Origin of the sequence: Sebaldella termitidis ATCC 33386, from assembly GCF_000024405.1 — a bacterium.
GTDB classification, from domain to species: domain Bacteria; phylum Fusobacteriota; class Fusobacteriia; order Fusobacteriales; family Leptotrichiaceae; genus Sebaldella; species Sebaldella termitidis.
Genome location: NC_013517.1, coordinates 2,479,871 through 3,402,616 on the forward strand (window position 1 = coordinate 2,479,871; position 922,746 = coordinate 3,402,616).

Genomic DNA, 922,746 nt, shown 5'->3' on the forward strand with positions numbered 1-922,746 from the left:
GTATTGTATTAGGATTCACGCCCAGCTGTACTGCCATATCTCTTACTGAAGGCAGCTTCTGTTCTGCTTCCCACTCTTTTGTTATGAGCTTTAATTTTATAAATGCTATTATCTGTTGATATATAGGTATATTATCTTCAAATTTCACTGCTCCTCCTCCTTACCAAAGACTTTTTTGATTAAACACCGGTTATTTAAGATTTTTAATTTAATTTCATTCTTTGTTTCTGTGTACTAGTTAAATAATACACTAATATTTTATAAATGTCAACTATTTTTATTTTTTGTGACTATTACAAAAATAAACTGTAATAAAAAAAGAACTATCTCTACTCCTTCTAAGAGATAATTCCTTGGTAGATGAAATATTATTTCATAATATCTGCCTTCTCAAATATTACTCACCTAAAATTTCTTTTTTAATAAAATATAACTTCTACTGCACACACTGTATTTTTTGCAGAAACAGCTAATTTATATTCTGCTTTTATATGTTATATTTTATTCCGCTTGTGATATATAAATTTTTATATATCAGCCTATTAGAAAATAATTTTTTTATTCTTTTTTATTTCATAAAACTCTTCATTGTACAGTTGTTTCTTATAAAAGCCCTTTGCCTTCCTGCTTTATATATATATAATAATACAATCATATTTATTTTTGCTTATACAAATATTAGTTTTATCTTTTAAATATCAAATATATTTCAAAGACTGAAAATATAATTTCAAAAATAGAAAAAGCCTGCCGGCACAGACTTATTAATACTGCTAATACTGTTTATTTACTTTCAGCGAAAAGCTGGTAAGCAGTTATAAAAAAAATTTATATTATTTTCTGGAAAAATACTTTTGTATATCAGGAATAACGAAATAAAACATAGCTATTAATGTCAAAAGCGCAATATTTCCCGGTCTTTTAAAATATAACAAATTCACTGCAAGACATATTACAATTCCGGCTACCAGTATAAGTCTGCCGGCACTTTTTCCGTAAAATGAAAATACTCCTGCCCAAATCACAAGCAAACCAACAAGAAAATTTATAACAATAATATACGGTATCTGCCCTGACTGTGACAGATAATCCCATTTTTTAGAAAGAATGGATATTCCAGAATATACTCTGAGACACCCTACAAAAGTTGTAATTATACTTAATATTTTTAATGTCATAGGTTTTTCCATAATTTATTCCTCCTTTTGATGACTAACACGTTTTACTAAAAAAACAAGCTGCTACACTAGATAATATCAAAAGAAAGAGAATAAAACAAGTATATTTTCTTTTTCATATTATATAAAAAATCCCTGCCGGGGCAGAGATAATTTCTTTGCAATTAATTCCTTTCAAAATATCATCTTTCTTTCTGATATTTATTCCACAAGAATTATATTATTTTCTTAGGTAAAATATGGATTAGTATCATGTCCCGCATGGCGAATACGGCATAATACCCACAGTAAAGTATGCATTTATTGTGGCGATTTCAACAAAAGCACAGGATTTTTATCCATATTTTACTGATTGATTTACCTTCACAGATAACATATTATATATCTGAGAAAATAAACGAATCTTTTTCAAACTTAACTCATCTGCATCTTTACTGCTCCTCTTCCCTTGTCTACATATATATAATAACTCTGCAAGTTTTTTATTTGCTTATACAATAATTAGTTTTTCATTTATATTATCTAATTATTTTCAAAGATAATATATTTACATCCTTTAATAATCTATCTGAATATCAAGTTATGTATAAATCTTTTGGCTGTTTATGAAAAAGAGCCGGATTCAAAATACAAAATGAATCCGGCTCTAATATATTAAATTATAAAATTCAGGAATTTGCTGATAGATATTTGTCCACTGCCTTAGCTGCTTCGCGCCCTTCTCTTATTGCCCAGACTACCAGTGACTGTCCTCTTCTCACATCTCCGGCTGCAAAATACTTATCCGTGCTTGTTTTGTAGTCTGCTTCGTCAGCTTGCACATTCCCGCGCTGATCCAGCTGTATTCCAAGATTTTTTATTAAACCCTCATGTACAGGATGTGTAAATCCAATTGCCAAAAAAATTATATCTGCTTCAATAATAAATTCAGTTCCTTTTATTTCTCTGAAGCCAAGCCTTCCGTTTTCATCTGTAAAACTTTCTGCTTTTGCTGCTTTCAGTCCCTTTATATTTCCGCTGCCGTCATTTAAAAATTCTTTGGTAAGTATATTCCATTCTCTCGGATCATTACCATACTTATCCCCGGCTTCCTTATGTGATGTTGAGATTTTCAATACAACAGGATACTGCGGCCATGGATTAGACTCTCCCCTGCTTACCGGCGGTTTGTCCATTATTTCAATTTGCGTTATTTTTTCTGCCCCCTGTCTTACCGAGGTTCCCACGCAATCTGCACCTGTGTCTCCGCCGCCTATTACCAGTACTTTTTTTCCGCTTGTATCTATTATTTCATTTTCTGTTTTTATTCCCTGATTTTTTCTATTCTGTTGTGTAAGAAAATCCATTGCATAATAAATTCCTCTTAAATCTCTTCCTGGTATTCCGAGGTCTCTGGGATTTTTTGAACCGCACGCCAGAACTACAGCATCAAATTCTTTATTCAGCTCTTCTATATCAATATCTTTACCGGCTTCAGTATTATATCTGAAAACAACACCTTCGTCCTCCAGCTGTTTTACTCTTCTCTGAACAATTGATTTCTCAAGCTTAAAGTCAGGTATTCCGAAAGTCAGAAGACCTCCTGCCCGTTCATCCTTTTCAAAAACAGTTACCTCATGTCCCATACGCACGAGATTCTGTGCTGCTGAGAGTCCTGCCGGTCCGCTCCCGACCACTGCTGCTTTTTTTCCTGTTCCGGATACGGCTTTTTTGGGTTTTATCCACCCATTTTCAAAACCTTTTTCTACTACGGCCAGTTCTATATTTTTTATTGCTACAGGATCATCGTTAATGCCCAGAGTACAGCTCCCTTCGCATGGTGCCGGACATACACTTCCGGTAAATTCGGGAAAGTTATTTGTAGAATGCAGAATTTCCAGTGCTCTTTCCCATTCATTATTATAGACCAAATCCTGCCATTCAGGACATATATTATCCACAGGACATGCCATATGACAAAACGGAATTCCGCAGTCCATACATCTTGCTGCCTGTAATTTTACATATTCATCATTCATATGTATATTAATATCTCTAAAATCTTTTATTCTTTCATCTACAGTTCTTAATTTTTTTTCTTCTCTTTTTATTTCCAAAAATCCGCCGCTTTTTCCCATCAGCTTATCACCTCTTTAAGGAATAATTCATTATATTTTGGCGATACAACTACCTTAAAATCACTTTTCAAATTATCCCAGTCCGATAAAATTTCTTTTGCAATTTCACTCTGAGTATATCTAAAATGATTTTCCACATATTTTTTTATTTCTGCTTCATATACAGGTTCTAAGTTATGTATTTCGACCATTTCCCTGTTCAGTCTCTTTTCAAGCTTATTCTGTTTATCGTATACATAGGCTATTCCACCGCTCATACCTGCTCCGAAGTTTTTCCCCACTCTTCCAAGTATTACTGCTCTTCCGCCTGTCATATATTCGCAGCCATGATCTCCTACTCCTTCTGTCACAGATACCGCACCTGAATTTCTTACACAGTATCTTTCTCCTGCTACTCCGTTAAGATACAGCTCTCCTTTTATTGCTCCATATAATACTGCATTTCCTCCTATTATGTTTTTAGTACTGTCATATGCAGCATCTTTAGGCTTTCTTATTATAATTTTAGCTCCGAAAAGTCCTTTTCCTATGTAATCATTAGACTCTCCTTCAAGGTTAATAGTAATACCGCTCATTCCAAATACTCCAAAGCTTTGCCCGGCATAACCTCTGAGATTTATTTTTATAGTATCTTCCGGAAGTCCGGCTTCACCATATTTTTCGGCTATTATTCCGCTCAGCATTGCCCCGAGACTTCTGTCAGCATTTGTAATAGTATCGTTTATTACTGTTTCCTGCTTGTCTGTGATGGATTTCTCAGCTTCTGATATTAATTTCAGATCTTTTATTTTATCCATTCCGAAATTCTGTTTTTCAGTACAAATATTAGGTGTATGATCCTCAGGATTTCTATATAGTATTTTTGTCAGCTCCACTTTTCTTGACTTCCAGTTTTCATTTTTGTAATCTACCTCAAGAAGATCGGTTCTTCCTATCAAATCCTCTAATTTTGTTACTCCGAGTTCTGCCATGATTTCTCTCATCTCTTCTGATAAAAATCTAAAATATGTAATTATATTTTTATATTTACCTACAAATTTTGCACGTAATTCTTCAGATTGTGTGGCAATTCCTACAGGACACATATTCGTATGACACTTTCTCATCATAATACATCCTAATACCACCAAAGGCATTGTGGCAAATCCGAACTCTTCTGCTCCCAGTAAGGCACCAAATATGATATCTCTTCCGGTTTTCAGTTTTCCGTCTACCTGCAGGACTACTCTGTTTCTTAATTTATGCTCTTTTAGCACCTGATTCGCCTCTGCAAGACCAAGCTCCCACGGCAGACCCGCATGCTTAATAGATGACAGCGGTGATGCTCCTGTTCCACCGTCATGTCCTGAGATCAGTATCATCTCCGAATGAGCCTTTGCCACTCCGGAAGCTACTACCCCTACCCCTGCTTCCGATACTAATTTCACACTTATTCTTGCTTTGGGATTTACATTTTTCAAATCAAATATCAACTGTGCCAAATCCTCTATTGAGTAAATATCATGGTGCGGAGGCGGTGATATCAGACCTATTCCCGGTGTTGTATGTCTTGTCTTTCCTATTTCTTTATCTACCTTATCTCCGGGAAGCTGACCACCCTCTCCGGGTTTTGCTCCCTGTGCCATTTTTATCTGAAGCTCGTCTGCATTTATCAGATATGAGGTAGTTACTCCGAATCTTCCCGAAGCTACCTGCTTTGTCGCACTTCTTCTGTTATCGGTAAATCTTTCCGAAAGCTCTCCGCCTTCTCCGGAATTCGATCTTCCTCCTATCTCATTCAAAGCCATTGCCAAAGCCTCGTGTGCTTCTTTTGAAATAGATCCGTAAGACATAGCACCTGTAACAAATCTCTTCATTATAGCTTCTACAGGCTCTACTTCCTCCAAAGGGACAGGAGTTTGCTTTTTCATCTTAAACATTCCTCTGATAGTCAGAAGTTTTTTGCTCTGGTCATTTATAATATTTGAAAATTCTTTATATGCTTTATAATCATTTCTGCTTGTAGCTTCCTGTATTTTAGCTATTGCCTCGGGAGTAAGAATATGATTTACCCCGTCTTTTCTCCATTGATATTCACCGTCATTATTCAGTACTTCCGAATGTTTTTTTATTGCATTCACAGCTTCTGTATGTCTGAGTCTTGTTTCCTTTTCCAGTGCCTCTATATCCAGACCTTCTATTCTGGAAACTGTTCCTCTGAAATATTTATCCACAAGTTTTTGCGAAAGCCCCAGTGCTTCAAAAATCTGAGCCCCTCTGTAGCTCTGCACAGATGAGATACCCATTTTTGCCATTGTTTTCAATAATGCTTTTTCCAGTGCCTTTATTATATTTTTTATGTATTCCTGCTTATCAGACTGAAGATATAATTTTTTTGCCAGCATATAATCCACAGAATCAAATGCAAGATACGGATTTATCAAAAGTGCCCCGTATCCTACCAGTAAGGCAAAATGCATTATTTCTCTTGCTTCCCCTGTTTCCAGAATAATATCTATACCGCTTCTTTTCTTTTTTTCTATCAGATAATGATGTAAACCGGCTGTTGCCAAAAGAGAAGGTATTGGTATTTTATTTTCCCCGGCCTTTTTGTCTGAAAGAACTATTACTTTTTTTCCGTTTTCTATATCTTCTTCCACGGATCTGAATATTTCATTCAGCTTTTCTTCAAGGCTTTCATCTGATTTATCAAATATAATATCTTTTATTGCTATGCTTTCTTTATATTCATTTTTTATAAAATCTAAAGTTTTATTATCTATAACAGGTGACTCAAAGACCATTGTCCTGCTGTTTTCCGGTGTATTAAAAAGCAGATTCCCTTTTGTTCCCAGTTCGCTTTTCAGTGACATTACCGATTTTTCTCTTATAGAATCTATAGGAGGATTCGTTACCTGTGCGAATAACTGCTTGAAATAATTAAACAGCAGTCTCGGCTTTTCGGAAAATACAGCAAGTGCCGTATCATTCCCCATTGATCCCAACGGTTCATTACTGCTGGATGCCATTTCAGATATTATTATGCCGAGATCCTCACGGGTATAACCAAAAATTCTCAGCTGTTCTTCTATTATGGAAAGCTCTCTTCTTTCTTCTTTATATTTATAATTTTTCAGTTCTTTTTCTGCGTATCTTTTATTCTTAAGCAAATCCGCATAATCAGTGTTATTCAGTATTTTTTCCAGAGTAGCTTCCTTATCAAGAACCTTGCCTTCTTTCATATCCAAAAGAAGAATTTCACCCGGTCTCACTCTTCCGCTTTCCTTTATATTTGAAAACTCTGTAGGAAGAGTTCCTACTTCCGACCCGGCTATTATGTAATTATCCTTGGTTATCAGGTATCTAAGCGGTCTCAGTCCGTTTCTGTCAAGCTTTGCCAGTATATATCTTCCGTCTGTCATGGCAAGTGCCGCCGGACCGTCCCACGGCTCCATAAGACTGGAATAATAATCATAAAAATTTTTAAGTTTTTCCGGCATTTCACTGTCTTTTTCCCATGCTGCAGGGACTAACATTGAAATTGCTTCTATTAATGTCTTTCCGGAAAAAAGTAAAAACTCCAGCGCTGTATCCAGATTAGCTGAATCACTTGCTAAATGATCATTTACAGGAAAAAGTGCTTCTATTTCGGAATATGCTTCCGAGCTCAGGGCAGGCTCTCTTGAAACCATCCAGTTAACATTTCCCTTTACAGTATTTATCTCCCCGTTATGTGCAAGAAAACGAAAAGGATGAGCCAGTTCCCATTTTGGAAAGGTATTGGTACTAAATCTCTGATGTACCAGACAAAACTGACTTTCCATCTTATCAGACTGAAGGTCAATATAAAATTTTTCTATCTGGTCCGGCTTTATTAAGCCCTTATATACAATTATTTTTGATGAAAGCTTTGTAATATAAAATTCTTCAATATTTATATCAAGAGTTTTCACTTTATTTTCTATTTTTTTTCTTATAATATATAATTTTTTTTCAAACTCTTCTTTTGCCGAAGCTGTTCTTTCAATAAAAAGCTGTTCTATCTCCGGAAGGGTTCTTTGTGCTTCTATACCTACCGCATTTCTGTTTACAGGAACTTTTCTCCAGTAAAGAATCTTTTCCCCCTCTTCTTTTACAGTTTTTTCGGCTATTTCCTTTATTATACGTGCATGATCAGGATTTACCGGCAAAAATATATTTCCTGTTCCATAATCCCCCATTTTCGGCAGATTTTCACAAATATCCCTAAAGAACGCATCGGGAATCTCGAAAAGAAGACCTGCTCCGTCTCCGGTTTCGGAATCATATCCGGAAGCTCCTCTATGCTCCAGTCCCATTAGTATTCTTATTCCGTCTTTAATTGTTTTGTTGGTTTTCAGCCCGTCTATATTAGCTATAAACCCCATCCCGCAGTTATCTTTTTCAAATTCTCTCTCAAACAATGATTTTTCCATAAATCTTTTCTTTTCCAAATCATAGCACCTCCAATTCTGTCATTTCTATTTTGACTAAAGCATTTTATTTTTATATAAAATTATAAATACAAAATTCTATTCAAAATCAATTAATCTCTCATTTTATTATCTTAATTTTTTCAGGTAAGAACAGCTATAATTGTTTTGTAGTCAGTGTATCAGTATAATGTCATGTTCATAAATCAGCCGTATAACACTGGATACGAACATTACATCACACCAAAAATTTACTTGTTCTTATATTCTACTATATTTTTCAAAAAATAAAAAATTTATTCTCTTTATGAAACATAAAAAAAAATTCATCAGCTGTTTTTGTCAATTTATTCAATGTTTTTAGTACTTTTTATAAAATGTCAAGCTTTTTTAATCATTAAATAAATTTATGCTTGACTTGAAAGGCATAAATATAATATAATCATTTAGGGATTAAAAAAAATGAAAGCGCTAGGGCTAAAATACCAAATATTTTAGTTGACGAGGAGAGAGAATTATCGAGACTATCAGCGGGTATTCTCTGGGTTGTAACAACCTAAAAGATAATAACAAACCTTATAAGTAATTATATGAACAAAAATATCTTAGTTACTAATCTCTGAAATTTAAATTATTTGGAGGAATCATTTATGGAAACTATGGAAAACAAGATGAAACTCTTCGGGGAAAATGCCTTTACTGACAAAAACCTGAAAAAAAGAGTTCCAAAAGATGTTTTTAAAGAATTTAAGCTTTCGCAGACTGGTGAAGTGGAACTTTCCCTTGCATCTGCCGAAGTCATTGCCAATGCTCTGAAAGACTGGGCAATAAAAAGAGGAGCCACACATTACAGCCACTGGTTTCAGCCGCTTACAGAGCTTACTGCTGAAAAGCACGACTCTTTCCTTGACCCGTCAAGTGATGAAGAAATTATCTACAGATTTTCTGGGAAAAGCCTTATAAAAGGTGAACCTGATGCATCTTCATTTCCTAACGGAGGTCTTAGAAGCACTTTTGAAGCCAGAGGATACACAGTGTGGGATACAAGCTCACCACCCTTCATAAAAGAAAATAAAAACGGAGCTACTCTATATATTCCCACTGCATTTATATCATATAACGGTGAAGCCCTTGATAAGAAAGTTCCGCTTCTCAGATCCATGTCTGCTGTTAATAAGCATGCTTTAAGAATTTTGAGAGCACTGGGTAATACCACTGCAAAAAACGTTGTATGTACATTGGGTGTTGAACAGGAATATTTCCTAATCAAAAGAGAGTTTTTTGAAAAAAGGGAAGATCTTCTTCTTACAGGAAGAACACTTTTTGGAGCACCGGCTCCGAAAGGCCAGGAACTAAATGACCATTACTTTGGTAAAATAAAAGAAAAAGTAATAAACTTTATGAGTGATCTTGATGCAGAGCTTTGGACAGTAGGTATCTCATCTAAGACAAGACATAATGAAGTTGCACCAAATCAGTTTGAGATAGCTTCTTTATTCAGTCTTGCCAATCAGGCCTCTGATCAGAATCAGGTTATCATGGAAACAATTGAAAAAGTCGCACTAAGACATGACTTGGTAGCACTTTTACATGAAAAACCTTTTGCCGGCGTAAATGGTTCCGGAAAACATAACAACTGGTCACTTGCTACAGATGACGGTGAAAACCTCCTTGAACCAGGTTACAGTCCGGAAAGAAACCTTCAGTTTTTACTGTTTTTATCGGCTGTTATAGAAGCTGTTGACAGATACTATCCTTTATTAAGAGTTACTACAGCAAGTGCTACAAATGACCACAGACTGGGAGGACATGAAGCGCCTCCGGCTATTATTTCAGTATTTCTCGGTGATCCGCTGACAAGTGCTCTGGAATTCGTAGCCCTGAATAAAGACAGTCTGCGTGAAGCGATAGAAAATCTGGAAATGGGAATAGAAAGTCTTCCAAAACTTCCGCTTGATTCAGGAGATAGAAACAGAACATCGCCTTTTGCCTTTACAGGTAATAAATTCGAATTCAGAATGCCCGGTTCCAGCTCTACACCTGCGACAACGGCTGCTTCAATAAACATAATCGTATCAAAGGTTCTGTCTGAATATGCAGACAAGCTTGAAAATTCCAATGATATAGAAAAAGCTGTTATTTCAATTATCACTGATGCGTATAAAAAGCATAACAGAATTATATTTAACGGAGACGGTTACAGTGAAGAATGGCATAAAGAAGCTGAAAAAAGAGGACTCAGCAATATTATTGCTGCCAGTGACTCATTAAGTACTTTCCTTGATGAAGAAATTACACAGATATGTGAAGAAATGAAAATACTAAGCAGAACAGAACTCGAGTCCCGTTATAATGCATATGCGGAGAGATATGTAACACAGTTATCTATAGAATCGAAGACTCTTATAGAAATTGCCAATAAGGATATTATACCGGCAGCAATAAAATATGCTAATATTCTTGCTGACAATATAGAAAAAACATCTAAAATCTATACAGGAATGACTACAGTGCAGGAAGATCTGCTAAAAGTAGTTCTTGAAAATATTACAGTCATAAAAACAGGTATTACATGCCTTGAAAGTAAGCTTTTTGAACTGAATAAAATTAATTCCATATCAGAACAGCTTGCATTCGCACATGACGAGTTTCTCAAAGGACTGAATGACCTGAGAGAGCCGTGTGATACTCTGGAAAAAATAATAGACAGAAATATCTGGCCTATGCCTACTTATAAGGATCTTTTATTTTTTCTGTAATTATGCCAAATAATTTTTATTAATACAAGAACCAAAGTGTCTGTATCTAATACAAACATATAAAAAAATGAGCTGAAATGAAGTGTCTCCAGCAGGCCGGTTAACCCGGCAGCGGCGGATCACTTCAAAAGGCTCATTTTTTTATAAATTATCTTTTATTTCTTTTAGTGTTTTCAGCAGTACTAAATTATGCTCTTTCCATTCCTGAAAACTGTCGCTGTCCTCCCAAAGCTCATATGTCTCATGCATTTCATCTTTTGGTTTGAGTATATCAGAAATCTGCTCTATCAGAAAACTCACATTCTCTTTATCAAATGATATATTGGTAATTTCCTCTTCTATATCTTCATCATCATCGTTTTCATAATTAATTATTACTTTACCATTCTTATGATATTCCTCCAAAAGCTCAGCCAAAACCATTACAGTATGGTCATAAAGAAAATCTATTTCCTCCGGCTTTTCCGGCAGAAATCCCGTTTCTTTAAAATGTTCAAGCAGATCTCCCATCTTTATTTCATCATTCTCTATACAGTAATCAGTGAATTCGTCAAAAACGTCAAGTCCCTCATCACTATCCAATGCCCTTACTCCCCATGCTCCCATGATTTTCTCCTTTTGTTTTTTTATTATGATATCTTTTTCATTATATAATATCACTTATAATATTTCAAAGCTTATTATTTATATTTAAAATTTTTTATATAAAAACTGTTTCTTTCAGATCTTACTGACCCGCAGAAACAGCTTTTATATTATTTACGGTTTTATTATTTTTCCCGCATTTTCCAATTTTTCTACAATTACTCTCATATTGCTTATTTTTCCTGCTGAAATTTTATCGCTTATATTATAGTAATCTGCACATGTTCCGCATAATAAAATTTCTACACCGTTTTTTTCCAGTAACTTTAAGTCATCCAGACATGCTGAATCATTCTCTGCAAGTAAAACGCCGGAATTATAAAAAACTATAGTCCCCGGTACTTTTTCACTTTCAGTAAGCACATGGATAAAACTCTTTATCAGAATTTCCCCGAGCTTATCATCACCATGCCCCATTTTATTCGAAGCTATTGCCAAAACTTCGCCTGAGTCTAATTTCACTGTCTAAACCCTCCTTCTTTTCAAATTTGTTAGAATGAATACGATAATCCCACACCTGTATAATGAAATTTACTAAATGACTTTTGTCCCGGTGCACTATCCTGCTGATTTCTCATCTCATAAGCATACTCAAGAGAAACTGCGAAGCCTGCCGGAAGCTGCTGGTCTATTCTAAGTCCTAATCTTGTATCTATTTCATTATTTGCCTGATTTGCACCTGCATTCCATGATTTATTGATAAATCCCTGCCTAAAGTATGGTGTTATTGTAGTTGTCTTCTCACCGAAGAATGCAAAATTCATTGGCACATACCCTCTGATCTGCTGGTTATTAAATGAGTTTTCAGTTGGTCCGCCCAGATTCCATCCTCTGTCCAGATAGTAATTCAATCTTACTGATATAAAATCATTGAATTTATATTTAAGTCCTGACTCAGTTTCCAACTCTTTATCCGAGTATCCGTTTTCCTGAGCATCGTTAAACATTGAGTAAAGACCTAACCATCCTTCATAACTTAAATTAGAAGTAAAATTATATCTCCAGTCAGGCTGGATATTCAGCCATCTGTTATTTGTGGTAGTAGGGCTTGTCCCGTCTTTGTGAAACCACTGATAATTTCTTAATGCCGCTCCTAATCCCACAGCATATTTATCATTATCCGTAAACTGATAATGAGCTCTAAGTTCCAGCCTGTTAAGATAATTGCCGCGTGTCCAGTCACTATAATCGAAATCATGATTTTCATTATAATTAGTCATTCCGAATGACCATTTTCCTTTTCTAAGATCAAAATAAACACTTGGTTCATAAAGGCCGTCTTTATCTCCGGACCCTTCTACATTTTCTGTTTCCTGTAAAATACCAAATGTCCCGTGCCATCCATCCCAGGGGCTTGTTACCTTATTGCGCGATTCTGTTACAGCTTCTGTCTTATCGGTTTCTTTTGCACTTAAGCTTATACTTAAAAGAGCAAAAACAGCCACCAAGAGTAATTTTTTTTTCATATTCATCACCTTTTTAGTTAGATTTTCATGAACCCCACTATACATAATAATGATATCTGATACTTTGTGATATGTCAATTTATTTTTTGTCACATTTTTCCTGTCTTTTTGCTCTCAACCTTGATTTTTATAACTTCATTTTATTAATCGAAAGGAAAATTTTTTTTCAATATTTTTTATTTTTAAACAAAATATTTCATCTTTTTAGGATATTATATTTACAAAAAGTATATAAAAAAAGACTTTCTATCTCCGGATAATTTTATAATTCCAAATAGAAAAGTCTTTTGCTCATCCTATTATTATTAAAGGCGGTCTTCTTACCCTTACTCTTGTTCCTCTGTAACCGTCCTCCACTACTACACACGATGTTACTGCCAAAGACAGTATTAATACCATATATAATTTTTTCATTCATTTCCTCCTTTTTTATCTTGCTTTATTCATATTCTGTGGTTTATTTTTTATGTTATTCTTTTTATTATTTACTACTTTCCTTGTTTCATATTTCAGACACTTTCCTGTCTTTCTGCTTTTTTGTACACATACCTTTTGTGTTACAGGCTTCTTTGCCGGTGTCGGCTTTGAAAATCCCACTACTGACAGCCCCATTAGTAACATTGATATTATTAATAAATTCTTTTTCATTATTATTACCTCATATTTATTTTATACACTTATATTAACAGCTCTTTGTGGCATAATAGTGAACCGGGAGTGAATTTTATGTGAACATTTTTAATTCTCTCTGACTGTTTTTCAAATCAAAAAATGAGAGCCGCATAAAAAATATTTATATTTTCATACATCTCTCATTTCTCATTTTATAAATAAAAAGGCTGTAAATAGATTAAAGCCTTTTTTTATCATATTATTTCATTATTTCTTTAGAAAGTTTTTTATTTTCAATTACGAGCAATACCCCTACAATAAATGTAAATATAACATCTGTAACAGGCTGTGCATACCATACTCCGTCCAGTCCCCAGATTCTGGTAAAAATAAGCATTACTATCATAAAAATGAATACCTGTCTCATAATATTAAGAATAATAGCTTCACGTGCATTTCCTATAGACTGGAAATAATTTGGCACTATTGTACCCACAGAAGCTGGAATAATAAGCATAAAGTATATTCTCATTGCTTTTATACCATCATGAATAACATTGGAATTACTGTCCTTGTTAAATAATAAAATTAATTCTCTTGGAATCAGCATTATTACCAAAAAGAATACTGCTGACATTATCAGTCCCCAAATTATAGACATATTAAATGAAGCCTTAACTCTGTCAAATCTCTTAGCACCGTAATTATAACCTATGATAGGCTGTGCCCCCTGAGCTATAGAGTACACTGACATTACAATAAGTGTCAGATATGTATTAATAATAGTCATTATTGCTACTCCGGTAGTTCCTCCCGTAGAGCTGATTACATTATTTATAACCACACCCACCGCTGCATTCACTGATTGCAGCAAAAATGACGACATTCCTATTTTCAAAATATCATAAGAAATCTTATAAGAAAGAGGAAGATGTTTTTTTCTTAATCTTAGTATGCTTGCCTCGTCAATAGACCTTCCGAACATATTTAGTCTGAATAACGGCTTGCCTCTGATAAAGAAATACATTACATAAACTGCTGATAATACATTTCCTATAAGTGTAGCATAAGCTGTTCCTTCTATCCCCATATGAAAAAGAACTACAAATATATAATCAAGCACAAGATTCACTACGCCGCCTATTATCATTGCAAACATCGCAGTTTTCGGAGCATTGGCAGCTCTCATCACATTGCTCAGCCCGTAAGAATAAAAATTAGCCAGTGAAATTGGTATCAAAATCCTCATATATGCTCTTGCATAAGGAAGTGTCTCGTTATTTGCCCCGGATTTCAGAAGTATAAAATCAAGATTAAACCATAATATTACAGTAAGAATAATACTTACTATAAAAAACAAGGTAACAGAATTTCCCAGTATTTTTTCCGAGTCTTCTATATTTTTCTGCCCAAGCCGTATGGATATTATTGTCCCGGCTCCTATTCCTATAAGCATACTAAAGGCTATAAAAACCATGAGCAGATAAAAAGTTATCCCCGATGCAGCCAGAGCTTCTTCTCCAATAAACTGTCCAATAAACCATCTGTCGACAAAATTGTACACTACTATTACAATATTCCCTATTAAAGCAGGAATAGTATATTTCCTCAAAAGTTTTCCTACTGATTCTGTTTCCAGTTCACTTTGCTTTCTCCTCATATCGCTATCCTATCTATATTAGTCTTCGAAATTTCTCTCATATAATGATTTATATATCCCGTTTTTGGCAATTAATTCATGATGAGTTCCCATTTCTTTGATTTCACCCTTTTGCAGCACTACTATTTTATCACTGTTTATTACTGTAGATAATCTGTGAGCTATTATAAAAGTAGTTTTTTCCAGCATTAACTTCTCCAAAGCCTCCTGAACCAGCTTTTCTGATTCATTATCCAGTGCGCTTGTTGCTTCGTCCAGAATCAGTATCTGCGGATTTTCCAAAATCGCTCTTGCTATAGCAATTCTCTGCTTCTGCCCGCCCGATAAAAGTACCCCTCTTTCACCAATCTCTGTTTCATAACTGTCACTAAGTTTCACGATGAATTCATGGGCATTTGCCATCTTAGCTGCTCTGATTATTTCATCATCTGTAGCGTGTCTGTTTCCATATCTTATATTTTCTTTTATTGATCCGCCGAACAGAAAAGTTTCTTGCGGGACTATTCCTATATTTCTTCTGAGTGATTTTATCTCATAATCTCTTACATCTATACCGTCTACTTTTATACTACCCTTACTTACATCATAGAATCTTGGTATCAGATTGGCTATTGTAGTTTTCCCGCCTCCGGAATTCCCCACCAGAGCCACAGTTTCTCCTTTTTTCACATAAAGATTTATATCTTTTAATACATAATCTTCATCATCATTATAGGAAAAAAAGACATTAGATAATTCTATATCCCGCTTAAATGTATCAAATTTCACCGGATTTTCGCCGTTTATTATTTCCGGCTCCAGCTTCATTATCTCAAATACTCTCTCTATAGCAGACGAATTATTATTAATGTTATTAATTGTTCCCACCGATCTTTTGGCAGGAGTATACATGGCAGAAATAGCCCCTATTACAGTAATAAAATGTCCGGTTGTGAAGCCATGTCCTCTTATTACCCTGTATCCGCCAAACATCAGAAGTAAAGCTACTATAATATAGTTCAGTCCTTCAGTAATGGAATTCGATTTTGCATCATATCTTATACTGTTCATACTATGCACTCTCAGTTTGTTTGTAAGATTTTTAAACTTTGATTTCTCATAACTCTCAGTAGCAAAAGCCTTAATTACTTTAATACCTGATATAGTTTCCTGAAGTGTGCTGTTTAGGTCTCCTGTTGCTTCCTGTCTGTCTTTTCCGGCTTTTTTTAATTTTTTAGCATATTTTTTTACTATTTGGATCAAAATCGGAGTTATTACAACAATGGACAAAGTCAGTTTCCAGTCTGTGTACATTGCTATACTAAATAAGACTACCGCCTGCACTACATATGAAAGCAGATTAAAAAGATTCAGTATCATAGTATTTATATTTTGTGCATCATTGGTAAATCTTACCATTAATTCCCCTACTTTTATTTCAGTAAAAAATTTCAGATCCAGACTCTGTATCTTTACATACATATCATTTATAACATCTCTGTATATTCCGGTAGATATACGCCCGGAAAAAATAGTAGATAAATATATTAAAAAACCGCCCATTACTGCCAGCCCTATCATTGAACACGCCGCATATAATATATCCTTTTCACTGCCTCCGGAAATCCCCTTGTCAAACAGTCTGTTTACCAGTGCAAGAGGAGCTGCCGCAGTTACTCCTGCCAGAATTGTCATAAGAAAATTAACCCCTATGAGAACTCCGTATCTTTTTATATATTTGTTTAACTGTAAATATAATTTCTTTAATTCATTCATTTATAAAGCCCTTTCCAAAATAAATTGAGATATTCTGTCTGTTACCCCTTTTTCCCCCATCAGAACCCTGCTCTCCAAAAGAGATTCTACCACGGCTTTCTTAGAATTATCTATATAATTCATTTTCTTTTTTATATTTTTTATATTAAAATCATTTTGTATAAGCTCTGGAAGTACTTCTTTTCCCGCTCCTATATTAGTAAGTGAAATATAAGCTATTTTCAATATATTTCTTGCAATAAATACATTTAAGGAAGACGTTTTGTAACCTACTATTACAGGCAGACCCATAAGTGCCATCTCAAACGTTACGGTTCCAGATGTAGCCACAGCCATTCTCAGCTCTTTTCTGATATCTTCCAGTTTTGAAAAGCTTATTTCCATGTTCGGATAATCAGCCTGATCAAACGGAATATAATTCAGATGAGATTCATCAGCAAGCCTTAATATGAACTTTTCATCTTTTTCAGCTTTCACGAGCTCCAGCATTACCGGAAGCATTTTCACTATTTCCTGTCTTCTGCTTCCCGGCAGCAGAAGTACCTTTTCCCCATAACTATCTGAAAATTCATATTTATCTATAAACGGATTTCCAAAATATGATACACTCATATTTTTTTTATCATAATACTCTTTTTCCCAAGGAAAAATAACTATTATTTCATCTAGCTTTTTCAGCTTCTCTATTCTTTTTTCACCCCATGCCCATACTTTCGGCGGAATATAATAAAAAGTTTTTATATCGGTTATTTCCTTTTTCAGCATTTCAAAAAATCTCAGGTTAAAACCGCCGTAATCCACAAAAATAACATTTTTTATATCATTTTTTTTTATGAATTCTATATACTCTCCGGCTTTTTTCTTGAAATATTTATACTTTTTTACTGCTTCTGCAAAACCCATTATATCATTATCTTTAATATGCTGAATCAATACAGCACCTTCAGAAGCTGATTTATCCCCGGCCATTCCAAAAAATTCCGCACCTGTATCAGCCTTTTTTACAGCTCTGATTATATATGATAAATGCAGGTCTCCGGACATCTCACCGCATGAAACAAAAAATTTATTATTCATATTTTATTCCTTTTATAAATATTTTATTTTTATCAGCAAAATTTATTACTTCTTCCTGATCTATAAATAACATATGCTCTGATTCTATTACTATACCTTTTGCTTTTATCTCTGCTGCTTTTTTTACTGTATCTATCCCGATTGTAGGTATATCAATTCTGTAATCCTGATTCGGACGTGCCATCTTCACTACTATACAGTCTTTCCCTGCATACTCGCCCGCACGCTCTATTGTTTTATCAGTTCCTTCTACTCCTTCCAGAGCAACCACTGATTCATTCTTTACCACTACAGTTTGCCCAGCGTCAATAGCAGTAAGCATTCTTGCAGCCTCTATTCCTATTTCTATAGTTTTCATATCATCAGGAAGCGCTTTTCTCCTAGTGTACTCCACTTCCTTTGCCATATATCTGTCCATAAGAAAATTCTGGGGTAATACTTCTATCCCTTCTTTTTCCAGATGGTTTATAATTGCCATCAGTATATTTTTATCTTTTTTATTTCTGGTACTCATCAATATTTTTGTTGCAACCAAATCAAATTTTAAATTGGAAAATATAAGATTTTTCTCCACTTTCCCAAGCATAATTAATTTACTTATTTCCTTTGATTTTAAATACTTTATTATTTTCCCCACCTGGGCAATACTGTATTTTACAGAGTTCGCATATTCTTTTATTTTGTTATCCACTCCGTCAAAAAGATAAATAGGATATACCTCATACCCTTTATCTACAGCCTCTTCCAAAAATAAAGTCGGGAGCTTTCCAGCTCCTGTAATAATTGCAATTTTATTCATTATCTTGTAATACCTCTTTTACTTTTTTTGATAAAAGCTATTATATGGTCTATATTTTTATCGTCAGGAAATTTTTCTTTCAGCTGAACAAGAGCTTCTTCCAGCTTCAGTCCTCTTTTGAATATTATCTTATAGCTTTCTCTCAGATTTTTTATTTCTTCTTCTGTAAAGCCTCGTCTTTTAAGACCGGTAATATTTATATAAGCTGCTCTTGCTTTATTTCCTTCAGCAAGAGTATAAGGAACCACGTCCTGATTTACTGCAGAAGCACCGCCTACCATAGCATGACGTCCTACTCTTACAAACTGGTGTATAGGTGTCAGTCCGCCGATTACAGCATACTCTTCTACATATACATGTCCTGCTAGTGTAGCCCCGTTCGCAAGAATACAATTATCCTCTACCATACAGTCGTGCGCAATATGAACATAGGCCATTATCAGACAGTTATTGCCTACTGTTGTTTCGAATCTATCCTCAGTTCCTCTGTGAATTGTAACAAATTCTCTGATTTTATTATTGTCTCCGATAACGACTCTTGTTTCTTCACCGTGAAATTTCAGATCCTGAGGTACTTTTCCTATAGAAACAAATGAAAAAATATAATTTTTCTTACCTATTATTGTTTCACCCTCTACCACAACATGAGATTCCAGCACTGTTCCGGAATCTATCGATACCTGTGGTCCGATTATACAATACGGTCCTATCTTTACATCATCTGCAATTTTGGCTCCAGCGGCAATAATTGCAGTTTCATGTATATTTTTATTCATAAAATTACCATCCTATTTTTTATTTGTTCTTATCTTGCTATTCCCCTTTTGCTTTCCCTGATAAACTGTATCATATGCTTGATATTTTTATCATCGGGAAATTTTTCCTGCATCTGTCTTATTGCTTCTTCGAGTTTGTTCCCTCTTTTAAAAATTATTTTATATGCCTCTTTCAGATTTCTTATTTCATCTTCGCTAAAACCACGCCGTCTCAGACCTACCATATTTATGAAAGCCGAGTTGGCCTTAACGCCTTCTGCCAGAGTAAAGGGAAGTATATCCTGAAATACGTACGAGGCACCGCCTACCATAGCATGACATCCTATACGTACATTTTCATAAACAGGAGTCAGAGCACTTATAATAGCATTAGTTTCCACATATACATGTCCGGTTAATGTCACATTATTTCCCAGAATACAGTTGCTTTCTATTGTACAGTCATTTCCTATATGGACATAGGCCATTATCAGACAGTTATTCTCTATTTTTGTTTCGAATTTATCTTCGGTTCCTCTGTGTATGGTTACAAATTCCCTGATTTTATTGTTATTCCCTATTGTTATTTTCGTGTGTTCGTTTAAATAGTCGATATCCTGCGGCATCTTTCCTATTGAAACAAATGAATATATATAATTATTTTCACCGATGGTCGTATCTCCGTCCAAGGTCACGTGTGACTCCAGAACAGTTCCGGCACCTATACTTACCTGAGGCCCTATAATACAAAACGGACCTATTTTTACATCATCAGCTATTATGGCTTTATCTGACACAATAGCTGTTTCATGTATATGAATACTCATATTTTCCTCCAAATAGTAATACTTCCTTAATATTATTATCTGTCATGTATTGCAAACATCAGTTCTGCTTCGCTGACAACTGCCCCGTCAACAAGACATCTTCCTTTTGCCTGTATAATTCTGCTTTTTACTTTCAGCTTTTCTACTTCTATTCTAAGCTGATCTCCCGGAACTACCTGTTTTCTGAATTTACATTTATCTACAGACATAAACAAAGGTATTTTCCCCGGTTCAAGCATAAGAAGTCCTACTGCCTGTGCCATAGCTTCCACCTGTAAAACTCCCGGCATTACCGGCAGACCCGGAAAATGACCGTTAAAAAATTCCTCGTTTATTGTAATATTTTTAATAGCAACAAGACTTTCTGTTCCGTTTTTTTCGATTACTCTGTCTACTAATAAAAAAGGATATCTGTGTGGTAAAATATTCATAATATCTTCTATTTTCATTACTGGTTCCATAATTTTTCCTCCTAAAATTTCTTATATTAAACTTTTCAGTTTTTCTGATAATTTTGAATTTATAAAATGTCCTGCTTTCACAGCTATCAGGTGTCCTTTTACAGGTCTGTTCAATATATATATATCTCCTATCAGATCCAGAATTTTATGTCTTACGAACTCGGTTTCATATCTGAGACCTTCGGGATTAATTACACCGTCTTTTTTTATAACAATTGCATTCTCGAGACTTCCGCCCAAAGCAAGATTATGACTCTGCATATATTCTATTTCATAATCAAAGCAAAATGTTCTTGCAGGTGCTATCTCTTTCGTATAATTTTCCTGATTCAGATCTATTTCATAATATTGTGCTTTCAGAAAAGTATGACCAAAATCTATCGTATACGATATTTTAAATCCGTCATACGGCAGGGCAATTATGTATTTCCCGTCTTTCTCCTCTGAAAAATAAACAGGCTCTGTTATTACAACAGGTTCTATGTCTCTTTCCAGCTCTATAAGTCCTGTTTCATTTATTTTTTCTATAAATATAACAGAGCTTCCGTCCATAATAGGCAGTTCATTACCGTTTATTTCCACTAACAGATCTGTTATCCCTGTTATGTGAAATACTGACATTATATGCTCTATGGTATAAACCATCGCACCACTGGAATTTCTTATATTTGTCCCTCTTTCCAGCTCAAAAAGATTATCAGGAGAAACTTTTATTTCGTTATCTCCCGGAAGATCGACCCTTTTGAATGTAATTCCGCTGTAATCAGTTACCGGTCTTAATTTTATTTCTATTTTTTCACCCTTATGAAGCCCTATTCCATTATAAGTAATTTCATCTTTTATAGTCTTTCTTTTCATAACACTATCCTTTCAAGAATCTGTCGGCCAATGCTAAGGCTATTTTCTTTTCCCCTGTCATAAAATCCACTGTTACGCTTTTATTATCTATACCTGTTACCTTGCCTTTTCCGAATTTTATGTGGTTTACATATTCCCCGATCTTATATCTGGCATCTACAGCTGCTTTTTTATAAGGATTAAAATTTTCTATATCTGTCATAGGTTTAAAGTTTTCTGACTTTAGCGGCTCGGTATTTCTAAATAATTCTGATTTTCTCTCTTTTTTATTCAAAAATTCCAGTTCATCCTGTGATAATTCACCAATAAATCTCGAAGCAGGACGCCCGTAACTCGACTGCCCCCAAAGCATTCTTTCGGAAGCATGTGACAGTCTCAATTCTTTTTTTGCTCTTGTTATTGCTACATAGCAAAGTCTTCTTTCCTCTTCCAGATCTTCATCATTCAGAATAGATGCTTCCCCGGGAAAAAGCCCCTCTTCCATTCCCGCTATGAATACAAAATCAAATTCAAGTCCTTTTGAACTGTGTATTGTCATGAGCTTCACAAAATTTTCCTCATCATCCATGCTGTCTGTAGCAGATGTAAGAGAAATAAATTCCAGATATTCACTTAATGTAATCCCCGGATATTCTCTTTCTATTTCACGTATACTATTCATTAATTCTTCTATATTCTTTACTCTATCTTCTTTATTATCCTCTATGGAATCAATATATTTTGTTCTGTTTAGTATCTCCTGAAATATCTCACTTACTGTCATATGTTCAAGATTTTCCAGAACATCTGTCAGCAGTCTGTAAAAATCTTTTAGTTTTTCTTTCGCAGCGGCACGCAATCCTGATACTTCGTCTATATATTTTAACGACTCAAATAATGATATTCCCTTTTGTGCTGCTATTTCCGCAAATTTTGCCACTGACTTATCCCCGATAGATCTTTTCGGCACATTAATTATTCTTACAAAATTCAGATTATCCTGTATGTTATTTATTACACTCAGGTAAGCCAAAAGATCTTTTACTTCTCTTCTCTGGAAAAACTGCATTCCTCCGTAAACTCTGTATTTTATATTATTCAGAAGCATTTTTTCCTCAAGTACTCTTGACTGGGCATTAGTTCTGTAAAGAACCGCCATATCCTTGAAGGGAACACCCTCTCTGTTTTTTCTGACTATTTCTTCTGCTATGAAGTTAGCTTCATCAAATGTATTTGCTGCATTAAAAACCTGAATTTTTTCGCCCTTTCCTGCATCTGTCCAGAGCTTCTTCCCTCTTGAGGATTTATTATTTCTGATCAGTTCATTTGCTGCATTAAGTATTCTCTCAGTGGATCTGTAATTTTTTTCAAGTTTTATTACCAAAGCATTTTTGTAATCACGTTCAAAGTTCAGTATATTATTTATATTTGCCCCTCTGAAAGCATAAATACTCTGGTCTTCATCACCGACTACACAGATATTGTTATACTTGGATGCTATCTTATTTATTATTTCATACTGAAGATCATTAGTATCCTGATACTCATCTACTATTATATATCTGTATCTTTCCTGTACTCTTTCCAATACTTCCGAATTATCCAAAAGCTTATTCGCATTCAGTATCAAATCCGAAAAATCCATTGCATTACTGGACCTCAGAGTTTTATCATATTTATCGTATATATCGAAAAATACTCTGTTTGAAGGTACACGCAGGTCTACTTCTCTTTCTATTGTCTTTATATCTATTCCTTTTTCCTTCAGCTTGCTTATTCTGTTGGCTATTTTACCGGGAGTGCTGTCATCCTGTACATTCAATTCCTTCATTATTTTACTTATTAATGATTTTTGATCATCAGTATCATAAATATTGAAATTTTTTCCATAACCCAACTTCTCGCCGTATATTCTTAAAAGTCTTACAGAAAATGAGTGAAATGTAGAAATCTGCAGATTATGAATATCATTTCCTACCAGAGCCTCTGCTCTTTCTTTCATTTCTTTTGCTGCTTTGTTGGTAAATGTAAGAGCCAGTATATTCAAAGGTGATACGCCCTTTTCCCTTACCATGTGAGCTATTCTGTATGTTACTGTTCTTGTCTTTCCGCTTCCTGCACCCGCCAGTATCAGCACAGGACCGTCTATATGTTCTGCTGCTTCTCTTTGTTCTTTATTCAGACCGTCTAATATACTCATTTGTTTCCTCTTCTATTATAAAATTTTATTAATTATACCATACATTATGCACAATAGCAATGTCCGCACCATAATTCCAAAAGATTTTTCAGTTAAATCCAAGCTCAAAAACAGGTACCTTAATTTGTTATTTTTACTGCATAAAAAATAATGTCAACCTAAAATTATCTTTAAAATATTTTATTAATACACAGGTTCTACATGTATTATTACATCTTTAAGATTTTTGTATTTCAGCTTGAGCTTGTTTGAAATTTCATGTGACAAATCATGGGCTTCTATTACCAGCATATTTTTATTCACCCTTATATCCATAAAAAGATAAATATTCTCCCCTGATTTAGACATATGAAAATCATGGGCATTCTCCACGCCTTTTTCTCTTATTACTTCATTATAGACTTTCTCGAGAAATTCCTTATCCTGTGTATCCAGAAGCTCCAGCGAATTATCTCTTATTATGCCGTATCCTTCTTTTATAATATATAAAATTACTGCTATACCAAGAACAGAATCCACCATAGGACTTACCTGTCTTGATAAAAATATTCCTATAACAACCGATGTACTTATTATAAAATCAGATTTATAATCTTTTGAAAGAGCAAGTAAAAGTGTATTATTAAGTCTCTCTCCGTTTCTCTTTATAAAAATAAACTGCCCGGCTTTTATTATCAGGGAAATAATTGAAACTCCTATAAGTAACGCCGGCGGCTGCGTGCTTACTTCTCCCCTGAACAGCTTCATTACATTTTCATACAGTATATTTGAAGCTGCCACTATAATAAGTGTCCCTATTATGATACTCATAATAGACTCCATTTTTCCGTGCCCGAAAGGATGATGTTCGTCTTCCGGCTTACTTCCTGCCTTCAGACCTACCACTGCTATAGTATTGCTTACACAGTCAGTAAGTGAATTCACTCCGTCTGCGATCAGTGCGGTACTGTTTCCCATATAACCAAAAACTATTCTTAAAGAAGCCAGAATTATATTTATAAATAAATTAAATATAATCACCAGCATTGCTTTTTTTTCTTTTTTCCTTTTGATGCTCAGGCCGTTTCTTATATAAGCATCCCCGTTTCTCACAAATTTCAGTCTTTCAAGAAATTTATTGGAATTCTTATGGTCTAAAACAATCAGCTCGTCATAATCTTTGCTTCTCAGCCAGTTTATTATATATTTTAGAAGCTTAGTCCCATAACCGGTATTTCTGTAACCTTCTCTTATAAATATTCTTTTTAAAACAGGTATTTCATTCATTTCCAAAACTGCATAACCCATTTCCATGTCTCTGTCATTTATTATAAAATACTCTTCTTCCGTTTTTGGAATTTCAAATTCATCATCAAGTTTTTTTAACTCATCAAGTTTTTCTATTTCGTCCTCTTTTAATTTTATTATATCCAATTTTCCTCCTGGAATTAAAATAATTTATTAATAAAAAAAGCCAGAAAAATCCAGCTAATATCTTTTCTAGTATGGCAACCTGTTTATTCTTGGTTAAATGGTGCTGAATATTTTATCACTCTGCAAAGCAGAAAAATTCTAGCTGACTGCACCAAATGATACAGACAGTAAAATAAACAGTGGCATTTAGCTAAAAGTAAACAAATTACTATACTAGCCATACACCGAACTCTCGAAATAACTCAATATATGTTTCGACAGACAAAGGCTCAAAAAAAGCTACCCTACAAACCCAGAAACTTTCGACTTAGTGCTGCTTCGTTCCCGACCTGACACGATTCACCGACATCCTGCAATATAGGACTTTTTTCTCAACGCCGCTGCCTGAAGGCTTTATACCAAATTACCCCTCAAGCTCAGATTCACCTCCACTAGAGCGGGTTGTGGATACAGGGCACCGCTAATTCCCCGGCTAGTATGGCAAGTGATATTCTATCATTTTTGCTTATAATTGTCAACTTCTTTAGTACTTTTTATATTCAAAAATGTTGAATTTCCTTATATAAAAAGAACAGCTTTATATTGCAGGAGCTAGTGCCTTTTCTCGGAAGTTATAATAACTGCAAATGGATAATCCTGTTCAGGTATTTTCTTCTCATCTGCAAAATACATTTTGGAGATAGCTCCGTCCAAAAAAAGCAGATCTTTACAATTCAGCTTATCCAATGCATATTTTGAAAAATCATAAAAATTGATCTTTTCGCTGCTCATAAGAAAAAACACCTTATTCTCTCTGTCTATTCCTACAGCACTTCGTATTTTAAATGATTCAGAATTTTTTCCTATTTTTTTATTTATTACTCCGTTTTCTATAAGCAGAGGTCCTGACTGTGTTGCATAACTAATGTTTTCATTATATTCAAAAGCTTTGGATTCGGATATTTTGGGCTGGTTATTCTGAATATAAAATACTCCGTTCGGCTGCATATAGAAGTTTCCTTCTCCGTCAGCAAGATTTATTTTTGATATTATCTTGTGATTTTCTATGTATAATCCGTTTGGCTCATATTCTTCACTGTATATTCCTCCATTTGTGGCAAAATTAATCTTATTCCCTGTATTCTCCTGAATAAATTTTGACAACTCCGAGTATGCTTTATTATTTTCATCTTTCCAGTACATTTTTATTATTTCTTTATTTAAATCAGGTTTGTATACTGTGAAACCCCTGTCCTCAATTTTTTTCCCGTAAACAACTTCTTTTTCTTCTGCATTATCAGAGAAAGTATCTGTTATTTCTGAAGTCTCTTTAGTCTTTTTTGAAAATTTCATAAAAAATATTCCGGTAATTCCTAACACTAATACTAAAATTAATAAATAAATTTTTTTCATGTTTTCTCCCCATTCGGCACAGTTTTCTGTTTACTCCGACGTATTCCTTATATTTTCCATCTGTTATGCTGCCACATATACTGTTCAGGATATTTTTTTATTAATTCCTCAAAATCATAGAACAGTTTTTGCGTATTATACTGCAGTGTTTCTCTTAGCTTCCCTATTTTTTCTATCTCGAGTTCTTTTACAAAAGTTATATTTATTCTGTCCTTCTTAAAGACCGAATATGCTAAAACTATAGGTGCTTTATACTTCATTGCCAAAAGTATATTTCCCTCGTTTGCTTTGGTAGACCTTCCAAAAAATTCTATATCTACCCCGTTTGAATACTGATCTGAAGCAAGTATCAAAAGTCCTTTATTTCTGAAACATTCCGAAATTTTCTCATTTGATCCGTTTTCCACATTTTTTAATATAGTTTTAGCTCCGGTTTTCTCCCTGTAGCTTGTCATCAGATTATTTAAATATGGATTTTTCTGTTTCTTAAAAACAGTATATACATCAAACCATTTCGCAAGTGAAAATCCTGCTTCAAATCCTCCCATATGAAGTGTAGTCAGGATCAGACCTTTCCCTCTTCCGTAGAGTTCTTTTGCCAGTTGAATATTATCTGTTTCTATAGCTTTTTTTTCTATTAATTCTGTTAAAAATAAAGGGATAAAAGTATTCTTTGCCACAGTCTTATAAGACTCTTTTGCTATTTTTTTCAATTCCTTCATGCTTTTCTCCGGAAATGCTATCTTTAAGTTTTCATATGTCAGACTTCTTCTTTTCTTTATAACATAGTAAGTTAACATACCTAAAAATTCAGCAAACTTAAATCGAAGTGCCAAAGGAAAAAATTCCAGAATTTTTTTCAATCCTTTTATCAATACAACTTCCATTTTAAACTTATTCATTTGTTTTTCTCCCAGATATATTAAATATTTTCGCTGAATAACTTTAAAAGACATAAGTGAATTTAAAATTACAGCTACATCAATAATTCTATCACATTCAGCTTAAAGCTACAAATTTTTTTGTATACATGTTTTATAATTTTTTTAATAAAAAAGGCAGTTATAGCTAAAAAACTATAACTGCTTATCTATTTTTATTATTATGACATTAATTTTTTAAAATACAGCTTTCAAACTGATACCGACCCTGTAATCTTCCTGATTATTGTCTCCTGTTACATATTCTCCTGTCATGAATATGCCGTATTTCTCTTCTACCTCCACACCTACAGAAGCTTTACTTCTAAAAGCCCCTTTTTCTTCCTCGGGTTTTGATAAATTATGATATCCGTCTTCTATTGCCACAAGTCTTGCTTTTTCTCTTTCATTAAGGTTAGCAAGTTCATATTCGTAGGCAAGGTCAAGCGTTGCTTTTGCTTTCCACCCTCTCGGTCCTAAAGGCATCTCTCCTTTGACTTCCACACCTGCTCTTGGTTTTACGCTCCATGCATCATTACCGTCTACTTCCAGAGCTTCCAGACCTGATTCGGTAAATGAAGGTCTTACAGCATACATTGCCCGTAATCCTCCGTAAGGTGTTACAGATGAATTTTTCCCTATTTTGAATTTTTTCCCTAATGAATTATCAAAAGTAAGCGAATATGTTTCAAATGTACCGTCCATTTCTGATCTTCCGTTTACAGGCCAGTCTATATTTCTATCCACATTGTGAATACTTGCTCTTCCGGTAAGATCATTTTTCATGACCCAGTCATTGGCTTTATATTTATTATGTATTCCCAGCTGAACTGTATCTACCCATTCTTCACTGTTATTTCCGTCATTGAATTCAAAGCCTGTATGCATATAGCCCAGCGAGTAACCGAAAGTATGTCTGTAGGTTCTCTCCACTTCCCTCAAAGCCTGAATTCCTGTAGCCTTATAATCATATCCGACTACTCCGTCCGTATCTTCTTTCCTTTTTCCATCACCGACTATAACATTAATTTTTACATTTTCTTTAGTGTTATTCTTAGAATTTTGCAGTAAATCCAGTGAATTTTCAAATATTCTTGCTATATCTTCTTCACGCTGATTTAAGTTAGCATATACATTTCCAGCCAGACCTGCCATTATATGCCTAAAGTCTGCCTCATTGCTTATATAATCTATTTTGTTAAAGATATTTAAAGCTTCTGATGATATTCCGTCTACACCGTACTTTTTATCAAGATTTTTACCAAAATCTTCATACCACAGACCGCCTGTGAATTTATCATACGGAATTTTTTTCATCCATATATCTACATTACCATTACTGTTTATCTGAGGTATTGCTTCCCATGTAAGCGACTTACTTACTACAGGTACAGTTCCGGTATTTGGTCCTCCGCCCGGAGTCGTAGGATTAAATACATCTTTTAATTTATATACAGTGGCATTTGTCCCCTGTGTAAAATCCGGTGTTACTATAACAGGATTATTTTCATCCACTTCAAATGTCGGTGCATTGAATTTTACCGAATCTGATACAAATTTTGCTCCTGCATCTTCAGGAAGAGTTGCTTTTCTTATCGTAGCAGGATCTACTTTTATTGCTATTTCTACTCCGTTTACGCTGAAATTTTCATTTACATTTATTACTCCTGAATTTATTATACTTGGTATTTCATACAGTGAATTTATTGTCTGCGTTAATCCCAGTCCATTAATTGAACCGCTCAGAATATTTATTGTTCCTTCTGCATTATTAACAAGCTCCGAGCTGTTTGCCAAAAGTATTGCTATATTATTTTCCCCGCCTACATTTATAATACCGTAGTTTTCCACTCTTGATCCGGCATTTCCATACATACCGTAAGAATTAGTTCCTGTTATATTAATAGTTCCCTTATTGGTAATCAATGCCCCGCCTACTGCAGCCATTCCTATGCTTTCATTACCCGCCACAGTGATAGTAGCTGTATTTTCATTAATTATCTGTGTATTTTTACCTTCTGCATATAATCCCACAGCACCGTCTGGCAGATAGATATCCCCTTTATTAACAGAAACTGTACTATGGTTTGCATCTGTTTTTGAATAAAAAGCTACTGCACCTGTTCCGGCATATATGTCTCCCGAATTTGTTACCGAAGAATTTTCCCCGTATAATCCTACTGCATAAGTATTCATAAAAGTATTAGTTTTGCTTTGTATATCAGAATTCCCTAGATAAAGATCACCAGAATTATTTATTACGCCGCCTTTATTATATACTGCTATATTTCCTATTCCTGCCGAACCGTCTATTATATTGTTATTTGTAACAGTTTCCCCATTTACTGAATATACCGCTATACTCTCAAAACCAGACATATTTATTTTGTTATTATTTGTAATTGTACTTCCGCCATCAGAGTATACCAGTACTTCATTACTTCCCAATGACATAACTGCATTATTTTCAAACGATGCTCCGCTGTTTAAGATAAATCCATAATTTCCTGAACCTATGCTCATATTTGACGAGCCGTTTACTATTTTAGCTCCGTTTATCCCGTATACTCCTGCTGTCTCATTTCCGCCCTGTAGCGTAATTTTTGAGTTTCCGTGTATATTAACAGTATCTCCGTCACTATAGATTCCTATTCCTCCGTCACCTACAATTATTTCACCGTCTTGCTCCACTGAGCCCAGCCCGGCTGCAGAGCCGGCTTTATAAATACCTATTGATGATATTCCGACTGTTATTTTCCCTGTATTTGTATTATATATTTTTTCGTCTGTATTTTCACTGTATATTCCTAACCCCGGATTTACAATATTTGTAGAATTCCCTATATTTATTGCTCCGGAATTTGTCAGTACAGCAGTACTTGAAGCTGTATATTTTGAGAAAATTCCTATGGAATCATTTCCTGAAAGATTTATTTCAGACCCTGCCGCATTAGTTACATCCATATTTCCTTCGGCATATATACCTATTACGTTATTACCTGTACTTTTTATTGTATTATTATTAGTTACAGTTCCTGTATTTTGTGCATAAATACCCTGACTTGAAGCTCCCGTTTCTATAATTCCGTTATTTGTAATAATTCCGGAATTTACCCCGTACATTCCTACTGATGTATTACCTACAGCAATACTATTTGTATTTAAAGCTCTTGCTCCATTAACTGTGTATATTCCTGCTGAAGAATCTCCCATTGTAATTATGCCCTGATTTTCAGATTCTACAGAATATGGTGCTGATAATGCTCCTGAATAAAGACCGCTTCCATATAAAGCTACATTATTAGTTCCTGTTCCTGTTATTGCTGTTCCGGAACTTACCAATACTGCGGAGTTTATTCCGGAGAACATAACTCCGTTATCTCCAAGCGTATAATTAACCGCATTAGTCTGATAAAGCCCTGAATCTATATTAGCCACAATATATGAAGAACCGGCAGATGAATTAATTGTCAGGTTATTGGTAAAATTTGAGCCGGTACCTTTTATATTAAATACTATGGCATTTTGTCCGGTAATATTTATGGTTCCCGAAGTTCCGTTAAAATTACTGCTATTATCCAGATAAAAGCCTACCGCATTGTTACCGGATAGCTCAACTGTTCCGGAATTAAAGTTTATATCACTGTTATCAGCATAAATACCTGCATTACTACTGCCTGCCTTTATCTGACCATTAGTATTTGTAAATGTTCCGCCGGTTACATATGCTCCTACACTGTTTGCAGAATTAGTAAAATTAAGTATTCCTGTATTTACTGCCTGTACATCATTTCGGTTTATTACAGAATTTCTATTCTCTGCATATATTCCCACAGCCTTATTTTGTCCGGAAATATCACTTATATTTCCTGCATTGGTAATATCTGCCTTATCCGAACCGTAGCCTAAGACTGCAGAAGTCTTGGTTCCGTTGTACGTTACACCGGCCAGTCCCACACTGTTATTCCCTACATTTATTACTCCGCTTCCCGAATTCAGAATTTTTGTATCATTTAGTCCCAATATTCCTATAGCATCATTCGAGATTGTTATTGCCCCGTTATTTGTAATATCTCCGTATACCGAATAAAGAGAAACCGAGTCGGTTCCGCTCATATTAATATTTCCGTCATTTACGACTGCTATATCACTTTGTATCTGCCCTGCTTTATTGACTTGCTTTACTATGTTCTGTCCGCCGGCAGTTCCTGTTATATATGTTCCCGAAGTAATATTTACCTTGGAATTCACGGCACTCATTAAATTAATCGGATTATTAGAATTATCTAAATCATATGGATTTGAAGCTGTTCCATATGACGAATTATTATCAATATTAAAAATACCATCTGTAAGTAGTGCAAATCTGTAGTTTCCGTTAATTGTAAGACCGCTGCTGGTTAATACATTATTTGCCGTTGATATCATAGATGTAAGATCTATTGCAGAGCTTCCCAGCACAAAAAGATTCCCGTAACCATTACCTGAAGTCGGCATATTTATTGTCAGATTTCCTATTGTTCCGTTAAATGTATCATTTATATAATTTGTAAAATCTGCAGTATTATAAGTAGCAGAACTAAATTTGAATACTGTTCCGCCTGATTGTACATCTACAGATGTTGACGGATTAAGAACAAAGCTTCCGTAGTTTACACCAGCTGTTCCGTTAGATGATGAATAATTATTATAAAACATTAATCCGCCGCTTTGAATAGTCCCCACAGCTGTTCCGCCAAATTTTATTTTTCCGGCAGTATTCTTAATGCTGTCATAGCCTGCATAAAATGCAATCCCTTTATTTTTAGCTATTACACCCTGTCCGTCTAATACCACAGTGCTCGCTGAAACATCTGTGGAAGCATATATTCCCGCCGAACTGTTGCTTGTTTCTATTTTTCCGGCAGCGGTATTTGTAAAATTACCCCCTGTTAATACAACAGCGGCTCCGTTATTTTCTTTTGTTATTGTCCCGGCATTTGTTGCACTTCCGCCTGCTGCTGTTATAATTCCGTTTGTTCCGTCGCCTGTCACAGTTATAATTCCGTTATTATTGAAAGTACCGTTGTTTTGTACATATGCCCCTGCATTTCCGTTTCCTGATGAAACAGTCAGATTACCCGTAGAATCCAGGGTAATTTTCCCACCGGTTGCTGCAAGTCCTATATTATTTTCACCTTTATTTATAAGAACATTTCCTTTTATTGTTAATTCCCCGCCGTCTGCTCTCACTAAAGAACTGTTTCTTGCATAATCTCCGAACAATATATTATGAACACCGGTTGCTGCTGTATTTCCAGAACCTATTGTCAATGTTAATTTTGCTGCATCTGTATAAAAACCCGCAGCATTTTCTGTATATGCAGCAAGACCGCCTGATGCATTTCCTATGCTGCCGCTTTTATTACCCGTAGTTCCTATATTTATGTTCATTGATGATAATGAAGGATCAAATGCTCCGACAGTAGAATTTTGTGCATATATCCCTACTGTTTCATCACCAGTTAATTCAAGCGCTTTTGTAAATGTTATTGCAGTTTTACCAAAATTTGTTATTTCTCTATTAGGAATATCTTCAGAACTTTTTTCAGATAATATTATACCTATTGAGCCCAGACCGTTTAATGATATATCGCCATTATTCGTAAATAATGTTCCTCCTGCTGGTGTACTTTGAAGCTGATTTCCCGGAGCTGTGAAATTACCTAAAATATCTCCGGCTCCGTCTAAAATTATTTTCCCGGTTGAGGTATTGGTAAAATATAAGAATCTGTTATCATTATTACTGCTGCCGCCTCTGTCATCAATCGTGCTAAAAACAATTCTTGATCCTGGTGTTGTCCCAGTTACAGCATCTGCAGATGCCAATATTGTTCCGCTGTTTTCCATACCTGAATTTGCCGTTCCGCCATGGTACTGCACGCCGAACATTATTAAATTCTGACCTTTTAATGTTATATTAGTTGATTCGGCAATTTCCCATTTATTTTCACCGCCATTATGTGAATCAGTAAAAAACAGAAATTTAGAATCTGTAAAGGAATCACGAAAACCTGTATATGAAATATCCATATCGTCTATTTTTAAAGTCAGTCCTTTGCTTCCTCCGACAAGCTTCATCACATAATATCTGTTAATATTGTTCCAAGTTCCTCCTAATGTGCTGTAACCTGTATAGTTTCCTAAATCAGTCCATCCTATAGAATCTGTATTTGCTATAGTTCCGGTAATAGTATTGCCTGCATCTATAGTTATATCAAAGCTTCCTTGACCGCCCGCTCCGGTTAACTGCTGCTGTGACAGAATAGCATTAGGATTACCGTCAGTTCCGCCTGCCATATAGCCGTTGCCGTCATAATTCAATATAGCCTGTCGATCATTATTCCCTGATCCCTTTACACTTATAGTCGGTCCGGTAATATTCTTGACAGTCAATTCAGCCACTGAAACATCAAATTCTTCAAATTCAGGTACATCAATAACTGGTACATTAATATTAGGCAGTACCACAGTAACTGCCCCAGCCGGGTTCACCTGCACTACAGGCGGGGTCTGAATAGCCAGAGAAAGCGGTACTCTGCTTACTTCCTTCATAGGAATTCTGATTCCTAAATCCACTTCTTTTGAAACCTGAGTTCCCTGCATAATTTTTCCTTGTATTCCGCTTTCGTTATAATCGGGGTCTGAATGATATTTTGCATTGGCTTTTGTGTTATCTCCACGTTCTACATGGTCATAAAATCCACTGAAAAATATCTGCCATTCCAAATATTCCGGTTTTACAATGTAGTCAGACTGTTCATATAAGTCCTTTAGTTCTTTATTCCTTTTATTCAGGACTTCTTCCAGAAAACCGTAATCTTTCTCGCTTACTCCTTTGTCATCCATCAGATTCTTGTATATCTTATCAAGCTTGCTGTTTACCTTGATGTTAGTTTCTGCATAAGCTGCCGTCATCGAGTATAGCGCTAAAAATGATAACAATAACTTTTTATTTTTCATAAATTCCTCCTGCTTTAATTTATCTAAAGCAATACTTTTATATTTTCACAAAGAAAATAAAACAGCACTGCTAATTTTTCTCCAACCATCTTAAGTATCTGACTTTATTAATCATCTGTAAATTAAAGTTAGATATCCTAGTATATAGGATACTATATTTTTATTTATTTTGTCAATCATTATTCATTATATTGTCTGATATTTAAAATTAACATTTCAATATCAAATATTAATCTCTTTCTTACTTAGTAAATATTTCCATTAAAAAATACCATTTCTTTATAGATTATAATAAACAAATGGTATTTATTCTTTACAGAGTAATATTATTTTTTTTAATTATTTCTTCTACTTCCAGTAAATCTTCTTTTGTATCCACACCTTTTACGGTACTTTTAGTTTCATATACTTTTATTTTATAATCGTTCTCTAAGAATCTGAGCTGTTCCAGCGACTCGATATGTTCCAATACACCGTCCTTCATATTATCCATATTGTTCAGAACCTTACTTGTATATCCGTAAATTCCTACATGTCTGTAGTAAATAAAGTCATCATCAGCGTTTCTCATATAAGGTATCAGGCTTCTGCTAAAATACAGGGCATTATCGGAAAAATCAGTAATAACCTTTACTACATTGGGATTTTCCTTATCCAAAGAACATTTTATCTCTTCTTTTAATGTTATTATCTCTGCTTTTTCAGTTTTATATTTATTGACAAGTATATTTATTGATTCAGGATCAATTATTGGTTCGTCCCCCTGTATATTTATTATGAACTCAAAATCTTTATATTCGTCAAATCCTATTACTTCCTGTATTCTGCTTGTTCCGTTTACATGATCATCTCTTGTCATCACGGCTTTACCGCCAAAGTCTGCAACAGTATCAAAGATTCTTTTATCATCAGTAGCTACTACTACATCATCAAGTTCAGATTTTATACTTCTTTTATATACCCATTCGATCATTGGTTTCCCGCAGATCAGCTCCAATGGTTTCCCGTTAAACCTTGAAGATGCATATCTTGCAGGAATTACTCCTAATATTTTCATAATTTGCTCCTTCTAAAATACACCATTATTCTTTCTCATGATTTTATCATATCTTATGGTAACTTCCAAGATATTTTAAAACATATCTCTATATTTATTTATCAGCGTAATTAGATTTTCAATTCTATTGTTTATATTCTTTTTTATTCTAGTTATATTTACTTTCCGGAAATTTCTCACAAAGCTGTAAAATAAATTTTTCCAGTTCATCGGCACTAAAAGCATCTTTTGGTATTACTGAATAATATTTTTTACCGTACAGCAGCAGTATTGTATTGGGTGTTTCTATAAAGCCTTTGTAATAATTCCAGTCTATATCAGAATTGATATCTTTTTGTTTATACCTTATTTTATCTGTTGAAATAATCAGTTTCTGGCTTCCGATTTTTGCTGTATACATTTTAAAATACATATAAGTCACAATTTTTTCAAAAATATTCAGCATAAAAATAATACCGAATACCAAAAATATTATTCCTAATAAAAAGTTTCCAATTGTCAACATAAAAATACCAATTAGTAGAACAAATATTTCCATTATTTTATCAAAAATATTTCTTTTTATTTTACTTTTTGTATAATACTTTGCTGCTTCAAAATAATTTTTTATATCTGCATAATATTCTATTTTGATTTCTTCCATATACTCCTCCTTTTAAAATAATTTATTGGATTGATAAAAAAAATGAAAAACCAAATTCAGTTTTCCATTTTTCCATTTATTAAAATAAATCCTTATCCGCTAATTTTGCATCTTTTTCATGGAAAAATTCCAAAAGCTTTTCCACAGTCAGATGTTGTTTTTCTTCACCTTTCAAATCAAGGATTATACTTCCGTCGTGAATCATTATCAGTCTGTTTCCATACTCTATAGCATCCTGAAGATTATGTGTTATCATAAGAGTGGTAATATTGTTTTTTTCTACCAGCTCTTTTGTCTTATCCAGAATAATCTTTGAAGTCTTCGGATCCAAGGCTGCCGTGTGTTCATCCAAAAGCAGTACGTCAGGATGATTGAGTGTTGACATTATCAATGAAAGACACTGTCTCTGACCGCCTGACAGCAGTCCTACCTTTGTATCCAGCTGTTTTTCAAGTCCTAGATCAAGACTTGCGAGTATTTCTTTATAATAAGGTATATTCTTTTTATCCAGACCAAGTGTAAGATTAAAGCTCTTTCCTTTGTTCTTAGCCATAGACAGATTTTCCAATACAGTCATTGACGGCGAAGTTCCCTGCGAAGGATTCTGAAAAACCTGAGATATCCACTTTGCTCTTTTATGTCTGCTTACCTTAGTTATATTTCTATCTCTCAAAACGACTTCTCCTGCATCCGGTATTACATTTCCGTTTATTACATTCAGTAATGTTGACTTTCCTGCACCGTTGCTTCCTATGATTGAAACAAAATCGCCTTCATTTGCTATAAAATTGGTATTCTGAAAAACGTCTTTTTTTGATCCCAGCTCACTTACGAATGTCTTATATACATTTCTTAATTCTACCATTATTCTATCCTTTTGTTTTAAAAATTATTTTTAATTTTTTGCCGGAAAATGCCAGTATTATTACTACTATTAGTGCAGTAATCAGTTTTAAGTCTGTTGTTCTTATTTCAAGCATTTTTATAGCGCCGTCTGAAAAATGCAGTGCTTTATATAATGCCTTAAACCAGTCATTTGATCTAAGAGCTATATAAATGATGAACTGGTACAAAATCGCACCTATTACTACTATCGAAGGATTATTTATTATTTTGTCCTTCTTTAACACACCCTGACCTATTATTATAGAAGCAAGACCTATTACCATAGTTCCTATTCCCATCTGCAGATCGGCAAATTTCAGATACTGTCCGTAAAGTGAACCTGATAATGCCACAAGTCCGTTTGCCATCATCAGACCAAACATTTTCATATTCTTTTCATTGACTCCCAATCCGACTACCAGATCCTCATTATCTCCTATAGCTCTTAAGGCAAAACCGAATTTTGTATTAAGCAGATAATCAAGACATAATTTTATTATGAATACTATATCAGCTATTATCATTAAAGTTACGTTTTTATTTATTACAGTGTAAGTCATAAGAATAATAAAAAGAATTATATATAAACAAGTACTTATTATAAATGATCTCTTATCTTTCAGAGCTTTATCGCATAAAAATTTCAAAAACATACACACTACGAGTATTATAACCAAAATATATAATTTATCATAGCTGAATAAATTAAATATTGTCTTATCACCCGGAATATATACATTGGCTTTTCCTACTACTCTGGAATTCACGCTGTATAAGGCTGACATCGTAAGTATTCCTGCAAGAAGATTACTTATATTCAGTCTCACGTGCATTGCTCCTGTGGCCATTCCCGCAAGAGCACCCGCTATAAATGCGATAAACATTCCAAGTATAGGATTTATATCCTTTAAGACTACTGCTGCCAATACAAATGCCCCTAAAGGAAATGATCCGTCTACCGAAAGATCCGGAAAATCCAGAATTTTATATGTCAAATATATACCCATTACCATTATAGCCAATATCAGACCCTGTTCAAATACCGTTGTTAATCCTGCAAAAAAATTTAAAAGTCCTTCCATTACATTTTTTCTCCTATCCTACTGTTATTCGTTATATTAATCAACGAATTTCACTTCATTTTTCAGCTTTTCAGGTAAAGTCACCCCTATAGCCTCCATAGTCTTTTTATTAAATACCAGGTTTGTAGGCTTTAATGTGACTATTTCCAGGTCAGAAGGCGATTTCCCGTCTTTCAGAATCTGTGCAGCCAGCTTTCCGGCTTCTTTTCCCAGCTCATAGAAATCTATTCCTTTTGTATAAAGGGCTCCGTTAGTAACTGACCCTTCGTCTGTGGCTATTACTATTTTTTTTGCTGCATTGGCTCTTTCTACCACTACAGGCATATTAGATACTACCAGATTATCAGTAGGAATATACAGAGCATCTGCTTTTGAAAGAAGATTGTCCAGTGCCTGTGTTAACTCACTCACTGCTGTTACTGCCTGTTCTTCTACTTTTATTCCCTTTTCTGCTGCTACTTTCTTTATAAGCTCTACCTGTGTTACAGAGTTTTGCTCTGATGAATTATATAAAACTCCTATTGTTGTTGCATTGGGATTTAATTCTTTCAGAACATCCAGCTGTTCTGCCACATTGTCTACTCTGTCGCTGCTTCCTGTAACATTAGGCTTTATCAGACCAGCCGCTTCAGGATCAGTTACTGCAGTAAATATTATCGGTATAGAGCTTGTTGCGTTCACAGCTGCCTGCGTTGTTGGTGTAGCTATTGAAAATATCAGGTCTACTTTATCAGTAACGAATTTATTCGCTATTGTATTTGCTATTGTTATATCTCCCTGTGCATTCTGCTCGTCGTATTCTACATCCAGTCCGGCTTCTTTCAATGCATCTTTAAACCCTTCTCTTGACTGGTCTAATGCCGGATGTGAAACTATCTGTGTTATCCCTATTTTATACTTTTTTGCTCCTTCTGTCTGAGCTGTTTCAGTTTTTGTCTCTGCTTCTTTGTTTTCTTCCTTATTTCCACATGATATCAATGAAAATAACACCATTATACATAATAAATATGACAGCTTTCTCATAGAACCTCCTAAATCATTTCAAAAAAATTATTTCGCTTTAGTTTCGATAAACTTAGCTTTACTCATAACATCTTCAGGAAGTTTTATACCTAATTGCTCCAGTGTTTGTTTATTTACCGCTATCTCAACAGTTTCAGATATTTTATACGGTAAATCTGACGGTTTTTTCCCGTCTTTCAAGATTTCCGCAGCCATTTTCCCGGCTTCTTTCCCTAACTGGTAATAATCTATTCCTTTTGTTATGAATATTCCGTTTTCCAACATTCCTGATTCTGCAGCAAACGTCATTATTTTAGCTGCATTTGCTTTTTCTGCAATTAGTGCCGAACTTGATGAAATCAGGTTATCTGTGGGAAGATACAATGCATCCACCTGTGTCAGCATCTTATCTATTGCCTGAGGTAATTCATTTGCCGAACTTATCCCCTGCTCCACAATTTCAAAATCATACTTTCCTGCTACTTTTTTTATCTCTTCCAATTGTACTAATGAATTTTCCTCTGAAGAATTATATAAAAATCCAATTTTCTTTGCATCTTTAGATATTTCTCTTAATAAGGCCAGCTGCTGCTCAATATCCACTTTGTCACTGCTTCCTGTTACATTCGGTTTTACCAGTCCGGCTGCTTCAGGATCAGTTACCGCCGAAAATAAAATCGGTGTATCGCTTGTAGCGTTTGACACTGCCTGTGCTGTTGGTGTAGCTATTGCAAATACTAAGTCCACTTTATCAGTAACGAATTTATTCGCTATTGTATTGGCTATTGTTACATCTCCCTGTGCATTCTGCTCATCGTATTCCGCTTTTATTCCTGCTTCTTCCAGTGCATCCTTGAATCCTTCTCTTGCTTTATCCAGAGCTTGATGTGACACTATCTGAGTAATTCCTATCTTGTATACTTTATCATCTGCTTTTGTCTCGGTGTTTGCAGTATCAGTCCCTGTCTTAGCTTCTTCTTTTTTATCTCCGCACCCTATTAATATTAGTGATAACATCATCACTAAAAACATTATTTTTTTCATTTGTTTCCTCCTACTATCCTACTAAAATTTTTATTCTTACTTATAAATACTATCAAAAATTATGAATTAAGTCAATTATTAAGTCAGTTCCTTTTCCTCTTTAAATATCGGAACAGACCTGTGTGCAATGGAACTTATCACCTCATTAAACTGTAGTACTCCCACGCTTAGGAATACCGCGACGCTGAGATGTTCCCCGTCTCTTGCTATCCCTATCTTTCCTCCTACACTCAAACCGTTTATATTAGTTTCTATCTGGCTTATTGCTTCTCTCATGGCACCTATTACCGCTCCGTCATGTACATGACTGTCAGTAATAAGACCGTTTCTCTTAGCCGCTACCAGTGCGCTCTCTATAAACTTAAACCTGGAATCAGGCATTTTTCCGCCGATATCCACAGCAGCTACTTTTATATTTTTCTTTTTGAAGTCTTCCATGTACTTTCTTTCTTCTTCTCTTGAAGAAATAGCCATTTTCAGTGCTACTCTGCATACCTGTACGCTTTTATTATCATTAAATCCCATGTTTCCTCCTGTTTTGTTTTCTGCCTGATATTATTTTAAATATTCCAGCAGATATAGCAAGCCCTCTATATATCCTTCCTTCCCTTTTCCGCATATTTGTTTTACACATGCCGGAGCTGTCACGGAAACTTTTCTGAAATCCTCTCTGTCATGAATATCGCTCAGATGAACTTCCACAGCAGGAATTGAAACAGCTTTCAAAGCATCATATATCGCATAACTGTAATGTGTATAAGCTCCCGGATTTATTATTATCCCGTCTACTTTATCATAGTAAGCCTTCTGCAGAAAATCTATTATCTCACCTTCGCTGTTTGACTGTTTTATCTCTATCTCCTCTATAAGTTTTCCGCTTACATCCTTAATATATTCCACTAGCTCCTTATATGTTTCTGAACCGTAAACTCCTTTTTCACGAATTCCCAAAAAGTTCAGATTAGGCCCGTTTACCACTAAAAATTTCATTCTTCCACCTCATTTATAATCTTTATTATTGTTTCTATGACCTCCTCGAGAGAACTGTTATTTTTCACAATATAGTCAGCATAACCCTCATATAAATGATATCTCTCCCCGTATAACCTTTCGATATTGGCAGTATCCTGAAGCAGGGGTCTTAATGCATGATCTTCCTTCGCTATTTCCGAAGGATCTCTGTCCAGAAATATGACAATACCATTTTTTTTCAGATTTTCTATATTTTTTTCTCTTTTTATCACTCCTCCGCCAGTGGAAATAATAATATTGTTTTTTTCTGAAAGCTCGTTTGTATATTTTTCTTCCAGATCTCTGAAATAATCCTCGCCGAATTCCGAAAAAATGTCTTTTATCAGCCTTCCTTCCATTTCTTCAAGATAAATATCCGCGTCATATTTTTCCATTTCCAGCTTTTCAGCCAGTAATTCAGATATTGTAGTCTTACCTGATGCCGGCATACCTATTAACACTATATTTTTCATTACTCTCCTTAAAACTTTATAAATACTTATATTTTATTTTAAACAATATCCAACCATACTTTGGTATCTGGAGCCGGAAATTCCAGTTCAAGATCTCTGATCTCTTCTCCGGAAAGAAAAATACCGGCTGTTTCGGCATTTTCATATATATGATTTTCCTGTACCGCTTTCGGAATAGAAATTATGTCTTTTTCTCTGACAGTCCACGCAAGCAGTACCTGTACCTCGCTTATTCCTCTTTCCCCGGCTATTCTCCTTACCGTCTTATTGGCAAGAAGCTCTTTCCTGAGAATGCCTCCCTGTGCAACCGGGCAGTAAGCCATTACAGGAAGCTTTTTCTCTCGGCACCACGGAAGCAGATCGTATTCTATACCGCGCGAGCCCAAATGATACAAAACCTGGTTAACTGCACAATTTGATCCGTCAGGAATCTTCCATAATTCTTCCATATCCTTGGTATCAAAATTTGAAACTCCCCATCTTTTTATTTTACCTTCTTTTACGAGCTGTTCCATTACTTCTACAGTCTCATGAAGAGGTATTCCGCCTCTCCAGTGAAGCAAATACAGATCAATATAGTCTGTACCGAGTCTTTTCAGAGAATTTTCACATGAAAGAACCGCTCTCTTTTTTCCAGCATTTTGAGGATAAACCTTTGAAACAATAAAGATCTTATCTCTTATTCCCTTGACAGCTTCTCCGGTTACTTCTTCCGCACCGCCGCTTCCGTACATCTCAGCTGTATCAATAAGAGTCATTCCCAGATCAATTCCCAGTCTCAAAGCTTTTATTTCTTTTGCTCTTTCCGAATGCTTCTCCCCCATATGCCAAGTACCCTGTCCTATTGCATTTACCAGACTACCGTCTCTTAATTCTACATTTCTTTGAAAGTTTTCATTTTTTATTCTGTCAGTATTTTTCACATTTAATACCTCATTTCGCTTTGCTCCGGATTTTAAAAATATTAGCCGGATTAAGCTTTTTTTATAAACTGTTTATTTGAAACTGAGTATTCATAGCCGTGATTTTTCAGTCTTTCTTCCAGAGCTTCTTTTTTTATGTCATAATAAGCACTGAAATCATCAAGATCGCTGAAATCATCTCTTAATTTCATATTCACAATGCTTAATAATATATTTATATCTGTTTTTTCTGCATCAATCTTCATTCTCTCTCCTAAATGTCCCGTATATTTATAATTCAGTATATAATTACTTTAACATTATTAAAGATATTTTTTTGTCAAAACCTAGAAAACCTGTTTCAGCATATTTTTATTTATATCATATTCTTTATTATCCTTTTTAAAAAGAGTTTTCACTTTTACTATACCTGTTTCTCCTTCTGCCGCTTCCACAAAGTCTCCTTTTGTAACTTCCAGCTCTTTAAACGGAGCCACTATAATTTCATATATTGATGTATAAAAATTTTTCAGATATTCTATGTCATATACATAATAAAAATCAGTCTCAATTTCTTTTATTTTTTCATAAGTCTCTGTTTCTCTCAGATAGAAGATTTTTGAACCCAGTCCTATATCTATTCCGAAAAGTGTTTTCTTTTCATTTATTAATGCTTTGTTTGCCAATGAAAGAACTATATCTATAAGAAGCTCCTCATATGCTTCCTCTTTTCCTGCCAGACTCTCCCAGTTAATATTTTCTAATTCTATTCCTTTGCTGTCCAAAAGCTTTTTTAATCCTTCTACATAACCAGTTGACAGATTTTCATAATAATAGGAATCTGTATTTTTTTGAAGATAAAAATAAATAAACTCTGTAAAAGTCATATTTTCTACATCAGTAAGTCCTAATACTTTTTCTATTGCATTTTTTTTATCAGCGAAAAAATCCTTTTTAATTTTTTCATAGGTCTCATATTCTTCCGGAATGAGAAGACGTATCATGCTGTCAAGTTCTCCGTACTCATCTGCACCTATTTCTTTTGCAAGTACATAATCCAGATCATTTTGTATTCTTTCGTATAATTCCTCCGAATCTCCGAAAAGTCTTTCATTATTTTCCTCTGCCAATTCTTTTAATCTTTCATTTATTTCTGCATTTTCATCAGAATTTCCATTTTTATCAGAAATTTTCTTAAACATCTATCTTGCTCCAATCTGTGAATTTTTATGAGTTTTCCGGTTTATCAAGACTGTCTGCTAATAACCGGCAGTATTAAGCAATTATATTTATATTTTGAAAAAATTATAAATACTATGAAATTATCTCATAATTAATATTATTATTTCTTATCTTGCCTTTTATTGTATCTTCACAAGTAATCGTTTCTATTTCAAGCTCTGTTTCTGTTTCATTATTTATAAAAAACATGGTATTTTTCAAAATTTCCTTTATGCTTCCGTCTTCCTGAACTACAGTCAGTTTATGAGTAGATATGCCTGAGTTTAGCTTTCTTCCCAAGCCGTTATATTTGTAGTCATCTACATCTGCTGCCCAAAAGTTTATTATTTTTTCATCTTCAGTAATAGCTCCTGTTTCAGCTATAAATAAATGATATATATCACTGTTGTCATTTATAAGGTAGAGAGAATATCCCCTCTCTTTTAGTTCCGTATCTATTAATTTCAGCTTTATCAGCAGAAAATCCGAATTATATACACATATTTCATTATCAGCAATTCTCTTGCGCAGTTTCAGCAGATCGTCAAAATATATTATTTTTTCACCTTTGGCAGTAAGAACGCTGTTAACGAATTGTTCCACATCACCTTCACTGTCTTCGCCCTGCCAGTTCACAGACAGCATATATCCTTTACTTTCCAGATACATTAAAGCAAGCTCGGAAAAATATGTATTAAATAAATCTATTTCAAATTCTTCGGGCGTATCGTATGTATGGTGCTTTAAGATTGTGCTTCTTATTTCTACATCTATGTTTTTAAGATTTCTGCTGTTATATTCGTCAATAAATTTGTACAGAGTATCCCCTCTGTTTCCGACAATTGCCTTCATTAATTTTTTGTATTTTATTATTTCTATTTTTGTAATAGTTATTTTATTTTCTTCTTTTTTTGATATAGACTTTTTAAAAAAATTAAACATCGTCTCCCTCTTATTTATACAGAATTTTCCTTACATCTTCATATATTTCTTTTATGATTTTCTCGTCTGCTTCCATGTCATTCCATATTTCCTCGGATCTCACTGCCTGAACTACCAGCATCATCAAACCGTTTATTGTTTTTACTCCCATTGAAGCATATTTTTCCATTAGTGCTGTTTCTTCCGGATTATAAATAACATCTATCAGATATTTTACAGGAATAAAGCTGTCATTTGCAAGGGGGAGATTGTCCACCTGAGGATACATCCCTACCGGTGTACAGTTTATTATCCCTTCTATATTCTCAAGATTTTTAATATCTACATAATTTATTATATTATCTTTATTTCTTATTTTAAATCTGTCATCCTTTTCTATGGAAGCAAGATAAACAGTATCTACGTTTAAAGCTGTCAAAGTACCGTAAATAGCCTTTGCCGCTCCTCCTGTACCGAGTATCAGTATTCTTTTTCCTTCTACTTCAAGATTATTTACCTTCATTGTTTCCCAAAAACCGTAATAATCTGTATTATAGCCGCCCAATTCTCCGTTTTTATAAGCTACTGTGTTTACTGCCCCTATAGCTGAAGCTTCCTTTGACAGTGTATCAAGATACTTCATTACTTCTATTTTATAGGGTATTGTTACATTCAGCCCTTTCAGCTTTCCTTCTCTTACTTCATCCAGCAGTTCTTTTATATCCTCTGTTTTTCTTTCATATAATTCATATTTCCCTTTTATTCCTGCTTTCTGAAAAAATAAATTATGAATTGTCTCAGAAAAGCTATGTCCCAGCTGTTCACCCAGCAATCCGAATTTTTCCATACTTCCTCCTTAATCTTTTCCAGTTTATTTTAAACCCTGCAGCTGTTCCAGTTCATCAGACGTAAGCTCTCTGTATTCACCGGGAGCCAGGTTTTCATCCAGTCCGAGATTTCCCATTCCGGTACGTTTCAAAAAAAGTACTCTGTTCCCCACACATTTAAACATACGTTTTACCTGATGATACTTTCCTTCTGAAATTATTATATATACTTTATCCTCAGTAATAAATTCCACCTTTGCAGGCTTTGTCGTAAAGGTTTCCAGTTCTACGCCGTTTTCCAGAATTGCGGCCTCCTCTTTTGAAAGAGTTTTTTTTAATTCGACATAATATCTTTTAGGAACATGCTTCTTCGGAGATAAAAGCTCATGAGCCATCTTTCCGTCGTTAGTCAGTACCAAAAGCCCTTCTGTATCCTTATCCAGCCGTCCTACGGGGAAAAGTCCCACTTTTGTAAGCGGCTCCTCGAGAAGATCAAGCACTGTCCTGTGTCTTTCATCATCGGTTGCTGATATTACATCCTGCGGTTTATTAAGCATTATATATAAAAATTCTTTAAACTCAATTCTTTTACCGTCAAAGGCTACGAAATCATTATCCTCGTCAATATGTGTTTTTGCTTCTGTTACTACCTCATCATTTACACTTATTCTTTTTTTCTTTAAAAGCTCCTTTACTTCCTTCCTCGTTCCAATTCCTGAATTTGCCAAAAATTTATCAATTCTCATTCTTTCACCGTTCTCCGCAATTTATATTTTTATGTCTGATCTGTAATTCCCGAGTATTTTCATATAGCTCATCTGGACTTTTATATTTTCAAAGGCTCTTATTACATTTTCATCATTCAGATTTCCTTCAAAATCTATATAAAAGTAATATTCCCATGCTTTATTAGGAATAGGTCTTGATTTTATACTTACCATATTCAGATTTTCTTTTGAAAAAATCTCAATCAGCTTAAAAAGTGATCCTGCCTTATGTTCTATTGTTGTAACTATACTTATTTTGTTGCTTTTTTCGGATATCTTCATGCTTTTACTTATTATTATGAATCTTGTATAGTTTTCCTTATTATTGTTAATCCCTTCTGCCAGCAGTTCAAGATCATATATATTTTTTGTCTTTATATTAGCAATACAGGCATTTTCATTATTATCTTCTTTTTTTATGAATTCGGCTGCTATGGCTGTATTGCTGCAAGCTATGGAATTCCAGTCCGAATGTTCCTTAAGAAACTTAGAACACTGCATTAATGCCTGTTCATGAGAATATACATTTTTTATATTTTCTATTCTGCTTCCTTTTACTCCTAATAAGTTTTGCTTAATTTTATGTGATATTTCTCCGACTATGTAAATATCTTTTTCTTTTATCAGATCTATACTGTCCCTTACTTCTCCAGTAGAAGAATTTTCTATGGGAATCACGCCGTAGTCTATTTCTCCTCTTGCTACAGCTTCCGCTACCTCTTCATGAGTGCTGTATTTTTTTATTTCAGAATGCTTTTCATCCACAAGATTAAGCAGGACTTCATGTCCGAAAGAACCCGGAACACCAGTATATCCCATTTTTTTCCCTTTAAAATCTGCATTAAAATTATTATCCTTTATTTTAAATATCTTAGTCTCCTGATATTCTTTACTTACACTCATTATATCGTTAAGCATTTTTTCTATATATTTTTTTAATTTCTTTTCTTTTACTCTGTCAATGTTCTTCTTTATTACCTCTTCTTCTCTCTTGGCATCAAAGATTTTCATATTATTAGCTGCTTTATATTCTATTACATCTTCTACTATAATCATTCTTTCTTCAAGAAGTTTCACCAGTTCTTTATCTATATTATCTATTCTTGTCCTGATCTCTCCCAAATCTAATTCCGGCATTTTCCTTACTCCCTTTTCTGTATTTATCTCTTAATTATATAACAATATGATATTTTTAACAAATGTTTTGTGAAATTAATTATATAATTTTTATATAGTCAGAATATATAATTTTTCTTTTTAAGCCATTTTTCCGCCAAATATTCCACTGTCTGTATATAATGATAATATGCAGAATTTTTAATTTCATTAAAGAAGCAGTTTTACATATTTATTTATTATGCTGATATTAATAATTTCTGTCAAAAGCAGTCTTAAATTATATTATATGTCTGGACTTTCATAACTAAGATTCCATACATAAAAAAATACACATTCTTTCTGTATTTATTATAAATAAATTTTATTTTTTTAATTTGACATAATATTTTAACGATAATATAATTACAGGTAATAAGGAGGGGATAAAAATAGATTTTAAATTATTTGAAAAAACTGATATACCATTATCTGTCACTATTAGTAAGACGCTTTTTGAAAGGATCAATATAGTCGTAAAGCAGGAGGGCGTGAATAAAAGTACTGCGGTAAGAGTGCTGCTGGAAAAAGGATTGGAATACTATGAGAATAAGCTGAATAAATAAAACTGTATCTGCCTTAGTATTTTAAGCACTTAATCTTCAAAAGCCATTTTTTAAGTCTTAAGTAAAAGACGGATTGTATCAAAATAAAAAATTTTTGATATAATTCCTGTTTTTTAACATTAGTAAAAAAATCAGAAGTAAAATCAGTTAATTGATTCATTATATGCTGTAAATACCTTAGAATGAACAAAATGAGCCATCAGGCTCATTTTGTCAGAATATATATTTTTCCAAAAAACATTATTAATTCATTATTTTCAGCTTCTTACTTAACCTCACCCTCGGCCATTCCCTCCAGTACAATTTCACATGTTTTTACCTTAAATTCCTTTTTACATCTTTTTATTGCATCTTTTCCAGCATCTTTCATATTTTTATTAGAAAGACCTACTATTAATTCTTTCCCGGGACTCATGGCCATCACAGCATACGTACTTTGAAACCCGAGTGATGCACATTCTGGACTGCCGCAAGATTTTTCCGAAGCTGCCACTGCTTCACGGCGTGTATAATGATTCCATGACTTTCCCCATTTTCCTGTTTTTATATTATAAGACAGAGAACCCCATCGTTTTTCATCAGGCTTTGATGTGCTGCTCGTCATCAATACAACCTCGCACTCATATCCTCCTGCTTTCTGACATGCTGCTATTGCATTTTTCCATGCACTGTCATAAGAATCAGCAGAACCAAATTTTGTTACTTTATCATCAGATGAAATAGCAACTGCCGTATAGTAATAGCTTGCCCAGTGGCTGATACATCTGTTTGAATTGCTTTTTTGCACACAAATTTTTTCCGAAGCATATTTTGCACTTTCACCATCACTGTAATTCCATGCTGCCCCGTATTTTCTGCTGACAGGATCTATGGAAACTCCTCCGTAAGTTCTGGCTGCAGGCGGTGCAGGACATTGTCCCACCGGCATGTGCCCTCCCCCGTAACATTGCTCAAGCGGAATAAAATTCGCTTTAGAAATAAAATTAAAACTTAAAAAAACTAAAAAGAAAAATAATAACTTTCTCATACATCACCTCATAAATTTTATTATAAAAAGTATACATTATATAATGAAAAAAGTAAATTATATTTCACTTTATATAATATATTTCATTGCTTAACATATCAATATTTCAGAAAAACTAAGACTTTCTCCAATTGGAGCTTTCTACTGTCTTTAATTAAAAATAAATAACCTTATATTCCATTATATATATATAAAAACTTGAAATCAGATTATTTCATGCTAAAGATAGCCGCTCTTTAATTTAATCAAAGATAAATATTCCTGTTGTATAAATTATCTTATATATTTATCTCTTATTTCTTCTGTTAACAATTGGATTTAGCAGATAACTATGCTATAATTTATTGAGAAAAAGCAGCTGTAATAGCCGCAGTCTTAAGCTTGTGTATTTTTCATACATTAATATCCGACGGAATAAAAATTCATATAAATCTCATAATTGACACTGTATCATTTTAGATCTAAATGACTAAAAGAAACTGATCTTATACAGAATTTCTACAAAAATATTATATTATTATGAATAAATAAAATTAATTCAAAATATGCCAAAGAATCATAACATTCACAAAGGCTTATAACAAAGCTGCACAGGCTGCTTCACAATAAATATTACTGCATAAAATAATTAAATATGAAGGAGAATTAGAATGAGTAAATTTGAAAATGCGATGAAACTTATGGAAGAACGTTGCGGAAACGACAAAGAAGAGCTTATTGCCGTCGCAACAATATCACTGACTCCGGACGCTGCCGGTAATCCTCGTCCTGCTGCACGTATGGTCTGTGCATATTATGAAGACGGTGCATTTTTTATTTCTACAGATGCTAAAAAAAATAAAATGCTTCAAATCGAAAAAAACAACAATGTTTCTGTTGGCGGATTAAACTGGTATACCTTTCAAGGAACAGCTGAAAATCTTGGCTGGGTCAAAGACGAGAAAAATGCGGAAATCAGAGCAAAATTCAAGAAAATTTTTGACTGGTTTGATGAAGTCGGCGAAGAAGATAATCCGGACTCAATTGTTTTACGTATAACCCTCACAGAAGGTACTATTATTGATCATGAAAAAAAATACGGCGAAATGCAATATGAAATTGATCTTATTAACAAGACCGCAAAGTAAATAAATTTATAAACTCTAAATATTCTGCTAAAAAATTGAAACTTTTCAAATACTATATATTTAAAGAAATATTACTGACACTCTGTGGTATTAAAGCTCCTTCCGGGGCTTTTTATAATACTCAGTCCCTAAAATATTCCTTTACTTTTATTCAGCAAATGAATTATAATCTAGGCATAATTCAAAGCTGAATTAAATCTATTCAAAGGAGAAAATTATGAGAAAGTTATTATTATTAATAGTATTGTTATTTGGAATTTTAAGTTTTCAGTCTTTAGCAGGATGCGGCGCACAAATATGCACATGTCCTTATGGCGGATATGTTACCTTTGGACAGGATTGTCCCGGTCCCAGTATTACTTATTACGGCGGAATTGCAATTAATCCTCACACAAGATCTTTTTATTCGGCATGGAACTATCGAAACGGTGAAGAAGCAGAAGCAGCTGCCTTAAAAGGCTGCGGAGGCAACAGCTGTGTTTCTACCTGGGCAAGCTCTACTTATATGGCAATAGCAATTTCAGAAGATGAAAAAAATTGGGGTTATGGTGCTTCTAATAATCAGAGTGACGCTTGGGATAAGGCAGTTAGTATGTGTCAGAAATCGGGAAAAACATGTCATGTAGCTTTGGTCGGCTATCCTAATGAAAAAGCCAGATATGTTTATTGGGGATCAGTTGCATATAATCCAGATACAGGCCAGACAGGAAAAACTTCAAATGAACTTCGAAAAAGAACAGCTGAAAATCAATCACTTGTAAATAGCGGGTGTACTTATAATCCTAATTGCTATTTTTATGCTTTTCAAACAGCTTACGGCGCATTAGCTAAAGGAGAGTCAAACAAAGTTTATTCAGGCACTTCAAATAAAAGCCTGAAAGATGCAGAAAAACAGGCTGAAAAAAACTGTAAAAAAGGAACCGGTGATAAACAGTGTAAGGCTCTGATAAGCTCGGCAAAAAATAAGAAATAAGAAAATATATAAAGCTTTTATTCAAATGAGAAAATCGTATATCAAAGCTGAAATTCAAGTTAATGAAGAGACAGAACAGTCTCTTTTTTTATCAATTTTTGAATTATTTTATAAAATTAATTTCTTATATTCTTCCTTATTTCTCTGTAACAGGCTGTATGTAAAAAAGAGCTGATTATTCCAGCTCTGATTTACTCTTTCTATTATTCTATTTTTGATACTTACCTATGTCTCATTTTTAATTAAATTGTATTTTTAAGGTGTAACTATATTAAAATCCGGTGTGAATGTATCAAAGAAAGTTAAAGCCTCCTTGAATTTTTCCACATCGCCTGCAATTTTAGCATTACCGCTTTGAATCTCCTTGTCTAGTGTAGACTGTTTCACAAGAATATTATTAAGAGCTTCTTTTGGTAATGTTAGTGTAATGTCAGCATTATTCTTAAATGAATCTACTTTTCTATACACAAGAACAGAATTTTCCATTGTAACGGTATATTTACTTTTTATATCCGGTATATCCCAATTCATAGTAATACTTGTATTCTTTGCTTTTTCACTGTTTAAACGTATCCCCATATAATCAAGAAACATGTCAACAGTCATCGCTCTGATTGTGTCAGGTGTATCTGCTCCTATACCTGCCGGAAGCTTTACTTTTCCATTTCTTAATTCAAAAGCGCCCATTAAGTATTCATTTCTCCATGTAGCATTTTCAGTCTGATATCCTAATTGTTCCAGAGCATCAGCAGCAAGATTTTTAGCCTCCTGATTATCAGGCTCAGCAAATACTACTCTGTTCATTAATTCGGCCACCCATCTGTATTCACCATTTTTATAATATTCTTTTGCTTTTTTTATTATTGATTTTGAACCGCCCATTACCTCAACATATTTTTTTGAAGCTTCTTCCGGCGGCAGAGGATTTAAATTTGCCGGATTACTGTCATACCAGCCTAAATATCTTTGGTACACTGCTTTTGCATCATGATTCACACTTCCGTAATATCCTCTAAGTGACCACTCCTGTTCCAGCACATCCGGTAATTTTATCATTTCTGCGATTTCATTCATTGTATAACCTTTATTTGCCAAATTTAATGTCTGATCATGAATATATTTATAAGCATCTCTTTGCTTTTCAAGATAAGTATTAATTTCTTTATTTCCCCATTTAGGCCAATGATGCTGTGCTATTACTACCTCTGCTTTATCACCGTATGTACTCAGCATCATGTCAATTGCTTTCCACCATTTAGCAGCATCCCTTACCTGTGCTCCCCTTAAAGTGTATAAATTATGCAGTGTATGTGTAGCATCCTCAGCAGTATTTAGCAATTTGAACTGCGGATAATACATTATCATTTCTGACGGTGCTTCTGTTCCGGGCACTAGACTAAACTCTATCTGAACACCATCTATGGTTCTAGTTTCAGTATTTTTTGAAATTATGTCAGTTGGCGCAATAAGTCCTACTGAGCCTACAGAAGTCGTTTTCCCCAGTCCGCCGTCTACCTGCCCTTTTTCTCCTCTTGGAAGCAAAGCTCCATACATATACAGTGCTCTTCTTCCCATCGCATTTCCGGCATACACATTTTCACTGACAGCTTCCTCAAGGAATCCTTCCGGAGCATAAACCTTTACTTTCCCGGATTTTACATCTTCATCTGTAATTACGCCTCGCACTCCTCCGTAATGATCTCCGTGGCTATGGCTGTATATTACAGCAACTATAGGTTTTTTAGGTCTGTTTTGATAATAAAGATCAAGTGCGGCTTTGGCAGTTTCAGCACTCATTATAGGATCAGTAATTATTAATCCTTTATTTCCTTCAACTATTGTCATATTAGAAATATCGAATCCTCTTACCTGATATACCCTGTCTGTTACTTTAAATAATCCGTTGATATTATTTATCTGAGCAATTCTCCATAAGCTTGGATTTACCGTAAAAGGAGCAGATTTTCCATTTAAAAATTCATAACTTGTTATGTCCCAGACATTATGTCCATCAGAAGACGGAATTACTAATTTTGGTAAAGTAGCAACAAATCCTTTTTTAGCATCGTCAAAATCCTGAGTATCACTAAACGGAAGCTCTTGTAAAACTTGTTCATTTTTTTCTTTTGTAAACGATGTAGCATCTTTAGATGTTTCGGCTGCAAGCAGATTAACTGATAAAACTAAAGATAATACTGCTAATTTTAGAATATTTTTTTTAATTTCCATATTTTCCTCCTAATGATTTTATTTTTAATTATTAATATTAAAAAAAATCAAGACTGCAGAATAATTTTAACGAATTATGTTTTAAGTATTTTAATTCTTCACTGGTAAAATTCATTAACAGTCTTTCATACTTTAAATGGTATTCAGACATGACTTCATTCAAAAAAATCAAACCTTTTGAAGTGATGCATATATTGCAGAATCTCTTGTCTTTTTCTGAAACTTCTTTTTTTACAAGCTCTTTTTTATTTAATGTTTTTATTACATTGCTTATTGTAGGATTAGATAATCCTAATTTTCTTGAAATACTGCCCGGCGTTTCAAAACCATTTTCACTTATAACTAAAAGTAAAAGTATCGATATCTGAGTGCTTGTGACTTCAAAACGGCTGAGGTAGCTATCAATCTTTCCGGTAATTTTTTGATGTGCCAGCATATAACTAAAAAATGTCTTTGTAGGCTCTGAATCTGTAATATTATATTTTTTTATTAATTTGTTAAGCTTTTCCAGATCAGGAAATTTATTTTTAATGCTCTCACCTCTCTTTTCATATTAGTTCTAAACATTAAAAAACATAAAATATATCTAGTTTACTAATTGATTATACAATTATATAATTTAGAAAGTCAATAACAATTTTTTTATCTGTAAATCTGTTTCTTATATCCAAAATATTTATTTCAAAATAAAATGAATGGAAGAATAATAAAATCAGCTTCTTTTTATTATAAACATGAGATTTTACAGCATTAATATAATAAATCTGCCATATAAAATTATATAAACAAAAATAAAAATTTAAGAGAAAACTTTTATAAATGGAATATATTATCTTGAGAATAGCAAAGTAATTTCTTAATAAAATCTATTAGAATCTTATTTTAGTACTCTTCCTGGAAAAGTTAGAATTTTTATATTAATTATATATGAAATATGATAAAATAAACTTATTCCAGAATGGAATATAAAATTTAGAATATAAGGAAGTGAGTAAAATGGCTTTGGAAATATACCTGAATTTTGAAGGAAACTGCTATGAAGCAGTGAGCTTCTACTCTAAAATATTCAAAACTGAAATGCAGAATGTTATGTATTACTCTGATATGCCTGAAAACCCAGACTTTCCTCTTACTGATGAAGTAAAAAAAATGGTACTTCACACTTTTTTAAATATAAACGGTACAACAGTCATGTTTTCCGATTGTCCGCCGAATATCCCGCTGAAATTCGGTAATAATACAGCATTAGTTATAAATAAAGACAATACCGAAGAAATAAAAGAACTCTTTAATGCTCTAAAAGAGGACGGAACAGTTGTAATGGATCTGCAGGAGACTTTCTGGAGCAGGCTTTATGCATTTGTAGAAGATAAATATGGAATTTTATGGCATCTTATTTATACTGGCAATTAAAAATATTATTCATATAAAAAAACCGGCTAAAATGCCGGTTTTTATCATAATCATCTATTTTATAAAAATTACAGATTGCTGTTCATGAGTATTTTCATCTGTTCCGGTGTTAGTATCTGCGAAAGTCTGTCCCTGCTTTTCAAAATAGCCTGTTTATGTGCTTCTTCCTTATCCTGCTGCGAAACATTCATATTTTCTATTTTCTGAACCTCAGTCATATATTGATCCTGAACAAGCTTTATCTGTTTTTTTTGTTCTTCGCTAAAATCCAAATTCTGTGAAGATGACACTGCAGTTTTTACATTAGTAACTTTATTTATGGATGTTTTCGCAAATGCACTCACTGCTAACAGTGTCATCAGCGAAAACATTATCAAAATTCTTTTCATTTTCTACCTCCTGAAATGATTAGACTAATTATACTAAAAATTTCTTTGAGGCTTCTTTTTATGATCTTTATTTTTTATATAAGTTAGCTTTGTATAGCTTAATTCATGCTGTCAAATTACTTCTCCGAGCTTCTTTTTATCAGTAACAATGTATCATTTCTCGAATTCTATATCCTCATCTGTTATACTTTATTCTATACCTGCCCCTTCTGCTTTCACAGAGAAATCCCAAAGAGTCAGATTTAAATAAAAATTAGTATTAAACAGAATAAAAAACGGATATGAAATATAATTCCATGCACTAAAAATAATCTTTATCCATACTATATCCGCTGATTCAAAAAGATTTATTGCAAAAGCAAAAATAACCATAGGAAGGAAGAATAAGATTCCTGCCAAGCCTAATAATAAACTTAAAACAAAATAATCTGTCTTAAATCCATCCATTATATCCTCACTTTCACTGATACATTCACTTGCAGTTAACTCAGGATTGTCTAAATATATATAAAATGCCTGTGAATAAGCTATTCCTTTTACGATTCCGGGAATTATAAGCAGTAATCCCCATAAAAAGCTGAACAGCCCTATTAATAATTCCAGTAATAATAATCTTCCAGTTCTTTCCCTGAATCCTATAAATGTGTCTCCAATACTAAATTCCTCATATCTGGCAGCTTTCAGACATACATGACTTACTCCTATTAATACAATAATATTCAAAAAATCTAATATTAATCCTAAAATATCAGATAATTCTGAAAAGAAAAGGCTGATCATTCCGAAAACAATCAAATATACCGAAATTCCAAGCATTTTTTCCCAATTTTTTTTGTAATCATTAATTGATTTTGAAAATATTTTCCCAAATTCCATGTTAAACTCCTTCTGAATTTTTATTTAAATATATCATAAAATATTCTTTTCAGTCAATTATTTTTACCAATAAAAACAATAACCATATAAAAAAACATAACTAAAATATTAATAAATATTATCGAAAAATAATAATCAGCTTAATGAAATATAACCTTTTTATGAGCATTCATTATGATATAACTGTCCTGAAAAAACCTTAATTTTCAATATTTAATATATTATACATCACAAATATGTATCAGCTCTTTTAATGCACTATTTTTTTATAATGCATCACATTAGACCCAAACCATCTATTATAGTGATATATAACTTATTTTTATTATAACTGTTATGAATATATATCCTTAAATTCACAAAAAAAATTGACTTCTTTTTTTCAATGTGTTATATTATTTTCAAATAATGCATCACATTGAAATCGAAGGTAGGTGAGTTCTATAAAATTTACATCCCGACAAAAAGAAATAATTAAAATTGTAGAGAAGAATCAGCCTGTTACCGGCGAAGAAATAGCACAGATCCTGAAGATGAATAAATCTACACTGCGATTAGATTTTTCTGTATTAACCAAGTTCAATATACTTATAGCAAAACCTAAAATTGGTTATTCTCTGGCAGGCAGCCACTTCCACTATTTTTCCAAAGAAGAGATAAAAGAACAGGATATCTCCGAAGTTATGGAAGTCCCTACACTTATAAACCACGATACAAACATAAAAGATGCAATAATAAATCTGTTTATGTACAATACAGATATTTTATATGCTGTAGATAACAACTCCCTTGTAGGTGTGGTCACTAAAAAAGATCTTTTAAAAATAAGCATAAACGGAAAAGATCTGGAAAAAATTCCTGTTAGTCTGGTTATGACCAGAATGCCTAATATTATTTATCTGTACTCCAAATCATCTATTTATGACGGCATTCAAAAACTGAATTATCACCAGATTGACAATATTCCCATAGTAAAAAGCATGGAAGAAAACGGAAAAAATATCCTGAAAGTTATAGGCCAGTTTTCTAAAACTACAGCCTGTAATCTATTTTTTGAACTACTTGACAAATAGGAGGAAGCATGGAAAAAATATATATATATTCTATATCGGATTCAGTCGGAGAGACTTCTGAATCAGTGATAAAAGCTGCGTTATGTCAGTTTAATTATACTAATTATGAAATCAAAAAATATTCATTTGTCAGTACTCTTGAAGAGTTAAAAATTATACTGGAGGAAAGCAAAACACATAAATCCATATTTTTTTACACATTAGTAGAAACAGAGCTTGTTAATTATATAAAAGAATTCTCAAGAAACTATGAGATAAAAAATGTGGATTTACTTTCAGAAGCATTGAATTCAATAGCCGGAGTGCTTAATATGGAACCCAAAAGAGAGCCCGGAATACTGAGAAGACTTAATATGAGTTATTTTGACAGAATAGAGGCAGTAGAATTCGCTGTAAAATATGATGATGGAAAAGACCCGCGCGGCTTTATGCTGGCTGATATAATTCTTCTTGGAATTTCCAGAACCAGCAAAACACCGCTCAGCCTGTATCTTGCCAATAAGAACTATAAAGTGGCTAATTTCCCTGTGGTACCCAATGTTCCGATACCAAAGGAGCTTATTAAGGCTTCTCCGGAAAAAATATTCGGACTTACCATATCACTGGATAAAGTTCACGCAATAAGACGGGAAAGACTGAAAACTTTGGGATTTACCTCGCAGTCCTCTTATTCGGACAAGGAATCTATACTTGAAGAAATCGAATATGCGAATGAAGTAATCAGAAAAATAGGCTGCCCTGTTATTGATGTGTCAAATAAAGCCATCGAAGAAACAGGAGATGTAATTTTAAGTTATATAAATAAAGATAAAGAAGATTAGACAAAAAAGCGGTTCTGTACTTTTCTTTCTACAGATGCTGGCAGGATATTGACAGTTTGAATGTATTTAGACAAAACACTAGGAGGTTTTAAATATGAAACTTATTTATCAGTTTAACGAGGGTAATAAGGATATGAAAGATATCCTTGGCGGCAAAGGTGCCAATCTTGCAGAAATGACTTCATTAGGACTAAATGTACCTCCGGGTTTTACTATCAGCACAACGGCGTGCAGAAAATATCTGGAAGATAATGTCCTTTGGTTGGAATTAAAGGAAACTGTTCTTTCTAACCTCAGACTTTTGGAATTGAAAACGGAAAAATCATTTTTAGGAAACAGAAATCTTCAGCCTCTTCTCCTTTCTGTGAGATCAGGTGCTCCAAATTCAATGCCCGGAATGATGGATACTATACTAAATCTTGGTCTGAATGATACTTCGGTAAAGCTCATGGCAGATTTTACCAGCAATGAAAGATTTGCTTATGATAGTTATCGCAGATTTATCGAAATGTTTTCCAATGTTGTAGCTGAAATTCCAAGAATTGAATTTGAGAAGCAGCTGGAAAGTGTAAAAATAGAAAAAAATTATAATTCTGATTCTGATTTGACAATTTCAGACTTAAAGTTACTTATTGAAAAATACAAAAAAATATATTTTGATTTTGAAAAAACAGAGTTTCCGGAAGATCCTACAAGACAGCTTTTTCTTGCTGTTGAGGCTGTTTTCCGTTCATGGAACAATCCAAGAGCAATAACATATAGAAATCTTCATAAGATATCACATGATATTGGTACTGCTGTAAATATACAATCTATGGTTTTTGGAAATATGGGGAAAACTTCAGGAACAGGTGTTCTTTTTTCAAGAAATCCCATAAACGGAAATGATGAGCTTTTCGGTGAATACCTTATGAATGCACAGGGTGAGGATGTAGTAGCCGGAATCAGAACTCCGCTTGAAATAAGTGAACTTAACAAAGAATTTCCGAATATATATAAAGAACTTTTTGATACTTCAAAAAAACTTGAGCTTTATTTTAAAGATATTCAGGATATTGAATTTACTATAGAAAACGGGAAGCTTTACTTCCTGCAGGTAAGAAATGCCAAAAGAACTCCTTTGGCTGCGGTTAATTCAGCATGTGAGTTTGTAAGTGAAGGCCTTATTGATAAAAAGGAAGCTATAAAAAGAATCAGCTCTAAAGATATTGAAAATCTGCTTCATCCTGTTTTTGACGATGCATATCTGAAAAAATCAAAAGTAGTAGGCAAAGGTCTCGCTGCTTCTCCCGGAGCTGCTTCAGGAAAGGTATATTTCAGTCCGGCTGATGTAACTATTGCCAAGAATAAAGGTGAAAAGGTTATACTTGTAAGAGAAGAAACTTCTCCGGAAGATATTGAAGGAATGCTTTATTCTGAAGGAATCCTTACTTCAAAAGGGGGAATGACATCACATGCGGCTGTAGTAGCAAGAGGAATAGGAAAATGCTGTATTACCGGATGTGAAGATATTGCATTTAATAAAGATGAGAAATATATTGTCATAAATGATGTAGTTATCAAAGAAGGAGATTTTATCTCAATTGACGGAAGCACAGGAAATATTTATCTGGGAGAAATTCCAAAAGTAAAGCTCGATACCAATGAGAATTTTAAAATTCTTCTGAAATGGCTGGATGAATTCAGAAAAATAGGAGTAAGAGCAAATGCCGATACTCCAAATGATGCAATGCATGCTAACCAGTTTAATACTGACGGAATAGGACTATGCAGAACAGAACATATGTTTTTTAATAAAATAAGAATACCTATTGTAAGAAGTATGATACTGGCAAATTATGAGGATGAAAGAAAAGAATATCTGGATGAGCTTCTAAAGTTTCAGAGAGAAGATTTTGTAGAAATTTTCAAACTGATGGATAATAAACCGGTAACTGTAAGACTTCTGGATCCGCCTTTGCATGAGTTTCTTCCTAAAACTGACGTGGAGATCAAAAACCTTGCAGCTTCAATGGGACTTACCATGAATGATATGCTCTACAGAATAGAAAATCTGAAAGAGAGTAATCCTATGCTCGGTCACCGTGGATGCCGTCTGGCTATCACTTTTCCGGAAATATATAAAATGCAGGCAAGAGCTATCATAGAAGCTGCTGTTATTTCCAAGGAAAACGGAATTAATATAAATCCTGAAATAATGATACCTCTTGTATGCGACAAGAAGGAACTGAAATTTATAAAAAACCACTTGGTTGATGAAATAAATAAAGTGTTTAAAGAAAAAAGCAACAGCGTGGAATATCACATCGGTACTATGATAGAAATACCAAGAGCGGCACTTCTGGCTGATGAAATTGCAGAAGAAGCTGACTTCTTCAGCTATGGTACTAATGATCTCACACAGATGACTTTCGGATTTTCACGTGACGATTCTAATAAATTCTTATTTGACTATATGAATCACGATGTTTTTAGCACTAATCCATTCTCTACCCTTGATAAAAAAGGTGTGGGAAAATTAATAGAAATGTCGGCACAGCTTGGCAGAACAACAAATAAAAATATAAAACTTGGTATATGCGGAGAGCAGGCGGGAGATCCTGAAGCCCTGGAATTATATTCCAAATTAGGCATTACTTACCTCTCATGTTCACCGTTCAGAATACCTCTGGTTAAACTGGCACTTGCCAAGTTAGCTATAAACCAGGACTCTGCAGGACAGAGCATTACAAATTAGTTTTTTCTTTTAAAAAATAAATTCACCAAAAGCCTAATTTTTTTAAAGAAAATTATGTTTAAGAATTATACGGGATCCCTTATTTGTCATCCTAAAATATGTTCAAACAGCTTATTTGGCTGTATTAAAGATGATATACCTGTATATTCTTGCCGAAAGTGCTGTATTCTTCCGATGAATACAGCCTTTTTAATTTTACTGATATTATATATATCATTCATATTGAAATAAAATATAAGATTTTATGAATACACTCTTATTTGACTGTTTCTGATTTTTTTGTTATTATTTACTATAAAATATAAAAAAGAAAGGTGAATATATGAAAGACACATGGAATCCTGACTTATACAAAAATAACCACTCTTTTGTCTATGACTATGGAAAAGATCTTTTAGCTCTTCTTGATCCTAAAGACGGAGAAGTAATATTAGATCTGGGCTGCGGTACCGGCGAACTCACTTTCGAAATATCAAAGAAAACCCGTTTTATTACTGGTATTGATGCTTCTGAAAAAATGCTGTCCAAAGCAAAGAAGAGCTACCCTGATATTGAATTTTTAAATATAGATGCTCTTAGTATGGACTACCGTAATAAATTTGACAAAGTATTCTCAAATGCTGTATTCCACTGGATTTTTGAACAGGAAAAATTTTTGAAAAATATATATAATTCTCTTAAGCCTGGCGGAAAACTTATTTTTGAAATGGGCGGCAAGGATAATACTGCTGTCATTATGCTTAATTTGAAAAAGGCTTTGATAAAAAGAGGCTTTAATAAAAATGCTGAAAAGCAGGTTATGTTTTTTCCTTCTGTGGGAGAATATTCTGCACTTCTTGAAAAAACAGGCTTTACAGTTAGATATGCACTTTATTTTGACAGAGATACTGTACTTAACGGAAAAGACGGCTTGAAAAATTTTATAAACATGTTTCATAATTCATATTTTGATGACATTGATGAAAACCTGAGAAATGAAATTATACAGGAAGTAGAAAACAATGTAAAACCTGTTCTTTATAAAGACGGGGTATGGTATGCCGATTACAAAAGACTTCGCATAATTGCAGAAAAAATTATATAAAACTAAAAGCAAAAAGGAGCATGTTTCCATAAGAAAACATGCTCCTTTTTATAATTTTTATTTTGTTCTATTCTGTCAGTACACTTTTCCCGGAAAACCAAAATTTCCCGTCTTCAGTAAACCATAATTTAAGAATAATAATTGCCTCAAAAATAAAGAGTACTGCACTTACCCATCCTAAAATATCTGCTCCTGTTTCGATCATCATATCATAAATCAGATATAATCTCAGTATAAGATATAATGTGTACATATACAGTCCTGCTTTTTTTCTTTTTTGTATCAGAATTCCAAATAATAATCCTGATCCGTAAAGCAGAAAACTCAGCAGTGAGTATATAAGAAATAGCCTGAATACATTCGGAGGCTCTACATTATAAATTCCCATTTCCTCATAATAAAGTGCCATATTTCTCGGAGTCAGAATCAGCATCATAAAATTATTTGCCAAAGAAAGAATACAAAGTATTGCTGATATTATTACCAACGGTTTCCACTGACTTGCTATTTCATATTCCCTGTAACTCTGCATAACCACAACCTCCATTTTATTTTCCCTTTTATGTAATTTATTATTATTACTTATATTTATTTATCAAGATATTCTTTTAGACCCTGATCCAGTGTATATTCAGGTTTCCAGCTGGTATTTTTCAGTAACTTATTATTATCCAGCCTTGAATTTCTAATATCCCCTTTTCTTGCTTCCTTATGAAAAGCATCTTTTTCATAGCCTGAATATTTTTTCATAGTATTAAAAAGTTTTAAAATAGAAATATCAGTATTGGTAGAGACATTGAAAGTTTCATTTTTTATATCTTCTGTAGCACATATATAATTAGCTCCGGAAACATCCTTTACATAAACAAAATCTCTTGTCTGAAGTCCGTCACCCTCTATAAAAATATCCCCGTTTGCCTTTATCTTATCGTTAAATATAGAAACTACCCCTGCTTCTCCATGTGCACTCTGTCTTGGTCCATACACATTGGCATATCTTAATATCACATAATTAACACCAAAAAGTCTGGAATACATTTTTATATATTCTTCTCCTGTAAGCTTCGACAATCCGTAAGGTGACAGCGGAGCTGTTTTATTAGCCTCTCTTGAAGGCACTTCCTCCGGAATGCCGTATACTGCTGCAGTACTTGAAAATACAATTTTTTCAGTATTATATTTTTTACATAATTCCAGAATATTTATTAATGCTGTTATATTTTCCTCAGCATCATATAATACATCTTCCACAGATGAAGAAACACTGACCTGTGCTGCAAGATGAATCACATAATCAGGTTTTTCATTTTTAAAAAGCTCTTCCAGTTTTTCCCTGTCTCTTATATCTATATTAAAAAATTTTATATTTTTTCCGTTGATATTATCAATATTTCCTGTTACCAAATTATCCGCTGCTATCACCTCATAGTTATTCAAAAGAAATCTGTCTGCTACATGGGATCCTATAAAACCTGCCCCGCCTGTTATCAGTACTTTTTTCATTTTCTATCTTCCTTTCCCTAAAATAACCGTAGTTATTGTATTTAGTATTATCATAAAATCAAATATTATATTATGATGCTTTATATAGTAAAGGTCATATTGCAGCTTAATATATGAATCATCTATGGTAGAACCATACTGATACATTATCTGCGCCCATCCTGTCAATCCCGGCTTTACTGTATGTCTAAGATTATAGTAAGGAATTTCTTTTTCCAGCTGCTTTATAAAAAACTCTCTTTCAGGTCTTGGACCTACAAAGCTCATATCTCCCCTTATTACATTCCACAGCTGAGGAAGCTCGTCTATTCTCGTAAGCCTCATAAATTTACCAAATCTTGTTATTCTTGCATCATTTTTCTGTGCCCACTGAGGACCGTCTTTTTCTGCATCCTGTGCCATTGATCTGAATTTATACATATCAAACGGTCTGTTCAGTTCTCCGATACGTTCCTGTACGAATAAAACAGGCCCTTTTGAACCAAGCTTTACTATTACTGCCGCTATGAGCATTAACGGCAGGCATATTGTTCCTATTACCACAGCCATTAATATATCCAAAAGTCTTTTTACCCTCATATTGAAATTATTATAGTAAATTTCAAAACCGTCATTTTCAAGGAACCATTTTTGATCAAGATCACTGATGGGAAGCTTCATTTCCAGATTTTCATAAAAATTCAGATAGTTATAAAACTGAAGACCTTCAAGCTTGTAATTAAGTAAAATTTCCACAAGCTTTGTATCATTCAAAAGAGTATCCGTAAAATCAACGATTATGTCAGGCTTTAGTCTTCCATACTCGGATTTCAGCGCTTCTATAAAGTTCTCTTGTTTATTGTCAAGAACTCCCAGAAAACGATACTGCTCACCCTTCTTCAAAGTTTTTATAAGCTCTTCCTGATAATCATTTACCCCTATAAAAAGTACCTTTAATTTATCCACAAAAACACTTAAAACCAAATATTTAAATAACATCTGAAAGAATAAGATAAGACCGAATACTATTATTCCCTGATTAAAAGTAAACAGCTTTGCAAATAAAGAAAGTACAAATAAAAAAGCATTCAGAAATACAGCCATTAACATATCCGAATTTCTGTATCTGCTGCTGCTCATATCGTATATATTGAATATATAATATAAACACGCTGAAAATATAAAAATGGCGATATTTCTGCCGCCCAGACTATCCCCTATCAACATGAGGCAAAAGAAATAAACCACTATGTTTAGTATAAAGAATAAATATGCAAAATTTTTTCTGACTCCGCTTATACTCATTTTTTCTCCTATTAATTAATATTTTATAATTTTTTTCTTATAAATCAGAGGTTTTTTCTTGTTCCTTCCAAAATATAAAAAATAAAACAGTACATTGTTTTAAAAAGTGACAGTTTCTCATATTTTCTGTATATTTTCCACTGAAATTTTACTACTTTCAGCTTGTTGCTTGATCTCGAATTATCTAAGACTCTGTAATAAGCAAGCATTTCATCCAGACCGTAGGCTTTTTTTATATCTCTTACCATTGAAAGCCATAATATATAGTCCTCACTTTTTTCTGCTTCGGCAAAATATCTTTTTCCGGTTTTTTCAGTATCGTATATTACTGTCAGACACCCCATCATATTGGTTTTCAAAAGCATATTATAAGTTATTTCTTCTTTCACATGTATTATTTTCTTTTCATTACCTTCACGGTCAACCCTTGCATATGCAGTACAGGAAATTGCAGCATCATGTGCTTTCATAAAATTTATCTGTCTTTCCAGCTTTTCTTTCTGCCACATATCATCACTGTCTAAAAATGCTATATATCTTCCTTCCGAGCTTTCTATACCTTTGTTTCTTGTTTTGGTTACACCGGAATTTTTTTCATTTTTCAAAAGCTTTATCCGTTTATCTTTATCGGAATATTCTTTTACTATATTATAGCCGTTATCCGCCGAGCCGTCATCTATTACAAGCAGCTCCCAGTTTTCATATGTCTGTGCCAAAACAGACTCCACAGCATCTTTTATGAATTCTTCCCCGTTATACAGCGGGGTTATTATTGACACCTTATCTATTTCTGACCACTTCCTCTTTTATAATCTTATACAGTCTTTCCCTGTTATTCTTGTCTGTATATTTAAAATACCTGCTTCTTAACTGTCTGTACTTATCAGAAATTTGAAAATTATCAGAATACATCTCTTTTATTTTCGCTACACAATCTTCTATAGTGAAAACCGCTTCTCCGAATAAATCCTTTTCAAGACTGATATAAGAACCCAGTAGCTTCTCGTATTTTTCCCTGTCAAACTGAAAGAATAACACAGGCTTATTCAGATAGTAAAAATCAAATGCCATACTTGAATAATCCGTTATCAGCATACTTCCTGCAGTTATTTCATTCTGTATATCAGCTTCTTTTGGCAGAAGTACGATATTTTCCCCGCTTATCCCGCTGCTAAAACTTCCTAAATGCTCATGCAGCAGCTGATGTATGTATATATTCATAACAATATTATTTTCTTTCAAAAAATCCTGCAGTTCTTTATTTTTTATTAATCCTGTTATATTTTGAAAATAATCTGTTTCTTCTATCGAAGCTTTGTCATTTTTTACCCAGGGTCTCCATGTAGGCATAAAAAATATTTTATTGCCTTCACTTTTATTATCAAGTGTGTCATATCTTGGACTGCCTATAATAAAAATTTTACTGTTATCTATTTTCCAGCCTTCATGTTTTATATTTTTTTCATATTCAGCATCTGCTGTATTAATATCATATGATGTGATAAGACGTTCCACCATTTTTTCCAGTTTGGGATTCATCGGCTGTCTTTTTTTCAGAGCCACTGTTCCGTGATTCAAAAATACTTTTACTGTTTTATAGTGAAATCTGTTTATCAAAGGTACTGCAAATAAGTACGGTACTATATCGGCAGATATTGAATGTGAAAATAATACTGCTTTTGAATTCATAAAATAAAGATATGATTTTATACTGCCCCTGTCCAGCATTTTTCCGTTTACCTGCTTTCGCGCAGAAGAATTTTTGTTAATAACCCAGTATGTCTCGATATCCTTCTTTTCATTCAGATATTCAAACATTGCCTTTCCGTTGTCCACATAAAGCTCTCCGGCACTTCCCCCGGTAAGCCATATATTTCGTCCTTTAAATCTGTATTTTAAAATAGGATAGAGAAAAAAAGCTATTATCATATTCAGCAAAAATATCATTTTCTTCATTTTCTCTCTCCGATCTTATATTCCTTATACCCTCTCATTCTACCCTTAAATACATGATAATAATATCTTCTCTCTTTTGAGATAATCATACCCCCGATACTTCTTATCATTTTTTTCAAATATTTTGAGAAATATTTCTTATTTTTTCTGAGCTTTACTTCTTTTTTTACAAGGGCTCCGTAACCCAAAGCATATCTGTATGCTCTCTCTACATCATCATAGTTCCCTTTTTTAGCAGGGTGGTATATTATTTCATCAGGAAAATATCTTCCCCGAAAACCTTTATGAAGCAGCTCCAATACATAGTCTGTTTCCTCGCCGCTGCCGAAATATGCCCCTACTCCGAGATCTGCATCAAATAATATCAGATCTTCCAGCTTATAGTTTACAAAAAAAGTTATGGATTTTACAGTTTCTTCTACGTTACTGTAAGTTATTTCCGCTTCTTCTGTTGCCATTACTCCTGTTCCGTAATCTTTTCCCCGCTCCAAAGTTCTGCAGGAAAAAATTTTGTATTCTTTATTCTCCTCAAAAAACTTAACTACCTTTTCCAGAATATCTTCCGGATATTCACAATCATCATCCGGAAAAGCTATAATATCACCGTCTGCTATTATAAGTCCTTCGTTTCTGTTCAGACTAAGCCCCCATTCGCTGCTCTTTATGTACTTTATATCCAGATGCTTCTGAAATCCTTCTATTATCTCGGTTATAAAATCTCCTGCATTCTGATCCAGTACAATTAACTCAAAATTCTTGTAAGTCTGGCTTTCAAGGCTTTGTAAAAATATTATCAGCTCATTACGTCTGTTGATTGTAGGCATTATTAAAGATATCTTCAAATTAAAAACCTCCTATTTTATGTCTACATTTATCATATATGGAAAATGATCGCTTAAAGTGCTCCAGTCCAGATATTCATCCTTTATGAACTTACTGCTTCTCAGATTCCAGTTATTTGTCTTATCTCCAAAAATATAATCTATTCTTGGTTCATCAAATAAATATGTATCATTCCATTCTTTTATTATCTGCTGGTAATATTCCGTCGTAGGCAGCAGATTAAAGTCGCCTGTCAAAAACTTTACATCACCGGGAAATTCTGCCGTGATATTTAGTAATGCTTCCATTTCTTTAGGCTTTATATTAGGATTATAATCTAGATGTGTATCTATTATAAGTACTTTTTTAGAAAAAATCTTCTCATCTATCTGTGCAGCAATTACCTGACGTTTTTCCGCTCCTATTGAAGGAAGCTCATATTCAAAAATCTTCTCTATGGGATATCTTGACACGAAACCTATTCCAAACTCGCCGGAATCATAATCTCTTGATTTTTTAAAGTAATAATAGCTGTAATTCAGTTCTTGTGCTATATCCTTTACAATATCATTAAAGTTACTTCTTTTGGTGTAATAGTCCACTTCCTGCAAAGAAATAAAATCCGGATCAAACTTTTTTATGTTTCTTCCTATGGTAGTTCCGTTGGCCAGTCTGCCGCCATATATATTATATGTCATTATTTTCAAATTTTTTGCCTCCAGGATGTATGTTAAGAAAAACAATACTGTAATTATTTTTTTCATTAAAGTTACCTCTTTTTCAAAGTATATCTAAGAAAGATTTTTATTAGCTTAACCCCTTTTTTTATGCCGTGCAGATGCTTTGTTTCCATGAACATACTAACCTTCATGCTGTTCCAGCTGTCATTCCACCAGTGTATTCCATATGTATTTTCAGTTATACATTCATCTGTATATGTTTCGCTGAAATGATAAGGATAAAAATATTCTTTCGGGTATAATTTCATATCTTCGTTTTCAATATATCTGCCTCCGGCTTTCAGTCCGAAATCTCTTTCAAGGATATAAGTAAATATCTTTGGTATTGTCCACAAAGGCTTTTCCCATATTTCATTATCATAAAACTCTATTACCTTCTTCAGAAAAATATGTCCTTTTACAGTACCAAATATCCCCACACTTACATTTTTTTCATCTTCATATCCTATAAAAAATTTATTTTTCAGTAACCCGTCTATGTTTTTTATTATTTCCATGTCTATATCCATATATATTCCGCCATGCTCATACAGGTGAAGTACTCTCACATAATCAGATATATATGCCCAGAGCTTTTTTTCATAACAGGTTCTGAAAAATCTGTTTTCATTTATATATTTACTTAAATTAAAATTAGATTCATTTATCTCTATTATATCATATTCCGGTAAGTTTTTCTTCCACGAATTGTAACATTTATGAAAAATCTCAGGCTTTTCTTTATCACCCATCCAAATGTAATAGATCTTCTTTTCTATCATTATAAGCTCCTTTTATTCTAAAATACATATTTTCCAATATCTGAACTGTTATATAGAGTACTGTATAAAATGTCATTCCCTTTATCAATCCGCTTCCAAAAAATGATCCTCTTGGTATATAAAAAAGATTTGGTATAAAATATGCGGATACTAAGAGCATACATCGGCTTTTAGTAACATACTTTTCATATTTTATAATTATATATCCTAATAATATTGATCCTATTATCAGCCATACATATCCCAGATCATAAAATTCCGCTATATAATTGGAACCTATCCCTTCACCCCTGAGGTATGCTCCGGGATTCAGATAGTAAGTAAGTCTGTCTGCAAGAGAATTCGTCGTATTCAAAGTTTCCGCAGACTGCGGTGCAAATCCAAAAAGTCCCTGTAAAATATACGGATATGTTTTACTTTCGTGAATATAGTCCTTAAATTGTATAAGATAACCCAAAACCAGATAGCTTACACCCTGAGAATGTAAAAAATCAAATATTCCATTTATCAAATCAAGTGAAAATACCTTTTTACTTCTTACAGACACCAAAATCTGGGAAAATACCATGGTAAAAACCCCGAGCTTTATTACAGTTCCGAATTTTATTTTTGTACCGTATACTTTGTAATAATACCACATTATGAATAAAAGCTGGGTCAGGAATACAGATCTGGCACCTTTCATTGAATCTATAAGCTTTACCAGAAGGTATAAAGAACCTATTGAAATAAACTTCTTTTTTGACGGTATTGATATCAGAAAAATCAGGAAACCTATTGTCATAATAGTTCCCGACCCTTTGGTGAATGCAGGATAATCTATATTTTTCAGTACTCCGGTATAATATGCCTCATACCCTACCCGAAGAATCAGTCTCAGCTGTATCAGCATTTTAGCTAATATACCGGGCAGACTTATCAAAAATAAAATAATTCCTGTTTGTGTAAAAAATGGTCTTGTTTCCAATTTTACCCCTAAATGCAGTTCTTTTTCATTTAATATTGATACGGCAAATCCTAAATGAGTAAAAAGAAGTATCAGTATGAAGACCTCCAGAATCTCATTTCTTATACTGTAATAAAAATAATAGTTTGCAAATTTAGTCGCCCATCCAAAAGTTCTATATCCGATTATATCAAGAAACACTCTGGTAAAATTAAATAAAAAGAGTGTGTACAAAAAAATCATATACGAATTCAGCCAGTCTAAATACATTTTTGCTGTTAATATTGTATATATGTATAATACAAGCAATACTGCCTCCAAAAATTTCATGCTGTCCGAATTTTCGCCGGCTGTAAAAATATTTGTCAGTATCAGGACAAACATTATTACAAACACATGAAATATCAGAAATAATACTTTATTGTGTTTCATTTGGGCTCCTTTTTTATCATTAATCTGATAATAATATATCCATTATTTCTAAAGTATTTCTTTGACCATATTTTTTCAAATATTCTGGAATCTTTTCCATCTTTCTGCTTTGCTCCAGTTTATTCAAATATTCAAAATCTTCTTCTTTCAATATCCTTACACCGTAAAAGTAATATTCGTCATACTTAAAATCAGATTTTTCTATAAAGTCTGTGTAAGCTTTTCCATGCAGTTTATTTTCTTTATAATTCCCATAAATTATCATATCGTCATATATGAGCTTTAACTCTCCGTTACCATTATCGAATGTATTTTCATATATTACATTCCCGTTTTTATCCCAGTTAATAACAGAGCCGTGTCGCTTTCCTTCTTCATAATTTAACTCAAAATGTTTTAAATCACTATTTTCATAATATGAAAGATATTTCCCATGTAGCTTTCCTTCTTTTAGTTCAAAGGAACATTTTTTTCCCTTAACTTTACCATTTAACTTCTTATTTTCAAATTTATAGGTAAAATCAGGATAAATAAAAACTATACAGTCAAATTCATTTTCAAGTATCATAGCATCTTTTGATCTAAGTATCTTCAATTCTTTTTCTTTTTTTATTTCTACTACTATACCATTTTCATAATTTCTTGTAATAATCCAGTTATCCATAAAAGTTTTTATATATTTACCAGTTAATTTTCCATCTTTCATCTCACCATTTTCAATTCTGTTATAAAATCTCCCTGTATACGGATTTTCATCTTTTCCATAAGAAAAAATATAAACATCATCCGAATCAATATTATATCCATTAAAAGTTTCTATTCCACCTTCAGTAAGTTTCCCAAAAATATAGTTATTTATAAACTTTTGTTCTTTATAGTGTTCCAAAATGCGGTCTTTTATAATCTCAAAGCTGCTCTTTTCTCTATTATTTCCAAATACAAATACTCCAAATAATATCATAACTAAAAATACTTTTTTCATAATACCTCTTATTTTCTATGACTCTCCCACTTTTCCAAAATATCTTCAAATATTTCCGTCTCACTCTGGAGACTCAGATTATAAATACAGTAGTCCTTCTCTTTGCGAAACCATGTCATCTGTCTCTTGGCATATCTCCTTGACTCCATTTTTATTTTGTCCACAGCTTCATCAAGCGACAGCTCCCCGTCAAAATAAGAAAATAATTCCTTGTATCCTATTGCACTTATTTTATGAAGAGAGCTGCTGTATTTGCCGTATATCTCTTCTGCTTCCTCTAAAAGCCCCTCCTGCATCATAAAATCAACTCTTCTGTCAATTCTGTCATATAATTCCTGTCTGTCCCTTAAAAGCAGAACTTTCAGAAAATTGAAATTATTTCTCTTTATATTTTTATTTTTCAAAACGCTAAACTTTTTTCCGCTCAAAATACAAACTTCTAAAGCACGCACAACCCTGACTTTATTTTTTATGTCAATCTCATTATAAGACTCAGGATCCAAAGCATAAAGCTCTTTCTGCAATTCTTCCAGAGTTTTTTCCGAAAAGATTTTCCGCAGGTTTTCATCTTTTTCAGGAAGCTCTGATATACCGTCTGTCACTGCATTTATATAAAGTCCTGTCCCGCCTGCAATAATTATATTTTCACTATTTTTTTCTTTTTCTGACAATATTTTATTTACATCTCTTTCAAAATTTCCCAGGGAATAATCTTCGTCAGGAAACACTATATCTATAATATAGTGCTTTATACCATTTGTTTCTTCCGGTTTTATTTTTGCCGTCCCTATATCCATACCCTTATATATCTGCATTGAATCTGCAGATATAATTTCTGTTTTTAGCTTTTCGGCAAGCCTTAGGGAAAGATCGGTTTTCCCCACACCTGTTGGTCCAGCTATTACTAATCCTTTCATTCTTCTCCCTTTTATACAATGTATTCAAATTCATGTGTTGCAATTACAATAGTGTCCCCATTTTTAGCTCCTGCTTTTTCAAGCTTCTCTTCCATTCCCAGAGATCTCATCATATGAAGGAAATTTACTACACCTTCATCACCATTAAATACATATTTTTTCAGAACATTATCCACTATCTGCCCCTCTACTTCAAATATACCCTCGTCTATTTCTGTTATAATCCAGTCAGATTTTCTGTTTATTATTTCAGGCAGTATTTCTTCAAGTGAATGTTCTTCCTCAAGCTCTTCCCTCGGAATTTGCTGGATCAGCTTCCAGGCCTCATTAATTACATCCTTAATTCCTTCACCTGCCAGAACAGATACCGGAAAAACTTTCTCGTAACCCATAGACTTCACAAATTCTTCAAACTCATTATATTTTTCATCATCAAAAAGCATATCTATTTTATTGGCTATAACTATCTGCTTTTTTTTCGAAAGCTTCTCACTGTAATTTTCAAGCTCTTTATTTATTTTTACGAAATCATCCTTAGGATCACGCCCGTCCATACCAGAAATATCTACTATATGCAAAATAACCTTACATCTCTCTATATGTCTCAAAAATCTGTCGCCAAGACCTGTTCCAGTATGTGCTCCTTCTATCAATCCGGGAATATCCGCTACCACAAAGCTTTTTTCATCTCCAAGCCGAACCACGCCAAGCTTCGGTTTTAATGTGGTAAAATGATAACTCGCTACTTTTGACCCTGCTGAAGATACTTTATTTATAAAGCTTGATTTTCCTACACTCGGATATCCCACCAGTGCTGCATCTGCAAGAAGCTTCAATTCCAGCTTTACTTTAAGCTCCAGTCCCTCTCTTCCGCTTTCTGCCAGCTTAGGCGCCTTTCTTATAGAGGATTTAAAATGCACATTTCCTCTTCCCCCGTCTCCTCCTTTTAAGAAAACTGCCTTCATATTTTCTTCATTTAAGTCTAGAAGAAGCTTATTAGTTTCTATATCTCTTATCATAGTTCCCACGGGTACTTTTATTATAAGATCTTCCCCGGATTTACCGGCAGCTCTGTTTTTTCTGCCGTTTTCACCATTTGAAGCAACAAATTTTTTGCTGTATTTGAAGTCTACGAGTGTATTTATATTTGAATCTGTTTCAAAAACTATATTTCCGCCTTTTCCTCCGTCGCCGCCGTTCGGTCCGCCAAACTGAACGAATTTTTCCCGCCTGAATGTGGCAGCTCCGTCTCCTCCGTCACCGGATTTCAGGTATATTATACTTTCATCTATAAACATGTGTTCTCCTTTATTTCATTATTTATGAATTTTCTTTGTTTTTATAAATATTGTTTATTATATCACATATTGCCATTAGTGTATACACTTCATATTCTCTGTATTTTATATTATTTTTTAAACAGTAAATAACAAAAAAACAATATAATATTTTTTGTTTTATTTATGTTATAAGTTTATTTTAAAGCTTTGTTTTTTCATATAACCAGATAGTTATTTTTCCTTTCTTTTTTTAGTCAAATATTACTTGATTTTCATATAAGTATTAAGTAATATCTTTCTGTTTAGCTCTGCTTACAGTTGTTAAACAGACTCATCATTTGAATATATGCAAATATTTAAACCACATCTAAATATGTCCCAATACATATTCTTTAATTTTATTTCAATTAATTTGAAAGATTAAAAAAAGATAATTGAAAGATTTCTATAAGTTTTAGATTATATAATGTGGTTGCTAGAGAAAATAATAATAGTTTTTTATTCAGACTAGACACTTAAAGTGTCTAGTTTAATTTTATAGAAAAAAATCATTCTTAATAAATATTATAATATATTTATTTTGAATGATTTTTCTTTATTTTATTTCGTCAATATTAATTTTTTTAAGATAATCAGAAACCATTTCTTTTAATTCATCATGTCTTAAAGCCATTTCTACAGTTGCTTTAAACATACCGAATTTATCTCCGGTATCATATCTTATCCCCTCATAATCATACGCATATAATTTATGACCGTCGTTTTTCATTTTAAAAATAGCATCAGTTAATTGAATTTCCCCGCCTTTTCCCGGCTTTGTTTCTTTCAGGTACTTGAATATTTCAGGTTCCAAAACATATCTTCCCAAAGCTGCAAGTCTGCTTGGCGCTTCATTTATATCAGGTTTTTCTATAAATCCTTTTACTTCCACAGTTCTGTCATCTATCTTTTTCAAAGGATCAACAATACCATATTTATTTACTTCTGTTTCAGGCACTTCCTGAACCCCTAATATATTACCTTTTCCCAGTTCCTTATGCTTATCCACCAGCTGTTTAGTAGCTGGATAAATAGGATTGTGAATAATATCATCTCCTAATACCACCACAAACGGCTCATCTCCAATGAAGCTCTCTGCACAGCCTATTGCATGTCCCAGACCTAAAGGCTGTTTTTGTCTAACGTAATAGATGTTGGCCATGTTTGATATTCTTTGAACCATTTTTAAAAAATCCTGTTTTCCCGTCTCTTCCAGTGTTTTTTCCAGTTCATATGAATAATCAAAATGATTTTCTATTGAAGTCTTATTTCTGCCAGTCACTATTAATATTTCTTCTATTCCGGAATCAACAAGTTCTTCCACTAAATACTGAAGAGCAGGTTTATCCACAATTACCAGCATTTCCTTAGGCTGGGCTTTTGTCGCCGGCAATACTCTTGTTCCTAATCCTGCTGCCGGAATTACTGCTTTTCTTATTTTTTTCATTTGTTCCTCCTAGATTATTTTTCTATATATGTTTAACTCTTTATTCATATAAAAGATATCTGTAAGCATTATAGCATAAATATTTCTTTTTATCATAATTTTATACTAAAAAAGAGAATTTCCATTCTCTTTTATTATTTATTTTCATACATTTTCTCATAATATTTTTGATAATCTCCTGATATTACTTCCTCTACCCATTTTTGATTATCAAGATACCAGATTATTGTCTTTCTTATGCCATCTTCAAATTTTGTTTCAGGATACCATCCAAGTTCATTCACTATTTTAGTTGGATCAATGGCATATCTTCTGTCATGACCTAGTCTATCCTGAACATAAGTGATTAAATTATAATTTATATTTTCCCATTTTGTTTTCAATATATTTTTATATTCTGCATTCTTCCCAGTAAGCTCTTTTATGATATCAATAACTAATTTCACTATTCTTATATTCTGTTCTTCATTAAAACCGCCTACATTATAAATTTCTCCTGCTTTCCCATTTCTAAGGACAATGTCTATGGCTTTACAATGATCTTCTACATACAGCCAGTCTCTTACATTTTTTCCGTCCCCATATACTGGTAAGGCTTTTCCTTCAAGAACATTTTTTATCATCAGGGGAATTAATTTTTCCGGAAAATGAAAAGGACCGTAATTATTTGAGCATCTTGTTATATTTACAGGCATTTTATATGTTTCAGCATAAGCTAATACTATAAAATCAGCTCCTGCTTTAGATGCAGAATACGGGCTTCTCGGATCTAAAGAAGTTTTCTCTGTAAAAAACTCTTTTCCATATGTTTGCAATTTTCTGTCAGAAGCTATTTTTCCTGCAATTTCAGATGGTATTTCCAGATTTTGCGGTTCTTCAAAATCTTTTGCCAGTGAACCATAAACTTCATCAGTAGATATCTGTAAAAACTTTACTCCTTCTTTATATATCGGATAGCCGTTTTTATCTTCTCCTGTTCTCCATGCTGCCTTAGCACATTCCATCAAATTCTGGGTTCCAAGAATATTAGTTTCCAAAAATATCTGTGGATTCTCTATTGATCTGTCCACATGTGATTCAGCTGCAAAATTCACTATATAATCAATATTATATTTACTTATTAGCTCTTTCACCAGAACCGGATCTTTAATATTTCCTTTTTCAAAATTTACTCTTTTATCTTGAATATTTTCTTTTATAGTACCTAAATTTCCTGCATATGTCAGTTCATCCAGAACTATTACTTTTATATTCTTATATAGTCTAAGCACATATTTTAAATAGTTTGAACCTATAAAACCTGCTGCTCCCGTTATTAGATAAGTTTTCATTATAATTCTCCCTTTTCTTTCATCTCTTGTAAAAATCTATCTATTGCATCTTTCCAATCTGGAATTTTTTTCCCTAGCAATTTTTCGGTTTTTTCAGATGAGAGTTTTGTATATTCTGCTCTTGCAGCCGGTAGCTTAAAATCCTTTGTTTTAGCAGTCTCCAATTTACCATTCCACCCTATTTTTTCCAAAACATACTTAGCTTGCTCAAATTTACTGCATTCACCAGAATTACTTATATGATATAATCCAAATTTACCAGTTTTAATTAGCTCCCAAGAAAATTCTGCTAAATCTTTTGAGTAAGTAGGAACAGAAACTTGATCATCTACAATATTTAATTTGTTTTTAGCTTTGCTCCAGTTTATAACCTGTTTGTTAAAATTGTTATTTGCTATCCCAAAAACCCATGAAGTTCTGATTACATATGATTTTTCATATGCATTTAAAACATCTGACTCACCCTTGTATTTAGACTTTCCATACACTGACAGCGGATTTGGAGTATCTTTTTCTGTATAAGGACTTTTTCTTTCTCCATCAAAGACAAAATCTGTGGAGTATGTCATAAATACTGCTCCTGTTTTTTTACATATTTCTGCTAATTTAGTCGGAGCTTCAGAATTAAGTAGGTAACATTTTTCTTTATCAGTTTCTGCTTTATCTACATCATTATAGGCAGCACAGTTTATTATAATATCAAAGTTTTTATTTTCATTAAAAAATTTTTCCAGCTTATTATCATTTGTAATATCCAGTTCATTATAATCAGTTGCATAGTATTCCACTTCCAGTTTATCAAACAGATTCTGAAAATCATAGCCTAATTGTCCATTTGATCCTGTTAATAATATTTTCATAATCAGTCTCCTTTTTAAAAATAGTACTTTTCATAATCAAATTTTTCTAAATTTTTATCTTTATCCGAAATAACTAATTCATTGATCAATATTCCATAATCACTAATTGGCCACTCTATTTTTAAAATATCATCATTCCAAAAAATTCCAGAATCATATTCAGGATAGTAAAAATCAGTACATTTATATTGAAATTCTGTTTCATCTTCTAATGTCAAAAAACCATGTGCAAATCCTTCAGGAACATAAAACATTTTTTTGTTTTTTTCGTTCAATTCAAGACCATACCATTTGCCAAAAGTAGGACTTTCTGTTCTTAAATCTACTGCGACATCCCAAACCGCCCCCTTTGTTACTCTTACCAATTTTCCCTGAGAATGTTTACTCTGATAATGTAATCCTCTTAAAACTCCTTTTTTAGATTTTGAATGATTATCCTGAATAAATTCCATTTTTAAACCTAACTTTTCAAAATGGTTCTTATTATAACTTTCTAAAAAAAAGCCTCTCTCATCTTCAAAAACTAGTGGTTCTATTATTACTAAATCTGCTATCCCTGTTTCTATAATTTTAAAATTTGACAAAACTATTCACCTTCTTTAATTCAAAAATATTCCTTATTTTATCATACTAATATATTTTCTCATAATTTTATTTTCAAAAATTCCATATTAAATTTTTAGGATTTAATTCAAAATGATTTACTCTATATGAGTTAGATATATATGCCTTATCATATAACTTTACGATTAGCACTTCTTCTCCATTCCTAATTTCTGATATAACTGTTTCACTTTTTGAAGTTGGTGAAAAAACCTTAGATACATCACCTGTAATTTTACCATTCGAATCTATTACTATCCCACCGAAATTTATTAAATAGTAATCATTATCAAGCACCTCTATATTTCCTATATAAGGAGTAAAAGTACTATTCCCGTTTTCTTTTCCATATTCCCAGACTTTACTTACTTTCATGTCAGATTCATCAATTCTGAAGATAACCCCTCTTGAATAGTTCGTTTCTTCTGAAATACCATGTCTAAAATTTCCATTATCATATACATATAATAATCCATCTATCAATTTTACTCCATGTTGTCCGTATGCATAATCAAAATCTGAAGAATTAGGTTTTAATATCTTATTTGTCAGATCCCTTTTTTCGTTCCATTCATATTTTTCTCCGCCAAATATCCATTTTACTTCTGAACTATTATAATCTATTGCTATTACTGCATTTTGGTGTCTGCTTGATATGATTAAATAGTTTGTATCCTTATCATACCAGACTGCATTCTGATGAAACCAGTCTTCTTTATATTTACTTACTATTTTTTCTTCCAGAACTTTATTTTCTTTTTCTTTATTTGTCATTAAGTCATAATTGATATATTCGGGTCTTGCAATTTTTTCTTTAATATTAAAAATTTCTTTCATATTCCATCTTTTTACTACTCTGCCAGTTTCTCTGTTAATTTCTACCATATAATCTTCTAAATCTCCATCTGGATTATTTATTAAAGCAATATAGTTTTTGTTTGGTAATTCAACAATATCATGATGTACTCCGTCTACATCGTATTCTTTATGAACTTTTCCCATTATATTTAATTCATAAAAACCGCTTTTATAATAAGGTGGTCTCGTCATCTCATTATTTATTGCCAGAAAGCGGTCATTTTCCAGCTGAGTAATAGGACTTGTTCCTCCGATACCATCCTTAATATACCATCTCACATCTCCATTTAAATCGATCGCATACATCCCTGAAAATGATGAAATAAATAAAAATCCTTTTTTTAATTTTTCTTGATCTTTCTTCAAAATTTTTACTTTGGGCATATCTATTTCCACTTTATCTGTTTTTATCTTTATTTTTTTTCTTATTTTTTTCCCGTGTTCATCATAAGCTGAAATAAATACAATATTTTTTTTATCAGGATATAAGCCATATACTGGTATTATATGAAGATTATTATAACCCTCTAATTTATATTTCAAAGTTCCCTCTTTATTTTTACCTGGAATCTCTATTTCAATATTCATTTTTGAATCTGTTTTAAATAATATTAACGCTGTTAAAGGGGATAATCCGTATGGATCCTTTACTATCATAGGATCGTCAAGAGTGTATACTTTCTTTTCAAAGTCTTTTTTTATATTTTCTTCTATTTTTTTTTGCTTTTTTATTAATTTAGTATTGTCTATACTGTTTAAAGCTAAATAATAATCTGTTTTATATTCTTTTTCTATATCTCCATATACCACTTTTACAGCTACTTTATATTTTCCTGGTGGTAGATTTGTCAAAGATATCCAGTCATTAAAACCTGACTTGCTATAATTTTTATTATTCCCCAATACTTTATTAAAAACTTCTGTTACATCTCCTCTTATAGTATTATTTAATTGTACACTGTAACTTCTATCTTCATTATATAAAACCAAATATTTTTTAACAGTATCTGAATTATATTCTTCTAAAAAGGCCCATCCATCTATGGACAATGACTTACTTTCAATATCCAAAGATATTTTATCTATGCAGGCATGTTCTGTCTCAGGTAAAATTCTTTTATTTTTATCCTCTTCTAAAATTTCCTCTTTATTTAAATATACTTTTGCCTCAGCTTGTAAGTTTTCAGTTTCATAATTTTCCGGATATATGAACATTCTGTCTATTCTATAAACACTTGTCATATCGCTAAATTTAAGTTCTACTTCATATGCTACTTCAGAATCAGGATAAGTTACTTCTACAATTCTTGGTGAATTTAACCCTTTAGCAAAATTAACATCATTTACCAAACTACCAAATGATATAAGTCTGTTCCCAGTTTTAGGAAGATAGTTTGCATCTCCTACAGAAGCTGAAAATAAATCTTTTCCTCTTACTTTTCCATATTCCCAAATTTGTGTTACAGTCATTTCTTTTTCATTTATTCTATACTGCACAGCTCGACTGTAATTTTTTATATTTGGTACACCACGTCCATTTCCGTTATCGAACAGTAAAATATCAATAGTGTCTACATTATTATCAAAATCTGGAAGTTCTTCTTGTGAATGCTGTCCATATTGCCACTCAAAAAATCCTTCAGTCTCTATTGGTGTTAATAAATAATTTCTATAACTGTCATTCCATTGGTCATGTATCCCCAAAATCCATTTTAATTCTAATTCTGGATAACTCATTTTAATAACTGCACTTTGATGCCTTCCCGAAAGAGTTATACCATCTTTATGCTCATATATTGCATTTAAGTGAAACCAATCATCAAAACTTGCACCAAAAAAATCTTGTTTAAAAAGTTTTTTATTTATATATCTATTCTGATCTAATACAGTTTTTAAATCTATCTTTTTTATAATTTTTCCACTATTTCGTGATAATTCTATTAACGAGTCTTCAGATCCATTTTCATCCAGAGTTGTTATAAGGAAATTTCCATTTTCCATTTCCAAAATATCATGATGGATATTTTCTGATGCGATTGAATAAATGTTATATATCTTTCCTAATAAATCTAATTCTAAAAATTTATTTTTCACTTCTGAATTCATAATTATATTTCCATTTCTAAGTCTTTTAAATATCAAATTTGATTTATAATTAGTATACCATCTTATATCTCCATTACTATCTATAATTGAATTATTATGTTTTCCCACTGTAGATAGAAATGTAAATCCCGGCTCCATTTTTTCAGGTTTTGACTGAACTAAATTTATAGTATAAAAATTTTCTGGTAATTCTTCTGTTTGAATGTAAATCTCTTTTGTTAACTTTTTTCCGGATTTATCTTCTAAATACAAAATCACCTTATTATTTTTCCCAGCGTAAAGACCATAAACAGGAATCTCATGGTGTTTTTTATATTTTTTAAAATCATATCTTACTGATGTTGGTCCATCTTTCCCTTCAATGAATATCTCTATTTTAGTATCTTCTCCTGTATCAAACATTACCAGTGCTGTTAACGGCGCAAAATTATACGGATCCAATAGTATTAAAGGACTTTCAATGTCATAATGTTTATTTCTATATTCTTTTATTTTTGTTTCATTTGTAAAACTTTCTTCGTATTCTATATTTGTATTAGCTAAATCAAAGAAATTATCTTCATAGATTACTTCCTTTATCTCCTCAAAAGTTTGGGCATGACCTTTATAAACAAGCTGTGTACTTTGAGGATCTAGCTTTATATCTTTATCAATTTCAAAAATAAGCGTTCCGTCACCTAAACCATTTTCTGAACCAAAAAAAGGTTTATACCCATATACTGAAAGAAATGCTATATTTTCTAGTGCCAAAAATTCCTTTTCGTTTGTTCTTAATTTAAAATCCTTAATTTTTATTTTTTCTTTACTGCCTGTATTTACTGATATATCTACTAAAACAAACTTATTATTTTGTTTTGGTAGTTTTATATTATACTCTTCTTTTGATTCACCGCCATAAATTGTAATAATATTAGTTTTCTCTAGTTTCTCCTCTTCTTTATAACTTAAAATATTTAATTCTGCTGCTGTTGATAATTCTCTACTTAAATCACAAGAAACCAATAAAACAATTGAACATAGTAATATGATAATTTTCTTCATTCCATCACCTTTCTTAAAGTTTTCAAATAATATTATTACAACTTCATAATATATATTTATAATGTAATAAAAAAATAAAGCCAAAAAATGATCATGCATAAATTTATTAAGTCTATTTGAGTTTAATATTTTAATTTTATAATCTAATTTTTGTCTTTACCAAATTATTGAATATTTATAAAAATATCCTAATTTATTTTTTAAAATTCCTTTATCAATTTTTATTTTGACATTTATCCTTTAAACATTAAAAAAATCTGTTTTTTTATATTCATATATATATTATTCTTATGTAACAAATAAAATCTGATAAACCTGCTTTTTTTAGTATTTGTAATAAGAAAATATGTTTCTAATAATTTCTTTTTTTCTTTTTCAATCTCATCTCCATATTTTAAATATAGTTTATACAATAAATTTCTATCCCGTATTTCAAAATATCTTTTGTTTAATATTTTTTTTATTATATTTGATTTAGTACCTATTTGATTATTATTATGCTGGCGATAATACATTAAGGATTCATCCAAAAAATATCTTTTTCCTAATAGCTCTGCTAACAGATGTAAATATCTGTCATGCAGATAAACCTCATCCAAAAATGGGATACATATTTCCTTCATTTTGTTATTTATAATTATAGAAGCTCCTTGTACAATAAAAGAAAATAAAAACGTATTAGCTTTATTTTCTATAGATTTAATGAATTTTTTTTTAATTATTTTCAATCTATAATTGCATACACTTGAATTGCAATGTACTAATAGTGGAATTTCTTTATTTTCTTTAATAATTACATTATAAAGTTTTTCAATTTTTGTTTTATCCCAAAAATCATCTTGATCAGCAAACATTATATAATCAGCCTTAGAATGTTTTAATAACTGTTCAAAATTTTTGACAAACCCTAAATTTTTTTTATTATCTTCTATCAATCTAATTCTATTATCCAATTTCAAGTACTCATCTATTATCGTTCTCGTCTGATCGTTTGAACAGTCATCTCTTATTATAAGTTGCCAATTTTGATAAGTCTGACCGATTATTGAATCAATTTGTTCCTTTATATATTTTTCTCCATTATATGTTGCCATTAATATATCTATTTTTTTATCATCTGTATTTAGCATTTTAGACCTTCTATATTTTTATAATTAAAATTTTACAACATTAAAATCAATATTTTTTTATATTTTAAAAAAATGAAATAAAATTATAATTCAGAGTAATTCTATTTTGATGCTTTATTGCCTGAATTCTTATCTTCAAATAAAAAAAATGTTACAGTAATTTATGTACAAATTCCAAAATATAAAATATTTTTACTTGTTAATTATATTATTTCCCAGTCCCCCCTTTAGTTTTTGAGAAATGTCATTCTATTACTTTTTTTTATTTTTTAATAATTTTCAGGAAATAAAACTCTCTCTACACCTTCAATTATAATATGTAAAATAATCATATGTACTTCCTGAATTCTGTCAGAAGTTTCACCAGGAATTATAAATTCATAATCGCACATCCCTTTTAGTTCCCCGCCATCTTTACCTAATAAAGCAACTGTTTTCAACTGTTTATTTTTAGCAACTTTAACTGCCTCAATTATATTTTTAGAATTTCCAGAAGTTGAAATACCAAAGAAAAAATCACCACTTTCACCAAAAGCTTCTATCCCTTTAGAAAATATAAAGTCAAAACCATAATCATTAGCAACACATGTTATATGTGATGAATCACTTATACTTAATGAAGGCAGCGCTTTTCTCTCTTTTCTAAATCTTCCGGTAAATTCCTCGGCAAAATGCATTGCATCACAATTACTTCCTCCATTACCTGCTATAAGTGATTTCTTTCCTTTATTGTACGCCTCTGCAAGCTCTTTTGATATCTGAGCAGTTTTTAAAATGTTTTCCTCATTTTCAACAAAGTTTTTTATTGTTTCATACGCAGTAAGAAACGAGTTTTTTATCTCTCTTTCCATATTCCACACCTTTCTATAATTTTTACATATCTTCATAAAATTTAATTATTTCTTCTTTTGTAGTAGTTGCCGTTCCTATTTTCCCTACAACTATCCCAGCTGCTATATTTCCAATTTTAGCTGCTTCAAGACTTGTTGCTCCAGCTGCAAGTGCAAGTGTGAATACTGAAATTAATGTATCTCCGGCTCCTGTTACATCATAGACTTCCTTTGCCATTGTCGATACTTTATTATAATTTTCACTGCAAATAGAGACTCCTTCTTCGCTTCTTGTTAATAATAAATATTTCAAATCCAAGTCTTCTTTTATTTTCATTGCTTTATTTTCTATATCAGATTCGTCAGTAAAACTGTTTAATCCCAGATATTCTAGTATTTCTTTTTTATTAGGAGTGATTGCAGTTGCACCAACATAATTAATAAAATTTTTAGGCTTCGGATCTACAGTAATAATTTTATTATTTTTTCTGGCTATCTCTATGATCTTTTTTGATACATATTCTGATAGTACTCCCTTGTTATAATCTGACAGTATAATAGCCTCTATGTTTTTTATGTTTTTTTCCAGTCTATCAATTATGTCTTTCTGTATTCTTTCATTAATAACTTCATTTTTCTCCCAGTCTATTCTGAGTAATTGATTATTATGGGCTAAAATTCTGGTTTTTATTATTGTTGGTCTTTCACTGTCTATCACAAGACCCGAAACTTCTATTCCTGTCTCTTCCAATTTTTTTATTAATTTCTGTCCATTCTCATCATCACCTATAACACCATATGTGATAACCTGACTATTTAAATTTCTCAGGTTATTTGAAACATTGGCTGCTCCTCCTAGAACAAACCTTTCTTTATTGACATTTACCACTGGTACAGGTGCCTCTGGTGATATTCTTGTTACATCTCCCAATAAATATGAATCAATCATCATATCACCAACAACTGCTATTTTTAAATTTTTAAATTTTTCTATAAGCTCTACGACTCTTTCTACTTTTAACATTTCACTCCTTAATGATCATTAATATACCTAACCAATTACTCCTTTTATTTTTTGTTCATTAAGCTCATAACCAATACAAGATTTATGACTATACTTGCATTTTAATGAATGGCAGGGTGAACAATCTACTATTGTATCTAAAATTATATTTTTTTCATTTTGATTAGTTAAAAATTTCTTTATATTAACATCTCTGGCTCTTGTTGACCCATATAAGGTAATCTGTTTTATTCCAAGAATAGCACCTAAATGCGACGTCCATGAATCTATGCCTATTAATGCTTCCGATTGTTCAAATATAGATCTCCATTGACTCAGGGAATAATTTTCCAATATCCATCCATCTAATTTTTCTACTTTTTTATCATTTTTTCCACCGATTTGGATTAACTTTACATTCTCTTTCTTACATATCTCAATCAGTTTATGTATCATTTTACTAGGAATACTCTTTAAATTCCAGCCACCAAACGGATGTAACAATACTATCTTCCCATCTCCAAACTTTTCTAGTATCTCCTTTGCTTTTCTGACCACTTCATCATCTACAGATGGCTTCAATGGTTCTATCTTTGTATCAATAGATATTTCTAATTCATTTAACATATGTTCTACTATGTTTAACCCCATAAAATCAAAATCCATTTTTGGATGACTTCTTGCTATTTTCCCAGAAAAATCTTTTCTTTTTTCTACAAAGTTTACTGCTTTTTCAAAATAATTCATTGTTTCATGAGCTTGTGGTATACCTATCGGTATTTCCAATACTTCAAAATTTGGTGAAAAATCTCTTACCCAGTCTACAAGTTTTTCAGATACATGAAATCTTACTTTTTTTCCAATTGAAACACAATAATTAGCAACTTGTATACCTATTAGTACATCACCTCTATGAAATGGACATACAAATTCTATATAATCTCTCCATGGCTTAGTTTTTCTTGGTGAGAAAGAATACGTTACATCCTCATTTTCCAATGATAAATTAACACTGTAATACGGATCATATTTTAATTTTTCCCCATATCGGCTTATCATTTCTCTTCTTTCGTTCCTGTTCAATTCTTTCTTATACTTACTTTCGTCCTTACCGCGACTTATAGATTCTAAGTGATATAACTCAACTTCCGGATTAAATATTATTTTATAACCTTTATCTCTAACTTTTAAACAAAGATCCACATCATTATAACTTACTTTCAATTTTTCCTCGTCAAAACCATTTACTTCTTCAAATATCTTTTTTGATATCGCAAGACATGCTCCTGTTACCGCAGAGACATTATGTATTAGACCTAATCTTCCAAAATATCCAGGTGAGTTTTTAGGTAAATGTTTATGAATATGTCCAGCAACACCATAAACTCCTGTAACACATCCAGCATGTTGTATTGTATTATTGCTATAATATAATTTAGCACCCACTATTCCGACATTTTCTTCTGAAAAAGTGGAAATCATTTCTTTAAGCCAGTCATTCTTTATAATCTCTAAATCATTATTCATAAAGACTAAATACTCACCTTTAGCCTCTTTTACTGCCAAATTATTTAATTTAGAATAGTTAAATTCTCCTTCTACCTTTAATATTTTTATTCTGGAATCTGCTGATATTTTATCAAAATACTCTAAAGTTTTCTTTTCTTTACTATCATTATCTACAATAATAACTTCAAAGTCATCATAATCTGTATTTTTTTGTAATCCGTCCACACAATTTTTTAGTATTTCTACTCTGTCTCTTGTTGGAATTATCAGTGATACTTTAGGTAAAATAGTTTTTTGTTGTCTTTTTATTTTCCAGCAACCCGGAAAATTATCTACCGGAAGAATACGAACATCTTCTTTTAATATTTCATAATGTTCTTTCAGTGCTTTATATGCTGAATCATCTGAAATATTATGATTATCTGTAGAAAAAGTATGATTTCCTTTAAAAATTCTCCAATGGTATAAGACATGAGGTATATGTGAAATTCTGTCAGAAGAAATTTCTCTTAAAAACCTAAGTAATATATCATAATCCTGACTACCCTCAAAACCTTTTCTAAATCCGCCAATTTTTTTCAAAATTGAAGTTCTGTAGATTCCCAGGTGAGCAACAAAATTTTGTGAATTTATTAAGGTTTCATTCCATTCCATCTTGAAGTAAGGATCATATCTTATATTTTCTCCATCTATTTTATCTTCATCAGTATAAATTAGATCTACCAATCCCTTTTTTCTATTTATTTCCCACACAACCATATATAATGCATGTTTAGGAATTAAATCATCATGGTCCATTAACGCTGTAAATTCTCCAGTTACTAATTCCAGTGCCGAATTACTTGCAAGAGAAATATGACCATTTTCTTTCCTATATATAACTTTTATTCTGCTGTCTTTATTTTCATATTCTTTAAGTATTTCTCTTACTTCTTCGTTAGGCGAATTATCATCTGCTATACATAATTCCCAATTGTCATAAGTTTGTTCAATTACTGAATCTAGTGCTTGTTTCAAAAAATGTATATCTGTATTATATACCGGCATTAACACAGAAATTAAAGGTTTATACTGAAAATTTTCTATACTCTCTTTCATTTCAAATATATCTTCAATAGATAATTCATCATAAAGCTCAACCCATTTCTGATACATATCTTCATTATTAGTAATTTTAGGATTAATTGAAAAAACTATTTTTTCCTTTACTCCTGATATTCCATAATATTTATAAGTTTCAAAACCTTTTTTTATAATATAACTAAATTTTATGTCTTTGCTTTTAGCTGTTTTATATGCTGTTTTTACTATACGAAGTCTTCTATAATTTCTCACTAAAAAAGTATCAGGAGCTCCAAGTCTCCCTTCATGTTTTCCATGACTCATGTAATGCTCATAAGGATCCCCACCACTTTCAAAAACATCCGGATTATTTTTCAAATACCAGTTCTTTTTAAATCTTTCTTTATTTCCTCTGATACCTTTACCGTGTATTATATTTTCAAGAGCTCTGACTCCCCGGCTGAACTTCCATGATCTTGATAAGTATACCCTATTTAGTTGATTCCTCAGTTCTTCATTTTCTCTGTTAATTTTTTTGAAATCATCTTTTATAATTTCTAAATCATTTAATTTTTTAGTTAAAATCTTTAATTTTTTAGTTAAAATCTTTAATTCTTTTTTTATAAGATTTTTTTCTTCACTTTGTGAATTAACATCAGATTCCAGTCTTTGTCTAAGACTTTGTAATTCTTCTAAAGTTCTTTCGTCTCCTCTTATTCTTTTTTCCAAACTTTTTGCATATTCTACTTCCTGCTTTAGATTTTCTTCAAGTATCTCCCTTTCTGCTACTATTCTTAAATCATTCGCAAGTTTTTCAAAAAAAGAATTAAATAATTTAAATTTTTCATTTTCTCCGTTATTTTCACAAAGTTCAAGCAAATATTCATTTCTATTTTCACCAACTAATAAAACTCCTAAACCATGCCAAAATTTAAATTCAAATCCCGGATATTTTTTTAATATTTCTTCCCAAAATTTATAAACTCCAAAATCTTTTTTTTTCTCAAATGTGTCATGGAAAATAACAACTCCCCTATCTGACAGCTTTGGAAACCACACTTCAAAATCATGTTTTACAGCTTCATATGTATGAAGTCCGTCTATATGTAATAAATCTACTGAACCATTTTCAAAGCTTTCAGCAGCTTCATCAAATGTCATTTTTTTTAAAAAAGTAAACTCTGGATAATTTTCATCAATATAATCTTTTAATTCAATATATATCTCATCGCCATAATAACCGGCCTGATGGTCACCACTCCAAGTATCCACCGCATACGCTTTCGTCTGCAAATTATTCTCCAGAATAGATTGACTAAAAGTTAAAAATGACATTCCTTTATGAGTCCCCAATTCAACAAATACTTTTGGATTTAATTCTGTTATTAACCAAGAACCAAAGGGCACATGACCTATCCATGAACTTCCTCTAAAATCTAATTTTTTAGGCTTTATAAAAGCTGAAGTATTTTTTATTTCCATTTATTAATCTCCTAACGAATTTCCTAGTCTACTATCTTCAGACCATTTATGCGGTATCATAAATGTTCCTTCACCATCATAGTTACTCTCTATCATAAATTCCTTCACTTTTGAGATATATTGAATTGGAACTGTTGCTGTTGATTCAAACAATGCACAATCAAAATAGTACATCCCTCCAAATACTAATACTCCCATCTCATATGTTAAATAATATTTATTTTCCCCTTTTTTCCAAGGAATTTCTTTTTTATCCAACAATGTATTTAAACCACATATATATTTATTATCTATGCTCTTTATTGCGACTCCTAAAACCGGATCTTCTATATCTTCATCGTATACTTCATATGTGACTTCTACTTTTAGAACATCGTATTTTCTAAATTTTTCTTTTTCAATTCCATCAATGCTAAGCATTTTAAAACTTTTTATCTCCGCTATATTTCTGACATTAATTTCCTCTATATTTTTTTCAATTTCTTCTTGAGTTTCCATTCCTTGAGTAGCCTCTTCAAATTTCAAAAAGTCTAAATATCTGTCTGTTACATAGTTAATATCTCCGTCCAACTCTACCTTTCCATCTTTTAGCCATACTGCCCTAGTACAAAAACGTTTTATCGTATTTATATCATGCGAAACAAACAGTATAGTTACCCCTTTTTTCATCATTTCTTTCATTTTAGTTATACATTTCATTTGAAATCTCATATCACCAACAGCTAGTATTTCATCAACTATCAATATATCCGGATTAACATTAATCGAACACGAGAAAGCCAGACGAGCAAACATTCCGCTTGAATACACTTTTACAGGCTGTTCAATAAAATCCCCTATATCTGCAAATTTTATAATATCCGATATTTTATTATTCATTTCTTCTTTAGAGTATCCCATTAATGTTCCATATAAATATATATTTTCACGTCCTGTATATTCCGGATTAAAACCTGCTCCAAGCTCTATCAAAGCTGATATTTTCCCTTCTATATCCAAAGTTCCTGAACTTTGAGTCAATACTCCAGTTATCACTTTTAGTAATGTAGATTTCCCAGCGCCGTTTTTACCCAATAATCCGACAATTTCTCCTTTTCTAACAGATAAATTTATATTATTTAATGCATAAAAATCTTTATGATATTTCTTTTTTTTTAAAAAAAAATTAAGTGCTTCCTTTAATCTATCCTTTTTATTATCATATAATTTATAAATTTTATTGAGCTCTTTCACTTCTATAATATTACTCATTTTTAGTTATGGTGTTCTAAAATTACCACCACAGTCTCCTTCCCTAATTTATCCTTCTATCCTATAGTATTTTTCAAAACTACAACACGTCATTAAAATGTGGTTTTAACTTTCTAAATATTATAGCTCCTGATATAAAGATTATTGAACTTATAAAAAAGAAGACTAATGTCCAATTAGGTTTTTCCCAAAACCATATTTTATAAATAAAACTATCCCTATATCCTTGTATTATATAAAAAATTGGATTAATTTTAAAAATCCACACCATTTTTTCAGGTATCATTTTAAAAGACCAAAATATTGGAGTTATCCAAAATCCAAGCTGTAATATAACTGCTATAATTTCGCCAACATCTGGAAGAAAAACTTTTATTCCACCAAATAGCCATGAAAGCCCTATTAATAAATAGCATGTACAAAACAAATAATAAATTATCTGCAAGACATGAAAATCTATATTAAAACCACTGACTAATGACACTATAAAAATTATAAAAATGAAAAATATATGTGTGAAAATACCTGATATTATTTTTATAAAAGGAAGTATTTCTGCTTTAAAAGTCATCTGTCTCAGCATATAACTATACTCAAATAATACATTTGTTCCAGTTGGAAAAACCTCTGAAAAAAAATACCACGGAACCAGTCCACATATAAGCCAAAGAATAAAAGGAATTCCAGGTTCTGTATCACCTGTTCTAAAACCAACAGAAAATACAAACCACATTACACCTATATTTATCATTGGTTGGATATAGGACCAAAATAATCCTAAATAAGATTTAGAATATCTTTGTTTAAAATCATTTATTCCTAATAGTAATATCAATTTTTTTTGAACCCAAATATATTTAAAAAATTCATATATAGTAGCCTTTTGTTTATTTATCATTTTAAATTCCATCCTAATTTTAGTTTATTTATAATTCTGTGAAAGATTTTTTAGATATTTCCCATAATTTGTTTTTAACAAAGGTTTAGCTAATTCCAAAACTTCTTTTTTAGTTATCCATTTATTTGTAAATGCTATTTCTTCAATACATGCTATATAAAATCCCTGTCTTTTTTGGATTGTTTCTATAAATGTCGCTGCTTCCAGCAATGATTCATGTGTACCAGTATCCAGCCATGCTGTCCCTCTCCCTAAATTTGTTACTGTTAATTTATTTTCATATAAATACATTTCGTTAATACTCGTTATTTCCAATTCACCTCTTTCAGAAGGCTTTACTTTTTTAGCTTTCTCTATTACTGTATTATCATAAAAATATAGACCCGGTATAGCAAAATTAGATTTTGGATTTTTTGGTTTTTCCTCTAAAGAAATAGCATTTCCTGCTTCATCAAATTCTACTACTCCAAAAGCTTCAGGGTTTTTTACCGGATATCCAAAAATTTTAGCTCCTGATTTCAATTTTGCTGCTTTTTTTACCATTTCTGACAGACCATGTCCATAAAATATATTATCCCCTAATATTAATGCTACATTATCATCTCCAATAAATTTCTCTCCTATTAAAAATGCTTCTGCTAATCCATTAGGACTCTCTTGAACTTGGTAAGAGAACCTCATACCAAACTGGCCCCCATCACCTAACAAAGCTTCAAAAAAAGGTAAATCTCTTTTTGTTGATATAATCAAAATATCTTTTATTTCAGCTAGCATTAACACTGATAACGGATAATATATCATTGGTTTGTCATAAATTGGCATTATTTGTTTTGATATTACTTTAGTTAATGGATACAGTCTTGTTCCTGAACCACCTGCTAATATTATTCCTTTCATAAATTATACATTCCCTTTCTTATAACTTTTTATAATTTTTTTATTAATTTCTTTTCTCTCTTTATCTGAAAACCAGTTCCATTTATTAAAATATTTTATTGCAGATAATATGTGAATAAAGACCATTTTTAAACTTCTGTATGATTCTTTATTATGTTTGTGTATAACGCTAATTTCCGGATAAAAATAATTCCCGTGTTTGTACATACGTCTGCTTAAATCTACATCTTCCATATACATGAAAAAAATAGAGTCAAAGCCGTTTTCTTTAATCAATTTCCCATAGTCACAAAGCATAAAACTTCCTGATAAAACAGGAACTATCATCTCTTTTTCATAATTTGTAAATCTTAGTTCGTACTCATAATCCATTTTTTGAGCTAAAGGGGTATTCCCTAAAAACCTTCTTACAAATAAATTAAAAGGATTTGGAAATAATTTACATACATATTGTAATTCTCCATCTGGAAAAATTATTTTAGGCATAATTATACCAAATTCTGATATTTTATCCGCATAGTTTAATAATTTTACTAAATCTTCAAATTTGATAAAAATATCTGGATTCATTATTAAAAAATACTTTGCTTGCCCTTCATACTTCTTTATTACTAAGTTATTTCCATGACCATACCCTTTATTTTCAGATATTATGTATTCAATCTCATTATTTATTAATAGTAAGTTATCTTTCAAATACCCAGTATTTGAATTATCTACTATAACTAATTTTTGGTTAATATTTTCTTTATAGAACTCCTTCACCATATCTTTTATTTCTTCAAAAGAATTATTATAAACCACGATACATGCAATTATTTTAAACATTTATTATCTCCCAACAAATATCATTTATTATATCATTATAGAAAAATAATTTCAATATTTAAAGAAAAAGTAAGCATATTTTACATTCCTTTCGCAAATATTACGATTTTTATCGTCCTAAAAATTATCTTTAAATCCATCATTACATCCTGATGCTTCATATAATACAAATCATACTCCAGCTTTCTATATGCATCCTCTGTAGAAATTCCATAAGGGTACATTACCTGAGCCCATCCGGTAACTCCTGGTTTAATTAAATGACGTAAATTATAATAAGGAATGTTTTTCATATATCCATAACATAATTCATTCCATTCAGGTCTCGGACCAACAAAGCTCATATCTCCCTTTAATATACATATTAATTGTGGAAGCTCATCAATTCTTGTTTTTCTTATAAATTTTCCAAATCTAGTTACACGAGGATCATTCTCATCCGCATATTTCGAGAATTCATTTTGATCATGAATTTTCATTGACCTGAATTTAATAATTTCAAATTCCATATTTTTTAAACCCAAACGTTTTTGCCTAAAAAAAACAGGCCCCTTTGATGACATTTTAATTATAATTCCTGTTATGAGTATTATAGGAAAAGTGACAATTAACAAAACAACTGAAAATATTATATCCGATAATCTCTTTATTTTTTGCTGAGTTGTATTATGAAGAATTTCAAATCCCATTGATTCTAAAAGCCATTTTTTATCTATATATGTGATGTCAATTTTTTGCTCGATCTGCTCATTAAACTCTTTATAAGTAATCATATCAATTCCGTTGACTTTAAAATTAATTAGTGTGTCTAATTCATACTCATCTAATTCATCAATTGTAATAATAATTTTATCAATATTATTTTCTTTAATGATTCTTTCTAAGTCTTCTATAGTACCTAAATACTGACTTTCTTCTATCTTAGCATTTGAAATAAACCCAACATATTCATATTGAATATTAGCTATTAGCGAGCGAATTATCTGCGAATTATTTTTTGTTTGTCCGTATATTACAACTTTGTATCTTTTTACGACAAACTGCTGAATTATCCATTTCAAGGAAATCTGTGCAAGAAATAAAATTCCGAACGTTATAAACATTCCTACTGTTCTTACCAATGAGTAAAACATTCCGGCAAAAAAGGCATCTATCACAAAAAAATATATAATATGTCTTATTCTGAATTTTTGTTCCGTAAAATCTAATAAATCAAATATGTATGCTACAATGAACATTGATATAAATATTAACTTCGCTGTAAAACTTGTTCCAAATACAAAGGTATCCAGACAATATTTATAAACTATATATAATATCCATATATACACTACTCTAATCATTACATTTGAATAACTTTTCATTTATATATGCTCCCTAATTTCAAAAAATTTTCTCATATATTGTAACATTAAAAATATATATTTTCAATTTTATTGATAATAATTTTATTCTAAAACAGAGTTTATCTGTTAAAAACTCTGAATATCTCATATTATTACTTGTATTCCTGCCTTTTTTTTGCTAAAATACCTTATCATATAATTTTTCCAAAAGGAGTGACAAAACATGAATGACAGTTTGGATTTTTTGACGGTCATCAAAATATTATATAGAAATAAGCTACTTATCCTTATCATTGCTGTTGCTGCAGTTATTTGTACCTTAGCTTACCTCATGATGAAAAAGGATTTTAAAACTACACTGAATTTATACAGTAATGACAGAGTTCTGAAAGAAATAAACGAACCGCCTGTTTTTTCACTAAATTCTTTTGAATTTTATAAATACCTGAAAGATAATTCAAAAAAATTATCAGTATTAAATATAGATGACGATAATTTTTATTCAAGTATCTCAAAAAAAATTACTCTTGAAAGCGATAATAACAGTCCGAATGTAAAAATTCAGTTTAATACTGAAGTTAAAAATGATGGTAAAGAATTCGCAAGAGAATTTACAGATCTGGCAAATAAATATCTTTATGATAAAAAAAATATATATCTTTCAAGCCAGATCAAGGCACTTGACGAACAGTTTTTATATTTGAAGCAAAATATTGATCTTTCTCAAACAAAGGATCCACTTATTGATTCTACAATATCAAAACTGTCATATTACAGACTTCTTGACAAGGACAAGACTCCTCTGCTAAAATTGATTGATTACCAGACAAAAGCTTCAAAAAATAAAAAGTTAATTTTAGTTTTGTCATTATTTTTAGGTTTTGCTATAGGTATTTTAGCTGCCTTTATCAAAGAATTCCTGAAAACAATAAACTGGAAAGACATTAAAGAAAATCAATAATTAAAATTAAATAATTAATAAAGATGTTTGGGATACCCCATCTATAAAAAAAACCTAGGCATAAGGTTTTTCTTATGCTTTTTATTTTACAGGAGGAAAAAATGCACATTTTATTTTACAATGAAACACTTTGGCTTTTATCAATGCTTATTAATTTTTTACTAATTCTGCTTGCATACAGATTATGGGGGAAAACAGGATTATTCATTTTCATTCCTATATCTACTATACTGGCAAATGTACAGGTAATAAAACAGGTCGATTTATTTGGATTTCACGGAACAATGGGTGATATATTATATTGCGGAATCTTTCTTGTTTCTGATATTCTTTCAGAAAATTATGGAAAAAAAATGGCTCGAAATACTATATATATAGGATTTTTTTCATTGATTTCCACTACGGTAATAATGTTATTATCCTTAAAAATACACCCAAATTCTTATGATACATCACAGTCAAGCCTTGAATTTATATTTGGCTTCCTGCCGCGAATCACTGTAGCCAGCCTTACAGCTTTCCTGATATCACAAACTTATGATGTCTGGGCATATCAGTTTTGGAGGGAAAAATTTCCTGAATTCAAGCATATTTGGATCAGAAATAATTTCAGTACTCTTGCCAGTCAGTTTATTGACGGCATAATATTCACAGTTATTGCATTTTACGGAGTTTTCGAAGTTTCATATATGATAAAAATTTTTATAACCTCATATATTCTCAAAACTATTGTTTCGATATTTGATACTCCGTTTGTATATGCTGCAGCCTTATTAAAAACTAAAAATAAAGTCAAAGAAATTTAGGTGTTATTATGGAAAGATATAATAAAATAACTGATAAAAACCAAAGAGAAATATTATTACTAAAATCATTTGCATGCAGCTACGGAAAATGCGCATTTTGTAATTATATTTTAGATAACTCATATGATGAAAATGAAATAAACCAAATAAACATTGATCTTTTAAATAAAATAACAGGTGAATTCGGATGTCTTGAAATAATAAATTCAGCTTCTGTTTTTGAACTCCCTTTAAGAACCCTTGAATATATTAGAAAAACTGCTGATGAAAAAAATATAAAAATAATATACTTTGAAGTATATTTCTCATATATTAAAAGACTGAATGAAATAATAAATTTCTTTCCAAATCAGGAAATTCGATTTAAAGTAGGGATTGAAACATTTGATAATAACTACCGTACTAAAATTCTAAAGAAAAATTTTCTTTTAAACGATTACACTCAATTATCAAATTTTTACAGCTGCTGTCTCTTAATTTGTACTGAAGGCCAGACAAAAGAACAGATTTCCAATGATATTGAAACAGCTTTAAAATACTTTAAAGAAATTACTATTAACGTATTTATCAATAATAATACTGAAATAACAAGGAACGAGGAACTTGTGAAGTGGTTTTTAACTGAAAAATATCCTCTGCTTCTCAACAAAAAAAATATTGAAATTTTAATTGACAATAAGGATTTAGGAGTATATGTACAGTAAAGTGCTCTTCATAAGAAATAAAAGGCTTTTTATGATATTAATCAATAAAAAGCCTTTTTAATATTTACTATATTTTAAAATACTGCTTTTAATGTCACACCAGCTCTGTATTCATCCTGATTATGTTCTCCGAAAGTATATTCTCCGTTTATGAATATTCCGTATCTCTCATTTACTTCTAATCCCAAAGCTGCTCTTGTCTTAAACTGACCATTTTCTTCTTCCGGCTTTGCCAAATCATGATACCCGTCTTCAATAGCAATTAATCTTGCTTTCTCTTTTTCATTCAAATTCGCAAGCTCATATTCATATGCAAAATCAAGCTTTCCTTTTAACTGCCATCCGTTTTTACTACCTAAAGGAATAGCTGTCTGCAGCTCCAAACCGGCTCTTGGTTTAACGCTCCATGCATCATTTCCTTCTACCTCTAGTCCTTCAAGCCCGCTCTCACTGAACGTCGGTCTTGTTACATACATAGCTCTTAATCCGCCATAAGGAGTTAAGCTGCTGTTTTTCCCCAGACTTATTTCTTTACCTAATATATTATCACTGGTTATACTGTAAGTTTCATAAGTGCCGTTCATTTCAGATCTGCTGTTAGGTGAAGGCCAGTCCAGATTTCTGTCTATATTATGAAAACTTATTCTTCCTGTCAGATCATTACGTAATTTCCAATTATTCGATTTATATTTATTATGTATTCCTACTTGTATTGTATCTACCCATTCTTCACTTTCATTATTATCTTTAAATTCAAACCCTGTGTGTAAATATCCAAGTGAATAGCCGAATGTCTGTTTATATGTTCTTTCTACCTCTCTCAAACCTAAAACCCCTGCTGTTGTATAGTCATATCCTGCTACTCCGTCAGTATCTTCATTTGTTCTTCCTTTTCCGCCTATAATATTTACCTTCACATTTTCTTTTGTATTATTTTCTGAACTTTCCAATAAATCAAGTGAATTTTCAAATACACCTGCTATATCATTCTCTCTTTGATTTATATTAGCATAAATATTCCCCGCAAGACTTGACATAATATGTTTAAAATCTTTTTCATTTTCCAGTCTGTCAATTTTGTTAAAAATTTTAAGTGCATCTCCACTCGCATTTTCATACTTTTCATCCAGAGCTTTTCCAAAATCTTCATTCCAATAACCATCAAGTAAATCAGCATATTCTATTTTCTGCATCCATATATCAACATTTCCGTTAGAATTGGTTACAGGAGTTGCATCCCAAGTATACGACTGACTCAGAATAGTAGCAATTCCTGAATTAATTCCTCCGCCAGGAGTTGATGGAATAAATACATCAGCCAGTTTATAATTCTTGGAACTTGTTCCTTGTGTGAAATCAGATGTAACAGTTACATCATTCACGTTAAATTCCGGAGCAATAAATTTTACTGAACTTGATACTAAAAATTTAGCTGCCAGATCACTTGTTGATACTTCACTTGATGTTGGTGTTCTTAATGTATCAGGATCAACTTTAACCTGTACTACACCATCATAAGGTACTTCAAATTTTTCTCCCACCTGTATTATACCTGCATTTACTATTGTAGGCGGTTTATAAGTAGGTACATTTGCAATACTTGGAATTTGCACAGATGTACTTTCCAAAGGCGTAACTGCATATCCGCTGACGCTGCTGTCATTATCTGCCACGACTCCGAGTGTCCCGCTTCCAAGGTTTATTATACCGGTATTTACAAGTTTTGAATTACTTCTTAACAGCACTGCTATAGACTCGTTTCCAGAGGCATTTATTACTCCGGAATTATAAATTTCGGAATCTTTAGTAGCCATAATACCTATACTTTTATCTCCGCTTACTTGTATTTTACCTGTGTTCTCCAAAATTACCCCATTATTCAAAGCTATTCCTATTGATTCTTTTCCGCTTAAATTTATTTCACCTTTATTTATTACCTTTTTTCCGTTACCCACTTCTGCTAATATTCCAATTGCCTTATCTTTATTTGAAGTTATCAAGGCATTACTGTCATTAATCAGATCATCACTCTGTCTGTATGAATAAATCCCAATCCCGCTTTCACCGAGACTGATATTTCCGTCATTATAAATTTTTGAACTATCCCCGTAAATCCCCACTGAGTATCTGTTATTGGAATCAGAAGGGTTCGAAGCATTTACTATTTTTGAATCTCCAAGAGTTATGTTATTTGTGTTTATTATCTCACTTGCTTTCCCATAAATTCCAACACCATAACCATTTCCTGATCCGTTTATCACACCGGAATTTGTAATTTTCCCGGAATTTCCATAGAAAAATATTACTCCGTCTCCTGTTGATGTCAAAGTTCCGCTGTTCTCTATCTCACCGCTGCTGGAATAAAATGCCACCGATTCTGTACCTACTGATAAATTCCCTGTATTTTTCAGTAATGTTCCGCTATCTTTTGAATAACCTATTATGCTTTCATTTCCTACAGTGATATTAGATGAATTATTAGTCAATACACCGCCATCATTTACGTAAAGAGCTACTGCCCCGTTATTCCCTACTTTTATAGCAGAATTATTATCAATATTTGCAGTACCTCCCGAAGCATATACACCTACTGAATTATCCTGAACATCTATTAATCCCTTATGGTCAATTATCCCGTTATCAGAATAAATCCCTACTACATTGCTTCCCCCGAATATTGTACTTACTGCATTAGTATTAATCTCAGTACCTTCTGTTCCATAAATACCAATTATAGCATTATTTATATTTGAGGCATTTCCTAATTTTATTGAATTGTTATTCCATATTTCTATTGTTCCCAGGCTAGCTCCTGCACTGTTTAATGTATTTCCATATATTCCAATTGATTTATCCCCTGATACATTGATTTCACCATTATTAATTACACTTTTTAACGGCAGAGCATTTTTTAATACAGAATATATGCCAACAGAATTAGAATCATTAGTTTTAATAGTTTTTAATGCATTATTTGTTGCATCACTGTCTTCTGCTATGATACCGACACTGTTTTTTTCTGTCAATTCTATATCCCCGACATTGAAAAGATTTGTCTGGTAACCGTATATACCAGCTCCGTTTTCTTTTACGTATAATTTTTTATAACCTAATGTCGATGATGCACCATCCTGATACACCCCAAGTCCATTTTTACCAACTGTTATCTCAGCATTATTAAAATCTACATTGCTGTTAATAAGGTACACAAAAGTATTTTCACTTGTAGTTTTATTTCCCAGATTATAATCAATAAAGGTATTATTTATACCATATGCTAAAACACCGTCATTTCCAATATCTACACTTGCAGCATTTAGATTTAGGGTACTATTATCCCCATAATATGCTATACCTGAATTTCCTACTTTTACATTTCCGATATCGTTTAGTATAGAATCTTTAGCATAAATACCAAGAGAATTTTTATTTACTTTATCACCGACAATTATATTACCTGTATTTGTAATAACAGAATTTTCTGCATAAATACCTACCCCATCATTTCCTAATTCTATCAATCCGTTATTATTTATTGCTGTAGCTCCTGATGTTGTTTTTATATTGTAAATACCTGTATTAGACGTTCCCTTATCTTTTATTACTGCTCCTGATAAATTTTCTATAATATCTATATCATTTCCATAAAGCCCTACAGAGTTATTTCCAATTTCTACTGCTCCGTTATTATATATTTCGGAACCGTTACCCTGACCGTAAAACGCTATTGAGCTGTCATTTACTTTTACTGTTCCTTTGTTTTCTCCTCTTGCATTATTCAAATATATTGCAGTAGCTTTATTAGAAGATGAAAAATCTATTGTCCCCAGATTGTTTGCTTCATAAGCCTGTGTCCATGTTCCTGCTCCTTTTAATCCATCACCGAATATTCCTATCACATCATCTCCCGATGCTGTGACAATAGCTCCCGGCAGTACACTAATCTCACCGTTAACTGCATGCCCGAGTATGCTTCCTCCGGAAACATTGATATTAGAATTAATATTTATAATTCCGCCCTGTATTCTTGTTCTTTCCACTGCATAGCCATTTGAATTTATTACTCCGCCATTATCATTTATTATTGCTCCCTGTACCCCGTAAATCCCTACACCGTCACCGGAAAAATTCATTACGCTGTTAGCCTGAAATGTTAAAGTGGAAAGATTATCAACATATGCTCCGATTCCGCCTGCTCCGTTTAAATTAATTACGGCATTATCTAAAGTAATACTTGAACCTATACCTGAATTAGTCCCTATATATACTCCGGTTCCTGCTACTGTATTATTTCCTACATTTATAGTTCCGGAATATTTTATATTACTTCCATTCTGTGCATATATTCCAACTCCATTTGCTCCTGCAGTAAGATTATTAGCAATTCCGGAAGATAAATTCTGATTGTCAGTATATAACGCTACTGCATAATGATTACTTACAGAATCCCCAGTTTTAATGTCTTTGGTATAATTAAATATTGAGGCTCCTTTTAGTGCAAGAACTATTTTCCCATTTCCTAAATCACTTGAGGTTGTCAAGTCTAGCGTAGGAATAGTATCATCTATTTCTGCATCTTCAAGAAAAACAACCACTCCATGTCCTGTTATGTCCCCAAGCGAGTTCGTAAGTTTAGTGCCGGAATCTTTAAGATAATAAGCCACCTGTGATTGACTAGCAGTATTTAGATCAATATTTCCACCACCTGATATGTTTGATCCATTTGAACCATAAATCGCTACTGTACCTGTACCTACCAAATCAATATTTCCATTTTGTAAAACGATTGAAAATGGTGCGTATATACCAATAGAATTATCTCCTTTTACATTAATGGTATTTTTCTCTGTTGACCCAAAACTTGAAGTTGTACCTGTTGCATTATTTGAGATTATAGCATCAGTAACAACTGCTCCGTTTTTATTATTATTAATATATATTCCTACAGAATTTGCATTGTTAAGCTCTATTATTCCATTATTAACAATATTCACAGTATCAGTTGAAGTACCTAACAGAGTTCCTGAATTTCCTTTTCCAAATAACCCTATTGTTCCTGTATTATTAAGAGTTATTTTTCCAGAATTTTTAATGTCTGCTTCTTCTTCCGAATACATTCCTATTCCATCAGTACCTATTATGTTTATAAGTCCTGTAGAATTATTTAGTGAAGTTCCATATTTTGTATACATTCCAACTGCACTTGCGGAAGTCATTATAATAGTTCCCCTGTTTTCAGCCCCTGTCTTATTTTTATTTATATTAACAACAGTTCCATCACTGAAAGTTTTTCCATTTACTGACTGTGCAGTAAGCCCTACAGCAGTATTTGTTGTATAAATTCTTCCGGTATCTAAAGAAATTTTACTATTTTCAGAAATAAATCCTGCTGTTGTTCCTGGAAATACTCCCCCAGTTGTTAATGTAAAATCACTATCAACATTTACATCTGAATTATTAGCCATATAAAATAATATTGAATTCGCACCGACATTCTGAAAATTTATTTTATTTATATTCTTTAAGTCACCATTAGCTTTGTCGAAATAACCGAATACTGAGTCAGTTCCTATTTGGCTAATAACATTATTTATATTTAAGTTTATTTTATCTTGTATGAGTAGTGATACAGAATTAGTTCCCATAATAATATCTGGTGAATTAACAGCGTTTCCTAATGTTATTTCTGCATTTTTTTTACCTAAAACACCAATACTTGTAGCTGTAGTCGGAGACAGTATGCTGTTCCCGCCGATTATTTTTCCTGAAATGATATTTACTCTAGTTTCTGCGGAAAGTCCAGTTCCTACTGCATACACGCCAATTGCTCCATCTCCAGAAATAATCTGGGCATTGTTATATGTCCCTGTAGTAATTCCATCTAGCCCGCCATTTGAAGATTGTACATAACCTCGATTTTCCTGTTTAACTTCTGCGCCTTCTGAGACATAGACACCAATAGTATTTACATGTTGATTATTAATTAACCCTTGATTGTAAAAATTGGTAGAAAGGGTAGAGTTTTCCCTTGTAAGTATTACTGCGTGTGTATTTTCAGCATTAGTAATCACTTTTCCATAATCACTTTCTGTATCCCAAAACGATATATCTAAAATAGAGATATTTCCATTCTTAGCATATATTCCTGCTGAATCTTTAATTATATTATTATTAAAATCATTAATTTTAGTACCATTTTCATCTATACCTACCACTACTTTTCCACCCTGTATAGTTATATTACCACTATCTTGAACGTATGTCCCCACTGATCTACTACTTTGGATAAAAATCCCTATATATTTATCATCTAATCCGACATTTATATTTCCATTTTTATCACGTAAATTTATGACATTCCCATTTCCAGTAGCAACCATACCATAATTACCAGTACCAATTACTTTAATTATCCCTCTATTTTGTATAGAACCTGTACCTTCTACACGTATGCCACTACTCTCTACGGCATTTTTACCAATTGTAATAACAGCACCAGCAGCATTTAAAACCTGACCGTCACCTATATATTTATAATATCCTGTACAAATAGAAGGATCACAGCCATATTCTAAAGGAGCTTTCGAAGCATATAATGCAGATGCCCCTTCAACCATACTAATGTTATTTCCGCTTAAATTGCCATCACTCGATTGAGAAACAAAAGTTCCATTAATAGTTGTAAATGATTTAATTGTAGTATCATAACCAATAGCATTATCTGAAGAAGAAACACCTACTAAAATACTTCCAAAATTATACACCTGATGAATCCCTTTTAAAATAGTGAAACCTGTCGCTTCGTCACCATTAACATGAATTGTTCCAGTATTAGTATTACTTACATATGCGGAATTGCCATTGTTTGTGATACCAAAGTTGTAACTCCAGTCCAGACTACCAGTTCCGTCATAATATGGAGAAGTTAAGAATGCATAACTTCTTGATCCATTTATTGTGATGGAACCATTATTTATTGCTTTTTGAACAACATTGTTTGTATCTCCCGGTGTTGAAGCACCTGTTAATATATCAGCTAAAGCTCCATTAACCCCAGGATCGGTATCAATGTCTGGTATTAAAATCATACCTGCACTGTTTTTGGAATTCATTGTTATAGAACCATTATTAGTTAGTGTCGAGAAAGTACTTTGAAACGCACCGGAAACATTCCCAGGAATATATCCAAAGCCTACTTGACCCTGTTGATTCGCTGCTCCTATAATACTACTATTATTTATAATTTCATTAGAAGAATTACTAACAGCAGTAATTCCAAGTGCTGCTGAACTACTGGTGCTAAGAGTGATCGGGATATTATTGTTATAAATACCTGCACTAGAATAAATTATATTCACATTTGAACTGTTAATTCTAAGATTTTGAGTAGTAACAGAAGTTAAATTAACAGACGGAATATTAACTGAACTCAAAACATCAATATCAGGAGCGGTAACTGTAGATATTGCTGTCGATGGAACTGTTGGTGCTGTAATAACAGGAATACTCACATTTGGAATCACAATTGTAGGTATAGTTTTCGGAATTACTGATGGTGCCTGTATACTATCAACTGTTATTTCTTTTTTATTTATACTGATTTCTGGTTCCAATGCAAAGTCATTAACTGTTTTTATAGGAATAGTAGCACCTATCTGTATTTGCTTTGCTGTTCTCAGATCTGTCCCGTCAACCTGCATTGAGTTTTTTTGGCTGCTTCCGTCGCCATATTTATCACTGTCATATCCTCTGTCTTTTTCAGCATAAAATCCCGAAGCAAATATCTGCCATTCCAGATACTCCGGTTTTACGATATAATCACTTTGTGCATACAAATCTTTTAATTCTTTATTTCTTTTCTTTAATATTGACTCTATAAGTTTATTATTGCTTTCATTTGATTTTCCAGTCTGGATATTTTTTACCATATTATTGTATAATTTTTCATATTTTGCATCTGAAATACTCTCACTATATGCTCCTGCAGACAGTATAGAATTAGCTGCTAATAAAAAAAGCACTCTCTTTTTATTTTTTAACATAATACCTCCCTATTTTTTTGGTACCTTCCCTCCTTTTTATCTGACAAAATCAATTCTATCTTTTAATGAGTAAAAGCACCTGTTTTCTCCTAAATAATTTTGTTTAATTAATTTTATCAAACTATATTTATAAAATTATTATAATTAAACATGGGTAAATTTATATAAATACAGCTTAACATTAAAACTGTATATTGATTTTATCAAAAAAATTCATAATTTTCAACATATTTTATCAATTTATTTTAAATTTTTATATCGAGGTTTTTTTAGTGTATTTTCTACATTATTTTTAAAATAATAATTATATATTAACTTACAAAAAATCACAAAAACATTTAAAATACTTATATAAAGTAATATAATTATAAAAAATAATTTTGTTTTTTTATTTATTTTTTAATTTCAAAAATTGTATAACATTATTGATTTTAATATTTTTAAAAAAAATAATTTCAAAAAATCATATTTTTTTTCTTTTAAAATAATTTTGTATCTTTCAAAATATATAATATGTTATTATATTTATAAATTATTATATTATTTTTAAAAAATTACACAACTAAACAATTAATGTCTTACAATTATTATATGACAAAAAATAGCCTGCACAGCAAATTGCTATACAGACTATCTTATTTAAAAATTTAGTTATTTTAAACCATGTTTTTTGTCATATATTTTCTTGAAAGCAAAAGTAAGAAAAAATGATCCAAAAAGTGCTACAGCCATAGCTAAAATATACCCAGGCCAATACTGTGCTTTTATTGCCAGAATAGCTGGCAATCCTCCTATTCCCACTCCGCCTGCCAGTACCCCGAAAGCTGCCGAAATCAATCCTGCCACTGCCGAAGCTGTAATTGCCGCTACGAAAGGATACATATATTTCAGATTCGCCCCGAACATTGCCGGCTCTGTTACGCCGAGCCATGCTGATATTGTTGCTGAAGCCGAAAGTGATTCCTGTTTTTTATCTTTTTTATATATAAAATATGTTGCCGCTACTGCTCCTGATTGTGCTATATTACTCAATGCAATCATGGGCCATATCATAGTTCCCTGCAAAGCCGGGTCTGCTATCAGCTGGAAGTCTACAGCCAGAAATGTATGATGCAGTCCTGTTACTACCAGTGGTGCATACAGAAGTCCGAATGCAAAGCCACCCAGATATTTTAATCCTGGTGTAAGCATTAATGTTTTGAATATCAATGCAATATAGTTTCCTATTTCTCTTGCTGCCGGTCCTATAATTGTAACTGTAAGTATCCCTGTAATAAAGAGTGCCATAAACGGTACCACCACAAGTTTCAGTATTTCAGGTACACGTTTTGTAAACCATTTTTCAATATAACAAAGTGTTATTCCGGAAAATATTGCGGGAAGTACCTGTGCCTGATAGCCTACTTTAGCTATATTCAGACCAAAAATGTGCCAGATATAGTTTCCTTTTTCCAGAGCTTCAGCCAATGCTGCATGATCAGCTGCAAGACTTCCGTACTGGTATGCATTCATAAAAAATTCCGGTGAGACAAGCATAATTCCCAAAACTACCCCTAATACTTCTGTTCCGCCAAACTTCTTTACCGTAGACCACGCTACCAATGCCGGTAAAAACGGGAAAATAGCATTACCAAACCACCATAGAAAATCATTTAATGTTGCTGCCCAGGTGTGCAGTTCTGTGAGACTCTGTGTTCCGTTTCCGAATACTTTCATATCTCCCAGAATATTTCTGAATCCAAGTATAAGACCTCCGGCTATTATAGCTGGTAATAGAGGTACGAATATTTCTGCAAGATGTGCTATCATTTTTTGAATAAATGACTGCTTTTTCAAAGCCTCTTTTTTTACTTCTGCCTTTGAAGCAGTCTCAAGTCCTGCTGTGCTTATAAATGTTTTATAAAAATCTGCTACGTCATTTCCGATTATTACCTGAAACTGTCCTGCATTAACAAATGTTCCTTTTACAGTGTCCAGTTCTCCTATTTTTTTTATGTCTGCCTTTTTGTCATCTACAAGTGCAAACCTCAGTCTTGTTGCACAATGTGTCACACTTATAATATTTTCTTTTCCGCCGATATATTCCAATAATCTCTTTGATTCTTCATTATATTTACTCATTTTTCATCCTCCTTATTTTTTCGGGAACGTTCTCATTAAGCAATAATAATGTACCCTGATTTTCAGGATTTGTCAAGTACATTATTTAAAATTAATTCAGCATTATACATATAAGTATTCACTTTGGTTGTTTTCATATCTGTTACCGTCTGAACTGCTTTTTCTCCGGATTTTTCATATGAAAAACTTATGCTTATGTGGTTTGAATCAAGAAATCTAAGCAGACTGTTATTTCCAATTCCTGTAACCACTATGTTGTCTATATTTTTTCTTCTCAGATACTCTTTTACTCCCAGTGCCAGATTGTCTGTTCCGCAGACTATTGCATCTATATCATGTTTAATAATATCTTTGGCTACTTCATATCCGGAATAATATTCAAAATTTCCAAACCCTGAAATATTTTTCATTTTTTTCAGATTTATAAAATCTTCATATGCTTTGTATCTTTTTTCACCTGTTGTAGGATCACTTCTATTTACACCTACATAGGCTATTTTTTTCTTTCCGTTTTTCCACAAATATTCCAGTACCATTTTTACGGCATTATAATCATCATATACGATACAGTTAAAGCCTTCTACATCCTGTCCGATTAATACTACCTTTTTACCAGTATTTCTTAAAAAATCATATTTTTCATTAGCAATTGCAAATACTATAAAACCATCAACATCCCTTTTCACAAGGGTGTCAACAAAATGTTTAGTTTTTTCCACGGAAAACTGATTCTCCAAAATCAGGTAATCACAGTTATTTTTATAAAGCTCTTTTGTAATTCCTCTTACTACCTGGCTTTCAGAATTGGAATCCAGTCTAGTTACAAGAATTCCGTAAGTTTTTACTTTTATTCCCCTTAATTCTCTTGCACTTTTGGAAGGTGAAAAATTATTTTCCTTAATTACTTTCAAAACCTTTATCTTAGTTTCCTCTTTTACACCTGATTCATTGTTAATAACTCTGGAAACCGTTGACTTACTGACCCCCGCCAGTCTGGCTATATCCAATATGGTATTTTTTTTCATTTTTTACCCCTTCAAAAAATAGATTTCCAGTGCTAAATTCATAGATAATCGGCAGATAATAATGAATATTTCTTTGCTCTAATCTGGAAGAGCAAAGAAATGCAGTGATGTTTTAAGCTGATTATCCAAAGAAATACAACACCAATACAGTGACCATTTACAATTAAATCATCTTAAATAAATATTCCCCAATCGTTATTATACATTAAAAAACTAAATTATTATAATCCCTTATTCTTCTCAGCTTCAAGCAGACAGTCCAGCATTACTATTGCCGTAGCACACTCCAGAACTACTACAGCTCTGGGAACTATTACCGGATCGTGTCTTCCTGTTACCTCCAGAACAGTGTTTTCTTTAGTTACTATATTTACTGTTTTCTGTTTTTTGCTGATTGAGGCAGGAGGCTTTATTGCCACCTTAAAGTTAACAGGCTCGCCGTTTGTTATTCCCCCTATTATTCCGCCGTTATTATTTGTATATGTTTTAATGTTTTCATCCTCATCAAAGTACATTTCATCATTTGCTTCAGAGCCCAGCATTCCAGCTATCGCAAATCCTGCTCCAAATTCCAGTCCTTTAACTGCCGGTATAGAGTACATCATAGAAGCCAGCTCGCTTTCCACAGAATTGAAGAACGGATCTCCCACTCCTGCCGGCATACCTATTACAGAAATCTCTACCACTCCGCCTACAGAATCCCCTTCATCTTTTACTGCTCTTATTTTATTTTCCAGAGGAACTCTTATTTCTTTATTCAGGAAAGGAAGAAATTCCTGTCTCAGACTTTCAAAAACTTCTGGATTTCTGTCTTTATTTTCAAATCCCCTGTCTTCTGTATCAAAAATACTTTTTATATGTGCTCCTATATGAATTCCTTTTTCTTTAAGAATCAGCTTTGCGATTGCTCCTGCGAATACAATCGATGCTGTTATTCTTCCGGAAAAATGACCGCTTCCTCTTATGTCGTTAAAGCCCTTATATCTCATCAAACCGCTGTAATCAGCATGTCCGGGTCTCATTTTCTGAGCCAGTTCAGAATAATCCTTTGATCTCTGATCTGTATTTCTTACTATCATACATAAAGGAGTTCCTGTAGTAAGTTCATTAATATATCCGCTTAGTATCTCAAATTCGTCCTTTTCCATCCTCGGTGTAGAAAATTCTGATTTTCCCGGTGCCCTTCTTTGCATTTCCTCTTTGATAAAGTCTAAATCCAGCTTAGTTCCCGCCGGTATTCCGTCTATATTAACACCTAAGGCTTTCCCGTGTGATTCTCCGAAAATAGAAATTCTGTAATTTCTACCCCAGTTTGTACTCATCTATTACCTCCTGTTTATTTTTCTTATCAGAATAGTCCCTGATTACTGCCTGTTTTTTTCTGTTTCCCAAAATATATTATACTGTTTTCATCAAGAAATTTTGGTGCAGGATAAAATACATTTCCATTTCCCCTTGCTTCCTGATATACAAAGTAACTTGGATGATTATACTTCAAATAATTCCCCTTGTTTATCATACCTTCTATTTCCAAAGCAGACTCTACTATATCCTGCAGTGTCAGGATTCCTCTTGTTTCCTTTGCGCATAAAAAGCTGTTTTTCTCTTCTGAAACATCCAGTTTAAAATTATCCATTAAAAATTTTTTATTTATATTCCCTTTGGTACATGAATTTATATATAAGTCCGGTGAATACTGCTCTATTCTCCCTAAAAAGTCTGCCTTACAGTTTTTTATCCAGTTTGCCACAAAAAGCAAATCTCTGTAATTATCAGTTTTTTCTCCGAGCGAACATTGATACTGTATTGAATTTACTATAAGAAACAAATATATTTCCCCCTCTTTTATCCTGTCAGAAAAAAAACTTTTCAAAGGCCCCTCTACCATTTTTTTCAGATATTTTTTCGTACTGGGATTATTAAGCGGCCGTGCATTGTATCTTCCCTCAGGATAAAGATTTATATCTATTTTAAATTCGTATATATGAGGACTTTCTATTATAAAGGCTATCACTCCGTTATAATTTTTCCCGCCCAAAAATTCATTATATAACGGGGCAGGAACAAAAAGATTCTCATAATCCTTTCTAAAACGAAACTTTATTTCACCGTCTTTTTTATATACTGCTCCAATAAATTCATCAAGTGCTTTCTTTTCTCTGCTTTTTTCCACAAGTGTTTTTAAATTATTCATGTTTTATCCCCTTAAACTAAATAATTTTGTTAATTATTAATTTTATAAATCAGATCAAAACCGTCTTTTATTTCATTTAGTGCTTCATCATCTAATAAGTACAGTTCATATCCGGATTTTTTTAATTTATTATAAAATTCCTGAGCTTTTTTTGGCTTTTCTTTATTTAAATTTGTGTATGAATATGAATAAAGTGCCATAGAACCGTCATCCTTAAGATAATCAGTAATTTCCGTCAGTTTATAAAATTCACTTAGTGATTTTTCATAATCTTCTTTTTGCAGATAAGCCATACTTTTCCCTGAATATGCCATAAAAAGATAGAAGTTTTTTAATTCCGGAATCGGATATCCGGTTTCCATTTGTGTGTATAATCTCAAAGCTTCATCAAGATTTTTTTCATAAATAGTGTATATATTAGGTTTAACCAGAGAATAATTTATCAAAAACGGATATTCTTTATAAAATGCTTCCATATATGAAGCCATCCACTTATAATATTTCATATCTCCGCCCGCTGCACCCAGTAATCCGTCATAAACAAAAAGCTCATAAGCAGTTTCTTCGTACTTCCCGTCCTTATCTTCTGCTATTGCCAGATTTCTGTATTTTTTTACAGAGTCAGGATTAACATTCATTTTCTCTTCATCCAGATCTTCAAGAAGAAATGAATAATAATAATTTTTCAGGATTCTCTTTTCTTTTTCCGAGAATGTAGCATTTCTTACCACGTCAAATAAACCTGCTTTCCCGAAATCTTCAATTACTTTGTTATTTATTATTTCCTTAACTTCGGAACTTTCTCTCACAGCAGAAAAGCTTATAACAGAAATTATTAACCATAACACGGCCAATACTTTTTTCATATAAATTACCCCTTATATTTTTTATTAAATTTCTCCGACTTTTCCGCCCATACTTACAAAATCATTCCAAAAGTTCGGATAAGACTTTCTCACAGCACCTGCATCTGTGATAAGAATAGGGTTCTTACATTTTATAGAAGCTATTGCCAGTGCCATTGCTACTCTGTGATCATTCCATGAATCTACAGTTACTCCGCCTTCTAATTCATCTACGCCGTTTATTACCAGAGTATCTCCTTCCTCTCTTATATCAGCCCCGAGTTTATTCAGTTCGGTTCTCATGGAAGTTATTCTGTCCGATTCTTTTATTCTCAAACGTTCGGCATTTATGATTCTTGTCTCTCCTTCGCTTAGTGCTGCAAGTACTGTAAGCACCGGAGCTATATCGGGACATTGGGATACATCTATTACAGTTCCTTTAGTTTTCCCGGGAAAAACCTTTATATTTTTATCATTTATCTCAAGATTTGCACCCATTCTCTGTACTATCTCCACTATTGCCCGGTCACCCTGAAGGGAATCCTTATATACATTTTTGCAGTTTATCTCCTCACTTAATATACCGGCCACTATCCAGAAGGCAACCTGAGAATAATCCCCCTCTACTGTATAGTCGAATCCTTTATAAGTCTGGTTTCCTTTTATAAGAAAACTTTTATAATCATTGTTTTTTACCTCTATATCTGCCATTTCCAGTATTTTCAGCGTCAGATCAACGTACCCTTTGGACTCCAGAGGCCCTTTTATCACAATTTCCGAATCTCCGTCCAATAGCGGCAAGGTATATAAAAGACCTGTTATAAACTGCGAGCTTATATTCCCCTCTACCTCGAATGTATCAGCTTTAAGACTGCCTTCTATATATAAAGGAAGCTTTCCGTTAGTAGTTTTATAGCTTATTCCCTGTTTGTCGAATATCTTATAATATGTATCAAAAGGTCTTTCTATGAGCTTTCCTTTTCCGTCAATTGTAAGCTGACCGTTATTCCGGCTTAAAGCTATCGGTATTATGAATCTTATCGTAGACCCTGATTCATTACACTGGATATAATTATTTTCTATTGTTACATTTCCTTGATTCCCGGTTATTTTCAGGTAATCCTCCCCCTGCTCTATTACTGCCCCGAAATTTTTCATTATATCTGTTGTTGTCTGAATATCTACAGAAAAATTCAGATTCCCTATACGGCTTTCACCATCTGTAAGTGATGCTGCTATTACTGCTCTGTGAGAATAGCTTTTTGACGGCGGTATATTAATCTCTCCTTTTAATTTTGTGGGTATAATCTTTATTTCCAAGCTTTTTCCTCCGTTTTATCTGTTTTTATAAAGAAAATCATACATTTTTTCTTCTTTTATTTTTACTATTTTATGTTTCCCGATTTTTTCTATCATTACAAAATTTACTTCGCCTTTTTTATTCTTTTTATCTCTTTTCATTATTTTGATGACATCTTCTCTGTTATATTTATCTTCCACCGGCAGATTCAGCTGCATAAGAAGTTTTTTTGTTCTTTCAAGAGTACCCTTTTCTGTTATCCCTTCCCTCTCGCCTGTTTCCAGTATTTCTATCATCCCCAGAGAAACTGCCTCCCCGTGTGTATATTTTTCATAATTATAGTACTGTTCCAGTCCGTGTCCGACAGTATGTCCGAAATTCAATATCATTCTGAGACCATGCTCTTTTTCATCTTCCTCTACTACTTCCCTTTTTATATCACATGATCTGAACAGGATATCTTCAATGTGTTCCATTACCTCTTCCCTGTTTTTCAGCCCTTCCAAAAGTGAAAACAGATTTTCGTCATGTATACAGCCGTACTTTACCACTTCCGCAAGACCGTCAAAAAAATATCTGTCTGTGAGTGTTTTAAGTACAGATGTATCAATCAGCACTATTTTAGGCTGATTAAAAGCACCTACAAGATTTTTCCCTTCTACCAGATCCACACCTACTTTTCCTCCGACACTGCTGTCTACCTGTGACAGTAATGTAGTGGGAATCTGAATAAACGGAACCCCTCTCATATAAGTAGCTGCTGCAAATCCTGCTATATCCCCCGTTACTCCCCCGCCAAATGCGACCACAAGATCATCTCTGGAAAGAGAGCTGTTTATCATTGCCTTATAGATTTTAGCTACATTATCCAAAGTTTTGGATTTTTCACCGGCTTCCAGAATATAAAAAGTGAAATCATAGTCTTTCAGTATGGTCTCCAGCTGTTCTCTATAATATTTCTCTACATTATTATCTGTTATTATAAATAATTTTTTTCCTTTATAAACTCTCTTTATATATTCCGGAAGGTTCTTCAGCAGTCCACTGCCAAAAAGAATATCATAAGAATTTTCTCCCAGATTAACATGCAATTCTCTCATTCTTTCACAACTCCAAATCTTTTTGCAAATACTTTATCCACATAAACTGATTTATATTCCTCGGCTAATATATCCATTAATATCAAATCATATCTGTTTCCGTTTATTTCCAGTGCTTTCCTCAGTCTTCCGGCAATCTTAAACCCTACTTTTTCATAAAGCTTTATTCCCGGAACATTGAACTCATAAACTTTCAGATAAACATTTTTTATGTTTAGAATATTAAATGTAAAATCCAGTAAAAGCTCAATTGCCTCTTTACCGTACCCCTGCTTCCAATATGTTTTGTTACCTATAATAATTCCCAGTTCCGCAGTTCTGTGCAAAAAATCCACATCATTCAGTCCTATGTTTCCTATAAGCTCATTTGTCTGATTCAGCCTTATTGCAAAGTTGTAACCCTTTTTCAGTTCTGCCAGTGCAGCACTTTCAGCTTCCACATCTACAATTCTGCTGTATAAAGTAGTAGAAACTACTACTTCAAAATCATTCAGCCAGCTTGTATACTTAGGTACGTCCTCCATGCTTATCGGACTAAGGTAACATCTTTCCCCGATAATTTTTTTATAAAATTCAGCCATAAAATATTAACCTCCATAATTGCCCAAGATAATGATTTACGATTTTATTATATCACAAAACCCATACTGTTTAAAAATTTTATCCCTGATTGTTTCAAAAGTTTCTGAAATACATTTTTTAGAAATCAGGTAATCTGCTCTCTTCTTCTTGATGATTCCCTAAATTCCTTTTTCAGAGTTTCTATATCTTCACTCTTGACTGCTTCTTTCAAAACATCAAGTCTTTTTTCAAATTTTTCTATCATAAAAAGCAGATTATCTTTATTTCCCAAAAATAATTCAGCCCATAAATCCTCATTTATTTTTGCAATTCTTGTTAAATCCCTGTAACTGTCTCCTATGAATTTATTGGTATCATATTTATTGTCATCACTGTTTATTAGTGATACAGCTATAGCATGTGTAAGCTGGCTTGTAAAAGCTATTATTTCGTCGTGTTCTTCAGTATCCAGAAAGTTTATATTCTTAAATCCCAGCTTTTCTATTATTTCTTTCATCAGATTAATATTTTTTTCTTTATTATCAGCTTTTATAAGAATATAATTGGCATTTTTGAATACACCGCTGTCAGCGTAGTCTATTCCTCTCTTCTCTCTCCCGGCCATGGGGTGTCCTAAAATAAAATCTATATCTTTCCTCAGCTTGGGCTTTACTTCACGGAGAACTTTTCCTTTTATGCCGGTTACATCTGTAATAATGCTGTTTTCCTTAAAATATTCATTATTTTCCAGTATAAATGTCTCAAGAAGCTCCGGATATAACGAGATAATTACAAGATCAGTTTTAGGAAGAGGAATTTTTCCATTTTCAAATGCTTCATCTACTATTCCTGATTTTTTTGCTTTTTTCAAAGTTTCCAAATTATTGTCTATTCCGTATACTTTTCCTGCACCGGCCTTTTTCAGTCCTTCAGCGAACGAACCGCCGACAACTCCTAATCCCACTACAGTTATGGCAATATCTTCCAGTCTCATTCTTTCTCCTGTCCTGTATATATATTTTTACCTCCCTCAAAAAAATATTTAATGAGAGAGGTATCCTAAAAATCTAAAAGAATTTTTTACCAAAAATTTCTGCTACCTTCTGAACTTCTGTCATCAGCTCTTCGAATTTTTCCGGTTTCAATGACTGCGGTCCGTCTGAAAAAGCTTCTTCGGGTTTATGGTGCACTTCTACCATCAGACCATGAGCACCTACTGCTACCCCGGCATTTGCCAGATCTTTTACCATCCACCATTTTCCTGTTCCGTGTGCAGGATCTACTACGATAGGAAGATGCGTTTTGCTTTTCAGCATTGGAACGGCATTTAGATCAAGGACATTTCTGTATGCAGTTTCATATGTTCTTATTCCTCTTTCACATAATACGACATTTTCATTTCCGCCTGCCATTATATATTCTGCTGACATTAACCATTCTTCTATTGTTGCTGAAAGTCCTCTTTTAAGCAGGACAGGTATATTAGTTTTTCCTACTTCCTTCAGTAAATCAAAATTCTGCATGTTTCTTGCACCAAGCTGAATCATATCCAGATGCGGACCAAACTCATGAAGCTGTTCTATAGACATAACTTCGCATACTATAGGAAGTCCTGTTTCTTCCTTGGCTTTTTTCATAAGCTTTATACCTTCCATACCCATTCCCTGAAATGCATATGGTGATGTTCTCGGCTTTACTACTCCGCCTCTCAGCATATTTGCTCCGGCTTTTTTTACCGCTTTTGCTATAGTCAGAAGCTGCTCTTCGCTTTCCACCGAACACGGTCCCGCCATCATTACCAGATCTTTTCCACCTATTTTTACTTTTCCGCCTACTTCTATTATAGAATCCTCAGGCTTAAAATGTCTCCCGGCTCTCTTAAACGGATCCTGAATTCTCTGTACGTCAACTACGTATTCAAAAGAACTTACATGTTTTATATCAATCACACTTGTGTCTCCCACTAATCCCAGTATAGTAAAATCTTTGCCTACTGTGGGATATACCTCCACATTTAAGTCCTCTTCCAGTTTTTTTATCAGTCTTTCCAGTATTTCTCTCGGAATTTTTCCGTCCACTTTTAAAATCATAATTGCCTCCTGTTTTAGTATTTTTTGTTTTAAAAAAACTCTCTAATGCAGTATATAGAGAGCTAGGATATTTATTAACTAAATTAATATTTTTGAGTAATTAACATAATCTTAGGCTTATTAAAAAAAACATAAAATCAAGCCCTCTTTCTAAGTACCTACTTATAATGTGCCCAGATCTAAAAATAACTTAATCTGATGCAATCCTACATTCTTACTACTTAAAAATTTTCTGCAATTACCTACTATCCTACTATCCTACTCAATAATTAATTTTAATGTATCTCTGACTGTGTCATTTGAAATATGCAGTTCCACATTAGAATCATAAATAAATATTAGCATATACGCTGTTACAAAGTCAACAATCTCAAAAACATATTTTATAGAATCCAAGCATAAATAAAACTTATGTTTATTTTTTTATACTGATATTTTTTCTTATAAAGAAAGTATTATAATTACTCAAAATCTCTGGCTAAAATCTAATAACTGCATAATCATTTAAAAAATGAATACTAGGATAAATATTAAATATTTTTCCTATACATAAACTAATGTTATAATTACGTAACAAATTGAATTTTTATGTTAATGTTTTCAGATAAATTTAAACAGTAAAACTTTCTTTTGTTAAAATTATCAGATTATAATAAAATTATATATTCAAATGAGGAGGAATTATATGAAAAAGCTATTTTCATTACTGGCTATAGCTACATTGACTTTAGTCAGCTGCGGGAAAAATGCTGATACAGCCGCTGCCGGTACCGAAACAAAAACTGAGGACAAAACTGTTGTTAAGATCGGGTTCATCGGTCCGCTCACAGGCGGTGTTGCCCAATATGGAATAGCCACTAAAGAGGGTGTCGAACTGAAAATTGAGGAAATCAATGCACAGGGTGGAATAAACGGGAAAAAACTTGAACTTATCACTGTAGATGATAAAGGGGACGCTAAAGAAGCCGTTAATGCATATAAAAAATTAGTTTCCAATGACAAAGTGGATATGATTATAGGAGCAGTTACTTCTGTTCCGTCGAATGCAATTGCAGAACTTGCAGAAAAGGATAAAATGCCTATGATCACTCCGACTGGTACTAATATTGATATCACAGGCGGAAAAAAATATGTATACAGAACTACTTTTACAGATCCTTTTCAGGGAGCTGTTATGGGAAGATACGCCACTGCTAAAGGTTTCAAAAAAATAGCAGTACTTACTAATAAATCAGATGATTACTCTACAGGTCTTTCACAGTCATTTATAGAAGAAGCTAAAAAAGGCGGAGCTGAAATTATAGAGAATTCTTATACTAAAGAAGACAAGGATTTCAAATCTATCCTTACTAACATTAAAAATGCTAATGTAGATGCTATTTATATTCCTGATTACTATGAAACTATAGGTCTTATTGCTACACAGGCAAAAGAGCTTGGAATTAATGCACAGTTTTTAGGCGGAGACGGATGGGACGGAGTACAGACTAACTTTGCTGCTGTTACTGACGGGGCATTATTTGTAAGTCAGTATGCTGCTAATGATGAAAGTCCGCTTGTTCAGAATTTCATAAAAGCTTATAATGAAAAATATAAAAAAGATCCTATTTTATTTGCTGCCTTAGGATATGACACTGTAGAAATTATTGCCAATGCACTTAAAACTGCTAAGGATTCTTCAGCAGATTCATTAATCGAAGCATTTAAAGCTACTGATTTAGATCTTGTAACTGGTAAACTTGTTTTTGACGAAAATAATGATCCTAAAAAAATAGCAGATATTATTGAAATTAAAGATGGTAAGCTGACTCTAAAAGAAAAAGCTGAATAAAACATTGTAATAATAAATTTAATTATTGGGTATTACTATAGAAGATAGCTGTGCTATCTTCTTTTATACTTTTTAAAATGAGGTGAATTAATAACGTGAGTATTTTAAAAACTTTCCTTGAGCAGGTGATAAACGGTTTGCAGGTTGGAAGCATATATGCCCTTATTGCTCTTGGATATACCATGGTTTACGGTATAGTTAAACTAATAAATTTTGCACACGGCGATATACTAATGGTCGGCGCCTATACGGCTTTTACATGCGTAACTAAATATAACATGCCTTTGATTGCAGCTATTTTAGTATCTGTAATGGTCTGCTCGCTGCTGGGAGTGCTTATTGACCGTCTTGCATACAAGCCCCTTAGGAATTCCCCGAGAATCTCCGCACTTATTACCGCAATTGGTGTGAGCTTCTTTCTGGAAAGTGTTTTCCTTGTATTTCAGGGTGCTGATTCCAAAGTTATACCGCAGGATAAAATTCCTTTTTATCTTTCAAGTGCCACAATTAGCATCGGATCTCTGAAAGTCAGTTATCTTACACTGGTAACTATTTTCTCCACTATTATCTGTATGCTTGTATTGAATTTTTTTATCAAAAATACAAAATTAGGAAAAGCTACAAGAGCTGTTTCCGAAGATCATAATGCGGCAAGACTTATGGGGATCAATGTGAATTCCACTATAAGTATTACTTTTGCTATCGGATCTGCACTTGGAGCACTGGGCGGTGTTCTTTACAGCCTTACTTATCCTCAGATAGAACCGTATATGGGAATGATGCCGGGACTTAAAGCATTTATCGCAGCAGTGTTCGGCGGTATAGGAAGTATTCCCGGAGCTATGATCGGCGGCTATCTTATGGGATTAATAGAAAATTTTTCCAAGGCTTATATTTCATCAACATGGGCTAATGTTATAGTTTTCGGAATTCTTATTCTGATCCTTGTATTCAAACCAAGCGGATTGTTTGGAAAAAATATAAAAGAGAAAGTATAGGTGAGATAAATGGATAAAAAAAATATAAAAAAACTAACATATATACTCTCTGCTATACTTATTGTCATTTTATTTTTTCTCCTGCAGATTATAGTACAGATTAATTCTTACTATTCTACGATCCTGTGTAATATATTTATTTATGTATTATTTGCAGTCAGTCTTAATATCACTGTGGGACTCATGGGACAGCTGAGTCTGGGACATGCAGGATTCATAGCTGTCGGAGCATATAGCAGTGTCATGTTCACTAAATATGTCTTTACCTCTGTGCCTAATGATGCTGTGAGACTTATTCTCGGTTGTATTATAGGCGGATTATTTGCAGCTTTCTTTGGATTTCTTGTAGGTATTCCCATATTAAGACTTAAGGGAGATTACCTTGCGATAATCACACTTGCATTTGGTGAAATGATAAAGTTCACTATACAAAACCTTGATTTTCTCGGAGGAGCAGCTGGAATCAGAAGAATCCCGCAGATTACTACATTTACATCAATATACTGGATTGTAGTTATCTGTATTATTATTATAACAATGATAATGACTTCAAGATACGGGAGACTTGTTCTTTCTATCAGAGAAGATGAAATAGCCGCAGAAAATATAGGAATTCCCATTAATAAAATAAAGCTCTTCGGCTTTACTATATCTGCAATGTTTGCAGGAGTGGGAGGTGCGCTTCTGGCACACAGCTATCCTACTCTTGAGCCTCTGCAGTTTAACTTTGTATTTTCTATTGATATACTTGTTATGGTTGTTCTGGGCGGTCTTGGAAGTATTACAGGTGCTATTGTTTCCGCTTCGCTTCTTACGATTCTGAATGAATCATTAAGAAGTTTTGCTAACTTTTTTCCTTCAAACATCGGAATGTATGTACAGCAGGGAAGATATGCTTTTTATGCACTGGTACTGATCTTTATTATGATATTCAGACCAAGCGGACTTCTCGGTACAGGTGAATTCCGTCTTAATGGTATCATAAAAAAATTATTTCCGGGAAAAAAGAATAATGAAGCGAGAAAGGGGTAGTATATGTCTTTATTAGAAACCAAGAACTTATGTATATCCTTTGGAGGGCTGAAAGCAGTCGACGATGTTAATATAGAGCTAAATGACAGAGAGCTGATCGGTCTTATCGGACCAAACGGTGCCGGTAAAACTACACTTTTTAACCTTTTAACTGGTGTTTATAAACCTACCAGCGGCAGTGTCAATGTAAACGGTATCGATACTGAAAAGCTTTCCACTCCTCAGATTATTAATCTGGGACTGGCAAGAACTTTTCAGAATATAAGATTATTTAAGAATCTTTCAGTTCTTGATAATGTTAAGCTCGCTCTTGACAGTAACCTGAAATATTCTGTAGTCACAGCTACTTTAAGACTGCCGAAATACTGGAGGGAAGAAAAAAGTGCCGATGAAAGAGCTCTGGATTTTTTAAAAATATTTGATCTTGATAAAGTATCAGATCTGCTTGCCGGGAATCTTCCTTACGGTCAGCAGAGAAAACTAGAGATCGCAAGAGCACTGGCTACGAATCCGAAACTTCTGCTTCTTGACGAGCCTGCTGCAGGAATGAATCCTCAGGAAACCAAAGAATTAATGGAAACAATTCAGCTGATAAGAGATAAATTTGAAATTGCTATTTTACTTATTGAACATGATATGGATCTGGTAATGGGAATATGTGAAAGGCTGTATGTACTGAATTTTGGAAAAATTATTGCACAGGGTACACCTGTGGAAATTCAGAATAATCCTGAAGTAATTACAGCTTATCTTGGGGAATAATACAATTATTAATACCTTATCTCATTTCCATTTTGTCGCTTTTAATATTGATGAGGTGCAGGTATTTTCAGTAAAATATCTGTTAGACAAAACACTAGGAGGAAAATAAGTGAATATTTTAGAAGTAAATGATCTAAATGTTTATTATGGCGCAATACATGCCATAAAAAATATATCATTTGAAATAAAAAAGGGTGAAATAGTTACTCTGATAGGTGCCAATGGTGCCGGTAAGACTTCTACGCTTCATGCTATTTCAGGATTGATTACACCCAGATCCGGTGAAATATCATTAAACGGAATGAATATTACCAATAAGGAAGCTCATAAGCTTCTTGGACTTGGTATGGCACATGTCCCTGAAGGCAGAAGAATCTTTACCAATCTTACTGTTTTGGAAAATCTTGAAATGGGGGCTTTTATCAGAAATGATAAAGATAAAATAAAAAAAGATCTTAATAATATATTTGATATGTTCCCAAGACTTGCAGAAAGAAAAAAACAGCTCGCAGGTACCATGAGCGGCGGAGAACAACAGATGCTTGCAATTGCCAGAGCCTTAATGTCCCGTCCCGAGCTGCTTCTTATGGATGAGCCTTCTATGGGACTGGCTCCTATTCTGGTTCAGGAGATTTTCAAAACCATTGAAAAAATAAATAAAGAAAACAACGTTACTATACTTCTTGTTGAACAAAATGCACATATGGCTCTTTCTATAGCTAACAGAGCATATGTTTTGGAAACTGGCAAAATAATTATGTCTGGTGATGCTAATGAACTTGCTAACAACGATGATATTAAAAAAGCTTATTTAGGCGGATAAATAAAAGAGGCTGTTTACACAAAAGCCTCTTTATTATTTGCTGTGATTTTATTATAAAACTTATAAATATCCCTGTATTTCCCCTGATTATATTAATTATGTTACTGCTTTTATTGTCAGATCCTTTAGCTCCATAGCCTTATCCTTATTCTTGGAAAGTACTCCCAAATATAAGAGCTCTATAATAAAAAGCTGTGATATTCTTTCAGAAAATGATCCTGTTTCAAGAAGCTCTTCGTTAAAGCCGTTCAGTAATACATAATCCGCATATTTGGTAATCTCAGTTTTGTCATTATTTGTAATTGCTATAGTTTTAGCTCCCCTGACTTTGGCACTCTGCAGTGAATCAATAACCTCTCTGGTTTCCCCAGTCTGCGATATTCCTATAATGACATCTTCCCTGTCGGAAATAGAGGCAGCCATCTTAAATAAGTGCGGATCAGAATGAGAAGCTACACTTTTTCCTATTCTCAGAAATTTATATTTTGCATCCTGTGCTGTAAGATTAGAGTGCCCTATTCCTATAAACTCTATATGTTTTGCATTATTTATAAGATTTATACATTTATCCAATATTTCATTGTTAATAAGGCTTAAAGTATCTTTCAATACATTAAATGAATTATTATAAATACCTTCTGCAATAGAATTATAGTTTTCATCTGCAAGAATATCTATTTTATACTTATTGCTCTGCTTCTCCTTACTGAGACTGCTTATCAATGAAATTTTAAAATCATTATATCCTTTAAAGCCTGTTTTCTTACAAAATCTGATAATTGTTGTTTCACCTGTATCGATTGCATTTGAAAGCTCCCTTATATTCATGCGTACTACACTTTCAGGATTCTTTTCAATATAATTAAATACTTTTGTTTCCGAAGCAGTAAAGCTCTTTTTTAAACTATTGATTTTATTAAATAAATTATCATCCAATGCTTTCATTATTTTCTTCAACTCCTTATCATCAGTTATAAAAATAAAATTCTGATGATTTTTAGAATTTTTATAAAAATACTGCCTCAAAATAAAATTCAAGGCAGTATTCTCTCTATTTATTCCCGGTTCAGACTAAACTGAATACCTCCTGTTAATTCCTTATTTCCATCATAGTCAAGAAACTTATTCTTATATTTTATCTGTCTGTCCTGTTCATCCACCACATTATAGCTCACATAAGGATTTACCGTAAATTTCCCGATTTTTGTGTCAAAAGTATGAGTATAAAGCAGTTTAGGCGACACATAAAAACCGTTATTTCTTTCTTCATCCCCGGTAAATTTCTCCCACTGGTTAAATACGTTAAGATCAAATCCAAAACCATAATATCTAGGTGAAGAATAAGTTAGTATTGCTATATAGTTCAAATATACCGAATTATTTTTATCTGACCCGCTTCCTTTTGCATTAGTCGGTTTTCTCAAATGGTTATTTAACTGTACCCCGTAAGTCAAACCTCCGAATCTTCCTTCTGCCAGTGATCCGCCTACAGCAAGGTCAAAGTCTCCTCCTATCCCTTCTGTTCCCTGATCCTTATAATCTCTTGTATATTTGTCAGAATCATTATAATATACTGCTCTTGGAGTAAATGAAGCCTGCTGGCCAAAAATTTTAAAAGCTATTGTAGGCCCGAAATAAAATTCATAGCCGTGTCCGTTTAACTGCTTCAAAGGTATCAAGCCATCCAGATATCCTATTTTCATATTATCCGAATTTCCATATTTAAATCCCAGAGTCCATTCCATATCTATATTACCTATTGCTTGAGTTTTCATAATGTTGAAATCTGTATCCCAAGTGTCTCCGCCGGCATCTTGATTTGTGTCATAAAAATTACGTTTAGACACATCAAAATTAAACATCAGACCTTTCCATTCGTCATCAAGGGAAACTTTACCGGATACTTCATTTATAAACTGGCTGTATTGTAGTCTGGAATTGTCCAAATTTCCTCCAGCATAACCAGTATTATATTTTAATTCTTTAATATCATCTGCAAATGAAAATGCTGATAATATTGCTGTTAAAATTAATACTTTTTTCATTGTTGTTCCTCCTGTTTTTTTATTTTCATATATTCTGATAACTCAAAATAATAGTACAATAAAAGTCAGCATTTGTAAAGTTTTTGTTTACAGGAGAGCTTAGTAAAACAGCAGAAAGCAAGTGTCTTTCCACACTTGCCCAAAATTTTATACTGCTGATATTTATTAAATTTTTTATATATTATATTTTTTTCTTATTTTATTTTTATATATTTCTGCCTGTGTTCCATAAATTACCTGTATCCCTTTACCAGAACGTATTACTCCTTTTGCGTTCAGCTCTTTCCATCTGTTATCATCCGATACTTTTGTTTCATCCTTTACGCTGACTCTCAGTCTTGTAATACATGCATCTATATTTTGTATATTATCAATTCCTCCAAGTGATTCTACTATATCAGTCAATAGCTTGTCCTCTCCGGCCTTTTCCTGATAATCCTTTTTAGTATACAGTTTATTTTCCGCACCTTCTCTTCCAGGTGTTGCATAATTAAATTTTATAATCATGAACTTGAATACATAATAATAAACCACTGCATATATCGGTCCAAGGATGAGTATCCACTGATATGATGTTTTCGACATTCCCTGAAGCAGACCAAAGAAAGTAAAATCTATAAGTCCTCTTGAAAATGTGATCCCCACTGCTACATCAAGCATCTGCATCAGCATATATGAAAGTCCTTCAAGTATTGCATGAATCAGGTATAACGGCGGTGCCACGAACAGAAACGTAAATTCTATCGGTTCTGTAATACCTGTCAGGAATGAAGTCAATGCTGCAGAAACCAATATACCTTTTATTATTTTTTTATTCTTAAAATCTGCAGTTTTGTACATAGCCAGTGCTGCTGCCGGAAGTCCGAACATCATCGGCAGAAAACCTCCTGTCATTGTCTTAGTTGCATTTGCACTAAAGTGTTTTACCGTAGTATCTGCAAGCTGTGCAAAGAATATGTTCTGTCCTCCCTCGACCATTTTTCCGCCCACTTCCATAACTCCTCCAAGCGGTGTATACCAGAACAGCGGATAAATTGCATGGTGCAATCCAAATACATTCAGAAGTCTCATTGAGAAGCCGTAAAGAAATGTTCCGGGATATCCCATTGCAGAAAAAGCTTCTCCTGCTTTTACTATTGTTCTGAATACTGCCGGCCAGAAAAAAGGAAATATTGCTCCTATTGGAATAAATATAAGTATTGTAATTACTGGTACCAATCTATTTCCACTAAAGAATGCCAGATAATCAGGCAGTGCAACATTTGAAAATTTATTTGTAACATAAGCCGAAACCATACCACAGATAATTCCGCCGAATACACCAGTCTGTAAAGTAAATATTCCCAGCTCACTTGCATACGAAGCTTTTATTCCCTGTGCTTCTGCCACACTCTTACCTGCCTGCATAAGATAATCCACTGATACTACATCAGGTGTTATTCCCATAAATTTTAATATAAGATTTATTACGGTATGAAATATTAAAAATCCCAGAACTGCAGATAATGCAGCAGTTTCCTTATTAATATTGGCAAGTCCTATTGCTATTCCTACTGCAAATAGCAAAGGAAGATTTGCAAATACCAGTGAACCTACAGTAGAACATAATATTAAGATTTTATTCATTATTGTTCCTTCTGCCAAAAAATTCAACTGATATGTTTGAATCAATGTAGGATTAGTAAAAGCACCTCCCACTCCTAACAAAATACCTGCCATTGGCAATATTGCAATCGGCAGCATAAAAGCTCTTCCTATTTTTTGTAAAACAGAAAATATACTCTTCATGATTTTCCTCCTAAATTATACTTCTTTTATTTTCTCGCTAAATGCTTTAGTTATTAACTGAGGCCTTGTTATTGCCCCGCCCACTACTACACAAAATACTCCCAGCTCCAATACTCTTTTTGCTTTTTCCGGAGTATCTATTTTTCCTTCTGCTATTACAGGAACAGTTATTGAATTTAACACATCTTTTAAAAATTTAAAGTCATTATCTGCTATATTCTGATTTTTTGTATTTTCTGTATAACCGTGAAGCGTCGTACCTATGAAATCAAATTTCAGCTTTTCAGCATTTTCTGCTTCTTCCACTGTGGAAATATCAGCCATAAACAGCTGTTTTGGATATTTCTCCTTTACAGTTTTAAAAAATTCATTTAATTCCGCTGCTTTGGGTCTCATTCTTAGGGTCGCATCCAGTGCTATTATCTCTGCACCGCTTTGAACAAGAGCATCTATTTCATCCATAGTAGGTGTTATATATACCTCAGAATCAGGATATTCTTTTTTTATTATCCCAATTACCGGCAGATTTACAGTTTTCTTTATTTCTGTTATGTCTGCCACGGTATTTGCTCTTATTCCGATGGCACCGCCTTCCTTTGCGGCAAGAGCCATCCTTCCCATGATGAACGAACTGTGCAGCGGTTCATCTTCTAATGCCTGGCATGATACAATAAGATTTTTTCTTAAGGTCTCCATTACTTCTTTATTTTTCATATTTTCTCCTTTTTGGAAATTTGCTCCTTTTTTTATTGTAAAAATAAATTTTCGTTCCACTAATTTATACCATATTTTTTTATTTTGTCAAATTAAATTTCCTATATAATAAAAAAACATGCCTGATATCCTGCTGTATCAGCATGTTTTTTATTTATTTTTTATTCAAAAGCTATAAGTGCAGTTGCTCTTCCTGAATCTTTTCCTTCTCTTCTGTAAGAATGAAATTTTTCTTCCATTGTACTCTCAGAAGCTGTAATAATATTTTTATCAGGAATTCCCATTCTCAAAGCCGATATTTTATTAAATCCCACATTATCAAAATAATATTTTGATTTATTTTTAGAATAAATAAATGAATTTTCTATAAGCTCTCTGTCAAATTTTTCTGTAAATTTTTCATAAAATTCTGTTCCTACTTCATAGTCAGAAACACCTATTCCTATTCCCAAAGCTAATAATATATTTTTGGGATTGCTTCCATACTCCTTTATCATAGTCTCCAAAAGATTTTTCTGTATTTCCTTATATGTCCCCGGCCATCCTGAATGTGCTACACCAATAGCATTATTTTCCATGTCATAGATAAATATAGGAAGGCAGTCTGCATAAAATGTAAACAATGCCACATCTTTCCTGTTAGTTATAAATCCGTCTATACCATGATAAGAATATCTTGTTACATGCTCATTAATTATTTTTATATTGTTACTGTGCGTTTGATGTGATTTTACTTCTATTCTTTCGTCCATTTTCAGCATTTTAAGTAATTTTGCTCTGTTTTCACAGGGCTTATCTTTACTTTCACAGTAATCTGACATATTACCAAGACTTTTTTTAGTGTATACCGCTGTTATTCCGTTTTTCTTGAATCTATCTACATAGTAATAATCTTTTTCTTCTCTATACATAACCTACCTCCGTTTAGAAAAAATTACTGTCTGCTGTCCAGCTCATTTTCATAAAAATCATATATTTTCAGCATATCTGCTCTTTCTGTTTCGGTCAATTCTCTTGTTCTTTTTGTATTAGTATAATCACTGTATAAAACTACCTCTATTTTTTCTCCTGATTTCAGAAGTCTCACCAGGTCATCAGTCTGTTTATCATCCAGAATAAAAGCTACATACTCTTCTGTATTCAGATTAGCTCTTGTTCTGTCCAGCCAAAACGAATTGCCGGAAAGCTTCATTGCTTCAAAGTTTATTCTTACCAGATCTCTTGAGCTTTTAAAATCTACGGCACCCATATGAAACCAGTTTTTACTTCTGTTTTTTATAGAAAGATAAAGATATTTTCTGTTATCAGCATTTTTATCATCCTTGATAAAGAAAAATACATAATCATCCTGTTTAAAAATATTATTTTCAAGTTTATAATAAACCGGTTCTTTTTCAAAATCAATTTTTATAAAATTATATAAAAACTTCTTCACAGCACCGGGTTTTTCAGGATATTCAGGAAATATTTCTTCTTTTTCACTTTCAGAAAGGCTGTTAAAATAAACCTTGTCTTTTTTCTCCAGAAGCTCTATACCATTTCCCGCAGCATAGGTATTATATTCTTTTGTTTCCTTATATCCTGTATTTACTATTCTTTCATAGTTTGTAACAGTTCTGCATGATGTTATCCCCAGCACCAGTAATGAAAGAAAAAATATTTTCTGTATTTTCATGTCACTCACCCCTGTTACTGATATAATCTGCCAGCTCTACCAGAATTTCAGCATTTTCAAAATTTTCTCTTATTAATTGTTTGGCCTTTTCAGTATAATCATTCAGAATTTCCTTTGTTTTTTCCAGTCCGAAAAGCTTAGGATAAGTAGTCTTATTATTCTTTTCATCGCTTGATTCTTTTCCGGTTTTTTCAAAATCTCCTTCTATATCCAAAAGGTCATCTTTTATTTGAAAAGCAATTCCTATTAATTCAGAATACTCCAGAAGAACTTCTTTTTGTTTTCCTTCTATGGCCAGAGCCTCCAGAGGAAGTTCCACTGCAGCCTTTAATAATTTCCCTGTTTTATGGCTGTGTATATATTTTAGAGTATCAAAAGATATTTCTTTATTCTCAGATTCCATATCAACATATTGCCCGCCGACCATTCCGTTTATTCCCGAATAATCTGACAGAATTCTGATTATATTTACTTTTCCGGAATTTTCTATTTTTTCAGAAGCGGAGATCACATAAAAAGCATAAGTCAGTAAAGCATCACCGGCAAGAATAGCCGTAGCTTCATCAAATTTTTTATGAGTAGTAAGTTTTCCTCTTCTGTATGTATCATCATCCATAGCCGGAAGATCATCATGTACAAGCGAATATGAATGTATACATTCCAATGCTGCTGCTGTATCTTCTATCCTGCTGTAATCTTGATTAAATATATCTGCTATCATATACATGAGAACCGGTCTCAGTCTTTTTCCCCCGTTCATCACCGAATAAATCATTGATTCAGCCAATCTTTCAGGATATTTCAGCTCTGTCATTTTTTCCTGCAGATATTTTTCAAAAATCTCTCTTTTTTCTTTTAAATATATTTTCAGCATTACTCAAACTCCTCTAATACTATATCATTATTTTTTTCCAATACCTTCATTACTTTTCCCTCAGCAGCCTCAAGAAGTGTTTCTGACTCCTTTATGAGCTTTATTGCTTTTTCATATTCTTTTATAGAATCATCCAGAGATAATTCACCTGCTTCAAGCTTTTCTATTATTTCATCAATTTCCAGTATTCTTTCTTCAAAATTTTTTTTCTTTGCTGACATAAAATCACCTCTTCAAATTTTTATTTATATCTGTAAAAAGACAGAATTTTTTTGTTATAATCTCTTTCGTCATATTTAACAAGGTCACCTATCTCATCAGGAAGCTTTTCATAATTTCCATGTTCCGAGATGATAATCCCCTCTTTTTTTAAGACTTTGCACTCTGAAATTTTTTTCAGCGTATCAAAAGATATATTTTCTTTATATGGAGGATCCAAAAATATTATATCAAACAGCTCGCCTTTTCTCTGTAATATTTCCAATGCACGAATTACATCATTCTTATATGCTCTTGATATATTTTCAAAACCACAGTTATTTATATTTTCTATAATTATTCTAAGTGCTTCTTTATCCTGCTCTATTAATATTGCTCTTCTTGCTCCGCGGCTTAAAGCCTCTATTGCTATACTCCCGGTACCTGCATACAGATCCAGAAAGCTGCTGTCTGTTATTTCATCGCTTATTATGCTGAAAATAGCCTCTTTCACACGCTCAAGCGTAGGTCTTGTTTCTCTTCCTTCTTTGGTTTTCAGTTTTTTATTTTTAACACTTCCAGCTACTACTCTCATAATACCACCTTAATCTAAAAATATATAATTATCGTTTTTATCTTTTTTTACTTTTCCTGATATTGTCTTATTCTTAAATACGAGTTTATAAAATAATATTCCTGATATTCCAAGTAAACTCCATAATACTGTTTTCACAAGAACAAGACCTGTTTTATCTGTATAAAATGCATACATTATATTCAAAAGAGAAAATAAAAACATAATTCTGTAACCGAAGCCATTTCCTTCCTTCAGATAAAAAAACAGAAAAAAGGCAAGTATAATTACCAGAAAATTCATGCTTAATGCTGCATTTATTACTAACAGAAATATAATTATATAGTTATAATATTTTGTCTTATTTCTTACCTCTAGCGGAAGGTACTCAGCCACTTTATCAGCAAGAACACTATCATCATTCCCGTCTTTCAGAGTGTTATAAATGCTTTTCTGACTTCTGCCCGAAGCAAGTGCTTCCCTTATTTCTTTCTCAAGAGAATACTTTGTCTCTTTTTTTTTCATAAATTCTCCCTGTCTACTCATATTTTATCGTGAGTATTCCGTCCAGTAATACATCTTTGGCATTCATATAATAAGTTCCATCGGAATTTTCATAAAATTCATATACTCCGTAAGCAATTGAGCTTATATTTTTGTCTCCCTTGTCTATATTTATTTCCAGAACATCAGCTTTGTTTTCCAAAAAATTATTCTTTATATTAAAACTATAATTCAGCTCATTCTCCTCTATATTTTTTAATATATAGGAAATCTGCATTACTATTGATTTTCCTGTATGAATTTTTCCTCCTATGCCGAACCATTCTCTCTGTATTTTGCTGCCGTCCTCTTCAAAATTTATTACTGCACGCAAATTCGGAACGTCATTTTCTCCGATTTTATATTTTATTTTTTCAATATACTTATTTGGTGTCTTTTCAAGATATTGATCCAGCGAAAAAATATATGTTTCCTTTATATCCCTGTTATCTGTATTCTCTAAAATATACCTTGTTTTTACTGATATTTTATTATCTTTCAAAAATTTTATATCTATAATTTCTTTTGCTATTTTTATATTTTCTTCACGTACTATTTTTAAATTTCCAACATTTATAAATTTAGATTCTGCAATAGTATTTTCAGAAAAACACAATACTGAAAATAATAAAAATACAATTACTTTTTTCACAATTCCTCCCTGTTTCTATTTTCATTGTTTTCCTATAAAATATATCAAATTTTCAGTTTTTTTCCCATTATTCAATAAAAATTCCGAAAAATTTCCATATTTTATCCTTACATCCTTTTTCAAAACAAAAAATAAAAATAACTCTGAACCATCATCTAAAAAATACATTTTCAGGTTATTTGCTTCCAATACCTCTGAAATAAAGTCAAAGAATAATTCCGTGCTGTATCTCCTGTCAGTAAAAAAACATTTCCTCAATATTTCCAATATTACTTCCTGAGTAAGTATCTCCTGAAATAAAATATCAAACATTTCTGCTGCTCTGTTCCATTCTGCTTCTTTATCAAATATATCTTCTCTGTAATAAAGAACTCCCAAGCTGTAGTATACGGCAAATTTTTTCAAAACTGCATAAATATTTGTATTATCAGTATTATTTCCAAATACTTCTTTATGTTTAAAAATCTCCTCTGTATATTTCTTTTTATCATCATAAAATAAATATATATATTTTTCAAATTCATGATATTTCTCTTTCAGAATTATCTTTGATATTTCTATTATTTTTCTGCTTTTTATATTAAAAATTATTTTTTTAATGTTAGTCATAAAACACCTTATAATTTTTTATTTTTATAAAAAAATTAATATATAAACATTGCGTCTCCAAAACTGTAAAATCTGTATTTCTCCTGAATCGCAGTTTCATATGCCGTAAAAATAAAATTCTTTCCTGCAAATGCGGATATAAGCATAAGCAGAGTTGATTTCGGCAGATGAAAGTTCGTAATCAGGGCATCTACTATTTTAAATTTATAATCTCCATATATGAATATATCTGTTTCACCATCGCCCGAAATCACCTCTGCCCCGTTATTAGAGGATTCCAGTGTTCTCACAGTGGTCGTCCCCACAGCAATAATCCTTCTGCCTTCTCTCTTGGCTCTGTTAATAATCTCTGCACTTTCTTCCGGAATATGATATTTTTCATGGTGCATTTTATGTTCTAATATATTTTCTGTCTGTACAGGTCTGAATGTACCCAGCCCTACATCAAGGTATATCTCTGTCAGCTCTACTCCGGAATCTTTCAATTTTTCCAAAAGCTCATTTGTAAAATGCAGTCCTGCTGTAGGTGCCGCCACTGACTCTCCCTCTTTAGCATATACTGTCTGATATCTGTTCTTATCTTTCAGTTGTTCAGTAATATAAGGCGGAAGCGGCATTTCACCCAATTCATCAAGTATTTCCTCAAAATTTCCCTCATATATAAATTCCAGTATTCTGTTTCCGTCGTCTTTTACTTCTTTCAAAACTGCTTCCAGTTTTCCCTCAAGAAAAACCAGCTTTTGTCCGATTTTCAGTTTTTTGGCAGGTTTCAAAAGAACTTCCCATGTATTTAAATCAATACGTTTTAATAAAAAGCATTCAAGAATACTTCCAGTATCTTTCTTTCCGAATAATCTGGCAGGAATAACCCTTGTTCTGTTTACTACAAGAACATCTCCTTTTTTCAGATAGTCGGATATATTATAAAACTTTTTATGCTCTATGACCTGCTTATTCTTCTCAAGTACCATTAACTTTGAATGATCTCTCGGTTCCATAGCACTCTGTGCTATCAAATTATCTGGCAGGTCAAAATCAAAATCCGATAGTTTCATTTTTTCTCCTTGTGTTTCATCTACATTGTTTTATTTTTGAATCTTTTATATTATAACACATTTTCCTTATTAAAATATATTAAAAATATATTTTTGCATTTATTTATTTCAACAGAAAAAATCTGTTCAAAATAAATTCAAGCTGACTTTTTAGGTCACACTATATTTACTGTAATAAAAAATGAGTGTTTCCGGATTGAACATTTCCCGGAAACACTCCGCTTTAACATTTTTGTAAATTAAAATACTGCTTTCAATGTTACTCCTGCTCTGTAATCATCTTCCTTATCATTTCCTGTTGAATACTCTCCTGTAAGGAATATTCCATATCTGTCTTCTATCTCTAAGCCTATTGCTGCTTTTGTTCTGAATGTTCCTTTTTCATCTTCAGGTTTTGATAATTTATGATAACCATCTTCTACTGCTATCAGTCTCGCTTTTTCTCTTTCATTAAGATCCGCGAGCTCATATTCATATGCAAAATCGAATATTCCTTTTAACTGCCATGCTGTGTTAGCTCCTAAAGGTAGTGCTCCTTTCAGCTCTACCCCTGCTCTCGGCTTCGCACTCCATGCATCATTTCCTTCTACCTCAAGTGCTTCCAGTCCGCTTTCATTAAATGTAGGTCTTGTCACATACATTGCTCTGAATGCTCCATACGGCATCAGGCTTGCTTTTTTACCTAAGCCAAATTCTTTTCCGAGTATATTGTCACTTGTTATACTGTATGTTTCATATGATCCGTTCATTTCTGATCTGCTGTTAGGACTTGGCCAGTCTATATTTCTGTCTACATTATGAATACTTGCTCTTCCAGTCAGATCATTTACTACTTTCCATCCATTTGATCTATACTTATTATGCACTCCAAGCTGGATTGTATCTACCCATTCTTCACTTTCATTTCCGTCTTTGAATTCAAAGCCTGTATGAACATATCCCAGTGAATAGCCAAATGTATGCTTATATGTTCTTTCCACTTCTCTTAAAGCAAGTACTCCTGTTGTTGTATAATCATAACCCACTACTCCGTCTGTTTCTTCTTTGTTCTTTCCTTTTCCAGCTATTACACTTATTTTTACATTTTCTTTTGTGTTGTTTGCAGAATCCTGCAATAAGTGCAGTGATTCTTCAAATGCCTTTGCTATGTCATATTCTCTCTGGTTTATATTAGCATATACATTTCCTGCAAGACTTGCCATTATATGTCTAAAGTCAGATTCATTTGTTATGTAGTTGATCTTATCAAATATTTTTCTTCCCTCACCATAAGTAACGGCATATTTCTCATTCATCACTCTTCCAAAGTCTTCGTACCACAAGCCGTCTGTAAATTCTGTATATGCTTTTCTTGTCATTACCATATTTGATCCGTCTGCTGTTGCTGTCCATGTTAATGACTGCGATATGTACTCTCCTTTTCCTGTTGCTCCTTTGAATATATTTTCAAATACATATCTGTCTGAAGCTGTTCCAGTGGCAAAATCAGGAGCTACTTCCAGTCTGTCCGGTATTACACCGCCGAACCCTACCTGGCTTGATGAATTTGTTGTTGGTGTATTTGTAGATGGATCTATTGTTACTATTACTCTTATTCCATCATAATTAAAGTTCCCTCCAACATTCACATTTATTACTCCGGTATTTGTTAAAGTCGGCATTCTGTCAGCTTCATACTGTTTTGATGTATATCCTTGTGTTGTGCCAGTACTATCTTTTACATTGTTTTTGTCTACAGTAGAAGTATACAGTATTCCCATTCCTGTTCCCGTTATATTTATAATTCCGTTATTTACCAGCTTAGTATCATCTCCAGCCAAATATATTCCTGCCACATCATTACCGGTTACATTTATTATTGATCCGGTATGATTGTATATCTGGGCTCCGCTCTGTCCTGCTATTCCTATTACTCCTTCACCAGTCATATTAATTGTACCATAGTTATTTACTACTGCATTCTCTGCTGCAAATATTCCCTTGGCATTATCTCCGAAACCATTTATAATTCCTCTGTTCTCCGCTGTATAACCTGCTCCTTTTACATAAATTCCTATCCCGTCTTTTCCTACCTGTATAGTTTTGCCTGCATTATTCGTTATATTAGAATTTTCACCGTATATTCCCACTGAATAGCCCGTTTTATATTTTTCTCCCTTTGAATCTATGTGTTCTACTAAATTTGAATCTCCTAATATTATATCTGCATTATTTATTATACCTGCATTTTTGGCATATATTCCTATATTCGAAACTCCTGTATTACCTGTTATATCTGCATTGTTTATAAAAGATCCGCCGTTTTTCAGGTAATACCCTATGTTATCTGATCCTGTCATTGTCAGTGTTCCGCTGTTATCCGCTGCCAATACAGAATCAGCAAATACAAATATACTGTTATTTCCTATTACTGATGATTGATTATTTATAAATGACGGGGCTGTACTTCCTGTGAATACAAATCCGTATGATCCGTCTCCCACTGATACTGTAGAATCATTTAGTACCATTCCTGTCTGATTTACTGCATATACTCCCACTCCGTCATTCTGACCCACTGTTATTGATGATCCGGGGTGTAAAATTATTGTTCCTCCCTCTGAATATATACCTGTTCCACCGTTTCCTGCTGTTATTGATCCGTCATTTGTTATATTTCCGTTCTTATTATAGATTCCTACTCCATTATCTCCTACATTTACTGCACTTGCTGTCATATTATGAATATTACTGTTTATGTTATCAGCATAGATTCCTACACCCGGCTGTGTCTGACTTGCAGAATTACCTATTAATATTGTACCTGCATTGACTATACTATTAGCACCGGCTGTGTATATCCCTATTGACTGGTCTCCGGTTAAGCTTATTTTATTGCTGTTTATTATTGTTGTCGGTATTGACGCTGAATTTTCCGAATATATTCCTACTGCTTTCTGACTTCCGCTGTTTATTTCCGATATACCTGAATTCAAAATAAAGTCTCCGTCTTTTAGGAACAATCCTGTCGATTCCTGTCCGATTGTAATAATTCCGTTGTTGTTGACTATATGCGAGCCTGCTCCTTCTCCATATATTCCTACTGAATTATTAGTTAATGTTATCGTTCCTTCATTTCTTCCTCTTGCTCCTCCTGTCAGATACATTCCTGCTGATGAATCTCCAAGTGTTATTGATCCTAAGTTCGTTCCTTCTTCATTTACTGTTATTCCTGATCCTGACACCACATGACCCGGTACTCCTGAATGCTGTCCGCTTAATACCATTCCCGATACATTTGTTCCTGTTGAATTTATATTTGAAGATAAACCAAATAATGCTGCTGTCCCGATTCCGTTTATTAACGATCCGTTTGAACCTAATGTTGCAGATGTATTATTATAGAAATCCCCGCCTATCATATTTCCTACTACATATGTTGAGCCTGGCGCTGAGTTTACTGTAAACGGTGTTGACAGATTTATACTTGAACTTGAATCTGTTATCATTAATGTTATGTTTTGCCCGTTTACTGCTATCGTTCCTCCAAGATTTGTGAAGCTGCTTCCGTTTGTCAGGTAGTAGCCTATTGCGTTATCTCCATTCAGTGACATTGTTCCGCCGTTTATATTCCCTGTACTTCCGCTTGCATATATTCCTACTCCGTCTTTTCCCACTGTTATATTTCCGTCTATATTCAATGTCGAATTTACTGCATATATTCCTATTCCTGCCGCACCGCTTGATACATCTATATTTGAGCCTGTTCCAAGTGTTATTAATGAATTCGCTGCCGGAAGTGCTGTATTATTGGCATATATCCCGTATCCTCCATGTGCTGTCCCTGTTGAGATTATATTTCCGTTATTATTTATATTTATTGTTCCGTTTCCATATAATTCCGGAGTAGTTAAATAGTTTACCCCATATATTCCTACACTTTTATTTCCTATATTTACTGTTCCCGCATTTGTTATCACAGTTCCGTTTGCTCCGTATATTCCTACTGATTCTTCTCCTGTTACTTTTATAAAGCTTCCGGCTCCTGTATTTGTTATATCTCCAAAATCTGCCAATATCCCTGTAGATTTATTTCCTGACATATCTATTACATTATTATTGTTTATTGTTATTCTTGCTCTATCAACAGGAGCTGCTCCTGTTCCGTAGTTTACCTGTCCTACTCCCAGCTGTCCGGCATTTGATCCTGTTATTGATGAATTTACATCTACACTTGAATTTATGAAATCTGATTTATTATATGAATCTGCTGCATTGTTCAGGTTTACTGCCTGATCTACTATCAAAGTTCCTTTTGTTATAGAAAACGGTGTATAGTTTGGATTACTTGATGATGATATCTTTACCTGCGGTGTTATCGTTGCTCCCGGAGCATATGCCGCTCCCAGTGAGCTAAGCAGTATTGTTCCCGGTGTATCAAGTATCGCCAGTTTTGAAGTAGGATCCTTCAGATTTACTTCCAGTGTTCCTCCGCCTGTTACTAAGCTGCTCAGATATGTATTCAGGGCTCCTGTGGATGAAAATGCCATTCCTCCTGCTTCTACATCTACTACTATATTATTTCCTACAGGTATATTTATATTTCCTGAACCATTATTCAGAGCAAATATACCTCCGTTATCCACTACTGATTTATATGTTCCCGACAGCTGTATTGTTGCTCCGTTATCTGCATAAAGACCTATTGCTCCGCTTCCTGTCTTTATTATTCCGCCTGACAGATTATTTACAGTTCCGGCTTTGGCATATAGACCTGCTCCGTTTTGCGAATATACTTCTATATTACCGCTTCCCATACTGAAAGTTCCTGACTGATTATATACACCTACCTGATCTTTATCAGTTCCCACAGCTGTCAGCCTTATATTTCCGGCATTAATACCTATTCCATGACTGCTTACATACATACCTATTGCTTTATCTGCAGATAGCGGCAGAGACTGTATATTTCCGCTGTTTGTTATAGTTCCTGTATTACCTGCTGATGCTCCGATACCATACATTCCTGTTACATTATCTCCGACGGATATTGTGCCTGTATTTGTTCCTGATGAAGTATTCCCGGCTGTAGCTTCTACATACATTCCTATTCCCGAATCCACACTGTCTATTTTTACTGCTGCACCGCTGCTCATATTAGAATTTTTCAGATAAATTCCTGTCCCGTCTCCGCCGGTAACTTCGATACTACCTGTTATTGAGGTTGATGTGCTTTCTTCTCCATATATTCCCACTGCATTTCCGCCGCTTGCAGATTCTGCTTTTATTGTTCCTGCACTGGTTAGATTAGTTTTTCCTGCAAATACTCCTATTATATTTCCTGTTCCTTTTAAGTCTATGTTTGAAGCAGATGTAAGATTGACTGATGAATTTGCCAGCGCCAGTACATTATTTGTGTAAATTCCGGTTACATTCCCTGTTACTCCTCCGCTCACAGTTTTTATGTCTTTATCATTTGTAATATCTATTGTATCATTTCCATACCCTAATACTGACGAAGCATTTACCCCGTCAAAATAATTTCTTCCGTACATTCCTACAGAACCAGTTCCAAGCTCTATCAATCCTTCATTCAGTGCTTTGGAACCATTAGCTGTGTATATTCCCACAGAACTTGCACCTAGAGTTATTTTCCCTGAAGCCGAATTTTTCATAGTTATATAATCTCCGGCAATTGCTGTAGACCCGGTTCCTGCTAATGAAATCGTACCGTTATTTGTAATATATCTTCCAGCAAGCGTACCTGACGGAGTATTTTTCTGTGCTATGGCAACATATTGTTTTGCCAGAGTCGGTCCGGATACTGTTATACCATTATTTACCGTTATGTTGGAATCAAGGAACTGAATTTTACCATATGATCCGGAATCTAAATTAGATTCTGCGGTATTATTTAATGCAAGTTCTACACCCTTCATTACATATTGGTTATACCCAGATGAAGCTCCTAAATTAAAAATAGTGGTCAGGTCATTAAGACCGGCAAAGTCTGAAATATCAGCAGCTCCTGATACTCCATTAACATAAAGAAGACTTGAACCTGCCGCCATACTTAACTGTAAATTTCCCGCACCGGTAAAAGCTGACTGAAGTCCTGTTACCATAGTATTTATCTGACTGATACTGCTTACATCTACATACATGGCCAATCCGCCGGATGCCACACTTGCAGATGTTCCCGGAGCTATATTGTATTTTCCTGTAAATACTCCGGAATTTGCATAGTTATAAAATAAAAGTCCTCCTGACCTCACTTCTGCTATATTTGTCCCTGATAAATTAATAGTGGAATTTGCACCCGAATACATTGCTATTCCGCCATTTTGGGCTACTATTTTTCCGCCGCTTATATTTGTGTTAGTTGTTCCTGTAGAATATACTCCTATGGAATTTTCACCGCCTGAAGTAATTGTCCCTCCTGATAATGCAAATGTCCCGGAATTATACACTCCTGCAGATCTTTCTCCTGTTAATGATATAGTTCCTGTTGTCATTTTATTCGCTGCCGAAGTAGTAGAAAATATCCCTATGGAATCATCACCTGAAACAACTATTGCTCCTGTATTTTCAGCCATTCCTCCATTTGTCGAATACATTCCTGCCGAACTTGCACCGCTTATACTGATATTTGCACCTGCCAGATTTTGAATAGTTGCTGTCTGAGCTCCTGAATTACCATTTGCAATCATTGCAAAATTTGATCCGCCGCTTACATTTATTTTCCCGGAATTTTTGGCAACAGGATTTCCCGCTCCCAGACTTATTGTTCCTATATCCACACGCATACCCGTATTTCCGTTTCCGGTACTGCTGACATTAATTATCCCGGTACTTGTATTCTCTATATCATTATTCCCAAGTATTCTAAGATACATACCTATACTGTCTTCTATGTTATCTTTAAGGTTTATGTTTCCTGTATTTTTTACTTTTCCGGTACTCCCGTTAACTTTCGATGTAACTGTAGCATCATCCATCACTGCTATTCCGGCTGATAAATCTGCTTTATCCGTTCCATCAGGATTTTTTCTTAATTCAATGGTACCGCTGTTTATGACTCCTTTAAAATTAGCATTGCTGCTTGCCCCGAATTTCATTGCGTAGCTTTCTTTTCCGCTTATACTTATAGTATTTTTATTTTCCAGACGTGTTGATCCGGAAGTGATACTTGGCAGATAAACATACATTCCTATTGAATTTTTACCTCTAAAATCTATTGTTCCTGTATTTAGTAAATCAAGTTTTTCAGTTCCTGAATTTGCATTTTCCTGCACAAGTGCAATTCCCACTTTATATCCTACATAGCCATCTGATGTTTTATTTATATCATAAAGTGCACCAAGCGGACCTGTAATAGTGCCGCTTATACTCGAATCCTGTATAAACGGATCATCTTTTTCTGTTTTATCTGTAATTAATCCTGAATTTTCTATACTTTTTACATCTCCGGCATTATTTCCCTGTGTAACCAGTCCTAATGTCAAGATACCTTTTAAATTTAATGTTCCGCTGAGCAATAAATTTCCTGAACCATTATCAAATTCAAAAAATCTGGATCCCCCTATAAAAAATCTCTGATTATTCAAATTTGTTCCCTGTGAAGCCTGCACATTAATAACTGTAGCTCCGTTTTTCCATGCATTAACAGAAACTCCCAAAGAATTAGTGTTAAACGAATCAAAATTATATGTACCTGCTAAAGTATACGGTGCGCTCATAGTCCCTTCATCATTTCCTAATTTGAAAGCATATCTCATCTCTGCCCCGCTGTTATTAGCCCATGTGTAATGCAGCCGGTTCACAAATCCGCTGCCGTCAGTATAAGTGGCACGGGCATGAGAATATCCTCCGTTACCTCCTCCGCTTGTTGCCCAGCTGTTCCAGTCTGCCCCAAGTAATATTGAAAAGTTTGGCGGTGCTGATAAGCCTGGCGGTGTTACATTTGGGGTTACCGGGTTAAAGCTGCTTATATCAATAGGAGAAATAGTCGGCGGTGTCACAGAAACGCTGCTTGGCGGTGTCAATGTCCCTATATTAGGTACTGTAAATGAAGCCAACGGCGGCAGTACTGGTGTTATTGCTCCCACTGACGGTAATCCCGGTGCTACCGGTGTTACCAAAGGCAGTGAAGGCTTGGCTACTCCAAGTGATATAGGCTGTCTGCTTGGTTCTCTTACCTGTACAGTTACACCAAGGTCTATTTCTTTCGGCTGCTGCAGTTCCTTATACGGCTTTCCGGCCATTCCATTTATCATTCCGCTTGTCATTACATAATTACCATATTCATCATGATATCCCGATACTTTTGAATGATACTGTGCATTTTCTCTGGTATTGTCTTTTCCCTCGCTGTACTCATCATAAAAGCCTGTAAAAAATACCTGCCACTCCAGATATTCCGGTTTTACTATATAGTCACTCTGTAAATATAAATCCTTCAATTCTTTATTTTTTTGATTGAGTATTCTTTCTATTATTTGATACGTTTTTTGATTAGAGCTTCCTTTTTCTATATTTTTAACTATACTGTTATACATTCGCTCATATTTAGGGCTTACTGTAGTTTCAGCTCCTGCTGTATAAGCTGATAGTATCGAGTTTACTGCCAGAAACGATACTAATAATTTTTTATTTCTTTTCATTATTCCTCCAAATTATTTTTTATCTTATAGTGTTTTCTGCTTTATATTGTTCTCTTCTAAAATAAAATGTTTTTTATTTTTTGTCTATTTTTCCTCTTTTGTAAGCTTTCCCCACTCTCTCACCACTGTTTAGCCATTCTTTAAATTGTACCACTTCCCTCCTGTTATCTGTATTCATCGGTAGGGCTGAATACTGTATTGCTGATTAATATTAAGACATCCCTCTTGATATTTCTCCTCATTTGGCATTAATTCATCATCTTCTGCCTTTGTTCTGCCAAATAATACTGTCAGTAACTTCTTTCTCCCGGGAATTTCACTTTTATTCTTCAGTTATGCCTGCTCTCACACCATGAATATTCAATGATAATATAACTGACAATAACACAAAAATTATTTTCCTCATTTATACCTCCTTTTCTTGGTTTTTTAGAAACTTTGCTATATTCTGTTTTATATTAGACTGCAATTTTTCCTGAATTTTGTATTTTTTATTGATCCGCCTTTCAAAAACATTTATATTTTAATTAAATTTCAAGATTATTATTTTAAATCTCACAAATAATCTGTTATGAATATTTTACTAAATTCAAGCTTTAAAGTCAATTTTAATGAAAAAAAAACAATAAAATAATAAAATGTCAGACTTCTCTCCGGGAAATTTAGTTTACGATTTCTAAATTTTTCAAAAATATAATTACTTTTTTATTCTAAATATTAATTATAAAATTATTCCCTTTTTATTTATAGAAATACTTAGCTCTATGTTTTTTTATCTAATATATTTATTATTTCTGTTTTCAAAAAAATCCCTCTTTTTCAAAAGTACATTTCATCAATATTTTCAGCCGATTTATATACAGAATAATTCTAGGTAATTTCTTCATCTGTTAACCTTACAGCATATCGTATTATTAATTTTTATATATACTCTAAAATAAATTTAAACAATATGATTAAATACGTATTTCAATTTAAAATTAAATCAATTACTAAAGATTATACTTTAATTTTGAGTTTTCAGACAACTCTATATTTTACATGTTCTATAATTTTTTTAAACTGTGATATTATTTGATATTTTAAATATTCAGTTTCTGAGAAATTGCATTATGTAGGACGGCAAAAGGTTTTTTATTCAGTATGATACTTGTGAAACTATAAATAGGCAAAAGCATTGCTAACCTCTATATGACAATCTGAATAAATCAATAGAATATCAGAAGATAAAAAAACTGTTGCTGCACTTCTTCTGATACTTATGATAATGCCTGAAAAGAAGCAGCTTCCATATATTAGTAATCAGATAAAATTGTTATGTGTACGGCAGAAAAGAAGATATATTTATTGGAATGATACTGCATATCACTTATGGGACTTACAGTAAAAGGCTCTAATAAGCTTCGAAAAGACTCAGCTCTTTTGAAAAAAGGATATAATTTGCAGCTTCATGTTTTTCACCATTTTTATAAAATATTGGTCAAGAGAGAATCCCATAAAATTTATTTTGCTGCTTAGACAAGAGTTTAATAGATACGGGCTGAAAAAATGCAGGAATAACCTCGGGGATAGATAATGTAAAGCATTGGCAAGTTCTGCTCCAAGGATATATTAATAAGAATCATAGACAATCTAATAATATATAAAGTATTATAAATCAGTCTTAATAAGCTTTATAAAGTAAAAATGCACCATCATTTGTCAGTTCAGCGACTTTTGAGGTGCATTTTTAAAAAAATTTCTATATCTGATAAAATCTATCTGTAAAATAAATACCAGCTTGGATCTACCAGCTCAAAATCAGCAGGATTCCCATCCTGAATAATTTTTCCTGTATAATATACGTGATTTTTATCTTTTGCATAATCTATATCCAGTATTTTAAAAGTAGCTGGATCTGCACTTTCTATTTTATTCCCGTGATAATAAACATTATTTTTATCCCTTGCATAACTAAATCTCAATACTTTGAATGATGCTATATCAGCTCCGTTCAAAATATCTCTCAAATAATATACATTGTTCTTATCTTTGGTATAATAATAGTCCAATATTTTAAATGTTGCCGGATCTACATTCGCTAAAGCTGTTCTGTAATAGTAAACTTTGTCCTTATCTTTGGTATAGCTGTAATCCAGTATTCTGAAAGTCAGCGGATCTACCCCGGGAAGCTTGTCACCTTCATAATAAACATTATTTTTATCTTTTGCATAAAAATAATCTAAATTCTTAAATGTCGGAGTATCTGCCTCGGTCATTTCATCCCTGTATTTAAGACGCTGGTAATAAACTTTTCCATTATTTATAATATATCTCGTGATAGCATATGATTTTACCGGAAAGCATAAAACAACAGCAAATAAGCCAAAAATCATAAACAATTTTTTCATCTGTACCTCCTAAACTATATTTCTACTCTGTTTATACATTATATCATAAAAATGACTGATTAGTCTGTTTTTATTCTTTAATAAAAAAATAAACTTTATGACTTATAAGTCATAACTTACTGTCAAACAGAAAAAATCTGTAATTTTATCTAATTAAAATATGATTATTTTTTTTTAATATTATCCTTTACCATTTGAAAATTATCATTCTTCCTTGAGAAAAATTCCTGTAATTCCACGGTTTATTCCGTTCAAATCTTTAAATATTTCTATATTTTTATATCCGGTTTCTTTCATTATACTTTCTATGATTTCCGCCTGATTATACCCACATTCAAATATGAGCCTTCCGCCGTTTTTCAGATAATCTGAGGCATTTTTGCTTATTTCATAGTAAAAAAACAATCCTTCATTTTCAGCGGTCAAAGCTTCTTCCGGTTCATGCATTCTTACATCATCACTGAGTGTTTCATATTCTGACTTTGGAATATACGGAGGATTGGAAATTATCATATCAAAGCTGTGATAATTTACTTCCTGAAATAAATTTGACTTCAAAAACTTTACATTATCAGCTTTTAGCAGTCCTTTGTTTTTATTTGCAATTTCCAGAGCATTATCTGATATATCTATTCCCAGAATTTTGGAATCCGGTTTTTCTTTCGCAATGGTTATGGAAATTACTCCGCTGCCGGCACCTATGTCCAGAATATTAGGAGCTGCAGTGTCTTTTAATTCCTGTAATGCTCTTTCCACCACTATTTCAGTTTCATTTCTCGGAATTAATACGCCTTTATTAATATAAAAAGGTCTCCCGTAAAATTCCTCTTCATTCAGAAGATATTGCAGCGGTATTTTATCTTTTGCCCTTAGCTTCAGCAGATTCCTTATTTTATTTTTTTTCTCTTCTTCAGGCTGCATAGTATACTTTGTAAAAAGCATCATTCTGTCAATAGAAAGTACATGGGAAAAAATAAGCTCTACAGTCAGTCTTGCTTCTTCTATCTGATGATTTTCGAGATATTTTATGCTCTGATCCATTAGTGTTTTCATGCTTATATCCTCATTTTTTTCTGAAGTTCCTTCTGAGCTTATTTTATTTTTCAGTAAAGTCCTTATTTCAGACATTTCATCATCAGTCAGAATTCTGTCAAAATATGCATAAAGCATAATCCTATCCAGATTTAAGACCTGTGATAGGATTAGCTCAGTTTCTATTCTTGGATTTTCTGCTTTATTGTCTTCAAGATATTTTTTGGATTTCTCCAATATATCAATTAACTTATTCATTCTCACCGACTGCCTTCAAAAGTTCCGCCTGTGCATATGCTGTTAATGCATCTATCAGCTCAACCAGATCCCCGTCCAGAACCTGATCTAATTTATGTAATGTAAGCTTGATTCTGTGATCTGTTACTCTTCCCTGCGGAAAATTATATGTTCTTATTTTCTCTGATCTGTCACCTGAGCCTACCTGTAATCTTCTTTCGCTTTCTACAGTTTTTCTTTGTTCTTCCACTTCCATTTCATAAATCTTTGAAGCTAATACCTTCATTGCTCTTTCTCTGTTTTTCAGCTGTGATCTTTCATCCTGTGAAGTTACCACTATACCAGTGGGAATATGAGTAATTCTTACTGCTGAATCAGTGGTATTTACGTGCTGACCTCCGGCTCCGCTTGCTCTGTATGTATCTACTTTCAAATCACCGGGATTTATTTCTACCTGACTTACATCATCAATTTCCGGAAGTACGGCCACAGTAATAGTCGATGTATGTATTCTTCCTGAAGATTCTGTGTCAGGAACTCTCTGTACTCTGTGAACGCCGCTCTCATACTTTAGCTTGGAATATGCTCCTTTTCCCTTTATCAGGAATACTATCTCCTTTAGTCCGCCCACTCCTATATCATTTCTGTCTATTACTTCCACTTTCCATTTATTTCTTTCTGCATATCGTGAAAACATTCTAAAGACATCGTAAGCAAATAATGCTGCCTCATCTCCTCCTGCTCCGGCTCTTATTTCCATAATTACGTTTTTCTCATCATTAGGATCCTGAGGTAACAGAAGTATTTTCAATTCCTCTTCTATATTAGGTATCTCTTCTTCCACATTTTTTATTTCTTCCAGAATCATTTCCTTCATTTCGTTGTCTTTTTCATTTTTCAGATCTTCTTTTAATGAAGCCAGTTCTTCTTTTTTATCCTTATAGTATTTATACTTTTCCACCACATCATTTATACTGTTTAGTGCTTTGTTATATTCCATTATTTTTTTAGGATCGCTTGTTACCACAGGATCCATTAATAACTGCGTAAGTTCCTCGTGTTTTTTTACTACATCATCTAATTTCTGAAACATTACCTGCTCCTTCATTTTCATTATTTTTAACCTAAAAATTATATCATAAATCAGGCATTTTTACAAATAAACAATTAGCTTGCTGCCGTGTGTTACACTAACTGCAAAATATTTATTTTATCTCTCTGAAATATTCTCTTGCTGATTTCTTCACATACAGCAAAACTGTAAATAATAACGGTATAAATGAAGACTGAAGTCCGCAGACGATACCTGCCACTATTATATTTCCCGCAAGAGTTGTAATGGTTCCTATAAGATACAGTATTCTGCTGTATTTATTTCCTCTTATCAATAATACAGAGGCTGTAATCATGATTATCATGGAAATTAAAATTAATGCATAAACCATATAACCCCCGTTTATTTCCCCGGTATTTTCTTCGCTGAAGCCGCCGACCAGACCTATAAATATACTCATTCCCAGCTGTAAAAGCGTTATTGCTCCTACTATCTTTGTTATTACAGGTTTCTCCATTTTTATCTCCTTTATATATATTTGCTTAAAAAATTTATTTTATTATAATTTAAACAGTGCAGTGTCCAGTTTATAGCTAATAAAACTGACAATACTTAATTAGTTTATTATATCATAAATTTTCAATTTCTTTATTATAAAAATATTACTGCTTTATTTCACTTGACTTTCCTGATATAATAAATTTAAAAATATCAGATATTTATTGATGATACTATGTTTTATTTCTATTGATTCTATATTTGACTTTTATCATATTTAAGAAAGGAAAAATTAATTTATGGGATATTCAATATCTTATACTGCATCAGGAGATAAGATAAATTTTATTGATCTAAAGGAAAAAATCACCGATAAAGAGCTTGATGAAATCATACAGATGGGCGTTTTTGACAGAATCCAGACTAATGACATACCTTCCCGTGAGACACTTATAGCTCTGAATGATAATTATTTTTCCAGATTTCCAGAAACTGGCTTTCGCTTGTATAGCTACAGTAAAAAAAGTCTGGATTTATCCTTCCTGAAATATTTGTCAAACCTTGAAAAGCTTAGTATTGATTATACAGAAAATACAGATAATATTTCCTCGTTAAGCTATCTGAAAAATTTAAAAAGTCTGCGCCTAAATATTTATTTACTGGATAATTTTAGTTTTATAACAGAGCTTTCTGACAAGCTGGAGCAGTTTTCGCTGGAAACAAAGAAAAATTCTTTTGATATTTCCTTATTAAACAGATTTAAACAATTAAAAATTTTATATCTTTCCGGCTGTAAAAAAAATATTGAGTCTGTCGAAAATCTTCCTTTGCTTGAAAGCCTCCTGCTAAAAGGCATCACGCTCAAAAGCGCGGCATTCCTGAATAATATCAAAGCTCTGAAATCCTTGAAAATTCATTGGGGTAATACCGAAAATTTTTCAGACTTATATGGCAATACAAGTATCAACGCACTGCAAATATTCAGGATTACTAAATTTACAGATATAAAACTGCTTGCTAATCTGCCAAATCTCATTGCTGCAGAGCTTTCCTGCCTGAGACATATTGATCATATACCTGATCTTTCGGCACATGGTAACTTAAAGCATATTTTATTTGACGACATGAAATCTCTTAATGATCTTTCCCAGCTTGAATATGTAAAAAATCTGGAAAGCGTTTCTTTTTCCTGCTGTCCGTCTAAGTTTGAACCGGAAGATATTCTGCCGGTCTTGAGAAATAAATCAATAAAACAATGCAGCTTCTATACACGCAGTGCTAAAAAAAATAAACTGATCAGCGAATATATCAAGGAATATAAAAAATCTGACAGCAGTAATTTTATGACTGTAAGAAATTTTCTTTATTCTAATTGTAAAGAGTTCTAAAAACTTTTATAAATTATAAAAAGCCCTAAAAAATTTTTAGGGCTCTTCTTATCTAAAAAAAACTATTTCAAATTATATTTTTTTAGTAATTCGTCATATTTTCCGTTTTCTTTTAATTTTATTATAGTTTCATTTACCTGCTTAATTAATTCAGGATTTTTCCCTTTATCAAAAGCTATAGCTGTTCCGCCGTTATCTGTCATATCTTTTGTAGCAAAAATCTCCAATTCAGGATTTTCACTTACATAAGCACTTGCTACTACGTCTTCAAGAACAAGGGCATCAAGATTCTTATTTTTTAATTCAAGGATTAATGATGTAATAGCCTCGTTAACAACTGTTTTTTCACTTATTTTCTTAGCTTCCTGTTCCTGAATAGTCCCCAGCTGTGCTCCGAGTCTTTTATCTTTCATGTCATCAATGCTGTTTAATGATGTATCACCTTTTAATCTCACATATGCAAATTTTGAGATATAATATTCATCACTAAAATCCACAGCTGCTTTTCTTTCCTCAGTAACGCTCATACCTGCTATTATTGCATCTATCTCGTTATTTTTTAATGCAGGAATAAGTCCGTCAAATGCCATTGTTTTCCATTCGATTTTATAACCAAGCTCTTCACCGATCATATTCATAAGGTCTATATCAAAACCTTCTGTCTTCCCGCCTTCACCTACATATTCAAACGGCTTAAATTCCGGATTAGTACCTACACGCAGTACCTTTTCCTGTCCTTCTGCCGGTTTTTCTCCGCCGTCTGCAGCAGCCGTCTCATTCTTTGAACCGCAGCTTAATACAAATAAAAGCATAAGACTTAATAAAAATAATGTTTTTTTCATTTGTTTCTCCTCTCAAAATTTTATATTATATTTTTTTAATGATTTAATACTTTGTTCAAAAATTCTTTTGTTCTTTCATGCCCTGGATTTGTAAATATTTTTTCTGGATCCTCGTCTTCTACGATTCTTCCTTCATCCATAAATATTACTCTTTTTGCCACATTTCTGGCAAATCCCATCTCATGTGTTACCAAAAGCATTGTCATTCCTTCATGAGCAAGTTTTTTTATTACATCCAGAACCTCTCCTATCATCTCGGGATCCAGTGCAGATGTCGGCTCATCAAATAATATTACTTCCGGATTCATAGCAAGTGCCCTTGCTATTGCCACCCTTTGTTTCTGTCCTCCTGACAGCGTATTTGGATAAACATCCTTTTTCTCCTCAAGCCCTACTTTTCTTAGAAGATCAATTGCCGTTTTCTCAGCTTCAGCTTTTGACATTTTTTTCAGTTTTACAGGTGCCATAGTAAGATTCTGCAATACCGTTTTATGAGGAAAAAGATTAAAATGCTGAAAAACCATTCCTACTTTCTGTCTTATTTTATTTACATTTGTTTTTGAAGAAAGTATATTTTCTCCTTCAATCAGTATTTCACCCTTACTTGGTGTTTCCAGGAGATTTATGCATCTTAGAAGAGTAGATTTCCCGCTTCCGCTGGGACCTATAATGGCCACTACCTCTCCTTTATTTATTGTTTTATTTATATCCTTCAATACTTCCAGATTTCCAAAATTTTTATACAAACCTTTTACTTCTATCATTTTTTCAACTTCCTTTCCAGAGTCCCTGCAAAAATTGAAAATAATTTTACACATATGTAATATATTATTCCTGCGAGAATATACGGTTCAGGTTTATAATATTTACTCTGCAGAGCCTTACTTGCAAAAGTCAGATCATACATATTTATAAGTACCAGTCCTACCACTGATGTTTCCTTAAATAAAGCTATAAATTCGTTTATTAATGCCGGAAGTATATTCCTTACTGCCTGCGGGATTATTATCTCAAACATCGACATGGAATAAGGCATGCCCAAAGCTCTTGCAGCTTCCATCTGTCCCTTGTCCAGACTCTCTATTCCTGATCTGATTATCTCCGAAACATATGCCGAGCTGTTTATACCAAAACCTATTACTGCAATCAAAAATTTTGACTGAACAACTCCGCTCAAAATAAAATAAGCAAATATCAAAAGCTGGATTGTTACTGGTATTCCACGCAGTATATCCACATATTCTTCTATAATCGTATCAACAACAGGATTATTCAGATACCTCAAAAATGCAAGCAGAGTTCCCAGTACTACTCCGAGAAGTACCCCGCAAAAAGTTATCTGTACAGTTACCCATAATCCCTGAAGCAAAAAGATGCAGTCGCTTTTTTTCAGGAAGCTCAAATCAATTGTTCTAAATATCAATACTAATAATATTATAAATATCAGCATTTTTATCAAAATTCTGGTTTTACCAGTCATGTGCTACCCTCTCCTATATATAATTTTATAAAAAAAGACTGATTTAACCAGTCTCAATGAGTAAACTAAACTTAGTTTACAATATGCTCATAGGAATTTTCCCGAAAAAAAATACCTAATCTTGGATACTGGCAAAAGCCTTTTACTTTTATTCCATAAATATAACATATTGTTATCTATCTTGTCAATAAATAAGTCGAATGATATATATTTTGAATATTTCCAGAATTTTTCTATATGTATTATCCGAAAATCTGTCAATTACTGTAATTCTGCAAAAATAACGACTTATTTTTATACAAAAAAATACTTTTTCAGTATGGAATATTTTCCGTGAAAAAGTACTTTCAGTATTTATATTATTAATTTTTCAGATAATTTTCTATTTCATTAAATGTTCTTTCATCTTTAAGTATTGATGTATGAGATGCTTTGTCTACGACTTTGTAAGCACATGAATCCAGCTTTGAACCGTCAAGCGGTACCATTCCGTCATCCTTTCCCGGTATTATGACAGAATACAGCGGATTATTTGATTTATTTCCAATCAATACATAGCATGAATAATCAGGATTCCCCAGTTTATTCACAAAACTGTCTTCTTTTATACTGAACTGAAGAACTGCCTCTCCCAGCGGATCTTTCAGCATCTTTGATATAAAATGATCTGCAAGTGCACTTCCATGACTCGGCGGCGAAATAAATACCACTTTCCCGAGATTATCCATATTATTATTTTTCAAATAATATCTTAATATTCCACTTCCCATGGAGTGTACCACGAAATGAACCTTTTTATCATTATCCAGCCCGTCTATAACAGGTTTTATATATTTTTCCGATATCATTTCCACACTGTCACTGTTTGTCGGGTATTGTATACTTATTATGTTATAATTTTTATTTCCAAGCATTTCTGCTATCGGCTTCATATCCTTTTCTGTTCCGTATATTCCGTGAAACAGTACTATATACTCCATATTTTCTGTTTCATCATATTTGTTTATCTTATAATCATGATGCAAAGCAGTCTTTAAGACCGCACATCCCGTAAACGTTAATATAATCCCTGCTAAAAGACATAAATACAAACTTCTCTTCTTCATATGTTCTCCTCAATACTGCGGACGGATTTAATTTTCCACTTCCACAGCATTAGTTACTTCCTGGCCTAAAGCTACCTTCAAAGCCACAAGTGCTACCTCAAGCTGACTTTCATCAGGTTCTTTTGTAGTAATTTTCTGCAGAAGAAGCCCGGGTCCTGCTATCATTTTTCCGATTATATTATTCAGATGATAGCTTGTCCATCTTTGAATCTCAAATGAAATTCCGGCTACTACCGGCACAAAAGGGATTCTTGTAAATATTTTATAAACAATCAGAAGAAATTTATTATCCGGTACAGGAAATATAAAATCTACAATTGAAAATACAAGTATACTTATAAACATAACTAAAAGCAGAAAACTTGTACCGCATCTGGGATGAAATCTTGTGCATGTCTTAGCATTTTCCACTTCCAGAGCTTTCTCCATTTCATAATTATAGATTGATTTATGCTCGGCTCCGTGATATTCAAAAACTCTTCTTACATCCTTAAAGAATGAAATTCCCCAGATATATCCGAGAAACATTATCAGTCTTATCGCAGCCTCTATAATATTAGCCATTAATTTGTTATCTTTAAATACAAGTCCGCCTACAAGTGACGGAATAACCATAAATACTCCTATTCCTATAATAAGAGACATAGAAACTGTTCCCATTACCTCTTTGTCACTTAGCTGCTCTTCTTCTTCCCCAGCCTGATTTGAAGCAAAAATAAGTTCTTTTGTCCCTATAACCATTGCGTCAAATAATGCCAGAACACCTCTTATAAAAGGCATTTTAAACCATTTATTCTTTTTTTCGTCAAGTGTTTTTTTTCTGTATACTATTGTTCCGTCTTTTCTTCTTACAGCGGTTGCTATTGCTTTAGGCCCTCTCATCATAACTCCTTCTATTACTGCCTGCCCGCCGACTACTACTTTATTATCCACTTTTTCCTCCTAAACTATCTTTCCATTATTAGTGTATTTCTCAGTCTCTTTAGTCCTCTTACAATGGAACTTGCCTTGAATTTGCTTATTCCTTTTATTTTTGCTATATCTTCCGATGTTGCATCCAGAATCTCCGGCAAATCATTAAAAGCCTTTATTAATAATTCTATATCTTTTTTAGTTATTCTCTTAATTTCACTTAGTATTCTGTACCCTCTTGGTGTTATTCTCTTGTCAAAATTGCTGTATGCCTTTCCGAATCCCATTATATGGGCAATTTTCCCAAGTTCCAGCAATTCTTCCTTATTTAGCTTTCTGATATCGCTGAATATTTTATCCACAGTCTCTTCACTGTTATTATAATCTCTTATAAGATCATAAAGATCTTCCTTGATCCCCTGCATAAGCTCCTCATACTGGAGTACTATCAGACGTCCTTCACTTCCAAGCTCCAGTATATACTCATCCAGCTCGTCGGTTATTCTATATAAAAGACCGTATTTTTTTATTCCCTCCACCACTTCGTTAACAGTAACCATATTGTCAAATTCAAGTATTGTAAGATTAGTTAAATGATGGTGTATTGCTGTCGCATATTTTTCAAGAGCCATCAATGCCTGACTTGTTTTTGCCAGTATATCCTTCATATCCAGAATCTCATACCTAAAGCTTCCCTTATATATAGTTATTTTATTTCTTCTTTCAGATACCGCCAGCACAAGATTACCCGTCTGCTTTGCTACTCTGTCCGCTGTTCTGTGTCTTGTTCCGCTTTCATCTGTATGTATGGTAGCCTTTGGCTGAAGCTGAATATTGGCATACGAAATTTTTCTCAGGTTTTCGGATACCATTAATGCTCCGTCCATTTTAGAAAGTTCATATAATTTTTGGGGAGTAAAATCTACATTTAAATTAAATCCTCCGTCTATCATATATTTCAGACTTTCTTCGTCTCCTATTACTATCAGCGCTCCCAATCCTGCTTCCTGTATTCTGCCTAAAGCGTCTCTTAATAATGTCCCAGGTGCGACTAAGGAAAATATTCCGGTCAATATTTCTTTTCTTGTCATTATTTTTTCACCCTTTCTATCAACTCCTCAATATTCTTCAGGTAAATAAGTTTTATCTTAAAATCTTCTGATTCTAAATCTTTTTTATTTGCCGTAGGAAGATAGACACCTTTAAAGCCCAGTCTTTCCAGCTCTTTTATTCTGTTTTTTATAAATGCAACCCTTCTTATCTCACCTCTCAGCCCTAATTCGCCCACAGCTGCTATTTTCTGGCTTACGGCAAGGGCATTTATAGAAGAAATCAGCGAAAAAATCACTGCCAGATCAGAGCTTCTGTCTTTTAGGGTAAGTCCTCCGGGAATATTTATAAAAATATCCTTTGAACTCAGATCCAGTTTCAGAAACTTACTCAAAACAGCACCTAATATTTCCACTCTGTTTTTATCATAGCCTTCGATTATTCTCCGCGGAAGACCGAATGTAGTATTGGTAAGCAGTGACTGTACTTCAAATAAAAATACCCTGCTTCCTTCCAATATAGGTGTTATTATACTCCCGACATTTTTTTCTTCTCTTTCTCCTATAAAAAATTCCGACGGATTTGTTATCTCGCTTATCCCGTCCTCTTTCATGTCAAAGATCGATATTTCATTCGTAGAGCCGAATCTGTTCTTTAGAGTTCTTATAATTCTGTAAAAGCTGTTTTCCTCGCCTTCTATCTGAATAACCGCATCTACCATATGCTCCAGCATCTTAGGTCCGGCTACCTTTCCGTCTTTAGTTATATGTCCTACTATAAAAAAAGATATCTCCCTGCTCTTGGCCATCTCTATTATCTTCAGTGTTGTTTCTCTGATTTGTGTCATACTTCCCGGTATTGAATTTACATTCTCTGAATATAGTGTCTGAATAGAGTCTATCACAACTATCTTAGGATTATCTTTTAAAATTATTGATTCTATCTTTTCCAGATTTGTTTCATTGGCGAGATACAGGCTCTTACTCTTTACCCCGAGTCTGTCCGCGCGTTGTTTTATCTGTCTTAGTGATTCTTCACCGGATATATAAAAGACATTTCCGGTTTTGGAATATTCATCAATTAATTGCAGCAAAAAAGTGGACTTCCCTATTCCGGGATTTCCGCTTATAAGTACTACTTCTCCTTTAACCAGACCGCCGCCCAAAACTCTGTCGAACTCGCTGAATTTCGTTACCATACGAAATTCCTTTCCCAGTTCTATTTCTTCGAGCTTCACTATCTCCACATCTTCCGCCGAGATCTTTGAAAGTGTTTTCTTTATATCCACTTCTTCTTCAAAAGTACCCCATGACTCACAATTAGGACACTTTCCCAGCCATTTTTTACTTGTATATCCACATTCGGAACAAATATATCCTGATTTTGACGCCATATCCTATCCTTTTCTAATTCTTTCGGCTCTCTCCTCTATATCCTTTATTATATTTTCAGGTAAGAATCTATCCAGTTTTCCGTTATTCAGAGCTACCTCTTTTACCAGACTGGAACTCAAATAGAGATATTCTCTCGGTGCCGTAAAAAATAAAGTTTCAAATGGTTGCTTTGCCAATATAGTATTTGTCAGAGTAAACTGCAGTTCATATTCGTAATCAGAAACTGCTCTTAATCCTCTTACCAGTATATTGGCATTCTGTTCTGCCATAAAATCTACTGTCAGCCCCTTAAAACTCAATACCTCGGCTTCTATATTTTCGGCTTTTAATATTCTTTTTACCAATTCTATTCTTTCTTCTATTGTAAACCAATTTTTTTTAGACGAATTAATCAAGATTCCTATTTTTAATTCATCAAACAATCCGGCACTTCTCTTTATTATGTCTGTATGACCTTTTGTAATCGGATCAAAACTCCCAGGGTATACTGCTATCTTTTTCATGGAAATCTCCTTATTTGGTTTTATGCCCTTAACTCTATATCTGAACATACACACAGATAAAGGTATAAATTATTTTTTAAATAAAAAATAAGCTTCTCTCGCGGCATTTTTTTCTGCTTCTTTTTTGCTTGTTCCTGTTCCTATGCCCACTATTTCTTCTTTTAATTTTACTGCTATTTCAAATTTTTTATTATGATCCGGCCCTTTTTCCGATAGAATTTCGTAATTGGGTATAATGTGAAATTTACTTTGGAAAAGCTCCTGCAGGAGTGTTTTATAATCTTTCAGTTCTTCAAGATCATCTATATTGTCTATTTTATCTTTCAGATATTTGAGTGCTATTCTTTTAGCCTCATCAAATCCCGAATCCATAAATATAGCACCTATCAATGCTTCAAAAGCATCTCCGAGTATAGATTTTCTGTCACGTCCTCCGGTTATTTCCTCACCGTTGCTTAAAAAAAGATATTCTCCCAGGGCTATTTCCTTTGAAACGGCAGAAAATATCGGCTCACTGATTATTCTGCTCTTTAGCTTGGCAAGATCACCTTCATTATCATCCTTTTCTTTTGTATATATATATTCCGTCGATATCAGATCCAGTACTGCATCTCCCAGAAATTCAAGCCTTTCATTATTTATATTTTCTATTTCACCATGCTCGTTTGCATAAGAACGATGGATTAATGCTTCTTTCAAAAGCTTAATATCATCAAATTCATATCCGATTTTCTCCATCAGCTCTCTTAATTTTGAATCATCCATTTTATTACACCTCCTGTGTTGTTTATTAATAAAAAAACAGTTTTATCAGAGAACCTTATATGTTAAACCCGGATATCTTCCGCCAGATCTAAAAAGTGACCTCACACCGGAAATAAAATATTTCGGTTCTCTAAAAAACTTACTTCTATTGCTCTTTATTTTTCATATTTTTTAAATGCTACTACTGCATTATGTCCGCCAAATCCAAGCGTATTTGACAGTCCGTATCTTATCTCTTTCTTTTCTGATTTATTCGGTACATAATATAAATCACAGTCAGGATCCGGATTATCATAATTCACTGTGGGAGGCATTACTCCTTCATGAATTGCAAGTGCTAAAAATCCGGCTTCTACTCCGCCTGCTCCGCCTAAAAGATGACCAACGGCTCCTTTTGTAGAACTTACTGCAAGCTCTTTAGCATGATCTCCAAATACTGTTTTTATAGCACGAGTTTCTATTTTATCATTCAGCGGTGTTGATGTCCCGTGTGCATTTATATAGTCTACTTCATTTGGGTTGATATTCCCCTGCTCCATAGCCATCTGCATTGCACGTGCTGCTCCGTTTCCGCTTTCCTCAGGTGCTGTCATATGATATGCATCACCTGTTTCTCCATAGCCTACGATCTCTGCATATATTTTAGCACCTCTTTTTAATGCATGCTCAAGCTCTTCTACTATTAGTATACCGGCTCCTTCTCCCATAACAAAACCATCTCTGTCAGCAGAAAACGGTCTTGAAGCCTTTTTAGGATCTGGATTATTTGATAATGCTTTTATACTGGCAAATCCTCCGATTCCACTTCTTGTTATTGTAGCTTCCGACCCTCCGGCAATTATAGCATCTGCTTTACCGAGTAAAATTGTCTGGAAAGCGTCTCCTATAGAATGTGTTCCAGATGCACATGCTGTTACTATTGCCTTATTAGGTCCTTTTGCTCCTGTATATATTGATACATTTCCTGACGCCATATTTGTAATAACTGCCGGAATATAGAAAGGAGAGATTCTTTTCGGTCCTTTTTCTATCATTTTTCCGATTTCAGTTTCTATAACTTCAAGAGCTCCAATACCGGAACCTATAATAACACCAACTCTTGTTGCGTTTGACTCGTTTATATCCAGTTTTGCATCATCAAGTGCCATTTTAGAAGCTGCAATTGCGAATTGAGAAAATCTTCCCAATTTTTTTAATTCCTTTTTCTGTATGTAATCTTCCGGATTGAAATCACGCACTTCTCCTGCTATATGAACAGACTGATCACTAGTGTCAAAAGATTCTATTGTGTTAATTCCGCAGTCACCGTCCAACAAAGATTTCCATGTTTTTTCCGTACCAGTTCCCAAAGCTGTTATTAGCCCAACTCCGGTAATAACTACTCTTCTCATTTTTCACCTCACCAAAAATTATATTTCACTATATTTTACTTTATTTTGGGTTTTTTTTCAAATAAAATAATCTTTTTATAATATCATTATTCTAAAAATAACCTGCAGCCACTATGTTTATTAAACTCTTGTAAATTTAAAATACATAACGGCATATTTTTCACCAACAAATTCCATTTTTAAAAAATACCAAATGTACAATTATTAAAAAAAGGGGTTTATTCTTCCCCTCTACTTTTAGATAACTATATTATTTTGCTTCAATATAATCAATTACATCTTTTACAGTTTTAATTTTTTGTGCATCTTCATCAGGAATTTCCACGTCAAATGCTTCTTCAAAAGCCATAATCAATTCTACTGTATCTAATGAATCCGCACCTAAATCATCTATAAAAGATGCATCCTCTGTTACTTGGCTTTCATCAACACCTAATTGTTCTGCAACTATTGTTTTTATTTTATCTAACATACAATCCACCTCCATGATAGCATTATAGCAAAGTCATTTTAATAAATCAAGAGATATTTTATCCGGATAATATATAAAAAATATATGGTGTTACAGGATAAAACTGCCTTCATCCGCATATTTCCAAATCTTATTCCGAAATTATAATTTCCTGACACATAAAGTGACTTTTTTGGTACATTAAAATTTGTACTGAAAGATTATATCATTTCTACATATTTATTTCAACCAATATTCGCTTCCATCTTTTTTTCTGTCAAGAAAACCGTATTCTATAAGATATCTTCTTAATGTTACATAGTCATCAAAAAAGTTTTTTATCACACTGTTTATTTCTTTTTCAGAATATTTTTTTCCTGATTCTATACTTTTGGAAATTTCTCTTATTACCACCACTTTTTGTTTTTCTCTTCCGGGAAATCTTTTTAGCTTTACTGCTTTTCCGTCCTCGAATTCAAAGAATTTTTCCAGCATCTTTTGATTTTCCGACAGTGTAATATTGTATCTGTCATCTATAAATCTTGCCGTCTTGTGCAGTTCAATAAATTCGGCGGCATTTTTATCTCTTTCTCTCAAGAGCTCCATTACCGATAAGAATACCTTTGCCTGTCTTTCTTTTTCCTTTAACATAAATCTATGGTTTCTTATAGTTGACATGCTTCCTGTTTCTGTTTCTTCCTGTACTTCTTTATCACTTTTTCCCTGATAAAATAATTTTAAAAGTTTTTTTTGCTGTTCAGATATCCCGGTCAACTTTTTATTTAAATTGATAAGATAATCAAAAACTGAAACATGAGTCTCTGATATATGAGACTTCATCTCTTTTTCAGCATCCAGAAGTGTATTTTCTCTTTTATATATTACTCCTTTTTCAGTATTCATTCCGCAGAGAAGACATTCAAAGTGTTCACCGCTGTCAATATATCCTTTTTTTATATCTTTTATATCCGAATTCCAGAAAACTTCTTCCTTCATTTCTTCACCTTCTTTCTAATTATAGATATAATATCATTTTATCTATAATATGTCAAACTTTTTCATTATTTATCTATTTTTTATTTTATGGAATATATTTAAAAGTATATATTCCACTTTATTTTTACAAATAATTTCCTTGGATTTTTATAGATAAAAATAAAAATCCTCTATATAATATACTCTTACTTTTGATTCTAATCATCGTAATTTTTTTTAAATAAAACCATATATTTAAATTTATTCTATATCATATTTAAAAAAATTATAAAAAAAACTGCATAAAACAATATTGTGCTTTATGCAGTTACCTATTTATTATAAATTTTCCAAATCTTCCAGTTTTGAAATATTAATTACTTCTATATTGCCGTTTATTTTTTTGATCATCCCTTTTAATACACTTCCCGGTCCGATCTCGTATATTTTATCTACTCCGTTTTCAGCAAGTTTATTTATTGTATCCACCCATTTTACAGGTCCGAAAGTTTGATTAAATAATTCATTCTGTATATTTTCTGTATTGTCAAGCTCAGCTGCTGTTGTATTGGCAATAAGAGGACACTTAGGAGTATTCCACTCAAATTTCGAAAATTCAGCTTTTATTTTTTCTGCTAAAGGTTTCATTAGAGAACTGTGAAATGGTCCTGATACAGCAAGAAGAATTGCTCTTCTGGCACCTTTCTGCTTAAAGGTCTCCAGATTTGCCTCTATTATGCTCTTATCCCCAGCTACTACTGTTTGTTTAGGATCATTATAATTCACTGCTTCTATAACTCCGTCTATTTCACTGCAGATTTTTTCTACTTCAGCAGCTTCCAGCCCCAAAATAGCAGCCATAGTTCCTTCTATTCCCGAAACGGACATTATTTCCCCTCTTTTAGAGATCAGCTTCATTATATCAATTTCATTAAGAATTCCGTTTCCATACAATGCTGTATACTCACCCAAACTGTGACCTGCCACATAATCAGGAGTTATTCCTTTTTCTTTAATCAGCTTTGTAAGAATCACAGATAACAATGCTATTGCCGGCTGGGCATTTCTGGTATTTTTCAATTCTTCCTCAGGTCCGTTAAACATGACTTCTTTCAAATCTTTATTATCAATTGAATCAAAAATATTATCCATGCTTTTTTTTATCTCTGCATTTTCATAAAGATCCAGTCCCATTCCTACTTGCTGCGAACCCTGACCCGGATATACAAATGCTATTTTTCCCATGTTTCCTCCTTGGTATTGTCAATGTCCTCGATATCTTCCGCATCATTGTTTACTTTAGCGCTTTTTATATTGATATTCACATTTTCATTTGCTTTTTCGTTCCTGTTTTTTCTGTCTATTATTCCGGAAACTGTAATAGCAGTTCCTATTATGAGTAATCCAGCAGTAATTCCTATATTAGTAAATCCTTCAAAAAATTCTTTTATATAAAGATATACTCCTACGCCTGTTATTATCCAACCAGATGTTTTCTTTTTGGCTATACCTACAAACATCCCAACCAAAATAAGTATTATCTGATAATTAAGTATATACTTAACTGTCTCTCCGTTTATCATACCAAACGCTTGTAATCCATACAGTATTCCTAATAGTATCAAACCTATTCCAAAAAAAATTTTCTTTCCCATACATTCCTCCTAAAAATTCATGCTGAATATTATTTCATATTATTCATATGTCTAAACATCAGTCAGATTTTTATGATAAAATTTCCTACCATAATATGAATTAACTAATTTTCCAAATCTGCAAAATATTACTTAGACCATTCTAAGATACACGAACCGTAAGTCAGTCCGCCTCCAAATCCTACAAGAAGAAGTCTGTCACCTTTTTTGATTTTCCCTTCATTTCTTGCTTCATCAATAGCAATTGGTATTGTAGCCGCTGAAGTATTACCGTATTTATCCAGATTAACATAGAATTTTTCCATAGGCTGCTTAAATCTTTTTGCTATAGATTCTATAATTCTTATATTTGCCTGATGTGGTATAAATAAATCTATATCTTCTATTTTCAAACCGGCTTTTTCCAAAGAAACTGCTGTAGTTTCAGGAAAAGCTCTTACTGCGAATTTAAAAATTTCTCTTCCGTTCATTTTTACAAATTGATCTCTGCTGGTAAGTACTTCTTCTCTAAAAGGCTTTCTCGAACCGCTTGAAGGAACTATCAGTTCCTGTGCCCCTGCTCCGTCAGCCTGAAGATCTCCGCCAAGATACCCGCCTGTTTCCACTTCACCGAGTACTGCTGCTCCTGCCCCGTCTCCGAATAAGATGCAAGTACCTCTGTCTTCCCAGTCCAATATTCTTGAAAAAACATCTGCTCCAATTACAAGTACTTTTTTATAAATTCCGGCTTTGATAAAGCTGTATCCTGTAGTTAACGCATATACGAATCCGGTACATGCCGCTTCCATATCAAAGGCGGCAGCTTTTCTTATCCCTATTTTATCCTGAACTATTGCAGCTGTAGAAGGCATTGAGTAATCAGGTGTCGTAGTAGCTACTATTACAAGCTCTATTTCATCCTTATCAATTCCTGCATCTTCTATTGCTTTTAATGCTGCCTTATATGACAGATCAGAAGTCGCTTCGTCGTCTGCGGCTATTCTTCTCTCTCTTATTCCGGTTCTTGAAGTAATCCATTCATCTGTAGTATCTACGATAGATTCCATCTCTTTATTTGTCAGTATTCTTTCGGGCAGATAAGACCCTATTCCTAATATACCTATTTTCAATATTATCACCTACTAATTTTTTTTTATGCACAACATTGGTTATTGATTATACAGATCCAAGTGCTCCAATATTGTTATACACTTTTCAAAATCAAACAAAATACCGGCTCCTGCTTCATGTGTTCTTTAAATAATTAAAAAATAAAGCATAACACTTGTTTTTTATTATACATTCATATATTTAAAAAAGCAAGATTAATATCTTGCCTCGTGTATTTTCAATATTTTACTCAGTATCATCTTGGATTTCAATTACTTGTTTACCTTTGTATACACCAGTCTCAAGATTAACTCTGTGAGGTCTTCTAACTGTTCCGTCAGCCTCTATTATAATATTAGGTGTAGAAATCGCATCATGTGATCTTCTCATATTTCTTTTAGCTTTAGAAGTTCTCTTCTTAGGTACTGCCATTCTTAATCTTCTCCTTCCTATAAAACATATATATAAATCAACATCTTTTAAATATTTTTATATAATTCACAAGACATTATAATAAAAAAACATAGCTTTGTCAAGGAATATAAAAATATTTTAGATATATTATTTTTTATTTGTATTCATGTAACTGCCCGATGTCGATCTAGTGCTTTGTCTTATTTAATATTTTAAAAATGAAAATAAGTCTGAGGTACAAGTGTTCTGACATTAAAAGCTCCTAGTTATATAAACACAACTCGGACAAAACACCTGATATGCATTTCATAAAAATTTATCATTTACCATCTATTATACTATATTTTTTTATTTATTTCCATGTTTATTTTATATTTTTATTATCTTAAGCATTAAAAAACTATTTTATCAGCAGCTCTGTTTATATAAAAAACATACCTTTCTGGGATTTCACAGATAAAAATATTTTTTTCTCAAAAAGGAACTGCTGTACATAATAATACAACAGTCCCTGTTTTTATTCTATTTACTAAAACACTGCTTTCAGATTAATACCCGCTCTGTAGTCATCTTTTCCTACATCTCCTGTTTTATATTCCCCAGTTAGGAATATCCCGTATCTGTCTTCTATTTCTACTCCCAGAGTTGCTTTTGTTTTGAAAGCTCCTTTTTCATCTTCCGGTTTTGCCAGTCTGTGATAATTATCTTCTACTGCTGTAAGTCTTGCATATTCTCTTTCATTAAAGTCAGCAAGTTCATATTCATATGATAAATCAAGTGCTCCTTTCAGCTTCCAGCTTTCTCTGCTGTTCAAAGGATACTCCCCTTTCAGCTCTACTCCGGCTTTTGGTTTTACACTCCATGCATCATTACCGTCTACTTCCAGTGCTTCAAGACCTTTCTCACTAAATGTCGGTCTTATACCGTACATTACCTTTACTCCTCCATAAGGCATTATACTTGCTCTTTTTCCCAGCTCCAGCTCTTTCCCCAGTATATTGTTGCTTGTCAGGCTGTAGCTTTCATATTTTGCCGTCATTTCAGATCTTCCCGAATGTGTCCAGTCTATATTTCTTTCCATGTTATGGAAGCTTACTCTTCCTGTAAGATCATTTCTTAATACCCAGTTATTCGTACTGTATTTATTATGTAATCCCAGCTGTAAAGTATCTACCTTTTCCTCACTGTCATTACTGTCTGAAAATTCAAATCCTGTGTGAAGATATCCTGCTGAATATCCGAATGTATGTTTGTAAGTTCTTTCCACTTCTCTTAACAGCTGTACTCCTGTCGATGTATAATCAAATCCCTGAACTCCTTCAGTTTCTTCTTTTAATTTCCCTTTTCCGGCTATTATATTTACTTTTACATTTTCTTTAGTATTATTTTTGGAATTCTGAAGTATTCCCAGCGAGTCTTCAAATATGTCTGCTATTGTTTCTTCTCTCTGATTCATATTAGAATATACATCTCCGGCAAGACTTGACATAGTCTTTCTGAAATCCATTTCTGTTTCTATAAGATCTATTTTATCAAATATACGTCCCATGTTTCCTTTTGAACCTACATATTTTGTGTCAAGTGCAAGTCCGAAATCCTGATACCATAATCCGCTTGTAAAGTTATCATATGGTATTTTCTGCATCCATATATCTACACTTCCTCTTTCATTTAGCACAGGAGTTGCAGACCATGTCAGCGATTTACTTCTGACTTTTACCAGTCCAGAATCCGGTCCTCCGCCTGTTGTCATCGGATTAAATACATCTTTGAATTTGTAAACTTCTGCATGTGTTCCCTCTGCAAATCCTCCCAGAATTCCTATAGGTTCTGTTGTATTAAACGACGGTGCATTGAACTGTACTGCATCTGATACAAATGCTGCTCCCAGATCCTCAGATACTGTAGCTTCTGATATAGTATCCGGATTTACCTTTATTGATATATCTATTCCCTTTAACTCAAAGTTTTCAGATACATTTATAACTCCGGCATTTATAATACTTGGTACGGGATAACTTGTTTCCCCGTATGAAACCATGATTGAACCGCTCGCTCCGGCTCCGATATTTATCGTTCCCTGATTGAGAATCTGCGAACCGCCCTTCATTATGATTCCTTCACTGTCATTCCCGTTTATGTTAATAGTTCCTGTATTATTTAATGTTGATAATATATTCATATAAATTGCTGTTGAATCATTACCATTCATTGTTATAGTTCCTGTATTATTGATTTCTGCTTTTTTATTTGCATAAATTCCTATTGAATTATTACCTGAAAGTTCTATATCTCCTGAATTCTGAAGAACTCCGTTTTCCACAAAAATACCGATAGCCCCCTCAGAGCTTGATGTTATTTTTCCTGAATTTACAGTCGGTAATCCAGATTCTTTGTTATCTTTACTGTAAATTCCCACTCCGTAGTATCCGAGTTCTATATCTCCCGTATTTGTAATACCTGTTCTGTCTCCGTATATTCCTATTGCATAGCTGTTTTTTGAAGAGTCCTCAAAATCTCTGATTACAGAATCTCCCACACGTATTTTTCCTGTGTTATTTATGATCCCGTTTTCATTATAAATACCTACATTTGCTGTTCCGGCTGTTCCAGTAATATCTCCTGTATTTTGTATATTTCCGCCGTTTACAGTATAGAATGCCACTCCGCTTGATCCGCCAAGTGTTACCGCTCCGTTATTCGTTATGCTTCCTGCTCCGTCTCCAAAGACAATAATGCTTCCGCCACCTGCTGTTACATCAGCATTATTCAAGAGTGCAGAACCTGATCTGAGTACATATCCGAAGCTGTTATTTCCTAGTACTGTTGTACCGTCATTTAATATATTTGTTCCATTTAGTGCATAAACACCCACTGATTGATCATTTGATATATTTAATGATGAACCGGCATTCAGATTCACTGTTCCGCCTGCTGCATATATACCTGTTCCGTTGTTTCCTATATTTACTGTATTATTCTGATTTAAAATTCCACCGTTTATATATATACCCACAGATGAGTTTCCTGCTGATACAGCTCCGTTATTTACTATTGTATCTGCTGAATTTTCACTGTAAATACCTACTCCGGGATTATTATTATCAGATGAATTTCCTATTATTACCGTTCCGTTATTTGTTATAGATGTTCCGCCGTTTGCCTTTGAATAAATTCCTATTGACTTATCCCCGTTCAATTCTATTCTTCCGTCATTTGCTATTACAAGCGGTGCCGAACCTTCACCATAGATTCCTACAGTTTCTCTTCCGTTTCCTGTAATTACACCATTTGACAGATTTTCAAGATTAGAGCTGTTTTGTCCGTAAATTCCTACAGAAAGACTTCCCATAGCTATACTTCCGTCATTTAAGGCGTATGATCCGCTGCCGTTAGTATGAAGACCCATAGAGCTGTCTCCCAAAGATATCGAACCAATATTTTTCAGTCTTGTTCCATTACTTCCGTAAAGACCTGCCGAGCTGTTTCCAAATGCCATTGTACCTCTGTTTTCAGCATCTATTCCTGCTGTAAATCCTCCGGGAAGAGTAGAATTATACTGTCCTTCAAGTACTGCTCCTATTGTATTATCCCCTGATGATACCAGTGTTGATCCTGTATCAAGCAGTACAGCAGAATCTTTCCCGTTTATAAGGCTTCCGTTTCCTGCCAGATTAGCAGTTCCGTTATAATGGAATGTACCATTCTTTACATTTCCTATTGTATATGTAGAACCTGCCGTTGATGCTATATTAAAGTTCTGGTTAAATGTCCCGTTTGATAATATATTAAATACTGCTATATTATTTCCCGAAATATTTATATTCCCCGAACCGCTGAAATTCGTATTTCCATCCAGATAAAATCCTAATATATTGTTCCCTGTCATATTTAACGTTAACCCGGAAAGGTTTACCGTACTATCCTTGGCGTATATTCCTACACTGTCTGAACCTACGCTTAATGTACCCGTTCCGTTAAGAATTCCGTTATTTACATAAATTCCTATTCCGCCTGATGAATTTTGAAGATTTATATCCGAACTGCCACTAAGAGTCACTGTATTATCTCCCTGCGTCCCGGTTCTGTTTGATGCATATATACCATAAACTTTCCCCGGACCTGAAGCAGTTATTTTTCCGTTATTTGTTATATTTATTTTATCGTCCCCATACCCGAGTCCTGCTGAAGTTGTTACTCCGTCAAGATAATTAACACCATAAATTCCGGCTGTATTATTACCGGCAATTAATATTTCCCCGTTATTTTCAGTCAGTGATCCGTTGGCTGAGTATATTCCTACTGATTCATTCCCTGTAGTTTTTATTACATTATTATTAATTATGTGACCATAATCAGCAGCCATCCCTACGGCTTTTTCCCCGCCGAAAGCTATTGTCCCGTTATTTGTAAGTGTTATTTCATTTCTTCCCAGACTTCCTCCGTAGTTTCTCTGAGCAATACCTATTTGTTTATCCAGATTTCCTGTCATTGTTTTACCGCTGTTTAATGTTACAGACAATAATGCAAACTGGGCTTTTTCATACAGATCATTACCGTCCATATTGATATCTCTGTCAAGTATTAGTGCACCTTTATTCATTGATATTGGTATATAATCACTGGCACTGTCTGTATTTATACTTACATTATTTGCAAGATCCATTACTGGTGTTACCATTCCGTCAAGTGTCGTAAGTGACAGTGTACTTCCTGTTCCTTCAAGCATATATAAAATAGATCCCGATTTCATTGTCAGTCCTAATCTTCCGCCTGATATCCCTGTAAATGAAGTATTCAGATAGTTTTCAAGATTTGTACCATATTTCAGATAAAAAGCTATTCCGCCTTCTTCTACTGTAGCTTTTACATTTCCTGTTACGCTGTATTTCCCTGATGCAATGCCGCCGTCATAGTTATAGAACAGCAGACCTTTATTTCCAGCTACCAGATTCACGCCCTCAGAAAGATTTATTGTTGAATTGGCACCTGCATACAGCCCTATTCCTCCGTTTTCAGCTCTTATTGTACCGCCGCTCAGATTAGTATCTGTATTATTTATCTCACTGTAAATTCCCACTGCTTCTGTTCCGCTTGCTGTTATACTTCCGCCTGTCATATTAAATATGTTTTCATTGTACACACCCAGATTTCCAGTTGAAACTTCTAATATCCCTGTATTGCTCACTTCTCCTGTACCACCGGTTCTCACTGCAATTCCTGTATTATTGGTTCCGTTTACTTTTATATTTCCGTTTTTATGATAAAAATATCCATATTCTTCTATCTGAACTCCAACCTGTTTATTTCCTGCGATATTCATTGACATGCCGTCAGTTGTCACCCTTGCACCTGTTGACCCCAGCAGCTCCGCTGTTTCAGTATATCCCGGACTCCAGATCGGATCCGGTTCAAATGTTACTGTTGTTAAATTAGAACCGCGTAAATATATCCCGGCATTTCCTTCACTCCCTGCCAGTAAATTTATTTCATGATTCGTCGTAGTATCCGAGGAACTTCCTAAAATAACATCTCCGTAATCTTCTACTCTTAGTCCTACTCCTCCTCTTGAATATTCACCTACATTAAGAAGATAGTCTGATAATATAAACTGAGGATTATCTACCATATATCCGCTTATATTTACATTATTTGCAGGATTATTCTGATCAGTTATATTTTTGGAATATTGTATTATATTTCCCTTCATATTAGTATATATTCCCGCAGCACTGTCTGTGTAAGCAGAATTTCCTCCAGTGATATTACCGCTGTTTTCAAGACCGTTTACTCCTGAAGAACTGGCTGCTGTCTGTCTTGGATCTTCTGTTCCTATATCTACCTTTATTTTGGAATTAGCAAAGTTAAGTTCTCTTTCTATATCTACCCCTATGCTCTGATCCCCAAGTACTGTTATAGGATTATAAAGCCTGATTTCTGTTCTTTGGAGACCATTGTACATTGATTTTGACTCATGCCATGTTCCATTTGAATAATAATATGCATACTCACTTTTACTCATCATCGGGGCATTATGCGTATACACTCCTATGTTATTATTCCCGTACAGCTTCATATCACCATTGTTCATCAATATATGTTTCCCCGGATTTTCATCTAAATAATGATTTCCATTACTATCATTTGATTCACTGTAATTATATGAATATGCATTATTTGTCATAAGAAACAGTACGCTTTCAGGTGCTCTCATTTCTATTAATCCTGTATTATCAAAGCCTTCCTGCTTTCTCATACTTCCGCCTTCTGTAAACATAAAGGCAACATGTTTTCCTATAAGATTATTGGTACTGCTTGCTTCATTCAGCCCTATTATTTCTCCCCTGTTCATAAATATACTGTTGGCATCCTGCCATCCGCTGTGTGCCTGAATATTTACTGCTACAACATTTGAACCTTTCAAATTCCATGAACTGTTATTTTCCACATACTGAAACCATCTGTTATCTGTAGTGTGCCCAAGTGTAGTATCCAGAAATTTGTTCCCCAGCTCTGTTTTTTCAGCAGCTGTAATCCAGTTCCTTTCCTCCAGCTCGTCAAGTGTATAATTTTTCCATTCTCCTGTAACAGGATCCTGCATACCGCTGTAATGTTCATCATAGTGAAGAATCTGTACCAGATATTCAGCATTTACTACATCTCCTTCAAGTGTTACTTTCAGATCATTTACATTTCCGCCTGCAGTTCCGTATCTTGTTATCGGATTATCTATTACTTTAAACAATCCCTGTACCTGATTTACATAACCCTGCGGATTATTATTAATAGAGTCTGTATAAATTCCTGTTGGAAGCAGTGCATCTTCATAGGTCCATGTTCCTGATACAGGATCATAAATTCCTCTTTGATTATATTCAAGACCGGCAGATGGTGCTCCTATTACATTGTCCAATGTATAGTCATAAAATCCCGGATTTGTAGTTGATCCAGTCATTGGCGGGTTAGTATTCGTTCTTACATTTATAGTTCCGCTTGTAATATCCATCTGTGATATTATTGAGTTTGATCCATTGTCATCTCCATAAGGGAAGAATCCAGTTGTCCCTCCGTTTCCTCCTCCTGTACCGTTCAATGTAAGTACAGGTATAGAATTAAAATTCAATGTTGTTATATGGGGAATGGTCGGATTAAACGATAATATTTCAATTTCCGGAACACTCAGTACATCAGGCTCTGCAAAAGCCTGTTGATTTAGATTGATCGAAGGAACGTTCACTCCAGAAATATTGATATCTGAGATATTCTTAGTAGGTCCGTTTATTTTCATGCTTATTCCCAGGTCTATTATCTTATTATCCTGTAAATTTTGAAACGGTTTAAAGTTTCCGTTTACTCCACTTCCGCCAAATATACCAGTAAGTACAGCCTTCTGTCCTTCTGTAAGATTATTATAGGCATCCACATTTCCGTTTAATATCATTTGCAGCGTATCATTGCTTATTCCGCTGTTAATAATAGAATTATATAAATTTTCTTCTATTGTATTTATTCCCATGCTTGTTTTCGGCATAGAATAATATTCTGCATTTTTTAGCGTGTTATCTCCTCTTTTTACATTACTGTATAAACCGCTGAAAAATACCTGCCATTCTAAATATTCTGGCTTTATTATGTAATCGCTTTGCGCGTATAAATCTTTTAGTTCTTTATTTCTTTGAACGAGTACTCGAGTCAATAAATTGTATGAACTTTCATTCGATTTTCCTTCTGTTAGATTCTTAACCATCTTATCATACATTTTGTCATACTTTGATTCTGCATTCACAAAGGGTGCAATTGCATTAAATGCTAAAAATAACAGTAGTTTGTCTTTGTTTTTCATCTTATTTTCTCCCTATTCCTTTCACTCATAATCTCCCATGCTTTTTCTCCAAAAAATATAGAAATGCTCTCGATTTGCCTTAGAAAATTCTTAGTACTCCATTTTACTATTTTTTTTTAAAATTGTCAACATTTTTGTTTACAAATGTATCATTTTTTTTAGATTAAGACTAAAATGTCAATTTTTTTCTAATAAATTCAGAATTTTTTCAAATATTTGTCTTATATTTAGATTCTAAATTTATATTCTACTTAATATTATTTATATTTTAGTTTTGCCTAAAAAACTTTTTTATACTGTATATAAAAAACAGCAGACTCAAAAAGTCTGCTGTTTTTAACAAGGTATATTTATTTTTTCTTTTTATATTTAAGCATTAAGCTTCCCAATAATATAAAGCCTCCGCCGAATATCTGCCTTATTCCGATATTTTCTCCCAGAAAAATATACGAAAATATCATTACATTTATTGGTGAAAAAAATAAATAATTTGAAGTTTTAACTATCCCTATATATTTTATTGCCTTTCCCCAGAATATAAATCCAAGAAATGAAGCCACTATTACCAGATATGCTATCCCAAAAAATAATCCGAGAGTCATATTATGAAAATCGGGGAATTTTTCTCCGGCAGCCAGAATATATAATATAAGAAAAACAGAAGCATAGGTAAATGTCTTTTTTGTTACATAATAAATAGAATAGCCGAATTTATATTTTTTTAATGCCAGTGAATAAAAGCTCCATATAATTACTGCACCCAGCATTAGCATATCTCCTTTTATTCTGACTGAAATCCCGTTTGAAAACGAAATGACTGCAACCCCAAACATTGAAATAAGAAATCCTATAATAAGCGATTTTTCCATTTTTTCATCCTTTGTAAAAAAATGTGCTGTTATTGATGAAAAAAACGGTAAAGTCCCAAGTATAAAACCTATATTAGATGCATTGGTAAGCTTGAGACCGCTGTTTTCCAAAATAAAATATAAAAATATCAAAAAACCTACTATTATAAATCGGCTTTCTTCCTTAAAGCTTTTTTTATGATATTCTTTTATATTCAGCAATGCACTCAAAAGTGCTACCAACACAAATCTGAAAATCAAAATCTGAACCGGCTCCAGCTCTTTTAATAAAAACTTTCCTATTATATATGTAAAATCCCATGCAAATAAAGTTACTACCGCACAGATATTTCCGATCAATATTTTGTCTTTTATTTTCTGCACTTTAAAAATTTTTCCTTTCACTTATTAATTTAGTACCCCAAATTTTCATTTATAAGAATTACTTTCATTCTGTCAGGATTCATCTCTCTTCTGTATACAAGGTATTTATTGCATATTCTTTCAGGAGACCGGCAGTCTGAGCATTCTCCGGTAACAGTACACGGTGTCTGTTTGGAAAGTACCTTGGCATCCATGGGCCCTGCATAAAGTCTTATTCTTTCCTCTGCTTCTTTTATATCAGCAGTCAGCTTGTTCATACCTATTATTACAAAGACTTTTTTCGGACCAAAAATCATAGCCGCTATCCTGTTTCCGTTTCCGTCTACATTTAATATCTCACCATCCATAGTTACAGCACTGGCACTTAAAAAATAATAGTCTGCACTGAAACTTTTCCTGTAAATCTCATCTTTTTCCTCTCTTGTTTCATATGCATCTCTGTCTAAAAAAACATAGTTCCCGCTTCTAAAGAAATCCAAAACTCCTGTTTCTTTCAAAGTAACAGAACCTCCGTAAGATACAGTATCATTTTCTTTAACAAAAGATTTTATCAGTTCTGTAAGGTCTTCTTTTTTTTCCAGATAGAACATTTCAATATTTCTCTTCTCAAGATTTTTCTTTAATTTTTCCGCTATTTTTTCTCCATGCCATTTTTTTACTATATCCATACATATACACACTCCCTTTATCTTTTTACTTCCTCTTAAAATAATACTTCATATATAATTTTTTTTCAATTCTTTTCTCCAAAATATTTATTATTTTTATTGAAAAATAATAAAATTTGTAGTAATATATTTTAGATATACAAATTTAAATATTGGAGGTGCGATAATGAGTAACATAGTTGATATGTTTTCCGGGCTCTTAGGAACTAATATTGATCAGATACAGAACTCATTAGGAAATAACGATAAAAAGGGAATTATGACTGCAGCATCTGTAGCTTTGCCTGCTATGTTGGAAGCACTAAATAAAAATACAAATACAAAGGAAGGTGCCCAGTCTTTGGCTAATGCGCTGGACAAAGACCATGACGGTTCCAAGCTTAATGATATTACATCTATGATCTCTAATTATAAAGGAGAAAATGGTTCTGCAATACTTAATCATATGTTCGGAGACAAAAAAGAAAATATAATAAATTCTGTAAGTAAAAGCAGCGGACTTGACATGAACTCTACTTCAAACCTGATGAGTATGCTTGCCCCTTTCGTTCTGGAATTTCTCGGAAAGAATAAAAAAGAACAGAATCTTGATGCTGACGGGATTTCTAATCTTACTTCCATGGCTTCTAATTTTCTTGGCGGATCAAACGGCGACCTTATGGGTATGCTTACGAATTTTCTTGATGCCGATAAAGACGGAAGTATCGTAGATGATGCAATGGATTTACTCGGAGGACTTTTCAAAAAGAAATAATAAAAATTAAAAATACTGATTATAAAAACCGATATGACTGTTTTTACAGCAATACCGGTTTTTTTTATTAATCTTTATTTTTTGAAGCTTTCTTTCTTTCATTTTCTGTAAGATTTTTTTTTCTGAGCCTTATGTTATTTGGCGTTATCTCTACCAATTCATCATCATCAATATATTCAAGAGCAAGCTCAAGCGTGAATTCCTTCGGCGGCGCCAGCTTTAATGCATCATCACTTCCGGCTGCCCTTGTATTAGTCAGCTTTTTCCCTTTGCACACATTAACCACAAGGTCATTCTCTCTTGAATGTTCTCCTACTATCATTCCCTCATAAACATCCACTCCCGGAGCTATGAACAGAATTCCTCTGGGCTGCAGATTATTCAATGAATACCCGACACTTGTTCCGGCATCCATCGAGATAAGGACTCCTCTTCTTCTTGTCGTAAGCTCGCCTTTATATTCACCATAATCATAAAATGAATGATTCAAAATACCTGTTCCTCTTGTTTCTGTAAGAAATTCATTTCGAAATCCTATAAGACCTCTTGCAGGAACTTTAAATTCAAGTCTTGTATATCCGTCAGTTCCCTGAATCATATTTATCATTTCACCTTTTCTGATTCCTATTTTTTCTATTACTACACCTACGAATTCATCTGCCACATCTATTATTGCCAGCTCTATAGGTTCTTCCTTCACACCGTTTACTGTTCTCATTATTACTTCCGGCTTAGATACCTGAACTTCATATCCTTCTCTTCTCATATTTTCCAAAAGAATAGAAAGCTGAAGCTCTCCCCTTCCTTTTACTATATAAGAATCAGGAGAATCTGTAGGCTCTACCCTCATACTTACATTGTGCTGAAGTTCTTTTTCAAGTCTTTCCACAAGATTTCTTGAAGTTACATATTTACCGTCTTTTCCTGCAAATGGTGAATTATTTACCGAAAAAGTCATAGCCAGAGTAGGTTCATCTATATCTATTACCGGCAAAGCTTTCGGATTTTCTCTTTCAGCTACTGTTTCACCTATATCTATTTTATCAAGACCTGCTATTGTAATAATATCTCCACATACAGCCGTCTCCATCTCTGCTTTTTTCAAGCCTTCATATCCAAAAATTCTTGTTACCTTATAATTCACAAGTCCGCCGTCTCTTTTTATCAAGGTTACTTCCTGATTTTTTTTCAATGAGCCGTTATATATTCTTCCTGTCCCCAGTTTTCCCAGATATTCATCATATTCTATATTTGTTATCAGCATTTGAAGCGGTTCATTTTCATCTCCCTCAGGATCGTTTACATGCTCAAGTATTGTTTCAAAAAGCGGTTTCATATCCTTGCTTTCATCTTCAAGCTCTTTTTTGGCAAAGCCGTTTTTAGCAGAAGCATATATTATAGGGAAATCCAGCTGCTTTTCATTTGCCCCGAGATCTACAAACAGGTCAAATACCATGTCCACTACCTGATCAGGTGAAGAATTCGGTCTGTCTATTTTGTTAATAACAACAATAGGACATAAACCATGTTCGAGCGCCTGCTTCAAAACATATTTTGTCTGCGGCATTACTCCCTCAAAAGCATCTACCAGCAGAAGAACAGAATCCACCATTTTCAAAATTCTCTGTACTTCTCCCCCGAAATCAGCATGGCCCGGAGTATCTATTACGTTTATCTTATATCCGTTATAGTTCAGCGAAGCATTTTTTGAAAATATTGTAATACCTCTTTCTCTCTCCAAATCATTACTGTCCATTACTCTTTCTTCCACTTTTTCATGTGCCGAAAAAGTTCCTGATTGTTTTAGCAGCGCATCTACCAATGTAGTTTTACCATGATCTACGTGTGCTATTATAGCTATATTCTTTATCTTTTTCATTTTTTTCCTTTCTGCCTTTTTGAATATATAAAATCATCTCTCTCATATAGTAAAAAATAAGCGAGAAAAGGAATTGCCATCCTATGGTTTTATAATCCGTAAATTATCGTACGGAATATTATATCATAATTTTTTTAAAAAAATAAGTTTTTGTTTTGTATATTCTGCTATCTGACATTAAATATTATTTGAATCAGTTTATTTTCCCCTGCTGTATAAACTGATTTTTTTACGATTATTTCATTTAGAAAATTATTTTCTCATTTTTTAAAATAAGTAAAAAACTTCTGTATTTTATTTCAATTCCAAAATTTTCTAACACCTTTTTCTATTTACTAATTAATTTTCTTATTTTCATAATGGTCAATTTTTCCTGAAAACTGTTCAAATAAAAAAAGTACCGTATCAAAAATAAATTTCAAATTCGATACAGCACCTTATATTATTTTTTATATTTTGTATTTAGTGCAAGAAGTATGGCATAAGTTTCACTATCCATTATTCCGTCATATTTTGCCGGTCTGAAATGAAACTGAAAAGCTCTTATTACATTTGTCGTCTGTTTATCATACTGCCCCGTCTTATCCACCTTATATCCGAATTTTTCAAGCTGTGTCTGCACTTCAAAAGGTGTAGTCAGTGTAGAATAAGAAGTCATAAAACTGCTTTTGGCATCCTCATCATACCACATCCCTATCTGATAATCCTTATACAGCTCTTCCCACGGAAACAAAGGACCCGGATCCTGTTTTCTCTGAGGTGCTATGTCTGAATGTCCCAGAATACTTGTAGGCTCAAGATTGTACCTTGCTATTATATCTTTCAGTAAAACGGCCACTTTTTTTATCTGGTCATCTGTAAATGGATAAAATGACATCTCTCCGTTTGTTCCAGTATACCCCATGTTAACTATTTCTATTCCCACAGAGCTGTCATTCAGATTGCTTAATCTTCCCCAGCTGCTTTCTCCTGCATGCCATGAACGGTTATCTTCACTTACAAGATTATATACAGGATCTGAGGAATCATCAGTTACCAGATAATGTGAGCTTACCTGCTGCTTTGTAAGTATATTAACAGACTGGTCTTTGTCTACAGCAGTATAATGCAGTATTACAAATCTTACCCTTCTGTCCTGTGCTACTGAATTATATGTTTTTCCGTCTATTTTTACTGTACCGGCACTATTTCTTATAGTTTTGTTTTCTTTTTTGTATGTGTCAGAATATGCAAGTATTGACATAACTGCAAATAGTATGACTAATTTTTTCATATATGCCTCCTCAAAAAATGTATTTATTTTATATTATACTATATCAACGTTTGTTTTTATATATTTTATTTTATTATTTGTTCTGAATTCTGCGGTTTCTGAAAATTTTTCCTACTTTTTTTTCAGCCTCTCCGTATATATAAGCCATAAAATAGCTTGCACCTATACATAATAAAGTTACCAGATAAAAATTCTTGGTTATAAGCATACCTGTTTCATAAAACAATAGATGTGCAAGATATACAAAATACGAATGTCCTGACAAAAATTTTATTATTGTTGCTGTTCTTCCTTTTATATAAGTAAAATTCATTTTTATAATAATTACAAAAAAACTTACACTCATAAAAAACACACTTATAGAATTTTTATCATAAAAAAATACGTTTTTCTTACCTATTATTTTCATAAAATACCATGATACTGTAAATGTAAAAATAAATCCTACAATATATAAAACTTTATAATAATTCACATGTATTTTGTCTTTATACTTTCTTATGTAATATCCTAAAAGATAATATCCCAAAAAACCTGTTATGGGAAATGCTGATAAATTCAGAAACGGAAGTTTGAAAAAAATAAGGGCGGGATTAAGTATATTTATGATAAACCACATTAATATTACCATTCTGGTTTCTTTTTCGCAGTATTTCAATACCTTTCTAAGCCACGGCGTGATAATATAAAGTCCTGTGATCATCGGAACATACCACAAATGACCTGCCGCATATCTGTAGCCTGCTATTACATATAAAGGATTTTCCTTATAGTAGATAATATAGATAATACTCCACATTACAAAAAGCGGAATTATTGAAAAAAATCTTTTTTTATAAAAAACCCAGATATTCTCCTCTTTATCCAAAAGCAGATAACCGCTTATCATTATAAAAAGATTTATCCCTATTGACACAAAGGTAAACATAAAATTCAGAATATCAAAATTATTCTGGGATTTTAGAGTATGTATAAGTATTATATCCAGCAGTGCTATTATTCTTAAAATATCTATATTCATATTTTTTCACTCCTTTCCTTATTTTTATATATTACCATATTTAGACTTTTTTTATAATCTACACATATAAATATATTAAAATATTCAATCCTTATTTTTTTTCTTCAATATTCACAAGTATTTTCCATAGCTCCAAGAATTCCAAATAGAATGTAATGGTAAATCTAAGGTTAACTTAAGAAACCAAAGCTATAATTAATTTAAAAATGTAAAAAAGAATCCAAATTAATTTTTTGAACATGCCGTATAAGGCTATAATAAATTTAAGAGGTGAGCAATATGAATAAAAAAAATATAACCGATAACTCAATATTCTTTGAGAAAATATATAAACAGCCGGATTTCTTTAATCTGAAATATTCTATCCCTTCTGTAGTTGTATCTGAAGACAACACTAATCATTATGTTAAAATTATTACATCAGAAACAGATACAAAGAGTTTTACGCTTAATGTTAAAAATAAAAAACTAATTATAAACTGCCGGGATAATTCTGAAAATGAAGATAAGGTTTATACCAAATATTCGAAATCTTTTGAAAAAATAATGGAAATTCCTGAAGATTCCGATATTAATAATATGAAAAGCAAACTTTTTAACGGTATATTTACACTTACTATTCCAAAAGCTTTTTGTTTTTATGATTAATGAAGGAATATAATAAATAGTTATATATAATACTGGGAATGAGGTGACAGATTTGTTTAAAACTTTTCTGGAAAGAGCTAAAAGATTTACAATTGTTGATTACGGACTAATAAAAGCTGTTTTTCTGCTTTTGGGTATCATTATAGGAACTTTTGCAAGCGAATTTTTCAAGAGTATAATGCTGTTGGTCATTATTTTGTTTTTCATTTTATACACAATATTTATAACCAGATTTTTTAAAAAATAAAGTTCTTATAAAAACTTAGCCTTTTTGTCTGAAGATTTTATTTTATAAATTTATATCAGAAACAAAAGAGAAAATATACTGTAGTCAGCTATTTTCTCTTTTTTGATTATAATATTATTTTACCATATCTTTATTCTGTCCTCGGGCTTAGTATACATTCCGTCACTGCTTCTTACATTATATACTTTGTAAAAATCATCTATATTGGTAAGAATTCCGTTTACTCTGTATCTTCCCGGAGAATGAGGATCTATTTTTACCAGATAGCTTTCTCTTTCTTTTGTCACCAGATTTCTCCATATCACGGCATATGCCTCAAAAAATTCTTCCAGGTTATCAGAATTTTCATTATTTACTATTTCCAATGCTACTGAAACTCCGCCCAAATCAGCTATATTTTCACCTAAAGTAAGCTTGCCGTTTAGCTTGCCGTCTCCTGATTTATATCTGGAATACTGTTTTGCCAGTGCTTCTGTCCGCTTTTCGTAATTTTTTCTGTCCTCGCGTGTCCACCAATCCTTCAAATTACCCATTTCATCAAATTTAGAACCTTCATCATCAAATGCATGTGTAATTTCATGTCCTATTACCGCTCCGATTCCTCCGTAATTCTTAGCCTTTGAAGCTTCATAATCATAAAACGGAGCCTGTAATATTGCTGCCGGGAATACTATTTCATTGGCTGTAGGATTATAGTAGGCGTTTATTGTCTGCGGAGTCATACTCCATCTGCTTTTGTCCACTTTTTGATTAAGATCTTTCAGAGCTTTTTCCCTTTCAAAATCTCCTATATTTTTTACATTTGAATATAGTGAACCTCCATTCTGATAAGTTTTGATCTGAATACTTGAATAATCTTCCCACTTATCAGGATATCCCACTTTTATAGTCATAGTTTCCAGTTTTTTCACAGCTTGCTTTTTACTGGCCTCTGACATCCATGAAAGATTTTCTATTCTGCTTTCATATGTAGATATTATTTCCTTTATCATAGATATCACATCATTTTTGGCTTCCTCAGAGAAATATTCCTTTACATAAATACTTCCCAGCAGCTCACCAAGCATATTATTCAAAAGATCAAAAGCTCTTTCATCATCCGGAAGCATTTCATCAATTCCAGAAAATACCTTTGAATATTCAAAAGCTGCATTTTCAAAATCTCTTGATAGCAGTGAGGAATTTTCACGTAAAATAATAGATTCCATGTAATCCTTTATTATCTTTATATCTCCCTCTCTGAATTCTTTATTTAAGGCTCTGAGATATGCCGGCTCTGTTATTACTATCTTATCAGCCTTCAAAAGCTTGGTGTTGCCCAAATAAGTCCTCCAGTTAAAATCAGGAAACTCTTTTTCCAGCTCAGCTATCGTATATGGATTATATATTTTATCAGGATCTCTTGTATCTTCTCTTTTTAACATGGCAAATGCCAGCCTTGCTTCAAAATCAAAAACATTTTCCGCTTTTATAACAGCATCATTTTCATTATATCCGCTCATAATAAACAATTTTTTCAAAAATAACTTATACGCCTTCTGTATCTCAAGACTTTTTTCCGACTTTTCCAGATAGTAATCTCTGTCCATCATGCCCAAGCCTACAGAATCCAGATATAATATATTTTTACTGCTGTTTTTATAGTCAGGTCCTATATAAACCGAAAGAAATACTTCCATATTCTGATTAAATAAATAAGCTGCAAGCGTTGCCATTTCCCTTTTATCAGACAGTTTATTTACTTCATCCAACAGATATTTCACGGGTTTTATTCCATCTTTATCCCGATTTTTGTAATCAAGTACACTTATATAAAAATCTGCCAGTTTTTGTTCATTACTCCCATTTTTCAATGTGTTTCTTTTTTTGACATTTTCTTCTACGATTCCCCTTAAATTATCTGAAACCATCTTATCAAGAACATTAAAATTATTCCATGAAGAATAACCTTTTGGTATTTTAGTTTCTTTCAGCCATTTTTCATTTACCGAGTCATAAAAATCATCCTGTTTTCTTACAGACTCCTGTGCAGAAAACGCTGATATACCAAAAACGACGAATAACAGTATTTCTGTGAATTTCATTCTAACCTCCTTAAAATCAGAGTAATTTACTACTAAAATATAACCCCATATATGTACTTACAAAATTTACCTTAATAATATCTATTATTACTACATTTATTTGTGTTTTCAAAGCTTTTTTTTATTTTTTTATATTTCTCTGTTTATAAAGTTTACTGAATTAAAATTATACCAAAATAATTATTACAATAAATATAATATTCTATTGCTTATTTTCAAAGGTTAAAATACACTTTTACCTGCTGTACATTTACTTAAAGTTTTGCAGTATAATTCTGTAGATCATAAGAAAAAGGCCGGAAAAAATCTTTTAAAATACTGCTAAGTGATCTCACATATATGAGAGTAAGCGACAAATGGAACTACATTTGTCTTTTTGTTGAAGTTTTCAATAGACAAATAACCGGACAGCAGTGTAGGAAGGAAAAAGAACGCAGAATTAGTATATAAAGCTCTTGAAGGAACAAAGGTAAATTTGAAAAAGATAAAAATATTCCATAGTGACCGTGGAAGTGAATTCAATAATCATGTTATTGATGAAACTTTGATACCTTTGGAATATCAAGGTCTTTAAATAGAAAAGGAAGCTCCTATGACAATGCAACAGCAGAATCTACTTTTAAAATATTTAAAATAAAATTAATCAACAATAGTATATTTAGTATTTTAAATGAATTAGAAGTAGAATTGGATCGCTATATTAACTGTTTTAACAAATATAGAATACACTTCACACTAGCTATTTAAGTCCTATAGAATCTTTGAAAAACAAACTTAAAAAAACTGTCTAAATTTTTGTTGCCATTCCAAAATTATGAAAGAATGTGAAAAGTATATAAAAACAAAGAGAGTCGCCCCTCTTTGTAAGATTTTGCTAGCTTATGCTAAAGCTAATGCGAGTCTGGATGTGTCTACTTCTTTAAACAGCAGCATGTGCAGAATTAAAATACATGCACACAGCTTCTGTATTAATTTATTAAATAACTTAATCATAGTGACCACCTCCCAGAGCTAACCTCACTATAATTATAACATGAAATGAGAAGATGAAGAAATAAGCAATAAAAAATCTGGCATTATGACAGCCAGAACATGTAAATTACTCATCTTTATCATCAGAGAACATACTTAAAAAATATAAAATAGGATGATGGTGAAAATTAATGTCATTAGCAGCACTTTTAGCAATTTTACGTATTTTCTTAACAGCAGTTATATTCTCACTAAGCGCCTTCTTAGTGAGTTCTAATTCGGCAGCTTGCATATCAATTATTTCTATTAATATTGATACCCGCTTTTCCAGAAGTCCTTGAGCAGCTTTTAACTCCTGTAGTTGTTCTTTAATATCTTTATCATCATCCATACTGAAACCCCTTTGTAGTTTTATAAGATTTATAACATATAAGCAAAAAATATAAAATGAAAGGAAGTGTTAGATATCTATTTTATGAGAAAAATGTATACAAGAAAATATAAACGAAATGGTACTAGTATTAATAGAACAATTCACAGTGAAACAGGTATGCAAGGTTATTGAAAATTTGCAACAGGCTGTTAAAAGCCACCTGCAGGGTTGATTATTCACAATAACCGTTGAAATCAATATACTGGCAGTACATATATAGAATTTCTCCAGTCTCATAGATTTATCATAAATCATAGTCGTCCGGGAATGCTTTATGATAATGCTGTAATGGAATCATTTTATAAGAGTTTCAAACGGGAAGTGCTGAAAAAGAAGACTTTAAGCAGCAAGTCACAAGCTACTATGGAAATACTGCATTATTTAGAAATTTACTATAATAAAAAAAGACATCATTCATCTCTGAAATATATGGCACCTTTTGAATACGAAACACAAGCTATTTGGAAACTCTTAAATTCTCTGATTTTTTGTCTGGTTTTGTGCTGATATCTATTTTTCAGTTATTACAGAAGTAAAAATACGGTAAATATGGTAATTCTTGACTTTAGTACATTGAAAATATTATAATAAACATAATGACTTTTAAGGAGGAATAGCATGAAAAAGATTTTAAAATTATTTACGTTGATTTTGGTCTTTTCTCTGTTAGTTGGGTGCGTTGTTAGTGATAACGGCTATTATGGCCCAAGGCCATACTATCCATATTACAGACCTGATTACAGACCTGTACCGCCGCCGCCGCCTAGACCCCCAAGACCACCGGGACCGCCTAGACCGCCAGGACCACCACCTAGACCAGTACCTCGTCCGATACCGCCGGGGCCGCCGCCTAGAATACGGTGATCCAAACGCGGAGCTTTGAACGGAAATACGTAAAATTATATAATAGATAATACCTGACTTGCTTAAAGTCAGGTATTTTTCAAAAATAAAATAAGAATACCGGGAAAGTACTCTTATTGTTTATTTTAATATCTCTATTTCTTTCAATAAAATGTATTTCATATACTCGTAATGCTTTTCATAAAATTCTTCCATACTCATATTTATGACAGACTCTATTATATAAGGCGTCGTAAAAGGAAATAAGCATGTGGAAATGATCAGAAACAAATAATTTTTCGGATAGTTTATATTGATGCTCCCATTTTGAATTTCTTTATTTGTAATATCAATAAAATTATCGCATATTTTCTTAATAATCTCAATTACCTCATCAGTATTTACATCTTTTTTATTTTTTACTTTTTTTTCTATCTCATTTAAATGCTGTATATACGGATATAATTTTATATTCTTTTTTGTTATATTAAAATACATATCCAATATGACATCGATTCTTTCATAATAAGACAACTTTTCATTATTTATAATCGCAAAAAATTTTTTTTCAAAATCTTTTAAAATTTTACTGAGAATTTTTGTATAGATATAGTCTTTATTTTTGAAATAATAATTTAAACTTGTACGTGATATTTTTCTTTGTTCGGAAAATTCCTTAAAGCTGCCTTCACTGATACCTTTTTCTAAAAAATATTGTTCAAGATCTTTGTACAATTCATCTTTATTCATATTTTCCTTTCAATATTCATATATACCAGTCCGGGGTCTGCTTTTATTTCCTGTTTGTTTTCCATCTCCCAGTACATTCTGAACTCCGCTTTCTCGCTGTCTTCATTTATTTGTTCATTTTTTATTTTAAATCCCATTCTTTTATAAAAAGAAACTGCTCTTTCATTCTCCTTATACACTGTTAAATCCAGTTCTTTATGTCTCTTCTGGGAAAATTCTATTAATCTTCTTCCAATGCCTTCGCCCTGATGCAATATTTCCACAAATAAGGCTCCTATAAATAATTCATCAATTATACTAATAAATCCTCTGATTCTGGAATTATCTTCCAAAACATAGGTTTTTGATAACGGTATGTATGTATCCTTCACCATTTTATAATTTTCAAGCCAATATTCCTCTGATATAAAAGGATGGGCTTTCAAAGTGGACTCCAACCATATCCTCATGACCTCATCCACATCTTTGCTCCTAAGTAGTCTTATCATATATTTTCCCCATCAAATAAATTTATAAATTTGTTTCATCAAAATCTAAAATTATTTTTTTACTCCCAAAACTGATTTTTTCAATTTTTATTCCGGCATTCTCAAGAATTCTCTTGGAAGCCTTGAAAGAATCTTTATCTTTATGCTTGTCTGAAAGATAGATAACTCTGCTTATTTTTGACTGAACTATTGCTTTGGCGCATTCATTGCAAGGAAAGTGTGTTACATAAACTGTACAGCCTTTCAGGCTTTTTATACTGTTTAATATTGCATTTAATTCTGCATGTACTACATAAGGATACTTTGTTTCCAGAAAATCCCCCTGTTTACCCCACGGCATATTATCATCGGAGCTTCCGAGCGGAAAACCGTTATACCCGATCCCCACTATTTTTTTATCTTCATCAATAATACAGGCTCCTACCTGTGTGGTAGGATCCTTGCTTCTTTTCCCCGATAATAATGCCAGTCCCATAAAATATTCATTCCAAGATATATAATCTTCTCTTTTTGACATATAAAGAACTCCTCTAATTTATAATTTTAAAATTTGAACATCATATTAAAATTCCAGACTCTTAGGTCCTCTTGGAAACGGAATTACATCTCTTATATTTAACATTCCTGTTACATACATAATAGCCCGTTCAAATCCCAGACCATACCCTGAATGAGGAACACTTCCGTATTTTCTCAATTCCATATACCACCAGTAATCTTTTTCATTTAGGTTCATATCTTTTATTCTCTGTTCCAGCTTTTCAAAATTATCTTCTCTCTGGCTTCCCCCTATTATTTCTCCTATTCCCGGAGCAAGAAGATCCATAGCTCTTACAGTTTTCCCGTCTTCATTCAGCTTCATATAAAAAGCTTTTATATCCTTTGGATAATCAGTAACAAATACAGGTTTTTTGAAATGTTCTTCAGCAAGATATCTTTCATGCTCTGTCTGAAGATCTATTCCCCATTCCACAGGATATTCGAATTTTTTATCCGCTTTTTTCAAAATTTCTATAGCTTCTGTATAAGTAACTCTTCCAAATTCAGAATTCACAAGCCCGTTTAATCTGTCCAGAAGCGTCTTATCTATAAATTGGTTAAAAAACTGCATTTCTTCAGGAGCATTTTCCAATACATATCTTATTATATATTTCATCATGTCTTCAGCAATGTCCATATTTACATCCAGATCGGCAAATGCAATTTCCGGCTCCATCATCCAGAATTCCGAAACATGCTTTGGAGTGTTTGACTTTTCTGCTCTGAATGTAGGTCCGAATGTATAAGTATTTTTAAATGCCATACAAAAAGTCTCTACGTTCAGCTGTCCGCTTACCGTAAGGTTAGCCTGTTTTCCAAAGAAGTCATCTTTATACTCCACTTCTCCCTTGTCATTTTTTGGAATATCCTTAAGATCCAATGTAGTAAGCTGGAACATTTCCCCGGCACCTTCAGTATCGCTTCCTGTTATGATCGGAGTATGAACATATACAAATCCTCTTTCATTAAAAAATTTATGTATTGCATAAGACATAAGAGATCTCACTCTGAATACTGCCATAAATGTATTTGTTCTAGGTCTCAGATGAGCAATAGTACGTAGATATTCCAGTGTGTGTCTTTTGTTCTGAAGCGGATAATCCAGATCAGCTTTATTATAAATAGTTATTTCCTTTGCTTTTATTTCAAAAGTCTGTCCCTTTCCTTCTGACTGCACTAAAACTCCCTTTACATGTACCGATGATGATATGCTTAGTCTTGATATTTCATCGAAATTTGACAGACTGTCATCAAAAACTACCTGAATTCCATTAAAAAAAGTTCCATCATTTACTTCAAGAAAACCAAAATTTTTCTGATCTCTTCTCTTTCTTATCCATCCGTTTAATTCTAGCTCTTTATTTAATAATTCAGCATGTTTTTTGTATATTTCCCTAATTTCCAGTAACATTATAAAACTCCTTTCAAAATTCTTTTTTTTATTGTTTTAAAATTATTATAGCACAATTTAAGCTGTAATTTCCACTATAAAATAGTCAAAATTTTATTTCCGCACTTCTCCGGCAACGTTAATGTTCTGTATTTATTCATAAAAAAATCACTTTCATTTTCTAAATATATAAAAGTGAATTTTTTACGTTCTATATTTCTTATTACTTGTTTTTCTTTTTATTTGCTTTTTTACTGCCTTTTATTGTATTTTCTGCTTTATCTTCACTGACTTTAGCTAAATAATCCTTGATTCCCCAGTACTGATAAAGAAAAATAATAACCAAAACAGGAATTCCCAGTGACTGTATTCCCTTGATTCCCTGTGTCACTACTGCATATACTACCATTATCACAACTGAAACTACAAATACTTTTCGTCCTGCTTCTTTACCTCTGAAAAGTAAAAAACCGGAAGTAAAAAGCAATATTCCTAAAACAATGGTATACCCGATATGTGCCATATAAACTGCCGGATTACTTGTGTGATATGTCTGCGCCAGCTGATCGGGAGAAAGTCTTCCCAAAGCCAGCAATGTAACACCTACACAAAATATTCCCGCCATCATAAGCACAATACTAATAATATTTAACAACAGTGGTTTCTTCATATACCTCACCTTTCGTTACTTATCCAGCTTTTACTGCATTAGTTTCCTTTTATCTCATTTCCGTTTTCATCCACATATTTTACTTTTATACTGTCAAGATGATTCTTGAAATTAGCTCTGAAGTTAGTCATGTAAAGATTTCTGTATTTTATACGTTCTTCTTTTTCTTCTTCTGTAAGTTCTCTTGTTCTCGAAAGCTGAGAATAGTGATTTACTTTTTCAATAATATCTTTCATTTCCATTTTTATATTCTGCTACCTTTCATAATTTATATTTATTATTATAGCACAGAATATATTTTTTTATACTAATATTTTTTATCGCTGTGTTTCTTTATTATTTTATTTACATATAATGAATCAAATCTTTATATTCTTCAAATATTTTTTGATTATGCTCCATTCCGCCGTCTCTGTTTGCACTGAAAAATACAGGAGCATCCAATCCTTTAGCCAGCAGTTTTTCCGTTATATCCACGATTATCGAATTTAATATCACAGCTCCTATCACAGTAGAAGACGGCGCTACCTTCTGCTCAAGTCCGTCAAGCTTTACTGTTGCATCTCCGAGAACTCCGCAGTTATCCAGAACTACATCGGCATATTCATAAAGCTTCTTTGCATTATTATGTCTTGAAGTCACAGATGTACTATACTTCATATTTGTTATTACAATAAGCTTTACTCCTGCTTTTTTTGCTTCCTCTGCCATTTCTATAGAAACCGGATTTCTGCCTGAAACAGAATGAATAATCAGCACATCATCTTTTTTTAAATTCTGACTTTGAAAAAAAATTTTCCCGTAGCCTTCCAGCTGTTCCAGTTCGCTTGTAAAAGTAATAGGCTTTACATTGAGCATTAAATTAGGTGAAAATATGGGATTTATAAGTGCAAATCCTCCTGCTCTGTAAAATGCCTCTTCTGATAAAATTCCTGCATGTGATGAACCGAAAATATATATGGAATTCTTATTTTCCACAGCTTCTACAAGCATATCTGAAGCCTTTTCCATATTTTCCAGCTGTGTACCAAAAACTTCATTTATAATCTTCAAAATCTCATTCTTATATTTTAACATAGTTAAACCTCCTGTTATTTTATCTCTTCCAGAGTTTTTTTTATGATATCGCTCATATTTTTTACCGCGGTATCTACTATTTTTTTCCCTTTTTCTTTTGTAGCAAGGGTAGCGTCTCCCATAACTGCCGTGTCTGTAAATTCTGTCCATCTTACAGGCGTTATATCTATATATTCCGGATAATCCGGATTTCCGTTAATTGCTTTTGACATTTCCACATACTCATCTGCAAGATAAAGCATATAAGATGTCTCCAGTTCGTCTGCATGAAAATAATTCTTATGAAGCTTTTGTGTTTCCCTTACTTCCTGTATGACCTTATCAGTCCCTGTATAAAAAAAGTTAAATGTTTTAAAATCTGAGAACTCTGAAAATAATTTTCTTTGTGCTTCTTTTATTGCGGTTCCGTTTCCAAGATGGCCGTTTATTATTCCAAATATTTTAAAACCATTTTTATACATGCTTTTTCCGATCTCATAAAGCATATTTATCAGAGTTTCATTACTTAGACTTACACTTCCCGGAAATTCCTCAAGACTCCATACCTGTCCATAAGGGAGTGTCGGAAAAACCAGACATTCTACATTTTCAGAAAGCTTTTCAGCAATTTTTTCCGAAAGATAATTATCTGTTCCCAAAGGAAGATGAGGTCCGTGTGCTTCTACTGCTCCCAAAGGCAGGATTGCTACCTTTACCTTTTCTATAATTTCTTTTATTTCTTTTGAGTTTTGTTCCTGATACTTCATATTTCACTCCATTTCCTGATAAAAGTACTGAATTCAAAGAAAGGAGAAACCACCGTTTCTCCTGTTCTTTCTCTATATCAAAATTTTAGGCGGGTATTACCATTTTTATACTTTAAAAGTAAAACAATTTTTAGGGTTTTCGACAAAAAATTTCTTAATCAGACCTGTGCCGTCTAATCCGGCGTTGTCTGCTTCTATTATAAATCTCGGTATCCATTTTTTTATAATGAATTCCAGACCTAAACCATAATCATAATGCTTGTAATAAGATTTTCTTGCAGTATCACCGCTTATCAAAATCTTATCAGAATAACCTTTTTTACAAAGTTCTATAATTGCTGATATTCTTGCACTTTCAGGAGCATATTTTATTTTACCTATTCCGTCAAAAGACAGATATGCACCTTTTTTTAATATCTCCTGATAATAATATGGATCAAGGTTTCTGTCCATATGCCCGAAAGATACATTTCCTATATCTATTCCTTCGGATTCCAAAATTTCTATTTGCTCCAAAGCCATTGTTCCGGCTTCTGTATGTGAATGTACTGGGGCTTTTGTAGCTTTATGTGCTCTTGCCACAGCCCTTATTGTCTTTTCCTCAAGAGGTGAAATAGAATTATACCATGTTCCGAATTTTACCTGACCGGCCTTAAAGCCTGTCCCTTCCAGTCCTACTTCCACTTCTTTGATTACAAAATCTGCAAGTTCATTTATACTCTTATCCTCTATCCAATCACCATAGGTAGAATAATTACCTACGACTTTTTTCAAATGATCTGTTAAATGAGCTTTCCATAAAAAGCTTTTGTTAAATCCTGCTGTACCTATTATCTGAATTCCTGTTTCTTCTGAAATTTTTGCTACTTCTTCTACCTGTCTTCCATAATCTATTGCTGTGGCATCTACTATTGTTTTTCCGCCCAGTTCTTTAAAGTCAAGAACATCCAGCTTTGACTTTTCAGGATCATCAAGTAATAAGTCATCTGCGTTTTTTTCTTTCCAATACTGCGGTATACATACTATGTGTTCATGTGAATATGTAAATCCCAAATCTTCGGGATCTATATCTTTAAAAAAAGTTCTTATAAAACTCATGTTTCACCTCTTCTTGATTGCTATCCTATTATCTGAGCAATGAACTTAAATATAACTCCTAAAATAAACATATCAGAATCCGCTGCCCACATTGCTGTATCCGGTATAGTATGTGTAATAAGGAAAGTAACCATTAAATATTGTCCTATTGCTACTATTGTTGCTGTTATGAAACCTGCTATTACTGCTCCTCTTATTCCTCCGGTAGAGTTTCCGAATACTCCTGCTGTACCTGCATGGAAGAAGAGAACTATCATTGTCGGAACAAATACATAACCTGCAGTTTTTCCAAGTACCACAAGCCAGAATAATGCTCCTATAAATGCTCCTAGGAAACCTAGTATTACTGCATTTGGTGCATATGGAAATACTACCGGACAGTCAAGAGCCGGTCTTGCGCCCTGTACCAGTTTTTCCGCGATACCGTTAAATGCCGGAACTATTTCTCCTATAAACATTCTTACACCCATTAGTACTACTGCTATTCCACCGGCAAACATAAATGACTGCTTTATGGAATAAACATAAAAGTTTGTCTGTCCTGCCTGAGCTATTAAAGCTTTAGCTCCTTCAGTATCTTTAGTAGAAAGTATAGCTGCTCCTACCAGAAATAACAGTCCCATTGTACATGCCGTTACTATATTGGAATCTCTCAAAAATTCCAGCTTTTCAGGAAGCTTTATGTGTTCTGAATCTCTTTCTTTATTCCCGAGAAATTTACCAAATATTGCACCCAGTATTGCCACTGATGCTGATGTATGACCTAAAGCTATGTTGTCGCTGTTCATTATCTTTCTCAAAAAAGGCTGTACCAATGCTGGCTGGAGTGTCCAGTATATCCCCATAAATACAGATAGAACCAAGATTAATTTCCATGGTGCTATTTCAGGTGCTGTGTTAACCATTATTCCTGCAAATATCATTGTTGTCCAGAACATCATATGTCCTGTAAGATAAATATACTTAAATTTGGTAAATTTTGCCAGTAAGATATTTATCAAAAATCCCATTGCCATGGAAAAAGTTACCACACTTCCGTATTTATCAATAAAACCTGCCTGCCCAATAAATGAGCCTAGATTTTGCGGCGGTAAATTAAATACTTCCTGCCACATAGGCTGAAAAATTACCAATGCTCCGACTACTATTCCGGCTCCTGCACCTATTATCAGAAACCCGATCATCGCTTTTATTGTTCCGCTCGCTATAGCACTGATTGACTTTTTTTGGAGAACTAATCCCAGTAAAACTATTATTCCCACTAAAATAAATGCTTCGCCAAAAATATTGGTAGCAATCCATGACAGCGGCTTGATGATTGAATCATAAATCTGTATTAACATTTTTCACTCTCCCTTTCCAAATTTTTTTATATTAAATAATTGCTGCTTCTTTCAGGGCCGCGATTATTTCTTCCTTATCAAAGAAGTTTTTTATTACCACAAGTTTTGCCTTGTGTCCTTCCAGATTTCCGGCCAGTTCGTTACTTGTTACTATCAGGTCTGCATCAGTGCTATTTGCTGCCGATACATCCATATGCTCTATATTTGCCTTTACATTATTGTCCTTTAATATGCTTTCCACATTCATTTTTAAGATAAGGCTTGTTCCCATACCTAATCCGCAAACTGTCAATACTTTCATTACTGTTCCTCCTTAAATAATTTCATTATTTCTTCTTTATTTTCTGCATTAAATATTGTTTCTCTTTTTTCATTGTCAGAAAAAATCTCTGTTATTTTCTGTATTACTTCTACATGTTCATTACTATTATTGGCTGCCAGACCTATAATAAGATCCACCGGATCATTTTCAGCACTCCCGAATTCCACACCTTCCTTTAAGGTAAGAATAGAAAAACCTGCTTTCAAAACTCCCTCTTCCGGTCTTGCATGAGGCATTGCAAATCTTGGTGCTATTACTATATATGCTCCGTTTACTTTATAAGATTTTACCATCGCATCTATGTAATTTTGTGTTACATTACCGTTTTTCAGCAAGAGCTCCCCAGCTCTAATTACTGCTTCTTCCGGTGTTTTACAGCTTTCTTTCAAAGCTATCATATTTTCATTAATCATTATTTTCACCCCTTTAAAATTTTTTTTATATATTCAAAACAGAAGATATTTATTTTACTATTAATATTTTACTATCCCTTTTACCTTTATACAATAAGTCTTTTTTGCCATTCGTCTAATTTTTTTTATTTTACTTTACAAGTGCCTTTAAAATATAGTACAATAACATTGAACGAATTAATTCATATTCGTATTCGTCTATATAAAGGTGATAAAACTATGATAAATTTTCTTGATCTAAACAGGACAATTAACTTTTATGACAAAAAAATTATGAAATTCATTTTAGATAATAATGAATTCAAAAACCAAAAAATTTTTAACTGTTCCATTGTAAACCTAAAAAATAAAACAAACTTATTTTCAAATGATGAAATCTTTAATATCTTAAATGATTTCAAAAATCTTAATATAAGCTATAATATCATAACTTCCAAATCAGAATATTTAGGAAGCTTTTCCATAATATCCTCTTACAAAGTCATTAATAATGAGAAAATAGAGCTTACTTTTTCCAATGATTTCATTAATACCTTTAATAATCAGCACTTTTTATCAGAGATCAATATAAATGTATTCTTTTCATTTTCTTCATTTTCATCAATACATTTATATAATTTTTTACTTAACAAACTTTCAGACTTCCCGTACACCAAGATAGAAATAGACAAGCTTAAAGAAGTCCTGCATCTCAAAAACAGCTATAAAAGAATATATGATTTTGAAAAATATGTATTGCAGCCATCATTGAATGAAATCAATAAAATTTCCCAAACCAAGTTTTTTTACAATAAAGTCAAGAAAAGCAATAAGAGAAATGCAAAAGTTACAGGCTTTGATTTCTTTTCACTTACAGAAGCCAAATTTGAGAAGATAAATAATATTCTGAGATTTTTTGATACAGTGGATAATTATGATACACTTTTTAATCAAATCCTTTTCGGACTGAATTCCATATCATATGAAGAATTTTTGGAAGTAATCAGAAAAATGCTTTCGGAATATGAGAATGAACTCCAAGGGGCCAAAACTACTTTTGAAACCTATTTCATTGAAAAAATGGAAGAAAATATATCAAAATACCAAAATCAATATACACTTATCACGAATATCACAAAAATTGATTCTTTTAATCAGTATAAATCATTAATATTTGAGAACTCTTATGCATTAAATAATTCATTTTTATTTATGTGGAATGATATCTCCAGTATTTACAGAAACCAAAATTTTGAGTATGAGGATGATATTCTGAAAATTCAGGCGCAGTATTTTGATGACGGGGAAAAGAGCATAAAGATATTTAAGAAAAAATGATGGCTGCTTTCACAGTCATCATTTTTTTATATTACATCATTCCGGGCATCATCCCGCCAGGCATTCCGCCACCCATTGCTTTTTCTTCTTTTTCATTTGCCACTACTGCTTCAGTAGTTAATAATACCGATGAAACCGATACAGCATTTTGTATAGCTGATCTTGTTACTTTAGCAGGATCTACTATTCCGGCTTTAATCATATTCACATACTCTTCTTTAGCCGCATCATAACCTGTTCCAGGTTCTGAAGATTTTACTTTTTCAAGAATAACTCCCGCATCTGCTCCTGCATTAATTGCTATTTGCTTTAATGGTGCAAACAGTGCTTTTTTAACGATTTCCACACCGATTCCTTCTTCACCGTCAAGCTTAAATTCTTCTATAGATTTAGAAATTTCCACAAGGATTGTTCCTCCTCCAGGAACTATTCCTTCTTCTACAGCTGCTCTTGTAGCATTCAGCGCATCTTCTATTCTTAATTTTCTTTCTTTCATTTCTGTTTCTGTAGCAGCTCCTACTTTTACCACTGCAACTCCTCCAGATAATTTAGCAAGTCTTTCCTGTAATTTTTCTTTATCATAATCTGAAGTAGTTTCCAGTATCTGAGCCTGTATCTGTCCTACTCTTCCTTTTATAACTGCAGAATCTCCGGCACCATCTACTATTACTGTATGATCCTTTGTTACTCTTACTTTTTTAGCCTGCCCAAGTGAAGTAATATCTGCATTTTCAAGCTTTATTCCTTTTTCCTCGGTAATTACTTCTCCGCCAGTTAATACTGCGATATCTTCAAGCATTGCCTTTCTTCTGTCACCAAATGCCGGAGCCTTTACCGCTACTACATTTAGTGTACCTCTTAATTTATTTACTACTAATGTAGCAAGTGCTTCCCCTTCTACATCCTCAGCAATAATAAGCATAGGTCTTCCAGTTTCTACTGTTTTTTCAAGTACAGGAAGAAGTTCTTTCATGCTTGCTACTTTTTTATCTGTTATTAAAATAAATGGATTATCTAATTCAGAAACCATTCTTTCTGCATCACTTACCATATATGGAGAAAGATATCCGTTATCAAACTGCATTCCTTCCACTACTTCCAGTGTAGTATCAAGAGATTTAGCTTCCTCTACTGTAATTACACCGTTTTCTCCTACTTTTTCCATAGCCTGTGCTATTAATGTTCCTATTTCTTCATCTGCTGCTGAAATAGAAGCAACCTGAGCTATCTCAGCATTGCTGTTTATTTTTTTAGCTCTTTTCCCTAATTCTTCCACTACTTTTTTAGCTGCTTTTTCCATTCCTTTTCTAAGGAATACAGGATTTGCTCCTGATGAAACCATTTTCAGTCCTTCTTTTATCAAAGCCTGTGCAAGTACTATGGCAGTAGTTGTTCCGTCTCCTGCCACATCATTTGATTTAGTCGCTACCTCTTTTACTATCTGTGCACCAAGATTTTCAAACTGATCTGCAAGTTCTATTTCTTTAGCTATTGTAACTCCGTCATTTGTAATAGTTGGAAGTCCGTATCCTTTATCTAATACAACATTTCTCCCTTTTGGTCCTAAAGTTATCTTTACTGTATCAGCTAAAGCATCTACTCCTTTTTCCAACGCTTTTCTAGCTTCTTCGTTAAATTTTATCAGCTTAGCCATTTTATCCTCCTCGTTTTTATTATTCTACAACTGCCAAAACATTCTTTACTTCAAGCAGAAGATATACATCGTCATTATCCTTTACTTCTGTTCCGGCATACTTCTCATATATTACTTTGTCCCCTATTTTTATCTCTTTTATAGCTTCACCTATTGCAGTGACCTCTCCTATTATGGGTTTTTCCTTTGATGCCGTATCAGGCAGAACAATCCCGCTTTTAGTAGTTTCTTCCTGTTTTGTCTGTTTGATTAACACTCTTTCACCTAATGGTCTTATTTTCATGTTAACCCTCCTTATCATAGTTTTTTTCTTTTTTAGCACTCACTAACTCTGAGTGCTAAAAACATAATAATACATTTTTTCATTTTTTTCAAGTACTTTTTTGAATATTTTACAAATTTTTATTTCTCTTTTTGGATTTTTCCAAAAAATTTTAAATTTTCTTCCTTAACTTAACTGTAAATAATAAATTTTATTATTTTTGGTTATAAAAATTCTGTATTCTGTTTCATCTGCTGTAAGTACATTTTTCTCTTTCCACAGAATTTCCATATGTGTATATTCTCATATTTATACTTTATTCCCTTTCCTGCTACATCTCTACTCTATTTTTTCCAGATACCCCGTTTTTATCACATAGTTTTATTGTTTATAATGCTGTTTCCCGGTCTGTCTTTTCGGTTCTGCAGGGCATAGCCGAGAAAAATACAAAGAAATATAAGAAAATCAGCTTTAATTCTTTCATTCTCCTTTCTTTCTGTATTCACCGGAGAAAAGTTTTCTCTGATAAATATACACCCTGTAATTATAACTTTATTTCGCATAATTTTCAACTGTTCTTATTATGAAAAATCCCTGTTTATTCTGAATTATTCTTTTAATACTTTTATATATATTTTATTTATTATATGTTATAATTATATAATATAACTGCCTATAAATAAGGCTTTCAACACCATTTTGTATATTATGTGTATATTTATATTATGTGGTATAATTCCGTAAATTATAAATAAAAAAGACCAGAAAAATCCGGTCTCATATTATGATGAACAAAAAAAATATAATTTATTTCTTCTGAATCATCACTTTATATCCCATGCAATTTGTAATATACGTATTAGGTGGAGTTTCTATATCCTTAGCATCTCCATCAACTACAATTGATCTAAAACTTTCATTTTCGCTTTTATGTATAACTCTCTATAAATCTCATATGTAAATTATCAGATTTATATTCTCCCTGTATTCTGTCATCTACAAGTCTTATTATCTTAGCCACTAAATGATCTCTTAAACTTTTTTCATCTATATACGGAAGAACCTGCAGGAGTAATTCTGCTTTTTTATTTTGATCTGGAATATCATCTGATAGCTTATTATCTGCTTCAGGTATAAAATCATCAAAATAAGCCAATATTTGAGGTTTTACTTTTTCAGAGATTCCATTTTGAGATAATAAGCCATGTTAGTTTCTTTTTTCAACTCTTTACACAGTTTATCAAATTCTGCATCACCCGTATTTCCCCAACTTTGTTTGTCAGAATCTAACCAAATCGCTTTTACCTGTTCCAATGCTTTATCAGCATATTCATATGATGCGAAAACGTCTGATTTTTGCATACTTTCACTCATTGTATTCCATGTTGATAAATGAGCATCCTCATATTCTGACAATTTTTCTTTTCTTCACTTACTTTCTTTTTCGTTATTTCTTCCTGATTAATCTCTTCTTTCGGAGATTCCACCTGTTTTGGCGGTTCTGCTTTCTTTTCCTCTGGTTTAGCTGAAACAGTTTCTGTAGTTTTAGAATCATCAGATATCGCAGTAATCCCAATACTACCTAAAGCTAAAACTCCAAAAACTATTAATCCTACTATAAGACCTGTTTTCTTTTTGCCTTTTTCCATAAATACATAAACCTCCCTATAAAATATTTTATAAATTATTATATTATAAGTTTAATTTATTACAAATAAAAAAGACACTTCTTAGTCCTACAAAAACTTTCTAGTAATTTTTCAACAGCAATGTTTACCTACTATAATTTAGATATTCAAGAAATTTATTCTTCAGTTCTTCATATTTATTTATAATCTCCAAATTTTCATTATATATTTCAGATAAATCATCCAAAAGGCATATTCGATTTTTCTTTCCGGCTTTTTTTAAATAACGTTCAAACTTTTCACGCCACGCATGGCGGCCTGTTCCGCATACATAAATATTTTTATTTGTTATCGTCACCTTATCCCACGCTAATAAAAACATTTCATATTCACTACCATCAATATAATATTCGAACAATATTTTTTCTATCATAATACACTCCCTTTAAATCCTTTTAAAATTAAATATACACTATTTATACAAAGTAGAAAAGATCCATTCAATTTGTCCTCTAACTTAATATTTTAATCTTTTTCCATTAATTTATATATTGTTTTTTTCATCTAATAAATTATAATTTATTCATGATTCAAAGAGGAATTAAATTTATTCAAATGAGAAAAATATATGAAAAAATTATTGTTTTTTATTTTAATATTATTTGGCGTTCTTAGCGTGCAATCTTTAGCTAATGGCTGCAGTGCTCAAATATGTACATGTCCTGGTGGTGGCTATGTTACTACTGGTCAATATTGTCCTGTTTATAATAATAATACACCTAGTCAGCCAGTTTTAACCAAATGGTATGCTTTTTCTTATGACAAAAATAAAAACATTTATGGAGTCGGTACTGGTTATGATAAAAAAACAGCACAAAATGAAGCTTTAAAAAATTGCGGAACATCTGAGTGTAAAATTGAAAAATCACAAAAAATCCCTGGTGGCATTTCTCTTGCGGCAGTTTCATCCAACGGTGTAATGGTAACATATTCATCATTCGGAAGTTCTACTTGGGAACAATATGAGAAAAGAATTGATAACTTAATCAAAAAATGTAAAGCTAAAGGCGGTTCAAATTGTAAACTTGTATTTGATTCTGCTTATCTCTATCGAAAAGATAAAAATTTAGGTTACTAAATAATAATGTCTGTACTTGATAGATACAGACATTATTATTTTAAAAAAGAACCTAATTATTCAGGTTCAAAATATTTTGTTTTTTTCACTATAGCCATCAGAATAAAACATAGAATTGCAGGAATTAAAATAGGGTCTAAAGATTTTGAGCTATCTAATAAATCAGTAGTTTTAGCTACAACATAATATACAAGCAACATTGCTATAATCAAAACCCTATATAATATATAACCATATTTTTTTCTTAATAATATTAGAATTCCTGAAACAAAACATAATAGGCCAAACAAAAACTCTATAAAAAAATAAAGCATATAATTTATTCCTACCCCTTTCGTAAAAAAATATACTATCAAAGCTCCCATTTTTATCAATGCAAATAATAAAATCAACACAGTTATTACTATTAATGGTGTAGGTCTTTTCATCCATTCCCTCCTTTTTTATCAATTATATCTTATTTTTAAAGATATTAAAAGAACCTTCTCAGGTTCTTAAAATAATTCTTTTTAAATCTGTCACAGCTCTTTCTTCGAACTGCTCCATCTCTATTTCTATATTTTTTTACTCTCATCAAGTTTTTCTGATATTATAAAGTTAATTAACTTGAATATTTTTTTACTCGGCTACCTCAAAAATATATATTAAAAAGGGACTGCATTAAAATAGAATTATACATAAATCAGTAACAAGATATTGATAAATTTATTTTTTTAATTACTATATCTTGTATCAGCATTAAAAAACATATCTATTTTGATACAGCCCCTTTCTTTATTAAGCCTATTATTTCAACCTATTTCTAGCTTTATATCTTGCCCACCAATTCTCAAGGATGTACCTTAATATAATTAGGAACAATACTATTTATTACTTCAATATCACTTTCAAAGGATAGTGCCTTAGCTCCTTCTGGGATTAAAACTCTACTAATATGTATTCCATGATTACAATAATTACACCATACCTGCAAGTATCCAACTTTTGATTTAAAATTCCCTATATACAAATAATCGATATCTTTATGACCACATCTTGGACATTTTAATTTTTCTGTACTATCAAGATTTTCAGTAACCTTCGCTGCTAATAACAACCAATTTTCAAATGCCTTTTCTGACATCATTTAACTCCATTCTTTACTTAATAGATTACAACTTCATATTTCTCAATCTTTCTTTTATAAATTCTCTATCCAAATCATAATTTTCATCATCATAATCTTCAACCTCTATAATTGGCGAAGTAATCCCATTTTTCAAATTATACAGAACTGTATTCAAATTATTTCCAAATTCTATAACACTTTCATCAAATCCACCGTAAAAAACACCATCTTCTGCTAGAAATACTGTCATCTCTTCTGTTGGAACTTCTGCTATTGGAATCATATTTTTATTAAAATGTATTTCATAATCTCTAACTCTCATTCTAAAAACACTTTCTGCTGCATCTAACGGATACAGCATAAATCTAACTGGTATATTTTTTAAACGGGGGAATTTTTTAACATGTGGATTTTCAAAAGTAATTTCCAAATAAGAAAAATTCTTTAAAAATTTTAATTGCATATCATTACAAACATATCTTATTTTTTCATAATATTCAAGAATATTATGAATGGGAATCTCTCTATTCTCCTGCCATCCACTTTTTTTCAGTGTCTCTAAAATATCTTTATCAAAATTATACATGTTACTTCCTCTCTACGCTAATATCATTTTTATTATAGTACCAATTCCAATATTCTACACCAAATATAAAATGTACTTCGCTATCATACATCAGTACACAATTAGGGCATGGGGCTTTATATGTTCCTTTGACTATATTTACACTATATATAGCAAAATTTTTCCCGCCAGAATTATATCCATTATTTAAAGCACAAAATTCTCCACAATTATCTAGCGTATAATTTGTTAAAGATTCATTGTTTACCTTTTCCATAAATTTACTCATTTTTGCATTATACGGTTTTAATCTTGTTGGATTATTATTTTTTCCACTTACACCATAGTAAATTTCATCTGTATCAAGGTCAATAGCAACTGTTAAGGATTTTGCGGGAAGCCTTCCGCCAGTTGTCTTTCTTATTTTGCCATCTACAATATCTTGAGCTATTTCTATCGCTGTATTTTTTACTAATTCTTCTTGCCTTAAAGTCGGTTTTTTTACTTCTTTTTCCTTGATTCCAGTTTTAACTTTTCCTTTTCCTGCCATATCTATAGCTTTAACCATTTGATAATATCCATAAACCTCGTTATATGCTGACATCCCGTCATTCGCCGTTTTCCTTAACATATATGCCGCTTTTCCATCATCACTTAATGAATTTACTATCTGAGCTGATTCCATTGGGTCATAATTTGTATACCCTCCTGAATATGCTGCTTGCAATGGATGATAACCTAACACCCCAGGAAGCATTTTTTTGTTTTGACAATCCATTCCTTTTTCCCAAAGCTCTGTTATTCCTTCTTTACTTGTTCCCCTGCTAAAGAAATCACCTATTGTCATATCAGGTAGTACTGAACGGATATCCCTTACTTTTGTTTCTATATAATAACCTGCTGCAAATAAAGGATTTGTTAAAGCCATTAATCCTGATATCTTTCGCGGTCCCAGATCTACTTTATTAGGATTTTCCTGCATTTTAGCATAAACATCTCTTAAATTCACATTTTTAATATCCTGCCAGTTATTAGATTCATAGATTGCTTTGCTCCTCTGTAACTGTGCCAGTTCTTCCCTTGGGTTATAGCCTGTCTGCATATGCATATAAGAATTTCCTGTATTATTTCTTTCCATATCGCGAACTGCATTTTTTAATCTGTTTTCCTCATTTGCATAATATTCTGTCATTGCCCCGTCAAACATTCCTATCAAAGACTTTACAGCCATATCAGATAAACCTTCTATACTATCTTTCATCTGCTCCACTGTGTCTGCAAAATCTCCAAATAATTCTGTCATTGCTGAAGCATAATCAATCTGTTTACTGTCTGATACTGTTATCTTCCCGCCATACGGGCAAAAACAATAACTATCCTCAAGTAATGCCTCACTTCCTGCAAATATTACTTTTGAATAAGTCTCAAACCAAATTAAAAACTGACCATATAAATCTGATTCCATTTTACATTTTCCCATAACACTACAGCTGCCAAATGATTTTATATGTTTTCCTGCCACATTATCTGCCTGACTTGCTACATGATAACCCTGTAATTTAATATTTTCTTAGGAGATACTTCAAACTTACTTTCAAATTCTCCTTTATCGCAAGTAAGCTCACTTTCAAGAATTAAATACTCCTTATTTTCCCTGCTAATTTAAATACACCCCTCCCTATTAAAACTTCTCAATCATAAATTAATATAACATAAAATAATAATAATTACAAGAAAAAAGAACCCTCACAGGTTCTCAAAATATTTTATTTAATTGATTTATTGTTTCTTATTCAAATAGTTCCATTTCTCTATTTGTTACACTTTTCAGATTCTCATAATCAATACTTTCTCTTGCCAGTTCTTCTGAAAATACTTTTTTTATTTTACTTATATGGTATGTCAGGTTTTTTTCTGTTATACTTCTAAACTGATTTACATTATTGTAAGTAGTTAGACTGATCAGAGCTTCCCGTTTTTCATTTACCTGAGCCAATCCTCTATTCAGTATATTATTTTCAATATATCCTTCGTAGTATTCAGCAAGTTGATTCTTTTCTATTTTGTTATATATGTAACTCTGTTCTTTATTCCGTATATCTGATATATAAATCTCTAATACATTTTTTAATGCCTCATCAGATATATAACCTTTTGTATTCCGGTCTATATTAATTAGAGTTTTATTTATCCTGTTAAACTGAATCCATAAGAATGGCATTACTAATATTATGAATACTACTGCTATTAATGTAGCCGTTCCTTCTCTTGCTGCTATTTGTGTCAATCTTTCTACTTCTTCTATATTTATTTGTGTTGGATTCATGACTCCCCCTGTATATTATATTCCTATTGCTTTTTTCTCATCTGAAAATATGCTTTCCAATAACTCTCTCAGATTCAGTATTCCTTTAATTTCAGTAAATACCCCACCAAAGATATCTTCTGAAAAATCTTCTATAAAATTAGGAATAAACTTATTATCCTTTGATTTTGCCGATTTAATGAACTTTTCTATATTATCCCATACATGTTCGTCAAGAATGTTTTGAAGCTTATCTGCTCCGGCTTTTCCTTTACTTACAATTTCTTCTTCCAAAATTCTTTTTCTTATCCATTCGTTGATTTTTCCTACAATATACATCTTTGCCATTAGTTCCATAATTTTCACTCTCCTATAATTTATTTTTTTAGTTCAAAATGTGGTGGATCAAAAGGACTTTTCCAATATCCTCCACATTCTACTTTTATTCCCAATCTTTTAGCAGTACTTAATATATGCTCTGCTATTGCATTTGTTTCTTTTTTGTATCTCTCATATTCCACCCTTACACTTCCATTTATATATGGATAAAGGTCTACTGCATAACCATAAGCATCTGATTTTGCCTGATGATTTGACTTTTTATTATATCCATCTAGGCTTGTTACCTTTATTCCCGGTTTCGCTCTTCCTTGCTGATATAGTTCGTTCTGTCTCTTTGCTGTTCTCAGTCCTTCAGTAATGGTAAAATCATACGGGCTATCTTTTATTGATTCATTCATGAGCCTTACCATATTAGGATGAACTCCTTTTAGATTATTCAATGATCTACTTCCGAATTTATACATATTTTATCCCTCCAGTTCTTCATATCTTTTATATTTATTTTCTATTTTCTCATTAAGTTTCTCTATCTCTTCATTAAGCTGCTTTTCTCTCATTTTAAGTTTTCTTGCTGTTGCTTTGTCCAGTTCATCATATAGTCCCGATATCTCCCCTTCTAAAGTTCCAATTTCTTCTTCTAAGGCATTTATTTCTAATTCCTGATCATAAATTAGTATCCCAGAAATGGAAATTATTAGGCTTTTCTACCATGATAATTTCATTATCTTTGATACATTCGCCATCTTGCAGTTCTTCTAATTTCTCATTTATTCTGTCAAGTCTTATCATTGATCTAATCTCCCTCAACAATTGCTTTTTCGCCCAAATACTCATTAGATATAAATATATTTTCTGAAAACTCTTGCTTAAATTCTTTATCTGTTCCAGTTTGTTGTGTAGATATCAAAATACCTTTTTTATCATATATATAATACATTTCTCCCATTCCTTTCCTTAGACTTTTACTAATTTTATACTTACCGTTCCCGAATGCAGATGATATAAAGTAGATTCCACAGGGGTATTAGCTTCCCCAGCCCAAAAAACCCAATTCGGATTGACGTATAAGCCAAAGCAGCTTAAAACCCTGTAGTCTGGCGGTTGAAATACTTTAAAATCAGAAATAATTGTTGCTGGTCCGTATCCATAGCCAAACACCTTACAAAAGTTACTTAATATGGCTAATAGGCTTTGAATCGAATATGTTATTTCTTGCTTATCAATGTGTACACAAAGAATGCTTTCTTTTAAATTTAATGATATTGTGTACGGACCATCTGTATAGACTATATCAGAATTATTGGCGTTACTGACATCAACAAAATTAGCTATTGAGGGTGTTATAAATCCACTTTCTTTTATATCACTGTTCAAAGCTTTATAAGGAATATATATTTCTTTTACATTGTCCCAGTAATAATATACTTTCTTTGCTTCTATACTTGTTAAGTCACTTCCAAACTTTCCGCCATATTCAGCCCCCAGAACATATGCAGTTTTACCTTCTCTAATATCCAGACCTGACGTTATACCTCTACCACTTTCAGTAGCAATCTGATCTTTCCCTACATATTTTTCAGCAGCTTCTTCCTTTGTTATATAAGTCATACTTGGATCAATCACAGCAGTTATATTTTGTGCCTGATCCACTATGATAATATTATTATATTCAAACTCTACAGCATTTGAACTATTAAAAGCCGGAAAATAATCTGCTTCTATTGCTTTATTGTATGCATATAATATTTCTATATTATTAGCACCATGAGCAAAAACTCCTATTTCTCTGATGTAATATCCTGTAGTCGTGCTTTGATTATTTATTATTGCTTTTAACACCACTTGACCATTTCCCTGATTTGTTATCTGATTTATATTAAAATCATCTTTTTTACTTACTAATGCAGTTAATGTTTTTATATCTCCGGTAAAAGTTCCATCTCCTACTTCCATTTTTGTAAAAGTAAGCTGCTCCCCTTCCACTGCTTTTGCCAATAATTCCCTTCCCTTGTTAGTAAGAATAAACCCGTTAAAACTTGCCATTATCTGCTCCTTTCTATTTCAATCTTATTTTTCTTAATTCTTGTGTTGCTATTCCTAGATTATTTTCTATTACTTCATCCGGAATATTTATAATTGCACTATTCAAAATATATACATTTTTTCTTTTTGAGATATGACCAAAATATAAGTTACTTTGATCATCTCTTTTAAACGTAAGGCTATCCAGCCATGATCTTAGATTTTTATAAATATTTATTACTTCTATTACTTTTTGAAAATCTTTTTCATCTTTAAGATCTCCTGCTGTTGTAATTTTAAACCTTGCTACTTGTCCGGAATATTCAAACCACTCTTGTACCTTTCCTGCTCCAAATAATATAGTTGATATCATTTCTACTGCAAACGGTGTCCCTTTTGTCCTGTGGGTAAGAAGGGAAGTTTTGATAAGTTCTCTTTTCTGTTCAATATCTAAGTCTTCCCGATAATAATCTACATGTAAATCAAGGGCGAGTTCATCGACTTTCCATTCTTCCAGTTCATTTATTCTGTCTAAAAGTATTACTTCAGGAATGTTTGCAATAAATTTTCTTAATATATGATCTATAGATTTTAATATATACAAAGTGTCTTCATCATCTTTAAAGTTAAAAGGTATTAAGTCTAATAAACTTACATCAGAAATAAACTTTTTCATTCTTGCTCAGTCCCTTCTGATTTTATAATATAAGGTTCCTTAGCTACAGCAATCGTATTTTCTGCTATTTCTGTAAATACTGGGTTGGTTATAGTTACTCTTTTTACTCCTGCCACTTTAAGTCTATGAATAAGTTCATCTGTATTTATATCCCGTCCTAATTTAGCCTTCTGCCAATCTACCCATTCCTGAACAGCTGCATTAACATTATTTCCTATTTCAGATGATCTGCTTTCATCAGACTTTTCTATATAATATTTTATTTCAACATTATATTCCTTTATATCCGGCTCTTTGATGTTCACAAGATCAGTCAATGGTCTTATTTCTCTATCATTTAAAGTATGTGGATTAAATTAAGTTGTCCTTCTTCTCCATATCTTTTAATGTCTTTTACTTCTTCATTCCCTGAAAAGTCTGTATCTAATGGGTGTTTATTAGTTATTCTGTATGATTTTACCCTACCATTGCTGTCAAATTTCACTCCTTCCGTATACTCTTTCTCTTTTCCCAATGGTGTAAATATCCTATCGGGCTCTATTATCTGCAATTTTAAAGCATAGGGATTTTTTTCTGTTTTAAAATAATTAAGCTTTATAAAACATTCTCCGTTCAACAAAGTTGTTAAAAATACTAATTCTTGTACCTGATAAAAATTTAAAACTCCCTGTTGGTCTACTTTACTCTCAGCCCAATAGTTAAATTCTTTTTCAATTTTTTGTTGTATAATTTGAGATTTCTCTCTTGTCAAACCTAAACTTTCAAAATCTAATGTCGATTTTAACTTTAAACCCGATCCTATTACATTTTTAACTATTGTTTTCAAAGCACCTGTTGCCAAAGGTGCCCCCATATATAAATCTCTGGATCTCTGTACTAATATATTTCTATTCTTATATACATCTTGCTTTACAGACCCTCCTCGAAAAAACCAACCTATCACTGATTTTTTAAAAGTGTTGGCACCATGATTTGAGTACCCAGTATTAAATACATCAATAGCTTTTCTCGCAGTTATTCTCTCTAGACCTTTTTTGGGACTTATTATTGATACTGCTTTATCGATAACATTCAATCATACTCTCCTTTCTACAGATCTCTTGGAACTGCCCTTAATGATTTATACCTTTTCCCTCCATTTTTGGCTTTTTCCAACTCATTTTCCCAGTAAGTTATCATTTTCCGTACTTGTGATAGATTTACCCTTGTTAATTCCTGTGTTCCCATTTTATAACTTTGGCTAGTCGCCAACGCTTCTTCTGCTTCTAGCCACATATCTAAACGACGTTTACAAAATTCTATACTGTGCACCATTAAACCATCACTCCTTTCGATAATATTCTTCTTGTTTTTACTTTAGCTACTACTTTTCTAGTATTGTAATAATCTCCTCTTGGCAGTTGATATAATCTCTCCAGTTGCGGACTCAATATATCAAACGCTGCCATCGCATAGTTTCTACAATCCAAAGCCTCGTTATTTTTTCTTAATTTTTTCCATATTATTTTCCCATTGTCCTGTATTATCATTTTTTCTGATGTCAGCGATAAGAAATACTCCGCATTATATTTCTTTTCTTCCTCAATCGGAAAGTGACAATATTTCGGTCCGGGATTTTCTATACTAAGTCTTGAATATACATTTGCTTTCCCGCCGTCAACTCCTACCATAAACAGATTAACTCCTGCCTTATTATTTTTACTTGGCTTACTTGTTAACGGTATTCTTTCACCGCCTTTTCCTTTTATCGCAAACCAACGTTTAAATTCATTAGGTTTCACAAATTTATATACACTATCAGTGTTATGACCTCCTGAATCAATACATACACAAGATATTGTTATTTCTGTTCCATTAGAATATTTAAATTTTTTATCAAGGAACATTTCCAATTCTTTCCATACATGATCCTGTGCTGGATCTCCTACAAATACTGCATATTGTATCCCCCAAGATTCCTGTCCTAACCCCCAACCGACAACTTCTACTTCAAGTCTATTACCCTGAGTATCCACCCCTGCTGTCAGTACAAGCACATCATCAGGAACCTCGCAGCCATAGTGTTCTCTGTTTTTCAAAAGAACCATATCATCAACAGTTTTCCCTCTGGCCCCCCATACTTCTCCTAGCGATGTATTTACGAATGTTTGTAATAATAACTGATCATCTTTAGCAGTTAGAAAATCCTCGATTATTTCCTGCCAAGTTCTCCATGGTGAAACAAGCTCATTTAGGTGAAATCCTCTTGTAGTTCCTTGGTATTCAGTATTTGTAACTAGCCATTTCCCCATTCCTTTTTTCCACTCTTTTTCTGTACTCATTACCCCACATTTACTACAAGTCATAGTAATCGGCTGATAATCAGCAGCTGTAGGATCAAAATTTAAAGATTCTTTGAATTTAGGTATGTGGTAATCCCCACAAGCAGGACATTTTAAAGACCATTCCTCCATAGTAGAATTTTTAAACTCTTTTTCTATCCTCGAAATACCCGCAATTGTTGGAGTGGAAACATACACTAATTTCATAGTTTTTGTGTATGCTGTCGTTTTCTTTTCAGCGAGTCTTACAGGATCACCTTCACCTCCAACAGATGCAGGAAATCTGTCTACTTCATCTAAAACTAACACTTTTATTGATCTTGATGATAAATCTGATGTTGAATTCGCTCCTGCTAATGTTAAACTTCCTCCGGGAAAACTTTTATACAATGTTGTATTTCCTGAATCTCTTGCTTTTTCATCCAAAACTTTATTTCTTATTCGCTTATTTACTTTTATCATTGGTGTAAGTCTGTCTTTCGAAAATACTTTTAAGAGCTTGTCTACAGGCATGACCATCATCATAGGGCAAGCTTTGTGATCAATATAATAAGCTATTATCATAAGTAAAATTAATGTTTTTCCTACTTGTGCCGAACTCATTATTACAACTTTTCTGATGTCTCTATCAGAAACAGCATCCATAATGCCTTTTTGGTAAGGTGCTCTGTCTGGTCTCCATCTTCCGGGTTCTGCTGATGACTCACTTGTTAAAACCATATATTCTTCAGCATATTCACTTATTGTCAGTTTCGGAGGTGGTTCCAGCAATTTAAGTGTTTTATTCAGTGATCTCAGAATTTTCATTGTCCTCATCCACGCCGTCGTCATCAATTAAGTCTTTGCTTTTGAATTCTTCCGGATCTACATTCATCAACTCTTCCAATGCCTCTAAAACTTCATTTTAAAGTTCTTCTTCTATTACATTGCTAGTTTCCCCTTCCAGTTTTACCGCCACTTTCGACGGCATTCCTAACAGTTTAGCTTTAAATATTTCTATAAGCTTAGACCAGACTTTTTCTACATCTGCTGCTTCGTATAATTCGCCACGCATTTTCCTTAGTTTTATCTCTTTTTCCTCTATTTATTTGGCTTTATATTCAATATTTTTTTGATATAAAGTTCTTTTAAATTGACAGATTTTGTTTCTCCGTTCTCTTCTTCAAACTCTTCAAAGACATTGTTTATGCTTTCTATATAATTTTTTATACTTGGTATAAATTCATATTCGCCTCTTCGGGCTCTTATTATCAGACCATCTTCTGTCATCTGCTGTATTCTACGTTCTGATAAACTAAGAAAACTTGCTAAATCTGCTAATCGTACAATCTCAGGAATTTTATATCTTTCATACAGAACGAAATCAGTAATATTAGATAACTCATAGCTTCCAGCACTGTTTTTCGTTATTCTTCCTTTATATTCAAGCTCTTGTAATTTTTTATTATACAAATCTAAAAGTCCTGTTAATTCTTTTTTTGTTACTTTTTCTGGCAGCACGTTTTCACCTCGTATAACGAAACGTAATAAAAATTTTTTTTATAAAAAAGTAGTCATATCTTGGGATCGCGAGACCCGCAAGTCATTTAAATCTCTGGAAGTACCTTTCTCATTGCGATTGATCGCATATTCATCCTCCTCGGTACAGTCCATGCTCTTTAAGCTTGTATATCAGTGCTTCGTAGTCCTTGTCTCTTTCACTCCTGCTACCATACCTCAATGTACTCATCCATTGCCCTGTCTGTCCTGCATCTGTCACTATATCCATTACATATCCTTTATCAAGTAATAATGCATATCGATATCCCCTGATGTCTGTAATGTATATCTCTGTATTCTCTACATCATTAAACTTTATGACCACCTCTTCTAATGGATCCTTTTTATTAGATTTAATTTTAAATTCTATCTTTCCAAATAAAACCATTAGAATAAATTCCCAAGATATAACTCCTGTTAAAACAAATATCCACAGATATATCTCTCTTGGGATTGTAAATAAAATACATCCTAATAATACTGTTGTTATTGTTTTATAGAAAAAGTCCATTCAGTTCTCCTTTGATATATAAAATAAAAAAGAGCTAACACATATATAACTACTTTACATAGTTATTCTGTATTAGCTCTCCAGCCTTTCCTGTTAAGTCACTAATTTTAATATTTTATTTTAGATATCCTTCTTTCTTCAAATATTCTTTGCTTAATTTTATATTTTGAATAATTTTTATATTAACTATTTCTCCATCATTTATATCTGTTTATTAAATCATAGTATGCATTTCTTTTGGCTTCCTTTTCATTCAACATCCTACACCTCATTAATATACTTGATATATTTCATTTTTTAATTCTAAATATTTTATTATTTCATCAATTTCTTCTCCATATTTTTTATTTAACATAAATGTTCTAAATGGTTCGTCATCTTCTAGAAAATATATAATCGTATAAATTTGATTATCAGGATTTTTATCTTTCGTATAATCATAGTGAACCATTGATATATTATTATTTTTAAGATCATTGATTCCTAACTTATTAAATAAACTATCTGCGACAAAAGAATTATCTTCTAACTCTTTTAAGAATTTCTCTTTATCTTCTATATTATTTTCTAAAATAAATCCATTTACTAATAAATTTCCGAATTCTTTCATATTAACAATATAAATAATTTTTTTCCATTCTTCATCACAAACTATTTTATCTTGTAATTCCAATTCTTTTACTGAGTTTATAGCTCTCTTCTCTATTAAATTTTTAGTTTCTACAAAATCACATCCATAATTCATACTAAATAAGAATATAAATAAAATAAGTTTCTTCACAATCTCTACCCACCTTTTTTATCCTCTGCCATTTTATATTCTTAGTATAATCTTATTTATTATTTTTTGCAATAGTTTTGCCACCTACTTTTTTATAACAGGCCCGTTTTAAATAACTTTTTACTGCGTTTCTAGTTATAGATAACTTAATAGCTATTTGGTTTTGAGTATATCCTGTCTCTGTCAAATCCAATACTTCCTTTTCTCTGGCACTAAGCTCTTTCATCTTACAATCACCTATTCTTTCCCAAATGCCTTCCCATGAAGTGGGTAGATTTTCTTTATCAATTTTGCTTCCTGTTCCGTCTTTATCTCAAACCAATAAGCTTTTATTATTCCGTCTTCTTCATAATAAATATTATGTTCTATCAATAAATTTTCTAATTTATTTCTTCCGCCTCCAACTCCATGATCTATTCCCATTATAATATTCTACGGCTAACGGCAAATAAGAATTTCCTATTAATCCATCATATTTTTATCCTCCCATACTTCCAGCACTTTTATTATGTGCTAATTGTGCAGGCTTTTTTCTTTAACATCCAGTATATCCATGATTTCATTTCCTGCTGTTTTATTAATTCATGCATTTCTTCCCATATCGGTATTTCATTCTCCATAAAATAATCAAATAAGAATCTTATCAGCCTTTTCTGTCCTTCATAACTAAAAGTAGACAATGCTGTTGTAAATGTTCCTTCTAACTTCAATAATAAATATTGTATTTCTTTTATTGCACTTTCTTCTATTAACTCCAGTTCTTTTTCCAGCTTTTCATCTTCTGATATACTCAAGTTCCTTATATCTTTTATTTGACCCTGCAGACTATTCTTTAAATTAGAAAATGGAGTGTATTCTTTCAGATTTAGTTTATATACTGCCTTTTCAAAAATTCCTTTACTTTTGCTAAATGTAAATCGCTTGTGGGTGGTCTTTTTTTACTATTCAAGCCTCTTATATCTATACCGCGCAAATGATATTCATAACAGTCAAAAAAACAGTGTATTAATCTATTCATTTTCTCATTTCCAAATTGCATATTATCTCTCCTTATTTCGGGTAATAAAAAAACAAGACTATTTTTATATTTAGTCTTGTTTTCTATCAGTTAATTAGTCGATAACCCATCCTTTCACATCACAATTATACTCATATTTTTTATTTTTATCTTCTCCTTTTATACAACTTCCTGTCAGAGCATATTCAAATGTCTTTATATCTACATTTAATTTTTCTCCATTATAATAAAAATCATTTTTATCTCTTGATAAACTTGAATTAAGAACTTCGAATGTCTCTGTATCTACTCCTATTATCTCTTTTTCTTTAAAATAAACACTACTTCTATCAGATATGTATTCACTTCTAAATTCATACTTTTGAGAATCTACTACTTGTGTCGCTAATAGTTTTAGCGTATTCGGATCCGCACCTCTTACTATTACATCTCGATAATAAACATACCTCTTATCTTTTGAATACAAAGAAAAGAATGGATCGCAAGGCTTAAATGTTTTGGGATCAGAGCCATTCAATTTTTGCCCTTGAAAATATACTGACTTCTTATCTTTTGCGTAATTTTTTTCAATTATCTCAAAAGTTTTTACATCTATTCCTATTATTTTTTTATTTTCAAAATATACATTCTTTCTATCTTTTGAATACAAAGAATAACTTAAAGCTTCAAAAGTTTTTGGATCTGCTCCATTTACTAATTTCCCTTCATAATAAACATGATCTTTATCTTTAATATATCCATTATATCGAGCTACTATTTCAATTGATTCTGTATCTGCTCCTATTAAAATGTCATCTTTGTAATATACATTTTTTTTATCTTTCGCATATAAAAAAGGGGTTAGTATCTGGAATGTTTCAATATTTACTTCTTCCATTTTTTTACAAGCAAAATAAATTGAATCACCTCTTTTTTCATAAGTATAACATCCCATTGTTACCGCTACATTCATACTAAATATCAATGTAAAAAATAAAATTATTCTCTTCATTATAACTCCTAATTTTTCTTTAATTATATATAAAATAAAGGAATTTTACAAGACTAAATATTCAATTGTCATTGTCCTTCTGGATTACATACTCCATTCTCCAGTTATTTATGTTTTTTTATTTTTCTATTGCAATAAAAAAACAAGACTGTTTTATATTTAGTCTTGTTTTATAGTTTTTTATTTTATCAGATCTTAGAAACCTTCAAATCCTTCAAACTCTGTAGTAATTTCTAAAAACTTTTCTAAAAGTGGCGTCATTGTAGATATAAGCTCCATATTTACAATATCATCATCATTATCTTCATCTTCTATAAGATCCCATTTCCCATTTACTTTATCCATATATACTTTTATTTCTTTAGTTTCTTTTTTAGATTTATCCATAAGCTTATTTGTTACGTTAATCATAAATTCTTCATCAAAGATATCATCCTCTTCATCTAGAGACTTTATTTTATTTTTAGATGCTTTATAAACTTCTGTAAATATAATACCCATAACGTCATCATTTGGTATATCAGCAAAAGAATTAAATGTTGCTTTTACTGTAAGTGTACTTTTATTTTTACCTTCTTTTACTTCCAAAACCTCATATTTATTTTCTTTAAACCATTGTAAATAGGTGTCCCAGTTTTCATCTTCTAAACTTTCTTTACTAGTCATTAAAGCTCTAGTCATTTCAGGATCGTCTTTATATTTTTCAAAATTATTATTAAAAATAGCATCCATAGTTTTATCAAAAACTCTTTTAGATTCATACTTGTTTAGATTGTTACTATAGACTAAACTTGTTATCATAACCAATAATACTATTAATATTTTTTTCATTTTCATCCTCCATATAAATATTTATACTATTATAACATATTTTCATTCAAGACTAAATATTCACTTGTCATGGTCCACTGTTCCATATTTTATTCTCTTATTCTTCTATTTTTGTATCGGAAGGTATATATTCTTGTCCATTTATTCTTGTTATTTCATCTTGATCAAATATATATTTACTTTCTGTTATTCCATCTGAATATGTAACAAGCATATTGCAATCGTCTTCGTCATTTAATCCTATGTCTATTACTTTCAAAATGTGACTTCTACCTATAGGCCCATAAACCATTTTTATTAAATTATTTGCTTCTTCTGCCAGATTCATTATGCTTTTTCCGGTTTTAACTAATCTCATTCTTCCTCCTGTCAATATCTAATAAGCAAGCAAATTTATGTTCTATTTTTTTCTTAACTCCAGTACAAATCTTTTATTATCAATCCTTTTCTTTTAAAATCTTCTATAGCTTCCTTTACATCCAGAAATGATTTTTTTACTGGTAGATCTACAAAACGTATTAAATATAATTTCCCGTTTACTTCTTCAAATTTGACATCTCCTAGTATTGCATTCACATTTTCCAGTTCCCGCTTATACAATACACGGTCTACTCTCTTTTTTAATTTCAAAGTTGTATCTCCAGCTTTTCCATGAATTTGAATATCTTTATTCCCCTGTCTCAGAACTTCAAGTTCTACTTCTGTTATGCTATAACATACTGGAAAGCTAAGTATATGTATCGTATTCGAACTAATTTCTCTATCTTCTTCTATCGCACTTCTTCCTACTTTTACAATATATAATAAAAATCTTTTTAACATTCTTTTTCTCCTCTCAGTTATTAAAATGGAAAATCATCATCATTTATATCATTGTTATCAGAGCCCCCGGGTTCCCAGTTATGAGGTTCTGTAGCCTTGTCTGTTTTTGGCTTATTTGACTTTGGAAATTCCTTCTGATCTACCAGCACTTTTAATCTACTTCTCTTATTTCCCTCATGATCCACCCATTTATCCTTTTTTATTTTTCCACTTATCTCTATTCCTTTTCCTTGCCTGTTCTATTCCGCCAGAGTCTCTTAAATCTGATAATATTGGTCTTTTATCAGCTCGCTTTTCTACTTCTCTGCTTAGCTGAGCCAATACTACTATGCATGTATTCAGTTCTTTTGATAATGCTTTTAATCTATTCGCCATATATTCAACTTCAAGATTCTTATTTGAAAACCCTCTGGCCTGCATCAAAGTTAAATAATCAATGACTATCAAATTTAAATTATTTTTTTCATGTACTCTTTTGATTCCCTGAATGATAGTATGAAAATTTGTATCTGAACAATCAAGGATACTCAAATTCAATTTTTCAAATTTCTCCAAGTTTTTTATTATTTCTTGTATCTCTGTATCTTCTATTTTTTTATGCTTAATTTTCCATAATGGTACTCCAGACATACTTGCTAATATTCTATTAGTTATCTGCCTTGTACTCATTTCTAAGTTCACATACATAACATTATGATTTATTGAATTTTTATATGCCATATTTAAACCTAAAGCTGTTTTCCCCATAGCTGGTCTGGCACCTATTGTAATTAAACTAGCTTTTTCAAAGAATATATATTTGTCTAATTCACTATAACCGGTTCTTATTCCATCCAGTTCTCTTCTCTCAAGATTTTCCCACCATTCGTTTATGAGTCCCCTCGGACTAAGGATTTTATTATTTTCTTGCTCAAATTCTCCTGCTTCTTCCAAAATTGAAAGTATTTGTTTTCTTTTTCCATCTGTATCAATACTATCAGCAACAAGTGCATCATTTATTTTTTTATCTAAATATAAGTTTTTATATTCTTCTCTCAGAGCTTTTATTGCCGTCGGCATATATACCACTTTATCCGATAGTTCACCAAGTTCTATTTGTTTATCAGACTTCAAATTTAAAAAACTTCGTTCTAATACTCCATGTTTTTCATATATATCCAGCATTTGTTTATATAAGCTTCTATTTTCCCTATTTATAAAATATTTTTCCTTCAGTCCGTTTTCAATAGCACTTTCCAGCATATTAGGAAATACTATCAATTTCCCTAGTATTGGCTTTTCATTCCTTAATTCCGCCATTTTTCCTCCTGCTTAAATGTATTTTTCAAATCCTCGAGTGATATTTCTTTTGAATTTATAACTTCAACTTCTGATCCTATAACTGTTCTTTAAAATCACTGTAGTCTCCATTTAGTGTATTCTTTATCATTCTAAATCCATCATTAGGATTGAAAAAACTACCTATTCCAATTTTATTTTTCCAGTAGCTACTTTTACTAATTTGATCTATTGCATGAATAACCTTACCTATACCAAACTTTTTTATTGCTTTATTAATTTCTTCTATAGGTGAATACTCAAAATTCTTTAGATTTTTTTCTTTCCATATGCTTTCTATTTCTTTAGTTTGAATATTTTCATTCTGAGAATGTCGTCGGTAGTCATATTTTTTTTCTTTATTACTATTATTCTTGTAATATTCATTACTTGTATTATTATTTATTTCCTCCGTCTTTTCGTTGATAGGGGTATCAATATTTTTATTGACAGGCTCGCACTCTTTTGATTGATAGCTATCAATTTTTCCATTTATAGGGTTGCTTATTATATAAATTCTTCTCTCTATTACTTGTTTTGTTGTTTTTCCTTCTTTATCCTTAGCATATATCAATTTTGAATTTATATACCCTAATTTTTCTAACTTATTTATCCAAGAACCTGCTGTATTTTTATGTACTTCATATAATTTAGCAAAATAAGAGTTTTGTGCATTGCAATATCCATTTTTAGTTGAAAGTGCTGTTAATTCCACATACAATATTTTCTCCATTGGTTTTAAGTTTTTATCATACCTCACACTTGCAGGTAATATTCCATAATAATTTGGATTTTCCACTTCAATCACTCCTACTTTATTTTTTCTTAATATAATGTTATAATTAATTATTGAATTTATGTAATATAATTTCTCTGACCTCTTCGGAGGTCTTTTTTTATTTTTCTAAAAAAATAGAATACGTTCTCCAATCCTCTTTCTTTTTTTGAAATTTTATGATATTCTTTAAATTAATAATTTGAGGTGATTTTTTGAAAAAATTTATTTTATTTTTTATTTTTAGCATTTATCTTTTTCCATGTCGTATTTATTTTAATGTTGATTTTGAAATATCTCTCTCAAAATCTGCTTTAGAAAGAGAATATCTTAAAAATTTAATTCTAGATAATAAATATAATGATATTCTAGAATCTTACAAAATTTTAAAAAACTCCAAAGGATTTGGCGATGATAATTATGACCTTTATCTATACGTCTTGGTTAAAAATAAGCGACTAGATTTACTCGAATCTTTATTTTATAAATCTAAATCTAATGCAGGTAAAATATATGCTCTTCGTGGAATTTTTGAACTTGATTCCATATGAAAATCTTGATATTACAAATATACCCTCTGATAAAATTGAAAACTGGCAGTTATATATAAAACAACACCTTCATACTTAATGGGATGGGAAGATGAAATTAGACTGAGAATTAAAAACCTGATCAAAAAATATAACACATCTGATCCTGCTATTTTATTAAAAAACTAGGTATTATAGTACTATATGATGATTTAGGAGACTTAAAAGGATATTATAAACACCCACGAGGTAGAAAAGTAATAGTAGTCAACTCTTTACTCAGTAAATTTGCACAAATAATAGTCCTTGCACATGAACTTGGACATGCTATTTTACATTCAGGTTCTACAGTGGCTTTAATGCATAGACATATATTGCAATATAGTAGCATAATGGAAAATGAAGCTAATAAATTCGCTGCAGAATTATTATTGAATGGATATGATACAGATAATATTGAATACTCCTACTGTTACTGTGATGAGGTATCTAATGATGAAAATGACAGGGTCTTATTAGAAAGATTAAGAGAATTCAAGTTTAGTAATAAATATTAAAATACACAAGGAGGTAACATGAAGAAAATAATAATATTGCTATTTTTATTAATTTTAATGAGTTGTAGCAAAGAATCCGGTTCACAAAAATCATTTGAAAACTTAATGTCAACATTTCAATCCGGCAATGAGGATCAAATAATTAAAATTTCAGAAAGAAATTTTTCTGATAATCCATTTAATCAATATTTTTTTGAGGAAGCTCCGTTTTATCTTCAATCTTTCAAAAAGATAAAATATAAAATAATTGAAGTAAAAGAAGATAAAAATACCGCTACTATAAAATTTTTAATTGAAGCACCAAATTTATCTGAGTATAGTATTGAACCGTATCTAAAATTATCAACGAGTCAATTAACATTTTCAGGTTATAATAAAAAAGAGATACTTTTTCAAGCAACTAATGCTGCTTACTCATCTATTTTAGCTAGAAACGACCTAAAATATATTAAAAAAGAGCTTTCTTTAAATATTGTGAAAAAAAGAGGCAAATGGGTTATAGATGAAAATAGTCCTGATTTTATAGAATTTGTTGCTGTTCTTATTGAGCGAAAAACATCTTTTTAAAATTATTACAGGTTAGATCAAAAAATATAACACATCTGATCCTGCTATATTATGTAAAAAACTAGGTATTATAGTACTATATGATGATTTAGGATACTTAAAAGGATATTAAACACCCACAAGGTAGAAAAGTAATAGTGGTCAACTCTTTACTCAGCAAATTTGCACAAATAATAGTCCTTGCACATGAACTTGGACATGCTATTTTATATTCAGGTTCTACAGTGGCTTTAATGCATAGACATATATTGCAATATAGTAACATAATGGAAAATGAAGCTAATAAATTCGCTGCAGAATTATTATTGAATGGATATGATACAGATAATATTGAATACTACTACTGTTACTGTGATGAGGTATCTAATGATGAAATATTGTTGGAAAGATTAAGAGAATTCAAGTTTAGTAATAAATATCAAATATACAAGGAGATAACATGAAGAAAATAATAATATTATTATTTTTATTGATTTTAATGAGTTGTAGTAAAACTCCCGAATCTCAAAAAGCATTTGAAAGTATAATGGCAGCTTTGCAATCTGGTAATTCTGAGCATGTAACTAAAGTTTCAAATGAAGATTTATCTAGTGGTACATTTAAAGCATCTTATCTTGAGCAGCTACCATTTTATCTCGAACATTTTAAAAAGATAAAGTATAAAATAATTGAAGTAAAAGAAGAAAATAATACTAGTACTATAAAATTTTCAATTGAAGCTCCAAATCTATTCGAATATGCTCCTGAAGTATTTCAAAAAGTACTAGCTGCATCATATGCAGGAACTACTCAAGAAATGGCTACTAAAACAATGAATAATGAATATTTAGAAATATTAAAAAAGAATAATTTAAAATATGTAAAGAAAGAACTTATTTTAAATATGCTAAAAAAGGATGGGAAATGGATAATAGATGAAAATAGTCCTGATATTACAGAATTTACATCTATTATTATTGGTAGACTCGATAAACTAAATAATGGAGAACCTGCTAACAATGAAAAAGTTGAAACAAAATATTTCAAAAAAGGTGAAAGAGGTGTTTTAACTTTATCAGCTCAAACTGTTTTAAGTGTTGAGTTTTATGAGAATGCAAAATATGAAAAATTACGTGAAGGTTATGAATTTGTTGTAATAAAATTATTAAAAGAAAATATAACACAAGATATAATTCCTGGAACTCCAAGAGGTGAATATCAAATTGAAACCAAAGATAACATCTTAATCAAGCCAATATACATCTATGATTTTGGAGAATATAATCAGGAGGCTATACCATCTGGCAACAAAATAGAACAAACTTTAGTTTATATGGTTCCAAAAGGGCAATCTAAAAATTTAGTAATTGTTGATGAGGGAATCAAATATGCTAGTTTTGATTTAGGACTTTAAATAAAAAAATCTCTCCCGACCAAGAAAGAGACTTAAAACGTGATATAAATACCACCTTTGACATTGGAATTATATCACACTTTTACTAAAAATAAAAGGATGTGATTTTTTTATGCGTAACCCAAATGGATACGGATCCATTTTTAAATTATCTGGGAATCGGAGAAAGCCTTTTGCTGTTAGAATTACAAAAGGATATACCGATGAAGGAAAACAAATTTATAAATATTTAAGCTATCATAATACAAGAAGGGAGTCCATGCAAGCACTTGCAGCATACAATACAACCCCATATAATGTTGATGAAAACAATGTTACTTTTGGTGAATTATATGAAAAATGGAAAGAAAGACATTTTAAAGATTTAAGTAAGAATTCTATCAAAGGATATGAGACAAGCTACAATCACTGCAAGTCCATCTTAAATCTAAAAATAAAAGATATAAAAGCAATACATATGCAGAATTTAATTGATAGTTTAGGTAAAAACCACGCTACTCTAAAAATTCTGAAAAGTTTATTAAATTTATTTTTCAAATATGCTATGGAAATGGATATTATCCAAAAAAGACTATAGTAAATATATAAAAATTGGCAAACATGTAGTCATTAAATAAAGAACTATATTCACAGATCACGAAATCGATTTATTGTGGGCTAATTTGCAAAATTTCAAATATGCCGTCCCAATCCTCATTATGATCTATACAGGCATGAGAATCAGCTAATTATTGACTCTGAGGAAGCAAGATATTGATTTAGTCGAGCAGACTATTACAATTAAAGAAAGTAAGACTATCGCTGGAAGAAATAGAATCATGCCAATACATCCAAGATTGAAAGATTTAATACAAAGTAGGTATGAATATTCCTGCATTGATAATCTAGTTTCATCAACAACCTATAAAAAACCTTTAATCTATGTTAATTATTTAAATCGCTTATTTACACCTATTATGGAAACTCTTAATATGGATCATACCCCTCATGATTGTAGACATACATTTGCGACAAGATTAAACGATACAGGTGGAAATTCCACAGCAATTAAGAAAATGATAGATCATGAATCTTTTGCTTTAACTAAAAAAGTATACACTCATAAAAAAGTTGATGAATTGAGAAAAGCTTTGGAACTTGTAAATTAACATATTTTTTTAACTGGTTTTGTATACTGGTTATATATTACAGATTAATTTTATACAAATTTCAGAAAAATCATAGTCATTCAAAGTACTATTGATTGGCAGAAGTCAAAAAAATAATATAATTTTATATTATCAAAATAATAACAGGAGGCAGCAAATGTTAAATTTTACTTATAATATTCCAACTAAAATAATATTTGGAAAAGATGAATTAGGAAGACTCCCGAAAGAAATTCTTCTTCACGGGAACAGAGTTTTATTTTTATATGGAAAAAATAGTATAAAAAAGACCGGACTATATGATAAAGTTGTTTCACTTTTAAATGATAAAGGCATATTCTTTAAGGAGCTCTCAGGCGTAAAGCCTAATCCTGACATATCCAGCGTAAGAGAAGGAATTAAAATAATAAAGGAAAATAACCTTAATTTTATACTCGCTGTGGGAGGAGGCAGCACTATTGACTGTGCTAAGGCTGTTTCAGCCGGCGCGAATTATACAGGAGACCCATGGGACTTTCTTCTTGGCAAAGCAAAGGTGAAAAATGTACTCCCTATAGGCTCTATATTGACGCTTGCCGCTACAGGCTCTGAAATGAACGGCGGCTCTGTTATTTCAAATGAAAAGACACAGGAAAAACTGGCTTTTGGTCATCCGCTTCTTGTACCGGTCTTTACATTTGAAGATCCTACACTTACATTTAGTGTCTCAAAATACCAGACTGCTGCCGGTGCTACTGACATAGTCAGTCATCTTCTGGAACAATATTTTTCATCCCATAATGATGACGGACTTCCTGACAGACTTACCGAGGCAATGATGATAAATGTTATTAATTATGCAAAAAAAGCTGTCTTAGAACCGGATAATTATGAAGCCAGAGCAAACCTTATGTGGACAAGCTCTCTTGCTCTGAATAATCTGGTTACATATGGAAAAAAACACGGGGACTGGGCTTCACACGGGATTGAACATGAAGTAAGTGCTATTTATGATATTACTCATGGTGCCGGACTTGCCATACTTTTCCCGAATGTTCTGAAATATTATCTGAATAAAGACATCGCTGAATCTCTTCCGCTTACAAAATTCCTGAATCTGGGGAAAAATGTATTCGGCATATCCAATGATGATGAAAAAGCAGCGGCTTTGAAAACTATTGAAAAAATAAGGGATTTCTTTGATACACTGGACATGCCGTCAAAGCTTTCCGATGAAAATGTGGATGATTCCAAAATTGATGTCATGGCCAAAGGTGCTGCCAGAAAAGGAACACTCGGCTACTATCATATGCTTGAAGAAAGAGATATTTTTGAAATACTTAAAAAATCTGTATAATTAAATAAATTTTGAAATAAATCACCTGTATTTTCTTCTATCAGGTGATTTTGTTATAAAAAATAAAAGCAACAGTTTTATAAAACCGTTGCCTATATTTAGGTTTCTGCTCTTTGATTTAATATAAAAACATTTTGTTTCATATAAACTTTTGCATGTCTATATTTTTATATTATATCCTCCAGCATCTCCTGAAATTGTCTCTTATTCAGACTTGTATATATTCTGGTGGTTTCCAGTGAGGAATGTCCCAGTATATCTGCAAGTGCAGCAATATTATTATTCTTTTTCAAAAACTGAACAGCAAATAAGTGCCTGAAAGCATGTGCATGTACCTTGCTCTTTTTCAAACCGCCGCGTGCATTGGCTGCACTTTGTTTCAGTGAATTATGTATGTATATCCTGCTTACTTCGATTATGCTTCCGCTTTTTATATTTCTTTCTCCGCAGTATTTTTTCAATATATTTATCAAATTTTTTGAAAGAATTATAATTCTGATTTTTCCTTTATTCTCTATTTCCACTATACCTGTTTTCAGATTTTCTACATGAATATACTTGAGTTCGGATACTCTTATTCCAGTATGAGCCAGAACCACCATAGTAATCCTGATTTTCTCGTTAATAGCAAATTTCAGAAGTCTTTTATACTCCCTTTCCGTAAGAAAGTCATCTTTAATACTCATTCTGTGCACTTTCTCTGCTTTTAATCTTACATCTATACCCAGACTCTTAAAAAAATTATTTAAAGTAGTTACTTTTCTGTTTATTGTACTCACTTTATAATTGTTTTTCAGATATTTTCTGTAATTATGAATCTCTTTTGGAATAATCTCCAGATTTTTTTCAGGAAGAAATTCCAAAAACTTTTTTATATCCGCCATATATGCGTTAATTGTAGTCTGCGAAAAAAATTTCATCTGAAGAGTATTTTTATATTCTTCTATAATTTTATCCATAAATATTTTCCCCAATGTGTTATCTTCATAATTAAAGTTATTTATTAATTTGTTTTATTTATTTCGAAAAACTTTATAACTGTAAAAAGTATTTCAAATAATTTATTTTCAAATATTACAGAAGCTTTTTTCCTTTATTTTGCAGAAAAAAAAAATTTTGTATCAATTTATTAATAGCTTCTCTAAACCCTTATTTTTTGATTATAACACAAAACTACAAAATAGTTAACATAATTATATATTATGTTAACTTATTTAAATAAAAAATAAAAAGCCCTAATTTTTTAAGAAAAATATTTTTAGCTTATCAACTATACTTTTTAATCTTTTTACAATTATACTCATTTTTTGTTTTATAAACTTTTCTTTAAAATATCAATCTTTAAATCAAAACTTTTTATATATACGATATTGTATAATTTTATCATTTAGTTTGTCAAGTATTAATTCTATTAGGTAAGTTAACATAATATATAATTATGTTAACTAAAAAATTTGAGAAAGGAGTATCTTGAAACAAAAGTTTTGATTTTAACTACCTTCCAATGAAAATGTAACAGCGTATAACGGATTATATTAAGTGCAAAAAGCAGTCTGCATAAATTAATAAGTATTATATTTAGCAGCTAGACCACATCTTTTGTATTATACTATAAATAGAATATTCATGTAATAATATACCCCGTGAAAATATATAAATTTACATTTTTTACTTTAGTACATTTTAAAACCATATGCTTATACAGAGATTTTTTCAAAACCGGAGAATTATCCAGACTGTTTACTGTAATCTGTTATAATTTTTTTTGAAATACTCGTCACAGTATTATTTATTAAAGTAACTAGTATATTAAACATTGTAGTGGAATAAGAGTTTTGGAAATAATATTTTTTAATTTTGATAAGTTATAACCCCGCATATACCTCAAAATTTCATGATAATATATAATTATAAAACCACCGCTTGCAAGAAACTTTAAATAAATAAAAACAGATGTATTTGAATTATCGGGGTCAAATTTTCTAAATAGTATAATCGCAAAATCAAATTTTAAGATCAGCACAGATGGTTTTTGAAATAAATCATATATGGTTTAAAAATCTTTCTTAAAGTGAAATAACAGTACAAAAAAAGTTACTTCCACAGATCAGGTGGAAGTAACTTTCTTAATTATATGATTTTATAAAAATTTTTCTTCAATAGTTTTCCATATCTCTTTCGAGACCTTCTTTTTTTCCATTTTTTCAAAATCTGTTTCAAAATCTTTTCCCAATAAAGTAATTGTATTATCATCAGTTCCGAAATTATCGACAGAATTTACTACAATCATATCAAGATTTTTTTTCTGGAGCTTTTCTTTTGCATTTTCAATTAAATTTTCACTTTCAGCAGCAAAGCCCACCAGAATTTTATCCTTTTTTATTTTTCCTAATTCCAGAAGAATATCTTTATTTCTTATAAAATTAACTGTTAACATATCACCTTTTTTTATCTTTTTATCTGCAGTATATTCAGGTCTGTAATCGGCTACTGCTGCTGCTGCAATGATAATATCCTGCTCCGCCTCATATTTCATCACTTCTCCGTACATTTCCTCCGCTGTTCTTACCTCTACTATATTTACCCGGTCAGGCTTGTCTATATTTGTCGGTCCGCTCACAATTGTAACATCAGCTCCCAGCTTTTCAGCTTCTTCACCGAGAGAATATCCCATTTTTCCTGTAGATCTGTTTGAAAAATATCTTATAGGGTCTAACGGCTCCTCAGTTCTTCCCGCTGTTATCAATACCTTTTTCCCTGCCAAAGGCTTATCTGTACTGATTTTTTCAGTTTCTTCCAGTTCTTTTGAAATTATCTTTATAATCTCCTGCTCGTTTTTCAATCTTCCTTTAGCATTTACATTACAAGCCAGAAGTCCTTCATCTGCTTCTATAAATTTATAACCGTATTTTTTTAATTTTTTTATATTTTCAGCCAAGATTGGATTTTCATACATTCTTACATTCATTGCCAGTGCAAAATAAACAGTTTTATTAAATGCTGAAATTACAGTGGAAAGCATATCATCTGCTATACCTCCGGCTACCTTTCCCACTATATTATATGTAGCTGGTGCTACCAGTATAATATCAGCCCAGTCAGCAAGAGCAATATGTTCCACATTCACATTAAAATTTCTTTCCCACATATCCACTGCTACATCATGCTTTGATAACGATTCGAATGCTAGCGGCGTTATTATTTTAGCTGCATTTTCAGTCATCACTACTTTTACGTCATATCCCCTTTTTCTCAAGCCTGATACTATATTCGCAGCCTTATATGCTGCAATACCTCCGCTTACCCCGATTAAGATATTTTTCATTATTTTATCCTTTCCGGTACACTTTACTTTTTGTTTAAATTATAAAATTTTACAGTTTCCCTGATTTCTGTTAATATTATATTTTTTTATAATCAGGATATCAAAATTTCATATATTATTTTATTTCATTTTTCAAATATTTGCAAGCTTTACTGATGTAATATCAAGCAATGTCAGATATCCAAAGCCCCTTTTACAGATATGGCTGATAATAATACTGCCGATAACAGAATATGAAATAATATAAGAATAAAAACTACACTTGGAATATCATAATAACAAAATACTTTCTGTTCCATGACAATTCTTTTATATAAAATTTATTTATTTTGCACATCTGATTTATAAAAATAAAATTAACAGATATCAGTGTTCACAGTATGTTTATTAATATCTCCTGATATTTTTACTGTAGCTGTCATTTTTATAAAATCACTTCATTTTGCCATAATATACCCTGAGATTTAATATACTTGATATCTTGGATTATATCATGTATAATCACTTAAACAATATTTTTTCTAAAATATTACATTTAGCGGAGGTGTATTTTGAAAGAAAGTATAAAAAAACAAATTCAAAAAGAAGTAATTATTACGTGTATATTGTATATCTTTTATTTTTTATGGTGGTGTCTGTTCGGCTTCGGACTGGGGAACAGAAAGACTGAGGAATATACTTATATTTTCGGACTTCCGAGCTGGTTTTTCTATTCATGTATTTTGGGATTTATGGTTTTTTCCACTCTGGTTTACTTTTCTCTGAAATACTTTTTTAAAGATATACCTTTAGATGAAAATTTTGAAAATGAAGAGCAGGGATGTGAAAAAATTGACAAATAATAAATTACTTATCATATTACCTATAATAATCTATCTGATGATCATGCTTTATATCGCATACAGGGTAAAACGGATGGAAAAACGTTCAAATTTAAATTTTATTGAAGAATACTACATGGGAAGCCGGAGCATGGGCGGTTTTGTTCTTGCCATGACCATTATAGCAAGTTATGTAAGTGCAAGTTCGTTTATAGGCGGTCCGGCTATTGCATATAACATAGGACTCGGCTGGGTTTTTCTTGCCTGTATACAAACACCCACAGCTTTTCTGACTTTGGGAATACTTGGAAAAAAACTGGCTATTATATCAAGAAAAATAAACGGCGTTACTATAATAGATTATCTTAAAGCACGGTACAGCAGTGATATTGTAGTGGTAAGCGGCGCTCTGCTGACTCTTGTTTTTTTTATAGCCTCGATGATTGCGCAGTTCATAGGCGGTGCACGTCTTATTGAAACTGTTACCGGATATGACTATACTACCGGACTTATTTTATTTTGCCTTATTGTTATTATTTACACTGCTTTCGGCGGTTTCAGAACTGTAGCCATAACGGATGCCATACAGGGCGTGGTTATGATTATTGCCGCTGTATGTTTGTTTTTAAAGCTGTACCAGGTAGGCGGAGGTATGGGAAATATTGTAAAAAATATAGCTGAAATAAATCCTGATCTTTTGAGACCTGATTCAGGCGGAAATCTTCCTATCCCTTATCTTCTTTCATTCTGGGTGCTTGTAGGAGTGGCAATTTTAGGACTGCCTCAGACTACTGTCAGATGTATGGGATTTAAAGATTCAAAATCTATGCATAATGCTATGTTTATAGGAACACTTGTAGTAGGCTTTCTTATGATTGTTACACATATGATAGGATTTATGTCTATTCCGCTGATGCCCGGAGCAGAGGTCGGTGATAAGCTGATTCCTATGGTCAGCCTGAAGTATCTGAATCCTATTTTAGTAGGTATTTTTATAGGAGGACCGCTTGCGGCAATTATGTCCACTATTGATACAATGCTTATTATTGCTTCATCAGCAATAGTAAAAGACTTATACCTTAACTATTTTTCAAAATCAAAAAAAATAAATGAGAAAAAAATAAGAACTATCAGTACTATGACTACTCTTATTATTGGGTTAATTGTATTTTTTCTGTCTCTTGACCCTCCAAAGCTGCTGGTTTATATTAATCTTTTTGCATTCGGAGGACTTGAAGCATCTTTTCTGTGCCCTATACTTTTCGGACTTTACTGGAGAAGGGCAAATTCCACAGGTGCTGTATTATCCATGCTAAGCGGTGTTGTTTCCTTTATCTATCTTTCATACAAGAAAATAACTGTTTTTGAAACAAACCAGATTGTACCTGCTATTCTGATCTCTATATTATTTTTTATAATCGGATCGTTTCTTGGTAAAAAAGAGCCTGAAGAGAAATTAAAGTATTTCTTTTAATCCAGAAACACAATTATTTATATAAAAGAAAGACCATATAAATCCTTCTTGTGATTCATATGGTCTTTCTCTTAGTTTTTTACCGTTACATAAAGACTTCCTTTTTCTATTTTTATACCAAGAATTTCATAATCTTTATATTTTTCCTCCATCTCATAAACAGGCTTTTTAGCAAGATAATTTGCCAGAAGCTCATTTATTACATCATAAATTCTCCCCTTTTCTACAAGTGAACCATCCTTATTTCTGATCTCATCTACTGACAGATTAGTAAGATAAACTTCTCTTGTAGCACTGTCATATGACACTGCGCTGCTTACTTTTGTTTTACCCTCTGACTTGTTTCCGGCAAGTGAAATTTTATAATCCAGATCCATAATAAGTCTCTCATCACTAAAAGATACTTTCGGATTTTCAAGAAGAGCTCTTGCCAGAACCAGATTTTTATCCACAGGAAATTCTTTGGCAACAGCTTTATTTACTAAAAACAAAGGTACTCTTACCGTTTTTTCCCCTTTTTCACAGGAAACTACCAGCAGTATTACTGTTATTAATGAGATCATTAATAAAAAAAATCTTTTCATTTTATCACCAAACCTTTATAATGTACATATAGATTTTAATATTGAAAGGGAGTATATGTCAACTACTAATTTAAAAAATTTCAAACTCGGTCTTCTGACTGGCAGCAGTATTGCAATTGGTTATATTCCTCTCGGGGTTTCCTTCGGAATTTTCTCTAAAAATTCCGGTATGAATTCTTTACTGTCTTTTTTTATGTCTTTGGTTAACTATGCAGGAGCTTCACAATTCATCAGTACAAAGCTGATGTTTGATGGTACTTCCAGAATTTTTGAGATTATTTTGGCAGTTATTATACTGAATTCCAGATATTCTCTTTTAAACCTGCTAATTTATCAAAAACTGGAAAATAAAGCATCATTTAAATTTAAGGCCCTTATAGGGCTGGGACTTACAGATGAAACTATATCTTATCTTTCTTTTTATTCCAATAATAACCCTTACTACATGCTGGGGCTTAATACACTGCCTTACCTCTCATTCGGGTTTGGAACACTTGCAGGTTCTTTATTCGGAGACGTACTGCCGCAGACTCTGTCAAACAGCCTTAATATAATATTATATGCATTATTTCTCGGGCTTATTGTACCTTCCCTGAAAAAGGAAATAAAGTATATACGTGTAGTAATATTAGTTATTATAATAAAACTGATGTTTATGTATGTTCCTGTAATAAGCCTGCTTTCAAACGGTTGGAAAATAACTCTTTCCATACTTTTAGCAGCTGTTATATACACGAATTTATTCTACAAGGAAGAAACAGGTGAAGAGAATGACTAACCAGAAAATCTTTTTTATTGTTGTTATTTTATCATGTTCTACAATTTTTCTTAGACTTATTCCTTTATTTATAAAAGTGGATACTTCTTCGCCTAAGGTGAGAACCTTTTTTAAAGCTCTGCCTTTTGCTGCATTGAGCTCTCTCATTTTTCCCGATATTTTTACGTCTACAGGAAATATTGTTACTTCTGTCATAGGAGCTTTTATAGCATTTGTGCTGGCATATAAAAAAGTCAATTTAGGACTTAATATACTGATCTCTGTAATTAGTGTTTATTTAATTAGCCTGTTTATTTAGTTTATTTTTAATTCAACGTTTTTTACTTTATAAACAGCTTAATATATTGATTTTTAGTACTTTATAAGTTATAATAGAATATGATCGACATTTTTATTTTAAATATGGTTTTAGCTTTTTATTATTTTTTATCACCCCTATATTAAAAGACTGTAGGGGAAAGGGGAGAAAATGAACAATAAGGAAAATATCATTAATTTGATCAAAACTTATGAAGTATTAACCAAACCTCAAATTTCAAAGCTTACTAAATTAAGCCTTCCTACTATCAATAAGTATGTAAATGATCTTATTGATGAAAAAATTTTAGAGGTTGATTCTACTTCAAGAAGACGTACTGAGGGAAAGCCGCCGACATATTACCGTCTGAACAGAAACTACGGTAAACTGCTGGGAGTTTTCTTTCACAGAAACAGTATCATTTTTTTAGTAACTAACATAATCGGAAATATTGAAAAAAAGACCCAAAAAAGAATTTCTACTACTAAAAATTTTACAAAAGAAAAAATTGGCGAGATTATTTCTAAATATATAAGAGAAAATAATCTGAAAAATCATATTAAATTTATTTCTATCGGTATCCCGGGAATTATAGAAAATGCATCTAAAATAGTGGAAACTACAATAACACCTTCACTTAACAATCAGAAACTGGGTTCATATCTTGAATCTAAACTGGATATCCCGGTAATTCTGGAAAATGACATTAATCTTGTAGTAAAAAATCTCCATAATAAAAGAGAATATCAGGATTATAATAATTTAATATATCTGCATATCGGAGATGAAAATAAAAGTATTGTTGGTGGAAGTGTTATTCTAAACGATAAGCTTTATACTGGAAAATCAAGCTTTATCGGCGAGTTTTCATATCTGGCTTTTGACGATCATCTTTTTGATTCTAAAAGCAGAATTTCATTTGAAAGTATGGAGCAGTATTTTCTGGAAAAAATAAAGACTCCCGATGAAAAAATAAAGTTTGTTTCTTCACTTATTCTGAAACTGATTCCTACTTTAAACCCGGAAATTTTGTTTATAGAATGTAAGTTAATTTCACATGAAGAAATTTATGAAATAAATTCACTCCTTGAGACTTTCATTGATAAAATGCATCTTCCGGTCATAACTAAAATGGAAAGTAAAGATTTGGGACTTTTGGGAACAATAGATCATGCTCTGGAATTTTTATATCCATAAAAATTCATTAACAGTTATTGTACGGACAGTTTATACTGTCCTTTTTTGTTATATAAAAAGAGACAGAAATACTACATTATTTCTGTCTCATAAAGGGGGGGTTATGAGGTTTTAAACTCATGTGTTAATTATACCACATATATTACAAAAATCAAGCACAAAATTTATTTTTTTCTTATTAATTAATTTTCTAACTGTTTTTTTCCTTTTTCTACATATTTCATGCTTCCAATTTCATCTACAGTAAATTTCCCGTTATTGTATATGATTTTTACTACAGCAGCATTTGAAAGTCCTTTATTTTTTTGCGGATTATCTGTCATATCAGAAATCATAACCTGAATAGACATTCCCGATGAAATAACAAGTACATTTCCTCCGCCTTTTGCAGCAGTCTCCTCAGCTATTTCCTTTAATGCTCTTTGTGTTCTTTCCTTTACCTGGCTGTAATTTTCCGCAAGACCTTTGGGATCTTCCTTTGCTATAGCATCTACTACTCTGGAAATATCTATTTTATCAAAGTTTTTCAGATACTCCTCAGTGCTCATTCCCATTCCTTTTGCAGCAGCTTCTTTGGCGGCAGAATTAAAATCTCCTTCGAATCCTCCGTAAAATACTTCTCTCAAGCCTTTTTTTTCCACCAATTTATAATTTTTTATTCCCATTTGATTTAGTATTACTTCCATCGTTTCCCTCTGACGTCCGGCATCACTGGAATAATATCCGGAAAATTTTATATCCTTTAATCCTTCACCGAGATATTTTGCTACTTCAATGCCCGGCTCAGTCAAGGGCGAGTCAGCCCACCCCTGTACTCTGTCAAAGGTATTAAATAAAGTTTTTCCATGTCTGGCAAAATAAATTGTTACCGTGTTATTTTTATTTTTTACACTCTCTCCCATTACTCCCCAGGAAAATAGTATAATTAATAAAACCAATAGCTTTTTCATTTTCTTCCACACCATCCTTTGTATTTTTTCGATTATTTTATATTTTCCCCATTACTTGCTATAACCTGTTTATACCATTCAAATGATTTTTTTCTGCTTCGTTCCAGTGTTCCGTTACCGTCATTATCTCTGTCAACATATATAAAACCATAACGTTTTTTCATTTCACCGGTTCCGGCACTTATAAGATCTATACAGCCCCATGGAGTATATCCCATCAGTTCCACTCCGTCAAGGACTGCCTCCTTCATTTCACGTACATGCTCTCTTAAATATTCTATACGGTAATCATCATTTATGCTTCCGTCTGGTTCCACGGTATCCACGGCTCCCAGACCATTTTCCACTATGAATAAAGGTTTTTGATATCTGTCATATATCTCATTCATTGTAATTCTTAATCCCAGCGGGTCAATCTGCCATCCCCACTCACTAGCCTGAAGATATGGATTTTTCATTGTTGAAAATACATTACCCTCAGTTTTGCTGTTATTTTGCGGATCAGCACTTGTCAGACGCGAAGAATAATAACTAAATGATATATAATCCACTGTATTTTCCCTTAATACCTTTTCATCCCCTTCATGCAATTCCAGCTTTATATTATTTTCTTCAAAAAATCTTTTACTGTAACTGGGATAATATCCTCTTGACTGTATGTCTATAAAGAAATAACCCTCTCTGTTTTTTTCTATTGATTTCCAGATATCCTCAGGATTGCATGTATATGGATATGTCTGTCCTGCTGCAAGCATACATCCTATTTTATTTTCAGGATCTATTTCATGTCCCAGCTTAGTTGCCATAGCAGATGCTACCAGCTGATGATGTGCCGCCTGATACTTTGTCTGAAGAGGATTTTCCTCATTTGTTACATCTATTCCTCCGCCAAAAAATGGTATATGAAGTATCATGTTTATTTCGTTAAATGTCATCCAGTACTTCACTTTTCCCTTATATCTTTTGAATATAACGTCACAGAATCTCAGATAAAAATCAATACATCTTCTGTCCTTCCAGCCGTTATATTTTTTCATCAGTTCTACAGGTGTATCAAAATGATTTATTGTTACTAAAGGCTCTATTCCGTATTTTTTACATTCATCAAATAAATTATCATAGAATTCCAGTCCTTTTTCATTTGGTATCATATCATCTCCGTTTGGAAATATTCTCGGCCAGCAGATTGACGTTCTAAAGCATTTAAATCCCATTTCTGCAAATAATTTTATATCCTCTTTGTATCTGTGATAAAAATCAATAGATTCATGACTGGGATAAAAATCATATTTTGTTTCCAATGTTTTCATCGGATGTTCCAGTGCTTCCCATCTGCCGTGTGCTGCATCAGGAAGAATATCCACAGGAGACAATCCCTTTCCGTCTTCAAGATATGCACCTTCACACTGATTAGCCGCAACAGCACCTCCCCATAAAAAATTTTCAGGTAAGACAGACTGCTTTTCTGACATATTAATCTCTCCTCTCAGGGTTTATTTATATTTATTTTAACTTACTATTTTATCAAAGTCAAAAGCTGTTCCTCCATATCAATTTCATCCTTATCCGCTGCAAGTACATCCATATACTCTTCGGAATTGCTGATTACTACAGGTGTATCCATAGAAAATCCCTCATCTATTATTTTTTCCATATCAAACTTTATAAGCAGATCTCCTTTTTTCACCTTATCATTTTCCTTTGCCACAGCTTCAAAATACTTTCCTCCAAGCTGTACTGTATCTATTCCTAAATGTATCAAAACTTCAGCACCATTTACAGTTGTTATTCCTATTGCATGCTTTGTAGTGAAAATACTTGTTATTACTCCGTCGGCAGGTGCTCTCAGCTCTCCTGTTTCCGGTATTATTACCACACCTTTTCCCAAAGCTCCCGAAGCAAACACTGTATCTTCAGTTTCTGAAAGTTTTTTTACTCTCCCTTTTAACGGACTGTATATTGTTTCTTTATTTATACTATCCTTAAAGCTGTCCTTTACTTCTTCTCTTTCATCAGACTGGTTATTTTCTTCTGTTTTGTCTATATCATCGAAACCAAGTATATAAGTAAGCAGAAATGCAATTATCATGGCAATAAACGCTCCTGCTGCTCCGGCTCCCACATTTGATGTTATGGCAGGATCTGTTATTGTCCCCGGTTTTATATATGTAACTATGGAAAGTACACTTGCCAATGACATAACAAAGCCCTTTACCTCTGCGAATCCTACTATTGCACCGCCTATTCCTCCGCCTATACAGGCATATATAAATGGCTTTTTCAGCTTTAAGGTAACACCGTAAACAGTAGGCTCAGTAATTCCAAATATTGCTGATAATATAGATGAACCTGCTAATGATTTCATTCCTTTATCCTTTGTTTTAAGGAATACTCCCAGTGCAGCTCCCGCCTGTCCCAAAACCGGAGCAAGAAGCATGGGAAGCATAGTATCATATCCAAGACCTGCCGGCGGTGTTGCCAGATTATTAATCATAATCGGTATAAAAGCCCAGTGTACTCCGAATATTACAAATACCTGCCAGAATGCCCCTACTATAAGACCTGCAATCATCGGGCTCAGATTATAAGCATTCAGATATAATTTTGACAGTATTTCTCCCATATAACCGCCCACAGGCCCGACAAGGATAAATGTTCCCGGAACCATAATAATAAGTACTATAAGAGGTATGATTATATTTTTTATGCTTAAAGGCATAAACTTCTCTAGGAATCTTTCAAGATATCCCTGAAGCCATATTGCCAGCAGAATAGGAATTACGCTCGAAGCATACGAAGCACTCACTACGGGTATTCCCAAAAATTCTGCTGCCACAGGTATTCCCAAAAGTGTTTCTCCTGTTGAGGATGCGAGCAGACCTGACATATCCGGATATAATAATGCCAGTGCTATACCCATGGAAACATATTTGTTAGTCTTAAACTTCACGGCTGCTGTTGCTGCAAGCAGAACCGGAAGAAAATAAAATATGGAATCACCGGCTGCATAAAGAATTCTGTAAGTTCCTGAATCAGGGCTTAAAAGTATATTATTATAAGTTGCCAGTGCCAGAAGTCCTTTCAATATCCCCGCACCTGCCATAGCCCCCAAAAACGGCGTAAATATTGAAGTAATAATAGAAATCAGTCTGTTTAGAATATTTCCTTCTTTTTCACTTTGTGAATCTTCTGTATTAAGCTGTATTTTCCCCATAATTTCATTATAGACCTTTGCTACATTGTTTCCTATGACTATCTGGAACTGTCCGCCGCTTTGCACTACAGTTACAACTCCGTCAAAATTTTCTATCTTTTTTTTATCGGCCTTGCTGTCGTCCTTTAATTTGAACCTGAGTCTTGTGGCACAGTGTACAAGACTGGCAATATTTTCCTTCCCTCCTACTCCTTTTATAATTTTTTCTGATAATTCTGCATAATTCATCTTTTTTACTCCTTTCCCGGATTTTTCTCTAAAATTTATTAATAAAAAAAGACCAAAACTAAAATATATAAATTTATCATAAATTTATATATCATAATTCAGGTCTTGCCTTAAAAAATATTAAGTAACAATCCATCTATATTATTCTTATTTAATTCCATTCTTTTCTCAGCTTTTCTATATGAATACTTAAGTATACCATTTCATCTCTGGAAAAGCTATAATTATAATTTTTTTTAATATGTTCAAATATTTTTACCGTGCAGGCAAATGATTCTTTATAGCTCGCTCTTATTACATTAAAAAGCTCATCGTCATTGCTGTGATTGCAGGTTGTATTATTAAGAAGCCTTTGTGCAAGAAATTTCAGATGAACGATAAATCTGTAATATGTCTGATTTTCCTCGTCCAGCTCTACATTGAAATGATATTTTAGTATATTTGTAATCTCTTTTATTATTTTAGTAATAATCATTACATTCATCATATTCTCATTTAACTCTGCATTTACTATATGAAGTGCTATAAAGCCTGCTTCATCGTCGGGAAGTGAAAGATCTACAGTGTCTTTTATTATTTTCAGCGCTTCCTGTCCTATCAGATATTCATCCTTATAGCTGCTTTTTATTTCCCAGAACAGGATATTCTTGAGTGACTGTCCGTCGCCGAATCTTTTTACTGCAAAATATATGTGATCTGATAAAGTAATATATATAGTATCACTTAATTTCATCTGTAATTTTTCTTCTGCAAGCTTTACTATTTTTTCAGTAATATCAATATATTCAGCAGGTATTCTTTCTATCGTGTCTTCCAGTTTTTTGTACAGATTTTTATCTTCCCTTGTTTGTGTAAATATTTTTTCTATTTTACTCTCATCTACATTATCACCGCGTTTTTTCCCGAAAGCCAGACCGCATCCCATAATGATAACTTCTTCCCCGGCTTCTGTTTTCACAGTGACAACATTATTGTTTAATACTTTTAATATCTTCATATTACACCCTCTGTAAAAATATTCTTTTTCCTGCTGGTTCTCAGCTGACTTATATTTAACATGCTGAATAACTGTCAATATCAAAAACCTTACCCGCATCCGGATCTCTGAGTCAGAATGCCGGAATCAGTAATCTATTTTATAATTCTATCCAATTTATATATTTTTGTCAAATTTATTTTTTTTATTTATTTTTAAATAACTAATTTTTCAATACTTATTTATTTTGTATGATATTTTTTCCAAAATTTACAGTTTTAAAAAAACATATCTTTTTCAAGCCCTTGATTTACAACTAAAAAACAAGACTTTTTATCAGTCCTGTTTAGAATTTTTCTGTTTTATCAGTTTTGGTTTACCTGATTGCGTTGTCCCTATGATGTATACTCCGTTTTTATCCCTGAGTCGGATATCTATCACAGGATAACAGCCGATTTCTGGTCCTGTTTCTTCGAGCTCCAGAGCATCTGAATATATTACCAGTGTTTTTATATCCAGTCCCTTAATTACTTCTGCACCGTAATAGACATTTTTCTTATCCCTGCCCATTGATGAATGAATCTGCTTAAACGTTTTAATATCTGACTCAAGAACTTTTTTTGCTTCGACTCCGTCATAATAAAATATTTTATTATTTTTTATGAAATATCCTACCTGAAAACAATTATAGGAATAAACAACTAGTTTCCCCGCTTCTGAATTTGCTGTTATTTCTTTTTTTCCTGAATTTTCTGTTTTTAGATATATATTTGAAAAAAGAAAACACGGGAAAATTGTTATCCCTATTATAGTCCGGAATTTATTATTCATTCTATACTCCTTTATTATATAAAACAGCATGTATTCCTGCTTGTCTTACAATATATTTTTTTTATGTAAATATTTGTTATATCTTTATTTTTATTTATGTTATAATAAATTAATAGTATCTGTAAAAATACAGTCATGTAAATCTAACTACAGAGAGGTGTTTTTTATGATTCATAATTTAAAAAAAAGATACGTTCTTGATATTTCAACAGGAATTTGTCATGATTTAGACCACATTCGTAAAAATTGTCAGCTTAAGGAACTAAAATCACATCATATTTTTAATGCAGATTCTTTAGATGAAGAAATAAAAAGACATCCTGCGTATAAGATTAAATGTAAATACTGCATGCCACACCATGACTATGACTGATTTTTTTCACTTAGTCAGAAGTTTAGTTAAAATATAATAATAAAGAATTTGAAAGAAGTCCGGAAAAGACTTCTTTTTTATAATTAAAATTTTTAAAACATTCTGTTTACGTTTATTCTTACGATAATATTGACTTATCCAGCCAGTTATCAAAAAATTCCAGCTGTTCATTTGTATGAAAAAAATGCCCGCTGTTATCCATGATATACAAATTACAATGAAAAATCTCTGTAAAATGGAGTATCGTCTCATATTCACAAACATCATCTTTTGAACCGTATAAAATTGAAGTCGGAATATCCCATACAGTAACAGGATGAGACCTTACATAACAATAAAAATCCCAGTAAAGCCTTTGCCCTATAGGAGTCATTATCTCCTTTTCTTTTTCCAGTCTTTCTTCACTGATATCAAACCAAAGCATCATATTATCAATAATTTTACCCATATTTACAACCGGGGATAAAAATAATGACTGGCTTAATTTTTCATTTTTATACGCCATAAGACTAAAATAAGCTCCCATGCTGCAGGCAAACAAGCTTACATTTTCATATCTTTCTTTTATATAATTTATTATTGCTGTAAGCTCTGACACACACTCCTGAACCTTACACAATGTATCTTCATTTTTTCTGTCTCCGTGCTCGGGAAGGTCAAAGCTCAATACCTGATAGCCTGAGCTTACAGCTTTTTCAGCAAATTTCATAATTATAATATCTTCTTTATGTGACATATTTCCATGTACCGCTATAAAAACCTTCTTGCTTTCCTTTCCCCACAGAACCGCCGGAATTCCTTCCACTGTTAATTTCTGTTTTATCATTTTTCTTCCCTTTTTACCTTTCATAAATTATATATTTGGGTTTAAACTTAATAAATTATTTATAATACTTCTTTTACTTCATATCTTATTCCTTTATCTTCCAGTATATAACCGGAGCTTCCGCATCCATATCCCCACACCGGTCTTATCGCCGGCTTTATTTCTTCTATTATTTTGAATGTTTGCGGATTAATATTTTCAAGTATTTTTCCCTGATAATATACATTATTTGTATCCTTTGCCAAAAGACTGTAATTTACAGAGCTTATGATTTCAAAAGATTTATAATCGGCTGCTTCCAATTGTATTTTTTCTCTGGATTCATAATACACTTTGTCATTTTCCAGTATATACCCTCTAAATAAACAGCTTAAAGAAAAGCTAAACTGAGAAAGTATAAACATTCCAGCTAAAATTATCAATTTTTTTTTCATATTTTCTCCCTTTTGTAACTTTTTATTCTGTCGTATTTTTTAGAATTCTTGGGTATACATCTTAAAATACTTCTTTTAATTCATATTGTATTCCCTTATCTTCGATAATATATCCGGAAGAACCGCAGCCATATTTCCATGGTCCCTTATCTGGGGGAAAATTTTCTTTTACTATTTTAAAGGTTTTTGGATTTACACCTTTAATTACTTTTCCCTGATAATATACATTTTTTTTATCTTTGGCAAGAAGATCAAAATGAGGCAGTGAATCCACCACTTCAAATGTCTTATAATCAATATTTTTTAATTCTTCTTTATCTTTTCCATGTACATAGAAAACTTTATTATTCTCCTTTAAATATCCCCTGTACATACAGCTCAGAGAAAAACTAAGCTGACAAAACAATAACATTCCTGCTAAAATCAATAACTTACTTTTCATTATTACCTCCTAAATTTTATCTGTTTACTGCCGGACCGCATACATTAATACCGTTTGTACTGCATTTTCTGCTGCCACATGATCCCAAAGCCGACATACATATCATTACCAGAATAAATAATCTGACTTTTTTCATGCTATCACTCCTCTTTACAAATAACTTATTATAAATTATATATAAATCATAGTATATTTTCAAGCCAGAATATATATTTTTATTATTATATATTTAATATTATGATTAATTCCTGATTATCAGGCAAAACAAAAGAATCACACAAAATAAGAAAAATAAAGAAATACTTCTGTTTATTCAAAATTTTACATTTTATATAATAAAAAAACTATATTTCTCCAAATAGTAAATCTATGTATCCGGTCTTTTTCCATGAAAATCTTACATATTATTTATTCAGCTGAAAAAAGAGCCGATAGTATCGGCTCTAATCAATTTATTCAAATATCTGTATTTTTTACAAAAGCAAAGTATTGTATCATTCAAAATATTTTTAAACTGTTTACTGCTTTTTTTAATCACTTTTTTATTTCATAAAAATATTCAGATGTAAAAATTCTTTTTGTTACAATACTGTATTATTATTTAACAGCTCTATATATTCATACATTGAATATCTCAATATTTCATTCTGATTCTTGAAAGTATAGTCTGTTATTTGTCCCTCATTCCCGTTAATCAAATTATACCCCTCTTTATTTCCAGTCAGTATCATTGAATTTTTTAATAAATATACTTCTCCTTCTATTAATTTTTTGACACTTTCTTCTCCGAATTTATTTATTAAATCTGTCACCTTCTGGGTTCTGTTATTATTAGGAGTTTTTATTCCTGATATTTTTTCTTTTATTATCTGCATTTCCTGAGATGTATAAAACTTATTTCCCGTGTTTTCTTTTTCTTTTATCTTTACCATAGTGATACCTCCGATTGCCTCTTTATTTTATATAGTGATTCTAACACTAGAAATTTAAAATTCCCATTCGGATAACATCCGGTTAATGGAGATTTTAAAAATATACTTATTTAAGATTTTGACATTTAAAACAATATTTTTCATTTTTCTTACTTTTATTAAATTTTAAAATCCATACTTTCCCTAGTTAGAAAATTATACTTTTTAATACTTAGATTTTTGTTATTTCCCTATTATAAATAACTTACAGATATCAATTATAGATTTTTATAATGTCAAGTATTCTCTTTATTTAACAGCTGATATTAAGTTGATAAATCCGACAAAAATAATTTGCTTTCAGCTGTTCATTATGAAGATTTTTTTAAATAAAAAGCCCTCTTTAAAGGGCTTTATTATATCACAATTTTTTAACAGCTGATTTTCTGATATATAATAATTTAGTTAAGCGGGATTTTTATCTAAATTTTATATTTTTGAAATTATGTACTATTCTTCATCTTTAAATTTCATAGCTCTCATAGCATTTAAAATAGCAAGAACTGACACACCTACATCGGCAAAAATTGCTTCCCACATAGTCGCTATACCTCCGGCACCTAAAATCAATACTATCAGCTTTACAATAAGTGCAAAGAAAATATTCTGCCTTACAATATTAAGTGTTTTTTTGGCAATTTTTATAGTTGTTGCTATCTTAGACGGTTCATCATTCATTATAACTATATCTGCTGCTTCAATAGCTGCATCTGATCCTAATCCGCCCATGGCAATTCCAACATCTGCCCTTGCAAGTACTGGTGCATCGTTTATACCATCTCCGACAAATGAAAGATTTTTATTTTTAGGCTTTTCTGCCAATAATTTTTCTACCTTTTCTACTTTATCCCCCGGAAGCAATTCAGCATAAACCAGATCAAGTCCTAATTCCTCCGCGACCTTTTCTCCTACTTTCCTTGAATCTCCTGTCAGCATAACAGTTTTCTGAATTCCGAGTTTTTTCAGATTTTCAATTGCTTTTTTTGAATCAGCTTTTATTTCATCGGATATTACTATATATCCCTTATAAATTCCGTCTATTGCTATATGAACTATTGTACCTGTTATATTATCACTGTCAGCATACTTTATTCCTTTGCTTTTCATCAATTTAGCATTTCCTGCCAGAATAATTTTATTATACACAGCAGCTTTTACGCCATGTCCGGGAATTTCTTCCACATCAGAAATTTTTGAATTGTCTATTTTCTTTCCGTAAGCTTTTAATAAAGAAACTGAAATGGGATGATTCGAATAACTTTCTGCATAAGCAGCCATTTCCAGTAACTCTTCTTTTGTTATACCCTCAGTGACTATTTCGGTTACATTAAAGACTCCTTTTGTTAAAGTCCCTGTTTTATCAAAAACGACTGTTTCTGTTTTGGAAAGAGCTTCCAGATAATTACTTCCTTTTACCAGAACCCCGTGTGCCGAAGCCCCTCCGATACCTCCGAAAAAACCAAGCGGTATTGAAATGACAAGTGCACAGGGACAAGATATAACAAGGAAAATCAGTGCTCTGTATAACCAGTCATAAAATACTGCATCTTTCAATATAAGCGGCGGAATAACTGCCAGAAAAGCTGCAATTATAACTACTGCCGGAGTATAATATTTTGCAAATTTAGTTATAAATTTTTCAGATTCCGATTTTTTACTGCTGGCATTTTCCACTAAATCCAATATTTTAGAAACCGTTGATTCCCCGAATTCTTTGGAAACTTTAACGGTAATTACCCCGCTCATATTTATACACCCGCTTAGAACTTCGTCTCCTTCCGAGACTTCCCGCGGTAAAGATTCTCCGGTTAAAGCTGAAGTATTAATTGTCGAATTTCCGCTGGCAACTTTTCCATCCAATGCAATTTTTTCTCCGGGCTTTATAATAATTATTTCCCCTACTTTAACTTCGTCAGGATCGACTCTGATGATTTTATTGCCGCGTTTTATATTTGCATAATCAGGTCTTATATCCATAAGATCTGCTATTGATTTTCTGGATTTATTGACAGCATAATCCTGAAACAGCTCCCCGATTTGATAAAACAGCATTACAGCTACCCCTTCAGGATACTCTCCAATTATAAAGGCTCCTATAGTTGCAATTGACATTAGAAAGTTTTCATCAAAAATCTGACCGTTTAATATATTTTTTACTGCTTTTAAAACAACATCTCCCCCGACAATCAAATATGCTGTAAGATAAATCGATAATAATACTATGCCGGGATTAATACCCGGAAACAAAAGTACCATTTTATCATCAAAAGCCGGAAAAAGACCTACAATAAAGAAAAATGATCCTACTATAATTTTTAAAATCCTGTTTCTATATTTCATTTCAGTACCCTCCTTTTTTTTATTTTATTTTTTAATTATAACTGCAGACTCTATTTTTTTTACAGTTTTTTTTATTTCCTCTATTACAGAATCTGAATTTTCGTCAACAAGTTCAAGATTCATCTTTGCAGTCATAAAATTCACATTAACACTGTTAACACCTTCCACCTTTTGAACAGATCTTTCAATTTTTGCTGCACAATTGGCACAATCCAAGTTTTCTAGTCTGAATGTTTTTTTCATTTTTCTACCTCCGAATTTTTAGTTTCAATTATTTGTGTTAAAACTTTTCTAACATATGATTTTTTTAGTGAATAGAATAATACTCTTCCTTTTCTTTCGTATCTTACTAAATGTGCCTCTCTGAGTACAGCTAATTGATGTGAAACAGCCGATTGATTCATGTTAATCAATTTTGCTATGTCATGTACACACATTTCAGTATCTATTAAAAGGTATAATATTTTCAATCTTGTCTCACTGGAAAATATTTTAAAAAGTTCTGCTAATTCAGTTATTTCTTTTTTATTGATCATTTTTTCTCCCAATATCTGTTCCATGAGTCATGAGTTAAGTTTTTTATTTGAATATATATTCATGTGTTCATATGTTTAAACGAATTATATCTAATCTGATAAATTATGTCAAGATATTTTTGTAGAAAACTTTTTAAAGTTTTTATATTTTTGTTATTTTTTGAATAATCTTCAGATTATATTGCAAATATAAATACTTTGAATTTTATCTTTAATTAATGGTGATACCACAGATATAATAATTTATCTGCATAATAAAAAAACTCCGAAGAGTTTTTTTATTAAATATTATCTTATTAAACATTCTCAGAAAAACATTCCCCATAATTTTGAAATAGGAATAACAATTAACAATGAAGGAAGCATATTTGTAATTCTTATATATTTCATTTCACAAATTCTGAAACCTGTGGCAAGGGCAATAATTCCTCCGCATGACATAAAATCATTAAGTGCTTCCGGAGTAGTCAGCGGAAGGATAAAGCCTGACAATAAATACAATGCCATAAAAAATAAAAACTGCGGAACAGCAATTCCAGCTACTAAAAATCCTAATGATGCCGCAAAAATAGCTGATGTAAAAATATCAAGCACTGCCTTGGCAAGCAGGATACTGTGATCTCCGGTCATAGCCTCTGCCATAGAACCGAGAATTCCCGTAGAGCCTGTACAAAACAGTACAACCAGACTAACATATTTCTGAATAAACATATCATCCTCGGAACTGTTTTTACCAGAAATTTTTTCTATAAACAGTTTTATTTTAACAGTAAAAACTTCCATCCAGTGTTCTAAATCAATCATTTCTCCAATAAAAGTCCCTAAAATAACAGAAAGAACAATACTCGGCAGAGAATGCAGCTTTACGATCAGATTTATTCCTATAGCCATTGATGCTACGCCGAATATAAATGTAAGATTTGTACGTATACGTTCCGGGAAGTGCTTCCCAAATATTCCTCCAATTATCCCCCCAAGTAAAATTGCCGACGCGTTAGTAATAATCCCAATAGGCATAACTTCCCTCCAATTCTAAATTTCAAAGCATGTTAACATAACTGATCAAAAAATGCAAACGATTTTTCATTAATCATTTGCAATTTAATAAATTTAGTTTATAACTTAAAGATATAATAAAAAACAAGACTAAATATAAACAGTCTTGTTTTTTATTATTTAATTAATCAATTTTATCTCATCATTACATTAAAAAATTTAGTCGGAAATACTGAAAGTGTAGAAATAAGATCCAGATTTTTATCATAATTTACTTTCCACAAACCATTAATTTTATCCATAGTCACTTTTATATTTTTTGTTTTTAATACTCCTTTATGTCCATATTTTTCATATAATTTTTCATAAATCAATATTGCATTTTTATTATTAATACTATCTGGTGAAATCCCTAGATCGTTAAGTGATTCTAAAAAAGCTGAAACAAATTCATCGTCTGAAAGATTATCATATGAAACATAATTTACTTTTACATTCAGTGTACTTTTATTTTTTGATTCACTTACTTTTGTAACTTCATATTTATTTTTCTTTGAGTATCCGCTCATTGCCTTAAATTCATTTTCATTGGATGCCATTTCCATAAAGATTAACATTTCAGGATCTTGTCTGTAAGCCTTATAATCCTGGGCTACTAAATATTTCATTCCCTGTTCAAAAACCTGTTTTGACTCATATTTCTCTAAATTATTCCCCAACGTTAAACTCATTAACATTAAAAATAGTGCCAGTACTGCTTTTTTCATTTTACCTCCTAGAAATTATAATAATAATTTATCTTAACACCTTTATATGTATTTTTTGTGAAGTTTAATAAAATTGAATATTCAGTTTTCATTATTCACAGTTTTTTTGTAATACACTATACTTTATCCTAATCAATTAATTCCTTCTTCTATTTTTGTAGAAACAACAAATCGGTTATTTATATTGAAGCTATGAATTCCAATACTTATAACTCTTTTTATTTTTAGATTATCTATAATTTTTCATTCATTCTTTTCACTTTTTCATGCTATAATTTTATTAGATGAAGAGGTGATTTTTATGTATATAAAAATTTTTTTCAGTTTTTTACTATCTGGAATAATGATCCAATTTTTTAAAATTTATAATGTTATTCATAATTTAAATCTCCTGAAAAACTTCAAAAGGTATTTTTTTATCATTTTTAACCAAATGTATTTTCAAAAATCAAAATCAAATTTAAAATATATACAGCATACCGGATATCGCAAACTAGCTCACAGCACTAAAACTATTCGATTCTTTCCTGAATTTGACAGAAATTTAAAACTTTATTCAAAATTACATTCTTTTATGAAAATCAATGAAACTCTATGTCCTAATGAACAAGAAGAAAAAATACATAAATTCGGAATCAGCTTCTATGATGAAATTATTTCAAATATTACTTTTCATCATGAAAAATTAGATAAAGAAATACTATTTTTATTCAATCCCTTTATACTTATTTTTAACTCTATAAAATTCATTATCAGTTTTTTGCTTAATTTTTTCGATTTTAAGTTTTCCGCTAGATCTGTTAATTTATTTAGTTTCTTTATTACCCTTTTTATTTTTCTCATCGGATATATAAAAATATACTATCTCTTTATTGTTTAATACATTCAGTATTTTATGCAAAGAATAAAATATTGATTTTACATTTATATTTTCAATAAAAATATAAAAAAAGAAGTAGTTAAACTACTTCTTTCAACACACCTACATAGTTCAGTAGACGTTAACCTTTAAGGGAATATATATAATACAGGAAAAAAAAATATTTTTATATATAATTCTTCAGGAAAAAAATTGATATTTTTAAAAACATTAGACTAATATCAATATATCTAAAGCATATTATAAACAAAAAACAACATTTATCAAAAGCTCAACCAGTAATTTTGTAGAGTAATTATACCTGAAAACGAATTTTAAATGATAAAAATATAAAATCTTGCTGTTATAAAATGATCAAACTTAATAATACTAAAAAAGCTTTCTGATTTATTTGATTTCGAAAAACTTAAAACTAAAATATCCGAAAAATTTAAAAAGAGATAACCGCTATTCTGTTATCTCACTGTTACTAGCGTTTGGCACTAGAATTAAAATATATCATGAAAATTTTAAAAATGCAACTATTATATAAATAAATATAAACTCTTTTAACAGATCATAAAAATAAATGATAGATTATGATTTAAATTATAAATTGCCTCATAGTTATTACTAAAAGGCAATTCGATATTATATTTTTATTCGTATTTGATGCATACTTATATCATAATCAAATACTATTGTCAAACCAATAAAAAAAATATTATTCAATAAACTATTATAACGCATTTTACAAAAAATAACAAGAAGTATTCTTAGCAAACATGATAAACTATCAGATAAAATTCTAAATATTCTACCTAAAAATATTAATAACTCAGAAAAATACTTATCTTATGGAAAATTTAAATAATTTTATCCTGGCTGCTATAAATAAAATAACGTACTTTAATTTTATTTCCAATAAAAATCTGGTTGAAGCTTTAGAGAATATAATGCTTTTCCTAGTGTTGATACAGCTCTCTTTTCCCCTTCTCATGTCCGTACTGGACTTATCTGAGTTTTGTGTTTTTATAAATATTTGAGTATTGATAAATATCATCTTTCTTACTAAACAGTATCTAAATTCTTTCAACTTTAGCTATAACAGCTCATATATATTTTTTTCTAACTCTAAAGAAATAATAATATTTAAATTCTTAATTTTTTTAAAATTATTGCTTAGATATCACATTTTTCTTTCTTAACTGCAAAATACTTTTCTAAATTTTCTAAATCTTCCTGATATATGCTTTCTTTTCTCAAATAATTCTCTACCAATACTTTTAATAGCTCATTTTCCTTTTTTATCAATGCATAATGTGACCATTGAGCTTCTTTTCTGTCCCTGACAAAACCGTTATTTTTCAGATATGCCAAATGTCTTGAAGCTTTTGTCTGTGTGATATCAAGAACCTTTAAAATATCACACACGCATAATTCCTTATCATATAACAGATTAACTATTCTTAATCTGGTTTCATCTGACAAAGCTTTTAACTGGTCCGCAATATTAACCATTATTTACCTCCATACTTTTATTAAATAATTTCTTTTAATTCTTTTATTGTTGCTACTCTTCCGGAAATTACTACTTTTTCATCAATTACCAAGGCAGGAGTTTTCATTACGCCGAATTTCAAAATCTCTTTCATATCTGTTACCTTTTCCACCTCTGCTTCTTTTCCGCTTTCTTTCAAAGCCTCTTTAACATTTTTTTCTAAATTTTGACAATTTTTGCATCCGCTTCCCAAAACTTTAATTTTCATATTTTTTTCCTCCTTTAAATTATATAAACATATAACCGAAAAAATTAAAAGAATATCCGATTATTATTATTCCTATACCTACTATTAAAACAAAAATCGTTAATAACTTTGGCTTTACCACTTTACTTAACATTATTACTGAAGGCAGAGACAGTGCTGTAACTGCCATCATAAAAGATAATATTGTTCCTATTCCTACTCCTTTTAAAAATAAAGCTTCTGCTATCGGAATAGTACCGAATATATCTGCATACATCGGTATTCCTAGTATTGTTGATATTAATACAGCAAATTTATTATTATTCCCTATTAGATTTTCTATTAATTCCTGCGGTATCCAGTTATGAATCAGTGCTCCTATTCCTACTCCGATTATTACATAAGGCCATACTTTTTTAAATATATCTTTTACCTGTTCCTTGGCAAACTCATGTCTTTTTCTTTTTGTCATGGTTTCCAGCTCACCATCAACATCAGGCATTTCCCTCACATATTCCTCTACCTGTGATTCTAAATTTAAATGGTCTATTATACCACCGCCTGCAACAGCCAGTACTAATCCCACTAAAACATATACAAACGCTATCTTAAATCCAAAAAAAGACATTAATAACAAAAAACTTCCGAGATCCACTAATGGTGAGGAAATTAAAAATGAAAAAGTAGTTCCTAATGATAATCCTGAAGCTGTAAATCCTATAAAAATAGGAATGCTCGAACAGCTGCAGAAAGGTGTTATCGTTCCTAATAAAGCTCCTACTATTCTACCTTTAATTCCTTTCATATTTCCTAATAATTTTTTAGTTCTTTCGGGCGGAAAATAGCTTTGTATATAAGAAATCCCATATATTAATAATGTCAATAATATAAATATTTTTATAGTATCAAATATAAAAAACTGAATACTTCCACCTATTTGAGAAGCTAAGTCAAGTCTTAGTAATTTTTGTACTATAAGCCCAGACAAATCATTTAACCAAGTCATTTTAAAAAAAATATCCATTATAGAATTAAATCCTTTTATAAACATTTCCATATTTTTCTCCATTCTTTATATTCGTTAAACCGGTTATACGAATAATAACACAAATAAAAAGATATTGTCAATTTTTTTTATCTTGCTTGTTATTATTTTCTAATTTTTTAATTTGGATATATTCCTATTTTTCTTATATAAGTCATGGTATAATACTCTTTTATAGTATATTTGTATATTGAAAAAATTTATATTTTTAACAGGAGAAAATATATGAGTAAAAATAATAAATTATTATTACAGCACGCTGAATCACTTTATAATGCTAAAGTGGTAAATGAAAACATTTTGGGGAATTCCGCAAACTTAATATTTGAAATAGAAATAGAGCAAGTTCCTTTTATATTAAGGGTATCAGAATACAGCAGCCAAAAAAAATCACATATAGATTTTGAATTACACTGGGTAAATTATTTAACGAATAAGCTAAATAATATAGTTAAGCCTATAAAAAGTATCAATAATAATCTTTATGAAATTATTCAGGCTGATGATAAAAGCTATATTTTATGTTTATTTGAAAAAGCGAATGGTAAAATCGCTGACTGTAATAACCCAATGGAATTTAATGACAAATTATTTTTTGATCTAGGTATATTAATGGGAAATATGCATAGATTAACAAAAGAATACAGCAAAAATCTAATAAAACAAAAGTTTGAATGGTGTGTTAACAGAGATGACAATACATTTTGCAGGGATGAATTGATTTCGGATGAAGATATTCAGCTGTTTGAACGAAGATACTATACTGAAATTCAGGCCCTTCCAGTATCAAAGGATACTTATGGAATAATTCACAGCGATATACATTTATATAACTTTTTTGTTGATAATGATCATATTAAACTATTTGATTTTGATGACTGCCGATTTGACTGGTATGCCAATGATATTGCACGTACTCTTTTTTTTATGGTACAAATATTCGGACGTTCAAAGCCAGAAAAAGAGCGTACAGAATTTGCAGAATCATTTTTAACAACATATTTAAAAGGATACAGGCAAGCAAATATAATCGATAAATATTGGATTCCAAAGTTTAATTTGTTTATGAAATATAGCATGACGGACGGATATAAATTTGTGAAAAATCACTGGAGGAATGAATCTGTTAACCCTCATCAAGAATATCTGGACTGGCATAAAAACAGAATAATTAATGATTTGCCATACGTGTTTATCGACTATAATAAAATCATTGCCGGTCTATAAGTTTATCTGTACAATAAAGCACCTCTTTTACGTACTTTTTCTATATTTGGATGGGTAAGTTACTCTAAAAGGAGCGGATATAGCAATGCGGATTACAAATCTTTATTTTCTGATGTATTCCGCCTGACATAGATAATAATATTTTCTTTCAACCATCTATAACAGATATAATAAGATATTTTCTAATGTTAGCATAATTTGATTTCATATCTGACATATAGTTAATACTTTTACCATATATTTTGTAAATAAAATAAAATATTTTTTTCAAGATAAATACTACACTTGAATAAAATAATAATTTTTTTGTATAAAAAAAATCTTGACAAAAAAATATCTCAGGTGTATACTGAGAAAAATCGGTAGGTGAGGCTAACATAAGGATAAGGATTGCTGCCGCGAAAAGATGGAGACATTTTTAGCAGGTCTGAACAGTCTGGGTCGAATAAGGCTCAGAATAATGCAATTTCATTGCCTTATGAAGTTAAAACTTGAACGATGATTACATTTTATAGTGATTTGTAATTTTTAGTTCGTGTTTTGACGAACTTTTTTTATTTTTACAGAATAGGATTTTTTGTTAGTATAATCGGTAGGTGAGGCTAACATAGGGATAAGGATTACTGCCGCGAAAAGATGGAGACATTTTTAGCAGGTCTGAACAGTCTGGGTCGAATAAGGCTCAGAATAATGTAATTTCATTGCCCTATGAAGTTAAAACTTGAACGATAAACTGCATTGTATAAATATACATATGTTTTTTTGGATTCGTGTTTTAACGGATCTTTTTTATTTTAAATTTAAATTCTAACCGGAGGTGAGAAAAATGATGAATTTATTAATGCAATTATCTTTATCAGTTATTTTAGGAACTTTAATAGGGCTGGAGAGACAATGGCGTCAAAGAATGGCGGGTTTACGTACTAACGCCCTTGTATCGCTGGGGGCAACTCTCTTTTGTATTTTATCTATTCGAATAGGAAACGGAGCAGATGCAAGGATATCAGCTTATATTGTCAGTGGAATAGGATTTTTGGGAGCCGGGGTTATTATGAAAGACAGCGTAAATGTAAGAGGTCTTAACACCGCCGCAACATTATGGTGTTCTGCTGCAATTGGCAGTTTTTGCGGGATGGGTAACATAACAGAGGCAGTAATAGGAACAGGATTTATATTAATATGTCATCTTTTACTCCGTCCGATTGGGAACAAAATTGATAAATATGCATTTTCTGCTAAACATAGTAAAAATGGTGACCTTGAGTATGAAATAGTAATTATTTGTAAGCCTAAAATAGAAAATAATATCCGGATATTACTAATAAACTGTATTGATAAAGATAAAAACCTATTGCTGCATTCTCTGAACAGTATTGATGAAACAGAGAAGAAAAATGTAACAATAGTGGCTGGAATTTTATCACAGGAAAAAAATGACAGTTATATTGAAAAAATTGCTTCCAGACTGACTATAGAGCCGGATGTTTCAGTGGTAAAATGGCAGTTATTTGATAATTAAAAAGGAGTGGTCAATTATGTATATATGTTATGTAATGTCTTTTATTATGATTTTTATTAGTTTTTTATTTTTTACATTGAAAATAAAGGATAAAATTAACGGGTTTAAAAACCTCAGTTCCAGTGAAAAAGAAAAAATTAATATAAAAGGACTTTGTTATAATATCGGGGTTTTATTTGTCATCTGTGGTCTTATATGGGCTTTGGCCGGATTTTCAATTCTTTTCAGAAGTAATTTTCTTACCGGCGCAATATTTTGCTGGATATGTATCTGCATTATAAATATTACAGCTATAAATAAATTTGAACTTTATAAAAAATAGTTAACCTGTTTGTAAAATATAATATATAATTTTTTTATCTGAAAGGCGGTGAATGAGAAAATGAATGAAGGCGAATTATGCAGGAGTGAAAATTTTATAAAACATATGGTGATAAACAGCAGGCAAAACGCTCTTTATTCACTCATTCCGTTTCTATGAAAATTTCACTCTTCTAAAACAATTACACTTTAGAGGAGGAAAGAAAATGAAAAATAACAAAATGAAAACTCAGGAAAATGTTTTTAATAACAATATTTCCACAAAACTAAAATTTCTTGCTGGTATAGAAAGCACAGATCTTTTAAAAAAATTAGGAACTTCTGATACTGGATTAAAAAATGAGAATATTGAAAAACAAAGGGAAATATTTGGGGATAATAAAATAGCATATCAAAATCAAAAGTCACTTATACATAGAATTTTTAATGCTTTTATAAATCCTTTTACTATGATTCTCCTGTTTCTTGCAACAATATCATTTGTTATGGATATTTTGATTCCCGTAATGAATAACCATGCAGACGAAGCTGATTTTTTAACATTGATAATTATCATAACAATGGTAATTATAAGCGGACTGCTTCGTTTTACTCAGGAAACACGTTCTGGAAATGCAGCCCAAAAATTACTGGAAATGATTACTACTACAACATGTGTAGAAAGAGATAATAACGGGAAAACAGAAATATCTCTGGATGAGGTTGTAGTGGGAGATATAATCCATCTTGCTGCCGGAGATATGATTCCGGCAGATATGAGAATTCTAAAAGCCAAGGATTTATTTATCAGTCAGTCTTCTCTTACCGGAGAAAGCGAGCCTATAGAAAAATTTCCTGCTGCTGTCCAAAAAGAGTATGACTCTTTTACAGATTTTCCAAACCTTCTTTTTATGGGCAGTAATGTTGTCAGCGGCACTGCAAAAGGAGTTGTTGTATCGACTGGCCAAAATACAATGTTTGGAACAATGGCAAAATCTATTTCGGATAAACCTGTGATAACAAGCTTTGAAAAGGGGGTCAATTCAGTATCATGGGTACTTATTCGGTTTATGTTTGTTATGGTTCCGATTGTATTATTTGTCAATGGATTTACAAAAGGTAACTGGATGGAAGCTTTTTTGTTTGCAATATCTATTGCTGTAGGACTAACTCCTGAAATGCTTCCTATGATAGTTACTACTTGTTTGGCAAAAGGTGCAGTGGCTATGTCTAAGAAAAAAACAATTATAAAAAATCTGAATTCTATACAGAATTTTGGTGCAATGGACATTTTGTGCACTGATAAGACTGGGACTATCACACAAAATAAGGTTATCCTTGAGTATCATCTGGATGTTCAGGGAAAAGAAGATACACGGGTATTAAAACACGCTTTTTTAAACAGCTATTATCAGACCGGTTTGAGAAATCTTATGGATATAGCCATTATTAACAGAACACTGGAAGAAAAAGGAACAGAAGATATATTAAAAGATCTGGCCTTAAAATATGAAAAAGTAGATGAGATACCTTTTGATTTTAACAGAAGAAGAATGAGTGTAGTGGTATCTGATTCAAACGGGAAGAAGCAGATGATAACCAAAGGTGCTGTGGAAGAAATGCTGTCTGTCTGCTCATTTGTAGAATATAGCGGGAATATAGAGCCAATTACCTATGAATTAAAGGAAAAGATTTTGAAAACTGCAGATGAGCTTAATGAAGACGGGATGAGAGTAATAGCAGTAGCTCAGAAAACTAATCCTTCACCTGCAGATTCCTTTTCCGTAAAAGATGAAACAGATATGGTTCTCATGGGATATCTGGCATTTCTTGACCCGCCTAAAGATTCGGCAGCGGCAGCTATTAAGTCATTATCTGAATATGGTGTCACAACAAAAATTCTTACAGGTGATAATGATAAAGTTACTGCCTGCATTTGCAAGCAAGTCGGTATAAAGGCGGACAATATTTTATTAGGTTCTGAAATTGAAAGCCTCACAGATACCGAACTAAGTATTCTCGCGGAAGAAACTAATGTTTTTGCTAAGTTATCTCCAAATCAAAAGAAAAGAATTGTAGATATTCTAAGGGCAAATGGACATACTGTCGGATTTATGGGGGACGGAATCAATGATGCAGCTGCAATGAAAGCTTCTGATATTGGTATTTCTGTTGATTCAGCCGTAGATATTGCAAAGGAATCTGCCGATATTATTCTTTTGGAAAAAGATTTGTCTATATTGAAACAAGGTATCATAGAAGGTCGAATTACTTATGCAAATATGATTAAATATATAAAAATGACTGCTAGCTCTAATTTTGGAAATATGTTTTCTGTTTTAGCAGCAAGTGCATTTATCCCTTTTTTACCAATGATGAGTATTCACTTAATATTTTTAAATCTTATTTATGACATTTCTTGTATAGCTATCCCTTGGGATAATGTAGATAAAGAATTTTTGAAAATACCAAGAAAATGGGATGCTTCATCTGTAGGAAATTTTATGATCTGGATTGGTCCTGCCAGTTCTGTTTTTGATATAACAACTTACTTATTAATGTATTTTATTATTTGTCCAAAATATGTGTCAAATGGTGTTTTATATAATTCAATACCAGAGTCGCAGACAGCACTAAGAGCTTTGTATATCTCAGTCTTTCAGGCCGGATGGTTTATTGAATCTATGTGGTCACAGACATTAGTAATCCACATGATCAGAACACCAAAAATTCCTTTTATTCAGAGCCGGGCATCTTTTCCTGTATTTTCTCTTACATTTACAGGTATCGCTTTACTGACAATAATACCGTTTACAAAATTCGGAGCTAAAATAGGACTTGCTCCGCTGCCGTTTGAGTATTTCGGATGGCTTATACTTACAATTATTTTATATATGTTTCTTGCAACAATACTCAAAAACCTTTATGTAAAACGTTATAAAGAATTATTGTAGCGAAAAATTAACTCAAAAGAGGCTTCCACATAATTTAAAGCCTCTTTTTTAATAAAATTAAAGTATTAAATATAGTATTGCTGACAAATTCTGTTACTGCATCGTTATAAGGATTTCTCTTCCCAAGCTATAACCATGATACTCCAAAGACATCGAGAACTTCATCAATATTATGATTATTTTAGAATAACTTATTTTTTGACCAGTTTATTCTCTTATAAAAGGAAATAAACTAAGAAATCTATCTGAATTTCCATTGCTATTCAATATTTAAATATGCTAAACTTAAATATAGTCGGTTAAAAAAGGAGGAATAAAATGAAGAAAAATATAGTAACATTATTGTTATTCTTAGGAACAATAATATTTTCAACTCCATATTATCCAAATGGTATACCTAGCATAGGACCTTTAAAAGGAGGAGTTACTTTTTGGGGGGAGGATGGACAGGGAAACTATATTGACGGTGTTTCATATGGTGCTGCTTATGAGATAAAAGTACCTGGTTATGAGAGTTTAGTACTGGATATTAATGTTTCTAAGTATTCAAACGGGAATTTAAAAGATAGTCAATCATTTGATATTACTTTAAAAAAAGAGATAAAAGATTTTACAGGTAATATAAAAATGATAATTAAGAATAAAAATGGTAAAGAGATAATAAAAGAGTACAAGGGATATTTTCCCAATCCCAGTTACAAAGTAAGATACGGATTTGATAGTCCGCTTGATTTTGATGGTGCAGATGATAATGCAGCAGTTACACTGGAATTAGTGCTAAACAATGGTAAAAATATCATTATAAAGCTGGATAAATCAGTAGCAAAAGACTTGATATTTATCGCGAAACAATTTCCAGGTAAATAAAAGGTTTTGTAGTAAAAATCTGGGAATATTATAAGGAAATATCAGGAATTCTGAGGAACTCTGGAAATATTAAAAAAATTCATATATGCAGGGAATTTTGTCCCTGCTTTTATATTCTTCCTTCAAAACAGCTTAATAACTATGAATTTATTTGACCTCAATCATAAACTTTCTTCATAAAAACCTGCAGAAATTACACTATAATAGTAAAAAAGACAGTATGAGCCGAGGAACTGCCAATACAGAACTTTAGTGATTATTACTAATATATATCCGAGATAAAGATTTATACTTTTTCTTAAACTGCAAATTATTGTAAAAAAAGCCAGATTTATATCCAGCTTAATTATCACAAAATTTTAAATTTCTATACTCGTTTTCACTGTTGTTATATCATATTTCTGGAAAAGCATAAGTCTTTAGAAATGTTTTTTATTTATATTATATCAAGAATTTTATCTGTATGATATTCAGAGAGACTTCTGATTGTATATTATTTCCAGATATCTATATTGGATTTCCTCTATTACTATAAAATATTTTTCCTATTATTACTGTAAGAACTTTGTATACCAATTCTGCATTCTTTTTCTTCTAACACTGACGTATATAAAACTAATTATTACTATTTCACGAATTAATATAAAAAAACTATATTTTACTATAATTTATTTACTCAGTTATTTATGATTATGTCCACAAGAATGTCCATCTTCATGATTATGATGATTACAAGCAATGTCAGCATTATAGTCTAAGTTTCCTTCTAGAAAAGCTTCCACTTGTCTGTCAGCATTCCCTATAGCACCCGGATAAATTTTTATTCCGCTTTCTGCTAAAGCATTTCTTGCTCCTCCGCCTAGTCCGCCACAGATAAGTATTTCTACATTAAGCTTTTTAAGATATCCTGCTAAAGCTCCATGACCATGACCATCGGTATCTATTACTTTCTGAGATAATATATTTTTTCCTTCTACGCTATAAATTTTAAAAAATTCTGTTTTCCCAAAATGCTGCCCTACATTTCCATTGTCATATGTCACTGCAATTATCATTTTCCCATCTCCTTTAATATTTTCTTTATTTGTAAATTCTTTTAATTGATAATTTCCTCCGGATATAACTAGACCTATTCCCTCTATCAAAAATCTTGCTAACTTTCTTCTGGCATCAGAGTATAATGACTGGACACTGGTTCTAGCAATATGCATCTCCTTTGCACACTCTTCCTGAGAATAGCCCAAATAATCAATTAATCTTATAGTTTCATATTCTTCTACAAGTAAAACTATTTTTTCTTGAAATTTATTTTCACCATAAAATTTTTGATATTGTGGAATTTTGCTTATTCTCTTTCCTTTGGTAGGTCTTCCCATATACACTCCTTTTAAATACTTATGTCTTCAAAATCATTATACCATATTATTAACATATGTCAATAATTTTGGTTCCATAAATTAAAAAGAACTCTTATGAGTTCTAATTATCTATAACCACTATCTTTGCAAGATAGAAGACTTATTATATGCATATATTAACATGCGTTCCTATATTTCTATAATAAGCCTTTTCATGTATACATTATACTTATAACATCTTTGTTAAGGCATATAAATCACTTTTATTTTTATATACAAATAATTATATATTCATTTGATTATACTTATAATATTTTCATTATGAATCAATATATTTCAAAACAAATCATTATTATAGTTATGAAAAAAAATATTGAAATTATATTTAAAAGATGCTAGTATACTTATATAGTAACATATATTAATTTACACTAAAAACATATTACAAATTTTTGGTAATGCGGGTACACTCCTAATTAACTTTAGGAGTGTTTATTTTTCCCTTCATCTCTTTCATTTATATATTAAGGTAAATTCTGGCATATAAATAAATCTAGTTTATTAAATAGTTTTTTAACTCCAATTCTTGATAAATCTCCCAGCCTTTTTTGGGGTTTCTCATTGTTATAGCAGTATGAGACTTGAATCCCCTTTTCTCATATATTTTCATAGCTACTCCTCCTATTTTAAAAAAGTACTTCATTTTCAATTATTCTATTAAATTCTGGAAAAGATTTGCTATCGATTTTTTCATAAAATACTTTATTTAAATAATTTAATCCTTTTTCAGTCAATACTACTTGATAATCTAAATCAGTTTCACTCCAATTATCTTTATCTTTCAAAAATTCTTTTAGCACATTTAATTTCATATATTCGCTATTATAATAAATTCCTATTACTCCATTTTCCAAATAATAATCAAATATTATTTTAAGGTTTTCAAAATCGATTAAATCAGTACTTACATTTTCGCTATAATAATCAAATATTGTCAAACCTTCAGTTGCAGATATTAACATTTCTTTTAAAAATTCCTTTTTAGTCATCTTTCTCCCCTTCACATTTTAATACTGTATTTCCTTTTAATGATAGTCTCACAGTCCCATTTTGAGTTTCTGGTATTCTGACATAAGGTCCATTATGTAATGGATCTTGAATTCCCCCACCCTTTTTCCAAAAATATAAATTTTCTATTTGCATGATTCTATGAAACTTAAAGTATTTCTTTCATTTTGAAGTTCGGAAAATCACTATTGTCTATTTCAATTTCATAAATTCGTTCATTAAAATATCTAAATCCTGACTCCTCAACTAAAACTAATTCACCATGTCCTATAATTTTTTTCCAATTTTCTTCTATTTCTAAGTACTCATGTGCCTTTTGAGAACTTAATAATCCTTCAGCATCATAGGAAATAACAATACCCTTATTTATTAAACGGATTGTTATATTAAATAAAACTTTAAAACTACTCAGTTCTGTATCAGCATGTATATAAAACTCATATAATGAAGAAGATTCCAAGCAGCATACTAAAAATTCTTTGATATATTCCTTTTTTCTTTTGTTACTCACTTTTAACCTCCTACTTTACTAAATTTCTATGCAACAATGAAATCAAAAAACTATTCTTTATTTACTAAAAATGCTGACCATATCAGCATTTTTTATATTAATATTTATGAGTTATTTTCTGGAAACTCTTCTGGTAAAGGATCACGCCAATCATTTTTTCTTAATCCTTCACAACATACTCCAAATATCTTATAATATTTTTTTGCATCATTTAAAGATATATGGTTAGGTCCTATTATTCTATCTGGATACTTCTGAGCTACCCAATCATATTGCCAACCACAAACTTCACAAAAATCTATTATTATATCCTGAGTTTCATCCACTGAAATTGTGTAATAACCACAACACGGACACTGAATTATTATCATATAATTATTCTCTTTCTGCTTTTATTTTAGAGACTTATAAAACCATCTCTCCATTCAAAATGTTTGTCTACTTCCCATTTATCTATCCAAAATCCATCTATATGGGACTTAAATCCTTTCTTTTTCATATAACTTTCCATAACTTGTTTCGCTTTCTTTCTGGTTGAATATAATCCTATCGTCCTGATTTCTTCATAATCCTTATCTTTTCCTACATTATATGCATGCATTAATCTATAAACTACTATTTTTTTCACTTCCTTTTTTATACCAAGATTTGATTCCTTTTCCATGATAACTTTTGTCTAATACCATTCGCTTTATCTTAAAGCCATTTTTATATTTTTTAAAACCTATTTTTTTCTTATATTCTTTTACTACTTTTTCCTTTGTAGATGTTATACCGATTATTTTCCCTTCAGAAAAGGTTTCAACTTTTCTAATATGTTCTATTAAATATAACTTCATGTATCTTCCTTCCTTTCCTATTAGGACAAATCCTATTTTTATCTATTAGAAAATGCTGACTTTGGCCAGCATTTTCACTAGTTTATATTTTTTCAACCAACAGGCATCCTCATTTCAATACATTCTTCTATTGGAAGAATACACCCATTATCATTATCCTCATAAATATCATGCAAATAGTTATTTTGCTGTAAATTTTTTTCATATGTTCTTTAGAGGCATAAATCATTACAATAAAATGTGTTTTTTCAATCAGTATTTTTTTAAAAAATAATTAACTATAATTTTTCTCTAATTTCAACATTTAATATATTAAAACTCGTTTACTCCTCATCTATTAATTTTCTATATTTTTTCATTAACTTTACTTCCTCTAATTCCTCATTTAATAAATTCTCATAAAACATTTTATCCTCAGCCCATTCTCTAAAGGCTACTATTGTCTCGAATCCTTTTGGATTTACTATAGTTCTTAAGGCCCAATATTTAGAAAAATTATTATCTTTGAAATCAAAAAACATTCCACAAATTGGTGTTGGATAATCCATATCCTCTTTATATATATAGTAAAAGGGAACATTTTCCCAAAAAATAATTCCATAAACATTATAGATTTTTCCAATTTTTATATTTAATTCATGACTTAAATCATATTTATAATATTTTTCTAAAAATTTAAGTTTTAGCCCTGAAAAACTTTTTAATTTATTCTTTTTACAAATTACTTTCATTTTATTACCTCGCTATACAATTTAAGTTTAGAGTTCATAATTCAATATTTCAAATTCAGAATATATTAAATTCTTTATTCCTACTATTAATCAACATTATTCCTCATTCTCAATGATTCACTATGTGATTTAAATTTGAAGTCCATAACTTCTCCAGTATTTGGATTTTTAACATAGTGAACAACTGATTTTTGACCATCAAGGCTTTTAAATACTACTTCCCATTTTTCTAATCCTTCAAATCTTAGATCGCCCAAATTACTCATTATTTTTTCTCCGCCACCAGCTTTTGCCTCTTCTAAAGTTAAGAGATCTAAAAGGCTCTTAGGGTTTCTACTCCAAGGATCCATTTTTTCTAATTTTTGTACTTACGTATACAGCTGCCAGTACAGGTACATTATCAGAGGCTAATTTAACTCTACCAATAGATTTCATATATTTACCATAGTCTTCCTTAGTTACAACACCATATTCTAATAAATCCGCTCCATCATAATATTTAGCTTCATATCCTTGTTCTACTAAAATATCAAAGTTTTCTTTAGAATAGCCAGGGGGTACTTGATATGATTTGCTGCTGCTTCTGCAAATATTTCTACTAATTCTGGTAGTGATCTTCCAGTTTCCTCTTTTGTTTTATTATTTAAAGTTTTATTACTCTCAACAATAACTTTTTCTTTTCTTCCAGAACCACTATTATTCTTTCCTGTATTCCCATAATTATTCTTGTTATTTATGAAATCATTCATATTCTTACTAATTTGGTCTAATCCTAATCCTGCTCTTATTGTCATAGAGGATTCTTTCTTTTCTACAGGCACACTTTGTTTTTTATCATGATCAAATTTATATCCAGGACATTGGGTTACATAACCACAAAAATCTAACTTTCCTTCATCAATTGATGAATACTCTCTATTTCCTGTTTCTAAAGTATTACTTCCATTTAATATATTTTCATAAAAACTATTTTCGCTTCTATCTAACGGTTTTCTTCCTATTGATGTAAATAATTCTTCTTGTATGTTTCCTTTTCCTGCTTGTTCCTCAGTCTTATCATAAACATATGGGTTACTTGGATTGTAATGATTTAATTCTGCCCCTAATGCATTAGATACGTCTACTTCTTTTACATTAAGATATATCTCTATTTTTCCATCTTCCCTTACAAATGCTGCCATTTCATCTCCTTTTGGCTGATCTGTAAAATTAATCACTATCTCTACATTATCTTCTATTCCATAAGTTGATTTAACTGCATTTGCCATATTTGTTGCAAGTTGTTTAGAATTTTCTGCTTTTAATTCATCTGGAAGATTCTGTAATTCCTTATACTGCTTATTCATTTCCTGATATTTTATCAGATTGGCATCTGTATTTCTTAAAGTTCCTACTAAATTATCTAAGAAATTACTTCCTTTATTTTCTGCTGTAGCCTGTATTGCTCTTACTATATCTGCAGGTAACTGTACTAATCCATTCAAATCTTTAATTACCTGATTTCTTGTCACCTCATTCAGTAAATCAGTGTGTAATACTGTATCTATCTGTTCTACTACCTCATCTTTTGTTACTATCTGGGCTTTATTAATATCTGTATTTATTCCCAGTTCCTCAAGATTCAGTTTCTTCCCTGCTTCTGTTACTTCTGTATTAACAAAAGTAGCACATTGCTGTCCTGCTGTTTATCATGGCTTCCATACTGTATTCCTGTTTGCCCTATAGGTGTTTTATTCCCCTGTTCTTTACTTCCCAGTCCAATACCACTTACACTTATTCCGTAATTACTTCCTTCATTATGGTCTTTTAAATTTTCTACTACTACTTTATTAGCCTCTATACTGAGCTTATTTTCTTCACTCAGACTTCCTATTACAGCTCCAATATTAGTTAAAGTTTCTCCTACCTTAATATTTCCACCATTCTCTGCTATTATTGTAGTCTGATTATTTACCCATTTACTATCCTGATGATTTTCTCCATAATTTCCACCTATTGACGGTCTAGCTGTTCCAGTCTGAGCTTCTGTCCCAGGTAATTTTCCTGATACATTTAAGCCTGCTCCCCAATTCTTTCCATCTGATGTATATTCATCCTGTAAGGATATTATACTCAAATCTCTTCCAATATCAAAGTTTATTTTATCTGCTGTTACATTCACTCCTGCAAATAAAGCATCCTCTTTAGTCGTTAACTGGAAAGTTCCTCCCACATTTATTACAGAATTATCATAATATTTAGAACTTGTATTGCTGTTTCCTCCTGATACATTTAATCCGCCTATTACATTCTGATTTACTATATCATATCCTACACTTCCACCTGTTGAATTTGATTTCGTATCATTCTTATATGTATTCTCTCCTGCTCTTACAATAAAATTATTGGCATCTACTACAAAGTTCTCTCCTACATTTATCTTCTGATTTACAAGTGTTACATCTCCGTCTGACTGCAGTATAAAATTCTTTCCTACATTTATATTTCCCGCCACTGAATTTGCGATTCATAGCTGCTCTGACTGTAACTTGCTGATACTGATGCACTTACCAATCCCTTTGCTGCATTTCTTAAGTTGTCAGGTGATAAATCTCCATGTTCAAATATATTTTTTGTTGAAATATATCCTATTCCCTCATACCATGATCTTAAATTACTGCTTAATCCTCCCAAATCTCTGAAATCCTGAAATCCATTCCCTAATGTATTTATTATTTGGGAAGGATTATCAAATCCGTAATCTTTCACATTATCTGATACATTACTTACTGTATTCGCTAATTGAGCAGAAGTAAATCCTACATTTACACTTACACCTACACCCGTACTTTTCTGCTTTACCGTTTCATTATAGACTTCTTGTGCATCAAGAAGTTCTATCCCGTTTACTCCCCTTATCACAAGGTTTTCTCCGATATTAGCCTGTATTGCTTCTATTCTTACTCTATTTCCTGCATCTATTACTGTATTTCACTCTGATATTATTGTGGATACTGCTATTGTTGTTCCGTTTCTCTGCTGTTCGAGACTATTTTGACTATAGCTCACTCCTGCTGTAAAGCTTCCTCCACCGCTTGCAAAGCTTGAACTAAACCCGCTTGTCTTTTCTTTAAATGAATAACTGTTCTCTAAAGTATCAACCAGTATATTTACATTATTCCCGGCTGTCATTGATATATTTCCGCCGGTATTCTCCAGTCCTTCTTTCACTGCTATTATATTTGATGCCCTTACATTTATGTCATTACCTGCATCAAGAATTATATTATTTCCTATTACAGTACTTGCTGCTGCATATTCCTGATAACTCTTTTCTTCCATCTCATAACTTGACATAAATCCGTTGTCTGTCTGTTTTGTTTCTTTTTTTATTGATTCTACTTCGTTCAATATGTTTATATTCTCTGCTGTCATTTGAACTAAACCATCAGAAGCTACTGTACTTCCCTTTATTGCTATATCTTTTCCTGCTTCCAATATTACTGCTTCTGTTCCTGTTATTTCAGATCCTATCTTCTGTACTGAATCATAATTTGCATAATTCCCGCTGTCTGCTCCTGATCTGTCAGAGCCATTTAATGTAATACTTCCTATCGATATATTCTCTTTTACATCTATTACAGTTGTTGTACCGCTTACAATTCCAGCTTCCGATATATAGTTTTTAGCTCCTATGTATGTTGTACCATTCGATTCTATACTTCCTGCACTTAATATACTGTCATGGCTTGTATTGTTTAAGCTGTTTGTATACTGATTTGCCGTCACTATACTCGAACTGTTTATTATATCTCCGTTTTCTGCTGATAACGTCACAGAATCTATTCCTTTTATTCTTCCCCCTATATTTTCTATATTTCCTGCTGTAGCTATTACTGTTACTTCATTTCCCTTTATTTCTGCAAGCTCATTTGTGCTTGTTACATTATAGACTCTTCCTCCTCGACGAAATAAGCTAATGTAAAACAAATATATATTCCACTTTTTTTTAACTTTATGCTATAATACTTATAGCATATTCCAAGGAGGGTTACAAGTGATTTTACTTGAAAAGTTATTTAGTAAATATTCAAAGAAAGAACTAGAAGGGATTTTTCCAAGACAATATGTATATGAACTTGTCAATTACAGGATACATGCCAAACTGACTTCAATAGCCAGCAGAGTTGATGTAGTTAATGAACTTAATTATACATATGAAGATTTCCTTACTGATCATGAAAACTATGCAGAATATAAGGAAAATAAGCTGTTATTTGATCTCTATAAAAAAGGAATTACAGCAAAAGATGCTGCCATCAAATTTGATTATAACGAGACTTCTTTCTTAGTCTATTTAAGAAACGGGATTCCACTTAATAAGGGAACTAAAATTGAAAAGATGAAAGCTTATTATATTGAAGATAAGATTGATATTCAAGGAATGAAGTACAAAATTTTTGATAATCATTGCGAGTTGTATGCATCAAAAGAAGAACTGGAAAAGTTCCGGGATAAATATAATATTGATGAGGATATCATATATAGTGAAACTAAGAAAACTTGGCATCTTGCTTTTACCGGGTATTGGTTTTATCTTATTAAGTATAATAAAATAAAAGGAGTTTTATAATGAAGAAAATATTATTATTCTTACTGTTAGTCACTTATTCTTTTAGTATTGATGGCTTTGATAAGCTAAAATGGGAGTCTTCACCAGAGGATTTTTATAAATATTACAATAATTACAACTATTATACTTCTGATAATTCATATTTTACACTCATTGATCCTGATATTTATTTCGAAGGAGAAAAATTGCAGAGAGTTGATCTTTTTTACAATAATTTAAAACTTGTACAATGGATAGGAATTACTGATACTTCCAAGGAAAATGCCCTAAGGATATATAACAAATATAAAGATAAATATCAATCTGGTGAAGAAAATATTACTGATAATAGAAAATCTTTCATATATTTCAATCCAACTCCTGAAGAATTTAACACTTTATATATTGTACTAAAAGAATATAATACTTATAGTTCCATTTACTACAGCTTTTTTCGTACTGTAAAATAAATTATCAGGAGGATTCCATGAAGAAAAATACAATTGTTGTCATTGTTTTATCAATTATTATTGTTATTTTGTTAAACCATATTGTTATATCAGGAGTATCAAAGTCTAGCTCTACTGAATTTTTAAAATTACCAATCTTAAATTCTATTATTATTGCATTAGTTTCGATAACTACTATGATCATTACAAACTACTTCAATTTAAAAAGAATAAAATTAGAAACAAAAGAAAAAATTATTCTCGAAAACTTTTCTATTCGTAGAAAAGCTAATTCTAAATTATTTTATGCTCTATTAGAATATCAAAATTACTTCAATAAATTTTTTAAAGCTGAAAATACATTTGAAGAAATCCTAGACTGGAAGGATTTCTCACCATTAGAATATTACAATAAAGTATTTAATTTATTTTTAGAACAATTGATAAATTTACACCCTGATACTATCAAACTTATGGAACAACTTATTGTTAAAAGCTTTCCTCTTATACAAATTTCACTCAAGAATGAAATTGATAAAGTCGAAGTAATGAAAGATTCAGGTTCAATAGAATGTTTAATTTTAACAGATTTTATAAGTGAAATAACAGAGCAATTAAAAAAAATAAATGGAATGAATGATTTAGATAACATATGAAAGAATAAAAAAGGAGCACCTAATAAAAGGCACTCTACCGCAAATAGATTATACCTTTTTTAGGTTTCTCCTGTCAAATAAATTTAATCAGGAGGAAAACATGACTAAAGAAAAAATGAATGAACTATATGAAAAGTCACAGGAAATTGTGGCTATGATGGAGGAATTAGGAATTAAGGAATATAAAGGGTATAGCCTATAAAAAGTATCTCTACCGGAACTTTTCTTATACTGAATAATACTTATGTCAGCTCATCTTTATCAGATACATATATAGATGATAATTTAAATAAATTTATGCCTACTACTATGGAAATTATGATACAATTTAACGATGACATCAATAATGATAAGTTTATTCCACTGGAAAAACTTTTCCAAAATTTTGTGAAGAGGTGACATATGAAGAAATTTTATTGGTTATTATTATTTATAAGTTTATTAACTGGATGTGCAAGTAAGACTAGTGCTGTTATAAATAAATTAGAAAATAAAACTGATCAATATACAAAATTACAAAAAGAAAATATGGTTTTATTTTGCAGTGATGTTGATAAAATATTGAAACTAAAAAAAGAAGATAGTTTATCTGCTTTTTTATCTGAAAGTGAAGCTGCCAGAAAAACCAGTTTTGGGACAAAGTATGCAGATTATATTAAAAATCATACTGTTGAAGAATCTGTTGAATATTTAAGTGATCTATATTTTATTGATAATTTAAGTACACTTAAGGTTAATGCTAAAAGAATACATAATTTTCTTGAAAATATAACAACCCCTCCAATAGAAGAAAGTGTTATAAATTACAAAATAACTAATTTACAACTTATATGGAGCCGTGATACTTTCATGTATTTTGAATCTTATGACTCTCCTGAAAGATTAGGAATATTAGTAAGTAATGATCTCGAATGGCAAAAAAAGACACATAAAGAAATTATTGATCAAGTAAAAGAGTGGATGTCTAAAAGTAAAATACAAAAAAACTAAGAATGAGGTAAGAATGAATTATACTCCTATTTCTCAATTAAATGATAATGCTAAAATATGGTCTGGAACAATTGTAAGGTTATATAATATTGGTTTGAATGTTTCAGATAATTCTAAAGATTACTATGAATATCTGATATCAGAGATTTATGGTAACAATGAATATTTACAACTCACATGTCTTTCCCAGGGAGAAGCCGGAAATATAATATGTGTTTTAAAGAAAGATTTACCTAATCACTATGCTTTAGGTAAAGAATTAAAAAGAATGATGGATGTAGAAAATACTTTCATTGATATTGATTCTATCTTGTAATTATATAAAATAACTTAAAATCTTATAATAAAAATCTATTTTTGGAGGTACTATATTGAATCATATAAGTAAACTTTTTATATTTCTATTTATTTTTAAAATAACTATTTTCTCATATAATTCAGCAATCACTGATATATCGTATAAAGATGAAAAAAGAAATAGGATTTTTCACACCAAAGTATACTATCCTACTTTAGATATTGATAAAAATGAAATACTTGTTAATGATAATAAAATTTTTATTAGTAATAAATTTCAAAAAGATGCTTCTATAGCTTCTGGAAAATTTCCCTTAATATTTCTTATTCATGGAAGTGGTGGAAATAATACCAGCTTAAATTATCTTGTTGCAGATTTAACTTCAAAAGGAATAATCATTGTTGCCACAAATTACCTTAGTGATGATGAGAATATATATCCTCCGGAGACAATTTCCATAAAGCCCTGGATTCAAAATGCTGACACCTCTTTTTTATTAGATCAGGTCTTAAAAGAAAAGAAATTCATCAATAATATATCAAAAGATTCAATTGGAATATTAGGATATTCTAAAGGTGGTTATAGTGCTTTGGCTCTCGCAGGAGTAAAACTTGATTATAATAAATACATAAATTTTTGTAAAGATAATAAGAACTTTCCTGATTGTGTATTTTATCCTAATGTATTGAAAGATAATAAAGAAAATTTTGAGAAGTCATATTTAGATAGACGATTTTCATTTGTTATCTCAATTGATCCTATACTTTCACATTCATTTACCGATGAAAGTTTAAATAATATCAGTGTTCCAATACTTTTGATTTCTTCTGATTTTTTTATTCCCGGTAATAATGAAATTGATCTTCAAATAAATGCTATTAATAAAAGACTTGATAAAAAACATACATCTTTTAAAGCAATTAAAGATTCAGGACATTTTTCATTTCTTCCGTTATGTAAGAAAGAAGCAGCTGAAATTTTAGAAAATAGTGAGGATGAAATAATTTGTATTGATGGAAAGAAAGATAGAGAACAAATACATAAAGAACTTAACTCTAGCGTTATAGAGTTTCTTTATAAAATCAACATACTAAAATAAACTATGGCTAAGAACCTATAATTTGAAAGATAACTAAAAAATACTTATCTTGCATTTATACATAAAATGGCTTAAAATAAGTTGTATACGTTTGTCAACAGATATTGATATACGTCAACAAAATATTCGATTGGGAGAATTGATATGATAGACTTTAATGTCGAAAAACAAAATCAAATATTACAATTTTTAAAAGAAAAAAGAAAAGAGATTGGATATACTCTACTTGATGCTTCTGAAATTTTAAAAATTTCACCTTCTTACTTAAAAAAACTAGAAGATGGAGAATATAAAAAAACAAATCTGGAACTTTTGCTTAACTATTATGATTTAGTTGGAATTGATCCTCAAAAATTATTATATGATCTGAACATATTAAAAGATAAACCATACTATAAAATCCCTATATATGGTGATTTAAATGCTGAAAATATTGTTGATTACATACTTCCAACTGAAAATATTCAATTTGATGAAAGTTTTTTTGCCTATAAGTTAAAAGAAGATTACTCTCATGATTTTTTCAAAAATGATGTAGTTATCGTAAAAAAAACTTCTGAGTCATTTAATGAAATATCAGAAACATCTATTTTATTTTCTAATAAAGTAAATAAAGTAGGGATTGGAACAATCAGAAAAATATATTCTGAAAATGATATTGCTAGTTATAACTCATTTATAATCTCAGTTAATTATGATATTTTTGCAATTTCAAATTCAAAGAAAAATTTACCCAGTCAAATAAAAATTTATGGTGAAATAAAAGGAATTATACGCTTGATGGATTAGATTATTAGCTAGTCCATTTTATTTTATTCACTCACTTGACAAAATGAAATAAAAAATTTAAATTTGACAAAAATAAATTTAATGATATAAAATGATATAATCTGAATAGAAAGGAGAAAATATGTTAAAACTAAAAAGAAGCCAACTCGGCAAAGTTGGCTTAAAAGGGGTATAATATACCACACATTCTATGTATATTATACTCCAAAAATATTAAAAACACAATATTTTTAGGAGCTTTTTTTATGCACAATAATATTAAAGACTTTATGCTATCTCATATAGAAAGCATGTATGATTATGGTCATTTAAAAGATGATCTGTCTAAAATGGAAGATAGCTTTTATAACTTAATTGAAAATATCAATTCTAAAACTGAATATACTAAAAATGACATTCAACAACTTATTAACACTTTTGAAACTGTACTATTCACAGCAAAGAAAACCTATTTTGAACATGGAGCTACTTCCGGAATATCTAATATCAATAAAATGTACCTTACTCCAAGTGAGGTGGTACTTCATGGATAAACTTCAGATATTTCAAAGTAAAGAATTTGGAAAAGTAAGAACTGTATTGATAGAAAATGAAGTTTGGTTTGTATTAATTGATATATGTAAGATATTAGAACTTTCAAATCCTAGTAGTGTGATCAAAAGATTAGATGAAGACGAGGTGGCTAAGTTTGACTTAGGGAGCTTATCAGGGATTACTAATATCATTAATGAAAGTGGATTATATAAAGTAATTTTTAGAAGTGACAAACCACAAGCTAATCAATTTACTAAATGGGTAACTCATGATGTATTACCTTCACTAAGAAAAACTGGCATCTACTCAATAAACCAAACTCCCAAAGAACTTGAACTAAAGAAAAAGAAATCCAACTTAAAACTGCTGAATTTCTTAATAATATGGCTGACAGTATCCTGATTCCCGAATATAAACAGATACTCAATGCTCATGCCACTAAGGTATTAACCGGGAATTTTCTACTCCCGTTACCTGTTGCCGGTGAAATAACGTATAGTGCTACTGAAATTGGTAAAATACTTGGTATCTCAGCTAATATGGTTGGAAGATTAACTAAAAAACATAATCTCCGTACTGAAGAATACGGGAAAATTTTTTATGATAAGTCTAAGTATTCCAGTAAGGAAGTTGAAACTTTCAGGTATTATATTAAAGTTATTGATATTCTGAAGAATATTGTAAGCATTCTATCCGCATAAAAGTCCCTTTTGGGGCTTTTTATTATACTCTACTCTTAATAATATTTTATTGCTTTTATTTAATAAATGAATTATAATTTATTGATTATTTGGTTATATCAAATTATTTCAAGGAAGATATTTATGAAAAAAATTACTATTGCATTTATTATAATCTTTATATCGATTATTTCAAGTTTTGAATTACTAACTATATATGAATTCTATTATTTTTTTAAAATTCATATCTTAATTTTATTGCCTCCACTATTTTTCTTACTTTTTTCTAGTTATTTTTTATTGAAGCATAATAAAAAAATTCCTTTTATTTCTGCTGTGATTATTAATTTAACTTTATTAATATATATTATTGAATTAGAAATATATCCTATTTTACGTATACATGAATTTTTTCAGGGTTCATTTATTGTAGGAAATTTATTAGGGAAATTTCGACACATAACTTTTAGTTCCTTAATTGATTATTTAAGGGAAATGCTATTCAAAAAATTATGATATAAAACAAAAAGGCCCCAAAGGGGCTGAGGAACTGTTAATACAGTACTTTAGTAATTACTATAAATAATATAAGTAACTATTGCTAATGTACGTATAGGTGTCCTCCCAGTATAAAGATTTATGGTTTTTGTGAAACCACAAATTATTTTATAACAAAAAAGCCAGACTCGCGTCCAGCTTAATTGTCACAAAATTTTAAATCTTTATACTCGTTTTCAATATTATTATATCATATTTCCGAAAAAGTGCAAGTTTTTAAAAATATGGTTATTTATATTATTGCATTCTCTCTAACCCCTAGATCATTTGCCGATAACTATATAATTTAATGCTATCAAACTCATCTTGACCTTCTAGTTTAGATACACCAAGTTCTTTTAATATAAAATTTATGGCTCTCTCTTCATCATTCTTCTGTCCACCAAAATCATTAGTATATTGAATTGGAAATTTTTGTACACCATTTTCAAATAATACAGCAGATTGTTCACCCACTCCACCAAAATAATCAGTCTCAAAATATGCTATTTTTCCATTATGTGAATATGTTTCCAATAATGAGAAAACAGCAGGTGTCAAAGACTCAAAATGTTCAACAGATACCTCATCTTTTAAATTTGATAACCTGACAATATCTTCAAATAAATTATCCGTTAAAAAAAGCATTGATAAACCTTGAGACAGTTGTATTGAATTTCTGGACCAATTTTTAGCCAATCTGTTTATAGTACTATCACATCCTAAAAAAGCATTTATTTTATGACCCATTAGTATTATCCTCCCCTACTTAAATTCTCTAAATAAATATTATTTATACAATGAATAACAGTATTTTTTTATTATACCTTCCTAATTTATCGTTTATTGTTATATCTTATTACCATTGATATTAAATCATCAAGTATACTATCCGGTATATCTCCTCTATAAATACTTTTATCACTTTCCATTATAGCTTTATGGAGTAAGACAGTTTCATCAGTCAATACTTTTACTTCTATGGAGAAAATACAATATCCAGTCCAGCTCCGAACAAAATATATAATATTCTTTTCCTGAAACACAAACCACTTGTCTTCCATTACTTTTGGCTTTAACCCTCTTTTTAATAGTTTCAATTCATTAAAAGATAATACACGATTGTACTCTAATGGTATTGACATATTTATAGGATTAAATTTCCAGCTGTTATGAGTTATTATTTCTATTTTGATCACTTCCCTACTCAAATAACTTTTTTATAATTATATTATTTAAAGAAATTTTATGTAATCTTCTTAAATTTATTATACATAATCGTACTCTTATAATCTAAATCATATACAGTATTTAGTATATCCTCAAGTATTTTTATTGTTAATTCTAAGTCCTCTTTTTTAGGTGAAATAAAATCATGAGTCGCATCATTTCCTAAGTATCTGATTCCATGTAAATTCTTTTTTATATTATCAGTAATAAAAGTAGAGTTAACTATTTTATTCATTAAATTTCCACTAACTATACCTTTATCTACACAAACAGCTTCAAGTAAAGTTCTTAGCCCAATTGAACAAAGTAATAAACATGAGTTATTATAACTATCAATTATTTCATTATAAATAACTCTTAATTTTTGTGGTATTTTTATATATGTTTTTTTCTTTAATGATTTTATATTTCTTGTTGGATAGAAAGTATTTGTTAAAATAGGATTGCCTTCTTCATCTCTATCTTCAGAAAAATAATCAACTTTTTCAATGACTATTTCATCACAACCCATACATTGCCAAATGATCCAATTCTCACTCCACTCTACTCCAAACATATTTTCAATAATTTCGGAATCTTCAAATAAAAAATCTACTTGATATTTATGATTTCTCTTCCCATTACATTTGTTACAAAACTTTTTTTCTATTCTTTCAGTTTTTTCCAATCATAAACCTCCTTATAAAGTTATTTAGTGTAATTATACCATAAAATTATATTAATTTTGAAAATATAAATAAAAAAAGCCTTCAATAAGAACGGCTCATCCCCTAAGGGGGTGAGAAATACTTTCAACATTTGTATTCCTCCAATATGTAAGTTTATGGCTCTTGGGAAGCCACAAAATATTATAACAAAAAAGCTGAACCGTAGTCTAGCCTTTTATCCCAAGATTTTAAACGTTACATATTGTTTTCAATATTATTATATCATATTTCCGAAAAAGTGCAATTTTTTTAGAAATGTAATCTCCTATATCAATTTAATGTTTTTATTTCTTCGTATATCTTTTCATAAAACTTATTTTTCTCTATATATTCCTCTTCAAGTACTTCTAAAAATAGTTGTTTTATTTCATCAAAATTTACTCCACTCTCAAAAGCAATATCAATCATAAGCTGGTCTAAACTAAAATAATCCAAATATTCTGTTATATTACTCAATCTTTCACTTATTTTTTCTTTTCTTTTTATGTTCCAAATTTTTCCTTTTTCACTTAATTCTGTTACTCTTTTTATTTTGAAGCTTATTAGATAGTCTAAAATCTCTTGCAATTCTTTCTCTTTTCTTTTATTTATAAGATTTTCTCTAAAAAATTTTAGTAATTTTTCTTTATTTTGATTAATATTATCTAAATCACTATCATTAAAGTTATTTTCTATACTATTATCTTGAGATTTCATAAAAAATAAATTTACTTTCAAAAATTTTAGTATTTCATAAAAAATATACATTTTATACTCTCTATCTTCAACTCTACTTCTTTCTAATTCTAAATCCTTTTTAAAATCATTAAAATTTTCATATTTAATATAGTAACTAATTTTAAACTTTACCAAAAGAAATAAAATCTCTAACTGAGACAAAGTTTTATTTTCTAATAAACTAACCAATATTTTTACTTTATCATCTTCCTTAAATGAAAATATAGATGCAATATTAAAATAATCTTGGTATATGAAATCTTGTTTAGTATTATTAAGTATCTCATTTCGTTGTCTATCATAAATAGAAATTTTCTCTGTATATCCCCCAACTTCATAATTTATTAAGTTTCTAAATCTAATATTTCTATCATCAATAAAGTCAAATATAAATTCTTGGTCAAGAAATTTATTTTCTAGCTCTTTTTTTTCTGTAATTTTTTCATTAAATTTATATTTTTTCAAATTTGGCTCTAACTTCATCTTTTCCCACCATGTTGGAACTAAAGTTTGAATGGTTTTCAATAAAATATAATCTTGTATATAATCATCAATAAAATCAGCATCTAATTCTATTTTTCTTAAATTTATTATTATTTTCTCTATATTTCTTATAGTTATTCTATCCAAAAACTCTTTTTTAATACTTTCATTCCATTCTTCAATTAAATTAGATTTTCTCTTTTCTTTTTTCTTAAAATATTCTAATACTCCATTTTTTTCTGAAAATTTATTTTTAATCTCCTTCAATATCTTTATTTCTCTATTTTTTAGACTATATAATCCTGAAAAATATTCAACAAGATCCTCAAAACTTAGCTTTCTCAATTGCATTTCTATAGAAAAGTATTTATCATAATACATTTCACCTTCTATATCATTACTGTTTAATATTTGAATCAATTTATTCTTTGAAGTAAGTGTTATAAGAGAAAAATTTTTTTCCAATTCTAAGTTTATCTCTCCAATAAAATTTAAAGTCTCAATTATATGATTGTTTGAGTCTATTCTGTCTAAATCATCTAATATTAAAATAATCTTTTTATCCATTTTTGATATTTCATTATTTATATTTCTAATAATAGTATCATAGGTTTCCTCTATTCCTTTAAAAACTATTCCTTTAAACTCTATACCGAAATATTTTGTTAATTCTTTAAAATTTGAACTTAAAAAGCCATTTTTATTTAAAACAATCTTTATTTCATTCAAGATTTTTTTTCTAAATTCTAACTTATCTGTAAAATAAGGAGCCTTTATATATATAAACTCAAATTCTTTATTATATTTTTCCATAAATTTTCTTATAAAAAAGGTTTTTCCATTTCCCCATTTATCATCAATTAATATTGATTTCTCACCATAATCTAGTAATGTTTTTAATTCTATCAAATCTTTTTTTCTTTCAGGGAATAATTCATTTTTTTCACTTTCTATTTTATTCTTATTCTTCATATAATAAATTATACTTACAATAAAAATACAAATTATTAAAATTCCTACAGCAAGTTGAATTTTATATTTTAATATTATTTTTTCCAAGATCTCTAATATATTACCAATATTAATATTACTCAGCCCTATTTCTATCAAATTTATATTTCCAGTTTCAAAATCAATTATACTTAAAACATATTGAGTTATCAAAAATAGAAATCCTAGAAATAAAAAGTAGAGAATCTTCAACTTATTCTTATTATATTTTAAAATCCCAAATATAAAGGCTAATATTAATATTATTATCAGAAGATACACATTTTCTAACTTAAATAATATATTATATGTAATTTTTACTAAAAAGTAGAAAATAAAATTGATTAGGATAAATAACACCATTTTTTTACACTCCTGCATTCTTTTCCCCTTAATAATAATTTTCTATGATCCCTAATACTTTAAATTGTTCTAAAATATCTCTTGTCAATTTATGTCTAGGTTTATTTGAATCATTTGCAATTATCCTGATTTCTTCAAATACTCGATTCAAAATCTCATCTTTAGTGGAAAATAACCCTGAGTCCAATAAATCATCTATTCTATCTTTATTATAATATTCTATTTTCTTTAATAGATTTACCAAATACTCTTTATGTAAACTAAGATTATATCGATTTTCTAAATGTAATAATTTATCTAAATTATCTGCATTCAATAAATTTCTTTTTATTATTTTAAAATCTTCTAAATTAATAAAATCACCATCATCTCTTGGAATTATATTATAATTGTACATTATTTCATCTAAATAAATATTAGGTAATCCTTCTTTATTTCCTTTCTTTGAATTACAATATTTACATACTGGAACAAGATTATATAATGATAAAGCTAGATATGGATATTTATCCTTAGGCATAATATGGTCAAATTCAAAGTTTTGATAGTTCTTAGAACTATTTTCTATATAATAAATGGGTGTTTCGTTACAATAGGGGCATACTCTCAATTTTAATATATCAAAATAAAATGCTTGTATTTTTATTTTAAATCCATCATAAACATCATTTATTTCTTTATCTCCATTTACAGTTCCCATTCTTTTTATTATTTCATTTATTTCTTGTGGTTTTTTAAATATATAATCTTTAACTTTTTCATATACTTTATCTTTTTTGGTTCTTGGTTTTCGCTTTCCCTTTGTTTTTTCTACAGTTTTAGGTTTGAAATAGTCTTTTATTTCATTTTGTAACTCTTTAGGAATATCAACACTTTCAATTTTTATCATGATGATCACCTATTTCTTTCAATTCTTGTATTTTTTTTTCATAATACTCTATTTCAGCATTTGTATCATTTTTCATATATGCTTCTTTATATAATGCTTCAAATTTCCCTTTTATTATTGCCTCTCCCACTAAACTTATAACTAATGCAGTTTCTTCTTTTGTGTATTTTATATTCGTATCTCCTTTAATAACTCTCTCTAAATTTTCTTTTATATCTGTCAATCGGTTATATGATGTTTCTCCAATTGTTTTTTCCAAAAAAAACGAATTTTTATATAAAGAATATATATTTGAAGCATAAGTTTCTGTTTTTATATTATCATGATTTAAAACTTTTGTAATACCTTTTTCTTCTCTTTCATCTATTTTGTTGACTTCTACTCTTTCTAAAAAAATAGTATTTTTTTTTGGAATATCTGATAAAACTAATGGTGAATGCGTTGTTATTATTATATGATGTTTAAACCCTGCATCCATACATTTATCAAAAAATTCTATCAAATAAAAGATAAATTTTCTCTGCCATTCAGGATGAAGCCCAAGATCTGGTTCATCAAGTAAAATTATAAATTCTCCCAATGATTCAAACTCATCTGTCCATTTTCCAATTTCTTCTTTTATATATTGAAATAAATAACTTAACAATTTCTCTCCTGAACTTAATCCTACTTCAACATTAAAGAACACAAAAGGTAATCCTGTTATTATCGTTAAATTACTTTGATAAAATTCCTTTATTAATTCTTCAACATCATATCCTCCATTTTTTATTCTAATATACTCATCTACTTTTTTAATTGACAACTCAAATCCATCTTTTAAGCTCTTAATTTTATTTTTCTCATCCTCTTCCAATAAATCAATCAAATTATCTATATTCTTCAACTCAAATTTTTTAATATTATCTTTATTCAAAAAATCCCTTTCTTGATTGAATATTTTTATTAATTTTTCTATATGATACTGAAATTCTATATAAATTGAAAAAATAACATTTAACTCTTCTCTATTTATTTCATTATTTTTATATTTTTTATACTCTAATTCCCAACCTTTTTTCAATATATCTAAGGTTAACAAATTTTCATTTGTTTCTTCGTCCATACTCTCATATCTAAAATATAAATTTTTCAATGTTAAATTTTTGTATATATAAAAATCTTTTGTAAAAACTCCCATTTTCTTTAAATTCTCTATTCCCTTTAATACCATAAAATCATTTTTTCTTAGTATTTTTTCTATTTCTTCCTTTTCAAATAGTCTATTTCCAACTAATGAATTTGGTAATTCTAAGAATGTTTCATAACTTTCTATTATTGGAATTTTAACGAATAAAAAAAGTTTTTGCAGTTTTAGTTTTGCATCCTCTTCTCCTTCTTTTTTATATTTATCTATATATATAAAATCTATTGTATTATCATGTTTTATATTTATATTTGGTTCTCGAAACGCAGGTGTTCTTTTATTATAGTATAATGTGATTGATTCACCACTTTTTATTATATAGATTCCATCAAAACCTAAATAATCTATGTCAAGAAGTTTTTTAAGTATAGTAGATTTTCCAGATCCATTTTTACCAACAATAACAGAAATATTTGATATTTTCTTTGACCAAAAATCATCATAAAAAGATTGATTTTTTATATAATTCTCACTAGCCTCTACACTCAAAGTAAATTCTTTTTCCAATTTCATATGTTCTATAATTTCTCGTTTACTAAAATCAATCACTTTTTTTGAATTCATCAAAAAATTTATCTCATATTTTCCACCAGAAAAATTAAGCTCTTGATTTACAATAATATCTTCATAACCTAAAATCCATACATATAATAATTCCATTTTTCTCCTTTTCTGATAATTTAGTTAAAAATACTTTCCTATAAATTCTATTAAATGCTTACTATTAAATTCTTTAATATTGGTTTTATATATGTGTGTTGCTTTTATATAATTTATTTCTTCTTTTAATTCTTCCAATTCAAATGCAAAAGGTTCTAATCTCATTTTTTCAGGACGACAAAAATTATTCGTATTTTCTAATTTAATCCATTTTCCATAATATTCTTCCTCATCTTTTACAAGTAATATATTATATCCCTTATTATCTGGTCCTTTAACTGAACCCCATAAATAAACTTTCATTCCATTGCATTCTGGAATATAATATTCTTCCCTTTCTTCATTAAAATAATCATTAATTCTTCTTTTGAAATTTTCTAAATATATAACTTCAAATTCTATTTTTACACTATTATTATTTGGATAAATAAATTGGCATCCGAAAAATCTGTTATTTTCATTTTTTCTTTTAAGTACTCTTATCTCATTACTATTGTATTTTTTTCCCCAAATTCTGAAATTTTTTCTAATATATCTGTTTTATATTGATAATACACCATACTATAAAAATCCGTTTTTTCTTGATTTCTTCTTTCTATTTTCAAACTCTCTTTTTCCTTCTCTATATCACATAATATCTGCTTACTCACAGCCTCATTCACTATATCTTCCAACTCAATAATTTTCTCTGAAATTGAAACAGTATTTATAAAATCTATTATCTCATCCCAATTTTCAAATCTTTCATTAGCTTTCTTTTTTAACATTTTATTAATTAGTACGATAAATTCTACTGAAAGATTTTCATTAAATTGTTGCAATGGCAAAATATTCTTATATAAATGTACTTCATTATATTTAGAATTCTTTACTTCATAAGGATAGTTTAAAGTTGCTAATTCGTAAAACACTATTCCCATCGAATATATATCCGTTTTTATTGTAGTCCTATCCATTTGCCAAACTTCAGGAGCACTATACTTTTTACTACCATATCCTTTAAAAGTTTTTGTTCTTGTTATATCACTAGAAACTTTAGAAATTCCAAAATCACTAATTTTTAAAATTTCTCCTACCCACAATATATTCTCAGGTTTAATATCTCTATGAATCAATTTAGAATTAATATCTTTCATTCCTTTGGCTAAATTTAAAAAAATATTTTTCAACTCTTCATTACTAAACTGCCTTTCAATCTTTTTCTGTCTTACTAGAGTTTCTTCTAAAGATCCGTTATCTGCATATTCCATTATAATATAAGGTCCTAATTCTTTAAAAATTTCTCCAGTATGTGTATATTCATATTTTATAACATTTCGAGATGATATTTTAGAAGCTAAAGTTATTTCATTTATAAAAGAGGTATAAGCTTTTTCATTTGAAAAGGAATTATCTAATATTTTTATTGCAAATTTTTTATTATCTGATTTCCATTTTGCTAAATATACCTTTCCAAATCCCCCTTCTCCTATTTGTTTTTCTAAACAATACTCGTTATCATCTTCATCATAAACTATCTTCCCCTCAAATATGATCATTTTTTCCTTCCTTCCCATTGAATCTAATAAAATATATTCATATATCATTTTTTAATTACGCTTAAAAAGCTTAGTAACTTTATAGGAACTTTTGAATTTTCTCATCAGTTAAAAATATATCTAATAATTCTGATATATCTTTGGTTAATAATCTATAATTTAAATTATTTTTATGTTCTTCATTACACCAATCGTTATTGAAGCTTTCCTTCTCTTCAGGTTTTAATTTAGAATCATGAGTCCAGCTACTCCCTAATTTAATTATAATTTCTTTGCTCTCCGGTCTATAAGTTAGCCAAATATATACTCCTTCTTTCATTGTATTCTTCCCATAAAGAAAAGCCATTCCCAAGTCACCACTTCTCAAATTTCCTTGGCCTATTCCGCCACGAACTATGAAATCCTTATAAACATACTTATTAGTGTTACATATATTGTATTTAAGATTTCCCACTCCTTTTGTTGTTTTATCTCCAGAACTATGCTTTTGATCTAAAAAACTAGTAAATTCTTTAAGAAGCACTTCCAAATCTTTGTCACTTAATTCAACTTTAGAATCTTTCATTCATAACTCCCTTCTAACTTTTTGAAATTACCTGCAGCAGCATTCTACAAATCTCATCTCCTGGAATTAATATAATTTCTTTTTCTTCAGCATATTTTTCAGTCTCTTTATCAAATTCTCCAAGTGACATCACACACTTTGCATCATTCTCATTCATTTTAGCTAATTTCTCTATTTGTTCTAATGCTCCTTTATCTGTGTTACCTGAATATTTTTTTATTTGAATATATATATTTTCAATTCTTCTCTCAAATGGGGAGTTTTCTTCTTTCGAAGCTATTAAATCAGCATCTCCGCCTTTCCTGTCATACTTATTTCTACTACTTATTTTATAACCATGAAACTCTACTATTTTTTCACATATTCTTTCAAAAGATAAAGGACCTGTAAGTGGTGCTTTTAACAAATCTTCCTTCATTTCTTTTACATACTTATCGAGTTTTGATCCTAAATACTCCTCTAATGCTGATGCTTCTAACTCTTTTATTTCTCCACTTCTCAAACCTTCCAAAAGATTCTCAATACAGTCATGATGATGATAATTTGGATATATTGGCAGTCTCATTACCCATAGTTTTGCATACCACTCACTTACTTTTTCATTTTTCATATCTAAATTACCATCAAGTCCGTATATTTCTTTCAACTTTATTCTGTGATTTAAATGGCTGTTATCTTCCTTATCATGTCTATAAGGATCTTTTTCAGCAACTCCAACTATAAATTTCCCGGCCTCAGGCAAGTTAGGTATCATCAATATGTCATTTTCCTTTATCTCCGTTAAACCTCTTGCCAAATTCCCTATTCTTCTTGGAGTAATATCCTTATAAACCTTAACAATATTTTCTCTGAATGTCTCCTTACCTGCGTCAAGATCAATATCAGTTATTCCTCCACCCCATCCCATGCATATTTCTTTTTCTTTTAATCTTTCCAATAATAAGTCCTTTGATGTTCTGTCTGTTCTGATTGTGTATATTCCAATATTTTCAGACATTTTCTCACACTCCCTTTTTGATTGATTTATATAAAAAATTTTTACACTTTTATCAATTCCTTAAAAGACCTTGTTCTAAACCTATTCTTATATGTATTAATACTTGCTAACTTATTTACTTTTAGATATTGCTTAAATGTTCGAATTGTTATAATTGTTTCACTTTCCAGATATTGCTTTATATGATATGCTAATTCTTCCTGAGTATATTTTTCAGTACGTATTTTACATTTTTTATCTTTGATTTTTAATCTCTCATCATTTATAGTTACTTTTAAAAATTCTCCGAAGCTGCCAAATTTGCTTCCAAAGATATGACTATTTAAATACACCGGATTTTTATCAAGCTCTTTGCTTGTTATTAATCTATTCTCTTTATTACAAAGATTAATATAATACTCCAGTAATTCATCATCTGTCATATTTGACCGGTTCACTATCCTTATCTCTTTTATTCCTGCTTCCAGTAATAAATTATTCCAGTAACCGAATATTCTGACTATTGTAAGCATATTTTTACTAAATTCAGCTGATAAAGGCTTTCTTCCATTATCATCTACAAACTTTTTCACCTGATTAATATACTTTTCTTTTGTTCTTTCATTAAGAGTTTTTTCTCCGATATCCTTAAGAAAGGCATTGTAATTTCCCCAGCTTCTTCTTACCGGACTTATCAATTTAAATTCTTTTCCTATAGAAACTCTTCCTAATTTACTTTTTATTTCATAAAAACATTTTACTATTTCTTCTCTTAAATATTACACAACAACACCCTTTTATATATTTTCTTATTACAAAACTACATTTAATTATACCTTAAATTTTATTTTTTTCAAGGATTTTTTTAAATTTATTTTAAATATTGTATTACAAATTTTACAATATATAAAAAGGATAATATCAAATAGTGACATTATCCTTAGTTTAAATCTTTTAAATTGCAGATATTAATTTTATTTACTATTTATCATGTTTATCATTTCAACAATAGAAAATTCTTTTTCAAGTTTGAGGTCGTAAAAACCAGTATGAATATCGTTTTCATACAACCAACATAAATCCGTTCCATAGGGAGCATGAAAAAGTTCTAAAATTATTGGATTAATATCATACATTGATTTTGCACTTAAAATTATGAAATTGTCACTATTACTTATGTATTATCTTCATCAATAGCATAGAAATTCCAACCATTTAATTGAGGAATAGAACTTTCTTCCCTAAAAGAATATCTAATAGGCTTTCCATAAAGAATATTCTTAGAAACAATAAAACCACCATAATTTTCATTTTTTATTTCCATCTTCAAACTCCTTTATTATTTTTATCACATCATTTCGCCAAGATAGTTCTTTTACATAATCTAAACAAGTTTTCCCAAAAACATCTATATTTTTATAATTTGATCCATGTTTTAAAAAAATTTCATAAATTGGTTTTAATTCATTACTTGGTAGTTTTGTTATTGTAATAGCATATTTTAATGGAATCACTTTATATTTATCCAAAGCATTGATATCAATCCCACCATTAATTAATAATTTTGTTACTTCTAACATATAATCTATTGAAGGTCTATAATTACTAAAATAGAACCAATGAAGAGCATTTCGTTTAAATTTATCATCTTTAAAATTAATATCAATTCTTTCAGATAAAAGAAATTTTATTATTTTAGTTTTTCTAACTCATTTTTATCATTTACCAAAGTAAGACTTAGTAAATTTAAATTTACATATTTATCCATAGTGTTAATATCACCTGAATAAAAATGTAAAAAATCTTCATATGTACCATAACGAACAGCATCAAATTCATTTAATATCTTCAATGTACCTCTCCTTTTTTTACTCATACTCGTGACTTCGATTTGCAGCCGGAGTTTCTAATCGATAATTATCAGGATTAAATTGAAAATCTTTCAATTCATCAAGGGTTATTTCACGTGTTTATATTTTTCAAAAATTTCTTTATATGAAGAACCAGAATTGTGCCCAAAGTCAACAATTCCTTTTCTTGGCTCTCCAGGCTTCCAAGGAATTATTTCTCCTATATTAGGTTCTCTTAAAATACCATCTGGATCAACTTGTTTATCATACACCGTTTGTTCAAATTTAAGTTTTTTCTTTCCAGTTAATGTAGGTCTTCCATAAGCTTTCTTTTTCATATAACTTCCCATAACTTGTTTCGCTTTCTTTTTGGTTGAATATAATCCTATCGTCCTAACTTCTTCATAATCCTTATCTTTTCCAACATTATATGTATGCGTTAATCTATAAACTACTATCCTTTTTACTAAAAATAGCCGTATCCCAATATTATCAAAATTCTTTTCATTTGTTTATATTCTCCATTTAAATTTCCTTCTTATTCTCCCCTTTATGTTTTGAATTATTCTTTATTGTAAAACTGCATTTAATTATACCTTAAACTTTATTTTTTTCAAGGATTTTTTTAAATTTATTTTAAATATTGTATTACAAATTCAACAGTGTATAAAAAAGAATATTATCCTGAATAGAAAACCCCAGTATTTTTAAGCATTAAAAATGGTCCCGTCTAGATAAGACAGTCCCTTTTGTTGATTAATTATTATACATAAATTGATTTTAATATGCTTTTGTAAACTTAAAGTATTTCTTTCATTTTGAAGTTTGGAAAATCACCATTGTCTATTTCAGTTTCATAAATTTGTTCATTAAAATACCTAATTCCTGGTTCCTCGACTAAAACTAATTCACCATGCCCTATAATTTTCTTCCAATTTTCTTCTATTTCTAAGTACTCATGCGCCTTTTGAGAACTTAATAATCCTTCAGCATCAGAGCAGATAACAATACCTTTATTTATTAAATAGATTGCTATATTACATAAATCTTTAAAACTACTCAGTTCTGTATCAGCATGTATATAAAACTCATATAATGAAGAAGATTCCAAGCAGCATATCAAAAATTCTTTGATATATTCCTTTTTTCTTTTGTTACTCACTTTTAACCTCCTCCTTTACTGAATTTCTATGTAACAATGAAATCAAAAAAACTATTCTTTATTTACCAAAAATGCTGACTATATCAGCATTTTCTATATTAATATTTATGAGTTATTTTCTGGAAACTCTTCTGATAAAGGGTTCCTTACCCATTTTGTTCCAACTAACCTTTTTTCTGAAGCTTTGTATAATTTTCTCTTTTTTCCAAAGATTAATATCATAATATTTCATCAATAAAATATTACTTTTTTAGACCATTCTATATTCAAATTATATTTATTATTTAAATATTGTAATATTTCAGTTGATCCATACAAACATATATATACTCCCTCCACTTCTAATTTGGAATATATAAATCTTAACTTCTCATCTCCACCTGGTCGATGGTACCCATCATTACGTATTGAACAACCTTCTGACCAACTATTCGTTATAGTTTCATACGCTATTTTTTTTATTTCATTATAATCATCTTCTTCGATTTTTTTTTCATATTGAAGTTTTGGTTTTTCATTTTTAAGAATACTATAATTATAAACTTTAAAACTTTTTTTATTTATAACTACCTTTTTTTCGAATAATTCATCGTAGTCTATAATTACAGGATATGCCCCACCTATTACGGCTCCGATATTAGTTAAAGTTTCTCCTACCTTAATATTTCCGCCATTCTCTGCTATTATTGTAGTCTGATTGTTTACCCATTTGCTATCCTGATGGTTTTCTCCATAATTACCACCTAATGATGGTCTTGATGATCCTGTTTGATATTGTGTTCCTTCTAGTTTTCCTGATACATTTAAACCAGCTCCCCAATTCTTTCCATCTGATGTATATTCATCCTGTAAGGATATTATACTCAAATCTCTTCCAATATCAAAGTTTATTTTATCCGCTGTTACATTCACTCCTGCAAATAATGCATCCTCTTTAGTCGTTAACTGGAAAGTTCCACCTACATTTATTACAGAATTATCAAAGTACTTAGAACTTGTATTGCTGTTTCCTCCTGATATATTTAATCCACCTATTACATTCTGATTTACTATATCATATCCTACACTTCCACCTGTTGAACTTGATTTTGTATCATTCTTATATGTATTCTCTCCTGCTCTTACAATAAAATTATTGGCATCTACTACAAAGTTCTCTCCTACATTTATCTTCTGGTTTACAAGTGTTACATCTCCGTCTGACTGTAGTATAAAATTCTTTCCTACATTTATATTTCCCGCCACTGAATTTGACCCGCTTGTATTCGATTCATAGCTGCTCTGACTGTAACTTGCCGACACTGAAGCATTTACTAATCCTTTTGCTGCATTTTGTAAGTTATTTCCACCACTTACCGGATTATGTAATCCATCTGTAAGCAATCCTTTTAAACCAGTATAACCATTTCCTCCATACCAGTTTCTTAGATTCTGTGTTAATCCTGCTACATCTCTTAAATCCTGAAATCCATTCCCTAATGTATTTATTGTTTGTGAAGGATTATCAAATCCGTAATCTTTCACATTATCCGCTACATTACTTACTGTATTTGCTAATTGAGCAGGAGTAAATCCTACATTTACACTTACTCCTATACTTGTACTTTTCTGCTTTATTGTTTCATTGTATACTTCCTGTGCATCTAATAATTCTACTCCGTTTACTCCTCTAATAACAAGGTTTTCTCCAATATTAGCCTGCATTGCTTCTGTTCTTACTCTGTTTCCTGCATCTATTACTGTATTTCCCTCTGAGACTATTGTAGATACTGCTACTGTTGTTCCGTTTCTCTGCTGTTCCAGACTGGTCTGACTGTAACTCACTCCTGCTGTAAAGCTTCCTCCACCGCTTGCAAAGCTTGAACTAAACCCGCTTGTCTTTTCTTTAAATGAATAACTGTTCTCTAAAGTATCAACCAGTATATTTACATTATTCCCGGCTGTCATTGATATATTTCCGCCGGTATTCTCCAGTCCTTCTTTCACTGCTATTATATTTGATGCCCTTACATTTATGTCATTACCTGCATCAAGAATTATATTATTTCCTATTACAGTACTTGCTGCTGCATATTCCTGATAACTCTTTTCTTCCATCTCATAACTTGACATAAATCCGTCATCTGTCTGTTTTGTTTCTTTTTCTATTGATTCTACTTCATTCAATATGTTTATATTCTCCGCTGTCATTTGAACTAAACCATCAGAAGCTACTGTACTTCCCTTTATTGCTATATCTTTTCCTGCTTCCAATATTACTGCTTCTGTTCCTGTTATTTCAGATCCTATCTTCTGTACTGAATCATAATTTGCATAATTCCCGCTGTCTGCTCCTGATCTGTCAGAACCATTTAATGTAATACTCCCTATCGATATATTCTCTTTTACATCTATTACAGTTGTTGTTCCGCTTACAATTCCAGCTTCCGATATATAGTTTTTAGCTCCTATGTATGTTGTACCGTCTGATTCTATACTTCCTGCACTTAATATACTGTCATGGCTTGTACTGTTTAAGCTGTTTGTATACTGATTTGCCGTCACTATACTTGAACTGTTTATTATATCTCCATTTTCTGCTGATAATGTTACTGAATCTATTCCTTTTATTCTTCCGCCTATATTTTCTATATTTCCTGCTGTAGCTATTACTGTTACATCATTTCCCTTTATTTCTGCAAGCTCATTTGTACTTGTTACATTATAGACTCTTCCTGCATTTACATAAGTTACTCCGCCGTTTCCTATTATCTGTCCGTTATTTCTTAATTCATCTGCATTTATTACTGTTAGTTCAAGTCCCCCTACTTTGTTTCTTCCGTCTGTATCTATTGTAGCAAGTGTAGCCTGACTTAAATATACCTTTGGCACAAGAACTTTTTCCCCGTTTACTACTTCATATTCATACCAGATTACATCACTTTTCAAAGCTTTTACCTGATCTGGAGTTAATGCCACTCCTACTGATAACTGTAAATCCTTTTGTAATTCTACTGAATTATCAAGCATTGCCTTCATAAGCTCACTGTCACTAAGACCATTGATAAATCTTGTCCCAAGCTTATCAGATATGGTTCTTGTTACCAGAAGATATTCATAATATGCATCTCCCAGTCTTCTTGCCCTGTTCCAGTCACCATTTTCATCATATCCTATTCTTGACAGGTAATAGTCACTTCCATAAAACTCTCCAAGATTTATATACTTACTTCTTGTTTCTATCAGATATTTTGATGTTGCATCTCCCTGAGTTATATTATTATTGTCTGGCTTTTGTGTCATTGTAAACAGACTGCTTACTGCTCCCAAAGGATCTATCGGCAATACTCCCGATATTATTATATCTGTCACAGGTGTCATATTCTTTACTATATTTACTAATCCTGTTCCATTGCTTACTCCTGTATTTACTGTCTTATTTCCTACAAGACCTCCGCTTGTCGTACTTCCGTCTATTATTTGTTTTGATGTATCTACTCCTGATGTCAGCTCAAGATTTCCTGTATTTATGATAAGATTTCTTGCCTCTATTACACTCGCCTGTCCTGTTACATAAGACTGGTCTCCATTTTCTATACCTCTCCAGTACTTTACATGATACTTTCTGCTGCTTCCGCTTCCGTAATGTTCCTGTTTATAGTATTCTACCCCGTCTTTTAACTGGACTAAATCTCCCAATGTTGTCTGGTTTCTTATTGTTGCTGCTGTTAATTCTGCTGTATTTCCTGCTGATATTTTTCCGTCCTTATTATTTAGTTCATTTGCTATTATTTCAATATTGTTTCCTGCTGATATATTGGCATATGTAGTTACTGCATTACTCTTTATCTTTCCTTTTAAAGCTACTCCCGGAAACTGTGCCGAACTTGTCCTTATATATAAACCATTTGACATTGGATATCTGTCAAAATATCCCTCTACTACTCCCTGACTGAAATGCTTATAGTCTGCTGCTCCGGGTTCAAGGTTCCATAGGTCATCCAAAAACATATTTGCCAGTAAAAACTGATACTCTGCATTATCCAGTGCTGCAAGCAGTCCTGTTTTATACAGACCTTCCAGTTTATTGGATTTATTTTCTCCATGCTCCTCGCCCAGCCATCTGCTCATTACTTCTGCCTGTGTAAGTATCTGTCCGTCCCATGTTTCATAATATATCTCATAATCATTAAGTCCGTCTACTCTTCCTATATTATCTATCTTTGTTACATTTAATGATATATCTCCCGAACTTTGTATCATTCCTGTCTGATTCAGAAGATAGTTTCCTCTTAAATTTATCACTCCTGTTGATAACAGCTCTCCGCTTAAGTTTTCAAGTGTATTAAACTGGGCATCTAAAAGATTTCCGCCATAAATTGCTTTTCCTGCATTATTCGTTATTTTATCTGCTGCAATTAATCCTAACTGATCTGAAAAAGCTATTAAATCATTATTTACAATATTATATCCGGATATTCTCCCGTTTTCTCCTTCTATTATATTGTTATTTACTACATTCCCTGTTCCTTCTACTACTACTGTATTTGAAGAAAGCCAGGTATTATTAGTAATATCTCTTCCTTTTATCTCTATATACCCTGTTCCTGTTGTTGTTCCTGCATTTAATATGTCATAACCATGTACCTGAAGCCAGTTCTCTCCATGAAGTGTCCCTGTTAAAGTCAGGTTTCCTGTTGTTGTTAAGGATACATTTCCGCCTCTTATCAGATTTGTGTTACTGTATCCTGACATATTATACAGCTCTATTTCTGATGATTCTACTGTACCGCTGTTTGTTAGATTTGATCCTGATAAATTCACTTTACTGTTGGAACCTATATATCCTGTATTATTTATTGTGGTATTATTAACTTTTATCAGTTCATCTGCTGCAAGAGTCCCTGTATTAGTCAATCCTGCTGTTATTATCTCTATATTTGTCCCGCTTATATATCCGTTATTCGTTACATTGCTTCCATTAAGTTTTGCATTATCTATTACTGTTATTTTATTGGTATTCAATATTCCTGTACTGTTTATATCAAGCAGTGTTGTCAGTATCTCTCCTGAGTTATTAAATGATACTCCTGATGTATATATCTTATCTACTGCTTTTAAGCTTCCTGTATTTAATAAATTATTTGTATCTAATAAACCACCTATATTCATTACACTGTAGTTCTCAAGATTTCCTGATATTACAAAATCATCATTGGTATTTATTTCCCCAAGATTTCTTGTTCTGTTATTCTGTATTCCTTCTCCTGTACTTATCTTGGCTCCTGATCTGTTTTCCAGTGTTGTAGTTGTCAGCTTCTTATTTGATGTTATTTCTCCGCTGTTATCAAGTACACCTAATGTTACATTTCCTTCTGATATCATTGTTCCAGTATTTATTGTATCTTTAGCTGACAAATCTCCCGATGTCTGTATATTTCCTGTATTTGTAAGATTTTTATCCAGTGATATTCTGTCTTTTCCGTAAAGGGCTCCGCTGTTGTCTGTATTCCCTTTTATCTTTAATTCCTTATCTGATAAAAGTCTTCCCTGATTTGTTGCATCTTTTTCTACAGATATATTTCCTTTTTATTAACAAGATTTCCTGCTACATTCAGATTTTCTTTAGCATATACTGTTTCTTCTGTTTCAAGATTCCCTGATATTTCTATATTTTTATCAGAGATTATTCTTCCAGTATTTTTTGTATTCCCTGCTGTTATGTTTCCTTCACTCTGGATATCTCCGCTGTTATCAAGATCTCCTTTTATATCTGCCTTATTTTTCCCGTATACAGTTCCTGATGAAGTCAGTTTTCCATTAATTTCAAGCTCTTTTTCCGATAGTATCTTTCCTGTATTTGTTGTATTTCCTCCTGTTTTTATACTTCCGTTACTCTGTATATTTCCTGTATTATTTAATTCTTTTCCTATTGTTATATTATTTTTGGCATAAAGTAAGTCTTTGTTATCTGTTTTTCCATTTATTGATATGTTTCTCTCGGCTACTATTTGTCCGGATTTATTCACCAGACCTTTTCCAATATTAATATCATTTCCTGAATAGATATTTACTTCATTTTCAAGATCACCTGTTATTAATATATTGCCGGCCTGTGTTCCGTTTCCTTTCAAAGTTACCTTATCTGCATCTATTGTAAGGTTTCCTTCTGTATATGTAGAAGTGTTCTGGGTAAATTCTTTAGCTTTTACTTCCATGGCTTCTTTAGCCTGTGTTTTATTTGTGACAATTGTCCCGTCAGCATTAATTTTTAATACACGTTCTGAAATGACATCGCCTGCAACACCAATATTTCCATTTACTCCTACTATCTTTATCTGATTTCCATAGATTGAACCGAATGCTGATGAAGATATCAAAAGCTCATTATTACTTACCCCCTGTTTTGTATAATCTCTTGTATGAGGATTATAGTCAAAGTCTCCTGCTATCAAGTCAATATCTGCATTCTTTGCATATATCTGTCCATCTATATACATCTGTCTTGATAGTAGTGCTAAATATCTTACTCCTTCTGCATTTATTCCTTCACGACCAATCTCTATTTTTCCTCCTCTTATATTAAAAGGAAGAAGATCTCCGTTACCGTCTAAGTCTACTCTTGATGTTGTAAATATTGCTTTATCAAAATTTATGAAGCCTGTATTATTTAAATAAAAACCATTCTGTGATGAAAATATTATATCAGTTTTGTTTTCCGACATCACTTCAAGCCAGTTTTCTATCTCTACTCTGTTATTTCCGCCTACCCTGTTTAATATTAATCTTGCTGCCTGTTCTTTTGTGAGATTTGGGTTAGCTGCCATCATTCCTGCGAGATAACTTCTCCCTACTCCCTGACCAAAGTTATTAAATACTGTAGGGTCTTTTGTTCTAAACTCACTAAAATCATTAACACTAATTCCTTTATTATTAGGAGTATTAATATTGATGATGTTAGCACCATTCTGAGCTCTGTCTACATTTGTTTTCTGCGGTATATTTTTATCTACCTTTATATCTGCAAACAGCATGCTGTTTAACATTCCAAGCAGTAGCCCTACTGCTACATTTCTTTTTACAATGTTATACCTTTTTCCTCTCTTCATAATCTCCTCACCTTTTTATTAAAATTTTATTCCAAATGTCACATATACCTCATCTTCAGGCTTACTCACATAACCCGATGCCTTATCAGGTTTCGTATATGCTATATCAAAATTAAATATTTCCCCGTAATACTTTACTCCTACTGCAAATCCTCTCATATATCCATATCTGTATATATCATGTACCTCATTATTCCAGCTCTCTCCAAAGTCATAACCTATATATGGCGATATACTCCCTATCTTGGATATATTTAAGTTATATGACAGCTCATTTTTTACATAATATCCTTTATCCCCCGATATGGAATCTCCTTTATATCCTCTTATTGTATATTCATCTCCCATGCTTATCTTTTCACTTCCATAAAGTACATCCTGTGTATATTGTCCCACTCCTACCAGTCTATAGGTAAATCTTTGCTTTCCTATTGTCATCGGCTTATACCAGTTTATATTAAGCCCATATTTGTCAAATCTTCCCTTAGGATCATAGATTTCTTTTTCATGATCATCTGCTGATCTGAACCACGGCAGTCCTCTGTCATACGACACATCAAATCCCAGTATTCCTCCAAAGAAACCTCTGCTGTAATTTATTCCAAGACTTCCTATTGTCAGTCTCCTGTCCACAAGCTGGACATCTTCAAAGTAATTCTGGTTTGTCTTTAGCTTTAGTCCTCCGTTTATACTTATCTTACTCATTTTATTCCTATATACCACTTTGTCTGCATTCAGATTAAACTGGGTTGATCTCCCGCTTGTATCATACAGTCCGTTATATCCTTCACTGCTGCTTATATAGTACGAATGACTGTAGCCTGTACTGAATGTCCAGTATCTGAACGGAAATGAATAATTCAATGACCAGTCCTCATTGAACTTTTCCGGTTCCGCTTCTGTATCTGCAGGAAGAAGATCATCCTTATCCTTGATTATCGTTCCCGGCGGTATTGATGACGAGCCTGTATAATCATTTCTCAGAGGTCTTTTATTCCTCCCTCTCTGATATGAGGCATAAAAACTGTCATTTATTCCCAAAAGATTATCCTTCGTAATATCTATCTTTGCTCTGTCTCTTCCTGTTGATTCATCTCCATAGTTATTATATGAGATATTTGCATTAAATGTCCTGGTCTGCTGGTTTTCTATTTGTAGTATAGAGCCTCCTGCTTCCTGTCCAGGTGCTATTTTTATCTCTACATTATTACTTGATACCCTGTTAAACTGATCTGTAGCTTGTTCTGTATCCTGTAATCTTAATATTCTCTTCTTATTCTTTGGAACTGACATAAATACCTTCATCCTGTCAGAGAAGGTATTTTCATTAAGACTTGCTCCTTCCACTGTTCCGGGTATTGTTATCAGTCTTATTGTTCCCTCACTTAGGTTTTGTGTTTCGTCAAGCCTTACCCTTGTTGTTATATATCCCTTTTCTATATATTTATTATTAAGATCTGTCATAAGCTTATTTATATCCTTGGAGCTCAGCTTTCTGTTAATATATTTTCTTGTTACGACTTTTATTTCTACTTTACTTAGAAGATTATATTCGTCCTGTACTTCTATCTTTCTGATAAAGAACCTTACACTTGTATCAATCTCATCAGTACCGTCTATTATCTGAGGCTCTTTCCCGAAGTTCTCTCTTTCCAGTTCCTTTTGCCTTCTCTCCAGCTCCTGCTGTCTTCTTTCATTTTCTATTGCAGCATTGTTTCTTTCTATTATATCTCCCACTCCTGCTGAAAATACAATATTCCCCAATAAAAAAACTGCTATTATTTTCCTCTTCATTTTTTTCTCCTTTAAAAAAAATAACAAATAAACGAGATACTTAGTAATTGTTATTAGTGTTACCCTAATATGTTACTATTAATATTTCTTCTATTTGCTATTTTAAAATTAATTTATATTCTTTGATTTTCCTTAGTTAATTGTTATTATACAACAATATATTTATTATTGTCAATTATTTTTTACTATTTTGACAATAAGTACCTAATCTTTTTGTAATAAAAAAGGACAGTATTCTTTTAAATACTGTCTGAATCCATTAATTAATCATTATCTGATATCTTAAAAATTAAACTGATATCCAAATGATAAAGTTAGTTTCTGTATATCAAAATCATAGTCATAGCTAAAGCCTTCTTTATCCTCATAATTATATATTTTTTCTTCAGCTTTCGAATGTGTTATATCGTATGTCAAATCCACTAAAAAGTTTTTATACTCTACTCCAAATCCTAATCCATAAAATATACCATTTTTCATTTCTGACTTATATTCTTCCACTAATTTTCCGCTATAAAAATTATTTAAATTTACACTCGTATCACCTGAATTAATTGAATATCCTAAGTTAACCTTAATATATGGATTAATATCCGTAGAATTTCTAAAAACATATCTTGCAGTTACATACAGCGGTATACTAGATAAATTACCAGAATCATAACTGTAGTCTATATTTTCATTTGTAGCCCTCACATTTCCAGGCTGATCCAAGCTGCTTAGTCTATATTCTAGACCCGCACCTATTTGAAAATTAGTTAATACTTCTCTTCTGTATTCAACACCAAAATGAAATCCATTTTCTACAAATTTGTCCAAGTCATATTCAGAATAAATATCTTTATCAAAATTAGTAGTACTTGTCAAATCATAACCTCCTCTGATTTCAATTATGTTCCCCTCTGCATATGCCAGCGAACCGGCTAATATTCCAATAATCAGCAATATTTTTTTCATTATTCCTCCTAATATTAATTATTTTTTCAATAAATTATTAGTATCATAGATTTATACAATTGTCAATTGTTTTATTATTTTAAATATAATAATTTTCTTATCATATCAATTCAATACTTTAACTTAAATGACACTTTTCATAAATAAAAAAAGGGAATCTCCACAACTTTAAAAGAAAATTATTTTACAAATTCTTTCTATTTTTATATTGCTATCATCTATTTAAATTACCCTGTTATAATTTTTTATTTCATTTTCTCTCAACCTAATTTTGTGATGTTCATTTTTTAATAGATAAGGAGCTTTCACTCTTCATTCATATCTCATATCTATCAAAATTTGTTATCTTATCTATTTTACTTAATTCAAATACATTAAATTTAAATTTACTTTCCTTACTAATAAAAAAAGAACCTAATATGCATTGCTACATATTAAGTCCTCTTGGGTCTCTTACAGATTGAAAAATATTCTTAATAATATTCTTGCACTATATTTAATTTATATGTTTCCCTATTATCAATACAATCCCAGTGAATCAATTACTGAAAATAAAGTAAGTAACAAATCCTCATTTTTGTCTGTTGCAAGATCCCAATAACCATATTCTTTATCCATATAAACTTTTATTATTTTGTCCTTTATTATCCCTTTAGATTTTATATTATCTTGTAAAAGTTTCTGAACTTTCTTATCGTAAATATCAGCAGCTTCCTCAGTTTCTTCATCTAATTCTTCTTGGAATTTTATCATAAAATTTTCTGACTCTTCCTGTGATACATTCTCATATACTTTATATTCTACCTTTACAGTTAATTCACTTATGTCTTTTTTTTCTTTTACATCTATAACTTTGTATTTATGTTCTTTTAACATAGGACGTGCTTTTGCAAATATTGCTTCTGCAGCGTCTGTTATGTTCCCCGCTACTCTACTCATTTCAGTATCATTTTTTAACTTTTCATAATTACCATCTAAAATAAATTGTATACTTTTATCAAAAACTCTTTTTGATTCATACTTATCCAAATTTTCACTAAACCCAAAACTTGTTAATAGTACTAATAATACTATTAGAACTTTCTTCATATTCCCTCCATATTATTTTTTTTATATATTCTAACATATATAGAATAAATAAACATTCTTATTTTTTATATCATTTTTATAATTAGTCTATTAATTCTAATACTCCTTTTCGAATATCTTCTATTTGATAAACTCCATTTTTATCTTTAAATATTTTTATATAATTTACACAATCTCCTCTTGGATCTCCTTTTGTTGGAATATTACATTTTACTACTTCAAAAGTTTTAGAATCTATTTCTTTTATAATTTTCCCTTGATAATAAACATGATTTTTATCTTTCGCAAAATGTGCATTTAATTTCACACTTCCGTCCAAGTCTTCAAAAGTTTCTAAGTCTACATCTTTTAATTCTTGTTTTACCTTTAGATCTTGTTTCCAAAATATTTTACCATTCTCTATTTTATATTCTGATGCTGAACAACAAGAGATTCCTAATTGAAAAAATATAGGAAGACTAATTAAAATCAATAATTTATTTCTCATTTATTACCTCCCTCATTTATATGTAATTTTTCAATCTTTTCTATATATTCCTTTGCATTTTCTGGAACACTATAACAGCCATAAAATATAGTAACCTCTCCATTAAGTTTATTTTTTAATTCTTTATATTTTTTACTATTTTTCTCATAAATACCTTGTAAAACTACTATTCTTCCTGCATTAGTTTTGGAATTTTCAAACACCTTTTCTAATAATTGTTCTGAATTAGTTTGCTTAAGTAACACATTCAAATATATATTGTAAAAATCATAACCTAAGCTGTCTGCTTCTACTAATTCTTGATATGCTTCTTCCACTGTTATTTCAGAATTCAATAAATCTTCCTTATGTTTTTGCCACTCCTTCATATCAATCTTTGAAAAACCAAATTGAAATAATATAAATACTCCTGCTAAAATCATTAACTTTCTTATCACTTAAAACCTCCTAAGATAATTTTTTATATTATAACATAGTTTTTAATTCTAGACTAAACATTCAATTTTTATTATCCAAAATTCTTATACCCTTTAAAAGCTTCAAAATAATTAATATAAATCTCTTTATGCTCTATAAGCAACTTATATTTATATCCACGAGCCAAGAAATGTAACCTCGGGGAAATAAAATTACAAAATATAAAAAATTTATTATTACTACATATGTGATTATTGTAGCAGAAGACTTAATGTAGAAAAAGCAGAACCTATTGTTATAAATAATATTTTGAAATTAGATGATAAAGATACTGGATAAAGATACTCTTCTTATGTCTGATTTACTTGAAGGAATACTCCCTATAAAAGATATAGAAAATTTAAAAGATAAGCAGAATTGAAAAAGAAAATAGAAAAAGAAGCTGATAATTCAAATAAAATAATTTCTAAAGAAATAAAAAAAAATTGAATTACCTAAAATTCAACTTAATAATAAACAAATAAATTTATTTTTCAGCGACACACCTAATAAACTCAGATATAAAAGAAATAAACAATCTTTAATTCGCTTTCCTTACTTTAACTTAAGTATCCGCTAAAAAAATGGAGCGGGAGACGAGGGTCGAACTCGCGACATTCAGCTTGGAAGGCTGACGCTCTACCAACTGAGCTACTCCCGCAACTATTCTAGTATATCTTATTTTTATTGCTTTGTCAATTGTTTTTTCAGTTCTTCTTTTACTTTCCCTATTACTTTTTCAGGGTTTTCAGCTGTATTAAAACCTGCCGCCTTCTTGTGGCCGCCTCCGCCGAAACTCATTCCTATCTCATTTACGTCATAGCTGCTTTTGCTTCTCAGACTTCCTTTTACCTTTTCTTCTTTTTCATCTTTCAAAAATAGTGAAGCTTCTATTCCGACCAGATCAAGAAGTGTTTCTGACATTCCGTCTGTTTCATCTCTGCCTATTTTTAATTCCTCAGCTTTTTTATCCGATAAATAATAATAAGCAAATTTTAATTCTTTATCTATTTCAAAATTTCTGTATACCTCGCCAAGAAGTCTGGCTTTTCCCAATGTTACACCAAAAAGAACATCAGTTATTTCACTATTGTCTATACCTGTCTTAATTAATTCCGAAGATATAAGAAAAGTTTCCGGTGTTACATTACTATGCGTAAAATTTCCCGTATCATTTATTATTCCCAGATAAAGAAAGGAAGCTATTTCCTTATCCAGCTCTATATCAAAAAGATCAAGAAATCTATAGATTATCTCTGATGTGGAAGATACATTTTCTACATAGTTTATATCAGCATACTTTGTATTGCTTATATGATGATCTATATTTATCATCTTTTTTGCATTTTTTCTAAGTTCAGCTGCATTGCCAATTCTTTCAATGTTGGCAGAATCTATTGCTATAAGCAGATCAATATTTTCCATTTGAAAATTAGGATAATATTCTACAAGTGCTCTTTCCTTAAAATGTTCCATGAATTTAGGCAGCTTATCATCCAAAACCAGACGTACATTTTTCATTTTATATATTTTGTCACTGAAATTTTTCTTGTTATATCTGTCCAGTATCAGCATTAGTGCCAAAGCTGCTCCTATACAGTCTCCGTCAGAATTCACATGTATTGTCAGCACTATGTTTTGTGCTTCTTTTATTTCATCGGCAATCCTTTTCAGCTCCATTTTTTCTCTCCTTTTTTTATAAACTGTTACTCAATAAATCCTTCGCCTAATACCTGATCAGCTTCGGTTATTATTACAAAAGCCTCTTTATCTATCTCTTTTATATAAGATTTTAATTCAGAAAGCTTTCTGTTATGAACTACTGTAATGATCATTTTTTTCTCGTCATCTGTAAACATTCCGCTGGCCTTTATAAGGGTTCCGCCAAGCTCCATATCAGTTATTATGACTTTTTTTATATCCAGATATTTGTCAGAAATAATATATACCATCTTGGCATAGCTTTCACCTTCTGTTATTACATTTACCACACGTCCTGTTATAAAAAGACAGATTATGGAATATAGAGCTATCTCCACACCCATTGAAAAGGCTGCTGCCAGTACTACCATCAGATCTGCCAGTGCCAGTGAGTTCCCAATCGATATTCTGAACAGCTTGTTTATTATACTTGCTATAATTACTGTTCCACCGGTACTTCCTCCCACCTTAATAACTAAGCCTACCCCGATTCCCGAAATAATCCCGCCATAAATTACAGGAAGCATAAGATCACCGGTCTCACCGTTTTCATGCAGAAGTCCCTCTGTCCCCAGTATTTTTATAAGTATATATGTAAAAAATATTAAAAGTCCTATACTTAATATTGTCTTATATCCGTATCTTTTCCCGAACATTTTCATTGATATCAATATAAGCGGAATATTAATTACTGCTGTTGTAATAACCGGACTTATCTTAAACAGATGAAACACAATTGTCGCTACTCCTGAAACCCCTCCCGGAGATATTTTTGCGGGCAGCAAAAAATGTATCGTTGCATATGCCGTCAAAAAATTCCCCAATACCAGAAAAAATATTGTATATGTTTTTTTCAAAATTCCCTCTTTCAAAATTTTCCTCCTATTTCCAGCCTTTTCCCCTTATAATCCAAGGCTACTGCTTCTACCAGTGTGGCAGTATTTCTCCCTGTATTTATATGTATTATTTTCTTTACTATTTCTTTTTCCAAAAAACTTTCTGTAAGTGTCAGGTTTCCTATAAATTCACTTGCTTCATCCTCTACTATTTCCACTACCATATTTATAGATTTGCTCTCTTTTACCGCACCTATCCCATAAAGAGATTTCACATTAACGATTCCTACTCCTCTTAATTCCATGAAATACGGTATTTCCCCGCAATATCCCTTTAGAATTTTATCAGGTGTAAGCACTATTTCCACTCTGTCATCTGCTATAAGCCGATGCCCTCTTGTTACCAGTTCCAATCCTGTTTCACTTTTTCCGACACCGCTTTTTCCTGTAATCAATACTCCCAGCCCGTATATTTCCATTAAAACACCATGGACTGTAGTGTGCGGTGAAACCTCAAATTCAAGCAGATCCTCTGCCAGATCCAGAGTTATATTGAATTCATCTGTATTCTCATATAAATTTATATTTTTCATTTCACAATATTTCAAAATTTCATTTTTTACAGAGCTTTCTTTATTTATTAAAATACCGCTTATTTTTCTTTCAAAATATTTCTCCAGTATTTTAGTTCTCTCAGTATCTGAAAATTTTTCCAGACGAACAGATATATCCTCATCAAAAACATGAAGCCTGTCTATGCCGTTTTGCAGATCTGATGCTTCAAATACGGGATAATATAATACCGGACTGTCAATAAAAAGTTCACTTTCTTTACCTGCTATTTTCTTTAATCCGGCTTTATTTTCAAAAGTTTCTATAAGAAAAAGTTTCTTATCTGAAATTTTTTCAGCCCTCATTTTATTTCTCCCAATCAGCTTTTTAGTTTCATCGAAAAAGGTCATTGAAGAATTTTCTCCCATTGATTTCAATCTGTGGTTTAACGCCACAGCTTCCACTATTACCGAAAGACTTCTTCCAGTTTTTATGGGAACAATGGTTTTAGGTATATTTATATCCAGTATTTTTTCAAATTCCTCATCCAGCCCTAAGCGTTCAAATTTCTTTTTAGGCGACCAGTTCTCCAGTATAAGAAGCATATCTATCCTTTTACTTCTTCTTCCTACTGCAGTTCCAAAATTTTTTAAAATATCAAACTCCACTCCGCTGGTCATTTTTAATATATATTTACTGTAATCATTTATCATATTTTTTCCGAATATTTCATTACTTTGATACTTTATTACTCTTACACCGTTATTTGAAATAAAACTGTGTTTTTTCTTTATGAGCTCCAAAACCAATGAATTTCGAAGGTTTTTATCACCCTGTATCAAAACTCCCATTCCAAATATTTCCAAAAATAATGTATTTTCCAGAACAGTTTCCTGTCTCATTTTCTTCCTGATAACTTTTTTCAAACTTCTGTTTATTTCCTGAAAACCTGCTGCTGTTCTTAATATCACACAATCTGTGTTCTCCGCTTTTACGAAACTCATAATTTCACTGATATTTATTCCGTCAGATAAAATTATAAAGACCGGAGAAGTTCCAAAGTAATTTTTCAGCTTTCTTTTTCTCTCTTCAGCGTTCTCTTTTTTTAGATATTCAAGCTCTTCATTTCCCATGATATTAATACAGTTATTATTCCCAGATATTGCATCTGATACTAAGTTCCCAAGCATTTTCTGAATTTTTGGAGCAGTAATTTTCATATCTTTCAGCTCACAGTTTTTGTATACTTCTTCCAGAGCGAGATATTTTCTTATCTCCAGTGCAGAAATTTCTACCATTTTATTCTCCTAGCTTTTTATCCGGCTCAAATATTAAAGTAACATATGACTGTTCATGTCAGATTTTATTTATATCTTTCCAACCCAGATAAAATACTACTTTTGATTTATTATCTGATAACTGTAATTCTTAACCTTTTCCTTCAGTTTTTCCAAATCTTCATTTGAAGATACAGTCTTGGAAATAATAATATAGACTTCTTTTCCGCTGCTTGTTTTGCTGTTTCTTATTTTAAAGTCACCGTCTAATTTTTTAAGTGCTTCGTCTGCATCAGTTTTTTTATTATATGTTGCTACTCTGATATAGGCCTTTGTCTTAGCTTCAGTACTTTCTTCCTTTGGTTTCGGCGTTTCTTCCGGAGCAGCTTCTGTACTCTCAGGCTGATTTTCTGCCGGAACAGCTTCCGGAGTGTTTTCAGCATTATTTTTATCTGCTTCTGTTTTCTCCGCCTGAACTTCCTGTATCTGTTCACCTTCTGCAATAGGTGCTTTTTCAGAGTCCTGATAAAAATCATCTCTTCTTATTTTTAACTTCGAAACAATATCATTTGTTACTTCTTTACGCTGCTTAAAAAATCCATATGTAAGATAAAATACATATGTAAGAAATATCAAAAAGATAAAAAAACTTAAGAACCCATTGTTTCTTCTCATATTCTCTCCCGATTTTTTTATATTTGTTCCTGTGACAGCACTTCTGCAAGATGACATACCAGCTCTTTGGAATTATTCGCGGCCAGCTCCGTAAACTGTGAATACTCCATTGTGGAATCATCTGTTACAGAATCTGAAATCGATCTTATTACAAGACATTTTTTATCCAGTCTGTGGCAGACCTGTGCTACTGCAGCACTTTCCATATCCACGCACATTGCATTAAATTCGGCTGCCAGTTCCTGTTTTGCCTGTTTTAGGCTTATGAACTGATCTCCTGAAATTATAGTTCCCGAATAAATTTTATTATTTGACAGTTTGTATTCTTTTACTATCTCCATTAATCTATCGTTTGATAAAAATACTGAAGTATCCATTCTTGGAATTTCACCTTTTTTCAAACCAAATTCTCTTACATCCATATCATGCTGAAGCATTTTTTCTCCTATTACTACATCTCCGACTTTAAGCTTACTGTCCAATGCTCCGGCTACTCCTGAAAAGCATACAGCCTTTACATTAAATTTTACTATCATTATAGTTGCCAGCATAGCAGCATTCACTTTTCCTATTCCAGACTCTGCCAGTACTATTTTTCTATTTCTAAGACTTCCTATATAAAATGTAAATTTACCTATTATCTCCTCATAACTGAACTGCATCTCGTCCTTTATTATATTAACTTCTTCAGACATTGCACCGATTATACCGACCATAAAAAAATCCTCCTAAAATTTTTAATCATTCAGACTAAATTATATCATAAATGCAGAAAAAAAAATATCCTTTCCCGTTACAAAGTTTTCGTGTCCCGGAAAAGGATATATATTTTATTTCTTATCTTTTATTAATCAATTAATTTTTTTATATAACTGCTTATAGTGAAATAATCCACTGAATTACATATGAACTGTACTCCCAGAAATGCTGCTATAAGTGCTATTGAATTTTGCGGCCATGATATTATCAGAAAAACAGCAAGCAGTATTTCCACTATTCCTGTAAATATAAACAAACCCATTCCCGGATATCCTTTATTAGAATATGCTATTGTAATCCTCATTATCCCGGCTGCCAAAAACATAAAGCCTATGAAGAAAGCCAGTGATAATACACCTACTAACGGATTTTTCAAAAATTCATATCCCAGAAAAATATAAGCAATACCTAAAAGTATTTCCAGTATCAGAGACCATATATTCTGCAGATTTTTAAAGAATAAAGTCGTAAGTATCAGTATAATTCCTCCTGCTATGAATAAAATCCCCATTAGTACACTTATTGCCCAGCCTGAAACTACCGGCTTCGCAAAACACAAAACTCCTGCGACTGCAAAGAGAATCCCCAGAATAATATAATATATTCTTTGTTTTTTCAAATTTTCTTTTCCTAAATTTTTTAACTGCTCTAAATCTAAATGAATCATAGTAAACCTCCTGATTTAAAATTATAACCGTTACATTTCCCCAGCTTAGCTGAAATATATACTTTTCAGGACAAAGCTGATATTTTCTTACAATCTACCTAATTTTCAGAAATTTTTCCTCATAAGATTTATTCTCTTCTTTATTCTCTAGTACAGGCAGTCTAAACTTTCAGTTATATTCAATTAATTATTTTATGTCAAATTAATTGAATTAATTAGTAAGACACCATTCTTCTTCATTTCTTCCACGGCTTTCTGACTGTCATCAGGATTAATATTTACTCCCATGCACCCGTCTTCTATAAGCCAGACTTTATATCCCAGTTTCAAAGCATCCATAACTGTATACTTCACACAATAATCCGTCGCAAGACCCATTATATACAGTTCCTGTACTTCATTTTCTCCAAGAAAGCAGTTCAAATCCGTCTTATTTTTTCGACCGTTATCAAAAAATCCGCTGTAGCTGTCTACTTCTGTATCTCTTCCCTTATACACTATTTTACTTATATTTTTCCTGTTTAACCTGTCATGAAATTCAGCTCCCGGAGTGTTCTCCACACAGTGTACAGGCCACCATACCTGAGGAAGTCCGTTTAGCATACCTGTTTCTCCAATATTTGCAGAAGAATTTACTGCAAAACTTTTATGTCCTGCCGGATGCCAGTCCTTTGTAGCAATGATCAGATTTTTGTTTTTGACAAATGCTTTTATTGCTCTGTTTGCTGTTTCTATTACATCATCACTGTTTCTTACTTCCAAAGCACCTCCCCTGCAAAAATCTTTTTGTAAATCAATTAACAATAATGCTTTTTTCATTGCTGTCACCTCACAAAAAAATTATTTTTCATCCCAGTTACAGTTTACCATGTATTTTATTTTTATAAAAGTATTTATCATTTATTATTACAAAAATTTTTTTATAATAGTTTACTGCTCTTATTTTTTATCTCTCAATATATCAAAATAAGCAGCATCAAAATTTTTATATCTGTTTAATATTTATATATTTTTTGAATATAAACCTCTTTTTTATCTTTATATATTTTCTTATTTCGTGTATAATTATTCTTGGTGATAAAATGAATATTGATAATATATTAAATAAAATTTTCAAACTAAGGGCAGTTCCAAAAAAAAATCTGAATAATATAAAATTTGTATTGAAGAAATTAGGAAATCCCGAAAAGAATCTAAAAATAATACATATTGCCGGAACAAACGGAAAAGGCTCTGCCGCTTCCATGCTGGAATCTGTTCTCATAACGGCAGGATATAATGTAGGAAAATTTACTTCTCCGCATATTATCAAATTTAATGAAAGAATTGTCTATAATAAAAAAGAGATTCCTGATGAAGAAATAGCAGGATTTTTTGATATAATTGAAAAAATTACAGAAAAATATAATATTTATCTGAATTTTTTTGAAGTTACCACAATAATAATGTTTTGTTATTTTAATAAGCTAAAACCTGACTACACAATTATAGAATGCGGTCTTGGCGGACGTCTTGATGCTACGAATACCGGCAATTCATATTTGTCGGTCATTACTAATATAAGCTTTGATCACACAGCTGTTTTAGGCAACACGCTTAAGGAAATTGCCTTTGAAAAAGCAGGGATAGTACATGACGGACAAATTTGTATCTTTGCGGGCAACCACTCCGAACTCACAGAAGCAGTAAAAAATAAAACAGATAATTTTGTTGACATTATGACAAAATATAAAAATATTGATATTTCACTTGATAAAACTACCTTACATACAAAAATTTCTCTTAATAACAGTATTTTTGAAATTCCGTTATATGGTATTTTTCAGGGCTGGAATTTTTTACTGGTTTATGAAACCGCTAAAATACTTAAAATCGAAGATTCTATTATTGCAAAAGGTATTTCCGATGTAAAATGGCCGGGAAGATTTGAGATTTATTCAAAGGATCCGTTAATTATCCTTGATGCAGCTCATAATACCGATTCAGTGAAAGTTCTGAGAGATAATATTCTTTCTCTTTATCCTAAAAGTGAAACTGCTGTGATTATTTCCGTTTTAAAAGATAAAAATATTAATGAAATCTTTTCTCTTGCAGAAGAATTTACAGATAATATTTTTTGTACTTCATTAAGTGAAAGTCACAGAGGATTTACTTCAGAAGAATTAAAGAATGTTATAAAAAGGAATGATCCCTCTATTGAATACTATTTTGATGATGATTTGGAAAAAATTACCAGAAAAGCTCTTTCCCTGAATAAAAAAGTTCTTATAGTATGCGGTTCATTCTATTTGATTTCAAAATTTAAGGAGCTTTATAATCTATAAACCAGACTATAAAAAAATCAGGTCTGTATTGTATTCAAACAATACAGACCCTTTTATATTAATTTTATACATTTTCACTAAGAGTTGCATTTCCCATTTTACTGTCTTCTTCTACAGATTTTTCTATTTCGTTTTCTGCTTCATTTAATTTTGTAACAATATTAGATGAATTATCATCTTTTTCTATTTCTTCCACAGTTTTCCCTGTAATTATTGCTCTTACTTCCGCACCTGTTATTGTTTCTTTTTTCAGAAGAAGTTCCGCAACCTGATCTAATTTATCCCTGTTTTCTCTTAATAAATTTAAAGTATTTTCATATTCTCTTTTTACGAGATTTCTTACTTCCATATCTATTTCTCTGGCTGTTTCATCACTCATTCCGTTTCCGAACATAAATTCCCCGTCATTAAGCGGTTCAAAATTTATAGGTCCCAGCTCTTTACTCATACCTACTTTTGTTACATAAGCTTTAGCAAGATTAGTAACATGTTTTATATCTGAGTATGCTCCTGTACTTACATCGTCCAGTACAAGCTCTTCCGAAGCTCTTCCTCCCAGTGATACTCTCATACTTGCTATTATTTCCTTACTGCCTGTAACAAGCTTTTCTTCAGGAAGCGGCATCATAAATCCTCCTGCACTTCCTCTTGGAATTATAGTCACTTTATGTACAGGATCGGCATTTGGTGTCAGTTCTGTCACCAGAGCATGTCCTGCTTCATGATATGCAAGCAGTCTTTTTTCTTCCGGCTTTATTATCTTAGATTTCTGACCCAGACCCATTCCGATTTTATCTACAGCTTCATCAAGGTCACCCATGTTTATTACATCTCTTCCTTCTCTTGCAGCAAGAATTGCAGCTTCATTAAGAAGATTTTCCAGATCGGCACCTACGAATCCCGGAGTTATTTTTGCTATATCCTCTAATTTTACATCATCAGCCAGCTTTTTATTTTTCGCATGTACCTCAAGAATAGCTATTCTTCCCTGTACATCCGGCGCATCTACGCTTATTCTTCTGTCGAATCTTCCTGCTCTTAATAATGCAGGATCTAATACATCTTCTCTGTTTGTCGCAGCTACTACTATGATTTTTTCATCAGTTTCAAAACCGTCCATTTCTACAAGCAGCTGATTCAGTGTCTGTTCTCTTTCATCATTTCCGCCGTGTTTTCCTGTTCCTCTTTTACGTCCCACAGCATCAATCTCATCTATAAATATGATTGCCGGTCTGCTCTTCTTAGCTTTTTCAAATAAATCTCTTACTCTTGAAGCTCCGACCCCTACGAACATTTCTACGAATTCAGAACCTGATATGCTGAAGAATGAGGCTCCCGATTCGCCTGCTACTGCTTTGGCTAGTAACGTTTTTCCCGTTCCCGGACGTCCCAGAAGCAGAACTCCTTTTGGCACTCTTGCTCCTGCTTTGGTAAATTTTTCAGGATTTCTTAAAAATTCCACAATTTCTTTCAATTCTTCCTTAGCCTCGTCTACACCTGCTACATCATCAAATTTTACTTTAGATATATTTTCTTTTTTATTTGTTTTTGTTTTCCCAAAGTTAAATATCTGACCGGGTCCTCCCTGACCATTTGACATTTTTTTACTTAGATAAACAAATGCTCCTATTATTATGACAAACGGTAAAAAGTTAAATACCAGAGGCCAGAAATAATTTGGCCCTGTGGGCTGCTGTACTTTCAAGTTAATATTTTTTGATTCTATTACACCCATCAGATTAGTGTCTTCTCCCACTCTGTCAGTAATTTTTCTTGCTTTATAGATTACATCTTTATTGTTTTCTTTTAACTTTGTTGTTATGAAATCGTCCTTTTCTTCTACTTCCTGTATTTGTCCGTCTTTGATCTTATTGATAAATTCAGTATACTGTATCTCTTTTACGTTTTGCATTGAAGTATTCAGCTTATCGGTAAGATTCGGTGCAGTGGTCAAAACCAGAATAAGCAGGACCAGACCCAAAATAAACGGAAGTTTGCTATAAGGGGGCTTCTGATTATTGTTATTATTTTTATTATTTTGTTCCCTCCTTTGCTTTTTCAGCTCTTCGAGTCTTTTCGATATATCATCTTTTTTATCATTATTATTTTGCATTTTTCCTCCTAATAATTAATTTCATCTGTTCTTTGCTAACGGCATTTCTGCTTAGTTCTAATTTCCCTGATATTTTTATATCGCCTATTGCAGCTATTTCATTATCTAATTCAATTACAGGGATCCTCTCCCTCTCTTTTTTTTCAATTTTTTCATCAATTAATATCTTTTTTATTTTTTTATATCCCAGATTTTTCAGATATATTCTGTCTCCCTCTTTTCTGCTTCTTACTTTTATATTTGTTTTATCCCCGAGAAAAATTATCTTTCCGTTTTCCCGAGAACTCTCTTTTATATCTCTTTTTGTTACCTCAAGCAGATAATCTCCCCATTCTGTCATTATTCCTTCTTCCAGTATAAGCTCTTCCGGAAGAGGTACATATTCATTTTGAAAAATCACCTCTAGTTTATCATAATTTTTGTAAAGTATAAAGTTATTTCCTAAATTTATTTCTTTATTTCCTTTTGAATTTATCAATTCTCCTATCTGTCTGATTTTTTCCCTGTTTATCTCTATGTCATACATGGAAATCAAATCAAAAATCCTTTTATTCTGCATGGTTTTATCCATTTTCCTTAAGTCTGAAAGCCACAATACAGCTTCTTTGCTTTTTTCAATATCTTCAAAATTATTTATCTCTTCAATCAATCCGGCTATTTTTTCCCTGAACAAAGGATTAACCTCGCTGAACAAAGGAAAAATCAAATTTCTGATTTTATTTCTGGTATATTTTGTTTCAAAATTCGTAGAATCCAGTCTGTATTCTTCATCTGCACCATCCAACACCTCTAAAATATAATCTTTTCTGAATTCCAGTATAGGTCTGATAATTGCTCCCCTTTTTACAGGAATCCCCTTTAAGCCGTTTAATGCTGTTCCTCTCAGAAGCCTGAATATAAAAGTCTCGATATTATCGTCCAGATTATGGCCTGTAGCTATTTTATCAATATTATTTTCTTTCATAATATCAAAAAATATTCTGTATCGTTCTTCTCTTCCGGCCTCCTCCTCGGAAATTTTTTCTCTGACCGCAGTTTCTTTTACATCTGCCTCTCTTATATGATACCTTACCTCATATTTTTCTGCAAATTCTTTTACAAATTTTATATCTTCATCTGCATCTTCTCTGAGTTTATGATTTACATATACTAATTCCAGTTCAAGTCCAAGACTTTCCCTGAAAAAATTTATACAGTGAAAAAGAAAAACCGAATCCGGTCCTCCTGAAAAAGCGATTAATACCTTATCATTTTTTTTCAGTAATTCATATTTTCCAATAATTTTTTTTAATTTATCGGTTATTCTAAAATCCAGCATCTCTATATTCCTCTATTTTTATTCCTGTAAAATAGTATTGCAAAATCTGGTCGTATTTTTTATTTTTTTCCGCCTGAGCATAAGCTCCCCACTGAGACAGTCCTACTCCGTGTCCTGAACCGTTTCCGTTAAATGTAAATGCTCCCCCGTTATCTGAATAATCAAATACAGTGCTGAAAATATTGGTATAACCAAGTCTTTTTCTAAATTCATTTCCGGTAACTGTTACTGTTTTTCCGCTTCCTGTTAGAAACAGTTTTTTTATTCTGTTATCTTTTCTTTCCACTTCTATTACCTCAGGATAAACACCGAATATTTTTCTTAATCTGTCTTTTGTAATAGTATAAGTCCAGTATCTTCTCGGAGAATCCATTATATTTCCCGAATCATCCACTGCTTTCAGATATTCTACAGGTACACCTCCCCATACATCTTCCACATTAGCCGTAAATCCTCCGCTGTCATCGTGAAATATTGCATTGATGGGTTCACCCTTATATGTCATTACTATATTTTTAGTTTTGTCTATAAGACTGTTGATTTTTTCATCTTCTGCTGCTATTCCTTTATACACCTGTGAATTTACATTATCTACCATATCATAATTTTTGAATTTTGAATTTTTGGCATTATAATAAGAATATGTTCTAGATGTTACTATTTGAGCCTTTACAGCTTCATCAGGAAATTTTTTCCCTATTTCCGAAGGTATCACACTGTAAAGATACTGATCCATTTCTACAAGATTTACAGGAACTATTCTTCCGTTTTCGATAATCAGGTCAAAATTTCCCCGATAACCGTCGAAACTCTTCCCGCTCTTGCTTATATATAAAAAGTCAGTTCCCTCAGGCTTTAGTACTATATCACTGTAAGACTGCCCTTCATAAGTTACTGCATTTTTTCCTGCAGAAAATTTCACTTCTCTTTTTTTGCCGAGAAGTACTCCGTTGGAAAAAACTTCTATTTCATTATTTGCTCTCACATATAACTGATTTCCCGAATTGCTTAAAATGGCTATTTTCATCTCTTTTGCAGAAAGCAGGCCATAAATCATAAGGAAAACAGCTGTTAATATTATTTTTAGTTTCATATTATTTTAACTGCCCAGTCTCCTTTCTTTTTCTCAAATGCTCATCATGAGTTTTTGAATAATAAGTTCCTCCCTTATATGTAAAAAAGAATAAATCTCCGGTTATTTCCGCATTCACTACAGCATCAAAAGTTTCTTTCGAAGGATTTGACACCGGAGTAGGAGGTAAGCCTTTATGCTTATAACTGTTATATGGAGACATATCCGTAAGAAGTTCTTTTCTGTATGCCTGTCTTCCGAGCTCATACTTTAATGTCGCATCTGATTCAAGCCTCATATTTATTTCCAGCCTTTTTAAAAATATCCCAGCTACTTTTGTTTTATCTTCTTTTTTCGCTACTTCCAGTTCTACTATTGATGCCAGCTTTAATTTATTATAAAAATCATCTTTATCCGGATATTTTTCAGGAGGATAATTTTTCAAAAATTCTTTTAGAATAGCGTCTACTACTTCCTTTTCACTTGTTCCTTCATAAAAAAAGTAAGTTTCAGGGTAAAAATATCCTTCATAATTATTATTCGGATGCGGATAAGGAAAATCTGCTTTTTTTAGTGCCTGCTCCAGCTTTTCTTTTGTTCCAAGTCCCAGCTTTTCTATTCTCTCAAATACCTGTCTGTTAGAAAATCCTTCCGGTATAGTCAGTCTTATTTCATCACTTTTTCCGCTTACAATTTTACTGATGATCTCCATTCTGCTTACTTTTCCGTCAAATTTATAAGAGCCGACCCTTGCTTTTGAGCCATTGCCGGTAATTTTCAGGTATACCTTATCAGTCAGGGTATATTTTATTCCAAGATCATTATAGATTTGGTTAAAACTCTCACCCTTTCTCACCACTACATATTTATTTTTAAATTCTTTTACAGGTGTAAGCATCATCATAAAAAAAAGTAAAAATAAAAATATTAGTATACCTATAAATGTGCTAAAACATATTATAATTTTTTTCATTTTTCTCCTTTAAAATTAGTTTTTAGGTATTTCTACAGCCTCGTCGAAGTTTATTGTACCGCTTTCTCCGAATCTGCTCAATCTTTCATAAAACTCTCTTTCTTCCTCTGCCTTTCTCAATTCTTCCTCGTCAAATACAGCAGGATTATAGCTTATTTTCTTCAGTCTTGATACATTATAGCCCTGCTTTTTTACTTCCGTCATTATTTCATTTATCTTTTCACTGCTCGGCATCTCACTTCTTGTCAGAACTCTTATTATATTTTCTTTCTTAAAATAAATAACAAGATACTTCATATCATCATCAAAATATAAAATTTCATTTTTGTAGTTTATCGGACCGTTTCTTCTTACATAAAAATAAACGCTTTTCTTGTCTTCTTGTATCCAGGCCCTTTTTTCTTCTTTTATCCATACATTTCTTTTAGGATTATAGCTTTTGGTAATATAGCTGTATCCCTCGCCTTCCTGTGCGAGATCTATTGTTATGTTCTCAAGATTTTTTGTTTTTATATCATTGTCATAAAGCAAATACCATACTCCTGATGCTTTGCCCACATCAAATCTCAGTTTTGGATTTACAGCATTGTCTATTTTGTTAATAACATCAGACAGCGATGAATAAGACACTGTATTAAATATTAAAAATGAACCTAGAATTCCGATATATAATTTTTTCATTTTAATTTCACCTTTTCATTTTTTAAATATTATAGCATATTACGGCTTTTAAATAAAGATTATAGTAGAACTATAGGGTCAAATATTTTTCTGAAAAAACACTGCATTTTATCAACCAAATATTGCAGTTTCAAGTTATAAACCGTTATTTTTCTGTCTATACTGTTCAACAATCTTTACAGATATCTTTTTTTGAAGTAATAATTTATACCAATGTATTATTTCCCTTCTGAAAATATTGTATTTCTGCTGACTTTTTTATTAAAAAATTCTATTATTTTTCCTTGACTATATTCCACTTGTATAATATACTATAAGTAGAATATCATAAGGAGGTGTTATTTTGTCACTAAAGCATGGATTATTAGGTCTGTTAAACTATGGAGAAATGACAGGATATGAGCTGGACAGAACGTTTAACGGCTCTCTTGATTTTTTTTGGAAGGCACAGACAAGTCAGATTTATCGTGAACTTAATCATATGGAGAAATCCGGCTGGCTTACTTCCAAAACAGTTTTCCAGACTGAAAGACCCAATAAAAGAATATATTCACTCACTGATTCCGGCAGAACAGAGCTGCATAACTGGCTGCTGGAAAATAATTTTGACAGTGAATTCCAGACCCGCAGTACTTTTCTTATGAAGATATTCTTTTCCGATCAAAAAAATATAAAAGAAAATATAGAAATGTTCAGAGCATACAAAAAGAAGTGTCTGTCTGAATTAAAAAATCTGGAAAAAGCCAATAATAACATCAAGTTTTACAGTGAAAGAGAAGAAGAAAAAGGTAAAAGCATATATTGGAATCTTACTGTTCTTTTTGGGGAGAAACATCTGAAAACATCTCTTGAATTTGCTGATGAAGCTATAAAAATTTTGGAGGAATTATTATGAATATATTAGTATTAAACGGCAGCCCGAAAGGTGAAAGAAGCAATACCGTAAAAATAACAAATGCTTTTTTGGACGGGATAAATACAACACAGGAAAATAATATAAATTTAGTGAATATCAGCCAAAAGAAAATAGAACATTGTCTGGGCTGCTATATCTGCTGGAAAAAAACTCCCGGTATCTGTATTATTGATGATGATATGTCAGAATTGATAAAAATGTATATTAATTCTGATCTCATAATATGGAGCTTTCCGCTTTATTATTTTGGAATGCCTTCGAAAATCAAGGCATTTCTTGACCGTCTCCTACCGACGAGCCTCCCGTCTATTAATATAAAAGAAAATCAGAGCTGCGGACACCCGGGCCGTTATGATTTATCACACCAGATGCATCTTCTTATCTCCAGCTGCGGATTTTATTCGGTAAAGGGCAATTATGATGCTTTATTCAAACAATTTGAAATTATGTTCGGGAAAAAATTAAGCAAAATAATCTGTCCTGAAGGAGAACTGCTCAACGTACCTGAATTATCAGGACGCATTAACAGTTATTTATCTGATGTCAGGGCAGCAGGAAAAGAATATTTTCAGCATAAATCATTTTCAGAGGAAACGCTTCATAAATTAGATAAGCTTTTTTATCCTCCGGAAATCTTTATAAAACTGGCCAATATGAGCTGGGAGCTCGATAATACAGAGGATGGAGATGTGTCGGACACGGACCGTCTGGAACTTTTTCTAAGGCAGATGGCTGCTTTATGTGATTCAAGTATGTTTATTAAAGATATTGTTTTTGAAATGCACTTTACCGATCTGAATAAAACATATCAGCTTTTACTGGAAAAGGAAACCTGTACAGTAAAGACCGAAGATTTTCTGCCGTATACTACACGGATCGAAATTCCTTTCACTTTATGGCTTCAGTTTTCAGAGGGAAAAACAAACGGCTCAGAATATGAAAAAGACAGTTATAAAGTATTCGGAGATACAGAAATCCTGTTAAAATTAAAGAGCTTTTTTAGTAACTAAAATAGTGATATTTCCATATTTTATTTATTTTATATCTAAAATTTTTATTCTAAAATCAACAATAAACTTTAAAATTCTGTTTATAAAAAAATCCCGTAATTTTTATCACGGGATTTTTATCTGTATATATTATTATTTTTTACTATTTTTTGCCAGAATTTTACTTAATTCTTCCAAAATTGCACTTGCACTTTCTTCTGAAATTTTTTCCTGTTCTTGTTCCTCTTCCTGCACTGCTTCCGGTTCTATTTCCTCTGTTTCGTTATTTTCCGCAGCTGCTTCGGCTTCCTCTTTTTCTTCCAGCTTTTCCATATATTCAGGTTCTTTTTTTATTATATTTTCGATATCTACTTTTACTTCCTCCGGAACTTCTTCTTTTACTAAAAATTCAGATTCAGGCTCTTTTTCTTTTTTTACCGGTTCTCTGTATGCCGCATTTTCCAAACCACTCATTTCTGCCAGCTTTATATCCTTTATTCCTGCATCCAGAAGCTCTATCCCATACTTTCTTTCCTCTTTTTTTACTTTTTCCAGAACATATTTTCCTATCTCTATTCTATTTTCCAAAAGGTCTTCCAGATAGTTTACACCCACATATCCTCTTAAGATCATCTGAACAAGTATATATATCTGGTTCTCTACATTATTTATTTCTTTATAGTTGGTAATAGGATCTACTACTCTGTATTGTGCTATAAAGTTAAACTTCAGCAGCACTCTGTCCTTGGTAAGGATTTCCTCACCCTGCATGTCCAGCTGTTTTATTCTCAGATCTACAGGATATACCTCTATTTTCTGATGACCATTCCAAAAATAATACACTCCTGATTTTAACGTTTTTCTGTACTGATTATCTATAATCAGCAGACCGGCCTCATAGTCTTTTACTTCATACTTGGTATATACGCCTTCGAGCTTATCCAGAATATCCAGATACTTTTCATCTATTTCTATTCCGTTATTCAGATCTATTATCTCAAAATAATTATCTTTCAGTTTATTCCAGAAAAGATAGCTTCCTGCAAGACACTTTCCTTTAAAAAGATCATCCTGATACCAGAGCAAAAGCTCTTTTTCCCTTACTTTTTTTATATCAAAATCATGAATCATTTCAGGTTCTGTATCAAAGATTTTTTCCATTGTTTCGTCATAAACCATGACCTCTCTCAGGTCTATTTTCTGAAAAGTATTTTTGAAATATTTCTTTGAAGCTGCGTATGTTCCGCTTTTCAATACTTTTTCATATACTCCGCTTTTAAAATAAAGAGCTATATGATAATCCTCTATTTCTATTATATCAAACATCTCGCCCAGTTTTGTCTTGGAAAAGACATTTTTTACTTTTTCATCCATTTCAAATGCTGTTTTCAAATCCAGCTTTGCATATGAATTTCTTCCCACGACATTCCAGAATGCATATTTACCTTCGTAAAAACCGCCTTGGAATATTCCGTCCTTATAATATATTAATATTTCATCTTCCTGAACATCCAAAACCTGCAGTTCCTCAGCCAGTCTCTCATACTGAAGAAGAAAATCCAGATTTCTCTCAGTTTCAAACAAACCTTCACAAACATATTTTTCATATTTTTTATTTGATAAACGGGAAATTTTATAAGTTCCGCTTTTCAGGTATTCCACCAGTCTCTCATTCTTAAATACCAGAACTCTTTCTCCCTCGCCTATTACATATTTCATTCAGTCATACCTCCTTACCTTACATCTTCCTATCTATCTAAACTTCTGAATTTACTTTTACAGTCATATAACACCCCAATAATAGCATTTTTTAAGTAAAAAGTAAATTAAATTAATGTATTTATTCAAAAAATTGTTGACTTTTTCTATTTCATTCATTATTTTAACTCTATATTTAAATTTAAAATGTTATTATTTAACATAAATTGATAATATTTATGATATACTATATAAAAATAGCTTTAAAAGGAGTTTGAAAATGAAAAAATTTTTTGTATCCTTATTTTTGTTTTTATTTTTATTTTCATGTGGGAAAAAAGAGAAAACAATTGAAATAGACAACGAAAATAATTTATCTGATAATATAACCGAGGAAGCACCGGTAGAACAGAAAAAAATAATCACCATTACTGCTGTTGGAGATATTATGCTGGGAAGCAATTATCCTTCCGATTCGTCACTTCCGCCCGGAAATGAAAATATATTAAAAGATGTAGAAACTTATCTTAAAGATTCTGATATTACATTCGGAAACCTTGAAGGAACTCTTTTTGACAGTGGCGGAAATCCGAAAAGCTGCTCTGACCCTTCTGTATGTTATGTTTTCAGAACCCCCTCTTCTTTCGGTCAATACCTGTCAGATGCAGGATTTGATGTAATGAGCATTGCCAATAACCATAACGGGGATTTTGGTCCTGTAGGAAGAGCAGAAACAAAGGAAAATCTTGATAAACTTGGAATTAAATATGCCGGACTTCTTGGAACTGATGAATTCATTATCTTTGAAAAAGAGGGAATTAAATACGGCTTTGCTGCTTTTGCACCTAATAACGGTACTGTAAGCATAAACGACATTCCATATGCCGAAAAAATTGTAAAACAACTAAAGGAAAACTCTGATATAGTTATTATCTCTTTTCACGGCGGTGCTGAAGGCGATCAATTTCAGCATGTTCCCAAAAGAAATGAAATATTTTTCGGTGAGAACAGAGGAGATGTACATGATTTTGCCCGTAAAATGGTTGATGCGGGTGCCGATATTGTTTTCGGTCATGGTCCGCATGTTATAAGAGCTGTAGAATTATATAATGATAAATTCATATCTTACAGTTCAGGAAATTTTGCTACTTATGGAAATTTTAGTCTTACAGGTGTGAAAGGAATTTCTCCTATTTTCAAAATAAAGCTGGATGAAAACGGAAATTTTGTAGAAGGACAGATTATCTCTACATATCAGGTAAAAGGAAGCGGTCCGAAAATTGATCCTAAAAACAGAGCTCTTCAAAAAATAATTGAGCTTACGGAAAGTGATTTTCCTGATACTCCTCTTTCATTTACAAGCAAAGGAATTATTACCAGAAAGAAATAATTTTCTGACATAAAAAAATGAGCAGTAAAGCTCATTTTTATTTTACTCTGTGAAATTCTCAAATTAATCTTTTCTGTTTCTCAAATCTTCTGTTTTATACACTCCGTTTTTATCTTTAAACTCTGTAATATATGAAGTCTGACACCCTATTCCCCACACAGGGTCATTCGGTACAGGTATAAACCAGTCTGTAGGTTCAAAAGTATTTCTGTCTATATTTTTCAAAGCTTTCCCCATATAATAAACATAATTTTTGTCTATGCCGAATACATTATCCAGCTCTTTAAAAGTTTCTGTATCTGCTTCTTCCGCTATTTTTCTCTCCCCCAGACCAATATAAACTATTTTCCCCTTATCAGTACTGTAATGCGGAAAAAAACAGCTTAATGAAAATCCTAATTGAAAAAACATAAATAATCCTGCTAAAATTAATAACTTCTTTTTCATATTATACTTCCTTTCTGTATAAATTTATTTTTTTATTATAAAACTACTTATATCACAGATTTTTTTCAAATCTCTTAACAGTTCTTCCGATCAGATTAGCTACAATATTTTTTTATTTGTATTTATAAATTCTGCGACTGATTTTCCTAAAACAAATATTACTGTTCCTCATCTTCATAAGCCATTTTTATATCTATAAACTCAATTATAAGACAGCAGATACTGTCATTTTCATCATATCCGAAATAAACAGGATATGTCCCGTCTCCAAAACCGCTTTGAAATATAGGCATATACAGATTTGTCCCGGGTACGCACCAATTTATCCAATCTCCGCCGTCACGCTGATATTTTGGATTTTCTTCATAATTCTTTTTAAAAATATCTGCAAAATAATCATCATAAATATTTCCTTCCGGATTTTCCTTATGCCAGTTCATAAAAAATTCATCAAAAGCAAGAAGAGTTTCTTTATCAAGAATAGTCCCCAAGCCTGCATCCACATTAAAACCGAAATATTCTCCCTCTTCCAGATCCTTTATATCTTCATGTCCCAATAAAGCTTCTCCGAATCTGACAGCTTTATTATCATTGAATTTTACTCTGACAGCTGCGTATCTGGCACAATCCTCTTCTGACACAACAACAGCCCCTACTGCTTCAAACTCCCCTGTAGGAACCTTTTCAAAATAAGGCTCTTCGTCTTTATTAAGATAAACAAGCGGATCTCTTACCAGAATTTCTCCGCTTGGTACAGACACCTTTCCGAAAGAAAGCCAGTCCAGCTTCTGTCCTGCTATTTCATCAAGTTCAAAGTATTCATTGAGATCATTCGGACCTGAAAGAATATCTCTTTTTTCTTTCCATATTTTCATCCATTCATTAGTTGGTTTCATAATTTTCTCCTTTTCTGATTATTCTTCTCCCGGTTCCCATTCTTCTATTTTTTGAAATTCTCCGTTTTCATTTCTGATATATGCTGTATTTATTTCTGAGTCTAAAAAAGGAATAATTTCCATATCATAATTAGCTATTGTATTCAAATGATAAATACCCGAATTATCAGGATTATCCATATATTCGTCACTCTCATCCCCGGCAGTAAAACGCCATCCGCTGTCTCCGTCAAAATCTGCTTCTTCCCTGTACATATATCCGACTTTTTCCCCGTCAACCGTTATTCTGTCAGTGGCAAAGCACCCAGCAGCACCTTCATACTGAAGAATATCCCTTATTTCTTCTTTTCTCAGATAAAAATCTTTTTTAGGCTTCCATTCTTTCATATTTTCTCTGTTTATATCCACAATATGACTAAAATCATCACCGAATAAATCCAAAAGTACCTCGGCATTATTGGCTCTTTTAAATTCCATTTCTTCTTCATAAACCGGAAACATCTGATAAAAATTCACTGTTTCTCCGTTTGGCAGAGCCATACTCCCTGCTCTTTCATCATCTGAATAAGGATTCAAAAGTAAAATTCCCGATAAATCAGTATTTTCAACAAAAGGCTCTCCGTTAGGAATAGTATGTCCCCATCCAAGCCATGTATTTTCCTCTAAAGGAAATCTGGCAAGTATTTTCAGCCATCTTAACGGCCAATACCACTCCTCGGCATTATTGTTTATTTCCCAGTCAGACGGAAGTGTTACCATTAATTCTGCTCTTTCCAGCCTGTATTCTTTCAGTCCGTCAGGAATATTCATTTTATATGCCCCCATACCCATAGTTACAAGCGTATAAAAATCCCTTCCTTTATCAGGCGGTATTATTGCTATATCCACATGAATATCAGGAGAAATCATTTCATGAAATACATTATGAAACTTCCCGAAATATTCTTCGATATGATTTTCCAAAGCTTCTATTTCACTTTCCTCATAAAAAAAACTTTCTTTCTTATTTTCCATAAAAAACCTCTTTATTCTTTTTATTTCTACTATTATAACACAATTATTTTATAAAACAAATTTCATGTCTTCCAGATTATTAAACATATATTTTCTATGATTATAAAAAAAACATATCAAAATTTTATTATAATTCTGATATGGTTTCTTATACATTAAAACATTATTTTAAATCCGCCGGTTATTGTCTGAAGTCTGTCGTCAGAAAGCACTCCGCTTTCATAACCTGCATAAAATGAAAGCTTGTCTTTATATATATACTGCAGATCAACTCCGAGATCCAGATCATTTCTTTCTGCTGTTCTGTTTTCTATCCCTATCATTCCGACAAAATCTGTCATTGTTATCTGTTTACTGTCATAAGGATCTCCCATTTCATATGTATACAATATTCTAGGCTGTATCATAAATTTATGATTATTATTTTGAAATGCCGTAAAATCTGCCCTTACTCCTGCTGCTGCTTTTGCTGAAAAACCGTTATATGAGTCTGCATTTACTCCTGTCCCTCCTTCTTCACTGTATGCCGACTGCTCTATATAATCAAGTATTATTCCTATTGTTGGTTTTAAGTCAATATAGTTATTTATTTTCTGTTTATATTCCAGACTGCTGCTTCCGCCCGCGGACCATGAACGGAAATTTCCTGTTAAGGTTGTATTGCTGTTATCATATGTTAGTTTTCTTTCTGTATCATTATCACTTGTGTTATAGCTTATTACAGATGTCCACTTGAAATTCGGAGTTAATTTCTGCTCGACTGCTCCTGATAATATCCATGTATCTGTAATTTGCTGTGATTTTCCATTATCCTTATAGTTATACTCAGCATTTACATATCCAAAAAAAGCTCCTACTGCTGTTTTAGATGTTATTTTCTCCATTCTTCCAAGAAGAATTCCTGAAGTTCCGCTGTCATAACCCTTTACATTATTATAATTATTCGTATTTGAATTGCTCCCGAATACATTAACATATGTCCCGCTTATATTTTCATCTCTTTTATTCAGCATTGTATTCAAACTGTTATTTATCATTTTATTTTGCGTATACTGCTGATAAACCTGATTTCCTGTAAGCGGAGCAGCTGTTAATTCATCAAAGGCTGTTTCCAGCTGCTCTGCATTCGAAGCCTGCTTTAATGCATTATATACTTTATTTCTTGTTCTATTGCTTTCTGAGCCTTGATAATTATCTTCCAGAACCTTACCCAGATCTCCCAGATAAACATCTTGAAAATTCTTTCTTGTAAGAACAATTTTATACCCTTTATCAGTTTTTTCTGTATTTGCTGTAAAAAGCTCAGCATCAGAAATTATTTTTCCGTCTCCTGTTATCTTCTCTACATTAAGATTATTAATTTCATAAATACTTTTTGAAGAATTAAGCATCGCCTGCGAATTTATGTACATATCTGTTTCCAAAACTAAATTATCTGCCTGTATCTTACCGGTTTGACTGTCCATTATAAATTTACTTTCACCATTTATATTAATTGTTTTCCCAACTATAGAACCGCTATTTACAAGTGTTGATTTTGAATCAAGAGAATAAAATTTCCCCAATGTGCTTGTATTCTTTTCACCTTTTGAATCAAAATCGGTATTTTCATATACAACTGTATCTGTTGTAATTCCGTCAGTTAATGTAATTACAGAGTTTGGAGTTAGCGTTATAGTACTGTTTGCTGCTCTTATACCTATATTATTTTTTCCTTCAAGAATTATTGTGCCGTTATTTATAAAACTTGAGTTTAGCACATTCACTCCTGTTTTATTGTTTCCTGTTAGATGAATTATTCCGTTATTCACTCCTGTTGAAGTGCTGTTTATATCCATTCCGTAATTACCTTTATTTTTTATTGTTCCATAATTATATGCTGCTCCGCCGTTCGCTGCAGCCATCCCTGAATTTCCGCTGTTTTGTATAATTCCATCTGTTTCATTTACTATAACTGAATTTTTATTATTTGCATACATTCCAAAAGATAAAGTATTTTGTATTATTCCTTTATTATAAGCTGTCCCTCCAGTCACGGCACGTATGCCGTAGTATCCGTCATTTGCTATAACCCCGGTAGCTTCATTTATGACTGTACTTCCTGAACCTGTCACGTACATGCCATCCTGATCATTTTTTATCTCACCGTAATTAGTCGCTTTTCCACCCGATTCCGCATACATTCCATAAAGAGAAGTATTAGCTATGACACCTGTAGCTTCATTAACAGCATGTGATCCGGTCTGTGAAGATGTCATACCATACATTCCTACAGTTTCTATCCTTCCTTTATTTATCGCTAAAGCCCCTGATGCTGCCTGCATACCGCCTATATCATACACATATGGTTTTTCCGCTGATCCGTTTTTTATTACTCCGCTGATTTCATTTATTGCTGTAGTACCAATACCTTTCGCATACATTCCACGACAATTGGCATTCATTATTAATCCTTGATTTATTATCATTCCAGAATCATCTGCATACATACCAAAATATCCGTATCCATATGCTGCCCCGTTACTTATTACTCCGGTACTCTCATTTATTCCTGCGGATCCTGCTCCTGTTACATATATTCCATAATAAGAAGTATTCTTTACAATTCCCATATTTCTTCCGGTTCCGCCTTCACCAGCATATATCCCAGCAAGTCCGGTATTTTTATCATTTATATCACCATTCTCTATTATTCCGCTTTTAGTGTTTATTGCTTCCGAATTTTTTCCATATACCAAAATTCCATAATTTTTACCGTTTTTTATTATTCCGTTATTTTCAAAATATGAACCCTCAGATACCTCAACTCCTATATCACCTGAATTTTCTATTACAGAATTATTAATCATTTTGGAAATTCCTGATAATTTTACCCCGGCATTGCTCCCTTTTATTGTTCCGTTATTTTCAAAATATGCCTCATTTTCTACTAATACTGTATAATCAGAATCGGAGTCAAGAATTTTATTATTATATACAAATGTATTTTTGTCAGTCATCCATAATGCTTCCTGCCCTAATGAATTAATATCGTCTGACACATTATATTTTAGTATTTCCCCGCTCATATTCTTTTCAGCTTTTACTACATTATTTTGTTTCACTACTGGAAAGGGATCTGAAATTGGCTCCGGAGCTGGTTCCGGCGGGATAACATCAGATTCATCATCTGAATCAGTATTAGAATCCGGTTCTGAGTCATCATTTTTCTTTTGATAGCTGTCCGCCTTACTTGAAAAGTTTTTAAAATAAGTACCCAGCAGAAGAAATTCATCATTTATCTCCTCTGATTTTGCCGTAACACCGCTTGTCAAAAGCATTGCTGTTAATATTAATAATGTTTTTTTATTCCTTTGAAACATTTTTTCCTTACACCATCCCGTTCACTTTTATTTTTTTATTGTAATATTGTATCAATATCATTTTAAGTTGTCAATCAATTTAATGAAAATAAATTTATTTTATAATTTCAGATAAACGAATACAATTTTATAATAATTATAATCAAAAAATTTGCTATAAAATTAAAACTGCCGATTCATAACCGACAGTTTCTGTTGTCTGTTCTATTTCAAAATCTCTCCTATTATTTCCTGAACCTTTTTATCTGCCTCTTCCTTGGCTGCAGTCAAAACATCCTTTTTGCTTTCCTGCTGTATGTTTTTTAATGAGTCTATCAAATCCTGAGAAGCTTTTTTCTTGGTAACTTTTACATTAACATAGCTTCCTACACTTATCAGTGTATTTTTTCCTTTATTATTTACAGCTATTCTCACAGAATTCATACCTTTTTCAGGTATAGGCTTTGTACTGACTATTACTCCTTCATATTCTTTGTTATCCACACTGCTGGTAAGTTTCACAATACTTCCACTTCCTGCCTTACCGAGCTCCTTATCAGGAATCATAACATCAGTATGAAGATAGCTTGAATTTACTGTTTTAAATAATTCCTGTCCCGAAACTACATCCTGTCCCTGAGTCACATATAATTCAGTAGTTACACCTGAATTCACGGCAAATATTTTTGTACTTTCATAATTGATGTAAGCTTCTTTGTACTTTTCTATTGCAGCCAGTACTTCAGCAGAAGCCAGTACTTTTTCCTTTTCTACGGGAACTGATTTTTTACCTGTAACTTTGGTGTTTACTACCTTAGTTTCGGTTACTACAGCAGGAGGTGCATTTTTCTCTCTTTCTCTCGCTCTGTTTATTTCAGCAAGACTCTGTTCATATTCTACTTTGCTTATCAAGCCTGCATTATAGGCCTCTCTGTCACTTTTAAATTTTTCTTCAGCTGCAAGTATTTCTTTGGAATATGTTTTTTTTCCTGAAGCCGGCACTACTGTCTTCTTCGTAGTAACAGGCACTGCTTTCACTTCTTCTGTTGTTACTTCTGTATATGCATTCCTTGCCAATGCTCCGCGCAATTCTTTTTCCGCTTTATCAAGCTCGGTTTTATATTCAGGATTCTCCAGAGTAATCAAAAGCTCTCCCTGTTTTACCGGAGTTCCTTTTCCCAGATTCATTTCTGTTATTCTTCCGTTAATCTGTGAAGTAACAGTTTTTTCATCTCCGAGTATGGTTCCTTTTATTTCCTTTGTCTCTGCCTTGGTAAATTTAGGCATATTAATAGATATCTTATCTCTGAAATAATAAATTCCGCCCCCAGCTGCTCCGATAATAAGAAAAAACAGTGCTGCAAAAAGTAATTTTCTAATATCACCTTTATATTCCTGATGATTTCTCCGCTGATAGTCATCTATATCTTTTTTTCCCATAGTGAGGGGACTGTTTAAATTCTTCGGAACATTTATATTCAAATCTGCTTTTTCAGCTTCAGGTTCTATATATTTTTGTTCTGTTTGCCGACTAATTTCGCCGAAGTATTTTGTCCTGTCTTCAGCTATTATTTCTACCCTGTTTATACTGCTTTTTTTATTTTTTGCCGGTTCCATTCTGACCTCCTAAATTATAGATAAAATCTACTTCACTGATAAATGATTTAAAACCGAGCTGTATGTTGCTTAATTCCTGTGTCAGATAATTGTACTGAATATTATAATAATCATATTTTGATACCATTCCTGCATCCAGCTTATTTTTTTTATCTGCTAAAATACCTTTCTGCTCTTCAAAAGCTTTATCATCATTTACCAGAGCCGAATAGTCTGTCTTAGCATTGCCAAGAGCGGTATTTACCTCATTATATGAATTTAATATTGCACTATTGTACTGTGTTATTGTCTTTAGCAGACCGGCAGCCGGTTTTTGATCAAAAAAGTTATTTTCTTCATATCTCTGAAAATAAAGACTGTCAGTTATTTTTTCTCTTTTGGCTGTCTGCTCATATGAAGTTATATCCTCACTATCACCTGTAATCCAGAAATTATCATATCCCGGTGCAGTATATGAATACAGGCTGTCTCTTTCCGCTTTTATTATCATAAGATAAAAGCCTGCATCAATTCTGTCTTTTATACTGTCTGACGGTACTCTGTCAGGTCTTCTTATCTTTTTGTATATTCCAGTATCTGGATTATTTTTTATACCTGCTGTGATATTTTTTACATCCTGTTTATTGCCGCCCAAAAGAATCTCCATGCTTCTTTCCGTTGTTTTTTTATTTGAAGCATTTTCCAAAAGCTGATTTTCAAGCTTTATTTTTAAATTCTGGACATTTATAAGACTTTCACCGTCACCGCGTTTCAGACTGAGCTTTATTTCCTCGAGCTTTTCCAGCTCTGCAAGAATGTCCAGTCTTTCTTTGATATTTTTTTCTTCATTTTCAAGGTATATATAATATCCGTATAATTTTGCCGCAAGCATAGAAACACTGCTTGATGCCCATTTTGCTTCAAGCTCGAGTACTTCCAGCTCAGAATTTTTATTTGAAGTCATGGCATCCAGCCTGTTTATTAGATCTGCAGGATAAATCAGCCTGATTTTCAGACTGTCAGGCCCGTAAAAATTTCCGGAAACCAGTCTTACTTCATTAGTTTTTCTGTTTATTCTCTCAGTTTTATCCGTACTTTCTTCTGATTTTGTCCTGCTGCTGCTGTTTTGTATATCAGACATTTTCTTCTGCATTGTTTTTGCATTTGTACTTGCAGTAAATGCATTGCCTATAAAATTATTAAGCGCCTCGTCATTATACCCCAGCCACCACTTGTTTGTATATCCGTATAATAGTTTATAATTAATCTTCGCATCTTTTTTAGCCTGGTCTATTATATTTTTATAGTCCTGGCTCAAATTATTTGTTTTATTGGAAAACGATACTATACCAGTAAAGATCAATAAAACCAGAATCTTGTTTTTCAATATTTACCCTCCTAGAATTCTGTCTGAATTATATTTAAAATAACTAATATCTGTTATTTATAAAAGCCTTATTTAGTATTACTCCGGTATTCAGTCCTGAAAATATTAATATATTTAAATTTACATTTCATATAAAAATAAATTTTAGATATATTAACCACCTTCACTGCTTATTATACTAAAAGTAATGTGTTGGTGTCAATTATATGAATACCGAATTATAAAAAAAGAAAAATGCTCCTGCAATTATGTTATTTTACCTGTCTGCAGGAGCAATCAAAAATCTATTTACGGGAAAATATTTTCCCCAGTTCTTCCAGTATGTTGCCATTTCCGCTTATTTCTATATTCCCTATTTTTTCCACTATCTTTTCTATATATTCCATTTCTTTCAGTCTGTATAAAGTTTTATTTTCCTCCATTACCTTTGCAGTATTAAGAAGACTTCTTGTAGATGCTGTTTCTTCCCTTCTTTTTATGGTATTTGCCAATGCACTTTTTTCTGCTATAAGAACTGTATTCAGAATTTCCTTTATATCTCCCGGAAGAATTATATCCTTTATTCCTGCTTCCAAAAATTCTACGCCGTATTTTTCTTCTTCTTTTTTTATTCTTTCCAGAACAAATTCTGCTATCTCGTTTTTACTTTCCAAAAGCTGCTCCAGATTCTGCATTCCTACATATTCCCTTAATACTATCTGCAAAAGTATATAAATCTGATTTTCCAGATTATTTATCTTTTTATAATTTTTCAAAGGGTCTGTAACTCTATATTGGGTAACAAAATTCAGTCTTAATGTTATCTTGTCTTTTGTAAGAATTTCCTGCCCCTGTAAATCTGTTTGTTTCAAACGCAAATCTACATTTATCAGTTCTTTTTTGTCAGTACCATTCCAAAAATAATAAATTCCCGGTGTCAGAGTCTTTTCATACTGGCTGTTCTTTATCAAAAGCCCTGCTTCATAATCCTTTATATCAAATTTAGAATATGTACCTGTTAATTTTTCCAGTATGTTATGATATTTCTTGTCAATCTCGCCGTCCATATTCATATCTATAATATCAAATTCATTTTTTTCCAGTTTATTCCAGAACAGATATTCCCCTGTGAGGTATTTCCCTTTATAAATACCGTTTTGTGACCATATCAAAAGCTCTTTTTCCTTTACCTTTTTTATATCAAAACTATCTATAAGTTCTGGATTTTTATCAAACATCTTTTTCATTGTATTATTATATACAATAGGTGTTCTCAGATCAAATTTTGTAAAGCTGTTTCTGTAATATTTTTTTGATACCGCATACTCCCCTTCAAAAAATACATCATCAAATACACCGTTTTTGTAATAAAGTACCATATTATAGTCCTCTACTTCTACAGTATCGAAAGATGAATTCAAAGTCCACTGAGAAAATACATTTTTTAATTTGGTATCTATTTTAAACAGCTGTGTTAAGTCCAGTTTTCTAAAACTGTTCTCGCCGAGTACTTTCCAGAATGCATATTTTCCCTGATAGTATGCCCCGGAAAATTTATTATCCCTGTAATATAAAAGAAGCTCGTGTTCATCTACTTCTATTACATCCAGTTCTTCTTTCAGCTTTTCATTTTTTAATAAAATATCAAGTTTTTTTTCTGATTTCAGCTGTCCCTCACATTCATGCACATCAAAAATTTTATTAAAAAAACCAAAATTATTATAAGTTCCTTCTTTTAGATAATCTACAAGTTTTCCCTCTTTAAAAACCAAGGCTCTCTGTCCTTCATTTATTACATACTTCATAATTCCTCCTTTTTTTCAGGCATTGTCGGGAAAATTCCCACTCTGCCGCATAAATGGAATCCGGCTTAAGTCTTACTTGTCTTTATATGTAAAAAAACAGTATTATTATAAAAGATTTATATCAGGTACCTATAAATAATATTATAAAATACGGATAATTTAGATAAAAAGATCTGTAACACGGTATCTGCCGGCTTGCAAAATTTTTGCAGCAGCATAAATGCAGTGCATTTATACGGGATTTTTCCCTGAATACCTATTTTCTTTCTTTTTTACATATCCAATGTGACAGATTGGCTGTTTTTCGCACTTTTGATCCCGAGTCAAACGCGTATTTGAAGTTGGATGCTCTTGCCGACGAGCTATCGGAATGCCCCGCATTCCGTATTGGATTTGAACCAAACCTTCCAATTCTATGGTGGAATAAATTAGATTCGAACTAATAATGCCAGAACTTTTCTTATTACTTTAGATACTTTAGAATAGTATTCCAAGCACGGGATCATAAAAAAATATGATCCTCGCATAATAATACTTTGTTCGTTTACTGGTGTTTTCCCATTAAACTATTATCCCATATTCCTAAAGGATATCATTTTATTATTGGATTGTAAATAATTTTTAAAATAAATCAAATAATTTTATTTGCTTTTTTTATATTTTCAGAAAGTTTTCAGTTTTTTAATATCTAATTTATGGTATAATTAGTTATAATAAAAAAACTTTTGGAGGTTTGTTTTGAAAAAAGCCGTGATTCTTCTTATGTTTATTTCATTTTTTGTATATTCAAAAGAAAATTTCGTAAAAATTGGTTTAGGTGGTTTTTTTAGAAAAGATATATATAATTTTGAGGATAAATATCAGTTTTACCCTGTTCCTGCAGTGGCCCTGCAATATGAAAGTTTTTATTTTATAGCTCCTTTGGAAGCAGGATATCATTTTTATCAGAATGAAGATTTAAGACTTACTGTTTATGGAAGATATAATTTATTTACAGGTTATGATTCTGATGATTTCAAAGATCCTCTCAAGAATATGGATGACAGAAAAGACGATCTTCATGTAGGTTTAAGAGGAAGATTTTTTCTGGGTCCTACGAAACTTACATTTACCGGCTTTATCTCGGCAGATGTTCTGAGCGAGAGCAACGGAACCCTTGCAGGTCTTGAAGTAGCACAGCCTGTTCCGCTTGGAAAGAAAACTCTCATGGCTCCTTTTATAAATATGCAGTATCTCAGCCAAAATTACACTGACTATTATTTCGGAATAACAGACAGTGAATCAGCAAAACTAATAAATACAGACCCTTATACACCCGGCAGCTCTTATAAAATAGCTACAGGTATAAAAGGATACTCTAATATCACAGATAATATAGAATTGGTATTTTCAGGAGAATATAATCAATATTCCAGTGAAGTATCAGACAGTCTGCTTACCAGAGGCAGCAGCAACTTTTCCCTTCTGTTCGGTCTGAACTATAAATTTGGTTTTTAATTAATCATAAGTAAAACATAAAAATAAAAATTTTATAAATAAAATGAGGGTTTCCTTATGGAAAATACCCTCATTTTTTATTTTTAAAATTTTTCAATTATTTTATCTAGCTAAAGACGTGATAAACTCTCTCTTCCTTTATTTCAGTTTCTCCTCCGTGTCCCGGATAAACCACTATATCACCGTCCAGCTTTAATATTTTACTTATAGATTCTCTTAATGCCGAAAGGCTTCCTGTGGGGAAATCTGTTCTCCCGTATGTCATTTTGAAAATAGTATCTCCGGAAAATAAGAATTTCTCCTCTCTGTTCAGATAACATACACCGCCTTGAGAATGCCCCGGAGTGGCAATAACTTCAAGCCCGCATACCTTATCTCCTTCATTGACACCTATTACTTCTACATTTTTGGAAAGCTTAAAATCAAGATCATACCATAAAGATAACGATAATGTAGAATCATATAAGAATTCTATATCTTTTTCCCCTATATAAACAGGTACTTTTTTATAATCAATTATATCAGGAATCCCTATTATATGATCGTAATGCCCGTGTGTAAGCAGTATTCCGGTCAGATTAAGGTCATTTTCTTTCATATATGAAATTATTTTCTTCATTTTCAGGCTTCCCGGATCTATCATACAGCAGTTTTTATCTTCGTCGATAACTAAATAAGTATTTCCCTGTGTATCCATATTTACAAAAAGTTTAATTTCCACTATCATCACTCTCTTTCTTGCCGATATATATATCCATTTGAGGAAATGGAATTTCTATATTATGTTCATCAAATTTTATTTTTATTCCTTCATTTAAGTCATATTTTACAGTACCATAGTCTTCATTCTTTACATATACATATACAACAAAATTTAATGCAGAATCACCCATTTCACCCAGTCTCGCAACAGGCTCAGGACTTTTCAGAATCTTGGGATGACCGGCTATAATTTCATCCAGAATTTTTTTTACCTGACGTATATCGCTTTTATATCCTACTCCATATGTCAGATCAAGTCTTCTTACTTTATTTTTTGATAAATTTCTTATTACATTATTTGTAATTATCCCGTTAGGAATAATTACCAATTCATTCTGAAAATTTTTCATTCTTGTATAAAATAATTCTATCGCTACTATTTCACCGATATATTTTCCGTATTCCACCACATGTCCCACTTTAAAAGGCTTAAATACAAGAATCATCAGTCCGCCGCAAAAATTCCCGAGCGTTTCCTTAAAGGCGAATCCCAGAACAATACCGAGAGCTCCCAGCAATGTTGTTATTGATGAAAGATCTATACCTAATATATCTATAATTATATAAAATAAAATCACATAATATATAAGCGAGTAAACCGATTTTATAAAACTTGATATACTTCTCTCCATATGGGTTCTTTCCAAAAATCTGTTAACTGCTTTATCAATATAGCTTTTCCCGTATCTTCCCACATAATATACAGTCAGTGCTATTATTATATTCAAACCGTGTTTTTCAAATATTGCCAAAAGATTATCCAGTGTGAGTTGCTTAATATCAAATTTCATACTCTGCTCTCCTTTTTATTCTAAACATTAAATCTGAAATACATCACATCTCCGTCATTTACTATGTATTCCTTACCTTCCAGTCTCATTGTTCCTTTTTCCTTTGACCCCTGCCAACCGTTATTCTCTATAAATTTATCATATGCCACTACTTCTGCCCTGATAAATCCTCTTTGTATATCTGTATGGATCTCCCCGGCGGAATTTTGTGCATTAGTTCCCTGTCTTACCGTCCATGCTCTTACTTCTTTCTCGCCTGCGGTAAAATATGTAATTAATCCCAAAAGCTTAAACCCTGCTCTGATAAGTCTGTTCAGACTTGGTTCTGTTATCCCCAGCTCATCTATAAATTCCTGTCTTTCTTCCTCATCCTCTATTTCTATAAGCTCTGCCTCCACTTTTGCGGAAAAAACGACTACTTCGCTGTCATACTGTTTTGCAAATTCTCTTACTATTTCCACATATTCATTTGTTCCTTTTGCCAGATCTTCTTCAGATACGTTGGCAGCAAACATCATAGGCTTTTTTGTAAGCAGCTGGTATGTCTTCAGAAGTTCTTCTTCGATTTCGCTGAATTCAAAATTTTTCAACAGTCTGAATTCTTCCAGTTCTTTTTTGCATTTTTCCAAAACAGTCAGCAGTGTTTTGGCTTCGTTATTACCGCCTCTTGCCAGCTTTGTATTTTTCTGCATGGCTCTTTCCACTGTATCCAAATCTGCAAAAATAAGCTCTGCATTAATAGTTTCTATATCTCTTATAGGATCTACCGACCCTTCCACATGCACAATATTAGGATCATCAAAACATCTTACTACCTGACATATTGCAGCTGTATTTCTTATGTTTGTCAAAAACTGGTTTCCCAGTCCTTCCCCTTTTGAAGCTCCTTTTACAAGCCCTGCTATATCTATAAACTCTACTGTTGCCCCTAGAGTTCTCTGAGGATTTATTATCTTTGCCAGCTCTTCCAGTCTGCTGTCAGGCACGCTTACCATACCTATATTGGGTTCTATTGTTGCAAAGGGATAATTTGCCGCTTCAGCATTCTGTGTTTTCGTAATTGCATTAAATAAAGTAGACTTTCCTACATTTGGAAGTCCTACTATTCCTATTCCTATCATTTTCTTTATTCTCCTTCTGGTATTTAGTTTTCTATAGATACTGGCGGGACCTGTATCTTAATTTAATTGATTTTATTATCGCTTTTTACTTCAAGAATCTAATATATTATTTAGTTTCTCTAATATCTTTACTAACTGCCATTTTTCTTTGTCAGTAGCCTTAAATAAATACATAAGATCATAGACAGGCAGTATTCTTATTCCTCCCGCATAAGGAAATTCTTTCCCCACAATATCTCTCATATCGTTAAAATCCTCTTTTATAAACTGTCTTGTTACCAATTCTCCTACTGTTACTATAATTTTTGGATTTACAAGTGCTATCTGCGTAAGCAGGTATTCCTCACATGCTTTTATTATCCTCTTTTCGGCAAGCTCTCCCTTGGCAGTACATTTAAAAAGATTCGTCATATATACCTTATCGGTATCAAATTTTGAAAACTCCAAAAACTTTAGAAAATACTCTCCTTTTTTATCTATAAGGAGTATTCCTCTGTTATCTTCCTGTTCGCTTATCTGATCCAGTACAAACATTACCTTGCTTGTTTTGTCCCCTTTTCCCAGTATGGGATTGCTTCTCACTTTTTCAAGAGGACATTTATGGCATATATTTATCTCCATTTCCAGTTCATCCCAAATATTCATTATAATACCTCATATATCAGCGTTGCTTTCTCTGTAACTACTTCCAGCTCCACATTGATTTTTTCCCTGTCCAAAAGTTCTTTTACTGTGTTATAAGCCAGCTCCGGAGTATTATTATCCCCGCTTATATGAAGCAGGTATACTTTTTTCAGTCTGCTTGTTGCCACTTCCATGATTAATTTAGCGGCCTCCCCGTTTGATAAATGACCGTTTTTACTCTTTACCCTGTTTTTCAGATTCCAGTGATACGGTCCGTTCATCAGCATATTCAGGTCATAATTACTCTCAAGCACTATAACATCACTATTTTTAAAATTTTCCTTTACTACTTTGTCAGCAAATCCTATATCACTGGCATAAGTAAGTTTTTTACTGTTGTATTCAAACGAAAAACCCAGACATCTTTCCGCATCATGCATTACATCAAAGCTCTTTACGAAGCATTCCCCGAATATCAGATCCTGCTCTATAAAATTAAGGTTTTTATCTTCTATTTTCCCTATCTTTTCTTTGATCGAATAATAACTCTGTCTGGAAATATATATCGGCAGATCGTGTTTTCTGCTGAGTACTCCCAGTCCCTGAATATGATCGCTGTGTTCGTGTGTTATTAGTATACCGTTTATATCGCTTATATTTTTATTTATTGACTCCAGCTTTTCTATTGTTTTTTTCCCGCTGAAACCCGCATCAATCAAAAATCTCTTGTTTCCCATCTCTATAAAACTGGAATTGCCGCTGCTGCTGCTTCCTAATACTGAAAATTTCATTCTATTCCTCACAAAAAAAATAATTTATATTCATTATATCATAATTTTGATTATCAATCCATTTTGAATTTTATTTAGATAATTAAATATTTTATATTGCTTTTTTTTAGTTTGTATTTTAAAAAATAAAAATAAATTCTTGATATTAAAATCGGGACCGGCTCTTTTGCTTTTATAATTAATAAACTTAAGATTCTGGGATTAACGGTTGTTAACTGCTGTAAACACTGCTTATATAGAGGCCCTGTCTATTTAATTAAACATACCTCTATAAAATTTCATTGATTTTTCTGCTCTTACAGCTGATTTTATAAGGAGTTTCTAATACATTATTTGTAAAATGATGTTATAATGTCTTAAGTTAAATTGTTCAAAAATAAAATTACCAGAAAGGAAGAAATGATGTTTGAGTATAATAAACTAGATGAAATGCTGAAAAACGCGAGTTTAAACTACAATACTCGTCCTGTTGAAAAATTTGAAAACTATTCTCCTTCTGAAATGTCAAATATTCTTAACCATAGTTTTGAAGATGACAGTATAATTAATTTTAGGAATGATTTTTCCAGACTCTCATTTAAGGATATACCATTTTTTAATTCTATAAAGTATTTTCTTAGTATAATAAACCGAGAAGGAGAAATAAAATTAACAGCTGCGGGAAATTTTCCCCCGAAATACATAAAAGAGCTTTACAGTAAAAGCTTTATTGATGATGCATCACTGGAAAATAAAAGTGTAAAAGCATTAAACGAAATGGACATTCCCTACATACATCTTACCAAAGTAATATGTTATGTAGCCAAGCTTGTCAAAACACACAAAGGAGCCATTTCACTCACGAGGCTCGGAAAAAATATGCTTAATCAGGATTTTGACCTGCTGAAATTAATTTACACAAGCTTTTATCAAAGCTACAATCTTGCATATATGGATGATTATCCCGATTTTGATTTTTCACAGGTCTTCCCTTTTTTTGTACTTCTCATAGGAAAATACGGTGATATTCCCAGAAGTCTTGATTTTTATTACAGTAAGATGATAAATGCTTTTCCTGCTTTAAATGTACCGCTGGATTTGGAAGAATTCGCAGATATCGATATGGATGCGGACATAGACTTCAATGAAATTTGTAAAAGTGCTTTTGAATTTCGTATTATTGAGAACTTTCTTGTTCTTTTCAATGTTGTAGATTATAATCAAAATTCAAAAATAATAAAAAAATCAAATATTTTCAACGAATTATTTTTAATTCTTCCAAATAATACTTTATTGAAAATTAACTCTGAAAAAATCATGTAATTATATAATATCAGAACAGCCGTATAAAAGGCTGTTCTGTTTTTTTATTTCCCTATACTCCGAAACACTGTTTAATGGATGGTTTTGAATATATTTTTTCCAAAAAAATACACCTTAACTTCTTTATCAAAAAAGTCTACAGGTGTATTTTTATATGTGTTTTATTCTGTTATAGTTGCTTCTTTCATTACATCATCAGGTATTTTTATCCCAAGAAGCTCCATATTCTTTTTATTTACTGAAATCTTAGGCTTCTGAACTACTTCTATTGTAATATCTTTAGGAGTCTTCTCGCCCTTTAGTATAGCTGCAGCCATCTCCCCAGCTCTATAGCCTATATCATAATCTGTAGTTCCCTGTGATATTAATGCTCCTCTGTCTGTATACACAGCATTAGCGCCAAAGATAGGTATTTTAAGGGCATTCATTTTTTCCAGTAAAGCCGGAAAGCTGCTTGAAAGAGTATTATCCTGTATTGCAAAGAATACATCTATATCTCTGCTTAGTTTTTCAAGTGCAGACATAAATTCCGGTGCTGAAGTAACTCCCTCAGCAAGTATTTCTATTCCTAATCTTTTTCCTGCCTGTTCTGCTATCTCTACCTGAAATACAGAATTCTGTTCAGAAGTATTATATATAATCCCTACTTTTTTCACATTAGGAAACACTTTTTTCAGCAGCTCAAGATTTTTTTCTATTTCGGGTACACCGCTTGTTCCTGTTACATTTGCCTTATCTGTAAGCCCTGCTCCTTCCGGATCAGATACAGATGCAAATACTACGGGAATTGTGTCTGTAGATGATGCTGCTGCCTGTGCCGACGGTGTTGCTATTGCGAAAATAAGATCTTTTTTGTCTTCTGCAAACTGCTTTGCTATAAGCTGCTGTGTAGGTATCTCTCCATTAGCTACTTTATCATCTATTTCCGTTTCGAGTCCTGCATCCTTCAGTGCATCTATGAATCCCATTTTGGAATCATTTAATGCCGGGTGATCCACTATTTGTGTCACGCCTATTTTATACACTTTCTTTTGTTCTGTCTGTGTTTCTGTTTTCGGCTCTTCTGTTTTTTGTTCCTCTTTACTTCCGCAGGCCGTAAATAGTAGCAGCCCCGCAAACATCATTATTATACTTAAAATATTTTTTTTCATAATTATCAGCTCCTGTTATTTTCTATAGATATTAAATCCTGTTCCCTGCTGATTAGCCATTATTGTCACATCTGTTATCTGCACCCTTTTAGGCTGGTTCGCCACATAAAGGACTACATCGGCTATATCCTCAGGCTGTAATGCCTCTATCCCTTTATAAACTCCTTCTGCCCTTTCACTGTCACCGTGAAATCTTACTTCGCTAAAATCTGTCTGTACTATTCCCGGCTGTATTGTTGTTATTTTTATGTCTTTATCTATTATGTCTATTCTTATTCCGTCACTCAGTGTTTTCACTGCTGCTTTGCTTGCACAGTATACCGCTGCTTTTTCATATGCATAAATACCTGCTGTGGAACCCATATTTATAATATGTCCCGAATTTTCCCCGGCCATCTGTTCTATAACTTTTCTTGTTACATAAATGAGACCCTTCAGATTGGTATTTATCATTTTCTCTATGTCTTCAATGCTGCTGTCCTGAAACTTGTCCAGTCCGCTTGCGAGTCCGGCATTATTCACAAGAATGTCTATTTTTATATCTTTATCTTCCAGATCCTTTACTACGCTGCTAACATCTTCGTAGTTTGTAACATCCAGCTCATATATGTGTACATGGCTGCGCCACTTGTTCTTTATATCCTGTGCAATCTCATTGAGATTTTCTTTTCTTCTTGCACATAGTATCAGATTATCCCCGTATTCAGCGAATTTATAAGCTGTAGCCTTCCCTATACCGGAACTTGCACCTGTTATAAACACATTTCTTGCTTTCATGTCAGCCTCCTTTAATTTATTATCCTAAAAACTTTCCGTTTTTTATAAAATGCTCTATCTTTTTTATGACTTCATCAGAATACATAATCATCGTGTGTCCTTTTTCCAGCTCTATAAATGATTTTTGTCCTTTGACCTTGGTAGAATCAACAGCTACTATTCCGTCGTTTTTCTTTCCCTTAAAATACTTATCCAGAAAAAAATAATAGTTTCTTCCGCCGGCTATTATACCGCATTCAAAGTTTATCTCCCCGAGTCTGTTTACAAAGCTGTTTCTGCTCCTCATTATCTGTGCACATGCAGGACCGTGTATCTTATAAAATTTATTTGCCAGCTCGCTTCCTTTATTCGGCGGGGCTAACATTACCACACGTCCGGGATTTTTTATTTCATGGGTCTTAAACAGGTATCTTACCAGTATTCCTCCCATTGAATGTGTTACAAAATTTATTTTCTGCCCCTTATCATTAAGCTCGTTTACTATCTCCGTCAGATATTTTTCTACAAGTATTTCAATGGGATATTTTAATGAATTATATCCAATATTATATACATCATATTCTTCTTTAAAATGTTTTTCTATTTTGTTCATTGAAGTTTTTCTTCTTCCTAATCCGTGAAGCAAGACTATAGCTTCTTTCATTCCGATTACCTCCCTACAGTGTCCGAAAGAATAAAAAAAGCCCCTACAGGCTTATGATATATCTATAAAATAATTTTATACATAAAATAAAAAAAAGTAAAACAAATAAACCTAATATGAAAAATATTCAATTTTTTAAGGTAAAATTTGCCAACTCCAACTTTTCATTTTATTTCCTCCAATATCTTTATATTATCTAGTATAACATTTTTTGAGATAAACTCAAATATATTTTCACTATATGATCTATATATTAAATATATTCATAATTCATTTTTTCCTGATTTTTATTAATATTAATAAGCATCAAGTATATAATATGATCAGAAAATTGTGAAATATTTATATTAATCCGCTAAAAAAGCCGTTATTATTGTTCACGGCGGCTTTTATTATAAATAAATTATATCATCTGGTCCTGAATTTTTCAGCAGAGCAGCTATTCCTTCTATAAAACCAATTATTCCCGGTATGTAAGTCCAGCAAAATAATATGCACAGTACACCCTGTACAGGTTTTCCCGCATAAAATTTATGTATTCCCAGCCATCCCAAAAAAATAGCAAGCAAAGCGTACACTACTTTATGTACCGGTTTTTTCCCGTAATTTCTTTCTGTTCTTTCTATTCTTTCTCTTGCCATATCTCTGTCTCTTTTTTCTTCAAATACACTAAAGTCATCATCATATCTTCCCATGTATATTTTCTCCTTCTATAAAAAATTTATTTTAACAATCCCTTACTTTATCACAATCAAGCACAATAATTTTTTTTATTTTTTTCTCCTGATGTTTTTATATAATTCTATCATATTTATTTCTTAATTTAAAATTTTTTCTGTATAAAAAAATCGTCTACTGCATTTATTGTATCCCAAAGCAGGAACTAAATCCTGAAATTTTGTTACTATATGTTTTCATAACTATTATATCATATTTTTTTAAAAGTAAATCCTTCAAATTTTTCTTAAAACATATTTATATCAATTTTTTTAATTTAGATATTTTTTCCTCAAATGTTATTTTTCCTAAATTATCTGCTAACAATATTTTATCATCTCTAATTAAAAATTTATTCTTCAAAAAATATGAATTTGAAATCCAGCTTGGTTTATCTGTCAATATATCCCTTCTGTATATTATTGTTGTTTTATCTGATACAATAAATTCCGCATAAAATTTATCCATTGTCACTTCACATATAATCTCACAGGTTAGAGCTGTTCCCTTTATTCTTTTTCTTCTCCATGTCCATTTGTTTTCATATCCGTTTCTTCTAAATTCTTCCAGTGATTTCAAAAGAAAATCAAGTGGAAGCTTATGCTTGGAAATACATATGTTAATACCGTATGACAGCATTTGAATAAATAATTCATTCAGAGAATCTAAGGGTCTTGTACTGTATTCATTCAGATCAAACGGAACATCGACTGACAGCACATTACAAGAATTGACAAAACCTTCGTTAAAAGGTTTTTCCTTACCAATAAAACAAATTCTGTTAAAATTATCTGATATAATTTTTTTAGTTTTTATTTCCCTTATTAAATATAAGCATATGCTCCAGCTTTGCATTTTGAAGCTCGTTACCACGGTGCTGTCATAATCAACAGGCTCCGGATATACAAAAATATCTTTAAAAATCATAACTTTTTACCATCCTGTGTAAACTCCCATATAATTTTACTTAATTATATATATTTTTTTTATCTTTTTCAAGACTAAATTCCCTGTTCTGACAGGAAAGAATATCTGAAAATTAAACTTATAAAAAAATGAGCCTTATAAAAGCTCATTTTACATCTATGCTCTTTCAGAGTATACACTAACTCTTTTTTTATTTTTTCCGAATTTCTCGAATTTCACATATCCGTCAGTCAGAGCGAATAATGTGTAGTCTCTTCCAAGACCCATGTTTGTCCCTGCGTGAAATTTAGTACCTCTTTGTCTTACTATTATATTTCCGGCTTTTACTAGTTCACCATCAGTTCTCTTTACACCTAAATATTTAGGATTACTGTCTCTACCGTTTTTAGTAGATCCTTGACCTTTCTTAGATGCGAATAACTGTAAATTTAATTTTAATAACATTAGGACTCCTCCTTCTCTATTAATTTTACTTTATCGGAATACTCTTTGGATATTCCTTCCAGCATTTTATACATAGATTCTAACAATATATTCAGTTCAGCTTCGTTTCCCTTTAAATCAATATTTGCAAAATTACAGTCTATCAATCCTTCACTATATTTATAGTCCGGTTCTAATTTTAATAATTCCAATATACCATTTAAAGTCTGTGTAGCAGATGTCGTCACTGCTGAACAAACTATATCCTCACCGTACTCCCCGTAATTTGCGTGGCCCTTTACGATAAATCTTATAATTTTCCCGTTTTTCCGGTAAATGTTTATTTTAATCATGATTAAACAGTAATAGATTTTATTTCAATTCTAGTAAACTGCTGTCTATGACCTTTTTTTCTGTAGTAAGTTTTTTTGTTATACTTGAAGTTGATCTTTTTATCACCTTTACCGTGTGCCTTTACTGTAGCGACTACTTTAGCTGTATTAACTAAAGGCTTTCCTACTTCTACTTTATCACCATCGATAATCATTAATACATCCGTTAATTCTACATCAGAATCAACATCCGCTGCTAATTTCTCAACTTCTAAAACTGTACCTTCCTGAACTTTGTATTGTTTTCCACCTGTCTTAATAACTGCGTACATGTTTTCACCTCCATAATTTCAAATCGCTTAAGATAAGGCATTAGCTGACCTTCTTAAGGCGTATACCAGAATATAGTATCATAAATCCGGCATACTTGTCAATTATTTTATCAAACTAAGGCAATTTGCGTAACAGATTTTGATAATTATTTTTTTATTTTGTCTGATAATATTAAATATTATTTTTTTTCCCAACTGATGTTACTTTGACCTTTTTTATCGTAATCAAGGCATTTTCAAAAAAGTCCCTAAAAGCTTCCGATTCTTCTTTTTGCAAAACCGGCAGCAGATTTTGATTTTTTAATATAAATTCCGGAACCTCAAATTCAAATTCCTTGTTATGTGTAGAAAGCTTATATTTATTATCTTTAGTTATTTTTGCATAAATTACGTCATCCTGCTCCACTTCGCTGATTTCTTCCACTTTTTTAATTTCACTGTCCATTTTCAAAAATACTATATCCTTCGTTCTGTCATTATAAGCTGTTAAATAAGTTCTATACTCCTTTTTAAACAGACTTTTTTTCTTTTGCACAGCATAAACAATCTTATATCTTTCAAAATTTTCCAGATTACTGCTTATTATTTTTTTTATCTTTGCCGTACTTTCGTTACTTTCACGTCTGCTCGGCTTATCCTTCACCATTTTCCTCCAGTTACCTTTCCATACTTCACTATACTTTTTCCTAAAACAGATTATAGTCTGAAATTATTCCGTCTACTCCCATATTTTTATAATATTCTGCTTCTGCTTTTGTATTTACAGTCCATATATTCACGAAATAACCGTGTTTATGACACTCGCTTATTATTTCTTTATCCATAAAATAATAAAGCGAGTTATAACCGTCTGCTTCTGCAGCTTTTATCACGGATACGGGATCTGCCGGTCTTGAAGCGACCAGCACAGCTGTTTTCAGCATTTTATCCCTCTTTTTTATCTCTTTCAGAATTACATGGTCAAAGCTCGAAATAAGAACCTTTTCTTTGAATGAATATCTTTCAAGCAGGTATATAAGTTCTTCAATAATTCCGTTTTTTTGAAATAATTCTTTTATTTCAATATTTAGTTCCATATTTTTATCTTTTATATTTTTTATCACTTCTTTTAATAAAGGAATTTCATCTGTAATTGTCAGCAATTCCTCATATGTGAGTTCTGATATTTTTTTATTACTGTTAAAAAGTCTCTTTAGATCATAATCATGAAACACTATAATTTTCCCGTCTTTCGTCATCTGGATATCTATCTCAGCCATATCAAATCCCAGATTAACGGCTTCTAATATACTTTCCAGAGTATTTTCCGGCTTAATACCTCTTACTCCTCTGTGCCCTATCTTTTTCATAATATCACTCCCGAGATTTACTTTATATCTTATTTTCACAGTACATATCATCTCATGTTGTCCGGTATTGTTTCTTTAATTTAGTATATTTTTAGCAATCTGCTAAACAGAAAGCTCCATTCTTCTGATTTTTCTCATTTCCCAGCTGATCATAGTTACTGAAAGTATAAATGCCAGAAAGTCAGACATAGGCGCTGCTATCCAGATACCTTCAGATCCCATAAATCTTGGAAGAATTAATAAAAACGGTATCAGCAGTATTATCTGTCTTGACATGGACAGTACCATAGAGATCGCTGCTTTTCCTATTGACTGAAAAAAGCTCGATGATATTACCTGAAATCCTACAACTGCAAATCCCAGACAGTATATTCTTATTGCATGTGTACCGATTTCTATAGCCTTCATATCATTTTTGCTTATAAAAAGCCCTAAAAGAACTTCCGGCATTGTTTGAATTACTATAAAAGAAGATACACAAAGCACTGTAGAGACTATCATTGCCAGCTTCAAGGTCTTTTTTACCCTGTCATACTGCCTTGCGCCGTAATTAAAACCTATTATCGGCTGTGCTCCCTGATTTACACCGAATACAGGCATTAATAAGATTATTGTAACTCTGCTTATTACTGCCATTACTCCTATTACAAGATCCGACTCTCCGGAACTGTATGCATAAACTATTTGTTTGCTCAAAATAAACTGAATCAGACTTCCCGCCATCTGCAGCATAAACGGTGCGAATCCTATCGATACTATTGACCATACAATATAAGATGAAAGCTTAAAGTTTTTCAATTTCATTTTCAGCAGACTGCTTTTCCCGAAAAAATACGCCGTAACCCAGATACAGCTCACAGCCTGTGCTATTATAGTTGCCCATGCAGCACCTGCTACACCCATTTTAAACGGAACTATAAATATATAATCAAGTATTATATTTGTAATACCGCCTATAATCATAGTAAACATTGCTATTTTCGGACTTCCGCAGCTTCTTATTACATTATTGAGTCCCAGACCTACTATCTGAAATATTGATCCTATTAACATTATATTGGTAAATTTATTAGCATAAGCCGCTACTTCCGGATTCAGCTCCAGATAGCCCAATATGCCCGTAATCATGACTTTCCCCAAAATGCCCACCAAAGCATATCCTATGATCATCAAAACTACTGCATTTCCAAGATATTTTTCTGCCCTGTTTTTTTTCTTTTGCCCCAAAGATATGGAAATTCTTGCTGCTGCTCCTATACCTACCAACATTCCCACTGCCATAATGGTATTTGTAATAGGAAAAGTTACGCCTACTCCTGCCAGTGCATTGGTTCCGACGAACTGTCCCACGAATATAGTGTCGACCGCTCCGTATAGTGCATTTACGAGCATCCCCACCACTGCAGGTATGGAAAATTTAAATAATAATTTTCCTATACTGTCTTTTTCTAATGATATGCTGTTTTCCATTTTTTCCTCCTTACATTATTGTTTCTTTCAAAAAATAATAGAAGTCCTGTGATACAGACTTCTATATTTTATAATATTAAACTCAAAATTTATTACAAAATATTCCCGTTATTAAAATATTATACATTATTCTATTCATACAAATCAACTTTTTTTTATGTCTCTGCCGCAAACTGAAACCAGATGCCTGATACAAAATATTAGTTAACGGAATAACATGCTCTGCAGTATCTCGCTGCTGATTTAATAATATACTCTTGATACCTCAAGCTCTATAATCCGAAGCATTTCCCATGCATCGGCATCTCCCTCCTGGGCTGCAATTGTATAATATCTTTTTGCTAGATCATATTTTTCCAGAATATAGTACAGATTAGCAAGGTTATATACCGAACCTTTTACATTTTTTACAACTGCCATTTTATAACATTCTTCCGCAAGATCATATTTTTCCTGATCCATATATATCATCGCCAGGTTATTCAGTGCATTTTTACTGCCTTCATCAATGGCTTTTTTATAGTATTCTTCTGCAAGATCATATTTCCCCACATCATTATACAGTAATCCCAGATAAAAATATGCATTTTTATTTCCATCTTCATTTAGTGCTTTTAACAGATATTTTTCCGATTCATCATATTTTTTTTCATTCAGGCTTATTATCCCGGATTTCAGATTTTCCGTATCAGCCAAAAGACAAAATGAGAAAATCATAAATGTTATTACAATAAAAAATTTCCTTTTCATAAAAAACTCCTTGAACTTTTTCTGTTTGTTTTCATATTCTATCATAAATAAAAAAAAGATCATACATATTTGTTTATTCTTATTATTAAAAATATATATAAGATTCCATATCAAAAATAAGTTTCATTTCAGCTTACAGTGCTTTGACCGGCTTCATTATTCTTGCGCCTTTTTCCGGTAAAGCGCCGAAATTAAACTCCGGTATTAAATCACAAGCAAACTTATATCCGAACATCTCCGGTTTATATTCTTCTATTGCTTTATTCACTATTTCTATGGCTCTTATGAATCCTTCTTTATCTTCATAAGGCATCCCCTGAAAATAAAGCATTTCACAGGCTGGAAGCTCTATAATTTCATATTTTTCCGGAAGTTTCCCCGAATAATCCGCAGGCACCTCTATTCCTGCTGCTATTGCAGAAGTTCCAGTTTTTACCAGTTTATCCGGAAGTGTGAGAATAGCAGCACTGTCAAGTTTATCCGGAATATTATTTAATATTTCTTCCCAGTCACAGCCCATTTCTTCACAGTAAGAAAAATAATCAGATGCTTTGACCGATCTTAGCAGCATCAGCCTGCGGGCAGGGCGCTCAATAAGCGTAACAGTAACAATATCGACTGTCTTTTTTCTTTCCATTCTCCATCAATCCTTTCGTTAATTAAAATATAAACACAAGTTTTGATAACAAGACCAGACATTTCCGCTCCGCAGAAAAATCCTTAGTTTATTATACCTGCCGCAAAAAATAAAATCAAGCTAAGTATCAGTTTCCGAATAAAAGATCCTGTTTATAAAAAAAAGAAGCAGGATTTAATTGTTCCCGCTTCTTCTATAGTTTAAAATATTGCTTTTAATGTTATTCCTGCTCTGTATTCATCCTGATTATGCTCCCCTAATTTATATTCACCAGTTACAAATACACCGTATCTGTCTTCTATTTCCACTCCGATACTTGCTTTTGTCCTTAACTGTCCTTTATCATCGGCAGGCTTAGCCAGTTTATGATAATCAGTCTCTACATTTACAAGTTTCGCATATTCTCTTTCATTCAGATCTGCCAGTTCATATTCATAAGCGACATCAAGTGCTCCTTTTAATTTCCATGAATCTTTCGACCCCAAAGGTACGGCTGTTTTTAGCTCAAAACCAGCTTTCGGTTTTATGCTCCATGCATCATTCCCGTCCACCTGAAGTGCTTCAAGACCTGATTCACTGAATGACGGTCTGTTAATATACATAAGCTTTACTCCGCCGTATGGTGTAATGCTTGAATTTTTGCCAATTGAAAATTCTTTACCCAGATTATTGTCGCTTGTCACGCTATATACCTGATAGTCACCTGTCATATTCGAGTTTTCTGAATTTGTCCAGTTTAGATTTCTATCTATATTATAAAAGCTTGCTCTTCCTGTAATATCATTTTTCAGTATCCAGTTATTAAAATTATAGTTATTGTGGAATCCCAGCTGCAGTGTATCTGCTTTTTCTTTACTGTTATTTCCGTCCTTCAGATCAAAATCAGTATGTGCATATCCCAAAGAGTATCCGAATTTATGTCTGTAAGTTCTTTCCACTTCTCTCAAAGCCTGTATTCCCACAGTAGTATAATCATAATCCACTACTCCGTCAGTTTCTTCTTTTGATCTTCCTTTTCCTGTTATAACATTTAATTTTACATTTTCTTTTGTATTATTTTTAGAATCCTGCATTAAATTTAGTGAATTTTCAAATATTTCGCCTATCGTTTCCTCTCTTTGATTCATATTCGCATATATGTCTCCCGCAAGATTAGACATTGTTTTTCTGAAATCCGGCTCTGTTTCTATTGTATCAATCTTGTCAAATATTAGTCCCGTATTACCGTTTGACCCTACATATTTTGTATCAAGAGCACGTCCAAAGTCTTCATACCATAATCCGCTTGTAAAATTATCATACGGAATTTTCTGCATCCATATATCTACTTTCCCGCTTGAGTTTAGAACAGGTGTTGCAGACCAAGTCAGAGATTTGCTTCTTACCTTTACCAGCCCTGAATTCGGTCCTCCGTCATCTGTCATCGGATTAAATACATCTTTCAGTTTATACACTTCAGCATGTGTGCCGGATGCAAATCCGCTTAAGATCCCTATAGGTTCCGATGTATCAAATGAAGGTGCATAGAATTTTACCGCATCGGATACAAAGTCTGCTCCCATATCCTCTGATAATGTCGGTGTGCTTATTGTTTCAGGATTTACTTTTATTGATATATCTATACCGTTTAATTCAAAATTCTCGGATACATTTATTATTCCGCCGTTTACTATACTTGGAATCGGATAATCTGTAGCACTTCCGTAGGAAACTGTCTCAGAACCTTCGGCACCTATACCGAGATTAATAATTCCCCCTGTATTATTGACAAGGTCTCCCCCGCCTTTTATGAGTATTCCCTGACTTTTTCCGGCGTTTATATTTATTACACCGTTATTTTCAAGAACCGAACCTATATTCAGGTAAACTCCCTGTGAAGATTCCCCGTTCATAGTTATTACTCCGTGATTTGTTACAGTCGAAAGTTTATTTGCGTATATTCCTATTGAATTTTGTCCGTTTAATGTTATATCACCAAAGTTTTCAAGCGTGCCTTTTTCTATAAAGAGTCCTATTGCCCCTTCTGCATCAGATGTGATATTTCCGTGGTTTTCTACACGTCCGCCCGAGCCGTAGACACCGATTCCGTAATATCCTACTTTTACATTTCCGCTGTTATATACATTTGAATTCTCTCCAAATATACCCACAGTATACTTATTCTTTTTCGTATCCATAAAATCATTTATTACTGAATTCCCGAGTATTATTTCACCGGTATTTCTTACAGTTCCGTTTTGTGAATAAATACCTATATTGGCTGTTCCGGTAATACCGTTAATACTTCCGTTATTTTCTATATTTCCGCCATTTACCGTATAAAATCCTGTTATATCAGAACCATCCATTGTAATTCCGGCATTATTTTTAATATTTCCGGCTGAATCCCCGTAAACAAATACTGAATTATTTTTCAATGTTATTTCAGAATTATTTTCCAGCCCCGATCCGGATTTCAATGCATATCCGTAGCTGTTTTCCCCTGCTGTCAGCTTTCCGTTGCTTATTATACTTGTTCCGTTTAATGCGTAAATACCTGCTGCTTTATCATTTCCGACATTTATTTCTGAACCTGCATTTAATACGATATTGGCTCTGTCACCATAAATACCTGTTCCGCTGCTGCCTGTCATTATCAGACCGCTTTGGTTTACAGTTCCGCCGTCGGCATAAATTCCCACAGAATTATTTCCGGTTAATATATTTCCGGAATTCAGTATAGTATTTCCTGAAGCAGTACTGTAAATTCCTATTCCGGGATTATTTATATCTGATGAATTCCCTATTTTTATCGTTCCGTTATTTGTAATAGTTTTTACACCATTTCCTTTTACATAAATCCCTCTTGATTTATCGCCGTTTAGTTCTACAAGACCGTTATTTACAAGCTGAGCTGTCGCTGAACCGTCCATATATATACCTGCTGTTTCGGAAGCATTGCTTAATATTTTTCCATCAGCTGTATTTTCTGCAAAACTGCTCTCTGAACCGTAAATTCCTGTTGAAATTTCTCCTATTGAAATAGTCCCGCTGTTAACTGCCGAAGAAGCTGTTCCTTTTGTGCTTATTCCGGCCGAATTGTTTCCTACAGTAATATTTCCGCTATTTTTCACTCTTGAAGAATTTACAGCATAAATTCCGGCTGAATTACTTCCTGTTAATGTAATATCCCCTTTATTTTCTGCATCAACTCCGCTTTGAAATCCTGAAGGAAGACTCCCGTTATACTGCCCTTCCATAGAAATCCCCACCACATTATCCTCTGCGGCATTTATCACAGAACCCGTATCTAAAAGCACTGCGGAATTTTTTCCGTATATAAAACTTCCGTTTCCGGCAAGACTGGCACTTCCTGTATATCTGAATGTATTATCCGCTACATTTCCAAGTGTATATGTAGAACCTGCCGATGAATTTATAATAAAATCATTTGTAAATGTTCCGTTTGAATTTATGTTAAATACCAGTATTCCGTTACCGTTTATATTTATATTGCCGTTTCCTGTAAAATTAGTATTTCCGTCCAGATAGAAGCCGAGTGCCTTATCTCCGTTTAGGTTCAGCGTAAAATTATTCAGGTTTACATCACTGTCTTTGGCATAAAGCCCTACTCCGCTGTTACCTACACTCAGAATTCCTTCTCCTGTCAGCCTAGTATTGTTAGCATATATCCCTACTCCTCCGTTTGAAGATGACAGGTCTATATTAGAGCCGCTTCCCAGTCTGACAGCTGAATCATTTCTTGATAAATATTTATTATCAGCATAAATTCCGTATACTTTCCCGTTTCCTTCAGAAATAATTCTGCCGTTATTGGAAATATCTATCTTATCATCACCATACTTTAATACTGCTGACGAATTTATCCCGTCCAGATAATTTGCTCCGTAAATTCCGGCACTGTTATTTCCTCCTATTACAATTTCCCCGTTATTTTCCGTTGTTGTTCCATTTGCCGAATATATTGCCACGGATTTCTCCCCGGTAGTTTTCACTGTGCTGTTATTTACCACATGACCATAATCAGAAGCAATTCCTACAGCATTATTTCCTGTGAGAGCTATTGAACCGTCATTAGTTATTTTCACCGCATCTTTACCAGAAGAATTCTCATAGTTTCTTTGTGCTATACCAGTCTGGTCAGACTGAGAACCTGTTATTGAATTCCCGCTTGTTAAATCCACTTTTACAGATGAAAATTCTGATCTCTTATATAATTCACTGCTGCTGTCCAGATTTACATTTCTGTCCAAAATCAGTGCTCCTTTATTCATTGACAGCGGTATATAATCACTTGCACTTGCAGAGCTTATTATTACATTGTTTGTAAGCGAAGAGCCGGGATTTACCATTCCGTCAAGAGAACTCAAACTCAGTGTTGTTCCAGTCCCTTCAAGAATATATAACTTTGATCCTGAATCCATTGTTAATTCAAGTTTCCCGCTTCCTGTAAATGAATTATTCAGATAATCTGTTATTGAAGTCCCTTCTTTTACATAAAATGCACTTCCGCCGTTTTCCACAGAAGCTCCGACAGTTCCTGTAAGATCATATTTTCCTGAAACTGTGGAATTATCATAGTTATAAAATAATAATCCTTTATTTCCCGAGCTTAAATTTAAACCTTCATGCAGATTCATCACGGAACCGTTACCTGCGTAAAGACCTATCCCTCCGTTTTCGGCTCTTATGCTGCCGCCTTTCAGATTTGTATCTGTATTTCCGGTTTCACTGTATATTCCCACTGAAGCAAGACCGTTTGATACTATACTTCCTCCGTTCATATTAAATGTGCCGTCATTATATACTCCCAGATTGCTCATACCTGTATTGACAATACCATTATTGTTCAATTCCCCGGTTCCGCTGCTTCTTACAGCCACTCCCGTATTATTAACACCGTTTACATTTATAATTCCATTGTTATGAAAAAATTTCCCGTCATTTTCTACCTGTGATCCTACCTGTGCTTTACCGTCTATATTTAATATCATTCCATTGGTTTTCACCTGTGCTTCTGTCCCGGAAATATATATTCCGGCATTATTTTCCCCACCTGCAAGGAGATTTATTATATTTGACTTTGCACTGTCTGCCGAGGAACCGAGTGTTACATCTGCATGTTCCTCCACTCTCACAGCTGCTCCGCCTCTTGAATATTCTCCTACATTAAAATAATAGTCATTCAATACTATAGGCTTTGCTTTATTTTCATAAGTACTTATACATGTTCCGCTTCTGCAGTCATTTACGCTTATTGTACTGTTATTTTTTTCAAAGCTCATATTTATATAGGCTCCTACGGAATTTTCGGTATAACTGCTGTTTCCGCCTGAAATATTACCGCTGTTTTCCAAACCGTTATATCCTGATGAATTGGCAACAGCCTGTCTTGGATCCTCTGTCCCTACATCTACTTTCAACTTTGAATTTTCAAAATTAATGCTTCTTTCTATATCAAGTCCTATGCTCTGATCTCCGAGAACAGTTATTGGTTTATAAAGCTGAAGCTCTGATCTGAACAGCCCGTTTCCTGACTCATACCAATTCCAGCTTCCGTCTTCATGATAATCCATACTGTAATTATAATGACTGTATGTAGCGTTATTTGTATAGAAGCCCACACTGCTGTTCCCGTAAAGCTTCATATCTCCGTTATTCATCATTACATGTTTACCTGCGCCGACATATTTATTATGTTCACCCTCACTGTTCATATCTTCTGTGAAATAACCGGAAGATGCATTATTAGTCATCAGAAATATTACGCTTTCCGGTGCTCTCATCTCTATTTTTCCTGTATTGTCAAAACCCTCCTGTTTATTATACACATCGCCTTCAGTAAACATAAATGCTACTTGTTTTCCTAACAGATTATTAACTGTACTTGCTTCATTCAGCCCTGTTATTGTTCCCCTGTTGGTAAAGTAACTGTTTGCTTCTTCATATGCTCCGTGTGCCTGCAGATTTACCGCCACTACATTTGATCCCTTTAGTTCCCATGTTCCGTTATTTTCCACATACTGAAACCATCTGTTATCTGCTGTATGTTCCAGCGAGGTATCTAAAAATTTATCTCCCAGCTCCTGCTTTTCTGCTGCTGTTATCCATCCGTTATTTTCCATATCTGTCAGTGTATATTTCAGCATTTCTCCTGTTTCAGGGTCATATCCCATATAATGCTCGTCATAATGCAGGATTTGTACCAGATATTCCGCATCAGGCACATCACCCTCAAGTGTTACTTTCAAATCTTCCGGATTTCCACCTGCTGCACCTAATCTTGTTATCGGGTTATCTACTACTTTAAATATACCCTGTACATACATTCCGTAAATATCCTTATAATTAAGAATTGAATCGGTATATATTCCCGTTGGAAGTACTGCCAGCTCTTCCTCCCATGTTCCGGCTACAGGATCATAAATCTGTCTCATATCATATTTCAAACCTGCCGACGGAGTTCCTATCACATTATCTAATGTATAATTATAAAATCCCGGATTCGTCGCCGCCCATTCATCATTTCCCTGTGTTCTTACAGTTATTGTACCGCTTGTTATATCCATTTGTGATATTATGGAATTACTTCCATTAGAGTCACCGTATGGGAAAAAACCTGTTGTTCCTCCGTTTCCACCGCCTGTTCCGTTCAGATTCAGAATCGGAATCGGATTGAAGTTTATTGTGGTGATATTAGGTATACTAGGATTAAATGATACTATATCCAATACTGGTATATCTAATTCATCAGGAATTGAGACCTCTATCATATTAGACTGAATATTTGGTACAATTATATCCGAGACCTTTATATCGGATACTTCTCTGTCTACACCTTTAACATCTATACTAAGACCCAGATCTACTACTTTATAATCACTGTCTTTATAATAAGGCTTAAAGTTTCCCTGTGTTGCATGCTGACTGCCCGAGAACAGTTTATCAACCAGAATTTTTTGATCCGCTGTAAGCACTGAGTACAGTTCTTTATTTCCATTTAGTATAGAGAATAAAATATCATCGCTTATTCCGCTTTTTATAATACTTTCATATATTTCCCTGTTTATCTTGTTACTATCTCCGGTAGTTTTAGGATTGGAATAATACAGGGCATTTTCCATAGTATTATCATTACGCTGTTTATTATTATAGAAACCGCTGAAGAATACCTGCCATTCCAGATACTCAGGTTTAACAATATAGTCTCCCTGTAAGTATAAATCTTTCAGTTCTTTATTTTTTTGTTTGAGTATTCGTTCTATAAGTTTATAATTTTTTTCATTTGATTTATTTACATTTATATTCTTTAACATATTTTGATATAACCTGTTATTTTTTATTGTTTCCGCTTTATTTGTATCAGCAAATAACGTCGATGCCGCATTTAATGTCAAGAAAAATAACATCTTCTTATTTTTCATGTTTTATTCCTTCCACTCTCTTAAATTTATTTTCTAAATTTCTATTAAAATTTTGTTCTTAATTGTATTACAAATTTATATTTTTGTCAAGTTATTTTTATTTTATTTTCAAAATGTTTTATTTTTAAAATATATTTTTATCTTTTGTTTATTTATAAATATTCTGTTTCGAAATAATAATTAAACCTGCATTCTTTTATATGCTTTATTATTTCTCTTTTAAAAATACTTTTTCCTATAAATTTGTCTTACCTTTTCTAATAAATTAATTTTTTTATATTGCTAAAACAAAATTAAGTACAGTTTAAAAAGCCAGCTTCAGTCTCTGGCTTTCTTTTCCGGCTAAAATTCCGGGTTATATTTGAAATCATCTGATATTTGATTCAAAAGCTGTACAGCCTGCGGCCATCCTATATAAAATGCCAGATGTGTTGTTAATGCAATTAATTCCTCTCGTTTGACTCCGTTTTTATACGCAGTCTGAATATGAAATTTCATTTGCTCGGTATTTCCAATCGCTGCTAGTGCTGTTAATGTAATGAAGCTTCTTGTTTTCTGATCTAAGGTTTCATCCATCCAAACCTCGCCAAATAGCATATCTCTCGTATAACTGTCTAAAACAGGATTTCCATTCAATATTACCCCTCCTGAATTTCCAGCTGTAAGAGATTTTTTTTCTCTTTTCTCTGTAACTGCCTGTGCCTTCCCCTCACCGAATGACCAGTTTTCTCTTGGAATTTCTTTAAGTGTAATAAAAATATCTTCTGCCGAAATATTTGTTTTATCAGCTATCTGTCCGGACACTGAAAGATACAGTTTATTTTTTTGTTCTGTGGTTCTGCCCTCTGCACATAAGATATCTATATATAAAAAGCTGTCACTTCTTTTTTTGCCTTCTGATAATACATAATAACTGTCTATCTTTGAATCTGCTGCATTAAAAGGCAGCCAGATGTGAAAAATGTCATCTTCCGGAACATCAAAACAATCCATTAGTGATTTATGAATTGAATCATTTACTTTATTAACTGTTTCATCTGATATTTCTTTTTTATAATATATTTTTAAAAACGGCATATATTTCCTCCTTTACTTTATTAATATAATTATTGTACAATAGTCACATTAATAAAGATAATTAATTATTTTATCTGAAAATATAAAATATTTTTATAAAGTTGGGAGAAATAATATGGAAATTAAAGAATTAATATCTTTCAAAACTATAGTAGAAAGCGGAACTTTCTCTAAAGCCGCTGATTTGTTATATTATACACAGCCTACAATTACGAATCATATCAAGCAATTGGAAAAATCACTCGGATTTAAATTATTTATACGCGGCTGGGATGCAAAATTAACCAGACAGGGTGAGCTTTTATACAGTCAGCTGGATAATCTTCTGGATCATTGGAATTATTTCAAAGGTGTGGCGTCAGATATTGAAAAAGAAGAAATCGGGACACTCCGCATAGGGGTATTGGAAATATATGCTTCTCAGACTGCCGATCTTATTATGGACTGGACTCAGGAAAACAAGCCTCATATGAATATCGAATTTCTGCTGGGAAACACAGAACAAATGTATAATTCTTTGATTCAAAGAAAAATTGATTTTGCTTTCAGCACAGAAAAGGAAGAAAATCACCCAAAGACAAAATTTTCCAAAATAAGAGATGAAAATTTTGGATTTGCTCTTCCGCCTTCTCACCCGTTATTGTCTAAAGAAATCATTCAGCTATCAGATATTCTGCAGTATCCGATAGTTATAGGAGATAAAACGTGTATTACAAACCGGGCTTTTATGAAAGCTCTTGATAAAAATAATCTGACCGGCAGATTAAAACAAGTCTTTATATGTTCGAATCAAATCCTTATTCCTGATATGGTCAAATCAGACAGAATTGCAATACTTCCGGAATCATTGGTAATAAATACGAATTTGAATTTTTTCGAGCTGGAGGATCTGGAAATGAAATTAAATTACGGAATTATTGTTCTTAAGCAGAGAGAAAACTATTTATCCAAAACTATGAAAGATATTATCAAATTATTTATCTGATATGAAATATTCCATATATTTACACCATATTACAGCATTTATCTTTCATAAAAAAATTCCTGCGACATCTTCAACAGGAATTTTTTCATTATTTTCCCCAGCTTTCAGGATTTTTATTCCATTCCAAAGCTGTTTTTGCTTCTGTTTCATTAAGATATTTTTCGTTTTTCAAAAGCTCTATCAAAATATCAAAATCCGATATTATATCCCATTTACAGTTAATTTTTTCAAAATTTTCAAAAGCACTTTTGAAATTATAGGAAAATATAGCTTTTACTTCCACGCTATCCGCACCTGAATTTCTAAGCACTTCTGCTGCATTAATACTGCTGCCCCCTGTAGATATCAGATCTTCTATTACAGCTACTCTTTTCCCAGCTGTTTCTGCCCCTTCTATTTGTCTTCCCACTCCATGACCTTTAGGCTTGCTTCTTACATAGGCCATTGGCTTTCCTAATTTTTCTGCTATAAAAGCCGCCCATGAAATGCCTGCAGTTGCTACACCTGCTATCACATCAGTATTCTCTGTATCTATTATATCTAAAAATCCCTGTACTATCTGCTCTCTTGCCTCCGGATATCCCAGTATCACTCTGTTATCACAATATATAGGACTTTTTATCCCCGAAGAGAATGTAAAAGGCTCTTTTACATTTATTTTCACTGCTTTCAAATCAAAAAGAATTTTTGCTGTCTGCTCTTTTTTATTCATCAATTTCTACTTCCTTCCCTTTATTTTCAAATATTTTCCCGTCTTTATAAACAATATTGCCGTTAACTATAGTAAGTATATTCTTACCTTTTAATTTCCAGCCTTCATATGGAGACCAGCCGCACTTTGACAAAAGCTCTTCTTTTTTTACCAGCCACTCCTGCTCTGTATCCACTGCTATTATATCAGCATCATATCCTTCTTTCAATACGCCTTTATTCTTTATCCCAAATATTCTAGCAGGATTTTCACACATTAATTCCTGTATCTTTACAAGGCTTATTTTCCCCCGATTATATGCTGTAAGCATTAATGCAAGCGAAGTTTCTACTCCTGGCATTCCAAAAGTTATTTTTTCCATTTTTTCACTTTTTAAATGAGGTGCATGATCAGTTCCTATGGTATCTACAGTCCCATTCTCTATACTCTGCCACAGATATTCCCTGTCTGATTTTGTCTTTAGCTCAGGCTTCATTCTGTAAAGCATCTTTTTTTCCTCATCTGAATCCTTCATTTCTTCGTCCAAAAACAAATGATGAGGTGTAACCTCGGCAAAAATCGGATGATTTTCATTATTAAATATGTTATCAGCCTTTGCTTTTTCTATTATTTCCATTTCTTCCCTCGAAGATACATGGCATATATAAAGTCCTTTTCCAAACTTTTTATTAAATTCAAGAGCCTTGTTTATCATTTCGCCTTCAGCATGAACAGTTAAAAAATTTGCAGCTTTTACTATACTTTCCAGCACCTTGTCATCCTCTACAAGCATTTTTCCCGTACTTACATTTAAAAATACCTTTGTTGACAAAACACCTTTTGCTTTCCCGATTTCTTGCGAATTATTATCACTGCTTCCTCCAAAGTGAAACCCGTAATTCACGGCAGATTTTTCGCCGGCACTCTTTCTCTTCATTTCCAGTGCCTCTTCTGTTATAGTTGCCGGATTAGTATTAGGCATATCTATAAATGTAGTTATTCCAGCTTTGGCACAAGCTTTGGAACCGCTTATAAAATCCTCTTTTTGTGTAAAGCCCGGGTCTCTCATATGCGTATGCACATCTATAACTCCGGGCATTATATATCTGTATTTAAGGTCTATCTCCTCTAATTTCTTCCCGGTTATTTCAGTAAATATTCTCCCGGCTTCCTTAATTTCTATCTCTTTTTTTATAAGATGTATTTTGCCGTTTATAATCAAAATATCTGCTTTTTCTCCGTTAACCAGCGTTCCGTTTCGTAACAGCATTAGTTCACCGCCCTTTTTATATTTTTATCTATAATACAGCTTCTATCTCTTCCAGTATTCTCATTGCAGCCTTTTTAGGATCATCCGCCTTAGTGATCGGTCTTCCTATTACAAGATAATCTGCACCGTTTTTTACAGCCTCGGCAGGTGTCATTATTCTTTTCTGATCATCAGAAGCAGACCATGCCGGTCTTACACCGGGACATACTGTAACAAAATTTTCACCGCATCTTTCTTTTACTTTTGCTGCTTCCCATGCAGAACAAACTACACCGTGAAGACCGCTTTTACCAGTAAGCTCAGCCATATTCATTACCATATTGTCAAGACTCGCATCTGTCATAAAAATTTCCTGCATTTTTTCCTCTGTCATACTTGTCAATACTGTCACGGCTATACACAGACTTTTAGAATTCATATCCTTTAACATCTTTGAAATTTCATACATTGTTTCTGTACCGCATGATGCGTGTATATTAAAGATAAATACTCCTTTTCTTGCTGCAAATTCACATGCCATTTTAGTAGTATTATTTATATCATGAAATTTCAAATCCAAAAAAATTTTTTTATTCAGGGAATGCAGATAATCTACTATTTCCCCGCCTGTATTCAGAAATATCTCAAGTCCGGCTTTATAATACTCTATTTCATCTCCCAGAAGCTCCACAAGATTTTTTACATCATCCATATTTTTATAATCCAGTGCTGTTATTACTTTTTTTCTCGCCTTCATATTTTACCCTCCGTTTTTATTTTGAAAAAATTCTTTTTCTATAAGCCTTTCCGTCATCTGTATGAGCATATGCCACTATTTCATTTATATTAGACAGATTATTTTCAGTACAATAGTTGATAAGTCCCTGTTTTATCTCAACAGCTGCAAGAGGATTCTGAAAAAATCCTGTTCCTACAGATATTGCCGAGGCGCCTGCCATAAAAAATTCCAGAGCATCTTCCGCAGTGCTTATTCCTCCCATACCAAGCAAAGGAATTGATACCGCATTAGATACCTGATATACCATTCGCAAAGCTACAGGCTTCACTGCCGGTCCTGATAAACCGCCGAATATATTGCCGAGCAGAGGCTTCTTTTTATTTATATCTATGGACATGCCCAGCAGTGTATTGATCAAAGAAAGCGCATCTGCACCCTCGGCTTCCACTAATTTTGCTATTCCCGCTATATCAGTAACATTAGGTGAAAGCTTTACTATCAAAGGTTTTTTAGTGACCCTTCTTACTTCCCTTGTTACTTTTGCTGCCATATCAGGATTAGCCCCGAATGCCATACCCCCGTCTTTTACATTAGGACATGATATATTCAGCTCTATCGCTTTTATTACATCTATAGCTTCTGCTCTTTCAGCTATTTCTATATACTCTTCCAGAATTTTTCCGTTTATATTCGCAATTACAGGAACTTTTAGTTCTCTTTCCAGCAACGGCGCTGTTTCTCTTTCAAAATAATCTATCCCGGGATTTTCCAAGCCTACTGAATTCAGCATTCCGGCAGGAGTTTCTGCTATTCTTATTCCATAATTTCCTTCTCTCGGCTCTGGAGTGAGTCCTTTTATCAAAACTGCACCAAGTTCATTTGGATCAAAATAATCCTTATATTCCAGTCCGAATCCGAAACATCCGCTTGCAGTCATTATCGGATTTTCCAGATCCAGACCGGCAAAATTCATTTTTAAAAAATTCAAAATTCCACCTCGCATTTATTTTTTCCCGTTTTATTATTTATATACATTTCGCACTGCACTCTTCCTCTGTCATACGAGAAAGGCTTTTTATTATAATTTTACTGTTAAATACAGGACCGTCATGGCATACCTTTTTCATACCCTCTGTAGTTTTTATCGAGCATCCCACACACGCCTTTACTCCGCACGCCATTCTCTCTTCCATGGAAACTTCGCATTGTACATTATTTTTTTCTGCAATTTCTGCTATTTTTTCCATCATTATATGAGGGCCGCATGTATAAATTATATCAGCTGCCCCGTTTTTCAGATAGCTTTCAAGAAGCTCCGTTACAAAAGCCTTCTTACCTATACTCCCGTCATCACTGCATATTTTCAAATCGATATTTTCACTATCAAAATTTTCCAGTATTTTCAAGGCTTCCATATCTCTTCCCCCTGCTATGAAAACTATTCTGTTGCTTTCCTTTATATTTTTGATAAGCTGCTTTAAAGGGGCAAGTCCTATTCCTCCGCCTATGACTACAGCAGTTTTATCTTTTATCCCGGTACCGAACCCTTTTCCCAAAGGCCCTTGTATATTTATATATTCGTCTTTTTTATATTCTGATATCTCTTTAGTACCTTTTCCTGTTATTTTATATACGAACTCAAGAATTCTCTCATCTTCGTCTATATAATGAAGACTTATTGCCCTTTTCAGAATCTTAGCCCCGTCACGGCATTTCAGCAGATAAAACTGACCGGCTTCCGGTACTATACATTCGTCGTTCATTTTTACCCTTAAAAGATAATTATCTTTTCCAATCTCTCTGTTTTCCAGAATTTTTACATCATTTAAAAAATTTTTCATTTGCCCTCCTTTTATCAGTTTTTTACTTTAATATTATATCTGTATATTTTATCACTTTTTCACAATATATACATCTATATTTTCTTCCGTGACTGTCACTTTCATTTAAAAATTTTATTTCTACCTTCTCGCTGTTCGTTATGCATCTGCTGTTATTGCACTTTACTATCCCGTTTATTTCCTTAGGCTCGGGTACTTCCTTTTTTTCTTTTACCTTGAAGTCTTCTATTATATTTATTGTAGCTCCCGGAGCTATAAGAGATATTTTCTCCAGCTCTTCTTTTGTAAGAGTTCTGCATGCTACCTTTACTATCCCTTTTTTCCCCAGTGAATTGCTTGTAAGATTAAATGCCACCGTCACAGTTTCCCTGAAATTTTTCAAATCCAGTATTTCTACTACTTTCAAAGCAGTATCTGTAGGAAGATGATCTATTACAGTTCCGTTTTTTATTGCAGATATTTGTAATTCCATATTTTCACTACCCTTCTATCTTTTCTTTTATTCCCAGTGCTGTCAGCATCATTGCCTGTCTTACGGGAACTCCGTTTTTTGCCTGCTTAAAATAAAGCGCATGTTTTGTATCGTCCAGATCTGTATTTATCTCGTCTACTCTTGGAAGCGGATGTAATATTATCATATCATCCTTACACTTCCCTATTATATTCTCTTTTGAGATAACATATATTCCTTTTACTTTTTCATACTCTTCCTCGTCGGGAAATCTTTCTCTCTGAACCCTTGTCATATAAAATACATCTATGTCTGCAAGACATTCCCTGAAATCTTCAAGTACTTCATATTCTATTCCCAGTTCTTCCAGATCATCCAGTATATATTCGGGTATTCTCAGTATTTCAGGTGCTATAAAGTATATTTTCGGATTAAAATGACTTATGGCCTTTACCAGTGAATGTACTGTTCTTCCATATTTCAGATCTCCTACAAAAGCTATTTTCATGTTATCCAAAGTCTTTTTTTCTTTAAGAATCGTATACAGGTCAAGTAAAGTCTGGCTTGGATGCTGATTAACGCCGTCTCCCGCATTCAGTACAGGCACCTTTGAAGCTTCTGCCGCTACTCTTGCAGAACCGTCAAGAGGATGTCTTATTACTATTAAGTCTGAGTATGACTCTGCCATTTTTATCGTATCTGACAATGTTTCACCTTTTTTTACCGATGTCCCGTCCGGCGAGTCAAATCCCAGTACCTGAGCCCCGAGTCTTTGTGCTGCTGACTGAAATGACAGTCTTGTTCTTGTACTTGGTTCGAAAAATAAAGTCGATATAATTTTGCCTTTTAACAGCTCCCCCTTATTCTCATCGTTTTCCACTTCTTCAGATATTTTCAAAATGTGAAGTATCTCCTCTTTACTAAAATCCCTCATAGATATAATATCTTTTCTAGACTTTTTCAAAACATGTCCTCCTTATATTTTAGAATTAGTGTATATTTCCATTTTATTACTGCTGTCATAATTACTATTTTTGACTGTTCATTTCATAAATTTCTGTTTCTTTTTTATGCAGTCCTTTTTCCAGTATCCCTAATACTGCATTTAGAGTGTCCAGTGATGTAAGTACCTCTATCCCGTATTCCACAGCAGTTCTTCTTATTTTAAAACCGTCTCTTTGTGAATCATTTGCTTTGGTAGGTGTATTTATCAATATGTCTATTTCTCTGTTTTTCAGCTTATCAAGTATGTTAGGCGAGTCTCCGCTGATTTTATTTATTACCTCGGATTCTATGCCGTGTTCTTTTAAAAATTTATATGTTCCTTCTGTCGCAGACAGCTTATAATTTTGCTTGGCAAGCTTTTTTGCAAGCGGCAGAAATTCAGCCTTATCATTGTCATTCAGAGTAACAAGGGCTTTTTTCCCGCTTTCCGGATATTTTTTATCTGCAGCAAGAAGTCCTTTGTAGACAGCTTCCTCGTATGTCTTCCCTACACCCAGTACTTCACCGGTAGACTTCATCTCCGGTCCCAGTGATATTTCAATTCCTTCTATCTTTTCAGTGGAAAATACAGGTACTTTTACTGCTATCAGTTTAGGCTCCTTATACACTCCAGTTCCATATCCCATATCCTTCAGCTTTTCTCCCAGAGCTGCTCTTGTTGCCAGTTCAATTACCGGAATACCTGTTATTTTAGATACATATGGAACAGTTCTTGATGATCTTGGATTTACCTCGATTATATAAAGCTCCTCTTTGTATGCAATAAATTGTATATTTATCATCCCGAGAATTTCCAGCTCTCTGGCAAGTACTTTTGTTATTTCCTCTACTTTTTTCTTTATATCCTCACTTACGTTCTGAGTAGGACACACAGTTATGGAATCTCCCGAGTGGACACCAGCTCTCTCAAGATGTTCCATAATGCTCGGAATCAATATGTCCTCACCGTCACATATAGCGTCTACTTCTATCTCCGCCCCGTTTAGATACTTATCTATAAGAACGGGATTTTCACTGTCTCTGTAAAATGCAGATTCCAGATATTTTCTCAGGTTGCATTCGTCATAGCATATTTCCATTCCCTGTCCGCCGAGTACATAAGACGGTCTTACCAGAACGGGATATTCTATAGCTTCTGCTGTCTTCACGCCCTCTTCTGCCGTCCATACTGCCTTGCCCTCCGGTTTTTTTATTTTCAATCTGTCAGTAAGTTTATCAAACTTTTCTCTGTCCTCTGCCTCATCTATTTTTTCAAAAGATGTCCCTATTATTTTTATTCCTTTTTTTGTGAGTTCTCCTGCGAGCTTTATTGCAGTCTGACCGCCAAACTGAAGTATAACTCCTTCCGGCTTTTCTTTTTCCACTATTTCCAAAACATCCTCAGCTGTAAGCGGCTCAAAATAAAGCTTATCAGCTGTGGAAAAATCTGTTGATACAGTTTCCGGATTATTATTAATTATAATTGATTCTATTCCCATTTTTTTCAGTGCTGCTATATTATGAACAGTACAATAGTCAAACTCTATACCCTGTCCTATCCGTATAGGCCCTGACCCTATTACTATTATCTTCCTTCTGTCACTTACCACCACTTCGTCATATTTGTCATAAGTAGAATAATAATATGGGGAAACCGCCTCAAATTCTGCTGCACATGTATCTACCATTTTATATACCGGTTTTATACCGTATTCTTTTCTTTTCAGTCTTATATCTTCTGTGCTTATTCCCATAAGCTCCGCTATTCCCTTATCGGAAAAACCTTTTCTCTTTAATTTTTTCAGATATTCCATATTCAGATCGTTAAATGTCATATCCTTTAGCTGTTCTTCCTGTTTTACTATCCATTCTATCTTCTCTATAAAGAAAATATCTATTCCTGTAAGTCTGGCAAGCTGTCTTTTTACATAACCTCTTCTCAGCATTTCTGCAAGATCAAATATTCTCTCATCATCTGGCTTTTGTATTCTTTCTTTCAGTTCTTCAAGACTTCTTTTCGCCGATGCCGGATGCATCAGATTATCACGGTTTATTTCCAGTGATCTTATCCCTTTCAGAAAGGCACTTTCAAAATTATTTCCTATAGCCATTATTTCTCCAGTGGCCATCATCTTCGTTCCAAGCTTTCTGTCTACCTTCTGAAATTTATCAAAAGGCCACTTTGGTATTTTTACTACCACATAGTCTATAGCAGGCTCATGGCATGCAAATGTCTCCCCAGTCACTTCATTTTTCACCTCATCCAGCGTATATCCCAGCGAAAGCTTTGCCGCTACCCTTGCTATGGGATAGCCTGTTGCTTTGGAAGCAAGCGCTGATGATCTTGAAACCCTCGGGTTTATTTCTATTATGGCATATTCAAATGACAGGGGATTCAGTGCAAACTGAACATTACATCCTCCCACTATCCCTATTTCATTTATTATTTTTATCGATGATGTACGCAGCATCTGATATTCTTTGTCCGAAAGTGTCTGTGACGGTGCTGTTACTATCGAATCTCCTGTATGTATCCCTACAGGATCGATATTTTCCATGTTGCAGACAGTTATACAGTTCCCGTCTTTATCCCGTATTACTTCGTATTCTATCTCTTTCCATCCAAGTATTGATTTCTCTACAAGAACCTGTCCCACTCTTGATAATTGCAATCCTTTCAAAAGTATATCCTTCAGTTCTTCAGGACTTCCGGCTATACCGCCTCCGCTTCCCCCAAGAGTATATGCCGGTCTTACTACTACAGGATATCCTATCTTTGCGGCAAAATCCTGTCCGTCCTCAAGGTTTGTCACTATACTGGAATCTATTACCGGTTCTCCTATTTTCATCATACTTTCTCTGAAAAGCTCTCTGTCCTCACCCTTTTTTATAGATTCTATAGAAGTTCCTATTATATTTACATTATACTTTTCCAGTATTCCCGCATCTTTTAGCTCCACAGCCAGATTCAGGGCCGTCTGACCGCCCATTCCGGGAAGAAGTGAGTCTGGTTTTTCTCGTGCTATTATTTTTTCTATAGTCTGTATATTCATTGGTTCTATATATATCTTATCAGCCGTTTTACTATCTGTCATTATAGTTGCCGGATTTGAATTTATCAATACTACCTCTATGCCTTCTTCTCTCAAGGCTTCACATGCCTGTGTACCTGAATAGTCAAACTCTGCCGCCTGACCTATAACTATAGGTCCTGACCCTATTACAAGTACTTTTTTTATGGAATCGTTTTTCATTTTTTCCTCCTGCCGATGGTTTATTTTACCTCTGTTCAACTACTTTATAATATCTGTAAAGACAGCTAAATTTCGTTTTTATCCCTCTCTTATCATATTAAGAAAATCATCAAAAATATATGCAGTTTCTTCCGGACCCGGAGAAGCTTCCGGGTGAAACTGTACTGTATACACCTTCAGCTCCTTATTTTTCATTCCCTCAATGGAATTATCATTTAGATTCACATGACTAAGCACTGTTCCTTCCGGAAGCTCGGTTACTTTATAGCCGTGATTCTGTGAGCTTATATATATTTTATTTTTTTCTATGTCTTTTACCGGATGGTTTCCTCCCCTGTGCCCGAATCTCATTTTTGCTGTTTTTCCGCCCATTGCCAGTGCTGCTATCTGATGTCCCAGACATATTCCTATTACAGGTTTTTTTCCTATTACTTTTTTTACCAGTTCTATTGCTTCCGGAAGATCTTCCGGATCTCCGGGACCGTTTGAAAGAAACAATGCGTCCGGATTATACTCCATGATTGTTTCATAGTCAGTATATGCAGGAAATACTCTTATATCACAGTTTCTCTTTGCGAAAGATTCTATTATGTGTTTTTTTATTCCAAAATCTATTATTGCTATTTTTTCTTTACTGCCCTCTATTTTAAGTATATCTTTTCTTGTAACCTGCTTTACGGCATCAGAATTTGAGAATGAAAAAAATATATTCCCGAGTTCTTCCTGTGACAAATCTCTGGTAGTAATAACTGCTTTTTTTGTCCCAGTATCCCTTATTATCCTTGTTAGGTGTCTTGTATCTATATTTTTTAGTCCCATTACTTTATTTTGCTTTAAATATGCCTCAAGCGTTATCTCACACCTGAAATTATTCGGGAGTTTTGCATCCTCTTTTATAATAAACCCTTTTACCCTTACCCTGTCAGACTGCATGTCCTCCAGATTAATTCCATAGTTTCCTATAAGCGGATAAGTCATAACCACTATCTGCCCGTGATAAGACGGATCTGTAAGTACTTCCTGATATCCTGTCATAACTGTGGTAAATACAAGTTCACCCACTGTTTCTTCCAGATAACCGAAAGCTTCACCGTGAAAAATCATGCCGTTTTCTAAAATCAGTTTTGCTTTCATAATTCCTCCTAAAATGTATATCATAAAAAAAGAATAATAATTATTAACTAAAATAACCATTATTCCTATTATGTTTATTATTTAAAAATATAAAGTAAGTATAAATATTAAAATATTTTATAATCTTAGTAATTAAGAGTACAAATAAGTAAGTAAAATAATCAGAACTTTTAAAAATATCTTTTAACTTTTCAACAATTTTTTCTTTTAATATGTTTAGTTCCATTTCCCGACTTACTCCTCTCTTTATTTTAAACATTTCTATTAGTTTAACAAATATAAAGAAGCAAGTCAATAGATTTTATTTTTATTTTACTAAATTTTTTTTTATTAATCGCCGCCTTTTGCAGCAATATTCCGAGTAGTTTTTTAGATAAATTTTTTATTTAAAATTCTTATATTTTATTTAATCCTTTTATTTCCACCGTAATTATTGCTGACTTTCTCCTGTAAAAAATCTTTTTAATATATTGTAAACATTATTTATCTTTACAGATTTTAAGATTATTTCATTAACATGAAACAATATATATGAAACAGTGAGACCTAAAGCTATTCCCGCCAAGACATCGCTTAAGTAATGAACCTCGAGATAAAATCTTGACACTGCTATAATAAGTGCAATAACTCCTATCACATATTTATACCTCAGGTTATAAAAATAATATACTCCGAAAACTGCAAATGCTACTGCACTATGTGCTGAAGGAAATGAAGATGTCCCGGAAGTTTTTACTTTAGGTATGAAATTCATGTATTCATACGGTCTTACCCTGTGAAATTCCTCTTTCAGATAATTAGTGAGAATGAAAACCGTTATAACTGTTATTAACAGTACTACTCCTTTATTTCTTGTTTTCTTTCCTGACAGTAATACTATCATTAAGATTATCCATATAATACCGTTATCTCCCAATGAAGTAAAAAATACCATTATCTTGTCCAGCAATGGATTTTGAATTAATTTTACAGCATTTACTGCTGTTTGATCCATAATATTTAACATCCTTTTACTCCTGCCTGTTTATTATACTATCATTATATAATCCAATAAATAGACCTGACTGTGATATAACTGAAAGTTTTATGAAAATTGCAGGTAGAGCGGATATTTTATTTTATTTTTATATTTGAACATATGTATAAAAAAAGCCTTCCATAAATTTTCAGGAAAGCTGTTTTAAAATCTGAAGTGATTTTATTTTGTTAGAATTTTTTTAAATAGTTATTTTTTCAATATTTAAGTTATGTTTTCAAATATATTTTTGATAAATTCACATTGCTATTTATGCTTTTAGTATGAAATAACAACTATTATTTTTTGCTCTAAGATAGTTATATTAATAGAAAACTCAATCAAAATAGGGTGTCAAAAGTACACTCATTTACATTCTAAGATAGTTATATTAATAGCTGTTAAATCCATGTTATAATATATTATCTTTTTGAAATTTACATTCTAAGATAGTTATATTAATAGTCCAGCCTCTAAGAACCTTTTATTTATTATACCTTGATTATCAGTTTTTGTCGATCTCTTTTTTTCGTCTATTCCAATCTTGACAAAAGTATGTCATATTTAGGGTGAAATATCAATCAAAATACTGATTATTTTAATGTTGTCGATCTATAGTACTTTTACCCCTATCAGGGGTCGACAGAAAATATCTTTTTAAATATATCTCATAAATCATAAATCAAATAATTTTTTATCATACAAATAAAAAAATAACCAAGAGTAAAATAATAGCCTTAGTTTTAATAAATTTATCTCCGTAATTGTTTTATAAAATCGTTATATTCATTTAATGCTTCTATTATTTCAGATTCATAAAAACCTTTTCTCAAATAAATAAATAATATCTCGACATCTGACTTATACAGGCTCTTATAAATGTCAATTTCCGGAAAGTAGATGTTCTGCCTGTATTGTGCATACATTCTCCTTAAAGCCAGAGGATTCCCTTCTTTCAGTTTCCCCAGCAATGTTTTACTATTACTTGTGTATTCCATTTATTTCTCCTTCAATTATGATATTATCATAAATTGATTTGTTTTACAAGTTGATTATTTGTATTATTTATTTTTATATAATATAAATAATATGTTTTCTTTTTTATAAAACTAGCAACCCTTTATTTTTATTGTCATTTAGTTTAATAAAATTATATTTCCATATTTTTAACAGTATCTCTAAAATAAAATTTTATTGTATTTTTACATTTATTTTCATTTTTAAAAAAGATATTGTCATTCAACTTACTCTGGGTATCTGCCCAAAAGATAAAATAAAAAAATCCTCTGACACCATAAAAATATGTTCAAAAGATTTTTACCAAAACTGATTATATTCATTTTTTAATTGAATAATTTCCTTATTATTTTATTTGAATTTATTCTGTCTGAATTTTTTTTATAGTAACTGCATACCATGTATGCAACACCCATACCCAGAATTATTCCTCCTATAATATCCGTAAAATAGTGCACTCCCAGATATATTCTTGAAAAAGCTATAAAAAATGCTATAAAAAATACCGGCCATTTATACCTTAAGTTTAAAAAATAAAATACTCCAAATGCTGTAAATGAAGAAGCTGTATGCCCGGACGGAAATGAATAAGAGCCCGGCGGCGGTATTAGAAGTTTCAGATCATTTAATACTATAAAAGGTCTGTTTCTTTTTATAATATTTTTTAATATCCCTTCTCCGAGAATCGCTGTAATTAGTAAAGCCAGAAGCAGAATTATTCCATAGTTGCGGGTTTTCCTCCTCATAACGAGAACTAATGCCAAAACTATCCAGACTATTCCCAAATTTCCAATACCGGAAAAAAATATCATAACTTCATTAAGTACAGGTATCTGTAACCTTTGAAGTCCTTCTGTTATTGCTATATCTATGCCAAAAATTTTCTAAACCTCCTTTACATCAATTTTCATACTGATTTATTTTTAGTTACAAAACAGAAGAAAGGATTGTAACAGTATAGTAAGCATTGAAAATAAATCCATTTATTGAAATGAATGCCGTCATTTGTCTAATAACAAATAAAGCATTACAGTAGAATTATACAAAATTTTTACATTCTTTTATACTGAAAGTTTCCTGAAATCTTTATATATCTTATATTATCTTTTTATTTATTTTCCCTATGTATGTCTTTATCACTTCCGCTGATCTGTTTAACTGTTTCTGTTCCTCTTCGGTAAGCTTAAGTTCTATTATTTCCTCTACCCCTTTATTTCCAAGTATTACAGGCACACTTAAACATACATTTTTTAGTTCATATTCTCCGTCAAGAAATACTGAAACAGGGTGCACACTATATTCATTATTAAATATAGACTTTATCAATGCAGAAGCTGCTGTTCCTATGCCAAAACACGTGGCTCCTTTTCCTAGCAATACTTCCCAGCCTGCATAAGATGTATCTTTTAATATTTTATCTAAATCTGTATTTTTCAATTCTTCTTTGGACTCTATATACTGCTTGAAGGGTTTCCCCCCCACATAAATATGCGACCATGGAATCATCTGTGAATCTCCGTGTTCACCCAAAGAATACCCTGATACACTCTTAGGATCTATTCCAAGAATATCTCCTGTTATTCTTCTGAATCTTGCACTGTCAAGAGAAGTACCGGTTCCTATAACTCTGCTCTTTGGAAATCCTGATTTCTCCAATACATAATGAGTTATCACATCGCAAGGATTTGTTATTACCAAAAATATCCCCGAAAAACCGCTTTCAAGTATTTTCGGCATAATATCATCTATTATTTTTATCCCGTCATCCAGAGTATCCAGCCTTGTCTGCTCAAATCTCGGAAGAGGCCCTGCTGCTATCACTACTATCTCTGCATCCTTAAGCTCCGAATAATTCTGTATCTTTATTGTTACATTAGAATTAAGATTGGCAAGCGAATCTTTAAGATCTAACATTTCACTCTTTACCTTATCTTCCTTTATATCTATCAATATCAGTTCATCGGTTATACCGCGTGTCACAAGACTGAAAGCCACATGTGACCCTACATTCCCCACTCCTATTACTGCTACCTTTCTGCTCTTGATTTTCATGTTCCTCTCCTTTCAGGATGTGCAAATCTGTTACTTTTTCACTATTTCTATATATTTTATATTCATATTATGCTTGCTTAGAAACATCTGTTCGAATTCAGTCTGAATATTATCCTTAACCTTTTCTGTATTGTAAAGATCATCTGTATGAAATACTATTTCATATTTAGCCAGCCCTTTTACCAGCTCCAGTGTATCATAATAATACCCCTCATGATCGGTCTTAAAAAATAATTTCCCCGATGGCTTCATTATAATATCCAGCCTATCAAACAATTCTTTATTTATAAGTCTTTTATGCTCTGATCCGGTCCACGGGTCAGGAAAATTTATATATAATCCTGATATCTCATCCTTACCTAAAAAATCAAGAAGCTTTTCTCCTCTTTTTCTCAGAAAAACAATATTTTTCAGTTCTCTCTTTTTAGATTTTACAGCTGCCATTACCAGCCTTTTGAATCTAAGCTCAAGAGCAATATAGTTTTTCCCGGGAAATTTCTGCGCATTACTCGCTGTAAAATTTCCGCTTCCGCATCCTATTTCCAGATATACCGGATTGTCATTTCCGAAATACTCATTCCATTTATTTTTTTTACTGTCTGTTATCTCTTCGTCATATATTATGTATTCAGGATATTCAGTCATTTTCTCCATATAGATATTATAATGTTTTTTTGGATAATTGAAAAAATATTCCCATAATTCTTTCTTCTGCTTATTTTCCACGCTATCTCCTTTATTCTGTTATAAAATTTCTTTGATTATCTCATCTATTTTATTATATTTTTTAAAAAATTCGCTTGTTTCCCTGTTTTTGCTATTATCGGAATCCAGAAAAAAAGCTTCCAGCTCACTTTCTGTTTCTGCTATATTTACCAGATTAAGCGGTTTTGCATTTTCCGCCACATCTTTAATATTGGAATAATATTTTCCTATTATAGGCACCTTCCCGTAATAAAGAGGCTCAAGAATTGAATGTCCCCCTATCTCAACAAATGTTCCGCCTACAAATACCAAATCAGATATCTGATACATCTCACGAAGAATTCCCATTTTATCTACTATTATTATTTCAGTCTTTTTATTTTCGGAATAAAGTGAAAAATCAAGACCTTCACATAATGCTGCTACTTCTTCGGTTCGCTGTATATGTCTTGGCACCAGTACCATCTGATATTTTTCAGCCTCATTTATTTTTTTGAATATATCTATAAGGATTTTTTCTTCTCCTTCTCTTGTGCTTCCTGCAGTTATGAGCTTTCTTCCGTTTATTTTTATTCTTTCTTCCAGTTCTTCCTTCTGTTCAGTATCCAAAACAGGATAATCTATACTGTATTTCAAATTTGGATATACTTTCAGTATTTCTTCCCTTACTCCCAATTCCTTATATCTCTGAAGATCAAGATTACTTTGAACAAGGATTTTACTGCATTTATTCAAAGTAGCTGAGATCATTCCTTTGATTTTCTTGTATTTATCAAAGGTTTTATCGGAAATACGTCCGTTCACCACGATTACCTCTGACTTTTCAGATACAATTCCATAAAGATTCGGCCAGATTTCAGTTTCTATTATAATCAGTTTTTCTATATCCAGCATATTTACTGTTTTTTTTATCAGAAAATAGTCATCCAGCGGAAAATAAGCCCCTTTTATATTAGGGTTCCCTGAATATCTTTTTCTGAATAACTCCATTCCTGTATCGGTCATCACTGTCAAATAAATTTTTTTATTTCTGTCCAAAATGTTTTCTATTAATTTCTCCGCTAAATTCATTTCACCCACTGACGACAGATGAATCCAGTAATACTTATCTCTTTTTATTTTTTCTACTCTGATTCTTTTATAAAAAAAAGCTCTGATTTTTTTCTTGAAAATTGCTGCAATAAATAAAAAAGGATATAAAAAAAATCTTACTATATTATAAATAAATAACATATAATCCCACCATAAATCTTAATATTATTTTTTATGCTCTATTTTTCTTGCTACTTCCCCATGTTCATAAATAACTTCCGATTCAAGATCACCATTTTTATCATAGAAATAAGCTTCTCCGTGAAATTTACCATCCATGGCTCTTCCCTCGAATTTTCTGTTTCCGTCTTCATGAAAGCTCACATAGCTCCCATGCAGCAGTCCTTCCACATAATTGGCTTCCAAAAGAAGAATTTCCCCGTCATCGGAATATTCTTTTTCCGTTCCGTATTTCATATTATTTTTATAATCTGTTTCTTTTTTCACTTTTCCTGCTTCATTATAAAGAATCTCTTTTCCGTTTTTCCGTCCCTTTTCATAATGAATCAGATGTATTATATTCTTATTTTTACCATATATTATGAATTCGCCGTCAAGCTCGCCGTCCACATAATTGGAACTCATCTGAACATTTTCATTTTCCAGTTCTATTCTCTGTCCGTTCAGCTTTCCGTCTTTCCATATTTCTTTTCTTCTGAGGTTTTCATTTTCATCATAAAAATTCCAAATCCCTGTTTTCAAATCCTCTTTATACATTCCTGTATGTGAAAGCTTTCCGTTTTTATGAAATTTTGAAGAAATTCCGTCAAGATTCCCGTAATAATAATTATTTTCCTCTTTCAGACCGCCTTCTTTATAAAACTCCTGTAATTTCCCGTTTCTTTTACCCTCTATATAAAAACAATTTAATTTTACTTCTCCGTCTTCAAAGTATTCTTCATACTTCCCTTCTTCCAGACCGTCTATATAATTTTCCGAAGCTTTTAAGATACCATTTTCGTAATATTTTTCCTGAACACCGGATTTTTTACCGTTTTTAAATCTTTCTATGCTCTCCAGCTGTTGCTTTTTATCATCATAATACATATGAAGTTCTCCTTCGAATCTTCTGTTTTCATAATAATAAACTTCCCTGTGGTCATAGTCTTCTTTTATTGCAAATATTACCGTTAACTTTTCCAGATAATGTTTTTTTAATATCATTCCTACTCCTTATTTTTTCATCTTCGTTTTGAAATTATTTTGTCAATTTGTATTATAACATTTTATGACCTAAATTTCTAATTTTACAAAAAATTTTATTTCCAAAAATCAACAAAGAAAACTGCTCTGCACTTTTGATTTTTATATCATTTATTTTAAGCTTAAATAGAAAAAACTGCCCGTTTAAAGGCAGTTTCCCGATTTATTTATCCTTTTCTTTTTTCTACGGTTTTTTCTACGGCATCTATTATTTTCTGGTATCCAGTACATCTGCACAGGTTCCCTGAAAGCCCTCTTCTGATCTCATCTTTTGAAGGCTCCGGATTATTTTCCAAAAGAACTTCAGTGGAAAGTATCAGACCTGGAGTGCAAAATCCACATTGTACCGCTCCTGCATCTATGTAGCTTTCCTGAATATCAGATAAATTTCCGCCGCGATCTGACACGCCTTCTATTGTTTTTATATTCTTTCCGTCTGCCCAGACTGCAAGATATATACATGAATCCGCAGTAACTCCGTCTATAATTACAGTACATGCCCCGCATTCACCCACTGCACATCCCTGCTTTGCTCCTGTATAATTCAGTTCTTCCCTGAGTACTTCAAGAAGTGATTTTCTTATATCCACATTTATATTATATTCTTTTCCGTTCACAGTAAATGTAATACTTTTTACCATTATCTGCCACCTCCGATTATAGCTTTTACAGCTCTTTTAGGCAGTTCTTCCACCAGCTGTTCCCTGAATGCCTTGGAAGCTCTCCATGAATCTCTTGCTCTTGCACTTTCAAGACATATTTTCCCTATTTCATTTAGTATTTCATCATTTATCGGTTTTCCTTTGGCGAATTCCTCGGCACTTGCAGCCCGAAGCGGTGTAGGTCCTGCTACTCCGTAAGCAATTCTCATATCTTCAATGGTTCCGTTATTTTCTTTCAATAAAACCGAGCATCCAAGTGTAGCTATATCCATTGCCTGTCTGGGACTGAATTTTATATAATGACCTTTATATCCTTCGTAATTTTCTTTTGTTATTTTTACTGCTGTAAGTATATCTCCCCGTTCAAGAAGAACTTTTCCGGGTCCGAGATAAAAATCTTTTATGCTTACTTCTTTATTCCCGTTTTTCCCTGTTATCATAAGCACTGCATTATAAGCAAATAATGTAGAGGCACTATCCGCTGAAGTGGCTCCGTTACATATATTTCCGCCTACTGTCCCCACGTTTCTTATCTGTGGACCGCCTACGCTTCCCACTGCATCAGATAAGCTTTTTACATTTTTTATTATAAATTCGTTACCCTCTACTTCTGTAAAGGTAGCCGCAGCGCCTATGATTATATCACCGCTGCTATTTATTTTTATTTCCTTTAATTCCGGAATTCTTGTAATTCCAATTAAATCTCTTCCAACATATCCGTTTTTTCTCTCTCTTGATTTAATAAGAACATCAGTTCCTCCGGCTATTATCTGCGCATTTTCATTATCTGCAAGCAGTTCTACAGCTTCCTGTACAGTTTTTACCTCAGTATATGTCTTTATATCATACATTCCTTTTACCCTCCTAAACTATTCCGTTATTTTTTAATATTTCCATTAATTTCTGAGGCTTTATAGGGAGTTCGTCAACCTCTATACCTATTGCGTCCAAAACAGCATTTCTGATCGCTGCAGCAGGACTGCATATAGGCGGTTCTCCAAGGGCTTTATTTCCATAAGGCCCCATAGGATCGTCTTCTTCCACAAATAACGTTTCCATATCCGGAAGATCCATAGAAGTAGGCATCTTATAATCAAGCAGGTTATTATTCAGCGGTGCACCTGTTTTTTCATCATATCTCAGTTCTTCAGCCAGAGCATAAGCAACAGCCATTCCCATACCGCCTTCTACCTGACCGCTTGCCAGCAGAGGATTTAGTATATGGCCGGAATCATGAACATTTAATATATTCAGAATTTTTACTTTCCCAGTTTTTATATCTACCTCTACATCTGCAAAAGTAGCTCCCATTGCATTAGAGTTGCTGTGAAAATTATTTGAAACCTCTGCTGTTATACATTCTCCGTTAGCCAGGTCATAATACGATTTCAAAGCAAGATCACCGACACTTTGGATTACTTCTCCGCTGTGCTTATATACTATATTTCCGTTTACTATATCTGTATGCAGCTGATCTATATCGTCAAATTTCTTAACAGCATCAAGTATTTTTTCTTTAAGCTCTATAGCAGCTTTTCTTACTGCCATTCCTGATACATAGCTCTGTCTTGAAGCATAGGCTCCTGTATCAAAAGGTGAGTAATCTGTATCTGTATTCATGTCTGTATAAATATGATCATATGGTATTCCTGTAGTTTCAGCTACCATTTGCTTAAATACCGTATCAGATCCCTGTCCTATTTCTGTAGCTCCTACCATTAATTTTACCGTTCCGTCCTGATTCAGCGTAAGGCGGCATCCGCCTATCTCAAGGCTTTTTGGATATACTCCTGTGGCATAGGCAAATACTGCCATACCCACTCCTCTTCTAAAATCACCTGTTTTTTGACTGTCAGCCTGTTTTTTTCTTTCGTCCCAGCTAAAATTTTTCATTCCTTCTTCTACACATTCTTTTAATTTATTAGAAAAGAACATAACATGACTCACAGGATTTTCCGTATTCGGTCCTACCAAGTTTTTGAGTCTTAATTCCACAGGATCAATTCCCAGCTCCTTAGCTGCTTTTTCTATTATAGATTCCATTGCAAATATAACCTGAGGAACCCCGTATCCACGCATTGCTCCTGCAGAAGCTGTATTCGTATACACAGTTTTTGAGTTATACTCCATATTTGGCATTTTATATAATGACTGTAATATTCCTGCTCCTTTTCCGGCTATTGAATGACCGTGTGATGCATATGCACCGTTATTTGATACCGCATCCATTTCCAGAGCAGTTATCGTACCGTCTTTTTTTACTCCCAGCTTTACTTTATACGATATAGCATGCCTTACTCTTGTCCATGCAATGCTTTCTTCTCTCTGAAGCTCTACCATAACAGGTTCTCCGCCGACTGCCATACTCATAGCCACTGCAAGCGGTTCTATAGTAACATCCTGTTTATTACCGAAGCCTCCTCCTATAAATGGTTTTACTACCCTGAATTTTCCCCAAGGCATTCCAAATGCTTCACCTAAAATACGACGGCAAATATGAGGTATTTGTGTAGACGATACACAAACCCATCTTTGATCCGAACCTTTGTAAGCATAAGCAATCTGGTTTTCCATATGACAGTGCTGTACTATTTGTGTTTTGTATTCGCCCTCTATTATATGATCAGCTTCTTCAAGTCCTTTTTTTAAGTCTCCCACCACTGCCTTTGTAGAAGCTATTAAATTTTTTGAACCATCATGAATTTCCACTGCACCTTCAGCAAGCGCTTCCTCCGGCGAAAGATAAAATGGAAATTCTTCATACTCTACTTTTATTTTTTCCAGTGCTTTTTCTGCTGCCAGTTCATTTTCTGCTATCACTGCCGCTATCTCATCACCATACAGTCTGACTCTTTTCGTAAGAATATTTCTGTCTGCAATATCTGCCAGCTTGGGATCCAGAGTATACGGGTGACCTGCTGTGGGAAATTTCAAATCCGGCAGATCATCAGGAGTCAGAACCTTTATTACTCCCTCTACTTTCAGTGCTTCACTAACATCTAATTTTTTTACTAATCCATGGGCTATAGTTGCTCTCAAAATTTTTCCGTATAATACATTTTTCTTAGGCAAATCTGCTGTATAGTCTGCTTTTCCCTGTACTTTTGCTATTGCATCCCATCTTTCCACACTTTGCCCTATAATTTTATAGCTCATAAATTCCTCCTCTCAAATAATTTCAATATATACAGTATTTTAATAAAAAACTTATTTTACAGCATTACTCATCCTTAATTTTATACTTATTTTTTTCATAATGCTAGGACATTTGTCCTTAGAATTTTTCCATACTACATTATACCTCATAAATAAGTTTTTTTTTACTGAGTAATTTTTTTATCATTAGTCTTTTTTCTGTATTATAAGTATCTTTTTAATTTACCATTGTAATTTCTTTAGTTATTTGCTACTATTAAGTGTAAATATTTTTTATATATTTCCGTTTATTTTATATAAAAATTAATTTATAAAATAAAAAATTATAAGGAATGATATCAATGAAAATAAAAGGAATTATTTTTGATTTTAATGGTACTCTTTTATTTGATTCTGACAAACATGAAAAAGCTTGGCACATTTTTATAAAAGAATTTTGTAATAAAGAGATATCCGATGAAGAATTTGAAAAAAATATCCATGGTATTGTCAATAAAAAGGCTCTTGAGTATCTGTATAAAAGAACACTTTCCAATGAAGAGGTTTTATCTCTTGAACAGGAAAAAGAAAAAATATACAGAAGACTAGTTTTGGAAGATACGGCTAATTTCAGGCTTGTTCCCGGTGCCGAGGAGCTGCTGGATTATATCTGTAAAGAAAATATACCGCACACTATTGCCACAGCTTCGGAAATTGTAAATCTGGAATTTTATATAAAATCATTTTCCCTTGAAAAATGGTTTGATACAGAAAAAATTATTTATAACGATAATACGTTGCCGGGTAAACCGGATCCTGCCATTTATATCAAGGCTGCCGAAACTATAGGAGTTAATCCTGAAGACTGTCTTGTTTTCGAGGACTCTAAAGCCGGTCTTACCTCAGCACATAATGCCGGAGCAGGTAAGATAATTGCAGTTGCTTCTACTCCCGAAGAACGGGAAAAAGCTGAAAAGATCCACTGGATATCAGATATTATAAGTAATTTTTATGATTTTGATATGAATATCTTAAAAAAATAATTTTATATACCTTGATATATCTAACAGAATAAAATTATTATACAGAAATTTTTTATTCTGTATTGTCCTGTTTCTGGATATGTTTATTTTCTTTACAGCAAAATACAAATATTTTATGTTATAATTTTATTATATTAAATTAAAAGGACTGATGAACTTATGAAATATAGTTATTTATTTCAAGACCCGTATATAAGTAAAACTATCCTGAAAAAAATAAATATTCTTTTTAATTCTGTCCGTACACGTCCCGGAATGTATTTCGGAACTAATATTTCACTGGATATTCTGAATATGTATATTCAGGGAATAATCATGAATTTAGAGTCTGACAGGAATATTCCAGAGAATTCAGTGATTCCCGGTTTTTACTTTAGAAACCTGCATGATTTTTCTCATAAATGGTGTCTTGAAACGTACTCTGTCTATGTTACCGGTACAATAGGATACTCCGGTGTTTTATCCAGAATATTCGGAAATAATATTATCGGGCTGGATTATTTTTTTGATATGTGGAATGATTATATAGACGAAAAATACTATGAAAAAGACAATACTAAAAATACTCTTCCGTATTACCAAATGAAAGATACCGAAGTTTCAGAAACCGATATACTAAAGTTTTTCCATTCATTTAACAGAGATCTTTCCGAAATAAAAATTTATCTTTTTAAAGAAAGCTGTTTTCAGCATCTAAAAATATATAAAGACAAAAAAGAAGCAATTATACCTAAAGAAGCTCTTTTCATACTGCATGAATTTTTTTATGAAAGCTTTGAGCATGGTATATATTCATTGGAAATAACTGAAAATTCCCTGCTTACCAAAGAAACTAACTGCAGAAACTTTATTTCCGACAGTTCCCTTTCCCTGAAAGATTCCGCTCTTTTATGGGAAAAACATAATCTTTAGAAAACCTGAATAATTATATAAAAAGCCGTCAGAATTTGACGGCTTTATTCTTACTATACTATTATTTCTCCGTTTTTCATTACCAAAACTTCATCCAGATACAGATCCGGCTTTAGAATAACACCGTCCATATGACAGTCTGCCTTCACTGTTCCCCCGAAAGACGTATTTGTTCCAAAAGCAATATGCACTGTTCCGTATACTTTCTCATCTTCCAGTATTATCCCGCATAATACAGCACTCTTATTTGTTCCTATTCCAAGCTCACCCAGAGATGAATTATTTTCATTTTCCAGAAGTATTGATATCTTTTCCGAATTTTCTCCTTTTACTTCCTTCAAATGCCCGTTTTCTATTCTCATATATAAAGGGCTGCTGAGCTTTCCTATTCCTACCATACTTCCATCTATGAGCATTTCTCCGTCTGCAGTACCTTCTACAGGTGCAATGTAAGCCTCTCCTGAAGGAAGATTGCCTGCTGTCCCTTTTTTATCATATACTCCTGTACTAGGTACACCTTTCCTGTCCTTCAGACTCATTGTCAGAGAATACTCTCCTTTTACTATCTTTGCACTTCTTGCATTAGTCAGCATATCGGTCATTCTGAGAGTAAGCTTTTCTACCTCGTCATAATCAGCTGTTATCGCACCCTTAGAAAACATTTCCTCTGTTATTCCAGGCATTGTAGCTACTCTTGCTCCGTTTTTTACAGCATTTATTCTTGCATTAGTATGTGTCATGGAAACTGTAGTAGGACAGATTACCACATCTGCATCAAGCATAGCCTTCGCTATTAACTCATCAGGTTCTTCCCCGCTTACCTTCCCTGGTCTGCTCATCATAAGAAAAGGATTTGCCCCTGCATTTTTTACTGCCTCAAATAAAGCCTGTCCCATTTTCAGCTTATTTTCATCAGTTACTATTAATACTTTTTCATCTTTTTTTATCTTCAGACAATTTTCTACCACGGTTTTACTTCCCTGTGATAAATCCATTTTCTACCTCCATTCTCCGGTTAATTCCGAAGCAACTCTGGCTACCATTGTTCTTGATAAAACTACAGGCTTCCCTGTAATCTCTTCTGCTGCCAGCTTCATCTTTTTATTGTAGCCTATACAATCAAGCACAATTACATCTACATTTTCTGTTTTTAATTTTTGGGCTGCCATTTTTACCTCTTCTATTCCTTTATATGGAGAACCTGCGGCAGCACTTACTTCTAATCCGGTTTCTTCCCATTTTTTCCCCATCTGATCTATCTGATCCTCTTCAGGTACTATTACACCTATTTTTCCGTTTACACTAAAATTAGGTACTAATGAATACAAAATTTTCTGCGGATAGATAAGCGGAACTTTTGAAGTCAGAAGATTTCCGAAATATCCTGTGCAAATTACTATTATCAATTCTGCTCCCTGTTCTTCCAGACTGTTTATGCAGTTTTGCAGTCTTGGAATAATATAGGATTTTCCGAATTTTACATGTGAACCGTCATTCAATCTTGAAACAAGAACATAGTCATTTTCATCAGGCTGAAATTTTTCTATATCTTTTTTTGTCAGTCCGTCAAGAGCACCTGCTTCAAGAATTATTACATTTTCCCCAAGAATTTCCTGCATTTCCGGAATCACGTCTATTCTTGGTGACTGTCCTATTGTTATGGCACCTATTTTCTTTTTCATATCGGACCTACTTTCCAAAAGTCTGAAAATGCTTCATTTCTCCGTACTTGCTTATTATTTTACCGAATTCTTCCTTATCGTAAAAGTCACACTGATTCTTACCAAATGCCTTTGCTACTTCCAGGCTGAATCTTCCTGCCGCTTCCATATCTATAAAATGGCTTGCTCCCGTTGCACATCCCGGAACAGGCACTTCTGTTGTTATTGCTATTCCCACCACGGGTGCAGAAGTCGCAGTAGCAGGCTGCAGTATGCTGTTCAGGTGATAAAGATCATTTCCGTAAGGCGTTATATCCTGAATTGAAAGCGGAAATACTGCCGGAAGCTTTCCAGTTGTTATTTCCATAAAAGTAAGAAGATCACTGCTTACTTTAAGAATATACCCTTCTTTTACTGTAGGCGATATTGCAAATCCTCTCGTATTGATAACCTTATTCCCTTTTGTAGTATCTATTGATAAAATAGCATCCATTTCATCACTTATTTCTTCTTTATTAACAGTAGCCATGTCTACAGGCGAACCCATAAACGGTACCGGCTCATGCGGCTGTGTCGGCGCGTCCGGACATATATGTGTTCCTACTATAACATCTCCCTCAAGATAATCTCCTTTATTCTGCATATCCAAAATTTTAGCTGCTACCGAAAGGGCTACCATTGCTCCGTCAGCATCTGATACCATTCCAGTCATTACAGGTCTTGCACCAATACCGCCCAATCTTCCCAGTATTCCAATAGTAGGAGCATCTCCCCCCTTACTTTTACCATTCTTTCCCTCTATTTTTATTTTTACAAAATCAGTAGAGCCCTTTTCTCCTGTTATTTTTTTTACCGTTATATTTTTTCCGCCGTAAGATTCCAAAAGCTCCTTTACAAGACTCCCGCTTGCATCTGCACGGTCAATAACTTCATATACATCCATCAATTGTTTTAAAAGCACTTCATTTCCCTCCTAAAATACATATTTTATTATTTCTTTGTCCAATATTTTTTCTACATCTTCAAAAAGCTTTTTATCCTTCATGCCGCTTCCCAGTTTCAGATTTGATTTATCTGCTTTTATTATTATTATTTCCTGACCATTTTTTATTTCAGCACTTGTTACGGGAAAGCCCGTATTTTTATCAAAAGTCATTATCAAATCAGGAAAAGTTGCTATTCTTTTTCCGTCTGCCTCGGCAGTCATATATTCATTCCAAAAAGTAAGCTCATATTCATTTACCCAAAGGCTTCCTACATCAAATCCTCCGGAAGTATTCAGATTAAATCTTCTTATAGTTCCTTCTGTAAGTATAATTCCGTTTAATACCTCTGCTACATTTTTCACTGCCTTCTCGCCGGATTCTTCCAGACCTTCATAAAAAGCTTTCCCTAATTCTATTGCGTGATGAATACCACCTATTGCCGCATTCTTTTTTAGATATTTTACACTTACGGGATTTCTTGCTACTGCTACCAGACCGCCCGCAGCTATTGCCGCCTGTCTTACCAGCTTTGCAGTATTATCTATGCTTCCCTTTGTCATTATCTCTGTATACATTCCGTTTTCTTTGTTCCCGCCTGCTGCTGCCTGATAAGTCACATAATTTTCCAGACTGTGCAGTCCTATACTGCCCATTACTCCTGTAGGATGTGCTCTTCCGTTACACGGGGCATCTATAAGCGGTATTCCCAATTTTGCTGATTGGAGCCACCCGTTGATTGTTGCTATTCCCCCGTTTTCATTTGTAATTATTCCAGCTATATCTTTACCGGAAATTTTCTTCAAAAGCTCTATAGTCCGTACATAGTCATCACCTGTTATATATTTATCCTTTGCTGCGGGAGCTCCCACTGCAGATACTGTTACCACTATATCCTCGTCTTTTAGTACTTCAATAGGCATTAATTCCGGACTTCCGTATTTAAGGGCTTCTCTGCCGAGAAGAATACCTTCTTCTCTTGAGCCTCCGCCGCCTCCCCCGAGTATAGTTCCTCCTATCAAAGCATGTTTTAATACTTCTTCATTCAAAATCATAACTAATTCCTGCTTTCCGAGTTCTTTTACTTACTCATAATTCCAATGGCTACTAAAAGGGCATAAACAAATCCTCCAAGTCCGTCACCGGCTATTAATCCTGCATCTATAAATTCTATAACTTTATTGCCGAATATAAGTCTGACTATTACAGCTGCTATTACACCTATTCCGTAAATAGGATTATTTATAAGAAGACCTGTAGCAAACAAAACTCCTACCATTCTTTTTGGTCCCCCTAAAAGCTGAAGTGCAGCACCCGGTACCGCCCATAATAACAGCGCCTTTAACACCTGAGGATCCGAAGCCTTGCTTATTGCTTCTGCAAAAGTTTTACTTACCGGTGCCAAAAGAGGTGTTTCCTGTCCGAAAACAAACATTTTCAAAGTGGCAAGAACTACAATTATTCCTATGATTCCGCCTATCATCTCAATTATTACCTGTTGCTTTCTTCCATATTTCTCATGCTCTACATTTTTTCCTCTTCCTCTGATGATCCATCCAGTTTTCAGGTCATAACCCATATCTGCAAAACAAGGCCCTGTAGAACTTATATATCCTGTAAGGAGTGCAAGCGAAATCAATGGAAATTTTAAAAAGATACCTATTGTCATAAATATAGTAGTGATAGCAAAAGCCGGAAACCATCCTGAATGCATTGCAGCCATTCCTACTATCAATATTGCCACTGTACATGAGATTGCTGCCCATAACACCCACAGAATAAGCATAAATATACTCATTTGTGTAACTATTCCTGAAATAACTGCTATTACTACCGCTCCTGCCAGATACAAAAAGAATCCCATTACGATTGTTTTCTTAGCTTCAGTTTTTGTAACAGTAATTTTTGTATGTACATCCGTATCTTTATTTTTGTGTTTTGTATCTTTTAGTATAATAATCAGTGACTGAATAAGAGCCATAAGTCCTGCTCCTATCATAATACCGCTTGGTATGGAAGTTTTTCCCAGTTCCAGACCTCCAAATAATACTGTAGAATATCCTCTTATTAATAAACCTACTCCGAGTCCGATCATTGAAAAAATATTTGCTATGAAAACTATCCCAATTCCTGCTGCGGGTATATTAAAAGGTACTTTTCCGAAAGGTACTTTGAAAAGTCCGCATAATGCCCCTATTACTATACCTATCAGCAGTTTTATTCCTTTAGTTCCGCCCTCATCTCCGGCTTCCAGTGCTTGTGCTGTAGCTACTCCCGGAGGCCATGCTTCATCAGCGGGAAATATTTCCGAATCAAATATTTTTCCAACCACAAAAATTGATATTGATACTCCTATTATTGATCCTATTGCCATTGGCAGTATAAATTCATTTTTTCCAAGAACTATAAATATCCCCACAGCCAGCAATCCGCAGTTTGCTGCCGAAAATCCGGCTCCGGATACTATTGTCTGCACCATATTCTGTCGTTCAAGCGACTTGAATTTTTTAAATACGGATAAAGGTATTCTTGCTATTACCATAGCTATTATTGCACCTATTAGCGACGTATTCGGCGTTACACCAACCTTTCCTATTATCTGCATACAGATTATTGCCGATAATACAGCAAGTATAACACCCAGTACAAGAGTTGCCGGTTCAAATGCGCTTATCTTTTCGAACTTCCCTCCTGACGGCGTGTTACTTAAATTTTTCTCGTTCATAATTCCTCCTCTATTTATAATACATATTATCTTATATAGTAGCATTGTTTTTCACTTACCGTCTAATATATTTTGTTTATGTGGTATTATTTTCATTTATAAATAAAGTTGTTCACAAATTTTATTTTATTTAATTAAATACTTTTAAAAGAAAAAATTTTAATATATATGTGAGAGCAGTTTTAGAAATGAATTGAAACATTTACTGAAAATTTATCATATAAAATAAAAAGGCTGTCCACATCAGACAACCTGTTTTTTATTTACTTAGCAGCAACTTTATCAGCTAATTTTTTTCCAACTTTGAATTTTACTACTTTTTTAGCAGCTATTTTAATTTCTTTTCCTGTTTGCGGGTTTCTTCCTTTTCTAGCAGCTCTTTTTTGAACTCCGAAAGTTCCCCATCCTACGAATTGAACTGTTTCCCCTTTAGTTAGAGATTTTTCCACAGTTCCTAAAAATTCATTTACTAATTCTTCTGATCTCTTTTTTGTCTCTCCAGTTGCTTTTGCATATGCCTCAATAAACTCTTTCTTTGACATATAACTACCTCCTAAATTTTAGTCATGTTTATTATACACCTTTTATAGCACAATTTACAACACTTTTTTACTATTTTTTGCTAATTTATTTTACATTTACTGTCTAAGGAACATTCCCAATTGATAGACTTATCTATTTTAGAAGCTTTCAGAGCTTCTTATAAAAGAATACTTATTTTTAAAAATTTAAATTTTTTTCGTTTTTTCCTCAACCAGCTTCTTTATTTTGTCCTTTATTTCTTCTGCACTCAAGGAAGTTGAATCTAAGATTACGGCATCCTCTGCAATTTTAAGCGGACTTTCTTTTCTGTGCATATCATTGTAATCCCTTTTTGTTATTTCCCTGAGAATTTCCTCATATTCCACATTTTCTCCCTTATTTCTCAGTTCCTTACATCTTCTCTCAGCACGTATTTCCGGATCTGCATTCAGATACACTTTCAGGTCTGCGTTAGGAAATACTACTGTTCCGATATCACGCCCGTCCAGAATTACATCCTTTGATTTTGAAAATTCCCTTTGAAGCTCCACCATTTTTTCTCTTACTTCTTTCACAACAGAAATTTTTGAAGCATTGCTGGAAGTTTCCCTTGTTCTTATTTTATCCGTTACATCTTCATTGTCCAGATAAAATCTGTTATCCTTCATATCTATGTTCAAATCTTCCAATAGTTTCAGTTCTTTTTCACGATCGGAAAAATCTATATTTTCTTTCATTAACTTATATGCAAATAATCTGTACATTGCCCCAGTATCCAGGTATGTAATCCCCAGCTCGTCGGCTATCATTTTTGAGACGGTACTCTTCCCGCTTCCAGCCGGACCATCCACTGCTATTATCATATCAAAACCTCTTTATTTATATTCAAAAACATAAGAAATCCATCCGTTTTCTTCTTTTTCATCTATTTGTTCAAAATTATGCTTTTCAGTTTTTTCCAGTATTTCATGCTTTCTGGTTTTTAAGATTCCCGAAAATATTACCAAAGCTCCCGGCTCCAAAACTTTTTCTATATCATCCAAAAGTGCCATAAGTGTATCAGCCAGAATATTTGAAACTACAATATCGTATTTTTTATCAGTATCATCTACCAGATTTCCTATCACTACACTAAAATTATCTATTTCATTATCCTCAAGATTCTCTTTGGCAACACTTTCCACTGCTGGATCTATATCTATACCGTCCACTTTCTCTGCACCAAGCTTTGCCCCTACTATCATCAATATACCTGAACCGCATCCTATATCAAGAAGATTTTTCTTTCCTTGTGCATATTTTTCCAGCATTTTTATGCAAAGCGAGGTAGTCTCGTGAGTTCCGGTTCCAAAAGCCATGCCGGGATCTATTTTTATGACGGTCTCGCCCTCACTTGGGGTATAATCTTCCCAAGAAGGCTTTATAACAATTTTATCTGTTATCTTAGTAGTATGAAAATATTTTTTCCATTCGTCTTTCCATTCATTTTCATCACATTCATTAGTATAAACAGTAAATATCATCTCTTCAGTTTCAGACAGTTCTTCCAGCTTTTCCGACAGCATTTTTAACTTTAACCGTGCAAATTTATTATTTGGAAAGTATCCTATTATCGTCCATGTATCATTAACTATGCTTTCCTTATGAAAATCCAGAGCATTTTCAGTAAAAAAATCAATGAATTCAAATTCGTTTACTCCCAGTTCGGAGAAAATACCTATTATTTTTTCTTTTGTTTCTTTTATAAAATCTGAATAATAATCTACTTTTACTCTAAGCCATTTCATTTATTTAATTCCTTTTCTATCTGAAGTCCGAATTTTTCATCTGTCAGATCTAATGCTACAGGTGTAATAGAGACATAATTATCCTTCAGTACATAATAGTCACTGTGGTAATTAGACGAATATTCCACTGCATTTCCTGTTATCCAGAAATATTCGTGTCCGTTCGGATCAAATCTTTTATCAAAATTCTCTTTATAGTTTCTGTCACCCTGAATAGTAAACTTATAGCCTTTTAATTCCTCTGTCTTTACATTTGGTACATTTATATTTAGAAGCTTATATCTCGGAAACTGAAAATCTTTTATTTTTTCTATAAAATCTGCCGCAAAAACTGCCGCTGTAAGATAGTTTTTCCCGTGATCAAAGGGCTCTGACAAAGACAAAGCTATGGATCTCACCCCAAGAAGTGCAGCTTCAGACGCAGCACCAAAAGTACCGGAATAAAATAAATCTACTCCCAGATTTGCTCCCCTGTTTATACCGCTTATCATAAAATCAAAATCTACATCCCTGTATATTTCCCATCTTGCAAGTTTTACACAGTCTGCAGGCTTTCCATTTACCATATAACCGAAAAAGTTTCCGTTTATATTATATTTTCTGTATCTCAAAGGTTTATTAATTGTAAGTCCGTGTCCTGTACCGCTGGCATCTTCATCAGGGGCCACTACATATACATCATGTCCTCTTTCTATTAGAACCATAGCCAGAGTTTCTATCCCTTTAGCAAAAATTCCGTCATCATTTGATAGTAAAATTTTCATTTTGAGCTCCTCTTATATTGAAATATGCAGATTCAGTCTTTCTATTTTCTCTGTTCTCCCATATTCATTTATATCTACTATTATACCGTTTATTTTTATATTTTCTTTACATACGCTCCATCTGGCAGGAAGACCGTCCTTGAATTTCTGTATACTTTCTTTCTTGTTCATACCCAGTATTCCGTCGTGTCCGCCGGTCATACCAATATCAGTTATATAGCCTGTACCTCTGTGAAGTATTCTTTCATCTGCTGTCTGCGTATGTGTATGTGTACCGTACACAAGTGACACCTGTCCGTCAAGATTCCATCCCATTGCCTGTTTTTCAGATGTTGCTTCTCCATGGAAGTCTACTATTATATTGTTTGTTATTTTTTTTATTTCTGGCAGTAATTCGTCCACTGCCAAAAAAGGGCATGCTATAGGAGGCATAAATACCTTGCCCTGTATATTAATAACTGCCAGTTTTTTTCCGTTCTTTTCTACTATTGTATATCCTTTTCCCGGTGTTCCCGGTGCAAAGTTCAATGGTCTTATCATTTTTTCTGTTTCATCTAAATAAGGATAAATTTCTCTTCTGTCCCAAGTATGATTACCCAGCGTGACTACGTCTACTCCCAGATTAAATACTTTACTGGCAATTTTTGGTGTTATGCCAAAACCGCCTGCTACATTTTCCCCGTTGACTACAATAAAGTCAAACAACTCCCTTTTATTATCCAAATATTTCGCCAGTGCTTCTCTGCCGGGTTCCCCCACCAGGTCTCCTATTATTAACAATTTCATGCAAATATTTTCCTTTCTAAATAACAGAATAAATTTTATAAAATTAAGGACGGTTTTTTCAAACCGTCTGTATTATTTAGCATATTCAACTGCTCTTGTTTCTCTTACTACTGTTACTTTTATCTGTCCCGGATACTGCATTTTATCCTCTATCTCTTTAGCTACTTCCCTCGCTATCAATGTTGATTTATCGTCATCTATTCTTTCAGGGTTTACTATAAGTCTTATCTCTCTTCCTGCCTGAATTGCATACGAGCTTTCGATTCCTTCGTAATTATTCGCTATTTCTTCAAGCTGCTCCAGCCTTTTCAGATAATTTGATAATGTTTCCCTTCTTGCTCCCGGTCTTGAAGCCGAAATCGAATCCGCCGCCTGAACAAGAACTGCTTCCACACTCAGCTGTTCCACTTCGTTATGATGTGCTTCCACTGCATTTATAACAGTTTCGTTTTCCTTAGAAAATTTTCTCAGAAATTCTCCTCCGTTTAGTGCATGTGATCCTTCCTGCTCATGTGAAAATGCCTTCCCAATGTCATGAAGAAGTCCTGCCCTTTTGGCTACTTCTACGTTAGCTCCCAGCTCTGCTGCAAGTGTAGCTGCTATATGTGCTACTTCTATTGAATGCTGTAATATATTCTGTCCAAATGATGTTCTGTATTTTAATTTCCCCAGTACTTTTAGAACCTGATTCGGAAGAGTCGGTATTCCTACTTCCAAAATAGCATGTTCTGCTGCTTCCATTATTTTTTCGTCTACTTCTTCTTTTGCTTTTTCTACTACTTCTTCTATTTTTGTCGGATGTATTCTTCCGTCTGAGATCAGCTTTTCCAGAGTTATTCTGGCTACTTCTCTTCTTACACCGTCAAATGAAGACAGAACCACTGCTTCTGGTGTATCATCTATAATAAGATCTACACCTGTTACAGCTTCTATCGCTCTGATATTTCTTCCTTCACGGCCGATGATTCTTCCTTTCATCTCTTCACTCGGCAGCTGAATTACAGAAATTGTAGAGTCTACTACATAATCTGCAGCTGCTTTTGATATTGCTGTAGACATTATTCTTTTTGAAATTCTTTCTTTATCTCTTTCGATATTATGCTCAAAATCTCTTATCATTACTGCCTTATCATGCTCCAGCTCACCCTGAAGTCTGTTCAGTATTACCTCTGACGCTTCTTCCTTAGTCAGCTCGGATATTCTTGTAAGCTCAGTTTCCTCTTTCTGTATCAGGTCGCTCAGAGTTTGCTCCTTAGTTATCAGAATTTCCTTCTGTTCTTCCAGCTTAAGCTCTCTTTCCTCTAGTCTTCCCGATCTTGCTTCAAGATTCTCCTCTCTTTTCAGCAGTCTTTCTTCTTTTACGGATACTTCGGCTTTCATCAGCCTTACTTCTTCATCAGCTTCTTTTTTTACACCGAGCATCTCTTCTTTTACTTTTATTAATTCCTCTTTTCTATAAGATTCCACTTCTCTTTCAACTTCTTTTTTAGTATCATCTAACTCTCTTTTAGCATTGAATATTTCCCCTTTTAAGTTATTCAGTTCTCCATATGTATTTTTATACTCTTTTTCTACTACAGATCTACTAATTAGATACCCTATAAAGAAAGTCAAAAGAAGAAATATAATTGCTACTATTATCCAGACAAATGTCATTCTTCGTTTCTCCTCTCTACTTTCTCTCAGCTACATTCTGTATCTTCCATTCATCTTCGACAAATTTCCATGTTATGTTAAAATACATGCTTTCAGAAGCATAATTCAGTATCATAACATTTTTAGCTCTTCCGTTTCTCTCGAAACTAGGTTCCGAAACTATTATATTCACTTTTGAAAGATCATATTGTTTCAGATATTTCAGGACTATATTATTTTTAAATGTAGGTAAGAAATACTTTTCTAATTCTTCATATTGATTATTAACCGCAGTTTGTCTAAGCTCAGCAATAGTTTCCCCCAATAATGCCTTGTTTTCAGTGGTATAATTTACTGCTGCACTTGAACAATTTATATAAATAAGCAATAAAGGTACAAGAAAAAATTTTTTCAATTCTCTTCCTCCGTACTACATGTTATTCATCATGTTATTTTAACATAATAAATTCTTAAAAGCAAGTTACAAATGCTTTGCTTTCCATACTTTAAGAATTTATCCGGTCTATATATAATTATGCAAAAATTTAATTAAATATACTGTTTTTAATATAAAAATTTTACAGACTCTTTTCAAAATGCTGGTAATCTTTTAGAGATTTCCATTCTCCTCCCCAGGTCCAGCCTCTTTTTTTAAATGCGTTATAACAGACATCCCCCTTGACTATCATACCTTTTCTTATACTTTTTCTATCAAGATAATCTATGGAATTTTTAGGCTCTATTACATTATTTTTAATATAAGGATTTTGTACGGGATTAATATCCACAGCAAAACCGTACGCATGCTTTGAAAAAGATTTTTTTCCCGTTTTCGGTCTTACAGAAAATGCGTATGTATTATTATCTTCCATGGATAGTTCGTCAGAGTTCCCATACTCATCTATTAATCTGATTTTATCTATAGGGAACTTTGCTTCATATAATTCACCAAAGATTGCTTCTATATCCCCGGCAAGCTTTTTATGTATAATTATTCCCCCGGTTCTTTCCACATTTTCAAAATTAACATATTTTACCCTTACTAAAACCAGTTCTGATAATTTTACGGGTCCCTCTTGTCTGTACGAATTGTCTCTCATGACTGTTTTTATATCATCAGGAATTTCGAAAATACCTGTCTGTTCTGTATTTGCAGATAAGATAAAGCTAAATGCAAGTATTGTAAGTAAAATTTTCTTTTTCATTATCAGAGTTCCTTTCAAAATTATCAAAACAACAGATATCTTCTAATACAGTATTCTGTACACTTTTAGCCAGACAATACCGAATATCTTCTCATTCTGCCGTACAGAAGAAGAAAACACGGCCTTTGACTAATTTGTGAATAACATTATACTATATGTCTGCTAATTTTTTCATATTTTTAAGATTATATTTCCTATTTTTCAGCATATTTCTAAAAAAACAACTTGTTCTACAGATTTTTTTAGAAAATAACGAAAATCAGAACAGCCGAATTTTTACATGACATATTTATGTCAATAATAAATTTTCGATATAACACCTGCTTTTCGTTTTATTATTTATACATGATTTTTCACTCAAAGATGACATTCTCTTTTTTATCAGAGACATGTCCGCTTCCATTGTACCTTTCAAAAAAATACGGCTTACTTTTTTATAATAATCCGCCAGTACTTTATACTACGGATATTTTATAATAACATATTAAAATTTAAAATAAAAGATAATTTTTTTCTTATTCTCTATTTTATATTGTAAAAATTATAATCCTCATATTAAAACTGCTTACTTTTTCAGACATGCTTATAAAAAAATTATTTATAAAAAAAACGTGTCCGTTTTTAACAGGACACAGTTTTTTATTATATTATTTTTGCATTTGACAGCATTAATCTTATTCTGTTTATTTGATTTACCTCGCTTGCCCCGGGATCATAATCTATAGGCATTATATTAGATGTGGGATTCAGATCCCTTATTTTCTTTATCATCCCTTTTCCGCTTACATGATTAGGAAGACATCCGAAGGGCTGGACACAGACTATATTATTTACTCCGTCTTCTATAAGATGAAGCATTTCTGCTGTCAGAAGCCAACCTTCACCCATATTGTTCAGTGAAGACACATAGCCTTCTCTCAGCTCTTCCATTTCCTCTATTCTTTTAGGAGCCTTGAATCTCGTATTTTTTAGTTCCTCTATAATAGTATTTCTGTATTGCTGGAGATATTTCAAAAGAAATCCTGATACTATATTTCTTTTTAAATTCTTCTTATAATTCCTGTATTCGAGTTTTCCTACCTGTAAAGTATACAGGAAGAAATCATATAATTCAGGGACAGAAACTTCCGCCCCCTCTTTTTCAAGGAAATCCACAAGATAGTTATTAGCAAGCGGCTGAAATTTCACCAGTATTTCTCCCACTATTCCTACCTTAGGCTTGACTTCGTCTGTTATCTCTATATTTTGAAAATCTTTGATTATCTGTTTTATATTTTTATTAAATGTTTTTTTATTTTCTGTATTTTCCAGCGAAGACTTTAATCTGTTTATCCATCCTTCATAAACTTTATCTGTATCACCCTTATTTTTTTCATAAGGTCTTGTTTTATAGACAAGTCTCATTAATAAATCACCATACAGGACACCGTGAAGAAAATCCTTCAGTATTTTTGTATTTAGTTTAAACCCGGGATTCTTTTCCAATCCTGATATATTAAATGATATTACCGGTATATGCTCAAGTCTGTTATCCTTCAAAGCTTTTCTCAGAAAAGAAATATAGTTGGTTGCCCTGCATCCGCCGCCTGTCTGTGATATTATAAGCGCCACTTTATCGAGATCATACTTTCCTGATTTCAATGCGTCTATAAATTGCCCCACCACTATAATAGACGGATAGCAGGCATCATTATGTATATATTTCAATCCTTCCTCCACTACATTCTTACTTTCATTAGCCAGTACCTCTGTATTGTACCCTGCTATATTTAGTGCCGTTTCCAAAAACTGAAAATGGAAAGGAGCCATCTGAGGTATAAGTATTTTATGTGTTTTTTTCATTTCTTTTGTAAATACCGGTCTTTCATACTCCGCATTGTCTGTAACTGCACAGGAAGAACACTTACTCTCAAGCTGCTCTTTTTCAGACATAGATGCCAAAAGTGATCTTATTCTTATTTTTACTGCTCCCAGATTCGTTATCTCATCTATTTTCAAAAGAGTGTATACTTTATTATTTTCCTCAAGAATTCTTTTTACTTCATCTGTAGTGATAGCATCAAGCCCGCACCCAAATGAATTCAGCTGAATAAGCTCCACGTTTTCCTCTTTTGCCGCAAAACTTGCCGCTTTATAAAGTCTTGAGTGATATGTCCACTGATCTACCACATGGAGCGGCTTTTTTATTTCTCCGAGATGTGCTATAGAATCTTCTGTTAATACAACCAGATTGAATGAATTCAAAAGCTCCGGTATACCGTGATGTGTTTCGGCATCAAGATGATAGACTCTTCCTGCAAGTATTACCGATTTCAGATTATTTTCCTTGGCATACTTAAGTGCCTTTTCGCCGGAATGACGTATGTCCTCTTTATAATTATGTAGTTCCTCATAACCTTTTTCCACGGCTTCTTTTAATTCCGATTTTTTTATGTCATACTTTTCGCTTAGTATTTTATGAAGAATTTCAACAGTCATTTTTTTATCATATATAGGCAGATACGGGCTTATATAATCCAGCTCCTTTAATTCATCTATATTCGCTCCTATTACTTCCGGATATGAATTCACAATCGGACAGTTATAGTGATTAGTGGCTGTTTCATCTTCTTTAATATTATACGGAACACAAGGATAAAATATTGTTTTTATTCCCTTTGATATTAGATTCTTTATGTGCCCGTTAGTCAGCTTTGCAGGATAACATATAGTATCCGATGCAATACTGTCCATTCCTTTTGTTATCAGCTCTTTGGTAGATTTATCCGATAAGACTACTTTAAATCCTAAATTCGTAAATACAGTAAACCAAAGAGGAAAATTTTCATACATATTCAGAGCCCTTGGTATTCCTATTTCTCCTCTGTAGCTTTTATCATCCTCAAGAGGTTCATAATAGTCAAAAGTTCTTTTATATTTATAATCGAACAGATTCGGCAGCTTATCATTTATCTCGCCTTTTCCTAATGGTCTTTCACATCTGTTTCCAGAAATATATTTTCTGCTGCCGAATTTATTTATTGTCATCAGACAGTTATTCGTACACAAACCGCATCTTGCAGTACTTGAATCATGTACAAAAGTTTCCAGTTCTTTTTCACTGAGTATTTTGGAATATTCCTCATCATGCCTTGCTTTCTCATGTGCAATCAATGCCGAACCAAAAGCCCCCATTAAACCGGAAATTGCAGGTCTTACTACTTCTCTTCCCAGAAGCATTTCAAATGCTCTTAATACAGAATCATTATAAAAAGTACCACCCTGAACTACTATATTTTTCCCCAGATCATCAGGATTCTTTACTCTTATTACCTTATAAAGGGCATTTTTTACCACGGAAATAGATAGTCCGGCTGACAGATCCTCTATGGAAACACCTTCTTTCTGAACCTGTTTTATTTTAGAATTCATAAATACGGTGCAGCGTGTACCCAAATCTACAGGAGCTACGGCTCTGAGACCTTTTTGCGAAAAGTCTTCTATTTCCATATTAAGTGATTTTGCAAAAGTTTCTATGAACGACCCGCATCCTGACGAGCATGCTTCATTCAGCATTATTGACTCTATTACTCCGTTATTTATTTTAAAACTTTTCATGTCCTGTCCGCCGATATCTATTACAAAATCCACATCGGGATTAAAATATCTCGCAGCCTTATAGTGAGCTATAGTTTCTACTTCGCCCATATCAAGATTAAAAGCGTTTTTTATAAGTGCTTCTCCGTATCCTGTCGTTACTGCTTTTCTGATTCTTATTCTGTCCTTTGTCAGAGTGTAAATTTCCTGCAGCTGTTCCTGTACAATTTTTACGGGATTTCCCTTGTTGCTCCCGTAGAAAGACCATAAAATGCTGTTTTCCTTATCAAGAAGCACCATTTTTGTCGTTGTAGAACCGGCATCTATCCCCAGATAAGCATTACCGCTGTATTCGCTGATATTTTTTACATTTGCCTTTGCTGTACTGTGTCTGTCTCTGAATCTCTTGTAATCCTCCTCGTCTTCAAACAGGGGATCAGTTTTTTCTATCTCTGCATCTGACTTTTTACTAATAATGTCAGCATACCTTTTTATAAATTCATCATAATTAACACTGTTATTTTCTTCTTCAAACAGCGCAAGAGCAGTACCTATAGCCACATAATACTGCGAATTTTCCGGAAGAAGTACCTGTTCCTCTTTTAATTCCAGAGTTTCCTTAAATCTCTCTCTTAATTCAGAAAGAAAGTATAGAGGTCCTCCCAAAAAAGCAACATTTCCTTTTATTTTTTTTCCCTGTGCAAGACCTGTTATCGTCTGGTGTACCACAGCCTGAAATACAGAAGCGGCAACGTCCTCCTTCATGGCTCCTTCATTCAGGAGCGGCTGTACGTCTGTTTTAGCAAATACTCCGCATCTTGAAGCAATTGAATATAGTCTTTTATGATTTTTAGACAGTTCATTCAGTCCTGCAGCATCAGTCTCAAGAAGTGTTGCCATTTGGTCTATAAAAGCTCCTGTACCGCCGGCACAGCTTCCGTTCATCTTCTGATCCAGAATTTCTTCAAAAAAAGTTATCTTGGCATCTTCACCGCCAAGCTCTATGGCCACATCTGTATGTGGTATATAATTTTTTACTGCTTTACTGCCGGCAAGGACCTCCTGAATAAAAGGAATTCCTAAATCCTCTGCCAGCTTCATACCGCCGGATCCTGTTATGGCAACTTTGACATCACTGTCTTTCAGTATCTCTTCCATATCCTTCAAAATCGTATACAACGTTTCTTTTATCTGTGAAAAGTGTCTTTCATAACGTTTATAAATTATATTTTGTTTTTCATCCAGCAGTACTGCTTTAACTGTCGTTGATCCTGTATCAACTCCTAAATATGAAATCATCATTCTCATCTGCCTTAATTTTTTTTATTGTTGTAATGTTTATTTATATGTATTTTATCATAAATATTTTTTTATACAAGTGTTTTGATAAACCTTGTACGACGATACTTTTATTCTATATAGTAACATTTTCTTGACATAGTGTCAACAAAGCTTTTTTTATTTTCTTATTTCGTCAAACAAAATTTTGATACCCGAATTATTTATAAAAACTGAGATTCCTGTTTATTTCTTAATGAAGTATTAGCTGAAATTATTTTTATAAAAAATTTTTTATAAATAAATATTTTGTAAAATTGCCCGCTTTTTTTATTTTTTGATATCTCTACAATAATTAAAACAAAGTAAAAAAGAGAAAATAATTATTTTTTTCTCTTTTTTTATTTATAAATTACTAATACGATTTCATCATTAATCAAATCATGCCAAATATTTTTTATTCTCTAATATCCTCTGTTTCAGCTCCCCTTGTACATATTTTTTTCATTTCCAGACTCCATTTATCCGGAAGATTTTCAAGTTCTTTTTTCATGGCTGAAAAAAATCCGGCATCTTTATAATTCAGTGAAATCAGTGTTGGACCCGCACCGCTTATATATTCTCCAAGAGCTCCGTGTTTTTCCGAATAATTGAATATATCTTCTGAATTATTTATCAGTGAAAACCTATACGGTTGATGCACTTTATCATCAAGAAGAAATCTCAGGTCATCATAATTCTTTCTGTGAAAACTGTCAATAAGAAGACCCAGCTTTGATGCATTGCTTATAAGGTCCGAAACTTTATATTCCTTCGGCAGTACTGCTCTCGCTTTCTCTGTAGAAAGCTTGAAGTCAGGAATCATAACATAAAAATATATATTATTATCAAAGGGTATTCTTGAATAATAGAAATTTTCACTGTCATGAGATGCCAGTATCATACCGCCAAAAATAGCAGGCAGCACATTATCGGGATGTCCTTCTATTTCTGTTGCCAGCTTTGCCATGTCATCTTCTGATAAAATTCCCCCGAGAAATTTATCTGCTATTAAAATGCCAGCAATTATTGCACTGGAACTGCTTCCCAATCCTCTTGAAACCGGTATTTCATTTTTAATTATTTCTACCTTATAATTCGGGACTTTTTTATTATACTTTTCTTCTATTAATTTTATCGTGGAATAAATATAATTTTCTTCAAGAGGAATAGAGAACTCCTCGCCGTTTTCAAGATATTCTATACTTTCACTCTCTGATACCATAAGTTCCAGATAGTAATCCAGTGCTACACCGAGACAGTCATATCCCACTCCTATATTTGCACTCGTTGCCGGAACTGTTACTTTGAATTTTTTCATTTCTCCTCCTACTTTTATGCTGTCAGAATACCGCTGTTATATCCTGTTTTACCATTATTGAAAAAAATATAACCAGTCCGGATTTCCTGCGGAACCAAAATTCATTTTGCCAAAAACCGTCTAAAATTAGAGATTCAGATATTTTACTTTTCTTATCTGCTCAAATTCTTCAAGCTTTTTAATTGATTTTTCTTCCACCACATCATCTACAGTAAGGAGCATAATTGCACTGTTTTCTTTTCTTCCTACATGCATTGTAGCTATATTTACCTGTTCTTCTCCTAATATTCTACCAACATTTCCTATAACTCCGGGCACATCATTATTTTCTACGAGAAGCATATTTTCAGATATTACCACATCTATCGGATAATCATTTATCTCTACTATTCTTTCCTCGTTATTTCCGCCGATAATTCCTACAATACTGAATTTTTCCCCGCTTTCGCCTACTACCTCTATTTTTATTACATCAGGATAATTATAGTATTTTTCTTCTTTTTTTATAGAATGAAATTTTATATCTCTTTTCTCCGCCAGAACCAAAGAGTTAATATAATTAACTTCTTCCTTTAATACCGGATATAAAAGCCCCTTCATGAATGAAGAATCAATTATTGCAGTTTCCTGAGTGCTTATATTGCCATAGTATATGAGATTTACAAATTTTATTGCACCTTTTTTTATCTGATAATATATTTTCCCAAGTTTTTCCACAAATTGTATATAAGGCTTTATTACAGCAAATTCTTCTCTTCCCATTGTAGGCAGATTCACTGCTGTTTCCACTATTTCGCCGTTTAGTCCGTTTATTACCTGTTTTACTACCTGTTTCCCCACATTTTCCTGAGCTTCATATGTAGTCGCTCCTATATGAGGTGTTGTTACTACATTATCAAAGGCATATAAAGGACTCTCGCTTCTCGGCTCCTTCTCATGCACATCAAATCCGTAGCTTGCTATTTTTCCGCTTTCCAGACCGGCTGCAACAGCTGCCTCATCAAAAACTCCTCCTCTTGCAGCATTAACCAGTCTTACATTGTCCTTCATTTTTTCTATCTGATCATAACTTATTATTTTCAGTGTTTCTGATGTCTTTGGCGTATGAATTGTTATAAAATCAGAGACTTTCAAAAGCTCGTCCAGAGTTTCGGCCTTTTTACATTCATATCTTTTGAATCTTTCATCTGATATATAAGGATCATATGCTATCAGATCCATTCCAAAAGCTTTCATTCTTGTAGCTACCAGTGATCCTATTCTTCCCAGACCGATTATTCCCAAAGTTTTGTGAAAAACCTCATTTCCGACGAATATTTCTCTGTCCCATTTCCCAGATTTCAGATATCTGTCTGCCGGGAGAATATTTCTTGCAGTGGCAAGCAGCAGTGTTATTGCTAATTCACATGCCGAAACGGTATTGCTGTCAGGTGTATTTGCTACAATTACTCCATGGTTTGTAGCCTCCTTTACATCTATATTATCTATTCCGTTACCTGCACGTCCTACTATTTTCAGTTTTTTTCCCTTATCCAGAAGCTCTTTATCTACTTTAATAACGCTTCTTACTATTAAAGCATCATAGTTTTCTATAATATCAAGAATTTCTTCCCTGGATATACCTATTCTCATATCTGTTGTTATATTCGGCTGTGCCTTCAAAATTTTAACTGCATTGTCATCAATAAATTCTCCTACTAAAACCTTGTACATAATACACCTCTTCCTTATTTTCATAGCTTTATTACTGTTTTTCAGTTTAAATTAAAAATACCTGTTAAGTTTTCAAACAAATTTATTATATATTGTGTAAAAGTATTTTTTATTCTTCATAAATTATTTATATATTATCAGACTTTTCCTATTATTTCAATTCCTGAAATGATATAATTTTTATATGTCATTATTATTTTCTTATATAAAATATACCTAACGTTTATCTTAAGGACTCTATCTGTGAACTGTACATGGTTTTACAAATAACATCTTTTTTCCATTATGTATAGTTTACATTTATAGTATAATTCATTAAAATCTTTATATTTAATTGATGATATAAGAAAAATAATTGTGAATTATAAAAAATTATTTTTTCACATCTTTAAAATTAAATATGACACTATGTAAAATTATATATTAGTTTAAAAAATTCATATTTTTATAAAAAATCAAAAATTTTTTCACACCTTAAACACCTTTAAACTCAATAACAAAAGCATCTAAGCATAATCTAAGGTTTGACATCTCAATATATATGTGGTAAACTTTAGTATCAATTTTTTAGGAGGAAAACAATGAAAAAATTATCATTAATTATATGCATACTTACGTTAACGGTTGCATTGTATGCTAAAAGAAGTGATAATAATGGTGTTAACAACTTCATAAACAGAGACGAGTCATTTGCTTCAAGCTTAGATATAAAGGTAAAGGATCCAAATACTGCTAAGGCTTCTTACAGTAGTTCAGATTCTACTAGATCAGGAACTGTCAGAGACAGAATTATAGATTTTGCAAAAACTAAATTAGGTGCAACTTATGTATGGGGTGCTACGGGGCCGAATGTATTCGATTGTTCGGGATTTGTAAGATTTGTATTCCAGAATGCTGCTGACATTAGTCTACCAAGAGTTTCAAGTGATCAGGCTACTTATAAGCCGAGAATATCTTCTATGAACATGAAAAAAGGAGATTTAGTTTTCTTTGAAACTACTGGCAGAGGTCGAATTTCACACGTAGGAATCTACATGGGAGACAGTCAGTTCATTCACGCATCATCTGGCGGAAAAAGAGTTATGGTTTCAAGCTTGGATGGTGGATACTATAACAAGACATTTAGATGGGCGATAAACCCTTTTTAAGATAAATGATGTTAGAGTATACGTCATTTAACTGTAAAACCGCTGTATAATACAGCGGTTTTTTTAGTTCATTTTATATTTATCAGCTCTCGCCCGGTTTTTGTTTATCAGTCAAGATTTATCTTCACACCCACAGAAAATATGTTATTTGATATTTTATCTCTTTCTATCTGCATATCATAATTTGCATACCATGACCATCCTGAGCCTGTATCTGTATCTATTCCTACTCCTATCCAGGCAGTCGTGTCAGAAAGCCCTATTCCTTCCACAGTGAACTTTTCTTCCGGCATGCCTGTGTAAGAAGCCTCAAAACTTAAATCTTCGTTATTCAGGCTTTCCTGCACTGTAACATGACCTGATAGTGTGCTTTTTCCTGCTGCCCATTGAAAATCTCCTTCTGCCCTTATTCCTGCAACCACAGAAGTCTGATTATATGATTTGCTTTCTGCCTTTAGACCCATTAAACTTTCGTTTTCCGAAAAGTCTCCCCTTTTCAGGCTGTCATACTGAATACCCAGAAATGGTGTCACAGATGATTTTTTTCTATTATCAAATCTATATCCTATTTCACTGTATAATGATAATCCGTAATCATCATGTGATACTTCCATATTTTTACTTTTGTCCCTGAGTAAAATTTCCCTTTCTACATCTGAAGATATGTATGCTGCACCGGCTCTTCCCATAACATAAAAATTTCTGCCTCCGAAATTATGTTTTCCATACACAGAAACCCCTATATTCTGGCTCTCTGATTCTCCTGCATATTTGTCAAAATCTGCTTTAGCCTCGGAAAAAGCCACAGCTGCTCCTAATACTGTATTATTAGTTACATATTTATCAATTCCGGCCTGCATGCCATATAAATATGTATCAGCCTTAGCATATCCCGATTCATATAAACGCCCTGAAGATGCTATTCCGCTGAACCATACTCCGGTTTTCCCCTTTTCTCTTCCGAGCATGCTCATTCTATTAGACAGTTCTCTGTTCACTGCCTGTGACTGCTGAAATGTCAGTGCCTGAGACGATGCATATATCTGCCCTGAAATACTATCTAAAGCCTTAGAAAGTTCTCCAGCGTTCATTTTCTGAATCTCTGCGGCATGCACCAGCATCTCTTTATTTTCATAAGAATTATCTAAAACTCTGAATAGCTGTTCAAGATTTTCTGAAGAATTTATCCGTGTTTTATCTAGACTGTATACAGCAGCTGCATACTCAGATACATCTTTTCTCTTTATATCTAATTCCACATAGCTCTCTCCGTATTTGAGCTCGGGAATTAACAGTTCCGGTACTTCTACTTCCCCAAAATTATCAGATATCCCCATATCTGCTTTTATTATCTTATTTTTTCTTCCCGTTTCGCTTATATAACCATAATTATTTTCTTTCCCGTCCGGAATAAGTATCTTTAATTTAGAATTTCCGAGAAATACTCTGCCTTTTATCCTCAGTTCGGCACCTAGCTCATTTTCTAGAACCGAATTATTATCAGCTGTGTAATCTCCGGTAATTACTCCCCCATTTCCAATATTTCTAAAATTTCCGCTGTTATTAATAACATTATTTGCAACAGTCCCGCCGTCTGTTGTAAAAATCCCGCCGTTATTAATTTTTACCTGCGATGCTACTTCTCCTGTCACTCTTAATTCTCCGCCGTTTATTACATTTTCACCTGTATAAGTATTTTTTCCCGATAAAATCAATATTCCGCTTCCCTCTTTTATTATTCCTGCATTTCCGCTTATATCATTTTCAAAAACTGATGTTATTTCTTCAAATTTTATTTGCACATGATTGTCCAGCGCAAGGTTTTTATCAAACAAAGCAGGTCCTTTTAATGCTTTTGCTGCATTTACAAGGCCCCAGCCATATACTTCATCCGTTCCAGCCGTTCCCATATCAGAAGCTGTTGATAATATAGTCTGCCTCAGAAGATCTCCGTTCATCCAAGGATATTTCTGATTTACCAATACTGCAACTCCCGTTACAACAGGTGCTGAAAATGATGTTCCGGATCCTGCCACATTTCTCACATTGAAAGTATAATCACCTACTGCGGAAATGCACCAGTTTTTAGCTACTCCGCATCTGTTTGAATAATCACTGATAAGCCCTGTTTCTGAATCTATTGCTGTTACCGCAATCCATCCTTTTTCCATTTGCGGATATAAATAAGGTATTCCCGCTTCCAGCTGCGGCTCTTTTTTGCCCTGATTCCCAGTCGCCCATATAAAAAGACTGTCACTGGTTGATTTTTTTTCATAAAAATTATTTAGAGAATTTAAAAGAGAAAAGTTTGATTTGCTTGCATTTGTTATTGAAAGTGACTCTGTTCCGAAAGATTGATTATATATCCTCGCCCCTTTATCATAAAGTTTTGCATACATATCCAAATCTGTTTTTATGCAGCGGTCCTCACCGTTTGAACAGCTCATTCCCGCAGATGCACCCAGAATTTTTACATTTGGTGCAATTCCCATTGTCCTGCCGCCTACTATTTCTGCCACAAGACTTCCGTGTATATTTTTACTTTCTTCATATCCGGGGTCAGCACTTAATCTGGATTTTCCAGTTTTATCACGAAATTCCGGATTATTCACATCAAAAGTCGAATCTATAATTCCGACTGAAATATTACTTCCGTCATAACCGCTGCTGTGAACTTCTTTCACTGTATGAGGGTCACTCCTGTTATATGGTATTGAAGGATTAACAGGTGAAGGAGGACTTGTCTCACCTCCCGAGCTTCCGCCGCCGGAGCTTCCACAGCCTATTATGAACGTTAAAATTACAGGTAATAATAGAATTTTTTTCATAATTACCTCCTGTTTTCCATAAAAAACATTTTTATACAGAAATGAAATGGTTTAAGAAATTTTTAGAGATGCCAGAATTTTTTACCACTAAAAAAGAAATTTTATTTTTCGAAAATTGGATTTTTTTTACAGATTAGAAGTTAACTAGATCTTTCTATCGGGGGGAAATGAGAAGAAAAGAATTTGGATAATTTCAAGTTTTTTATTTACCCTGTTCTTCAAAACAATTTTACTATTTATTTTTATAAACGTCAACATTTTTATAAATAAATTTTCCAATTATTATCTGAGCCTTTTATAACAGCTGTTTTTATTTTTAATAACAAAAAAAAGTCAGGCTACCACCCCTGACTTCAAATAAAAAATTATTATTATCTTTTCTAGCATATATATAATACAATTTCTTCCTTATAATTTTATTATTTTTCTCTTTTTTTATGGTTTGTACATTTATTTTAAATTTTTCTTCTTTATTCTAAACACATATCTAACATATTTTTTATTTTACACTGATATAAAATATTTTAGAATTAATATAATTTTTTACACTTTTATTTTTGAAAAAAATATACGAAATTTTTTTTATTTTTCTCCACTATCAAAGCCTTTATTTTATTGATTTTTATCCTGATCATTATTTTTTCATCACAAAAAAAAGTTTATATTACTTGACTTTAAGTTTAGTATTTGTTAAACTTTTTTTGTATATTTTTTTTAAGGATGTGATGTTTAAATTGAAAAAACTATTTTTAATAAGCTTTATGCTGTTTACTTTATTTTCATGCGGTGGCGGAAAAGATGCCGATAAGGAGTCTAAGACTTTAAGTATCTATACTTGGACATATTTTATTCCAAAAGAAGTTCTTGATGGTTTTGAACAGGAAACCGGAATAAAGGTTCAGCTGGATTATTATGATACCAATGAGCAAATGTATGCTAAGCTTAAATCCGGTGCAAGAGGATATGATATTGTTTCCCCTTCCACAGATATTTTATCTGTTATGAGAGAAGAAGGTATGCTCATGAAACTTGATAAAGAAAAACTGAAAGATGTTTATTCGAATTTGAAAATGGATGAAATCGCTAAATTTTCAGAGTCATACGATCCTCAGTTTCAATACTCGCTTCCATATACATTTTCAGCTACGGGAATCGCAGTAAATACAAAATACATAAAAGACTATCCGAAATCATTTGATATCTTTGCTATGTCACAGTATAAAGGAAGAATGACTATGCTGGATGATATGAGGGAAACGCTTGGTGCTACTTTACAGTACCTTGGTTATTCTGCTGAAACTTCAAATGATCAGGAACTGGAAGCTGCAAAAAGTAAGCTTCTTGAATGGAAAAAGAATTTAGCTAAGTTTGATTCTACTACTTTTGGTAAAAACTTTGCCAGCGGAGAATTTTATATTTCTCACGGATATGCAGAAAATTATTTCGAGGAGCTGTCGGAAGAAGATGCCGAAACTACAGATTATTTTATACCTAAAGGTGCAATGATGTACATTGACAGTATGGCTATCCTTGCTAATTCCCCAAATAAAGAAAATGCATATAAGTTTTTAGAATATCTTTACAGACCTGAAAATTTCAAAAAAGTTTATGAGGTATTCAGAGCCCCTTCAGTAATAAAAGGCGTTGAAGAAAGTTCTTCTGTAAAACCTTATGTTACATTTGAGGATGTTATTAATAATTCGAAGCTGCCAAAAGCTCTTTCTAATGAAGCTTTGGAAAAGCAGCAAAAAATATGGGAATCTATAAAACTTCAATAAAATAAATAAAAAGCCTGAGATTATGTAATCTCAGGTTTTTTTATGATTTATTAATTAAAATGAGAAACTGACTCCGCTCTTTCTTAATATCCCATTTTCAAAAAAATCTCTTAATTTTCTAATTTCGGGTGTATCATGCTTAAGGCTTTCTTTCATCAGAAAATCTCTTGCCCTGTAAAGATTTTCCCCGGTAAACTCCACATCATTAAATCTGCCTACATTTAGATTACAGACTTCTCCCAGTTTTTCCCAGATATTAAGTTTCCATAATTTTTCAAATTCTTTATCCGTCAATTTCCACAGCATAAAATTATTGCCGGTATTTTTTTCATCCATTTCATACGGAGCAGAATTTCTGCAAATCGTTATAGTTTTTTCTCTCATCAGTAACTTCACCATCCGTTCTGCTATAAAGCCAGTCTGCCTGTATTCAAAGAATTCAGATTTTGCAATAAGATCTTTCAGTTATGGTAAAGATAGTTTTACAGCAATTCTAATTATACTACACTCTCCACACATATATTCTAAGTTCAGTTTAGCATAATTTTCATTGTTTTTCGAGTTTTTTTATTTAAAGAGAAAATTTGATACACCTGTTACTTTTCTGAAAAAATTTAATTTTCTTTTTTGTTTTGGATCATTTTTACTGTATTTTATTACTTTCAACAGATAATTATAGCTTATGGATAATAATTTATAAATATCATTATTCTGTTTGTTTTCCATCTTTCTGACATTAAGATTTAATTCCAGAAATGCTTTTGGATTTGTTATATTTCCGCTGTTAAAGAATGTATATGTATAGAGCCATACTTTCCGCAGGATCGCCAGGCTTTCCCGCTCATCCTTAGTCAGAGCTTTCAGGTCTATAGCCATATGAAGTGCTATAAGCCTTTCTGTTATTATAGTATCCATTCCCAAAAATTCGATATTTTCTTTATCCGGTTTTTTTCTCAGCTGAAAAATAATTTTTTCTCTGTACATATTTGAATTAATCATAAGCCTGTCAAATTTCCTGTTATCCTTTGCCCCTTTATGACGATTCAGTATTATATCTAGCATTTCTACTCTTATTTTAAGTAAATTTGTAAAATTATATTTTATCTCTTTTTGAGCAGTACTCTTAAATATATAGCTTACCAGAAAAGAATATAATCCGGCGAGAAATGTCATTACTCCCCTGTTCCAGAACAATACCTCCTGAGTCTGTATCCCTTTTGTAGAAAGCATTGCTGTTATTGTAATTACTATTACGGCAATAAAATAGTTTAGTCCTACTATAAGAAATATAATATAATTAAGTATAAGAACCAGTGTATATATTAATGTCTGAGAATTTATATCCTTAAAAAGATATGAGGCCAGAAACAGCCCTATAAATGTTCCTATTACTCTTGCTACCACACGCTTGTACGTTTCTTCAAAATATGGCTGGGACAGCAGTACGCTTGTCATGGGAAGCCAGTATCCCATTGGTGAATTCAGCAGCTTTGCAGTTATGAAAGACGTTGTCATCAGTATTGCCAGTCTCATGGAATATCTGAATAATATTGATTTCCTGCTAAAATTCGATTTGAACCAGTATATAAATTCGTCTTTTCTGTAAACAGGAAAAAATTTCAGCTTAATTCCAACATCATTTTTTTCATATACTTTTCTTTTCAGATTGTACACATCATAAAAAAATTCTACTTCCTCCTTATCATTCCATACGAAGTCATTCTTATTGAATTTATTATTTTCATATAACATTAGTCCGAAAAAGTAAAGCATTTCTGTCATTTTTTTCTTGTCTGAATTAGGATTTATTCTTATGTTCTCTATTAAAAAATGCAGCTTTAGCATCAGTCGCATTATCTCCCTGCTTAACAGAGATACCAGATATATCCCCTCACTGGACTTATAATACTCCTTTAGGCATTCATTATATGCTTCACGGGTATTTTCAATCACTCTGTCATAGTTCTGCTTATTTCCGGCAAGATACTGTTCTGTTTCCTCTATAGCAGCCATCAGATACTTGTCTATACATTCTGTTATTCTGTCTATCGGCTTCCCTTTATTCATTACAATTCCGTATACTGCCGAAATAAATATTGCTACGAACATTACCTCTATTTTTGTGAAAACAAGCGAAAGCTCCGGAAGATTTCCCTGATAAATAGCAAATACATACAATGTAGGAAAATAGTCCTTTAAGCCGGGTATATATTCCTCCATTCCAAAGAAAGTGATAATAAATGTAACCAGAAAACCCAAAACTATAAGCAGAATCCAGTTATGTGTAGAAAAATAACATATGAAAAGTAAAAGTGATAAAGATAAAAAATACATGACATATCTTTTTATTGCTCTGCTTTTACTAAAACCTTTTTTATTTGTATTATAACAATAGACACCTACAAAAATAGCTGTCATTACATTACTTAACGGAAATAAGTTAGGTAAAATCAGTATATAAATAAAAACAAGACCAAAAATATAATTTGTCTCTTTAAATGGAATTTTATCCAGTATCTCTTTCTTAAATTTCATGTTTTTCCTTCTCTTCTACATCTTCTTTATTCTATATATAATACCATTAAGCACTGCTTTGCAGACTTAATTTTTTCTTAGTATTTTCTTTATTTCTTCTAATCTTTATTTTTAAGCTCTGATATATTATTTATTTTATATATATAGTATACCATTATAAATTTTTTTATAAAATAAAAATATACCCCGTAATATTAAAAGAGGAATATTTTACTTTTTAGCTTCTATACTGACACTATATTTATTCAATTAATTAAAAGCTCTCATCAAACAATATAACCTTTATTGCTTAATGACCTGGAACTTCTTCATCTAACATTTTACATATCGTAATAACATGATTTTCTTTGAATACGGCTGTTATTCTTCATCGCCGATTTTTACTTTATTATAAATCTCTTTCAACTCTCTTTTTCCTACATGTGTATATATTTCAGTAGTGGAAATATTGACATGTCCGAGTATCTCCTGCACTATCCTGATATCTGCACCGTTATTTATAAGCATAGTTGCTACTGAATGTCTGAATATATGAGGATAAACGTTTTTCTCTATTTTTGCATTTTTGGCATATTTTTTTAATCTTTTCCAAAAATTTTCACGTCTTGTTCCTAAAAATAGTTTATACTCTAATTCATGACCTTTTTTCTTATTTTTATTTTCGCTTTCTTTTTCTTTTCTTTCCAGAACCAGTATTTTTCTGTCATTTTCTATATAAGCCTTGATCTCTTCCTCAAGCTGTGAATATATTGGAATAAGTCTGTATTTTGATCCTTTTCCCAAGACTCTGATAAATTCATAATCCTGATTTTCCACGTCTTTTATATCAAGAGTTAAAACCTCTGAAATTCTTGCTCCTGTTGCTACGAGAATTTTTATTATTATTTTATCTCTGACACCTTCCGGAGTATTTGGAATTGCATCAATTATGTCCTTTATCTCACTTAATTTTAATACTTCCGGAAGCTTGAACTCTCTTTTCAGATTTTTCAGAGATTCTGTAGGATTATCCGTTATATATTTATTTATATAGCAAAATTTGTAAAACGCTCTTATTGAAGCTATTTTCCTCAGTACAGTATTTCTTTTCACAGTTTTGGACAGTTTATCTACATACTCAATTACTTCCTCGTCCTCTATACTCTGAAAATTTTTCGGCACCTCTGAAAAAAACAAATTAAGATCCCGTTTATAACTGCTTAGAGTATTCTCCGAACTTCCCTTTTCATATCTCAGATAATCCAGAAATTCCATTGCTACAGTTTTATTTTCCATATTAAACACCCAGTATTTCTTTTGCATGCTGAATTGATATATCTGAATAGTCATCGCCGGATATCATTCTTGCGATTTCTCTCACCCTTTCTTCCTCATTCAGCGGTACTACCTTTGTTTCAGTAATTTTATTTTCCACTTCTTTTTTTATGAAAAACTGTTGATTTCCTTTGGCTGCTATCTGCGGTGAATGTGTAACACAGATCACCTGTACATCATTTGAAATCATTTTTAGCTTTTCAGCTACTTTTTTTACAGTTTCTCCTGCTATTCCAGTATCAATTTCATCAAAAATCAAAACTGATATATTATCTACTTTAGAAAAAATTATTTTTAATGCGAGCATAATCCTTGAAATTTCTCCCCCGGAAGCAATTTTCCCAAGCGGCTTTAATTCCTCGCCAAGATTCGCGGATATCATAAATTCTACATTATCCGTTCCTTTTTCCCTTAGTTCGTCTTTCTTTTCAAAGTGAATCTTAAAAACTGCATTTTCCATTTTTAAATCTTTAAGTTCTTTTTTCAGCTTAGTTTCTATATCCTTCGCCACATCTTTTCTCTTTTTGCTTAATTTCTCCGCAAGGCTGAAATATTTTTCTGTTTCTTTCTGTTTTTCTGCTTTAAATTTATCAAGCTCATCATTTTCAAAGCTTATCAATCCGAGCTTTTCCTCTATATCTTCCTTATATTCCAAAATCTCTTTTATTGTAGAGCCGTACTTCATTTTTAATTTATTTATGCTGTCAATTCTGCTTACTACTGTTTCCAGTCTGTTTTCATCAGTAGAAACCTCATCCATCATATCTTCTACAGTATACGCAATATCATCCAGCTCATAATAAAGCTTTTCCAGATTATCATGGACTTCCTGATAGGATACGCTTATATTCAGCAGCTGTTCAAAATTCTTGCGTGTCTTCTGTAAAGTACGCAAAATTGATAACTCGCTGTCCTTTAGATTCAAAATGGAATCTGCAAGTTTATCTTTTATTTTTCCGGCATTAAACAATATTTTATACTCTTCCTCCAGCTCGTCGTCTTCACCGGATTTGAGCTCCAAAGCATCTATTTCGCTTAAATGAAATTCATAAATATCCTTTTTTTCTTCTATCTGTCTTTTAATTTCTTCTATTTCATTAATTTTTTTACTAAGGCTGCTTATTTTTTGTATTGTTTTCTTTATATTCTCTTTTAGTTCCAGTCCGTCTTTACTTAAGAATTTATCCAGTAATAACAAATGATAATTCTTATTCAGCAGATACTGATGATTATGCTGTCCTACGAGATCCAGAACATGACTCATAATTTCCTTTAATTTCGATACAGGCACTCTCATGCCGTTTACCAGTACCTTTGATTTTCCGTCTCTTGAAAGATTTCTTGTTATTATAAGCTCCTCGTCCTCTATATCAAAGTCCAGATCATTTAATATTTTCACCTGCTCTTCAGTCAGATCAAATACTGCTTCAGCCGTAAGTTTTTCCTCGCCTGATCTTATCATGTCCGAACTGCTTCTTTCACCTATTAAAAGTGAAATTCCGTCCAAAATAATGGATTTTCCAGCCCCGGTTTCACCCGTAAGAGCTACAAATCCATTTTCAAAATTTAAATCAACATTTTTTATAATAGCCAAGTTGTTTAATCTGAGTTCTCTTAACATATTTTTACCCCGTCTAAAATATTATATGGAATCTCCCCACTTTAACTTTTCCCTTAATATCATGAAGTAATCCCTGTTTTCAGGTTTTATAAGTTTTACTACTTTATCTGACAGCCGTGTTTCTATTTTATCATCTTTATTGACCTTGAAGTGAATCTGTCCGTCTATATTCAGATGTATATCATTATCTCTTGAATCCAGCTTAAATGACAGAACTTCCTTGCCGTCCACTATTATAGGCCGTGCATTCAGACTCTGCGGTGCAAGCGGTGTAAGTGAAACAGAATTAAGTCCCGGATGCACTATAGGCCCTCCTGCTGAAAGAGAATAAGCCGTAGAGCCTGTAGGAGTGGCTACTATTATACCATCCGCCCTGTATTTATTTATTAGAGTATTATTAGCATAGACATTCACGGATAACAGTGTCGACTTTATCCCGCCTTTAGCAATTACCAGCTCATTCAGGGCATAATGTGTCTTCTCGTTATGTCTTACCTCTAAAAACCTTCTTTCCTCTATTTCATAATCATTATTTAAAAATTTGTCCAGTACGTATACTGCTTCACTGTCTCTGGTATATGCTAAGTAGCCGAGACTCCCCATATGGACAGCAAGCACAGGAATGTCTTTTGCCAGTACCTGCTGGGCTGCTGCCAGTATAGTCCCGTCCCCGCCAAAAGTAACTATCAAATCGCATTCTTCTGTTTTATATACTATTTCTATTTTCTTCTCTTCTAAATACGAATAAAATACTTTCAGATAATGACTGTCTTTTAAGTCATCCTTTTTTATTATTTTTATTTTCATTTCGAAACCTCTTTATAAGTAATTCATCGGATTTACCGTATTTACTCCTTTTCTTGTTTCAAAGTATAAATTTGCCTCTCTGTTTATATCACGTCCAAGAGTTCCTATGCTCTGCCCTTTTGAGACTTTCTGTCCTTTTGAAACACTTACTCCTGAGAGATTTCCATATACGGTAATAAGATTTCCGTGGTCTATTATGACTACATTTCCCAAATTATTCAGTGATCCCGAATATATAACATTTCCTGAATCAGCTGCTTTTACTGCCTGTCCCACACTTCCTCTTATTTCTATACCTTTACTTGTCAGTCCCTGAATTTTCTCCTGTCCGTAATTTGTTACTATTCTTCCGGACATTGGCATCATCAGGCTTCCTGTTCCTTTCGGAGGGCTGTATGTAGCTGCTGGTGTAGTTTTACCGGTATTGCTTGCAGTTGTTGTCGTCGGTTTTTCTCCTGAAAGATTTGAATTATTTCTTTCTCCGCTCGCTCCTCCTTTTTCTGCCTCTCTTCTTATTCTTTCCGCTTCAGCCAGTCTTATTCTTTCTTCTTCTGCTCTTTGTGCTGCTAGCTGCTGTGCTCTGATTTCTCTTGCTATGATAGCCTGAATTTCTGCTTCCAGCTTTCTTCTTTCCGAAATAAGTTTGCTGTTTGACTGCTGAATAGTTTTATTTTCACTGGAAAGTTTATTCTGTTTTGTTCTAAGTGCTGCTATAATTCTGTTTTGTTCCTGTTTAGCCGCATTCAGCTGCTTATTTTTTGATTCCAGATCATTTCTTGCTGACATAATCCGCGATGCCTGAGCCTGATTTTGTGATTTTAATGATTCTACCTGTTTTTTTTCACTTTCTACGCCTTCTTTGGTTTTTTCCACTACCTGAATATATTGTTTTTGTTTATTCAAAAATATTTTCAAATCATGATTTCTTTTATCCTGAACAACTACACTTGAATCGGAAAACAGATCCAGAGTTTCTTTTCTTCTTCTTACCCTGTCCCAGATTATTATCTTTTTTGCCAGATCCTCTTTATTTACATTTATTATTTCAGAATTTTTGTTTATTTCATTTATGTCTTTTCTTATTTCATCATCATTTTTACCTATTTCACGCAGTACATCAGTATATCTTTTCTGTGCATCATCATATTCAGCCTGCAGTTTTTTTATCTGGGCTTCTATATTTCTCAGCTGGCTTGTTGTTACATTCTCATCTTTTTTAGCCTTGTTTATTTCGCCGGAATTTTTATTTATTTTCTGATTGTTCTGATTAATTTGTGTATTTATCTGTTTGATCCGGGCATTATTTTTATCTTTTTGATCTGTGTAAATAATTGAGAAAACAAGAATAAAAATAAATGCAACCTTAGTTTTTTTCCTCATATTATCTACCTCTTATAAAACTTAAGATATCTTCTTGTACTTGAGAAATTTACTACTGCTGTAATAAAGATTCCCAGCACAAATGAAATTAAGAATAATGCTATAAGCTCACCTCTTGATGCTCTTGGCACAGCTCCTGAATTTAACAAATTAATTCCCTGCAGTATAAAGCCGTATACCTTTCTGAATATCAGAAAGCCACCCATTGAAGCAAGTCCGATTAAAAAAGCTCCTTCAAGAAAATATGTAAGTCTGATAAAGTTATTGCTCACACCAATATGCGTAAGTGTTCCTACATCTTTTTTTCTTGCTTTTATTCCTACGCTTGTCAGGTTAAATATTAATATTACGGCAAATATCCCGATTCCAGCCAGTCCGAATAACAGTATATTGTCCAGACTTTTGTCAAATTTCAGCGAGTTTTGTATTGCTGTGGTTCTCATATCCAGCTCCTGTACTTCCGGATAAGATTTTATCGTATTTTTTAATTCCTCTACATTTGCATTTTTGGATACATACAGATAAAAACTATCGCTCAATGGATTTTCCTGATCTGTCAGCTCCACTCCCAGTTCACTTTGAAGCTTTTCCAAAGCTCTTTCTTTTGGTTCAAATTTTATTGCTTTTATTCCCTTTGTGGAATTTAATTTTACCTGAAAATCCTGCAGCTCAGGCTCTGCCATAGTTTTTACATAAATTATTACCTGATTCGATACGTCCAGCTTTGCCTTAAAATCATTCAGGTTATAAAAAAAGATTAATAATACATCCAGCAGTGTGAAAACTACCATGAGGGATATTAATGAAGAGAAGAACATACCCTTTTCCTTGTTTACATTTCTAAACATTTCACTAATCGGATTCAACATCAGTCTTACCTCCATCTAAATCTATAACCCTTATTCTTTCGTCAAATAAATTTTCTTCTGAAGTAACTGCTATGACAGTAGTCCCTTCTTCATTTATTTTATAAAGATGTTTTAATAATTTTTCTTTATTATTTTTTTTCAATTTTTCAAATACTTCATCCAGAATGAGTAATTCCGGCTTTTTTACCAGTTCTCTCGAAAGCTCTACAAGGATCTTTTCCTGGTAAGAAAGCTGTCCGATTTTCTGTTTTTTTATGTTTTCAAGATCAAAGTATGCCAGTATTTCGTCTACACGTTCTTTTCTTTCTTTACTTTTCACTTTTAACAGATCAGTAGAAATTTTTATGTTCTCATAAACGGTTCTGTCGTCCAAAAGCCATAAATCCTGATCTACATATCCGATTTTTCTTCTTATTCTTGCTCTTTGAAAATTGAATTTCAATTTATTTAACTCTTTTTCTCCATAAAAAACTTTTCCTGAAGTAGGTCTGTCCATTAAATAAATAAAATGTAATACTGTTGATTTTCCTGATTTTCCTTTCAGATGTATAAATTCTCCATCGGAAATCTCAAGATTCAGGCCGTCTAATACTTCATAATCGGCATTCTTATATTTTTTATGAATATCTTCAAATTTAATCATGGTTACTCCTTATTAAATCTATTAATTTTATAAACTGCTGTTTTATTACTATAACTCAGAATCTTCTTTTTCCTTCTTTAGAAGATAAAAGAAAAGTGATAATACGAAAAACGCCAGAGAGATTGCTATAGCAGCATAAATCCCCTGTGATGTTGCATATTTTAATCCTTCGCTGTCTTTTTCACTTCCTATTACTAATACATTAAGCTGTATTGCCTGCTGTACAAGAAAAGCCATTTTCAGAAAAAATCCCTGTATCCCGAATAACAGGCCTTCCACACTGACCTTATGTCTGCCGGAAATAGAAACTGCTATTTCACTGATCATTGCCTGCGGAAATATAAATGCCGCCCCGCTTAGACCTGTTCCGCAGATAAAGAATAATACATATGCCAGCAGGCTGTTTTGGCTGTCAATAAATAAAAGTCCGCTTCCTCCGAGAATAAGTATAATTATATCCACTATAATTACTTTCTTATAAGAGTATTTTTTTGACAGCTTATTTGTAATCGGAAAGCACAGAGCTGCAGAACCGAACAATATTACTGAAATAAGGGTAATTATCCCCTTTGGCTTCTGCATTATACTTACCACATAATAATTTATCATTCCCCGCAGCAGGTTAAATCCTACAAAAAAGAAAAAGAATGCTGCAAAATAAATTACTATATCTTTTTTCAGTATGTACTTGGATGACTCTTTAAATTTTACACTTTCTGTTATTTTATTATTGCTTATATTTTTCTCGTCCAGAAAGAATATACATATATATATTCCCAGAACTGCAATTATACTTAATAAAATAATCGTCAGTCTCAGACCCTTTTCGGTATTGTCCCCGCCCAGCAAAGGAATCAGCAGTCCCGGAAGAACCATTGCCACAGCTGTAAAAACCAGCCTGAAAACTGACTGTACCGTAGACAGATCCAGTCTCTCCTCTTTACTGTTTGTTATATCAGGAATCAAGGCATTATAGGGTCCTCCTACCATTGTATAAAAAATAAAAAATAGTCCTCCTACAATGGTAAGACTTATAAAAGTGGTCATGGTCGTCATTTTCACAGGAAAGAAAAATAAAACCATTGTAAAGCCCAGCGGTATTCCCCCTAATGCTATAAACGGAGTCCTCTTTCCCCACTTTGAATTTGTTTTATCTGATAAATAGCCTACCAATGGATCAGATACTGCATCTATGAACCTTGACAGGACAAGTGCCAGAGTTATCAGTCCGGCAGGCAGCAGGGGACTAAGCCCTGTTTCTTCCTTAGGCGGAAGATAATAATATGGAAGCCACTGATTAAACAGCTGATCCATTATAAAATATGAAACTCCTATACCGTATATCCAGTATTTTCCCTTACTTAGTCTGCTCTTCATTATCGTCATTCTCCAAAAATTTTCTTACTTCTTCAGTATATTCTGCTTTGTTATCTCCGTATATTCTCACATGTCCGCTGTTTTCAAATACTTTTAACGTAACATTTTTGTACTGTGCTATTTCATTATACTCTTCCATGAGCATTCCATATGTAGTCGCCTTATCTTGTTTTGACTGCAGAAGAAGAGTAGGTATTCTTCGGAGTAAATATGAAAGTCTCATCTTATGGAGGTGCTTATGTACTCTGAGATCAAATATTCTTGATACTACACTTGTTATAAATTTTGGAACTTTTCTTTTTCTTGCATCTTCTTTTATTCTTTTTCTTGAATTGGAAATAGGACTGTCCAGTATTAATTTAGTTACCTTCATTCCGCCTTTTCTTATTTTATCGCTAAAGAGCTTGGCTGCTATTGCAGAACCCATCCCGCCCTGAGAAAAACCGTAAAGGATAAACTCTTTTTTTCCGTATCTTTCTTTTAACATTTCCATTGTGTGAAGTATGTCCTGTCCAAAGCCGTATCCCATAAATGTCTTAGCTTCGTCTGCTCTTCCCGAATTTCTTAAATCAGGAAGAAAAACACTGTATTCCTTATCCAGATTCAGATCCTTCACAAGCTCTAGACACTGAAGAACTGCCAGTCTGTTTGTTCCTCTCCCGTGTGAAATTATCAATGCTTTGTCAGTATTCTCATTTTCTATAAGCCATCCGAAAAGCTTTATTTTTTTGGAATTGTATTCTATTTCTTTATAGTTAAATCCATAATCCAAAGGATTAATTTTATCTTCTATGTTATATTTCTGTCTGTCTTTCTTACTGTTATATATATCTTCAAGGGTTATTCTCTGATATTTTTCTATCTGGTTCAAAAAGTACTTTACTGCCAAATACGCTATCGCAAAGAAAAATATCATAAATATTATGTTTATCGCTATTACTATTCCCATTTGCTACCTCACTTTATTATTGAATTTAATTTTTCTTTCCTCTTCAACATCAGTTCTTTTAATAAAAAACCATTTTTCTCTGTTTTAACCTTTCTGGTATCTAATCTTTCTATATCTTTCCAGTTTGTATATATTTTTTCTTTTTTGTTTGTCTTTATCAGTCTGTGGAGATGTCCTCTTCCCCTTTGATTAAAGCCGAGTACTCTTACATATTCCGGCTCCGAATCCTGTATGTCCTTTTCTTTTATATCTAAAAGTACATTCAAGATACTCCTTTTTATTCTGGAAATCGAAAAATTCCTGCTTTTCATATTAGCTGTAAAGCTGCTATATGTATTACTGCGTGAAGCCTGATGCAAAAGTCTGTTTAAAAGGTCTTCGCTCATATCATATATTTCTCCCAGCTCTTTACGCTCATATGTAAGTATTTTATACCTGAACAGCTCATAAAGCCTGTCTTCTGCCTTGCTGTCTTCCTCTGCTTTGCTTTTTATGATATTGTAGACTTCTTCGGGCATAACATTCTGATTTTCTGCAAGTCTGCCTTCCTTATATATTTTTCTTATATTTGAAGCACTTGTAATATTTTCCGTTATTTCTGTTTCATTGTAGCCTGTACTTTTTCTTTCCACTATATGCGGCTTTATATGAAAGCCTTTTTCTCTGATAGTTTTCATATACTCCATTGCCAGTATATTATTTGATAAGAAAAAATCCCCCATACCAAATTCCGACAGTGCTTTATGATGTGAAACCGAATAACTCTCACCATTTTTCAAATATTTTTTTAAAAGTCTAGCATATGAATCTGTGTTTTGCATTTGAATAACCTCATTTAATTTATTGATATCCCCGGTTTCAGCACCGAAAATCTGAGTATCCGCCTCCATATATTCCAGTATTTTCACAGCCTCTCTGCAAAAAACCTCTGCATTTTGCAGGGAATAATACAGGGGAAGCTCTATTACCAGATCTATACCGTTATTCAGCGCTATTTCCGTTTTTTCCCATTTATCTATAAAAGAAAACTCACCTCTCTGGACAAAATCACCGCTAATCACTGCCATCACCAGCTCCGGGTCATATTTTCCCGTTTCTGCGATCTGGTATAAATGTCCGTTATGAAAAGGATTGTATTCTGCCACTATTCCTGCTCTCATACCCTAAAATCACCTTAGATATTATAACATATTCTCAAAGCTTTTGACAGTTTAAATTGAAAAAATCAGCCAAAAAGAGTATAATGGCTTATAAGTTTTATGAAATTATTTTTTTAGTTAGGAGAAAATATGGAAAAAGGTATGACCTTTACTTCCCTTGTATTAGGTATTATCGGAACGGTTTTTATTTCGGCAAGTTCATTTTATGTTGTTTTGAAATACGGAGCTCTGCCATGGCCTACTATAATGGCTGCACTTGTATCAATGTTTTTTCTTTCGCTTTTCGGAAAGAGAAACAAAAATGAAATAAACGTTACTCATACTATAATGAGTGCAGGTTCTATGGTTGCCGGCGGTGTGGCCTTTACTGTCCCCGCATATATCCTTCTGGGAGGAGATGTAAATGACATTGACCCTGTAATTCTGCTTATCACTATACTTATAGGGAGTGTCCTCGGGGCTTTGCTCTCATTTATGATAAGAAGAAAACTAATTGATGACAGCTCTCTTGAGTTTCCCATCGGGACAGCGGCATATGAGCTTGTCAACAACGGAAATGACAAAAAAAATATGCTTTATGTGCTTTTAGGTTCTTTATTCAGCGGAATTCTTTCAGTATTCAGGGATATTTCTTTCAGACCGGGAAAAGCACCGTTTATACCCACTACCTATGTATTCAGAGATGGTTTAATTTCATTTTATGTTTCGCCGCTTCTGGTAGGAATCGGCTATATATTAGGATTTTTAAATACCTTCACATGGTTTTTAGGGGGGGCTCTCACATATTGGCTTGCAAGACCCTATGCCCTAAAAAACGGCATAAATGACTTTGATATCATGAAAAACAGCTTTGGAATGGGTTTTATCATTGGAATAGGACTTTCTATAATAGTCAAAATAGTATTTTTTAATAAAAAAGATTCAAAAACAAAAAGCTCAAAATTTTATATTATTTTTACAGCACTTATTTTTGTGGCAGTACTTACTTTTGTTTATAAGCTTCCTGTGTTTTTTGCACTGCTTGTTATTCTTATTACAGTTATTTCAGCAGTCATAGCAGGATATACTACAGGAAAAACCGGGGTTAACCCTATGGAAATCTATGCCATAATTACTATACTGGCAGTTACTTTCCTGAATTCTCTTTTTAATACATTCAGTATTGACAACACTGTCTTCAGCATAATTTTCAAAGGCAAAATACCGGAACTTATCTTGTTTCTGCTGGCATGTATTGTTTCTGTAGCCTGCGGTCTTGCCGGAGATGTTCTTAATGACTTCAAAGCCGGGAGCAAGCTAAAAACAAGCCCTTATGCACAGCTTGCCGGAGAAATTATCGGTGCAGTAGTAAGTTCATTTGTTATTACGTTTTTATTCTTTGTATTTTTCAGAGTTTATAAAAATATAGGACCTTCTGCCTCGAATCCTGATCTTATTGTTTTTCAGGCTTCAATTATTTCTTCAATAGTAAAAGGTATTCCGTTTATGAATATTTTCCTGATCGGAATAGGAGCAGGATTTGTGCTTAATTTGCTGAGACTTCCTGTTTTGACATTCGGTATAGGTATATATCTTCCTATAGCACTGACTATCCCTGTATTTTTAGGCGGATTTATCAGCTTTCTATTTTCGGTGTTCCCGAAAAAACCGGCTGACAGCGCTATGTTCTTTGCAAACGGCCTTATGGCAGGAGAAGCAGTGATAGGAGTTATAATATCAATAATTGCATACATCAAACTTTTTTATTAGGAGATGAAAATATGATTTTAGCCTTTGACATAGGTAACACACATATAGTTCCCGTATTTTTCGATGAATACGGAAATATAATAGAGAGTTTCAGAATTCCTACGAATCTTATTATGACGGAAGATACTCTTTTTGGTATTCTGAAATCACTTACGGAATATAAAAATATAAATCTTAATGAGGTTCATAAAGTAATTATTTCATCAGTTGTTCCTCATCTAAACGAAATTTTTGCATACCTCAGCCAGAAATATTTCAATGTAGCACCTGTAGTTGTTACACTGAACAAAATTAAGGACGAAATAATACTTATGCCGGATACTGAAAGGGGACTGGGCGCAGACAGAATCATAGATATCCTGCAGGCAAAGGTTCTGTTTCCTGATAAAGAACTTATCATTATAGATTTTGGGACAGCTACTACCTTTGATGTAATAAAGGATTCTGTTTATCTTGGCGGATGTATTCTTCCCGGCATAGAGCTTTCCATTGATGCTTTATTCAAAAATACTGCAAAGCTTCCAAAGGTTTATTTTCAGGAGCCTAGTACAGTTTTTGGCAAAAATACTATAAACCAGATAAATGCAGGAATCTACTACAGTAATATCGGAGGTATCAAGGAGATACTTTCACAGTATAAAAAAGGACTTCAGGCGCCATTTGTAATAGCAACAGGCGGTCAGGGAAAAAATATCTCTGAAGTAATTGAAGATATTGATGTTTATCTTCCCGATCTTAGTATGAACGGTCTTTATACATTTGCAAAAAAATTCTCGTAATACTTTTATTTGAATATAGATAAAAAATGCACACATATGACAAATCATACTGTGTGCATTTTAATTATATGCTGAAATCTTAATTATCCTGCAAGACCCCTGCATTTCACATTCTTTTCAGAATCTGCCGAAACATGCAGTACATGATATGCAAAATAATCGGGACTGCAGCTGATAAAAAGCTCTATCTCGGGATTTTCCGTATCACTTCTGAAATCTATTGATATACTTTCAAAATATAAGCTATTTAAAAATTCTTCCTCACTTATCGGGAAAAAAACTTTTTGTCCGTCTTCCATAATGTAGCATTCCTGTTCTTCATCATCAGCCTTCTCAGCACTGCTTGCCCAGTCTTCTGCCAATGATATGCAGCCGTAATCTGTCAGGGCTTTCTCTATCTTTTCTCTGTTTTCTTCTATCCACTTTATTTGTTCGGTTATTTTTTCCGCTAAAATATCAAAATATTCATCTTCAGGCTTATCTTTTGGAAAATCCAGAGCAATTGAAGTATTTTTATCCCATAATTGTACAGTTCCTTCATAAGAAAATACATCCGATACTTTAAAGTTTGCTTTTTCTATCTTTATACCATTAAAATTCATAGCTAGCCTTTCTGTTTTTTGCTTTTTTACGAGCATACCTTTTTAGTAACAGCACTTCTATTTTTCACCAAGAACAAAAGAAAATCCTGCTTTTACATTATGATTTTCAAAGTTATCATTTTTTTCATATTCATAACCTGCTTTTACTGAAAATTTTTCAGTTATCTTATAGTCTATATCTGCACTTGCAGTCATTATTCCTTTACTGTAATCCAGTTTTTCCATTTTATAATCGTTGCTCATATTTCTTGTTTCATGGAAAGTATCGGTGAAATTTTGTTTATAGCCTACACCCGCATTCCATCTCAGTTTTCCTTCATCATTTCCAATATCTACCCCGGCCTTTCCTACAAAACCTTTTCCGTCAGTACTGTCAATATTATCCATTCCATCGGTAGTAATAACTCCCTCTTTTACATATACATAGTCAACACCAATATTTGGTCTGATTTTGACGCTGGAAGTAATTTTCTGATTATACCCCGCAGACAGTCCTCCCTTTATCACATGGGAATTATAGCTGCTTTCTTTTGTCCCTGTACCCAGCCAGTCTGCATTCAGTTCATGTTCATTATACCCATATTGTAAATGTGCATCTATATCAAAATTCTCTTTCACATATCTTCCAAATACATTTAAATTAAATGATCTTACTTTTTCATCATCATCATTAGAATAAGAAACACTATTGTTTGTATACCCCAGAGTAAAACCGCTGTAAAGATCTTCTGCATGTTTATAAAGAGTTGTCCCCATTATTCCATTTGTATCCACATTATAATCATAATTATATTTATTTTCTGCATCAAAATTTGATTTCAGTCCCAGATATTCTATAGACTGTCTTCTTTCACCCGGCATCATATCTGCTGCTTCCATATTCAAAAATCTTTCTGAAGCCCATCCGATCTTATTGGCATTATCTAAATCTACTCTGTTTCTAGGAACCGGATTCAATTTAGCATCCATTTCTGTTTCCTGCTGTCCGGGATTAGGATTAGGACCCGGATCAGGAGTTAAAGCTATTTTGGAATATACCTGATCTACTACAGTTACGCCGTTTTCAACTCTGGAAACAGCTTCTCTTACCCAGCCTCCTGTTTCCTTCAGTTCCTGTGTTACTCCGAAATTAAAGCTCGGATCTATTGCCTGAAGCTTGTTGGAAATGATAATATTTTTTATTCTGACTTTACTTTTTTCCGAAACCTGCTCCGCTTCCTCCAATATATTTTTAGCTGTACCTCCGGCATTTGTCAGAACTATTTTTCCGCCATTCAATATTACACTTCCCGCTATAATTTTTCCGGTTTTTTCAGTTTCAGAATCAATTCCGTCATAATCAACACCTACATTAACAGTACCGTTTATTGTTAAATTTCCTACTAATGTATCTGATGCAAAATCTGAAGCGATACTTTTTGCATTGCTGAAAGCACTGCTGTAATAAGTATCCCCGTCTGCGGCAGGTTTTAAGTTCACTGTCCCGTTTATTGCAGAATTTCCTGATGAAACAATTTTTTCAAAATTATTTACTTCGTCAAATGTAACATTTCCATTACTTATAAAAATATTGCTTCCTGCTCCGCCGTCTATTTTTCCTTTTACTGCTGAATTATTACCCAGCTCAAGAACACTGTCCCCGCTGTCAAATTCTATTGCAGTACCTCCCGGACTTCTTGCAGTTATTGCTCCGGCATTTAGAAAATGTCCGCTGTACTGATTCGATCCGGAAACTATTTTTACTGTATGGTCAGAAGATGCTATTGTTCCATAATTCTTTGTTTCTTTATTATTTTCAGCATAAAATGCTGTCCCGTTATTATCAAGCTCTATTAATATATTCCCGTTATTTATAACTTTTGAATCCTTGGAATCAATTACTTTATCACCCTTATATGAAAGCAGCATTCCGTTTATCTCCACATCAGATGAATCAGCCTTTACGGCAGATCCGAGCTCAGTTACTACTATTCCTCCCATAGTCAGTTTAGAGTTATTCTCTACTGCTATAGCATCTATATCCCCTTTTACCAATACCAGTGATGAATTGTCCACTTCAATTTTTCCATTGCCGGGAGCATATATTCCATAACTGTTTCCTGAAGTATTGGCATATATAAATTGAGAATCTTTCATTAACAGTGAAGTATTATTCTCAAGATATACACCTTTACTGACTCCTCTGTACTCAACCACAGACCCGTCCCATTCTACTGACTGGTTTTCTCCTATAAAAAATCCCATTCCCGGACCGGTTAATTCATTATTCAACAGAACCCTCAGTCCTTTCAGTCTGAAAAAATCACCTGATCCCGGCTGAACCCATAAAACCAGATCATTATTAGGTACAGCACTAATCGCAGACGGATCTATCGAATAATCTCCAAGCCCGTCCGGAAACGGATAGCCTGCTCCCATATTCGTATGCCCCCCTACTCCGAAAAAAAGAGAATAACCGGGTTGTCCTATTTCTGCCATAGTTCCCAGATGTCCGTTAGCCCATGTCTGAAATCCGTATACAGAGCTTGCATCCACTACTCCAAATAGTGCAAACTCATCAGCACCTGTAACAGTTATTTCTCTATTTTCCCCTATTTTATAATCAGTATAATCGTTAAATGATAGTGAATAAGCACTGCTGGTAAGCAAAGCAGAAAGTGCAAACAAATGTTTATAACTACCTTTTTTCATAAAATCCTCCATTTTTTATTGTATAATTTTATTATCTCCCTATATTTGTTGACATTTTTTAAATTCGTACTTAATTTCCTCAAAAATAATTAATTAATGTTTTTCATTAAAATATCTTTTTTTCTTCTTAAATCTCAGTCAGCACTCCTATAAATACAGTATATTTTAAATTATTACAATTTTGTAGTTTATTCTAAATTATACCTTGTTTTTCTCTTATTAACAACTAAAATTTATAATCAACTAAATTATATTTCTATTAAAAAAAATTATTTCCTTTACTTTCCTTACATTTGTATATATAATATGTATGGTACCATACTAGTTTGATAATTTATTTGCTTTTAGCTGAATTATGCTAATTCCGCACTCTGCAAGATAGAGATTAACAGCTGTTGTACTATTCACAGTAATATCCGGTTAAAAACAAGCAAGTCATTAAACTAAAATTCAAATCACAAAAAGTAACTTCTGTTACAGCTTTTTTTCAAATTTATCAGTATAATGTATATAATATAAATTTAAAATCATTAGTCGTATTTTTTTAGTCAATATTTTTTAGTTTCCGCTAAAATGCTTTGACTTTCAAATAGAAATGTTTTAAAATATTTGTGTATAAAATTTATTTAAATAATGTTCAACAGTTTTAGAAAGGGAGTGTTCATAGTGAATGCATGGAACAATTTTAATAGAGGTGCTTGGGTTGATAATATCAACGTAGGTGACTTTATTCAAACAAACTACACTGAATATCTGGGAGATGAAAGCTTTCTTACCTCTCCTACAGATGCTACAATGAAATTATGGGAATCTTTGACAGAAATGTTTAAAGTAGAGAGGGAAAAAGGAATTTATAATGCAGAAACAAAAATTCCTTCTCAGATAGATGCTTATGGTCCCGGCTATATCAATAAAGATTTAGAAAAAATAGTCGGTCTTCAGACAGATGAACCATTAAAAAGAGGTATCTTTCCAAATGGCGGGCTCAGAATGGTAAAAAACAGCCTGGAAGCTTTTAACTATAAATTAGATCCTACTACTGAAGAAATTTTTTCAAAATACAGAAAAACTCATAATGACGGAGTTTTCTCAGCCTATACTTCCAGTATAAGAAAAGCAAGAAGCAGCGGTATAATAACTGGACTGCCTGATGCATACGGAAGAGGAAGAATCATAGGAGATTACAGAAGAATAGCACTTTATGGTACTGACAGACTGATAAACGAACGTGAAGAGAGATACAAAAGATGTGATCCTAATGAAATGACTGAAGATGTTATCAGACTAAGAGAAGAAATACGTGATCAGATAGATGCTCTAAAAGCATTAAAGAGAATGGCACAGTCATATGGCTTTGATATATCAAATCCTGCTTCTACTGCTCAGGAAGCTATACAATGGACTTATTTCGGCTACCTCGGAGCAATCAAAGACCAAAACGGAGCTGCTATGAGTATCGGACGTGTGTCTACTTTCCTTGATATCTATATAGAAAGAGATATTAAAAACGGTATTCTTGCAGAACAGGAAGCTCAGGAGCTTATGGATCAGTTTGTTATGAAACTTAGAATTGTCAGATTCTTGAGAACACCTGATTATGATCATCTGTTCTCGGGAGATCCTGTATGGGTTACTGAATCCATAGGAGGTATGAGTGATTCAGGAAAATCCCTTGTTACAAAAAACAGTTTCAGACTTCTGCATACTTTATATAATTTAGGACCTGCGCCTGAACCGAACCTTACAGTACTTTGGAGCGAAAGACTTCCTGAAAGCTGGAAAAATTACTGTTCCAAAGTATCTATAGATACTTCATCTGTACAATATGAAAATGATGATCTTATGAGACCTGAATTTGGTGATGATTATGGTATCGCATGCTGTGTTTCTCCAATGAGAATAGGAAAGCAAATGCAGTTTTTCGGTGCAAGGGTTAATCTTCCAAAAGCACTGCTTTATGCTATAAACGGCGGTAAGGATGAAAAGACAAAAGCTCAGGTAACTCCTGAAATATTTGATAAAATCACTTCCGATTATCTTGAATTCCATGAAGTTTGGGAAAAATTTGATAAGCTTCTTGACTGGCTGGCTGAAACATATGTAAAAGCACTGAATATTATTCACTATATGCATGATAAATATTCTTATGAAGCCTTGGAAATGGCTCTTCATGATGTAGATGTATACAGAACACAGGCATTCGGAGTAGCAGGAATTTCTATAATTGCCGACTCGCTTGCAGCTATAAAATACGGGAAAGTAAGAGTAATAAGAGATGAAGACGGGGATGCCGTGGATTATGTCGTAGAAAAAGGATACGTTCCTTTTGGAAATAATGATGATAACACAGATAAGCTTGCAGTAAAAGTAGTGGAATTATTCATGAATAAAATAAGAGCACACAAAATGTATAGAAATGCGACACCTACACAGTCAGTACTTACAATTACATCAAATGTGGTTTATGGTAAGAAGACAGGGAATACTCCTGACGGAAGACGTGCCGGCGAACCGTTTGGTCCCGGAGCTAATCCTATGCATGGAAGAGATACCAGAGGTGCTGTAGCTTCACTTGCTTCTGTTGCAAAGCTTCCGTTTGAACATGCTAATGACGGAATTTCATATACTTTTGCAATAACACCTGAAACTTTGGGAAAAAATGAAGATGAGAAAAAGAACAATCTTACAGGACTTCTTGACGGATACTTTAATCAGGCCGGACAGCATTTGAATGTCAATGTTTTTGGAAGAGAACTGCTGGAAGATGCTATGGATCATCCGGAAGACTATCCTCAGCTTACTATAAGAGTTTCAGGATATGCAGTAAATTTTGTAAAATTAACAAAAGACCAGCAGCTTGACGTAATAAACAGAACAATAGCAGATAAATTTTAATAAGAATGGGAAGTTGTAAAAAATGAAAGGTTATATTCACTCTTTTGAATCCTTTGGGACTAAAGACGGACCCGGAATAAGATTCGTGCTTTTTTTGCAGGGATGTCCTCTGCGGTGTCTGTATTGTCATAATGTGGATACCTGGGATTTGAAAAACAAAAAATATATGCTTACACCAGAAGAAACCATGCACGAAATTTCTAAAGTCAGAGGTTTTATTAAGTCCGGAGGACTTACAGTTTCCGGCGGCGAGCCTTTGCTTCAGCCGGAATTTATCCTTGAGCTTTTTAAGCTTTGCAGGGAAGAAAAAATCCATACTGCAATTGATACTTCGGGTTATCTTCTGAATGACAGAATAAAAGAGGTACTTGATCTTACAGATCTTGTACTGCTTGATATAAAGCATATCGATCCTGACAAATATCAGGCTCTGACATCTGTGGAGCTAAAGCCCACACTGGAATTTATGGAGTATCTATCAAAAATAAATAAACCTGTCTGGGTCAGATATGTTCTTGTCCCCGGTTATACTGATAATGAAAAAGACCTGAAAGCATGGGCAAAATATGTTTCTAATTTCAAAAATGTAGAGAGAGTGGATATACTCCCTTTTCATCAAATGGCTTCTTATAAATGGGAAGGTCTTGGAAGATCTTATGAACTTAAGGATACTCCTGCTCCTTCCAAAGAAGATATAAAAAAAACAGAGGAGATTTTTAAATCTTTTGGCTTAAATACACTTACCTGAATATACAGAGCTGTTTTTATAAGCAGCTCTTTTTATATGAAAGCAACATTTTGTTATAAAAAAAAGAACTACCGGAAAACTTTGCTTTAAACACAGTATTTCCTTTAGTTCTTTTTTATTTTTATATTCATTTTATATTTCTGATTTAAAATCTTTAAAAGGTGATACCCATTTTTCATTGTCCTTCAGAAGCTTAGTCTTATTATATTCATATTCAAGCTCTTCATCTATACCTAATTCCGTTACTTCTGACGGATGCTTGTAAACATCTATATCTTCATCTATTCTTTGCTTTATAGTATTAGGATACTCATCCGCAACAATCGACTCCATAACAATTTCCGGTCTTTCTAATATAGAATAGTTTGTAACACCTTCATAATCAACAAAATTATTATAAGCATTTTCAAGCTTGTTGCCGCTTAATGTTTCATTATTAAAATGCCCTGTTTCCACTGCATTAAGTGCAATCATTCCTTTTATATCTGTAGTTTTATCTATTGAGATATCAGAATGATTTTCATGCAATTTTGAATCTATGGTATCAAGAATTTCCTCATTGCTCACCGGAAATTCATGCTTATTTTCAAAATTATCAAAAGAAATTTCCTGATTTAATTCCTCTGTCTTCTCTTTTCTTTCTTTTATATTTATCATTTTCCCTCCTACCGCCTTACGGCTGTTTATGTTTTTATATTATTATTTTACTCTCATATAGCAAATATATACACATATTATAATGGATCTCATATTAGTTTACACTTTAAATTATCTTTTTGTTTTCTGTGTAACAAATTTTACCTGAATTTTTTTTATAACCTTAAGTAAGTAAAAATAAATTCCATTACTTTTTATTAAATATATGTTATAATAAAACATCTTATTTCTTGAAAGGAGAAAGACAAATGGATAAAGAATTGATCACTTATATCTTTCAGACAGTTTCTGAATGTAATACATTTTTGGAATGCGCTTTAAGAAATAAAAATGATCGAATGATCTCAATGCAATTCTCTAATCAGGCTTTTTTCTGCATTAAACAGCTTCAAAATTTAGTTTATTCCAATGATCTAAGTACTGCTCACTTTAATTCTTATTATCAATATTTTTTATTTTTAAATCAGGCTTTACTTGAAAATACTCTTGATAATCAGCAGCTTACTCGGGAATATGGTATTTTGAAATCTAAATGCAAGGATTTTGAAGATAATTTAAATTTTATAGTTAAACAAGATATTACTGCATCTGAAAATATGTTTTTCATATAAGCATAAATATATTGTTTACACTCCTACTGAAGCTGGCTTACTTTATACCAGCTTCTTTTTATAATTAAAAATTATTTCATATGATATAACTTTAACAATATAATATATTACATTAAAAAAACATCCATTTTTTAGACAGGATGTTTTTTTATGCATATAAAACTTAGATTTTCTTCAAAATTAATTAATAATTCGTCGGAATTATTAATTGCAGAAATTACAAATTTTGTTAAAATAATAAAAAATTTTAAATATTTTATCCTTATTTTCCTTATATTTATAACTTTTCATATTTGTATATATTCTTAATCATTATTGAAAGCAACATACTGCCCTTCAAATTCTGCTGCTAAAAATCCGTCTTCACAGCAATGTACTTTTACTGAGAGCTTTCCTTTATGATTTTTATTATACATTTTGAATAAATTTATTTTATCAGCTTCATTTGTCAGGACACACTCTGCTGTAAAATCCTTTTTTAAAGGCTTCAAATATCTTATATTACTTTTGGAAATTACAATATGAGCATTTGGATCTATTTCCTTAATATTAGCATACACCAATGCCCAGCCAGTAACAGTCATAAGACAACTTATACTTCCTCCGAATGCTGTTAAGTGATGATTCCTATTTGGCTCCAGCTTTGCAGAAATTCTGACTCTTGACGCTGTAAATTCCAAAACACTGAATTCCATGGCTTTTGTAACAGGTATCTGCCGATGCAGAAATTGCTCAAATTCTTTTTTATCCATGTCACTTCCTCGTATAATAAAGTTACGGTTTTTTTAACAAGAATGCCGTATTAAAAACTTGTTATGCCATTAAGGCATATGAGATAATAGTATTAATACAGATAGAGGTCGTAGTTCACTTCCTTGAAGTCTTATCTTCCTAAGAAAGGATTACGCCTCATCTTTTCGGATTTATACGAATGAGCTGGATAGCGCATTGTTGCTGTATATCGAACGAGGTTGTATTCCGTTAAGATTTAGAGGTTCTGACTTTATCTGTTCATTAATTTTGAAAGTTGGTGTAATTATGTTTTACGTTGGTATTGATATTGCCAAACATAGCCATGAGGCTTCTATTACTGATTCCAACGGTTATCTTCTTGGAAAAAGTATTAGCTTTTCAAATTCTCAAAAAGGATGTGAGAAATTAATTGCTTTGTTAGAACGTTTCTCTGCTACTGTTGATAATACTATCATTGGTCTGGAAGCTACTGGTCATTATTGGTTATCTGTATACTCATTTTTACTTGAATTAGGTTATGATTTAAAAGTTATCAATCCTATTCAATCAGATGCATTCAGAAAAATGTATATTCGGCAAACCAAAAATGATTCTAAAGATTCCTTTGTAATAGCACAAATTATGCGCTTTGGTGAATTTTCTTCAACAATCTTATCTGATGAAAATATTATGGCATTACGTCAACTATCCCGTTATCGTTTAGCTTTGGTTGATGAATGTTCGGATTGGAAACGTAAAGTCATATGTCTTTTAGATCAAGTATTTCCTGAATACTCTTCTTTTTTTTCTGATACTTTCGGCGTTACTTCAAAAGAAGTTTTACTTAAATATCCTACTCCTGAGGACATGATTACTGTTAGTTCAAAAAAACTTACAACATTACTTAATAAAGCCAGCAAAGGTCGATTTAATATTAATAAGACAAAACAATTAAAAGAAACTGCCAATAATTCTTTTGGTATTAAATTTGCTAAAGATGCCTTTTCTTTTCAAATCAAACAAATGATTTCACAAATTATTTTTATTGAAAATCAACTTAATGATTTAGAAAAAGAAATTTCTTCTCTTCTACACGAAACCAACCATGTTATCACTTCAATTATTGGTATTGGTGATGTACTAGGTGCTCTCATTATTGGAGAAATAGGTGACATCTCCCGATTTGAATCTGCCCCTAAACTTGTTGCTTTTTCAGGACTTGATGTAAAAATCAATCAATCAGGGCAATTTTCCGGAAGCAGAATGAGAATATCTAAACGTGGATCTCCATATTTACGACGTGCTATTTGGACTGCTGCAAATCGCGCGGCTTTTGCTGATCCTGTTTTATCTAATTACTATCAATCCTTAAGAGCCAGAGGTAAACATCATTTAACTGCTGTTGGAGGTGTTGCTCGAAAACTTTGTAATATTATTTTTCCTGTACTGCGTGATAACAAACCATATACTCCTATTTTCCCAAAATAACATCTTTTTTCTTTTGGAATACCCAAAGGTCTTTTTAGCATGCAATTTTTTTGAATTAATATTTTTCAAATAATTCTTGACTTTTTATAGCTGGTCTTTCTAACCTAATCTATACTTTTATACAGCTATATTATAACCCTAAACATGTTTTATTCCAATCTTAAATTATGATAATTTAAAAAAGCTCTTCACAGATATTGGTTTTATTTGTGTAAAAAGTAAATATATATCTTTTAGAACATGACATACTGTTGTCACATTTTACACTATATAATTTACTATAATTAAATATAGAGGAGGTTTTTATGTCTAATATTGTTGAACTAGCATCTTTTTATCTGAAAAAGGAGGTGTCCCTGCCAGATTTCTTTCAGGTCTCGGATAAATTTAACAGTGAATTTCTTTCCGTACAAAAAGGGTATATTTCTCGAAAACTACTTGTTAACGGAGAAAAATGGCTCGATTTAGTTATTTGGGAGACAATGGAAGATGCACAAAATGCAGTAAAAGAATTCTATAACAGTAAGCCGGCTCTTGAATATGCGTCTTTCATGCTGGAAAATGAAGGTGATCTTCTGCATTTTTCTGTCCAAAAAAGTTATTGAATTATTTGAATCTATATACTTTATTTATAAGAAATAACCATATAAATGAGTATTGACTATTTCCAGTTATCACTCATTTATATGGCTGATTCTGCATATAATATATTTCTATTATATTTATTAGCAGCCTGATATTTCCAGACCGCCGGTTGGTAGAGCCTATTCTGTTATTCCGACAGGCAGTCCGAGTAGTATACTTTAAATATGTATCACTATTCGCAAACAAATGGAAGTATATCCAGCCATGCCAGAGGCAGCTAAAACGTTCCTAATAAAATAATTAAGACTGTTCCAAAGTATATTCAAGCATAAACCTCACCTTGTACGGCTTTTATTTTTATTCATTTTTACGTGATCTTTTACTATTCATGATTGTATCTCCAATCACCATAATTTTATTTTAAATTTTTATAATCAGTTAATATTTCTTATTTTATTAGGTTTAGCTGCATATTTATTTTTCCTGAGTGTTTTTATTTTCTGGAAAATATTCTGATAATGATATTAGATCTTTTAAAATTTGCCCGTCTATCTTGACTGATAATTTTTCTCCATTCTCCAATAAAAATTCCATTGTTACTTCACTTTTCTCATTTATTTCTGAAAAATCAAAAAATGAATTATAAATTATTCTCTTTTCATTATTAACAGTCCCATTATAATTCCGAACTATTATCTTCCCATCAGAATTTAAAGATTTTATAATTATTTCTCCTGTCATTTTTTTTACTGGTTCTTTAAAACTAATAGAAATACTTTTTTTATTTTCCATTTTTTTTAACATAGAATTTAAATACTTTGTGTAATTTATAGATAACTCTATATCTCCATATTTAGAAGAACTAATTTTATTATTATAGCCATACTTTACTCCGTCAAAATAATTACCCTCTTTATCTTGACCCCAAAAAGTCGGTCCTCCTTTTAATGGTCCTATATTGGGTATTCCATTGGGATAATACGGTGTTGCTAAAGCTAAGAACATGCAGCTTAAGATAAAAATCACTATTTTTTTCATATTTTCTCCTCCTATACTATTCTTTAATATTATATCATTTTAATAATATTAATCAAAAAAGCTAACAAATAACTGAAAGATTTTTTTCATTCTTTTTTGAGAATTTAAAAAACCCCGAAAACCGTCGTTCTCGGGGATATAAAAAAACATAATATTATCTTTTTGAAAATTGTGGCGATCTTCTTGCTTTTTTCTTTCCGTATTTCTTTCTTTCCACCATTCTTGAATCTCTTGTTAAGAATCCAGCTTCTTTTAAAGCTTTTTTCAGATTCTCATCAGCTTCAAGTAATGCTCTTGAAACACCATGTCTTATAGCTCCTGCTTGTCCAGTATTTCCACCACCGTTTACATTTACTTTCACTCCGTATTTAGTCAAAGTTTCTGTAAGTGTTAAAGGCTGCTCTACTATCTTAGCTAAAAGCTCTCTTCCGCCAAAATAACTTCTCATTTCTTTACCATTTATAACTATCCCATTTTCTCCAGGAATTAATCTTACTCTTGCTACTGAAGTCTTTCTTCTACCAGTTCCCCAATATTGAATTTTATTTGCCATTAATTTATCCTCCTATAATTCTATCTTTTCAGGTTTTTGTGCATCATGTCTGTGATCTGTGCCTTTATAAATTTTCAGTCTGTTAATCATTTCTCTTCCTAATTTATTTTTTGGCAGCATATTTTTAACGGCTATTCTTATTACTTCAGTAGGTTTTTTATCTAACATCTCTTCCAAAGATCTAGTTTTTAATCCACCTGGGTATCCACTATGTCTATAGTATTTTTTATCAAGCATTTTATTTCCTGTAACTACGAATTTATCCGCATTAGTTACAACAACAAAATCTCCACCGTCAACATGTGGTGTATAAATTGGCTTATGTTTTCCCATTAGTCTAACAGCTATTTCCACAGCTATTTTCCCTAGTACTTTTCCTTCTGCGTCAATTTCGTACCAATTTCTTACTACTTCTTCTTTTTTCAAGTTCTTAGTGTATTTATTATTCACTTTATCCTCCTAAATTTTTTTATTTAAGGATAACGGTTCCTTTGTGGGAAAGGATTATACCTTATTATTATATTAGATTTAGTCTGCTATGTCAAGTGAAACTGCTTATTTTTTTGAATAATTAATTATATTTCTATAAAATATATTTTTCAAAAATTTTATTCTCTTTATTATAAGTTTACCCTGTCCTTTCTCTCTCTGAACTGTTCCTTTTCTTACCAATTATATTACATAGCCAGATTTACTATTGCCAGTATTGTTATTATCCACATAATAGGATTTATAGTTTTTATCTTCCCCTGAAATATTTCAATTACCACATATGAAATAAATCCAAAGCTTATTCCTATACTTATGCTGTAAGCAAGAGGCATCATTATTATTGTAAGAAAAGCCGGTATTGCTGTTTCCATTTTGTTAAAATCTATGTTAAGCAGATTTTTAAACATATATACCCCTACTATTATAAGAGCCGGAGCTGTTGCATAACCCGGAACTATTCCTATAATCGGCGCAAAAAATAATGTCAATATCATACATATTGCTACTACTATGGAAGAAAATCCTGTTCTGGCACCATCCGCCACACCGGCAGCTGATTCTACAAATGTTGTTGTTGTACTCGTCCCTAATATCGCTCCCGCCACAGTTGCTATAGCATCAGCTTCAAGAGCTTTTCCAATATCTGCCACATTTCCGTCCTCATCTTCCAGCCCTGCTGCTTTTGCACAAGCTATGATTGTTCCTATTGAATCAAAGAGATCAAGAAACATAAAAGAGAATATTGGTCCTATAAATGATATTTTCAATGCTCCTATTACATCAAATTTTAAGAATGTTGATTCTATGCTTGGCGGCAGTGAAACTATAGTAGACGGCAGACTTGCATTTCCCGTGATTATTCCTATTGCTGTCGTTATTAAAATTCCATATAAGATTCCGCCCTTTATCTTTTTTAATTCAAAAAATCCTGTAATAATAAGACCTACGACACCCAAAGTCACTGCCGGAGTAAATTTTCCTATTCCTATTAAGGTTGCCGGATTTGCCACTATCAGTCCCATGTTCTGAAGTCCTATAAAAGCAATAAAAAGACCAATTCCTGCTGCTATTGAATATCTTATTACAATTGGAATGGAATCCACCACTTTTTCTCTTATTTTCATAAGTGTTAATGCTAAAAATATTACACCTGATAAAAATACTATTCCTAATGCCTGTTCCCATGGTATTCCTCTTCCTACAACCAGTGAGTAAGTAAAGAATGCATTCATTCCCATTCCGGGTGCCATTGCTATAGGCATATTAGCTATAAATGCCGCAAGCAGACATCCTATTGCAGCTGCAAGACATGTTACCGTAATCAATGCTCCTTTGTCCATACCTGTTCCGTCACTTAATATTGCCGGATTTACTATTACAATATAAGCCATTGTAAGAAAAGTAGTCAAACCTCCTATTATTTCCTGTTTTAAGTTTGTTTCCCTTGCTTCAAAACCAAAAAATTTTGAAATCATCTTTGTCCTCCTATTATTTTTTGAATCAAAAAAGCCCCATTATTTCAATGGGGTTTAATAGTTTTAATAAATCTAAAACTGCCCCATAGTAAACTGTTATCGGCAGTTTGTAGAAACTCTTGACCTTATTTCAAGATTATATGGTTAACTTTTTCATAATTATAATACCTGTAATTTTACAATGTGTCAATCTCTTTTTTCTTTAATTTATTTATAAAAGCTCCAAAAATCCTGAATAATCCAGCTGAAATACCCTATTATCAAATTTCAAATAATACGCCAGAAGCATTAACTCACCTCTTGTATTTCGACTGCCGTACTTTTTGTCGCCTGCTATTGGAAATCCCATATCTGCAAGCTGTACACGAATCTGATGCTTTCTTCCGGTTATTAATTCTACTTCCAGTACTGTATATTTATTTTTTATGGTTTTTATTTTTTTAAAAACTGCCTTTGCAGCTTTCCCATTTTCTTTATCAGAAACTACTACTTTATTTTCTTTTGTTTCCAGAAAATTATCAATAGTAAACTCATCTTCAGTAATAATTCCGGAAACCACAGCTATATATCTTTTTTCCAGTTCATTATTTCTTATTTTTTCTGTAAGATATCTCAAAAATTTCAAATTTTTTGCTCCCAGCAAAAGTCCTTTTGTTTCTTTGTCTATTCTGTTTGCAAAATTAAGATTTTCGTTTTTATAAATAGATTTATAAACCTCAGCAAGTCCGTATTGATTTCCTGTCCCTTTATGAACAGCCACACCTCCGGGTTTATTTATGATAAGACAGTCATCATCCTCAAAAAAAACCATTTTCATGTATCTGTCTTTATCAATTCTGAGACTGCTGTAGTGTTTTTTCTCTGTATTTTCAGACTCTTCCAAAGATTTTATTTCTATAACATCTCCAAGAACAAGTCTGTAATTTTCTTTTTTCTTTTTTCCGTTTATTTTTACCTTACCTTTTCTTATATATTCAAATATTGTATTAAGAGCCGTATCCTTCAGTTTTTTTCTCAAAAATCTGTCCAGTCTGACTCCTTCCATATTTTCATCACATTTTATTATCATAATGCCTCTAATCTACATGTATTTTTACACTCTGTACCAGTCCTATAATCATAAATGAAGCAATATAGGAACTTCCGCCATAGCTTAGAAACAGCAGCGGCTTCCCTGTTACCGGCATCATCCCCATTGTCATTCCTACATTTACTATAAGATGAAAAAAGAAAACACTTGCTGCACCATATAAGATCATTTTTCCAAACTCGTTTTCTATCACTTTACTCGGCCTCAGAATAAAAAATATAAGAAGGAAATAAAGAATTATTACTGAAGCTGACCCTACAAATCCTAATTCTTCCGATATAATAGAAAATATAAAATCTGTCTGAGCTTCCGGAAGAAAACTCAGTCTGCTCTGACTTCCCTTAAAAATTCCTGTTCCTGTCAGTCCACCGGCTCCTATTGATATTTTTGATTGGACTATATTCCAGCCGTCACCCCTGATATCCTGTTCAGGATTCAAAAATGTGGTTATTCTGGTTTTCTGATACGATTTCAATCCGAACATATATACAGGAACTGCCAGCACACATGCCATCAGTCCCATTACTATAAGCGGTCTTAATCTGACCCCGTATAGAAAAATCATAGATAAAAATATAAAAATTATGGCAAGAGCTGATCCCAGATCCGGCTGTATTAAAATCAGCACTGTAATAACAGATATTGGAAGAAAAACAACAATAACATCCAGTATATTATTTATTCCGTTTTTATAATTTTTCGTAATAAAAGCACCCAGTATTAATATTACCATTACTTTAACGAATTCAGACGGCTGTAATGAAAACGGCCCTATCATAATCCATCTTTGAGCTCCCAGCCTTTGCTGACCGGCGAATTTTACAAGTAAAAGAAGTCCTATGCTTACACCAATTAATATCAGAATTTTTTTTTCAAATTTTCTGTAATCGTAAAATGTAAAAGCAATCATTGTTCCTGTTCCTAGCACTACCCAAAAAATATGTTTTACTATTATACTTTGTGTTTTGGGATCCTCTTTTGTAGCACTATAGATAAAAATAGTCCCTATTGCTACAAGTGTATACACGATTAAAAGAATAAGCTTATCTACCCTGTGCAGGTTTGTCTGCAGCCTCCTCGTTAATTGTTTATTTTTAAACATAATTTCTCCTTTTTATTTACCTGTATGACCAAAACCACCATCTCCCCGTTTTGTTTCAGAAAGTCCGTCTTTTACATCAAAATCCAGTTTATAAACCTTACCTAATATTAGCTGCCCTATTCTTTCATTTGGCTGTATTTTATATATTTCATTGCTCAGATTTATTAAGAGTACCTTTACTTCTCCTCTGTAATCAGAATCAATTGTTCCCGGTGTATTCAAAACAGTTATTCCGTGCTTGAAAGCCAGACCGCTTCTTGGTCTTACCTGTATTTCAAATCCTTCGGGGATTTCCAGTTTTATTCCTGTAGGCACCAGATATCTTTCAAGGGGCTTTAATTCTATTTCTTTTTCAATATTTGCCGAAACATCAATTCCCGCTGCTCCTTCTGTCATATATTTGGGTATTTCCACATTATTTTCTACTGTAATTCCTACTTTTATTTTTTCCATTTTACATCTCCCAGTATTGTTACATTTTCTTCATAATATTTATCTTTTATAAAGTCATTTATCAGATTCAAATCTACATTTTTCACTTCTGCACGAAGCTTTTCCTCATCAAATATTTCTCCGTATTTCAAATAATGAGTCCCTATTATATTCATTCTGTTTCTGATATTTTCAAGTGAAAAGGCTATTTTACTTAAAAATTTATTCTGTGCTTTTTCCAGCTCGGAAATATTTATTCCGTTTCTTCTTAGATTCAAAAATTCATCTTTTGTTATTTTCACAGCCTTTTTATATGATTTCTCATTTGTACCTATATATGTTGTTACTACTCCGCCTTCTTTATAGGTCTGATTAAAAGTATGAACAGAATAAGCCAGTCCCATCTCTTCTCTTATTTTCTGGAATAATCTCGAGCTCATGGTTCCGCCCATTATATTTGATATTACATCATAATAAATCTTGTTTTCATCAAGATATGAAACACCGGGATATGATATACATATATTTACCTGTTTTATATCTTTTTCATAAACTTTTTCGCCATTTTGAAATGAAAAGTCTATTTTTTCATATCTATCAGTTTTTTCCTGATTGAAATTTCCAAAATATTTATCAATAATTCTTTTTATCTTCTCTTTTTTAAAATTTCCTGATACTACTATTACAAGATTATCTTTTGTATATCTTTCAGTGTAATATTTTACTATATTGTCTCTTGTAAAACCTTTTACACTTTTTTCCGTCCCTATTATAGGTTTTCCCAGATTACCGGCTATACTGTCTTTGGAATTAAGCTCCAGTACAAGATCATCCGGTGTATCCTGATACATTCTTATTTCTTCTACTATTACATCTTTTTCTTTCTCAAGCTCTTCCTGATCAAATACAGAATTTCCCACCATATCGCACAAAATTTCCAGAGCCTGTTCTACATAATCCTTTAGGACACTTATATAATACACTGTTTCTTCTTTACTGGTATAAGCATTAATGCTTCCGCCTAAATAATCCACCTCTTGTGATATTTCCTGATAATTTCTGTTTTTTGTTCCTTTGAACATCATATGCTCTATTAAATGCGATAATCCATGTTCCTCCGCTGTTTCATCCTTTGCCCCTGTCTTCACAAAAACACCTATGGAAGCTGAAGACACATTTGAAATATAATCATAAATTATTTTTATTCCTTTTGGCGTATTAGTTAGTTTTAACATCTCTCACTCCTTTAATATTCAGCTTTTCTGAACAAATATACTCCCAATGCAAAAAATACTATATTTGTCAGCCATGCCGTTATATATAATGGAAACACAGATACTACAGGTCCCATTGATCTAAGCATTGTTGATATTCCATAATAACTGTATCCTATTAACACAGAAAGTCCTATGTTTATTGCCGCTCCACCTCTGACATACTTACTTCCCAGAGATAACCCTATAAAACTCATTATGAATGAAGCAAAAGTAAATGATAATCTGTTATATAATTCTGAAAATAAATCATTTGTATTAGCTCCCACTCTGCTGTAATAAACGGATTTTTCCCTTAATTCCTTTAATGTAAGCTCTTTTGCCTTCACCTGATCCTCTAATATCTCATTTGGCGTTGCCCGCAGCTGAAATTCACTGCTGAGTATTTCATTTTCCATATTTTTTTCTACATCCAGTTCTTTTAGCGAGCCAAAATCCCATATTTTTGACTGACTATTATATGTTGCGCTTGGTGATACATATATACTCTTTATGCCGTTTAAATTTTCATGGAAATCTACAATCATAATTCCTTCCATTAAATTTTTATTTTTATTTACATAACTGGCATAAAGCATTCTATTTTTATCTAGCTTTATATATACATCTTTTTTCTCATTTTTTTTAGTCTGGTCATCTTCTTTCAGCTTGCGGTCTTTCATTTCCCGTTTCATCTTATTTGCCTCAGGAAGTATATTTATACTTATATATACTGTAAAAACTGATACCAGAGCTGAGAATAATATCGGAAACAGTACAAATCTCCGAAAGCTGATTCCCGCAGTTTTTACTGCTGTTATTTCCAAACGCTGTGCCATTTTGCTTATTGACAGAAGACTTCCAAGAAGTATTCCCAGCGGTGCCGTATTCACAAGAATTTCCGGCAGCCCGTATTTTATGTAAACCATACTGTCCTTTAGAGTAAACTTATCCTCCATTATCCAGCCTGTCACATTAATACTTTCTGCTAAAAGGAAAATCAGCAGAAACATCAGCATTCCAAGTATAAAACCTTTTATATAATTTATTAAAATATATCTGTCTAACTTATTCACTATCGGCTCCTTGACTTTTTAATAGATAATACCAAACATAAAACCAATAAAATAAAATTTGGCATCCACATTGCTATATTAGGATCTATATGATTTTTCTGGACAACAATTTTTGCATAGCTCGCCAGACCTATATAAGCAAATATTACTATAAGACTTATTCCAAAACTAATACCTTTTCCCGATCTTTTATTTGATACTGCCAAAAGTACACCCAGCCAGCATAATAAAACACTCGCAAAAGGCCCTATTATTCTTTCGTTATATTTTATCATATATTTTACAGAATCTTCATAAGACTCACCTTCAGCTATAGATTGTTTATATGCTTCTCTTAATTCCCGCAGATTCATTTCGCTTCTTGATTTTTTTTCTATATCCTCCTGCTTGAAAAATGTACTCATTGGAAGATACTGTTCCTCATACCTGGCGACTACTTTTCTATCTCCGGTTTTATCAAAATTAAATCCTTCCACATTTTTCAGCAGCATATACCCGGCTTCGAATTTTGCTTTTTCGGCAAAAAATACAGTGGGATATTCCCCTTCTTTAGTTCTCTGAAATAATACAAATTTACTTGCTTCTGCTTTGCTGTTATCCACTTCATCAACATAAAAACCAAATCCCGCATCAGAATTTGAAAGAAATACTTTTGCTTCTGTAAGTGAACTGGGTTTGGAAGAAAATAAATTTCTTTTCTCTATATTAATATTGTTAAGCGCTCTGGGATTTACTTCTATTTCCATAAACAGCCCCAGTACTGTAAGCAGTATCCCAAATATAATTGCAGGCCTTGTTATCCTGAATAAACTTGTCCCGGCACTTTCTATTGCTATAATCTCATTTGTTTCGGAAAAATTCCCGTAAGTCAGCATTACTCCAAGAAAGGCACCCATCGGAATAGTCTGTGTAAGTACTCCCGGAACCAAATATATAAAATAATCTATTACTAACAAAAACGGAAGGTCATTAGTAAATAATTTTTCCATTATGTCAATAAAAACATTAATTATCAGTATGAAGGTAAAAATACTTATTCCAAATACTGAAGGTAATATAAGTGCTTTGTATATATATTTATCTATTATTTTCATTTTCCACCTTCGGTTTCTCGTCGTTATTTTCCAGTTCTTTCAGTATATCATTTCTAAACTTTTTTTCATCGTTATTCTGTTTATACTCTGTCAGTGTATCTTTTATAAACTCAGGAAATAAATCCGAATAACTATATAAATAAGTTGATATTATATTAACTGAAATACTTTCTTTCATTGTTGTCCTTAGTTTTTGATCAGTTTTTGAAACCAATAAAAGTATTATAAAAACTATAAATACCAAAAAGCTCCCTTTTACTAACCCCAAAAAGCCTCCCAGTATATTGTCCAATCTTTTTAATTTTATTAATTTCAAAAATCTTTTGAATAAATTCAGCACAATAAATAATATTACAAAAATTGCAACGGTTATCCCTGCAAAAATTTTGGCATTATCTAAATATGTCCCCTTATCCTCGGTAAAAAAGGCCGAAACGAAAGGATACAGCATATTTGAAAGATAAAATGACAGTAATGTTATAAATATTCCAAAAAATTCAAAAATAAAACCTTTTTTATAACCTAAAAGAAAAAAAAGTGTCAATATAATTAAAAAAGCTACATCTATTATCATTATTTCTCTCCTACATAAATTCTGGTTACTCTCTGACCTATTCCGCACAAAATTTCGTATGAAATAGTTCCGCATTTTTCCGCTACTTCTTCTATATGAATATTTTCTCCAAAAAATTCTACAGTGTCGCCGACGTTTACTTCCAAGTCTTCCGGTATACTTACCATGAGTTGATCCATGCATATTGTTCCTGCTATTCTGCATCTTCTGTTATTTATGACAACTTCACCTTTTCCAGTAAGATCACGTCTTATCCCGTCAGCATATCCTATGGAAACAGTTGCTATTTTTTCCCCTGCCCTGCCTTCATATTTTCTATTATAGCTTATAAATGAATTATTTTCTAACTTTTTTATAAAACTGACTCTGGATTTAAGAGCCATAACAGGTTTAAAATCATAAGAAAATGCGTTTTCTTTTTTTATTCCGCCGTATAAAATAATACCGGGTCTTATTATATCATATTTTGACTCTGAAAACTGCATTGATCCGAAACTGTTTAGTATATGTCTGTATTTTATTTTGGGAAATTTTTCTACTATTTTTTTGAAATCTTCAAGCTGTCTTTTTGTATATTCAGGGCTTGTATCAGCTGAAGACAAATGTGAAAATATTCCTTCTACATTTATTTTACTGTTTTCTTCAGTTTTTCTTTTTACTTCATCCAGAGAATTCCGGCTAAATCCTATTCTGCCCATTCCGGTATCTACTGCCAGATGAACTCTCGGAGCCAGATTATTTTCATTCAGAAAATCTATTTCATCCATAGAAGTTAACGGAAAAGCTATATTCATATCTATAGCTTTTCTCATATCTTCAGTTTCAACCGGACCGAATACCAATATATTCGTTGCCTTATCAAGTTTTCGAAGTTTTTCGGCCTCATTAAATGTTGCCACTCCTACCCATTTTATACCTTCTGAAATAAGTACATTAAATACTTCCGCTATCCCGTGCCCGTAAGCATCAGCCTTTATTGCCGGAAGCAGCATGCTGTCTCCTGCTATTGTTTTCAGAATATTTATATTATGTCTCAAATTATCTAAATTGATTTCAGCCCAGCTTCTCATTTATTTTCACTCCTATACTACGACTTTTTCCATACTTCTGTCTTTTTTTCCGTTTTTTTCTTGTTTCGGCGGCTTTTTAAATCTTCTCAACAGATAAACAAGAGGACTTGCCAGCCATATTGACGAATAAGTACCATATACTATCCCGACCAGTAATGTAATATTAAATGTTCTTAGTGTGCTTCCCCCGAATATAAGCAGAGCAGCTAAGGCAAGAAGTGTTGTCAGTGAAGTATAGACAGACCTTATAAATACCTTATTTACACTCTCGTCTATTACATCTGCAAACGGCTTCTTCCCGCCGTATTTATGGTCATTTTCCCTTATCCTGTCAAATATTACTATTGTGTCATTCATCGAATACCCCAGTATTGTTAATATTGCAGCTATAAACGGAGTATCTACCTCAAACTGGAAGAATGATATGAACCCTATGGTTACCAATACATCATGTAAAAGGGCAAGAACACTGCTTAATGCATATATCCACTCAAATCTTATTGTTATATATATCAGTATCAGTATCGACCCCAGAGCTAACGCCCATAATGCATTTTTAGCAAGCTCATTCCCTACTACAGCTCCTACTGCATCAGCTTTTATTAATTCATAATTTCCCTGTTCTGCTTTTAATTCTTCCAGAATCGCTGATTTTTCTTTTTCATCTGCTATCTGTGTTCTAAGTAAAACTGTATTTCCTTCTGAATACTGTACCTTATTAGATTTTAGCGAAGGATATTTTGATGCCATTTCTTTTAAGGTTTTATCCATTGCTTCCTTGCTTACCGGCTTTTCAAACTTCATCTGATAAATATTACCGCCGGTAAAATCTATTCCCAGATTAAATCCTTTTGTAAATATTGAGAAAAGAGAAAATAATATCATAAATGTAGAAAATATAAAGTATACATTTCTTGTTTTCATTAATTTCAAATCCATATTATTCCACTCCTTTCAGACCAAATAATTTTTCCCCGTTTAAATGGAATATATTAACAAATATTTTTACAATAATTTTTGTAATAAATATTGCCGTAAACATACTTACGAGAACCCCAATGGTAAGAATAACCGCAAATCCTCTTACAGGTCCTGTACCAAAGAAGAATAAAACCATTGTTATCAGCAGGGTTGTTATATTTCCGTCCAAAATTGCCGGAAATGCTCTGTTAAATCCGTCATCTATACAGTCCTGAAATCTTTTGCCTTCCATTATCTCGTCTTTTATACGTTCAAAGATAATTACATTCGCATCCACTGCCATTCCCAGAGACAATATAAATCCGGCTATTCCCGGAAGTGTAAGCGTTGTTCCTATAGCACACATCAAACCGGCTGTCAAAATTCCAAATACACATAACGCTAAATCTGCAACAAATCCTGCTACTCTGTATACTGCAAGCATAAATAACGAAACCAGAACCAGAGCAATCATTGCAGCCATTTTAGTTGCTTTTATAGACTCTGCCCCTAATGATGCATCTACACTTCTAGTTTCCATTATCTGGATATTTACCGGAAGTGCCCCGGCTTTTAGAAGATTTGCCAGATTCTGTGCACTTTCATATGTAAAGCTTCCGCTTATTGATCCTTTTCCGCCGGGAATTTCCGACTGGATAACAGGTGCTGACTGTTCTTTGCCGTCAAGCATTATTGCCAGCTGTTTTCCCATGTTTGTCCTAGTTATTTCAGCAAATTTAACTGCTCCCTCATCATTCAGTTCAAATCCTATCATAGGCTTACCGAACTGATCCTGTTGTACATAAGCATTTTTTATTGCCGAACCGTCTAAAACTGTTGGTCCGTATGAATTATCCCCTGTTTTTATTTTAAATTCAAGTTTTGCAGTAGTTCCTATCAGATCTATTGCTTCCTGAGCATCTTTAACCCCTGCCAGCTCTACAATAAGTCTGTTCTCCCCGCTTTTTTGGATAACCGGTTCCGACACTCCCAGACCGTCGACCCTTCTTTGCACTATTTCTCTTACTTTATCCATAGTATCAGGCTGTAACTTTTTACCGTCTTCTTCTTGAGCTTCCAGTACTACTGATGTCCCGCCTCTTAAGTCCAGTCCCAGATTAATAGGATTTCTAAAAATCAGTATTGCCGGTATTACCACAACCAGTATAAGTATTACTATCCTACTTGTCTTAATTTCCATTTTCCCTCCTACATATTTTCAGCTTTGCTGTCTTCACTTCTGTGCTTTATCAGAAATATTATATCTGAATCACAGAATTTTACTTCATATCCAGAAACTTCTGCAGAATAATGGATGCTGCCACCATATCCACTACTTTTCTGCGTTCCCTCGGATTTTTTTTCGAATAATTTCTTAGATAATGCTCTGCTTCCACTGTTGTATATCTTTCATCCACTGTAATAATTTCCAGATTATCTATATTCTTTTTTAATTCCTCTATGAATTCGTTTACCTTTTCAACCTGTCTTTTTACTGTTCCGTCAAGACTTTTCGGAATTCCCACTACAAGACCGTTTGTATTTTCCTGCTGGAGGAGTTCTTTTATTCTTTTTACAGGATCAGTATCATTTCGGTTTATTACTTCCAAAGGAGTTGCAAGTATTCCCAGAATATCTGATTTTGCAACTCCTATTCTTACATCTCCCACATCAAGTCCGAGATATTTTTTCATAATTTTTCCTCTAAGTATCTTTTTCCGTGTTCAAGAGCTTCATAGACTTTTTCACCGGCTTTTCCTCCTGCCTGTGCGAAATCAGGTCTTCCTCCCCCGTTTCCGTTAGCTATTTTGGATACTTCCTTTACTATATCGCCGGCTTTGATTTTCCCGGTAAGGTCTTTGGAAACCCCTGCAAGAAACATGGCATTTCCATTATTTGCACCAATAAGAACAACCCCGCTTTTTAGTTTATCCTTCACTCTGTCCACGATTTCTTTCAATTCCTCGTTGTCTTTATTTTCAAATCCCTTAATTAATACTTTTGTCCCGTTTATTTCTATTATATGACCCATTAAATCATTTATTTCATATTTTAGAAATTTCATCTGAAGATCATTATAGTCTTTTTCCAGATCCTTGTATGACTCCTTCAGCTTTTCCACCGCTTCCTTTATTTTTTTCTCTTCCACTTTCAATGATTTTGCCAGTTCTTTTTGTGACTCTTCCAGTGTGTTCACAAAATCAAGACTTTTATAACCGGTAGTTGCAGTAATTCTTCTTACACCTGAAGCTATCCCGGACTCACTTTCTATGTTTATAAGCCCAATCTCACCTGTAGACTTTACATGTGTTCCGCCGCATAACTCAATAGAAAACTGGGGTATTTCCACTACTCTTACCTCATCTCCGTATTTATCCCCAAAAAGAGCCATTGCTCCTCTTGCTTTTGCTGTTTCTATATCTTCGTTATAGACAGCTAATTCTATGTTTTCCAGAACTATCTGATTAGCAATTCTTTCTATAGCTTCTATCTGTTCCGGCGAAACTGCCTCATAATGTGAAAAGTCAAATCTTAGTCTTTCAGAATCCACAAGTGAACCGGATTGCTCTACATGTGATCCCAGTACTTCCCGCAGAGCCTTGTGCAGTATATGTGTCGCCGTATGATTTCTTTGCGTATCTTTTCTTTTGAATTTATCTATTTTTAGCGTCAGTTCGTCGCCTATTTTCGGAATGATTCCTTTTATAAGCTCTACCTCATGTATATATACATCTTTTTTCTTTATTACATTTACTACCTTTCCTTCAAATAAATCCTGAGAGTTTATAATACCGGTATCTGCTACCTGTCCTCCTGATTCTGCATAAAAAGGTGTCTGGTCAAATATTATTTCATAGTTGCTGGAACCGTGACTTTTATTTATATGAAGTATTTTTGCTTTTGCTTCTTTTTCTTCATATCCGATAAATTTTGTTTTTCCATGCTTTTCATAAAACTCGTCTATGAATTCATCTTTTATCATATCTGATATTGTTTCTTTCGAGCTTTTAGATCTTATCTTCTGTTCCTCCAGCTTCTCAAGAAATTCATCTTCTGAGACTTCTATTTCCTCATATTCCAGTACTTCCTTAGTTAATTCAAAAGGAAAACCATAGGTATCATATAATTTAAACGATATTTCCGAAGGAAATTTATCTTTTCCGTCTTTTTTCAGTTTCTCAACTTCTTCTTTCAAAATTTCCACACCGTTTTTCAAAGTAACAGTGAATTTTTCTTCTTCTATTTTCATTACTTTTTCTATATAATCAATTTTTGATTCCATTTCCGGATAAGCTTCTTTCATTATTTCCGCAACTACCGGAACCAGTCTGTATAAAAATATATCTTCCTTTTCAAAAATTCTTTCTTTTATGGTACTAGCCACACCAAAAGCTCTTCTTATCAGCTTTCTGAGAATATACCCTCTTCCCTCGTTAGACGGAAGAACACCGTCTCCTATCAGAAATGCTGCCGCTCTTACGTGATCAGCTATTATTTTTAATGCCTTGTCTGTTTTGTTATTTCTTTCTACTTCAAGTATTTTTTCTGTTTCATTGATTATAGGAATAAAAAGGTCTGTATCAAAATTTGATTCTTTTTTCTGCATAACTGCTGCTATTCTTTCCAGCCCTGCTCCTGTGTCAATATTTTTTTCCGGAAGCGGAATCAGTGACCCGTCTTCCAGTCTGTTCCACTCAGTAAATACCAGATTCCATATTTCCAGATATCTGTCACAGTCACATCCCGGTTTACAGTCTAAATTACCACAGCCCAGTTTTTCTCCAAGGTCTATATATATTTCACTGCAAGGCCCGCATGAACCTATAGGTCCTGCTGCCCACCAGTTATCATCTTCTCCCAGTCTTACTATTCTCTCTTCCGGTACCCCTACTTCTTTATTCCATATATCATAGGCTTCATCATCATCCAAAAATACAGAAACCCATAATTTTTCAGAATCCAGCTTCAAAATTTCTGTGATATATTCCCATGACCAGAATATAGCCTCTCTCTTAAAATAATCTCCAAATGAAAAGTTTCCCAGCATTTCAAAGAAAGTCTGATGTCTTGTGGTTACACCCACATTTTCCAGATCATTTGTTCTTATACATTTTTGATATGTTGTTATTCTTTTAAAAGGTGCTTCTTTTTCTCCGAGAAAAAAAGATTTAAAAGGAACCATTCCTGCTACTGTAAGCAAGAGTGTTTTATCATCCGGTATTAAAGATGCACTTTCAAAATATTTATGTTCTTTAGATTTAAAAAAATCTATAAAACTCTTTCTGATTTCGTTACCCGTCATTTCTCCTCCTAGTGATTTGTCTAACTCAATTTAAATCATTCTTGATTAATAATATACCTGCTTTATTTTTATTCATAATGCAAAATTTCATTACAGGGACTAATCTAATTTGAAGTTTCCGCCTAAATATACTCTTTTGGCTACTTCGTCATTAGCTATTTCATCACTTGTTCCGCTTATCAAAATCTGTCCTTCTGCCATTATATAGGCTCTTTCCGTTATCTTCAGCGTTTCCCTTACATTATGATCTGTTATTAGTATTCCTAATCCCCTGTCTTTTAGGTGTATAATTATATTTTGTATATCTTCTACCGCTATGGGATCGACACCGGCAAAGGGTTCATCAAGAAGTATAAAGTCAGGATCTGTGGAGATAGTTCTTGCTATCTCTACTCTTCTTCTTTCTCCGCCGGATAATGAATATCCAAGGTTTTTTGATACATGTGAAAGCTTGAACTCTTCTATAAGTCCGTCTTTTATCTTTACACGTTCTTTTTTAGCAACTCCGCGCATTTCCAAAACGGATAATATATTTTCTTCCACAGTTAAATTTCTAAATACCGAAGCCTCCTGAGGGAGATAACCAAGTCCGAGTCTTGCCCTTTTGTACATAGGATAGTCAGTTATATTTTCATCATTATATTTCACTGTCCCCTGATTTGGTCTTATTATTCCCGTTATCATATAAAAAGTTGTTGTCTTTCCCGCACCATTCGGACCGAGAAGCCCGACAACCTCACCTTTTTTTACGACCAGATCTACGTCTTTTACTACTTCTCTTTTTTTGTATATTTTTTTCAAATTATTAGCTTCGATACTAATAGTTCTATACGCCATTACTGACTCCTTATCTTACTTTTATATTATAAGTTTTTCTGTATGTTCTTCCGTTGAACTTCAAAATTTCCACTATCTGGGTATTCGTATATAATTGTATTTCATTTGTTATGACTTCGTCATTTTTGTTCCATTCCACAGGAATTTCCAGTATTTTACCATATACATTTACCTTGGCTGTCTCAGGAAGCGATACTTTTTCTCCTATTTTTACTGCATTTGGAATATATACCTTTGCGCTGGCCCGTTCAAGCATTTCTTCAATACTTTCAGGCTGCACGCTTATGTTAAAATCTTTTTCTCTCTTTGCAGTTCCTGCTGTTAATTCTGCCGTTAATGTTACATTTGTAGTTCTTCCTCCGTAAAATTCCCTGTTTACCCGTCCTGTTCTGTCTATGATACCGTCATTTGAACTGCTCCATTTTATGCCGACAGGGATTTTATTTGAAGCTTCCATATTTCTTGGAAGACTGACACGATTTCCTTTTATTTCGGGAGAACCAAGTCTCATATATACATCATCTACTGCATCTGTATCTGATTTTTCCGACTTTCTATCGTTTTGAGCCGGTTCATTTCTTCTCAGATAATAATCTACTTTTATATTTTCTTCATTTTGAAGTACCTTCTTATCTATATCATAGTATGCTTTGTTTGAGCTTATTCTTGTCTTATCTTTGTATGTCACTACATTTCCCAGAAGTTCAAGCTGTCTTGTTTTATTATCTATAATTGCTTTATCAGTACTTATATCTACTTTTCCTCCGCCGATATTATTGATTATTTTTACATTTGTCTGTGCATATCCTTTTTCCGTGTTCAAATCTATATAAAAATAATTGGCCGTCATCTGTGTACTTTCTCTAAATGTAAGTCTGACATCATCTCTCGAAAGCACCACATTCTTTCCTGCATCTATTTCACTGTACTGCGACAGCATATTCAAATCTTTATAGCGTACATTTACATTTGTTTTTATTTCTCCTCTGGTCATGCTGTATTTATTATCTTCATGAACCAGAAAGTACATCTTTGCAGTAGCACCTGTAAAATATATTGCTTCAGAATCTACAAGTTTTTCTTTACTTTTCACAAAATCTTTTACATTTCCTCTGATTTTACCGTTTACATTTCCGTCAAACTTAAACTCTCTTTTTTCAAAGTTTCCGTCCCCGCTGTTGGAAGTAATAATATCTCCCTGATCACTTCTCATGACCATACTGTTTGCAAAGATATTTTTTGTTTTTGTATTGGCATTTCCGCTGCTTCCCGAAACTACCATATTTTCCCTTCTTACGGAAAAGGCGGAATTCATAAGGGCATCTCCGCTGACCACAGTATAGTGAAGACTGTTTCCCTTTATTATATACCCGTCATTATTTAATGTAAATGCAGAATTTGTAACTAATATCTGATCCTTCAGATTATATATTCCTTCTATATAATCACCGTCAACATTATTCTGCGGATATTTAAATCTCCCGCTGCCGCTGGCATTTACCATCTGTCCTTTTATATCGTATATAGCATGTCCGGCAGTAATTTCAGAGCCTGCATCCTTATAATACACATTTCCGTCGGCAGTAAGTATTTCTGTCAAAAGCTCATATATTGCAGAATTCGCCTTAAGCTCATTGCCTTCACCAGTGTAATGCACGCTTCCGTTAGCATCTACTTTTTTCTGCTCTGTATAATATACTGCCTTATCAGCTGTTATTCTGTCCTTCTCCTTAGTAAAATCCGTATTTCCCGTAAGACGGATTTCCAGAAACTCGGTTGTGGTTTCAAGCCTGTCACCCAATATTGTAGTACCGTCTTCGCTGTTCACGGCCTTAGTCCTCACCGGGGAAGCGAGTATATCTGTAGCTTTTTCATAAGTCAAAAGCTCTGTGAAAAGACTCCATTTCTCATCCTTGGTTCTTCCCACTACTTCACCGCTTATTTTCATATTCTGTGATTCGGTCTCAAGAAGTCCTTCTTTCCCTGATATCATTACATCCTTTTTCAAAAGGTCTATTATTACATTTTTAAATGTAATTTCCTTATCTTCAGGAAGTCCTACCTGTTCGTCCGCATATATTATCGCATCATCTTTCAGATAGTATACGACCTTTTTGGTTCTGGCCTTTTCTCTCATTTCATCAATTCCCGGAGGAGGTGCAACAGTTTTAAAAAATATAACATAAATGAAATATGCTACAAAAAGAGCCAATAATATGTATATAAGTTTTTTCCACATTTAATTTATCTCCTCCATTTTTTTCTTCAGCTCGCCTAAGAGTCCCAGAGCTTCCATTGGTGTTACATTATTTATATCTATATTTTCAATATCAAATAATAATTCCTCATACAAGTCTTCTTTTAAATTTTTCTTTTCCTCTTCCACCATATCATTTGCTGCAAAAAGAGAAAGCTGTTCTACATTAACTGTTTTTTCAATAAGCTCTTTACGTTTTTCCAGTCCTCTTAGTATTTTTTTACTATTCAGAAGCACTTCCTTCGGCAGTCCGGCAAGTCTTGCCACTTCTATTCCATATGATTTATCGGCTCCGCCTCTTACTATTTTTCTCAGAAAGACCACACTGTTAGATCTCTCCTCTACTTCTATCCTGTAATTCAGAATGCTGTCAAACTTTTCTTCCAGTTCTGTAAGCTCGTGATAATGTGTGGCAAATATTGTTTTTGCCTTTATCTTGTCGTGAATATATTCCGTTATTGCTGTCGCTATTGAGATTCCGTCAAATGTGGAAGTTCCTCTTCCTACCTCATCAAGTATAATAAGGCTTCTTTCAGTAGCACTATTTATGATATTCGATACCTCACTCATCTCTACCATAAATGTACTCTGTCCGCTCACTATGTCATCAGCAGCCCCTATTCTTGTCAGAATCTTATCTACTATTGAAAGTCTTGCACTCTGCGCAGGCACATATGAACCTATCTGAGCCAGAATCTGAATTAATCCTATCTGTTTCATATATGTAGATTTTCCGGCCATATTTGGTCCTGTAAGAATAATAAAATTGCCTTCTCTGTCCATACGTACATTATTTGAAACAAAATCTTCACGTCCAATAAGCTTTTCCACTACCGGGTGCCGTCCCTCTTCTATCTCTATCACATAATCATCAACAAATTCAGGACGCACATAGTTATTTTCTATGGCAGTAACAGCAAAGGATATTATTACATCAAGATAGGCAAGAATTTCCGAGAGCTTATTAAGTACCTCTCTTTTTTCCTTTATTTTACCTGATATCTCTTTGAATAAATAATATTCTATCTCTTCTACTTTTGACTTTGAATTTATAATTTTGTCTTCATATTCTTTCAGTTCTTCCGTTATATATCTTTCGGCATTGGAAAGAGTCTGTTTTCTTATATAGTCTTCGGGTACCAGATCTTTATTTGAATTGCTTACTTCAAGAAAGTAGCCGAATACCTTGTTATATTTTATCTTAAGATTTTTAATGCCTGTTCTTTCTTTTTCCCTTGCCTCTATCTCCAGAAGATAATCTTTCCCCGAGCTCATTATTTTGAAAATTTCGTCGAGCTCCTGATTGTATCCTCTTTTAATTATATTTCCTTCTCTTATTGAAAACGGTGCATCTTCTTTTATGCTCTCTTCTATAATATCCCGTATCTGAGTCAGTGTTTTTGTATCTATTCCTGTAAAAAAAGCGGTTTCCCTCAAAAAATCCATTATCTCCAGTGAAGATATAATTGATTTTTTTAAGGCTGTAAGATCTTTTCCATTTTCATTTCCCAGTACAATTTTCCCTGCAAGACGTTCAAGATCGTATACTTCTCCGAGCTTTTCCTTAATTTCCTCTCTGATAAGAATATTATCCATAAAATACTGCAAATCATCCTGTCTTTTCTTTATCTCTTCTATTTCCAAAAGAGGATTGTTAATTATTTTTTTCAAAAATCTTGTTCCCATAGAAGTTTTACATTTATCCAAAACCCACAAAAGGGTTCCATAGCTTGTTTTTTCCCTCTGATTTCTTGTCAGCTCAAGATTTCTTCTGGTTGTGGAATTAATTTCCGCAAAATTCGTAATATTTATGTACTCTATTTTTTCCAGCGGAAGGTCGCCGTCCACCTGCATCGAAAGAGCATAATCCAAAATCATTCCTGCTGCATGAACAGCTGCTTTAGCCTCACTTATCCCGAAGCTTTCAAGGGAAACTATGTTAAAATAATCCGTTAAAAAATTTTCCGGATCACGGAGTTTATTTACCAAAGTAACTTTGGAATCGATTTTTTTGCTGTAATCATCAAATTTATCCTTCAGTGCTTCGTAAAAATTAAACTCGACAAGTATTTCTTTAGGTTCTATCTTATAAAGTTCATTGAATGTTTTGGAATAGTCACTGTCATCCTCTATTTCCAAAACCTTGAATTCTCCTGTTGTTATATCAAGATATGCTATTCCCGTCTTATTATCCAGATGCTTTACCGAAAGCAGATAGTTATTGCTCGTGGCATCCAGTGAATCTACATCTATTACAGTTCCCGGGGTTACTATCTTAACCACTTCTCTTTTTACTATTCCTTTAACAGTTCTGGGATCTTCCACCTGTTCGCATATAGCTACTTTATATCCTTTGTTTACAAGCTTGGTAATGTAAGAAGCCGAGGAATGATACGGTATCCCTGCAAGCGGTACATCCATACCTTTTTCTTTATTTCTCGAAGTTAAAGTCAGACCTAATTCTTTCGAAGCAGTAACTGCATCCTGAAAGAACATTTCGTAAAAATCCCCAAGTCTGAAAAATAATATTGAATCCTGATGATTTTCTTTTATTTCTCTGTATTGTTTCATTAATGGTGTTTCTGACATTATTTTTACCCCTTTGTTAGTCTATTTAAAAAACATGTGTTTATTTTACTTTTAGATCAAAAAATTATATCATAAATTTATCTATTTTACAATAAAACTATGTATTTTAGTGTTGCATATAATCCGAAAAATTTGGTATGTTTTTTTATAAACTTAACATATTACCTTATATTATGTTTTATTTGTGCTGTATACATTTTTATAGGCTTTTGGCATTATTTCCCGAACTGCTGAAAATATTTAAGCATTTTCTTTGATTTATACTTGTAATATTTTATCTAATATTGTATACTTTATAAAGTATTAAAGTTTTTAGGAGGTTAACAATGGTTATCAAGCCAAGATTAAAGGGGAGTCTTGCACTTACTGCCCATCCGGCAGGATGTGAAGAATTCGTTAAAAGACAGATAGACTATGTAAAAAAATCAGATAAATATAGCGGACCTAAGAAAGTTTTAATAATCGGTTCTTCTTCAGGCTACGGTCTGGCAAGCAGAATATCTTTAGCTTTCGGAGCTGGTGCTGATACTATTGGGGTAGCATTTGAAAAAGGTGTGGAAGGAAAAAGAGTGGGGACTGCCGGTTGGTGGAATACGGTGGCTTTTACCGAAGAGGCTCGTAAAGAAGGATTAATTGCTAAAAATTTCATGGGTGATGCTTTTTCAGACGAAATAAAAGAAAATGTAATAGAATATATAAAAAAGGAATTTGGCGGGAAAATCGACCTGCTTATATATAGTCTTGCAAGCGGTGTCAGAACTGATCCTAAAACTGGAATCACATACAGATCTGCATTAAAATCTACTACTAACGAAATAGAAGGTCCTACAATAAATCTGGAAAAAGAAAATATCGAAAACGGAAAAATGGAAGTTGCTACAGAAGAAGAATTAATAAGTACAGTAAAAGTAATGGGCGGTGAAGACTGGAAGCTTTGGATAGAAGCTCTTGATAAAGCTGATGTCCTTACTGAAGGCTTCAAAACTGTCGCATATTCATACTTAGGACCAAAAGTTACTTACGGTATTTATAAAGAAGGTACTATCGGAGCTGCTAAAAGAGACTTGGAAAGAACATCGAACGAATTAAACGATTATCTCGGGAAAAAATATCATGGTGAAGCTTATGTTTCATTGAGTAAAGCACTTATGACAAGAGCAAGTGCCGTTATACCTGTATTTCCTCTTTATGCCGCTTTGCTGTATAAAATAATGAAAGAAAAAGGAATACATGAAGGTACTATAGAGCAAAAACACAGATTACTAAAAGATATGATTTACGGAGATCATAAAGAACTGGATTCTGACAGAAGACTAAGACCTGATAACTGGGAAATGAGAGAAGATGTTCAGAGCGCCGTAGAAAGTCTCTGGGATAAAGTTACACCTGAGAATTTCAAAGAGCTTACTGATTATGCCGGTGTCAGAGAAGAGTTTATGAATTTAAATGGTTTTGATTTTGATAATGTTGATTATGATCAGGATTTAGATTTAGACGAATTAGCCGCAAAAAAGATATAAAAATAAAAAGCAGACCTGAAAAAGTCTGTTTTTTTATTTTGTAAAAAATTCTTTTGCTGTTTGAAAAAACTCATTCCCTGCTGTAATAAATGCCGGATGTCCGCCTTTTTTAAATAAGTACATCTTTCCATCCGGTAATTTTTCCAGCATTTTTTTGTAGTTTTCTTCAAAAGAAATATACTCTGCATATTCATCTTCGAGGCTTCCGGTAAGCAATACAGGAACTTTTAATTCTGATAATTTCCCCGGAAAAAAATTCTTCACATTTTTATAGTGTTTTATTATAGCCTTAGTGTCCATATCTACCACAGCTTCCCAGTCCTTACCGTGATTTTCTTTCCAAAAACGCACCATATTATTGTCTGACTTAGAGTTTTCTCTTTCATTATCTATGGTTTCTGCTATAATATCCAAAGCATACTCACCCTCAAAGCTGTCTGCGATCACTCTGTTTATTCTTTCATGGGATAATAATGCACAGTTTATTCCTACTAAGGCTCCACCGCTTGTTCCTATTATATTTGCTTTTCCTGTATTAATATTTTTCAAAAATTCTACTGTCTGCAATGCTTCCTCATACCATATATTATCCGGAATTTCTGACATTCTGTCTGATTTCCCGTGTCCTAAAAAATCTATCATAAATATTTTAAAATCTTTTTCATAAAAACCTGTAATTTCAGAAAACATTTTAGATGAAGCAGTATTTCCATGAAGAAATACTACCGGAATACTGCCGTTTCCTCTTTCTTCATAATATATATTCTTATTTTTATATTTGAAATAAGGCATCTTCCCTCCTGTTATTTTTTATTTGATTTTTATTATATCTGTAATATTAAATAACTCAAAATCACACTTTTTTAAAAAAATGTTCTCTTTTTTTCAGAGAACATCTTTTTATATCTTATCTTAATTAGTTCCACGCTGTAGCATCTTTAAATTCACAGTCGCCTTTATCAAAGATAAAATAAACATCAAAATATTTAACTATTGTGTTATTTCCTTTATTAAATACTTTTATGTCTTTATATGCTTTTTTATTGAATATTCCTATTACTTCATCGTCCCCATTGTTGCTCTTACTTACTAAAGCCATTCTTTCCCAGTTTTTATATATTTCTTTTAAGCTGCTGTAAGTTGTCACAGAAGGTTTTACACTGTCTTTCGGTAATTCTACCCTGATGAAATCAAGCTCTCCGCCGTCAGATTTCAAAAATGTCAGATCTTTATAAAAATACATATCACCGCTTGGATTATCTATATCTACGGTTCTTATTTCCTTATAAGGATTCCCAACAAGTACAACTGTAGCTCCTGATGTACTTCTGCTTTCTGCTATTACAACAGACCATGGTCCTTTATTGTTGTACATATCTGACAGTCTGATATCTTCTGAATAAACCAAAGCACTTAAAGTAAATAAAACTGCTAAAATAAACTTTTTCATTTTTTCCTCCTAGAATTCATAAATATTTTACGAGAGAAATATCAATAATTGCTTCCTGTTTGATCAACGATATTTTTTTCTCTACAATAGATAAATTACCATATTATTATTTTTTTGTAAAGCCTCAAATATTAAATTTTGTTATTTTGTCCTATATATTATGAAAAATAGTCACTTATATTTTAAATTGCATTTAACGTGAATGTATGTTATTATTATATTGATATAAAAAAGATTGGAGGATTGTTCGCAATGTGGATTATAGACTTAAGAATGCAAAATGATTAAACAATTAAATATGCAAAAGCTCTGTTTTCTCAGAGGTGAATTAGTCTATCCGAATTTCGGCGAATGATTTGCGCTCCTGTTTTATAGCGTACAATTTATTTTATAAATATTTAGATAGTTACTGACTGTCTTTTTTTATTGCAGTAAAAAAGATCAGCACTGTCGGATGTTTTCCGTTTTTTAGGCGGATTAGTAAATGAGAAACTGGTTTTTGTAAAAAATCTCAGGAGGAATATATGACAAAAAAAGCAATTATTGTAGGAATAAAGATAAATAACCAAAAAGATTTTGATTATATGATGGATGAACTGGAGAATCTTGTTTATGCCAATAATATCAATGTCTCAGAAAGACTTGTACAAAATCTTGATAAAATACACGCAGGACATTATCTTGGAAGCGGGAAAATTGAAGAATTAAAAAAAATCATTGCCGAAACGGATGTTGATATGGTCATCTTCAATGATGAGCTTTCCCCTTATCAGATCAGAAATCTCGAAGAATTTCTTGATATAGAGGTTATAGACAGGACACAGCTTATTCTGGATATTTTTTATAAACGTGCAAAAACAAAAGAAGCAAAGCTTCAGGTAGAAATTGCGAGACTTCAGTATGAGCTTCCCAGAATGCGTACCAGCCGTGATGAAAAGCTGGATCAGCAAAGCGGTGCTTCCGGTACTTCCAATCGTGGTGCCGGAGAAACAAAACTGGAAATTAATTACAGAACTATAAAGCATCGTATACAGCTTCTTAACAAAGAACTGGAAAATGTAATTAAAGAAAGAGATATCCAGCGAAAACAGCGTAAAAAAAATCAAATCTCTGTTGTTTCGCTTGTAGGATATACTAATGCCGGAAAATCTACTATTATGAATAAATTTGTAAATAAATTCAATAAAGGGGAAAGTAAAGAGGTATTTGAGAAAGATATGCTTTTCGCTACTCTTGAGACCAGTGTAAGAAATATTACACTTCCGGACAGAAAGAAATTTCTTCTTACGGATACAGTGGGATTTGTCAGCAATCTGCCTCATCATCTGATAAAAGCTTTTCGTTCTACGCTTGAGGAAGTACGTGAGGCTGATCTTCTTATTCATGTGGTGGATTATTCCAGCATTCATTACAAAAATATGATGCAGACTACTGATTCCACTCTTGCTGAAGTGGGTGTAAAAGATATTCCCGTTATATATGTTTATAACAAAGCAGACCTTACAGAAAAAGAAATTCCGGCCGATGACGGAGATTCTATTTATATTTCAGCTAAAAATGATATCGGACTGGATTTACTCCTTGAAAAGATCTACGATAAAATTTTTCAGGATTATGAAAAGGCTGTATTTCTAATTCCTTATAACAAAGGAGAGATAGTATCTCATTTTAATGAAAATGCTTCTGTTCTTGATATAAAGCATGAAGAAAACGGAACAAAAATTACTGCCGAATGTCGTAAAAGCGATATTGAAAAATACAAAAATTATATTATTAATGACTAAAACTGCGGTGTACTGGAAAAATCCAATACACCGCATATTTTTTAGTTTTTTTCTGTTTATCCTTTATTCTAAAATATTGCTTTAAGAGTCAGCCCGGCTCTGTAGTCGTCCTGATCTTTATTTCCTATCCCGTATTCGCCGGTAACGAAAATACCATATCTGTCTGTTACTTCTACCCCTACAGAAGCTCTCGCCCTGAAAGTTCCTTTTTCCTCTTCCGGTTTTGAAAGCTTATGATATCCGTCCTCCACTGCAATAAGCTTTGCATACTCTCTTTCGTTCAATCCTGCCAGTTCATATTCATATGCAAGATCAAGAGCTCCTTTTAATTCCCATGCAGTTTTTGATCCTAAAGGCACTGCTGCTTTGAATTCTACACCCGCTCTCGGCTTGGCACTCCATGCATCACTGCCTTCTACCTCCAGTCTTTCAAGTCCGCTTTCACTAAATGTAGGTCTTGTTACATACATTGCTTTAAATGCTCCATATGGCGTTATACTTACCTTCTTACCAACAGGAATCTCTTTTCCTATGATATTATCCAAAGTTACTGAATATGTTTCATATGTTCCGTTCATTTCTGATCTTCCTACAGGTGAAGGCCAGTCAATATTTCTGTCAATATTGTGGAAACTCATTCTTCCTGTAAGATCATTTCTCAGCTTCCATCCGCTTGCCTCATATTTATTATGCAGTCCAAGCTGAATTGTATCTACCCACTCTTCACTTTTGTTATCATCCTTAAATTCAAAGCCTGTATGCAGATACCCTAGTGAATATCCGAAAGTGTGTCTGTAAGTTCTCTCCACTTCTCTCAAAGCCAGTACTCCCGCAGTCGTATAGTCATAAGGAACAACTCCGTCTGTATCTTCATTTGTTCTTCCTCTTCCTGCTATTATATTTATCTTTACATTTTCTTTTGTATTATTTTCAGAATTTTGCAGAAAATCATGAGAATTTGATAAAATTGAAGCTATATCAGCCTCTCTCTGATTTATATTGGCATATACGTTTCCTGCCAGACTCGCCATAGCATGTCTGAATTCCGGCTCTGACTGGATCATATCTATTTTATCAAATACTTTCAGTCCGTCACCTGTTTGTCCGGCATACTTTTTATTAAGAGTTCTTCCAAAATCTTCATACCACAGACCATCAGTAAATTTTTCATATGATATTCTTGTCATCACTATATCAGAACCCTGTCCTGTGGCATCCCATGTTAATGACTGACTTATATACTGCCCTTTTCCGTCGAGTCCTCTGAATATATTCTGCAATACATATCTGTCAGCAGAAGTTCCCTGTGAAAAATCAGGTGTTATTTCAAGCTTTTCAGGTATTGTGCTTCCGCCGAATCCTACCTGGCTTGATGCACTTGTAGTTGCTGTATTCGTAGAAGGGTCTACTTTTACTATTACTTTCAGATTTTCATATGAGAACTTATCTCCCACATCAATTGTTATTTCTCCCGAGTTTATTAGTGTAGGTAATTCAGGAAGTTCGTAGCTCTTTGAAGTAAATCCTGTTTCTGCATAACCTGTTCCGCTTATATTACCCGGTCCGCCTATGATGTTAGCAGTATTAAAGTCAGAAGTATAACGTATTCCTACACCGTTTTCGTCAGCACCTCCTGTATTAGTTATGACTATTTTCCCAAGATTCTCTACAGTTGTTGTTCCTCCGGCAAGATATATTCCGGTTACATTTTTACCTGTAACATGTATTTCCCCGCCTGCTGCATTATAAATATGGGCTCCGTTTCTTCCTGCCATTCCTATTACATCGTCACCTGTCATGATTATCTTACCATGGTTTTCTACTCTTGTATTATCTGCAAATATCCCTATAGCTCTGTTGCCGTTTCCTATTATCGTACCGTAGTTATATGATGTAGTAAATGCATCTTTTACGTACATACCTACACCGTCTTCTCCTACAGTAATAGTTCTTCCTGCTTTATTTTCCACTGTTGTACCTTCAGCATATATACCGACAGAATATCCTGTTTTCTGCCCGTTACCCTGATCTATCAGCTTTGAATCTCCCAGTGTAATATCAGCATCATTTATTATTATTCCTTCAGTCAAAAGTCCTTCCAGCTTCATCAGGTCTCCCTGAAGCTCTTCCACGGCATAGATTCCTCTGTTGTATATTCCTATATTTCCAGTTCCGGCAGTACCTGTAATATTGGCATTATTAAAGATATTTCCTCCCTTTATCATATAAAAAACCGTATTATCCGATCCTGTCATATTTATTTGACCGTCATTTGTTATTGAGCCAGCTCCGTTCCCATATGTGAATATACTGTTATCAGACAGTGTAATTGCAGCCTGATTCCATAACGCTGATCCGCTTTCCAGAATTACTCCGTAGCTTCCTGCACCTATTCCCATAACCGCTGTCGGATTAATATTTACAGCAGTATTATTTACCGCATATAAGCCCACAGCTTCATAATTCCCTACCTGAATCTGTGCTCCGTTATTTATATTAAGTATTCCCTGTTCCTTGTATATACCTGTTCCTTCATCTCCTACTTTTATTATTCCGTTATGATTTACAGAAGTTCCCAGACTGTATATTCCCAGAGCTTTTGCCCCTACTTCCACAGTTCCGTTATTTACTACAGTATCTGTAAGACTTTTTGTATATATTCCTATTCCCGGATCATCAGTGCTTCCGGAATTACCAATTTTTATCATACCGTTATTTGTTATGTTCTGTGTTCCGTTTACTGAATATATCCCGATTACCTTATCACCGGACAAGTCTATGATATGATTATTTTCTACAATTCCTGTATTATTATCCGTATACATTCCTATTGAACCGGAAGCAGTTCCTGTTATTGTATTATTGTTTATTATATCCAGTCCGCCTTTTAAATATAATCCAGTAGAATTTTTTCCTATATTCATTACTCCGGTATTCTCAGTCTTTGCCCCTGAATCCAGTGCATAAAGCCCCACAGAAGAATCACCTATGTTAATAATACCTGAATTCAAAAGTCTTGCACCATTTTTACCATATATAGCAGCTGAGTCATTTCCAAGATTTATTATCCCGTTATTTTCACCTTCCACTGTATATGGAGGCACAAATCCTCCAGTATACTGCCCGTTAACTAAAAGAGCAACCACTCCTGTCCCTGCAGAACTTACATTTGATGCCGAGTCTAATAAAACAGCAGAGTTAATTCCGTTAATAAGCGTGCTTCCTGCCCCCAAACTCTGGGTACCTGTATAAGTATAGGCTGTATTGCTGATATTTCCTATAATATAAGATGAATCTGCCGTTGCATTTATTGTCAGGTTGTTTGTAAATGTTGAATTTAACATATTAAACAGTACGATATTTTTTCCGTCAATGTTTATTGTCCCGGAATTTCCGTTCAAAATACTATTTGTCATGTAGAAACCTACTGCACCGTCACCTTTTAGATTAATTTCCCCACCGTTTATTGTTACTTCACTGTCTTCTGTATAAAATGCTATTCCGTCTTTTCCTACTGTTACTTTACCATCATTTGTCACTGTTGACTTTTTAGCGCTTATTCCTACTCCGCCTGTTTGTCCTGACATGTCAATATTAGAATTTGAAAACAGTTTTACTGTGGAATCAGTTCTCGTAAGCATCGGCTCAGTGTTATTGGCAAATATTCCGTAGCTTCTGCTGCCTGACGCAGCAATTGCATTTATTAAACCATTATTTTCAATTTCTATTTTTCCGTTACCATAACCGGAGTTTGTTTTATTTTCAGCATAAATTCCTGTTCCGCCTCCGCCTATTGTTATAGTGTTGTTATTTTGTACAAGTGATCCGTTATATGATACTATTCCTATTGAATCTGCGCCGGTCGTAGAAATAAGACCGTTATTTATAACTTCCCCGTAATTTGCTATTACTCCTGCCGAGGCTGAACCGGTCATATTAATAACACCGCCGTTATCTATAACTATTAAAACTTCATTCCTGTTTAAAGTTCCTGCGTAGTTTTCCTGTCCTATTCCATATTTACCAGTTAAAGCACTTGTCATTGTTTTTCCGCTCTGTAATGTTACTTTTGAAGATAAAAATTCAGATCTGTTATACGCATCAGTATTATTATCAATATCTACATTCAGATCTATATTTAAGGCCCCTTTAAACACCGAATACGGTTTATAATTAGGATTACTTGAAGGATCTATAGTAACATTCGACGGAAGACTTCCTATTATTCCAGATGAAGTAGCATCACTTAAATTTATTACCCCTCCCGGATTATCAAGAACAAACAGACTCGAATCAGAACTTGTAAGCTTTATGTTTAATGATCCTAAACCGATTATCATATCAGTCAGAAAAGAGTTAATTCCTGTAGGTATCCCCTTAAAGTAAAAAGCAGTTCCCCCGGTATTTATATCAGCATTTATTAAAGCTCCCATATTAAATTTTCCTACGGGATTTCCGCTTGTTCCAGAATAGTTGTAAAGCATAAGACCGCCGTTATTTACTTCAAGTTTGGCAGTGCCTGTAAGATTTATCGTAGCACCGTTGCCTAAATTTCCTTTATCATCAGCATACAGCCCTATTCCGCCGTTTGATGATATTATTGTTCCGCCCGATATTGTTGTTGAAGCCAGGTTATTCTTAGCATAAACACCTATCCCTTTGTTACCGGATACATCTATTGTTCCTCCTGCCATTTCAAAATTTCCTTCATTGTAAGCCCCGACAGAACTTTCTCCAAGTACTTTAATAGTTCCTTTATTTTCACCAGTTGCTACTGTTCCTTCATTTATTCCAAAAACAGCCATTCCTTGCGATTCTATACTATTTACAATAATTGTATTATCATTTAAAGCATAACCGCCGTTTATTGACAAAAGCCCGGTAACTTTGCTTAGATTGCTTCCTAATGTAATGGTTGAAGCATTTTTTACGAAAGTAGCTTTTGAACCAAGACTGTTAAAATCATTTGCCACCATAACTATATTATTAAATGCGGTATTAACAGCACTGGTATTATCCACTGTTACTGCTTTATCCAAAACGATACCGTATTTATCACTTCTTATCAAAATACTGTTAGTGGCATTATCTCCTAATATAATATCTTGTAAATTTGTATTATTTAAGGTTATGTCATTTGTATTATTTACATCGTAATCCCTGTTTCTTAATATTCCTACTCCTTTATCCCCGTCCAGCTTAACTCTCAGATTAGCTATATTTCCTATTGGATCTGATGCAGCTTTTGTTATTTGTTTTGATAATGATACTCCTACATTTTCAGTCCCGTTTACCTGAATTATACCATTTGAAGCATCAATTTCAGCATTTTGATAATAGTTACTATAACCGGCAAACATATTTCCCACTCTTAATCCATAACTATTTGAACCATTCATTATAACATTTCCGCTTCTCAAAAGAACATAAGGATCTGCAGGTGATGTCTGACTTAATGAAGATTGATACTGACCAAAATCTATTCCTATACTTTGACTGGCCCCGGTTCCTATTATTATTTCTCCGTTATTTATTGTTTCCGAACGCTGTGTAAGCTGTGTTCCTTCTGAGTCAATCATTATACCAATCATATTTATTCCGCTGTTTAATATTATCTGACTTCCGACTGCATTTTCAAATATTGACGGTGCATTCCCTATATTTCCACTACAAGAAAAGCTCCCCCCGATATTACATCCTAAAAGCTGGTGTTCCACCCCGACAAGTACATTCTGTCCGCCGTTCATTGAGTTATTAAGAGTAACTTTCCCGTCAAATTTAACAGTTTTAGCTGTTGTATTTACTTCATACGGATTATAGCTTATAAATATTGTAGTTCTTCCGTCTGATCTTGTGTTAGTTACCGTATAATCACCTGTCATAGTTGTATCAAAGTTCCCAACCATACTGTAAAATGCATTCATTATACTGTTATAAGAGCCTCCGTTTAAAGTTCCCGTTACAACAGCGCCTCCGTAACTTCCCATAGGATTAATACTTCCATCTACATTCATACTTCCAGTATATGATGTATTTCCATTGGATGCACTAATTATTATCGGAGTAGTTGCATTAATAGTCTCATAATTTCCAAGCATAAATCCTTGATTACCCTCATTTTGAGAAATAGTCTGATTTGTCTGTCCAAATCCTCCGGCAGTATAGGTCAAGCTTGGCGGAGTAAATAAAACCGGAGCATTTATTATCGGGCTTACCGGATTAAATGCCTTTATTGTAAGTGCGGGTACTGCAGGTGCCACTGGTACATCCGGCGTAAAATCAGGCAGTTTTATATTCGGCTCTGCCGGTACTGACGGTGCAGGGTTTAAAGGATTTCTATTTATTACTTTAGGTGTTATATTTATTCCGAGATCGATTTCTTTCGGTACCTGCGGACTTTGATAACTTTTGAATCCCTCTGTTTTAGTAATATATTTTAGTCCGTTATCCAGTATATTTCTTATTATTTCCTGATCTTCCACTCTTAATTCATTTATTATATTGTAATATCCGCCCATTATTCCTGTCAGCTGTCCAGCTGAAAGAAGTCCGGTATTTCTTAATTCAGCTTCCAATCTGTCATAGGCTTCCTGATTCTGCTTTATTACACTGCTGTGTGTTTTTGGCTTGGAATAAAACTCGGCATTTTCCAGAGTATTGTCCCCTCTGTTTTGTTCTGCATAAAAACCGCTGAAAAATATCTGCCATTCAAGATATTCCGGTTTTATTACAAAATCGCTTTGCAGATACAGATCTTTTAATTCCTTATTTCTTTGATTCATAGTTCTTTCCAGTAACTGATACGCTTTATCATTAGATTTTCCGCTTTTTATATTCTTTATCATACTTTCATAAAGCCTGTCATACTTAGCTGTAAGCTTGCTTTCTGCAGCACTGACATTCACAGACATTACTGCATTCAAGGCTAAAAAGGATAATAATATTTTTTCATTTTTTTTCATATATTCCTCCTGAAACTTTCTTTCATATTAATCTTACTATTTTGATGATTTGGTAGTTTTTTTATCTGTCCTCTCCTTCCAAAATTTTTTTATTCTATTTATAATAAATATAAAATTCAAATATTTTTATTTTCTCAGAATTTCACATACTTTTTATGCTGTTTATTCTGTGATATTCTTTTTTTGTCAGAGCAGCTGTACTTCTTTATTACCATATTTCTAAATTATCATTAAATAATTTAATGGGATTAATTTTTCATTTTTAAAAAAATATAGTCTAATTACTGAATTTTCGTTTATCTTTTAAAAAAAATTTATAATTTTCTATCACCTTCTTAATATATTTTATTTTTTAAATACCTGACAATTAATTATAGCTTTTTTCCACAAAATGTCAACTATTATAAAAATAGAATTGTTACAATTTTTTTATAAAATATAATATAACTTGAATACTTTAAATTATATATTTTAGTTATTTAATAAATAAACTTTATATATCAGATATTTTTTACTTAAATAAAATAATAAAGAAAAGATTTTCTTCATTTTGTTCTTTATTATATATTTTATAAAATTAAAAATATAAATCCAATTAACCATTTAAATAATAACATTTTAATATATATTAACAGTTCAAAATATTAAATACATTAAAAATTCCGGTTTCTAATATTTTTATCAGAAATCGGAATTTTTTAGTCATATTTTATAAATCTATTTTTTCACATTAGGATTAGCAAACATCACATGTAAGAAGCTGTAATCTTTCTTTTTTGATGATATCCTACAATCCAAAATCCTTTATTTCCAGATTTTTTCTATCTGTAAAGCTCTGCTTTTCCTATAGAAGAAAATAGTTTCATCTTATGATTTATGACTTTTTGAGCCTCTGTTATACATTCAGGATATATTACATTTGGATCCCATAATTCTGTAGTGCTCAGTATTTCCCTTGCTTTTTTGAAATATGCAAACTTCATATCACTTGAAATGTTTATCTTACTTACTCCAAGTCTTACTGATTCTGCTATTTCACTGTCAGGATTAGCAGATCCGCCGTGCAGTACCAAAGGAATATCTGTTGCCTCTCTTATTTTCTTCAGGATATCCAGCTGCAATTCCGGCTTTACATCTTTAGGATATATTCCGTGTGCTGTTCCTATTGCTACTGCCAGAGTATCTACCCCGGTTCTTGTTACAAAATCCTTAGCCTGTTCAGGATCTGTATATGTAATCTCACTAACTCCGCCTTCTACTGAATTTCCTGTCTGTCCTATAGTTCCCAATTCTCCTTCTACAGAAACTCCTGCTGCATGAGCTATTTCCACTACCTTTTTAGTAATACTTACATTTTCCTCATACGGCAGTGTAGAACCATCTATCATTACAGATGTAAAACCACATTTTATCGCTCTTACTATTTCATTCATATTCCCTCCGTGGTCCAAATGTATCACAAGAGGTACATTGCTCACATATGCTCTGTGTTTTGCATATGAAATAAACTCATCAGTTACGAATTCAAGCTCTGTGGGATGAATTGCTATTATTGCAGGAGCTTTTGCTCTTTCCGCTTCTTCCACTACTGCTCTCAAAAATGTGCTGTCTGCCACATTAAATGCCCCCACTGCAAATTTGTTTTTTTGTGCTGTCTCCAGTAATTCTTTCATTGTTAGTAACATATTTTCATCTCCTTGTTTTTTTTATTTATTTAAAAAATTGCTTCTTTTATTATTTCTTCTGCCCATCCCTCTGAGCCTGAAAATGCAAGATATCTTATTATCTCTTCCTTACATGCTTCTTCCATTTTTATCATCAGTTCAAATAAGTTAGCTTCAGAATCCTTCATTAACTCCTCATATATTTTCTTACTTCCCGCTTTGAATATATCTGCTCCTACGTTAATTTTATTAATCCCGCAGGAAACTACTTTTCTAAGTGCTTCTCCGTCTGCACCGCTTCCTCCGTGTAAAACCAGCGGCTTTCCGGTAATATTTTTTATTTTCTTAATAAGCTCAAAATTAATCTCGGGAACTACTCCTTCCTTATAAAGACCGTGAGCTGTTCCGCAGGAAACTGCCAAAGCATCTATCCCGGTTTTTTCAAAAAACTCTTTTGTTTCATCCGGATCAGTATAAAGCTCTTTCTGGTTTTCACTGTTATATGAGCCTCCTGAACCGATATGACCTAACTCCCCCTCCACGCTAAGACCCGCTGCTCTGGCAAGCCGTACTACTTCTCCGGTAATTTCTATATTTTCTGCAAACGGTTTGCTGCTTGCATCTATCATCAGAGAAGTAAAACCATGCCTAAGTGCATAAACACAGGAATCATAATCTTTTCCATGATCTAGATTTAATGCTACAGGAACATTTTTATTTTTCACCAGTTCTTTTGTTATTGGTGCAATTAATTCAGCCTTCGCATGTTCCTGAAAATGATCCTGCACTATATTTATGATTATCGGTGCTCTTTTTTCTTCTGCTGCTTTTACCGCAGCTCTTACAGTTTCCATATTAAAGCAGTTCACAGCCAGTACTGCATAATTATTTTTATTGGCATTATTAAGCATTTCTTTCATTGAAACATACATTTTTATCGCTCCTATCCGCTAATAACGATATTTGACAAATCTACTTCTTTTTCATCATCAGAGATAACTTCATCTTCTGGATTTACTCTTTTCTTTACAATAACAAGTAAAACTGCTGTTACTACTGTACCGCTTAATAAAGCGATAACCGCTCCTAACGGATTGCTCATAGCCGGGATAACAAATATTCCGCCAGACGGCACCTTGCTTCCTACTCCTAATGAAAAACTAATCGCACCTGTTACTCCGCACCCGATTGAAGTACAGAAAACAGTTCTAAGTAAATCATTCATGGCTATTGGTATGACTCCTTCAGAAATCATACATAATCCCATTGGAAATGCTACTTTAATATTTTCAACCTCTGTGTTTTTATAAATATTTTTTTTCAAAACTCTGGAAAGAACAAGAGATAACGCTACTCCTAATGGCGGAACCATAGCTGCCAGTACTTTAATTGCTTCCGGCTCAGTAATACCTTCTAATAATAGTCCGTCACAAATTAAATTCGGAACTTTACTAATAGGACCTCCGTAATCTATACAGCCTAATCCGCCTATAATAAATCCGTATAAAATTTTAGCTGAACTGTCAAGCCCGACAATAAAGTTTGTTAATCCGTTTGTAATCCATACAATTGGCGTTCCGACTACAAAATACATCAGCAGTCCGCCGATAATAGCAGATAACGTCGGAATAATCATCATCGGCATTAATGCCTGTGCCCATGCTGGAACTTTCAAATATTTTTTAATAGCTAATGCAATATATCCAACAAAATATCCTCCGATCATCCCACCTAAGAATCCGGCACCAAGAAATGAAGCAATTTGCCCCATCAAAAACCCGGGTGCTATTCCAGGACGATCAGCAATACTATATGCAATATAACCTGAGATGAATGAAGGCAGTAACCCCATTCCAAATACTCCAAGTGATGTTAATGCGCTGGGAATCGTCATTTTTTCTATATCTGTAACAACTTCCCCACCCATTAAATTACCAATAGCAATAAGAAGCCCTGATGCAACTACAAGCGGAAGCATATACGATATGGCAGTTAATGCATGTTTTTTCAACTCTTGACCTATATTCTTCATATTTTTCCTCCTTTATTTTCCTAATTCGTCTTCAATTTTTTTAATTAATTGTTTTGATGATTTAATACAAACACTAGTTGGAATTTCAATTGTTTTCTTTCCTTTAAAACGTTCTTTTCCTGACACTGCGATATCAGCAGCAATAATCACAATATCCGCAGCTGCGATATCCTGACTTGTCAATTCATCTTCCGTTCCAATAGTACCCTGTGTTTCAATGTGAACTTCATGTCCCGCCTCTTGCGCTGCACGTATCAATTTTTCTTTTGCAATATAAGTATGTGCTATTCCTGATGTACATGCAGCTATTCCTACTATTTTCATAATTTTCCTCCCTATTCTTTTTGATTACCGTTTTATTTTTTTTCCCTGAATAACTCCATTATTTCTTTCGGATTTTCCTTAGTCAGAAGCTTTTCCGTAATATCATCATCAGCCAGTGCTTCCGCTACCTGAGAAAGCAGTTTTATGTGTGTTGTAGTTTTATCCATAGATCTTACCGCAAATAAAATTATACATTTTACCGGTTTTCCATCCAGAGTCTCCCATTCTATACTTTCCTTTGTCCGCCCTATTGCAAGTGAAGTCTTTAATACACTGTCTGATTTTCCGTGCGGAATGGCTATATAATTCCCCAGTCCTGTCTGTCCCTCTGCTTCCCTTAAATATACATCTTTCAAAAAGCCTTCTTTTGAACTGATAATATTCTCATTAAAAAGCATATCTGTTAATTCACTAAGAACCTCATCCTTATTTTTTCCTTTCAGATTTAAATCGATAGTTTTTTCGTTAATTACTTTTGTTATATCCATATATGTCCTTTCCAATACTTTAATATATAAAAACTTTATGTGTTTTCTTTTCATCTGAAAAATACTTCTTATACTGCATTCAATTATATTTCCCGAGTATAGCCGGTTCAAATACTAATTCAAATTTATTAATTCGCTGATTTCATTGGTATTTCTGCAAAAACAGATTTTTTTCAGCAGTTCCTTGTTATTATAGAGTTCAAATATCTCTCTTAACAGCTGTCTGTGTATTTCATCATTATCCTTAACCCCGATTATTATATCTGCTTTGTATTCCCCAGCAGCACTGCTTTTTATTCTGAAACCCACACATGTTTTAGTTACTATGTCTTTTTTTATAAGATACACGGAAAAACTTTCATTAATATGTATTTCCGAAATATATTCCTTTGCGTTTCTTATTTCAAGATAATTTTCATTTATTATTTTTTTTATTAATTTTTTTACATTTGTTTTTTCAGAAAAAATTTCATTTTCTATTTGAATATATCTTTTATTCAAAAATTTCTTTATCCCCTTAAATGAAAAAGCAGTATTTTTGCTCTTTAAAGCATTTTTCAGATATATTTCAGTTACATTCCGCACATCAGCCTCATTAAATAATGCCGTTACATATGCTATAGGCATGTCTATCCCCGAAATATTTATAGTAGAAATTATGAGATCTATATCCTTGAGATCATATCCTGCCTTAAGACGTCCTGTAGATATTACATCTGCAATATCCCATTCAGGAAAGGAATGCCTTATACGTCCTCTTAATAAATGTGATGAACCTACTCCGCTGGAACATACCACCAGTACTCTTTTCTGCTTCATATTCTGTTCTACTGCTGCTTGAAAATAAAAAGTAAGATACCCTATTTCATCAGGACTGATTGCTCTTATATTGTATTTTTCCAGTGTATCCAATGTTACAAGCCCAACCAATCCGTAAATCGCGGAAAATTCTTTTTTTATATCTTCCAAAATGGGATTCTTTATACTGATATTATATTTCAATCTGTTCATCATAGCTTTAAGATGTAGAATAAGACTTTCATACAGCTGTTTATCCGGCGTTAGCTTAAAATCCACTATTTCTGATATCTTTCTTATTATCTCTTCTGCTATTTCCATTATTACAGGACTGGTATCAAGCAGAAGTTCGCTTGTGTCAGTACCTGCATTGATAATTTCCATTCCCGAGGAAATTAGATACTGATATATAAAATAAGTTTCCTCTTCCGGTACTTCTATTTTGAAAGTTTCTGTTATTTTCCCGGACATTTCCTGTGATATTGTATATATTCTCTTATCTGTTTTTCTAATATCCCTCCTCATTTTATTTTCATAAAGAATATTTCCGTTCCTAAGCCTCTTTATCAGTATCAGTATATGTGTTATCATATTTATGTAATATATTTCCCCCATTGTATAATTCAGCTTCTGCTCTGTATCTTTAAGTATCTTGGCAACAGCTTCCACTTCTTCTCTGCCAAACTGCCCAAAAAGCTCATACAGATTTTCATCATTAAGCCTTGATTCCCTTAACCCGTTTTTATTTTCATGATTCGCAGTCATGAGCTCATTTATTATGCCCAGAATAGCTTTTCTTATGTTCATTTCCGAACCTGTAAGCATAGTTCCGTTTTTATTTCTTTCCAGACGCAGATCATATTGCTTTATTCTGTCTTCTATGTATTTCAGATCATTAACTATGGATGCCCTGCTTATGTAATATTTTTCCGACAGCTGTTGTATGGAATAGGCTTTTGGCGAATTGCTCAAAAATTCGGTAAGTATCTTTTGTCTCCTGTATTCTGTTGACATGTAATCATTTTTATTTTCTTTTCCTGCATGAAGCTCAAAATTCAGCTTCATTTTCTGTTCTTTTGTTATATTAAGCTTTATTCCTGTACCGGGCCGCTTTTCCAGAAAAATATACCTGCTCTTCAGATATTCTTCTATTGCTTTCAGCTCCCTGTAAACAGTTTTTTCTGAAACTCTTATATTTTCTGCTATATTTTTTACGGGAATATAATCTCCCTTATCCATGAGATATATAATAATCTCTTTCTGTCTTGATAATAACGAATGCATTCAGACTTCACCTCCTGACTTTTTTATATACTAAATGTTAACACTATTTTCCCTAATAGAAAATACTAACTGCTGTCCACAAGTATACAGACTTTTTATACTTTAGTCTTTCATAAACAATATAAAAAGTGAGTTTTAACGCACTGTTCAAAAGAAAAACTTCCAATAAAAATTTCCTGTTTTATAATTTTATGTAAAATAAAAAACCATTTCAAAACAAAATGAACTGATAAAATAAACAGATTTTATAATTCTATCCGATATTTTATAAATTATTTTATTATGAAATGGTTTTTTCATTACAATATAAATTTATTTTAAAAGCTTTATTTTATTATCTTCGAGTGATTCTATCCTTACCAGTGACAATATCGGTATATTTTCCTCTTCTACATATTTACGGCCGTTTTGAAACGCCTTTTCTATAACGATACCTACTCCCGCTATATTTGCACCGATCTGTTTTGTAATATCTATAAGTCCTCTAATTACTTCCCCTTTAGCTAGAAAATCATCAATAATCAGTATGTTATCTTCAGGCTTTATATAGTCCCTTGAAACAGCTATAGTATTTTTCTCTCCTTTGGTATAAGAATTTACCTCTGTAGTAACCAGTCCGTCATTTAATGTCAAAGACAGTTTTTTTCTGGCAAAAACAACCGGTACACCCATATGAAGTGCTGTAAATACTGCGGGTGCTATTCCCGAGGATTCTACCGTTACTACTCTGGTAATATTTTTATCCTTAAAATACCTTGCGAATTCTTCTCCTACTTTAGCCATAAGCTCTACATCAATCTGATGATTCAAAAATGAATCTACCTTCAGAATAGACCCCGGTAAAACCCTTCCTTCTGATAATATCTTATCTTCTAGTAATTGCATTATATCCTCCCAATAAAAATTTATTTCATTTATTATAACATAATAAATAAATTTTTTGTGTAAAATCTTAGAAAATAATTTTTTATTTTACAAAAATAAAATAACCATATAAGAAAATAAGTTTATCTTAAATAAAAAAGTCCCCGTTATTTCAGGAGGACTGCTAAATTTAAATTAATGGACTATAAACAGATATTTCCGTTTTTTTTGAACACATTTCACCTATTTTAGGTAAAAGTTCAGTAAAATGCTTAGTTTTCATATGCGCATCAAGATGTGCCTGTGACTCCCATTTTTCAATTATTACTATTTCATCTGAAGAACTGTTGCTCAAATATGACTTGTATTCTATACAGCCGTCTTCCTGATTTGTTTTTTCTATCAGTTCCTTTAAAATGTTTTCTGCTTCTTTTAATTTCCCCTGATTAAAAAACATTTTTGCTGTTACTACTACCATTTTCTGACCTCCTTTTTTTTCTAGTATAGCATATAAATTATATATTTTGTCCAAAAATCTTATTTTCTTTTCGTAATATCTGTTATTTTCATAGTATTCATAAATAAAAAAATATTCTGATTGACAAAAAACAAAAAATAGGCGATAATAAATTGGTACGGACAACCTTACAATTTTAACAAAATATATGCCGTAATTTTGGCAGAAAAGGAAAAGTATGAAATTGAAAAATTCTAAGCTGCCTCTTTATCATCAGCTGGCAGAAAAAATTACAGAGGAAATAAAAAATAATAATCTAAAAGAAGATGAAAAAATTCCTTCTGAAAGAGAATACTGTGAAAGATATAAAGTAAGCAGATCTACAGTACGCGAAGCTGTGAAGCATCTTGAGCAGACAGGATATCTTTACAGAATTCAGGGTAAAGGAACATATGTTTCACCTAAAATGATGAAACAAAACCTTCTTGAATTTTACAGTTTTACGGAAGAAATGAAAAAGCTCGGTAAAACACCTTCCTCTATAATTAAATCCTTCAAAATCACTACCGCAGATAAAGAAACAGCTAAAAAGCTGAATATTCAGGATGAAAGCAAAATTTACTGTCTTGAACGGATAAGACTGGCGGATGAGGTTCCAATTATGATTGAAAAAACATATTTACCCCTGTCAAGATTTCCAAGACTTACAAAAAATGACTTTGTCAAAAATCCTATGTATACAGTTTTTATAAACGAGTACAATGTAACTTTTGAAAAAGCAGTAGAGAAATTTTCAGTTGCTTATCCCGGCAGAGATACAGCTAAAAAGCTTTTGCTCACACAGAATATTCCCTGCATAAAACTGGAAAGAACAACATACGAAAGTGAAAGAGTTATTGAATACACAGTAGGCATTATAAGGGGTGACAGATTTCAGTTTGAAGTAACTCTGGACAATAACAGAAGACATTTTTAAAACATTTATTATTTTATCTTATCAAAAAATTTTTAGGAGGAAGCCATGGAATTAAAATATGAAACAATCAAAGAAATCAAACAGCAAAAAAAATTATGGATTGAGCTGCTTGATTCTCTTAGCCAGAAAAACGGGGAGATCAGAGACTTTTTAAAATCAGTAAATGCAGATGAAAGAAAAATTATTTTTACAGGTGCCGGAACTTCAGAATTTGTAGGAAATACTCTCTTGCCTAATGTAAAAGATAATTTCCGATCTGTTGCCACTACAGATATAGTGGAAAATCCGGAAACTTATTTGAAAAAAGATGATAAAATTATGCTTGTTTCTTTTGCAAGATCAGGTAACAGTCCTGAAAGTCTTGCAGCTGTGGATCTTGCAGATCAGCTTGTAGACGATATAGCCCACTTTGTTATTACATGCAGTGAAGAAGGAGCTCTTTCACAAAATTCCAAAGGTAAGAAAAAAACTTATGTATGGTATACTCCTAAAGCTTCCAATGATAAAGGATTTGCTATGACAAGCAGCTTTACATGCATGCTTTTAAGCGGACTTTACATTTTCGGAAACATTGACGGCTCGGAATTAAGAACTATGATAGAAAATACAATAAAAGAAATAGAAAATCAGGAGACAAACTTTGAAAAATATATAAAAGAACTCATCGGTCTGGATATAGAACGGATCGTATATTTGGGAAGCGGAACACTCAGAGCTCTTTCCGAAGAAGCAACACTAAAATGTCTTGAACTCACAGGCGGTAAGTTGAACGTTTTCTATAATTCACCGCTTAGCTTCAGACATGGACCAAAATCAATAGTTAATGAAAAAACTTTAGTAATAAATCTTATGTCAAACTGTGATTACACAAGAAAGTATGAAATTGACCTGATTAAGCAGATGCATGACGAAAAAAGCAAAAAATATCTTGCTGCCCTTGATGTAAAACACGACAAAGAAATAGAATCAAATGTAGTTTACTATATTTCATTTAATAACTCTACACTTGCAGGGTATCCAGAGATAATTAATGCTTTTATTTATATATATTTCGCACAGCTCTTTGCATATACCAAATCTGAAAGCCTCGGCTTTAATCCTGACGATCCCTGCCCTACCGGAGAAGTAAGCAGAGTCGTTCATGGTGTTAAGATCTATCCTTATGAAAAAAAATAAATAATATAAAAATCAGAACCTTCTGTAAAAACAGAAATACGGTTCTGATTTTTTATATTATCTAAAGTTTATATCATACTTAATTTATAGATTATTTTGATTTTCTTCGGCTTTTCATATCTTTTTCTACGAATCCCTTAGCTTCTTCCCTTGAAAGCTCTCTGTGTTTATTCATTTCCATGAACTGATCTGTCTTCCATTCCAAAAACTGATTGTAATATTTTTCATATGTCTCTGGTTTTGAGTTTTGAAAAGTCATCAGAGATCTGTAATATAATTCAATATCCCCGTCAGTAAAAGAAGAAAACTTTTTATTTTCCTGCATAAAAGCAAGTTCTTCTTTAGTAAATGTCATTTTTCTCACATTATCTCCATACTGCACTATTCCTGCCCCTATAAAAGCTATTAATAAAAAAATTATTCTTTTTTTCCATGACCATTTTTTTATTATCAGAGAATAAATTCCCCATATGATTGCCGCTGCCATAATAATTATACCAATAACCATAATAAAATTCATTTTTCCCTCCTGTAGTAATTTTTATTTTGCTATTAAATTTAACATGTTTATTTACATATGTCAATTTTTCAAAAAATAAATATATCATACTCACTTTAAAATTATTGCCTAAAATAAAAAACCGAATTAGTTTTTATATAAAATCCGGTTTTCATTTATTATTTTTATTTATATTCAGTTTTACTTTAATGCATTCAGACCTGCAAGATTTAGGAAATTCCAAGGCTTGTTAAAATGCGGCTGGAAGAAGAAATCTATAAATGCCAGTTCATCAATAGTCATATTATTCTGTATGCATACAGATATTGTATTTATTGACTGAGTCAGATCAGCTTTTGAATTCAGCTGTGCTCCTATTATTCTTCTTGATTCCTTTTCAAAAACAACCTTTAATGTTACTTTCTCATATGTAGGCATAAATTCCGGTCTGTAATTATCTACAGCATAAACTATATCCACATCTATTCCTTTTTTCTTAGCCTCTTCTTCTGTAATTCCTGTAGATGCCATATTATTTTCATATATTTTTATTCCTGAAGTTCCCTGTGTTCCCGGATGCTTTATTTTATCGCCTTCAAGATTAATTGCTGCAAGTGTTCCCATTCTTACTGCATTTGTAGCAAGAGGGATATACATATATTCTCTTGTCGGATTATAATAAACTGAACAGCAGTCTCCGGCAGCCATTACATCTTTATCACTTGTTCTCATATATTCATCTACTTTTATCGCACCATTTGGAAGCATATCAAGCTGTCCCTTGAATATATCAGTATTCGGTCTGAAACCTACACTCATAATTACCATATCAGCTTCATATGTATTTTTATCAGTAATTACTCTTTTTACAGTTCCGTTTTCACCTTCGAATTTCATTACCTTTTCAGATACTGCTACTGTTATTCCGTGTTCTCTGAAAGTTTTTTCAGCTACATCAGTAAAATCTTTATCCAGATATTTACTTAGAATTCTGTCCTCTGCATCTATAAGTACTACTTCTTTTCCTTCCTCTCTGAATGCTTCAACCAGCTCCACACCTATATATCCAGCTCCCACTACCACTACTTTTTTTGAGTTTTTAGCTGTTTCGATAATCTCATTTGAATGATTAAAATTTTTAGAAAGTAAGATATTATCCATGTCTATTCCTTCAATTCTTGGAATAATAGGCCAAGAACCAGAAGTAATTATCAGTTTATCAAAAGTCTCTTCAAACTCCAGTCCTGTATCCAGATTTTTCACTACAGCTTTCTTTCCTTTTATATCTATACTGACAACATCATGTTTCATTTTTGTATTTACATTTAATTCTTTCAATTTTTCAGGTGAACAGTAAAACAATCCCTGAGGGTCTTTTACCACTCCACCCACATATAATGCAATTCCGCAAGATAAAAATGATATATTGTCGTTTCTTTCAAATACGGTTATGTCTGCATCAGGGTTTATTCTTTTAGCATTTAATATTGCAGCTGTTCCTGCATGTGTACATCCTACTACTATTATTTTCATATTTACATCTCCCTTTTGTGAAAAATTTACTTTTTTATTTTATACGCTTGTCATTAATTATTTATAGCTCTATTTTACAACATTTTGTAAAATTGTCAAGCAAAGAAAATAATTTGATAATCAAATGAAACTATTTTTTCACAAGTTAAATTTCACATTCTTTGGAATTTTTTAAGATTTCACGAATAATGAGACTTCCTTTATTATTTTTCAAATTTTGTGAGCTTATGCTGTTCTTCCAGTATTTACTTCCTTTTACATTATGAAAAAGCCCCAATGTATGCCGTAAAAATAAATGAGTTCTTTCATTATTCATTTCCATCTTTTCCAAATAAGGAATCATTTTTTCCAGTACTTGATATCTGGAAATATTCTCTTCTCCGTTATTATAGAAAGAATTAACTTCTGCCAAAAGCATGGGATTATCATAAAATTCCCTGCCTATCATAACACCGTCCACATATTTAAGATGCTCTGTTATATCTTCCTTTGTTTTTATTCCACCGTTTATTTCAATCTGCATATACGGCTTTTCAGCTTTCAGCCTGTATACCTCATCATATCTGAGAGGTGGAACTTCTCTGTTCTGTTTTGGATCAAGCCCCGCCAGAACTGCTATTCTGGCATGTACAGTATATCTGTCTGCCCCCGCCTTTTCTATAATATTTATAAAATTCAGCATATCTTCATATTTATCAAAAAGTGTTTTTTCGGCATTATCAGGAAGTATTCCTTTACCGTCTATCCCTATTCTGTGTTTTATAGTAACAGCTTTTCCTGTAGCCTCTTTTATTGCTTTCAGGATATCCAGAACAAGTTCCGGGTAAGCCATGAGACATGCTCCCATCATATTTCCGGAAACTCTGTCTGACGGACATCCCACATTTAGATTTATTTCATCATAAGCATAATTTTCAGCTGTTTTTACAGCTTTATATGCATCCTCAGGAGTCGTAGCAGCTATCTGAAGCGCTATCGGATGTTCTGCTTCGTCAAAGCCCAAAATACGCTCCAGATCGCCGTGTATAATTGCCTGTGCAGTGACCATTTCCGTATATAACAGAACATCTTTATTTATCATACGGACAAAATTTCTAAAATATCTGTCTGTTTTATCTACCATGGGTGCTACACTTATTACAGGCTTTTTTAATTTCATTTTATTTCCTTCCAATCATTCTGTCCCTGTTTTTTGATTAATATTTAAATTTAAGATATCTATAAAACAAGGTACTAATCTATAATTATTTTTCCAAATATTCTTTTATTACTGCAGCCATTGTTTTAGCCGAAATTCTCAGGCTTTCCTCATCAATATTGAATTTTGGATGGTGATGCGGATACCAGACATCTCCTTCCGGTTTTGCTCCCACATAATAATATGCTCCCGGAATCTTTTCCAGATAATAGGCCATGTCCTCAGACCCTGTTACCTGTCCGCAGTCTAAAAAGTCTTTTACTTCATTAAGCTCCGAATTTTTTATAGCATTAACCACAAGCTCCGTCATTTCCGGATTATTTACCAGAACCGGATAATCATGCGAATAAATCAATTCATAAGTACATTTATAGGCTTTCATTATTCCGTCCAGTATTGTTTCAAATTCTTCTTTTACCTGCTCTCTTACCTCGCCGGACAGTGTTCTTACATCTCCTTCAAGCTCTACATGATCATTTATTACATTAAATGATCCCTTTCCGTCAAAAGAACCGATAGTTACCACTGCTGTTTCCAGAGGATTAACTCTTCTGCTTACTATGGACTGGACACCCACCACAAAGTGTGAAGCTGCCACTATAGGATCATTTGACAGATGCGGCATTGACCCGTGTCCTCCTTTTCCGTTAATCCTTACTTTAAAATATGATCTTCCCGCCTGCGTTACTCCCGAATGATATCCCACAGTACCGAGAGGTGCTGTTGTCATTACATGAATACCGAATATCGAATCTACATCATCTAAAATACCTGATTCCATAATTGTCTTTGCTCCGCCGGGAGGTGTCTCTTCTGCAGGCTGGTGTACAAACTTTATTGTACCGTCTATGTCCTCTTTCATCCCTATGAGAATATCTGCAAGAATCATAAGGTATGCAGTATGGCCGTCATGTCCGCAGGCATGCATAACTCCGGGGTTCTGCGATTTATATTCTATATCATTTTCTTCCTGAATGGGAAGTGCATCAAAATCAGCTCTTACTGCTGCTGTTTTTCCGGGATTTTTCCCTTTCAGAGTTACTACTATCCCGTTTCCTCCGCCTATATTAGTTACTATCTCCACATCTTTCCCTTTATAAAAATCAGCAATATATGCAGCTGTCCCCGTTTCATGAAAAGAAAGCTCCGGATGCATGTGCAGATACCTTCTTATCTGTACTATCTCATCATATCTCCTGTCAATTTCCTGATAAACCTTTTTTATATCTAACATTTTTTCAGCTCCTTTATTTATAATTTATTACTTCTGTTATTTTATAAGCATTATTTTCTTTTGTAATCTGAATAATAATAGCAGAGTCATCATCCTGAATATATCTGAGAGCATAAATTCCATAACCTGAATCAGGGTCATCCATAAAAAAGTCTATTAAAAAATTATCATAATTCAGATTATTCAATATTTTTACAAATCCTGCGGGATTCATTCCTTCATCTGCAAGCAATCCCTGAATTTCCCCGGTATTTATATCTTTTGAAAATGCAGATTTATAATTCGATATATTTATATTTTTATAATTCTTTATCAATATTTCTCTTGTATCAAAAATATCTTTTACTGTTTCTTCAGCCTCTTTCTCACTGCTTACTTTGAATTTCGATTCTTTTTGATATATAATAAGGTTTTGGGCTGCTGTTTTATAATCCTTCCCGTCTATATATTTTATTATATTTTCTGTTGTCATTTCCGGGAAAATAACAAAACTCAGCAACAATACTCCTACAAATACCAGCTTCTTCATTTTTCCTCCTAAAATTTTATTTTTACGCTTAATATAAATAATACCTGAATTAACAATAAAAATCTAGTCTTTTTCGCTAAAAAAATTAAAATCTGTTTCCCGCATTCTTCAATAGAGATTTATGATTAAAAACAGAAATCCGCAGATAAGAAAAAACCGGTTTATTTGAACCGGTTCTTTTAGAAAATTTATTATATATCAAGATCTGTGTCAGCTCCAAAATCGAAATCATCATCATGCAGATGAACTATTTCCAAAGCTTTTTCATAATTTGTCGATTTTTTAGAGAAAAAGTCATGCTGTGTAGTTTCCACGTTAAGTCCGTTTAATACTATAGGATTCACTTCTTTCACCTCAAACTCTTCATCGAATCCCAGATTCATCAGCGCTTTATTCGCATTATATCTTATATATTCTTTTACATCACCAGATAAGCCTATTTCTGTATATACCTCATCAGTGTATTTTAATTCATTTTCATACAGCACATACATGAGCTCCTTTAGATTTTTCTCTATTCTCTGTTGATCTTCAGGAGTAAATTTTTTGAAGAATTCCTGTGCCAGAAGCCCTACAAATACTCCGTGTATTGATTCATCCGCTATTATTTTTTTTATTATATCACAGCTGGCCCCCATCTGTCCCTGGCCTGCAAGCCACAGAGGAAGAAAAAATCCGCTGTAGAATAAGAATGTTTCCAGTAGTACAGACGAACTCAGAGCCATGAATATCTCCTCGTCAGTAGCGTCCTTTTTATCTAATTTTCTATAATAAGAATCTATTGTTCTTGCCTTAAACTGAAGATATTCATTTTCCTGCACCCAGTTAAATATTTCATTTATCTCCGGAGTTGTTGCCACAGTAGTAAATATTGTTGAATATGACTTCGCATGAATAGTTTCCATCATACACATATAAGACAGCACAGATTTATTCTGAAGCGAATCTATATGATCTATTACTTTCGGCATTCCAGTGTGACTCTGTAATGTATCAAGAAGTGTAAGTCCTCCCAGTGCTTTCTTATATGCCTCTCTCATTTCCTGCTCCAGTGAATTCCATGAATCTATATCCTTTGAAGGTATATATTCCGTATCTATCCAAAATTGTTTCAGGTTCTGCTCCCAAAACATTTCCACATAATCATTTTCCGGTGTATTCCAGTTAACCGCAATGTATTTTTCCATATTTATTTCCACCTTTCCTTTTCTAAACCGCGCACGATACGCATTCATCTATTGTAGCTTTTCTCGTTCTTGTATAATATAGTGATTTAAGACCCATTTTATGGGCATATACATAATATTTAGCCAGATCTCTTGTATTATCACTGCTGTTAGTATATAAAATTGTTGATATCCCTTGATCAACGTGTCTCTGAATAACAGAAATCAGTTTTATCAGACTTTTTTGATCCATGTCATATGCTGACTTGTAAAAGAAATAATTATCATTTGTCAGGTAAGGCATAGGGTAAAATGTTGTGCTGTCTCCGTACTCTCTTACTTCTATAGTATCTACTATAGGCATTACAGATGCTGTAGAGCTTAATATATAAGAAGTAGACTGATTCGGAGCTATTGCCATTCTGTATGCATGATACATACCGTTTTTCATAACCTGTCCTTTAAGGATTTCCCAGTCTTCCTTAGTAGGAATATGAATCCCGTCAAAAAGTTCTTTTACTTTTTCTGTTTTAGGCATATATTCGTGTTCTGTATATTTATCAAAATAAGTTCCTTTAGCATATTCTGATTTTTCAAAGTCTTTAAATCTCTTATTTCTGTCTCTGGCTATTTCCATTGATTTTTCTATTGAATAATAATTTACGATCATGAAAAATACATTACAAAAATCCAGTGCTTCTCTGCTTTCATACATTATAAAGTTTTTTGCGAAGAAACCGTGAAGATTCATTGCCCCAAGCCCCACACTGTGCAGCTCCTCGTTTGCTTTTTTTATAGAAGGAACCATGTCTATATTTGTGAGGTCAGAAACCATTGTAAGAGATTCCATTGCTGTTTTTACAGCCTCTTTTATTCTCTTATTTTCCATTACAGTCACTATATTCAATGACCCAAGATTACATGAGATACCTCTTCTTATTGTGTCTTCTTCATAATATGTTCCTATATCCGAAACTTCTGAAAGCTGCATTATCTCTGTACAAAGATTTGAAAATTTTACTTCTCCTATATCTTTTAAAGCATGTTCATTATTTGCATTATCTTTAAAGAATAAATATGGATAACCGCTTTCTTTTTGTGTCTGTGCTATTTTCACAAGCAGATGTCTTGCATTCAGCTTTTTCTTTTTCACATTGGGATTATCTACCAATTCCTCGTACATTTCATTCATATCCATATCATCAAGATATTTTCCATATTCCTGAAACACCGTATGAGCATGAAATACATAATAAGGCTCGTCTTTTTCTGCCAGCTCCATAAATTTATCAGGTATTATAACTCCTATTGACAATGACTTTATTCTTACCTTTTCATCTACGTTTATCTTCTTACAGTCAAGAAATTCTTCTATATCCGAATGAAATACATTCAGATATACAGCTCCTGCACCGGCTCTCTGACCAAGCTGATTTGCATAAGAGAAAATATCTTCAAGTATTTTCATTATAGGAAGCACTCCGCTTGCTCTTCCTTCCACTCCCTTGATAGATTCTCCCCTTCCTCTCAGCTTTGAGAGATTAAGTGCCACTCCTCCGCCTATTGATGAAAGCTTCATGGCAGAATCAACAGCATAACCTATTCCGTTCAGGTTATCACCGATTTCATCCAGAAAACATGATACTAATTCTCCTGATCTTTTCTTTCCGGAATTCAAAAATGTTGGTGTAGCAGGCTGATATTCTTGATTTATCAGCATTTCGGCATATTCCAGCGACTGTGTAAGGTTTCCCTGTCCAAGATACAATGAAATAACCGCTATTCTGTCCTCATATCTCTCCAAAAACTTTTCTCCGGAATCATCTCTCAGTGCATAGCTCTGATAAAACTTAAATGCACTCATAAACGACGGAAATCTGAATTTTTTATCATATACCAGCGTAAATACTTTTTGTATTTCTTCAAAGGTATACATCTTGTAAAAATCAATATAATAATCATTTTCTATGAGATAATCAATTTTTTCTTTCAAAGTATAGAAAAAAACAGTATTTTTATTTACATAATCCAGAAAATATGATTTTACTGCTTCTTTATCTTTCTCCAGCTGAAACTCGTCATCTTTTTTTATCATTATCTCATTATTGAGAAATATCCATTTTTTTGCTATCATCTTATTTCCTCCACTTTTCTTATAAATGTTTCTACTTCCGAATTCAATCCTGCCAGTTCAAATTTTAAAATAACAGGTATATTGTAATGTTCTGATATTTTATCTGCTGCCAGGGCATATAATTTCCCCCAGTTCATATTGCCGCTTGACGATACACTCAGTATCTTTTCATTATTTTTCAAAAGAAATTTTTCTGTTGTTTTTGAGACTTCACCGAAATTAGTGGTGAATGTCACAAGATGTCCTTTGTTTTCAGCAACAGTTTCTTCATTTATTTTAATAAAAATCCAATTTTTTAAAGGCCGTATTTTATTTATAAATCTTTCTACATTGCCTGTTTTAGAGTCATAATATATATATTTCATATCATAACCTCGCTTTCCTTAGATAATAAAAGGCGACAAGGTAATATCCAATATCTTTTGCCACCTGTTATATTTATAAAGAGTCCATAATTTCTTTTAATTCTTCCGGTTTGAACCCTACAGTTCTTCTTAATTCCTGATCATGTTCAAATAATATTACTGTGGGAACTGATCTGATTTTATATTTTACAGCCAGCTCAGGACTGTCAAACGGATTTACTTTTTCATACTCCACACCGCTTTTATCTAATAAATCTGACACCATTGCACATGGATTGCAGTCATTTTTTTCAAATTTTATTATCTTTTTCATATATATCTTCCCTTCGCAAACACTATATATAGTGTTTTTTAATATTTATAAATCTATATGTAGTATACAAACTATTTATAAAAAATTCAAACTATATTTTCATTTTATTTGTATATACTAACTAAAAATGATGTTTCAATATTGATTTCATTACTTTTCAGGAATATATATATTTTTTATATTTGTACATTTAGATTTATTCATAAAAAAATATGGTTCTCATAAATAAAGCCCTTGAATATACTGATAAAATACATATCTTTTTTTAACACAGCAAGTAAAATCAATGATAAAAATAATCATTTTTTTTATTTGCTCCAAATATTTCACTTATACTGAGATATAATCTTATATATTGATGCCGGATATTTTTCTGTAACACAGAATTAACTGATATGATACTGCCGGCAGGCAGCAGGAAGAGAGAAAATTTCTCTGAATGATACAGAGTATAATATTTACTTAATACAAACAGATTAAAATAGAAAATTAGTTTTTATTCTGAAAATTATTTTTGAATGCCTTAAAATATATCTTTCATTTATTAAATATAATTATCATAAAAATTACAAATAAAAAAAACACCATTACGGTGTCGTTTTATATCAATCTTTAGAATAAACCTGGAATATTTACTCCGCCTGTTACAAGCTCCATTTCTTTTTCTGCAAGCTCTTCGGCTTTTTCCAATACTTCGTTTACTGCATTTATGATCATATCTGCTACTATAGAAGCATCTTCATCCTCTACAGCATCTTTTAATATATCTAATGATAAATTCATTTCTAAAATCTGCTTTTGACCATTTGCTTTTATAGTTACTGCTCCGCCGCCTACTGATGTCTCCACTGTTTTATCTTTTAGCTCTTCTTGTATTTTTAGCATTTCCTGCTGCATTTGCTGAGCCTGTCTAATGATATCTTGCTGTCCGCCTTGTGATGCCCCTGGTTTTTTTATTTTTCTAACCATTGTTTATTAAGCCTCCTCAGAATTATAACTATATATTTTCAAAATTTTTTTAAAAAAAATGGTGGTGAGAGAAGGATTCGAACCTTCGAAGGCGTAGCCGTCAGATTTACAGTCTGATCCCTTTGGCCGCTCGGGAACCTCACCAGAAAATTAAATGGTGCCGCTTGTCGGATTCGAACCAACCACCTGCTGATTACAAGTCAGCTGCTCTACCAAATGAGCTAAAGCGGCACAAATATTAAATTGTTGGCGGGAGTGACGGGGCTCGAACCCGCGACCTCTGGCGTGACAGGCCAGCGCTCTAACCAGCTGAGCTACACCCCCACAGGGTGTCTTGAAATTATATAAACCAAATATTTCTTAAATGGTGGTCGCTACTGGGCTCGAACCAGTGACCCCCTGCTTGTAAGGCAGGTGCTCTCCCAACTGAGCTAAGCGACCGTAAAGGATTTAAGTTTGGTACGCCCTAGGGGGATCGAACCCCTGTTACCGGGATGAAAACCCGAGGTCCTGACCACTAGACGAAGGGCGCATAGTTTGAGGTGCTTGTTATCAAGCTTTTTCATATCCTCTCAAGACGAATAAGATAATATCATAAAAAAAAACTTTCGTCAACAATATTTTTGATATTTTTTTGTTTTTTTTCTTACTGTCTTCTAGAACCCTTGAAAACAAAGGATTTATTTTTTATAAAAAAAATGTTTTTTTTGCATTTTACAGCTGTTTTCCTATACAAATAATATCTGTTTTTTTTCAAAATAATGTATTTTTTTATATTTGATAAGTAAATAAATTTTTCAAAATTTCTTATTATTTATAATTTTATTTTTTTCATACATATATAGTAGATATATTTTTTATCTGCTGTTTTTATATTCTGAAAATTACTTTTACAGTGCTTTCTTACGCTTTTTTAATAACAGAATATTTTTCTAAGGCTTTTCTATGATTATTTATATTGTTTTTTTGGTATAATTTATAGTGTATGTTAAGAATTAAAAATTTGATAGGGAGGTAATACAATGAAAAATAAATTTATAATGACTTTAGCCTTAAGTTTAATAGTTGTCTCTTGTACAACTACAAATCCTGAGACAGGGAAAACACAGGCAAGTAAAACTACAATAGGTGCAGGGGCAGGAGCTGCTGCCGGTGCCGTACTAGGACAAATTATAGGTAAAGACACTAAAGGAACTGTAATAGGTACAGCTGCCGGTGCTGCAGTAGGAGCAGTTATTGGTAATGTTTTTGATAAACAGGAAGCTAAGTTAAGAGAGGATCTAAAAGGAACAGGTGTCGAGGTTACAAGAACAGCTGAGGGTGAAATTAAGCTGGTAGCTCCGGAAAATGTTACATTTGCTACTAACAGCAGTACTATTTCTTCGAGATTCACTAATACTCTTGATTCCATCGCGTCAGTATTAAAAGAATATCCTGATTCTAATATTACAGTATCGGGACATACAGACAGTACAGGAAATGATGCTATTAATAACCCGCTTTCTGTAAACAGAGCAAATAGTGTTGCTAATTACCTTAAACAGGAAGGTATTGCTTCCAGCAGAATAACTGCTGTAGGTTACGGAAGCAAACAGCCTGTAGCTTCTAACTCTACTTCTGACGGACGTGCACAAAACAGAAGAGTTGAAATAAAAATAACTGCAAAATAAGATTTATAACAAAAAACAGACTTGACCGGTTTATAAAGCCGTTAAAAGTCTGTTTTTCTATTTTAAAAAATAAATCTGCCTTAATAGCTGCAATAAAATCTATAATATTTTTTCCACTATAATAAACCTTCTGCCATCCTGTTCATATTTTTTGTTTGTCTTCTTAAAACCAAATTTTTCATAAAATCCTGTTTTTTCTATTCTTGAATTACACCATATCTTTTTTATATTATTTCTTCCTGCATAATCAATAACCTCATTAAGAAGCATTGTTCCGTATCCTTTTCCCTGCTCTGCTGCAAGAGTGGCAAATTTTCTGAATTGAATACTGTCATTTTCTGTAAATAAAGATATTACTGACATTAATTTATCATCTGCATAAAGCCCTAAATGTATCCCCTTTTCATCCTCTTCCAGCTTTACATATTCTATATCCTTTTCAGGATACATAACTTCATATCTTAATTTCCATACCCTGCTAAGCTCTGTTTCCTTTATCTGTAATTTCATATTTTTCTCCTGTTATAATTATTAGATTTTTTTTGATAATTGATTTTAATATTATAATTACAAATAAGTCAACTTTATTTTTGAACAGCCTTTTTTCATTTTCCCCATTGATAAATTAACCTATAAATGATATACTTTACACTTAGGAGGTATAACATGAAATTCTTTGATTTCATAAAAAGTTTTTTCATTTTTACAATAAAAGAAATATACTCGTTTTTTTTAAAATTATTACTTGCAATAGTTGTTTTTACAATTGTTTTTCTTATTTTTGCAGCTTCAATGGGGAAAATCCTTGAACAAAAAAATACTGTAAATAAGAATTATGAATATGTTGTATTTAATCCTTATGATCCTACCGAGGACAAATTAAATAACAAACTCTTTGTAAATTCCAAATATAATGTAAATTTTTATAAAATAGTCAATTCTGTAGATTATATAGCCCAGGATCCTAAAGTCAAAGGTGTTATTATTAATCTAGACCAGATTTCACTGAATTCTTCACAGATTGAAGAACTCATACCAAAATTTGAAAAAATAAAAAAGAGCGGAAAGAAGATATATGCCTATGGAAGCTATATCGATAATAATAAATATTCACTGGCAGTAAATGCAAGTGAAATCAGCATGGTTCCGTCAGCATCAGCAGATTTGTCAATTACAGGCTATCATTATTCAAGTCTGTATTATAAAAATCTTTTTGACAAGCTTGGAATTGATATTAAAGTTATCCATATTGGTGATTTTAAATCATACGGTGAGAATTATACAAGGACTTCCATCTCTGACGAGCTGAAAGGCGAGCTGACAAGAATTTTTGACAGAAGACTTGATATATTTACGGAAAATATTTCTAAAGCAAGAAAAATTGATAAAAATAAGCTTTCTGCTGATGTCATGAATGGCGACAGTTCTTTCCTCACTCCGTTTAATGCGAGGGACAGAGGATTTATTGATAAGCTGGAGTATTCTGGTCAGCTTTTTCAAAGACTTGGAATAACAGATGAAAATATCATTGATATATATGATTATGCGGCTAAGATGCGTGTACCTGAGAAAAAGGACAAAATAGCTGTTATTTATGCTGAAGGCCCTATTATGTATGATGAAAATACAGGAAACAATATTGCTATCACACCGGTTAGTATTGCTGAAAAGATAAAACAGCTGAAAAAAGTAAATAACCTTAAAGGTGTGGTATTAAGAATAAATTCACCGGGTGGTTCTGCCTTAAGTGCCGAGCTTATCTATCAGATGTTTTCTGAAATGCCTGTTCCTGTTTATGTTTCTATGGGAAGTACCGCAGCTTCAGGCGGCTATTATATAGCAATGGCAGGAGATAAAATTTTTGCAGACAAAAGTACTATTACCGGTTCTGTTGGTGTAGTAAGTACTATTCCAAAAATAAAAAAGGCAGCCGGTAATCTGGGGATAGACAGCAGCAGTATCACCAAAGGTAAATATTCTGATTTATATGACCCTTTTGTAGATTTAAGTGAAGAAAGTACGGAAAGATTACGTACAAGTATGCAGGATACATATAAAGAGTTCAAGTCAAGAGTTGAAAAAAACAGAGGCATCTCAGCTGATAAACTTGAGGAATATGCTCAGGGTAAAGTATGGCTCGGTGATGAAGCTAAGGAAATAGGGCTTGTTGACCAGATCGGCTCACTTGATGATACAATACAGGCAATGGCCAAGGATCTGAAATTACAAAATTACAGTGTAGAAGAAATCTTTGTAAAAGAAGATTATAATAAAGTTCTTCAAAGACTTTCGGGATATATCACAGCACAGGTAACTCTTATGGATATACCTAAAGTAATGAATGAAATAGAATTTTTAAAGCAAAATTCTGCAAAACCGCTTTATTATCTGCCATATGATATTAAATCACTTGTTTATTAATTTGGAAGATTTATAAATAAATTAAGAAGGAACCTTTGAAATTACACAATATTTTTCTTGTGTTATTTTCACTGGTTCCTGTTTTACTTTTCAGATAATTTTACTCTGTAATTACCTGAAAAATTCCAAAAAATACAAATCCGGAAATTTAATATCTAAATTTCCGGAATCTCATACGATTTTCCTGTATTATTTTATGAAGTCACAAGAGCTAGTTTGCTCTCATAAAATCCTATAATACAGCCTTTATTTATTAATTTTTTTACATTATACTTTCAATAGCAGGTATAATAAACTTTCCATCCAATGTTTCATGCAGTATCATTTTGACAATATTCTCCTTTGGGGGATTTGTTATCAGTGTCTGCTTACAGAATCGTATATGGTTTGTTCCGTTTACTATTTGTGCAGCACAATATAAAATTAGCACCCGCCGTATCCTTCATTATTTCTAAAAATACTATTGTCAGTTTTTGTGGTAAATTACATGGTTCCATTTTTAAAATCTTCCAGTTACCTGCCATAGCGGTTATCTCTTGGTATTTTTTATACCACTGTCCAAATCAAATCTTATTATTTTTCTCAAATATTTTAATAAAAATTATTTTATTCAATAAAAAAGATCTTGAGATATTGTTTTATACGCATTAAGCAGGAAGACTCCGTTTCAATAACAAAATCTATTTTAAGAATTATAAAAGTATAATTTTATTTTTATCAGATATTTTTTAATTTAAATTCTACAAATAAAATTATATTTATAAAATAAAACAGCATAATAAATTTATAGAATCCTTATATTTATTTATAACAGTTTATTTTCCATCATTACTGTAACACTCTATTATTTCTCCGAAATACATATAATGATAATCTTTTTGAGGATAATTAGCACTCTTAACATCCTCGGGAAATTCCTCGCCGTTCATGAGCTGTTTAAATCTTATTTTACATTCATAATACATGTCACACCCTTTTATTACAGGTGATTTTGTTAATTTAGAAGGGACAAATTCCACTATTTCAGATTTATCTATATCTATGCCTGATTTTGTGCCGCATATACCCAGTTCTTTATTTAAATTACTCCCAAAAGGAATACTCACTGTGAAATCTTCTCCGTTTTCCAACAGCTCATTCGTATATCTGTGCGGTCTTACCAAAACCATAAAATAAGGTTTATTCCACATAATTCCCATATATCCCCATCCTATAGTCATTGTGTTCACCTTAGTTCTTGATCTGACGCTTAAAAATGCCCCGTTTTTTATTTTTGACATTGTTTTTTCCATATTCATAGTAAAATCCATAATATCACCGCTTTCAATAATTTATAAACATAAAAAGACCTCTTAATTATAAGGTCTTTTTCTTATATATTTAATCTTTTTATTTCTTTTAAGAGCTCTCCTTCAGAAAAAGGTTTTGATAAAAAAGCCTTTGCCCCTGCTTCTTTTCCCAGTTTAACATAATTTGACAGCGCTACCATAGTGCTGCAAATTATAATATTGGCATTCGGATCAAAATTAGTAATCATTTGTGTAGCACGCAATCCGTGAATTTTAGGCATATTTATATCCATTGTTACCAGATCAGGCCTTCCTTCTTTATATAATTCCACTGCTTCTGCACCGTTTTCAGCTTCTGTTACTTCAAATCCGTTTCTTTCCAATATCTCTCTGATATCAGCCCTGATATAGGGTGTATCATCAACCACCAATGCTTTTTTAGCCATTTCTACCACCTCTACAAAAATAATTCAATTAATTTTTTGGCTTCTGCATCAGAATCGCAGGTACCTATTATTTCATTGTCTGGGAGTGCTTCTTTAAGCTGATAAAGTGCATTTCCCATAACATATCCTTTTCCTACCATTTTTAACATTTCATAATCATTAAAACCATCACCGAAAGCCACTACTTCAGACATTTTAATTTTTTCCTTTTTCATTAAAATCTTTATTGCATTGCCTTTATGAACTTCTATATCAAATACCTCCAGACATTCCGGAGTAACCATTGCTATATTTACATTGCCGTCTGTCAGTAAGAATAACTCTTTTTCCAGTCTCATCAAATGCTCGTGATCCCCTATGAAAAAAAACTTTGAAACTGACATCTGTTTTGCTTCTTCTACAGTTATTTTATGCGGCAGAAAATATTTCAGATCCTTGAAAGGATCCATTGTCATTTCTTCTGTAATATACCATACATTGTCAGAATACAGATTTAGAAATATTTCTTCCCCGTATTTTTTATAATCCATTTCCAGAATTTTTCTTATATACTTTTTTTCCAGATCATTTGCATATATTGTTTCCCCGTTTTCATCATTTATTCTTGCACCGTTTGATGTAATCAAAGGAACTTTTATTCCTATTGTTTCCATTATTCTTTTTGTATCAGGATAAGATCTTCCCGTTGCAATAAAGAATTTTACTCCTTTTTCCCTTATTTTGTTGATCACTTCTTTTGAAAATTCAGAAACTTCCTTTTCATTGTTTAATAAAGTACCGTCAAGGTCTGTTACGACTGCCCTGTACATTTTGAGCTCACCTCTTGTTTTTCCTTTATTCTACCACAATTTACCTGAAAAAGAAACTTTTTTAATTTATTTGCTTCTGTTTATATTTCATTCCTTGAGTTCAAATATTTCAATAAAAAAGCAAGTCTGTTTTTAGACCTGCCTGTTATTTGTTAACTGTTGATTATTGTTATTTATATGCTGCTGCACATATCACATTGCTGTTTTCTGTGAAATTTTTCCCTGATATATCATCATAAAACCCGCATTTATGAAAACCAGCCTCTCCAAGATCTCGGTGAAGCTCTTCTGCAGAAAAAGCTTTATTCCAGAGATTATAACATTTTACACTTTCTTCCTCCAGAATTACATATTGTTCAAGAAAAACCGCTGCTTCATAATATCTGTTGAATGAATAAAGGCAAACATACGGATTTTCGCTCCAGTATCCTCCGTTATTATATGACCAGCTTGTATTCTCCTCTTTCATTTGATATTCCTTTTCTGAAAAAACATCGAATATAAGCATTCCTCCCGGTTTTAGAGCTTTATATATTTTTTTTAACAGTATTTCCCTTTCTTCAGGATTTAATACTCCGAAATCACAGTAAATCAGTGTTATAATATCAAATTCTTCTGAATATTCCATCTCCAGATAGCTTTTTTGATAATATTTTATATTACTTCTTTTTTTTACAGTATTCTCTTTCGCATAATCTATTGAACGCCCGGAAATATCTATTCCTGTTACATCAAATCCTCTTTCTGCAAATAATTCCGCATAAATTCCCGGTCCGCACCCAAGATCCAAAAGTTTTTTTCTATTTTCTCCATCCGTTATTTCTTTTATCCAGTCAACAGATTTTTTTATAAAATCAAGTTTTCGTGTAGCACTTTCTAATTCAGTATTTAGGTGTGCAGCAAGCATTCCTTTTGATATATGGGGATCATCCCAAAATTTAAGTCCTGTTACTTCATAAGCTGCAGGTCTTTTTTCTAAATATTTTAGTAATAATCTATTCATAAAGTTGTTTTCTCCTATAATTTTTTAATTTTATTTCAGTTTGTCTGTTTTTTTTACATTCCATATCTCCCCATTATCATTTATCCTTTGGAAACAAAAATTCATCATTATATTAATAAATAAACTCAAGTTATCAAATTCAACGTTATTGTACCATATTTTTTTATAACTGAAAACTCCGAAATCAAATTTCCCGCTCTTCTTTTCTTTGAAATGCTTTCTTTTTTTTTCATTTTAGTTTATAATATGGTTAATGAGGTGATTTTATATGAATGATTTTAGTGAATATTTAAACTATTCTGATGAAGCTGACAAAGCTAAGCAGTTAAAAATTATGGATAAAATAATACTTAGTAAAGAAACAGAAGAAAAGGTCAAAGCTGTAAGCAAAAAAATCTCTTTTGTCATTTTTGCCGAACCTTACTGTCCTGACTGCAGAGCTTTTGTTCCCTTTATGGAGAAGTTCGCAGAGCTTAATCCTTTTATCCATGTTACATATTTGTCAAGAAAGGATAACCTTGAGCTCCTTGCTTCATTATCAAAAGAAGCAAAAATCCCCAGCATGTTTTCATATGTGAACGGTAAAGCTCATCTTGTTTATCTGGAACTTCCGAACTTTGTCTGGGAAAAAATAAAGGATGGAGAAGATTCAAGCGAGCTCCGTTATAATTATCGTACAGGAGTCTATAATAAAGAGGTAGAGAAAGAAATCCTTAATATTGTTTTGAAAGCAGATAAGGAAAATGACCTGCCTTAATATAATAATACTAAAAACAGGGACTATTTTGTTCCCTGATTTTATATCTAATAAAAAAGGGTGATTATTTTGAAAAACAATTTGATTATTTGCTGTTCACCTATTTCAGACAGCTGCAGTAATAAAATAAAAAACGGATTGATTGGTATTTTAAAAAAGAGAGATGAGAATGTAGAAGTAAGAGATCTTTACGCTCTCCAGTTTGACCCTGTCATCACTGAAAATGATATATCTTCGGCTTTTCAGGGAAAATACAGAGAAGATGTAATGAAAGAACAGGAATATTTGAAGAATGCCGACAGCGTATTTCTTATTTTCCCTATTTATTCATCAGCAATGCCTGCCTTAATGAAAGGATATATTGACAGAGTTCTTTCCCAAAACTTTGCCTACAGCTATAACAGCGACGGGAGCATTAATAAATTAATGACAGGAAAAACTATTTCAACTTTTTCACCTATGGGAGCAGCATTGAAATATTATGAGGAAAGCGGTGTCAAATCTGCTATGGATGCTATTTTTTCAGCAACTTTCTTATTTAGAGGCTTTGAAATTTCCAGTATCAATTATTTTGGTTCTGATAATCGTGAAAAAATGCTGTCTGAGCTTGAGAATTTAATATAAAATTTTTTTAAATCTATAATTTAAAACTGTCCGGCATACTGAAAGAGAATTTCAGAGAGCCGGACAGCTTTTATATTAACAAGTATATTTAATTTTAGGATTTTTCTTTTCCGATTTTATTAATTATAATTCCTGTTTTAAAATATGTCCCATTTTATATTTTTTTGTTTTCAAATAATTTCTGTCTACATCATTTGATTTTATTTCCAGTTCTTCTCTGTCAGATACTTTTATCCCGTATTTTTCCAGTCCGTTTATTTTTTGCGGGTTATTTGTCATAATTGAAACTGATTTTATTTCCATATCCTTTATTATTTGTGCTGCTACGGCATAATCTCTCATGTCATCGCCGAACCCCAGTTGATGATTAGCCTCTATAGTATCATATCCTTCATCTTGAAGATTATAAGCTTTCAGTTTGTTTATAAGTCCTATTCCTCTGCCTTCCTGTCTAAGATAAATAAGTATCCCCTCTCCTTTTTCCTCAAGTTCAGCCAGAGCTCTTTCCAGCTGCTCTCCGCAGTCACATCTTTTAGAGCCGAATACATCCCCGGTAAGACATTCAGAGTGCAGTCTTGTGCTTACATTTTCTTTTCCTTTTATTTCTCCTTTTATCATGACAACATATTCTTTCTTTTCTATTTTATCATTGTAAGCAGCTATTTTAAAATTGCCGTATTTAGTAGGAAGATTGGCGGTAACTTCTCTTTGAACCAGTTTTTCATTTATTTTTCTATATAATATCAGATCCTCGATTGTTATTATTTTAAGATTATTGTCTCCGGCAAATTTCAAAAGATCATCTCTTCTTGCCATCGTACCGTCATCTTTTAATATTTCTATTATTACCCCGACTTCCTGAAAACCTGCTATTCTGCATATATCCACTGCTGCCTCGGTATGTCCCTTTCTTTCAAGAACACCGTTTTCTTTTGCTATCAGGGGAAATATATGTCCGGGCTTTCTAAAATCATTTTCTCCTTTGGCATTATCAGCAAGATCTTTAATTGTGGCAAGTCTGTCCTGTACTGATATCCCTGTAGTAGTATTCTCATATGAATCCACAGATACTGTAAAAGCTGTTCCGTGACTATCAGTATTTTTTTCTGCCATATAATAAAGCCCCAGTCTGTCTGCTCTGTCCTTTGTGAGCGGTACACACATAAGTCCTCTTGCCTCTTTTACCATGAAATTTACCACTTCTTCACTTATCGTTTCCGCAGGAATAAAAAGATCCCCTTCATTTTCCCTGTTCTCATCATCTACAATAATAACCGGCTTTCCATTTCTAATGTCCTCAAGAGCTTCATTTATAGTATTAAACATGTTATTTCTCCTCTCTAAAAACCATTTTTGCTCAAAAATTCCTGTGTCAATCCTGTTTCTTTTTCTGAATTAAGTATTTTTTCTACATATTTTGCAAATAAGTCTGTTTCTATATTAACCAGGTCTCCGTTTTTTTTACTTCCCAGTATAATATTTTTTATGGTATGAGGAATCAGAGATACACTAAAGGTATCATTTTCTGCATCAATTACTGTCAGACTTGCTCCGTCCAATGTAATTCTTCCTTTTTCCACTACATATTTCATATATTTTTTGTCCATCTTTATTTTATAATGTCTGGCTATTCCATTTGTTTCTACCGAGATAATCTCACCTTCACACTCAACATCTCCTGTCACCAGATGTCCTCCAAGCGGCTTTGAAAGAGTCAAAGATTTTTCAAGATTAACTTTATCTCCTGAACGCAGTCTTTTCAGATTTGATCTGTTTATTGTTTCGTACATCGCATCTGCCGTAAATAAATTTTTTTTATATCCTGTTACTGTAAGACAAACTCCATTCACAGCAATACTGTCACCTATATTTACATTTTCCAGAACCTTTTCCGCTTCTATTTCTATCTCAAGTCCCTGATTTTTATTTTTTATATTTGCTATTTTCCCTATTTCCTCTATTAATCCTGTAAAAATGATATCAGCTCCTTTCTGCTATACTTCCTGCAATTCAAATTCCACTCCTATATTATTTCCGTATAAATTATATTTTATGTTTCTGAGTATTATCGAATCACTGATCTTCTCAGTTGAAAAACCGCTTATAAAACTTTTTCCGCTGCTGTCTCCGAGAATTTTATCAGAAATAAATATCTCGCCGCCATCTATCAATTTCTCGCTAAAAGCCTTTGAAATCATTTTTTCTCCACCTTCAAGCAAAACAGAATCTATCTTGGCTCTCCCAAGTTCTCTCAGAATATCTGAAACAGAAAATTCATAATCCGGCAGCGTTATGAATTTTATGCCAAATTCATTTTCCAATTCTGAATATTTGGCTGTCCCTGTATTATTTTCCGAAGTTATAATTATAGTTTTTTTATCATAATTATTAGATATTATATTAAGCTCTGTATTTACCTTTAAGTGCGGATCTACTATGATTCTCAGCGGATTGACACCGTTTTCTATTCTTGCGGTTAATCTTGGATTATCATTTAATACTGTTCCTATTCCTACCATTATTCCCATAAATTTATTTCTGTAAAACTGCACTTTTTCCCTTGCGGTCTCATTGCTTATCCACTTGGAATCACCATTTCTTGATGCTATTTTGCCATCCAGCGTTATAGCACATTTTAAAAATAAATAAGGTATTTTTTCTTTTATATATTTGAAGAAAGCTTTATTAATATTGTCACACTCTTCTTTTAATACACCAGTATGTACTTCTATATCATTCTCTTTCAGCATTTCTATTCCCTTGCCTGAAACAAGAGGATTGGGATCTATCGAACCCACAAAGCATCTTTTTATTCCGGATTCAATTATTTTTTTTGCACATGGCGGTGTTTTCCCATAATGGGAGCAAGGCTCCAGAGTTACATATATATCCGCTCCCTCTGCACTTTTTCCTGCTTCATCCAGTGCATAAACCTCTGCATGAGGCCCGCCGTATACTCCATGATAGCCCTTTCCTACCACTGTACCGTCTTTTACAACTACAGCCCCTACTAAAGGGTTGGGATTCACATGTCCTAATCCTTTTTCAGCAATCTCCAAAGCCATTTCCATATATTTTTTATCCATATGTTTCCTTTCAATACTTTAACTCAATACAGCTGTTTATATTTATTGTCAAAGTATTAGTTTTCAATCTGCTTTATTAAATTTACCATTTCTATTGCTGACATTGCTGCTTCAAAACCTTTATTTCCTGCTTTCGTCCCGGCTCTTTCTATAGCTTCTTCTATATTATTTGTAGTAAGTACTCCGAAAATAACCGGAATTTCACTGTCCAAAGCTACATGAGCCACACCTTTGGAAACTTCAGCACTCACATAATCAAAATGTGGTGTAGAACCTTTTATTACAGCTCCAAGTGTTATTACTACATCATATTTTTTTGAGTTTGCCATTTTTTTAGCTATCAATGGTATCTCAAAAGCTCCCGGAACCCATGCTGTTTCTATATTTTCCAAATTTGTTTCATGTCTTGTCAGACCATCCACTGCTCCTTCCAGCAATTTGGAAGTTATAAATTCATTAAATCTTCCTGCTACAATTCCCACTCTCAAACCTTTTCCACTAAACATTCCTTCTAGTTTTTTCATTTTCTATTCCTCCTGATAGTTTTTTGAAAAACATAAGCAACAGTTTGGATTTTAATAGTCTTATTGGCAGCTTATCTCATTTTATTTTCACCATATTTTAGATATAAATAAGCCGAAGCACTATTATTATAAATAAAAAAATCCGGATCATAAATCAAATCCAGAGCGTATATATCAAAAAAGCGATATATTTTATTTACTTACTTCTTTCATCCAGACTTTACTGTCGGTACTGGAATTACACCAGTTCATGCTTAAATATAAGCTCGTGGACTTTACCACCGGTCGGGAATTTAACCCTGCCCTGAAGTTTATTTGTTTTTCTAAGTTTATAATATAATATTTTTCTTATTATGTCAAATATTTTCTCATTGCTTTTTTAAATCCAGCAGAAAGATAATTAATTTATATAAAATATCAGTTTTACGGAATAAAACTGGAGGATAAAATTTTTCTAATCCTCCATAACTTTTTTCAATTCTTCCTTACTTGGACTTACTTGCAAATATCTGTGTATTTTCTTCAGGAAGTGTCATCTCCACGATTGTCTCACTTTTGTCCTTACACAAAATTATTCCTATTATTTTATTTTCATCTTCATTTTTTATTTTTCTGTCATAATAATTGACATACATCTGCATTTGCCCCAGATCCTGATGTTTTAATTCTCCTATTTTCAAATCTATTAATCTGTTATCCTAATATTCTTTTCTAATTCTTCAGACAGTGTCTGAAGAATTGATCTTTTTGAATATATTATGTAAAACTTTCTCATTTGTGTTAAATTTGTGAAAGACAATCCCTTACCAAATTCTTTTGTCAATATTTTGGATATATTTTCCACAAGCTGTTTTCCATATTCTGCATGTTTTTCTCCTTTCTGTTTTTCTTCTACTATTCTTCAGCCTACTTCATAATAAGTATAAGTCATTATGCTATCTACAGTTCTTTTGACTTTATTTCTTGCATTATTTAATAACTCAACTACTTCTTTATAAAATTTCTGATTTCCTAGCCGCATATAATCCCCTTTTAAATTTTTTATTTAATTATTAGTATTGTATAATTTTTCATTTACTATAGTATACTTAATTTCTGCTTTAAGAATAATATCGCTTATTCTCATTTTACTTTTTCTATGGTACTATATTAATATAATTTGTACTAAGAAAGGAATATAACATGAAGACTTTTGAACAAAAACTGGATGATTATGCAAAATTAATCACCAAAATAGGACTTAATATACAAAAAGACCAGGATTTTATTATTACTGCTCCTGTTTCTGCAGTAGAATTTATAAGATTAATAGTAAAAGAAGCATATTCACTTGGAGCTAAGGAAATTTATTACAGATGGTATGATGATGAATTATCTCTGATACGATATAATAATGCTCCGGATAGTGTCTTTGACACATTTCCGAAGTGGATGGCTGAAGGGTACACAGAGCTTGTAAAAAATGGTGCTGCTGTATTGTCTGTATTTGTTTCTGACCCTGAATTGCTGAAAGACGTTGATCCTGATAAAATAAAAAGAGACACTATTACGAAATCAAATACTTTCAAAGAATATAAAGATTATGTTATGAACGGCAGCAGTAACTGGTGTGTAGTTTCTGTTCCGAGTATTCCGTGGGCGAAAAGTGTCTATAAAGATGAAAAAGATTCTGAAGCTGTTTCCAAGCTCTGGGATTCTATTTTTGAAATAAATAGAATTAATACTGCCGATCCAATACAGGCATGGAAAGATCATTTCGAAAAACTTGAAAAATTTAAAATATATCTGAATGAAAAGCAATTTGCAAAGCTTTACTATAAAGGTGAAAATACTGATCTTACTGTAGATCTGCCAAAAAATCATATTTGGCAGGGCGGCTGTGAACATACTACTAAAGGGCTCGTCTTTGCAGCTAATATTCCTACGGAAGAAGTTTTCTGTATGCCTTATAAATATGGTGTAAATGGTGTTTTGAGCAGTACAATGCCTTTAGAGTATAACGGTAATATTATTGATAATTTCAAGTTCTATTTTGAAAATGGAAAAATAGTAAGCTTTGAGGCTGAAAAAGGATATGCTACACTCGAAAATCTTCTGAGCTCCGATGAGGCTTCAAGATATCTGGGAGAAGTAGCTATTGTTCCTGTTTCTTCACCTATTTATAAAACCGGCCTTATTTTTTACAATACTCTTTATGATGAAAATGCAAGCTGTCACTTTGCTCTTGGAAGTGCCTATCCAAACTGTATAAAAAATGGCGAAAACATGACAAAAGAAGAGCGGGAAAAAGCCGGTGTTAATGATAGTATCATCCATGTGGATTTTATGGTAGGAAATGATAAGCTTTCCATTATCGGAGAAACAGAATCCGGTGAAAAAATTTCTATTTTCAAAAACGGTGAATGGGATATTTAAAAAAATAGCAGTATTACAATCGCGCAATACTGCTTTTTTATAAAAAAACTGTGCTAAAACTTTCACTTTGGCACAGTTTGAATCAATCTATATTAGTCCATATAATTCTCTGGGAATAAAACTCTTTCTACTCCTTCAATAATAATATGTAAAATCATCATATGTACTTCCTGAACTCTGTCTGATGTTTTTGCATTTATTATGAACTCGTAATCGCACATTCCTTTCAGCTGTCCGCCGTCTTTTCCAAGAAGTGCAACTGTCTTTAGTCCTTTTTCTTTTGCCACTTTTACTGCTTCAATTATATTCTTTGAATTTCCCGAAGTCGAAAGTCCTAAAAAGAAGTCTCCTTCCTGTCCGAACGCTTCTACTCCTTTAGAAAATATTGCATCAAATCCATAATCGTTTCCTACACAAGTTATATGTGAAGAATCAGAAATGCTTATTGACGGTAATGCGGGTCTTTCTTTTCTAAATCTTCCAGTGAATTCTTCAGCAAAGTGCATAGCATCACAGTTACTTCCGCCGTTTCCTGCAATTAATGATTTTTTCCCGTTTTTATAAGCATCTGCCAATTCTGTAGCTATTTTCCCTATTGTTTCAAAATTTTTCTCATCCTTAATAAATGCTCCAAGTACTTCATACTCTTCTAAAAATGATTGCTTTAAAATTTGATCCATATTTTCCTCCTATTTTTTTATATCACTCATTATTTCATAGTTTTTCAAAAATTCCACAAATTTACTTATTCCTTCTTTATCTTCATTTTCCCTGATTAAAACTATCTGAAATCTGTCCTCTGATTTTTCAAAGCTGTGAATTGTTTTTAAAATTCCTTTTTCTACTTCTTCATAAACACTGTAATAAGGCAGTATCGCAAAACCTAGCCCTTGTTTTAGAAGGTTTTTCATAGTTTCTATACTCCCGTTTACTGCTATTCTCTTTTCAAGGTTAAATCCTATTATTTTTTCAAAAAAATCAAGATATTTAGTTGTCAAAAGTGTATCTCTTTTCAAAAGAGGTACTTCTTTCAAGTCTTCATAAGACTCTACATCTACGGAAGTTACCACTACAAAAGGATATTCATCAGTTTCTATAACCTTTATTTCCTTATCTTCTATGAAATACTCTTCCATAAGAGCAATATCTACTGTTCCTTCCTTCAGATGCTTTACCAGTGATTCCTTGTTCTTTATGTATAAATCAAATTCTATTTCCGGAAATTTTTTTCTGAATTCTATCATAATTCTCGGCAGTATCGGCTCACCAATATTATGTGTTGCACCAATTGATATTTTTCCCTTTTTATACTGAAGAATTTTCTTCATTTCATTTTCCATTCTTGAAATTCTTTCAAATACATCCTGTGACATTTTAAATAATTCTTTTCCAGCAAAAGTCAGCTTAAAGTTTTTTGAATTCCTCTCTATAAGCTGCAATCCCAAAGTATGTTCCAGTTTTTTTATCTGTATGGAAACAGCCGACTGACTTATATAAAGCTTTTTGGCGGCTTTTGTGAAGCTTTTTTCATTACACGCCTCAAAGAATATTTTTAAATGGTGTATATCCATAACACTCTCCTAATCATTTACAAATTATATTTAATTATATATCACTTTTAAGTATTTGTCCAGTAAGTTATTTTTTATAAATGCATTCTTTTTTCTAATTCTTCATCGTACTCTTCATAAAAATGTTTAAACATTAAACCAAATACTATTAGAGGTATCGATGCAAGCAGTGACCACGAAATTTTTCCGCTTATGATAATTTCAATGGATATAATAAATATCCCTATCAGTATCAAAAAATAATTAAAAACCTTTATTTTTGATTTCTTATGTTTTTTTATTTTGGAAAAAATAAGACCCAGTATAAAAAAACTTATTACTATAGGTATTCCTATCTTTACAGACCAAGTCAGTTTTTCATCATACAGGTCAAGAATCAAAAGAAACACTGTAAGACTGGTACTAAGCAATAAAAGATTTTTTTTCAGATTCCACCCGTCAGTAGCTATAAAAACTGCAATATTTGTAAGAATCAGCGAAGGAATAACAAAATATCCCCAAGTCAGTCTTCCGTTAATTGCAATATTTCCAAGCAATACCTCAAGAATAGAGATAACTGATAGTGTAAGCATTATAAAATATAACCTGCTTTTTATTTTCTTTTTATTCATTTTGTACAGATTTATTTTTACCTCGGGATATTCTTCTTCCGGCTCCTGAGTTAATTCCTCATACATTACTTTAGTCTTGCATAATGGACACTCTTTTCTGCCCCTTTCTAATTCAACACCACATTTTACACAATACATCTTTTCTCCTAATAATTGCTGATAATTTTAGATTTTATCCCTAATTTTCTTAAATATCTGAAATAATTTTTTTCGAGCTCATTATTCGAGCTCAGATTTCCAAAAGTCAGATATACTTTTCCATTATACCCTATCATTCCGATTTTAGCCTTGCATCTTTTGCTCGGCGGCGGTATAAATTCAATTTTTTCTATATATTTTACCATCTCATCGTCTATTTTAAAATCACCCAAGTTTGAAAAGCCTGAAGTATAGCCTCTTTCCCCGTAATAATCAAATATAAACGGAAGAAATAAACGCTTTACAAAGTATGGCACCACGCCTATAAGCTTATTTCTGCTGGGCTTCATAGCCTTATAAATACTTTTGTAAAATTCTTTTTTATTTATTTTTATCTCAAAATAAGTATTTACATATTTTATTATTTCCTCTAGAGTATAATCACCTAATGTGGGATCAATGCTGGGTGTTATATTGATGAAGAAATTTCTGGTTGTTTCATTGTCAAATATTTTTCTCAGGTCTACCGGCACTCCTATAACAATACTTTCTTTTGATGCATTAAAAGTGTCCAGTATGACTTTAAAATATACACTTAATAAGAATTTTCCCGTACTGGTACCGTATTCTTTGGCTGTAGCTCTTATTTCATCAAGTGACATTTCACCTGTAGTAACATAGTAATAGCCTTTTTCCAAAACTTTGTAAGGGAAATGAAAGGCTTTTTTTATAGTTACTTCTTTACTTACTTTTTTCATATATTTCTCATAAAGATTCTCATATTCCGGTTTTTTGGCTTCATCCTTTTCTACCGGCAAATTATACTTCAAAATAAGATATTCTCTCAAAAGATCTCTCAAAAAATCAACTGCTCCCATACCATCAGTCAGAAAGTGAGCTATTTCTATTGATATTTTTTTCTTATAATACAATATTCTCAGAGGTGTCTCTTTCTTTACATATGTACATGGATATGTCATCTCTCTTGAAACAGAAAATTTTTTATTTTTTTGCTGGAGATAATTCCAAAATACTCCCTTTTTCAGTTCAACATTAAAAAAATCATATTTCTCAAGCAGATTATCTGCTGCTTTGATTAGTACTGTTTTTTCTACATTTTCTTTTAAAACAGCCGACAAACGGAAACATGTAGATCGTCCTTCGCTGATAATAGATGAATAAGTCTTGGCGAAAGCATCTAATTTATACCATTTTTTCATTATTTTTCACTTAATTTTACAGATTTTTCGGTACATTTATTTACAGCTTCTATCAGTGCCGCTCTAAAGCCGCCTTTTTCAAGTGCAGCTACTGCTTCTATTGTTGTTCCGCCAGGGGAGCAGACTTCATCTTTCAAAAGGCCCGGATGTTTTTTTGTTTTTCCTATCATGTGTGCAGAACCTGCCACTGCTTCCGAAAGTATTCTGTATGCTTTATCTCTCGGCATACCGTTTAGTACTGCTCCGTCAGCAAGCGCCTCAATAAAGATATCTACTACTGCAGGGATTGAACCGCTTATAGAGGTAAATACATGCATAAGCTTTTCATCTATTTCCTCTGCACCGCCAAAGCCTGTAAGCAATTCCAGAATTTCTGCCTTTTCTTCATGAGTAATATTCTTATTAAATACTACCCCAGTCATTCCTTCCAAAATCTGGGCCGGCATATTCGGCATTGTTCTGATTATTTTTTTATCATTTCCCAGTATTCCTTCTGCTCTATCCACAGAATACCCCGCTGCTATTGTTAAAATTTTCTTTTTTCCATCTATATTAGATTTTATTTTTTCCAGTATTTTATCATAAATATTTGGTTTTACAGCCAGTATTATAAGTTCTGAAGATTCAGCAAGCTTATTTTCATTTTCTGCTGTGCTTACTCCGTATTTCTTTATTAGTGTATCTAATTTTAACTGATCTGGATCATAAATAAATATATCTTCTTTTTTTACTTTTTCAGAAACAATAAATCCTTCCAGAATAGCCTGTCCCATATTTCCGGTACCTATAAATCCTATTTTCATATTATGCTCCTCCTTAGTCTTTATTTAAATATGCTTCCAGAGCCAGCGAAAGCTGATCCGGACACGAGGTAACCTTTGAACCGCAAGGTACTCCTTTTAGTCTTTTCAATGCTTCATGTATATTCATTCCTACAATAAGTCTTGCCATTCCCACAGCACTCCCAGGACATCCTCCTGTTATTTCTACATTTTCTATAATATCATTATCGATTTTTAAAACCATTTCTTTTGCACAAACCTGCTCTGGTATATAAGTAAACATTTTTCCTCCATTTTATTTTTTTCTACTTATAATTTTAACCTATTACCCGCTTATGTGCAAGCAAATTAATTCAAAATATAAAATAACACCGAAAGATCATTACTCGGTGTTATTCCTAAATTCACACAAAAACCTGTTTTTTACAGAATCATTAAGCCTGTTTTTTTAATGATAAAAATTTCTTTACTACATTTGTAGCTGCCTCTGATACCACATTATCAATTGATGTCCCTATTACCAGTATGTTTACCCCTGTATCTTTAAATGCTACATAATTAGTATCATTTATTCCGCCCTCTGCAAGTGTAGGAACTTTTACCGAAGATACCAGTGCCGAAAGTCTCTCTTTAATTACAGGATGTATTTCTCCTGCAGCAGTCCCTTCATAGCTCATTCCTGTCATTAATCCTATCATGTCCACTCCGATTTTCTCCATTTCTTTCGCCGCTTCTGCTACTTCTTCCGGTGTCCTTGCTGATATTCCAAAAGTGTGAAGATCATCCGGATGTCCTATATATGCATCTACTAATAAGCCGTATTTATGTGCATATTTCACCACATCCTTGAGATCCTCAAGGGTAGATTTATGTATGTGTACTCCGTCTGCACCACTCATTGCTATTTTAAAGAAGTCTTCTTCCTTTAATTCCAAAGGCAGTATTTCGGTAAATCCTCCCGGAACACCTACAGTTATATAAATATCTTCTCCAACTACGTTTCTTACTCCCTGTGTTACTTTTAGCATTTCATCAAGCGGTATTTCATGTCTTACCTGTTCTGCAGCATGCATTGTAATTACACCTTTATGTCCTCTTGCCAAGGCCACTGCCGGATGATTAGGTTCCAGAAGTCTCGCACCTCCAGCCACTGCTGCTCTTGCTATTCTTGCATCATCTCCTGTTATTCCCGTGCTTAATATAGTTGTTCCCCCATGTTCTTCTACTGCATCCAATACTTTTTTCAGTGCCTTTCTTCTTTTTTGTTCTGAATCTCCTAAAATCATCTAAATCTCTCCTTTTTATGAATTATTTTTCTTTGCTGCTATTTTATTCGCAAGCGATGTTATCACAAATGCAGATCCTGCTGATATGATCATACTTATCGCAAACCCTGCTACATTATTTGACATAATCGGTGCGAAAATTGACGGCACATAAGCTGTTCCTCTGAGATCGTACATTCCTACCACAATTCCCCCGAGACATCCGGAAATCATTGCACCTGCCATTACAAGCTTATCCGAAAACATAAACGGATATGAAGCTTCTACAAATGTCCCAAAAAAGACATTTATTAAAAGTCCCGGCGTTGCTATTGCTCTGTCACTTTTTTGTCTGGGGAATATTATATTTGCGAGCATTATTCCTGCTGAAACCATTACTAGACCTGTCATATCTATCGCTCCAAGGAAGCTTGTTCCTGTTTTCTCCATTTCTAGCAGTACTATAGGCAGTATTGCAGCGTGATATACTCCCCCTATTATTGCCGGCCAGATCAAAAGACCTGCGATTCCTCCTGCTAAAACAGGACTGATATTCAGCGCCATTTCTATAACCGCTCTTAAACCGTCCCCAAGCCACAGTGCTATCGGAGCTATGAAATAATAAACTACCAGTCCCGAAGCAAGTCCGGAAATTCCTCCTGCTACTATATTTGCAGTCGTAGCGGGAAAATTATAACTAAAGCACAGTTTTATCATATAAAAGCATAATATTCCAGCAAGAATTCCGCCTATCATACCTCCGATTATTCCGCCGTTTACTGATAAAACACCTGCTACTATACCGGAAACTATCCCTACCTCATCAAGACCGGAAACCTGCTTTGCCGCTAAAGCTGCAATAATTACAGGAAGTGCTTTTATTAAAATATCAAATATCTCACTAAGCCCCTTCAAAAACGGAAGTTTGCTTGCTGCGAGCACTAAAGCCATTGTAATGAATCCGGGAATTGCCGCCATCATTACGCCTCTTATATTTATTCTGGAAAATACTCCCTTATCCTCCATTACTCCGTCTCTTTTCCCCGAACCTATTACTGGAGAATATTTTATTTTCCAAAATTTACTTAATGATGTTACAGCTGCTACTGCCCTTGTTCTGTTCGTCGTCCCCGTTGTTCCAGAAGACGATATTACATTAGCGCCCATTGCACTTATTGTTGCCATTGATGTTCCGCCTGTTCCCACTATAGGAATCTTTTTTTCAGCTGCAGCCAGAATAGCACTATTGTTTATTCCGTCAGGGTCACAGCTCATCACTATCAACCCGTCAATTATCCCATCTTTTATTTTTTCTGCCAGTTTTTTATCATATTCCAATGCGTCTTTATTTATTTCAGGAAGTTTCTTCTCTTCACTGGATAATAAAACACCGTTTTCCAAATAAAATAAACTAGCTAAAACATTATCATTTTTATTATCCATAGAAGTCTTAGCCCCTACGAATTCTACATCCTCCAGATTCATGCCTGCTGAATCCAGCTGTACTTTTATTTCCTCAATCATTTTTTCAGGATCTTTTCCGCCGAGGTTATATAAATTTCCTCCGCTGCTTCCTACCACAGCTATTCTTTTCATCTCTTTTCCTCCATAATTTTATGATATCGTTGTCATAATTAATAATAAAAATTTATCAGAATTTTTCCGTATTCTCCTTTCCTGAAAATATTTTTTATCTTGGAGTACTAATTTATCTGCATATATTTTCTAATATAAAATACTATAAAACTAATTTTTTTCTAAAACTTATCATTTTTATATTTACTATTTTGATAAAAAGGATAAAGTATAAATGTCTTAACATCATGTATAGTTCTTCTCAGTAAATATGTTAAAACATTATTCTGCCGGCATTTAAAATTAATATCAGTTTTATTTTTAAAACCTTTGACATCGTTGTCAAAAATTTAAAAAACAAAATTGTAACTTATTTTACGCTGCTTCTTATTACAAGTCTTGTTTTTACTCTTATCTCTTCTTTTTTTAAAGTATTCTGTATGTTTGAAAAATAATCAAAAATAGCTTCTGACATCTTAAAATAATTCTGTTCAATAGTTGTAAGACTTGGATGATAAAATTCCGAAGTGGGTATATTATCAAAACCCATTACTGACACATCTTCTGGCACATTTATCCCTTCTTCCTGAAGAGCTTTATAAACACCAAGGACTTTTTCATCTCCTGAAACAAAGAAAGCTTTTGGAACATTTTTGGATTTTATTCTTTTTTTTGTATATTCATAAGCATCTCTTATATGGGCTATTCCATACTTTACCTTTAATTTCTTTAATTCTGTATTTTTATTTTCATATGCTTTTATAGCACCCTTTTCACGCTCAAGATTAGTAGGAGACTTATTTCCAAGAAGAAGCTCTACAATATCACAGCCTCTTGCCAAAAGATACTCTGTTCCCTCCATCATTGCGGCATAATCATCATTTGTCACATAAGAACTGCTTTCATCATATGCCTTATCAAATATAATATATGGAACATCGCTTGCTTTCAGCAATGCTACCCTTGGATCATCTTTCTTTTCATAAAACACTACTACTCCGTCTAGAAAACCTATTGAAGAATTTAACATTGAAATTTTTTCTATATCCTCGGCATTTGAATATGTTTCCATGAGCAGTGTATATCCCATTTTATTCCCGCGCTCTACAAGTTCGTTTATCAAAATTTCTATCCATTGGGGAACCGGTAAATTTTTATTTTTTAATATGGAAACCAGAATATTTTTTTGTACTTTTTTTCTGAGACTTTGTGCATATATATTTGGTTTATAATTAGTCTCTTTTATTGTTTTCAGTACTTTTTCCTTTGTTTCAGGGGTAACGTGTTCTTCGTTATTAATTACCCGTGACACTGTTTTTGCAGATACTCCGGCTATTTTTGCAAGTTCTTTTATTGTCATCACACTCTCCCATATTCTTTTTCTTTCTTAAACTAAGTTTACCACATTTTTTTCAATTGTCAACGATATCAATTAAAATAAAATTATTTTTTCAAAACTTAATAACATCTTACACAGTAAAATCAATGGCATATATTTAACTATTTATATCAAAAAAAATATTTTTTTAATTTTTTACTACTTTAATATTTATTTCAATTTCTAATTGTATTTATCCTTATAGTGGAAATTCTAATTTAGCTGATTGGAGAAAAAGAGAATAATAAAAAAACAGGTTTTATCATAATAACAGATAAATCCTGAATTTATTATACTTTATACAGACTGATTAAGTAATTTGCCCTGTTTCTTATCTGAAATTCTGTGTCTGTATATAAAAAACAAAGCTATTCCTGTCGCGGCCAGCATGTATAAAATATCCAGAATATCAAAAGTTCCCGGAACGAACCAAAGCTGTCCGATTTCTGTAAGAACACTTCCTATACACGGAATCATAATTAAGAAAATATTTTTTAAATAAAAACTCAGAAACATTGTAAATGAATAAACCCATAAGCAGTCCGGCAGTGAAAACAGTACACTCTCCGGTATGTATTTTCTATAGTAAAAAGTATACTCTCTTAATGAAGAGATAAGCTTATCCAGCTTGAAAAATTCAAACCATCTGAACATAAGAAGAGTATCACTTCTAAATAAAACATATATTACACCGCCAATAAATATTGTTAATATCACATGTATAAAAAATCTCTTCATTTATAAACTCCTGTCTATAATAAATATATAATCCTATCCTGTATGGCTTTCCTGCACCTAGCTTATTAAAATTTTTTAAAATATATTTATTTTTTCAATACTTTTTGTAGATTATACAAGATATTTTCATAATTGTAAATTTTAATTTCTATATTATTTTGAATATTTCCTAAGCTCTTTATCATATTTTTCTCTCTTTAAAAATTGCTTTATGTGTATTACTGCCGTCTTTTCATTTTTAACTTTCATAATTTATTCTCTAATTTTCATCACATAAAAAAACTAGTTTATAACAAAAAGCAGGACTGTTCTTAGTCCTGCATTTTTGTCTGTGATTCTAAGTACGGTTCTATCCCCGTTAAATATCTTTTAGCATCTTCTTTTACATAATAACACCCATGAAATAAATTTACTTTTCCACGCAGTTTTTTCTTCAACTTTTGATATTTTATATTATTTACTCTGTACATTCCTTGTAGGGAAACTACTTTTCCTACATTACTTTTGGAATTATCAAATACTTTTTCTAATAATTCTTCTGAATTTTTTTCCTTTAATATAACATTTAAATATACATCATTAAAATCATATCCTATACTGCCTGCATTTATTAATTTCTCGTATGCCTCTTCTGCTGTTATATTAGAATTGACTAACTCTTCTCTGGATTTATTCCAAACTTCAAAATTAATATTTGAAAGTCCGGCTTGAAAAAATATTACTATACTTGCTAAAATTAACAACTTTCTTTTCATTAATTCCTCCTGAAATAATTTTTTTATTATCAAGCTTCTTCTGTTAAATCATATATTTCAACACCAATTCATTTTTAAAAATTTACAATCCGGGGAGCATTTCCAGAACGGTCATAAAATTTTGCGGTTCCTCCTGATAATTTGAAAATTTTTAAAATACGATTATCTGCTGTTTGAAAACGCTTTTTTAAAACCTGATTATTTGAAATAATCATTTCTTTAGTTGCCATATCTTCTGCAAAGACTGCCTCAGCGTTTATTTGTATCCATGATTGCTGGTCAATCATGGCTGTAAAAGATATAAAAGGATTTTTTTGCAGATCTCTAAAAAGACTGGTTTCTGTGGAAGTACTAAAAAATAAAATTCCGTTATCTTCCATTGCTAATGCAATCGGCCTGTTGTTTGGTCTGTTTTTATCGTCAACTGTTGCTGCGAAAATTACAGGGCTGTTTTTCAATACATTTATTATATTTTCCATTTATTACTCCTTCTCACATTATTTTTTTATAAAATAAGTATAACATAAATTAACAGCATAAAAAATAAAATCGCAAAAACCTTGGATATTAAATGAATAAATTAAATGAAAATTGATCTTAGCTGCCTGCTATAATAATTTCATTTATTTTCCAAAATTAAAAACAAGACCATTAATAATGGTCTTACTCTAAAATCTTTCTCTTAATTCATATTGTTTTCCTTTATCCTCTAAGATATATCCCGAAGAACCACATCCGTATCCTAAAAATACTTTAAAAGGTGGCTTTATCTCTTTTACTATCTTAAAAGTCTTAGCATCTATACCTTCCAGCAATTCTCCTTTATAGTATACATTATCTTTATCTTTACCTAATAAACTGTAATTTACTGCTTCTATCACTTCAAATGTATCATAGTCAGCATTAACTTCTTTTTTGATTACACCGGTGTCTCCAAAATAATAAACTTTGTTATTTTCCTTCAAATATCCTCTATATTTGCAATTCAGGCTAAAACTTAGCTGACCGATCGAAAACAATATTAAAATAATTAAAAACTTACTTTTCATTATTATCTCCTCAAACAATTTTTTTATTATAGAATATTTTTAATAAAACTATTTATATCTGGTCTTATTTGAAATAACTTATTTTTAATATCTTTTCTGTATTATTATTATACCTTATATATATTACTGATTCAAGAGCGAATATTCATTTTATAATAAAAAATGTTATTTGTACTCAGAGAATACAGCTTTATTATAATTTTCACTACTTTTATTTGAAAAATCTAAATTATGAATTATAACCTATGTTTTATTATTTAATATTATGTGTTTTAACTCCTAAAAAAATCCTTGTAATCATAATTCAATAAAGTTTTTTAGTATAAAAGTTTCTCTATCAATGAATGAGCAAAAAAACAATCAACATAAGACGAAAGCTTTAATTGAATTAGTTTTTTGAACATATTAAATTTTTTGCTCTTATAAGAGCCTCCTTTTATTTTACTATTATACCATTCTAAAAAAGTTATGTTCCATTGAATTTGGTATTTCTTTTTTAAAAAGAGGAAATAAAAAAGTAGCAGTATAATATAATACTACTACAAAAATTAATTGAAGAATATTCAAAAAATAAAAAATTTTTATTATATTCCTAGCACATTGTCAATAATAACATTTAATCTTTTTCAAAAATATATATTTTTTATAGGAAATAATTGATATTTTTATAAGAATTGACAGGAAAATAAAGGCTTTACTAGAAGTATCAAACTGCTTAGTACTTTAAACCTTATTCTCAATTTCTCTTTTTCAATTGGATATTCTAAAGATCCAGTTTACTTCTATTTTCTTTGGAAGAACCACTATTCTCATATTTTTCACTATTTTTTCCATTTTGATATAACTGGACTATTTGCTTTTTAAAAACTAACTTATTTATTCTACCTAGTTTAATGTAACCTATCCAGTCATAATCTTTTTTGCTTCAAGACTTTTAGAGTGGTTTATAATATATCTCTTTAATTGATTGTTCTTTAAAAAATAATCCAAATAATTCGTCTGAATCTATAGTCAAATAAAAGCATCTTTTAAAACTGCTTGGTTTATCATTTATATAATCATAAACTACAGCCTCATAGTGATCTGAAACATAACCGGAAACATTTGATTGTAAATTAAAAATTATATTATTACCGATAATATGAATCTTATCATCATATAATACAGCTGTCGGCTTAGGAGTGAAAATCTCTTTTATGCTTATTTGAAAAGAATCAAACCCTATAATTCCTACTCCATCAGTATTGTCATTTTTTTTATAATATAAAGCAAAAATATTTTTCTGAGATTCATAATCAGCTGAATAAACTAACAGAACATTATCTGGTAAATCTTTTTTTGCAATAACTTTTTTAGCCTTTAGATCATATGCCTCAAGTATTACATTATTATCTGTTAAATAAGATATAGTTAATATTGAATCCCTTATTTGAAAATATGTAATACTTTGGTTTAATGGAAAAGATTTATTAGTAAATAAATACTCAATGACAACTTCTTTTGTCTTATCTTCCATATTATAAGATAAGATTTGAGATTTTTTTTCTTGATCATTTGGTACAATATAATATATTTTTGTTTTATCTATTCCAAGATTTCTTAATTGAAAGTTTTTCTCTTCCATTTTTATTTCATTTGTATAAATTACTGAAATTTCTTTTGTTTTTCTATCATATACTTTTAATTGATTTATTTTCGTTTTCTTTGTTGTTTCATGAAATTCAAACCAAGCTACATAATACTCATTTGATACAATATCAGTAATTTGTACATTTTGATCTGCAGTATACACTGTTTCTAAATTCTCTAATGAATCATTTATTGCTATTTTCGAATAATCTTTACTGTAATTAGAAATAAGCACTGTATAGTCTTTTTTATTTGGTATAATTTGTGACGGAAGATTTTTTTCATCATTAAATGTAATAATTTCTTTAGAATTTTTTTGTATTTTTGTTCCTTTCATATTTTTTTCTGAATTTCCACAAGATATATAAGCAAAATTTAAAATTAATAACATAATAAATATTTTCATATCCACTCCTTTAATAGCCCTGTACTTCCTCTCAATAGTTTTTTTTATTTTCTCTAAAATATATAGTGTCTTAACACTACTCTATTTTCATCATTATACATAAAATTATTTTCCTATTCAAATCTAGTTCTTCTTATGTACCTCCTAATTTTTCTATTATAACATGCATATGAAATTTATGAGAAGCTTAAAATAAAAGACCCTCTGAGGCTCTTAAAATATTGTCACAGCACTTTCTCTGCTGAATTACTTACTCTAATGATATTATATATAGTTTGGATTATATTAATTATGATAAACAATAACTACAGAATTTCCGACAACAATAATATGATCAATTATATATTTATATTCCAGCAATCGAACAAGTTGTTTTCCTGCTTCCTCAGAAGTAACTGTCACTGAATAGTAACCTGAGTAACTTATTATATTGAATATTAAAAATAATAAAAAAATGTTTTTTTTCATAATACCTCCTAATTCTTTATTATTATTTTATACCATAATCGTGGCATCTTTGTGAAGGTCAAAAAGCTTAATCACTCAGGTTCGAGATATTTTATTTTTTCAAAAAAATGTCAAAACTCCAGAAATAAAACATAACAAACTATATAAAAAATTCTAACGGCATGGATATATCAAAGAGTCTCAGACATAGAAATACAAGGATTTCTTTTAATACATATTAATATGTAATAAAAAAATGAAAGAAAATACTGTGAATTTATTTGAAAAAAAATAAATTATGAATTATAATCATTATATATAAAACCATAGAAAGGGATGATGTCTTTTGAAAATTATTTTGATTGGTTCCACTGGATTTGTAGGTTCTCATATATTGGAGGAAGCTCTGGAAAGAGGGCATGAAGTTCATGCTATACTAAGAGATATTAATAAAATGACTAAAACACACCCTAATTTATTCCTTATAAAAGCTGATGTAATGGAGGAAGCTGAACTTGAAGATATTTTCAATACAGGCTATGATGCTGTTATAAGTGCATATAACCCCGGATGGTCGAATCCTGATATCTATAATGATTTTATACTTGGTTATAAATCTATACTAAATGCATTGAATGATGCCAAATTAAAGAGAATTATCATTATCGGCGGTGCAGGAAGCCTTATTATGAACGGATCCAAATTAATTGATGATAATAAATTTCCAAAAGCAATATATAACGGTGCCAAGGCTGCCTCTGATCTGTTGGATATACTTTATGCCGAAGAAGATTCTCTTGACTGGACAATGATAAGTCCTGCAATTAATCTTATTGACGGCAAACGCACAAATACTTTCAAACTGGGAAAAGACTCCCCTGTATTTAATTCTGAAAATGAATCAGTTATTTCAGTTCAGGATCTTGCAGCAGCAGCCATTAACGAACTTGAAAAGCCCGAACATATAAGAGAAAGATTTACATTAGGAAGCTGATATTTAATAATTTAGGAGACTGTTTATCTTTTTAGTCTCTTTTTTTATTTTTCAAAAAAAATTAATTTTCAATATTATAATTCTTCATTTAATCATATGAATCATTTACATTGTTAATTCTATTTTATCATTGTATAATTTATTTAGAAGAAAAATATAATTTGTATGTGAACGGAGGAATAAAATGAATGATAAAGATTTCAGAAAAATGATTTTAGATCTCCAGGTCAATGAAATTACAGGCCGGGAAATATACTTACGTTTGTCAAAAAATATAAAAGATCTCCATAACAAGGCTCTTATTCTTGAAATAGCTGATGAGGAGCTGGTTCACTACAATATTTACAAAAGATACACTGCTGAAGATGTGGAACCTGATAAAAAAAAAATTATATTTTATACTATGTTATCAAAAATTTTCGGCTATATTTTTACTATACGTCTGCTCGAACGTGAAGAAGACCGCAGTCTTGAAATTCTGCTTAACCCGGAAATTGCTGATTCTGTTATTGACACCAAGGATATACGCGAACAGGAGGAAGAGCACGAGGAAAGACTTATCTCCATGCTGGATGAAGAAAAAGTAAGCTATATAAGTTCTATTATCTTGGGACTTAATGATGCACTTGTGGAAATAACCGGTTCTCTTGCCGGCTTTACTTTTGCTATGCAAAATACAAGAATTATTGCTTTGTCAGGTCTTATTACCGGTATTGCTGCTTCTCTTTCTATGGCATTTTCACAATATCTCGCTGAAAAATCAGCTGGAAAACATAACTATATAAAAGCCAGCCTTTACACAGGAATCACATATTTTATTACTGTTCTTTTACTTGTTTTCCCATTTTTAATTTTTCCTGATAATATGTACGGCACAGCCTTAGCTCTTACATTATTTGTAGTAATAATTGTAATATTTATTTTTACTTTTTATATTTCCATAGTTAAAAAAGTAAATTTTAGGCAAAGATTTATTGAAATGCTTAGTATCAGCATGGGTGTTACTGTTTTTTCTTTTCTGCTCGGAATTGTTGCAAAAAAACTGCTTGGAATTGATATATAAAAAAATTACAGATACTAGGAAAAATCCTATATCTGTAATTTTTTATTCTTAAAAATATTTTATTAGCAGCAATGCTGTAAGAAGCTTTGTATTTTCCTCGTCAGAAAGCTGCCAGCCGCCTTCTCCCGCTGAATAAACGACTTTTATTTTCTTTTTTCCAGCTGCATACATTCTCATATATCTTGTAAAGTCCTTGACAAATTTATCTGAATCTACTGTTCTCTGGCTCGTACTGCTGATAACATTGGTTTCAATAGGATAGTATATGTCCTTCCCTTCCAGATTCACTGTGAGTTCTATTTCCCCGTTTTTATTTACTTTAGAATCCTTTACTTCAGCCTTTATCAGATCAAAATTAGTTTCTATCATAGAATAGAGCTTGTCATTTATCTCTTCTGCCGATATACTGCTGTCAAATGTTTTTCCTTTATATGTCATTACATTATAAACCTGTCCTATTGCTGTTTGTGTATATTCCTGTTTTATCTCACTGCTTTTTAAATATTCCGTAAGCATACCAATGACATACTTCTCATCTTCTCCTGGTGCTGCAAAACTGAATATTGATAATACTGCTAATAATAAAATAATTTTTTTCAACATAACATAAATCACTCCTTTTTTCAATATTATAATGTTATTGTGTAATCCTATCTCCCTTTTGCAGTTCATTTTTTGAAGATTTTTTCAGCAGCAGACCAATATTTTGTCCTGCTTCTGCGATATCCATACGTTTTCGGAAGCTTTCTATCCCTGCCACAGTATCTTCTGATACTGATCCGTTTAATTTTTTTATAAAAACCTTATCTCCTTTTTTTATTACACCGCGTTTTACCAGGCCGGTTACCACTGTCCCTCTCCCAGTAATAGCAAAAACATCCTCTATCTCCATTTCAAAATTTCCGCTGCTGTAAAAATTATCTGATTCCATTCTATAATTACTGTTTCTTTCATAATTATCCTCTTTATTACTGTTACTTATTGAATTGCTCTTCAAAATAAATGCTAACAGAAAAATTATAATAATAGCCATTAAGATTATTATTACTAATATCATTCATAACTCCCTTCTTTATCTTACAAAGAATCCTCTATATTTTTATTATAATATTTTACAAATACCATCCCGTTCAGTAATTTCAAAAAATTCTGATTATCCATTACCCAGCTTCCATTCTCCAGTTTATATATAAGCTTTATATTCGTCTTTCCAATACTCATGGCATTCATGTCATCAAGTGAATTGCTTATGTACAAAACCGGCTCCAAAGTATCCTGCTGTATTTCCAATATATTTAATACCAAAGGATAAACAAGATTTTTTCCTTCTATTGTTATCGTAAGCTCTATAGTATCAGGAAGCCATTTTATTCCTATAATACTTATTAACAGCTTATCAAAATTTTTCCCCAATGGTTCATTTACCGAATTTATAAGTGCATCTTCGGAAATGCTTGGAACCATACTTTTATTGCCCACGCTCATGACCTTATATATTTCCTGAATACTGGCCTGTATATAAGCTCTTTTTATTTCCTCTCCCTTGACATATTTATTGAAGGAATCTCTTATTGCAGATTTATCATCAGTAAGATGAGTTAACATCTCACTATTTGGAAAATTATTCACTTCCTCGTTTGTAATGATCAGCTGAAGTCTGTTGCTGCTTATCCAGTCAGAAGCAGTTGAAAGCTCGGAAAAAGTCCTTTCCCGCGCGGCATAGCCGGAAAAAACAGAAACTAATAATAATATCACTATATGGATACTCCTCTTCATACTTTATATCTCCTTTTATTTTCTTATTTGACCGTTTCCTCTTATGATATATTTTATTGTAGTCAGCTCTCTTATCCCCATAGGCCCTCTCGAATGAAGTTTTTGTGTACTTATCCCTATTTCTCCGCCGTATCCAAATTCTCCGCCGTCAGTGAATCTTGTCGAAGCATTGATATATACTGCCGCTGAATCTACCTCATTAATAAATTTCTCCGCATTTTCCAGATTTTCTGTTAATATTGCTTCTGAGTGCTGTGTACTGTATTTATCAATATGTGTGATTGCTTCTTCTATATCCTTTACTGTTTTTATCGATAAAATAAGCTCCAGATACTCTGTCTCCCAGTCCTCTTTAGTTGATTTTTTTACTTCTGTCCCGCTTTTCTTTATTATTTCAAAAGCCTTTTCGTCAGCTCTGAGTTCTACTTTATCACCAGCTAAAACCCTGCTTAATTCCGGAAGAAGTTCTTCCGCTGCATTCTCATGGACCAGCAGAGTCTCTATTGTATTACAAGTACTGCATCTTTGAGTTTTTGCATTCTCTATAATAGGTATCGCCTTTTTTATATCTGCACTTTCATCCACAAAAATATGACAAAGCCCTGCTCCTGTTTCTATCACAGGAACTGTTGCATTTCCTATAATAAAATTCTTTAATCCTTTTCCGCCTCTTGGAATTATCACATCTATATATTTATTTAATCTGATAAAATCCTTCACTATTTCTCTGTCAGTATTTTCTATTAACTGTACAGCTCCATCAGGAAGTCCTTGTTTTTTCCCTTCCTCCATAAAAATGTTTTTTAATACTTTATTGGAATTAATCGCATCACTTCCGCCTCTTAAGATAATCGCATTGGAAGACTTCAGTGCCAGTCCTGCCGAATCTATAGTTACATTTGGTCTTGATTCAAATATCATTCCTATTACTCCCAAAGGTACTCTCTGCTTCAAGATCTGCATTCCGTCCGGATGCTTCCAGCCTTCCAGTATTTCACCTACAGGATCTTTGAAATTAGCTATCTCTATAAGGCTTTTAGCCATTCCGTCAATTCTTGAATCTGTCAGCTCAAGTCTGTCAAGAAGAGCACTGCTTATCCCTTTTTCTTTTCCATATTCCAGATCCTTTTTATTTTCAGCCTTTATCAGCTCTCTTTTCTCGATTAAAGCCTTTGCAACTGCTGTTAAAACAGCATTTTTTGTATTTGTATCAATAATTGCCAGTTTTTTTGAAGCTTCTTTAGCTTTTTTCCCCAGCTCCAATATATATTCATTCATAAAACTTCCTCCTATAATATAGTTAGATTATCTATATGTATTACATTATCGTCATATTTATAACCAAGAACATTCTCTATTTCATCGCTTTTGTATCCCCTTATTATATTTATCTCATCTGATGAATAATTAGAAATTCCCTTTGCAATAACATTTCCTTTGGAATTCAAAATCTGAACCACAGTTCCTTTTTCAAATTTACCTTCTATTTTTTTTACCCCTACGGGAAGCAGACTGTTTCCTGATATAATGGCTTTTTCAGCTCCGCTGTCTATGTAGATATTTCCGTTCTTATTCGTACCGTAAGCAAGCCAATATTTTTTTGACTTAATTCTTTTATTACTCTTTACAAACAATGTTCCTACCAGCTCATAATTTACTATTTTATTTATATTTTCCGGCTCACTTCCGCTCGCTATTACCAGATTAGTTCCTATCTTTGTGGCCATTTCCGCTGCAATTATTTTAGTATACATTCCTCCGGTACCAAATTTTGATCCTTCCATACCAGCCATCTTTTTTACATCTTCATCAATCTTGCCTACGAGTTTTATCAGCTTCGCATCATCATATTTCTGAGGATTTTTATTATAAAGTCCTTCTATGTCCGAAAGTATAATAAGCAGGTCGGCATCAATAAGACCCGCGACCAGTGCAGAAAGAGTGTCATTATCTCCTACCTTTATCTCATCAGCTACGACGGCATCATTTTCATTTACCACAGGAATTATTCCCTTTTTCAAAAGATTCAGACTAACATTTCTTGCATTCAAATATCTGTTTCTATCAGAAAAATCAGCCTTCGTAAGTAAAAACTGTGCTATTATTTTATTATATTCCGAAAACAGATTCTGGTATAAATGTGTCAAAGCTACCTGACCCACTGCTGCCACAGCCTGTTTTTCAGTAAGAGTTTTTGGTCTTTCAGACATTTTGAGTCTTCCCATCCCGGCTCCTACCGCCCCTGATGTTACCAATACCACTTCATACCCGTTATTACTAAGCAGGCTTATTTCCCTGACAAGTTTATTTATTTTGTCTATATTCAAATTCCCGTCTTCTTTAGTCAGTGTAGAAGTCCCCACTTTTATTACTATTCTTTTTAATGTCCCTAATAATTCCTTCCTATCCATTTTACACCTCTAAAAAGTAGTTTATGCTTGTATATGTCAACCCTTATTAATAAAGGTTCTGACATGTTTTCGTATATTATATGTATATTATTGTAATGTTTTTAATTTACAATATTATATCATAATTTTACTATATCACAAATAAAAAAGAGCTTTACTGAAGTTAAGAAATAAGATGTGAAGACAAGAGATTAAAATATAAATTAAAAGGACTAAGTCCTGCAGATTACAGAATTTAGTCCTTTAGAGCTCTTAAAACTTCAGATCAATTTGTAAAGCTCATTTTTACTATTTTAGTACTTCAATTTGATAAGTTGCTGCAATATGATGTTCCGTCCGCCTTAAAAATTAGATACCAACCAGTTTCAGAAAAAAGTTTATCTTTATAAATTTCACTATTTTCAAGAGTAATTCCATAATCAATGTTTCTTATATTGGCAACTCTCTTTTTAGTCAAAAGAAATTTTTTCAAAGATTCCAAATGTTCATTTTCTATCATATTTCTCACTCCCTATCACATCTATATCTATAACATTATGTATTATAATTTATAAGTTGTCAATAGCAAATAATTTACCGATCGTACTTTTATTTTTAATTTATATCTTCAAAAGCAATAAAATCAAGTTTTTTTATAATATCAAACTGTTTTTTTCTTAAATTTTTTTCGCATAATTTTATATCCTGCATATCCGGCACCTAAAATGAATATTGCTGCAACAAACATATCCGCAATATATTTCTCTATAAAAACTCTTGCCTGTTCATTTATCGCCACAAGATATCCAAGATAAGAAATAATCATAAATTTGAAGGCTCTTCCTGCAAATGAAGCCCATATGTAATTTCTGAATTTCATCTTTGTTACTCCTGCGGAATAAGTAAATACCTTATATCCTATAGGGAGAAATCCCGATAACAGCAAAGTAAGCACACCGTGTTTTCTAAACTGTTTTTGTGAGATTACCTCCACTTTTCTGAGAAAACGGCTCTTTCCGCTTAATTTTTTCAATACAGGCTTTCCAAAACGAAGACCTGCAAGATAAGCTATCAATGCTCCTATCCATGACCCTACAGATAATAAGATCCAGATAAGCACCCAGATATTTGGGTTAATAAATATTAAATACCACACATAAGCATCCACGGGTACAGGAAGTCCCAAAGACTCAAGTCCTGCCCAGATTCCCACACCCGTAAAGCCTAAATGTTTTAATAATAATATAAAATGTTCCATTTTTCCGCCTCTATTGTTTTTTTACCCATACAGCTGCTTTTCCGGCATTTACCTTAAATTCTGCCTCGCCGTTATCATCTATATGAATTTCATCCTTTATGTTTTCAGTAATTTCATACCATACTTCGCCGGCATGCTCTTTCCCGATGTTTATTTTCTTAGTTCCTTCAGTATGATTTGACAGCAGCATAACCAGTCCCGAACCGGGATGATCTTCATTTCCTTTTCTTACCATTCCTATAAGATTAGGATCATCAAAATAATTTATCTGCTCACCGTAGGCATAGTTTTTTCTAGCATAGAGCAGTTTTTCTATTACCCATCTGTGCGGACTTTCTTTTCCTCCCACACCATAATAGTCTCCGTAAAATATGCACGGATAACCATCGGCTATAAGGAGTATCAATGCATAAGCCAGCGGCTTAAACCAGCTGTCTATCTGTGATTCAAGTGAACTGCCCCATTGTGAATCATGATTGTCCACAAAAGTAACAGAAAATAATTTTTTATTTATTACAAGGGAATTATTAAATACCTCCCTCAAATCATAAGCACTTCCATTTTTCGAGGCTGTAAAAAAATTGAAATGAAGCGGTACATCAAATAGATCTGCCTGATAGTTTACATTATCTAGATATTCCACAATGGATCCCAGATCTCCCTTCCAGTATTCACCCACAGCATAAAAGTCTTCACCTCTTACCTTTCTTACTTCCTTCAAAAACTCTTCTATAAAATTATTATTTATATGCTTTATTGCATCAAGCCTGAAACCGTCCAGATTCAGCTCATTCGCGACCCATACACCCCATCGTTTCATCTCCTCGACTACATCGCCGCGTTCATAATCTATGTTTGCAAACATGAGATAATCATAGTTTCCATTTTCATCATCTACGCCCTGATCCCAGTTTTTACCGTCTCCTGTCATTTTATAAATAGCAGTTTTCTGATTTATATTATTGTAATCAGTTCCGTTAAAATGATACCAATGCCATTTAAAATCTGAGTATTTATTATTTCGTCCGTCAAAATTAAACTTCGTCCAGCCCTCTATTTCATACGGATCAGATATTGCCTTATTTCTGTCATTAGGATCTACTTCCTGAACCATAAATCTTTCCGTCTCATCAGCACCGGCCTTATGGTTCATAACAGCATCCAGATAAACTGATATTTCCCGTTCATGCAGAGCTTCAATTGCTGTTATCAGTTCTTCTTTAGTCCCGTACTTTGTAGCTACGGTTCCTTTCTGGTCAAATTCTCCGAGATCATATAAATCATATGCCCCGTATCCTACATCCAAATCAGAAGTCCCTTTAGTGGCCGGAGGTATCCACACTGCATTTATTCCTATATCTTTTAAATGTTCCGCATCATCTGCCAGACGTTTCCAGTGCTTTTTATCTGCCGGCAGATTCCATTCAAAATATTGAATCATTACTCCATTTTCCATTTTTCCTCCTAAATTTTAATAAGGATTTTTTATATTAAGGATTATACTACTTTTGAAACAAAATTGATATAAAAACTTCAGCAGACAAATGTTGGTTATTGGATTTATAATGAAAAATATACAAGAGATAAAATTATCTGAAAAAATTCAAATTTTACAATATATTTTTTATTATACGAATACAATAATTTGATTTTTTTCTTTCACCCTAATCAAATAATATCAATCTAAATAGTTAATATACAATGATACGATTTCTGATTTAATATTTTATAAAAAGAACTGCTCTGAAAAGAGCAGTTCTTCTATACCTTACATATTCAATACAAAATTTTCTTTACTATTTTTCAAAACTTCATGAGTATACTCTTCTCTCATCTGTGACTGATACATTTTTGCATAAAGCCCGTCTTTTTCCACAAGTTCTTCGTGTGTTCCTCTTTCTACTATATTACCTTTATTCAGAACTATAAGCTGATCTGCATGTTTTACCGTAGAAAGTCTGTGCGCAATAATAAATGTAGTTCTGTTTTGTGATATTACGTTCAAAGCTTTTTGTATCATAATTTCAGTTTCAGTATCAATATTTGCAGTGGCCTCGTCCAGTATTAATATCTCCGGATCATAGACCATTACCCTTGCAAAGGCAATAAGCTGTCTTTCACCAACAGAAAAATTTCTTCCCATATCCTCTACTGACTCGTGTATGCCGTTCGGCTGCTTATCAATAAAGCTCTGTGCGCCTATCTGACTCATTATCTCAAGAACTCTTTCTTCAGTAACATCATTATTATTAAAAGTTATATTTGAAAATAATGTCCCGCTGAAAAGCACAGGATCCTGAAGAACCATTCCCACATGGGCTCTGTAAGTCTGTACAGGATAATCCCTCAAAGATCTTCCGTCTATTACAATATCACCTTTCTGATAGTCATAAAACCTGAGCAGAACATTCATAAGCGAACTTTTCCCGCTTCCTGTATGACCCACGATTCCTATTGTATTCCCGGCAGGTATAATGAGATTTATATTTTTTAAAACATAATTTTCATTATCATAAGCAAAACTAAGATTTTTGAACTCCACATTTCCTTTCAATTCCAGATTTTCAGTACTGAATTCTAATTCCTTAGACGGAACATTCAAAAACATATCAAATATTCTTCTCGCCGAAACAATTGCCCTTTCGAATCTGTTCAAAACCCCGAAAAACCAGAACAACGGTGCAAATGCGCTGTCTACATACTGTACAAACGCAAATACCGTACCTACTGATAAAATCATACTTCCGCTCAAAAATTCCCTTCCAAAATACACAAGTGTCAGTGTAATAGCCAGACGGCGTACAGTATGAGCCATACCGTCAGTATAAAGCGCACTTAACACAGCAAATTTCCTCTTATATTCCAGATAATCATCTGCCAGTACGTCGAATTCTGCTATTGACTCATCCTCATGTGTAAAGGCCTGAACTACTTCTATTCCCTGAAACTGTTCATTCATCATTGCGTTCATATTGGACTGTATTTCCCTTGTTTCCTTAAAGTTTTCCGAAACATATTTTCTGTAAAGATACAGCCAGACTGCAATAATAGGAAGTATCAGCAATGCATAAGATGCAAGCTTTACATTCAGCAGAAACATTGCTATATATATAAAGACTACCTGCACTACAGCCTTAACTATTTCCAGAAGTGTATTTTCATATAATCCAAATATTGCATTACTGTCGTGAACAATATAAGATACCACCTTTCCGTCAGGATAATCGCTGAAATACTGTACAGGAAGCTTCTGAAGCTGCTTGAATGCATCTTTCCTCAGATCAAACACTACCTTTGTTGCCAGTATTCTCAGGCTGTATCCGCATGTGTACATAAGACATGCAGCAGCCATATACAGTATAAAAATTGACAGTACCGCAAGTGTTGCCGATCCGACATACGGTTCATAAAAATTCCACACTTCATCTTTTGTAAGTATATTAAATCCGACATTACTTTCTTTATTATTTATAAAAAGTCTGTTATCCTTTATTTCTGCTTTCTCATCTGCAATATCAGAATTTATAAGCACATATCCTTCCTTAGTCAGAATTATGCTGTTTTTTTCTAATATATTAAGCTTACTGTTTTCCTCAATTCTGGTATAATATTTCCCCTTATAAAAAACTGATTTTTTTTCATCCTGTATTGTATTACTTACTGAAACAGGTCTGAACATCCCCATAATATATTTATCTATAATTATCTTTGTCATCATTGTTCCCACTATAAATATAGTAGTGGAAAGCATTAAGGCAAAAAGACTGTAAAATAAAAATCTTTTATATGGTTTTGTATAGGCCCACAGCTGTTTCCATATATACATTATTCCACCTCCTCTGATTCCTGAGTTGTCATTGTATTTTGCTCCATAAACTGATCATAATACCAGCCCCTAAGCTCCATGAGCTCTTCGTGAGTCCCTTTCTCCACTATAGTACCTTCCTGAAGAACAATTATGTAGTTCGCATCCCTTACTGCCGATAATCTGTGAGCCACTATAATTTTTATCATCTCCGGATAATATTCCGCAATATTTCTGATTATATTTTCTTCCGTTTTCCCGTCAACGGCTGATAATGAATCATCCAGAATCAAAACATTCCCGGCTCTCACAAAGGCCCTCGCCAGAGACAGTCTCTGCTTCTGCCCACCTGAAAGCATAACTCCCGATTCACCGGTTACTGTTTCAAGACCGTTTGTTAATGTTCCTATATCCTTTGTAAAATCTGCATGCTCTATAGCTGCCATTATATCTTCACGGGAAGCATTCATATTTCCTAATCTGATATTTTCATAAACGGTTTTTGAAAAGACAATATGCTCCTGAGGCACATAAGCTATATGTTCTCTTATATTTTCCGCATTATACTCCGATATGCCGCAGTTATTTATCAGAATTTTTCCTTCTCCTAATTTATACTGACGTAAAAGCTGACGAATAATAGTAGTTTTCCCACTTCCTGTTGTCCCCACTATTCCCAGTGTTTCACCGGTTTTTACAGCTATACTGAATGAATTAAGGCTTTTTACCTGAGAACCTGGATAAGAAAAACTGTAATTATCAAATTCTATACTTTCGATTTTCTCCAGACTCAAAGGATTTTCCGGAATAATTATATCACTTTCTTCATTATAGACAGCATCTATTCTTTCATAAGACCCGCTGCCTCTCTGTAATGTGTTAATAAAAGCACCAAGTGCGAAAACAGGCCATTCCAGCATCATTACATAAACAAAATACGTAACCAGTTTACCTGTTGTCATATTGCTTTTGAATACATCCATAATTCCAAAATAGATTGCAAGTGTGGCAGCAATAGTAAATACACCTATAAATAAAGGCTCATACAGTGAAATAATCTTTGAAAAAGCTATACTTTTATCATAAGTTACCTGTGATTTTGAAAGAAGCTTTTCTATATCTTCTCTTTCTTTTGCATATGCTCTTATTACTCTTACTCCTACTATGGATTCAAGCACACTATTACTCAGAACACTCGTAGACTGCTGTCTTTCCTCATAAAGTTTCTCTATTGTTTTCTCCAGTTTATCTACACCAAATGGTATTATAAGAATGGGAATCAAAACAATTATAGAAATTTTCGGATTAATAACAAACATACTGGAAATGAGCAGTGTCAGATAAAGTGAAGCTTCAGCCAGCATCAAAAATCCAAAATCCACTGCTTCGCTTACAGCATTGACATCCTCTGTTGCTCTGGACATAAGGTCACCTGTCTGATACTTCTTAAAAAATTTTCCGTCCATTCTGATAATATGTCTAAAAAATTTCTTTAGTACTTTAAAAGAAAGAATATTGGCATTCTGAATAAAAATATAGTTCCATATACCTGTCGTAATATAACCTATTACTATTATGGAAACTAATACTATTGTTATCTGTGTCAGTTTTGACCCTGTGAGCGTTCTCATTGTCATCTGATCTATTGTATATCCTGTGATCCATGGAACAATCAATGAAAATACGTCTCCTATCAGCAGCATTAAAAGCACTAACAGATATCTCCATTTCATCTCTTTTATGAACCAGCCCAGCTGCCTAAATATTTTTATCATTTCTTTTCTCCTCCTTAAAACAATATTTTATTTTTTGCCTTTATTCTCTCTTTTTAGCACTCACTCCCATCTATAATTTCTAATTTATTAAAATTTTTATAATAAAAAAAGTAAGGTTTAGCACCCTACTAAAATTTTATTGCCTGTTTTTAAATAAAACTTTGAGCTGCGCCTCTAAAATAGAGGCTGCATACCCCTATTTATATATGAGAACAAAGGCTCAACACTGATACGTCTGCTTTTGTTCTGTTTGTATTTGATTTTTTTCCCGCAAATAATTTAATATCCATGTTCTCACCTTCTTTCTTTATAATTTTAAAATTTATCTCCCAAAATCTTAACATATACATATCTGTGATGTCAAGGTTTTTTTATTGTTTTTAAAGGGATTGAAATATCCCGATGTTTAATATTTAAGCTTATTTTTATCTTCCGTAAAGCTTAGTTATTCTTTTTATTTCATCAGATAGAACTGTTGTCAAAGCTTCTTCCTTCATTCTCCATTTCCAGTTACCGTCAGCAACTCCCGGTATATTCATTCTAGCTTCACTGTCCAGTCCCAAAAAATCCTGCATCGGAGCCAGAGCCATATTAGCTACTGATCTCCAGGCAGCTTTTATAAAACGCCAGTGGATCTCATTATCTGTATAAATATCAAAGTAATCCCTTACATATTCTTTATCATGCTCACTTGCCTTAGAATACCATCCTGTAATCGTATCATTATCATGTGTCCCGGTATACACTACACAATTATGATCATAAGAATGTGTAAGATAATCATTTTCTTCATCCGAATCAAAAGCAAACTGCAATATTTTCATACCCGGAAACCCTGTTTCATTTCGCAGCTCTACTACTTCATTTGTAAGATTTCCAAGATCTTCAGCTATTATTGGCAGATCACCAAGTGCAGCTTTTATGGAATTAAAAAAATCTATTCCCGGTCCCTTTCTCCACTCACCTATTATAGCAGTTTTTTCTCCTGCCGGTACTGCCCAATACGACTCAAATCCCCGAAAATGATCTATTCTTATGATATCTGCCGTCTTAAGATTAGCTCTCACTCTTTCTATCCACCATTTATAACCGCCCTCCTTTAATTTCTCCCAATCAAACAAAGGATTACCCCAAAGCTGTCCTGTTTCGCTGAAATAATCAGGCGGAACACCTGCCACATCAATCGGCTTTCTTTCTTTATCAAATAAAAATATTTCCGGATTTGCCCATGCATCTGCACTGTCAAAAGCAACAAAAATCGGAATATCTCCTATTATACTGATACCTTTTGAATTAGCATAGCCTTTTATCTTTGCCCACTGATTGAAAAAAAGATACTGCACAAAATTATTATACTCTATATCATCTTTCAGAAGTTTTTTATATTTTTTCAAAGCACTTTCTTTTCTGAGCAGTATATCTTCGTCCCACTTTGACCACTCCTGACCCTTAAAATAGTATTTCAAAGAAATAAACAGCGAATAATCCTCCAGCCAAAAAGAATTTTCAGATTTAAAAATTTCTATTTCAAATTTCATCTGCTCATTATCTGCTTTTTTATAATTTTCATAAGCCTTTCGAAGTAAAGGAAGCTTATTCTTATAAAGAAGTCCGTAATCTATGCTTTTAGGATCACTGCCCAGCTCAGCTTTATCTGCATCTGCAGTTTCCAGTAAACCTAAATTAATTAAATTTTCCAGATCAATCAGATAAGAATTTCCTGCAAAAGCTGAAAAACACTGATATGGTGAATCCCCATATCCGGTAGGTCCCAATGGAAAAACCTGCCATAGCTTCTGATTTGACCTGTCTAAAAAATCAATAAACTCTATTGCACTGTTCCCTAATGTGCCAATACCATATTTTCCATATAGTGATGACGGATGCAGTAAAATCCCCGAGCTTCTTGGAAACATATAAAACCTCCTGATATTTTAATTTATCTGCTTTAACATTTCATCTATCATGGTTTTAATATAACATATCTCCTATTATTTGTCACTTAATTTAATTATTTTATGTATAAATTTTGTATTTCAAATTACTTTCAACGATATATTTTGAATATACAATTATTTTAAATTGACATTTATTTCATTTATCTGATATAATTAGATGAAATTAGGAGGTGTCGTTATAATGGCAAAAGTTACTAAAGAAATGAATATCATGGAGGCTGTGGAAAAATACCCTATTATAGCACAGGTGCTTATGAGATATGGTTTGGGTTGTGTGGGATGTATAATATCTACAGCGGAAACTCTTGGTGAAGGGATTGCTGCCCACGGCTTGAATGCTGATATTATCATCGAAGAAGTTAACATGATTTTAGATAAACAGGAAGCTGAATAATCTTGCTTTAATATTGAAAAATTGTTCCCTCTTTAAGTATACACTGACTTTTCGGTGTTATTTAAAGAGGTTTTTATTTGGGGAAATACTTATTTTCAATACCTGTACCAGCTCCGCAATCACTTTATATGCATTTTTACTAATATTGAAAAATTCTTCTTGACAATAAAGCATATTTTATGGTATCATCTTTCTTGCGATGATTAGAAAAGAGGTTACTTTTCTGTAATTGCAGAATTTTATATCTGTGGAGAAGTGGCAGAGTGGCCGAATGCGCTCCCCTGCTAAGGGAGTATCCGGGGAAACTTGGATCGAGGGTTCAAATCCCTCCTTCTCCGCCATTTTTTTATTTTATGTACCCATAGCTCAATTGGATAGAGTGTCTGGCTACGGACCAGAAGGTTAGGGGTTCGACTCCTCTTGGGTACGCCATCACTAAACCCTAACCAATTTAATTTGGTTTTAAGTATAGATGATATGAGTAGAAATTATTCTGCTCTTTTTTTATTTCTCTTAACAGCAATATTCTAGCTACTTTCAGACTTTAATAATTACACCTGTTTTGCTTTTTTGAAATATAAATATACTTTAATGTTCGTTATATTGATTTTTTGCAACAAAAAAGTTATAATTTGTCTAACATCAATTAAGCTGAGGTAAAAAAATATGGAAAATTATTATTACTTTTTTAAAGGTATAAGGAAAACAGAGAAAATCTGGGAATGGTTTGAAATCGTATATGGTAAGAATCCCCGCGTGGAATTAATCCATGTTGCACCTGTCACATTTTCTGTAGATAATACAGTATATACTATTCGATATAAAAGTAAGTGGGATAAGATTTACTGCATTAGACTGCACGGAAGAGATTCACACAATCATTGTGATTACCTACTTAAAATAGAAAAATTCCTGAATAAGTTGAAAGAAACAGCTTATTAAAAAAAGAACCTTATAGGTTCTTTTATTTTTCCGATTCATAGTATTTATAGATTACATCTATTAATGTTGTCCGGACTTTCTTCAGATGATTTTCTACTTTATTCTTGAGAAAATCATAATTTGTTTCTTGCTTCTCTATCTCTTCTATGAATATCTTTTTTATATCCTCATTCAAATTTATGTTTTTATCTATAAGATCTACTATTCTTTTGTCTTGTGTCATCTGATAGACTTTACTATGAAGATCTGTTTTAAATTTATTTACTTGATTATCTATTTTAGAGTTTAAATGATTTATATTCTCTTTAAAATGATTATGATCTATTATTTCAAATAATCCCCCTTGCAATGTATTTAGTTCTTCCAGTATGACAGCATTCAAAGATATTTTCATTCCACTAATATTATTATCAAGTTTATTGTCTATTATATCTAAGTGATTAAACACTTTCAAGAATTGTTTATCATTCATTTTGTCATTCATTTTTATCTGTCTTGAATTCCTGTCTAATTTATCTACTATTGTATCTATCTTTTTTAAAAATGCATCCTGAAATTTCTTAGACTGCAATATAAAAACAACTGCTATTATTATTAAAATACCGTTTTCCGCTGCCAATTTCACTAATACTCCTATCGTCATATTTTATGCTCCTTATAGTGTTAAAGTATTATTTTGCTTCTATTACATCCTTATTCTTGTTAAACACCGCATTTATTAACCATTCTATTACTTTCTGAGGTATGAATTTCAATATACTATTTTTATAAAAGTTTTGTTTCATCAACCATTTTAAGGCGAATTCTAATTTTTCCCTGCCTTTCAAATGTAGCACAGCTTCTGCTTTTATGGTACTGGCAAGCATTAATACTTGTGTTTTCCTATAAGTCCACAGGAACCAACCTAAACCAATTACTCCTAAAATTAAAACTGTGTTCAGTATAGGATTTTGCATATAAAATGTTGTTGCTATTTTCAAATAATTCATATTTATTCCTCCTAATATAATTTTATTGTTCCGTCTATTTCTCCAATAGTTTTATTCCCCTGTACCAGATATATTTTTGTATCTGGTTTTTCTGGTTGTTCCGGCTCTGTTCCTTCAGAACTATCACCTAAATATTCATGTACGCTCTTAACAATTGCAGCCACATAGTTATCCATCTTATCAAGCCCAGCTTTCAGATCACTATCATTGTCTATAAAAAAGCCTTCCGAGATAATGCATGGGGCTTTCGTCCTCTGCAATAATCCCATTCCTCTATTTTGCCATGGAGTTTTAGCCCCTCTGTTTTTTAGTCCTAAAGCTTCTGAAACATTTTTAGAAACTATAGTAGCTAATTCTTTTCCTTTTGTACTTCCAGGATAATAAATAGCTTCTGTGCCTGTTCCTTTATCATCTTCTGAATCATTGCAATGAAAAGATATTATGATTTCAGGATTAAAACTGTTTATTTTAGCTATATCTTCTATACTGTTATTCCCTCTATTCTCTAATAAAATTTCATACTGTCCTTGCAATTTCTGTACAATTTTAGGTACTAGTTCACTATTATACTTTAGCTCTGTATATCCGTTATTTGGATTTACTGCTCCTGTGTCCTTTCCACCATGTCCTATTATCAAACATATTTTTTTCATTTTTCCTCCTCTCCTGTTAATTCTTCATATCTGGCATATTTTTCATCATAATCAGATGTTAATTCTGCTATTTCTTTCTTTAGCCCACCAATAACAAATTTTCTATTCTGTGCTTCAGCTTCTTTCAAAGTTTGCTCTCTTAAAAATCTCTCTTTATCTATCCCTTCAAGTTCATTATTTAATACTGATATCTCTTTTTCTTTATCATGTATCCATTCATTTTTTTGAGAATTCCAATCGTGAAACTCTGATGGTTTTTCTTTAATTTTGACTTCGTTCCCTTCGAAATACTCGCCTTCTTGCAGTTCTTCTTGTCCAGCTCCCACTCTTTCAGCTCTTGTCATTTCTCTTATCTCTCCGTTTTCAATAACTGGATTTATCAATTTAGTAAATGAATAATAATGTTCTTCTAAATAATCAGGATAAAATCTTTTTGGATTTTCAATAAATTCTTCCTCATTTGTAATGTAAGGTGTTGCGATCAATTCTAAAGCTTTGTTGTAGATATATACGTTTTTCATTTTTCCTCCTTCTATATCATAAAAAATATGTTATTGATCCATATTTCGGCTGGCTTAATGTCCCACTACCTATAAAAATAGCTTGTCCGTTTGGTTTGATTATGACCGGAACTGTTTGTGTCTCACCAACACCGGGTACTAAAGCAAGATGTATGTTATGCTTTGGTCTCCATCCTACTGGAAGAACAAACAACACCTGTCCTGTTGTTCTTCCGTCAAAAGCGGTTCCGGAATCTATGCTTAAAATTGCAATATCTCCTTTTTTCTCAAGATAAAGTTCAGTCACTCCCGGTAAACTCATGCTCTCAATTACAGTCGTTTTTAAATCATCTATTTCATTTAATAAATTAAAGTTTGAAAAAGCTTTATACTTTGATAAATCAGCATAGTTTAATGTATTTGTCTCTGTACATAAATATAAATACATTGTAGTCTGATCATAATATGCTTTTCCTTCTTCTTTTGTTGTCTCTATCTGTATTTCTCCGCCATACTCTACTCCAAGAATTTGAGCTAATCTATGACCTTCTAATGCCATCATTTCTTCTGTTCCATATTGTGTTATGCCTGATGTTTTATTTGTTGCTGGCAATAATGAGCTGTCAATCGTAAATGATGTGCCATTATATATAAAATACAAAATTTTTCCTTTTTGGATATCATTAATTTCAAAATCAGAATAAGTTAAATCATTTAGAATTTTCTTTGCATTATAGATTTCATCATTTATTGATAATTTTATGAACGATTTATTATTTGTCTCTGGCACCAATATACCAATTTTCATCTCATTAAATATTGATTTATTTGTGAAATTATCAATACTTATTTTATATGTATTGGCACCGCCAGAATCTTCAAAACTAGCAGTTAAATCCAAATAAACTCCCAATTTATGTGCATTATTTACATGTTCTGCTAAAATACCATCACCAGTTTGTGTAACTGCTCCAGGTTCTTCCGTCATTCTTACAATACCCTCAGCCCTTCCGGGAGCCTGCACTTGTTTAAAATCATTAGGAAATTCTACAATTCTATCTTCTAATTCTGTATATATTATTGACATACTACCTCCTATTCTATTTTATTTCTTGATTTTCATTATGTAAAACTAAAGCATTATATTGATTAACACCATAAAAAGGACTTTTCATAAACTTCCTTTTTATTACTACTCCATTATCATTCAAAGTTATTTTTACTGCATTTCTATACCAAAATTCATCATTATAAATTGCTAAACCATAACTTTTAGTTTTCAGATAAGCCACATATTCTACCTCATCAATTACAATTCCAGCAGCTTTTATAATTAATAAATATTCTCTCAATAACGAAACATCTATTGCATAATCAATAAAAACCCTCATTCTTCCTTCTTTTATATCTAAGTCAGGAGTTAGAGGTGTATAAATATGTATATATTGCTTTGATATGTTAAAGAATACAGATAAAAAATCTACTAAATTGTCATGAGTTGTTTTTATATAGTTTTTATTCACATAAGCTTTTACAAGTGCAATATACTGAATTTCTGATAAATTTGATGGCTTTTCTAATCCAGTGATTTGTTCTAATAATTCTATATGTATTCCTCTCCAATTATCAATTTCAAGCATATTAAATAAATCATTTGTTATATTTAAAATTAAATTTTGACCTTCTAAAAAAATATTGTATAAAGCTATATTATTTTTTGCATTTTTATCAATTATATTAGAATGCAAATTCAATAAATCTTTTGCTTCAAGATTCTTTTTCATGTTGTCTCCTCTATTATAATATTGTTAATGTCGAGACTTGCAAATTCATCAACATCCAAAATAATGTCATTTTGTACATAAACATTTCCGTCTGTTGATATTTCTACATCAACCTCATCAATAAAGCTTATTATTTGTATACGCGATCTTATTTTTTCATAATTCAATTTATAACCAAAATCATCATTATCTAATTCTTGATTAACTGATTCATAAATCAATAATTTCAATTCATCATCTGTTAACTTCTGCTTGAAGACTATGTTGCTAATTCTTATATATAACAAAATTTCATCTGCTTCTTGAATTTTTATTTGTGAAATTTGTCCATCTTCTGAAGTCACATTAAAAGCTACATTTCCTACTGTTTCAATACCTGCACTTATTGTTTGAAAAATTATCTCAGCAATTTCTTGATCAATAACTCCACTTGCTATTATTTTTATTTGTGTCGGCTCTAATTCATATACAGAATCATATTCTTCTGTCGCATTTTGATAAACTTCTACTTTTCTTAATTTAGAATTATTTTTCAATGCATTTTTTATACCTGGAAGACTAGGATCTCCAGTTCCGTTACCACCGAATATTCTTTCTCTTAATTCCGCATCACTCTCAATACCTTTACCTCCTTCAATGGGAGTAACATTCATTACAGCATTTACATATTCATTATTTGATATAACTATATTGACATCTCCAATTGAAGCATTATAATCTGTTCCAAAACCAATTGATTGAATTTTAACTACTCCATACCCTGTCAAATCCAACTGTACATCTTCTATAGTTGAATAAATATAATTCCCACTTTTAGCAACTTGAAATCCTTTTTTTACTATATAAAAGGCTGTGCCGTCTATTTCTAATTCACCGCTTGCATAACTTCCCTGACTTCTTTCAATTCCAGCTTCTAAAGCATAATTATCTAAAACAGTTCCGGAAGCTGTTTGTGGAAACATAGAACCATAGATTAAGAGCAACAATCTACTTATTTCTTCACCTACATATGACCATACTTCAAACATTTCTCCTATTTCTTCAGAACTATCAATTTCAAAATCAGGATCTATATATTTTTGAGCCGCTAAAGTGTATAAAACTTTATAATCTTCAAAATATGGAACTACTAAACCATCAGCTGTTACTCCATATTTATTTTTAAATTCTTCTATTGTCATTCTGTCACCGCATTGAACCTTTCTTTTTCATTATCTGCTGAAAAGTCACACGCAATTTCAAATGTTTTTTTTCTATTTTTATCTAATTCGTTTTCTATAACAATTACAGAATTATTTATTACATTCTTATCTTCATAAAGAGTAGAATATATCTCAGATTGCGTATTAATATAAATTTCTTTTTCCCCTAGAGTTCCAGGCAACCAAGAAATACCTTCCTCTGGCTTTAATGTATAAGTCCCTTTATTTTTTCGGATTCTCGCATGTATTCGTTGTCTTATGCTATCTATTTTCCTTAACTTTACTATATCATTATTAATTATAACTATTTCGCCATTTATAAATTTATACATACTCACCCCTATTCCGGTTTCTGCGTTTTGCTACTTCCTATTGTAATTCCACCATGTAAATGATTTTTACCGCTTATGCCATCTGAAATATGATCCTCTGCTGTACTACTTCCTTTAATAGTTAAATTTCCTTCATGAGTCCATTCTCCGCTTGTTAAAATTTTACCTTCTTCAGTTATCCTTATATATGTTCCAGAAGTATGTAAAATATAAAAATCTTCCGGATATTTATTTTCATCTGCAAAACCACCTACAACAATTCCATCATTGAAAGAAAACTGCCTGTAATCTTGCGTCGCTGTTGGTTCTTTATGCTTTAAAAATAATATTTCATCAATACTTCTTTCAGAAAAATCAACTTTCACTACATCTCCTATTGCATAAGGAACATTACACATAAATTTACCAGCTGAAAAAATAGGTTTTATTGGTACATTATCTGTATCAGGAGGAAAAACTTGTTCTCCTTGTTGTAATGCCGGTTGTAAGAAAGTGATACTACAGGTCATTTTTACATTATTTACTCTTGTTATTTTTGCAAGTAATGTTGTATGTATCTCATCTTTCGCCCCTTGTTTTGTTTTTTCAGATATTTCATTTAAGATAATTACATCATCTCTTGTACTCACTTTTTGCTTTCCTCCTTTTTTTTATCTTTCTCTATTTTTTTATTCAGTTGCTCCTGCGCATCATTTCTTACTTCAGTCAGCTCTTCACCTATTTTCCTTGATAATAATGTTACATCAACAACTTCTACTTCTATATGGAACTCTCCCGTTTCAAATTCACCAATATAAGTCACTTTATCAACTATCATTTCACCTAAATTTTGAATATTTATCTTAACATTAGGTTTAATATTTCCATTCATAAAAGTTTTAAATTTATACCCTAAGTCAGTTTCCTCAATCTTATCTATTATTTCAGAGAAATCTATATCAATAAGATCATTAAGAGAAGATAAAGCAGGTGTAAAATATAATAGATCTTCTTCAATATAAAAAATACTTTGTGAGTTTTTCGCAATATCCTCTAACAATTTCTTTAAATTTCCTTGTTCTGAATATCCCCGTGGATAAGGCAAATCAACTGTTAATTCTATCTTTCCTATTCCTAATCCTATCAAGTTTGCTATATTTTTTATAACTTCACTATAATGAATTCCCTCGGCATATTTTACATTTACTATTGTTTTGTACCATTTATCATTAGCTTGCCCACATATGATTTTATACCCAATATCATTCCCTTCAAAAAATGGTTTTATATCTTCAACATACCCTTTGAACAATATATCAAATTGTGTATTTTCATATCCAGCACTTAAAAAAACAACAGGCTTTCTACTCAAAATATCTATATCTACTTGGTTTTGTTCTCCAGTATCTTCAGTCCCTATCTCTTTAGCTCCAATATTAAAAAGTGTTATTTCTAAAGTATTGCTATATCCTGTTCTATCTTTTTCAATATTAAAAGATAAATCAAAGTTTTTTAGATCGTATATAAGTGATCTATCATCCTTTATAAATTCTACTTCCATTAATTTCCCAAATGGTTTATCATAATTAAATTTTTTTACATCTACATTAAGACTCATTTTTTATCTCCATTAAATATAGTTTTATTATCCCGTTTTTGAGATTTTCAAGTGAAACTTCCTTGGAAATATTTTTATTATTATTCGGGATCGCAAGCATATGTATATTCTCTAAATCTGTAAATCTATACTTTATATTTTCAAAAAAGTTATAAAATGTAACAACATTTGTAGTTGATATCAAAGTTTTATCCACATCATATATATTTAATATTATTGGAATTTCATTTGTAAATAAATCAAATTTCGGTTTTATAGCCAAAAGCTTGAATTTAAATCTTATTTTATCCAAAATATTCAATTCTATACTGCTTGTTTTTGCATCAATATTTTTGTAGTCGAATGGAATTTCATATACTGTGACATCTTTATTTTTTATAAGATCTATATAATTATTTATAAACAACATCAATCAAACCACCCCGTTAAATCTTTTAAAAATGTTTTGGCTTGAGTGAATATACTACCGTTTTCAGTTGTATTTTCAGCATTTGCTCCTGATATTATTACATCTCCTGTTTTTAACTGCCTAAATTCTACTTCTACATCTATATGAAAATCAAATTCACTTATAATTTCTTTTAAACTAGCAATCCCAACATAAGGGTAAGCTTGAGTATACTTCCTTACAAATAATACCCCTATTTGTTTTTCATTCGCCATTTGTTTAAACATAGTATATCTTTGATAGTAGCCTATTCCATCAAAACGAATAACCATTGGGTATCTTTCAATACCCTTTGTTATATGATCTGTAAAAGTTGATTTTGTGGAAAGTTTTTTTTCAGAAAATTCAAATGGATATTCAAATGTTGTAGGCATTACCCAAAATAAAACACCATTCCATACTCCTTCACATGTATAAGTAAGATTTTGAACTTCTGTCAATAAATCTTGTAATGCCATTATTGAAGCCCTCCTCTCACCTGTGCTAATTTAAACAGACTTCCTAATGTTGTATTCTCATTAACTCCGTCAACATTTCTATTTAAATCTCCTATTTGTATAGTTACTGTGTCTATATTTGTAGACTCGTCAATATTTGTTGCACCATATCCTTCTGACGGGGATATCATCCCACCTGTTGTAATTCCTTTATTTCCTCCACCCTGTACCATATTCATAGCTTTATCTTTTATGCTACTATATCCTTCTTTCCATACTTTTGGATCTGTCCAGCCACCAAAAGCTTCTTTAATAAGTGCCAAATTTGATTTGTGTTGTACTTCTCTTATTACAGCTGTTTCTATTGCTTTTCTTTGTGCCTGAAATAATGAGGCTCTTTTTATTTCTTGAGAAGGATCAAATCCGATAGCTTTAAGTACATCATTTACACTTTTAATGATTTCCTCTAAGAACCTTTTGTCATCACCCGATCCTTTTTTTTCTTTTCCGCCTTTACCACCTTTTTTGCCATCATTGGCAGCATCTGTTGCTTTTCCCATTTGATCTTTCATTATATCTTCAAGTTCTTTTCCGGATTTTTCAGCATTTTTATTTCTTTGACCTAATGCTCCTGCAAAATTAACTCCTGATTTTTTTATATCTTTCGCAGTATTTCTAAAATCATTTTTTAAATTTGAATTTTGACCTTGAATATTTTGTACATTTACTTTTGTTGCATCTGCCATTTTAACGGTAGATTTCTTTATGCTTCCTTTAGCACTATTTATATTTGCTTCAAATCCTCCGGCATCAATTTTCAATTTTCCTAAAAAATCTCCTACCATTCCACCTAAAGCTCCGAAGCTATTAACCAAATTAATTACAGCATCAATTATGCTATTTATCGCATTGACAAATACAACAGCAATTTTATTAGCTGCAATAACTGCTGCTTGAATCATTATGTTAGTTCCTTCTTGAAACCATACAACAAACATATTCCAAATAGCTTTTAAATATTCTGCATTCCCTGTGAATAAATAAGCTATCAAATTAAGCACTATACTTGCCTGTCCTAATAAGAACCACCAATCCTCCACCAGAGTGTTAAAGAATTCAAGTGCAGCTTCAAGGATCATTCCAAATACTATTTGAACAGCAAGCCAAATCAATTCCCAAACAAGAGTTACAAAATTAAGAAAATCTTGCCAAGTTTGCTTTAAACTTTCAATATCACCTGTTATAAGCTCATATATCATTTTTATAATATACATATAATAAGAAAATGTAATGTAAAGTGCACCTAACAATAAATTAACTGCCTGATCTATAAATGGTTTTATTTGTTGCCATACTTCCTGAATTTTTAATTTTATTGCATCCCACATAGCAATCCACCAATTTTTTATTTCAACTAAAGTAGTTTTAAAATCTTTTCCTTTATTGATAAATTGAGTGAATGCGTCTAACCAAGGAAGCAATGTTGAATCTCCACCTTCAAAACCTTTTTTCAAATCCTGCCAAGCCCAGATTAAAATCATTACGGCTGCTGCTATAGCTAATATTACGGCTGCTATGGCTAATAATACAGGATTTGCAATTAAAGTAGAAGCAGCAGCTGAAACTGCTAAAAATCCTAATGCTAATACTCCCAATGTAGCCGTTAATATGGTAAAACCTACTATTAACCCAAATATAACTTTAGATAATGCAGGATTTTTCTTTAAAAACTCTCCTATTTTTTCAATAGTAGAATTCAATCCTTTCAAAAAACCGTTAATAAGTTCTTTATTTGCTTCATATAAGTTAAATTTTAGTGCTGTTAATGAATCTGACATATTAGAAACTATACCGTTTGTTTCATTCATTTGGACTGCCATTGAACCAGCAACACCATCCATTGCTCCAAACTCTAAAAGAGCTTTATACATTTCGTCAGCTGTCGCTTTTATTGTCTTTGTCTGCCCCTTAAAATCTAGTGTAACTTGATTTCCTGCTTTACGAGCTTTTATACCGAATTCTTTTAGTCTTTCAAATTCCATCATCTGAGCATCTAATATGGCTTCTATCCACATATCTATTGGTTTAGCTTGTGAAGATGCCAAATCTCCAAGATTTGTCATTTGATCTTTAGTTGGTATAATTCCTCTATTTACTAATTTAAGAAATGAACCAGACAATTCATCAAGTTCATAGGGTGTCTCTTCTGCAAATCTTTGAATTTGTTGGAACATTTGTTCTCCAGCTTTTTCACTTTGTAAAGCATTTTTATATACGGACTGGATCTGTGACATATTTCCGCCCGTTGTTGCTATATCTTTTATAATATTCCCTGAGCTTCTAGCTGCGGAAATTCCACCTATAGCAGTAGCTCCTTGTTGTAACATTTCTCCTGTATCTACTTTTTTTGGCGGTTTTATTTTCTGAGAATTAGCAGCAACTTTCCCGGCTTCTTTGGCTGCATTTGAAAAACTTTTTGTTACCCTGTCAATATTCTTTTTCATAGAAGAAGTGATATTAGAGGCACTTTTTAAAGCTGTCAATAATCTACCTGGACCATTTGCATTTAAATTAGCCACTCCACTTTTAAGCATTTTTATAGCTTTTAAAGCTCGTGATATTTTTTTTAATACCTGATCTAAGCTTTTTTGATCTAATTTAGCCTTAATATCTACATAACCGCCTGCAATTGCTTCTGCCACTATATCACCTCTTTCTAAATTTACTTTTTGATTTTGGATTTATAGCTTGTTCTTTTCTCTTTTTTTGTTCTGTAACTTTTAAGAAAGAATAAGCTTCTATTATTTTTGATATTCTCCAAGTTTTCTCTATTTCCAAAGGGTTTATTTTAAATTCAAGTGCTATACTATAAATCATAGAATTTAAAAAATCATTTTCAATCGTTTCCTTATATATCTTTTGATAATCTATTAATCCTGAAGATATAGGCATTAAAGAAACTAGAGATTTATTTATATTTTTTCTTTTATTTTTAAGCTTCGCTGGGATCTTCCTCATCAACACCGCATATATATCTTGCAAAATCTATTATTTTTCTTATAGATTTTTTTTGTATTTTTTCTATATTTATATTAGATGTGATAATGTTTTTCTTTATAAAATTAAGTTCTTTTGCTAAATATGAAGTAAAGATTACCTTTGTATTTTCTACATTTGTTTTAGAATTACCCATTTCAATATCCATAGCAAATCCTTCTCTTTTTAGCTCGGCATATTCAAGTTGTTTGATATCCGAAGGTATTGTAAACCATACAACAATATTTTTAATACCTTCCTTTTCTCTAAAGCCAACTTTAATTCCAAATTTTGCTCCAGGTTCTTCTCTCATATCTATATCACTAGAACCAACTGCTAGTTCACCATATTTTTTTAAAATTTCATCTACTTTGCTGTTTTCATTGTCTTCATTAATTTCGCTACTTTCAATTATTTCATTGTCTTTAGTAGCTTTTTCTATATCAGTCATATTTCCTCCTATTTATTTTATGCTGCTGTATATCCATCTACCATACCTGTCCATTTAACAGGTGTTGTTGTAAAATCCTCACTCCCGATAGATCCTGGAAGTATTATGCTTGTATCTTTACAATTAGAAAATCTAAACTTTATATCATTATCTCCTGTTCTCAAATACGCGACCACTGAGAATACGCCTCTTGTTCCTTTAAAAAATTCATCTAATTCAGTCACGTTTGGATGATCTATAGGTAGATTAAATTCACAATTTGCTGCAACTGTTTTTTTAGCTGCATACAATGGTCTATTCGTACTTGAAAAAGATACTACTGCTTTATCTTGTGCTGCCTCAAATGTCATTTCTTCTACCCACTCATCAACTACTACTGTTTTGCCTAAAGAATTAGAAAAAACTAAATAACATTCATCACTATATATTACTCCTGCTCCACTATTAGCCATTTTTCCTCCTAACTTACACTTGTTTTTTCATTTATATCCAATACATTTGATATAGCTATTATACATCCGCTAAATGTTAAAGTTGTTTTGTATTCAATCTTTCTATTTGAATAAACTACTACAACTAAATCACCTAAACCGTCTGAAAATGGATTACCATTTATATTATCTAGCCAATCATATGTTACAAATCCTTGTATAATTTGACGTCCAATTTCATTTAGTTCAGCTGAACCATATCTTACATCAAATTTCCCAGTCGCATTTCTTTCTATAAGTGCCTGCGTCCATCCTTTTCTTAACGCTTCATCTATCATGTCAGCTCCAATTACATTGTCAGCCCATGTTATACCATCAACAGATTTACCGTATGTCGTTGTTACTATTCCTTCTTCATTTGTCACAACATTTATTCCTGTTGCTCTTTCAACATCATCTCCTGCCATTTGATTAATCTCAGTTAATGAATATGAGCTTTCAGGTATTGTCATAACTGCTTCTGCCATTGGCGTAGAATAAGGTAAAACGCTTGATTTAGTACCTACTAAATTTGCATCTGCTCTATAATCTTTATCATAAGCTAACACCAATAATCTTTTACTTGTTAGTTCTTCTTGTAAAGCGATTATATCTGCCACCGCAGCATCTTTACTAGGTGACACAACTGCATAATGAGTATATTTACTTGCTTTCATGAAATTATCTAAGCTTTTAAGATTATCTAACTTAGTGTCATCTAAAGCAACAAAATAAAATGAATCTTTTGCTCTTTGCTCTAATGATGACAATACATATTCTACTGTATTAGTCGTACTTACAACTTCGCCATAAATTTGTAAACTTGATGGCTTAGGATTTGAACCAAAAAAGTCAATCACATACCGATATGCTAAATCTGTGTCTGTAAACCCTAAATCAATCAATTCTTGTAAACTTGTGATTGTATAAGGCAAAGAATCAGAATCTATTGCTTTATTAGTCACTAACAACAAAGTGGCTCCAAAATCTCTGTTTGTTAACGCTACATTAGTAGAAACATCTGTTATTTCTACCATTCTATTTCTAGACATTAATTTCCTCCTTTTACTTCCATTTCATTATCTACAAACAATATGTTTTCTGTTTCATATGGTCTGTAAACTTCTATTAAAAAATCTACATTATATACATCATGTGTATATGGAATTTCACTTAAATATGTTCCTTCCTCTTCTATATTCCTTACTCTTGTTCTTAAATTTATTTTCCGAAAATTAGTTAATGACTCATTATATATAAAATCATGAAACATTCGTGGTTTATTTAGCAAAAATAATAGTTCGTCTATACTTGAATAGTCATTATGATTTCTAAAAACTTCAATAGTAAGTGTATAAGTTATTAAATGTCTTATTATTGACTGCTTACCTTTCACAATATTCTGGCTATCTATTTCTTGTTTGTATATATGAAAAACAAGCTTAGGATATTTTTTATTGTCACTTAATTCTGTTGATCTCAAAATATTTATTTTGGGATCTATTTTTGCTTTTATAATTTTATAGAAAAATGAATACAATTCTTCTAATAATCCTGTTCTATTTTCAATATCCGGATTATATAGAGCTGCTTTAAAAGCTATGTAAGAATCATTATCCCAAACTTGAGTTATTAAAAAATCTTTTTCTTGGTATACAATCAAGTCATTTTCTGAAATAACAAAATCACTATCTATTGTATTATCTACTTCTTTTCTTGCAATAATCGGTGATATGACTTCAAATTTAAGCCCTGAGACTTCTTTATGCCCTATATTAGGATTTGTCTCTGAATAAACAATATCTTTTGTATGTGCCATAATTATGTAATTTTCATAACTTATAACCTGTTTTCCATCCACATAATCTGTTATAGCCCTTTTTATTTTGTATTCTTTTCTATTTAATTTTAATGCAGCTTCATTAATCATCATTTGCTCCCATAAAATTTATTATTTACCTTATATCCTAGACTTTTTGCTAATGTTCCTGTTTCATAAAACGGCATATCAAATCCTTTTTTACGTGTAGTTGACTCTGCATTTCCAGGATTAAAATACCCTTTATAGATTTCAAGCCTAACCATTTTCAAAAGCTTCTTCCCGGCTTTATGTCCTATATCTTCTGTTTTCAATGAACCTTTGCTCACCCTTGCAAACCCACTTGTAAGCTCTTTATTTATCTGTTCCTGATTATCAGATAATGTACTTTGCAAGATGGGTCTGCCAGGTATTGTTACACTATGATTTCGACCAGCTCTATTAGTTCCTTTAGTCAATGTTTCCATTAATCCAATAGCATCAAACCCTTTTCCAATTTTATAATTGTTTTCTGAAAACATTCCAACAGAAATAGTAACAGGTTTTATCATTTCATAATAAATTGGTTTTTTAACCATCTTGACTTTGACTTCCATTTTGTTCGCCTTCTTCTTTTTTAGAATTTTCAGCTATCTCTATTTCTAATTGGCGATCTTTAATTACTTTTTTTGTTCTTTCAAGTTCCAAGTCTGATAACTCTATACTGTTATTTCCTTTTTTTATTTCTATTTTCCTCCCTGTCTGAGGTATTATAATAAGTTCTTCTTTTTTACTGCTTATTTTATATTTCACTTTACACCTCCCATTACGAATAAATATTTAAGAAATTTTGTGGTAATTTTGCTAAATCATCCGTATTTTCAAATTTTTCAGTATAAGGTCTTATCAATACTTTAAATTGTTGTCCGAAAACAGTTTGATCAAATCCTAATCCATCAGAAGTCTTTATAAAATTCGTTGAATTCTCAGGTAAATTAAATTGATTTACCTTATATCTGTCTATGTTTATTAAAACCAAATGTTTAGAAAGATATTCTTCTAAAATATCTTTTATTGACTCTATGCCTTCTACATCAGATAACATAACTTCAGATTGATTTATATAATGTTGAATATCGTCATCACTCATCTGATATGTGTAGGAACCATCAACTTCTTTTGTTTCTAGTTCAATGATTCCTCGTCTTATATCTTCAATACTTACTCCCATAATTAAACATTCCCTTGTTCAAAGTTTATTTTATCTACCTCTTCCTGCAGCTTTTCTCTATCTGTTGTATTTGATATTTTAAGAATTTCTTTCTTAAAAAAATAATGTGTTTTAAGCTCTTTTATTTCATTATCTTCAAGTTCTAACACTTTCGCTCCTGGAACTATGCTGACAATTTTCTTTTCTAAAGGTATTTTTATTACACTCTTAGTTCTATTTATAATTGCAATCTCTTTCATATTCTCTCCTTTCATTAAGCCGGATATCCAGCAAATGTAACTTCCATAATTGATTCTGGTCTATATGCCATTACTTCACTATCTTTAAGCTCTACTCCACCTTCAATTTCTCTTTTTATTTCATATTCAAATGTTCTTGGAGCTATAATTTCTTTAAATTCATAGTTTTCTTGCTTAGCATCAAGAACTATTGCCCCTGCTTCTCCTGTAGTAGGCGAAATTAAGTTTTTAACCATTTGAATACTTCCAAATAAATTCTTTCTTTCTATTACCGTCAAAGAATCAAGATCACTATTTGCATCTGAATTATATACTTCTAAAAATTTGTAATATATATCTTGATGAACAGCAAATATTAAAGGTTCATATTTACCTTTTATTCCTGTAGTAAATTCCTTACTCACTCTAACCAATTCATTTACTATTTCAATTCCAGTTGCTGTCGCTAAATTAAGAGTTGATGCATACAATCTTTTACCTTCAACTGTGAATAAACCTATTCTTCCACCTAAAACATCATCACCATATAATAGAAGATCATTCTCTCTATCAGCCACAGAGTTAACCGCTGTTCTAATTTCTCTTTCAGGATCTTTTTTACCGGAAGCAATAAGTTGGATATCTTGTACTGTAAATTTATATCCTGAAGTTATAACAAATGTTCTTGCATATTTTTTTTCCTCACCTGTATTTACGAAAGGAATATCATTTATCAGCTCATCTGATACGATCGCTTTAAATTTGCCTGCCCATTCTCTGTATATAATCACATCTGTAGCTATATCCATGCCGTCTGAGGCAGAACTAAAAGGAATAAGTTTTCTTGCTTCAAATTCATCTACTTTTTCATCCAAAACTTTGTCTAAAGTTACCTTGAATTTTTCATCAACCTTATTAGGATCAAAATTATATCTATTTAACATTTATCTACCCTCCATATACCGTATTTTGTAATATTATTATTGTTTCTCCGTCTGTTGCTGCCGTTTCGTCATAAAAAGCATTGATTGCCGTTGCTCCTGATGCACCTTCTACAACGAATTTACCTGTTGCATCTAATGCTGCTCTTGCTCCTTCGGTTACATTAGCACCAGCAATTACATATAAATTCCCACTTCTTAATACCTTTACACTTGAACCGCCCTGTATAAGTTTATTATTATTTGAATCAACATAATTATGATCTGTATGCATTACTATTCCTGCAAATACTCCACCTGTTACATATGGTTCTACATGATCTTCCTTTCCTGACACATATTGAACAGGAGTTCCGATTATTAAGTCTACATCAGTATAAAAAGTTCTATAATCAGTTCCTTGTGTACTGTACGCTTCTTTTCCTGCTTGATTTACTACAACTGCCATTATTTTTCCTCCTTACTTTTGCTTCTGAATTTTTTGAAATATCCACTATTGAATTTTTTTCTTTCTGTAGTATCTTCTGATTTTCCGTCATTATTTAATTTTGTTTTTTTGTCAGGTTTTGAATTTTCAGATGATTCATAACAAAAATTAAATACTCCGATTAGTTGATCTTCATCAATATCTTCTGATTCATTGAAAGTAGGATTTACATTCATTATTACCGCTTTCATAAGTTCTTTTGTATCATCCTTTGCTTTTTCATATTCTTCCGAATTCAACACTTCTTGTGCTTTTAATTTTATTTCCTCATCATTTCTTTCTGACAACAATGCATCATAATCTTCCTTTAATTCATTGAATTCTTTGGTCTTATCCTTCAAATCTTTTATATTTTTTTCATTTTCTTGATTCAACCTCACTGCTTCCTGATAAATTGTATTTTCATCTACTTCTTTTCCGTTCCATTTAAATTTCATTGTATTACCTCCATCTTCTTTATAGTTATAAATTAATTTTATATCTGTTCCTGCTCGACCGTTTCCACTTAAAAGAGCCACATGATTTCCCACAATATTAGTCTGAATATATTCATCTTTGTTTATCTGCACTATATTTGCATAATATCCAGCACTTAATTGTATATCCTCGCCACTTGCTCTTTTTTGATTGATAAAGTCTATTGCATCTTTACTCTCAACTTGTAAAATTGCCCCAAGCTTGTTATCTTCTTCAAAAACACTTATAATCGTGCCTTTCTTATGCTTACTTACATTTTCGTTAGTTATCATTGTTAAAAGACCATTTTCTTCCGGATGTTCCAATGTAACTGTTTTATATTCAAAACTTTTCACTGTATTATAATTAAATAAATTTTGATAATTTATTTTTTCTTTTATACGCTGATTAGATTCTAAATAATAATCCATATACTTATCCGCTTCTAACATGTACCCTTTTATTCTTAAAAACCCTTCCTCAGTTACTTCGAAATGTGTCATTTCCCCTAAATTAAATCTTATCAAATCATATTCACCGCCTTTCTAATTACATCATCAGGTATTTTAAATTTACAGCGACATCCTGGGTCTTCCTGTGGTAATTTTTGTGAGATACTAGGATCGCTCAAACAATTACCATATAAATCAAACCTTAATCCATGTCTATATTTGTGATCTAACCTCACTCTACTATCATGCATCGTCCACCATATAAATCCATCTATTTGAAGTTCCTCCAAAACCTGTACATTATATGAAGTATGATAATTACCGCTTTCAAGTGTAGAATGGTAAAGATTTCCACTTTTCATTCTCTGTTTTGTTACTTTTATTATTTCTTTTACTTCATTTTTCGTCTTTAATGATTGAGCAATATCTTTGAATCTATTACTTGTCGCAGATAAAGTTAATAATATTGTCGTTGACCATAACAGTAATTTTTTAAGATTTTTTTTCTTTGATTTAGTAAGTAATTGCTTTATTTTTTTCAATTTAGATTTTTTAGTTCTTTTGATATACTCATTATCTATATCTTCCATTATTTCTAAAAGTATCAATCCTACTTCATCTTCGTATTTAGAATTATATTCATATTCATCCAAAGCTTTGTAAAGTTCATCTTCACTATTGATATCTTTCTTTCCTAAATAACTTAATAGTTTGTTCAATTCTTTGTCATAAATCTTCTGTAATTCCAGCTCTCTTTCTCTTTTTATTCCTATCTCCATCTTATCTACCACCTAACATTGAGATAACATCATCAAATGTAAAATTATTATTTTCATCTCCAAGCTTTTTAACAATATCTGTAAATTCATCTAAAGAATTTGATTCTTGAGCTGTTGTGTAAGCATTTAGGAAAATTGTTAATGAATCTGTATTTATCTTACGTATTTCTGCTTTTTGTTTCTCAAGATCAAGATCCATTTTTGAAAATTCATCAGCATCAATATAAAGTTCTGCTAAATCTTGACCAGTTATGTCTTTATTAAACTCTAAAGTAGAAATTAGTTTCTTAACTTTGTCTGATTTTGGTTTTAAGCCTACTCTAGCCATCAAGTCAATTGCTCCGTTAATAAGTCCTAGTTTATCTTGATAACTTTTAGTTCTTGCACTTTCTGTCTCAGCCTTTTCTTTATCATCTATTTCTATAAGACTTGGCAATAATACCTCAAAATATAAATTATCTTTTCTAAGTGATTTTAAAATTTTACCTACAATATCATTTATGACTGGCTTTGCCTCATCATTAAATAGTCTTTGTAAAAATTCAGCATACTTCTTACCATCTTCTTCGGCTCCTGAAATAGCTCCTGCGGTATTTCCAATAAGTCTTTGCTTTGGGATATTTGTATGTATACTGAGAATTGTTCCGGCTGTATTTATAAATTTTTCTGGATCAAATCCTAAACTTGTATTCAATACTTCCAACTTATCATCTGTTCCTTTAACCACTAAGCTGCTTGCATTAAATTCCTGTTCTTTGGTTGCAATTCCACCATTTTTTTCTATATCTTTTGCATTAGCTTTATCTGTGCTATAAATAAGTAAATTAGCTCTGTATATTATTTGACCTATTGACCATTCAACAGTATCAGTTATAACTAACTGATCCCATAATCTCGTCAATATACTTTCGCCTATTTTCCCTATATATTCATTTGTTCTTGCCAGATATGCCCGTGTAGGATTGACTATTGTTCTAATTTGCATCTTGGTATCATCATCATACTCTGCTATCGTCAATTCCTTTATTTCAGATTTTTTTTCATATTTCCCTTGATTTAATTTAATAGATGCTATTTCAGGTTTTTCATATATTGCCAAATTATAAATATCAAAACTTTCTCCTAATGGTTCTGAAATATTTTTCTCTATATCTTCTGTTACTGCATAAACTAAAGCACTATATCCATATTTCCTGGAAGCTTTCAGCATATATTTTAGTTTACTTATGAAATCTAATTTATTAAGCTGTTCCCATACTTTGTCGTATACATCTTGATTTTCATTTCCTGAACTATCATAAAACTTTAAATCAAAATCATTTTTCAACATATCATCAATTGGTGCATCTATAATATTGACTGCTAATTGATTGCTGCTTATAATAGTATTTATTTCTGAATCGTCCAAAACCTTTTTTACAGGAGTCTGTTTATTCAATACATCTCTTTCTGTTCCTTTTGTACTATTAGCTGACGAGCTTTCCATCATGTTCATTTTCTCCTGTGATTTTCCTCGCCCTATTCCTTTAAAAAATTTCAACATACCTCCTCCTATAATAAAAAATGATTTGAAGCAGTATATTTATCTCTTATTACGATTCCTGCATAGCTTGCACAATCGACCATATCATCATGAGTGCCATTAGGAAATTCTAACAGCTGCCTTTCATATGCTTCTACTTCAGGATCTTCTTTGTGGAGTCTATGATATACTCTTCTATTTCCATATAAATTTATAATACTTGATGCTCTAAATACTTTGTCACCTTGTGCTTGAAGTTCTTCAATTAAGAACCCTTCTTCTTTAAATTTCTGTATTAAGTAGGTTCCTGATTGTTTATCTTCAATATAAGTTGTATCTGGACTTAAATTTAAAATCTGATTCCTTAATATTCTTTCTTGATCCGGTATCTTTAACCTATTATGATAAATATTTAGCAGCAACAGCTCCTTATCAGGTGTTAATGCCCAATGAAAGATCGCCGTTTCGTCGTTTTCATCTTTTTCTTTCATTGCAGTATCTACCGTGAAAAATCTTACACAATCCCTTTTAAGTATTGTTTTCGTATTCCCGTCATTATATAAGTAATAGAAATGGTTATCTTCTTTGAAATACTTAAAATCTTCTCTGTGGAAATAGTCTCCTTCTTCCGGTGTCGGTCTTTGCTGAAACAATGAAGCCCATGTCCTCGGATTAGATTTATATGGTTCATAAAATGCTTCATCAAATCCACCTTCTTCCCACAATAATTCCCCTTTTTTTCTAAGTAAGATGTCTGTTTCTTCATTCTCACATTCTGCTGCCAGAATCAATTCAGCAAACTTCTCACTTTCATCTTCTTTAAGCCTTCCTGCCAGATCATCATAATGCCATCTAGTCATAACTACTAAAGCTATCATGACTTCCCCAGGATTAATTCTTGTACTCGCATCATCTTTCCAAGTTTCCCATAATCTGTCTCTATATCTTTTGGAATTTGCTTCAAGTCTGTTCTTTACAGGATCATCTATTATTAATAAACTTGATCCTTCTCCTGTCATTCTACCTTGTAGTGGGGTACTAATTACTCTAGCTGCTTTTTCTGTTTCCCATGTCGTACTCCCCTTAACCTTTAAATCTATATTTCCAAAATACTTCTTATATTCTATATATAGATCTTTATTTCTTGCCCCTGCCTTAGCTGCTAAATCTTTTCCATATGCACCTAATATAACCGGCTTTTGTGTTTTTAAAACAAACCAACTAGGGAATGTATTTGTTATACTTGTACTTTTTAAATGCCTCGGCGGCATATTAATTATCATCTTAAATCTTCGCTTGTCTGTTTTTATTACACCCAGACTTGCTAATGTCAGAATGTCACAAATAAGTTCTATATGCCTGCCTCTTATAAGAGGATTACTATTCGGAAAAGTATTCTTAAAATAACTGTAATATGATTCTGTTATCAAGTATTTATTCAAGGTTATTATTTCTTTCATTTCTTCAACTTTTAACTTATTAATCTCTAAGTTCTCAATATACTTCTCTATATTTTTTATTTCCAAAAATTTTTCGTATCTTTCCTTATTGAGAATTTCTAAATTATTAAGTTCTAAGAATCTATTCAGAGCCTTCATCATTAACACCTTTTAATCCTTGAATTTTTTTAACAATATTTTTGACATCTTCTTCATTTACTTCTTCATTAGTTCCGTTTAAATCTCTTGCTTTTTCTTTACTTAATTCAAACTTATCAATTTCTATATTCTCTTCTGTTAACTGCTTTTCGTATTCTGCCTGAGTATAAATAGATATTACCTGTAAATCTGTCTGTATTTCCTTTTCTATTAATCTTATATTTGTTATAGCTTTATTGATTGCTATTTGAAGGTCTTTGTCTGTCGAATTCTCCTCTATAGAATCCACTAAATCCATTAGTATTTTTTTCTTTTTTGCTTTTACTTTTTTTAATATCTCTGTACCCTCTGGATAAGCAAACTTTACTGTATCTTCAAGTATCCTTCTAGCTCTTTCTATCAGATATGGTCTTATCGGTTTCTTATATTCATAAAAAGATCCGTTTGATACTCCATGTTTTTCCATTATTTCTTTATCTGTAAGATTTTCAGGATTTGCTATTATTTCTGCTTGTACTTTTGTTTTTTTGTCTTGTCCTGTTGTCCTATTTTTTTTGTCCTGTCTTTGGTTTTTTTGTCCTGTTTTTTTGTCCTGTCCTGTTTCTTTTTTTTTGAGATATCTCTCATGTTTTCTTTTTATACTGTCCGTTTGCATTTCAAGGGATAACTCTCTTTTTATCCGCTCATATACTTCTTTTTTTGTCTTGTACTCAGGACTAAGTTTTATATATAACTGATCTATTAATTTTATATCCATTCATCCATTAGTCCTCCTTTTATATCTATTCTGTTTTTCTATTTTTTTATATTCACAAGATATTGTATTTCATGTTATATTTTGTCGGGAAAATACAATACAAAATACTACATATTGTGTTTTAAAAAAAAGGAGCCTCTAAGTAATAGACTATATTCCGTCTATTTTCACTTAGAAGCTCCCAAATTCATGAGCAATAACTCCCTTATTTATTTTCTATATTATAATATTTATCATACAAAAAGTCAAATTTACCTCATTGTATACTCGTATTTCTCGCCTTCAATTTCAAAAATAAGTTTCAAAGGATTTTGTGTTTCTTCAACCTCTTGAGGCACAGACAACAAATATCTGACGCCTAAAGTTTTTAATGGATCTATAGCAGTAATATTAGCATATGTAAATCCTGTCTGTGAATCTTCCGGTATTGGCTCTGCCGAATATGTATAACCACCATTATAATCTGCCGTTACCGTCATAATTTCGTCAGCCCCTAGTTGCTGCTTTTGAATATTTTTTACATCTGTGTCTACATGGATATATACATTTCCACTTTCAGCTGGATAATGCGTATAAAAACCTGAAGTATCATCTGGTAACACATCATAACTAAATTCTATTTTTTTTATTGTTATTTCAGCCTTAGAGTTTTTTATAGTATCACCTATTTTCAAAGTTTTTATTTCATTTTTCTTTTCCTCGACAACTTCATTTTTGTTCTCTGCTTCTTTTTTAGTAACAGTATTTTTTTGGGTTCCACACGACATTATCAAACTTAACATTAACAAAATATACAGAATTTTTTTCATTGCATACCTCCTTTGTATTTATGATTATTTTATCATTTTTTTAAACTTATATCAAAATTTTTCTTTTTTTATTGTATCTATAAGTTTACCTTTTGTCATTTTTACTTCTACCCAACCAGTCCAGCCTTCTTTTTTTAGATTTATAATTTTTAATACCGCACTTTTTATCCCTATATCTTCATTTATTATTTCTAATATTTCATTATCACTCATTTGTCCTCCCTAACTTCATTTCTTAAATGCACAAGTTCGTTTCATTCAAATTCGATCTTTTCATTTGCTTCCTGGTATTTTCTTGGGCTTTGGACTACTTGGCACTTTTGGCTTTTCCGGAAACAAAGCCTCTAATATTTTAATTGGAATCCCTATAAATATATGGCACATTAAACTTATTATTCCTATAAAAAGAATCCCACACCAGAACAAACCTATACAAAAAAGTATCGCAATGAATATCATTTTTATACCTTCTATTACCATTATTTATCACCTGTTTCCATAAGCTCAAATATTGCTTTTAACATTCCTGTTGTTTCTATTTCATAGATCCCTTTTGACAAAGTTGTAACTATTTTTTCTTCCATATCTTTTTCAATATCCAAATTTAAATTTATTCCCCATTCATGAAACAGACCATGAAGGAACTCATGTATTATCGTTTCTTTTTGTGTGCTTAAATCCATATCCCTATTAATATTTATTTCTTTTCTAACTAAGTCTATAAAACCACTCATTCTTTGCTCTAAATATTTATCATTTATTTCTCTTTCTGATAAAAATAGTATTTTATAGTCATAGACACCTATTCTCACAGGTATAATAGTTTTTTGCATTATTCCTCCTATTTTTTTTGAAATAGTTCTTCTATCCATAAAATTATAGCTGTTGATGCAGAAAAGTATATTATAAACCAAAACGTTAATATTAAAGGATTTTGATATCTCAAAAGCTTATCAAAAATTTCAAAAAATTTAACCTCTCTGATCAAACAAAATGATAACATTAAAAGAAACATTTTTAAAAATTCTTTCATTCTTCACCTCTCTAATTCCAGATCTTATATGCTGCATAAATAAAGATTATAAACATTGCAATCTGTGCTAATATTCTACCTAAATTTTCCGGTATAAATACTTCTTTTATGCTTTTTATATTTTTCGAATAGTCCTTTGCTTTTTCCAAATTAGCCATAGCTAATGCTATAAGAACAAAAACTATAAATGTATTTATAAAGTTTTTCATCTTTTAACCTTCTTCCCAGATCTTTTCTTCAGAAACTCTTTTAAGCAATTTCCATTTTTATTTCCTCGCCCCCTATATTCATTATTAGATACATTTCACCATGTTCGCCCATTTAAAATACCTCCCTATTTCTTTTTTAGATAATCATACTTGCCTTCTTTAAGCTCTTTCCGGAATAACTTGAAATGATTTTTATATGTATCAAGTAAATCAAATACAAGCTTTTCATTGAGCCATACACCCTTTAATACATATCTTTCTTCAAAATCTTTTCGCCCCAAACTGTGCTTTTCCTGATGATGTTTTCTGCATAATGTTATAAACCTTGTCTTTAGACCGTTATCAAATTCATAACCACCTATAGAGTTGGCATTATCCCAATGTTCCAAATCAACTATATAACTATTTTCAGGATCATGTCTTTGATTACAAACAGCACATTTTCGCTCCCTTAAACATGCTATGACATACTGGTCAATCTCTTTTATAAAATGTCTTGCATGTCTTAAAATGCCTGTTCCTTTTTCTTTGAGGAATAAATTAACATCAAGATGCAGAGCCTTTTCTATTGTCCAGTTTATAAATTCACTCGCCAGTTCCATTGAAAGAACATCTTTAGATGCCCTTTCAAAAGTAAAAACTGGAATTTCTTTCAGCCGGCAGAACTCATTTTTAAGATCTATTTTTACATTTTCCCTTTCATCCCCTATTGCATCTCCTATTTGCTTAAAGAGTATGTGTAGCAGGGCGTTTTGTTCCTGTGATAACATTGAAACCGGAATAACCCTGATAGGATAATTATTTAATTCTTCTTCCCATTCCTGAGCTTTTTTCTTTGCTTCTCTTAATTTCTTTTTTTCTACCGGAAAGAAAGCATTTATACAGTTATTTTCTCTATCTATTTCAAAATATGACATATAATCACCTTAGCTTTTATTTTCATATATATTCCCTACAATTTTTATTTCTTTTTCAATATCATTTTCTGTCCTATCATCATTTTCAGCCCTCCAAAGTACTTTTTTATCTTCATCAGATGCTTCAAAGTAAAAACCCCACATTTTTACTTTTTTAAGCGTTTGATTATATTTAGACAGTACCATATGTTCGAGTTCCCCATATCTAACTATCATTTTCCCAGCGTTTCCGTCATTGTCATGAAACTGAATAATATCTCCCTCAAATATATCTTTGCCTGTTATATCTTTTTTCATTAAAGGCTTCATAAAGATTGCATCTTCTGAACGGAATCCGCCCCATTGACCTACTACCCAGACTATTTTATCAATATAATTTACCTCTCTTACTTCACCTAATAATTTTTTCTTTTCTATCCAAACTCTTAATTTATCCATGAATCCTCCTAACTTTTATTTTCTCCCTGACTCTTCTTTTTCTATTCTGCCTGTATATTTTGTAAGTCTGGCATTGCCATTTATGGACACATACCGGACACATTTCATTCATTACAGTACACGGTGTCATTTTTTCCCCCTGACATCATTCAATTCATTTAAATGTCTTTTTAGCACATTCAAAGTATTTTCTGCTGTTTTTATTATTTTTTCTTGTGTTCTCATATTATGTAAACAATAAGATATTTCACTTTCTATTTCTCTATTTGTCATATTTTTTATTAATTTTTCTGGCATTGTCTCACCTCATTCTTTCTAATAAATACTTATTTTTTATGTACATGTCTTTCTCTCTGAGTTTCTTCTCATTCTCCAAAAAATATCCTTCTTTCTGAAGATCTATTATTATTTTTCTCCTGAAGTTTCTTATTGTTGAAATTGCCGGAATTTTCTTTTTAAACTCTTGAGGAGTTATTTTATTAATATCTATATTCTTTGCTCGCATTAAGTAAAGCAGTAATTCCGTGTCAGGTGCATTATGTTCAAATACTATTTCTGGATGCATCACAATTATTTTTTTTAATTCTGTATCTCTTGGATAACCACTATTTACATGATCACGTACCACTTGCCGTCCATAAAGGTCATTTTTTATTGTTTTTAGATCTCTGAAAAATTCATCTTTTTCATCTACTTGAATTGCCATATTATCAGCTCCCATTCATAAAAGCTGCCATTGCTAATATTACTATTGCAAATTTAGTCCATGTATAATCCTTTAATAAATATATACCTACTACAGCAGCTATCATCACACCAATGTTATTAATTGACATAAAACTTCCCATTTTAAAATAACTTATACTCTCCTATTTCTTCTTCCAAAAACAAACTTTTAAATATTGCTTCCGGTACATTTACAACTATGCTATTACCTGCCTGTTTGTATAATTGTGTGTCACTCATCCCAAGTGCTTTTACTTTGTCAAAATCATTATCAGTAAATCCCATAAGTCTGAAACATTCGTGGGGTGTCAGTCTCCTTATTCTATAATCTGTAAAAATTTTAGGTGGATCTTTATAATCTGTTGAAGTTAAACTTCCTATTGTTCCACTTGGACTATATATCCTTCCTCTTTGAACTCCGTGACCGTCCAATAATCCTACTAAATACAATCCTGTTTTTGCTCCAAGTCCTCCACCTTGTGAACTTAATGTCACAGATACATCAGGCATATAAATTCTTTCCCCTTGGCTATTTTTTTCAGATAAACTCCCTATTAAATTTACTTTTTCTAAGTTTTCTATTTCTAGTATTTTGTCTTTGTATTTTTCTATAAATGCTTTAGTCTTTTCTTCATTTATAAAATACTTTTCATCTACTTCTTTTTCTAATAGATCCTTGAGTAATATATTTAATTTTTTCGGTCCTGGAAAGTTATATTTTACTTTATCATCAAGTATACTCAGACAGAACAGCCTTTCACGGTTTTGAGGTATCTCATAATTTAAAGCATTCAATACTTTATAAAAGTTTTTATAGCCTAGTTTTTCTAAAAATACTAAATAATTCTGAAATTCCCATCTGTGGTTTTTACTCAAAATATTAGCTACATTTTCTAATAACAAATATTTTGGTAGTTTCTTTCTCTCTTTGTAATTTTCTAAAAGTCTCAATACTTCTAACAAAAGTCCTGAACGTGTTCCTTCTTGTATTCCTTGGTGTTTGCCGGCTATCGAAATATCCTGACATGGTGAACCATATATCAGAAGATCTGTTTCAGGCAGCTCTTTTATTTTTTCAATATCTCCCAAGTTAGGAGTTAAAAAGTCATTGTGAATTGCTCGGTATGAATCTATAGCGAATCTGTCAATCTCTGAAAAAGCAATGACTTTATGATGTATATTTAATTTTTCAAGTGCTTTTCTTGGTGATCCTATGCCTGCAAATAATTCAATGACTTTCATATTTCCTCCTACTAATAATTTTCTTTAAATAATTTTAATACCTGATGTTCTTTGTCTAAATTAAATATATCTTCTATCTCATATCTATAATTAGTCCTTAGTTTTTTTTGATTTATTAATATTCCTATCTCAGCACATTCAATTGCTTTAATTGATTTTTTCCCTGTTCTCAGTAAAAATTTTTCAAGTTCATGAGTAGTTACTAAGTAAGTTTTTTCCAGTTCTCTAAAGTTTATAATGAAAGCTTTTACACTATTTTCAAAATCACCAAGTTTTTTAAAGCTTTCTAACTGATTATAGGCACTTTTATTTAAACTATATGTTTTTCCCTGTGTTGTTTTTAGCTCTAATAAATAAAGATATGGAGCTTTAAACATAAAACAATCACATACATTCCGTGGGGTAAATCTTGAAAATTCACCAGCATTTGCACCGCCAAAATTCGCACTATCTTTAAACCTATAAAAAAGTATATTTTGAGGTACTGAGGCTTTTATATCAGCCTCAAACCTCTTACCCACATTCATTTTATTCACTACCTTTTGCATGCATACTGATACCTGAACCACCTATTAATACTGTACTTGTACTTTTAGTTTTTTTAGTCTCTGTTTCTTGATATTCCAAAGTTGCTCCGTAAATTCGATCTTTCCCTTTTTTCGTTACTCTTATTTTGCCTTCAAAAATTAATTGTATTATTAGCTGTGTGCATTCTTTTGATTTTATATCAACCAGCTTTTGAAGCAATGTAGGTCTAAACTCGTAAGGTGTGTTTTTCGATAGAAATAAAAGTATCTTTTTCTTTTTATCTTCCAGATCTTCTATTTCTTCATCACTTATCATTGCCTGTAATTCCTCATCTGTCATTGCATTTCCTTTTATTTCAGCAATATCTTTTTTGGCTTTTATTTCTGTTATTACTGTTACTGTTTCGTCTTTTCCGCTTGCAAGATCATAACCAATCATTAGCGGACCATATTCACCATTCTCAATTCTCGTGATAGTTCTATCTATTTTTCCTTTTGCTATTTTAATTATCTTTTCTATTGCAGTAGCATTTAGAAAACTTGATTTTTCAACTATACCCTTAATCATATTTATAACTAATTTTGTTTTCTTTAGTTGTATAGCTACTACCAAACAATCAGCTATTTCTTCTATTACATCATCTTCATGTTTTGTCCAGAATGATGTTCTTCTTTTATTTACAGCTTCTTGCAATTCTTGTATTTCCTCAAATAATTTACCTTCCTGTGCTTTTTCTCCAAAAAAGCTTTTTATATATTTCAGTTTTGCTCTATATTCTGAATCTAGTATAATTTCATCTCTTTCTTTTGAACCAAATAATTTACCAGAATTTACAGACTTTATAATTCTATTGATAATGTCATGAAAATCCTTAGATGTTTCTATATTTCTTACAGCTAAAATATCATTGAATCTTGCTGTAAAATCATCTTCTGTCATATTTTCTGTTTGAAAATCATCAAGGAAATTATGATATATTATTTCAGCTATTTTCTTTTGACTGAATACTACAGTTAATTGTAAATCAGATCTTTTCCATCCAAATTTCAATTTTCCAGATTGATCGTTATTTATGTCAAAATCACTATGATTTAAATTATATTGTGATTCACACATCCCTATTATAAAGTCTCTCATTTCATTACTTATCATATTTTTATCACTCCCTATTATTTATATTTTCCTTTTTTATTTAGTGTTTCTTTTATATCTTTGAATAGTTTTATTTGTTCCTTGTATTCTTTTAGATTCTCCGGCTGCCTAAGCTTAAATAAGTAAATTGACAAGCCGTCTTTTTCTGCTGTATATTCTTGATGTAATGCTGCTAACTTTGCATCTTCCTCAGACTTAAACACTAGATTACCTCTTTTCCAAAAAACTGATTTTCTATCATAAGAGTAACTTTATTTTCTATTACGTCATATCCTTTCTGCTGTCTTTCATACTTGCTGTTAAAGCTATTTCTTATCTGTGCTTTAAATGTTCCTATATCATCATCTTTTAAGTGTCTAGCATCATGTTTATTGTTTAGATAAATCTCTCTGCCTATTTCTCCATATTCCTGATATATAGCAGCTTCCATATTGTCTGCCCCTAATCTACGCACTAAGTACATAAACCTTTCAGCAAACTCCTGCCCTATATTTTGTTTTTCCATTTCTGGATTTAATAAAGTCATTAGATGGGCTATGCTTGGAGTACCGAAAGTATGTTTATGTAATAATTCAATAACTTTAACCTGCACAATCCTAGATTCATATTTTTTTAGTGAATAATACCAAGTGTCTATTTTTTGTGCTATTCTTTCATCATCTTCCGGAACAAAATCCTTATATTCATTTCCTATCGCATAAATTACTTCTTTTACTTCTTCACGTGTCATAATTCCATAAGCCTCCTGAATTTATCATTTGTTTTTTTGCTTTCTTTACTCTCATAATTTTTCTGTCTTATCTTCTCAAAACTGCTAGCAGTTACTAAAAAATCAAATGTTGCTCTAAAATCATTTACCTCACCTCTTAGGAATTTAGAATTCCTTATCATTCCCATAACTTCTAAAAACCTTTCTAGTCCATGTTTTTTTATTCTTGCATTTAAATTACTTAATCTTTTTCCGTCTATTTTATCTATTTTAGGCAAGTCCAATTCATTAGCTAAACTATTCCATTCTTCCTGTACTTTTTGGATATTATCTTTAGATAATATCTTTTTATTATTTATATTATTATTATTTAAATTATATATATTCTGTGTAACAATTTTGTTACCGGTACCGTCCTCAATATTGTTACCCGTACCAGTAACATTTTTGTTACCGGTAACGTTTGTGTTACTGGTGTACTCTTTATAATTTCTTTCATTTACTGTTACTGTTGTTTCATCTCCATCCTCTGTCTTTTCTTTTATACAGTATGTCTTTATTGTCTTTTTCTCTTCGTGACTTTGTAAATCCTCTAAATAGGTTTTATATGATTCTTCAGCATATAGCCGTCTCTCTTCTGTTACATTTCCTTTTTCCAAAGCAATCATATATAAGTACCCTTTTTTAATTAAAGAACCTATTAACCTTGACATGCTTTTTTCATGCTTCCCTAGTATTTTAGAAAAATACGAATTTGTCGCATAACAATATCCTGCATTGTTATTCCCTAACTCTTTTATTAACATGTATAATCTAAATTCACCATCTTTCAACTCTTTATCATTAAGAGCCTTATATATAAATTGATTCATAGAATCATCACTTCCTATTTCATATTTTTAATAATTTGATTTTTTATATAAATGTGTTATAATTTAGTTGATTAAAACATTGTAGCCCTTTATGGGCTTTTTTTATTTCCCCAGAATAAGCAAACTGGGGTAACATATATAGTGAGGTTGAATGGTAGTCACCTCACTTTTATTTTATTTTGCTTATTTTTTCTATATCACTTCCTTTCATGATATAATTGATCTGTTACAATAAAACACCATAGGAGGTTTTATGTACGTAAATATCATGCGTGATGACGAAGGTGTTAAGTTTATTCTCTTAGATGACAATAAAGAAGTGTTCTATACTTCTCATGGATTCACAGATATTGATGAGTGTGAAGCTGTCATTGAAAAAATCAAAGAAAATAAAACTTTCGTCAAATGGTTACCTTAGTATTTATTCAGGAGCTGCAACTCCTGAATTTTTTTACTTTAAAAATAGTTTTACCATGATGAAAATTAACAGAATAGCAGTATTAGAAATTGTAAATATTTTATAAATCCTAAATATTTTATCAGAGCTTTTTTGTATATTTTTTATTACTCTTATTTCACGTTCTAGGATTTTAGCCTGTTTATCATGCCTATCATGTTCATAATCTTTTAGTATTTTGTCAGCCTGAATTTTTAGTATACACTCATGTATTCCGCCAACTAACCCCATATCTATTTCACCATCTTTTTCCAAAGTATCTAAAATTTTAAAAAGCTTTTTTTATATTCTTAGTTTCTATTATCACTCTTTCTCCTTTCCTTTAGTTATTTATTCACCTGTTTTTACTGATGCATCTCTTAAAACATCTTCCAACTTTACATCTTTTTTTCCTTCCGGAACTTTTAAAATAATTGGTTCAGTAATTTTCCTTATTTCATATTGTGTAATTAATCCCTCTAACATTCCCTTAAAAAGCTTTATTTCATATGTTAAGTTATAAAGCCAAGCTATGATTAAAACTTGTAAGAAAATTATTATATATTCCATCCCTCCTCCTTCCTTTTTTTATACACAAACGTATAATTAGTTGTCAAAAAAATTTTCATATTTTACACCTGTTATTTCACTTAATAATTTTATTTTATCTGGTGAAAAAGTAAGTTTATTCATTTTCAAATTTGCATAATGATGTGAAAAATTTTGCCTCGACATATTAATGTTTTTAGCTAGTTTTGAACAACTAATATTATTTTCTTCTAAATATTTCTTTATTTTTTTATATGCTATATTCATAAATTCCACCTCACATTATTTATACAACAACGTATAAGAAATGTCAAATTTTTTTTTACAAAATAAAAAATGCCTAAGCATTTTAAATTATGAAAATTTCCCCACCCGTTTTCTAAAATAATTTTCTACTGACTAAAGTGGTAAAAGTTCCAACATATTTTATATTCTCATCTACCAAAATATTTTTTTCATATCCTGTTAGACTTTTTAATATTGCTTCTCCATCATAAAAACCTACTCTTTTTGCAAATTTCTCATTTTTAATATCTATTACAACTATTTTCCCATCTAATTCACGCCAGTTATTAAAATTAAAACTTTCAACAAGTATTCTATCGCCATTTAATATCTCTGGTGCCAGTTTATCTCCTCTTATTTCTACTATAAAAGAATCTTCATATATTTCTAAATCTGCCGGCAATACAAACACCTCCTTAGATAATTCCTGTAAAAGCCCTTCTCCGGCAGTATTTAAAGAAAATACAGTAAGACGTGGAGTTTCTTTTTTATTATGTAACTTTATTCGGTCTTTTAAAAAAGGTGACCTGTCTAATTCTATTAAAGCCTTAATTTCATTTTTTTGTTCTTTAGACAAATTAAAATAAGATGCAAAGTTATCAATAAATACATCTTTTGGAATTCTTTTGCCAGTTGTATAATGACTTAAAGAACCAAAAGATACATTTAGATCTTCGGCTAAAGACTCTAATGTATAATCTCTTTCTTTTATAAAATTTTTCAAGTAATCAGCAAAGCTATTAAAATTTTTTTTCATTTTTCCTCCTTGTTTTTATAGAATTATACCATTTTTTTATACAAAAATGTAAAATTATATTTGACATTTTTTATACGTTAGTGTATAATTATTTTAAAGATAGGAAAATAAAGGATACTATCAAATTTTTTTAAACAATTATTATACATTAATGTATAAAAGGAGCTGGTAGAAATGACGAAAGAAGAAATAAAAGAAATAATATATAACGCCGACTTAGATTATTCATCTTTGAACATAAAAGACGGCAGAGTAAAAGGACACATTACAGTATTGGTAGATGAGGAAGAATTACAGGAACTTTCAGATATACCCTACTTTTACTTAGATAGTTTTGAAATAGATAAGAAAAAATATTATAAGGAATCTCTTGGTGTCATATTAGCTAGTGAAGATGAAAATTACACTTTTCATGATGTAGAGTTCCAATTTAAGAAAGAAACAGTAAAGGGGGTGGCATAAATGAATTTAGAAATTGAAGATATTGTAGCATGTGCAATGTTTTTACAAAGAGAGTTTCCAGATGAAATATTATCTTATACCGCTGAAGAAATTGTAAAAATATGTGAATCTATTATTGTTGAATATGAACCATATATGAATTCTTTAGATGAGTATTTAGAATCTGAAGAAACAAGAAAATTCATAGAAAAAATTATTTAGAGAGGAAGTGGCGTAATGCTGCTTCCAAGAAGGAGAATCCAATGACACAAAAAGAAATTAAAAAGCTTAAAGCTAGAATACAAGAAGGATTTAAATATATTGCTAGAGATGAAACAGGAGATATTTATACATATGAAAAAATACCTAATAAAAGTTTATATGGCGAATGGAAAGACGGGGGAAAACTTCAATGTATTGGTAATTATAAATTCTTACCATTTATTGCTTCTAATGAAAATCCTACTCTTATATCCAAACTAATAAAATAAGCAAGATATATTCTTGCTCAGGTATATGACGCCTCTGCTCGTCGTATACCTCAGTAAGAATTTATTTGAAGGAGGAATTATATGTATAAAGTAATATGCCCTATTGATAATGAAATTAAGTGGCAGACTAAAGACAGAAAAGAAGCTATTGCACATGGTAAAAAGGATCAAGCATTAGTTTACAAAGGAAAAGAAGTAATATATGACTTTTCAAAATAAATAATAGGAGGAATAAATATGCTGGAGGAAGAAAGAAATTATTTAGAGTTTGTAATAAATCAAATAAAAGGAATGCAGGACGATATAAAAGAATCTGAAATAAGATTAGAAGAAAATAGGAAGGTGGTATTGGAATGAATGAATTAGTGTTAATAAAGCATAATGAACCCGTTACTACTAGTATAATTATAGCTAAAGAAACTAAAAACCAACACAAAGGAATAGTGCAATTAATAAGAAAATATACCACTGAATTCAGTAAATTCGGACTGTTACATTTCAAATGTACCGGTCAAAAAGGGAAAAAAGGATATAAAACTTGGTATGAATTAAACGAACCACAAGCCACTTTACTAATGAGTTTTCTTGATAACAATGAAGTAGTTGTAGAATTCAAAGTCAAACTTGTTAAAGGTTTTTACACAATGAAACAATTTATCTTGAATCAACAAAATAATCAGTGGCTAGATACTAGAAACAACGGTAAACAAATAAGACATGAGTTTACAGATATTTTATCTCTGTTTATAGATTATGCGTATTCTCAGGGCAGTAAGTCAGCCGATAAATATTTTATGATCTATACTAAACTAGTTAACAATACATTGGAATTAGAACCCAAACAAAGAGATATGATAGGAATTGCAACACTTAATGCTATTTCATTACTGGAAAACACTATGGGAAATATAGTTATCACTGAAATGGAAAAAGGAACTTACTACAAAGATATTTATAAAATGTGTCGTGATAATTGTGTCGAATTTATGAAAGGTCTTTTTATTCAAAAGCCTGCATTACCAAAAGCTATATAAAAAACTACCCCGCAGTAACTACAGGGCAATTCGATATTATATTCGCAATTGAATTTGATACAAATTTATATCATACATCAACTGCATTTGTCAAATTGCTAAAAGAAAAATCCCTCAACTGTACTGTCTATTAAGGGGGTTAGAAAAATAGACAGTACGGTTCAAGGATTGATATTAAGTATTAAATGGAATAACTCAATTTTCAGATTATTGGGTAATAGAAGAATGAGTTATTCCACAAGAAACTTAATTTTACATCTGCACTGTCTTTTGGAGAGATTTCAGAGAATTAAAATCAGGCAGTGCAGAAAGGTATTAAACCTTTGACGGAGCAACTCAATAGGACTAGCCTCCTATTTACTCTCTCTAAAACTTGGGTTGTTCCATTAAAGGCTTAATTCTCATCAGGGATATACTCTATTAAGTCTTGGATCGTGCAGTTGAATAATTTACAAAAAGCATTTAAATGTTCTCTATTTATTCTAACAATAGTGTCATTATAATACTTGTTCATTACAGAGGGTTGAATTCCTGTAGCAATAGAAACATCTTTTTGTGACATTCTATGCTCTGCCATTAAAATATGTATTTTTAATTTAATCATAAATGCTTCCTCCTTTGTATAAAGAAATTATATCACTTTAAAGTTCTTTATTCAAGAGTTTTAAAAATAAAATTCTTTTTAAATGAATTATTTTCTTGACAAATAAATTTAAATGGTATATTATTTTTTTAGAGAGAATAAAATTTATTTAGGAGGTATCGAAATGCTTAAAAAAGAAATAGTGTTCCATGAGGACAAAATTTTGACAATTAAGGAAAATGGAAAAATCTATGTAAGTGTGAAACATATATGCAATGGCTTAGGCATGACTGAATCACAATGTAAAAATCAAAGAGACAAAGTCAACAATGACTATACTTTGAAAGGTGGGAGAATTTTCGCCCCCCTTGAAACAAACGGCGGAATACAACAGGTTTTAATGCTTGAACTGGACTACTTGCCAATATGGTTAGCCAAAATAAACCCTTCAAGATTCAACGAGGAACTTAAACAGAAACTGTTAGATTATCAGCTCCATTGTAAAGACATACTCGCTGATGAATTTTTCGGGAAAAGGGAAATGGTATTACCGGGCAAAGATGATACAAAAGTAAACCCACACTTAAATGATATTGACGACAGGTCTTTAATCATTAGAGGTATAGAAGCAGAACTTACAAGACTATACGATGAATTAGTGTATCACTACAACTGGATAAGGAACAGATCAGAAACTAAAAGAGATGAATATATCGGAAATATCAGAAAAGCTAAACAAAAACATTTTATTGATAACGGAAAAGAGCTTACTACTAAGGATATTGACAAGTTAAACGGAAGATAGCAAAGAAACTTAATATAAAAGAGAGGCTTAATTGCCTCTCAAAGAAAAAATTTTTATTAGTTATTGCAAAAAAAAATATAACAAATTTCAAAATAAATATCAAGGAGGAATAGATATGTCAATTTATGAAAAGTTATCTAATATACAGCAGGAATTAATAGTACCGAAAAATCAAAGAAATGATTTTGGTGGATATAATTTCAGAAGTGCTGAAGATATACTAACTGCATTAAAACCACACTTAAAAGAACAAAAAGTTACTATATTCTTTAGTGATAGTGTTATTGAAAAAGGAAATAGAATATATGTTGAAACTACACTAAACTTTGTAGATATAGAAAACGGTGAAAAAATAGAAACAAAAGCCGCAGCACGTGAAGATGAAGAAAAGAAGAAATATGACGGTTCACAATTAACAGGTTCAAGTTCATCTTATGCAAGAAAATATGCTCTTAATGGATTATTTGCAATTGATGATGTAAAAGATAGCGATTTTACGAATACTGGCGAAAACAACAAAGCAAGCGAAAAATCAGCAAAAAATCCTAAACGAGATGGACAAATCAAATTTATTAAGCAGCATCAAAAGGAATACCAATCATATATAACAGAATGTCTAAGCAAAGCCGGAAAGGAAACTATTGAGGAATTAGACGATAAACAAATAGACTACTTAAAAAATAACATTGCCAAGAAATTAGGAAGTCGAAATAAGGAAGGAGTGGCATAATGAATTTAGTTACTTTAATGGGAAGATTAACAAGGGATCCGGAACTGAAATATTCTCAATCAGGAAAAGCTTTCACAAAATTCAGTATTGCAGTAACAAGGGAATTTAACAGAGATGAAGCAGATTTTATAAACTGTATAGCTTGGGACAAAAGAGCAGAAACTATCTGCGAGTATTTAAGAAAAGGCAGAAGAATAGCACTACAAGGTAGATTAAGTGTGAGAAACTATGAAAAAGACGGAGAAACTAAATGGATTACAGAAGTTATTGTTGATAAGTTTGACTTTATTGATTACCAAAAATCTGATACTGAAGAAAATGATAATTATGAGCATAATGATGCTCCAGAATCAGATCCGGAGGAATTTCCATTTTGAATAAATAAAAATAGAGTGTAGCGACCGCTGCACTCTTAGGAGGAACTATGAATGATACTCAGATAGAAAAAGTTAAGTTTTTCAAAAAAGAACGTGACCGTTTAAACGCCCGTAGCAGAGCTTTATCTATGTCAAAGGTTAATTGTGTAAGGATAACATTAGGAAGTCGAACAGAGGGCAAATATGACTATGAAGAAGCATTTTTTGATGATGAAATAACTGTATCAGTCATAAAAGAATTTGTAAAACTTTTACAAGAAAATGACGAAATAAATTTTGAAAAATTGAAAGCAAAATTAAAGCACGTAAAAATAAAATTCTAGGAGGTAATATGAAAAAAGCATACAAAGTATTCGAACCAGATTGGATATGTAGGGATTATGACTATAAAAGAAATGGAAATGTAATAGGCGAAATATATGAAATGGATGGAGAAATTGAAATATGTGAAAGAGGTTTCCATTACTGCCCTAAATTAGTTAATTGTTTTAATTACTATGGTTTTAATAGCAATAATAAAGTAGCAGAAATAGAAATTTTAGGTGACATAAAAAATGATGGTGACGATAAAGAAGTTACTAATAAATTTAAGATTATAAGAGAATTATCATGGCATGAGGTACTTGAATTAGTTAATGTAGGTTCTGGCAATACAGGAAACAGGAACTCAGGAGACTGGAACTCAGGAGACTGGAACTCAGGAGACGGGAACTCAGGAGACTGGAACTCAGGAGACTGGAACTCAGGAAACTGGAACTCAGGAAACAGGAACTCAGGAAACAGGAACTCAGGAGACTGGAACTCAGGAAACTGGAACTCAGGATATCTAAATACTATTACACCTGATACTATACTAGTTTTCAATAAAGAGTGTAGCCGAGAAACATGGAATAAAGCTATTAAACCTGATTTCATGTATTTCGATGTTTTAAATAAGTTCATTTATACTTGTGACATGACAGATGAAGAAAAAGAAAATAATCCTGATTATGAAGCTTTAGGCGGATGTTTAAGAAAAATGACATATAAAGAAGCATGGAAATATAGCTGGAATAATGCTAATAAAGAAAATAGAAAACTTATATTAAAGCTGCCAAACTTTGACAATGAAATTTTCAAAGAAATAACAGGAATAGATGTTTGCAAAGAGCTTGAAATAGATAAATAATTCTGAGGGGATCACTCCCCTCTTGATTGGAGGAATGATGAATTTTAGAGAACATAAAGAAGAAATAAGAAACTGGATAAAAAATAACATTGAGAAAGATGATTATATTTTAATAGGTAAAAACTCAATAAATTTAACAGGATATTTTGATTCTGGCAGAGTTAATCATGCTGAAATATCTGAAATATCTGAAAAATTTGAATTTAGAATAATATTAGATGGCGAGGAGCCTATTTTTGAGATAGATTACGAAGATATGAGTTTTATATTTAGTCTAATAAAATTCTTATATACATTAAAATCTTAGGAGGAAAGATGGAAGAACTTATTTGTGATAACTGTAGATTTGCTGTAGATTACGAAGCAAGAGAAGGAACATATTACTGTTTCTTTTATGAAGGTACTGTGGAACCACATGAAACTTGTGATTGTCATGAATTGAGAGCAGAAAGGAGCAGCAATGACGACTGATAAAGCTAGAAAAATATTCAATGAGTACTTTACATATAAAAATTTAAAAAAACAACATATATACTTATTAGTTTACTTTGTTCAAAATGAACTGGATAATTTTGAAAATAAATCAATGGAAGTTATCAAAATAAATATAAATATGAGAAAGAACGGACTTAAATTTGCAGAAATATTAGTAAAAGGTAGTAATTTTAAGAGCCGTGAAGGCATTACTTTCAATCAAGATGGATTTGTAGGCTTTGCCGGATGGGCTGATTCAGAGAATTGGAAACCTTTTGTTATTGGATTTTGCAAATGGATAGATTATATATTAATGAAGGAGAAGCTATGACTTTTAAAGACAAGGAAAAAGAAATAGAAGAACTTATTGATGATGAGGAAATATATAAAAATTTCTCAAGTATAAATGTTTCAGGAGATACTTATTTAGAAGCTGAATTATCTGAAACATGTGAAAGTATTGCTATGATTTATAGAAAAAATAAAGTACATCTATATAACAGCTTCTTAAACAGTCTAACAATAGAAAATACAACTGCTATTTTAGACCTTATGAAAAAAATTAAACGGATAATGGATGGTGAATAAATGAGAGAGATTAAGTTTAGAGCGTGGAGTAGCGGAAGAAAAGAAATGGCAGAAGTAGAGAGCATTCATTTTAAGGGTAATGCTGTATATTTAATATCTAAACATCTAAGACTTGTAGCTAATTTAGATGAGACAGAATTAATGCAATTTACAGGGCAAAAGGATATGAATGGTAAGGAAGTTTTTGAAGAAGATATATTAAAACTGGAAAACGGAGATTTTGGCATAGTTCAATATAACAATTTAAATTGTAACTATTATATTCAATTAATCAATTACCCTTTTAATGTAGCAGTAGAATTCAAGAAAGTATTTTCATATCAATCTAAAGTTGAGATTATTGGAAACATATACGAAAATCCTGAGTTGCTGGAGGTATAACATGGGTATATTGCTAGATAAACTAAACATAAAGGAACTATCGGACACAAAATTAAGAGATGAGATTTTAAGGGCGGAAGAACAGATAAAAATTCTAAAACTAACGGAAAAAGAATATCAAGGATATTTAAGAATGCTAGAGGCAGAAAGAGAAAAACGAGCAATTGAACAAAACAAGAAAATCAACGGATATGGGAGGTATTGAAATGCAAACAAAACACATAGAGAAACTGGAAGAATTAAAAGGGTATGAGTGGGAATACCATGGTAAAAAGTTTCTTCTCACCGGACAAGATTATCTTGTCTTAAAACAAACAGATACTTTTGATAACAAAGGATTATTATGTTGTATCTCTTTAAGATTCATAGGCTTAGAAAACCTCGCAGAACTAGAATTCTACGGACTCAAAGTGATACTTAACGAAAAGCCTAAGCTTACGAGGAAAGAGAAAATACTTATAGAGTGTCACGAAGATGAATTTTTCATAGCAAGAAGCGAAAATAATAGTTTATGCATATTCGAGAAAATGCCACAGCAATGTTCATTAGGTCACTGGGGCAGAATTTGGGGTGATGACAGACTTGTAATAAACAGCGAACTATTCCCCTTCATCACATGGGAATCGGGCAAAGCTTGGAGTAAATCAGAGCTTATGGAATTAGAGGTGACAGAGTGATGACAGGAAGAGAAATTGATTTAATTCGTAAGTTAGCAATGTTGGTATCAAAAAGAACTTACTATTATTTAAAACTGGAAGAAGAAACAGACCAATTAAAAAGAAGCGAATATACTAATAAAATTTTAGATTTAAGAGAAAAAATAAGTGATGTAGAAGCAGAACTTATGGAATTAGAGGTGGTGGAATGAAAACAGATATTACTATGAAAGACATGTCTACTATGTATGGAAAAATGATAGATGTTTTACTTATAATAAAAGAAGCATTACCGCCTAGTGTTTACAATGAAATGACTGAAAATAGATGCACATTGTTTGATTTTATCTCAGCGTACAAAAAATATAAGGGGGTAGCGGAATGACAGCACTAGAAAAGTTTAACGAAATTAAAGGACTGGAGAAATTGAAAAAAGAATATCCTTGGTCTGATTTAAAAGTTTCAGAAGACACTAACTACCCTAAAACTATGCTAATAATCGAGCCAAAGTGTTGTTTTCAACACGATTTTTTACACAGTATAACTTTTGAATATGATGAATCTATCGAAGAGATGAGAACGCCTTACATAACTGCTTTCGTTGGGTATAATTCAGATGTTTACGATACTGCACTTAGTATTTGCCAACTTGAAGAAACCATCAATTTTTTAAAAGAAGTAAATAAAATCTTAGGATTGGAGGACTAACATGTGGATATGCAAACTGTGTGGCGGTCTAATAGGATTTCAAAATGCTATGACACATGAAGGATATAGTGTTATTCATTCGGTTGTGTGTCTTGATTGTGGTAATACTAGTAAGGCTGGCGTAAAAGAAATAGCTTATTGGGTTGAAAAGGAGGACTGATGAAAGAAATACTTATAATTATAATATTGTTCATAATAGTAATATATTTAGTGGTGTTTGGAATATATCTACTATACACAAACAAGAAACGGAATGAAGATTACAAAAGAATGAAAAAAGAAAGTGACGAACAATTTAATAGGGCTAAAAATAAGATACTGGATAGAGATTTAAAGAAATAAGGATGGTGATATAGATGAATAAGAAAGACAATATTAAATTAGCAATTATCAAAATGAAGGAACTGAAAGAGAAAATTGAACTGAAAAAAGGTGCATAATATGATTGAAGCTGTAAAATATACAAGAGTTAGCACAAATCAGCAGGATGCCCGTGGTTCCAAAGACGAACAGGATAAATTGATAGAGCTGTGGGCATCCAAAAATAATTATAAAATTATAGAAACATTTTCAGATACAGATCATGGTGATAAAGAAAATAGAGCTGACTTTAACCGCCTGAAACACTTCTTAATTCTTAATACTCATATAAAACATGTAATTGTACTTTATTCAGATAGATTTTCCCGCGATTATAAACAGGGAATGAGATTCCTTTTTGATTTTGATGATCTTGGTGTTAAAGTTATATCAGTTAACGAGGGAGAACTAAAAGCTGATGGAACTGTAGAAAGTTTAATATCCTCTTTCCGCTTCTCTCAGAATCAGGAAGAGAAAAATAAAATGGTAAAAAAAGTTACTGATAATATGTTCAACTATGCAGAAACTAATAGATACCTTGGCGGTTCTTTATCCCCTTGGTTCACTACAGATAAGGGAATTGTTAACGGTATAAAATGTAAAGTTGTTATTCCTAATAATGAAACTTGGGATTTTTACCGTAAAGTATTTTTAGATATGATTAAATATAGATCTATAAAAGAAAGCTGTAGAGTGAATAATTTGAAATACCGGACTGTTATTGATTGGTGTCTTATGCCAGAGCTTATAGGTTATCGAACATATGGAAAAAAAGGAAAAGTTGATAAAAATCATACAAAGGGCAGAAGAAAAGAATACCAAATATCAAGTGATAGAGTTTACCCAGCTATCCTCTCAGACGAAGAGTATGAAATAATTAAGGAAATTAGGCTTAAAAATAAACTTAAATACATGAATATTGAAAGAGAATACTTATACTCTACTTTCCTAGAATGTTCATGCAACGGAAAGTTTGCAGGCGAGAAGATCAAAAAATATAATGATAATGTTTTTCATTATTATAAGTGTGAGAAATGCGGTTCACGGTTTAATGCCGATAAATTAGAAAACTCCATTACTGAAAAAATATTATCAGAACCAAAGCTAAAAATGCTTAATGATTATCAGTTCAGAATTGCTGATATAATTGATGAAAAGATTCTCCTGGAAAAAAATTTAGATGAAAAATTAAAAGCTGAAGCTACAATAGCATCACTTATAGTAAAAGGCTTTATGAGTGAAGAAGCAGCAGAAAAAGAATTGAAAGAATTAAATAAGATAAAAGACAAAATAAAAAAAGAGATTCAACAAAAGGAAATTTTAATCACTGAGGAGACAAAAAAAGAGATTACGGAAGATAATATAGATACACTCAAATACTTGCTTAGAAACATAGATTTTGACCTTATAGAGGACTTAAAAGAAATACTACACTTAATAATTAGAAAAATAAAAATACATGATATTCATAACATAGATATCATTTTTTAAAAGAATGAGTTAGGGGAGATACGGCGTACTTGGGTACGCCACTTGTTAATCTTAATCAATTTAATTTGATTTCAAATTATAAATAAGAAAAAGAGTAGATTTATTCTACTCTTTTTAGTTTGCTAACATATTTTTCTATTCTGTTTCTAATATCTGCATGATAACATCTAATGTTTGTATCATATTATACCAATTCGTAGTTCTGTTTAATTTTTTCAAGCTTCTGTTTTATTCATATCATTTCCTCAATATCCCGTACTTCTCCTTGCGAAGGTAAAAATACTCATGTTAGTATTACTTTTGATGTAATTTATTATTTTTTTTGCAGTTTTAGTAAATATGTCAGAACATCTGCATTTGCTTTAGTTTTGAGTTCTTTTTTTAAGATTTTGAACTCTGATTCAATATACTCCTTTTCTGAATCATTTATCATAAATCTTATTATATTATCCCGCTTTAATTCATTAGGAAGCTTTTTAGCTCCGGCCCCTGCTCTTTTACCACCGCTTTTCCCTTTTATTCCAGCCATATTTTCTCCTTTCTTCAAAATAGGCGTATAAATTTTTTTCTTATAAGTTCATTTAATTCAGATAATTTAAATTTATCATGAAATTTTTTCGATATCTCTCATTATTTTTACTATTTTAACTATTATCTTTTAAAATCCTAAAAATAATGATGCTAATGTTACCAAACATATAGCATAAACACACCCGCTGAATGCCATGTGGAATATGTTGTGATAGTATCTTTTGTCATTTTCCACATTTTCTTCTAATGTATAAGAAGCATATGGTAAATATATCCATATTAATGCCAACATGGATATACCAAATCCGTATAACCTGGTACTGTATAGATGTCCCAATATTATAATTGACAATGCTATATTCAATCTTTTAAAATTATTATTGAAAAAATCTTTAACTTTAAAGGACGGAAATTTAAAATTGAACTGTTTTTTATCCTTCTTTTTATTTGCCTTTTTAATTGTTAATTTGTTTCTTTTAATAATACTTTCCACATCCGTGAATGCACTCTCCTTCTTTTTCATTATCGTCTCCTTCATATTTATTCAAAAATTCTAATAATGGATCTTATAATTTATTATACTACTTCATTTTGATTCTAACAACTGTTTCTTTCAAATGAAATATTTTTATAATAAAATTATCAGGCTTTATTTTTTGTCTTTACAAGAGATATGCACAAACTATTTAGCTTGATCTGGATTTTTCACCATAATACTTCCGTCAGAATTTAAACGTGGAGTAATCGCTATTCCCCCAGAAGCACCATGGATATTAATTTTTTCATAGTTTTCTACAATTAGATATTCTACTCCTGTTTCTGGATCAATCCAAGTTGTAATCCTGTTATAGGCTTGCAGTTGATCTTTTCGTCCATTCGATAAAACCATTCTTATTTCCTCCTTAAGTTTTTATAATGTAAATATTCTGTTAAATAAAAAGAGAATTTTAAAAATCCTCTTGACGCCCTTTCCCCCTTTAATATACACGAAAAATATCAATAATAGCATTTATAGTAGCAAGAGAACCGGCAATTAACCATAGTAATCCAAGATTTTTCCGTGTTTTTACAGCTTCTTCTACAGATTTATTTCTCATATTTTTAATCCATTTATCTGCATTTTCTTCATTAATATAAAACCGTTGAAAAATTCCTGCACTAATCATAATAATTCCACAAATTAACTTAAACATTCTTCTCCTTCCCAAACCAAATATTTATTGCTAAATTATAACTAATTCAATATTCAAAGTCAATTAGCCTGACTTTTAAAATTTTTTTCAATTAATTTACAGCTTTCTGTTTAAAAATATTTATTTCCTATATTTTACAATTCTTATTTTTTTCACCCTTAAGATTAGTATCAAAAATAAGCTCTAAAACTTTCATAAGAAAACTGCCAAGTGAAATTTTCTCCCAAAAAGAATCATAAATATTCTTAATCAAGCCTTTAAAGTTGATTTTGAAAATGGTATACTTATTATAAACAGGTTTTGAAAAGTAAGCAGGTCTGCCATTAGAGCTGTAATATTCTCTGCTGATTCAGAAATCATAAGAGCTGCTATACTTAAATTAACGGAGGTGTAACATATGGAAATTATAATTAAACCACTCACGGAGGAGCTTGCAGCAGACTACTTTGACTTCCTTGACAACCGTGCATTTACTGATAATTCTCCATGGGGCGGGTGTTATTGTACCGGCTGGCAAATGACAAAGGAACAGGAAAAAACCGAATTATTGGACAAAATGGAAGAAGGTTTTTCATACGGCGATGAAAATTTTGTACGTGTACTTCGCGAAATTGTTATACGGCAAATTACATCAAAAGCTTTACAGGGTTATTTGGCATATGTTGATGGTATATCAATCGGCTGGTGTAATGCGAACAGTAAAGCAAATTTCCCCCTTGAATCTGCAAACGGATTTCGGCTCTACGCTCCTGCTGAAAAAAAGGAAAAAGCAGTAGTTTGCTTTGAAATCTCCCCGGAATATCGTGGAAAAGGCGTTGCCACCGCTTTGCTAAACAGAGCCGTGGCAGATGCGAAAGCTGAGGGATATGTTGCCGTTGAAGGTTTTCCTCAAATACACACTGAAAGATTCGAATGGGACTATACCGGACCTGTCAGCTTGTTTGAAAAAGCAGGATTTACTGCCATTACAAAACAAGACGGCAGTATCATCATGAGAAAAGAGTTAAAATAACAGTCTATATTCTTAATCAGGGGAATGCACTCTTTTTATTTTCAGAGTTTTTCCAGTGCATTTTAGATGGCTAAATTTTTATTCTACACAATTTTTCTTACAAAGTGGCTAATAATAAATATACTAAAGATATTTTTAATGCATATTATTAAAAAAATAGATAGCTGAAAATTAATTTAAGAAGAGTATTTATTTATTAATATTCTAAAACTTAAATATAATCAATATTCCCCTGATATTTAAAAGAGAGCAGAATAATCTGCTCTCTTTTATTTTCACATCTGTAAGTTAATACACTTATCTGAATCTTGGCGGTCTTGAATTATTATGTCTATGATAAGGTATTCTCCTGTACTCATATCTTAAACATCTTCCCCGCCTGTCTCGTCTTATACATACTTTTTTATAAGCAGGTCTTCCGTTATTTGGTCTGTTATGTCTGTATGATCTTCCAAATCCTGCCGATGATATTGACATTAATAAAATCAATATTGCTAAAAATACTTTTTTCATATTATCCTCCAAATCATAATATATCTAAATCCTAACATTTCTGTGTGAAGATAATGTGAATTGTTACATTAATAGAAACTTTATTGTATATATTCTTTTTCCAATAATAAATCCATAAGTTCCTTAGTATTTGTTTCGAATAGATTTTATTAATACTGCCTTACTGTTTTTCTCATTTTTGCATAACCGGAACCTGAATTTCAGTCAGCCAGTCATTTTCTGATTCCTTATTCCAAATTCCGTCAATATAACTCTCTCTTGCATTATCTGCAACAATATATCCGTTTTCTTCTATCCATTTAAATATAAATGCATAGGCTGAACCAAAATCTTTATATGGACCCTTATGCATAACTGAAGCTACAGTAACTGCCGGAATTTTCTTAAAAATTATCCCGTCACTTTCTATTCCAAATTCGACCACAGCCTCACATACTTCAACATCAATATCCTTTTCTTTGTATTCACCATCATGATAAATATTAAAGCAATATTCCGGCTGAGCACATTTAAGTGTAGGATTTGCTGCTTTTACTTTTTTGCCTATAGACGGCACAAGCTCCATCAGTGTATTATAATTTTCGATAATTTGACGCTTTGAAAATACTATACACTCGGGAATTTCTTTGATAACTGCTTGATAATTCATGTTTCTACCTTCTTTCTTTTCTTTAATATAGTAATTTAAACGAAAGAGGCGGTTGATAATAATCCTGTATTCTGATTCAAGCTCTGCTTTTCGCTGTTCCAGAATTTTTTCAACATTGAAATTATTAAAAATACTTAGAATTTCAGGTATCGAAAAACCCATCTGCCTTAATGCAATAATTTCATGAAGATGAGAAAGCTGTTCTGTCGTATAATAGCGATATCCTGTTTCTTCATCAATATAAGCAGGTCTGAGAAGCCCTACCTCATCATAATGACGTAATGTTTTTATTGTGACTTTACCATGCTTTGAAAACATACCAATTTTATACATAATATACTATCCTTTCTTTCGTTAAGTTAAGTTTATATTCTCCCCTAACAGGAGAGTCAAGAATTATTTTCAATACTTTAATATTTTCCATTGATTATAATATTATAAAAATTGTTAAAAGGAAAGCATTTATGAAAAAACTATTATTGTTCAAAGCAGTATTTTTGAGAAATATAAAAAATTATCACTGCATAGAGTTCAGCTTTTTCTTTTTAATTTAAGAATACGCATTTCTTTTAATTATATGTTATAATTGCTTTAGATTTTATAAATTTTTTAGGAGAGTCAAATTATGAAAGCAATATTTTCTTTAATATTTACATTATTAACTTCATTTTCTTTCGGTGAGCCCAAAGATATTATTTCAAGTACAGGTAAAATTAATTTTGAGCTGTATAGCTGCTGTTATACCGAAAAAAAAACAGAAGTCTGCACTACTTGTGAAGATACATATATTATTTTAGATAATCCCGTTACATATAATAAACAGACATATACAAAGCTAAAAATTGAAAATGATGATTACCAAAATAAAATATATGATTTATATGATAAAAAAGTGAAAATTAGCGGAGAAATCCTCTCCTCTCAGAATGATGTTTTAATTATTAAATTAATAAGATTATCTTCTGACTAATTTTCATCTATTATGTTTACAAGCAGGCTGCCTGTTTTTATTATTCTCTATTTCTTTGATCTCAGAATTTCTGCACTATAAATGCTGCGAACAAATTCACAAAGTGCCTTGACCTGAAAATAAGGTCTTTTTTTATTGGAATAAATAAATTTTTCATGATATAATTTTTCTAAAAAGGAGAATACAATGCCAATAAAAGCAAAATATGACAAGGATAAAAATTCTTTTGATTCTTTGGATATGAATATTGAAAAACAGCTCAAGCAGCAGTTAGATGAAAAATTTCATCCTGATACTCCGGCTAAAAATAATATAATCAGAATTGATTTTAATATCCTTTTCCCGCCTAAATTCATCCAGATGCATACTAATGAAAAATTCACAAGTATAGATGATTTCTTTAGTGCTGTTAATATTTTTACACATGATGATTTAGAAAATATTCCTCAGGAAACAATTGATAATCATATAAAGAAATATACAAATTTCAATAACCTTCAAGACTTTTTAAACAATGCCCTGTCTTTTAAAGGTTGATAAAATCCCCAGCCTGAATAACTGGGGATTTATTCTTTTATTATCTATTTTCTTATATATTTATTTCTCTTTAAGTAAAAAATCATTATTTATAACTTTAAATGAAAGAAATTTCCCGTCTTCTGTATTTTCCTGACTTCTTATTACAATCCCTTCCTTATCCAGTCCGCTCGGATACTTCCCATTAGCTTTTTCAAGCAGTTCATCCAGTGAATAATTAAAGCTTTCTCCCTCTTCCTCCACCGGAACTGTTTCTAAGCCAAGATGTGCAATAATATCTCTGAAATCCCTATAATTATAATAAGTTGCTGTATCGATATCATAAACATTAAATATAAAAAATTTAGGTTTTTGTAATTTTAACCGGTTTTTCTGAATTTTTTCCCCGCAGTATTCGCCCTGCAGTGCAATATTTTTCCCGAGTCCTGTTAATTTTTCAGGTATTTTATACAAATGAGCAAGTTTCCAATAACCGCTTGCTGTCGTTTCTTTATATTCTTTATTTCTCCCGCAAACACCGACTTGTCCGTTGTTAAAATATATTGTACAGCTTGTCCCGTCCATTTTTGTCGCTATATAATATGGTTTGCCTGTCAGATCATCTATTAATTCCTGACTTGATTGAATACGAACCTCATCTGTTGTCGGAATACCATATGGCTTATCTCCTATTTCTATTCCAGCGGCTCCTTCTACTTCAGGCATCTGCCATTTTTTCACATTAAGCAGCTCTGTTATCTCAGTTCCTTCAGCTAAATTTTTGTATTCCGGAAAATCTTTAAGTGGCAGGAAAAGGCCCTGAGATATCTTCCCGCGTAATTTTGCAGTTTTTATCCGAAAACCCTCACCCATAATATCGTTTTTAGCATAACTGCTTTTCCTTAAAAATTCAAATTTTTCCATTATTGGTAAAAAACTGTCAACTTCAAAATAGATTCCAAAATCTCCTATCTTAAATTCTCCTTTTTTAACAACACATTTCCACCCCATAATTTCAACTAACTCTATAAAATCAGAATTCTCGATCGGTAAAATATTTTTGACTTTTTGAATTGTTACAAGCTTTCTCATAGTATATTCCTCCTTGAAGCTTAATTATATACTAATCAAAGCATTTCCACAAGGCTGAATATTTAATTTTTCCAAAAAGAAAAAGAGCCTTTGGCTCCCTTCTAATTTTTTATATTTTTACAGTATTCTCTTTTCAAAATCTCAAGTTCTGTTGCCAGTTCACCTAATCCGTCAGGATTCTCCAACAAAACATCTATTAATATACAACTATAGTATAAATAATCCATCTCTAAGTTTTCCATAGTCCTACCTACCTTTTCTATAATAATATTACTATCAAAACTTAGAACAAGTTATTTATAGCATATTTTTTTTAAAAAGAAAAGAAAAATTTATTTTATTAAAAATTTTGCTTCAATTTCACAACAATACAATTGAATGATATTATAAATAAAAAATTATTCAGCACAAAAATATAGAAAAATTATTTCGAATAAAAATTATTTTTCTCTTTCGCTTTTCCGTCTTTCAGAATTAAAAATGAAACCGGAACTGTCTTCTGTATTTTCGCTCTGAAATAATATACTGAATTTTTATCCATTGAAGAATCATAATTTTATAAGATTTCAAAACTATCTGGTTCCTCACTAGTCACACAGTAATTAAAATATATCCTGGATTTATCTTTAGCATATTCCCAGTACAAAACCATAAAACTATTCATATCAGCCCTATTTAACTTTACATCTTTATAATATAAATTTTTCTCATCTTTTGAATAATAACAATCTAAAATTACAAAAATTTTTGGATATTCTATATTCTACTTTTTTCTGTTAAGATATACAGCTTTTTTAAAGCTCGCATAATTCATGCCCCATTCTTATATATTTCGCAATATAACTTCCTCTCCCGAAGTTTCCGTTTTATATCTCCAGAAAAAGTTTCCTTTAAAATTCCCTAATCCGTTTCTATTTTTTATTTTTCAATAATCTGATTACAGAAACAGCTGTTATCCCTGCTCCAAAACCTAAAAGAGCCATTCCCAGTGTATTTTGACCGACTTCACTTCTGTTATTCTTTGAAATCATTTCTGCTGCTTCCTGTGCATTTGTAGCATTCATAGCAATATCCAGATTATCCTGACTTCTGTTTTTGCTGCTAAATGTTAAAAATCCTCCTATTACAAGAGAAAGTATTCCAATTCCCAATAAAATTTTTATTTTATCCATTATAATTACCTCCTGATTTTTAGTAATCTATTATTACTTTATGACTATTTATATTTTGATTACCCTGCATGCATTTATTGCCCGCACTTCTCTTCAATTATTATTTCATTTAAATTGAGATTTTTTTAAATGATACTTCTGTTATTATAATTTTTAAAATTATAACATATTTTTCAAAAATGAAAAAGTAACAAAAAACACATTTTTTCTTTCTAAATTATCTAAAAATTTAATACTTCTATATTTCTTCATGAATATATTCCTTTTTAAAATTACCTTATGTTAATATAACAGTGAAATTTTATATATTAACTGTTTTTTATTTCATATATACAACAAGAAAGTCTGGTTTTTACCAGACTTTCTTATTTTCAAAATATATTTAATTTTTCCATCTGTTATGCTGCCACATATACTCTCCCGGATTTTGCCGAATGACTTTTTCATACTCATAAAATAAATTCTGAACATTATGTTTTACAGTTTCTCTCAGATTACCCATCTTTTCAATTTCTATATTCTTAAGATAATTCAATTTTATCTTATATCCGTCATAATTCGAATAGGCAAAAAGAAGAGGTACCTTATATTTTATTGCCAATAAGATATTTCCTGCATTTGCTTTTGTCTTTTTTCCAAAAAATTCTACTTCCACATCATTCGAATACTGATCTGCTGCCAGTACAAGTATCCCTTTATTCTTAAATACATTTTGTATTTTTTCGTTAGAACCGTTTTCAATATTTTTCATTATTGAATTTGTCCCTGCTTTAGCTCTGCATTTTTCCATCATATCATTAATATACGGATTTTTCTGCTTTTTAAAAACAACATTAGTATCGTAATCTTTTCCCATAAAAAAACCTGCTTCAAAACCGGCCATATGTATTGTAGTTATGATCATTCCTCTGCCTTGAGCCATTAATTCTTTTACCAATCCATAGTTTTCTGCTTCTATATATCCTTTAGATACTAATTCTGTCAAAAATAAAGGAATGATAGTATTTTTAGCAGTACTTTTATATGACTCTATTGCTAATTTCTTTATTTCTTTCTCATCTTTTTCAGGAAAAGCTATTCTTAAATTTTTATTTGTTATATCTCTGCGTTTTTTTATTGCATAATATGTTAAGACTCCCAGAAACTCCAAAATTTTAAACCTTAATTTTACCGGTAAAATTCGTAATCCTGATTTTACTCCCACTACTAAAAAATATTCAACTTTATACTTCAACATTTAGCACTTCCTTAAATTTTATATATTATTATACAACATTTTATTGAATAAATAAAGGAATGTATAAAAAAATATCACTGGATTTTTCATTCGTTAATACTAATTTTTCTCGAATCAGTAAACTATTGTCTCGGATTTTTCAAGTATCAGCTTATCTTTTGTTTTTTAAAAAAAGAGCCTTATCTTTTAGGCCCTTATTCTTTCATATTTCAGTTTCTGCCTGATTAAGCCGTTCCCCTCTTACCATACCTGCTGCTTTTAGTCTCTATAAAATCATACATCGAAACTCTCATTATTTCTTCTGAATTTTCCATTACATATTCTGCCAGCTCTTTTTCATGCTTGTTAATAATTTTATATGATTCTGCATTATTAAATAATATAAAAGAATATTTCAGAATATATATTTCCTCTTCCACGAGCTGTTTAGTCCTGTTATATTTATGTTTTCTCAGCAGTTCCTTTATTCTCATGCTTCTATGATCATTTGGATAACGCGAACACCCTATTTTATTCAGCGTTTCTTCCAGCTCCTTTTTTGTAAAAAAACTAACATAAGCATTCTCTGCCTCACTCTTCATTTCATCTCTCATGATGAACACCTCCTGCTTTTTTTATGTAATGATTCTAACATTTAAATATAAATTTTTCTAAGCGGAATGCAGCTGAATAGGACTGTTTATAAAAATCCTCCATTAGGGTTTTTTAGTCATTTAAAACAATATTCTTTATTTTTCTCCGTTTTTCATTTTTTAAGAAAAAAAGAACCTCATTGCAGAGGCTCTTAAAAATACTTTTTCTTACATCATTTTCTTAATATTTCTTTCTCTTTCCCGGATCATTTTACTACAGCAGTTCTTATCAAAATACTGCTTTGTATTCTCATTATTATTTGATTTTAACCAGATATTTTAAAGATAACAGCAGCTCGTTACGCCTCACTCTTTATTCCATATCTTTTAATACATTCAGAAATTTTTCAATCCTTTTTCTTACGGTTTTATGATATGACCTTATATCACAGTCATTACCGTAAAGCTTTATGGTATATATCAAATTTTCCTCTTCTGTATATCTCACTGTATATGTAACTTTATCTATCGTAAATGTAACAGGAGCTGTGTGTTCCAAATACACAATTTCATGAAAAGATCTTTTAAACCATTTTTCAATTTCAAATATCTTCTTTACACCATTAAAAAAATAATATTCTGACATAAATTAACACCTCTGATTCTCAAAAATATATTTCGATTCTAACACTAATATATATTTTTTTCTAAGTTGAATACACATGAATAACAGTGTTCTTAAAAATCGTTTTACTGCTTTTATCACATTTAAAACAATATTTTAGTTTTTTCGTTATTTTTCTAATTTATTTAAGATATAAGCTCACCTTTTGTTATCTGTTTTTCTGTGTTTTTTTATATCCTGTAACCCTTCTCCGGTTTTCGAAGCTCTATTTCACATAAAAAAAGACTTTCTATCTCCGGATAATTTTATAATTCCGAATAGAAAAGTCTTTTGCTCATCCTATTATTATTAAAGGCGGTCTTTTTACCCTTACTCTTGTTCCTCTGTAACCGTCTTCCACTACTATACACGATGTTACTGCCAAAGACAGTATTAATACCATAAATAATTTTTTCATTCATTTCCTCCTTTTTTATCTTGCTTTATTCATATTCTGTGGTTTATTTTTTATGTTATTCTTTTTATTATTTACTACTTTCCTTGTTTCATATTTCAGACACTTTCCTGTCTTTCTGCTTTTTTGTACACATACCTTTTGTGTTACAGGCTTCTTTGCTGGTGTCGGCTTTGAAAATCCCACTACTGACAGCCCCATTAGTAACATTGGTATTATTAATAAATTCTTTTTCATTATTATCACCTCATATTTATTTTATACACTTATATTAACAGCTCTTTGTGGCATAATAGTGAACTGGGAGTGAATTTTATGTGAACATTTTTAATTCTCTCTGATTATTTTTTACAAAAATAAAGACAGGAACTCTTTGCTTCATTCCTGTCTTTATCATATAAATCTAACTATTTCTTTTTTTCGTCTTCTTTTGTCATCAGTTCCAATAAGGCATTTTTTTTGTCCGCTATCTGTTCAAAGTCATTTTTTTCCTTATTTATAAGTGCTGTCAGTTTCCCGTCTTTATATCCCAATGTTTCTAAAAAATTATTGTAATTTAAATAGGCTTCCGAGGCCTTATTTAAAATAACCTGAAAATCCGGATGACTGATTCCTGAGTTATACGGATGTCTTATTGAATAAGTTCTTGCACTATCCATATATTCATAACGTACCAAAGCCTCATATCCTAATTTTACCGATTTCAAAATAGTTTCATCTTTTTCCTTAATTATCTTCTCTTTTTCTGCAACTACCTTCTTAGTTTCGATAAGTTTTTTTCTATACTGCACTGCTTTAAAGGTCACTCCTCCAAAACCTATAAAACCTGCAATAATTACACCAAGCATAATCTTTTCCTTTTTGCTCACACAATCCCTCCATTTTTATGAATTTTTTTTACTGCTCCTGATTATTTTCATATTATTTAATTATACAGCATAGTATAGCACTTTATTCTGAAAATGAAAAACAGAGATTAATTAAACCTCTGTTTTCTTATTATTATAAAGAAAGACTCACACTTATAATTTTGGCGGTTTGTTTGGAAGCTGCCCGCCGTTATAATTTTCATATCTTATACACTGATTAGAATTTCTCTTTTTCTCTGCACAGTATTTTCCGGAATTACCTGTGCTGTTATTATTCCATCCCGGATTTCTGTCATTTGTATTATTGTTATTATTTCCAGGACGTGAATTATTGCCGGGACGGTTATTTCCGTTATTATGATTCTGATTGCCGCCGGGACGGCTGTTATTATTATGTCTATCTCCGTTATTGCTGTAATTTCCCGGTCTTCCATTATTATTCCTGTCATTATTCCGGCTAAAGCCTACCATAGAAATTCCCAACAAAACTATTAATATCAATGATCTATATCTTCTCATATTTTCACCTCGTCATAAATCTTATATCTGTATTATAAGGTTTACATATGAAGTTAATGTGAAGATTTTTAACTTTTATTATTTTTTATTCAAAAAAATTCATTTTTTCAATACGAGTATCGGGAATAATCCATAAAATTGCAGCACCTGTATAAATTATCATCGATACTGCCGGGGCAAATATTCCGAAAATAATCCCCAGTGTGTAAAGAAATGGTGAAATTAATCCTTTTTTATCCTTGCCCACAGCTTTTTTCAGTTTTGAATTTTTCCCCTGCTGACGGATTATTGAATTCTGTACTATATGGTATGCTATTGAACACATTAAAAGAATAAATCCGTATAACATAGTGGAAATATTTGAAAAATTTGTTTCTCCCATCCAGCTTGTAGTAAATGGTATTAATGAAAGCCAGAATAATAAATGTGTATTGGCCCATAAAATTTTCCCGTTTATTCTTTCTGCTGTTGAAAACATATGGTGATGATTATTCCAATATATTGCCACGTATATAAAGCTAAGCACATAACTGAAAAATTTTGGAAAAAGTTCTGTCAGTTCTGAGATATCCGCTTTATGCGGAGCCTTTAATTCCAGTACCATTATTGTAATAATTATTGCCAAAACCCCGTCGCTAAATGCTTCTACCCTGCTCTTCCCAAACATAACTCTACCTCACCTCACTACAGATTTCTGTTCTTTTATTCAGCTTCCCATTTTCCGTTTATATTTTTATAATTTGTAGTTTTACTCTTTGTACTTACACTTACTGTATCCCCGTTATCTTCCAGTTTAACTGCGCATCTGAAATTTACATTTTCATATTTTGCTTTTGCTTCATCTACTGAAATATCCCCTGCTTTTCCATTTAGTATATATTCTATTTTTTTCATTTTATTACCTCCGCATTTATTTTAATATATTATATCTTATTTAAATTTAAAAATTCAACCTATATTTTCCTTTGAAAAAATTTTGATTAAAAAAAATCCTCTGTTATAATCAAAATGATCTAACAGAGGTCTATTTTAATAGTAATAATCAGGCTGTGACAATGCTGCGATCATTGCACCCATAAAAAATATGCAAATAATAACAGAAACTACTATTCCTATAATTAAAAGTACCAGATAAATTTTTGAAGCATCTGAAAGTTCACATAACCCTCTTTTCAAATCCTCCCCGCTGGAATTCATTAAAGCATCTTTATAGGCCCCTCCGGATTTAAATACCTTTATTCCTACCAAAATTACAGGAACCCCTACTATTGCCGTAAATATACCAATACATAGAAATGCCCCGTATATAATAGCTAAAACTCCCATAACCTGCTGAAAAGTTCCCAAAAATCCCAATTTTTTCTTAAAAACCTCATCAAGCTGAACTGTCATTGGATTCTCTTTTGATGTGTCAAAACTACTCTTTGAATATAGTTCTTCTAAATCGTTCATTACTCCTCCTTAATTTTTTTATATTTTTTACACTTTTCTTTCATATTATATAATATTTATCTGCATTTTCCAAATAATTCTTTATTTAATCCATATTTATTAGCTAAAAAACAGTGCTTTCCGGCTATGAAAATATAATTATTTTTCAAAAAAACAATGCCAAAAGATAATTTTTTCTTTTTCTAAAAAATATATATTGCTTTTTTGCAAAAAAAGAGTTATAATAACATTGGGTGATATTTATGAATAAATTAGAAGCGCTTGGTAATAAAATCAGAGAATTGCGTGAGAGAAAAAACTGGTCTCTTGACAGGCTTTCAGAAGAGCTTGAGAAAGAAGATATCGATATTGTTCCTTCTACTTTATTTAGAATAGAAAAAGGACAGAGAAAAAAAATCGATACTCTCCTTCTCCTTGGTCTTTCCAAAATTTTAAATTATAATTTCTTTCAAATGCTCGACAGTCAGATTTTCAGATCTGAAGATTATATTGAAGTAGATGATCAGAAATTATATATTTACGGTTTTGCTTCTGCGGGAAACGGATATCTGGATACCACAGATTATGAAATTATGGAAGTTTCACTTCCAAAAAATATAAGACATAAAAAAGGACTTTTCGGAATTAAAGTTCACGGAGAAAGCATGGAACCCGAATTTTACAATAACGATATTCTTATCCTTGATCCTTCATGTCCTGAATGGGAAGAACTAAACAATAAGGTTATTGTTGTAGATCTGAACAATGAAAGATACGTAAAGCTTTTGAAGTATTATAACGACGGCAGAGCTTATCTTTTCAGCTATAATGAGATTTACCCCCCTATTCAGATCACGGAAAATGATAATATTAAATGTATCGGAAAAGTCGTTTACAGTTTTAGATCATACTCATAAAACAGATTTTTCTGGCAGCAAAATCTGTTTTATAGTTATCTAAATATTATATTTATAAAATTTATATTGACAAAAAGCAACAAAAATGTTATTATATATCTAACAATAAAAATCACCTTTCCATGAATCAAAAGTATATTTTTCCTGTTTTTAAAAAATAAAAACTTTTTCAATATACTTTTTATTTTTTATCTTTTTTTGCTAAAAGGCAAAATCATATTCAATAAGTTAATTAATTATTAAATATATTAACACACAAAATAATAAATCGAAAGCGGGGAATGAATGTGATAAAAATACAGATACGTTGTAAAACCTGTGGTAAATTGCATATGGAAATTGAGGTAGAGGGAAGAGTAAAATATGATTTTAAATGTAAAAGGTGTAAAAATACAAATATAGGAGTAATAACACAAAAATTTAACAGTACAACTTAAAATATCAGCGTCCCAAGCGGACCTTTCGTATAGAAATATGCGCAGGGTCTCTTTTTATTACCAAAGCTATCTTTGCAGGCTTATACAATACTAATAATTTTGAATAAAGTGATAATTTCTAAAAAATGTTTAATTTGTTCACACTTACTTCATATATTCCCTATATAATGAAATATACACATATATCATACATAATTATCATTAACTATTAGTTCTCATTTACATCATGTTTTCATTTTAAAAAATATAGTTTTTTATTTTCCATAAACAAAAAAATTAATTCTATTAATGAACGAAAGCGGGGAACAGCATGATAAAAATTGAAATACGATGTAAAACCTGCGGGAAACTGCATATGGAAATTGAAGTAGAAGGAAAAGTAAAGTATGATTTTAAGTGTAAAAAATGTAAAATTCAAAATGTAGGAATTATAACCAAAAAATTTAATCAAATACTCTGAATTACTATATCATCAGATTTTATGATTAAATTCATTGGTAAACAGAAAACCAGCGTCCCAAGCGGACCTTCTGTATAGAAATATGCAGCAGGCCCGCTTTTTCTTTTATCTTTTATTCCCCAAAAGGTAAAAAATAAATATTTAATAATATTAAAAAGGAGGAAATTATGAATTCTATCACTAAAAAATATACTTCAAACAAAAGAAAGACAAAATATCTCTTTGCCCTGATGAGTGACATAAATCTTACAGAAGGCCATCAAAATCTAAAACTAGCAGAAAAACACCTGAAGGAAGCCAAAGAAAAAAATGCAAGAATTTTGCTTAATGGAAATACTCTTGATTTTTTTAAGGAAAATAAAAATTTTTATGCAAAAAGAAATCCTGAAAGTGAATTTCAAAAAAAACTCAGTATTGATTTTGCATATGAATTTTTAAGACCCTTTGCTTCAAATATTGACTTTATCTCATACAAAGACAGCGAACTTATAAATACACTGCCTTTGAAAAAGCTGACAAGCAGATTAAATTACAGCATGGACACCAATATTATCATATGTCCGTCCAAAAACTGGCTTACCTTAAATTTTCAAATGGGTCACTCCGGGTTTAAATACAGAATTTTTTCTGATGAGGGAAAAACTAAATCACCTGTTACCAAAGGCAAAATCCAGCACAGCAGACTTGCTCAAAAGATTGACGGTGCAGATGTCATCTGGCTTTTTGGCAAAAACAGCGACTATGAACACAGCCGTATTATCGAAACTTTAAATCCAAAAAATGAAATTCTTCATAAAGAAATTCTGGAATTAAGAACACCTTCATATTATAAGAAGAAAAATGATAAAACAATCACTGAAATCCCAGAGTCTTCAGGCGGGAGATGGCTGGAAATAGAGCTTCACAGAACTGATAAATTCGGTATTCTAATGACACATAAAAGTTACAAAATCTAAAAACTATTAAATAAAAAAACGGAGGTAAAACCTATGCTTGCAATAACAATTATAATATGTATCTTTTTATTTTTAACTACTGCTCTTATACTAAGCACTATTGAAAAAAAATACATTGTTAATGATGAACTTGTAGAAATACTTGAAAACCTGAATGAAAGAATCATAATACTTGAAAAAAAATCTAATCCTGACAGTAACCCTTACTTTCATAAAGGAGGAAGCAATGAAAAAACAATATAAAGAATATAAAGTCTTTGATAAGGATATTTCTGAATTTATGCTTTCTGAGGAACTTTCCTTCTATACACACGAAGAAATTGAAATAGAAACCATTGAAGATATTTATGATCTTAATATTACCGATCTGAAAAAAATTATCAATGAAAAAATAGAAGCCGGATCTTTTACAGATTTTCTAGAAAAACTATGCAGAAACAGACTTTTGAAAATTATTCCCATGCTTGTTTTAGATGAAAAGGAATTCTTTGTTTATGATTCATTTTATAAAAACAAAGAAACTCAGAGTGAAATAGGGAAAAAATTAGGAGTTACACGACAATCCGTAAATAAAGTAGTAAAAAAAATAAATGATAAATTTGATTATGCCGGAAAGAACATAACTTTACACTATTATGAAGAAATAATATAAGAATTCTATATAAAAAGGAGAAAAGCTATGAAATATAACGAAGTAATAAAAAGACATCTTACCATTAACAAGAAGAGAACGGGAAAAAAACTAGATTTCAAATGGATCACTGTACATAACACCGGTAACCCGAAAAGCAGTGCCGATAATGAAAGACGCTGGCTTGATAATCCTGAAAACACCACATCTACCGGCTGGCATATTGTGGTAGACGGAAAAGAAGCTATTGAAGCAGTTCCCCTTGATGAAATAGCTTATCATGCCGGAACAGGCGAAGGCAATTCCACAAGCATTGGAATAGAAATATGTGACAGTGCGGGAACTGCCGCTGAAAAACAGGCCGTTGAACTTATCGCGGATCTTTTGATAAGAAAAAACTGGGGAATCGATAAAGTCCGGACACATAAATCTTGGAGCGGGAAAATCTGTCCGCATTTAATCCTTCCCAGATGGAATCAGTTTACCAAAGATATTGAAGAGGAAATAAAAAAACAGAAATCTCTTTCTGGTGCTGACGGCTCTTCTAAAAAAGAGATTGAGCTCTTTGATAAATCAGGAAATTTACTCGGAAAAATTATACTGTAAACTATTTGGTTTACTAATCTGTATATATTGAGAACAGCAAAAATTTTTCGGTGTAAACTATTTGGTTGTCTCTTTACTATATAGTGAGGAGGGGTAAAAGTTATTCTCATTGCTTAATTATTTTCTGAAAATTAAGCACTTTGCATACCTTTTATTCTGACTTATTCATATATATCATTTCAATATGACAGTTTTAAAATAAATATGATTTACTCAGTTTTGTTTTAAAAATGTCCAAAATACAGGAATGTCCCTGAAGAAAAATTTTTCACTTCTCTTCCTTGATTATCTAAAATTTTTCTTCATACAGTCTTAAATTCAGGAGGAAAATATGTCAGAAAGCGCTTTCTTGGAAAAAATAAAAAAAGTTCATTTTCATGGTGAACTTATGACAAATTCATGTAAAACCCTGGAAAAAGAGGTGGCATTTCTTGAAAAAGAGCGTCACTCTTTGAAATCACAATTAGGTCATGCCCGAAAAGAAATAAGGGATTTTAAGGCACTTCTAAAAGAAAAAAACGTTCTTCTTACAAAAAAAGAAAAAGAACTCCAAACTATTAATTTAGAAATCATTAAAAGAGACCTGATGGAAAAGCATATGGTTAATATGTGCTTCAAAAAGCATATCATAGTTCATTTTGATATGGATGAAAAGGAATTGGAAAAAAATATCCTGACTTTTAAGTCTAGTCTGGAAATATTTAAAAATGAAATTTTAAACAGATCATAGTTCGCTTGACTGTTTAGAAAGCTGAATTCTCTAATTTTTGAAAGGAGAAAAGCATTGAATACTTTTGATATTACAAAGTTACTGAAAGGTGAAGCCAGAGCACTTATTCTGGAAAATGTCAATATTACCGACATACATATTTATGATGATGACTTCACCAACAAATCAGATATACAGAATAATGATTCAATTATTCTGTATTCTGTAAGACTCTCCAAAGCATATGAAGGTTTTGTTAATTATTTAAGTAATGACAAATCTATATGCAATCTGGTTTTTGAATCTTCTGTCACTCTTCAGACCAGAGACGAGTCAGTGAACCTTGGTGATCTTATGCTCTACATTTCAAATGACAGAGAAATCACCAAAAGATTTTCAAATTCCCATAATAAACTGGAAAAGAATATAAAAAATATCACTCCTATTCAGAATTCCAATTTTATTGAGAACGATCAAAAATGGTTCAAACAGATTTTAACATTTAATTTTATTTACGAGGGGGAATATACAAATGGCAATATATAAGCCTACTTTAAACTTTTTAAATACTGTAAAAGTTGAGACAAAATACTCAAAGAGTTACGTACAGGATCCTAGAGATGCTCTGTTTTTATCCACTGTAAAAGACGTGGAGCCTACTATCATTACTGAAGCCGCTGATTTACTGGAATTAGGTTTTGCCGCTTCTGATGTTATGTATAAGAAAGTGGCTGACGCTCTGGCTCAGGGAGGGATAGACACAATTATAGTTTATGGTGTAGATGTATCTGCTGATGCTGTTAATCTCACACCTGAAAGAATTATGGAAAAGTATGAAAATGAACCGGCTGCATTAAACTACTCTATTCTTATACTTGATGTAGTTAATCTGGAAAATGCTAAAAAATGGGCTGCTGCTTTTAAGCCGTTAGTTGATTCAAAGCACCTTTTTGTTCAGCTTGATAAAGTAAATAATACTTTGACAGATATAGAAGCATTCAGAGCTGCTTATGCCGCTGCAAATATAACTACTTTTATAGCTGATAATGATGAAAATATTGATAATGTGGATGCTATTACATGGGCAAGAATGAGAAACAGAGATTTAGGATCATATATTGTTCACTCTACTGAGGTAAGAGGTGTTAGACAACCAGATTTTACTAAAACTGAACAGGTTACTATGAAAAATGCCGGTCTAAATTTTATCTCCAATCCTATAAGAGGAAAATTCCATATACAGAACGGACTTGCCAATAACGGCGAGCCTGTAGAACTGCATCTTTATAAATTATGGGAATTGTGGACATTAAAAGAAAGACTTACAAGACTGCAGATAGAAATTGATAAGATTCCTGTTAACCAAAGCGGTTTTGAAATGATAGAAGCTGTAATAAAAGGGGTTGTTTTTACTGCTAAGAATATGGGAATTGCAAAATCTGTCAATGGAGATCCTTTTGCTATTGAAAGTAAAACAGATTCAGATGGAAATACCGTTAACTATTTGTTAGGTAAAGTAGAATTACAATTTCCATCTGAAGAAGATATCAGAAATTCTGATTTCAAATTCAGATATTTCCATACTTTATTAGATGGAGTAAGACATGTTGATGTAGCCGGATATATTTCACAAACCGGGGAACTTGTATTAGGAGGTAACAAATAATGATTAATTATAACTGGCAGAATGTGCATATAACTATGATATCAGATGATTTACCTGGCGGGGTATTAAAATTTGAATGCCTTCATGAGGAGGGCTTCAAAGATGAGAAAAAAGAAGAAGCAATACAATCCGTAGCTTTAAGCTGCGGACAAACAATAAATATTTCTAATAATAACAATGAATACACTCTGACTTTAGGTCTAGGTTATGGTACTGAAGAAGAAAAAACTTTAAATACTTTTTATCAAAAAGTGGCAGCTTTGAAACCAACTTATGATTTAACTATAGTTGTAAAAGATAATAATAACGGATCAGTTATAACATATCCAGGAGCTATTATAACTAAACCTTCTACTATAGTTCACAAAAAAGACGGAGCCTTAGATGCTAAAGTTTGGGAGTTTAAGGCTGAGAATAGAACTATTATATATGTATAAAAAATAAAATTTGAGAGGGGAAAAAATGGAAAAAAGAAATTTGAAAGCTAATAATTTTGATAAAGATAATGAAATAAAAAAAATACAGGAAGATTACCTTCAGGAAATAAAAAATGACAGTGGGATAATTGATTCTTTAATTCAACCAACAGAAGAACCTGTAAATTTAGAATTGTTAGCTAAAGAAAAAAATCTACAAGAAGCCTTGAGATTAAAAAATGAAACAAAAATAAAACAAGGTGACAGAATAAATTATTTTATGATAGATTTAGATGAAAGATTACGAGAAATATCATTTAAATTTCCTGCTACAAAACTAATTATCGAACTATCCGAATACGGCATTTCCAGCGACGGACGTTTATTTCTAGACCTTACAAAATCTGTTGATTTACTTATCAAAAACAATCTTTTTATTAATAAATTTGATATTGATGAATTTTATCAGGATCAGATAGAAGGGTTTGGTGGTTTCTTAATAGGATTATTAAGAAATCCCAGAAAATTTATACAAGACATATCTGAAAGATAGTTCAAAATTAAATAGTGAACTTATAATTAAAGATATTAACTTTATAGAAACTTTAGCTTTTGAATTGGAAATAGAGGGTTTTTTCCCCTCTTTCAATTCATTAAAATTTTTATCCCGTTATAAAAACGGTGAAATATCTGATTATGAATTTGATATTTTTTTAAAACAAATCTCCTATTCGAGATATCTTAAAGAAAATAAAATTGATAATCAATTCATAGCAAATCAGTATATAACCGGCTTTGTAAAAAGTTTCAAATAATGATAAAGGGGTTAAATATGAGTATAGATAAAACGTTTATAAATCTGGATTCTCTGATCGATTCTGCTGCACTAGAAAAAGTTATTAAAGATATTGAAAATAACATTAAGCATCTTGAGACTACTGCTGAAAAACTTCTTGAAATTTTAAATACAAAAGATGTTAAAAATACCTTGAAAACCACCGCACAATTTGGAATTTTAGCACTTAATGCTTCTGCTATTGCTAAAATAATAAAACTATTGGAAAATAGTTACAAAAATATTGAAATTTCTAATCTAGATCATGTTATTTTAGTTTTAGAAAAAATGCTGGAAGTATTTGATGCATTTGAAGAGGTAAAAAATAAAATAAAGAGTACAAGCAAAGATAATGGTAATTTTTATAAAGATAATATATTTGATTCCTTAATGAATATTTTTCTGGTTGCCAAAGATACTTTAGAGATGCTTGCAATAGAAAAAATAATTGAAATACTTAAAAATAGTTTCAAAAGTTTAGATCTTTCTGAATTAGATGATTTAATGGATGCATTAAGAAAAATAATTGAGGTATTTGAAGCTATTGAAGAAGTAAAAAATAAGATAAAAAGTATGAGTATGGATAATGGTAATTTTTTCAAAGATAATATATTTGATTCTTTAAAAGATATTTTTATTGTTTTAAAAGATGCTTTGGAAATTGGAATAGTTGAGGTTATCTTAAGATTATTGAGAAAATATCTAGAAACAGCAAATATGGCTGAATATGATACTCTTATTGCTTCATTGGAAAAACTCATTGAAGTATTAGATGCTATTGAAGCTGTAAGAAATAAAATCAAAAGTATGAGTATTGACAGTAACTCCTTTTTTAAAGATAATGCCTTTGATTCATTAAAAAATCTTTTCATTGTTTTAAAAGACTCCATAGAAGTTATTTTAATTGATATGATTTTAAGGGCTTTACGAAGTTATATGAAAAAAATGGATATGGTTAAATATGACAATCTTATAGCTGCATTAAAAAAATTAACTGAGGTTTTAAAAGCAATTGAAGAAGTAAAAAATACTGTAAAAGGTATGACTACTTCTAATGGTGTTTTTAACTTAAGTAAAATTCTTGGATTTGTTCCTGCTTCTCTTGAACTTACTGTTGATATCGGATCTATTATTTTTTTACAGGAAATCATAGAATTAATGGCTGGAGCATTCTCAAAAATAGATTCTAAAAAGATGGACCAGCTTATTGTTGATTTGAACAAAATGAAAGAAGTTTTAGTGACTATAAGAGAAGTTAAAGAATTTATTGAAGATATGACTGAGTCTAACGGAGTTTTTAATTTAAGTAAAATTCTCGGTTTTATTCCTGCCTCACTTGAACTTACAGTTGAAATCGGAGCTCTTACATTTATCCAGAAATTAATTGATTGGATGAGTGGACAATTCAGAAAAATAAAATCTCAGAATATGAATAGACTTATTACAGATTTAAACAGACTAAAAAAAGTTCTAAAATCCATAAGGGAAGTTAAAGAATACATTGAAGATATGACACAGTCTAACGGAATTTTTAAAGCGAGTACAATTTTTGGCTTTGTTCCTGATTCTATTGAAGCTGGTGTTGACATACTTGGATTAATTGCAATACAAAAATTAGTTGATCTTATGAGTGAGCAATTTCAAAATAATAAATTGACAAACCTCGAAAGTGTTACCGCTGAATTAGAAAAACTCAAAACCTTGCTCTCTTCAATAATGACAATCAAAAACTATATTGAAAGTATGACAGATTCAGACGGTATGTTTAAAGGTACAAAAACTTTTGGCTTTGCAGCTGAAACTGCCGAAACTACTGTTGATATTATTGGAATAACTGCTATTCAAGGAATGTTAAAGTTAATGGAAGGAGCATTTAAAAAAATCAGTTTTAATGATGTTGAATTATTTACTGGAAAACTTAATAAATTATTGGAAGTAGTCAGTAAAATTAAAGAGATTAAAGATACTATAGCTTCCCTAACCAATACTGATAATTTTTTCTCTAAAGACGGCATATTAAAAACACTTGCTACTTTTTTGGGATTTGGCAGCGAAGCTAAAGAAGAAGTAAATTTTCTAAAAACTATGCAGAAAAATATAAATGCAATAAATTCAGAAAGTATGGACAAACTTTTGAACACTTTATCGAAAATGCTTGAGATTATTGAAAAAATAAAATTATTGAAAGGCAATCTGCAAATTCCAGAAAGTGGAAGCTCTTTATTAGATTCGGGCAATATAAATGAATTGAATAATGGGATTTTAGATACTTCTCAAATTATTAAAAACAATATTACTAATGATAATTTGTTCAAAAATCCAGATGAACAAACAAAACCACAAAATAACATAACTTTAAATATTGGAAATATAGCAAATAAATATGATTTTGACTATATTATAGAAAAATTAACCACACTTCATTTGAGTTAGGAGGAAGAATGAGTTTACTAAATGAATGGATTATGGAAAATCTGGGAATTGATATGAAAAGTTGGGAACAAAAATTAACAAAATCACAAAAGAAAGAAAACTCTACATTCAGAGAACCCAATGGAATGTTAGGTAATATTCCTGTTTCTATCATTGAATTTCAGTATTCTAATAATAACAATATAAGTAATAATAAAATGATTTATAACAAAGAAATTGCTGATCATATTAATAATGAAGCATTTTCTATAAATTTACAGATATTATGTTATGGTGAAGAATATTTAGAAGAAATAAAAAAATTACAAACTTTAATCAGGGAAGAATCTGCTTCAAGTGCAGTTATTCCACTTTATTATGCTGGAACAAATGAATATTATTTTCCACTGGCTATAACAAGTTTAAATTTTTCCAACAATAGTAAAAGTAGATATTTTCAAAAGATTTCCTTACAATTAAAAGAAGTCAAAATATATAAAACACTCAATGATTATTCAGATAAACTAACTACAAATACTCTCAATAAAGAGGAATTTTTCCAGAATAAAAATCTTACTAAATTTGAAATACCTGCTAACCTAAAAGAAGAAATTCAAAAATCATCTGTATATAAGAAATTAGAAGGAGGTGTAAATAATGTTATCCAAAATATCTTTAGAGTATAATACACTAAAAGAAAATAATATAAGAATACTTTTAAATGATGGAACTAACAATAAAATTATTAAATTATCCCTTTATTGTATAAGAAATAATTGGTATGTTGATATTTATGACAGCACTACACCTTTACTTTTAGGGCAAGTTTTAAATACATGGATTGATTTATTTGAAATTATAAAAATCCATTATAAAAACTTTCCAAATTTACTTCTCACTGCTTTACCGTCTAACATAAATGGAATTAACAAGGAATTCAACAAATCTGTTGCTGGTATAACACAAGAAATATTTATAGTAGGAAATTCAAATGAATAAAAAAGAATATCATTTTAACAGATATATCAAGCTCATATTTACTTTAATGGACGGTGAAGAAACTTATGAGTTTGAACTTGATACTAGTTTCATAGATATAGAAACAAAAGTTAGTCTAAGTACTAATATCGAAAAAGATGACCATGCTATTTATTCAAACAAAGCTTCTATTACTATTTATAATCTTCCATTAAAAATAAAAAACGAATTGCTTGAGAATACACCTGTTACAATTACTGCAGGATATCTTGATCTTCCAGAAACTCAAGGAGTAATTTATAATGGAATTATAGAAAATGTATCTGAATCTTCAGATGGAGTGACTTCGAGAACTCAAATTCAATGTAGTGAGGCTAATGATGAATTTCAAAAACTAAAATATATAATTTCTATAAAAAAAACACAAGTAAAAGCCAGTGAAGTTTTAAAACGTATTTCCGAACATAGTAAATTAGAATTTGAAATCCAAAAGCTAGGAATAGATCTCATATATACAAGGGCCAGAACTTACAACGGAACATTGAAACAAATAATACAAAGTATAGCCAGAGACACAAACAGTCATGCATTTATAAGCAGAAGAAAAATATTTTTTTTGGATAATAAAGAACCTGTACTTGATGAATTAATCTGTGATATTGAAAAAGTAAAAAATATTACAGAGACTGATACCGGGTATTCTATTGACATGATTTTTGATCATAGAATGGAGCCAAATTATAATTTAAGTATTAAATATGAAGGAAATCGATTTAAAAAATCTTTAGAAGGAATATACAAAATAATAAGAGTTGAACATGACCTTAGTGCTCTAAATAATTCTTTTACTTCCAAAATAGAACTTGAAGATAGTTTAAAAAGTATACAGACTAAAGAAAAAAATGAAAATTATCCAAAAGAAATTAAAATTGAAATTTAGGAGATTTATATGAGAAAAAGTTTAGATTATATTTTTCAAAAAAAACAAAAAGATTTTTATGAAACATTAAATAATATCAATACAATTGCTTTAGCAAGAATAATTGAAGTAGATAATCAGAAATTAGAAGCTAATATTCAGCTAACTGCCAAATCTGAATTTAGGGGTCAATTTATTGAAGAAGGCCCTATTTATATGGTTCCTATTCTTCCTATTTTTAATTCTTCTAATTTTTTTATTAATGCTCCTTATGAATCCGGTGATTTAATTGTTGTTGGATTTTGTCAGCACTCTCTGGAAGGAATAATTGATGAAACTGATCAAACTGAACCTTTATCAAAAGATAAATACTCACACAATGATGCAATTATTTTGGGTAATATTACTTCTCAATACAAGGATTCATTTCCAAATGATATATCTATCCTACATAAAAATACAGGAAATTATATTCGAATCACTTCTGCTGGTAATATAGAAATACAAGGAGATACTAAAATAATTGGAAGTCTAGAAGTAACTGAAAAAGGAAAATACGGTGGATTACTGGAATCGAATACTGATGTACAAAGTAATAACGTCAGCCTAATAAATCATATTCATACAAATGTGACATCAGGCTCTGAAAATACAGGAGGTCCAAAATAATGAAAAGTAATGAAAATTGGTTAATGGACAATACAGGTGATATAAAAATCAAAAAAAATATTATATTAACTGAACCTGAGGAAACCATTGCACAAAGATTACAAAATAAAATTTCTCTTAATTATAAAGAATGGTTTCTTCATGAAAGCGAAGGAGTAAATTGGTTTGGAACAGAAAATTTAGAAGGAAATATTGGAAAAAAACTGACTGAACTTGTACTTGATTCACAAATAAAAAACTATATAAATTCTGACAAGGATGTAAGTAAAATTTTAGATTATACAACAGATTTTTCAAATAATGGAAACTATAATATTAAAATTTCTATTGCTACTAACAAGAATGGAATAATAAAAATTTAAAAGGAGGGAAATTTAAATGGGAATACTCACTCCTATTGGATACAAAAAAGAAACATTTTCAGAACATTTAGCTAATATAGAAAAGCGTTGGAAAGCCCGACTCGAAGACGATCAGTTTCAATTTGATTTTAATACTCCTGAAGGTATTCATAATGAATCTCTTACATATGAAATCTCTGCTTTAGATGAAGAAATATTAGAGTTGTCCAATATGTTTAATATTGATGGAGCTAAAGGAATTTTTTTAGATTATCTGCAAAAACTTTTACCTGTAGAACCAAGATATACAGGTAAAAATGCAAATGGTCTTATTATTATTGAAACAGATGTAGAACTTGTTATCCCTAAAGATACTGTTGTTACTGCAGGAACATTGGAATATAAAGTAATGGAAACCACTATTCTCAATTCAGTTAATAATGAAATTTACGTTATGGCTGTTGATACAGGAACTGAATACAATATTCCTGAAAGAGCAATAAATAAAATAACAGGATTCAATGTTTCAAATATTTATAACCCGTATGCCTTCACAAACGGAGAAGGTTTGGAAAGTGATTCAGATTTCAGATACAGACTTAAAAACGCCAAAAATAAAAGTGCTACCGCCACATATGATGCAATTAAAACTGCTCTTTTAGATCTTGATGTAGTCAGCGATGTAATTATTCTGGATCCTAAAACTACTCCTGCTACTGCTAACGGAACCACAAAAATAATTGTAGACGGAACACCCGACAGAAAAATAGCCAAAGCAATTTTGGATACTCTTGCTGCGGGAATAAATACAATTGCTGATCCTGCTCTGGATTACCACACAGAAGAATTTCTTATCACAAAAAAAATAAAAACTGCTATTACTTACAATATTCTGAAATTCAAATCTCTGAAAATAAAAGTTGAAGTTCTTGATGTAAATGGTGAAAAAGACAGCAGATGGACAAAGCCAATTCAGGACGAACTAATAAAATACTGTGATTCTCTTGGTCTTGGAGAACCTATGACATATAATGAACTGCATTCTGAAGTTAATGGAATAGATGAAATCAGATATGCAAAAGTATACGTTTTAGATAATTCTGAAAATCCAAATGCAGATTATCAGCTATATGATCTTGAGCATAAATTCGATATTATTGAAACCCAGAAATATAAGCTAAGCAGAAGTGATATCGAGGTAGTTTATGTATAGAGACGACAAATTAAACGAAGTGCTGGAAAGATTCCCGCATATGTATAATATTGATATCGGAAGCAATAATGAATTTTTGATAAGTTCTGTACTGGAAGAAATCAAAAATCTAAATCAGGCAGTTTATGAGCTTGCTTCAATGCTGGATGTCAGCAAGGCCAACGGAATCTGGCTTGACCGTCTTGGTAATATATTTGGTGTCTACAGAGAATCAGGAGAAAATGATGACATATACAGAATAAATATTCTGCAGTATTGGCTTATGGTTAGTAAAAATGCCACTTCCGAAGTTCTGATGAAATTTTTATTTTATATAATTGATGAGGAAGATCTTTATGTTTATAAAAAACAAAATGGACTTATTCATATTATTATCAATAAAAATAAGGAAAAAGAATACAAACATCTTATCGAAAAGGTCTTACTAAATATAAAAGCTGATGGTGTTAATTTTAACTTTGAATTTAAACACAGAATATTCAGGGAACATTTTGTCTGCGGTGCTACTATATGTGGCTGCGATATGTTCAGAATTGAAAATGAAGAAATTTTTGTGGATAAACTTCTGGAAATAAAACATAATGAAACAAATCTTACAGAATCTGGATATGACTCAGGAATGGAGGGAATAGATGGCGTTTATTAAAAAAGTTCAGGACTGGAAAGGTGAAAACCTGAGAACTTACAAAATAACTAATGCTTCTGCTATAGAAGCTGATGCCAGTAAAATTGACTGGCTTGGCGAAAAGTATGCCGAACAGATCGGTACTACTCTTGATGAAACAATTATGAATAATATTCAAAAAAACGGATGCTTTGTTGTCAACTCTGAGCATGATATTGTTAATGATACTGAATTTTATAATATCACAGGATTTGACGGTATCAAAGAATTTGGAATTTTTGAAAATTTAAATATAAAATTTAAAGTCGATGTGACTAATGTAAAGGAAAGACCCTTTATAAAGCTTAACGGAAATCTTTACGAGCTTGTCAGAAGAAACGGACAGGAGCTTATTTACCTTGCTAAAAATGAGCTTGTAAAAAATCATTCATACAATGCTGTTTACAGAGAAAATAAATTTGTTGTGGAAAGTGCTTCACTGCTTGCACAAGAAGAAGCATTTGGACTTATAAATATTAAAACTATTAAAAACCTTGTAAAAACAGAGGTTCCTGACGCTACTGAAACCACAAAGGGAATCAGCTCTTATTCTAATATTATTGATTATATTGACAGTAAATTCAGCAGATTTTTTACAAAAATTTTTCCTGTTGGTACTATTTACACTACTGTTAACAAAGATTTTGATCCAAATGTAACATTTGGCGGAACTTGGGAGCGATATGCCAAAGGAAGAACTTTAGTTGGTGTTGATACTAATGATGTCAGTTTTAATGCCGGTGAAAAGATAGGGGGAACTCAGACTACTACTTTAGGAGTAGGAAACTTACCTTCTCATAATCACAATGTTCAGGGAGCTACAGATGCTCAGGGAAATCACTATCATATTGTTAATGATCATTCACATTATGTCCCGCCTCATGCACATGGTCTCTCTGTTTTACGAGCTAAAGCCGGAGATTCAGGTGGTAATGGCGGTAATACTGCATATAATGGTACAATTGTTAATTATTCTACTGATGCCACTGATTTATGGACCCACGGTTCTGCCCCGGCCACAAACTGGGCTGGTCAGCATAACCACTGGTTTAACGTAACATCTGGAGCAACAGGAAGCGGACAGGCTTTTTCAAATTTAAGCCCGTATATAACAGTATATTTCTGGAAAAGAACTAAATAAAAGGCGGTGAATAATGAATAAAATAATCTTAGCTAAAAACAGGAAAGTAGAATTTCCAAAAAGAATAAAGCTCGTAGAACCTGATACATTAAACAATTACATCTACGACCTTGAATTCGAACCGGGACTTATCACAGAACCAGGAACAAATATTGATGCTGATCTTGTTAATCTTTTACAAAAGAACTCTTTTATAGATGTAAAGTGTAATACAGTATCTGAAACAGAAATAAACTCAAATCTTGAATCTGAACTTGATGGAATAACTGAATTTAAAGTTTTTCAGGGAATGAAGATAATTCTTGTTTTAGAAACAGCCAGCAGCTTTAATAAGCCTATACAGCTGAAATTTAAAGATGTCGAGGATGAAACAACTGAAATTCCTTTAAAAATCTATAATAACGGCTCACTTGAAAATGTCAGTAATCTTCCTGTAGGGATATATCAAATGATTTATATAAACGGCTCTTTCATTCTTATTTCTGATACTTCTTCAGGCGACGGCAGTATAAGCGAGATTTTATATGATCAGGATGTAGCCTTTCAGCCGCAGGATCAAATGGGTACTGCAGAAACAGGAATCTATATTCCTGATAAATATAATTTTATTAATATTGTCCTCTATCAGGGAACTAACAAAAGAGGAAATATGTTTTCCAGAGAGCTTTTAGAAAATAATGAACAGAGATTTTTTAATCTGCTCCCGTTTGAATATGATGATTTTACAGTCAGTGTGAATACAAAGAACAATTATTTAGTTTTACAGTCATATTACGGACTTACTGCTATTACTCATCTAAAAGTAGAAGGTATAAAGTAAATAGAAAAGGTGAAAAATAATGAACAGATTAATTTTAGCTAAAAACAGGAAAGTGGAATTCCCAAAAAGAATAAAACTTACTGAACCGGATACATTAAATAATTATACATATGATCTTGAATTTGATCCCGGGCTCATCACAGAGCCCGGAACAAATATTGATGCCAACCTTATAAATCTTTTACAAAAAAATACAATATTCGATCTGAAATGTGAAAAAGCAGAAACCACTGAAGTAAATTCAAATCTGGAAATAGAACTGGAAGGAATAAATGAGTTTTCTGTATTTCAGGGGATGAAGATAATTCTTCTTATGAAAACTGATGCCACTTTTGAAAAACCGCTGCAGCTGAAATTCACTGATAATGGTATGGAAAATGGTGTTTATCCTGTAAAAGTTTATAATAACGGAATACTTGAAACTCTTAATAATATGCCAAAAGGCATTTATCAGTTTATATTTATAGATTACTCATTCATATTGATTTCTTCCGGTTCTGCACAGCAGGAAGAAGAAAATACAAGAGAAATTCTCTGGCAGGGTAAACAAGCAATTGCAAATGGTGATTTTATCAGCTGTACTCTTGAAAATATTCTCCCGCCTGAAAATTCAAAAAATTATACATTAATAATTAATTTTACACATACAAACGGACTTAATGTAGATATTATGGTGCCTTCAGCCGGGCTGCTTTTTACGGGCTTTAATATAGCAATTCCTAATATTCTGCAAGGTCAAATAGCTTTTATTCTGGCTGTAGTTAAAAGGAATAACAATGATCTGGTTTTCAGCGGAACAAGATATACTGCTCTGCCAGCTTCATACCATATAAACCAGGTTACATTAATAAAATAATAAAAGGGGGATTTATGATTAATATAATAAATCTAGTAATAATTGTACTTATCTTAGCAGGCGTTTTTCTTCTGTTTAAATATAAAAAGCTTGAAACTCTGGCTGTTCTCGCAGCACTCAAAGCCGAGGGCCTCAGTATGATTTCCGGTTCCAGTAAATTGGAATATGCTGTTGATTGGCTTTACAGTCAAAAATTATTCAAAGACTCTTTTTTATCATTAATTCCCAGAAGCTTTACAAAATGGGTTGTTAATTTTATCTTTAACCATAAAAAACTTCTTATCGAAAAAGAAAACCGAACCAATAAAATCTGATGTCTAAAGGGGGAATAAGATGGAAATCACTAAGTTAGCTGATTTTGGGATAATCGGAATTGTACTCAGTTATTTTATCTGGAAAGATATGAAGACTTTTGATACCTTTAAAGTATCAATGCGTGAAATAGTCAATGAACTAAAAGCATTGAATTCACGTATTGAAAAATTGGAGGATAATTATAAAGAGTAGGCTTTACAAAAGATTTAACCGGCATTTTCTATAAATTTGCCGGTTTTTTTATGTTTACTTTTCATAATTTCCGTACCTTTTCAAAGTTATAATATTAATAGAAAAAGAAAAACTTTATAATTTTTTCTCTTTTACTTTTTCTCCAGCAGTAAACTCATATATATTTATCAGAGTTTTTTCACTGTCTGTTGCTTAAATCGATCACTTATTCTACGATTATTGAATTATTTATTACTTGTTATATTGAATTTTTATGGTATAATGTAAATGTCAAATTAATTATTTGAACTGGGGGGATCAAATGATAGATAAGCAAATGGTTTCAGGTCATCGGGAACGGCTGAGAAAAAGGTATTTGAAATCGGGAATAAACGGATTGCAGGATTACGAAATAATTGAATTGCTGCTTACATATACAGTTTTGAGAAAAGACTGTAAAAGTATTGCAAAGCAGCTTCTGCTTAAGTATAAAAATATAAGTAATTTTTTTGCTTTAGATAAAAATGAATTTATTTCAAATAAAAATATTTCAGAAAGAACATATGTACTGTTTAGGCTGATTGGAGATATTATTGAAAAAAAGTTATACAATGATATTTCAGTTCAAAGAATAAAATTATCCAATAATAAAAAGCTTATACAATACTTAAAATATAATCTCGGTTCCAAAAAAATTGAGATTTTTAAAGTTCTTTTTCTAAATACACAAAATGAACTAATAAAAGATGAGAATCTTTTTTATGGAACACTTGACAAAAGTGCTGTACATCCCAGAGAATTTATCAAAAAAGTTTTAGAGAATGATGCCAAGTCGGTTATACTTGTGCATAATCACCCGTCAGGCGCTCTGAAACCTTCTGAATCCGATATTCTTATTACTTCAAAGCTGAAGCATTTATTGGAAAAACTGGAGATTAAACTATTAGATCACATAATAGTCAGTCCAAACGGCTATTTCAGTTTTTTAGAGGGAGGCATACTATGAAATTAATAAATGTTAAATTTAGAAAAACTAAAAAAGTTTATCTATTTAAAATTGATGATAATAATGATTATAAAAAAGGGGATACTGTAATTGTAGAAACTGCAAGAGGTGATCAAATTGGTATTATTATTAACGATGATGATAATGCTATAGAAAGTGACGACGATGAATTAAAAGTAAGAGGAATAAAAAGGAAACTTTCCAGCGAAGAAATTGACAAACTAGAAATTCTTGATCAAAAGGCTGATAAAGCCTATTTTATCTGTAAAAAAATTGTTAAAGAAATTCTTCCTGAAATGAATCTTGTCATTGGAGAGTATACTTTTGATGAAAGTAAATTAATCTTCTATTTTACTGCTGAAGGAAGACTTGATTTCAGGGAACTTGTAAAAGCAGTAAATAAAGAATTCAAAAAAAGAGTTGAGTTTTATCAAATAAAACCAAGTGATGAAGGGAGAATCCTAAGTGCTTTCGGAAAATATGGAAAAGAGCTTTATTGGTGATCATAATAATGATATACGTGTCATAAATTTGTATTTTGAGGCAGTGCAAAAAAGATACGACTTTGAAATAAATGATACACTTAATCCTGTTTTGGGTGAATTTTGCATAGTAGAAACTGCAAGAGGACTGGAAATGGGAAAAGTATACACCAAAGCATCATATATCAAACCAGATACTATTTCAGTACCTCTGAAAAAAGTAGTCAGAATTGCTACTGAGAAAGATATGGAAAAATATAGTGACCTGAAAGTTGAAGCTGTAAAAGCCAGCTATGTCTTAAAAAATAAAATTAAAAAATTTAATCTAAATATGAAATCTATTGAGACTGAATTCACATTTGACAGAAAAAAATTGATATTTTATTTTGCTTCTGAAGATCGTGTAGATTTCAGAGAACTTGTAAAAGAACTTGCCAGTATTTTTAAACTTAGAATAGAATTACGACAGATTGGCGTTCGTGATCAGGCAAAACTTATCGGTGATTGCGGAGTTTGCGGAAAACCTTTATGCTGCAAAGCATTTATTAATAAATTTGATTCTGTTACTATAAAAATGGCCAGAGATCAGAGCGTTTCAGTCAGTCCTACCAAAATGTCAGGAATCTGCGGAAGACTAAAGTGCTGTCTGAATTTTGAATATGACCAATATGCTGAAAGACAGAAATTTTTTCCTGAAGTAGGACAAAGTGTTGTTACTCCAGCAGGGAGAGGGCATGTTGTCAGCACTAATGTACTTAATAATTTTTTATTTGTAAATGTTCCTGAAAAAGGTGTTATGAAATTTGAAATTAGGGAAATCACTTTTAACCGGGAAGAAAAAGAAAAAATACTTAAGGAAATTGCAAAGCAGCATATAGAATTATCTGAAATTAAGGATGAAGAATGATTCTGAATAATAATGAATATATGGAATTTTTAGAAAGCAGCGGACAAAAGATTATAGTCAATAATAATTTATTTAAAATTACTAATGATCCGCTTCTTCTTGCAGATTTCTGCCGGGAAAACATAAAAAAAAGCGGAACACTTCTTGATATAGGGGCAGGTAACGGTATCCTCCCCTTATTATTATGTAATGCCAATTTAACAGAAATCTCTGCTGTAGAAATACAAAAAAATAGTTTTGACTGTTTAGAAAAAAATATAGATCTAAATTCCCTTTCTGATAAAATTATCCCCTATCACACTGATATTAATGATTTTTTCCCGGATTTTGAATTTGACTATATTATTTCAAATCCTCCATACTACAGAGAAAATTCCGGTTCTTTATCACAAAGTGAAGAAATCTCTATTGCAAAATTTGAGATAAAAATGACTCTTGATAACTTAATTTTAAATATAAAAAGACTTCTTAAAAATCACGGTACTTTTTATATTATAATTATTCCCGGACGTTTAAATGATGTTCTAAAAGCAATATATTTCCAGAGACTTAATATTTCAAAACTACGAACAGTTATACATAATAATAAGGCAAAATTTATTCTTATAGAAGGCAAAAAAGGAAGCAGACCCGGAGACACTGTAATAGATACAGTCTCATTTTAGGGTCTGCTTCCCTTTATTATAAATAAATTTCATATCTTAAATTTTTGATATTTTTTTCTTCCCATTTTATTTCGTCTAGAAACACTCCGCCATTTTTTTCTATGACTCTTTTAGAATTTATGTTATTTTTATTACATGTTATCAGAAGTTTTCTATGACCCTGCTCTTTAGCTACAGGCTTTAAAAGTTCCAGCATTTTCGTGGCATATCCCTTACTTCTCTCTTCCGGAGCAATAATATAGCCTATATTTCCTATATAACGAAACAAATCCTCGCCGGAGTCCTTTCGAAGAGTGATTCTTCCTACTACCTTCTCATCTTCTATTGCCCAGTAATTTTTCATTGGGATTACAATTTCACCCTTTGGATATTCACTTATATAATCAAGATAATCTAAAAACTTTTGAAAATTAAATTTTAAAAAAGATAACTTAAAGGTATAAGAACTCTCTATTTCATTATTTCTCCTTATCTGTTTTACAAAATTTATATATTCTTTTTTATATTCAATACAAGGTTTTACAAGTTTCATCATACCTCACTTATTATATTTTTTATAAAGGCCTTAGTATAAGCCGGATTTTGTTTCTGCTAATCATTTATCTAGACTGACAATTAACTGTCAGCTCGAGCAAATTACCCTAAAGTCAGAGCGAGCAACTCCTTTTTAGACTTATATTTATTCTTGCTTCAGGAGGGGTTTACCTAGCTGGTCAAATTTCTTAGACCACTGGTAGTCTCTTACACTACCTTTTCACCCTTACCGTAAACGGCGGTTTATTTTCTGTGGCACTTTCCTTAAGATTACTCTCAGCAGCCATTAGCTGTCTCCCTGCTCTGTGAAGTCCGGACTTTCCTCTTCCTTACGGAAGCGATTAGCCCTAAAGCCTTTATATATATATTTTACACTAAAAAGTAAAAAAATAAAAGTTATAATTGAAATTATATATATGATCAAAGAATTATTTTTATTATGCTCTCCTATTTCTTTAGTAATTTCATATGAATATTCCCTGTATTTTCCGTTTTCTATAAGGTCTTTTCTGTCATTTACCGCCTTATCCAAGAGTTCCTTATTTATATCCAAATCTTTTGAAATATAAAAATTCACCTCTGTTTCCCTGTTATCTTTCTTTATGATCTCAAGCAGCACTGTATTTTTCTTATCTTTTAAGCTTATCACTTTCTTGCTGAAATCATACTCAAAAATAAAATTCAAATTACTTTTATTTTCTATTTTACGTACTTTTTCTTCAAATTCTCTTTTTGAATTTTCATCAAATATTCCTATATTATCTTTTATCTCGAAGGCACTCAGATTCATGCTTATTATTATAAATAAAATTATTCTCTTCATTTTTTTCCTTCTATATTATTTTAAATACTTGATTTTCTTTTGCCTGAATTATTTTCCCGTTAAAAAATTCTTCCAGATCTTTTTTTATCAGTTCAGAAAAAATGTTTTCACTCTCATAATGACCTATATCTATTAATGTAAGCCCCGCTTCCAAAGCATCCAGTGTTTCATGGTGCTTCAGATCCCCGGTTATATATAAATCTACAGTATTATCTATTTCCGGGATCATAGAACCGCCGGCTCCGGTTAGTACTGCTATTCTTTTTACTCTTTTATTTTCATTACCCGCTATTCTTATATTTTTCAAATTTAATTTTTCTTTCACTGCTTTGCTTATATTATAAACATTATCCTCTTTTTTAAGCTCCAGAATACGACCCAGTCCGCTTTCAGGATCGCTTTCATTTTTCAGCCACACACTTTTTTTCCCGCCTAATGATAGCTTTTCCAATATATAATCACTCAGACCATGAGCAGCAGAATCCGCATTTGTATGAATACTATACACTGCTATTTTGTTTTCTGCAAGCTTCAAAATTTTCTCTCCCAGCACTGTATCATTTGTTATCCTTTTTATTTCAGAAAATATCAGCGGGTGGTGTGAAATTATCAGCTCTGCTCTAGCAGCAATAGCTTGTTCTATTACATCATCAGTAATATCAAGACATATTATTACAGCTGAAACATTACTTCCTTTTCTTCCAATTATGAGTCCCGAATTGTCCCATTTTTCAGCAAGCTCCGGATTATATTTTTTCTCCAGAAAATTCATTATATCTTCAAGTTTCATAATATCCTCCCTTTTAATTCAGATATTCCATATTTTCCTCCATTTGCTCTTTATTCAGATTAAAAGCAAGCTTTGTAAGGGCCTTTTCTCTAAGAACATTTATATTGCTTTCCTCTATATTCAATATTTTTGATATTTCCTTTGTTTTATAGAATTTATCATCTAAACCATAATGCATCATTAGAATTCTCTCATCCAGATAATTTAATTTTTTAGGAATATTGCTTAATACATATTTTCTTGTCAAATGCGATACTTTTTCCACTATACTGTATGAATTTTCAGGCATATCATCCATTTTGGTAAATAATTCCTGAAGAGCATTTAAATAATTCAGCTCTATATTCATTTGCTTTGATATTTCTTCCAGACTCAGACCGTTATTCAGCTCCAGCTGTACTTTCAAATACAGAATATACGCCAGCTCTGATGCTTTAAAATCTTTTAATATTTTTTTCTGATATTCCAGAATATATTTTATTGCAAAATTTTTCAGCCAAAACTCAATATCGCTTTCTGAATTTTTCAGTTTTTCAATTCCGTTTATTACCCCTATTGTTGCCTCCTGTACCAGATCAAGAAATGAAAATCCCAGTTTTACATACTGAAGACTTTCACGAATCACTATTTTCAAGTGTTTATTTACAAGCTGATCTCTGTCAGTTTCATCAATTTCTCTTATTTTCAATTGCTTTATATTATGCTCCTTTATATCATCTAAGTATAGTTCTATTGTTTCTTTTTCTGATATATCTGCATTTTCTTCGTCTATTACCACAAAATCATTATTTTCAATAGAAACTCTAACTTCAGGAATATTTTCGGTATATAAAAAGTTTACAATGGCGCCAAACTCTTCGTCAGAAAGATCATACTCCTGAAAAAGCTCTTCCATATTATAATTTTCATTGTTTCGTATTGTCTCCATTATGCTCTTTAACATTATATATCACATCCTATTGTTTTTATTTATAAAATTATAACATAAAATTATTATTTTTAATAGTTTATTAAATTATTTCTTTGTTTATTTCATCATATATTTAAAAAAGCTAATTTCATATAAATTGAAATCAGCTCCTGTAATCTTCTAATTTTTTTCTTCTGCTCGGATGTCTCAGCTTTCTTAATGCTTTTACTTCAATCTGTCTGATTCTCTCTCTTGTGACATTGAATATTTTCCCTACTTCTTCAAGAGTCTTAGGAGAACCGTCATCCAGACCATATCTGTACCTTAAAACCATTTCTTCACGTTCACTCAGTGTTTTTAATACTCCGTCTAATTGTTCCTTCAGTAATACCCTAGTTGTAGCATCATAAGGATTTAAAAATTTATCATCTTCTACAAAATCCCCAAGCTCACTGTCTTCTTCGCTTCCTACCGGTGTTTCCAGTGAAATAGGATCCTGATTCATTTCAAGTATACTCTTTACTTTATCCACAGGTATTTCCAGTTTTTTTGCTAATTCTTCCGCTGTAGCTTCTTTCCCTGTTTCCTGAAGTATTATTCTGCTTTCTTTTTTGATTTTATTTATTGTTTCTATCATATGAACCGGAATTCTTATAGTTCTTCCCTGATCAGCAATTGCTCTTGTAATAGCCTGTCTTATCCACCATGTGGCATATGTAGAAAACTTAAATCCTTTTTCATACTCAAATTTTTCTACAGCCTTCATTAAGCCCATATTGCCTTCCTGGATCAAATCAAGCATTTTAAGACCTCTGTTTGTATGCTTTTTTGCTATACTTACTACTAATCTTAGATTAGATTCTATAAGCTTCTGCTTTGCCTCTTCATCATTTTCCAAAACTTTCTGTGCAAGGGCAATTTCCTCCTCATATGTCAAAAGCGGTATCTGCCCGATCTCTCTCAGATACATCTTTATTGGTTCATCTACATCCATTATTTCGGCTAATTTTATTAGATCAGTGTGGAGTAACTCATTTACTTCAGTTTCATCAATTTCTTCCTCATTGAACTCTTCTTCTTCTATTTCAGGAATTTTCGCAGATTTTTTTGTCGAATTGCTTTCCATATAGTCTTTTTTCTCAACAAGTGTATCAACTATACTGATTCCCTTATCCTCTATTCCACGAATTAACTGATCTATTTTTTCTACTGGAAAATCCTCCGGAATAACTCCGTTTATTTCCTCATAGCTTATTACACCGTCTTCTTTAGCCTGTTTTACAAGCTCTAGCAATTTATCTTTTAAATTCATATTTTTTTCAGGCATGATCTGATTCTCCTCGGACATAAAGTTTAAATTTATTATATAATTCCTTGATCTCTTGCAAACTGTGAATATTTTTTAATTCATGCTCTATCTGTTTCATATAGAAATAATTTTGGCCTTTTTTATGTATCTCTTTTTCCAGCTCTCTGTTAAACCAATCTGTATACAATATTTTATAGTATTCATCTTCTTTCTCTATTTCCAGATCTGCTTCTCTTGAAAATTTAAAAATTAATTTTTTTTCTTCTTCGTCTATCTCTGAATTATCTAATATTTTTGTATTAAAGTCAATTTTTTTTAATTTTTTTAAAATTTCGATTATTATAAAACTTTTTATCTCTTTCTCTGCAAACTCCTTATAATACTCAGGATACTTTAAAATTAACTTTAAAGTAGATACTTCCAGCAAATCATAATTCAATTTATTTTTTATCGAAATTTCCTCTTTTTTAAATTCTTTAGTTTTTGTTTTTTTATATTTCCCTGTATTGCTTTTTAGGATTTCTGCCTCTAAATTTTGTTTGCTTATCCCTAATTCTTCACTTAACTTATCCAGATAAATATCGATTTCAATACGATTTTGAAGATTTGCAAAAAATTCTTTGAATCTGTCTATGAATATTTTTTTTCCTTCTACTGTTTTTATATCAATATCATAAGAAAATTCCGAAAACATATATTCAAATATGTCCACAGATTCTTTTAGCAGTTCTACAAACTTTTTCTTGTCATTTGATTGAAAAAATTCATCAGGATCCTTTATTCCTTTTGGGAAAAAAAGGCACTTAACATTAAATTCGTGTTTCTTCAGAATATAAGAAGCTCTGAATAATGCATTTTTACCAGCTTCATCATTGTCATAAGATATGACAATATTATTTGTGTATCTTTTTAGCAACTTTGCCTGTTCGTCTGTAAATGCGGTACCTAACGATGCTACTGCATTTTCAAAATCATTTTTATGTGCGGAAAGTACATCCATATAACCTTCCATCAATATTACAAAGCCTTTTTTTCTGATTTTTTCCCCTCTGCTTACCAGACCGTAAACTTCACGGCTTTTATTAAATACTTTTGATTCCTGTGAATTTATGTACTTAGCAGTACTTTCACCATCAAGGGCTCTGCCGCCAAAGCCTACTATATTCTGATTTTTATTATAGATTGGAAATATAATCCTGTCACGAAATACATCAAAAAAATTTCCTGTGCTCGCTCTTTTTATCAAACCTAATTCTATCAGGTCTTCATTAGAATAGTCTTTATTTTTGAAATTTTCCAGAAGACTATCCCAGTTTTCAGGTGCATACCCAAGTTTAAATCTTTTGATATCGTTTTCGTTCAAGCCTCTTTTTTCCAAATAATTTAAGGCCTTCTTATTTTTAAAGATATTTTCTGAATAAAATTCCAGCGCTGTTTGTAATATCATATGAAATTTTTGCAGTGAATTCTGCTTATTACTGCTTTTTCCCGAAAATCTGCTGTTGAACTGAATATTATATTTATTAGCCAATTCTTCCACAGCTTCCGCAAAAGTTAAATTATTTATTTTCATATAAAATGTTATTACATCTCCGCCTATACCCGAACTGAAATCTTTAAAAATATTTTTTCCGGGACTTACTGTAAATGAAGGTGTTCTTTCTGGTTTAAATGGAGATAATCCTTTATAATTTGCTCCTGATTTTTTCAGAGTCACATATTCGCTTATTACCTGTACAATATCCAGCTTATTTATAAATTCTTGTATTTCATTATCCTCATACATAATTTTCTCCAATTATTTATCCATCTATACAATTATATTTTATATTTTTAAATAGTCAAGTCTATTTTTAAAATTATTTTACAATTTATATTTTTACCTTTTCCTCTAGTATTTCTTCAAATACTTCATCCATTATTTTTGATTTCTCTTCCCCTTTTAAAAATAGCTCTCTTGCGGCCTTTCCTGCTACTATGGCAAGTTCATATTTGTTAGGGATTTTACCTAATAACTCATCCACTGTTATATTTCTTTTTTTCATTTTTCCTCCTAATGATTAATAATATCTGATAATTCCTGATATGACTGGTCTATACTGATATTTATAATAGAATAATCATATTCCTTTTCATATTCCATTTCTTTTAGAGCATTTTCCAGTCTTTTTCTTATTATTTCCTCAGAATCAGAGCCTCTATTTCTCAGCCTTCCTTCCAGCTCTTTATCATCAGGAGCTTTAAAAAAAACTAATACAGCACTTGGATCCTTTTTCTTTACTATCAAACCGCCCTGTACATCTATCTCCAGCAAAACTGTATTTCCTTCTTCCCTTTTCTTTTCTACTTCAGATTTCAAAGTACCGTAATAATTATCATGAACTTTTGCCCATTCAAAAAACTCATCATTATTTACTCTTTTCATAAATTCTTCTTCTGTTAAAAAGTAATAATCTTTTCCGTCTGTTTCGTCCTGTCTGGGTTTTCTTGTCGTTGCTGATATTGTTAAAGGTATATGTAATTTATCTCTCGCTATTTTTGTAACTGTAGATTTACCCGCTCCGCTTGGACCTGATACTACTATTAGTTTCCCCTTCATTTTATTCTCCTTTTTCTATCCTTAAGAGTAATGTCTCCACATTAATGGCTGACAAAATAATATGACCGCTGTCCATTATTAATATAGCCCTTGTACGTCTTCCTGAAGTAGCATCTATTAACATTTCCCTTTCCTTTGCTTCTTCTCTTAATCTTTTGCTTGGAGCAGAATCCGGACTGATAATCCCAACTATTCGGCTGTCTATTACGATATTATTAAATCCTATATTTATAGGTTTCATAATGCCTCCAATGGCTTATTATTCAGGGAAAGAGCATATATCCGCTCTTTCCCGCAAATTATATATTAACTGTTATTTTCTTCTGATACCGGTTCTTTTAAAAGCATATCTCTATACTCTTTAAACCCTGTACCACCTGGAATTTTCTTACCGATTATTACGTTTTCTTTTAATCCTTCCAGTCTGTCTACTTTACCTTCTATTGCAGCATTGGCAAGAACTTTTGTTGTTTCCTGGAACGATGAAGCGGAAATAAAGCTTTCTGTATTTACTGCGGCTTTTGTAATCCCTTGAATAACAGGCTCGTATGTAGCTATTTTCTTGTCTTCCTTGATAAGCTCATTATTTTCTTTGTCCACAATTTTTTTATCCACTAATTCATCTTCCAGATATAAAGAATCTCCGGAATCCTTGATTTTTACCTTTTGGAACATCTGTTTTACTATTATTTCTATATGCTTGTCATTTACTGAAACTCCCTGTTCTCTGTACACTTGCTGTACTGATTCCAGTATAAACTGCTGTGCTTCTATCAGACCTTTTATTTTCAGTATATCATGCGGTGAAACCGGTCCGTCTGTCAGTTTTGTCCCTTTATCTATAAGCATTTCATTAGTTACAACCAAATGCTCCCCTATTGGTACTGTATATTCTTTTATTGTTTTTCCTGTATCCGGACTTACTATCAGTATAAGTCTCATACCTTTTTTCTTTTTATCAGATATAAGTACACGCCCTGCTATCTCTGACAAAACAGCTTTCCCTTTAGGATTTCTTGCCTCAAACAGCTCCTGAACCCTTGGAAGACCGCTGGTAATATCCTTCGTTCCTTCTCCGGACTTGATTATTTTTGAAATAATCTGCCCTTTCTTTACTTTGTCCCCTTCTCTTACCATTAGATATGCACCGTAAGGAATACTGTATTCATCTACTTTCTTTCCTTTTTCATAAATAATTATTCTCGGGTTAACATCTCCGCTTTCCACTGGTTTTATAGCCATTCTTTCAGTAACATTATACTTGTGATCAATATTTTCTCTTACATAAAGATCTCTAAATTCTACTTTTCCTGGCTCATTACTTATTATCGGTATATGATATGGATCAAATTCCACAAGTACCTGACCTTTTTCTACCTTTTCCCCATCTTTTACCTTTAATAAAGATCCTGACGGAATTTCATACTTTTGCTTATCTATTACTATTTTTGAATTCTGTGAAACAACAATTTCCTCTCCTGCTTCATTTTCCAGTATTTTCAAATCTTTAAATTTAACTTTACCTGCTTCATCCGTCTTTATATTCGTTTGTACAGCTGCTGCCTGTGCCACCCCTCCTGTATGGAAAGTTCTCATTGTCAGCTGTGTTCCCGGCTCACCTATTGACTGAGCTGCGATAACTCCCACTGCCTCACCTTTAAGTATTTCTTTATGGTTTGACAGATCCAGTCCGTAACACTTTTGACATACTCCTTTTTCCAGTGCACATGTAAGTGGTGTTCTGATTTTCACGGCTTTTATTCCAAATTCACTTATTTTTTTAATCAGCTCTTTACCGATTAACTCATTTCTTTCGGCAATTATTTCACCTTCATGAACTATATCTTCTGCAAGAGTTCTTCCATAGATTCTCTCATCAAGTTTTTCTATGACATTACCGCCGTCAACCAGATCCGAAACTATAATTCCTTCAAGTGTATTACAATCATGTTCATTTATAATAACATCATGTGAAATATCAACAAGTCTTCTTGTCAAATATCCTGATTCGGCAGTTCTTAATGCAGTATCCGCCAGACCTTTTCTGGCACCGTGTGATGACATAAAGAATTCCAGTATATTCAGACCTTCTCTAAAGTTTGCCTTAATAGGTACCTCCATGATTCTTCCCTGTGTATCTGCCATTAGTCCACGCATTCCTCCAAGCTGTCTCATCTGTGCTATACTACCTCTGGCACCAGAGTTTGCCATCATATAAACCGGGTTAAATTCATCAAGATTATCCATCATTTCCTTAGTTACGTCATCTACTGCTCTTGACCATATTGCTACAGTCTTTCTATATCTTTCCTCATCTATAATAGTTCCGTTTTTATACTGCTCTTCTACATCTGCTACTTCTTTTTCGGCATTTTCCAAAATAGATTTTTTTGTTTCAGGTATTTCAAGATCTTCTATTCCTACTGTTATTCCTGCAGATGTTGCATAATGGAATCCAAAATTCTTAATTTTGTCAATTAAGTCAGAAGTTCTTTCAAATCCGTATAATTCATATAATTCTGCTATCAGCTTTCCAAGAGCACCTTTTCCAAATGTTTTATCATACTCTCTTACTTCTTTTGGCAGCATTGTATTAAATAAAAGTCTTCCCGGTGTTGTTTCTATCATTTCACCGTCTATTCTGACTTTTACCAGCGCATGTGTCCCTACCTGTTTATTCTGGTATGCAGTTATCAGCTGGTTCTTATTTGAGAATAATTTTCCTTCCCCTTTTTCTCCTCTTCTTTCTTTTGTCATATAGTAGCATCCCATAACCATATCCTGTGAAGGTACTGCTATAGGCTTACCGCTTGAAGGAGCAATAATGTTATTTGTAGCCAGCATAAGAAGTCTTGCTTCCATCTGGGCCTCAGGAGATAACACTAAGTGTACTGCCATTTGGTCACCGTCAAAATCCGCATTAAATGCAGAACATACCAGCGGGTGAAGTCTTATTGCCTTCCCCTCTATCAATGTCGGCTGAAATGCCTGTATTGACAGTCTGTGCAGTGTAGGGGCTCTGTTTAAAAGAACCGGATGGTTTTTGATGATTTCTTCTATTAATTCCCATACATAGTCATCTTCTTCTTCTACCATTTTTTTAGCTATTTTTATATTAGAGGCTATTTCTCTTTTTACCAGTTCTCTCATCAAAAATGGCTTATAAAGCTCAAGAGCCATCTTTTTTGGAAGTCCACACTGATATATTTTCAGATTAGGACCAACGACAATAACTGATCTTCCTGAGTAATCTACCCGTTTACCAAGAAGGTTCTGTCTGAATCTTCCGTTTTTACCTTTAAGCATATCTGAAAGAGATTTCAGCTCTCTGTTATTCTGAGTAACTACCGGCTTTCCTCTTCTTCCGTTATCTATTAAGGCATCTACAGCTTCCTGAAGCATTCTTTTTTCATTTTTTATTACTATTTCTGGAGCATTTATTGATATTAATTTTTTTAATCTTGTATTTCTGTTTATTACTCTTCTGTAAAGATCATTAAGATCACTTGTTGCGAATCTTCCGCCGTCAAGCTGTACCATAGGTCTTATATCAGCAGGAATTACAGGTAATACTGTAAGTATCATCCATTCTGGTCTGTTTTCGGACATAATGAAATCTCTTACTATTTTTAGTCTTTTTACTACCTTTTTTCTCTTCTGGCTTGACTGTGAAACTTCAAGTTCATTTTTCAGTTCCTCTTCAAGCCGTGCAAGATCTATTTCTTCCAGCAGCTTTATTATTCCTTCTGCACCCATTTTAGCTTCAAACTTTTCACCAAACTGGCTTTTATAAAGTCTGTACTCTCTGTCTGTAAGTATTACGCCTTTTTCAAGATTAGTTTCTCCAGGTTCAGTTACTACATATCTTGCAAAATATAATACTGATTCTAGTTCTTTAGTACTAAGTCCCAAAAGAAGACTCATTTTATTAGGCGTTCCTTTTGAATACCATATATGTGCTACAGGAGCTGCCAAATCTATATGTCCCATTCTTTCACGTCTTACTTTTGAAGTAGTTACTTCAACCCCGCACTTTTCACATTTTATTCCTTTGTATCTCATACGCTTGTACTTACCGCAGGCACATTCAAAATCCTTCGCAGGACCGAATATTCTCTCACAGAATAAACCGTCCATTTCAGGCTTCAATGTCCTGTAGTTTATTGTTTCAGCCTTCTTCACCTCACCATAAGACCATTCTCTGATCTTATCCGGTGAAGCAAGCTTTATCTGTATACTATCAAAATCTCTTATACTCATTAACAAGAGCCTCCTCAATCCATAAGTTTAATTTTCATTATTTTTATCTAATTCTATCACTTGACCATCTTTATCAAATAAATTTATGTCTAATCCTAATGATTGAAACTCTTTTATTAAAACTTTAAATGATTCCGGTGCATCGGCTTCAGGCATTCCCTGACCTTTTACTATTGCTTCATAAGTTTTTGTTCTACCACTTATATCATCAGATTTTACCGTTAACATTTCCTGAAGGATATTGGATGCTCCATATGCTTCCAGAGCCCAAACTTCCATCTCTCCAAGTCTTTGCCCACCGAATTGTGCTTTTCCTCCGAGAGGCTGCTGTGTTACCAGCGAGTATGGTCCTATTGCTCTTGCATGCATTTTATCTTCTACAAGGTGATGCAGCTTTAACATGTACATTCTTCCTACAGTAACAGGATTATCAAATGGCTCCCCTGTTCTTCCGTCTATCAGTTTTACTTTTCCGTTTCTTTCAAATCCTACTTTTTCCAGATAATCTTTTACGTCATTTTCACTGGCACCGTCAAAAACAGGTGTGGCTATATACTGATCAATATTTCCGATTGCCAGACCCAAATGGACCTCCAATACCTGTCCGATATTCATACGTGATGGTACCCCTAACGGATTAACTGCCACATCAATCGGCGTCCCGTCTTCAAGGTGAGGCATATCCTCCACAGGAAGTATTCTAGAAACAACACCTTTATTTCCATGTCTTCCTGACATTTTATCCCCGACAGTTATTTTTCTTTTTTCAGCTATATAAACTCTTACTACTTTGTTTACTCCGGCTTTTAAATCATCTCCGTCATCTTTAGTCAGTACAAGAACATCTACTACTGTACCTTTTGTCCCGTGCGGAAGTCTTAACGATGTATCTCTTACATCCTTAGCCTTTTCTCCAAATATAGCTCTTAATAATTTTTCCTCTGCCGGCGGTTCTGTTTCACCTTTTGGTGTTACTTTCCCTACAAGAATATCTCCCGGATTCACTTGTGCACCTATTCTTATAATACCACTTTCATCAAGGTTTTTAAGTGTTTCCTCAGAAACATTCGGGATTTCTCTTGTTATTTCTTCATCTCCCAGCTTTGTAGTTCTTGCTTCTATATCAAATTCTTCTATATGAATTGAAGTAAATACATCATCTTTTCTAAGTCTTTCAGATATCAAAATCGCATCCTCAAAATTATACCCTTCCCAAGGCATGAAAGCCAGAAGTATATTTCTTCCAAGTGCAAGATCTCCACCTGCAGTTGATGGTCCGTCAGCAATTATATCTCCTCTTTTTACTTCATCATCAAGGTTTATAATAGGCTTTTGGTGTAAACACATTGCTTGGTTTGATCTTTCAAAGTTTAATAATCTATGAACGTGTTCCTTATTATTTTCATCTGTTACTATAATTTGTTTTGCATCCACAGAAGTTACTCTTCCATTTGCTTTTGATGTCATTACTGCTCCTGAGTCTACTGCCACTTTTCTTTCTAGTCCTGTCCCTACATAAGGAGCCTCTGTTCTTAATAATGGTACCGCCTGACGCTGCATATTCGATCCCATTAGTGCTCTGTTGGCATCATCGTGTTCCAGAAACGGAATTAATCCTGCTGAAACTGATACTACCTGTTTAGGCGAGACATCCAGATAATGAACCTTCTCTTTTACAATATGAACTATTTCTTCACCATATCTGCAGACTACCTCTTCTACAAGGATATTTCCTTTTTCATCGACAGGTGTATCTGCCTGGGCTATAAATAATCCTTCTTCTTCATCTGCACCAAGATAGTTTACTTTATCAAGAAGTGCCTTACCATTTTCCACTTTTGCAAATGGTGTTTCTATAAAGCCATATTTATTAACCTTCCCATAAGTTGCTAATGAACCTATCAGTCCGATATTTGGTCCTTCCGGCGTTTCTATAGGACAGATTCTTCCATAATGCGAGTTATGTACATCACGCACCTCGAATCCTGCTCTTTCTCTGGAAAGTCCACCTGGTCCCAATGCTGATATTCTTCTTTTGTGAGTTAATTCTGCAAGAGGATTCGACTGATCCATAAACTGAGAAAGCTGTCCGCTTCCAAAGAACTCCAGAATCAAAGCATTCAGAGGCTTCGTATTCAAAAGACTCTGCGGTGTCAGAGTAGTAATGTCCTGTATTGTCATTTTCTCTTTAACCATCTTAGCCATTTTCATCATTCCGCCTTTTACCTGAATGGCCAGTAATTCTCCTACTCCTCTTACCCTTCTGTTTGACAGATTATCTATATCATCAGTATATCCGTCGTCATTATAAAGGTTTCTGACATAGTTAATAGTCTGCATAACATCTTCTTTAGTCAGTGTGATCTCATTTTCCGGAAGATCAAGCTTCAGCCTTTTATTTATTTTGTATCTTCCTACATTAGCAAGATCGTATCTCTGAGGATTAAAGAACATCTGTTTTAAGAGTGATCTTGCACTGTCTACTGTAACCAGATCCCCGGGTCTCAGTTTCTTAAAAACTTCTACGACCGCTTCGTCAGATGTCTTAGTATGGTCATGAATTAGTGAATTCGCAATAATTCTGTCTTCCGGCTTTACTTCCCAGTAATAAATTTTTTCAACTTTATTCTCAATTAATTTTTCTATTCCGATCTCATCAATTAATTCTTCTGATTCCAGAACGAATTCTCCTGTTTTCTCGTCAAGAATGTCTTCTTTGTTAAAGCTTCCTTCCAGTCTGTTTTTTATTACTTCCTGTAAATCATCACCTTTGTATTTTTCATATAGTTTATTTAGCTCCAGTTCTTTTGATTCAAAAAACTGATCCATTATCTCCCTGTTATTCGTGAAAAAGTCAACTGACTTTAAGAATATAGTTGATAAAACTTTCTTTCTTCTGTCTATTTTCACATTTAATATATCATTCTTGTCAGTTTCAAATTCCAGCCAAGTCCCTTTATACGGGATTATTTTCCCAATAAATATATCTTTTCCAGTTTGTATGCTCAACTCTTTATTAAATGTAACACCTGGCGATCTGTGCAGCTGAGATACTACGACCCTTTCTGCTCCGTTTATTATAAACGTGGCTTTATCAGTCATTAACGGAATTTCTCCAAAATATACCAAAGTTTCCTGAATTTCTTCTGTCTTCAGATTTATTAAACGTAATCTTACTTTTAGCTGACCGGCATACGTTTTTCTTCTTTTTTTACATTCCAATTCATCATTAAGCGGTTTATCATTTTCATGAATCTCATACCATATATACTCTAATTTAAGTTGACCATTACTCGATTCTATTGGAAAAATTTCCTGAAAAATATTTTCTAAACCTTGGTTTTCTCTTTTTTGCGGCGGGATTCCTGCCTGTATGAAGTCTTCATATGAATTTAACTGAAACTCCAAAAAGTGAGGCATTTCTCCTCTGTCAACAATTTTTCCAAAACTAAATCTTTTAATAAGTCTGCTCATTAATTATTCCTCCTTATAGTTACCTATAACTATTCAAAAACCCAGTAATGACGGGGTTTAACTACTCTCTATATATAAATAGTGGAAAAAGACACCCTGAAATTTAGAGTGTCTCCTTATTATTTTGTCTTGTACTTATTTTAATTCTACAGTTGCTCCAGCTGCTTCCAATTGTGCTTTGATTTTTTCAGCTTCATCTTTAGAAGCTCCTTCTTTAACTGCTTTTCCGCCTGCTTCAACTAAGTCCTTAGCTTCTTTCAGTCCTAAACCAGTTATAGTTCTTACTTCTTTGATTACAGCTGTTTTCTTTTCTCCGAATCCTGTTAAGATTACATCAAATTCAGATTTCTCTTCAACTGCTGCTGCACCTGCTCCGGCACCTGCTGCTACAGCTACTGGCTGAGCTGATACTCCAAAAGTTTCTTCTATAGCTTCAACTACTTCTTTTAATTCTAAAACTGTCATGTTTTTTAAATCTTCTATAAATTGGTCTTTATTAAATGCCATTTTTTCCTCCTAAAATATTTTTTTTATTAGTTTGCTTCTGTAGCTTCTGCTGCTACTTCTTCCTTAACTTCGCTTACAGCTGCTGGCGCTTCTGCTCCTGACTCTTTTTGTTCAGTAACATTAGTCATAGCTACTGCTAGCATTCTTACTGGTGATAACAATCCGTATGCTATCTGACCAAGTAATTCTTCTCTTGAAGGTAATTTCGCTAAAGCTTCTATTGTAGCTGTCTCTACTCTTCCTCCGTCAACATATCCTGCTTTTATTAAGAATTTATCTTTTACAGTTTTAGAGAAGTCGTAAACTAACTTTGACGGTGCAACTCCATCCTCAAAACCTAATGCAAATGAAGTAGTTCCTTCTAAAACGTCATCAAAATCAGCATCTATTCCTGCTTCTTTCAAAGCAATTTTAAATAATCTATTTTTAGCTACTAGATATTCGATTCCTGCCTCTCTGGCTTTTCTTCTTAATTCAGTATCTTCATTTACTGTAATTCCTTTATAGTCTACAAATACCACAGCTTTTGCTTCTTTGATTTTATCTTTAAGTATACTTACTTTGTCTACTTTTGATTGTGCTGGCATTTTTTCACCTCCTCTATATAAAAAACCTCTGATTTGCAAAGACAATAACTCAGAGGAAAACATAGCTCTATGCTTAATTAACCTCGGTAGGATTTACCGGATTACTCCAACCTACTGTCTTTGGCTTAAAATTTTTTAAAAATATATATTCAAAATTACTTTGAAACGTATGAATTTACCAATAACGGATCTATTTTGATACCAGGACCCATTGTTAATGATATTGCTACAGTTCTTAAATACTGTCCTTTTGATGTATCAGGTTTCAGCTTTATAATCTGATCAACAACAGTTTTAAAATTTTCTGTGATTTTTTCTTTATCAAAATCAACTTTTCCTATTGGTACATGAATTGAACCTAATTTATCTACTTTGAAAGCTAATTTACCTTTTTTGAACTCATCTACAGTTTTAGCAACATCTGTTGTTACTGTTCCTGATTTCGGATTAGGCATTAAACCTTTAGTTCCTAATAATTTTCCTAACTTTCCTAATTTAGGCATCATATCCGGTGTCGCTATTACTAAATCAAAATCCAGCCATCCACCTTGTATTTTACTGATATATTCATCATCACCTGCATATTCTGCTCCGGCTTTTAATGCCTCGTCAATTTTGTCTCCTGAAGTAATAACAAGAATTCTTACATTCTTCCCTGTACCATGCGGTAATACTACAGTACCTCTAACCTGCTGATCAGCATGTCTTGGATCTACTCCTAATCTAAATGCTAATTCTACAGTTTCTGTAAATTTCGCACTTTTAGTATCAAATACTAAGTCCAAAGCTTCTTCAGGTGTATATAATTTCATTTTATCTACTTTTTTAGCAATTTCTTGGTATCTTTTCCCTTTTTTTGCCATTATGAATTTTCCTCCTTTGTGGTCATTGGGTTATCCCTTCCACTAAAATATATGGTTATTCGCTTACTTTTATTCCCATGCTTCTTGCTGTTCCTGCGATTATGTTCATTGCAGCTTCAACACTTCCAGCATTTAAGTCAGGCATTTTTGTTTCTGCAATTTCTTTAAGCTGAGCTTTTGATATAGTTCCAGCAACATCTTTTACTGAGTTTGCAGCCCCCTTGTTTACTTTAGCGGCTTTTTTCAATAAGTCAGATGCAGGTGGAGTTTTTAATATAAAAGTAAAGCTTCTGTCTGCATAAACAGAAATCTCCACAGGAATTACAAATCCCATCTTATCTTGAGTCTGAGCATTGAATGCTTTACAGAAATCCATTATATTAACACCGTGTTGTCCTAAAGCAGGTCCTACCGGTGGAGACGGATTTGCCTTTCCAGCGTCTAATTGTAATTTTATTTTTCCAATTACTTCTTTTGCCATCTTAAATTTTCCTCCTTTGTGGTAAATGATCTCTCTCCCACTTAAATATCTATACGTTTATATTTTACGAACTTCGTGATATTCCAGTTCTACTGGTGTCATTCTTCCGAAAACCTCTACCATAACTTTTACTCTTCCATGTTCATGGTCTACTTCAGCTATCTCAGCTTCCTGATTTTCAAATGCACCGTTCTTTACTATTACTTTTTCTCCTACTTCAAGATCCAGTCTTGCTTTTGGAGCGCTTGCGCTTTCGTCTAATCCGATTTTACTTAGAAGACTTTTTGCTTCATCATCTGCTAATGGTATAGGATCACTACCTACTCCTACGAATCCGGTAACACCATTGGTATTTCTTATTACATACCAGGCATCACTGTCTACCCTGTAGCCCAGACCTAAGTCGTTCTCTTCTTTCTTAGACAGCATTTCTACCATTACATATCCGGGAAATAACTTTCTGGGAACCTTAACCATTTTCCCTCTTTTTTCTTCCATTATCTCCTCTTCAGGAACAAGTATTCTGAAAACTCTGTCTGTAAGATTCAGTGTTACTACACGTTTCTCAAGATCAGCTTTTACTTTCTTCTCATAACCTGAATATGTATGTATTATATACCATTTTTTCTCTAAATTATCGCCATCTAACGTCATAATTATCCTCCTATTTACCTCTTAAAAAAGTTATTAGTAGAGATAATACTCTGTTAAAGCTAAGATCAAATGCAACTACATACAGAGAAATAAATATAGTTATTAATAAAACAATCACAGTAACATGGAGTACCTCTTGTTTACTTGGCCAATATACTTTTTTATATTCATCTATTATTTCTTTCAACATAAGTTTTTCACTCCTAATTAAAATGGCAGGTCAGGAGGGGCTCGAACCCCCAACCCTCGGTTTTGGAGACCGATGCTCTACCAATTGAGCCACTGACCTAGGTTTCATTATTTTACTTCTCTATACAGAGTGTATTTTCTTAATACTGGATTGTACTTTCTAAGTTCGATTCTCTCAGGATGTGTCTTCTTATTTTTAGTAGTCACATAGTGTCTCAACTTAGTTTCCGTACATTCCAGGATAACTTGTACTCTCATACTTCTATCCCTCCCAATAATAAATTGGTCTACCAGAATAAACTAGCCTAAAGATTCTATCATAAATTTTGCATAATGTCAAGGAGTTTTCATTACTCCTGTGATGTTTTTACAGAATCATTTATTTCCGCAGTTTTTTCAACAAACTGTTATCAGTATACAACTTTTTTATAAAAAAAGCAAAGAAAATATTTAGCTCTTTGCTTTTTTGGCAGATTTTTTATTTGCCTTATTTTATCAAGTACTGGTTTTAAAGCCTTTATGCTGTTTTTATATCAGATATTTTATTTATATTTATTTATGGGTGAATAAGGACTTTCTCCCTTTAGTACCTGTATTATATTTTTTGCAGCACACAATGCCATCTGATCTCTGGTTTCTATGGTAGCATTTCCTATATGAGGAGTAAGTACCACATTTTTCATATTTTTCAGCTCATCACTTATATTAGGTTCAAATTCATAGACATCAAGTGCAGCACCTTCTATTTCTTTTTCCCTCAGGGCTTTTACCAATGATTTTTCATTTACAATAGGGCCTCTGGCACAATTTATCAGATACGCCGTCTTTTTCATAAGTCCGAATTCTCTTTCATCAATCATATGTTTTAGTGTCGGAGTATATGCACTGTTTATTGTTATAAAATCCGATTTTTTCAAAAGTGTTTCAAAATCCGAATATTTTGCACCAAGCTTTTTTTCAGTATTTTCATCTTGTTTTTTTACATCATAATACAAGATATTCAGACCAAAACCTTTTGCCTTTTCTGCTACAGAACGGCCTATATTCCCAAATCCTATTATACCAAGTGTTTTCCCGTGTACTTCTCTGCCCAGAAAAAATAAAGGCGCCCATCCGTTAAATCCTGCAGTTCTGCATAATTCATCCCCTTCAGCAATCCTTCTTGATACTGCCAGCAAAAGTCCCATAGTCAGCTCTGCAGTAGCTTCTGTTGATACAAACGGTGTATTAGTGACAGGAATTCCTTTTTGTGCAGCATATTCATAATCTACATTATCAAATCCGGCACCAAAATTAGCTACTATTTTTATTTTTTCCGCACCGTCTATTATCTTTTTATTAACCGGAGTAGATAAAAGACTTAGAATAGCATCCGCATCCCTGCTTCTTATAAGCAGTTCTTCTTCTCCTATTAGTTTCTCTCCTTTATAAACATCAAGCTCATATTCTTTTAAGGCCTCATACCCTACTGCGGGAATTTCCCCGGCTATAAATATTTTTTCCATGTTATCTCCTTTTCTGACAAATCAAAAATTTCCAGTCTGCATCAGTATTTTTTTTATTATAACAGTATAAAACTAATTTATTTTCACCTGACCATACAGCTATATCATAACTTTTTTTTGTCATTAAAGTCAATCTGCATAAAAAAACTTTTGTTGTCGGGAAATACCAGAAAATCAGTGTCATTTAATGAACATTTTATTCTCCTGTTATCCTTTTCATATATATAATGACATTTGTAACCTCCGGTCCTATCACTACCTGTACATTATGCTTGTCATTTTTGATTACTGCATGTGCCCCGGTCTGTTTAAGCCTGCTTATATCCACAAGATCACTGTCATGCAGCTCTATTCTCAGCCTTGTTACACAATTTTGCAATGATATTATATTTTCCTTCCCCCCAATGTATTCTATTATTTTTTTTGCCATATATTCATAATTTTTGTGTGACAGTGAGAGATCATTTTCCTCCTCTTCCGCTTCATCCCCATAAAATGTCTCATCTTCCCTCCCCACTACTTTTATGTTTAATTTTGTAATCAATATATAAAAAGTAAAGTAATAGAGTATAAAAAAGAATATTCCCACGGGTATTATCATCCATGTCTTATTTCCTTTGGTAAAATTGAGGATAAAATCTACAACTCCGGTCCCGAAGGAAAAGCCCAGCCTTACCTGTAAAAAATACATTATTGCAAAAGACAGTCCTGTATATATACAATGTATAAAATACAGCAGCGGAGAGGCAAACAGAAACGAAAACTCTACCGGCTCAGTAATCCCTGTAATTATTGAAGTAATAGCCCCTGATGTCATAAGTCCTTCCACTTCTTTCTTTTTATCTTTTCTGGCTGCTCTTGTTATTGCAAGTCCTATAGCCGGTATTCCAAACATCATTATTACGAAAAATCCGACAAGAAAAGATCCGGAAGTCGGGTCACCTGCTATGAATCTTGGAATTTCACCGCTTACTATTTCTCCTTTTGGTGTCTGATATTCTCCCAGTGCAAAATATATATACGAATTAAGAACATGATGAAGTCCGAAAGGTATCAGCAGTCTGTTCAGAAAGCCGAACAGAAATACTCCTGCTGCTCCGAGCTTCACCAGTCCGTGTGCAAATTTATCAATACCGCTCTGCATAAACGGCCATATAATGCCGAATATACCTGACGTTAGAATCATAACAGGAATTATAACACTTATAGGCGTCTTCTCTCCTCCGAAAAATGTCAGAACACTGGGCAGTTTTGTTTCTTTAAATTTATTATAAACCGCGGCAGCAATTAATCCTGCTACAATTCCTCCGAATACGCCCATACTCAGGGCCGGATTCATTATCTTCATTCCTTCTTTCAAAACTATCAATGACAAAAAGCCGGTTATTGCGGGAATAGCCTTATCTTTAGACTTGGAAAAGCCTATTACTATACTCAGTGCGAAGAGCATATCCATATTTGCAAAAATAGTACCTGCCGCTCCCAGCAAAGGTATATTCAGCATATCATCCGCTCCGAATCTTATTAAAAGCCCTGCTACAGGCAGAGCAGCAATAGGAAATAAAACTGATTTTCCTAATTTTTGCAGAAAAAATTTAAAATTCATTATCTATCCTCCCGAAATATTTTATAGTTCTCTAAATGTTACAAGTTCAAATAATTCGCTGTTCCTAAAGCTCTTTGTCCTCTTTTTATCAGTTAGAAATGCTGTTTCTTCCAGACGCGGCAGATTAAAGGAAGAATTTTCCATAATAAATTTGTCAAGATAACTTGGATGTGTCATTACTTCCACAGAATCATATACTTTAAATATTTCTGAAATACTTTCAATATTTTCAAGTGCCTCTTTATATTCAAGATGAAATAAGTCGGTAGTTTTTGCTTTATTGTCTATATGCTTTAAATTGGGAAAGTTATTTCGCACAGGAAGATTATATTCATCTGCTAACCTTAAATATACCTTATAAAGCTCACCAAAGCTGTTAATATGATGATGACTGTCTAAATGCGTAGGTATCAGTCCGTAAGATAAAAATTTTTCTATCTGTGCCTTCCATTCTTTATAGACCTCATCTAAATCTATTTTAAAATCGCCGCTTTCATAAATAGAAAGTTTTTTGAAATTTCCTTCTTTATCAACAATAGTTTTATGAGTATCCAGTAACGGCTTTCCAAATGTAAGAACCAGATGTACACCTATTCCCAGTCCCGGATTTTCTTTTGCTGCTTCTACAGCATGCTCAGTAGCTTCAGTATTCATCATCATTGTAGTGGATGTGAGGATTCCGGTCTTATAAGAGTCCAGAATACCGTATGTTACGGCTCTGGAATATCCGAAATCATCTGCATTAATAATAAGCTTTTTCATTTTTGACCTCCCGAAAATTAATAAATATAAAAAAACAGGCAATAACCAAAATCCCTATACATATGTATAAAGAATTTCAGCTATTGCCTGCTTAACCAGTTACACGCTATATTTAATTATTATATTATATCTCGATTTTTTCAAATGTCAAGATCATAAACTAAAAAATATCTAAGTCTTTAGATTTTATTTTAGCCAAATGAATAGTTATATACCCTACTTCATCTTCATTAAACAGAATATTATAGTTTTTTTCTGCAAATTTAGCTACTTTCTGAGAAATTTTATAATATAGTTTCAGTTTTTTCTTTATTTCAGGAAGAAGAATATTTTCTATCTTTATATTATTTTTCACACGGTTTACTGCAAATTTCAAATGTGTAAGAAGGCGTATAAAGTCATAACTCTCCCTGTCTATTTTATGTCCGAGTTCGTTCTCTATTACCTTTACCAGTTCATATGTAAGTGTAAGCTGCTCTGAAGTCTCTGATACCTTAACCCCTCTCAGTGCAGCGTGTATATGCATAGTTATAAATCCTACTTCATCAATTTCCAGCTTATATTCAAGATGCTTATTTACTTCTGCTATAAATTTCTCAGCTATTCTGTATTCCTGAGGATACAAAACCCTGAGCTCTTCTAAAAACGGATTTCTTATAATAGTCCCGTATTTGCTTCTTTCTATTGCAAATGATAAGTGGCTTAGCATAGTAAGATGAAAATAAATGCTGAGCTTTTCTTTTAATTCCTTATCTATTATTTTCAGAGCATCCTCTACTATATCCAAAATTTCCGAATCAGTATTGCTCATAATATCAGATAAATACTTTTTATCTTCTTCAGAAAGTTCACCATATAGTTTTTCTATTGCACTGTCTGAAATAAAAGTACCAGCCTTGGCTTTAAAGCCAATACCGCATCCCACAGCAATGATTTCTGTATTTTTTCTTTTATCCTCACATAGTACAACATTATTGCTAAATACTTTAATTATCTCAAAATTCATATCTCCACCTGCTGTCATATTTTTAAATGATAGATAACGCATATAAATACCATTCTAAATTATTATACCTCGAAAATAGAAAAAATAAAAAAAGAGCCTGAAAAACAGGCAAAAAAAAAGCTTGGCGAAGACCTATATTCCCTAGAAGTAAATCTAAGTATTGTCGGCGCAAACAGGCTTAACTACCAGGTTCGAAATGTATCTGGGTGTACCTCTGTCGCTATGTTCACCAAGCAAGGATTGTCTTAAAAAGACAATGAGAAATAAATAGTAGGATAGATATCCATCAGTAAAAACGGTATATATTTTTTAAAAAGCTTCGTCATATTAGTACTGGTCAGCTAAATATATCACTATACTTACACCTCCAGCCTATCAACCTCCTAGTCTCGAAGGTGACTTAACCATAAAGGTAGAATACTCATCTTGAAGTGGGCTTCTCACTTAGATGCTTTCAGCGATTATCCCTTCCAAACGTGACTACCCAGCTGTGCCACTGGCGTGACAACTGATTCATCAGAGGTTTGTCCATCCCGGTCCTCTCGTACTAAGGACAGATCTTCTCAATATTCTTACGCCTGCAGTGGATAGGGACCGAACTGTCTCACGACGTTCTGAACCCAGCTCGCGTGCCTCTTTAATGGGCGAACAGCCCAACCCTTGGGACCTTCTCCAGCCCCAGGATGAGACGAGCCGACATCGAGGTGCCAAACACTTCCGTCGATATGGACTCTTGGGAAGTATCAGCCTGTTATCCCCGGGGTAGCTTTTATCCGTTGAGCGACGGCCCTTCCATTCGGTACCGCCGGATCACTAAGTCCCGCTTTCGCGCCTGCTCGACCCGTCAGTCTCGCAGTCAAGCTCCCTTATGCCTTTGCACTCTTCGGTTGATTTCCATCCAACCTGAGGGAACCTTTGAACGCCTCCGTTACTCTTTAGGAGGCGACCGCCCCAGTCAAACTGCCCACCTAGCACTGTCTCACAGGTTACAAACCCATGATTAGAATTCCGACAATATATGGTTGGTATTCCACCAGTGACTCCTTTACAGCTAGCGCCATAAATTCAACGTCTCCCAACTATCCTATACACACATTGCCAAAACCCAATGCCAAGCTACAGTAAAGCTCCACGGGGTCTTTCCGTCCTACTGCAGGTAGTCGGTATCTTCACCGCCATTACAACTTCACCAAGTCTCCAGCCAAGACAGCTCCCAAATCATTTCACCATTCGTGCAGGTCGGAACTTACCCGACAAGGAATTTCGCTACCTTAGGACCGTTATAGTTACGGCCGCCGTTCACTGGGGCTTCAATTCGAATCTCTCAATCCTCCTCTTAACCTTCCAGCACTGGGCAGGTGTCAGCCCATATACGTCGCCTTTCAGCTTAGCATAGACCTGTGTTTTTGGTAAACAGTTGCTTGGGACTCTTCACTGCGACCTACTTCTGCTCCGGACGTTTCTTCCTTCACATAACATAGGTACCCCTTCTCCCGAAGTTACGGGGCCATTTTGCAGAGTTCCTTAGCTAGAGTTATCTTGTCGGCCTTATGTTTCTCACACAGTCCACCTGTGTCGGTTTACAGTACGGGCACTATTATTCTAAATAGAAGTTTTTCTCGGCAGCATAGGATTTGTAACTTCGCTTCCTTAGAAGCTCCCTATCAAGTCTCACATTTAATCAGGCGGATTTACCTACCTAATCATGCTACTCTCTTCGACATACTATTCCGTCAGTATGCTTACATACCTTTCTGCGTCACTCCATCTCTCAAACAAATAACAGTGGTATAGGAATATTAACCTATTTTCCATTCGCCTACGCTTTTCAGCCTCAACTTAGGTCCCGACTCCCCCAAAGCGGACAAACCTTCCTTTGGAAACCTTGGACTTCCGGCCAGAGGGATTCTCACCCTCTTTCTCGCTACTCATTCCTGCATTCTCACTTCTGATACCTCCAGCATGCCTTACAGCACACCTTCTTCGGCCTACAGAACGCTCTCCTACCAAACTAACTTACGTTAGTTTCCACAGCTTCGGTTTATGTCTTAGCCCCGTTACATCTTCGGCGCAGACACTCTCGACCAGTGAGCTATTACGCACTCTTTAAAGGTATGGCTGCTTCTAAGCCAACCTCCTGGTTGTTTCTGAATGTCCACCTCCTTCCCCACTTAGACATAATTAGGGACCTTAGCTGGTGGTCTGGGCTGTTTCCCTCTCGTCTGCGGACCTTGTCACCCACAGACTCACTCCTAACAATTAAACTATAGTATTCGCAGTTTGCTTGACTTCAGTAAGCTATACGCCCCCTAGGCCATACAGTGCTCTACCCCCATAGTTCTTTGTTAAGGCTGCACCTAAATGCATTTCGGAGAGAACGAGCTATCTCCTAGTTCGATTGGCTTTTCACCCCTAAACCTATCTCATCTCCCAGCATTTCAACGATGGTGAGTTCGGTCCTCCACTAAGTCTTACCTTAGCTTCAACCTGGACAGGCCTAGATCACTAGGTTTCGCGTCTATAACATGCGACTATCGCCCTATTAAGACTCGGTTTCCCTTCGGCTCCGCTTCCTTAACCTTGCCACATATCATAACTCGCAGGATGATTAACCAAAATCCACGCAGTCACCCCGAAGGGCTCCTACCGTTTGTAAGCACACGGTTTCAGGTTCTATTTCACTCCCTTACACAGGGTTCTTTTCACCTTTCCCTCACGGTACTCTCCTCTATCGGTCAACAAGAGTATTTAGCCTTACGAGATATGGTCCTCGCTGATTCACACCGAATTCCTCGTGCTCGATGCTACTCGGGATATTTAATATATACACTCAATATTACTCATACAGGACTTTCACCTTCTATGGTTTACCTTCCCAGATACATTCTAATTCTATTTCGTATATATTGACTTCAGAGCTATCCGTCATTAAACTCCCACTACCCCACACAAGCAACGCTGCTCGCTTATACACTTATGTGGTTTAGGCTCTTCCCCTTTCGCTCGCCGCTACTCAGAGAATCGTTTTTACTTTCTCTTCCTCGGGTTACTTAGATGTTTCAGTTCACCCGCTTACCTCTTTCGTAAATACCCTCCAGGTATTTAGGTTCTCCCATTCGGACATCTTAGGATCAAAGCTTCTTTGCAGCTCCCCTAAGCTTTTCGCAGCTTATCACGTCCTTCATCGGCTCTTGTTGCCTAGGCATCCTCCGTGTGCCCTTAGCGCTTTTCTTTCGATAACCTCTTTTTTACTTTCTTTCTTTCTACCTACTATTCATTTCTCATTGTCCAATTATTACTTTTTTATACTTTTGGTGGAGATAAGCGGAGTCGAACCGCTGACCTCTGCCTTGCAAGGGCAGCGCTCTCCCATCTGAGCTATATCCCCAAAAAAACATTTTCGATATGGTGGGCATGACTGGACTCGAACCAGTGACCCCTGCGTTATCAGCACAGTGCTCTAACCACCTGAGCTACACGCCCATATCATTTTTTTCAATTGTCTATAAAAAACAATCAAAATAAAAGAAGAAGCTGCCATCTTATTTCTCCTTAGAAAGGAGGTGATCCATCCGCACCTTCCGGTACGGATACCTTGTTACGACTTCACCCCAATCGCTTACCACACCTTCAGTACTTCCTTCCCTTACGGGTTAGGCCAGCAATTTCAGGTGCAACAAACTCTCGTGGTGTGACGGGCGGTGTGTACAAGACCCGAGAACGTATTCACCGCGGCATTGCTGATCCGCGATTACTAGCGATTCCAACTTCATGAAGTCGAGTTGCAGACTTCAATCCGAACTGAGAACAGATTTCTTGATTTGCTCCATGTCACCATTTTGCTTCTCTTTGTACTGTCCATTGTAGCACGTGTGTAGCCCAGATCATAAGGGGCATGATGACTTGACGTCATCCCCACCTTCCTCCTGCTCTTCGCAGGCAGTCTCGCTAAAGTCCTCAACTTAATGTTAGTAACTAACGATAGGGGTTGCGCTCGTTGCGGGACTTAACCCAACATCTCACGACACGAGCTGTCGACAGCCATGCACCACCTGTCTTCCGGTTCCCGAAGGCACTTAAGTATCTCTACCTAATTCCGGAGATGTCAAGATCTGGTAAGGTTCCTCGCGTTGCGTCGAATTAAACCACATGCTCCACCGCTTGTGCGGGTCCCCGTCAATTCCTTTGAGTTTCAGCCTTGCGGCCGTACTCCCCAGGCGGTTCACTTATCGCATTTGCTTCGGCACAGACGATCTACTCGCCCACACCCAGTGAACATCGTTTACAGCTAGGACTACCAGGGTATCTAATCCTGTTTGCTCCCCTAGCTTTCGCACTTCAGCGTCAGTTTTTGTCCAGTGAGCTACCTTCGTCATCGGCATTCCTACATATATCTACGAATTTCACCTCTACTCATGTAGTTCCGCCCACCTTTCCAATACTCTAGAATTTCAGTTTCGTCGGCAAGCTAATGGTTGAGCCACTAGTTTTCACCGTCGACTTGAAACCCCGCCTAGATGCCCTTTATGCCCAATAATTCCGGATAACGCTTGCGACATACGTATTACCGCGGCTGCTGGCACGTATTTAGCCGTCGCTTATTCTGTTGGTACCGTCATTTTTTTCTTCCCAACTTAAAGCACTTTACAATCCGAAGACCTTCGTCGTGCACACAGAATTGCTGGATCAGAGTTACCTCCATTGTCCAATATTCCCCACTGCTGCCTCCCGTAAGAGTAAGGGCCGTATCTCAGTCCCCTTGTGGCCGTCCACCCTCTCAGGCCGGCTACCTATCATCGCCTTGGTTGTCCGTTACACTACCAACTAGCTAATAGGACGCAAAGCTCTCATATGGCATTGCTTTTCATGAATCAATGATGCCATTAATTCATTATATCAGGTCTTATCCGTCGTTTCCATCGGTTATCCCTGTCCATATGGCAAGTTCTTTACGCGTTACTCACCCGTCCGCCATGATACCCTCTCCCCGAAGGGAGTCTTCTCATCGACTTGCATGTGTTAAGCATTCTGTCAGCGTTCATCCTGAGCCAGGATCAAACTCTTCATTCAATATTTATTTCCACTACCTTAATCTTTTCTTTCTTGGCGTTTGCTTCTTCTTCTATTTTCATTGTCCTTTTGTCGGCTTCTTTTTCCGTCGACAAGATATATACTATCAAATACTTCCTTTTTTGTCAATGCTTTTTTTCCCTTTTTTCTTTTTTTTTATTTTTACCATTGATTTTACTGCTTTAATGGCTTTAGGTTTTTTATTTATCCTTGAAAATCCTGTGTTTTTTTTACCTGTTTTCAATCATAATTAATTTATTATTTTATTATCTCATCTTACTTTATAATACTTTATAAAATTCTTTTTTAAGTATCTTCATTTTATTGCCATTACTTTTCAAACATGATAATATATATAATACACTGGCTGGTTGTACATTTTATATTTTCGATATCGGATTATTTAATCCGCAGCCATAATATAATAAATAAGGAATGAATTTTGAACGGTGTTATTATGAAACGTTGTATATTACATTATGATATGGATGCCTTTTATGCTTCTATAGAGCAGAGGGATAATCCTAAATTAAAAGGAAAAGCTATTGCTGTAGGCAGGGGCGTCATTACTACTGCCAGCTATGAAGCAAGAAAATACGGTGTCCGCTCCGCCATGCCGTCTGTTACGGCAAAAAAACTATGTCCGGAATTAATTCTTCTTCCTGTAAGAATTGATTATTATAAAAAACTAGGAAAAAAAATACAAGATCTTATTCAGTCTCTTACATATAAGTGTGAATTTATTTCTTCTGATGAAGGATATGTTGATATTACAGAATATATGAAGAAATATACTCCTGAAAGTTTTATTGAAAAATTCAAGAATTCTCTTTATAAGCATACCAGACTCACATGTTCAGTGGGCTTAGGCTACAATAAGCTTTCTGCCAAGCTTGCCAGCGATGCTAATAAACCTAACGGCTACTTCATTATTTCTTCCCGTGAAGAGTTTCATAATTATGTAAAGGATAAATCAGTAAGCATTATTCCCGGAATCGGCAGAAAAAGTCTGGAACCGCTTAATAATATGGGGATTAATACTGTTAATGATATTTTTAACCTGACAAAAAATAATTTAATTGATATGTTCGGTACTAATAAAGGCGTACGAATATTTGAGCTGGTGAGAGGTATTGATGATTCTGAGGTTGACTATATTTCCGAAAGGCAGTCTTACGGGCAGGAGGAAACATACAGCAGGACTGTTGATGATATAGAAACTGTCCATGATACTCTTCTGCATCAGATTAACAAGCTTACAGAAAAGCTCAGGCTTGATAATATTTATATTAAGACAGTTACATTAAAGGCCAGATATTCTGATTTTTCCACAATTACAAGATCAAAGACACTTAATGAATATACAAGAAACAGTGATATTATATACACTACAGCACTTACCCTTTTATCCGATCTTGCAAAAAAAGATTCGTTCAGACTGATAGGGGTACATCTCAGCCATATTGCCAAAAGGAATTATGTACAGTTAAGTTTCAAAGATTTATTTAAATAAAGGAGGAGTATATTTATGGAATTTTATAAAAAGCTTATTATTAAAATACTGGAAAGATCAAGTCTGGGACATGAGAGCCAGATTTTGAAAAAACTAAAATCCGGACATGATCTTAATCAAAAGGAAATGCAGGAACTGGAAGAACTAATTGAACAAATTATATAAATACAGATCGGAGTGAAAATATGGAAAATATTACCAAAGACTTGGCACCTCAAAAAGTTTTTTACTTTTTTGAAGAAATCAGCAAAATACCCAGAGGTTCAAAAAAAGAAAAGAAAATCAGCGACTGGCTTGTTAAATTTGCCAATGACAGAAATCTGGAAGTCTATCAGGACTCTGCATTAAATGTAGTAATAAAAAAAGCAGGTTCAAAAGGATACGAAGATTATTCCCCTCTTATTTTGCAAGGTCATATGGATATGGTATGGGAAAAAAACAGTGATACTAAATTTGATTTTGAAACAGAGGGTATTAAACTGGCTGTAAAAGATGGTTTTTTGAAAGCTGTCGGTACTACTCTCGGAGCTGATAACGGAATTGCAGTGGCAATCATTCTTGCTCTTCTTGATTCCAACGAGCTAGTGCACCCTCCGATTGAAGCTGTTATTACTGCTGATGAGGAAGCCGGAATGACAGGGGTAGAAAATCTGGATGTTTCTGCTTTAAAAGGAAAAACAATGCTTAATATAGATACTGAAGAAGAAGGCGAGATATATGTCAGCAGTGCCGGCGGTTCCAGAGTACAGATAGATTTTAATTTCACACGTGTTTCTGAGCTGCCTGATTCTAAAAATATTCTTCTTGAAATAAAAGGACTGAACGGCGGCCATTCTGGTTCGGATATTGATAAAGGGCTTGGAAATTCCATCAAAATATTATCTTTTATTTTATCCGAGCTGGCGAAAAAGTTTAAATTCCAGCTCTGTGATATAAAAGGCGGAGATAAAACAAATGCTATCCCCAGAGAAGCTTTTGCTGTTGTGAATATCTCTTTGACAGAGCTTGATAATTTTATAAAGGAAAGTAAAATTTTCTTTGAAGAGATGAAAACTACATACTCCAAAACAGAACAAAATCTTGCAATGGAAATAAAAGAGAGTACTGCTGCTGATAAAAAACCTCTGTCTGAAGAAGACAGCATTAATCTGATTAATCTTTTATGTGAAATTCCAAGCGGTGTTATTGCTAACAGCGAACATATAGAAGGATTGGTCGAGACTTCATTAAGCATGGGTGTTTTAAGAACTCGTGATACTGTTTCGTCTATCCAGCTGCTATTAAGAAGCTCAGTAAACTCAGCACTTCGTGAGCTTGAAAATAAGCTGAAAGATATTTCAGAATTATATAATGCCGGTTTTACCGTAGATTCTTCTTATTCTTCATGGGAATACAGAGAAGATTCTAAATTACGGGAGCTTTTTGTAAAAGCACATGAGAATATTTTTGAAAAAACTCCTAAAATAAAAGCAATACATGCTGGTCTTGAATGCGGAATTTTCGCAGGTAAAATTTCTGACCTTGATGTTATATCTATCGGGCCTAACATATACGGAGCACATACTCCCGAAGAAAGAATGGAAATTTCTTCTGTCGAGTATACATGGAAATGGATATTGAAAGCTCTTGAATTATACAGAATCAAATAATAAAATAAAGGCTGCACACTGAATTAACAGGTTGCAGCCTTTATAACTATCTGTTTTTTCTCATTATAAAATTAATACTTACAATATCAAAATCAGTTTTTATTATGTAAAAACTGCTTCGTCTGTTATAATACCCCGCTGTTATTTCCAGCTCCTCATTGTTATAATCTATATTTTCACCGCAATAATTTTTATTGCATATTTCTTTTATCTTCTTATCAATTTCTTCTTTTGAAAAAATTTTTACTGATTCCTTGTCTTCTTCAGGAAAATTTTCATATATTCCGTCATCTCTCATTTCATACTCACTATTATTTCCAAAGTAAGTTATTGATAAATCTATATCCTTTTTAAGCAGATTTTCCAAAACACCTTTATTTCTCAATTTTCTGACAGAGTTTTTACTTTCTTTGGCATCATCATCAAGAACCATATCTTCCTGCTTTAGAATTCTTTTATATATTAGACTGTTATCATCCTTATACGCTGCAAGATAAGTATTTTTCTTATACACATAATAGCTGCCGGGATTTAATATTTCGGATATCACTGTATAATATTTTCCTTCTTCCGACCCCATAAATACTTCGCTCACGCTGGTAAAATCACTTGGAGTTGCCATCAGCATGCAAAAAAATAAAAAATAAACATAAAATTTCTTCATAAAACACCTCATTTTAATATTATAAACTATTTATACTATAATGTATAAAAAATTTCAATATCTTTCAAAAAAATAATATTTAAGAGAAACCCTTATTTTAATATAGATATAAAATTTTCCTTTTTTTATTTATTCGCATATTTATTGAAAATAGTGTAGAATAATATAGAGATTTATACTGGGTCTGATATCTGTCTTTGATAAAAGTTCACTGATATTATTTAATTATTCTAAATTTAAACTGCTCAGGACATTTTTTCAGAAAGGAATATAATGAAACCTAAAATAAAAGAAATTATAGTAGTAGAAGGAAAAGATGACATAGCAGCTGTAAAGCAGGCTGTAGATGCTCATGTTATTGCTGTTCACGGTTATTCTTCCTTTAAGAAAAAAACTATTGAAAAGCTGAAACAGATATCTCTTACCAATGATATTATTATTTTGACTGATCCTGATTTTGCAGGAAAAAAAATCAGAAATCTTATAAAAGTACATATCCCAGACGCAAAACATGCTTTTATTTCAAGAAAAGAAGGAACTAAAAATAATAATATCGGTGTGGAAAATGCAGATACTGCTGCTATAATCGAAGCTTTAAAGAAGACTAAAATAATTTTCCATGATACAAAAGAACCGAATTCTTATACATTTGACGATCTTATAAATAATAATCTCTGTTATGGAAAAGACTCAAAACTGAGAAGAGAAAAACTCGGCGATATACTGCACATAGGTTATTATAACAGCAAGCAGTTATTACAGTCTCTTAACAGTTTTAATATACCGCGCAGGTCATTTGACGAAGCGCTGATCCAAATTAACAAATTAATACAGGAAGGTGATTTTTCATGAAAAAAATTTCATATCTTTTACTGGTCTTATCAATGACATTACTGTTTTCCTGCTATAAAGATACAGATAACAGACCTACGCTGGATGATTATAAAATCTACAAGTCTTTTATTGAGGACAGCTCATGGTACAAAAATCTTTTGCAAAAAACAGGAAAAGATAAAATTGTATTTCGAAAGCTTGATGATTCAGAATTAAAAGATACTATTACAATGGAAGACAAATTTATTTACGACAGCAGATTTGAAGATAAATATATTTTCTCTCCTGATAAGAATATGATACTTGATCCATATTCATATGGTCTTGAGATAAGTGACAGCGGTGAGGAACTCAGAGATGCCGACACTGCATTATTTTTATATGACACAAAAAATAAAAAAAGTGCTCCTGTTTTTTATATAGGGCCTTCCGGAAACATTGAACTTGTCAGCTGGATAAATGACACTTCATTTATAACAGTTACTTCAGACCATGAAACAGAACAAAAAATGAATTTTACTATTCTTGTTTACCAGATTGACAAAGATAAAATATCAAAGGTTTCCGGCTTTTCCGGGGAAGCTTTTTTGAATGAATTATAAAGTAACAGTTCTAAGGGATTCAATATGAATTTTCTGGATAAAGAATTTGAAATAAGAAAAGCTGTAAAAATATTTAACAGAAATGGTTTTCAGATCACAAGCCTTAGTGAAAAAACAATTTTCTTCAATTATTCATAATTTCTTTTCGGAAATAATCAACATATAAAAAATATATTTAAATAGCAAGAATAAAGATCAGATAAAATAAAAAGGTTGTATCCCTAAGGATACAACCATTTATAAAGTACACGCTGTACTTTTATAGCCGTGAAATACTGACTACTACCTGCAAAAAGTATTATAGCATAATCAGAAAAAAATAGATATAATTATTTCCAGACTTCTGTATCAATTCCGATTTCCTTTGAAATAAATTTTTTTCCGTTTGTCCTGATATAATGATCCAGAGTTTTGGTTACGATTCCTGTTCCAAGTAAAATTACCGGTACATTGGCATAAACTATCATGATATTTATAAAATCAGAAATATACCATAAATTCCCAAGCTCCAGTCCCGAAAGCACCGTAAGCTCACCAAATGGGACAAATAAAACTGCTCCCAGCAATCTGAGGAAAAATATGAAATGTTTATTTGTACTGATAAAGCTTCCCGAAATTTCCGTGAATAATATTAATCCTATCAATGTCGTAAAAGCAAATAATCCATAGCATAAAGAAACTATACACTTAATTACTGCATCAAGGCTTTGTCCGGGAATCAGATACTGTATAGAATTCAGATAAACATCCAGCTTTGAATTTTTTATTGCCTCCCATTCTACACCGCTTGCACCATTACTCCATAAATGTGCCAGTACAACTACAAAACCTGTAAGAGTACAAATCACTATTGTATCAAGAAAAACCCCTATTGACTGTACGAATCCCTGTTCACACGGGTGTTCATTATCTGCTACTGCAGCAGCCATTGTAATTGTTCCCTGTCCTGCTTCATTTGACATGAGTCCTCTTTTTATCCCCTGTGCCAACGCTACTCCGAAAGCACCGCCAAATATTGCCCTTGGAGAAAATGCCCCTCTGATTACTTCCGTAAAAAAGTAAGGAATCAGCTTTAAATTTATACAAATTATAAATAATACAATCAGCATATAGATAACAGCCATAATAGGAACCAGTACATCTGTTACTTTGGTAACTCTTCTTATTCCGCCTATTGTAGTGAACAAAACCGAGAAAAATATCACTGCTGCTATTATATAATAAACAGAAGATGTTCTCTCATACTTCACTCCTCCTATTACTTCTGCCACAGATCCAAGTGCCGTAAACAGGTGAAAGGTCTGCCCCGGAAGTGTAAACAGTGCATACAGGATAAAACATACAGAAAGCAGTATACCTGCAGCTCTTTTATTACCTAGTATTTTTTTCCCGTAAAAAGGTAGACCTCCTATATAGTTATCCCCATCCTGTTCTTTGAAAACCTGTGCCAAAACAGATTCTGCAAAAGCCGTAGCCATTCCGAAAAATGCAGATACCCACATCCAGAATACTGCCCCCGGACCTCCCACAGAAATAGCACCGGTAACACCCATTATATTTCCAGGTCCCACTCTTGTAGCAGAACTCAAAAGGAATGAAGCCAGCGGGCTTACTCCTATATCCGAAGTCTTTTTCTTTATTAATATCTTCAGTCCTGTTTTAAATTTTGTTATCTGCACGAATTTTGTCTTAACTGAAAAGAAAATTCCAGTTCCTACCAAAAGTATCAGTGCAAAAGAAAATTTTCCCAAAATCGGTATGTTACTGTAAAATTCAATATTCGTGGGAAAATCCCATAAAAAATCTGATATTGGTACTATAAATTCAAAAAAATCGTTTATTACTTTAAATATGTGTTCCATAACTCCCTTATTTTCTCCTTTACTTTTTTACTATTTTTGTCAGTCTTTCCAAGCCTTCCTCCAGAAGATATCTGGGACAGGCTATATTAATTCTCTGAAAAAGTCCGCAGTCTTCACTAAATGTGCAGCCTGAATTTAAAATTACCCCGGCTTTGTTTTTCACAAGATCTTCAAGCTGGTTCTTTGTAATGTTTAATTTACGAAAATCAAGCCATAATAAATAAGTTCCTTCCGGTCTTCGGAAACTAACCTCAGGAAGATTTTTTCTGATATATTCTTCTGTAAAATCAATATTTTTCTCCAAATATTCAAGAAGTGCATAATACCAGTTTTTTCCTTTCCTGAAAGCTGTTTCTATAGCCACAAGATTAAAAGGTGTATTCTCCCTTATACCTAAAATCTCCAGCTCGCTGTTAAATTTCTGTTGTTCTTCATGACGCGGAAAATATACAAATGATCCTTGCAAACCTGCAATATTAAAAGTTTTAGTTGCAGAAAAACATGTTATGGTGATATCTTCAGCCTCTTTTGACAGAGAACTTATAGGAGTATATTTATGTCCCTTATATGTTAGATCCCGCCAGATATCATCCGAGAGTATTCTTACATTATTTCTCAGACATATATCAACTAATCTTTCCAGTTCTTCTTTTTTCCAAACCCTTCCTACTGGATTATGAGGATTACATAATATGAAAAATTTTGCCTTTTCATCTTTTGCTTTTTCTTCAAAATCCTGAAAATCAATTGTATAAATACCATTTTCTTCTATTAAGTTATTTATTAAAAGCTTTCTGTTGTTCTTTTCGACCACTCTGAAAAACGGCGGATAGACCGGAGTCTGAACTATAACTTTGTCTCCCGGATCAGTTAAAAGCCTTATCAGCATTGATAAACTGGGAACCACTCCTGGTGAATGCTCTAATTTTTCTGCTTTCATATCAAAGCCGTGTATTTCTTTTGTCCAATTAACAGCACTTTCATAATATGAAGCAGGCCTGCTCGTATAACCGAATATTTTCTGATCTAATTTTTTCTGCATTGCTTCAAGTATTTCCGGTGCTGTTTCAAAGTCCATATCCGCAACCCACATAGGCAGCAGGTTTTTTTCATTACATTTTTCCCATTTTACTGCATTATTGTCTTTTCTATCTATCCTTTTGTCAAAATCATAATTCATGCAGACTTTCTCCTTTCAAATAGTATTATCTCTTTAGTATACTTTATATTTTCTTAATATGTCAAGAAAGAAACAAAAAAATCTTTTTAAAATAATCATATGATTATAAAAAAAGATTTTTATTTATGTACATCTATAATAACAGATAATATTCGGTTAAAAAAATTTCTGCTGGAAATATGCAGCTGCAGGTTAAAATTTTATTTTATTATACTGTCTATATCTTTCATTAGCTTTTCAAATGCTTTTGCTCTGTGGCTTACTGATTTCTTCTCTTCAGGACTTGCCTCTCCAAAGCATTTATTTAATTCATGCGAAAAAAATATAGGATCATAACCAAATCCGTTTGTCCCGTGTCTTTCATGCATTATTTCCCCGTCAGCTTCTCCCCTGTATGAATATACACTTCCGTCAGGTCTTGCAAGCGAAACTACTGAAACGAATTTTGCAGCTCTCTCATTTACCCCTTCCAAATCTTTTAGAAGCTTATCCATATTTTTGGAATCATCGGCATTTTCGCCGGAATATCTTGCAGAGTATACTCCCGGAGCTCCGTCCAGATAATTTACACAAAGCCCTGAATCATCTGAAATTGTATACATATTCAGATATTTAGCTATTTCTACAGCTTTTTTCTGTGAATTTTCCTCAAATGTTTCCCCGTCCTCTTCCACTTCCGGTATATCTTCACTGTCCAGAATAGACAGTACCTCTATGTTTTTTCCGTCAACAAGTCTTTTAAACTCATTTATCTTTCCTGTATTTTTCGTAGCAAGAAATATTTTCATTTTTTTCTCCTTTTACATAAAATTCCTTTGTTACATACTTTCTTTAAGATTATTTACGATTATATCCCTTACTTTATTGTCCAGTTCTTTGATTTCCGGTCTTGTAAGCTTTGATAAATCAACAGGTTCATCTACTATTATCTTTACATTTTTATTTGCAGTTACCTTTAGACTTCCTTTTTTCTGTATATTATATGTTCCGCTGATTGTAACCGGAAGAATTTTTGCCCCTGTCTCTGTTGCCAGTCTGAAACTTCCTTTTTTAAAGTCTTTTACTTCTCCGTCAGGAGTTCTTCCTCCTTCAGGAAAGATTACATAGGAATACCCTTTTTTTATTTTATCCATGGCATTCTTCATATCCTTCATACCCTGTCTTGCATTTTTTCTGTCCAGAAAAATACACCCCATTGCTCTCATCCATCTTCCTATTAACGGCCATTTTTCCATCTCTTTTTTTGCAATAAATGCAAGGCTCTTTGGAAAATATCCGAGAAGAGTCTGAATATCAAGATTACTCTGATGGTTTGAGATCAATACTATTGCTTCGTTATTTTTTATGATTTCACTTAATGCTGTCTCGGCCTCTTTGGTTTTATAAATCAGTTTTACCTTACTGCCTGTTGCCCAGATACAGTTCCTTCCCCATCTGATAGCTACTTTATCTACATATTTTTTTCTCTGCTCAGAATTCATAAATAAAATAGGCGGATATCTGAATACCATTCCATAAAGAAATGTACCCACTATTGTTAAACAGTATAAAAGCGTTCTCATCTTTCCTCCTTGGCATGTCTTAATACATATAATATATCTTCCAGTTCAAAGCCTTGTCTTATCAGATATTGTATTATCTGCTTATCTGTTTTATGCATAACCTTCTTTATTGCTTTTTTTAATTTATCATAATCAGATACTCCCTCTCCCAAAGCCAGTACTTCACTTATAATCTTTTTGGATATCCCTCTTTTCATCAGCTCGAATTCTGCTCTTTTTTCGCCGAATCTGGAATTTTTTATATAGGAAAATGCATAATCATGATCATTAATATAACCCATTTCTCTGACTTTTTTCACTGCTCTGTCTATAGAAGAAGCATTTCTGAATTTCCCGCCCAGCTTTATCCTGAGCTCTTCCTCTGTTCTGTCTCTCAGTGATAAATAATACAAGGCTTTTGCAAGAGAAGCCTCATATGAAATTTCATCATAGAGGCTTTCTATATCCATATCTTCTTTTAGGTCATATTTAGTTTTTATATCTAAATTAATGTCCATAATTTCTTCATTAGATAAAAATATTTTATTTCTTACAATTTTATTTATTTTCATCATCTTTTTTCTCTTTTTTTGCTTTAGTTTCTTTTGCCGGCTTTGTTTCTTTTGCTTCTTCCTTGGCTGTTACTTCTTCTTCCTCTTCCACAGCAGGTTTGATAATCTTCATTACGTCTGTTTCTATTCTGCCAAGCAGTTCTGTATTTTCAGCAAGAGAATTTTCAACATTTACTCTTCCCTGCCCGAGTCTTTCGTCACCATAGCTAAACCACGCACCGCTTTTGGCAACAATACCGTTATCTATTGCTATATCCAGTATTTCACCTATTTTCGATATTCCTTTTCCATACATTATATTAAATCTGGCCTCTTTAAATGGAGGAGATACTTTATTTTTTGTTACTTTTACAAGAGTTTCATTTCCTATTACTTCATCACCCTGTTTTATAGAGCCTATTCTTTTTACTTCCATTCTTACAGTAGAGAAGAATTTTAGCGCTCTTCCGCCGGAAGTAGTTGTCTGTACTCCGGGAACAAATGAAAATCCACCGATTTTTTCCCTGATCTGGTTTATAAAAATCATTACTGTACTTGATTTTGAGATACTGCCTGTTAATTTTCTGAGGGCCTTTGACATAAGTCTTGCCTGAAGTCCCATCTGCTGGTCTCCCATCTCCCCTTCTATCTCTGCTTTAGGCACTAAAGCTGCAACTGAATCTATTACTATTACATCAAGAGCTCCGCTTCTTACCAGCATATCTGCGATTTCCAAAGCCTGCTCCCCTGTGTCCGGCTGAGATATCAAAAGCTCGTCTATATTTACTCCCAGAGCTTTAGCATAAACAGGATCCAGCGCGTGTTCCGCATCTATAAAGCCTGCTACTCCTCCCAGTTTTTGTGCCTCAGCTATTATATGAATAGCAAGAGTAGTTTTTCCAGAAGATTCCGCACCATAAATTTCTATTATTCTTCCTCTAGGAACTCCTCCTACACCTAAAGCAATATCTAAATTCAAGCTTCCTGTAGATATTGATTTTATATTCATTTTCTGATTTTCACCAAGCTTCATGATGGAACCTTCTCCATACTCTTTTTGTATCTGTTTCATGGCTAAATCTATAATTTTTTCTTTATCATTTAGCTGTGGTGCTTCTTCTTTTTTTCTTGCCATTTTTTCCATACCTCCATTTTGTTATTTCTTTATTCCTTTATTCCCCGTATGCAGCACCTTTAAATGTTACACTGCACCAACCTCCTTTTAAAATTTATTATACCATAAAAACACTCTATTTTTCCAGTAGATTATATCTTGCCACAAAAAAAATGCCGTCTTAAAAGATCGGCAGTTTTTCTATATTATTTACCTGAATTTTTTATTTCAGCCAATGCATCTGTTGCATCTTTTACACCTTTTTTAGATGCGCTTTCCAGTGATTTTACACCTTTATCTTTTAGTGATTTAGCTGTAGCTGCGTCACCTTTTCTCTCAGCATCCATACCCTGATTATAATAAATAGCTCCTAGAACATAGTCTGCATACGGATCTTTTTCACTTTGCTGTGATCTTGTAAGATATTTTATAGCTAAGTCATTATTTCCAGTTTGTGCAAAATAAGTTCCTAATGTTGAATATTTGAATTCAGGATTTAATTTTTGAATTTCTCTGAAATACTTATTTGCATTTGTAGTATCACCTTTTAACTCATAAAATTCTATTAATGTTAATCTGATAGGTATATCATTTGGTGCTGACTGTGCTCCTTTTAGGAATTTACTTTCAGCAAGATCTTTTTTATCTATTCTGTAGTAATATGTTCCCAATACTTCCAGTATACGAACTTCTTTATCTCCTGTAGCAGTATTTGCCCATTCGAAATATTCTCCTGCCTGATCATTTTTTCCTTGATATAAATATAAATTTCCAATCTTTAAAGCTGCTGATATAGTGTCAGGATTTACTTTCGATTTATCTCCTAAAGCTTTTTTGTAATAGCTTTCTCCTTTAACAAGATCATTTTGAGATAGGTAATAATCCCCTAATACGATATTAGACTTTGTAGCATAGTCTGCATCTCTTCCTTTAGATAATTTATCTAATGCTTTTACTGCATCTGTTACTTTATTATCTCTTATCATTTGTATTGCGCCCTCGAAATCCGATTTTGCATCAGCGAAAACCAGCATTCCTCCTAAAATTGTCAGAATTACAATTATTTTTTTCATTTTATCATCCTTTCATTGTTTCGTCATTACATTATTATAATACACTAATTTCTTTTGAGATTGTTTTGTTTTTCCTTAGTATTTCTATTTTTATTTTTTTTCCTTTGTTTTCATCGGTTATTTTTTTATATTCCTCTTTATTTTTAATATCATTTTCTTCGATTTTAATGATAACATCTCCCAATGCCAGCTCATCACGGGCTTCTGAATCTTTTCTTATTGCCTGAATCTCTACTCCGTAATTTATCCCGAGCTCTTTTCTCTTTTCCTGACTTATATCACGCACTAATATTCCCAAACCGCTTAATTTTGTTTTTATCCAAAATGTGGCAAGATAGTCATATCTGCTTTTCAGTACATACTGCCAGTCTGCGCCTGTACAGTTCACTGAATAGTATCCTCCGTAACAAAAACCGTTTAAGAAAACGGGTTCCAGTTCTGAATCCTGAGATACGAATTTTTTGGAATATATTACCAGTGTCGCGCCTACATTCAAAGCCTGTGTTCTTACATATTTTTCAGATAAATCACCGGTATTAAAAGAAGAATATCCTATCATTTCATAACCGTTTTCGTATACATCCACCATATCTTCCTTTGTATCTTTGGAATTAATAACGGTAATGTCCGAATCAGCCAAAGGTAATTTATCATTGCTTACCATATCAGGCTCTGATGTCTTTACATACATGTCTGCATAAGGATTTGTACTGCTGCATCCTAGTATCAGCAGTGTAAATAATATTAAAAATATTTTTTTCATAAAGAATACCTCTTTATTTTCTCAATTCTTCTACTATCTCTGTTTTAGATGCTGTTTTCTCATCTACATTTTTTATTACTCTGGCAGGCATTCCAGCTACTACCACTCCTGAAGGAACATTTTCCGTTACCACTGCTCCGGCTGCTACTACTGAACCCTGACCTACTCTTACTCCTTCAAGGACAACTGCATTCGCACCTATAACTACATTATCCTCTATAACTACAGGATCTGCCGAAGGCGGCTCTATTACACCTGCTATAACCGTTCCTGCTCCGATATGACAGTTTTTACCGATTTTTGCTCTTCCACCAAGTACTGCATTCATATCAATCATAGTTCCCTCGCCAATTTCGGCTCCTATATTTATAACAGCTCCCATCATAATAACTGCTTTATCTGCTATACTTACTTTATCTCTTATTATTGCCCCGGGTTCTATTCTGGCATTTACATTTTTTATATCCGCCATTGGTACTCCTGAATTTCTTCTATCATTTTCTAAATGATAATCTGTAATATTATTTTCATCTATTATTTTTTGAACGATTTCCCAGTCGCCTATTATTACTTTAAATTTCCCTTCACCAAAAACTTTACAGTCATATGAATTTTTTATTTCACTGTTTGTGTAAAGTTTAACCGGCGTAATTTTTTTCGAATCAGCGATGTACTTAATAATAGCTTTTGATTTTTCCAGTTCTGTCATTATTACCCTCCTTGAATATTCATTAAAAAAAATACACTCAATTATATCATAGTTTTATACAATAAGTAAATCTTTCATTGAATACAGACCACTTTTTTTATTAACAAGTTTTAAAGCTGCGTCTACTGCTCCGTCTGCAAACATCTTTCTTGAGAGGGCTTCATGTTTTATCTCTATTATTTCATCGCCTCTGGAAAATATAACAGTGTGCTCTCCTACTATATTTCCGGCTCTTACAGAGTGAACTCCTATTTCTTTTGCAGTTCTTTTGCTGTTCCCTTCTCTTCCATATACTAAATCTCTGTCTTCATCGATACTTGCCTGTATTACTTCAAGCATAGTTCCGGCAGTTCCGCTCGGAGAATCTATCTTTCTGTTATGATGTTTTTCTATCAGCTCGATATCAAAGCCTTTTAGTAATTTTGCGGCATAGGACAGTATCTCATTTATCATTGTTACTCCAAAAGAAGTATTAGTAGCTTTCAGCACCGCTATATGCTTGGCAGCTTCTTCTATTAACGCTGTCTGTTCCTTGGAATGTCCTGTTGTTGCTATGATTACCGGCTTTTTATTTTTCACTGCATACTCAAGTATATCATTCAATGAACTGAAATGTGAAAAATCTATAATAATGTCACAATCCTTGTCAAATTCCTTCAGACTCTTATATTCGGTATTTCCTAGCGGGTCTATCATTCCGGCTACATTACTGCCTGAGGTAATAACTGATTCTTTTGTCAGCTGCGCCAATACTCCGGCTCCGTAAATTACTATCTCCATATTTACTCCTTCCCTTCTTATATATACATTATTTTTTTACTGCAATATGAACCTCAGTCAGACTCCTGCTGTACATTTTAATATTTTTTTCTTTTTTTAATCTTTCCCGTCTCTTAGAAATTCCTTATATACTTTTTATTTCCCCTTTATTTTTAATAAAAAGACCATGGTCCAGTCTCTGTATCCCTTTTATTTTCTATCCTACCACTTCTACTATTTTCCCGTAGCGGTCTCTTATATAGCTTTTTTCTATTATTAGATCAAATCCCTCAAAGCTTTCCAGAATAATCATCTCTGCTTTAGGTCCTATTTTATCCGCAATTTCCACTGCTGTTTCTTTGGTAAAGTAAATATCATAGCCGTATTCCTTCTCCTCTATCCTGTTTTCAAACGACATTTGAAAAGTTATCTTATATTTTGAATAAAGTGTAAGAACCTTGCTTTTCAGTACTACTCCTCTTAGTAAATTGCTCAGGCTGACTGCTCCCAGAGCACCCAGTCTGAATATATATCTGAATTCAGTTTCCAGTTCAGCCTTATCCACATATAAAAATCTGGTACTTGATCCGTCTGTTTCTATTCCCAGTTCTACCTTTTCCAGAATTTCCTCTGTAATTCTGGAATCCCTGTTTAGATAAGTTATATTAAGCGGAAGTCCCAAAAGCTCAGTTACTTTTTCAGTATTCCATGCTATTACAGCCTCCAGCTCATCATGTGTTATTCCGGTTATCTGAAGAAATTTCAGACTGCCGTTAGGAGATTTATATACTTTATTCAATTCGGCATCCCTGAAAAAAACCACTGCCTTTAAATTAGTATTGCTGTTTGCCGCTATAGGTCCGTTTGTATTAAGATAATGCCCCTCATTAAAGACATTTCCAGTTTTAAATATATAATTTGCCAGATTATTTAAAAAGTTAATTGCCCAGTTAGGAACTTCTGTTTCGCTTTCTTCCTTGGCCAGTCTAAATGTAAGCTCAATACCGTAACCGCTTTTTTCAGGATTAGCAGACTCTTTTTCATAAAGCTCGGACAGACCGTATGTAACAAAGTGCCAGTGGGGATTTTTCCCTTTTACATCATATACACTTATCCCTTTTAACTTTTTCTCGCCAAAAGGAGAAATATTCCCGTAATGCAACGGTTCGGTATTTTTATATATTTTTTTGAAAATTCCGTCTATAAAATCCCATCCCAAAGGCTCAGGTCCTGTTTCTTCCTCTGCCGCTTCCTCTTCCCTGTCTTCATTCTCAGGAGTATTAACATTATTTTTTTTCAAAATATCACTTTCTTTATCTTTTTCCGGCATAATATATTTTCCCCTTTCTATAATTTATTATTCTGCTGAAACACTTTTTTTTATTATAATTTCCTGTATTAATAAATTTATATCTTTTTTATCTTTGAATTCTTTGTTATTTTTCCATAAATTTCCTTTTTTCTCCCTGAATTTTAAAAAATAAAATTTTACTGTTTTATGCTAATACTGAACTTTATTATATTTCTCATTTCTTTTTTACCGTTTCCATTATTATTTTCATTTTTTTTATAACATGCTCATATCCTTTATCTTTCACATGCGGTAAAATACAGTCTTCACAGGATTTTATTCCGTTTCCCGAATACTTAAAATTTCCTCCGCATTCTTCACCGAGCATATATAAAGGACAAAAGCAAAAAAGACAATTAAATTCAGATTCATTTTCTAATTTATGACATGGAAAATATTCGCATTTTGTATTTTGAAAAAATTTATAATTTTTCATAATTATATCAAGTCCTTTTATATCATGATAATCATTATACCACATTATAAGCACTGTGTATTTTTTTTCTAAAATATACAATAAAAAAATCCGCCCGATATTTCAGGGCAGATTCATGTATTATGAATTAAAATTATAAGTAAAATCAAGTGCTGCTTTAGGCTTCCAGGAACTGCGGTATTCTTTTCTGTCGGCATTTCCCGTATTACCTGATGAAAGCATCTGACTTCTGTTTAATCTCTCTATAAGGTCATTTCTCAAATCCCAGTCATTTACCATATACATCTCATACCGTGCTTTTGGAATTATCTCGTCCAGATTTAATGTATTTCCTACTCCGTAATTTAAGTAACTGTAAATATGTTTCGGCTTATTATCAATAATTCCTGATAATGTATAATAATTAAGTGACATATCTAAAGTATCAGATATGCTTATCTTATCAGAATCATCTTTCAGTTCTCCCAGAAGATTCATGGAATTTTCGATTACTTTTGAAGAATTTTCAGTATCTTCAAAAAGTATGTGACTATTTAATACTTCATATTCTTCTGCTTTTTCATTTTTTATTTTTGCATTCTGTGCAGATGCCGCTTCTTCAGAAATACTCAGAAAATCTTTTTCTTTATTCAGAAGCTTGTTTTCCATAATAAACGGCTCAAAAAACTCTGTGCCTGAGCCATGCAGTGATATTACCAGATTTCCTGCTGCGTCAAATGATGCCAGTGCTTCATTCAGCTGTATACTGCTTCCCTTTTTATCATCTCTGTATCCCATTTCATCTGACAGTGACTCTGTATCAAATGTGAATTTCTCATATTCTCCGACAGATATCTGCGGTGTATCATTGATAAAGTTTATTACATTTTCTATCACTTTATTATCTGATTTTATTTCATTTTTGTTTTCATAATTTATACCATAACCAATATAATCATTGTGATGTTCTAAAATATAATTTGTATCAGGATGTATCTTTTCTCCCACAGTGCTGTGAAAAATCATGTTATCTGCATACACCGGCTGAACTTTCACTTCACCGTTATTAAACCAGCTGTAGCCGTCCTTTTCCGTATCAGTTATATCTGAAAACTTCAGAGCTTCATTGTTAAACTCAGCTGCTGCGTCACTTACATAAATACTTAAAGGTTTATTATAAGAATTATTTTCATCTGTAATATCCTTCTCTTTTTTAGGCAGTGTGCTGCCTTTTATATAAGCTTTTGCCGATACTAAACCTGACCCGTCAGATAAATCAGCAGTCTGCGTACTCTCTATTAATTCAAGATACGAATCCTTATCATCTCTTTCAAGGCTTTTTTCTATTATCTGTACAAAATTATCATTAAAACTTTTTCTATCCCATCTTCTTTGTACGTTCGCTGCCAAAACAGATAAAATATTTTCTTTATATTCATCATTTTTAGCATTATAATCGATACGAACCGACTCGTCAGAACTTTGTCTCAGCATGTCGTTTATATCCCCGTTGGGAAAATTCCCCGAGAACATTAACCATTCCAAGTACTCTGGCCTTTTCCGGCTGTTTTGAATATATATTTCTCTTAATTCAATATTTCTGTTTACAAGCGTTTCGTCAAGAATTTTCAGGTTTTCACTGCCTGTATTATCTGGTTTTGAATTCTTAAATATATTTTTATATAATCTGCTGTACGTGGTTTTCAACTTACCCGATATGTTAGTAGTAGCTGAAACTAAAGAATTTATGGCGAGTAGTAAAAAAATTATCAGTTTTTTTCTTTTTTTCATAACATTCTCCCCATTAACTATTTATTTTTTATTCAAAAATAATATTTTAGCTTTTAATGTATTACATAATATGTATACTAATTTAATATATTATATAAAATACTGATGTATTAGTCAACTATTTATTTTTACTGGAATTGAAAATTCACTTTTTATATCAGCCTGCTGTAAATGCCTTATTCGAGACTGCTGCCTGTTTAAGTATCAGCTGTATTACCTTCAGTCCGTATGCAGTCCGGCATTAACTGTTTTTCAAAATGGTAAAATGTCTGTTATTTTTGACCAAAATCAAACATAATATTATATTTATATTTTTTAAAAGAAAAACTGCCCGGACAGGCAGCTTTCTCTATTCATCAAGTAAAATTTTTTCCTGTGTATTTTCAGGTTCTGCACCGAGCTCCACTCTTCTTGGATTTAACTCGTTTAATTTCTCATCTTCATATTCCAGTTCAGAAAATTCCGGACTTTTTACTACTTCATCATAAAGCGGTGTTCCGTCATTAAAGTAAGAACGCATTTTATAATCCCTATTATAGTTTTCTGCAAGTATATTCTGAAATGATATATGCTCCTGCATTTCAAAATCCTCTGCACCCAGACGGTCTTTTCTGCCCAGTCTGAAATCTTTTTCTTCTTCATAATCCAAATCGGAAAACTCCGGACTTTTTACCAGTTCATCATATAATGGTATAGTATTTTTTCCAGCCATAGTGATCACTCCAATTTTTCAGATTATTTGTATATAAAAACTTATATTTTTAGTTTATCATATTTCAAAAATTTGTCAATCATTTTCTGCATATATTTATTAGATAAAAAACTTTCATATCATATATACTTGGTTTATTCTCCTTAATTACCGCAAATATATTATTTGCTCAAAAATTGTATGATCTTTTAATTTCTTCATATTTTCCGGAATTCTTTTGTTTACAATACACTTTTTATATGCTAAACTGCTTAAGGATTTTATTTTTTTAAAAGGAGCATAAATGGAAAGAATTATTAAAGATCAGACTGCAAATCCTGCCCCGCTGGGACTGTTCGGCTTTGCTATGACTACTATACTGCTTAATATTCACAATGCAGGATTTTACCCTTTAAGTGTTATGATTATGGGGATGGGAATTTTTTACGGAGGAGCTGCACAGTTAATTGCCGGTTCTATGGAATGGAAAAAAGGCAATACTTTTGGTGCCGTGGCATTTACTTCATATGGAGCTTTCTGGCTTTCCCTTGTTTTTATATGGGCAGGCCCGGTTTTGAAGCTTCCGGCGGCAGATACCGTATCTATGGGATTTTATCTTGGATTATGGGGTATTTTTACTACTGCTTTATTTATTGGAACTTTAAAAGGAAACACTATTGGAAAACTAGTATTCGGTTCACTTGCTGTTTTATTTTTCTTACTGGCAGCTGCTAATTTTTCAGGTAGTGAGGCTATTCATAAAATTGCCGGTTTTGAAGGAATACTATGCGGTTCATTTGCTTTTTACGAAGCTGCTGCAATAGTAATAAACGGTAAATTCGGGAGAAATCTTCTTCCATTATAAAAACAGCTTTGTCAGCTGTTTTTTTTATTTATTTAAAATGAATATATTCTACTCTCTTCTCTTCTGTGAATCCCAGTTTTTTGGATTCATTCACTACTTTTTTCAGGCTTACATCACTTTCTCTTAATTTATCCCCGTATTCCAGACTGTTTACTATCTTCTCTGTCTCGAATATTTTAGCATTCAGGTCTCCAAGCTCTATATTCAGATCTACTATTTCATAAAGAGCATTCATCTTAAAAATAGACACTCCCATAAATAAAATCGCATATACTGCGAGCATTATAATAAATTTGTGTTTTTTTAATTTTTCGGACTGCACCATTGCCCGGTATTTTTTCTCTTCTTTTTTCTGAAAATTATCATATCTTCTGATAATTTCAACTATAGGATTGACTATCTCTTCATCAAATTCATAATATTCCTCATACTCATAGTTATACATATATTCGTAAAAGCTCTCTTTCCTGTTCATACTACCTCCAAATACCCGTTTTATATTAGCTTTACTTTTTTTCGTTTATAAGACTCAGAAAATCTTTTTCAAGCATGTTCAGAAATTTTGCCCCTTTTTTATAGTCAATATATTTTTCAAGAACTGCTTCAATTACTATTTTCTTATATTTATCTGATTTTTCATGTTTTATTTCTGTTCCGTCGTCAGATTCTCCGCTCTTATCTTTTACATAGTTGTACAGTCTTATTTTTTCGGCTTCTGAAATGATTTTCAGCTGTCTGAGTCTTTTTATTATGACTATTTCCGGAAGCCTGTATTTCTTTCTCAGCTCTTCTAATTCATAAAAGGATATTTTCTTTCTTCTTTCCCCGATATCTTTAATTATTAATTCCCTGCTCATTAAAAAAGAAGAAGCAAATTCATTATTAACATCTTCCGTATTCAAAGCAGGATCATTTATTTCCAGTACTATTCTGGCCAGCTCGCTTGCAAGAAGGTATCTCTGTGCTTCCTCCGTTTTTTCTTTTCTCAAAGTAACAAACAGATATTTATCCTGTATATATCCTTCCTGTGCACTAAATCCCTCCACAGATTCTGCAAAAATAATTATAAGTCCGTTATTTTCAAGCAGTTCAGTCATTCCAAAAACGGCCTTTTCTCCGGCCCCGAGCTTTTTCCTTATACTTGCCGCTTTTTCTTCTATATCTTCATACGACGATATTACTTCCCTGTATTTAGCCGTATCAAAAGACGGAAATCTTTCTTTGGGAAAATACTCAAGCAGATTTGAATATTTTTCCAGTTCCTCTTTGGCAATATATTCTATAAGCTCCTTATTTTTCTTGGTTATTCTCTCTTCTTCCCTGAATTCTATATTTTTTATATCAACCAGTGTAGATGTATCCAAAACAAGTTTTTGCGTTTTTACCTTAAATATTCTGGCCATCTTCCTTATCATTTGTTTATTAGGAGATAACAGCCCTTTTTCAAATTTATTTACCGCAGTATGTGAAACACCTATTTTTTGCGCTAAATCTCTGGTTGTAAGATTATTTTTCAATCTGTTTTTTCTAATATTATCTCCTATAACACTCATGTCTTACACCTTTTTAGTTTACATTATACATTATTATTAATTTTTTGTAAACAATTTTTATGAAAAAAATATTATAAATAATCAGGTCTGTCATTTTTTATTTTAGTATTTATTTTTTGGCTTATTATTTATTTTTCATTAACAGATAAATTTATACACTAAAAAAACAGTCTTTTTTATTTCCCAAGACTGTTTTTCATATAAAAACTATTATAATTACAAAAATTCTGTGTAAAATCACCAATGATATTATGATAGCTTAAACTTCACGACAGCATAGTATCACTTACTCCTATGTATTCATACATTGAATTTTTCATAATTTCATTTTGATTTTTGAAAGTATAATCTATCATATCATTTTCATGTCCGTTTATCATTTTATATCCTTCTGATAATTCCAGCATTATCAAAGAATGCTTAAATAAATACACTTCTTCCTCTACGAGCTTTCTTGCTTTTTCTGCACCGTATTCTTTTATCAGATCTGTTATTTTCATATTTCTGTGATTATTCGGCAGTTTTATATCGGACATTTTTTCCCTGATTTCTTTCACTTCCTGTTCAGTATAAAAATTCTCTTTTTTATAGTTTGTTTCTATTTTCATAATAATACCTCCGGCTACTTTTTTTATAATTCAAGCTAGTATCCCGTTTACTTTCAGCTGAATAATAAAGTAATCAGGCTACTATACTACTTTAACATTAAAAATTAAAATAAGCTAAGCCGGATAGCTTCGATTATCACAAATTTTCAAAATATCAGTTTATGGTTTTTCCGTCATTTAAAACAATATTTTTTATTTTTCTTTGTTTTTCTGCATCAGTTGTTTTTTGAAAATTTTATAAATAAAAAAAGCATCTTTTATAAAGAATATTTTCTCTTTATATCAGATGCCTGATTTTATTACCCGATAATTATAACAACAGCTTTCATATCGATTTATACAATTTCTCTTTTTATTAGTTCTTCTGCTATCTGTACTGCATTTGTCGCAGCACCTTTTCTGATATTATCTGCTACAACCCATAAATTCAGACCATTTTCCACGGAGTCGTCTCTTCTTATTCTTCCCACGAATACTTCATCTTTTCCTGCTGCTTCAAGCGGCATAGGATAAACATTATTCTTAACATCATCTTTTACTATAACACCCTCTTTTTTAGCAAAAGCTTCTGTTACTTCTTTCAGATCAAAAGGTTTTTCCAGCTCTACATTCACAGATACTGCATGCCCCATTCTTACAGGTACTCTGACACATGTTGCTGTTACTTTCAGGTCAGGAAGCCCGAGAATTTTTCTCGTTTCTTCTACCATTTTTATTTCTTCCTTTGTATATCCGTTATCTAAAAAAGTATCAATATGCGGAATAAGGTTAAAAGCTATCTTATGAGGATACCCCTTTGAGTCTTCCCCTCTTAGATTAGCTTCCAGATCATCAATTCCTTTTTGCCCTGAACCGGCTACTGCCTGATATGTAGAGTATATTACTCTTTTAAGACCGTAAAGCTCGTCTAATACCTTTAATACCGGAATTACCTGTATTGTAGAGCAGTTTGGATTGGCAATTATTCCCGAATGATCCGCTGCTGCTTCCGGATTAGCTTCTGGTACTATCAGCGGTACATTTTTATCCATTCTCCATGCACTGCTGTTATCTACCACCACTGCATTTTTAGCAGCAAATTTAGGCCCGTATTCTTTACTTGTTCCTCCGCCTGCCGAAAACAGCGCTATATGAATATCATCCCTGATATTATCGTCATTTAATTCTATTATTTCATATTCTTTTCCGTCAAACTCTACTTTTTTTCCTGCAGATCTTGCTGATGCATAAAGATAAAGATTATCTATCGGAAAATTTCTTTCTTTTAAAACTTTCAGAAAAGTTTGTCCTACCAGACCAGTAGCTCCTACCACTGCAACATTATATTTTTTCATTTCTGTCCTTTCTCTCCATATGGAATTAATTTATTTACTTGCTATGCTTCGCATTTATTATTTAATAAGTCCTTTTTTCAAAAAAAGTTCCTTTAACTTTTGATTGTTTTTTTCTTCCTGAGAAACCAGCGGAAGTCTTACACTGTCATTATCTATTAACCCGAGTATTTTCATTGCTGCTTTTACTGTAACAGGATTCCCCTCAATAAACATATTTCTGCTGATATCATAAAGCTTCGAATGCAATTCAAAAGCCTTATCATATGCTTTTTCTTCAAACGCCTTTATAAGATTGCACATTTCAGCAGGAAGAATATTAGCCACTACTGAAACTACTCCTTTTGCCCCGATTGACAGCATAGGCAGTATCAGGTGATCCTCCCCTGACAAAATAGCCAGTCTGTCGCCGCAGAGCTCCTGAATCTTTATCATCTGTTCAAGACTTCCAGTTGCTTCTTTTATAGCAACCACTTCTTCAAGGTCAGTTAATTTTAATACAGTTTCAGGCTCTATATTTACCCCTGTTCTTCCGGGAACATTATATATCATTAAAGGAAATTTTGTAGCATCTGCTATAGCCTTATAATGCTCGAATATTCCTCTCTGCGTAGGCTTGTTATAATAAGGACATGTACTTAATGCAGCATCTGCACCAAGTGATTTTGCATATTCTGTTAGCTCTATGGCTCTCTTGGTATTATTCGATCCAGCACCGGCTATTACCTGTATTTTGCCCTTTGCCTCCTCCATTACCACTCTTATTACTTTTTCATGCTCCTCATATGATAAAGTAGGGTATTCTCCGGTTGTTCCACATGGCACTATACCGCTCGTACCATTTTCAATGTGAAAGTGAACCAATTCTCTTATTTTATCCTCATCTATCTCGTCATTTTTGGTAAACGGGGTTATTAACGCTACATAAGAACCTTTAAATTCCATAATATCATCTCTCCTATTCATAAAAATTAATATATTTTTTTAAACTCTCCTTTTTCAATTCTCCATCCCGGCCATTTTCCCTCTTCGTACAGCTCGGGAGCTGACGTATGCAGAGTATAATATCCTTCATATAAATGTTTTTTTCCTTTGGTATCTTCCGAAAATATTTTTACATTATAGGTTACCCATCTGTTTCCTGCTCCGGCATCTGAATCCTTATATTTATAATACAGATCTATATGCTTTGTATCGCTGTATCCCTTTTTCCATTTTTCAAAATCCGGTCCGGGCTTTAGTTTCCAGTAGTTCCAGGCTCTCTGAAAATCTTTTGTATTAATCGCATTTTCGAATGAAAGCATCACATGCTCGGGACTGCTCACATCATCATACTTACTTGTCATATCAGCCGGCACTCTGGTAATCACTACCAGAAAAAATAAAACATAAAATAAAATCTTTTTCATATTCAGCACCTCGATTACAAAGAATTTTTTATAAAGTTTAAAATTATAAAATACTACTCGCCTTCATAGCTGTAATATCCTTCTGCCACCTTTTCGCTGGGACCTGTCATAAAAGCTTCTTTTCCGTGTTCCGGATATTCTATCACAAGAATTCCGCCCGGTACTTCTACGTTCACCTTACTGTCTGTTTTCCCGAGATATGCCGTCAAAACTGCAGAAGCTGTGGCTCCTGTACCACAGGCCAGTGTAAGTCCTGCACCTCTTTCCCATGTTGTTACCTTTATATTATTTCTGTCCTTTATTTCTACAAAATTAGCATTTACTTTTTTAGGAAATAATTCCGTAAAATTTTCTATTTTTTTTCCTGTTCCCTCTATATCTGTTTTTGAAAGATCATCCGAAAATATCATTGAATGGTCTGTTCCCATAAATATAAACGATATCTCTATTTCTTCACCGTCTATTGTTATTTTTTCATTTATAAAATTATCTTTATCCGTATTTATCAGTTCCTTTACATTAAATACAGGCTTTCCCATATTTACCCTTGCAAAAAATGTTCCTTTTTCATCTGTATATGTATCCAGTATCATATCTCCCGGTATTGTTTTCACAGTAAACTTATCTTCTGCTACATAGCTGTTATTTTTCAGGTAATATGCAAAGCATCTTATTCCGTTGCCGCACATCGGGGCCTGACTTCCGTCAGAATTATAGTACAGCATGAAAGGAACTTCATCCACATACTTTAGTATAAGTATTCCGTCTCCTCCGATTCCGAATCGTCTGTGACACACTTTTTCGGCAAGTTTGCTGTAATCTTTTATATTATTTTTTTCAAGCTCTTTTTCATCAAATATCACAAAATCATTTCCCAGTCCGTGATATTTTTCAAATTTTAGTTTTAACATAATCTTTACTCCTCTGCCGTTTTTATATTTCAAATTCTTTTGAAAGCAGAACCGCTACTTTTTCTTTGTCTTCTCCGTTAATAATTAAAGAAATGCTTATTTCGGAAGTAGAAACCTGATGAAAGCTTATGCTGTTTTCTGCAAGTATCTTAAAGACTCTTGATGCTATACCTATATTACTGATCATTCCTATACCGACCAGTGAGATTTTCACTACATCTTTGTTAATCTCCGGCTTTATGTCAGGAAGTGCCTCTTTTATTTCCGTTATTGTTCTTTCAAGTGCAGTTTCGTCGGTCTTCGGACATGTAAATGCCATGCTGCCGTGACTGGCAGTTACATCATTCTGACTTATCATATCTATATTTACACCGTTTTTTTCTGCTGAATTAAATACTATATAGACATTTTTTGCATAAGTTGGTATATTTTCTATGTTTACCATCGCAGTATTTTCATTTATAGAAATACCTGTGATCAGCTTCTTTTCCATACATTTCTCCTCTGCACATATTATAGTTCCGTTTTTTTCTCCCAATGATTTTCCTACATAAATTTCCACTCCGTATTTCTTTCCGAGTTCCACAGCTCTGGGCTCCATTACTCCTGCGCCGAGATATGCCAGCTCCATCATTTCATCATATGAAATCAAAGGAAGCTTCTTTGCTTCTTTATATACTCTCGGATCTATGGAATATATCCCGTCCACATCAGTATATATTTCACATCTGGCATCTAAAGCCGCTGCAAGAGCCACTGCCGACGTATCAGACCCGCCTCTTCCCAGCGTAGTAACATCACCTCGTGAATTAACTCCCTGAAAACCTGCTACTATTACTATTTTTCCTTCTTTCAGCAAATCATTTATTTTATTGTTATCCACTGAATCAATGACATTTTTGGTATGAAAGCCTGATGTTTTTATTCCCGCCTGTACACCTGTAAGAGAAATCGCATCATAACCTAAGCTTTTCAATGCTATGGCAAGAAGTGCAATTGTAGTCTGTTCTCCCGTGGACATGAGTCTGTCCAGTTCTCTTTTATCCGGATCCTTTGTTATCTCCTTGGCAAGACTTATCAATGCATCAGTTCTTTTTCCCATAGCCGAAACCACTACTATCACGTCATGTCCCTGATCTTTTACCTCTCCCAAATATTTGGCTATTTCTATTATTTTATCAGTAGTCGCTACAGAACTACCGCCGTATTTATGTACGATTATCAAGGAAGCTCCTCCATTTCCATTGTTATAATTCAAATATAATATCGTTTCTTACCAGATCATCTAAAGTTTCTCTTTTTACTGCAAGCTTTGCCTGTCCGTCTTTTACAAATACAAGAGCCGGTTTTGCAAATCTGTTATAATTGCTTGACATAGAATAGCAGTATGCCCCTGTCGTAGGAACAGCTATTATATCTCCTACTTCTGCGTTCTGAAGCTTTGCATTCCCTATTAATACATCTCCCGATTCACAGAATTTCCCTGCAAGAGTTATCTCTTTTCTGTCTTCATCTTTCAGCTTATTTATTATTCCGGCTTCATATTTTGCCTGATATAAAGCAGGTCTTATATTATCAGCCATTCCGCCGTCAACAAAAACATATGTTTTTCCGCCCACAGTTTCTTTAATTCCTCCTACAGTATACAATGTTGTACCGGCATTTGCAACTATACTTCTTCCCGGTTCTATATAAAGATTTTTGAATCCTATTCTGTATTTAATTTCCATAGCTTCAGTATATGTAATTACTTCCTTTAGAAGCTCGTCAAGCTTTGGCGGCTGGTCTCCCTCAGCATAATAAACTCCGAAGCCTCCGCCCATATTTACAGTTTCTACTGCTATTCCCAGTTCTTCTTTCAGCTTGCTAAGATATTTGAATATTTCATCAAGTGCAAATATAAAGAATGCTGACTGAAAAATCTGTGATCCTATATGGGTATGAAATCCTTTAAATTCAATAAATTCACTGTCATCAAGTCTTTTTACTATATCAAAAAGATTCTCCTGAAATAATGAAACCCCGAATTTTGAAGTCAGACCTGAGGTTTTTATATACTCGTGTGTATGTGCCTCAATTCCTGGATCTATTCTCAAAAGCACCGCCTGCTTTTTATTTTTTTCTCTGCATATTCTTTCTATTTTTTCTATTTCATCTTCATTATCTATAACTATTTCTTTTATTCCATATTCTATTGCCATATTCAATTCTTCATCAGACTTGTTATTCCCGTGCATATGTATTCTCTCCATGGGAAATCCCGCTTTTACAGCTGTATATAATTCTCCCGCAGATACTACATCAAGATCCAGACCCTTTTTGTTAACAAGATTTACCATTCCTGTGGTAAGAAATGCCTTTCCTGCATAAGCTATCTGTGTATTGAATCTTTCTGATACAAAAGCTTCCTTCATTATATCAATAGTATCTTCAATAAGTTTTTGATCCATTACATAAAGCGGTGTGCCGAATTCCTCTGTAAGCTTTTCAGTATCTATCCCTCCGATTTCAAGATTTCCTCTTTCGTTAATTTTTGATGTTCCGAATAATTTCATAATTTTACTCCTCTCAAGTCATATATAAAAATGCTGATAGACAAGCCATCAGCAGATAAAATACTATTTATATAAAAGTACTGTATTTATACCTGATAGCTCAACATTACCGATAAACGGAAATGACAGTCTTATGGATATTTTCCACAAGCCCAGCTGTGAAACCTGTCAGTTTCTCACAGCTTCGGCGGATACTCCTTTTGATTTATATCACAGACTGACAGTCTCAATAAATCTACTCTTAGCTTTCCGCGCCTCTATCTATTATTTTTTACAATTATAAACTATTTAGCTTGAATTGTAAAATAATTTTTTCATATACCTAAATTATATTTCATTAATGTATCCATGATAACATATATTGATATCTTAATCTGTACATTTCTTTTTTCCTGTGATAAACTTGGTTATATCTGAAATTATATAACTGATCCTTTCTGGAAAAAACAGCTTTCTATAATTAAGAAAGAATCAGTATTTTTCTCCGGATCAGCAGATAAAAAGCTGAAAAATTAAGATTTAATATGAGGTGGTATTATGAAGAAGATAAAAATCAGTGATATTCCATGGAAGGAGCTGACTACTCCTTACGGGAGAGGAACAGATATTCCCAGACTTATTGAGAACAGAAATTACAAAGAATTAAATAATCTTCTGGAACATCAGGAAACATTATGGCAGGTTACTCCATGGGGAGTATACTTTCTCCTTATCCAGCTGGAAGAAGACTTTGCGGAGGGAAAAAAGAATTTTAGCTTTGATCAGATGGAAATTTATGATCTGGTTCTGACTTCATTTAAAAATGTTATCCAGAATGATTATGATAAGTCAGAGATTTTTACTGATCCTCTTGAGCTTATTTCAGAAGGTTCCTTATGGTCTGCTCCTGAGGATGACGACGAATTATACTGGGAAGAAGAATTCCCACCCGGCTACGATGACATTTCATTTTTGAATACTTATTACTATTCATGGAAATTCATAAATGACAAAGCCGGATTATTTGAAAAAATAAAGGATTCTACAGACAATAAGGAGCTTAAAGATTTTTTGACCGGCATTCTTGCGGAATTAAAAGAATTTTCAGTATAGATATGAAATTTTGATACTTTTATTTATAAAATTGAAAAATGATACAAAATTAAAATATGAAGAGAGAATATTTTTATTCTTTTCTTCATATTTTTACAATTCAAACTATCTATTAACTATTTTTCCCGCTTTATTGATTCCAGATACTCTTCAAATGTAATAAATCCTCCCTCCCAGCCAAAGTCTAAATCAACATACCATTTCTCTACATAGTATCCTCTTGATCTAGGTTTCAAATTCTTTTTTATTTTATATTCAGCAAGATATCCCCTAGCTTTTTTTATAGTTGAAAAGAATCCTAGAATCTCGTTATCTTCTGTATCATCCTTATATTCTTTATGCTACCCTAAAAGATAGACTTTTTTAAATTCTCTATTATCTTTTTTTCCGTCTATAATATATTTTTTTATTTTGAATCCATTGGGAAATCTTTCAAACCCCTCATATTTGACATATTCCTGCACTTTTTCTTCTGCTTTTTCAAGTGTTGAACAAATTCCGATATATTTTCTCTCTATCAAGTTCTTTTCTGCTTTTCTTGTATGTGTTAAAAAATAGACCATAAAATCATCCCCTATATTTTTAGTTCTCCTAAGTAAAATCATAATTTTTTTATACTTAAAATTCAACTTTATATAAAATACCCGCACAAAAAATTTAATTTCCCTCTACAGGTATTTACACTAACTCAATTCTGAAAAATCCTCTTATCATACACCTTATATATTTCATATGCCGGTTCCTCGTAAGGATGCTCTTTCAGCAGTATTTCCACTACATTCTCAATATATTCAGCCGAGCAAAGCATTTCTATCCTGTACTCTGCCACTGTCTCCATTTCTCCTGTTTTCCCCAAAAAAGGGTCACTTCCTGTAAGGGGTCTGAACTGTCCGGTACCTTTTACTTCAAAGGAACACATATCATAATTTTCATATTTTCCTGCCCCGGCTTCAAATAAAGATTTTTTCATATTTTCCTTATATTCCTCAGGTATAAAAAAGACAAACTTATACATTTTTATCTTCCTCGCTCTCCAAAATTAATTATCCAAAAAGGGAGAAAAAAACTCTTCTCCCATATATAATATCACTTTATTAGTATTTAGAACATCATTTTAAAATATCTTTTTATTTTCCCGTTTCATTATACCTTTCCACTCTTTTGGCATAATGTATCTGAATTAAAGCTGCGAAAAATACCGTAACCAGGATTATCAGCCCGTAAAATCTGTTTCCCAGTACCGCACATATTAACACACTTATAAATACTCCTCCTATACTCATAAGTACAAGTTTAAACGTTCCTATATTTCCCAGTTTTTCATTTTTCCCGAAAATAATGCGGGTTATTGCTATAATCACAGCTAAAATAACTGTTCCAAAAACTGAATACATATTCTCCACCTTTTCTTTCAATAAATTATTTTTTTATTCTCCGACAGACTGTACATTTTCATTGTCCAGAGTTCTCTTTTCAAACAGCTTGAAAAAGGGATAATATATGGCAAGTGATACAAAAAAGCATATAAAAACAAGAACGCATGCCATCCAGTTCCAGTTTGTCGTTATCAGTGCTCCTAATGGTGCCGGCACTGTAAAGGGAGGTTTTACCATCATTCTGGGTATAATGTTTAAAGCAGTAAAAATATATACAATAATAGTGTTAACCACAGGAACCAGCATAAACGGCACTGCCAGAAGAGGATTCATTACTATGGGTGCTCCGAATATCATCGGCTCGTTTATATTAAAAATTCCGGGAAGTATAGAAAGCTTTCCAAGCTGTTTCAGATACTGTGATTTTGATGTCATAAAAAGTACTACCAGTGCCAGAGTTCCTCCTGTTCCTCCCATCTGTGCATACCATTGAAAAAACTGTTCTGTAAATATGTTCGGAAGCTGATAAGCACTTATTCCTGCCTGGAATAATTCCATATTCTGTATTATCGCCTGATCCCAGAATGGTCTGATTATTGGACCCAAAACTGCATGACCGTGTATACCGAAAATCCAGAATAAGCATATGAAAAATTGTGTTAAAACTCCGCCGATAAGATTATTCCCTGTTAAAAATACCTTTAACGGAGAAATTGCAAATGATATGATACCATTCAGATCAAATCCGAAAAAATGACGAGGTATCCAAAATAATATTATTATAATAAGCGTTGGAAATAAAGCTGCGAACGAACTTGCCACTACAGGCGGTACTCCGTCAGGCATCTTTATTTCTATCTTCTTTTCTTTTACAAAACGATAAATTTCCACTGCTATAAGTGAAGCCACTATAGCACCGAAAAGACCCTGTGAGCTGAGCGGAGCTATAGGAATGTATCTCCCTGAAACTGTTGTTCCTGCAGTAGTCACACCTTCTTTTATATTTACAGGTACTATCATAAGTATAGTAGCCAGCATAGCCAGAAAACCGCTTGTTACATCATCAAGCTTATAGCTTTTTCCAAGAAAAGATCCTATGGTAAATGCACTGTATAAAGACATTATTCCCACTGTAAAACGAAAAGGAATATCCAGTGCGTCTTTATAAGGAGCTATTAACTCTGCATATCCGTTTATCGGAATATTCAGCAATATTACAAAAAATGAACCGACAATTGTAAGCGGCAATATAGAAATAAGTCCGTTTCTTACTGCCTGCATGTGCCTCTGGCTCCCTATTGCATTTGCCACAGGCATCATTTTTTCCGCAAATCTTTCTAATACTTTCTCCATCCTAACTTCCTTTCTTTCTCTATATTTTACTTAATTAAAAACCATTGTTATCTATTACATCCCTAAACCATAAACCGGACTTTTTTACTGTACGCTCCTGTGTTTCATAATCCAGCCTGTAAAAGCCGTATCTGTTTTTATATGCGTTTATCCATGACCAGCAGTCTATGAAAGTCCACATCTGATAACCGAGACAGTTACTTCCTTCCTCTATTCCCTTATGAAGATACTGCAAATGTTCTTTGAGAAAATCAATTCTGTACTGATCCTGTACCATTCCGTCTTTTATAAATTTTTCTTCACCCTCTATACCTATTCCGTTTTCTGAAACAAACCACGGTATATTATTATATTTTTCCTTTATCATCAGTGCTATGTCATAGATTCCTTCAGGATAAATCTCTATTCCTCTTGATCTGTTCATACGTCTGCCGGGCATTTCATAAGAATCAAAGAACCACTCGGGCATAAAAATACCATTTTTATTTATTTCATATTCTTTTGCTTTTACCCTTCTCGGCTTATAGTAATTTATTCCAAGAAGATCTATCTTTGTTTCTTTTATTAAATCAAGATCCCCTTCTTCTGTTTCAGGAACCTGATTATATTCTCTGAGTATCTCTATCAGCTCCTGCGGATATTCCCCCAATAATACAGGCTCATTAATACTTCGTGTATAAAAAAGATCTGCTGCTTCTGCTGCTTTGACATCTTCCGGATTTTCACTTCTCGGATATACCGGAATTACGTCCATTATGATTCCTATCTGTCCGCCCGGCTTCATATTTCTGTAAATTTTTACAGCTTTGCAGTGCGCAATTATTATATTATGAAGTACCTTGGCGGCTCTTTTAAAATCTACCACATAAGGATAGTGTCTGTCATGAAGATACCCCGCTTCTGCAGGTATCATCGGCTCATTAAAAGTAAACCAGTATTTTACCCTGTCACCAAAAAGTTCAAAACATTTTTTTGCGTATTCTGCATAGGCTTCCACTACTTCCCTGTTCTCAAATCCGCCCTTTTCCTGCAGTGCCATGGGCATATCAAAATGATAAAGATTCATAAAGGGTTCTATTCCTTCTTCTATAAGTCCGTCTATGACATTATTATAGAATTTCGCTGCTTTTTCATTAATTTTTCCTGTTCCTTCTGGTATTAGTCTTGACCATGATATAGATGTTCGAAATGAGTTTAGGTGTATGTCTTTCATAAGCTTTATATCTGTCTTATAATTCTTATAAAAAGTAGAAGTCCGCTCGCTTGTAATGCCGTCATAAAATCTGCTGTTAAATTTCCTTGACGAGTAATCCCAGATATTTTCTCCTTTTCCGTCACCGGGCTCTGCCCCTTCTGTCTGTGTCGCACTTGTTGATGCTCCCCACCAGAATTTTTCAGGAAACAAATATTTTTTTTCCATGTCTTCCTCCTGTGCTTGTTTAAAATTATAGTAACACAGTTTTTTTAAAAATACAATACTTTATTTTTAAAAGTACGGTATTTTTAAAAATATATACCATACTTTTATCGGGCAATAAAAAAAGACTATCCTATTCATTAGATAATCTCTTCTTCTACATCTTATTAACTACTGCATAAAAGCTAAAATGCTTGTAGTGAAATCTTAATCTCGAATATTCAAACGGAACACCGGTTGTCAGATAAGCTGTTTTTTCTACTTCTACTATAGGCTCGTTTTTCTCCAGCCCCAGATTACTCTGATCATGCTCATTGGATGGGTAAGCTTTTATCAGCTGGTTGCTCCCCTGTATTTTTTTTCCGAGTTCATCTTCTATATATGTATATATTGAACCTTCCACATCTTCCTGCCTAAGATTAGTAATAACAGATATAGGCATATACATCAGTTCTATTACATGCGGAATTCCGTTAACCTTTCGTACACGCTCTATACAGTATACAAAATCTCCTTTTTTTATCTTCAGTTTATCCGCAGTTTCACGGTCAGAAGGAATAACATTAAACTGAAGGACTTTTGTCTCTACTTCGCCCAAAGATGTAAAATGTTTGGTAAATCCTTTTATATAGTGTCCATAAGTTAACTCCGGAGTTCCCTCTGTGTTTACTGTATTTTTTACAAAAGTTCCTGCTCCTCTTCTTCTGATGATCAGCCCTTCACTTACAAGTATTTCCAGGGCCTTCTTCATAGTCTGCTTATTACACTTGTATTCTTCACACAATTCATATTCGTAAGGAAGCTTCATTCCCTGTTTATATGTTTTATTAAATATTTTTTCCCGAATATCTTTTGAAATAGCCAGATATTTTTTCATTTTTCCCCTTCCGCAGTTATTAAGGTTATATTTTTATTACAGTATTTACAGGTTCTTTTTTTTAATGTACCACATTTTAATTAAAAAATAAAGTTGTTTATTATTTCAAAAATTCCATCTGGTCTTCCAGCTTAGTCAGAAGCATTTCTCTTGTGGCTTTTGGCATTTTTCCCACTACACATTTATAAGAATGTATTATCATTTCCACTATAGCCTTTCTTTTTACATCTGATTCCAAAACCACAGTATTCCAGTGTTTTTTATTTAAATGATAGCCCGGCTTCACTCCCTCATACATTTCACGGTAATCAAGTGCCAGATCAGGATTACATTTCAGAGATATCTCAATTTCATCTAAAATGGCAAACATTTTATCATTTACTTTTATAACACAATTTTCAGGTCCGAAAGGATATGTTTCCTCACTTTCCGGCAGCATTAAACAAATTTTTTTATAAATCTTAAATTTCGACACTATATCTCCTCATTTCTTTTTTATTGATCATTCTTATATCTTTATTTTAAATCTTATTTGAAAATTGTCAATATACTTTTTTTAGAGATTCATAATATCAATAATTATTTTATGTTCAAGTTACAGTAAATGGCTGTACCTGATTGGCACAGCCATTTTGTTATTACTATATTTAATTTTTCTGTTTTCCTGTTATCAATACATGAGCTTCTCTGACATGAACTTTCCCCATCAGCTTATCCATTTCTTTCATAGTTTTTCTGTAGTCCTTCTTCTCATTCTTATGTGTAACTATATACTCTACTTTATTTACTAGCTGCCCGTACTTTTTTATAAATGTTCTTACCGGTGACGGTATTCCCCCGAGCCAGACAGGCGTACATAATATCACCCTGCTGTAAGAAGAAATATCTATTGATACTTCATCTATAGGTGTTGGTGTTTTTAATACAGCCTGAAATGCAGATTTAACAACCCCAAAAAAACCTCTCCTGTTTACCAGATCCTTTATTCCATAAATAGCTGTTTTATTTTCTCCCGCATACTCTTCTGCTACGGTTTTTGTATTTCCCGTACGGGAATAAAAAATAATTATTCTTGACATATGTTTTTACCCCACTGATATTTTTGTGCGGCATCCTGTTTATCTTTAGTTAAGATAGTACTGGATATTTTATCACTCTAATGCAATCGACGTAGATGTATTATACCTACGCCGACTAATAATAACGCTTCTGATGATAAAACAGGCAGTGCCCTCTGACTAATTGTGTACCGAATGCTGCACTAGTTCCTTTTTGAATGTCTGTTAAAATGTATCTTATATTCTATATATTTTTTTCATATCTGTAATCTGCCCACCATTTTCCATTGTAATATGTGAAATCTTTCAGACATGCTATCTGATTATAACCGATTTTTTCATAAAATCTTCTGGCTCTTATGTTAAATTCAAATACTCCAAGCTCAATTTTCCTGTAGCCGTCATCTTTAAGTTTTTCCTCAAATAAAAAATAAGAATCTTTTACTATCTGATTACCGTGATACTTTTTTATAAAGGCTAAGGATATCCATGCAGTACCTTCTTCTTTTTTAACCAGATATTCAAAATCTTTGATTACAGAAAAAGTCCCTATTCTTTCACCTTTATATTTTACAATATATATTTTTTTTGCATTTTGATTTTCATATTCTTTCATTGCTTTGTCATAACTCAAAAACTCCATTTTTCCGTCTTCACTGAAATTTGGATGATAATAATAAATAATTTCAGGATCAGTTTCAAGTTCATAAAGAAACTTAAAATCTTCAATCCCGTTTGCTTCCACTAATTCCATTTTTTCCCCGTTTCTCTTAATTAACCATGATTATGACCGCATCCGCACTCATGTCCTTCCTCTTTACAATCACAGTTTTCATGGTCATGATCGTGGTCATGACCGCATCCGCATCCTTCTCCATGCTCGTGCCCGTGTTCATGCTGGCTGCGTTCGTTCAAAAATCTATCTACATTTCCTTCAATATTTTTTAACAGGAAGTCTAACTTTTCATCACTATATTTAGCCAGTGAGCTGAACGAAGCTTCCATTAAGTATAATGCACTTAATAATTCCATAGATACTTCATTTCCGTTATTATCCGTAAAGATAACATTCCCATAACCGCTTTCATTTGTTACTATTCTGAATGCTGCTATTTCAAATTCAGTTCCAAAGCCTTTTCCTTTTACAGGATAAGAAAGTTTTAGATTTTCTTCCTCATTCCCTTCATTTTTTTCCATTGACCATACTACGCTGAATAATATAAAAAACACAGCATAATTTATTTCTATTGTATTGTGGAAATAATGTAAAAATTCCGATTTTCCCATTAATTCACCGATTTTTTGTTGAAATTCTTTATTTTCAGTCATACTTTTCTCCTTCTATGATTTTTTTTATTTATGTACCATCTGATTTTTTTTAGTATTTTTATATTTCATTATGATATTATACTATGAATTTACGAAAAAATAAAATTTATTTTATTTATGTTAACTAAATCACTTATATAATACCTTTCCTACACTTTTGGAATTGTTATAAAATAATCTTGTTTATTGCGACTTTACTCTCCTGCGAATCTCTTCCGCTGCTTCTTTGGTCGTTTTACTGGATACATCTATTTTATATGTATCCATATTCTTATATAATTCCAGTCTGGAGATACTTTCATTTATCTGTCCCGTTTCTCTCTTTCCTGTTTTTATATCTCAGGCTATTCTCCTTGCCAGTTCAGTTTCATTACATAATAGAGCAAATTTATATAATTCAAAATCTAAATCTCTTATCTCATTCAATATATTTTTAAAAATTTCTTCCTTATGCATTACCTAGCAAAAAATTATATATTGAAAATTTGAATTATTCAAAAAAGATCAGAGCAGAAATATAATATTTTTCAGAACCATTTCAATATTTTCCTCGTTCACTGTAAACGGATTCATATTCCAGCACCTGTCACTGTCAAGATATACTGTTTTCAGTTTCTTTTAAAAGCAGATCACTCACTGTACTCTTCCCCACTTCCATTGTACCATTTATGATTATTAATTTTTTCATCTTTTTATTCCCATTCTTTTGAATAAAACTAAAACTGCTGTATTTAAAAAGCTGCATCAAAAATACTTTGATACAGCCGTATTCATATCTATACTTCCCGTTTCAGACTTATATTATACACAAATCTGTCAGCTCTGTAATACCCTATATTATATTCTATTTTCTGCCCGAACTTGTCATAAACAAGTCTTTTTCTGCATAATACCGGAATTTTATCATTAATATCAAGTATCTCCTTCAGTTCCTCCGTAGGCATCATTGCAGTTACTTCTTCATCAGACACTACTGTAAAAATCCCGTAATTCTTTTCAAGATAATCATAAAGCTTTGTAAAGCTACCGTTTATAAAATCCTCATCTTTATCCAGATTTATTCCAGGATTAAAATAACTCTGAAAGTATATATCTATGCTGTCGTTTATACCGCTTTCCCTGTATAGTACAGGACCGTTATATTCTTTATTCCTGTCAAGACCAAAAATGTCCTTTATCTCATCAGGAAAATCTTCCATTACTATCTTTTTATTTATATGTTTTAATTCAGACCCTTGGGAAAACATTTCATCTGTAAAACTATGCCATGAGTTCAAAGTCGTTTTTACTTTCTTTCTGTCAAGATTAACCTTTGTCCCTCTGCCTTTTTCACGTATAATAAGTCCGCGTAAAACAAGGCTGTCCATAGCCTTTCTTACTGTATGTCTGCTTACATTCAGCCTTTTCATCAGCTCAAGTTCGTTCGGCAGGTAAAAACCCTTACTGTAAGGTTCCTCATTTATAAGCTCAAGCAATATATTCTCTACTTGTTTATAAAGCTTTTCATCAGAATTTTTATCAACTTCTTTTCTCATAAGTGCATTCCCCCTATAAAGTTAGTTAAGGAATGAAATTTTTCCATTCTTTTAGTTTTAGTACCGGATCTGCTACAAACATGAATTTTTCCCTGTCTTTCAAATACTGCTCATAAATGGGTATACCTTTTTCTATGCTGAATTCATTGTAAAGACGAGGTTTTTTTATTTCCAGTTCCTGATTCTTATATAATTCATTTTTTATCCAGTTTATTTTATTATTGTAGTCCAATATCGGAAAAAATGCAAGTCCCTTATGCTCCCTGACTTTATCATAGTCAAATCCGTAATCTCTTACACACCATGCACCAAATACCATATTTTCTTCCGGATCTGCATTTACTGTATAGTGAGCCCAAAACGGCGGAACTATCACCACATCTCCTTCTGATGCTTCCACTGCAAAGCACCTTCCCGGGCTGTCCTCTGCGGTTTCCTGCATATAGATAACTGCCTTCCCCTGCCATATTTCATAAACTTCCGGAGTTGACATCCCGCACGATGCTGATATGCTGTGTATATGCCCCTGACTTCTTACCGGTTCTTCCCCCAGTCTTCCCTTGGAATATATTACAGCGCCGTATAAAAGATTTCTTTTTATAAGATCTGCTTTATCAGCTTCATTCCCTACATCCATAGCTATGGAATAGACTATTTCAGGACCGTCTGTATCAGGGTTTTTCAGACTTTTTCTTATGGAATCAATATCTCTGTTTTCTACCTCCGGTCCGAAAACACCCGGCTCATAAATAAATCCAAGCGGATTTTCTTTGATTTTTATATTAAATCCCGGCCAAATCATATTTCCTCCCGATATTTTTTATAAATAAATATTTTATTCTCTATAATTTATACCTTATTTTATTATTTTTTTCCATTCACACTGTTAAAATATTCCTAATAAAACTCCGACTATTGCTATTATCAGCAATACAAGCATTACTTTTACCGCGCTTAATTTTTTCTTTGTCATCAGATAATAAGTAAATAAAACTATTAATAATGGTATCAGCTTAGGAAAAATTCCATCCAGAATACTTTGCACGTTTATATCCACACTGCCGTTTTTATATCCAAGTTTTGTAACTACGTTCATATAACTTGCAGCTATACCGCCTGTTACGAATACTCCCAGTATAGCAAATGCCTCTTTCATTTTTTCCGCTCTTTCATCTATTAAAAGGTTCACTGCATCGGTTCCTAATTTATACCCTTTCATAAATAAGAAATATGAGCCTGTTATTATCAGCAGATTATATACTACTATGTAGAAAACCGGACCCAGAATATTTCCCCCTTGTGCCAGCCCCATTCCAATACTCAGCAGTATAGGAATCAGCATTCCCGGAATCATAGAATCCCCTATTCCGGCTACAGGTCCCATCATTCCGACCTTTATACCATTTATTACCTCTTCGTCTATTGCTTCTCCGTTTGCTCTTTTTTCCTCAAGTCCCACCACAATACCGTTGACTATTGCCCCCAGCTGCGGCTCGGTATTATAAAACGTTGATTGTCTTGCCAGTGCTTCCTTTACTTCTTTTTCATCACCGCCGTAAAGCTCTTCTATAACAGGAAGCATAGAATGGCAGAACCCGAAAGATTCCAGTCTTTCATAACTCATCGAGGATAAATTAAACATCATCCAGTCTCTCCAGCTTTTTACAAGCGTTTTTTTACTTAATTTTTTTTCTGTCATTAGAATTCATCCTCCTCATCGTCATTTTGTGTTCCGTTATTATTTCCTCCCTGTACAGCTGACGGTCTATAGTTGAAATGTATCAATGCGAGCAATACTCCTATCATTGCCAATGCTATCATATTCAGATTCAGGAATATGATTCCTATGAATCCTACCAAGAAATAAACCAGCAGATCGTTTCTCTTTACTATCTGCTTTAGAAGAATTGCTATTCCCACTGCCGGAAGCATTCCGCCGAGTACAGTCATCATTGTTATTACTTTATCCGGAATATGATCCAGTATTGTCTGTATATACTGCCCGCCAAGATAAACAGCTATAAACGACGGTATAAATCTCATAAGAAAAGTCGTGATCTGAGGATATAATCCGTTTGCCAGCCTTACTCCCCTTATGTCCCCGGCCTGCACCGCTTTATCTGCCTTATTATTCCAGTATGAATTTAGTACCATCATAAAATTAAATATTACTGTTCCTAATATTCCTATTGTTGCAGCAAGGGTCACAGCTACCTGCGGATCCTTTCCGGACATAATTCCAAGGGCTATTGCCGGATAAGCCACAAAATTCAGATCAGAAGGCATTGTTCCGCCCGGAGTTACGAGTGCTATATATACAGCCTGCACTGCCACTCCTACTATTATTCCCGTTTTTACATCTCCCAGAATCATTCCTACGATTAATCCTGATACCAAAGGTCTTGATAATGTATACCATCCTCCTGTAAGACCAAATGCCCAAGGTACGCTCAGCGCCCCCAGATAACAAAATATTCCGATTAAAACTGCCTGTATAAACATATTCTTATCATTCCCTCCATAAAAATATTTTTCTATTTCACTTCTTCCCAATAATATGCTTTTTTATCAGGTATTAATTTAAACTCTACCTTATATCTTTGCGCGAGATAATCAAATGCTTCCTCTTCTTCCTTAGTTACTGCCGCATTGGGTCCTATTGTTCTGGCTCCGTCTTTTAGATGCATAGGACCTACATTAATCTTATTATTATTATCATTTCTCAGATCTGCACCGCCTTCTGTAAGTTTTTGAAAAACTACCGGTGTTTTTGCAATAATAAAATACTTTTTGTTGCTTTCTATAATTTTAGGGAGTTTTTCCAAAGCTGTTTTTATATCAAAAATCCATACTTTTACTCCGCTTGGTGCTGCTCCTTTGAATACATTGCTCAAAACAGGGTCTTGAGCTATCTTATCATCCACAGCTATTATCCCGTCACAGGGAAATTCTTTTGACCATGCTGTAACTATCTGTCCGTGTATTACTCTGTCATCCACTCTTACAAATGATATTGCCATTTTTCCTCCTAAGTTGTGTAAAATATATTAAAAAAATTTGTGTATTTCATTCTGAAAATGCCTGTATCTGTACCTTTCTCTGTTTGACTGTCATCTAAGACTTTTCAATAAGATGAAGTACCGATATTTTCTTCGTCTTACATTGACTATTCAATACTGATTCTGCTTATATCTCCAATAATTATATTAATTATAAAAAACATATAACTAAAATTCATCATCTTCTTCCAAAACTGCTCCTGCTTTTTTTATGCTTTCTCTAGCAGTATTCATTATATTTTCTGCTGCACCGGCAGCATTTAGTCCCGACTCGGAGCTTTCCAGCGCTTCCAGCAGCATGGGAAAATTCACGCCGCTTATTACTTCTGTTTCTGTCTTAAACTCAGGATCATAAAAATAAGTACAGGCTGTATTATAAGGAGTTCCTCCTTCCAGATCAGTAAGAACCACAAGTCCGGAAATATCTCGGAACCCATTTACCAGCTCATGAAATTCTTTTTTAAAAGTATCGGCATCAGAATCTCTGCGGAGTGATATAATTTTTATATTCTCAGGCAGATCTCCTGCTACCATCGAATATGTGTCCCTTAATCCATAAACAAGATCTCCGTGACTTGCCAGTATTATTCCCAGCATTTTTCTCCTTTCCGACAGCCCGGCATTTCTGTATTTCTTTGCGGGTGCTATATCTCATTCATCATTAGCCCGGTAATGCTGAATATTTTAATGAGATATAACACCAGACTGTCTTTTATCCATTAATTTTTTATTGTTTAGATTTTTTATACTCTGACAAAGGCTTTAATTGTAGCTATTTCTTTCCCTGCCGAATTTCCATAAGGTCTTATTGTATATTCTCCCACATTTGCAGGTATTATAAATGTTTCGGCATAATGTACAATATATGGTTCAAATTTATTTTCGGGAGATTCTATTATCGCTTCTTCACCCTCTACAAGATTCAGCATATTTACCAAACCATACGTATTATGTAATACTTTTTTACTAAACCAGTGTCTTCTTGTTTCTATGAATTCTCTTTCATGAAGCCCTGTTCTTTCCTCTCGGAAGCCGTCTCCTTCGTCTATTTTTTCTATTCTGTTTATAAGATTTTCTTCTACCCATTCAGTGTTTCTGTTATATTGTATATTTTCCTTTCCGTGCTCTATATGTATTGGTCTCGGAAGCCCGTCAAGTCCGACTCTTCCCCAGTCCCACAGTTTAAATGTAAATATGTACGGTGTTGCGCTTATTTCAAGAATCATGGCATTTTTACCTGAGCAGTGTATTGTTCCTGCCGGTATCAGAAAGTGGTCATGTTTTTTTGCAGGAAATTTGTTTATATACTTTTCATCCGGAAAAGCTCCCTCTCCTCTTTGTGCCTTTCTGAATTCTTCTATCAGTTCATCGGGATTCACTCCGGTTTTAGTACCGAGATATACACTTCCGTCATCTCCGCTGTCCAGCATATAATAGCTTTCATCCTGTGTATAATGCATTCCGAATTTTGACTGTATATATTCAGTAAGCGGGTGAACCTGAAGACTGAGATTTCCTCCGCCCATGGTATCCAAAAAATCAAATCTTATAGGGAATTCCGTTCCGAATCTGGCATGTACCTTATCCCCTAATAATTCTACAGGCTTATAAAATACAAGATCTATTGAAGGTATTTCTACTACTATATCCCCGTATTTTAATTTCAGTGAATTTTCCTCAGGTACACCGTCAAAACACCATGCATACTGTTCCTGATTTTTATCCAGTCCGCAGACTTCCTTCATCCACTGACCGCCCCAAACACCCGGATCAAAGAATGGCACAAGCCTGAACGGCTGGTTTACGGCCTGTGTGAGAGCGGCTCTGAATGCATCGCCCTTTACCATTTTAGGATCATTTTTTATATTTGTATCAAGAAGATAATCCAGTTTTTGAAATAATCCTTTTTTATGTCTGTCCAGTACTCTCCATTCTATAAAAAATGCTCTTTTATATTTTTTCAGCACATCTTCATCAAAATTCCCTGCTCCCCAGTTATCCAGTTCTTTTCTTCGGAATCTCTGCTGTATCTCCCATCTTGCCATATCCGCATATACGAGAATATCTCCTTCGATCAGACCGGCACCAATACCGTATACCACTACCAATCCTTCCGAAATTTCATTTATTTCTTTTTTCAGTTCTTCTATTTTTTTCATATCAAAGAATTCTTCTATTGTTCTTACGCTCAATACTCCAAATACCCTGTCTTCTGTTATCTCTCTCTTTAATTCGTCAGAAAGATATTCTTCCGAAAGTTTATAATCTGCTATATTTATAAGCTTAACAGCTCCTGTTTTGCTGACAAGATTCTCATACACTTCCTTTTCATCTACTCCGTGATAATAATCCAATACCATAACTGTCTTTTTCTTATTTAAGCTGTCTTTTTTGCTCTTTAATTCCTCTAAAATATTTTCATATGACTGAAAAGCTTCCTTTTCCATGCCTTTCATTTCTATAACGGGATTTTTTTCATAATTTCTTTTTTGCTCTGGTAAATTCATTTAAATTCCTCCTAATCAATTATCTGTCTGGTTATCAGTAATTTTACTAATTGAATATCCGTCATTACTTCTAAAAATTCTTACAGGAAATCCTTTTTCCTGTATTTCTCCATAATTATGTCCGGCATCTGACGGCCAGCACGCTCCTACCACTAGAGGCTCATCCGAAATATTTACAAGTCTGTGTGCTGTATTTTCCGGTATATAATGCAGAGAATTTTTTTCCACTGTTATCACACTGCACTCTCCGTCAATATTTTTTAGTATTAAAAGTCCTCTTCCTTTTATTCCCCAATAATATTCTGTATGAGACATTTTTTCATGATAATGTCCTTTTGTCATATTAAACTCTCCGTTTACCTCTCCGGGGAATATTTTCGTAACTCCGAAATTTAATTCGCCTGCTTTTCCTTCATTTATATAACCTGTTACTTCATACATTATTTTTTCGTCATCTATGCTTTCATCCTCAGGCTTTAGAAAAACAGATTTCAGATCTTTAAATTTTTTCTTGGAAATAATCAGATTTTGTTTATCAGTATCCGAAAATTCCCCATTTTCAAAATTAAAATAAAGATTTGATTTTATTTCCATATATCCTCTCCTTCGCTGACATTATCTTTTTTAAATGTACGTATGTATATGTCCGTACATTTATTTTGATTTTATTATACCTCTTTTTTTTATTTTGTCAATATTTTTTTGAAGATAATTTTTTTAAAGCTGTATTTTAAAAAATCATACAATCAGTATCACAGGCTGTTTTCTTTTAATCTGATATTTTCCTGTATGCTGTACTACCGCTTCTCAATCCACCATATCAAAAATTTTTCGCAGATATAAAACTGTATACAATAATGTTTTATAATATTAAAAATATATGCTAAAATATGGTATCAAAAGAAACGGAGGTTCAAATGAAAAAGTTTATATTAGCATGCTTATTTCTGGTTTCTGCTTTTAGTTTTTCACTTGAGAAATCAGGGATAAAAGAATACGACAGCCTTGATATTTCCAAAGGAAAAATCATTGCTTATTATAATACTAAAAAACAGATTGTCGAAGAGCCGGCTGCGATGTTTTACAGAAAAGATTACGGAAAAAAGGGAAATTATCATCTGGTGGCAGACTTTTACGCAGATACAGATACTCCTGAAAAAATTTTTATGCTGCGTGATCTCGATGATGAGGACAGCATAAACGGAAAACTTGCATATTATAACAAGAATGAGACTATTTCATATGTAGCAGATATGAAAAATGGAAGAATTGACGGTCAGAAAACAACTTTTGAAAAAGGAAAAGTAGCGGCTGTTGTTAATTTTTCCAATAATCTTGCCAACGGAAAAGGAACATTATACTATAAAGAAAAAAAATATGCAGAAGCAAACTATGCTTACGGATTTGCAGACGGTGATTTTACACTGTTTTATCCGGACGGATCAAAAGTATTGACTCTTACTTATAAAGACAATGATGTAATAAAAAGCCAGAATTTTAACTACAAACTACAGAAGTCAGGAATAGATGAATTTGATTCCCTTGATTTTTCAAAAGGTGAAATAGTTTACTATTACAATTCTGATGGTAATATCATATCAAAAGATTCAAAAGATGCTGTTTATTTTAGAAAACTTATGTCAAAAGAAGGAAACGAATACTTTGTAGTAGACTTTTTTCTTGAAACGGGAAATGTTCAGGGGATCGGGAAAGGATATAATCTGAAAGATTTTCAGGGTCATACTCTAAACGGACCTGTTGTCACATATTATGATAATGGAATTCTAAAATCAAAAGCTTCTTATAAAAATAAAAAACTTGACGGTGAGTCAACTTTATATGATTATTTTGGAAACATTGTAAGAACAGACATATATAAAGACGGAGTCATTCAAAGTGCCCGTTTCTTTGAAACAAATTAATCATTTTATCAATGTTAATTTTAATTATCCAAAGCCGGAAAAGGCTTAATTCAAAAAATTTTTTCAATAATACAAGAAATCAAAAAAGACGGTCTTTTTAAATAAAAAGTACCGTCTTTTATCATTATTCTTTTTTATCATTCTTTATTTTTTTAAATATTATAAAAATATTTTCATTTGTAAATATAAAAAAATTATTATTATATATATGTATTAAAAACAAATAATTAATTAAATCATTTTCTAAACTATCCCAAAAACTATGATAATTCCTGAATTTTAAATATCATATAAAAAATAAAAAGCGACTTAAAGTCGCTTTTTTTCGGGTTTATCTAGCTACAACATTAGTAGCTTGAGGTCCTTTTGGTCCCTCTTCTACTTCAAATATTACTTCTTCACCTTCGTTAACAGATTTAAATCCGTCTTTTTCGATTTTTGAAAAATGTAAGAAATAATCATTCCCGTCTTCTCCAGAAATAAACCCAAACCCTTTTTTGTCGTTAAACCATTTTACTTTACCTTGCAAAGAAACTACCTCCTAAAATTATTACACCTTAAACATATTACCACTCAAATACATATTTTTTAAGTAATGCTTTTGGCAATATTATTATAACATATTTTTAAAAAAATGAAAGCCTTTTTTATTTTTTTTTATCATTTTCTTCTCAATACTATATGATATATATTGTTCTATAAGAAATATATTAGTATTAGTTATTGAAAATAATTCCAAAATAGGTTATTATATTCTATATATTATATTGTCTTAGGAGGTTTTATGGCACTTATTATTCAAAAATACGGAGGTACTTCTGTTGCCAATACAGAAAGAGTAAAAGAAGTCGCAAAAAAAGTAGTAAAATATAAAAAGGAAGGTCACGATGTTGTAGTTGTCGTTTCTGCACCTGCGGGAATGACCGACAGTCTTGTTAAAAATGCTTATGAGATAACCAATAACCCTAACAAGCGTGAACTTGACATGTTATTAACTACGGGAGAACAGATCTCTGTTGCTTTACTTTCTATGGCTGTATATGAGTTAGGTGAAAAAGCAATATCTTTTAATGCTTTTCAGATAGATTTCAGAACAACTTCCGATCATACAAAAGCAGAAATACTAAATATTGATACTAAAAAAATCAAAGAAAAGCTAACAGCAGGAAATGTAGTAGTTATTGCCGGTTTTCAGGGAGTAGATGAAAATTTTGATATTACCACACTTGGAAGAGGCGGCTCTGATACCACTGCTGTGGCATTGGGAGCAGTACTAAATGCTGATGAAGTAGAAATATACACTGATGTTGACGGAGTATACACCGCTGATCCGCGGGTAGTGGACAATCCAAAAAAATTAAAAGAAATATCATATCAGGAAATGCTTGAAATGGCTTCTTCCGGAGCAAAGGTTCTTCACCCGCGTTCTGTGGAGATAGCTGCAAAATATAATATTAATATTCACCTGCGTTCATCATTTGAGGATATTCCAGGTACTATAGTAAAAAAAGGAGATGAAATAATGGAAAAGGCACAAGTAGTAGGAGTAACTTCTTCTAAAAATGAAGGAAAAATAACACTGTTCGGACTGCCGGATAAGCCGGGAACAGCTTCAAAAGTTTTCAGCACTCTGGCAAAGGCAAAAATCAATCCTGACATTATTCTGCAAAGTTCAAGTATAAATAAAGATCTTAACAATATATCATTTACTGTAAAAACTACTGATCTCAAAGAGGCTGTTAAAATAACAGAAACTTTAAAAGAGGAGCTTGGTGCTGCCGGACTGGCCTATCAGGATAATATAGCTAAAGTATCTGTAATCGGTGTAGGTCTCAGAACGCACTATGAGACAGTTTCAGCTATATTTGATACACTTGCCGAGAACCAGATTAATATAGATATGATATCTGCTTCTGAAATAAATGTTTCATGTATTATCGAAGAGAAAGACATTGATAAAGCCGTCAAGGCTCTTCATGCTAAATTTATCGATCTGGGGGAATAATAAATGAAAATAGGAATAATCGGGCTTGGTACTGTAGGTGAAGGTGTACTGAAAATACTGGCTCTGGAAAATAAAAATATAAAACTAAAATCAGGTGCAGACCTTGAAGTGAAATACGCCTGTGACTTAAATATTGACAGAGAATTTTCATTTGATTTTGATAAGGCTATACTTACTCAGGATTATAAAAAAATACTCTCAGATCCCGAAATTGACATCGTAGTGGAATTGATCGGCGGAGAGACTATAGCAAAAAATATAATAATGGAGGCTCTTAATAATAAAAAACATGTTATTACTGCTAATAAAGCTCTGGTTGCCAAATATGGGCCGGAAATAATTTCTGCGGCAAAAGATAACTGTTCTTTATTCTTATATGAAGCTGCTGTCGGCGGCGGTATTCCTATTATCACACCTATGATAGAAAATCTGATTGCCAATCAGATAACTGAAATACGAGGAATTATGAATGGTACCTCTAATTATATACTTACAAAAATGAAAGAAGATAAGCTTGATTTCGAGGAGGCTCTTCATCTTGCCGCTGAAATGGGATATGCAGAAGCTGATCCTTCATACGATGTGGACGGTATAGATGCCGGTCATAAAATTGCTATTCTTTCTTCACTTGCCTATGGAGGGTATATTAACTTTAGCGAGGTTTATCTTCAGGGAATAAGGGATATCTCTCTTGTGGATATATTTGAAGCTGAAAAGCTTGGTTTTTCAATAAAGCTTATTGCCAGCTCAAAAATAAACGAAGATAAGCTGGTGGAAATTTCCGCAGAACCGATTCTACTAAAAAATGAGAAGCTTCTGTCCAATGTAAATGATGTTTATAATGCCATTGAGGTAACAGGAAGCTATACAGGGAAAACTCTTTTTTACGGAAAAGGAGCGGGTATGGAGCCTACTGCATCTGCAGTAATTTCGGACATAGTAAAAATCGCAACTGATTCTGTTATTAATTCAAACTTTTTCTTTGATACAAAAAGTCATCTGGAAACTGTGGATACTAACAAACTAAAGCATGAATTCTATATAAGAACTTCAAAAGATTTTGATCTGGAGGCATCTGCACTGGAACTTTATGAAGAAATAGACAATTATTACATTATAATTGCAGAAAATATTTCAAGAAATGAATTAGATGAAACTTTTGCCAATGTCAAAGAGAAGCTTATCATAAAAATAATATAATTTGATATAAAAAAGAGCAGTTTTTTATTTTTGAAACTGCTCTTATATATTTTACTCTTTATTTTCCCGTTTTAAGATATATATTATATATTTTTCTCTCTTACCTGTATTTTTTAGATATTTTATTCTCATGCTTTTTCTGACATATAAAATATTTATCTCTTGATTTCTTATTAATTATTTTACTGTAATAATGTTTGCCGGATTGTATATCTGCTCTGTCATATGACAAATATTTCTGTAAGAAAATACAGAAATTCCAAATAAAAACGTGTAGAATCATAATAATTTTTTCAATATTCTTCTTCTTATATTTTTTGCGTATTATAACATAAAATTATTATTAATAAAATAATGAGGGCTTTAGTATAACTGCCTGCTTATTTTTATTCAAAAAAATATTATCCGGAAAAATCTGTTTTTATTACTCCAGACTTTAATAAATCTGTAATTTCTTTTATTATTTTGAGTTTTTTTATACCGATTTTCTCTTCAGCTTTTATTACAATACCTATTCCTTCTTCTTTCGCTCCGTATATATAAGTTTTATTTTCCAAGGTATTATCAGTGAGTTTTTTTATAATATCATAAACAGCTACATCTATATTTTTTACTGCCGAAGCAATCACTACTTCTTCATTCTGCCAATCACTATATGAATCCACTTCTATTACATATTTTCCATATTTTTTAGCAGAGCTCACAATTCCTCTATTGCTGGCACCGGCCGCATGATAAAAAACATCTGTATTTTCCCTGATGAGTTCATTGGTTATCTGTTCTGCTTTTTTCGGATCATTAAAGGAATTATATCCTCCTATGTAGGACACTAAAACTTCTACATCAGGCTTTACATACTTCGCACCCTGTTCAAATCCGGCTTTGTATCTGGCAATTAATGGGGCCTCTGTTCCGCCGATAAATGCCACTTTATCTGTTTTAGTCATTAATGCGGCAACAGCTCCGGCAAGAAAAGATTCCTCCTCCACATTAAATGTTATGGAAGTTATATTCTTAGAATCAAAAACAATTTCATCAACAATTGCATATTTTTGATTTGGATATTCCTTTGCTGCTTTCTCAAGAGAACTCTTTGATAAAAATCCAACAGTGATGATCAGATCATAACTTTTCGAATCACTGTACGTCATGAGTTGCCTCTCAGTCTCCTTGACAGGATCTATTGGCTCATAGTAATCAAAATCTATGCCAAGATCAAATTTAGCCTTATTCAGAGCTTTATGGGCAAGATCATTATATCCTTCATCTCCCAGACCCCCTGCACTGTAAATTATCGCTACTTTGTTTTCTGAAATTGCTAAAAACTCCGTACAAAAAAATAAAAATACCAGCAAAAGTATTTTTCTCATAGATTCCTCCTTAGATTAAAAAAAAGATCCCAGCCGAATCTGAAATCTTTACTTATTTATTATTCACCTGATATTGCTTCTACCGGACATACCCCTTCGCATGCTCCGCAATCAATACAAGTTGCTCCATCTATTGCATATTTTCCATCTGCTTCAGCTATTGCTTCTACTGGACATACTCCTTCACATGCTCCGCAAGCTATACAAGTTTCTTTGTTTATTGAATAAGCCATACTGTTTCCTCCTAAATATATTTGAATTTATTTTATATCACAACATTAAAGTATCATTTTTTGTTTCTTATGTCAATGAAAAATATTCGTTTGAAAGTCTTAATTTATAATGCTTCGAGGATATTTTAGTTTGATAATAAAACTAATTCATGACTTTTTCATATTAATTTTTCAAATACTCTGCACAGCTTAAAATCTCTGCATAATAGTACCCTAATGCTGTCATAAAAGAACTTTGAATATCTTCTGCTGTAACAATATTTCCCTCAAAGATAAAATCTCTTGTTGCACATGTATCTTTTATTACCACACATTTATATCCTAGGTCTCTGGCAGCTCTCGTAGTGGAGTCTACACACATATGTGTCATCATTCCAGTTATAACCAGATTTTCTATATTTTTTTCTTTTAGATATTCGTCCAGTTCTGTATTAAAAAAACTGTTCGGATAGTTTTTTACTACTATTTTTTCAGAAGCTAGCGGCATTATTGCCTCATGAATCTCAGATCCGTAAGTATCTTTCAGAAAAAATCCTGCTTCCTCTCTTATTGCGATATGCTTTATAAAGATAATTTCCTTTTTTTCATTTCGGAATTTTGCAAGCAATCTTTTTATGTTTTCTAAAGCTTTCAGAGGATTTTTCAGTTCCATTTTCCCGTTTTCAAAGTAATCATTCTGTACATCAATTATTAATAGTGCTTCTTTCATGGCTTTCTCCCGGTATTCTCTAAATTTCAAAACTCACAGATGAAAAATTTTCATAAAGCCTTCCGGATTTTGCAGTAAAACGTAAAACACAGTAATCTTCATCATCTACTCCTTTTTTATAGTAAAGAGTATCTCCGTCCCGCCATATACGCTTTTTTGTATCACTGTCCGTTAGTACCTCCATATTTCCTTCAAGCAGAACGCCTATAAATAATCTGTCATTATAGAAATACAGACTGGCTCTGGGATTTTCTCTATACTGCCCTACCCGCATTGAGGAGGTATTCGTAGTAAAAAATATTTCCTTCAAACCATTTATTTCCCGTGGTGCAAGCATTGCCTTTATATCAGGAAATCCGTCGCTGCTTACTGATCCTATGATTGACACACTGCTTTTTTTTATTAGTTCCAGAGATTTTAATTTTATTTCTTCTTCCATACTGCTGCCTCCTTGTTTTATAAACTCTTTTCCGAATTCCTGCAGGGCTTCCAGTGTGGGAAGTAATTTCTCGCCTAATTCCGTGAGATAGTAATCTGTCCTCAAAGGATAGGTATTATAATCCTTCTTAGCAATTATACCTGCATCTATCAGCTCATTCAGATGCTGCAGCAGCATTTTTTCATTTATATTTTTTATTTTTCTTAAATCCTTGAGCCTTTTTGTCCCGCTGCTCAGTTCCCACAAAATTATCGTCTTCCATTTGGCAGATATCAGATCAGTTGCCAATTCCAGAGGACATGTGAATTCTTCCCTGAGTTTCATATTTCACCTGCCTGTGTTTTGATATTTATATTTTATTACATAAGTATAAAAAGAGCAATAACCCACTTTTTTGTTAGTATAATCACGATACCATTCCGCTTATGCTGACAATTTTTCTTATTTCAGATCCTACTTTAAAATCTTTATAAAACAGCTCTGGAAATTCCTTTCCAATTTCAAGCTTCTCAAGTATTATCCCAAATAAATCATAATCATAAATAATTATATCAATATATGATTTATACAATCCTGTAGCAGCGCCGAAAATCTCGAATATATCCCCGTATTCCGGCAATTCTGCAAGTATACTCTCCAGCTTATCCCTTAACGGTATTTTTTCTTCATTGGGAACTTCACTGTTATCATAAAAAAGCATACCGTAAATACCGCCCTGTCCGCTCATAAAGTTATATTCATTATTTTCTTCTGCATATTCTTCCACGACTGACATATTTGAACTAAAGCCCACTACTATATCATTTCTTACTGCTCTCAGATCCTCTATATTTTCTATGTCACATCTGTAAGTATTATATCTGTCGAGTATTTTAGGGTTCTTTATCCATGAGTTCTCTTCTGATATTTCATCCATTTTTATGCTGAATTCACGTAGTGTAAGTGTTTCCTCAGGACTTGACTCTATATCCTCTATTTTTATCATTCCCAGATAAGACTCGACTATCCCCTCACCCAAGAGTGCATCCATAATATTATAAATAACGTTATACATCTCATTTTCTTCAAAAACTTTTTTCTGTCCGAAAAATTTTGGACAAAGAACTAGAATATCTACTCTTTTTCTTTCTGCATCAATATTTTTTATCAAAACACTGAAATCTTCCTCATAAAAATTTTCATCATTTATCAGGAGACGCATATTTTTTATACCCATTGCCGGTTTCATATCATAAAAATTCCATTTTTTCTTTAATTCCACAGGCATTTTTCTCTTAAAATAATCTGCAATAAAATATCTGCTCTTTAGACCTGCAGGATTAAAAATCAATTCATACTTATTTTCTGTGGATGATTTTCCCATCATAAACGGCATATCTATTTCAAACATACTGTCAATGTCCGAAAATCTTTCCATTATTTTATTTTCATCCATTAAGCTTCTTATTTCACTCTCTTTTTCAGAAAAAAGTTTCCAAAAATCTTCAGTTCTCTCCTTTAGACTCTTCATTTGCTCACCTCTCAATTTCATTTATCAGATTATACCATAAAATTTCTAATTTAAATTCCAAAATAAAACTTTAGTTGTAAAAATATCTCTAATATGAAAAAAAAGACCTCTAATAGGTCTTTTAAAGGAGTTTTATGAAGAAAAAATTATTATTTCTTTGTTATGTATTTAGTATAATGTATTTCGCTTAGTCATAACTTTTTTTTATCTTAGCTCTTCATTTGTTCGTACAATAATGTCCTATCTCTTGTTTTTCTTGTTCAAATTTCATAATTACTGTTTTTATCAGCTAAAATAATTTGATTTTAATTAAAAATAATAGTATAAATGAAGTATAAAATATTTTGGAGGTAATGCATATGAAAATATTATTGTTTCATAGTAAAAAATTTCCAATAACCAAAGAAGCACAAAATATAATAGACAATGAATTTCAAAATCATAAATTTTTCACGGTAAATTCCAGAAATTCATTATTTCAGGAGCTTCCTGATACGGATATTTTCCTTACAGGAGTATTTACCAAAGAAATGGCTGATATTTCAAAAAAATTAAAGTGGGTAAATGCACTAAGTGCAGGGGTTGATAATTTTGATCTGGAATTATTCAGAAAAAATAATATAATTTTTACTAATTCCACAGGGATGCATAAAATACAGATGTCGGAATATGCCGTAATGTCTATGGTTATGCTTATAAGAAATATGAATTTCTTTATGAAAAATCAATATAATAATATCTGGAATCAGGAAATTACACAAAGCCAGATATCAGGCAAAACTCTCGGCATTCTTGGTCTGGGTTCCATAGGCAGGGAAACTGCCCGAAAAGCTCATTTTATGGGAATGAAGGTTATTGGTCTAAATACTTCCGGAATAAATAAAGATGAGTTTATTGAAAAAGTTTATACACTGAAAGATCTGGACACTGTTATAAAGAACAGCGACTTTCTGATTAATCTTCTTCCTAGCAGAGAAGAAACAAAATATCTTCTTACACTTGAAAAAATGAAATTAATGAAAAAAGGCGCTTATTTTATAAATATGGGAAGAGGCAGTATTATAAGCAATGATACTCTTTACGAAGTCTTAAAAGATAATATTATCTCTGGAGCTGTGTGTGACGTATTTGAAACTGAGCCTCTCTCACAGGAATCTCCGCTGTGGAAACTGGAAAATCTTATTATTACTCCGCACATATGCGGTAATTCTGACACATACATAGCAAAAGCTCTCAGAGTATTTTCTGATAATTTCCAGAATTATATAAATAATGAAAAAATGTTTAATGTAATTACATGAAATATTCTATAGCCGGTATTGAATATTTCTCATTTTAATACTTAAAGCGAAAGGAATATATTATATTTATGCACAGCTTTATGCTTTTGGACAGATCGGAAGAAAAATGCAAAATGATTATGGAAAAGTACCGCCATTACAGAATGCCTGGCAAACTTATTATGAATGCAGAAGATGAGATAATAACTGAACTCATGGAAGACTGACCACAAACCCTGAAATTTCAAAAATAAAGCATTTCAGACTTAATTATAGATTTTTATAAAAATAAAAAAGATCTGTTTCCAGATCTTTTAAAGGAGTTTTATGAAGAAAAATTATTATTTTTATTGGTATGTGTTAATTATAGCCATTGCTTCTTAGTTCTCCATTAATTTAAGCTTTGTCTTTTATTTGAATAATTATTCTACAAGGCAGGAAATGTTTTATTTTCATTTCCTGCCGTTTTTATAAAATAGTTATATTTTTCACTCTGCACTAAATGCTTCTGTTATATCAATAATCCCTTCATTCCCTGCTGCTTTCAGCTGCTTCACGAGCATATCCGCAGCAGTATTCTCTCTTTCAGTAAGTGCTTCCAGCAGCATCGGAAGATTTACACCCGAAACAGCATTTATTTTATAGTTTTCAGCAAGCAGAAGTGCTGTAGCATTCGAAGGTGAACCGCCAAATATATCTACAAGCAGTAAATGAGAGAAATCATTATCAAATTCATTAATTGCTTTTTTTAACTTTTCCACAAGTGTATCCAGAGATTCTCCGGGATTAAAAATCACTGTTTTCAGATTTTCCTGCTCTCCGATTATCATTTCTGCCGATTTGCATATTCCTTCGGCAAATTCACCATGTGACATTACCAAAATATTTATCATTCTTTCCCTCCGTTTAAAATAATCTTATTAATGATCCTGCTGCTCCGATTAATATAAGAAGCAAAAGAAGCTTCATCACAGATATATTTTTTTTATCATGCAGATACCATATGACCATTACCAGTATAAACGGAAGAATCCCCGGCATAAGTCCGTCAAAAATATCCTGGAGCTTTGTTACACTTTCACCGTTTCCCCATGCTATTTTTGTTTTAAGTGAAATAAACTGCGCTGACAGTCCGCCTACCACTGTTAATCCTAATATAGCCAGAAATGCCGTTGCCTTACTTATCATTTCCGGAGAGAAAATCTCGGAATCCATTATTTTCATTCCCTCTTTAAAGCCGAACTGTATTCCCCACATTGAGAATCCAATTGTTATTGCTGTCCATATTACTGCAAACATTACAGGACCTAAAATATTTCCCTCAAGAGCCAGCCCCATCCCAAAGCTCAAAAGAAGCGCATTTCCCGTACTTGCAAACAATGAATCTCCCAGAGCTGCCATCGGTCCCATTAAGCCTGATTTTATTGCATTAAATACATCATCCGGAATATCTTCTCCCTTTGATTTCTGTACCTCCATAGCTGCAACAGCACCTATAAGCGGTGTTCCTATAGTAGGCTCAGTATTGAAAAAGCTCATATGTCTGCTTAAAGCATGTCCTAATTCTTCTTTTGTATTGGTTACTTTCTTTAGTACAGGAACCATGCTCCAGGCAAAGGCCACATTCTGCATTCTTTCCCAGTTCCATGCCGAAGTATTGGACATAAGCCATCTTACTCCTACTTTATATAAATCTTTCTTTGTCACTTCATTTTTCATATTATTTTCAGACATCCGCCGCCTCCCTGCTTGAATTATTCAAAAAACTGATCAGAGCAAGTGCTATTCCTATAAGAGCTATTGTAAAGATAGGAAGATTTAATGCTGTAACAGCAATAAACCCAATTATAAAATAGCTTATCAAAGCCGGAGATGACAGCAGCATTTTCAAAAGCACGGCCATCCCTAAAGCAGGAAGCATTCCTCCTATTACTGTAATGATATTAGTAAGCCATTCTGGAATCAGCTGAACCAGATTCTGTGCAATAGATGCACCAAAATACAGTACCAGAAATGCCGGAATAAATCTTAATACCAGTGCAATAATCTGCGGAAGTCCCAATGTCATAAAAGTAAGTTTTCCTACTTCACCGTTTAAGGCATATTCATCTGTTTTATGTACTAAAAACGAATTTATTGTAGCAAACAGCTGCCATACAAAGGTTCCTACAAGTCCCAAGGGCACAGCTATCGATACAGCCATTTCCGCTGTCACTCCTGTAGACAGAGCAAGTGCTGTTCCCACATAGCCTGCGAAATTTATATCCGATGACATTGCACCTCCCGGTGTAACCGCCCCTATATATAAAGCATTAATTGTAGCCCCTATAATAACGCCGTTTCTGACATCCCCCATAATTATACCAACAATAAGTCCTGCAACCAAAGGTTTTCCAAATACATGATAGGAAATACCCTGTCCTCCCAGCCACGGAGTTGCTATCCATGCAAGATATGCAAAAAGTGAAACTAAAATTGCCTGCAATAGTGTCATACTTTTTCTCCTTTTTTAAAATTTTGTTACTGTCTGTCCGGGAACTGTCTGCATAAAAATATCAATATTTTCTATTGCTTCCAGTTCTTTTATAGCTGCATAATTTTCTTCGTCAAGATACACTGTCTGTGCATATTTCTTTCTCCCGGCGTCCATCCCCATATTACCCACATTCATTTTCCATTCATAACACAGATTTTCTTGTATTACCTTTTTAGCATTAACAGGTGCCTTTGTTATTATAAGAAGATCCTTTTCTTCAAAATCACAAAGACAGCTTTTGGCATCTTCTACTGATTTTATTACCAGCTTTATATTTTTAGGCGTAGCCATAGTCAGTGCCTTCGAAATAATAGGATTACCTGCTGCCAGGTCATCTATTACCAGTATACTTTTGACATTAAGCTGCTTTATCCACGCTGTTACCACCTGTCCGTGTACTAATCTGTCATCTATTCTTAAAAACATAATTTTTTCCTCCTAAATCTTACTATGCGTCATAAAGCACCCTGCTCATTACCTCGTCCTGTACATCTCTTTCAAGATTTACAAATATTGCACTAAAACCACTTACTCTAACTACAAGATCAGGATATTTTTCCGGATGATCCTGTGCATCTTTGAGAACTCCCCGATCTACCACAGTTACCATTAAGTGGCATCCTCCCTTTTTAAAATAAGTATCGAATAATGATTTTATTATTTTTCTGTTTTTATTAAACATATTCGGAGTAAACTTTATATTCTGAACAGAGCCTCCATGATACTTTGCATCAAATCTGGACAGTGAATTCAGCAGTGCTGTAGGACCGTTTTTATCTGCTCCTCCCTGCGGATTATTAGCAGGATTCATAAACTGTCCCGAATATCTTCCGTCAAGAGATGCTGATGTTTTTCTTCCCCATTCTGTATTTGTCTGGTTATTGCTTATTACAATAAGAAAATAATCCATACCTTTTTTAAGCCCTCTGTCCCTGTTTCCTTTAGCAACAAATTCATAAAGATCATTTGCCAGTTCGTCTGCTTCCTCTATGTCATTTCCGTATTTACCGCAATTCCATAATTCCTCGCGTATTTTTTCATATCCTTTAAAATTATGGTGAGCAGCTTCGTTTAATTCTTTCAATGTATATTTTTTCTGATCAAAAACCAATGTTTTAATAGCATAAAGTGCATCGCTGGAATTAATATTACCGTATGTCTCATTCGTACCGCCTAGATATCTTACCCCGCCGTCTAAAATAGATTTTCCCCTGCTTATACAGTCATTAGTAAGTATACTCGCAAACATAAAGGATACTTCCCTGTTCATTACTTCATAACTGTGATATTGTGCATCAGCAGATAAATCAAGATAATAATCCAGCAGCTCTTTGTACTTGGAATAAAGCTCATCAAAGCTTCTGTATTCATCCGGATCTTTCATAATTATATTTCCGGATTTTTTTTTACCGTCCATGGGATCTATCCCTTTATTCAAAGTAATATTCAAAATTTTTAGTAAATTTATAAGTATATTCGGGGTTCCTACACTCTGACCCTGAATAACAAATTCGCCGCACCCGAAAGGTACATACTGTTCTGCTGTTTCTCTGTCCACACGCATGCTGTACATTACTGCCGGAATATTTATCTCGTCATTATAAAGCGTGGGATATGTTACACCCTCACCTATACAGTCATATGCCATATCCATAATATCCTGCGGTGTTTCCTTTGTTATTCTCAAGGTAAACTGCGGCTCTACATATTTACAGTCTTTTGTTACCTTTAGAGCTATACGTGTAAAAATATCCGCTGCTTCTATATTTTTACGTCCGTAGCCGCCGGTAATTATTCGCCCGTTTACCGTTGTTCTTCTGTTTTCTATTAATGTCCACAGTGACTTTAGATATCTGTAAGCATCTTCCTCTGTTATAAGCCCTGTTTCAAGATCATGTTTCAGATACGGACCGAGATAGTCGTCAAGACGTCCATAATTAATACAGCCGGCAAGTAAAGCATAAAGCCAGAACATCTGCAATGCCTGATGAAAAGTTTTGGGTTTGTTATTTCTTATTGCAGACAGACTCTCATCTATAAGAAGGAGCTCTTTTAATCTCTCTTCTCCTGCATTTTTCATTGCCTTGGCGATAAGCTTTCTTTCATAATCAACTGTTTTTTCATATAAATCCAGTGTTTCCAATGCAATCTTTAGAAATTCATTTTCTGCGGATTTATTCAGTTTATCTTTTATGATATTTTTCAGACCATCAATTCCGTTATCCAGAAGCTTCGGATAATCAAGCATCATCCCGCTGAGTCTCGCTGTTGCCATCAAAGGATAATTACAGTCTATAAATCTTCCTATGGTATCTTCAGTAAGCACATCTTTGCAGTATAGAGCTTTTACATCATGCTCTTCCCAATATTTTCCGATTTTATCGACACGCTTTTTATCCTCTTCTGATACAAGTTCACTTTGAAACTTCTGTAGTTTGTCAAAAACACAATAATGCCCCACACCTCCTACAGATGTAACAGAACCAAATCCTACGGGAAGAAAATCAAGTCTTCCAGCTATCAGATCATCTTCTTCTATATTTCTGAATAATCTGGGAAAAATAACATTCAGACAGTTTATTTCTCTTTTTTCTTTGGATAAATGTAACGATGCTTTATGAACCGAAGTATATTCCTCCATAATATCCAGCTGTTCTGCCGTTGACTTTTCACACGGAAGTTTTTTACTGACTTCTACATTCTGTGCACCAGATATATTTATCTTTTTCATTTTAATGTTTGCTCCTTTCGGCATCACGCCAGTTATCCTGATATCCCCCAAGTAAATCTACAAATCTTTTTGCAGTCAGATGCGGTCTTGTTATGGCACTTCCTACTACTACTGCATGTGCCCCGAGATAAAGACATTCCATAGCCTCTTCCGGTGTGTATATATGCCCTTCCATAAGTACATATGCTTCATCCTTAAAGTCTCTGCACATTCTTGCGAATTCTCTCATATTAGCGCCCTCTATATGCTTAGTTTCTTCAGTATAGCCGTATAATGTAGGAGCTACTATATCCGCTCCGTTGTCTATAGCACGTCTTGCTTCGGCATAATTAGCTACATCAGCAAAAATAATTGCTTCTGGTATCTCTCGTTTCACTATCGGAAGAAGATCCCATGCCTTGGTTTTTTCATGAGTCAGCTGTGAAGTACAGTCAAGTGCTATTATATCTGCACCAGCTTCCCATACCTCTCTGCATGCTTCAAGCGTAGGCGTAATAAATACATCAGTATCCTCATGCCATATTTTATACAATCCTATTATTGGTAAATCACAATTCTCTTTAATCAGTCTTATCTGCTCAGGGGTATTTGCCCTGATCCCCACAGCTCCTGCCCATTTCGCCGCCTGTGCCATTTTTACTACCATGTCATTTGTATAGATAGGTTCGTCCTTTTGTACCTGACAGGATACTATAAGTCCGTTTCTAAATGACTCCAATATCTCTTTCTTTCTTGGATCATTAGTTTTCATTAAAGTTTTCCTCCTTATTTGCATATAATGATGTTCTTGCTTCTTTTTTCATTTTTAGGAAAATCATTTACATAAATATGGGTAAATTCAGAGAAGTATCCAAAGGTACAGATACCTGCAAGTGAAAATTTCGAATCATCTACAAGTAAATAAGAATCTTTGCTTCTTTTCATAACCGCCTTTTTCAGGGCACCTATTTCAAATTCACTTGAATATACTTCGCCAAGCTCCAGATCAATACCGTTAGCACCAATAAAAGCATGGTCAAATCTAAACTGCTTTAACTGCTCTATTGTGCTTGGTCCCGAACATACTTCATATTTAGGTATATATAATCCTCCCAACATATATATCTGTGCATCGCATCCCTGTAATCTTGCCAAAGTAAGATAACAATTCGTTACGATCTTTATTTTTTTATTCTGAATATAAGGTATCAGATAAAGCGGTGTTGTACCTGAATCAAGAAATATAAGGTCCCCATCCTTTACCACCTTGGCAGCTTCCCTGCAGATAGCCTTTTTCTCTTCTGCATGTATATCTACTTTTTCAATAACCGGTATTTCTGTGAGGTCACTCATTATCTCATCCAGATTTTTTTGGACAGCACCTCCTCGTTCTCTTGAAATTTTTCCTTCATCTTCCAGAATTTTCAAATCTCTTTGAATAGTTGATTTTGACACTTGTAATTCTTTGCAAAGATCAGCAACACTTATAGATGGTTGAGCCTGCAGTCTCTTAATAATATATAATAAACGTTCTTTTGCCAGCATGTTTTATCTCTCCTTTTAAAAAAAATATTATTTTTAACTACCTATAATTATACCTTATTTCAAACGGTATTTGTTCATTATTTTTCATTTTTGCCATAATTTCTTCTGATTCAATCTAAATATGAAAAACATGCATTATCTTTGCAGTTCACAATACACCTCCTCTTTAATTTACCAAAAATGAACTAATATGAATTTCGTGTCATCCTTCACCTTAAAAAAAGTATACCACCATTTTTATATCATGTCAAATCATTTTTATTCAAAATGATTCATATTGAATCATTTTTTATTTACAAAAGTATATTTTTAAGTTATAATAGCATATATGATTTTTTTGACTAAATATTATACTATTACATATAAAGGAGATTTTTTATGAACAATGAGATAAAATCCTGCATCTTTAATATACAGAGATTCAGCATTCATGACGGACCGGGAATTCGGACAACTGTGTTTTTCAAGGGCTGTCCCCTGAACTGCATGTGGTGTTCCAATCCTGAGTCACAGAGCTTCAAGCCGGAACCTATATGGGATAAAATAAAAAAGGATTATATTATTACAGGTGAATGTAAAACTGTGGAAGAAATCATGGAAATAATTTTAAAAGATATGGATTATTATATTGAATCAGAAGGCGGCGTGACTCTTTCAGGAGGTGAGGTACTTTCACATCCTGAATTTGCAGCAGAGCTGCTGAAAGAGTGTAAAAAACACAACATACATACTGCCTGTGAAACTTCCGCATTTTCATCACCGGAAATTTTCAATAACTTTACAGAATATCCTGATCTGCTTATTATTGATATAAAACATTATGATAATTCCGAGCATATAAAAAAAACAGGTGTCTCTCTGAAACCGATTCTGAAGAATATAAAGCATGCTATTTTGAAAAAAAAGAATGTTTTATTCAGAATACCAATCATTCCCGGATATAATGACTCTTTGAAGGATGCTGAAAATTTCTCCCGTTTATTAAAACTGTATAATATAAATAAAGTAGAGCTTCTTCCGTTTCATCAATTCGGAAAATCTAAGTACAAATTTTTAAACAGGAAGTATGAATTTGAAAATACTAAGCAAATATATGCAGAAGATCTAAAAGAATATAAAGAAGTTTTTTTAAGAAATAAAATAGAATGCAGCATTAGCTGATAATATTGTAATATGTAAGAAATTTTTTACTAAACTGCTGCTAAAAAATAAAGCTGTAAAATGTATTATTTCCCATTTCACAGCTTTATTTAATTATTTTGGTTTATATTCTTTTTTTATTTTGTCTATTGTTTTTCCGCCTATTCCTATATTTTCATCAGATAACTCATTGATACTGATAAAGAAAAACTCTTCCGGAACACTCATTATTTCCGAGGCTGTTCTGGTAATACTGTTTATGAGCTCAGATTTCTGCTCTTTAGTTAATTTCCCGCTTTCAATTGTTATTAAAGGCATATCAAATTCCTCCATTTTTATTATTTCAATAATTATAACATATATTTTTTATTTTTCAGAAAAAATGAACATACTTAATATGCTCATTTTATATATTATATTTTATCTTAAATTTTTTAACTCATTCAAGCTTATATCATTATCTTTTATATACACAAATTTTAGCTTCTCACTTAAAAATTCATTTACAAATTTTGTATTTTCACTTTGGTAATACTCTTCCTTTGTACCTATCTGTTCTATTTTTCCGTTATGCATAATTATAATTCTGCTTCCCAGCGTAAAAGCCTCTTCTATATCATGAGTAACCAGCATAATTGTAAGTCCCAGCTCTTTTTGAAGCTTTTTTACCTGTTCCTGAAGCTTTCTTCTGTTTATCTCATCCAAAGCCCCAAAAGGCTCATCCATAAGCATTATTTCCGGACTTGACGCAAGAGCTCTTGCTATTCCAACCCTTTGCTGCTCTCCGCCGCTCAGCTCACGCGGATATTTTTTCAGATAATCATGCGGCAGATTCAGAAGCTCAAGAAGTTCCTCTGCCTTTTTTCTTTTTTCCTCGGAAGATTTATTCTGCAGTGTAAGAACGTAGCTGATATTCTCCTCAGTATTCAAATGAGGAAAAAGTCCTATACTCTGTACCACATAACCTATCTTTCTTCTCAGCCCTGTTTTATCCCATGCTTCTATTTCTTTATCCAGTATTTTCAGACTTCCTGAAGTTTTTTTCTCAAGACAGTTTACCATTTTCAAAAGAGTTGTTTTCCCATTTCCGCTTGTCCCCAGAATAGTTATAAACTCGCCCCTTTTTACTTTAAGATCAAGATTTTTTATCACAGGCTTGTCTTTTTCATATGACTTGCTGACATTTTCAAATTCTATTACTGTCATTTTATCAGCCCCTTTTCTTCAAGAAATTTTCTTGCCACATCCTGAGGATTTTTATTCTCTACTTCTACCTGATAATTCAGATTTGTCATAGTTTCATCATCTAACATTCCGTTTAGCTTTTCTATCAAAGGTTTTATTTCGGGATATTTTTTCAGCGTTTCCTTTTTTATTACGAATCCTGCATTATATGAAGGAAAATAATCTTTATCATCCTGTAATGTTACAAGATCATATTTTTTTATCAGACTGTCTGTAGAAAATGAATTTATCACATCTACCTCTTTTCCCTCCATAGCCTTATATTTTAGATTTATATCCAGTTCAACCAGCTTTTTGAAATCAAAACCGTACACCTTTTTCAGTCCCGGATATCCATCCTCTCTCTCGAAAAAATCAAACTCCGCCCCAAATCTGTATTGATTACTTGCCTTTGCCAGATCTGAAAAAGTTTTTATGTTATTTTTCTCTGCTTCCTCTCTTTTCATAGAAAGTGTAAAAGTATTATTAAAGCCCAGAAGACCAAGCCACTCAAAATTGAACTTATCTTCATATTCCTTTTTCAGCTGTGCATACATTTCATCCTTTGGAAGGGCCTTTTCATGCTTTAGCACGAACAGCCAGGAAGTTCCCGTATATTCAGGATACATATCCACTTCTCCCTTTACCATTGCAGGATGAATATTTGATGTTCCGCCGCCTATACTGAATTTCTTCTCTACATGTATTTTAGTGTTTTTCTCTATAAGCAGGCTTGCCATCTCACCGAGTATAAGCTGTTCTGCACTTGGCTTCGTTGCTATAGTTATTATTTTTCCGTCTGCTCCTCCCGGTTTCGGTCCGTAAACTTTTGAAAATATTGTAAAAACTAATATTGCCGCTGCTGCTGTTCCCAGTATCAATGCAGTTCTTTTTGTCTGTCCTGCTTTTAGTTCACGATATCCGTTTACTTTTCTAAATGCTTTTTTCTCTACTACATTCAAAAAATAATCCAGAACAATTGCCAGTATTGCTATAAGCAAACTTCCAATTACTATCAAAACTGAATTATTAGTATTGATCCCGCGGTATATTGCCTGTCCCAAGCCGCCGGCACCGATAAATGATGCTATACCTGCAAGTGATATTGTCATAATAACTACTGTTCTGATACCTGAGATAATAATAGGCATTGCAAGAGGAAGGCGGATATTTTTAAAAGTCTGGAATTCAGTAGCTCCCATTCCTTCTGAAATTTCTATTATTTTTTTATCTGTACTTTCCAGTCCTGTATAAGTATTTCTTATTACCGGAAGCAGTCCGTATATTATAAGTGTGACAGATGCATTCCAAAAGCCTATCCCCACAAGTGGTATAAGCAGTCCCAGCACTGCAATTGACGGTATTGTATAAATTCCGTTTGTAATTCCCAGTATCAGACTGCGAATTTTTTTATTATAAAAAATATATATTCCTATTGTGATTCCTAAAATTACTGCAATAACTATTGAAAATACTGATATTTTCAGATGCTGTATAAGTAAATTTATATAATAGGGTCCGTTTTCTGTGATTTCCTTAAAAATACTTGCCATATATTCCTTAAGTTCTCCCATGTGTAACCCCTCTTTCTCTAGTTTTGTATTAATTATAGTTTACCATACAAATTTTGTCAAGTTTAACTTTTAACTTTTTTATAAATTTAATATTACTTTTTCTATAAAAAATATTTTCTGTTTTCTATTTTTTATTAACCAAAATTTTTTTATCTATAAAATAAAATATATATTAAATAAAATTATATTTGTATGAACAATATCGTTAATTTATTTAAATTACTATTTATTTTTATCTACAAATATAATACTTCTATTACAAATTACTTCTTTTTAATGATAAAATAAGTTATATTTTTTATCTTTTTTTAATATAATAAAAATATGAATACAGTAATATATAGGAGGTCAAATGAAAATAGTTAACAGATCTGACTGGAAAGATACTTATGATACACTCCATCATCTTGTTCAGATGATGGGTAAAGTAAAACTGGCATCCACACCTGTACAGCCCGAATGGGCAAATGTTCCTCTTGAGGTTTATCCTCACGGCTTTAAAACGGGACTTCTTTATAAAAACGGTGTTAATTTTGAAATCCTTCTGGATTTTTATCAATCCGAAGTGAGTATTTATGATAACCGCGGAAATTCAAAATTTTTTGTATTAAAGGATAAAACTTCTGTTTCTGGTATATATGCAGAATTTATGGAACTGCTGGACTTTCTCCGGCTTGAAATTCCTATTAATACAATCCCTCAGGAAATGAATACCAAAGTACGCTTTGAAGATAATACAAAGGAAATAACATATGATCATGAATCTGCTAAAAATGCCTTTGAAATGATCTTATTCGCATACCATGAACTTAATGTTTTTATTTCCCCTTTTCGTTCAAAAAAAGTAATGCCTAAGTTTTACTGGGGAACCTTTGATCTCGGCACTACTATATTTTCCGGCATTCCTGCTCCGTATGAAACTACGGATATTATTGCCAGAATAGGATTTGACGAACAGATGATAGAATTCGGTTACGCCTTTGATGATACCATTGACGGTTTTCCTTATTTCTATATACTGATTTATCCGATAAAAGCTTCCGAATATGAAGATGCAAAGCCTGAAGGATCCGGATATTTTTCAAAAGAAAAATCAGAATTTTTTCTTCCGTTAAAACCGGTTTTTGAAAGTGAAAATCCTTCTGAAGAGATACAGAAATTTCTCTCGTCATCATTCAAAATTATATGTCATAATGAAAAGTGGCCTAATCTTGACTGGCATACTCAAGAGATTAAATAATAAAATATTTATATACTAAATATCAAAAGATGATCACTGTAATAAAGAGATCATCTTTTTTAGTTTTATAACTTATATAATGCTTTAAAATTTATAACTAATAAGTTTATTATATTTTTTATCCTCAGAAAGTGCTAAAAAACTGCCCTGCCTTAATTTTTTATGACTTCATATAATGACAATAAATTTCCAATATTTAAGATAGTCGTCTCAACCCCGCAGCTCTCTGCTGCTTTTAATGCTGACATCTTTTTCCTGAATTCCTGCTTTTCATTTTTCAATGATTGATATTTTTTTCCGCTGCTGGTTTTGGCTGTAAAGCTCAACTCCCTGATATTAATATTCTGAAAGATTTTTTTATAAGGAAAGAACTCATCAGACAAAACTATAAGTTTGTGAGTTTTACACAATGCTGCAATTACCACTGCAAGCATATCATCATCTTCAAACAGCAGTTCTTTCGTCCTTGGTTCAATACAGCCGGCAATGCTGTTTGTATTTACTATCGGAATGATTCCCATTTCAAGCAGGGTATTTATAGTATCTGAAAGGTTTTTCTTTTTTTCTGCGGATTTTATATCTTCTGCATTTAGAAGAATCTGTGCTATTACTTTATTATAATCATTAAAAAAACTGTCATATAGATCAAGCATACTGCACTGCCCCACTACTGCCGCCATTTGCTTCTGTCTTATATTTTCAGGCCTTGTTTTCATACTCAGTGTATCCATACCTGCGGTAAGTGCACCGGAAGGTATAAGAATAAGCTCATAGCCCATATTTTGAATATCTGCCAATATTGAAACAAGCTCCTCAAAAAAAACTGAACCGTTTTTCTGTTTACCAATAAATGAAGTTCCTTCTATCTTTATTACCATTCTGTTTTTATACTGCTTCATATTTATACCTCTATTATAACGGGAATATGTCCTGTAAACGGCAAAAATTTATTAATAATATGTTTTGTCTTGATTTTCATATATCCTGTGATTGTTCCGTCACTGCAGCCACAGTATTCTTTGTCTGCCACATCTTTATCAAAAATAACTTTTATTTTATTATTTTTATCAAGAACAGCACTGAAAACAGTTACAGCTCCGATTTTTACTCCCAGCGTCTTTTCGGTTAACTCCACAGGAGCAAATGAAACACGCGATATATTTAAAGCACTGCTAAAATCTCCTGATCTGAATGGTTTATCCCCTGCTGTAATAAATAAATAAAACTCTGTCTCATTTCTGTTACATAAAAACAGTGTTTTTACCATTTCCATATCCAGCTTTTTATTAATCCCCAGACAGTCTTTCATTGTAACTGCTTCATCAGTACTAACCCGTTCAAACGGTATATTAAGATTTTGCAGTATTCTGTATGTTTTTTTCTGCAGTATTGTATGAAATTTCACCGGTGCCGTCTTAGATATCTCACTTATATAAAACATTACTCCTCCTGTCCTTTATTCTTGAAATTTATATAAATATAGTGTATCATAAATTTATAAATTACAAAAACGAATTATAATCATACTTATCATGACAAAATCAGATATAAAGGAGAAGCAGATAACATGGATATGAATATTCAAAAATATATTGCATTTATTAAAACTGTAGAATACGGAAGTTTTACAAAAGCGGCTGAAATGCTTAATTATTCTCAGTCCGGCATCAGCCGTATGATAAACGATCTTGAAAAAGAATGGGGTGTATCACTCCTTGAACGCGGACGTTCCGGTGTACGTCTTACCTCTGACGGTCTGAAGCTCCTTCCTTTTGCTAAAAGCATGTGCAGTGAATACAGGAAATTACAGACACAGGTCGAAGAACTAAATGGTCTGAAGTCCGGTCTTATTCGAATCGGAACATTTTCAAGCGTGGCTACCCACTGGCTGCCCAAAATTATCAGCAGATTTCAAAAAGATTATCCTAATATTGATTATGAACTGCTGCTGGGTGACTATGCCGAAATAGAGAAGTGGATTTCTGAAGGACGTGTAGACTTTGGCTTTGTCCGTCTTCCTACACTTCCGGAATTTGAAACTTTTCTTCTTGAGGAAGATAAACTGCTTGTCGTACTGCCTGAAAATCATCCGCTTGCAGACTGTGATTATTTTCCTGTCAAGGAATTATGCGAATATCCTTTTATGCTGCTTCAACGAAGCGTAAAAGCCGATACTGCCGATATATTTGAAAAATATAATATTACACCTAAAATTCATTTTACTACGTGGGATGACTATGCTATTATGTCCATGGTAGAAAGCGGTTTAGGTATCAGTATTTTGCCGCAGCTTATTTTACAGCGGATTCCATATCGAATTGTAACAAAAGAGCTGGAAATTCCTGCATATAGAAAAATAGCACTGGGATTAAGAGACAAAAAAAATACTTCACTTGCAGTTAAGCAATTTTTAGATTATATCCGGTACAGATAATCCTTATACTTATATACATTAAAAAATCCCTGGAATTTTCAGGGATTTTTTTATATTTTAATAAATTTCTTTTCCAAATAACTTATACTCCGCTTTTTAATATCAGATCAAAATCATAAATATTCGACAAAGGAATAATACCGGCTCCTATTGCAGAAGCTGTTGTAAGTAATTGCGGAAAAACAATTTTTTCGGCATTTTTTTCCAGCTTGCAGTTTTCATTTTTTATTTTTTCTATAAGCAGATTCTGTATCTGTTTTTCATAAGGTGCAAGAATACCTCCGATTATTATACAATCCAGATCAAATATAAGAAAAAGATTCATTATTCCTGCTGCAAGATAATCAAAATACTCGTCCATCTGTCGAAAAATAACATCATCACTTTTATTCAGATATATGTCAAGAAGTGGATCTACACCTGCAAGGCTGTTATCCTTGATTATTTTATTTATTATATTGGAAGAAACATACTTTTCCCAGCAGCCATGTCTTCCGCACTCACACTCCCGTCCTTTATATTCTATCACCATATGTCCCACTTCGCCTGCATGCTGAAGACCTCCGGAATAAAGAGAATTTTCCAGAATTATTCCTCCCCCTATCCCTTCATGTACAGAAAGATAAATAGAATTCTTATATTTTTTGGAACTGCCTATAAGATTCTCGGCATATGCCGCATAGTCTGCTTCATTCCCAATATATATCGGTATATTAAAAGATTCTTTCAGTCCTTCAAGTGAATACTCCTTTATGTCTACTATAGGCGATTCTTCGAATTTCAGCTTTCTGTCATTTACTATTCCCGGAAACGCTATCCCTATGCCTAGAAGCTGTTCCATTTTTATATTACTGTGTACTATTGATTTATAGACAAGATTCTTTAATTCTTCCTGAAGATTATTTATATTATAATTTTCCTGCGACTTATATATCAAATTTAATTCCAAATCCAGTATTATCACTGTAATAAGTTCCTGTCTTATTTCAATTCCTATGGTATAGCTGTTTTGGGAATTTATTTCAAATACAACGGGTTTTCTTCCTGCTTCGGAATTAATTACCCCGCTTTCTTTTATCAGACCCATTTTTATAAGTTCGTTCAAATAAAGAGTTACAGTCGGTATTGTAACATCAAGAAATTTAGACAGCTGTATCTTAGTTATCTGTTTTTCAAGATATATATAACTCAAAATTTTTCTATGATAATTATTCTGAATTAATTCCATAAAAATTCTCTCCTTTTACAGTTTACTTTTTAGTGTAATATTAGCTGAGTATAGTCAGTTCCCTACACTAATACCGGATTGTTCCGTAATAATATATTATACTCCTAATTTTTCTTTTTTCAAATTCAAAATTATTTAATTTCAGATAATAAAACTAAATATCTTCCTATAAAAAATATAAATTTATAAATCCCTTTTATAGTCTGCTTATTTCAAAAAATTCATTTTTTAATGCTTTATAGAGTCTTGTGTAAACTTCATATCTTTTTTGATATTCTTTGTGGTTTTCCAGATCCGGCTCTATTATATCTGTTATCTTTACTATTTCTTTCAGCTTCTCATCCATATTTTTTTCATTTTCCGTTCCGAATAAAGCAAGAAGTGCCGCACCGTATGACGGTCCTTCCTGAATAGCCAGTACCTCTGATTTTATGTTAAAAACATCCGTGAGTATTTTTCTGCTCAGCTCTGATTTCGCACCGCCGCCTATTATTCTTATTGTATCCGGATTAAGTCCGTCAGCAAGGTTATATGAATCATAAAGCGCAAAAACTATTCCCTCCATTACAGCCCTTGTCATATCTCCCCTTGTATGTGCTGCGGTGAGACCTATAAAGCTTCCTCTAGCATAAGGATCTGAGTGTGGTGTTCTTTCACCTGTCAGATATGGAAGAAAAAACAGGTTATTGCTTCCAACCGGCGACTGTTCCGCTTCATCAAGCATTTTCGCATAATTACCGTCATGAATATCCTCTATCCACCATTTCAGACATGAGGCTGCTGATAATATTACCCCCATAAAATGGTATTTTCCGCTTGAATCACAAAAAGTGTGCATACTGCTTTTTTCAGGAAGCGACCATTTTTTCTGCGGTATAAAAACTACTCCGGATGTTCCCAGCGAAACCAGTATTTTATCCTCTTCCACTACTCCTGCACCTATTGCACCGCAGGCATTATCTCCGCCGCCTGCTGCCACGGGAATTTTTACAGTTATTCCTAATTCATCCATGATCTCCTGCTTTAATTCACCTGCAATTTCATATGATTCAAAAATTTCCGGCAGATATTCTTTTTTTATTTCAAGAATTTTTATCATTTCATCTGACCATTTTCTATTTTTTACATCAAAAAATAAAGTTCCCGATGCATCTGAAACATCAGTATAAAATTTTCCTGTAAGTATATATCCTATATAATCTTTTGGAAGCATTATATGTCTTATTTTACTGAAAACTTCGGGCTCGTTTTTTTTGAGCCACAGAAGCTTTGATGCAGTAAAGCCTGTAAATGAAATATTTGAAGTATATTCCGTGAGCTTATCCATTCCGATTTCATTATTCAAAAATTCTGATTCCTCCACAGTCCTCTGATCATTCCATAATATCACAGGATATAAAACTTCCTTATCTTCCCCCAAAATCACAAGGCCGTGCATCTGACCTGATATTCCTATTCCCTTTATGTCATTTATATTTATTTTTTCTGAAAGCTCCTTCATGCTGTCTGTTATACCTTTTATCCAGTCAGAAGGATTCTGGTCAGACCAGCCGTTATTAGAATAATGTACAGGATATTCCCTGGATGAAGATGCTGTTATTTCTCCGTTTTTATCTATAGCTGTTATTTTTACCCCGGAAGTCCCTAAATCTATACCTAAATACATACTGCCTCCTTTATCAGTCTTATTTTTTTAATATTGTACCATAAAATATCAATATAAAACACTTCTTAAAAAACAGGTTATTCCAAATAATTTGAAATAACCCGTTTATCCCGTTTTAACAGGTATTGCCTCACAATTCGAAATTCACCAAAAATCTAATTTATCTTATCAATCAGCAGCGGAGAGAGTTGCCGCTGAAAGACTGGGGCCTTTTTTATTTTGCTTCCAATATATATGAATTCAATATACTTTCCAGCATTTCCTGTCTTCCCGAAGTATTTTTTATTTCAGCAAGATTTTCTACATATTCCGCCAGTTCTTCAAATCCTACTTTACCTTCTACTATATCTTTTCCTATCCCTGTTTTGTAACTTTCATATCTTTTATCCTGAAAATCCTCAAAAACTTTATCTTCATAAAGTCTGTAAGCTATTGTTAATCCTTTTGCGAATGTGTCCATACCCGCAATATAAGCTAAAAATAAATCCTTGTCTTCAAATGAGCCTCTTCTTACTTTTGCGTCAAAATTCAGTCCACCTTTACCCAATCCGTTATTTTTTATTACTTCATACATTGCCAGAACAGCATCATATATATTTGTAGGAAACTGATCTGTATCCCATCCCAGAAGCATATCTCCCTGATTTGCATCTATGGAACCCATTACATTATTTATTCTTGCAAGGTTCAGTTCATGCTGGAATGTATGTCCGGCAAGAGTGGCGTGGTTTGCTTCTATATTCATTTTATAATGTTTATCAAGATTATACTTTCTCAAAAAACCAAGAACTGTAGCAGTATCAAAATCATACTGGTGCTTTGTAGGTTCTTTTGGTTTCGGTTCTATAAGCAGCTGCCCTTCAAACCCTATTTTTTCTTTGTAATCCACTACCATCTGCAGAAATCTGGCAAAGTTATCATATTCCAGATCAGACTTAGTATTCAGAAGAGTTTCGTAGCCCTCTCTTCCGCCCCAGAGAACATAATTTTCCCCGCCTAATCTTTTTGTTATCTCCATTGCCTTTTTTACCTGTGCCGCAGCATACGCAAATACGTCTGCATTTGGTGCAGTTGCTCCTCCGTGAAGAAATCTGGGATGACTAAAAGCATTTGTTGTTCCCCACAAAAGTTTTATTCCTGTTTTTTTCATAAGACCTTCTAGATGATCTACTATTTCATCAAGAAGTCTGTTTGTTTCTTTTAATGTCATTGCTTCATTTATAATATCTCTGTCATGAAAGCAGAAATAATCCATCCCTATTTTCTGCATAAATTCAAAACCTGCATCTGCTCTTGCTTTTGCCTGTTCCAATGCGTCATCATATCTGTTCCATGCTCTGTCCATCGTGTCCCCGCCGAACATATCCAGTCCCTGGGCTTTTAATGTATGCCAGTAACTCATTGCAAATTTCAGATGTTCTCTCATCGGTTTTCCGCCTATTACCTCATCTTTATTGTAATATTTGAAAGCCATAACATTTTTTGATTCAGGACCTTCATACTTTATTTCTTTTATTTCCGGAAAATATTCTTTCATGTATTTTCATCTCCTCTATTGTAATTTTTATTATTATTTATCCTTTTTTCTTTTTCTGCGACTGAACATCAAACAGTACTGCAAACAGAAGTATCAGACCTTTTACCACATACTGCCATGACGGCTCTACATTCAGCATACTCATTCCGTTATCCAGACTTGCCATTATCAAAGCTCCGAGTATAGCTCCCGTTACCTTTCCTTTTCCTCCTGAAAGACTTGCACCCCCGATTACACATGCTGCTATGGTATCCAGCTCTGCATTGGTTCCTGCGGAAACCGAACCTGCTCCAAGTCTTGAGGTAAGTACCAGACCTGCTGTAGCCACAAGAAAACCGTTTACTATATAGATTATCATCTTTATTTTCTGAGTATCTATTCCTGAATACTTTGCTGCGTTTATATTTCCACCTATTGCATAAACTGTACGTCCGTAAGCTGTCTTATTTGAAACAAAGGAAAATATAATTATCAAAACTGCCATTAATAAAACCGGTGTTGGAATTCCCTCATAGCTGTTCAGAATTATTATTCCCAGAAAAATCAATATACTGTTTCCTATTATCCACATCAGATCATTCTTAAAGTCTCCGGTCTCTATTTTATTGGCAATTTTTGCTTTTCTGTCGCTCATTTTACTGTAAACAAGAAGAAGAACAAATAATATTCCTATTATGTAGCTCAGACTTTTCGGTATATAGCTCTGCCCCAGTATCTTGAATGCACCGCTTATTGGCGAAATAGTCTGACCGCCTGTTATACCTATAAGAATCCCTCTGAATACAAGCATTCCCGATAAAGTTACAATAAATGACGGAACATTTTTCTTAGCTATCCAGTATCCGTTCCATACACCAAAAACCAGCCCCAGAACAAGTGTAACCAATACCGTTACTATAAACGGCAGCTTTAATGTAACATCCATAATGGCAGCTATTCCTCCGAGCAGTGCCATCTGTGATCCTACAGACAGATCTATTTCCCCGGAAATAATAACAAATATCATTCCTATGGAAAGTATCCCTGTTATCGACATCTGTCTTAACAGATTTGATATATTTCTGAAATTTATAAAGTTTCCTCCGGTAATTGCTATAAATACTCCCCATATAACCAGAAGTGCCAAAAACAAAATAAACATATTGGAATTTTTAGCTTTTTTTAAATTAGTTGCCAGACTCATTTCTACCTCCTACAATAGCCGCTTCCATTATCATTTCCTGCGTAACGTCTTTATTTATAAACTCTCCTTTTATTTCCCCTTCATGCATTACTATAATTCTGTCACTTATGCCCAAAACCTCAGGCAGCTCTGATGAAACCATTATCACGGATATTCCCCGTTCGGCAAGCTCTACTATATTTTTATATATTTCGTATTTTGCCCCGACATCCACTCCTCTTGTGGGTTCATCAAGAATTATTATCTTAGGGTTTACAAGAAGATTTTTTGCAAGTACTACTTTCTGCTGATTTCCTCCGCTCAAATTTTTTATTGCAAGATCTTCGCTTGTTGTTTTTATTTTCAGAAGGTCTATATATCTTCTCACATCAGTTTTTTCCCTGTATGTATCTACATAATCTGCTGCTTTGGTGTAGCTGTCCAGATTTGAAAGAGTCATATTTTTTTCCACTGACATATCAGCTATTATACCGTCCTGTTTTCTGTCTTCCGGAACCATTGAGATACCGGTCTTCAAAGCTTCCTTTGCTGATTTTATATTTATCTTTTTACCGTTAAAAATACACTCTCCTGTTTTGCTTCCTTCATATGTTCCAAAAATACTTGAGATAAGTTCTGTTCTCCCTGATCCTATCAGTCCGGAAATCCCTAATATTTCCCCTTTTTTCAAGGTAAAATTTGCATTTTTTACTCTTTGTTTTCCTATGTTGTCAAATACATTGTAGTTTTTTACTTCAAAAATTACTTCTCCTATCTTATTATTTTTTTCAGGATAAAAACTTCCAAGCTCTCTTCCTACCATGGCTTTTACTATTTCGTTCTTGCTGTAGCCGGAAGTTTTTCTGCATTCTATGAATTGTCCGTCTCTGATAACAGTTACTTCATCTGATATTTTCATGACTTCATCCAGTTTATGGCTTATATATATTGATGTAACCCCTTTTTCTCTTAAATCTCCGATAATATTCAAAAGAACATCGGTTTCCTTTTCTGTTAAAGATGCTGTAGGCTCGTCAAAAATTATCAGCTTTGAATTCTTAGAAAGTGCCTTTGCTATCTCTACCAGCTGTTTATGGCCTATCCCCAGTTCTCTTACCAGTGTATCAGGCGAAATATCCATTTTCAGCTCTTTCAGCACTTCGCTGGTTTTTTGATACATTTTATAAAAGTCCACCATACCGTTTTTTAGTATAAAATTTCCCAGAAATATATTTTCCATAATAGAAAGCTCATCTACGAGATTCAGTTCCTGATGGATTATGGAAATGCCCTTATTTTCAGAATCCTTTATTCCTCTGTTTTTTAGTATATTTCCGTCATAATAAATATCCCCGCTGTATGTACCGTGTGGGTATATCCCGCTCAAAACCTTCATAAGAGTGGATTTCCCCGCGCCGTTTTCACCGCACAGGGCATGAACATCTCCTTTTTTTACTTTTATTGTAATATTATCAAGTGCTTTTACTCCTGAAAAATCTTTTGTGATATTCCTCATATCCAAAATTTCTCTATTCTCCATTTTTTAACCTCGTCAGAATTTATTTTCCATAAACGTCGCTTTCTGTCTGGAATCCGTCCTTTATTATAGTTTCTTTTAAATTTTCCTGAGTTACCGCTATTGGAGATAACAGGTAAGATTTTACATCAATTTTACCGTTATTAGTTACGCCGTTTGATTCTATTTCTTCGCCTCTTCCAAGATCTACCGCTATTTGTGCAGCTTTTTCCGCAAGAGTTTTTATTGGCTTATATACTGTCATTGTCTGTGTTCCTTCTACTATTCTTTTTACCCCGGCAAGGTCTGCATCCTGTCCTGATATAGGTACTTTTCCTGCAAGCCCCTGAGCATTCAGAGCCTGTATTGCTCCTCCGGCAGTACTGTCATTAGAAGCTATTACCGCGTCTATTTGATTATTATTAGCTGTAAGTGCATTTTCCATAATTTTCAGTGCTTCTTCAGGAAGCCAGTCTTTTACCCACTGATCTCCTATTACCTTTATATCTCCTTTATCTATAAGAGGCTGTAATACTTTCATCTGTCCTTCTCTGAAAAGTCTTGCATTATTGTCTGTAGGTGATCCGCCCATTAAAAAGTAGTTCCCTTTAGGCATTTTTTCTACTATAGCCTGCGCCTGAAGCTCTCCGACCTTTACATTATCAAATGATATGTAAAAATCTACATCTGAATTTGTAATTAATCTGTCATAAGCCAGTACTTTTACTCCCGCCTTATGTGCTTCATCTACTACCGGCGCCATTACTTCACCGTTATTAGGTATAATAACCAGTACATCTATACCCTGCGATAATAAATTTTCTGCATCTGTAAGCTGTTTCTGAGAATCTCCGTTTGCTGAAACCACAATCACTTCTGCTCCAAGCTCTTCTGCAGCTTTTTTAAAAATATCCCTGTCTTTCTGCCATCTCTCCAGTCTCAAATCATCAATAGACATTCCTATTTTTATCTTTTTCTTATTTTCCTTACCTGCCTCGCCGCTTCCTGCACTGCTTTCACCGCTGTCCTTTCCGCATGAAACTAAAAATAACATTACTAAAGTTAACATAAAAAACATCTTTTTCATTTTATCACCTCTATAATTTTTTTTATTTGTTTACTTTTCCATTTCCGCTGCTTAGTTTACTGAATAAAAATTTTTTCAGATTTAAAGAAAATTATTTTCATAATTAAATATATCCGACTATAATCTTTATGAAAAATATATTTTAAAATCATTTTAAAATATAAAATCAATATATTTTACCTCTATTTTTTGATTTGTCAATAGCAAAACAAAAAAATAATTTTCTATTTTAAAATAATCTTATAAATAATGCATTATATAGTAAAAAATATTTTTTTTTAGTATTTTAAAAATATTTTTAGAACTATTATTTTAATTTTATTTGACATTTTTCAGTTTCAATTATACAATCTATACAAGTACACTTACAGGAGGTTAGGAATGGTTTTATCAGATATAGATAAACAAATATTAGAGTCTTATAAGACCATGGTGGACGGGCTGGCAAATTATTTAGGGCCTTCTTCCGAAGTGGTTCTCCACAGTCTGGAAGATTACAACCGTTCTGTTGTAAAAATAGCAAACGGACACCATACAGGAAGAAAAATCGGAGCTCCTATCACAGATATAGCTCTGAAAATGCTTTCTGAAATCAAAAATTCTGATGACAAGATTTGTAAAACATACTATACCAGATCTAAGACAGGTAACTCGCTAAAATCTAATACCACAGCCATCTACGGAGAAAACGGCAGAATTATCGGATTACTATGTATGAATCTGAATTTAGACACTTCATTCGGCGAGTTTATCAAAAGTTTTTTCCCAGGCAAAGATCAAAATACGCAGAATCATAACGAAAATAATGAAATTTTTGCTAATTCCACGAGCGAATTGGTTCTTAGTGCATTAGATAATATTGTTGCAGAAGTAAATAATGATTCTTTTGTTTCTTCAATAAACAAGAACAAAGAAATCATAAAAAGACTCTATGACAAGGGAATTTTTAATATCAAGGATTCGCCCAATCTGGTTGCGGATTATTTGAAAATTTCCAAAAATACAGTTTATTTACATTTAAGAAACTACTCAAAATAATAGTTATTATTTTATACTGTAAAAATTGTCATTAAAAAAACAGATATGCTGTAAAGTCATATCTGTTTTTTATATATAATAACTTGTATTTGAATTCAGGTATTTTCTTTTATAAGGTTTTTTCATTGCATAAAAATATAAAATTTTATTTCTATCTTTTCTTTGCCTGTTACAATTCCTTTTGTATCCTGATTTTTCTTCATAATTTCTAGTTTTTATAAAGCTCTGACAAATAAGGGTTATTTACTTTTTTCCAAAAATACATATTTCTGCCTGCCAAGATCCTGTTTCTGATATCCCGGCAGGCAGATTTGTTAGAAAAATAATATTATAATTTTTATTTAGAAATCAGATTCGATTCTACAGGCACTTCTTTAGCTTCAATGTCTGGAGAAATCTGTGGTTTATCCTTTATTGCTTCTATTAATATTTTTAAGCTTGTTGCACCTATCATTGCAGGATCTTGTGCTACTGTTGCGTTTAGTTTTCCTTCATCTATAGAAGTTCTTGCTTCAGGAGCTCCGTCTGTTCCTACTACTAGGATCTGACCTGTTTTCCCTGCATTTGCTACTGCCTGTACAGCTCCAAGAGCCATAGTATCATTACATGCGTAGATTGCTTTTAAGTTAGGATATTTTTGAATTAAGTTTGCAGCTACGTCTAATGCTTTTGATCTGTCCCAGTCAGCAGGCTGGCTTGCTACTAATTTGAATTTAGAATCAGCTTTAAATGCTTCTGTTGCACCTTGTCTTCTGAATTCTCCCGATGCATTTCCTGATTTACCTTCTATTATTGCTACTTCTCCACCTTCAGGCAATTTCCCGATAATGTATTCTGCACCTTTTGCACCAACTTTTACGTTATCAGTTGTTACGAAAGCCAGTACGCTTCCGCCAGATTTTTTCAGCTGTTCCATATCAACTTTTTCATCGATATTTACTACATAAATTCCTTTTTTGTTAGCTTCCACTATTGCCGGAATTGTGTTAACCGGTGACAGAGGAGCTATACCAATTGCCTTATATCCTTTTGATAATAAGTTTTCTATTAGTCTTAACTGCTCCTGTACATCTTCCTCGGAACTTGCTGCGATGATATCCACTTTTATTCCCTGAGCTGCTGCTTCTTTCTCTATTCCTTCCTTCATTTCCACCCAGAACGGATTTGATAAAGTTTTTAGAACTATTGCAATTTCAGCTTGTCCTTCAGCTTTTTGTTCAGTTTTTGCAGGTTCGTTTCCATCTTCAGTTTTTGCCTCTTCTTTAGCTCCACCACAAGAAACTAATAAAAACATTGTTAACAATAGAAAAATTTTCATGATATTTTTCATGTTTTGTTTCCCTCCTAATAATATTATTTATTTTAAAAAATTTTAAAACCGATATTTTTTAGCTTATTATATTTCTAATATAGTAAGCTGCTCCAAGAACCCCGCTTTTCTGGTCATGCTCTGAATAAATAATATTCAGATTTTCTGCCGGGTAAGGCTTTCTTGCATATTTATATATGCATTTATCCAGATAATCTCTTGGAAAACCTTTCATCATAGGAACTCCGCCTGCTATTATGATATGATCTGGATCAAATATGTTTATCTCTGTTGCAATAGGCAAAGCAAGAGTATCTATATATTTTTTTATTATTTCATTATCTCCGTGCTTTACGAAAATATCATCTATCTTATCTTCAGGAAAATTTTCTTTTAATATGTTCTGAAGATTCTTTCCTGAAGCATAAATTTCTATACATCCTGTATTGCCGCACGGACATTCTTCCTCGCTGTTCATAACAGGTATATGTCCCAGCTCTCCGGCAACACCGTTTTTACCTTCAAGAATACTTCCGTTAATATACACCGCATTACCGAATCCTGTTCCTATATAAAAACCCAATACTACTTTGTCCTTTTCCATATTGTGCTTTTTTATATCATCAAGCATCAGAAAGTTTACATCTTTATTTATAAAAACAGGTATATTCAGAATTTCTGACAATCTGTCTGTTACATTTACATTATCCAGATTTTTCATATTCGGAGTAGAATAAACGAATTTTTTATCTTTACTTACACATGAAGGAAAGCCTATTCCCACACCTTCTATCTCGCTACCATATTCATTGATATAGTCCTTTATCTCACCGGACAGATTTTCTATAAAATCCCCGTTCTGCAAAACTAAACTTGGCTTTATTCTGAAATCCTCCACCGTGTATGATTCGGTTACCAAACCTGTTCTAAAATTCGTACCGCCTATATCAATTCCCAAAATATACTTTTTTTGCATTATTATCTCTCCTATTATTTTGCAGTTTTTGCCTCGTATATTTCCATCATTTTATCCCATGCTTTAGGCAGATCACTGTCTAAGTTAAATAAACCGGAGCTTCCCACGATAAGTACCTCTGCACCTGCTTCTGTGAGAATATCAAATGTTCTTTCATTACATGAACCGTCTACCTCTATCAGATAGTTATATCCATTTTTCTCTTTCAGCTCTTTTAATTCTTTTATTTTATCCAGCATTTCCGGTATAAAAGGCTGTCCTGCAAATCCGGGATCCACTGTCATAACAGTGATTTTATCCAGCAGATGAATATAGTATTTTATCCATTCTATAGGAGTGGCAGGATTAAGCACTATCCCGGCCTTACACCCGAAACCTTTGATCTTGTTAATGATTCTGAATGCATCTTTATTTATTGTTTCTGCATGAGGACAGATATAATCTGCTCCTGATTTTGCCAGTTCCTCAATATAGTCATCCGGATATTCAGTCATCAAATGTACATCTATCGGAAGTTTTGATATTCTTTTTAAATTTGATACAAAAAATGGTGATAATGTTATATTTTTTACAAAATGCCCGTCCATGATATCCACATGGTAAAAATCAGCCCTCTCGTTTAAAATTTCTACCTGTTCTTTCATACTAAGCAAATCCATACACATAAGTGACGGTGAAAACATCATTTTTTTCATATTAAGCTCCCTTCTTTTTCGTTGCGAATAATCTGTCTACTGTTACTGCTAATATTATTAAACCACCCATTACTATCTGCTGATAATACGGCGGTACATTATTAAGGTTCAGTCCGTTGCTGATTACACCTATTATAAGTCCACCCATTACTACTCCGAATATTTTCCCTTTTCCTCCAAAAAAACTTGTTCCTCCTATTATTGCCGCAGCAATTGCAAATGTTTCAAAACCGGCTCCGGCCTGCGGTTCTGCCGATCCTACCCTTGCTGTAGAAACTACTCCGGCAATTCCTGCACAGACACCCGAGATAATAAAAACTATCAGTGTATGTAATTTTACATTTATTCCTGAAAACCATGCTGCCTGGCTGTTTCCTCCCAATGCATAAATGTTTCTTCCAAGCTTAGTCTTATTAGTAATAAACGATAAAATCAAAGCCACTCCTATTGCTATTAATGCCGGAACAGGAATATCAATACCGAAAAACGGAATTTTTCCTGCTACAGTATTTGTAAATGATGCGTTAAATCCAAATATAGGATTTGCTTTCGATATAGTAAGAGCTACTCCTCTAAATATAGACTGTGTTCCCAGAGTTATAATAAACGGATGAAGTCCTGTTACATTTATTAATAATCCGTTCATTGCCCCCAAAATTGCACCGGCAATTACTCCTCCTATTAAAATTGCCAGTATCGGATGAAATCCTGCCAGTAAAAGCTTTGCTGTAAACATTCCTGTAAGTGCTATTACAGAACCTACGGAAAGATCTATTCCTGCTATTAATATTGCGAAGAACACTCCACATGCTATAAGTATATTTACAGAACTCTGCAAAATTATCTGTGTTATATTATTAAACGAGAAAAATAATCCTGGTTGAGTTATTCCAAATACTATTGCAACGAGAATTAATATCCCGAATGTTCCGTATTTCTGCCATAAATTATTAAAGTCTTTAGTCATTTTTCATATCTCCTTCGTGTGTTAAAATATACATAATTTTTTCTTCAGTAGCCTCATCTGCACTTAGAATTTCTGCTATTTCCCCGTTTTTGAAAACAGCTATTTTGTCACATACCGCAAGTAATTCCGGAAGCTCCGAAGATACCATCAGTACTCCTTTACCCTCATCGGATAGTTTTCTCATTAGTGTATATATTTCACTTTTACTTCCTACATCTATTCCTTTGGTAGGTTCATCAAATATAATAAGTGATGATTCTGCTGCCATCCATTTACCGAGTATTACTTTCTGCTGATTTCCCCCTGACAGTTCGGTAATATTCTGATTAATTGAAGAACACTTTATATTTAATTTCTTTTTTTCATCATCGGCATACTTCTTTTCCATCTTGCTGTTTATCAGTCCCCAGGTTCCCCCGAGCTTTGAGTTTTTTATAAAAGGAAGAATAGATATATTCTCTTTTATGTCAAAGTTATGAAAAAATCCAGTTTCACGTCTGTTTTCAGTGACAAATGCTATTCCGTTTTTTATTGAAATATACTCGCTTTTTGGTTTTAATTCTTTTCCAAAAAGAGAAATACTTCCTTCCTTTATAGGATCAGCACCAAACACTGCATTCATCAGTTCACTTCTTCCAGAGCCTATCAGTCCGGCAAATCCAAGAATTTCTCCTTGCTGAAGCTTGAAAGAAACATTTTTTGCTTTCCCGTCATATCTCGTTATATTTTTAGCCTCAAAAATAGTTTTTGTTCTGTCCAGTTCAGGATTATTCGACGGATATTTTGATTTTATTTCTCTACCTACCATCATGGAAACCAGATCCTTTACCTCTACATCTTTTACCTCTCTTGTTCCCACATAAGTTCCGTCTTTCAATACAGTAACCCTGTCTCCTATTTCCTTAAGCTCTTTTAGTTTATGAGATATATAAACTATTCCTTTACCCTCTGATTTCAGCTGTCTTATTATTGCAAACAGCTGGTCTGTTTCTTCCTGTGTTAATGAAGTAGTAGGCTCATCCATAATAATTATATCTGCATCTGATACAAGTGATTTTGCAATTTCCAGCTGCTGCTTTTCACAAATGCTTAATTCTTCCACAAATATATTCAAATCTCTGTGAAGTCCCACTTTCTTTGTCAGTACTTCTGCTACTTCCTTCATTTTCTTATAATCTACAAGATTTACACCTAAAACCTTTCTTGTAGGAAGTTTTCCTACAAACAGATTTTCCTGCACCGATAATTCATTGATTACACTTAATTCCTGATAGATAATGCTTATTCCGTTTTCATATGAATCCTTTGGTGTCAGCTGGTTATAATCCTTTCCTTTTAAATTGATACTTCCTGATGTCGGCTGATATGCTCCGCTCAAAATTTTCATAAGTGTTGATTTTCCGGCTCCGTTTTCCCCTAAAAGTACATGAACCTCGCCTTTTCTTACATCAAAGGAAATATTATCCAAAGCTGTAACACCTGAAAACTTTTTTGTAATATTTTTCATTTCAACCAGTTTTTCAATATTTTCCATAGTTAAATACCTCATTCTGAAATATATTTTACCTTTATAAAACCCCTGTCTCCTGTCATCTGCTTTGTACTGCCGTCCAGATATAAAACAAGAAGCCTTATCTTTATATTATTCAATCTTTCAAAAAATCTCCATTTATTCTTTGAAATACTGAACTAATGTTATACCGAGATAACGTTTACTCATATTTTTAAATAAATAAAATTTTTTTATTTATTTTTAGTACTATTACGTTTCACCAATTTTACGGGAACACTGATATTCTTTACATCTGTTTCATCTTTTAAAATTATTCCCATTAGTATTTCTGTAGCATACTCGCCTAATTTTTCCGAATCCTGATGTATAGTAGTAATAGAAGGTGATGTGATTTCACTTATTGACATATTGTCAAAACCAACTATTTTTACTTCTTCAGGAATTTTAATTTCTCTTTCTCTCAGTGCACTTATTGCTCCTATGGCCATCCAGTCATTTGTAGCAAAAATACCGTCAAATTTTATCCCGTTGTTTATTTTTTCTAAAACTCCTTTTTTAGCTTCTTCATAATTAACATGATCTACATTATGGATTAAATTCTCGTCAACAGATTTCCCTGCTTCTTTAAGAGCCATTTTATACCCTTCATAACGGCTTATAATAGACGATATCTGTCTGAAATCCTTTATTATCATTATATTTTCACAGCCTGCGCTGAGCAGTTCTTTTGTTGCCAGATATCCTCCTTCTTTATTATCCGACTGAACATACATCTTCGATGCTGAAATATAACGATCTATGTACACCACAGGGATTCCTATATTTTCCTCTACCTCTTCCCCTGATTTTGTTTTACCTGAAATATAAATGATTCCATCCACAAATTTTTCCAGCAGATTTTTCACCTGCATCTGTTCTCTTGCTTCATCCTCGTCTGTATTGCACACGAACACTGAGTAGTCATATTTCATAGCATTTCTTTCTACAGATTGTATTATTTTTGCAAAAAATTCATTAGTAATATCCGGAACTATTACCCCTATTGTCTGAGTTTTTTTAGTTCTCAGACTTTTTGCATTTACATTCCTTCTGTAGCCGCTCTCCTCTATAATTTTCAGAATTTTTTCCTCAGTTTCTCTGGAATATCTTCCGTTTTTATTCAGGACACGCGATACAGTAGCAATAGAAACACCTGCTCTTTTGGCAATATCTTTAATAGAGAGTTTTCCTTTTACACTCATAAAACTTCCCTTCACTTTCTGAGTAAACGTTTACCATAATACAATGATAGTATACCTTGTTTTTTATTTTTGTCAATAGCACATTTAAATTTTTTTTAGCTGTTTTATTTATATTATCCTTTTCTTATCCTCATTTCTCCTGTATCCTTTTTTATTTTATAATCAGAAAATTTATCTTTATTTTTTTATATTTTTCAAATCTATTATATTTTCCATATTATTTTTATTATATTCTTAAATATCAATTTTTTTACTCTAAATGAAAAATGAGCCTAAAGGCTCATCTTCTATAATTTTATCTGCATTATTTAATTTATGCTTTTTATCATATTCTGTTTTTCAGTTCAAATCTTAAATATCAAATCATATCATTTTATATTGTATTTCTTCTATTTTCTGTATAAAAATTACATATAAAATCATTTAGAATATAATATTGTTACTTCTTTAGGTTTTAATGTAAGTTCTATTGTCCTGTCAGAAACATAATATTTTTTATTATACATCAGATCTTTATACTCCCCGAAAAGCTTTGGTACAAGAGCTTTTATTGTGTATTTGTCACTACTGTTATTTATTATTATAACAAGTGATTCTTTTCCGTTCGTAAGCTCATAGCTGATGTAATCCACAGCAGGTCTCTTTACTTCTATGATTTTATTTTGATAAATCTGTGCTTTTCTTTTTTCTTCTGCCATATAATATGCAATAAACTCGTTTACACGGGCCTGTGTCTTAGGATCATTAGAAACTTCCAGTATTTTGAATTCGGAATTTCTTATAAGGTCGCTGTATTGCTGTCTTATTCCGAGTATTTTGCGGTAAAAATTTTCTATGTCCTGATTAATAACTACAGGATAGAATATTTTCTTTTCTACTTCGTTTATAATAACCTGTTCCGGCATATTTCTCAGTCTGTCCATATATTTAGAAATATCATCGCTTTCATTGTCATATGGTGCAAGATCTTCCCAAAGCATTGGTTTTCTGTTACGCGGATAATCAGATCCCCACATACCTTTTTCATCACCATAATAAACCACAGGGCTGGCAGGAAGCATCATTTGTATGCTTACCAGCATCTTAAGCTTTCTTACTGCTTCACCATCATATAAATCCGGTCTTATTTCTTTATACTCGCTTGAACCGTTATTTCTGTCAAATACTCTGTTCGGATTAATAATTCCCGAATAAATTCTGTCTGTATCAAGTGAATCAAGATAAATTTCCGTACCATAAAATTTCTGTCTTGAATACTGATTATATACTTCAGCCATTTTTGATGCGAATTCTATATTATCTATTTTATAATTTGAATTAGTATTAACAATATACTTTATCATTTCATTAACATAGTTATAGTCTACACCTGTATCATAAAGACCCATTTCTATATCATTACCGAAATTTCTGCTCTGATCTCCCAGAACCAAAATTTCCGGTTTGAACTTTTTTAGCTCTCTTGTTATTTCAGCAAGTCCTTTTTTATTCTCATTTTTATAAAAAACATACCTTACTCCGTCAATTCCGTCATCATCTTCATAAGTTTTGAAAGTCTCATCAGGCCCCAGAATCCATTTTTTCAAGGAATTAAATACATATTCTCTTGCTTCACGGTTATTAAGATCCAGCCGTAAATCAGACCTGCTTCTGTACCATTTGTTATACTTCGGGTTCAGATTTGCAAAAAACTTGTTTGATGTAACATCAGGAGATATTTCCATTATTATTCTCATATCTCTTTTATGTACTTCTCTTGCCAGCTTTGCCAAGAGCAGATCGGAATTCGTCCATTTCCATGTCTGCGGGTCAGTTGTCTCATCCAAGAGATTTTTGTCCTGCTGTGCATTGTATACCAGCAAATCCAGCTCTCTTGCTCCGTTAGTATTACTTGCCTGTCCTTTTACATCCATCCCTTCATTGGTTCCGGTCTGTTCCAGATAACCAAATGTAGGATCCACATGATTCATATATATAGGGTCATATTTATGATTTGAAAATGAATACACAGGGGGAGAAATTATCAGATAGTCAATCCCCAGTTCTTTCAAATAATCAAGCTTGTCTATTATTCCTGCAAGGTCTCCGCCGTATACTCTTGTATATTTCTTTATCTGGTTTCCTGCATTTTCTTCCCACGGATCCAGCTCTTCGTAATTCCCTGTCCATGGGTGTACCGTGAATGCTTTATATAAAGGATTCGGATTCCAGTTCGCAGTAGCAAGGCTTCTGCGCGGAGTTCCCGATCTTATTGTTCCTGTGGGAGCACTGAAGTTATTAGTTCCAAATTCATTAAAAATAGCATCATTATCATAATTCCCGTTTCTGAAAGTGTCTATATATATCATATAGCCTGTCCCTGATTTTGCCCATTCAGGCATATTTGTGAAATCATGAGTTTTTTCATATTCAAATGGAATAATATCAGAATTATTTTCACTCTGTGTTTTCCCGTAAAAATATTTTGCATTGCCGTCTGTCAAAGCAAAATAATATGAAAAGTTTTCATTTGGTACCTCTACAGAAAATATTTCTTTTCCCTTATAATTTCCAAAACTGCTCATCTCAGCTTTATCATTGCCATAAATGAGTTCTACCTTTTCTATATCATTATTTTTTACATCCAGCAGTATTCTCACTGTTTCATTATTATCTACTCTGTAATTTACATTTTCTTCATGAAAGACAGAGGCCTTGTCTATGTAATTATCCCTTCTTTGACTGATCTTCGGGATTACCTCCTCAGCCGGAGTCTCCCCGTAAGATACAGAAAATGCAAAAAACACAGCCGCCAGCAATAACCATTTTTTCATATATATTTCTCCCTTATTAACTCTTGCTTTATAATAAAATCCGATATTCTGATCTTATTCATGCTTTTTGTTAATTAATTATTTTGTTCTTTCTTCAATAATAAACCTGATCCGGTGTAATAATCCGCCTGCAATATATTAAAAAACAACCAAAATATTTAATATTTTTCATCGTTATATTCTATCATTTATTTTTATTTTTGCAAATAATTATTTATGTCGTAAACACCCTGAAAATTCATGATAAAAAATGCATAAACCGAAAGTTTTCTTTTAATGTATTATGCGGAAAAATCATCATATAGCTATGGTTTACCCGCTCTAAACACTTCCTTTATTAAGCTTTATTTCTCTTGCTGCCGCTAATGCCAGTACTACTATTTTATTTACCTTATATTTTTTTAATATTTCACTTTTTATTTCTCTGAGCGTTGCCCCAGTGGTAACTATATCATCAAAAAGCAATATATTTTTATTGCTTAAGTTAGTATCATTATTAATAAAAAAGCTGTTTTTGATATTTTGATTCCTTTTATTTTCCTCAAGAATCTTAAACATCTTTTTTGTATTCTTTATTCTTTTTATCTTTAAATAATGTATTTTCAGGGCGTCCAGCAGTACCTCCGTCTGGTTAAAGCCTCTTTCCGATTCTCTTTGTGTACTTATCGGCACAGGAATTATGTAATCTATATCTTCTTTTTCCAGAACAAATCCTACCCCATTTTCTATCAAACAGGCTATATCTTTGGCAATATTTTTCTGACCCCTGAATTTCAGCTTGGAAATAAGCAGCTTAAAATCCCTGTCATAATTCCAAAAATAATAAATATTGTTTATTTGTTTCAGGCTTCCTCTCAGTCTGAATATTTCCAGTGTTTTATCCGAAATATTAGTATTATTCAATTTTTCCGCAGTTAAAAGATCAGTATCCTTAAAAAATACTTTTTTAAAATTCCACAGCAGGTTTTTCATTTTTTTCAAACACCTTTGCTGAATACATTTCTGTAAAGCCGCAGTCAGAACAGATTTTTAAATAATAGATATCCATCGAAAACTTTACTTCTCCGGTAGCCTTGGTCGGAAAAGCAATGGTTTTCAACTCATACTTTTCAGAATTACATTTCAAACATTTATTAAATACATGTATCATTTTTTTCTCCCTCAAACAAGATTTTTCACCCAAATAATCTCTTCCCCGTTTATAGCCACCAGATCATATCTGCAGCCTTCATTCCAGTTAACTTCCGATATGTAATTCAATGAGGCATTTATTATTTTTTTTAATTTCGCCTGTGTTACACTTTCTTCTGCAAAGCCGTAATCACTGTTTTTCCTATATTTTACCTCCACGAAAATCAGAAAGTCTCTGTCTTTGAAAATCAGGTCTATTTCGCCATATTCAGAATAATAGTTGCTTCTTACATATTCCAGACCATTATTTATCAAAAAATCTTTTGCCGCATTCTCATATTTAAACCCTTTTTCCCTTTTATTCACCCTATTCCCCCAGTATTTTCCTTAAAAAAGTCTTTCTGTGTATCTTGCATGCCCCATGTGCATGAAGCAGTTCGCGATGAAGCTTCGTCCCATATCCTTTATGTTTTTCAAATCTATAATCAGGATACTGCCGGGCGAAATCCTTCATTATGTTATCTCTGTATACCTTTGCCACTATTGATGCCGCTGCAATAGACAGTGATCTTCCGTCACCTTTGATTATTTCCTCCTGACGCCCTGAATACTCCCTTATTTTATGGTTCCCGTCTACTAGTACTATATCATAATTATCTATCTGCTCCAAAGCTCTCCTCATTGCCAGAAAAGTAGCATTAAGTATATTTATTTTATCTATTTCTTTTTCATCGGCCGTCCCTATTCCTACCTTACGTTTTTCTCTTATTACAGCATAAAGTTTTTCTCTTTTTTTCTCTGTTAATTTTTTGGAATCATTTATTTCTTCAAGTTCCTCAAAATAATCCTCTATTATCACTGCCGCTGCAACCACAGGCCCTGCAAGAGGTCCTCTGCCGGCTTCGTCTACACCTGCAATAATACAGTTATACTCATTATCAAATAGTCTTAATTCACTCATACTTACCTCTTAAGTTTACATAAATTTCTTTTCATGTTCCAGTAAAAATTCTTTTTTATCCAGTCCGCCGGCAAATCCTACAAGTTTTCCATTTTTACCAATCACACGGTGACATGGTACTATTATCATTATTTTATTTTTATTGTTAGCATTGCCCACAGCACGAACAGCTTTCTCATTATTTATTCCTTCAGCTATATCCTTATATGAGACAGTGGTTCCATATGGTATTTTTCTCAGTTCATTCCACACACTTTTTTGAAATTCCGTTCCTTCAAAATATAACGGAAGATCAAACTTTTTTCTTTCTCCGGAAAAATACTCATTCATCTGCTTCAAAGCTTTATCAAGAACTTCCGATCCTTTGTCATTTTCTTTAATTATATCTGAAAAGCTCACCGAAAGTACATATTCTTCACTGCAGATTATTTTTATTATTCCTGCGGAAACTTTGATATATCCTGTATATTTATTCATAAATACCTCCTGTGAATATAAAATTATTCCTCAAAATTCCCCATTTCCAAGCCTGTTTCTTTCAAGGCTTTTTCAAAATCCTGAGGAAGTTCTGATATTATTTTCATTGCTTTTTGTGTTACAGGATGTAAAAATTCCAGTTTATATGCATGAAGCATCTGTCTTCCCGCTATTTTGTTGTCTCTTCCATACACACTATCTCCCAGAACAGGATATCCCAGATATTTCATATGTACCCTTATCTGATGTGTCCTCCCTGTCTGTATATTTACCTTTACCAATGAAAATTTTTCATTTTTATCCAAAACCTGAAAATATGTTATTGCCGTTTTTCCGTTTGTTTTTACCACAGCCATTTTTTTTCTGTCTTTCGGATCTCTGCCGATTAATGTTTCCAGCTTTCCGCTTTCTTTATTTATTTTCCCTTTTAATATTGCAATATACGTTTTTCTTATTCCGCTGCTGCCAAACATTTCAGAAAGTCTCAGATGAGCAGTATCATTTTTTGCAATAATTAAAAGACCGCTTGTATCCTTATCCAGTCTGTGCACTATTCCCGGTCTTATTTCACCGTTTATTCCGGACAGATCTTTTATATGATACATTACAGCATTTACAAGAGTTCCCGACTCATGCCCGTGGGAAGGATGAACCACTATCCCCGCTTCTTTATCAATAACCGCTATATCACTGTCTTCATATAAAATCTTTATATTTATATTTTCAGGTACTAAATCTATCTCTTTTTCATCAGGAATTATCATCTCTATAAAGTCATTTTTCTCCACTTTATATGAAGGCTTTGATTTTTTGTTATTAACATTTATATTTCCGTCTTTTATCAGCTGCTGAATTCTCGTACGTGTGAGCTCCGTTCTTTCTGCTATATATAAATCCAGCCGTTTTCCCTCTTCTGATATTTCAAATATAATTTTTTCCATATTTATAATTTACTCCTGATATTCTTTATATTTGTCTTTCTACTTATTTTTATCATAATCCTCATACACCGAGCTTATTGTTCCTGCTTTTTCGGCATTTATCAGTTCTTCAAAAAAAACTGACTTTATATTCCTATTTTTCTTTAATATTTTATAGACTTTCAATTCTTGTTTTATTCCATCACTTGTTTTAGGCATGGTATTTTTTTCAAGAGAATTTTTCAAAACTCCTGCTAGATAACTTCCCAATAATATTTTCCCTGTATTTTGGTCTGTATTGTCATTTTCCAGACTTATAAATTCAGGATACAGCTTTATTTCAAAATCCTCTGTTTCAATTGAAAAGTCTATTATTTTTTCATATTTTGAAATACTGCTTTCAGCAGCCGGATTCTTTTCCACATCTTTTATAAGCTTCAAAATTGACTGTTTTGATTCTGTGCCAAATGAAAGTATAGAAACTGACAGTAATAAAAATAATAAAATTTTCTTCACAATTTCACCTCATAATTTATTTTTCATTTTCCTGTTCTTTTGCAGCTTCCTTTTCAAGAAGAAACTGTTTCGCCTCATCCTTCATATCTACATACTGATTCTTTTCTGTCATTATTTTATATATTTCATTCTTGCTCTGCTTTACTTTTGGTGTGGTATATTCTATCATTATACCCGAATAGTTATTTTTCTCGTATATTTTTTTCAGTGTATCATTTTTCAAAAGCTTTTCAGCTATCTCCTTTGATTTTTTATCCAAAACTGCCTGACTTTTATCATAATCGTCGGATACTGCATAAAATCCTATTATTGTTGTAAGATCAGCCAGTACATTAAAGTTAATATCTGTTATCAGTACTTTTTCTCCGGAAACTTCAAGAAAAAAAGGAAATTTCAGCGCATTTATCAAAGTATCCGCATCTTCCTGCATTCCTGTGGCACTCTGATACATCTCCATTCCCATAACGTCGTAATTATAATAGAGCTGTCCTATTCCTCCCTGTCTTTCTATATCAAGCAGCTGTTCCAGATACTCTACTTTTACATATTTTGTTTCTCTCAATATTTTATAAACCTTGAGCTCATTTTTTATCCCGTCGCTTATTGTTATTATTTTCTGTTTATTTTCCAGCTGTTTTTTCAATGCACCCGATACATAGCTTCCCTGAATAATTCTTCTGTTTGTCTGACTTACCTTTGCATCCGGAAATTTATAAAGCTCATCTATCAAAAAAATCTGTACTTCTTCACTTTCCTCAGCAAATTTTATTATTCTTTCATATTTCGGAAGATTTTTTTCAGAAGCCGGTTCCTCTTCTACTTCTTTGATTAACTCCAGAATTGTATCTCCTGTATCTTTTTTTGCAGATATTCCCGTATCTGCAAAAATAAGACCTGATATTACAAATATCATTAAAAATAAAAATTTCTTCATTATTTTTCCTTTCAAATTCATATAATTCACAGCATTATTATACATTATCCGCTTTTATTAAGCAGGATAAATATCATATCAGGTTTCAGCTCAAATCATCCAGTCTTTGAAATTCATCCATAAATCTGCCGTAACTTTTTACATGATGGTTTTTTATTAAAACTGCCAGTTCTTCATCCGTTTCTTTTAACTTCATAAAACCTCTGTCAGGGTGTTCTTTAAGACCCGTTTTTATATTTACCTTATGAAGAACTCTGACTGCCACATTGGTATTCCCCTTGCCGCAGTCATGCAGAAGTGCCAGTTTTTTATATAAAATTTCATTTTTAAGTATATCATTCTCCCTGACTTTTTTATATACCTCCAAAGAGTGTTTCCTGTCATATTTTGCCATTTCCGTAAATATCTTTTTTTCTTTTTCATTGAGAAGCTCCATTGCTTCCAAATATAAATCTTCCGGTATTACGGGAAAAAAATATTCCACGGCTTTTCTTATGATATACATGATTTCTCCTATATTTCTTTTATAATTATTTTACCATATTTTCCTCTTAGTTTTTTTATATTTTTCCCCTTATTTCCTATTACTTCCCCTTTTTTGGATTTCTTTACATAAAAAAATAAAAATTCTCTGTTTCTTTCTATTTTCTCTATATTTATTTCAGATATTGCATTATCTTCAAAAATTATCATATCCTCAAGTTCCTGTGAAAATATTATTTTTTCCAGTGTCAGATATCTTCCTTCAAGCGGCTGCTTTTTTCCAGTCAGTATATACCCGCTCATAATTCTCACCTGCTGAGGCATAAAAGAACTTCCTGTAAAGTGGAGCTCCTGATTTTCATAATATACTGCAAGCTCTCTGATTTTCTCTTTTAGTTCCCTGCCTTTTTTTGTGGTAAAAGCACTGACATCATGTTTTCCGCTGAGCTCCCGACATTTTTTATCTATTTCCTCAATGCTGCTTTTTATTCTGTCTTTTGGATATCTGTAAATATAATGTCTTTTTTCTATGAGCTTCGGCAGTTCCAGATAAGGAAGTGTTTTTTTTATATCAAAAATCTCAAGAATCACAGAGCTGTTTCTAAAATTTTCGAGTTTCAACTCCTGTTTTGTGTTAATATACAGTATATTTTCTTCTGCACTGACATCTTTGTCAGTTCTCCCCGCCTGCTGTATCCCCTTATAATAAGAAATGTTATTTTCATCAAGCAGCTTCTTAAATTCACCTTTTACACTTGTTTTATCTTTATTTTCATCAAATGAATCAAATTTTGTACCGTCATATCTGATAAAAAATAAATATCCAAAATATCCTGTTTTTTCTAAATCTCTGATTTCCATTTTTATCCTTGTATCACAGTCATTATTTCTTCCGGATTTTTTACAGTAAGATCCGGCGTAAGATCAAGCGTCTTAATGCTGCCGAATCCCCATTCGCAGAATACACTGAATACTCCCGCATTTTTTGCTGTCTCTACATCTACCCTCATATCACCTATATACAGTGCTTCTTCTTTCTTTATTCCGTGTTCACGTAATATTGCCTCTATTCCGTCAGGCTTCGGCTTTCTCGGCTCTCCGTCCACAGCACCGACTATATTGGTAAAGCTCCATTTTTTCAGTGTTTTCTCTACTGTCTCATCTGCAAATCTCTGATCTTTATTAGTATTTATAGCTAAAAGTATCCCTTTTTCAGTTAATCTGTCAAGTAATTCCGAAATTCCGCTATATAAATGAAGATTGTAATCCCAGTATTTTTCATAATATTTTCTGATTGCTGCTACCAGTTTTTCCTTTAATTCAGGACTGCTTCCTTCTGGCAGGGCCTTATCGGCAATTCCTGCTACACCGTGTCCTATTAATGTTCTGCTCATCTCGAGCGAGTATGTATCCATCCCCATTTCTTCGAAAGCCAGATTAGCAAGCTTTGATATCGCCTCAAGGGAATCTACCAGTGTTCCGTCCAAATCAAATATAGCCATTTTAAAACTCATTTTTTTCTCTCCTTAAACCACTTTTTTTAATTCATGTGTTTATTATATCATATATTGAAAGTTTTATTAAAAAAATATTCCTTAATTTTGTACTCCGGAAAATAAAACGTTGCATAAAAGAAAAGAGAGTCACGCCGGGTTTTCCAGTTCACTCTCTTTTACCTTTTTTAGTTTTTAAATATAAGTTCTCCTATTTCCAGCATTTCTTTTCTATCCTTCACTCTTACCATAATTTCTTCTGACTTTTCCTTTTTTGTCCCGTAATTAGTATACATTACCACTCTTAATGTTATCGGTCCTACGAGATTTTGTCTGCTGTCTCCGAAGTACTTCGCCTTTACCGCATATGTCCCGTCCGGTGCTTTCCTTAATGCAAACTCCTCCGGTCCAAAGCCTTGTGTTATATCTCCCGAAAGTCTGCTTCCTATTTTCGTGAGTCTATTTCCGTAATATCCAGTTTCATTAAAAGGATCAGTAAAATACAGATCTATATCAGAGTTATCAGCTGTCCATTCCAATGTTACCCTTATATCCAAAGGCATGGGATAAATAAGTTTTTTATCAATTTTTGAAATATTCAGCTTTGAATGTACGGCTATCAGTCTGTTCATTTCTTTTAATACCACATCTTTTATCTGTGTGAATCTCCCGTCCCAGCTTCTGCTCAGGACAACATAATACGTATCAAGAGCCTCCTGATAGCTGTTATTTTTTTCATAAGCCATAGCCAGATCTCTGTATGACTGCGGATCCTCTCCTTTTATCTTGACAAGCTCCTTAAATACTTCTACTGCCTCGGCAGCTTTATTCAGCTCAAGCAGCTTATAGCCGTATGTTTTCAGTAATTCCGGGCTTTCCAGTTTCATTTCGGAAATATTTGATAATACCTGCACTGCCTCATCTTTCATTTCATTTTTCAGCATAAAATCTGCTGTATCTATGAAAAAAGACGGCTGATTTGAGTATTCTTTTTTCAGCTCAAAATATTTCGCCATTATCTGTTCCCTTGGTGTCTTTTCCAGCTCTTTCAGATATACTTCGTCCGGTGACCAGGCTTTTACTTTTATTCTGCTTTTTTCTTCTTTATCAGTCCCGATGCTCCATTCTAAACTATCTCCATTGCCAATTAGCTCAAGTCCGACTGAAGCACCTTCTGAAAATACTGTACCATCATTAACTACGCTGCCCACAGAGGATACTCCGACTTCTCTTATTGACAGCATTTTTACTGATTCTATAGGAACAACCTGAGAATCTATAGCTCCCTGTTTTGCGAAATTACTTCCTGCTACACCCACATTACCGGAAATAACATTAGTTTTTATTTTATCATTATCTGCTTTAACAGAAAAATCCTTCATATACCACTTCTTTATCCCGCCGAGTATCTGCACACTTTCAGCCAAAGCCTTTTTTTTCTGATTCACTTTCTCTTTTTTTACGTTTTCAGTTAATTTGAAATATTCTTCCTGTAACTCAGCCGGAGGGACAATTTCATATTTTACGTAATCATCTATTCTGTCCAAAACTATCAGGGTAGTATCGTCAGTTACAATTCCGTATTCTTTTGCTGTCTTTACTATTTCATCCCTGTTATTTTCATAGTCCTTACTCAGCCCCTCTATTTTCTTACCAGCCCACAGCCTGCTTACCCCGTCATTTTTCTCTATACTGTTTATAAAAACTTTTCTTGTTTCTGTAATTACATTTCCATATCCAAAATTCACCGTAATTTCTGCTTTTGTTTTTTTCATTTTACCTGCAAAAGAAAAATCATCGGAATTTCCTTCCCATACAGGCGGATAAACCTCTGCTATATCATTTTTATTATAATTATATGATATTAATCTGTAATTTTCACTCTTCATATTTTCAAGTGCTTTTTCAGCATCTCCTGTATTCAGATCAATATATTTACCGCTTGTTTGAAGTGCTGCTGCCCTCAGATAATTTTCATCTGCTGTTTTGCTGGAATTTACAGTTACTACAGGTCTTTTCCCCTGCTTTTCCCTTTCTTTTCCATAGCTTAGAAGACCGTCAGTTACAAAAATTATCTCATCCCCCTTGTATTTTTTGAAATCCAGGTTCTGAAATCTTGTTTCTCCGTCATAATAAAGCCCTTCCAGTGTATTTTTTAATTCATTCCATTCTCCCAGAGCTACTTTATATGCTTTAGGATCTGACACTTTATTACCAAATGTTATCAGTGTTACATCCACATTATCCAGATACTTAAAATATAAATCAAGAAACCTTATTTCTTCACTTATATTTCTATTATTCCCTGAATTCGAGGTATCCCACACCAGAGTTATTTTTTTACTCTTTTTTCTCTCTTTCTCACCGGAATTTACTGAAAAAGAACTTAGAAAATATGCTTCATTCCCTTTTCTTTCTGTATAGACCTTTTCTTTATTATCTGACTTTATATAAAATTTTATACTCTGATCAGGCATAAAATCTTTTTTATTTATTTCTGCATAATAACCTGTTTTCAGATTATCAAATTCCATATTGGAAATTTTTGATATAAATTCAGGTTTCAGTTCCTGTTCCGGTACTTTTATTTCCAGTGAAAAATCTTTCACCTGATTTTTATAATTCAATGGAAGATAATAAATTACACTTCCGTTTTCCTTTGGAAGAATTTCTTCATATGTTATCCTTATTTTTCTGTATCCATTGGCCGGAATAGGATAAATTCTTGTTTTATAGTTATTTCCTTTTGTTTTTTCCAGAATTCCCGGATCAATATTCTGTCTTTCTACTGCTTCAAAAGTCTGTCTTGCTTTCTCTTTTTCCACTACAACCCCATCACGCATTTTTCCGTTTATATCAAGGGCATAGCCTGTTACTGTCTGTCCGTTCAAAAGCGGAAATTCAAACTCTCCTTCCAGTATCCTGCTGTTCGGGTTATAAAATGTAAGTTCGTATGTTGTCGTAGAAATATTTCTTTTTATTTCTGCGCTTATTTTCATACTGTCCAGCATTATTTCTTTTTCTCCGTTTGCCTTTAATACTGCTGTTCCTGTCTCAGGCATCCGTACGCCTTCTCCTGTCGAAATTTCATCTGCAGACATTAATCCAAATATAAAAATAATCATAAAAAATATTTTCTTCATAATTTACTCCTTCTAAAATCCTTAGTATTTTTAAATATTTATCTACACACTATGTCCTCATTTCTCATTTGATAAATAAATATATTTTCAGCATTAAAAATAGTACTTCGATGTACATTTTATCTGACGCTCAGATAATTATCCATTTACTTGCTAATATTATTTTTAAGCTGTTTTTTTATTTTCTGCCAAAAATATTTAAACAACAGTATTATACTATACACTATAATATTATACAATATTAATTATATAAAATAATTCATTTGTTAAATAAAAAAACTTTTATGAAAATTTTTTTACCCTCACTTCGAAATTAATCTGAATTTTTCTGATAAAAAAGATTGGCTTTTAATATCAATTATTATATAATAAATTTAGTTTCATTTATAAAGTAAAGGTTCCATTATTTCAATGCACATTTGTTAGTACAATTTTTTCAGGAGGTATTTATGGTTTATAAAAATTTGCTTGATCTGATTGGTAATACGCCGATCGTCAAACTAAACAATATTTTCAATGACGAAAATATTGCCGATATCTATGTTAAACTTGAAGGCTTTAACTTAGGCAGCAGTGTAAAAGACAGAGCTGCCCTTGGAATGATCGAAGCTGCCGAAAAATCAGGCAGACTAAAACCGGGCGGAACTATTGTCGAACCTACAAGCGGAAATACAGGTATTTCTCTGGCACTTATTTCTTCATTAAAGGGATATAAGATTATTATTATTATGCCTGATACTATGAGTGTGGAACGTCGCAGTATAATTGCCGCTTATGGTGCCGAAATTATTCTTACAGACGGCGCAAAAGGAATGAAAGGTGCTATTGAAAAAGCCGAAGAGCTTCTAAAAAATAATCCTGATTATTTTATGCCGCAGCAATTTGAAAATTCTGCAAATCCCGAAATGCATTATAAAACTACAGGTGAGGAAATTATCAAAGATCTGCCCGATCTGGATGCCTTTGTAGCCGGAGTAGGTACAGGCGGTACAATTACCGGAATAGGGAAAAAACTTAAAGAATTTAATCCTGATATAAAAATTATTGCTGTAGAACCGACTGATTCTGCCGTTCTTTCCGGAGAAAAACCCGGAAAGCACAAGCTTCAAGGTATCGGAGCCGGCTTTATCCCAAAAATTTTAGATTTATCAGTTATTGATGAAGTTATCAGAATTTCAAATGACAAGGCTTTTGAATTTTGCCGTATTATTTCCAGACAAAATGCACTGTTTCTTGGAATTTCTTCCGGAGCAGCTATTGCAGCAGCTTATGAAACAGCTAAAAAACTTGGTAAAGGGAAAAAAGTACTCGCAGTTTCTCCTGACGGCGGAGAGAAATATCTTTCTACAGATGTTTATAAATAATAATTCATTATAATAAAAAACAGCAAGGTTAGAATTACTTCAAACCTCACTGCTGTTTTTTTATTTTTATTATATTTTTTACACTGCTGAAATAAAAATTCTTTTTTATTTCCTATTATCAGGGATTCTCTTTTTTCTTAATATCAAATTCACTATCTCAGGTTTTGCCATAAATCTCATTGGAAAAACAACTCCTCCAAGACCGGAGCTTATATATATTCTGCCGTTCTCCGTTTCTTTCAGCCCATATCTGTATTTACTCCCGTATCTTGAAGGAACAAAAGGGGCAAAGCCGAATAAATTCAGCTGTCCGCCGTGAGTATGCCCTGATAATATAATATCTGCTTTTTCCTTTGACTCTTTCGGCATTATTTCAAAATAATCAGGATTATGACATAGCAAAACTGTAAAATTTCCTCCGGAATTCCCCAAAGCCTTTTCTACATCAGGCTCACCCCTCAGATAATCATCTATTCCTGCAATAACAATGCTTCCGTTTTCCGTTACCAGCTTAATGCTGTCATTTTTCAATATATGTATTCCCAAGTCTTTCAGTCTGGAAGTTATTTTTTTGTAATCATAATAGTCATGATTTCCGTAGACACTATAAATGCCCTTTTCGGCCTTCAGCAATTTCAGCTCTTCAAATACTGCTTCTGTCCCTCTGGCTTTATTAATATAATCACCGCCGAATAAAATCACATCCGGTTTTTCCTGATTAATAAAATTTACTGTTTTTCTTATCTTTTTTCTGTTTTTAGTATAAAAATAATCCATCTGAATATCTGCAAAAAAGATAATTTTCATATTTTCAAAATCCGAAGAAATTTTATCAGATTCTATTACCAGATTCTTTATACGAAGAGTACTGTTTTCATATACAGCATAAATAACAAAAGAAATACATAACACTGTATAAGCCCCGAACCAGAAAACATTTTTCATACTTATAAAAAGAAGTCCTGTAAAAATACAGACTCCTATAATCAGATAAATCAATTCCCTTATTTTCAATCTTTTTCTGCTGTTTATCCTCTTCATTCTCTTCTCTTTTCTGCTATAAATATCTGAAAGGTATTTTCAGCCTTTGTGACACTCTTGAGATATTGGCCGCTTCTTCAGCATTTTCTATATTTTTATTTATATATATTACTTCTTTTACATTGATATTATTTCTGTGGAGCACATCTATAGTCAGGTAAACATGATTAAGAATCCCTTCACGATTTTCTGCCACTACTATAACCTCTGATTCTTTTCTGTACTCAATCATAAGATTCAGTAGGTTATACTCCTCTTTAAGCGGATAGAGAATCCCGCCTATCACCCTTATTACAATTACATCATGATTCTGCGTAGCTTCTTTTATATCTCTTCTGAGCTGTGCAAGATCAAGAACATCTTCCACATTATTAATTTTTAATATTTTCATAGACTGTTTGTTTTTATTTTCAAAGATATATTCATTTTCTGCATGCTCTTTTCCTACATTTATGTCTGTTCCCACTACAAAATATATTTTTGTTTCTTTTTTATCCCTGTATTTCACTATATGATGTCTTCTGCATCTGGCTTCATAACTTTCTGTTGTCCCCACAAAAAGAACAGGATCATCATAATACGCCGGCTCGCCGTTAATGATTCTCTGTGTTACATAAGCAGGATTTCCGCATACTGTACATATTGCATGAAATTTATCCACATAGTCGGCAGTTGCCATTAGTCTGGGCATAGGCTCATAAGGCTCCCCCCGGAAGTTCATATCAAGACCTGCTACAACAACTCTTTTTCCGAGCTTTACACATTTTTCACAAAATGCTACCACATCTTCTCCGAAAAACTGTGCTTCATCTATTCCTATCACCTGAATATCAGGATTATTCTCCAGATATTCCTCCATTACACTTACATCCTTTGCAAGTATTGCTTCTATTTTGTTCTGGCTGTGTGAAACTATATTTACATCATCGCCTTCATACCTTTTATCTATAGCAGGCTTGAACACAGCTGTCTTTTGTTTTGCATATTTTGCCCTTCTCAGTCTTCTTATTAATTCTTCACTTTTACCTGAAAACATACTGCCTGTAACTACTTCCAAAATACCACTGTTATTACTCAAATATAAATTCACGTTTTCCCTCCGATTTTTTTATTTCTATTATAAAGTCTAAATTATTTTCAGCTTTTTTTCAATACTGAATTTATCTCGAAATTCTCAACATGGCAGAAATTGTAAGTTTTACAAATATATATATTATATATTCTCTTCTATGTTTTTTCCTCACATCCGGTAATAATACAATAAAAGCAATAGTTTATAAAAAAATTTATAAGAGATGTATCAATTAATATTTAACAATACATATTATTACTCATATTAACAGTTATTTTTCCAAAAGCTCTTTTATATAGAAAAAATACACATAAATCTCAAAATATGTGTATTTTTTTACAGATATATATTTTATTATGATAATTCCGGCCAGTATCCTTTATTAGCCTCTATTAGTGCATCCAGTACCTTTCTTGCTTTTTTCGCATCCACTACTGTTCTGTTTAATGTGAGAGCCTGAAGTGCCTTGGTATATGATCCTTCCAGACAGGCTTCTACTGTAAGTCTCTCATAAGCATACTGATTTTCTATTAATCCCTTATAAAACGTTTCTATTTTCCCTACCCCATATGGTCTCGGACCATTTATTCCCAGCGTTGCCGTTACTTCTACCATGGCATCATCAGGAAGATTTTCTATCAATCCGTTATTTTCTACCATTACTATAAAGTATCTATGTCTGTTATGTGCTATTGATTCTGCCACTTCTATTATCATATCACCATGCGCATCATTATGAACTACGCTTGAATCTTTTGCAGTCCCGTTCTCGGCTATTCTTCTGCACTCCGCAAAGACACGCTTTTCACGCCCGTCCATTACTTCATTTGCCCTTGTATAATCAGGATCAAGCTTTTTTAATTTATATTCCGGATATAGATAATACTGCAGATATGTATTAGGAAGATAGTCCGGAAAATCCTTAAGCATGTCCTCTACCATAGCATATGTATCCAGCCATGACTGGTCTCTCTGTTCTGCATCTGCTGGAAGAAATCCTTTTTCGCTTGTAATCTTTTTTATTTCAGGAACTATATCATTTCCATTTTCATCATAAATATTTTTAAACCAGCCGAAATGATTCAGTCCGAAATATACAGGCTCCCAGTTTTCATAGCTTCTTCCCAGAAGTCTCCCGTATGATCTGAGAAGATTTACCGGCTGATCGCATATATTTATTATTTTTTTATCATCTGGAAATACTTTTTTCAATGCATATGCCACTATTGCAGCCGGATTAGTATAATTCAATATCCATGCTTCCGGACTGTACTCTCTTACATCCTTTACCATTTCCACCATATCTTTTATTGATCTTATCCCATAGGCAAAACCTCCGGGACCGCATGTTTCCTGCCCTATTACTCCCATACTCAGCGGAATATGTTCGTCTTTTTCACGCATTGGATATCCGCCCGTACGCATCTGGCAGAAAACGAAATCTACATCTGTATAAGCGTTTTTTTTATCAGTAGTATACGAAAATTCTACTTCCGGATACTCTTCTTTAAATAATACTATTCCAAATTCACCGATTGTCTCCTGTCTTTCTTTATCAATATCATATAATGTAACCTTTTTCAAAGGCAGCTTTTCTTTGTGCTTGGTAAGTGCCTTTAATATTCCCGGTGTCCATGTAGAGCCTCCGCCCACTATTACTATATTATATGCTTCTTTAAACATGTTATTATCCTCCTGAGTATTAATTTTTTGTTTTCTTTAAGCTTTTTACTGAATTTGCTATCTGCTCTACTTTCGGACCGTATATAATCTGTATATTATTTTTGTCCGGTTTTACTATACCTGCCGCACCTGTGGCTTTTAATGCTGCATCATCTACTATTGATGTATCTTCAAGAGTCAGTCTCAGTCTTGTAAAGCAGTTGTCAATTACCCTTATATTGCTGCTTCCGCCTACTGCCGTTATTATATTTTCTGCTGTTTCTTCCATATCACCAGATAATTTTACAGCCGCTCCTTCTGTTTCCTCTTTTTCACGACCCGGAGTTTCTATATTTCTTGATAAAATTATAAATTTGAAGAAAAAATAATATATAAAGAAATAGGCTATTCCTACTATTACTGCAAAATACCAGTGTGTTTCCGTACCCTTAAGAATACCGAATACCGCAAGATCTATTATTCCTCCCTGAACATTCCCTATCATTACCCCGAAAATCTGCATTAAAAAGAATGATAACCCTGTCATTACAGCATGAAATATAAATAATACCGGCGAAACAAACATAAAGGCAAATTCCAGCGGTTCAGTTATTCCTGTTACAAATGATGCTGAAGCTCCCGCTATCATCAAGGCTTTTATTCTTCCTTTTTCCTTTTCATTTGCTGTCTGATACATTGCACACGCAGCTCCTATAAGCCCGAACATCATTATCGGAATTTTTCCCTGTGCAAGAAATCTTGTTGACATTCTTACTACATCTGCCGGAACCGGTGTTTTACTCGCAAGCGAGGCATTGAAAATATTCAGTGCTCCCACTACCTGTTCCCCGTCTATGACGGCACTTCCGCCTACTGCGGTAAATCTGACAGTCTGATTCAATATATGGTGAAGTCCTGTAGGAATGAGCAGTCTCTCTATAAAACCAAATATAAATGTTCCAAAAGCTCCGCTTTTCTCTATAAGTCCGCCTATCTGATATATTACATTACCAATCACCGGCCATATGAAATAAAACACAAGTCCTATTACCGGTACACATACCGTTGTAATAATAGGTACAAATCTTCTTCCCCCGAAAAAATTAATTGCATCAGGAAGCTTTATTTTATAAAACCTGTTATGCAGAGCTGCTACTGTAAGTCCTGATACGACACCTCCGAAAACATTCATCCTGTATGTAAAAATCCCGAGCACTGTCTCATATTGTGCATTAACAAAGCTGGCCTGTATAGGATCCATTTTATTATTTTCTACAAGATATTTTACGGCTGTGGTATCTGCTGTTATTCCCTCCAGACCTAAAATATAATTAATCGTCACATGAAACACCAAAAATCCTATCGCCCCTGCAAATGCAGCTGTTGGTTTCTCCTCGTCCACCATTCCTATTGCCAGTGCTATGGCAAACAATAAAGGCAGATTACCAAACAAAACTCCTGCAAGCTTTCTAATAAACCCTATTATATTCTGGACAAATTCAAGATTTATAAATCCTTCGCCCACAATATTGGGATTTTGCAGTGCAGCCGCTATCCCGAGAAATATTCCCGCTGCTGCTATTATAGATATAGGCATCATAAGAGACTTTCCTAATCTTTGCAAAAAACCTTTCAAAATAAAGCACCTCCATCTTTTGATATTCTAATTATAATCCCAGAATATCCAAATGGCAATTTTTTCAACAATTCTAAACATTTTAAAATTTTTTCACATTTCGTGTATATTTACACACTATAATCATTTAATCCCTTTAAAATATTCATATACAGCTTTTTAAAAAAATCACTTTTATATTTAATTATTTTTTGGCTGTTACTGCTGCATCTCTTATTTTCCCTGATAAAACCTCTGAATTCCTGAATATTCCTGTCTAATAAAAAAGACCAGACTAAAATCCGATCTTTTCCTGTTCATATTTTTGATTCTGAAAATATTTTTTTCTATATTATCATTTTACTTTTATAATTTTCGATTATTTCTCCGCCGTCCCAAAGCTCTCTCATTTGTTTTTCCCCCAGCTCGGTCAGTCTTATCCCGCGGCTTTTCCCATGTCTTTCTATCCATTTATTATTAAGCAGAAATTCTGCCGTAGCTTTTCCTATACTGCCTGCTATATGGTATTCCCGTTCACTCCAGTCCAGACAAACTTTACAGAAATTTCTCTTTAATTTTCTTAAATCATTAATATCAATCCCGAATTTCTCAAAAAAATTTATCCCTTTATCTGTTATCTCTATTTCTGATTCACTAATTTTAAAAAATTCATTTTTAACATACCATTTTGTTATCTCTACCCCTAATTTCCCTGCAAGATGATCATAACAGAAACGTCCGTTAAACAGAATTTTATTTTCAATATTGGTATTCAAAGAACGCACTGTCTGAAACTGTGATATCGGCATCCACTGTTCTATGAGTTCCGCCACAGATTTATTATTGAGTCTGTAATAATGATAGCGTCCCTGAACATACATTTCCAGCCATTCTAATTTAATAAATTTTTTTATATGATATGTAGCAGTGTGATTTTTTATATTTGCTGTTTTTGCAAGCTCTGTTACAGTATGAAATTTCCCGTCCATAAGCAGCATAAGCATGCTGGAACATGATTTATCAGCCAGTATGCCGGCCACTTCATTTATTTTAATATTCATTGTCAACCTCCGTTAATAATAATATACAAAATTCCCGGTCTGCTGTCAATTACGATTCTTTCTTCAGTATTTAAAAATAATTTTAAAAAATACCTCCTGCACAGATACCAATAATTAATATATATAACAGCAATAAAACAGTCAGTAGAAATACTTTCAGCATAAACAGAAAATTATTCACAATATTATTTACATAAATTTTTATTTTTTTCCTGATCATCACCGGCTCCGTTAAAATACTGATTTGCTTTTTTATATGTGAATGTATTTTCTATCAGCCTTGAAACATTGCCATCTCTTATATCCAAAGCAATATTTATCAGCTTATCCATAATATATCTTACTGTTCCTGATCCAAGTGTTATACGCTTTGCTCCGAGCTTTCTGTAAGTATCAAAATCATATAATCCGGAATTTATCAGAAAATTAAGCGGTATCTCTATACTTTTTACCAATTGTTCCGCTGTTTTCTCATCCTCTACACCTGGAATAAACACAGAATCAGCTCCTGATTCTTTAAATATCCTTCCTCTTTCCACAGCTGTATGTAATCTTTCATTTTTATCACCTATTTTTAACCAGTAGGTACATGTTCTTGCATTAATAACAAAATTCAAATTCAGTTCTTTTTTTAATTCTAGTAATATTTCTATCTTGTCTTTCATTATATCAATTCCGTCCAGAGTACCGTCAGACCTCCCGTCCTCGATATTCAATCCCGAAACTCCGTTTTCCAGTAAAATACGGCTGAATTCCTTAAATTCTTTTAGTGTTTCCCCGTAGCCTCTCTCAAAATCTACAGATAATGGTATCTTAACCCTGCGTGTTATACTTTTTACAATGAAAAGCAGGTCATTAAAGCTGATTTTCTCTCCGTCAGGATAACCTAAAGAATAGGCTATTCCCGCGCTGGTTGTGGCAAGTGCATCAAATCCCTGTTTCTCAAATATATATGCACTGCCTGCATCCCATATATTAGGAAGTAAAAACATATCTTTCCCGCTGTGCAGATTCTGAAATTTATCTGCTAAAATTCTTTGTTCGTCTGTTATCATATAATCCCTCCTGTTTTTCTATATTCATATACTAACATGAAAAAAAATCGATGTTCATCGATATATGAAATATTTTTATTTTATATATCTGAAATTATATAAAAAGAGATCCGAATCAAAATAGATTTTTTTACTTAAATATGAATTTTTTATTCATAATTTAGAATTCTATTTTAATCCCAATCTCTTTAATATTTTATAAATTCCGGCTCCTCACTTGTAAGCCTGTCTTCATCCTTCATTATTAGCACCATCTTGCTGAAAAGATAATCCAGAACCATATCCGCAGGAACCCTGCTTGTTATATCAGCACCGTCATAATACATTGATGTAGTCTTAAAAAACATCGAATGATCTGCAATCCTTGATAATTCATTATCAGAAAGACCTGTGAGCGAGATTATCACTCCTTTTCTTCCTTTGGCTATTACAGCAGGACCAAGTATCCCTTTCTGCTCTCCCGAAAATGAAATAAAAAGACATATGTCATTTTCCTTTATTTTATTTGCATAAAAAAGCATGGCGTGCTGATCTATAAAGCTTATTGCCGCTATCCCGAGAAAAGTCAGCCTCATTGAAAAAATGTCGGCTGAAAGCCTTGAAGGCCCCAGACCAAAAATGCTGATATTTTTTTTCTTTACAATCAAAGCTGCAAGATAATCAAGCAGTTCTGAATTTATCAGCTCCTTTGTCTTTAACAGATCCTTATAAAGGCCATCTTCAGAAATAGGCACCTGAGAAAAATTTTTCTCAAGCTCTTCAAATATCACATGCTTCATTTCTGAAAAACCTGTGAAACCCATTTTCTTCGACATTCTTACTATCGTATTAGGACTGCAGAAAACAGCATCCGCAAGATCCTTTATTCTCAAACCTCTTATTTTATTAGAATTTGAAATAATATATCTTAGTATCTCTTTTTCAGTCTCATTCAGATTTTTATACTTATCTCTTATCAGATTTTCTATTTTCATGAACACCTTCCAATTTCATTACATCATTGCCAAATATGCAGCTCCGAGTATTCCCGCATCATTCCCCAGTTCTGCCTGAACTATTTTCAGTCCCTCTAATGCTGATGGAAGCGCGTATTTTTTTAAGCTTTCTTTTACCCTGTCAATCAGGAAATCTCCGGCCAGACTAACGCCCCCGCCTAAAACAACTATTTCAGGATCAAGAGTATTCAAAAGATTGCTGATTCCCATTGCCAGATATTCTGCTTCATAATCTACTATATCCACGGAAAATTTATCCCCTGCTTTTGCTGCATCAAATACATCCTTTGCTTCCAGCTCTCTTCCCTTTGTCATTTCATACAGCTGATTTTTCTTATTTACAATAAGTCTTCCCTGTGCTTCTCTTATAAGTCCGGTAGCTGATGCATAGGCTTCCCAGCATCCCTTCTGTCCGCATCCGCAGAGCTTGCCGTCTCTTACCAGCTTCGTATGCCCTATTTCTCCTCCTGTACCGTTTTTTCCCGAAACAAGCTGTCCGTTTAGAATTATTCCCCCGCCTATTCCTGTTCCTATCGCTATCCCAAGAACATTGCTGTGTCCTTTTCCTGCACCTTTCCACATTTCACCAAGGGTTATTACATTTACATCATTATCCGCTCTTACTTTCAATCCAATTCTCTTTTCAAATTCTTCTGCCAGATTAAGATTTTCAGGCCATGGAAAATTAGCAAAGAATTTCACTATTCTGGTTTGCACAACAGGACCCGGAACTCCTATTCCCACTCCTCCTACTTTATCCAGCGTTATTTCATATTCTTTCAGGTTTTCTTTCAAAATATCCGCTATTCTGTTCAGTGATATTTCATATCCGTCTATTGATTCTGTTTTTATTGTTGTAGTAAATATTTTATTTCCCTCTTTGTCCACCACTCCTATTTTCGTATTTGTTCCGCCCAGGTCTATTCCTACATAATAATCCATAAACACTATCCTCCTATAAATTCTTCTAAATTAATTAATTTTACCACTCTTCCATCTATGTAAAAATCTTTTGCTGTTTCTTCTGTCATTTCCATATTTTCGAATTCATAAATATCAAAAACATTTTTTACAAATATTGAAAACTCATTTGTCCTGTATCTTAATATAAGAGCAGCATTAGCCTCGTTGTTTCCCGGCTTTTCACCACCATAACCTGCCACGGGAATAAATCTGTTATCAAAGTGTATTACACCCGGGTAATCTTTTCCCAAAGCGGGAAGCTCGTAAAATTTGGCATTATTTTTTATTTTCAATACATATTTCAACTCTATTCCGTATAATTCCTCCCCAGCTTCAAATACCAGATATTTTTTTACCAGCTTCATTATCCCCTCTTTTCCAGAGAATCGTTTATTTTTTCTATCTCTCTAAAAAGTATGTTTAGTTCGCTTATCAGATTTATGTTACCTGCGAGTCTTTCCTTGGTTCCAAAAATCATTTCCTCCAGTTCGCTGAAAGCTTTATTCAGTTCGTTTTCTTCTATATTCTCCAGATTTACATTCTCATAAAGAAATTTTACATTTTTATCGATTTTTTTTATTTCATCCTGAAGCTTATTTATTTTTGTTATTGTCAGATCCATTACCTGATTGCTCTTGGCGATTCTTTCTATTACATTATGGCTTATTTCCCTTGCCTTATTTGATATATCCAAAATCAGCACAGACAGATTTCTTATTTCTTCTGCTATTACCTGATAGCTTTCTCCGTATTCAGCAGCCCTTTCTGCTTCTTTTCTTGCATTAAGAGATAAAAGATTAGTCCTGTCTGAGATCATGTTTATATTATCTATCATCTCTTCTATACTTACACTGCTGTCACTCAGCTTATGAAAACTTCTTCTGAGACTTTCTGTCATAAGTGTAATGTTTTTATTTTCCTTTACTATATGCTCGCATTCCTTTATGAGCTTTTCCAGCTCATCAGAGTTTGTTTCGGAAAGATTAATGATTTTTCTTACTTCCTCTTTTATAAGAAGCATTTTATTTTGCTCTTCACTGAGAATTTTATAATTTAAGGCCTGACTTTTATTTAGTTCATAGGTTTTTTCATGAATTTCCTTTATATTCCCGGCTGTTATTCTTACTTTATTATGTATTTTATCTGAAAAGCTATTGAATTTCTTCTTTATATCCTCAGGCTCATCATATTCTCCAATGAGTTCCGAGCTCTTATCCAGACTTATTACCCTGTTTATTCCCTGTCTGAGCTTATACACCAGTCTGAAAACAGACTTATAGAAAAAGAAGAAAATAATCCCGAAAACAAGAACAGAAACAATTATACATAATATTAAAGATAAAAATATATCTGAATACAGATTTTTATAAAATGATAATCTGGAATCTTCCATAATTATATATAGTTTATCCATCTCTAATTTTTTATACATAAATTCTATATTTTGCCCGTTTGATCTTACTGTAAAATTTCCCTCTACTTCATCTAAATCATTATTATTCTGCATATGATAAAGACTGTAAAACGAGTTTCCGCTTAAAGGACTGTTTGTAGCTAGTATCTCTCCGCTGTCTTTTATCAGATAATATCTGCTTTCCGCTTTTGTCCCTGCTGCATTCAGAAAATAATCCTGCGGCACTGTAATACCAGCTATTTTTTCTTCAAAATTACTGATTTTTATCTTTTTCACAAAAGTAATCATATATTTATTTGAGGCCTTATCCAAATACGGATTTGAAATAAAAAATTCAAAAGACTCGTTCTTTATTTCAGAGATTAGTTTTTTCAGCTCAACACTGTCTGTATTATCTGTCAGCTCCGTATTATTATAAGAATCGATATAAAATATATGTTCGTATTCATTATTCAGATTTTTCATAAAATTTATTTTTTCATTTATCGTTTCTGGACTGTCCCCGGCTTTTATACTTCCGATAAAACCTTCCGCATCATTTTCTATACTATTTATTTTTTCGTAATAATTCTCCTGCAGCCTTATAATACTGTCCTCTTTTATCAAGGAATAGTTACTTTTATATCTGTTGTAAGTCCCTGAAACAGCCAATGCAAAAAATATCAGCAGAGGAATAAAAAATAATGAAAATACCCAGCTTAGAAGTTTATTTTTCAGTCTCATTCTGCCTCACTTTCATCTGAATCTTTTGCCGAATCAAGCTTATATTCCTCTGCGAGTATAATCAAAGCTTTCAGATTTTCTTCCAGTTTTTTTATTTCATAAATTTCCTTAGAGTAAGTATCTCTGTTTCCTGCTACTTCATTTCTTAAATCCTCCAGATTTGAAGAAAAGGCAAGGAGATTATCCTTATTTTCCACATATCTTACTATTTCCCGTTCATGATTTTTTCTAAGACCGGTAAATCTTTCGGTAAATACTGCTATATAATCGGCTATGAGATTCACTGATTTATTCTTTAACTGAAAATTTATTTTTTCCTGTTTCAAAATAGCCTTTATCTCCTCAGAAAGAAGCTTTATCCTGTTTGCCAGATGTCTTATTTCCTTTGAGCTTTCTTCCAGCTCCACAGAATTATTCCCTGAGCTGCTGTGCATTTCAATTGTGGAATTCAGCCCGAAGACATTTATCTGAAAGGAAATTTTATTTACTTCATTTATAAGTTTTTCAATTAAATCCCCGTTTTCCCTCTCTTTTTCAAAATTTTCCCTTAGCAGCTTTATATTTCTGTTTATATCGGAAAACTCATTTTGGATTGCAGTATTCATTTTATGATTCTCCATTAACAAATTATATACTTTATCAAAGTTTTCCTGATTTCTGTGCAGTATTGTGTTTATTTTCAGTATATCTGACTCCTTATTCAGATTTTTATTCAAAAGCATACTTGTTTTTTCAAGCAATAAATCATTTGATCTTTTGATATCAAAACAGTTTTCCTTCACTTCATTTACAAAGTCAGTATATGTCTTTAGAACCTTATTGTAATTTTCCTGAAGATAAAACTTGCTTCCGCCGAAATCCATTTCCTTAAGATTTTTTTCACTGATCGAGTATAATGCTCTGTTCATCTTGGAAACCGGCTTACCAAGAACATTTTTTATTATAAAATATATTAGGATTATTCCTGATATATTTAGCATTACTATCATCCAGATATTATCCACGAAAAATTCAATGCTCTGGAGTACAGAAGCATTTTTTTTCATTATAAAAATATTTTTATCATCAAGCTTATAAAATGAATAAAATTCCCTCTTTGTATGAAGCGGCGACAGAACTCCTGTTTTCCTGTCAGAAGACTGTATATTTTTTATCATTGCCAGAAGTGCATTATTCTCTACAGTTCTTATATTATTTAGTTTAATATCCTGATTATTGGTAATAAAAATTTTATTTTCCGGATTGATAAAATAATACTCGCCGTCTGCTTCATCCCTCTTAATGATCTCTTCAAGTCTGCCGTAATCCAGAGCTAATACCAAAAGTCCCTTTATATTCTCCTCACTGTCAATATTCATGTAATATAAAGCGACATTGGTATTCATATCTTTTATGTATACAGGCATTATCCAGCCCGAAGTATTCCGGCTGCCTTCAGCCTTAGTCCTGAATTCGTTCATATCATTTTCCGATAAAATCCCAGCCGGACTTGTCCCGCCGGTAACCTCACTGCCATTAATATCAAGCAGATAATATCCGCCTGTAATACCCGGAGTAAGCATAAAATTCTGCAGCTCTTTATCGGCATTCATCTTAATCTGTTCCGAGGCTGTGGAAGCTTCCTCGTTTTTCAGACCTGCTGCAAAATTATTCCCCAGTATCTCCACTGTTCCTAGATTACGTTCCAGTTCACCCCCAAGGACAGTACTGTTATATTTTAATCTTTCCTGCATCTCCTTTATATATATCTCATTCCGGTCTCTGGTATTCAGATATGTAATAGCCAGTTCCATTATTATAATTACCAGCGTTATATAAAAAAAGAGCTTAAAAGTTACTTTTTTCAAAGCTAATATCCTCCATATTCTATATTATAATTCTCCTTAAGATATTCCAGAAACTGCAGACCGTAAAAATCATGCTTTCCCTTATAAAGAATATCTTTTACTTCCTTGTCTGATATAATTTCGCTTATTCTTGCCTTTATCTTGTTCAGATTCTCTTTTTTCATATTTAATAATATCAGTATTCTTGTTTCCCTCTCGTTAAATCTCTTAAAAGTGACCAGTTCCAGATTTTCAAAGCTTTTATTAAATAATGTATCCGAAATTTTTACCTCATCATTTTCCAGAATATAACAATCTACAAGATTATAGTAACATGCATTATCCAGTATCTTAAAATTATCAGTTATCTCTTCGGGAACCATATTTTGTTTTTCTTTATAATAAAACTTTATATTATACACACTTTCAAATTCATCTATATTAATCACTTTTATTTCTTTTACAGCCTCATCCTTATATTTCTTAATTATTTCCTCAAAATCTCCCATATCTTTATTCAATTTAAAATCCAGTATAAAATAATCGTACTCTTCGTTTGAAAGATCCTGCGGAGTATAATTATAAGGATTGCCGTATTGCTTTAAGAAATCCAGCAGAATGTTTCTTGTGAGAAAAAATAAAGGTTTTGTTCTGTCCAGCTTTATTTTTATATAATAATATCTTTTATTCTCACTTAATTTGCTGACAGCTTCATCAAAAAAATCAATATGCTCGTCTAATTTCTCATACTCTTTTATATGCACGGTTTCCAGAGGCATGTTATTTTTTTCCAAAGCCTGAAAGGCTCTTAATATATCAGTAAGACAATTTAATAAATCATATTTATACTCATAAAAAAGATATTTATCATTCTCTATTATCTGAAAAATTTTTCTTAACAGTGCTGACAAAGCTGAAATCTTTTTATCTTTCATAAGAAAACTGCTGTTCTCTATTCTGTTAATCATTATCACATCTTCCCTGAAATCTGCTTCATCTGCCTGATCTATCTTCACTATTTTCTTTATCAACTCTTCCACTCTGAGTCTGTTTTTCTGATAATAATCCTGAATTTTTTTATCCATAATTCTTCCCATCCCGAACTTTTATTTTCCCGAAAAACTTAATTTCCAAGAAAATCTCTGTTTTTACTTATATTTTTCATATCCAGTACAAGTGCTATTTCCCCGTTTTTCAATATTGAGGCACCTAAAAATGCCCTGTAATCTTTATTATCCACATTTATCTTCTGAGGCACCACCTCTTCCAGACCGCCTATATAATCTGCAAGAAATATACATTTCTCCCCGCTTATATTTAATATAATTCCATATCCGGATTTTCCGCAGTTCTCTTTTTTAAATTTTTCCGGAACCTGTAAAACAAGATATTCCTCATTTTCAAACATATAATATGTATAATCGGAAATATGGGAAAAATTTATTTTAGCTGTTTTTATTGTTTTTTCCACCAGACTAAACGGTATGGCATAATTAACATTTCCTGCTTTTATCAGCAGAGTTTCTGTCAGTATGAATTTCAGCGGTATTCTTGCTGTAATCAGAGTATACTGTGTTTTTTTGCTTTCTATCTTTATCTGTCCGCCAAGTTCTTCCACAGTATTATAAAAATTAGACAAAGTCAGATCTCTTTCTTTATTTTCTTCTTTTTTATTTGTAAGTGACATCTCGGGCTTAAATACCAGATTTAGTATCTCTTCCTTTGTATATTTTTTATTTATATCTACCATTCCTGCTTTTTCGGCACGCTGAAATATTTCCATATCATCTATTCCCTGACCGTCATCCAGCATTTCGATTACAATCTCGCCGAATTCCTGCTTAAAAGTCAAAGCCAGCTGTCCTTTTTTATTTTTTTCGTAAAGAAGCCTTTCATCCTGAGACTCTATTCCGTATATAACAGAATTTACAAATACATTTATGATATGATCCTTTATTTTGTAAAAAATATATCTGTCAAAATTAATTTTCAGTCCTCTTACAATGAAGTCTATGTCTTTATTAATGATTTTGGCATAATCATATATTATCTTCTCTATTTTTTTTACTTCTTCTTTTAAATTTACCACTCTTGAATTAAGAATTACCTTATTTATGCTTTCCCGGTATTTCCCTATTTTTTCTACAAGATCTTTATATTCATCCTGCTTTTCATAGTCAATATATTTTTGAAATCCTTCAAGTCCTCTCTGAATGGATATGATTCCGGCACTTTGGGCCAGAATGCTGTTCAGTCTTGATATTTTTAATTCCACATAGTCATTATCTTCTGCACTGTCATCAAGATAGGTAATATTATGCTTCTGAACAAATTTATATTTATTCAGTATTTTTTCCAGCCTGCGGGTATCATTCAGAAATAGTCCGTAGCTGAGCTTCATATTTATTTTTTCAGGTTCAAAATTATCAAATATACTGTCTTCAAGAAATATATATTTTTTATATCCGGGCATAAACTGCTCCTCTATTTCCCGTTCAAGAAGCTCATATCTGTCAATATCATCCGAATCCCTGAAATATATATCAAGAATACTCTCTTTATTTTCCATAATTCACCACTTAATAGTTTATTATAAGTTTACCTTATTTACAGCTTTTTTTCAAGAATTCAAATTTTTTATTTCTTTTTCTTATTTAACTTTAAATCCCCCTGTAATCCATATATTCAGAACCACCCCTAAATACTGCTTTTCAAGTGCAGTGATCTGATGTCGCCGTACTAGAGTCAAAATAGTATTTAATTAATAAAATTAATTTAATAAAATATTTTATATTTTTTTCAAAATGCCTAAAATGCTTAAATTCATTGAAACAGATATGTAAAAATGATATAATTATAGAAAACATTTAATTTTTGGAGGTTATAATGAGAAGTTTATCTGGAATACAACCAAGCGGTATTCTCCATATCGGTAATTATTTCGGTGCAATTAAGCAATTTATAGATTTACAGGATGAGTATGAAGGGTTTTATTTTCTTGCAGATTTTCATGCACTTACTTCACTTCCTGACAGTGAAAGCCTGAAGCATAATACAATGAGTGCAATACTGGATTATCTGGCATGCGGTCTAGATCCTGAAAAATCTACTTTATTTTTACAGTCTGATGTACCTGAACATACAGAGCTGTCATGGATTCTGTCCAATGTTACGCCTATCGGACTGCTTGAAAGAGGGCATTCTTATAAAGATAAGGTTTCCAAAGGAATAAAGCCGAATACCGGACTCTTCACTTATCCAGTACTTATGGCTGCTGATATTTTGATTTATGATTCTGATATAGTTCCTGTCGGAAAAGATCAGAAACAGCATCTGGAAATGACCAGAGATATCGCAATAAAATTCAATGAACATTATAATAAAGAGGTTTTTAAGCTTCCGGAAGAAAAAATTCTTGAAACTCTTGCTGTAGTTCCCGGTATTGACGGTGAAAAAATGAGCAAGTCTTATAAAAATATTATTAATATGTTTCTTCCTGAAAAAGAATTGAAAAAACAGGTTATGAGCATTGTTACAGACTCTACTCCGCTTGAAGAACCGAAAAATCCTGATAATAATATTACGAAGCTTTATTCCTTATTTGCTTCCAAAGAAGAAATACAGGCTATGAAAGACAATTTTACCAATGGAAATTATGGATACGGTCATGGTAAAACAGAGCTTTATAATAAAATTCTGGAATATTTTGCTCCTTACAGAAAGAAAAGGGAAGAACTTGAAAATAATATGGACTATGTAGAAAAAATTCTGAAAAAAGGTGCTGAAAAGGCTAGGGATATTGCTTCCAAAAAAGTCAGCGAGGTCAGAAAAACTGTCGGATTAATGGGAAGAAATTACTAATACCTTCGAAATTTTAAGGATAATATATGAAAAATAAGAAATTCTGGATCGGTGTTGTTTCGAAAAATAATGCCATGAAAGGGGCAAAAGGCGGTTTTATTCAGCTTTGCCACGGAAAGAAAGCTCCACTTGCCAAAATCAAAAAAGGTGACTTTTTAGTCTATTATTCTTCAAAAGAAGATATCGACGATAAAAAACCTTATCAGTATTTTACTGCTGTTGCTGAAATAACAGGAGATTTTGAATATCAGTATGATATGGGCTACGGTTTTGTGCCTTTTAGAAAAGATGCCCGGTTTTATAAATGTGATGAAGCTGATATAAGACCTCTTATTCCTGAATTGTCATTTATAGAAGACAAGAAACACTGGGGCTATTATTTTAGATATAACTATCTGGAAATCAGCAGGGACGATTTTATTATCATATGGAAAGCCATGAATGTACAATATAAATGACGGAAGGAGGTTTTCTTTTTGACTCCGGAACTGAAAATTGATAAAGATGAGGTTTTACGATATTTATATCACAAAAATCAGCCTCTTGAAAAAAATCTTGACGTTCTTGTCGACACTCTTATAAAGGAAACTACAGATATAGCAAGACCAAGATTTATATATAATATTTTTACACTGGAAAAAAACAGCGGAATTCTTCTGAGGAATACAGAGCTTACCCTCAAAGGAAAGGATATAGCAAGACATCTTGAAAAATCTGAAAAATGTGCTGTTTTATGTGCTACATTGGGCAGTGAAATAGAGATGAAAATAAACTATTATTCTAAAACAGAACTATTAAAATCTGTTATATCAGATGCATGTGCCAGTACCCTTATAGAGGCTTTATGCGATTATGCGGAAGCTCTCATAAAAACAGAGGCAGAAAAAAACGGTTTTTTTATTACGGGCAGATATAGTCCGGGGTATGGTGACTTTGAAATCTCCGTACAAAAAGATCTTCTAAATCTTATAGAGGCTCCAAAAAAGATCGGAGTTACTGTCACTGATTCTTTTATTATGCTGCCAAGAAAATCTGTCAGTGCCGTTATAGGTTTTCAATCTGAAAAAGCCAAAGAAGAAATTAATAAATGCAGCACCTGTAATCTGAAAGGAAACTGCAGCTTTAGAAAGGGGAATACATACTGTGGGAATTAGAGAAAAATTAGGAAAAGAAATTTTATTTTTTGACGGAGCTATGGGAACCATGCTTCAGAAAAAAGGGCTGAAACTGGGTAAAATGCCTGAAGACCTGAATATAGACAACCCTGAGATCATAGAAGAAATACACAGACTATATGCAAAATCAGGTGCTGATATAATTACTACAAATACTTTCGGGGCAAACAGACTAAAACTCGAACACAGCAGCTATTCACAGGAAGAGATAATAAAGTCCGGAATAAGTATTGCTAAAAAGGCTAATCCTGACGGCTATGTTGCACTTGATATAGGGCCTTTGGGACAGCTGCTTGAGCCTTTGGGAGTCCTTCCCTTTGAAGAAGCATACGAAATTTTTAAAGAACAGATTATTTTAGGTGAAAAGTATGGTGCAGATATTATTATTATAGAAACCATGGTTGATATATATGAGGCTAAGGCAGCAATACTTGCCGCAAAAGAAAATTCCTCACTTCCGGTGATATGTACTGTTACATTTCAGGAAGATAAGAGAATGCTCACAGGTACAAGCATATTAGGTGCTGTTACTATCTTGGAATCTCTTGGTGTTGATGCTCTCGGAGTAAACTGCTCACTTGGTCCCAAGGAACTTATCCCTATTGTAGATGAGCTTTTACAGTATTCAAAGACACCTGTCATTGTTCAGCCCAATGCCGGACTTCCTAAAATGATCGGCGGTAATACTGTTTTTGATCTTTCGGCAGAGGAATATTCTTCTATTATGGAAGACTTTGTTCATAAAGGGATCAGTATTATCGGAGGATGCTGCGGTACCGACGAACGCTTTATAAAATCGATTCATGATAAACTTATTGATTTTTCTCCGGTTCCAAGGAAAATAAAGCCAAGAAGCATTATTGCCACTGCTACTAAATGTGTGGATTTAGATGAAGGAATTAAAGTTATCGGCGAAAGAATTAACCCCACAGGTAAGAAAAAGCTAAAAGAAGCATTAATAAATAACAACATGGAATATATCCTGAGAGAAGCTGTTACACAAAAGGAAAAAGGTGCAGACATTCTTGATGTCAATGTAGGTTTACCTGAAATTAACGAGTCCGAAGTTATTACCGGTGTCGTGAAAGAAATTCAGTCAATTATAGATCTCCCGCTTCAGATAGACAGTTCTGATGCCGGAGCTATTGAAGCTGCGCTTCGTATCTATAATGGAAAAGCCGTAATAAATTCTGTTAACGGAAAAGCTGAAATTATGGATACTATATTTAAAATAGCACGAAAATACGGTGCATGTGTAGTTGGTCTTACTCTCGATGAAAACGGCATTCCTTCTTCGGCTGAGGAACGTTTTAAAATTGCTGAAAAAATTGTAAATACCGCTGAAAAATATGGCATTCCTAAAGAAAACCTGCTTATTGACTGTCTTGTTCTTACAGCCAGTGCACAGCAGAAAGAAGTATCTGAAACACTTAAGGCCATCACTATGGTTCGCGAAAAGCTCGGAGTAAAAACAGTACTCGGCGTAAGCAACGTTTCATTCGGACTTCCCGACAGAGCATTACTTAACAGAACCTTTCTTACGATGGCTCTGCATTCAGGTCTGACTACACCTATATTAAACCCTCAGAGTGAAGAGATGATGCATATAATAAAGGCTTTTAATGTTCTTACGAATCAGGACAAAGACAGTGCTGAATATATTGATTTTTTCAATAATAGTGATACTAAAAAAGAAATTATCAAAAATACAGATTTAGAGCTTCCTGATATTATCAGACTAGGACTGAAAGAAGAAGGAAAATCAAAAATATATTCGCTTCTCAAAGAATACCAGCCTATGTACATTATAGATAATTATCTTATACCTGTTCTGGATACTATAGGAATAAAATTTGAAAAGGGGGAAATTTTTCTTCCCCAGTTAATTCAGACTGCAGAAACTGTTAAATACTTTTTTGAAATATTAAAAGGTGAAATGATAAAAGAAAAGAAAGAGTTTGTAAATAAGGGCGATATTATTCTTGCCACTGTAAAAGGAGATATTCACGATATTGGGAAGAATATAGTGAAAATTGTTCTTGAAAATTACGGCTATAATATTATTGACCTTGGAAAAGATGTTCCTGTGGAAAAAGTCGTTAATACTGCAAAAGAAAAAAATATACAGCTTATAGGTCTCAGCGCTCTTATGACTACCACTGTAAAAAGCATGGAGGAAACTATAAAAGCTCTCCGTACCAGCAATATCAAATGTAAAGTATTTGTGGGCGGGGCAGTCCTTACTCAGGAATATGCCGATATGATCGGTGCTGATTTTTATGCCGAAGATGCTCAGGAGTCTGTAAGAATTGCCGATAAATTTTTTAATAATACGAGTAAATAAAAAAAATAGGTTTTCGCCTATTTTTTTTATATATTATTCTGCAAATAAATTCTATTGTTATGAAATTCGCTGATAATTTTTAAGCTACCCAGACTAAAAAATTTCATATCTTTTAAGCCAGCAGAGCTCTTACTGCTTCTGACACATAAGATAGTAATTTTTTATAATCGGGAAGCTCATCCATTACATAGACACCGCATGTATCTGATTCACTGTCTGTTCCAACTTTATCCAGAAAATCAGGATGGTTTTTTTCAATATATCCACAAAGATAATCTTCCCACCCGTAACCGTTAATCTCAAATCCTGCCCGCTCCAAAGCACTGTTTAACTCTTCCATATCTTCCGATTCATCTTCAAATGGCAGCAGATCACATGCATAGCATATTCCTCTGGTTATTTCCACTATTGTCAGATCAAATGCAGGATACTCATCATTTTCCCACAAATCTGCCTTTACTTCATCCATATAATCTTTATTAATCAGTATATTTTCCAGATGTAATTCTAAATAACTATTTTTCACTCAATCACCTATTCCTGTTTTAAAATTTTGTTCTAATAATCATAATACTGAAATCTGATTTATCTTCCCGCTGACAATTCTTTTCTATAACTCTGTATTTTTATATTCATTATCATTATACTGGTTATAAAGAGTGATATCATTATAAAAATTTATGTATAGAAGATTTACAAAAGGAAACGCAAAAAAAGTAAAAAGTCCTGCTCCCACATAAGGTATTAATACAAGAAACACCATTAATATTATACTAAAAAACCATAATATAAAAAACTTTTCTTTATGTCCTGACATTAGTATTTTACTTTCCCTGATTGCTTCATTGATTTTATAATTCGGGTTTTCTATCATCAAAAATAAAGACTGTGAATATGAAAAATATTTTATAATACCAGGAATGATGAATAAACATGACCAAAAAGACAGTAAAATAAACTTCCATATATATAAAGCCAAAAATTTCAACGGTTTCTTCTTAAAGGCAAAAAATATATCGCTTCTTTTTATTTTTCTCCCTCTGCTGCTTTCAAGAGCACATTTAAAAGCTCCCACATTGAACATATATGCTACCAAAACATTTAATGCATATATACCTATAAAAATCACAGATGCTCTGAAATACTGATCTAATTCTGCCGTACTCATACTATAAATCTGTTCTACTTCCATCCCATTCAGACCGTTTAAAATTTTCATATATGGAAGAGCTAGAAAAGTAAAAGCTAATGATACAGCTCCGCATACTCCTGCTATCAATATCCAGCTAAAAATTGATCTTATATATTCCTTTAGTGATTTATTTATATTTTCTGTTATTGTCATGCCGACTCCTTTATTTTGAATGCTTATTTATATCTTCAAAAGAAAAAAATTTATAAATCGCAAGCTTTCTGTTTCAGATAATAAAAAATACCTGAACAGGTATTATTTATTTTTTGAAATTTCTGCAAGTAATATTCCGTTTGCTACTGAAACATTCAATGAATTTATTTTCCCGTGCATTGGAATATTAAGTATCTTATCACAATGTTCTTTTACTTTTTTTCTCATTCCTTTTCCTTCACTTCCCAAAACAAGACATAACTTTTCGGGAAAGGGCTCATTATAATATTCAGTTTCCCCGTCTGCTTCAGCACCATAGATAAAATACCCATACTTCTTTAATTTATCCATTGAATCTGAAACATTGGTAACCTTAATAATATCTACATGCTCTATAGCGCCTGTTGATGATTTTACCACAGTTTCCGTTACACTTACACTGTTTCTGTCCTGAATTATTATCCCGTCTACGCCAAAACATTCTGCAGATCTTATTATTGCACCAAAATTCCTTGGATCCTGAATTTGATCCAATACTAATACTATTGATCTCTGCTTGGCTAGAACTTTTTCCAAAAATTCATTTAATTCCAGATAATAGTCATACTCAGAAACTAAAGCTGCTATTCCCTGAGAATTTTCCTGACGTTTATCTGTATAAAAAATTTTTATGTTCTTTTTGCTGGCTTTGCTCAAAATATCTCTTATTCTGTCTTTATTAGTCCCCTTGTAAATTTCAATTTTTTCAATGTTTTTACTGCCGTCAAGTGCTTCTCTCACAGCATTTAATCCAATGATTTTTTCCATTTTTCTCCCTATATTATGCGTCTAATTTTATTCTTTCGATTTTAGCCCCGACTTTATTTAGTTTCTCCTCAAGCTTGTCATATCCTCTGTCTATATGATAAACCCTGTTTACTACAGTAGTTCCTTCTGCTGCCAGCCCTGCCAGCACCAAAGCAGCTCCTGCTCTCAGATCAGACGCCATTACCTCTGCACCGCTTAAAGGAAGTCCTCCGCTTACTACAGCAACACCGTGTCTGATACTTATATCAGTTCCCATTCTGTTAAATTCCGGAACATGCATAAATCTGTTTTCAAAAACTGTTTCCTCAAGCTCGCTTGTACCGTTAACAAGAGATAATAACAGCATCATTTGCGGCTGCATATCAGTAGGAAATCCCGGATGAGGTATTGTTCTTATTCTTGCAGGCTTCAGGCTTTCAAGCTTTCCGTTTATTTTCAGTATATTTCCATCTTCATACTCAAAAATTATTCCCATATCTTCAAGCTCAGATTTAAAAACTCCAAGATCATCCAGTCTTGCATCTTTTACTTTTAGTTCGCCATCTGTAATTATAGAGGCGATAATATAAGTTCCTGCTTCTATTCTGTCCGGCATTACGCTGTATTCACAAGCATGAAGCTCCTCCACACCTTCTATTTCTATAGAACTTGTCCCAAGACCTGTTATTTTGGCACCCATTTTTATCAAAAAATTTCCCAAATCTACTATTTCAGGCTCTCTTGCTGCATTTCCTATTATTGTTTTCCCCGGAACTTTTACTGCTGCCATCATTAAATTTTCTGTAGCTCCTACACTCGGAAACTTTAAATTTATCTCTGCACCTTTCAGATTATCAGATTTTGCATGAATATATCCGTGTACCTGAGTAATTTCTGCACCAAGTGCTTCAAAACCTTTTATATGAAGATCCACAGGTCTTGACCCTATTGCACATCCTCCCGGAAGTGAAACCACTGATTCATTCAGATTGCTGATCATCGGACCCATAACTAAAAATGAAGCTCTCATTTTTTTTACTATTTCATAGCTTGCTTCGTTTCTTCTAAAACCATTATTTATTATTTTATAATCATTTTCATTAATTTGCTCCACTGTCATTCCCAAATCTTCAAGAAGTTTTACCAATACTCTTATATCTCTCAGATTCGGTACATTTCTGATAATATACTCCCCTTTTTCCACAAGTGTTCCTATTAGTATAGGCAGTGCTGCATTTTTTGCCCCGCTTACCGGTATTACACCGTTCAATGCTCTTTTTCCAGTTATTTTGAATCCATCAACCACGTTTTTTTCCTCCTAATTTTTCATCTATTGGACATTTTACTCCCAGAACTCTATCTATTAATGTAATATCTCTATATTTACTTTCAAATTCCGGCAGCTCGTCATGTATAACATTTTTATGAAATTCACAGATTTTTTCCCCCATTGATTCATAATATATATCAGCAAGACCCTTTTCCCTGAATCTTTCAGGTACACTTTTTATTATAGGATTTTCCACCGGATTTTCCAGTGCATCATCTGCTGACACTACCAGACCTATGTTTCCAGAATATGATAACCCATCTACAAGCTGATAATTTATACCAATTTTTTCAGCTTCCGCAACATAGTCTTTTATCTTTGAGAACTCTATATCCCTGGCAATTTTGAGGTTTTTTGCTTCTTTTGTTTTAAGTGCCTGAATTATTTCCTTGTACACTCCCTTCTCTTCTACTTCTTCTTTTGTCAAAGCAGCAATTACCCTCTCTTTATATTCGCCCAAAAAAATATTCTTTTCAAGCTGTTTACTATATGCCCTGTCTTTTTCCTGTTCTATTTTTTTCATTATATCATCATTATTCATATCATCCATACCTCTGATTCTATCATAATTCTTACAAATTTAAAATAAAAAAAACTACTTTTTTTAAAAAAAGTAGAAAAAAATTTAAAACTTTATGTCTCCGTAAAATAAGCATGTGAAATCAAAACTCTGCTCTCTTGTTTCCTTACTGACAGCAGACACTGATATTTCAACACTATTCTGTTAAAAACAAAGCATAAACTGTTATTTTTAAGAAGATCTTACATTTCTTAATTTATCAAGCAATACTGAAAAGACATCTTCATCTATATAGCTTTCATCTGTATCAATGTCTGTTTCAGCTTTCAGTTCTTTTTTATCGTTATTTTCGTTAACCTCCAGCCATTTCAGATCTTTATTTTCAGAGGCCTTATCTCTTGGCGCAAGTGCTCTTGAAGAATGAGCTATTTCTATATATTCACCTGCAGCATTTTCATAACCTATACTTACATCATAATCCTGTGCTGCCTCTATATTATGTATATAATGGCTTCCCAGTCTTTCACTTCGTATTATTCTCTGATCTTCGACACCATTCTTATACACTTTTATTACTACATTACTGAGTACATTTTTTTCCTGTTTTAATTTATTGTATGTATCATCTCTGATTTCCCAGTATGCAAATAAAGTATTGTTATTTTTAGGCATTAGTACCACTTCATCCACAAAATAAGCACTTGGAAGAGGGGCCTTATCAAAAAATACATCTTTTTTATCTGAATTTTCTGAAATTCTTTCATTTCCTATTATATACTTAGAGTTCTGCACTTTTCTTTCTTTTATTCTTCTGTTTACGAAATCCTCATCCAGTGATGTCGGATAAAACTCCATCTTTGACCTTAAGTCATAAAGACCTCTTGTTTTATCTCTTAATTTCTTTGCACCTCTTCTGAATATAAAATTTCTATGATATTTCTTTCTTTGTTTTTTTCTTGCCGGCAATTCTACTTCCTGATTCAAAAATACGATTCTTATGTTATTTCTCTCACCAGGCAGCACTTCTGCTTCTTCTGCCCCGGCAGGAACTATTTCATTGATTTTTTCCTCTGGTATTAAATTTGTCTCCTCAACTGATTTTTCTGATGCAGCAATTATTTTCTCGCCATTTTCCATTCCGTTTTCATTATTTGATTTTATCTCTTTTTCAGTATCAGGAGTTTCAGTGATAATTTTTTTTCTCATCATTTCTTCATCAATCTCCCTTGCTATTTCTTTAGCTACTTCAAGATCATTTTCAATCTCACGCGAATGTTCATTTTCTGGTGCTTTTTCTTCTTTAATTTCATATGCATCTTCTATTTCATGCGGCTCTAAGGGTATTTCTACTACTTCGACACTTCCGTCAGCTGCTATTCTTATTTCATTTTTTTTCGGACGGTTTCTTTCTTTTTCCAGCTCTGCTACTTCCTGTGCAGCTTTTACAGGATCCATTTTTTCATAGCCTTTTACTTCAAGGCTGTTTATCAGCTCTTCCCTTAAGAATTTTAAGCTTAACAGTATTCTTTCCCTTTTGGCAATCATAAGTAATTCTTCATTACTCATATCTTCCAGATATTTCATGTATCTAACCTCCTAAACCTAGAGATTTTTATAAAAACATATCTTTAGAAGCAACAGCATCTAATAAAATATAATTATAATCTCTTCCTTTCTTCTTTAATTCATAATATGCAGCTACCCCTATCATGGCAGCGTTGTCAGTACAGTATTCCAAGCCCGGAAAAAAAACTTCAATATTATTTTCTTCTCCCATTTCTGTCATTTTTCTTCTCAGAGCTTTATTTGCAGACACACCGCCAACAACTGTCAATGTTTTTATTCCTTCTTTTTTACACAGATTTACTGCTTTTTCACTTAAAATTGTAATGACTGTATCTTGAAAAGATCTTGCTATATTTTCCTTGTTAATAATATTGCCCTTCATTTTTTCATTATTAATGTAATTGGTTACAAATGTTTTTACTCCGCTGAAGCTAAATTCATTTTCCTTCACATTTGGCTTTTTTATCTTTAAATCATGTACACCTTTTTCAGATAAACTGTCAATTTTAGGTCCTCCCGGATAACCCAGCCCTAAAAGTCTTGCTATTTTATCATACACTTCTCCGGCTGCATCATCAAGTGTTTCCCCCATTAACGTAAATTCATAATCTTCATTAATTTTCAAAAGAATGGTATGTCCGCCTGAAACAACCAGTGATATTGCCGGAAGCTTTATGTCATATTCAATAAAGCTGGAATATACATGACCTTTAAGGTGATGTACCGGTATCAGAGGAATTCCCGCAGAATAACTAACCGCTTTGGCAAAAGCCACTCCTACAAGCAATGCTCCTATCAGTCCCGGAGTATATGTTACTGCTATATAATCTATGTCGTCTATAGATAATTTTGCTTCATCCAGCGCCTCTTCAAAAACAGGCAGAATATTTTCTATATGATGTCTTGATGCTATCTCCGGAACCACTCCGCCGTATTTTTCATGTATCTTAATCTGGCTGGAAACTATATTGCTCAGTACTTTTTTTCCGTCTTCTATTATTGCAACCGAAGTTTCGTCACACGATGTCTCAATTGCCAGTATTTTCATTTATCTTCTCCTTAATCACTTCAAATACCTGTTCAGGCAGTAATAATTTCATACAGTTAAAATGTTTCTTAGGACATTCATCATCCCCGTGAAGCGAACACGGTGAGCATTTCTGATTTGAACTTATTAATATTTCATTCTCTCCGAATAAAAACATTCCGGAATCAGTGGGACCAAAAATAACAAAAGTTTTGGTATCTACTCCCACGGAAATATGAAAAGGTCCTGAATCGTTTGTTACAGAAAACTTCGCATGCTTTAATAAAGCACCGCTTTCTTTGAATGACAGTTTTCCGCATAAATCAATGATATTTTTACCTTCTTTTACTACCCCGAAATCTTCCTTTCCTCCTATGACATAAATTTTCATATTTAATTTTTCAGTCAAAAGAGCAGCAAGTTCATTAAAATAAACCCATTTTTTAGTATTTTTAGATGCTCCCGGAGCTAAAATCAGATATTCTTCATTTAGATTATACTTCTTATTTAAATTATCTTCAATAGATAAATTGAAAAAAAATTCAGTTTTTTCATTTTCATAAAAAATATTTAATTTTTTTAATGGTCTGAAATACTGTTTCACTATTGGCAGATCTGCTTTATACCGAATTAATCTCAGCTTTACCAATATAGTTTTCCACCATTTTCTTTTTTGATATTTAATGTAATTTGTCTTTAATTTTTTTCCAATATATCCTGATAATAATTTTGAGTGGAGGTCTATTACATAATCATATTTTTTTTCCTTTAATTCAGATATTAATTTATTTATATAATCAAAATCTTTACTTTTCTTTTTAGGAAAAATATAAATATTATTCAAATTTGGATTATCAGTCACAGCCTCTGAAAAACTATCATACACTAAAAAGTCTATCTCAGAATCGGGATAAACTTTTTTTATTTTTTTCAAAACCGGTGATGTCATTAAAACATCACCAAAAGAACTAAATCTTATTATCAAAATTTTCATGCTATTCCTCTGGATTCTTTAGAGTGTTGTCTAATTTGATTTCTAATTTATCTGCTACAATTTCAAAAACTTTTTCAGGAAGAATTTCCCTCATACATTTGAAATGTCCCAAAGGACACTTATCATGCCCATGTATTCCACAGGGACGGCATTCCAAGCCTTCTATTTCAATAACAGTATTTTTTTTATTTGAAGGAGTAAATCCGAATTCCTTTACAGTAGGACCAAATATTGCAGCTATAAACGGTTTTTCAAAAGCAGAGCCTATATGAATAGGCGAACTGTCATTTGTCACCAGCACATCACTTCTTTTCAAAATCTCCGCCAGATCGGACAATGAAGTCGCACCTCGTAAATCTATTGCCTTGCTTTCATTTTTTAATTCTATTTCTTTGTCTTCTTTTCCGCCTACTAGAATTATTTTTACATTTTTTAGCCCGTTTAATTTATTTATAAGCTCGTCAAAATATTCTTTTGGCCACATCTTCGTAAACCATTTGCTCCCCGGAGCCACAGCTACTATTTTCTGATCTTTTATACCATGTTTCTGCCATATTGCATCTATATTTCCGACATTAATATCGGAAGGATATATCTCCACTTTATATTTTCCGGTTTCACCATCGACAAATTTCAATAATCTGTCTATTTCATGAAGGTCTTTTCTGTATTTTATTTTTTTTGTGTATAAAAAACTGCCGGAAGCCACATCAAAGCCGATTCTTTCCTTCGCTCCGGAAAAATATCCCAGAAAACTGCTTCTTAAATATCTATGTAATATAAATACTGTATGAAATTTATATTTTCGAAGGAGCTTTGCTGTTTTAAAAAAACCTTTCAGTCCTTTGTCTTTTCCTTTTTTATCAAAAACAATAATCTCCTTTATTAAAGGATTATTCTGTAAAAGTGCTGCTCCTGCCGGCGTTGTTAGATAATATAAATCTGCATCGGGATACTTATCACTGACAGCTCTTACAAATGGTGTAGATAATGCTATATCTCCTATAAATGCTGTGTGAATAATTAATATATTCATTTTTACCTCTTTATCTCTTCAAATAATATATTTTAATTCTTACGGAGCTTTAAAAGCTTCGGCTCAAGTCTCTTTATTACTTCTTGGGGTGTAATCACATCATATCTCTCATGTTCACTCATACTGTAAACACTATCTCCCAGAATATCTCTTGCTTCTATACCGTCATAATCTGTATTTCCGTTATTTACAAGCCAGTCCTTTTTTGATGCATCAGGTGAGAATACTGCAAAGCCCGGAAGCTCCACAGCCTGTGCTATATGTCTTGCACCGCCTTCATTTCCAAAATAATAATCTGAATTTGCCATTAATTTTGCAAGATCCCTTACATCCTTTGTTTCTATACTGTAAAATACTCTGTCGTTCTGTAATTCTTCTGCCAAATTTACAGTATACTCCTTTTCGTTCGGCGTATAAAAAAGTAAAAGCTGATAATCATAATTATTCAGAATATATTTCAAAACTTCCGTCATATAGTCTTTCCGCCATCTTTTTCCATTACTCACAGAATTTACAGCACACATAATTACAGGCTTTGAAAAATCTATTCCGGCTTCTTTCATGATTTTTCTCATTTCCTGTTTTTCCTCATCTGTTATACATATTTTAAAATCAAAAGTTTTTTTATAGTTTTCCAAAGATGAAATTTTAATAAGAGGGTCTAAGAACTTAGTAAGATTTTTAGTAACACTTTCTTTATTATCTCTTACTATCTTATTATTATAAAAAAATCCTCTTTTTACTTTCATCCATAAAAACTTATGTTTAGACACTTTATACCATCCCGCACGATAGTCGGCTTTTTTCCCGAATAAAGAAAAAAGCTCGCTTCTTGGTGTAGATTCTACATCCAGTATAATGTCATATTTTTTTTTCATAACATTCCATGTTTTTTTTATATATTCCAGATAATTTTTTCTCTCATTATTGAAATAAGGTATGACATTATCTACTGCTGAATTATTCAAAAATAACGGGAAACTATTATCTTTTACTACCATATCAACTGTTATTTCCGGAAACATCTGTTTCAGATTTTCACACAAAACTTCTGTTAATACCGCATCTCCTATTCCTGAAAAACTTATGATCAAAGCTCTTTTCGATTCCATACTCCATCCTCTTCTTATTTATCAACTTTTTCTATAACTGCTATAAAATCTCTTACATCCTTCATTCTTATTTTTGAAAAAATTCCTCTATTTAAAAAGTAAATCCATTTATATTTAATTAAAAACTTTCTCAAAACTTCGTATACTTCTTTTGAAGTTTTTTCTTCATATATTTTACATATTTTTTTTACATCAGGATCAAAACCAGCTTTCTGCAAAGAAAGAATGAATACAAGAAGATCCCTTATTTTAAATTCATCTATATATTTTTCAGGAATTTTTTCCTCAAAATCAATTAATGAAATTTTTTCATCCTTTATAGTAAAATTTCTGATCTGCGAACCGCCGTGAACATTATTTTTATAATGAAGCCTGCATAATTCTCCAAGAGCCTTCTCCACATAAAAATTTTTTTTCTCAATATGGGATTTGATATACTCTTTCAAATTTTCTCCAGTATCAGACATTACAAAATAATCCTCACAGCTGAATAAAATATCAGGAACATTTACTTCATCTTTTTTCAGTTTTAGTATTTTTTTTATTTCAAATAATACTTCATTTTCATTTTTTGATAGGACTGTGGGAATCAGCATAGGATTTTTAGTAATTTTATAGATAATACTCTGAAGTATATGCCCAAAATGTTTTTTATTTTTCTCTCTTTTTTTCACATATACAATTTCCCCATTTATATCATATTTGAAAACTCTAGGATTTAATTTTAAAACTTCTGTTGGAATTTGATATTTCATTTTTCTGCTTTCACTTTCCATTTATTTTAGCATGTACTTCAATTAGCTGATTTTCAAAATTTTTCATATTTACATTATAATTATAATTTTTCTTTACACCTTCCAGTGCTTTTTCTTTTAATTCCAATAACTTTTCTTTATTATTAATAACATCAAACAATTTTTCAAATAAATCTTCCGGGCTTCCTACTTTGAATGAAATTCCGTATCTGCCGTTGTCAATAATTTCCAAATTTGACTGTATATCCGAGACTATAACTGCATCTTTAAAGCTCATTGCTTCTATCAGTGAATTCGAACTTCCTTCAAATATTGAACTTAAAATGAAAATATCGAGATTTTTGTACAACTCATCACAATTATCCATAAACCCTTTAAATTCTACTTCTTCTAGTCCAAGCTGATTTCTTAATTTTATTAAGTCAGAATTTAATTCTCCATCTCCTGCGAATAAAAATTTAAATTTCACATTTTTATCTTTTAATAATTTTAAAGCCTGCAGTATTGTTTTTTGATCTTTCTGATAGTCAAATCTGGCGCTATTTCCCATTACTATTATACTTTCAAGAATTTTTTCCTCTGTATCTGTTTCAGAAAAAATAATTCCATTTTTTAATATACGTATTTTTCCCCTTAAAAAGGGATTATTATTTTCAATTATTTCTTTACTCTCCAAAGAATTAGTAAAGATTATATCTATATATTTTTGAAAGAATTTTTGTAATTTTTTCTCTTTTATATATTTAGGCATTCCGCTCCTGAAAATCTGGACTTTAACACCTGCCAGCACTGCTGCAAAACCTCCTAAGCGAACATCCTCAAATGAGTTATAAATAATCGTATCTATTTTATTCTTTTTAAGAAAATAAACCATTCTTAAAACAGTAAATATATTTAGATACGCATATTTTCTTCCTGTAGTTTTAAAAGAAGATATATTTTTATTTTTTTTCATTCTTTTTAACAGTTCACCTTTTCCATGACATATCACGGAAATTTTGTATCCATTCTTTTGGAAAAAGTTAGCAGCCTCATAATGCCATTTTTCTCCACCACCCCAACTTTTGAATTTGTTAAAAAAGCATATACTTTCCATTTATTCTCCTATTTTCTACCAACAGCATAATATTTAAATAAGCTTCTTACTTCTGGATTTTTTCCATGAATATTTCTTAAATCAAAAAGATAGTTATCTTTCATTAATTCTTTCATTTTTCTTAAATTCATCCCTCTGAACTGATTCCATTCTGTAACAATGACAGTTGCATCAGCACCTGTAACAGCTTTATATTCGTTCTCAGAATATTCAATACTTTCTTTATATTCCTCCAAACGCCATTTTGATTCTTTCATTCCCTGTGGACAATATGTTTTTATTTTTGCACCATTTTTTATAAGTCCTTTTATAATATCTAAAGCTGGAGCATCCCGCATATCATCAGTTTCAGGTTTAAACGAAAGTCCTAATACTGCAATTACTTTCCCCTCTATATTTCCCATATTTGTTGTTACTTTCTCAATCATTTTCTGCTTCTGTTTCTTATTCGCTTTTATTGCTGCCTCAATTACCAGTAATTCTTCATTATTCTTTTTACCAATCTCTGCAATTGCTTTTGTATCTTTAGGAAAGCACGATCCCCCATAACCAGGTCCGGCATGTAGAAACTTTGGTGATATTCTTCCGTCTTGTCCCATTGCCTTTGCTATTTTTTGTATATCTGCCCCTACCTTTTCAGCTAACAGTGCCATTTCATTTATAAAAGAAATTTTTACAGCTAAGAACGCATTTGAAGCATATTTTATCATTTCAGCAGTTTCAATGTTAGTAAAAACAAAAGGAGTTTCATTTATATAAAGTACATTATATACTTTTTTCATCATTTCCTCTGCTTTTTTACTCTCTGTTCCTATTATTACCCTGTCCGGTCTCAGGCAGTCATTGACAGCTTTTCCTTCTCTAAGAAACTCTGGATTTGAAACAACATCAAAATCCAACTTCTTCTCTCTCTGATTTAGCTTATTCTGGATAGTTTCTCTTACTAAATGCCCTGTCCCTACCGGAACTGTCGATTTATTCACTACAACTTTAGAGTCCTCCATATATTCTCCAATTGAATTAGCCACTTCCAGAACATATCTTAAATCAGCACTTCCGTCATCTGCCGGTGGAGTCCCCACAGCTATAAACAATACCTCTGATTCTAAAACTGCTTTTTTTATATCTGTAGTAAATTCTATCCTTTTCTCCTGTATATTTTTTACCATTAAATCTTCTAATCCGGGTTCATAAATAGGGACAATTCCATTATTTAAGTTTTTTATTTTTTCCTCATTATTATCAACACAAATTACATTTAAACCAAACTGAGCTAAAATAACTCCCTGAACTAATCCGACATATCCTGTTCCAATAACTCCAATTTTCATTTGTCCTCCTGTATTTATTTATTTCTATACCAGTTTACGAATTTTTTTATCCCCTCTTCGAATTTTGTTTTTGGATCATACCCTATTAACTCTTTTGCCTTACTAATATCCGCAAATGTTCTGTTCACATCACCAGGCTGCATCGAAAGCTTTTTTAAAACAGCTTTTTTCCCAATTTCATTTTCAAGAGTCTTAACCATTTTTCTAAGACTTATTGTTTCTGATTCTCCCAAGTTTATTATTTCATAGATATTCTTATTTTTTTCCAGATAAATAATTGATTTTAGAACTCCATCAATTATATCATCTATATATGTATAATCTCTCTGAGTTGTTCCGTCTCCATAAAATGGTATTTCCTTTTCTTCAATAATAGCCTTTGTAAACTTATGTATCGCAAGGTCAGGTCTTTGTCTCGGACCATATACTGTAAAAAACCTCAGCATTATTGTATCAATATCATATAAATGATGATAGCTGTGTCCGATTATCTCACAAGATTTTTTGGTAGCAGCATACGGTGATATTGCTCTGTCCACATTATCTTTCTCACTAAAAGGAACCTTCTCATTGTTTCCGTAAACTGAAGATGATGAAGCACATATAAACTTCTTAATATTATATTTATTTATCAATTCAAGGATATTCATTGTACCTCTGATATTTACTTTTTCATAAAGCAGCGGCTTTTCAATAGAAGGTCTTACTCCTGCCATTGCCGCCAAATGGATTACTGTATCTATTTCATTCCTTTGAAAAATCTCTTCTAGAATTTCCATATTTGTTATATCAACTATTTCCAAAATATAATTTTCAGAATCAACAAGCTTTTTCAAATCCTGTAATTCATTCACTTTTATTTCTCCATCATCATTTTTCTGTATTTTCCCCGTAGAATCCAAGACATTTTTTACTTTGATATTATAATTATAAAATTCATTAAAGTTATCTATATTTATCACTTTATTTCCATTTTTTAACAGCTTCTCCACTAAATGCGATCCTATAAATCCTGCTCCTCCGGTAACTAAGTATGTTTTCATTTTATCATCCTCTCTTAACAGATTAAAATAAACTTTTCTGTTCTGAATATTTCAGCATAATTATCTTTATGTTTCTAAAATTTAGTATTCACTTTATATCTTCTGAAATATTTTTACTGTTATCCATTAATCAATAAAATTTTCTGATATTAAATAATGTAACTTTATTAACTTTTTCAAAAAAATCAATTTCTAGTGTTATTATTTCTTAGTTTTCTAATTTTTTAAATAATTCATTCCATTCAGAACATATTTTTTTTATTAAAAATCTCTCAGAATTTTTCACAGCTTTTCCAGACATTTCTATCCGCATATTATCATTTTCTATCATTCTAGTGATTGCTGCTGACAATTTTTCTATATTTTCAGGTTCTACTAATAAACCATCTTTTTCATTATTAATTATTTCTCCCGGACCTGTCAAGCAATCAAAACTCACTGCCGGAAGTCCTTTTGCCTGAGTTTCTATTAAAACACACGGAAAAGCTTCATATCTGGACGACATTACATAAAAACTATAATTATCTGTAATTTCATAAAAATTTTCAACATAATCCATTATTTCAACATTATCATTCAATTTTAAAGTATCTATGAGATTCTGAAGTTCTTCTTTTTCCTCTCCCTGACCAAAAATTTCTAATTTCCAGTCAGGACATTTTTTTATTACAGTTGGCATAGCTTTTAATAGCATATCAAATCCTTTTTGTTTTGTTAACCTTCCAGCAGCCAATATTTTTTTAGAATTTTTATTATATTTCTTAAATTTAAAAGCATCAGGTATAGGATTATGTATTTTTACTACATTATTTAAAAATTTTGAGTATTTTTCATAATCATAATCAGTTAATACTGAAAGTATATCCAACTTATTATAATAAATTTTCTTTCTTAGCTTTGTCTTTAGACTATGTCCGTCATAAAAGATATGTTCTGTTCCTATTAACTTTGAATCCAACCTTTTTTTTACTTGAACCAGATAAATATTAAATCTTGCAGACATGCCTATTATAATATCATATTTTTGCTCTTTTAAATATTCTTTCAAAATTTTTAGACTTCTTAATTTTTCCTTATATTTCAGCAAAAAATTTTTATATTTCAAAAAAATATCAAGATATGTAATTTTTACCTTTGAATCATATTCAAAGTGCCTTTTATCTGATTTTCTATAAAAATTTATTAACTCTACTTCATAATCATAGTAAGTTGCAAAATAGTTAGCCAGACTATTAATTACTCTTTGTGTGCCACCAAGTTCTAAGCTGTCATCAAATAAAAATGCTATTTTCACGTTTTCTCCTTTTCAAACCGACTTTTTCTTTATCATTTTTTCAAATAATTCTTTCCATTCATTTCCTATTTTTTCATTTCTAAATCTTTCAGAATTGATAACTGCATTTTTAGAAAGCTTTTTTCTGAATTCTTTATCTTCAATCATGCTTACTATGGCTTTTGACATTTCATTTTCATTTTCTGCATTAACCAATACACCATCTATGTTATTATTGATTATCTCTTTAGGACCACTTTTACAATCAAAGCTAATAACCGGCAATCCTGTAGCCTGTGCCTCTACCAAAACAAGTCCAAATCCTTCATATTTGGAAGTCATTACAAAAAAACTATATTCCTTCATAACTTCTTCCATATTATCAATAAAATTTTTTATTGTAATATTTTTAGATAAATTATACTTTTCTATTAAACTTCCCAATTCTTTTTTCTTCTCTCCCTCTCCCAGAATTTCCAGATTCCAATCAGGATATTTTTCAAAAGCTTCACGGGTACACTTAATCAGAATATCAAACCCTTTTCCCTCTGTAAGCCGTCCTGCTGCTAATATTTTTTTAGATTCGACATTATAATTCTCGTATTTAAAAGTATCTGGTATAGAATTATATATTATTGATACATTTTTGAAATATTTTGCATTTTTATCATAATCTTCCTGAGTAAGAACTACCAATGCATCTAGATTTTTATAAAAAATTCTTCTTTTAATCTTGGTTTTCAAACTGTGCCCATCATATGGTACATGTTCTGTCCCAATAACTTTTGCATCTATCCCTTTTCTCACCTGAGCAACAAGTATATTGCTCAAAGCAGCCATACACAAAATAATATCATATTTATTTTTTTCCAAATGTTTTTTTAGTTTCTTTCGCATTTTTATTTTATTAATAAATTTTGATATAAAATCTTTTTTTGTATTTTTAATTGTCAAATCTGTGATTTTAACTGCTGAATTATAAATAAAATTTTGTTTTTTGGAATTCATATTATAATTTATTACTTCTATCGTATAATTAAAATTGTCACTAAAATAATCTGCCAGATTATTTATAACTCTTTCAACACCGCCTAATCTCATGCAATCGTCAAATACAATTGCTATTTTCATAACTATTCTCCTTTTACATCTATAATAATATTTTATTTTCCCAATAATAACCCAAACTTTTCTTCATATTCAAGGATAACTCTTTCAATAGAAAAATCTTCTTTTGCAGTTTTCATACCATTTTTTATCAGTTTTTTTCTTAGATTTTCATCATCAATTATCTTCTTAACTGCAGATGCTAAGCCTTCTATGTTTCCATTTTCAAAAAATATTCCATTTTCATAATCTTTTATAAGACTTATATTCCCTGCTGCTCTGGTAGCAACTACCGGAACCCCTAGATACATTGCCTCTAGCAATGACTGTGAAAGCCCTTCCATTACCGAAGCCAAAATATCAATATCAAATATCTGATAATGATTCAACGTTTCTTCACCAGTTATCATACCTAACGAAATAATTCTCTTTTCCAGTTTATTTTCTTCTATTAAAGGCTTATAATTATCAAATTCGTTATCATGTATTCCGATGAGAATCAATCTGTAATTTTTAGGTAATAATGCCAGAGCTTTTATTATTTGATCTTGTTCTTTACGCCTGGATACAGAGCCTAGTATAATTTCACCATCTTCTATATTATATTTTTTTAATAGCTTTTCTTTATTTTCTGGATTTACTGCACTGTATTTATAATCAGGTGTCCCATTATAGATAACTTCTATTCTGCTTTCTTTTATCCCTGACTTTACGAGTTCCTCCTTTACTTCATCACTAACTGCTACTATTATATCAGTAAATGTATTATAAAACCAGTTTTGGAAAAATATTCCAGAACTTTTCGGAGTTTGTCTTCTAGTATGTACAATTTTTACTGGTAATTTATAAAATAACTTTGAAAATATTGAATTATACCTGTCTTTACTAGATTGGGCATTAATAATATCTATATTATACTGGTTTACAATTTCTTTAATATGTTTCATATTTTTAAGATCAAATTTACTTTTGAATTTCATTTCAATCAAATTTACCTTTGTTTTACTCAGTATCTCATATAATAAAGATTCTTTTCTACAACCTACATAAACATTGTGACCTCTTTCAGCAAGACCTTTAGCTAAATAAGATATTGAACCGGTTGACCCCGCTACATCTCCCTGATATGTTAAAAACAATATATTCATAAATAACCTCTTTTAATTAAAGAATTCCAATAATTTCATCAATAATTTTTTTTTTATCAAATTTTTTTTTGACAAATTCTTCTCCTATTTTTTTATTTTTCAATTTTTCTTTCATCTCATTCACTTCTAATATTTGCTCTGCAAAATTTTTATTATCATAAATCTTTACTAACTTAGCTCCCAAATAACCTTCTAAAACTTCTGGATTGCTACTTATATCATAGGCAACTATTGGTTTATTAGAATACATTGCTTCAACTAAAGAATAACCAAAACCTTCCCATACTGATGTAAATGCAAAAACATCGATTTTTTCTAAAAATAATTTTACATTCTTTATAAATCCTAATAAGACAATTTCATTTTCTAATTTTTCATGTTTAATTTGTTTACTTAACTCATCTTCTAATTCACCAATTCCTGCCAAATATATTTTAAATTTTATATTTTTATTTTTCAAATATTTAGCTATTTCTATAAAATTACTCTGACCTTTTTGCTTAGACAACCTTGCTAAGTTACCAATTATTAATTTATTTTCTCTTTTTATTTGAATTTCTTCATAAAGTTCATTTTCGTATATTTCAAAATCAAAATAATTGTGTATAACTGTTATTTTGTCATCTAGCATACTTAATTTCATATTTTTTATAACTGTATTTTTGGTTTCATAAGAATTAACAATTATTTCATCAATTAATTTCCCAAGACACAGTTTATTAAAAAAATTTTTTTTTATTGGAATTGCACTTCCTCTTCTGTAAATCTTTTTATCTATTTTAACAAATAAACCACTTATTGACAATATTTTCATATCAATTGGTAAGTTTGCTATTACAGTCGATATTTTTTCTTGATAAAAGAATTTACACACTTTATATACAGTTAACAGATTTAAAAAGCTTTTATTTGATATCTTTATTTCTTTTACCTCTATCCCAACTTCCCTACATCTTTTTATTAACTCACTATTTATATTTCCTAAAACTATTATTTCATATCCTTTTTCCCACAAAATTTTAGCAGTTTCAAAATGCCATTTTTCTCCCCCACCCCAATTTTTAGATGAATTGAAAAAACATATCTTTTTCATTTGTTTTTCTCCTTTAATTTTGCATACTTTGCAAAAACATAAAATGATGCAAGTTTAGCCAATAGATATCCTTCATATCCATCTAAAAAACCGGCTTTTAATATATACATCTTAAAAAATTTAAAAATAGAATCTAGATAAAACAATATAAAATTCTTTTTTTTATTTTGTTTTTTATATTGTATTGCTGATTCTGTAGTATATCTGTTAAATTTTACAAAATAATCTTCAAGATCTTCATATGTATGATGAAATATTTCTTCTTGCAAAATTTCTGGTTTTTCATTTGTAATAAATTTTTCATGTACTTCTCTGTCATTATATTTTCCAATTCCCTTTTTGAACAGTCTTACACGATAGTGATTACTCCAGCCTCCATACCTTATTTTTTTTCCAAAACATACTGCAGTAAAATTAGGTTTGTATACACTGCCACTCTTTTCGTCATTTATTACTATTTTTATTTTATTTTTTAATTCTTTCGATATTTCTTCATCTGCATCTATTAAAAGTATCCATTCTCCATTACATTTAGCTATAACCGAGTTTTTTTGTCTTCCATACCCTTTCCATTCTTCAGAAAATATAGCTGCATTATATTTCCGGGCAATTTCCAGCGTCTTATCAGTACTTCCGCTATCCACTATTACTATCTCATTTGCTATTTCTAATACAGAATCCAAAGTTCTTGCTATGTTTTTTTCCTCATTAAAAGTAATTAAACCCACTGATAACTTCATTTTTTATCAACTCACTTAAAAATTTATTTTTTAGAATAAAAATAACGATATGCTTTTACAAAACTATTCAGAGAAATTTCATTCATTAGTTTATTATTGTAATAGTCATCACTGATTGTTATTTCATTTTCATCATTTTCTTTTACCACTATTTTAACATATTCAGCATTATGCTGAAAAGACTTTAGTTCTTCCAAAAAAATACCAATAATTTTTTTCTTAAGCCATATGAAATATTATAAAGTCCTGAATCAAAACCTATGTATAATTTTGAATCTGCTATCATTTTCGTACTTTCTCCCAGATTTAATTTATTTACATAATTTGTAAGATTATCTTTACCAAGTATTTCTACCAATTTTTGTGAATATTCCCTATCTCTTTTACCATGACCCAAGAGATATATTTTTACATTTTTATCTGATATTATTAGATATTCTAAAAATTCTGCTAGTTTTTTCGGAGAGCACATTCTATTTAAATCTGTAGTTCCTACTCCTACTGTTATATAATTTTTTTCAGATGTTTTTATCGGCAGTTCTGGAATCAAATCTACTTTTTTTAAATTACTCTCTATTTTGCTTGCATAATTATATACTTTATCAATTATTTGATCATATTCAGGATCTATAAGTATCGTATGAAATTCTTTATTCCAGCTTTTATACATTCCATTTTTATAGCCATATACTTTATCAAAATTGAATTTTTTTAAGAAATTAATTTTATTTTCTTTATCTGAATGCTTCAGCTTATTAACATCATATCTTTGGTGAAATTCTAAAAAATACAGTTCTTTAAAATTATATTTACATAATTTTTTATACACTTTAAATAATTTTATTATCTTCATGTGACATTCATCTTCATAAGTTTCATACTTATAGCTTAATAAATCTATCAATTCTGAGGTATTATTTCTTACCAGAAAGATGACATTTTCCCTGCCGTGCTTTTTTATTATCAAATCAATTAACTTCTGATTTACTATTATATCACCTATTCCATCAAATTCAGTAATAAGAATTTTATCTTTATCTCCTTTTGGCTTTATATACAAAGTAATAAAGAAGAATAAAAAATTAGTCATATAATATTTATAAATATTTTTTTCAGCCAATATGGTTTTTTCAAACTTTTTCTCCTGTAATATTTATGTTTTTATTTAATGCAAATCCTAAAATAAAAAACATTGTTTGATTAACTTTTTCCATGTAAATCGTTACTTCTGTTAGTCCATTAATCCACACATATATTATAACTATCAATCCCAATAAAAAGTATTGTTTATACTCTTTAAAATCATCATTTTTATATCTCTTTATCAATTCAAAGAAAATATTAAAAAACATATAAACGTAGAATAAAAGGCTTAAAATTCCCTGAGTTAATAAAATATCTAGGATATTATTATGTGAATTATCAGTGGTATATGCATAAATTATCAAAGTATCATTATTCAGTGGGATTTCTTTCTTATAAGTTAAATTATCCGGTTCAAAATGTACGTATTCTGAAAAATCTGGGGGTACCCTTAGAGAGTAAGCTTGAAAATTATGATATCCTATTCCTAAAAAATTACTTCTTTTAGTTAATTCCAAACTTCTTTCATATATCAAAACTCTTATACTGCTTGAGAACTCCCCATCAGAATTTCTATTATCAAATCTTTGAAAATATGAATTTAAAGTCCCATAAAAAATAATCAGACCTAAAATTATGATAGAACACGATAATACAAAAATTTTCCTATTTTTATTTATAACTACAGCAATCAAAAAAATCAGAGGAATTAAAATTATCATTATTCTAGTTTGTGTACCTAAAATTACAATATAACCTAAAATTATTGAAAGTCCTGCAATTATTTTTATCCATAGCTTATACTTATACAATAATATTACCATCGATATCAATAAAAAAATTCCAAGTTCTACAGGAAATTTCGTTGGCCAATTATCACCAAATAATCTTATCGTTGAAGAAAAATTATTATCATGCCACTCACTTAATCCTCTATATATCGGAAAAAAAGAAAGAAGCGAAAAAAATATCAAGATATATTTATAAGTTCTCCTATCAATTTCTACTTGTGTCATAGAGAAACCAAACAACAAATAAACAATCGTTCTTTCATACATTTTGAATTTTTCATAACTAAAATCACTTTTTAATATAAACATACTTATTGTCATAAAAAGCATATATCCAATACCACCAATAGCTATATGTTTATTAAAAATTATTTTATTTTTTGTAAGAATTACATATATCAAGAAAAGAATCACTAAAAAAAAAGTTGCAGAAACTCTTGATGAGTTTCCTCTTTTACTTAATAAATACGGATACAATAATATTACTATATTTTGTAATATTATTAAATGATTACAGATTTTTTCTTTTTTCATTTTTTACTCCCAAATACTTTCTAATAGTTCACAAAATTTTGTTATTATATTTTCTTTTTTAAATTCTTTCACTTTTTCTTTCATATTCTCTTTAAATTTATTTTGTAGTTCTTCATCATTCAGAATTTTTATCATTTGTTCTGCAAATTCAGTTTCATTTCCAACTTCAAAAAATAATCCACAATTGCCATTATCTAATATTTCTTTTACCCCAGTTTTACAAAGAGATGAAACTATCAACTTTTCCAATATCATAGCTTCTATCAGCACAGTAGACAAGCCTTCAAATTTAGATGAGTGAACAAATAATTTAGAATTTTTTATCCAAATAAAAGGATTTTTTTTAGCTCCCAATAAATAAACACTCTCTTCAAGTTTCATTTCTTTTATCATCCTTTCTATTTCTAATTTTTCATCTCCATCACCTATAATATATAATTTTTCAGTAAGTCCATTTTTTTGTAATATGTTATACGCATTAATTAAAGTAGGTATATCTTTTGATATTTTTTCTATTCTAGACACAGCAATTAGATAATTATCATTCATCATTTTTTTTTCATCATTATTCAATTCATTTCTATCAAAAGATTTCTTTATTATTCTATCAAAATCAAATGGATTATATAAAACAGCTAATTTTTTTGATAACAAGGGATATAGGTCTCTGATTTCTTCTGACATTTCACTACAAATAGCCACTATTTTGTTGTAATTCCTTAAATATCTATCAAATTTTTTTATATTTATTTCTTTACATTTGTCAAGTTCAATTACAGAAGAGTGTATCCAAATAAATTTAGGAATATTCCTCATATATTTTGTATACTTCATAAAACTTCTGTCAAAATCTATAATAATATCAACTTTTGATATTTCTGCAAGGTTTTTACTAAAATTTTTATATGAATATTTTTTTTCATTTTTTAAAAATTTAGAATATTTCAATTTACGAAATATATTTTTCTTATTTTGCTGAAGTTTCTTCTTCTCTTCAAGTAATTCTAATGGTTTAATATATTTTACTTCTATCTCTTCATTTAATTCATCCCTTAACACAGCTTCTTTTCCAAAATCAGACATTAAAAAAAGTGTAATCTTATATTTTTCTCTATCAATATTATTTAAATACTCTATAAGTACTCTTTCCACTCCTCCAATTTTCAAACCACCACTTAAAAATAATATATGTTTTTTCAAATTCTACTCCTATCAATCTAAAAAATTCATTTCCACATCATTTACATCATTAACTCTAATTATCTTATTCTGATCACTGATCTTCCATTTTATAAAATCATTCGGACTGCTTGTATAAAATGCAATTATTTTTTTGTTTAAACCATCTGCTATATGAACAATTGACGTATCCGGCGAAATAATTAATTCAGCTCTTTTTAATATTGCTATACTATCAAAAATAGTTTTTGATTCACTATAAAACAGTAAATTTTTATTATCAATTGTCGCCAGTATTTTACTCAAAATTTCTGTATCAGCAGGAGAATAAAGCAATATTATTTTATAATCCGACTTTCGCTTTAAAACATAGTTTAATAGTTCCAATGATTTTTCACATGTAAATTTAGTTTTTCTTTTCGCACCAAATAAATTTACCACAATTGATCTCTCTACTAAGTTTTCAGTAAAAAATCTATTTATCTTTTCATTTGATTTTTCATCTTCTGGTATGTCATACCTGCTATCAATATTTTTGAACTCTAATTTTTCTAAAATCATTTTATAAATATCCACTATATGCTTATCATTTTTGGGAATATTTTTATTAAATAACTTATAATTTTCTTTTGCATACCCAAAATTTACTCTGGCGTCAATCTGTCTTATAAAAAATAAGTCCTTATTTTTTAAGACTTCTGTGGGGTCTATCAATATATCGTATTTCTGCTTCCTTAGTTTTAAAGTTAAAGGAATCATATATCTGTATTTTGTCTTTTTTAACTTATAAAAATTATCTACATGTTTGTTTTTGTTGAATAATTGCTCATTTTTATTTATTCCTACTATATCTATCTGAATATCTGGCCTTTGTTTTTTTATTTCCCTGTAAATAAATGAACTTACTATATAATCACCGATTTTCCCGTCATACCTAATAAATAAAATTTTCTTTATATTTTCAAATTTAAGATCTGCTTTAATTTTTTTCTTATCCAGAACATTTTTTCCAATTCTTCTTTGAAACTCTTTTATTTTTGCTCTTGCTATTCTATACATAAAACCTTCCTTTAAACTGATATTTTATTTATTTTTTAAGAAAATCTCATGAAATCAATTCATAAATTTTACCAAGAATATAATTATTATTTATAAATAATAACTTTTTAAACTGCTTCATTGATTTTGTTTCATATCTTCTTATTTTATAAATATTCGGCTTCAAATAATTAGTTCCTTTTTTGGTAGTTATCATTCCCTTAATTCCTAATTTTTTTAATATCAAAAGTAACTCTTTTGATTTATGTCCCCATGGATTTGCAAAATAATCACTATCTTTCCCAAGATTTTTTTTTATAAAATTTTGGTTTTTTATTATCTCATTTTCTACTCTTAAATTATATTCTTCTTCTGTATACTCAACTATAAAATGTTTTAGATTCCTTTCTATTTCTTCTTTTAATATTTTTTCTTTCTTCTCTCTGTCCATATCTCTGTATTTTCCCAGTAACTCATCATATTTATTCATAAACTCATCAGTTACTTTATATCCTCTTATAGCGGTTTCACCTCTTTTTTTAAATACAGGATATCCTTCTCTAACTTCGTTTGTTCTATAGATATTTTTCATTTCTCTGTTTAACTCACGTTTATTTTTGTCACCGACTTCAAAAAATCCTTGAACTTCCACTCTTTTCACTACAGTAAAATGTGAGTGTGTATGCAGTTGAAAATCAACTAAACCACTCTTATACATCTCTCGTATCTGATCCCAATTCATATAAAAAGGATCGTTATTTATATATGCTGTATTCAAAAAAATAGTTGCTTTTATATTATATTTTTTTAATAATGGAAAAGCATTTGTATAATTATCTGCATACCCGTCATCAAAAGTAACTAAAACAGTATTTTCAGGAAATTTATTTCCCATCCTGTCTAATTCTTCCAGTTTAAAGGTCTTATACTTTTGCAGCAGCATCATTTGTTCTTCAAATTCTTCCGGTGTAATCCCTTTTTCATAACTTACATTATGATACATTATACACGGAACTCCTTTTTTGTTGAAAAACAATAATAATCCCAATATCAAAACTATAATTAATATTAATAACATATTATTTAATCTCCTTATTGTCAAAAAATCTTCTCCACTTGACTTTTTCTTTAATTATTTTAGCAGGTATTCCTGCGGATAATGAATTGGACTTATCAATGCTTTTAGTCACAAGACTTTTTGCCCCTACTATACAATCATTTTCTATAACTACACCTTTCAAAACTGTAACTCCTTCACTAAGCCACACTCTGTCTTTAATAATAACTTTTTGTCCATTATTTATTAATTTATTTTGAAAATCAAATATTGGATGACTGTCTGTATTCCTCACTTCTACATTATATGAAAACATACAATTTTCCCCTATAAAAATCTCATTATTATTTTCTTGACTGTTTAATTTGGCTCCTTCAATTGTCGTATCTTTTCCCACAAAAATCTTACTATTTTCTCCATTAATGAAAAAATAAGACTTATAAATTTTTATATTCTCAGATATTATTATTTTATTATTTTTTTCATTTACAATAATATCAGTATCTTTTAACTTTGAATTTTCTTTTATTACTATTTTATTGTTCTTACCATTTAATTTTATCACCACATTTTTCAGTTCCACATTTGATCTAATTTCCAATTCATTGTTTTTACCGCTTATTTCTATTGAATTTTTTTTTATATTTAAATTTTTGAAAAAATTTATTTTATTATTATTTTTATTATCCAATTTAATTTTATTTTTCAATCTAATTTTTATTAAATCTAATAAAAAATTCTCTTTCATAAAAAAACTCCTAAACTAACATATATTTGCTTTAGACCTTTTTGAATTATATCAAATTTTAAGCGTTTTAACAAATAAAAAAGACAGAAAGAGTTAAATTTCTTTTTTCTGTCTTTATTATATATGATTCAAAAAAATGTTATTAGAAATAACAAAACATAAAAATATAATTGTTTCATCACAAGCAATTCTTCCTTTATATTTTTAGTTAATACTTCAAAATACTCAAAATATCCTCTGAAATTTCATGCAGTCTTCTATAAGCAGCAGAAACACCTATATTATAAAACTCAGATGCAATTTTCTCACGAAAAAAATCGAGCACCAGTGTTCCTTCAAAATCACTTATTTCCTCATCACGTACTTCTTTAAAAAATTTCTTTATCTCTTCGATTAATTTTGCCTCTGTTTTTTTATCAAGTCTGAATATTTCATCTTCTTTTTTCATATTTTCCTCCCTATATTACTATATAAGCTATTCTAATTTCTGATATAATATTCTAATTTATTTTCAAATAAACAATAAATCAGGAATTTCTCTCACTTCCCGCATTATTATATAATTTATTATACATATAAACATTATTTGCATTTATTGTCATACTCGGGGTATAAATAATCCAGTCACTCATATCTTCCCTGCTAAGCTCATACTCTTCTCCGTTTTTCATATCATTTATAAAATACGGTGTATTTATAAGTGCACCTTTTACTGTATTTTCAGTTATTTCTTTAATATCGAACCACATATGCTCGAATCTCTCCTCAGAATCCTCTTCATATCTGCATCCTATTTTAACAAGAAAAGACCAGCCATTACTGTTTTTCTGATTTTCAAATATATTTTCAAAATAATAAAAATTTTCTTTTGCAAACAATGACATTCTTATAGTTTCGTCAGTAGAGTAATAAAGCATCATGTTATCCCCGAAATTATTTTTATATTCATTGGGGTTCTTAAGCTCCCCTTTTATACTGGCAAGTAGAACTCCGCTTGGTCTTGTATGCTCGTCCAATTCCCCGTTTTCCAGAGTTCTGTCTTTCAAATCTCCTATAAAGGACTTTTTCTTTCCAAACAATCCTTTTTGAGCAAGTACATCCACTGCATGCTCCCATCTTATCCAGGCAAATTCCAGCTCTACATTATCTGAATAACCTATTTTCATTACTTCCTCTTCGTCTTTAGGACCGTTTACTATTGCATTGACTACCACCGTATTTAATATATTATTGCATTTTTCGGCAAGCTCATTTTTTATATTTAAAAATTCAAATTCCACACTTCCAAATCTTCTTACTCCGTGAGTATGCAGCCATGCCACACCATTTTCAGGGACGTAATGTGTAGAATACATTATCCCCGGCGAAGGCGGTATATTCGTAGAAGCTATCATTTCCAGCTGCTCTCCCTCAAGAAGCTTATAAGCCGACATATCTACCACAAGATAATTATCACTGCTTAGTGTATATAACACCTTCAGCTGAAGATGGTATGCTTCTATCGGTATATTATCATAGAACATTTTTGTCATTATCATACTGCTGCTCTGATTTATTTTTTCCATATATCCCGAAAAATAACCGCCTGAAAGGCTGTTATAGCTTTCGACACTTCTTTTCAGAAGATCTGTCATTTCCAAAACTCTTATTTCCACTTCATATTCATTATCCATGTAATCTATTTTTGCAATAAGAGTATTGATTTCATTGTCCTCAATATTTTCTTTTAAATCCTTAACTGAAAAAAGAGCACTTTTTTCAAGCTTTTCCTTTAAATCCCCCAGTTCAGGATCACTGCCTGCTTTAGGTACAACCCCTATAAATGATTCCTCAAGAATCTTTTTTTCCAGCACTGCTTTATATTCGTCTTCCACTATAATTCACTCCTTAGCTTTATAATTAAAATATTATATCATAATTTACAAAATTTCCCGCATTTCTTTTACTAAAATTTTTTAATAAATTATTTTTATAAATTTTTCTTGACTTTTCTCTTCAAATTTTATTTAATAGTACTGTTATGATTAGAACCATTAAACTTAAAGTTTAATAGTTCTAAACTTTTTATCTTTTTTATTTAGGAGAGTGGTATGAAAAAAATTTTGATTTTATTTTTTACAGTGTCGTTAATGATGATTTCGGCACCCAGAGAAAGCACAGACAGCAGGGAAAATATCATAAATCATCTTGATATTAATTATTCTTATAATATTGCCGAATCCCTGACGAAGTTTAAGACTAACGAAAAACTGGGATTTCGTACTGCCGGTTCCAGTGCTGAACATGCAGCCGGAGATATGCTTTATGAAGAGTTCAAAAAGCTCGGGCTTAAAAATGTCAGAAAAGATGAATTTACTGTAGATGCATGGGAATTTAAAAATGCAGAGCTTACGTATACCGATAAAAAAAATAAAAAGCAAAGGCTTACTTTAAACAGTTATGCTGCCAATTTTGCGACAAATGGTACAGAAGTGTATGATCTGGTTTATCTGAACAAGGGTACCAGAGATGATTATGAAAATGCGGATGTCAAGGGAAAGATAGTTATGGTTGATATTAATCAGCGTGAGGACTGGTGGATTAATTATCCTGCCATGCAGGCAAAGCTAAAAGGAGCAAAGGCTGTAATAGCCGTAAATAACGGAGGATATGCAGAAATCAGCGATGATGCCCTGAATGTACAGGACATGTGCGGTCCTGATGATACACCTGCCTTGGGAATGTCAAAAGCAGACGGTGATAAGCTGAAAGCTCTTATGAATAAAAATAGAACTGTAAAAATAGAACTAAATGTGGATTCTCAGGTTAAAAGAGATCAAAAGGCCTATAATATTGTTGGTGAAATCCCCGGAAAGGATCCTGATTCACTTATAATATTAAGTTCACATTATGACGGATATTTTGAGGCATTTCAGGATAATGCTACAGCAGTTGCCCTTACTATGGGAATAGCCAAAAGTATAATTGACAGCGGGTATCAGCCTGAAAAAACAATTATCGTTATTGCACATGCTGCCGAAGAATGGGGAACAGTAGATACAAGATATGACTGGTCTGTAGGTGCGTATAATCAGGTGTTTAAAGTAAGACCGGACTGGGCAGCCAAAAGTTTTGCCATGCTGAATTTTGAACAGCCGGGATCTGAACATGTAAAAACACAGGAAATAAGAACTGTTTATGAATATAAAACATTCATTGAAAGTATTGCTGACAGAATTAAACCGTCTGTCTCAGGTGTATATGAGGGAGGAATCAAGGTTACCACACCTCCGAGAACATGGGCGGATGATTTTTCATATTCTATAGCCGGGATTCCTACTATAAGAAATGATTATGTAGGAGCACAGTTTATGAAATCGACATATCATACAAATTATGATACTAAAGCAACTTATAATGAAAAAGCCTTTACTTATAATCACCAGCTTTATGCACAGATTGTTTACGAGCTTGATCAAAAAGCAGTTATGCCGATGGATTTTACTACACGTTTCAATGAATTCAAAGCTACGCTGGATATGGATTTACTGGCTAAAACCGGAAATGAAGGAAAAAAACTTCTGACAGACATTGAAGAAGTAATAAAAACTTCTGAAAATCTGAACAGACTGCTTGCAGATATAAATAATAAGCATGAGCAGGCTATAAAAAGTAATAATACTGCCGAAATTAAGAAATATGAAACAAAAGCAGATACTGTGAACAAACAGCTCCTTGCTCTTTATAAATATTGTCAGGATTCATTTATAAAGCTTACATGGGAAGATGATTCCATATTCCCGCATGAACATGCACAAAATAATATAAATGCCCTAAATGAAGCTGTAGCTTTACTTGAAAAGGGAGATATAGATACTGCAGTTAATGATCACCTTTCTTTAATTGATAATAACTGGTATGCACTGAGTTTTGACAAAGAAACTTATGAATATTTTACGAATCAGGTTTTAAAACAAGATAAGGAACGTCTGAACTGGGGTGCAGGAAGAATTATGGGACATGAGGATCTTTATGATATTATTTTCTCTTTGCAGCAAAAACAAAAATCAGGAGAAAAAAATGTTAAGAATGAAATAGAAGCTTTGAAAAAGATTCTTGCTTCTCAGGAAGCACTTATGAAAAATACTGTTATTACAGAAAATAAACAGCTTCTTGAAGTAAAAAAATATCTAAATAAAATAAAGTAACTTTTATTATAAATGTAAAAATGAACACAACTGTATTATCTGTGTTCATTTTTTTATTTGCAGTACTGTTGTTTCACTCTGATATTAAATCTCTTAAAATTCCCTTTTTATATCCCGTTTTTTAGCAAGCCTGTTTTTTTTCTCATAAGCTGAAAAAGTTAAATTTATCCTCTGTATATCTGTATCAAAGCTGCTAAATAAATCATATAAATTCTCTTTTATTTTTTCTTTTATCATATCATAATCCTTGTAATTCCGGGGAATAAATGATACTTCAATATCCGTAAATGTTTTTTGAATAATATTATATTCCTGAATATCCCCGCCGCTAAACATCAGTGCCCTTCTTAAAAAGTCCGGAAAAATTTTTATATCTTTACCATCTCTGGATTTCAAGATAAAAATATCATCCTCTCTGCCTTCTATTTTATCAAGGATCATAAAATCCCCGTCAGATCTCCGGCTTTCTATCCAGATATCATTTAGCCTGTAACGTATTACCGGCTGCGATTTTCTCTCAAAGTCCGTTATTACAGGTATAAATCTGGTTTTTTCATTATTAATATATTCCTTTTCGATATATAAAACATCTTCATTTATTTTCAAACCCTGCCCGGAATCATAAGAATATCCTAAAAACCCTTCTGTTGCCTGATAGATCTCTCCTATTTTCTTATTAAATTTCCGGTTTATGTATTCCCTGTTTTCCTCTGTAAGTACTTCCGCACAGGAAAATACACGATTTGGCTTTATATCTATATTTTCTATATTATCCGCCAGTATTTTCAGCATGGAAGCCGGTGCTATTAATATATCCGGTTTGAACCTGTCCAGCTCCTTCAGATTATTTTTATAATCATTTATCATATCAAAAAAACGGAATTTCAATACTCTGGAATTAACAGAATTATATAGTTCACTGTCTGCCCTCAAAAAAAGTGCTATTTTCTGTTTTTTTAAAATAAAATCCGGAAGTAATTTTGCAAGGATAATTCCGGTCCATTTTGCCCTCTCAAAATCCGATATTATGAATAATCCCCGGTTTCCTGAAGTTCCCGAAGATAAGCCTACTGTTATATTATTATACTTTTCTTTAAAATTTCTGGTTTTCTCAGAATTCATTGCGATTTCCAGAGCATGATTTTTGCTGAGTCCTACTGTATTTACAGTATCAAAATTTTCCATCATAATTTTTTTATCAATAACCGGAAAATCTTTCAGCTCTTTTCCTCTGTATTCTGAATAATATCCAGATTTTTTTGTAATATAATCCAAATGTTTTTTTATTTTTCTTCTTTGAAACGACAGAAGTTTTTCTTTATTACTGCTCTTCATAAAAAATTTATATTTCAGATAATAATAAAAAATAATAAGCTTAAAACTCATAAGGACTCCTTAAAAACTTTTCATCATGTGTAATTACAGGCTCTATATCTGCATGAGCTGTATTTTCCAGATCATACAAAATTTCCTTTATTTTTTTTACGGTACTCTCATACTTTTTTTCATCTGCAAAAGCTATTTTTTTCAGTATTTTTCTCGGCTCTGCCCCGTACAGATTCTCCTTTGACCATACTGCATCAAAAATCATTAATTTATTCAGACTCTTCAAGTACAGTCCAATCTGCCCTTTGGCATGTCCCTCCAGATAAAAGCCATATATCTCATTTAAGTTTAATATATTAAAAAAATCATTTTCAGATATTTTTATTTCTGGAAAGTCTTCCATTTTTATAATTCTTTTTTCCATATCTTTGAAAATAAGTCTCTCAAACACCAGATTTCTTATCCTTGACATTTTGCCCGAATATAAAAGCTCCGCTGCTTCCCTGCTGCATATAATCACAGCTTCCGGAAATTTTTTCAGCGAGCCGTAATGATCGGGATGAAAGTGGCTGATTATTATATACTGTATCTCATCAGGATTAATATTATTTTCCATCAGAACCTCGTCGGCATCTTTATCACATTTTACCCTTGTTACAAAAGAATAAAGTCTGGCAGCAATCCCTGCATTCCTAAAAAGACTTACAGAATAACCTGTATCTATAAGTATTTTTATTCCGGAAATTTCCAGATAAAAAAATGTTGCCGGAAATTTTATTATTCTGCTTTCGGATTTTTTGTTGATATATTTTTTATCCGCTGTACAATACCCGTTATTAAATGCTGTGAGCTTCATGTTATTTCCCTCCTGTACATATTAATATTCCAAAAGCATCATTCCTATGGACATTCCCGCAGATGTCCCGGCTATGAGAATTTTATCGTTTCTTTTTATAAGTCCCTTCTCCACACCGTAAGCAAATGTGAAAGGTATGGATGCTGCTATCATATTTCCGTATTCCGCTACTATATTTATCAATTTTCTGTCTTCTATATTAAGCTGTCTTCCTATTAATTTCAATCCTGTTATACTGGCCTGATGCGCTACCACTCTGTCTATCTCTGACATATTGACATTATTTTCCAATAAAAATTCCTGAAAAAACTTATCTATTTTCTGTTTTATCAGCTTAAAGGCCTTGCTTCCTTCCATATGAAACAAATAATCGGTCTTATTATTTTCATTATAGTCCTTTACAGGGTATCTTGTTCCTCCGCCCTGAATATGAGTATAATAAAACCCTTCAGAAAACGTCTGAAACTTTGATACAGGAGAGCTTCCGCCGTTTCCCGCTATAATTGCCGCTGCTCCGTCTCCGAAGAGCCCCGCACTCTCTATATGCCCGTAATTTATTCCCATTGATGCTACCTCACTTGAAACTATAAGTATATTTTTATACTTTCCTGCTTTCAGATACATATCTGCTATTTCCAGTGCCGTAAAAAAGCTCAGACAAGTAGAGCCTACATCAAAACAGGCTGTTTTACTATTCTCAAGACCAAGCTGTCTCTGTATCAGCGAAGCAGAACACGGGAGAAGTATTTCCTTCGTGGCATTAGCACCTATTATCAAATCTATATCCTCTTTTTTTATTCCTGCACTTATCAAAGCTTTTTCAGCTGCATATTTCCCCATTTTTGAGGCAGTTTCCTTATCTCTGAAATCAGCATAGTGCCTTTTTCTTATTCCAGTTTTTTTCAAAACTGTCCCTCTTTTTACTCCTGCTAAAAAATCAACCTCTTCGGACATCACTATTCTCTCAGGAATATAATATCCCTGCCCTAAGATCCTCATAGTTCCTCCTCTATTTTATATGATCTTTTTCTTTGTAAAATTTTCCGAATCTTTTTATTTCATCTCTAAGACTTATTCTCGGTTTATATCCCAGAAGCTTTTCAGCCTTTTCAATGTTAAGTGTCTGACTGAATGCCAAAGTACACACTGTATATCTTGTCAGCAGCGGCTCCTTGCTTACCCTGAAAAATTTATATATACCTTCCAGTATTGAAGCAATCATGTAAATTCTTCCAAATGAAAGCTTTTTATATCGAAATTCTGTCCCGAGACTTTCCGATACGTATTTCAGAAGTTTTTTCTGGTTTGTCGGCTCTCCGTTTGTTATATTAAATATTTCTCCGGAAACCCCTTCTTTCTCCATACACAATAATATTGCATATGCAGTATTTTCCACGCTTGTCATATCTGCAAGAATATCTTCCTTCCCTTTGAAAACAGGAATTCCTATTTTATTATTTGCTTCGATAATTCTTGGCAGTATACTTGTATCACCGATTCCTATCAGGCCCTTTGGTCTTATTATAACTACATCCAAACCGTCGCTCTCTGCTTCCAGTACTTTTTTTTCCGCTGCAATCTTTGTTTCTATGTAGTAATTCAGCTTATTGCCACTGTCAAATTCATTTTCCCTTACATTAAGCCTGTCTTTTTTTCCGGTATAAACACTGGGAGTAGAAACATACACCAGCCTCCGGGCTTTTTTTGTCCTGCAGTATTTTATAATATTTTCTGTTGCTGTTACATTATTTTTTATAAATTCTTTTTTTGAACCCCATATTGTAGACAACGCAGCAGAATGTACGACAATATCAGCTTCGGGAAAATCCAGAACTTCCTTCAATTCTGCCAAATCTGCACTTATACACTCTATTTTACTATCGTCTTTTTTTATTTCCATAAGCTTTTCTTTATTTCTTCCCACAGAAATTATATCATACTTCCCCTTTAATTCTTTCAGAATATAAGAACCAAGAAATCCTGTGGCTCCTGTCACCAGAACTTTTTTCATTTTTTTCCGCCTCCATATTCCTGAAACAATCTTTTTATTTCACTGTCCAAAATTTTATACGGCTGATATTTTTTAAAATCTTCCGATAATTGTTCCAATTTTTTCCATTTTTCTTTATTAAACAATATATTCAGTTTTTGAGTTATATCTTCTGTATCATTAATATTTTCAGCCTTAATTCCTGTTTCAAAATATTCGATTCTTGCAGCAAAGTCAAACTGATCATAATCCTGAGGAACTACAAGCGAAGGTTTTTTATATTTTATACAGTTATATGTTATTCCGGCTCCGCCGTGATGTATTACATAATCAAAACTGTCCAAATGCCCGGTATACGGAAGATAGTCAGTTATCACCATATTTTCTTTTATTTTTCCCGCTAAAATATCAAACTCCCTGTTTTTCTCTCCCATTGTTACCACAAAAAGCGTATCTTCAAAATTTTCTGCAATTTTCTCTATATTTTCTGTAAGAGTTTTTTTTGCCCATTTCAGATGCGTTCCAAGAGTTACCAGTATTTTTCTTTTATATTTATATTTTTCTTCCAAAATATCTGATATTTTTTCTTTATTTATTTTTTCCCTGTAATACAGCGGTGTCTCACAGCATGCCCCGGCAAAATGATACTGTTTCGGCCAGCTCCTTTTAAATTCAAATTCTTTCATACCCAGCCCCAGCATTGAATAAGGCGAGTAAATGTTTTCCTCTCCGCAGTTATTATAAAGCCTGAAATTCATTTTCTTTATCTGATTATAAAATAAATAATAAATAGTTTTCTTAAATAATCTGATCTGCTTTCTTGCGAAATAATCCCGTATTTTACTGTAAATTGTACTATCAGGACTGAGTCCTCCAAAATAAGCAGGCGTTCCGTCTTTATTTTCCGGTGCAAAGCTTGTAGGCATAGTTGTAATAAATGGAATCCCCAGCTCTTTTGAACAGAATACCGACGAAACCACAATAAAATCAGCCACAATAATATCTGTTTTATTCTTTCGCATAAGCTCTTTTAATTCATCAGTAACTTTGGGTATAAGTCTCAGGTTTTCAAAAAATTGCTTTTTCAGCTCAAAAAAATTAGTTTTTACCTGTTTTTCAGTATTTGAAAGCCTCTCAAAAACCTCATTTTCTTCTGTCAAAATATTTTCTACCTGAAATCCGCTGTTTATTATTATCTCATTTTTATCTTTTCCTGTTATAAATCTAATGTCATATTTGTCCTTTAATTTTTCAGCCATTTCAATCAGAGGATTCAAATGTCCCTCAAAAGGCGGAGCTAAAAAGTCAACCCTTATCCTCTTTTCCATCAAAACTCACCTCAATTATTCCGTCTTTTATCTTCACGGACTTCCCTCTCCAGATAATTTTACTTGGCCTTATCAAAGCCAGAATCCAGTAAAGTATTTGAACTATTCCGGAAATTATTTCCAAAACCATATCCTTTATTCTGTCATTTTCACAGAAAATTCTTTTTCTCAGTATTTTCCCTGCAAAAAAATTCAATATGCTTATTCCGATATATATCAAAAATATCTTATAACTGTAAATCAATGAACATATAAAAAATAAACTTCCCGAAATAAATGGAATTATTGAGAAAATAAAAATGCCCATATCCAGATTTTCTTTTATATAATGATTTGCAAACACGTGCCAGCGTCTCATAAGCTTTAAAAATGTCCTCAAATCCTTTATTTCAGTATTTAATTTACACGGAATAACTGACTGATATACTTTTATTCCGTTCTCTGCTGCAATTTTGGCAAATTCATAATCGTCACAGAGTTTCTGCCTTATTTTTTGATAAAGCTTCAGTGAAATTACTTTTTCAGATTTAAATATATAAAACATCCCGTTTATCGTTCTATTTCCACTGAAAAACGCAGAAGTAAAATAATTATATACAGAATTGCTGTTTACATATGCTCTTACCATATCTCCCCATATATTTCCCGCTTTTAGATAATAAGGAATTCCTGTTATTATACTGGTTTCCAGCAGTTTTTTATCAATATTCTCCAGTTCTTCTGTATTTACAGCAGTATCATCATCAAGAATAACAACATATTTTCTCCATAATTTTTCAGTCTGTATAATTTTGTATACCTTGGGATTTTCATAAAAAGGCGCCCTGCTGCATTTTATCACGCGAAGATTCTTTTTAGGATTATTTCCTGTAATTTCATTTATTATTTTTTCAGCTTCGTTGTCATCTTCATCTACAGCCCATATTAATTCTGCTTCTTTTGCGGTATTATAAATAATGGAAAGTTTTTCTTTCAGATAACTGTCTCCTGATAATACCGGCTGAAAAATTGTAACTTCTTTCAGTGATAATCTGTTTTCTTCTTTTATATTTCTCTCTTTTTCTCTTTTATAATAAGTAAAGGTAAAAATAAACCTCAGCAATAAAATTACTGCATATATCATCAAAAGGATAAAAATAAAATATATCATTCTGTCTCCTTCACCATTCCTTCATACATCAGCTTAGCACAAAGCCTTTCCGGTAAAAACCTTACCAGAAATCCGGCCGTTTTATAAAAAGCACCCGGAACCGAACGCTTCCTGCCGCGAAAAAAATCCTTTACTGCTGATTTAGCTACATATTCCGGAGACATCATCAAATTTAAAAATCTGAATTTTCTGCAGAAAGCCTTCATTTTCAAAAACTTTGCCTTACCAGTAAATTCTGTATCTACTGCTCCCGGACATAAAGACATAACATTAACTCTGCTGTTTTTATATTTTTTTCTTATTTCATATCTCATATTGCAGCTGTATTGATCCAGAAAATATTTTGACGGTGAATAAAATACAGTCAGCGGATGGGGAAACAATCCTGCAATTGATGAAACATTGATTATTCCTCTTATAGTATCTGTATCATCTTTTTCCAGCATTTTTTTTATATAATAATTACCAAGAAAACATGGAGCTTCCACATTTAGTCTGATTCCGTCCAGTAATATCCGGTTTTCTGTTTCATAGCTGTACCCTAATTTTACCATACCTGCGTTATTTACCAAAATATCTATTTCATTATATTTTTTTATTAAAATATCCCAGCTTTCTTCTGATATAAGATCCGCTGCTTCTATTTCTATTATTTGATTTTTATATTTTTTCTGAAGCTCTTTTTTTGTATTTTCCAAGTCCTGCTTATTTCTTGCTGTAAGAATAACATCATACTTCCGGCTTAGGAATTCTTCCGCCATTGCTTTCCCAATCCCTTTTGAACCGCCGGTTATTAAGACTTTTCCCATGATTCTCCTTTTGAATTTTTTTCCATTATACAACAAATTTTGACATAGTGTCAAACATTTTTTTTATTTATGATATAATATTATCTTAATTAACAAAAACAGGACTGAACAATTTTTTTTGTTCCAGTCCTGTTTACTTTTATTTGGAATATGCTGCAAGTATTTCCACTTTTCCATTTATCTCAATCTTTTTTACATTATTAGTCAGAATAAAAAAATCTCCTTTTTTTACCCTAACAGTATTTACTGTTCCCTCTCCCGCCATCACAAAGCATGCATAATAAGGAAACTCTTTTTCTATAACTGCTGTTTTAGTAGTTTTAATATGCTTTACTGTAAAGCATTCCTCATCAACCAGAGTCATTTCCACTGCATTTGCCTTATACGCTGTTTTTGTGTTAATAACAGGATAGATGCTGGGAACAGCCACGACATCCAAGGATTCCTTCAAATGAAGCTCTCTCTTTTTCCCGTCGGAGGTTTTTCTGTTATAATCATAAAATCTGTATGTTGTATCACTGCAGGTAGCAATTTCCACGGCCATTATGTCACGGGTAAGTGCATGAAGGGTTCCCGCCGGCACATGGATAAAATCACCGCTTCTTACGGGAAGGTAGGAAAGATGCTCCTCCAGTCTGCCCATCTCGACAGCCTCTGCTAATTCTTCCCTGCTTTTGCATGTATGCCCGAAAACTATTTCTGCATTTTCCGGAGCATCCATAATATACCAGCATTCATCCTTACCATTATCATTTGAATTTTTCATTGCATACTTATCATCAGGATGAACCTGAATGCTAAGATCCTCTTTGGCATCTATTATCCTTATCTGCAGGGGAAATTCACCATTTGCCGTTTTATTCCCAAACAAATCAGGCTCACTGTTAATAAGATTATTAATTGACATTCCCTCAAAGGGAGAAGTCAAAATCTCAGATATCCCGTTTTTATGCCCTGACACACCCCAGATCTCGCCAAGAGGAAACTCAGTATTTGTATAATTGAAGTTATATATTTCCGGCAGTTTATTTCCTCCCCATATTTTTTCAAAAAATAATGGTTTTAAAAATAATATGTCTTTCATTTTTTCCTTTCATGTAAACCGGTCTTTATTATATATACAGTTAAAAGTCCGATTATAATGCCTTATATTTTGGGATCTGTATTATGAAAGGTACTGCCTGTAAAGAATTTTTCACAATATTTAAGCTTTTGCATACTAAAAATATGAATTCTTATCCCGGATAAACTCCGGCTTCTACTATATTATCAAGGATAATCTACTCTTTTATATTTATCATCTTAAACTCTGCTTTATCACTTCTATGTCTTGATATTGAATATTCAAAAGCCTGTCCGTTGCTCAGAAAGGCAACCTGCTCCACTTCCAAAACAGGAAGATACCTGTCTATCTTAAGATATTTCTGTTCCTTTTCCGTGGGAACATCTGCTCTTATTGTTCTGTGCGAGCTTTGAATTTTTAGCTTCAGAACATTTTCTATATAATCATAAACAGAGGACTCCAGATTTTTTTTCTGTAATCCGGGAATCAGTGTTATCGGCATAAACGTTTTTTCCATAACATAGGGAATATTATCAGAATAACGTATTCTCTCAACATGATAAATAAATTCATCTGTTCCTATTTTTAGTTTATTTGCTATTTTCTCATCGGGATTAACAATCTTAAATTTGATAATTTTAGATTTTACCTTATGATCCGAATGTGTGGTGCTGAATCCTAAAAATTGCTTTTTCATGGCTATTTCTATGGCTTCATCATCATTTATATCCTTTACAAAAGTCCCTGATCCGCGTCTTTTTACTATCAGCCCCTCTGCTACCAGAAGATCTACGGCTTTTCTTATAGTAATTCTGCTGACATCATAATCTATACTCATTTCCCTCTCAAAGGGAAGCTGTTCATTAACTTTATATATTCCGTTTACAATTTTATCCCTTAAGTCCTGGGCTATTTCTTTATATTTCAACATTGAAAATCCTCCGAGTTTTATAATAAACATTATATATCATTTTTATGCCAAAAACAATTTTATAAGAATATTTGTTGATTTTTCAATGTTTCATATTTTCCCTATCCGGAAATTTTCCGATAATAATCCAGAATCACGGGTTTTATAATATTTGTAAATTTTTCATAACCTTTTTCCGATAAGTGAATTCCGTCCAAACTGTATTCTTTGCTTAATCTGTTATTTTCATCAAGCATTTCGGAAAATACATCTATATAAACTATATTACTGAAATTCACAAGCATTTTCTGTGTTTCTTCGTAAATCTTACGGATAAGCTCATTACTGCGTATTCCCTGTTTTGCTTCAAATTCTTCCTGTCTGTATTCCATATTCTGCTCCGGATTCCACGGAAGAGTCGAAATTAATGCAAAATTTACATTTTTTATGTTTATATCCAGCATCTCAATGAGATTTTTTATATTACAGGCTGTCTGCTTCGGACTCAGCATACATGTTTCTCCTGAATCATTAATTCCTATCATAAGTATAACAAGATCAGGCTGATATTTTATTACAGCTTCATCACAGAACCAAAGAAGACTTTCCGATGTAAAGCCGCTTATTCCGGAATTATATTTTGTCTCTATCTCCGGGAAGTATTTTTCTATATTATAGTTCTCTGTTATTGAATCTCCGTAAAAAACCAGCCCGCCTTTATTGGCTCGAAGATTTTTTTCTATTATTTTCCCCATTGTTTCTACCTGATAATCTCGAAACTGAAAATATCCGGAATTATACTTCATACTACACTCTCCTGCCTTTATTCTCTATGTCTAATCATCAAACCCGTTGTTTTTAGAAAGCTCATTAAACCACAATCCTGATTTTTTCAGCTGTCTGTTGCCTGATTCTATACTAAATTCTATTAAACCGTAACGATTTTTATATTCATTTATCATAGACCAGTTATCTATGGGAGTCCACATATGATAGCCAAAACAGCTCGAACCTTCCTGAATTGCCTTATGCACATAACTTAGATGTTCTTTAAAAAACTGAATTCTGTAATCATCCTCTATAACTCCGTTTTTATTTCTAAATTTATGCTCATCCTGAACACCCATACCATTTTCAGCAATAAAACATCTAAAATTGTTATATTCATTCTTCATTGTCATCAGCATGTCATAAATAGCTTTGGGATATATTTCCCAGCCTCTTGAAGTATTCATTTTTTTCCCCTGCATATCATAATAATCAAAAAATGATTCGGGAAGGAGTACTGAATCAGGATTTACAATATGCTCCTTTGCTTTTACCCTTCTTGGCTGGTAATAATTCAGTCCCAGAAAATCTATAATATTATTTTTTACAATTTCTTTATCCTGAGGCTGTGTTTCAGGCATTAGCCCGTTATCCTTCAGAAATTCTTTCAATTCTTCATTAAATTCCCCTTTTACAAAAGGATCAAGAAACGATCTTACAAAAATCAGGTCAGCAATTTTCGCTGCTTTCATATCTTTCTCATTGCTGCTTCTCGGATAAATAGGAGTAATATTCAAAACAGTAAAAATTTCTCCGCCCAGATTCAGCTTTCTGTATTCCGCTACAGCCTTTGAATGTGCAATAATCATGTTATATGCTACCTGTACTGCCCTTTTAAAATCAACAACATTCGGATAATGAAAATCATACAGATAACCGCCTTCTGGAGTAACAATAGGCTCATTAAACGTACACCATTTTTTTATTCTTTTTCCAAAAAGCTGAAAACAAGTTCTGGCATATTCGACATACGCCTCTACCACATCTCTGCTTTCAAATCCCCCTTCATTTTGAAGCTCTATAGGAAGATCAAAATGATGCAGATTCATAAAAAGCTCTATACCGTTTTTTTCAAATTCATCTATTACTCTGTTGTAATATTCCACGGCTTCACGATCCGCTTCTCCTCTTCCTCCCGGGATTAATCTTGCCCAGCTTATTGAAAATCTCAGGGAATTCAGACCTGCTTTTTTTAACAGTGCTATATCCTCTGCATAGTTTTCATAAAAATTTGATAATTTTCCGGGTCCCATACCATTGTAAAATCTGGTAGGAGCCTCTTCGAAAAACTTATCCATTGTTGTTTTTCCCCTGCTTGTGTCGGAACCTTCAGTCTGTAATGCAGAAGAAGCTCCGCCCCAGTAAAAGTTTTCCGGAAATAAATATTTCATTTTTCCTCCTTATTTGGCTTTTATGTATTTTGTTCTTTTGTCTTAAATTCTTTCTGTGAATAAAGAATAAACGGAATCCACAGCAGTACAACTGCAATAAAACATATCACCTGTACTACACCGCCCATAATTGAATTGGTAGCTAGAGTTCCGCTTATTCCCAGCGGCATTGTCCACGGTACGGCAACTCCTGTTGTTTTCGGCATTATTCCTGTTACTGTGGCAAAATATGCAATTGCCGCAGTAAGCGGTCCGCCTAACATCCACGGAATAGCCATAATCGGATTCAATATTACCGGAAGTCCGAATAAAGTCGGCTCTGCAATATTGAAAATACCGGGGATAAATCCCAGCTTTGCTACTTCACGCTGCTGTTTTATCTTACTTACCAGAAATATAGCAGTCAGTGCTGACAGTGCCCCCATCGATCCTACACTCACAGTAAACATTTCCACGAACTGTTTAGTTACAATGTGCGGCAGCGGAAGATTATTATTGTAAGCATTTAAATTTTCCAGAGATGCCACATTCCACACTGTATCCATGATCGGATTTACTACAAGATGTCCGTGTATCCCAAAAAACCAGAAGAACTGTACTAAAAATACCGCAATCATAGTTGCTGCAAATGAAGTTCCCAAACCTATTAACGGTTTTTGCAAAAATTCATATACGAAACTATGTATTGAATGAAATGAAGTTCTTTCAAAGATCAGGCTTATTATCATAAATGTAGTAAGCGTAATTGCACCCGGAATAATGGCTGAGAAAGATTTTGCAATCGCCGGCGGAACTTCTTTGGGCATTTTTATAATTATATTTTTGTTAATCATAAAACTATAAATAGTAGTAGACAGAATTGAAATAATTATAGCCACAAACAGTCCCTGTGCACCTACCAGCGAAGTAGGAATAACACCTGAAATAATATTCTCCCCTTCAAGTGTCAGTGAAAACGGTGTAACTATAAAAAATGAAGTAAGCGCCACTGCTGCTGAATATAAAGCCTCGGATGGTTTTTCAGGATTTTTGTATTTATACAGATAATATCCTATTCCCAGACTTATAAAAATAGACATTAACAACATGGAACTCTCAACGGAATGTCCGAACAGTTTCCATAGAACATCCTTCTTTTCAGCGGAGATCAATGGAAAATTGCTGATTACCAGTAGTATAGAACCGAACATTGTAAGAGGGAACGAAAGCATAAATGCATCTCTCAGACTTAACAAATAAATATTTTTTCCAATTTTTTCAGCAAATACCAGTAATATTTCTGAAAAAGCTTTTTTAGAACCAGAGCTCATAAATTATTTCCTCCTAAAATCTTTTTTCTGTTAAAATAATTATATCTCTTTTCTTTCAAAAGTCAATACTTTAAATTCAAAAGATATGTCCTTTATAATTTATAAAAATATAAAATTAAAAAAATAAATTGAATTATATATTTAAAAATATGTATTTTATGATTTTAAAAATAAAATATTTTAATCAAATAAAAATATAAAACAAATATTATATAAGAACAAAATAAATTTTAAAATTTTGAATTTTATTATGCCAATAAAAAAAGGAACCGTAAGAAAATCAACAGTTTTTTCTGTGTCTGTTCTTTGGTTCCGCTATATTTAATTATTTTTATAATCTTGGATCTATATCTTTTTCCTGAGAAACTTCAAACAGCAGATTAGCAGCTATCTGTCTAAAATCTGCATTATCAGTGCTTATTTTTGAAAAAGGAATTTTTAACAGCTCCTGTCCCAGTTCATACTCATTTATAGAGGCTTTTAGTTTCTTTCTTATATTTTTCTGTTTTATCAGCTTTTCATATTTATGCGGGAACATATAATCATATCCGTAAATAATAGATAAATATTCAGAATTTCTTACCTTCATATAAGGTGCTCTTCCTTTTTTCATTATTTCCGGTTTTATTACTATCCCCTCCATATTCCTGTCTATTGTCATTTTATTATAATATTCCCCGGCTGTTTTAAGACTGTCAGGATTCTTGAGATCTATTAACACATATTCATCATCTGTAAGAAACTTATACTTTTCAGATGTTTTCCATTCAGGAATCTCTTCTGTTCCGTCTTCATATATTATTTTCAGCAGATCAAACGGTTTATAGGAAATCTTTCCTTCAGTTCCGTACAACTCTACCTGTTTTTTGTAAATTTCCCCGGCCTCTATATGTTTTTCAAGAGAAACACGGCTTTTTTCAATACTGCTTATTACTTTATAATTCTGATAAACTGAATTTCCATACTTTTCTATCAGCTCTTTTTTTGAAATCACGGTCTGATCTTTTTTAAAATCTGTTTTATAATATTTTTCAGTTATTTTCTGCAGCTCGTCTTCAAAATTATTTTCCTTCAAAAATTTTAATTCCAGCTCCAGTGCCTTTGATATTGGTTTGAATTTCATATCTATAAGCTCTTTCCCCAGAGCAGTCCACGGCATTAATTCCCCGTCAAGAATCATCATTTTTATTTTGTTATTTTTCATATAATCAGCAAATTTTTCATTCATACTGCTGTATATCTCATGCAGATCCAGACTTTTTATTTTATATCCGTTACGGCTTACTGCAAAACACTGATCCTGCTTTGCAGACAGATATAGTGTACAGCGTGAGCCCATATATTTGGGCTGCAGCACTACTTTATCAATACCGTTTTCGATAAAATAGCCGAGTCCGTTCTCCAAGGACTCGAGATTACCGCTGTTTATATCTTTATCTGCCGGAGACATTGTTCCGGAAATAAAATTTATACGGTTTTCTGCAATATAATTTAATCTGTATATGTCATTTTCAGATAATTCATTTATATTTACATTTTTCCTCCTGCTAAATAAAGTCTCAAGCTTTTCCGAATCATTTCCTTCCAATGAAGCCGCACTGCTGTATATAGGTTTGAATCCGTTTATTACCACTGATGTCAGCCTGTTTTTATACACAGCTCCTGTATCAATATGACATTTATTTTTTATGGAAAAAGCATTTTTGGCAGCTATATGTCCGAATATATGATAAGGATTATTTCTGACAGCTTCTTCTGCAAGAAAACTCAGCTGTTCTTCTGTCGGTTTTTCTCTTTCCAGTCTAAAAGCTCTCTGTTTTTTTTGTGATTTATTATCCAGCTTCCCCAGATATCTGACTTTTGCCGGTGCATGTGTCACTATAAAGGAAGCCCCTTTAAAGCCTATTCTTTTTACAAAAGGCTTTGAGTCCAAAAATAGTTCTTCAAATTTTTGGAATAATTCACTGTCTTTTTCAAAAACAGGAATAGAATCAAAAAAATTATCCATTATTTCCTTTTCTACACCCTTAATATTTCCCTTTATCTTATTATATACAAAATTTTCATGATTCCCTTTCAAAAGTATAAAATGCTCTCGGTTTTCAAATAAAAATTCTGTGATTTCTCTGGTCTTCTTTCCTTTATCTATCCAGTCTCCAAGCAGAACAAATTTTGTTTCCTCTTTTACACTGTCAGAAATTTTTATTTTTCCGTTGTCCTGATAAAATCCGTAGCTTTCCGTTAATTTTATCAAAGTATCCACACATTCATGAACATCTCCGACTATTATGTATTTTATTTTTTCATCAAGAAGACATTTTGTATAAATTTCAAGATCAGTAATCTCTATTTGAAAATCTTCTGTTCTGTTTATTTTTTCTTTTATTCTGTGTATCTGACCGTAATTTTCCCTTGAAAGTGAAGGAAGAACCTCCTTTTTCAATCTTTGGATATGCTTGGTTATTACTTTTTTGCTTCTTTCTGACTTATAATATTCATCTCTGTTTTTATAGTCAAAAACAATGACTTCTATATTATAATGGTTCTTTTTGGCTGTTTCTATTACATTATTTCTGAATTCCAAAGACAGTCCTGTCGTATCCACCACTATAAATTCTGCGTTCACAGGATATGATGTTGCCATCTTCAGCTTTTCCTCCAAAAGCCGGAAAGCCTGCCCGCTTGATTCCATCATTATTTCATCATATTTATCATAATTATAGCCCAATATTTCCTGTCTTATGACATCTGATGACAGATACTGCACATTGGCATAAAAATTTTTCTCAGGAAGAGAATACTCCAGCTGCGGGATAAGTATATTTTTTGCAAAAGTACTTTTTCCGCATTCCGTGGGACCTACAAGTAAAAAAATCGTATGCAGCTGTGTTTTTATATTCATCTGTTTTCCTCCCTGTTGTTCCATATTCTTTTCACTATTACCCCTTGTGTGGTAGAAAGCCCGTCTACACTGTCCCCTATTTCCACATATGAAATTTCTGCTTCTTCCAATATATCGGAAATCCAGCTTTTGAACTCTTCTTTTCCAAATTCCCATTTATGATCATCATGTCTTAATTCTTCATTCAGTTCATAAAATTTGTTAAATTCCTGATTCGGGGTAGTGATTACCAAAGTTTCAAAGTTTATATTACGGCATATGGATTTTATTAAATTCCCTGCCTCTTCCAAAGGCATATGCTCTATTACCTCTGTCAGAATAACATCGCTTAACTCTCCGTCATAATCTTCAATGTATGATTCCAGCGACGGATAAGTAAATATATTATCCAGCTCTCTTTTCACTGCATTATTCCGTACTCTCTCGAGAAGTGTCTCATCAATATCCACCGCTATATATTCATGCTCAATATTTCTAGCAAAGCTCAGTGCATAAAACCCTTCTCCGCACCCTATATCTATAATTTTTTTGTCAAACTTCAGTTTTCCTTTTATAAATTCTCTCCTTTGATAAGCAGTATTTCCAAACTCAAATCTTATTCCGTATCTTTCGCTCTTTTCAAGCTCAGCCTTGAAGTCCCTGAATCTTTTTCTCGAAGTAAGAAAATTCTGAACAAACAGATTTCTTATATAAAAAGGTGCATCTATTATCTGGAGCGATGTTATATATTTTTTCAGCATGCTTTCCGGAATATCAATATATTCTTTTCCAAACATCGCAAAAAATAAGAACAGTACGCTGCTGACATGAACAAGATCCTCCAGTGTTCTTTCGGTGGTGATCAGAAGCTTATAACTTTTATCTGATATTTCCTCTATTTTAAATTCAAAATCTTTGAAATGCTTCTGAAAAAATTCTATATAATGTATTCTCTGTAAATGTATCATATTTATCATAAGAGTATGTTTAAAGCCTGCCGTATCCTGCACATTATCTTTCTTTACAAGACTTCCCAAAAATTCTGTTAACATATTCAGAGGAATCAGCGGCGAATTATATCTGGATAAATTCAAGTATTCAAAATCCTCGTCCGGATATTGTTTAAAAGAGATTTCGTTATCTGCATCCTTAAAATAAATATTATATGTCTCATCATCCGAATACCAGCCGTATGCTGTTCCCTTTCTGATTTCCCTGAAAATCATACCATTTCCCGGATTCTTCTTTATAAGAAATGAAAAATCGGGATTTGTTGATCTTAACTGCATAATTGCCATTTTTCTTCTTTTCCTTTCTTTGTATACTAATAATCTATTATAACAGAATTACCCCTGTTAATCTATTTTTATCATTGATTTTTTTCAGATAAATGTTTCAAATAAGAAAATTCAAAGATTATTATGCTATACTTTAATAACTATAATTAAAAAGAAAGCGGGGCAACAAATGAAAAGATTACTGTTTTTATTTATTTCGGTTTTACTGGTTTTCAGCTGCAGCAGCACTGCAAATAACTCAAAAAATAACATCTCCTCACTTGAGAATACTTCATGGAAATTAGTAGACATATCAGGAGAAAAGATCCCTCCAAAGCCTGACGGACAAAGATTTGGAGAATTCACCCTGAATATCGGTGCTGATTCAATAAATGGTTCCTCTGGAATCAATTCATTCTTCGGTTCATATACAGTTAACAATGGCAAGATTACTACGAAAGGAATAGCCGGAACTCTAATGGCAGGACCTGAAGAGCTTATGAAATTGGAAGGAAGATATTTAAAAGCATTAAATGATATTAAAAGTTACAAAATTATTAACAATACCCTTAAAATCGAATCTGATACTGACACATTGACTTTTCAAAAAGTCAGTCAGTAATTCCATAAAATGGTTTTTAGCTTTCTATAGCTTTAGATCATTTTTTATTTTTAATATTTCTTTTACTTTTCACCTCCAACGGATATACCCCGTAGTGTTTTTTAAAAATTTGTGAAAAATAACCATAATTTTCATAGCCGACCAGATTTGCTACTTCCGATACCTTCAGTCCGTCATCTCTAAGCATACTGTAGGCTCTGTCAAGCTTAATATTTTTAAGAAATTCATGCATTCCCATTCCGGTCTTTTCTTTAAATTTTTTACTCAATTCTCCTCTGTTCATATAAAACTTTTTGTGTATTTTTGCCAGTAGATCAGACTCATTATAATTATTTTCCATATAATCCACAACATCTTCAAATACATCGCTGTCATGACTGTCTATTTCAATAAGAGTCTTCATAAAAACTGTTATTATACCGCCCATACCCTCGTTTACCTTGGAAAAGGCAAAAAATTTCTTTCCCCACTTCGCTTCATATCTCATTACCAGATCAAGAATATTAAGAAGTTTTTCCTGAGTATTTCTTATGAATTTTTTTTCGTTGGGAACCAGATTTTCTTTTAAATAACGAACACATTTCTCTACTTCTTTGTCTTCGCGAAAATTTTCAAGATACCCCTTACTTAATACTAATATAAGCAGTTTTATTTTTGTATCCGGTTTAGGTATAAGTACTTCTGTCGAGCCTTTTCCGCCGTAACTCAGAAACAGCTCTCCCGCTTTCAGACTGTAGCTCTCTTCATCAGGATATTTTACCGTCATTACCCCTTCTTTTAAAAAACGGATTATTAAACAGTCTTCAAAATCTTTATTATTATATTCACAATAATTCTTCAACCTGGCTTCTACCTTAAGTAACTCCACACCTTCACACATTATCTGGTGAATGATATTTATTTTCTCATCACCATTTAATACATGATATTCCCTTTCCGTCAAACCTATATCCACTTCATCCACCATATGTTTAAGAGATTTCAGATATTGCTGACAGTAGTTTTTCATAATTTTACCTCCAAGCTTTATATTCGTCTAAAGGCAATTTTTATAATAATTTTTTATAGTCGGAAATTTTTCTTTCCCCTACTAATATACCCGATTTGAGTCAATTGTCAAGTTATTTATGCCTAACTTTTTATTTATAATCCAATTAATTTTATTATTTTATTAAGCTTTTTAAAAGAAAAAACTGCCTGATGGTATATCGGCAGTTTCTTTTATTTCAATAATTTATTTTCTGTGCTGAAATTTTGGACTGTAAACTGTAAGCTCTTCAAAGTCATATCCTCTGCTTCTGTAAGAATCTATTATCGGCTGCAGTGCATCTGCCGTAGTCATCTTTGCGGCACTGTCATGCATTAACAGATTTATTTTTGTTGCATTACAGCTTGTGGCATTTTTTACCAGTACATCAACAGGACGTTTATTCCCTGCTGCATCAGTACTGTCACAATTCCAGTCTTGATAGACAAATCCTTCATCGTTTAATCGGTCTATTATTTTTCTAAGTGTAGCTTTTTTTACTATTGCATTGCTGGAACCGCCGGGAAATCTGGTAACCTTCGCATCTACCCCTGTCTTTTCCATTACTGCATCGTGAATTTTATACAAATCTTTAAAAAATGCTTCTTCTGATGCATAAACTTCTTTATAATTATGAGAATATGTATGAAGTGCTATTGTATGACCTTCCTCCACTATCCTCTTATACATATCGGAATTATGTCCTATTACAAAAAAAGTGCCTTTTATGTTGTTTTTTTTCAGAATAGCAAGAATTTTTTCTGTATTCTGCGGTGTAGGACCGTCATCAAATGTAAGATAAACCACTTTTTTATTTGCCAGCTGCTCTGAAAGCTCTGACCTTAATGCTTTATTTTCCTCCTCAAGCTTTACTAATGTGTCATTAGTCTCTTTTTCCTTTTTATCAAGTGCTGCAATTTCTGTTTTTAAGCCTTTTATTTTATCCACAGTTTTTTTATTGTTAAGTAAAATACGTCCTGCATCTCCCAATGCAAAAATACTTACTGCCAACATAAGAAAGATTATTACTTTTTTCATCACTTTTTACCTTCTTTCAGCTCTTTCAGATCTTTATTCTCATCTTCAAATCTTTTCAGCTTTATCTCTGTGAGCTTGAATTGTTCTTCCTTTTCTTTTTTCTCGGCAAGTAATTTTGATACTTCTTTCTCATTGGCACCTTTTTTTACACTAACTACAAAATGTGAATAATATTCAGCTCCTCCTGAAATCATCACTACTGCTAACAATGTTACCACTACTTTTTTCATTTTTCCTCCTTGAATTACAATTTTACATACTTGAATAGTATCATCTATTTAAAATTTTTTCAATTATGTTTTGTTATGATTCCAATTTATATAATGCATTATAAATAAACGACCGTAAATCTTCCCGGAAAACATATATAATTTTTTTCTGTTTTTGAATATTTTATTTACTTATATATAATGTTTAATTTTTTTCTAAAAAAATTCTAAAAAAATTAACCGTATTTCAAATATAAAAGATATTTTTTGACTTTTCATTCTATTTTTAGTATAATACTATGATAAAAGAGTTATTTCTATATTACAATATAACTAAATTTTTTATATAAAGGGATGCCGACGGGTATTCTCTTTTTTAAATAAAATATATTAACTAAGGAGGAAAAGACTTGAACTTAATGTGGCGTTATGCAAAAAAGTACAAAAACTATATTTTCTTAAATTTTCTATGTGTATTTAGTTTCATTCTTATTGAGCTGGGACTTCCTACACTTCTAGCCAGAATAATTGACAAAGGTCTTGTTCCCAAAGACTTTGAAGTAGTAAAAACGACTTCTGTCTGGATGCTTGCTGTTTGTTTTGCCGGACTTATCGGGCTTATTCTGCTTGCTTTCTGCGGAAGTAAAATTTCTACCAGTGTAATAAGAGACATGCGTGATGATGTATTTGCTAAAATACAGGAATTCTCTCATGAAGAATATGATGACTTTGGTATCTCGTATCTTATTACAGCTACTACAAATGATGCATTTCAGGTAATGACTTTTATGCAGATGATGCTTCGTATGGGAATGGTGACTCCTTTAATGTTTATAGCCAGCTTTGTTATGATTATATATAAAAGCCCCTCGCTTTCAGTGAGTGTTATTTTAGCAGTACCGTTTTTACTTATGGGAGTTATCCTTATAGGAAAATTTTCTGCCCCTTTATCTGAAGCACAGCAGAAAGGGCTGGATAATATCAATACCAATCTCCGTGAGAATCTCACAGGATTAAGGGTAATACGTGCATTTATAAATGAAAAGTTTCAGGAAGGCCGTTTTGAAAAGATAAATAAGATATATTCCGAAACTTCAAAAAAACTGTTTAAACTTATGGCTGTACCTCAGCCCGGTTTTTCTTTTATCTTTAATATTATACTGGCTATAGTTATATGGTTTGGTGCCAGTCAGATTAATCTCGGACAGCTTCAGGTCGGTGAGCTTGTAGCATTTATCGAATATATTTTCCATGCTCTGTTTTCTTTTATGCTATTTGCTACAGTTTTCATGATGTACCCGAGAGCTGCAGTTTCAGCTCACAGAATAGAAAGAATCCTTGAAAGGGTTCCAAGAGTGACTGAAAATATAAACGGAATTACAGAATCAAAAACACATGGATATATAACATTTGAAAATGTAACATTTGCTTATCCCGGAAACAGTGACGAGCCAATTTTGAGAGATGTAAGCTTTAGTGCAAAACCCGGTGAAACAGTAGCTTTCATTGGAAGTACGGGAAGCGGTAAGTCTACGCTTATTCAGCTTATACCCAGATTTTATGATGTTACCAAAGGAAGAATAATAATAGACGGAGAAGATATCAGAGATTATAATCTAAGCTTTCTGCGTCAGAAAATCGGATTTATTCCTCAGAAGGCCCTCCTTTTTACAGGAACCATCAGTGAAAATATCCGTTATGGTAAGCATGACGCTACTCAGGAGGAAATTGAAAGTGCATCTAAAACAGCACAGGCCTTTGATTTCATAAATCAAAAACCTGATAAATTCAATGAATTTCTGGCTGAAGGCGGAAGCAACATGTCCGGCGGTCAGAAGCAGAGACTTTCCATTGCAAGGGCCATAGTAAAAAAACCTGATATCTATATTTTTGATGATTCATTTTCTGCACTTGACTATCAGACTGACGTAAAACTGCGTACAGCTCTGAACAGCATCACAAAAGAGTCTACTGTGTTAATTGTTGCACAGCGTGTAAGCACAATCATGAACGCAGATAAAATACTGGTTTTAAATGAAGGAAATGTTGTTGCAGAAGGAACACACAGAGAGCTCCTGAAAACCTGTGATATTTACTATGATATTGCCTCATCACAGCTTACAAAGGAGGAATTGGAATGAAAAAGATTATTTCAAATTTAAAACGTCTCGGAAAATATATAACTCCTTACAAGGGATATTTTATTCTGTCATTGCTGCTTACTGTCATTGCTGTCGCAGCTAACTCGCTCATTCCTTTTATCATAGGACTTGCTGTTACAGAAATGGCTTCCAATGTAGCCGATATGCTGAAAGGCATAGAAGGAGCCGGAGTTAACTTCCCGTATGTCGGTAAAATAATCATAATAACTTTAGTGATCGGCTTATTAAATCAGCTTGCCACATATTTTTCAAGCTTTTTTATGACTAATGTGGTACAGGGAAGTATGAAAGATCTGAGAACTGATATTGATGAAAAAATAAACAGACTGCCTATTTCATATTTTGACAGAAACCAGCAGGGAAATATTCTGAGCAGAATTACAAATGATGTAGATACTATAAGCAATGCACTTCAGCAAAGTCTTATACAGGTTGTTACTTCCATTTTAGGAATCATATTATCATTAATTATGATGCTTATTTTATCTGTTCCTATGACCTTGATTGCTGTATTGATAATACCTTTGTCTATTATAATATCAAAGGTTATCATAAAAAAATCCCAGAAATATTTCAAAGAGCAGCAAAATTCACTGGGAAACCTGAATGGTTATGTTCAGGAGGCTTATACAGGATTCTCTGTTATTAAGCTTTATAATAAAGAAAATGACACACTGGAAGAATTTAAAAATATAAATCACAGACTTGCAGGTTTTTCTTTTAAGGCACTTTTTAGCTCTGCACTTATAAATCCCCTTGTAGGTCTGGTTGTTAACCTGTCTTATACCAGTATGGCTGTATTGGGAAGTTATTTCGTTATTTTTGGTACTATGACAATAGGCGGACTGCAGGCGTTCATACAATATATCTGGCTTATAAATCAGCCGATCAGTCAGATCACACAGCTTACAGGAATTATACAAAGCTCGGGAGCCGCTTCGGAAAGAGTTTTTGAAATACTCGACGAAGAGGAAGAAGCTCCTGAACCTGAAAATGCTTTATTTCCTGAAAAAGTTGAAGGAAATATAAGTTTTGAAAATGTTTATTTCAGTTATAATAAAGAAAATGAACTGATAAAAGACCTCAGTTTTCAGGTAAAAAGCGGTCAGACAGTGGCTATAGTAGGTCCTACGGGGGCAGGAAAGACTACACTTATTAATCTGCTTATGCGTTTTTACGATATAGACAGCGGTTCAATAAAAATAGATGGTGTGGATACCAGAGATGTGAAACGTTCTGACGTTCGTTCTCTGTTTGGTATGGTATTGCAGGATGCATGGCTTTATCATGCAAGTATTTCGGAAAATATACGTTTTGGTAAGCTTGATGCTACGGAATATGAAGTAGTCGATGCCGCCAAAACAGCCAATGTACACCACTTTATCAGAACACTGCCAAACGGATATGAAATGGTTCTTAATAAAGAAGCAAGCAATATTTCTCAGGGGCAGAAGCAGCTTTTGACTATAGCACGTGTTGTTATTGCAGATCCTAAGTTTCTTATTCTTGATGAAGCTACAAGCTCTGTAGATACAAGACTTGAAGTCCTTATTCAGAAAGCCATGAAAAAAGTAATGAACGGACGTACAAGCTTCGTTATTGCACACCGTTTATCTACTATAAGAGATGCTGATCTGATTTTGGTTATGAATCAGGGACAGATCGTAGAACAGGGAACACACGAAACTCTTCTGGCAAACAACGGTCTTTATGAAAAGCTTTATAACAGCCAGTTTGAAGAGGATGAATAATTTATTTTTTCAAAAAGATAATTTTTAAAAATTAAAATATAAAAATTTTAAGAACAGATACCAGAATTATTATGTATCTGTTCTTTTTATATTTTACGGCTCTGACTTCCAATTTGACCATATCTTAAGATAAGCTGTAATTACACAAAATGAATATAAAAACAGATTATTCGCATAACTCGGAATAACCTGTTTTATTTTATATAAATATTATATTTTCTTTTTTTTCAGCAAATTTAGTTTCGAGCATTACTGAAAAGTTTTTCATCATTTCATTATCAAAATATTTAGCTTTCACAGGACAGGCTTTTACACATGCACAGCAGTGAATACACTTATTTGCATCTGCTATTCTCGGATTTTCAAAGCTTATTGCTGAAACCGGACATTCTTTTGCACATTTCATACAATCATAGCATGCTTCTCCTGTTTCAGGTGCTGCTACTATTCCTGCCGATCTTTCTTTATATGGTTTATTTCCAGAAACCTCCAGTATTTCAGCATCATTTTCATTTTTTATTTTTTCGGCTGTTTTTACAGCAAACTCTTCTGCTTCCTTCTGATCCTCTGTATCGGGTCGTCCGGTTCCTACATTTTTCGTATACGAGTGTTCACCTATAAATGCCCCTGCTGAAACCACTTTGAATCCTTTTTCAGTAAAAATATCTCTTGCCTCTAATATTGCATCATCAAAATCTCTGTTTCCATATACTGCCATAATAACTGCCGGATTACCATTTCCTTTTATTTTTTTTATTACCGGTTCAAGCAGCAGAGGAATACGTCCCCCGTATACAGGGAAACCAAATACAAGAATATCTTTTTCACCTAGTTCTATTTCCTTTACGCGTTCTTTGACCAACGTCAGGTCTGTTTCCTCTGTTTCTGCTTCAAAAATATCCGAAAGCTTTCCTGCTGTTTTTACAGTTAATTTTTTAGTGCCGTGTGTAGGGCTAAAATATACCGCTCTTATTTTTCTTTCCATTTCTCTTCACCTCTTTATCTTCCAAAACTTCAAAATTCTCTAGTTTTCAGTATAGACATAAAGCTATTTTGAATTATTTTATCTTCTTCTTTGTTTTCAGACAGTCGTTTATATGCATTACATGATGTCGTGTAATAGGGAGCAGCAAAAGCCCTGCTACCGTTTTCTTCCCCCAAAATTCCACAAGCCATACAGCATCCGGCTTTTCTGAAACAGCTTTTTCATCCAGAATTCTCTGGAGACTCTTATCGTTCATTTTTCTTTTCATATCCTTAAATGTAAGATTCTTTATGATTTCTCTTGTTTTTTTTCCCACAGCCGCTCTGTAATTCATTAATTCTTCCCTGCTTATTGCCGCGCTGAACTCTGCTATCTCTTCAGCAGTAAGTGCATTTCCAGTATCAGTTATTATACTTTTTGTTTTTTTAAGCCAGTTATCTGTATTAATTACCTGTACATCATCAGCGATAAGAATATTGGCACATATATCCTCGATACGGGTTATATGCCAGATATTATAAGCCATTGTTCTTCCTTTATATGACGAAGAATAGTTTTTAAATCCATCATCGCTTACACCAGATAAGACTTCCTCCAAAAAAGAATACTCCCCGCTTCCAGAAACCTCAGGCATATGAACTATTGAATGAAGCTTCAGACAAAGCTCAATCGTTTCCTGAAAATCCCCCTCTTTTTTTATAATGTCCCTTAACCTTGTCTGTTTGGGATTCCAGTCATTGTTAATACTAAACATATAAAAAACCTCCAGAATGATTTGATTATAATAAATTATTAAAGTTTATACTTTCTATTTTATATATTCTTATTTTATATTGTAGTCGTTTTTCTCAGCAAAAACAAGATAATTATAATATATTTTTTCTATTTTATGTATTCTTGCAGCATTCTGTTTTATATTGCAGATGATTTTTTCAGCGGCAAAACAGCAGTTAAAAATAAGTTATCACCCAGCTGTATTTATGCTTTTCATTCTTATTATACATAATAAAAAGTTTTCTTAACAGGATAAAGGATACCGCTCACAAAAAAGAGCAGAATAAATCTGCTCTTTTTGTATTCTGAAAAAACATTGGTTTAGTGTTTATAAGTATGTTATTATATTTTCATCAATATTACTTTTTATTATTAATCTTAGCTCATCAATTTCATTTTTATTCAAAGCTTCTATATTCACACATAAGCCCTGATACGGTATTGTAAATAAGAAACAATATTCATCTGTAAATACCACCTTCATAAAAATTTCCCATTTCATTTCTGACTCAGTATATTCACTTACTATTTTTACTTTTTCTTCGCCAAAGTAGTATTTCATCTCTGTAAAATACTTCTCATTATCTTTATTTTTTAAAAATTTATTTATTTTAACCTTAGCAACTACTTTATTTATAAAGAATAATAATATAAACATAAAATAACAATATAATCCAAATAATAATTTTAAATCATTATGTTCTTTTATACTCACATATATTGAATAAGTTCCATAAAAAAAAGATAGCAGCATTATTATATAATTTAACACTCCCCTCTTCGAAAAAAATTTCTGCGAAACCTTATTAAACATAATCAAGTCTTTTTTAGACGGTTTATTTATAACAATTATTTCATTAATCATCAAAAGCTCCTTTCTCAAATTTAAAAATTTTCATTTTTTTACTATATATTATAATATATAAGTGAAGTCTATGTGAAGACATCTAAAAAAAGGCTTCAAAGACTCTTTGATAAACATGATTTTTCTTCACGCCTCTCTGTTAATTATTTTATAATCCTGCATTTTGATTATTATCCCTTCTTCTTTTGTTTGTATATTCAAAAATAAAGAATTTTTATAATGTTTTCCATATTATATTGTACATTTTTTTGGAAATAAAATTTAAAAAACCTGTATTTTATTATAATTACATAAAATACAGGTCAATTTCTTAAATTCACTTTTCTTTTCCTACTTTCTAATTCAGAGCCGTTGTTCATCTCCTTAATATAGTTTATCTCATTTTTTCAAATTGTCAATAGCAAAATTTTTTATTTTTTTATTTATATAGATACTGCTGCTTAAACATGTAATAAAAGAGAACCCGATCACTCAGGTTCAAAGCAGTTTAGGGATACACATAAAATTATGTACACTCTTGAACTGTATCAATTTTTTTTATTTTTCTATAAATTTATTCTTCTTCTATATATCATAAAACTCCCCTTTTATTATTTCCAAAGCCTTATCCAGCCTTTCTTCATAATTTCCCGATATCATTTTTACTTTATCAGCAATATTATATTTTTCGAGTAATTCTGCCAGTATTTTTTTTCCTTTATTCCGTTCTTTATCACTGCCGTTTTTTCGTAATCCGTCATCTACCCACTTTACATCATTTTCAAGATACAGCCACAAATCATAATTTTGTCTTTTTATAATTTCATCAATAGCAGGATCTTCCTTACCCTCGTATAATTTACAATAAAACTGTGTTACTATTGCTTCTGTATCTATAAATACTATTTTATTAGAATGCCTTACTGCCTCTGCCTCAAGCTTCTTCTGATGCATTGCTATTTTTATGTAATCCCCGTACTCTAGGTTATCCTCATTTCCGCCGCATTCTTCATAAACATAATTTCTGCCATATTCCTCAGCCCATGAAGTGTTAAAGGCTTTTGCAAGAAATTTTGTAAGAGTTGTTTTTCCGCAGGATTCAGTTCCTATAAGCACTACCTTTTTGCAGAAAAACGGTCTTACTACTGCCGGAAGATACTCCCAGTTTTTATAAGGATTTTTTCTTATCTGTGTTCCTGATATATTATATCCGGTTCTTTCAGGATCAATTAATATATGCTCAACCTCAGGAAGAAGCTCTTTGAAAAAACTATCATAAGATGGTTCCCCGGAATAGACAAAATCTATTTTTTCAGGTACAGTTTTCTTTAAAAGCCCTACAAACTCTTTCCAGCCGTCAGGATATGCAGGAATGCTGCTTTCATCCAGACTTCTTATCTCAATATGCGGAATATCCTGATAAATTGTATGAAGCCATCTTAACCTGTCTTTTACGGTAATTTCGGGAATTCCATATTCTTCACACATTTTTTTATCCCTGCTGCTGTGACATACTACTACTATCAGCTTATCTGTCTTTGTAGAACTTCTGTTTATAAAATTTACATGCCCCAGATGCAGAGGCAGAAATTTTCCTATGATAACTCCTGTTTTCCCCATACTTCCCTCTCCCTTCTATAAAGCTTCGCCCAGTTGTACAGACCGTAAACAGCGTTCACCAGATATGCAATCCACATTATTGTTATATTATAATCTGACTTTATAAAGAGCCACATATATATTGCCACAATATCTATCATTATCCACACTATCCACTGTTCTATATATCTCTTTACCATTAGTATCATTGCTGTCACTGATAATACAGTAGTAAACGAATCAGCCATCGGAAGAGTATTATTAAGTTTTTTCAGTATTATCCCGTATACTATTACTGCTATTCCTGACAGTACTGACCATAGTATAATTTCTTTTGCCGTCATTCTTTCTGCTTTCACTTCTTTGCTTTCATCAATATTTACATTGTTTCTTCGCCACATCATAAAACCTATTATCTGCATGGGAAGAAAATAAAGTATATTCAGCATAGCTTCCCCGTAATATTTTGAGTTATAAGAAATAAAACCATATATTACCACATTTATAATACCAAAATAATAATTTGATATTTTTCCTTTTGCCACAAGTATGACAGAAAGCATCCCTGTTACCGAAGCTGTAAAGCCTAAAATCCCTTCCTTCGAATAAATTAATACTGCTACATTAATCAGAGTAAAAATTATAAGCCAGCTTTTTTCAAATAAATTCCAATCTTTAAATATTTTCATAAAAACTCCCCGTTTCTCTATTTTATTTTTTCTTCAAAACTCCCGTTATGCTATTCAAACACCAGATATTTACTTTCTATATCTTCCGAAAGCCATACATTGTTTTTGGAGATATAAAAATTTTTACCGTTTCTGTACATTTCCCCCGAAAGTACTTTTATTATATATGCCTTTCCGTGCCTGCTCCCTACATTATATGCCGTATCATGATCTTCAGATAAATGTACATACTGCCTTTTGATTTTCTTTATTCCATCAGCCTTTATTACAGACAGATTTTGTACAGCTGTACCATGATAAAGAAATTCCGGCGGCTGCACCGGCTTCAGCTCCAAATCTACATCTATGCTGTGTCCCTGACATGCTCTTATCCTTTTATGATCTTCGCTAAATTCATATCTTTTTTTATTATTCGTTTCCACAATTTCATTTAATGTGTCATAATTTATTCTTCTTCCTTTTTTATTCATACCGCTGATCAGCTCTTCCACGTCAGCCCAGCCGTTTTCATCCAGCTTCAATCCTATTGTTTCCGGAGAATGTCTTAGTACCAGACTTATAAATTTCCCCAGCTTTACCAGATTATTTGCCATTTTTTCCTCCTTCCTCCTTCAAAATATCCTCTCTTAATTGTGTCAATATTTCTCCGAGATAATTTTTCCCACGCCATTTGCTTCTTCTTTTACTGTCAGGATTCTCTTCGGAAAGACCTATCCCCCATATAGTATCATAAGGACTTGCTTCTACCAGTGTTTTACCTTTTGTTTCCAGCAGTGCACTTTTTAATCCCTCGTTTTGTGTAAATTTGGCGTAATTCCCGTTATACACTATATTTTTACACTGTCTTTCCCATATATCCTTATTAAAGTTTTTTACCTTTCTTCCCAAATCTTTTTGTTCTCTAGGGCTTTTCGCTTCAAGTATTTTTGCCGCAATTATTTCATCACCGAATAAAACAGCTTTCATATACATCATGTACTGTTCTGCACAGTTAAACGACTTTCCTTTTACTTTAAATCCCTTTTTGTACCATTGTGAAAAAGGTGAATCACTTTTCCAAAAAAATTCAAATTTTTCCATTTTTATCTTCATCTCCTTATTTTTCCTTATACATCAATTCTAAGTCTTTTTATTACTTCAGAATCTTCAATCCTCAGTTCTTTTTCCACAGGCAGGTATTCTTTTATATCTTTGCCCTCATCTCTCATTTTCTTAATCTTTCTTACCATTGGTGTAATATCCTCTATATTTACAATCCATTTTTTTATATAGCTTTCCACGATTTCGTCCTTCAGCCCAAGCTGAATTGCCCTGAATTCCAGCGGACTGCCGAAAATATTTCTCTCAGGATCCCATTGACATCTTCCTGAAAAATTTCGTTTATCCAGCTCCCATTCTTCGGCTTTTTCATAAACCTTCCTGTCATAATGTGATAATACAGAATTTTTTAATATTGTAAGAAACCCGTCTTTTGTAATATCTATGGCAAGAATTCTTTCCTGACCTTCCTTTTCAGCCCATCCTGCCCTGTACATCATCCATAGAAACGACGGTTTTATCCATGTCATTCTTGTTCTCTTAAAATGACTGCCGAATGTGCCGAGTTCCAGGGCTTCATCAGCTATTTCATTTCTATATGCCTGATAAACCCTTACTGTATCATCATCATAAAGTGCATTTATTTTTCTCATATTTCCTCCTTGTGTTCAAATATCACTTACCTTGGAGTTAAATTTGAAAAGTCTTGACGGCCTGTGGCCTGCTTCATCTGAAAATTTTTCTGTTTCTGTTACCAAATCCTTTATTTTTCTTCTGAAATTAGCTTTTATCAGTTCTTTTCCCAGTATTATTTCATATACTTTCTGTAACTCTGTAAGTGTAAAATATTCCGGCATTAAATTGAAAACCAGATTTGTGTATTCTATTTTATTCCGAAGTCTCATTAGTGCATATCCTATTATTTTAGCATGATCAAAAGCAAGCTCACCGCTTTCTGCTATTTTTATCCTGTTTTCCCCGCGCTCTTCATTATCAAATATTAATCCGGCATTCAGGACAGTTTCTCCGTTATCAAGTTTGATATTGAATTTTCCGTTATCCAAAAATTCATATGTAAGCTTAAACCATGAAACTGCACTTGCATCTGTAGCAGCTTTCAGCTCTATATTTTCAGGTTTTATTAACGCCATATATGCAGTACTGATTATTCTCATTCTGGGATCACGTTCTACATTTCCGAATGTATACAGCTGCTCCATATACAGATCATCAAGGTTAGTCTCTTCTTTTAATTCCCTGTAGGCACTTTCTTCCACACTTTCATTTATTCTTACGAATCCTCCGGGAAGTGCCCAGTTATTTATAAAAGGATGCTCTCCTCTTTTTATTAATAATAAATATAAATTTTGTTCAGGATTTTTTCTGTAATTCCCGGTTTTTGTCTCAAATATACTGAATATCACATTATCCACAGTAACTGACGGTCTTTCAAATTCCGAAGGGTCATAATTTTTCAGGAATTCCTCTTCACTTATATGTTTCTTCTCTTCCTCTGCTTTCATTTTAATACCTCCTTTTTTGATATTATCTTTTTGATATTATCAAATATATAATATCATTTTTTTTGAATATGTCAAGATATTTTTTATCACCATAAAAAAAGAACTGCGTCTATATCGCAGTTCTCAATATTTTGAGTATACTTATTTTTTATTAAAATCATTTGCCGAATATTACTTTGTTTCAGAAATTTTATTTATTTTATCTATTAACAGATTTTCGTCATCTGTGAATACCATATCGGATATTTCCACATACTTTTCGGGTTTATACCATTTATACTTATTTTTATAATAAGCTTGGAGCTTTTCGTCCTTAAAGCTATAACCTCTTAATGCATACGGAAGATTTCTTATATATCTTAATTCCTCTTTTGAATACTTCCCTAAATCTTTTGCTAAATATTGTTTTGTCTCTTTTCTTACTTCTATTATTGCATCTGTTTTTTCTCTAAAAGTCTCCGCTTCTTCAGCTGATACTTTTACATCTTTACTAATCGGAATATACCAAAAAAACTGCGAAAAATATTTTTTTAATCCGGGATCGGAAAAATCATATCCTGCTGCTGCATATGGATAATTTCTCAGTATTCTCAGTTCTTCCTCATTTCGTGCATAGATATCCTGATTATAAATTCTTCCGTAAAGATATGTAAGATCATCTTTATACAGGTTCTTTCCCTTTGACCGCGGAAGCATATCCAGCCTGCCGGTAAAAAAGTCTATATCAAGTATTTCTATATCAAAATCCGGTGAAAAATTTTTAGTTTTATATCTTACATAACCATTTTTTATTTTTACAAAAAAAGTATCTGGCTTTTCACCGGTATACAGCAAATACTTTCCGCTTTCTATTCTTCCTTCACCGAATACCTCCCAGTCTATTTTTTTATTATTTTTCCAAAAAGTATAAGGAAGCATAAAAAAACTGTTTTCTCCCATATCAATAACAAGCTCAAAATCATCTACCCTTTTATTTTTCCATTTTGAAATTGTTGTTATTACATAAGCATAGTCCCGTCCGTCTATACCGCCGGAACCGCTGTAAATATAGCTGTGCTCTACTACATTATCACCTTTTTTAAACGGCGCATCAAAGTAATAGACATAGCCTGTCACATCATGCTCGGCTGATTCTTCCATTTCCTCCGCTGCTTTTTTCAAAGCCGAATTTGCAGCAAATGGTGATTTATCAAAGTTTTCTACTTTTGAAATTACTTCCTGACCATTTACCATGGTTTTAAAATCAGTCATAAACAATTCTCCCTGCTGCTGGTCAGGCGGGGTTATAAAGCCTATTTTCTTTACCTCATTTACAGGACTGTTAAAAACAAACCTTACATTTATTTCCATTCCTTTTTCTGTGAGCTTCATAACTATTTTTTCACTTTTTATGGAAACGTCGGAAATCTCAAGAGGTATAAGATGTTCACCCTCGGAACCAAACTCCCAGTCATTGGAAAAAACCGCAAAACATAATAATGTTAATATCAAAAAAATTAATTTCTTCATTTTATCCTCCATTTTTAAAAGCTTCATATTTTCTGCTGCTTTATTTTTCTGAAAGTCCGAATTTCTTTTTTAATTCTCTGGCTTTTTTTGCAGTTTTCGGACTTGTATTTTTGAGATTTGCCAGTATTTTTTCATTTATTTCATTTTTATATGATGTTTTTTCATAAAACTCCTCAAATATAACGAACATATCATAAAGAAGCAATGCCTTTTGATTCTCTTTAAACTCGCATATTTTCTCCATATTCAGATAAAGCTTCATTACCTTATCAATATAGTCAGGACGCTGTCTCAGAATTTTTCCGGTACTTGTTACACAGTCTCTGGCTGTTGTGATCTTCCTGTCATTAATAAACATAAAATATTTATCAGAAATTTTATCGAAAAGCTTTTCTTTATCTGCCGTAATAAGATTAGAGAGCATAACCACGCCTATAGTCCTGTGATAAGAATTTTCATGGTCAAGCAGCTTTTCGAATTTTTTCCAGTCTTTATAGAATAATTCCGGATTCCTGCTGCTTGCTTTATCAAGAATATAATAACAATGATAATAAACCATAATATATCTGTTAGTTATCATTTATAAGCCTATAAACAAGCTTTTAGACACTGTTTTGTATACTACGAGTATATTTATAAAATGTGATATAATTCCGAAACATTTTGTATATTATAATAAAAAAGACTAGAAAAATCTAGTCTCAAGTTATAGTAAACAAAAAAATATAATTTATTTCTTCTGAATCATCACTTTATATCCCATGCAATTTGTAACATATGTATTAGGTGGAGTTTCTATATCCTTAGCATCTCCATCAACTACAATTGATCTAAAACTTTCATTTTCGCTTTTATGTATAATATCTCCTTTACTCTCTATAAATCTCATATGTAAATTATCAGATTTATATTCTCCCAGTATTCTGTCATCTACAAGTTTTATTATCTTAGCTACTAAATGATCTCTTAAACTTTTTTCATCTATATATGGAAGAACCTGCAGAAGTAATTCTGCCTTTTTATTTTGATCAGGAATGTCATCTGATAGCTTATTCTCTGCTTCAGGTATAAAATCATCAAAATAAGCCAGTATTTGAGGTTTAACTTTATCATATATCTTCATCTTTTTACAGATATTTATAACTTCTTCCCGGTATAAGATTGTCATATGTGATAGTCTTTCAGATAAGTTAGGATTTTCTTTTTTAAAATTTATCATTTCATAATTATTTATAATTGTTTTCTTTTTTCCAGCGTAATAATGAACATTAAAAATGGTACTCTTCGTAATTACAGATAAATCCTTTATGCTCATAACAGGAACACCATTATAGTATTTTTTTATTATTTTATGTTCTTTTGGTTTTGGTAATGTCAGCTGGTTAGGTTTATTATCCAAAAAAGCTGCTGCAAGAACATCTTTTGCACGTAGTTGATATTCAAGTAATTTATCCTTCAGCTCTTTACTGAATCTTGCTGGATTTATTTTAGCCAACCATAATGGCAGGTAGTCAAGTTCTATCAGTGATGTACTTTGAATCACTCCATTTGTTATAAGGGGATAGATTTTTTTACCCCCTTTCAAAGTCTCGTCTTTATTGAACTTATTCACTATATATTTTCTTTGACTCTCTGTTAACTTAAGACCATTACATATATGTCTCATACTCACATAATATTTATTTTCAATTTTTACTGCTAATAAGTTAGCTCCATTAAATTCTACTTCTTTAAATTATTTCTTTTTTATTAGTTCTCCGCAATTATAGTAGTAGTTTCTATCTTCTGAATCGTAAGCACTCCCATTATTTAAATATTTATCTTCTTCATAAACTATAAATGTGTCAGAATCCGAACCTTCTAATTTTTCACCACGATAATATACCCTAAATTTGTCTTTTGAATAACCATATCCTAATGTTTCAAAGCTATTTGGATCAGATTCCGTTATTTCAAATTCAAAATAATAAACTCTTCTTTTATCTTTGGTATAAATAGAATTTAGAACTTCAAAGCTAACTGAATCTACCCCTGTTATCACTTTTCCTGCGAAATATGCTTTATTTTTATCTTTACTAAATAAATCTTTTAAAACCTCAAAACTTATTGGATCTGATTCTTCTATTTCAGATTTCCAATAATAAACTCTATTTTTATCTTTTGAATAAGGAAACTCTAACTTTTCAAAGCTTTTTGAATCTGAATTTTCCAGTCTTTTGCTGAGAAAATAGCCCCCATTTTCATCTTTAGCATAATTATTATCCAATATTATAAAACTTCTAGCATCTGCATGGTCTAATAACACCAGATGATCATTTTCATAATAAAACACTTGATTTTTTTCTATTTTATATTCACTGAATGTAAACACACTAAATATTGTGAATAGAAACAACTTTTTCATTTTTTCTTCCTCTCTCTTTAAACTATATTTGATTATATCATAAAATTATAAAATCGACCCTAAATTTCAACAAAATAAAAAGCACCCATGTAGAGTGCTTAGTTTTATTATTGTAATTTAATAAATTTACTACTTCCAAATGCATCCCAAATGATTGTTTTGTCAGCATAATCTGCAGGTATTTTATATACTAATTTAGTTTTTTTAGATAATTTAGGATTTACTTCCTCTAAAAAAGCCCCATATCCTTCAGTTAACAAAGTTTCGTCATTCTTAATTTCAATTTTGTCATCTCCATCACCTAAAATAAGTTTTCCTGCACTAACTAATGATTTGCTTTCATTAGCAATATTTTTAGCACTTACATCAACAATTAAATATTTCACTCCATCTTCTTTATCAAGTGAAGTAATTGAGTTAATTTTTTGCGAATCAATAGCTTTGATTCCACTAACTGTGACTTCAAAATTATTAGTTGTAAAAGGTTCTCCTATTTTACCCATTTCTTCTTCCTTTACCTCAGCAATTTTTTTTGTGAAACTTCCACTACCTGAAGAAGATGAATCTCCTCCGACACTTCCCACAGCTAAAATTACAAAAACAATGATACCAATAACAAGCAATACTTTCTTTTTCATTTCTTATTCTCCTTTATATTTAATTTTATTACAAACATAATAGTCAATATACAAAGTATTATAATAATTAAATCCAGAATATCAAATGTACCTGGTACGAACCATAATTGAAGTATTTCAACAGCAGCACTGATTGTCCCCAGTAATGTATAAATAAACTTATTTTTAAAATACAAACTTAAGAACGCTATGAATGAATAAACCCATAAGCCATCTGGTAAGGAATATAAAATATAGTAAGGTATATTCTTTTGGTATAAAACTGTATATTTTCTTATAAAGTGTATAAAACCATCTATTTTTAAAAATTTAAACCATGAAAACATTAATAGATCACTGCTTCTAAAAAATACATATATTGTACCACCCAATAAAATAGGGAGAATTATATTAATAATTACAAATTTTAATTTCAAATTATTAATATAACTCCCCATTAATAAAAGTCCTCCTATAAATACTATTTAAAATTCAATTTATTGTAACATAAATTAAACTTATTGTAAATACACAAACCTTCCTATAAAATATTTTATAAATTATTATAGCATAAGTTTAATTTATTATAAATAAAAAAGAGCCTTTATAGCTCTTTTTTTAATTATGGTAAACAATGACTACAGAGTTTCCAACAACAACAATATGATCAATTACATACTTGTATTCTAGCAATCGAACAAGTTGCTTCCCTGCTTCTGCAGCAGTAACTGTTACTGAATAATAACCTGAATAACTTATTATATTGAAAATTAAAAATAATGAAAAAATGATTTTTTTCATAATACCTCCTAATATTTTATTGAACGCCAGGAAACATATTAACAAATTCAATTTTAAAGTCAGAATTTACATTTACAAATTCAACTGTAAAATCTGATAACATATCTACAAACTCCCATTTACCGCAAGAATCAGAAAACATTTTCACTTGTTCAACCTTAAGATCCGCACCACTACTAACTACCTCTACTTTAAAATCTGCCATAGATGATACGACTCTTACTTTTCCATATAATCTTTTTCCATTTAGTATACAGTCTCCACTAATATTTCCTGAAAAAATTACTGCTCCAAATAACAAAAATATAAAAACTCTTTTCATAATACCTCCTGATATTTTATTACATTTTACACCATAATTATGACATTTATGTGAATATAGAAAAAAAGAACCCTCTCAGATTCTCAAAATATTTATTTAATTCTTCAAATTAATTGTATATTTAAGAGAGTTACTACTGGATTATGAGTCCAACTCCCTTTTGCTTGTGTGCAAAACATATTTGCAAAACTATTCTAACATTTATCATTAAATGAATCAAGAAAAATATGAACTTGAATTTTGATTGCTTTACTTTAATAAAAAACCTGTATTTTATTATAATTTCTATAAAATACAGGTTAGGTTCTTAACTTCAATTTTCTTTTCCTACTTTCTAAATCAGAGCTATGCTTCATCTCCTTAATATAGTGTATCTCATTTTTTTAAATTGTCAATAGTAATATTTTTTATAAAAAAAGAACCTAATTACTCAGGTTCTTAAAATAATTCTTTCAAATCTGTGACAGCTCTTTCTTCGAACTGCTCCATCTCTATTTCTATATTTTTTTTACTCGGCTACCTCAAAAATATATATAAAAAAAAACATCTTTAAAAATGTCTTTTTTTATATTAATATGGTGTTATTTCTATATATTCAGGTATTAAAGAATTGATATCAATTGTTTTATCTTTCATTTCTATCATCTTTGCACCTTCTGGAATTCTAGCTCTACTCATATAAATTCCATGATAACAAAAATTACACCAACTTTGTAGATATCCAATTCTATCTATTTTAGAACCTATATATAAATAACCGACACCTTTTTTACCACAATATGGACATATTAAAAAATCAAACTTATTCAATTCATTAAGATTTCCAGGCAATAATTTTAACCATTTATCAAATATTTCTTTATTAGTATATTTTTTCTTAAACATCTACTTCACTCCACTCTTTGCTTTATATCTTGCCCACCAAAGACCTTCAGACCTTCTCACAACATTTTCAAAATTTTGAAGTACCCATATATTCTCCTCTCTAATCATTAATAATTGAATATACTTTATCTCCAACCTTAATATGAGCAATACTTTCTGAATCATTAACAAGAATTCCAAGAGATAAATTACCTGCAATAGATGTTGATATTCTAATATCTTTTATCCAAAACTTATAAAAAACATCAGACTTAATTAGTATCTCACTTCCTTTGTTCCCAATATCTAAAGCTTTTTCCTCACCATTTAAATCCACAGAACCAGAAATAATATGTCCTTTTTCCTTTAAATAAACAATCGAACCAATAGTCATAATATAACTTATATTCATCTCTATATCCTTTCAAAACATTATCTTTCATTTATATCTAAGAGATGTTTTACATCTCTTAATAATATATTTTCATTTCTTAATCTCTGAATACCATCTCTCAAAAGTATTGTTCTTTCACTATTAGTTAATCCTGGTGCAAAACGTACCGCTCTAATACTTGCTTGAGCTTCATCTAATGCAATATTTTTAGGATATGAAACCAACCCTCTTCCTTTTCTAGCCATTCTCCTTGAATAAGAGCAGTTCCCTTTTTGGCAGTTTCATAATGGATCGGTCCCCAAATTTAGGACCACTTTTTTACTTAACTAGCTCTATTTATTTTAATTTCTTTTTTTAATTGTTCTTCGTATTCTACTGGACTCAAATATCCCAATTTCTCCTGTATTCTCTTCCTATTATACCATGATTCTATATATTCAAATATCCCTTGTCTTATTTCTTCCAAATTTTTGAACTTTTTATGATGTACATATTCCTTCTTCAACGTTGCATGAAATGACTCTATACACGCATTATCATACGGATTCCCTTTTCTAATTCCAATTTATTTTCCTTACAATATTTCCTATATTCTTTACTCAAATATTGACTCCCTCTATCTGTATGAATTATCGTCTCTCTTACACTTCCTCTCATGTAAGTCGCCATTTCTAATGTCTTCACTACCAATTCTACATCCACTACTTTTCCTACCTTATGTGATATTATTCGATTGCTCTTCAAATCCATTATACTTGATAAATAACACCGGCCTTCTCTTTCACTATGAATATATGTTATATCACTTACCCACTTTTCATTCAATTTTTCTGTGCTAAAGTCTCTTTTTTAGTTTATTCTTTATTTCCCCTCTTTATTAGTTCTATATACTTTATATTTTTACTATTATCGAAAATAGTCTATTTTCTCTCATTAATCTTTTCACTCTTTTTAGATTTACTTCTAGTTTTAACTTTTTTAACTCTACATGCACTTTTTTACTTCCGTATCTTTTATGACTTTTTTGCCATATTAATGTTATTTGTTCTAATAATATCTCATTTTCTATTTCCCGCTGATTTTTCTTTTCTTTTTGATTATAGTAATAGCTGCTTCTTGATACTTCCAATATTCTTAATAGCTTTCTTTTACTATGCTTTTTTGATAATTTTTCTACTATTTCATATTTTTCTTTTAATTTCAGCATCTCATTAATATGGCTGTAGCCTTTTTTAAAATTTCTATTTCCTCTTCTTTTTCATTTAATTCTCTATCTTTTGCTTCCAGTAATTTCTTTAATTTCACAATTTCTAAATAACTTGTTTCATCTTTATACTTCTCTTTTATTTCTTTCTTCTCTCGTTTTAACCATTCTCTTATTGTATTTGAACTTACTCCATACTCCTGAGATAAATACTTTTTCGTCTTCCCTTGAATATACAGTTCTACTATCATTTTCTTAAAGTCTTCAGTATACCTTTTCCCTAAGTTTTTTTCCATTCCTATCACTCCCAATTTTTAGTTTATCACAACTTCACTTTTCTTCATACTCGTTGTCCTAAAATTTGGGCCCGATCCAAAACCTAAATTACAGAAATAATATAATTAACTTGCTTTTTTATTTTATATATTATAAAATTTAAGTGCTAAAAATTTTTTTATTTTTAACAGATTATACTTTTTGCATAATCTGTGTGACGGGCTGAAATGCCCGTTTTTTTTTTCTTTCCAGTTATATTCCTATTCTCTGAAATATGTTGACTTTTTTTTAAGGTACCTGTAAGATTTATATATAAATAAAATTATGGAGGAAATACCATGAATGAAAAAAAAAGAAACCTTTCCAGCCAGTTTGCTGCTTTGACATGGCTTATGCATAAATATCACCAGCGTGGTCATCATAAATTATTCGGTCCCGGAGTTTTACCGCACAGAGGGCAGGGAAGGGTAATAAAGCTTCTGAAAATACATCCCAAAATTAACCAGAAAGACCTTTCTTATCTGCTTGATATCCGTCCGCAGTCTTTGGGCGAGCTGTTATCCAAGCTGGAAAAAAACGGATATATACTTCGTACTCCTTCTGAAAATGATAAAAGAGCTATGATTATTGAATTAACTGAAAAAGGAACGGAGCTACCCGATGAAGCTGAATCAGACTTTGACTTCAGTTCTGTTTTCGACTGTCTGAATGATGAAGAAAAAAATATTCTGAGCGGATATCTTGAAAGAATTACAGAAGCTCTGAAAGAAAATATGAAAAACGAAGCACCTGATCCTGATTTTCGCGAAAATGTATTTAACCGTTTTTTTTCTGATGAACATATGAAAAAAAACTTTGGTTTTCCACCCGCTGGAAAAGTAGGGCCCCCGTGCCGGAAAAAAGAACATGATAAGAAATAATTTATAATATTCTTATTTTTAAGAAATATTTTAGTATACATTTTCCCTTGATATTACAAGGGATTTTTTTATTTTCCCGAAAAATAAACAGGTACCTTAAAATTTTTCTTGACAATATATGAAGGTACCTGTATAATAAAATAGTAAGGTACCTTTTATATTAAAAATTTCAGGAGGAAAAAATATGAATAATACTATTGAAAGAGAAAATAATTTATTTAAAAAGTGGCATCTATGACTTGGGTTTTACATAAATACCATCAAAAAAATCATCATAATTCCCAAAATACAAAAAAACATTATGAAAAATATACTGAAAACCGAATTCTTGCTTTACTAAAGCTGCAGGAGGAGATCAGCAGTAAAGAGCTTATGTTTATTTTAGGAATTCCAAAGCACTATTATAAAGAAGCTGTAGAAAAAATGAAAAAAGAAGAATTCATTCTGCTTACTGATTCTGATAATGATACTATTTTAAAGCTTACAGAAAAAGGCAGATCAGCAGAAATTAAAAATAAAAAATCAGAATTTGATTCGATTTTCGACTGTCTTTCAGAAGAAGAAAAAGAAAATTTCGGACATTATATTGACACTATAGTATCTTCTGTTAAAAGTAAATTTGAAGATAATTCTGATAATGATAGCAAATTCTTTGATAATTTTCATATAGAAAGAGATGAATTCTGCAGAAGAGATTTTGCACATCCCGGAATAGACGGAAAAGAATTTTACAGATCTTTTCTGCTAAATCACGGAATGGACAGCAATTTTAACAGATGCGGCGAAAAACATAGTCCTCATAGACATCCTGATTTTCACGGCAGACACGGCATGGAAAGAAGGGGACACGGCAGACATGACTCACACAGAGATTTCATGTTTGAAAGAGATCCGAGATTTGATAGATCTGACAAAAGATTCGATACGAGAAATGAAAGATGCGGACATACTCATGGTCATGATTTTCATAGAGATTTTGACAGAAACAGGGATTTTGATAAAGGATATGATATGGAAAGTGAAAAATGCAGACCCGGACATGATATTCCGGAAGACTTTGAAATTTTTTATCATAAAAGAAAAATCTGATAAAATTTGTAATTCCTATACTCAGAAATACAAAAAATACTGCAGCAGATGATAATTCTTCAGCAGTATTTTTTTTATTATCCTAAAATTCTAAATAAGTCTAAAATTCTTTTATTATTCCTGATCGTCTGTTTTTATAATAACTTTTACAAAAAATTCTTCCCTTTTATAAAGTTTCCCAAACATTTCCGGAGCTTTATTCAGTGTTATTCTGTGTGTTATTAACGGCTTTATATCTATTTTGCCTTTACTCATACAATTTAGTGCAGTATTCCATTCTCTACCAGGAAACGGAGCTGATATAGAATTCCATGAGCCTGCTACCTGCAGCTCATTTCTTATAATTTTTTCAAAATTCTCTCTGGGAAGCGGCACATCACCATAAGGAATTCCTAATAATAAAACTGTTCCGCCCTTCACAGCCATAGAAAGAGAATCAGCAATTCCTGAAACACTTCCGGAAGATTCTACTGTTATCTCTACTCCTCTGTTTTCTGTTATATTCATAAACTTTTGAAAATAACCATCCTCAGTTACATCAAATGTGTAATCTGCTCCGGTCTTTTCGGCAATTTCCAGTTTTCTACAATCTGTATCAAATGCATAAACCTCGGAAGCTCCGAGTATCTTTGCCCACTGCACTGCTAAAAGCCCTATTGTTCCGCAGCCTATCACTGCTACCTTATCTCCTGCTTTTATATTTATCCTGTTATATCCGTGGACTACCACACACAGCGGTTCTATAAAACTGGCAGTTTCGTAATCCATATCATCAGGTATCTTTATTACATTTGCTTCAGGAATTTTTATATACTCGGCAAAGGCTCCTTTTTTATGACCGCCCAGCACCTTCAGATCAGTGCACTTTGAAAATTTTCCCTGTCTGCAAAATTCACACTTATAACATGGGAAGCAGGGGCAGGCAGTAACTCTGTCCCCTTTTTTTATACTTTTTACATTATCCCCTGTTTCAGTAACTATTCCGGAAAATTCATGTCCCCAAGTCAAACCGGGATTATATGAACCTATTTTTCCGAATCGTGATATATCCGAGCCGCATATACCGGCTCTTTTTACCTTTATTATTACATCATCTTCATTTTCTGTTAACGGCATTTCTGTTTCTTCATACCGTACATCCTGTTTGCCATACAGGTTTAAAGCTTTCATAAATACAGCCTCCTGTTTTTCTTTCCAATAATTCTTATTATAAATTTCGCTAAAAATTTTTTTATTTCAAGAATTTTAATTGGATTTCAGAATTCTTATTTTATTTTTTACTACTTTCTTTACTTCTTCCAAAACTTTATTTGTAGTAGTCACTATATCATATTCATTATTATTTTCCATATATACTTTACCGTATGTTTCTATCATTTTTTGCTTTAACTCTGATGAAAAATTTATTTTTACTATTTTGTATTCTTTCAGATATTTCAGATCCTCTTCCCCAATTCCGGAACCACCGTGAATAACCAAAGGTACATCTGTTTTTTCCCTGATCTCTTTCAAAAGCTGAAAATTCAGTTTCTTTTTTTCCAGACCGTGAGAATTCCCTATTGATACAGCAAGCATATCACAATTGGTTTTTTTATGAAAATCTTCTACCAGTTCAGCTGATGTAAAATTATTTTTTTCTTCTACTTCCCCTTCATCTTCTTTTCCGCTTATCTCTCCCAGTTCAGCTTCTACCATTATTCCCAGTATATGTGCAAATTCTGCTGTTTCTTTTGTCAGTCTCACATTTTCTTTGTATTCTAACATAGAGCCGTCTATCATAACCGAATTAAAACCAGAAAATACTGCTTCTCTTGCATTCTCGAATTTTTTCCCGTGATCTAGGTGTAAGGCGCAAAGCACGTTTTTCTTTTCTGCCATCTCCTTCACTACTGAATAAAGCACCTTATATCCTGAAAGTTCTATACTTTTCGGCGTACTTTGTATTATTACCGGATAATTTTCTTCTTCTGCGGCTTCGAGTATACTTCTGCACATCTCTATATTATGTACATTAAAAGCCGGTATTATCATTTTATTTTCCAATGCTGTTTTTATCAGTTCTTTTGTATTTACTACTGCCATTTTTCCTCCTTCTTATGCTGTTATTATTATTTTCAGACTTTCATTTCCCGGATCCGCAGCCAGTTCTATGGCTTCTTTCAGCTTTTCCAGCGGAAAAGTATGTGTGATCATATCTTTTATATTTATTTTCTTTTTTTCAATTATATCCATAGCTTCTGGAAAATCATACGGAGTTACCGAATATGTTCCTATTATCGAAATTTCATCTCTGAAAAATCTTCCTGCATCTATTTCCACCATATTGTCTTTATCAAAAGGTGAAAAAACTATTATTTTCCCTCCTCTTCCGAGTAAGGATACTGCTTCGGCAAGCAATGAGAAATTTCCAGCTGCTATTATTATTATGTCCAGTCCTTTTCCGCGAGTAATCTCATTTACTCTTTCGCCGAGATTTTCATTCAGAACATTAACTGTATATTCTACACCCAGCTCCTTTGCTTTCCTTAATTTAAATTCAGAAATATCCGTAATTATTACCTTATCTGCTCCTTTTAATTTTGCGAGCTGACCATGTATTGACCCGATTTGTCCGGCCCCCATTACCATAACACTGTCACCGGTCTGTATGTCCGCAGCTTTCAATCCATGAATACAGCATGCTACAGGCTCTGCCAGAGTGGCCTCCTCTACTGATACTCCGTCAGGCACTATATGTACAAGATGCTTAACATGCTCTTCGGGAATTCTTATATATTCGGCAAAACCGCCCGGCTCTATATTCGTATTCTTAAACTGTCCGCATAATGTATACTGTCCTTTGTTACAGTAATGACATGTGAAACAAGGTACATGGATTGCTGTTATTATTCTGTCTCCTATGTTAAATCTGTCTGTATTTTTACCCTTTTTCACTATCTTTCCCACTGCCTCATGACCTAACACCACAGGCCCTTTTACTGTCCCGTCCTGTGCTTTATGAATATCTGTTCCGCAAAGACCGCATGCTTCCATTTCCATAAGTATTTCTCCGTCTCCTATTTCCGGAACTGATATTTCCTCATACCTGATATCCCCTTTTTCATAATATATACTTGCTTTCATTCTTCCTCCGTTCCGACGTTTTATCCCATTCATGCTTTGATATTTGAACAGGACAATGAAGTAGTAATAAACATTGATTTAGATAAACTATTGATAAAATTTCTTTTCAATATCTGTTTTAAAATTATAGAATGGTCTGTAAATCTCATTAAAAATTTTAGTATAGTATTTGGCTGCTCTTCTATCCGGTTTTATTTTTCTTATGGTTTCATTTTTCTCAGTAATATTCAAATCCTTTATATAACCGTTTTTATAAGCACCCAGCATTGCAGCTCCTTTGCTTACAGCCTCTTCTATTTCATATGCTGCTATATCCCTGCCAAGTATATCTGCCTTTAATTTCAGCCATAATCTGTTCCTGCAGGCAGATCCAATTACTTTTATTTCGCTGAATTTTTGTACTGTCAGTTCTTCTATGGAGTTCAGCAGATTTTTTAATTCAAAGCATAAGCCCTGAAATATAATAAGTAATAATTCTTCTTTTGTTGTTCCTTCAGTAATTCCGTAGAATAATGCTCTGGTTTTTATACTTCGGACCGGCGGTCCGCTTCCTCTCAAATGCGGGATAAAAATCCCTTCTGCCTCTGGTAAATAATCCTTCTGCATTATTTTTTCATAAAGATTTTCTGTCATTCTGTAAAATTCATCTTCAGAAATATCAAATTTTTTCCTGAACCATTCTATTGCATATCCTGCTGAAGGAAGTGATGAATATATTGTGTAAAAATCTTTTAGTACATGAATACCATTTGAAAAATTAGAATCAAAGAATTTCTCTCCAAGCCCTGGTTCCCTTCTCAGAAATAGCAGTCCTTCTGTTGTTCCCGTAGAATTTAATATGCCGTTTTCATCATAAAGTCCTGCCGCTGCTGAACCGCACATATGATCATGACCTGCTGTAGAAATTGTTGTTTTTACACTTAATCCTGTTTTTTCTGCTGTTTTCCCGCATACTGCCCCGGCTGGTTCACCTGATTCTGCCAGCTCAGAAAATACATTCTTTTCTAAGTCTGTATCTTTTAATATTTCTTCAGACCACTTTTTATTTTTTATATCCAGAGCCATTGTACGTGACGCCAGTGAAAACTCAGCTTTTCTTATCCCGGTGAATTTATATGTAATATATTCAGCCATACAGAGCCATTTTCTGTCCTTTGGGTATTTTTCCGTATTTTCCCTGATCCATAATATTTTATTCAGGCTGTAATTACTATGTGCAGGAAGTCCTGTTATATTGTATATTTTCTGCCTTCCTGTTTTTCTGATCACTGATTCACAAACATCCTTTGTTCTCGTATCATACCATGTCATTGCAGGACCTGTTATATTTCCGTCCAAATCTGTCAAAACTCCTGCTTCTCCTACGCTTGCTACAGATATATGCTTTATTTCGTCCGGATCTTTTACAGCTTGCACGATTTCCCGCATTCCTTCCTCTATTCCTGTCCAAAGCTTCTCCACATCAAAGTCGCTGCTGTCTTTCGTTATTATTTTAGGTGTAACAAAGGAGTACTTTGATATCAGTGAAAAGTCATGCTTTGCAAAAAGACATATTTTGCAGTTAGTGGTTCCTACATCAATTCCTATAAAATACATTTTTTCTCCCTGCCTTTTTATTCTGCTTTCATCTCTTTCTTTGTAGCTTTATATAAAAATGCAATAATAGCCAGTACTATAGGTATAAATATCAAGGCTGTAAAATTACCTTCAAAAATCTTTACCATCCAAAATCTAAAAGGATTTCCGCCGTCAAGAAGGCTTGAGATCTCGCTTGAAGTTCCCAGCGGGAAATCTATGCTCTTTGCTATTCTTGTAATAACAGGGGCTATTGCTGAGGCTACATACAGATTCCCTATTAAAATAGGTATTCCTATAATGAACGATCTTATTACATTTCCCTTACATGCCAGTACTACCATTGATATAGGCACCCAAAGATTGGCAAGGTCCCCCAGAGGAAGAAGTCTGTTCCCCGGAAGAATAACCGCAAGTAAGATTCCCATAGGTATCAGCATAAGAGCTGTTGCTATTACTGACGGATGTCCCACTGCCACTGCTATATCCAGTCCGATATACAGGTCATCCCTGTCGGGATATCTTTTTCTGAGGAAGTCTCTTATTGCATCTGATAAAGGAAGCAATCCCTCCATCAAAAGCTTTACCATTCTCGGCATAATGAGCATTACTGCCCCGAGATTTATACCCAGATTCAGAACGCCTTTCAGATCATACTTGGCTAATATTCCTATAACAACCCCCAGAATAAGTCCTATCATCATCGGCTCTCCGAAAACTCCGAATCTTTTCTGAATAGTTTCAGGATCGGCGTTTAATTTGTTTAACCCGGGAATTCTGTCAATTATTGCATTTCCAAGCAATCCTATAGGAAAGAATATCGCTGATGACAGAGTAGGCAGTGATATTCCCGGAAGATCAAAATATTTCTGAACCATAGGTGCACACCAGTCTGCCAGCAAAAATGTTATTACAGCTGTCAGTCCTGCTGCAAAAAGACCTAAAAAGAAATTTCCCGTACTGCTATATACCAAAGCACCCACAAAAGCAAAATGCCAGTAATTCCACATATCTATATCTACTGTTTTCGTCCAGTTAAAAGTAAGCATCACTATGTTTATAATAATAGTAAGAGGCACTACAAACGGTGCTATTCTTGATGCCCATGCTATTGCTGCCAGAGGTGTCCATCCCAGATCCACTACAGGAAGATTTATTCCGGTTTCTTTTACCATATCAAGTGCTGCCGGCCCCAGACTGTCTACCAGAAGACCAAATACCAGAAATATTCCGACAAAGCCCATTCCTATTGTCAGAGCTGCTCTTAATGCCCTGCTTACCTTCACTCCCAGACACATTGCCATTATGAATATAACCACAGGAAGCATTACCGTCGGTCCCATGCCGAGAATATACTGAACTGCCTTTAATAATGTTTCAGCCATTACTTTCTCCTCCTTTTAAAATATCTACTATTTTCTTCAAAAGAGCCTCTTCTCCTATACCTGTAATTAACGGTAATCCGTTTATTATAGGTGTTTTCAGATTGTATTTTACCCCTGAGGTAACTACTATCAGATCTGCCATCCCGTCCTGCGAAGGTATTGTCCCTACATTAGACTGCATTGGTTCTACTTCTATACCTTCTTTTTTACAGTATTGAAGTACTTTTTCCGTAGCAACAGTAGATGTTGCTATCCCGCTTGTACAAGCGAAAATAATTCTTTTTTTCATGATTTCCTCCTAAATTTAATTTTTCAACTGAAATAATATTTTTTCCTTTATAGCAGTTTTGCCCATATTACTGAAAACCCAGCCATTCCGTAAGACGGACAAAACTGCTATAAATATATAAAAAGCTTTTATTTCAATACATCTTTTAAAATTTTTATTACCTCATCCTTGTCAGAACTCTCCAGAATCTGTTCCAGCTTGTCATTTTCCTGAAAAAGCTCTATCAGCTTTACAAGAAAATTAATATGGGTATTATGCTCCCTTATTAATAACCCAAATATTATTTTCACATTTAATTTTTCTCCGTTATTTTCCGCATTATTAAACTCTATTCCTTTTTTACTGGTGATTACAAATAAATTTTCCTTTAATATATATTTGGAATCTATATGCGGAATAGCCACATTTATTTTCTCAAGTTCCATTCCTGTGGGAAAAGTATTCTCCCTTTCCAGCACTTTTGGAAGATATTCCTCTGTTACATATCCGTCTTCAAGAAGAATTCCGTTTATAAAGTGAAACACATCCTCCTTATTCCCAAAATCCCTGTGCAGAAAAATATACTTTTTGTCTAAATTTTCAATTATTGCCATTTGTATAGTCCTTTCCTGTTATTTATATTTTAAAATTTCAAAATTTTTATCCTTTATTTTTTCAAATTTTTCAGCCATCAGATTATATAATTTTATCTCATCTGTAATTTTTTCTGTTTCATCCAGAAAATCAGTTTCGTCTATAATTTTTTTCAGCTGCAAAAATGCGTTTATATGTTCTTTTTTATCCAATGTAGCCAGCATTACTATATTTTTTATTTTTATATTTTCCGGAAACTCAATTTCTTTCTCTAATTTCAAAAAACTCATTCCGGTTTTAAAAACATTTTTTTTGATGCTCCCGTGAGGCAGTATTATATTTTTCCCTATAAGCATATACATGCCCTTTTGAAAAATTATCTCTATACACTCTTCTATATAGCTTTCTTTTATATATCCGTTTCTCAGCAGTATTTTCCCGGACTCTCTTATTCCTTCCTGCCAGTCTGCCACCTCCCGGATAATTTTCATATTTTCAGCCGGCAGTATTTCCGGAAGTGTTTTTATATACTCTATTTCCTCCTCTCTGTTCACATTTAGATATAGTTCCAGTTCTTTTTCCAAAGCATTCCTGTTTTCTATTCTCCCGTGTTTTTCTATTATTTCCATTACTTTTCCCATACTTACATTTTCATATGTTTTTTCTTTAAGATACTTTTTTATTTTCTTCTCATCATCACTGCTTAGTATGGGACTCACTTTAATTACCGGTATTTCAGAATGATTCAGATTTATATCTATTGTGGATATAATAATATCTGTATCCTTTAGATCATAATCAAGAAAATTATTATAAGGAATTACATCTGTAATGTTCAGCAGGTATCTCTCTTTAAGATTCTCCACCAGAAGTCTGGATGTCCCGTAACCAAAATTACAGACTATCAGAATATTATTAATATGACGATTCAGCTTTTTTCTTTTTCTGTCTATTGCGAGCTTAAAATATATTGTCAGATATGCAAGCTCCTCTATCTCCATGCTCTTTCCGAGATAATCCTCCAGCGGTTTTACGGATTCTTTCACTATATCAAGCAATGCCGCATATTTTTCCGTAATCTCATTCAGATCAAGTTTTTTCAGCCTTATATTATTTTTTATTCTGTATATTGTAGGTCTTATATGGTTAATCAGCCCATCTTCAAGCAGATTATCATTAACAATTGAAATATCCAGCTTCTCATCTACATTTTTTATAATTTCCCTGATAAGTGTCTCTGTCTGTATCCAGTTCTCATAAAATGAGTAATCAAAGTTATATGAGTGTGTTCCCAAAAGATATTCCACAAATTTCAGTATTTCAAATTCATTGCTGCTAAATCTGTTATATTGGTAATTCCAGTCCTGAATAAGCCTGTTTAATTTTTTATACTCATTTGTTGCCCTTAGAAAATTTCCGTTTGAGATATGCTCTCCCTGAAGCTGATCCTCTGTTTTTCTGCTGTGGATAATCAGCAGATATATGATTAATACCTCAAACCCCTCATCTGAAATCATCTTCTTTATTTTTTCTTCGATTTTTTTCAAAAAATTAAAGTACAGCTTTATATCTCCTGTTTTCATCTGTTTTATAAGATTATTCACTGCTCTTGAGACAGGCTCTGCTGCTTTTCTTATTTCTATACTGTCAAAATTCTTTATACAGAAGTACTTTAATATATATTCCAAAAGCAGTTTTCTTATATTATTTTCGTTTCCCACAAGTATAAGACCCTTTTTTGGTCTTGAAATAAATGAAAATCCTTGTTTATGAAGCTCCTCCCGTACTTCCTTCATATCATTTTTCAGTGTGCTTTTTCCTACATTCAAAATTTTTTCAAGAGTTCCAAACTTGAAACCGTCTTCTGAAATAAGAGAAAAAAAGTAAATTATTTCCATTCTCTCATATCTATTAAAATTATAATTTCCAAGATCAAATTCTTCCAGAAATTTTCCCAGATTTTCATTTTTCCTGCTTAATACTGCCCTGTTCTTTTCTATTCTCAATTCTGCCTTCATATTACTTTTTTGGAAAACATAATTCAGATTTTCGAATCTGGTTCTTATTGCTCTTTCTGTTACATTTATGTCTTTTTCCAGCTTCTTTACAGAAACAGAATTTTCATTCAGAAAAAATTCCAATATGCCGATATCTTTTTTATCTATTAACATACTCATCTTCCTTTCGTTATAACTATACCTTAAAAATAAAATAAAAAAAGAGATAAATATCTTCGCGTTTTTTTGAAGTAATCTATCTCTTAATTTTTTCTCAAATTTTCTGTTCTGTTATTTATAAATACTATCTGCTATAAATATTACCTTATGCTTAGATTTTATATTAATACTTCTCTTTATATTCTTTATTCAAAAAGTCTATTCTCTATAGCCTCCTGAAGCTGCATATGATCTTTTTTTGTCTGATCGGCATACTTTGCGGCAAAATCAGCTACTGCCCCGGCAAATGTATCAGACTTACCGAGATAATCCGATATGGCAAAACGGTTTCCCGTATTGGCATGTGCATAGGCAAGAGCCGTGCCGCATGCCTGCCCGTAAAGGTCAAATCCTTCTTCCCTGATTTCTTCCATTGGTATGGAACCTTTCATATTCCAAAGCTGCCTTACATAAAAGTCCTTATCATTAAGTTTTCCCCATCCAAGAAAAATATCACTTCCTGCCTGTATAGCTCTCTGCCCCGCCACCACACGATGTCCACCGTTAATATAAGCATCTGTATTCAGATACGGCTCAAACACAGATTTAGAAGCTCCTTTTACCTGCATTATCAAAGGATCGTTATCATCTTTTCCCAGAAGAAGAACAGCAAAACACGGTGTTCCTACACTTCCTATACCAACTACCTTTCTGACTATATCTGTTACTCTGAATCTGTTCAGAATAAGTCTTTTTTCACTTGAAAGGGTTTCACGGTAACTCTTCATGCCGTTATGCACAAAATTCAAATCCTCATCACTAAAAACATGCTCTATTAAAGGAGGATTTTCTATAAATTTTCTTTCCCCGTTTACTATATGTGTGAATTTTTCCATTGCTTTTTGGCTCGTACGGCTTCGTGCCTTGGCATTTACTTCATCGAGCTTTTTTCTCATCTTTTCTTTTTTTATATCAATATCATCGATTTTTATCTTCTTATACCATAAATCAAGGGTATTCATTTTAGTTGTTTCTTTCATAGTATCTTTATATGACTGTACGGCATTAAAAGCATATTTCAGACATTCTTTTCTTCCGATGCCTATAGATTCCCCGCCTAGTATAATACTGGCAGCAAGCCGTTTCAAATCCCATTCCCACGGTCCTTTTATAGTTTCATCAAAATCATTTATATCAAAAAGCAAGGTTCCTTCCGGAGAGCCGAATATCCCGAAATTGCCAATATGCGCATCACCGCAGATCTGAACATGTATTCCCGTGACTGGTGTTTTTGCCAGATCGTGTGCCATCACTGCTGCTGCTCCCCTAAAATATGTAAACGGCGATACTGCCATACGTTCATATCTTATCGGTATTAATTTTTCAATTCTTGCTTTATCTTGTTTTCTTAATATGGAAAGCGGATCTCTTTTTGGTGCAATTTCCCATTCAGAGTGACTGCTTCTGGGAACTTTTTCCCTTATCTCTTTCCAGTTTTTTCCGCTGCCGTTGTTTTGCATATTACTCACCCTTTCATTATCCGTGTTAAAGTAAGTGTTACAAAAACCTTATAATACCTGTGCTGCTATATAATGAGAATATAGCATATTATCTTTGTAATTGCAAAAAAGATTTTCATTATTTTACTAGTTTTATTTAACGTAAAAGAGGAGTTTTTTTATTTTTATCATTTTTACATATTAAAAGGGAGCAGCCGCTATTCCAACCGTTTATTTTCAGCCATACAGCCCGTTACTCCCTTATTATTATAAATTTATTATTTTAGTTGCAATTTTTCTGTTGAATGCACTGTCATGTTCCACATAAATTAATGTAGGATTATAGTTTAATATTAATTCTTCTATCTGAATCCGAGAAATTACATCAATAAAATTCAGTGGCTCATCCCATATATAAAGATGTGCCGATTCGCAGAGACTGCCTGCCAGCAGAACCTTTTTCTTCTGTCCTTCACTGTATTCATCTATCCTTTTGTCAAACTGTCCCCTGTCAAAATCCAGTTTTCTCAATATTGATTTGAAAAGAGTTTCATTTATTCCCCTGTCCTCTGCAAATGAGTTTAAAGTTCCCGAAAGAAAAGAAGCATCCTGCGGAACATACGAAATAGTTAATCCGCTTCCTGTCTTGATAAAACCCATATGGGGTATTTCCTCTCCTGCAAGAAGCTTTATCAGACTGGATTTCCCTGAACCGTTTTTTCCTTTTATTACTGCTCTGTCTCCATTTCTAACAGAAAAATCCACTCCTTCAAATAAGATTTTATCTCCATAAAATATTGATAAATCACTTACATCAACCAAAGAGCCCTTGGGATATACCATAGGATGAAGCTTCAGATTTTCGGCAGTTTCTATATTTTTCAAAAGACCTGATTTTTCTTCTATTGCTTTATTTTGCCTTGCTTCAATACTTTTTGATTTTTTCATCATTTTAGCAGATTTATGCCCCAGAAAACCTCTGTCTACTCCCTTTGTCCCAAATTTAGATTCCTCAGTTTTTTCAGACCATGAAGAAGTTCTCTTAGCCGCCTGCTTTAATCTGTTTATATCTTTTTTCAGTTTTTCATTTTCCGCTGTTTCAAAATTATCCTCTCTTTCCTTCTTCTGATTCCAGTCGGAAAAATTACCTCTTATAATATCTATATTTGTTTTATTAACGGATAATACATGGTCTATAATTTTATCCAGAAAATCCCTGTCATGTGAAACAAGTATAAATCCTTTCTTTTTCTTGAGATATTCTGCTATTGTTTCCTTTCCCTCTTCATCAAGATGATTTGTGGGCTCATCAAGAAGAAGAAAATTCTGTTCTTTCAGAAATAAAGCTGCAAGCAGAACCTTTGTCTGCTCTCCGTTGCTTAGTGTCTCAAACGGTCTGTACAGAACATCCTGATCCACATCAAGCAGTGAAAGCTCTCTGTTTAGCTCCCATACTTCATAGCTGTTATTAATTGAATCAATTATATCTATTGTGGTGTGTGATTTATCCTCTACCTCAAAAGGAAAATAATCAAATGTTACCGATGCCGAAATTTTCCCCCTGTAATCATATTTTCCCAGTAAAAGATTCAGCAGGGTAGTTTTTCCCCTACCGTTTCTTCCTATAAATCCCAGCTTCCAGTCTGTATCAATCTGAAAAGACACATCCTCAAAAATATTTTCAAAGCTTGTTTCATAACTAAATGTCAAATTTTTTATATCTATTAATGACATAAAATCACCTCCCTGTCAGTAAAACATCAGTTTCAGATTTACTCTCTATATTAAAAATAAAAAAGAGCCGCAGGAAAGTTCCGCAGCCCGAAAAGAAATAAAATAGTTTTCTAAACCAGTTATTTCATATATATTATATCGAGAGTAATAACTTTCCTGCCCGGAAAAAGCAAAATAAAACAGCCGCTGCTGTTCATATACGCTATTCCCGAATTATTAATTAGCAAGAAATATTATTCACCCTCTCAACTCCAATCTGTAATTTATTTAAATATTATAGCTTTTTATGTGCCAAAAGTCAAATTCTTTATCTGTAATTATTCTAATGATACCTTGTTAATTCTATCATAACAAAGTCCTCCTCGATTCTTTCCATACGGAATTCATCCACACACATTCCTACAAGATTCAATTCCGCCGAAACCTCACTTTCTCCCATGAGAACCCAGCCGTATTCCTCCATCGCCCTGTCTCTTTTTTGTGAAAAGCACTCTTTTATCAGGTCAAACTCCCTGTCTGTAAGCTTACCCAAAAAAATAGTAATTATTGTTTTTTCCTGTGAATAATTCAAATCCATTTTCAATTGATGATACTTCTTTTTAAGAAAAAAAGTCACAAGCTCATCTATAATCTTACCGTTTTTCTTTATCTCATTAATCATTTTAAGCCTTTCTTCTAAAGAGACTATCCATTATGCTGTGTATTATTCCTGCTACAAAGCCTCCTGCAAAACCGTTATTATAAAGATTCGCACCGCCCTGCCAGTCCGCTGTATACTGAACCAGACAAAAATGCATGACTCCCGCTATTATTCCTATAAAAAAACCATACTCTCCCGCCAGCGGAGCCAGCCCCGTAACAAAAATAATAGTCAGAATAACTGCCGGGGTAATTGTCGCATTGGTAGCTGCTATTATAAGCAGGCACCCTATTATTACCGGTGTTATATTTTTCGGATTTTTCCCGAATGCTGCAAAACCTATTACACTTATTATGGAGCCTACTGTTGCCCCATTTAGTGTAAGTCCGGTACTCAAAGCCACCATTGTAAGCAGTAATCCTACGACACCCATATTAATAAGTGTCATTTCTTCGCCGAAAAGCCCGTAATAATCTGTAATTGCCCTTCCGCTCATAGACATCATTCTCTTATATTTATGCCAGCAGAAGCCGCCTTTTATAATCCCGAACAGCAGAAAATAACCCGATATTGACAGCAGAATCATAAGAAGTATCTGATGGACATACTGAGACTGGTTTACATCTACCACTACATCAAGCTCGTATCCCAGCGTCCTGAATATCCCCGTAAAAAGCATGGCAAATATCCCGCCGGTAAAACCTATATTATAAAGGACATACCCGTTATGAAACCTTATTATATGGCTTGCCAGAGGAACAAGTATAAAACCGTAAAAAATCTTTATGCTTATCCCCAGAATAATCCAGAATATATTTAATTCAATGGTGTTGGTAGCTATAGGAGCCAGCCCTGCCCCGAACATCGCTATTACAAAATACTGCCTGAATGGTTTGTTATTGAATCTTGAATATAGATAAACTCCTGCATATACAGGCAGAATATTATATATATTCTTACCAAAAAACGAAAATCCCATTGTTGTTAGTAAACCAGCCATAACAAATCCGTTCAGCTCAATTCTGTTTATTCTTTGTACGAACAAAGTAAAAGCCATGACAAAAAACACATTTAACAATGTAGGTCCTATGCCGCTTACTGATGTATAATCAGTAATAAGTGTATCCCTTGAGATAATCAGCCTCATCAGTCCCGTCCCTAATTCCTGAACAGGCGTTGTTACAAAAATTATTGCCAGAAAAAATAATAAAATTAAGTCAATATGTTCTATCTTTTTAATTATCATAAACCTCCCGTTTTTACTTACATAAGATTATTTCAGATTTGTATCTGTAATATTTGGTATAATATTATACTACATCACAAAAAGATTAGTCAATTTTTTCAATACATTTTTTTATAGTTTCAATAATTTTTTTATCGGATACAGTTAAAGCTGACTGCTGAAGCTGCTATAAATCAGCTGCTCTTTTATTTTTCATTTTTTTTGATAAAAAAATTCCTTTTGATTATTAATATATAATTTTTTTCTTTGTGTTTAATGTATACTTTTTCTGTAAATAAATATTATTTTCTTACAATTTTCATTTTTATTAAAATATCAGATATTAAAATTATTTTAGGATTAAAATCCTGAAATTGTTTCATCTGTTACAAAATATTTTTTTCACATATGATAGAATAGTAAGGATACATAGAAAGGAGAACAGATGTTTAGCGAAACTTTGGAAAAACTAGATGAATACGGAATAAAAAAAGTAAAACTTTTAAAACAGAGTAAAACAAAATACTTTATTGCTTCTATGCTTGCAGGATTTTATGTGGGACTGGGAATATTTCTTATTATGACAATAGGAGGAGTTACAAGCCAGAACGGATATCAGTACAAAATATTTATGGGTCTCGGCTTTGGAATAGCACTAAGTCTTGTTATTATGGCCGGTTCAGAATTATTTACCGGTAATAATATGGCTATGTTTTCCGGTATGCTGAATAAAAAAATTACCGTAAAAGACGGAATTAGTATATGGATATTTAGTTATCTAGGAAATCTTGCCGGCTCTATGCTTGTCGGACTGCTATTTTTTCTCTCAAATGCTGCAAATAAAGAGGTAGCTGGATTTTTACTGAATACTGCAAAGTCAAAGATGAATACGCCTGCACCGGATTTATTTTTTAAAGGTATTTTATGTAATATCCTTGTATGTCTTGCGGTTCTCTCTGCAGTTAAGCTAAAAGAGGAAACAGCAAAACTTATTATGATATTCTGGTGCCTTTTTGCATTTATAACTACCGGATTTGAACACAGCGTTGCCAATATGAGTCTCTTTTCGGCAGCATTGCTGTATCCGCATCCGCTGGAAATATCATTAATCGGTTTCGGGTATAATTTATTCTGGGTGACTCTGGGTAATATTGTCGGAGGCTGTGCTTTGGGCGGCGCCTATTATATAATCGGCAAAAAATAAGTATCATGGAAGTAAAGAGAATTTTTCAAATAAAATTTTGTAAAGGATATTTTCAGGCAGCTTAATATATGCGAGTCCAAAAAATAATCCGAGAAATATATAAAGGGCTTATTAATAACAATAAGCCCCTTTTTATATCACAATATTTTAGAAATGAAAACTATATGATACTCCTGTACCTACAGTATAAATATCTCTGTCCTTTACCAACGGGCTGTCTGCTATGCTGTTCCCATATCTTGTATAGCTGGCAGTAAGAAATACATTAAAACTCTTATTTATTTTTATCATACCTCTTACCCCTGTTTCAAAGTTAACAGAATCATCTGCTTTATAGCTCTTGCCGTTATTAATCCCTCTTGCAGCCTCGCTGTCTTTTATTCCGAAATAATAGTCAGTATAATTTTCACTCATGTATTCTACTGCGGCATACGGCATAATCGTTACTCTTTCTCCCAGTGCAACCGGCTGATTGATTTCAGCTCTTGCCAGCATTCCGTCACTTTTATCAGATACATCCCCAGAAACATGAGCAATTATTCCTGTACCCAGAGGGCCAAAGTTATATTTCCCTCTTAATCCAAGATGAAAATCATCTTTTCTTTTATCCATATCCTTAAATTCATTTTCTAAATCTTTGGGTTTATAACCTGTATAAAGATTGTATCTCCCGTAAGCCGTAAAAGTAAGGTTTTCCTTGTCATAAAAGCGATATCCAAGCTCCACGGGTGCTTCGTAATAAAAATTTTTATATCTGACTCCCACCACTGGAAGCGGCAATACTTCATCATTATCCTTTTCTTTGTAAACACTGTTTCTGTAAAATACACCCAGACCTAAGTCTATACTGTTTTCTCTTTCTTTTTCTGCAAATGATACTGTTGATACCAATAAAGCCAATAATACTGATAATTTTTTCATAAATTTTCCTCCTGATTTTTTGTATTTATTATTAATAATATATGCTATTAATTTTTTTATTTTTAACTGATTCTGCTTTCTGTATTTTTATCTAAAAATCCATCTTCATAAGCCATTCTGAAAGTCTTTCCTCACGCTTTTTATATTCATTTTCATATTTCCCGAGATGGTATTCGCCGGTTATGCTTCCGTCTTTCATAAAAAGTATTCTTTCACTTCTCAAAGCTACTTTTATATCGTGAGTTACCAGCAAAACTGTTGTCCCTTCTTTATTTATTCCGCATATGATATCCATTACATCATTGGCATATTTCGAATTCAGGGCACCTGTCGGCTCATCCCCGAACAGAATACAGGGGTTATTTATAAGTGCTCTGCAGATTCCTGCTCTCTGAAGCTGTCCACCTGATACCTCTGTAATATCCTTTTCTGCCAGCTCAAAAATCCCTGTTTTTTTCATCAGCTCTTCTGTCTTTTTATTTATTTCTTTTCTGCTTTGCTTTTTTGCCACATATGCAGGAAATGCAATATTATCGTAGATATTCATATTTTTTAAAAAATTTATATGCTGAAAAATAAAACCAATTTTTTCGAGACGTAATTTTGAAAACTCATTTTCCGAAAAACCGGATATTTCATTCCCTTCAAAAATAAGATTTCCTGATGTTATTCTGTCCATTCCGCTTATATTATAAAGAAGTGTTGATTTACCCGAGCCTGACGGACCCATCACAGACACAAATTCTCCTTTTTTTATCTTTATATTTATATTCTTCAAAACATCCTGCTTTATATTTTTATCAAATACATATGTTTTTTTTATATCCTTTGTTTCAAGTATTGTTTCCACAGTACCTCCTGTTCTATCCTTACTATTTTTCCATTTCATATTTTTTTACCGAATTTGTAGCCTGTAATGTAGTTATTACTACAATTGCAGTTAATACTACCGGACATAAAATATATCCCTGTAACGGATCTATCACAAATTTGATTTCTGCTGCTCCTAAAAAGGACCACATAATACCTGTTATTTTTTGTCCAGCTGTATTGGCAGCAGCAGTTCCCAGCAGTATTCCCGGAATGATAACCGAGATCATTCTTGTTACATACTGTATCTTTATATTTCTTACAGACAGTCCTATTCTTCTCAATATAGAAATCTCAAAACGGTCTTTCGACAATAACATTTTTAGAAACAATGAAGTCATAAGCATTAGTATTCCGGAGGCTGACAATATTGTAACCAGAGTAAAATTCTCAAGATATTTTACAGTTTCTCCCATGGTCTGATTCATATATTCTTCTGGATATGTTATTTTGGCTTCCGGGAATATTTTTTTATATGATGCAATCTTTTTATTAATATCTGTTCCCTCTTTTACATTTATATTTATTACATATCTCTGTTTTTCCCCATCTCTGCTTTTAATTACTGCTTTTACGGTTTTTCCTCCGTTTGTAATATCCTGATATACACCTGTTACAGTCATTTCTTTAATAGTGTCGTCTATTTTCAGTATTATTTTATCACCCGGATTTTTTCCGGTTTCTTTGCTGTTTAGATATGAAAGTGCTGCTTCTCCGTCATTTACCGGTACCTTTCCCTTTATATACCCGGCCGGAAATATAGTAAAATCTCCTGTTTCAATATCAATATCCTCATAATCCCCGTCAGCATTCAAAATCTGAACCCTGCTTGTTGCCACTGGTGAAACTTCCTTTATATCTGCATCGTTTTTTATATATGCTATAATATCACTGAAATTTTCCTCTATTTTCGCACTCTGCTGTATATCTATTCTTATATCACTTTCAGCTGCTCCGGTATAAACTATAAATGAAGGTGACTTTATTGTATTTAGAAAATTTACCGGAACGATTACCAGAAAAGAGCATATGAAAAAAATCATAAATAACAGTCTGTATAATTTGAATCTGACCAAAATATCTTTTATTCCCAGAAAAATATCTGGATTAAGTAATCTGAAATTTTTCAGATTCATCCTAAAGCTTTTTCTTTTATCCTTTATTCCTGTTCTTAAAGCCTCTACAGTGCTTATTTTCCTGAATTTTTTCAAAATAATCATGCAAAACAGCATTATCATAAAAAATATTAATAATGATGCAAAAGCTGCAAAAATATATTCTGCTGCACCTGATGGTACTTTTCCCATATAAAGGCTCATATCGGAAAGAAGAAAACCTTTCAGAAATACTGACAGCAAATATCCCGATGCACATCCAACTGCTGATATTACTCCATATTTCACGGCATATATTTTTTTTATTTCTGTATTACTTATACCTATTGCCTTCATTGTGCCGATTTCCCTGTAGTCTTCTTCTATCGATGCTAAAACGGTAAAACTCAGACACAACAGTGCTATTATATTTATAATTATACTTACCAGTATAACTGCCGCTGTTATTATTCCGTCTGTTATAGAGTTCAGAAGTATAAACAGACTGTGATCAATAACCGGACCATTCAGACGAAACGGCGCTTTACCGTATTCTGTTCTGAATTCTCCGAGACTGCTTATATCATCCAGCCGGAATTCCAGCAGCTGTTCACTTTTTCCTATTTTAGTTCTCATGCTGTGAAAGTCTTCATCATTTATTACAAAACGTTTTGAATGTATGATTGCAGGGTTCATCTGTGCATCCCTTATAAAATCTGAAATTATAAGGTCAGCACTGAAATCTCCGTCATATATTCTTATTTTATCTCCCTTTTTCAGATTCTCTTTCTGCATATAATAAACAGGAACAGCTATCTTTCCTTTTTCTACATAAACAGGACTGTTATCCAGTGTCAGCAGAAAATCAAAATCTTTATTCTGCCTTACCAGACTGATATCCATGATGTCATTCTGCCCGGTTTCCTCTTTACCGTTAAACAGTATATTCCGGCTCCCCATACTTATCATTTCTACTATCTGTACTTCACTTATAAGCCGGCTTTCTGATACAAATCTGCTGATGGCTGCTCTATCTATCCCGCCGGAATTCATCTGAACGAAATGAGGCACTTTTGATTTTTCAAACAGATGTTTTACCGCTCCTGTAAGTCCTGCAGCCATGAAGCTTCCCGCAGAAGCAAACAGTGATGAAAGAAATATAAACAAAAATAAAGTCATTATTGCAGCTTTATTCCTTAAAAAATCCTTTTTTACCATTCTCAAAATCATTTTATTCAAACATCCCCAATATAATTTTTTAATTTTTTTCTTCTTTTTTGCCCTTAAAAAAACTCATTACATTATATATCTTGTCAAATGCCCCGCCAAGTCCCTTTGAATCTGCCAGCTCTTCCTCCAGCACTTTTTCAAAAGCATCTATTACTTTTCTGCACTCTTCAAATTCCACTCCAGATCTTTCTGATACCTTTCTGGCTATTTCTGTTTTATTCATAATTTCCCTCCGTTATTCTTTATTATTAATACTATCTTTTACGACAGGACTCTCTGTCATAAAATCAAAACTTCCTTTTTCAGCTCCAAGGGACTTTTCCATGAGATAAGCCAAACCTTTAGCTTTTTGAATTTTCTCCTCCGCTGTCCATTGAAATACTCCTTCATCAAAAATCATATTCAGAATAACCAGTATATTTTCCACAGTCTCTTTTGGATACGGAGTATTAAATACGCCCTCCTCTATCCCCTGAAGTACTACATCGGTTATTAACGGTGTCAGACGCTCTATAGATATAACCAGACTTCTCAGATGCATTTCCGCGTCTCCTGCCTGATGAAATTCTTTCAGCATCTCATCTTTATTTTCTGCGTTAGTAACATCTTTGGTCAAAAGTATTGTGAGCTTCTCTATAGCAGTAAAGCTTTTATCTTCTATAATTTTTTTCACTGCTATTGTCCCCATATCTATATACCTCATAGCCACAGCATCCATTACTTCCTCTTTTGACTTAAAGTAATAGTAAAATGTCCCTTTAGCTATCCCGACTTCCTGCAAAATATCTATTATTGTAGTTTTCATGAAGCCTTTTTCGGCGAAAAGTTTTTCAGCAGCATCCAGTATCTCATTTCTGCGCTCATCAGGCTTTTTTACAATTCTCATTTTCATCACCTCTTTTCATAGACCGACCGTCAGTCTATAAAAAGTATATATTATTTTTTTTCTAAAGTCAAGCTCTTTTTTCAAAACTTTGCAACTATGATTTTATAGGGCTCAATTGCTGCTTCTATTATTATTTTTTTCAATATAAAAAATTTTTTTAATAAATAATTGAAAATACTAATAAATTTGAAATATATGCTGAATTCATGATATAATTTTATATAAAAATTATATTTAAATTAGGAATAAGGAAGGTAGGATATTATGGGGATTATTCGTGCAATAGCCTCTGCCGCTGGAGGTTCTCTTGCGGATCAATGGCTCGAGGTCATCGAAGCTGACAATATGAGTGATACTACTGTTATGGCCGGCGGTGTTGCTGTACACCGAGATAGCAAACGTAACCAGAATAAAAAAGGAACAGACTATCTGATCACAGATAAATCTGTTATTATGGTTGGGCAAAATCAGTTCATGATGCTTGTAGACGGCGGAAAGGTAATAGATTACAGTGCTGAAGCAGGATACTACACTGTCAGTAACAGCTCTGCCCCGTCTTTATTTAACGGCAACTTCAGCGAAGCTTTGAAAGATACTTTTAACCGTATAAAATACGGCGGTGTTCCTTCAACTTCACAGAAAGTATATTTTATTAATACACAGGAAATAAAAAATATAGCATTCGGGACTACTAATCCGGTTAATTATTTTGATGATTTCTACAATGCAGAGTTATACCTGCGGGCTTACGGATATTTTTCCATCAGAATAACAGACCCGCTAAAGTTTTATGCTGAAGCAATCCCAAGAAATGCAGTTAATGTTGATATTGAAGATATACACAAGCTGTATCTCGCAGAATTTCTGAATGCTTTCCAGACAGCTATTAATAAAATGTCTATTGACGGTATACGTATTTCACATGTAACTTCAAAATCAATGGAGCTTGCCAAATATATGTCCGATGTACTGGACAATGACTGGCGCGAGCGTCGCGGAATGGTTATTGAATCTGTGGGTATTGCCAGTATTTCTTATGATGAGGAATCTAAGAAACTGATTAATATAAGAAATCAGGGTGCTATGCTTTCTGACCCTTCTATCCGTGAGGGATATGTGCAGGGCAGCGTTGCCAGAGGTATTGAAGCTGCCGGTTCTAATGAAGGCGGTTCTGCTCAGGCTTTTATGGGCGTTGGAATGGGAATGCAGTCCGGGGGTAATTTTATGGCTTCTGCCAGTTCCAGCAATCAGGCACAAATGAATCAGCAAAAGGCCGAGGAAGAACAAAAAGCTGCTTCTGATCAAGACACATGGACATGCAGCTGCGGTGCAAAAAATTCAGGACAGTTCTGTTCTGAATGCGGCAATAAAAAAACTGAATCTAAATTTTGTCCGGAATGCGGTGAAAAGCTTCCTGAAAATGCAAAATTCTGTACTAAGTGCGGTAAAAAGCTGTAACTACTTATATATTTAATAACGCCGGTTTTTCATGCTTCTGACAGAAAAACCGGTGTTTTGTAAAAAAGAAAATTTAAACTTTATTTTTTATGAAGGAGATAATTATGGAGACTGTAAGTTATAAATGTCCCAATTGCTCTGCACCACTTTCTTTTGATATAGAAAGTCAAAGCTGGAAGTGCAGATTCTGTGATTCAGAGTTTACCAGTGCCGATCTGGGACGTATAGAAGCTCTGGGAAGCAGCGAGACTATAAAAGAAGAAGAAATAAACCCGGCAGCACAGACACAGGCAAAAGAAGAAGCAACCATGTATGTCTGTCCCAGCTGCGGCGGAAAGATCATTACTACTCCTACTACTGCCGCCACTTTTTGTGTTTACTGTCATAATCCCGCAATTATAGCCTCACGTTTATCAGAAGAAGAAAACAAGCCTGCTTATCTTATCCCTTTCAAACTAAAGAAAGAGGAAGCGATAAAGAAGCTTCAGTCTTTATGTAGCGGAAAAATTTTTCTTCCCAAAGATTTCAGGAATATGGTTTCTAATGGTGAAGTTTCTGGACTTTATGTTCCCTTCTGGCTTTTTGATATTGATATAGCTTCTTCATTCACTGCCCAGGGCTTGAAAACACAATTTTGGAGTGACAGCAACTACCGGTATTCTAAAACTGATAATTATGAAGTTGCCAGATCCGGAGAGATTTTTTTCAAAAATGTACCTGTGGACGGCTCTCTGAAAATGGATGATAATCTTATGCAGCTGCTCGAGCCTTTTGATTACAGTCAGATGCTGAACTTCAAAATGGAGTATCTTTCAGGACATTTTGCGGAAATTCATGATGATAACGTGAACACTGCTGCTGAAAAAGCTTTTTCACGTATTTATCCTAATGCTAAAAGTATGCTTCTTAATACAGCACGTGAATATTCTTCCCTCATGGGAACAAATCATTCACTAAACAAGAAAGAAACAAGCTATGTTAATGTAATGCTTCCTGTGTGGGTATTAATGGCTAAATGCGGGGGACAAAAATATGTTTTTACTATGAACGGACAAACTGGAAAAATGTCAGGTTATCTCCCAAAAAGTTTAGGTGTTGCTTTTTCTCTTTTTCTAAAAATCAGTCTTGCTGCTTCATTGATTTTTTTCATAGGAGGGATGCTAATTTGAAGAAGAAAACTATTTTTTTTATTATTTATCTGATTTTTACAATGGTATCTGCATTTCCTGCTTCTGCTTCCGCTGACGATGTTCCAAAAGTTAATGCTGATATAAAAGTTTATGACTATGCGGAGCTGCTGACAGAAGATCAGGAAAAACAGCTGGCTCTGAAAGCTAAGGATATCCTTGCCAGACATAATATAGATATAGCAATTGTTACTGTTAATACCACTAACGGACTCAGCTCCACGGAGTATGCAGATGATTTTTATGATTATAATCCTTTTGGATACGGTAATGATGCTTCCGGCTTATTAATGCTTATAAATATGGAAGAAAGAGAAGTAGCGCTCAGTACAACCGGAAATGCAATCACAATTTTTACTGACCGTAATATAAATTCTCTTTTAGATGAAATTTATTCTGACCTTGGCCAGGGTGACTATTTCAAAGCTAGTAATATTTTTCTATCTGAATCCGAACGTTATATAAGTAAATGGGAGTTTCAGCAAAAACCGTTTAGAGAAAAATATACCGTATTTCATATCTTGTTTTTTTCACTTTTTTTTGGTTTTGGAGCAGGAGGATTTATAACATTTATTCTGTTTATTTTTTCCAAGAAAAGTATTTCAGGAAAACCGCATATGAGTACTTATCAGGATAATTTTGAACTGACAACAAGAAGAGATAATTTTTTATCTACCAATACTACCCGCAGTGCTATTCCTAAAAATGTCTCCTCTTCCGGATCAAGCCGGAGCGGAGGAAGTACCACTCACACATCTTCCAGCGGAAGAACACACGGCGGAGGGAGCAGAAAATTTTAACAAAATAAATTATAAAAAGGAGATATGTAAAAATATCTCCTTTTTTATTTATAGACTTAAGTCAGTTGAGTACGCAAAGCGTACGAAACATAAAACCACCCGCTATGCGGGTGAGGAAATCGAAGTTGTACAAAAAAACACCAATCCAATATAATAGAAGTTGTTCAAGCTACTATTAGAGAGGATGGTGTAAGAATGGCTAAAAAAAGTAATAGCCTGTCTCATACAAAGTGGATGTGTAAGTACCATATTGTATTCACCCCAAAGTATAGACGAAAAATAATATATAATCAATATAAAAAAAGTGTAGGAGAAATATTGAGGAGTCTATGTAAATATAAAGGAGTAGAATTACTGGAAGGACACTTAAAAACGGACCACGTGCATATGTTGGTAAGTATACCGCCGAAAATAAGTGTATCAAGTTTTATGGGATATTTGAAAGGGAAAAGTGCGCTGATGCTGTTTGACAGGCATGCAAATTTAAAATATAAATTTGGTAATAGACATTTTTGGTCAGAAGGATATTATGTAAGTACAGTAGGTTTGAATGAAACGACAATAAGAAAGTATATTCAGGAACAGGAAAAACAGGATATAGCCCGAGATAAGCTGAGTGTGAAAGAATACGAAGACCCCTTTAGGGGTAAGTCGGAGTGATAATAAACCTCTTTAAGAGGTAGCCACGAGTCAAAGACAATAGTAGCTTGAACGAAGAGAAAGCGAACGCCTTGAGGCGTAGTCAGAGACCCGTTGGCTTATAGCCAAGGAGCAAACCACCCCTTGAAGGGGTGGTCCTGATTGAAAAAAACCTTATTTTCCTATTACTTTGTCCCTGTATTCCTTCCATTTTCCAAAAGCACTCTCTGTACCGCTTTCGATAAATTCCCCTGAGGAACAATCAAAAATCCTGCATTGAAATTTTCCCTTTATAATTTCGAATAAGTCCTCCGGCTCTTTGCTTCCTCTGATATGAAGCATTATACAATCAGCTTTTTTATCCTTTCCCATGTTAAACTCCACAGAATAGTATTCTCTGTTCAGAAGAAGCCAGGTCTTATCCTCCGTATTCAGGTCCGGAACATGTTTTTTTATTTCTTTTATAAAAGTCTCCCTGTCAAAAGGAAGCGGACTTTTTATATCTTCTATAGCTTCTTTATTAGTTTTAGTCTTAATAAGCACTACATCCCAGCTCATTTTTCCACCTCCGGATTAATTGCATTCTGCATTTTTTCAGTTATTTCTTCGAATTCCAGCGGAATATACCCTGTTCTTTCTGCCGAAACACAAAAACTCTGTCTTGAAACATCAGTATAAAGGGGATTCCCGTGTACATGCCCGAAAATATTGGCATACGGCATATTTTTATTAATATATAAAGGTTCATGTGACAGCATAAACCATTCTTTGTATATTACAGGATATTGTATTACTTCCTGAAATCCTGCTCCTGCCCACCACGACTGCGGATAAACCCTGTCATGATTTCCCATAATCAGTATCTTATATCCATTTAAAGCTGAAATATACTGTTGTATTTCTTCTTTTTCCCCAAAGGCAAAATCACCCAGCAGGAATATTACATCCTTTTCAGAAACTGTTTTATTCCAGTTTTGAATTAGTATTTCATTCATTTCTTCCGTATTTTTGAACGGACGGTTTTCAAAATTTATAATTTCCTTATGTCCAAAATGTGTATCTGCTATAAAAAAAACTTTTTTCACTGCTACCACCGCCATTAAATATTTATTTTACTTATTCCGCCGTAAAGTTCTCTTCCGGCAGTAATTCCATAACTGCACTGTTATTTTCATAGCTTATGTCATTGCAGTATTCGGCGAGCTCCTTTAACATCTCGGGATTACTTTCCAAAAAAGTATATTTATTTATTATTTCCATAATTTTTTTTACTTCAATTTTTCTCGGAATTTTTCTTTCAAGATAAAAATCCAGTTTTTTTATGTCATTATCGTCCAGCAAAGGGCTTACTTTTATTATTGGAATATTTCTGTCGCTTTTTTCAAGGTTCAGGCTTGAAATAATAAGCTGGATATTGTCCAGATTATAGCTGAGATACTCTTCATAAGGAAGCACCTTTATATTCTTCACTTTGTATATATAATCCAGCCTTCCCTTTATGAGCTGTGATGTTCCGTAACCGTATTTACATACTACAACAATATTTTTATCTGTTTCTCTTTTTTCATTTTTTCTGTAGTTTTCTACTGCCATTCTGAGATATACAGTAAGATACGCTATTTCATTGGCATCTATTTTCTTCCCTAGAAACTCTTCCAGCGATTTTAGTGATTTTTCCGTTGCTTTATATAAAAAATTATATCTTTCCATCACTTTTTTATAATCTACAGCTGTATTTTGTATATCATTTTTTATCCTGTATATAGCCGGTCTGAGATATCTTATTACCTCTTCCTCAAATTTTTTGTTTGTTACCAGAATTCCTGTTTCTTCTTCAATATTTTTTATCATTTCTTTAGCAAGAGTTTCCATCTTTACCCAGTTATCATAAAAAGAATATTTAAAATTATACGAATAGGTTCCCAGCAGATATTCTGTGAATTTCAATATCTCATATTCGTTAAAAGCCGTTTCACCTGCTTCTTTTACAGCTTCATTTATCATTTTATATTCTTCGGCACTTTTCAAAAAACTTTCATTAGATACATCTTCTGCAGTAAGAGGAAACTTCCCTGTACGAAAACTGCTTACCAGAACATAAATAAGCAAAACCCTGAAGCCTTCCTCAGACATCACTTTATTCATTTTCTTTTCCAGTAATTTCAGCATATCAAAAATCTTTTTGGTATCATAACTCAGAATATTTTTTGCAAAAAATTCCACTGCTCTGCTTATCATACATGTATCATCTTTTAATAACAGTTTATAAAAATCCTTCACATAAAAATATTTTAAGATACGCTCTATCATCAGTCTTCTTATGGTATTTTCACTGCCTTTTACCGACAGCCCCAATTTTGGCGTAGAACTAAAGCTTAGATTTTCACGGGCAAAGCTTTTCTTTAATTCATATAAATCGCTTTTCAGAGCTGATCTTCCCATATTCAGGACACCTTCCAGCTCCTCGGCCTTATAAGCTTTTAATGTAAACAGGTAAGCGAATTCAAGAACTTCCACTCTTTCACTTTTATTAAAGCTGTAGTTTTCTATTTTGAAATTTCTTAAAAACTGAGACAGTTTTTTTTCTTTATCTGTAAGCATGAGATTATAATGCTCGAATTTCAGTTTTATATCATATCCGGATTCGCTGAGAACATAATTAATATTATCTATTTTATATTTTATAGATCGTTCTTTCAGATTCAGCAATCCTGTAAGCTCCTTCAGCTGCATATTATTTTTATGCAGGAATTCCTTCAGGATTAATATATCATTCCTGTCCAAAAACATTTCTAACACCTTCTCTCATTTTACTTTTTCATATAAAATCCGCTTATTACATTGGACAATATAATTTTAGAAAATTCCAGTAAATTATAAATAAAGATTTATGCCTGTGCAGCTTCGCATAGATATATTATACTGTAGATTTTTTCTCTATTTATACTTTGTTTTTATTTCAGAAAACATTTGAATCGTTAATCTAACATATAATATCATATTTATTATTCCTTATAAAGTCAAAAAATTTCTGATTCACCGACCTGTTTTGGCAAAAGTACAGCAAATTGCATATAAAATAAAAATCAGGCCTACCAAACCTGATTTTGAATAAAAAATTATTATTATTATCTCCAGCGATTTATATAAAGTTTCCTTTATAATATATTTAAGAGTTTACTCTTTCGGTAAATCTCTTTCTCATTGATTACCCGTTCATTTTTTCAAGAAGCTTTTTCAAAGTTATTATAGAACTTTCAAGCTCTTTTCTTTCACCTGATGACAAACATTCCAGCTTATCAGTCAGCTTTCTTTCTGCTTCAGAATAGGTGTCTTTCAATGCTTTCCGTCCTTCATTGGTTATTCTTACATGAGCTATACGCAGGTTCTTATCATCTGTATATCTTTCCACATATCTCTTTTTCCTGAGGGATCCTGTTATAGCTGTAAGCTGTTGTTTTGATACAGAAAGTTTTTTATTTAAAACTGACATTGATAATTCCTTGTGTCCGGAAAGTTCCATAAGTGCATTCTTTTCAGATGGTTTGATATCTGATTTTGTTCTTGACTCTGCTGTTTTTATAAAAACTGATTTAAAAAGCCGCCCTGTATTTACTATCTCCATTATCAAACTAGAATTTTTCATATAAACTTTCCTTTACTATAAATTATTATGTTATGTACTGTAAAAAATAATTTACTTTTTATATCAGTATATTAGCATTTTTATTTATAAATGTCAATAAAAAATTTTTTTAAATGATAAAACATTCAGCTAAAAATAAATCGATTACTGTATCAAATTTGCATTTTTCCTGTTAATATTCTATAATCACTTATATTAATAGATAAAAACAATTATTCTTCACTTTATAAATCTGTTTTTTTGCATAAAAACTTTTTATTTTATTTATTAATAAATGCAGCAGCCGTTTTATAATCAGCTGAATAATTCTGAATATGAACCGATTACTGCACCAGCATAATTAAAGGAGGTTTATCATCTTGCAGCTGATCAGATATATTGGAGCCGCCGGCTTCTTTATTACGCTTTTTATAATGTACGGAACAAAATACGGACTTCCGGGGATAAAACAATATGACAGAAAGTTTAAACCCGTTGATATGAAATTTTTTTACAAAAAATCACTGCTTTATGAAACATTTGAAAAAATCGGGGAAGACGGAAGAAAAGTATATTTTGGATATTTTATTATTGACTTTTTTCTTGCGAGCTTTACACTTATTGTAATGATTATGATAACAGACCTTCTGATGCATGATCCTGATATTCACTATGCTGTATATCTTGCAGCCGGTCTGAAAGCATTATTTGACATACTGGAAAACTGTATCTGTCTTTATCTTCTTCATATCTACCCTGCTAAAAATAATATTGCTGCTTTTTTTGCATCATGCTCCACTATGCTGAAATTTATTATGTTTTATTTATGGCTTCTTGCAGTAGTTGCCGCACTTTTATATTTTTATCTGGCAGGATTAAGATATTGATTTTTTAATTTGACATATAAGAACAGGGAGTTGGAATTTATGAGAAATGAAAAAGAGATGCTTGACCTGATTTTGAGAACAGCTGTTAATGATCCTGAAATAAGGGCAGTTTACATGAATGGCTCCAGAACAAACCCCAATGTAAAAAAGGATATTTTTCAGGATTATGATATTGTTTATGTTGTTAATGAAATAAAAACCTTTTTGGATGCCGAAAACTGGATTGATGTTTTCGGTAAAAGGCTTTATATGCAGCTACCCGAAGCTCTCGATAAATCACTTGGAAAAGATGTCGATACAGATAACTGCTTTGGCTGGCTCATCCAGCTGGCTGACGGCAACCGTATCGACCTTCATCTTCAGACAGCGGCTTTTGCCAAAAATGAAATTCTAAAAGATAAACTCTGCATAGTTCTGCTTGATAAGGATAACATTCTGCCGGATATACCGCCGGCCTCTGATATAGACTATCATGTACAAAAGCCTTCACAGGCAGAATTCAGCGCCTGCTGCAATGAATTCTGGTGGATACTCAATAATGTTGGAAAAGGTCTTTGGCGGAGTGAAATTACTTATGTTATGGATATGATAAATTTTTATCTGCGGCCTGAGCTCATAAAAATGCTTTCATGGGATATTGGAATAAAAACTGAATTTTCCTGCAGTATCGGGAAATCCGGAAAATATATGAAGAAATTTCTGTCAGAAGATATATGGAACAGATTTTTAGCTACTTATTCCGCTGCCGAAACAGATTCTGTCTGGAATTCTGTATTTACAGCAGTTGATTTATTTGATGAAACAGCAGTTAAATCTGCCTTCAGCTTTAAATATATCTACGATACAAATGAAGCAAAAAACAGCAGATCGTTTCTTCTTCATACTTTCAGCCTGCCTAAAGACGCTGAAGAAATATTATAATTTTTAGCATTATTGTCTTGTTTTTTTATATAATTTATTTTATAATGCTTTTGTAAATCAATTCAAGGAGTCTTTTTATGAAAATACTATTTTTACCGGCTTTTGCTTTAGCTCTTTTTCTAAACACAGCTTATGCAGATTCATTTTCTTTCACTCAGAATAAATTTATTGAAGATCACACAAAGGATTTTTCAAAAAATAGTGAGCAAAATGAAATTTTAAACAGATATAAAAAATTTGAAAAACTCTTTCTTATAAAAAAGGAACTTTTTGCAGCTGATATTCTCTTGCCTGAAGAATTAAAACAATATTCTCTGAAAGAAAAAGAAAAAATTTTTCTGGACAAAACTAACATAGGAATCCTCGTTTCCTGCCCCAAAAGAACTCTTTTTCTTATTCCTTCAGATATAAAATACAGCGATACAAGTGCAAGATCAGACAGGTTTTAATATTTTCAAGTACATAAAAAGGAGCTTTTGACAGCTCCTTTTTTTTTCATATACCCTTTATCTATTTTACTGTATTTACGCTTATTCTTCTAAATTCTTCTTTTGCTTTATTCAGCTGCTCATTAAATTTTTGGTTGCTGTGAAGCTTTGCTACCACCGCACTTGCCACTACTCTTGCAGCGTCTATATCACTCTGCCAGTGATAACCGCAAATAACCCTGCTTTGCCCCATTTCATATCCTCTTGTCATTATTTCATCCTGTCTTTCAGGATTAATTTCAGAAAGCACAAGTGCCGCAGCCCATCCGATTGCAGTGTGTCCCGAAGGATACGAACCATTTTTAGACAAAGTTTTTTCATCATCAGGTCTGCATGTATGCTCTTCAAAAAAAGCAAACGGTCTTATTCTCATATAGGCTACTTTAGCTCCCCGAGTAGACAGATCCCCAGCATCCTCACGAAAATTCTGCAGTAACTTATAAATTTCCGGTGTTGTCTTTTGTGTTATAGGAATTCCAAAAGCTTCGGAAAAAGCCTGCGGTACGCCGTCAGCACTTACATGAGCATCATTATAAGCCTGTTTTCCTCTCGGAGTATTTCTCAAAAGCTTTCCTTTATCATACTGCGCCTTGTCATTCAGAAAAGCAATACTATCAACTTCAGGTGGCGGAGGTAATAATTTGTAACTATCTACGACCTCACTGATTTCAAGAAAATAAAGATCAGGTTTCGTCTTTACATCGTCTGCAGCATAGGTAACTGCTGTACTAAATAACAATATTAATACTGTAAGAATTCTTTTTTTCATGGGTTTTACCACTCTCCTGTTCTTTGATATTTATATGTACCATATTATATTATGTCATATTTTTTTGTATTGTAAAGACCGGCAGGCAAAATTGTGCTTTCCGGTTATTAAATAAAGCACCGGATTAAATGTCACTTTCCCTTTTATTTCAACACTTTTATATATATAAATAAATATAAAAAAAATTTGAAAATATTTCATATAATAAATTATTTACTAAAAAAAATAAGATTATGTAAGACTTTTCATAATATTACCTCTTATTGTAAATCTATTTTTTATATTTTAATTTTTTATCAAATTTACCTACAAAATACTATATCTGGATTTTTTCTTTATTAAAAATTTGTTTTAAGATGCTGTTACTTTAGTACAACATTGATAAAATTTTCTTTGACATTATTATTCAAATATGAACTTAATCTGCCATGGCATGTTATCCGCTCTTCAAACACAAAGACAAAAAAAAGATTTTTCTAATACTAATATAAGTAAAAATTTGTATGATAACTTTGCTAGAGAAGATAATAATAATTTTTTATTCAAAAGACAGGTTGGTAACCTGTCTTTCTTTTTTCTTTGTTTTTATTGAAAAAAATTGCTTATTGATGATTTTTATTTTTCTAAATTATTTCTATAATTTGTCTGATAAATTACAAAATAATAAATAATAAAGACTGTATTCTTTTCTCAATACAGCCTCTTATTAATAAATACATACTTATTTTCATTATATCCCATAAAACTTTATCCCCATTTAGGAAAATTCACAACAGTAAATTTTAGTAAAAACCAAAAAAGTAAAGGTGCAGAATGTCTTGGCATTATCAAATCTATTTTTTTCGGATCTTTAAAAAACTGAAATACTCTCAGATCTAAATTTTTCACATAAAAATGTGCTAAAATCTGGAATTCCACTATGAATTTCTGTAAATCTAAAACACCTTCATTGCTGAGTACACAATATACAGAACTTATACTATATACTATACAAAAAAAAGAGCTTATTTCAATTTTCTCAAAACCTGTGTATTCTGAATGTTCTGCCAATTTTTCATATTTTTTATAAAACTCTTCCCTAGATATATTTAAACTCATGTTTTCATTAACAATAAGCTTGATACCATTATTTGAGTAATGGATATTATCAAAAATTTTATTAATATTCTTAAAGAACGAATGTGAAAAAATTTTATCTATATTTCTTATCATACGCTCTTCTTCCATTTGCTTTATATAGCTATGATCATTATAAGACAGCGGATCAATTAATTCCTGAATGTTTTTTTCAATATCTTTTTCATTATAACCTGTTGTGTCTGTGATATCATCGACATTATCTATTATGCATTTCTGAATTTCATAATATTCTTCAATAGCTTCTTCAAACGTAGATGGATAGGTAAGATCATGTATGGTATCCGCAATAGTCTTCTGATCATCGTAATATTCTACTATCATTTGCTTGAAAGTGGACGGTTCTACCAGATCATATATATCCGACTTCAGATATTCTTCATTGAAAAGATTTTGAAAAGACTGACATGAATTTCTAAAATTTAAAAACAAATTTTCACAAATTACTTTTTTTCGATGATTTAACTGAAGAATCAAATTATATTCTTCTGAAAACTTTTCTTTCATAAATATCACCCTTGTAAAAAAATATATACTTATTATATCATATTTTTAAGATTTTTCAATTTATTTTTATTTTACAAACGTACAATATATATTTTTTTTATTTCGATTAAATACTTGTCATTTTTATACTTATTGCTATATCAAATATTTTTTTATTTATTTTTGAAATAATTAATTATATATTTTTTTAGAATTATATTATTATCTATCATTTTTTATATTAAATAATTTATATATATAAATTATTGAAAAAAATGTTTTAAATTAAAAATACAGGGCTGTCCAACCTTGACAACCCTGTACATTACTTATGTCTCATTTCAAATTGAATTCTTGATATGATTTCCTCAGAAGTATCATATGTAATCGCATTTGCAAAAGACGCAAATGAAGTTATAATTGCTATAGTTAGTATTAACGCTGCTTTTTTCATGTTGACCTCCTATTTTTGTATTTTATAACGACCGGTCTATATATTATAGTACCATATAAAAAAATAACTGTCAATCCTTTTTTCAGTTTATAGTTTTGTATTTTGAACAGCAATAAAATTCAGTATTTGAGTAATTGACAAAATTGTTTCATCATGCTAACATAAAAATATATTTAGTCTGCAAGGAGAAGGAATGGAGAAAAATAAAGGAAAGTCCAGACAAAAGATTTTGGAAACAGCTGGTGAGCTTTTCAAATCTCAGGGCTATCATGCTACAGGTCTTAATCAAATAATTAAAGAAAGCGGTGCTCCCAAAGGTTCCATATATCATTATTTCCCCGGCGGAAAAGAGGAGCTTGCAATAGAATCCATAAAGCTGGCAGTAGAAAAAGTCAAAGAAGGACTTATAGATAATCTGTCCCAATATTCTGAGCCTCTAAAATCTATCGAGGAGCTTTTAAAGAAAATGGCTGATGAATTTAATCCGCATAATCCTTATCACGGGCTTTCTATAAATATGCTCGCAATGGAGACATCATTGATAAGCGAACCGCTCAGATGTGCCTGTCTGGAAGCATTTAAGACATGGGAGAATATTTTTTACGATAAGCTTATCGAGGGCGGGTATTCTCCAGAGGATGCTGAAGATCTCGGCATGACAATTCATTTTCTGGTGGAGGGAGCAGTTGCCCTGTCATTGGTAAGACAGGACAATAAACCTTTTTTAATTGTTTCAAGACAAATTCGTAAATTACTAAACAAGAATACATAATAAAATTTTTTAATATCAGAATCTATAAATACCGTTTTAAAAAACGGTTTTTTATATTATAAATACTTATTATTCTATTTCTCCTGCTAAAACTGCATCCTTTTTACAGCTATAAAAATTCTGCATATCAGCATTCTGCAAGATTACCTGCTGTAATGCCGCTGTGCTGCCTTTCTAATATTCAGCCGAATAATAAATTATTACCAGTATAAAAATAATTCTTGACCCGGACACCGTGTCGCACTTTATAATTTTAACAGAAAGGAGGCACTAATTGAACTTAAAAACTATAGGAGAGGTCTCAAAAAATCTGGGAATTTCCACACGCATGCTTCGATATTATGAAAAAGAAGGACTTATATGGAGCAGAAAAAAAGAGAACTATGCTTACAGAGTCTATGATGAAGAAACAATTTCACGCTTATATCTGATAATTTTTTTGCGAAAACTGCGTTTCTCATTGAAGGATATTGCTATACTACTCTCTTCAAGCGATATTCAGAATATTACAGGGATTTTTAGCAAAAATATCGATGAAATAAATAACGAAATCAATGCACTCTCTACTATCAGAATAATACTTAAAAATTTTATTGCAAAACTGAAGAAAAATTCAGATTCAGAGTTAAATCTTTTTTTGCTGAATAATGAAATTGCAGATAAGATAGGGATATTCCTGAGTCCGAAAAGGAATGAATTAAAGGAGGAAAAATTTATGGATGAGCTAAATAACGCAGGAAAAGAATTCTCAAAACTAAAAAATGTAAGGATTATTTATCTCCCGCCGTTTACAGCTGCCGCCAGCCACTACATAGGAGAAAATCCGGAAGAAAATGCCGAAAAGCCGCTAAGAGATTTTATAAAGAAAAAAAGATTATTCGATACAAAACCTGATTCACGTGTCTTTGGTTTTAACCATCCTAGCCCATCGCATGAAAATGCATATTACGGATATGAATTCTGGGTTACAATCCCTGATGATATGGAGGTCGAAAGACCCCTGACTAAAAAGAAATTTGACGGCGGATTATATGCAGTTCATACTATTAACATGGGTGATTTTCATGAATGGGAATGGCTTATGAAATGGGTACAGGAAAGCCCGCATTACTTAGAAAACTACAGAGATGAAGCAGACGAATGTATGGGCGGACTTTTGGAAGAAGCATTAAATTTCGTATACCACGTATCTAATGATATAGAGAAAGTAAAAGCTGAACATCAGCTTGACTTATACTATCCCATAAAAAGAAAATAGAAAATTTTATCTGCTTAATAATAAGAAAATCCATATAGAAAAATCATCGGCATTTCAGCTGATATACTCTATATGGATTTTTATATTCCAAAATAAAAAAAGAGCCTGAAAAACAGGCAAAAAAAAAGCTTGGCGAAGACCTATATTCCCTAGAAGTAAATCTAAGTATTGTCGGCGCAAACAGGCTTAACTACCAGGTTCGAAATGTATCTGGGTGTACCTCTGTCGCTATGTTCACCAAGCAAGGATTGTCTTAAAAAGACAATGAGAAATAAATAGTAGGATAGATATCCATCAGTAAAAACGGTATATATTTTTTAAAAAGCTTCGTCATATTAGTACTGGTCAGCTAAATATATCACTATACTTACACCTCCAGCCTATCAACCTCCTAGTCTCGAAGGTGACTTAACCATAAAGGTAGAATACTCATCTTGAAGTGGGCTTCTCACTTAGATGCTTTCAGCGATTATCCCTTCCAAACGTGACTACCCAGCTGTGCCACTGGCGTGACAACTGATTCATCAGAGGTTTGTCCATCCCGGTCCTCTCGTACTAAGGACAGATCTTCTCAATATTCTTACGCCTGCAGTGGATAGGGACCGAACTGTCTCACGACGTTCTGAACCCAGCTCGCGTGCCTCTTTAATGGGCGAACAGCCCAACCCTTGGGACCTTCTCCAGCCCCAGGATGAGACGAGCCGACATCGAGGTGCCAAACACTTCCGTCGATATGGACTCTTGGGAAGTATCAGCCTGTTATCCCCGGGGTAGCTTTTATCCGTTGAGCGACGGCCCTTCCATTCGGTACCGCCGGATCACTAAGTCCCGCTTTCGCGCCTGCTCGACCCGTCAGTCTCGCAGTCAAGCTCCCTTATGCCTTTGCACTCTTCGGTTGATTTCCATCCAACCTGAGGGAACCTTTGAACGCCTCCGTTACTCTTTAGGAGGCGACCGCCCCAGTCAAACTGCCCACCTAGCACTGTCTCACAGGTTACAAACCCATGATTAGAATTCCGACAATATATGGTTGGTATTCCACCAGTGACTCCTTTACAGCTAGCGCCATAAATTCAACGTCTCCCAACTATCCTATACACACATTGCCAAAACCCAATGCCAAGCTACAGTAAAGCTCCACGGGGTCTTTCCGTCCTACTGCAGGTAGTCGGTATCTTCACCGCCATTACAACTTCACCAAGTCTCCAGCCAAGACAGCTCCCAAATCATTTCACCATTCGTGCAGGTCGGAACTTACCCGACAAGGAATTTCGCTACCTTAGGACCGTTATAGTTACGGCCGCCGTTCACTGGGGCTTCAATTCGAATCTCTCAATCCTCCTCTTAACCTTCCAGCACTGGGCAGGTGTCAGCCCATATACGTCGCCTTTCAGCTTAGCATAGACCTGTGTTTTTGGTAAACAGTTGCTTGGGACTCTTCACTGCGACCTACTTCTGCTCCGGACGTTTCTTCCTTCACATAACATAGGTACCCCTTCTCCCGAAGTTACGGGGCCATTTTGCAGAGTTCCTTAGCTAGAGTTATCTTGTCGGCCTTATGTTTCTCACACAGTCCACCTGTGTCGGTTTACAGTACGGGCACTATTATTCTAAATAGAAGTTTTTCTCGGCAGCATAGGATTTGTAACTTCGCTTCCTTAGAAGCTCCCTATCAAGTCTCACATTTAATCAGGCGGATTTACCTACCTAATCATGCTACTCTCTTCGACATACTATTCCGTCAGTATGCTTACATACCTTTCTGCGTCACTCCATCTCTCAAACAAATAACAGTGGTATAGGAATATTAACCTATTTTCCATTCGCCTACGCTTTTCAGCCTCAACTTAGGTCCCGACTCCCCCAAAGCGGACAAACCTTCCTTTGGAAACCTTGGACTTCCGGCCAGAGGGATTCTCACCCTCTTTCTCGCTACTCATTCCTGCATTCTCACTTCTGATACCTCCAGCATGCCTTACAGCACACCTTCTTCGGCCTACAGAACGCTCTCCTACCAAACTAACTTACGTTAGTTTCCACAGCTTCGGTTTATGTCTTAGCCCCGTTACATCTTCGGCGCAGACACTCTCGACCAGTGAGCTATTACGCACTCTTTAAAGGTATGGCTGCTTCTAAGCCAACCTCCTGGTTGTTTCTGAATGTCCACCTCCTTCCCCACTTAGACATAATTAGGGACCTTAGCTGGTGGTCTGGGCTGTTTCCCTCTCGTCTGCGGACCTTGTCACCCACAGACTCACTCCTAACAATTAAACTATAGTATTCGCAGTTTGCTTGACTTCAGTAAGCTATACGCCCCCTAGGCCATACAGTGCTCTACCCCCATAGTTCTTTGTTAAGGCTGCACCTAAATGCATTTCGGAGAGAACGAGCTATCTCCTAGTTCGATTGGCTTTTCACCCCTAAACCTATCTCATCTCCCAGCATTTCAACGATGGTGAGTTCGGTCCTCCACTAAGTCTTACCTTAGCTTCAACCTGGACAGGCCTAGATCACTAGGTTTCGCGTCTATAACATGCGACTATCGCCCTATTAAGACTCGGTTTCCCTTCGGCTCCGCTTCCTTAACCTTGCCACATATCATAACTCGCAGGATGATTAACCAAAATCCACGCAGTCACCCCGAAGGGCTCCTACCGTTTGTAAGCACACGGTTTCAGGTTCTATTTCACTCCCTTACACAGGGTTCTTTTCACCTTTCCCTCACGGTACTCTCCTCTATCGGTCAACAAGAGTATTTAGCCTTACGAGATATGGTCCTCGCTGATTCACACCGAATTCCTCGTGCTCGATGCTACTCGGGATATTTAATATATACACTCAATATTACTCATACAGGACTTTCACCTTCTATGGTTTACCTTCCCAGATACATTCTAATTCTATTTCGTATATATTGACTTCAGAGCTATCCGTCATTAAACTCCCACTACCCCACACAAGCAACGCTGCTCGCTTATACACTTATGTGGTTTAGGCTCTTCCCCTTTCGCTCGCCGCTACTCAGAGAATCGTTTTTACTTTCTCTTCCTCGGGTTACTTAGATGTTTCAGTTCACCCGCTTACCTCTTTCGTAAATACCCTCCAGGTATTTAGGTTCTCCCATTCGGACATCTTAGGATCAAAGCTTCTTTGCAGCTCCCCTAAGCTTTTCGCAGCTTATCACGTCCTTCATCGGCTCTTGTTGCCTAGGCATCCTCCGTGTGCCCTTAGCGCTTTTCTTTCGATAACCTCTTTTTTACTTTCTTTCTTTCTACCTACTATTCATTTCTCATTGTCCAATTTTAACACTTTTAGTTGATTGTTCAAGGAACAATCAAAATAAAAGAAGAAGCTGCCATCTTATTTCTCCTTAGAAAGGAGGTGATCCATCCGCACCTTCCGGTACGGATACCTTGTTACGACTTCACCCCAATCGCTTACCACACCTTCAGTACTTCCTTCCCTTACGGGTTAGGCCAGCAATTTCAGGTGCAACAAACTCTCGTGGTGTGACGGGCGGTGTGTACAAGACCCGAGAACGTATTCACCGCGGCATTGCTGATCCGCGATTACTAGCGATTCCAACTTCATGAAGTCGAGTTGCAGACTTCAATCCGAACTGAGAACAGATTTCTTGATTTGCTCCATGTCACCATTTTGCTTCTCTTTGTACTGTCCATTGTAGCACGTGTGTAGCCCAGATCATAAGGGGCATGATGACTTGACGTCATCCCCACCTTCCTCCTGCTCTTCGCAGGCAGTCTCGCTAAAGTCCTCAACTTAATGTTAGTAACTAACGATAGGGGTTGCGCTCGTTGCGGGACTTAACCCAACATCTCACGACACGAGCTGTCGACAGCCATGCACCACCTGTCTTCCGGTTCCCGAAGGCACTTAAGTATCTCTACCTAATTCCGGAGATGTCAAGATCTGGTAAGGTTCCTCGCGTTGCGTCGAATTAAACCACATGCTCCACCGCTTGTGCGGGTCCCCGTCAATTCCTTTGAGTTTCAGCCTTGCGGCCGTACTCCCCAGGCGGTTCACTTATCGCATTTGCTTCGGCACAGACGATCTACTCGCCCACACCCAGTGAACATCGTTTACAGCTAGGACTACCAGGGTATCTAATCCTGTTTGCTCCCCTAGCTTTCGCACTTCAGCGTCAGTTTTTGTCCAGTGAGCTACCTTCGTCATCGGCATTCCTACATATATCTACGAATTTCACCTCTACTCATGTAGTTCCGCCCACCTTTCCAATACTCTAGAATTTCAGTTTCGTCGGCAAGCTAATGGTTGAGCCACTAGTTTTCACCGTCGACTTGAAACCCCGCCTAGATGCCCTTTATGCCCAATAATTCCGGATAACGCTTGCGACATACGTATTACCGCGGCTGCTGGCACGTATTTAGCCGTCGCTTATTCTGTTGGTACCGTCATTTTTTTCTTCCCAACTTAAAGCACTTTACAATCCGAAGACCTTCGTCGTGCACACAGAATTGCTGGATCAGAGTTACCTCCATTGTCCAATATTCCCCACTGCTGCCTCCCGTAAGAGTAAGGGCCGTATCTCAGTCCCCTTGTGGCCGTCCACCCTCTCAGGCCGGCTACCTATCATCGCCTTGGTTGTCCGTTACACTACCAACTAGCTAATAGGACGCAAAGCTCTCATATGGCATTGCTTTTCATGAATCAATGATGCCATTAATTCATTATATCAGGTCTTATCCGTCGTTTCCATCGGTTATCCCTGTCCATATGGCAAGTTCTTTACGCGTTACTCACCCGTCCGCCATGATACCCTCTCCCCGAAGGGAGTCTTCTCATCGACTTGCATGTGTTAAGCATTCTGTCAGCGTTCATCCTGAGCCAGGATCAAACTCTTCATTCAATATTTATTTCCACTACCTTAATCTTTTCTTTCTTGGCGTTTGCTTCTTCTTCTATTTTCATTGTCCTTTTGCCTAGCATTTTTTCTGCTGACAAGGAATATACTACCAAATCTAAAAAGTTTTGTCAACGACTTTTTTTTATTTTTTTTGTTTTTTTTTATTTCATATTATCTAAGTACTGATTTTATTGACTTTATCATTTTAAAAAAAATTGATTTTTCTTGCTTATCTTACTGTCTCCTCTGTTTTTCTTTTATTATTTTTCATTAATTATTTTTATATTTCAAATATTTTTTTATTTTTTTTAAATATTAGTGTTTTATTTCTTTACACCGGGTCTATATATAGTTATGATTTTATTTTATTCCCTATTATATTTTTTTACTACCTTATTATATTGTAATTTATATTTTTTTAGATACATTATTATCATACTGCTGTTTCTGCATTAATTCATCGATTATGTACTTTTTATCAACAGATGTAAATTTTTGTAATTATACTTTTCAAAACTTCTAAATTGTTTTTATCGAATTATAGGTTATCATTATAATGGGTGAGATAATATGAAAATTAATAGCCGGTTGTTAAAAATTGTTAATTTTTTGTACCATAATAACCCGACTAACATCAAAGAAATTGCTCGCTCTCTTGATATAAGCGAACGTGCTGTCAGATACGAAATAGATAATTTTAATTTTATACTGGAAATGAATAATGTCCCCGGAGTGCAAAAGCTTCCTATGGGTACTCTGAAAATTGATAAAAACTTCTTCAACACGAAATATGTTCCTTTGCTAAAAGATATTGTAAAAGAAACTAAGGAAAACAGAAGCAGCTTTATCAAATTTTTATTTCTTGCCGAAAATTCTATTAATATTTCTCAGACAGCAAAAAAGCTTGGTATCAGCAGAGCAACAGTGAAAAATGATTTATTAGGGTTAGAAGATGAATTTAGAATGAATAATGTTATATTAGAAGGTCAGAACATTATTTCTTCTGAAAAAAATACAAGAGATTACTTGTTAAAATGTTTTTCCAAAGATATAAACGCACTGTACTACTTTGTCCCTGAAAAAAACGAACTTATTTATTCGTATCTTTCAGAGAGAATAAGTACGCTTTATATTGATGCAGTAAAAGAATTTATACAGCAGATAATAAATATTTTTAAAAATACTGATAATGCCTTTTACGAATTTATATTTGCCTACATTATAATCACTATATTAAGAGTAAAAGAAAATAGAAGTTTATGTGATATCAAAAACGAAAATTTTCTCGAAAATATAGAAGAATACCATATTATTACTGAGCAGGCAGAGTCTTTGGAAAGCTCCCTTGGTATCAGATTCAGTAAAGTGGAAAAACTACAGTTAACAGATTATATTTTAGGTTTTGTTTCTTATTCATATAATACTTCTGTTTTAGAAAACTGGATAGAAATCGAAATTTTTGTTAAAGATCTGATCGCTTTGGTCAATGAGGATATTGACTATAATATCCTTCATGACGAACAGCTTGCCGAAGGTCTTCTAAATCATATGAAACCTCTTATTTACAGATTGAAAAATAATTTTTCCATAAACAGCGATATTCATATAAAAGCTGTAGAGGAACATTTTAATATTTTTTATCTGGTAAAAAAATCTCTTAGCAAATTTAATTCCATAATCTGTAAAGAAATATCAGATTCGGAAATAGCACTTTTAACACTTCATTTTTTAGCTTCTATTGAGAGAAATAAAAATAAGAGCGGTAATTATAATAAGAATATTCTTCTGGTCTGCTACGGCGGTTATGGGACTTCTATGCTTGTAAAAGACAATCTTGAACAAAATTATCACGTAAAAATTGAAAGTGTAATTTCTTATTTTCAGCTTTCAAATTATGATCTTTCTGATATAGATTATATAATCAGTACTGTTAAGCTGAAAAACAGGCTTTTATACCCTGAAAAACCTAAAATTATTGAAATAACTCCGTTTTTTTCCATTGAGGACCAAAAAACTCTTGAAGAAAACTATATATTTAAGAAAAAAAACAATGAAATAAGAGTATCTGTAAATGAAATAGTAACAATTGTCAAAAAATATGCGACTATTCATAACCCTGAAAGTCTAAACCATGAACTTGTAAAGATTTTTAATAAAGAAACACTTTATCCGGCGAAGGAAAATAAATTTATGGATTATATCTCACCCGATAAAATTCAATATACTGAAAGTGTAAAAGACTGGAAAGAAAGTATTTTTCTGGCCGGAAGCGATCTTTTACAGTCCGGTTACATCAATAATTCATATATAGAAGAAATCATTAATGTAACGGAAACTTTTGGTGCATACTTTGTTTTAGGTAACAAAATAGCCATTCCACACGGACAGCTGGCAAAAAATGTTTATAAAAACGGAATTAACATACTTTATATAAAAAAGCCTGTTACTTTCCCGAATAATAAAAAGGTTTCCCTTATATTTTTTATGGCTGCACTGGAGAAGAATGCACATTTAAACAGCCTTGCCTCTATTCTTGGGCTGGCAAAAAATAAAAATTTTTTATTAAGTTTAGAAAAGATAAATAATAATATTGAGCTTTTCAATTTAATTGAACAATATTCGGAGTGAGAAAAATGAAATTAAACGAACTTTTTACTGAAAAAAATGTAGAGCTGGATATGATTGCAGAATATCCTGAAGATATTATCAGAGCCGGAGGAAATCTTTTATTGAAAAACGGTTCTGTCCGGGAAGGTTATATCGATGAAATGCTTAACAGCTATGAAAAAATCGGGGCATATATGGTTATTTCCCCCGGAATAGCAATTCCCCATGCAAGACCTGATTCTTCCGTCATAAAATCAGGTATCTCCTTTATACGCCTGAAAAACCCGGTTTATTTCGGACATCCTGAAAATGATCCTGTTACTCTTGTCTTTTCCATTGCGGGTACCAGCGGGGATAATCACATAGAACTTATCCAGTCGCTAAGTGAGATTTTATTTGACAAAAATATTGTAAACAGCCTTTATACGGTGAAAAATAAAGAAGACTTTCTGAAATTATTATCTGAGAAGGAGGGAAAATAATGAGAATAATAACAGTCTGCGGAATGGGATTTGGTACAAGTCTTATGCTGCTTATGAGTATACAGAAAATCGGAACAAAATATAATATGAGTATTACCGGGGAAGCTGTAGATCTCTCATCATTACACGGATTAAAAGCTGACCTGATAGTAGCTTCTTCTGAGATAGCAAAGGAAATCAGAGATTCTGATATTCCCGTTATCGGCATTACCAATATGCTTGACGAAGATGAAATCGAAGCAAAAGTAATACCCGTACTGCAAAATTTATAATATTATATAACACTATCTAAAAAGGAGGTTTTTAGAATCATGGAATCTTTATTATATCACGTAATCAGTATCCTCAAAAATCCGGCTTTTGTTCTGGGAATTATCGCATTCATAGGACTTTTGTCTCTGAAAAGAAGCTTTTCCGACTGTATAAAAGGTACAGTAAAAACTATACTGGGTTTTCTTATTCTACAGGTTGGGGCAGGTGCTATAGTAGGCGCCCTTATACCTTTCAGCACTCTTTTTACAGCAGCTTTCGGTTTTACGGGAATAGTAGCGGAAGATAACTCTTTAGTAGCGGCAGTCCAGCAGTTTCTTGGTATTGAAACTGCCTTAATCATGCTTTTTTCATTTATTATAAATATTCTTCTGGCAAAATTTACTAAATGGAAATATATTTTTCTTACAGGACATATGATGTTTTCCTTTGCGGGAACAATGGCGATTTTATTTGACCAAATGGGATTTTCAAGAATACAGATTATAATTTTCGGTTCAATAATACAGGGAATATCAATGGTTCTCTTCCCGGCTATATCACAGCCTATGGTTAGAAAGGTTACTGGTAATGATAATGTAGCCTTTGGTTTTTGGGGAAGTTCCCTTGTTACATTCTGCGGATATCTCGGAGGGCTTGTAGGTAATAAGGAGCAGTCTTCGGAAGATGTAAAAGTTTCTAATAAACTGGACTTTTTGAAAGATATGGGAGTTCTTATGTCTATTGTAATGGTCTGCGTTTATCTGGTAACATCTATATTCGCAGGAAAAGAAAATCTTATAGAAATTACAGGTGAAAGTTCTGTGGTTTCATTCAGTCTTATGACTGCCCTGAATTTTGTTGCAGGTATTCTGGTATTATTACAGGGAGTCAGAATGTTTCTTGGTGAAATCGTACCTGCATTTAAAGGTTTTTCGGATAAAATAGTTCCGGGAGCAAAACCGGCACTTGATGTTCCTATTTTTTACTCTTATGCTCCTATTGCAGTTACTATAGGCTTTCTATCTGCCATGGCTGGAGGAATACTGGTAACATTTATATCAAAGTTTCTGCCGGTTACTGTACTGCCGAGTGTTATTGGTCTTTTCTTCATGGGCGGAGCAGCAGGTGTTTTTGGTAATACAACAGGCGGAAGAAGAGGAGCTGTAGTTTCCGGTTTCCTTTTAGGCTTTCTGTTTTCGCTTATTATAGCACTTGCCTACCCGTTACTGGATTTGAGTTCATATAACATACAGGGTCTCTGGTTTGCTTCCACAGATGCAATAATAGTAGTAGTTATTATAAGGGTTATAGGATTTATATTTGGTATCAAATAATTTTAGGAGGAAATATAAATGAAAAAAATAAGAACAATTCTGGGAGATATCGAAAGGGAGAAACTTGGCTTTACATATACACATGAGCATCTGATTGCAGTTCCTCCTGTGCATCAAAAAGACAGAGATCTGGAATTAAATGATTATTATAAATCTTACTCGGAACTTTTGAAATTTAAAGAAGCAGGCGGACAAACCCTTGTGGAAGCCTCTACTCTGGACTACGGACGAAGTGTAAAACAAATGCGGCAAATGTCTGTTGATTCCAAAATAAATGTAGTTTTCACCACAGGATTTAATAAACACATTTATTACCCTGAATGGGTTTCTGAAAAAAGTATAGAGGAAATCACTGAAATACTTACCGGCGATGTTATGAACGGCGCAGAAGGAACAGATTCCAAAGCAGGCTTTCTAAAAGGCGGTGCATGGTATAACCTGATCCACCCGCTCGAGGAAAAGACAACTATTGCCATAGGAAAGGCAGCTGTTATTACCGGAGCTCCTGTATGGCTTCATACAGAAGCCGGTACAATGGGAATGGAGATGCTTGACATACTTGAAGAAGAAAATGTCGATCTGACTAAAGTAGCAGTCGGACACTCAGACCGAAATGCTGATTTATTTTATCATCTGGAGCTTTTAAAAAGAGGAGCATATGTTCAGTTTGACGGAGTCGGTAAGGTAAAATACTATCCTGACAGCACGCGTATAGAGCTTATCAAAGGTATAATAGATGCCGGTTTTGAAGACAAGCTTCTTATTTCAGGTGATATGGGACGTCAGTCTTATCTTCATTCATATGGAGGCGGACCGGGATTTGAATTTATAATAAAAAAATTCATTCCTAGAATGCAGGCTGAAGGTATCAGCAATGAAATAATAGCAAAAATTTTCCTGAAAAACCCTGCTGACTGGCTTGCACAATTCTAAGGAGTATGATTAAAATGAAAAATTTTGAAATAGAATTTATGACAAGAACCGAAGTAGAAGAGCATCTTGTCAAAAACCCTGTTATGATTCTTCCTGTAGGTTCTACCGAACAGCATGGTTTTCATCTGCCTCTGGGAACTGATACTATTCTTGCAAAAGCCCTTGCAAGAATGGTTGCCCCTAGAATAAACTCACTTATAATTCCTGCACTTTATTACGGTTATTCATGGGTATGGCACAAAATTCCCGGGACTATAACTCTGGAACAGGAGCATTTTAAAACTGTTTTAAAAGACATAGCCAAAAGTGTGGAAACATACGGAACAAAACTTTTAATTATAATTAACGGACATGATGCCAATAATCAATCCCTGAAATATACAGTAAGAGAAATGAAGTACCAGACTGATATGAAAATACTTTACTTTTTCTATCCAAATTTTTCTGAAATTTATAAAAAATATTGTGAATCAGAAATACAAAATGGTCTGTTTCATGCGGAGGAATTTGAAACTTCACTTATGCTTGCAGAAAATGACAAGCTTGTAGATATGACAAAAGCAGTAAAGGAATATCCGGACTATCCACCGTTATATTCACATACCAGCGAAATACTCGGAGATATAAGTAAAAGTGGTGTTTTTGGAGATGCTACCGCTGCCGGTAAAGAAAAAGGGCAAAAGATGTTTGAGGAGTTTGCCGACGAAATCTGTAAGGCTGTAAGTCTTTTAACAAATAATAAACTATAGGGTGAAATATATGATAAATTCTAAAATAACCGGAATATTCAGAAATATAGACGAAAGTAAGATTGTCAAAACTGCCGAGATCCTCATTAATAATAATATTAATACCTTTGAGGTCTCTTATAATTCACATGATGCGATAAAGCAGATAAAACTTTTGAAAGAGCATTATCCGGATGCTAAAATCGGAGCTGGGACTATTTTGAATATAGAAGATCTGAAAAAGATAACTTCAGAGACAGAACTGGATTTTATTTTTACTCCCTCTGTCAATGAAGAGGTTCTTAAATATTCCAAAAAAAATAATATAAATCTTATTCCGGGTGTTTTTTCTCCCAGTGAGGTTGCACTATGTCTGAATTACGGCTTCAGACTTCTGAAACTGTTTCCAGCAGAAAATCTCTCGGAAACTTATGTAAAAAATTTGAAAGGTCCCTTTAATAATGCTGATTTTATTGCTGTAGGCGGTGTTACCAAAGATAATATCATGTCTTTTTTCAAAATGGGCTATCTTGGTGTGGGGATGGGTTCAAGTCTTATAAAAACTGATTTTTTGAAAAACAATGACTGGGATTCTTTAGACAAGCATATTAAGGATACGCTGAAAGCAATAGATGAATTTTTATAGACTTTTGAAAAATAAGAAATATATAAATTCAGGTAATTTTTTCCTAACTGATATAACAGTGGTCTTAATTTACCTGATCTGTTGTATCAGAACCTTATAAAATATAAAATCAAAATCAGAAGCATGGAGCTTCTGATTTTATGATACATTATATTTTCCGTTCTTTAAGTTTTTTTACTTTTCAAATGTTTGAAATTATTCCTGAAAAAAGAACTCTCAATAAAAAAATGAACTGTAAAGTATAATATTGTTATATCACCTAAATATGATATAATAGTATCATATTGTAGAAAACAGAGAGGTGAAGCTTTATGGGTGATAATGAAACAAGAACCAAAATAATCAAAGCTGCCGAAGAGTTATTTAAGCAGAAAGATTATGAAGATATTTCTATCAGGGAAATCTGTCAGCTGGCCGGCATCTCAATAGGAGCTTTTTATCGTCATATAGGATCAAAGGAACAGTTATTTAAAATATTTCATATTCAGCTGGGAACAGAAGCATTAAAAATATTATTTGAAAAAATTGACAATAAAACACCTATGGAGAAGATATCTGTAGTTATAGATATATACCTTGATTTGATAACATACTTTGGATATAAATTTGTTAAATATTTTCTTACATTATCACTGAATAATGAAATTTTTGCGAATCCTCCGGGGGCTCTGCATACTTTTTTGAAGGAATATATTACTGAAGCATCCAACAATGGTGAATTCAAGCCGGAATACACTATTGACTATATTTTCAGAGCTCTTTTTTCCTCTTTGCGCGGAGCTGCATTTGACTGGAGTGTAAATTCAGGAAAAAGTGATATAAAGGCTGACTATTCCATCACATTAAATATTTTACTCAATGAATTCAAGAAAAAATAATTTTTTATATATCTTTTTTGGAAAAAAATCTGCTTATTATATAAAAATACTGCCAGCTTAATAAATCGGCAGTGTTTTTTAGTTACCATACAAACCAAGCCAGTATTTTTATATATGTCATTACAGCTGAAAAATCATATATAAGCACTGATATAAATAAAAAAGACAGGCTCATAATAATATTCCATATTTTAAAGTATACTGTTATAATTTTTCTGTGTTATAATATACTCGATAAAAGAATATAATCAGGAGGAAGCATGAATAATAAACAGCTGAATGAGCAGGAAAAGAATGAAGAACTTGTCGAGATTGGTATCACGGCTTATGAAAATAAGGATTATCAAAAAGCCCTTGAAGCATTTTCAAAAATAACACCGTCATTTGAGCAGTATGATATCGTAAGGGGGGAGATTATAGGATTTCACTATAACTTAGAGCATTATGAAGAAGTCATCAGACTTGCCCGGTTAGAAACAGAAGAAAATGAAAGTTATCCGATTATTATTGCCAATAGAATGAGAGCACATTTAAAATTAGAACAATATCAGGAAATTTTAGATTTTTATAAAAACTCAACAGTTTCTCTTGATGAGGAAGCAAGGGAACATTATCTTATCACTGTCCAAAATGCTGCCATGGCTGTTAATGATAACAGTTTAGCTTCTGAAATTGCAGTGAAATTAGATAACATGTATATTAAATTAGGTAAGGATCGCACAACTTACACCGCTTTTTAAGAAGCTGCAACAAAATTACCGTTAAAAATAAATCTATTATGGTGGTGACTAAATGAATATTATAATCAAAAAAGCTGAAAAAACGGAGCATTATAAAATTATTGAGATACTTGCTGATGAAATCTGGAATGAATGTTATATTTCAATTATTAGTAAAGAACAAATTGAATATATGCTGAGAAATTTTCAGTCTGAAAATACTGTAAAAGAACAGTCAGAAAACGGATACCTGTATTTTTTTGCGGAATATAACGGCGAGTATGCCGGTTATTGCTGCATTGTCCCGGAAAATGACGGAGTTTTTCTGAGTAAATTTTATATAAAAAAGGAATTCCGCGGTAAGGGCATTGCCAAACAGCTTCTTAAATACGCTTTAGAGCCTTTTTTATCAGAAAAACCGCTTCGTGTACATCTTACTGTTAATAAGTATAATGCAAATTCTATTGCTGTTTATAAGAAAATGGGATTTGAAGTCTTTAACGAATGTGCAAATGATATCGGAAACGGCTTTATAATGGATGACTATGAGATGGAATGTTTTTTAAATAAAAATGTTCTGTAAAAATAAAAACTGCCTTAAAATACAAAAGCTTTATTTTGTTTTAAGGCAGTTTTTTTTAGTAAGAAACTTATGCTACTCCAGAAGCTTTTTATACGACAGACTCATGGCTAATGCTCCTGCAGGTGCTGTAATAATAATTGCCAGCACTGCTATAGCAAGTATCAGATCCCCGGAAGCCACTCCCGCTGCAAGCGGTATTCCGCCTACAGCGGCCTGTACAGTAGCTTTAGGGATATATGCCAGAATGCAGAACAATCTTTCTTTTATATTCAGATTACTTCCAATTGTAGAAATATAAACACCTGCACTTCTTCCTGCAAGTCCTGCGAGAATTATCAAAAAACCGGTAAGTCCGGCATTCAGAGCTACATGTATATTTACCTGGGCTCCGACCAGAACAAAAAGCAGCAGTTCGGCAAAAACCCATATTTTATTGAATTTTTTTGACAAACGCTCTGCTGCTTCCGGAAGTTTTTCCAATATAACAACTCCGACTGTCATTACTCCAATAAGCGAAGCAATCTCTACTTTATCATGAAGAAAATTCTCCATACCCTTTAAAAAAATGGAAATAGACAATATAATCAGTACTTTTTTAGTATCCCTTATATGAAATTTCCTGAAAATTCTTACCAGTATCAGTCCCGCACCTATTCCCACAGCTATCCCAAGAATTATGGACAAAGGAATTCCCAAAAGCTGGAAAACAGGGTTTACACTGCTTCCTCCATAAAGTCCCAGAAATACAGTAAATAATGTTATTGCAAAAACATCATCTGCTGAGGCTCCTGCCAGTATAATCGTAGAAATTCCTTTTTTCATTCCTATTCCTTTTTCTGAAAGAAATATCATAAAAGGCACTACTACTGCCGGTGATACAGCAGCAATTATAAATCCCAGCATCCCGCCTTCCACAAATGAAAATCCCAGCAGCTTCATTGATAAGAATGCAATGGTAAATCCTTCTATAAGTCCGGGAATACAGGAGAATTTCACTGCAAGCGGACCGACCTTTTTCAGTTCATTTCTGTTAATGCCAAGACCTGCTCTTAATAAAATTATTATTAGTGCAATTGTTCGCAGTTCTCCAGATATTTCAATAAGATTTTTATCAAGAATATTAAAGCCGTAAGGTCCTGCTGCTGCCCCGAGAATAATCATTCCCAAAAAACCCGGTAATTTTAATTTTGTAAATATGTAATTCAGCAGTAATCCTGCCAAAACTATAAATGCCATACTAAGTGCCATAGTATTATCCGCCTCCCGTAGAAAAATAAAAAATAGCTTCCACAACAAAAAAACGCTGCAGAAGCTATTAACATGAAAAACATGTGGTTCCGGCATACACCGCGGAGAGCTTCATCTCCTTAAGTTTACTGTTCTAATATATCATATCCGAATTTAAAATACAAATAAATTTTGAAGCTATGTCTTTTCCTTATACATTATCGGTATGAACTTTGCTGCAAATTTATATTTATCACGATTCTTTATATAAAGAAGCCCGAATATGGAAAAAACAACAGCCCCTATAAAATTTACTATAAGATCTTTCATTGTATCAATAATGCCTATATCCAGATATCCGCCTTTTATTACTGTTTTTGTCAGGTTATTTTCATCATTGCCCGAATATATCTCTGTATATTTAATATTTCTGATTACTACAGGTATATTCTTTCCTTCGGGCTCCAGCTCAACAGTGGAAATCACCTGTACTATACGGTCTTTCTGCATATCAGTTTTAAGATACCGGTCTGCCGAGAATTCAAAAAATTCCCAGAGCACGCCAATTGTCATAGAAAAACAAAATGCTACAAGAGCCACAAAAATCGGTGACATTTTTATATAAAATTCTTCACTCCTGTTTAGAATATCTATAAGTGAAAATCCTATTGCAGCACAGAGAAAACCGTTTATAGTGTGAAGCATGGTATCCCAGTACGGAAATAATCCGTAAAAATTATGTATCTCTCCGAGTATCTCTGCCGAAAATATAAACAATACCACTATACTCTCCAATAATGTAGGAAACTGAACCATCAGCCTTTTTTTTATTATACTCGGTATTAAAAAAAGTATCAAAGTCAGTATACACATAAATACACTGTGCCAGTCCTGTAGAAATATCTCCCTTATCATTGTTGCCACCACAATTACTCTGAGTACTATATATATTGTCAGTTTAGTCTTTTTCTTATTCATCACTTTCTTTTTCAATTTTATCACTACTCCGTTTCAGCTGGTTTCTTTGTAATAAATAACCTGGAAAAATAAGAAATAATACGATATACCGAAAATATTCCGCTATAACCGTATATTTTTTCAGAGATAAATTATTGTAAAGTTCTGTTATTATAGCTGAGAACAGCTGTATAAGAAGCTATTTCATAATACTTTTCCCCGATTCTCACTTCCACAAGAGGAAGGTCTGTTCTCACCTGATAATTCGGATTTATGAGAGTCTTATTTCCTTTATGATAACACGCAAGTATCTGCCCTTTATTTCCGCTGATAGCTCCTTCTACAGTAAGTCTCAGTCCCATTTCACCTATCCACATACTTTTTTCTTTTTTACATCTTGTTATTTTCCTGTTTGCCGCAAGCTCTTCTCTTATTTCTGTCAAAATTTCCCTGTATTTTTCTTCCGGATTATCAATTACAGTATTGCTTTTATTTTCCAAAAGATATATTTTCTGATCTAAACCTACCTCAAAAATATAATCAGGATTCAGACTCTCCCCAGCTGCGATAAGCCTTGTCCCGGGAATATACGCAATAAACTCCGCTGTATCTCCTACCATTTCTGTCCCTGTTTTTCTGCCGCATGATACAAACAGTAAAAATACAAATAAAAAATATATTTTTTTCATATCCGCTTTTCCTCTCTTTAATTTATTAAATATTTTGTATAATATTCTGCAAAATACTGTTTTATCCGTTTAAACTTTTACTTATTATACAACATAAAACCATATTTTGTCCAATGACAGCAAATATGATACATATAAAAACCGGTCTGTTTCCCTGTTAAAAAACAAAGTATACAGACCGGCACCGAAAAAACCAGATTTATTGCTTAGATTCTCTTTTTATTTTAAAATTTTACTCTTTTGCTTCAGGAAATATCATCCTTATTGATTTTTGACATGCGTTCGTCCATTTTCAGGAAAGGAAGATATATAAATATAGTAATTATAATAATCACTAACTGCAGCACCGCTGCACGCCAGTCTCCTCCTGTAGCAAGAAACGCTGAAATAACCGGAGGCGTTGTCCATGGAATCTGTACCACTACATGATTTATAAGTCCCACTGAAGTGGCAAAATAAGCAGTAAGCAGAGAAAATACCGGTGCTATTACAAACGGAACAATAAGGAACGGATTAAAAACTATAGGCAGTCCAAAAATCACCGGTTCGTTTATATTGAATAAACCTGGCATAAATGACATTTTAGCAACATCTTTATAATCTTTTCTTCTTCCAAAAATAAAAATCGCTATAAGAAGAGCTATTGTATTGCCCGAACCTCCTGTTATACCAAAAACATCTTTAAATGCGGAAGTAATTATATGAGGTATGGGCTGATGATTCGCATATGCCAGCATATTTTCCTGCATATTCTGGAGCAGAAACGGATCCAGCAGAGGATTGGATATAACAGCCTGATGAATCCCGAATCCAAAAAACAGATTTCCCAGACACATTAAAAATAAAAATCCGAAAAGACTTGTTGTCACATGGCTTAGAGGCTTTGTTATAAGCATGGAAATCAGCTGATTAAAATCTAATTTAAACAGAAGATTCAATAAAAACGATATTATTGCAAAGATAATTACATTTATCATAATAGGGATCAGTACATTAAATGATTTGATTACTGCCGGCGGAATATCTCCCGCTATATTTATCTGAAGCTTTTTATTTGCCGAAAGCTTTATAAATATATCAGTAGCAAAAAGACCGACTATAATTCCTACGAACATACCAGTAGCATTTGTATAATTCACAGGAATAACACCATTTACAACAAAGCTTTCATTCAGCCCTTCAGGTTTAAACGTACTCATAAAAGGAGTTACGACAAAAAGTGTAGACAAGCTTACTAATACTGATGCAAGTACATTATCAAAATTTCTGTTCTGGCTTAGATGATATGAAACAGACGCAGTAACAATGACTGTTATTATGCCGAGTGTTCCGTTTGAAACCGAGCTTCCTATTTCCTGAAGCCTTGTAAGAATTTTTGGATCTATTATTTTCCCCATAAATCCTGACGGTTCTAAAATAACATAATTAATAAATATTACAAACCCTGCCAGAATCATAAAAGGCATAATAGATGCAAAGCCGTCCCTGAGAGATCTCAGGTGAATCTGTCCGCCCAGTTTTACAGCTACCATTCCGAAATAATCAGATATTCTTTTTTTATCTTTTTTCATATTTTCCCTCCGAATTTTTATTATACTAACTTATCAGTATCATATAGAAAGCCGTTTTCTTCCGTCATCTTTTTAAAAAATTCCCCGCTCTTTTTTATTGTTCTTTTTTGTGTAGCAAGATCCAGCGAAACGAGCCCGTATCTGTTTTTATATGCATTTATCCATGACCAGCAGTCTATAAATGTCCACAGGTGGTATCCCTTTATATTGCATCCTTCATTTACTGCTTTATACAGATATGCCAGATGGTCTTTTATATAATTTATTCTGTATTCATCAATAATCTGTCCGTTTTCTCCGAGAAATCTCTCTTCATCTGCTACTCCCATTCCGTTTTCAGAAATAAATGATTCTATATTGCCGTAGTTTTCCTTTATATCCATACATAAATCATAAATTCCTTTTTCATATATTTCCCAGCCTCTGTATATATTCATTCTCTTTCCGGGCATATTATGAAGTTCAAAAAACCATTCAGGCAGAAAAGGACTGTTTTTATTAACAGCTGTTAATCTGGCTTTCACCCTTCTCGGCTCATAATAATTAAGCCCCAGAATCTGTGCAGTATTTTCAGATATTATTTTCAGATCTTCCTCTGTATAATCAGGCATCTGATCGTATTCTTTCAGTATAGATACCAGTTTTTTATTAAAAGTCCCTTTTACCATAGGATCAAGAAAGCTTCTGGTATAAAATGCATCTGCGGTTTCTGCTGCTTCTGTATCCCATTTATTGCTGCTTCTCGGATATGTAGGACTAAGGTTTAATATAACTCCTATTTTTGACTTCAAATTCAGCTTCTTAAATTCTTTTATAGCCTTTGCATGTGCCAGTATTGTGTAAAAAGCTGCCTGTGCTCCTTCTTTAAAATCTATAAAATTCGGATAATGAAAGTCTTCGAGATATGTTCCTAAAATAGGACCGAGAGGTTCGTTGGATGTAAACCAGTGATAACCAAGATCACCAAATTCCTTAAAGCATGAAACTGCATAATTAACATAAGCTTCCACTGTTTCACGTGATGCCCAGCCTCCCAGCTCCTGTAATTTCATCGGCATATCAAAGTGATATAGATTTATAAAGGGCTTTATATCATTTTTTATCATTTCACTCATTAAGTCCCTGTAAAAATCAACAGCTTTTCTGTTTATTTCTCCTCTTCCTCCGTCAGGAAATAAACGTGCCCATGATAAGGAAAGTCTGAAAGAATTATGCCCTGTTTCTTTCATAAGTCTTATGTCATCCTTGTAACGGTTAAAATGATCAGTAGTTACATCTGGTCCTATTCTGTCATAAAACCTGTTTGGTTCTTCGCTAAACCAGCGTTTCCATATAGTTTCTGCTTTTCCGGTATCCCCTGTTCCTTCCGACTGTTCTGCGGACCATGCTGAGCCCCACCAAAAATCCTCAGGAAATACTATTTTCTTTTCCATAAATACCTCCTATCTCATAATTATAGAAATTATAACACCCAATTTTTTAAAAAGCAATACTTTTTTATAAAAGTATATACTTTTTGTTTTATTTCATTTTATATGATATAATTCACTATCAAAGGAGGACTTTATGGAACCAAAAATAAAATATATGTATATATATAATGATGTAAAAAATAAAATAAATAATAATAAATATAAAATTGATACGAAACTTCCCACTGAAACAGAGCTTGCCAAAATCTACGGCTGCAGCAAGCTTACGGTAAAAAAAGCCCTCGGTCTTCTTGAGAGTGAAGGGATGCTTATGAGAAGAAGGGGTTCCGGTACTTATGTAAAAAGACACTCTATCCTGAATAATGAATTTATTATAGAGCCTACATCCAATCTTACTGATAAATACGGCGAAAAAAATGTGGAATCAAAAATAGTAAAATTTCTAATAGAAAAACCGTCAGAAAGAATTGCAGAGATCTTGAATATCAAGGATGATTATATTTATCATATAGAGAGAATAAGGTATATAAATAAACAGCCTTATTCAATAGAATATACTTATATGCCCCTTTCCCTGATAAAAGGTCTTGAACCGAAGCATTTAGAGCACTCTATTTATAATTATATACAGGATATACTAAAACTAAAGATAAAAACAGGACATATTTTTATCAGAGGAAAAGAATTTACCAAGGAAGAAAAAGAACTTCTTAATATAAAAAGTGATAAATTCAGTATAGAGCTGGAAAAGAAGGTTTATCTTGATGACGGGGATATTTTTGAATATTCTGTCACTAAGCATGTATATGAACATTTTGTTTTTGAAACAATATTTGTTAATAATTAATAAAATAAAAAGCTGTATTCTTGATAAAGTGTGCGCAGAAATTAAATTTTCCGGTCTTTATCCTTTGAATAATACAGCTTTTTTTATCAGTCAAAATATTTTTTTATTGATATTACTGCAAAACAAAAAGAAAACGATCATTTTTTGTTTATTTCCCAAAATTTCTTTATAAATTTTTGTTAAACAAATATCGTTCCCTGATTTATCTATTTCCCTGATACCTGATAAAAGTTTTTTATATCTGAGAGAAAGTTATATTATCTGTTCTTTTTTCTGCTTAGTGATATCTTAAATTTTGAAATAAGACCTCTGTCTCTCGAAACAGAAAACTCTACAGGATTATAATCAGCATCAAATGTCACTGTTTTGACAAGCTGAATTGCAGTTCCCTGCTTTATTTCCAAAGCTTTTGAATCTTCTTTATCGGCATTTATCGCCGTAAAAGTTTTTTCCGCATAATTTACTTTGACATTATAGTATTTGTACAGAATATCAAATAATGAATTATTCGAGAAATCAAATTTTTCCAGATTCGCTGCAAGACTTTTCGGAATATATGTCGTAACAAGCTCCAATGGAGATTCGTCAATATATCTAAGTCTTTCCAGCTTATAAAAATCTTTCTCACTTCCTCCAAAAATATCAGCTAATTCATCATCAGATTTTACTGTGCTGAAGTCTATCAGCTTTGTTCTGCTGACCATCCCTTTTCTCTGGGCTTCCTCATCAAAGCTTCTAAGCTCCGACAGATCCCAGTAGTCAGTCTTGGGCTTTGCTATAAGAGTTCCTACTCCCCGTTTTCTCGCCAGATAATTTTCCTGTACCAGTATATCTATAGCCTGCCTTATAGTCGTTCTGCTTACATTATATTCCTCCATTAGCTTAAATTCTGAAGGAAGATAATCGCCTACATGTAAAATTCCTGAATTTATCTTCTCTTTCATGTCATCCTTTACCTGTGCATATAACGGAGTATGGCTTAATTTATCAATTTTAGGCTTATCCATTCGATAATATTTCCTTTCGTAACATTTATTACTTACTTTTTAAATAGTTTAACAGGTATTTTCAAATAAATCAAGATATCTCATTTAACTCATTTATTTCTCACTTTAAGCATAAATCAAATTTTTACGTTGACATATATTTAAAATTATGCTAGCATAACATCAAAGACAATATGACGTCATGACGTCATTATGTGTGAAAATTTAAGGAGGTATTTTTTTATGGGTAACATATGGCTGGATATGACTGGAAAAATTATTATTGTTACCGGAGGAAGCATGGGAATCGGACAGCACATTGTCGAAGATCTGCTTACCGCAGGTGCTACAGTCGTAATCGCAGATAAAAGTAAAAATGACGACCTGGCTTCAAAAGAAAATGTTTTCCATTTTACATGCGATATTTCCAAAAAAACAGAAGTGTATTCTTTGATTGAAGAAACAGTGAAAAAATTCGGAAAAATTGACGGATTGGTGAACAATGCCGCAGTACACGGTCCGCGTCTCCTTGTAGATTATTACAATAATGACCCTGAACGCGAAGCAAGCGAGAAAGATTTTGATTTTATGACAAGTGTTAATCTGAAAGGAGCTTTTTTTTGCTCACAGGCAGCTGCCCGGATTATGATCGGACAAAAGAGCGGCGTTATCGTGAATATAAGCTCTGAAGCCGGCAATGAAGGTTCACTTGGACAGAGTATCTATTCTGCTACTAAAGGCGCTTTAAATGCATTCACTCTTTCATGGGCAAAAGAACTGGGAAGATTTAATATCAGAGTGGTTGGCGTAGCACCTGGGATCAATGAGCCTACACCTATGGGAAACGCAGAGCATGTAGCTGAATTCGCATATGCAAGAGGCGTAAAAGCTTCTGATGTTTCTCCTGATTATCAAAAGACACTTCCGCTTGGAAGAGTAGGAAAGCTGGATGAAATCGCAGATCTGGTAACTTATCTTTTATCAGACCGTTCATCATATATAACAGGTACAATAATTAATATTACAGGTGGAAAATCAAGAGGATAATTATTTTATTAAGATTGGAGGAGATTTATGAATACTTATCCATGGATAATTATTATGACACACGGTAACTTTGGAGCAGAATTGAAAAAAAGTGCCGAATTGGTTTTAGGACCTCTTAAGGACGTTTACTGCCTTTCTCTGAATGAGGGTACTGATCCTATGGAACTTTCGGAGGAGCTTGCCGGAATCCTTGAAAAAGCTCCGGATAATACAATTATTTTAACAGATTTATATGGCGGGACTCCGTCCAATGTTGCTGCCATATATGCACCCAGAAAGAATTATACAGTAATCAGCGGTGTTAATTTTCCTATTCTTATTGAAGCAGAGATGAGCAGAACTCCCGAAGAATGTGAAGATTCACAAAGCTGCGGCACTATGGCCGAAAGATTGATTTCTGCCGGAACTGCCGGTATATCAGATATAAGAAAAATTATGGAGGAGATGAGGAAAAAATGATAGACGGTATTAAGCTGGTTCGTGTTGATTTCCGACTTATTCACGGACAGGTAATTACAAAGTGGAGTAATACTATCTCTGCTAAAGAAATCATAGTGGTTAATGATCAGCTGTCTAAAGACGAATATATGGCTGAAATATATATCATGGCTGCACCGCCTGGTATGAAGGTCAATGTTCTTTCCATAAATGATTTTGTCACACAGGCTAAAAATAATACGTATGCTTCAGGAAATGTACTGGTTCTTTTCAAAAATATCAAGGATGCAAGAGATACAGTAGATCTGGGTATTCCGTTTAAACAGGTGCAAGTCGGCGGACTTGGAAGCGGAAACGGAAGAACCTCTGTGGTAAAAGGTATTTCCATTGATGCTGCGGATGTTGAAAATCTTACCGCTATCCAGAATTCAGGAGCCGAGGTCTCATTCCAGGTTACTCCTGAGGAACAAAAATTATCATTAGAAAAAGCTTCTAAGAAAGTGAGAGGATAATATGTTAATAGTAAGTATTTTTACAGGAATTTATTATTGGATTATGAAAACTGACGTGGGATATGCCATTACCCATGCAATACGTCAGCCGCTGTTTTCGGCACTTTTGATCGGGCTCATCATGGGAGATGTAAAGCAGGCAGTTATTATCGGAGCTGCAGTGCAGATTTTATACATTGGTTTAGTGGCAGCAGGCTCTAATCTTCCGGCCGACGACTGTCTGGCAGGACTTATTGCAATTCCTATTGCTCTAAAATCCGGGCTTTCTCCTGAATTAGCCATAGCAATTGCTGTTCCCGTGGGTGTAATGGGTGTTTTTGTGGATCAGCTCAGAAAAACAATTAATGTAATTTTTGTTCACATGGCTGATAAATATGCAGAAGAAGGAAATACCAGACAAATTACTCTGTGTAACGTGTTATACCCTACTTTATTAAGCTTTTTTATGCGTTTTCCGATTCCTTTTCTGGCTAATTTATACGGTGCAGATGCTGTAAAATCTTTTATGGATACAGTTCCGCAATGGATTATTCATGGTTTCAGCGTAGCAGGAGGTCTTCTTCCAGCTCTGGGATTCGCTCTTACAATGTTTGTAATAGGGAGAAAAGAAATGCTTCCATGGTTCTTTATAGGATATTTCATGATAAGATTCAGCGGAATGCCTGTAATAGGAGCAGCAATATTTGGATTATGCGCGGTTCTTCTGATTACTATGTATAAAAGAAAAAGTGAGGAGGCATAACTATGGAAAATGAAGAAAAAAAATTAATTACCATAAAAGATGTAAGAAGCCACTGGCTGAGATATTACATGACATGTGAAATGGGTATTTCTTATGAACGTCTTCAGGCAGTGGGACTTTGTTCAGCTCTGGTTCCTGTTCTGAAAAAGCTCTATCCCAATAAAGATGACCTTTCAAAGGCTCTCCAGAGACACCTTGTATTCTATAATACAGAAGCTGTTTTTGGTTCACTCATAAACGGAATTGTTATTGCCATGGAAGAACAGAAAGCAAACGGAGAACCTATAGAGGACGAAACAATAACAAGTTTGAAAACCGGACTTATGGGACCACTTGCGGGTATCGGAGACTCTATAGACTGGGCTACTCTAAAACCGATTATTTTCGCACTTGCTGCTACTCTTTCCGCTACGGGAAATCCTATAGGGTGTTTTGTACTGCTGGCTCTGCCTGTTATTCAGATAGCTATCGGACTGAATCTTTCAGTTTACGGATATAAGGCTGGACGTTCTTCCATCAGAGATATATTAAATTCCGGACGTATCAAAGAGCTAATTCTCGGTGCCAGTACACTCGGGCTATTTATGATGGGTGCTTTATCATCTACATATGTAAAACTCTCTACTCCTGTTGTTATAAACTTTGGTAAAGGAAATGAGCCGTTTATACTGCAGAATGTAATCGACGGAATTGTACCCGGTCTGCTGCCCCTTGCGGCTGTTTTGGGGATCTACTGGTGGCTGAATAACAAGAACCAGAAAATGATTATGATTATGCTGATTATACTGGCTGTTTCCCTTATAGGAGCTGTTACAGGACTTCTTTAAAAATCAACTCTCAAATATATCAATATTCCAGTGAAAGACCCTGAAATACTTTGCGTACTCTCTATTAACATATGCAGGGTCTTGATAATAATAAAGAAAGGTAATAACAATACAGCATTGTTATTAATAAGGTTATTTTTATGAAAAAAGCAGTACATTTTGGTGCAGGAAGTATCGGAAGAGGATTTATCGGAGACCTGCTTCATGATACAGGCTATGAAATAGTTTTGGTTGATGTAGATAAAAATATAGTAGAGCAGATAAACAAAACAAATTCTTATGATCTTTATATTATTGAGGAAAATTATAAAAAGAAAACAATAGATAATGTAAAAGCTGTTCTTCTTACTGATACGGATAAAATTGCCGGAGAAATTGCCGGTGCAGAACTGGTTACGGTTTCTGTGTGGGTCGACAATCTTCCCGGAGTTGCTGTTCCTCTTCTGGCAGGACTGAAAAAAAGAGTCGGGAAAGAAGCTGGCAAATTAGATGTTCTGACTTGTGAAAATGCTATTCACAATGGTTCTATTCTAAAAAATGAAGTATTAAAGCTGGATGCGGATTTTACCGAAGATATGCTGGACAAAGCAGCAGCATTTCCGGATACAGCTGTAGACCGTATGGTTCTTGCTTCTGAAAGAAACGGTGTAAAAAGTGTGGATATTGGTCTCGCCCATGAACTTGTTATCGAAAAAAGCAAGCTTACAGATCCGGAATCAGAGCCTGTAAAAGGAGCTGTTTACACGGAAAATATGGATAAATATATAGAACGAAAGCTGTTCATAATAAACGGCGGTCATGCTTGGGCAGGATATATGGGACATATCTGCGGTTTTACAACTATGCAGGAGGTATTCGAAGATGAGAATTTTACTTCTTCGGTAAGGGAGGTAATGCAGGAAATCGGTGCTCTTATTGCTCAAAAATATAATTTTAGTATTGACGAGCTGAATAATTATATTGATTTTGTCATTAACAGGTTCAAAACTCCGGGAATTACTGACTATATAAGCAGAGTCTCAAGAAATCCCATTCGAAAACTAAAAGCCGGTGAGAGGCTTACAGGCCCTTGTATTCAATGTGAGGAGAGAGGACTGAAAAATGACAGACTGATCGAAGGCATTGCAGCAGCACTTTTATATGACATTTCGGAAGATAAGCAAAGTTCAGAGCTTCAGACTCATATAAAGGAGCATGGTATCGAGGAATCAGTAAGCTTTTATACAAGCATCCCGGCCGATTCAAAGCTCCATAAAAAAATAGTCGAAAATTATAAAATATTAAGTGAAAAAAAGAAATCTCACAGCTATACAGCCACAGGAGGTGTTTAATGACATTCTCAAACAATGACGGAATAAAAATAGTATCCGGCATAATCAAAGCAGTAAAATCTAATCGTGCATATCTCAGTGAAATTGACGGTGCAGCAGGTGACGGCGATCACGGCATAAATATGAGCAAAGGCTTTACTATTGCCGAGGAAGAAATAAACAGCAGAAAGTCAGTGTCAATGAGTGAAGGTTTTCTGATTATAAGTGATGTACTTGTAAGTAAAATAGGCGGTTCTATGGGACCGTTATACGGAAGCTTTTTCCGCGGTCTCTACGCAGCTTCAAAAAAGGCAGAAATAATTGATAAAAATATTATATTGTCCATGCTTGAAAAAGCATATTCAAATCTTTCCATGTTAACTGATGCAAAACCGGGAGATAAAACACTAATTGATGTTCTTGATCCGGCTGTCTCAGCTTACAAAAAATCTGTTGAACAAAATTATGATTTTGATATCTGCCTTAAGAATATGATTTCAGAAGCTGAAAAAGGACTGGAGTCTACTAAAGATATGGTTGCCCGATTAGGAAGAAGCAGCAGGCTGGGTGAACGTTCACGGGGTCATCTGGATGCCGGTGCGGCATCATGTTATATAATTTTACGGGCAATTGCTGATACTGCTGTAGAACTAATGAATTAATAGGAGGTAGAAATGCAAAGATTTGTTAATGATCCTGATCTTATTGTGGAGGATATGCTCTCAGGATTCGTAAAAGCAAACCCTGAAACAGAACTGTCAGATAAAAATGACCGCGTAATAAAGTTTACAAAGGCTTCCAATACTGATAAAGTAGGATTGGTTACAGGCGGCGGAAGCGGTCATGAACCGGCATTTCTGGGGTATCTCGGAGACGGTCTGCTTGATGCCGTGGCTGTGGGGGAAGTCTTTTCTTCGCCTCCTGCACAGGCATTCTATGATGCGATTCTGGAGGCTGATAAAGGAAAAGGCGTAGCAATACTATTCGGAAACTATGCCGGGGATAATATGAATGTAAAGATGGCAGTACAAATGGCAGATGAAGAAGATATTCCCGTAAAATATATCGTTGCCAATGATGACATTGCCTCTTCTCCCAAAGAAACAAAAGAGAAACGACATGGTATCGCAGGCGGATTCTTTATGTGGAAAGCAGGCGGAGCAAGAGCTGCTTTAGGCGGCAGTATTGATGAAGTAATAAAATCTGCAGAAAATATAGTGAACAAAACAAGAAGTATATGCATAGGCTTATCGCCATGCACTATCCCTGCAGTAGGAAAACCAAATTTCCAGATAGAAGACGGAACAATGGAAACAGGAGTCGGACATCACGGCGAAGCGGGAATAAAAAAAGAGAAACTTAAAACAGCTAACGGCATTGCAGAAGATATCACAGGCAGAATACTTGAAGACTTCGCTTTTAATGACAAAAGAGAGCTTGCTGTTATGATTTCCGGGCTTGGAAGTACTCCTGTCATGGAGCTGTATGTTTTATATAATAAGGTGGAAAAAATACTAAAGGATAAAGGGCACAAAATATATAAGGTTTATATAGGAAACTTTGTTACTTCCCTTGATATGAACGGTGCTTCTCTTACTATTGTTGATCTTGACGATGAAATAAAGGATCTTCTGGAATTTCCGGCAAGTCCTGTAGGAATGAAAAATTATTAATAGGGTATATTACTGCTGCTAGTTATATTCCGGTATTTTCAAGGATACCTTTTATTTATAAGCAAAATTTTTTTTAAATCAAATCATTAAAACCATTAATAAAAATACTAAATCAGATAGGAGAATAACATGAAATTACAATTAGCTTTAGACGAACACAAACTTGAGGATGCTTTGGCTTTCGCGGAAAAAGTCATTGATTATGTGGATATTATAGAAATAGGGACTCCGTTTGTTATTGATTCGGGCATGAATGCAGTAAGAAAGTTCAAGGAAAAATTTCCCGACAAAGAAATTCTTTCGGATGAAAAAATAATGGACGGGGGTTATTATGAATCACAGCTGGCATTCGAAGCCGGGGCTGAATATGTTACCGTACTCGGTGTTACAGATATCGCTACGGTAAAACAATGTGTAAGAGCCGCGGATGATTTTGGTAAAAAAGTTGTCGTTGATATGATCTGTGTAGACAATATACCGGCTAAAGTTACACAAATGGAGGAATTAGGTGCACATATACTGGCTGTTCATACAGGTGCCGACCAGCAGGCTGAAGGCAGAACACCTCTTGATGATCTTAAGGTTATGACAGATTGCGCTAAAAAAGCTAAAATCGCTGTTGCAGGCGGAATCAGTAGTAAAACAATAGATAAATATGTAGCACTAAAACCTGATATAATAATAGTGGGAAGCGCAATTACACGTGCGGCAGATCCCGTGGAAGAAGCACGTCTTATAAAAGAAGCCATAAAAAAATCTCAATAAAAACGGAGGAAATCATATGACAGAATGTAGAAACCTGAAACTTATTATACAGGAATTAGCAGAGAATGCTAAAGTAATTGATAACGACCAGCTGATAGAAGCTGAAAAATTAATCAGAGAAGCCGGCAGAATATTTATAGCAGGTGCCGGACGTTCGGGATTTGCAGCAAGAGGCTTTGCAAACAGACTTATGCATCTGGGATTTCACTCTTACTTCGTAGGTGAACCAACTACTCCCTCTATACAAAAAGGTGACCTTATTGTCATAGGCTCAGGGTCAGGAAATACTGCAAGCCTTGTCAGCATGGCAAAGAAAGCTAAGAGTCAGGGGGCTAAGCTTGTTACTCTGACTATTTTCCCTGAGAATACCATAGGAAGCTTTGCAGATGTAATTATTCAAATTCCGGGTGTTACCTCTAAAGCTGATAATGAACAGGAAGAACCGGATTCTATACAGCCGAAGGGAAACTCATTTGAACAGTTAAGCTGGCTGATCTATGACAGTATGATAATTGATCTGAAAAGAGAAACCGGGCAGACTGAAGAACAGATGTTTGCCAGACATGCGAATCTGGAATAATCTTCTATAATAATTAACTGCCATTATTTCCTAAATAAAGGAAAAGGAACTGTATTTGAAATAAATCTCTTTTAAAATTCAGATACTCAATATTATATTTTTGAGCTAAAATTTTGAAGAAATGTCATTTTGAACAGTTCCTTTTTATTTTACGCTATTTCTGATTCTAAATAAAACACAAATAAATAGCTGCTGTCTTTAAATGTAAATAATCTGATAAAATTTCAGAAAAATCATTAATTAAAAAATACGTACCTTAAAAGTCAGAAAAAGCTGCGGCTTTAAAAGTACGTTTTCAAAACAAATTTGTTTATACTAATAAATTAAAATAACTGTATTGATTCTATGAAAAATTCAATAGACATCTTTTGAAACCATTATCCAGACTGTTTAGATATTAAAGTTTTTTGATTTCAAACTCTTTTGTATTAAGTACAGTGATCTGTATCTAGTTAAATAAATCACAGCACCGGGTTTCAAAAGAAGTCTAATGTAAAAATAATTTTGAAGATAATATTTTAATTATTTTCTGCGATACGTAAATTATCATTAAAAATATCCCTGTCTAATTCACCTTCCTGTGCACACACAATTACATTTGTCGCTGCATCCCCCACTACATTCATTGTTATAACAGCCATACCCACCGGGTAATTCATTGCCAGTACAAGTGCATAACCGATCATACATGCATCACTGGTAAATCCCAGTCCGGAAAGTACCGCAAATATCATCGTTGTTCCGGCCACAGGAATTGCGGGACATCCCATTGCTGTGGTAACAGAAATCAAAGCCGCCATAACAAGCTGTGAAGGTGTTATGTCTATACCGGCTGATGTTGCAATAAAGGTTGTCGCTATCATATGCATAACAGTGGTTCCGTTCATGTTAATAGTCATACCGGTCGGAAGCACAAAACTGGTAATCTCCTTACTGCATCCCAGTTCTTCTGTACAGGTCCTTATATTCAGCGGCAAAGTAGCTGCTGATGAGTTAGTTGCGGCAGCAAAAAGACCTACCTTCCATATTTTTTTCATAAACTTCCAGGGACTTAAACCTGTTGTAATAAAAATCCCGATGGGATAAATAGTTAATACAAGAAAAATGCCGGTAAGAACACCTGTTATAACAAATGCCGCTATTGGTCTTAAATATTCTACTCCATATATGGCAAAAGTTCTGGCTATCATACAAAAAATAGCAACCGGCGCTATTTTATTTATCAAAAAATCCAAATACAGCTGTATAATATCATACACGGCCTGTAAAAACTCCCTTAAGCTCTTTGTCTTTTCCGGAATTTTCTGCATACAAAGTCCGATTACTATTGCGACTACCACTACTGATAAAATCTGGTTATTAGAGCTGAAAGCCGAAGCCAGATTATTTGGAACTGCATTAATAATTACGGTTAACGGATTATAGGGTTCCATCGTAACAGAGTTTTCCAGTGATACAGCAGGAATACTGACATTAAATAGTCCGTAGCTCTTTACTGTATAAGCTATTGTCCCTGCCAAAGCAGCTCCGACAAAATAAAATATTACAAAACATAAAATAGTTTTCCCTGCAATTTTGCCTAATTTATTTCCCTGAGCTATACTGCACATTGCAAGACTTAATGATACCAATACCAAAGGAACTATTCCCAGCTGCAGGGCACTCATAAAAATATTTCCTATTATAAAGAATATTCCTATTCCGTTAATACCTTCCTTAACGGTAATATCCTGAAAAAATATCTGGTTTATTATTTCCCAGATCTGACTTTTACCGCTGTTTATAAGTTGGATTTTTAAAAATAAGCATAGAAAACCAACTACAAAACCTGCCAAAACAGAAATAAGCATTTTTCTGACTATTGACATTGCTTTTCTCTCTTTTTTCATATACTTTTCTCACCCACATTCTTAAAGTAAGTATCTGACCATACAGGATACTTACTCTAAAATTAATATCTGGGTGTTATGCTTCATTATTTTTGCTTAAATGAAACATAACACTAGTAGATGAGCTCTATGGAATTTTTCTCACAAAATTTTACCCATTCTTCACTTGGTTTTTGATCTGTGACAAGATAATCTATACATTCCAAATCTGCCAGCTGTACAAAAGCTTTCTTATCAAATTTAGAATGATCTGCGAGCAATATTACCTCTGAAGCCTGCTCAAGCATTGCTTTTTTTATTTCAGCTTCATTTTCATTAGAGTCTAACGCGCCGTTTTCCATGTCCAGACCTTTACAGCTCATAACCACCACGTCTACCAGATATTTTTTTATTATTTCTTTTGTAAGTCTTCCCTGTAAAGAGAGCGAGCTTTTATTAAACTCTCCTCCTGTCGAGACTACATAAACATCCGCTTTGGAAAGCTCATTAAAGGCCTCGGTAGAATTAGTAAGAATTGTCAGATCCTTTCTGTTTTTCAGTAATTTCAAAAGTTCCATTACTGTCGAACTTGAATCACCTGACATTGTAGTTTTATTTTCAAGGAGAGGCAGTACTTTTAATGCGATTTTTCGCTTTTCAACAAGCATGGTATTAGCCCTTTTATAAAAAGGAACACCTTCCATCTGGCTGTTTTCATTTAGTATTGCCCCTCCGTATGTTCTGGTCAAAATTCCCTCTATTTCTAACTTTTCCAAATCACGGCGTATTGTTTCTTCAGTTACTCTAAAAACTTCGCTTAGATTTGACACTGTGACTTTTTTTTCATTTGATACCATTTGTTTGATTGTATTAATTCTGTCTTTTGCCGACATACTTTGTCACCCACTTTGCATAATGTAAAAATACTATAAAATAAATTATATCACTTTTTTTCTGTTTTTTCAAAAAATATTGTGTAAAACAAAATTAATTCATATGAAACAGAAATAATATAATATATAAACTTAGATAAATCAGAACATAGACCTTACCAAAGAGGTGATTTTTGACATTTTGCAGTATATATTAGTTCTCCAGCTCTTCTGCCATAGAACGTAATAATTGTATGTCTTTTTCTTCAAGCCTGATATCAGCCGCTTTTACGTTTTCTCTTACCTGTTCCGGCGTAGTTGCTCCACTCAATATAGTAATATAATCACCCTGAGCCAAAATCCACGAAAGAGCAAGTGCTGGAATTGTACAGTTATATTTTTCGCAAAGCGGTTTCCATTTCTCAAGCATATCTATCACTTTCGGCATATTTTCTTTTTGGAACCACTTTTTATTCGCCTGTGCTCCCTGCGGAATATAATTCTTTGTGATTGCACCTGTCAAAAGTCCCTGTTCTAAAGGAGAATACGCCTGCAATACAATATTGTGCTCTTTACATATCGGAATTAATTCTTTTTCTACTTCACGATCCAGAATACTGTATTTTCCTTGTACAATGTCCAATTGTCCGTATTTCAAATATTCTTTTATATGATCTATATTTACATTGGCAGCACCTATTGCTTTTATTTTCCCCTGTGCCTTTAATTCATTCAGTACTTCCATTGTTTCAGATATTGGTGTAAAGCACGGCTCGACTGCCTGCCAGTGTGTCATATAAATATCAATATAATCAATTTCCAAACGTTCCAGACTCTTATTAATTTCCTCTTTTATAGATTCAGGAGAAAGATTTTTATACAGCTGGCGATCTCCCACCTTATTAAAGAGACTTCCTTTTCTTTCCCATACAATACCGCATTTTGTTTCTAGAATTATATCTTCTCTTTTCAGATGTTTCAACGCTTTCCCTACTACTATCTCACTGTTTCCGAAATTATAACCGGGAGCAGTATCTATCAGATTTATTCCGGCTTTCTGTGCTTCACATATTGTATCTATGCAGACCTGAGTATCCATATCTCCGCCCCAGGCAGGCCCTCCGCCTATTGCCCATGTTCCGAGACCAATTACAGATACCTTCATTCCTGTTTTGCCTAAATCAATGTTTTTCATTTATTTTCACCTTTTTCATATAAATTGGACAGCCTTAAAAAAGTATATAAAAGTTGTCCTTTGGATAATTAACCATAGTACTCAAATACTTTTTCCACTTGTTTTTTATTCAGAACTCCTGTTGTTGCTCCGGGATTCTGAACTGCAATCGATGCTGCTGCATTAGCAAACTGTGCGCAGTTTATTAACTCTTTCCCGTCCAGTAAAGCTGTAATAAAGCCTGCTGCGAAATTATCCCCCGCACCGATTGTATCTATTGCTTTAATTCCTGATATTGCAGGAACTTTTACAGATTTTTCTTTTGTTTTTATAAAACATCCTTCTTTTCCGGTTTTAATAATAACATGTTTTACGCCATACTTTAAAAAGCTGTCGGCAACTGCATCCAGATCTTTTTCCCCAGATAAAAGACAGGCTTCATCGTAATTCGGAAAAAAATAGTCAATATATCCCAGTGCTTCCCCTATATCTTCCAATTTTTCCGAAAAACGCGGTTTTATCATATCAGCACAAATAATCATGTTTTCCTCTTTTGCCTTTTTAAAAATCTGAACCAAACTTTTGTTATCCAGCAGCGGACAGTTAAAAATACTTGCCAGAGTTAACAGACGTGCTCCCTTAAACTTTGAAAAATCAACATCTGTAATATCTGTTTTCCAAAGACTGCCGTTTCTGTTCGTAACAAAGGTTCTTTCCCCATCTTCAGTGACTAGACCTACATTAATTGATGTATCTACCTTTGGATCAATGTTAAGAGCTTCTGTATCTATTCCCTCTTTTTGGCAAAAATCCAATATGAATTTACCTGCCGCATCTTCCCCTACCTTGCTCATTAAAGCTGTTTTATACCCAAGCCGTGAAATAATAGTAGCCTCATTAATAGCATCCCCGCCTATTGTCATAGCTATTCTGTCAACAGGATAAGACTCTATATCAAAAATATTCTTGCTTACCGGTCTAAGCGGAATATCAACAACGGCTGCTCCTATACAGATGACATCTGTCATTTTCTCACCGTCCATCCGCTTTTCCGTCTGCTTTGAATAAATAAATTTTTTCTAATGCTCTCTTTTTCACTGCTGTTCTGACTTCTCTTTCTACATGTAAAAACGGCTGGTCTGTGTTTTTCTGAATTGCTTCCATTGCTGCCAGACAAAGCTCAGTATGTATATTGATTTTTGCAATTCCCAGATCAATCGCCTGACGTATATCATCATCACTGATTCCAGATGCACCATGTAATACTAATGGTATAGATACTGCTTCACGCACTTTTTTGATTACCTCAAAATTCAGCTTGGGAGCAGAAGTATATACTCCGTGTTGATTACCTATTGCTACAGCAAGAGAATCACATTTTGTTCTTTCTACAAATTCTGCCGCCTGTTCCGGATTAGTATACTGGTAATGTGCTAATGCTTCCTCATACACAGTTTCATTTCCCACATGGCCTAATTCAGCTTCTACGGGGATACCAAGCGGATGAAAATAATCAACCGCTTCTTTTGTCAGTCTGATATTTTCTTCAAAGTCAAAAGCCGAAGCATCTCTCATTACGGAATTCATTCCATGGTTATACGCATTTTGTATAATTTCCAGACTTCTGCCGTGATCCCAGTGTGTTATTACAGGAATCGAAGCTTTTTCAGCCATGGAAACCATCATGTGGCTAAAATCCTCAAAAGAAGTATTTCCTACGAAACCAGTTCCAAATGAAATAATAATCGGAGCTTTTGCTTCTTCTCCCGCATCAATAACCCCCATTAACATTTCTGCATTCCATACATTAAAATGCGGAATTGCATACTTTCCTTCCTGAGCCTTTTCTTCCCAAAATTTTATATTTGCTAACATTTTTTCCTCCTAAATTACATAATGTCTGTACACTAGTCTGCTATTTTTATTACGCCTTTAATAATATCTTTTTTATTGTTTATCGATTCTTCAAAAGCCTTTTGTACTTCTTCATAACCATAAATATTTGTTACCATGGATTTCACATCGAACTTCCCTGATGATATCGCTTCTATAGTAGTCGGATAGCAGTTTGCATATCTGAATACTGTCTGAATGGAAACCTCACGATTTATCTTAAGAAAATCAATAGGAGTCTCCCCCGGTATAGTTCCGACTATCATGATTTTTCCGCCACGCATAACAATCTGCGGAGTTAATTTTGCAGTAACCTGAACACCTGCAGTTTCAAAAACAATATCAGCACCTAATTCTCCCAATATTCTTTTGCATTCTGTTACTGTATCAGCCTCACTGCTGTCGATTACCTCCATTGCACCCAGCTTTTTTGCCATTTCAAGTCTTTTTTTCAGAACATCTACCACTACTATCTCAGCTGCTCCCATAGTTTTACATGCCTGTAATGTCATAAGACCTATACATCCCGCACCTAATATGACTATTTTTTTCCCCGGTGTCACGCCTGCAAGTAAAGCAGCATGTATTCCAACAGCAGCAGGTTCTACCAGAGCACCTTCCATAGTATCCATATTATCCGGTAATTTATAAGTAAAGCTTTCAGGATGAGACAGATATTTTGTTAATGCACCTTTATAATTCGGCTGTGTTGCCATAAAATCTACGTCAGGACAGATATTGTACTTCCCTTCCAGACAAAATCTGCACTTTCCGCACGGGACACCCGGTTCAATATTTACTTTATCCCCAATTTGAAATTTTTTTACTTTACTTCCAATACCGACTACAGTTCCTGCACATTCATGCCCTAATCCAATTTCCTGATTCGGATCTTTAGGCGGAATAAAAGGTCCTGATTCAAACCCGTGAACATCAGATCCGCAAATACCGACATACTCCACCTTGATTAAAACATCCTCATCCCTTAAAACAGGCATTTCTGCCGGACGAATTTCCATTGTTCCCGGTACTTTTAAAATGGCTTTTGAATTTTCCATATTATTCATCCTTTCTGACTTAATTTGCTGTTTGCACTTTTACTGCTTCACTGTTAATAGACTCTATAGAAACACCTTTCGTTTCAATACCGATTACCGCAATAACCGCAGCTACGATCACAGATACACTTCCAAGCAGTACAAATACACCTGTTACTCCATAATTATCCAAAAGAACTGCTACTGCATAAGGAGCTAAAATTCCGCTTATACGACCTACTGCATTTGCAAGTCCCGATCCTCTTAGCTTCGCTTCTGTAGGCCAGATTTCCGGCACATAAACAGCTGAGGCATAACATACATACATATAAACAAAAGTAATAAGGAAAAATCCAAATATGGAAATCATAGTCATGCTGCTTTGAAGCGAATATATATAACCTAATATTGCTATCAAAATAAGCAGCCCGACTCCCATAACCTTTCTTGGTATTTTATCCATAATAAGCATAGCAATAAATATTCCAAACGGTGCACCGAACATACTCATCGTATTCAAAACTATGGAATCCTTCAGATTAATACCCTGTGTCATAAAAATTGTCGGCAGCCAGTTTATCAGAGTATACTGGACAACATTCATTGCAATTAAGACAAATGAACCTAAAATAACTCTTTTTAAGAGAACTCCGTGAAGTAATGCTGAATAAGGCAGTACCTTTTCTTTTTTTGATTCTTCCGCTGCAGCTGTTATCTCAGGAAGCTTCGTATTTGTCTGTGCTTCTACTCTTTTTTCGATTTCAGACATTATTTTTTCCGCTTCTTCGTATCTTCCCTGTGCTTCCAGCCAACGCGGCGATTCAGGGAATTTTTTATAAACAACAGCAGTTACGATTAATGATAAAGCAGCCGGAATCAAAAATTGTACTCTCCAGTTCATTTGTGCCGAAAGCATCGGAGCAATCAGCATAGCAATTGTAGAACAGATAGGATATGACCAGTTCCCTATGAATGATACCCTGCTTGACCAAGTCCCTCTGTTACGTCCAGGCATATATTCCGTATATCCTGCAAACAAAGTAACCAGTAATGCTCCCAGACCGAATCCCATAACGAAACGGCAGGCAATTAAAAAGTTCATGTTTGGAGAAAATGCTGCTACAACCATTGCAATAATGTGTATAACTTCATACAGTATATAAGCCTTACGTCTTCCTATCTTATCTCCGATAATTCCGCCAAAAAGCGCCCCGACAAACATTCCCGCAGTTGTTAATGATGAAAAAACAGCACTTGTCGAATTATTTGTCCATCCTAATTCTTTCAGCTGAGCCAGTACAAGCCCGCCTATTGCATTACTCCAGCATACGAGCAGACCAAACGCAACCATTCCAAACATACTCCAATGCCAGTTACTGTTTGGTAAACGGTCAAGTCTCGCACCGCAGTTCGGTTTTCTTATATTTTCCACTATAATAGCCTCCTAAAATACAGGTATTTTTATTTTTTTAATCATCAAAATCATATGTTATAATTACTTTAATAGCTTCCTTGCTGACCATTGCATCAAAGCCTTTTTCCCATTCAGATAAGCCGATACGGTGTGTAATCATAGGCTGTACTTTAATGGCTCCTGACTCAAGAAGTCTCAGAGCATTACGCCAAGACGTAGAATCATATGCCATATGCCCTATTATGCTTTTATTCCATGAAGTAATATCATTAATAGAAAATTCTAACGGTTTGAATCCCATTCCTACACGAACTACCTCTCCGTTTGGTCTTAACATTTCGATTGACTGTTTTAGTGCAATATTTGCTCCTGAACACTCTATCACCAGACCAAGATTATCCTTGCCGCATATTTCCTGGCAGCGTTTTACCACATCTTCTCTTGAAGCATTCACTACATCAGTAGCTCCTAATTCTTTTGCTATGTCGAATCTTACTTTTGCATCATCTTCCAGTCCTACGACAACAATATTAACTGCTCCCATAATTCTTGCCATTTGTACAGAAAATAATCCCAGAGGACCTGTTCCAAATACTACGACATCCTGTCCGGGCAAAAATTTTGACTGCTGGGCGATTGATTTGTACGCATTGCAAATAGGGTCCAATACCGCTGCTTCCTCATATTTAAGGTTTTCTGGAATTTCCCATATTGCATGTTTATGTATTTTTAAAATTTCTCCGGGAATTAAACAATATTTTGAAAATCCTCCGCCCCATCTGTTATTATCCAAGCCAAGGTTCACTTTCTCCGTACAACACAGAAAATCACCCTGTTCGCAGGCAGGACATACTCCGCATACGTGACCGCTGTTATCAGAAACTACTCTTTGTCCGATTTTCCAATCAACAACATTTTTTCCGATTTCCACAATTTCACCCGCAAACTCATGTCCCCTAACAGAATTAAATTCATCAGAGCCATTATCAACTTTGTAGTGTTTCATATCAGCACCACAAATCGCTGCGGCCTTTATTTCTACAATAATATCATCCGGACCGCATTCAGGTTTAGGTATATCAATAAGTTTATACCCTCCAAACTCTTTACCATACCGCGCTAAAGCCTTCATACTTTTCCCTCCATTCTATTTTTTCAGCTGATCAACTGTTATTTTAAGAAAGATTATTGAAACTGTCTGCTTCTATGATTTTCACCGAAGTTTTATGTCTCAACTATCAATAACTGCATTTTACAACTTTTTTATTTGAATGTCAACGATTTTTATTTGTTTCAAAAAAAAAATCTTTTTTTCAAAGAAAATTGAATATGAATTTTATAAAATATTTGTAAGTGTATAGTCCGAAATACCCATATAAACTGCTGAATAAGATCAAATATTTTACTATTCTGCAAAGCAGAAATAAACAGACCAAAACAAAAGTTTATTTCTTTAAATATAAAAAATACCCCGTAATTATAGTTTTATCCTTAATTACGGGGTGCTTATATATATTATTAAATTATTTTATGCCGTTTCATTTATACAGCCCAGTGCATTCAGTGTTCTTGGAAAGCCTATATACGGCATACACTGTGTTACTGCTTCTATCATTATATCTTTGTCATTCCCTGCACTGAGATTTCCCTCTATGTGTGATCTCAGCTGATTCTCACATCCTCCGAGTGCACTCAGAATACATAGTGTCAATAATTCCCGCATTTTTATATCCAGCCCGTCCCTTGTGTAAAAATCCCCAAAACACATAGCACTAAGATAATTCTGTATATGCTTCTGATTTTCAGGAGCATTTTCATGCATCCGGCGGATTCTTTCACCGAATATTGTTTCCTGAACCTTCAGTCCTTCATTAAAACGATTATTTTCATCAGTCTTTTTCATACTTTTTACAGGAAGAGATATTCCTGCTTTCCTAAATACTTTATCAGCTTTGTGTATTGCCTTTAATGCTTTTGGAAACCCTGTATAAGGTGCACACTGATATAAAGCCTCCTTAATATCCTCAGGACTTAATCCTGTATTTAGTCCCGCTTTTATATAACGTTTAAAATTTTTAAAAATACCTCCTGCTGTCAGAGCACATAAAGTTATTAATATCCGCTCTTTATCAGTAAGCTTTCCATGATTATATACCTCGCCGAAAACAAACTTATTTAATATTTCCGCAAATTCCGGATCTGCAGTAAACAAAGATGAATCTGCATCTCCAAACAGCTGTTTCATTTTTTCCCTGTAAAGCAATTCTCTGTCCATAAGAATCCTCCCTTATATAAAATGATATCCTTTTAATCTGTTTCCATTGCAGTATTTCCATTTTTCAATAATTCTACTTCTTTTGCCATCAATCTCTGATCGTAATTCTCAATCTTATAATTCAGACGTTCCAAAGTTTCCTGCATTTCATCTATTTTTCTGGCAAGCTTGTCGCGCTGCTTTACTAAAAGTCCTTTTCTTTCCTCGTGTGTACTATCTCCCTGCTGGAACAAATCAAGATATTTTGTCAATACTTCTATTTGAAGTCCTGCATTCCGCATACATTTCACAAATTCAATCCACTTACAGTCTTCATCTGTATAATCTCTTATTCCGCTCTTATTTCTGTTTACATTGGGAATCAGACCTATACGTTCGTAATAACGAAGTGTGTCCTGAGAAAGTTCATATCTTTTGCTTACTTCTGCTATCATCATAAAAATACACCTCCTGGTATTATTAACACTAAAAATTAATTACAGCTCCTGTCACATGTCTTATCTGTATTGGAAAATCAAAAAATATCTGCTATATTGCTGCATTCCGGATAGTCTCAAGCAGTGTGAATTTTCCGTTTTCATATTCAAATTTAAAAATACAGCAGTTTGGAAACCCTTTCTTTAATTCTGTGAGAGGATCCTGCCAGTGACTGAGAAAATTAAAGCATGCTCCTGCATGAGATACTGCAAGTACTGTATTATGACCTTCCTTCTCCATTATCTCCGTACATGTCTTTACCATTCTTTCCTTTACCTGTTCTCTTGACTCACCTCCGTAGCCAAGAAAAAAAGTCTCAAATACCTCTAAGTCCTTAGGATTCAGATCTTCACTTTCCCCTTCAAAGGTACCAAAATTCATCTCTTTTAATCCTTTCATTCTCGTGTACTGCGCATCAGATCCTATGATCAGTTCTAGAGTATCACTGCTTCTTTCGGAAGTAGAAGAATAGGCATAATCTAACTCTATATTCTTAAAATATTCTCCTGCTGCCTGAGCCTGCTTTATGCCCAGTTCTGTCAGCGGAGAATCACAGGCTCCCTGAATTTTTTTACGAAGATTGAATAAAGTCTGTCCGTGTCGCATTAAGTAAAAAATTTTTTTCATAATCTGCTCCTTTTCTATAATAAATTAATTTTTTCTGTATTTATATTATATATAATAATATACCACTTGGAGCTGGCTCCAAGTCAAGCTTTTTTTATTGCAAGCTTGAATTTTATAATAAAAGTAACTGTATCAAATTCTTTATTATCTCTTCATTTCCGTTTTATCTGCTTTTATCAGAGTCTTTTTAATGTTACTGCATAAATATACAGGATTTTTTTACTGACAAAACCGCGTATCCTTTATTTAAAAATGTTATTACAGCCCGTTCAGTTTTCTCCGGCTGTTTCAATACCGTTTATTATCTTTAACTTCTGAAAAATGTCTATATTTATCATATAAAAAAACAGGAGCAATTTCTAAAAAAGAAATCATTCCTGTTTTTTATCAATATTCCAATTCTATTCTATATTTTAATATGCTTTTTGAAATATTTCTATTATTTCCTCTTTTGTTGCCTGTATCGGATTAGTAAAACCACAAACATCTTTCAGGGCATTTTCTGCCAGTATTGTAAAGTCTTCTTTCTTAACATCTAATTCTTCAAGTGATTTAGGTATTCCCACATCCTGTGATAATTTCCTGATAAGTTCCACAGCTTTTTCTGCACCTTTCTGATCACTCATTTTGCTGACATCTGCTCCCATAAATTCCGCTACCTTCTTTAGACGCGGAGCAGCAGCCTTTATATTATACTCCTGTACATGAGGAAGCAGCAATGCATTACAGACTCCGTGCGGCAGGTTATAAAATCCTCCCAACTGGTGCGCCATGGCATGTACATATCCAAGACTGGCATTATTAAAAGCCATACCTGCGAGATATTCGGCAAAAGCCATATTTCCTCTGGCTTCCAGATCACTTCCGTTATCTACTGCATTTTTCAGATTATCCCTGATTAAGACTATAGCTTTTTCGGCACAGGCATCTGTTATAGGATTGGCAACTGTTGACACATATGCTTCTATGGCGTGTGTCAGTGCGTCCATTCCTGTAGCTGCCGTAAGTGCTTTTGGCATTCCTGCCATAAGCTTAGGATCATTTACTGCTATGATAGGTGTCACATGCTTGTCCACTATCGCCATTTTTATCTGTCTTTCTTCATCTGTTATAATAGAAAATCTAGTAATCTCAGAAGCTGTTCCTGCTGTAGTATTTATTGCTACAAGAGGTATCTGTGGTTTTTCAGACTTATCCAGTCCTTCATAATCCTTTATTTCCCCGCCATTTGCCAGTATAAGGGCTATTCCTTTGGCACAGTCATGCGGTGATCCTCCTCCGAATGATATTATAAAATCGCAGTCCTCTTTCTTAAAAATTTCTATTCCGTCATTAACATTAGTTATTGTAGGATTTGGGTTTGTCTTATCGTAAATATGGTATTTTATTCCGTTAGTATTAAGCTCGTCAGTCAGCATATCCACTAGCTTTGCTTTTACCAGCATTTTATCTGTTACTATCAGAGCCTTTCTGAATTTTCTCTTTTTCACCTCAATAATTGAATCCTTTAACGAACCTTCTCCTATGAATGATAACATAGGCATATAAAAATTATAACTCATTTTTACCTCCCATATATTTTATTAATAGAAGTATAGCACGTTTTCATCTAATGGCAAGCATTGCTTAAAATAAAATTAATTAAAACAATCACAACCCAAACAAAGCCGTATTTCAAAAGACAATAAAATGAAATATTTTTCAGTTATATTAAAAAAATAATATTTTAATTAAGTGAAAAAAATACCGTTATTTCCTAGTGAAATTAATCATTTTATTGCTGCTTGCAGATATTCTTACATTCATATTATTTTTTTTAATTCACTGTAAATTTTTTTACCTTAAATTAAAAAAAATAAAAAAATCATAAATCAATGAAAATTTTATTTTTTTTTAGTTTTCATAGAAAATAATTTCACAAATAGATAATCAGATAAAGACATATATATTCTGACTGAAAAAAAGATCATGCAATCAGACTCACCAAATTATATATACTGCTTTCAAATACCTTTTTTCTTATTATTCTTTATTATTTTATATATTTTTCCGGATTATTTCTTTTTCTTATTTTATTTTTCTATTTCTGTGGATAATTCCTGATCTTGATCCGGAATAGAGTAAGCACAAAACAGACCAAATCCTGTAATACTGCCTAAAGCTAAAGCAATATAAATGATTCCTCCTGCTATAATTATTATTATACCTTTTCTATTTTTCATAAACATATTCTCCCTCTTAATAAAATATCTATCATTATTGTGCTCCGGGAAACATATTAACAAGCTCAGTTTTAAAATCAAAAATAGCACCTGCAAATTCAACTGTAAAGTCATGCAAAACATCTGCAATATGATTGACAACTTCTACTCTAAAATCAGCCATAGATGATACAGATTTCACCTTGCCATATAATCTTTTTCCATTTAGTGTGCATGTTTCTCTATCAATATTTCCTGAAAAAATTCCTGTTCGAAATAATAAAAATATATAAATTCTTTTCATAACACCTCCTGATCTTTACTACATATTACTACATAACTGTGGCATCTGCGTGAAGATTATAAAAAATCAGTTACTCAGGTTCAAAATATTTTATTTTTTAGAATATTCAATAAAATTAGCAATAAAACTATTTGAATATGCTAAACTATATAATAATTCAATAAAAAAACATTATATTAAAGATAGTAGCAGCTTTCCTAAAAATAAAACTATTTATGGTCGCAGTCATTTACATAACACCATATATCACCAGTAAATACAGTGCTTCAAACAAATGTCTAACAAAAGTCTTGCATTAATTTTTTAAGTATGGTAAAATAATGTGCATATGCAAATGAATATAATGACAATTTTGTATTTATGCAAAAATTAATTGAAAAGGAAGTAAAATAGTGAGAAAAAGTTTTTATGGAAAAGTATTAAGTGCCATAGTTTGTTTAAATGCGGTAGGTAATGCTCAGACTATATGGACAGAAGCTGATTTTCCTACTCCTAAAGGACACACATGGATTAATCCCGGAAACTATGAATATGGCGGAGATGTCCATATACAAAATATTAATCCGGTAAACTTTGCATCAAATATGAGCGGAAAACCCAATACTGGTGTATTAAGTATCGAAAACGGCGGAAAACTAACTGCTGATGGTGAAGTAATAGTAGAGCAGCTTGGACCTACTACCGGTGATGCTGTTTTAATCACTGACGGAGGAAAAGCCTACTTTAACGGCGGTCTTACTGCTGTTAACAGAAATATAAATAATGACTACTATGTAGCTGGTACAATAAGAGGAGACTCACAGCTTCATGTTAAGGGAAATACTACTCTTTTATCAGAATATGAAAAAGGTTACGGCCTGTATTTAGGTGAAGGAACTACAAACAGCTTTAATAAAGACAGCAGCGGAAATGGTATTGTGAATATTTCTACCGGAGTGAGGGGAATTCATTCTATTGGAAATACAGATTTTAATCAGGAAGTACATGTCAAATTAAATGCCAATGGTGCTACCGGCGTTCTGACTTTGGATACTGCATCTTCATCATTGACAAATTTTAATGAAAAAGTATACATTACAAATAATTCCGTGAGCAACAATACTTCCACTGCGTATGGAATTGCTGTCAATAATGTAAATGGAGTATTCAATTTAAACGATGGTGCTGTAATTGAATTTGGCGACACATACACAAATGGAAATGAGATAGGACTTTATTCAGGAAAAGGTACTCTGAATGTACAGGGGGACCTTAATATAAAAACAAATTCCGGAAATATACAGTCCGTTATTTATGCTACAAACAACGGAACAATTGATATCACTAACTCTGTGGCTGATCTGAAAGGAGATATTCTTTCTAATAATGGAGCACGTATTACAATGGACATAAAAGACGGCTCAAAATGGGAAGGAGCTTCCCGTATAGGAAACTCTGCTTCTACAGATATAAGCATGACAGGTACAGTCTGGCAGATGACAGATGATTCTGATCTGACTAATTTTAGTTTATTAGATAATTCTGTTGTTTATCTGAACTCTGATCCGTCTATGGGAACCTTCACACCAAGAACTCTTACAATATCAGATAATTATACAGGAAATAACGGTACAATAGTTTTTAATACCAAGCTTGAGGATGACTTTTCAGCTACTGACAAATTGAACATTCTCGGCAATACCTTGGGTACAACTAAAGTACAGGTAAGAAATGCCGGCGGAACAGGAGCCCATACTATAGATGGTATCGAATTAATATCTGTAGGCGGAACATCAGACGGTGAATTCGTAAAAGACGGCCGTATTGTTGCAGGCGCTTATGAATATTTTCTGAGCCGAGGCAATGGAGGAACTACGAATTATAATAACTGGTATCTTACAAGTAAAATACCGTCAATAATACCTCCGACTGTTACTCCTCCGGTTGATCCTACTGATCCGGGGATTATTCCCCCAGAAGATCCGGCTATAGTTCCGCCGGATTCGGAAGCTTCTGTAAACCCTCCTGTATTTGGAGGATTCGAATCTGTATTTCGTCCTGAATCAGGAAGTTATATTGCTAACAATGCTGCTGTGAATTCATTATTTTTACACAGACTGCACGATCGTCTTGGTGATGCCCAATATACAGATTCTATGTCTGGTCAGGATAAAGTTACAAGCATATGGGTACGAAGTGTGGGAGGCTACAATACCTTCAAGGATACTTCCGGACAGCTGGATACCAAAGGAAAAAGCTATGTAATACAGGCTGGCGGCGACATTGCGGACTGGTCTTCAAACGGCTCTGACCGTTTTCATCTGGGAGTTATGGGAGGATACGGAACAAATCATAACAAAACAAATTCCAATATGATTGATTATAACTCTAAAGGTAAAGTAGAGGGATATAATATAGGAATATACGGAACATGGTACTCAAATAAAGAAGACAGGTCCGGTCTTTATGCTGACAGCTGGCTTATGTATAACTGGTTTGACAATGAAGTAAACGGTGACGGACTTGATAAAGAAACATACAGTTCAAAAGGATTAACAGCCTCTCTTGAAGGCGGCTATACCTTTGAAATAGATAAAAATTCTGACGGAAATGCTTTTTTTATCCAGCCGAAAGCTCAGGCTGTATATATGGGAGTAAAAACAGATAATCATACAGAATCAAATGGAACTATAGTAGAATTAAGCGGTGACGGGAATATTCAGACTCGTCTGGGCGTAAGACTTTATACCGGAAATTCTAATTTTATAAACAGAAATGAAAAAAATGAATTTCAGCCTTTCATTGAAGCTAACTGGATTCATAATACAAAAGAATTCGGCGTAATTATGGATGGCGTAGAAAATAAACAAAGTAATGCAGGTGATTTGGCAGAAGTCAAATTAGGTACCGAATTAAAACTGAATCAAAATTTTGATCTGTGGGGAAATGTTGCATATCAATGGGGCGGCAGCAACTATAATGATACACAGGTAACTGTAGGACTGAAATACAGATTTTAGTTTTCTGAATGTCATTTGTGTTCTAACTGAAAATCAAAATTTTTATATAATAAAGCAAACCGGAGTACAGTCAAAATACTGTCACTCCGGTTTTTTGCATATATAAATTTATGCCTTGTAAAAATCCCTATGCTTTTGGCTCCTTATTTTGGACTTTTCCTACCAATACTGGAAATACTTTTTTTATAATTTTTACTGATAGGCTTTCATTATACAGCTTCAAAATGAAGCTTATAAAAAATAAACACTTAAAAAGGTCTGAAAAATCTCAGACCTTATATATTATTTTATTAACTTTCTGTATCAAATATTAAACATTTTTTATAAACATATCCTGCAAGTGCTCCTCCTGCCAGCGGGAAAATAATAAACAGCCATAATTGTGCCAGAGCTGTAGTACTGAATAATGCAGGTCCGAAACTACGTGCCGGATTTACCGAAACTCCTGTAATCTGTATTCCTATAATATGTATCATAACCAGAGTAAGTCCTATAACCAGTCCTGCAAATTTTGTATTTGAATCTTTATGTGTAGCTCCCAGAATTACAAAGACGAAAATGAATGTAGCCACTAATTCGAAAACAGCTGCAGAATATACATTATATTCTCCGCCATAGCCGTAGCCGAAACCGTTTTGCCCAAGTCCGTCAAGATTACTGTAATAAGGCGAACCTGAAGCTATCATATATATCAGCCCCGAAGCAATAACTGCTCCTATCAGCTGAGCAGCAATATAAGGCAGTACCTCTTTTTTTTCTATCCTGTTGCTTATCCATGCACCTAGTGTAACAGCCGGATTAATATGACATCCTGACACAGATCCTATCGAATAAGCCATTGCAACAATACTAAGTCCGAAGGCAAAAGCAATTCCCAGCTGCCCTACTTCATTTTTGGCAAAAACAACAGAACCGCAGCCAAATAAAACAAGAGTAAATGTCCCCAAACATTCGGCATAATATTTTTTCATATTTATTTCCTTTCTTGTTAACATATTTGTATGAAATCTTTTCCTAGTGCTGCATTCGATCCATTAATTAATCAAATACAATACCAGTACAGAGTCCGGTTTATCTTTAGTCAAACTTCAGTAACTATTCCATTAACTGACATAGATACAGTACTGATAACAAGAACTGACAATAATGCTGCAGGCTCTAAAAATAAAGGTATCTGGCTAATCATGAATAGGACACTGCACTATCTGTATTATAGTATAATTTTAACTTTAGGTCAATATATCTGTTTTTTATTTTTTCCATTGATATTACTTAATTTCTAAAATTTTATTTTAAATTTCTTCAATAAATGTTATAATTGAAAAAAATTAAGAAAGGATTAGCCATGAAATTAATATCTGTAAATATAGGAAAGACAAAAACTTATGATTTCAACGGTGTAATTATAGAAACTGCTCTTAAAAAATCTCCTGTCTTTGACAATGTTTTTATTCATAAGTTAGGAGTTACCGGTGACGAACAGGCTGAAAAGGTAATTCACGGCGGTGTAGACAAGGCTGTCTGTCTGTATCCTTTTGAACATTATGAATACTGGGAGAAGACTTTAAATAAGAAAATGCCGGAAAATTCTTTCGGTGAAAATCTTACTGTTCAGGGAATGACTGAAAAGGATGTCTGTATCGGAGATATTTTTCAGATAGGCGAAGTAATCCTACAGATAAGCCAGCCGAGACAGCCGTGTTTCAAGCTGACTTATATTCATAATGTCCCAAAAATGTCTTATCTCACTCAGGATTCAGGCTTTACCGGTTACTATGCACGTGTATTAAAAGAAGGAAATCTGAATGTAACTGATCAGATAAAGCTTATTGAAAAAAATCCTCATAATATAAGTGTAGATTTTACAAATCAAATATTGCATAATGATACCACAAACAAAGAAGCAATAAAAAAGATTCTTCAGGTAGAAGAAATTTCCGGAAATCTGCGAAAGAGCTTTGAAAAATTGTCTGCCGGTGAAATAATAGATCCGCTTCCAAGACTGGGATCATAAACTTTTTCTGATATAGTACTGCATAATAAAAAACATCATTTTCAGATGTTTTTTATTTTAATATATTTTCCGAATTTGAGAAAGGAGCACCTTGATATGAATAAAAATTCCTATTATATCTATGATAAGGTTTCAAAAACAGAACTGGTTCTATACACTGACTCGTCTCTTTCATATCCTTTACATAATCATTCCAGTATTTTTTCAATCGGGATAATTTTAAACGGCAGCATCAGACTCTGTAAAGACGGATATTCTTCTATATATACTGCCGGTCAGATTTTCATTATTCCCCCGTATGTTCCGCATGCTTTGTATTCTATAGGAAAGGCTTCCCTTCTGACTATATGCATAAATAAAAATAAAGCTTCGGAAATTGATATAAATAAAATCATAAACCGTATAATTTTCTTATATACCAAGACATTTAATTTAGGCTCTTTAAGCGGTACACAGCTTTTACTGCTGGCTGAAAATCTCTCATACTGCAAACATTTTTCTGCATATAAATCTGTAACTCCGCAAATAAAAGAACTGCGGCAAATATTGGAATTTTCTCCAGAAATAACTATAAATATCGAAAAAATGGCAAAATCAGCATATATGAGCAAGTACCATTTTATAAGAAAATTTAAGAAAGAAACAGGCTTAACACCACATCAGTTTCAAATTCAAAATAAAATCAGAAGGGCCCAGAGAATTTTTAATAATTCTGAAAATCTTGCCGAGCTTGCAATAGAAACAGGTTTTTTTGATCAAAGCCACTTTATCAGATATTTCAAAAAAATCGTTGGTCTTACACCGTCAGATTATAAAAAATCCTTTAAAATAGTATCACATACATTCTAAAATCAGCATAGTGCCGGTATAAATTTGGCAAAAATCCAGAGACCCTCTGAACCGGCAGTTATTTCATGTTCTATGCCAGCCGGAAATATAGAAACAGTCCCCGGTTCATACTCAAACTCCTTGCCGCTTATTTTGCATGCTCCTTTCCCGCTGATAACCTCATGTGTTTCCAGCTGATTTTCATGAATATGCAGTCCGATTTTTTTATAAGGGGCTATTTTCACAAGATGAAAGCTGAATTTACCTCCTGTTTCTCCGGAAGTAATAATATTCTTCATTTCCACTCCTTCAAATTTTGAATGCGGATACCATGAAATATCATTGAATGATATTCCCGTCCCTGTTAATTTCCCTTTGTTAAACATATCAAATATTTCATTTGAATTCATTTTAATTCCTCCAATACTTTCTTGATAAATATATTATACGGAATTTATATTTTTCTTTATTGTAAAAAATTGCTTAATTAAAAAAGGAGATTTTATTTTTTATTCTCTCCTTTTTTATTTATATTCAAATCTGTAAATATAATTTTTATTCTTTAATTTTCATGTATCTTTTTCTAAGAAACAGAACAATTAATATTACTGCTGCTGTTGCCAGCCATCCTGCTTCCGACATCATAACAGACGGTGTTTTTTCACTTTTACCTTTAAGAAATTTTTCCTGCAGAGCAAGAAGCATTTCTTCCTGTTCTTTTGTTTCCATTACAATAAATGCTGTATTTTTAGTCAGAATTCTTTTTTGCATTGCTTCTTTGATTAATGCAGTCTGAGCTTTGGGTTCAGTATTCTGGAGTGCATTTTTCTGCAGCACAAAAGCTGCTTCATAATCATTTGACGGCTGTTTGCCGGAAGACGATTCTCTGTATACAATCTCACTTTTCCCGTCATCTTCTACTGCTGTCCCGTTGTAATCAACCGCAGTATTCGTAATTATTTCATTTGTTTTCGCAAGTATATCATTACTGTAAAAATCATAAGGAATAAGTGACAAATCAGAATTCAGCCTGTAATAATATCTGCTCTCGGGAAAAACTCTCGCCATCTGTGTCTTCTCAAATTCAACAGCTCTGTTCATATTATCTGTTACCATAATAATAACAGGAAATTTGCCCTGTGGTACTGATGAAAGTATTTCCTCCACTGTATATGCCGTATTAAAGCCTCCTTCAGGCACCTCAGGTTCAGGAGAATTCAGATCCCCGATTAATTTTGACTGATAGGATACTGCATAAAACAAAGGCTTTTCAAGATTTTTATTTTTGCTATACTTCACAGCCAGCTCCAGATTCTCCTTATATGCTGATTTATCTCCCGCATCTATCAAAAAATAATACTGTGCTGTTCTCTCGATTTTAGGCAGCGACTTTTTATATGCTGCCGGAAGATAATCTACTCCATTCAGCTGCAGCGGTCTTTCTTCGGCATTTTCCGCTTCAAGATTAACTACAGTTCCTCCGATGGTAAAAGAGCCGCTTTGACTGTACATAATTTGAAATCCTGTTTTTCTTGTATAAGACTTTTCAAACGGAAAAGGAAAAATTCTTAACAGCAGTCTGTTATCATTATCATAATATATTATACCGGGATCTCTGGGTGTTCTTATAATACTTTCATAAGCAATTTGAGCAGCTCTCTTGTCTGTCATAATTCCGCGTTTTTTCGTTTCTCCCACATATAAATAATAATCTGTTATAAAGCTTCCGTCAGGAATTATAAAATCAGTTTTATATTCTCTGGGTCCGAATTTGTCTTCTGCCAGTGTTATTTCCATATCTACCCAGATTTTATATGCTCCTGCTTCTTCTATATATTCTTTGTCTCTTGTAGAAATTTTTACGCTGAAATCTCTGTTAATTTCTGTATCTCTTCCAATTATTTCAGAACTGCTGACCACTTTTTCAGGTGTAAAAATTTTTTGTATTTTTTCTTTTGATTTTTCTGTAAAAAAATTATTTCCCAATGCAATATATCTGTATACTGATGATAATACAGGAGTTCCTCTGCCAAAAGTCACGACCTCCATCTCACGTGATGACACCATTGTAGCATCTATCTGCGAGATTGATCTCTCTAATCTCCTGATATCCACCTTTGCACCGGTATTATTGCCCGATTCTGTGTAAGACACTGCCTTTTTAAAATTTATACCGTCTGCTCTAAAATTTGCGCCTATAATAACAGGAAGCGTTAATATCCCCGCTATTCCAGTAAAAATAATAATATTATCAGAATACCTCTTTTTCAAAATTTTTATATCTCTCAAAATCTGTCTGAGCTGAACATAAAAAGCAGCTGCCGGTGCAAAAACAAGCAGACCAAGCCCATATATGATTATTCCCACCATTCCCAGCGGAATACACGGGATAAAAACAATAGTAAAGTATACTATATATACAAAACCGGCTATTTTTAGATAAAATACCGGAAGCTTCTGCGAAATACCCTTAATATCTATTAATAATACAAGTCCGTTTAATATTGCTATTATATAAAACCATTTGCTGCTGAAATCTCCGAATACACCGCCCATCTCGTTATTTAAGGTCAAACCTGCTACGGGAAGTATAATTCCAGTTATTGCAACCAGCAGACGATAAATACCCGTGTAGCTCTTCTCATTATCTCCAATTTCTGCAGATTTATTTTTTTGAGTATACAGCATGTAAAGTAATTTCGCTGTTAAAAAAAGGAATAAACATAGAAAACCAACAGCCATTATCATACTTATACTATTTAGGGAAAATACAGCTAACAAAGCAAATGTTACTGTCGGCAGAATAATACACAGCACTGTTAATGCAATAATATTATTTTTACTGTTTTCATTTCCGGTTTTGACAGCTTCTGCTGCCAGATACACCATAGAAAAGCTATTAAACAGCATATAGAGAACCGGCGGTGATAAGCTTGAATATCCCAGATTTTCCTGATATAAAAAAATTATCCCGAATGAAAAAATAATAATAAACCCTGTAAGAAAAAAATACAGTTTTTTTAGTTCTATTTTCTCTTTTTCTTTATTTTTTATATAATAACTGAATATGATAATATTCAGAATTATCTCCAAAAAAAGAACAATGGTTAATCCTACTCCCGGCAGATCCCGGTTTAATAAAAAAGATAATGCTAAAAGCATTGCCATTATGCACTGAGGCAACGTTATAAAAATCAATAATTTCTTCAAATTTTTCACTCCTCTTTATTTATAATTTTTTTCTCTGATTTGTAACTTAGAAAAGCATACAATCCAATCCCTGAAGCAAAATACACCATAAGTGAAAAAATTGTATGGATTAATTGAAAATTTTCCAGTCTGCAAAACGGAATACTTGCTGTAATTCTGAATACTGTGATAATATACGCCAAAAAAACGGCTGTAATACAAAATAAAAAGATTCTGCCGATTTTTTTCAAAAAACCTTCGTAATTATCTATGCGGCATATACTGAGTATTAGAAACAGACATATAAATAATCTGGCTCCTATACAGCTTTGTCCTATTATAAACAAACCGCCCGCTTCACGGTATCCTATCCCCGGAATAAACTCAAACCTCATCTGATACAAAAAATTTACAGCTGTAATATGCGGTATAAGCGTAATTTTTATATCTGCTGTTAAAATTCTGTAAACAGCAAAGGCCAGAATAACAGTAAATAAGAATATGATAATTTTTTCAATGCTAAAATTTTTAAACATCAGTTTTCTCCTGTAATTTACATCCTGTATCCTGTATTATTTGATTCACAGTCCAGATAATACACTAAATTTTCATTCTCAATTTATTTTACAAAAAATTTTTAAAGGAAAATATTAAATACAAGTTACGGTTATTTTAGCATAAACTCTAATGATTGTGTAGTCATGAGTTTTTTTAAGCAGATGTTTAATCTTATTATAAAAAAAGCTTGACTTGGAGCTAACTCAAAGTGATATAGTAATAATATAAAAACAATTCTTACATTACAAATCTTTAAAATATCATATATTCATTATCATACGAAAAAGAGAGGAGAACTTACATGGAATATCGTACAGTTGGAAAAACAGGAATTTTTGTATCAAATTTATGCTTTGGTACAATGTCATTCGGCGGAAATGCCGATGCCGAAACTTCAAAATCAATGTTTAAATACTGCCGTGACACAGGAATAAACTTCTTTGATACCGCTGATGTTTACAGCGGAGGACGTGCCGAAGAAATACTTGGTGAATGCATTGCAGAGTGCCGTAATGAAATAGTCCTTACTTCAAAAGTATTTTATCCTACAGGAGAAGGGGTGAATGACAAAGGCTTATCCCGGCGTCATATAATAAATGCCGCAGAAAACAGTCTGCGCCGTTTGAAAACTGATCGTATTGAATTTTATTTTGTACATGCTTTTGATGATAATACACCAATGGAAGAAACACTTCTTGCACTTGATCTTTTACAGAAACAGGGAAAAATACTCTACCCTGCAGTAAGCAACTGGGCTGCATGGCAGATTGCCAAAGCACTTGGTATCTCAGCTAAAGAACAGCTTGCCCGCTTTGAATTAATCCAGCCTATGTACAGCCTAGTCAAGCGTCAGGCCGAGGTAGAAATTCTGCCGCTGGCTGCCTCTGAAAAAATCGGGGTTATCTCATACAGCCCTCTTGGTGCTGGACTTCTTACAGGAAAATATGGAATAAACAAACGTCCCGATCAGGGACGGCTTTTGGAGGAAGCCAGATACAAAGACCGCTATAAAGATGATAATAACTTTATTATTGCAGATAAATTTTCTGCTTATGCTGAAAAACACGATGTTACACCATCTTCGCTTGCTGTGGCATGGGTTATGTCTAACCCTTCTGTTACAGCTCCTATTATCGGAGCTAGGAATATTGCACAATTACAGGATTCTCTCGGAGCCCTGGACATTAAGATGACTCCGGAATGGCGTGAAGAAATAAGCAGTCTTTCAAATACACCTGCTCCTGCTACCGATCGTGCAGAAACTTTACTTCCAAACTGGAAATAAGAAAGGATGATAAGTTATGAGTAAAAAAATACTGACAGCCTATTACTCTCATTCGGGTAATACTGGTGAAATTGCATCTTATATACAAAAACAAACTAACGGAGCACTTTTTGAAATCATTCCTGCAGTTCCCTATCCGACAGGTTATAATGATGTAGTCAGACAGGCTAAGATAGAAATTCAGTCCGGTAAAAAGCCGGAATTGAAGACAAAAATCAATGATACAGAATCATATGATATTATATTTGTTGGTTCTCCAAACTGGTGGGGTACTATTGCTCCTCCTGTTGCTGCTTTTTTATCCGAGCATGATTTTTCAGCCAAAACTATTGTACCATTCTGTACTCATGGAGGCGGGGGCTACGGCTCAATATTTAAAGATATTTCTTTATTATGCCCGAACTCAAATATTTTGGAAGGATTTGAAGTTTTTGGCAAAGGAAATGGAAATATTTCCGAAAAAATTAATTTATGGCTCAATGAAATCGGAATAAAATAATTTTTTACAGTAAAAATATAAAATATAAACCGAATATTAGAAAGCGAGGATTTTTTTATGGAATATATAAAACTTGGAAATACCGGTATGGATGTATCACGTTTTTGTCTTGGGTGTATGGGCTTTGGAGACTCTGAAGCCTGGGTTCATAAATGGCTTCTTAATGAAGAAGACAGCCGGCCTGTTATAAAAAAGGCACTTGATCTTGGTATTAATTTTTTCGATACTGCAAATGTTTATTCTCTGGGAAAAAGCGAGGAGATTCTCGGACGTGCTCTGAAAGACTATGCTAATCGTGATGAGGTAGTTATTGCTACAAAGGTACACGGAAAAATGCATGACGGTCCCAACGGCTCAGGGCTCTCAAGAAAAGCTATTATGAGTGAAATTGATAAAAGTCTGAAGCGTCTTGGAACTGACTATGTTGACCTTTATATTATACACAGATGGGATTATAATACTCCGATTGAAGAAACTATGGAAGCACTTCACGATATTGTAAAAGCCGGAAAGGCAAGATATATAGGAGCATCTGCCATGTATGCCTGGCAGTTCCAAAAAGCACTCCATACAGCTGAAAAAAATGGATGGACACGTTTTGTATCGATGCAGAATCATCTGAATCTGATATACCGTGAAGAAGAAAGAGAAATGATTCCGCTTTGCAAGGAGGAAAAAATTGCTCTTACTCCCTACAGTCCTCTGGCTTCTGGAAGACTCACACGTAATCTGTCAGAAACAACAAAACGTTCTGAAACAGATCAGATTGCTGTAAGCAAATACGGTTCCACAGAAGAAGCAGACCGTCTGGTAATAGAACGTCTGGCTGCAGTTGCCGAAAGACGCGGCATTCCTCGTCTGCATGTTGCACTGGCATGGCTGCTTCAAAAAGAACCGGTAACTATTCCAATTATAGGCGCAACAAAATTATCACATCTTGAGGATGCAGTTCCTGCTTTATCAGTAAAGCTGGAACCCGAAGAAATTGCATTTCTGGAAGAGCCCTATGTGCCTCATAAAGTAATCGGCGCTGTTTAATCTGCATAATCAGTAAAGGAAACTTTTCCGTCTCTCGGTATAGTTTCCTTTTTATTTTATTGTCATAAAAAAAGAGCCTTCTGTATATACAGAAAGCTTCCTGTTTTATTAATCAATATCTTTTTGCTATAATACTCCTCTTTATTTCCTTTTGCTGTCTTAATATGCTTTTTTCTATCATCTTTAATCTTTGCTGCTGTAATTTTATATTTTCTTTTCTCACTCTGTCCAATTTGGTATTTCTGATATTTTTTATTATATATCCAAAAACCATTAAAACTGAGAACAAAGCTGCTGTTATACAGATGATTTTTGCGGCTTCCTTTCATATATAAGACTCTCTCCAGTATAAGTACTCTTTATTTTCTGTATGATTTTCATTTTTTATGCTGTCCAGTATTTTATAGCTCCCTATTACTGCTAAGCCGTTTGCCAGTATACTGGAAGCAAAAGGATTTTCTACATTTACATAATAAATATTTTTTATTTCAGGGTATACAGCATTTATTTTTTTTACATAATTTCTGGTTTCCCTGATCTTTCTCCATTCATTATTCTGCAGTCTGCCGCAGCCTGCATTATAGCAGACGAGTGTCTTGGTAACGTCCTGTGTATTATCGTAGTCTCTTTTCAAATGTTTTATTCCGCCTCTTATATTTCCTCTTATACTGTTATCTACTTTAAATTCTTCAAAATTTTCAGGCATTAACTGCATTAGTCCTTTTGCACCTGCTGTAGATACCGTGGAATGGCGGAAATTACTTTCTGTTTTCATAACAGAGAACACAAGTATCGGGTCAAAGTCATATTCTGTAGAATAACGGACTACATTTTTATAAATATCCTTGGCCTCTTTTTCTGATAATCTGGAATTATTTTTTTTCATATAGGCAACCATTTCTGATTCGCCTGAAAAACTGAAAAAACTTATAAAAAACAGAATCAGAATCATCTTTTTCATAGTCTTCTCCTTATTTTTTAGTCTATGTAACTAAATTTTATATTATACCTCTTCTTCCGTATTATAAGATACGGTATTAGTAAATAAATATTCTGCGTATCAGAAGTCAAAATTCCACTTTAGTCAAATAATTTAATCCATGTTTCATTTATAGATAAAAGTGTATGTATATTATACCTTATGTTTTCAAAAATGTAAATACAAGTGTACTGTTTTTATATTCAGGTCTTAAGATATCTTGAATATATAGTACTCCCTGTTAATACTTTAAAAAATATTTATTTTTTAAAAAAGGAGAAAAATACACAGTATATTTTTCTCCTTCCCTTTAATTGTAGTATTGAATTATTTCATGGCTGCAAAACAGTTATTAGAACACTGCCTTCAAAGTCACTCCTGCCCTGTAATCATTCTGTTTATCATTTCCTGCTTTATATTCTCCTGTTAAGAATATGCCGTATCTGTCCTCTACTTCTACCCCGATGCTTACTCCTCCCCTGAAAGCTCCTTTTTCATCATCAGGCTCTGCCAGTTTATGATAACCGTCTTCTATTGCTACAAGTCTTGCTTTTTCTCTTTCGTTAAGATTTGCCAGCTCATACTCATAGCCAAGATCAAGTGCCCCTTTTATTTTCCATGCATTTGAGCTGCCTAAAGGTATTGCTGTTTTTAGTTCCACTCCCAGTTTAGGTTTTACACTCCATGCATCATTTCCTTCTACTTCCAGTCTCTCAAGTCCTTTTTCTTCAAAGTCCGGTCTTGTCACATACATTACTCTCAGACCTCCGTATGGTGTAACACTTGAATTCTTTCCTATGCTGAGTTCTCTGCCGAATGTATTATTGCTTGTTATACTGTATGTTTCATATGAACCGTTTATCTCTGATCTTCCGTATGGTGAAGGCCAGTTTATATTTCTGTCAATATTATGAAAACTTGCTCTTCCAGTAAGATCATTTCTTAATATCCAGTCATTAGACTTATATTTGCTGTGTCCGCCTATCTGTAATGTATCTACCAGTTCTTCACTGCTCATGCCGTCTTTGAATTCAAAATCTGTATGCACATATCCGAGTGAATAACCGAATGTATGCTTGTAAGTTCTCTCTACTTCTCTCAGAGCAAGAACTCCGACCATTTCATAATTATAGCCTGTTACTCCCGGAGTATCCTCTGTAGTTTTACCTTTCCCTGCTATTACGTTTATTTTCACATTTTCTTTTGTATTATTATGTGAATTCTGCAGCAGACTCAATGAGTTTTCAAATGCTCTTGCTATATCATCTTCTCTCTCATTTATATTTGCATATATATTACCGCCGAGACTTTCCATTATTCTTTCAAAATCAGTTCCGTTTGTTATTCTGTCTATTTTATCAAATATCTTTCCTGCATCTCCTGTTGATCCTGCATACTTTTCATCCATTGCCGCTCCGAAATCTTCATACCATTCGCCTTCCATCAGATCTTTGTACGCTATCTTTTTCATCCAGATATCTACATTTCCGTCTGCATTCGTTACCGGTATCGCATCCCATGTATATGATTCACTGTATACACTTGCTATTCCTGATGTTACTCCTGCATTTGACACTCTTGGCATGAATACATTTTCAAGCTTATACGTAAGTGCATTAGTTCCTTCCGTAAAATCAGGCGTTACTGTTACATCTTTTACATTAAAGCTGTCTGCCTCATATTTTACTGCATTTGATATCATAATTACATTTTCAAGTTCCAAAAGATCGTACCCTGATGATACTTTTTCCGCATGTGTCAGTTCTCTTACCGAATCTGGGTCTACTTTTACCTTTACCACACCGTCATACGGTACTTCAAAGTTTCCTTCCACCTTTATTATTCCGGAATTTATTATTTGAGGCGGTTCATAAATCGGTACTGACGCCAGTGACGGCAATGTTATCGAAGTATCAGATAATGAGCCTGAAGCTATATTTGATGTACTTGTGGAATCAGTCAGTATTCCGAGACTTCCTGAACCAAGTATTAATGTTGCTCCCGGATGGTTTATAAAAGCAGATTTATCCTTTAATACCACTGCTACCGAATTAGTCCCTGATACATCTATTGTATTGTAGTTATTTACTACTGAACCGCTTTCTGCAAGTACTGCTATACTTTCTGTTCCGCTTACTTTTATAGTTCCGAGGTTATCTAGAGTCCCGCCTTTATTTATTGCCACTCCTATTACACTGTTTCCAGCCAGATCTATTAATCCGCTGTTTATTATTTTCCCGTTCTTTCCTACTTCCGAGAATATCCCTATTGCCTTATCTCTTGTCGATGTTATCTGACCGCTGTTTGTGATATCTCCGCTCTGTGCATAAGAGTATATTCCTATTCCGTTTTCTCCTACTGTTATATTACTGCTGTTATCTATCTTGCTTCCTTCCCCGTATATTCCCACAGAGAATCTGTTGTCTTTATTGCTTAAATCATTGGGATGCGGAATATGTGAGTCTCCCAGTACTATAGCTGCCGTATTCTTTATATCCGAGTTACTTCCATATATTCCTACTCCGTAGCCGTGTGCAGAACCGCTTATCTGTCCGTTATTTTCTATTGTGCCGTTATTCCCGTACAGATAAATTATCCCGTTTCCTGCGGAACTCAAAGTTCCCGAATTTATTATATGCCCGTTATTTGTATAAAATCCTACTCCCTCTTCCTGTATTGATAAGGCTGCCCTGTTATCAAGCTTTGTTCCGCTGTCCTTGGCATAACCTATTACACTGTCTGTTCCTGCTGATATATTTGATGAGTAGTTTATTAGTACTGCCCCGTTATTGGCATACAGCGCCACAGCTCCGTTATCTCCCACTGTTACTGATGAGCCAAGGTTTATATCTGCTGTTCCGCCCGAAGCATATACTCCCACTGAACCATGTGACAGAGTTATTCCTGTATTATTAATCAGAGTTCCTCCGTTTGAATATAATCCTACAGTATTTGTTCCCCCTGTTATTGTTCCGTTATTGGTAATATTTACTCCTGCCGTACCGTATATTCCCACTGATGCATCTGCTATAGATCCTGTATTTCCAAGGTTTATTGTTCCGGTGTTATCTATATTTATATTTCCTGTTTGTGTTGTTCCGTATATTCCTATTGACTTATCACTTAAAAGACTTATATTACTGCTGTTTTTCAGGCTGTAAGTGTTACTGTCATCTGCTTTCAGTACTATCCCTTTATTTAATGAAGCTGATGAGCTTATATTACTTGTATTTTCTATATTTGAATTAACTCCCATTATTGCTGCGGAATTAGTTCCGTTTATTTCTATGGCTCCGCCAAGTGTGTAATTTGTCATTCCTATTGTAACAGGTTCAAGATCGGCATTTTTCAGGTAAATTCCGGTAGCATTGCTGCCCAGTATCAGTTTTCCCAGTGATTTTACAGCCGACTGCTGTACCGGCCCTGCCTGTGTATTGGTAACATACATTCCTACACCATTATCAAGAACCGTAAACTCTTTTGAATTAAAATCAGCTGTACTGTTATCCAGATAGAAGCCTATTTTATCTCCTAATACTGTATTTCCTGCTGCATAATTTACACTTGATTCATTAGCCGCATAAACCAGTATTCCTTTTCCTGTATTAAAGCTTCCACCTGTTATATTAAGAGTACTGTTGTCAAGATAAAAGCCAAGTCCGTTTTCTCCTGCTGTTATCGTTCCGCCTGTATTATTTATTATGGACTTTTTACTTCCGTATACTGCTACCGAGCTTCCAGACACAGTATCTCCCACTGTTATATTTCCGGAATTATTTATATTGCTGTTTTCGGCAAATATCCCAAAACTGTCATTCTTCAGAAGTATATCCCCGTTATTTGTCAATGTTGCTGCCGGTACCGAATTTACTACTCCTGACGATGATAATTTTGAATATATTCCAAGGGTATTATTTTCTGTAGAACGGATGATACCGTTATTTAATATATTCCCTCCTAATTCTGCCGAATCCAGATATATTCCTATTCCTGAATCCAGTACTTCTATTACTCCCGTTCCTGTATTTTCTGCTTCTGCCGTTAACAAAGCCGTACTTTCCGCAAGTATTCCTATTCCAGAGCTTGTACTGCTTGATTTTCCTGCCTTTATTGTTCCGTTATTTTTTACTCTGGCTCCTTCAAGTACTTCTACTCCTATGCTTCCTGTCGAATTAGTCATATCTATTGTTTTCCCGCCTGATATGAATATTTCCTCCGTTCCGCTTCCGTATCTTCCCTGAGCCAGTATTCCATAGGTCCCCAGAATATTGTTATTTGTATAAATATTTCCGTTCAGTTCTATTCTTCCGTTTACTGCATGGTATCCGTAATGTCTTACCGAAGGATCAAGAGTTACATCCTCTGTTATTATTTCCTGTTTATCTGAATAAACAAATCTTTCTACTTTAGGATCAAGCCCCAGCTTGTCAAGATCACTGTTTGTTATTGGTACTCCGTTTACTGTTACCTGTGAGCCTGCTCCTTTCAGAAGAAATGCTATTCCGTTATTCATAGTAAGAGTACCGGCTGTCAGTGCATTTGACGAGTAATCCAAAACTGAATTTTCCAGATAATATCCTATTGATTCTGTATTGGCACTTCCGGAAAAGATTGTAGTCTTACTTGGATCTCTTGTTAATGTTCCTCCGTTTTTATATATACCGAGTGAATTTTCTCCTACCTGTACATTTCCGTTATATGTTATATTTCCAGTATTAGCTCCAAAATACGCAGCTACTGTTTTATTTCCGGATATTATGTTTGTATTAACTGCTCCGGTTACTGCAGTATCCTCAAGAAACATCCCAACCCCGGCCTGTGTTCCCGGTGCTCCTGTAGTATCTCCTATTGTAATATCAGTAATCATATTTGACACCTGGGAATTTTTCAGATAAAGACCTATACTGTCATTACCGAGATTTACAGTTCTACTTCCTGTACCAAAGTCTACAGTATTATGCCCTGTTACTCCTTTTATATAGATACCGAATGAGCTGTCCAGAGCTTTTATATTTATACTGCCTGTATTTTTAAAGCTTCCGCTTCCTATATATATTCCTGTTGAATCATTTTTTGCATTCTGCATGTCCAGACCTGCAATTTCTGTATCAACTGCCGCACTGCTTCCATTAGTGTAAACACCTATCATGCTGTCTTCATTACCAATCAGTGATATGCTTCCTGCAGACAGCTTTCCTGCTGTAGTACTGCTGCTTTCTTGATAAACACCTGTTTTTCCTGCTTTGATATTTCCTGCTGTTATTTCTTTAACATTTTTCCCAAAAACACCAATTCCTGATTTTTGGTTTACGGTAATATTCCCAGCAGTAATTTTACTATCCTGTGCCGAGGCTCCCTCTACGAATATACCAAAACCTTCGCCGGCAGCTTCTGCACTTCCTATTGTTATATTTCCTGCATTTATTTCTGCTCTGTTTGTAGTACTTTTCAGTGCTATTCCTCCGGAATTCCGCGTTGCGGTACTATTTCCTGTCACTATATTATTTACTTTTACCAGTGAATTATTCGTTATATCCTCAAGATATATTCCTATTCCACCCGAACCAAGAGCTATATCAATATAATCAGAACGGCTGGCACTTGTTATTGCATCTGTGTATGTCAGGATTTTTCCGTAAATTCCTATATTATCTTCACCTTTCAGCTCTATTTTTACTTTATTGCCGATCTTCAGATCAGATGATTCCACTGCTACGCCAAATGCTTTGTCCACTTCATCGGGAGTTACTGTATCTGTCCCTGTTATATTCATATCATGAACATTTGCTTTTCCATTTTTAAAATATACTCCTATGGCTCTTTCGCCCAGTATATTCAGATTACCAGAAATACCTGTTTTTGATATTACCGAATCTGTTTTATCAGAATCTGCATAAGATCCGTAGACTCCTACTCCCATATTAGCTGCAGTACTTCTTACCTCTATGTTACCGCCTGATATTAAAGTTATCATATCAGAAGCAGATATTCCTACTCCCGCTACTCCTTTTCCGCCTGTTCCCAGTATTATTTCCCCGTTATTTGCTATATATCCCGCGCTTCCGTTGGCTATTGCTTTCTTTTCTGCGAATATTCCTATTCCGTTAATTGAATAATTTGCCTTACTGCCGCTGCTTGCTTTATCGCTGATATATCCGGTGTTATATACACTGCTTCCGTTCCCGTATATTCCTATATACTGTTCCTGTGCAGAAGATACTCCTCCTTCTGTATTTACAGTGCTTCCTTTTCCGGTAATTGCTCCTGCCTGAGGAAGCAGTCCGAGAAATATGTCTCCTTTATTATCCAGTGACGCATATTGTCCTGCTATTCCTATAGAATAGTTCCCGCTTGCATTCCCGGAAGCATAGACAAATATTTTTCCGTCTATGTTATTTATTGCCTTTGCGTAATCTATATGTGATGCATCAGGTAATGCCGAAGAATTCGGGTTATTGATACCATTTCCACTGAATCCGCTTGTTCTAAGAGCATTTTTAGTTTCTGCATAAAGACCTGCGGCATTTTTTCCGCCTACAAATATTACACCGTCTTTTGTTGTATATGTCTTGCTGTTTAATGTGAAAGTTACTGTTTTACTTTCATCCAGAGTTTCTTTCAGATTAGGTACCAGTCCGCCCATATTTGCACCGTAAGAATTTACGTTGCTTCTGTCTATATCTATTTTGTGAGAACCGCTTACACCGCCGTCCTCATCAATATCAATACCGTTTAGAACACCGTCCCCGTTTTCCACTGTTACTTTAGATTCTGCATTATATATCAAAACTCTGCTGTTTACGTTATCATTAATTCCGTTTCCGTCATAGCCCATTCCTTTCATTCCCAGAACGTCTTTAGCAGAAGCGGCTATATTGATAATACCGTCATTTACAGCTCTTGCCCTTGAGTTAGCGGCATCCCAGATCGTATGACTTGTAACGGTATTGGATGTAGTTACCGTATACCCTCTGTGACCTATATTTTCTCTTATCATTCCTATTGTCTGTCCTGATTCTATATCCAGAACACCGTTATTTATCATCTGCCCGCTCCCCTTATGCTGCATGAGCATGTTGTTACCGCTTACAGATTTTATACTTCCGTCATTATACATAAAGGTCGTATTGTCAAATATCATTCCCAGATAATTATTAAATACAGCACTTGTTGGCAGCGGTTTTTCCTGTGCAAATGCACTTAGTGCCACGTTACCGTACTGACTGTCAAAGCCTCCTGCTCCCTGAGTTTTTTCTACTAATACAGTTCCCTGATTCAGTATTATATTGATATCAACTTCACCGTTTGCGTTAGGGATAAATTTCCCCGGATTTGCAGGGTCACTGAATCTGTCATTGATATGACCTGCACCGCTTCCATATCCGCGTACCGTATGATCCATATCTACATTCATTACACCATAGTTCCCGAAACCTTTTATGTGTATTGTTCCGTTTTCACCGTTTACCAGATATTTATTTGAATTGACACCTGGTATAATCTGGTTTGGTTCAGTGTGATTTGTCGGGATATACATCATGGCTCCCCCGCCTGACGGAGTATCAGTAGCTGCATTCAGTGTTTTATGTGTCTGAGCGGCGAATATATTCATTGTTCCGCCGTTATATGTTGTTGCTCTTGCATCTCCGTCCACTGTATCCCCTACTACATAGTTAGTCTGAGAGTTTGGAAGAATTGTCACAGTTCCGAGTATCGATATCATAGTTGCACCCGGGCTGTTTTCAAATGTAAAATACCCGTTTCCGTCTTTTTCATTACGGGCTGTAAGCACTACATCAGACGCTATTATTTTAGACTGACCTGCCCCTGTTGAAACTGAATAGAATCTCCATACAGAATTTGTTGACTCTAATACTGTTTTACTAAAATCTGCTGTAGTTAAAATTCCATTGGCTTTTGGTGCCACGCTTTCATTTGTAGTACCTGCAAGCGGTCCCGGAGGTGCTCCTGCATTATGTCCCGCAGCAAATGAAAAGTTCACGCTCGGCGGTGTTATATTAACTGTCGGGCTCACACTAAGATTCATCCCCGGTGCTGTCATTGTAGGCGCTGTTATATTCGGCAGTGAAATTGACTGTGCCTTCTCTATTTTCGTTACCGGCGGCACTATAGTGATAGGTGCTATATCTTTTATTGTCAGATCCACATTAGGATTAATTGTAAAATCAGCAACAGTTTTTACCGGAATTGTAGCTCCTATCTGGATATATTTTTTTGTTCTTAAATCTTTTATTTTTTTATCAGATGAGTTTTGATCCGAACTTGACACAAGATTTCCTTCGCTGTCATAACTCAGATTATATTCATTATTATCTCCTCTGTCTTTTTCACCATAAAATCCCGAAGCAAATATCTGCCATTCCAGATACTCCGGTTTCACAATGTAGTCCCCCTGCACATACAAATCTTTCAGCTCTTTATTTCTCTTCTTTAATATCTGCTCTATAATTTGATAATTTTTCTGGTTCGGCTTCCCCTGTTCCAGATTTTTTACCATTTTATTATATAGACTATCATATTTTACTGACTCAGAAACAGCTGCACCCTTTGCATAAGCCGGTAAAATTGCATTTAACGCCAAAAATGGTATTAATAATTTTTTATTTTTTTTCATCATCCCTCCTGTTTATTATTATTTTATGTCTTTCCCCTTATTTTTTTATGAATTATCAGCTTTATAATATTTAAGTATAAAGCTCCCCTTATTCATAGCTAAAACATTTTATTTACTCTTTTCTCCTCCTCATAAATTTTATTTTATGAATTTCTTTTATTGTTAAACAAAATCTGTTTTTGGAAATTCTTATCAATATTTTACTAAATTTGTTCCTTAAAGTCAATTTAACTATATCGAAATGCTTGTTTAAAATTGTCTGACTTTTTTTAAATGTAAACTTAGAAAATTAATTATACGAATAATTGCATATTTCTATATAAGGTATATATAATTTTTATTTTTTCTTATATTTTTATTGTTTATTTTTTTTAACATATAAATTGCTTTTTTTCATATTGTATTAGAAATTTTAAATTTATAACATCTATAAGCTCTTTTGTATAAAAATAAAACTATCAGACAAAAAATTAAATTTAAAAATTAAAACTTTAGATAATAAAAAATCTTTGCGACAAAAAATTTATCTAAAAAATTTTATATGCATAACAGAAAAAAATATTTTTTCATATTGACAATTAGTATTTTTCGTTGTATATTTAAAATATATAATTTACGCAAACGTTTGCATAAAATTGAAAGAAAAGCCATAAATGGAGGTAAAAAACTTGATTTTAGAAAATAATCAGATTTTTTTGGATGAAAAATTAAGTAATAAAGATAATGTTATGTTATTTATAGCCGAAAAATCAAAATTACTCGGAATAACAGATAATGAAAAAGAGATTTATAACAAGTTATGGGAAAGAGAAAAGGAATACCCTACAGCTGTACAGGATCTTATAGCAGTTCCCCACGTAAAAAGTGATCTGATAAAGACGGCAAAACTTTTGTTTATAAGACTTACAGAAGCTGTAGACTGGGATTCGCCTGACGGATTCAAAGTAAAATCTGTTTTTGTTATATTGGTACCTGAAAAAGATGCCGGGCAGAAACATCTGGAAATACTTTCTAAAGTGGCAGTAAGTCTGCTTGAAGAGGATTTTCAGAGTATGATTCTGAATATGAAAACCGGTGATGAATTAATAAAATATATAAAAGAAAATTTGGATGGTGATTTATTATGAAAATAGTCGGAGTAACTTCATGCATTGCAGGACTGGCACATACTCCCATGGCTGCAAAAGCTCTGGAAAAAGCCGGAGCAAAGCTGGGACATGATGTGAGAATGGAACAGCAGGGTGCAATGGGAAAAGTAAACGAGATTACAGAAAGTGAGATTAAATCAGCAGATCTTGTACTTATTGCAGCAGATAAGGTAGTAGAGGATGAGGACAGATTCGCCGGGAAACAAATTGTACGTGTAAAAATCGGACAATGTGTATCTAATGCCGAAGGTGTATTAAAAAAAATCGTTGAAGCTATGGAGAAAAGAAAATAAATAAGTCTGCTGTAATATCCTGTTTACTTTAGTGTAAACGGATTGAATATTTTAACGTTCTGCAGTAAAGTGCCGAATTAACTGCACTGACAGATGATAAAACAATCAGTAATATTTGACTGATTATAAACGGGACATTACATCAGGTACTTAAAAAGGAGATAATATTATGAAAAAGAAACTTTATGAGGCAAGAGACCACCTCATGGGAGGCATTTCCTATGCACTTCCCGTAATTATAGGCGGTTCATTAGTTGTGGCAGTAGCAAAGATAATAGGATTTGCCGGCGGAGTGAGTAACCTTGATGATTACGCACAAGCAGGAGGTTTTTTTCACTATGTCTGGATGTTCCAGAATGTAGGCTGGAGTGCAATAGGACTC

General features: G+C 32.7%; 908 protein-coding genes, 11 tRNA genes, 6 rRNA genes, 2 other RNA genes, 1 pseudogene, 6 riboswitches and 1 other annotated feature (2 of these 935 only partly in view). Of the genes and pseudogenes, 205 read left to right on the plus strand and 723 right to left on the minus strand.

Annotated elements, in window-relative coordinates; translation table 11 throughout:
- From STERM_RS11490 to gltB, 4 genes are all read right to left on the minus strand, one after another.
- On the minus strand, positions 1–148 hold the 5' end (the start) of the coding sequence (locus tag STERM_RS11490) for a GntR family transcriptional regulator (protein ID WP_012861785.1). 212 nt of this gene lie to the left of the window's left edge; only the first 148 of its 360 coding nucleotides appear in the window; its start codon is at positions 146–148; its stop codon lies beyond the left edge, outside the window.
- 685 nt (positions 149–833) lie between these two features.
- Positions 834–1,190 (minus strand): hypothetical protein, encoded by a 357-nt coding sequence (locus STERM_RS11495; RefSeq protein WP_012861786.1) that lies wholly within the window; start codon positions 1,188–1,190, stop codon positions 834–836.
- A gap of 656 nt (positions 1,191–1,846) precedes the next feature.
- Positions 1,847–3,295, minus strand: coding sequence for a glutamate synthase subunit beta (locus STERM_RS11500; RefSeq protein ID WP_012861787.1), 1,449 nt, complete (start codon positions 3,293–3,295; stop codon positions 1,847–1,849).
- Positions 3,295–7,746: a glutamate synthase large subunit gene (gene gltB, locus STERM_RS11505; protein ID WP_012861788.1), complete on the minus strand. Its 4,452-nt coding sequence runs from the start codon at positions 7,744–7,746 to the stop codon at positions 3,295–3,297. Before gltB ends, STERM_RS11500 begins: the two co-directional genes overlap by 1 nt.
- Positions 7,747–8,384: 638 nt before the next feature.
- Here gltB and STERM_RS11510 point away from each other — a divergent pair.
- A complete protein-coding gene (locus STERM_RS11510; protein WP_041310777.1) occupies positions 8,385–10,484 on the plus strand; it encodes a glutamine synthetase III family protein in 2,100 nt (699 codons plus the stop codon).
- 141 nt (positions 10,485–10,625) lie between these two features.
- On the opposite strand, the gene STERM_RS11515 is transcribed toward STERM_RS11510, so the two are convergent.
- The 36 genes from STERM_RS11515 to STERM_RS11680 all read right to left on the minus strand — a co-directional run bounded on the left by STERM_RS11515 (position 10,626) and on the right by STERM_RS11680 (position 48,888).
- Positions 10,626–11,090 (minus strand): DUF4259 domain-containing protein, encoded by a 465-nt coding sequence (locus STERM_RS11515; RefSeq protein ID WP_012861790.1) that lies wholly within the window; start codon positions 11,088–11,090, stop codon positions 10,626–10,628.
- A 153-nt stretch (positions 11,091–11,243) separates the two neighbouring features.
- On the minus strand, positions 11,244–11,591 hold the full coding sequence (yedF, locus tag STERM_RS11520; protein ID WP_049768983.1) for a sulfurtransferase-like selenium metabolism protein YedF: 348 nt from the start codon (positions 11,589–11,591) through the stop codon (positions 11,244–11,246).
- 29 nt (positions 11,592–11,620) lie between these two features.
- Positions 11,621–12,595 carry an OmpG family monomeric porin gene (locus tag STERM_RS11525; RefSeq protein ID WP_049768984.1) on the minus strand — a complete coding sequence of 325 codons (975 nt, stop codon included), beginning with the start codon at positions 12,593–12,595 and terminating at the stop codon, positions 11,621–11,623.
- Positions 12,596–12,886: 291 nt separating this feature from the next.
- Entirely contained in the window at positions 12,887–13,009 is a 123-nt protein-coding gene (locus STERM_RS22705) for a hypothetical protein (RefSeq protein WP_012861792.1), read from the minus strand.
- A gap of 15 nt (positions 13,010–13,024) precedes the next feature.
- Positions 13,025–13,243: a hypothetical protein gene (locus STERM_RS11530; RefSeq protein WP_012861793.1), complete on the minus strand. Its 219-nt coding sequence runs from the start codon at positions 13,241–13,243 to the stop codon at positions 13,025–13,027.
- A gap of 223 nt (positions 13,244–13,466) precedes the next feature.
- Positions 13,467–14,867, minus strand: a complete 1,401-nt coding sequence (locus STERM_RS11535) for an MATE family efflux transporter (RefSeq protein WP_012861794.1) — start codon at positions 14,865–14,867, stop codon at positions 13,467–13,469.
- Between the two features lie 18 nt (positions 14,868–14,885).
- The gene (locus STERM_RS11540; protein WP_012861795.1) at positions 14,886–16,622 is read right to left on the minus strand and encodes an ABC transporter ATP-binding protein; all 1,737 of its coding nucleotides are present in this window, start codon (positions 16,620–16,622) and stop codon (positions 14,886–14,888) included.
- Positions 16,623–17,699, minus strand: coding sequence for a lipid-A-disaccharide synthase (gene lpxB / locus STERM_RS11545; protein ID WP_012861796.1), 1,077 nt, complete (start codon positions 17,697–17,699; stop codon positions 16,623–16,625).
- Entirely contained in the window at positions 17,692–18,498 is an 807-nt protein-coding gene (locus STERM_RS11550; RefSeq protein ID WP_012861797.1) for an LpxI family protein, read from the minus strand. Before STERM_RS11550 ends, lpxB begins: the two co-directional genes overlap by 8 nt.
- Positions 18,498–19,274: an acyl-ACP--UDP-N-acetylglucosamine O-acyltransferase gene (gene lpxA / locus STERM_RS11555; RefSeq protein ID WP_012861798.1), complete on the minus strand. Its 777-nt coding sequence runs from the start codon at positions 19,272–19,274 to the stop codon at positions 18,498–18,500. The genes STERM_RS11550 and lpxA (STERM_RS11555) overlap by 1 nt, the downstream gene beginning before the upstream one ends.
- A gap of 29 nt (positions 19,275–19,303) precedes the next feature.
- Entirely contained in the window at positions 19,304–20,080 is a 777-nt protein-coding gene (lpxA, locus tag STERM_RS11560; RefSeq protein ID WP_012861799.1) for an acyl-ACP--UDP-N-acetylglucosamine O-acyltransferase, read from the minus strand.
- 35 nt (positions 20,081–20,115) lie between these two features.
- Positions 20,116–20,541, minus strand: coding sequence for a 3-hydroxyacyl-ACP dehydratase FabZ (fabZ, locus tag STERM_RS11565; RefSeq protein ID WP_012861800.1), 426 nt, complete (start codon positions 20,539–20,541; stop codon positions 20,116–20,118).
- Between the two features lie 21 nt (positions 20,542–20,562).
- Entirely contained in the window at positions 20,563–21,399 is an 837-nt protein-coding gene (lpxC, locus tag STERM_RS11570; protein ID WP_012861801.1) for a UDP-3-O-acyl-N-acetylglucosamine deacetylase, read from the minus strand.
- Positions 21,400–21,403: 4 nt separating this feature from the next.
- A complete protein-coding gene (locus tag STERM_RS11575) occupies positions 21,404–23,578 on the minus strand; it encodes an ATP-dependent helicase (protein ID WP_012861802.1) in 2,175 nt (724 codons plus the stop codon).
- A 183-nt stretch (positions 23,579–23,761) separates the two neighbouring features.
- Positions 23,762–24,991, minus strand: a complete 1,230-nt coding sequence (locus STERM_RS11580; protein WP_012861803.1) for a GNAT family N-acetyltransferase — start codon at positions 24,989–24,991, stop codon at positions 23,762–23,764.
- 217 nt (positions 24,992–25,208) lie between these two features.
- Positions 25,209–25,472: signal recognition particle sRNA large type (ffs, locus tag STERM_RS21715), an RNA gene on the minus strand.
- 110 nt (positions 25,473–25,582) lie between these two features.
- Positions 25,583–26,383: a phosphodiester glycosidase family protein gene (locus tag STERM_RS11585; RefSeq protein WP_012861804.1), complete on the minus strand. Its 801-nt coding sequence runs from the start codon at positions 26,381–26,383 to the stop codon at positions 25,583–25,585.
- Between the two features lie 47 nt (positions 26,384–26,430).
- Positions 26,431–27,285, minus strand: coding sequence for a lysophospholipid acyltransferase family protein (locus STERM_RS11590; protein ID WP_012861805.1), 855 nt, complete (start codon positions 27,283–27,285; stop codon positions 26,431–26,433).
- Between the two features lie 216 nt (positions 27,286–27,501).
- Entirely contained in the window at positions 27,502–34,305 is a 6,804-nt protein-coding gene (locus STERM_RS11595) for an autotransporter domain-containing protein (protein ID WP_012861806.1), read from the minus strand.
- Positions 34,306–34,618: 313 nt separating this feature from the next.
- Complete coding sequence (kdsB, locus tag STERM_RS11600) at positions 34,619–35,362, minus strand: 3-deoxy-manno-octulosonate cytidylyltransferase (protein WP_012861807.1); 744 nt, start codon at positions 35,360–35,362, stop codon at positions 34,619–34,621.
- Positions 35,363–35,510: 148 nt separating this feature from the next.
- Positions 35,511–36,005 (minus strand): YcxB family protein, encoded by a 495-nt coding sequence (locus STERM_RS11605; RefSeq protein ID WP_012861808.1) that lies wholly within the window; start codon positions 36,003–36,005, stop codon positions 35,511–35,513.
- A 79-nt stretch (positions 36,006–36,084) separates the two neighbouring features.
- Complete coding sequence (locus STERM_RS11610; protein ID WP_012861809.1) at positions 36,085–36,870, minus strand: ABC transporter ATP-binding protein; 786 nt, start codon at positions 36,868–36,870, stop codon at positions 36,085–36,087.
- 4 nt (positions 36,871–36,874) lie between these two features.
- A complete protein-coding gene (locus tag STERM_RS11615) occupies positions 36,875–37,972 on the minus strand; it encodes an ABC transporter permease (protein ID WP_012861810.1) in 1,098 nt (365 codons plus the stop codon).
- Between the two features lie 36 nt (positions 37,973–38,008).
- Positions 38,009–38,995 carry an ABC transporter substrate-binding protein gene (locus tag STERM_RS11620; protein WP_012861811.1) on the minus strand — a complete coding sequence of 329 codons (987 nt, stop codon included), beginning with the start codon at positions 38,993–38,995 and terminating at the stop codon, positions 38,009–38,011.
- A gap of 27 nt (positions 38,996–39,022) precedes the next feature.
- Complete coding sequence (locus STERM_RS11625) at positions 39,023–40,018, minus strand: ABC transporter substrate-binding protein (protein WP_012861812.1); 996 nt, start codon at positions 40,016–40,018, stop codon at positions 39,023–39,025.
- A 78-nt stretch (positions 40,019–40,096) separates the two neighbouring features.
- Positions 40,097–40,543 (minus strand): HutP family protein, encoded by a 447-nt coding sequence (locus STERM_RS11630; RefSeq protein ID WP_012861813.1) that lies wholly within the window; start codon positions 40,541–40,543, stop codon positions 40,097–40,099.
- A gap of 30 nt (positions 40,544–40,573) precedes the next feature.
- Positions 40,574–41,008, minus strand: coding sequence for a type II 3-dehydroquinate dehydratase (gene aroQ, locus STERM_RS11635; RefSeq protein ID WP_012861814.1), 435 nt, complete (start codon positions 41,006–41,008; stop codon positions 40,574–40,576).
- Complete coding sequence (locus STERM_RS11640; RefSeq protein WP_012861815.1) at positions 41,005–41,502, minus strand: shikimate kinase; 498 nt, start codon at positions 41,500–41,502, stop codon at positions 41,005–41,007. The genes aroQ and STERM_RS11640 overlap by 4 nt, the downstream gene beginning before the upstream one ends.
- A 38-nt stretch (positions 41,503–41,540) precedes the next feature.
- Positions 41,541–42,425 (minus strand): aldo/keto reductase, encoded by an 885-nt coding sequence (locus STERM_RS11645; protein WP_012861816.1) that lies wholly within the window; start codon positions 42,423–42,425, stop codon positions 41,541–41,543.
- Between the two features lie 50 nt (positions 42,426–42,475).
- Positions 42,476–42,670 (minus strand): DUF4250 domain-containing protein, encoded by a 195-nt coding sequence (locus STERM_RS11650; RefSeq protein ID WP_012861817.1) that lies wholly within the window; start codon positions 42,668–42,670, stop codon positions 42,476–42,478.
- Between the two features lie 81 nt (positions 42,671–42,751).
- Positions 42,752–43,606, minus strand: coding sequence for a hypothetical protein (locus STERM_RS11655; protein WP_012861818.1), 855 nt, complete (start codon positions 43,604–43,606; stop codon positions 42,752–42,754).
- Between the two features lie 112 nt (positions 43,607–43,718).
- On the minus strand, positions 43,719–44,567 hold the full coding sequence (locus STERM_RS11660; RefSeq protein ID WP_012861819.1) for a DUF6630 family protein: 849 nt from the start codon (positions 44,565–44,567) through the stop codon (positions 43,719–43,721).
- 10 nt (positions 44,568–44,577) lie between these two features.
- The gene (gene aroE, locus STERM_RS11665; protein ID WP_012861820.1) at positions 44,578–45,393 is read right to left on the minus strand and encodes a shikimate dehydrogenase; all 816 of its coding nucleotides are present in this window, start codon (positions 45,391–45,393) and stop codon (positions 44,578–44,580) included.
- Positions 45,394–45,417: 24 nt separating this feature from the next.
- Positions 45,418–46,119 carry a pseudouridine synthase gene (locus STERM_RS11670; protein WP_012861821.1) on the minus strand — a complete coding sequence of 234 codons (702 nt, stop codon included), beginning with the start codon at positions 46,117–46,119 and terminating at the stop codon, positions 45,418–45,420.
- A 21-nt stretch (positions 46,120–46,140) separates the two neighbouring features.
- A complete protein-coding gene (locus tag STERM_RS11675) occupies positions 46,141–47,277 on the minus strand; it encodes a chorismate mutase (RefSeq protein ID WP_012861822.1) in 1,137 nt (378 codons plus the stop codon).
- A gap of 849 nt (positions 47,278–48,126) precedes the next feature.
- Complete coding sequence (locus STERM_RS11680; RefSeq protein WP_081439624.1) at positions 48,127–48,888, minus strand: DUF4189 domain-containing protein; 762 nt, start codon at positions 48,886–48,888, stop codon at positions 48,127–48,129.
- 650 nt (positions 48,889–49,538) lie between these two features.
- Between STERM_RS11680 and STERM_RS11685 the strand changes: the two genes are divergently transcribed.
- Together STERM_RS11685 and STERM_RS11690 are read left to right on the plus strand one after the other, a co-directional pair.
- Positions 49,539–50,015, plus strand: a complete 477-nt coding sequence (locus tag STERM_RS11685) for a pyridoxamine 5'-phosphate oxidase family protein (protein ID WP_012861824.1) — start codon at positions 49,539–49,541, stop codon at positions 50,013–50,015.
- Positions 50,016–50,232: 217 nt separating this feature from the next.
- Positions 50,233–50,988 carry a DUF4189 domain-containing protein gene (locus STERM_RS11690; RefSeq protein WP_012861825.1) on the plus strand — a complete coding sequence of 252 codons (756 nt, stop codon included), beginning with the start codon at positions 50,233–50,235 and terminating at the stop codon, positions 50,986–50,988.
- Positions 50,989–51,243: 255 nt separating this feature from the next.
- On the opposite strand, the gene STERM_RS11695 is transcribed toward STERM_RS11690, so the two are convergent.
- Complete coding sequence (locus tag STERM_RS11695) at positions 51,244–53,217, minus strand: alkyl/aryl-sulfatase (RefSeq protein WP_012861826.1); 1,974 nt, start codon at positions 53,215–53,217, stop codon at positions 51,244–51,246.
- 37 nt (positions 53,218–53,254) lie between these two features.
- Positions 53,255–53,653 carry a MarR family winged helix-turn-helix transcriptional regulator gene (locus STERM_RS11700; protein WP_012861827.1) on the minus strand — a complete coding sequence of 133 codons (399 nt, stop codon included), beginning with the start codon at positions 53,651–53,653 and terminating at the stop codon, positions 53,255–53,257.
- Between the two features lie 560 nt (positions 53,654–54,213).
- Between STERM_RS11700 and STERM_RS11705 the strand changes: the two genes are divergently transcribed.
- Positions 54,214–54,630: a VOC family protein gene (locus STERM_RS11705; protein ID WP_012861828.1), complete on the plus strand. Its 417-nt coding sequence runs from the start codon at positions 54,214–54,216 to the stop codon at positions 54,628–54,630.
- 68 nt (positions 54,631–54,698) lie between these two features.
- Here STERM_RS11705 and STERM_RS11710 read toward each other — a convergent pair whose 3' ends face one another.
- Both STERM_RS11710 and STERM_RS21280 read right to left on the minus strand, forming a co-directional pair.
- Positions 54,699–55,019, minus strand: coding sequence for a hypothetical protein (locus STERM_RS11710; protein ID WP_012861829.1), 321 nt, complete (start codon positions 55,017–55,019; stop codon positions 54,699–54,701).
- 189 nt (positions 55,020–55,208) lie between these two features.
- Positions 55,209–55,895 carry a DUF975 family protein gene (locus tag STERM_RS21280; protein ID WP_012861830.1) on the minus strand — a complete coding sequence of 229 codons (687 nt, stop codon included), beginning with the start codon at positions 55,893–55,895 and terminating at the stop codon, positions 55,209–55,211.
- Positions 55,896–56,329: 434 nt separating this feature from the next.
- Between STERM_RS21280 and STERM_RS11720 the strand changes: the two genes are divergently transcribed.
- The 4 genes from STERM_RS11720 (at position 56,330) to STERM_RS11735 (ending at position 61,610) form a co-directional block, all read left to right on the plus strand.
- A complete protein-coding gene (locus tag STERM_RS11720; protein ID WP_012861831.1) occupies positions 56,330–56,968 on the plus strand; it encodes a CBS domain-containing protein in 639 nt (212 codons plus the stop codon).
- Between the two features lie 8 nt (positions 56,969–56,976).
- Positions 56,977–57,789: a pyruvate, water dikinase regulatory protein gene (locus STERM_RS11725; RefSeq protein ID WP_012861832.1), complete on the plus strand. Its 813-nt coding sequence runs from the start codon at positions 56,977–56,979 to the stop codon at positions 57,787–57,789.
- Between the two features lie 94 nt (positions 57,790–57,883).
- Positions 57,884–60,526 carry a pyruvate, phosphate dikinase gene (gene ppdK, locus STERM_RS11730; RefSeq protein ID WP_012861833.1) on the plus strand — a complete coding sequence of 881 codons (2,643 nt, stop codon included), beginning with the start codon at positions 57,884–57,886 and terminating at the stop codon, positions 60,524–60,526.
- Positions 60,527–60,848: 322 nt separating this feature from the next.
- Positions 60,849–61,610, plus strand: coding sequence for a class I SAM-dependent methyltransferase (locus STERM_RS11735; RefSeq protein ID WP_012861834.1), 762 nt, complete (start codon positions 60,849–60,851; stop codon positions 61,608–61,610).
- Between the two features lie 67 nt (positions 61,611–61,677).
- Here STERM_RS11735 and STERM_RS11740 read toward each other — a convergent pair whose 3' ends face one another.
- The 26 genes from STERM_RS11740 to STERM_RS11865 form a co-directional block, all read right to left on the minus strand.
- Positions 61,678–62,142: a hypothetical protein gene (locus tag STERM_RS11740; protein ID WP_012861835.1), complete on the minus strand. Its 465-nt coding sequence runs from the start codon at positions 62,140–62,142 to the stop codon at positions 61,678–61,680.
- A gap of 56 nt (positions 62,143–62,198) precedes the next feature.
- The gene (locus STERM_RS11745; protein ID WP_012861836.1) at positions 62,199–63,113 is read right to left on the minus strand and encodes an NAD-dependent epimerase/dehydratase family protein; all 915 of its coding nucleotides are present in this window, start codon (positions 63,111–63,113) and stop codon (positions 62,199–62,201) included.
- Between the two features lie 3 nt (positions 63,114–63,116).
- Complete coding sequence (locus STERM_RS11750) at positions 63,117–64,397, minus strand: sugar transferase (RefSeq protein WP_012861837.1); 1,281 nt, start codon at positions 64,395–64,397, stop codon at positions 63,117–63,119.
- 44 nt (positions 64,398–64,441) lie between these two features.
- The gene (locus STERM_RS11755; RefSeq protein ID WP_012861838.1) at positions 64,442–65,176 is read right to left on the minus strand and encodes a glycosyltransferase family 2 protein; all 735 of its coding nucleotides are present in this window, start codon (positions 65,174–65,176) and stop codon (positions 64,442–64,444) included.
- Between the two features lies 1 nt (position 65,177).
- Positions 65,178–66,353 (minus strand): CDP-glycerol--glycerophosphate glycerophosphotransferase, encoded by a 1,176-nt coding sequence (locus tag STERM_RS11760; protein ID WP_012861839.1) that lies wholly within the window; start codon positions 66,351–66,353, stop codon positions 65,178–65,180.
- Entirely contained in the window at positions 66,350–67,195 is an 846-nt protein-coding gene (locus STERM_RS11765; protein WP_012861840.1) for a glycosyltransferase family 2 protein, read from the minus strand. Before STERM_RS11765 ends, STERM_RS11760 begins: the two co-directional genes overlap by 4 nt.
- Positions 67,196–67,207: 12 nt before the next feature.
- Positions 67,208–67,939 carry an endonuclease/exonuclease/phosphatase family protein gene (locus STERM_RS11770; protein ID WP_012861841.1) on the minus strand — a complete coding sequence of 244 codons (732 nt, stop codon included), beginning with the start codon at positions 67,937–67,939 and terminating at the stop codon, positions 67,208–67,210.
- Positions 67,940–67,944: 5 nt separating this feature from the next.
- Positions 67,945–68,676: a glycosyltransferase gene (locus STERM_RS11775; RefSeq protein WP_012861842.1), complete on the minus strand. Its 732-nt coding sequence runs from the start codon at positions 68,674–68,676 to the stop codon at positions 67,945–67,947.
- Positions 68,639–70,054, minus strand: a complete 1,416-nt coding sequence (locus tag STERM_RS11780) for an O-antigen polysaccharide polymerase Wzy family protein (protein ID WP_012861843.1) — start codon at positions 70,052–70,054, stop codon at positions 68,639–68,641. Before STERM_RS11780 ends, STERM_RS11775 begins: the two co-directional genes overlap by 38 nt.
- A gap of 19 nt (positions 70,055–70,073) precedes the next feature.
- Positions 70,074–71,036 carry a hypothetical protein gene (locus STERM_RS11785; protein WP_012861844.1) on the minus strand — a complete coding sequence of 321 codons (963 nt, stop codon included), beginning with the start codon at positions 71,034–71,036 and terminating at the stop codon, positions 70,074–70,076.
- Between the two features lie 8 nt (positions 71,037–71,044).
- The gene (miaA, locus tag STERM_RS11790) at positions 71,045–71,953 is read right to left on the minus strand and encodes a tRNA (adenosine(37)-N6)-dimethylallyltransferase MiaA (RefSeq protein WP_012861845.1); all 909 of its coding nucleotides are present in this window, start codon (positions 71,951–71,953) and stop codon (positions 71,045–71,047) included.
- A gap of 11 nt (positions 71,954–71,964) precedes the next feature.
- Positions 71,965–73,251, minus strand: coding sequence for a GTPase ObgE (gene obgE, locus STERM_RS11795; protein ID WP_012861846.1), 1,287 nt, complete (start codon positions 73,249–73,251; stop codon positions 71,965–71,967).
- 577 nt (positions 73,252–73,828) lie between these two features.
- The gene (galU, locus tag STERM_RS11800; protein WP_012861847.1) at positions 73,829–74,719 is read right to left on the minus strand and encodes a UTP--glucose-1-phosphate uridylyltransferase GalU; all 891 of its coding nucleotides are present in this window, start codon (positions 74,717–74,719) and stop codon (positions 73,829–73,831) included.
- 134 nt (positions 74,720–74,853) lie between these two features.
- Complete coding sequence (locus STERM_RS11805; protein WP_012861848.1) at positions 74,854–76,050, minus strand: dTDP-glucose 4,6-dehydratase; 1,197 nt, start codon at positions 76,048–76,050, stop codon at positions 74,854–74,856.
- Positions 76,050–76,910: a dTDP-4-dehydrorhamnose reductase gene (gene rfbD / locus STERM_RS11810; protein WP_012861849.1), complete on the minus strand. Its 861-nt coding sequence runs from the start codon at positions 76,908–76,910 to the stop codon at positions 76,050–76,052. Before rfbD ends, STERM_RS11805 begins: the two co-directional genes overlap by 1 nt.
- 14 nt (positions 76,911–76,924) lie before the next feature.
- Positions 76,925–77,494, minus strand: a complete 570-nt coding sequence (gene rfbC / locus STERM_RS11815) for a dTDP-4-dehydrorhamnose 3,5-epimerase (RefSeq protein WP_012861850.1) — start codon at positions 77,492–77,494, stop codon at positions 76,925–76,927.
- A gap of 73 nt (positions 77,495–77,567) precedes the next feature.
- Positions 77,568–81,518 carry an aryl-sulfate sulfotransferase gene (locus STERM_RS11820; protein ID WP_041309952.1) on the minus strand — a complete coding sequence of 1,317 codons (3,951 nt, stop codon included), beginning with the start codon at positions 81,516–81,518 and terminating at the stop codon, positions 77,568–77,570.
- A 233-nt stretch (positions 81,519–81,751) separates the two neighbouring features.
- Entirely contained in the window at positions 81,752–82,648 is an 897-nt protein-coding gene (locus STERM_RS11825) for a glycosyltransferase family 2 protein (protein WP_012861852.1), read from the minus strand.
- A 269-nt stretch (positions 82,649–82,917) separates the two neighbouring features.
- On the minus strand, positions 82,918–83,499 hold the full coding sequence (gmhA, locus tag STERM_RS11830) for a D-sedoheptulose 7-phosphate isomerase (RefSeq protein ID WP_012861853.1): 582 nt from the start codon (positions 83,497–83,499) through the stop codon (positions 82,918–82,920).
- A gap of 22 nt (positions 83,500–83,521) precedes the next feature.
- Positions 83,522–84,502: a D-glycero-beta-D-manno-heptose-7-phosphate kinase gene (rfaE1, locus tag STERM_RS11835; protein ID WP_012861854.1), complete on the minus strand. Its 981-nt coding sequence runs from the start codon at positions 84,500–84,502 to the stop codon at positions 83,522–83,524.
- 27 nt (positions 84,503–84,529) lie between these two features.
- On the minus strand, positions 84,530–88,534 hold the full coding sequence (locus tag STERM_RS21285; RefSeq protein ID WP_012861855.1) for a glycosyltransferase: 4,005 nt from the start codon (positions 88,532–88,534) through the stop codon (positions 84,530–84,532).
- A 3-nt stretch (positions 88,535–88,537) separates the two neighbouring features.
- Positions 88,538–89,785: an ABC transporter ATP-binding protein gene (locus STERM_RS11845; protein ID WP_012861856.1), complete on the minus strand. Its 1,248-nt coding sequence runs from the start codon at positions 89,783–89,785 to the stop codon at positions 88,538–88,540.
- 79 nt (positions 89,786–89,864) lie between these two features.
- Positions 89,865–90,683, minus strand: coding sequence for an ABC transporter permease (locus STERM_RS11850; RefSeq protein WP_012861857.1), 819 nt, complete (start codon positions 90,681–90,683; stop codon positions 89,865–89,867).
- Positions 90,684–90,707: 24 nt separating this feature from the next.
- Positions 90,708–91,580: a glucose-1-phosphate thymidylyltransferase RfbA gene (gene rfbA / locus STERM_RS11855; protein WP_012861858.1), complete on the minus strand. Its 873-nt coding sequence runs from the start codon at positions 91,578–91,580 to the stop codon at positions 90,708–90,710.
- A 3-nt stretch (positions 91,581–91,583) separates the two neighbouring features.
- Complete coding sequence (locus STERM_RS11860; RefSeq protein WP_012861859.1) at positions 91,584–92,408, minus strand: glycosyltransferase; 825 nt, start codon at positions 92,406–92,408, stop codon at positions 91,584–91,586.
- 80 nt (positions 92,409–92,488) lie between these two features.
- Complete coding sequence (locus STERM_RS11865; protein WP_012861860.1) at positions 92,489–93,772, minus strand: exopolysaccharide biosynthesis polyprenyl glycosylphosphotransferase; 1,284 nt, start codon at positions 93,770–93,772, stop codon at positions 92,489–92,491.
- Positions 93,773–94,085: 313 nt separating this feature from the next.
- Between STERM_RS11865 and STERM_RS11870 the strand changes: the two genes are divergently transcribed.
- The 3 genes from STERM_RS11870 (at position 94,086) to STERM_RS11880 (ending at position 96,225) form a co-directional block, all read left to right on the plus strand.
- Positions 94,086–94,715: a lipopolysaccharide biosynthesis protein gene (locus STERM_RS11870; protein WP_169305404.1), complete on the plus strand. Its 630-nt coding sequence runs from the start codon at positions 94,086–94,088 to the stop codon at positions 94,713–94,715.
- Positions 94,716–94,816: 101 nt separating this feature from the next.
- Entirely contained in the window at positions 94,817–95,521 is a 705-nt protein-coding gene (locus STERM_RS11875; protein ID WP_012861862.1) for a queuosine precursor transporter, read from the plus strand.
- Between the two features lie 8 nt (positions 95,522–95,529).
- Entirely contained in the window at positions 95,530–96,225 is a 696-nt protein-coding gene (locus STERM_RS11880) for a radical SAM protein (protein WP_012861863.1), read from the plus strand.
- Between the two features lie 74 nt (positions 96,226–96,299).
- On the opposite strand, the gene STERM_RS11885 is transcribed toward STERM_RS11880, so the two are convergent.
- The 11 genes from STERM_RS11885 to aroF form a co-directional block, all read right to left on the minus strand.
- Complete coding sequence (locus STERM_RS11885) at positions 96,300–104,267, minus strand: autotransporter domain-containing protein (protein WP_012861864.1); 7,968 nt, start codon at positions 104,265–104,267, stop codon at positions 96,300–96,302.
- A 651-nt stretch (positions 104,268–104,918) separates the two neighbouring features.
- A complete protein-coding gene (gene treB / locus STERM_RS11890) occupies positions 104,919–106,388 on the minus strand; it encodes a PTS trehalose transporter subunit IIBC (protein ID WP_012861865.1) in 1,470 nt (489 codons plus the stop codon).
- 62 nt (positions 106,389–106,450) lie between these two features.
- Entirely contained in the window at positions 106,451–107,413 is a 963-nt protein-coding gene (locus STERM_RS11895; protein ID WP_012861866.1) for a LacI family DNA-binding transcriptional regulator, read from the minus strand.
- A 221-nt stretch (positions 107,414–107,634) separates the two neighbouring features.
- Positions 107,635–108,735 (minus strand): chorismate synthase, encoded by a 1,101-nt coding sequence (gene aroC / locus STERM_RS11900; RefSeq protein WP_012861867.1) that lies wholly within the window; start codon positions 108,733–108,735, stop codon positions 107,635–107,637.
- Positions 108,736–108,761: 26 nt separating this feature from the next.
- Positions 108,762–109,607, minus strand: coding sequence for a hypothetical protein (locus tag STERM_RS11905; protein ID WP_012861868.1), 846 nt, complete (start codon positions 109,605–109,607; stop codon positions 108,762–108,764).
- A 29-nt stretch (positions 109,608–109,636) separates the two neighbouring features.
- Positions 109,637–110,473, minus strand: a complete 837-nt coding sequence (locus STERM_RS11910; protein ID WP_012861869.1) for a hypothetical protein — start codon at positions 110,471–110,473, stop codon at positions 109,637–109,639.
- Positions 110,474–110,497: 24 nt separating this feature from the next.
- On the minus strand, positions 110,498–111,772 hold the full coding sequence (gene aroA / locus STERM_RS11915) for a 3-phosphoshikimate 1-carboxyvinyltransferase (protein ID WP_012861870.1): 1,275 nt from the start codon (positions 111,770–111,772) through the stop codon (positions 110,498–110,500).
- Positions 111,773–111,787: 15 nt separating this feature from the next.
- Positions 111,788–112,852, minus strand: coding sequence for a 3-dehydroquinate synthase (aroB, locus tag STERM_RS11920; protein ID WP_012861871.1), 1,065 nt, complete (start codon positions 112,850–112,852; stop codon positions 111,788–111,790).
- Positions 112,849–113,433 (minus strand): GNAT family N-acetyltransferase, encoded by a 585-nt coding sequence (locus STERM_RS11925; protein ID WP_012861872.1) that lies wholly within the window; start codon positions 113,431–113,433, stop codon positions 112,849–112,851. The genes aroB and STERM_RS11925 overlap by 4 nt, the downstream gene beginning before the upstream one ends.
- A gap of 125 nt (positions 113,434–113,558) precedes the next feature.
- Positions 113,559–114,407, minus strand: coding sequence for a prephenate dehydrogenase (locus STERM_RS11930; protein ID WP_012861873.1), 849 nt, complete (start codon positions 114,405–114,407; stop codon positions 113,559–113,561).
- Between the two features lie 73 nt (positions 114,408–114,480).
- Positions 114,481–115,503 carry a 3-deoxy-7-phosphoheptulonate synthase gene (gene aroF, locus STERM_RS11935; RefSeq protein WP_012861874.1) on the minus strand — a complete coding sequence of 341 codons (1,023 nt, stop codon included), beginning with the start codon at positions 115,501–115,503 and terminating at the stop codon, positions 114,481–114,483.
- 685 nt (positions 115,504–116,188) lie between these two features.
- Here aroF and STERM_RS11940 point away from each other — a divergent pair.
- The 5 genes from STERM_RS11940 (at position 116,189) to STERM_RS11960 (ending at position 120,949) form a co-directional block, all read left to right on the plus strand.
- On the plus strand, positions 116,189–117,334 hold the full coding sequence (locus STERM_RS11940; RefSeq protein ID WP_012861875.1) for an ABC transporter substrate-binding protein: 1,146 nt from the start codon (positions 116,189–116,191) through the stop codon (positions 117,332–117,334).
- A 101-nt stretch (positions 117,335–117,435) separates the two neighbouring features.
- Positions 117,436–118,332 (plus strand): branched-chain amino acid ABC transporter permease, encoded by an 897-nt coding sequence (locus STERM_RS11945; protein ID WP_041310796.1) that lies wholly within the window; start codon positions 117,436–117,438, stop codon positions 118,330–118,332.
- Positions 118,333–118,341: 9 nt separating this feature from the next.
- Positions 118,342–119,364 carry a branched-chain amino acid ABC transporter permease gene (locus STERM_RS11950; protein ID WP_012861877.1) on the plus strand — a complete coding sequence of 341 codons (1,023 nt, stop codon included), beginning with the start codon at positions 118,342–118,344 and terminating at the stop codon, positions 119,362–119,364.
- Positions 119,365–119,367: 3 nt separating this feature from the next.
- Entirely contained in the window at positions 119,368–120,126 is a 759-nt protein-coding gene (locus tag STERM_RS11955) for an ABC transporter ATP-binding protein (protein ID WP_012861878.1), read from the plus strand.
- Between the two features lie 109 nt (positions 120,127–120,235).
- On the plus strand, positions 120,236–120,949 hold the full coding sequence (locus tag STERM_RS11960) for an ABC transporter ATP-binding protein (RefSeq protein WP_012861879.1): 714 nt from the start codon (positions 120,236–120,238) through the stop codon (positions 120,947–120,949).
- Between the two features lie 96 nt (positions 120,950–121,045).
- Here the strand turns inward: STERM_RS11960 and STERM_RS11965 are convergent, their stop codons facing one another.
- The 18 genes from STERM_RS11965 to STERM_RS12050 all read right to left on the minus strand — a co-directional run bounded on the left by STERM_RS11965 (position 121,046) and on the right by STERM_RS12050 (position 145,548).
- Entirely contained in the window at positions 121,046–121,894 is an 849-nt protein-coding gene (locus STERM_RS11965) for a MurR/RpiR family transcriptional regulator (RefSeq protein WP_012861880.1), read from the minus strand.
- 110 nt (positions 121,895–122,004) lie between these two features.
- The gene (locus STERM_RS11970) at positions 122,005–122,994 is read right to left on the minus strand and encodes a hypothetical protein (RefSeq protein ID WP_012861881.1); all 990 of its coding nucleotides are present in this window, start codon (positions 122,992–122,994) and stop codon (positions 122,005–122,007) included.
- Between the two features lie 174 nt (positions 122,995–123,168).
- Positions 123,169–124,782, minus strand: coding sequence for a PTS transporter subunit EIIC (locus tag STERM_RS11975; protein WP_012861882.1), 1,614 nt, complete (start codon positions 124,780–124,782; stop codon positions 123,169–123,171).
- 15 nt (positions 124,783–124,797) lie between these two features.
- The gene (locus tag STERM_RS11980) at positions 124,798–125,496 is read right to left on the minus strand and encodes an N-acetylmannosamine-6-phosphate 2-epimerase (RefSeq protein WP_012861883.1); all 699 of its coding nucleotides are present in this window, start codon (positions 125,494–125,496) and stop codon (positions 124,798–124,800) included.
- A 161-nt stretch (positions 125,497–125,657) separates the two neighbouring features.
- Positions 125,658–126,407, minus strand: coding sequence for a purine nucleoside phosphorylase YfiH/LACC1 family protein (locus STERM_RS11985; protein ID WP_012861884.1), 750 nt, complete (start codon positions 126,405–126,407; stop codon positions 125,658–125,660).
- 23 nt (positions 126,408–126,430) lie between these two features.
- Positions 126,431–127,171, minus strand: a complete 741-nt coding sequence (locus STERM_RS11990; protein ID WP_012861885.1) for a hypothetical protein — start codon at positions 127,169–127,171, stop codon at positions 126,431–126,433.
- 1 nt (position 127,172) lies between these two features.
- Positions 127,173–128,045 carry a polyprenyl synthetase family protein gene (locus tag STERM_RS11995; protein ID WP_012861886.1) on the minus strand — a complete coding sequence of 291 codons (873 nt, stop codon included), beginning with the start codon at positions 128,043–128,045 and terminating at the stop codon, positions 127,173–127,175.
- Positions 128,045–128,266 (minus strand): exodeoxyribonuclease VII small subunit, encoded by a 222-nt coding sequence (gene xseB / locus STERM_RS12000; RefSeq protein ID WP_012861887.1) that lies wholly within the window; start codon positions 128,264–128,266, stop codon positions 128,045–128,047. The genes STERM_RS11995 and xseB overlap by 1 nt, the downstream gene beginning before the upstream one ends.
- A 20-nt stretch (positions 128,267–128,286) precedes the next feature.
- Positions 128,287–128,838 carry a 16S rRNA (guanine(966)-N(2))-methyltransferase RsmD gene (rsmD, locus tag STERM_RS12005; protein ID WP_012861888.1) on the minus strand — a complete coding sequence of 184 codons (552 nt, stop codon included), beginning with the start codon at positions 128,836–128,838 and terminating at the stop codon, positions 128,287–128,289.
- A 9-nt stretch (positions 128,839–128,847) separates the two neighbouring features.
- A complete protein-coding gene (locus STERM_RS12010; protein ID WP_012861889.1) occupies positions 128,848–129,342 on the minus strand; it encodes a hypothetical protein in 495 nt (164 codons plus the stop codon).
- A gap of 13 nt (positions 129,343–129,355) precedes the next feature.
- Positions 129,356–130,012, minus strand: a complete 657-nt coding sequence (locus STERM_RS12015) for a hypothetical protein (protein ID WP_012861890.1) — start codon at positions 130,010–130,012, stop codon at positions 129,356–129,358.
- Positions 130,013–130,033: 21 nt separating this feature from the next.
- Positions 130,034–130,621, minus strand: a complete 588-nt coding sequence (locus tag STERM_RS12020) for a hypothetical protein (RefSeq protein ID WP_012861891.1) — start codon at positions 130,619–130,621, stop codon at positions 130,034–130,036.
- Positions 130,622–130,656: 35 nt separating this feature from the next.
- Entirely contained in the window at positions 130,657–131,676 is a 1,020-nt protein-coding gene (gene queA, locus STERM_RS12025) for a tRNA preQ1(34) S-adenosylmethionine ribosyltransferase-isomerase QueA (protein WP_012861892.1), read from the minus strand.
- 239 nt (positions 131,677–131,915) lie between these two features.
- Positions 131,916–140,318 carry an autotransporter domain-containing protein gene (locus tag STERM_RS12030; RefSeq protein WP_012861893.1) on the minus strand — a complete coding sequence of 2,801 codons (8,403 nt, stop codon included), beginning with the start codon at positions 140,316–140,318 and terminating at the stop codon, positions 131,916–131,918.
- A gap of 1,757 nt (positions 140,319–142,075) precedes the next feature.
- Entirely contained in the window at positions 142,076–142,708 is a 633-nt protein-coding gene (locus STERM_RS12035; RefSeq protein ID WP_012861894.1) for a DKNYY domain-containing protein, read from the minus strand.
- 204 nt (positions 142,709–142,912) lie between these two features.
- Entirely contained in the window at positions 142,913–143,998 is a 1,086-nt protein-coding gene (prmC, locus tag STERM_RS12040; protein WP_012861895.1) for a peptide chain release factor N(5)-glutamine methyltransferase, read from the minus strand.
- A complete protein-coding gene (gene prfA, locus STERM_RS12045; protein ID WP_012861896.1) occupies positions 143,991–145,070 on the minus strand; it encodes a peptide chain release factor 1 in 1,080 nt (359 codons plus the stop codon). Before prfA ends, prmC begins: the two co-directional genes overlap by 8 nt.
- A gap of 112 nt (positions 145,071–145,182) precedes the next feature.
- Complete coding sequence (locus tag STERM_RS12050) at positions 145,183–145,548, minus strand: hypothetical protein (protein WP_012861897.1); 366 nt, start codon at positions 145,546–145,548, stop codon at positions 145,183–145,185.
- Positions 145,549–145,828: 280 nt separating this feature from the next.
- Between STERM_RS12050 and STERM_RS12055 the strand changes: the two genes are divergently transcribed.
- Positions 145,829–146,917 (plus strand): hypothetical protein, encoded by a 1,089-nt coding sequence (locus STERM_RS12055; protein ID WP_012861898.1) that lies wholly within the window; start codon positions 145,829–145,831, stop codon positions 146,915–146,917.
- A 62-nt stretch (positions 146,918–146,979) separates the two neighbouring features.
- Here STERM_RS12055 and STERM_RS12060 read toward each other — a convergent pair whose 3' ends face one another.
- The 19 genes from STERM_RS12060 to STERM_RS12150 form a co-directional block, all read right to left on the minus strand.
- The gene (locus STERM_RS12060; RefSeq protein ID WP_012861899.1) at positions 146,980–147,759 is read right to left on the minus strand and encodes a basic amino acid ABC transporter substrate-binding protein; all 780 of its coding nucleotides are present in this window, start codon (positions 147,757–147,759) and stop codon (positions 146,980–146,982) included.
- Positions 147,760–147,794: 35 nt separating this feature from the next.
- Entirely contained in the window at positions 147,795–148,523 is a 729-nt protein-coding gene (locus STERM_RS12065; RefSeq protein WP_012861900.1) for an amino acid ABC transporter ATP-binding protein, read from the minus strand.
- Positions 148,520–149,239, minus strand: a complete 720-nt coding sequence (locus STERM_RS12070; RefSeq protein WP_012861901.1) for an amino acid ABC transporter permease — start codon at positions 149,237–149,239, stop codon at positions 148,520–148,522. Before STERM_RS12070 ends, STERM_RS12065 begins: the two co-directional genes overlap by 4 nt.
- 362 nt (positions 149,240–149,601) lie before the next feature.
- Complete coding sequence (locus STERM_RS12075; protein ID WP_012861902.1) at positions 149,602–150,345, minus strand: alpha/beta hydrolase; 744 nt, start codon at positions 150,343–150,345, stop codon at positions 149,602–149,604.
- 27 nt (positions 150,346–150,372) lie between these two features.
- The gene (locus STERM_RS12080; RefSeq protein ID WP_049769026.1) at positions 150,373–151,230 is read right to left on the minus strand and encodes a DUF1385 domain-containing protein; all 858 of its coding nucleotides are present in this window, start codon (positions 151,228–151,230) and stop codon (positions 150,373–150,375) included.
- Positions 151,231–151,292: 62 nt separating this feature from the next.
- Positions 151,293–152,348 (minus strand): DNA integrity scanning diadenylate cyclase DisA, encoded by a 1,056-nt coding sequence (gene disA / locus STERM_RS12085; protein ID WP_012861904.1) that lies wholly within the window; start codon positions 152,346–152,348, stop codon positions 151,293–151,295.
- Entirely contained in the window at positions 152,348–153,700 is a 1,353-nt protein-coding gene (gene radA / locus STERM_RS12090) for a DNA repair protein RadA (RefSeq protein WP_012861905.1), read from the minus strand. Before radA ends, disA begins: the two co-directional genes overlap by 1 nt.
- A 3-nt stretch (positions 153,701–153,703) precedes the next feature.
- The gene (gene coaD / locus STERM_RS12095; RefSeq protein ID WP_012861906.1) at positions 153,704–154,204 is read right to left on the minus strand and encodes a pantetheine-phosphate adenylyltransferase; all 501 of its coding nucleotides are present in this window, start codon (positions 154,202–154,204) and stop codon (positions 153,704–153,706) included.
- 69 nt (positions 154,205–154,273) lie between these two features.
- On the minus strand, positions 154,274–154,969 hold the full coding sequence (gene rnc, locus STERM_RS12100; RefSeq protein WP_012861907.1) for a ribonuclease III: 696 nt from the start codon (positions 154,967–154,969) through the stop codon (positions 154,274–154,276).
- A gap of 155 nt (positions 154,970–155,124) precedes the next feature.
- Positions 155,125–156,360: a beta-ketoacyl-ACP synthase II gene (fabF, locus tag STERM_RS12105; RefSeq protein ID WP_012861908.1), complete on the minus strand. Its 1,236-nt coding sequence runs from the start codon at positions 156,358–156,360 to the stop codon at positions 155,125–155,127.
- A gap of 250 nt (positions 156,361–156,610) precedes the next feature.
- Positions 156,611–156,832 (minus strand): acyl carrier protein, encoded by a 222-nt coding sequence (locus tag STERM_RS12110; RefSeq protein ID WP_012861909.1) that lies wholly within the window; start codon positions 156,830–156,832, stop codon positions 156,611–156,613.
- 219 nt (positions 156,833–157,051) lie between these two features.
- On the minus strand, positions 157,052–157,807 hold the full coding sequence (locus STERM_RS12115) for a DUF2087 domain-containing protein (RefSeq protein WP_012861910.1): 756 nt from the start codon (positions 157,805–157,807) through the stop codon (positions 157,052–157,054).
- 318 nt (positions 157,808–158,125) lie between these two features.
- Complete coding sequence (gene fabD / locus STERM_RS12120; protein WP_012861911.1) at positions 158,126–159,031, minus strand: ACP S-malonyltransferase; 906 nt, start codon at positions 159,029–159,031, stop codon at positions 158,126–158,128.
- On the minus strand, positions 159,019–159,441 hold the full coding sequence (locus tag STERM_RS12125; RefSeq protein WP_012861912.1) for a LiaF transmembrane domain-containing protein: 423 nt from the start codon (positions 159,439–159,441) through the stop codon (positions 159,019–159,021). The genes fabD and STERM_RS12125 overlap by 13 nt, the downstream gene beginning before the upstream one ends.
- 128 nt (positions 159,442–159,569) lie before the next feature.
- Complete coding sequence (locus STERM_RS12130) at positions 159,570–160,550, minus strand: beta-ketoacyl-ACP synthase III (protein ID WP_012861913.1); 981 nt, start codon at positions 160,548–160,550, stop codon at positions 159,570–159,572.
- A 226-nt stretch (positions 160,551–160,776) separates the two neighbouring features.
- Complete coding sequence (gene rpmF, locus STERM_RS12135; protein WP_012861914.1) at positions 160,777–160,962, minus strand: 50S ribosomal protein L32; 186 nt, start codon at positions 160,960–160,962, stop codon at positions 160,777–160,779.
- A 511-nt stretch (positions 160,963–161,473) separates the two neighbouring features.
- Positions 161,474–168,787 carry an autotransporter domain-containing protein gene (locus STERM_RS12140; RefSeq protein ID WP_012861915.1) on the minus strand — a complete coding sequence of 2,438 codons (7,314 nt, stop codon included), beginning with the start codon at positions 168,785–168,787 and terminating at the stop codon, positions 161,474–161,476.
- Between the two features lie 350 nt (positions 168,788–169,137).
- Positions 169,138–170,019, minus strand: a complete 882-nt coding sequence (locus STERM_RS12145) for a DMT family transporter (RefSeq protein WP_012861916.1) — start codon at positions 170,017–170,019, stop codon at positions 169,138–169,140.
- A 29-nt stretch (positions 170,020–170,048) separates the two neighbouring features.
- The gene (locus tag STERM_RS12150; RefSeq protein WP_012861917.1) at positions 170,049–170,687 is read right to left on the minus strand and encodes a lactate utilization protein; all 639 of its coding nucleotides are present in this window, start codon (positions 170,685–170,687) and stop codon (positions 170,049–170,051) included.
- Between the two features lie 166 nt (positions 170,688–170,853).
- Between STERM_RS12150 and STERM_RS12155 the strand changes: the two genes are divergently transcribed.
- Entirely contained in the window at positions 170,854–171,441 is a 588-nt protein-coding gene (locus tag STERM_RS12155; protein WP_012861918.1) for a DUF937 domain-containing protein, read from the plus strand.
- A 67-nt stretch (positions 171,442–171,508) separates the two neighbouring features.
- Here STERM_RS12155 and typA read toward each other — a convergent pair whose 3' ends face one another.
- The 3 genes from typA to STERM_RS12170 form a co-directional block, all read right to left on the minus strand.
- Positions 171,509–173,320 carry a translational GTPase TypA gene (gene typA, locus STERM_RS12160; protein ID WP_012861919.1) on the minus strand — a complete coding sequence of 604 codons (1,812 nt, stop codon included), beginning with the start codon at positions 173,318–173,320 and terminating at the stop codon, positions 171,509–171,511.
- A gap of 442 nt (positions 173,321–173,762) precedes the next feature.
- Positions 173,763–174,593 (minus strand): N-acetylmuramoyl-L-alanine amidase, encoded by an 831-nt coding sequence (locus STERM_RS12165; protein ID WP_012861920.1) that lies wholly within the window; start codon positions 174,591–174,593, stop codon positions 173,763–173,765.
- A gap of 73 nt (positions 174,594–174,666) precedes the next feature.
- Positions 174,667–175,614, minus strand: a complete 948-nt coding sequence (locus STERM_RS12170) for an acyltransferase (RefSeq protein ID WP_012861921.1) — start codon at positions 175,612–175,614, stop codon at positions 174,667–174,669.
- Between the two features lie 279 nt (positions 175,615–175,893).
- Here STERM_RS12170 and STERM_RS12175 point away from each other — a divergent pair, with 279 nt between their 5' ends.
- Together STERM_RS12175 and STERM_RS12180 are read left to right on the plus strand one after the other, a co-directional pair.
- Positions 175,894–176,262 (plus strand): Hsp20/alpha crystallin family protein, encoded by a 369-nt coding sequence (locus STERM_RS12175; RefSeq protein ID WP_012861922.1) that lies wholly within the window; start codon positions 175,894–175,896, stop codon positions 176,260–176,262.
- 52 nt (positions 176,263–176,314) lie between these two features.
- Positions 176,315–176,509, plus strand: coding sequence for a hypothetical protein (locus STERM_RS12180; RefSeq protein WP_041309960.1), 195 nt, complete (start codon positions 176,315–176,317; stop codon positions 176,507–176,509).
- 119 nt (positions 176,510–176,628) lie between these two features.
- Here STERM_RS12180 and STERM_RS12185 read toward each other — a convergent pair whose 3' ends face one another.
- Entirely contained in the window at positions 176,629–178,593 is a 1,965-nt protein-coding gene (locus STERM_RS12185; RefSeq protein WP_012861923.1) for a M13 family metallopeptidase, read from the minus strand.
- A gap of 558 nt (positions 178,594–179,151) precedes the next feature.
- Here STERM_RS12185 and STERM_RS22825 point away from each other — a divergent pair.
- Positions 179,152–179,340: an IS3 family transposase gene (locus STERM_RS22825; RefSeq protein ID WP_081439690.1), complete on the plus strand. Its 189-nt coding sequence runs from the start codon at positions 179,152–179,154 to the stop codon at positions 179,338–179,340.
- 352 nt (positions 179,341–179,692) lie between these two features.
- On the opposite strand, the gene STERM_RS12190 is transcribed toward STERM_RS22825, so the two are convergent.
- Positions 179,693–179,956 (minus strand): hypothetical protein, encoded by a 264-nt coding sequence (locus STERM_RS12190; protein WP_012861925.1) that lies wholly within the window; start codon positions 179,954–179,956, stop codon positions 179,693–179,695.
- 288 nt (positions 179,957–180,244) lie between these two features.
- Between STERM_RS12190 and STERM_RS22830 the strand changes: the two genes are divergently transcribed.
- Positions 180,245–180,505 (plus strand): integrase core domain-containing protein, encoded by a 261-nt coding sequence (locus tag STERM_RS22830; RefSeq protein ID WP_370452878.1) that lies wholly within the window; start codon positions 180,245–180,247, stop codon positions 180,503–180,505.
- Positions 180,506–180,982: 477 nt separating this feature from the next.
- Here the strand turns inward: STERM_RS22830 and STERM_RS12200 are convergent, their stop codons facing one another.
- The 12 genes from STERM_RS12200 to STERM_RS12255 form a co-directional block, all read right to left on the minus strand.
- On the minus strand, positions 180,983–181,591 hold the full coding sequence (locus STERM_RS12200) for a TetR/AcrR family transcriptional regulator (protein WP_012861927.1): 609 nt from the start codon (positions 181,589–181,591) through the stop codon (positions 180,983–180,985).
- Positions 181,588–182,079, minus strand: coding sequence for an N-acetyltransferase (locus STERM_RS12205; RefSeq protein ID WP_012861928.1), 492 nt, complete (start codon positions 182,077–182,079; stop codon positions 181,588–181,590). Before STERM_RS12205 ends, STERM_RS12200 begins: the two co-directional genes overlap by 4 nt.
- 22 nt (positions 182,080–182,101) lie before the next feature.
- Positions 182,102–182,596: a deoxycytidylate deaminase gene (locus STERM_RS12210; RefSeq protein ID WP_012861929.1), complete on the minus strand. Its 495-nt coding sequence runs from the start codon at positions 182,594–182,596 to the stop codon at positions 182,102–182,104.
- Between the two features lie 45 nt (positions 182,597–182,641).
- Positions 182,642–184,030: an asparagine--tRNA ligase gene (gene asnS, locus STERM_RS12215; RefSeq protein WP_012861930.1), complete on the minus strand. Its 1,389-nt coding sequence runs from the start codon at positions 184,028–184,030 to the stop codon at positions 182,642–182,644.
- 202 nt (positions 184,031–184,232) lie between these two features.
- The gene (locus STERM_RS12220; protein ID WP_012861931.1) at positions 184,233–184,679 is read right to left on the minus strand and encodes a hypothetical protein; all 447 of its coding nucleotides are present in this window, start codon (positions 184,677–184,679) and stop codon (positions 184,233–184,235) included.
- Positions 184,680–184,717: 38 nt separating this feature from the next.
- A complete protein-coding gene (locus tag STERM_RS12225; RefSeq protein WP_086015027.1) occupies positions 184,718–184,915 on the minus strand; it encodes a DUF896 domain-containing protein in 198 nt (65 codons plus the stop codon).
- A gap of 109 nt (positions 184,916–185,024) precedes the next feature.
- Entirely contained in the window at positions 185,025–185,756 is a 732-nt protein-coding gene (locus tag STERM_RS12230) for an SIS domain-containing protein (protein ID WP_012861933.1), read from the minus strand.
- 14 nt (positions 185,757–185,770) lie between these two features.
- On the minus strand, positions 185,771–186,502 hold the full coding sequence (locus tag STERM_RS12235) for a creatininase family protein (protein WP_012861934.1): 732 nt from the start codon (positions 186,500–186,502) through the stop codon (positions 185,771–185,773).
- A 105-nt stretch (positions 186,503–186,607) separates the two neighbouring features.
- Entirely contained in the window at positions 186,608–187,600 is a 993-nt protein-coding gene (locus tag STERM_RS12240) for a phosphotriesterase family protein (protein WP_012861935.1), read from the minus strand.
- Between the two features lie 20 nt (positions 187,601–187,620).
- Positions 187,621–188,943, minus strand: coding sequence for a PTS ascorbate transporter subunit IIC (locus STERM_RS12245; RefSeq protein ID WP_012861936.1), 1,323 nt, complete (start codon positions 188,941–188,943; stop codon positions 187,621–187,623).
- Positions 188,944–188,974: 31 nt separating this feature from the next.
- Complete coding sequence (locus STERM_RS12250; RefSeq protein WP_012861937.1) at positions 188,975–189,244, minus strand: PTS sugar transporter subunit IIB; 270 nt, start codon at positions 189,242–189,244, stop codon at positions 188,975–188,977.
- Entirely contained in the window at positions 189,244–189,678 is a 435-nt protein-coding gene (locus tag STERM_RS12255) for a PTS sugar transporter subunit IIA (RefSeq protein WP_012861938.1), read from the minus strand. Before STERM_RS12255 ends, STERM_RS12250 begins: the two co-directional genes overlap by 1 nt.
- A 219-nt stretch (positions 189,679–189,897) precedes the next feature.
- Between STERM_RS12255 and STERM_RS12260 the strand changes: the two genes are divergently transcribed.
- Complete coding sequence (locus STERM_RS12260) at positions 189,898–190,995, plus strand: replication initiation protein (protein ID WP_012861939.1); 1,098 nt, start codon at positions 189,898–189,900, stop codon at positions 190,993–190,995.
- Positions 190,996–191,026: 31 nt separating this feature from the next.
- On the opposite strand, the gene groL is transcribed toward STERM_RS12260, so the two are convergent.
- The 6 genes from groL to STERM_RS12295 all read right to left on the minus strand — a co-directional run bounded on the left by groL (position 191,027) and on the right by STERM_RS12295 (position 194,972).
- Positions 191,027–192,649 carry a chaperonin GroEL gene (gene groL, locus STERM_RS12265; protein WP_012861940.1) on the minus strand — a complete coding sequence of 541 codons (1,623 nt, stop codon included), beginning with the start codon at positions 192,647–192,649 and terminating at the stop codon, positions 191,027–191,029.
- A 19-nt stretch (positions 192,650–192,668) separates the two neighbouring features.
- Positions 192,669–192,932: a co-chaperone GroES gene (locus tag STERM_RS12270; RefSeq protein WP_012861941.1), complete on the minus strand. Its 264-nt coding sequence runs from the start codon at positions 192,930–192,932 to the stop codon at positions 192,669–192,671.
- A 907-nt stretch (positions 192,933–193,839) separates the two neighbouring features.
- Complete coding sequence (locus tag STERM_RS12280) at positions 193,840–194,067, minus strand: hypothetical protein (protein WP_012861942.1); 228 nt, start codon at positions 194,065–194,067, stop codon at positions 193,840–193,842.
- Between the two features lie 11 nt (positions 194,068–194,078).
- Positions 194,079–194,285 (minus strand): hypothetical protein, encoded by a 207-nt coding sequence (locus STERM_RS12285; RefSeq protein ID WP_012861943.1) that lies wholly within the window; start codon positions 194,283–194,285, stop codon positions 194,079–194,081.
- The gene (locus STERM_RS12290) at positions 194,282–194,560 is read right to left on the minus strand and encodes a hypothetical protein (protein ID WP_012861944.1); all 279 of its coding nucleotides are present in this window, start codon (positions 194,558–194,560) and stop codon (positions 194,282–194,284) included. The genes STERM_RS12285 and STERM_RS12290 overlap by 4 nt, the downstream gene beginning before the upstream one ends.
- 124 nt (positions 194,561–194,684) lie before the next feature.
- Positions 194,685–194,972 (minus strand): hypothetical protein, encoded by a 288-nt coding sequence (locus tag STERM_RS12295; protein ID WP_012861945.1) that lies wholly within the window; start codon positions 194,970–194,972, stop codon positions 194,685–194,687.
- 195 nt (positions 194,973–195,167) lie between these two features.
- Here STERM_RS12295 and STERM_RS12300 point away from each other — a divergent pair, with 195 nt between their 5' ends.
- Entirely contained in the window at positions 195,168–195,677 is a 510-nt protein-coding gene (locus STERM_RS12300) for a DUF4189 domain-containing protein (RefSeq protein ID WP_012861946.1), read from the plus strand.
- Positions 195,678–195,733: 56 nt separating this feature from the next.
- Here STERM_RS12300 and STERM_RS12305 read toward each other — a convergent pair whose 3' ends face one another.
- The 31 genes from STERM_RS12305 to STERM_RS21300 form a co-directional block, all read right to left on the minus strand.
- Entirely contained in the window at positions 195,734–196,105 is a 372-nt protein-coding gene (locus STERM_RS12305) for a hypothetical protein (protein ID WP_012861947.1), read from the minus strand.
- Between the two features lie 401 nt (positions 196,106–196,506).
- A complete protein-coding gene (locus STERM_RS12310; protein ID WP_012861948.1) occupies positions 196,507–196,800 on the minus strand; it encodes a hypothetical protein in 294 nt (97 codons plus the stop codon).
- A gap of 28 nt (positions 196,801–196,828) precedes the next feature.
- Positions 196,829–197,371 carry an SUKH-3 domain-containing protein gene (locus tag STERM_RS12315; RefSeq protein WP_012861949.1) on the minus strand — a complete coding sequence of 181 codons (543 nt, stop codon included), beginning with the start codon at positions 197,369–197,371 and terminating at the stop codon, positions 196,829–196,831.
- Position 197,372: 1 nt separating this feature from the next.
- A complete protein-coding gene (locus tag STERM_RS12320) occupies positions 197,373–198,872 on the minus strand; it encodes a DUF4280 domain-containing protein (RefSeq protein WP_041309966.1) in 1,500 nt (499 codons plus the stop codon).
- A 267-nt stretch (positions 198,873–199,139) separates the two neighbouring features.
- A complete protein-coding gene (locus tag STERM_RS12325) occupies positions 199,140–199,676 on the minus strand; it encodes a hypothetical protein (protein WP_012861951.1) in 537 nt (178 codons plus the stop codon).
- A 15-nt stretch (positions 199,677–199,691) separates the two neighbouring features.
- Entirely contained in the window at positions 199,692–200,012 is a 321-nt protein-coding gene (locus tag STERM_RS12330) for a hypothetical protein (protein WP_012861952.1), read from the minus strand.
- A gap of 20 nt (positions 200,013–200,032) precedes the next feature.
- On the minus strand, positions 200,033–200,461 hold the full coding sequence (locus tag STERM_RS12335; protein WP_012861953.1) for a M15 family metallopeptidase: 429 nt from the start codon (positions 200,459–200,461) through the stop codon (positions 200,033–200,035).
- A 3-nt stretch (positions 200,462–200,464) separates the two neighbouring features.
- A complete protein-coding gene (locus tag STERM_RS22770; RefSeq protein WP_115388793.1) occupies positions 200,465–200,692 on the minus strand; it encodes a hypothetical protein in 228 nt (75 codons plus the stop codon).
- Entirely contained in the window at positions 200,661–200,807 is a 147-nt protein-coding gene (locus tag STERM_RS22200) for a hypothetical protein (protein ID WP_169305405.1), read from the minus strand. Before STERM_RS22200 ends, STERM_RS22770 begins: the two co-directional genes overlap by 32 nt.
- Positions 200,791–200,943 carry a hypothetical protein gene (locus tag STERM_RS22205; RefSeq protein ID WP_012861955.1) on the minus strand — a complete coding sequence of 51 codons (153 nt, stop codon included), beginning with the start codon at positions 200,941–200,943 and terminating at the stop codon, positions 200,791–200,793. Before STERM_RS22205 ends, STERM_RS22200 begins: the two co-directional genes overlap by 17 nt.
- A gap of 8 nt (positions 200,944–200,951) precedes the next feature.
- The gene (locus STERM_RS21290) at positions 200,952–202,040 is read right to left on the minus strand and encodes a phage tail-collar fiber domain-containing protein (RefSeq protein WP_012861956.1); all 1,089 of its coding nucleotides are present in this window, start codon (positions 202,038–202,040) and stop codon (positions 200,952–200,954) included.
- 13 nt (positions 202,041–202,053) lie between these two features.
- On the minus strand, positions 202,054–202,695 hold the full coding sequence (locus STERM_RS12345; protein ID WP_012861957.1) for a phage tail protein: 642 nt from the start codon (positions 202,693–202,695) through the stop codon (positions 202,054–202,056).
- Positions 202,692–203,000, minus strand: a complete 309-nt coding sequence (locus tag STERM_RS12350) for a baseplate J/gp47 family protein (protein WP_169305406.1) — start codon at positions 202,998–203,000, stop codon at positions 202,692–202,694. Before STERM_RS12350 ends, STERM_RS12345 begins: the two co-directional genes overlap by 4 nt.
- Positions 203,001–203,032: 32 nt before the next feature.
- Positions 203,033–203,770 (minus strand): phage portal protein, encoded by a 738-nt coding sequence (locus STERM_RS12355; protein ID WP_012861959.1) that lies wholly within the window; start codon positions 203,768–203,770, stop codon positions 203,033–203,035.
- Between the two features lie 14 nt (positions 203,771–203,784).
- Positions 203,785–204,009, minus strand: coding sequence for a DUF6148 family protein (locus STERM_RS12360; protein ID WP_012861960.1), 225 nt, complete (start codon positions 204,007–204,009; stop codon positions 203,785–203,787).
- Positions 204,009–205,823, minus strand: a complete 1,815-nt coding sequence (locus STERM_RS12365) for a phage terminase large subunit family protein (RefSeq protein WP_012861961.1) — start codon at positions 205,821–205,823, stop codon at positions 204,009–204,011. Before STERM_RS12365 ends, STERM_RS12360 begins: the two co-directional genes overlap by 1 nt.
- Before the next feature lie 97 nt (positions 205,824–205,920).
- Positions 205,921–206,070: a hypothetical protein gene (locus tag STERM_RS22210; RefSeq protein ID WP_012861963.1), complete on the minus strand. Its 150-nt coding sequence runs from the start codon at positions 206,068–206,070 to the stop codon at positions 205,921–205,923.
- Between the two features lie 26 nt (positions 206,071–206,096).
- A complete protein-coding gene (locus STERM_RS12370) occupies positions 206,097–206,516 on the minus strand; it encodes a hypothetical protein (protein WP_012861964.1) in 420 nt (139 codons plus the stop codon).
- Between the two features lie 130 nt (positions 206,517–206,646).
- A complete protein-coding gene (locus tag STERM_RS12375; RefSeq protein WP_012861965.1) occupies positions 206,647–207,066 on the minus strand; it encodes a hypothetical protein in 420 nt (139 codons plus the stop codon).
- 271 nt (positions 207,067–207,337) lie between these two features.
- Complete coding sequence (locus tag STERM_RS12380; protein WP_012861966.1) at positions 207,338–207,847, minus strand: hypothetical protein; 510 nt, start codon at positions 207,845–207,847, stop codon at positions 207,338–207,340.
- A 52-nt stretch (positions 207,848–207,899) separates the two neighbouring features.
- Entirely contained in the window at positions 207,900–208,073 is a 174-nt protein-coding gene (locus STERM_RS21735; protein ID WP_012861967.1) for a helix-turn-helix transcriptional regulator, read from the minus strand.
- 11 nt (positions 208,074–208,084) lie between these two features.
- Positions 208,085–208,270 carry a hypothetical protein gene (locus tag STERM_RS12385; protein ID WP_012861968.1) on the minus strand — a complete coding sequence of 62 codons (186 nt, stop codon included), beginning with the start codon at positions 208,268–208,270 and terminating at the stop codon, positions 208,085–208,087.
- Positions 208,271–208,353: 83 nt separating this feature from the next.
- Positions 208,354–208,641, minus strand: coding sequence for a hypothetical protein (locus STERM_RS12390; RefSeq protein ID WP_012861969.1), 288 nt, complete (start codon positions 208,639–208,641; stop codon positions 208,354–208,356).
- A gap of 71 nt (positions 208,642–208,712) precedes the next feature.
- Positions 208,713–208,886, minus strand: a complete 174-nt coding sequence (locus STERM_RS22215; protein WP_012861970.1) for a hypothetical protein — start codon at positions 208,884–208,886, stop codon at positions 208,713–208,715.
- A gap of 73 nt (positions 208,887–208,959) precedes the next feature.
- Complete coding sequence (locus STERM_RS12395; protein ID WP_012861971.1) at positions 208,960–209,856, minus strand: DKNYY domain-containing protein; 897 nt, start codon at positions 209,854–209,856, stop codon at positions 208,960–208,962.
- 195 nt (positions 209,857–210,051) lie between these two features.
- Positions 210,052–210,687, minus strand: a complete 636-nt coding sequence (locus STERM_RS12400; RefSeq protein ID WP_012861972.1) for a hypothetical protein — start codon at positions 210,685–210,687, stop codon at positions 210,052–210,054.
- Positions 210,688–210,784: 97 nt separating this feature from the next.
- The gene (locus STERM_RS12405) at positions 210,785–211,045 is read right to left on the minus strand and encodes a hypothetical protein (RefSeq protein ID WP_012861973.1); all 261 of its coding nucleotides are present in this window, start codon (positions 211,043–211,045) and stop codon (positions 210,785–210,787) included.
- 53 nt (positions 211,046–211,098) lie between these two features.
- Positions 211,099–211,509: a hypothetical protein gene (locus STERM_RS12410; protein WP_012861974.1), complete on the minus strand. Its 411-nt coding sequence runs from the start codon at positions 211,507–211,509 to the stop codon at positions 211,099–211,101.
- A gap of 20 nt (positions 211,510–211,529) precedes the next feature.
- The gene (locus STERM_RS22220; RefSeq protein ID WP_012861975.1) at positions 211,530–211,694 is read right to left on the minus strand and encodes a hypothetical protein; all 165 of its coding nucleotides are present in this window, start codon (positions 211,692–211,694) and stop codon (positions 211,530–211,532) included.
- A gap of 4 nt (positions 211,695–211,698) precedes the next feature.
- Entirely contained in the window at positions 211,699–212,808 is a 1,110-nt protein-coding gene (locus tag STERM_RS21295) for a replicative DNA helicase (RefSeq protein ID WP_012861976.1), read from the minus strand.
- A 76-nt stretch (positions 212,809–212,884) separates the two neighbouring features.
- Positions 212,885–213,625, minus strand: coding sequence for a helix-turn-helix domain-containing protein (locus STERM_RS21300; RefSeq protein WP_012861977.1), 741 nt, complete (start codon positions 213,623–213,625; stop codon positions 212,885–212,887).
- A gap of 191 nt (positions 213,626–213,816) precedes the next feature.
- Here STERM_RS21300 and STERM_RS12425 point away from each other — a divergent pair, with 191 nt between their 5' ends.
- From STERM_RS12425 to STERM_RS12450, 8 genes are all read left to right on the plus strand, one after another.
- Positions 213,817–214,152: a hypothetical protein gene (locus tag STERM_RS12425; RefSeq protein ID WP_012861978.1), complete on the plus strand. Its 336-nt coding sequence runs from the start codon at positions 213,817–213,819 to the stop codon at positions 214,150–214,152.
- Positions 214,153–214,322: 170 nt separating this feature from the next.
- Positions 214,323–214,688, plus strand: coding sequence for an ImmA/IrrE family metallo-endopeptidase (locus tag STERM_RS22710; RefSeq protein WP_256595014.1), 366 nt, complete (start codon positions 214,323–214,325; stop codon positions 214,686–214,688).
- An 18-nt stretch (positions 214,689–214,706) separates the two neighbouring features.
- Positions 214,707–215,255 (plus strand): hypothetical protein, encoded by a 549-nt coding sequence (locus STERM_RS12430; RefSeq protein WP_012861979.1) that lies wholly within the window; start codon positions 214,707–214,709, stop codon positions 215,253–215,255.
- A 107-nt stretch (positions 215,256–215,362) separates the two neighbouring features.
- Positions 215,363–215,698 carry an ImmA/IrrE family metallo-endopeptidase gene (locus STERM_RS21305; protein WP_081439630.1) on the plus strand — a complete coding sequence of 112 codons (336 nt, stop codon included), beginning with the start codon at positions 215,363–215,365 and terminating at the stop codon, positions 215,696–215,698.
- Positions 215,695–216,648, plus strand: a complete 954-nt coding sequence (locus tag STERM_RS12440) for a hypothetical protein (RefSeq protein ID WP_012861980.1) — start codon at positions 215,695–215,697, stop codon at positions 216,646–216,648. Before STERM_RS21305 ends, STERM_RS12440 begins: the two co-directional genes overlap by 4 nt.
- Positions 216,649–216,760: 112 nt before the next feature.
- Entirely contained in the window at positions 216,761–217,225 is a 465-nt protein-coding gene (locus tag STERM_RS22535) for a tyrosine-type recombinase/integrase (RefSeq protein ID WP_049768986.1), read from the plus strand.
- A 154-nt stretch (positions 217,226–217,379) separates the two neighbouring features.
- Positions 217,380–217,796, plus strand: coding sequence for a tyrosine-type recombinase/integrase (locus tag STERM_RS22540; protein WP_049768987.1), 417 nt, complete (start codon positions 217,380–217,382; stop codon positions 217,794–217,796).
- Between the two features lie 157 nt (positions 217,797–217,953).
- Positions 217,954–219,132: an iron-containing alcohol dehydrogenase gene (locus STERM_RS12450; protein WP_012861981.1), complete on the plus strand. Its 1,179-nt coding sequence runs from the start codon at positions 217,954–217,956 to the stop codon at positions 219,130–219,132.
- 167 nt (positions 219,133–219,299) lie between these two features.
- Here the strand turns inward: STERM_RS12450 and STERM_RS12455 are convergent, their stop codons facing one another.
- A complete protein-coding gene (locus STERM_RS12455; protein WP_012861982.1) occupies positions 219,300–220,091 on the minus strand; it encodes a tyrosine-type recombinase/integrase in 792 nt (263 codons plus the stop codon).
- 1,181 nt (positions 220,092–221,272) lie between these two features.
- A complete protein-coding gene (coaBC, locus tag STERM_RS12460; RefSeq protein WP_012861983.1) occupies positions 221,273–222,457 on the minus strand; it encodes a bifunctional phosphopantothenoylcysteine decarboxylase/phosphopantothenate--cysteine ligase CoaBC in 1,185 nt (394 codons plus the stop codon).
- Positions 222,458–223,008: 551 nt separating this feature from the next.
- Between coaBC and STERM_RS12465 the strand changes: the two genes are divergently transcribed.
- Both STERM_RS12465 and panF read left to right on the plus strand, forming a co-directional pair.
- Positions 223,009–223,299 carry a YhdT family protein gene (locus STERM_RS12465; protein ID WP_012861984.1) on the plus strand — a complete coding sequence of 97 codons (291 nt, stop codon included), beginning with the start codon at positions 223,009–223,011 and terminating at the stop codon, positions 223,297–223,299.
- The gene (panF, locus tag STERM_RS12470) at positions 223,289–224,752 is read left to right on the plus strand and encodes a sodium/pantothenate symporter (RefSeq protein WP_012861985.1); all 1,464 of its coding nucleotides are present in this window, start codon (positions 223,289–223,291) and stop codon (positions 224,750–224,752) included. The genes STERM_RS12465 and panF overlap by 11 nt, the downstream gene beginning before the upstream one ends.
- Positions 224,753–224,823: 71 nt before the next feature.
- Here the strand turns inward: panF and STERM_RS12475 are convergent, their stop codons facing one another.
- The gene (locus tag STERM_RS12475) at positions 224,824–225,336 is read right to left on the minus strand and encodes a DUF1439 domain-containing protein (RefSeq protein ID WP_012861986.1); all 513 of its coding nucleotides are present in this window, start codon (positions 225,334–225,336) and stop codon (positions 224,824–224,826) included.
- Positions 225,337–225,391: 55 nt separating this feature from the next.
- On the opposite strand from STERM_RS12475, the gene STERM_RS12480 reads away from it, so the two are divergent.
- From STERM_RS12480 to STERM_RS12490, 3 genes are all read left to right on the plus strand, one after another.
- Positions 225,392–226,114: an AzlC family ABC transporter permease gene (locus tag STERM_RS12480; RefSeq protein ID WP_012861987.1), complete on the plus strand. Its 723-nt coding sequence runs from the start codon at positions 225,392–225,394 to the stop codon at positions 226,112–226,114.
- Positions 226,107–226,412, plus strand: coding sequence for an AzlD domain-containing protein (locus STERM_RS22835; protein WP_012861988.1), 306 nt, complete (start codon positions 226,107–226,109; stop codon positions 226,410–226,412). Before STERM_RS12480 ends, STERM_RS22835 begins: the two co-directional genes overlap by 8 nt.
- Positions 226,413–226,583: 171 nt before the next feature.
- Positions 226,584–227,609, plus strand: a complete 1,026-nt coding sequence (locus STERM_RS12490; protein WP_012861989.1) for an ROK family protein — start codon at positions 226,584–226,586, stop codon at positions 227,607–227,609.
- A 182-nt stretch (positions 227,610–227,791) separates the two neighbouring features.
- On the opposite strand, the gene STERM_RS12495 is transcribed toward STERM_RS12490, so the two are convergent.
- The 17 genes from STERM_RS12495 to STERM_RS12585 form a co-directional block, all read right to left on the minus strand.
- On the minus strand, positions 227,792–228,559 hold the full coding sequence (locus STERM_RS12495; protein WP_012861990.1) for a histidine phosphatase family protein: 768 nt from the start codon (positions 228,557–228,559) through the stop codon (positions 227,792–227,794).
- Between the two features lie 32 nt (positions 228,560–228,591).
- The gene (locus STERM_RS12500) at positions 228,592–230,031 is read right to left on the minus strand and encodes a 6-phospho-beta-glucosidase (protein WP_012861991.1); all 1,440 of its coding nucleotides are present in this window, start codon (positions 230,029–230,031) and stop codon (positions 228,592–228,594) included.
- A gap of 44 nt (positions 230,032–230,075) precedes the next feature.
- Positions 230,076–232,001, minus strand: coding sequence for a beta-glucoside-specific PTS transporter subunit IIABC (locus STERM_RS12505; protein WP_012861992.1), 1,926 nt, complete (start codon positions 231,999–232,001; stop codon positions 230,076–230,078).
- A 151-nt stretch (positions 232,002–232,152) separates the two neighbouring features.
- On the minus strand, positions 232,153–232,998 hold the full coding sequence (licT, locus tag STERM_RS12510) for a BglG family transcription antiterminator LicT (RefSeq protein ID WP_012861993.1): 846 nt from the start codon (positions 232,996–232,998) through the stop codon (positions 232,153–232,155).
- Between the two features lie 315 nt (positions 232,999–233,313).
- Positions 233,314–233,808 (minus strand): DKNYY domain-containing protein, encoded by a 495-nt coding sequence (locus STERM_RS12515; RefSeq protein WP_012861994.1) that lies wholly within the window; start codon positions 233,806–233,808, stop codon positions 233,314–233,316.
- Positions 233,809–234,299: 491 nt separating this feature from the next.
- On the minus strand, positions 234,300–235,007 hold the full coding sequence (locus tag STERM_RS12525; protein ID WP_012861996.1) for an alpha/beta hydrolase: 708 nt from the start codon (positions 235,005–235,007) through the stop codon (positions 234,300–234,302).
- 59 nt (positions 235,008–235,066) lie between these two features.
- On the minus strand, positions 235,067–235,441 hold the full coding sequence (locus tag STERM_RS12530) for a DKNYY domain-containing protein (protein WP_012861997.1): 375 nt from the start codon (positions 235,439–235,441) through the stop codon (positions 235,067–235,069).
- 61 nt (positions 235,442–235,502) lie between these two features.
- Positions 235,503–235,883 carry a DKNYY domain-containing protein gene (locus tag STERM_RS12535; RefSeq protein ID WP_012861998.1) on the minus strand — a complete coding sequence of 127 codons (381 nt, stop codon included), beginning with the start codon at positions 235,881–235,883 and terminating at the stop codon, positions 235,503–235,505.
- Positions 235,884–236,464: 581 nt separating this feature from the next.
- Positions 236,465–236,815, minus strand: a complete 351-nt coding sequence (locus STERM_RS12540) for a hypothetical protein (RefSeq protein WP_012862000.1) — start codon at positions 236,813–236,815, stop codon at positions 236,465–236,467.
- 489 nt (positions 236,816–237,304) lie between these two features.
- Positions 237,305–239,194 (minus strand): heavy metal translocating P-type ATPase, encoded by a 1,890-nt coding sequence (locus STERM_RS12545; RefSeq protein WP_012862001.1) that lies wholly within the window; start codon positions 239,192–239,194, stop codon positions 237,305–237,307.
- A 24-nt stretch (positions 239,195–239,218) separates the two neighbouring features.
- A complete protein-coding gene (locus STERM_RS22715; protein ID WP_012862002.1) occupies positions 239,219–239,437 on the minus strand; it encodes a cation transporter in 219 nt (72 codons plus the stop codon).
- Positions 239,434–239,730 carry an ArsR/SmtB family transcription factor gene (locus tag STERM_RS12555; protein ID WP_169305407.1) on the minus strand — a complete coding sequence of 99 codons (297 nt, stop codon included), beginning with the start codon at positions 239,728–239,730 and terminating at the stop codon, positions 239,434–239,436. The genes STERM_RS22715 and STERM_RS12555 overlap by 4 nt, the downstream gene beginning before the upstream one ends.
- A gap of 306 nt (positions 239,731–240,036) precedes the next feature.
- On the minus strand, positions 240,037–240,747 hold the full coding sequence (locus STERM_RS12560; RefSeq protein WP_012862004.1) for a DUF554 domain-containing protein: 711 nt from the start codon (positions 240,745–240,747) through the stop codon (positions 240,037–240,039).
- Positions 240,748–240,920: 173 nt separating this feature from the next.
- Positions 240,921–241,493 carry an SIMPL domain-containing protein gene (locus tag STERM_RS12565; RefSeq protein ID WP_012862005.1) on the minus strand — a complete coding sequence of 191 codons (573 nt, stop codon included), beginning with the start codon at positions 241,491–241,493 and terminating at the stop codon, positions 240,921–240,923.
- 2,041 nt (positions 241,494–243,534) lie between these two features.
- Complete coding sequence (locus STERM_RS12575; protein WP_012862007.1) at positions 243,535–243,873, minus strand: ArsR/SmtB family transcription factor; 339 nt, start codon at positions 243,871–243,873, stop codon at positions 243,535–243,537.
- A gap of 20 nt (positions 243,874–243,893) precedes the next feature.
- Complete coding sequence (locus STERM_RS12580; RefSeq protein ID WP_012862008.1) at positions 243,894–244,121, minus strand: thioredoxin family protein; 228 nt, start codon at positions 244,119–244,121, stop codon at positions 243,894–243,896.
- Between the two features lie 19 nt (positions 244,122–244,140).
- Positions 244,141–245,157 (minus strand): permease, encoded by a 1,017-nt coding sequence (locus STERM_RS12585; protein WP_012862009.1) that lies wholly within the window; start codon positions 245,155–245,157, stop codon positions 244,141–244,143.
- 213 nt (positions 245,158–245,370) lie between these two features.
- On the opposite strand from STERM_RS12585, the gene STERM_RS12590 reads away from it, so the two are divergent.
- From STERM_RS12590 to STERM_RS12610, 5 genes are all read left to right on the plus strand, one after another.
- Positions 245,371–246,372: a phosphotransferase enzyme family protein gene (locus tag STERM_RS12590; RefSeq protein ID WP_012862010.1), complete on the plus strand. Its 1,002-nt coding sequence runs from the start codon at positions 245,371–245,373 to the stop codon at positions 246,370–246,372.
- A gap of 351 nt (positions 246,373–246,723) precedes the next feature.
- Positions 246,724–246,882, plus strand: a riboswitch (M-box (ykoK) riboswitch).
- Between the two features lie 71 nt (positions 246,883–246,953).
- A riboswitch (M-box (ykoK) riboswitch) is annotated at positions 246,954–247,113 on the plus strand.
- An 85-nt stretch (positions 247,114–247,198) separates the two neighbouring features.
- Positions 247,199–247,891, plus strand: a complete 693-nt coding sequence (locus STERM_RS12595; protein ID WP_012862011.1) for an MgtC/SapB family protein — start codon at positions 247,199–247,201, stop codon at positions 247,889–247,891.
- 34 nt (positions 247,892–247,925) lie between these two features.
- Positions 247,926–248,213, plus strand: coding sequence for a DUF3784 domain-containing protein (locus STERM_RS22840; protein ID WP_370452880.1), 288 nt, complete (start codon positions 247,926–247,928; stop codon positions 248,211–248,213).
- Between the two features lie 205 nt (positions 248,214–248,418).
- Entirely contained in the window at positions 248,419–251,145 is a 2,727-nt protein-coding gene (gene mgtA, locus STERM_RS12605; RefSeq protein ID WP_012862013.1) for a magnesium-translocating P-type ATPase, read from the plus strand.
- Positions 251,146–251,463: 318 nt separating this feature from the next.
- Positions 251,464–252,012 carry a hypothetical protein gene (locus STERM_RS12610; RefSeq protein ID WP_012862014.1) on the plus strand — a complete coding sequence of 183 codons (549 nt, stop codon included), beginning with the start codon at positions 251,464–251,466 and terminating at the stop codon, positions 252,010–252,012.
- 680 nt (positions 252,013–252,692) lie between these two features.
- Here STERM_RS12610 and STERM_RS12615 read toward each other — a convergent pair.
- The 13 genes from STERM_RS12615 to STERM_RS12670 all read right to left on the minus strand — a co-directional run bounded on the left by STERM_RS12615 (position 252,693) and on the right by STERM_RS12670 (position 260,488).
- Positions 252,693–253,388 (minus strand): DUF134 domain-containing protein, encoded by a 696-nt coding sequence (locus STERM_RS12615; protein WP_012862015.1) that lies wholly within the window; start codon positions 253,386–253,388, stop codon positions 252,693–252,695.
- Between the two features lie 668 nt (positions 253,389–254,056).
- On the minus strand, positions 254,057–254,419 hold the full coding sequence (locus tag STERM_RS12620) for a hypothetical protein (protein WP_012862016.1): 363 nt from the start codon (positions 254,417–254,419) through the stop codon (positions 254,057–254,059).
- Positions 254,412–254,573, minus strand: a complete 162-nt coding sequence (locus STERM_RS22225; protein ID WP_169305408.1) for a hypothetical protein — start codon at positions 254,571–254,573, stop codon at positions 254,412–254,414. Before STERM_RS22225 ends, STERM_RS12620 begins: the two co-directional genes overlap by 8 nt.
- Before the next feature lie 13 nt (positions 254,574–254,586).
- Positions 254,587–254,949: a hypothetical protein gene (locus tag STERM_RS12625; RefSeq protein WP_012862017.1), complete on the minus strand. Its 363-nt coding sequence runs from the start codon at positions 254,947–254,949 to the stop codon at positions 254,587–254,589.
- A 104-nt stretch (positions 254,950–255,053) separates the two neighbouring features.
- Positions 255,054–255,320, minus strand: a complete 267-nt coding sequence (locus tag STERM_RS12630; RefSeq protein WP_012862018.1) for a CPCC family cysteine-rich protein — start codon at positions 255,318–255,320, stop codon at positions 255,054–255,056.
- Between the two features lie 26 nt (positions 255,321–255,346).
- Positions 255,347–255,613, minus strand: a complete 267-nt coding sequence (locus tag STERM_RS12635) for a DUF7336 domain-containing protein (RefSeq protein ID WP_049768988.1) — start codon at positions 255,611–255,613, stop codon at positions 255,347–255,349.
- A complete protein-coding gene (locus STERM_RS12640) occupies positions 255,555–255,788 on the minus strand; it encodes a hypothetical protein (protein ID WP_012862020.1) in 234 nt (77 codons plus the stop codon). The genes STERM_RS12635 and STERM_RS12640 overlap by 59 nt, the downstream gene beginning before the upstream one ends.
- 323 nt (positions 255,789–256,111) lie before the next feature.
- Complete coding sequence (locus STERM_RS12645) at positions 256,112–256,519, minus strand: hypothetical protein (protein WP_012862021.1); 408 nt, start codon at positions 256,517–256,519, stop codon at positions 256,112–256,114.
- Positions 256,520–256,605: 86 nt separating this feature from the next.
- On the minus strand, positions 256,606–256,869 hold the full coding sequence (locus STERM_RS12650; protein WP_012862022.1) for a hypothetical protein: 264 nt from the start codon (positions 256,867–256,869) through the stop codon (positions 256,606–256,608).
- Positions 256,870–257,040: 171 nt separating this feature from the next.
- Complete coding sequence (locus STERM_RS12655; protein ID WP_041309982.1) at positions 257,041–258,003, minus strand: hypothetical protein; 963 nt, start codon at positions 258,001–258,003, stop codon at positions 257,041–257,043.
- A gap of 158 nt (positions 258,004–258,161) precedes the next feature.
- On the minus strand, positions 258,162–259,013 hold the full coding sequence (locus tag STERM_RS12660) for a hemagglutinin repeat-containing protein (protein WP_012862024.1): 852 nt from the start codon (positions 259,011–259,013) through the stop codon (positions 258,162–258,164).
- Complete coding sequence (locus STERM_RS12665) at positions 258,998–259,420, minus strand: hypothetical protein (protein ID WP_012862025.1); 423 nt, start codon at positions 259,418–259,420, stop codon at positions 258,998–259,000. Before STERM_RS12665 ends, STERM_RS12660 begins: the two co-directional genes overlap by 16 nt.
- Positions 259,421–259,489: 69 nt before the next feature.
- Positions 259,490–260,488, minus strand: coding sequence for a hemagglutinin repeat-containing protein (locus tag STERM_RS12670; protein ID WP_012862026.1), 999 nt, complete (start codon positions 260,486–260,488; stop codon positions 259,490–259,492).
- Positions 260,489–260,555: 67 nt separating this feature from the next.
- On the opposite strand from STERM_RS12670, the gene STERM_RS21320 reads away from it, so the two are divergent.
- The 10 genes from STERM_RS21320 to STERM_RS12720 all read left to right on the plus strand — a co-directional run bounded on the left by STERM_RS21320 (position 260,556) and on the right by STERM_RS12720 (position 266,626).
- A complete protein-coding gene (locus STERM_RS21320; RefSeq protein WP_012862027.1) occupies positions 260,556–261,131 on the plus strand; it encodes a hypothetical protein in 576 nt (191 codons plus the stop codon).
- On the plus strand, positions 261,131–261,580 hold the full coding sequence (locus STERM_RS12680) for a hypothetical protein (RefSeq protein WP_012862028.1): 450 nt from the start codon (positions 261,131–261,133) through the stop codon (positions 261,578–261,580). Before STERM_RS21320 ends, STERM_RS12680 begins: the two co-directional genes overlap by 1 nt.
- A 17-nt stretch (positions 261,581–261,597) precedes the next feature.
- Positions 261,598–262,215, plus strand: coding sequence for a hypothetical protein (locus STERM_RS12685; protein ID WP_012862029.1), 618 nt, complete (start codon positions 261,598–261,600; stop codon positions 262,213–262,215).
- A 402-nt stretch (positions 262,216–262,617) separates the two neighbouring features.
- Positions 262,618–263,205 carry a hypothetical protein gene (locus STERM_RS12690; RefSeq protein WP_012862031.1) on the plus strand — a complete coding sequence of 196 codons (588 nt, stop codon included), beginning with the start codon at positions 262,618–262,620 and terminating at the stop codon, positions 263,203–263,205.
- 13 nt (positions 263,206–263,218) lie between these two features.
- On the plus strand, positions 263,219–263,521 hold the full coding sequence (locus tag STERM_RS12695) for a hypothetical protein (protein WP_012862032.1): 303 nt from the start codon (positions 263,219–263,221) through the stop codon (positions 263,519–263,521).
- Positions 263,522–263,576: 55 nt separating this feature from the next.
- Positions 263,577–264,602 carry an alpha/beta hydrolase family protein gene (locus STERM_RS12700; RefSeq protein WP_012862033.1) on the plus strand — a complete coding sequence of 342 codons (1,026 nt, stop codon included), beginning with the start codon at positions 263,577–263,579 and terminating at the stop codon, positions 264,600–264,602.
- A 144-nt stretch (positions 264,603–264,746) separates the two neighbouring features.
- Positions 264,747–265,391 (plus strand): helix-turn-helix domain-containing protein, encoded by a 645-nt coding sequence (locus STERM_RS12705; protein WP_012862034.1) that lies wholly within the window; start codon positions 264,747–264,749, stop codon positions 265,389–265,391.
- Positions 265,392–265,636: 245 nt separating this feature from the next.
- Positions 265,637–265,924: a hypothetical protein gene (locus STERM_RS12710; protein WP_012862035.1), complete on the plus strand. Its 288-nt coding sequence runs from the start codon at positions 265,637–265,639 to the stop codon at positions 265,922–265,924.
- Positions 265,917–266,327 carry a BRO-N domain-containing protein gene (locus tag STERM_RS12715; RefSeq protein ID WP_049768989.1) on the plus strand — a complete coding sequence of 137 codons (411 nt, stop codon included), beginning with the start codon at positions 265,917–265,919 and terminating at the stop codon, positions 266,325–266,327. Before STERM_RS12710 ends, STERM_RS12715 begins: the two co-directional genes overlap by 8 nt.
- A complete protein-coding gene (locus STERM_RS12720) occupies positions 266,309–266,626 on the plus strand; it encodes a hypothetical protein (protein WP_049768990.1) in 318 nt (105 codons plus the stop codon). Before STERM_RS12715 ends, STERM_RS12720 begins: the two co-directional genes overlap by 19 nt.
- A 795-nt stretch (positions 266,627–267,421) precedes the next feature.
- Here the strand turns inward: STERM_RS12720 and STERM_RS12730 are convergent.
- The 32 genes from STERM_RS12730 to pncA form a co-directional block, all read right to left on the minus strand.
- Positions 267,422–267,892 (minus strand): hypothetical protein, encoded by a 471-nt coding sequence (locus STERM_RS12730; RefSeq protein WP_012862036.1) that lies wholly within the window; start codon positions 267,890–267,892, stop codon positions 267,422–267,424.
- An 86-nt stretch (positions 267,893–267,978) separates the two neighbouring features.
- Positions 267,979–268,341: a hypothetical protein gene (locus STERM_RS21325; protein ID WP_012862037.1), complete on the minus strand. Its 363-nt coding sequence runs from the start codon at positions 268,339–268,341 to the stop codon at positions 267,979–267,981.
- A 47-nt stretch (positions 268,342–268,388) separates the two neighbouring features.
- Positions 268,389–269,039 (minus strand): DUF4145 domain-containing protein, encoded by a 651-nt coding sequence (locus STERM_RS12740; RefSeq protein WP_012862038.1) that lies wholly within the window; start codon positions 269,037–269,039, stop codon positions 268,389–268,391.
- A gap of 310 nt (positions 269,040–269,349) precedes the next feature.
- Positions 269,350–271,650 carry a P-loop NTPase fold protein gene (locus tag STERM_RS12745; RefSeq protein ID WP_041309987.1) on the minus strand — a complete coding sequence of 767 codons (2,301 nt, stop codon included), beginning with the start codon at positions 271,648–271,650 and terminating at the stop codon, positions 269,350–269,352.
- A 10-nt stretch (positions 271,651–271,660) separates the two neighbouring features.
- Positions 271,661–272,521, minus strand: a complete 861-nt coding sequence (locus STERM_RS12750) for an HNH endonuclease (RefSeq protein WP_012862040.1) — start codon at positions 272,519–272,521, stop codon at positions 271,661–271,663.
- Positions 272,508–274,367: an AAA family ATPase gene (locus STERM_RS12755; RefSeq protein ID WP_012862041.1), complete on the minus strand. Its 1,860-nt coding sequence runs from the start codon at positions 274,365–274,367 to the stop codon at positions 272,508–272,510. Before STERM_RS12755 ends, STERM_RS12750 begins: the two co-directional genes overlap by 14 nt.
- A gap of 24 nt (positions 274,368–274,391) precedes the next feature.
- Complete coding sequence (locus STERM_RS21750) at positions 274,392–274,670, minus strand: hypothetical protein (RefSeq protein WP_012862042.1); 279 nt, start codon at positions 274,668–274,670, stop codon at positions 274,392–274,394.
- A 176-nt stretch (positions 274,671–274,846) separates the two neighbouring features.
- Positions 274,847–275,923: a serine/threonine-protein kinase gene (locus tag STERM_RS12760; protein WP_169305409.1), complete on the minus strand. Its 1,077-nt coding sequence runs from the start codon at positions 275,921–275,923 to the stop codon at positions 274,847–274,849.
- 61 nt (positions 275,924–275,984) lie between these two features.
- A complete protein-coding gene (locus STERM_RS12765) occupies positions 275,985–276,470 on the minus strand; it encodes a hypothetical protein (protein WP_012862044.1) in 486 nt (161 codons plus the stop codon).
- Positions 276,471–276,483: 13 nt separating this feature from the next.
- A complete protein-coding gene (locus STERM_RS12770) occupies positions 276,484–277,467 on the minus strand; it encodes a restriction endonuclease (protein WP_012862045.1) in 984 nt (327 codons plus the stop codon).
- 41 nt (positions 277,468–277,508) lie between these two features.
- Positions 277,509–278,144, minus strand: coding sequence for a homing endonuclease associated repeat-containing protein (locus STERM_RS12775; protein ID WP_012862046.1), 636 nt, complete (start codon positions 278,142–278,144; stop codon positions 277,509–277,511).
- Between the two features lie 476 nt (positions 278,145–278,620).
- A complete protein-coding gene (locus tag STERM_RS22385) occupies positions 278,621–278,770 on the minus strand; it encodes a hypothetical protein (protein WP_211205098.1) in 150 nt (49 codons plus the stop codon).
- The gene (locus tag STERM_RS22390) at positions 278,754–279,026 is read right to left on the minus strand and encodes an ankyrin repeat domain-containing protein (protein WP_211205099.1); all 273 of its coding nucleotides are present in this window, start codon (positions 279,024–279,026) and stop codon (positions 278,754–278,756) included. The genes STERM_RS22385 and STERM_RS22390 overlap by 17 nt, the downstream gene beginning before the upstream one ends.
- Positions 279,027–279,136: 110 nt before the next feature.
- A complete protein-coding gene (locus tag STERM_RS22395; protein ID WP_211205100.1) occupies positions 279,137–279,298 on the minus strand; it encodes a hypothetical protein in 162 nt (53 codons plus the stop codon).
- A 16-nt stretch (positions 279,299–279,314) separates the two neighbouring features.
- Entirely contained in the window at positions 279,315–279,392 is a 78-nt protein-coding gene (locus STERM_RS22845; protein ID WP_370452881.1) for a GH-E family nuclease, read from the minus strand.
- An 11-nt stretch (positions 279,393–279,403) separates the two neighbouring features.
- On the minus strand, positions 279,404–279,634 hold the full coding sequence (locus tag STERM_RS12790; protein ID WP_012862047.1) for a hypothetical protein: 231 nt from the start codon (positions 279,632–279,634) through the stop codon (positions 279,404–279,406).
- A 461-nt stretch (positions 279,635–280,095) separates the two neighbouring features.
- Positions 280,096–280,458, minus strand: coding sequence for a hypothetical protein (locus STERM_RS12795; protein WP_012862048.1), 363 nt, complete (start codon positions 280,456–280,458; stop codon positions 280,096–280,098).
- A gap of 231 nt (positions 280,459–280,689) precedes the next feature.
- Positions 280,690–285,855, minus strand: a complete 5,166-nt coding sequence (locus STERM_RS12800; protein ID WP_041309989.1) for a hemagglutinin repeat-containing protein — start codon at positions 285,853–285,855, stop codon at positions 280,690–280,692.
- 152 nt (positions 285,856–286,007) lie between these two features.
- Positions 286,008–287,546, minus strand: coding sequence for a two-partner secretion domain-containing protein (locus tag STERM_RS12805; RefSeq protein ID WP_041309991.1), 1,539 nt, complete (start codon positions 287,544–287,546; stop codon positions 286,008–286,010).
- Between the two features lie 18 nt (positions 287,547–287,564).
- Positions 287,565–289,340, minus strand: coding sequence for a ShlB/FhaC/HecB family hemolysin secretion/activation protein (locus STERM_RS12810; RefSeq protein WP_012862049.1), 1,776 nt, complete (start codon positions 289,338–289,340; stop codon positions 287,565–287,567).
- A gap of 282 nt (positions 289,341–289,622) precedes the next feature.
- Positions 289,623–290,297 (minus strand): outer membrane beta-barrel protein, encoded by a 675-nt coding sequence (locus tag STERM_RS12815; protein ID WP_012862050.1) that lies wholly within the window; start codon positions 290,295–290,297, stop codon positions 289,623–289,625.
- A 519-nt stretch (positions 290,298–290,816) separates the two neighbouring features.
- Entirely contained in the window at positions 290,817–291,386 is a 570-nt protein-coding gene (locus STERM_RS12820) for a hypothetical protein (protein WP_012862051.1), read from the minus strand.
- A gap of 82 nt (positions 291,387–291,468) precedes the next feature.
- Positions 291,469–291,873 (minus strand): DKNYY domain-containing protein, encoded by a 405-nt coding sequence (locus STERM_RS12825; RefSeq protein WP_012862052.1) that lies wholly within the window; start codon positions 291,871–291,873, stop codon positions 291,469–291,471.
- Positions 291,870–292,310 carry a hypothetical protein gene (locus STERM_RS12830; protein ID WP_012862053.1) on the minus strand — a complete coding sequence of 147 codons (441 nt, stop codon included), beginning with the start codon at positions 292,308–292,310 and terminating at the stop codon, positions 291,870–291,872. Before STERM_RS12830 ends, STERM_RS12825 begins: the two co-directional genes overlap by 4 nt.
- A gap of 604 nt (positions 292,311–292,914) precedes the next feature.
- Positions 292,915–292,990, minus strand: a tRNA-Gly gene (locus STERM_RS12835).
- A 23-nt stretch (positions 292,991–293,013) separates the two neighbouring features.
- Complete coding sequence (locus STERM_RS12840; RefSeq protein WP_012862054.1) at positions 293,014–294,009, minus strand: DHH family phosphoesterase; 996 nt, start codon at positions 294,007–294,009, stop codon at positions 293,014–293,016.
- Positions 294,010–294,035: 26 nt separating this feature from the next.
- Positions 294,036–294,902: a YitT family protein gene (locus STERM_RS12845; RefSeq protein ID WP_012862055.1), complete on the minus strand. Its 867-nt coding sequence runs from the start codon at positions 294,900–294,902 to the stop codon at positions 294,036–294,038.
- Positions 294,899–296,716: an HPr kinase/phosphorylase gene (locus STERM_RS12850; RefSeq protein ID WP_012862056.1), complete on the minus strand. Its 1,818-nt coding sequence runs from the start codon at positions 296,714–296,716 to the stop codon at positions 294,899–294,901. Before STERM_RS12850 ends, STERM_RS12845 begins: the two co-directional genes overlap by 4 nt.
- 96 nt (positions 296,717–296,812) lie before the next feature.
- Positions 296,813–297,370 carry an SPOR domain-containing protein gene (locus tag STERM_RS12855; protein ID WP_041309994.1) on the minus strand — a complete coding sequence of 186 codons (558 nt, stop codon included), beginning with the start codon at positions 297,368–297,370 and terminating at the stop codon, positions 296,813–296,815.
- A gap of 17 nt (positions 297,371–297,387) precedes the next feature.
- Complete coding sequence (locus STERM_RS12860) at positions 297,388–298,086, minus strand: 5'-methylthioadenosine/adenosylhomocysteine nucleosidase (RefSeq protein ID WP_012862058.1); 699 nt, start codon at positions 298,084–298,086, stop codon at positions 297,388–297,390.
- Between the two features lie 131 nt (positions 298,087–298,217).
- Positions 298,218–298,796, minus strand: a complete 579-nt coding sequence (locus STERM_RS12865) for an HdeD family acid-resistance protein (protein ID WP_012862059.1) — start codon at positions 298,794–298,796, stop codon at positions 298,218–298,220.
- A gap of 192 nt (positions 298,797–298,988) precedes the next feature.
- Positions 298,989–299,615 carry a bifunctional nicotinamidase/pyrazinamidase gene (pncA, locus tag STERM_RS12870; protein WP_012862060.1) on the minus strand — a complete coding sequence of 209 codons (627 nt, stop codon included), beginning with the start codon at positions 299,613–299,615 and terminating at the stop codon, positions 298,989–298,991.
- A gap of 263 nt (positions 299,616–299,878) precedes the next feature.
- On the opposite strand from pncA, the gene STERM_RS12875 reads away from it, so the two are divergent.
- Positions 299,879–301,120, plus strand: coding sequence for a bifunctional folylpolyglutamate synthase/dihydrofolate synthase (locus STERM_RS12875; RefSeq protein WP_012862061.1), 1,242 nt, complete (start codon positions 299,879–299,881; stop codon positions 301,118–301,120).
- A 64-nt stretch (positions 301,121–301,184) separates the two neighbouring features.
- On the opposite strand, the gene ftsH is transcribed toward STERM_RS12875, so the two are convergent.
- From ftsH to STERM_RS12900, 5 genes are read right to left on the minus strand one after another with little or no spacing between them, the layout of a single operon-like run.
- Positions 301,185–303,233: an ATP-dependent zinc metalloprotease FtsH gene (ftsH, locus tag STERM_RS12880; RefSeq protein ID WP_012862062.1), complete on the minus strand. Its 2,049-nt coding sequence runs from the start codon at positions 303,231–303,233 to the stop codon at positions 301,185–301,187.
- Entirely contained in the window at positions 303,223–304,551 is a 1,329-nt protein-coding gene (tilS, locus tag STERM_RS12885; protein ID WP_012862063.1) for a tRNA lysidine(34) synthetase TilS, read from the minus strand. Before tilS ends, ftsH begins: the two co-directional genes overlap by 11 nt.
- On the minus strand, positions 304,538–305,644 hold the full coding sequence (locus STERM_RS12890; protein WP_012862064.1) for a SpoIID/LytB domain-containing protein: 1,107 nt from the start codon (positions 305,642–305,644) through the stop codon (positions 304,538–304,540). The genes tilS and STERM_RS12890 overlap by 14 nt, the downstream gene beginning before the upstream one ends.
- Before the next feature lies 1 nt (position 305,645).
- Positions 305,646–306,596 carry an endolytic transglycosylase MltG gene (gene mltG / locus STERM_RS12895; RefSeq protein WP_012862065.1) on the minus strand — a complete coding sequence of 317 codons (951 nt, stop codon included), beginning with the start codon at positions 306,594–306,596 and terminating at the stop codon, positions 305,646–305,648.
- Between the two features lie 15 nt (positions 306,597–306,611).
- A complete protein-coding gene (locus STERM_RS12900; RefSeq protein WP_012862066.1) occupies positions 306,612–307,277 on the minus strand; it encodes a lipocalin family protein in 666 nt (221 codons plus the stop codon).
- Positions 307,278–307,620: 343 nt separating this feature from the next.
- On the opposite strand from STERM_RS12900, the gene STERM_RS12905 reads away from it, so the two are divergent.
- Together STERM_RS12905 and STERM_RS12910 are read left to right on the plus strand one after the other, a co-directional pair.
- Positions 307,621–308,172, plus strand: coding sequence for a PadR family transcriptional regulator (locus STERM_RS12905; protein WP_012862067.1), 552 nt, complete (start codon positions 307,621–307,623; stop codon positions 308,170–308,172).
- Entirely contained in the window at positions 308,169–309,203 is a 1,035-nt protein-coding gene (locus STERM_RS12910) for an NAD(P)H-dependent oxidoreductase (protein WP_012862068.1), read from the plus strand. The genes STERM_RS12905 and STERM_RS12910 overlap by 4 nt, the downstream gene beginning before the upstream one ends.
- Positions 309,204–309,335: 132 nt before the next feature.
- On the opposite strand, the gene STERM_RS21330 is transcribed toward STERM_RS12910, so the two are convergent.
- Positions 309,336–310,901 carry an SPFH domain-containing protein gene (locus STERM_RS21330; protein WP_012862069.1) on the minus strand — a complete coding sequence of 522 codons (1,566 nt, stop codon included), beginning with the start codon at positions 310,899–310,901 and terminating at the stop codon, positions 309,336–309,338.
- Between the two features lie 259 nt (positions 310,902–311,160).
- On the opposite strand from STERM_RS21330, the gene STERM_RS12920 reads away from it, so the two are divergent.
- A complete protein-coding gene (locus STERM_RS12920) occupies positions 311,161–312,270 on the plus strand; it encodes a CapA family protein (protein WP_012862070.1) in 1,110 nt (369 codons plus the stop codon).
- A gap of 63 nt (positions 312,271–312,333) precedes the next feature.
- Here STERM_RS12920 and STERM_RS12925 read toward each other — a convergent pair whose 3' ends face one another.
- From STERM_RS12925 to STERM_RS21335, 7 genes are all read right to left on the minus strand, one after another.
- On the minus strand, positions 312,334–312,717 hold the full coding sequence (locus STERM_RS12925; protein WP_012862071.1) for a DKNYY domain-containing protein: 384 nt from the start codon (positions 312,715–312,717) through the stop codon (positions 312,334–312,336).
- A gap of 158 nt (positions 312,718–312,875) precedes the next feature.
- The gene (locus STERM_RS12930) at positions 312,876–313,613 is read right to left on the minus strand and encodes a DUF4241 domain-containing protein (RefSeq protein ID WP_012862072.1); all 738 of its coding nucleotides are present in this window, start codon (positions 313,611–313,613) and stop codon (positions 312,876–312,878) included.
- 18 nt (positions 313,614–313,631) lie between these two features.
- Complete coding sequence (locus STERM_RS22405; protein ID WP_012862073.1) at positions 313,632–314,627, minus strand: immunity protein Imm33 domain-containing protein; 996 nt, start codon at positions 314,625–314,627, stop codon at positions 313,632–313,634.
- 155 nt (positions 314,628–314,782) lie between these two features.
- Complete coding sequence (locus tag STERM_RS12940) at positions 314,783–317,989, minus strand: autotransporter family protein (protein ID WP_012862074.1); 3,207 nt, start codon at positions 317,987–317,989, stop codon at positions 314,783–314,785.
- A 204-nt stretch (positions 317,990–318,193) separates the two neighbouring features.
- Positions 318,194–319,585 (minus strand): HlyD family secretion protein, encoded by a 1,392-nt coding sequence (locus tag STERM_RS12945; protein ID WP_012862075.1) that lies wholly within the window; start codon positions 319,583–319,585, stop codon positions 318,194–318,196.
- Complete coding sequence (locus STERM_RS12950) at positions 319,566–320,951, minus strand: hypothetical protein (RefSeq protein ID WP_012862076.1); 1,386 nt, start codon at positions 320,949–320,951, stop codon at positions 319,566–319,568. The genes STERM_RS12945 and STERM_RS12950 overlap by 20 nt, the downstream gene beginning before the upstream one ends.
- A gap of 284 nt (positions 320,952–321,235) precedes the next feature.
- Positions 321,236–322,735, minus strand: a complete 1,500-nt coding sequence (locus tag STERM_RS21335) for a slipin family protein (protein WP_012862077.1) — start codon at positions 322,733–322,735, stop codon at positions 321,236–321,238.
- A gap of 738 nt (positions 322,736–323,473) precedes the next feature.
- Here STERM_RS21335 and STERM_RS12960 point away from each other — a divergent pair.
- On the plus strand, positions 323,474–324,232 hold the full coding sequence (locus tag STERM_RS12960; RefSeq protein WP_012862078.1) for a MipA/OmpV family protein: 759 nt from the start codon (positions 323,474–323,476) through the stop codon (positions 324,230–324,232).
- 106 nt (positions 324,233–324,338) lie between these two features.
- On the opposite strand, the gene STERM_RS12965 is transcribed toward STERM_RS12960, so the two are convergent.
- The 5 genes from STERM_RS12965 to STERM_RS12985 form a co-directional block, all read right to left on the minus strand.
- Positions 324,339–324,959, minus strand: coding sequence for an MBL fold metallo-hydrolase (locus STERM_RS12965; RefSeq protein WP_012862079.1), 621 nt, complete (start codon positions 324,957–324,959; stop codon positions 324,339–324,341).
- Positions 324,943–325,785: a mechanosensitive ion channel family protein gene (locus STERM_RS12970; protein WP_012862080.1), complete on the minus strand. Its 843-nt coding sequence runs from the start codon at positions 325,783–325,785 to the stop codon at positions 324,943–324,945. Before STERM_RS12970 ends, STERM_RS12965 begins: the two co-directional genes overlap by 17 nt.
- Positions 325,786–325,805: 20 nt before the next feature.
- Positions 325,806–326,906, minus strand: coding sequence for a redox-regulated ATPase YchF (ychF, locus tag STERM_RS12975; protein ID WP_012862081.1), 1,101 nt, complete (start codon positions 326,904–326,906; stop codon positions 325,806–325,808).
- Positions 326,907–326,996: 90 nt separating this feature from the next.
- Positions 326,997–327,551, minus strand: coding sequence for a uracil-DNA glycosylase (locus tag STERM_RS12980; protein ID WP_012862082.1), 555 nt, complete (start codon positions 327,549–327,551; stop codon positions 326,997–326,999).
- A complete protein-coding gene (locus tag STERM_RS12985; RefSeq protein WP_012862083.1) occupies positions 327,551–328,321 on the minus strand; it encodes an MBL fold metallo-hydrolase in 771 nt (256 codons plus the stop codon). Before STERM_RS12985 ends, STERM_RS12980 begins: the two co-directional genes overlap by 1 nt.
- 402 nt (positions 328,322–328,723) lie before the next feature.
- Here STERM_RS12985 and STERM_RS12990 point away from each other — a divergent pair, with 402 nt between their 5' ends.
- A complete protein-coding gene (locus STERM_RS12990; RefSeq protein WP_012862084.1) occupies positions 328,724–329,623 on the plus strand; it encodes a hypothetical protein in 900 nt (299 codons plus the stop codon).
- A gap of 161 nt (positions 329,624–329,784) precedes the next feature.
- On the opposite strand, the gene STERM_RS12995 is transcribed toward STERM_RS12990, so the two are convergent.
- The 15 genes from STERM_RS12995 to STERM_RS21340 form a co-directional block, all read right to left on the minus strand.
- Entirely contained in the window at positions 329,785–330,774 is a 990-nt protein-coding gene (locus STERM_RS12995; protein ID WP_012862085.1) for an ABC transporter substrate-binding protein, read from the minus strand.
- A gap of 15 nt (positions 330,775–330,789) precedes the next feature.
- On the minus strand, positions 330,790–331,551 hold the full coding sequence (locus STERM_RS13000; RefSeq protein WP_012862086.1) for an SDR family NAD(P)-dependent oxidoreductase: 762 nt from the start codon (positions 331,549–331,551) through the stop codon (positions 330,790–330,792).
- Positions 331,552–331,570: 19 nt separating this feature from the next.
- The gene (locus STERM_RS13005) at positions 331,571–332,194 is read right to left on the minus strand and encodes an esterase/lipase family protein (protein WP_012862087.1); all 624 of its coding nucleotides are present in this window, start codon (positions 332,192–332,194) and stop codon (positions 331,571–331,573) included.
- A 392-nt stretch (positions 332,195–332,586) separates the two neighbouring features.
- Positions 332,587–332,889, minus strand: a complete 303-nt coding sequence (locus STERM_RS13010) for a TM2 domain-containing protein (RefSeq protein ID WP_012862088.1) — start codon at positions 332,887–332,889, stop codon at positions 332,587–332,589.
- 280 nt (positions 332,890–333,169) lie between these two features.
- Positions 333,170–333,838 carry a hypothetical protein gene (locus STERM_RS13015; RefSeq protein WP_012862089.1) on the minus strand — a complete coding sequence of 223 codons (669 nt, stop codon included), beginning with the start codon at positions 333,836–333,838 and terminating at the stop codon, positions 333,170–333,172.
- A 156-nt stretch (positions 333,839–333,994) separates the two neighbouring features.
- A complete protein-coding gene (gene rpmA / locus STERM_RS13020) occupies positions 333,995–334,282 on the minus strand; it encodes a 50S ribosomal protein L27 (protein WP_012862090.1) in 288 nt (95 codons plus the stop codon).
- Positions 334,282–334,614 (minus strand): ribosomal-processing cysteine protease Prp, encoded by a 333-nt coding sequence (locus tag STERM_RS13025; RefSeq protein WP_012862091.1) that lies wholly within the window; start codon positions 334,612–334,614, stop codon positions 334,282–334,284. Before STERM_RS13025 ends, rpmA begins: the two co-directional genes overlap by 1 nt.
- 2 nt (positions 334,615–334,616) lie before the next feature.
- Positions 334,617–334,925 (minus strand): 50S ribosomal protein L21, encoded by a 309-nt coding sequence (gene rplU, locus STERM_RS13030; protein ID WP_012862092.1) that lies wholly within the window; start codon positions 334,923–334,925, stop codon positions 334,617–334,619.
- Positions 334,926–335,097: 172 nt separating this feature from the next.
- On the minus strand, positions 335,098–335,571 hold the full coding sequence (locus STERM_RS13035) for a hypothetical protein (RefSeq protein ID WP_041309997.1): 474 nt from the start codon (positions 335,569–335,571) through the stop codon (positions 335,098–335,100).
- 40 nt (positions 335,572–335,611) lie between these two features.
- The gene (locus tag STERM_RS13040) at positions 335,612–336,274 is read right to left on the minus strand and encodes a glycerophosphodiester phosphodiesterase (RefSeq protein WP_041310000.1); all 663 of its coding nucleotides are present in this window, start codon (positions 336,272–336,274) and stop codon (positions 335,612–335,614) included.
- Between the two features lie 102 nt (positions 336,275–336,376).
- A complete protein-coding gene (locus STERM_RS13045; RefSeq protein ID WP_012862095.1) occupies positions 336,377–337,744 on the minus strand; it encodes an MATE family efflux transporter in 1,368 nt (455 codons plus the stop codon).
- Between the two features lie 243 nt (positions 337,745–337,987).
- On the minus strand, positions 337,988–338,494 hold the full coding sequence (locus STERM_RS13050) for a tetratricopeptide repeat protein (protein ID WP_012862096.1): 507 nt from the start codon (positions 338,492–338,494) through the stop codon (positions 337,988–337,990).
- Positions 338,495–338,627: 133 nt separating this feature from the next.
- On the minus strand, positions 338,628–339,131 hold the full coding sequence (locus STERM_RS13055; RefSeq protein WP_012862097.1) for a hypothetical protein: 504 nt from the start codon (positions 339,129–339,131) through the stop codon (positions 338,628–338,630).
- A gap of 200 nt (positions 339,132–339,331) precedes the next feature.
- Positions 339,332–346,555: an autotransporter domain-containing protein gene (locus STERM_RS13060; RefSeq protein WP_012862098.1), complete on the minus strand. Its 7,224-nt coding sequence runs from the start codon at positions 346,553–346,555 to the stop codon at positions 339,332–339,334.
- Positions 346,556–346,897: 342 nt separating this feature from the next.
- The gene (locus STERM_RS21340; RefSeq protein ID WP_012862099.1) at positions 346,898–347,632 is read right to left on the minus strand and encodes a tautomerase family protein; all 735 of its coding nucleotides are present in this window, start codon (positions 347,630–347,632) and stop codon (positions 346,898–346,900) included.
- 115 nt (positions 347,633–347,747) lie between these two features.
- Here STERM_RS21340 and STERM_RS13070 point away from each other — a divergent pair, with 115 nt between their 5' ends.
- Positions 347,748–348,617 (plus strand): LysR family transcriptional regulator, encoded by an 870-nt coding sequence (locus STERM_RS13070; protein ID WP_012862100.1) that lies wholly within the window; start codon positions 347,748–347,750, stop codon positions 348,615–348,617.
- 88 nt (positions 348,618–348,705) lie between these two features.
- Here the strand turns inward: STERM_RS13070 and pyrE are convergent, their stop codons facing one another.
- The 19 genes from pyrE to xdhA all read right to left on the minus strand — a co-directional run bounded on the left by pyrE (position 348,706) and on the right by xdhA (position 369,862).
- Positions 348,706–349,329 (minus strand): orotate phosphoribosyltransferase, encoded by a 624-nt coding sequence (pyrE, locus tag STERM_RS13075; RefSeq protein ID WP_012862101.1) that lies wholly within the window; start codon positions 349,327–349,329, stop codon positions 348,706–348,708.
- Positions 349,322–350,578 (minus strand): dihydroorotase, encoded by a 1,257-nt coding sequence (locus STERM_RS13080; protein WP_012862102.1) that lies wholly within the window; start codon positions 350,576–350,578, stop codon positions 349,322–349,324. The genes pyrE and STERM_RS13080 overlap by 8 nt, the downstream gene beginning before the upstream one ends.
- A gap of 28 nt (positions 350,579–350,606) precedes the next feature.
- Positions 350,607–351,314 (minus strand): orotidine-5'-phosphate decarboxylase, encoded by a 708-nt coding sequence (pyrF, locus tag STERM_RS13085; protein WP_012862103.1) that lies wholly within the window; start codon positions 351,312–351,314, stop codon positions 350,607–350,609.
- Positions 351,315–351,330: 16 nt separating this feature from the next.
- Positions 351,331–352,284 (minus strand): dihydroorotate dehydrogenase, encoded by a 954-nt coding sequence (locus STERM_RS13090; RefSeq protein ID WP_041310003.1) that lies wholly within the window; start codon positions 352,282–352,284, stop codon positions 351,331–351,333.
- 37 nt (positions 352,285–352,321) lie between these two features.
- Positions 352,322–353,137, minus strand: a complete 816-nt coding sequence (locus tag STERM_RS13095) for a dihydroorotate dehydrogenase electron transfer subunit (protein WP_012862105.1) — start codon at positions 353,135–353,137, stop codon at positions 352,322–352,324.
- A gap of 22 nt (positions 353,138–353,159) precedes the next feature.
- Positions 353,160–353,609, minus strand: coding sequence for an aspartate carbamoyltransferase regulatory subunit (pyrI, locus tag STERM_RS13100; RefSeq protein ID WP_012862106.1), 450 nt, complete (start codon positions 353,607–353,609; stop codon positions 353,160–353,162).
- A 7-nt stretch (positions 353,610–353,616) separates the two neighbouring features.
- Positions 353,617–354,552 (minus strand): aspartate carbamoyltransferase, encoded by a 936-nt coding sequence (gene pyrB, locus STERM_RS13105; RefSeq protein ID WP_012862107.1) that lies wholly within the window; start codon positions 354,550–354,552, stop codon positions 353,617–353,619.
- A 64-nt stretch (positions 354,553–354,616) separates the two neighbouring features.
- Positions 354,617–357,826 carry a carbamoyl-phosphate synthase large subunit gene (gene carB, locus STERM_RS13110; RefSeq protein WP_012862108.1) on the minus strand — a complete coding sequence of 1,070 codons (3,210 nt, stop codon included), beginning with the start codon at positions 357,824–357,826 and terminating at the stop codon, positions 354,617–354,619.
- Positions 357,827–357,904: 78 nt separating this feature from the next.
- Entirely contained in the window at positions 357,905–358,960 is a 1,056-nt protein-coding gene (gene carA, locus STERM_RS13115) for a glutamine-hydrolyzing carbamoyl-phosphate synthase small subunit (RefSeq protein ID WP_012862109.1), read from the minus strand.
- Between the two features lie 430 nt (positions 358,961–359,390).
- Positions 359,391–359,966, minus strand: coding sequence for a phosphatase PAP2 family protein (locus tag STERM_RS13125; protein ID WP_012862111.1), 576 nt, complete (start codon positions 359,964–359,966; stop codon positions 359,391–359,393).
- Positions 359,967–360,727: 761 nt separating this feature from the next.
- A complete protein-coding gene (locus STERM_RS13130; RefSeq protein ID WP_012862112.1) occupies positions 360,728–360,973 on the minus strand; it encodes a hypothetical protein in 246 nt (81 codons plus the stop codon).
- A 345-nt stretch (positions 360,974–361,318) separates the two neighbouring features.
- A complete protein-coding gene (locus tag STERM_RS13135) occupies positions 361,319–361,804 on the minus strand; it encodes a phosphatase PAP2 family protein (RefSeq protein WP_115388794.1) in 486 nt (161 codons plus the stop codon).
- A 283-nt stretch (positions 361,805–362,087) separates the two neighbouring features.
- Complete coding sequence (locus tag STERM_RS13140) at positions 362,088–363,044, minus strand: L-lactate dehydrogenase (RefSeq protein ID WP_012862114.1); 957 nt, start codon at positions 363,042–363,044, stop codon at positions 362,088–362,090.
- A gap of 30 nt (positions 363,045–363,074) precedes the next feature.
- Complete coding sequence (gene trmB / locus STERM_RS21835) at positions 363,075–363,770, minus strand: tRNA (guanosine(46)-N7)-methyltransferase TrmB (protein WP_012862115.1); 696 nt, start codon at positions 363,768–363,770, stop codon at positions 363,075–363,077.
- Between the two features lie 18 nt (positions 363,771–363,788).
- On the minus strand, positions 363,789–364,982 hold the full coding sequence (locus STERM_RS21840) for a 3-deoxy-D-manno-octulosonic acid transferase (protein ID WP_012862116.1): 1,194 nt from the start codon (positions 364,980–364,982) through the stop codon (positions 363,789–363,791).
- Between the two features lie 24 nt (positions 364,983–365,006).
- The gene (locus STERM_RS13155) at positions 365,007–366,005 is read right to left on the minus strand and encodes a toxin-antitoxin system YwqK family antitoxin (RefSeq protein ID WP_012862117.1); all 999 of its coding nucleotides are present in this window, start codon (positions 366,003–366,005) and stop codon (positions 365,007–365,009) included.
- A 206-nt stretch (positions 366,006–366,211) separates the two neighbouring features.
- Positions 366,212–366,685 (minus strand): xanthine dehydrogenase subunit XdhC, encoded by a 474-nt coding sequence (gene xdhC / locus STERM_RS13160; RefSeq protein ID WP_012862118.1) that lies wholly within the window; start codon positions 366,683–366,685, stop codon positions 366,212–366,214.
- Positions 366,685–367,557, minus strand: a complete 873-nt coding sequence (gene xdhB, locus STERM_RS13165) for a xanthine dehydrogenase FAD-binding subunit XdhB (RefSeq protein WP_012862119.1) — start codon at positions 367,555–367,557, stop codon at positions 366,685–366,687. The genes xdhC and xdhB overlap by 1 nt, the downstream gene beginning before the upstream one ends.
- A gap of 13 nt (positions 367,558–367,570) precedes the next feature.
- Positions 367,571–369,862 carry a xanthine dehydrogenase molybdenum-binding subunit XdhA gene (gene xdhA, locus STERM_RS13170; RefSeq protein WP_012862120.1) on the minus strand — a complete coding sequence of 764 codons (2,292 nt, stop codon included), beginning with the start codon at positions 369,860–369,862 and terminating at the stop codon, positions 367,571–367,573.
- 341 nt (positions 369,863–370,203) lie between these two features.
- Here xdhA and STERM_RS13175 point away from each other — a divergent pair, with 341 nt between their 5' ends.
- Positions 370,204–370,884 (plus strand): HAD family hydrolase, encoded by a 681-nt coding sequence (locus STERM_RS13175; RefSeq protein ID WP_012862121.1) that lies wholly within the window; start codon positions 370,204–370,206, stop codon positions 370,882–370,884.
- A gap of 159 nt (positions 370,885–371,043) precedes the next feature.
- On the plus strand, positions 371,044–371,796 hold the full coding sequence (locus STERM_RS13180; RefSeq protein ID WP_012862122.1) for a hypothetical protein: 753 nt from the start codon (positions 371,044–371,046) through the stop codon (positions 371,794–371,796).
- Between the two features lie 53 nt (positions 371,797–371,849).
- Here the strand turns inward: STERM_RS13180 and STERM_RS13185 are convergent, their stop codons facing one another.
- The 16 genes from STERM_RS13185 to serA form a co-directional block, all read right to left on the minus strand.
- Positions 371,850–372,791: an aminopeptidase gene (locus STERM_RS13185; RefSeq protein WP_012862123.1), complete on the minus strand. Its 942-nt coding sequence runs from the start codon at positions 372,789–372,791 to the stop codon at positions 371,850–371,852.
- A 3-nt stretch (positions 372,792–372,794) separates the two neighbouring features.
- Positions 372,795–373,478 (minus strand): AroM family protein, encoded by a 684-nt coding sequence (locus tag STERM_RS13190; protein ID WP_012862124.1) that lies wholly within the window; start codon positions 373,476–373,478, stop codon positions 372,795–372,797.
- A gap of 7 nt (positions 373,479–373,485) precedes the next feature.
- Complete coding sequence (locus STERM_RS13195) at positions 373,486–374,418, minus strand: DUF1177 domain-containing protein (protein ID WP_012862125.1); 933 nt, start codon at positions 374,416–374,418, stop codon at positions 373,486–373,488.
- Between the two features lie 12 nt (positions 374,419–374,430).
- Positions 374,431–375,495 carry a DUF917 domain-containing protein gene (locus tag STERM_RS13200; RefSeq protein ID WP_012862126.1) on the minus strand — a complete coding sequence of 355 codons (1,065 nt, stop codon included), beginning with the start codon at positions 375,493–375,495 and terminating at the stop codon, positions 374,431–374,433.
- A gap of 26 nt (positions 375,496–375,521) precedes the next feature.
- A complete protein-coding gene (locus STERM_RS13205; RefSeq protein WP_012862127.1) occupies positions 375,522–377,165 on the minus strand; it encodes an OPT/YSL family transporter in 1,644 nt (547 codons plus the stop codon).
- A 263-nt stretch (positions 377,166–377,428) separates the two neighbouring features.
- Entirely contained in the window at positions 377,429–377,707 is a 279-nt protein-coding gene (locus tag STERM_RS13210) for an HU family DNA-binding protein (protein WP_012862128.1), read from the minus strand.
- 186 nt (positions 377,708–377,893) lie between these two features.
- On the minus strand, positions 377,894–378,550 hold the full coding sequence (gene cmk / locus STERM_RS13215; RefSeq protein WP_012862129.1) for a (d)CMP kinase: 657 nt from the start codon (positions 378,548–378,550) through the stop codon (positions 377,894–377,896).
- Between the two features lie 12 nt (positions 378,551–378,562).
- Positions 378,563–379,474, minus strand: a complete 912-nt coding sequence (gene prmA, locus STERM_RS13220) for a 50S ribosomal protein L11 methyltransferase (protein WP_012862130.1) — start codon at positions 379,472–379,474, stop codon at positions 378,563–378,565.
- Complete coding sequence (surE, locus tag STERM_RS13225) at positions 379,471–380,238, minus strand: 5'/3'-nucleotidase SurE (RefSeq protein WP_012862131.1); 768 nt, start codon at positions 380,236–380,238, stop codon at positions 379,471–379,473. Before surE ends, prmA begins: the two co-directional genes overlap by 4 nt.
- Before the next feature lie 12 nt (positions 380,239–380,250).
- Positions 380,251–381,024: a TIGR00282 family metallophosphoesterase gene (locus tag STERM_RS13230; protein WP_012862132.1), complete on the minus strand. Its 774-nt coding sequence runs from the start codon at positions 381,022–381,024 to the stop codon at positions 380,251–380,253.
- 72 nt (positions 381,025–381,096) lie between these two features.
- Complete coding sequence (gene rny / locus STERM_RS13235) at positions 381,097–382,680, minus strand: ribonuclease Y (RefSeq protein WP_012862133.1); 1,584 nt, start codon at positions 382,678–382,680, stop codon at positions 381,097–381,099.
- A gap of 16 nt (positions 382,681–382,696) precedes the next feature.
- On the minus strand, positions 382,697–383,074 hold the full coding sequence (locus tag STERM_RS13240; protein WP_012862134.1) for a hypothetical protein: 378 nt from the start codon (positions 383,072–383,074) through the stop codon (positions 382,697–382,699).
- A 163-nt stretch (positions 383,075–383,237) separates the two neighbouring features.
- Positions 383,238–383,864, minus strand: a complete 627-nt coding sequence (locus STERM_RS13245; protein WP_012862135.1) for a M15 family metallopeptidase — start codon at positions 383,862–383,864, stop codon at positions 383,238–383,240.
- A gap of 642 nt (positions 383,865–384,506) precedes the next feature.
- On the minus strand, positions 384,507–388,742 hold the full coding sequence (locus STERM_RS13250) for a 2-hydroxyacyl-CoA dehydratase (protein ID WP_012862136.1): 4,236 nt from the start codon (positions 388,740–388,742) through the stop codon (positions 384,507–384,509).
- 433 nt (positions 388,743–389,175) lie between these two features.
- Complete coding sequence (thrB, locus tag STERM_RS13255) at positions 389,176–390,078, minus strand: homoserine kinase (protein WP_012862137.1); 903 nt, start codon at positions 390,076–390,078, stop codon at positions 389,176–389,178.
- Positions 390,079–390,204: 126 nt separating this feature from the next.
- Positions 390,205–391,791: a phosphoglycerate dehydrogenase gene (gene serA, locus STERM_RS13260; protein WP_012862138.1), complete on the minus strand. Its 1,587-nt coding sequence runs from the start codon at positions 391,789–391,791 to the stop codon at positions 390,205–390,207.
- Positions 391,792–392,372: 581 nt separating this feature from the next.
- On the opposite strand from serA, the gene STERM_RS13265 reads away from it, so the two are divergent.
- Complete coding sequence (locus tag STERM_RS13265; RefSeq protein WP_012862139.1) at positions 392,373–392,939, plus strand: C40 family peptidase; 567 nt, start codon at positions 392,373–392,375, stop codon at positions 392,937–392,939.
- A 107-nt stretch (positions 392,940–393,046) separates the two neighbouring features.
- Here STERM_RS13265 and STERM_RS13270 read toward each other — a convergent pair whose 3' ends face one another.
- Positions 393,047–395,767, minus strand: coding sequence for an autotransporter domain-containing protein (locus STERM_RS13270; RefSeq protein ID WP_012862140.1), 2,721 nt, complete (start codon positions 395,765–395,767; stop codon positions 393,047–393,049).
- Between the two features lie 725 nt (positions 395,768–396,492).
- Here STERM_RS13270 and STERM_RS13275 point away from each other — a divergent pair.
- Positions 396,493–397,545: an extracellular solute-binding protein gene (locus STERM_RS13275; RefSeq protein WP_012862141.1), complete on the plus strand. Its 1,053-nt coding sequence runs from the start codon at positions 396,493–396,495 to the stop codon at positions 397,543–397,545.
- A 54-nt stretch (positions 397,546–397,599) separates the two neighbouring features.
- On the opposite strand, the gene STERM_RS13280 is transcribed toward STERM_RS13275, so the two are convergent.
- The 11 genes from STERM_RS13280 to STERM_RS13330 form a co-directional block, all read right to left on the minus strand.
- Positions 397,600–397,944, minus strand: coding sequence for a hypothetical protein (locus STERM_RS13280; RefSeq protein WP_041310009.1), 345 nt, complete (start codon positions 397,942–397,944; stop codon positions 397,600–397,602).
- A gap of 168 nt (positions 397,945–398,112) precedes the next feature.
- A complete protein-coding gene (locus tag STERM_RS13285; RefSeq protein ID WP_012862143.1) occupies positions 398,113–400,080 on the minus strand; it encodes an FUSC family protein in 1,968 nt (655 codons plus the stop codon).
- Between the two features lie 360 nt (positions 400,081–400,440).
- Positions 400,441–401,355, minus strand: coding sequence for a tyrosine-type recombinase/integrase (locus STERM_RS13290; RefSeq protein ID WP_012862144.1), 915 nt, complete (start codon positions 401,353–401,355; stop codon positions 400,441–400,443).
- A 1-nt stretch (position 401,356) separates the two neighbouring features.
- Entirely contained in the window at positions 401,357–403,015 is a 1,659-nt protein-coding gene (gene recN / locus STERM_RS13295) for a DNA repair protein RecN (RefSeq protein WP_012862145.1), read from the minus strand.
- Positions 403,016–403,036: 21 nt separating this feature from the next.
- A complete protein-coding gene (locus STERM_RS13300; RefSeq protein WP_012862146.1) occupies positions 403,037–403,822 on the minus strand; it encodes an NAD(+)/NADH kinase in 786 nt (261 codons plus the stop codon).
- A gap of 12 nt (positions 403,823–403,834) precedes the next feature.
- Positions 403,835–405,202, minus strand: a complete 1,368-nt coding sequence (locus STERM_RS22720; protein WP_012862147.1) for a murein hydrolase activator EnvC family protein — start codon at positions 405,200–405,202, stop codon at positions 403,835–403,837.
- A 5-nt stretch (positions 405,203–405,207) separates the two neighbouring features.
- On the minus strand, positions 405,208–406,071 hold the full coding sequence (locus STERM_RS13310) for a cell division protein FtsX (protein WP_012862148.1): 864 nt from the start codon (positions 406,069–406,071) through the stop codon (positions 405,208–405,210).
- Positions 406,055–406,714, minus strand: coding sequence for a cell division ATP-binding protein FtsE (locus STERM_RS13315; RefSeq protein ID WP_012862149.1), 660 nt, complete (start codon positions 406,712–406,714; stop codon positions 406,055–406,057). The genes STERM_RS13310 and STERM_RS13315 overlap by 17 nt, the downstream gene beginning before the upstream one ends.
- 48 nt (positions 406,715–406,762) lie before the next feature.
- Positions 406,763–408,100 (minus strand): MFS transporter, encoded by a 1,338-nt coding sequence (locus tag STERM_RS13320; RefSeq protein WP_244407169.1) that lies wholly within the window; start codon positions 408,098–408,100, stop codon positions 406,763–406,765.
- A complete protein-coding gene (locus tag STERM_RS13325; RefSeq protein ID WP_012862151.1) occupies positions 408,072–409,040 on the minus strand; it encodes an alpha/beta hydrolase in 969 nt (322 codons plus the stop codon). The genes STERM_RS13320 and STERM_RS13325 overlap by 29 nt, the downstream gene beginning before the upstream one ends.
- An 8-nt stretch (positions 409,041–409,048) precedes the next feature.
- Complete coding sequence (locus tag STERM_RS13330) at positions 409,049–410,200, minus strand: tRNA(Met) cytidine acetate ligase (RefSeq protein WP_012862152.1); 1,152 nt, start codon at positions 410,198–410,200, stop codon at positions 409,049–409,051.
- Between the two features lie 129 nt (positions 410,201–410,329).
- Here STERM_RS13330 and STERM_RS13335 point away from each other — a divergent pair, with 129 nt between their 5' ends.
- Positions 410,330–411,949, plus strand: a complete 1,620-nt coding sequence (locus tag STERM_RS13335) for an OPT/YSL family transporter (RefSeq protein WP_012862153.1) — start codon at positions 410,330–410,332, stop codon at positions 411,947–411,949.
- Positions 411,950–411,960: 11 nt separating this feature from the next.
- Positions 411,961–412,728, plus strand: a complete 768-nt coding sequence (locus STERM_RS13340; RefSeq protein WP_012862154.1) for a type III pantothenate kinase — start codon at positions 411,961–411,963, stop codon at positions 412,726–412,728.
- Positions 412,729–412,811: 83 nt separating this feature from the next.
- On the opposite strand, the gene STERM_RS13345 is transcribed toward STERM_RS13340, so the two are convergent.
- Entirely contained in the window at positions 412,812–413,330 is a 519-nt protein-coding gene (locus tag STERM_RS13345) for a DUF2262 domain-containing protein (RefSeq protein WP_012862155.1), read from the minus strand.
- 57 nt (positions 413,331–413,387) lie between these two features.
- Positions 413,388–416,021 (minus strand): autotransporter family protein, encoded by a 2,634-nt coding sequence (locus STERM_RS13350; RefSeq protein ID WP_012862156.1) that lies wholly within the window; start codon positions 416,019–416,021, stop codon positions 413,388–413,390.
- Between the two features lie 666 nt (positions 416,022–416,687).
- Between STERM_RS13350 and pflB the strand changes: the two genes are divergently transcribed.
- The gene (gene pflB, locus STERM_RS13355; RefSeq protein ID WP_012862157.1) at positions 416,688–418,916 is read left to right on the plus strand and encodes a formate C-acetyltransferase; all 2,229 of its coding nucleotides are present in this window, start codon (positions 416,688–416,690) and stop codon (positions 418,914–418,916) included.
- Positions 418,917–418,938: 22 nt separating this feature from the next.
- A complete protein-coding gene (gene pflA / locus STERM_RS13360; RefSeq protein ID WP_012862158.1) occupies positions 418,939–419,664 on the plus strand; it encodes a pyruvate formate-lyase-activating protein in 726 nt (241 codons plus the stop codon).
- A 132-nt stretch (positions 419,665–419,796) separates the two neighbouring features.
- On the opposite strand, the gene STERM_RS13365 is transcribed toward pflA, so the two are convergent.
- Positions 419,797–420,321 (minus strand): hypothetical protein, encoded by a 525-nt coding sequence (locus tag STERM_RS13365; protein ID WP_012862159.1) that lies wholly within the window; start codon positions 420,319–420,321, stop codon positions 419,797–419,799.
- Between the two features lie 248 nt (positions 420,322–420,569).
- On the opposite strand from STERM_RS13365, the gene STERM_RS13370 reads away from it, so the two are divergent.
- A complete protein-coding gene (locus STERM_RS13370) occupies positions 420,570–420,932 on the plus strand; it encodes a hypothetical protein (RefSeq protein ID WP_012862160.1) in 363 nt (120 codons plus the stop codon).
- Positions 420,933–421,237: 305 nt separating this feature from the next.
- Here STERM_RS13370 and STERM_RS13375 read toward each other — a convergent pair whose 3' ends face one another.
- A complete protein-coding gene (locus STERM_RS13375; RefSeq protein ID WP_012862161.1) occupies positions 421,238–421,684 on the minus strand; it encodes a YiiD C-terminal domain-containing protein in 447 nt (148 codons plus the stop codon).
- Positions 421,685–421,952: 268 nt separating this feature from the next.
- On the opposite strand from STERM_RS13375, the gene STERM_RS13380 reads away from it, so the two are divergent.
- Together STERM_RS13380 and STERM_RS13385 are read left to right on the plus strand one after the other, a co-directional pair.
- Positions 421,953–423,152, plus strand: coding sequence for an IS110 family RNA-guided transposase (locus STERM_RS13380; protein WP_211205101.1), 1,200 nt, complete (start codon positions 421,953–421,955; stop codon positions 423,150–423,152).
- 305 nt (positions 423,153–423,457) lie between these two features.
- Entirely contained in the window at positions 423,458–423,757 is a 300-nt protein-coding gene (locus STERM_RS13385) for a hypothetical protein (protein ID WP_012862163.1), read from the plus strand.
- 454 nt (positions 423,758–424,211) lie between these two features.
- Here the strand turns inward: STERM_RS13385 and STERM_RS13390 are convergent, their stop codons facing one another.
- The 19 genes from STERM_RS13390 to mutS all read right to left on the minus strand — a co-directional run bounded on the left by STERM_RS13390 (position 424,212) and on the right by mutS (position 445,932).
- Positions 424,212–424,775 carry a hypothetical protein gene (locus tag STERM_RS13390; RefSeq protein ID WP_012862164.1) on the minus strand — a complete coding sequence of 188 codons (564 nt, stop codon included), beginning with the start codon at positions 424,773–424,775 and terminating at the stop codon, positions 424,212–424,214.
- A gap of 154 nt (positions 424,776–424,929) precedes the next feature.
- The gene (rpsI, locus tag STERM_RS13395) at positions 424,930–425,328 is read right to left on the minus strand and encodes a 30S ribosomal protein S9 (protein ID WP_012862165.1); all 399 of its coding nucleotides are present in this window, start codon (positions 425,326–425,328) and stop codon (positions 424,930–424,932) included.
- Between the two features lie 12 nt (positions 425,329–425,340).
- Positions 425,341–425,778 carry a 50S ribosomal protein L13 gene (rplM, locus tag STERM_RS13400; RefSeq protein ID WP_012862166.1) on the minus strand — a complete coding sequence of 146 codons (438 nt, stop codon included), beginning with the start codon at positions 425,776–425,778 and terminating at the stop codon, positions 425,341–425,343.
- A 227-nt stretch (positions 425,779–426,005) separates the two neighbouring features.
- Positions 426,006–427,295 carry an NCS2 family permease gene (locus STERM_RS13405; RefSeq protein WP_012862167.1) on the minus strand — a complete coding sequence of 430 codons (1,290 nt, stop codon included), beginning with the start codon at positions 427,293–427,295 and terminating at the stop codon, positions 426,006–426,008.
- Between the two features lie 66 nt (positions 427,296–427,361).
- A riboswitch (purine riboswitch) is annotated at positions 427,362–427,459 on the minus strand.
- A gap of 47 nt (positions 427,460–427,506) precedes the next feature.
- A complete protein-coding gene (locus STERM_RS13410; protein WP_012862168.1) occupies positions 427,507–428,364 on the minus strand; it encodes an RluA family pseudouridine synthase in 858 nt (285 codons plus the stop codon).
- A 7-nt stretch (positions 428,365–428,371) separates the two neighbouring features.
- The gene (gene rodA, locus STERM_RS13415; protein ID WP_012862169.1) at positions 428,372–429,487 is read right to left on the minus strand and encodes a rod shape-determining protein RodA; all 1,116 of its coding nucleotides are present in this window, start codon (positions 429,485–429,487) and stop codon (positions 428,372–428,374) included.
- 12 nt (positions 429,488–429,499) lie between these two features.
- Positions 429,500–429,940 carry a dUTP diphosphatase gene (dut, locus tag STERM_RS13420; protein WP_012862170.1) on the minus strand — a complete coding sequence of 147 codons (441 nt, stop codon included), beginning with the start codon at positions 429,938–429,940 and terminating at the stop codon, positions 429,500–429,502.
- Entirely contained in the window at positions 429,928–431,154 is a 1,227-nt protein-coding gene (locus STERM_RS13425; protein ID WP_012862171.1) for a M16 family metallopeptidase, read from the minus strand. The genes dut and STERM_RS13425 overlap by 13 nt, the downstream gene beginning before the upstream one ends.
- Positions 431,155–431,165: 11 nt before the next feature.
- Positions 431,166–432,248: an LptF/LptG family permease gene (locus tag STERM_RS13430; protein ID WP_012862172.1), complete on the minus strand. Its 1,083-nt coding sequence runs from the start codon at positions 432,246–432,248 to the stop codon at positions 431,166–431,168.
- Entirely contained in the window at positions 432,248–433,342 is a 1,095-nt protein-coding gene (locus tag STERM_RS13435; RefSeq protein WP_012862173.1) for an LptF/LptG family permease, read from the minus strand. Before STERM_RS13435 ends, STERM_RS13430 begins: the two co-directional genes overlap by 1 nt.
- Entirely contained in the window at positions 433,326–433,916 is a 591-nt protein-coding gene (locus STERM_RS13440; RefSeq protein ID WP_012862174.1) for a CvpA family protein, read from the minus strand. The genes STERM_RS13435 and STERM_RS13440 overlap by 17 nt, the downstream gene beginning before the upstream one ends.
- Entirely contained in the window at positions 433,916–434,986 is a 1,071-nt protein-coding gene (alr, locus tag STERM_RS13445) for an alanine racemase (RefSeq protein WP_012862175.1), read from the minus strand. Before alr ends, STERM_RS13440 begins: the two co-directional genes overlap by 1 nt.
- Before the next feature lie 12 nt (positions 434,987–434,998).
- On the minus strand, positions 434,999–435,925 hold the full coding sequence (gene secF / locus STERM_RS13450) for a protein translocase subunit SecF (protein ID WP_012862176.1): 927 nt from the start codon (positions 435,923–435,925) through the stop codon (positions 434,999–435,001).
- Between the two features lies 1 nt (position 435,926).
- Complete coding sequence (gene secD, locus STERM_RS13455) at positions 435,927–437,147, minus strand: protein translocase subunit SecD (RefSeq protein ID WP_012862177.1); 1,221 nt, start codon at positions 437,145–437,147, stop codon at positions 435,927–435,929.
- A gap of 79 nt (positions 437,148–437,226) precedes the next feature.
- Positions 437,227–437,640 carry a Holliday junction resolvase RuvX gene (ruvX, locus tag STERM_RS13460; protein WP_012862178.1) on the minus strand — a complete coding sequence of 138 codons (414 nt, stop codon included), beginning with the start codon at positions 437,638–437,640 and terminating at the stop codon, positions 437,227–437,229.
- Positions 437,637–440,249, minus strand: a complete 2,613-nt coding sequence (gene alaS / locus STERM_RS13465) for an alanine--tRNA ligase (RefSeq protein WP_012862179.1) — start codon at positions 440,247–440,249, stop codon at positions 437,637–437,639. Before alaS ends, ruvX begins: the two co-directional genes overlap by 4 nt.
- A 99-nt stretch (positions 440,250–440,348) precedes the next feature.
- A complete protein-coding gene (gene lptB, locus STERM_RS13470) occupies positions 440,349–441,086 on the minus strand; it encodes an LPS export ABC transporter ATP-binding protein (protein WP_012862180.1) in 738 nt (245 codons plus the stop codon).
- 10 nt (positions 441,087–441,096) lie between these two features.
- Complete coding sequence (locus STERM_RS13475) at positions 441,097–443,325, minus strand: immunoglobulin-like domain-containing protein (protein WP_012862181.1); 2,229 nt, start codon at positions 443,323–443,325, stop codon at positions 441,097–441,099.
- Complete coding sequence (gene mutS / locus STERM_RS13480) at positions 443,326–445,932, minus strand: DNA mismatch repair protein MutS (protein ID WP_012862182.1); 2,607 nt, start codon at positions 445,930–445,932, stop codon at positions 443,326–443,328. It abuts the gene before it with no gap.
- A 326-nt stretch (positions 445,933–446,258) separates the two neighbouring features.
- On the opposite strand from mutS, the gene fabV reads away from it, so the two are divergent.
- The gene (fabV, locus tag STERM_RS13485; RefSeq protein ID WP_012862183.1) at positions 446,259–447,452 is read left to right on the plus strand and encodes an enoyl-ACP reductase FabV; all 1,194 of its coding nucleotides are present in this window, start codon (positions 446,259–446,261) and stop codon (positions 447,450–447,452) included.
- Positions 447,453–447,485: 33 nt separating this feature from the next.
- On the opposite strand, the gene STERM_RS13490 is transcribed toward fabV, so the two are convergent.
- Together STERM_RS13490 and STERM_RS13495 are read right to left on the minus strand one after the other, a co-directional pair.
- A complete protein-coding gene (locus STERM_RS13490) occupies positions 447,486–448,244 on the minus strand; it encodes an alpha/beta fold hydrolase (RefSeq protein ID WP_012862184.1) in 759 nt (252 codons plus the stop codon).
- A 124-nt stretch (positions 448,245–448,368) separates the two neighbouring features.
- A complete protein-coding gene (locus STERM_RS13495) occupies positions 448,369–448,902 on the minus strand; it encodes a hypothetical protein (RefSeq protein ID WP_012862185.1) in 534 nt (177 codons plus the stop codon).
- Positions 448,903–449,426: 524 nt separating this feature from the next.
- Between STERM_RS13495 and hflX the strand changes: the two genes are divergently transcribed.
- Positions 449,427–450,686 carry a GTPase HflX gene (gene hflX / locus STERM_RS13500; RefSeq protein ID WP_012862186.1) on the plus strand — a complete coding sequence of 420 codons (1,260 nt, stop codon included), beginning with the start codon at positions 449,427–449,429 and terminating at the stop codon, positions 450,684–450,686.
- A gap of 68 nt (positions 450,687–450,754) precedes the next feature.
- Here the strand turns inward: hflX and STERM_RS13505 are convergent, their stop codons facing one another.
- The 9 genes from STERM_RS13505 to STERM_RS13545 all read right to left on the minus strand — a co-directional run bounded on the left by STERM_RS13505 (position 450,755) and on the right by STERM_RS13545 (position 465,580).
- Complete coding sequence (locus STERM_RS13505) at positions 450,755–457,648, minus strand: autotransporter domain-containing protein (protein WP_012862187.1); 6,894 nt, start codon at positions 457,646–457,648, stop codon at positions 450,755–450,757.
- A gap of 821 nt (positions 457,649–458,469) precedes the next feature.
- Positions 458,470–459,333 (minus strand): ketose-bisphosphate aldolase, encoded by an 864-nt coding sequence (locus STERM_RS13510; protein ID WP_012862188.1) that lies wholly within the window; start codon positions 459,331–459,333, stop codon positions 458,470–458,472.
- 29 nt (positions 459,334–459,362) lie between these two features.
- A complete protein-coding gene (locus STERM_RS13515; RefSeq protein ID WP_012862189.1) occupies positions 459,363–460,244 on the minus strand; it encodes a class II fructose-bisphosphate aldolase in 882 nt (293 codons plus the stop codon).
- 11 nt (positions 460,245–460,255) lie between these two features.
- Positions 460,256–461,344 (minus strand): PTS fructose transporter subunit IIC, encoded by a 1,089-nt coding sequence (locus STERM_RS13520; protein ID WP_012862190.1) that lies wholly within the window; start codon positions 461,342–461,344, stop codon positions 460,256–460,258.
- Between the two features lie 12 nt (positions 461,345–461,356).
- Positions 461,357–461,668 carry a PTS fructose transporter subunit IIB gene (locus STERM_RS13525; protein WP_012862191.1) on the minus strand — a complete coding sequence of 104 codons (312 nt, stop codon included), beginning with the start codon at positions 461,666–461,668 and terminating at the stop codon, positions 461,357–461,359.
- 32 nt (positions 461,669–461,700) lie between these two features.
- Positions 461,701–462,156: a PTS sugar transporter subunit IIA gene (locus tag STERM_RS13530; RefSeq protein WP_012862192.1), complete on the minus strand. Its 456-nt coding sequence runs from the start codon at positions 462,154–462,156 to the stop codon at positions 461,701–461,703.
- A gap of 114 nt (positions 462,157–462,270) precedes the next feature.
- Positions 462,271–464,238, minus strand: coding sequence for a BglG family transcription antiterminator (locus STERM_RS13535; protein ID WP_012862193.1), 1,968 nt, complete (start codon positions 464,236–464,238; stop codon positions 462,271–462,273).
- Between the two features lie 312 nt (positions 464,239–464,550).
- Entirely contained in the window at positions 464,551–465,123 is a 573-nt protein-coding gene (locus STERM_RS13540) for a xanthine phosphoribosyltransferase (RefSeq protein WP_012862194.1), read from the minus strand.
- 169 nt (positions 465,124–465,292) lie between these two features.
- Positions 465,293–465,580: a putative quinol monooxygenase gene (locus STERM_RS13545; RefSeq protein WP_012862195.1), complete on the minus strand. Its 288-nt coding sequence runs from the start codon at positions 465,578–465,580 to the stop codon at positions 465,293–465,295.
- 217 nt (positions 465,581–465,797) lie between these two features.
- Here STERM_RS13545 and STERM_RS13550 point away from each other — a divergent pair, with 217 nt between their 5' ends.
- Positions 465,798–466,535 carry a GntR family transcriptional regulator gene (locus STERM_RS13550; protein WP_012862196.1) on the plus strand — a complete coding sequence of 246 codons (738 nt, stop codon included), beginning with the start codon at positions 465,798–465,800 and terminating at the stop codon, positions 466,533–466,535.
- A gap of 45 nt (positions 466,536–466,580) precedes the next feature.
- Positions 466,581–467,711, plus strand: a complete 1,131-nt coding sequence (locus tag STERM_RS13555) for an SIS domain-containing protein (RefSeq protein ID WP_012862197.1) — start codon at positions 466,581–466,583, stop codon at positions 467,709–467,711.
- A gap of 91 nt (positions 467,712–467,802) precedes the next feature.
- On the opposite strand, the gene STERM_RS21345 is transcribed toward STERM_RS13555, so the two are convergent.
- From STERM_RS21345 to STERM_RS13630, 15 genes are all read right to left on the minus strand, one after another.
- Positions 467,803–468,231 carry a hypothetical protein gene (locus STERM_RS21345; RefSeq protein WP_012862198.1) on the minus strand — a complete coding sequence of 143 codons (429 nt, stop codon included), beginning with the start codon at positions 468,229–468,231 and terminating at the stop codon, positions 467,803–467,805.
- 180 nt (positions 468,232–468,411) lie between these two features.
- A complete protein-coding gene (locus STERM_RS13565; RefSeq protein ID WP_012862199.1) occupies positions 468,412–469,743 on the minus strand; it encodes an FAD-dependent oxidoreductase in 1,332 nt (443 codons plus the stop codon).
- 145 nt (positions 469,744–469,888) lie between these two features.
- Positions 469,889–470,902 carry a tRNA dihydrouridine(20/20a) synthase DusA gene (dusA, locus tag STERM_RS13570; RefSeq protein WP_012862200.1) on the minus strand — a complete coding sequence of 338 codons (1,014 nt, stop codon included), beginning with the start codon at positions 470,900–470,902 and terminating at the stop codon, positions 469,889–469,891.
- A gap of 85 nt (positions 470,903–470,987) precedes the next feature.
- On the minus strand, positions 470,988–472,175 hold the full coding sequence (locus tag STERM_RS13575) for an amidohydrolase (RefSeq protein WP_012862201.1): 1,188 nt from the start codon (positions 472,173–472,175) through the stop codon (positions 470,988–470,990).
- 13 nt (positions 472,176–472,188) lie between these two features.
- Entirely contained in the window at positions 472,189–472,704 is a 516-nt protein-coding gene (locus STERM_RS13580) for a hypothetical protein (protein ID WP_012862202.1), read from the minus strand.
- Between the two features lie 191 nt (positions 472,705–472,895).
- Positions 472,896–473,891, minus strand: a complete 996-nt coding sequence (gene nrdF, locus STERM_RS13585) for a class 1b ribonucleoside-diphosphate reductase subunit beta (RefSeq protein ID WP_012862203.1) — start codon at positions 473,889–473,891, stop codon at positions 472,896–472,898.
- 22 nt (positions 473,892–473,913) lie between these two features.
- Positions 473,914–476,004: a class 1b ribonucleoside-diphosphate reductase subunit alpha gene (gene nrdE, locus STERM_RS13590; protein ID WP_012862204.1), complete on the minus strand. Its 2,091-nt coding sequence runs from the start codon at positions 476,002–476,004 to the stop codon at positions 473,914–473,916.
- Positions 476,001–476,369 (minus strand): class Ib ribonucleoside-diphosphate reductase assembly flavoprotein NrdI, encoded by a 369-nt coding sequence (gene nrdI, locus STERM_RS13595; protein WP_012862205.1) that lies wholly within the window; start codon positions 476,367–476,369, stop codon positions 476,001–476,003. The genes nrdE and nrdI overlap by 4 nt, the downstream gene beginning before the upstream one ends.
- A gap of 73 nt (positions 476,370–476,442) precedes the next feature.
- Positions 476,443–476,682, minus strand: coding sequence for a thioredoxin domain-containing protein (locus tag STERM_RS13600; protein ID WP_012862206.1), 240 nt, complete (start codon positions 476,680–476,682; stop codon positions 476,443–476,445).
- 612 nt (positions 476,683–477,294) lie between these two features.
- A complete protein-coding gene (locus STERM_RS13605; protein WP_012862207.1) occupies positions 477,295–477,651 on the minus strand; it encodes a YbaB/EbfC family nucleoid-associated protein in 357 nt (118 codons plus the stop codon).
- Between the two features lie 59 nt (positions 477,652–477,710).
- A tRNA-Tyr gene (locus STERM_RS13610) sits at positions 477,711–477,795 on the minus strand.
- An 11-nt stretch (positions 477,796–477,806) separates the two neighbouring features.
- Positions 477,807–477,882 (minus strand) — tRNA-Thr (locus STERM_RS13615).
- Between the two features lie 16 nt (positions 477,883–477,898).
- A tRNA-Asp gene (locus tag STERM_RS13620) sits at positions 477,899–477,975 on the minus strand.
- A 41-nt stretch (positions 477,976–478,016) separates the two neighbouring features.
- Positions 478,017–478,092, minus strand: a tRNA-Val gene (locus STERM_RS13625).
- Between the two features lie 16 nt (positions 478,093–478,108).
- Positions 478,109–478,183: transfer RNA gene (locus STERM_RS13630), tRNA-Glu, on the minus strand.
- Between the two features lie 490 nt (positions 478,184–478,673).
- Here STERM_RS13630 and STERM_RS13635 point away from each other — a divergent pair.
- Positions 478,674–479,321, plus strand: a complete 648-nt coding sequence (locus tag STERM_RS13635) for a YiaD family glycine zipper/OmpA-like lipoprotein (RefSeq protein WP_012862208.1) — start codon at positions 478,674–478,676, stop codon at positions 479,319–479,321.
- 99 nt (positions 479,322–479,420) lie between these two features.
- Here STERM_RS13635 and STERM_RS13640 read toward each other — a convergent pair whose 3' ends face one another.
- Positions 479,421–479,831, minus strand: a complete 411-nt coding sequence (locus tag STERM_RS13640; protein WP_012862209.1) for a GNAT family N-acetyltransferase — start codon at positions 479,829–479,831, stop codon at positions 479,421–479,423.
- 156 nt (positions 479,832–479,987) lie between these two features.
- Between STERM_RS13640 and sppA the strand changes: the two genes are divergently transcribed.
- Positions 479,988–481,742, plus strand: a complete 1,755-nt coding sequence (gene sppA / locus STERM_RS13645) for a signal peptide peptidase SppA (RefSeq protein WP_012862210.1) — start codon at positions 479,988–479,990, stop codon at positions 481,740–481,742.
- Between the two features lie 262 nt (positions 481,743–482,004).
- On the opposite strand, the gene STERM_RS22555 is transcribed toward sppA, so the two are convergent.
- From STERM_RS22555 to STERM_RS13665, 5 genes are all read right to left on the minus strand, one after another.
- A complete protein-coding gene (locus STERM_RS22555) occupies positions 482,005–482,172 on the minus strand; it encodes a hypothetical protein (RefSeq protein ID WP_244407171.1) in 168 nt (55 codons plus the stop codon).
- A 385-nt stretch (positions 482,173–482,557) separates the two neighbouring features.
- On the minus strand, positions 482,558–483,052 hold the full coding sequence (locus STERM_RS13650; RefSeq protein ID WP_041310015.1) for a flavin reductase family protein: 495 nt from the start codon (positions 483,050–483,052) through the stop codon (positions 482,558–482,560).
- A 62-nt stretch (positions 483,053–483,114) separates the two neighbouring features.
- Positions 483,115–483,477: a response regulator gene (locus STERM_RS13655; protein ID WP_012862212.1), complete on the minus strand. Its 363-nt coding sequence runs from the start codon at positions 483,475–483,477 to the stop codon at positions 483,115–483,117.
- 11 nt (positions 483,478–483,488) lie between these two features.
- Positions 483,489–484,286 carry a Cof-type HAD-IIB family hydrolase gene (locus STERM_RS13660; protein ID WP_012862213.1) on the minus strand — a complete coding sequence of 266 codons (798 nt, stop codon included), beginning with the start codon at positions 484,284–484,286 and terminating at the stop codon, positions 483,489–483,491.
- A 169-nt stretch (positions 484,287–484,455) separates the two neighbouring features.
- Positions 484,456–485,289, minus strand: a complete 834-nt coding sequence (locus tag STERM_RS13665) for a class I SAM-dependent methyltransferase (protein WP_012862214.1) — start codon at positions 485,287–485,289, stop codon at positions 484,456–484,458.
- A 268-nt stretch (positions 485,290–485,557) separates the two neighbouring features.
- Here STERM_RS13665 and STERM_RS13670 point away from each other — a divergent pair, with 268 nt between their 5' ends.
- Both STERM_RS13670 and STERM_RS13675 read left to right on the plus strand, forming a co-directional pair.
- Complete coding sequence (locus STERM_RS13670; RefSeq protein ID WP_012862215.1) at positions 485,558–486,046, plus strand: thioredoxin family protein; 489 nt, start codon at positions 485,558–485,560, stop codon at positions 486,044–486,046.
- Positions 486,047–486,115: 69 nt separating this feature from the next.
- A complete protein-coding gene (locus STERM_RS13675) occupies positions 486,116–486,670 on the plus strand; it encodes an NAD(P)H-dependent oxidoreductase (RefSeq protein WP_012862216.1) in 555 nt (184 codons plus the stop codon).
- A gap of 123 nt (positions 486,671–486,793) precedes the next feature.
- On the opposite strand, the gene STERM_RS13680 is transcribed toward STERM_RS13675, so the two are convergent.
- The 6 genes from STERM_RS13680 to STERM_RS22565 form a co-directional block, all read right to left on the minus strand.
- On the minus strand, positions 486,794–487,996 hold the full coding sequence (locus tag STERM_RS13680; protein ID WP_012862217.1) for a bifunctional 3,4-dihydroxy-2-butanone-4-phosphate synthase/GTP cyclohydrolase II: 1,203 nt from the start codon (positions 487,994–487,996) through the stop codon (positions 486,794–486,796).
- Between the two features lie 14 nt (positions 487,997–488,010).
- The gene (locus tag STERM_RS13685) at positions 488,011–488,646 is read right to left on the minus strand and encodes a riboflavin synthase (protein ID WP_012862218.1); all 636 of its coding nucleotides are present in this window, start codon (positions 488,644–488,646) and stop codon (positions 488,011–488,013) included.
- 18 nt (positions 488,647–488,664) lie between these two features.
- Entirely contained in the window at positions 488,665–489,756 is a 1,092-nt protein-coding gene (gene ribD / locus STERM_RS13690) for a bifunctional diaminohydroxyphosphoribosylaminopyrimidine deaminase/5-amino-6-(5-phosphoribosylamino)uracil reductase RibD (protein WP_012862219.1), read from the minus strand.
- A gap of 56 nt (positions 489,757–489,812) precedes the next feature.
- Positions 489,813–490,280, minus strand: a complete 468-nt coding sequence (gene ribH, locus STERM_RS13695) for a 6,7-dimethyl-8-ribityllumazine synthase (protein WP_012862220.1) — start codon at positions 490,278–490,280, stop codon at positions 489,813–489,815.
- Positions 490,281–490,477: 197 nt separating this feature from the next.
- Positions 490,478–490,596, minus strand: a riboswitch (FMN riboswitch).
- Between the two features lie 169 nt (positions 490,597–490,765).
- On the minus strand, positions 490,766–490,960 hold the full coding sequence (locus tag STERM_RS22560) for a PDDEXK nuclease domain-containing protein (protein WP_244407173.1): 195 nt from the start codon (positions 490,958–490,960) through the stop codon (positions 490,766–490,768).
- 5 nt (positions 490,961–490,965) lie between these two features.
- The gene (locus tag STERM_RS22565) at positions 490,966–491,178 is read right to left on the minus strand and encodes a DUF1016 N-terminal domain-containing protein (RefSeq protein ID WP_256595015.1); all 213 of its coding nucleotides are present in this window, start codon (positions 491,176–491,178) and stop codon (positions 490,966–490,968) included.
- A gap of 284 nt (positions 491,179–491,462) precedes the next feature.
- Between STERM_RS22565 and STERM_RS13700 the strand changes: the two genes are divergently transcribed.
- Complete coding sequence (locus tag STERM_RS13700) at positions 491,463–492,695, plus strand: aminopeptidase (RefSeq protein ID WP_012862221.1); 1,233 nt, start codon at positions 491,463–491,465, stop codon at positions 492,693–492,695.
- A 92-nt stretch (positions 492,696–492,787) separates the two neighbouring features.
- Here STERM_RS13700 and gmhA (STERM_RS13705) read toward each other — a convergent pair whose 3' ends face one another.
- The 15 genes from gmhA (STERM_RS13705) to STERM_RS13775 form a co-directional block, all read right to left on the minus strand.
- Positions 492,788–493,375 (minus strand): D-sedoheptulose 7-phosphate isomerase, encoded by a 588-nt coding sequence (gmhA, locus tag STERM_RS13705; protein ID WP_012862222.1) that lies wholly within the window; start codon positions 493,373–493,375, stop codon positions 492,788–492,790.
- A 9-nt stretch (positions 493,376–493,384) separates the two neighbouring features.
- Complete coding sequence (locus tag STERM_RS13710) at positions 493,385–494,266, minus strand: LysR family transcriptional regulator (protein ID WP_012862223.1); 882 nt, start codon at positions 494,264–494,266, stop codon at positions 493,385–493,387.
- Between the two features lie 74 nt (positions 494,267–494,340).
- Positions 494,341–494,943, minus strand: coding sequence for a DUF6320 domain-containing protein (locus STERM_RS13715; protein WP_169305410.1), 603 nt, complete (start codon positions 494,941–494,943; stop codon positions 494,341–494,343).
- Positions 494,944–495,023: 80 nt separating this feature from the next.
- Positions 495,024–496,235 carry a hypothetical protein gene (locus STERM_RS13720; protein ID WP_012862225.1) on the minus strand — a complete coding sequence of 404 codons (1,212 nt, stop codon included), beginning with the start codon at positions 496,233–496,235 and terminating at the stop codon, positions 495,024–495,026.
- Positions 496,235–497,038 (minus strand): pyrroline-5-carboxylate reductase, encoded by an 804-nt coding sequence (gene proC, locus STERM_RS13725; protein WP_012862226.1) that lies wholly within the window; start codon positions 497,036–497,038, stop codon positions 496,235–496,237. Before proC ends, STERM_RS13720 begins: the two co-directional genes overlap by 1 nt.
- Positions 497,039–497,051: 13 nt before the next feature.
- Positions 497,052–497,300 carry a TIGR03905 family TSCPD domain-containing protein gene (locus tag STERM_RS13730; protein WP_012862227.1) on the minus strand — a complete coding sequence of 83 codons (249 nt, stop codon included), beginning with the start codon at positions 497,298–497,300 and terminating at the stop codon, positions 497,052–497,054.
- 151 nt (positions 497,301–497,451) lie between these two features.
- Positions 497,452–498,303, minus strand: a complete 852-nt coding sequence (locus STERM_RS13735) for a HisA/HisF-related TIM barrel protein (RefSeq protein WP_012862228.1) — start codon at positions 498,301–498,303, stop codon at positions 497,452–497,454.
- Positions 498,304–498,318: 15 nt separating this feature from the next.
- On the minus strand, positions 498,319–499,878 hold the full coding sequence (locus STERM_RS13740) for a PTS sugar transporter (protein WP_012862229.1): 1,560 nt from the start codon (positions 499,876–499,878) through the stop codon (positions 498,319–498,321).
- A 349-nt stretch (positions 499,879–500,227) separates the two neighbouring features.
- The gene (locus STERM_RS13745) at positions 500,228–501,217 is read right to left on the minus strand and encodes a LacI family DNA-binding transcriptional regulator (RefSeq protein WP_012862230.1); all 990 of its coding nucleotides are present in this window, start codon (positions 501,215–501,217) and stop codon (positions 500,228–500,230) included.
- A 315-nt stretch (positions 501,218–501,532) separates the two neighbouring features.
- Complete coding sequence (locus STERM_RS13750) at positions 501,533–501,973, minus strand: hypothetical protein (protein WP_012862231.1); 441 nt, start codon at positions 501,971–501,973, stop codon at positions 501,533–501,535.
- Between the two features lie 311 nt (positions 501,974–502,284).
- On the minus strand, positions 502,285–502,728 hold the full coding sequence (locus tag STERM_RS13755) for a hypothetical protein (RefSeq protein ID WP_012862232.1): 444 nt from the start codon (positions 502,726–502,728) through the stop codon (positions 502,285–502,287).
- Positions 502,729–502,802: 74 nt separating this feature from the next.
- Entirely contained in the window at positions 502,803–503,207 is a 405-nt protein-coding gene (locus STERM_RS13760) for a pyridoxamine 5'-phosphate oxidase family protein (RefSeq protein WP_012862233.1), read from the minus strand.
- A 189-nt stretch (positions 503,208–503,396) separates the two neighbouring features.
- A complete protein-coding gene (locus STERM_RS13765; RefSeq protein WP_012862234.1) occupies positions 503,397–503,777 on the minus strand; it encodes a DKNYY domain-containing protein in 381 nt (126 codons plus the stop codon).
- Positions 503,778–504,711: 934 nt separating this feature from the next.
- Positions 504,712–505,812 (minus strand): hypothetical protein, encoded by a 1,101-nt coding sequence (locus STERM_RS13770; protein ID WP_012862235.1) that lies wholly within the window; start codon positions 505,810–505,812, stop codon positions 504,712–504,714.
- A gap of 285 nt (positions 505,813–506,097) precedes the next feature.
- Positions 506,098–506,280, minus strand: coding sequence for a hypothetical protein (locus STERM_RS13775; protein ID WP_012862236.1), 183 nt, complete (start codon positions 506,278–506,280; stop codon positions 506,098–506,100).
- 325 nt (positions 506,281–506,605) lie between these two features.
- Here STERM_RS13775 and STERM_RS13780 point away from each other — a divergent pair, with 325 nt between their 5' ends.
- Positions 506,606–507,253 (plus strand): NAD(P)-dependent oxidoreductase, encoded by a 648-nt coding sequence (locus STERM_RS13780; protein WP_012862237.1) that lies wholly within the window; start codon positions 506,606–506,608, stop codon positions 507,251–507,253.
- A 184-nt stretch (positions 507,254–507,437) separates the two neighbouring features.
- Entirely contained in the window at positions 507,438–508,316 is an 879-nt protein-coding gene (locus STERM_RS13785; protein ID WP_012862238.1) for a VIT1/CCC1 transporter family protein, read from the plus strand.
- Positions 508,317–508,364: 48 nt separating this feature from the next.
- Here STERM_RS13785 and STERM_RS13790 read toward each other — a convergent pair whose 3' ends face one another.
- From STERM_RS13790 to malQ, 11 genes are all read right to left on the minus strand, one after another.
- A complete protein-coding gene (locus tag STERM_RS13790) occupies positions 508,365–508,919 on the minus strand; it encodes a hypothetical protein (RefSeq protein WP_012862239.1) in 555 nt (184 codons plus the stop codon).
- A 34-nt stretch (positions 508,920–508,953) separates the two neighbouring features.
- Positions 508,954–509,373, minus strand: a complete 420-nt coding sequence (locus tag STERM_RS13795) for an EF-Tu/IF-2/RF-3 family GTPase (RefSeq protein ID WP_012862240.1) — start codon at positions 509,371–509,373, stop codon at positions 508,954–508,956.
- A 20-nt stretch (positions 509,374–509,393) separates the two neighbouring features.
- Positions 509,394–510,092 (minus strand): hypothetical protein, encoded by a 699-nt coding sequence (locus tag STERM_RS13800; protein WP_012862241.1) that lies wholly within the window; start codon positions 510,090–510,092, stop codon positions 509,394–509,396.
- A gap of 15 nt (positions 510,093–510,107) precedes the next feature.
- Complete coding sequence (locus tag STERM_RS13805) at positions 510,108–511,370, minus strand: glutamate-5-semialdehyde dehydrogenase (RefSeq protein WP_012862242.1); 1,263 nt, start codon at positions 511,368–511,370, stop codon at positions 510,108–510,110.
- An 11-nt stretch (positions 511,371–511,381) separates the two neighbouring features.
- Positions 511,382–512,503, minus strand: coding sequence for a glutamate 5-kinase (gene proB, locus STERM_RS13810; protein ID WP_012862243.1), 1,122 nt, complete (start codon positions 512,501–512,503; stop codon positions 511,382–511,384).
- Positions 512,504–512,804: 301 nt separating this feature from the next.
- Positions 512,805–513,002: a hypothetical protein gene (locus tag STERM_RS13815; protein WP_012862244.1), complete on the minus strand. Its 198-nt coding sequence runs from the start codon at positions 513,000–513,002 to the stop codon at positions 512,805–512,807.
- A gap of 141 nt (positions 513,003–513,143) precedes the next feature.
- Positions 513,144–513,740: a YqaA family protein gene (locus STERM_RS13820; protein ID WP_012862245.1), complete on the minus strand. Its 597-nt coding sequence runs from the start codon at positions 513,738–513,740 to the stop codon at positions 513,144–513,146.
- A 10-nt stretch (positions 513,741–513,750) separates the two neighbouring features.
- On the minus strand, positions 513,751–515,196 hold the full coding sequence (locus STERM_RS13825) for an alpha-amylase (protein WP_012862246.1): 1,446 nt from the start codon (positions 515,194–515,196) through the stop codon (positions 513,751–513,753).
- A gap of 312 nt (positions 515,197–515,508) precedes the next feature.
- Positions 515,509–517,566 (minus strand): ABC transporter ATP-binding protein, encoded by a 2,058-nt coding sequence (locus STERM_RS13830; protein ID WP_012862247.1) that lies wholly within the window; start codon positions 517,564–517,566, stop codon positions 515,509–515,511.
- The gene (locus tag STERM_RS13835; protein ID WP_012862248.1) at positions 517,566–519,320 is read right to left on the minus strand and encodes an ABC transporter ATP-binding protein; all 1,755 of its coding nucleotides are present in this window, start codon (positions 519,318–519,320) and stop codon (positions 517,566–517,568) included. The genes STERM_RS13830 and STERM_RS13835 overlap by 1 nt, the downstream gene beginning before the upstream one ends.
- A gap of 425 nt (positions 519,321–519,745) precedes the next feature.
- Positions 519,746–521,236: a 4-alpha-glucanotransferase gene (gene malQ / locus STERM_RS13840; protein WP_012862249.1), complete on the minus strand. Its 1,491-nt coding sequence runs from the start codon at positions 521,234–521,236 to the stop codon at positions 519,746–519,748.
- Positions 521,237–521,459: 223 nt separating this feature from the next.
- Here malQ and STERM_RS13845 point away from each other — a divergent pair, with 223 nt between their 5' ends.
- From STERM_RS13845 to STERM_RS13860, 4 genes are all read left to right on the plus strand, one after another.
- Positions 521,460–521,672 carry a DUF1858 domain-containing protein gene (locus tag STERM_RS13845; RefSeq protein ID WP_012862250.1) on the plus strand — a complete coding sequence of 71 codons (213 nt, stop codon included), beginning with the start codon at positions 521,460–521,462 and terminating at the stop codon, positions 521,670–521,672.
- A 249-nt stretch (positions 521,673–521,921) separates the two neighbouring features.
- A tRNA-Ser gene (locus STERM_RS13850) sits at positions 521,922–522,013 on the plus strand.
- A gap of 14 nt (positions 522,014–522,027) precedes the next feature.
- Positions 522,028–522,104 (plus strand) — tRNA-Arg (locus STERM_RS13855).
- Positions 522,105–522,338: 234 nt separating this feature from the next.
- Positions 522,339–522,614, plus strand: coding sequence for a hypothetical protein (locus STERM_RS13860; RefSeq protein WP_012862251.1), 276 nt, complete (start codon positions 522,339–522,341; stop codon positions 522,612–522,614).
- Between the two features lie 22 nt (positions 522,615–522,636).
- Here STERM_RS13860 and STERM_RS13865 read toward each other — a convergent pair whose 3' ends face one another.
- The 45 genes from STERM_RS13865 to STERM_RS14080 form a co-directional block, all read right to left on the minus strand.
- On the minus strand, positions 522,637–523,257 hold the full coding sequence (locus STERM_RS13865; RefSeq protein WP_012862252.1) for a hypothetical protein: 621 nt from the start codon (positions 523,255–523,257) through the stop codon (positions 522,637–522,639).
- A gap of 28 nt (positions 523,258–523,285) precedes the next feature.
- Complete coding sequence (locus STERM_RS13870) at positions 523,286–523,603, minus strand: hypothetical protein (protein ID WP_012862253.1); 318 nt, start codon at positions 523,601–523,603, stop codon at positions 523,286–523,288.
- 11 nt (positions 523,604–523,614) lie between these two features.
- The gene (locus STERM_RS13875) at positions 523,615–524,256 is read right to left on the minus strand and encodes an N-acetylmuramoyl-L-alanine amidase (protein ID WP_012862254.1); all 642 of its coding nucleotides are present in this window, start codon (positions 524,254–524,256) and stop codon (positions 523,615–523,617) included.
- Positions 524,253–524,777, minus strand: coding sequence for a hypothetical protein (locus STERM_RS21350; RefSeq protein WP_012862255.1), 525 nt, complete (start codon positions 524,775–524,777; stop codon positions 524,253–524,255). Before STERM_RS21350 ends, STERM_RS13875 begins: the two co-directional genes overlap by 4 nt.
- 16 nt (positions 524,778–524,793) lie before the next feature.
- Positions 524,794–525,843: a hypothetical protein gene (locus STERM_RS21355; RefSeq protein ID WP_012862256.1), complete on the minus strand. Its 1,050-nt coding sequence runs from the start codon at positions 525,841–525,843 to the stop codon at positions 524,794–524,796.
- A gap of 13 nt (positions 525,844–525,856) precedes the next feature.
- Positions 525,857–526,540 carry a hypothetical protein gene (locus tag STERM_RS13890; protein ID WP_012862257.1) on the minus strand — a complete coding sequence of 228 codons (684 nt, stop codon included), beginning with the start codon at positions 526,538–526,540 and terminating at the stop codon, positions 525,857–525,859.
- Positions 526,537–527,721, minus strand: coding sequence for a baseplate J/gp47 family protein (locus STERM_RS13895; protein WP_012862258.1), 1,185 nt, complete (start codon positions 527,719–527,721; stop codon positions 526,537–526,539). Before STERM_RS13895 ends, STERM_RS13890 begins: the two co-directional genes overlap by 4 nt.
- Positions 527,718–528,074, minus strand: coding sequence for a hypothetical protein (locus STERM_RS13900; protein ID WP_012862259.1), 357 nt, complete (start codon positions 528,072–528,074; stop codon positions 527,718–527,720). The genes STERM_RS13895 and STERM_RS13900 overlap by 4 nt, the downstream gene beginning before the upstream one ends.
- Before the next feature lie 8 nt (positions 528,075–528,082).
- Positions 528,083–528,703 (minus strand): Gp138 family membrane-puncturing spike protein, encoded by a 621-nt coding sequence (locus STERM_RS13905; protein ID WP_012862260.1) that lies wholly within the window; start codon positions 528,701–528,703, stop codon positions 528,083–528,085.
- Complete coding sequence (locus tag STERM_RS13910) at positions 528,700–529,671, minus strand: baseplate hub protein (protein ID WP_012862261.1); 972 nt, start codon at positions 529,669–529,671, stop codon at positions 528,700–528,702. The genes STERM_RS13905 and STERM_RS13910 overlap by 4 nt, the downstream gene beginning before the upstream one ends.
- Complete coding sequence (locus tag STERM_RS13915) at positions 529,661–530,080, minus strand: hypothetical protein (protein WP_012862262.1); 420 nt, start codon at positions 530,078–530,080, stop codon at positions 529,661–529,663. Before STERM_RS13915 ends, STERM_RS13910 begins: the two co-directional genes overlap by 11 nt.
- The gene (locus STERM_RS13920; protein WP_012862263.1) at positions 530,080–530,577 is read right to left on the minus strand and encodes a hypothetical protein; all 498 of its coding nucleotides are present in this window, start codon (positions 530,575–530,577) and stop codon (positions 530,080–530,082) included. The genes STERM_RS13915 and STERM_RS13920 overlap by 1 nt, the downstream gene beginning before the upstream one ends.
- The gene (locus STERM_RS13925; protein ID WP_012862264.1) at positions 530,577–533,258 is read right to left on the minus strand and encodes a hypothetical protein; all 2,682 of its coding nucleotides are present in this window, start codon (positions 533,256–533,258) and stop codon (positions 530,577–530,579) included. Before STERM_RS13925 ends, STERM_RS13920 begins: the two co-directional genes overlap by 1 nt.
- A gap of 4 nt (positions 533,259–533,262) precedes the next feature.
- Positions 533,263–533,574 (minus strand): hypothetical protein, encoded by a 312-nt coding sequence (locus STERM_RS13930; RefSeq protein WP_041310019.1) that lies wholly within the window; start codon positions 533,572–533,574, stop codon positions 533,263–533,265.
- A complete protein-coding gene (locus STERM_RS13935) occupies positions 533,549–534,043 on the minus strand; it encodes a hypothetical protein (RefSeq protein ID WP_012862266.1) in 495 nt (164 codons plus the stop codon). The genes STERM_RS13930 and STERM_RS13935 overlap by 26 nt, the downstream gene beginning before the upstream one ends.
- 17 nt (positions 534,044–534,060) lie before the next feature.
- Entirely contained in the window at positions 534,061–534,495 is a 435-nt protein-coding gene (locus STERM_RS13940; protein ID WP_012862267.1) for a hypothetical protein, read from the minus strand.
- Between the two features lie 8 nt (positions 534,496–534,503).
- Positions 534,504–535,565, minus strand: coding sequence for a hypothetical protein (locus STERM_RS13945; RefSeq protein WP_012862268.1), 1,062 nt, complete (start codon positions 535,563–535,565; stop codon positions 534,504–534,506).
- Positions 535,565–536,443 (minus strand): hypothetical protein, encoded by an 879-nt coding sequence (locus STERM_RS13950; protein WP_012862269.1) that lies wholly within the window; start codon positions 536,441–536,443, stop codon positions 535,565–535,567. The genes STERM_RS13945 and STERM_RS13950 overlap by 1 nt, the downstream gene beginning before the upstream one ends.
- Positions 536,443–536,928, minus strand: coding sequence for a hypothetical protein (locus STERM_RS13955; protein ID WP_012862270.1), 486 nt, complete (start codon positions 536,926–536,928; stop codon positions 536,443–536,445). The genes STERM_RS13950 and STERM_RS13955 overlap by 1 nt, the downstream gene beginning before the upstream one ends.
- Positions 536,903–537,124 carry a hypothetical protein gene (locus STERM_RS13960; protein WP_012862271.1) on the minus strand — a complete coding sequence of 74 codons (222 nt, stop codon included), beginning with the start codon at positions 537,122–537,124 and terminating at the stop codon, positions 536,903–536,905. The genes STERM_RS13955 and STERM_RS13960 overlap by 26 nt, the downstream gene beginning before the upstream one ends.
- 13 nt (positions 537,125–537,137) lie before the next feature.
- Positions 537,138–537,542, minus strand: coding sequence for a hypothetical protein (locus STERM_RS13965; protein WP_012862272.1), 405 nt, complete (start codon positions 537,540–537,542; stop codon positions 537,138–537,140).
- Positions 537,543–537,544: 2 nt separating this feature from the next.
- On the minus strand, positions 537,545–537,781 hold the full coding sequence (locus tag STERM_RS13970; protein ID WP_012862273.1) for a hypothetical protein: 237 nt from the start codon (positions 537,779–537,781) through the stop codon (positions 537,545–537,547).
- A 14-nt stretch (positions 537,782–537,795) separates the two neighbouring features.
- Positions 537,796–538,704 carry a major capsid family protein gene (locus STERM_RS13975; protein WP_012862274.1) on the minus strand — a complete coding sequence of 303 codons (909 nt, stop codon included), beginning with the start codon at positions 538,702–538,704 and terminating at the stop codon, positions 537,796–537,798.
- Positions 538,705–538,708: 4 nt separating this feature from the next.
- Positions 538,709–539,149, minus strand: coding sequence for a structural cement protein Gp24 (locus tag STERM_RS13980; protein WP_012862275.1), 441 nt, complete (start codon positions 539,147–539,149; stop codon positions 538,709–538,711).
- Entirely contained in the window at positions 539,149–540,171 is a 1,023-nt protein-coding gene (locus STERM_RS13985) for a DUF2213 domain-containing protein (protein WP_012862276.1), read from the minus strand. The genes STERM_RS13980 and STERM_RS13985 overlap by 1 nt, the downstream gene beginning before the upstream one ends.
- Positions 540,168–540,875: a phage minor head protein gene (locus STERM_RS13990; protein WP_012862277.1), complete on the minus strand. Its 708-nt coding sequence runs from the start codon at positions 540,873–540,875 to the stop codon at positions 540,168–540,170. The genes STERM_RS13985 and STERM_RS13990 overlap by 4 nt, the downstream gene beginning before the upstream one ends.
- A gap of 1 nt (position 540,876) precedes the next feature.
- Positions 540,877–542,418 (minus strand): anti-CBASS protein Acb1 family protein, encoded by a 1,542-nt coding sequence (locus tag STERM_RS13995; RefSeq protein WP_012862278.1) that lies wholly within the window; start codon positions 542,416–542,418, stop codon positions 540,877–540,879.
- An 8-nt stretch (positions 542,419–542,426) separates the two neighbouring features.
- Positions 542,427–543,839, minus strand: a complete 1,413-nt coding sequence (gene terL / locus STERM_RS14000; protein ID WP_169305411.1) for a phage terminase large subunit — start codon at positions 543,837–543,839, stop codon at positions 542,427–542,429.
- Between the two features lie 139 nt (positions 543,840–543,978).
- The gene (locus STERM_RS14005) at positions 543,979–544,752 is read right to left on the minus strand and encodes a hypothetical protein (RefSeq protein WP_012862280.1); all 774 of its coding nucleotides are present in this window, start codon (positions 544,750–544,752) and stop codon (positions 543,979–543,981) included.
- A 251-nt stretch (positions 544,753–545,003) separates the two neighbouring features.
- Positions 545,004–545,561: a hypothetical protein gene (locus tag STERM_RS14010; RefSeq protein WP_012862281.1), complete on the minus strand. Its 558-nt coding sequence runs from the start codon at positions 545,559–545,561 to the stop codon at positions 545,004–545,006.
- 51 nt (positions 545,562–545,612) lie between these two features.
- Positions 545,613–545,774 carry a hypothetical protein gene (locus STERM_RS22235; protein WP_012862282.1) on the minus strand — a complete coding sequence of 54 codons (162 nt, stop codon included), beginning with the start codon at positions 545,772–545,774 and terminating at the stop codon, positions 545,613–545,615.
- A 60-nt stretch (positions 545,775–545,834) separates the two neighbouring features.
- Complete coding sequence (locus STERM_RS14015) at positions 545,835–546,041, minus strand: hypothetical protein (RefSeq protein WP_012862283.1); 207 nt, start codon at positions 546,039–546,041, stop codon at positions 545,835–545,837.
- Positions 546,041–546,394 carry an ImmA/IrrE family metallo-endopeptidase gene (locus tag STERM_RS14020; RefSeq protein WP_012862284.1) on the minus strand — a complete coding sequence of 118 codons (354 nt, stop codon included), beginning with the start codon at positions 546,392–546,394 and terminating at the stop codon, positions 546,041–546,043. The genes STERM_RS14015 and STERM_RS14020 overlap by 1 nt, the downstream gene beginning before the upstream one ends.
- 211 nt (positions 546,395–546,605) lie before the next feature.
- Positions 546,606–546,803 carry a hypothetical protein gene (locus STERM_RS14030; RefSeq protein WP_012862286.1) on the minus strand — a complete coding sequence of 66 codons (198 nt, stop codon included), beginning with the start codon at positions 546,801–546,803 and terminating at the stop codon, positions 546,606–546,608.
- Between the two features lie 125 nt (positions 546,804–546,928).
- On the minus strand, positions 546,929–547,720 hold the full coding sequence (locus STERM_RS14035; RefSeq protein WP_012862287.1) for a putative HNHc nuclease: 792 nt from the start codon (positions 547,718–547,720) through the stop codon (positions 546,929–546,931).
- 9 nt (positions 547,721–547,729) lie between these two features.
- Complete coding sequence (locus STERM_RS14040; RefSeq protein WP_012862288.1) at positions 547,730–548,158, minus strand: YopX family protein; 429 nt, start codon at positions 548,156–548,158, stop codon at positions 547,730–547,732.
- A gap of 126 nt (positions 548,159–548,284) precedes the next feature.
- Positions 548,285–548,455 carry a hypothetical protein gene (locus STERM_RS22240; protein ID WP_012862289.1) on the minus strand — a complete coding sequence of 57 codons (171 nt, stop codon included), beginning with the start codon at positions 548,453–548,455 and terminating at the stop codon, positions 548,285–548,287.
- 4 nt (positions 548,456–548,459) lie between these two features.
- A complete protein-coding gene (locus STERM_RS14045) occupies positions 548,460–548,864 on the minus strand; it encodes a hypothetical protein (RefSeq protein WP_012862290.1) in 405 nt (134 codons plus the stop codon).
- A 4-nt stretch (positions 548,865–548,868) separates the two neighbouring features.
- Complete coding sequence (locus STERM_RS22245; protein ID WP_169305412.1) at positions 548,869–549,006, minus strand: hypothetical protein; 138 nt, start codon at positions 549,004–549,006, stop codon at positions 548,869–548,871.
- A gap of 1 nt (position 549,007) precedes the next feature.
- Positions 549,008–550,126 (minus strand): DNA (cytosine-5-)-methyltransferase, encoded by a 1,119-nt coding sequence (gene dcm / locus STERM_RS21360; RefSeq protein ID WP_012862292.1) that lies wholly within the window; start codon positions 550,124–550,126, stop codon positions 549,008–549,010.
- Between the two features lie 11 nt (positions 550,127–550,137).
- Positions 550,138–550,653 (minus strand): Holliday junction resolvase RecU, encoded by a 516-nt coding sequence (locus STERM_RS14060; RefSeq protein ID WP_169305413.1) that lies wholly within the window; start codon positions 550,651–550,653, stop codon positions 550,138–550,140.
- A gap of 1 nt (position 550,654) precedes the next feature.
- Entirely contained in the window at positions 550,655–551,806 is a 1,152-nt protein-coding gene (locus tag STERM_RS14065; RefSeq protein WP_012862294.1) for a nucleoside triphosphate pyrophosphohydrolase family protein, read from the minus strand.
- A gap of 17 nt (positions 551,807–551,823) precedes the next feature.
- The gene (locus tag STERM_RS14070) at positions 551,824–552,009 is read right to left on the minus strand and encodes a hypothetical protein (protein ID WP_012862295.1); all 186 of its coding nucleotides are present in this window, start codon (positions 552,007–552,009) and stop codon (positions 551,824–551,826) included.
- Positions 552,009–552,536, minus strand: a complete 528-nt coding sequence (locus STERM_RS14075) for a hypothetical protein (protein WP_012862296.1) — start codon at positions 552,534–552,536, stop codon at positions 552,009–552,011. The genes STERM_RS14070 and STERM_RS14075 overlap by 1 nt, the downstream gene beginning before the upstream one ends.
- The gene (locus tag STERM_RS14080) at positions 552,533–553,387 is read right to left on the minus strand and encodes a helix-turn-helix domain-containing protein (protein WP_012862297.1); all 855 of its coding nucleotides are present in this window, start codon (positions 553,385–553,387) and stop codon (positions 552,533–552,535) included. The genes STERM_RS14075 and STERM_RS14080 overlap by 4 nt, the downstream gene beginning before the upstream one ends.
- A gap of 253 nt (positions 553,388–553,640) precedes the next feature.
- Here STERM_RS14080 and STERM_RS22250 point away from each other — a divergent pair, with 253 nt between their 5' ends.
- A complete protein-coding gene (locus STERM_RS22250; RefSeq protein ID WP_012862298.1) occupies positions 553,641–553,805 on the plus strand; it encodes a hypothetical protein in 165 nt (54 codons plus the stop codon).
- Positions 553,806–553,838: 33 nt separating this feature from the next.
- Here the strand turns inward: STERM_RS22250 and STERM_RS14085 are convergent, their stop codons facing one another.
- The 4 genes from STERM_RS14085 to STERM_RS14100 all read right to left on the minus strand — a co-directional run bounded on the left by STERM_RS14085 (position 553,839) and on the right by STERM_RS14100 (position 555,414).
- A complete protein-coding gene (locus tag STERM_RS14085) occupies positions 553,839–554,099 on the minus strand; it encodes a hypothetical protein (RefSeq protein WP_147289487.1) in 261 nt (86 codons plus the stop codon).
- A gap of 75 nt (positions 554,100–554,174) precedes the next feature.
- A complete protein-coding gene (locus STERM_RS14090) occupies positions 554,175–554,393 on the minus strand; it encodes a hypothetical protein (RefSeq protein WP_012862299.1) in 219 nt (72 codons plus the stop codon).
- A 36-nt stretch (positions 554,394–554,429) separates the two neighbouring features.
- On the minus strand, positions 554,430–554,639 hold the full coding sequence (locus STERM_RS14095; protein WP_012862300.1) for a helix-turn-helix domain-containing protein: 210 nt from the start codon (positions 554,637–554,639) through the stop codon (positions 554,430–554,432).
- 112 nt (positions 554,640–554,751) lie between these two features.
- Positions 554,752–555,414 (minus strand): XRE family transcriptional regulator, encoded by a 663-nt coding sequence (locus tag STERM_RS14100; protein ID WP_012862301.1) that lies wholly within the window; start codon positions 555,412–555,414, stop codon positions 554,752–554,754.
- A gap of 174 nt (positions 555,415–555,588) precedes the next feature.
- Between STERM_RS14100 and STERM_RS14105 the strand changes: the two genes are divergently transcribed.
- The 5 genes from STERM_RS14105 (at position 555,589) to STERM_RS14120 (ending at position 557,380) form a co-directional block, all read left to right on the plus strand.
- Positions 555,589–555,876: a hypothetical protein gene (locus STERM_RS14105; protein WP_012862302.1), complete on the plus strand. Its 288-nt coding sequence runs from the start codon at positions 555,589–555,591 to the stop codon at positions 555,874–555,876.
- Positions 555,877–556,077 (plus strand): hypothetical protein, encoded by a 201-nt coding sequence (locus STERM_RS14110; protein ID WP_012862303.1) that lies wholly within the window; start codon positions 555,877–555,879, stop codon positions 556,075–556,077.
- Between the two features lie 41 nt (positions 556,078–556,118).
- Positions 556,119–556,346, plus strand: coding sequence for a hypothetical protein (locus tag STERM_RS14115; protein WP_012862304.1), 228 nt, complete (start codon positions 556,119–556,121; stop codon positions 556,344–556,346).
- A gap of 81 nt (positions 556,347–556,427) precedes the next feature.
- Positions 556,428–556,565, plus strand: a complete 138-nt coding sequence (locus tag STERM_RS22255) for a hypothetical protein (protein WP_012862305.1) — start codon at positions 556,428–556,430, stop codon at positions 556,563–556,565.
- 134 nt (positions 556,566–556,699) lie between these two features.
- Entirely contained in the window at positions 556,700–557,380 is a 681-nt protein-coding gene (locus STERM_RS14120; RefSeq protein WP_012862307.1) for a Rha family transcriptional regulator, read from the plus strand.
- Positions 557,381–557,774: 394 nt separating this feature from the next.
- Here STERM_RS14120 and STERM_RS14125 read toward each other — a convergent pair whose 3' ends face one another.
- On the minus strand, positions 557,775–557,984 hold the full coding sequence (locus STERM_RS14125; RefSeq protein WP_012860284.1) for a helix-turn-helix domain-containing protein: 210 nt from the start codon (positions 557,982–557,984) through the stop codon (positions 557,775–557,777).
- Between the two features lie 163 nt (positions 557,985–558,147).
- Here STERM_RS14125 and STERM_RS21365 point away from each other — a divergent pair, with 163 nt between their 5' ends.
- The 17 genes from STERM_RS21365 to STERM_RS14205 all read left to right on the plus strand — a co-directional run bounded on the left by STERM_RS21365 (position 558,148) and on the right by STERM_RS14205 (position 565,701).
- Positions 558,148–558,768, plus strand: coding sequence for a phage antirepressor N-terminal domain-containing protein (locus STERM_RS21365; protein WP_012860283.1), 621 nt, complete (start codon positions 558,148–558,150; stop codon positions 558,766–558,768).
- Positions 558,769–558,883: 115 nt separating this feature from the next.
- Entirely contained in the window at positions 558,884–559,498 is a 615-nt protein-coding gene (locus STERM_RS14135) for an ERF family protein (protein WP_012860282.1), read from the plus strand.
- Positions 559,498–559,875, plus strand: coding sequence for a single-stranded DNA-binding protein (locus tag STERM_RS14140; RefSeq protein ID WP_012860281.1), 378 nt, complete (start codon positions 559,498–559,500; stop codon positions 559,873–559,875). The genes STERM_RS14135 and STERM_RS14140 overlap by 1 nt, the downstream gene beginning before the upstream one ends.
- Before the next feature lie 47 nt (positions 559,876–559,922).
- A complete protein-coding gene (locus STERM_RS14145) occupies positions 559,923–560,198 on the plus strand; it encodes a hypothetical protein (RefSeq protein ID WP_012860280.1) in 276 nt (91 codons plus the stop codon).
- Between the two features lie 8 nt (positions 560,199–560,206).
- Positions 560,207–561,043 carry a pentapeptide repeat-containing protein gene (locus STERM_RS14150; protein ID WP_012860279.1) on the plus strand — a complete coding sequence of 279 codons (837 nt, stop codon included), beginning with the start codon at positions 560,207–560,209 and terminating at the stop codon, positions 561,041–561,043.
- 37 nt (positions 561,044–561,080) lie between these two features.
- A complete protein-coding gene (locus STERM_RS14155; protein WP_012860278.1) occupies positions 561,081–561,350 on the plus strand; it encodes a hypothetical protein in 270 nt (89 codons plus the stop codon).
- An 8-nt stretch (positions 561,351–561,358) separates the two neighbouring features.
- Positions 561,359–561,514, plus strand: a complete 156-nt coding sequence (locus STERM_RS22260; RefSeq protein WP_012860277.1) for a hypothetical protein — start codon at positions 561,359–561,361, stop codon at positions 561,512–561,514.
- Complete coding sequence (locus STERM_RS14160) at positions 561,504–561,848, plus strand: hypothetical protein (RefSeq protein ID WP_012860276.1); 345 nt, start codon at positions 561,504–561,506, stop codon at positions 561,846–561,848. The genes STERM_RS22260 and STERM_RS14160 overlap by 11 nt, the downstream gene beginning before the upstream one ends.
- Positions 561,845–562,105: a hypothetical protein gene (locus tag STERM_RS14165; RefSeq protein WP_012860275.1), complete on the plus strand. Its 261-nt coding sequence runs from the start codon at positions 561,845–561,847 to the stop codon at positions 562,103–562,105. Before STERM_RS14160 ends, STERM_RS14165 begins: the two co-directional genes overlap by 4 nt.
- Positions 562,106–562,486 carry a YopX family protein gene (locus STERM_RS14175; protein ID WP_012860274.1) on the plus strand — a complete coding sequence of 127 codons (381 nt, stop codon included), beginning with the start codon at positions 562,106–562,108 and terminating at the stop codon, positions 562,484–562,486. It abuts the gene before it with no gap.
- Between the two features lies 1 nt (position 562,487).
- Positions 562,488–562,691, plus strand: coding sequence for a hypothetical protein (locus tag STERM_RS14180; RefSeq protein WP_012860273.1), 204 nt, complete (start codon positions 562,488–562,490; stop codon positions 562,689–562,691).
- Positions 562,651–563,163, plus strand: a complete 513-nt coding sequence (locus STERM_RS14185) for a hypothetical protein (RefSeq protein ID WP_244407177.1) — start codon at positions 562,651–562,653, stop codon at positions 563,161–563,163. The genes STERM_RS14180 and STERM_RS14185 overlap by 41 nt, the downstream gene beginning before the upstream one ends.
- A complete protein-coding gene (locus tag STERM_RS14190) occupies positions 563,163–563,354 on the plus strand; it encodes a hypothetical protein (protein ID WP_012862309.1) in 192 nt (63 codons plus the stop codon). Before STERM_RS14185 ends, STERM_RS14190 begins: the two co-directional genes overlap by 1 nt.
- The gene (locus STERM_RS22265) at positions 563,351–563,527 is read left to right on the plus strand and encodes a hypothetical protein (protein WP_012862310.1); all 177 of its coding nucleotides are present in this window, start codon (positions 563,351–563,353) and stop codon (positions 563,525–563,527) included. The genes STERM_RS14190 and STERM_RS22265 overlap by 4 nt, the downstream gene beginning before the upstream one ends.
- Positions 563,524–563,850 (plus strand): hypothetical protein, encoded by a 327-nt coding sequence (locus STERM_RS14195; RefSeq protein ID WP_012862311.1) that lies wholly within the window; start codon positions 563,524–563,526, stop codon positions 563,848–563,850. Before STERM_RS22265 ends, STERM_RS14195 begins: the two co-directional genes overlap by 4 nt.
- Before the next feature lie 159 nt (positions 563,851–564,009).
- The gene (locus STERM_RS14200; RefSeq protein WP_012862313.1) at positions 564,010–564,192 is read left to right on the plus strand and encodes a hypothetical protein; all 183 of its coding nucleotides are present in this window, start codon (positions 564,010–564,012) and stop codon (positions 564,190–564,192) included.
- A gap of 99 nt (positions 564,193–564,291) precedes the next feature.
- Entirely contained in the window at positions 564,292–565,701 is a 1,410-nt protein-coding gene (locus tag STERM_RS14205; protein ID WP_012862314.1) for a recombinase family protein, read from the plus strand.
- A 313-nt stretch (positions 565,702–566,014) separates the two neighbouring features.
- Here STERM_RS14205 and STERM_RS14210 read toward each other — a convergent pair whose 3' ends face one another.
- The 4 genes from STERM_RS14210 to STERM_RS14225 form a co-directional block, all read right to left on the minus strand.
- Positions 566,015–566,230 carry a hypothetical protein gene (locus STERM_RS14210; protein WP_012862315.1) on the minus strand — a complete coding sequence of 72 codons (216 nt, stop codon included), beginning with the start codon at positions 566,228–566,230 and terminating at the stop codon, positions 566,015–566,017.
- Between the two features lie 129 nt (positions 566,231–566,359).
- Complete coding sequence (locus tag STERM_RS14215) at positions 566,360–566,755, minus strand: hypothetical protein (protein ID WP_012862316.1); 396 nt, start codon at positions 566,753–566,755, stop codon at positions 566,360–566,362.
- 159 nt (positions 566,756–566,914) lie between these two features.
- Complete coding sequence (locus STERM_RS14220; protein WP_012862317.1) at positions 566,915–567,121, minus strand: DUF6440 family protein; 207 nt, start codon at positions 567,119–567,121, stop codon at positions 566,915–566,917.
- A gap of 88 nt (positions 567,122–567,209) precedes the next feature.
- A complete protein-coding gene (locus STERM_RS14225) occupies positions 567,210–567,425 on the minus strand; it encodes a hypothetical protein (protein ID WP_012862318.1) in 216 nt (71 codons plus the stop codon).
- A gap of 397 nt (positions 567,426–567,822) precedes the next feature.
- Here STERM_RS14225 and STERM_RS14230 point away from each other — a divergent pair, with 397 nt between their 5' ends.
- Complete coding sequence (locus tag STERM_RS14230) at positions 567,823–568,437, plus strand: GNAT family N-acetyltransferase (protein ID WP_012862319.1); 615 nt, start codon at positions 567,823–567,825, stop codon at positions 568,435–568,437.
- A gap of 297 nt (positions 568,438–568,734) precedes the next feature.
- Here the strand turns inward: STERM_RS14230 and STERM_RS14235 are convergent, their stop codons facing one another.
- On the minus strand, positions 568,735–568,950 hold the full coding sequence (locus tag STERM_RS14235) for a hypothetical protein (RefSeq protein WP_012862320.1): 216 nt from the start codon (positions 568,948–568,950) through the stop codon (positions 568,735–568,737).
- Positions 568,951–569,122: 172 nt separating this feature from the next.
- On the minus strand, positions 569,123–569,932 hold the full coding sequence (locus tag STERM_RS14240; RefSeq protein ID WP_012862321.1) for a MerR family transcriptional regulator: 810 nt from the start codon (positions 569,930–569,932) through the stop codon (positions 569,123–569,125).
- Positions 569,933–570,224: 292 nt separating this feature from the next.
- On the opposite strand from STERM_RS14240, the gene STERM_RS14245 reads away from it, so the two are divergent.
- On the plus strand, positions 570,225–570,569 hold the full coding sequence (locus STERM_RS14245) for a hypothetical protein (protein WP_012862322.1): 345 nt from the start codon (positions 570,225–570,227) through the stop codon (positions 570,567–570,569).
- Between the two features lie 186 nt (positions 570,570–570,755).
- Positions 570,756–571,106: a hypothetical protein gene (locus STERM_RS21370; protein WP_012862323.1), complete on the plus strand. Its 351-nt coding sequence runs from the start codon at positions 570,756–570,758 to the stop codon at positions 571,104–571,106.
- Positions 571,107–571,166: 60 nt separating this feature from the next.
- Here STERM_RS21370 and STERM_RS14255 read toward each other — a convergent pair whose 3' ends face one another.
- The 14 genes from STERM_RS14255 to STERM_RS14305 form a co-directional block, all read right to left on the minus strand.
- A complete protein-coding gene (locus tag STERM_RS14255; protein ID WP_012862324.1) occupies positions 571,167–572,177 on the minus strand; it encodes an RNA ligase (ATP) in 1,011 nt (336 codons plus the stop codon).
- A 101-nt stretch (positions 572,178–572,278) separates the two neighbouring features.
- Positions 572,279–572,419, minus strand: coding sequence for a hypothetical protein (locus tag STERM_RS22270; RefSeq protein ID WP_012862325.1), 141 nt, complete (start codon positions 572,417–572,419; stop codon positions 572,279–572,281).
- 314 nt (positions 572,420–572,733) lie between these two features.
- Positions 572,734–572,937 carry a DKNYY domain-containing protein gene (locus STERM_RS22850; RefSeq protein WP_081439641.1) on the minus strand — a complete coding sequence of 68 codons (204 nt, stop codon included), beginning with the start codon at positions 572,935–572,937 and terminating at the stop codon, positions 572,734–572,736.
- Positions 572,938–573,088: 151 nt separating this feature from the next.
- Positions 573,089–573,349 carry a hypothetical protein gene (locus STERM_RS14260; RefSeq protein WP_012862326.1) on the minus strand — a complete coding sequence of 87 codons (261 nt, stop codon included), beginning with the start codon at positions 573,347–573,349 and terminating at the stop codon, positions 573,089–573,091.
- Positions 573,350–573,731: 382 nt separating this feature from the next.
- Positions 573,732–574,586 carry a lysophospholipid acyltransferase family protein gene (locus STERM_RS14265; protein ID WP_012862327.1) on the minus strand — a complete coding sequence of 285 codons (855 nt, stop codon included), beginning with the start codon at positions 574,584–574,586 and terminating at the stop codon, positions 573,732–573,734.
- A gap of 224 nt (positions 574,587–574,810) precedes the next feature.
- Complete coding sequence (locus STERM_RS14270; protein ID WP_012862328.1) at positions 574,811–575,179, minus strand: hypothetical protein; 369 nt, start codon at positions 575,177–575,179, stop codon at positions 574,811–574,813.
- 352 nt (positions 575,180–575,531) lie between these two features.
- Positions 575,532–575,804, minus strand: a complete 273-nt coding sequence (locus tag STERM_RS14275; protein WP_012862329.1) for a hypothetical protein — start codon at positions 575,802–575,804, stop codon at positions 575,532–575,534.
- Between the two features lie 313 nt (positions 575,805–576,117).
- Complete coding sequence (locus STERM_RS22725) at positions 576,118–576,240, minus strand: hypothetical protein (RefSeq protein WP_012862330.1); 123 nt, start codon at positions 576,238–576,240, stop codon at positions 576,118–576,120.
- Between the two features lie 15 nt (positions 576,241–576,255).
- Positions 576,256–576,474 (minus strand): hypothetical protein, encoded by a 219-nt coding sequence (locus tag STERM_RS14280; protein ID WP_012862331.1) that lies wholly within the window; start codon positions 576,472–576,474, stop codon positions 576,256–576,258.
- A gap of 170 nt (positions 576,475–576,644) precedes the next feature.
- Entirely contained in the window at positions 576,645–577,106 is a 462-nt protein-coding gene (locus tag STERM_RS14285) for a hypothetical protein (RefSeq protein WP_012862332.1), read from the minus strand.
- Between the two features lie 153 nt (positions 577,107–577,259).
- Positions 577,260–577,625, minus strand: coding sequence for a hypothetical protein (locus tag STERM_RS14290; RefSeq protein ID WP_012862333.1), 366 nt, complete (start codon positions 577,623–577,625; stop codon positions 577,260–577,262).
- A gap of 85 nt (positions 577,626–577,710) precedes the next feature.
- On the minus strand, positions 577,711–578,292 hold the full coding sequence (locus tag STERM_RS14295; protein WP_012862334.1) for a TMEM175 family protein: 582 nt from the start codon (positions 578,290–578,292) through the stop codon (positions 577,711–577,713).
- Between the two features lie 35 nt (positions 578,293–578,327).
- Positions 578,328–578,519, minus strand: a complete 192-nt coding sequence (locus STERM_RS14300; RefSeq protein WP_012862335.1) for a hypothetical protein — start codon at positions 578,517–578,519, stop codon at positions 578,328–578,330.
- 135 nt (positions 578,520–578,654) lie between these two features.
- Positions 578,655–579,077, minus strand: coding sequence for a DUF5362 domain-containing protein (locus STERM_RS14305; protein WP_012862336.1), 423 nt, complete (start codon positions 579,075–579,077; stop codon positions 578,655–578,657).
- Between the two features lie 242 nt (positions 579,078–579,319).
- Between STERM_RS14305 and STERM_RS14310 the strand changes: the two genes are divergently transcribed.
- The 27 genes from STERM_RS14310 (at position 579,320) to STERM_RS14435 (ending at position 600,248) form a co-directional block, all read left to right on the plus strand.
- The gene (locus STERM_RS14310) at positions 579,320–579,973 is read left to right on the plus strand and encodes an XRE family transcriptional regulator (RefSeq protein WP_012862337.1); all 654 of its coding nucleotides are present in this window, start codon (positions 579,320–579,322) and stop codon (positions 579,971–579,973) included.
- Between the two features lie 1,064 nt (positions 579,974–581,037).
- Positions 581,038–581,826 (plus strand): hypothetical protein, encoded by a 789-nt coding sequence (locus tag STERM_RS14315; RefSeq protein ID WP_012862339.1) that lies wholly within the window; start codon positions 581,038–581,040, stop codon positions 581,824–581,826.
- A gap of 33 nt (positions 581,827–581,859) precedes the next feature.
- Positions 581,860–582,069 carry a hypothetical protein gene (locus STERM_RS14320; RefSeq protein ID WP_012862340.1) on the plus strand — a complete coding sequence of 70 codons (210 nt, stop codon included), beginning with the start codon at positions 581,860–581,862 and terminating at the stop codon, positions 582,067–582,069.
- Positions 582,053–582,478 (plus strand): MarR family transcriptional regulator, encoded by a 426-nt coding sequence (locus STERM_RS14325; RefSeq protein ID WP_012862341.1) that lies wholly within the window; start codon positions 582,053–582,055, stop codon positions 582,476–582,478. The genes STERM_RS14320 and STERM_RS14325 overlap by 17 nt, the downstream gene beginning before the upstream one ends.
- A gap of 27 nt (positions 582,479–582,505) precedes the next feature.
- The gene (locus tag STERM_RS14330; protein WP_012862342.1) at positions 582,506–583,063 is read left to right on the plus strand and encodes a peptidoglycan recognition protein family protein; all 558 of its coding nucleotides are present in this window, start codon (positions 582,506–582,508) and stop codon (positions 583,061–583,063) included.
- Between the two features lie 331 nt (positions 583,064–583,394).
- Positions 583,395–583,793, plus strand: a complete 399-nt coding sequence (locus tag STERM_RS14335) for a hypothetical protein (RefSeq protein WP_012862343.1) — start codon at positions 583,395–583,397, stop codon at positions 583,791–583,793.
- A 54-nt stretch (positions 583,794–583,847) separates the two neighbouring features.
- Entirely contained in the window at positions 583,848–584,318 is a 471-nt protein-coding gene (locus STERM_RS14340) for a hypothetical protein (protein ID WP_012862344.1), read from the plus strand.
- On the plus strand, positions 584,305–585,438 hold the full coding sequence (locus STERM_RS14345) for a hypothetical protein (protein WP_012862345.1): 1,134 nt from the start codon (positions 584,305–584,307) through the stop codon (positions 585,436–585,438). The genes STERM_RS14340 and STERM_RS14345 overlap by 14 nt, the downstream gene beginning before the upstream one ends.
- A complete protein-coding gene (locus STERM_RS14350; RefSeq protein ID WP_012862346.1) occupies positions 585,438–585,875 on the plus strand; it encodes a hypothetical protein in 438 nt (145 codons plus the stop codon). The genes STERM_RS14345 and STERM_RS14350 overlap by 1 nt, the downstream gene beginning before the upstream one ends.
- A gap of 25 nt (positions 585,876–585,900) precedes the next feature.
- A complete protein-coding gene (locus STERM_RS14355; RefSeq protein ID WP_012862347.1) occupies positions 585,901–586,407 on the plus strand; it encodes a hypothetical protein in 507 nt (168 codons plus the stop codon).
- A gap of 279 nt (positions 586,408–586,686) precedes the next feature.
- Positions 586,687–589,122 (plus strand): hypothetical protein, encoded by a 2,436-nt coding sequence (locus STERM_RS14360; RefSeq protein WP_012862348.1) that lies wholly within the window; start codon positions 586,687–586,689, stop codon positions 589,120–589,122.
- 8 nt (positions 589,123–589,130) lie between these two features.
- Positions 589,131–589,787: a phage baseplate protein gene (locus STERM_RS14365; protein WP_012862349.1), complete on the plus strand. Its 657-nt coding sequence runs from the start codon at positions 589,131–589,133 to the stop codon at positions 589,785–589,787.
- Positions 589,759–590,100 carry a hypothetical protein gene (locus STERM_RS14370; protein WP_012862350.1) on the plus strand — a complete coding sequence of 114 codons (342 nt, stop codon included), beginning with the start codon at positions 589,759–589,761 and terminating at the stop codon, positions 590,098–590,100. Before STERM_RS14365 ends, STERM_RS14370 begins: the two co-directional genes overlap by 29 nt.
- Positions 590,093–591,019, plus strand: coding sequence for a baseplate hub protein (locus tag STERM_RS14375; protein ID WP_012862351.1), 927 nt, complete (start codon positions 590,093–590,095; stop codon positions 591,017–591,019). The genes STERM_RS14370 and STERM_RS14375 overlap by 8 nt, the downstream gene beginning before the upstream one ends.
- A gap of 9 nt (positions 591,020–591,028) precedes the next feature.
- Entirely contained in the window at positions 591,029–591,667 is a 639-nt protein-coding gene (locus STERM_RS21375) for a Gp138 family membrane-puncturing spike protein (RefSeq protein ID WP_012862352.1), read from the plus strand.
- On the plus strand, positions 591,667–592,029 hold the full coding sequence (locus tag STERM_RS14385; RefSeq protein WP_012862353.1) for a contractile injection system sheath initiator: 363 nt from the start codon (positions 591,667–591,669) through the stop codon (positions 592,027–592,029). The genes STERM_RS21375 and STERM_RS14385 overlap by 1 nt, the downstream gene beginning before the upstream one ends.
- A gap of 16 nt (positions 592,030–592,045) precedes the next feature.
- Positions 592,046–593,221 carry a baseplate J/gp47 family protein gene (locus STERM_RS14390; RefSeq protein WP_012862354.1) on the plus strand — a complete coding sequence of 392 codons (1,176 nt, stop codon included), beginning with the start codon at positions 592,046–592,048 and terminating at the stop codon, positions 593,219–593,221.
- On the plus strand, positions 593,214–593,867 hold the full coding sequence (locus tag STERM_RS14395; protein ID WP_012862355.1) for a hypothetical protein: 654 nt from the start codon (positions 593,214–593,216) through the stop codon (positions 593,865–593,867). Before STERM_RS14390 ends, STERM_RS14395 begins: the two co-directional genes overlap by 8 nt.
- The gene (locus STERM_RS14400; RefSeq protein WP_012862356.1) at positions 593,854–595,026 is read left to right on the plus strand and encodes a phage baseplate protein; all 1,173 of its coding nucleotides are present in this window, start codon (positions 593,854–593,856) and stop codon (positions 595,024–595,026) included. Before STERM_RS14395 ends, STERM_RS14400 begins: the two co-directional genes overlap by 14 nt.
- A 13-nt stretch (positions 595,027–595,039) precedes the next feature.
- Positions 595,040–595,846, plus strand: coding sequence for a hypothetical protein (locus STERM_RS14405; protein WP_012862357.1), 807 nt, complete (start codon positions 595,040–595,042; stop codon positions 595,844–595,846).
- 19 nt (positions 595,847–595,865) lie between these two features.
- Positions 595,866–596,702: a hypothetical protein gene (locus STERM_RS14410; RefSeq protein WP_012862358.1), complete on the plus strand. Its 837-nt coding sequence runs from the start codon at positions 595,866–595,868 to the stop codon at positions 596,700–596,702.
- 14 nt (positions 596,703–596,716) lie between these two features.
- Positions 596,717–597,016 (plus strand): hypothetical protein, encoded by a 300-nt coding sequence (locus STERM_RS14415; protein WP_012862359.1) that lies wholly within the window; start codon positions 596,717–596,719, stop codon positions 597,014–597,016.
- 19 nt (positions 597,017–597,035) lie between these two features.
- Positions 597,036–597,209, plus strand: a complete 174-nt coding sequence (locus STERM_RS22275) for a hypothetical protein (protein ID WP_012862360.1) — start codon at positions 597,036–597,038, stop codon at positions 597,207–597,209.
- A 301-nt stretch (positions 597,210–597,510) separates the two neighbouring features.
- Positions 597,511–598,194, plus strand: a complete 684-nt coding sequence (radC, locus tag STERM_RS14420) for a RadC family protein (protein ID WP_012862361.1) — start codon at positions 597,511–597,513, stop codon at positions 598,192–598,194.
- Positions 598,191–598,697, plus strand: coding sequence for a PSP1 family protein (ricT, locus tag STERM_RS14425; protein ID WP_012862362.1), 507 nt, complete (start codon positions 598,191–598,193; stop codon positions 598,695–598,697). Before radC ends, ricT begins: the two co-directional genes overlap by 4 nt.
- Positions 598,675–599,583 carry a PSP1 domain-containing protein gene (locus tag STERM_RS14430; protein ID WP_012862363.1) on the plus strand — a complete coding sequence of 303 codons (909 nt, stop codon included), beginning with the start codon at positions 598,675–598,677 and terminating at the stop codon, positions 599,581–599,583. The genes ricT and STERM_RS14430 overlap by 23 nt, the downstream gene beginning before the upstream one ends.
- On the plus strand, positions 599,580–600,248 hold the full coding sequence (locus STERM_RS14435) for a tRNA1(Val) (adenine(37)-N6)-methyltransferase (RefSeq protein WP_012862364.1): 669 nt from the start codon (positions 599,580–599,582) through the stop codon (positions 600,246–600,248). Before STERM_RS14430 ends, STERM_RS14435 begins: the two co-directional genes overlap by 4 nt.
- Before the next feature lie 16 nt (positions 600,249–600,264).
- On the opposite strand, the gene STERM_RS21380 is transcribed toward STERM_RS14435, so the two are convergent.
- The 29 genes from STERM_RS21380 to STERM_RS22280 form a co-directional block, all read right to left on the minus strand.
- Positions 600,265–600,780 carry a GNAT family N-acetyltransferase gene (locus tag STERM_RS21380; RefSeq protein WP_012862365.1) on the minus strand — a complete coding sequence of 172 codons (516 nt, stop codon included), beginning with the start codon at positions 600,778–600,780 and terminating at the stop codon, positions 600,265–600,267.
- Between the two features lie 23 nt (positions 600,781–600,803).
- Positions 600,804–601,139: RNase P RNA component class A (rnpB, locus tag STERM_RS21480), an RNA gene on the minus strand.
- Between the two features lie 476 nt (positions 601,140–601,615).
- Entirely contained in the window at positions 601,616–602,395 is a 780-nt protein-coding gene (locus STERM_RS14450) for a Nif3-like dinuclear metal center hexameric protein (protein WP_012862366.1), read from the minus strand.
- A 13-nt stretch (positions 602,396–602,408) separates the two neighbouring features.
- Positions 602,409–603,338 carry a sigma-70 family RNA polymerase sigma factor gene (locus STERM_RS14455; protein WP_012862367.1) on the minus strand — a complete coding sequence of 310 codons (930 nt, stop codon included), beginning with the start codon at positions 603,336–603,338 and terminating at the stop codon, positions 602,409–602,411.
- A 130-nt stretch (positions 603,339–603,468) separates the two neighbouring features.
- Complete coding sequence (rpoD, locus tag STERM_RS14460) at positions 603,469–604,632, minus strand: RNA polymerase sigma factor RpoD (RefSeq protein WP_012862368.1); 1,164 nt, start codon at positions 604,630–604,632, stop codon at positions 603,469–603,471.
- On the minus strand, positions 604,625–606,400 hold the full coding sequence (gene dnaG, locus STERM_RS14465; RefSeq protein ID WP_012862369.1) for a DNA primase: 1,776 nt from the start codon (positions 606,398–606,400) through the stop codon (positions 604,625–604,627). The genes rpoD and dnaG overlap by 8 nt, the downstream gene beginning before the upstream one ends.
- A gap of 85 nt (positions 606,401–606,485) precedes the next feature.
- Positions 606,486–606,659 carry a DNA-directed RNA polymerase subunit omega gene (rpoZ, locus tag STERM_RS14470; RefSeq protein WP_012862370.1) on the minus strand — a complete coding sequence of 58 codons (174 nt, stop codon included), beginning with the start codon at positions 606,657–606,659 and terminating at the stop codon, positions 606,486–606,488.
- A gap of 8 nt (positions 606,660–606,667) precedes the next feature.
- Positions 606,668–607,213 carry a guanylate kinase gene (gene gmk / locus STERM_RS14475; protein WP_012862371.1) on the minus strand — a complete coding sequence of 182 codons (546 nt, stop codon included), beginning with the start codon at positions 607,211–607,213 and terminating at the stop codon, positions 606,668–606,670.
- Between the two features lies 1 nt (position 607,214).
- Positions 607,215–607,454, minus strand: a complete 240-nt coding sequence (locus tag STERM_RS14480) for an extracellular matrix/biofilm biosynthesis regulator RemA family protein (RefSeq protein ID WP_012862372.1) — start codon at positions 607,452–607,454, stop codon at positions 607,215–607,217.
- Between the two features lie 65 nt (positions 607,455–607,519).
- Positions 607,520–611,473 carry a DNA-directed RNA polymerase subunit beta' gene (gene rpoC / locus STERM_RS14485; RefSeq protein WP_012862373.1) on the minus strand — a complete coding sequence of 1,318 codons (3,954 nt, stop codon included), beginning with the start codon at positions 611,471–611,473 and terminating at the stop codon, positions 607,520–607,522.
- Between the two features lie 27 nt (positions 611,474–611,500).
- Positions 611,501–614,947 (minus strand): DNA-directed RNA polymerase subunit beta, encoded by a 3,447-nt coding sequence (gene rpoB / locus STERM_RS14490; RefSeq protein ID WP_012862374.1) that lies wholly within the window; start codon positions 614,945–614,947, stop codon positions 611,501–611,503.
- Positions 614,948–615,082: 135 nt separating this feature from the next.
- Positions 615,083–615,454 carry a 50S ribosomal protein L7/L12 gene (rplL, locus tag STERM_RS14495; RefSeq protein WP_012862375.1) on the minus strand — a complete coding sequence of 124 codons (372 nt, stop codon included), beginning with the start codon at positions 615,452–615,454 and terminating at the stop codon, positions 615,083–615,085.
- 26 nt (positions 615,455–615,480) lie between these two features.
- Complete coding sequence (rplJ, locus tag STERM_RS14500; RefSeq protein ID WP_012862376.1) at positions 615,481–616,041, minus strand: 50S ribosomal protein L10; 561 nt, start codon at positions 616,039–616,041, stop codon at positions 615,481–615,483.
- A 10-nt stretch (positions 616,042–616,051) separates the two neighbouring features.
- Positions 616,052–616,183: a sequence feature (ribosomal protein L10 leader region), on the minus strand.
- A gap of 13 nt (positions 616,184–616,196) precedes the next feature.
- Positions 616,197–616,904, minus strand: coding sequence for a 50S ribosomal protein L1 (rplA, locus tag STERM_RS14505; RefSeq protein WP_012862377.1), 708 nt, complete (start codon positions 616,902–616,904; stop codon positions 616,197–616,199).
- Positions 616,905–616,959: 55 nt separating this feature from the next.
- Positions 616,960–617,385, minus strand: a complete 426-nt coding sequence (gene rplK, locus STERM_RS14510) for a 50S ribosomal protein L11 (RefSeq protein WP_012862378.1) — start codon at positions 617,383–617,385, stop codon at positions 616,960–616,962.
- A 57-nt stretch (positions 617,386–617,442) separates the two neighbouring features.
- Positions 617,443–618,039: a transcription termination/antitermination protein NusG gene (gene nusG, locus STERM_RS14515; protein ID WP_012862379.1), complete on the minus strand. Its 597-nt coding sequence runs from the start codon at positions 618,037–618,039 to the stop codon at positions 617,443–617,445.
- Between the two features lie 10 nt (positions 618,040–618,049).
- On the minus strand, positions 618,050–618,229 hold the full coding sequence (gene secE / locus STERM_RS14520) for a preprotein translocase subunit SecE (protein ID WP_012862380.1): 180 nt from the start codon (positions 618,227–618,229) through the stop codon (positions 618,050–618,052).
- A 23-nt stretch (positions 618,230–618,252) separates the two neighbouring features.
- Positions 618,253–618,328, minus strand: a tRNA-Trp gene (locus tag STERM_RS14525).
- A gap of 8 nt (positions 618,329–618,336) precedes the next feature.
- Complete coding sequence (gene rpmG, locus STERM_RS14530) at positions 618,337–618,486, minus strand: 50S ribosomal protein L33 (protein ID WP_012862381.1); 150 nt, start codon at positions 618,484–618,486, stop codon at positions 618,337–618,339.
- A gap of 284 nt (positions 618,487–618,770) precedes the next feature.
- Positions 618,771–619,733 (minus strand): 2-hydroxyacid dehydrogenase family protein, encoded by a 963-nt coding sequence (locus STERM_RS14535; RefSeq protein ID WP_012862382.1) that lies wholly within the window; start codon positions 619,731–619,733, stop codon positions 618,771–618,773.
- A gap of 196 nt (positions 619,734–619,929) precedes the next feature.
- Positions 619,930–621,339 carry a PTS transporter subunit EIIC gene (locus STERM_RS14545; RefSeq protein WP_012862383.1) on the minus strand — a complete coding sequence of 470 codons (1,410 nt, stop codon included), beginning with the start codon at positions 621,337–621,339 and terminating at the stop codon, positions 619,930–619,932.
- A 21-nt stretch (positions 621,340–621,360) separates the two neighbouring features.
- Positions 621,361–622,101, minus strand: a complete 741-nt coding sequence (gene chbG, locus STERM_RS14550; RefSeq protein ID WP_012862384.1) for a chitin disaccharide deacetylase — start codon at positions 622,099–622,101, stop codon at positions 621,361–621,363.
- A gap of 160 nt (positions 622,102–622,261) precedes the next feature.
- The gene (locus STERM_RS14555; RefSeq protein WP_012862385.1) at positions 622,262–623,107 is read right to left on the minus strand and encodes a PRD domain-containing protein; all 846 of its coding nucleotides are present in this window, start codon (positions 623,105–623,107) and stop codon (positions 622,262–622,264) included.
- 119 nt (positions 623,108–623,226) lie between these two features.
- Positions 623,227–623,341: ribosomal RNA gene (gene rrf, locus STERM_RS14560) — 5S ribosomal RNA — on the minus strand.
- A 73-nt stretch (positions 623,342–623,414) separates the two neighbouring features.
- Positions 623,415–626,340 (minus strand): 23S ribosomal RNA (locus STERM_RS14565).
- Between the two features lie 79 nt (positions 626,341–626,419).
- Positions 626,420–626,495, minus strand: a tRNA-Ala gene (locus STERM_RS14570).
- 18 nt (positions 626,496–626,513) lie between these two features.
- Positions 626,514–626,590 (minus strand) — tRNA-Ile (locus STERM_RS14575).
- A gap of 73 nt (positions 626,591–626,663) precedes the next feature.
- Positions 626,664–628,177, minus strand: a 16S ribosomal RNA gene (locus STERM_RS14580).
- The 16S, 23S and 5S rRNA genes sit together here with 2 tRNA genes alongside, the layout of an rRNA operon.
- 106 nt (positions 628,178–628,283) lie before the next feature.
- A complete protein-coding gene (locus STERM_RS22280) occupies positions 628,284–628,421 on the minus strand; it encodes a hypothetical protein (protein ID WP_169305414.1) in 138 nt (45 codons plus the stop codon).
- A gap of 213 nt (positions 628,422–628,634) precedes the next feature.
- On the opposite strand from STERM_RS22280, the gene dinB reads away from it, so the two are divergent.
- The 3 genes from dinB to STERM_RS14590 are packed head-to-tail and all read left to right on the plus strand — an operon-like array spanning position 628,635 to position 631,339.
- Entirely contained in the window at positions 628,635–629,690 is a 1,056-nt protein-coding gene (gene dinB, locus STERM_RS14585; protein WP_041310037.1) for a DNA polymerase IV, read from the plus strand.
- Between the two features lie 15 nt (positions 629,691–629,705).
- Positions 629,706–629,855 (plus strand): hypothetical protein, encoded by a 150-nt coding sequence (locus tag STERM_RS22285; protein WP_012862387.1) that lies wholly within the window; start codon positions 629,706–629,708, stop codon positions 629,853–629,855.
- Between the two features lie 20 nt (positions 629,856–629,875).
- Positions 629,876–631,339, plus strand: coding sequence for an aminoacyl-histidine dipeptidase (locus tag STERM_RS14590; protein WP_012862388.1), 1,464 nt, complete (start codon positions 629,876–629,878; stop codon positions 631,337–631,339).
- 46 nt (positions 631,340–631,385) lie between these two features.
- Here the strand turns inward: STERM_RS14590 and STERM_RS14595 are convergent, their stop codons facing one another.
- Complete coding sequence (locus STERM_RS14595; RefSeq protein WP_012862389.1) at positions 631,386–632,003, minus strand: hypothetical protein; 618 nt, start codon at positions 632,001–632,003, stop codon at positions 631,386–631,388.
- A 273-nt stretch (positions 632,004–632,276) separates the two neighbouring features.
- Between STERM_RS14595 and rnmV the strand changes: the two genes are divergently transcribed.
- Positions 632,277–632,855, plus strand: a complete 579-nt coding sequence (rnmV, locus tag STERM_RS14600; protein ID WP_012862390.1) for a ribonuclease M5 — start codon at positions 632,277–632,279, stop codon at positions 632,853–632,855.
- Positions 632,852–633,439 carry a hypothetical protein gene (locus STERM_RS14605; protein ID WP_012862391.1) on the plus strand — a complete coding sequence of 196 codons (588 nt, stop codon included), beginning with the start codon at positions 632,852–632,854 and terminating at the stop codon, positions 633,437–633,439. Before rnmV ends, STERM_RS14605 begins: the two co-directional genes overlap by 4 nt.
- 329 nt (positions 633,440–633,768) lie before the next feature.
- Here STERM_RS14605 and STERM_RS14610 read toward each other — a convergent pair whose 3' ends face one another.
- From STERM_RS14610 to STERM_RS14675, 14 genes are all read right to left on the minus strand, one after another.
- Positions 633,769–635,301 (minus strand): alanine/glycine:cation symporter family protein, encoded by a 1,533-nt coding sequence (locus STERM_RS14610; protein WP_012862393.1) that lies wholly within the window; start codon positions 635,299–635,301, stop codon positions 633,769–633,771.
- Between the two features lie 19 nt (positions 635,302–635,320).
- Complete coding sequence (locus tag STERM_RS14615; protein WP_012862394.1) at positions 635,321–636,481, minus strand: MalY/PatB family protein; 1,161 nt, start codon at positions 636,479–636,481, stop codon at positions 635,321–635,323.
- Between the two features lie 200 nt (positions 636,482–636,681).
- Positions 636,682–637,269, minus strand: a complete 588-nt coding sequence (locus tag STERM_RS14620; RefSeq protein ID WP_012862395.1) for an XTP/dITP diphosphatase — start codon at positions 637,267–637,269, stop codon at positions 636,682–636,684.
- A gap of 30 nt (positions 637,270–637,299) precedes the next feature.
- Positions 637,300–638,043, minus strand: coding sequence for a lysophospholipid acyltransferase family protein (locus tag STERM_RS14625; protein ID WP_012862396.1), 744 nt, complete (start codon positions 638,041–638,043; stop codon positions 637,300–637,302).
- On the minus strand, positions 638,040–638,597 hold the full coding sequence (locus tag STERM_RS14630) for a regulatory protein RecX (RefSeq protein ID WP_081439644.1): 558 nt from the start codon (positions 638,595–638,597) through the stop codon (positions 638,040–638,042). Before STERM_RS14630 ends, STERM_RS14625 begins: the two co-directional genes overlap by 4 nt.
- On the minus strand, positions 638,581–639,708 hold the full coding sequence (gene recA / locus STERM_RS14635) for a recombinase RecA (RefSeq protein ID WP_012862398.1): 1,128 nt from the start codon (positions 639,706–639,708) through the stop codon (positions 638,581–638,583). The genes STERM_RS14630 and recA overlap by 17 nt, the downstream gene beginning before the upstream one ends.
- A 185-nt stretch (positions 639,709–639,893) precedes the next feature.
- Complete coding sequence (locus STERM_RS14640; RefSeq protein WP_012862399.1) at positions 639,894–640,760, minus strand: tetratricopeptide repeat protein; 867 nt, start codon at positions 640,758–640,760, stop codon at positions 639,894–639,896.
- A 34-nt stretch (positions 640,761–640,794) separates the two neighbouring features.
- Entirely contained in the window at positions 640,795–641,523 is a 729-nt protein-coding gene (locus tag STERM_RS14645) for a PDZ domain-containing protein (protein WP_012862400.1), read from the minus strand.
- Positions 641,524–641,536: 13 nt separating this feature from the next.
- Positions 641,537–642,232: a 2,3,4,5-tetrahydropyridine-2,6-dicarboxylate N-acetyltransferase gene (gene dapD, locus STERM_RS14650; RefSeq protein ID WP_012862401.1), complete on the minus strand. Its 696-nt coding sequence runs from the start codon at positions 642,230–642,232 to the stop codon at positions 641,537–641,539.
- A 54-nt stretch (positions 642,233–642,286) separates the two neighbouring features.
- Complete coding sequence (gene dapB / locus STERM_RS14655) at positions 642,287–643,012, minus strand: 4-hydroxy-tetrahydrodipicolinate reductase (RefSeq protein WP_012862402.1); 726 nt, start codon at positions 643,010–643,012, stop codon at positions 642,287–642,289.
- A gap of 196 nt (positions 643,013–643,208) precedes the next feature.
- Complete coding sequence (locus STERM_RS14660; protein ID WP_012862403.1) at positions 643,209–644,321, minus strand: suppressor of fused domain protein; 1,113 nt, start codon at positions 644,319–644,321, stop codon at positions 643,209–643,211.
- A 196-nt stretch (positions 644,322–644,517) separates the two neighbouring features.
- Positions 644,518–644,859 (minus strand): cysteine-rich small domain-containing protein, encoded by a 342-nt coding sequence (locus STERM_RS14665; protein WP_244407179.1) that lies wholly within the window; start codon positions 644,857–644,859, stop codon positions 644,518–644,520.
- 39 nt (positions 644,860–644,898) lie between these two features.
- On the minus strand, positions 644,899–646,548 hold the full coding sequence (locus STERM_RS14670) for a hypothetical protein (protein WP_012862405.1): 1,650 nt from the start codon (positions 646,546–646,548) through the stop codon (positions 644,899–644,901).
- A 349-nt stretch (positions 646,549–646,897) separates the two neighbouring features.
- Positions 646,898–647,260 carry a hypothetical protein gene (locus tag STERM_RS14675; protein WP_012862406.1) on the minus strand — a complete coding sequence of 121 codons (363 nt, stop codon included), beginning with the start codon at positions 647,258–647,260 and terminating at the stop codon, positions 646,898–646,900.
- Positions 647,261–647,543: 283 nt separating this feature from the next.
- Between STERM_RS14675 and STERM_RS14680 the strand changes: the two genes are divergently transcribed.
- Entirely contained in the window at positions 647,544–648,104 is a 561-nt protein-coding gene (locus STERM_RS14680) for an acetate uptake transporter (protein ID WP_012862407.1), read from the plus strand.
- A gap of 28 nt (positions 648,105–648,132) precedes the next feature.
- On the opposite strand, the gene STERM_RS14685 is transcribed toward STERM_RS14680, so the two are convergent.
- The 9 genes from STERM_RS14685 to lysA all read right to left on the minus strand — a co-directional run bounded on the left by STERM_RS14685 (position 648,133) and on the right by lysA (position 656,471).
- On the minus strand, positions 648,133–648,579 hold the full coding sequence (locus tag STERM_RS14685) for a hypothetical protein (RefSeq protein WP_012862408.1): 447 nt from the start codon (positions 648,577–648,579) through the stop codon (positions 648,133–648,135).
- 31 nt (positions 648,580–648,610) lie between these two features.
- Positions 648,611–649,657, minus strand: a complete 1,047-nt coding sequence (locus STERM_RS14690; RefSeq protein ID WP_012862409.1) for a helix-turn-helix domain-containing protein — start codon at positions 649,655–649,657, stop codon at positions 648,611–648,613.
- A gap of 266 nt (positions 649,658–649,923) precedes the next feature.
- Positions 649,924–650,265, minus strand: coding sequence for a hypothetical protein (locus tag STERM_RS14695; protein ID WP_012862410.1), 342 nt, complete (start codon positions 650,263–650,265; stop codon positions 649,924–649,926).
- 335 nt (positions 650,266–650,600) lie between these two features.
- On the minus strand, positions 650,601–651,599 hold the full coding sequence (locus STERM_RS14700; protein ID WP_012862411.1) for an aspartate-semialdehyde dehydrogenase: 999 nt from the start codon (positions 651,597–651,599) through the stop codon (positions 650,601–650,603).
- A gap of 57 nt (positions 651,600–651,656) precedes the next feature.
- A complete protein-coding gene (dapA, locus tag STERM_RS14705; RefSeq protein ID WP_012862412.1) occupies positions 651,657–652,541 on the minus strand; it encodes a 4-hydroxy-tetrahydrodipicolinate synthase in 885 nt (294 codons plus the stop codon).
- A 26-nt stretch (positions 652,542–652,567) separates the two neighbouring features.
- On the minus strand, positions 652,568–653,005 hold the full coding sequence (locus tag STERM_RS14710) for a hypothetical protein (protein WP_012862413.1): 438 nt from the start codon (positions 653,003–653,005) through the stop codon (positions 652,568–652,570).
- A gap of 53 nt (positions 653,006–653,058) precedes the next feature.
- Entirely contained in the window at positions 653,059–653,916 is an 858-nt protein-coding gene (dapF, locus tag STERM_RS14715; protein WP_012862414.1) for a diaminopimelate epimerase, read from the minus strand.
- Between the two features lie 22 nt (positions 653,917–653,938).
- Complete coding sequence (locus tag STERM_RS14720) at positions 653,939–655,141, minus strand: aspartate kinase (protein WP_012862415.1); 1,203 nt, start codon at positions 655,139–655,141, stop codon at positions 653,939–653,941.
- Positions 655,142–655,163: 22 nt separating this feature from the next.
- The gene (gene lysA, locus STERM_RS14725; RefSeq protein WP_012862416.1) at positions 655,164–656,471 is read right to left on the minus strand and encodes a diaminopimelate decarboxylase; all 1,308 of its coding nucleotides are present in this window, start codon (positions 656,469–656,471) and stop codon (positions 655,164–655,166) included.
- Between the two features lie 88 nt (positions 656,472–656,559).
- Positions 656,560–656,739, minus strand: a riboswitch (Lysine riboswitch).
- Between the two features lie 269 nt (positions 656,740–657,008).
- On the opposite strand from lysA, the gene STERM_RS14730 reads away from it, so the two are divergent.
- On the plus strand, positions 657,009–657,563 hold the full coding sequence (locus tag STERM_RS14730) for a hypothetical protein (protein WP_012862417.1): 555 nt from the start codon (positions 657,009–657,011) through the stop codon (positions 657,561–657,563).
- 341 nt (positions 657,564–657,904) lie between these two features.
- Here STERM_RS14730 and STERM_RS14735 read toward each other — a convergent pair whose 3' ends face one another.
- From STERM_RS14735 to STERM_RS14825, 19 genes are all read right to left on the minus strand, one after another.
- Positions 657,905–658,192 (minus strand): hypothetical protein, encoded by a 288-nt coding sequence (locus STERM_RS14735; protein WP_147289488.1) that lies wholly within the window; start codon positions 658,190–658,192, stop codon positions 657,905–657,907.
- Between the two features lie 59 nt (positions 658,193–658,251).
- The gene (locus STERM_RS14740) at positions 658,252–658,578 is read right to left on the minus strand and encodes a YqfO family protein (protein ID WP_012862419.1); all 327 of its coding nucleotides are present in this window, start codon (positions 658,576–658,578) and stop codon (positions 658,252–658,254) included.
- Between the two features lie 112 nt (positions 658,579–658,690).
- The gene (locus STERM_RS14745; protein ID WP_012862420.1) at positions 658,691–658,957 is read right to left on the minus strand and encodes a hypothetical protein; all 267 of its coding nucleotides are present in this window, start codon (positions 658,955–658,957) and stop codon (positions 658,691–658,693) included.
- Between the two features lie 33 nt (positions 658,958–658,990).
- The gene (locus STERM_RS14750) at positions 658,991–660,292 is read right to left on the minus strand and encodes a PTS sugar transporter subunit IIC (protein WP_012862421.1); all 1,302 of its coding nucleotides are present in this window, start codon (positions 660,290–660,292) and stop codon (positions 658,991–658,993) included.
- A gap of 34 nt (positions 660,293–660,326) precedes the next feature.
- Positions 660,327–661,712 carry a glycoside hydrolase family 1 protein gene (locus STERM_RS14755; RefSeq protein WP_012862422.1) on the minus strand — a complete coding sequence of 462 codons (1,386 nt, stop codon included), beginning with the start codon at positions 661,710–661,712 and terminating at the stop codon, positions 660,327–660,329.
- A gap of 154 nt (positions 661,713–661,866) precedes the next feature.
- A complete protein-coding gene (locus STERM_RS14760; protein WP_012862423.1) occupies positions 661,867–662,586 on the minus strand; it encodes a GntR family transcriptional regulator in 720 nt (239 codons plus the stop codon).
- A gap of 100 nt (positions 662,587–662,686) precedes the next feature.
- Positions 662,687–663,061, minus strand: a complete 375-nt coding sequence (locus tag STERM_RS14765) for an MmcQ/YjbR family DNA-binding protein (RefSeq protein ID WP_012862424.1) — start codon at positions 663,059–663,061, stop codon at positions 662,687–662,689.
- Positions 663,062–663,233: 172 nt separating this feature from the next.
- A complete protein-coding gene (locus tag STERM_RS21385; RefSeq protein ID WP_012862425.1) occupies positions 663,234–663,665 on the minus strand; it encodes a flavodoxin family protein in 432 nt (143 codons plus the stop codon).
- 223 nt (positions 663,666–663,888) lie between these two features.
- Complete coding sequence (locus tag STERM_RS14775) at positions 663,889–664,398, minus strand: GNAT family N-acetyltransferase (protein WP_012862426.1); 510 nt, start codon at positions 664,396–664,398, stop codon at positions 663,889–663,891.
- A gap of 20 nt (positions 664,399–664,418) precedes the next feature.
- Positions 664,419–664,973: a hypothetical protein gene (locus tag STERM_RS21930; protein WP_012862427.1), complete on the minus strand. Its 555-nt coding sequence runs from the start codon at positions 664,971–664,973 to the stop codon at positions 664,419–664,421.
- 592 nt (positions 664,974–665,565) lie between these two features.
- Complete coding sequence (locus tag STERM_RS22570) at positions 665,566–665,661, minus strand: AAA family ATPase (protein ID WP_218564945.1); 96 nt, start codon at positions 665,659–665,661, stop codon at positions 665,566–665,568.
- Between the two features lie 88 nt (positions 665,662–665,749).
- Positions 665,750–666,508, minus strand: a complete 759-nt coding sequence (locus STERM_RS14790; protein ID WP_012862428.1) for a GntR family transcriptional regulator — start codon at positions 666,506–666,508, stop codon at positions 665,750–665,752.
- Positions 666,509–666,533: 25 nt separating this feature from the next.
- Positions 666,534–667,310, minus strand: coding sequence for a glucose-6-phosphate isomerase family protein (locus STERM_RS14795; RefSeq protein WP_012862429.1), 777 nt, complete (start codon positions 667,308–667,310; stop codon positions 666,534–666,536).
- Positions 667,311–667,394: 84 nt separating this feature from the next.
- Positions 667,395–668,207, minus strand: a complete 813-nt coding sequence (locus STERM_RS14800) for a PTS system mannose/fructose/sorbose family transporter subunit IID (protein WP_012862430.1) — start codon at positions 668,205–668,207, stop codon at positions 667,395–667,397.
- Entirely contained in the window at positions 668,207–669,061 is an 855-nt protein-coding gene (locus STERM_RS14805; protein WP_211205102.1) for a PTS mannose/fructose/sorbose/N-acetylgalactosamine transporter subunit IIC, read from the minus strand. The genes STERM_RS14800 and STERM_RS14805 overlap by 1 nt, the downstream gene beginning before the upstream one ends.
- Complete coding sequence (locus STERM_RS14810; protein WP_012862432.1) at positions 669,043–669,528, minus strand: PTS sugar transporter subunit IIB; 486 nt, start codon at positions 669,526–669,528, stop codon at positions 669,043–669,045. Before STERM_RS14810 ends, STERM_RS14805 begins: the two co-directional genes overlap by 19 nt.
- 207 nt (positions 669,529–669,735) lie before the next feature.
- Complete coding sequence (locus STERM_RS14815) at positions 669,736–670,164, minus strand: PTS sugar transporter subunit IIA (RefSeq protein WP_012862433.1); 429 nt, start codon at positions 670,162–670,164, stop codon at positions 669,736–669,738.
- A 146-nt stretch (positions 670,165–670,310) separates the two neighbouring features.
- Positions 670,311–672,074 carry a mannose-6-phosphate isomerase gene (locus STERM_RS14820; RefSeq protein ID WP_012862434.1) on the minus strand — a complete coding sequence of 588 codons (1,764 nt, stop codon included), beginning with the start codon at positions 672,072–672,074 and terminating at the stop codon, positions 670,311–670,313.
- A 15-nt stretch (positions 672,075–672,089) separates the two neighbouring features.
- Entirely contained in the window at positions 672,090–672,668 is a 579-nt protein-coding gene (locus tag STERM_RS14825; RefSeq protein ID WP_012862435.1) for a glucose-6-phosphate isomerase family protein, read from the minus strand.
- 323 nt (positions 672,669–672,991) lie between these two features.
- Between STERM_RS14825 and STERM_RS14830 the strand changes: the two genes are divergently transcribed.
- Complete coding sequence (locus STERM_RS14830; RefSeq protein ID WP_012862436.1) at positions 672,992–673,996, plus strand: toxin-antitoxin system YwqK family antitoxin; 1,005 nt, start codon at positions 672,992–672,994, stop codon at positions 673,994–673,996.
- 331 nt (positions 673,997–674,327) lie between these two features.
- On the opposite strand, the gene STERM_RS14835 is transcribed toward STERM_RS14830, so the two are convergent.
- Entirely contained in the window at positions 674,328–674,525 is a 198-nt protein-coding gene (locus tag STERM_RS14835) for a cold-shock protein (protein ID WP_012862437.1), read from the minus strand.
- A gap of 255 nt (positions 674,526–674,780) precedes the next feature.
- Here STERM_RS14835 and STERM_RS14840 point away from each other — a divergent pair, with 255 nt between their 5' ends.
- Positions 674,781–676,001: an aspartate kinase gene (locus STERM_RS14840; protein WP_012862438.1), complete on the plus strand. Its 1,221-nt coding sequence runs from the start codon at positions 674,781–674,783 to the stop codon at positions 675,999–676,001.
- A gap of 3 nt (positions 676,002–676,004) precedes the next feature.
- Entirely contained in the window at positions 676,005–677,201 is a 1,197-nt protein-coding gene (locus tag STERM_RS14845; protein WP_012862439.1) for a homoserine dehydrogenase, read from the plus strand.
- Positions 677,202–677,602: 401 nt separating this feature from the next.
- Here STERM_RS14845 and STERM_RS14850 read toward each other — a convergent pair whose 3' ends face one another.
- The 5 genes from STERM_RS14850 to STERM_RS14870 form a co-directional block, all read right to left on the minus strand.
- Positions 677,603–678,571, minus strand: a complete 969-nt coding sequence (locus tag STERM_RS14850; protein ID WP_012862440.1) for a BMP family lipoprotein — start codon at positions 678,569–678,571, stop codon at positions 677,603–677,605.
- A gap of 59 nt (positions 678,572–678,630) precedes the next feature.
- The gene (locus tag STERM_RS14855) at positions 678,631–678,804 is read right to left on the minus strand and encodes an indolepyruvate ferredoxin oxidoreductase subunit alpha (protein WP_012862441.1); all 174 of its coding nucleotides are present in this window, start codon (positions 678,802–678,804) and stop codon (positions 678,631–678,633) included.
- 163 nt (positions 678,805–678,967) lie between these two features.
- Entirely contained in the window at positions 678,968–679,513 is a 546-nt protein-coding gene (locus STERM_RS14860; RefSeq protein WP_012862442.1) for a cysteine hydrolase family protein, read from the minus strand.
- 19 nt (positions 679,514–679,532) lie between these two features.
- Complete coding sequence (locus STERM_RS21780) at positions 679,533–680,276, minus strand: winged helix-turn-helix transcriptional regulator (protein ID WP_012862443.1); 744 nt, start codon at positions 680,274–680,276, stop codon at positions 679,533–679,535.
- An 82-nt stretch (positions 680,277–680,358) separates the two neighbouring features.
- Positions 680,359–681,462 (minus strand): hypothetical protein, encoded by a 1,104-nt coding sequence (locus tag STERM_RS14870; protein WP_012862444.1) that lies wholly within the window; start codon positions 681,460–681,462, stop codon positions 680,359–680,361.
- Positions 681,463–681,821: 359 nt separating this feature from the next.
- Here STERM_RS14870 and STERM_RS14875 point away from each other — a divergent pair, with 359 nt between their 5' ends.
- Entirely contained in the window at positions 681,822–682,763 is a 942-nt protein-coding gene (locus tag STERM_RS14875; RefSeq protein ID WP_012862445.1) for a D-2-hydroxyacid dehydrogenase, read from the plus strand.
- 68 nt (positions 682,764–682,831) lie between these two features.
- Positions 682,832–682,969 carry a hypothetical protein gene (locus tag STERM_RS22290; RefSeq protein WP_169305415.1) on the plus strand — a complete coding sequence of 46 codons (138 nt, stop codon included), beginning with the start codon at positions 682,832–682,834 and terminating at the stop codon, positions 682,967–682,969.
- Between the two features lie 261 nt (positions 682,970–683,230).
- Here STERM_RS22290 and STERM_RS14880 read toward each other — a convergent pair whose 3' ends face one another.
- Genes STERM_RS14880 through STERM_RS14910 form a run of 7 tightly spaced genes read right to left on the minus strand, consistent with a single transcriptional unit; the run spans position 683,231 to position 689,533 of the window.
- Positions 683,231–683,635, minus strand: coding sequence for a PTS sugar transporter subunit IIA (locus tag STERM_RS14880; protein ID WP_012862446.1), 405 nt, complete (start codon positions 683,633–683,635; stop codon positions 683,231–683,233).
- Between the two features lie 13 nt (positions 683,636–683,648).
- On the minus strand, positions 683,649–684,476 hold the full coding sequence (locus STERM_RS14885; protein WP_012862447.1) for a PTS system mannose/fructose/sorbose family transporter subunit IID: 828 nt from the start codon (positions 684,474–684,476) through the stop codon (positions 683,649–683,651).
- Positions 684,469–685,236: a PTS mannose/fructose/sorbose/N-acetylgalactosamine transporter subunit IIC gene (locus tag STERM_RS14890; RefSeq protein ID WP_012862448.1), complete on the minus strand. Its 768-nt coding sequence runs from the start codon at positions 685,234–685,236 to the stop codon at positions 684,469–684,471. The genes STERM_RS14885 and STERM_RS14890 overlap by 8 nt, the downstream gene beginning before the upstream one ends.
- 15 nt (positions 685,237–685,251) lie before the next feature.
- Positions 685,252–685,704 (minus strand): PTS sugar transporter subunit IIB, encoded by a 453-nt coding sequence (locus tag STERM_RS14895; protein ID WP_012862449.1) that lies wholly within the window; start codon positions 685,702–685,704, stop codon positions 685,252–685,254.
- Positions 685,705–685,726: 22 nt separating this feature from the next.
- Positions 685,727–688,009 carry a pyruvate formate lyase family protein gene (locus tag STERM_RS14900; protein WP_041310042.1) on the minus strand — a complete coding sequence of 761 codons (2,283 nt, stop codon included), beginning with the start codon at positions 688,007–688,009 and terminating at the stop codon, positions 685,727–685,729.
- 1 nt (position 688,010) lies between these two features.
- On the minus strand, positions 688,011–688,760 hold the full coding sequence (locus tag STERM_RS14905; RefSeq protein WP_012862451.1) for an N-acetylmannosamine-6-phosphate 2-epimerase: 750 nt from the start codon (positions 688,758–688,760) through the stop codon (positions 688,011–688,013).
- A 14-nt stretch (positions 688,761–688,774) separates the two neighbouring features.
- Positions 688,775–689,533, minus strand: a complete 759-nt coding sequence (locus tag STERM_RS14910; protein WP_012862452.1) for a DeoR/GlpR family DNA-binding transcription regulator — start codon at positions 689,531–689,533, stop codon at positions 688,775–688,777.
- A gap of 378 nt (positions 689,534–689,911) precedes the next feature.
- Between STERM_RS14910 and STERM_RS14915 the strand changes: the two genes are divergently transcribed.
- Positions 689,912–690,694: a glycyl-radical enzyme activating protein gene (locus STERM_RS14915; protein ID WP_012862453.1), complete on the plus strand. Its 783-nt coding sequence runs from the start codon at positions 689,912–689,914 to the stop codon at positions 690,692–690,694.
- 93 nt (positions 690,695–690,787) lie between these two features.
- Here the strand turns inward: STERM_RS14915 and dmpI are convergent, their stop codons facing one another.
- The 3 genes from dmpI to STERM_RS14930 form a co-directional block, all read right to left on the minus strand.
- The gene (gene dmpI / locus STERM_RS14920) at positions 690,788–690,991 is read right to left on the minus strand and encodes a 4-oxalocrotonate tautomerase DmpI (RefSeq protein ID WP_012862454.1); all 204 of its coding nucleotides are present in this window, start codon (positions 690,989–690,991) and stop codon (positions 690,788–690,790) included.
- Between the two features lie 102 nt (positions 690,992–691,093).
- Entirely contained in the window at positions 691,094–691,879 is a 786-nt protein-coding gene (locus tag STERM_RS14925) for an ATP-binding cassette domain-containing protein (RefSeq protein WP_012862455.1), read from the minus strand.
- On the minus strand, positions 691,876–693,471 hold the full coding sequence (locus STERM_RS14930) for an ABC transporter permease/substrate-binding protein (protein ID WP_012862456.1): 1,596 nt from the start codon (positions 693,469–693,471) through the stop codon (positions 691,876–691,878). The genes STERM_RS14925 and STERM_RS14930 overlap by 4 nt, the downstream gene beginning before the upstream one ends.
- 352 nt (positions 693,472–693,823) lie before the next feature.
- Between STERM_RS14930 and STERM_RS14935 the strand changes: the two genes are divergently transcribed.
- A complete protein-coding gene (locus tag STERM_RS14935; RefSeq protein WP_012862457.1) occupies positions 693,824–694,711 on the plus strand; it encodes a DUF5996 family protein in 888 nt (295 codons plus the stop codon).
- 152 nt (positions 694,712–694,863) lie between these two features.
- Here the strand turns inward: STERM_RS14935 and STERM_RS14940 are convergent, their stop codons facing one another.
- Complete coding sequence (locus STERM_RS14940) at positions 694,864–695,610, minus strand: amino acid kinase family protein (RefSeq protein ID WP_012862458.1); 747 nt, start codon at positions 695,608–695,610, stop codon at positions 694,864–694,866.
- Between the two features lie 2 nt (positions 695,611–695,612).
- Positions 695,613–696,152 carry a prolyl-tRNA synthetase associated domain-containing protein gene (locus tag STERM_RS14945; RefSeq protein ID WP_012862459.1) on the minus strand — a complete coding sequence of 180 codons (540 nt, stop codon included), beginning with the start codon at positions 696,150–696,152 and terminating at the stop codon, positions 695,613–695,615.
- A 126-nt stretch (positions 696,153–696,278) separates the two neighbouring features.
- Between STERM_RS14945 and STERM_RS14950 the strand changes: the two genes are divergently transcribed.
- Positions 696,279–697,145, plus strand: a complete 867-nt coding sequence (locus tag STERM_RS14950) for a LysR family transcriptional regulator (protein ID WP_012862460.1) — start codon at positions 696,279–696,281, stop codon at positions 697,143–697,145.
- An 82-nt stretch (positions 697,146–697,227) separates the two neighbouring features.
- Here the strand turns inward: STERM_RS14950 and STERM_RS14955 are convergent, their stop codons facing one another.
- From STERM_RS14955 to xylF, 6 genes are all read right to left on the minus strand, one after another.
- On the minus strand, positions 697,228–698,373 hold the full coding sequence (locus STERM_RS14955) for an ROK family transcriptional regulator (RefSeq protein WP_012862461.1): 1,146 nt from the start codon (positions 698,371–698,373) through the stop codon (positions 697,228–697,230).
- Between the two features lie 196 nt (positions 698,374–698,569).
- The gene (gene xylB / locus STERM_RS14960; RefSeq protein ID WP_012862462.1) at positions 698,570–700,039 is read right to left on the minus strand and encodes a xylulokinase; all 1,470 of its coding nucleotides are present in this window, start codon (positions 700,037–700,039) and stop codon (positions 698,570–698,572) included.
- A 214-nt stretch (positions 700,040–700,253) separates the two neighbouring features.
- Positions 700,254–701,576 carry a xylose isomerase gene (gene xylA / locus STERM_RS14965; RefSeq protein WP_012862463.1) on the minus strand — a complete coding sequence of 441 codons (1,323 nt, stop codon included), beginning with the start codon at positions 701,574–701,576 and terminating at the stop codon, positions 700,254–700,256.
- A 37-nt stretch (positions 701,577–701,613) separates the two neighbouring features.
- Positions 701,614–702,759 (minus strand): sugar ABC transporter permease, encoded by a 1,146-nt coding sequence (locus tag STERM_RS14970; RefSeq protein ID WP_012862464.1) that lies wholly within the window; start codon positions 702,757–702,759, stop codon positions 701,614–701,616.
- Positions 702,743–704,278 carry a xylose ABC transporter ATP-binding protein gene (locus tag STERM_RS14975; RefSeq protein ID WP_012862465.1) on the minus strand — a complete coding sequence of 512 codons (1,536 nt, stop codon included), beginning with the start codon at positions 704,276–704,278 and terminating at the stop codon, positions 702,743–702,745. The genes STERM_RS14970 and STERM_RS14975 overlap by 17 nt, the downstream gene beginning before the upstream one ends.
- Positions 704,279–704,297: 19 nt before the next feature.
- Entirely contained in the window at positions 704,298–705,341 is a 1,044-nt protein-coding gene (gene xylF / locus STERM_RS14980; RefSeq protein ID WP_012862466.1) for a D-xylose ABC transporter substrate-binding protein, read from the minus strand.
- A gap of 381 nt (positions 705,342–705,722) precedes the next feature.
- On the opposite strand from xylF, the gene STERM_RS14985 reads away from it, so the two are divergent.
- A complete protein-coding gene (locus tag STERM_RS14985; protein ID WP_012862467.1) occupies positions 705,723–706,379 on the plus strand; it encodes a helix-turn-helix transcriptional regulator in 657 nt (218 codons plus the stop codon).
- Positions 706,380–706,716: 337 nt separating this feature from the next.
- Here the strand turns inward: STERM_RS14985 and alsB are convergent, their stop codons facing one another.
- The 19 genes from alsB to STERM_RS15080 all read right to left on the minus strand — a co-directional run bounded on the left by alsB (position 706,717) and on the right by STERM_RS15080 (position 725,951).
- On the minus strand, positions 706,717–707,709 hold the full coding sequence (gene alsB, locus STERM_RS14990; RefSeq protein ID WP_012862468.1) for a D-allose transporter substrate-binding protein: 993 nt from the start codon (positions 707,707–707,709) through the stop codon (positions 706,717–706,719).
- Positions 707,710–707,767: 58 nt separating this feature from the next.
- Positions 707,768–708,664, minus strand: coding sequence for an allose kinase (gene alsK, locus STERM_RS14995; RefSeq protein WP_012862469.1), 897 nt, complete (start codon positions 708,662–708,664; stop codon positions 707,768–707,770).
- 14 nt (positions 708,665–708,678) lie between these two features.
- Positions 708,679–709,359 (minus strand): D-allulose 6-phosphate 3-epimerase, encoded by a 681-nt coding sequence (alsE, locus tag STERM_RS15000; protein WP_012862470.1) that lies wholly within the window; start codon positions 709,357–709,359, stop codon positions 708,679–708,681.
- Between the two features lies 1 nt (position 709,360).
- Positions 709,361–710,326, minus strand: coding sequence for a D-allose ABC transporter permease (gene alsC / locus STERM_RS15005; protein ID WP_012862471.1), 966 nt, complete (start codon positions 710,324–710,326; stop codon positions 709,361–709,363).
- Positions 710,319–711,875, minus strand: coding sequence for a D-allose ABC transporter ATP-binding protein AlsA (gene alsA / locus STERM_RS15010; protein WP_244407181.1), 1,557 nt, complete (start codon positions 711,873–711,875; stop codon positions 710,319–710,321). The genes alsC and alsA overlap by 8 nt, the downstream gene beginning before the upstream one ends.
- Positions 711,876–712,069: 194 nt before the next feature.
- Complete coding sequence (locus tag STERM_RS15015) at positions 712,070–713,080, minus strand: LacI family DNA-binding transcriptional regulator (protein WP_012862473.1); 1,011 nt, start codon at positions 713,078–713,080, stop codon at positions 712,070–712,072.
- Positions 713,081–713,499: 419 nt separating this feature from the next.
- Positions 713,500–715,893 (minus strand): alpha amylase N-terminal ig-like domain-containing protein, encoded by a 2,394-nt coding sequence (locus tag STERM_RS15020; protein ID WP_012862474.1) that lies wholly within the window; start codon positions 715,891–715,893, stop codon positions 713,500–713,502.
- A 321-nt stretch (positions 715,894–716,214) separates the two neighbouring features.
- Positions 716,215–716,865: a ComF family protein gene (locus STERM_RS15025; RefSeq protein WP_012862475.1), complete on the minus strand. Its 651-nt coding sequence runs from the start codon at positions 716,863–716,865 to the stop codon at positions 716,215–716,217.
- Positions 716,840–717,043 carry a zinc ribbon domain-containing protein gene (locus STERM_RS15030; RefSeq protein ID WP_012862476.1) on the minus strand — a complete coding sequence of 68 codons (204 nt, stop codon included), beginning with the start codon at positions 717,041–717,043 and terminating at the stop codon, positions 716,840–716,842. The genes STERM_RS15025 and STERM_RS15030 overlap by 26 nt, the downstream gene beginning before the upstream one ends.
- 11 nt (positions 717,044–717,054) lie before the next feature.
- Positions 717,055–717,390, minus strand: coding sequence for a YraN family protein (locus tag STERM_RS15035; protein WP_012862477.1), 336 nt, complete (start codon positions 717,388–717,390; stop codon positions 717,055–717,057).
- A gap of 1 nt (position 717,391) precedes the next feature.
- A complete protein-coding gene (locus STERM_RS15040; protein WP_012862478.1) occupies positions 717,392–717,985 on the minus strand; it encodes a ribonuclease HII in 594 nt (197 codons plus the stop codon).
- 15 nt (positions 717,986–718,000) lie between these two features.
- Positions 718,001–718,462 (minus strand): methylated-DNA--[protein]-cysteine S-methyltransferase, encoded by a 462-nt coding sequence (locus STERM_RS15045; RefSeq protein WP_012862479.1) that lies wholly within the window; start codon positions 718,460–718,462, stop codon positions 718,001–718,003.
- Between the two features lie 23 nt (positions 718,463–718,485).
- The gene (locus tag STERM_RS15050) at positions 718,486–719,403 is read right to left on the minus strand and encodes an RluA family pseudouridine synthase (protein ID WP_012862480.1); all 918 of its coding nucleotides are present in this window, start codon (positions 719,401–719,403) and stop codon (positions 718,486–718,488) included.
- A 39-nt stretch (positions 719,404–719,442) separates the two neighbouring features.
- Positions 719,443–719,898 (minus strand): hypothetical protein, encoded by a 456-nt coding sequence (locus STERM_RS15055; RefSeq protein WP_012862481.1) that lies wholly within the window; start codon positions 719,896–719,898, stop codon positions 719,443–719,445.
- Between the two features lie 16 nt (positions 719,899–719,914).
- Positions 719,915–720,832 (minus strand): hypothetical protein, encoded by a 918-nt coding sequence (locus tag STERM_RS15060; protein ID WP_012862482.1) that lies wholly within the window; start codon positions 720,830–720,832, stop codon positions 719,915–719,917.
- Between the two features lie 85 nt (positions 720,833–720,917).
- The gene (locus STERM_RS15065) at positions 720,918–721,337 is read right to left on the minus strand and encodes an HD domain-containing protein (protein ID WP_012862483.1); all 420 of its coding nucleotides are present in this window, start codon (positions 721,335–721,337) and stop codon (positions 720,918–720,920) included.
- 8 nt (positions 721,338–721,345) lie between these two features.
- A complete protein-coding gene (locus STERM_RS15070) occupies positions 721,346–722,176 on the minus strand; it encodes a KH domain-containing protein (protein ID WP_012862484.1) in 831 nt (276 codons plus the stop codon).
- 2 nt (positions 722,177–722,178) lie between these two features.
- Complete coding sequence (locus STERM_RS15075) at positions 722,179–722,829, minus strand: HAD family hydrolase (RefSeq protein ID WP_012862485.1); 651 nt, start codon at positions 722,827–722,829, stop codon at positions 722,179–722,181.
- A 167-nt stretch (positions 722,830–722,996) separates the two neighbouring features.
- Positions 722,997–725,951 carry a VIT domain-containing protein gene (locus STERM_RS15080; protein ID WP_012862486.1) on the minus strand — a complete coding sequence of 985 codons (2,955 nt, stop codon included), beginning with the start codon at positions 725,949–725,951 and terminating at the stop codon, positions 722,997–722,999.
- A 449-nt stretch (positions 725,952–726,400) separates the two neighbouring features.
- On the opposite strand from STERM_RS15080, the gene cysK reads away from it, so the two are divergent.
- Entirely contained in the window at positions 726,401–727,315 is a 915-nt protein-coding gene (gene cysK / locus STERM_RS15085) for a cysteine synthase A (protein ID WP_012862487.1), read from the plus strand.
- 105 nt (positions 727,316–727,420) lie between these two features.
- Here cysK and STERM_RS15090 read toward each other — a convergent pair whose 3' ends face one another.
- From STERM_RS15090 to STERM_RS15150, 13 genes are all read right to left on the minus strand, one after another.
- On the minus strand, positions 727,421–728,356 hold the full coding sequence (locus STERM_RS15090) for a metallophosphoesterase (RefSeq protein ID WP_012862488.1): 936 nt from the start codon (positions 728,354–728,356) through the stop codon (positions 727,421–727,423).
- Between the two features lie 16 nt (positions 728,357–728,372).
- Positions 728,373–729,446: a thymidine kinase gene (locus STERM_RS15095; protein WP_012862489.1), complete on the minus strand. Its 1,074-nt coding sequence runs from the start codon at positions 729,444–729,446 to the stop codon at positions 728,373–728,375.
- Between the two features lie 336 nt (positions 729,447–729,782).
- Positions 729,783–731,111, minus strand: a complete 1,329-nt coding sequence (locus STERM_RS15100; protein WP_012862490.1) for a 6-phospho-alpha-glucosidase — start codon at positions 731,109–731,111, stop codon at positions 729,783–729,785.
- 19 nt (positions 731,112–731,130) lie between these two features.
- Positions 731,131–732,726 (minus strand): PTS transporter subunit EIIC, encoded by a 1,596-nt coding sequence (locus STERM_RS15105; RefSeq protein WP_012862491.1) that lies wholly within the window; start codon positions 732,724–732,726, stop codon positions 731,131–731,133.
- Between the two features lie 326 nt (positions 732,727–733,052).
- Positions 733,053–733,766, minus strand: coding sequence for an ArsR/SmtB family transcription factor (locus STERM_RS15110; protein WP_012862492.1), 714 nt, complete (start codon positions 733,764–733,766; stop codon positions 733,053–733,055).
- Between the two features lie 185 nt (positions 733,767–733,951).
- Complete coding sequence (locus tag STERM_RS15115; RefSeq protein WP_012862494.1) at positions 733,952–734,821, minus strand: isocitrate lyase/PEP mutase family protein; 870 nt, start codon at positions 734,819–734,821, stop codon at positions 733,952–733,954.
- A 188-nt stretch (positions 734,822–735,009) separates the two neighbouring features.
- Positions 735,010–735,795 carry a MurR/RpiR family transcriptional regulator gene (locus tag STERM_RS15120; protein ID WP_012862495.1) on the minus strand — a complete coding sequence of 262 codons (786 nt, stop codon included), beginning with the start codon at positions 735,793–735,795 and terminating at the stop codon, positions 735,010–735,012.
- Between the two features lie 18 nt (positions 735,796–735,813).
- Positions 735,814–736,758 (minus strand): ROK family protein, encoded by a 945-nt coding sequence (locus tag STERM_RS15125; protein WP_012862496.1) that lies wholly within the window; start codon positions 736,756–736,758, stop codon positions 735,814–735,816.
- Positions 736,759–736,763: 5 nt separating this feature from the next.
- Positions 736,764–737,144 carry a chemotaxis protein CheW gene (locus STERM_RS15130; RefSeq protein WP_012862497.1) on the minus strand — a complete coding sequence of 127 codons (381 nt, stop codon included), beginning with the start codon at positions 737,142–737,144 and terminating at the stop codon, positions 736,764–736,766.
- A complete protein-coding gene (locus tag STERM_RS15135) occupies positions 737,144–738,916 on the minus strand; it encodes a methyl-accepting chemotaxis protein (protein ID WP_012862498.1) in 1,773 nt (590 codons plus the stop codon). The genes STERM_RS15130 and STERM_RS15135 overlap by 1 nt, the downstream gene beginning before the upstream one ends.
- On the minus strand, positions 738,913–740,763 hold the full coding sequence (locus tag STERM_RS15140) for a methyl-accepting chemotaxis protein (protein ID WP_012862499.1): 1,851 nt from the start codon (positions 740,761–740,763) through the stop codon (positions 738,913–738,915). The genes STERM_RS15135 and STERM_RS15140 overlap by 4 nt, the downstream gene beginning before the upstream one ends.
- Positions 740,764–740,765: 2 nt before the next feature.
- Entirely contained in the window at positions 740,766–741,827 is a 1,062-nt protein-coding gene (locus STERM_RS15145; protein WP_012862500.1) for a hypothetical protein, read from the minus strand.
- Between the two features lie 38 nt (positions 741,828–741,865).
- Positions 741,866–743,311, minus strand: a complete 1,446-nt coding sequence (locus STERM_RS15150; RefSeq protein WP_012862501.1) for a chemotaxis protein CheW — start codon at positions 743,309–743,311, stop codon at positions 741,866–741,868.
- A 314-nt stretch (positions 743,312–743,625) separates the two neighbouring features.
- Between STERM_RS15150 and trpS the strand changes: the two genes are divergently transcribed.
- From trpS to STERM_RS15170, 4 genes are read left to right on the plus strand one after another with little or no spacing between them, the layout of a single operon-like run.
- The gene (trpS, locus tag STERM_RS15155; RefSeq protein ID WP_041310916.1) at positions 743,626–744,603 is read left to right on the plus strand and encodes a tryptophan--tRNA ligase; all 978 of its coding nucleotides are present in this window, start codon (positions 743,626–743,628) and stop codon (positions 744,601–744,603) included.
- Between the two features lie 26 nt (positions 744,604–744,629).
- On the plus strand, positions 744,630–745,061 hold the full coding sequence (locus STERM_RS15160; protein ID WP_012862503.1) for an EVE domain-containing protein: 432 nt from the start codon (positions 744,630–744,632) through the stop codon (positions 745,059–745,061).
- A gap of 18 nt (positions 745,062–745,079) precedes the next feature.
- Positions 745,080–745,757, plus strand: coding sequence for a vitamin B12 dependent-methionine synthase activation domain-containing protein (locus STERM_RS15165; protein ID WP_012862504.1), 678 nt, complete (start codon positions 745,080–745,082; stop codon positions 745,755–745,757).
- Complete coding sequence (locus STERM_RS15170) at positions 745,747–748,122, plus strand: homocysteine S-methyltransferase family protein (protein WP_012862505.1); 2,376 nt, start codon at positions 745,747–745,749, stop codon at positions 748,120–748,122. Before STERM_RS15165 ends, STERM_RS15170 begins: the two co-directional genes overlap by 11 nt.
- A 112-nt stretch (positions 748,123–748,234) precedes the next feature.
- Here the strand turns inward: STERM_RS15170 and STERM_RS15175 are convergent, their stop codons facing one another.
- The 28 genes from STERM_RS15175 to STERM_RS15305 all read right to left on the minus strand — a co-directional run bounded on the left by STERM_RS15175 (position 748,235) and on the right by STERM_RS15305 (position 775,728).
- Positions 748,235–748,648, minus strand: coding sequence for an Imm51 family immunity protein (locus STERM_RS15175; protein WP_012862506.1), 414 nt, complete (start codon positions 748,646–748,648; stop codon positions 748,235–748,237).
- Between the two features lie 84 nt (positions 748,649–748,732).
- Positions 748,733–749,467 carry a DUF975 family protein gene (locus STERM_RS15180; protein ID WP_012862507.1) on the minus strand — a complete coding sequence of 245 codons (735 nt, stop codon included), beginning with the start codon at positions 749,465–749,467 and terminating at the stop codon, positions 748,733–748,735.
- 102 nt (positions 749,468–749,569) lie between these two features.
- Positions 749,570–750,274, minus strand: a complete 705-nt coding sequence (gene rlmB / locus STERM_RS15185; protein ID WP_012862508.1) for a 23S rRNA (guanosine(2251)-2'-O)-methyltransferase RlmB — start codon at positions 750,272–750,274, stop codon at positions 749,570–749,572.
- Between the two features lie 13 nt (positions 750,275–750,287).
- On the minus strand, positions 750,288–751,559 hold the full coding sequence (gene murA / locus STERM_RS15190; RefSeq protein ID WP_012862509.1) for a UDP-N-acetylglucosamine 1-carboxyvinyltransferase: 1,272 nt from the start codon (positions 751,557–751,559) through the stop codon (positions 750,288–750,290).
- Positions 751,552–752,133, minus strand: coding sequence for a DUF1694 domain-containing protein (locus STERM_RS15195; RefSeq protein WP_041310048.1), 582 nt, complete (start codon positions 752,131–752,133; stop codon positions 751,552–751,554). The genes murA and STERM_RS15195 overlap by 8 nt, the downstream gene beginning before the upstream one ends.
- Before the next feature lie 201 nt (positions 752,134–752,334).
- The gene (locus STERM_RS21390; RefSeq protein WP_012862511.1) at positions 752,335–753,687 is read right to left on the minus strand and encodes a DUF4912 domain-containing protein; all 1,353 of its coding nucleotides are present in this window, start codon (positions 753,685–753,687) and stop codon (positions 752,335–752,337) included.
- Positions 753,688–753,715: 28 nt separating this feature from the next.
- Positions 753,716–754,717 (minus strand): tRNA (adenosine(37)-N6)-threonylcarbamoyltransferase complex transferase subunit TsaD, encoded by a 1,002-nt coding sequence (gene tsaD / locus STERM_RS15205; protein ID WP_012862512.1) that lies wholly within the window; start codon positions 754,715–754,717, stop codon positions 753,716–753,718.
- The gene (locus tag STERM_RS15210) at positions 754,698–755,690 is read right to left on the minus strand and encodes a glycosyltransferase family 9 protein (protein WP_012862513.1); all 993 of its coding nucleotides are present in this window, start codon (positions 755,688–755,690) and stop codon (positions 754,698–754,700) included. Before STERM_RS15210 ends, tsaD begins: the two co-directional genes overlap by 20 nt.
- 1 nt (position 755,691) lies before the next feature.
- Positions 755,692–756,726 (minus strand): glycosyltransferase family 9 protein, encoded by a 1,035-nt coding sequence (locus STERM_RS15215; RefSeq protein WP_012862514.1) that lies wholly within the window; start codon positions 756,724–756,726, stop codon positions 755,692–755,694.
- 32 nt (positions 756,727–756,758) lie between these two features.
- On the minus strand, positions 756,759–757,838 hold the full coding sequence (locus STERM_RS15220) for a glycosyltransferase family 9 protein (protein WP_012862515.1): 1,080 nt from the start codon (positions 757,836–757,838) through the stop codon (positions 756,759–756,761).
- 14 nt (positions 757,839–757,852) lie between these two features.
- The gene (locus STERM_RS15225) at positions 757,853–758,593 is read right to left on the minus strand and encodes a BUD32 family EKC/KEOPS complex subunit (protein ID WP_148211855.1); all 741 of its coding nucleotides are present in this window, start codon (positions 758,591–758,593) and stop codon (positions 757,853–757,855) included.
- A gap of 10 nt (positions 758,594–758,603) precedes the next feature.
- Entirely contained in the window at positions 758,604–759,689 is a 1,086-nt protein-coding gene (locus tag STERM_RS15230) for a glycosyltransferase (protein ID WP_012862517.1), read from the minus strand.
- Between the two features lie 8 nt (positions 759,690–759,697).
- Positions 759,698–761,020 (minus strand): UDP-glucose dehydrogenase family protein, encoded by a 1,323-nt coding sequence (locus STERM_RS15235; protein ID WP_012862518.1) that lies wholly within the window; start codon positions 761,018–761,020, stop codon positions 759,698–759,700.
- A 14-nt stretch (positions 761,021–761,034) separates the two neighbouring features.
- A complete protein-coding gene (locus tag STERM_RS15240; RefSeq protein ID WP_012862519.1) occupies positions 761,035–762,063 on the minus strand; it encodes a GDP-mannose 4,6-dehydratase in 1,029 nt (342 codons plus the stop codon).
- Between the two features lie 208 nt (positions 762,064–762,271).
- The gene (locus tag STERM_RS15245) at positions 762,272–763,357 is read right to left on the minus strand and encodes a glycosyltransferase family 4 protein (RefSeq protein ID WP_012862520.1); all 1,086 of its coding nucleotides are present in this window, start codon (positions 763,355–763,357) and stop codon (positions 762,272–762,274) included.
- Positions 763,358–763,369: 12 nt separating this feature from the next.
- Positions 763,370–764,467 carry a glycosyltransferase family 4 protein gene (locus tag STERM_RS15250; RefSeq protein ID WP_012862521.1) on the minus strand — a complete coding sequence of 366 codons (1,098 nt, stop codon included), beginning with the start codon at positions 764,465–764,467 and terminating at the stop codon, positions 763,370–763,372.
- A 32-nt stretch (positions 764,468–764,499) separates the two neighbouring features.
- Positions 764,500–765,591, minus strand: coding sequence for a glycosyltransferase family 4 protein (locus STERM_RS15255; protein ID WP_012862522.1), 1,092 nt, complete (start codon positions 765,589–765,591; stop codon positions 764,500–764,502).
- Between the two features lie 16 nt (positions 765,592–765,607).
- Positions 765,608–766,684 (minus strand): glycosyltransferase, encoded by a 1,077-nt coding sequence (locus STERM_RS15260; protein WP_012862523.1) that lies wholly within the window; start codon positions 766,682–766,684, stop codon positions 765,608–765,610.
- Positions 766,681–767,424, minus strand: a complete 744-nt coding sequence (locus STERM_RS15265; protein ID WP_012862524.1) for a glycosyltransferase family 2 protein — start codon at positions 767,422–767,424, stop codon at positions 766,681–766,683. Before STERM_RS15265 ends, STERM_RS15260 begins: the two co-directional genes overlap by 4 nt.
- A 23-nt stretch (positions 767,425–767,447) precedes the next feature.
- A complete protein-coding gene (locus STERM_RS22295) occupies positions 767,448–767,621 on the minus strand; it encodes a hypothetical protein (protein WP_169305416.1) in 174 nt (57 codons plus the stop codon).
- On the minus strand, positions 767,609–768,514 hold the full coding sequence (locus STERM_RS15270; RefSeq protein ID WP_012862525.1) for a glycosyltransferase family 9 protein: 906 nt from the start codon (positions 768,512–768,514) through the stop codon (positions 767,609–767,611). Before STERM_RS15270 ends, STERM_RS22295 begins: the two co-directional genes overlap by 13 nt.
- Before the next feature lie 40 nt (positions 768,515–768,554).
- A complete protein-coding gene (locus STERM_RS15275; protein ID WP_012862526.1) occupies positions 768,555–769,832 on the minus strand; it encodes an O-antigen ligase family protein in 1,278 nt (425 codons plus the stop codon).
- 3 nt (positions 769,833–769,835) lie between these two features.
- Positions 769,836–771,032, minus strand: coding sequence for a glycosyltransferase (locus STERM_RS15280; RefSeq protein WP_012862527.1), 1,197 nt, complete (start codon positions 771,030–771,032; stop codon positions 769,836–769,838).
- Positions 771,033–771,044: 12 nt separating this feature from the next.
- Entirely contained in the window at positions 771,045–772,070 is a 1,026-nt protein-coding gene (locus STERM_RS15285; protein WP_012862528.1) for a glycosyltransferase family 9 protein, read from the minus strand.
- Between the two features lie 46 nt (positions 772,071–772,116).
- On the minus strand, positions 772,117–773,127 hold the full coding sequence (locus STERM_RS15290; RefSeq protein WP_012862529.1) for a polysaccharide deacetylase family protein: 1,011 nt from the start codon (positions 773,125–773,127) through the stop codon (positions 772,117–772,119).
- Position 773,128: 1 nt separating this feature from the next.
- Positions 773,129–773,854 carry an acyltransferase gene (locus STERM_RS15295; RefSeq protein WP_012862530.1) on the minus strand — a complete coding sequence of 242 codons (726 nt, stop codon included), beginning with the start codon at positions 773,852–773,854 and terminating at the stop codon, positions 773,129–773,131.
- A gap of 208 nt (positions 773,855–774,062) precedes the next feature.
- Positions 774,063–774,302: a DUF2164 family protein gene (locus STERM_RS15300; RefSeq protein ID WP_012862531.1), complete on the minus strand. Its 240-nt coding sequence runs from the start codon at positions 774,300–774,302 to the stop codon at positions 774,063–774,065.
- Positions 774,303–774,381: 79 nt separating this feature from the next.
- The gene (locus STERM_RS15305; RefSeq protein WP_012862532.1) at positions 774,382–775,728 is read right to left on the minus strand and encodes a DUF4026 domain-containing protein; all 1,347 of its coding nucleotides are present in this window, start codon (positions 775,726–775,728) and stop codon (positions 774,382–774,384) included.
- A gap of 216 nt (positions 775,729–775,944) precedes the next feature.
- Between STERM_RS15305 and STERM_RS15310 the strand changes: the two genes are divergently transcribed.
- Entirely contained in the window at positions 775,945–778,041 is a 2,097-nt protein-coding gene (locus STERM_RS15310; RefSeq protein WP_012862533.1) for a M28 family peptidase, read from the plus strand.
- A 93-nt stretch (positions 778,042–778,134) separates the two neighbouring features.
- Here the strand turns inward: STERM_RS15310 and STERM_RS15315 are convergent, their stop codons facing one another.
- The 14 genes from STERM_RS15315 to STERM_RS15380 all read right to left on the minus strand — a co-directional run bounded on the left by STERM_RS15315 (position 778,135) and on the right by STERM_RS15380 (position 795,181).
- Entirely contained in the window at positions 778,135–779,427 is a 1,293-nt protein-coding gene (locus STERM_RS15315; RefSeq protein ID WP_012862534.1) for a F390 synthetase-related protein, read from the minus strand.
- A complete protein-coding gene (locus STERM_RS15320; protein WP_012862535.1) occupies positions 779,417–780,223 on the minus strand; it encodes an MBL fold metallo-hydrolase in 807 nt (268 codons plus the stop codon). The genes STERM_RS15315 and STERM_RS15320 overlap by 11 nt, the downstream gene beginning before the upstream one ends.
- Positions 780,224–780,244: 21 nt before the next feature.
- A complete protein-coding gene (locus STERM_RS15325) occupies positions 780,245–781,222 on the minus strand; it encodes a 3-oxoacyl-ACP synthase (RefSeq protein WP_012862536.1) in 978 nt (325 codons plus the stop codon).
- A 10-nt stretch (positions 781,223–781,232) separates the two neighbouring features.
- On the minus strand, positions 781,233–782,234 hold the full coding sequence (locus STERM_RS15330; protein ID WP_012862537.1) for an NAD-dependent epimerase/dehydratase family protein: 1,002 nt from the start codon (positions 782,232–782,234) through the stop codon (positions 781,233–781,235).
- Entirely contained in the window at positions 782,231–783,541 is a 1,311-nt protein-coding gene (locus STERM_RS15335; RefSeq protein ID WP_012862538.1) for a nucleotide disphospho-sugar-binding domain-containing protein, read from the minus strand. The genes STERM_RS15330 and STERM_RS15335 overlap by 4 nt, the downstream gene beginning before the upstream one ends.
- The gene (locus tag STERM_RS15340; protein ID WP_012862539.1) at positions 783,519–784,691 is read right to left on the minus strand and encodes a glycosyltransferase family 21 protein; all 1,173 of its coding nucleotides are present in this window, start codon (positions 784,689–784,691) and stop codon (positions 783,519–783,521) included. Before STERM_RS15340 ends, STERM_RS15335 begins: the two co-directional genes overlap by 23 nt.
- On the minus strand, positions 784,688–785,500 hold the full coding sequence (locus tag STERM_RS15345; RefSeq protein ID WP_012862540.1) for an SDR family NAD(P)-dependent oxidoreductase: 813 nt from the start codon (positions 785,498–785,500) through the stop codon (positions 784,688–784,690). Before STERM_RS15345 ends, STERM_RS15340 begins: the two co-directional genes overlap by 4 nt.
- A 139-nt stretch (positions 785,501–785,639) precedes the next feature.
- On the minus strand, positions 785,640–786,584 hold the full coding sequence (locus tag STERM_RS15350) for a type I phosphomannose isomerase catalytic subunit (RefSeq protein ID WP_012862541.1): 945 nt from the start codon (positions 786,582–786,584) through the stop codon (positions 785,640–785,642).
- Between the two features lie 196 nt (positions 786,585–786,780).
- Complete coding sequence (locus STERM_RS15355) at positions 786,781–787,494, minus strand: GntR family transcriptional regulator (protein WP_012862542.1); 714 nt, start codon at positions 787,492–787,494, stop codon at positions 786,781–786,783.
- A 101-nt stretch (positions 787,495–787,595) separates the two neighbouring features.
- A complete protein-coding gene (locus STERM_RS15360; RefSeq protein WP_012862543.1) occupies positions 787,596–788,279 on the minus strand; it encodes an SGNH/GDSL hydrolase family protein in 684 nt (227 codons plus the stop codon).
- Between the two features lie 30 nt (positions 788,280–788,309).
- Positions 788,310–789,692, minus strand: a complete 1,383-nt coding sequence (locus tag STERM_RS15365; protein ID WP_012862544.1) for a glycoside hydrolase family 1 protein — start codon at positions 789,690–789,692, stop codon at positions 788,310–788,312.
- A gap of 20 nt (positions 789,693–789,712) precedes the next feature.
- Positions 789,713–791,002, minus strand: a complete 1,290-nt coding sequence (locus STERM_RS15370; RefSeq protein WP_012862545.1) for a PTS sugar transporter subunit IIC — start codon at positions 791,000–791,002, stop codon at positions 789,713–789,715.
- A gap of 331 nt (positions 791,003–791,333) precedes the next feature.
- The gene (locus tag STERM_RS15375) at positions 791,334–793,904 is read right to left on the minus strand and encodes a metallophosphoesterase (protein WP_012862546.1); all 2,571 of its coding nucleotides are present in this window, start codon (positions 793,902–793,904) and stop codon (positions 791,334–791,336) included.
- Entirely contained in the window at positions 793,901–795,181 is a 1,281-nt protein-coding gene (locus STERM_RS15380; protein WP_012862547.1) for a class I SAM-dependent methyltransferase, read from the minus strand. The genes STERM_RS15375 and STERM_RS15380 overlap by 4 nt, the downstream gene beginning before the upstream one ends.
- 169 nt (positions 795,182–795,350) lie before the next feature.
- On the opposite strand from STERM_RS15380, the gene STERM_RS15385 reads away from it, so the two are divergent.
- The gene (locus STERM_RS15385; RefSeq protein ID WP_012862548.1) at positions 795,351–795,782 is read left to right on the plus strand and encodes an META domain-containing protein; all 432 of its coding nucleotides are present in this window, start codon (positions 795,351–795,353) and stop codon (positions 795,780–795,782) included.
- Between the two features lie 37 nt (positions 795,783–795,819).
- Here STERM_RS15385 and STERM_RS15390 read toward each other — a convergent pair whose 3' ends face one another.
- The 3 genes from STERM_RS15390 to STERM_RS15400 form a co-directional block, all read right to left on the minus strand.
- Complete coding sequence (locus STERM_RS15390; protein WP_012862549.1) at positions 795,820–796,791, minus strand: helix-turn-helix domain-containing protein; 972 nt, start codon at positions 796,789–796,791, stop codon at positions 795,820–795,822.
- A gap of 225 nt (positions 796,792–797,016) precedes the next feature.
- On the minus strand, positions 797,017–797,847 hold the full coding sequence (locus STERM_RS15395; protein ID WP_012862550.1) for a polysaccharide deacetylase family protein: 831 nt from the start codon (positions 797,845–797,847) through the stop codon (positions 797,017–797,019).
- Complete coding sequence (locus STERM_RS15400) at positions 797,847–798,077, minus strand: hypothetical protein (protein WP_012862551.1); 231 nt, start codon at positions 798,075–798,077, stop codon at positions 797,847–797,849. Before STERM_RS15400 ends, STERM_RS15395 begins: the two co-directional genes overlap by 1 nt.
- Positions 798,078–798,475: 398 nt before the next feature.
- Here STERM_RS15400 and STERM_RS15405 point away from each other — a divergent pair, with 398 nt between their 5' ends.
- Together STERM_RS15405 and STERM_RS15410 are read left to right on the plus strand one after the other, a co-directional pair.
- The gene (locus tag STERM_RS15405) at positions 798,476–800,197 is read left to right on the plus strand and encodes an ABC transporter ATP-binding protein (protein ID WP_280109828.1); all 1,722 of its coding nucleotides are present in this window, start codon (positions 798,476–798,478) and stop codon (positions 800,195–800,197) included.
- Complete coding sequence (locus tag STERM_RS15410; protein ID WP_012862553.1) at positions 800,194–801,969, plus strand: ABC transporter ATP-binding protein; 1,776 nt, start codon at positions 800,194–800,196, stop codon at positions 801,967–801,969. The genes STERM_RS15405 and STERM_RS15410 overlap by 4 nt, the downstream gene beginning before the upstream one ends.
- A 199-nt stretch (positions 801,970–802,168) precedes the next feature.
- Here the strand turns inward: STERM_RS15410 and STERM_RS15415 are convergent, their stop codons facing one another.
- The 23 genes and pseudogenes from STERM_RS15415 to STERM_RS15525 all read right to left on the minus strand — a co-directional run bounded on the left by STERM_RS15415 (position 802,169) and on the right by STERM_RS15525 (position 817,832).
- Complete coding sequence (locus STERM_RS15415; RefSeq protein WP_012862554.1) at positions 802,169–802,954, minus strand: EFR1 family ferrodoxin; 786 nt, start codon at positions 802,952–802,954, stop codon at positions 802,169–802,171.
- 73 nt (positions 802,955–803,027) lie between these two features.
- Positions 803,028–803,708 carry a hypothetical protein gene (locus STERM_RS15420; RefSeq protein ID WP_012862555.1) on the minus strand — a complete coding sequence of 227 codons (681 nt, stop codon included), beginning with the start codon at positions 803,706–803,708 and terminating at the stop codon, positions 803,028–803,030.
- A 348-nt stretch (positions 803,709–804,056) separates the two neighbouring features.
- Entirely contained in the window at positions 804,057–804,443 is a 387-nt protein-coding gene (locus STERM_RS15425; RefSeq protein ID WP_169305417.1) for a YcxB family protein, read from the minus strand.
- A gap of 714 nt (positions 804,444–805,157) precedes the next feature.
- The gene (gene nadR / locus STERM_RS15430; RefSeq protein ID WP_012862557.1) at positions 805,158–806,192 is read right to left on the minus strand and encodes a multifunctional transcriptional regulator/nicotinamide-nucleotide adenylyltransferase/ribosylnicotinamide kinase NadR; all 1,035 of its coding nucleotides are present in this window, start codon (positions 806,190–806,192) and stop codon (positions 805,158–805,160) included.
- A complete protein-coding gene (pnuC, locus tag STERM_RS15435) occupies positions 806,168–806,860 on the minus strand; it encodes a nicotinamide riboside transporter PnuC (protein ID WP_012862558.1) in 693 nt (230 codons plus the stop codon). The genes nadR and pnuC overlap by 25 nt, the downstream gene beginning before the upstream one ends.
- Before the next feature lie 50 nt (positions 806,861–806,910).
- Complete coding sequence (locus STERM_RS15440) at positions 806,911–807,453, minus strand: RNA 2'-phosphotransferase (RefSeq protein WP_012862559.1); 543 nt, start codon at positions 807,451–807,453, stop codon at positions 806,911–806,913.
- Positions 807,443–807,940 carry an NADAR family protein gene (locus STERM_RS15445; protein ID WP_012862560.1) on the minus strand — a complete coding sequence of 166 codons (498 nt, stop codon included), beginning with the start codon at positions 807,938–807,940 and terminating at the stop codon, positions 807,443–807,445. The genes STERM_RS15440 and STERM_RS15445 overlap by 11 nt, the downstream gene beginning before the upstream one ends.
- A gap of 26 nt (positions 807,941–807,966) precedes the next feature.
- The gene (locus STERM_RS15450) at positions 807,967–808,551 is read right to left on the minus strand and encodes a DUF4291 domain-containing protein (protein ID WP_012862561.1); all 585 of its coding nucleotides are present in this window, start codon (positions 808,549–808,551) and stop codon (positions 807,967–807,969) included.
- Between the two features lie 15 nt (positions 808,552–808,566).
- The gene (locus tag STERM_RS15455) at positions 808,567–809,421 is read right to left on the minus strand and encodes an NUDIX hydrolase (RefSeq protein ID WP_012862562.1); all 855 of its coding nucleotides are present in this window, start codon (positions 809,419–809,421) and stop codon (positions 808,567–808,569) included.
- 171 nt (positions 809,422–809,592) lie between these two features.
- Positions 809,593–810,930, minus strand: coding sequence for a YARHG domain-containing protein (locus STERM_RS15460; RefSeq protein ID WP_012862563.1), 1,338 nt, complete (start codon positions 810,928–810,930; stop codon positions 809,593–809,595).
- Positions 810,931–810,970: 40 nt separating this feature from the next.
- Positions 810,971–811,510, minus strand: a complete 540-nt coding sequence (locus STERM_RS15465) for a hypothetical protein (RefSeq protein WP_012862564.1) — start codon at positions 811,508–811,510, stop codon at positions 810,971–810,973.
- 150 nt (positions 811,511–811,660) lie between these two features.
- Positions 811,661–812,647: pseudogene (locus tag STERM_RS21395) on the minus strand (phage antirepressor N-terminal domain-containing protein); the annotation flags it as partial.
- Positions 812,648–812,665: 18 nt separating this feature from the next.
- Positions 812,666–813,334 (minus strand): DKNYY domain-containing protein, encoded by a 669-nt coding sequence (locus STERM_RS15475; protein ID WP_012862566.1) that lies wholly within the window; start codon positions 813,332–813,334, stop codon positions 812,666–812,668.
- A gap of 107 nt (positions 813,335–813,441) precedes the next feature.
- Positions 813,442–813,972: a DUF4352 domain-containing protein gene (locus STERM_RS15480; RefSeq protein WP_012862567.1), complete on the minus strand. Its 531-nt coding sequence runs from the start codon at positions 813,970–813,972 to the stop codon at positions 813,442–813,444.
- Between the two features lie 597 nt (positions 813,973–814,569).
- A complete protein-coding gene (locus tag STERM_RS15490) occupies positions 814,570–814,752 on the minus strand; it encodes a hypothetical protein (RefSeq protein WP_012862569.1) in 183 nt (60 codons plus the stop codon).
- 16 nt (positions 814,753–814,768) lie between these two features.
- Positions 814,769–815,074 (minus strand): 7(1) septoil knot domain-containing protein, encoded by a 306-nt coding sequence (locus STERM_RS15495; protein ID WP_012862570.1) that lies wholly within the window; start codon positions 815,072–815,074, stop codon positions 814,769–814,771.
- 570 nt (positions 815,075–815,644) lie between these two features.
- Positions 815,645–815,959: a hypothetical protein gene (locus STERM_RS15500; RefSeq protein ID WP_012862571.1), complete on the minus strand. Its 315-nt coding sequence runs from the start codon at positions 815,957–815,959 to the stop codon at positions 815,645–815,647.
- Between the two features lie 100 nt (positions 815,960–816,059).
- Complete coding sequence (locus tag STERM_RS15505) at positions 816,060–816,332, minus strand: hypothetical protein (RefSeq protein ID WP_147289489.1); 273 nt, start codon at positions 816,330–816,332, stop codon at positions 816,060–816,062.
- Positions 816,333–816,370: 38 nt separating this feature from the next.
- On the minus strand, positions 816,371–816,577 hold the full coding sequence (locus STERM_RS15510) for a hypothetical protein (protein WP_012862573.1): 207 nt from the start codon (positions 816,575–816,577) through the stop codon (positions 816,371–816,373).
- Between the two features lie 77 nt (positions 816,578–816,654).
- Positions 816,655–816,897, minus strand: coding sequence for an IS3 family transposase (locus STERM_RS21785; protein ID WP_081439647.1), 243 nt, complete (start codon positions 816,895–816,897; stop codon positions 816,655–816,657).
- Positions 816,855–817,157, minus strand: a complete 303-nt coding sequence (locus STERM_RS15515; RefSeq protein ID WP_081439648.1) for a DDE-type integrase/transposase/recombinase — start codon at positions 817,155–817,157, stop codon at positions 816,855–816,857. Before STERM_RS15515 ends, STERM_RS21785 begins: the two co-directional genes overlap by 43 nt.
- Positions 817,158–817,224: 67 nt before the next feature.
- Positions 817,225–817,539, minus strand: a complete 315-nt coding sequence (locus STERM_RS15520) for an IS3 family transposase (RefSeq protein ID WP_049768993.1) — start codon at positions 817,537–817,539, stop codon at positions 817,225–817,227.
- Positions 817,533–817,832 carry a transposase gene (locus STERM_RS15525; RefSeq protein WP_041310057.1) on the minus strand — a complete coding sequence of 100 codons (300 nt, stop codon included), beginning with the start codon at positions 817,830–817,832 and terminating at the stop codon, positions 817,533–817,535. Before STERM_RS15525 ends, STERM_RS15520 begins: the two co-directional genes overlap by 7 nt.
- Positions 817,833–818,150: 318 nt before the next feature.
- Between STERM_RS15525 and STERM_RS15530 the strand changes: the two genes are divergently transcribed.
- Both STERM_RS15530 and STERM_RS15535 read left to right on the plus strand, forming a co-directional pair.
- Positions 818,151–818,732, plus strand: a complete 582-nt coding sequence (locus STERM_RS15530; RefSeq protein ID WP_012862574.1) for a MarR family winged helix-turn-helix transcriptional regulator — start codon at positions 818,151–818,153, stop codon at positions 818,730–818,732.
- 234 nt (positions 818,733–818,966) lie between these two features.
- Positions 818,967–819,821 carry a MarR family winged helix-turn-helix transcriptional regulator gene (locus STERM_RS15535; RefSeq protein ID WP_012862575.1) on the plus strand — a complete coding sequence of 285 codons (855 nt, stop codon included), beginning with the start codon at positions 818,967–818,969 and terminating at the stop codon, positions 819,819–819,821.
- 114 nt (positions 819,822–819,935) lie between these two features.
- Here STERM_RS15535 and STERM_RS15540 read toward each other — a convergent pair whose 3' ends face one another.
- The 12 genes from STERM_RS15540 to STERM_RS15595 all read right to left on the minus strand — a co-directional run bounded on the left by STERM_RS15540 (position 819,936) and on the right by STERM_RS15595 (position 834,041).
- Entirely contained in the window at positions 819,936–820,991 is a 1,056-nt protein-coding gene (locus STERM_RS15540; protein WP_012862576.1) for a galactitol-1-phosphate 5-dehydrogenase, read from the minus strand.
- Between the two features lie 75 nt (positions 820,992–821,066).
- Positions 821,067–821,903: a class II aldolase gene (locus STERM_RS15545; RefSeq protein WP_012862577.1), complete on the minus strand. Its 837-nt coding sequence runs from the start codon at positions 821,901–821,903 to the stop codon at positions 821,067–821,069.
- A 12-nt stretch (positions 821,904–821,915) separates the two neighbouring features.
- Positions 821,916–822,944, minus strand: a complete 1,029-nt coding sequence (locus tag STERM_RS15550) for a zinc-dependent dehydrogenase (protein ID WP_012862578.1) — start codon at positions 822,942–822,944, stop codon at positions 821,916–821,918.
- 87 nt (positions 822,945–823,031) lie between these two features.
- Positions 823,032–824,540, minus strand: coding sequence for an FGGY-family carbohydrate kinase (locus STERM_RS15555; RefSeq protein WP_012862579.1), 1,509 nt, complete (start codon positions 824,538–824,540; stop codon positions 823,032–823,034).
- A gap of 17 nt (positions 824,541–824,557) precedes the next feature.
- The gene (locus tag STERM_RS15560) at positions 824,558–825,904 is read right to left on the minus strand and encodes a PTS galactitol transporter subunit IIC (RefSeq protein ID WP_012862580.1); all 1,347 of its coding nucleotides are present in this window, start codon (positions 825,902–825,904) and stop codon (positions 824,558–824,560) included.
- Positions 825,897–826,193 (minus strand): PTS sugar transporter subunit IIB, encoded by a 297-nt coding sequence (locus STERM_RS15565; RefSeq protein ID WP_012862581.1) that lies wholly within the window; start codon positions 826,191–826,193, stop codon positions 825,897–825,899. The genes STERM_RS15560 and STERM_RS15565 overlap by 8 nt, the downstream gene beginning before the upstream one ends.
- Before the next feature lie 128 nt (positions 826,194–826,321).
- Positions 826,322–826,786 carry a PTS sugar transporter subunit IIA gene (locus tag STERM_RS15570; RefSeq protein WP_012862582.1) on the minus strand — a complete coding sequence of 155 codons (465 nt, stop codon included), beginning with the start codon at positions 826,784–826,786 and terminating at the stop codon, positions 826,322–826,324.
- Positions 826,787–826,804: 18 nt separating this feature from the next.
- Positions 826,805–828,937, minus strand: a complete 2,133-nt coding sequence (locus STERM_RS15575; protein ID WP_012862583.1) for a BglG family transcription antiterminator — start codon at positions 828,935–828,937, stop codon at positions 826,805–826,807.
- A 191-nt stretch (positions 828,938–829,128) separates the two neighbouring features.
- Entirely contained in the window at positions 829,129–830,442 is a 1,314-nt protein-coding gene (locus STERM_RS15580) for a DUF2252 domain-containing protein (RefSeq protein WP_012862584.1), read from the minus strand.
- Positions 830,443–830,688: 246 nt separating this feature from the next.
- Positions 830,689–832,155: a ribosomal protection-like ABC-F family protein gene (gene abc-f / locus STERM_RS15585; protein WP_012862585.1), complete on the minus strand. Its 1,467-nt coding sequence runs from the start codon at positions 832,153–832,155 to the stop codon at positions 830,689–830,691.
- A 322-nt stretch (positions 832,156–832,477) separates the two neighbouring features.
- Entirely contained in the window at positions 832,478–832,816 is a 339-nt protein-coding gene (locus STERM_RS15590) for a hypothetical protein (protein WP_012862586.1), read from the minus strand.
- Between the two features lies 1 nt (position 832,817).
- Positions 832,818–834,041 carry a DUF1576 domain-containing protein gene (locus STERM_RS15595; RefSeq protein WP_012862587.1) on the minus strand — a complete coding sequence of 408 codons (1,224 nt, stop codon included), beginning with the start codon at positions 834,039–834,041 and terminating at the stop codon, positions 832,818–832,820.
- A 424-nt stretch (positions 834,042–834,465) separates the two neighbouring features.
- On the opposite strand from STERM_RS15595, the gene STERM_RS15600 reads away from it, so the two are divergent.
- Positions 834,466–835,224: a formate/nitrite transporter family protein gene (locus tag STERM_RS15600; RefSeq protein ID WP_012862588.1), complete on the plus strand. Its 759-nt coding sequence runs from the start codon at positions 834,466–834,468 to the stop codon at positions 835,222–835,224.
- A 147-nt stretch (positions 835,225–835,371) separates the two neighbouring features.
- Here the strand turns inward: STERM_RS15600 and STERM_RS15605 are convergent, their stop codons facing one another.
- The 5 genes from STERM_RS15605 to STERM_RS15625 form a co-directional block, all read right to left on the minus strand.
- A complete protein-coding gene (locus STERM_RS15605) occupies positions 835,372–836,145 on the minus strand; it encodes a MipA/OmpV family protein (protein ID WP_012862589.1) in 774 nt (257 codons plus the stop codon).
- A 91-nt stretch (positions 836,146–836,236) separates the two neighbouring features.
- Entirely contained in the window at positions 836,237–836,995 is a 759-nt protein-coding gene (locus STERM_RS15610) for an ABC transporter ATP-binding protein (protein WP_012862590.1), read from the minus strand.
- Positions 836,996–837,017: 22 nt separating this feature from the next.
- Positions 837,018–839,339 carry an FtsX-like permease family protein gene (locus tag STERM_RS15615; RefSeq protein ID WP_012862591.1) on the minus strand — a complete coding sequence of 774 codons (2,322 nt, stop codon included), beginning with the start codon at positions 839,337–839,339 and terminating at the stop codon, positions 837,018–837,020.
- A gap of 28 nt (positions 839,340–839,367) precedes the next feature.
- Positions 839,368–839,562: an HU family DNA-binding protein gene (locus tag STERM_RS15620; RefSeq protein WP_012862592.1), complete on the minus strand. Its 195-nt coding sequence runs from the start codon at positions 839,560–839,562 to the stop codon at positions 839,368–839,370.
- Positions 839,563–839,574: 12 nt separating this feature from the next.
- A complete protein-coding gene (locus tag STERM_RS15625) occupies positions 839,575–840,225 on the minus strand; it encodes a TetR/AcrR family transcriptional regulator (RefSeq protein ID WP_012862593.1) in 651 nt (216 codons plus the stop codon).
- 264 nt (positions 840,226–840,489) lie between these two features.
- Here STERM_RS15625 and STERM_RS15630 point away from each other — a divergent pair, with 264 nt between their 5' ends.
- From STERM_RS15630 to tnpA, 4 genes are all read left to right on the plus strand, one after another.
- Positions 840,490–841,683, plus strand: a complete 1,194-nt coding sequence (locus tag STERM_RS15630; protein WP_012862594.1) for an SPFH domain-containing protein — start codon at positions 840,490–840,492, stop codon at positions 841,681–841,683.
- A gap of 104 nt (positions 841,684–841,787) precedes the next feature.
- On the plus strand, positions 841,788–842,852 hold the full coding sequence (locus tag STERM_RS22300; protein ID WP_012862595.1) for a TFIIB-type zinc ribbon-containing protein: 1,065 nt from the start codon (positions 841,788–841,790) through the stop codon (positions 842,850–842,852).
- Positions 842,849–843,670 carry a TPM domain-containing protein gene (locus STERM_RS15640; protein WP_012862596.1) on the plus strand — a complete coding sequence of 274 codons (822 nt, stop codon included), beginning with the start codon at positions 842,849–842,851 and terminating at the stop codon, positions 843,668–843,670. Before STERM_RS22300 ends, STERM_RS15640 begins: the two co-directional genes overlap by 4 nt.
- Positions 843,671–843,865: 195 nt before the next feature.
- Positions 843,866–844,330, plus strand: a complete 465-nt coding sequence (gene tnpA, locus STERM_RS15645) for an IS200/IS605 family transposase (RefSeq protein ID WP_012862597.1) — start codon at positions 843,866–843,868, stop codon at positions 844,328–844,330.
- Between the two features lie 153 nt (positions 844,331–844,483).
- On the opposite strand, the gene STERM_RS15650 is transcribed toward tnpA, so the two are convergent.
- From STERM_RS15650 to STERM_RS15665, 4 genes are all read right to left on the minus strand, one after another.
- A complete protein-coding gene (locus STERM_RS15650; RefSeq protein ID WP_012862598.1) occupies positions 844,484–844,867 on the minus strand; it encodes a hypothetical protein in 384 nt (127 codons plus the stop codon).
- Positions 844,864–845,394: a metallophosphoesterase gene (locus STERM_RS15655; RefSeq protein WP_012862599.1), complete on the minus strand. Its 531-nt coding sequence runs from the start codon at positions 845,392–845,394 to the stop codon at positions 844,864–844,866. The genes STERM_RS15650 and STERM_RS15655 overlap by 4 nt, the downstream gene beginning before the upstream one ends.
- A 31-nt stretch (positions 845,395–845,425) precedes the next feature.
- Positions 845,426–847,099, minus strand: a complete 1,674-nt coding sequence (locus tag STERM_RS15660) for a BglG family transcription antiterminator (protein ID WP_012862600.1) — start codon at positions 847,097–847,099, stop codon at positions 845,426–845,428.
- 418 nt (positions 847,100–847,517) lie between these two features.
- Complete coding sequence (locus tag STERM_RS15665) at positions 847,518–847,955, minus strand: MarR family winged helix-turn-helix transcriptional regulator (protein WP_012862601.1); 438 nt, start codon at positions 847,953–847,955, stop codon at positions 847,518–847,520.
- Between the two features lie 359 nt (positions 847,956–848,314).
- On the opposite strand from STERM_RS15665, the gene STERM_RS15670 reads away from it, so the two are divergent.
- From STERM_RS15670 to STERM_RS15680, 3 genes are all read left to right on the plus strand, one after another.
- Positions 848,315–848,821, plus strand: coding sequence for a hypothetical protein (locus STERM_RS15670; protein ID WP_012862602.1), 507 nt, complete (start codon positions 848,315–848,317; stop codon positions 848,819–848,821).
- A 39-nt stretch (positions 848,822–848,860) separates the two neighbouring features.
- The gene (locus STERM_RS15675; protein WP_012862603.1) at positions 848,861–849,742 is read left to right on the plus strand and encodes an aminoglycoside 6-adenylyltransferase; all 882 of its coding nucleotides are present in this window, start codon (positions 848,861–848,863) and stop codon (positions 849,740–849,742) included.
- A gap of 77 nt (positions 849,743–849,819) precedes the next feature.
- Positions 849,820–850,191: a hypothetical protein gene (locus STERM_RS15680; protein ID WP_012862604.1), complete on the plus strand. Its 372-nt coding sequence runs from the start codon at positions 849,820–849,822 to the stop codon at positions 850,189–850,191.
- A 61-nt stretch (positions 850,192–850,252) separates the two neighbouring features.
- On the opposite strand, the gene STERM_RS15685 is transcribed toward STERM_RS15680, so the two are convergent.
- From STERM_RS15685 to STERM_RS22730, 3 genes are all read right to left on the minus strand, one after another.
- A complete protein-coding gene (locus STERM_RS15685) occupies positions 850,253–850,999 on the minus strand; it encodes an acid phosphatase (protein ID WP_012862605.1) in 747 nt (248 codons plus the stop codon).
- 747 nt (positions 851,000–851,746) lie between these two features.
- Positions 851,747–852,643 (minus strand): hypothetical protein, encoded by an 897-nt coding sequence (locus tag STERM_RS15690; RefSeq protein ID WP_012862606.1) that lies wholly within the window; start codon positions 852,641–852,643, stop codon positions 851,747–851,749.
- Positions 852,644–852,947: 304 nt separating this feature from the next.
- The gene (locus STERM_RS22730) at positions 852,948–853,076 is read right to left on the minus strand and encodes a hypothetical protein (protein ID WP_012862607.1); all 129 of its coding nucleotides are present in this window, start codon (positions 853,074–853,076) and stop codon (positions 852,948–852,950) included.
- A gap of 193 nt (positions 853,077–853,269) precedes the next feature.
- Here STERM_RS22730 and STERM_RS15695 point away from each other — a divergent pair, with 193 nt between their 5' ends.
- Positions 853,270–853,848 carry a TetR/AcrR family transcriptional regulator gene (locus STERM_RS15695; protein ID WP_012862608.1) on the plus strand — a complete coding sequence of 193 codons (579 nt, stop codon included), beginning with the start codon at positions 853,270–853,272 and terminating at the stop codon, positions 853,846–853,848.
- A gap of 274 nt (positions 853,849–854,122) precedes the next feature.
- Complete coding sequence (locus STERM_RS15700) at positions 854,123–855,106, plus strand: MerR family transcriptional regulator (protein WP_012862609.1); 984 nt, start codon at positions 854,123–854,125, stop codon at positions 855,104–855,106.
- A 127-nt stretch (positions 855,107–855,233) separates the two neighbouring features.
- On the opposite strand, the gene rrf (STERM_RS15705) is transcribed toward STERM_RS15700, so the two are convergent.
- The 3 genes from rrf (STERM_RS15705) to STERM_RS15715 all read right to left on the minus strand — a co-directional run bounded on the left by rrf (STERM_RS15705) (position 855,234) and on the right by STERM_RS15715 (position 859,994).
- Positions 855,234–855,348 (minus strand): 5S ribosomal RNA (gene rrf, locus STERM_RS15705).
- 73 nt (positions 855,349–855,421) lie between these two features.
- Positions 855,422–858,347 (minus strand): 23S ribosomal RNA (locus STERM_RS15710).
- Positions 858,348–858,480: 133 nt separating this feature from the next.
- Positions 858,481–859,994, minus strand: a 16S ribosomal RNA gene (locus tag STERM_RS15715).
- Between the two features lie 567 nt (positions 859,995–860,561).
- Here STERM_RS15715 and STERM_RS15720 point away from each other — a divergent pair.
- From STERM_RS15720 to STERM_RS15765, 10 genes are all read left to right on the plus strand, one after another.
- Positions 860,562–862,619, plus strand: coding sequence for a BglG family transcription antiterminator (locus STERM_RS15720; protein WP_012862610.1), 2,058 nt, complete (start codon positions 860,562–860,564; stop codon positions 862,617–862,619).
- 5 nt (positions 862,620–862,624) lie between these two features.
- The gene (locus tag STERM_RS15725) at positions 862,625–863,080 is read left to right on the plus strand and encodes a PTS sugar transporter subunit IIA (RefSeq protein ID WP_012862611.1); all 456 of its coding nucleotides are present in this window, start codon (positions 862,625–862,627) and stop codon (positions 863,078–863,080) included.
- The gene (locus tag STERM_RS15730) at positions 863,080–863,352 is read left to right on the plus strand and encodes a PTS sugar transporter subunit IIB (protein ID WP_012862612.1); all 273 of its coding nucleotides are present in this window, start codon (positions 863,080–863,082) and stop codon (positions 863,350–863,352) included. Before STERM_RS15725 ends, STERM_RS15730 begins: the two co-directional genes overlap by 1 nt.
- Positions 863,353–863,391: 39 nt before the next feature.
- A complete protein-coding gene (locus STERM_RS15735; RefSeq protein ID WP_012862613.1) occupies positions 863,392–864,666 on the plus strand; it encodes a PTS ascorbate transporter subunit IIC in 1,275 nt (424 codons plus the stop codon).
- Between the two features lie 18 nt (positions 864,667–864,684).
- Positions 864,685–865,599: a phosphotriesterase family protein gene (locus tag STERM_RS15740; RefSeq protein WP_012862614.1), complete on the plus strand. Its 915-nt coding sequence runs from the start codon at positions 864,685–864,687 to the stop codon at positions 865,597–865,599.
- 14 nt (positions 865,600–865,613) lie between these two features.
- The gene (locus STERM_RS15745) at positions 865,614–866,348 is read left to right on the plus strand and encodes a creatininase family protein (RefSeq protein ID WP_012862615.1); all 735 of its coding nucleotides are present in this window, start codon (positions 865,614–865,616) and stop codon (positions 866,346–866,348) included.
- A 10-nt stretch (positions 866,349–866,358) separates the two neighbouring features.
- Positions 866,359–866,973 (plus strand): bifunctional 4-hydroxy-2-oxoglutarate aldolase/2-dehydro-3-deoxy-phosphogluconate aldolase, encoded by a 615-nt coding sequence (locus STERM_RS15750; protein WP_012862616.1) that lies wholly within the window; start codon positions 866,359–866,361, stop codon positions 866,971–866,973.
- A 311-nt stretch (positions 866,974–867,284) separates the two neighbouring features.
- The gene (locus STERM_RS15755; RefSeq protein WP_012862617.1) at positions 867,285–867,851 is read left to right on the plus strand and encodes a TetR/AcrR family transcriptional regulator; all 567 of its coding nucleotides are present in this window, start codon (positions 867,285–867,287) and stop codon (positions 867,849–867,851) included.
- Positions 867,852–868,111: 260 nt separating this feature from the next.
- A complete protein-coding gene (locus tag STERM_RS15760; protein WP_012862618.1) occupies positions 868,112–868,591 on the plus strand; it encodes a hypothetical protein in 480 nt (159 codons plus the stop codon).
- Between the two features lie 52 nt (positions 868,592–868,643).
- Positions 868,644–869,153 carry a GNAT family N-acetyltransferase gene (locus STERM_RS15765; protein ID WP_012862619.1) on the plus strand — a complete coding sequence of 170 codons (510 nt, stop codon included), beginning with the start codon at positions 868,644–868,646 and terminating at the stop codon, positions 869,151–869,153.
- A 72-nt stretch (positions 869,154–869,225) separates the two neighbouring features.
- Here STERM_RS15765 and STERM_RS15770 read toward each other — a convergent pair whose 3' ends face one another.
- From STERM_RS15770 to STERM_RS15790, 5 genes are all read right to left on the minus strand, one after another.
- The gene (locus STERM_RS15770) at positions 869,226–870,401 is read right to left on the minus strand and encodes a cation:proton antiporter (protein WP_012862620.1); all 1,176 of its coding nucleotides are present in this window, start codon (positions 870,399–870,401) and stop codon (positions 869,226–869,228) included.
- 51 nt (positions 870,402–870,452) lie between these two features.
- Positions 870,453–870,529, minus strand: a riboswitch (Fluoride riboswitch).
- Positions 870,530–870,578: 49 nt separating this feature from the next.
- Positions 870,579–871,358: a DUF2238 domain-containing protein gene (locus STERM_RS15775; protein ID WP_041310939.1), complete on the minus strand. Its 780-nt coding sequence runs from the start codon at positions 871,356–871,358 to the stop codon at positions 870,579–870,581.
- Between the two features lie 131 nt (positions 871,359–871,489).
- A complete protein-coding gene (locus tag STERM_RS15780; RefSeq protein WP_012862622.1) occupies positions 871,490–872,026 on the minus strand; it encodes a hypothetical protein in 537 nt (178 codons plus the stop codon).
- 245 nt (positions 872,027–872,271) lie between these two features.
- On the minus strand, positions 872,272–873,597 hold the full coding sequence (locus STERM_RS15785) for a PTS sugar transporter subunit IIC (protein ID WP_012862623.1): 1,326 nt from the start codon (positions 873,595–873,597) through the stop codon (positions 872,272–872,274).
- A 20-nt stretch (positions 873,598–873,617) separates the two neighbouring features.
- Positions 873,618–875,030, minus strand: a complete 1,413-nt coding sequence (locus STERM_RS15790) for a glycoside hydrolase family 1 protein (RefSeq protein WP_012862624.1) — start codon at positions 875,028–875,030, stop codon at positions 873,618–873,620.
- A gap of 133 nt (positions 875,031–875,163) precedes the next feature.
- Here STERM_RS15790 and STERM_RS15795 point away from each other — a divergent pair, with 133 nt between their 5' ends.
- Positions 875,164–875,877 carry a GntR family transcriptional regulator gene (locus STERM_RS15795; RefSeq protein WP_012862625.1) on the plus strand — a complete coding sequence of 238 codons (714 nt, stop codon included), beginning with the start codon at positions 875,164–875,166 and terminating at the stop codon, positions 875,875–875,877.
- A 257-nt stretch (positions 875,878–876,134) separates the two neighbouring features.
- On the opposite strand, the gene STERM_RS15800 is transcribed toward STERM_RS15795, so the two are convergent.
- Positions 876,135–876,884: a GntR family transcriptional regulator gene (locus STERM_RS15800; protein ID WP_012862626.1), complete on the minus strand. Its 750-nt coding sequence runs from the start codon at positions 876,882–876,884 to the stop codon at positions 876,135–876,137.
- 222 nt (positions 876,885–877,106) lie between these two features.
- Between STERM_RS15800 and STERM_RS15805 the strand changes: the two genes are divergently transcribed.
- The 10 genes from STERM_RS15805 (at position 877,107) to hxlB (ending at position 884,757) form a co-directional block, all read left to right on the plus strand.
- On the plus strand, positions 877,107–877,910 hold the full coding sequence (locus STERM_RS15805) for an SDR family oxidoreductase (RefSeq protein WP_012862627.1): 804 nt from the start codon (positions 877,107–877,109) through the stop codon (positions 877,908–877,910).
- Between the two features lie 27 nt (positions 877,911–877,937).
- Positions 877,938–878,369: a PTS sugar transporter subunit IIA gene (locus tag STERM_RS15810; protein WP_012862628.1), complete on the plus strand. Its 432-nt coding sequence runs from the start codon at positions 877,938–877,940 to the stop codon at positions 878,367–878,369.
- Positions 878,366–878,860 carry a PTS sugar transporter subunit IIB gene (locus STERM_RS15815; protein WP_012862629.1) on the plus strand — a complete coding sequence of 165 codons (495 nt, stop codon included), beginning with the start codon at positions 878,366–878,368 and terminating at the stop codon, positions 878,858–878,860. Before STERM_RS15810 ends, STERM_RS15815 begins: the two co-directional genes overlap by 4 nt.
- 1 nt (position 878,861) lies before the next feature.
- Positions 878,862–879,602, plus strand: coding sequence for a PTS mannose/fructose/sorbose/N-acetylgalactosamine transporter subunit IIC (locus STERM_RS15820; RefSeq protein WP_012862630.1), 741 nt, complete (start codon positions 878,862–878,864; stop codon positions 879,600–879,602).
- Positions 879,603–879,604: 2 nt separating this feature from the next.
- On the plus strand, positions 879,605–880,429 hold the full coding sequence (locus STERM_RS15825; RefSeq protein ID WP_012862631.1) for a PTS system mannose/fructose/sorbose family transporter subunit IID: 825 nt from the start codon (positions 879,605–879,607) through the stop codon (positions 880,427–880,429).
- 140 nt (positions 880,430–880,569) lie between these two features.
- Positions 880,570–881,760, plus strand: a complete 1,191-nt coding sequence (locus STERM_RS15830; protein WP_012862632.1) for a mannitol dehydrogenase family protein — start codon at positions 880,570–880,572, stop codon at positions 881,758–881,760.
- A complete protein-coding gene (gene dhaL, locus STERM_RS15835; RefSeq protein WP_012862633.1) occupies positions 881,760–882,401 on the plus strand; it encodes a dihydroxyacetone kinase subunit DhaL in 642 nt (213 codons plus the stop codon). The genes STERM_RS15830 and dhaL overlap by 1 nt, the downstream gene beginning before the upstream one ends.
- A gap of 12 nt (positions 882,402–882,413) precedes the next feature.
- Positions 882,414–883,412, plus strand: a complete 999-nt coding sequence (locus STERM_RS15840) for a dihydroxyacetone kinase subunit DhaK (protein ID WP_012862634.1) — start codon at positions 882,414–882,416, stop codon at positions 883,410–883,412.
- 129 nt (positions 883,413–883,541) lie between these two features.
- The gene (gene hxlA, locus STERM_RS15845; RefSeq protein ID WP_012862635.1) at positions 883,542–884,177 is read left to right on the plus strand and encodes a 3-hexulose-6-phosphate synthase; all 636 of its coding nucleotides are present in this window, start codon (positions 883,542–883,544) and stop codon (positions 884,175–884,177) included.
- 16 nt (positions 884,178–884,193) lie between these two features.
- Positions 884,194–884,757, plus strand: a complete 564-nt coding sequence (gene hxlB, locus STERM_RS15850) for a 6-phospho-3-hexuloisomerase (protein WP_012862636.1) — start codon at positions 884,194–884,196, stop codon at positions 884,755–884,757.
- 518 nt (positions 884,758–885,275) lie between these two features.
- Here the strand turns inward: hxlB and STERM_RS15855 are convergent.
- From STERM_RS15855 to STERM_RS15915, 14 genes are all read right to left on the minus strand, one after another.
- Complete coding sequence (locus STERM_RS15855; protein WP_012862637.1) at positions 885,276–886,646, minus strand: dicarboxylate/amino acid:cation symporter; 1,371 nt, start codon at positions 886,644–886,646, stop codon at positions 885,276–885,278.
- Positions 886,647–886,759: 113 nt separating this feature from the next.
- Entirely contained in the window at positions 886,760–887,518 is a 759-nt protein-coding gene (locus STERM_RS15860) for a DeoR/GlpR family DNA-binding transcription regulator (protein ID WP_012862638.1), read from the minus strand.
- 193 nt (positions 887,519–887,711) lie between these two features.
- Entirely contained in the window at positions 887,712–888,692 is a 981-nt protein-coding gene (ydjG, locus tag STERM_RS15865; protein ID WP_012862639.1) for an NADH-dependent methylglyoxal reductase, read from the minus strand.
- Positions 888,693–888,760: 68 nt separating this feature from the next.
- On the minus strand, positions 888,761–889,714 hold the full coding sequence (locus STERM_RS15870) for a carbohydrate kinase family protein (RefSeq protein WP_041310060.1): 954 nt from the start codon (positions 889,712–889,714) through the stop codon (positions 888,761–888,763).
- Positions 889,704–890,546 carry a ketose-bisphosphate aldolase gene (locus STERM_RS15875; RefSeq protein ID WP_012862641.1) on the minus strand — a complete coding sequence of 281 codons (843 nt, stop codon included), beginning with the start codon at positions 890,544–890,546 and terminating at the stop codon, positions 889,704–889,706. Before STERM_RS15875 ends, STERM_RS15870 begins: the two co-directional genes overlap by 11 nt.
- A gap of 32 nt (positions 890,547–890,578) precedes the next feature.
- Positions 890,579–891,622 carry an NAD(P)-dependent alcohol dehydrogenase gene (locus STERM_RS15880; RefSeq protein WP_012862642.1) on the minus strand — a complete coding sequence of 348 codons (1,044 nt, stop codon included), beginning with the start codon at positions 891,620–891,622 and terminating at the stop codon, positions 890,579–890,581.
- Positions 891,623–891,641: 19 nt separating this feature from the next.
- Positions 891,642–893,033: an MFS transporter gene (locus tag STERM_RS15885; RefSeq protein WP_012862643.1), complete on the minus strand. Its 1,392-nt coding sequence runs from the start codon at positions 893,031–893,033 to the stop codon at positions 891,642–891,644.
- Between the two features lie 37 nt (positions 893,034–893,070).
- The gene (locus tag STERM_RS15890) at positions 893,071–894,147 is read right to left on the minus strand and encodes a zinc-binding dehydrogenase (RefSeq protein WP_012862644.1); all 1,077 of its coding nucleotides are present in this window, start codon (positions 894,145–894,147) and stop codon (positions 893,071–893,073) included.
- 396 nt (positions 894,148–894,543) lie between these two features.
- Positions 894,544–895,290: a carboxymuconolactone decarboxylase family protein gene (locus STERM_RS15895; RefSeq protein WP_012862645.1), complete on the minus strand. Its 747-nt coding sequence runs from the start codon at positions 895,288–895,290 to the stop codon at positions 894,544–894,546.
- A gap of 32 nt (positions 895,291–895,322) precedes the next feature.
- Positions 895,323–895,727 (minus strand): MerR family transcriptional regulator, encoded by a 405-nt coding sequence (locus STERM_RS15900; protein WP_012862646.1) that lies wholly within the window; start codon positions 895,725–895,727, stop codon positions 895,323–895,325.
- 91 nt (positions 895,728–895,818) lie between these two features.
- Entirely contained in the window at positions 895,819–896,394 is a 576-nt protein-coding gene (locus STERM_RS15905) for a histidine phosphatase family protein (protein ID WP_012862647.1), read from the minus strand.
- Positions 896,395–896,807: 413 nt separating this feature from the next.
- Positions 896,808–897,956, minus strand: coding sequence for an L-threonine dehydrogenase (yiaY, locus tag STERM_RS15910; protein WP_012862648.1), 1,149 nt, complete (start codon positions 897,954–897,956; stop codon positions 896,808–896,810).
- Between the two features lie 510 nt (positions 897,957–898,466).
- Positions 898,467–898,616 (minus strand): hypothetical protein, encoded by a 150-nt coding sequence (locus STERM_RS22305; RefSeq protein ID WP_169305418.1) that lies wholly within the window; start codon positions 898,614–898,616, stop codon positions 898,467–898,469.
- 34 nt (positions 898,617–898,650) lie between these two features.
- Positions 898,651–898,899: a hypothetical protein gene (locus STERM_RS15915; protein ID WP_012862650.1), complete on the minus strand. Its 249-nt coding sequence runs from the start codon at positions 898,897–898,899 to the stop codon at positions 898,651–898,653.
- A 392-nt stretch (positions 898,900–899,291) separates the two neighbouring features.
- Here STERM_RS15915 and STERM_RS15920 point away from each other — a divergent pair, with 392 nt between their 5' ends.
- Entirely contained in the window at positions 899,292–901,898 is a 2,607-nt protein-coding gene (locus STERM_RS15920; protein ID WP_012862651.1) for an autotransporter outer membrane beta-barrel domain-containing protein, read from the plus strand.
- A 290-nt stretch (positions 901,899–902,188) separates the two neighbouring features.
- Here STERM_RS15920 and STERM_RS15925 read toward each other — a convergent pair whose 3' ends face one another.
- Positions 902,189–902,869 (minus strand): MIP family channel protein, encoded by a 681-nt coding sequence (locus tag STERM_RS15925; RefSeq protein ID WP_012862652.1) that lies wholly within the window; start codon positions 902,867–902,869, stop codon positions 902,189–902,191.
- 374 nt (positions 902,870–903,243) lie between these two features.
- Here STERM_RS15925 and STERM_RS15930 point away from each other — a divergent pair, with 374 nt between their 5' ends.
- Entirely contained in the window at positions 903,244–903,912 is a 669-nt protein-coding gene (locus STERM_RS15930; RefSeq protein ID WP_012862653.1) for an MOSC domain-containing protein, read from the plus strand.
- A 96-nt stretch (positions 903,913–904,008) separates the two neighbouring features.
- Positions 904,009–904,761: an AraC family transcriptional regulator gene (locus tag STERM_RS15935; protein ID WP_012862654.1), complete on the plus strand. Its 753-nt coding sequence runs from the start codon at positions 904,009–904,011 to the stop codon at positions 904,759–904,761.
- Positions 904,762–904,763: 2 nt separating this feature from the next.
- On the opposite strand, the gene STERM_RS15940 is transcribed toward STERM_RS15935, so the two are convergent.
- The 3 genes from STERM_RS15940 to xrtK all read right to left on the minus strand — a co-directional run bounded on the left by STERM_RS15940 (position 904,764) and on the right by xrtK (position 908,465).
- Positions 904,764–905,150 (minus strand): cupin domain-containing protein, encoded by a 387-nt coding sequence (locus tag STERM_RS15940; RefSeq protein WP_012862655.1) that lies wholly within the window; start codon positions 905,148–905,150, stop codon positions 904,764–904,766.
- A 145-nt stretch (positions 905,151–905,295) separates the two neighbouring features.
- Positions 905,296–907,950, minus strand: a complete 2,655-nt coding sequence (locus STERM_RS15945) for an MSEP-CTERM sorting domain-containing protein (protein WP_012862656.1) — start codon at positions 907,948–907,950, stop codon at positions 905,296–905,298.
- A 5-nt stretch (positions 907,951–907,955) separates the two neighbouring features.
- Positions 907,956–908,465, minus strand: a complete 510-nt coding sequence (gene xrtK / locus STERM_RS15950; protein WP_012862657.1) for an exosortase K — start codon at positions 908,463–908,465, stop codon at positions 907,956–907,958.
- Positions 908,466–908,788: 323 nt separating this feature from the next.
- Here xrtK and STERM_RS15955 point away from each other — a divergent pair, with 323 nt between their 5' ends.
- From STERM_RS15955 to STERM_RS15965, 3 genes are read left to right on the plus strand one after another with little or no spacing between them, the layout of a single operon-like run.
- Entirely contained in the window at positions 908,789–909,772 is a 984-nt protein-coding gene (locus STERM_RS15955) for an aldo/keto reductase (protein WP_012862658.1), read from the plus strand.
- Positions 909,773–909,788: 16 nt separating this feature from the next.
- A complete protein-coding gene (locus STERM_RS15960) occupies positions 909,789–910,271 on the plus strand; it encodes a flavodoxin (RefSeq protein ID WP_012862659.1) in 483 nt (160 codons plus the stop codon).
- A 57-nt stretch (positions 910,272–910,328) separates the two neighbouring features.
- Positions 910,329–911,309 (plus strand): aldo/keto reductase, encoded by a 981-nt coding sequence (locus STERM_RS15965; protein ID WP_012862660.1) that lies wholly within the window; start codon positions 910,329–910,331, stop codon positions 911,307–911,309.
- Positions 911,310–911,634: 325 nt separating this feature from the next.
- Here the strand turns inward: STERM_RS15965 and STERM_RS21400 are convergent, their stop codons facing one another.
- Together STERM_RS21400 and STERM_RS15980 are read right to left on the minus strand one after the other, a co-directional pair.
- Positions 911,635–912,270 carry a transglycosylase SLT domain-containing protein gene (locus STERM_RS21400; protein ID WP_012862662.1) on the minus strand — a complete coding sequence of 212 codons (636 nt, stop codon included), beginning with the start codon at positions 912,268–912,270 and terminating at the stop codon, positions 911,635–911,637.
- Between the two features lie 370 nt (positions 912,271–912,640).
- On the minus strand, positions 912,641–920,923 hold the full coding sequence (locus STERM_RS15980; protein WP_012862663.1) for an autotransporter domain-containing protein: 8,283 nt from the start codon (positions 920,921–920,923) through the stop codon (positions 912,641–912,643).
- 668 nt (positions 920,924–921,591) lie between these two features.
- On the opposite strand from STERM_RS15980, the gene STERM_RS15985 reads away from it, so the two are divergent.
- The 3 genes from STERM_RS15985 to STERM_RS15995 all read left to right on the plus strand — a co-directional run.
- Positions 921,592–922,050 carry a PTS sugar transporter subunit IIA gene (locus STERM_RS15985; RefSeq protein ID WP_012862664.1) on the plus strand — a complete coding sequence of 153 codons (459 nt, stop codon included), beginning with the start codon at positions 921,592–921,594 and terminating at the stop codon, positions 922,048–922,050.
- Complete coding sequence (locus tag STERM_RS15990; RefSeq protein ID WP_012862665.1) at positions 922,047–922,364, plus strand: PTS fructose transporter subunit IIB; 318 nt, start codon at positions 922,047–922,049, stop codon at positions 922,362–922,364. Before STERM_RS15985 ends, STERM_RS15990 begins: the two co-directional genes overlap by 4 nt.
- Before the next feature lie 169 nt (positions 922,365–922,533).
- Positions 922,534–922,746, plus strand: partial view of a PTS fructose transporter subunit IIC gene (locus STERM_RS15995; RefSeq protein ID WP_012862666.1) — the start only. The gene runs 888 nt beyond the window's last position; 213 of the gene's 1,101 nt are visible here — the first part of the coding sequence; it begins with the start codon at positions 922,534–922,536; the stop codon falls past the right edge of the window.

Coding starts and splice junctions, on each gene's coding strand:
- STERM_RS11495 (WP_012861786.1), bottom strand. CDS start 1,190: ATGGAAAAACCTATGACATTAAAAATATTAAGTATAATTACAACTTTT.
- STERM_RS11500 (WP_012861787.1), bottom strand. CDS start 3,295: ATGGGAAAAAGCGGCGGATTTTTGGAAATAAAAAGAGAAGAAAAAAAA.
- STERM_RS11510 (WP_041310777.1), top strand. CDS start 8,385: ATGGAAAACAAGATGAAACTCTTCGGGGAAAATGCCTTTACTGACAAA.
- STERM_RS11515 (WP_012861790.1), bottom strand. CDS start 11,090: ATGGGAGCATGGGGAGTAAGGGCATTGGATAGTGATGAGGGACTTGAC.
- STERM_RS11525 (WP_049768984.1), bottom strand. CDS start 12,595: ATGAAAAAAAAATTACTCTTGGTGGCTGTTTTTGCTCTTTTAAGTATA.
- STERM_RS22705 (WP_012861792.1), bottom strand. CDS start 13,009: ATGAAAAAATTATATATGGTATTAATACTGTCTTTGGCAGTAACATCG.
- STERM_RS11530 (WP_012861793.1), bottom strand. CDS start 13,243: ATGAAAAAGAATTTATTAATAATATCAATGTTACTAATGGGGCTGTCA.
- STERM_RS11535 (WP_012861794.1), bottom strand. CDS start 14,867: ATGAGGAGAAAGCAAAGTGAACTGGAAACAGAATCAGTAGGAAAACTT.
- STERM_RS11540 (WP_012861795.1), bottom strand. CDS start 16,622: ATGAATGAATTAAAGAAATTATATTTACAGTTAAACAAATATATAAAA.
- lpxB (WP_012861796.1), bottom strand. CDS start 17,699: ATGAATAATAAATTTTTTGTTTCATGCGGTGAGATGTCCGGAGACCTG.
- STERM_RS11550 (WP_012861797.1), bottom strand. CDS start 18,498: ATGAATAAAATTGCAATTATTACAGGAGCTGGAAAGCTCCCGACTTTA.
- lpxA (WP_012861798.1), bottom strand. CDS start 19,274: ATGAATAAAAATATACATGAAACTGCAATTATTGCCGCTGGAGCCAAA.
- lpxA (WP_012861799.1), bottom strand. CDS start 20,080: ATGAGTATTCATATACATGAAACAGCTATTGTGTCAGATAAAGCCATA.
- fabZ (WP_012861800.1), bottom strand. CDS start 20,541: ATGGAACCAGTAATGAAAATAGAAGATATTATGAATATTTTACCACAC.
- lpxC (WP_012861801.1), bottom strand. CDS start 21,399: ATGAAAAGAAAGACTATAAAAGATGAAATTACTTATAATGGAATAGGG.
- STERM_RS11575 (WP_012861802.1), bottom strand. CDS start 23,578: ATGAGTATATTAGACGGTCTGAATAAAGAACAAAGAGAAGCAGCAGAA.
- STERM_RS11585 (WP_012861804.1), bottom strand. CDS start 26,383: ATGAAAAAAATTTATTTATTAATTTTAGTATTAGTGTTAGGAATTACC.
- STERM_RS11590 (WP_012861805.1), bottom strand. CDS start 27,285: ATGAATAAGTTTAAAATGGAAGTTGTATTGATAAAAGGATTGAAAAAA.
- STERM_RS11595 (WP_012861806.1), bottom strand. CDS start 34,305: ATGAAAAATAAAAAGTTATTGTTATCATTTTTAGCGCTATACTCGATG.
- kdsB (WP_012861807.1), bottom strand. CDS start 35,362: ATGAAAATATTAGGAGTAATTCCTGCAAGATATGCATCTTCAAGGTTT.
- STERM_RS11605 (WP_012861808.1), bottom strand. CDS start 36,005: ATGGAAGAAATCAAAATAGAATATTATGCAGATATAAAAAATTATTTT.
- STERM_RS11610 (WP_012861809.1), bottom strand. CDS start 36,870: ATGGTAGAATTAAGAAATGTATATAAGACATTCGTAAGTGAGCTGGGA.
- STERM_RS11615 (WP_012861810.1), bottom strand. CDS start 37,972: ATGGAAGGACTTTTAAATTTTTTTGCAGGATTAACAACGGTATTTGAA.
- STERM_RS11620 (WP_012861811.1), bottom strand. CDS start 38,995: ATGAGAAAGCTGTCATATTTATTATGTATAATGGTGTTATTTTCATTG.
- STERM_RS11625 (WP_012861812.1), bottom strand. CDS start 40,018: ATGAAAAAAATAATGTTTTTAGTGATGATGTTATCACTAATATTAATA.
- STERM_RS11630 (WP_012861813.1), bottom strand. CDS start 40,543: ATGGGATTTAATGATAATAAAAGCGTACAGGTATGCAGAGTAGCACTG.
- aroQ (WP_012861814.1), bottom strand. CDS start 41,008: ATGAAATTTTTAGTGGTAAACGGGCCTAATCTGAACTTTTTGGGAATT.
- STERM_RS11640 (WP_012861815.1), bottom strand. CDS start 41,502: ATGAAAAATATAGTGTTAATAGGTATGCCGGCATCAGGTAAGACTACA.
- STERM_RS11650 (WP_012861817.1), bottom strand. CDS start 42,670: ATGAAGATTGATGCAGAAAAAACAGATATAAATATATTATTAAGCATT.
- STERM_RS11655 (WP_012861818.1), bottom strand. CDS start 43,606: ATGTTTAAGAAAATTTCTGATAAAAATGGAAATTCTGATGAAAATGCA.
- STERM_RS11660 (WP_012861819.1), bottom strand. CDS start 44,567: ATGTTTAATTTTTTTAAAAAGTCTATATCAAAAAAAGAAGAAAATAAA.
- aroE (WP_012861820.1), bottom strand. CDS start 45,393: ATGGAAAAATTCGGATTGCTGGGTGAACAGCTGGGACATAGCTTTTCT.
- STERM_RS11670 (WP_012861821.1), bottom strand. CDS start 46,119: ATGAGAATTGATAAATTTTTGGCAAATTCAGGAATTGGAACGAGGAAG.
- STERM_RS11675 (WP_012861822.1), bottom strand. CDS start 47,277: ATGCCGGAATTAGATTTGGGAGAGATCAGGACAAGAATAGATAATATA.
- STERM_RS11680 (WP_081439624.1), bottom strand. CDS start 48,888: ATGAGAAAGTTATTATTTTTCTTTTTAGTTTTTTTAAGTTTTAATTTT.
- STERM_RS11685 (WP_012861824.1), top strand. CDS start 49,539: ATGAGTAAATTTGAAAATGCGATGAAACTTATGGAAGAACGTTGCGGA.
- STERM_RS11690 (WP_012861825.1), top strand. CDS start 50,233: ATGAGAAAGTTATTATTATTAATAGTATTGTTATTTGGAATTTTAAGT.
- STERM_RS11695 (WP_012861826.1), bottom strand. CDS start 53,217: ATGGAAATTAAAAAAAATATTCTAAAATTAGCAGTATTATCTTTAGTT.
- STERM_RS11700 (WP_012861827.1), bottom strand. CDS start 53,653: ATGCTGGCACATCAAAAAATTACCGGAAAGATTGATAGCTACCTCAGC.
- STERM_RS11705 (WP_012861828.1), top strand. CDS start 54,214: ATGGCTTTGGAAATATACCTGAATTTTGAAGGAAACTGCTATGAAGCA.
- STERM_RS11710 (WP_012861829.1), bottom strand. CDS start 55,019: ATGAAAAGAATTTTGATAATGTTTTCGCTGATGACACTGTTAGCAGTG.
- STERM_RS21280 (WP_012861830.1), bottom strand. CDS start 55,895: ATGGAATTTGGGAAAATATTTTCAAAATCAATTAATGATTACAAAAAA.
- STERM_RS11725 (WP_012861832.1), top strand. CDS start 56,977: ATGGAAAAAATATATATATATTCTATATCGGATTCAGTCGGAGAGACT.
- ppdK (WP_012861833.1), top strand. CDS start 57,884: ATGAAACTTATTTATCAGTTTAACGAGGGTAATAAGGATATGAAAGAT.
- STERM_RS11735 (WP_012861834.1), top strand. CDS start 60,849: ATGAAAGACACATGGAATCCTGACTTATACAAAAATAACCACTCTTTT.
- STERM_RS11740 (WP_012861835.1), bottom strand. CDS start 62,142: ATGCAGAGTTACAGGGAATATGAAATAGCAAGTCAGTGGAAACCGTTG.
- STERM_RS11745 (WP_012861836.1), bottom strand. CDS start 63,113: ATGAAAAAAGTACTGATAACAGGCGGGGCAGGTTTTATAGGATCCCAT.
- STERM_RS11750 (WP_012861837.1), bottom strand. CDS start 64,397: ATGAGTATAAGCGGAGTCAGAAAAAATTTTGCATATTTATTCTTTATA.
- STERM_RS11760 (WP_012861839.1), bottom strand. CDS start 66,353: ATGAAGAAAATGATATTTTTGCTGAATATGATAATAGCTTTTTTTCTC.
- STERM_RS11770 (WP_012861841.1), bottom strand. CDS start 67,939: ATGAAAAAAATAATTACAGTATTGTTTTTCTTAACATACATCCTGGAG.
- STERM_RS11775 (WP_012861842.1), bottom strand. CDS start 68,676: ATGATAGAAAAGAAGATCTATTACATTTGGATGGGTGATAAAGAAAAG.
- STERM_RS11780 (WP_012861843.1), bottom strand. CDS start 70,054: ATGAAACACAATAAAGTATTATTTCTGATATTTCATGTGTTTGTAATA.
- STERM_RS11785 (WP_012861844.1), bottom strand. CDS start 71,036: ATGAAAAAAGTATTTTTAGTTATGATATTATTTGGAGTATTTGTATTT.
- miaA (WP_012861845.1), bottom strand. CDS start 71,953: ATGAAAGGATTAGTAATAGCTGGACCAACAGGTGTGGGGAAAACCGAT.
- obgE (WP_012861846.1), bottom strand. CDS start 73,251: ATGTTTATAGATGAAAGTATAATATACCTGAAATCCGGTGACGGAGGA.
- galU (WP_012861847.1), bottom strand. CDS start 74,719: ATGAAAAAAATAAGAAAAGCAGTAATTCCGGCAGCAGGATTAGGAACA.
- STERM_RS11805 (WP_012861848.1), bottom strand. CDS start 76,050: ATGAAAACTTATCTAATAACGGGAGCAGCAGGTTTTATAGGTTCAAAC.
- rfbD (WP_012861849.1), bottom strand. CDS start 76,910: ATGAAAATATTATTAACAGGATCAAATGGACAATTAGGCTATGATTTT.
- STERM_RS11820 (WP_041309952.1), bottom strand. CDS start 81,518: ATGAAGAAAATTATCATATTACTATGTTCAATTGTTTTATTGGTTTCT.
- STERM_RS11825 (WP_012861852.1), bottom strand. CDS start 82,648: ATGCTAAATACAGATGATAAAAAAATAGATATATTAATGGCAACATAT.
- gmhA (WP_012861853.1), bottom strand. CDS start 83,499: ATGGAAAGAGAGATAAAAAACTCGTTTCTTACTGCGTATGAAACAATA.
- rfaE1 (WP_012861854.1), bottom strand. CDS start 84,502: ATGTTAAAAGTAGAAAGAGTCGTAGAGCTTATAGAAAAATTTAAAAAT.
- STERM_RS21285 (WP_012861855.1), bottom strand. CDS start 88,534: ATGGAAATAAAAAATACTTCAGCTTTTATAAAGCCTAAAAAATTAGAT.
- STERM_RS11845 (WP_012861856.1), bottom strand. CDS start 89,785: ATGAGTAATATTATAGAAGTGAAAGAGCTCAATAAAATTTATAAATTA.
- STERM_RS11850 (WP_012861857.1), bottom strand. CDS start 90,683: ATGATAAATAAACAAAAGGCTACTATATATGAATTTTTTAAATATATT.
- rfbA (WP_012861858.1), bottom strand. CDS start 91,580: ATGAAAGGAATAATATTAGCAGGTGGTTCAGGAACAAGACTGTATCCA.
- STERM_RS11860 (WP_012861859.1), bottom strand. CDS start 92,408: ATGTTTAAAATAATTGCATGTATCGTGGTTTATAATAATTCTTTTGAA.
- STERM_RS11865 (WP_012861860.1), bottom strand. CDS start 93,772: ATGAAAAGTTATTCAAATGTAATGATTAGAGTAGTGTATATATGGATA.
- STERM_RS11870 (WP_169305404.1), top strand. CDS start 94,086: ATGATGAAAAAGGATTTTAAAACTACACTGAATTTATACAGTAATGAC.
- STERM_RS11875 (WP_012861862.1), top strand. CDS start 94,817: ATGCACATTTTATTTTACAATGAAACACTTTGGCTTTTATCAATGCTT.
- STERM_RS11880 (WP_012861863.1), top strand. CDS start 95,530: ATGGAAAGATATAATAAAATAACTGATAAAAACCAAAGAGAAATATTA.
- STERM_RS11885 (WP_012861864.1), bottom strand. CDS start 104,267: ATGTTAAAAAATAAAAAGAGAGTGCTTTTTTTATTAGCAGCTAATTCT.
- treB (WP_012861865.1), bottom strand. CDS start 106,388: ATGAGTAAATATAATGAAGAATCAAAGAGATTATTGGAATATATCGGC.
- STERM_RS11895 (WP_012861866.1), bottom strand. CDS start 107,413: ATGAAAAAAAATACCATATTGGATATAGCCAGACTGGCGGGGGTCAGT.
- aroC (WP_012861867.1), bottom strand. CDS start 108,735: ATGAGTACAAACTGGGGTAGAAATTACAGAATTTCTATTTTCGGAGAA.
- STERM_RS11905 (WP_012861868.1), bottom strand. CDS start 109,607: ATGAATAATTTAAAAACACTTGTGGAAAAAAGCAGAGAAAAGAAAGCA.
- STERM_RS11910 (WP_012861869.1), bottom strand. CDS start 110,473: ATGAAAAAAGTATTGGCCGTGTTATGGTTAATAATTTCTGTTATAAGC.
- aroB (WP_012861871.1), bottom strand. CDS start 112,852: ATGAGAGAATTGCATGTTAATCTGGGAGAAAATTCTTATGATATTCTT.
- STERM_RS11925 (WP_012861872.1), bottom strand. CDS start 113,433: ATGGCTGAATTTTATAAAAAAATTATCGGGGAAAGATGTTACCTTAGT.
- STERM_RS11930 (WP_012861873.1), bottom strand. CDS start 114,407: ATGAGACTGGAAGATATTGCCATAACTGTAGTGGGATTAGGAGTTGTC.
- aroF (WP_012861874.1), bottom strand. CDS start 115,503: ATGATTTTAAAAGTGGACGGAAAAATTCCGAGAGAAATACTGGAAAGA.
- STERM_RS11940 (WP_012861875.1), top strand. CDS start 116,189: ATGAAAAAGCTATTTTCATTACTGGCTATAGCTACATTGACTTTAGTC.
- STERM_RS11950 (WP_012861877.1), top strand. CDS start 118,342: ATGGATAAAAAAAATATAAAAAAACTAACATATATACTCTCTGCTATA.
- STERM_RS11955 (WP_012861878.1), top strand. CDS start 119,368: ATGTCTTTATTAGAAACCAAGAACTTATGTATATCCTTTGGAGGGCTG.
- STERM_RS11965 (WP_012861880.1), bottom strand. CDS start 121,894: ATGAAAGCATTGGATGATAATTTATTTAATAAAATCAATAGTTTAAAA.
- STERM_RS11970 (WP_012861881.1), bottom strand. CDS start 122,994: ATGAAAAAAGTATTAATTTTAACAGCAATATTATCAGCATTTTCATTT.
- STERM_RS11975 (WP_012861882.1), bottom strand. CDS start 124,782: ATGAAGAGTATATTTTCTGTTTTACAAAAAATAGGAAGAGCTTTTATG.
- STERM_RS11980 (WP_012861883.1), bottom strand. CDS start 125,496: ATGAAAAATAAAGAAGTAATGGAGACCTTAAGAAAAAATCTTATTGTA.
- STERM_RS11985 (WP_012861884.1), bottom strand. CDS start 126,407: ATGTATAGAGAAGAAAAAGATTATTACTATGTAGATAGATTCAAGAAA.
- STERM_RS11990 (WP_012861885.1), bottom strand. CDS start 127,171: ATGAAAATACAGAAAATATTTTTTCTTTCATTACTGGTGCTGGGGATA.
- STERM_RS11995 (WP_012861886.1), bottom strand. CDS start 128,045: ATGCTGAAAATATATTTAAAAGAAAAAAGAGAGATTTTTGAAAAATAT.
- xseB (WP_012861887.1), bottom strand. CDS start 128,266: ATGTCAGCAAAGAAAAAAAATTTTGAAGAAAGAATACTGGAAATTGAT.
- rsmD (WP_012861888.1), bottom strand. CDS start 128,838: ATGAGAGTAGTAGCTGGAAGTGTTAAAAATAAAAAACTGAAAACCAAA.
- STERM_RS12010 (WP_012861889.1), bottom strand. CDS start 129,342: ATGAAAAAAAAAGAGACAAAGTATTCTCTTGAGAAAGAAATAAGGGAA.
- STERM_RS12020 (WP_012861891.1), bottom strand. CDS start 130,621: ATGACTAACATTAAAAAAATAATTTTTAATATAAAAAGCAGAAAAATA.
- queA (WP_012861892.1), bottom strand. CDS start 131,676: ATGAAACTATCGGATTTTGATTTTGACCTGCCAGATAATTTGATAGCA.
- STERM_RS12030 (WP_012861893.1), bottom strand. CDS start 140,318: ATGAAAAGAAATAAAAAATTATTAGTATCGTTTCTGGCAGTAAACTCG.
- STERM_RS12035 (WP_012861894.1), bottom strand. CDS start 142,708: ATGAAAAAATTGTTTATGATTTTTGGCTTATTTGCTGTTGTTTTATGC.
- prmC (WP_012861895.1), bottom strand. CDS start 143,998: ATGAATAAGTTAATTGATATATTGGAGAAATCCAAAAAATATCTTGAA.
- prfA (WP_012861896.1), bottom strand. CDS start 145,070: ATGTTTCAGAAATTAGATGATGTAGTAAAAAAACACGAGGAACTTACG.
- STERM_RS12050 (WP_012861897.1), bottom strand. CDS start 145,548: ATGGAGAAACCTGTAATAACAAAGATAGTAGGAGCAATAACGCTTTTA.
- STERM_RS12055 (WP_012861898.1), top strand. CDS start 145,829: ATGGGATATTCAATATCTTATACTGCATCAGGAGATAAGATAAATTTT.
- STERM_RS12060 (WP_012861899.1), bottom strand. CDS start 147,759: ATGAAAAAAACATTATTTTTATTAAGTCTTATGCTTTTATTTGTATTA.
- STERM_RS12065 (WP_012861900.1), bottom strand. CDS start 148,523: ATGATAGAAGTAAAAGGTTTGTATAAAAATTTTGGAAATCTGGAAGTA.
- STERM_RS12070 (WP_012861901.1), bottom strand. CDS start 149,239: ATGACTGGTAAAACCAGAATTTTGATAAAAATGCTGATATTTATAATA.
- STERM_RS12075 (WP_012861902.1), bottom strand. CDS start 150,345: ATGAAGAAGAGAAGTTTGTATTTATGTCTTTTAGCAGGGATTATATTA.
- STERM_RS12080 (WP_049769026.1), bottom strand. CDS start 151,230: ATGATGAGAGGGCCTAAAGCAATAGCAACCGCTGTAAGAAGAAAAGAC.
- disA (WP_012861904.1), bottom strand. CDS start 152,348: ATGACAAGAAAAGAAATATTGACCGGAATATTTTCCTTAGTCGCACCT.
- radA (WP_012861905.1), bottom strand. CDS start 153,700: ATGGCGTCAAAATCAGGATATATTTGTTCCGAATGTGGATATACAAGT.
- coaD (WP_012861906.1), bottom strand. CDS start 154,204: ATGAAAAAGATAGCAGTATACCCTGGGAGTTTTGATCCGATTACAAAA.
- rnc (WP_012861907.1), bottom strand. CDS start 154,969: ATGGATGATTCAAAATTAAGAGAGCTGATGGAGAAAATCGGATATGAA.
- fabF (WP_012861908.1), bottom strand. CDS start 156,360: ATGAGAAGAGTAGTTATTACCGGAGTTGGGCTAATAACAGCTTTGGGA.
- STERM_RS12110 (WP_012861909.1), bottom strand. CDS start 156,832: ATGTTAGATAAAATAAAAACAATAGTTGCAGAACAATTAGGTGTTGAT.
- STERM_RS12115 (WP_012861910.1), bottom strand. CDS start 157,807: ATGAAGGAAGAAGTTTTCTGGAATTCGGATATAAAAGATATAAAAAAA.
- fabD (WP_012861911.1), bottom strand. CDS start 159,031: ATGGGAAAAATAGCATTTGTATATCCGGGTCAGGGTTCGCAGCAAGTA.
- STERM_RS12125 (WP_012861912.1), bottom strand. CDS start 159,441: ATGGGAAAGAAAATTTTTTTTGGAATAGGTTTGATACTATTAGGAATA.
- rpmF (WP_012861914.1), bottom strand. CDS start 160,962: ATGGCAGTACCTAAGAAGAGAACTTCTAAAGCTAAAAGAAATATGAGA.
- STERM_RS12140 (WP_012861915.1), bottom strand. CDS start 168,787: ATGAAAAACAAAGACAAACTACTGTTATTTTTAGCATTTAATGCAATT.
- STERM_RS12150 (WP_012861917.1), bottom strand. CDS start 170,687: ATGGATATAGTAAAAAAATGGCATGGAGAAAAAATAGCGGAAAAATTA.
- STERM_RS12155 (WP_012861918.1), top strand. CDS start 170,854: ATGAGTAACATAGTTGATATGTTTTCCGGGCTCTTAGGAACTAATATT.
- typA (WP_012861919.1), bottom strand. CDS start 173,320: ATGAAAAAGATAAAGAATATAGCTATAATAGCACACGTAGATCATGGT.
- STERM_RS12165 (WP_012861920.1), bottom strand. CDS start 174,593: ATGAAAAAATTAGTCATACTATTTGCAGTTATGTCAATACTTGCATAT.
- STERM_RS12170 (WP_012861921.1), bottom strand. CDS start 175,614: ATGAATATAGATATTTTAAGAATAATAGCACTGCTGGATATAATACTT.
- STERM_RS12175 (WP_012861922.1), top strand. CDS start 175,894: ATGAATAAAAAAAATATAACCGATAACTCAATATTCTTTGAGAAAATA.
- STERM_RS12185 (WP_012861923.1), bottom strand. CDS start 178,593: ATGAAATTCACAGAAATACTGTTATTCGTCGTTTTTGGTATATCAGCG.
- STERM_RS12190 (WP_012861925.1), bottom strand. CDS start 179,956: ATGGATGATGATAAAGATATTAAAGAACAACTACAGGAGTTAAAAGCT.
- STERM_RS12200 (WP_012861927.1), bottom strand. CDS start 181,591: ATGAATAAAGATGAATTGTACAAAGATCTTGAACAATATTTTTTAGAA.
- STERM_RS12205 (WP_012861928.1), bottom strand. CDS start 182,079: ATGATAAGACTACTTAGGAGCAAAGATGTGGATGAGGTCATGAGGATA.
- STERM_RS12210 (WP_012861929.1), bottom strand. CDS start 182,596: ATGTCAAAAAGAGAAGATTATATATCTTGGAATGAATATTTTATGGGA.
- asnS (WP_012861930.1), bottom strand. CDS start 184,030: ATGTTACTGGAAATTAGGGAAATATACAAAAAACATGCTGAATTATTA.
- STERM_RS12220 (WP_012861931.1), bottom strand. CDS start 184,679: ATGAAGAAACCACTGTTGTTAAATATTATTAGTATTGTGCTTATGATG.
- STERM_RS12225 (WP_086015027.1), bottom strand. CDS start 184,915: ATGAAAGATATTATTGAAAAAGTAAATCACTATTCTCAGCTTTCGAGA.
- STERM_RS12230 (WP_012861933.1), bottom strand. CDS start 185,756: ATGTTAAAATATAAGAATGAGATTTTGAAGATTATAAATGAAGTTTTT.
- STERM_RS12235 (WP_012861934.1), bottom strand. CDS start 186,502: ATGAAGTATCAGGAACAAAACTCAAAAGAAATAAAAGAAATTATAGAA.
- STERM_RS12240 (WP_012861935.1), bottom strand. CDS start 187,600: ATGAGTTTTATAAGAACTTTTTTTAAAGATATAGATCCCGAAGATTTG.
- STERM_RS12245 (WP_012861936.1), bottom strand. CDS start 188,943: ATGTTAATACAGATTTATGATTCAATCATCAAGCCGCTGTCATGGATT.
- STERM_RS12250 (WP_012861937.1), bottom strand. CDS start 189,244: ATGAAAGTATTGACAGTTTGCGGATTAGGTATGGGAACAAGCCTTATC.
- STERM_RS12255 (WP_012861938.1), bottom strand. CDS start 189,678: ATGATTAATGAAAATATGATAGCTTTGAAAGAAAGCTGTAAAACACCG.
- STERM_RS12260 (WP_012861939.1), top strand. CDS start 189,898: ATGATAAATTTTCTTGATCTAAACAGGACAATTAACTTTTATGACAAA.
- groL (WP_012861940.1), bottom strand. CDS start 192,649: ATGGCTAAGCTGATAAAATTTAACGAAGAAGCTAGAAAAGCGTTGGAA.
- STERM_RS12270 (WP_012861941.1), bottom strand. CDS start 192,932: ATGAAAATAAGACCATTAGGTGAAAGAGTGTTAATCAAACAGACAAAA.
- STERM_RS12285 (WP_012861943.1), bottom strand. CDS start 194,285: ATGAGTGAAAGTATGCAAAAATCAGACGTTTTCGCATCATATGAATAT.
- STERM_RS12290 (WP_012861944.1), bottom strand. CDS start 194,560: ATGGAAAAAGGCAAAAAGAAAACAGGTCTTATAGTAGGATTAATAGTT.
- STERM_RS12295 (WP_012861945.1), bottom strand. CDS start 194,972: ATGATAGAAAAAATATTGTTCGAATATTATATTGATGGTAGTGAATAT.
- STERM_RS12300 (WP_012861946.1), top strand. CDS start 195,168: ATGAAAAAATTATTGTTTTTTATTTTAATATTATTTGGCGTTCTTAGC.
- STERM_RS12305 (WP_012861947.1), bottom strand. CDS start 196,105: ATGAAAAGACCTACACCATTAATAGTAATAACTGTGTTGATTTTATTA.
- STERM_RS12310 (WP_012861948.1), bottom strand. CDS start 196,800: ATGTCAGAAAAGGCATTTGAAAATTGGTTGTTATTAGCAGCGAAGGTT.
- STERM_RS12315 (WP_012861949.1), bottom strand. CDS start 197,371: ATGTATAATTTTGATAAAGATATTTTAGAGACACTGAAAAAAAGTGGA.
- STERM_RS12325 (WP_012861951.1), bottom strand. CDS start 199,676: ATGAATCCAACACAAATAAATATAGAAGAAGTAGAAAGATTGACACAA.
- STERM_RS12330 (WP_012861952.1), bottom strand. CDS start 200,012: ATGGAACTAATGGCAAAGATGTATATTGTAGGAAAAATCAACGAATGG.
- STERM_RS12335 (WP_012861953.1), bottom strand. CDS start 200,461: ATGTATAAATTCGGAAGTAGATCATTGAATAATCTAAAAGGAGTTCAT.
- STERM_RS22205 (WP_012861955.1), bottom strand. CDS start 200,943: ATGGGAGAAATGTATTATATATATGATAAAAAAGGTATTTTGATATCT.
- STERM_RS21290 (WP_012861956.1), bottom strand. CDS start 202,040: ATGGCAAGTTTTAACGGGTTTATTCTTACTAACAAGGGAAGGGAATTA.
- STERM_RS12345 (WP_012861957.1), bottom strand. CDS start 202,695: ATGAAAAAGTTTATTTCTGATGTAAGTTTATTAGACTTAATACCTTTT.
- STERM_RS12360 (WP_012861960.1), bottom strand. CDS start 204,009: ATGGTGCACAGTATAGAATTTTGTAAACGTCGTTTAGATATGTGGCTA.
- STERM_RS12365 (WP_012861961.1), bottom strand. CDS start 205,823: ATGAAAATTCTGAGATCACTGAATAAAACACTTAAATTGCTGGAACCA.
- STERM_RS22210 (WP_012861963.1), bottom strand. CDS start 206,070: ATGCGTGGCGAATTATACGAAGCAGCAGATGTAGAAAAAGTCTGGTCT.
- STERM_RS12375 (WP_012861965.1), bottom strand. CDS start 207,066: ATGGACTTTTTCTATAAAACAATAACAACAGTATTATTAGGATGTATT.
- STERM_RS21735 (WP_012861967.1), bottom strand. CDS start 208,073: ATGAAAGAGCTTAGTGCCAGAGAAAAGGAAGTATTGGATTTGACAGAG.
- STERM_RS12385 (WP_012861968.1), bottom strand. CDS start 208,270: ATGGGAATAGATCATGGAGTTGGAGGCGGAAGAAATAAATTAGAAAAT.
- STERM_RS22215 (WP_012861970.1), bottom strand. CDS start 208,886: ATGCAATTTGGAAATGAGAAAATGAATAGATTAATACACTGTTTTTTT.
- STERM_RS12395 (WP_012861971.1), bottom strand. CDS start 209,856: ATGAAGAGAATAATTTTATTTTTTACATTGATATTTAGTATGAATGTA.
- STERM_RS12400 (WP_012861972.1), bottom strand. CDS start 210,687: ATGAAAAAAATATTAATAGTATTATTGGTTATGATAACAAGTTTAGTC.
- STERM_RS12405 (WP_012861973.1), bottom strand. CDS start 211,045: ATGAGATTAGTTAAAACCGGAAAAAGCATAATGAATCTGGCAGAAGAA.
- STERM_RS12410 (WP_012861974.1), bottom strand. CDS start 211,509: ATGTTAAAAAGATTTTTATTATATATTGTAAAAGTAGGAAGAAGTGCG.
- STERM_RS21295 (WP_012861976.1), bottom strand. CDS start 212,808: ATGGCGGAATTAAGGAATGAAAAGCCAATACTAGGGAAATTGATAGTA.
- STERM_RS12430 (WP_012861979.1), top strand. CDS start 214,707: ATGAAGAAAATAATAATATTGCTATTTTTATTAATTTTAATGAGTTGT.
- STERM_RS12440 (WP_012861980.1), top strand. CDS start 215,695: ATGAAGAAAATAATAATATTATTATTTTTATTGATTTTAATGAGTTGT.
- STERM_RS22535 (WP_049768986.1), top strand. CDS start 216,761: ATGCGTAACCCAAATGGATACGGATCCATTTTTAAATTATCTGGGAAT.
- STERM_RS12450 (WP_012861981.1), top strand. CDS start 217,954: ATGTTAAATTTTACTTATAATATTCCAACTAAAATAATATTTGGAAAA.
- STERM_RS12455 (WP_012861982.1), bottom strand. CDS start 220,091: ATGGATAAAATTATAGAAGAATATAAAAATACTCTTCAGATGAAATTT.
- coaBC (WP_012861983.1), bottom strand. CDS start 222,457: ATGAAAAATATCTTAATCGGGGTAAGCGGAGGTATTGCAGCATATAAG.
- STERM_RS12475 (WP_012861986.1), bottom strand. CDS start 225,336: ATGAAAAGATTTTTTTTATTAATGATCTCATTAATAACAGTAATACTG.
- STERM_RS12480 (WP_012861987.1), top strand. CDS start 225,392: ATGTCAACTACTAATTTAAAAAATTTCAAACTCGGTCTTCTGACTGGC.
- STERM_RS22835 (WP_012861988.1), top strand. CDS start 226,107: ATGACTAACCAGAAAATCTTTTTTATTGTTGTTATTTTATCATGTTCT.
- STERM_RS12490 (WP_012861989.1), top strand. CDS start 226,584: ATGAACAATAAGGAAAATATCATTAATTTGATCAAAACTTATGAAGTA.
- STERM_RS12495 (WP_012861990.1), bottom strand. CDS start 228,559: ATGAAAAAGCTATTGGTTTTATTAATTATACTATTTTCCTGGGGAGTA.
- STERM_RS12500 (WP_012861991.1), bottom strand. CDS start 230,031: ATGTCAGAAAAGCAGTCTGTCTTACCTGAAAATTTTTTATGGGGAGGT.
- STERM_RS12505 (WP_012861992.1), bottom strand. CDS start 232,001: ATGAATTATGCAGAATTATCAGAAAAAATTATAAAAGGAGTAGGAGGG.
- licT (WP_012861993.1), bottom strand. CDS start 232,998: ATGAAGATATTAAAAGTATTAAACAATAATGTTGTCACTGTGAAAACA.
- STERM_RS12515 (WP_012861994.1), bottom strand. CDS start 233,808: ATGAATAATAAATTCCGGACTATAATAGGGATAACAATTTTCCCGTGT.
- STERM_RS12525 (WP_012861996.1), bottom strand. CDS start 235,007: ATGATAAAACAGAAATTAACAGTGGAAGGAATTCCGGCGGTTCTGTGG.
- STERM_RS12530 (WP_012861997.1), bottom strand. CDS start 235,441: ATGAAAAAAAAATTGATAATTTTAGCTGGAATGTTTATACTTTCTCAG.
- STERM_RS12535 (WP_012861998.1), bottom strand. CDS start 235,883: ATGAAAAGTAAGTTATTGATTTTAGCAGGAATGTTATTGTTTTGTCAG.
- STERM_RS12540 (WP_012862000.1), bottom strand. CDS start 236,815: ATGGTAAAGATAAAAGAAAAAGAAAACACGGGAAATAAGTTTTATACA.
- STERM_RS12545 (WP_012862001.1), bottom strand. CDS start 239,194: ATGAAATATAGAAACAGGATTTTAAAAATTATAGTAGGATCATTTTTC.
- STERM_RS22715 (WP_012862002.1), bottom strand. CDS start 239,437: ATGAAAAAAACATTCAGACTAGAAAACTTGGATTGTGCCAATTGTGCA.
- STERM_RS12555 (WP_169305407.1), bottom strand. CDS start 239,730: ATGATCAATAAAAAAGAAATAACTGAATTAGCAGAACTTTTTAAAATA.
- STERM_RS12560 (WP_012862004.1), bottom strand. CDS start 240,747: ATGCCTATTGGGATTATTACTAACGCGTCGGCAATTTTACTTGGGGGG.
- STERM_RS12565 (WP_012862005.1), bottom strand. CDS start 241,493: ATGAAAAAAGCAGTACTGGCACTATTTTTAATGTTAATGAGTTTAACG.
- STERM_RS12575 (WP_012862007.1), bottom strand. CDS start 243,873: ATGGTTAATATTGCGGACCAGTTAAAAGCTTTGTCAGATGAAACCAGA.
- STERM_RS12580 (WP_012862008.1), bottom strand. CDS start 244,121: ATGAAAATTAAAGTTTTGGGAAGCGGATGCAAAAATTGTCAAAATTTA.
- STERM_RS12585 (WP_012862009.1), bottom strand. CDS start 245,157: ATGGAAATGTTTATAAAAGGATTTAATTCTATAATGGATATTTTTTTT.
- STERM_RS12590 (WP_012862010.1), top strand. CDS start 245,371: ATGAGTAAAAATAATAAATTATTATTACAGCACGCTGAATCACTTTAT.
- STERM_RS12595 (WP_012862011.1), top strand. CDS start 247,199: ATGATGAATTTATTAATGCAATTATCTTTATCAGTTATTTTAGGAACT.
- STERM_RS22840 (WP_370452880.1), top strand. CDS start 247,926: ATGTCTTTTATTATGATTTTTATTAGTTTTTTATTTTTTACATTGAAA.
- mgtA (WP_012862013.1), top strand. CDS start 248,419: ATGAAAAATAACAAAATGAAAACTCAGGAAAATGTTTTTAATAACAAT.
- STERM_RS12610 (WP_012862014.1), top strand. CDS start 251,464: ATGAAGAAAAATATAGTAACATTATTGTTATTCTTAGGAACAATAATA.
- STERM_RS12615 (WP_012862015.1), bottom strand. CDS start 253,388: ATGGGAAGACCTACCAAAGGAAAGAGAATAAGCAAAATTCCACAATAT.
- STERM_RS12620 (WP_012862016.1), bottom strand. CDS start 254,419: ATGACTAAAAAGGAATTTTTAAAAGAAATGTTAATATCTGCAACTGAA.
- STERM_RS22225 (WP_169305408.1), bottom strand. CDS start 254,573: ATGCAAATAGAAAATTTATATTTTTGGAAAAAGGGTGGGGGAATTCAA.
- STERM_RS12630 (WP_012862018.1), bottom strand. CDS start 255,320: ATGATAATAATTCAGTGTCCGTGTTGTGGTTATTACACAATTTCAGTG.
- STERM_RS12635 (WP_049768988.1), bottom strand. CDS start 255,613: ATGGAAAAGGAATCAAATCTTGGTATAAAAAAGGAAGTGAAAAAAATA.
- STERM_RS12640 (WP_012862020.1), bottom strand. CDS start 255,788: ATGAAGTTATATTTAATAGAACATATTAGAAAAGTTGAAACCTTTTCT.
- STERM_RS12645 (WP_012862021.1), bottom strand. CDS start 256,519: ATGAAAGTAATTTGTAAAAAGAATAAATTAAAAAGTTTTTCAGGGCTA.
- STERM_RS12650 (WP_012862022.1), bottom strand. CDS start 256,869: ATGGATCCTTGGAGTAGAAACCCTAAGAGCCTTTTAGATCTCTTAACT.
- STERM_RS12680 (WP_012862028.1), top strand. CDS start 261,131: ATGAAGAAAATATTATTATTCTTACTGTTAGTCACTTATTCTTTTAGT.
- STERM_RS12685 (WP_012862029.1), top strand. CDS start 261,598: ATGAAGAAAAATACAATTGTTGTCATTGTTTTATCAATTATTATTGTT.
- STERM_RS12690 (WP_012862031.1), top strand. CDS start 262,618: ATGAAGAAATTTTATTGGTTATTATTATTTATAAGTTTATTAACTGGA.
- STERM_RS12695 (WP_012862032.1), top strand. CDS start 263,219: ATGAATTATACTCCTATTTCTCAATTAAATGATAATGCTAAAATATGG.
- STERM_RS12705 (WP_012862034.1), top strand. CDS start 264,747: ATGATAGACTTTAATGTCGAAAAACAAAATCAAATATTACAATTTTTA.
- STERM_RS12710 (WP_012862035.1), top strand. CDS start 265,637: ATGCACAATAATATTAAAGACTTTATGCTATCTCATATAGAAAGCATG.
- STERM_RS12715 (WP_049768989.1), top strand. CDS start 265,917: ATGGATAAACTTCAGATATTTCAAAGTAAAGAATTTGGAAAAGTAAGA.
- STERM_RS12720 (WP_049768990.1), top strand. CDS start 266,309: ATGGCTGACAGTATCCTGATTCCCGAATATAAACAGATACTCAATGCT.
- STERM_RS12730 (WP_012862036.1), bottom strand. CDS start 267,892: ATGGGTCATAAAATAAATGCTTTTTTAGGATGTGATAGTACTATAAAC.
- STERM_RS12745 (WP_041309987.1), bottom strand. CDS start 271,650: ATGCAGGAGTGTAAAAAAATGGTGTTATTTATCCTAATCAATTTTATT.
- STERM_RS12750 (WP_012862040.1), bottom strand. CDS start 272,521: ATGATAAAAATTGAAAGTGTTGATATTCCTAAAGAGTTACAAAATGAA.
- STERM_RS12755 (WP_012862041.1), bottom strand. CDS start 274,367: ATGGAATTATTATATGTATGGATTTTAGGTTATGAAGATATTATTGTA.
- STERM_RS21750 (WP_012862042.1), bottom strand. CDS start 274,670: ATGAAAGTTTATTTATGGGGTTCAGTTAAAGGACCAGATAATAAGGGA.
- STERM_RS12760 (WP_169305409.1), bottom strand. CDS start 275,923: ATGGGAAGGAAGGAAAAAATGATCATATTTGAGGGGAAGATAGTTTAT.
- STERM_RS12765 (WP_012862044.1), bottom strand. CDS start 276,470: ATGAAAGATTCTAAAGTTGAATTAAGTGACAAAGATTTGGAAGTGCTT.
- STERM_RS12770 (WP_012862045.1), bottom strand. CDS start 277,467: ATGTCTGAAAATATTGGAATATACACAATCAGAACAGACAGAACATCA.
- STERM_RS22385 (WP_211205098.1), bottom strand. CDS start 278,770: ATGGAAATAAAAAATGAAAATTATGGTGGTTTTATTGTTTCTAAGAAT.
- STERM_RS22390 (WP_211205099.1), bottom strand. CDS start 279,026: ATGTTAGAAGTAACAAAATTATTAATTAATGGTGGGATTGATATCAAT.
- STERM_RS12790 (WP_012862047.1), bottom strand. CDS start 279,634: ATGAAAAAGAAAGCTTATGGAAGACCTACATTAACTGGAAAGAAAAAA.
- STERM_RS12805 (WP_041309991.1), bottom strand. CDS start 287,546: ATGAAGAGAGGAAAAAGGTATAACATTGTAAAAAGAAATGTAGCAGTA.
- STERM_RS12810 (WP_012862049.1), bottom strand. CDS start 289,340: ATGAAGAGGAAAATAATAGCAGTTTTTTTATTGGGGAATATTGTATTT.
- STERM_RS12815 (WP_012862050.1), bottom strand. CDS start 290,297: ATGAAAAAAATATTGCTGATTATTGGAATATTAGCCGGTTCGCTGGCA.
- STERM_RS12820 (WP_012862051.1), bottom strand. CDS start 291,386: ATGAAGAAAGTTCTAATAGTATTATTAGTACTATTAACAAGTTTTGGG.
- STERM_RS12825 (WP_012862052.1), bottom strand. CDS start 291,873: ATGAGAAATAAATTATTGATTTTAATTAGTCTTCCTATATTTTTTCAA.
- STERM_RS12840 (WP_012862054.1), bottom strand. CDS start 294,009: ATGGAGCTGAAAAGGATTGCCGATGAAATAAAAGAAGCACAAAACATA.
- STERM_RS12850 (WP_012862056.1), bottom strand. CDS start 296,716: ATGGTAGAAATTTCTGCACTGGAGATAAGAAAATATCTCGCTCTGGAA.
- STERM_RS12855 (WP_041309994.1), bottom strand. CDS start 297,370: ATGAGAAGAAACAATGGGTTCTTAAGTTTTTTTATCTTTTTGATATTT.
- STERM_RS12860 (WP_012862058.1), bottom strand. CDS start 298,086: ATGGTCGGTATAATCGGTGCAATGTCTGAAGAAGTTAATATAATAAAG.
- STERM_RS12865 (WP_012862059.1), bottom strand. CDS start 298,796: ATGATTCATTTAGATTTAGAGCAGTTAAAAAATTTAGGAAAAGAAAAT.
- pncA (WP_012862060.1), bottom strand. CDS start 299,615: ATGAAAAAAGCATTATTGTTAATTGATTTACAAAAAGATTTTTGCAGG.
- STERM_RS12875 (WP_012862061.1), top strand. CDS start 299,879: ATGAATATTGATAATATATTAAATAAAATTTTCAAACTAAGGGCAGTT.
- ftsH (WP_012862062.1), bottom strand. CDS start 303,233: ATGCAAAATAATAATGATAAAAAAGATGATATATCGAAAAGACTCGAA.
- tilS (WP_012862063.1), bottom strand. CDS start 304,551: ATGCTGGATTTTAGAATAACCGATAAATTAAAAAAAATTATTGGAAAA.
- STERM_RS12890 (WP_012862064.1), bottom strand. CDS start 305,644: ATGAAACTAAAAATAATATTAACAGCTGTTTTCCTTATGATTTATGGC.
- mltG (WP_012862065.1), bottom strand. CDS start 306,596: ATGAAAAAAATTATAATATGTTTTAGCACATTTATAGGTATACTAATA.
- STERM_RS12900 (WP_012862066.1), bottom strand. CDS start 307,277: ATGAAAAAATTATATATCGGAATTCTAGGTTCATTTTTAATATTTAAT.
- STERM_RS12910 (WP_012862068.1), top strand. CDS start 308,169: ATGAATATATTAGTATTAAACGGCAGCCCGAAAGGTGAAAGAAGCAAT.
- STERM_RS21330 (WP_012862069.1), bottom strand. CDS start 310,901: ATGAAATATGTAATAGGCGAGGGAGAAAGAGTTCTGGTATTTAAGAAT.
- STERM_RS12920 (WP_012862070.1), top strand. CDS start 311,161: ATGAAAAAATTTTTTGTATCCTTATTTTTGTTTTTATTTTTATTTTCA.
- STERM_RS12925 (WP_012862071.1), bottom strand. CDS start 312,717: ATGAAAAAGAAGTTATTAATTTTAGCAGGATTATTTATGTTTTTTCAA.
- STERM_RS12930 (WP_012862072.1), bottom strand. CDS start 313,613: ATGAAACCAACTAATGAATGGATGAAAATATGGAAAGAAAAAAGAGAT.
- STERM_RS22405 (WP_012862073.1), bottom strand. CDS start 314,627: ATGGAAAATAAGAAAGAAAGTTTTTTTTATGAGGAAAGTGAAATAGAA.
- STERM_RS12940 (WP_012862074.1), bottom strand. CDS start 317,989: ATGTTTCAAAGGAATAAAAAAACATTATTAATATTAACAGCAATGCTT.
- STERM_RS12945 (WP_012862075.1), bottom strand. CDS start 319,585: ATGGAACCGGCAAAAAATAAAAAAAGCAGTATAAACAGGGTAGAAATA.
- STERM_RS21335 (WP_012862077.1), bottom strand. CDS start 322,735: ATGAAGTATGTAATAAATGAAGGACAGAGAGCCTTGGTTTTTAAAGAG.
- STERM_RS12965 (WP_012862079.1), bottom strand. CDS start 324,959: ATGATAGTGGAAATTAAACTTTTTGTAAATATGGATACACAGGGAAAT.
- STERM_RS12970 (WP_012862080.1), bottom strand. CDS start 325,785: ATGAAATTTGATATTAAGCAACTCACACTGGATAATCTTTTGGCAATA.
- ychF (WP_012862081.1), bottom strand. CDS start 326,906: ATGATAGGAATAGGAATAGTAGGACTTCCAAATGTAGGAAAGTCTACT.
- STERM_RS12980 (WP_012862082.1), bottom strand. CDS start 327,551: ATGAATATTTGGGATGAACTGGAAATGGAGATAAATATATGCCATAAA.
- STERM_RS12985 (WP_012862083.1), bottom strand. CDS start 328,321: ATGAAATTTTCAGTATTAGGAAGCAGCAGCAGCGGCAATTCCAGTTTT.
- STERM_RS12990 (WP_012862084.1), top strand. CDS start 328,724: ATGTTTGAGTATAATAAACTAGATGAAATGCTGAAAAACGCGAGTTTA.
- STERM_RS12995 (WP_012862085.1), bottom strand. CDS start 330,774: ATGAAAAAAAATATTTTAAGTATAATAATGATGTTTGCGGGGCTGCTA.
- STERM_RS13000 (WP_012862086.1), bottom strand. CDS start 331,551: ATGAAAGCAAGAAATGTGTTTATAACAGGTGCAAGTTCCGGTATAGGG.
- STERM_RS13005 (WP_012862087.1), bottom strand. CDS start 332,194: ATGAAAGAAGCTATAGTCTTGCTTCACGGATTAGGAAGAAGAAAAACT.
- STERM_RS13010 (WP_012862088.1), bottom strand. CDS start 332,889: ATGGGAAGATATGATGATGACTTTAGTGTATTTGAAGAAAAAAGAGAC.
- STERM_RS13015 (WP_012862089.1), bottom strand. CDS start 333,838: ATGATTTTTAAAGATATTTTTGTATATCCGGAGCCTGTTGATTATGAC.
- rpmA (WP_012862090.1), bottom strand. CDS start 334,282: ATGTTATTAAAATTAAATTTACAGTTATTCGCATCTAAGAAAGGTCAA.
- STERM_RS13025 (WP_012862091.1), bottom strand. CDS start 334,614: ATGATTAAAATAAACATTTACCGGAAAAACGGGAAAATTATAAGATTT.
- rplU (WP_012862092.1), bottom strand. CDS start 334,925: ATGTACGCAGTTATTAAGACAGGTGGAAAACAATACAAAGTTCAGGAA.
- STERM_RS13035 (WP_041309997.1), bottom strand. CDS start 335,571: ATGGTGAAGGATAAGCCGAGCAGACGTGAAAGTAACGAAAGTACGGCA.
- STERM_RS13040 (WP_041310000.1), bottom strand. CDS start 336,274: ATGAAAAAGATAGGGCACAGAGGAGTAAGAGGTATTAAGCCGGAAAAT.
- STERM_RS13045 (WP_012862095.1), bottom strand. CDS start 337,744: ATGGAAAACAGCATATCATTAGAAAAAGACAGTATAGGAAAATTATTA.
- STERM_RS13050 (WP_012862096.1), bottom strand. CDS start 338,494: ATGAAAAGGAAATTTTTTATTGTAATAACATTTATGATTTTCTCATTT.
- STERM_RS13055 (WP_012862097.1), bottom strand. CDS start 339,131: ATGGAAAGAAAAAAGACAGTCGATATTGTTACTGTTACGCTTATTGAG.
- STERM_RS13060 (WP_012862098.1), bottom strand. CDS start 346,555: ATGAAAAATAAGAAGATGTTATTTTTCTTGACATTAAATGCGGCATCG.
- STERM_RS21340 (WP_012862099.1), bottom strand. CDS start 347,632: ATGCCGTTTTTAAAAATATATTATAAAAAAGAAATATCAGATGAAACA.
- STERM_RS13070 (WP_012862100.1), top strand. CDS start 347,748: ATGGAAATTAAAGAATTAATATCTTTCAAAACTATAGTAGAAAGCGGA.
- pyrE (WP_012862101.1), bottom strand. CDS start 349,329: ATGAATAAAAAAGAGCAGACAGCAAAAATTCTTTTTGATTTGAAAGCA.
- STERM_RS13080 (WP_012862102.1), bottom strand. CDS start 350,578: ATGCTGTTACGAAACGGAACGCTGGTTAACGGAGAAAAAGCAGATATT.
- pyrF (WP_012862103.1), bottom strand. CDS start 351,314: ATGAAGGCGAGAAAAAAAGTAATAACAGCACTGGATTATAAAAATATG.
- STERM_RS13095 (WP_012862105.1), bottom strand. CDS start 353,137: ATGAAAAATTTTTTAAATGATGTAAAAATTCTGGAAAACAGAGAGATT.
- pyrI (WP_012862106.1), bottom strand. CDS start 353,609: ATGGAATTACAAATATCTGCAATAAAAAACGGAACTGTAATAGATCAT.
- carB (WP_012862108.1), bottom strand. CDS start 357,826: ATGAAAAACGATTCCATAAAAAAAGTACTTGTAATAGGGTCAGGACCT.
- carA (WP_012862109.1), bottom strand. CDS start 358,960: ATGAAAGCAAAACTGATTTTAGAAAACGGCATGATTTTTCACGGTGAA.
- STERM_RS13125 (WP_012862111.1), bottom strand. CDS start 359,966: ATGTTAAATATTATGGATCAAACAGCAGTAAATGCTGTAAAATTAATT.
- STERM_RS13130 (WP_012862112.1), bottom strand. CDS start 360,973: ATGGAATACACAAGTAATAGTAAAACATTGCTGGGGAAACTGAAAGAA.
- STERM_RS13135 (WP_115388794.1), bottom strand. CDS start 361,804: ATGATATTTTTTTCCGGTATTGGAAATTTGGGAATAGTCTGGATAGTT.
- STERM_RS13140 (WP_012862114.1), bottom strand. CDS start 363,044: ATGAAAATCAAGAGCAGAAAGGTAGCAGTAATAGGAGTGGGGAATGTA.
- STERM_RS21840 (WP_012862116.1), bottom strand. CDS start 364,982: ATGTTATTTATTTATAATATAGTAAGATTTTTTTTATATCCTTTTTTA.
- STERM_RS13155 (WP_012862117.1), bottom strand. CDS start 366,005: ATGATATTAAAAAAACATTATCTGGAAAAGTTAACGGTAATATTTGCA.
- xdhC (WP_012862118.1), bottom strand. CDS start 366,685: ATGGTAAAAAGTATTACATTTACTGTGAACGGAAAAGAATATAATATA.
- xdhB (WP_012862119.1), bottom strand. CDS start 367,557: ATGTATGATATAAAGACATATACTGAGGTAAAAACTGTACAGGAAGCT.
- xdhA (WP_012862120.1), bottom strand. CDS start 369,862: ATGAGCTATAAAATTATAGGGCAAAGTGTGGAAAGATGGGATGCAATA.
- STERM_RS13175 (WP_012862121.1), top strand. CDS start 370,204: ATGAAAATAAAAGGAATTATTTTTGATTTTAATGGTACTCTTTTATTT.
- STERM_RS13180 (WP_012862122.1), top strand. CDS start 371,044: ATGAAATATAGTTATTTATTTCAAGACCCGTATATAAGTAAAACTATC.
- STERM_RS13185 (WP_012862123.1), bottom strand. CDS start 372,791: ATGGATTTATCACAGGGAAGTAAAACCGTGGTAGAAAATTGTCTGAAG.
- STERM_RS13190 (WP_012862124.1), bottom strand. CDS start 373,478: ATGAAAAAGAAAATAGGTGCCATAACAATAGGACAGTCACCAAGAATA.
- STERM_RS13200 (WP_012862126.1), bottom strand. CDS start 375,495: ATGATTTTGAATGAAGAAGTATTAAAACATGCTTTGATAGGAGGAACT.
- STERM_RS13205 (WP_012862127.1), bottom strand. CDS start 377,165: ATGAACGAGAAAAATTTAAGTAACACGCCGTCAGGAGGGAAGTTCGAA.
- STERM_RS13210 (WP_012862128.1), bottom strand. CDS start 377,707: ATGTCAAAGAAAGAGTTTATTGAGGCATATGCAAAAGCAACTGGAGAG.
- cmk (WP_012862129.1), bottom strand. CDS start 378,550: ATGATAATAGCAGTGGATGGTCCGGCTGGAAGCGGGAAGAGTACCGTC.
- prmA (WP_012862130.1), bottom strand. CDS start 379,474: ATGAAATGGCTTAGAGTAAAAGTAGATTATTATTCAGATTTTATAAAA.
- surE (WP_012862131.1), bottom strand. CDS start 380,238: ATGAAAATTTTACTATCAAATGATGACGGAATTTTTGCTAAAGGGATA.
- STERM_RS13230 (WP_012862132.1), bottom strand. CDS start 381,024: ATGAAATTGTTAATAATAGGAGACCTGGTGGGGGAACCCGGCAGAGAA.
- rny (WP_012862133.1), bottom strand. CDS start 382,680: ATGACATTTGTCTGGATAATAGTAGCAATTATATTTCTTCTTTTGACT.
- STERM_RS13245 (WP_012862135.1), bottom strand. CDS start 383,864: ATGAAAAAGAAAATTTTACTTACAATACTTGCATTTAGCTTTATCTTA.
- STERM_RS13250 (WP_012862136.1), bottom strand. CDS start 388,742: ATGATGATTTCATATTTAGGAGTTGATACAGGATCAACGACAGTTAAA.
- thrB (WP_012862137.1), bottom strand. CDS start 390,078: ATGAAAAAATTCAAAGTAACAGTTCCGGCAACGAGTGCAAATATAGGA.
- serA (WP_012862138.1), bottom strand. CDS start 391,791: ATGTACAAGGTTTTAGTAGGAGAATTTATTGATGACAATGCAGTTAAA.
- STERM_RS13265 (WP_012862139.1), top strand. CDS start 392,373: ATGAAAAAATTATCATTAATTATATGCATACTTACGTTAACGGTTGCA.
- STERM_RS13270 (WP_012862140.1), bottom strand. CDS start 395,767: ATGAAAAAAATTCTATTATTACCTGTAATTTTAACGTTCATAATAGGC.
- STERM_RS13275 (WP_012862141.1), top strand. CDS start 396,493: ATGTTTAAATTGAAAAAACTATTTTTAATAAGCTTTATGCTGTTTACT.
- STERM_RS13280 (WP_041310009.1), bottom strand. CDS start 397,944: ATGGTGAAGTTACTGATGAGAGAAAAAACTATAACGATTTGCAGAAAT.
- STERM_RS13285 (WP_012862143.1), bottom strand. CDS start 400,080: ATGAAATTTAAGAAAGAGATACTGGATAAAATTCCATTTAAAGAGACA.
- STERM_RS13290 (WP_012862144.1), bottom strand. CDS start 401,355: ATGGAAAATAAAACTGTAGCAATGGAATTTCTGGATTATCTGAGATAT.
- recN (WP_012862145.1), bottom strand. CDS start 403,015: ATGTTAAGAGAACTCAGATTAAACAACTTGGCTATTATAAAAAATGTT.
- STERM_RS13300 (WP_012862146.1), bottom strand. CDS start 403,822: ATGAAAATAAAAATAATAAAAAAGGATGACTTAAAAGACAGTCATTAT.
- STERM_RS22720 (WP_012862147.1), bottom strand. CDS start 405,202: ATGAGGAAAAAAACTAAGGTTGCATTTATTTTTATTCTTGTTTTCTCA.
- STERM_RS13310 (WP_012862148.1), bottom strand. CDS start 406,071: ATGTTGAATCCGATTAGTGAAATGTTTAGAAATGTAAACAAGGAAAAG.
- STERM_RS13315 (WP_012862149.1), bottom strand. CDS start 406,714: ATGATTAAATTTGAAGATATTCATAAAAAATATAAGAATGCCGATTAT.
- STERM_RS13320 (WP_244407169.1), bottom strand. CDS start 408,100: ATGACGATAATGAAGAGCAGACTAAGTAAGGGAAAATACTGGATATAC.
- STERM_RS13325 (WP_012862151.1), bottom strand. CDS start 409,040: ATGGGAATAGTAATAGCGATAAACATAATATTTATGATATTTTTCTTT.
- STERM_RS13330 (WP_012862152.1), bottom strand. CDS start 410,200: ATGAGAGCAGGAATAGTGGCAGAATACAATCCTTTTCATAACGGACAT.
- STERM_RS13335 (WP_012862153.1), top strand. CDS start 410,330: ATGGAAAAAGGTATGACCTTTACTTCCCTTGTATTAGGTATTATCGGA.
- STERM_RS13340 (WP_012862154.1), top strand. CDS start 411,961: ATGATTTTAGCCTTTGACATAGGTAACACACATATAGTTCCCGTATTT.
- STERM_RS13345 (WP_012862155.1), bottom strand. CDS start 413,330: ATGAATTTTAATGGTATAAAGATAGAAAAAGCAAACTTTAAAGTATCG.
- STERM_RS13350 (WP_012862156.1), bottom strand. CDS start 416,021: ATGAAAAAAGGTAGTTATAAACATTTGTTTGCACTTTCTGCTTTGCTT.
- pflA (WP_012862158.1), top strand. CDS start 418,939: ATGAAAGGTTATATTCACTCTTTTGAATCCTTTGGGACTAAAGACGGA.
- STERM_RS13365 (WP_012862159.1), bottom strand. CDS start 420,321: ATGATAAATATAAAAGAAAGAAAAGAGAAGACAGAGGAATTAAATCAG.
- STERM_RS13370 (WP_012862160.1), top strand. CDS start 420,570: ATGGATAAAGAATTGATCACTTATATCTTTCAGACAGTTTCTGAATGT.
- STERM_RS13375 (WP_012862161.1), bottom strand. CDS start 421,684: ATGGATAAAAAAGAATTTGAGCAATTTCTGCATCGGCAGATACCTGTT.
- STERM_RS13385 (WP_012862163.1), top strand. CDS start 423,458: ATGTCTAATATTGTTGAACTAGCATCTTTTTATCTGAAAAAGGAGGTG.
- STERM_RS13390 (WP_012862164.1), bottom strand. CDS start 424,775: ATGAAAAAAATAGTGATTTTTATCTTAAGCTGCATGTTCTTAGCTTTA.
- rpsI (WP_012862165.1), bottom strand. CDS start 425,328: ATGGCAAATAAAATTCAATATTGGGGAACTGGTAGAAGAAAGACTTCA.
- STERM_RS13405 (WP_012862167.1), bottom strand. CDS start 427,295: ATGATTTCAAAATTTTTTGGTTTTGAAGCAAGGGAAACAAACTTAAAA.
- STERM_RS13410 (WP_012862168.1), bottom strand. CDS start 428,364: ATGATAATAAAATGTGATGAAAATATGGAAGGAGTCAGACTGGACAGA.
- rodA (WP_012862169.1), bottom strand. CDS start 429,487: ATGTTTAAAAATAAACAATTAACGAGGAGGCTGCAGACAAACCTGCAC.
- dut (WP_012862170.1), bottom strand. CDS start 429,940: ATGGAAAAAATAAAAGTAGGAATTACAGTAGAAAATAATGTGGAAATA.
- STERM_RS13425 (WP_012862171.1), bottom strand. CDS start 431,154: ATGTTAAAACTAACTAATACGCCAAAAGGAATAAAAATAATTTATGAT.
- STERM_RS13435 (WP_012862173.1), bottom strand. CDS start 433,342: ATGAAAATAATAGATAAATATATATACAAAGCACTTATATTACCTTCA.
- STERM_RS13440 (WP_012862174.1), bottom strand. CDS start 433,916: ATGATAATAGATGTAGCTTTTTTAATTATATTGACACTTTTTTTTCTT.
- alr (WP_012862175.1), bottom strand. CDS start 434,986: ATGAGAAGCTGGGCTGAAATCAATTTAGATAATTTGAGACATAATATA.
- secF (WP_012862176.1), bottom strand. CDS start 435,925: ATGGATTTGAAATTAATGAAAACAAGAAATGTATACTTTATATTTTCT.
- secD (WP_012862177.1), bottom strand. CDS start 437,147: ATGGAAATTAAGACAAGTAGGATAGTAATACTTATACTGGTTGTGGTA.
- ruvX (WP_012862178.1), bottom strand. CDS start 437,640: ATGAAAAAATATCTCGGACTTGATGTGGGAGATGTAAGAATAGGAGTT.
- alaS (WP_012862179.1), bottom strand. CDS start 440,249: ATGACGGGTAACGAAATCAGAAAGAGTTTTATAGATTTTTTTAAATCT.
- lptB (WP_012862180.1), bottom strand. CDS start 441,086: ATGGCGTATAGAACTATTAGTATCGAAGCTAATAATTTGAAAAAAATA.
- STERM_RS13475 (WP_012862181.1), bottom strand. CDS start 443,325: ATGTGGAAAAAACTTATATACATATTATTGGCTCTTTTTGTAGCATAT.
- mutS (WP_012862182.1), bottom strand. CDS start 445,932: ATGTCAGAAACACCATTAATGAAACAATACAGAGAAATAAAAGAAAAT.
- fabV (WP_012862183.1), top strand. CDS start 446,259: ATGGTTATCAAGCCAAGATTAAAGGGGAGTCTTGCACTTACTGCCCAT.
- STERM_RS13490 (WP_012862184.1), bottom strand. CDS start 448,244: ATGCCTTATTTCAAATATAAAAATAAGAATATATATTATGAAGAAAGA.
- STERM_RS13495 (WP_012862185.1), bottom strand. CDS start 448,902: ATGAAAAAGTTTATTTTAGCAGTTTTATTTACTTTAAGTGCTTTGGTT.
- hflX (WP_012862186.1), top strand. CDS start 449,427: ATGACAAAAAAAGCAATTATTGTAGGAATAAAGATAAATAACCAAAAA.
- STERM_RS13505 (WP_012862187.1), bottom strand. CDS start 457,648: ATGAAAAAAAATGAAAAAATATTATTATCCTTTTTAGCCTTGAATGCA.
- STERM_RS13510 (WP_012862188.1), bottom strand. CDS start 459,333: ATGTTACTAACAATGAAAGAATTACTGGAGACAGCACAAAAAAACAAA.
- STERM_RS13515 (WP_012862189.1), bottom strand. CDS start 460,244: ATGTATGTTTCAATGAAAGAAATGCTTAATAATGCCAATAAAAATAAT.
- STERM_RS13520 (WP_012862190.1), bottom strand. CDS start 461,344: ATGAAGAATATAGGTCAAGAGTTGAAAAAACATGCATTAACTGCCATA.
- STERM_RS13525 (WP_012862191.1), bottom strand. CDS start 461,668: ATGAAAATAGTAGGAATAGCTGCATGTACATCAGGAATAGCACATACT.
- STERM_RS13530 (WP_012862192.1), bottom strand. CDS start 462,156: ATGGATATAACAAAAGTAATTAACGAAAAAACTATCGATTTAAATCTG.
- STERM_RS13535 (WP_012862193.1), bottom strand. CDS start 464,238: ATGCATTCGTTATTATCAAGACAGAAAGAGATTATTATATATCTCATG.
- STERM_RS13540 (WP_012862194.1), bottom strand. CDS start 465,123: ATGCAATTACTAGAAGATAAGATATTATCAGAAGGAAGGGTTTTACCG.
- STERM_RS13545 (WP_012862195.1), bottom strand. CDS start 465,580: ATGGTAGTAGTAACAGCAAAAATGTTTTTTAATCAGGGGAAATTAAAA.
- STERM_RS13550 (WP_012862196.1), top strand. CDS start 465,798: ATGAAATTGAAAAATTCTAAGCTGCCTCTTTATCATCAGCTGGCAGAA.
- STERM_RS13555 (WP_012862197.1), top strand. CDS start 466,581: ATGGAATTAAAATATGAAACAATCAAAGAAATCAAACAGCAAAAAAAA.
- STERM_RS21345 (WP_012862198.1), bottom strand. CDS start 468,231: ATGAATTTTATTATGGTTATTGGTATAATTATTATGGCAGCGGCAATC.
- STERM_RS13565 (WP_012862199.1), bottom strand. CDS start 469,743: ATGAAAATAATAGTAGTAGGATGTACACATGCAGGAACAGCTGCAATA.
- dusA (WP_012862200.1), bottom strand. CDS start 470,902: ATGAAATTAAAAAAGCCTGTAATAAGTGTAGCACCCATGGTAGATAAA.
- STERM_RS13575 (WP_012862201.1), bottom strand. CDS start 472,175: ATGTTAGATATAAAAAAGGTTTATCAGGAAATTGACAGGAGATATGAT.
- STERM_RS13580 (WP_012862202.1), bottom strand. CDS start 472,704: ATGAAGAAGCTGGTATTTGTAGGAGTATTGTTGCTGAGTTTTGTTATT.
- nrdF (WP_012862203.1), bottom strand. CDS start 473,891: ATGGAAAAATACATTGCGGTTAACTGGAATACACCGGAAAATGATTAT.
- nrdE (WP_012862204.1), bottom strand. CDS start 476,004: ATGATAGCAAAAAAATGGATATTTCTCAATAATGAGATAATGATAAAA.
- nrdI (WP_012862205.1), bottom strand. CDS start 476,369: ATGAAATATATATATTATGACTCTAAAACAGGCAATGTAGAAAGATTT.
- STERM_RS13600 (WP_012862206.1), bottom strand. CDS start 476,682: ATGAAAAAGATAATAAAATTTGAAAAAAATGACTGCAATCCATGTGCA.
- STERM_RS13605 (WP_012862207.1), bottom strand. CDS start 477,651: ATGGTTAGAAAAATAAAAAAACCAGGGGCATCACAAGGCGGACAGCAA.
- STERM_RS13635 (WP_012862208.1), top strand. CDS start 478,674: ATGAAAAATAAATTTATAATGACTTTAGCCTTAAGTTTAATAGTTGTC.
- STERM_RS13640 (WP_012862209.1), bottom strand. CDS start 479,831: ATGAAATTACAGATAAAGGAAACAGAGCTTAGCAGGGTATGGAAATTA.
- sppA (WP_012862210.1), top strand. CDS start 479,988: ATGAAATTCTTTGATTTCATAAAAAGTTTTTTCATTTTTACAATAAAA.
- STERM_RS13650 (WP_041310015.1), bottom strand. CDS start 483,052: ATGGATTTTACTATGAATATGGAAAAAACAATGTCAAAAATAAAAAAC.
- STERM_RS13655 (WP_012862212.1), bottom strand. CDS start 483,477: ATGGCTAAAAAAGCATTGGTGGTTGATGATACACCCTATATCAGGGCT.
- STERM_RS13660 (WP_012862213.1), bottom strand. CDS start 484,286: ATGTACAGGGCAGTCGTAACAGACCTTGACGGTACTTTATTAAACAAT.
- STERM_RS13665 (WP_012862214.1), bottom strand. CDS start 485,289: ATGAATAGATTATTACTAAAATATTTAGAAAAAAGACCTGCAGCTTAT.
- STERM_RS13670 (WP_012862215.1), top strand. CDS start 485,558: ATGAATGATTTTAGTGAATATTTAAACTATTCTGATGAAGCTGACAAA.
- STERM_RS13680 (WP_012862217.1), bottom strand. CDS start 487,996: ATGTTTAATACTATAAATGAAGCTCTTGAGGACATTAGAAATGGAAAG.
- ribD (WP_012862219.1), bottom strand. CDS start 489,756: ATGGATAAAAAATATATGGAAATGGCTTTGGAGATTGCTGAAAAAGGA.
- ribH (WP_012862220.1), bottom strand. CDS start 490,280: ATGAAAAAACTAGAAGGAATGTTTAGTGGAAAAGGTTTGAGAGTGGGA.
- STERM_RS13700 (WP_012862221.1), top strand. CDS start 491,463: ATGAAGACTTTTGAACAAAAACTGGATGATTATGCAAAATTAATCACC.
- gmhA (WP_012862222.1), bottom strand. CDS start 493,375: ATGGATCAAATTTTAAAGCAATCATTTTTAGAAGAGTATGAAGTACTT.
- STERM_RS13710 (WP_012862223.1), bottom strand. CDS start 494,266: ATGGATATACACCATTTAAAAATATTCTTTGAGGCGTGTAATGAAAAA.
- STERM_RS13715 (WP_169305410.1), bottom strand. CDS start 494,943: ATGTATGAGGAATTAACTCAGGAGCCGGAAGAAGAATATCCCGAGGTA.
- STERM_RS13720 (WP_012862225.1), bottom strand. CDS start 496,235: ATGAAAAAATGGTATAAATTAGATGCTTTCGCCAAGACTTATTCATCT.
- proC (WP_012862226.1), bottom strand. CDS start 497,038: ATGAAAATAGGATTTATAGGTACCGGAAATATGGGACAGGCTATTCTG.
- STERM_RS13730 (WP_012862227.1), bottom strand. CDS start 497,300: ATGTTTACTTATATACCAGAGCAGGTTTGTGCAAAAGAAATGGTTTTA.
- STERM_RS13735 (WP_012862228.1), bottom strand. CDS start 498,303: ATGATTTTAGGAGATTCAGAACAAAAAAGAAGAAAGGCACTGAAAAAA.
- STERM_RS13740 (WP_012862229.1), bottom strand. CDS start 499,878: ATGAAAAGAATAGCTGTGGTAGGAAGCAGCGGAGGAAATTTATATAAC.
- STERM_RS13745 (WP_012862230.1), bottom strand. CDS start 501,217: ATGACAATAAAAGAACTTGCAAAAATAGCCGGAGTATCTGCAAAAACA.
- STERM_RS13750 (WP_012862231.1), bottom strand. CDS start 501,973: ATGAAGAGATTTTTTATACATGTGATATTAACAATATTTATTGGCGGT.
- STERM_RS13755 (WP_012862232.1), bottom strand. CDS start 502,728: ATGAAAAGAAAGTTGTTAATTTTAGCAAGTATAGTAATATTTTTTCAA.
- STERM_RS13760 (WP_012862233.1), bottom strand. CDS start 503,207: ATGGAAAATATAATAAATGTATTGAAAAACAGCCCTGTAATTTTCGCA.
- STERM_RS13765 (WP_012862234.1), bottom strand. CDS start 503,777: ATGAAAAGTAAGTTTTTAATTATTTTAATATTGTTTTCGATCGGTCAG.
- STERM_RS13770 (WP_012862235.1), bottom strand. CDS start 505,812: ATGAAAATATTTATTATGTTATTAATTTTAAATTTTGCTTATATATCT.
- STERM_RS13775 (WP_012862236.1), bottom strand. CDS start 506,280: ATGAAAAAAAACATTTTTTTATTATTTTTAATATTCAATATAATAAGT.
- STERM_RS13785 (WP_012862238.1), top strand. CDS start 507,438: ATGAATGATAAAGATTTCAGAAAAATGATTTTAGATCTCCAGGTCAAT.
- STERM_RS13790 (WP_012862239.1), bottom strand. CDS start 508,919: ATGTTGAAAAAAATTATTTTATTATTAGCAGTATTATCAATATTCAGT.
- STERM_RS13795 (WP_012862240.1), bottom strand. CDS start 509,373: ATGATATTAGTAATAATAATCTTAATGGCTATTATTATAATTTTTCTG.
- STERM_RS13800 (WP_012862241.1), bottom strand. CDS start 510,092: ATGAAGAGGAGTATCCATATAGTGATATTATTATTAGTTTCTGTTTTT.
- STERM_RS13805 (WP_012862242.1), bottom strand. CDS start 511,370: ATGAATGAATATATATTGGAGCTGGGGAAAAAAGCTAAAGAAGCTTCA.
- proB (WP_012862243.1), bottom strand. CDS start 512,503: ATGGATAGGAAGGAATTATTAGGGACATTAAAAAGAATAGTAATAAAA.
- STERM_RS13815 (WP_012862244.1), bottom strand. CDS start 513,002: ATGATAGAAAATGAACATTTGGAATCTTTGAAAAAATTTCTTTTGACT.
- STERM_RS13820 (WP_012862245.1), bottom strand. CDS start 513,740: ATGGAACATTTTATATTATTATTAAAACATTTAGGCTTTACGGGTGTG.
- STERM_RS13825 (WP_012862246.1), bottom strand. CDS start 515,196: ATGGAAAATGGAGTAATGATTCAATATTTTGAATGGAATCTGCCGGCA.
- STERM_RS13830 (WP_012862247.1), bottom strand. CDS start 517,566: ATGTATATATGGAAACAGCTGTGGGCCTATACAAAACCATATAAAAGA.
- STERM_RS13835 (WP_012862248.1), bottom strand. CDS start 519,320: ATGATAAAAATATTTAGGCAGCTGGGCTGGTTCATAAAAGAGATGAAA.
- malQ (WP_012862249.1), bottom strand. CDS start 521,236: ATGTTTCCAAGAAGCTCGGGGATTTTACTGCATCCGTCATCACTATAT.
- STERM_RS13845 (WP_012862250.1), top strand. CDS start 521,460: ATGGCAAAAGTTACTAAAGAAATGAATATCATGGAGGCTGTGGAAAAA.
- STERM_RS13860 (WP_012862251.1), top strand. CDS start 522,339: ATGGAAAATTATTATTACTTTTTTAAAGGTATAAGGAAAACAGAGAAA.
- STERM_RS13865 (WP_012862252.1), bottom strand. CDS start 523,257: ATGACGATAGGAGTATTAGTGAAATTGGCAGCGGAAAACGGTATTTTA.
- STERM_RS13870 (WP_012862253.1), bottom strand. CDS start 523,603: ATGAATTATTTGAAAATAGCAACAACATTTTATATGCAAAATCCTATA.
- STERM_RS13875 (WP_012862254.1), bottom strand. CDS start 524,256: ATGAAAAAAATATGTTTGATAATAGGACATGGTGGAAAGGACACAGGA.
- STERM_RS21350 (WP_012862255.1), bottom strand. CDS start 524,777: ATGAAAAACGTATATATCTACAACAAAGCTTTAGAATTGATCGCAACA.
- STERM_RS21355 (WP_012862256.1), bottom strand. CDS start 525,843: ATGTCAATAATATATACAGAATTAGAAGATAGAATTGTAGAATTTCCT.
- STERM_RS13890 (WP_012862257.1), bottom strand. CDS start 526,540: ATGAAAAAGAATCTTGAAGCAAAAGATTTATTGAATTTGCATTCTAAT.
- STERM_RS13895 (WP_012862258.1), bottom strand. CDS start 527,721: ATGACAATAGAAGAATTTAAAAATAAATATGGAGTAACAGCTGATGGT.
- STERM_RS13900 (WP_012862259.1), bottom strand. CDS start 528,074: ATGTATAAATTTATAAATGGCGAAATAGTTATAATTAATAATGATATA.
- STERM_RS13910 (WP_012862261.1), bottom strand. CDS start 529,671: ATGAGTCTTAATGTAGATGTAAAAAAATTTAATTATGATAAACCATTT.
- STERM_RS13915 (WP_012862262.1), bottom strand. CDS start 530,080: ATGTTGTTTATAAATAATTATATAGATCTTATAAAAAATAAAGATGTC.
- STERM_RS13920 (WP_012862263.1), bottom strand. CDS start 530,577: ATGGCATTACAAGATTTATTGACAGAAGTTCAAAATCTTACTTATACA.
- STERM_RS13930 (WP_041310019.1), bottom strand. CDS start 533,574: ATGAGGAAGATCCCAGCGAAGCTTAAAAATAAAAGAAAAAATATAAAT.
- STERM_RS13935 (WP_012862266.1), bottom strand. CDS start 534,043: ATGACTGATATAGAAAAAGCTACTAAAGACAATGAAATAATTGAAAGT.
- STERM_RS13940 (WP_012862267.1), bottom strand. CDS start 534,495: ATGGCTAATAGTGGAGCAGGAGTAATATATAGTGATGAATGTTATTTA.
- STERM_RS13945 (WP_012862268.1), bottom strand. CDS start 535,565: ATGTCTAGAAATAGAATGGTAGAAATAACAGATGTTTCTACTAATGTA.
- STERM_RS13950 (WP_012862269.1), bottom strand. CDS start 536,443: ATGATTAATGAAGCTGCATTAAAATTAAATAGAAAAGAATACAAAATA.
- STERM_RS13955 (WP_012862270.1), bottom strand. CDS start 536,928: ATGGAAGTCAAAGTCAAGATGGTTAAAAAACCAATTTATTATGAAATG.
- STERM_RS13965 (WP_012862272.1), bottom strand. CDS start 537,542: ATGGGAGTAAGTATTGAAGATATAAGACGAGGAATCATTGAACTAGAA.
- STERM_RS13970 (WP_012862273.1), bottom strand. CDS start 537,781: ATGAAAGAGATTGCAATTATAAATAGAACTAAGAGTGTAATAAAAATA.
- STERM_RS13975 (WP_012862274.1), bottom strand. CDS start 538,704: ATGTTAAATAGATATAATTTTGATCCTAATAAGGTTGATGAAAAATTC.
- STERM_RS13980 (WP_012862275.1), bottom strand. CDS start 539,149: ATGGCAGTTGTAGTAAATCAAGCAGGAAAAGAAGCGTACAGTACACAA.
- STERM_RS13990 (WP_012862277.1), bottom strand. CDS start 540,875: ATGGAGATAGGAATAAAAAGAGAAAGAGAGCTGGAATTACAGAAGATT.
- STERM_RS13995 (WP_012862278.1), bottom strand. CDS start 542,418: ATGTTGAAATTTTTTAAAGGAATAGGGCGAGGAAAATCACAGGAGAAA.
- STERM_RS14005 (WP_012862280.1), bottom strand. CDS start 544,752: ATGGATATAAAATTAATAGATCAGTTATATATAAAACTTAGTCCTGAG.
- STERM_RS14010 (WP_012862281.1), bottom strand. CDS start 545,561: ATGAAAAAAATTCTGTATATTTTGTTAATGTTAAGTTTGATAATGTCG.
- STERM_RS22235 (WP_012862282.1), bottom strand. CDS start 545,774: ATGAGTGATAATGAAATATTAGAAATAATAAATGAAGATATAGGGATA.
- STERM_RS14015 (WP_012862283.1), bottom strand. CDS start 546,041: ATGGTAATAGAAGGTATAAAAATGATATTCATTGCGATACTTTTTTGT.
- STERM_RS14020 (WP_012862284.1), bottom strand. CDS start 546,394: ATGCAAAAAACTATTATACCTGTGAGAATAGGTGTCTATGACTATAAA.
- STERM_RS14030 (WP_012862286.1), bottom strand. CDS start 546,803: ATGAAAAACTTTATAAATACATTTATAGTTTTTGTTCTTATAGCATTA.
- STERM_RS14035 (WP_012862287.1), bottom strand. CDS start 547,720: ATGTCATATTTTGAAATAGATAGAGAAAATAACTGTATAAATGCTTTC.
- STERM_RS14040 (WP_012862288.1), bottom strand. CDS start 548,158: ATGGATAAATTAAGAGTTTGGATAGAAAAGAAAAAATTATTAGGTGAA.
- STERM_RS22240 (WP_012862289.1), bottom strand. CDS start 548,455: ATGCCAGAAAAATTAATAAAAAATATGACAAATAGAGAAATAGAAAGT.
- STERM_RS14045 (WP_012862290.1), bottom strand. CDS start 548,864: ATGGCAATTCAAGTAGATGAAAAAGATGAATTTTTCAGAGATCTAAAA.
- STERM_RS22245 (WP_169305412.1), bottom strand. CDS start 549,006: ATGGGAAGTTTTATGTCAATTAATAACATTGGTGTGATGATAGCTGCT.
- dcm (WP_012862292.1), bottom strand. CDS start 550,126: ATGAAAGTCATTGAATTATTTGCAGGCATAGGATCACCAAGAAAAGCA.
- STERM_RS14060 (WP_169305413.1), bottom strand. CDS start 550,653: ATGAATGTGGGTAAGAGGTTTGAGGCTGATATAAAAGCCTCAGTACCT.
- STERM_RS14065 (WP_012862294.1), bottom strand. CDS start 551,806: ATGATAAGTAATGAAATGAGAGACTTTATAATAGGGATGTGTGAATCA.
- STERM_RS14075 (WP_012862296.1), bottom strand. CDS start 552,536: ATGACACGTGAAGAAGTAAAAGAAGTAATTTATGCGATAGGAAATGAA.
- STERM_RS14080 (WP_012862297.1), bottom strand. CDS start 553,387: ATGAATCAATTTATATATAAGGCTCTTAATGATAAAGAGTTGAAAGAT.
- STERM_RS22250 (WP_012862298.1), top strand. CDS start 553,641: ATGTACGTAAATATCATGCGTGATGACGAAGGTGTTAAGTTTATTCTC.
- STERM_RS14090 (WP_012862299.1), bottom strand. CDS start 554,393: ATGGAATATATAATAATTTTCTTACAAGTTTTAATCATAGCTTGGCTT.
- STERM_RS14095 (WP_012862300.1), bottom strand. CDS start 554,639: ATGAATATAGCATATAAAAAAATAAAGAAATATTTAGAAGAAAATAAT.
- STERM_RS14100 (WP_012862301.1), bottom strand. CDS start 555,414: ATGAAAAAAAATTTTAATAGCTTTGCTGATTACTTGAAAAATTTTATA.
- STERM_RS14105 (WP_012862302.1), top strand. CDS start 555,589: ATGACGAAAGAAGAAATAAAAGAAATAATATATAACGCCGACTTAGAT.
- STERM_RS14110 (WP_012862303.1), top strand. CDS start 555,877: ATGAATTTAGAAATTGAAGATATTGTAGCATGTGCAATGTTTTTACAA.
- STERM_RS14115 (WP_012862304.1), top strand. CDS start 556,119: ATGACACAAAAAGAAATTAAAAAGCTTAAAGCTAGAATACAAGAAGGA.
- STERM_RS22255 (WP_012862305.1), top strand. CDS start 556,428: ATGTATAAAGTAATATGCCCTATTGATAATGAAATTAAGTGGCAGACT.
- STERM_RS14120 (WP_012862307.1), top strand. CDS start 556,700: ATGAATGAATTAGTGTTAATAAAGCATAATGAACCCGTTACTACTAGT.
- STERM_RS14125 (WP_012860284.1), bottom strand. CDS start 557,984: ATGATTAAATTAAAAATACATATTTTAATGGCAGAGCATAGAATGTCA.
- STERM_RS21365 (WP_012860283.1), top strand. CDS start 558,148: ATGCTTAAAAAAGAAATAGTGTTCCATGAGGACAAAATTTTGACAATT.
- STERM_RS14135 (WP_012860282.1), top strand. CDS start 558,884: ATGTCAATTTATGAAAAGTTATCTAATATACAGCAGGAATTAATAGTA.
- STERM_RS14140 (WP_012860281.1), top strand. CDS start 559,498: ATGAATTTAGTTACTTTAATGGGAAGATTAACAAGGGATCCGGAACTG.
- STERM_RS14145 (WP_012860280.1), top strand. CDS start 559,923: ATGAATGATACTCAGATAGAAAAAGTTAAGTTTTTCAAAAAAGAACGT.
- STERM_RS14150 (WP_012860279.1), top strand. CDS start 560,207: ATGAAAAAAGCATACAAAGTATTCGAACCAGATTGGATATGTAGGGAT.
- STERM_RS14155 (WP_012860278.1), top strand. CDS start 561,081: ATGAATTTTAGAGAACATAAAGAAGAAATAAGAAACTGGATAAAAAAT.
- STERM_RS22260 (WP_012860277.1), top strand. CDS start 561,359: ATGGAAGAACTTATTTGTGATAACTGTAGATTTGCTGTAGATTACGAA.
- STERM_RS14160 (WP_012860276.1), top strand. CDS start 561,504: ATGACGACTGATAAAGCTAGAAAAATATTCAATGAGTACTTTACATAT.
- STERM_RS14165 (WP_012860275.1), top strand. CDS start 561,845: ATGACTTTTAAAGACAAGGAAAAAGAAATAGAAGAACTTATTGATGAT.
- STERM_RS14175 (WP_012860274.1), top strand. CDS start 562,106: ATGAGAGAGATTAAGTTTAGAGCGTGGAGTAGCGGAAGAAAAGAAATG.
- STERM_RS14180 (WP_012860273.1), top strand. CDS start 562,488: ATGGGTATATTGCTAGATAAACTAAACATAAAGGAACTATCGGACACA.
- STERM_RS14190 (WP_012862309.1), top strand. CDS start 563,163: ATGACAGGAAGAGAAATTGATTTAATTCGTAAGTTAGCAATGTTGGTA.
- STERM_RS22265 (WP_012862310.1), top strand. CDS start 563,351: ATGAAAACAGATATTACTATGAAAGACATGTCTACTATGTATGGAAAA.
- STERM_RS14195 (WP_012862311.1), top strand. CDS start 563,524: ATGACAGCACTAGAAAAGTTTAACGAAATTAAAGGACTGGAGAAATTG.
- STERM_RS14200 (WP_012862313.1), top strand. CDS start 564,010: ATGAAAGAAATACTTATAATTATAATATTGTTCATAATAGTAATATAT.
- STERM_RS14205 (WP_012862314.1), top strand. CDS start 564,292: ATGATTGAAGCTGTAAAATATACAAGAGTTAGCACAAATCAGCAGGAT.
- STERM_RS14210 (WP_012862315.1), bottom strand. CDS start 566,230: ATGGCTGGAATAAAAGGGAAAAGCGGTGGTAAAAGAGCAGGGGCCGGA.
- STERM_RS14215 (WP_012862316.1), bottom strand. CDS start 566,755: ATGAAAAAGAAGGAGAGTGCATTCACGGATGTGGAAAGTATTATTAAA.
- STERM_RS14220 (WP_012862317.1), bottom strand. CDS start 567,121: ATGGTTTTATCGAATGGACGAAAAGATCAACTGCAAGCCTATAACAGG.
- STERM_RS14225 (WP_012862318.1), bottom strand. CDS start 567,425: ATGTTTAAGTTAATTTGTGGAATTATTATGATTAGTGCAGGAATTTTT.
- STERM_RS14230 (WP_012862319.1), top strand. CDS start 567,823: ATGGAAATTATAATTAAACCACTCACGGAGGAGCTTGCAGCAGACTAC.
- STERM_RS14235 (WP_012862320.1), bottom strand. CDS start 568,950: ATGAAAAAAGTATTTTTAGCAATATTGATTTTATTAATGTCAATATCA.
- STERM_RS14240 (WP_012862321.1), bottom strand. CDS start 569,932: ATGTATAAAATTGGTATGTTTTCAAAGCATGGTAAAGTCACAATAAAA.
- STERM_RS14245 (WP_012862322.1), top strand. CDS start 570,225: ATGAAAGCAATATTTTCTTTAATATTTACATTATTAACTTCATTTTCT.
- STERM_RS21370 (WP_012862323.1), top strand. CDS start 570,756: ATGCCAATAAAAGCAAAATATGACAAGGATAAAAATTCTTTTGATTCT.
- STERM_RS14255 (WP_012862324.1), bottom strand. CDS start 572,177: ATGAGAAAGCTTGTAACAATTCAAAAAGTCAAAAATATTTTACCGATC.
- STERM_RS22270 (WP_012862325.1), bottom strand. CDS start 572,419: ATGGAAAACTTAGAGATGGATTATTTATACTATAGTTGTATATTAATA.
- STERM_RS14260 (WP_012862326.1), bottom strand. CDS start 573,349: ATGGATAAAATAAAAATTTTATTGGGAATTGGAATACTTTCTCTTGTA.
- STERM_RS14265 (WP_012862327.1), bottom strand. CDS start 574,586: ATGTTGAAGTATAAAGTTGAATATTTTTTAGTAGTGGGAGTAAAATCA.
- STERM_RS14270 (WP_012862328.1), bottom strand. CDS start 575,179: ATGAGAGATGAAATGAAGAGTGAGGCAGAGAATGCTTATGTTAGTTTT.
- STERM_RS14275 (WP_012862329.1), bottom strand. CDS start 575,804: ATGTCAGAATATTATTTTTTTAATGGTGTAAAGAAGATATTTGAAATT.
- STERM_RS22725 (WP_012862330.1), bottom strand. CDS start 576,240: ATGAAAAAATTATTTATGGTATTAATACTGTCTTTGGCAGTAACATCG.
- STERM_RS14280 (WP_012862331.1), bottom strand. CDS start 576,474: ATGAAAAAGAATTTATTAATAATACCAATGTTACTAATGGGGCTGTCA.
- STERM_RS14290 (WP_012862333.1), bottom strand. CDS start 577,625: ATGAGAAGATATAGATCATTGATATTAATAGTTTTGTTGGGAATTTCT.
- STERM_RS14295 (WP_012862334.1), bottom strand. CDS start 578,292: ATGTTTGGGAAGAGCAGGGTAGAAGCATTTAGCGACGGGGTTTTGGCA.
- STERM_RS14300 (WP_012862335.1), bottom strand. CDS start 578,519: ATGAAAAAAATAGAATATATACTAAATGGAAAAGCAGGGGATATTTCA.
- STERM_RS14305 (WP_012862336.1), bottom strand. CDS start 579,077: ATGAACGATTTAGAAGAACTATATTCAAAGAGTAGTTTTGACACATCA.
- STERM_RS14310 (WP_012862337.1), top strand. CDS start 579,320: ATGAATAAATTAGAAGCGCTTGGTAATAAAATCAGAGAATTGCGTGAG.
- STERM_RS14315 (WP_012862339.1), top strand. CDS start 581,038: ATGAATTCTATCACTAAAAAATATACTTCAAACAAAAGAAAGACAAAA.
- STERM_RS14320 (WP_012862340.1), top strand. CDS start 581,860: ATGCTTGCAATAACAATTATAATATGTATCTTTTTATTTTTAACTACT.
- STERM_RS14325 (WP_012862341.1), top strand. CDS start 582,053: ATGAAAAAACAATATAAAGAATATAAAGTCTTTGATAAGGATATTTCT.
- STERM_RS14330 (WP_012862342.1), top strand. CDS start 582,506: ATGAAATATAACGAAGTAATAAAAAGACATCTTACCATTAACAAGAAG.
- STERM_RS14335 (WP_012862343.1), top strand. CDS start 583,395: ATGTCAGAAAGCGCTTTCTTGGAAAAAATAAAAAAAGTTCATTTTCAT.
- STERM_RS14345 (WP_012862345.1), top strand. CDS start 584,305: ATGGCAATATATAAGCCTACTTTAAACTTTTTAAATACTGTAAAAGTT.
- STERM_RS14350 (WP_012862346.1), top strand. CDS start 585,438: ATGATTAATTATAACTGGCAGAATGTGCATATAACTATGATATCAGAT.
- STERM_RS14355 (WP_012862347.1), top strand. CDS start 585,901: ATGGAAAAAAGAAATTTGAAAGCTAATAATTTTGATAAAGATAATGAA.
- STERM_RS14360 (WP_012862348.1), top strand. CDS start 586,687: ATGAGTATAGATAAAACGTTTATAAATCTGGATTCTCTGATCGATTCT.
- STERM_RS14365 (WP_012862349.1), top strand. CDS start 589,131: ATGAGTTTACTAAATGAATGGATTATGGAAAATCTGGGAATTGATATG.
- STERM_RS14370 (WP_012862350.1), top strand. CDS start 589,759: ATGTTATCCAAAATATCTTTAGAGTATAATACACTAAAAGAAAATAAT.
- STERM_RS14375 (WP_012862351.1), top strand. CDS start 590,093: ATGAATAAAAAAGAATATCATTTTAACAGATATATCAAGCTCATATTT.
- STERM_RS21375 (WP_012862352.1), top strand. CDS start 591,029: ATGAGAAAAAGTTTAGATTATATTTTTCAAAAAAAACAAAAAGATTTT.
- STERM_RS14385 (WP_012862353.1), top strand. CDS start 591,667: ATGAAAAGTAATGAAAATTGGTTAATGGACAATACAGGTGATATAAAA.
- STERM_RS14390 (WP_012862354.1), top strand. CDS start 592,046: ATGGGAATACTCACTCCTATTGGATACAAAAAAGAAACATTTTCAGAA.
- STERM_RS14395 (WP_012862355.1), top strand. CDS start 593,214: ATGTATAGAGACGACAAATTAAACGAAGTGCTGGAAAGATTCCCGCAT.
- STERM_RS14400 (WP_012862356.1), top strand. CDS start 593,854: ATGGCGTTTATTAAAAAAGTTCAGGACTGGAAAGGTGAAAACCTGAGA.
- STERM_RS14405 (WP_012862357.1), top strand. CDS start 595,040: ATGAATAAAATAATCTTAGCTAAAAACAGGAAAGTAGAATTTCCAAAA.
- STERM_RS14410 (WP_012862358.1), top strand. CDS start 595,866: ATGAACAGATTAATTTTAGCTAAAAACAGGAAAGTGGAATTCCCAAAA.
- STERM_RS14415 (WP_012862359.1), top strand. CDS start 596,717: ATGATTAATATAATAAATCTAGTAATAATTGTACTTATCTTAGCAGGC.
- STERM_RS22275 (WP_012862360.1), top strand. CDS start 597,036: ATGGAAATCACTAAGTTAGCTGATTTTGGGATAATCGGAATTGTACTC.
- radC (WP_012862361.1), top strand. CDS start 597,511: ATGATAGATAAGCAAATGGTTTCAGGTCATCGGGAACGGCTGAGAAAA.
- ricT (WP_012862362.1), top strand. CDS start 598,191: ATGAAATTAATAAATGTTAAATTTAGAAAAACTAAAAAAGTTTATCTA.
- STERM_RS14430 (WP_012862363.1), top strand. CDS start 598,675: ATGGAAAAGAGCTTTATTGGTGATCATAATAATGATATACGTGTCATA.
- STERM_RS14435 (WP_012862364.1), top strand. CDS start 599,580: ATGATTCTGAATAATAATGAATATATGGAATTTTTAGAAAGCAGCGGA.
- STERM_RS21380 (WP_012862365.1), bottom strand. CDS start 600,780: ATGAAACTTGTAAAACCTTGTATTGAATATAAAAAAGAATATATAAAT.
- STERM_RS14450 (WP_012862366.1), bottom strand. CDS start 602,395: ATGAAACTTGAAGATATAATGAATTTTCTGGAGAAAAAATATAATCCG.
- STERM_RS14455 (WP_012862367.1), bottom strand. CDS start 603,338: ATGTTAAAGAGCATAATGGAGACAATACGAAACAATGAAAATTATAAT.
- rpoD (WP_012862368.1), bottom strand. CDS start 604,632: ATGCCTGAAAAAAATATGAATTTAAAAGATAAATTGCTAGAGCTTGTA.
- dnaG (WP_012862369.1), bottom strand. CDS start 606,400: ATGTATGAGGATAATGAAATACAAGAATTTATAAATAAGCTGGATATT.
- rpoZ (WP_012862370.1), bottom strand. CDS start 606,659: ATGAAAAAAAGAAATATAACAGTGGATGAGTTATTAGGTAAAATCCCT.
- gmk (WP_012862371.1), bottom strand. CDS start 607,213: ATGAAGGGGAAACTAATAGTAGTATCAGGTCCAAGCGGAGCGGGTAAA.
- STERM_RS14480 (WP_012862372.1), bottom strand. CDS start 607,454: ATGAAACCTATAAATATAGGATTTAATAATATCGTAATAGACAGCCGA.
- rpoC (WP_012862373.1), bottom strand. CDS start 611,473: ATGAGTATAAGAGATTTTGATAGTATACAGATAAAGCTTGCTTCACCG.
- rpoB (WP_012862374.1), bottom strand. CDS start 614,947: ATGAGCAGACTTATTAAAAGATTTAGTTTTGGAAAAATTGTTGACAGA.
- rplL (WP_012862375.1), bottom strand. CDS start 615,454: ATGGCATTTAATAAAGACCAATTTATAGAAGATTTAAAAAACATGACA.
- rplJ (WP_012862376.1), bottom strand. CDS start 616,041: ATGCCAGCACAATCAAAAGTAGACAAAGTAAGTATACTTAAAGATAAA.
- rplA (WP_012862377.1), bottom strand. CDS start 616,904: ATGGCAAAAAAAGGGAAAAGATACCAAGAAATTGCTAAAAAAGTAGAT.
- rplK (WP_012862378.1), bottom strand. CDS start 617,385: ATGGCAAAAGAAGTAATTGGAAAAATAAAATTACAATTAGACGCTGGA.
- nusG (WP_012862379.1), bottom strand. CDS start 618,039: ATGACGTTAGATGGCGATAATTTAGAGAAAAAATGGTATATAATACAT.
- secE (WP_012862380.1), bottom strand. CDS start 618,229: ATGTTGAAAGAAATAATAGATGAATATAAAAAAGTATATTGGCCAAGT.
- rpmG (WP_012862381.1), bottom strand. CDS start 618,486: ATGAGAGTACAAGTTATCCTGGAATGTACGGAAACTAAGTTGAGACAC.
- STERM_RS14535 (WP_012862382.1), bottom strand. CDS start 619,733: ATGGAAAAAATATTTATAGCCGGGGAAATTCCCGCAGTAGGGTATGAG.
- STERM_RS14545 (WP_012862383.1), bottom strand. CDS start 621,339: ATGAATTTTAAATTTTTTCTGCAAAAATTAGGAAAATCAGTTTTATTT.
- chbG (WP_012862384.1), bottom strand. CDS start 622,101: ATGAAAAAGCTTATTATTAATGCAGATGATTTCGGATATTCCAGAGCC.
- STERM_RS14555 (WP_012862385.1), bottom strand. CDS start 623,107: ATGAATTTTGAGATAATTAAAGTATTTAGCAATAATGTTGTACTATGT.
- dinB (WP_041310037.1), top strand. CDS start 628,635: ATGAAACGTTGTATATTACATTATGATATGGATGCCTTTTATGCTTCT.
- STERM_RS22285 (WP_012862387.1), top strand. CDS start 629,706: ATGGAATTTTATAAAAAGCTTATTATTAAAATACTGGAAAGATCAAGT.
- STERM_RS14590 (WP_012862388.1), top strand. CDS start 629,876: ATGGAAAATATTACCAAAGACTTGGCACCTCAAAAAGTTTTTTACTTT.
- STERM_RS14595 (WP_012862389.1), bottom strand. CDS start 632,003: ATGAAGAAATTTTATGTTTATTTTTTATTTTTTTGCATGCTGATGGCA.
- rnmV (WP_012862390.1), top strand. CDS start 632,277: ATGAAACCTAAAATAAAAGAAATTATAGTAGTAGAAGGAAAAGATGAC.
- STERM_RS14605 (WP_012862391.1), top strand. CDS start 632,852: ATGAAAAAAATTTCATATCTTTTACTGGTCTTATCAATGACATTACTG.
- STERM_RS14610 (WP_012862393.1), bottom strand. CDS start 635,301: ATGGAACACATATTTAAAGTAATAAACGATTTTTTTGAATTTATAGTA.
- STERM_RS14615 (WP_012862394.1), bottom strand. CDS start 636,481: ATGAATTATGATTTTGACAAAAGGATAGATAGAAAAGACAATAATGCA.
- STERM_RS14620 (WP_012862395.1), bottom strand. CDS start 637,269: ATGAAAATATTTCTTGCTACGAAAAATACAGGAAAGATAAATGAGTTT.
- STERM_RS14625 (WP_012862396.1), bottom strand. CDS start 638,043: ATGAGAACGCTTTTATACTGTTTAACAATAGTGGGTACATTTCTTTAT.
- STERM_RS14630 (WP_081439644.1), bottom strand. CDS start 638,597: ATGATGAAAATAAATAAAATTGTAAGAAATAAAATATTTTTATCTAAT.
- recA (WP_012862398.1), bottom strand. CDS start 639,708: ATGGCAAGAAAAAAAGAAGAAGCACCACAGCTAAATGATAAAGAAAAA.
- STERM_RS14640 (WP_012862399.1), bottom strand. CDS start 640,760: ATGAAAAAAATAATTGTAATTCTGACAATTTTAGGAGGAATGCTGGTT.
- STERM_RS14645 (WP_012862400.1), bottom strand. CDS start 641,523: ATGAAAAAAATATTTTTAATATTATTTACACTGCTGATACTAGGATGC.
- dapD (WP_012862401.1), bottom strand. CDS start 642,232: ATGACAGAACTGGAAAAATCAAAAGCTATTATTAAGTACATCGCTGAT.
- dapB (WP_012862402.1), bottom strand. CDS start 643,012: ATGGAGATAGTAATTTACGGAGCCGGAGTATTGGCGCAGCTGACAAAA.
- STERM_RS14660 (WP_012862403.1), bottom strand. CDS start 644,321: ATGCCGGAAAAAGATAAAGAAAGTGATATTTTGAAAAAAAATAATGTT.
- STERM_RS14670 (WP_012862405.1), bottom strand. CDS start 646,548: ATGAAAAAAAGAAAAAAACTGATAATTTTTTTACTACTCGCCATAAAT.
- STERM_RS14675 (WP_012862406.1), bottom strand. CDS start 647,260: ATGGCTGGAAAAAATACTATACCATTATATGATGAACTGGTAAAAAGT.
- STERM_RS14680 (WP_012862407.1), top strand. CDS start 647,544: ATGGAAAGAATTATTAAAGATCAGACTGCAAATCCTGCCCCGCTGGGA.
- STERM_RS14685 (WP_012862408.1), bottom strand. CDS start 648,579: ATGAACAGGAAAGAGAGCTTTTACGAATATATGTATAACTATGAGTAT.
- STERM_RS14690 (WP_012862409.1), bottom strand. CDS start 649,657: ATGAGTGTTATAGGAGATAATATTAGAAAAAACAGATTGAAAAATAAT.
- STERM_RS14695 (WP_012862410.1), bottom strand. CDS start 650,265: ATGAAAATAGAAACAAACTATAAAAAAGAGAATTTTTATACTGAACAG.
- STERM_RS14700 (WP_012862411.1), bottom strand. CDS start 651,599: ATGAAAAAATATAATGTTGCAGTGGTAGGAGCTACTGGTCTGGTAGGA.
- dapA (WP_012862412.1), bottom strand. CDS start 652,541: ATGGAATTTAAAGGTTCTTATGTAGCGTTAATAACCCCGTTTACCAAA.
- STERM_RS14710 (WP_012862413.1), bottom strand. CDS start 653,005: ATGAAAAAGATTTTATTTTATGTTTTATTTTTTCTGGTAGTGATTACC.
- dapF (WP_012862414.1), bottom strand. CDS start 653,916: ATGTTAAAACTAAAATTTGAAAAATATCACGGACTGGGAAATGATTTT.
- lysA (WP_012862416.1), bottom strand. CDS start 656,471: ATGAAATTATTCGGAACATCAAAAATTAACGAAAGAGGAAATCTTGAA.
- STERM_RS14730 (WP_012862417.1), top strand. CDS start 657,009: ATGAAGAAGATAAAAATCAGTGATATTCCATGGAAGGAGCTGACTACT.
- STERM_RS14740 (WP_012862419.1), bottom strand. CDS start 658,578: ATGTATAAGTTTGTCTTTTTTATACCTGAGGAATATAAGGAAAATATG.
- STERM_RS14745 (WP_012862420.1), bottom strand. CDS start 658,957: ATGTATTCAGTTTTTGGAACAGTTATTTTAGCTGTGATTATAGCAATA.
- STERM_RS14750 (WP_012862421.1), bottom strand. CDS start 660,292: ATGGAGAAAGTATTAGAAAGATTTGCGGAAAAAATGATGCCTGTGGCA.
- STERM_RS14755 (WP_012862422.1), bottom strand. CDS start 661,712: ATGGAAAAAAAATATTTGTTTCCTGAAAAATTCTGGTGGGGAGCATCA.
- STERM_RS14760 (WP_012862423.1), bottom strand. CDS start 662,586: ATGAAAAAATATCTGGCTATTTCAAAAGATATTCGGGAAAAAATATTT.
- STERM_RS21385 (WP_012862425.1), bottom strand. CDS start 663,665: ATGTCAAGAATAATTATTTTTTATTCCCGTACGGGAAATACAAAAACC.
- STERM_RS14775 (WP_012862426.1), bottom strand. CDS start 664,398: ATGGAATTAGTGGAAGCAAACGGGATTGAAGATTTTAAGTTTCTTTAT.
- STERM_RS21930 (WP_012862427.1), bottom strand. CDS start 664,973: ATGACTGAAAATAAAGAATTTCAACAAAAAATCGGTGAATTAATGGGA.
- STERM_RS22570 (WP_218564945.1), bottom strand. CDS start 665,661: ATGAAAAAATTAATAATCATAAATGGTACAATGGAAGTGGGGAAGAGT.
- STERM_RS14790 (WP_012862428.1), bottom strand. CDS start 666,508: ATGAGAAAAGAAGTTGATAAAAATTCTGATGAAAAGCTTTATAAACAA.
- STERM_RS14795 (WP_012862429.1), bottom strand. CDS start 667,310: ATGATTTGGCCGGGATTTAATATAAAAATCAAAGAAAATCCGCTTGGA.
- STERM_RS14800 (WP_012862430.1), bottom strand. CDS start 668,207: ATGACAGAAAAAAAATTAAGTAAAAAAACGCTTGTAAAAAGCTGGAGA.
- STERM_RS14810 (WP_012862432.1), bottom strand. CDS start 669,528: ATGGCAATATCATTTGTAAGAGTGGATGACAGAGTAATACACGGACAG.
- STERM_RS14815 (WP_012862433.1), bottom strand. CDS start 670,164: ATGCTGGGAATAATACTGGCAAGTCACGGAGATCTTGTTTATGGATTA.
- STERM_RS14820 (WP_012862434.1), bottom strand. CDS start 672,074: ATGAATTTACCAGAGCAAAAAAGAAATTATGAAAAAAATCCCGTTATA.
- STERM_RS14825 (WP_012862435.1), bottom strand. CDS start 672,668: ATGGAAATAAAATCAAATCTTTATTTTAATTTTGAAAATGGGGAATTT.
- STERM_RS14830 (WP_012862436.1), top strand. CDS start 672,992: ATGAAAAAGTTTATATTAGCATGCTTATTTCTGGTTTCTGCTTTTAGT.
- STERM_RS14840 (WP_012862438.1), top strand. CDS start 674,781: ATGGCACTTATTATTCAAAAATACGGAGGTACTTCTGTTGCCAATACA.
- STERM_RS14845 (WP_012862439.1), top strand. CDS start 676,005: ATGAAAATAGGAATAATCGGGCTTGGTACTGTAGGTGAAGGTGTACTG.
- STERM_RS14850 (WP_012862440.1), bottom strand. CDS start 678,571: ATGAGAAAAATACTTTTGCTGGTATTTTTATTTTTTTGTACGGAGTTT.
- STERM_RS14855 (WP_012862441.1), bottom strand. CDS start 678,804: ATGGCTTATTCAATAAACAAAGAAACTTGTATAGCTTGCGGAGCATGT.
- STERM_RS14860 (WP_012862442.1), bottom strand. CDS start 679,513: ATGAAAGAAGCACTATTAATAATTGATGTACAGAATGATTACTTTGAA.
- STERM_RS21780 (WP_012862443.1), bottom strand. CDS start 680,276: ATGAAACTCAGGGAAGAATTCACATGTCCTCTGGAATTGGCAACTGAT.
- STERM_RS14870 (WP_012862444.1), bottom strand. CDS start 681,462: ATGAAGAGTCTAAAGGAGAGAACTGAAGATTTTTGGAAACTTTTTTCT.
- STERM_RS14875 (WP_012862445.1), top strand. CDS start 681,822: ATGAAAATATTATTGTTTCATAGTAAAAAATTTCCAATAACCAAAGAA.
- STERM_RS22290 (WP_169305415.1), top strand. CDS start 682,832: ATGCACAGCTTTATGCTTTTGGACAGATCGGAAGAAAAATGCAAAATG.
- STERM_RS14880 (WP_012862446.1), bottom strand. CDS start 683,635: ATGATAAATATTTTGGTAATGTCACATGGTGAATTTGCCGAAGGAATA.
- STERM_RS14885 (WP_012862447.1), bottom strand. CDS start 684,476: ATGTCTGAAAATAATATGAAAAATGAAGTGACAAAGAAAGATTTATAT.
- STERM_RS14890 (WP_012862448.1), bottom strand. CDS start 685,236: ATGACACTATTGCAGGCAATTTTAGTTTCACTTTTTGCATATCTTGCA.
- STERM_RS14895 (WP_012862449.1), bottom strand. CDS start 685,704: ATGTTTTTAAGAATAGATGACAGATTAGTACACGGACAGGTGGTAACA.
- STERM_RS14900 (WP_041310042.1), bottom strand. CDS start 688,009: ATGAAAAAGATAAATATATCTGGTGCACAGAATGTAGAAGTCAGTAAA.
- STERM_RS14905 (WP_012862451.1), bottom strand. CDS start 688,760: ATGAAAACTAATGATCCAAGAAAGAAAGAGATATTGGAGTCATTTAGA.
- STERM_RS14910 (WP_012862452.1), bottom strand. CDS start 689,533: ATGCTGGCAAAAGAACGTTTATTATATATTATTAAGAGACTGCAGGCT.
- STERM_RS14915 (WP_012862453.1), top strand. CDS start 689,912: ATGAACAATGAGATAAAATCCTGCATCTTTAATATACAGAGATTCAGC.
- dmpI (WP_012862454.1), bottom strand. CDS start 690,991: ATGCCTTTAATAACAATTGAAAGCGGGAAATTAACTAAAGAGCAGAAA.
- STERM_RS14925 (WP_012862455.1), bottom strand. CDS start 691,879: ATGACAGTAATAGAATTTGAAAATGTCAGCAAGTCATATGAAAAAGAC.
- STERM_RS14930 (WP_012862456.1), bottom strand. CDS start 693,471: ATGGGAGAACTTAAGGAATATATGGCAAGTATTTTTAAGGAAATCACA.
- STERM_RS14935 (WP_012862457.1), top strand. CDS start 693,824: ATGAAAATAGTTAACAGATCTGACTGGAAAGATACTTATGATACACTC.
- STERM_RS14940 (WP_012862458.1), bottom strand. CDS start 695,610: ATGAAGCAGTATAAAAACAGAATGGTAATAAAGATAGAAGGAACTTCA.
- STERM_RS14945 (WP_012862459.1), bottom strand. CDS start 696,152: ATGTTTTATATAAGTGAGATATCTAAGACGGCACCGGTGAAATTTCAT.
- STERM_RS14950 (WP_012862460.1), top strand. CDS start 696,279: ATGGATATGAATATTCAAAAATATATTGCATTTATTAAAACTGTAGAA.
- STERM_RS14955 (WP_012862461.1), bottom strand. CDS start 698,373: ATGGAATTAATTCAGAATAATTATCATAGAAAAATTTTGAGTTATATA.
- xylB (WP_012862462.1), bottom strand. CDS start 700,039: ATGTATTTAGGTATAGATTTAGGGACTTCCGGGGTAAAAATAACAGCT.
- xylA (WP_012862463.1), bottom strand. CDS start 701,576: ATGAAAGAATATTTTCCGGAAATAAAAGAAATAAAGTATGAAGGTCCT.
- STERM_RS14970 (WP_012862464.1), bottom strand. CDS start 702,759: ATGAGTCTGGCAACTAATTTAAAAAAAGCTAAAAATTCCAATATGTTT.
- STERM_RS14975 (WP_012862465.1), bottom strand. CDS start 704,278: ATGGAGAATAGAGAAATTTTGGATATGAGGAATATCACAAAAGATTTT.
- xylF (WP_012862466.1), bottom strand. CDS start 705,341: ATGAAAAAGATGTTTTTTATGTTAACTTTAGTAATGTTATTTTTAGTT.
- STERM_RS14985 (WP_012862467.1), top strand. CDS start 705,723: ATGGTTTTATCAGATATAGATAAACAAATATTAGAGTCTTATAAGACC.
- alsB (WP_012862468.1), bottom strand. CDS start 707,709: ATGAAAAATATCATGAAAATTTTTCTATTGTTAACAATGTTTTTATTA.
- alsK (WP_012862469.1), bottom strand. CDS start 708,664: ATGCAAAAAAAGTATATTTTGGGAATTGATATAGGCGGTACGAATTTT.
- alsE (WP_012862470.1), bottom strand. CDS start 709,359: ATGAAAAAAATGATGTTTTCACCGTCACTTATGTGTATGGATTTGCTT.
- alsC (WP_012862471.1), bottom strand. CDS start 710,326: ATGACTAAAGACTTTAATAATTTATGGCAGAAATACGGAACATTCGGG.
- alsA (WP_244407181.1), bottom strand. CDS start 711,875: ATGAGGTATTTAACTATGGAAAATATTGAAAAACTGGTTGAAATGAAA.
- STERM_RS15015 (WP_012862473.1), bottom strand. CDS start 713,080: ATGAGTGTAAAAGGAAAACTCTCTATTAAAGATATTGCCAAAAGAGCA.
- STERM_RS15020 (WP_012862474.1), bottom strand. CDS start 715,893: ATGAAAAAATGGTTATTGCTGGCGGCTGTGTTTTTTGCATTTTCTGTA.
- STERM_RS15025 (WP_012862475.1), bottom strand. CDS start 716,865: ATGAAAAACCTGCTGTGGAATTTTAAAAAAGTATTTTTTAAGGATACT.
- STERM_RS15030 (WP_012862476.1), bottom strand. CDS start 717,043: ATGATACATGTATTTAATAAATGTTTGAAATGTAATTCTGAAAAGTAT.
- STERM_RS15040 (WP_012862478.1), bottom strand. CDS start 717,985: ATGAGTGAATTAAGACTATTTGATAATGAGTATAACTGTATTATTGCA.
- STERM_RS15045 (WP_012862479.1), bottom strand. CDS start 718,462: ATGAATAAATATACAGGATATATCAAAGTTTCCGCAGGAATAATAAAA.
- STERM_RS15050 (WP_012862480.1), bottom strand. CDS start 719,403: ATGGAAAAAATTATATTTGAAATATCAGAAGAGGGAAAACGGCTGGAT.
- STERM_RS15060 (WP_012862482.1), bottom strand. CDS start 720,832: ATGAAGAAATTTTTATTTTTAATGATATTTGTAATATCAGGTCTTATT.
- STERM_RS15065 (WP_012862483.1), bottom strand. CDS start 721,337: ATGTATATCATAAGAAAAGCCGTGGAATATTTTTTTCCCGTAATACCG.
- STERM_RS15070 (WP_012862484.1), bottom strand. CDS start 722,176: ATGGAAATCAGAGATTTAGAAAAAACAGGATATTTTGGATATTTATTT.
- STERM_RS15075 (WP_012862485.1), bottom strand. CDS start 722,829: ATGAGTTTTAAAATGGCTATATTTGATTTGGACGGAACACTGGTAGAT.
- STERM_RS15080 (WP_012862486.1), bottom strand. CDS start 725,951: ATGAAGAAAATATTTTTTATGATTATTTTTATATTTGGATTAATGTCT.
- cysK (WP_012862487.1), top strand. CDS start 726,401: ATGGTTTATAAAAATTTGCTTGATCTGATTGGTAATACGCCGATCGTC.
- STERM_RS15090 (WP_012862488.1), bottom strand. CDS start 728,356: ATGAAGAGGATAAACAGCAGAAAAAGATTGAAAATAAGGGAATTGATT.
- STERM_RS15100 (WP_012862490.1), bottom strand. CDS start 731,111: ATGTTTAAAGAAGCATATAATATAGTAATAGTGGGCGGAGGCTCTACA.
- STERM_RS15110 (WP_012862492.1), bottom strand. CDS start 733,766: ATGAATATTAAAATAAATGAAGTGGCCGGCATACTGGCTGATAAATCA.
- STERM_RS15115 (WP_012862494.1), bottom strand. CDS start 734,821: ATGATAACAGACGAACAAAGAATTTTAGCAGATAAATTTCAGAATCTG.
- STERM_RS15120 (WP_012862495.1), bottom strand. CDS start 735,795: ATGAAAATAGAAAATCTGATAAGAGATAAGTATAAAAATCTGAATGAG.
- STERM_RS15125 (WP_012862496.1), bottom strand. CDS start 736,758: ATGGATTATTATGTAGGAATAGACCTGGGCGGAACAAATACGAAAATA.
- STERM_RS15130 (WP_012862497.1), bottom strand. CDS start 737,144: ATGAAGCTGGTAAAAAAATATCTGGTATTTGAAGCTGGGGAGGAATTA.
- STERM_RS15135 (WP_012862498.1), bottom strand. CDS start 738,916: ATGAGACTGAAAAATAAACTTCTAAGCTGGGTATTTTCATTATTTTTT.
- STERM_RS15145 (WP_012862500.1), bottom strand. CDS start 741,827: ATGGATAAAAAAATTCAGGATTATTATCAGAAAAACAGACTCAGAGTG.
- STERM_RS15150 (WP_012862501.1), bottom strand. CDS start 743,311: ATGGAAAATAAAGAGAGTATTCTTGATATATATTTCAGGGATTCGGAT.
- STERM_RS15160 (WP_012862503.1), top strand. CDS start 744,630: ATGAAAAATAAGAAATTCTGGATCGGTGTTGTTTCGAAAAATAATGCC.
- STERM_RS15180 (WP_012862507.1), bottom strand. CDS start 749,467: ATGACAATAACAGAAAATATAAATAAATCACTAAAGGAATATATAAGA.
- rlmB (WP_012862508.1), bottom strand. CDS start 750,274: ATGGAAAAAATCATTGGATTAAATGCTGTGAGAGAAGCACTTGACGGC.
- STERM_RS15195 (WP_041310048.1), bottom strand. CDS start 752,133: ATGGATGATATGAATAATGATGATATAATGAAAAAAATAGAACAGGAA.
- STERM_RS21390 (WP_012862511.1), bottom strand. CDS start 753,687: ATGAAATATCTGGAAGATATGAGTAATGAAGAATTACTTATGATTGCC.
- tsaD (WP_012862512.1), bottom strand. CDS start 754,717: ATGAAAATACTGGCAATTGAGACATCGTGTGACGAAACTTCGGTTGCA.
- STERM_RS15210 (WP_012862513.1), bottom strand. CDS start 755,690: ATGAAAATTTTGATAATAAGATTTAGTTCTTTTGGTGATGTTTTAATG.
- STERM_RS15215 (WP_012862514.1), bottom strand. CDS start 756,726: ATGAATATATTAATTATTCACACAGCATTTATAGGAGATATAGCATTA.
- STERM_RS15220 (WP_012862515.1), bottom strand. CDS start 757,838: ATGGAATCGAAAAGAGCTTTGATCATAAGTTTTTCAGGAATAGGAGAT.
- STERM_RS15225 (WP_148211855.1), bottom strand. CDS start 758,593: ATGAAATATCAAATTCCAACAGAAGTTTTAAAATTAAATCCTAGAGTT.
- STERM_RS15230 (WP_012862517.1), bottom strand. CDS start 759,689: ATGGAAAGTATATGCTTTTTTAACAAATTCAAAAGTTGGGGTGGTGGA.
- STERM_RS15235 (WP_012862518.1), bottom strand. CDS start 761,020: ATGAAAATTGGAGTTATTGGAACAGGATATGTCGGATTAGTTCAGGGA.
- STERM_RS15240 (WP_012862519.1), bottom strand. CDS start 762,063: ATGAAAACATACTTAGTTACCGGAGGAGCAGGATTTATAGGATCGCAT.
- STERM_RS15250 (WP_012862521.1), bottom strand. CDS start 764,467: ATGAAAATAGCAATTGTATTTGACGATTGCATGAGATTAGGCGGTGTT.
- STERM_RS15255 (WP_012862522.1), bottom strand. CDS start 765,591: ATGAATATATTGTTTTTAACATATCAGGGAGATGTAGCGGGGTCAACC.
- STERM_RS15260 (WP_012862523.1), bottom strand. CDS start 766,684: ATGAAAAAGATATGTTTTTTCAATTCATCTAAAAATTGGGGTGGGGGA.
- STERM_RS15265 (WP_012862524.1), bottom strand. CDS start 767,424: ATGAAGTTATCAGTGGGTTTAATTACTTTTAATGAGGAAAAAAACATA.
- STERM_RS15270 (WP_012862525.1), bottom strand. CDS start 768,514: ATGACTAATTTTTTATTCTTCTTTATTACTTTGTATATAAAGCCAAAA.
- STERM_RS15275 (WP_012862526.1), bottom strand. CDS start 769,832: ATGAAAAAAGAAAAAATCTGTAATCATTTAATAATATTACAAAATATA.
- STERM_RS15285 (WP_012862528.1), bottom strand. CDS start 772,070: ATGTATAGAATAGCAAGAGCAAAAATAAAAGAGTTTCAAAGAAGAATT.
- STERM_RS15290 (WP_012862529.1), bottom strand. CDS start 773,127: ATGTTATTAATATTAATTATAGTTTTGATATTGGGATTATTATTGTTT.
- STERM_RS15295 (WP_012862530.1), bottom strand. CDS start 773,854: ATGAAAGAGAATTTTTTATTAGATTTAATAAAAATTAGATTGAAAAAT.
- STERM_RS15300 (WP_012862531.1), bottom strand. CDS start 774,302: ATGAAAAAAGAAGATGAAATATTCAGACTTGATAAAAAAACAGAGGCA.
- STERM_RS15310 (WP_012862533.1), top strand. CDS start 775,945: ATGAAAAAAATTTTGATTTTATTTTTTACAGTGTCGTTAATGATGATT.
- STERM_RS15315 (WP_012862534.1), bottom strand. CDS start 779,427: ATGAGTTTTAAGCTTATTATTTTTTATTATTATCTGAAATATAAATTT.
- STERM_RS15320 (WP_012862535.1), bottom strand. CDS start 780,223: ATGAAGCTCACAGCATTTAATAACGGGTATTGTACAGCGGATAAAAAA.
- STERM_RS15325 (WP_012862536.1), bottom strand. CDS start 781,222: ATGAGGATCTTAGGGCAGGGATATTATATTCCTGAGAGAATAGTGATG.
- STERM_RS15330 (WP_012862537.1), bottom strand. CDS start 782,234: ATGAAAAAAGTTCTGGTGACAGGAGCCACAGGATTTCTTGGTTCTTAT.
- STERM_RS15335 (WP_012862538.1), bottom strand. CDS start 783,541: ATGGAAAAGAGGATAAGGGTTGACTTTTTAGCTCCGCCTTTTGAGGGA.
- STERM_RS15340 (WP_012862539.1), bottom strand. CDS start 784,691: ATGATATATTTTATTTTTATCCTTTTGATGATATATGCAGTAATTTTA.
- STERM_RS15345 (WP_012862540.1), bottom strand. CDS start 785,500: ATGGGAAAAGTCTTAATAACCGGCGGTTCAAAAGGGATTGGGAAAGCA.
- STERM_RS15350 (WP_012862541.1), bottom strand. CDS start 786,584: ATGAAAGACATATTATTTTTAAAACCATTATTTTTTGAAAAAATATGG.
- STERM_RS15355 (WP_012862542.1), bottom strand. CDS start 787,494: ATGTTGAAATATAAAGAAATAGCCCAGGACTTAAGGGATAAAATTGTA.
- STERM_RS15360 (WP_012862543.1), bottom strand. CDS start 788,279: ATGAAGTATAATTCCGGATATTTTCAGTTTCGAGATTATCAGGTAGAA.
- STERM_RS15365 (WP_012862544.1), bottom strand. CDS start 789,692: ATGAAATATTTATTTCCGGAAAACTTTTACTGGGGCGGAGCTTCTTCT.
- STERM_RS15370 (WP_012862545.1), bottom strand. CDS start 791,002: ATGAGCTCTGGTTCTAAAAAAGCTTTTTCAGAAATATTACTGGTATTT.
- STERM_RS15375 (WP_012862546.1), bottom strand. CDS start 793,904: ATGAATATAAAAACACAGCTGCATACGATTTTTTTACTTGTAGGTCCC.
- STERM_RS15380 (WP_012862547.1), bottom strand. CDS start 795,181: ATGGCAATTATGCAGTTAAGATCAACAAATCCCGATTTTTCATTTCTT.
- STERM_RS15385 (WP_012862548.1), top strand. CDS start 795,351: ATGAAAAGATTACTGTTTTTATTTATTTCGGTTTTACTGGTTTTCAGC.
- STERM_RS15390 (WP_012862549.1), bottom strand. CDS start 796,791: ATGAAAAACTACTGTCAGCAATATCTGAAATCTCTTAAACATATGGTG.
- STERM_RS15395 (WP_012862550.1), bottom strand. CDS start 797,847: ATGAAAAAAGTAATAATCTTTCTTATGTTGGCAGTAAGTATTTTTGCA.
- STERM_RS15400 (WP_012862551.1), bottom strand. CDS start 798,077: ATGAAAAAAGTAGTGGTAACATTGTTAGCAGTAGTGATGATTTCAGGA.
- STERM_RS15405 (WP_280109828.1), top strand. CDS start 798,476: ATGTGGCGTTATGCAAAAAAGTACAAAAACTATATTTTCTTAAATTTT.
- STERM_RS15410 (WP_012862553.1), top strand. CDS start 800,194: ATGAAAAAGATTATTTCAAATTTAAAACGTCTCGGAAAATATATAACT.
- STERM_RS15415 (WP_012862554.1), bottom strand. CDS start 802,954: ATGGAAAGAAAAATAAGAGCGGTATATTTTAGCCCTACACACGGCACT.
- STERM_RS15420 (WP_012862555.1), bottom strand. CDS start 803,708: ATGTTTAGTATTAACAATGACTGGAATCCCAAACAGACAAGGTTAAGG.
- nadR (WP_012862557.1), bottom strand. CDS start 806,192: ATGGGGAAAACAGGAGTTATCATAGGAAAATTTCTGCCTCTGCATCTG.
- pnuC (WP_012862558.1), bottom strand. CDS start 806,860: ATGAAAATATTTAAAGATTGGAATTTATTTGAAAAAAGCTGGCTTATA.
- STERM_RS15440 (WP_012862559.1), bottom strand. CDS start 807,453: ATGGCAAATAATCTGGTAAAGCTGGGGAAATTTATAAGTCTGGTACTA.
- STERM_RS15445 (WP_012862560.1), bottom strand. CDS start 807,940: ATGGAAAAATTTGAATTTTTTTGGAAAAGTGATTCACCTTTTTCACAA.
- STERM_RS15450 (WP_012862561.1), bottom strand. CDS start 808,551: ATGAGAAAAATAAATGCACTTTATGATGATGATACAGTAAGGGTTTAT.
- STERM_RS15455 (WP_012862562.1), bottom strand. CDS start 809,421: ATGAAAGCAGAGGAAGAGAAGAAACATATAAGTGAAGAGGAATTCCTG.
- STERM_RS15460 (WP_012862563.1), bottom strand. CDS start 810,930: ATGAAGAAATTAATTTTTTTGATATTAACATTATTATGTTTTGCGGTT.
- STERM_RS15465 (WP_012862564.1), bottom strand. CDS start 811,510: ATGATAACTAACAGATATATTATGGTTTATTATCATTGTTATTATATT.
- STERM_RS15475 (WP_012862566.1), bottom strand. CDS start 813,334: ATGAAAAAGTTGTTTCTATTCACAATATTTAGTGTGTTTACATTCAGT.
- STERM_RS15480 (WP_012862567.1), bottom strand. CDS start 813,972: ATGAAAAAGAAAGTATTGCTTGTTATTGGTATCATTGTTTTTGTAATT.
- STERM_RS15490 (WP_012862569.1), bottom strand. CDS start 814,752: ATGAAAAAAATCATTTTTTCATTATTTTTAATTTTCAATATAATAAGT.
- STERM_RS15495 (WP_012862570.1), bottom strand. CDS start 815,074: ATGAAAAGAGTTTTTATATTTTTGTTATTTGGAGCAGTAATTTTTTCA.
- STERM_RS15500 (WP_012862571.1), bottom strand. CDS start 815,959: ATGTTTAAGAAAAAATATACTAATAAAGAAATATTTGATAAATGGTTA.
- STERM_RS15505 (WP_147289489.1), bottom strand. CDS start 816,332: ATGACTATTGGTTCGATTGTTTATTTAAAGGAAAAAGGACATATTATT.
- STERM_RS15510 (WP_012862573.1), bottom strand. CDS start 816,577: ATGGCTAGAAAAGGAAGAGGGTTGGTTTCATATCCTAAAAATATTGCA.
- STERM_RS15520 (WP_049768993.1), bottom strand. CDS start 817,539: ATGCTGAAATTAAAAGAAAAATATGAAATAGTAGAAAAATTATCAAAA.
- STERM_RS15525 (WP_041310057.1), bottom strand. CDS start 817,832: ATGGAAAAAAACTTAGGGAAAAGGTATACTGAAGACTTTAAGAAAATG.
- STERM_RS15530 (WP_012862574.1), top strand. CDS start 818,151: ATGAATGAAAAAAAAAGAAACCTTTCCAGCCAGTTTGCTGCTTTGACA.
- STERM_RS15535 (WP_012862575.1), top strand. CDS start 818,967: ATGACTTGGGTTTTACATAAATACCATCAAAAAAATCATCATAATTCC.
- STERM_RS15540 (WP_012862576.1), bottom strand. CDS start 820,991: ATGAAAGCTTTAAACCTGTATGGCAAACAGGATGTACGGTATGAAGAA.
- STERM_RS15545 (WP_012862577.1), bottom strand. CDS start 821,903: ATGGCAGTAGTAAATACAAAAGAACTGATAAAAACAGCATTGGAAAAT.
- STERM_RS15550 (WP_012862578.1), bottom strand. CDS start 822,944: ATGAAAGCAAGTATATATTATGAAAAAGGGGATATCAGGTATGAGGAA.
- STERM_RS15555 (WP_012862579.1), bottom strand. CDS start 824,540: ATGTATTTTATAGGAATTGATGTAGGAACCACTAACTGCAAAATATGT.
- STERM_RS15560 (WP_012862580.1), bottom strand. CDS start 825,904: ATGGCTGAAACATTATTAAAGGCAGTTCAGTATATTCTCGGCATGGGA.
- STERM_RS15565 (WP_012862581.1), bottom strand. CDS start 826,193: ATGAAAAAAAGAATTATTTTCGCTTGTACAAGCGGGATAGCAACATCT.
- STERM_RS15570 (WP_012862582.1), bottom strand. CDS start 826,786: ATGGCAATAATTGAAAATTTAGACAAAAAGTATATTTTTCTGCACAGG.
- STERM_RS15575 (WP_012862583.1), bottom strand. CDS start 828,937: ATGTTAATAGATAAAAAAGATATCGGCATATTGGAATTTTTTCTGAAT.
- STERM_RS15580 (WP_012862584.1), bottom strand. CDS start 830,442: ATGCAAAACAACGGCAGCGGAAAAAACTGGAAAGAGATAAGGGAAAAA.
- abc-f (WP_012862585.1), bottom strand. CDS start 832,155: ATGTCATTAATAGATATAAAAAATTTGACATTTAGTTATGAAACAAGC.
- STERM_RS15590 (WP_012862586.1), bottom strand. CDS start 832,816: ATGATTAATGAGATAAAGAAAAACGGTAAGATTATAGATGAGCTTGTG.
- STERM_RS15595 (WP_012862587.1), bottom strand. CDS start 834,041: ATGATAATTAAAAAGATAGAACATATTGACTTAATTTTATTATTTTTT.
- STERM_RS15600 (WP_012862588.1), top strand. CDS start 834,466: ATGTTTAGCGAAACTTTGGAAAAACTAGATGAATACGGAATAAAAAAA.
- STERM_RS15605 (WP_012862589.1), bottom strand. CDS start 836,145: ATGAAAAAATTATCAGTATTATTGGCTTTATTGGTATCAACAGTATCA.
- STERM_RS15615 (WP_012862591.1), bottom strand. CDS start 839,339: ATGATTTTGAGAATGGTAAAAAAGGATTTTTTAAGGAATAAAGCTGCA.
- STERM_RS15620 (WP_012862592.1), bottom strand. CDS start 839,562: ATGAATAAAACAGAAATAGCCAGAAAGGTATCAGAAAGATCTGGAGTG.
- STERM_RS15625 (WP_012862593.1), bottom strand. CDS start 840,225: ATGAGAATTGTAAAAAAGCCTGATGAGCGCAGAAATGAGATACTGGAT.
- STERM_RS15630 (WP_012862594.1), top strand. CDS start 840,490: ATGGGGATTATTCGTGCAATAGCCTCTGCCGCTGGAGGTTCTCTTGCG.
- STERM_RS22300 (WP_012862595.1), top strand. CDS start 841,788: ATGGAGACTGTAAGTTATAAATGTCCCAATTGCTCTGCACCACTTTCT.
- tnpA (WP_012862597.1), top strand. CDS start 843,866: ATGGCTAAAAAAAGTAATAGCCTGTCTCATACAAAGTGGATGTGTAAG.
- STERM_RS15650 (WP_012862598.1), bottom strand. CDS start 844,867: ATGAGCTGGGATGTAGTGCTTATTAAGACTAAAACTAATAAAGAAGCT.
- STERM_RS15660 (WP_012862600.1), bottom strand. CDS start 847,099: ATGTTTTTGGACAGGAATGATATATTAATCCTGAAGGAATTCCTGCAT.
- STERM_RS15665 (WP_012862601.1), bottom strand. CDS start 847,955: ATGAAAAATTCTAGTTTGATAATGGAGATAGTAAATACAGGGCGGCTT.
- STERM_RS15675 (WP_012862603.1), top strand. CDS start 848,861: ATGAGAAATGAAAAAGAGATGCTTGACCTGATTTTGAGAACAGCTGTT.
- STERM_RS15680 (WP_012862604.1), top strand. CDS start 849,820: ATGAAAATACTATTTTTACCGGCTTTTGCTTTAGCTCTTTTTCTAAAC.
- STERM_RS15685 (WP_012862605.1), bottom strand. CDS start 850,999: ATGAAAAAAAGAATTCTTACAGTATTAATATTGTTATTTAGTACAGCA.
- STERM_RS15690 (WP_012862606.1), bottom strand. CDS start 852,643: ATGAAAGAAAAGTTTTCAGAAGAATATAATTTGATTCTTCAGTTAAAT.
- STERM_RS22730 (WP_012862607.1), bottom strand. CDS start 853,076: ATGAAAAAAGCAGCGTTAATACTAACTATAGCAATTATAACTTCATTT.
- STERM_RS15695 (WP_012862608.1), top strand. CDS start 853,270: ATGGAGAAAAATAAAGGAAAGTCCAGACAAAAGATTTTGGAAACAGCT.
- STERM_RS15720 (WP_012862610.1), top strand. CDS start 860,562: ATGAAAATTAATAGCCGGTTGTTAAAAATTGTTAATTTTTTGTACCAT.
- STERM_RS15725 (WP_012862611.1), top strand. CDS start 862,625: ATGAAATTAAACGAACTTTTTACTGAAAAAAATGTAGAGCTGGATATG.
- STERM_RS15730 (WP_012862612.1), top strand. CDS start 863,080: ATGAGAATAATAACAGTCTGCGGAATGGGATTTGGTACAAGTCTTATG.
- STERM_RS15735 (WP_012862613.1), top strand. CDS start 863,392: ATGGAATCTTTATTATATCACGTAATCAGTATCCTCAAAAATCCGGCT.
- STERM_RS15740 (WP_012862614.1), top strand. CDS start 864,685: ATGAAAAAAATAAGAACAATTCTGGGAGATATCGAAAGGGAGAAACTT.
- STERM_RS15745 (WP_012862615.1), top strand. CDS start 865,614: ATGAAAAATTTTGAAATAGAATTTATGACAAGAACCGAAGTAGAAGAG.
- STERM_RS15750 (WP_012862616.1), top strand. CDS start 866,359: ATGATAAATTCTAAAATAACCGGAATATTCAGAAATATAGACGAAAGT.
- STERM_RS15755 (WP_012862617.1), top strand. CDS start 867,285: ATGGGTGATAATGAAACAAGAACCAAAATAATCAAAGCTGCCGAAGAG.
- STERM_RS15760 (WP_012862618.1), top strand. CDS start 868,112: ATGAATAATAAACAGCTGAATGAGCAGGAAAAGAATGAAGAACTTGTC.
- STERM_RS15765 (WP_012862619.1), top strand. CDS start 868,644: ATGAATATTATAATCAAAAAAGCTGAAAAAACGGAGCATTATAAAATT.
- STERM_RS15770 (WP_012862620.1), bottom strand. CDS start 870,401: ATGGCACTTAGTATGGCATTTATAGTTTTGGCAGGATTACTGCTGAAT.
- STERM_RS15775 (WP_041310939.1), bottom strand. CDS start 871,358: ATGAATAAGAAAAAGACTAAACTGACAATATATATAGTACTCAGAGTA.
- STERM_RS15780 (WP_012862622.1), bottom strand. CDS start 872,026: ATGAAAAAAATATATTTTTTATTTGTATTTTTACTGTTTGTATCATGC.
- STERM_RS15785 (WP_012862623.1), bottom strand. CDS start 873,597: ATGAAAAAAGATAAAAAAAGAATATCTGATTATTTCGGAATGGTAGCT.
- STERM_RS15790 (WP_012862624.1), bottom strand. CDS start 875,030: ATGGAAAAGAAAATAGTATTTCCTGAGGATTTTTGGTGGGGCTCAGCA.
- STERM_RS15795 (WP_012862625.1), top strand. CDS start 875,164: ATGGAACCAAAAATAAAATATATGTATATATATAATGATGTAAAAAAT.
- STERM_RS15800 (WP_012862626.1), bottom strand. CDS start 876,884: ATGGATAAGCCTAAAATTGATAAATTAAGCCATACTCCGTTATATGCA.
- STERM_RS15805 (WP_012862627.1), top strand. CDS start 877,107: ATGGGTAACATATGGCTGGATATGACTGGAAAAATTATTATTGTTACC.
- STERM_RS15810 (WP_012862628.1), top strand. CDS start 877,938: ATGAATACTTATCCATGGATAATTATTATGACACACGGTAACTTTGGA.
- STERM_RS15815 (WP_012862629.1), top strand. CDS start 878,366: ATGATAGACGGTATTAAGCTGGTTCGTGTTGATTTCCGACTTATTCAC.
- STERM_RS15820 (WP_012862630.1), top strand. CDS start 878,862: ATGTTAATAGTAAGTATTTTTACAGGAATTTATTATTGGATTATGAAA.
- STERM_RS15825 (WP_012862631.1), top strand. CDS start 879,605: ATGGAAAATGAAGAAAAAAAATTAATTACCATAAAAGATGTAAGAAGC.
- STERM_RS15830 (WP_012862632.1), top strand. CDS start 880,570: ATGAAAAAAGCAGTACATTTTGGTGCAGGAAGTATCGGAAGAGGATTT.
- dhaL (WP_012862633.1), top strand. CDS start 881,760: ATGACATTCTCAAACAATGACGGAATAAAAATAGTATCCGGCATAATC.
- STERM_RS15840 (WP_012862634.1), top strand. CDS start 882,414: ATGCAAAGATTTGTTAATGATCCTGATCTTATTGTGGAGGATATGCTC.
- hxlA (WP_012862635.1), top strand. CDS start 883,542: ATGAAATTACAATTAGCTTTAGACGAACACAAACTTGAGGATGCTTTG.
- hxlB (WP_012862636.1), top strand. CDS start 884,194: ATGACAGAATGTAGAAACCTGAAACTTATTATACAGGAATTAGCAGAG.
- STERM_RS15855 (WP_012862637.1), bottom strand. CDS start 886,646: ATGAAAAAAGAGAGAAAAGCAATGTCAATAGTCAGAAAAATGCTTATT.
- STERM_RS15860 (WP_012862638.1), bottom strand. CDS start 887,518: ATGTCGGCAAAAGACAGAATTAATACAATCAAACAAATGGTATCAAAT.
- ydjG (WP_012862639.1), bottom strand. CDS start 888,692: ATGAAAAACATTGATTTAGGCAAAACAGGAATGAAGGTATCTGTAATT.
- STERM_RS15870 (WP_041310060.1), bottom strand. CDS start 889,714: ATGGACGGTGAGAAAATGACAGATGTCATCTGTATAGGAGCAGCCGTT.
- STERM_RS15875 (WP_012862641.1), bottom strand. CDS start 890,546: ATGTTAGCAAATATAAAATTTTGGGAAGAAAAGGCTCAGGAAGGAAAG.
- STERM_RS15880 (WP_012862642.1), bottom strand. CDS start 891,622: ATGGAAAATTCAAAAGCCATTTTAAAAGTACCGGGAACAATGGAAATT.
- STERM_RS15890 (WP_012862644.1), bottom strand. CDS start 894,147: ATGAAGGCTTTAGCGCGGTATGGTAAAGAGTTTGGAGGGTATAAACTT.
- STERM_RS15895 (WP_012862645.1), bottom strand. CDS start 895,290: ATGGACAGAGAATTGCTTTACAGGGAAAAAATGAAACAGCTGTTTGGA.
- STERM_RS15900 (WP_012862646.1), bottom strand. CDS start 895,727: ATGATGATAGCAGAAGTAAGCAAAAGATATGAACTTTCTCAGGACACA.
- STERM_RS15905 (WP_012862647.1), bottom strand. CDS start 896,394: ATGAAAAAAATTTTTTACTTAATGCGACACGGACAGACTTTATTCAAT.
- yiaY (WP_012862648.1), bottom strand. CDS start 897,956: ATGAGTTATAATTTTTATATGCCTATGTTATCATTCATAGGAGAAGGT.
- STERM_RS22305 (WP_169305418.1), bottom strand. CDS start 898,616: ATGAAAAATAGAAAAGGTATAATAATAATTATAGCAGGAGGAATCATT.
- STERM_RS15915 (WP_012862650.1), bottom strand. CDS start 898,899: ATGAAAAGAATTTATATATTTTTATTATTTCGAACAGGAATTTTTTCA.
- STERM_RS15925 (WP_012862652.1), bottom strand. CDS start 902,869: ATGAAAAAATATTATGCCGAATGTTTGGGGACATTTACTCTTGTTTTA.
- STERM_RS15930 (WP_012862653.1), top strand. CDS start 903,244: ATGAAATTAATATCTGTAAATATAGGAAAGACAAAAACTTATGATTTC.
- STERM_RS15935 (WP_012862654.1), top strand. CDS start 904,009: ATGAATAAAAATTCCTATTATATCTATGATAAGGTTTCAAAAACAGAA.
- STERM_RS15940 (WP_012862655.1), bottom strand. CDS start 905,150: ATGAATTCAAATGAAATATTTGATATGTTTAACAAAGGGAAATTAACA.
- xrtK (WP_012862657.1), bottom strand. CDS start 908,465: ATGTTTAAAAATTTTAGCATTGAAAAAATTATCATATTCTTATTTACT.
- STERM_RS15955 (WP_012862658.1), top strand. CDS start 908,789: ATGGAATATCGTACAGTTGGAAAAACAGGAATTTTTGTATCAAATTTA.
- STERM_RS15960 (WP_012862659.1), top strand. CDS start 909,789: ATGAGTAAAAAAATACTGACAGCCTATTACTCTCATTCGGGTAATACT.
- STERM_RS15965 (WP_012862660.1), top strand. CDS start 910,329: ATGGAATATATAAAACTTGGAAATACCGGTATGGATGTATCACGTTTT.
- STERM_RS21400 (WP_012862662.1), bottom strand. CDS start 912,270: ATGAAAAAGATGATTCTGATTCTGTTTTTTATAAGTTTTTTCAGTTTT.
- STERM_RS15980 (WP_012862663.1), bottom strand. CDS start 920,923: ATGAAAAAAAATAAAAAATTATTAATACCATTTTTGGCGTTAAATGCA.
- STERM_RS15990 (WP_012862665.1), top strand. CDS start 922,047: ATGAAAATAGTCGGAGTAACTTCATGCATTGCAGGACTGGCACATACT.